This window comes from Bradyrhizobium daqingense, assembly GCF_021044685.1.
GTDB lineage: Bacteria > Pseudomonadota > Alphaproteobacteria > Rhizobiales > Xanthobacteraceae > Bradyrhizobium > Bradyrhizobium daqingense.
This window is the reverse complement of record NZ_CP088014.1, coordinates 5,289,284-6,185,415: the sequence shown is the minus strand read 5'-3', so window position 1 is coordinate 6,185,415 and position 896,132 is coordinate 5,289,284. Positions and strand designations below refer to the sequence as shown.

The window sequence follows — 896,132 nt, the reverse complement described above, 5'->3', positions numbered from 1 at the left end:
GTCAACGAGGTCGGCTGGCGTGATCTGAACCTCGGCTTTGTCCTGTCCGGTCCTGATCGCGATCCGACGCTTGACAGCTCGGACGAACTGATTGTAGCGGCGCCCGTAACCGATCTTCGAGGTCTCGGACAGGGTGATGGGCGTCGAGGTGTTCGGCATGGCGATCAGCGTCTAGCGGCGCAGCCGAGCCCAGGCGCGGGCGGCGCGGCGATGCAGATCGGCGAGGCGAAGCAGAAGGGAAGCAAGGCGAAGCCGGTGCTCGAGCTCGCCGAAGAAAATCATATCGTAGTAGGCGCGACGCGTATTCAGATAGGCCCCCGCTCCGGGGGGGAGGGCGCGATACGCACGATAATAGGCGCGGATCCGGCGCTCGGCGTCTCGCCGCCGCACCGGACTTTGAGCCTCGATGATACCGAGGCGCTGCAGGAATCTAGCGCGCCGGCGCATTCGCCTCTCCCAGGACGCGGAGCATTTCGCGCTCCGAGGCCCGCCACCAGACGGCAAGGTGGCTCTGGAAGGCGGCGGCAAGCCAGGCGTTCTCGCCGCCCAGCCGATTGGCGAGCTCGCGCAGCGGCAGCTCGATGACGTCGATCATTGACAGCCCGGCGGCCTCGCAAACTTTCCAGGTTTCGCCGGTGATCGGCGCGATCGGGACGACCGGACAGCCCCGCGCAGCCTTCAGGAGGTCGTCGTAGATGCGCCGTTCGTCGGAGCCCTCGATGAAGCGGAAGTTTCCGGCGCGGCGATTGAGCACCAGCGCCACATCCAGGCCCGGCGTGATCGTTCGGGTTTGCTCGATGAGCTCTCCTGCCTGGCGCATCCTGTCCGACAGGCTGGTGCTCAACACCATCGTACGGCCGCGCATCCCGACGTCGGCGAGGCGGTCGTCGAACCGTGTCGCGGCGTAGATCTTGGCGCGATGCGCGCTGAGTCCGCCGCCCCAGTCGACGATCACAGTGGGCCGCTCTTCGTCCTGCGCTGCCCTTTCCACCGCCTCGTACAAGGGCCGCAGCACGGCGGCCTCACCACCCGGCAAGCGGGCGGCATCGGCGAAGTCCTCTGACGGGATATGGATATCGGTGAGGGGGGAGCGGACCGCCTTCGACTCGATGCGAACCACCACGACCTTGTGACCGAGCTGACGAAGCAAGAGTGCCTGGAAGTTCGCGAGCATCGTCTTGCCCACGTGGCTCGCGGTCGAAATGAACTCGTTGTAGCGGTAGAACAGGGCGAAGCGAGCGAGCGGGGCCTCAATGGGGACCGCTTCGTTGGGGACGTCGTGGACGGGCATTTCGTCGTAGGGCATTTAGTCCTCCTGGGTGGGGTCGATCAACATCAGCCGCGCATGGTCGGCGCGGCGGATCTCGGAAGCATCGCGGCGACGAGCCGGCACCTCGCTTATGGGCGTCAGCGCGAGAGGCTCCAGAGTGATGGGCACACGCGGCGGCGCGGACGCGAAGCTGTTCGCCTCGACGTTCAAGACGGGCCGGTGCTGCGCGGGGCGCGGGACAGAGGCTGGCGTCGCCGCGGAGCGCTTCGGGCCCGCTCGTTTCTGGGCCTTGACCGGGTTCCCGGTGCCGGCCTGGAACTTGCTAAGTTCGGCAGCCTTGACCGCCCGGCTGAACGCCGACGACACCGTGCCGACGGTCAGCGGCTCGCCGTCGGGACCGGAGATGCCATGCAAGTGCAGCAGCATGGACAGTACGGTATGGTCAGCATGAAGCTTTTTACGGAACCAGACGAGCAGGGGCAGATGCCGGTCGACGATCATTTGGGTCGTGACCTTGCCGAGCAGGCCGCGGCCGGACGAACGCATGCGCTTCAGCTCGTCCTGAATCTCGGCGGGCATCGCTTCGATTGCGATCTTGAGTTCCTCCACGTTCATGCCAGGCTCCCCACAAGACGCGCCCCGAGCGCACGGCGCCGGGCGGAGCTGGTCGAGAGAAGCCGGGGAGAGGGATGCTGATTTGCCCAAAATCTGCGCGTAGCAACGTCTGGCACAAATTTCGGAAAAACAAAGTAGTGTGCAGTCTCGCTCAGTGGCGGAGAGCGCCTTTGGTGGTGAAAGGGCCGGTACGTTCGGGGGGCAGGGGGCGCCAGCTTCATCAGCAGATGAGCGGCCATCAAACGAGCAAGGGGCGTGGGGCCGAACTGCCCGACGGCATCATCGATGAGGCGAGCAATTGGCTCGCCTAGATCCGGGTCGAGCGCTCGCTCTGTAGGGCGGAGAGACATTCAGTTTCCACAAATTCGATTAAAACGTCGCGACGCGGTACAAGCGAAACGCTACCGAATTTGCGGAAGCCATCGCCACAGCTCCGCAGGAACTTTTTCCGATACCTCGGGATAAATTGCAATCGCTAAAAATGAGCCGAGATTACTTTTCTGTCTCGATGGGAAGCTAAAGAGTTTTCGCGTCAACAATTTTTGCAGCAAGGAGGCCGACTTCGCCGCTTCCGACGAACTCAGCTTACTTGACGGCTCCCCCGGTGATACCTGCGATGAAGCGATCGAGAAAGAGATTGTAAGCGATAGCCACCGGCACCGCGGCGATCAGGGCGCCCGCCATGATCTCACCCCAGAAGAACACGTCTCCGCGGATCAAGTCGGTCGAGACGCCCAACGTGATCGGCTTTTGGTCGGATGACGAGACGAAGGTCAGCGCGTAGACAAACTCCTGAAGGGTCAGGGTGAACGTAAAGATCACCACCGTCAAAATTGCTGGCACCGACAGCGGGATCGCCATCTTGATGAAGGCGCCGAAAAGGCTGCAGCCGTCGACGATTTGCGGCTTCCTCGATCTCGACCGGCAGCGCCTTGAAGAATCCCATCAACAGCCAGGAGCAGAATGGGATCGTGAACGTCGGGTAGACGAACGCAAAGATCAGCAGCGTGACGAGCGCCGTGCTTTCTGCCAGCGGTTCAATAGGGAGCGTGAGTGCGAGGGCCCCGACGGCGAGCGTCACCAATCCGGTGGCAACCAGTGGCGTTCCCGTGCGCGAATGGACGTCTCCTACTGTTCGAGGCAGGTCGCCCTGCTGCGCCATGCCGTAGGCGACACGCGCCGTCATAGTTATCTGAGCGAGAATCGTGTTCAGCGTCGATAAGATCGCGATGACGTTGAATGTGATCGGACTTATCCTCGTCACGGAAATGAACACCAAGCTTAACGGTGCGGACGAGTTTGCAAGGACCTGCGGCTGCACGACGCTGACCGAGATTGCTGCAATGAGGATGTACAATACCGAGGTGATCAGGAGCGTCAGCGCCATGGCCCGCGGGACATTCCGCTGCGGATCTTTCGCTTCTTCCACCACGTTGGCGAGGTCCTCGAAGCCGACAAAAGCGAAAAATGCGAGCAGGCTTGCGAAGGTAATTCCGGAAAGGACTTTCACGTCGATGGGCGGGGCGTGAGCAATGCAGGGCCGAACGAAACGTCCGACTGGACCGCCGAAACGATGATCCACACCAGCCCTCCCGTCTCGGTCAATGTCAGCAATCCGGCGAGCAATACGGATTCAAGAATGCCCCACGCCGCCACGGTGCCCAATGCAATCACGATCGCGACTGCGACCAATGGTGTGGGCATCTCGATCAGCTGTCTCACATAGCCCGCACTACCGACAGTCACTGCGGCGGCCGAGATGATGCCGGTGGCGATCCTAAGGGAGCCTACGGCAGTTGATAGGATTCGGGAGTCGAAGGCGGCGCGGACGTAGGCAGCCTCTCCGGCACTGACGGGATAGCGGGTGGCGAGTTCGGCATATGAGGCCGCCGTGAGAGCCATAACCGCGGCCGCCAATGCGAACGCCCAAGACGAGTACATCTGCGCGTGACCAGCGACCGCGCCGATCAGAACGTAGATCCCGGCTCCTACGGTCACTCCCGTGCCGTAAAGAACGAGCAGGGGCAGGCCGATACGCCGCCGCAAGCGTGCCGGAGGTGCGATTGGATATTCCGGCACGGCTTCCACTTTTAGCCATTTTACGAGGAGGGAAATGACGCCGGACCCTATATCAGCCAATCCGAGGTACGGCCGGTTGATTTGGGTCAACTCGGCGGAGCCTAGGTCGTGGTGTGGGCCGGCGATCGGAATTTAGACGGCCGAGCCCGGACCGGAGACGTTCTGACCTAGATCAATCGAGCCGGATGCGGCGCTGGTACCGTGCCAAAATTGCAATTTCGGAGACACGCGATGGCCATCAAGGACGTTCTGCTCACCTTGACCAGCTATCCCGAACCGACGCCGGTTTCAGTCATCGACCGCGCCGTATCGCTGATCTCACCATTTGCCGCGCACATCGCGGCAATCTCTTGTGAAGTCCATGTGCAGATACCCGGGACTTTCCTGTCCGGGGTCGGCAATGTCGGATCAATCGTGGCCAGCGAGGCTCACAAGAGCAGGAAAAATGCGCAGGACCTGCTGGCGACTTTTGAAGCGGCCTCCACGAAATCGGGGCTGCTGCACGAGATCATTCTCGAGCGTTGCCAGACGTCCGAGGTCCCGGACCTCCTGGTAGACTATGCTCGGTTGCGTGATCTCACCATCGTGCCGGTGCCGGAATCCTACGACCAATGGTACGCTGAAGCGATCATCTTCGGTTCGGGGAGACCGACGCTGGTGCTGCCGGAGGCCACCGCCTCAAAGGAGGCCGAACTTAATAGAGTGATCGTTGCGTGGGATTTCAGCCGCGCGGCGGCACGTGCCGTCTCCGATGCGATCCCGATCATGGAGAAGGCGCGAGAGGTGTTTATTCTCACGGTGACCAATGAGAAGGCGATTTCGAACCGGCGCTCGTCGTCCGAACTTGCGAAGAATCTCTCGCGTCATGGCATCGATGTGGTCGTCGAGGAGGTCGACGCCGCAGGACGGGCCATCGGCGACGTCCTCGCGTCTCAGATAGCTTCCCGCAGGGCGGATCTGCTCGTCATGGGGGCGTATGGTCATAGCCGTTTACGAGAGTTCATATTGGGAGGCGCGACCCGCAGCATTCTCACGAGGCCGCCAATCCCCGTGCTGTTGTCGCACTGAACCGATCAGTGATTGGCCAAGCTACTGAAGGGTGCCTGTAAGTTTCCTGAACATCCCAGCGGCCTGGACAGCCCGACGTCCGGCGAAGCTCCTCTCCGTCTTGGCGAACGGAGATCGGAGGGGCGCGTCGAGAGCAGTGGCGGCGTGACCGTCGACAGCCACATCGCGGAGATGGACAAGGCCGCTCAGTCAACGGATGCGCGGCACCGACGAAACTGCGAAATTGACGTGCGTCAACCGACCGCCCCCGGAACCAGTCAAACTCGCCTGGCCACAACCGTCAGGAGCTTGCCATGCGCGCATTGACCCTCGCCGCCGCGCTACTCGTCTCGGCCATCGGGTATTCTGCCTGGGCCCAATCGGACGCCGAGCACCAAGGTCACCATCCCGATCAGAAGGAGCAACAGAAGCAGCCTGAGCCCAAGGCGGCTCAGCCCGACAAGGCCGGCTCTCAGCGCATGCCGGGTGCGGGAATGATGGGCGGCGGAATGATGGACATGATGGGCGCCAACATGATGGACATGATGGGCGCCAACATGCCGATGTCGGACATGATGCGGATGATGGGCATGATGCGGCAGTTCGGCGGCGACGGAATGGGCGGCATGGAGACCATCGATCGCGTCGAGGGCCGGATCGCTTTTCTCCGGACCGAGCTCAAGATCACCGAAGCGCAGACCTCCGCCTGGAACGCGTTCGCCGACGCTTTGCGGACCAATGCCAAGACGCTCGGAGGGATGCGCGGTTCGATGATGATGCCGCAACAGGGCACCGGATCACCGGACCTCGTCGAGAAGCTGTCGCTCCAGGAAAAATGGCTCGCGGCGCGCCTCGATGGCACCCGTGCGATAAAGTCGGCGCTCTCCAACCTGGCCGGAACGTTTTCCGAGGAGCAGAAAAAGACCGCGGAAGAACTGCTCGCGCCGCACATGGGCATGATGCCGATGATGTCGGCGATGCGGGGCGGCGCTACGACGGGCATGGGGATGCCGACCGGCAAGTCGCCGAAGTAGCCAAGGTCGGGAAGGCCGAAGGGTGGCTTCGCCGCTCCTCATTTCGCCGGCCGAGCAGGTAGGTCCTTGGCGCCATCTGGCGTCGGCTTGGATTCGAGTTCGGCGATCAGTCGCTTCATCTCGCCGATCTCCCGGACCTGGGCTTCGATGATTCCGTCCGCGAGCTTGCGCACCCTCGGATCCTTTGTGGGCCCGTTTGCTCGTCATGACGGCATCGAGTGGTGCGGAATCATGGCCTCCATGTAGGAGACGTCACCCACCGTCTCCTGGCTCCGCACCAGGCACAGCGACCCGGCGAACGCGACGGCGGCCGCCAGCACGATGGCCGCGTTCGTCCTCGACTTCTTGTACATGCTCCACATGAAGCCCGAGCATGATAACGGCCATCACGGCTCTCATCATGGTTGATCTGCCTCAACAATGATGGCAGCGGCAGCGCTAAGCTTCTAGCAGCCATAGGAGCGTGCCGATGTCGGTGCAGGACCATTCCGGATATCGAGAGCGCCCTCAGGAGGGCGTGTCTACCAAAGCCAAAGGCGGCTTGGTCCTGATAGGTTTCCTGGTCATCGCCGGCGCGCTTCTGTTCACCGAGCATAGGGCTCATGTGCTCGGACTCCTGGTCTGGCTGCCGCTCATCGCCTGTCCGCTGATGCACTTCTTCATGCACGGGGGACACGGGCACCATCACGGCGGGGGCCGGCCGAACGATTCAAGGAGCGCGTGATGCACGACACGGCGCCTGCCTACGGCCTGTGGAGCCTCGTCATCGTCAATTCGGCGGTGTTCATCCTCTTCGCCTACAGCTTCTTCAAGCCGCAGACATCCCGCGACTGGCGCTCGTTCGGGGCTTTTAGCGCCTTTCTGGTTGCGCTGTTCGTCGAAATGTACGGCTTCCCGCTCACCATCTACTTCCTTTCCGGCTGGCTGCAATCGCACTATCCCAACGTCGACTGGTTCTCGCATGACGCGGGCCACCTGCTTGAGATGATGTTCGGCTGGAAGACCAATCCCCACGCCGGACCGTTCCACATCCTGAGCTTCATCTTCATCGGCGCAGGCTTCGTCCTGATCTCCGCCGCGTGGAGGGTGCTGTACGATGCGCAGCAGACCCGCAGCCTTGCGACCACAGGCCCCTACAGCTACGTCCGGCACCCGCAGTACGTCGGCTTCATCCTGGTGATGTTCGGGTTCCTGCTGCAGTGGCCGACGATCCTCACGCTGGCGATGTTTCCGGTGCTGACGATCATGTACGTCAAGCTGGCGCGTGACGAGGAGCGCGAGGCCCTGACCGAGTTCGGCGAGGCCTACGCGAGGTATGCGGCCGAAGTCCCTGCGTTCATTCCCCATCCAAGCCGGCTGTTCGGACAGGGCTCTTCGGGCGGCTATCGTCACGGCTGACTTTCGCTGGAGATGCCGTCGAACGGCCGTGGCTCGAAAGGACGTCGATGAGCGAGCTCGTCTTCACGGCAAAGCAGCTAACGAAGACCTATGTCTCCGGCGAGGTGACGGTCCATGCTCTCAATGAAGTCGATCTCGAAATCGCCGAGAAGGAAGTGGTCGTGCTACTCGGACCGTCCGGCAGCGGCAAGACAACGCTGCTCAACATCATGGGCGGTCTCGACCGACCGACGAGCGGCAGGCTGTTCTTCCGCGACCTGGACCTGACGGACCTCGGGGACCGCGAGCTCACGAAGTACCGCCGCGACCACGTCGGCTTCGTCTTCCAATTCTACAATCTGGTGCCGAGCCTTACCGCCTACGAAAACGTCGCGCTGGTCACCGAAGTCGCCAAGAACCCGATGCGGCCCCCCGAAGCGCTCGCGCTGGTCGGACTCGAAGAGCGAATGCACCACTTTCCCGCACAGCTATCCGGCGGCGAGCAGCAGCGCGTCGCCATCGCCCGCGCGATCGCGAAGCGCCCGGCGGTGCTGCTCTGCGACGAGCCGACCGGCGCGCTCGACTCGAAAACCGGCATTCGCGTCATCGAGGCGCTGCTTGGCGTCAACCGGCAGCTCGGCACGACCACCGTCATCATCACGCACAATGCCAGCATCCAGGATGTCGCCGACAGGGTGCTGTTCTTCGCCGACGGCCGGATCGCCCGCGTCCGGACGAACGAGGTCCGCCGGGAAGCGGCCGAACTCGTCTGGTGATGTCATGAGCGCGCTCGACATCAAGCTGTTTCGGGACGTCAGGCGGCTCTGGGCGCAGGTCCTCGCCGTCGCGCTGGTCGTCGGCGGCGGGGTTGCGACGCTGGTGCTCGCCGTCGGATCGCATCGCTCCTTGGAAGAGACACGGATAGCGTACTACGAACGCTACGGCTTCGGCGATGTGTTCGCCCAAGCGAAGCGGGCACCCAAGGCGCTCGCCGACAGGATAGGCGAGATTCCGGGCGTCGCCGCCGTCGACACGCGCATTGCCAAGCAGGCGTTGCTCGACATCCCCAGCTTCTCCGAGCCGGCCAGCGGCCAGTTCGTTTCGCTGCCCGACAGCGGCGAGCCGCATCTCAACCGTCTCTACGTGCGTTCCGGACGGCTTCCGGAGCCGGGGCGGACCGAGGAGGTCGTCGTCAACGAGCCGTTCGCCCGTGCTCACGGCTTCTCGGAAGGGGCGCCGTTCTCGGCCATCCTGAACGGCAAAAAGCGCGAGCTCGTCATCGTCGGCACCGCGCTGTCACCCGAGTTCGTCTACACGGTCGGACCGGGCGACCTGATGCCGGATGATCGCCGCTACGCGATCGTCTGGATGTCGGAGAAGGCGCTCGCCGGCGTCTACGATCTCGACGGTGCCTTCTCGGCGGTGTCGGTCAAGCTGCAGCCGGGCGCCTCCGAGCGCGAGGTGATCTCGCGCCTCGACGCCCTGCTCGACCCCTATGGCGGGCAGGCGGCCCATGGCCGGAAGGACCAGACCTCGCACGCCTGGCTCGATCATGAGCTAGACATGCTCAACAACATGAGCCGCACGCTGCCGCCGATATTCCTTCTGGTCGCCGCCTTCCTGGTCAATCTCACCCTGACCCGGCTGGTCGCGCTCGAGCGCGAGCAGATCGGGCTCCTGAAGGCGCTGGGCTACGCTGACAGGACCATCGTGCTGCACTACTTCAAGTTCGTCGCCTTCATCGTCGTGATCGGCATCGTGCTGGGCGGCGTCGCCGGCACGTGGCTGGGTTTGCGCGTCACCGCCCTGTTCGGCGACTTCTTCCACTTCCCGTTCCTGGTGTTCGCGAAGGCGCCGGACCTTTACGTCACCGCCGGCGCACTCAGCGCGGCGGCTGCGGCCATCGGTGCGTTCCGGGCGCTGCGCGAGGTGGTGAGGCTGCCGCCTGCCGTCGCCATGCAGCCGCCGGCTCCTCCTGTGTACCGGCGGCTGCTCCCGGCGAGCGTCCAACTAGATCAGATCGTCTCGCAGCCCACATTGATGATGATCCGCAACATCGCCCGGCATCCGGTCAGGGCAGCATTTACAACGTTAGGAATGGCGCTTGCGACCGCGATCCTGGTTGTCTCGCTGTTCACGCGGGACACCATGGAGCAACTGATCGACGTGACGTACTTCCTCGCCGACCGGCAGGATGCGACCATCGGCTTTTCCGAGAAGCGGATCGCGAATGTCGTGGAGCAGGTGAACCGGCTGCCGGGCGTTCTCGCCGCCGAGCCGTTCCGCGAGGTGCCCGTCCGGATCCGCCATGGCAACGTCGAACGCAGGATCACGATCAGCGGCCGCCCCACTGATGCCGATCTGAGGCGCATCATCGATGCCGACCTTCGGCCGGTCGCGCTCCCCGGGACAGGCCTCGCCATCTCCGCCATGCTCGGGCACATCCTCGGGGTGGGGGCCGGGGACACGGTCGAGGTCGACCTGCTGGAGGGCGCCCGTCGCACGGTCAGCATGCCGATCGTGGCGACCGTCGAGGACTATTTCGGCATCAGGGGGATGATGGATATCGAGGCGCTCGGCAAGCTGATGCGCGAGGCCCCCGTCGTGACCAGCGTGAACCTTAGTCTCGACGAAAACCGCAAGGAAGACTTCTACGCGGCGGTGAAGTCCATGCCGACGGTCGGAGGCGTGGCGCTGCAGCGCGTTTCTCTGGCGAATTTCCGCAAGACCGTCGCGCTCCTCGTCACGACGATGGCGAGCATCTACACCGGGCTTGCCGCCGTGATCGCGTTCGGCGTCGTCTACAACAACGCGCGCATCTCGCTGTCCGAACGGGCGCGGGAATTGGCCAGCCTTCGCGTGCTCGGCTTCACGCGCGGCGAGGTGCTGCGCATCCTGCTGCTCGAGCTCGCGATCCTGACCCTGATCGCGCAGCCGCCCGGGTGGCTGATGGGCTATGGGCTCGCTTGGGTCATGAAGACGAACCTCGCCGGCGAACTGATGCGCGTCCGCCTCGTCGTCGAGCATTCGACCTACGTGGTCGCCACCTCCGTCGTGGTACTGGCGGCCATCGCTTCCGCTGCGGTCATCCGCCAGCGCATCGACAACCTGGACCTCGTCGCGGTCCTCAAGACGCGAGACTAGCCATGAAGGCCAATTGGACCAAACGGATCATCGGCGCTGCGGCCTTGGCCGCGCTCGCGGGAGGGCTGGCCTGGTTCGCCTGGCCCCGGCCTGTTCTAGTGGACCTCGCGACCGTCGCGAAAGGGCCCATCGAAGTCACGGCGGACGACGACGGCAAGACCCACGTACGCCACGTCTACACCGTCTCGGCGCCCATCGCGGGAAAGGTCCTGAGAATCTCGCATCCGCTCGGCGAGCAGGGACCTTCGCTCCACGTCGGCGATGAAGTCGTCGCCAACCAGACCGTCATCGCGCTGATGCAGCCGACGCTGCCGGGCTTCATCGACGTGCGTTCGCGCGATCAGCTTCAGGCGGAGGTCCTTGCGGCGGATGCCGCCATCCAGCAGCAGGAGGCCGAGGTGAAACGGATCGAAGCCGCGCTGGACTTCTCGCGGACCGAATTCCAACGGGCGCAGACGCTCCTGCGGACGCAGTCGACCTCGGCTCAGGCCTTCGACAAGGCGAAGTTCGAGGTGGCGACGAGCGAGGCCAATTTGGCGAGCGCCAAAGCTCAGGTCGAGATGCGTCGCGCGGTGCGAACCAGCTTGGCGGCCCGGCTCATCGATCCCGCCAGCACGAACCCATCGGCGGAGCCGACCTGCTGCGTCCGGGTGCTCGCGCCGGCGAGCGGGCGTGTGCTGAAGATCGCCCAGGACAGCGAGGCGACCGTCCCGCCTGGGGCGCCCCTCGTCGACATCGGCAATCCTCTCGATCTGGAGATCGTGGCCGATCTACTCTCGACCGACGCGGTGCAGATCAAGGTCGGTGCACTCGTCCGGATCGACGGCTGGGGCGGACAGCCCATCAAAGGGAAGGTAGTCCGCGTGGACCCAGCGGGCTTCCTGAAGGTCTCGGCACTCGGCATCGAGGAACAGCGGGTCAGGGTGACCATCGACTTCGCGGACCCGCCCGAGGCGTGGGGCGCGCTCGGCCACGACTACCGGGTCGTCGTCCACGCGACCACCTGGAGCGCTCCGGACGCCCTGACCGTGCCGGTGAGCGCCTTGTTCCGGAAAGGCGATCAGTGGGCCGTTTTTGCCGACGAGAACGGGCGTGCGCGGGCCAAGCCAGTTCAGATTGGTCACCGCAACAATCGGTTCGCCGAGGTGATGTCTGGATTGACTGAGGGGGATCAGGTCGTCGTACATCCGAGCGACCGAATTGCCGACGGAAGCAGGATTGCGCAGCGAGGCTACCATAAGTAGACGTGCCGCAGATCTTCAAATTGCAGTAGCATGCAGCGATATAGCGTTCCTCGGCGCCATAGTGCACGCGCATCCGGTCCAGTGGCCGTCGCTGTTCGCACCACTATGCCGAGCGCGTTCAATCCTGCAGCCATCCGCCGAGAGAGCGATCTTGAGACTGGTCTGGCTGCGCTCGCTTTTGGCGACCTGAACGAGCGGTGGCTCCGCGGCGGCACCTGCTCCGCGCACGGCTAGTCGAGCGGATCGTGCCGATCGCACTCCGGGCACCGACCGTCCTTGGCGGTGCCGAGCTGACGGCCGAACTCTTCCCTGAGAGCGTCCGATGGCCAGGCCTCACCATCGCTCCTAACGATTCGCTTGGCGCGTTCGAAGGCATGGCTCTCGGCGGCATCGTCACCCACGCGGATGACCACCTCTTCATGGAAAGGGCAGACCATCGTCGCCCGGGTGGTCTCGAGTGCATAGTGCACGACTGCAGCGAGGTCGTCTGTGTGAAGGTTGGCGGACATCATACGATTCTCCTGCTCGAGTGCCCCCGATTGCGCCCTTTTGTTAGTCGGCAGATGGGCCTCGCCCGCGACAGCCGGTTGCCCCGGCTTGCACCGCCCGGATGCCAGTCAGCCCCTCCTTCCAGAAGAAGCGCCGAGGCCGATTTCCACTTTCCGTTCAGTTCAGGCTTCGGCGGTCCAACCGGCAGGGCCGCCCGTAGTGCTACCGAACGGGCCGACGGAGCTGCTCTAGGAGCCGACCCATGGTCGCGGTCGAAGATCCAAGGAGTCCGAGGCTCCGCAACCGTAACGGCACCGGCGCGCGCGAATGCCATTCGGTGCAATTTAAGTATAGGCTCGAGCCGGCGGTTAGCCTTGACCTGCCTCAAGCCACGATGAGGACGGCAGGGCCGCGCAAACAAGATCGTCCTTGCGTAGCCGGCGGACAGAAACACGAACTGTGCTGCCAAGTCGAAAGAGGGAACGCCTTGCAAATAGCTCCCTCTTTTGGAGCTCGGTCGCGAGGTCCCTGATCAACTCAACGCGCAGCATACCTGGAGCACGCCGATGCGTTTCGGCTTTTCTTACTTGAGTGAGCGGATGTATTCGGCCAAATCCGATATTTCTGATCGCTGGAGGGACAGGCTTGGCATATTGGGGTGCGGCTTGAGCAGCAGGAACGCGAGTTGGTTCTGATCGAACTCGGGCGTTCGCGCGATTTGGCTGAATGGTGGCGCATGGTCGATGGCATTCGTCTGGCCGGACTCGACGACATGACAGTTTGAGCACCAGCGTTTTGCGATGTCCTTGCCGTGTTGGGGATCGGCCACCGCGGATTGCGCCAGAATCGCGAACAAAAGAAATGCGAAGTAGGAGCATTTGAGTGCTTTTGACATGGTAGGTCTCTAAGCGCTTTGGCTCGAGGATAGTAGACGGCACGACGAGTACGATGGAAAGTCGGGACCCACCTTGTCGCGATCTGCATGCAGAGAACAGTGTGGGACCCGTTGATAACCGGGAATCTCGCCTTTCGCTCCGCCTCCCGTTACTTCCGCTCGGCTTCAGCCTCCCGCTCCAGTCGCAAAATATGTGCGCGTAGCGCATCGAACCGCTCTTCGGCAACATCGCTGAACAACGGATCCTTAAGACCGGTTACCGCCGAGGCGATCTCGGTCCAATCCTGTGGTTTGAGCGCCTTAAGCGCAGCGGGAAAGAAATCGCGATCTTCCATCATCATATGACGGCGCTCCTGCTCGATGAAATCGCGAACGATGGTATCCACATTTTGGCGGAGCACCTCACGATCCGCGAGCACGCTGTCAATCGCGTGAGCGACGCGGCGCAAGCGTTCGGCCCCTTTCTGGTGCTCGCGAGCTAGATCGCCGATCTTCGCAGCCGCGGCTGGATCACGAGCTTTTAGCTTGGCGAAGACGCGATCTTCCTGGGGATGGTGATATACTTCCGGGTAGACTTCGAAATAGCTGAGCACGGCGCGAATGACTTCGTAGTCGGGACGGTCTCCGCGGTCGAACACCTCAAGTTCCCGCTCGAGGATGGCGAGGAGTGTCTCAATATTACGATGCTCTTGGGACAGGCGTTCAATGATCATGGCAACACCCCCATTGAGTGAACCATTTGAAAGAATGATCCTCTGGTCTGTAGCTGCTTTGCGACAGATCAAATCTGGTCATTGGGTGCTTCCTGAATCGACCCATGTGGTCGAGGACTGCGCCTCTACATCAGCTCCCGGAGAACGAGCAAATCGTTGATCTAGATCATTTCACCATATTGCCAACATCGCATGTTGCGCACCGGACACGAGGGGGGCCATATGGCACCGGTCTCAGCGCTGCATAACGAAAAATGCCCTCGCTGTGGTTCCGGGTTAGTGCACCTCGAGTGGCACGAACGCATCAATGCTCAGGAAGCCCAAGAACTCTGGCGCTGCTGGAATTGTAAAAGCGACTTTGTCACCGCCGTCGAGTCGGACGGCACGGAGTCGTCAGCTGCCGACATTACCGAACCATTCTTTACGAACCTGCTTGTCTGATCAAATAGGCCCGGGCCGATCCACAAGGATGTTATCGTCCCTCATCCATTTCAAGCGCTGCCATGAAGTTGCGGACTCTGATGATCGCCGCGATTGCTGCGATGCTCCTGCCATTCAATGCGGGAGCACAGGTGAACTTGCCTGCTGGCAGCACGTCAACCCAACTATCCGAGCTTATGATCGCGCTACAATTCCAACACATCAAATTATGGTTTGCCGGAAAGTTCAGCAACTGGGTTTTGGCGAATTATGAGCTTCGACTGATCCAGACAAACTTGCGAAAGGTAATGCCGTCTCCCTCCGAAAGCTTGCGATCGTCTCAAGGTACCGAAGAGCTGCAAGCTCTGGATCGCGCGATCCAACAGAAAGATGGTGCAGCTTTTGACCTGCCACTGCTTTTTCATCCAGCGGCAGTTAGAGTCTTGAGGTTTTGTACGCCAAGTGGCGCGGATGGAGCAACGGACGATCGGCGGAGCTGGTCGGGGTTGCGCAGCCGATCGTCCGTTGCGGTGAGGTGGGCGGCGTAGGCCGCGGGGGGCAGGTATTTCAGCGACGAGTGGGGACGCTGGAGATTGTAGTCGGCGACCCAGTTGGCGATCTTGGTGCGGGCGTCATCGAGATCGAAGAACAGGGTCTCGTTGAGTAGCTCATCGCGCATCCGGCCATTGAAGCTCTCGACGAAGCCGTTCTGCATCGGCTTTCCCGGCGCAATGAAGTGCCAATCGATGGCTGCGTCCTTGCACCAAGCGAGCATGGCGTTGCAGGTGAATTCGGTGCCATGGTCGGACACGATCATTCCTGGCTTGCCGCGTCGCTGGACGATTGCCGTCAGTTCGCGGGCCACGCGCCGCCCCGAGATCGACGTCTCCGGAATGGCGCCCAGGCATTCCTTGGTGACGTCGTCGACGATGTTGAGGATGCGGAAGCGTCGGCCATTGGCGAACTGGTCGTGGACGAAATCCAGCGACCAGCGCGCGTTCGGCCTCGCCTCGACCAGGATCGGGGCCCGGGTCCCCACCGCCTTGCGGCGAGCCCGCCGCTTGCGGACGGTGAGCCCTTCCTCGCGGTAAAGCCGGTAGATCCGGTTGATCCCCGATGGCTCGCCCTCCCGCCGCAGCAAGACGAACAACCGGCGATAGCCGAAACGCCGCCGCTCGTTGGCGAGATCGCGCAATCGGCCACGCAGAACTGCCTCCGGCGGGCGGCTGGAGCGATAGCGGATCATCTTCCGATCCGCCCCCACAATCGAGCAGGCCCGCCGTTCCGACAGGCTCATGACGGCCTGCAGATGCGCGATCGCAGCGCGCTTGGCGGCGGGCCCTACCATTTTTTTGAAAGGAGCTCGCGAAGTGCGGCCGCATCGAGCATCTGCTCGGCCAGAAGCTTCTTCAGCTTCCCGTTCTCCTCCTCCAGGGCCCTCAGCCGCTTCGCCTCGGAAACGTCCATGCCGCCGAATTTGGCCTTCCAATTGTAGATCGTCGCCTCGGAAACACCGTGCTTGCGAGCCAGGTCGGCTGTCTTCGCCCCAGCCTCATGCTCCTTCAATACCGCGATAATCTGCTCTTCCGTGAACCTTGCTCGCTTCATCTGTCCGTCCTTCTTCGGGCCGGACTCTAACTCCTTCTGGAGGAAATACGCAGTGGCAGGTCACTTTCGCCAAGGCTTACTCGGATCTCACGAACGGATGCAACGCCTGCCACCGCGCCAGCGGATTCGGTTCGATCGCCATCCAAGTGCCGGCCAACTCGCCGTTCAGCGATCAGCTGTTCATGGATCAAGTCGCGCAGGGGCGCGCGCTCGCTCACAGGACCTGCGGCCTCTGTCACGTCATCTCGGATTCTTCAAGGGAGACGCCGGCCTTTCGTTCCCCCGCGCCAAGCTTCAGCGAAATTGCCAGCCGACCATCTTTTTCAGCCAGCGATCTCCGACAACTATTGACGTCAAACCACCGTTGGGTGGGCCCGAACCAGGCAATGCTCAAGCCAAAGCTCGTCGAATACCAGATTGACGCGATCGTGGCGTTCTTCGAGACCTTGCAAGCCGACCGGGCTCGCTAAGACCTCAGCTTACGGTCATGGTTTGGGCCGATATGCGTTCTAGTCCTGACGCTTTAGACTAAGGATAAAGTTCGAGAGAGCATCGGTCGCAGCTCTTTAGCACGCGATAAGGTCGGTATGTCCAAATCCCCTTGAGTAGTCGAGCAGCGAGACGATCGTGGGTGTCAGGCGGAAGACGCAGACCTCCGATGTTTTCGGCATGGGGAGATCGAGGCCTTTCTGGTTCGGATATCGCGAGATCAAGAGCCGCAAGGCTTTTTCGAATTCGGCGGGATCCGTTACAAGCTTCGCACGTGCCGCCATCGATAGACCCGCGATGTCCATCACCTGGGCGGGATCGTCGTCCACCGTTAGCGAGACCCGATCGTCCCTCGCAAGGTTGGCGGCCTTCTGGCTGTCCGCTCCGCAAAGAAAATAGATGACGAGTCCATCGTTGGCGTAGCCGACGGTGGTCACCTGGGGCCAGCCGTCAGGTCGTACCGTAGCGATCCTCGTGGTCCGGTGCTGATTCAAAAGCCGAAGGATGTTCCGCCTGAACTTTTCGTCCATTGGTCGCCTCTGATTTAGACCAGTTTAGCTCCCGAGCCGCGGGCACGTTTTGAGGCAGGTCAAGTATCAATGAAGCCGGCCGCCAAGTCTGGGCGCAGTCGGCCTATTCATACGCCTGAGGGCAATTGTGCCAATGCTCCCGGAGGAGGCGCTGCTATTTGGCGGGTACGTTTGTCGCTATAGCGGACCCATCCACCGAGCTGACTCGTTGAGCTGCATCAAGCTGGCTTTTAACAGCGGTGACATCGTGCGAGTAGGGAGGACTGCTCTGATGCGCGGAGTTGCCCTGAAGGCTCTATTTACGGCCTTGGCTTTTAGAAGAGTCGAGAAGGAGCGAGTCGATTGGGATCGAAATATTTTGATCTTCTCGACGGCGGTGACCGTCGGGTTGGTTGCGCTCTATGTTTACGGCAAGACAACCTCGCGCTGGTGAACTGTTTCGCGGGAACGACTGCGACGATGCGATGCTTACTGATACTTTCGACAATAGTTCTCTGGTCGAGCACCGGCGCCCGCGCGCTCGACGAGGAACAGCAACGTGGTAAAGAGTTGCTACAAAGAATGTGCGCACGCTGTCACTCTGTTGGCAGGACCGGGGCAAGTCCTAACAGGCAAGCGCCGCCCTTTCGTAGCTTTAGCGAAACCAAGCTCTACGATAGCGACTTCTTGGAGCGACTGCAGGAGGGCTACAGCAGCATTCATCCCTCGATGCCGACCTTCCGCTTCAACAGGGAAGATGCGATAGCAGCTCTGAACTTCATGAAATCAATTCAGGAACCACCTAAACCGGGACGCAAGTAGCTGCGGAATGAGACCATGTCGTTTGAGCGGGTTCTGCGATGGGCCCTTGTTGCGATCGCAATCGCCGGATTGACCGCGGGTATTCTTGCGCGAGCCGCGGGTCGGCCTGATCTGGCCGGCCTCGCATGGGCAATCGGCACGGCGCCCGTGATCGGAGGACTGGCGTTCTCGATCGTCAGGGATCTTCTGAACGGCCGGCTCGGCGTGGACGCGATTGCGCTGCTATCCATGAGCGCAGCGTTGGCGCTTGGCCAACCGCTTGCCGGAGCCGTGGTCGCCTTGATGTATTCCGGCGGCAACGTGCTGGAAGATATCGCGGTCGCACGCGCCGAGCGCGACCTGCGGTCGCTGGTCGATCGTGCGCCGCGCCATGCTCACCGCAAGAGCGGCGAACGGATCGAAGAGGTTCCGGTCGATGCCGTCTCGGTCGGCGAGGAACTCCTGGTGCGAGCCGGCGAGATCGTGCCGGTCGACGGTATCGTTGGCTCGGCCTCGGCCACCATCGACGAGTCCGCCGTTACTGGCGAACCAATCCCGGTCGAAAAAGCGCGTGGGAGTGCCATTCTGTCAGGTTCGCTGAACGCGGGAGAGACTTTCGAATTGACCGTGACTGCGCCGGCCGGCGAGAGCACCTACGCTGGCATCGTGCGTATGGTGACGGCGGCGCAGACGGCAAAGGCTCCCTTTGTACGGATGGCCGATCGCTATGCTCTGATCCTTCTGCCGGTGACGCTCGTCATCGCCTTCGTGGCGTGGCGCATCTCGGGAGATCTGACCCGCAGTCTCGCCGTGCTGGTGGCGGCGACGCCTTGCCCGCTGATCTTGGCTGCGCCGGTCGCTTTCATTGCCGGCGTCGCGCAAGCGGCGCGCCGCGGCATCCTGGCCAAGGGCAGTGGGGCGCTGGAGGCGCTGGCGCGCGCGCATACCGTACTCTTCGATAAAACGGGCACCCTGACCGTCGGAGGGGCGCGGCTGCTTTCGATCGAGGTTGCACCGGGAGGGGACCCGGACGAGGTTCTCAGGCTCGGGGCATCGCTTGAGCAGGCTTCGCATCACGTGCTTGCCAAGACCGTGGTGGCGGCGGCCGTAGAGCGCGGCCTCGAGCTGAAAGCCCCCGAACAGGTCAAGGAGGCGATGGGCTCGGGACTGAGCGGCCTGATCGATGGACAGCAGGTCATGGCCGGCACGCGACAGATGCTACCCTCGAATTCAGAGCCGTCGCCGTGGGAGCGGCGAGCCATCCGGCGCGCGTCGTGGCGCTCGGCACTGATCGTCTTTGTCGCCGTGGATGGGCGTACAATCGGTGCGTTGCTTCTGGCGGACGAGCTGCGGGCAGATACGCCGCGGGCGATTCGGCTGCTGCGCGATGCGGGCATCGCGCGCATGGTGATGGTCACCGGCGATCGCGCCGCGGCGGCGCAGGCCATCGGTGCGGCACTCGACCTCGATGCCGTGCTGGCCGACCGAGTCCCTTCCGACAAAGTCGAGGCGGTGAGGGGCGAGCAACGGCTGCATCCGACCATCATGGTCGGCGATGGCATCAACGACGCCCCGGCGCTGGCCGTAGCCGACGTCGGGGTCGCGCTCGGGGCGCGGGGCGCCAGCGCTTCGTCTGAAGCGGCCGATGTGGTGATCCTGGCCGACCGCCTCGACCGTGTGGGCGAAGCGATCATCATTGCGCAGCGGGCGCGGCGGATTGCCCTGCAAAGTATTGTCGTCGGCATGGGGCTCTCGCTCGTCGCTATGGTCGCTGCCACTCTGGGTTGGCTCGCCCCGGTGCCGGCGGCGATTACGCAGGAGGTGATCGATGTCGCCGTTATCGTGAACGCGCTGCGCGCGCTCACTCCGGCCCTCGGCGCTGGTGGCCGTCGCATCACCCCGGAGCAGGGGCTGAGATTGCATCACGATCATCAGACCTTGTTCAGGGATTTGGATCGCCTGCGCAAAATCGTCGATGCCCTGGACGACGTGACGCCCGAATCGGCCGAGACGTTGATCGGGGAGGCCCAGCGGCTGGTTCAGAGCAGCGTCGTGAAACACGAGCGCGACGACGAAGACAGCGTCTATCCGAAGCTTGCGGAGGTGCTGCGCGAGCGCCATGGCCTCTCAGCCATGAGCCGCGCCCATCGGGAGATCCTGCACCTTGCCCGACTGCTCAGCCGAATCGTCGAGGACATGCCCTCGGAGAAAATCGACCGCTATATCGTGCGAGATGCGCAACGGGTGATCGAGGCCATCGAGACGCTGGTGCGCATGCACACGGCTCAGGAAGAGGACATCTACGAAGCCGTGGCGGCTTAGGCCCGGCCTTAGCGACACAACATGTCCATTCGGGCGCAAAGGAGGTTAGCCATCGCGAAGAAGGAAGTCGTTGGCCCGCTGATACTGCCGAAATTTCCGCATGCTCTGTCCGTGGCGGAACTGCTCGGGCAGTTCCGGGTGTCCGGCGCCGAGGGGCTGTCCGAAGCCGAGGTCAACGCACGGAGAAAGCATTTCGGTGCGAACACCATCGCCTCGCGGCGTTCAGCCGGCGTGCTGCGCCTGCTGGTGCACCAGTTCAGGAGTCCAGTCGTCTATCTCCTGAGCGGCGCAGCCGGCCTGGCGTTTTATTTCGGCGAACTCGAGGAGGGCAGCGCCATCTCTGCGGTGCTTGCCATCAACACGCTGATCGGCTTCGTGACCGAGTTGAAGGCGGTCCGATCGATCGAGGCTTTGCGCGCGCTCGGCACGCGGACCGCCCGTGTCCGACGCGAGGGGCGGGTTCATGTGATCCCGGCCGAGGAACTGGTTCCGGGCGATGTCGTGGTCTTGGAGGCTGGTGATGCCGTTTCGGCCGACCTGCGCCTTATCGAGACATCTCGTCTTTCAGCGGACGAGTCGTCGCTGACCGGAGAATCCGTCGCCGTCGACAAGCAGTTCGAGCCGGTCAGCGCAGACACCCGTCTCGGCGATCGCGCGTCGATGGCGTTCAAGGGCACCGCGATTACGCGCGGCACCGGCGCCGGTGTCGTGGTCGCGACCGGAATCGTCACAGAACTCGGCCGGGTGACGCGGCTAGTTCTCGAGGCCGATCCGGGTCATTCACCCCTTGAGCGCAAGCTCGAGCGTCTGTCGGTGCAACTCGTCTGGGCGACTATCGCTGTCGCCGCCATCATCGGTGGCATTGGTCTATTGAGTGGCAAAGACCCTCTCCTGATGATCGAGGCGGCCATCGCGCTCGCCGTCGCCGGGATTCCGGAAGGTCTCCCCATCGTCGCGACGCTTGCGCTTGCCCGTGGCATGTGGCGCATGGCACAGCAAAATGCACTGATCGAACGTCTCTCGGCAGTCGAGACGCTTGGGGCGACAACAGTCGTTCTCACCGACAAGACCGGTACCCTGACCGAGAATCGGATGACGGTGCGACGGCTCTGCACACCCTCAGGCGAGATCGAGTTCGGGACCGGCGCTCCAGAGGGGGGCGAGGGTCAGCAGGTCGCAGGCGATCCGCAGGCGGCCGAATTGCTCCGGATCGCGGTTCTATGCAACGACGCGCATCTCGATGGTTCCGAGGAGCGCGGCAGTGGCGATCCCATGGAGATCGCGCTTCTGCGTGCTGGGCTACGCGCCGGCTTCAGGCGGACAACCTTGCTGGAGGGGCGCGGCGTCGTGCGCAAGCATGCTTTTGATCCCGTCGCCAAGATGATGGCGACCGTTCATGAGCATGGGAGGGGTGTACTGATCGCCGTGAAGGGGGCGCCCGAGGCGGTCCTAGCGGCGACGACGCGCGTAGCCGTCGGCAATGGCGAGGTCGCGCTTGATGACACCATGCGAGCGGAGTGGCTCAGCCGAGCCGATCGGCTCGGCCATGACGGCCTGCGGGTGCTCGCCTGCGCGACGAGAATCGACCAGGTGGCCGATGCCGCGCCCTATGACAGGCTGGTGCTTGCTGGTCTTGTCGGCTTGGAAGACCCCGCCCGGGCCGACGTGCCACCGGCCATCCAGGACTGCCGGCAATCGGGAATTCGCGTTGTCATGGTCACGGGCGATCACGTGGTGACGGCGAAAAGTATCGGTCGAGCCGTCGGTCTTGGGGAGAACGTTTCGAATGTCATGGAGGGCAAGAATATCAGGCAGATGATTGAAACCGGGCAGCCTGCCCTCCAAGACATAGGAATTTTCGCGAGAGTCACTCCAGATGAAAAACTCGCCCTCGTTCGGACGTATCAGGCTGCAGGCGAGATTGTCGCCATGACGGGCGACGGGGTGAATGACGCACCCGCCTTGCGGCAGGCCGATATCGGTGTGGCGATGGGCTTGCGTGGTACCGATGTCGCCCGCGAAGCGGCCGCCATGATCCTGCTCGACGACGCGTTTCCAACCATCATCAGGGCGATCCACGAAGGGCGCGTGATCTTCGCCAATATCCGCCGCTTCGTCGCCTACCTCTTGTCCTGCAATCTCAGCGAGGTGTTGGCGGTCGGCCTCGCCGTATCGCTGGCGCTTCCTTTGCCCCTCCTGCCGCTGCAAATTCTGTATCTCAATCTAGTGACAGACGTATTCCCCGCTTTCGCGCTTGCCATGGGCGAGGGCGAGGAGGGCATCCTCAAGCGGCCGCCGCGGGATCCAAAGGAGCCGATTCTGGGCCGCCGGCAATGGATCACCATCGTCCTGCACGGGGCGGCGTTGACCGCAGGCACGTTCGGGGCGCTGGCTGCGTCGGCCTGGCTCGCTCTCGATGCCCGATCAACAGTCACTATCACGTTCCTCACGCTCGCCTTTGCCCAGCTCTGGCACACGTTCAACATGCGTGATCCGCGCTCGCCGCTCTTCGTCAACGAGGTGACGCGGAACGGCTGGTTGTGGGGCGCGCTTTTGCTCTGTGCAACGCTGCTCGCTGTGCCAACCTACCTACCGTCGGCAGCACATCTATTGCAGCTTGCGCCCCCAAGCTCTGAAATGTGGTTGATCGTGATTATCTTCAGCGTGGCGCCGCTAATCGCCACGCAAGCTGTCAGCGCAGTCTTCAGATGGATTGCGCGAGTGCGATAGCGACAAAGGAAGCTATTTTCCTTCTTGTTTTCAAAACTTCTTCGGCCGCCTGGAGCATGCAATTACTTGCCCAACGCGCGCCGACAATGGCGGGGCTGCGCGGCTAAGGTGTCGCCCTGATGAGGTCGCACAAGCGGTATTGGTTGGAGGCTCATCCAGCTTAGTATCAAGCCATTCCGCAAAACTCGTTTGACCTGATCGCAATGGCCTCGATGGCTTTTTTGCTGCAATTCCTCCGGATCGGGTGCGCATCGAGGTAACGCTCCCCAGGCCTGCTAGAGAGTGATGCTCGCGACCGCCGCGACGATTTGATCTTCCGCGCGTTACCGGCTTCGGACATCACGGTTGGCAGACGGCGCAGCAAGCGTTCCAAGACCGCTAATCAGCGGCGCTGTCGCTTGCTACTCTTGCTGATTGCGGCTCAGATAATCGATAACAGCGAGGATGCGTTTTCGCACGACGACTTCCGGGCTTTGCTCCGGTCCAGCCATCTTCCAATAATACGGATCAACATAGTGAGGCAAGTTGAGGACGGGGTTGAATCGCTCTCCCCAAACTGGCATTTCGCGAGTGCCGTGAGCTGGAATTGTCTTCAATCCCTCTACGATCTCATAAACAGCGTTCGTGGGAAATACACCGTTGTTGTTCTTGGCTAACATCGTCAGATCGGCAGGCGGTATCTTAAGCTGGTTGCTAACCGGTCCTTTGCCCCTCGCATCCGTACCATGACAGCTGGCGCACGAAGATTGAAACTCTGACCTTCCCATGTCGAGGTCTTCAGCCTGGGCTACGGCGGCGAAACCAGCGGTCAGACCGGCCATTACCAAACATTTTCTACTAAAGCTTACCATGTCGCACTCCGACGCTGGTTGGGAAGATGTAAACTATTAGCGGTTTCGCATCCCGACAGTTTGACGCACATCAAGGCTGGCTTTCGGCTTAAGCTCATAAGTGGTTTGAAATGCTGTACGCTGGCGGCAGCAGGCGCTCTCGCATAGCGGAACGGGCAGGACCCTTGGAATCCTGCGCCCCTTCAAATGGTGCCCCATGCGTTCTAATTTTACGTTGCCCGATTTGGAGAAGAGGCTGCAAGAGTCTGCAGGATGGAGCGCTTGTCCAGATTAGCCTCCGTGACTACGAGCGCCTGTTTGGATTGAACGATGCGGCGCTCGGTCGGCTGCGAAATTTCTGCCGCGGTCACCAATGCGTTGCGAGTTTTGCGGACACTGCCATACTGTTTCGCAAGCGTGTCGCGTCGGTTGATGAGAAGAAGCAAGAGCCGCGAATATAGGATTCGTGGCGAGCAGAGAGCAGATGGTCGCGGCGCTGCGTCGTTCGGCCGGCACGTTGTAACGGGGGAAGCCATCACGTCTCGTGCCTGCATGACAACCTCCGTATCAAGCGCTCGATCTCAACTATCGACATTTTGCCGGATTGAGAGCGGCCGAGATTGATCGGGATCAAGCAACAGGAGCGACGAGCGGTCAGAATAGAGGCTGTGTAAGGAGGAGATCCCAATGATCAAGATACCGCATCACGCCGTGGTGTTCGTCGGCGATGGGCGAAAGGCTCTGTTCTTCCGGAACGAAGGTGACGAAAAATTCCCGAACTTGAGGGTGGAAGCCGCCTTCGAGGATCAGAATCCGGCAACCCACGACCAGGGAAGCGACCGGCCGGGCCGGGTGAGCAAAGCCGCGCATAGCGGGCAAAGAAGCGCGGTGGAGACGAGCGGTTGGCATGAGCTCGAGGAGCGCCGCTTTGTGAAGCAGGTGGCGGTAGCCGTGGAGCGCATTGTACGCGGCGAGCCATCGACGGCGCTGATCGTCGTCGCACCGCCGCGCACTCTGGCGGCGCTTCGGTCGGACTTCCATCCCGATGTGAAGCGCCGGATCGTGGCGGAGCTTGCCAACGACCTCACCAGGCACCCGGTCGGCGACATCGAAAAGCACTTGTTGCGCGAGTAGGGCAGATCGTGTGGGGCAACTTGGCCGAGGTCGCCTCCGAGCACAAGCGATTCGAGGGCGGACGAGAATATCCCACTTGATGTGCGTCAAGTCTCATTCGCTTGGCTGCGGAAGTGGGCGCCGACCTCATCGTTACAGGAGGTTATGGACATAGCCGGTTGGGCGAATGGATGTTCAGCGGCATGACGAATAGCCTTCTGCAGCAGGCGCGAGTCTGCCTGATGATGGTCCACTAGGCCGCGATGCTCGGTCTCGACAACGGCGGTTCGACGCTGCAATCGAGAAAGCCCGGCTCGCGATTTTGATGGGAGACAGGCAATGCGGGCATCAGATATCATGCGGAGGTCGTTTGCAACCGTGAAGCCGGAAGCGCCGCTGCTGGAGGCGCTCCATCTCCTGCTCGAGACCAATCAGCGCGGCCTGCCGGTCCTCGATGATGAAGGGGCCTTGGTCGGCATCATTGCCGAAGGCGACTTCCTCCATCGTCGCGAGTTGGGCGTCACCTATCCCGAAGGGTGTTGGCTCGAATGGTTACTGGGGAAGCAGGAGGGCGAGCTCGCTCGTGAGCGAACCAGGGGACTGCGGGTCGAAGCAGTCATGAGCCGTCATCCTGTTTGCGTCGACGAGAATGCCACGATCGATGCTGTCGTCAAGGAAATGGATGTCTACCAGATCTCGCAGGTGCCGGTGCTCCGCAAGAGAAAGGTCGTGGGTATCGTGGGCCGAATGCAGATGCTCACAGCGCTGGCAAGCTGTCTTGGGGAGCCTGGCAGGGCTTAAGGGATAGGGTCAGCCGAGCGGGGGTATTTCGAGCACTTGCGATGGGTCCACTCCACAAGATGCCAGACCGCGACATTCGGCTCGATGCCTGCAGAGGCATTGCACTCTGGTTCGTCTTCATCAACCACATACCAGGGAATATCTGTAGCTGGCTAACGTTGAGCCATTATGGATTCAGCGACACCACTGAAGTCTTCATGTTTGTCTCGGGGCTGACGTGCACGATGGCATATGGACACGTGTTCAGAAGCGCCGGGACTTGGGCGACGATCTGTCATACGGTTCGGCGGATCTGGGAGATTTATTCGGCATTTCTGCTGTTGACGCTGTTTCTGGTCGTGGCAGTTCATTGGATGGATGCCGACCTCGCAGACGAGGCAAATGTGGCGATCGTCCTGCAGAAGCCGGGAGAAGCGCTGTCGCGTGCGGCGATCCTGCAATACCGTCCCGTCAATACGGACGTGCTGCCGACCTTCGTGCTCTTCCATTTACTGTTTGCGCCGTGGCTCCTGCTTTTGCTCAGATGGCCAAATGCGGCCTTGGCCGCTTCGGCTCTGCTGTACGGCTTGGTCCAGACTTACGGCTGGAACTTTCGGGGGTGGCCGACGAACGACTGGTATTTCAACCCGTTCGCCTGGCAATTCCTCGTCACGATCGGTGGATGGTGGGCGGTGGTGGGGCATGGGCGGTTGGCGCCATTCGTGATGTCGCGTCCGGCGATCATGCTTTCGGCCGCATACCTGATTTGGTCACTGGCTGTTACAATGAGTTGGATCAATCCGGCTCTTGAGCTCGTAGTTCCTCAATTCCTGAAAGCCTTGGTCTATCCGATAGACAAGTCGGATCTTGATCCGCTGCGGCTTCTGCATTTCCTTGCGCTTGCGGTCTGCGTCGCCAACCTCGCGCCGGCGCATTGGAGCGTCATGCGGTCACGCATGCTCTTGGGAGCTGTTCGTTGCGGAGAGAATTCGCTAGAGATCTATTGTGTGGGGGTCTTGTTGTCCCTTGCGGCATATCTCGTTCTGAGAACCATATCTGACGGCATGCTCGCTCAAGTCATCGTCAGCGGCACAGGCATCGCTCTTCTTACCGTCTTTGCCACATTGCTGACCGGGTTCGCGGGCCTTGCCGCGCCTCGAATAAGGCTACTTTGATCAGGTACATCTTCGACACTTCGGACCGGCTCACATGCCTTCAAGCGCTCTGCGCAATTTTCGGATGATCACGCCCCGTGATCGATCGTCTGCGGCCGCTTCGATCTGGTCATTGATATCGAGAAGCAGTTTGGACATATCGTTGTGCCAATCGAGGCTGACGACTGCATCGGGAGCGAGCCTGCGGCGGCGAGCAACGTCGATCGGTGTCGGCGCGGCTGTCGATAATTCGTAGACGTCGTCCAGCATAGGCGTGAAAATCTGCGCGGTCGGAACGGTTCGCTCGGCGACCCGGTGCAGAAGGCCTCCGAGCGCGTGCTCCTCCCCATGCACGATGAACAGACCGCGATGAATGGGTCGCCGCGCGGCAATCCAGCGCGCGAGTTCCGGACCGTCGGCGTGCCCTGAGTATTCGTCGATATATCGAATCCTCGCAGCGACTTTGATCTCTTCGCCCTGTATCCTCACCGCTTTCGCGCCATCTCGCAGAAAGCGGCCTAGGGTACCTTGTGCCTGGAATCCCGCGAGCAAGACCGTGCACTCCCTGCGCCACAACCATCGCTTCAGATGATGGCGGATGCGGCCGGCGTCGCACATTCCACTTGCGGCAATGATGATATGGAAGCCGGAGAGCCTGGCGATCGACTTGCTCTCATCAACGGTTTCCGTGAAGTGCAACTGACTGGAAGTCAGAAGCCGGTCCAAATCGGCGCTCGGATCGAGACTGGCCGTGTTATTCCGAAAGACTTCCGTCGCACGGATCGCCAAAGGCGAATCGAGGAAAATTGGTGCGGTCGGAATCTCACCGCGGACCATCAAGTCGGCCAGATCGACGATCAGCTCCTGGGTCCGTTCTACCGCAAAAGCGGGGATTAACAGTGCGCCGCGCCCGCTGGCGGCATCGCGCACCTCCTGGGCGAGATGCGCGCGACGCAGTGCGTGAGTTGTGGACGGGCGGTCGCTATCGCCGTAGGTCGACTCGCAAAATACGTAGTCGAGGCTGGTCGGTGCCTCCGGATCCGGCTCCAGCAGTTTGGCGTCTGGGCCGATGTCACCCGACATCAGGACACGCAACGGCCCTCCGTTTCTGCCTTGCTCGGCGAATTCCAGCTCGATCGAAGCCGAGCCGAGCAAATGTCCCGCATTCCAATAGCGGGCGCGGACGCCAGGTATCACCGCGTACCACGCCTGGTATTCGACGGGCCGAAAGGCATCCAGGGTCGCAATCGCATCGGCTTGTGTATAGATGGCCGTTACAGCGCCCCGCCCTCGGGCGGCGTTTCGGCGGTTCAGGGCGGCAACCTCCGTTTCCTGGATGTTGCCTGCGTCGGGAAGCATGTAGGAGCAGAGGTCGATGGTGCCGCGCGTCGCCAGGATCGGGCCTGAAAAGCCTTCACGCTTGAGCTTCGGCAGGAGCCCGCTGTGGTCGATGTGGGCGTGCGTCAGCAAAACGGCGTCGACATCCGCCGGGCGGAACGGGAACGCACCGTAGTTCAGCGCTTTCAACGTTTTCGGTCCCTGAAACAACCCGCAATCGACCAGGAATTGTCCTTTCGGCGTAACAAAGAGATAGCAGGAGCCGGTAACGGTGCGGGCGGCGCCGCAAAACTGGATGGTGACGCTCACGGGGGACTCCCAGTCTCCGGCATGCCAACAACTTCCCGCCGCAACGCGCGGGCGAGAAGATCGTCGAGGCGGATGGCGTTGGTTGGATGTGGCACACTGTTGGTGGATCGGACGGAACGAATGCCGGCGCGACCGAACTCTGTCATAAACGCCGGCGGAAATAGTGCATGAACGATAATGGCCTCGATAGAAGAGGCTCCTGACGCGGCAAGAGCTTCCGCGCAGGCGGTAAGGGTCCCACCGGACGACACGATGTCGTCGATGAAGAGCACGGGACGCCCGGCGAACAGCGTCGTGTCCGGGAATGCGATCTGCACCGATTGATCAGTCCGGCGTACTTTTCGCGCCACGCTGTACGAAAGTCCGAGACGGCCGGCAATGTCGGCCACCCAAGATCGCGACTCCTCATCGGGGCCGACCACGACCGTCGTGGGCGCGACTGTGTCGGCACGAAGCACAGCTTCGATCGCAGGAGCCGCCGACAGGTTGTGCGCTTCAATGCCAGGAAAGACCCCGGCGAGATTGGGCGTCCGATGGAGATGGGCATCAAACGTGATGACGCAATCGAAGGTGCTCGCCAGAAGGGTACCGATTGCGCGCTGACTGATCGCCTCGCCGGGATGGAACGCTGCGTCCTGGCGCATGTAGCCGAGATAAGGCGAAACGAGCACGAGCCGCTTGGCTCCACCGCGCCGCAAGGCTTCTGCAGCAAACAACAGCGCAATCAGCTTTTCATTGGGCTGATTGAGCGAGCAACAGACTATCGTGGTGGTTGCCGCTGGGCCGACGGTCGCCCGCAGCTCGCCATCGGGAAATCGATGCAAGATGATTTCATGGCCGACAATACCCAGAGTTTCAGCAAGCCGAAGCCCGAAATGGGTGGAAGTGGGCAGCCATTGAACTGCGCTCCGGGTCATGGTGCTGCCCCGGCTTGCGGTTCGATCCGGTAAGCAGAGTCCAGCTGGGCCATGCCGACAGCAAGGTCAAACGCCGAGGGCTCGAACGCGTGAATGCGATAGAGCGGCTCTCCTTGCTCGACCCGATCGCCAATCTTCTTGTACAACTTGATGCCGGCGCCCTTGTCGAGCGGGGCGCCGGCCGTCCGCGCCAGCCGGTTGAGACGCAAGCAATCGATCGCTGCGACGACACCATCTCGTTCGGCGCAAACGTCGATGGTAAGGGTGCCGATTTTGCTCGCGGAAGGCGCAGGGCCCTGGGCCTCGATGATCTTCACCATCTGTCGAAGCGCCGCCCCGCTTTCCAGGAGCTCGCTTGCCCGCGCATAGCCGGTGCCACCGCGCAAATCAGGGTCGTGTTCCAGAAGGTGGGCGGCAAGGCGTAGCGACTTCTCACGAAGATCGCGCGGGGCTTGGGGCTCATTAGCAAGGACTGCCATTACGTCCTGTGCCTCAAGCGCCGGGCCGATACCCCTGCCGATGGGCTGCCGTCCATCAGTGGTCACGACCTCCACTACGAGGCCAAATCGATCGCCGACGAACTGAAACAGCTTGCGAAGTCGCATAGCCTGGGATGCAGTCGTAAGCTTGGCGTTGGGCCCAACCGGAAGGTCGATGAGAAGATGCGTCGAGCCGGCAGCCAGCTTCTTCGACATGATGGATGCAACCATCTGTTCGTGCGTATCCAGCGCCAGTGGTCGCTCGACGCCGATCAGGATGTCGTCTGCCGGAGACAGGTTGACGTGTCCGCCCCATGCAAGACAGCCATTGCACGACGCGACGACCTCTTTCATAGCTTCGACGCTGAGGTCGACCCGGGCCAGCACCTCCATGGTGTCGGCCGTTCCGGCTGGCGACGTGATTGCGCGTGACGACGTCTTCGGGATTGTCAGCCCGTGTGCGGCTACAATCGGCACCACGATCATCGACGTGCGATTGCCGGGAATGCCGCCAATGCAATGCTTGTCGACGACAGTCTTCGTATTCCATCTGAGCTGCGTCCCGGCTCTGGCCATGGCCTCTGTGAGCGCGATCAACTCCCCGGATGTCATGAAATTTGCGGAACTGACGAGGAATGCAGCGATTTCCATGTCCGAATAGCGGTAATGCACGAGATCGTCGACAATTGCGCCGATCTCGGGAGCTTCAAGTGTCTTGCCCTGAATCTTGGCGCGAACCGCGTCCAGGCTTGGCGGGGAGGGAGCAGGGGTAACCGCAATGTAGGTGCCTGCCGGCTGTCCAAAGCGCCGAAACGCCGGCTCCGCCATGCCAAGCTGGTCGGGCCCGACCAGGCCGTCATCATCGGTGAGAAGCACCGTCGCCAGCTGCGTCTTCGAGCCGCTGCGCAGCTCGACTCTCGAAAATCCTCGAAACAGGTCCGGCCGCAGCGCCGTTGAGCGACGGGAGATTACAACGACGTTTTCCCGGCCGGTGTCGAGATTGACACGGCGGGATCTGAGCTGCGCGCGGCCGGGTGGAATGGCGTTCATCGATGAAAACTTCTTTGTCGCGGTGAAGCGAGGATAGGGCTCGCCCAGGAGCCCCGATTTGCGACAGATCAACCCTTCGCCGGTCCTCAAGCACAGAGAGGTCGTGGGGCGCCGGCGATGCGGTTGCCTCAGTGAGACCGATGAGCTCGTACTGTCTCCAGATACGCGGCAGGAGAGTGGGGGCTGGCGGGCTCTTCAACAGGTCTTCCGACTTGATCCGCGTCAAATGAGAGGCATCGGAAGCAGCTAACGTTAGATCGCCAGGGGAGCAGTGATATGTTGCCGTTCTCTGTCGAGCAATTTTTCGGGGCCTTCGCGAGCTACAACAGAGCGATCTGGCCGGCGCAGATCGTTGCCTTGATGATAGGGGGCCTGGCGTTCGCACTGGTATTCCGCAGGTGCAAGCGATCCGATGAGATCATCGCCGGTGTCCTTGCTGCGATGTGGGCGTGGACGGGGCTCATCTATCATTTGATATTTTTCGCGCCGATCAACAAAATGGCCTATGCATTCGGTGCGCTGTTCGCAGTTCAGGCCATGGCGTTTGGATACGTTGGCGTCATACAGGGTCGAATGACTTTCGGCCGGAGCAGCGGTCCGGCGGCATGGATTGGCATTGCATTCGTTCTCTATGCGGCTGCCATCTACTGGCTTTTTGGAGTGGCGACCGGTCATGACCTTGCGGAACTGCCTGCGTTCGGTGTAAGGCCATGCCCCGTCACGATCTTCACGTTCGGGATGTTGCTGCTCACAATCCGGCCGATCCCCCGCCTGCTGCTGATTATTCCTATCCTCTGGTCGCTCATCGGCGGCAGCGCGGCAATCCTGCTGCATGTGCCGCAGGACTGGGTGCTGCTCGTGAGTGGAATCGTATCAGCCGTTTTGCTCGCTGGCCGCGACCAGAGGCTGGCGTCAGCCTCCTCGCGGTGAGGGGTAGCGTTCTGCAATCTTGCTTCAGTGCCCGTCTGCTCTGGCCTCAGAGGACGACATCGTTCTTTCCTGCGCGTCCGCCGATAACAAGAACGAGCGAAAGCGGCATCGCAATGATGAGAATCACAGACGATAGCGGCTGGCCTGCCTCAAACGCAGGTCTCCGCTCCTCCTTTCAGCGTCACGGGAATGGTGAGATAGCGTACTCCGTTGGCTTCGGCAGGCGGAAATTTGCCGGCGCGAATGTTGACCTGGATGGAAGGTAGTAGCAGCCTGGGCGCTGAGAGCGTGGCATCGCGCGCTTGGCGCATGGCCACGAATTCAGCCTCCGTGACACCCTCCTTGGCCTGGACGTTCTTCTCGCGCTGTTCGCGCACCGTGGTCTCCCAGGCGTATGTGTCGCGGCCCGGCGCCTTATAGTCGTGACACATAAATAGCCGTGTCTCGGGTGGCAGCGCCAGGAGGCGCTTGATCGACCGGTAGAGCTTGTGCGCGTCGCCGCCTGGGAAGTCGGCCCGCGCCGTGCCGTAGTCCGGCATGAACAGGGTGTCGCCGACGAACAGGGCATCCTCGATCTTGTAAGAGACGTCGGCGGGCGTGTGCCCGGGCGTGAAGATCACCTCCACGTCGAGTTCGCCGATCTTGAAGCGCTCGTCGTCCCGGAAGAGGCGGTCGAAGTCGCTGCCGTCCGTCTTCAGGTCGGTGGCATTGAATATCGGCCGGAAGATGCGCTGCACGTCCTTGATGTGTTCGCCGATGCCGATTTGGGCACCGGTCTTCGCCTTGATGAAGGGGGCGCCCGAGAGATGATCGGCATGGGCATGCGTCTCCAGCACCCATTCGATCGTGTAGGCCGCCTCTTCGGCGGTCCTCAGCATGGACGCTACCGATCGCGTGTCCACCTCGCCCGAGTTGTGGTCGTAATCAAATACGGGGTCGATGATAGCGGCCTTCTTGGTCGCCGGATCGGCGACCAGGTAGCTCACCGTGTTGGTCGGCTCGTCGAAGAACGCTCGGATGATGGGTTGTCCTGGCATGGCTTAACCTCCTGATGTCACCGGCTTGTCTGAAGTTGACGTATATATTAGCAAGTGCTAAATAAGCAACATCTAATATATGGAGTTGGCCAATGGCTGCCCGGGCCTTCGATCTGGAGACATTCGAAAAGCAGGCCGTTGAGGTCGCCGGCATCCTGCGCGCGCTCGCCAACGAGCGTCGGCTGATGATCCTGTGCAACCTCGTCGAATGCGGCGAGAGCAACGTGAATGCCCTCGCGGAAGCCGTGGGGCTGTCGCAATCGGCCCTGTCGCAGCACCTCGCAAAGATGCGCGAGGAGGGGCTCGTCGCCTTTCGGCGCGAAAGCCAAACGCTCTGGTACCGGATCGCCGATCCGCGCATCGAGCAACTTTTTGCGACGCTGCACGAGCTCTATTGCAAGCCCGTCAAGGCGAAGAGCTGATTTAGGAGAGTAAAGGAGTTAATCATGTCACTACCCACAATCAAGCCAGCCGAGGCACGCCGCCTTCTCGACAGTGGCGCGCTCCTGATCGACATCCGCGAAGCTGATGAGCACGCCCGCGAGAAAATTCCGGGCGCGCGGCACCTTCCCCTGTCGAAGCTCGACGAGGCCGACTTCGCCTTGCATCGGGGCCAGCCGGTCATCTTTCATTGCAAAAGCGGCGCCCGCACTCAGGCCAACGCGCCACGGCTCGCGGCGAAGCTGAGCGAACCCTGCGAAGCCTTTATCGTCGAAGGCGGGCTCGACGCCTGGCGCAAGGCCGGCCTACCGGTCGTGAACGACCAGCGCCAACCGCTGGAGCTTCAGCGCCAAGTGCAGATCGGGGCTGGCAGTCTTGCGGTCGTGGGCACGTTGCTCGGGCTCTTCGTATCGCCGTGGTTCTTCGCTGTACCGGCCTTCGTCGGTGCGGGGCTGTTCACGGCTGGTGTCACAGGCTTCTGTGGCATGGCCCGCATTCTCATGCGCGCGCCTTGGAACCGCAGCGTCTACGGCGCGCCCAGACGGGCCGCCTGACAGTGCTTTGAGGAGTTGCCCACAATGTTGTCGCTGACCCAAGGTGCGTTCGGCCTTGCCTCTGGCTCGTTGGTCGGCTTTTCGCTGGGGCTGGTCGGAGGAGGCGGATCCATCTTGGCCGTGCCGCTCCTCGTCTATCTCGTCGGGGTGTCGGATCCGCATGTGGCGATCGGCACCAGTGCGGTCGCAGTTGCGGCGAACGCTGCAGTGAACCTCGTCAACCACGCTCGGGCCGGTAACGTGAAGTGGCGTTGCGCCTCTGTGTTCGCGCTCGCAGGCATGGCCGGCGCCTTTCTGGGCTCTACCCTTGGCAAGATCATCGAAGGACAGAAGTTGCTGGCGTTGTTCGCTATCCTCATGATGGCGGTGGGCGCGCTGATGCTGAAGGGCCGGGCCGGCGCGGGCGAGCCATCGGTCCGGCTTAACAGAGAGAACCTGCCGAAACTCGTCGCCCTGGGAGGTCTCACGGGAGCCTTGTCCGGCTTCTTCGGGATCGGCGGTGGGTTTCTGATCGTACCGGCGCTGATTGCGGCCACTGGCATGCCTATCCTCTATGCGGTCGGTTCCTCCCTTGTGGCGGTGACCGCTTTCGGCCTGACGACGGCGGCCAACTACGCCCTGTCCGGTTTGGTGGATTGGTATCTCGCTGCGTTGTTTATCTCCGGCGGAGTTGTTGGCGGGATGCTCGGCGCCGGCTCGGCAAGCTCGCTCGCCGCGCGCAAAGGTGCGTTGAACACCATATTCGCGGCCCTGATATTCGCGGTGGCGATCTATATGCTGGTCCGCAATCTCGGCCTCACGTGATTGGAGACTTCGAAACAAGCGGTCGATAGACCAAAGTGCCCGCACGAATGAGGGCAACTAGTATAAACCCAAACAAAGTTGCGCTCGGGCTTCAGGAGGCATCGATCACAGCGGTCACCGGCCGACGCAGCGAGGGTGGCAGTGATGAGCCGCGGCCAAATCGCACGATCAGATCCGGGCGCCGGACGCCAAGCCCCAGATATTCTGCAATCTGCGGACGCAGGGAAGAGACCTCGACCGGTTGATTGAGAAGAGCATTCCGAATCCCGAGCATCGTCGCTTGCAGCGCGAAACGCTGGTAGGCGCGTCCAGCAGCGACCCAGCCAGCCTTGTCGTTACGCGGACTGACGAAGACGGCAATGCCCGCTGACGAGCGGACATGCTCGCCATACTTGTCATTCTCTCCCTTCTCGGTCAGCGCGAACTTCAGGAGGCGACGCGCAAGCCAAGCCGGCAGCGCCGGATTGCCGGAGCTCCGCACGGCAAGCCCGTCCAATTGCTCGATCGCCATGGAATCATTGAAGCGGATCCAGGAGATGAGCTCTGCCATGAACGCGGGATCGCGCATCTGCATCGTGTTGCCCTGAATGACGTAGTCGAGAATTGCCTCCATGCGCGGTCGCTCGGTCACAATGAAGCACTCGACGCCACCTAGCGCGCCGGCAGTCTCGATCCAGTGCAGTGCTCATGCGTCACTGGATACTTCGCGACCGCACCCTCGTTCGGATGCTGCCTCATTCCAAGGAATAGTGCCGAGCTTCCGGTTCGCACCAGTCAACGGCCGACTCGTCGCACGTCGGACATTGATAGATCTTGTCCAGCGCGAGAAGTAGCGACGCAACACGGTTGGCCGACGCCGCCCATTCCGCAAGACGTGGATAGTTGTCCGTAAACCAACTGCAGGCACCCTGGACCACGACGAACGCCGCCGCGGCCTGTACGACCTCGCCGAGGAGCATCGTGCCGGCAACATATTTTGGCGTGCAGAGCAGCACGCCGATCACGGGCGTCAGAAGCGAGTTCGTGTGGGTTATGATTGTGAGACGCATGAGTTGCCAGCAATATTTCAGCCAGGCGGAAACTACTGCCGCGAGCGCCGCTTCCATGGCGCGAAGCCCGTCCCTGCCGTCCGGCCGCAAGGCCTTGTCTTCTCCGCTTTCACGCCAATGAGTTCCGATCGCTCGCAACTCCGCTTCAGCCCGCTTGTTGTCCTCCAGGACCTGCGTCAGCTGGCGGCCGATCAGCATCGTCGTCGCCGCGACCGCAACCGAGTAGGCGATCACGGCGAGCACGAGATAGCCGGGAATGGTCAAGGTCTGCCCGGAGACGTCGATGTCCAGGTTGCCCCCGACGATCCAGAGAATGCCGATGAATGTAGTCGCCGTAAGCAGTGAACTGATGAGCCCGAGGGTGAGGTCCACCGGCAGGTCCGTTGCCAGCCTGCCATCCTCGGCAATCCGATATTCGGGCGCCTGATAGTCTCCCGCCACGAAGTTCAGCCGCACAAAACGATCCCGCTCCAGCCAGTAACGGTAAAGCTCATCGCTGAGCCAGGCTCTCCACTTTCGCTGCAGCGTCATCCGCCCCCAGACCGAGAAGACGGCGAGCGACAGGCTGGCCGCGGCGAGCGGAATGAAGCGCAGCGCTTGGCTGAGGAGCTCGTTGCCGTTCTTGCGCTCGACCGCGTTGAGGAAGTCGCGGTTCCAGAAGTTCAGCGAATACTGCGTCAGCAATTGCAGAAGCACCGTCGCAACGAGCAACACGGTGAGAAGCCAGGCCCACCTCGCCGACTTGCCCGTCCAGAAGCCGCGGGCAGTCCTCCAGAAGCGCAGCAGCAGCTGCCGCTCGCCGGGTGAGTGGTATGCCCCTTTGCTAAGCATGATAGCCGGAAATGGTTGTAACGTTCACGCTGGATGCGAGACGATGAACATCCGCACCGAGGCAAAGCCCCGTGCCGGGACTGAGCAGTGCCGCGGACCCGCCGGCAACGCCGTAACGCAGCGCGCTATCGAGCTTATCACCATCGGCCAAGCGCGACACCATCGCCCCCAGGAAGCTGTCGCCCGCGCCGGAAACGCTGACAGGCTCCATAGCAAGGCCATTCGCACGCAAAGCGATGCCGCGCGTCAGGAGCAGGGCGCCGCCGGGGCCCATGGAGAGCGCGATGATCTCGATGCGATAGCGCTCGAACAGGCGGCGCCCCGCCTCCAGCAGCGCAGGCTCGTCGGCGCAGCTGATCCCGGCCAGCTCCTGAAACTCCCGAAGGTTGGGCTTGATGAGATAGACGCCCGCCTCCAGCGCTGGTTTCAGCGAGGCGCCGGACGTGTCAACAATGACCCTGGCGGCCCCTTTCGAGGCCCGGACCACCCTGCCGTAGAAATCGGCCGGAACTCCCGGCGGCAGGCTGCCGCTTGCGATGACAAAGCCAGCCTGCGGACTGAGGTGCGCAATGGTGTCGAGACACTGCTGCCATTCGAATTCGCTGAGGGAGGCGCCCGGGAACACCAGCCGGAACTGCTCCTTGCTGGTCTCGTCGAAAACGGTGATGTCTTCGCGGGTATCGTTCGATATCGGGATCACGATACTGCGCACGGCCTCGCGTTCAACCAGCGCCGCCAGGGTTTGTCCGGTTGCGCCGCCTGCCGGATAGACTGCGGTCGCTTCAAGGCCGAGCCGTTTCAGGACACGGGCCACATTGATCCCGCCACCGCCGGGATCGCGCTGTGGCTCGGCGCAGCGCATCTTCGTGTAGGGCACCATCTTGCTGACCGAGGTCGAGATATCGACGGCCGGATTGATGGTCAGGGTGACGATGTCGAGTTGCGGTATCTCAGCCAAGGCCTTCGACCTCCATCAGGTTACGAAGGCCGACAAACGCGACGTCGTCGTCCAGGATCAAATAAGCCGGTATCGGCTCCAGGAATTTTCGGAGCCGCCCCTTCTCCTCGAAGCGCCGGCGAAACTGGGAGGCGGCAAGATAGTCTGGCATGTGGCGCAAAATGCCGCCGCCAATGAATATCCCACCTCTCGCATTCAGCGCGAGCGCGAGGTTGCCCGCGACGGACCCCAGCATCGCGCAAAACATATCAACGGCGCCGCGGCTAACCGTAGAAGTCCCGTCGATTGCCGCCCGCGTGATGTCGGCGGCGCGACGTTTTGGTGAGCTCACGCCGTCGATCTCGGCCAGAGCGTCATGGAGGTTTTCCAGTCCTGCGCCTGACAGAACACGTTCGGCGGACACATGTCCGAAGCGTCGGCGCAAATGCTCGATGACGGCATCCTCGCGCAAGGAGCCGCTCGCCATCGTGGAATGCCCCCCTTCGCTCGAAAGGACGATCCGCCCGCCGAGGTGCGGTATGCTGACGGCCATTCCCAAGCCGGTGCCGGGGCCGATTGCAGCAAGGGGCGCTCCTGCGATCCGCTGCCGCCCACCCAGCTGCAGCAGACTGCTCGCGCCAAGCCGCGGCAGGGCCCATGCAACCGCCTCGAAATCGTTGATCAGGCGTACGGTCGAGAATCCATGAGTCCGACGCAGTTCCTCGGCATCGATCACCCAGGAATTGTTCGTGAGCGCGCAGCGGCCATCCTGAACCACGCCGGAAGCGGCAAGGATTGCGTGAGCCATCTTGTCGACCTGGGTGGAAGCGGAGAGATAGGCAGCGAGCGCCTCCTGAAAGGTGGCGGAATCACTGACAGCCATACGGGTTATCGTGCTGACCATGCCGTCGGCCAACAGCGCGAAACGGACGTTGGTGCCTCCAACGTCTGCAAGCAGGGTGGTTCGGCTTGGCGGGATTGCCTTCATCATGGCTGCATCGCCTTGATCAGACCGGCATACCAGCCGAAGGACGATTTCGGCGTTCGCTGCAGCGAAGCATAATCAACGTATGTCAGGCCGAACCTGATGCTGTACCCGGAGTCCCACTCGAAATTGTCGAGAAGCGACCAAACGAAATAGCCACGAACATCGACGCCGCTGGAAGCGGCTTCGTTCATCGCGTTGATATAGGCCTTCAAGAACTCTATCCGACCCGGGTCGATCACCGCACCGGTCTGGTTGGGCTGGCCGGAATCACCATAGCCATTCTCGAGCACGTAAATGGGGAGGCCATACTGTGCGTGCACATCCTGCAGTGTTCGACTGAAAGCGTCGGGATCGATCGGCCATCCGATCGGGGTCAAGGGCAGGCTGGCCGGCTTGTCACCGAAGTCGTAGCCCAGCATCGAATCCGCCCGCGCCTTCACGTAGACCGGGCTATAGTGGTTCAGTCCGAACCAATCGAGCGGACGGCAAATCCGCGCCAGGTCGCCCGGCTGCATATGCGGTTCGATCGCCACGCGCATCGATAGAGGATACTCGCCGCGGCATTGCGGATCCGGAAAGCCCGCATTCCAATACACATTCAGGCGTGCCGCAGCCGCTGCATCGGCCTCGCTTGCGCTGGAAGGCCGGCATGGCTGTCGATTGTGGATACAGCCGATCGAGGCGTTGATCACGTTAGCGCGGAGCACATCCACCGCCGCCCCGTGGGCGAGATTGACGTTGTGGATCATGCGGTGGAGCTTGTCCTCGCTGCTGCCGTCGCGTTTGCCGAGCGAACGGCTGAACAGGCTGAACATCGACGGTTCGTTGAATGTCGCAAAGCGCTTGACCCGGTCGCCAAAGCGCGCGGCGATCAAACTCGCATAGTCGGCGAACCACACGGCCGATTCCCGATTGAGCCAGCCACCGCGCTCCTCCAAGGCCTGCGGAAGGTCCCAATGATACAGGCACAGCCACGGTTCGATACCGGCGGCCAAGAGCTCGTCGATCAGCCGGTCGTAGAATGAAAGGCCGGCCTCGTTGGCAGATCCGCGCCCGAGTGGCCGGACGCGCGGCCAGGCGACCGAGAACCGGTACGCCTGCACGCCCAGCGCCTTCATGAGACCGACATCTTCGCGGTAGCGATGATAATGGTCACAGGCGCTGTCGCCGGTATCGTGATTCTTGATTTCACCGGTCCGACAATAGATGTCCCAGATGCTCAATCCGCGCCCGTCCTCTTGAGTTGCCCCTTCGATCTGGAAGCTGGAGGTGGAAACACCCCAGATGAAATCGGGGGGCAGGCTGGCGGTATTTGGCAGTTGCGTTGTCGGCATGGACGACCTGCTTGGTCCTGCTCGATCGATGGCCGGACGCTGTTGCGCGGCCCGCCAGTCGGATCTTAGGCACGTTGTCTCCCTTCGACATTGGTAGTCATGCTGGTTCCGGGTGGTATTGAGATAGGTCAAGGAGCCTGGGTCGGGCCGTGCGATGGACTTGTATCCTTAGATTGTTGCTGGGGTCCGCGCTTGCGAAGAACGAAATGGGGAGGGCTCGTCGACGACGATCTCAGAGGAAGCGGCTTCTTCCGCGTTGCCGAGCGCGATGGCGTATTCTGGCTCGTCGATCCCGATGGTGGTAGATTTCTCTCGAAGGGGGTCGATACGGTCCGTTTCGATCAGGATCGGATCGGCGGGACCGAACGGGTGCCCTACGCCGAGGCTTGCCGGACTAAGTACGGCAGCCTGCAGATCTGGCGCACCGTTGTGTCTGACCGGCTGGCAAGCTGGAAGTTCAACACGGTTGGCTGCTGGTCGGACGAACTCGTCGCCAGTGCGGGATCGCAATTGCTGGCGACGGCGCCGACCGCTGAGCTCGGCGCGTCCTTCCGCTTGCACCGTCGTGAGCAAGTCTTTCCGGACGTCTTCGATCCCGGATTCTCGGCGCATATCCGCGCAAGTGCCGATCAACGTTGCAGGCATCGGCGCAACGATCCCGGCTTGCTCGGTACCTTCATCGACAACGAACTGTACTGGTCACCCGACTGGCGCGGTGCCGACGAGCTTCTGACGGTGTTTCTGAACCTGCCGTCTCATCGTCCCGGCAGGGTTGCCGCTATCTCGGGTCTGCAGGCCCATTATCGAGATTTTGCCCAATTCAATGCGGTATGGCGCACACAGGCGCGATCCTGGAAGAGCTCGGCAGGATCGAACATGTCGTGGCACCATACGTCAGACTGCGGCCCGGCGTCTTGAACGACGCACTTGAGACCAAGGCCAACCTGGCAGATCCCGCCCGCGAGGCATTCTCAGCAGATTGCGATGCCTTCGTGGCCGTCGTGGCCGACAAGTATTTCGAACTGTGCGTCTCGGCAATCAAGACGGCCGATCCCAATCATCTCGTGCTCGGATCCCGGTTCGGCTATCAGCCGCTCGCAGGCGTCATTGCAGCGGCCGGCCGCCATCTCGATGTGATCTCCTTCAATTGCTACGAGTTCGACCCTGGTCCGGTCATTGACGCTTATGCTGCCACCGGTAAGCCATGCCTGATCTCCGAATTCTCATTCCGAGGCGACGACGCAGGCTTGCCGAATACCAAAGGGGCGGGGCCACGGCTGGCTACTCAGCTCGACCGCGCCCGGGCTTTCGAGGGCTACGTTGCGGCAGCCCTCAGCAAGCCGAATGTAGTCGGTTATCACTGGTTCGAGCATGCCGATCAGCCAGCGCAGGGGCGTTTTGACGGTGAAGACTCGAATTTCGGCACGGTGACTATCGACGATCGGGTCTATGACGAGCTGACGAAGACGATGACCAGGGTCAACGTCGCGGCAGAACGCATTCATGCCGCTCCCGTCCCGGCTGTGATCTGATCGTTGCAGCGAGGGGAGTCTCACGTCTCGGATTTTGGCTGATTGGCTTCGGCGTCGGACACCACGGCCATGGTGCGAAACACGCTCGAGGGATTGACGCTGATCGAATCGATGCCAAGTCCCGTCAAATATCGCGCGATCTCCGGATAGTTCGCGGGCGCTTCGCCGCAGATGCCGATATGGCGACCGTTGCGCTTTGCGCCGACCACCGCCTGCCGAAACATCTCCAGCATTCCCGGGTCCCGTTCGTCGAAGTCGAAGGCTACGATATCGGAATCCCGGTCGACCCCCAGCGTGAGCTGGGTAAGATCGTTGGAACCAATCGAAAACCCATCGAATAACTGAGAAAACGCGTCGATCTGGATGACGTTATTCGGAATCTCGCACATGACGTAAATTTCGAGACCGTCTTCGCCGCGTCTCAGTCCGTTGGCCGCCATCGTGGCGATCACGCGACGGCCTTCCTCCACGGTTCGGCAGAACGGCACCATGACGCGCAGATTGGAGAGACCCATCTCCTTTCGCACCAGGCGAAGCGCCGCGCACTCCAGCGCAAATCCTTCGGTGTAGGCGGGATGACTGTAGCGCGAGGCACCCCGGAATCCCAGCATCGGATTCTCTTCCCTGGGCTCAAAGCCTTCCCCGCCAATCAGGCTGGCATATTCGTTGGTCTTGAAATCGGAAAGCCGTACGATCACTGGCTTCGGATAGAATGCCGCGGCGATGGTGCCGACGCCTTCCGCCAGTCGTTGAACAAAGAAGTCGGCCGGGCTCTGGAAGCCTCTGACCAAGCGTGCGATCTCGGCCCGTGCCCTGGTTGACTTTATCTTGTCCGGCTTGAGCAATGCCATGGGGTGAACGCGGATGTGCTCACTGATGATGAACTCCATCCGGGCGAGGCCGACTCCGGCCTGCGGCTGCATCGCCGTGCGGAAAGCCATCTCCGGAGTTCCGACATTCACCATGATAGCCGTGCGCGGCTGTCGTAGCTCGCTCACGGGTGTCTTGGTCACGTCAAACGCAACCTTTCCCGGATAAACGCTTCCAACGTCACCTTCGGCGCAGCAGATCGAGACTTCAGTCCCGGTCTTGATCTTCTCGGTCGCGTGCGTGGCGCCGACCACGGCGGGGATGCCCAGCTCTCGGGCCACGATCGCCGCATGGCAGGTGCGACCGCCCTTGTCGGTGATGATGCCGGCCGCGATCTTCATGATCGGCTCCCAATCCGGGCTGGTGGCCGGTGCCACCAGAATTTCTCCAGGACGGAAGGCTGCAAGATCGCGCGCGGACGAAATGCGGCGCGTACGCCCGGATGCGATCTTCTCTCCGACAGCGCGGCCGTTGACGATGACCGAGCCGTGTCCCTTGAGATTGTAGGTCTCATAGACGTCCGCTGCACGCTGGGAGGCAACGGTCTCTGGCCGGGCCTGAATGATGTAAAGCTTCCCGTCGACCCCGTCCTTGGCCCATTCGATGTCCATCGGCATCGAAACGCCGGCATGTCTGGAGTAGTGGGCTTCGATCCGGACCGCGATCTCGGCCAGGCTCAGGACCTCCGGATCGGAAATGCAAAACTTCTGTCGTTCGGCGTCAGGCACGTTGCGCGTGAGCGTCGCATGGCTGCCTCCGCGCTTGCCATAGATCATGCGGATCTGCTTGGCTCCGAGCCGGCGACGCAGCACCCGGCGATATCCCTGGCTGAGCGTGGGCTTGTGGACGTAGAATTCGTCCGGATCCACCTGGCCTTGCACGATGGTCTCGCCGAGACCGTAGCAGCCCGTGACGAAGACCACGTCACGAAAGCCGGATTCGGTATCGAGCGTAAAGACGACACCGCTGGCCGCCAGATCGGAGTGGACCATTTTCATCACGGCGACAGAAAGCGCGACCTTGAAATGATCGAAGCCGTTGTCGATGCGATAGGAAATCGCGCGATCGGTGAAAATGGAGGCAAAGCAGCGCCGGCAAGCTTCGAACAAGTCTTTGGGCCCGCGCACATTGAGAAAACTTTCGTGCTGGCCTGCAAAACTCGCTGTCGGCAAATCCTCCGCGGTCGCAGAGCTCCGTACGGCGACAGCGACCCCGGTCCCGGCCTCGCGTTCAAGCTGCCGATAGGCTTCCACGATCTGTTCGCGCAGCAGCGGCGTGTCCATTGCCTTGTATATGATCTCGCGGGCCTTAGCGGCTTTGCTCGCGAGGTGCTTGATCTTGCTCTTGTCGATCCCATCGAGAAGCCGGTGAAGTTCGTCCGCGACACCGCCCCGCAATAGCGCTTCGCGATAGGCGTCTGCCGTGATGGCGAAGCCATTGGGGACGGCAACCCCGTGGGATGCGAGAGCTGAATACAATTCGCCGAGCGAAGCGGTCTTGCCGCCGACCAGCCCGACATCGCCCAATCCGATTTCGAGGAAAGATCTGATATATCCGGACATGCATGCAGCAGATCACGCCGAGCGTGCCCGGCCTTGAGGCAGGTCAACCTTTCGATGGATTTACGTGTCTCCCTACAAGCCGTCGATCACGTTCCGGAGCAAGGTCTGGACACGCTCAGCCGATGCCTTGAGGTCAGGATCTTCATTTGCCTGCATCGACGCGACGGGATCAATGGCAGCGATTTCGGTGCGATCGTGAGCGATCTCCTGAACGACGACGTTGCAGGGCAGCATGGTGCCGACCTTGTCCTCAAGCTGGAGTGCTTCGTAGGCAAGCTGTGGATTGCATGCCCCAAGGATACGATAGTTTCGGAAATCGACACCGAGCTTGTCCTTGAACGTTCGCGTGACGTCGATTTCCGTGATGATGCCGAAGCCGCCTTGCTTGAGAGCTTCGGTAGTGCGTCGCACGGCTTCGTCGAACCCGACCTGCAAGGTCTTGCTGAAGTAATAGCCCATTTTGAAATCCCTCCTGGTGAGCTGGCATCAGGCTCGACCGTGAACAGGAAACAATCCGAACTCTCGTTTTTCAAGAGCGCTGACGTCCTACCAAAGGTGCCGCCAAAAGCGCCCCCGGTCCGAAGGCGAATCCAGCCGGCTCTTCTGCTCGTCGCTGAGCGTGGCGTAGAAGGCCTCAAAAGCGGGACGCATGGTCTTCACGGCCTGCAGCATCGCCTCCATGCGCTTCTCCATGAACTCCATTCGACCGACCGCGGTGGGCGGCACTTCAGTCGGGCAAGCGAGGCGCAGAGCCTCGGAGGCTTTGTCGGATGCCGCCTTCAATTCATCGAACTTGGCACGTTGAGCGTCTGTTGGTTTGATGACCTGTTCGAGCCGGTCGATGCGCCATCCGGAAAAGCCGACGGCAGCAGGGCTGCATGTGCCTCGGAATCCACCTCGGTCCATGAATCCCGGCCCCATCATCATGCCGGACCCCATCATGTCTCGTCCCCATCCATGCGCTCCAGGTCCGTAAGGCTGCGCGTTGGCGCCTATGGAAGACATTGCGATGGTGAGCGATACCGAAGCGGCTGCAACGAGTTGATTGAATTTGAGCATGGTATGGTCCTCCATTGCTATCAATCTCTCGGTCGAGATCCGAAACGTCCCACCTTATGAGGCAATCCTCGACAAGCCGTTGAGATGGATCAAATTGTAGCGCGTTGGGAGATCGCAGCTGCAGCGACGTCTCGTAGAATCGGTACGAGCCAACGGCCCTTGCCATGAAGACAATCATTGATCCGAACGACACTGACTGGCCGGCTAATGATCGCCCTCCTGGACTTTACTCTCCGGCGAGGTCGCGGCTGCGATAGCGAGTTGAACGGTTTCGTCCTGCGTCTTGATGGCCCGGGTCAGGGAAAACAATCGTTGGCGGGTGTCATAAAGCTGATCAAGCAGCGACAGCACTACCGGTAGCGCGCTGTCATCAACATCGAGTTCATAGGTCAGGGTACAGATGAGACGGATCCGCGCGCATTCCAAGTCTGAGAACGTCAGAGGCCCTCCGTCCTGTTCCGGAACGACGAGCTCTTCGCTGATCCAACGCTCGAGATCGCTGCGCTGGAGCGCGGAGATGGTCGCCAAGAGATCATCGACAGCTATCACGGCTCCATCTCCTTGCGTGGATCCTGAGGGTTGTTCGGACGCCATGCTTCCAGAAACTGTATCAGTTCGGGTTCTTCGACCGTGGGAAGGATCACCTTCAGCGTGATCAATTGATGTCCGCGCTGCCCGGACTTTCGGTTGCGGATACCTCGTTCGCGCAGCCGCAGCGTGGTTCCGGAATTCGAACCCTTTGGGATTGTCACCGTCACCGCTTGAGTGATTGTCGGCACCTCGATCCTGCCTCCCAGCACCGCCTCGCGCAGGGTTACGGGTATTTCGACGTGGATGTTGTCATCCTTGCGATGGAAGAACGGATGCGGCTGGATGTGCAACTCGACATAGGCATCGCCAGGCGGTCCGTCGCCATAGCCAGGCATTCCCTGGCCTTTTAGCCGCAGCATCTGTCGGTCCTCGGCGCCCTCGGGGACAATCACCTCCAGGGTCTTGCCGTCCGGCAGCGTGATGGTGTGCGCGGCGCCGGTGGCGGCGTCCACGAAGGCCACTGGTAGAACGTAGCTCACATCCTGACCGCGCGCCCGGAATGCCCGCTCTGATCGTTGCCCTCTGCCGGCAAACGCTTTTGCCAGGAATTCTTCCAGATCTTCGTTGCTGTCAAATCCATCCTGCGCGGCGTGGGTGGTGTAGGCAGGCCCGTCCGCGAAGTCGCGATAGAAACGCTCCTGCGGTCGCTCTGCGCCGCTGGCGTCGATCTCACCCGCGTCAAACCGCCGCCGCTTCTCCTTGTCTTTGAGCAGATCGTTGGCAGCCGAGATGGCCTTGAACTTGGCCTCTGCCTCCTTGTCGCCCGGATGGAGGTCAGGATGAAATTTGCGCGCGAGTTTTTTGAAGGCGCTTTTGATTTCCTTGTCGGTCGCGGATCGGGTTACGCCGAGCGTCTCGTAAGGGTCTTTCATTCACCTGATCCCCGAAGGTCTACGAAATCCAGTCAATCTTCGCGGCCTTTCTGGGAACCGGCGCCACTGCCATTTTGGGATGCCCTACGATGATGGGCGCGGCTGGCACGGTCGTGCCGGCAAGCTTGAGCGACGACTTCCCCTCCGACGTTCCAAGCCAGCCCTGTGCAAACCCGATCCAGCATGTTCCCAACCCGACGGCGCAGGCCGCCAGCATCAAATTCTCCGCCGCGAGAGCACAATCCTCAACGACCCATGGGCCCTCGGGTGCCGAGATCACGACCAATGCTGGAGCGTGATAGAATATGTCGAAGTCGGGATTTTCGAGAATGCTTTGGAAGTGATGCGATGCCAACGCCGCAGCCGAGGTCTTGAGCATATGGGCCTTTGCCTCGCGCGAAATGCGCGAGAGCAGCGCTTTGTCCCGCACGATCGTAAACAGCCATGGCTGTTGATTGACGGCGCTAGGCGCCTGGATGGCAGCATCGATGAGTTGCCGCAACACCTCCTCGTCCACCGGCTGCGAGGTGAATTCGCGTACCGCGCGCCGACTATAGATTGCTTCCTTGAGATCCATGGCCGTCTCCATTTGCAACCAATGAGCTAATCCTGACGCGCCCGTCATTTCTCGGCTTGATGTCGATCAAATCGATGGAGCCGCAACGGTCCTAGGCTGAATGATTGGAGGTTGATGCTGGATGCAGGAGCCGCCATCATGGGATCGTTAGCGCAAAATCCAGATAGCTCTGATGAGGTGAAGTCGTTTCCCGCGCTCCGGGCAGAGATGGTCAAGCACAATATCGCCGCGCGCGGCGTGCGTGACGAACTCGTTCTCGAGGCAATGGGCAAAGTGCCGCGCGAGCTGTTCCTGCCGGAGAGGCTTCGCGAGTTCGCCTACGAAGACTCGCCGCTCCCGATCGCCGGGGAGCAGACCATTTCTCAGCCCTACATCGTCGCTTTCATGGCGGAAGCGCTCATGCTCAGGGGCGGCGAGAAGGTGCTCGAGATCGGCGCCGGTTCTGGTTACGCCGCCGCGGTGCTGTCGGAGATCGCGGCCAATGTCTACACGGTCGAACGCCTCGGCACCCTCGCGAAAAAGGCGGCGGTCACACTTGCCGAACTCGGCTACGATAACGTCCACGTCCTGCATGGAGACGGCACCAGAGGCTGGCCCGAACATGCGCCCTACGACGCCATCGTGGTGGCCGCCGGCGGTCCGCAGGTTCCAAAGGCGCTCAAGGAACAGTTGAAGATCGGTGGCAGGCTGGTGATTCCGGTCGGCGTCGATCAGCACACCCAGGAATTGGTACGCGTCATCCGTGTTTCGAAGGACGAGTATCGCAACGAAGACATTGCCGATGTCCGCTTCGTTCCATTGATCGGAGAGGAGGGGTGGGCGGCTGCAAGAGGCGAGACCCGCGCGCCCGTGCGACGAGCGTTTCGGCCGGTCGCTCCGGATGAGGAAACGCTGGTCCGTAATCTCGCCGACGCCGCTGAATCGTTTCCATCCATCGAGGCGGCCGATCTTGGCCCGCTGATGGAGCGTATCGGGTCGGCGCGCATCGTGCTGCTCGGCGAGGCGACCCATGGTACCTCCGAGTTCTACCGGATGCGCGAACGCATCACCCGGGATCTGATCGTCAAGAAGGGCTTTCGCTTCGTGGCGATCGAGGGAGACTGGCCGGACGCCGCCCGTGTCGACCACTATGTGCGGCATTTCGAGTATCCTCCGTCGGAGTGGACTGCGTTCGCGCGGTTTCCGACCTGGATGTGGCGAAACACCGAGGTACGCGATTTCGTCAGCTGGTTACGAAAGCACAATGGCACGGTGGACAAGAGTGAGCGCGTCGCGTTTCACGGTCTCGATCTCTACAGCCTCTACGATTCAATTCGGTCGGTCCTGAACTACCTCGACGAAGTCGATCCTGCCTCGGCGCATGTAGCCCGCGAGCGCTATGGTTGCCTGACGCCGTGGCAGCGCGACCCCGCTACGTACGGCCATGCGGCGCTGACCGGATCCTATCCGACTTGCGAATCCGACGTGGCGCGCGCGCTCACTGATCTCCTGGCCAAGCGCCGGGCCTATGCCGAGCACGATGGCGAACGGTTCCTCGACGCCGAGCAAAATGCCCGTCTGGTGGCCAACGCCGAGCGCTACTATCGGATCATGTATTACGGCTCGCGCGCGTCATGGAACCTGCGCGACAGTCATATGTTCGACACCCTCAAGAACCTGCTGGCATTTCATGGGCCGGACAGCAAGGCGGTGGTATGGGCGCACAACTCGCATGTCGGCAACGCGTCGGCGACTGAGATGGCCGCCCGCGGCGAACACAATATCGGCCAGCTCTGCCGTAAGGAGTTTGGCGCCCAGGCGTATCTGGTTGGCTTCGGCACCCACGGCGGCACCGTCGCCGCGGCATCCGATTGGGGCGGCCCGATGGAGGTCAAGACCGTCCGCCCGTCGCTTCCCAACAGTTATGAACAGCTGTGTCACGCAGTGGGCCTTCCGCGCTTCATGCTTGGTCTGCGCGGTCGTGGCGATCTCTGCGGTTCAAAGGGTCTTGGCAAGGAACGGCTTGAGCGGGCCATCGGCGTGATCTACAGGCCCGAAACCGAACTTGCGAGCCACTATTTCCAGGCCAATTTGCCGCAGCAATTCGACGAATACATCTGGTTCGACGACACCCGGGCGGTGACTCCGCTGGACACGGCCGAGATCGTCGGGCTTCCGGACACTTATCCATTCGGGGTGTGATCTCGTGATGAGCAGTTCAAGAGAGAAAGTGAATTGTGCAAGGATGATCAGAGGGCGCCGGCGCCCATAGCGAAGCATGAGCCGGAGCTGCCCGCACCGGACCGAGTCCTTAGCGCCCTGAAGACGAAGCCGGTCGACCGGGCGATCGCGGATGCCATTGAGGACGACGAGGTGAGAGAGGCACTGCTCCACCGGAACAAGCGCCCCTAGCCCGCGTGTCGCATGTGAATTCGCGTTTCAGCGTGGCGTGAGCGTCACTGACGAAGAAGTTAAGCTGATCAACTTGGAGGGCGCTGAGGGTGAAGATTCGGGTCGGCTACGAGATGATTTACGACTTTCCTCAGCCTACACCCATGATCATGGTGTTGGGCGCTCATTTCACGCGGGCTTCAGATGTGATTGTGCCCGACTATCTGACGACGGATCCCTCCGTTACGATCGTCCCATACCGTGATGGCTTCGGCAATTGGTGCAGCCGCATCGTTGCCCCACGCGGCCGGATGCGCCTGGCGGCTGACGGTATCATTCGCGACGCAGGCTTGCCGGATGTCGTTGTGCCCACGGCACAACAACATGCGATCGAAGACCTGCCGGCAGAGACGATCGTCTATCTTCTTGGTAGTCGCTATTGCGAAACAGACCTGCTGTCCGATGTCGCGTGGAAGCTTTTTGAGAAGGAGCCACCTGGATGGGCGCGCGTTCAGGCGATCTGCGATTTCGTTCACAATCACATTCAATTTGGCTATGAGCATGCGCGCTCAACAAAGACGTCATGGCAAGTCTTCAAAGAGGGCAAGGGCGTTTGTCGCGACTACGCGCATCTGGCCATCACCTTCTGCCGCTGCATGAACATTCCGGCAAGATACTGCACCGGCTATCTGGGCGACATCGGTATGCCCCCGCCATATGCTCCAGGCGATTTCGCCGGATGGTTCGAAGCTTACATTGGCGGGCGTTGGTACACGTTCGATCCGCCCAACAACATCCCGCGTATCGGACGCATCTTGATTGCTCAGGGGCGTGACGCTGCTGACGTCCCGATTACCCATACGTTTGGGCCCAATACCTTGGTCAGTTTCAAGGTGTGGACCGACGAGATCAAGTCATAGCAATCGGCGAGCCGATGCCGCCTGCCGATGCGGGGGGCGGGCGTTGATCAGTGTTGTGGCGGCACAGGCCCCAGCAGCCGTGTATGAGCTTTTGATCTGCATCAATCGCTCCTGTCGCGTCTCAAGCAGAATGCACAAATGTAGTCGCCTAGTGTGGGGCATCAGATGCGGCGTCGCGTCAAGCAGACGAAAGCTCTGGAAGAGCGCCTTGGCGAAGAGGCGAGGCGATTGCGTCAGCAAGCAAAATTGCTGGCTGCTGGCCCTGAGCGCGAAAGACTGATACGCAAGGCCCGGCAGGCTGAAAGTGGCTTGCAGATCAGCAATTGGCTGCGCTCACCGGGTCTTAAGCCGCCGGAGTAGTTCTCCGCAACTAGGAACGGTGGCTGCTGGAATACCAAACTTGTTATCGTTGGTATTGGAGTAAGCCATGAGCAATGCGTGCACGCCTCCAGGACAAGAGCCCGTTCGACCGGAGCCATTTCGACAGCCGGAGGATTGCCCCCGCGCATTTTGCGTTGCGATCGAGGCGGGGCAGAAGGAAGTCGAAAGGCTAAAGCACATTGAGGCCCAATTGCGAGACGCTCTTGCGCGTGAACGAGTGCTGCTGGATCAGAAAGACGAATTAATTAGGCACAAGGATCTGATGAGCCGCGAGTCTGATCATAGACTGATGAACGGCCTTCAGATGGTTGCAAGCTTGCTTTCACTGCAAAGCCGGGAAGCGCCGAACGCTAAGGCTGCCGATCAATTGAAGATCGCTGCAAATCGCGTCGCCACAATAGCCAGCGTACACAAGCGCCTTCATGCTCTTGATCACGTCGGAAGTGTCGAGCTCAAGAATTATCTTGAGAACCTCTGCCACGACCTGAAGGGGATTCTTCCGGGCGGGCATCGGAATCTTGCAGTCGAAGGGATTGCGGTGGAAGTGCCGACCACGATCGGAGTACCGTTGGGATACATCGTTAGTGAGCTTGTTACGAACTCCGCCAAACATGCCGACGGAAAGATCACAATAAGATTGGGCATGAGTGCGGGAGGCTACGAACTCTCGGTCTCTGACGACGGCCCCGGCTTTCCAAAGGGATTTGATCCAACGAAGTCGAAAGGTCTCGGGATGAAGATCGTTTCATCCTTGGTCAATCAAATCGGTGGGCAGGCAATCTTCGGCGCAAGTCCTTCCGGGCGAGGCGCGCGTTTCACGGTGCGGTTCACGCTCAACAAGCTATCAGCATCCGTTGCAGAGAGCGCTGCTCCGAAGAGCGTATTATCTGACCTGGATGATCAGCGAATGCCTGTATCTGTAAGCACGCGGCCGATGTGTCCGGTGTGTAAGCACCGGATGGCATTGGCACGCGTCTCGCCTGGCAAGCGTGGTTTCGAGGAGCGTACATTTGAATGCTCGACCTGCGAACGCACGGAAGTGGCGTCTTTCGCCGTGGATCCAATGAAAACAGATGCTGTCGGCTGGCTGGCAGGCGAGTTGAGGCCGACGCGCTAATTCGACGACGGCTTTGTGTGACAGAAGGCAGCTATTTCTTCGGCGCCTTCGTGGGTGCGACGTGGGGTGTTGTCGAGCAACAAGAGCTGCGAAAGCCGAGAGCGGGCACGGTTTACGCGACTCTTTATCGTCCCGACTGCGCAGTGACAGACTTTTGCTGCGTCTTGATACGAAAATCCGGATACACCAACCAGAGTGAGCGCTTCACGCTGATCAATCGGGAGCTTTGCGAGCGCATCACGGAGTTCTTGGAATTCCAGATGGCTGATCTGATCGGGTTGCGAATCCAGCTTTTCGGCAGCGCGCCCGTCCACGTCTTCCACCTCGCGCCGTCCTTTGCGGTACTCCGACCTGAAATGGTTTCTTAGAATCGTGAACAGCCACGCCGACATGTTGGTGCCCGGCTGAAACGAGTGAATGTTAGATAGCGCGCGCAGCAGTGTCTCCTGCACCAAATCGTCGGCGCGGTCTCCATTTCGGCACAATGAAATCGCGAAAGCGCGAAGACTTGGGACGGCAGCCAGCATTAAATCGCGGGATGCAGACATTGGCCTCGGCAGGAGTGTGTCTCGCTGGTCAACCTGACGGACCAAGGAAGGTCGCGGGATAGACAAGGAGGGTGCTGGTTGAATTGCGACGAGGCCGATTGCGGGCAACTCCGCTGAGCCGGTCGAACGAACGGCAATCATCAAATATACTCCAGGTGTCCTGATCCGGCGGGCACCGCGCCTTTTGGCAGGTATTGGATTGAGTTCTCATGTGGGTACTCCAACCCCAAATAGCCATGCATGAGTTCAGGCGCGTCTGTCGATATTCGGTGTAACCGCTCGGTAGCCTAACCGGCGATTAGGCCGAGCTAACGCCACATCGGCACGGTAAATTCGGTCGAAGTCGATTGCAGGGGTGCAGCCGCTTTGACTGCCCAGTTCAAACGGCACCCGCGAGTTTCATACCCAGAACTGGTTGACCCAAATCAATATTGAACTTTCAAATGTCCGATCTGATCTCGATGCTTCCAAGCGGATAAAGTCCGCGGCTGATAGAGATGGAGCCCGGTGATGAATTTCATGAAAATTCTGCTCGGTGCGGGTTTGGTTGCCGCAGCAACGTCAGCGCTCGCGGCCAATGTCACCGGTGCAGGCGCGACCTTTCCGTTTCCGTTGTATTCCAAGTGGGCCGACGCCTACCACAAGGAGACCGGAAACAATCTGAACTACCAGTCGATCGGGTCCGGCGGTGGTATCAAGCAGGTCCAGGCCAAGACCGTTACATTTGGCGCCACCGACATGCCACTAAAGGCCGAACAGCTCGAGAAGGATGGGCTGACGCAGTGGCCGATGGTGATGGGGGCGATCGTTCCCGTGGTCAATCTCGAGTCTGTAAAGCCTGGCGAGCTGGTGTTCGACGGCGAAACGCTGGCCGACATCTATCTCGGCAAAATCACGAAGTGGAACGATTTGGCGATCAAAAAGCTCAATCCTAATGTGACGTTGCCGAACGAAGCGATTGCGGTGGTGCATCGTTCTGATGGTTCAGGCACGACCTTCAATTTCACCAACTACCTGTCCAAGGTCAGCGCGGACTGGAAGTCCAAGGTCGGCGAGGGCGCCGCCGTTGAGTGGCCAGTCGGCGTCGGCGCTAAGGGTAACGAAGGCGTTTCCGGGAACGTCGGCCAGAGCAGAAATTCGATCGGCTATGTGGAGTACGCCTATGCCAAGCAAAATAAGATGACCTACGCCGCGATGGTCAACAGGGTTGGCGCTATCGTGCAGCCAAACGTGGAGACCTTCCAAGCCGCCGCCTCGAATGCCGACTGGGCCAAGGCCCCAGGCTATTACTTGGTCCTCACTGATCAGCCTGGTGAGAGGTCGTGGCCCGTCACCGCAGCGACCTTCATCCTGATGCGCAAGGAGCCGTCTAACAAGATAGCTTCCGCGGAGGCTATCAAGTTCTTCAGATGGGCATTCGCGAAGGGCTCCAAGACGGCCGAGGAACTCGACTATATTCCCATGCCTGACAACGTGATTAAGTTGATCGAGAAGACATGGTCGAACGATATCAAGAGCTGAGTGCAATTGTCGTGGACCCCAAGGTATCAAATGGTCCATTGATCTAGTCCAATTGACACGATGCAAACCTACCGCTCAATGCGTTGTGGCGACTAAGGCCCCGGACGCCTCTTGTTGAGGGCAATTTGGCAGATGCACGGGCGGCATTACCCGCGCGTCGATAGTCAATTGAGTCGCGGAGCTGTCGCTCGCCACAGCCACTTGCGGAACGAACGAGCAATCACCATATAGAACTTATCGAGTTTCGGCCGAACGACTTGGCCTCGCCGCTTAAAGCGCGCCTGACTGACGACCCTCCCTCCAGATCTCGAATTCGCATGCTGCGCCGAGCGCGGCTTCAAACACTTATCCTAAAGGACGATCACCCATGAATACGGGAACTGTGAAGTGGTTTAACGGCCAAAAAGGCTTCGGCTTCATTCAACCAGACCAGGGAAGCCAAGATGTCTTCGTTCATATCAGCGCGGTTGAACGCGCCGGCATGGGCAAACTCGATGAGGGACAGAAGGTCTCTTTCGACATCGTTGCTGACCGCCGGACCGGCAAGTCTGCAGCAGAAAACCTGCGAGCCGCCTAAGCTCGCAATCGGTGCCATGCTGCTTTGACCTCGGATGTACTGGCAGAGCCTCTGGTTTCGCAACCCCGCGACCGGTTTACCGGCCGCGGGGTTGTTTTGCGACCGGTCTATAAAGACTGCCCAACTGGCGCTTGAGCCGCTTCCTTACTGCGATAGCCGTGGACCAAAGCGATGCGGTCGCAAGAGTATTGTCTGCCGACGTTGATCCAACGTCGTCTCGAGCGGGAGCGATAAAGTGGCATCTGCCGCAAACGTCCCCATATAAGATGAATGACAAAATGGCAATCGAGCGCGCGGCAGCCGCACAGGACGAAGGCTGAACTCCGTCAGATGCTGACCGAAGCGGTCCGCAATACGCCCAGTGCGGGCCTGCGACCAAAGCCCTTGGCGAAACGCGACGGCATTGAGGATCGGACGTCGGCTTGCGTCGATTAAGCGGCCGCAGTCGTCACGGTTCCTAAACTCATACCGAGCAAAGACTTTCGAAAATCCGTGAAGGAGTAGGATGCGCAAGTTTCCCAAGCCCACTGAACAAGAGGCCGACGAGGGGCCCCAGAAGGTATCCTTCCAGATCGCGAATGGGAATACGCGTCAAACCTGCATTTTGCAAACCGCTCTCCCGACCAAAGCGCAGGCCCAGAAGTACCTAATGGCGAATTGGCCGATGATTGAAAAGATGGCTCGCGACGCGCTCGCGGCGGGGGCCGCTGAAGACGGCAAGATCAGGCTGACAGTGGGCTGTGCGGCGTGACACGGAAGCGCGATGGCATTTCTCGCGAGAAGATCCGGCGCTGTCGCTCGCCTTTGAGGAGGCTCTTAGCAAGGGCCACAATTCGCGGTGGCCAGCGGTTAGATAGTCGAACTGTATCGGCGGGTAAAGGGCCCTGAGATCTCAGACTCCCCAAGGACGGCGCGAGAGTTGAGTTTCTTAGCCCAATAAGGTTCGGGCCCTCGTAACGGCATCATAAAGTTCGATCTTGAGCATCGGGTAAGTGGATTTGAGCTGACGACCCGATGCTTCGGCAGCTTCGGCCGTATCGAACTCAGACTTGAAGTGCCCGTCGACTATGATCACAAATCCCTCCGTCGGCGGCCGGTCGGCACGGGGCGTCCTCTGTTCGGGCTCGTCAATCGAGTGAGCTGGCTTATTCATCGGAACTCTCATCGTATCGCAGAAGCGCAGCCGGCGGCTCTTTAGACCGACAGCCCACTCAGCAGCGGAATCTCGTCAGGGCATCGAAAGAACGGGATGACAACACCCGGAGACCGCACCAAGCTTGTCCGGTCCGGGTCTCCGGTTTGTTGCGACGACTGTGCAGGATCAGGCAGCCTTGCCCGGCGCCGCCGCTGTATCCGATACCGGGCTCGCGCTCGGTGGAGCGCCTGTTTTGATTTCGATCGTCTTGGTAGTCTTCACGGCCTTGGCAGGCTTCTTGATGGCGAGATGCAGCACGCCCTTGTCGAAATGAGCTTCGACGGCTCCATCTTCCGGCTTGAAAGGCAGAGACATCGATCGATAGAAGGAGCCGTAGCTGCGCTCCTCGACATGCCAGTCCTTTTCATCTTTCGTGCTCTCCGCCTTTTTCTCGCCGGAGATGACCACCTGATTGCCGTCAAGGCTGACCTTGATATCTTTCTCGTCCACGCCGGGAAGCTCGGCGGTCACCTCGAAGGCATCCTTGGTTTCAGCCACATTGATTGCCGGCACGCCCGCCCCGATAGTGCGAGATGGCAACCCCTGATTGAAAGCGCGAAGCGCGTCTTCCATGTCACGTCGCATCGTCCTGAATGGGTCGAATACGGATTCCTGGCTGGTAGTCCACAATCTCGGAAGGCTCATTTGTTCTCTCCCATGGGCTGAAGGAATGTCGAGATAGTGCTGCGCCTGTGCGCGACGGCGTTGATGTAGCGCAAATTGGCTGGGTTGCTTGAAAGCGGAAAGGCCACATGATGAAGCATGCGGGCGAGAGTGCACGTGAGTAAGAGAGTGCACGTCAGTAAGGTTTACCCAACGAGCAGAGCATGTCCGGCCGGCTCAACCAGCGCTCAGAAGTTCTTGTTCTCGTCTTCCGTGCCAAGTGTTAGGCTGATGCCACAGCGCGGTGTATTTGGGAGTGGTGCAATGGAGCGCTATATTCACAACGAGAACATACGCCGTTATCGCAAGCTCCTCGAGGAGGAGACTAACGAGGATAAACGAGCCGTCATCCGAAAGCTCCTGGCCGAGGAAGAAGCGAAAGACGTTTCGTCAAATCCAGCAAAGAATGATCACTCAAGGCATCCGTGAGCAGAAGGAAGGCCGTGGTCGCCTGTTGGCCCTGAGGGATAAGGGCCCTCAGTTGCCCTTACTGTAGTTCGTTGCGTGCTTCCCATCCGTTCCGCGCAACTAAGCGGCCATCGTGTGTTCATAAATTGCGGGGGGCGTCTTCCGACAACAGTGCCTCGTAAGGTGATCGACTACCTCGTCGACATAGTATGGCTTAGCGAAGCAAGGGACGCTCTGAAAGCGTTTCGGGATCGTGTCTGCGCTGTAGCCGGTCGCGAAGACGAATGGTACGTGCCTCCGAACCAGATCGTCAGCTATGGAATATGTAGCTTCACCCCGCAATCTGACTTCCATCACCACTGCGTCGAGGTCGTGGTTTGCGGCGCACGCTTTTGCTTCGTCTAAAGCTGGAATTGGGCCTATCACAGTCGCCCCGCGATCTTTCAACGCCCTCTCCAGATCGTCAGCGAGGAAGTATTCGTCTTCCAGGACGAGAATGCGACAGTCCTTCAAACTCGCGCTATGATGCCATTGCATGGTGGCAATTTCCTCCCGCTTATCTTTGTTTTGATAAGGAGGCATTTTCTCAATGAGGGTGTTGACGCGCATCAATCGGGTAGAGCCCCTTGCTCTTTTCGCTTTCGTCGGGATCGTTCTCCACCCACGGCGCCGCCGCATGCGAAAGCAAAGTCATGTTTGAATATCGCGGCCGACATGACCTAAGTCTTATCCGGCACCGCCTTGGCCTCGATTGCCGCGACAAGCTCGGGCGCAAGGTGCGCGGATAGGCGCTGAATGATGTTGAGGAGCTGCAGGATTTCCTGCTCACGTAAGGCGTCGATCTTGTTGTGCAGCAGTTCGATCTCGAGTTCAGCTTTCACATTTATCCGGTAGTCGTGTTCTGCATGCCTGCGGTCAATTTCAGATTGGCGGTTCTGGCTCATCATAATGATTGGCGCTGCGTAGGCCGCCTGGAAGGAGAGAACCAAGTTCGGCAAAATGAAGGGATAAGGGTCCCAATGTTTGATAAATGCCATCATGTTCAGCATGATCCAAATGCCGAGAAGGACGCTTTGGATGATGATGAAGTGCCAAGAACCAACTGTTTCAGCGACCCGGTCGGCAAACATCGCGCCCGGCGTCAGTGCGAGCTTTGGTAAGTTGCGGGCTGGTTTCTGCGTCCGGAGTTCTCGCAGCCGCTCCTGGTCTTCTGGACTGAGGTGGACCTTGTGAGTTTGCTCATTGGTCATTTGTTGCATCCACAGTTTGAGAGGGGTCTGCCGGCCACGTGACGAAGCCAGTATTACCATCAACGGCTGTTGCCTGATCTCTATTGCCGAAAATCCGTAAACGTGAAATGGGCGGGCTCTTGTGGCAAGGTTAGTAGCTACCAAAGCCGGCGAGGCGCCTGTGTGGGCCGCGACGCCGGGTTCGCAACGCCGCGTCGCCAGGAGAGGAAGGAACGGTCCGAATGACTATACCAGCGAAAGCCGAGGGGCCACCGCCGCCCGTCTTCGTTTTGGAGATCGACGGTCAGCCGATTCTGGCGTTCAGAGCTGCGACGATCCGTCAGGCCAGAGAACTCGGCAAAGAGGACTGGCTGCAAGAGGACTTGAAGCGAATGATGATCGGCCACAGGGCGCTTTGGAATGGGAAGTCACCAATCAGGGTGCGTCGCGCCAAGCCAGCAGAAGAAGTGTACTACGTTGACGCGAAAACGGAGAATGCTGCCGGTGACTTGCCCTTGGTCTATCTGGTTCGGCGGGACGATCAAGCGGATACAAATAGTCCCGTCACCCGTGGATCATTTCCGCCCCGGAGATAGTTTCGAACACTTTATCGGGGACTGGCTCACCTGATTTACGAAAGAGATGATCGCGCTGCTGCACGGAAGCGACTTTCCAACGACGTCCCATTCAGCGGCCAAGTGTTTCGAGGAAATTCTCGCGCCATGTCGTAATGCTATTGCGACGCAGCACCACCATCATGGCCTGCCAACGCTCGCGGCGCTCCTCAAGCGGCATCGCCAGCGCATTCCGCAATGCTTCGGCGACGGCGTCTGGGTCATACGGATTGGCGAAGACGGCAGCGTCGAGTTCATAGGCCGCGCCCGCGAAGGGCGAGAGAATGAGCACGCCGGGATCGTCGGGGTTTTGTGCAGCGACGTACTCCTTTGCAACCAGATTCATACCGTCGCGTAAAGGAGTGACAAGAGCGGCGTGGCTGAGCTGGAAGAAGCCAGCGAGCGAGCGTTGTGAAAAGCTCCGGTTCAAGTACTGGATCGGCGCCCAATCGAGTTCGGCGTAGCGACCGGCCACGTCGCCTGCCAACGCACCGAGCCTCTGCCGCAGCGCACGATATTCAGGAACGTCGCTGCGCGTTGCGGTGGCGATCTGCAGGAAGCGGACACGGTTGCGATATGCGGGATAGTGTTCGAGAAAGCCGGCGAACGCTTTGAACCGGTGCTCGAGGCCCTTACTGTAGTCCAACCGGTCCACCCCAATGATGAGCTGGCGCCCCCGCAGGCTCTCCTGCAGCCGTCGCGCCGTTCGTGACGTCACAGCGCGACTGGCCATTTCGGCAATGGCTTCAGTATCGATCCCGATCGGGAAGGCGCCGGCGCGAAGAACGCGATCGAAAGCCTGAATCTGGCCATCGGACGAAACCTTGCCTCCTGCACGGCGAACGATAGCGTCATGGAAGGCGGTCAGATCCTCCTCTGTTTGGAAGCCGACGAGATCGTAAGCGCACAGTGATTTCAGCAGGTCGCCGTAGCGGGGAAGGGTCTCCAGCACACCCAAAGACGGAAACGGCGTATGCAAGAAGAATCCGATCCGTTGTGTGGCTCCGGCGCGACGAAGTTCCTCGGCCATCGGGATCAGATGATAGTCATGGACCCAGACGAGGTCACTCGGCATAAGCAGGGGCGCGAGGGCGTCGGCGAGCAGGGCATTCACCCGTCGATAGGCGGCCAAGTCCCGGCGGGTAAAGTTAATGAGGTCAAGACGGTAGTGGAATAAGGGCCACAGTGCCGCGTTCGAGAAGCCGCTGTAGTAACCATCATGGTCCGCGCGGGTAAGATCGACGGTAGCGTACGTCACTCCCTCGGTCTCAAAAACGTTCGGCTCTGGTGCTGTTTCTCCAAGCTTGCCACTCCACCCGAACCATAACCCTCCAGCCTGATGCAGAGCGTCGACGAGGCCCGTCACAAGGCCGCCGCTGCGCTGCGCAGCTTTTCCCGGCAAGGCGACACGGTTGGAGACGATGACCAAGCGGCTCAAGCGGGGTCCTTTCCGAACCGGCAACGCAGATGACCGACCCGGTCACATCCGCCGGAGCCCTGGCGGCGACGCATGGATATCGAGCGGCAAGATCAAGGCGTTACTTGCAAAACATACAGATCTTCTCACGGGAAATATAGAATACTCTGCAGACGAGCCGAGCTGTGGCCGCCGTCTAAAACCGATCTTCGCAGCTGCAGCATTCTCGGTGCTGGACGGATTGGTGTTGGGGATCGGCCCGCTCTCGACCGAATGGCGCTTGCCTGCGATATGTGCGATTATCCGGCATGGTCAAAAAGAAGGGTCGAAGGACAGCGTCGGAAGAAGAAATGGCAACCGCTCTCGACCGTTGGGACGAGGAAGGCGGAGCGCAGGAGCTGGCGTGGCCTTTACCTTATAATGCGAGCGATTTGCGGGACGTGGAGCGCAGGGTCCTGGAATGCCTGGGTGCCGCCCTTGTCAGCGAATGGAATGATCTGCCTACTGACGTCCAACGCAGGCTCTTCGAGCACGCGGCCTCGGGAAAATCGCACGACGCCATCGTGTTGAAGACGCGGATTGCCCGTTTCCTGCACGATCATAAGGACGCCTCACGTGAGCGCTGACAGCCAAGCTCGGCACAAGGAGCACGGTAAGCGGATTGCTTCACCATATAACGCCAATGCGAAGCTGTTTGTGAAGGACAGCCGATCATGACTACGCGCTCGCGACGCGAAACGGTTACCTTCAGGCATCCTTTCCGGATCAAGGGGATCGACCGTCTCCTGCCTCCGGGTGCGTACGAGGTCATCACCGATGAGGAGATGATCGAAGGATTGTCGTTCGCGTCGTTTCGCCGGGTTGCCACTATGATCATGGTGCCAGCGGCGTCGCCGCGCGGTTCAACGATGGAGATGATTTCCATCAGCCCGGTCGATTTGGCTGACGCGCAGCGGATTGATGCCGACGCGCCTCACGAGTGACGAGCCGCTCGATCTCGACAAGCACCGCCGAACCGTGGTGCTCTGAGCGAATATCGTTTGCGGACGGTCTTGTTCGTCCTCCCGCGGCCGCTTATGTGCTGACTAGGGTCTGTACCTAAATAGCGCCACGTGATTCTCTTGCCTACGTGTTGATTCGGGGGCGAGAGAATGCGCGCTGGTTTGTTTTGGCTGAACGACAGGCAATGGGCGCGTATCGAACCGCATCTGCCGAGGGGACTGACGGGGCCGGATCGGGACGACGACCGACGCATCGTCAGCGGCATCATTCACATGCTGCAATCGGGTGCACGATGGCGTGATTGTCCACGTGAATACGGCCCTTACACGACGATCTACAATCGCTTCAATCGCTGGGCCAAGCGAGGACGATGGTGCGCAATCTTCGAAGCGCTGGCCAAGCCTGGCGAAGACGGCGTCGTACTGTCGCTCGACTCGACCTCGATTAAAGCTCACCGGTGTGCCTCCGGCGGAAAAGGGGGGAGCACAATCAAGCAATCGGCCGCTCGCGCGGAGGCCGCACGACAAAAATCCATGCGCTGAGCGATCCGCTCTGCCGGCCGGTCGTCCTGCATCTGACTCCAGGCCAGGATGCCGATGTCGCTGCGGCTCCCGATGTCCTGGCGCTCGCGCCACCCATGAGCGTGCTCCTCGCCGACAAAGGGTATGATGGCGACAAGCTTCGCGGCGAAATCATTCGTCGTGGCGCCAAGCCCGTAATCCCCAATAAATCTAACCGTGTCGTCATCCATCGCTTCAACAAACGCGCCTACAAAGGACGAAATGTCATCGAACGCTGCTTTTGCAGGCTCAAGGACTTCCGGCGCATCGCCACGCGATATGACAAGCTCGCCCGTAATTTTTTGGCCGCTGTTCATCTCGCCGCTCTCGTCGCATATTGGCTCAATTGAGTCTGGACCCTAGCACTCGTTAGCCGCGATTGCCATTTCGTCCAAAGCACAACAACAGAAAATGGGAGGAAAGCACGAAATTCCGTCCGCTTCACGATCGCGTCGTGGTCAAGCGATCGAAGCCGAAGAGAAGACCACCGGTGGAATCATCATTCCGGACAGCGCCAAGGAAAAACCCCCGCAGGGCGAAGTCCTGATGGCTGCGACAAAGCCGGCAAGCTGCTTCCCATCGATCTCAGGGTTGGCGACCGCGTTCTGTTCGGCAAATGGTCAGGCACCGGTCAAGCTTGATGGTCATGGCCTCTGATCATGAAGGAAAGCGACATTATGGGCGATCTCACTGAGCTGCCTGCCGCAACGAAGAAGGTCGTCTAAACGCCAGTCTGTTTTCCTTATCCTAAGCAGCCAGCGTCTCGAAGGAGAAGGATAAGTCCTGCAAGTTGAAATCACGTCCCTAAAGAGCTCGCGCGAGTCGCGCGGTCTTTCGGATATGACAGTTGAAAACGGAGATCATCATGTCTGCCAAAGAAGTTAAGTTCGGCGTCGATGCCCGTGACCGCATGCTGCGCGGTGTCGATATTCTCAACAGTGCGGTCAAGGTCACGCTCGGTCCGAAGGGCCGCAACGTCGTGCTCGACAAGTCGTTCGGCGCTCCCCGCATCACCAAGGACGGCGTCACCGTCGCCAAGGAGATCGAACTTGAGGACAAGTTCGAGAACATGGGCGCCCAGATGGTGCGAGAGGTCGCCTCCAAGTCGGCAGATGCGGCCGGCGACGGCACCACCACCGCGACCGTGCTCGCGGCTGCGATCGTCCGCGAAGGTGCGAAGGCGGTTGCCGCCGGCATGAACCCGATGGACCTCAAGCGCGGTATCGACCTTGCGGTGGAAGCCGTGGTCGCCGATCTCGTGAAGAACTCCAAGAAGGTCACCTCGAACGAGGAGATCGCCCAGGTCGGGACCATTTCGGCCAACGGCGACGCGGAAATCGGCAAGTTCCTCTCCGACGCCATGAAGAAGGTCGGCAACGAGGGCGTCATCACGGTTGAAGAAGCCAAGTCGCTCGAGACCGAACTCGAAGTCGTCGAAGGGATGCAGTTCGACCGCGGCTACATCTCGCCCTACTTCGTCACCAACGCCGACAAGATGCGCGTTGAGATGGACGACGCCTACATCCTCATCAACGGAAAGAAGCTGTCTCAGTTGAATGAACTACTTCCGCTGCTGGAAGCCGTCGTCCAGAGCGGCAAGCCGCTGGTGATTATCGCGGAAGATGTCGAAGGCGAAGCGCTCGCGACCCTGGTCGTGAACCGCCTCCGCGGCGGTCTGAAGGTCGCGGCCGTCAAGGCGCCGGGCTTCGGCGATCGCCGCAAAGCCATGCTGCAGGACATCGCGATCCTGACCGGCGGCCAGGCGATCTCGGAAGATCTCGGCATCAAGCTCGAGAACGTCACGCTCAACATGCTCGGTCGCGCCAAGAAGGTGATGATCGACAAGGAGAACACCACGATTGTCAGCGGCGCCGGCAAGAAGGCCGACATCGAGGCGCGCGTCAACCAGATCAAGGCGCAGATCGAGGAGACCACCTCGGACTACGACCGCGAGAAGCTCCAGGAGCGTCTCGCCAAGCTCGCGGGCGGCGTCGCGGTGATCCGCGTCGGCGGCGCGACCGAGATCGAGGTGAAGGAGCGCAAGGATCGCGTTGATGACGCGATGCATGCGACCCGCGCGGCGGTCGAGGAAGGCATCCTGCCGGGCGGTGGTGTCGCCCTGCTGCGTGCCTCCGAGCGTCTCAAGGGGCTGCGCACCAAGAACGACGACCAGAAGACCGGCGTCGAGATCGTGCGCAAGGCGCTGTCGGCTCCCGCCCGCCAGATCGCGATCAACGCCGGCGAGGACGGCTCGGTGATCGTCGGCAAGATCCTGGAGAAGGATGAGTATGGGTATGGCTTCGACTCCCAGTCCGGCGAATACGGCAACCTGGTCAGCAAGGGCATCATCGACCCGACCAAGGTCGTTCGTGTGGCGATTCAGAACGCGGCTTCCGTTGCGGCGCTGCTGATCACGACCGAAGCCATGGTGGCCGAATTGCCAAAGAAGAACGCCGGCAGTGGCGGCATGCCGCAAGGTGGCGGTATGGGTGGGATGGATTTTTAGTCCAACTCGGTCAGAGCTCAACAATAGCGAAGGCCCGGCAAAAATGCCGGGCTTTTCTGCAGGAATCAGCTCAAGCGGCGCTCCAACTTTCAAGTTTTCCGTCGACGCCGAGCCGCCTGGTCAACGTCTCGCTTACTCGAAGCGCAGCGCCTCGACGGGATCGAGCCGGTCGACCACTAAGGAATGGTGATATTCTGGAATTGCGCCGGCCGGCGCAGCCGATACCGGGGGGATCAGAGTCGACCCAGCAGCAGCAATACGACCAGGATGACCAGGATGATGCCGATGACCCCCATGCCGCCGTGGCCGAAGCCATAGCCGTAGCCGCCAAAGCGGCCGCTGAAGCCACCGAGCAGGAAGATGATGAGGATGATCACGAGGATAAGTCCGATTGACATCGTCCGACTCCTTTGGTGCGATCTTGGGGATATGGGCTTCTTGGCAGTGCGAGTTAGCGCGCGTCCTCAAGCTCCGAGGGCGGCTGTCGAGGGCATTGTTGGGAAGAACGTAGTGCTATTTTTTTTCGATCGAAATGCCACGCTCGCCGATGCTGATCTCGACGCCAGTGGTTTTCTGCCGTTCCCGGTAGACTTGATAGCCTAGTATCCCCGCGACGACGGCGAGCCCGCCGATGACGAGGTAAAGAATATTGCGAGACATGGTCCGGGATTCCTAATTTGTGCGTTCGCTTACGATGGGGCCTATCGAAGCTTACGAGGCAGTCACCAAATCATGTTGATGCAAATCAACGGACTCGAACGAGACATCGGCTGTAGTTTTAGACGAATGAGCCCTCAATCGGCGTTGATCGAGATCCCAGTCGTCTGATCGAAAGCGCAAACAGGAGTTGAGAATGTTCGGGCTGAAACGACCAACTCGCATTGATCTCCGTGCCAACGACGCGGCTATCGTCGTTCGGGAAAATGGTGAGATGGAAATGTTTATCCGGCAGGCAAAGAGTGACGAGGAACTTCCGCCCAACCAGGTTGTTTTGGCCCTGTTTGGAATGACGTTTCACGACGAGCGGGTGCGCAAGCTGCTAACGCAGATTGTAAAGGAGAAGGAAAGCCTGACATGACGTCGCTGAAGGTCGCCGTGCGCGCGTCGCCAGGTTAATCATAGCTGTTAAAGGACGACGAAGTTACATCAGAACGTGCCGCATTGTTTCGCTGTCGATTACGCGCGGGCTAGGACCAGGGGTCAAAGAGCCATTTCCCGCCGAGGACGGTCTCCCAGACCACCACCAACTCGATAGCCAGCACAACGATGCTGGCCAACATTGCGATCGAAAGCAAGATCCCGTCCTCTTCAAGATACGCCAACGAGATGAGCGCGATCACGAGGGCGGGGACGATGTTGCTGAGAGGGACCGGCGTGAACAGCAGGGTGATGTTCAGCAGCACGACGACGGCGCCTACAACACGCTTGGTTGCATCGAGCGGAGTCGGCCAACGCGGATGAATCAACTTCTCAAGAGACCTCAACACAGGCACAGCCCGCAGTACTAGTGCGGCGAGGTGCATGGTCGGTATTGGACGGGCGGCGATACGGCGCGGAAACACCGGCATGTTCTGGCCCAGAATCATCTGGAACGCAGGGACCATGAGTAGCAGGCCAGCGACGATCGAGACGCCCGGCGCAACGGCGACTATAGCGAGTAGCAGCATGATGAGTCCGAAGGAACGCCGGTGCATGCGGCTCATCAGCCAGTCGAGGGTAAAGTGATCCGCCGGCGCCTCGTCGTGAAGCCGCTGCAGCAAGACAGAGGCAGGGACGAACGCAGTGGCTTCGGCGGGCAGCGTCAGTTCCGCCTCCTCTCTTCTCTCTTCGTTGGCGTCTCGGTCGAACGCAATGGTAAATTCAACGAACTCAAATGCGCCGACAGACGCGACCGGAGCATCGCAAAACGTATGAAATAAGCGGCATTTCAAGCGGGCTCATCACCGGCGCGCCCGGCGACCGCCTGATCAAAGTTTGCCGAGCAAAAGCAAGATCAGCAGAATGACAATCACAAGACCAAGACCTCCACCGCCGTAGTAGCCAGTACCGTAGAACGGACCGCCACCGATCCCACTGAAGCCGCCCAGCAGCGCGATGATTAGAATGATCAGAATAATGGTCCAGATTGACATTTGAGTCTCCCTTTACGGATGGTCGTGACGTCACTGTCTCGAACTTGCCCAGCTTGTGGACGACCCACTCAGTTCCTAGTAAGGAACTCATCTTGTCGCAAAGTAGCAAGGCCTGTTTGACGCAAGTCAAAAATGCAGGCGCTTAAGCGGATGCCATTATGGTCCGATCTTCAGCAGCCAGTCGTCGAGCCGCTGCAGCCATCGTCGAGGCGGAGGTGGCGCAGGCGGCGGTTTGAGCTTGAGGCGGTCACCGTCACGTCCATGAACGAGCTGAAGCGTCCGGGTATGATAGACGGCCAGATCCGGCCGATGACCGATGCTCAACACGGTGGTCTGCTTCAGCTCATCGTCGAACAGAGCCATGACGCGGCGCTGGCTGTCCTCGTCGAGCGCGGCCGTCGCTTCGTCCAGAAAGACCCATGCCGGCTTGTGCAGGAGAAGGCGCGCAAAAGCGAGGCGCTCCTGTTCGCCGAGCGAGAGCTCCTTGTCCCAGCGCTCGGTCGTGTCGAGCTTGGGAATGAGATTGCCGAGATCGCACCGCTCCAGGGCCTGTCGCACATCCGCATCGAGGAAGGCATCGGGCGGGCTCGGATAGCTCAGGGCGTTCCTTAGAGCCTGACCGAAAAAGGTGAGCGGCTTTAGCGGGCTTGTGCTTCCTTCGGATTTGCAAAGATTCGAGGGAGGACACCATGCCGTGGACCAAAGCCGCTCGTATCAAGTATCAGCGCAGTGGGCTGCGTTACGCAAGCGATCTGACCGATGCCGAGTGGGCGCTGATCGCCCGGAAGATGCCGCCGCGACAGCGATTGGGCCGGCCGCGGAAGGTCCATCTGCGCGATATTGTGCAGGCGATCTTCTATGTTCTGTCGAGCGGCTGCCAATGGCGCGCCTTGCCGAAGGGGTTCCCGCCTTACTCGACGGTGCAGGGCTATTTTTACGCCTGGCGCGACACGGGTAGATGGCAGGAGATCGTCGAAGGTTTGGTTCGGAAGGAGCGCCGGAGATCAGGGCGAAAGTCCACACCGACAGCTGCCGTCATCGATAGCCAGACCGCCTCGACGACGGAGGCCGGCGGGCCACGCGGGTTCGACGCCGGCAAGCGCCTCCAGGGGCGCAAGCGCCATATCGTGACCGACACCAACGGCCTCTTGCTGGCGGCATATGTTCATCCCGCCAACATCCAGGACGTCCATGGCGCCGTTCCCCTGTTGGAGGACTTGCGAGGCCGCTTCCCAAGGCTCAAGCATGTCTTTGCCGACCGGATCTATCGCGGCAAACAGCTCGTCAACGCACTCTCAGACTGCGGACCGTGGACGATCGAGATCGTCGAGCGACCGCACGGGGTCAAAGGCTTCCAGCTCCTGCCCAGGCGCTGGGTCGTCGAACGTACCTTTGCATGGTTCGGCAGATGCCGGCGTCTCTCCAAAGACTTTGAAGGGTCTGCCGCCACCGAGCTTGCCTGGCTGCTCGTCGCCCATCTGAGGCTTCTAACTCGCCGCTTGGCCCAGCCTTGAAGCCGTCTACGCTTTTTGAGTCAGGCTCTTAGGGGCCCCAGTGGCAGGTAAGGGCGTTGCGGCAGGAACGACATGGTCTTGGGTGGAGGCGTGAGGATCGTTCCGGAACCCCATGGCCATAGACCGGCCACGGCGCGGAAGAGTGTCGACTTTCCTCGTCCGGTGTCGCCAACAATCAAGACGCGCTCGCCAGGGGTGATGCTGGCCGTCGCATCATCGATGACGATATGTCCGTCCGGCAAGAGGATGCGCACGGCCTCGAAGGCGAGATGTCCCTCCGGGTGCTCCGCGCGTTTGATTTCCTCTGCGCCTTGTTCGATCGCAGGAAGATTGTCGAGCGCTTCGCGAAACGCCGCGACCCGATGAACCGCGGCGCGCCAGTCGGCGAGGCGGGAAAAATTGTCGACAAACCATCGCAACGCCAATTGCACCTGGGTGAACGCGCCCGCCACCATGATCAGGCCGCCAAGCGTCAGGTTGCCGCCGAAATAGGCCGGTGCGGCCACCAGGATTGGAACGACCAGCGACAGCCAGCCAATGCCCGACGTGATCCAGGTCAGGCGAGCGAGCGAAGTGGATATCCGTCGCATCGTGTCCACGACGGCCGCGAGCTCGGTCTCGAGATGCCGTCGTTCGTCCGTCTCTCCGCCATGGAGTGCGATGCTCTCGCCGGATTCATTGACCCGAACGAGCGCGAAGCGGAATTCCGCCTCCCGCGCATACCGCTCACCGTTCAAGGCAATCAGCGGCCGTCCCACGATCCAGGTCAGAGCGGACCCCGTCAAGGCATAAGCGAGCGCACACCAGACCATGTAGCCGGGAATGGCGATGTCGTAGCCGGCGACCTGGAACGTGACTTGCGCCGAGAGCGTCCAGAGCATGCCGACGAAAGCCATGAGCTGAAGCAAGGAATATACGATGCCGCAGCCGAGGTCGGCGGTGTAGTCGCCCAGAAGACGCGTATCCTCCTGTATGCGCTGATCCGGGTTACGACCATACTCGCCAGCAAAGCCGAGCTGATAGACGCGCAACGGCTTGAGCCACTCGGCCAGGAGATGAAGGGTGATCCACTCCCGAAGTCGAAACTTCAGGCGCTCCTGGAGATAGGTGTTTGCAACCGTGAGCGCCAACAAAATGGCGATGATGACAACGAACGTCTGGAGATCATGAACAAAACCGGACAGGTCCTTGCGGCCGACGGCGTCGAAGAACCGGCCGTTCCAGTCGTTGAGTTGGACTTGTCCAAACATGTTGGCGACGGTGACGAACGTCGAGGCGACGAAGATGGCTATCACGCGCCGCCCCCCTTCGGCGCGTATGCGCGTGAACACGCCAAGGTCCCGGGCAAGATTGAAATCGCGTGTCGCCGCGGCCTTGATCCGTGCATCGGCGAGAGCGGGCCTGTCCGCCACTTCCGGCATGATAGGTATCAGAGGATGAGCGGCCTGCGGCGGCTTCGAAATTGCCTCCGCCGGAGGGGGGGCGGCCTGGGGAGGCGCAGGTGGTGCAACGTCAGCCTTCATCTGCCCGCGTCGCCTTCTGTTTCGTCGGACGGATCGCCAGATTACCCAAGCAGGTTCGAGCGATCAGGATCTTGACGCATCGCAATGTCTTTCCGCGGCGTCAGACTGATTATGCTACCATTGAAAGACTTGTTGTAGGAAGAAGCCTGCAGAACCGTGGTCACGGCATGCAAAGCGCGTTGATCGAAGGGGGACATGTCCGACATAGCGGAAAAATCTGACCGGCAGAAGGGCGCCGAAGCCGCAGTCGAGAGCTTCCGGAAGGAGCTCGGTCCGTTTGTCGCCGCCGCTGAGACAATCCGACTGCCCCATGCTGTTCACGGATGCGAAATACCCGAAACAGTATCGGTGTCCAGTTTCCTGTTGATCTAGATCATTACGGGAGGCCCCCAAGGCGGTGATCGTGATCGAAGATCACAGGATGTGAAAGAAGAATCACATCAGCTGTTTACCCGTCACACGCTCTTCAACCTGCCTTCTCAAGGCGGGAAAGGGCGGTTGAGAGAGTGATTGACAGATGAGCCGCCTCCACAAAGAGACCCACCTCGTTGCGCGCATCGGCTGGCTGAGAGCGGCGGTACTCGGCGCCAATGATGGGATCATATCAACCGCCAGTCTTATCCTGGGAGTAGCGTCTGCTGCCGTGTCTCGAAGCGATGTTCTCTTGACCGGGGTTGCCGGGCTGGTTGCCGGCGCGATGTCAATGGCAGCCGGCGAATATGTTTCCGTCAGTTCGCAGTCGGATACGGAGCATGCCGACCTCGCGCGCGAGAAGCGCGAGCTGGCGGGCGATCCGGTGTCCGAGAGGGAAGAGCTTGCTCAGATTTATGTCGCGCGAGGCGTCGAGCCCGATCTCGCCCGTGAGGTTTCGAAGCAATTTATGGCAAAGGACGCCCTGGGTGCGCACGCCCGGGATGAGCTAGGCATTTCGGAAATCAGCACCGCTCGTCCGGTGCAGGCAGCGATAGCATCGGCCGCGACCTTCTCCGTCGGAGCGGTAGCACCGCTTGCGCTTGTCCTGGTTTCGCCGTCCAACGTCTTAATTCCGGCCGTCGCTGCAGGTTCGTTGCTCTTTCTGTCACTGCTTGGCGCGATCGGTGCTAAGGCGGGAGGTGCCGGCCTGTTGAAGCCAACCATACGAGTGGCATTCTGGGGCGCCTGTGCGATGGCACTGACGGCCGGGATTGGTGCAGTGGTTGGGAAGGTTGTGTAAGCCCCCCTTTGCGGAGTCTTTGCCACAGCGGAGCAGCGCCCTGCAAAGCCCTCTTGGCGAAGCAGGAATGCCCTGGGCGCCCGGTCTCAGCCTCCGAAGCCGCTGCCCGGCCTTTCGGGCTTTGGGCCAACTGTTTATCGGGCGCGGGGGCTTCGGGGTCATAGAGTCATAGAGGTTGGTCCCAATGCGCTGTTTCCGGTGCCTGCGCGCCGCGGTCACGAGGGGAAATCGGCCGGCTGGATGTCAATGCGATCAGCGTGCAGCGACCAGTCTCTAATCGCGTGGCGTTCGCAAAATTGCTGTTGAGCCAGTAAGGTCGCCTCGGCTGCATCACGTGCATCGACATCGACGATGCACTGGCAGCCTTCGCAGGATTTTCCCTGGTCGCCGATAACGTTCTTGAGGAAGCGGATCGTGAAGTGGGCCATGGATACCTCGTGCGTTATGGTGGCATGCGGTATGCGGGTTAATAGACGAAGGCTGGAGTTTCCAGAAGGTGATCATTCACGGCCACGACGCCGGGAATCGCCTCTGCGACGACGCGAATGGCCGTACGCTCAGCGAGCGATGGCGCGAAGCCCCAGAGATCGATCGCACCGTTCTGCACGGTTGCATTCAGATTGAAAGTATGAGCCCAGGGCTGCTTCCGGATTTCCTCCAAGAACCTCTTTCGGATCGCTGAATCGGACAGTGATATTTCGAGTTTCGGCATGGCACTCGCGATCGCCTGGAGCAGGTTGGCTCGGCTGACGATTCCGACGAGCTGGCCTTCCTTGTTGACGATAGGAACGCGTTTGACCTGACGCTCCTCGAGAAGCATAGCGATCTCGTGCAGGGGCGTTTCGGGTGCCGCGGTCGCAACGTCCTGCGTCATGATGTCCTGAACCCTGATCGAGTGAGACTTGACGTAGTCGGTTGCAAGTTGGGCATCGCCGGTCAACAGGCGTAACCACCACGAGGAAGAGCGTTCCGTCCCGCTCTCGGCCCTGTGCAGCAAATCGCCCTCGCTCACGATTCCGATAACCTTGTTGTCGGTGTCGACGACCGGTACAGCGCTGATCCGACGATCCAGCAGCATCTGCGCGACTTGGCGAACCGTTGCGGTGGGCCCAACCGTAAACACCGGTGACACCATCACGTCTCGTGCTTGCATGGCAAACCTCCATATCGCCGTTGGCTCTCGGACATCCTGCCCGATCGTGAGTTGTCCCGTTTGATCGGGATCAAGCAGCGCGAACTTCTCGGCGATAGGAAAATTAGGACGTAAGCAGCGAGGAGGCCATAATGGACAAGATACCACATCGTGCAGTCGTGTTCGTCGGTGACGGCGCGGAAGGCGCTGTTCCTTCGCAACGAGGGCGACGAGAAGTTTCCGAATCTGAAGACGGAGGCGGTGTTCGAAGAAGAGAACCCGCCCGCCCATTCCCAAGGGAGCGATTGTCCAGGTCGGGTCAGCGAAAGCTCGCATTCGGGGCAGCGCAGTGCGGTGGAAACGACCGATTGGCATGAGCTCGAGGAGAAGCGTTTTGCGAGGCAGGTCGCGGCTGCGGCAGAGCGTCTCCTCCGCGGCGAACGCGCGACCTCCCTCATTGTCGTCGCGCCACCCCGCACGCTGGCGGAGCTTAGTTCCACTTTTCATGACGACGTCAGGGGGCGGATCGTCGCCGAACTCGCCAAGGACCTCACCAAGCACCCCGTCAGCGACATCGAAGAACATCTGCGCGACGCGGGATGAGAGAGGATCGCTTGCGGGGCATCAGTCCCCGTCACCGGTCCCATTGGGAGGCAAGGCCGGCGCGTTTGATCTCGGTCAAGCGTCTCGCTGATCTTAAGTCGATAAAGGGCCATCGCAAACTATTTCGGAGCGTCATCATGTCTGTCGCAAGCGTCATGGTCTACGTCGATTCCGAGCAGCAGGAAGCAGGGCAAGTTGCCGTTGCGGAAGGCGTCGCGATAACGTTCGGGGCGGCCATCTTGGGTGTTTCCGCGGTGGCTGTGGCGCCTCCCTTTGTGGCCGAAGGTGTCATCATCGAGCAGACCACCGAGGAAGACATCAAGTGCATCAAGGCAACACTTTCGGCGAAAGAGGCTTGGTTCAAGAGGGTGGTCGGCCTGCCAAGCGACACGGTCGAATGGCGCTGGGCCCTCGATGATCCGACCGACTTTCTGGTCGAGCAGGCCCGTGCGGCAGACCTTGTGGTGGTCAAGCGCAGGTCGCAGACAGCCCGCCACACCCACTTCCTCGATCCGGCCGGAGCCATGCTGCGGATGGGACGACCCACGTTATCCGTGCCAGAGCGCGTGACGGAGTTGTCCGGCGACCGCATCGTGGTCGGCTGGAAGGACACACGAGAAGCACGCCTCGCCGTTCGCGATGCTATGCCGTTTCTGACCAGGGCTTCGCAGGTCACAATCGCGGAAATCTGCGCGTCGAGCGAACAGGATGCGGCTCGCAAGCGGGTTCGCGACGTGGCCGGCTATCTTCAGCGCCATGGGGTGCAGTGCCAGCACGAGATACGTGTCCATACGTCGGAGCCGGACGGAGGCTATCTCGTGAGGTTGGCCTCCGAGGTTGGCGCCGACCTCATGGTTACAGGCGGTTATGGACATAGCCGGCTGGGAGAGTGGATCTTCGGAGGAATGACGCAGACCTTGCTGCAACAGGCTCCGGTCTGCCTGCTGATGTCGCACTGAGGTCAACGCGACAGGAGAATGTGTGATGGACGACGATCGTCAAGTGGCGCAGGAGAGCGTGGCAACGCAGAAAGTAGAGGTGCCCGCACCTAATCGCGGCGAGTCGACCCTGGAAACCGGATGGCTGAATCGCGCGATCAAGGACGCCCTGGAGGACGATACGCCCCTAAGCCGCAGCCCCGTCGACCTCCGCGCTGTCGCGGAAATGACCATGACAGCTGAGCAAGAAAGTCCGATCAAGCAACCTGCGCTGTACTCTCGAAAGCGGACGACGCATTTGCGAGTGCATCCTAGTCCTCCGCTGCCCGACGGGCAAAATCTCGGGCCTCTCCTCGACGGATCTGAAAACGAGCGGGACGCTTGGCAAGCCTTACGATGGATGAATAATAGAGCGTGATCTCGAGCGCGCCATACAGTGCGAATATCATCAGCGCCTTGATTGCTTCGTTGGTCATCTGGGATACCCTCCAACATCCGGTCTCGACTAACGTTGTGCCATCTTGGTCAGAACGCGGGCTGGGTGAGGCTGGTAAACGGCCAAAGTCTTTGCCTTCTGCCCGTTGAGATCAGGATGGCCCTGGTGGACTGTCAGCGCGGTCATTGCGATAGCGATGCCCGCAGCCAATCCGGCAACGACCACCTTCAGGTGTGTTGCCTTGTCCGCAGAATAGATCGAGTGGTTCATCGCAGGCCCCTTGTCTGTGCGTGCCGGCAAATCCTTTCTGACGCATGAACTTTAAGGCATAAATTCTTCGGCCGAAATTTGGGGGCATAACCTAAGGAGATCTCCGTAGCCCCCGCGCAAGAGGCCGCTGCACTTGCGCCCTGGAATACTGGTTCGCGACCAGATGGAGGCAGGATACACGCTTGAGAATTCTCAATTCCAGGAGGAGCGCCTGCAATTAAGCTGTTGCGAAACGCTCCCTGACAATTGGACCGCTATCCCAGGTCACGTGCTCAACCCCGGCGATGTTTGGGCCAGATAAGCATCTGCATCTTCGGTCTGCTGCGCGTCGCCTTGGCCACTGACTGCCCGGGCGGCGATCTCCGCGAGCGCAAGCGGAACTCTATCCGGCACCGAACCTTGGGCCGCTCATGTCTTCGGCGGTCGTCACGATAAGAAGCTGGGATATTGCGGCTGAGCAGCGCGAGGTGGATCCGTCGGGCGGATTTCCGGATCCGCCAAGGCTACGCGAGCTTCGGGGAGCGGGCTCTATCGTGGATGCTGCGGCGGGCCTTGTTGTTACCGCAAATCATCTGGTTGCCAACGCTATGGCCGTGGAGGTGTCGCTTCAGGATGGGCGAACGTTGAATGCCGGCTTGGTCGCCCGATCGGATCGGGACGACGTCGCTCTGCTTTAAGTCACTGCCAATGCGCTTCACGCCCCGGCGCTGGAGATGACGGCGGCTATCGATGTCGGAGAGTTCGTCCTGGCCATCGGTGACTCCCTCAATCTCGGGCCGAGCGTGTCTTTGGGGATCGTTTCGGCGCTCCACCGCTCTTGCCCCGGAATCGCCAACGACGATCTGATCCAATCGGATGCTCTGGTCGAGGCGGGGAGCTCCGGCGGCGCAATGATCAATCTGCGCGGCAAGCTGATCGGGGTCGTCGTCGCGCGCAGAGGCGAGGGGCGCAGCGGCTTTGCCTTTGCGGTGCCGGCCGACGCCATCCTGCGGCTGCTGGCGACGGTTAGGCAGGAGCCGCCTAGCCAATAGGCTGGGCTTTCAGGAGCCCGACACCTTGTCCCCTCAGAGGTTACCGAGGCGCCTGTCGGTTCCGCCCGGTGTATGCGGCAACCAGCCAGACCACGGCGGTCACCAGCAACATGGCCACGACGGTCTGGATCAGACCGAAGTTCAACGCGTCACGCGCCACGAACAGCGCCGTGATCGGCGCTGCCAGGGCGAAGAGAATCCGAACGAGCCATCCAAGCATGGTCGCCTCGATCCGGCGGCTTTCATCCAGCGGCCTTCATGTCTTCAGGCGATTCCATATAGAATCCAGAATAAGTATCGACGAAGCAGAGATGGTCGTGAACTTCCTTGACGCCGGCGGTGTTCTCGGTGGCGACGATCGCGGCCTGACGAGCTTCGTCGGTGGTCACGAGGCCGTGCAGATGTACGACGCCCTTGCGGACATTCACTTCGAATCCGATGGGCCGCCAGTCGGTGGCGTATACCGCGCGTGTGATGCGCTCGCGAATGTGCTCATCATCGGCCGTCGGATCGGGAATTTCGTGCACGAGGCTCGCCACGGCTTGCAGCACGTTGGTCCTCGTGACGATCCCGACCGGCGCCTTTCCCCGCATGACAGGGACTCGCTTGATGCCGTTCTTCTCCATCAGGTCGACCAGCTCGGCCAGATCGGCATCTTCCTGCACCGAGACGACCTGCTTCGTCATGACGTCGGCGACCTTGCGTCCGCGCTCGTGAACGAAATCGGCAGCCGCGCGCTCGGGTCCCATGAGGAATTTTAGCCAAGCGGCATGTCTGCGGCCGGTGCCGATCTCGCTGCGACGGAGGAAGTCGCTTTCCGAAACCATGCCAACGAGATTGCCCGCATCGTCGATGACGGGCAGGCCGCTGATATGCATCTGGAGCATGATTCTGGCGGCCTGCTCGATCGTGGTGTGCGGCGTTACAGCTACGACGTCCTTTGTCATGATATGATGCGCGCGCATATTATCCTCTCCGTTCGCTGACCAGAGTATCGAGTAAGGCGAGGCCGCAACTGTCGCAGCCTCACCTCGGCGGGGGGCTCAGGCGGCCTTCACACTGATGGTCTTGGCCGGCTTCTGTGCTTCCTCGGTCTTTGGCAGGACGACCTTGAGCACGCCGTTCTTGAACGTTGCCTCGATCTTGTCGGCATTGACGCCGTCCGGCAGCGCGAAGTAGCGCTCGAAGGAGCCATAGCGGCGCTCAGAAACGTAATAGTCCTTCTTCTTTTCTTCGGTCTCTTCCTTCTTCTCGCCGCGGATGGTGAGACCGCCGTTGACGAGCTTGACGTCGATGTTCTTCTCGTCGAGACCGGGAAGCTCCGCGGTGATCTCGTAAGCCTTGTCGCTCTCGGCGACATCAACGGCCAGTGCATTGAAGTTCTTGGACAGATCACGCTCCAGCCGTGCGAGCGAGCGGAACGGCCGCTTCCAGAAGCCGTTGCCAAAATCGTCGAAGATCTGATCGATTTCGCTTTTCAGCGCCTGGAACGGCTGCCATGCTTCGCCGGCAGCGGCAGGCGCAGTGGACGTCTTGGTGACAGGTAGTTTGGTTTCGGTTGCCATGATCATCTTCTCCCTTGAGGTTGACCATATCGGTCGCCGAAAAGAATAGTCACGGTCTTTTAGCGCTGATTGATCTCGCTCAAGTTCGAGAGCGGCGCAGTGGGAATGCGCTGGCATCGTCTTGCGAGGATCGTGCGTATCCGGCAGAGGCTTGTCGATCAGTCGCCCCGCGACCAAGGAAGATGCGGCATTCTCATAGACATTTCTCGATTGCGAAAATCCGAGCATCGCGCATCTATGCATCCGGCCACTTTGGCACCCATTGGTCGCCAAGTTTCACATAGGAGCCGCCTCACGGCGGCCCATGCTGTTCGGTGCGCGATTTCTTCCTGTCGAAGTTCCCCAGCATGCGCGGCAAAGGAATGGTTGAACGCCGTCTCGATAGATGTCGAGGGCACGAGGCGGAAGGTGGTGCCGCACGCCTGGTGGAAGATCGCCGTTCGATCGATAAGACATTTCCAACTCCTTGGCCTGTCACCCCGGTCCTGGGCGGTGACGGGCCAAGCAGGAAGCTCTTACGGCTACATTGCCAAGTCGTGCTCGGGCAGTCGCTCCCGCTTCGGTTCCGGAATCTCTGTCATCGTCGCTTCCGTCAGGAGCAGAACGCTCGCCACCGAGACGGCGTTTTCAAGTGCGGTTCGCACCACTTTCACGGGATCCACAATGCCGGATTCCACGAGATCGACATACACCTTGCGGGCGGCATCAAAGCCGAGATTGCCCTCGCTGCCGAGCATCCGCGCAACCACGACGCCGCCATCGGTCGCGGAATTCTCGGCGATCTGACGGGCCGGTGCTTCGAGTGCGCGCCTCAGGATCTGCACACCGGTTCGTTCGTCACCCTCGCAAGCCGCTTCTTCCTTGGTCACGGCTGTCACCGTTCGAAGCAGCGCAAGTCCGCCGCCCGGTACGATGCCTTCTGCAACGGCCGCTTTGGTCGAGCTGATGGCATCGTCGAGGGCTTCCTTCTTCGCTTTCATCTCGGCTTCGGTTGGTGCGCCGACCCGGATTACGGCGACGCCGCCGGACAGCTTGGCCAGGCGTTCCTCGAGCTTCTCCCGATCATAGTCGCTGGTGGTCTTCTCGATTTCCATCCGGATCTGCGCCAGCCGGGCGTCGATGCGCGAGCGGTCGCCACCGCTGCCGATCAGGGTGGTGTTCTCCTTGTCGGCAACCACACGCGTGGCACGGCCGAGTTGCTGCAGGGTCGCACTTTCCAGTTTCAGGCCGATCTCTTCCGAGATCACCTGGGCGCCGGTCAAGATTGCAATGTCTTCCAGCATGGCTTTGCGCCGATCGCCAAATCCGGGCGCCTTGACCGCGCAGGCCTTGAGTACGCCGCGAAGTTGGTTGACGATAAGCGTCGCCAGAGCTTCGCCCTCGATGTCTTTCGCGATGATCAGGAGCGGACGGCCGCTCTTGGCAACTTGCTCGAGGAGGGGCACTAGATCGCGCAATGCACCGATCTTGTGGTCGCAGAGCAGAACGTATGGATCCTCCAGCACCGATTCCATCCGGTCTGCATCCGTGACGAAATAGGGGGACAGGAAGCCGCGGTCGAACTTCATTCCTTCGACGACGTCCAGGAACGTCTCAGTCGTCTTGGACTCTTCGACCGAGATCACACCGTCACCGCCGACCTTCTCGATCGCATCGGCGACCAGTTCTCCAATGGAGGTATCGTTGTGGGCCGAAATCGTCGCGACCTGGGCTTTCTCGGCCCTGCTCTTGACCGGCTTCGCCATCGCGCGCAGCGCTGCGATAGCGGCCTGTGTCCCTCGATCCAGACCGCGCTTCAGGTCGATTGCACTCGCGCCCGCAACAACGTTGCGAACTCCGTCCGACAGGATGGCATGCGCAAGGATCGTCGAGGTGCTGGTGCCGTCTCCGACGACGTCGCCCGTCTTCTCGGCTGCCTGACGAAGCACCTGAGCGCCAAGGTTCTCCTCGGCATCCTTGAGATCGAATTCTTTCGCGATGGTGACGCCATCGTTGCAGACGATGGGTGCTCCCCATCCCTTCTGGATCAGAACGGATTTCGATTTCGGGCCGAGCGTAACGCGGACCGCGTCTGCGAGCAGGGAAGCGCCGCGTAGAACTTTCTCGCGAGCTGCTGAATGGAACAAGACCTGTTTGTGTGCCATTGAAATGCCTCGGGTGTGCCGCCATTGCCGATATTCTGTCGGCCAGTCTGTACGACCAGGCTCGGCGCTAATTGATCCTGGTCAAATGGAGCCGGCGTCGGATGTCGCGATCTCGGCAGCGGCGGTGACGTTGTTGACCTGAATCAAGCTGACGCAGCTGTCTCCGCCTACCTTTGGGCTGCAGCTGATGTCGATGGAGGAGCAGGTGGAGCCAGATCAAGTCTCGCGAAAGCAGACCATCGCGATGGCCATCATTTTCGCGGGCGGCATGCTGCTCGCGGTTCTGCAATTCCTATTCACGACCTATAATTCGATCGAGACCGTTCCTTACAGTCAGTTTGAACAGCTGCTGACCCAGGAAAAGATCGCCGAGGTCTCCGTGGGGCCGGATACCATCCAGGGAAAGCTGAAGGAACCCCTCCCGAGCGGGAAGTCGGCGTTCGTCACCGCGCGGGTCGACATGGCCTTGGCGGATAAGCTTGCCCAGAAGGGCGCGAGTGTCACCGGCGTTCCGGGAAGCGGCCTGCTGCAAAGCTTGCTGTCCTGGATATTCCCGATCGTCGTCTTCTTCGGGGTCTGGTACTGGATCGGACGCAGCATGACCGGCCGCCAGGGTTTTGGTGGGCTCATGGCGATCGGCAAGTCCCGTGCGAAGGTGTATGTCGAGAAGGACATCAAGGTGACGTTCGCCGAAGTCGCGGGCGTCGATGACGCGAAGTTCGAACTTCAGGAGGTGGTTTCGTTTCTGAAGGATCCCAAGAGTTACGGTCGACTGGGTGCGCATGTGCCCAAGGGAATTCTGCTGGTGGGACCGCCAGGGACAGGCAAAACGTTGCTGGCCCGCGCCGTGGCCGGAGAGGCCGGTGTTCCGTTCTTCTCGATTTCGGGCTCCGAATTCGTCGAGATGTTCGTCGGAGTAGGCGCTGCGCGCGTGCGGGACTTGTTCGAGCAGGCCCGCAAGGCAGCCCCGTGCATTATCTTCGTCGACGAGCTCGATGCGCTCGGACGGAGCCGCGGGCCGCTGTCCATCTCCAGCCACGATGAGAAGGAGCAGACACTCAATCAGCTCCTGTCGGAGCTTGACGGCTTCGACCCGAGCGTCGGCGTCATCCTGCTGGCGGCTACCAATCGGCCCGAAATCCTGGACCCCGCGTTGTTGCGGGCTGGGAGGTTCGACCGGCAGGTTCTCGTCGATCGGCCGGACAAGACCGGACGTGTTGCCATTCTCAAGGTGCACGTCCGCAAGATTCGGCTGGGTGAAGAGGTCGATCTTGACAAGGTGGCTGGCCTCACGACCGGCTTCACCGGAGCTGATCTCGCCAATCTCGTCAACGAGGCCGCGATTGCCGCGACCCGGGGCGGCGCTGACGAGGTCTCTTTCGCCGATTTCGTCATCGCGATCGAGCGGATCGTCGCCGGCGTCGAGAAGAAGAGCAGGGTTCTCGGCAACGATGAGCGGCGCAGGGTCGCATATCACGAGATGGGTCATGCTCTTGTTGCAGCGAGCTTGCCGGGGGTGGATCCTGTGCAGAAAGTATCGATCATCCCGCGTGGGATCGGCGCGCTGGGCTACACCATTCAACGTCCGACCGAAGACAGGTTCCTGCTTACGATTGACGAGCTGAAGAACCGTATCGCGGTGCTGATGGGAGGACGCGCGTCGGAGCGCATGATCTTCGACGGTTCCATTTCGACCGGCGCGGCCGATGACCTTCAACGTGCCACCGAAGTCGCGATCGAGATGGTGACCAAGTATGGCATGGATGAGACAGTGGGGCAGCGCACCTACGCCCCCAAGCCGCAAGCGTTCCTCGCAGCTGCCCAGGATGCGGTTGTTGCGGCTGCGGAAGAGACCGGCCGCGAGATCGATCTCGCCGTGCGTAACCTGATCGAGGAGGGCGATCGTTGCGCCCGGGACATCCTACTACGACGACGCACCGAGCTCGAAGCCGGTGTCGAACTGCTCATCGCAAATGAAACGGTAACGTCGGACCAGTTTGCTCCGCTGCGCGGCATGTCCAGCAAGGAAAGGGAGCCGGTCGCCGCATGATTGCGTGAATCGGCCCTTGGGCCGAATTCGGAGCAGCTCAAGTTCAGCCCGCGGTCCGCAGCAGCGGTTCCCGACGGTTCGTTGGCGCCGCCTCCTGCCGAACAACGATGTCGTGCCACAGCTTTGCGACGTTCGCTTGCGTTTCTATCGCCAGGAAACAGTGACCTTCGTTGTCGAAGTCACAAAAGCGAGCGCCTGGATCACCACGCAGCTCAGCAAGGGCGGCGTTGATGGCATCGAGGCCGGTCATCACCTGCTCAATGCTCTCAAGCTTCGCGTTGTGCAGGATATCCATCAGCCGGGAGCTCTTGAGGGGTGGGTTTCCGAAGGCGATGCCAGGCTGCCTGAACTCGAATAGGACGCTGAGCGCGACAGGCATTCCCCGCAATTGGCCGAATATCGCTGCGATTTCGTCCTCACTGCAGACAGCTGGATGGGTGGAACGTGGAGGCGACGAAGCGGCATCTCGCGGCGCCATGCGGAGGCCGGCAATGACCTCATGTTCGATCCACCGTCGCACCTCAATCGGTGCATTGCAAATCTGATCTGCGGTCAATGTAATTCCGATCATGGCGGTGCCTCCTATTTTTTCAGCATAGGCCGTCGCCTGGAAACAAATTTGATACCGATCAATCAGTGTCAAAGAGTGGCTCGGCAGGGCAGTGCTTGATCAGGATCAAGTCCGTACTGAACGAGGCTGCTAGTTTTCGTCTTGCGTAACTCGACCCAAGGTTACGTCCCCAAGTTGCCGCCGAGATCCGCCCCCAGGACTCGGCGGCTCGCTTTCTTCCGGACCAATGAAACCGCCCCAAATGGGCGGACCGCGCGGGAATGAGCCGATGCGCACCTACTATTTCGACATGAAGGACGGAGTGCCCGTCCGGGACAAATCAGGCCTGGAGTTTGTGAGCGATGGCGCTGCCATCGCGCACAGCAAGCGCCTTGCGGACAAGGTGCGCAGAGAGAATCCGAAAGGGCATGCGGAGCTTCGCATCGTCGTTCTCGACGAGAGCGGCCGTGAAGTTCACCGTGAGCAAAGAAGCATGATCAATGTCGTGTTGACGCCGGTGCTGTCAGCGCGACTGCCTTTTTCGGATGCCGCTGCAGTGAACAATATCTAAGGCGAAATCCGGCCCCGAAGCCGATCTTTGTGGTGCCCGGTTTGCGTTAGCTCGTCATTTCTTGGGAGCCTTTCCGGTCGGCGCGAATATCTGATTGGCGGGCGGCGGCTGATCGGTCGGCAGGCCTATCGCGATAAAGCTGCGTTCCAGCGAGATGTGGCAGGCATTGCAGCCGTGGGTCAGTGCGCGCATGGAGGCGGTGAACCTGCGACCATCCCCAGCGTCGATAGCATCTGCGATTGAGAGCAGCGGATCCTTCAACGTGGTTACGTTGCTTACGGGAATGCCGGGGTAGAACACGGCAGCTTGGGCCAGACTATCCGTCAACTGGCGCAATTCGAACGCAGCAAGTTCCCAATTCTTCGACTTGCCCGCGAACCACAGTTTCAGATGCTGAAGCTGGGCCGCGTTCATGACTTCGACTAGGCGGGGCGCATATTGTCTGACAGTTGGGGAAGGTTCGAAGTCCGATTGGGCCGTCGCGGATGTGCCCACGCTTGCCAAGATCGCAAGAGCCAAGCACGAATTCCGTAGAGTCATTTGACTGGTCTCCAGAAATCTCGTTTCCTTGAGATGGCTCGTGAAGCACGCGCCGAAGGCTCCACCAAGTAGGGCCGGAGATGCTGAGCCAATTCCGATCAGGGTCTGTGGCGTGCGCGAGCCCTCATTGCTCCAACGTCTTCAGGAAGGCCATGAAGTCGCCGACCTGGTCCGCGTCAAAACGAAATTCCGGCATCGCTGGATGTCCGGTGACGATGCCCTCGGCCAGGGCCTCTTGCAGCATCTCGACTGGATATCGTTCGTGTAACGTCCTGAACGGGGGAGCGATCTTGAGCGGGCTGGGACTGACCTTGTCGGTCGAGTGGCACTTGGCACAATACAGCAGCGCAAGACGCCTGGCTTGCTCGACGCTTGAAGCCGCAGTTGGGCTTGAGAAGAAAATCAGAACTGCAGCGAAGAAGACGCCAGCAATGGCTTGCTCAGCTCGGAGAAACACCCTCACATCGTGGTCCATCAGTGCGACATCATGACAGGAACAGTCATACTGCGGAACATCTCCTGCGTGACGCCGCCGAATACCGCTTCCTGGAATCGAGAGTGGCCGTAACCGCCCATGACCAATAGATCGAGGCTTTCATCCGCGGCGATCGACAGGATGCTCGCTTGCAGATCGCCACGGTCGGATTGAAGCGAAATGGCCTTTGCCGGCAAGCACTTCCGGGCGAGGTGTGTCAGTAGGCGTTCGGGCGATGCGTCAGACGGTACCTCGGATGCATTGAGGGTGATGATGGTCAGAGCGTCTGCCTCAGTGATGAATGGCATCGCGTCGCGTAAGGCGCGGGCGGCAAGGCGGCTGCCGTCCCAGCAGATGCCGACGCGTGCCGCCTTGAACGTGCCCCGAAAAGTAAAGGGAATGAACAGCAAGGGGCCGCCCGATTGCAAAAGCAGCTCCTTGGGAAGCTGGTTGTCGAACGTATCGCAATCGGGGTCGCCTTGTGACACGATCGTCAGATCATAGAGGCGAGCCGCTGCCCCAGCTTTCGAAGCGGTCTCTGCAGTAGTCTCGCTGAGTGCGTATTTCCCGTAGTTGATCCGGGCGTTCTTCGCCTCGATCTCGAAAATGCGCAGTGCTGCTTGGGCGCGTTCCAGCGCGCGTTCATACTCGAGTTGTAGAGACGCAACGATAGCTGCGCCGCCTTCGGCAACAAACGGCACGTCCGTCGAGGCATATCCTGTTGCAAGTGCGTCCAGATGTGCTCCAACACTCATCGCCAGGGAGACGGATGCTTCAATCGCCGGTCGCGGTGACCGCTCGGTTGGAATATGCACCAGTAGATCTCTTAACATGCGTGCCTCCCGTTCCGATCTTGCGGCCAAAGAGCAGCACATGTCGCGATTGGGAGTCTTGACGCACGTCAAAGCGGCAGACAGCTCGCGTTACGGACTCGAAACCGCTAGGCGCTTGGCAATCTCCGCGGAGAAGAGATAAGCAGCCGCGATAGCGATGATCGTCGCCAGCAGTGCCGCGGAAGGTGGTGTAAAGCCGAACAGTCTTCCCCATGGTCCGAGCGCAAGGGCCACGCCGGCGGCGAGAGCGCCCAGAGACGTTGCGATCAGGATAACATGGGGACGGTTTCCGCCCCACGGCATCCGGCGAGACCTGATTACGAAAATCACCAGGATCTGTGTCGATATTGATTCCACGAACCACCCGGTCTGGAACTGCGCCGCATTCGCTTCAAACAGCTTCAGAAGAACGGCGAAGGTAATCACGTCAAACAAGGAAGAAACAATTCCCATGATGATCGTGAAACGAAGGATCCTTGCCATGTTCCAGGCTTCCGGTTGCGCAAGGTCTTCCGGGTCGACTTCATCGAAAGGGATGCCGATTTCGGAGAGGTCGTAGATCAGGTTGTTCAGCAGGATCTGCAGCGGGAGCAACGGCAGGAACGGAAGGACGATCGAGGCCAGGGCCATCGAAAGCATGTTGCCGAAGTTCGAGCTGGTTCCCATTCGGACATACTTCAGGATGTTGGCAAAAGTTCTGCGGCCTTCGCGCACGCCGGCCGCAAGGACTGAGAGATCGGGAGCCAGCAGGATAATATCGGCGGCCGCGCGGGCGACCTCGGTAGCGCCCGTGACGGATATGCCGACATGGGCTGCATGGATGGCCGGGGCATCGTTGACGCCGTCCCCCATGAAGCCGACCACGTGATTGCGATGCCGGAGCGCAGCAATGATCCGTCGTTTCTGATCAGGATCGATGCGGGCAAAAAGATCGATGTTATCGACACGGGCCGTGAGCGCAGCGTCGCTGAGCTCTGAGATCTCGGCGCCGGTCATGATACGATCCGACTGAAGACCCACCGATCGCGCGACATGTGAGACCACTGCGCCGTGGTCACCCGAGAGAATCTTTATTGTTATGCCCAGCGAGGTAAGGGCTTCAATGGCCGAGGCTGCATCCTGCTTCGGTGGATCAGCGAAGACACAGAACCCCGTCATGGTCAGATCCGCCTCGTCGCCGACCGCTATCGTCTGCTGCTCATGCGGAACGGACCTGACGGCGACGGCAAGAAGCCGAAGACCGTCGCGGGCATATTGATCCTGAATGTCCCTCATTTTTTGCTGCCAGGCGGCGTCGAGCGGATGGGCCAGACCATCGATGTCCACGGCGACGCTGCGTGCCAGGATGGATTCCGGAGCGCCTTTTGCGATCAAGATATGTTCGTCGTTCTGTGCCACCAGTACCGACAGGCACCTTCGCTCGAAGTCGAACGGCACTTCCGAGAGTCTAACAACGCAGCCATCTATGGCGCCGTTCCGCGCGGAGAGTATCGCATCGTCGAGGGGACTTCTGACGCCGGCCTGGAAGGTGCTGTTGAGATACGCGAGGCTCAGAACGCGATCGCTGGGTCGCCCCTTCGGATCGACATGCGCTTCGAGCGTGATTTTGGCTTCCGTCAGCGTACCGGTCTTGTCCACGCAAAGTGTGTCCATGGCACCCAGATCATGGATTGCGGACAGTCGCTTGACGATAACCTTTCGGTCCGCCATGCGCAGCGCGCCGCGGGCGAGCGTCACCGTCATCACCATGGGCAGCAGCTCAGGCGTCAGTCCGACGGCGAGTGCGACCGCGAACAGGAAGGACTCCAGTGCGGGGCGTTGCGCGACGAGATGAGCCAACAACACAAAGAGGGTCAGAAAGAGCGTAAGCCGAAGGATCAGGAGTCCAAGCTTGTGCACTCCCTGTTCGAGAGCCGTTGGCGGAGCATTGGCCGCCAGTGCCGCAGCGATCGCGCCAAACCTGGTCCGGCCTCCGGTTTTCACCACCAACATCCTGCCGCTTCCGCCGACTGTACTGGTTCCGGCGAACAGGGCATTCGTCGCCTCCGCCGGCGATGCCGCAGAGCAGGGAGCGTCCGTCTTGAAAGCAGGAAACGGCTCACCCGTCATCAAGGCCTCGTTGATCTCCAATTCCTGGGCATCAAGGACGATGCCATCGGCAGGTATGAGGTCGCCGACACGGAGCTTCACGATGTCTCCGGGGACGAGCGCCGTCACCAGTACCGTCACGTCCTTGCCATCCCGGACGGCGTCGGCCCGAATGGCTACCGATTCGCGCAACGCTTCGGCCGTCAGCTCGGCGCGATGTTCCTGAACGATGTCCAGCGTGATGGACAGAGACAGCACGGTTGCAATAATGACGAAACTGCCAACGTCGCCGCTTAATCCGGATACGAGGGCGGCCGCCAGGAGCATCGCAATCAAGGGATTCCAAACGCGTTGCCCAAGCTTGCGCAGGACTGATCGGCTTTGAGAGGCATCAGCGTGGTTTGCTCCGAAGATCGCCAGGCGCCGGTCCGCTTCGACCTGCGATAGCCCGTTCGGACGGAGCCGAGCGCACGGCAGAGGGCGTCTTTTGGAGTTTGCCAGAACTCAGCAGCAGCCAAGGTCTTGGCCGCGCTAGGCTGCTCGATCATCGAAGGGCTCGCTGTTCTGTTGGTCTCCTGGATCAGGCAAAGGTAAGAGGCGGCCCAATTTCCCGGTTGATGCAGCTCAATTCGCCCTCGGACAACATGGTTAGGTTGCGCGGGCCAAAGGAGTTCACCATGTCGCCTCCAGCATCCGTCAGCCGCCTTCCTATAGCTTTGAATTCTGACCAGGTCCCCGGCGAGCCGCCGGATAATGAGGCACAGGCGACAGCGCAGCCATCCAGCTCCGATGCAGCCGTCGATGACATCGATCGATCCTTCCACGCGGCGCTGGCGCGGTTGACCGGCGGCGTCTCGCCGGCAGCGCTCGCCCTAGCTTTTGCCGACTGGCAACTGCACCTTCTGGCCTCACCTGGTAAGCAGGCCAGCCTCGCCGGCCGGGCGATCCAGAATGCGTTTGATCTTGTCGATGCCATGGTACCGAGGCATGCGGTATTCCAGCCTTGGTCCGTGATCCGGCCGCTGGAGAACGATCGCCGCTTCACGGGCTCCGATTGGGAGCTGCCATTCTTTAATCTCCTGGCCCAGGCTTTCCTGCTGAACCAAAAATGGTGGCATTCGACGACGATCGGTATTCACGGACTAGCCCATTCGAACGCGGCGATCGCCGACTTTGCGCTGCGCCAATGCCTGGACACGGTGGCTCCGACGAATTTTGCGGTCAGCAATCCTGAAGTTCTGCGCAAGATCATGGAGACTGGCGGCGGCAACTTCGTCTATGGCCTGCACAACTTTGTCGAGGATTGGCAGGCCTTGCTCGCTGGTGCAAGGCTCAGGAGCGATCAGACTTATGTGGTGGGTAAGGACGTTGCCATCACACCCGGCAAGGTCGTCTATCGCAACGAGCTGATCGAGCTCATCCAGTATTCCCCGACGACGTCCACCGTGCGTGCCGAACCCGTTCTGATCGTGCCTGCATGGATCATGAAGTATTACATTCTCGACCTGACGCCGCGTAATTCTCTCGTCCGTTACCTGGTCGAAAGCGGCTTCACTGTCTTCATGATTTCATGGAAGAACCCAACACCCGAGTATCGCAATTTCAGTCTCGAAGACTACCGTGAGCTCGGAGTGGACGCCGCGATCGCTACCATCAACTCGCTTCGGCCTGGACAGGCGATCCACGCCGCCGGTTATTGCCTTGGCGGTACCCTGTTGTCGATCGCGGCGGCCAGGCTGGCTCGCGAGCGGCCCGACTGCCTGCGAACGGTGACGCTGCTCGCGGCGCAAACCGATTTCACGGAAGCCGGCGAGCTCACCTTGTTCATCAACGAAAGCCAGGTCGCGTTCCTGGAGGATATGATGTGGCGGCAGGGGCTGCTCGCAACGGCACAGATGGCCGGGGCCTTCCAGATGTTGCGAACCAATGACCTGCTTTGGTCGCGCGTCGTGCGGGACTATCTAATCGGAGAGCGGGCCGCGCCAAGCGAACTGATGTCGTGGAACGCCGATGCCACGCGTATGCCCTACCAAATGCATTCGGACTATTTGCGGCGCCTGTTCCTCAACAATGATCTCGCCGAGGGGCGCTATCAGGTCAATGGCAGGCCGGTCTCGCTCGCCGATCTGCACATACCGATGTTTGTCGTCGGCACGTTGCGCGACCACGTCGCGCCGTGGAAGTCGACGTACAAGATCAACTTCCTTGCCGATGCAGACATCACCTACGTTCTGACGAGTGGCGGACACAATGCCGGCATTGTCGCGCCTCCCGGCCAAGAGGGGCGCAGCTATCAGGTGCGTACAAAGAAGGCTCATGATCCCTATATTGGCCCGGACGAATGGATCAAGCGCGCACCGTCCCACGAGGGATCATGGTGGACGGAGTGGACGCGATTTCTCGCCGCGCATTCCGGTCAGCCTGTTCCGACCTGCTTGGCGGCAGATTCGGGACAAAAGAGCGCGCCCTCGGATGAGGCGCCGGGCTCTTACGTGCTCGAGCAGTAGACGCGACAGTCAAGGCCGCAAAACGGCTGCGCCAGTCAGCTTGCCCTCCCTCAGACGGGCGAACGCTTCATTGGCCTCGACGAGCGGGAATACCGTCGTGTGTGTCTGGATATTGATCTTTGCGGCGGCGGCGAGAAAATCGATGCCGTCCTTTCGCGTGAGGTTTGCAACCGATACGATCTGCCGTTCGCCCCAAAGAATTCGATAGGGGAACGATGGGATGTCGGACATGTGAATGCCGGCGCACACAACGCGTCCGCCCTTGCGCACCGAGCGCAGGGCAAGTGGCACCAATGCTCCGACTGGCGCGTATATGATGGCGGCATCGAGCTCGGTCGGCGGGATGTCCTCCGAAGAGCCGGCCCAGTCAACGCCGAGCGAGAGCGCAAGTTGCTGTGCTTCCTGGTCGCCGCCGCGGGTGAAGGCGTAAACTTGCCGTCCCTCTGCGCGGGCCACCTGTGCCACGATATGGCCGGCCGCGCCAAAGCCATAGATGCCGAGCGTTTTGCCCTCGCCGGCCATCACCAGGGATCGCCAGCCGATCAGCCCGGCGCAGAGCAGGGGTGAAAGAGCTGCGTCCTCGCCGTTCTCGCCGAGTGGAAAGCAATATCGGGCGTCGGCGACGAGGTGGCTGGCAAAGCCGCCGTCGCGCGTGTAGCCGGTGAATTCGGGACGATCGCACAGATTTTCCTTGTCGGTGCGGCAATAAAAGCACTCGCCACAAGTGAAACCGAGCCATGGAACACCTACGCGCATGCCCAACTCCAACTCATTGACGCCCGGGCCAAGAGCATCGATGCGTCCCACGACTTCATGGCCCGGGATAATCGGATAGGAAATGTCGGGTAGCTCGCCATCCACCACGTGCAGGTCAGTCCGGCACACGCCGCATGCGCTGACCTTGACGCGGACCTCGCCGGGGCCGGGGATCGGGTCGGCTCGTTGCTGGAATGTCAACGGCGCGCCGCGTGCGGAGAGAACCATCGCGTACATGTCGCATTCCCGCGGCTCGAAGTGCATCGTCCGGTCTTGTCCCGTCGGATCTAAAGTCAGTGCTCGCCGTTCGCTACGCCGGCGCAACATGCGACTTCCCGGAGTTCTCGAAGGTGGCCCAGATACTAGGAGGACAAATCAGGCGTCGAGATTGTGCAGGCGCTGGCGGTTGCGCAGCACAATCTGGCGAGCGCCAGAGAAACCGAGAATGCCCTGGGCCTGAAGCTGAGACAGCGCGCGCGACACGGTCTCGAGCGTGAGGCCGAGATAGTCGCCGATGTCGCGACGGCACATCGGCAGCGCCATCATGCCCGCGACGGCGAGGCGGCGGTCCATTTCGAGCAGGAAGGTAGCAACGCGCTCCATCGCAGTCTTACGTCCGAGAAGCAGCATGTGATTTTCGGCGTGGCGCAGCTCCGAGGCGGTCATGGTCCAGAGCTTGCGGGCGACCTGGACGTCGGTGCCGGAGGCCTTCTCAAGGCTCGCACGCTTCACCAGGCGCACCGTGGTGTCGATGATGGCCTCGGCGGCGAGCCGGTGACTGGCACCGGATTCCAGACCGAACACGTCGCCGGGAAGGTGAAAGGCGCCGATCTGGCGGCGGCCGTCGGAAAGAAGCTTGTAGCTGCGCACCGCGCCGGTGACGACTTGGTAGACATATTCGGCCGGCTCATCCTCGCCGTAAATCTCCTCGTCCTTGCGGTACGAGAATTCCGTGACGACGAGGCCGGCATGGCCGGTGATCGCGCCGAGCCGATCGGCGACCGGATCGATGGAAACGGCAACCTTGCTGCCGCTGATCGGAGTGTTGATCGCCTTGGTGTTAAGTGACTGGGTGAGCATCTGAGCCATCTCCGTTGTGATGACCAATGCTTACGCGGGATTGAGCGTCGCGAAAGTTCGAGCGATATCTTAAGGGGGCCTACCTACGTAGAATCCCGCAGGTCAGCGTCCGCGCCGGTCCTGAACGGCCCGGCGGATACATTTGACCAGGTTTTCATCGAGAAGAAGGGGCTTTAAAACCACGTCTTTCACCCCGGCTGCCGCGGCCCGGGTCGAGATGTTCTTGTCCGGATAGCCGGTGATTAGGATCACGGGCACATCGCGATCAAACTTGCGCAACCGGCCGGCGAGTTGGATGCCGTTGATGTCGAGCATCTTGTAGTCGATCACGTAACAATCTGCACTGGGCATATCGCCAGCATTCAGGAGCGCCGTTGCACTCCGAAAGGTCCGCACGGCAAAGCCTTCGGTTTCCAGCAAGAACCGCAAGGATCCTAGAACTGCGGCATCGTCATCGACCACAAAGACGGTAGATTTTGCAGGAGGCGACAGCCGCTCATTGTGCGAGCTGATCTCAATCATGTCGTCTTGACTAGCAGAGGATGTGAAGAAGGGCCTTGACATGGCTCAATCGTTGAGCAGACCGGCGCGCATCGCCAGCCGCACCAATTCCGACAGGCTGTTCGCCTGCATCTTGGTCATCACGTTGGCCCGATATACTTCGATCGTGCGTGGGCTGATGTCGTAGTCGCGGGCGATCAGCTTATTTGAGAGGCCGGCGACCAGACCTTGCATAACCTGGCGTTCGCGGGGACTCAGGGAGGCAACACGCGCGGCGATGTCTTGCGCGATCGCTTCGTTTTTGGCTGCCGGCGCTGCCTGGCGAAGCGCCGATTCGATCATGGCGGTGAGGGGATCGTCTTCGAACGGCTTCTCGACGAAGTCGACCGCCCCGAGCTTCATCGCCTCGACGGCAAGCGGCACGTCGCCGTGACCGGTCATGATTAGGATCGGAAACGGGCTGTGCTGCGCCTTCATCCGCTTCAACAGCTCGATCCCGTCGAGCCCGGGCATGCGCACGTCGGAAACGACGCAGCCGAAGGCGAGGCCGGGTAGCACATCGAGGAAGGCTTGCGCGGTGTCGAACAAGGTCACCTTGTAGCCTGAGGAATCCAGCAGGAAGTGCAGCGAGTCCCGCATCGCCTCGTCATCATCGATAACGTAGACAATTCCCTTGGCGGTCATGGGTCAGGCCTCGGCTGCCGGAAGGGTGAAGCGGAATGTTGCGCCGCCCGATGGATTGCTCTCGGCCCACATGCGGCCGCCGTGAGCCTCGATGATCGAGCGGCTGATCGACAATCCCACGCCCATGCCGGTCTCTTTGGTGGTGAAGAAGGTCTGGAACAGGTTTGGAATCACGTCATCCTGGAAGCCGGAGCCGGTGTCGGAGACCTGCACCTCGATCATGTCGTCAGCCACGACAGTGTTGGTGACAGCCAGCTCGCGATGCGACGACTGCGCCATCGCCTCCAGCGCGTTGCGGAACAGATTGACCAGCACCTGCTGGACCTGCACCCGGTCGGCCAGCACAAGATCTGCGTCCGGATCGAGCGTGAATCGGAGCTGCACGTTCTGCTCGCGCGCGCCGGCAAGCCCGAGCGCGCCGGCCTCCTCGATCAGCTTGGACAGGCTCTCAACCCGCTTCTCGGATTCGCCGCGCGAGACGAAGTCCCGCAGGCGCCGGATGATCTGGCCGGCGCGCAGCGCCTGTTCGGCGGCGCGGTCCAACGCACTCTCGATCTTCGGCATGTTCGGATCGCTGCTGCCGGCGAGCAGCCGCCGCGACCCCTTCATGTAGTTGCTGATCGCCGCCAGAGGTTGGTTCAGCTCGTGCGCGAGCGCGGAGGCCATCTCGCCCATCGCGGTTAGCCGCGACACGTGAACCAGCTCGGATTGCAGCTCCTGGAGCCGCGCCTGGGTCTGCTGTTGCTCGGTGAGGTCCCGGACGAAGCCGGTGAAGAAGGGCTCGCCGCCAGACTGCATCTCGCCGATCGACAGGTGCATCGGAAAGGTGGTCCCGTCACGCCGCCTGCCAGTCACGATGCGGCCGATACCGATGATGTGCGGATCGTGCGTAGTGCGGTAGCGCGCAATGTAACCGTCATGGCGTGAGCGGTCGGGCTCCGGCATCAGGATGCGGACGTTCTGGCCGATCGCCTCAAGCTCGGACCAGCCGAACAGGCGTTCGGCGGCGGTGCTGAAGAGCTGGATAATGCCGCGACCGTCGATGACGATCATGGCATCGGGAACGGTGTGGAGGATCGAGCGGAGGTGAGTCTCGCGGGTGCGCAGCGCCTCCTCGACCTGCTTCTCCTCGTCGATGTCGAGCAAGATGCCGCTGAGATGACGGGCGGCGCCGGCCTCGTCCCGGATCAGTCCCGCTCGTGCTCGGATCCATTGTCCCCGGCCCGAGGCATCGGCGACCTTGAACGATACGTCGAGACCGCCCCCGTGCTCGGAGACGCGTTTGATCGCGCCCTCGACGCGCTCGCGGTCGTCGGGCGCGAGACGTGACAGGAAGAGCTCATAGCTTGCCGCCTGGTCCCGTGCGATGCCGAGCAGCGTCCTGGCGGTGTCTGACCACTCCAGATCGCGCGTCTTAAGGTCCAGATCCCAGGTGCCGACGCCGAACCCCTCTATCCGGACCCGGAAATGCTCGCCGCGACCGTCGTCTTGTGGATGCGTTACGCGGGTCGGCGACAAGCTACTGCTCCCACTCTCCTGCGGCCGGTCGGATGCCGCGAATTGTGCAGGCAATTTCGCCCAAGGTCGCGCTGGACGCAAGCTCGGAGGTCTGATTCCATTGGTGGATTTCCCGCTGCGCCGCAGGGCGGCTCGAGCTAGACATACGCGGCCGTGATCGTCAGCCTGACGCTCGATCAACCGAACGACACGCGCCTTCAGGGCGCAGGCGAATTCGCTGAATGGTTCGAGGCGGCGGCCGTCGCGGTCGCGCGCGCAGTTTCTCCCGCCCCTCTACTTTGCGGATGGCGCCGAGGCCCATGCCGCGCCTCGATCGAGCGCCGCTTTGCCAAGCTTGAGGCGCAATGCCGCGCCGCAACCAGAAACCGCGGCGGACACGCGGAGTGGCGCAGCGTCATGGATTTTCCGGCACGATTTGTGCCGGCACAGGCGCGCTGCACCGCCATCAACGCCAGCGGCGCATCTCAGCCAGTTGATTGCCGATCTCGTGTTCCTGGGCAAGCCGCTGTGCGCTGCTGGCTACGGGGGCGCAACAGGCGGCTTTCGCAGGCTCTTGACTGCGATCGCAACGAGTGGCGCGAGAAGCGGAAGCAGGCCGCTCAGCGGGTGGTGGATCGTCCCCGTCACTTGAGCGTGGAGCGTACGCGCCTCGAGCTGAACGGCTTCGATAGCTGCACCATGGATTTCATTGGCGAGCTCGATCTCGCGTCCTGACGGCGGCCGCGCCGCGACGACGAACAGCATTGCCGCGATGACGAAATTGATCGCGCCGAGAATGGCAGCCGCGACGATTGCACCCCAGATCTGGACCAGGGCGAAATAGGCCGACAATTCGAGCATCAGCAGACCGAAGGTGGCGATCAGCGCTGCGAAGACGCGCAGGCCTAGCCCGATCAGGAGGTGGCGCAGTCTGATGTCGGCGATGATCCTGTCGGTACGCCAGAGCACGCGCAGGTGTTTGATGATGTTTTCCGTACTCACCTAGTGTCTCCTCAGCATGAAGCCGACGACTACGCCGAGTGCGAAGGCCGAAGCGAGCGACGCCACCGGACGCTCTGCGAGGAGGCTATGGAGCTGCTCTTGCTCCTCACTCACGGTCTCGCCGAGTTCGGTCAGCGCGGCCTTGATCTGGTCGGCCAAGGCCTCGGCCCGGTCTTCTGGCGCATTGAGCGTCTGCTCGCCGGCCTCGTCCAGCAGGCGCGCAACATCGATCTTCATCGCGTTCAGTTCGTCGTTCGTGCTGCCGGTGTCGAACATTGGCGGCCTCCATCGAATGGAAGAAGCCTATGCGAGCCGGCTCGTTAGTGATTGATTTGCGTCAACGGCGTGTTCCCAGTTTGACGCAGGTCAATCCAGGTGCGTGGCGGTGACCTAGAAACCTGGGCGGATCAGGAGCGATCCCATGAGGATACAAGCGTGATCTCGGAACCAATGCTTCTGGCGACGCCGTCTGGCGACGGGCTCGAACTGCGGCCCGAGGGGCCATGGATCGCCGCCAACGTGTCGAGGCTTGAAGCGCTCTCTCTGGCGGCAAGAGCGGCTGTCGATCGATCGAAGGCAGTGACGCTTGATATGGCCGGAATCAGCGAGCTCGACACGCTCGGCGCGTGGCTTCTGGAGAAATTGGCGCGTAGGGCAGCATCCTCCGGTCGATCGGCCGAGGTGGTCGGAATAGCCGACAATTTCGCCGGCCTGATGGACGAAGTGCGTCAGGTCAACCGGCATAATCCACTGCCGACACCTATGCCCAACCCGGTTTTGCACCGGCTGCACGATCTCGGCAAGTCGACGGTCGATGCGCGGGAAGACATCAGGATCTTCCTTCAGATGCTCGGCGCACTGTTCATGTCTCTGGCGGGAGTCTTGCGCCGGCCGCGGTCGTTGAGGCTGACGTCACTGGTCTACCAGCTCTACCGCATCGGCTGGCAGGCGATCCCGATCGTCATGCTCATCACCTTCCTGATCGGCGCGATCATCGCGCAGCAGGGCTTTTTTCATTTCCGCAGGTTCGGTGCCGAGTCCTACACGGTCGACATGGTCGGCATCCTGGTGCTGCGCGAACTCGGCGTCCTGATTGTCGCCATTATGGTCGCCGGGCGCTCGGGCAGCGCCTATACCGCTGAGCTCGGCTCGATGAAGATGCGTGAGGAGATCGATGCGCTCTCGACCATGGGGCTCAATCCGGTCGACGTCCTGATCCTGCCCCGGGTGGCTGCCCTGGTCATCGCGCTGCCAATCCTCGCCTTCATCGGCTCGATCGCGGCGCTCTATGGCGGCGGTCTGGTCGCGCAGTTTTACGGTGACATGGGCCCGGCAATCTACATTGCGCGCCTGCATGAAGCCATTTCCGTCACCCATTTCGAGGTCGGCATCCTGAAAGCGCCGTTCATGGCACTGGTGATCGGGATCGTCGCCTGCAGTGAGGGATTGCGCGTGAAAGGCAGCGCCGAATCGCTTGGCAGGCAGACGACAACCTCGGTGGTGAAGTCGATCTTTCTGGTGATCGTGCTCGACGGCCTGTTCGCGATCTTTTTCGCGTCGATCGGAATGTGACGATGTTGGAGTCAGTGCAGGCGTCTGCGATCCGTGTCCGTGACCTCGTTGTCGGCTTCGGTCGGCAGACCGTGCTGGATGATCTGTCGCTTGACGTCCGCCGCGGGGAAATACTGGGTCTGGTCGGTGCTTCCGGCGGCGGCAAGTCGGTCCTGATGCGCACCATCATCGGGCTCGTCCCGCGGCGAGCGGGCACTATCGAAGTCATGGGACAGCCAATCGGAAGTGCACACGACCGCAGCGCACATGGCGCGGCCGGCACATGGGGCATCCTGTTCCAGCAGGGCGCGCTGTTCTCCTCGCTGACGGTCCGGCAGAATGTCCAGTTTCCGTTGCGCGAAAACCTAGTCCTGTCTCAGGATCTGATGGACGAAATCGCGATCGCCAAGCTTGAGATGGTTGGACTACGGGCGGAGGACGCCGACAAATATCCGTCCGAGCTGTCGGGCGGCATGACCAAACGCGTTGCGCTGGCACGCGCCTTGGCGCTCGATCCGCCAATCCTGTTCCTGGACGAGCCGACCTCCGGTCTCGATCCGATTGCGGCCGGTGACTTCGATGCCCTGATCAAGACCTTGCAGAAGACCCTGGGGCTCACTGTGCTCATGGTGACCCATGATCTCGCAAGCTTGACCACAGTCTGCGACCGCGTCGCGGCGCTGGCCGACGGCAAGATCGTGGCAATTGGTCCGATGCGCGAACTTCTTCAATCCGAGCATCCCTGGGTGCGAGCCTATTTCCACGGCAAGCGTTCCCAGATGCTGCAACCCCACATGAGATGAGACATGGAAACCCGCGCTCCCTATGTGCTGATCGGCGCCTTCGTGCTGGCTGCGATCCTCGCGGTCTTCGGCTTCGTCTATTGGCTGAACAACACGGGCGGCATTGGACCGCGCACGACCTATCGCGTACAATTCCAGGGACCGGTGCCGGGGCTTCTGGTCGGTGCCGGCGTGCTGTTCAATGGCATCCGCGTCGGCGAGGTAGCAGAACTGGGTCTCGCGCAGGATAATCCGCGTTTCGTCAATGCGACGATTTCGGTCGCGTCTGCGACCCCCGTGCGGCCCGACACGAGGGTTGGCCTCGATTTCCAGGGGCTGACCGGCGTGCCGGTGGTGGCGCTGGAAGGCGGCACGAGCGTCGCCAAGTCGGGCGAGGTTGTGACCTTGATCGCCGACGCTGGGGCGGGGCAGAGCATGACTCAGGCGGCGCGCGATGCGCTGCGGCGGGTCGATTCCGTGCTGGAGGACAACGCCGGTCCGCTGAAGGATACGATCGCGAATTTCAAGACGTTCTCGGACGGGCTTGCGCGTAACACCGACAAGCTCGACGGCATCGTTGCAGGGATTGAGAAGTTGACGGGTGGCGGAGCATCGGCGCCAAAGAGAACCTATGACCTGCGCGCACCGCAGGATATCGGGCCGGTCGGCAAGGCGCTTTCCGCCTCCTTGGCAATTCCCGAGCCGACCGCGATCGCGATGCTCCAGACGCAACGCATGCTGTTCTCGCCGGTTCGGGACACCCCGAACTTTGCCGAGTTCCTGTGGTCCGATAGCATTCCAAAGCTGGTGCAGGCGCGTCTGATCGACAGTTTCGAGAACTACGACATTGCCCACGCTCCGTTGCGCACTGATCTGGGGCAGGCCGACTACCAACTCCTAATCGATATTAGACGCTTCCGCATCGCGACGGATGACGAGCCGCGAGCGGAGATCGTCCTGTCGGCTCGGATCGTGAACAAGAACGGCGGGGTGATCGCATCACGCATCATCGAGACGAGCGAGAAATTCGACAAGGTCGAACCTGCCGCCTCAGTTGAGGCATTCGAAGCTGCGTTTTCGCATATCGCGAAGGAGCTAGTTCATTGGACGGTGGCGTCAGCCGGGGCGGAGTAACAAGGCTGGGAAAGCGGCCCCGTCTTGATGAGGACAATTGGTTACCTTCGTAGATTTCTAATGTAGCCCCATGTATCCCCAAGGCCTGTTAGTTCCGAATGCGCGGAAAAAGTCGGGCTACATTTTGACGCTAAGTCATTGCAAACACTGGTGCCGGCTGAGGGGATTGAACCCCCGACCTTCGGTTTACAAAACCGCTGCTCTACCGCTGAGCTAAGCCGGCGACGCCTGGGATGCAGACAGGACTTGGCTTGCGCCGAAGCCATCTGCCCGTGCGCGCCGCAATACCAGACTTGATTGGAAAGTGCCAGAACCGCGAGGTGGCCCTCGCAAGGCATGAATCAGGCGGCCTTGCGGGCCGCCTGATGTGTCGCGCTCGATAATGGGCTGCTTACTGGCAGATGTGCCGGCGGCCGTCTGCGCCCTTGAACCAGGTGCCGGGAGTGCACACGAAGCCGTTGCGCTCGGCGTAGCTGCGGGTGTCCCAACCACGGTTGTCCCAGCCGCGATTGTCCCATGAACGGTCGTAGGCGTAACTGTTGTCCCAGGCGCGGAACGGCCCGGTTGCAATCGCGCCGGCGGTGCCGATCGCGGCGCCGGCTACACCGGCAGCGACATCGGTCGGCCAGAAGCCGGTGCGGCTCCTGTTCCAGTCGTTATTCCAATCGCCGCTATTGGTCTGACGATAGGCCGCACGGCGGTTGCGATAATTGCCGTCGGTGTAGGGATTTCCCGGTCCGAGGTTCTGGCAGTTGGCGTTGGGGAATTGGGCCGAGCAGCGGCCGGGGTTGGTGACCACCGCCTGCGCCATGGCAGAGCCTGCCAACATGGTTGCAGCAATCGCAGTAGCCCCGAGAAGTTTGATGTTCATGGTTGTTGGCTCCCGTCTTGAATTGACCGGGGCTTAAATGCTGACGACGCCGGACGTTCCGGTGAACCCGGCCACTTTTTCGCCGTTCCAAGGTCAAACGGATGTGAGCACGCGGGGGTTCCGACGACAAGTCGGCTGCCGTTAACGCTTCGCTAGTTCGCTTTGCAGCATTTGAGCAGCGCGCAATCCTTGCACATTAGGCTTACCGGAAATTGGCGAGCGGGCCTTAACCCTCTCTGCGCCGCGATCGGATAGGTTGCCGCCGGATAACCGGGGTTTCCTCATGCGCGTTGTGGCGCTCGCCGCCTTCCTGATCGGACTGCCCGCGACGGCGTTTGCCGGCGGCTTCGAGATCGTCGTTCCCGGCCGTCCCGGCGTGCCGATCATCATCAACAACATCGACGCTTCCTACGCCGTTGTCGAAGGCACCTGGGGCCTGGGCAAGAACCAGCAGGTGCAGCCCACGATCTATGGCGGGCGCTACATCGCCGAACGGCAGCCCGACGACGTCGGCCATTATTATCCGACGCTGGGCCTGCGGCCCGGCTACGGCCGGCTCGAGGTCGAGCCGCCCGCGAACCGCAAATTGCCCAAGCCCGCCGAGAGCTACCACCAGAGCTGGGGCGCGTCGTCCGCGCCGTTGCCGGCACAGATGGACCCGCCGGTCGATCCGCCGCCGGTGATCTACGCCCCCGAGTTCAACGAGCGTCCGCGGCCTCCGCGACCGCGGCCGCGCACAGAGATTCCCGGCAAGCCGCCGGGTTGAGAAACGTGAAAATCTAAAAAACGGAAATCAACAGGAGAGAGTAATGCGTCAGATGATTTCGGGACTGGTTGCGGCGGCTGCCGTGATGTTCGTCGCCACCGCGCCCGCCGCGGCCTGCGGCTTCACCACGTGCGCGCCGGTCGCACCGGTCTATTCCGGCTGCAACACCGGCTGCGGCGGCTATGGATATGGATACGGTTATGGCGCCTTTGAGCGTCTCGCCGAGCCGACCACGCAGTACTATTACGTCAACCAGGGGCCGACCTATACCGGCCCGGGCTCTTTCGCCCCGTATCCGACCTACCGTGAAGACGCGGTCGTCGCGCCCGCCAATTACGGCTACGGTTATCGCGCTCGTGGCTACGGCTACGGCTATCGTGCCGCCGTCGCTCCGTATCATCGCCCGTATTTCCGTCCCTATCGCTACGGCTACGGCCCGCGCTACGGCTATCTGCCGCGCGTCCATTACGGCCATGCTGCACGATACGGCTACGCCCATCGCCACGCGCCGCACTATCACGGCGGCCATCGCGTGCTGCGCCGCTATTACTGATCTCTGATCGGTTCAGCCGACGAGACGCCCGTTCGCGCGACGCGGACGGGCGTTTTGTTTTCTGGATTCGATCATAATGGCGACAGCCCGCCTACGCCTACCGGCTACGGGGAGGCAGCCTTCGCTCGCTTCGCGCAATGATGTTGTGCCCTGGCTTGCCGAGCCGAAGCTCGCGAAGCGAGCGAAGGCTGGTGGGGGAGGCAGGACTCGAACCTGCGAAGCCATGAGGCGGCTGATTTACAGTCAGCTCCCTTTGCCACTCGGGACACTCCCCCGCTCGACGGCAGCACAATCGGGCCGGACCTTGCCGGCGGACCGAAGACGGCCATGGAACGTGAAGGCCGCGACAACCCGGATCGGGGCGCGACCGGGCGCGTTTATGGGCGAAGCAGTGGGGCAAAGTCAACCGAGGCGAACAGCTAAAATCGCCCCCGAAGGCACCCAAATTGCCATATTCCGGCGCCCATGACACAAGCGAGCGCATGAAGGATCGAAAATTCGGCCCCAAGGGGCCTCGCGGCGGGGCTAAGCCCTTCAACAGGCCCGGGAAATCGACCGGCCGCCCAGCTTGGCGCGAGCGCGATTCGCACGCCGATGGGCCCGTCATTCTCTATGGCTGGCACACCGTCACGATGGCGCTCGCCAACCCGCAGCGGCGGATCCGCAAGCTGACGCTGACCGAGAACGCGGCGAGGCGACTCGCGGAAGAAAACATCGCAACCCGCCTCGCGCCCGAGATCGTCCGGCCCCAGGAGATCGACCGTCTGCTGTCGCCCGACGCCGTGCACCAGGGCCTGCTGGCGGAGGCCGATGCCCTGCCGTCGCCCGACATCGAGACCTTGAAGCAGGAAGGCATGGTGCTGGTGCTTGACCAGATCACCGATCCGCACAATGTGGGGGCGATCCTGCGCTCGGCCGCAGCCTTCGCGGTCAAGGCGATCGTCACCACCGCGCGCCACAGCCCGGAAGCCACCGGCGTGCTCGCGAAGGCGGCCTCCGGTGCGCTCGAACTCGTGCCGCTCATCACTGTCCAGAACCTCGCCCGCGCGCTCACCGCGCTGAACGAGCGCGGCTTTCAGACGGTCGGGCTCGACAGCGAGGGCAGCGAGGACCTCAGCGATGTCGCGCTGCGTGAGCCCCTCGCGCTGGTACTCGGCGCCGAAGGCAAGGGCCTCCGGCAATTGACCCGCGAGACCTGCAGCGTCGTGGCGCGTCTCGACATGCCAGGCGAGATCAAGAGCCTCAACGTCTCCAACGCCGCCGTGCTCTCGCTCTATGTCGGCGCGAGCCGGCTCGGGCTGATGAAGCCCGGCGCGACGTCGTAGGGCGAAGGCAGGCTTTACCCCAGCATCTCCCGCACCATCGGCACAACCTTCCGCCCATAAAGCTCGATGCTCCGCATCAGCTTCTCATGCGGCAAGGGGCCAGCTGAATATTTCAGCTGGAAGCGCGAGACACCAAGCGCCTTTGCCGTCTTGGCGATCTTGCGCGCGACGGTCTCGGGCGAGCCGACATAGAGCGAGCCATGCTCGGCCTCATTGACGAACTCGTCACGGCCCATCGGCGGCCAGCCGCGTTCCTTGCCGATGCGGTCGCGCATAGCCTTGTAGTCGGGCCACAGCTCTTCACGTGCTTGTTCATCGGTCTCGGCGACATAGCCGGGCGAATGCACGCCGATCGGCTGGGCCGGGCGGCCGAACTCCTTGAAGGCGCGGTGATAGAGCTCGACAAAGGGTGCGAAGCGCGCGGGATCGCCGCCGATGATGGCGAGCATCAAGGGCAGATCGTAATGCGCGGCGCGGACCACCGATTGCGGGCTGCCGCCGACGCCGATCCAGGTCTTCAGCCTGCCGTTCTCGACCGGTGGATAGACCAGTTGATCGCGCAGCGGCGGACGCAGCTTGCCTTCCCAGCTCACCGGCTGCTGCGGCAGCAGGGCCGCGAACAGGTCGAGCTTCTCCTCGAACAGCTCTTCGTATTTGCGCAGGTCGAAGCCGAACAGCGGAAAGGATTCGGTGAACGAGCCGCGGCCGAGGATGACCTCGGCGCGCCCGTTCGAGAGCGCATCGAGCGTGGCGAAGCGCTGGAAGACGCGGATCGGATCGTCCGAGCTCAGCACCGTCACGGCCGAGCCCAGCTGGATGCGCTTGGTGCGCGCCGCGATGGCTGCGAGCACGGTTTCCGGCGAGGAGATCGCGAAATCGCCGCGGTGATGCTCGCCGAGGCCGATGAAATCGAGGCCGAGCTCGTCGGCCAGCACGGCTTCGTCGACGACGTTGCGGATCACCTGCGCATGGGGAAGCAGGGCGCCGGAAGCGTCCTTGGTGACGTCGCCAAAGGTATCCAGTCCGAATTCGAGCGGTGCGGTCATCGATCAGGTCTCTGTGGGATGATCGGGCAGACTTAAGCGATTGCGGCCACCCAACAAGGCGGCTTTCGGAAATGCTCGGTTTCCGTTTGTGAATGCTACCGCGCGATCCGCACCACCATCTTGCCGAGCGCAGCGCGCGTCTGCATCGCCTTGAACGCTCCGCGAAAATCCTCCAGCGCGAAGATTTGGCCGACCACGGGCTTCAGCTGGCCGTCGGCGAGCCAGCCCGTCAGCTCCCCCATCAGGCGCTTCTGCAATTCGGGCTCGCGCACGCCAATCTGCGCAAGGTCGACGCCGAGCAGGGCGCCGCCCTTCAGCAGCGGCAGATTGAACGGCAGTGCGGGAATGGAGCCTCCGGCAAAGCCGACCACGAGATGGCGTCCGCGCCAGGCGATGGAGCGAAACGCCTGCACCGAGATGTCACCGCCGACAGGATCGAAGATCACGTCGGCGCCGTGCCCGTCCGTCATTTCCTTGAACGTGTCGCGCCAGCCGGCCTGCGTATAGTCGATGACTGCGTCGGCGCCATGCGCCTGCGCGAACTCGCGCTTCTCCGGCGTCGATGCCGCCGCGATTACGCGGGCGCCGAGCAGCTTGCCGATCTGGACGGCTGCGATGCCGGTGCCGCCGGCCGCGCCCAGCACCAGAAGCTGCTCGCCTGCGACCAGCGAGGCGCGGCCGCTCAGCGCGTAGAGCGCGGTCAGATAGTTGGCGCGAAACGATGCTGCGACTTCGGGCGCGACGCCGTCCGGCAGGGGATGGAGTGCTTCAGGCTTGACGACGATCTCTTCGGCAAGCGCGCCGGATCGCGTCATACCCATCACGCGCATGCCGGGCTGGTAGCCGCCCGGTGCGCCGGGCGCGTCCGTCACCACCCCCGCGAACTCCGTTCCGGGAATGAAGGGCAGGGGATCCTTGGTCTGGTAGCGTCCCTCGGTCTTCAAACCGTCGACGAAGCCGATGCCGGCAGCCTCGATCTTGATGCGCAACTGCCCGGGCTCCGCGCGCGGAGACGGAACGTCCTTCAATTCGATCTGATCGATGGGCGCATATTGCTCGACGACGACGGCTTTCATGTCGGACCTCTGTTGCTCCGGTCATCCTGACAGGTCGCGACGCCAGCCTCTTGTGTCTACCGCCACATCCCGCGCATCCTCGCGCCGATGTCGATCTTCGGGCCCTGCGCCGCAGCACGTGCCCCGGCCGCCGCGGCCTTCGGCCAGGCGGCGCGCTCGAACAGGTAGACCAGCTGCTCCGGAATGAAGCGGGTGCGCGAGGCGTAGACGTGGCGGTCGCCCTTGGCGGCCTGGCCGTGGACGAAGAAGCGCTGCGGGACGACGAGGTGGAGATCGTCCTTGGCGCGTGTCATCGCGACATAGAGCAGGCGGCGCTCCTCCTCGAGCTCGGCGCTGGTGCCGGCGCCGAGATCGGAGGGCATGCAGCCGTCGACGACGTTGAGCACGAACACCGACTTCCACTCCTGGCCCTTGGCCGAGTGGATGGTGGACAAGATCAGGTAGTCCTCGTCGCGCAGGGGCCGGCCGGATTTGTCGCTGGTCGCATCCGGCGGATCGAGCGTGAGCTCGGTCAGGAATTTCTCGCGCGAGGCATAGCCCCTGGCGATCTGCTCGAGCTGCATCAGATCGGAGCGGCGCGTCTCGGAATCCTCGTGGATGCGATCGAGATGCGGCTCGTACCACAGACGTACGCGCTCGAGATCAACAGGCCATTCCGAATAGCGCAGATTTTGGGTCGTGCGGACGAAGTCGGTCCAGTCCGAACCGCTACGCGCCGGCACCGGAAGCTGGCCCAGCGCGTTGAGCGGATCGCTGCTCTCGGCCATCTGGTCGAGCACGCGCTGCGCGGTCGCGGGGCCGACGCCGGGCAAGAGATGCAGGATGCGGAATCCGGCGACGCGGTCGCGCGGATTTTCGGCGAAACGCAGCAGCGCCAGCACGTCCTTGACGTGCGCGGCGTCGAGGAATTTCAGCCCGCCGAACTTGACGAAGGGGATGTTGCGGCGGGTCAGCTCGATCTCCAGCGGACCTGAATGTGAGGAGGTCCGGAACAGCACCGCCTGGTGCTTCAAGAGCGCGCCTTGCTCGCGGTTGGCCAGCACCTCCTCGACGATGTAGCGGGCCTGGTCGGCCTCGCCGTGTACGGTGACGAGCTGCGGTTTCCGGCCGGAGGTGCGGTCGGTCCAGAGGTTCTTCGTGAAGCGCTCGCGGGCGAGGCCGATGACCCCGTTGGCGGCAGCAAGCACCGCGTGGGTCGAGCGGTAATTGCGGTCGAGCGTGATCATCTCGGCGCGCGGCGAGAAGCGCTGCGGAAAGTCGAGGATGTTGCGCACTGTGGCCGCGCGGAACGAATAGATCGATTGGGCGTCGTCGCCGACCACGGTGAGGCCGCGGCCGTCGGGCTTGAGCGCGAGGAGGATCGAGGATTGCAGGCGGTTGGTGTCCTGGTATTCGTCGACCAGCACGTGATCGAAGCGGCCGCCGATCTCCTCAGTGATCAGCGCGTCGCTCATCATCTGCGACCAGTAGAGCAAGAGGTCGTCGTAATCGAGCACGTGCTGGGCCTGCTTGGCCTCGACATAGGCCGCGAACAGGCCCTTCAGCTCGGCCGCCCACCCCGCACACCAGGGATAGTGCACCCCTAACACCTTCTCGATCTCCATCTCGGCGTTGACGCAGCGCGAGTAGATCGACAGGCAGGTGCCCTTGGCCGGAAAGCGGCTCTCGGTCTTGGACAGGCCGCGCTCGTGCCGGACCAGATTCATCAGGTCGGCGGAATCCTCGCGGTCGTGGATGCTGAAGGCAGGGTCGACGCCGATCCGCTCGGCATATTCCCGCAGGAGGCGCGCGCCGATGCCGTGGAAGGTGCCGGCCCAGGTCAGCGCATCGCGCATGATCGCGGCGTTGTTCTCACCCAGCACCTTGCGGGCGATGCGTTCCACCCGGCCGGCCATCTCGGCCGCGGCGCGGCGGGAGAACGTCATCAGCAGGATGCGGCGCGGATCGGCGCCGGCGACGATCAGATGCGCGACGCGGTGGGCGAGGGTGTTGGTCTTGCCGGAGCCGGCACCGGCAATGACGAGCAAGGGGGCGCCCACGGTTGCCCCTTCGGCCACGCCATGCTCGACGGCGCGGCGCTGCTCCGCATTGAGCGTGTCCAGATATGTCGCCACGAATCGCCCCGGTGAAAGGCTGAGAGTCGGCGATCCCGTCGCGAATCGCAATGCAGCTGGACGAAACCGAGGTTAGGATTTAGGGGGAAGGACGGCCCCAGAAGTTCCAGCCCGAAGAGTGCGCGCCCCGACATGACCGAACTCAAGCCCGACCTCTTCGAGATGCGGCGGCTGGAGTCGCTCAGCAACACCATTTTTGGTGTCGCCATGACGCTTCTGGCCTACGACCTGCCCAAGGCCGCGGTCTTCACCACCGCGCCCGACTGGCACGATCTCGCCCGGGTCTATTCCGGCAAGCTTGCCGGCTTTGCGCTCAGCTTCATCATCGCCGGGGTGTTCTGGATCAGCCATCACCGCCGGCTGGCGCGCCAGCCGGTCGGCAGCCGCGGCATGGTGGTGCTCAACCTGTTCTTCCTGCTCTCGATCGTGCTGCTGCCGGTGACCAACGGCCTCTACACCAATTTCGCCATGAGCAGCGCGGTCTCCGTGCTCTATGGCCTGCACCTGACCGCGATTGCCGGCCTCAACGCCTGGCTGTGGTGGACGATCCTGCGCGGCTGGGGCCGCGAGATCATGGCCTCGATGTTTCCGCTTGCCGTTTTCATCCCGGGCACGATCGTTGCGGCATTTGCCCCGCAGATCGCGCCCTTCGTGTGGTTCATCGCCTTCGGTGGGCTCCTGATCCAGCGCTTCTATGTCGCGCCGAACCCGTCGGCCGGCACGTAAAGCTTGACCGGCCGGATCTCGTAGACCGCGGTCGGATTGACCGCACGCAACTTGCGCGCCGCCGCGATCGCCTCTTCCTCGGTGGCGCATTCCATCAGGTGGAAGCCCAGAAGCTGCTCCTTGGTCTCGGCAAACGGACCGTCCAGCACCATGCCTGCGCCGGGGCCGCGCAGGGTACGGGCCTTTCGGGTCTCATCCAGGCGGGCGGCCGGTCCGAACTGTCCACTCGCCCTGAGAGGCGCCTGAACCTCGATGACCTTGGCGACGACCGCGGCATCTTGCTCCGGCGTCCAGGACAAGACCTCGTCTTCCACGTGATAGGCCAGGATGGCGTAGAGCATCGTCACCTCGTTTCTCTTCTGCGCAGATTCCAAGGACGCAGCACGGCAGTCCATGCCGACAATCCCGAAGCAGAATATTGCTTGGCCGGCAAGCCACGAAACCGTCCTGAAACCCGATTGCGGCGCTGCCGTGTGAACGCGGCCGGAACGGGGCGCGACTGATGACCACAACAACAAGATTTGTGCTGGAGGCGGCAATGTCGGGTCACACCATCAAGACCGTTTGCAAGATCATCTGCGACGCGCGGCGGGCGGGGCTATCGGGGCCGACCGATCTGCACGACCAGACCGGCCATCACCGCTATTACGGCAGCTCGGCCGAGAACGGCGGCGAGCGGATCGTGGAGAGCCGGCGCGGCAAGCGGCCGCGCGTGTTCCGTATATTCGGCTTCTGAAGCTCTCGCCACGACACCGGTCCAAGTGGACGGCCTGCAAACATCGATCGCCGCGATGCCATTCCTGCTTTGATTGGCAAGCCGGACTGCCAAGGCGATCGCACCGTGCCTGCTTGCGAGCATCTTCACGGTGGTTCTCGGTGCGGAACCTCATCCTTGCCGTCATGGCCTGGTGGATCGGCATCCTGCTGCCGCCGTCGCGCTGCGAGCGGCCGCGCACGAACTGAGCGGGCGAGCGGTCTCATTGCCGAAACAGAAAAGGCGCGGCGGGGAGAACCCCGTCGCGCCCAATTCTTGCTCGCTGGTCCAGGGCTGAGAGCGCCCCGATGCCAAGCCGTTGGTCTAGAGCTTAGCGGGCGATCCCAGCGAGGTGACAGCGCTTGAGATAAGACACTGGATCACCTCCTTTCGTTGGTTTCGGGAGATTCCGATATAGGTTGCAATGCCCCTGCTGTTAAGGGGAGGCCGGCCGGCCGGAACCGAAGCCTTCGTCGAGCTCGGCGAGGCGCCGGAAACTCGCCGTCGGCGGCAGTTGAGACCGCCGTCCGTCCGTGTTAGGGAGCCTCTGAATGCGGGTGTAGCTCAATGGTAGAGCAGCAGCCTTCCAAGCTGAATACGAGGGTTCGATTCCCTTCACCCGCTCCAATGATTTCAACGGCTTAGCCTGTGATCGCTTGTCGCTCCGACAAGTCCGCACATTCCCGTTCTGACAAGCCCTACTTCGCCGTCGCTTGTTTGCGCGGGCGCTGATGCGCTTCATTTGCGCATCCTGCTTGGCCTCGTCATGGGCGCGCAGATCGTGCGCCGTCGCTGTAGTCGAGGACCATTGATGCTTCACCAATTGCATCTCCGTCAGCCTTAAGGCGCTCGCCTCAGTCGTGCCGTCATGGCGACTGAACGCAACGCAGGCTTTAAACCTGCAGTCCAGTAATCTTTGTCGCGATGCGCTAGACCTGAGCACGCATTCACCACTGCCGAGTTTGGGCAGGCTGCTGCAACACGCGCAACATCACACCGTCGTCGGGCGCGGCTGTTTGATCGTGTCGAGCTGTGCCATCAGCTGCAGGTTAATCGACTTGCCTTTGGCGTCGAGGTGTAAGGCTCGGTGCGGCTGTGTACGGGTCGCTCGACGAACCAGCGCTCATTGTGACGCAGCGCGACCTGCTTCAATCGGAGGAGGCCAGCCCGTTCGCGACGAGCTCATCAATCGCGACATCGAAGCGGTTGGCGCGAGAGCGATGTGAGCGAGGCCTGATCTGATGAGGCGCAGCGACGCTGCATAGATTTGCTGCATGGCGATATGAATTGGAGCAGTCTGCGCCGCAATAACGCGCTTGACTTCGCTTTCGATCTCAACGACCGTATCGTTCAAGCGTTGGGCAGCTCAGCCCGTCAACGCGACGAGTTCAAATCATTTCCAACACCACGCGCATCGCGTGTTCGGTTGGCGGCGAGGGCGCCCTCGGCTTAACGGCCGGCGGGCGCTTTTTTGTTTTGGATCGAGTGATGGCACGGACGCGATATCGTATCGGTGTGATGTTCTCGACGACGGGCTCGTACAGCGTCGTCGCGCGTTCGATGCTCAACGGAGCGCTGCTCGCCTTCAACGAGATGAACGCCGGCTTCGACACGATCGAGCTGGAGCCGGTCGTGGTCAATCCCAACGGCGATCTCGCCCGCTACCGCTCGCTCAGCCTGGACCTGCTCAACTCCGGGATCCGTCACGTGGTCGGCTGCTACACGTCATCGAGCCGCAAAGAGGTCATTCCCTGCTTCGAGAAGTTCGACGGCATGCTCTGGTATCCGTCGCACTACGAAGGGTTCGAGAGCTCCGACAATGTCGTCTATACCGGCGCTGCGCCAAATCAGCACGTTCTCCCGCTGGTGGACTATCTCGCCACGCACATCGGCAAGCGCGCCTTCTGCGTCGGATCGAATTACATCTGGGCGTGGGAGAACAACCGCATCTTCCGCGAGGCGCTCGCCGCGCGCGGCGGCGCCGTGCTCGCCGAGCGTTACCTCTCGGTCGGCGATACCGAGGTCGACCAGGTCGTCGCGGCGATCATCGACCAGCGGCCCGACTTCGTCTTCAACAATCTGATCGGCACCAGCGCCTACGCCTTCTTCCGCGCGTTCCGCGCCGCCTGCCGCGCGCGGGGCATCGACCAGGCCGCGGAGATCCCGGTGGCGAGCTGCACGCTGTCGGAGCCGGAATTGCCCGAGATCGGCCTCGATGCAGTCGATGGGCATCTGTCGTCGAGCGTCTATTTCTCCTCGCTGAACTCCCCTGAAAATGCCGCCTTCATCGCCGCCTATACGCGATCCTTTCCCGATGGACCGGTGACATCCGCCGATGCCGAAGCCTCCTACATCGCCGTCAAGCTGCTCGCGGCGGCCTTGTCGCAGGCCGGCACCGACGACGCCCGCACCGTGCGGGCCGCGGTCGCCGACCAGCGGCTGCGTGCGCCGCAAGGCGAGGTCCGTATCGACCGGCAGACCTTTCACGCCTGGCTCACGCCGCGGATCGGCCGCTCTTCTGCCGACGGGCAATTCGATGTGCTGCTGGAATCGCGCGAGCCGATCGCGCCCGATCCTTATCTCGTCCAGTCGTCGCCGCGCTTTGCCAGCGCGATGCGCTCTCCGCTGTTGAAGGTGGTGCAATCATGAGCTCCCGACTGCTACAGAACTTCAAGGGCGGCCGAGCGATCGTCGTCACGAGGCGAGGCGGATGGGAGAGTGCGCTCGAAACCACGCTGGCCAAGCTCGGCGTTTCCACCGAATATCCTGAAATCGTCGACGGCCGCGCCCGGATCGACGTCGCCGGCCTGCAAGCCGATCGCGACATCCTGTTCGTCGACGGTGATCTCGAAGGCGCGGTCGCGCTCGAGGTCAACCCGGCCTCGCGGCTGCCGCCCGTGCCGGTGATCGGTCTCGTCGGCGTCGAGGCGCCGAGCCGGCTGAAGGCGCTGGTCAATCTCGGCGCCACCTCGTTCCTGCGCAAGCCGGTGCATGGCGGCGCAGTCTACACCTCCCTGTTCATGGGCATCAACCAGTTCCTGCTGCGCGCCGAAATGTACGAGCGCCTGCAGGGCCTCGAAGAGCGTCGCCGCGGCCGCCGCGCGGTGATCCGGGCGGTCGTCCTGCTGATGCAGCAGGACGGTCTCGACGAGGAAGGTGCCTATTCACAGCTCCGTCGCGACAGCATGCGCGCGCGGCAGAACATGGAACTCCATTGCGAGGAGTTTCTGAGCAAGCGGGCGAAGCCGCCCGATACGTCCGGCCGCACGACCGGCATCACGCTGCAAGGCGGCAAGAAGCAGGCCATCTAGGAGAAGCATCATGAGCAAGTCTGTATTGCGAGGGCTGCGCGCCGCAGCCCTCACGGGGACGCTTGTCCTCGGATCATCCCTTGGATCACAACCGGCGGGCGCGGCGGAAAATCCGATCAAGCTCGGCGTTCTGGAGGATCAGTCCGGCGACTTCGCCGCGGCCACGATCGGCAAGGTTCACGCCATCCAGCTCGCTGCGGAAGAGATCAACAAGGCCGGCGGCATCATGGGCCGGCCACTGGAGCTCGTCCCCTACGACACCCAGTCCGACAACACCCGCTATCAGGAATTCATGCGGCGCGTGCTCCAGCGCGACAAGGTCGACGTCGTGTTCGCGGGCTTCTCCTCGGCCTCGCGCGAGGCCTACCGCCCGATCGTCGACCAGTTCAACGGCTTCGCCTTCTACAACAACCAGTACGAAGGCGGCGTCTGCGACGGCCACATGATCGTGACCGGCGCCGTGCCGGAGCAGCAGTTCTCGACGCTGATCCCCTACATGATGGAGAAGTACGGCAAGAACGTCTACACGCTCGCCGCCGACTACAATTTCGGCCAGATCTCGGCGGAGTGGGTGCGCAAGATCGTCAAGGAGAACGGCGGCAAGATGGCCGGCGAGGAGTTCATCCCGCTCGGCGTGTCGCAATTCTCCCAGAGCATCCAGAACATCCAGAAGGCGAAGCCCGACTTCGTGGTCACCCTGCTGGTCGGTACAGCGCAGGCCTCGTATTACGAGCAGGCGGCGTCCGCCAACGTCAACCTGCCGATGGCATCCTCGGTGAATGTCGGGCAGGGCTACGAGCACAAGCGCTTCAAGCCGCCGAGCCTGAAGGACATGTACGTCACCACCAATTACATCGAGGAGATCGACTCGCCCAAGAGCAAGGAGTTCTACGCCAAGTTCAAGGCGAAATTCCCGAGCGAGCCCTATGTGAACCAGGAGGCGGAGAACTCCTACCTCGCGGTCTATCTCTACAAGCAGATGGTGGAGCGCGCGAAATCCACCAAACGCGAGGAGATCCGCAAGGTGATCGCGCTGGGCGACGTCTGCATGGATGCTCCCGAGGGCAAGGTCTGCATCGACCCGAAGAGCCAGCACATGTCGCACACGATCTATCTCGCCAAAGTCGGCGCAGATCATTCGATCTCGTTCCCGAAGATCTGGGAAGATATCAAGCCATACTGGCTCGGTGAGGCCGGCTGCGATCTCACCAAGAAGGATCCGATGGCTCAGTACACGCCGTCGAATCCACCGCCGAAACCCTGACCGGCGGCTGGTCGCTCCGGCGCCCCGGCACGCCACGGCGTTGCCGGCGGGCCGGGCGATCACGGACATCTTCACGGCGTCTTCCCTCAAATTGGTCAGTTCATGGACATCGCGACCCATCTCTTCTCAGCACTCTATCAATTCGGCGACGCCTTCGCGTTTCTGGTGCTGTCGGCCTGCGGGCTCGCGGTGATCTTCGGCATGATGGGTGTGATCAATCTCGCCCATGGCGAGTTCATCATGTGCGGCGCCTATGTCACCGCTACGACCGTCCATGCGGGTCTGCCGCTGCCGTTGGGAATACTGGCCGGCACCGTGGTGTCGGCGCTGGTCGGCGTCGTCGTGGAGCTTGCGGTGATCCGCCATCTCTACGACCGGCCGCTCGACACCATCGTCGCCACCTGGGGGCTCAGCCTGATCGCGACCCAGGGCACGCTGATCATGGTCGGCTCAACCATGGCCGGCGTCGGCACGCCGTTCGGCAGCTTCCAGGTCGGCGACTACTCCTATTCGATCTATCGCATCGTGCTGTTCTGTGCCGCGCTCGGCGTGCTCGCCGCGCTCTACGCGCTGTTCAACTGGACGCGCTTCGGCGTGCTGGCGCGCGCCACCATCCAGGTGCCGCACATGGCGGCCGCGCTCGGCGTCGACACGCGCCTGATCTACAGCCTCACCTTCGCCTGCGGAGCAGGGCTCGCCGGTCTTGCCGGCGGTCTCTACGCGCCGACCATGACGCTGGTGCCGACCATGGGCGCGACCTTCATCATGGAGGCCTTCGTCACCGTGGTGATCGGCGGCGCCGACGTCTTCCTCGGCACGGCGCCGGCCGGCGCCGTGCTCGCGGTGGTGAAGTCCGTGATGACCTCGTGGCAGGGCCAGCTGTTCGGCCAGATCGGCCTGCTGGTCGCCGTCATCATCGTCGTCCGGGTGCTGCCGAAAGGCATTTCCGGCTTCGTGCTGCGTGAGCGCACCTGACGGAGTGATGGCGTCGTGACCGGTCTCCGCGCAATGTTCCGCCGTCTCGAAGGCCCGCAGACCGTCGGTCGCGGTCCGGCCTTCTGGGGCCTGTTCGCACTCGTGCTGGCGGTCGCGTTCGCTTATCCGCTGTTCAGTGACGGCTACACCGTCGGCAACACCGTCTATTTCTTCGTCTGGGTCTTCATCGCGCTCAGCCTGTGCCTGATCTGGGGCTATGGCGGCTCGCTCTCCTTCGGCCAGACCGCCTTCTTCGGGATCGCGGGCTATGGCTACGGCATCCTCACCATCAATTTCGGCTCGGCCTACGGCTTCACGCTGCTGGCGCTGCTGATCGCGGTGGCGATCGCCGCGCTGTTCGCGGTGCTGCTCGGCTATTTCATGTTCTTCGGCCGCATCGCCGGCGTCTTTCTCGGCATCGTCACGCTCGCCGTCACCTTGATGCTCGAGCGCTTCATGGCGCAGACCGCGGGACCGGAATGGCGCATCGGAGCAGCGCGCCTCAACGGCTTCAACGGCATGAGCGCGATGCCGCCTCTGACCATCCCCTGGCCCGGCGAGCCGATCGTTCTGTTCGCTGATGTCGGGCTCTACTACTTCGTGCTCGGCCTGCTGGTCTTGGTCTATCTGGCCTTGCGCATCCTGATGAACTCGTCGTTCGGCAACGTCATCGTCGCGATCCGCGAGAACCCGGAAAGGGCAGAGATGCTGGGCTACGACGTGCGCAAGTACCAGCTCATCACCTTCGTCATCGGCGCCGCGCTCGCAGGGCTCTCCGGCGTGCTCTACACGGTGTGGGGACAGTACATCACGCCGTCCAGCATGGGCATGACGGCTGCGGCGTTGCCGCTGATCTGGGTCGCCGTCGGCGGCCGCAGCGACCTGACGTCGACGGTGATCGGCACGCTGGTGGTGCTCGCCGCGTTTCAGGCGCTCACGATCTACGGCAGCCAATACGCGCTGGTCTTCATGGGCGTGCTGCTGGTGCTCACGGTCCTGATTGCTCCGAACGGCCTCGTGCTCGGGCTGATGCATTGGCTCGGTCGCCTTGCGGCCCGTTTCATGCAGAGGACGGGCTGATGTCGCTGCTCGAGCTGCGCAAGCTGAACAAGCATTTCGGTGGCCTGCACGTCACCAACTCCGTCGATCTCACGCTGCAGGCCGGCGAGATCCATTGCCTGATCGGCCCGAACGGGGCCGGCAAGAGCACGCTGTTCCGCCTGATCCTCGGCGAGCATCATCCCGGCAGCGGCGACATTGTCTTCGCCGGAGAGAACATCACGGCGCTGAAATCCTTTGCGCGGATCCACCGCGGTCTCTCGGTCAAGTTCCAGGTGCCCGGCGTTTTCAAGGGCCTGTCGGTCCGTCAGAATCTGGAGATCGCCTTGCAGAGCCGGCACCGTGGGGCGGAGCTGGAAGCGGAGATCGGCCGGCTGCTGGGCTTCCTCGGCCTGGAATCGGAGCAGGCGCAGACCGCCGGCAATCTCAGCCACGGCCAGAAGCAATGGCTCGAAATCGGCATGGCGGTCAGCCTGAAGCCACGCCTTCTGCTGCTGGACGAGCCCACTGCCGGCATGTCGCCGGAGGAAACCCATTTGACCGGCGAGATGGTGCAGCGGCTCAATGCCGAGGGCATGACGGTGCTGGCGATCGAGCATGACATGGCCTTCGTCCGGCAGGTCGCACACCGCGTCACCGTGCTGCATCTCGGCCAGGTCTTCGCGCAAGGCTCGATCGACGAGATCGTGGCCGACGAACGCGTAGCGGCGATCTATCTGGGGCAGGCCCATGCTTGATGTGCCGCGCAAGGAAGTGATCCTCGCAACGCTGGGCCTTCGTGCCGGCTATGGCGGCAAGCCGGTGCTGCAGGGGCTCGAGATCGAGGTGCGGGAAGGCGAGATCGTCGCCGTCATCGGCCGTAACGGCGTCGGCAAGTCCACGCTGATGAAGAGCCTGATCGGCCTCGTGCCGGCGATGAGCGGTTCGATCGTCTATCGCGGCGAGGCGGTGGAGTTGCTTCCCGCACACAAGCGGGCGCGCCTGGGCATGGGCTATGTGCCGCAAGGGCGCGACGTGTTTCCACGGCTGACCGTGGGCGAGAATGTCGCGGTCGGCGCGGCGATCAAGGGCGGCGGCATTCCCGAGGCCGGCCGGCGCAAGATCGTCGAGGCCTTTCCGATCCTGGAAGAGCGCTGGCATCAGCGCGCCGGCACCATGTCCGGCGGCCAGCAGCAGCAACTCGCGATCGGACGCGTGTTGATCGCCGACCCCAACCTCATCCTGCTCGACGAGCCTTCAGAGGGCATCCAGCCCAACATCGTCCAGGACATCGCACGCAACATGGTCGAGCTCAATCGCAGGACCGGCGTGACCATCATCCTGGTCGAGCAGAATCTCGACATGATCCGCGCCATGGCGCAGCGCTGCTACGTCATGGACAAGGGGCGCATCGTCGCCAATCTCGATCGCGGAGCGCTCGACGACGCGGCCGAGATGCGCCGTCATCTTGCGGTTTGAAGACTGAAAGCCAACGACAGAAGGAGAAAAGCAAATGTCCTGGCAGAAAGACTCCATCATGGCCCGCAAGGGCGTCGCCAAAGGCGAGCGCGGCAAGGTGCACACCATCACGGAAGGCGAGCAGGGCAAGTACCATTACGTCTACGGTCCCTATGTGAAGCCGGTGCTGACCGTCGATCCCGGCGCCGTCGTCTCTGCGGAGACGCATGATGCGTTCGAGGGCGCCATCCAGAAGGAGACCGACAGTCCGTCGAAAATCCTCAACTTCCCGTTCCTCAATCCGCAGAACGGACCGATCCACGTCAACGGCGCCGAGAAGGGCGATACGCTCGCCGTCTATATCGAGAGCATCGTGCCGCGCGGGCCGCAGCCGCGCGGCACTACGGTGATCATGCCGGAGTTCGGTGGCCTCGTCAGTACGGGCAACACCGCGCTGCTCAATCCGGCGCTTCCCGAACGCGTCAAAAAGCTCGAGATCGACGCCAAGACCGGCACCAAATGGAACGACAAGATCACGCTGCCCTATGAGCCCTTCATCGGCACCATCGGCACCTCGCCGGAGATCGAGGCGATCTCCTCGCTCGTCCCCGATTACTATGGCGGCAACATGGACCTGCCGGATGTCGGCGTCGGCGCCGTCATCTACCTGCCGGTCAACACCAAGGGCGCGCTGCTCTATCTCGGCGATTGCCATGCCGCGCAAGGCGATGGCGAGCTATGCGGCGTCGCCATCGAGCATCCGACCGTGACAACGGTCCAGGTCGACCTCATCAAGAACTGGACCATTGCCTGGCCGCGGCTGGAGACCAAGGACTTTATCATGACGATCGGCTCGGCCCGACCGATGGAAGACGCCGCCCGCATCGCCTATCGCGAGCTGTGCCGCTGGATGGCGGCCGATTACGGCTTCGAAGAAATCGACGCCTATATGCTGCTGACCCAGGCCGGGCGTGTCAGGCTGGGCAACATGGTCGATCCCAAATACACGTTGGGCGCTTCCATCAAGAAGTCTTATCTCGGTTGAGCAGGCCGGATCATGTCCATCGTTCACAAGGTCGCCGCTGTCCAGTTCGAGCCGATCATGTTCGAGAAGGAGCGCAACGTTGCGCGCCTGCTCGAACTCTGCGAGCAGGCGGCGGCGGCCGGTGCAAGGCTCATCGTCACGCCGGAGATGGGAACGACCGGCTATTGCTGGTTCGACCGGGCCGAGGTTGCGCCGTTCGTCGAGACGATCCCGGGGCCGACCACGAGTCGGTTCGCGGCGCTGGCACGGAAGCATGATTGCTACATCGTCGTCGGCATGCCCGAGGTCGACGACGACAACATCTACTTCAACACCGCCGTGCTGATCGGGCCCGATGGTATCGTCGGGCGCCACCGCAAGACGCACCCTTACATCTCCGAGCCGAAATGGGCCGCGGCGGGCGATCTGCACAATCAGGTGTTCGAGACGCCGATCGGGCGGATCGCGCTGCTGATCTGCATGGACATTCATTTCGTCGAAACCGCGCGGCTGATGGCGCTGGGCGGCGCGGACGTCATCTGCCACATCTCGAACTGGCTGGCGGAGCGCACGCCGGCCCCTTACTGGATCAGCCGCGCGTTCGAGAACGGCTGCTACGTCATCGAGAGCAACCGGTGGGGGCTCGAACGCACGGTGCAGTTCAGCGGCGGGAGCTGCGTGATCGCGCCGGACGGGCAGGTCACGGCCGTGCTGGACAAGGGCGACGGCGTTCTGATGTCCGAGATCGATCTCGACGCCGCGCGCGCGCGTCGGGTGCTCGGCGAGAGGGTGTTCGCACAGCGGCGGCCGGAGCTCTATCCGGAGCTGCTCACCGACACGTTCAGCTGGAACCCGCGCGATTTCTTCGGTCTTTATGGCCACGAGCCGTGGCCGGCCGGCAAGACCTCGCGGGTCAGCGTCGCACAGTTTTCACCCTCCAATGATTTCGGCCAAAATCTTCAGACGATCTCCGCGCTCGCGCGCAAGGCCAGCGCCGAAGGCGCGGAGCTCGTCGTCTTCCCGGAGCTCGCTCTGACGGGCCTGGCCGATCCTCCAGGAACGGCGCAACCGATCTCGGGGCCGGTGACCGACAGTCTTGGCCAGCTTGCGGAGGAGCTCGACCTCTATCTCGTCTGTGGCCTTGCCGAGCGCGACGGCGATCTCGTCTACAACAGCGCCTGCCTCGTCACCCCGGATGGCGACATCTCGGTCTATCGCAAGACGCATCTTACCACCGACGAGCAAAGCTGGGCGACAGCCGGCGAGGGTTGGACCGTCGTCGACACGCCGATCGGCCGTATCGGGCTGTTGATCGGTCACGATGCTTCGTTCCCGGAGGCGGGCCGGGTGCTGGCGCTGCGCGGCTGTGATCTCGTCGCCTGTCCCGCCGCGATCAAGGGACGCTTCAGTTCGTCGCATCCCGGCACACAGGTCGAACAGCCGAAGCCGATTCCGACCGGCCCGGATCCGCTCCACTGGCATCATTTCCGTGTTCGGGCCGGCGAGAACAATCTGTTCTTCGCCTTCGCCAATGTCGTCGATCCCGATCGTGGCTATCCCGGGCTGAGCGGTGTATTCGGCCCCGACACGTTCGCGTTCCCGCGACGGGAGGCGATCGCGGCCGGCGGCGCGGGTCTTGCAACCGCGCTGGTCGACACCACCAATCTCGACAGTGTCTATCCGACCAATGTCGTGCGGCGAAAGGATCTGGTGTCGATGCGCATGCCGCACAGCTATCGCGGATTGGTCAAAGTGGTGGCAAACAACTACTGAACCAGGAAGAGGAAGCCGATCATGGATCTGGGACTCAAGGGCGCAAAAGTTATCGTTACGGGAAGCACCAAAGGGATCGGCCGCGCGATCGCCGAGACCTTTGCCGCCGAGGGCGCCGACGTCGGTGTGTGCTCGCGCAATCTGGCCGAGGTCGAAAGCACGGTCGCTGCGCTCAAGGCCAAGGGCGTCGCCGCCTATGGCGGTGCAGTCGACGTTGCCGATGCAGCGGTTCTAAAGAGCTGGGTCGGCGATATGGCGTCAAAGCTCGGCGGCGTCGATGTCGTCGTCGCCAATGTCAGCGCGCTCGCGATCGGACAGGACGACGAAAGCTGGCAGAAGGAATTCTCGACCGACATGATGGGCACGGTCCGGCTCGTGAACGCGGCCATGCCCTATCTGGAGAAGAGCAAGGCCGGCGCGATCGTCACCATCTCCAGCGTCTCCGGGCGCGAGGTCGATTTCGCGGCCGGCCCTTACGGCACGTTCAAGGCGGCGATCATCCATTACACGCAGGGGCTCGCCAATCAGCTCGCGGGGAAGGGCATCCGCGCCAATTCGGTCTCGCCGGGCAACACCTATTTCGAGGGTGGGGTCTGGAACATGATCAAGGACAACAATCCAGAGCTCTACAAGACGGCCCTGGCGCTCAATCCGACGGGACGCATGGGCACGCCCCAGGAAATGGCCAACGCCGTGGTGTTTCTCGCCAGCGGTGCGGCGAGCTTCATCACCGGGACGAACCTCGTCGTCGACGGCGCATTGACGCGCGGCGTCCAGTTCTAGCGACGGCGCGATCGCAGGGACACACGGTTTACCGATCCGCGTCCTGGTCCTGGCGCGTCTCGGCAACCCCGACTGTGCCACCGAGTTGCGATGCCGCTTACGGGGCCGGTTGTCAGATGATACTGACCGAACTAACAATACCCGACATGGGGTGGTGGACACGTCACGTCGATGAGCCATCCACGATCAGGGGGGATCTTCGAGCTTGCAAGTCGCTGCCTTCCCGTCGGACCGCGCTGAAGAAATCCTCGCGTCGGCTTCCAGGCTATTTGCCCGCCATAGCTATGCCAATGTGACGATGGAGCAGGTCGCAGCGTCCGTTCGATCGGTGCCGGGCGCGCTGTACCATTATTTCCGCGACAAGGACGACCTGATCTATCACTGCTATCTCCGCGGCCTTGCAATCTACAGGCGCGAGATCGAGACGGCGGCTGAACCCGGTGTCGATGGGCTCGAGATCGTCAGGCGCTTTATCCGTGCCCGGTTGCGGTCGGAAGGCCAGCGCATGATCCTGTTCACAGACATCGATGCGCTGGCTCCCTCCTACAGCAGTGATGTACACGCCAGGCGCTGGCAGAATGCCGCGCTGCTGGCCGACATTCTCAGCCGAGGCGTTGCCGACGGCTCGATCGCCTGCGAGGAGCCGCTGCTGACGGCGGTCGCCCTCATCTCCATCCTGGATTGGGTTCCGTTCTGGCTCTCAGAGCGCGACTACTACACCCGCCAGCAGGCGATTGATGCGATCGATGACGTCATCACGCATGGCGTTTATCGGCGTGAGATCGCCTTGCCGGACATGCCGGAACCACCGAGCCTGGAGCCGTTTCTCCAGGCTCGCTCGAAATTGAATAAACGCGCCGCGAAGCTGGACAGGATGCTCTCAATTGCCTCGGACAGTTTCAATCGCAGGGGGGCTTCCGGTACGTCTCTTGAGAGCATCGCGGCGGATGCAGGCATGACCCGCGCCGGCATCTACTATCACTTCAGCGAAAAAGAGAGCCTGTTGCTGGCTTGCCTGCAAAGAGGCCTGGCTGGTGAGATCGCCATTCGAGATCATCTGCAGGATCTGGGGTTGGGGGCGTTCGATCATATCGTCCAAAGAGTCCGCCTCTTGTTGATGCTGCACGCCACGCCCTGCGGCCCCAAGGCGACCTATCACAACATCAACTATCTCAACGCTATTGATCGAAAGCACTATGTCGCACGGGCACTCGCAACGATCCGGCAGGACGAGAATAACCATCAGCGCTGGATCGACGAGGGAAGCCTCCGCAGCATCGACACGTATTTCGCAGAACGTGTTTTGACCGGCATGAGCCATTGGTACCCGATCTGGTTCGGAGATGGACGAGGCTGGTCAGCGATGCGGATTGCCGATCATTTCTCGCGGTTATTCCTCGCAGGGCTCAAGCCGCGTCGACGCGCGGTCTAAAGACGTAGGTCGCCGGCAGCTCAGCCGCCAAAAGTTGACTTGGATTTCAATATTCGGAGGGTGCGACAATCTTAATGTTCACGACCTAATTACAGCTTGCGTCAAAACTTTACACAGTATTCAATATTTGGGATAGCAGGTGGCGCGACCGAAGTTGTGAGTCAGCTTCGATCGCCAAGGAACAAGAACATCCAAAAGGGAGAAAGCCAGGATGCACAGGCTCGTAATTGCTGCGGCGGCAGCGCTGACGGTGCTCGGAGGCACGGCATTCGCGCAGGAAACTATCAAGATCGGCTACATCGATCCGCTCTCCGGCGGCGGCGCCAGCGTTGGTGAAGGCGGCTTGAAGACGTTCCAGTATCTCGCCGACGAGATCAACGCCAAAGGCGGCATCCTCGGCCGCAAGATCGAGATTCTGCCCCTCGACAACAAGACCAATCCGCAGGAAAGCCTGGTGCAGGCGCAGAAGGCGATCGACGCCGGCGCCCGCTACATCACGCAGGGCAACGGCTCGTCGGTGGCCGCCGCGCTGTCCGATTTCGTCACCAAGAACAACACGCGCAATCCTGGCAAGGAAGTCCTGTACTTCAACTATGCCGCTGTCGATCCGAGCCTGACCAACGAAAAGTGCAGTTTCTGGCATTTCCGCTGGGATGCCAGCTCGGACATCAAGATGGAAGCGCTCACCAGCTATATGAAGGATGTCCCCGCGATCAAGAAGGTGTACCTGATCAATCAGGACTATTCCTTCGGCCAGTCGGTGCGCGCCGATGCGCGCAAGATGCTGGGCGCCAAGCGGCCGGACATCCAGATCGTCGGCGACGAACTGCACCCGCTGCTGAAGATCACAGACTTCTCGCCCTACATCGCGAAGATCAAGGCTTCGGGCGCCGACAGCGTCGTGACCGGCAATTGGGGCCAGGACATCGCATTGCTGCTCAAGGCAGCTGCGGACGCCGGCCTCAAGGTCAATTGGTATACCTACTACGCCGGCGGTGCCGGTGGTCCGACCGCGATCAAGCAGACGGGCCTCGACCATCAGGTGTTCCAGATCACGGAAGGCTTTGCCAATTCCGGCCACCAGCCGGCAATGGACTTCGAGAAGACCTTCCGCGCCAAGGTCAACATGTCGCTGTGGTATCCGCGCGCGGTCAACGAGATGCGCATGTTCAAGGCTGCGGCCGAGAAGGCCAACTCACTCGATCCCGTGAAGGTCGCGGCTGCGCTCGAGGATCTCAAATTCGAGGTGCTCGATGGCGGCGAGGGCCTCATGCGCAAGGATGATCACCAGTTCTTCCAGCCGATCTACATCTCCTCGTTCGGCAAGCTCGCTGCAAACGAGCCGTTCGACGAGGAAGGCACCGGCTGGGGATGGCACCTGGTCTCGAAGGTCGATACTTCCAAGACGACCGTTCCCACCACCTGCAAGATGACCCGGCCGTAAGCTGGAATAGCTTCGCCTTCCCGCGGCCGATGGAGGCCGCGGGAATGGTTGAGGTTCGCGTACGGGACCGACAAATTTGTCGAGGCCTCTTCGGTCTCGGCTAGAGGTTTGAATGCTGTGCTTGAACTGATCGTTATATCGACACTGAACGGTCTGCTGTTCGGCATGCTGCTGTTCCTGCTGTCGAGCGGCCTGACCGTCATCTTCAGTATGATGGGCGTGCTCAACTTCGCCCACGCCAGCTTCTATATGCTCGGCGCCTTCTTCGGCTTCCAGCTCACCAAATGGATCGGCTTCTGGCCGGCGCTGCTGCTGGCACCGCTGCTGGTTGGCGCGATCGGCATGGCGGTCGAGCGCTACGGCCTGCGCAACACGCACAAGCACGGCCACGTCGCGGAGCTGCTCCTGACTTTCGGTCTCGCCTTCGCGATCGAGGAAATCGTCGCGATGATGTGGGGCAGGAGTCCGGTCGATTACCGCGTGCCGGCGTTGCTCGACTTCCCGGCCTTCACGATCTTCTCGACCAATTATCCCGCCTACAAGATCTTCATGCTGGCCGTGTCGATCCTGATCTTCATCGTGCTGCTGATGGTGCTCAAGCGCACGCGGGTTGGCCTGATCGTTCAGGCCGCGCTGACGCATCCCCACATGGTCGGGCATCTCGGTCACAATGTCGGACGCATCTTCATGCTGGTGTTCGGCGTCGGCAGCGCGCTGGCGGGAATTGCCGGCGTGATCGCCGGTCCGGCGCTGGTCACCCAGTCCGATATGGCCGCGGCATTGGGGCCGATCCTGTTCGTGGTCATCGTGTTCGGCGGCCTCGGCTCCTTGCCGGGAGCCTTCATCGCTTCGCTCGTCATCGGCTTGGTGCAAACCTTCGCGGTCGCGCTGAACGGTTCGCTCGCGAGTGCCTTCGGTCCGCTCGATCCGTCGATGGGCCCCTCCGTTCTCACCGACATCTGGAACGTCACGATCGCCCAGGTGGCGCCGATCGTGCCGTACCTCCTGCTGGTGATCATTCTGATTGTGCGCCCCATGGGCCTGATGGGGACGCGCGAAACATGAGCGCCACGACGACTTCCGCATCGAAGGTTGCAGACAAGCCCGCCGGCGATGCCTTGCGCTTCTACGGCGTCTGGCTGGTCGGTATCGCTGCGTTGATCGTGCTGCCGATGATCTTCTCCTCCGGCGGCTCGCTCACGTCCTTCAGCCTGATCGGCATCGCGATCGTCTTCGCGCTGTCCTACAACATCCTGCTCGGCCAAACCGGCCTCTTGTCGTTCGGCCATGCGGTGCATTACGGGCTCGGCGGCTTCGCGGCCTGCCATGTGATGAATGCGGTGGTTTCGCACGGCTGGCCGATCCCGTTGCCGTTCATCCCGCTGTTCGGCGGGCTCGGCGGTCTCGCTTTCGCGATGATCATCGGCTGGGTGATGACGAAGCGCGCCGGCACCGTGTTCTCGATGATCTCGCTCGGCATTGCCGAATTGGTGGCGTCCTCCTCGCTGATCCTGCGTTCCGTGTTCGGCGGCGAGTCCGGAGTCTCGACCGACCGCACGGCTCTGCCGAAAATGTTCGGCTGGACGTTCGGCCCGCAGCTTCAGGTCTACTACCTGATCGCGTTCTGGCTGGTGATCTCCGCGATCGCGATGTACGCGCTGACGCGGACGCCGCTGGGGCGCATCAGCAACGCGGTGCGCGACAATCCCGAGCGCGTCCAGTTCATCGGCTATGATCCCCATGTGGTCCGCTACATCGCTTTCTGCTTTGCCGGCTTCTTCGCCGGCGTCGCCGGGGGACTGGCTGCGATCAACTTCGAGATCGCCAATTCGGCCTATCTCGGCGCGATCCAGTCCGGCCTCGTCCTGTTCTCAACCTTCATTGGCGGCGTCGCCTTCTTCTTTGGTCCGATCCTCGGCGCGATCCTCGTGACTTATCTGCAGCTTGGGCTGACCAGCGTCACGGGCGTGTGGCAGCTCTATTTCGGCATTATCTTCATCGGCATCGTGATGCTGTCCCCGGGCGGGATTGCTGGGCTGGTCATGATGCACCGGCCGCTGGCTCGTGCCGGAACTCTGCCGACGCTGATTCCGTCCTACCTCGTCGCAGCGGTGCCGACCCTCGCGCTGGCCTGCGGCGTGATCCTGACGATCGAGTCGATCGCGCGCACGCATAGCGGGCAGGGCAGTCCGATCAACCTGTTCGGCGTTGCCTTCAACCCGGCGTCGCCAGTGACATGGGCGAGTGCGGCGGTTCTCATCTTCGGCGGCTTCTTCGTGGCACGCCTGAGCTGGCGGCGGGTCGCCGATGCTTGGGATCGCGCGGCGACGGTCGCGCGCGACCGGGGGTATCTGGCATGACGGCAGCCATCGAAGTCAGCGCTGTCGAAAAGCGCTTCGGCAATGTCAGCATCATCCGCGATCTCAATCTCAGTGTCGCGCAAGGCGAGCGTCATGCCATCATCGGTCCGAACGGCGCCGGCAAATCGACGACGTTCAACCTGATCAGCGGCCATATCAAGCCGACCTCGGGTGAGGTGAGGCTCAATGGCGACGTGATCTCAGGTCTGAGGCCGTTCGAGATCAACAGGCGCGGGCTGTCGCGGTCGTTCCAGGTCACCAATGTGTTCGCGCGCATGTCGGTCTGGGAGAACGTGCGTTGTGCCGTGCTGTGGGCGACGGGGCACCGTTACGCCTTCTGGAAGAACGTCGACAGCCTGCCTGAGGTGCGCGAGCGGACCGCGCAGATCCTCGACGACATCCATCTCACGCATCGGCGCGATGTGCCGGCCGGATTATTGACCTACGCCGAGCAGCGCGAGCTAGAGATCGGTATCACCATCGCCAGCGGTGCCACCGTGGTGATTCTGGACGAGCCGACCGCCGGCATGAGCCACGCCGAGACCGAACGTGCAGTCGCGCTGATCCGGCGGCTCACCGAAGGCAAGACCCTCGTCATCGTCGAGCACGACATGAGCGTCGTGTTCGGCCTTGCCGATCGCATTTCCGTGCTAGTCTACGGCCACATCATCGCCTCGGGCACGCCGGAGGAGATCCGGCGCGATCCGAAGGTCAAGGAAGCCTATCTCGGCGAGGAAGCGCACTGATGCTCGAGGTCAGGGACCTGCACGCCTATTACGGCAAGAGCCACATTCTCCAGGGCGTCGATCTCGATGTCGCCGCTGGCGAGGTCGTGAGCCTGCTCGGACGCAATGGTGTCGGGCGTTCGACCACGGTCAAGGCGATCATGGGCGAGGTCGTGCCGCAAGGCACGATCCGCTTCAAGGGCAAGGACATCGCCGGGCTGCCGAGCTACAGGATTGCGCGTCTCGGTCTCGGCTATGTGCCGGAGCATCGTGACATCTTTCCGGGTCTGACCGTTCGCCAGAACCTGCTTCTCGGCATCAAGGACACGCGACGTCCCGGCAAATGGCAGCTCCAGGACATGCTCGACATGTTTCCCAATCTCGCCGCGCGGGCCGACACGGAGGCGGGGGTGCTGTCCGGCGGCGAAAAGCAGATGCTCACGACCTGCCGCACGCTGATGGGCGATCCGGACCTGATCATGATCGACGAGCCGACCGAAGGCCTCGCGCCGCTCATCGTCCAGCAGGTTGGTGATCTCATCGCCCGCATTGCGCAAGCCGGCGTCGCCATTCTCCTCGTCGAGCAGAAACTGTCGATTGCGATGAAGATCTCGAACCGCGTCTACGTCATGGGACACGGCCGTGTGGTTTTCGAAGGTACGCCCGAGCAACTGAAGTCAAACGCCGAAGTTCGCGCGCAATGGTTGGAAGTGTGAGAACGGGCGCATCTGCCGGTCGATGCAGAGTTCGACTTGTTTGGCGGCTCTGGTTTGGTCTCTCTATCGTCTCGCACATGGCCCGTCAAAGCGTTCGTTCAGCTCAACCCCTCCGCTGGTTGAGATAGCGAAGCGCAAGCTTGATGAAATTGTGCACGACCATCGACGTCTCGTCCTTTCTGAACACCAGAAACACGTCCGCCGTGGGCGGCGAGGGCCTGATCGGGCGGAAGACGATGTCGGTGGTCGTGAACCGCGCGATCGATTGCGGCACCAGTGCCACGCCGAAGCCTGCGGCAATCAGGCTCGGGATCGACTGGGCGTCGACGACTTGCTGGGACACTTTTGGGAGAAAGCCGGCGTCGACACAGCATGTCTGCACGTAGCGGGCGAAATCGGAGCTGTTCGGATCCAGCACGACGTGCTCCTCGGCGGCGAGATCGCCGAGGGCGATGCGCTTGCGTTGCGCCAGCCGATGGCTGCGGGCCACGGCGAGAACGACCTCTTCGCGCCATGCCAGCTTGCTGGAGAGGTCGCGCTCGGCGGGCGTGCCGCGAATGAGGCAGATGTTGGTGGTACGGTTGAGGAGCGCTGCGATCTGCAGCGCCGGCGCCTGCTCGTGCACCGTCATTCTCACCTGCGGAGCAACCTTCCGGTAGGCCGCGAGCAACTCGGCGAGACGACCGCGCAGGATGGAGCCGGTCGCTCCGACGTCCAGCGTCCCGACCAGGCCCGCGCCGATCGACCGGACCTCGTCTTCGGTGACCTTGAGCTGCTGCAGGATCGCGCGCCCCCGCACCAGCATGGCGTCACCGGCCTGCGTCAGCTCGACCCTGCGGCTGGTCCGGTAGAGGAGCTGGGTCCCGAGCTCGGCTTCGAGCGCCTGGATGTGCTGGCTGAGCGGCGGCTGCGAAAGATTCAGTCGCCGGGCAGCGAGAGTGAAGCTGCGCTCCTCGGCGACCGCGACGAAGTACCGGAGCTGGCGCAGATCCATAGCGAAAGCCTATCAATCGTGTCGTTCTATATATTGGACTTGGCAACACGGCTGGTCAACGAATGACCGATGGAGGCTGCTTGCGTGCTGCCGCAACGAACGGCTCCGCCGCGGCGACCTCGCCGCCAACGACAAGAATGGCGAAGGCCCAAGGCCGACCAAGCCAAGCAGATGCAAGCCCAGCGCGCGAGGAAAGCCATGCCCAGGATTTTCAAGTCACTCTTCTTCCAGGTGGTCGTCGCCCTCGCGGCCGGCATCGCGCTCGGCATGGCCTATCCCGACACCGCATTGCAGATGAAGCCGCTCGGCGACGGCTTCATCAAGCTCATCAAAATGCTGGTGCCCGTCATCGTGTTCTGCGTCGTGGTGCAGGGCATATCGGCCGCCGGCGACCTGTCGAAGGTCGGAAGGGTCGGCATTCGCGCGCTGCTCTATTTCGAGATCGTCACCACGCTCGCCCTGGTGTTCGGCATCGCGCTCGCCTACTATTTCCAGCCCGGCGCCGGCATGAACATCGACCCGCGGACGCTGGACGCCAAGGCGCTCAGCGGCTTCAGCCAGACCGCGGCGCAGGTCGCCGGCGGCGGCGTCTCCGAATTTCTGATGAAGCTCATCCCCTCGACCATGGTCGGCGCCTTCAGCTCCGGCGACGTGCTCCAGGTGCTGATCATCTCGATCATGTTTGGCTGCGCCATGTCGTTGTGCGGCGAGCGCGCGAGACCGGTCGTCGAATTCGTCGAGCGGGTCAACGAGATCATCTTCAAGATGATGAACTTCGTCGTCCGCCTCGCGCCGATCGGCGTCTTCGGTGCGATCGCCTTCACGGTTGGCAAATACGGCATCGGCTCGCTCAAGCAGCTCGGCGGGCTGGTCGCCCTGTTCTATCTGGCGGTGTTTTTCTTCGTGGCCGTCGTGCTCGGCGCGATCATGCGGCTTTCGGGCTTCAGCCTGTTCAAGCTGCTGGTCTATCTGCGCGAAGAGCTGATGATCGTGCTCGGCACCGCCGCAGGCGACAGCGTGCTGCCGCAGACCATGCGCAAGCTCGAACAGCTCGGAATCAAGCGCTCGACGGTCGGTCTGGTCATCCCGACGGGGTACTCGTTCAATCTCGATGCCTTCTCGATCTACCTGACCCTGGCGGCGGTCTTCATTGCGCAGGCGACCAACACGCCGCTCGCGACCGGCGATCTCCTTGCGATCCTCGGCGTCGCGTTGCTCACCTCAAAGGGGGCGCATGGCGTGCCGGGCTCGGCCATCGTCGTCCTCGCGGCGACGCTCGCCGCCATTCCGGCCATCCCGGCGATCGGACTGGTGCTGATCCTGTCGGTGGACTGGTTCATCGGCATCGCCCGCGCGCTCGGCAATTATGTCGGAAATTGCGTTGCTACCGTCGTGGTTGCCTCGTGGGAAGGCGACCTTGATCGCGCCAAGGCGCGGCGCATCCTCGATGGCGAGATCGTTCCTTCAAGCGAGACCCTGCAGATCGACCCGGCCGGTGCGAACGCGCCCGTCGCGGGTCTGCAAACGTCCTGAACGCCGAGGCATCGATGACGACACTCTCGATCGAGCCCTTGACAAAGCAGGCCTTCGCGCCGTTCGGCGAGGTCGTTGAAACGGCAGGGTCGACGCCGCTGTCGATCAACCAGGGCCATGCCGCGCGCTACAACGAACTCGCCACTATCGATGTCGGCGCGGAAAGCGGACAGGTCAACATCAGCTGGTTCATCGCCTCTCAGCGGCCCGCGCCGATCGCCATCCGCCTGATGGAACGCCATCCGCTTGGAAGCCAGCTGTTCATGCCGCTGAACGGAGAGGACTGGCTGGTCGTCGTTTGCGCGGACCCGCGCGACCTCTCGAGCTACCGGGCGTTCGCGGCCAATGGCAAGCAGGGCGTGAATTATGCCCGAAACTGTTGGCACCATCCGCTGCTGGTCCTGAAGGACGCAAGCTCGTTCCTCGTCGTCGATCGAAAGGGTGGTGGCGACAATCTCGAAGAACATTGGCTGGACGAGATCATCCAGCTCGATCCCGGCACAGCCGCAGGCTGATCCCGGTAACCACGAGGCTTGATGATGTCATCGCAAACCTATCACATCCCGCAAGGTGGCCTTCCGCCCCAAACCGATCTCCTGAGCGGCCGGGCCGTCTTTACGAACGCCTACGCCGTCATCCCGAGCGGCGTGCAGCGCGATATCGTCGTCAGCCATCTGCCGCACTGGGACGACACGCGCCTCTGGGTGCTGGCGCGACCGCTCTCCGGATTCGCCGAGACGTTTTCGCATTACCTCATGGACATCGCGCCGGGTGGCGGAAGTGAAGTCCCCGAGCCGGAGAAGGGCGCCCAAGGGGCGTTGTTCGTCGTGGGCGGAAACCTCGTTCTCAAATTGGCGGGCAAAGAGCGTGAGCTCAAGCCCGGCGGCTTCGCCTATCTGCCGCCCGGTTGCACCTGGAGCCTGCGAAACCGCGGCGAGAAGCCGGCGCAGCTGCACTGGATCCGCAAGCTGTATCAACGCGTGCCCGGATTGGCCGAGCCCGATGTGATCGTGACCAACGCAGATTCGGTCGAACCTGTCGCGATGCCGGGCACCGAGGGAAGGTGGGCAACCATGCGCTTCATCGATCCCGCCGATCTGCGATACGACATGCACATCAACATCGTCACGTTCGAGCCGGGTGCGACAATCCCTTTCGCAGAGACGCACGTCATGGAGCACGGATTATACGTCCTCGAAGGCAAGGCCGTGTACCGGCTCAACCGGGACTGGGTCGAGGTCGAGGCCGGCGACTATATGTGGCTGCGCGCCTTCTGCCCGCAGGCCTGCTATGCCGGCGGCCCCGGCCGGTTTCGCTATCTGCTCTACAAGGATGTCAATCGGCACATGAATCTGCGGCAGGGACCTCCGCTGATCTGATCCCCAGCAATCCGCCCCTGCCATCGAGCGGTTGCAGGAACCTTCATCCCATGCGTGAGTTGGCCGGGCGGGCAGGGCGAAAGTCACGAGGCCAACCGTGCAAGACGACGTGCGCGTGCGTTCCACGGCGCAAATCGCGGGGCATCCGATTCATCCGATGCTGGTGCCGATCCCGATCGCGTGCTTCATCGGCGCGCTCTTGACCGACATCGCCTATGTCGCGAGCGCCGAGATCATGTGGGCGGATTTTTCCGCCTGGCTATTGGTTGTTGGCGTCGTCTTCGGCGTGCTCGCGGCGATCGCGGGCCTGACTGATTTCCTCGGCAACCGCCTGGTGCGGGCGCAGCCGCCGGCCTGGCCGCATCTGATCGGCAATGCCGTCGCGCTGATCCTGGCGATCTTCAACACGATGATCCACATGCGCGATGGCTGGACGTCGGTGTGGCCCACCGGTCTCGTGCTTTCGGCAGTCACCGTGCTGATCCTGCCCGTCACCGGCTGGCTCGGCTGGGCAATGGTCTATCGTCACGGCGTGGGAGTTGCGCGATGATGCCTTCAATTGTCCGCGCGCTGTCGTGCACTGCGTTGCTCTGTCTGGCCGGCTGCAACGACGGCAGCGGCGATCCCAACGCGCAAATCGGCCCCAATCCGGTGCTGCCGGAATTCCAGCAATATCTGATGCCGCCGATCCACATCGCCCGCATCGTCGGCTGGAAGAAGGACGAAACGCCCACCGTCGCACCGGGCCTGCAGGCCAAGGCGTTCGCGACCGGCTTGCAGCATCCGCGTTTTCTCTACGTGCTGCCCAATGGCGACGTGCTGGTGGTGGAGTCCAAGGCGCCGAAGGGCGCTCCGATCAAGCGTCCCAAGGAATTCGTGATGGGGTACATCGAGTCCTGGGCGACGTCGGGCGGCGGCGACACCGGGCCGGGCAACCGCATCACGCTGCTGCGCGACAGCAATGGCGACGGCGTGCCCGACACGCAGAGCGTCTTCCTCGACCATCTCAACTCGCCGTTCGGCGTCGCGCTGGTCGGCAACGATCTCTACGTCGCCAACACCGATGCGATCGTCAGATACCCCTACACCGAAGGTGATACCCGGATCACCGCGCCCGGAACGGTGCTGACGCCGCTGCCGGGCGGGCCGATCAATCATCACTGGACCAAGAGCCTGGTCGCGAGCCCCGACGGGACGAAGCTCTATGCCGGGGTCGGCTCCAACAGCAACATCGCCGAGAACGGCATGGAGGCCGAGCACAACCGCGCCGCCATCCTCGAAATCGACCGCGCCAGCGGCCGCTGGCGGGTGTTCGCGAGCGGCCTGCGCAATCCGAACGGCCTCAGCTTCGAGCCGCAGACCGGCGCGCTGTGGACGGTGGTCAACGAGCGCGACGAGATCGGGCCGGATCTCGTGCCGGACTACATGACCTCGGTGAAGGACGGCGGCTTCTATGGCTGGCCTTACAGCTATTGGGGCCAGCACGTCGATCCCCGCGTCAAGCCGGAACGGCCCGACCTCGTCGCCAAGGCGATCGTGCCGGACTATGCGCTGAGCTCGCATGTGGCTCCGCTCGGCATGGCATTTTACACCGGTACCAGCCTGCCGCGCGACTATCGGAGCGGCGCCTTCGTCGGCGAGCACGGCAGCTGGAACCGGCAGGTGCTGAACGGCTACAAGGTCGTGTTCGTGCCGTTTACGGACGGCAAGCCGAGCGGACCGGCGCGGGATGTCGTGACCGGCTTCCTCAACAGCGACAATCAGGCGCGTGGACGCCCCGTCGGCGTCGCCATCGACAAGAGCGGCGCGCTGCTGGTCGCCGATGACAGCGGCAATACGGTGTGGCGGGTCAGCGCGACGCACCCGCAGCTGACGCAACGTTAAGCCGGCCGGCGCGTTATCGGGCAGACGGTTTTCTGAACGCCAAGGAGTTGGACAATGGGCCTCGCTCAATACGCCATCGTGCCGGTGCAGGACGAATGGGGCGTGCTGCATGACGGCGACGTCAAGAGCCGATACGCCACCAAGGAAGCCGCCTTCGAGTCGGCGGTCGCGGCGGCGTCGCTTGCCTTACGTGAGGGACACGAGGTCCATGTCAGCGTGCCCGGCCGCGAAGCTGGAGAGAACGCCCTCGGCATCAAGAGCCGGACCGCGGAACAGTTGTGACGAAGGAGGCCGCGATGACCAAGCCCCGTGAGCCGAACGGTGTCGAGCCACCCCATTCCGAAGAGGACATGCAGCGGGAGCAGCTCGGGCCGCGCGGCGTCCCCGGCGCGCCTGACCCGGCCAGGATGACCCCGCAGCGGGAGAAGAAGACCCCGAAGCATATCGAGCTGGGTCACACATCCTAAAGCGCGTGCTCTGCGGCTGACGCCGCGGTGCCATTCGGAACCGTCATTTCCGTGACCTGAATCTGCGGGTAAGACCCATCTGTCGGCGCATTGGCGCCCCCGGCAGGCGACGGTTGGAATGCGCTTCTTGAAATCTGACGGCAGACTCGTCGGGGTCCTGCTGGTGCTCGCGATCACGCAGCTGATCGGATGGGGCACGATCGGGCTTCCCGCGATCGTCGGCCGTGACATGGCGGCGGATCTCGGCATGAGCCTGCCGGCCGTGTTCGCCGGGACTTCGGTGCTTTATGTCACCATGGGTCTGTGCGCGCCCTGGCTTGCCAAGGCGTTCGCACGGCATGGCGCGCGCAGGGTCATGATGATCGGGACGGTCGTCACCGTGCCCGGATTCGTGCTTCTGTTCTTCGCGCGCGAGCCGATGCTGTACTTCGCCGCCTGGATCGTCTTCGGCCTGGCGGGCAGCGCCACGCTCTCGACCGGCGCCTATATCATGCTGAACGAGGTTGCCGGGCAGAACGCCAGGAGCGCCATCGGCGCGCTCATGCTGGTGACCGGATTGTCCAGCAGCATCTTCTGGCCGACGACGTCGTTTCTCAGCGGTCATTTCGGCTGGCGCGGAACGTGCCTCGCCTATGCCGCCATGCTGCTTCTCGTCTCGCTTCCGCTCTATGCGTTCGGAGCACCGCGCCGGACGGAGCCGAAGCAGGACGGCGCCGCGCCGGCAAAGCACGCGGACGTGCCCCGGACCCCGCGAAGCACGTTCGGCCTCGTCGTTTGTGCGATTACCCTCAATGCGTTCGTTTCATTCGGTCTTAGCGCCGTGTTCGTCGAATTGTTGCGTGCCGAGGGGCTGGCGCCCGCGCAAGCCATTGCCTTCGGCTCGATGCTCGGTGTGATTCAGGTCAGCGCGCGCGGGCTCGACTTCCTCGGCGGCGGGCGTTGGGACGGCATCACGACCGGCCTCGTCGCCGGGACGGCATTGCCGATCGCCATGCTGCTGCTGATGCTGAGCGAGGGCACGACCTGGGCGGTCGCGGTCTTCATCCTGCTCTACGGCGCCGGCAGTGGCGCCATGGCAGTGGCGCGGGCGACCATCCCGCTGGTGTTCTACGACCAGGCCGAGTTCGCCAAGGCAATGTCGATGATCGCGCTGCCGCTCAACCTCGCCTCCGCCATCTCGCCGCCGCTTCTTGCCGGGTTGCTGACGGAGTTCGGCAGCCGCGCTGCGCTCGGTCTCACCTTCGTCTGCTCCTGCGCGGCCGTGGTGATGCTGGTGCTGCTGGGACGGCGACGGCCGCGGATGGCCCCGGTCCTGACCTAGCGTTATTCGCGGCGCGGAATTCGACACCCGGGCGATCCTGCTGCCGGGCAAGGGATAGCCGTATGCCGGGAGTGCAGTGCTCGGAGCCCGAAAATGGTGTATCGGCAGGGTGCGCGACCAGAGCTACGAGCCGCCGCGCAAGATTCCAGTTCCCCGGAGGAAATCGACATGTCGGCCCTGCCGCTCTCAGGCATCAAGATCCTTGACCTCACCCGCGTGCTGGCCGGGCCCCTGTCGGCCCAGATGCTGGGGGATCTGGGTGCGGAGGTCATCAAGATCGAGCGGCCGGGCACTGGCGACGACGCACGTGCCTTCGGCCCGCCTTACCTCGCCGATCCCGAAGGCAAGGCCAACAACAACAACTCGTTCTATCTCTGCGCCAACCGCAACAAGAAGTCCGTCACCGTCAACATCGCCAAGCCCGAGGGGCAGGCCATCATCCGCGAGCTCGCCAAGGACGTCGACGTCTTCATGGAGAACTACAAGGTCGGCGATCTCAAGCGCTACGGCCTCGACTATGAATCGATCAAGGCGGTCAACCCCGGCATCATCTATTGCTCGGTGACCGGCTTCGGCCAGACCGGGCCTTACGCGCCGCGCGCCGGCTATGACGCGATCCTGCAGGCCATGGGCGGGCTGATGAGCGTTACCGGACATATCGACGGCGAGCCCGGCGAGGGCCCGATGAAGGTCGGTCCGTCCATCGTGGACTACATGACCGGGATGAACTCGTCGATCGGCATCCTCTCGGCGCTCTACCATCGCGACGCCAATGGCGGGCAGGGACAGCACATCGATGTCTGCCTGTTCGACACCGTCATCGCCTCGCTGTCGCATTGGCTGCAGATCTACCTCGTCAATGGCAAGACCCCACCGCGCCGCGGCACGTGGGGCAATGGCGGCATGCCCGCCGGCGTCTTCCGTTGCACCGATGGCGAGCTGATGCTGGTGGTCGGCAATGACGGCCAGTTCCAGCGCACCTGCGCCGTGCTCGGCGAGCCCGGGCTCGCGAGCGATCCGCGCTTCGTCAAGAACAACGACCGCGTCGTGCACGGCAAGGAGATCATGGCGATCTTCGCCGGCCTATTCCTGAAGAAGCCGGTGGCCTACTGGCTGGAGAAGCTGGAGGAGGCCGGCGTGCCCTCGGGCCCGATCAACAATTTCGAGCAGGTGTTCTCCGATCCGCACGTGCAGTCGCGCGGCATGCGGGTGAAGGTCAATCATCCCTTCGAGCCCGATTTGTCGCTGGTCCGCAACGCACTGACCCTCTCGGAGACCCCGATCAAGGACTACCGTGCCCCGCCGCTACTCGGCGAGCACACCCACGAGGTGCTCGGCGGCAAGCTCGGCTATGATGCCGGCAAGATCGAGCAGCTGAAGCAGCAGGGCATCATCTGACTGGCTCTTCCCGCAGGGCGCGATGCTCGGGCTTACCTGAGGCTTGCGCGCAATCCCCAGATAACCCCGGTCCGTAGTCGCACAGGCTTCCGTTCCGCGCCAGACTCTGATCCGATCTCTCCACTTGAGTTCGGGAGGGAAGTGAATGTCCTACACGATCGGGTTCCAGGCAAAGAACCAGAAGGGAATTCTGGCGACCGAGGCAGCGACCGCCAATCAGGCCGTCGCCATCGTTGCCGCGCTGCGGCAAAGCTCCGACGAGATCAAGTTCATCCGTTCGCCTCAGGAAGGCGAGATGGGGATCGAGATGCTGCTGCTGCTGGCCAAGGAAGAGGCCGAGGAGATGCCGCAGCGGGTGTAACCCGCCGACCACACACTTCGATCAGAAGCGAACCATGCCGGCTGCGGAATGATGTAGCCAGACATCGGACCCGCTCGGACTGAAGGTGGTTGCCATGAAACGCGAAGCGCTCCGCGTAGAGCCGATCTCGACCTTCCTCGATCGCGCGCAGGCGCCGGTTTCGCCGGTGACACGCGCTGGCAGCATGATCTTCGTCGCCGGCCTCCCGCCGTTTGACCCCAGGACGGGCGAGATCGCCTCCGTCCCGATTGAGCGGCAGAGCGAACTCGTCATGGAGCAGATGAAGCTGTGCCTCCAGACCGCCGGAGCCTCGCTCGACAACGTTATGAAGTGCAACGTCTACTGCACGTCCACGAAACACTTCGCTGCCTTCAACGCGGTCTATGCGCGCTATTTCCCCAGCGATCCACCAGCGCGGATTTTCGTCTGCACGCCGGAATGGTTCGGCCCCTTCGACGTCGAGATCGACTGCATCGCGATGGTGTAAACGCTAGCGCGCCGCGACCTTCGCCGGCGCCTTTGCCTCGGCCTTTCCCGCCGTCAGTGCCATCGTCGCGACGGTGACGACGCGCGCGACCACGTCCTCAACGTCGTCGAGATCGCATTTGCCTTCCGACAGCTTGGTCAGCCGCTCGCTCTCGCGGATGGTGTGGTGCGCCATGGCCAGCGCGAAGTTGAGGCCCCAGTAGATATCGACGTCGCTGCGGTCGGGCAGGGACCTGCGCATCGCGCCGGCGAATTTCCGCAAATGGTCGATCTCGCGGTTCTTGATGCGGCGGATCGGCGGCACGGATTCGATCGAGGCGCGGATCATGAAGCGAGCCGCGGTGGAACGCTGGTTCTCGGGCCCGAGGCAGCCGCGCAGCGGCGGGCCGACCAGCGCGCGCAGGATCGCCTCGATCGGTGCGCGGCCGCCGCCTTGCTCCTCGGCATCCTTCAGCTGCCGCAGGCGCTCGCGATTGGTCGCGATCGAGCGGGTGACGAACAGTTCCGCAATCAGCTCGTCCTTCGAGCCGAAATGATAGTTCACCGCGGCGAGGTTGACATTGGCCTCCGCGACGATGTCGCGCAGCGTCACGTCGCTGAAGCCACGATCGGCATAGAGCCGCTCGGCGGCGGCGAGAATGGCAGACCTCGTATGATCGCTGGCCATGGGCGCCCTGAATGAGGGGAGTTGCAATTCAAACACTTGTATGAAACTATCGTTTGAAGGCCGGAGAAAGTCAATCCGCAATCGGGATCGTTGGCACCTCTCGCTCACGTTCCGAAGCGGCCGCAGAGGCACGCGCATTCGCGCTTGCGGGCGGCGTGTGGCGGCAGGACACTTCGGCGCAAAACGAGATCGCAAAGCAAGACGAGGAGCGTCCCATGGATTTCGACCTGTCCCCCAAGCAGAAGGAATGGCTCGACCGCGTGCAGTCCTTCATGGCCAAGCATGTGCGCCCAGCGGTGCCGGTCTACGACCAGCAGGACAAGGCCGGCGACCGCTGGAAGGTCATTCCGGTCCTTGAAGACCTCAAGAAGAAGGCCAAGGCCGAGGGCCTCTGGAACATGTTCATGCCGCCGTCCGAGCACGAGGACGACGAATTCCGCGGCGCGGGACTGACCAATCTCGAATACGCGCTGCTGTCGGAGGAGATGGGCCGCATCACCTGGGCCTCCGAAGTGTTCAACTGCTCGGCGCCCGACACCGGCAACATGGAAGTGTTCATCCGCTACGGCACCAAGGAGCAGAAGCGCAAATGGCTGCGCCCGCTGATGGACGGCGAGATCCGCTCCGCCTTCCTGATGACGGAACCCGCCGTGGCCTCGTCGGACGCGACCAACATCGAGACCCGCATCGAGAAGGACGGCGATCACTACGTCATCAACGGCCGCAAATGGTGGTCATCCGGCGTCGGCGATCCCCGCTGCAAGATCGCGATCCTGATGGGCAAGACCGATTTCAAGGCGGCCAAGCACCAACAACAGTCGCAGATCCTGGTTCCGCTCGATACGCCCGGCATCAAGGTCGAGAAGATGCTGCCGGTGTTCGGCTTCGACGATGCGCCGCACGGCCATGCCCAGGTGCTGCTCGAAAACGTGCGCGTGCCGAAGGAGAACATCCTGCTCGGCGAGGGCCGCGGCTTCGAGATCGCGCAGGGCCGTCTTGGTCCCGGCCGTATCCATCACTGCATGCGCACCATCGGCAAGGCCGAGGAAGCCCTGGAGAAGATGGTGAAGCGGCTGGCCTCGCGTACCGCTTTCGGTAAGAAAATCGTCGAGCACAGCGTGTGGGAGCAGCGCATCGGCGAGGCCCGCACCAACATCGAGATGACCCGGCTTCTGTGCCTCAAGGCGGCCGACATGATGGACAAGGTCGGCAACAAGACTGCGCAGGCCGAGATCGCCATGATCAAGGTCGCAGCGCCCAACATGGCATTGAAGATCATCGACGAGGCGATCCAGGCCTTCGGTGGCGGCGGCGTCTCGGATGAAGCGGGCCTTGCCAAGGACTACGCCCATATCCGTACGCTGCGGCTCGCCGACGGCCCGGACGAGGTGCACAATCGCGCCATTGCCAGGCTCGAACTTCGGAAGTATGCAAACTCTCCAAGTCACTGAGAGGGAGGGCCCGCGGCGCTCCCGACCTGAAGAAACGACAGGGCTTGATCCGGTGACCGCTTGACGCAAGTGCGTCAGCGGTTACCGATTAGGATCATGCGCGACCTGAAATGGTCAGGACTGAAGAGGGAGCGTCATCGTGGCTGACGGCGTCAGGAAAGACGAAGAGTTCTCGGGCACCAAGCCAGTCGAGGAGCGGCATCGCTTCGACGAGCTGCGGCTCGAGGCCTGGATGCGCGAGAACGTCGAAGGCTATGAAGGCCCGCTGGTTGTCCTCCAGTTCAAAGGCGGTCAATCCAACCCGACCTATCGGCTGAACACGCCGAACCGCTCCTATGTGATGCGCCGCAAGCCGTTCGGCAAATTGCTGCCGTCCGCGCACGCGGTCGATCGCGAATATCGCGTCATTGCAGCCCTTGGAAAACAGGGCTTTCCGGTCGCGCGCGCTTACGCGCTGTGCCAGGACGACGGCGTCATTGGCGCCGCCTTCTACATCATGTCGATGGAGGAGGGCCGCGTATTCTGGGATCCGACGCTGCCGAGTCAGGACAACGATGCGCGCCGTAACATCTTCACCAGCAAGATCGAGACGCTGGCGAAGCTCCATATGTTCGATCCCGTCGCGATCGGCCTCGGCGACTTCGGCAAGCCAGGCAACTATTTCGCGCGCCAGATCGACCGCTGGACCAAGCAGTACCGGGCGTCCGAAACCCAGCACATTCCCGAGTTCGAGAAGGTCGCCGAATGGCTGCCCAAGACCGTGCCGGAGCAGGCGCGCGTCTCGATTGTCCACGGCGATTATCGTCTCGACAACATGATTTTCCACGCGACGGAACCGCGCGTGCAGGCCGTGCTGGACTGGGAGCTGTCGACGCTCGGCGATCCCATGGCCGACTTCACCTATCTGTTGATGCAGTGGATCATGCCGGGCCTCGACGGTGCCGACCTCAAGGCACTCAACATCCCGAGCGTGGAGGAGGCGGCGCAGATCTATTGCAACGTCACCAGGATGACGGTGCCGGATCTCAACTGGTACTTCGCCTACAACCTGTTCCGCCTCGCCGGCATCACCCAAGGCATCGCCGGCCGCGTCCGCGACGGCACCGCCGCCAACGCCAAGGCGCTGGAGTCAGCCAAGCGCACCGTGCCGCTGTCCAAGGCCTCCTGGGAATACGCGCAGAAGGCGGGCGCGGTGTAGGAGATGCGAAGCGCGGCCGATGGCCGCGCTTTTGGCTCGTATGCGCTGCTCTCGTGTCCCGGACGCGGTGCAGCACGCAGTGCTGCTCCGCAGAGCCGGGACCCAGTCACGTCGCCAAAGTATTCAGCTCGTCCGTGAGATCGCGCCACCCCGGATTGAGGTCTTCAATCAGCTTGAGCTTCCAGGCGCGCCGCCAACGCTTCAGCGTATGCTCGCGCGAGCGTGCTTCGAGCGCCGACTCGAAGGTTTCGAAATAGACCAGCAGTGTCACATCGTACTGCCGCGTGAAGCCCGGTATGAGCTTGGCCTTGTGCTCGGTCATCCGGCGAGTGAGGTCGTTGGTGACGCCGACATAGAGGGTCCCGTTTCGCTTGCTCGCAAGAATATAAACGAAGAAGGGCATGGTTGTGCAACCAGCGCTGATGCGATGCGATCTAGGGTGGCATATCTCGATGGTGTCGCCAAGCGCTCTGGGTCCCGGCTCTGCAGTGCGGTACTCCGCACCGCACTGCGTCCGGGACACGAGACCAGAGTTCGGAGCTTATGCCTACGATCGCTCTCTCTTGTCCCGGACGCGCTGCAGCGTGCAACGCTGCTGCGCAGAGCCGGGATCCAAGCAACGGCGAGTGCTGGATTACCCCTTCGCACAATGCGCGATCAGCCTCTCCACAAACTCCGCGCATTTCTCCAGCTCCGCCATCTCCACGAATTCGTCCGGCGTATGCGCCTGTGCGATCGATCCGGGCCCGATCACCACGGAGGGGATGTCGGCCATGCTGGTGAACAGGCTCGCCTCGGTGCCGAAGGCGACCTTGGCGTGGTCGTTGCGTCCGGCAAGGCTCTTGGCGAGCGTGACGATCGCAGCGTCGGCCGCCGTGTCGAGCGCGGGATAGTCAAGGATCTCCTCGAACTCGATGCCGCAATCGGCACTCCTCGCCTTCATCGCCGGCTCGAGCTCGGCCCTGGCCCAGGCAACGATCGCATCGGTGACCTCACGCGATTCCGTGATGCCGATGCCGCGGCATTCGAATTCGACGGTGCAGGTGTCGGGCACGATGTTGAGCGCTGCGCCGCCGTGCACGATGCTGGTGAGCAGCGTCGAGTGCGGGACGTCGTACAGGCTGTCGCTCGATTGTACGGCGGCGAGCTTCTCCGCACGGTGGCGAATCTCGGTGATCAGCTCGGCGGCATATTCGATCGCGTTGACGCCGTCGGGCGCGATCGAGGAGTGGCGGGCGAGGCCGTGGAACGTGGCGCGGACGCCGTGCTTACCCTTATGGCCGATGATGACCTGCATCTGGGTCGGCTCGCCGATGAAAGCGCCGAGCGGCCTGACCTTCTTCTTCGCGATTTCGCGCAGCATCGGCCGCACGCCGACGCAGCCGATCTCCTCGTCATAGGAGATCGCCAGATGGATCGGAGTCGTCAGCTTGGCCTCCAGCATCTCCGGCACCATCGCGAGGCAGACCGCGACAAAGCCCTTCATGTCGGTGGTGCCGCGGCCGTAGAGCTTGCCGTCGCGCTCGATCAGCTTGAACGGATCGTGGCTCCAGTCCTGGCCGACCACGGGCACGACGTCGGTGTGGCCCGACAGGACCAGGCCTGGCGGGTCGTCGGGTCCGATCGTGACCCACAGCGAGGCTTTCTGCCCGGTTTCATCGACGAGGCGCTCACCCTTGATGCCGAACGCGGCGAGGTAACTTTCGATATGGGCAATCAGGGGCAGGTTACTGCGGTCGCTGACGGTATTGAAGCCGACGAGGTCGGCGAGAAGTTGGCGGATGCGATCGGGTCTTGAACTCTGCATTTTCAGGATCTGGTCAGGGGAATGGAAGCTGAGGTGCTTGCATGAACCATACCAATGTGGTGGCGGGATGGGCAAATCAACACGACACTAGCGGTAGCCCGGGTGAGCGAAGCGACACCCGGGACGGTGCCGACGGAAATCCCGGATGTCGCTGCGCTCATCCGGGCTACTAGGCCTTGCGTTGCCCGCCGGGCAAAACACGCCAGAGCTGGGTCAACGCTCGCCCTCGAAAATATTCCACTTTACCGAAATTCGGAAACGGCGTATGTATCGCCGCATCCCGGCCCAACGAAGAGGGGCGTATCGCGATCGTCACGAACGCGGGCCGGGCGGCGGTGGACGTGGGTCACACCGGCGCGAAGGGCTTCGCGGGGCGGGCAACCGTGAGCGAAAGCGTCGCGCCAACGACGGGTGCGGTTCGCGTACGGCAAAATCGTGTCGTCCTGGCGTCCGGGGTCTGTACGCCAAGTCTTGCGGTGATGTGGCGGCCTAACCGGGCACGCGCATCAGCCATCCGCAAGGCGACGGGGGCAATAGTGCATCGCTCCCCGGGGAGAGCACGACATACGCCGTAAAACCACTGCGCAGGGAAGGCCGGTTGCTTGGCTTCACCTGTATGCCGCTGTGCAATCTTTGTAAGCACACGCTTTCGCACAGTGGACCGTGGGTGCCCGGCCGGCACCCGGTCTTCCCTGCGCCCTCTTTCAATTGAAGGTGAGGCATCGACGCAAAGCTCGGGCGAGATCGGCCGCGAGGCTGCAAAGCTGTGTCTGCGATTGAGATGCGAACGATGAAGCGGCCATGTCGCCCCATACTCAGTCATTGCGAGGAGCCCTTGCGACGAAGCAATCCAGACTGTTTCCGCGGAAGCAGTCCGGATTGCTTCGCTCCGCTCGCAATGACGGCGGAGGTTTCCGTGCGCCAAACTCCACTCTCGTGCCCCGGACGCAGCGCAGCGTCTCTTCGACGGTGCGCTGCAGAGCCGGGGCCCATGTCTCAGCGAGTGCCGTGGGCTTCTGGGCCCCGGCTCTGCGCAGCAACGCCAAGAGCGTTGCAGCGCGTCCGGGACACGAGACCTGGCTACACCGGTTTGCCCGTATACGGCATCGACGCCGTCAAACCACCGTCGACCGGGAACGCCTGCCCATTGACATACGACGCCTCGTCGCTCGCCAGAAACAGTCCCATCGCCGCCAGCTCGTGCGGCTGGCCGGGGCGCTTGAGCGGGTTGAGCTGGCCGATCTTGTCCTGGGTGCCACGCTCCTTGGCGCGGTCGAAGATCGGCTTGGTCATGCCGGTCTCGATCAGGCCCGGGCACACCGCGTTGATGCGCACGCCGGTTCCGGTGAGCGAATAGGCCGTGGTCTGCACCAGGCTGATCACGCCGGCCTTGCTTGCGGCGTAGGGATGTCCGCTGGCGCCGGCCTTGAGGCCCGCGACGGAGGCGGTCAGCACGATCGCGCCGGACTGTTGCTTGACCATGTGCGGCATGGCGTATTTTACCGCGAGGAACGGTCCGATCAGATTGACGCGCAGAATCTCCTGCCAGTGCTCGACGGTCTGCTCGGCAAGCGGAACGAGCCCGCCGGAGACGCCGGCATTGGCCCAGATCACGTCGAGCCGGCCATGCGCCTTCACGGCTTTGTCGATCACGGCGATGACGTCCTGCTCGGAGCCCGCATCCGCCACCATGGCTTCCGCGACGCCGCCGGCGGACTTGATTTCCGCGACGGTCTCCTTCACCGCCTCGGTGCGATCGACCGCGATCAGTTTTGCGCCTTCCCGAGTGAACAACAGTGCGGCGGCGCGACCGATGCCGCTGCCGGCGCCGGTGATGATGACGGATTTGCCTTGCAGGCGGCCCATGCGCTTCTCCCTTTGCTTCGTGCGCGGCCCTTGCCGCGCGACGGAATTTCAAACAAGATTTCAAACGGTAAAGTGTCTTGAGACACGTTCACACCTGACGTACAGCGACATTACACGGGATGGAAGGGTTTCGATGGCAGGCGCAGACAAGCCGAACGTGGTCACGACGCGGTGGTGGTGGGTGCGGCACGCGCCGGTGCGCAATGACGGCGGCAACATTTACGGACAGTCCGACATCGCTTGCGACACCAGTGATACGTATGTGTTCAATGCCGTTGCCAAGGTGCTGCCACGCAAGGCAGTCTGGTATTCGAGCAACCTGATGCGCACGCACCAGACCGCCGAGGCGATCTGGGCAACCGGCTTCCCGCGGCCCGCGTCAATGAAATGGGAGGCGGATCTCGCCGAACAGAATCTCGGACGCTGGCAGGGTATGAACCGCGCCGCGTTCATCGCGAGCCGCCCCGTCGGCACGAGTTGGTTCGCCGACATCAACGAGCCCGCGCCCGGCGGCGAGAGCTTCATGGATCTCTACAACCGCACGCGCCGTACCATCGAGCGGATCAACAAGGAGGCGGCTGGCCAGGATATCATCGCGGTCGCCCATGGCGGCACCATCAAGGCCGCGGTCGGGCTTGCGCTCGGTGATCTGCCGGAGCAGGGGCTCGCATTCGACATCGACAATGTGTCGGTGACGCGGCTCGATCATTTCGCAAGTCCCGAGCGGACCGTCTGGCGGCTGCCGATGGTGAACCAGCAGCCGTGGATCGCCGACGACGCGCATGCGGCAATGCATCAGCCGGCGGGTCCTGAAGTCAAGAAGCTGGCGTAGCTGAGCGGTCATTCCGGGCGATGCAAAGCATCGACCCGGAATTCGAGATTCCGGGTTAGGTCCTGCGGACCGCTCCGGAATGACATCAAATACGAAGTTCATACTCTGGGAGAGAAACATGACCTTGTTCGATATGAAGGGGAAAGTCGCCGTCATCACTGGCTCGACGCGCGGCATCGGGCTCGCAATCGCCGAGCGCATGGCCGAGCACGGCGCCAAGGTGGTGATCTCCTCGCGCAAGGCCGACGTCTGCGAGCAGGTGGCCAAGGGCATCAACGACAAATACGGCAAGGGCACCGCGGTCGCGATCGCCGCCAACATCTCCTCGAAGGAGAACCTGCAGAACCTGGTCGACGAGAGCAACCGCGCCTTCGGCAGGATCGACGTGCTGGTCTGCAACGCCGCATCGAACCCGTATTACGGCCCGCTCGCCGGCATCTCCGACGACCAGTTCAGGAAGATCCTTGATAACAACATCGTCGCCAACAATTGGCTGATCTCGATGGTGGTGCCGCAGATGATCGAGCGCAAGGACGGCTCGATCATCATCGTCTCGTCGATCGGCGGCCTCAAGGGCTCGACCATCCTCGGCGCCTACGCGATCTCGAAGGCCGCCGATATGCAGCTCGCGCGCAACCTCGCTTGCGAATATGGCAAGGACAACATCCGCGTGAACTGCATCGCGCCCGGCCTGATCAAGACCGATTTCGCGAAAGCGCTGTGGGACAATCCGGAGAACCTGAAGGCCTCGACCTCGCGCTCGCCGCTCCTGCGCATCGGCATCCCCGACGAGATCGCGGGCGCCGCCGTGTTCCTGGGATCGAAGGCCGGCGACTTCATGACCGGCCAGACCATGGTGATCGACGGCGGCGCGACGATTAGCTGACGCCTGCTCTCGTGTCCCGGACGCGGTGCAGCGTGCAACGCTGCTCCGCAGAGCCGGGACCCAGAAGGCCAAGTCCGAGCTTGTGGAGACGTAGGCCCCGGCTCTGCGACGCACCGCTACGCGCTGCGTCGCGTCCGGGGCACGAGGGCGCCCCCCTCAATCCACCGCCGCGTACACCAGATCCCGCACCAAGGTCCGCGTGTAGTCGCGCTGGCCCGGCCCCTGGCTCATGAACACCGCGAACAAATCCTCCTTCGGATCGATCCAGAAGAACGTGCCCGCAATGCCGCTCCAGAAATACTGGCCGACGCTGCCGGGGAAGGGCGCGATGCCGGCCTCGCGGCGTACGGCAAAGCCGAGCCCGAAGCCGTGGCCGGGCGACAGCAGCGTGCCATTGGTCACAACGTGGGGTTCGAGATGGTCGGCTGCCATCAGCTCCAGCGTCTTGCGGCCGATGATCCTGTTGCCGTCGAGCGTGCCGCCATTGCGCAGCATCACGCAGAAGCGGGCATAGTCCATCGTGGTCGAGACCAGTCCGCCGCCGCCGGATTCCATCACCGGCTGCTCGAGCATGTTGAACAGCACGACCTTGTCGCCGGTCCAGGGATCGGCCGCGAACGGCTCGGCGAGGCGGCCGGCATTGGCCTCGGATGTCGCAAAGCCGGTCTCGGCCATCTGCAGGGGCGCCAGGATGCGATCGGAGAGGAACGCGCCGAGCGATTTGCCGCTGACGACCTCGATGATGCGGCCGAGGATGTCGGTGGAGCGGCTGTAGTTGAACTCGTCGCCGGGATGGCAGACCAGCGGGAAGCTCGCCACCAGCGCGGCGTGCTCGGCATTGGTGATCTTGCGGCTGCGGACGCGGGACTCCTGGTAGAGCTTGTGCACGGGGCCGTCGCCCTGATGCTCATAGGTGAGGCCGGAGGTGTGGCGGAGCAGGTCCTGCACCGTCATCGGCCGCTTGGGCGGAACCAGCTCCAGCTTGCCGCTGCCGACCACGCCGACCTTTTGATTGGCGAACTCCGGAATGAACTTGGCGACCGCGTCGCTGAGGAGCAGATGGCCATCCTCGACCAAGGCCATGATGCCGACCGACACGATCGGCTTGGTCATCGAGAACACCCGGAAGATCGAGTTACGTGCCATGGGCGCGGTCGGGCTCTGCCGTCCCAGCGCCTCGAACCAGCCGATCTGGCCGTGACGGGCGACCAGCACGGTGACGCCGGGAACGGTTCCTTTGTCGATCTCGCGCTTGAAGGCGTCCGACATGGCCTGGAGGCGGGGCCGCGACAGCCCGAGCGTCTCGGGGCGCGCTTCCGGCAGAGGCGGGGTCTGCGGCGCGGTCGTGGCCTGTGGGGCGGCTGGAGCGGTCGCTGTGGCGGTCGCTGTCGTGGTCATGGGCACTCCCGGTTGCTCTTGATTATCGGGAACGGACTGTGGCCCAAAAACCCCGGTACAAACAAGCGAAGCCGGCGCGGTTCACCCTTGCAAACCGGCCGTCCCCTGTGCTTGAAAGCGGCCCTGATCCCAAGGCGACGCGGGGTCTGTAGGAGTGTAGCTCAATTGGTAGAGCACCGGTCTCCAAAACCGGGGGTCGCAGGTTCGAGCCCTGCCACTCCTGCCAGCGAAATCAACCACTTAGTCTATACGCTGACGGGATAGGGACACGCGTCCCCGTTTTGCGAATCGCAATGTGCCGGCCGAGCAGGTGTAGACGGTTCAGCGCGCCGGGGTCCGCTGGGTGTCGGCGGGGACTCGACTAAGATCGACGTCACGGATGGGAACGCGGCGGAGCAGCGAGAGGATCGTGCCTCCGAGCTCGAAATAGGTCCGCAGCCGCAATGCGCGGGACGATCCCTTGAGCTCAGCGTTCAGGCTGACCGGCACCTGCACGTGGGTGAGGCCGAGCTGGAGCAGCGAGATCAACGCACAAATCTGATAGCCGTAGCCGTCGGCCTTGACCGCGATCTGGCGCAGCCATTTGACGGGGTAGACGATCATGCTGTGGTAGTCGGACAGCCAGAAGCCGAACAGGCAATTCAGAATGAGCCGCAGCGAATGTGACTGGAGCGAGCGGTTGACCGAGCGGTCCGACTGGTTGTCGCGATAGGTGATGACGAGGTCGGCCGCGCCCGCCGCCTTGAACATCCGGGCGATGCCTTCGTTCCGAAAAGCGTGGTCGCCCGGAATGAGCGTGATGGCGTCGAACTTGGCGCGCGACAGCGCATATTCGAAGCCGGCACCGACGCCTCGCCGTTCGGGGTTGTGATGCACGATGATGCGCGGCTCGTGGGCCGCGAACTCGTCCATGATCGCGCCGGTGGCGTCCGTGCTGCCGTCGTCGATCAGGAAGATCTCGAAATCGTCGAGCAGCTCGCGCGCGAGCGGAAGCACGCCGCCGATGGTGTCGGCGATCTTGTCCTGCTCGTTCAGCGCAGGGATGACGATCGTAAGCCTTTTTGCCGCCCTGGAAGGTGTCATCGCGTGCTGCCGTCGGACGGCTACTCTTACTGTTGGAACCCTGGTCACAACTCTAAGTGATCTGGGCAGGGAGAACAATGCGCCACGCGCAGGTAGTCCCCTGCAAACGATACGGAATCGGCGAGTGTGTATTCCGCGCAACTAATCGGAAAAATCGTAGAGACTGGTGTCGCCGATACCAAAGGCACGCCGCAACCGCCCGACGCTGCCTGCCAAGTTCCGGCCTGCCGCGGTCGCCACAAAGTTCGTGTCGACCCGTTCGACGAGGCCGCCGTCGACCAAGGCGTTGGTTCGTTCCCGGAACAAATCTGGAACTTGTCGTTCGACGATCTCGGCAAGCGGGGCACTCCGTCCCGGCCGGCCAACGAGGCTGAGCAGGATGCTCAGCGAAACCGATCTGTATACGGCGCCGAAGGCAAAAACATAGGCCATGACGCAAAATCCGAAAATCGACGCGGCGTCCCAGTATTGGAACTGCGGCACGACGAGAATGCCGAGCGCCACGCCGAAACCATGCGCAACGACCGCGGCGACCGCGAGCAGGACGACGGATGACAGTGGCCACGCGAAAGCGCGGGCCATCAGCTGCAGGGCAGGGGACAGCACGGCGAAGGCGACGACGGCGGTCAATCCGACAACGTAGGACATCGTGCCACTCACCCAAGGCCCGTCGATAGACGAACCAGCTTGACCAGATGCGCGACCGCCACCCCCTTGGGGGTCGGCGCCAGCTTGGCATCTTCCGTCACCACCAACCCCGAACCGAACAGGAGTTTCAGACGATTGTGCGCGAACGCGCCGAGATCGCCGCCCTGCATGTAGGCTGCAGCCCATTGCTCCAAGGTGAGGGGACGCCCGGTCTTGACCAGCGCCGTGAGCAACGTCAGCGTAAAGCCCCAAGCCAGCAGGCTGAAGAGGATGTAGCAAAACATCATCGCTGTCGCTAACAGCAAGAGACCGCCGATCACGTCGTCGATATGGCGTTCACCGGGAAGTGCGATGCAGGCAACCGCAAAGAGAACGACGAGGCTGACGCAGCCGAGCCGAAAACGGCGGCCGGATCCGCCGGTGGCCGCGATGCGCGCATAGCCCAGCAATAAAAGCGGGAAGGCGATGCTGAGGCCGATTGCAGCGGCCTGCGCCGGGCCGGGTAGCATGTTCATTGCGGAAAATCGTCCCTGACGCCTCTCGGGCTCAGCTAGTGAAGGTCTATAGGAGGTCGGATATTTCCGGTCAAGGGAAGCCTGCCATCCCGCTCTTGCAGCAGCCGCGCGGCCGTGCGAGTCCTTGCTGGCGATGCCCTTCCTCACCCGTCCGAGCATGCCCCCCTTGTCGCGCGCGATAGCCGTTCTGCTCATAGCGTTGTTGGTCGCGCATGCACCAATGCTGCTGAACCACGGCCTCTTCATGGACGACTGGCTGGTGCTTAAGCCACGTCCGGATTATTTCATCGACATTGATTTCCTGCTGAACGGCGCCGGCCATCCGATCTTCTACAGCTACGACACGTTCGCGAACTGGACGGGCGCGCCGGTCGCCGTGATGGTGTCGTTGGCGTTTGCCGGAATCCTCTTCGGCGCGACATGCCTGGTGCTGACGGCAACGCGGCTCGGCTTGCTCGATCGTGCTGAAGCGGCCGGCTTTGCCGTGATCGTCTGGACCTATCCCGGCTATCAGCTTTGGGCGGGCAAGGCCAACGCGGTCTATGTCTTCAGCTTTGGACTTTCGTTCGTCGGTGCATGGCTGCTGACGCTCGCCTTTGGCGCCCGCGGCCTGCGTCGCGCGCTCCTTCGGGTGGCTTGTGCGTTGGTGTTCTTGCTGAGCTTCGCGCTCAACTCGACGATCATGCTCTATGCCTTCGTGATGCTTGGCCTCTTCATCGCGATGTGGCGAGGCGCAGACGTTGCGCATGGGTTCGTTCGCCGCACGTGGCTCGCGGCCTGGCGCTCCGCTTTGAGCTACCCGGAATTGGTCGTGCTTCCTCTGGTCTACTGGGGCGCGCTCAACATCTGGTTCAAACGGATCGGCGTGTACGCGCAGCACTACAACGCCCATTTCCCGACGCTCGCCGAATTGGCGAAGGGATGGGGGGCGTTCGTCGCCGCGGGCTACAGGGACGTCCTGGCCCATGCTGTCCGAGCGGCGATCCAGCTCCCAGCGCTCTTCGTCATGGCTACGGTCCTCGTCAGCATTGTCGTACTGCTGCTGCGTCCCGGTACAGAACCGACCGCGTCCAGAAGCGGGAGGGCCTTGCCGTTGATCCTCGCCGCGGCCTTGTTCTTCGCATTGTCGTCGCCCTATGTGATCGCCGGCCTGCGGCCCTCTTCCTCGCATTTTTACGAGAGCCGTCACCTGCTGATGTTCGGTGTGCCGTCGGCGCTGGCTCTGCTTGCATTGAAGCGGCACGCTCAACGTTGGGTCGGCTCCGGCAAGGCCTTCGCAGTCGTTTTCGGATTGGGCATGATCGTGTCGGTTGGCCTGCTGTGGAACGACTACATCTTCCTGCAAGCGAGAATGCTGAAGCAGGAGGCTCTCACGCGTGACCTTGCCGGCCGGGTCCAGCCCCCGGCGACGGTCTATGCGGTCGATGACGGCTTTCAGAATTACCCAGCACGGTTCGTGCCGTTCGGCTTGGCCGAGGTCACCGGAATGCTTCGCCTCGCTTGGGGCAATCAGCCCTTTTTCGGTTTTACTCTGGTTGCCGAGCGGCCCACCATCCTGCAGGAAATGGAGGAATCGCGGACGTCTCCGGGAAGCGCATTCCATCACTTCGATCCGTCAGGGCCGCAAGCCACGATCTCGTTGCAGCCTGGCCCTGGAGCGGCACCGAACCAGATCTTGGTGTGGAAGTACTATGCATGCCGGTTTCTTGCGCGCTGTGATGTCGCTGAGTTGCTCGACCAACTTGCAAAGGTCACGATCAAGGTGGGACCGATCGCCGGTGTCATTCCGCTCGACGCTTCAGGAAAGGGCGCCGAGCCTAGCCGCTAGTCCGTCCGCTTCCAGACTGCCTCCGCAAGCGCGATGTCTGTCACCGAATCCGCCCCGGAGGCCAGAGGTATCCGGCGTTCGACGACATCGGAGACAAAAGCGTCGGCTTGGCGCCGAAAAGCCCAGCTGGTTTCACGGATCAGCCGCCTGGAGTGACCATCGTGATCGACAATGACCTCCGCCTCCTGCTCGGCGAACGGCGGGGGCAATTCGATGGTCACCGCCCCCCGCTCGAACTCGATCGTCAGTCCCTCGCGCCAAGTGCCCTCGGACCCGTTCACGAGATCCAGCGTGCACGCGATGCCGTCGAAGTCGAGAATGACGCGCGCAGCTCCCGAGATCTCGACGGAGCTTTCGGCGACTGTCGGCGACGGACCGAGCACGTAGCGCGCCAAATTGATGATATGGCTGAACACGTTCAGAAAATTATCGTAGCCTGGCCGCATCGCGTCCGACATCCAGTCGGGACCGTCCTGCCAGAGCTCGAGACCATCCGGCCGCGCTTCGCCGGTCATGACGAAATTGTCCTGCGCTCGGCCGGTATCACCTCCAAAGCACCACCCGCGCGCGCCGACGATCCGGCCGAGCGACTGGTCTGCACGAATGCGCGATAGCTCCACCAGCGCGCGCGCCACGCCGGCGTCGTGACGTTTCATGTAGCCGATGCCGTAAATGAGGCCTTGTCGCTGTGCAGCCTCGACCAGCGTCTTGGCCTGAGCCGTCGTATAGGCCATCGGCTTTTCCGACAAAACGTGCCGGCCGCTGTTCAACGCATCGAGGACGATCGGCCCGGTGGCGCGGCGCTTCGTCACGACGATGACGGCGGATACCGCGCTGTCCGCGAGCAGCTCCCGGTGCGTGCCGTAGATCCGGGGAATGCCGAACTTCCGAGCCGCGGCGGCGGCCAGATCGGGCCGCAGATCGGCGATTGCGACGACGCTGCAGGCGGGATTGGCAGCGAAATTGGCGAGGTGGCACATCTGGCCGACCATGCCCGTTCCGATAATGCCAATGCCTGGCCTCACTGGCTAGGCTCCCTCGAAGCGCTTCCGGATGACGAGGAAATGCGCCGGCTGACCCCAGGTGTTGATGAATGCGGGGTCGGACTGGGTGCGGGCGGTGACTGCGGATGCATCCCGCCGCCCGATTGCACCAAAGATACGATGGAAACTGTCGAGCGTCGCAAGGATGGCGTCGATATCGGCAGCATCGTCGGCCAGAATGTCCGTCGTCCGGATCGTTTCGCGCAATAACGCGAGGCTCGAGATCGCCCGCGGCAGGCAGTCGCCGAAGGGATGGTCGATCATCCCGTCGACATCGAGCACCAGCGCTTCGATCGACGCCGAGATCGCATCGACAGCCTCGATGTTGCCGACCAGATAGAGCTTCCGGCCGCCGAGGAAGCTCAGACGGCTGCGGCCGAGATGGCGCGCCGCGCGCCGCAGCTTTTCGTCGTCGGGCAGAACCTTCTTGTGCCAGTAGACATCCAGGCTGTCGCGATAGGCCGGCCATGCCGAATGGATGTCGAAGCCCTGCTCATGCGCAGCCGTGCACAAGGCGCTGGCGTCGAGGAAGTAGCGGTGCCGGACAAAGGGATTTTCGAGCACGTCCATCAGCCAGGAATCGAAGCTGCGGGTGTGCGGAATACTGTTCCATTTCGCCTCGAACAGCATCTTCGCCGTTTCCAGCGCAGGGCGGCCCGTCAATGCCTTGCCGGCGGCATGGATCGCCTTGAGCGCGAGTTCGAAGAAGCCGCCATAACGCTCATAGTAGGAAACGACGGCATAACCGTCCGGATTGAGCAACCGGTGAAAGATGCCGAGCCATTTTTCGCTTGGCTGCACCGTGTAGATGAATCCCTCGGCATCGATGACGTCGAAGCGGCGGTCGCTGCGAAATCCTTCGACATCGGACAACGCGAGTTCGCGTAGACGCTCGGTCTGGCCAAAATGCGCGAAGTAGGCCTGAATTTTTTCGTGCGCGTGCCGGTTTGGCTCGGCAAGTGTCATGTTCGCGCCCCAGCTGGCGAACACCAGGGCATTCTCGCCGGAATCAGGACCGAACTCGAGCACCTCGGCATCGCGGAACAGCGGCAGCGGGAGCACCAACTTGTCCGAAAACAGCTCGCGCCGCTGGCCGGCATAGGCTCCGAGTTCGGCAGACGACTTGAAATTCCCGAACGTCGGCAGGACGTTTTGACGTTCGTAATAGTTGAAGAGCTTGTCCTCAGACATGCCGCGACCCTGCTGCGGCCTCGAGGCGATCAAGCTCGCTCCAGATGTCGGACGGCGCGAAGATCGAAACGATGTGCAGCGGGCGCTTTACGTTCTCGCGCAGCCGGCTGCTGACCTTGGCTTCATTCTCCTGGTTCACGGCCAGAAGACAGATCAGCGGATCCGACTTGCTTGCGAGGTCCTCGGGCGCGCGGATCGGAATGCCGGTACCGGGCAGGAACAATCCCTGTCGTTCCTTCTGGTCGTCGACCGAGAGGTCGACCAGCTCCGTCAGCTCGTGGGCATTGGTGAAGGTGCAGGCGCGGCAGCCGGCGCCATAGATGGCGATCTCGGCGCCGTTGCTACGGGCCTTGGCGAGGATCGGACGGAGACGCGCGCCATATTCCCTGGCGCGCTGGCCGAATTTCTCGCCGACCCCAGACGGAGCGGGCGGTGGCGTCACGTCGCGCGTGGCACGGCGGACTGCGATGGCGAGGCTGCCGCCGCTGAAATTGTACTTCTTCACGGACACCGCCTCGAAGCCATGGCGCGCCAGCAGCGCGAGCAGGGTCGGTTCGGTGAAATAGCTGACGTGCTCCTCCCAGAGGACGGAGAGGTCTCCCGACGTCGAGCCGGGAGCGAAATCAGGGACATCGATGAACAGCAGACCGTCGTCACGCAGCGCAATTTTCACGCAGTCGAAGAAGTTCTCAAAGTCGACGATGTGCTCCAGCACCTGGCGCGAGACGACGAGGTCGAACTTGCCGGCCGCGGCGACCGCGTCGTGACACAGCGCCGGGCTGATCATGTCGGAATAGACCTTGATGCCGCGCTCGCGGGCGAGCTTGCCCGACACGGGGTTGGGCTCCACGCCCACCAAGACCTTCGCACCGCGTTCGCGCAGCTTGTCCATGAACAGGCCGTCGTTGCATCCGATCTCGAACACCGACTGATGCTTCGAGAACTTCGCGATGGTGTCGAGCTCGTCGACCTGGTGCGGCTCCGGCTTCCAGCTGCTGAAATTGTAATTGAACTGCCGATACAGGATATCCGGATCGATCGGCTTGACGATCTGCGGCAAGCCGCACTCGCCGCATGCCAGTACCTCGAACGGATACCGCTCCTCCTGCTCGTTTCGGCTATGCCGAAGCCGATGCGCAATCGGCATCAGTCCGAGGTCGATGACCGGTCGCAGGTCGGTCGAATGGCAGAGGCGGCAATGGTCGGTCACGGCGCTAGCTCTTGCGGTAAAAGCGGAACATCGGCGTCCCGGGCAGCACCCGGTGCAGTTTGATGCCTATATAGTGCAACGGTCCCTGCCACAATTCTTATCTTGAGCTGCCTGTTCCGGCGTAGATTCGTCATTGTCGAACTGTTGCCACTGAAGTCGAGACAGTTACCGCGAGAGCCCTAATAGCACCGGAACAGCTTTTCGAGGATGTTGAGATCTCCGCGCCTGCCATCCGGCGGCAGGCGGTGCTTGACCACCTCAAATGGATCCACACCGTAGGCCTCCTGATAAATCTCTTTCGATCTCGTCCTGAGCGCAGAGATTCCGTTTGCAGCCGCCGGACTTAACGACTGATCGTTGTGCTTCCACGTCAATATCCAGTATTCCGGGGTCTCTCGATGAATGGCAAAGCGTCGCGCTAATTCTTCTTTTTGAAAAAGGTCGGAGAAACCGTTGAGCCAAAAGTCACAATTATCCTTCTGGACGTAGAACAGCTTCACGCCCAGCGATCGAAGTGTAGCTTCCGCCGTGCCGGCGTCGCCGAGCGCGATCTTCGTGAAGTTGCGGGCGACGTCGCTCTGGTACGTATGAATGATCTTGCCTCGCGTGAGCAGGGACGAGAAATAGCATGGCACCATCGCCCGGTAGCCGTTGAGAGCAAGAACCCGATCGGAGTCTGTCGATTGCTGCAGGTCGTCGCACCGCTTCCAGTTGACGGTGACGCGCGGCATTTGGTCGAGCGGACGCCCATTCACAAAGAGCAAGGTGCCATCCGCCTGGAAGCTCCTCCATGGAACCGCATGAACGACGGAAGCGGACATCATCAAGAGGCTTAGGACGGCAATGTGCGGAGCGACGCGGCCGCTGAACCAGGTCGGTGCCAATCGCCACGCGATCGTTAGTGCCCAGAAGGCCATGGCAATGATCGTAACGGGGATCAGCGCGTTCACATGGATAGACAATCTCTGCAGACTCGGAATCTGGAGAGTTGAATCCAGGAACCTGACACTGGCGAGGTAAGCAAGAAGGATGAACCCCCCAGCCACCAAACCTGTCGGCATGGACCTGGAGGGCGGCGATCGGGCGGGAAACAGCTTCGAGTCCGCGAAAGCGACAACCAAAGACGTCACTGTGAGAAGCGCGGCGGCCTTGACGATCGCCTTGACTTGTCCCGTTGCCGATATCCATCCATTTCGGATGGAGAAGTCGCTTACTCCCAGCGATTGGGAGAACACAAAGTAATCGAGGATGTCGAAGCTACCGAATTGTGAAAAGCGATCCGTCGAAGCGACATGCCGGAAGATCGAATACGGATTGGTCGCGGGAATACCGAGATAGAAGTAGTTGATGGCGAAAGCCAGCACGCACCCGACCACCGCTCCGCCTCCAAGCGCAACGCTGGTGATGAGCCCTGATCGATCTCCTTGCAGCAGTTTTGTGAACGCTCCCAAGCCCGAAATCAGGACCAAATACGCCGTATAGAGTGGATAGGAGACTGTCAGGGCCAAGCCACAGATCCCGGCGCCGAAGTTGTCGCGGCCCTTGGGAGAGCGGGCGACAGCGAGCAGCGAATAGAAGAAGAATGCCGCGGTCTGAAGGTGATACTTCCCGAACTCCATGATGTGTATGCCCGGCGCCCACGTGAGCCCAAGTACCGCGATACCGAGCGCGATCGGTACTGCCATGCGGCCCCATTGGGGACCGAATATCTCCAACGGTACTAGCATCCGGACGAGCTCAAAAATGACCCCGCCGATTGCGACGAAGTACAGAAATGAAATGATCTGGGTCACCTGGGGAGGCAGAAACGTCGCCATTAACAGATGAAGTCCGTTTCCGTGGCCGATCTCGAAATCAGAAAAGATTGGATTGTCGGCGGCAAGCCAAATGCTGTGGTTACGTGCTACTTCTGCCAGATAGGGCGCATATAGCTGTTGAACGTCGGTCGACACGACGTCGGGCATTGCCGCGCGATCGAGAAATACCATTCCCAAAGCCGCGAAGCTGACCAACGATACCGACAACAGTGCGTAGTTCGCCGTAGTTCGTTTCGGCTTTCTGAAACTGCGCGTATCCCACAACAGGATTGCCAGCAGGGACCCAAGAACAAGTTGCGGATACAGGATGGAAAATGCGCCGAGCGTCAGGCCGACAAGTATGAGTGTCGATGCACCAACGAAGAACTCATCGATGCGTCGCGCGGCATCGTGCTTGATGAGGGAGAATGTAAGGCGCCCGGTAGCCAACACGATCCAGCCGAGATATGGCGTCAGGATTATCCAGGCGAGAACATAGAATCGCGTCGTCCATCCGCCCTCGAATATCAGCGCTCGGTACGTGCCGCTTCGGTTCAAGCACCAAATGGACACAACGGCCGGGACTAGGATGAGAGCGCGCCAGACCAGTGCTTCGACGGTGCGGTGCAGCTTTGTTCGAGAGAAATCTATATATGCCATGACTAGACCGGTGCCGCGTCCGCCCGTTTGGCGACGGCCCTGGCCTGGTCTACGCTGAAGTTGGCCCGCTCCGGAGCGACCAGCCACATCAGGCCGCCAAACAGTCCCACGATCAGGCCGCCGAGGCCGAGCAGGACCGATATCGCAAGTGCCTTGTCGGACGCGATTCCGGCTAGGTTAAGTGCAGCAACCATCGCGCCTTCCCGCACTCCCCATCCGCCGATCGAGATCGGAACCGCGGACGACAGAACGACAAGCGGGACAAGAACGAATGCATCAAGCGCAGAAAGCGGAGCGTCGAGGCCGATCGCAAGGACATAACATGCTGCGATCGTGATCAGATGGATGAGGATGGCGGACGCGATCAATTGTGCTCGCCCTTCGGCCGCCAGCGGAGCCCTGACCAGCATCGCGAATTGCACGATCCGGGCAGGCAGAGCGGCGATCATGCGAGGCGGCCAGCGATTGAGCGTAACCAGGGCGACGAGGCCGAAACACGCAGATACAAGAACGACGATGATAGCGAAAAGGAGCGACCTGTCGCCGATCCGCGGCAGCAGGAACGGCATTCCCGCCAGGATGACCGCACCGAGCGCCAGCAGCGCCAGGAAGCGATCGGCCACGACGCTGCCGATCGTTTGCGACCATTGCACGCCATGCCGCCGCAACATCCAGATTCGGACCGCGTCGCCCCCCGCCGGCAGCACTTGATTGAAAAACGTGCTGATGATGAGGATGCGCCAGCCTGCCAGCCAGGCTAAGGGCACGTCCATCGCACGCAGGATCAGGATCCAGCGATGACAGAGCGCAAAGGTCTGGGCGAACAGCAGCAGCACCGCCAGCGCCAGCATGTCCAGTTTGACGGCGAGAAGGTCGGCTTTCAGGGAGGACAAGTCCTGAGTATGCACGAGCAAGGCCAGTATCCCGACCGAGACGGCGAACTTGGCCAGAGTAACCAATGCTTTTGCCGGCGGCTTCATCGACTGGTCCGGTCCTCGATCATTCGCGGCGGAATCGTCAAGTGGAGCGATAACGCTCGAAGTCTATTTTCTCGCCAGATACTCCGCAGCGAGCGTGCCAGTTCTTGCGACGTAGTCCTGGACCGCGGCAGCGTCGCCGCCATCGGGGGCCCAGTCCGGAAATGCGGTGCGGGAGGGGTCGAACGGGCCGGCGGTGGTCTCGTGAAACACCAGCCACTCCGAGGTGATCAGGATCGAGTGGAAGACCTTTTCGGGCATGCGGTAATAGCAAAGGCCGCCTTGGCCGTAGGGCGCCATCTCGAGCACGTCGCGAATGCGGCCGTCGTCCTCGAAGATCACGACCTGGGCGGTGCCCTCGATCAGGTGAAACGATTCAGGTTTGCCAAAATGCTTGTGGGGCCGGACATAGGCCTCGCGATGATGCACGATCAGCATCTCGTGCAGGTCGGATGAGGGGTCTGGATGCGTGCACAACCGGCTGCGCAGCCGCGGATTGCCGGCAGCGATGCGCTTCAGCTCGGCGATCGTGGCGTCGTCCGCCGTGACGATGGCATCATCCGAATAGTACACTTCCGGATTCTGCGCACGCAGCGAGGTCGGCCGGCGCAGGCCGGCTTCATTCGAAGAAGATGAACCCATGGTCGCCCCGATAGCCGCATTTGTCGTAGATCCAGGCCCACGTCTCCGGACCATGGAAGCTCAGGCAGGTGAGCTGCCAGTAGAGGAGGTTGGCCTTCTCGCTTTCGTTGCGGAACGATTCCACCATCAGATATTTTGAGGCACCGCGCCCGACGCGCTCGATCTCCGTCACGGCGCGGAAGACATCCTCGAGCGGAAGGTTGTGCAGCACGCCAAGCGAGACCACGAGGTCGAAACTGTGGTCGGCGTAGGGCAGCTCGACGGCGCTGCCGACCTTGAGCTGCGGCCGCACCTCCTCCTTGGCATTCGCGATGCCGTAGTCGGAGATGTCGATGCCGGCGATGGTCAGGTCGGGGACGAGCTGGGTGAATTCGTAGAGCAGGTAACCCTTGCCGCAGCCGACATCGAGCACGCTCATGCCGGGCTTGATGCCGTAGCGATCGATCAGGGTCTGGGCGAGCGGACGCCAGCGTCCGTCGTAGCGATAGCCGCCATAACCATAGCGGCGGTCGCCGTCCCAGTAATCGCGGCCCCATTGCCGTGCCACGCTGGCGGATTCCGCCTTGTCGTGCTCGACGACCCGCTGGACGTAGTTCCGCTTGGTCGAGGCATGCATCGGCTGAAGCAGGTTGATCTCGGCCATGATCGTCAACCGTTCCGTGTCATCGTCACAGGATGGTCGCGAATTTATTGACGAGCAGGATATCCTCGACCGCCTGGATGTCGTTCCGCGAGGACAGCGCAATCTCCTCGACCGCCGCATGCAGATCGCAACCCTCGCGCAGCACGCGGTCGTAGATCTCCCGCCGTCGTGCCTCGTCAGGCGGCAGCATGAAGATGCTGTAGAGGATCAGGCCGTTCAGGCGGGGCAGCTCGTCCACGATGTCCTCGAGCACCATGTAGCTGCCGGGCATGATGTGCTCGACGGCGCTAAGCAGGTATTGCAAATTCTTCCGCCGCGCATAGTCGCGGATCACGATGTTCTGGACGTGCTGCGGGGTACGGCTGCCGTTCAGCGGCCGGGCGCCGATATAGCCGCGATGGCCGGCTCGCTCAGCCATGGAAGCCTCCCGGCAGCTTGTATTGCATGCCGACCCGTGTCGCCGGGCGCAGCAGGATCGGCTCGAAGAACTCGCCGAAGCGCTTGTCCGCGTAGGGCGACATGATGCTCTTGAAGCGGCAATTCATGCTCCAGCGCGTGCCGGTCTCCTCGTTGACGCGATTGCCGTGCATCAGGGTCTGATTGAACAGCATCACGTGGCCATAGGGGATCTCGATGAAGGTCGCGTGCGGCTGGATCGTCTTGTACAGCTGCTCGGCGCTGCGCAGGCTCGCCATGCGGTCCTGCATGTCGCCGTTCAGGGACGGCGGCAGCAGATACATCGCCTTGGTGCGGTGGACGTCGACCAGCGGCACCCACACCACGACCTCGAACGGCGAGTCGCCCGACCAGACATCGGAGTGCGTCGCGAGCAGTGAGGAATCGTCGCCGGGCATCTGGATGCTGAGATTGACGCGGCGCTGCATGCAGAGCTCGTTGCCGACGATGGTCTCGATCGTCGAGCGCGCCAGGCGAAAATAGGTCGGCCGAAACCAGGGTTCGGCATTGAGACCGTTGAAGACGTGGAGCCGCAGGCCGTTGAGATCGTCCACGCTCACCCGCGTGTGGATGGTGTCCAGCATCGCGTAGGGGTCGTTGCTGTGCGGCAGCTTCAGATAGTCCGCCGCGAGCTCGGCGGCGCGGCGCTGGATCCGGTCCAGTCCGGCGCGGTCGTCGGCCGGCGTGGTGACGAAGCCGTCGTCGATGAAACGCTGCGCCAGCGCCTGCTCGTCGGCCTGGAGGAAGTCCGTATCGATCATGCAAAATACTCCCGCGCGGTCGCGCAAATATAGCTGATATCGGCGGCCGAGAGGAACTGGTTGATCGGGAGAGTCAGGATCTGATCCGCCTGCCGTTCCGTCACTGGGAACGCGCCGCGACCGTGGCCGAGATGCGCCGCCGCCGGCTGGAGATGGATCGGTACCGGATAATGGATCGCGGTCTCGATGCCCTTGTCGGCAAGATATTTCTGCAAATCGTTGCGCCGGTCGGTCTGCACGACGAAGGTGTGGAAGGTGTTGAACTCGATGTTGCGGCAGGGCGGAATGAACAGGGGGAGGCCCGCGAGCTCGGCCCGGTATTGCGCAGCGTTTCGACGCCGCCTTTCGATCACGGAGGGCAGGTGGCGCAGACGGATGCGCAGTACCTCGGCCTGAAGCGTGTCGAGCCGTGACACAATGCCCCATTCCTGGACGTCGCTGCGGTTGATCAGGCCGTGACTGCGCAGGCGGCGAATTCTCGCGGCAAGCTCGGCGTCGGCCGTGACGATGAAGCCGGCATCGCCCGCGGCATTGAGATTCTTGAGCGGATGGGCGGAGAAGCAGCCGAACGTTCCGATGGTGCCGCTCATCCGTCCGTCATAGGTCGAGCCGACGGCCTGGGCGCTGTCCTCGATCACGGCAAGACCATGCTTGGCGGCGATCGCCATCAGCGGCGTCATGTCCGCCATGCGCCCGGTCAGGTGCACCGGCATGATCGCCTTGGTCCGCGCCGTGACGGCGGCCTCGACTGCGGCGGGATCGATGTTCTGGTCCGGCAGCACGTCCGCGAAGATGGGCGTGGCGCCGGCCGCGATGATCGCGGCGGTCGATGCCACGAACGAGTTCGGGGGGGTGATGACCTCGTCGCCGGGGCCGATGTTGAGCGCGCGCATCGCCAGGATCAGCGCGTCGGTGCCGGAATTCAGCGTGACGACGTACGGCGAGCCGAGATAGACGGACAGTTCTTCTTCGAGCTTTGCGACCGCGGCGCCGCCGATGAAGTCGCCGCGTTGGAATACGCCCTCGACCGCCTGCATGATCTCGGCGCGCTCTTCCTCGAATTGCGCGGGAAGATTGACGTAGCCGATGCGCCTCAGGCCGGTGTCAGCGTCCATGGCAGAACTTCCGGACGGTCTCGATGACGCGATCCTGCTGCGCCCGCGTCAGATGCTGGTCCACGGGGAAGCTGATGACTTCCTTGGCATGGCGGTCGGTGACCGGGAAAGTTCCCGGAGCGTAGCCGAGATGCTTGAGGCCTTCCTGCTGATAGAGCGGGATCGGATAGTGGATCTTGGCCTCGATGCCGTTGTCCAGACAGTATTTGTAGAGCTCGTCGCGGCGCTCGGCGAACACCATGTAGAGGTGGTAGACGTGCTTCACGTTGGGCCGGCGCGGCGGGATGCGCAGGCCGGGCAGGCCAGCAAGGCCCGCGTCGTAATAGGCCGCGTTCTCGATCCGGCGCCGCGTGATCTCGCTGGTCTGGCCGATCAGCCAGTTGCCGACCACCGCCTGGAGCGAATCCAGCCGCGAATTGCAGCCGAGGATCGCGATCTCGTCGCGGTTCTTCATGCCATGATTGCGGATGAGGCGCAGTCGCTCGTTCATGCCGTCGTCATTGGTGACGACGACGCCGGCATCGCCCCAGACGTTGAGGTTCTTGAGCGGATGCAGCGAGAAGCCGGCTGCGATGCCGTGGGTGCCGGAGCGCTTACCGGCGAACTCGGACAGGATGCCCTGGCAGGCGTCCTCGACGACGGGGAGATTGTGGCGCTGGGCGATCGCCATCAGCTTGCCCATGTCGGTGACCTCGCCGGTGAGCTGAACCGGCATGATCGCCTTGGTGTTCTTGGTGATGGCGGCTTCGACTTGGTCGACGTTCATGCAGAAGGAATCGTCGCAGTCGACCAGCACGGGCGTCGCGCCGGTCTCCGCGATGGCGCCGACGGTCGCAATGAACGTGTTGGCGGCCGTGATGACTTCGTCGCCATGGCCGATGCCGAGCGCCTTGAGCGGGAGCTTGAGCGCGTCGGTGCCCGATCCGACGCCGATGGCGTGACGCACGCCGATCAGTTCGGCAAACCGGCGCTCGAATTCGGCGACGGGCTTGCCAAGCGTGAAATCACCGGTCGCGACAAGGCGGCCGATCTCGGCCAGGATCGGAGCGGGGTCGGCGAACTGCTCGAGCAGATAGGAATAACGAACGTCGTACATGTGACCCGTCAGGTGGAGTGAAGTTGAGGGGAAGTGTGCGAGGCGAGCGCGCGTTCGATCGAAGTCGCGATCGCGTTGGGAGCAAGGCCGTGCTTCTTCAGCAGCGAGTCCTGCGAGCCGTAATTGTGCATGAAGCGATCCGGCAGCGACAGCCGCAGCATCGCGGGCAAACCCGAGCCGAGCTTGTCGATCAGCGCCTCCGCGACCGCGCTGCCGAGGCCGCCGGAGGGCACGTGCTCCTCCAGCGTCGCCACGAGCCTGACGCCGCGGATCGCTTGCAGCAGCGCCGCGGTGTCGAGCGGCTTCACGGTGTGCATGTGCAGGATGCCGGCGCGAATGCCTTGTGCGGCCAGCAGGTCGGCTGCGGCCAGCGCCCGCTGCAGCATGATGCCGGTGGTCACCATCAGGACCTCGCCCGGCGGCCGCATCAGGATGGCTTTGCCGATCTCGAAGCCGTGCTCGGCCTTCGAGACGACGGCATCTCCGCCCTTGCCGAGCCGGATGTAGATCGGCCCGGCCCAGTCGAGCGTCTGCTCCATCATGCGTGCCGCCTCGTCGGCGTCGCACGGGCAGATCACCGTCATGTTCGGCAGCGCCCGCATGATGGCGATGTCCTCGATCGCCTGATGGGTGGGGCCGAGCGGCGCGTAGACGAGCCCACCGCCATTGGCGATCAGGCGCACCGGCAGATTGTGCAGGCAGAGGTCGACGGCGACCTGCTCGTAGCAGCGGCGGGTGAGGAAGGTCGCGATGGTGTTGACGTAGGGCACGAAGCCCTCCATCGCGAGGCCGGCCGACATGCCGATGATGTGCGCTTCCGAAATGCCCTCGATCAGATGGCGCTTGGGAAACTCCTTGCTCATGGCGCGCAAGGTGCCGGCGCCGGGATCGGAGCCGATGTAGAGCACACGCTCGTCGCGTCCGGCGAGCTTGTGGACCATGTTCATCGCTGTGTTGCGCATGGGGAGCCGATCAGAAATCGCCGACGGCGACGCGGATGGCGTCGAGCTCGCTGTCGGTCAGCTTGTTCTTGTGATGCCAGTCGGCATTGGATTCCGCTTGCGGCAGACCCTTGCCCTTGACGGTATGGCAGATGATGGCGGTCGGTTTGCCGGGAACGGCCGGAACCTGCTTCAGGACTGTCCGCAGAGTGCCGACGTCGTGGCCATTGAGCTCCTGCACGGCGAAGCCGAAGCTGCGCCATTTGTCGGCGAGGGGCTCCAGCGGCAGGACATAGTCGGTGGGGCCGTAGCTCTGCAGCTTGTTGTAGTCGACCAGCGCGACCAGATTGTCGAGCCCGTGCTTGGCCGCGCCCATGGCGGCTTCCCAGACCGATCCCTCATTGATCTCGCCGTCGCCGAGCAGCACGAAGGTCCGGTAGTTGCGCTCGCGCATGCGCGCGGCGAGCGCGAGGCCGACACCGATCGACAGGCCATGGCCGAGCGCACCGGTCGAGGCCTCGACCCCCGGCACCATGCCGTATTCGGGATGTCCGCCGAGGATGCTGTCGGGACCGCAGAAGCCGTCCAACTCCGACAGGGGAAAGAAGCCGCGATCGGCCAAGAGCGCATAGAGCGCCAGGCAACCGTGTCCCTTGCTGAGGATCGCACGGTCGCGATCGGGATCGCGCGGATCCTTCGGATCGATCCGCAGCACGTCGTCGTAGAGCACGCGGACCATCTCGATCAGCGACAGGGCAGGACCGACATGTCCGCGTCCTGCCGAGCGGACAGAACCGAGCACCAGGCGGCGCAAGTAAAGGCTGCGCTCGTCCAGCGTGCAGGTGAGGGCGGCTTCAGCGTGGGGTGAGATCTGGATCACGTTGGCAAATCGTTTGATGGAGCCGGCGGGCTTTGTCGAGCTGGCCGGCAAGGCGGACCGTCAGATCGCCACCTTGCGCAGCCAGGGCGCGCCGGGAGCGGCTTTCCGGCAAATAGGCATTCAGGACAATCAGGCACCAAATCGCCCCGAACACAGGATACAGTACGTCACGGCGGATCGCAAACGCGTCATCCCCAGCTGCGAAGGCGCGCGAGAGCCGTTCGATCAATCGATTTGCGCTGGCCTCGGGCAGATCGCTGCCCGGATGGATCGCGGTGTCGGACAAGAGTTTGACCGGATCGTCCCAGCCGAAATATTCGAAGTCGATGAATCGCAACCTGCCGTCGTTGGCGCGCAGCGCGTTATGCAGTCCGAAATCCGACGGACTCAATGCGCGGTGGGCGGGCGCCAGGTCCGCTGCGGGATCCCGCCCCAGTTCCGCATAGCGTCGTCGGAGTTGTCCGATTGCGATCGCCGTGCTGGGAACCAGGCTGCCCTCCACGAACGCGCGCAGCTCCGGCTGATCCTGCGATGCGTGCCGCAACCCGTCCAGGCGCTGCTCGTACTGGGCAATGGCGGCCTCGGGCGAGAAGATGCTGGCCGAGGCGTTTCGCAAAATCTGCGCGCCTTCGGCGTTGCGCAATTTCTGAAGTTCGATCAGGAAATCGGCCAGCTGGTCGGCATCGTCGTCCTGCGGGCACAGCACGGCCGCTTCGCCGTCGAACCATTGATACAGCGCGCAGAACGCATCCGCGTCCTTCGCGATCGGCCGCGGTGTCGACGTGATGTCGTGGCGCGCCAGAAACGAGAGCGCGTCGTATTCCTGTCCGAGGCGATCACGACCATCCGACGGATAATGCTTGAGGGCGAGGGGTGGTCCCTGCGCCATCTCCAGCCGAAACACCCGGTTGTTGCCGCCGGACCGCGCCGGTTGCGCGGCCGCGACCCGCGCCCCGGCCAGGCGGCTGCCGATCGAGATCGCATCCTGCGCGCTGATGTCCGGCTCGCTCATGACGCGAACACTCCGCGATGGATGTCGGCCCAGCTCGCGATCGGCTCGCAATGGTCGGGATGGGGAGGCCGCGACTGCGTGAACAGGATCGATCGCGTCGTCTTCGGGAAATGCGGCTGTTCGAACACATCGACGAGATCGTCGATGAAGATGTCGAGCTCCAGGCTCGCGAGTCGCTCGACCTTGGCCGCCAGCGTGTCCTCGAAATAGATGTCGCCCGCAGCCAGCGCCGCATCAGTGGCGTCGATCAGGCCTGCGCTGCGCAACCAGCCGCGCGCGGCCTCGCGCAAATCGACCCGGTCGGGGTCCTGATGGCCGAACTGCGTCTTGTGGCTGACGATATAGACGCTCGCGCCGGCATGGCGGCACGCTGCGAGGAACTCGCGGACGCCAGGAAAGATCTCGGCACCGCCAATTCCCTTGCCGTACACGAAGCCTTGCAGGCCTTGCCAGGCAAGCTCGCCGCCTGCACGGGATCGCAGATGGTCCCGCACGTCGGTCTTCAGCCCCTGCCATCCCTCGGGCACCAGGCCACGCTGGCGCGCAACGGCGGCAAAGACCTTGTCGTAGCAGATGATCGTGTTGTCGAAATCGATCCCGATCCGCACGCCGCTCACTTCAGGCTGATGTTCTGCATCATCTTGATGTTGAAGTACCTGGGATCGTTCAGCGAGTTCGGCAGACGGCCGCCCCTGAAGGCGTCCACGAGCCCGGACACGGCCTGCTCGATCGTGTGCGTCGGCGCAAATCCGAGCTCGCGGCGGATCTTCTCCGAGGAGACGTGGTAGGACCGCAGATCATCGGTCGGCTCGACGGCGACGTCGACATTGTTTCCGACCACCGATTTGACGATGTCGGCGATCTTCATCAGCGAATGATTTTCGTAGCCGATGTTGTAAGTCTTGCCGTCGATCTTCGCGTCGTCCTGCTGAAGCAGGAACAGATAGGCCGCGGACATGTCCTCGATGTGCAGATTGGGCCGCTTCTGCGTTCCGCCGAACACACGGATGCGGCCGGTGTTGACCGCGAGATTGGTCAGGATGTTGACGACCACGTCAAGACGCTGCCGCGGCGCGTAGCCGCAGACCGTGGCGGGACGAACCGTGCAGGTGACGAAGCCGGAGGCCGCCTCGTCGGCCAGATCGGTCTCGCACATCGCCTTGAACTTGGAGTAGTCCGTGAGCGGCTCGCAGGACAGTTCCTCGGTCACCTCGGCCTCGTCCTTGATGCCATAGACGCTCGAGGAGGACGCATAGATGAAGCGCTTGATGCCGGCCTTCTTCGCGGCACGCACCATCGGCCGGAAGCAGTCGTAGTTGATGGATTTTCCGAGGCCCGGGTCCAGTTCGAACGAGGGGTCGTTGGAGATGCAGGCGAGGTGGATCACCGCATTGTTGCCGCGCAGGGCTTCGTTGATGGCGGCCTCGTCGCGGATGTCGCCCTTGATCAGGCGCAGGTTCGGATTGTCGCGAACGGCGTCGAAGACGTCGTCGCCGTACATGAAGAGGTCGAGCACCGTGACCTTGTGCCCCGCCGCCAGCAATTGGGGAACCAGCACGCTGCCGACATAGCCGGCGCCACCGGTGACCATCACGTTCCATTTCTGACCAATCACTCTCGTTCTCCAAATTTTCCTGTTCGCGTCACTTCAACAACGCAGTAACGAATTTGACCAGCGGCGCCTTTTCGACCGAGTTGCGGTGGCCGACGATGCCGACCTTGATCGCGCCTGCCGCATTGCCGACGAAGGCGACGTCCTCGATATTGCCGCCGGCTGCCACCAGCGGCGCCGTGATCGTCAGGAAGGCGTCGCCGGCGCCGACCGTGTCGACCACGGTCTTGGTGAAGGCTGGTACGCGCGCGACGCCGGTCTTCGACGAGAAGGGGTAGCAGCCGAACGAGCCGTGCGTGATGATCATGTTGTCGCAATCGATCTTGCGGTGCAGGCCGTCCTGGATCACCGACGCGATGTCGTTGAACTTGTCGGTGGCCGCCAGGCGCGCTTCCGGCGCGTCGATGCAGATGTAGTCGGCGCGCGGGTACTTCGTGATCAGATTGTAGCCGTGATTGCCGCTGTTGCTCTGGGCGTTGACCGCCAGGAACTTGGAGTTCGCGATCAGCGTGTCGATCGTGCTCGACGCGATCATGCCGTGACCGAAATCGGTGACGATGACCACGTCCGCCCCGCGCACGCGCTCCGCTGTGACGCGGTCGATCTCCTTGCGCGCGGTCTCGTCGAGCGGCGTGTCGTCCATGGTGTAGACTTCGAACAGCTTGTGCAGATAACCCAGCTCGACGTACCGCAATTTGCGTGTCGTCGGGCGGCCCTGAACGCGGATCGGCGTGAGCGTGACATTCGGGCGGACATGCGCGCGAATGAATTCTTCAGGGTAGTCGTTGCCGCCGAGCGTCGTGACGATCTCGACCGATTTGCAGAAGCTCGCCACGTGATTGGCGGCGGCGATGACGCCGCCGGCAAATTGCTCGCCGTTCTTGAGCAGGGTCGCGACGATGTTCTCCTTGGATGCCTTTCCGAGCGCCGTGACGTATTGGTACTCGTCGATGATGGTATCGCCGACCAGCACGACGTGCATGTCCTGGATCTTGTCGATCAGCTTCAGCAGGCGTTCGGCGCCGCCGCCTTCGCGCACCTTCTGCAGGTAGTCGCGCAAGGGCGGATCGTAGATGTCGAAGTAGCGGTTCAGCAGCGAGGACGAACTGAAAGTCACGTCGCGCGTGAAGACGATTCGGCCGCCATGACGTTCGACGGCCTCGCGCTCGACGGCGATCTTGCCGGTGACGTCGTCCTCGGGGTTTTCGTAGTCCGAGCCCTTCACGTAGATGTCGGGGCGCACGGTATCGAGGATCGGCTCAGCGCTGGAGGTCTGGTTGATGCCGACCCAGTCGACCGTGCCGAGCGCGGCGAGCATCTCGGCGCGCATGGTCTCCGGAAAGATCGGACGTCCCGGGCCCTTGTTGACGAAACGGTCGGCGGTGATGGTCACGATGACCACGTCGGCTTCGTTGCGCGCCGCCAGGATGTGGCGGACGTGGCCGAGATGCACCAGATCGAACACGCCGTGGCAGAGCGCGACGGTGAGGCCGTTGGCCTGGGCAGCGCGCGCCACCTCGCCGAGCTGTTCGATCGTCTTGATCTTGTCGTGTGGCGCCGGATGGAGGGCCGGCTTGTCGGTCGAAGCATTACCCATGTGAATTACCCAAAGCGCCGGCAGGTCTCAGATGGCCGTCCGGAATTGATCGACTCGCGGCAACGATATCCGGCGAACTGTTCAAGAGCTTGCCTTCTGCGGCGGGCCCTTGTCGTCCCCGAGATATTTGAACCAGTCCTTGGTGGCGTCCGCGATCTTGTCCACGGTCCACAGCGGCGCGTCCCTGTACTGGTCCATCGACTTCAGCATCGTCGCGACGCCGTCCTCGAATTTCACCTTCGGCGTCCAATTCAGGACCCGCTTGATCTTGGTGATGTCGGCGTAGGTGCAATCGGGCTCGCCGGGGCGCTTGGGGATGTGGACCTTGTCGCCGCCGAGAAGCTCGACCAGCCGATTGACGCTGTAGGTGTTGTCCGAGCCGACGTTGAAGATCTCATGCGAGACGTCGGAGCGCGCGGCGGTCACGAAAGCGTCGGCGACGTCGCTGACGAAGGTGAAGTCGCGCGTCTGCTCGCCGTCGCCGACCACCGTGAAGGGCTTGCCCGCGAGCTTCTGCGCCATGAAGACACCGAATACGGCACCATAAGTGCCGGTGGTGCGATGGCGCGGTCCGTACACGTTGAACAGGCGTAGCGCGACGGCCGGAAGCTTGTAGACCTGGCACCAGTGCATGACGCACTGCTCGCCGAGGTTCTTCGTGAGCGCGTAGGGATACATCGGCCGGATCTCGGCGCTCTCCGGCGTCGGATAGACGTCGGGAATTCCGTAGCAGGACGACGACGCCGCGTAGACGAAGCGCTTTGCTCCCGCGTGTCGCGCGGCTTCGAGGACGTTGACCGTGCCGTCGACATTGGCGCGATGATACGGGATCGGAGACTCGATCGAGGGGACGATGTCGGCCAGCGCCGCGAGATGGAAGACCCAGTCGATACCGTGAAAATACGGGCCGATCGAGTCGGGCTCGGTGACGTCGGCCCGAACGACCTTGAGCCGGTCCGATTTGGCGCGAGATGCGAGATTTTCGGGACGCCCGATGACGAAATTGTCGAGCGCGATCACCTCGTGCCCATCGTCGAGGAGGCGATCGACGAGGTGACTGCCGATGAAACCGGCGCCGCCAGTTACGATGCACTTCATAGGGAACATCCGTAGCGCGAATGCCCTGCGGGCGCCGCCAATGTTGAGTGAAACCCGAAAAGCCGACTACCAGCCGCTCGCTGCTTTTGCAAGCATTATACCTTTGCAATCCCTGGTAATTGCCGGTATCAGGGCGCCATGTTGCAGTCGAGCCGCCAGCCCATGCCTGCCGAGTCCGTCGATCCCGATCACAAGGCTTTCCTCGCTGATTACATGGGGCGCCTGCATCGCGCGACGGCGGTCGACGACGCCGTCTTTGCCAGGATCTCCGCCACCCGCGCGACCTGGTTGCACACGCGCGAGCAGGGCGGTCGCGTCATCTTCATCGGCAATGGCGGTTCCGCCGGCATCGCCTCGCATCTGGCGATCGATCTGGCGAAGAACGCGTCGGTGCCCGCACTCTGCTTCAGCGATGCGAGCATGATGTCGTGCCTCGCCAACGACTACGGATTCGAGGACTGGATCGCGCATGCGGTGCGGCTGAGCGCCCGCGCCGGCGACTGTCTCGTCGCGATCAGCTCGTCGGGGCGCTCGAAGAACATCCTCAATGCAGTCGCACAGGCGCGGACGATGAAGCTCGACGTGATCACGTTGTCGGGCATGAATGCCGACAATCCCCTGCGCAATCTCGGCGACGTCAATTTCTGGGTCGACAGCCGCAGCTACAACATCGTCGAGACCACGCACCAGTTCTGGATGATGGCCGCGATCGACCTCGTCATCGGTCGCGCCGAATATCCGGCATCCTGAGGCGTCGCCCGATGCAGTCGCGGTTCAAGCAGGCGGCCTTATTTTCGGTGAAGCTGCTGCTGTCGGTTGGGGTGCTTGTCTACATTGCGCGAGGCCTCGACCTGCGCCAGTTGCGCGACCATCTCGTCTCCGTCGATCCGTTCCTGTTCGTCCTCGCCTTGGCGTTGATCTTCCTGCAGACCTTCGTGCTCAATGGCCGCTGGGAATTGATCATGCGTGCGCTCGGCGTGTCGCTGGACTGGCTCGCCGGTTGGCGGATCCTCATGATCAGCCTTTGGTTCAATCAGGTGCTGCCCTCGTCGGTCGGTGGCGATGCGGTGCGCATATGGCTGCTGCGGCAGCGCAGCGTGCAATTGTCCAAGGCGATCAAGGGCGTTGCGGCCGACCGGTTCACGGCATTGATCGGCCTGATCGCGCTGATGGTGGCCGGATTGCCGTTTTTGCTGTCGCGCGTGACCAATCAGGCCGCGCTCCTGGCCATCGGCGGACTGACGCTGGCTGGCGTCGCCGGCACCTTGGTGCTGTTGACGCTCGATCGCCTGCCCAAACGCCTGATCGCGCTTCCCGCGATCGCGAGCTTCGTTCGATTCGGAACGCTGGTCAGGTTTCTTCTTCTGCAATCGGAGCGCCGTGGCTTGCTGTTCGGATCGGCGATCCTCATCCATCTCGTGACCGCGGTGGCCTGCTACGCCTTGGCCCGTGGTGTCGGCGCGCAGCTCTCCGTGGTGGATGCGGGCATCCTGATTCCGCCGGTGGTGCTGTTGACGGCCGTTCCGATCTCGATCAGCGGTTGGGGCGTTCGCGAAGGGGCCATGGTCGCCTGCCTCGGTCTGGCGGGGGTGCCTTCCGAGCAAGCGCTGTCGGTTTCGCTCCTGCTTGGTGCCATCAGCGTGATCATCGGCCTCGTCGGCGGCGTAATCTGGCTGGCGAGTCCGGAGCGCGGTTCGTACTCGGCGGACAAGGCCGCCAAGGCGGCGGAGGAGGCGCCCGGCTTCGCGCTGGGGCAGGGCAAGGAAGCCTCGAGCCACCCATGACCAGCCTCAGCCCATTGCCGATCCGGTCTTCACGGGGTGAGATTGCCTCACTCGCTCGCGTATCTCATTGTTCGGTTCCATGATGAAAAACCTGTTCTACGTCCGCAATACCTGCCGCCTCTGTCACTCGGACAAGCAGGAGCTCGTCGTTCCGATGGCAGGCATGCCCATCGGTACGCCGAACTTCCAGGTGCCGAACGCCAGCGTCGACGATCCCGTCTTCCGGGCTGCGGTGCCGATGGCGCTGCATCTGTGTAGGGACTGCGGCCACCTCCAGATTCTCGAGGTCGGCAATCCGGAGATCCAGTATCGCAATTACGTCTACACCACCTCGCTCTCACTCGGCCTGCGAGAGCATTTCGCAGGCTATGCCAACGACGTCGTGAGCCGATTCGGCATCGCGCCGGGTTCGCTGGTGGTCGAGCTCGGCAGCAACGACGGGTCGCTGCTCGGCTTCTTCAGGGAGCGTGGCATGCGGGTGCTGGGCGTCGATCCCGCCGTCGACATTGCGCGGCGTGCGACGGAAGCCGGAATCGAGACCATCGGTGACTTCTTCACGGATACGATCGGACGCCGCATCCTGCAAAGCCACGGGGCGGCGAGCGTCGTGATCGCCAACAACATGATCGCCAATGTCGACAATCTCGACCCGCTGGTGATCGGGGTTCGCGACGTGCTTGCGCCGGACGGATTGTTCGTCTTCGAAACGCAATACGGCGTCGACGTCACCGAGAAGAACCTGCTCGACACCGTCTATCACGAGCATCTGTCGTATTTTAACATCAAGCCGCTGACGCGCTTCTTCGCCCGGCTCGGCATGGAAGTGATCGACGTCCAGCACATCTGGACCAAGGGCGGCTCGATCCGGGTGACGGTGCAGCGCGCGGGCGGGGCCAAGAAGCCGTCGGCCGAGGTCGCGAAGTTCATCGCCGAGGAAGACCGGCTCGGCGTCGATCAGCCGGCCTATTATGCGCCTTATGTGAAGCGGATCGCCGCCATCCGCGACGAGCTGGTTGCGATGGCCGATGCCGCCCATGCGCGCGGTCAGCTGGTCGCTGGCTACGGCGTCTCGGTCGGCACCACGACGTTGCTGCCGCAGTTCGGCCTGGAGAACAAGATCGACTTCCTGGTGGACGATGACCCCAAGAAGGGGAACGTGATGGCCGGACCGGGTTACGACATCCCGATCCTGCCGCCCGCGACCCTTTATGAGCGCAAGCCGGCCTTCGTCGTGGTTTTCGCCTGGCGCTACGTCGACCCGATCCGGGCCAAGCACGCCCGTTATTTCGCCGACGGCGGAAAGTTCGTGGTGCCGCTCCCTGGTATCTCGGTCGTCGACCGGGCCGATTGACCTGGACAGACCGGTCGGCGGGGTCCCGGGCGGGGCTGGATCTCGTCCCCAAGCGGGACGAGTTGGATAAACCCTTGATCCGCCTTGGGCTGTGCGCGGTCGCCGATGGCGGCGGGCCTGCCTGTGCGAGCCCCGGATATCTTGACCTTTGGCCCCATCCGCAGTATCTACCCGGCACTCGCAGCCGGCCCGTTAGACGCGGATTTCCGGCGCGGCTTTGAAATCCCCGAACAATCGAGCCCGGTTTCCGGCTCATCCTTCAGACGAGGGCTGGGCCAACGGCGGCTGTTCGGATCCTTCTGAAATCAGTAGCCGTCGTGCGACGGACGTTGGACATCAAACGATGGCAGTCAGCCCGTTCAAATTCTTGCAGGAAGTGCGTTCGGAGACCGCCAAGGTCACCTGGCCGACCCGTCGTGAGACCACGATCACCACCATCATGGTGTTCGTCATGGTCGCCGTGGCCTCGATCTTCTTCTTCGCCGCCGACCAGATCATCCGCTACCTCATCACCTTCCTTCTGGGCATTCACTGATGGCAACAGCAACCGCTCAAGTGTCCGACAAGCGCTGGTACATCGTCCACGCCTATTCGAACTTCGAGAAGAAGGTGGCCGAATCGATCCGCGAGCAGGCCAAGCAGCGCGGGCTCGAGGAGTTGTTCGAACTGGTGCTCGTTCCGACCGAGAAGGTCACGGAAGTGCGCCGCGGCCGCAAGATCGACGCCGAGCGCAAGTTCTTCCCGGGCTATGTGCTGGTGAAGATGAAGCTGACCGACGAGGCGTTCCATCTGATCAAGAACACGCCGAAGGTGACAGGCTTCCTCGGCGCCGAAAACAAGCCGATGCCGATCTCGGAGAACGAGGCCATGCGCATCCTGCACCAGGTGCAGGAGGGCGTGGAACGGCCGAAGGCGTCGGTGTCGTTCGAGATCGGCGAGAACGTGCGCGTGGCCGACGGCCCGTTCGCCTCGTTCTCGGGTGTGGTCGAGGAAATCGACGAGGCGCGCTCGCGCGTGAAGGTCGCGGTGTCGATCTTCGGGCGCGCCACGCCGGTCGAGCTGGAATTCGGTCAGGTCGAGAAGGTCTGACCGTTCGAGGCGTGAGGCTTCAGGCCTTGCGCGACAAGAGGCCGTGGGAGGACGAGGGCGGTTGCCAGCCGCTCGGGTTCCCGACCACGAACCTGAAACCGCCGGCGGCATGCCGGCACAACAGGAGTGATACATGGCAAAGAAAGTGACCGGATACCTGAAGCTTCAGGTCCCGGCCGGTGCGGCGAATCCTTCGCCCCCGATCGGTCCCGCGCTCGGTCAGCGCGGTCTCAACATCATGGAGTTCTGCAAGGCGTTCAACGCCCAGACCCAGAAGGAAGAGAAGAACACCCCGATTCCCGTCGTGATCACGATCTACGCCGATCGTTCGTTCACGTTCGAGATGAAGACCCCCCCGATGTCCTTCTTCCTCAAGCAGGCTGCCAAGATCCAGTCCGGCTCGAAGGCGCCGGGCCGTGACAAGGCCGGCAAGGTGACCAAGGCGCAAGTGCGCGAGATCGCCGAGAAGAAGATGAAGGATCTGAATTGCGACACCATCGAATCGGCCATGAAGATGGTCGAGGGCTCCGCCCGTTCGATGGGTCTGGAAGTTGCGGGGTAAGCGGTCATGGCAATCGGAAAGCGTTTAAACAAGGCCCGTGAAGGCATTGACCGCGAAAAGCTTTACCCGCTCGCTGACGCCATCAAGATGGTCAAGGAGCGTGCCAAGGCGAAGTTCGACGAGACCATCGAGGTTGCGATCAACCTCGGCGTCGATCCGCGCCACGCCGACCAGATGGTCCGCGGCGTCGTGACCCTGCCGAACGGCACCGGCCGTACGCTCCGCGTCGGCGTGTTCGCCCGCGGCGCCAAGGCCGACGAGGCCAAGGCTGCCGGTGCCGACGTCGTCGGCGCCGAAGACCTGGTCGAGAAGGTGCAGAACGGCTCGATCGATTTCGACCGCTGCATCGCTACCCCCGACATGATGCCGCTGGTCGGCCGGTTGGGTAAGGTGCTCGGCCCGCGCGGCCTGATGCCGAACCCGAAGATCGGCACCGTGACGATGGACGTCACCGGTGCGGTAAAGGGGGCCAAGGGCGGCTCGGTCGAGTTCCGTGTCGAGAAGGCCGGCATCCTGCAGGCCGGCGTCGGCAAGGCCTCGTTCACCGAGGAGAAGCTGGTCGAGAACATCAAGGCCCTGGCTGACGCCGTCACCAAGGCGAAGCCGGCCGGTTCCAAGGGCACCTACATCCAGCGCGTTGCGGTGTCCTCGTCGATGGGCCCCGGTGTGAAGGTCGAGCCGGGCACCATCCTGGGCTAAGGTTTGGAAATTGCATGAGGCGAGGGGCGGAATTGGGCAACCGATTCCGCCCCTCGTCGTTTGTGGCGGCGCTTTAGCGGAAACAACAACAATGGCTGACAAGGTCCTGATCTATTCGCGCTTTCCCAAGACGATGATGGCGCGTTTCGCGGAGCGGTTCGAACTGCTCGACACCGGCGGTAAGCCCGCGCGCGAGGTGTTTTCGGCCGACGACCTCGGCGGCATCCGCGCGGTGCTGACGGCGGGCGGCACGCCGCTTGAGGGGGAGGCGATGGACCTGTTTCCCAAGCTCGGCGCCATCGTCTGCTACGGCACCGGCTATGACGGCGTCGACCTGAAGGCGGCAGCCAGCCGCAACATCGCAGTCGGCCACAGTCCGGGTGCCAATGCGGCTTCGGTCGCCGATATCGCGATGACCTTGATGCTGGCGACGACGCGGCGGATCCTGGTCGCCGACCAATATGTCCGCAGCGGCGATTGGGCGGCGTCAAAGCAGTCGCCGATGATGCGCCCGCAAGCGGGCATGCCCGGCCGCCGCATCGGCGTCTATGGCATGGGCGAGATCGGCCGCAAGATCGCGGCGCGCTGCGCCGCATTCGAGAGTGAGGTCGGCTATTTCAGCCGCACCAGATACGATTTGCCCTATCAATATTTCCCGTCGCTGGAGGCGTTGGCCGAGTGGTGCAGCGTGCTGATGATCGCGGTCCGGGCAGGAGCCGACACCCAGCATGTCGTCAACGCCGACATCCTGAGGCGCCTCGGCGCGGACGGCTATGTCGTCAACATTTCCCGCGGCTCGGTCATCGACGAGAAGGCCCTGGTCGCGGCGCTCACCGATAAGACCATTGCGGGGGCCGGCCTCGACGTGTTCGAGAGGGAACCGCACGCGCCGGATGCACTGACCGCGCTCCCGAACGTGGTGTTCGCCCCGCATATCGGTGGCCACACCCTCGAATCGCACGTCGCCATGCAGAATTGCGTGCTGGCGAACCTGACCGCGTTCTTCGAGGGCAAGCCGCTGCCATTTGAGGTCAAGAAGGCCTGAATCTGTCCTTATCGGTCCGGGTCAACCCTCACCGGCAACGGATTGGAACTGGTGTGAATTTTGCTCTTGGCAAGCAGGCAGAGAGCGGTTAAAGAACCGCTTCCGGACGTGCCGGCCTCGGCTGGCGCGTTCGTGCACGCATTCCGAAAACCCGACGACAGGAGATCATTCCTTTTCAGGACGTCCGCAAGGATTTGCCCGGAAAAGGAAGGAAAACCCATCAGTTGGTGGAGTGCGGGCAGAGGTCGGACGGTTCGCCGGCTGACCTTGTCCTGTCCAAGACTGCAGGCGCCCGCAGGAAATTTCGATTTCTCAACGGCTTAATCGCATGGCCTGCATAGACGGGTGAAGACCGGATTTCACTTCGCACCCAGCTGCAATGGCTGGCTTCGCGGAATGGGTCTGGTTCGGACCTCGACACGCCGTGGGCCTTCATGGGCTCCCGGAGGGCAGGCTTGAATTGTCGTCCTTGCCCGGCGTGTCCGATGGGTGTTTGGCCCGGAGGTTCAGGTTTGGCGGGGCGATGGGTGCAACCCGGCGGTCCCGCTTTTCGCGATGACCGCCAACCGGAGAGAGCTTGCTGTGGAACGAGCGGCAAAAAAAGAGGCGGTCGAACAGCTCAATGAGGTCTTCAAGACCACGGGCGTCGCGATCGTTGCTCAATATTCCGGCCTGACCGTTGCCCAGATGCAGAAGCTGCGTACGCAGATGAAGCAGGCTGGCGCCTCGGTGAAGGTCTCGAAGAACCGTCTCGCCAAAATTGCTCTTGAAGGCACTGACGTCGTTGCCATCGGCCCCATGCTGAAGGGACCGACCGTGATCGCGACTTCCAACGATCCGGTAGCGGCGCCAAAGGTCGCCGTCGAATTCGCCAAGGCGAACGAAAAGTTCGTCATCATCGGCGGCTCGATGGGAAAGACCGTCCTGAATGTCGATAGCGTGAAGGCGCTTGCCTCACTGCCGTCGCTTGACGAACTGCGCGGCAAGATCGTCGGCCTCATCGTGGCCCCGGCGACCAAGCTGGCCCAGCTCGCCAATGCGCCCGCGGGCAAGCTCGCGCGCGTCATCCAGGCTCATGCCTCAAAGGGCGAAGCGGCCTGACGCCCTTCGCAAAACTCAAACCCGAACCAGACTTAAATCTAAGGAACTGAACAATGGCTGACTTGCAGAAGATCGTTGACGACCTCTCGAGCCTCACCGTGCTCGAAGCCGCTGAACTCGCGAAGCTCCTCGAAGAGAAGTGGGGCGTTTCGGCTGCCGCGGCCGTCGCCGTGGCCGGCCCGGCCGGTGGTGGCGCTGCCGCCGCTCCGGCCGAAGAGAAGACCGAGTTCACGGTCGTTCTCGCCGCTGCCGGCGACAAGAAGATCGAGGTCATCAAGGAAGTCCGCGCCATCACCGGTCTCGGCCTGAAGGAAGCAAAGGACCTCGTCGAGGGTGCTCCGAAGCCGCTGAAGGAAGGCGTGAACAAGGAAGAAGCCGAGAAGATCAAGGCCCAGATCGAGAAGGCTGGCGCCAAGGTCGAGCTCAAGTAACGCAAGTTACTCAGCGAAATCCCGGGCTCGCGGAGCGAGACCCGGGATCTCGTCCCAAGATCGTGGATGGCCGGGTCAAGCCCGGCCATGACGATCGGAAGGCTCGAGGGTCAGATGCAAAAGGCGTGCGACGGAACGTCCCGACGCAGGTCGAACACGAAAAAGTGTGGGGATTTGAGGGTTTACCCCTCGAATCTCCATTATTGTCGCCCCATATCGGGTCGGCAGCACGAAAGCGCGGTGGGCAGGGATGCCGGATTTCCCTGTAAGCCGTTGGGAGAGCAGGCTATTTCGGGCTTTTGCAGTCCGTGAAGACGATCGTTGTGACGGGCGGGCGCGCTTCTGCGCCCCGCGCGTCGTTTTGCGTTTTGAAGGTCTGAAGAACAGATTCAGGACATTCCCGCCCTGAAACTGAGCTTCCGGCCCCCAAGACGGGTTCGAAAAATTCAACCCGGGGAGCGGTGGCAGCCGCGTTCCGGACGGTTCGCCCAGAGCGGGCGACGAAATGAGAGGCCACGATGGCGCAGCAGACATTCACCGGTCGCAAACGCGTTCGCAAGTTCTTCGGACACATCAAGGAAGTCGCCGAGATGCCGAACCTCATCGAGGTTCAGAAGGCGTCCTATGACCAGTTCCTGATGGTCGACGAACCCCAGGGCGGCCGGCTCGACGAGGGTCTGCAGGCGGTGTTCCGCTCGGTGTTTCCGATCTCCGACTTCTCGGGCACCTCGATGCTGGAATTCGTCCGCTACGAGTTCGAGCAGCCCAAATACGACGTCGACGAGTGCCGCCAGCGCGGCATGACCTTCGCTGCGCCCCTCAAGGTGACGCTGCGCCTCATCGTGTTCGATATCGACGAGGAAACCGGTGCCAAGTCGGTGAAGGACATCAAGGAGCAGGACGTCTACATGGGCGACATCCCGCTCATGACGATGAACGGCACCTTCATCGTCAACGGTACCGAGCGCGTCATCGTCTCGCAGATGCACCGTTCGCCGGGCGTGTTCTTCGACCACGACAAGGGCAAGACCCATTCGTCGGGCAAGCTGCTGTTCGCCGCCCGCGTGATCCCGTATCGCGGCTCCTGGCTCGACATCGAGTTCGACGCCAAGGACATCGTCTATGCGCGTATCGACCGTCGCCGCAAGATTCCGGTGACGTCGCTGATGTTCGCCCTCGGCCTCGACGGCGAGGCGATTCTGTCCACGTTCTACAAGAAGATCCTCTACAAGCGGACCAAGGAAGGCTGGCGCGTTCCGTTCGACGCCAACCTGTTCCGCGGCTATTCGACCGTCAACGATCTGATCGACGCCGACACCGGCAAGGTCGTGCTCGAGGCCGGCAAGAAGCTCACCGTCCGTGCCGCCCGCCAGCTCCAGGAGAAGGGGCTGAAGGCGCTGCGCATGGCGGACGAGGAGCTGGTCGGCAATTACGTCGCCGAGGACCTCGTCAACCCGAAGACCGGCGAGATCCACGCCGAGGCCGGTGAGGAGATCACCGACAAGCTGATGAAGGCGCTCAACGAGCAGGGCTACAAGGAGTTGCCGCTGCTCGACATCGACCACGTCAATGTCGGCCCCTATATCCGCAACACGCTCTCGGCCGACAAGAACATGACGCGTGAGGACGCGCTGTTCGACATCTACCGCGTGATGCGTCCGGGCGAGCCGCCGACGCTGGAATCGGCGCAGGCCATGTTCCAGTCGCTGTTCTTCGACGCCGAGCGCTACGACCTCTCCGCGGTCGGCCGCGTCAAGATGAACATGCGCCTCGACCTCGATGCGCCCGACACCCAGCGCACGCTGCGCAAGGAAGACATCCTCTCCGTCATCAAGACGCTGGTGGACCTGCGCGACGGCAAGGGCGAGATCGACGACATCGACCATCTCGGCAACCGCCGTGTGCGCTCGGTCGGCGAGCTCATGGAGAACCAGTATCGCATCGGCCTCCTGCGCATGGAGCGCGCGATCAAGGAGCGCATGTCCTCGGTCGACATCGATACGGTCATGCCGCAGGACCTGATCAACGCCAAGCCGGCGGCCGCCGCCGTGCGCGAGTTCTTCGGCTCCTCGCAGCTCTCGCAGTTCATGGACCAGACCAACCCGCTCAGCGAGATCACCCACAAGCGCCGCCTGTCGGCGCTTGGACCGGGCGGTCTGACCCGCGAGCGCGCCGGCTTCGAAGTGCGCGACGTGCATCCGACGCATTACGGCCGCATCTGCCCGATCGAGACGCCGGAAGGTCCGAACATCGGCCTGATCAACTCGCTCGCGACCTTCGCGCGCGTGAACAAATACGGCTTCGTCGAGACGCCGTACCGCAAGGTCAAGGACGGCCGCGTCACCGACGAGGTCGTGTACCTCTCGGCGATGGAGGAGGGCCGTTACACGGTCGCGCAGGCCAACGTGCCGCTCGATCCGAAGGGGCGCTTCACCGAAGATCTCGTGGTCTGCCGTCACGCCGGCGAAGTCTTGCCGGTGACGCCCGACAAGGTCGACTACATGGACGTGTCGCCGAAGCAGCTCGTTTCGGTGGCCGCGGCGCTGATCCCGTTCCTCGAAAACGACGACGCCAACCGCGCGCTGATGGGCTCGAACATGCAGCGCCAGGCGGTGCCGCTGGTGCGCGCCGAGGCGCCGTTCGTCGGCACCGGCATGGAAGGCGTGGTTGCGCGCGACTCGGGTGCCGCGATCGCGGCGCGCCGTTCGGGCGTGATCGACCAGATCGACGCGACCCGCGTCGTCATCCGCGCCACGGAAGATCTCGATCCGACCAAGTCGGGCGTCGATATCTACCGCCTGATGAAGTACCAGCGCTCCAACCAGTCGACCTGCATCAACCAGCGTCCGCTGGTGAAGGTCGGCGACGTCGTCAAGAAGGGCGACATCATCGCCGACGGTCCCTCGACCGATCTCGGCGAGCTCGCTCTGGGCCGCAACGTGCTGGTCGCGTTCATGCCGTGGAACGGCTACAACTTCGAAGATTCGATCCTGCTCTCCGAGCGGATCGTGAAGGAAGACGTGTTTACCTCAATTCATATCGAAGAATTCGAGGTGATGGCCCGCGACACCAAGCTCGGACCTGAGGAAATCACCCGCGACATTCCGAACGTCTCGGAAGAAGCGCTGAAGAACCTCGACGAAGCCGGTATCGTCTACATCGGCGCGGAAGTGCGCGCCGGCGACATCCTGGTCGGCAAGATCACGCCGAAGGGCGAAAGCCCGATGACGCCGGAAGAAAAGCTGCTGCGCGCCATCTTCGGCGAGAAGGCTTCCGACGTCCGCGACACCTCGCTGCGCGTTCCTCCGGGCGTGCAGGGCACGATCGTGGAAGTGCGCGTGTTCAACCGTCACGGCGTCGACAAGGACGAGCGTGCGCTGGCGATCGAGCGGGAAGAGATCGAGCGTCTGGCCAAGGACCGCGACGACGAGCAGGCGATCCTGGACCGCAACGTCTACAACCGTCTTGCCGAGCTGCTCGAAGGGCGGCAGGGCATCGCAGGTCCCAAGGGCTTCAAGAAGGACACCAAGATCACCCGTGCGGTGCTCGAGGAGTACCCGAAGTCGCAGTGGTGGCTGTTCGCTTCGCCGAATGACAAGCTGATGGCCGAGATCGAGGCCATGCGGAAGCAGTACGACGAGTCGAAGAAGGGGCTGGAACAGCGCTTCCTCGACAAGGTCGAGAAGCTCCAGCGCGGTGACGAATTGCCGCCCGGCGTGATGAAGATGGTCAAGGTCTTCGTCGCGGTGAAGCGCAAGATCCAGCCCGGCGACAAGATGGCCGGCCGTCACGGCAACAAGGGCGTGGTGTCGAAGATCGTGCCGATCGAGGACATGCCGTTCCTCGAAGACGGCACGCATGCCGACATCGTGCTCAATCCGCTGGGCGTGCCCTCGCGCATGAACGTCGGACAGATCCTCGAGACCCATCTCGGCTGGGCCTGCGCCGGCCTCGGCAAGCGTATCGGCCAGACGGTCGATGCTTACCTGTCGAAGCAGGACATCAAGCCGCTGAAGGAAACCTTGAAGAAGGTCTACGGCGAGGACGAGACGATCAAGTCGCTCAACGACAACGAACTGATCGAGCTCGGCCATAACCTCAGCCGCGGCGTGCCGATCGCAACCCCGGTGTTCGACGGCGCCAAGGAAGCCGACATCGAGGAGATGCTGAAGCTCGCCGGTCTGGACGCTTCGGGTCAGTCGACCGTCTATGACGGCCGCACCGGCGATCCGTTCGATCGCAAGGTGACGGTGGGCTACATCTACATGCTCAAGCTGCACCATCTCGTCGACGACAAGATCCATGCGCGTTCGATCGGTCCGTACTCGCTCGTCACCCAGCAGCCGCTGGGCGGCAAGGCGCAGTTCGGCGGCCAGCGCTTCGGCGAAATGGAGGTGTGGGCGCTCGAGGCTTACGGCGCGGCGTACACGCTCCAGGAGATGCTGACGGTGAAGTCGGACGACGTCGCCGGCCGCACCAAGGTGTACGAGGCGATCGTGCGCGGCGACGACACGTTCGAGGCCGGTATTCCGGAATCGTTCAACGTGCTGGTCAAGGAAATGCGCTCGCTCGGCCTCAACGTCGACCTGCACAATTCCAAGATGGGACCGGCGCCGACGTCGGAAGCGGCCGAGTAATTCGACCTGTCATGCCCGGCCGTCGCGGCCGGGCATTGGCGCCCCTCCCGAGGCCTTGAGGGCAGGGCGCCCCGCTAAGTGATTTTCGAATTTGCGGCCGGAGGCGACCGGCACGCGAGGAGAAGACGATGAACCAAGAAATTATGAATCTCTTCAATCCGACGACGCCGGCTCAGGTCTTCGACCAGATCCGGATCTCGATCGCGTCTCCGGAAAAGATTCTGTCCTGGTCCTACGGCGAGATCAAGAAGCCGGAGACCATCAATTACCGTACTTTCAAGCCCGAGCGCGACGGCCTGTTCTGCGCCCGCATCTTCGGGCCGATCAAGGACTACGAGTGCTTGTGCGGCAAGTACAAGCGCATGAAGTACAAGGGCATCATCTGCGAGAAGTGCTCGGTCGAGGTCACGCTGTCGCGCGTCCGGCGCGAGCGCATGGGCCACATCGAGCTCGCAGCCCCCGTCGCCCATATCTGGTTCCTGAAGTCGCTGCCCTCGCGCATCGGCCTTCTGCTGGACATGACGCTGAAGGATCTCGAGCGGATCCTCTATTTCGAATATTACGTCGTGCTGGAGCCGGGCCTCACCGCGCTGAAGGACCGTCAGCTGCTGTCGGAAGACGAGTATCTGAAGGCGCAGGACGAGTACGGCCAGGATAGCTTCACCGCCATGATCGGCGCCGAAGCGATCCGCGAGCTGCTCAAGGGCATGGACCTCGAGAAGCTCGAGCTGTCGCTGCGTGCGGAGATGCAGGAGACCGACTCCGACATCAAGCACAAGAAGCTCGCCAAGCGCCTGAAGATCGTGGAAGCGTTCCGCCACTCCGGCAACAAGCCGGAATGGATGATCATGACGGTCGTCCCGGTGATTCCGCCGGACCTGCGTCCGCTGGTGCCGCTGGACGGCGGCCGCTTCGCGACCTCCGACCTCAACGACCTCTATCGCCGCGTCATCAACCGCAACAACCGCTTGAAGCGGCTGATGGAGCTGCGCGCGCCGGACATCATCATCCGCAACGAGAAGCGCATGCTTCAGGAAGCGGTCGATGCGCTGTTCGACAACGGTCGCCGCGGCCGCGTCATCACCGGCGCCAACAAGCGCCCGCTGAAGTCGCTCGCCGACATGCTCAAGGGCAAGCAGGGCCGCTTCCGTCAGAACCTGCTCGGCAAGCGCGTGGACTATTCCGGCCGATCGGTGATCGTGGTCGGTCCCGAGCTGCGCCTGCATCAGTGCGGCCTGCCGAAGAAGATGGCGCTCGAGCTGTTCAAGCCCTTCATCTACTCGCGGCTCGACGCCAAGGGTCTGTCCACCACGGTGAAGCAGGCCAAGAAGCTGGTCGAGAAGGAGCGGCCCGAGGTCTGGGACATCCTGGACGAGGTGATCCGCGAGCATCCGGTGCTGCTCAACCGCGCGCCGACGCTGCACCGTCTCGGCATCCAGGCGTTCGAGCCCGTGCTGATCGAGGGCAAGGCGATCCAGCTGCACCCGCTGGTCTGCTCCGCGTTCAACGCCGACTTCGACGGCGACCAGATGGCCGTGCACGTTCCGCTGTCGCTCGAAGCGCAGCTGGAAGCGCGCGTCCTGATGATGTCGACCAACAACATCCTGCATCCGGCCAACGGTCAGCCGATCATCGTGCCGTCGCAGGACATCGTGCTGGGCCTGTACTACGTCTCGATCATGCGCGAAGGCCTGCCCGGTGAGGGCAAGATCTTCGGCGACATGGCCGAGCTCGAGCACGCCCTGCACGCGAAGGTCATCCACCTCCACACCAAGATCAAGTACCGGTGGCAGGGCATGGACGAGACCGGCAAGGTCTCGACGCGCTGGATCGAGACCACCGCCGGCCGCGTCATGCTCGGCAATCTGCTGCCGAAGAATCCGCGGATTTCGTACGAGATCATCAACAAGCTGATGACCAAGCGCGAAATCTCGGGCGTGATCGACCAGGTCTACCGCCACTGCGGCCAGAAGGAGACGGTGATCTTCTGCGATCGCATCATGGCGCTCGGCTTCTACAACGCGTTCAAGGCCGGCATCTCGTTCGGCAAGGACGACATGGTCGTGCCGCACGGCAAGTGGAAGATCGTCGACACCACCCGTACGCTGGCGAAGGACTTCGAGCAGCAGTACAATGACGGCCTGATCACCCATGGCGAGAAGTACAACAAGGTGGTCGACGCCTGGTCGAAGGCCACGGAAGAAATCGCCAAGGCGATGATGAAGGAGATCTCCGCCACCAAGAAGACGGCGAGCGGAGCCGATGCCGACATCAACTCGATTTACATGATGGCTCACTCCGGTGCCCGCGGTTCGCCGGCCCAGATGCGCCAGCTCGCCGGCATGCGCGGCCTGATGGCCAAGCCTTCGGGCGAGATCATCGAGACGCCGATCATCTCGAACTTCAAGGAAGGCCTCTCAGTGCTCGAGTACTTCAACTCGACCCACGGCGCCCGCAAGGGCCTCGCGGATACCGCGTTGAAGACCGCGAACTCCGGCTACCTGACCCGCCGTCTGGTCGACGTCGCGCAGGACTGCATCATCACGCAGAGCGATTGCGGCACCAAGCTCGGCATCAAGATGCGCGCCATCGTCGATGCCGGCACCGTGGTCGCTTCGCTCGGCTCGCGCATCCTCGGACGCACGGCCTGCGAAGACATCCGTGACAGCTCGGGCAAGGTGATCATCAAGCGCGACACGCTGATGGAAGAGAGCCATCTGGACGCCATCCAGCAGGGTGGCGTGCAGGAGGTGAAGATCCGCTCGGCGCTGACCTGCGAACTCGTCAACGGCATTTGCGGCAAGTGCTACGGCCGCGACCTCGCCCGCGGCACGCCGGTCAACCACGGCGAAGCGGTCGGCGTCATCGCGGCGCAGTCGATCGGCGAGCCGGGTACCCAGCTCACCATGCGCACCTTCCACATCGGCGGTGCAGCGCAGCTCAACGAGCAGTCCTTCGTCGAAGCCAATTTCGACGGCAAGATCGTGATCCGGAACAAGGCCATCGCCCGCAACAGCGAAGGTCACCTGATCGCGATGGTGCGCAACATGGTGGTGGCGATCGTCGATGCCGACGGCACCGAGCGTGCGACGCACCGCGTCCAGTACGGCTCGCGCCTGCACGTCGACGAAGGCGACATGGTCAAGCGCGGCCAGCGCATCGTCGAGTGGGATCCCTACACCCGTCCGCTCCTCACCGAAGTCGAAGGTACCATCGGCTTCGAGGATCTGGTCGAGGGGCAGTCGATCTCGGAAACGCTCGACGAGGCCACCGGTATCGCCAAGCGCGTGGTCATCGACTGGCGCTCGACCCGCGGCGGCTCGGACCTGCGTCCGGCCATCGTGGTCAAGGGCAAGGACGGCAAGGTGCTCAAGTTGCCCCGTGGCGGCGATGCCCGCTACATGCTGTCGGTCGACGCCATTCTCTCGGTCGACGTCGGAGCCAAGGTCAACCCGGGTGACATCCTCGCCCGTGTCTCGACCGAAAGCGCCAAGACGCGCGACATCACCGGCGGTCTGCCGCGGGTGGCGGAGCTGTTCGAGGCCCGGCGTCCGAAGGATGCGGCGATCATCGCCGAAATCGCGGGCACCATCCGGTTCGGGCGCGACTACAAGAACAAGCGTCGCATCTCGATCGAGCCGATGGACAAGACCGAGGAGGCGCGCGAGTACCTGATCCCGAAGGGCAAGCACATCCACCTTCAGGACGGCGACGTCGTCGAAAAGGGCGACTTTATCGTCGAAGGCAACCCGGCGCCGCACGACATCCTTGCGGTCAAGGGCATCGAGGAGCTCGCGGCCTATCTGGTCAACGAGATTCAGGAGGTCTACCGGCTCCAGGGCGTGCTCATCAACGACAAGCACATCGAGGTGATCGTCCGTCAGATGCTCCAGAAGGTGGAAGTCACCGACCAGGGCGACACGGACATGATCTCCGGCGAGCAGGTCGACAAGATCGAGTTCGACGCGCTGAACGAGAAGGCCAAGGAAGAGGGCAAGAAGCCCGCCACGGGAACGCCGGTTCTGCTCGGCATCACCAAGGCGAGCCTCCAGACCCGCTCGTTCTTCTCGGCGGCCTCGTTCCAGGAGACCACCCGCGTCCTCACGGAAGCGGCGGTCAACGGCAAGGTCGATCCGCTCGAAGGCCTCAAGGAGAACGTCATCGTCGGCCGGCTGATCCCGGCGGGCACCGGTGCCTCCATGGCCAAGATCCGCGAAGTCGCCATGAAGCGCGACAAGCTGATCCTGGACGAGCGCGAGAAGCAGGCGGCCGTCGTGTCGCCCGCGCCGGAAGCAGAGCTTCCTGCGTTGCCGCCCGCGGAATGATGGTTCATCCGTAGGACTACCGAGGACAATGAAAAGGCCGGCTTTTGCCGGCCTTTTTGCTGCTTTCTTTGCTTGCTGCGATGCAGGATCAGCCTTTATTCATCTTTCCTTCAGTCGCAAAAGCGCTTCTGCTAGGAGAGCTTAGACCGGTGGTCCCGTGACGGGGGCAGCGCCGAAAAGACCACGGAACTCACATGCTTGATCTCGCAATCGTAGGCGGCGGCCCCGGCGGGCTGATGAGCGCTTGGTATCTGAAGCGCAAGCTCGGCGAGCTCTGCCGCGTCACCATCTTCGAGGCGTCCGATCGGCTCGGCGGCAAGATCGTCACCCGCAAATTCGATTCGGCGCCTGCCATGTATGAAGCCGGCGTTGCCGAGATCTACGATTACTCGATGACCGGCCCCGATCCGCTGCGCGAGCTGATCCAGCATTTCGGGCTCCAGACCATTCCGATGGACGCCGAGCAGGTGCAGTTCGGTGGCGAGTTTCTCAACGACGTCGCCGGCATGCGCCGCAGATACGGCGCCAAGACCGCAGCCGCGATCGAGGCATTCCGCAAGCGCTGTGCCGAAATGATGTCGCCGATCGAGTATTACGAGGGCGTCGGCGCGCACGACAACGAGAACCCCTGGGCTTACAAGACCGCCGAGCAGGTGCTCGACGAGGAGGTCGAGGACGAGACGGCCAAGCGCTTCTTCAAGGTGATGGCGCGCTCGGACATCGCGACGGAGAGCCACAACACCAACGGCCTCAACGCGCTCAAGAACTATCTGATGGATGTCGACGGCTATATCGGCCTCTATTCCATCCAGAACGGCAACGAGCAGCTGATCGAGTGCCTGCAGTCGGAGGTCAATGCCGACATCCAGCTCAATCATCGCGTGCTCACCGTCGGCAAGGCGCCGACCGGCCGCTACCAGCTCAAGATGATGAACGGCAAGGGGCCGGAGACGCGCGATTTCGATCTCGTGCTGGTCTGCCTGCCGCATTCCTGGCTCGCCACCGTGGGCTGGGAAGGCGAGCAGCTGCGCAAGTCGATGGTCAAGCACGTCTCCTATTTCGACCGTCCGGCGCACTATTTGCGTGTGTCCATCCTGTTCGACAGCCCGTTCTGGGGCGAGAAGATTGCCGGCGCCTGGTTCATGTCGGAGGCCTTCGGCGGCTGCTGCGTCTACAATGAGGGCGCGCGCCACGACGTCGGCAAGCATGGCGTCCTGAACTGGCTCATTCCCGGCTCGACGCGCTGGCGTTCGCCAATCTGTCGGACCAGGACCTGATCGATGCGGCGCTGAAGTCGCTGCCGGCTTCGCTCGGCGATGCGCGCTCGCATTTCATGGAAGGCAAGATTCACCGCTGGCTGTCGTCGGTGAACGCGATTCCCGGCGGTCTACCTGTGCGCGACGTGATGACCAATCACCGGCCCGAGCCGAAGGAGCATCCCGGCATCGTTGTGGTCGGCGACTATCTGTTCGACTCGACGCTGAACGGACTGCTCGATTCGTCGGATGCGGCGACCGACATCATCCTGACCGAGATGATGCGCCTGCGCCGCGAGCGTGCACAGGACGACAAGCCGCTCTCTGACAAGATCGATCGCCGCTATTTCGAGAACTATCGTGGCCTCGGCCCCTATCACGAGGCGTGGCGCAATTTCACCGATCCCGATTATCTGACCAAACTGATCGGCATTGTCTGGGGCAGCGCGAAGGGCGCCAAGCTGCTGGTCGCGGGCTCCGCCAGCGGCGAGCTGGTCGGTGCGCTGCGCGATCGCGGCATTGACGCCTGGGGAATCGAGAACAACCGCGCCATCCACGCCAGGACGCCGAAGGCGCTGAAGAAGTACAACAAGCTCGGCTCGGTCACCGACATGCCGTTCAAGGACGGTGCGTTCGACTTCGTGTTCGAGACCAGCCTCTGTCACGTGTCCCCGAAGCAGGTGGTCCGCGCGATCCGCGAGCTGAACCGCGTGGTCAAGACCGGTCTCGTGTTCGGCTCGATCACCTCGGACATGGCGCCGGCACTGATCGACCGATACGACCTGCTTCGTGGCGTCAAGAAGCTCGGCACCTGGTGGGAATGGTCCGAACTGTTCTTCGGTAACGGTTTCGACCTGTCGATGCACCGCAAGGAATGCACCGATGCGCTCTGGGAGGCGACGCTCGCCGCCAACAAGGGCCCGGGTCAGTGGTACGCCGACGCCGACAGCTTGCGCTACTCCTTCTTCGACAAGGTCGAGGACGAGGACGACGACTAGCTGGCTGCGGTGCCTGCCGAATTTGCCAATTGTTTTGCCGAATTCATCTTGATCGCATAGAATCGCTGCAATAGCGGTTGCCGCTATTCCTGCATTCTCTGCGGTCATGCCGGCCGTCAGCATCGGTTGGTTTCATGGCGTCCAAGCCCCTCCCGCCCGACAAACAGAAGCTCGCCGCGGAAGAAGCGGCCGAGCTCGACGACAAGCTCGCCGCCGGCGCCAAGCCGGACCTCGAAGACGACGAGGACGAAGAGGAGGGGGAGGACGAGCTGGAGCTCGATGACGACGATGAGGACGAGGACCTCGTCGTCTTCACCGCGCGCGAGGCCGCCGGCGCGCTCGCCACCATCGTCGGCTTCGTCAGGCCCTATCTGACCAATTACAAGCGGATGCTGTCCTACGTGGCGTTCGGCGTCTTCGTCGAGACGCTGTTCAACGTCATCATGCCGCTCAGCCTGAAATACCTGATCGACGACGCGCTTGGCGAGGAGGACTTCCAGGCGCTCTACAAGATCCTCGGCGTGCTCGCGGTCACCGGCATCTTCACCTCGATCGTCGCGGTCTGGTACGAGCGCTGGGATGCGCGGCTGGCCGCCTGCGTCATCTCGGACATCCGCACGCGCCTGTTCGAGCACGTCCAGGATCTGCCGGCGGCCTATTTCGGCCGCACCAGGCGCGGCGAGATCCTGTCGCGCTTCTCGGTCGACCTCTCGGCCGTCGAAGGCTCGGTGAAGACATTTGCCAACAGTGCCGCGCTGCCGTTCATGGAACTGATCGCCGGCATCATCCTGATGCTGTTCCTGAACTGGCAGCTCGCCGTGGTCGCGCTGCTGGTGTTCCCGATCACGCTGATCGGGCCGCGCATCCTGACGCCAAAGGCCGTGCAGGCCAATTACGAGCAGAAGCAGAACGAGAGCGCACTGCTTGGCATGGTGCAGGAGAACGTGGCGGCGCAGGCCGTGATCAAGGCGTTCAGCCTGCAGCGCAAGATGTTCGGCTTCTTCCGCTTCCGCAACGACGAGACCCGCAACAGGATCGCCTCAGCGACCTTCCTGTCGACCATGGTGGAGCGAACGGTCACCATATCGGTCCTTCTCCTGCATCTCGTGGTGCTCGCGATCGGCGCCTATCTGGCCACAACGGGCCGGATCACCATCGGTACCTTCGTCACCTTCGAGAGCGCGTTCTGGGAGGTCTCCTACAACATCGCCCATGTGATGCATTTCATTCCGGTGTCGATCTCCTCGGCCGCCGCGATCCGGCACATCCAGGAGCTGCTCGACGAGCCGACGCGCGCTGCCGACCGCCCCGGCGCGCCCGACCTGCCGCGCATCACCAACGACATCACCTTCGACCACGTGACGTTCCAGTACGAAGGCAGCCAGACGCCGGTGCTGGACAATCTCAGCCTCAAGCTCAACGCCGGCAAGCGCATCGCCATCGTCGGGCCCTCGGGCTCGGGCAAGAGCACGCTGCTCAATCTGATCCTGCGGCTCTACGTGCCCGACGAAGGCCGCGTCACCATCGATGGTGTCGACGTGCGCAAGGTGACGCTGGATTCGCTGCGACGGAGCATGGCCGTGGTGTTCCAGGAGAACATGCTGTTCAACATGTCGATCCGCGAGAACATCCGGCTCGGCAAGGAGGGCGCGACCGACCAAGAGGTGGAGGAGGCGGCCAAGAAGGCCGAGATCCACCGCTACATCATGAGCCTGCCGCAGCGATACGATACCCCGGTCGGCGAGCGCGGCGATACGCTCTCGGGCGGCCAGCGGCAGCGCATCGCGATCGCGCGCGCGATCATCCGCAATCCGTCCGTGCTGCTGCTGGACGAAGCCACCTCGGCACTCGACCAGACCACGGAAGCGGCGATCAACCGCACGCTGCTGAAGGTCGCCAAGGGCCGCACCATGATCTGGTCGACCCACCGCCTGACCTCGGTGGTGGAGATGGACGAGATCATCGTGATCTCGGGAGGCAAGGCGATCGAGCGCGGCACTCATGCCGAGCTGCTTGCGAAGAACGGCACCTATCGCAAGCTGTGGAACGACCAGATCCACCAGCCGCATGGCGCTATGGCTCACGCCGACGAGCGTGACGATGACGACGAGGATGAAGACGACCTCGATGAGGACGAGGACGGCGAGGAGGAATGATCGCGGACGTTCGGGGCCGGCGGGACGTGCGCCGGGCCGATTCGACGCCCAACACCGACTCGGTGATTCCCAAGTGTGAGACCCTCGGCCCGCACGGCGGCGGATTTTTTCGGCCCTTGGAAAGACCTGATCGGCCGTTCGTCGATCGTCCGCCTTGCCGGGATGATGCCCGCGAGACGGCGCATCGCCGAGCCGGAAGCGCCCACAACGGCAGCGGATTGGCGCAACGGCGGGACAACGGCCCGATTCTCGAAATAAAAGTATATTTAATCCGGGTAAAAATGCGCTTGAAGCTGGCGGAACTGCCGCTTCGCACCCATATCGGGAAGGCGTGGCGGGGGCGGCAAACATCGATTTCGACAGGCGCCAGAAGCGTTTTCTGACTGTCGTTTCACCTTGACTTGACCGATTCTCACTTATAGAAAGCGCCTCACTTAACGACAGGCGGTGAGCATCGCCAGCGTCGGAACGGGCCACCCGTCTGATCCCCACGGACTACGTCTACCAGGGGTCGTAAAGACGGGCACCAACCTCGACGAATGCCGCTCAAACGCTGTCGATCATAGCTAGGCAATGCCAGTGCGATTTTAGTTCTCTTGAGCACGTTCTCTTGAGATCGAACTCGGATGCATGACCTCAGTGCGCGGGCCGCGGCATTGTGCTGATCGGCCTCAATACTGCGGTCCTCTGTGGCGTCGAAGCGCTTTCCGCTCAGCAATGGAGCGGTTGGCGCAATTTCGCTTTGTGTGGATCGATCCGCGCAGGGCGGCCCCGTCGGGCGGGTGGCCCGAGAGAATTTGCGGTCCCGGCAACGGGCTGCGGCAAGACAGCGGGCCCGGAAGGGGTCGCGACAGAACAAAGGGTAAGGCCAGGATGCCGACGATCAACCAGCTGATCGCTCAACCGCGGGAAGTGCAGAAGTCGCGCAAGAAGGTGCCGGCGCTGCAGCAGTCGCCTCAGAAGCGTGGTGTTTGCACCCGCGTCTACACCACGACCCCGAAGAAGCCGAACTCGGCGCTTCGTAAGGTCGCCAAGGTGCGCCTGACCAACGGCTTCGAGGTGATCGGCTACATCCCCGGCGAGGGCCATAACCTCCAGGAGCACTCGGTGGTCATGATCCGCGGCGGCCGCGTCAAGGACTTGCCCGGCGTGCGCTACCACATCCTCCGCGGCGTTCTGGATACCCAGGGCGTCAAGAACCGTAAGCAGCGTCGTTCGAAGTACGGCGCGAAGCGTCCGAAGTAAGCGGGAACCAGGCCTATGTCTCGTCGCCATTCAGCGGAAAAGCGCGAAGTTCTCCCGGATCCGAAGTTCGGGAACATCATCGTCACGAAGTTCATGAACTCGGTGATGTACGCCGGCAAGAAGTCGGTTGCCGAAGGCATCGTCTACGGTGCGTTCGGGATCATCGAATCCAAGACCAAGCAGAACCCGCTCGGCGTGTTCGAGCAGGCGCTCGAGAACGTCATGCCGACGATCGAGGTTCGCTCCCGCCGCGTCGGCGGCGCGACCTACCAGGTTCCGGTCGAAGTTCGTTCGACCCGCCGTCAAGCACTTGGCATCCGCTGGCTGATCTCGGCCGCGCGCGAGCGCAACGAGAAGACCATGACCGAGCGGCTTTCGGCCGAGTTGCTGGATGCGTCAAACAATCGTGGGAACGCCGTCAAGAAGCGCGAAGACGTGCACCGCATGGCGGAAGCCAACCGCGCCTTCTCGCACTATCGCTGGTAACGGCGAAACAAACGGACTCGCAAGGAACACCCTATGCCCCGCCAACATGCCATCGAGGACTACCGTAACTTCGGTATCATGGCGCATATCGACGCCGGCAAGACGACGACGACCGAGCGCATCCTCTATTACACCGGCAAGAGCCACAAGATCGGCGAAGTGCACGAAGGTGCCGCGACGATGGACTGGATGGAGCAGGAGCAGGAGCGTGGCATCACGATCACCTCGGCTGCGACCACCGCCTTCTGGGCCGGCAAGCGCCTGAACATCATCGACACCCCCGGCCACGTGGACTTCACCATCGAGGTCGAGCGTTCGCTGCGCGTGCTCGACGGCGCCGTCTGCGTGCTCGACTCCAACCAGGGCGTCGAGCCCCAGACCGAGACCGTCTGGCGCCAGGGCGACAAGTACAAGGTTCCGCGCATCGTCTTCGCCAACAAGATGGACAAGATCGGTGCGGACTTCTTCAAGTGCCTGTCCGACATCGTCGATCGCCTCGGCGCCAAGCCCGTCGCGATCCAGCTGCCGATCGGTGCCGAGAACAACTTCAAGGGTCTCGTCGACCTCGTGAAGATGAAGGGCGTCGTCTGGAACGATGAAGCGCTCGGCGCGAAGTTCGATTATGTCGACATTCCGGAAGATCTCGTCGACCAGGCCAAGGAATACCGCGAGAAGATGGTGGAAGCCGCCGTCGAGCTCGACGACGATGCCATGGCCGCCTATCTCGACGGCAAGGAGCCGGACGAGGCGACGCTGAAGCGCCTGATCCGCAAGGCGGTTCTGACCGGCGCGTTCTATCCGGTGCTGTGCGGCTCGGCCTTCAAGAACAAGGGCGTGCAGCCGCTGCTCGACGCCGTCGTCGACTATCTGCCGTCGCCGCTCGACGTGCCCGCGATCAAGGGCACCGACGACAAGGGCAACGAAGTCGTGCGCAAGGCGGACGACAAGGAGCCGCTGGCGCTGCTCGCGTTCAAGATCATGGACGACCCGTTCGTCGGCACCATCACCTTCTGCCGCATCTACTCCGGCATCCTGCAGAGCGGCACCGGCGTCGTGAACTCGACCCGCGAGAAGAAGGAGCGGATCGGGCGCATGCTGTTGATGCATGCGAACAACCGCGAGGACATCAAGGAAGCCTATGCCGGCGACATCGTCGCGCTGGCCGGCCTGAAGGAAGCGCGCACCGGTGACACGCTGTGCGATCCCGACAAGCAGGTGATCCTGGAGAAGATGGAATTCCCCGAGCCGGTCATCGAGATCGCGATCGAGCCGAAGTCCAAGGCCGACCAGGAGAAGTTGGGCGTGGCGCTGGCCAAGCTCGCCGCGGAGGATCCGTCCTTCCGCGTGTCGACTGACCACGAGTCCGGCCAGACCATCCTCAAGGGCATGGGCGAACTCCATCTCGACATCAAGGTCGACATTCTCAAGCGCACCTACAAGGTTGACGCCAACATCGGCGCGCCGCAGGTGGCGTTCCGTGAGCGCGTCACCAAGCGGGTGGAGCACAGCTACACCCACAAGAAGCAGACCGGCGGTACCGGCCAGTTCGCGGCCGTGTCGTTCATCGTCGAGCCGAACGAGCCCGGCAAGGGCTACGAGTTCGAATCGAAGATCGTCGGCGGCGCGGTGCCGAAGGAATACATCCCCGGCGTCGAGAAGGGCCTGGAGAGCGTGCTGTCGTCCGGCGTGGTCGCGGGCTTCCCCGTGGTCGACGTCAAGGTGCAACTCGTCGACGGCAAGTATCACGACGTCGACTCGTCGGCGCTCGCCTTCGAAATCGCCTCGCGCGCCTGCTTCCGCGAAGCGCTCCAGATGGGCAAGTCCGTCCTGCTCGAGCCGATCATGAAGGTCGAAGTGGTGACCCCGGAAGACTACACCGGCTCGGTCATCGGCGACTTGAATTCCCGACGCGGTCAGATCCAGGGTCAGGACATGCGCGGCAACGCCAACGTCATCAACGCGATGGTGCCGCTCATGAACATGTTCGGTTACGTGAACAATCTGCGCTCGATGAGCCAGGGTCGCGCGACCTTCACCATGCAGTTCGACCACTATGCAGAAGCGCCGGCCAACGTGTCGGCAGAAGTCCAGAAGAAGTTTGCCTGATTGTCGTCGGTCTCAAGCTGACGATTGAACGGAGAGTCAAATGGCCAAAGCAAAGTTTGAACGTAACAAGCCGCACTGCAACATCGGCACCATCGGTCACGTCGACCATGGCAAGACGTCGCTGACCGCGGCGATCACCAAGATCCTCGCCGAGACCGGCGGCGCGACGTTCACCGCGTACGACCAGATCGACAAGGCGCCGGAAGAGAAGGCCCGCGGCATCACCATCTCGACCGCGCACGTCGAGTACGAGACGCAGAACCGCCACTACGCCCACGTCGACTGCCCCGGCCACGCCGACTACGTCAAGAACATGATCACCGGCGCCGCCCAGATGGACGGTGCGATCCTGGTCGTGTCGGCCGCTGACGGCCCGATGCCGCAGACCCGCGAGCACATCCTGCTCGCCCGCCAGGTCGGCGTGCCCGCGCTGGTCGTGTTCCTCAACAAGTGCGACATGGTCGACGATCCGGAACTGCTCGAGCTCGTCGAGCTCGAAGTCCGCGAGCTGCTCTCGAAGTACGAATTCCCCGGCGACAAGATCCCGATCATCAAGGGTTCGGCGCTCGCCGCTCTCGAAGACTCCGACAAGAAGCTCGGCCACGACGCCATCCTCGAGCTGATGCGCAACGTCGACGAGTACATCCCGCAGCCGGAGCGTCCGATCGACCAGCCGTTCCTGATGCCGGTTGAAGACGTGTTCTCGATCTCGGGCCGCGGCACCGTGGTGACCGGCCGTGTCGAGCGCGGCGTCGTCAAGGTCGGCGAGGAAATCGAGATCGTCGGTCTCCGTGCCACCCAGAAGACCACCGTCACCGGCGTCGAGATGTTCCGCAAGCTGCTCGATCAGGGTCAGGCCGGCGACAACATCGGCGCTCTGCTCCGCGGCACCAAGCGCGAGGACGTCGAGCGCGGCCAGGTTCTGGCCAAGCCGGGTTCGGTCAAGCCGCACACCAAGTTCAAGGCCGAGGCCTACATCCTCACCAAGGAAGAGGGCGGTCGCCACACCCCGTTCTTCACCAACTACCGTCCGCAGTTCTACTTCCGCACCACCGACGTGACCGGTGTCGTGCACCTGCCGGAAGGCACCGAGATGGTGATGCCGGGCGATAACATCGCGATGGAAGTGCACCTGATCGTGCCGATCGCGATGGAAGAGAAGCTCCGCTTCGCGATCCGCGAAGGCGGCCGCACCGTCGGCGCCGGCGTCGTCGCCTCGATCATCGAGTAACAATGCGAATAGGGAATGGCGAGTGGCGAATAGTTTCTATTCGCTATTCGCTACTCGCCACTCACTAAGAAAGATTCGGCAATGAACGGCCAAAACATTCGTATCCGTCTCAAGGCGTTCGACCATCGAATCCTCGATACGTCGACCCGCGAGATCGTGAACACGGCGAAGCGCACCGGCGCGCAGGTCCGCGGACCCATTCCGCTGCCCACCCGCATCGAGAAGTTCACCGTCAACCGTTCGCCCCACGTCGACAAGAAGAGCCGCGAACAGTTCGAGATGCGCACGCACAAGCGCCTGCTCGACATCGTCGATCCGACCCCGCAGACCGTCGATGCTTTGATGAAGCTCGATCTGGCCGCCGGTGTCGACGTCGAGATCAAGCTCTGAGCAAGACCCCGAGAAGTGGGCACCGGTTCTCGGACCGGGTCTTGCCCGCACCGAAGATTAGCTAGTCCGCAAGGACAGAAAGAACAGGAAGCAAGCCGATGCGCTCCGGAGTGATCGCACAAAAGGTCGGGATGACGCGGGTCTTCACGGAGGCCGGCGAACATATCCCCGTGACCGTGCTGAAGCTCGGCAATTGCCAGGTCGTAGGCCACCGCACCGAAGAGAAGAACGGTTACGTCGCGCTCCAGCTCGGTTCTGGCAGCCGCAAGACCGTTTACATGCCCAAGGCCGAGCGCGGTCAGTTCGCCGTCGCCAAGGTCGAGCCCAAGCGCCGGGTCGAGGAGTTCCGGGTCACCGCGGACGCCATGATCCCTGTCGGCGCCGAGATCCAGGCCGACCACTTCGTCGTCGGCCAGTTCGTCGACGTCACCGGCACCTCGGTCGGTAAGGGTTTCGCCGGCGGCATGAAGCGCTGGAACTTCGGCGGCCTTCGCGCCACGCACGGTGTGTCGATCTCGCACCGTTCGATCGGTTCGACCGGCGGCCGTCAGGACCCCGGCAAGACCTGGAAGAACAAGAAGATGCCTGGCCACATGGGCGTCGACCGCATCACCACGCTCAACCTCCGCGTCGTTCAGCTCGATGTCGAGCGCGGCCTGATCCTCGTCGAAGGCGCCGTTCCCGGCTCCAAGGGCGGCTGGATCCGCGTGCGCGACGCCGTCAAGAAGCCGCTGCCGAAGGAAGCTCCGAAGCCCGGCAAGTTCAAGGTTGCTGGCGAAGCGGACGCAGCTCCCGCTGCGCAGGAGGCGTGAGATGGAACTGAAGGTCACCACCCTCGAAGGTAAGGAAGCCGGCTCCGTCCAGCTCTCCGACGCCATTTTCGGTCTCGAGCCGCGCGAGGACATCATCGCGCGCTGCGTGCAGTGGCAGCTCAACAAGCGCCAGGCCGGCACGCACAAGGCCAAGGGCCGCGCCGAGATCTGGCGTACCGGCAAGAAGATGTACAAGCAGAAGGGCACCGGCGGTGCTCGTCACGGCTCGGCGCGCGTGCCGCAGTTCCGTGGCGGTGGTCGTGCCTTCGGTCCGGTGGTGCGTTCGCACGCCACCGACCTGCCGAAGAAGGTTCGTGCGCTGGCGCTGAAGCATGCGCTGTCGGCCAAGGCCAAGGACGGCGATCTCGTCGTGATCGAGAAGGCTGCGCTGGAAGCCGCGAAGACCAAGGCGCTGCTCGGTCATTTCTCGGGCCTCGGGCTCACCAACGCGCTGATCATCGACGGCGCCGAGCTCAACAACGGCTTTGCCGCTGCGGCCCGCAACATTCCGAACATGGACGTGCTGCCGATCCAGGGCATCAATGTCTATGACATCCTGCGCCGTCAGAAGCTCGTTCTGACCAAGGCCGCCATCGATGCGCTGGAGGCGCGCTTCAAATGACGAAGAACATCGAGCCTCGCCACTACGACGTGATCCTGTCGCCGGTCGTGACCGAAAAGGCGACGATCGCCTCGGAGCACAACAAGGTGCTGTTCAAGGTGGCTGCGAAGGCGACCAAGCCGCAGATCAAGGAAGCGATCGAGAAGCTGTTTGACGTCAAGGTCAAGAGCGTCAACACGCTGGTCCGTAAGGGCAAGGTCAAGGCCTTCCGCGGCAACATCGGTTCGCAGTCGAACACCAAGCGCGCGATCGTGACCCTCGAAGAGGGCCACCGGATCGACGTCACCACCGGTCTGTAAGGTCGCACGACGATGGCACTGAAGACATTCAATCCTACGACGCCGGGCCAGCGCCAGCTGGTCATGGTCGATCGTTCGGCCCTCTACAAGGGCAAGCCGCTGAAGGCGCTCACCGAGGGCAAGAAGTCCTCGGGCGGCCGCAACAACACCGGCCGCATCACCGTGCGCTTCCGCGGCGGTGGTCACAAGCAGACGCTGCGCACCGTCGACTTCAAGCGTGAGAAGGTCGACGTCCCCGCAACCGTCGAGCGGCTCGAATACGATCCGAACCGCACGGGCTTCATCGCCCTGATCAAGTATCAGGACGGCGAGCAGGCCTACATCCTGGCGCCGCAGCGCCTGGCCGTGGGTGACACCATCATCGCCGGCAACTACGTCGACGTGAAGCCGGGCAACGTCATGCCGCTCGGCAACATGCCGGTCGGAACGATCATCCACAACATCGAGGTCAAGATCGGGAAGGGCGGCCAGCTCGCCCGTTCCGCGGGCACCTACGCCCAGCTCGTCGGCCGCGACCAGGACTACGTGATCATCCGCCTGAACTCGGGCGAGCAGCGCCTCGTGCACGGCCGTTGCCGCGGCACGATCGGCGCGGTGTCGAACCCGGATCACATGAACACCTCGATCGGCAAGGCCGGCCGCAAGCGTTGGATGGGCCGTCGCCCGCACAACCGCGGTGTCGCGATGAACCCGATCGACCATCCGCACGGCGGTGGTGAAGGTCGTACCTCGGGCGGTCGCCACCCGGTCACTCCGTGGGGCAAGCCGACCAAGGGCAAGAAGACCCGCACCAACAAGTCGACCAACAAATTCATTCTCCTAAGCCGCCATAAGCGGAAGAAGTAAGGAACGCCGGACATGGTTCGTTCAGTCTGGAAAGGCCCGTTCGTCGAGGGTTCTCTGCTCAAGAAGGCAGATGCCGCCCGCTCGTCCGGCCGTCACGACGTCATCAAGATCTGGAGCCGTCGCTCGACGATCCTGCCGCAGTTCGTCGGCCTGACCTTCGGCGTCTACAACGGTCAGAAGCACGTGCCGGTGGCCGTCAACGAGGAAATGGTCGGTCACAAGTTCGGCGAGTTCTCGCCGACCCGGACCTTCCATGGCCACTCCGGCGACAAGAAAGCCAAGAAGGCTTGAGGATTAAACGATGAGCAAACCTAAGCGCGAACGGAGCCTTGCCGACAACGAGGCCAAGGCGGTCGCCCGGATGCTGCGGGTGAGCCCGCAGAAGCTCAACCTGGTCGCCCAGCTCATTCGCGGCCGGAAGGCGTCTGCTGCGCTCGCCGACCTGCAGTTTTCGCGCAAGCGGATCGCGGTCGACGTGAAGAAGTGCCTGGAATCGGCTATCGCCAATGCCGAGAACAACCACGACCTCGACGTCGATGATCTCGTCGTGGCGCAGGCGTTCGTCGGCAACGGCCTCGTGATGAAGCGCTTTGCCGCCCGCGGCCGTGGCCGCTCGGGCCGTGTCTACAAACCATTTTCGCAGCTGACGATCATCGTTCGTCAGGTCGAAGCCGAAGCAGCGGCTTAAGGGCGCAGGAGAACACGATGGGTCAAAAGATCAATCCGATCGGTCTGCGTCTCGGCATCAACCGGACCTGGGATTCCCGCTGGTTCGCCGGCAAGCAGGAATACGGCAAGCTGTTGCACGAGGACGTCAAGATCCGCGAGATCCTGCACAAGGAACTCAAGCAGGCGGCCGTCGCCCGCATCGTGATCGAGCGTCCGCACAAGAAGTGCCGCGTCACCATCCACTCGGCCCGTCCGGGCGTGGTGATCGGCAAGAAGGGCGCCGACATCGACAAGCTGCGCAAGAAGGTCGCGGACATCACCTCGTCCGACGTCGTCATCAACATCGTCGAGATCCGCAAGCCGGAGCTCGATGCGACGCTGGTGGCCGAATCGATCGCGCAGCAGCTGGAGCGCCGCGTGGCGTTCCGCCGTGCCATGAAGCGCGCCGTGCAGTCGGCGATGCGTCTCGGTGCGGAAGGCATCCGCATCAACTGCTCGGGGCGTCTGGGCGGTGCGGAAATCGCGCGCATGGAGTGGTATCGCGAAGGCCGCGTGCCGCTGCACACGCTGCGCGCCGATATCGACTACGGCGTTGCGACCGCGTTCACGACCTTCGGCACCTGCGGCGTCAAGGTCTGGATCTTCAAGGGCGAGATCCTCGAGCACGATCCGATGGCCCAGGACAAGCGAATGGCCGAGGGCGACACCGGCGGCAGCAGCGATCGTGGCGGCCGTCAGCGCCGCGAGACGGCCGCAGCCTAAAGCCAGACAGGAATTTGAGGGCTTAAAGCCATGATGCAACCTAAGAAAACGAAGTTCCGGAAGGCGCATAAGGGCCGCATCCACGGCGTTGCGTCTTCGGGCGCGACGTTGGCGTTCGGCCAGTACGGCCTGAAGGCGACCGAGCCTGAGCGCGTCACCGCGCGCCAGATCGAAGCCGCCCGCCGCGCGCTGACCCGCCACATGAAGCGCGCCGGCCGCGTCTGGATCCGCGTGTTTCCCGACCTTCCGGTGTCGAAGAAGCCGGCCGAAGTCCGCATGGGCTCCGGCAAGGGTTCGCCGGAACTGTGGGTCGCACGCGTCAAGCCGGGCCGGGTGCTGTTCGAGATCGACGGCGTCAACACCCAGACCGCGCGTGAGGCGCTGACCCTGGCGGCGGCCAAGCTGCCGATCAAGACGCGCTTCGTCGAGCGCATTGCGGAGTAATGGCCATGGCCCAGATGAAGATCGAAGACATCCGCGCGATGAGCCCCGACCAGCAGGATGACGCCATCCTGAACCTGAAGAAGGAGCGCTTCAACCTGCGCTTCCAGCGCGCCACCGGGCAGCTCGAGAACACCTCGCGCCTGCGCGAGGCCCGCCGTGACATCGCCCGGATCAAGACCGTCGCCGCGCAGACGCGCGCGAAGAAGAAGTAAGAGGCTTACGAAGATGCCGAAACGTACTTTGCAGGGCGTGGTCGTCAGCGACAAGCAAGCCAAGACCATCGTGGTGCGCGTCGATCGCCGCTTCACGCACCCGATCTACAAGAAGACGATCCGCCGTTCGAAGAACTATCACGCACACGACGAGAGCAACCAGTTCAAGCCGGGCGACGTGGTGTGGATCGAGGAATCGAAGCCGATTTCGAAGTTGAAGCGCTGGGTCGTGATCCGGGGCGAGCACAAGAAAAGCGCCTGATCTGTTGGCCTTAGCCGACTGACTTCAGGGAAATGTTGAGCGCCGGCTGGGCTGGCGCAAATAGAAAGAGGACGAGGTGCATCAATGATTCAGATGCAGACCAACCTCGACGTGGCCGACAATTCTGGCGCACGCCGTGTCATGTGTATCAAGGTGCTCGGAGGCTCCAAGCGCCGCTACGCCACGATCGGCGACATCATCGTCGTCTCGATCAAGGAAGCCATTCCGCGTGGCAAGGTGAAGAAGGGCGACGTGATGAAGGCCGTCGTGGTGCGCGTCCGCAAGGACATCCGCCGCGCCGACGGTTCGGTCATCCGCTTCGACCGCAACGCCGCCGTCCTGATCAACAATCAGGCCGAGCCGGTCGGTACCCGTATCTTCGGGCCCGTGCCGCGCGAACTGCGCGCCAAGAACCACATGAAGATCATCTCGCTCGCGCCGGAGGTGCTGTGATGGCTGCGAAGATCCGCAAGGGCGACAAGGTCGTCGTGCTGACCGGTCGCGACAAGGGTCGCACCGGCGAAGTGTTCGAGGTGCGCCCCGACGCCGGCACGGCGCTGGTGCGCGGCATCAACGTGGTCAAGCGTCACCAGAAGCAGACGCAGGCCCAGGAAGGCGGCATCATCTCGAAAGAGGCGCCGATCCAACTGTCCAACATCGCGTATGTCGGCAAGGACGGAAAGCCGACCCGCGTCGGATTCAAGATTCTGGCGGACGGCAAGAAGGTCCGCATCGCCAAGAGCTCGGGAGCTGAGATCGATGGCTGAGGCCGCTTACACGCCGCGCCTGCGCGCGGAATACGATGCGAAGATCCGCACGGCGCTGACCGAGAAGTTCGGTTACGAGAACGTCATGCAGGTTCCGCGTCTGGACAAGGTCGTGCTGAACATGGGCGTTGGCGATTCCGTCAACGACCGCAAGAAGGCCGAGACCGCCGCCGCCGAATTGACCCAGATCGCCGGCCAGAAGGCGATCGTGACCTATTCGCGCATCGCGATCGCGACCTTCAAGCTGCGTGAGAACCAGCCGATCGGCTGCAAGGTCACGCTGCGCAAGGCCCGCATGTACGAGTTCATCGATCGCCTGGTGACGGTCGCGCTGCCGCGCGTCCGCGACTTCCGCGGCCTGAACCCGAAGAGCTTCGACGGCCGTGGCAACTACTCGCTCGGCATCAAGGAGCACATCATTTTCCCCGAGATCGACTTCGACAAGGTCACGGAAGCCCGCGGCATGGACATCACCGTCTGCACCACGGCCAAGACCGACGAAGAGGCGAGGGCCTTGTTGACCGCTTTCAATTTCCCGTTCCGGCAGTGAGACGCTGACCTAAAGCCTCTCAAACGCGGATACCCAGGAGCCAAGCATGGCAAAGAAGAGTTCAGTCGAGAAGAACAACCGGCGCAAGCGGATGGTGAAGAACGCCGCCGCCAAGCGCGAGCGGTTGAAGGCGATCATCGCCGACAAGAAGCTGCCGATGGAAGAGCGTTTTGCTGCGACGTTGAAGCTGGCGGAAATGCCGCGCAACTCGTCGGCGACCCGCATCCGCCTGCGCTGCGAGCTGTCGGGCCGCCCGCGCTCGAACTACCGCAAGAACAAGCTGTCCCGTATCGCGCTCCGCGACCTTGGCTCCAAGGGCATGGTCCCGGGCCTCGTGAAGTCGAGCTGGTAAGGAGGGTCGTTTAGATGTCTACGCACGATCCAATCAGCGATCTGATCACCCGCATCCGCAACGCGCAGATGCGCTCCAAGACCAAGGTGTCCACGCCTGGCTCCAAGATGCGCGAGAACGTGCTCGAGGTCCTCAAGTCCGAAGGCTACATCCGCGGTTACGCCACGCTCGAGCACTCCTCGGGCCGCAGCGAGATCGAGATCGAGCTGAAATATTTCGACGGCGAGCCCGTCATCCGCGAGATCGAACGTGTTTCCAAGCCCGGGCGCCGTGTCTACGCCTCGGTGAAGAACCTGCCGCGGGTCAACAACGGGCTCGGCATTTCGGTGTTGTCGACCCCGAAGGGGATCATGGCCGACCACAGCGCGCGCGACGCGAATGTGGGCGGTGAAGTCCTCTTCACGGTGTTCTGAGAAGGATTTTTCATCCATGTCACGTGTTGGCAAAAGGCCTGTGGCGGTTCCGTCGGGTGTGACCGCGACCGTCGATGGGCAGACCGTCAAGATGAAGGGGCCGAAGGGCCAGCTTCAGTTCGTCGTCCATGACGAAGTCGAGGTGAAGCTCGAGAGCGGCCAGATCAAGGTCAATCCGCGGGCCGAGACCAACCGCGCGCGGGCGCTGTACGGCACCGCTCGCGCCCAGGTCGCGAATCTGGTCGAAGGTGTCACCAAGGGCTTCGAGAAGAAGCTCGAGATCACCGGCGTCGGTTACCGCGCCGCGATGCAGGGCAAGAACCTGCAGCTCGCGCTCGGTTACAGCCACGACGTGATCTACCCGATCCCGGAAGGTATCACGATCACCGTTCCGAAGCCGACCGAGATCACGGTGACCGGCAGCGACGTCCAGCGCGTCGGCCAGGTGGCGGCCGAGATCCGGGCCTATCGCCCGCCGGAGCCCTACAAGGGCAAGGGCGTGAAGTATGTTGGCGAATTCATCTTCCGCAAGGAAGGCAAGAAGAAGTAACGGAGCCGGTCATGTCCAAAGCCAAGGTTACGAATGCCCGGCGCAAGCGGAGTGTGCGGCTGAAGCTGCGCCGCTCCGGTGGTGGCCGTCCGCGTCTGTCGGTGTTCCGCTCGTCCAAGCACATCTACGCCCAGGTCATCGACGACCTGAAGGGCGAGACGCTCGCCTCTGCCTCCTCGCTGGAGAAGGCGATGCGCGACGGCGGCAAGACCGGCGCCGACATTGATGCGGCGAAGGCGGTCGGCAAGCTGCTGGCCGAGCGCGCGGCGGAGAAGGGCGTCAAGGAAGTCGTGTTCGATCGCGGCAGCTACCTCTATCACGGGCGCGTCAAGGCTCTCGCCGACGCGGCGCGTGAGAGCGGGCTGAGCTTCTAACAGAATTTGAGGATTGGGGCGCAAGCCTCTGAAGGATTAGAAAAATGGCAGAACGCGAACAACGTGGTGGACGCGATCAACGCGGCGGCGGACGCGAACGCAGGGAGCGCGAGGAGCGCGACAGCGAGTTCGTGGACAAGCTCGTTCACATCAACCGCGTGGCCAAGGTCGTCAAGGGCGGCAAGCGCTTCGGTTTCGCAGCGCTGGTCGTGATCGGCGATCAGAAGGGCCGCGCCGGCTTCGGTCACGGCAAGGCCCGCGAAGTCCCTGAGGCGATCCGCAAGGCCACGGAGTCGGCCAAGCGCAACCTGACCCGCGTGTCGCTGCGCGAGGGTCGCACGCTCCATCACGACATCGCCGGCCGTCATGGCGCGGGCCGTGTCTATCTGCGTGCCGCCCCGGCCGGTACCGGCATCATCGCCGGCGGCCCGATGCGCGCCGTGTTCGAGACGCTCGGCGTCCAGGACGTGGTGGCGAAGTCGATCGGTTCGTCGAACCCGTACAACATGGTTCGCGCGACCTTCGACGCGCTGAAGCATCAGGATTCGCCGCGTTCGGTCGCTGCCCGCCGCAACATCAAGGTGTCCACCCTCCAGTCCCGCCGTATCGGCGGTGATGCCGAGGCGGCTGCCGACTAACGGAAGCTTTTCGGAGTAGACTCCCATGGCCAAGGCCGCAAAGACGATCAAGCTCGAGCAGACCGGCAGCGCGATCCGCCGCCATCACTCGCAGCGTTCGACGCTGATCGGGCTCAAGCTCAACAAGATCGGCCGCACCAGCGAATTGCCGGACACCCCGGCCGTTCGCGGCATGATCGAGAAGGTTCACCATCTCGTCCGCATCGTCGACGAGAAGTAAGAAACGGCGCGCGATCCCGGTTCCCGGTGACGATCGTGCGCATGACACAAGGAGAAGGGCGATGAAGCTCAGCGATATCGCCGACAACGCCGGCTCGCGCAAGAAGCGCATGCGCGTCGGCCGCGGCATCGGTTCGGGCAAGGGCAAGCAGTCCGGCCGCGGCGGCAAGGGCCAGACCGCGCGTTCGGGCGTGCGCATCAAGGGTTTCGAAGGCGGCCAGATGCCGATGCATCGCCGTCTGCCCAAGCGCGGCTTCAACAACATCTTCCGCGTCGAGTTCGCCGAGATCAATCTCGACCGGCTCCAGGAAGCGGTCGATGCCAAGAAGATCGACGCGGGCAGCGTCGTGAACGTCGAGGCCCTGGTGAAGGGCGGCGTGCTGCGCCGCGCCAAGGCCGGCCTGCGGCTGCTCGGCCGCGGCGAGCTCAAGTCCAAGCTCAACATCGAAGTGCATGGCGCCTCCAAGACCGCGATCGCGGCGGTCGAGAAGGCCGGCGGTTCGGTCAAGATCCTCGCCCCTGCTAAGGAAGAAGGCGAGGCGGCGTAACAACTGCGTCATTGGCCCGCGCCTCGCGGGCCTTTACGCAGGCGGGACGTGGACTTATCGAAGCCGAGCCCCAGATAATGTCCGGCGTCCGCTAAAGTAGCCCGGCCGCGGGCATGACGGCGCAACAGGCGGCGGGAGAAAGTCCAAGATGGTCTCTGCAGCGGAACAACTGGCAGCCAATCTCAATTTCGGTGCGTTTGCCAAGGCCGACGAACTGAAGAAGCGCATCTGGTTCACCCTGGGTGCGCTGCTCGTTTATCGGCTCGGGACCTATATCCCGCTGCCCGGCATCGATCCCAACATCTGGGAGCAGGTGTTCCGCTCCCAGGCGGGCGGCATCCTCGGCATGTTCAACATGTTCGCCGGCGGCGGCATCCACCGCATGGCGATCTTCGCGCTGAACATCATGCCGTACATCTCGGCCTCGATCATCATCCAGCTCCTGACCACCGTCTCGCCGCAGCTCGAGGCGCTGAAGAAGGAAGGCGAGGCCGGCCGCAAGACGCTGAACCAGTACACCCGCTATCTCACGGTGATCCTGGCTGCGTTCCAGTCCTACGGCATCGCGGTGGGCCTCGAAGGCGCCGGCAACGTCGTCAGCGAGCCCGGCATGTTCTTCCGCCTGTCGACGGCGATCACGCTGACCGGCGGCACCATGTTCCTGATGTGGCTGGGCGAGCAGATCACCTCGCGCGGCATCGGCAACGGCATCTCGTTGATCATTCTCGCGGGCATCGTCGCGGAACTGCCCGCAGCGCTCGCCAACATGCTCGAGCTCGGCCGTCAGGGCGCGATGTCGACCGGTCTGATCCTGATCGTCATCATCATGGCCGTCGTCGTGATCGCCTTCATCGTGTTCATGGAGCGCGCGCAGCGCCGCCTGCTGATCCAGTATCCGAAGCGCCAGGTCGGCAACAAGATGTTCGAGGGCCAGTCCTCGCATCTGCCGCTCAAGCTCAACACCTCGGGCGTGATCCCGCCGATTTTCGCGTCCTCGCTGCTGCTGCTGCCGACGACGGTTGCGAACTTCAATTCGGGCAGCGGCCCGGAATGGTTCCAGTGGATCAACACCCAGCTCGGCCACGGTCGTCCGCTGTTCCTGATCATGTATCTGGCGCTGATCGTGTTCTTCGCGTTCTTCTACACCGCGATCGTGTTCAACCCGACCGAGACCGCCGACAATCTGAAGAAGCACGGCGGCTTCATTCCGGGCATCCGCCCCGGCGAGCGCACGGCCGAATACATCGATTACGTGCTGTCGCGCATCACCGTGCTCGGCGCCATCTATCTCGCGATCGTCTGCTTGATTCCGGAAATCCTGATCTCCTACGCCTCGGTACCTTTCTACTTCGGCGGCACCTCGCTGCTGATCGTGGTCAGCGTCACCATGGATACGGTGGCGCAGGTGCAGGGTTATCTGCTGGCCCACCAGTATGAAGGCCTGATCCGGAAGTCGAAGCTGCGCGGCCGCCGCCGCTGAACGCGGCGTCCTCGAGGGGACGTCGCGGCTGCATCACCGATTCGCCGCGCGAGCAAACCGCGGCGTTCGAAGATGTGACCAGTCGGCCGTTCGGCGCACCGACAGAGCTGCGCCGGGGCCACGCAATCACTGATTTCAAAGGCCTTCTTGGCGTCCGCGCATTCGCTCCCCTATGATAGGGTAGCGGTGCGGCGCTGATTGTGGTTTGCACTGTTCTTGATCTTCAAACGCAGGTGCGCGACGTATCGCTCACCAATCCGGGGGGCGTACACCGATGAGAATTATACTTCTGGGACCGCCGGGGTCGGGCAAGGGGACCCAGGCGCAGCTCTTGGTGCAGCGCTATGGCATCCTCCAGCTCTCGACCGGCGAGATGCTGCGCGCGGCCGTTGCGGCGGGAACGCCGGTCGGCCTGAAGGCCAAGGAGATCATGGCCAGCGGCGGCCTCGTGCCGGACGACGTCGTGGTCGGAATCATCTCCGACCGCATCGACCAGCCGGACGCCAAGAACGGTTTCATCCTCGACGGTTTCCCGCGCACCGTGCCGCAGGCCGAGGCGCTGGATGAGTTGCTGAAGCGCAAGCACCTCAAGCTCGACGCCGTCATCGAGCTCCGTGTCAACGAGAGTGCGCTCCTGAACCGCGTCGAGACCCGCGTCGCCCAGATGCGCGAGCGCGGGGAGGAGGTCCGGGTCGACGACACCCCGGAGGTCCTGACCAAGCGTCTCGCCAGCTACCGGAGCCAGACGGAACCGCTGATTCACTACTATTCCGAGCGGCGGAAGCTTTCCACCATCGACGGCATGATGGCCATCGACGAGGTCACCCGCGCCATCCACCGCCAGCTGCTGGCGCTGGGCGCGGTGGAACCCAAGACGCATGCTCGCAGCGCGGCCAAGGCGGCGCCGGCCAAGAAGGGCAAGGCGGGCAAGAAGGCCAAAAAATCAGCGAAAACGGCCAAGAAAGCCGCCAAACCGGCGAAAAAGGCCGCCAAGAAGGCCGTGAAGGGTGCAAAGAAGGCGTCCAAGAAGACAGCCAAGAAAGCGGCCAGAAAGACTGCTGGGAAGGCCGTCAAGAAGGGTGCCAGGAAGGCTGCAAAAAAGGTCACGAAAAAGCGAGCCAAACGCTAGCAGCGGTTGACGAAAGCCCCCGGAATCCCCTAATAAGCCCCGCATCCAAGTCGGATAGTTTCAGACGATGCCGGGCCCCAGGAAGACCGGGGGTGGGCGTCGTGTTCGCGTTTGTGAACACCTGCCCGAGAACACAAGCACTTAAAGCCCGGTCCTGACGAGGATCGGCGACAGGAGAGAAGGCCGTGGCCCGTATTGCCGGCGTGAACATTCCCACCAACAAGCGCGTGCTGATCGCGCTCCAGTACATCCATGGCATCGGTCAGAAGATCGCCGGTGAGATCTTGGAGAAGGTGAAGATCCCCGTGGATCGTCGCGTCAATCAGCTCAGCGACGCCGAAGTGCTCCAGATCCGCGAAGTGATCGACCGCGACTATCTCGTCGAGGGCGACCTGCGTCGCGAGGTCGGCATCAACATCAAGCGTCTGATGGACCTCGGCTGCTATCGCGGCCTGCGTCATCGTCGCGGTCTGCCGGTGCGCGGCCAGCGCACCCACACCAATGCGCGTACGCGCAAGGGGCCGGCCAAGGCCATCGCCGGCAAGAAGAAGTAAACTGGCGAATCGGGAATGGCGAATGGCGGGTAGGGGCATTTCCCTATTCGCCATTCGCTACTCGCTATTCACCATCCACAGGTGTAGCCGCTGGCATTACGGCGGCGTTTGAGATCTTCAGGAAAGGTACTCTATGGGCAAGGAAGCCACCCGCGTTCGTCGTCGTGAGCGCAAGAACATCGCCTCCGGCGTCGCGCACGTGAACTCGTCGTTCAACAACACCACCATCACCATCACCGACGCGCAGGGCAACACGATTGCCTGGTCCTCCGCCGGCACGATGGGTTTCAAGGGCTCGCGCAAGTCGACCCCGTATGCCGCGCAGGTCGCCGCGGAAGACGTCTCGAAGAAGGCGCAGGAGCACGGCATGCGCACGCTGGAGGTCGAAGTCGCCGGTCCCGGTTCGGGCCGCGAGTCCGCACTCCGCGCACTGCAGGCCGCGGGCTTCACCGTCACCTCGATCCGTGACGTGACCACGATCCCGCACAACGGTTGCCGTCCCCGCAAGCGTCGGCGCGTTTGATACGACATCGCGGGCGCATCGGCGTCCGCGATGACTTTTTGCAAGAAGCCGCGGGAATGCTCTGCGGCCTTTCTCCAACGCCAGTATTTGAACTGTCAAATTGACTGGCCTGTATGGGTGAAACAGTGACGATCCAGAAAAATTGGCAAGAACTGATTCGGCCGAACAAGCTCCAGGTGACCCCCGGCAGCGATCCCTCGCGTTTCGCGACCATCGTCGCCGAGCCGCTCGAGCGCGGCTTCGGCCAGACCCTCGGCAACGCGCTGCGCCGCATCCTGCTCTCCTCGCTCCAGGGCGCGGCGGTGCAGTCGGTGCACATCGACGGCGTGCTGCACGAGTTCTCCTCGATCGCGGGCGTCCGTGAGGACGTCACCGACATCGTGCTGAACATCAAGGACATCTCGATCAAGATGCAGGGCGAAGGCCCCAAGCGCATGGTCGTGAAGAAGCAGGGCCCGGGCGTCGTCACCGCCGGCGACATCCAGACCGTCGGCGACGTCACCGTGCTCAATCCGGACCTGCAGATCTGCACCCTCGACGAGGGCGCCGAGATCCGCATGGAGTTCACGGTCTCGACCGGCAAGGGTTACGTGCCCGCCGAGCGTAACCGTCCCGAGGACGCGCCGATCGGCCTGATCCCGGTCGACAGCCTGTACTCGCCGGTCCGCAAGGTCTCCTACAAGGTCGAGAACACCCGCGAGGGCCAGATCCTCGACTACGACAAGCTGACCATGACGATCGAGACCAACGGCGCGATCTCGCCGGATGATTCGGTGGCCTATGCCGCCCGCATCCTGCAGGATCAGCTCAACGTGTTCGTCAACTTCGAAGAGCCGCGCAAGGAAGTCGCCCAGGAGATCATCCCGGACCTCGCCTTCAACCCGGCCTTCCTCAAGAAGGTGGACGAGCTCGAACTGTCGGTGCGTTCGGCCAACTGCCTGAAGAACGACAACATCGTCTATATCGGCGATCTCGTGCAGAAGAGCGAAGCCGAAATGCTCCGCACTCCGAACTTCGGCCGCAAGTCGCTGAACGAGATCAAGGAAGTGCTGGCCCAGATGGGTCTGCATCTCGGCATGGAAGTGCCGGGCTGGCCGCCGGAGAACATCGACGAGCTCGCCAAGCGCTTCGAGGATCACTACTGAGTTTGGCGAATGGGGAGTGGCGAATAGCGAATACAACTCGCTACTCGCCATTCACTACCCGCTGCTAGGGCGAACGCAGGCAGCCCACCTGAGCAACATGTCCGACGAACCGTCGCGGCAGTTTTTACGTAAGGACTAAACACATGCGTCACGGCAAGGTTCATCGGAAGCTCAACCGCACGGCCGAGCACCGCCGCGCGATGTTCGCCAACATGGCGGCCGCGCTGATCAAGCACGAGCAGATCGTCACCACGCTGCCCAAGGCCAAGGAGCTTCGCCCGATCGTCGAGAAGCTCGTCACCCTCGGCAAGAAGGGTGGCCTGTCGATGCGCCGCCAGGCGATCTCCGAGATGCGCGACAAGGATCAGGTCAAGAAGCTGTTTGACGTCCTGGCCACCCGCTACAAGGACCGCCAGGGCGGCTACACCCGCATCATCAAGGCGGGATTCCGCTACGGCGACAACGCCGCGATGGCCGTGATCGAGTTCGTCGATCGCGACGTCGATGCCAAGGGCCAGGACTCCGGCCCGGTGCAGGAAAAGGAAGCCGAGGCGGCGTAAGCCACCCGTCAAGGTGTGAATTGAAAACGGCGCCCTTTGGGCGCCGTTTTTGTTTCCGGGAACAGGGCGTGTCGGGAGGACTACTCCTCCTTGATCCCTGCCTTTTGCGCGATCTCCTTCATTTCGGCGGTCTCCTTGCCGATCGCGCTCGGCCAGTCGCTGTATCGCTTGAAGCCGGGCTCGAAGCCAACCGCGGCGAAGCGTTCGGCCACGGACGGGTTGTTGATCGTCTCCTCCAGGGCCGCCGTCAGCTTGTCACGAACGGCTGGCGGCAGGCCCTTGGGGGCGACCACAGCGCCCCATGAGGCGAAGTCGATGTTGCCGTAGCCGAGCTCGGCGAGCGTCGGCACGTCGGGCAGGAATGGCGTGCGTTTGGCCGAGAACACGGCGAGCACCTTGACGGTGCCGGCCTCGATCTGCGGCTTGACGGCAATGACCGTGTCGACGTGATATTGGATGTGCTTGCCGATGAGGTCGTTCATCGCCGGCGCGCTGCCCTTGTAGGGCAGGTGGACCATCTTGATTCCGGCGCCCGATTTGAACAGCTCGCCCGCAAAATGCGAGACGGTCGCAACGCCGAAGGACGCCAGCGACAGCTTGTCGGGATTGGCCTTCGCCTCAGTGACGAGCGCAGCCACGTCCTTGATCGGGTTGTCCTTGTAGGTGACCAGCGCCAGCGTGATCTTGCCGACCTGGCCGAGCGGCTCGAAATCCTTGGCCGCATCGTAGGGCACGCTTTCCTTCACGGCTGCCGGCAGCGTGAAGCTCGAATTCGAGCTGAAGAACAGGGTGTATCCGTCGGGTGCCGCGCGTGCGACCTCCTTTGCCGCGATCGTGGTGCCGCCCCCCGGACGGTTCATGATGATCACGGGCTTGCCGAGCCGTGTCTCCAGTTCGCCGCCGATGATGCGTGCGACCACGTCGGAGGCGCCGCCGGGTGGGAAGGGGACGATCAGCTGCAGCGGTTTTTCGGGATAGGCTGCTTGCGCCTGCGCGAGCGAATGGCTGCTGATCAGACCGAGCAACCCGAGCGCAACAGTGAGGGCGGTCGTTTTCATCACATGGATATTCCTGTTCACATGAGCAAGAGCGGTTCGGCCTGACTTAGCAATAATCGTTCCAACAGCGATCGAGACGAGGCTGCGAAAGGCCACGCAGTTTCTCCGCGTCACTGATTGGTGAGCTCCGATTGCGACCCGATCTGCCGCGTCCGATATGCCCAGCATCGATCTGATGGAGACAGTACATGAACATCGACCTTTCCGGAAAAACCGCCCTGGTGACCGGTTCCACTGCCGGCATCGGCTACGCCATCGCCAACGGCCTCGCTGGCTCCGGCGCCGGCGTCGTGATCAATGGCCGCAGTCGGGACAAGGTCGATGCCGCCGTGCGCAAGCTGGAAGGCACGGGCGCCAAGGTCCGCGGCATTGCCGCCGACGTCTCGACGGCGGAAGGCTGCAAGGCGCTGGTCGCGGCGCTTCCCGACGTCGACATCATCATCAATAATGCCGGCATCTTCGAGCCCAAGGACTTTTTCGAGATTCCCGACCAGGACTGGAGCCGCTTCTTCGAGGTCAACGTGATGAGCGGCGTCCGGCTGTCGCGTGCGTATATGAAGGGCATGCTTAAGCGCAATTGGGGCCGCATCGTCTTCATCTCATCGGAGTCCGGGCTCAACATTCCCGTCGAGATGATTCACTATGGCATGACCAAGACGGCCCAGCTCTCGGTCGCGCGCGGCCTTGCGCAGCTCACCACCGGCACCGGCGTGACCGTCAATTCCGTGCTGCCGGGCCCGACCATGTCCGAGGGCGTCGAGACCTTCGTGAAGGATCTCGCCAAACAGAACGGCCAGTCGGTGGACGAGGCCGCCGCCAATTTCGTCAAGCAGCATCGCCCGAGCTCGCTGCTCCAGCGCTTTGCGAGCGTCGACGAGATCGCGAACATGGTGGTCTATGTCGCGTCGAAACAGGCGTCCGCGACCAACGGCGCGGCGCTGCGCGCGGAAGGCGGCATCGTCAATACGATCGCTTGAGGTCGGCCTATGACAGCCTATGTGATTTCCGAAATCGAGATGCGCGATCCCGATGGATTCCAAGCCTATCGCGCATTGGCCGCCAAGACGATCGCGCAGTATGGCGGGCGTTATCTCGTCCGCGGCGGCAAGGCCGAGCTTGTCGAAGGCAACTTGCCGGCGAAGGCCATCGTCATCGTCGAATTCCCGTCGATGACGCGGCTGAAGGAATGGTACGGCTCGCCGGAATACGCCGAGGCGCTCAAGCTGCGGCGGACGGCGCTGGAGCGGCGGTTGCTGTTCGTCGAGGGTGTGGCACCGTAACGGCGTTCGTCATGGCCGGGCTGGTCCCCGGCCATCCACGACCTTGCACGTCGCACAAAGAACGTCGATGCCCGGGCCTTCGCCTCGCCGAAGCGGCTTCGGCCGCGCAGGCGGGACAACCCCGGGCATGACGGAGTGTGCGGTCGCTACCACCCCTCCAGCACGATTTTGCCGCGCGACTTGCCGCTCTCCAGCAGCGCATGCGCACGCTTGAGATTGGTTGCGTTGATCGTGCCAAATGTTTGGTCGAGCGTGGTGCGCAGCGCGCCCTTGTCGATGAGATCGGCGACGTCGTTGAGTAGATGGTGCTGCGCGATCATGTCGGGCGTCTGGAACGAGGAGCGCGTGAACATCGATTCCCAATGCACCGAGATCGCCTTGCCTTTGAACGTGCTCATGGTGAACTCCGGGGGATCGTCGATCAGACCGAACTTGCCCTGCGGTGCCATGAACTCCGCGATCGCCTTGTAGTGCTGGTCGGTGAATGTGAGGCTTGCCACCAGCGCGACCGGCGGCAGCTTCAGTTTCTCGATCTGCTCCTTCATGGGCTTGCCGTGGTCGATCACCGCATGCGCACCGAGATCGAGGCACCATTTTTGCGATTCTGGCCGCGTCGCCGTGGCGAGCACCGTCAGCCCGGTGAGACGGCGCGCGAGTTGGATCAGGATCGAGCCGACGCCGCCGGCACCGCCGGTGATCAGCAGCGTGCGGGGATCGGCGCTCTTGCCCGGGACGGCGCCGAGACGGTCGAACAGCAATTCCCAGGCGGTGATCGAGGTGAGGGGAAGCGCGGCGGCTTGCGCGAAGGACAGGCTCTTCGGCTTGTTGCCGACGATGCGCTCGTCGACCAGATGGTATTCCGAGTTGGTGCCCTGGCGCAGGATGGAGCCGGCGTAGAACACCTCGTCACCCGGTTTGAACAGCGTCACGTCGGGGCCGACGGTGTCGACCACGCCCGCCGCGTCATAGCCGAGGATCTTCGTCTCGCCTTCGGGCGGGGCGGCGCGCTTGCGCACCTTGTAATCGACGGGATTGGCCGAGATCGCCTTCACCGCGACGCGGATGTCGCGTCCCTTCGGCTCTGGTTTTGCGGTCTCGAAATCGATCAGTGAGTCCGCGTTCTCGATCGGAAGCGATTTCTTGTAGCCGACGGCCTTCATGGCTTGTCTCCATCAGATGGCTTGGTTCGCCCGCCGTCCTAACTGTCGCTCTGGCCCCGATTTGGCAAGTACTGTAAATTCGGGGATATAGTCCCTGTTTGGATACTATTGGGGAAAACACGCATGAAACGGCGAGAGTTTACCCGGCGCCCGGGCTGCTCGGTCGAGGCGACGCTGGACCTGATCGACGGCAAGTGGAAGGGCGTGATCCTCTACCACCTCCAGAGCGGCACCCAGCGCTTCGGCGAACTGCGCCGCCGGATGCCCGGCATCACCCAGCGCATGCTGACGAAGCAGCTGCGCGCGCTGGAGGAGGACAAGCTCGTCATCCGCAAGGTCTATGCCGAAGTGCCGCCGCGGGTGGAATACTGCCTCTCCGAGCTGGGTGAGAGCCTCAAGCCCGTCATCGACATCCTGAAGGCCTGGGGCGAGAGCCATCAGCAGCGGCTGTCCGGTGCGGCGCCGGTGGTCGTGAAGAAGAAGCGCGCGGCGTAGGCGCTGCGGCGTTCTCGGTGTCGCCCCGGCCTAGTGCGCAATTGCGCGCGAAGGCCGGGACCATAACCAAAAAGCAGTTGCGGCGCGAGCTGATAGCTTCGAGTCTTCGCCAAACGCAATCCTGTGGCTACGGGTCCCGGGTTCACGCTGTCGCGTGCCCCGGGACGACGAACCAGCGTCAGAACGCGAACTGCGTGCGCATCGCGACGGCGTCGAACTTCGAGCCGACGTCGGCGGTCGAGACCGGCGAGGCCTGCCGCGACACCGTTCCATGCAGATAGTCGAGCATGAAGCGGACATTGCCGTTGACGTACCAATTGAGCGCCAACGTATAGACCGTCTGCCGCCCGCCGGTGACGCCGTTGGCAGTTGCGAGCTGGTCGTTGAGATCGATGGTCGAGAAGCGGCCCGCGATCTCCCACGCGCCCCAGCCGCTGCCGTCGAGCGAGAACGGATGCGCCGGCTTGACGCCGTGATAGGCTGCGTTCGCCGCGTTATACGATCGGCCTTCGCCCGTCAGCACGTAGCCGGCCTGGGCGTAGCCGCCCTGGAATTTCAGGCTGGGTGCACCGACCAGCGGCACGGCGGTATTGGCGGTGCGATCGACATTGTACCAGAAGTACTCACCCTGGACGATGAACGGGCCGTAGGTCGCCGCCGCCTCCACGCTGTAGACCTGTGCGCCCGAGGCATTGGCGATGGCGCCAGTCGAGATCAGCGTGGTCGGGTCGAGACGCAATTCCGGACGATCGCTGAGCGTGACCGTCTGGGTGTTGGCGATCAGGTTGCGCGGCGGCTGGATCAGCCATTGCGCATTGGCGCCGATATGCACCGAGTAGTCCTTGGTGCTGATCGGATTGCCGGCCACGCGCGCCACGGCGCCATATTGCTCGCTGGTGCCGGGCGGCGCCGCGCTCGAGGCGGAATGGATCGCGCCGGTCGACGGTCCCGTGACATAGCCGCCGATCCAGAGCTGGTCGTTGAACCAGCGCGCGCCGGCCGCGGAACGGAAGTCGCCCGCGGCGATGTTGGTTGCGATCACGCCGGGCGAGGCGCGCTCCATGAACATGATGTCGTTCGAGCTCGTGGCTTCATCCAGGGTGTAGGGCAGGTCCATGATGCCGGCCTCGATCGCCATCCGTCCGCCGAACGGCTTCAGGCCGGTATAGCTGATATAGGCGTTCTCGACGCCGGAGACGCCGCCGCCCGGCAGCGACCCCGGCGCGGTGCCGCCAAATCCGTCGGACGAGCCGCCGAAATCGTAGACCAGTGCGAAGTTCCAGTCGTGGAAGAACTTGCCGGTGACGCCAATGCGCGCGCGGCGGACGTTCTGGCCGCTGTCGAGCTTCTGCGGCACCGTCGCCGCGGTGTTGGGACGATAGTCATATCCGCCGACATCCCAATGCAGGCGGCTGGTGATGGCGACGCAGTTGGCCTGGTCTGCGGTGCAGATGGTCGGCCGGTTGTTCGGCATCGTCACGACGACGCCGGAGGCCGGCGCCGGCCCCTTGACGGGAATCGCCGCGTTGGCATTGGCGACTGCGGCCTTTGCCTCCGAGCGCGCCTCGGCCTTGGCCTCAGCCTTTGCCTCGGCTCTGGCTTTCGCCGTTGCCGCCGTGTTCGCCGCGGTCTGGCTCTGGAGCTTGTCGAGCTTCTGCTCCAGCAGCTTCAACTGCTGCTTCAACAGCGCGATTTCCTGCTCGCTGCTGCTTGCCGATTGGGCCTGGGCCTGCGAGGCCGCCAGCGCACCGGCGAGACCAATCGCCGTGGCTGCAAGTCTTGTTCTGCTCACGTTACGCCTCCATCCTTTGACGAACTTCCCCAAGTCGCCGGCGGAGCCTAGGTGCGATCGATGACTGCTCCGCGACGCTGCGGCCCGGTTGCGCGGTTCCCACTGATGCCAATTCGCCGCAACCGAATCCGCTTCAGCCACAATGCTGGATGACGCGCATCATGCCAATCGATCGTCATGGCAATTTGCCATTTCGCACGCTGGGCTTGCGGGCCGGACACACCTGAAAGGGGCCGAATAAGGCCGCCTGGCGGCCTTCTATTGGCGGGCGAACGCGCCTATATTCCGGCGTCTTTTCCAAGAGGGTAGGAATGTTTCGATCGATCCGTGCTGCCGTCATCATGGCATTGTGCATAGTGTCTTCAGGGCACTTCAGCCCGTCCGCCGCGCAGGACCGCCGCGTCCCGGCGTCGCCGGCCGAGCTGCGGCTGTCCTATGCGCCGATCGTGCAGCGGGTGCAGCCGGCGGTCGTCAACGTCTATGCCGCCAAGGTCGTGCAGAACCGCAATCCGCTGCTCGACGACCCTATCTTCCGCCGCTTCTTCGGCGTGCCGGGCCAGCAGCCCGAGCAGATGCAGCGCTCGCTCGGCTCCGGCGTCATCGTCGATGCGTCCGGCCTCGTCGTCACCAACGTGCACGTCATCGAGGGTGCGGACCAGGTGAAGGTGTCGCTGTCGGACAAGCGCGAGTTCGAAGCCGAGATCCTGCTGAAGGACTCCCGCACTGATCTCGCCGTGCTCCGCCTGAAGGACACCAAGGAGAAATTCCCGACTCTCGACTTCACCAATTCCGACGAGCTCCTGGTCGGCGACGTCGTGCTCGCGATCGGCAATCCCTTCGGCGTCGGCCAGACCGTGACCCACGGCATCATCTCGGCGCTCGCGCGCACGCAGGTCGGTATCACGGACTACCAGTTCTTCATCCAGACCGATGCGGCGATCAACCCCGGCAATTCCGGCGGCGCGCTGGTCGACATGGCCGGCAGGCTCGCTGGCATCAACACCGCGATCTATTCGCGCTCTGGCGGCTCGCAAGGCATCGGCTTTGCGATCCCGGCCAACATGGTGCGCGTCGTCGTCGCCTCCGCCAAGAGCGGCGGCAAGGCGGTGAAGCGGCCGTGGCTCGGTGCCAAATTGCAGGCGGTGACGCCCGAGATCGCCGAGAGCCTCGGACTGCGCTCGCCGACCGGCGCGCTGGTTGCGAGCGTGGTGTCGAACGGCCCGGCAGCGAAAGCCGGCCTGAAATCCTCCGATCTCATCACCGGCATCGACGGCCAGACCGTCGATGATCCCAACGCCTTCGACTACCGCTTCGCGACCCGCCCGCTCGGCGGCTCCGCGCAGATCGACGTGCAGCGCGGCGGCAAGCCGGTCAAGCTGGCGGTGGCGCTGGAGACCGCGCCAGACACCGGGCGCAACGAACTCGTCGTCACCGCGCGCTCGCCGTTCCAGGGTGCGAAGGTCTCGACCATCACGCCGGCCGTCGCCGATGAGCTGCGTCTGGATGCCGACACCGAAGGCGTCGTGATCACCGACATCGGCGGCGATACCGCGGCCGCGAGTGTCGGCTTCCAGAAGGGCGACATCATCCTGGCCGTCAACAACCAGAAGATCAGCAAGACCGGCGACCTCGAGAAGGCCGCAGGGGAACGGGCACGGATCTGGCGCATCACGCTGGTGCGCGGCGGCCAGCAGATCAACGTCACGCTGGGCGGATGAGTCCGAAGCGACCACAGGAGACGCCAACGCTCTTCGCCGCGGCGGGGCTCGACCACGATGCTCCGCATCCGCTGCCGGACCGGCTGCGTCCGCGCGCGCTGTCGGAGGTCGTCGGGCAGGATCACATCCTCGGCCCGGACGGCGCGCTGACGCGCATGCTGGAAACGCGTACGCTCGGTTCGCTGGTGTTTTGGGGACCGCCCGGCACGGGCAAGACCACGGTCGCGCGGCTGCTGGCGGATGCGACCGATCTGCATTTCGAGCAGATCTCCGCGGTGTTCTCCGGCGTCGCCGACCTGAAGAAGGCCTTCGATGCCGCGCGCGCCCGCCGCGAGATGGGCAAGGGCACGCTCTTGTTCGTCGACGAGGTGCATCGTTTCAACCGCGCCCAGCAGGATTCGTTTCTGCCAGTGATGGAAGACGGCACGGTGGTCATGGTCGGCGCCACCACCGAGAACCCGTCCTTCGAGCTCAACGCGGCGTTGCTCTCGCGCGCGCGCGTGCTGGTGTTTCGCTCGCTCGATGCCGCCGCGATCGAAAAGCTGTTCGCGCACGCCGAGGCGGTCGAAGGCAAGAAGCTGCCGCTCGACGCCGAGGCCCGCGCGGTGCTGGTGCGCATGGCCGACGGCGACGGCCGCGCCTCGCTGACGCTCGCCGAAGAAGTCTGGCGTTCGGCGCGGGCGGACGAGATTTTCAATGCCGTGCAGTTGCAGGAGATCCTGCAGCGCCGCGCGCCGATCTACGACAAATCGGCCGACGGCCATTACAATCTGATCTCCGCCCTGCATAAGTCGGTGCGCGGCTCCGATCCGGATGCCGCGCTGTATTATCTCGCGCGCATGTTAGATGCCGGCGAGGATCCGCTGTTCCTGGCCCGCCGCGTGGTGCGCATGGCGGTGGAGGACATCGGCCTTGCCGATCCGCAGGCGCTCGTCATCGCCAACGCCGCCAAGGACGCCTTCGATTTCCTCGGCCATCCCGAAGGCGAGCTCGCCATCGCGCAGGCGGTGGTCTATCTCGCCACCGCCCCGAAATCGAACGCGGTCTACACCGCCTTCGGCAGCGCGATGCAGGTGGCAAAACAGGCCGGCTCCCTGCTGCCGCCAAAGCACATCCTCAATTCGCCGACCAAGCTAATGAAGTCGGAAGGCTACGGCTCCGGCTACGCATACGACCACGATGCGCCGGACGCCTTCTCCGGCCAGGACTACTTCCCGGACGCCCTGGGCCGCCAGACCTTCTACGATCCGCCCGAGCGTGGCTTCGAGCGCGAGATTCGCAAGCGGCTGGAATACTGGGCCAAGCTGCGCAAGGAGCGGGGTGGGAATTAGGCCCTCACAGCGGATTTACTATTTACGTAACTCGTAAATATTGATAGTGCTTAGGCATGATTCTCGGCTACCGCGACAAGCGCACCGAGCGATTTGCCGCTGGTCAGCACGTCAAGGAATTCTCGGGATTTGCCCGCCAGGCAGAGACGCGCCTTGATCGATTGGACGCGGCAACGAGCTTAGCCGACTTGGCGGCATTGCCCGGCAACCGGCTGGAAGCCTTGAAGGGCGATCGCGCAGGACAATTCTCGATCCGGATCAACGATCAATGGCGGATTTGCTTCAGTTGGCCAGAGGGATCTCTTGGACCAACTGACGTAGAGATCGTCGACTATCACTGAAGGAAGCTATGCCCCGCACACCAATTCACCCCGGCGAACAGCTTGCCGAAGAACTGCGCGAGCTCGGCATCACGGCCGCGGAACTGGCGCGCCAGATCGATGTGCCGGTCAATCGCGTCACCGGCATCATCAACGGGCAGCGCGGCATCACCGCTGACACGGCGCTGCGTCTAGGTCATTGGTTCGGTACCAGCCCGCAATTCTGGATGAACCTGCAACAGCAATATGAGCTGCGGTTGGCGGAGAAGGAGATTGGCGCGCAGGTTGCGTCGCTGCCCCGCCGCGCCAATACGCAGTCGACACGAAAGCTTGGAAAAACCGCATGAGCCGTCGCATCAAGAGAATGAATCCAAAACCTCGCGATCACGACGATCGCAAGGAGGCGCGCCCGTTCAAGGCCCATAGCGCCAAGAAATCCGGACCGCGGACGGGTGGAAAGCCCGGTGCCAAGCCGCCGCGCTTTGCGGGCGAGCGCGCCGAGCGTCGCGCGCCCAAGGCTGAGCCGGAAAGGGCCGCACCCGAAAAGCCCGTCGAAGCACTGCTGCCGACCAAGGTGCAGACCGTCATCGTGGCGGCCGACGAGAACAACATGCGTGTCGATCGCTTCCTCGAAGCGCGCTTTCCCGGCCTGTCGTTCTCTCACATCCAGCGCGTCGTGCGCAAAGGCGAGCTGCGCGTCGACGGCAAGCGCGTCGACAGCAAGGACCGGCTGGAGGAGGGGCAGAGCGTCCGCATTCCGCCGCTCAAGCTCGACGCACCGAAGGTTGTCGGCGAGCTCTCGGAGGCCGCACAGAAGACGCTCAAGGCGCTGAAGGAGATGACGATCTGGGAGGACGACGATGTCCTCGTCCTGAACAAGCCGGCCGGCCTTGCGGTGCAGGGCGGCTCGGGCATGACGCGGCACATCGACCAGATGCTGGAGGTGATGCGCGATGCCAAGGGCCAGAAGCCGCGCCTCGTGCACCGCATCGATCGCGAGACCTCGGGTTGCCTCCTGATCGCCAAGACGCGCTTTGCCGCCTCGCATCTGACCGGCGCGTTCCGCTCGCGGTCGGCACGCAAGGTCTATTGGGCGTTGGTGCCGGGCCTGCCGAAGCCGAAGCAGGGTCGCATCTCGACCTTCCTTGCGAAGGAGGAGAGCGAGGACGACACCATCATGCGCATCGCCCAGCATGGCGACGAGGGTGCCAGCCACGCGGTGACGTACTACGCGGTGGTTGAGACCGCCGGCAACAAGCTGACCTGGGTGTCGCTGAAGCCGGTGACGGGCCGCACCCACCAGCTTCGCGCCCACATGGAGCATATCGGCCATCCCATCGTCGGCGATCCCAAATATTTCAACATCGAGAACTGGCAGCTGCCGGGCGGCCTGCAGAACCGGCTGCACCTGCTCGCGCGCCGGATCGTCATTCCGCATCCGCGTGGCGGTGTGATCGACGCCACCGCGCCGCTGCCGCCGCACATGCAGCAATCGTGGAACCTGCTCGGTCTCGATGCGGCAAGGTTTGATCCGATCGAGAACGCGCCGGAAGAATAGCGAGGTTGAATAGGGGCGGCAGGCGCACGACATGTCCCCCATGAGACGATTGTCGATCTGCTTTGCGCTATTGGTCACTCTGTTCGCAGGGCAAGCCGCCCATGCGCAGTATGTGTCGCCGGGCGCATCGCGGCTCGCTCCACCGCTGCCTGCGCCGCCAGCGCCGCCGAGGATCGAGGTGCCCCAGATTCCGCAATTCGACGCGCCGCCGCGCTACAATTACCAGCCGCTTCCGCGCAATTCCTTCAGCGATCGCGTCACGAAGTGCCTCGACGACGCTGCCGCCGCAGGACTGGGCCCGGCCGATCGCGGCACCTATGCGCGCAGCTGCGCGAACTAGCGGCCAGGACGACGCAGGTAATTTTGACTGACGACAGGGATCGAAGAACCGACATGCGCGAATTGTTCGAAGAAGCTGCGGGGCAGCCCCCGCCGGATCCCCGGCAATCGGCGCGCGCCTCCGCGCGCACGCCGCTGCGCAAGCGCTTCTACAAGCAGGCTAGCGTCGCCGATGCCGAGGGCGGCTTCGCCATCACCCTCGACGGCAAGCCGATCCGCACGCCGTCCGGCCGTCAGGTGGTGATCCCCTCGCGCGAACTTGCCGATGCGGTGGCATCCGAATGGGGAGCGCAAGGCGAGACGATCGATCCCGTGACCATGCCGCTGACGCGGATCGCCAACAGCGTGATCGAGGGTGTGGTCGACCGTGTCGAACTCGTCAGCGACGACCTCGCAAAATATTTCGAGACGGACCTCCTGTTCTACCGCGCTGGCCACCCGGAAGGGCTGGTCGCCCGCGAGGCCGCACACTGGGATCCCGTGCTGTTCTGGGCGGCGCAGACGTTGGGGGCGCATTTCATCCTGTCCGAGGGCGTCATGCACGTGAAGCAGCCGGACGACGCGGTGAGGGCGGCGCGCGCCGCGCTGCCCGGGGATGCCTGGTCCATTGCGGCGCTCCATATGGTCACCACCCTGACCGGCTCGGCGCTGCTGGCGCTGGCGCTGGCCCATGGCGCGCGCGACGCCGACCAGGTCTGGGCCGCGGCCCATGTCGACGAGGACTGGAACATCGCCCAATGGGGCGTGGACGAGGAGGCAGCTCAGCGTCGGGCCACCCGGGCGCGAGATTTCCAGGCCGCCGTGACGGTTTTGGCGGCAGTAAGGCCGCCCGCAGCCAAAGGTCCTTAACGAAAGGGTTCGGACGTCACGTCCTAAACAGCTGATATCGTCGCAATGGATGCGCCGGCGATGCGTCGCTGCTTAGTCCGTATCGCGAATGCCGCTGCGAGCGGCCGCAATGCGCCGCTGCGCGCCACGCAACGAACAGGAGGCATTCGAGTCGTTCAGGGCGGATTCGCCCCGGTGGATGGGTGAACGCAGACAACCTCAGATTCGTAGCCTTGGCCCGAGTCCACATGCCAGATCTGCCCCATACTGGATTTGCGGGAAATCCGGGACGTTTGCTTGTCCGCGCGTGCGGCAAGATCGATTGCTCGGCCTAGGGTTGTGGGGTAGCGTTCTAACCCTAGGGGTGGGGACTGGAATGGGAATTTTGCGGTTTTTTTTGGCTGCTTGGGTCGCTGGTGGTCACGCCGCGCTCTTCTCGATCGGCCAAACTATGCCTAATCCAGCCGCGGCAGTTATCGTCTTCTTCGCCATTTCCGGGTTTTTGATGACGACGGTCCTCACCCGACCTCAATCCGAGCGCTGGATTTCAAGCTTCTATCTCTCCCGGGCGCTGAGGATATTTCCGCTCTATTGGATTACGCTGCTCGTCACGATCGTGTTCGGGACCACAGCGATCGTGAACACCAGTTTCGGGCCGGTTGACCCATTCGGCAACATTCTAGAATACTGGGACGGTTCGGGGCTGGTGGCGCGATCGATCATCGTCTTTGCAAACCTGACAACCGTGCTTCAGGACGTTCTTCGTCGGATCGTATACATCCCTTCAATGGGAGATTTCGACTTTTATCCGCCTTACCCTGCAGATCCCATTCAAGGACTCTCGTTCAATATCATCGGGCAGGCGTGGAGCTTGGGGCCCGAAATCTTGTTCTATTTGGCTGCGCCATTTTTCGTGCGACAGGCCGAACGCGTGATTGGTGTCTTACTGCTCTGCGCAGCAGCCCGCGTCACCAATGGCGACGTGATGTACATCCACTATGCGCCAGCGTTTTTGACCGGCGTTCTTCTGGCACATATGAAGGCGCCACCGAGGATATTGATCTTGTCCGCGGCGGCGCTCAGCTTAGCAATGACGATCGGAATTACCCCGGATGGAAAAGCTCTCGTGGCGTTGCTGATCCTCAGCATTCCGTTCGCCGCAATGGTCAGATTTCGGATCGATACTTTTCTCGGCGACATGTCATACCCGCTCTACATCACCCATTTTTTGGTATTCCAGGCATGTGCGTCAGCGGACCACAGAGAGGTTGTAACCGCTGGCGCGATGCTAGCTGTGGCGCTCGTCGCGACGCTCGCAGTAGAGCATCCGCTGAAGCGATACAGGCACGGAATGTCGCCCAGTCAGGCTACTTTTGCGGATCTGGAGCGGCGCGCTCCTGCATGACCTTAATCAACGTGGCGCCGCTGCGATCTCGCGGGCTGTGCGTCAACGTGCTTCGTGCGCCGATACCCCCGGTGGACAGCCTGGATGTGCCGCTCAAGGCACGCTGAAAAGCATATGCCGCCGTTATGACAGGGGAACGCAGAGAGAAAACTCGACACAACCGCACAACCTAGAAATCGCTCTAAGATTGCGCGACGGTCCAAAGGCGGAACAACGAGCCGCCTGCCTCGCCTTGGGCGCATCGCCTCCAACGATTCCAATGCCGTAGACTTAACGAGAGGTTTACGACGGTGCCCTTAGGGTGGGGCAGCATTCCCTGGGCCCCTCCAAGATGCCGACGCCGATCAATTCGATCCTTCCGGTCAATGCCGCCAGCGCCGCGGCTGATGCGACGACGCCCGATCTTGCGTTGCAGGCTGGCAGCGTCGTGAATGCCAAAGTCGTCAGCGTGCTCGCCGACAATCTGGTGCGGATCGCGATCGCCAACCTCGCAATGGATGTGATGTCGGAAGTAGCGCTCACGCCGGGGCAAAATCTCCAGCTCGCGGTGTCGAAGAACGACGGCACCATCCGCCTCGCGGTCATGGGCGGGGCGGGCGAGGCAACTCCCGATCAGGTTACGTTGACCGCCCGCGCGGCCTCGCTGGTGGAGAGCCCGCCGCTGGCGCCATCGGCAAGCCCGACACGCAACACACTGACACCGGCAGAACACGTCGCTGTCAGCGCAGCCTCCGCCGACGCCGTGACCAGGCAGGGCAGCCAGGCACCGCTGTACGCCAATTTGGCCGCGGTCGTCACCGGCAGCAACCTGCCGGCGGGGCTGAAGCAGGCGGTGCTGGACGTGCTGGCGCAGCAGACACCGCTCAACACCGCTCTCGATGGCGGCGACATCGAGACGGCCTTCCAGAAATCCGGCCTGTTCCTCGAGGCTTCGCTGGCCGCGGCTGCGACGCCGTCGGCCGGCGCGCCGGCCGATTTGAAAGCGGCGCTGCTGGTGCTGCGCCAGACCCTGGCCACGCTTCAGACCGCCGCGCCCCAGCCGCAAGGCGCCGCGCTTCCGAGCAGTGCCACGGCGACAGCCGCACCGGCTCAGCCAACAGGCGCCGCCGTGCCGGCCGCTGGTCCGTTAGCCGAGGCCGAGATCAACCAACCGCCGCAAATACCGCGCAGCGCCACGCCCACAGCCGCCGTGCTGGCCGATACTGTCGCGGGCGTTGCGCAGGCCGCGATGCCCAGGACCATGTCGGCAGACCTTGCTGCCAGCCTCTTGCAGGAGATGACGCAAAACCTGCCGCGCATGCTCGGCAACGTGCCCGGCTCCAACAAGGCCGTGCCTGATGGCCACGTCTTCGAGGCGGAGGCGCACGCGACCACGCCACCGCCGTTTCGGGGGGCACTGCCGGCCTCGCAGGCGGTCGCCTCGCCATCGCTCGCGCCCGATACGCCGCTGGCCGCGACCGTGCAGCGCCTGCTCGACGACACCGATGCCGCAATCGCGCGGCAGACCTTGCTCCAGGTCGCCTCGCTCCCCGATCGCACGGACGCGAGCGGCCACCGCATCGATCCGGCCGTACCGCAATGGAATTTCGAGATTCCCTTCGCGACCTCGCAGGGCACCGCGATGGCGCAGTTCGAGATTTCGCGCGACGGCGGCAACGAATCCGCCGATGCCGCCACGCGTGCCTGGCGCGCGCGCTTCTCGCTCAATGTCGAGCCGGCCGGCCCCGTTCACGCCTTGATCACGCTGAACGGCGACAAGACCTTCGTGCGGATGTGGGCCGAGCGGCCGGCGACTGCGCAGCAGCTCCGCGCCGGTATCGGCGAGCTCAATCAGGCCCTGACGCGCGCCGAGCTCAAGCCGGGCGACATCATCGTGCGCGACGGCACGCCGCCGCAGCCGGCACCGGCCCGCGCCGGCCATTTCCTGGACCGCGCCACATGAGCGACCCCTCCAAGCTCGCGATCGCGCTGCATTACGAAAAGGGCTCTGGCGCGCCCGTCGTCGTCGCCAAGGGCAAGGGCACGATCGGCGAAAAGATCGTGGAGATCGCCAAGGCGAACGACATCCCGATCGAGGAGAACGAGATCCTGGCCGGCGCGCTCTCCAAGGTGGAGCTCGGCGACGAGATCCCGCCCGACCTCTACAAGGCCGTCGCCGAAGTGCTGGTGTTCGTGCTGCGGCTGTCGGGGCGGGGAAGGTAAAACACGACCCGTCATCGTTTCACCACGTAGCGGCTGCATGGTTCGCGGCGCTTTCACTGCTCAACGGACATCGCGCTTGCTCACCCGTCGTTCCACTCTCGGCCTGCTCGCCGCAGCCACCATCCTGCCGTCACGTGCGTTCGCCCACGTTGCGCCGCCGCGCAACGAGATCCGCGACAGCCTCGCCAAGCGCTTCACCGATCTCGGCACGTCGGGCACCTTCGTCGGCTACAAGGTCGAGGATTATCTGATCGTCGCCTCTGACAAGGATCGCTCGGGTGAAGGCAAGCTGCCGGCCTCGACCTTCAAAATTCCGAACTCGTTGATCGCGCTGGAGACCGGCGTTGTCACCGATCCCGACAAGGACGTGTTTGCCTGGGACGGGGTGAAGCGCCCGATCGAAGCCTGGAACAAGGATCACACGCTGCGCAGCGCGATCGCGGTCAGCGCGGTGCCCGTCTATCAGGAGATCGCGCGCCGCATCGGCCAGGAGCGCATGCAAAAATACGTCGAGGAGTTCGACTACGGCAATCGCGACATCGGCGGCGGCATCGACCAGTTCTGGCTCACCGGAAATTTGCGCATCGATCCGGTCGAACAGATCGACTTCGTCGACCGGCTGCGCCGTCGCGCGCTGCCGATCGGCAAGCGCAGCCAGGACCTCGTCTGCGACATCCTGCCGGTGACCAAGGTCGGCGACAGCATCATCCGCGCCAAGTCCGGCCTGCTGGGCGCCGAGCGCGGTGAGCCGTCGCTCGGCTGGATGGTCGGCTGGGCCGAGAAGGGCGAGGCGCACACCGTGTTCGCGCTCAACATGGATTGCAAGGAGCCGCGCCTCATCGGTGAGCGCATGCCGCTGACGCAAGCTTGCCTGACCGAGATCGGCGCGATCTAGCGTTGGTGCGCTGCCGCGACTCTCTCACCAACGTTATTGCGAGGAGCTCTTGCGATGAAGCAATCCAGAGTCTTTCCCGAGAGCCAGCCTGGATTGCTTCCGCCTTCGCTAAGGCTTCGGCGGACAAGTCGCTGCGCTCGCAATGACGGAGCGGGCCAGCCTTACGCGCTATCAGTCTTCTTCGCCGTCAATGCCTGGTCGATCGCAAAGGCGCCGATCTCGCTCATCGCCTGCGAGATCACGTCGCCTTTCCGGGCAAAGCCACTGGACAGATAATCGAACTGCGTTCGCGCCAGCCGCAGCACCTCGATCGGCACAGCGACCGATGTCTCGTTGAAGCGGTCGACGGAGGCGCGCAAGCCGTCGAGCTCGCTCGTGAGCTTGCCGATATGGCTCTCCGCATGCTGCATCAGGCCGAGCAGCTTGCCGCGCTCGGCGTCGAAGGCGAGCTCCGCGGCCTCGCGCAGCTCGGTGTTACGCGTGCTCTCGATCTGCTGCTCGTGATAGAGCCGCTCGGCCGACATCGCTCGCTGCGCCAGGGACTCGATCAGGCTCGCCGCGCGCAGCAGCATCTCGCCGTTCCGCTCCGACACCATGCTGGCCATGCGCCGCAGGAAGTCGACGGTCTCGGACGATGAGTTCGGCGGCAGGGGAACGATCGTCGCGGACATGAGGATGCTTGCAGCCAGACGTGATGGACCGCCGCCGTACCGACTTGGCTCACGCAACATTCGGCGCCTGATCGCGAGCCTCGAAGCAAGCCTGAATCGGCTGATCCGGTCAACCGGCCACGCCGTTAAATCCGAGGTCAGACCTCCTTCCGGCCGATCCGCCCTAAATGGGTGAAGCCGAACCCGGCCGAATATTTCAGCCCATAGCCCAGCGCCCGGTCGATGCCGATATGGGCGAGCCAGATCAAGGCGATGGACAGGGTCAGCGGTGAGGCGAGGCCGAAGCCCAGTGTCAGCAGCGTCACCGGCGCCATGTAGCTGTGGGCGGCGTTGTAGACCATCGCGCCGAAGCGGGCGTCGGACAGGTATGCCAGGAAGCTCAAATCCGGGACGAAGAAGAGCAGGGCGAACACCAGCCAGGAGCCATCCCATGCCGCGTAGAGCATCACCATGCCGGCGAACAGGGTCAGGCCTTCCAGCCGAAGCAGGATATTGACGCCGCCTGTCGCAGCTCCTGTTTCGGTCACTCGGTCGTCCATCTTCGTCTCCCAGGCAAAACTTTGTAATTCCTTGCGCTTTCACGCTGCGGCAGGGCAGCCCTGCGGTCCGGAAAGCCGCTTCCCGGGCCGCAAAATGCCGTGTTAGAACCCCCGCCAAGCGTGGCTTAGTTAAGAACTGGCGGGAGCAAATGAAACACATCCTGGACGCCCTTGAAGATCGTCGTGCCGGCGCAAAGCTCGGCGGCGGGGAGAAGCGCATCGAGGCGCAGCACGCCCGCGGCAAGCTGACCGCGCGCGAGCGCATCGAGCTCTTGCTCGACAAGGGATCGTTCGAGGAGTTCGACATGTTCGTCGAGCACCGTTCCACCGAGTTCGGCATGGAGAAGAACAAGATCCCCGGCGACGGCGTCGTCACGGGGTGGGGCACCGTCAACGGCCGCAAGACCTTCGTCTTCGCCAAGGACTTTACGGTGTTCGGCGGCTCGCTCTCCGAGACGCACGCGCTGAAGATCACCAAGCTGCAGGACATGGCGATGAAGGCGCGGGCGCCCATCATCGGCCTCTATGATGCCGGCGGCGCCCGCATCCAGGAAGGCGTCGCCGCGCTCGCCGGCTATTCCTACGTGTTCCGCCGCAACGTGCTCGCCTCCGGCGTGATTCCGCAGATCTCCGTCATCATGGGCCCCTGCGCCGGCGGCGACGTCTATTCGCCCGCGATGACCGACTTCATCTTCATGGTGAAGAACACCAGCTACATGTTCGTCACCGGCCCCGACGTGGTGAAGACCGTCACCAACGAGGTCGTCACCGCCGAGGAGCTCGGCGGCGCCTCGGTGCACGCGACGCGCTCCTCGATCGCGGACGGCGCCTTCGAGAACGACGTCGAGACGCTCTTGCAGATGCGGCGCCTGATCGACTTCCTGCCGTCCAACAACACCGATGGCGTGCCGGAATGGCCGAGCTTCGACGACATCGGCCGGGTCGACATGTCGCTGGACACGCTGATCCCCGACAATCCGAACAAGCCCTACGACATGAAGGAGCTGATCCTGAAGGTCGTGGACGAGGGCGATTTCTTCGAGATCGCGGAGAGTTTTGCCAAGAACATCGTCACCGGCTTTGGCCGCATCGCCGGCCGCACTGTCGGCTTCGTCGCCAACCAGCCCATGGTGCTGGCCGGCGTGCTCGACAGCGACGCGTCTCGGAAGGCGGCGCGCTTCGTCCGCTTCTGCGACGCCTTCAACGTCCCGATCGTCACCTTCGTCGACGTGCCGGGCTTCCTGCCGGGCACCGCGCAGGAATATGGCGGCCTAATCAAGCACGGCGCCAAGCTCCTGTTCGCCTATTCGCAGTGCACCGTGCCGCTGGTTACCATCATCACCCGCAAGGCCTATGGCGGCGCCTTCGACGTCATGGCCTCGAAGGAAATCGGCGCCGACATGAACTACGCCTGGCCGACCGCCCAGATCGCGGTGATGGGCGCCAAGGGCGCGGTCGAGATCATCTTCCGCTCCGACATCGGCGACCCCGACAAGATCGCCGCGCGAACCAAGGAGTACGAGGACCGCTTCCTGTCACCGTTCATCGCGGCCGAGCGCGGCTATATCGACGACGTCATCATGCCGCACTCGACGCGGAAGCGCATCGCGCGGGCGCTGGCGATGTTGAAGGACAAGAAGACGGAAATGCCGGCGAAGAAACACGACAATTTGCCATTGTGACACGGAGTAGCCCGTATGAGCGAAGCGACATCCGAGTTTTGCTACGTTCCACATGTCGCTCATGTGGGCTACTCGCTGAGGAAATAGTGGGCGACCTTCATCGAAGTGTCTTTCTGAAGGAGCTAAAGGACTCCTTTCCGGACTTGAGATCCGAAATTAACGGGCAGCACGGCCTGTTGCATCTAGAGGTGCACGTGTTTACCGACTTCGTGCAACGAGGTATCGTCGCGAGAAATGCAGAGGAGGTCGCCTCGTGCTTCAAGCTTGCCGAGAAGTACTTCAGGGATGGAAATGATCATCTGCAGAATGCCATCGGCGTTTCCTTCCTCGAGCACCTAAACTTGCAAAACGCTCAGTGGGCATGGGAGTTGCTGGGGACGATTCTGCAGCGAGAGTATTTGCAGTTGGTCGACGCTGGCACGGCGAAGCCTTTGCCTTATCGTCGCTAGCGTCCCCGTGAGACACGATGACCGAATCCGATCCGACCGACGAAATCTCCGACATCGAGGATCGGATCGAAGCGCTCGCCGAGATCGCAGAGCGCTGCCGCAAGTACATCCTCGCGTCCAAGATTGCGATCGGTGGCGGGGCTGCGCTGCTGTTGATCACAATCCTTGGCCTGTTTGGCTTCGGCCAGACCGCCGCGCTCGGATCGATCGCCCTGGTGCTTGGCGGGATCGTCTCGCTCGGCTCGAACATCAGCACGTTGCAGCAGACGGAGGACGCCATCGGTGCCGCGGAGGCGCGGCGCTCGGCATTGATCGGGAGCATCGACCTTCGCGTCGTCGCCGACGCGCCGCTGAAATTGGTGTGACGTGGCGTCTTACGCAGCTTTGCGCGTCAGCCCCTGTAACTCCGTGCGGCATTCGGCGGCGAAGGCTTGAAGGCGCTCGGCTGTCTGCTGGTCGAGGATCGCCTTCGCCAGCCGCTCGGCGCGGGCGACCTGCTCCTTGAGATATGCGATGCGGGACATGTGTCATCTCTGGCGGAAATAAACCCCGGCGAATTGCTTCATTCCGGTGGTGAAGACTCTTACGCCGAAGGCTGGACCGATTGCGTGAGTTACATCACACCCCACGCTTCTTATCCGCCGCGGCGAAATGCGCCATCTGGTCGGCGTGGGCCTTCGCAAACGCTGGGCGGGCGGTGGCGCGCATGACGTAAGCGCGGCAGGCCGGACTGTCCGCGAGACCATCGAAGCCATCGACAACACGCAGCACGTCCGCCATCAGGATGTCGGCGACGGAGAAGGAACCGGCCAGCCATTGGCGCGCCGCGAGCACGGCGTCGAGATGCTTGAGCCGAAGCTTCAGGAAGCCGTCCACGAATTTCCAGGCCGGCGTATCGGTCGGATGTCCCATGAACTTCGACATTCCCCAGGGTAGGCTGGCCACCTCCACCGAATTGAGCGCGGCAAACACCCATTCGGTCGCTTCGCTGCGGCCGCGCACATCGGCTGGCAACAGCTTGTCGCTGCGTCCGCCGAGATGCAGCAGGATCGCACCCGTCTCGAAGATCGAGAGGTCGCCATCGGTCAGCCACGGCACCTGGCCGAACGGCTGGTGCGCAAAATGCGTGGGCCCCCGGTCCTCGAACGGCACGCTCGCCACGCGATAGGGCAGGGCGGCCTCTTCGAGCGCCCAGCGGACGCGAAAGTCGCGCACGAAGCCCCTGGGCGCCTCGGGAACCCAGTCGAAGGTGGTGAGCGTAAGGTCGGCCATGTGATGTCTCCGTGTCCCGGTTCGAGCAAAGGACGATCCAAGCGCGCACGTTCCGACACCGGCACCGAACTTTTTTGTAGCCGGCGGCCGAAGCGGGTAGTCTCGGCTCAAACAACAGGAGGAAATCCGATGCCCGCTGCCTTCTTCGTCGTTCGCGCCATCGTCACCGATCCCGGCAAGCGCGCCGCTTTCGACCGATGGTACGAGAGGGAACATCTGCCCGACGCGGTGAAGGCGTTTGGCGTCAGCAAGGCCCTGCGGTTCTGGAGCCTGGACGATCCCTCGCTGCACCAAGCCATGTATCAGTTCGATGACGAGGCGAAGCTTGCGGCGATGCTGAAGGGCGATGCGCTCAAGCAACTCGTCGCCGATTTCAATCGCGACTGGCCCGATGTGACGCGCACGCGCGAAACGCTGGTGCTGGCGCAGGCGTTCGCGACGTAACAAGACCCGGGCTCCGAATTCTTCATCTGGCCGCAGCGAAGCTGAACGCACGATTCAGCTTCGGTTCATGTCGTGACCGCGACACTTGCTCTGCATCACAGGCACGATGATCCAAGAAGGAAGAAAATCATGGAGCGCCGGAACTTTTTGAAACTTGCATTGGGCATCACGGCGGGAGCCGCTGCCTTTGCCGCGACTGCGCAGGCGGCGCCGCTGTCCCCGCAGCCGGTCGGTGATCCCACTCGCATGCCGCAAGGCAATGCCGACGCTCAGCCCGCAGTCAGCACCAGCGAGGAAGCCGCGAGGCTGTCGCCCGAGCAGGTTCACTGGCATGGCCATCACCGTCACCGTCACTGGGGCTGGCACCGTCGCCATTGGCGCCGGCACCGCCGGCGTTGGCACCGCCGCCATCACTGGTAAGCTTGCGAAGTCCGCGGATTGGATGGGGATCGCCGCTGGCGGTCCCCGTTGTTTTTCGAAGGCTTAAGTCCCAAAGGAAATGGCCGCGCAGGGTAATCCTGCGCGGCCATTTGCAATGCGATAAAGATCAGTACGGACGGCAGCGGCCAGCGTACCAGCGGAAACCGTAGGGGCACACGCGCGCGCGGGGCGCCACGACGACCGGCGGGGCGACCACGATGGGGGCGGGGCGCACGACGACCGCGCCGCGCATCGGACGGCAGCCGCCATAGGCGCCGCGATACCAGCCGGGGCCGCAGCCGCCGGCGGCGCTGGCCATCTCGCTGAACCCGACGACCGTGCTGGCGAGCACGACGGCTGCGAACAGATATTTCATTTGATCTTCCTTCTCGTCCCTGGGGGCAGGCTTAGGGGATGGCGCTTGTGGCGCACAATGAATCAAGGCATACGATTCGACACGTTAAAATTGGAGAAACGCGCCGACACGTCGCGATCCAAACCTGCCAATCATGACCTGAATGCGGCATGAATGGTCCCCGGATCCTGCCTCCGACGACACGCAAGTGTCTCTAGCGGCCGAGAAAGTTCAGCACCAGCTCCCTGTACTTCGCGGGCGCCTCGAGGAAGACGAGGTGCCCAGTGTCCGGAATCACCTCGGCCTTCGCATTGGGCATCTTCGCGGCGAGCGACTTCGCGAGTTCGGCGTTCTGCCCCATTTTGGCGCGCAGCGCCTCCGGCGCGAGGGGCCGGCCCGGCGCGTTGTGATCGTCGGCGCCCATCACGAACAGGGTGGGGACTGTGATGAGCGGGATTTCGTGCGCCACCGGCTCGCGATAGATCATCTGACCAGAGCTGACGAAGGCGCGCAGCCAACGCGGATAGTCGGGACTGCCCTTGATGTTGAAGCGGGCATCGATGAACGGCGTGATCTGATCCGGCGACAGCTTGATCGCATAATTGGTCTGGAGCTGCTTGCGATAGCCCTCGGCCGTGAGCCTGTCCTCGGTCTCGATCATCTTGTCCGTCGGCGTCGGCGGCACGTAGAGACGGTAGTCCTCCAGTCCGATCGGGGCGGTCAGCACCAGATGGGCGACGCGGTCGGGATAGGCGCGGGCGATGCGCACGCCGAGCATGCCGCCGAGCGAATGGGCGACGATCTCGGTCTTCTCGATCTTGAGGTGATCGAGCAGCGCCATGGTGTTGCGCGCCAGATTGTCGAAATGCAGCTCGCCGGTCGGCTTGGACGATTTGCCGAAGCCGACCTGGTCCGGCACCACGACGCGATAACCCGCATCGCTCAGCATCCTGATCACGGGTGCCCAATAGCTCGACGGAAAATTGCGCCCGTGCAGCAGCACAACGGTGCGGCCGTTCGGCTGCGCGGGCGCCACGTCCATATAGGCCATGCTGAGCTGCTCGCCGTCGTTGACGAGCGGCAGCAGGTGCACGGGATAGGGATAGGCAAAACCTTCAAGCGCGATGCCATAGGGTTCGCGCGGCGCGGTGTCGGCGGCGTGAGATGCGAACGATGTCATGAGGAGGATGGCAGCGAGCGCGGCCGAGAGGATGCGGGTCATGGAGGTCTCCGTCATGCCCGGGCTTGTCCCGGGCATCCACGTGCCAACCGCAATAGAGACGTGGATGGCCGGGTCAAGCCCGGCCATGACGAGATCATCCGATCACACGCAAACGTGCGATCTCACGCAGCTTGCGTGATCAATCCTTGCCTTCACCAAACAGCGCGGCGAACTGCTTCTCGCCGGTGCGGGTGAAATTCACCACGCGGCTGCCGGGCGTGGCATCGCGCGCGGCCCATTTGAGCTCGGCGAAGCGCTGCATCATGGCAGCGCCCAGCGTGCCGGCGAGATGATGCCGCCGCTCGCTCCAGTCGAGACAGGCCTTGCACACCGGCCGGCGCGGATGGGTGAGCATGTCGGGCGAGATCTGCAGGTGCTTGGCGAGGAAGCGTTCGCCCTCGGCCGTGAGCTCGATCTCCTGCTTCTTCTGCCTGATCAGTTGCCGTGCGCGCATGGTGTCGAGCATCTGCACGCCGAGATCGCCGGCGAGATGGTCGTAGCAGATCCACGCGCGCCGCAGCGCCGGATCCTTCGGCCCGGTGCGCACGCGCATGTGCCCGGTGCGCGCGGCAAGTCCGGCCAGGCCCTCGAGCACGCCGGCGACGTCGTCGTCGGTGAGGCGGTAATAGCGATGGCGGCCTTGCTTCTCCGGCTCGACGAGGCCGCCGGCTTCGAGCTTTGACAGATGCGAGCTCGCGGTCTGCGGCGTGATGCCGGCCTCCTGCGCCAGCTCGCTCGCAGTCAGCGCGCGGCCGTTCATCAGCGCGGTGAGCATGTTGGCGCGGGCGGGATCGCCGACCAGCGAGGCGACCATGGCGATGTCAGGGCCTGATTTCATGCTTCGATGGTAGCCGAAGCATTGTAGTGGTGCAAGCGCGTAGCTTGTTTCTGCAAACACGTCATTGCGAGCGCAGCGAAGCAATCCGGTGCTTCCGCGGCGACGGCGTCGCTTTGCTCGCTGCAACGGCCAATCAGGAGTCCATCATGTCCGTCACTGTATTCATCCGCTACCAGCTCGATCCGTTCAAGCGCGCGCAGTTCGAGGAATATTCGAAGCGCTGGCTCACCATCATTCCGAGATGTGGCGGCGAGTTGATCGGCTATTTCATGCCGCATGAGGGCACCAACAACATCGCGTTCGGCTTGATTTCGTTCGAGAGCCTGGCGGCGTACGAGTCCTATCGCAAACGCCTGCGCGCCGATCTCGACGGCACCGCGAACTTCAACTTCGCGGAGGCCGAGAAATTCATCCTCACGGAAGAGCGCACCTTCCTGCGCAAGGTGGTAGTATAGGCCGCGATATCGTTAGCAGGAGACGTCAATGATCGCCGTGATCTTCGAAGTCTGGCCGAAGCCGGAACACCGCCAGGACTATTTCGACCTCGCGGCCGACCTGAAACCGCTGCTGCAGACCATCGACGGCTTCATCTCGGTCGAGCGCTTCGAAAGCCTGACCGAGAAGGGCAAGATCCTGTCGGTGTCGTTCTGGCGGGACGAGGCGGCGGTCCAGGCCTGGCGCAACACGATGGAGCATCGGCGCACCCAGGCCAAGGGCAGGGCGAAGATCTTCGCCGACTATCATCTGCGCATCGCCAGCGTCATCCGGGACTATGGTATGACCGATCGGGAGCAGGCGCCGAGGGACAGCCGAGCGGTGCACGACGCGCACTAAACCTGCCGGGCACTAGCGCAGACCTGAATGCGCGCCTATGTCTTCGCGGCTCACAAGGGAGAGAAACATGCACGTCACGACCGCGGACAAGCGCGCGACATTCAGGAAGCTGCACGAGAGCGGCTGCTTCATCCTGCCCAATCCTGTCGATGTCGGCAGCGCGAAGGCGTTGCAGCATCTCGGCTTCAAGGCCATTGCGTCATCGAGCGCGGGCTTTGCCTGGACCATCGGCAAGGCCGACAACCGCGTCGCGGTCGAGGAGGTCTGTCAGCATCTGGCAGCATTGAGCTCGGCGGTCGACATCCCCGTGAACGCGGATTTCGAGGGCGGCTTTGCGGTCGAGCCGGACAAGGTCGCCGACAATGTCGAGCGCTGCGTGCGTACCGGTGTTGCCGGCCTGTCGATCGAGGACTCCGCCGGCGACAAGGCCAATCCGCTCTACGATCACGCGCTCGCGGTCGAGCGGATCAAGGCTTCGCGCAAGGCGATCGGCGACAGCGGCACGCTGCTGGTCGGGCGCTGCGAGGCTTATCTGTGGGGCGTCACCGATCTCAAGCTCGTCATCGACCGGCTCACCGCCTACGCGGACGCCGGCGCCGACTGTCTCTACGCGCCGGGCCTGAAGACCCGCGAGGACATCACGGCCGTGGTGAAGGCGGTGCACCCAAAGCCGTTCAATCTCCTGATCGGCGGCTCCGGCCTGTCGCTGCAGGAAGCCGAAGATCTCGGCGTGCGCCGGATCAGCGTCGGCGGCTCGCTCGCCCGCGCCGCCTGGGGCGGCTTCATGCGCGCGGCAAAGGAGATGGCGGAGCAGGGGACCTTCACCGAACTCGGCAACGGCTATTCCGGCGGCGAGCTCAACAAGATGTTCAGCTAGAGCGTTTTCGAGCGAAGTGGATACCGGTTCGCGTGAAGAAAACGCGTCAAACGAGAATCTAGAGCTTCGGTTCTGATTCAATCAGAACCGTACTGCTCCAGCCAACGAAAAGCGGCGGGATCTGCATCCCGCCACTCTCTCGCTTTTCCGTACTGTATTACTTCGCGCCCTCAGACGGCGTCGGCGTATCCGGCGCCGGCTTTGCAGCAGGCGTATCCGGAGCCGGCGCAGCCGGCCTGCTCGGCGCAGCACCCGTGGTCACGCCCGGCTCGGTATTGCTGCGCGGCGTCACGTCACGCATGCCGGAAGGGGCCGCCGGATTGGTCGTCTGTGCGGTCTGCGAGGCCGGCGTGTTGCTGGCCTGGTTGGTCGTGCTGGTGTTGTTCAAGCCGTAGAACACGGCACCCAGCACCAGCGCGATCGCAACGGCGAATAGCGCAACTCTGCCGCTCGAGGCGGGGCCTTCGCCGAGCTCGGGATCAGCCTGAAGGTTGGCATCATCCCGGCGCGCCGTGCGAAGATACTCATCGTCGGCGAGGTTCGGGCGGTACGGATCGTTGGGAAAACGGTCGTCGGCCATCGATTGGTCTCCTCGGGTTATGACGGCGGGACAACCCGTGGATGCGAGATTCTGTTCCGGGCTCCCCTATGCTTTCGTCTCATGTTGCCCTCGCGGCGGGAATCGGGAACCTGTCTGAAAAGGGAACTGAATGCGAGTTCCAATGGCAGCGACGAAGGGAACAAGCGATGTGGAGCCTGCCGCCGACGGATAGCGTGCTGCATCTTCTCGGGTTCGTCGCCATCACAGCGGAAGGCATGACCGCGGCGCTGGCCGCCGGCCGGCGCAGCATGGACTATGTCGGCGTCTGCCTGCTCGCCTGCGTGACGTCGCTTGGCGGCGGCACGCTGCGCGACCTGTTTCTCGGTCATTATCCGCTGGTGTGGGTCGCCAATCCGATCTATCTCGCGCTGCCGGGCGGGGCGGCGCTGCTGACGATCCTGATCGCGCGGCTGGTGCATCGGCTGCACCTCGCCTTCATCGTGCTTGATGCCATCGGCCTCGTCGTCTTCACCATGATCGGCTGTGACGTTGCCTGGCAGATGGACGCGACGCTGCCGATCGTGATCGTCTCCGGCATGGTGACAGGCTGCGCCGGTGGCGTGTTGCGCGACGTGCTCTGCAACGACGTGCCGCTGCTGTTTCGCTCCGAACTCTATGCCAGCGTCTCCGTGGTGACGGGCCTGTTCTACGCGACCGCCTTCGGCCTCAATCTCAACGCCGAGCTCTGGACGGCCCTGACCTTCGTGCTCGGCCTCAGCTTCCGCCTGCTCGCGGTGCGCTACAAATGGGAGATGCCCAAATTCGTCTTCGTGGGGGACGAGAGGTAGGCGGTATCGCGCGAATGGCGAGTAGCGATTGGCGAATGGATGTGCCACTCGCTACTCGCCATTCCCCATTCGCCCCTCACTTCCTCGCCCTCGCCACCTGCGCCGGCGTCACCAGCGGGGCCGCATTGCCCCAGGAATTACGGATGTAGTTCGTCACCGCCGCGATCTCGTCGTCGGACAATTGCTTGGCATAGGCCGGCATCTCGCCGGTGTTGGGCGCGCGCGGTGTCGTCACGGTGTGGGCGCCGTCGAGGATGATGCGCAGGGTGGAGGACGGATTGATCGATTGCAGCAGCGCGTTGCCGGGCAGCGGCGGATAGATCCGGGGTGCGCCCGTGCCGTCGGCTTCATGGCAGGCGATGCAGAGCTTGGCGTAGACCGCCTGGCCCGCCTTCATCTCGGCATCATCGGGGGGAGTTACGATCGTCTCGCGCCGCGCCGGCGGCAGGCTCTTCAGGTAGACCGCGATCGCGCGCACATCCGCATCGCTCATTTTCGAGGTCGAGTTGACGACCACCTCCGCCATCGGCCCGCCGGCGTGGCTCCTGGCGTTGCGCCCGCTTTGCAGATATTCGACGATGTCTGCAGGGCTCCACGATTTCAGCCCGGTGCGGGCGGCACCATCGAGCCTTGGTGCGTACCAGCCTGCGACCTCGTTGCCCGACAGCGCCTGCGCCAGCTTGTCCGCGCCAAAGTAGTTCTTCGGCGTATGGCAGGCGCCGCAATGACCGAGCCCGGTCACGAGATAGCCGCCTCTGTTCCACGCGGCGCTCTGGCTCTGGTCCGGCTCGAACAGGCCGGGCTTGAAATACAGATAGTTCCAGACCCGCATCAGGCCGCGATAGCCGAACGGCCAACGCAGCTCCGGCGGCTTGTTGCGGCTGGTGACAGGCGCCAGCGTCGCCAGATAGGCCCGGATCGCCAGCGTGTCGTCCTTCGTCATCCGCGTGAAATAGGGATAGGGAAATGCCGGGTAGTAGTTCGAGCCGTCGGGCGCGAGGCCATAGCGCAAGGCGCGCGTGAAATCGGCATCCATCCAGGCGCCGATCCCGGTGTCGCGGTCCGGTGTCAGGTTCGGCGCATAGATCGCGCCGAACGGCGTATCGATGCGCTTGCCGCCCGCGAACGGCTTTGCCGGATCGGCGGTGTGGCAGCCCGCGCAGTCGCCCGCTTCGACCAGCGCCTTGCCATAGGCGATCAGCTCCGGCGATGGCGCGCCGGCGCCGGCCGCGCTTCCGACCGCACTGCACAACGCCAAACTCACGAGAGCCAGCCCAGCCAGAATCGTCCGCATCGAAAGCCTCTCCTGCGACCAATCGACCTGACCCGCGTGATCGGAGCGTCGATTCATTTCGCGACGGCCGGGGTATCGTGACACAAATTGAAAATGCGTAGGCTGTTTCTGGCCACGAAATTGCGATTTTTACCCGGCGCTCCCTTTGGTCCAGAATTGTGATGCGGAGCGTTAAATATCCGACATAGAGTGGCGCAGGTGGTCGGCGCGCCCTAGCTAAAAACAACGGGCAGGCAACGGCTTAAGGCAAGACCTGAACAGGGCGTTGGAAAGAGGACAGCATGGGCATCAACCAGGGTCCGATCAGTCTCGATCAGAAATACACCCAGGAAACCGGACACGTCTTCACCACGGGCATCCAGGCTCTGGTCCGTCTACCCATGGCCCAGATCCGGCGTGACCGCGCCAACGGCCTCAACACCGCGGGCTTCATCTCCGGCTATCGCGGTTCGCCGCTCGGCGGCTACGACCAGCAGCTCTTCGCCGCCCGTAAGCACCTCGAGCAGTACAACATCAAGTTCCAGCCCGGCGTGAACGAGGATCTGGCCGCGACCGCGGTCTGGGGCTCGCAGCAGCTCAACCTCTCGCCCGGTGCCAAATATGATGGCGTCGTCGGCATCTGGTACGGCAAGGGCCCCGGCGTCGACCGCTGCGGCGACGTGTTCCGTCACGGCAATGCCGCGGGCTCGGCCAAGAACGGCGGCGTGCTCTGCCTTGCCGGCGACGACCACGGCGCGAAATCCTCCACCGTTCCGCATCAGTCCGACCACGCCTTCATGTCGGCGCTGATGCCTTATCTCTATCCATCCAGCATCCACGAGATGATCGAGATGGGCCTGCTCGGCATCGCGATGTCGCGCTATTCCGGCTGCTGGGTCGGCATGAAGGTGATCACGGAGACGGTGGAGACCACCGCCGAGATCGATCTCACCGACGAGATGAAGCCCTTCATCATTCCCGCCGATTTCGAGCTGCCGCCCGGCGGCCTCAATTTGCGCTGGCCCGACGACCGCTTCGAGCAGGATCGTCGCCTGCAGGACTACAAGGGCTTTGCCGCCATTGCCTTTGCGCGCGCCAACAAGGTCAATCGCGTCACCATGGATTCGCCGAACGCCCGCTTCGGCATCATGGCGTCCGGCAAGAGCTATGAGGACGTGCGGCAAGCACTGCGCGAACTCGGCATCACCGAGGAGGTCGCCGCCAAGATCGGCCTTCGCCTCTACAAGATCGGCATGCCCTGGCCGCTGGAGCCGGAAGGCGTGCATGAATTCGCCGTCGGCCTGGAGGAGATCTTCATCGTCGAGGAGCGCCGCGAGATCGTCGAGAACCAGGTCAAGCAGGTGCTGTTCAACTGGCGCGACGACGTCCGCCCGCGCATCGTCGGCAAGATGGACGAGCACGACAAGCGCTTCCTGACCTTCGCCGCCGAGCTCAGCGTCGCCTCGCTCGCGACCTCACTCACCGAACGGCTGCTTCGACTCAATCTCAACCCCGAGATCGCGGAGATGCTCCGCGTCAAGGCCGACTGGTTCAACGGCCGCCAGGCGACCCAGATGCAGGCGGTCGCACCTGTCTCCCGCACCCCTTATTTCTGCTCCGGCTGTCCCCACAACACCTCCACGAAGGTCCCCGAGGGCAGCCGCGCGCTCGCCGGCATCGGCTGCCATTTCATGGCGCTGTGGATGGATCGCTCGACCGAGACGTTCACGCATATGGGCGGCGAGGGCGTGCCCTGGGTCGGCATCGCGCCCTTCACCAACGAGAACCATATCTTCGCCAATCTCGGCGACGGCACCTATTTCCATTCCGGCATTCTCGCCATCCGCCAGGCGGTGGCGTCCAAGGCCAACATCACCTACAAGATCCTCTACAACGACGCCGTTGCCATGACCGGCGGCCAGCGTCATGACGGCGATCTCTCGCCGCAGCAGATCACCCATCAGCTCCACGCCGAAGGCATCCGCGAGATCTATCTGGTCTCCGAAGCGCCCGACGCCTATCCGGCCGAGACCATCGCGCCCGGCGTGAAGCTCTATCACCGCGACGAACTGCAGAACGTCATGAAGATGTGCCGCGAGTTCAAGGGCACCTCGGCGATCGTGTTCGTGCAGACCTGCGCCGCCGAGAAGCGCCGCCGCCGCAAGCGCGGCCTGATGGAGGATCCGGCGCGCCGCGTCATGATCAACCCGGCGGTCTGCGAAGGCTGCGGCGACTGCTCGGTGCAGTCGAACTGCATCTCGGTCGAGCCGCTGGAGACCGAGTTCGGCCGCAAGCGCGCCATCAACCAGTCGTCCTGCAACAAGGATTATTCCTGCCTGAAGGGCTTCTGCCCATCCTTCGTCACCGTGGACGGCGGCAAGCCGCGCCACCGTGCGCCGGCCAATCTCTCCGACATCGGCGAGCTGCCGGAGCCTGCGTCGCGCCCGACCCTCGACAAGCCCTATAACATCGCCGTCGGCGGCGTCGGCGGTACTGGCGTTCTCACCATCGGCGCGCTGCTCGGCATGGCCGCACACATCGAGGGCAAGGCCTCGATGATCCTCGACATGTCGGGCCTGGCGCAAAAGGGGGGAGCGGTGCTCAGCCATGTCCGCCTGTCCGATCATCCGGCGGAAGTGACCTGCTCGCGCATCGTCACCGGCACGGCCGATCTCGTGCTCGCCGCCGATGAGGTCGTCGCAGTCGCCAAGGATACGATCACGCTTTGCGATAGCAGCCGCACCCGCGGCATCATCAACAGCCACGTCATTCCGACCGCCGACTTCGTGCTCAACCGGGACTTCAACTTCCAGACCCGCAAGCTGAACGGGCTCCTGGAGACGGCGCTGCACAAGGACTCCGTGTTCTTCGACTTCACCAAGCCGGCCGAGCAACTGCTGGGCGACAGCATCGCCACCAACATGATGATGATGGGCTATGCCTATCAGAAGGGCTTGTTCCCGCTGTCGGCGGAAGCAATCGAGCAGGCGATCGAGGTCAACGGCGTCTCGATCAAGATGAACAAGGAAGCCTTCCGCCTCGGCCGCCTTGCCGTCGCCGATCCCAAGCGTCTCGCCGACATGCTGAAGGGGACGGATGAGGTGGTCGCGCCGAAGGCGCTGGATGCCATGACGCTGGATGAGGTCATCGAGCATCGCGCCAAGCATTTGACCCTCTACCAGAACAACCGCCTCGCCAAGCGTTATCGCAAGCTGGTCGACCAAGTTCGTGACGCCGCGGTGAAGGGCGGCTATGGCGAGGCGCTGCCGCGCGCGGTCGCCGTGAACTATGCCAAGCTGCTTGCTTACAAGGACGAGTACGAAGTCGCGCGCCTCTATACCGACGGCGCCTTCGAGCAGCAGCTCCGCGATCAGTTCGAGGGCGACTTCAAGTTCAACTTCAACCTGGCACCGCCGATCCTCAGCCGAGGCGTTGATGCGCTGGGCCGGCCGAAGAAGCGCGCCTTCGGCCCATGGATGCTGAACGTCTTCCGCGTGCTGGCCAAGTTCAAATTCCTGCGCGGTACCCCGCTCGACATCTTCGGCCGCAGCGCCGACCGCAAGCTCGAGCGCGACCTGATCGCCGGCTACGAGAAGGACGTCGCGACCGTGCTCAGCCTCTTGTCGCCGGTGACGATCGACACCGCGGTGGAATTGCTGTCGCTCCCTGACCGCATCCGCGGCTACGGCCCGGTGAAGGAGAAGGCGGTGTACGACGCCAAGGCCCGCTACGCCCAGCTCGCCGCGGACCTCGCGAACCCGCCGCCCGCGCCACGGCAGATCGCCGCGGAGTAGGCGGTCCCGTAGGGCGGGCAAAGGCGCAAAGCGCCGTGCCCACCATCTCACCAGGATGGCACCAGAAGACGTGGGCACGCTTCCGCTTTGCCCACCCTACGACATCAACCCTGCGCACCACCCCTTGTGTTATCCGTCGGGCAAAACACCGACGTGGTGGGTCAATCCGCGCGCGCAAAAATATTCCACTTTACCGAAATTCGGAATTGTCGCATCCCTCCGCCACCTCATCCCACTCAGAGGGGCGTATCGCGATCGTCACGGAACGCGGGGTGAGCGGCGGTGGACGCGGGCTGCGTCGCGCGGGCGATTGTCTCGTGCACGACGGGCGCGGTCTCGCGTACGGCAAAATCGTGTGGTCCTGACGCCCGGGGTCTGTGCGTCAAGTCTTGCGATTTATCGCAAGGCGACGGGGGCAATAGTGCATCGCTCCCCGAGGAGAGCGCGGCATAAGCCGTAAAGCCACTGCGCAGGGAAGGCCGGATGTTTGGCCGCACCTGTATGCCGCTGTGCAACTGTTCTTCGCGCAATTCGCGCACAGCGGACCGTGGGTGCCCAGCCGGCACCCGGTCTTCCCTGCGCCCCCTGTTCCTGAGGGAGGCAAGACGGACGCAAAGCTCGGGCAGGAATTGCCGCGAGGATGCGAAGCTGTGTCTGCGCGTTGGAGGCCGTAGGATGGGTAGAGCACTTGCGAAACCCATCACATTTCAGCATGCGAACGCGAGTTGATGGGTTTCACTTCGCTCTACCCATCCTACGAGAGCATCCCCACTTGCGCCAATCCGCTGCCCTCTCGCGCGGCGGAATATTTCCGCGCTTGCCAATCAGGCCCTCGCGGTTCAGAAAAACGGAGCCATAAGAAACGCGAGCGGAGACCTCTGTTTTGACCATCAAGGGCAAGGCCTACATTGCCGGGATCTACGAACACCCGACCCGGCATGCGCCGGACAAATCCACCGCCCAGCTCCACGCCGAGGTCGCCAAGGGTGCGATCGAGGACGCCGGGATCAGCAAGGACGATGTCGACGGCTATTTCTGCGCGGGCGATGCGCCCGGCGGTGCCTGGCCGATGGTCGATTATCTCGGACTGAACACCAAGAAGCTCCGCCACGTCGATTCCACCGAGACCGGCGGCTGTTCCTACATCATCCATCTCGGCCACGCCGCTGAAGCGATCGCCGCGGGCAAGTGCTCGATCGCCCTGATTACGCTCGCGGGCAAGCCGCGCACCGGCGTGATGCCGCCGCGCGCGGCCGGTGCCGAGGCGGATTTCGAATCCGCCTACGGGGCGACCACGCACAATGCCTATGGCATGTGTGCCATGCGCCATATGCACGACTACGGCACCACCTCCGAGCAACTCGCCTGGATCAAGGTCGCAGCGTCGCATCACGCGCAGTACAATCCGCATGCGATGCTCAAGGACGTCGTCACCGTCGAGGACGTGCTGAATTCGCCGATGATCTCCGATCCCCTGCATCGCATGGATTGCTGCGTCGTCTCCGACGGCGGCGGCGCGCTGATCGTGACGACGCCGGAGATCGCCAAGAACCTGAAGAAGCCGCTTGTGCGCCTGATCGGCCATGGCGAGGCGATGAAGGGCCCGCGCGGTGGCAAGGATCTCGATCTCACTTACTCCGCCGGAATCTGGTCCGGCCCGCGTGCGTTCGAGGAAGCCGGCATCACGCCGAAGGACATCAAATACGCCTCGATCTATGACAGCTTCACCATCACCGTGTTGATGCAGCTGGAAGACCTCGGCTTCTGCAAGAAGGGTGAGGGCGGCAAGTTCGTTGCCGACGGCAATCTGATCTCGGGCGTCGGCAAGCTGCCGTTCAACACCGATGGCGGCGGCCTCTGCAGCAACCATCCCGTCAACCGCGGCGGCATGACCAAGATCATCGAGGCGGTCAGGCAATTGCGCGGCGAGGCGCATCCGAAGGTGCAGGTCAAGAATTGCGATCTCGCCATCGCCCACGGCACCGGCGGCCTCCTTGGCGTCCGCCACGCTGCCTCGACGGCCATTCTGGAGCGCGTGTGATGAGCGAAGCAAAGAAATATCCGGCACCGGTCACGAACCCCGAGACCGCCGCGTTCTGGGATGCGGCGAAAGAGGGCAAGTTCATGATCAAGCGCTGCACGGCCTGCGGCGAAGCGCATTACTTCCCGCGCTCGATCTGTCCGTTCTGCTACTCCGACAAGACGGTCTGGGAGGAGGCCTCGGGCGAGGGAACGATCTACACGTACAGCCTGATGCGGAAGTCGCCGACCGGCCCCTACGCCATCGGCTACGTCACGCTGAAGGAAGGGCCGTCGGTGCAGACCAATTTCGTCGACTGCGATCTGGAGAAACTGAAGATCGGCCAGAAGGTGAAGGTGGTGTTCAAGCCGACCGACGGCGCCCCGCTGCCGTTCTTCACGCCGGCCTAGGCAAGGTCCTCATCCTGAGGAGCTTGCGAAGCAAGCGTCTCGAAGGATGGCCACGACAAAGAAACGTTTCGGGCATCCTCATGGTTCGAGACGGCGCAAAAGCGCCTCCTCACCATGAGGATGAGAACCAGAGGAAACAAACAAAAATGTCCGCCAGATACGAAGAGCTCAAAGGCCTGAAGAACATCGGCCAGAAATATGCCTACACCGATCGCGAGGTCATGCTCTACGCCTACGGCATCGGCCTCGGCGCCGATCCCATGGACGAGAAGGAGCTCGCCTTCGTCAACGAGGGCACGTTCACGCCGCGGCCGCTGAAGGTGGTGCCGACCTTCGCCTCCGTCGCCGCCTGGGGCTCGGGACCGGGCGAGATGAACCTCAACCGCGTCATGGTGGTCGATGGCGAGCGCGACATCACCTTTCACCAGCCGCTGCCGGTGGCCGCGCACATCACGGCCGATTCCTCCGTGCTCGAGGTCTACGACAAGGGCAAGGACAAGGGCGCCGTCATCGTTCATCAGACCGTGCTGAAGAACGAGAAGGGCGAGAAGCTGGCAACGCTGGTCGCCTCGCGCTTCGCGCGCGGCGACGGCGGCTTCGGCGGACCGAGCCTGACCCAGCCCGACGCGCACAAGATCCCCGCGCGCGCGCCCGATAAGACCATCGACATCACGACGCGCCCCGACCAGGCGCTGGTCTATCGCCTCTGCGGCGACCGCAACCCGCTGCATTCCGATCCGGAGTTTGCGAAGAAGGCCGGCTTCCCGAGGCCGATCCTGCACGGCATGTGCACCTACGGCATCACCTGCCGCGGCGTGCTCCAGACCTATGCCGACTACGATGCCTCCGCCTTCCGCCAGCACGTCGCAAGGTTCTCGTCACCGGTCTATCCCGGCGAGACCGTGACCATGGACCTGTGGAAGGACGGCAACGTGATCTCGTTCGAGGCCAAGGTGAAATCGCGCGGCGTCACCGTGATCAAGAACGGCAAGACGGTGTTGGGTTAGCACCCTCTCGTGCCCCGGACGCAGCGCAGCGCTCCTTCAGCGATGCGCTGCAGAGCCGGGGCCCAGAGTGCCCGACCAGAGCTGGGTCCCGGCTCTGCGAGGCAGCGTTTCACGCTGCATCGCGTCCGGGACACGAAAGCAAAAACAGGGAGACGCCACCATGGGACTACTCGACGGCAAGGTTGCGCTGATCACCGGTGCGGGCGGGGGGCTCGGTGAGGCCTACGCAAAGCTGTTCGCGCGGGAAGGGGCCTCCGTCGTCGTCAACGACCTCGGCGGGCCCCGTGACGGCTCCGGCGCCGACAAGTCCATGGCGCAGCAGGTGGTGGACGCGATCACGGCGGAGGGGGGCAAGGCGGTCGCCAATGGCGCCGACATCTCCACCATGGAAGGCGGCCAGTCGGTGTTCGACGACGCCATCAAGCATTTCGGCCGCGCCGACATCCTCGTCAACAATGCCGGCATCCTCCGCGACCAGACCTTCGCCAAAGCCTCCGAGGCCGACTGGGACAAGGTGATCAAGGTGCATCTGAAAGGCACCTTTTGTTGCACCCTGCCGGTGTTTCGCTGGATGCGGGAAAATGGCGGCGGCGTCATCGTCAACACCTCCTCGACATCAGGCCTGATCGGCAATTTCGGCCAGACCAACTATGGAGCTGCCAAGGGGGGCATCTGGGGCCTGTCCAACGTGCTGGCGATCGAGGGCCGCAAGTACAACATCCGGATCTGGACCCTGGCGCCGGGCGCCCTGACCCGCATGACCGCAGACCTGCCGCGCTATAAGGAGAACCCCGGTGCGGCGCTCGGGCCGGACGGCATCGCGCCGGCCGTGCTATACATGGTCAGCGATTTGTCGGGCGACCAGACCGGCAAGGTGCTGGGCGTGTCCGGGCCCCGCGGTGTGCGCGAGATGCGGATGATGGAGATGGAAGGCTGGAAACCGCCGCATTCGGGCTGGACGGCCCAGGACATTGTCGATCACGCCAAGGAGATCTTCTTCTCCGAGGAGCAGATCAAGATGAGGGCGCGGCGGTTTTAGCTCGATTTGTCGTTCCGGGGCACGCGAAGCGTGAACCCGGAACCTAGAGATTCCGGGTTCGATGCTGCGCATCGCCCCGGAATGACGAACAAGGGATGTTGCACTTATGAAACTCACCGCCGACGCCAAGGGCACCTTCGCAATCGCGCCGACGCCGTTCCACGACGACGGCCGGATCGACGAGCGCTCGATCGACCGCCTGACCGATTTTTATGAGGAGGTCGGCTGCGACGGCGTCACGGTGCTGGGCATCCTCGGCGAGGCGCCGAAGCTCGATGCCACCGAAGCCGAGCAGGTCGCGGTGCGCTACGTCAAGCGCGCCAAGAAGATGCAGGTGATCGTCGGCGTCTCCGCACCGGGCTTCGCCACCATGCGCTCGCTGGCCAAGGCCTCGATGGACGCAGGCGCCGCCGGCGTCATGATCGCGCCGCCGCCCTCGCTTCGCACCGACGACCAGATCATTGGTTATTTCAAGCAGGCGGCCGAGGCCATCGGGCCCGACATTCCCTGGGTGCTGCAGGACTATCCGCTGACGCTCTCGGTGATCTTCACGCCCGCCGTGATCCGCAAGATCGTCATGGACAATCCGAACTGCGTGATGCTCAAGCACGAGGATTGGCCGGGCCTGGAAAAGATCTCGACGCTGCGCGGCTTCCAGAAGGACGGCTCGCTCCGTCCGCTCTCGATCCTGTGCGGCAATGGCGGCACGTTCCTGGACTTCGAGATGGAGCGTGGTGCCGACGGCGCCATGACCGGCTATGCCTTCCCGGAGCTTCTGATCGACGTCGTGAACCTCTCCAAGGCCGGCAAGCGCGACGCTGCGCATGACATCTTCGACGCGCATTTGCCGCTGATCCGCTACGAGCAGCAGCCCGGCGTCGGCCTGACCGTGCGCAAATACGTGCTGCAGAAACGCGGCATCATCGCCTCCAGCGCGCAGCGCAAGCCCGGCGCGACGATGACCGCGGCGGCGAGAGCCGAGGTCGACTATCTCTTGTCGCGCGTCGCCCGTTTCGATAAGCGCGCCAATCTCGGCCCGCAATCCAGCGCCGCAGGTTAGTTGAATGGCCGAGACATCAGCATCACGCCCGGCCTCGACCATCCTCCTGCTCCGCGACGGTGCACAGGAAATGGAAGTCTTCATGATGGTCCGCCATCATCAGATCGAGTTCAACTCGGGCGCGCTGGTGTTTCCCGGCGGCAGTGTCGATGCCGGCGACAAGGAGCTCGTCGCCCGCACCGACCTCTATTCGGGCGGCGAGGCCTTGAGCGAATTGGATCGCGGCTTTCGGATCGCCGCGATCCGCGAGACTTTCGAGGAGAGCGGCATCCTGCTGGCGCGGTCGAAGGAGACCGGCCTGCCGGTCGACGCCAACCGTGCCGGCGAGATCGCGGACCGGCATCGCGTCGCCCTCAACGAGCACAAGATCAGTTTCCTGAAAATTCTCGATGACAACGGCCTCCAGCTCGCGCTCGACACGCTGCTCCCTTACGCGCACTGGATCACGCCGGAGGGCATGCCGAAGCGCTTCGACACCTGGTTCTTCCTCGCCGCCGCGCCACCCGATCAGCTCGGCGCGCATGATGGCCGCGAGTCCACCGATTCGATCTGGATCTCGCCGCGCGAGGCGGTGGAGGGCGGCGAGAGTGGCCGCTTCAAGCTGCCGTTCCCGACTACGCGCAATCTAATCCGGCTCGCCAAGCAGAACAGCCTGAACGCGGCGCTGGAGCATGCCCGCAGCCTTTCCATCGTCACGGTAATGCCGGTGATGACCAAGACCGAAACCGGCCGCCAGCTCCGCATTCCCCGCGAGGCCGGCTATGACGGCGAAGTGTTCGAGGTCGGGGCGCTCGGCTAGGATACTTCGATATTTGACGAAGTATGGCGGCCGCGGACGCGCTGGTTTCCGTCCATCGAATGGGCGGATGCATGGGGTAGACAACCGGATGGCGGCAGGCCACCGACAATTAACGATGTCGGGCGGTTCGAGGCATGTTCCCCCGGGGGTGCAATACGTCGTATATTGGGCCTCCCGTAGCCCGGTCCCCCAAAACACCAATGTCCGCCGAATCGACGCCGACCCCTGAGAAAAAGCGAACATTCTCGCTCTCCATCGGCCAGCTCACCTTCGGCAGCTTCCTGCTCGTGCTGGCGGTGATCATCGTCACCTCGACCGCGAGCGTGATCGCGATCCGCCATATCGACACGACCTTCGCCGAGCTGCAGCGGTTGCAGAGCGTCGGTGACCTCGCCGAAGACATCGACCGCCGCATGAACGAGCTGCGCCTTGCCGCGCGCGACTTCGTCACCGATCCCGGTGCCGGCATCCAGTTCCAGCAGGTCGGGGAGGCGGCCTCGACGCTGAGCGACATCCTCAAGAAGACCCGCATCGAACTCGCGCCCGAGCAGCAGGACATGCTCGACGGGGTCACCGAGCGGCTTTCGACCTACCGCACCGGCCTGGAGCGGATATCGACCCTGATCGATCGCCGCGCCCAGCTGCTCGCCGGCCTGCCGCCGCTGCGGGAGCGGTTCGACGCGGCTGTCGCCGGCACGGCGGACCGCGAGCTGGCTTCCCGCCTGTCCGAGGCGCAGAGCCGAATCGCGCTCGGCCTGCTTGCGCGCAACCCGTCCGCGGCCGAACAGGCGGCGGAGGGATTGCGTGCGATGGACATCGCCGATGCCAAGCTGAGGGCGGACGTCAACGATTACGCCGAGGCCATCATGGCGGTCGCCGTTCGCGAGCGGCAGATCGCCGACATCGACCGCGAGGTGCTGGGCACCGAGGGCCGGCTGATCGGCCGTGTCACCGAATTGCTGCGCGAGGTCAGTTCGCGCCGCGGCCACGTGCTGTCGCGCGATTTCGCCCGCACACTGACCGAGGCACGGTGGCAGAGCATCGTGCTCGGCACGGTCGGCGTGCTGATCGGCATCGGCGCGGCCCTGTTCGTGGTGCGCAGGACGGTCCGTCCGCTCGCCCAGATCGCGCGCTCCATTCGCGCGCTGGCCGCGGGTCAGAAGGACGCCTCGATCCCGTCCGCCGACCTCGGCAACGAGATCGGCGACATCGCGCGGGCGGCCGAAGTGTTCCGCCGCGCGCTCGAGGAGGCCGACACGGCGCGCGAGGCGGCGGTGCGGGCGCTCACCGAGCAGCGCCTGGCCGAAGAGAGCTACCGGAAACTGTTCGAAGGATCGGTCGACGGCATCTACGTGACGACGCCGGCCGGCGACCTCCTCAACGCCAATCCGGCTCTGGCGCGGATGATGGGTTATGACAGCCCGCAGCACCTCATCGACAGCATCAACGACATCGCGCACACGATCTACGTCCATCCCGAGGCCCGCGCCGAATATCAGCGGCTGATGGCGCGCGACGGCATGGTGCGCGAGTTCGAGTATCAGGTGCGCCAGCGCAGCGGCGACATCCTGTGGCTCTCCGACAGTGCCACGGGCGTGCGGGACGAGCAGGGCAACATCGTCCGCTACGAGGGCACGCTGCGCGACATCACCGATCAGAAGCGGGCCGAAGAGGCCATCGCCGAAGGCCGGCGCCTGCTCCAGCAGGTCATCGACACCGTGCCCGCGGTCATCAACGTCAAGGACCGTCATCTGCGCTACGTGCTGATGAACCGCTACATGGCCGGCATCTTCGGCATCGAACCTGGCGAGGCGCTTGGCCGCACCACGGCCGACCTGATGTCGCGCTACGGCGCAGCCAAGTCCGACGAGAGCGACAAGCGGGTGCTCAAGCTTCGAAAAGGTCTCGGCTTCTACGAGGAGGAGTACAAGGACGCCGCCGGCAACATGCGGCAATGGCTGGTCAACAAGCTGCCGCTGCTCGACGCCGAAGGCGAGATCGAGCGGATCGTCACGGTTGCGCTCGACATCGGCGAGCGCAAGCGCGGCGAGCAGGAGATGCGCAAGGCCAAGGAATCCGCCGAGACGGCGCTACGCAATCTGCGCGAGACCCAGGCCTCGCTGATCGAGGCGGAGAAGCTCGCTGCGCTCGGGCGCCTGGTCGCCGGCGTTGCGCACGAGGTCAACAATCCCGTTGGCATCAGCCTCACGGTCGCCTCCGCGCTGGAGCGCAAGACCGCGATGTTCACTTCCGAGGTCGAGCGCGGCGAGCTGCGTCGCTCCACCCTGAACGACTTCCTCAATACCAGCCGCGATGCGTCGTCGCAGCTGGTCTCCAATCTCAATCGCGCCGCCGAGCTGATTCAGTCGTTCAAGCAGGTTGCGGCCGACCGCAACTATTCGGACCAGCGCAGCTTCGACCTCGGCGACCTCACCGAGCAGGTGGTGATGAGTCTGCGGCCGGGCTTGCGCAAGCACAATCTGACGCTCAACGTCGAGTGCCAGCCGGATCTGACCATGAACAGCTATCCCGGCCCGTACGGTCAGGTGCTGACCAACCTGTTTCTCAATTCGGTGGCCCACGCCTTTCCGGACGGACGGCCGGGGACCATCGACATCCACGTCCGCGAGTCCGGCAAGGACAATGTCGAGATCATCTTCTCCGACAACGGCTGCGGCATGTCGCTCGACGTCCGTCGCCGCGCCTTCGATCCGTTTTTCACGACGCGGCGCGACCAGGGCGGCACTGGCCTTGGCCTGCACATTGTCTACAGCATCGTCACCAACCGGCTCGGCGGCCGGCTCGATCTCGATTCCGAGCCGGGCGGCGGCACGCGCATCCAGATGATCCTGCCGCGTGTGGCGCCGCTCGAACAGGCGGCGGAATAATCAATCTACCTCAGCGATCTTGCGCAGCGTCGCGCCGAAGATCTGGCTGGCCTTGCCGACCAGCGCCGTGCCGGTCATCTCCCCGCGCGTGTCCGTGAAGGTTCCACTGACGCCAATGCCGACCGGGGCGGGACCACCGAACAGCGGATTGTCGTCGCCCCGTGGCGAGGTGTGGCGCTGCACCAGCACTTCGCCCTTGAAGCTGCTGTCCTTCACCGTGTAGCTGCCGGTGTAATAGAGGTAGGCATCGCCGCCAAGAATCTTGCCGTCGCGGAACAGGATCACGCCGCTGCCCTTGCCGACTCGCCCATCGAGCAGGCTCACGTGAATTGAATAGAGGCCGTTTTTCATAACGTCCCACAGGCCGGCCGCCATCGCCCAATGGCGTAGCCGATCTTGCTTTTATGCCAAAGCACGTCCCCTGGCGCAACGCGGGAGTTTGGCGGGACGGCAGTCCTGCGACCGTGATCGTCCCGGGTTGTCTGTGACGCGGTCATGACGGCCGTTACGAGGCGAGGCCGATGCCATGAATCTCGCCCAAGACGAAGGCACTCCGGATGGCACTCCGGCCGAAGGGCCGATCCCTGGTGCCGCTCGCGCCGCTTTAGGTATATTTTTTGTCGCGCTCGAGCAGCTCGATGGAGATACCTTCGGGGCCGCGGATGAAGCAGATGCGCACGCCCGGCCTGATCGTGGTCGGCTCGCGCGTGAAGGTGACGCCCTTGGCCTTGATCTCGGCGGCGACGGCGTCGATGTCCTTCACCGTCAGCCCGAAATGGTCGAGGCCCTGATGCGGATGCGGAGGCGGCGGGCTAACCGCGCTGTCGCCCTCGAGCGGCGCGATGAAGATTTTCGCGCCGCCAAGGTTCACGTCGAGTCGTCCCGGCGCATGCACGATCTCGCCACCGAGGATGTCCCGCAGCCAGGCCGCCGTCGCCTCCGGATCCGGGCTGCGCAGATGGACGTGATCCCAAGTGACGACGATTGGCATTTCATTCTCCCAACGCGATCTTCGATGTTGCGGCGGATGTTAACGATCCCGGCCGGTGATCGCCACAGCCCTTGCCGATTCGCAACTGAAGGGAACCTTAGGTCGAGATCGGGATTAAGGTAAACGGTGGCCTGAGTCCGGACGTGCTCCGGCCGCCGTCGGTGATGAAACCATGAACGCGAGGCTTGGCCGGATCGGGTTGGGACGTTTCGCCGGGATCGGCGAGCGGCTGGCGCGGACCGTGACGATTGCGAGCGTGTCCTTTGGTCGGGGCCTGCTCTGGCTGCTGGCGGCGATCATTGTCGGTTGCGGCATCTGGTTGCTGCTACCGCTCTCCAAGGGCAATAGTGCCGAGCCGGGGAAGTCGGACCAGGCAGCCATCGAGACGGCTCCCTCGGACGATCCGGCAGCAGCGATCTCGCAAGTGTCCGAGGCTCAAACGCCTGCAATGGCCGAACTTGGCCGCCTCAGGATTTCATCGCAGACCTGGCGCCGCGGCGGCCTCGGCTCGAAGGCGCTGGTGACGTTCACGCTGCGAAACGACAATGACTATGCCGTAAAGGATGTCGAGATCGTCTGCGCGTTTACGCGACGCGACGGCAGCCATCTCACCGATCGAAGCCGTGTGCTGGCGGATTCCGTCAGCATGAAGAGCCGCAAGACCTATGCGCATGTCCCCATCGGTTTCGTCAACGTGAATGCCGACCAGGCCAAGTGTTCGCTGGTTGCAGCACGCCGCGCATGAAGCGCTGCATCCTCCGGTAGCGGAAAAGTTACCATGTACAGGTCTTGGCCAAAAACTTGGCGTTGCCATTTGAACCGAATGGCTGGAGCAGGAACCAACTAGAGTATCGCCTGTTAAGGCGAAAGGCCCACGCGGGGATGCGGGGGGCGGAGCGCGGCCAATGCCTATCTTTCGGTATTTCATCTTCGTCGGTGGAGCTTTGCTCGCACTGCTGTTCGCGGCGGATTTCATGCTGCCCACGGCACCCGTGGCGCAAGCCGTTGCGACCGCCGCCAACGACCAGCCGCTGATCCGGATCAGGTCCGATCGTCATTTGCCTGAGCGCGTGGTGCTCGATACCAGCCAGCCGACGATTGCCGCGCCCGCACTGAAGACTGCTTCTGTTGTGGCACCCCAGCCGCCCGCGGCGGATGACGCCTCGGCAGCTCTCGCCGAGGTGTCGGCAAAGGCGCGGGTGCGCGAGACGTTCGCCCAGTTCACGCCGGCCCCGAAGGCCGATGCCGCTGCGACGAAGAAGGCGGACGCCACCAAGCCGCAGGTTCAAGCGCAGGCCCAGCCTGCTCCGGCGCCGCAGGCGCAGCCGCCGAAGCGCAGGGTTGCCAGGGCACATCCGGTACCGCAACAGCAGGACCGGCCGATGATGATGGCGCAGCGCCCGCAGTTCGGCTTCTTCGGCAACACCTGGTAAGATCGGCCACGCCCAGCTTCGAAACGAGGCGGGGAGGGCTTTTTATTGGTCGGCCTCTCTGCTAATTCGAACCCATCCGAACGCCACCCAGAGTGCTGCTTGCCAGCAACGTCCGGTGCGTCTCGGTTGTGGCCCAATGCTGGGGTCAGGGCGCTCGTAGCTCAGCTGGATAGAGCATCGGATTTCGATTCCGAGGGTCGGAGGTTCGAATCCTTCCGAGCGCGCCACGCGTTGGGAATGTTCGATATTTGTTCCGTGCCGCGATGCGGTCCTCGTCGTGGGGCGTGAGCGGTCAGCTCGTCGGCAGGCGGATCTGTCGGCCCCGCGCCAGCGTTTCCGAAGGAGTCTCCTGGAAGGTCGCGCGGTAGGCGGCGGCGAACTCGCCGAGATGATGGAAGCCCTGGGCGCGGGCGCATGTGGCAACGGTGGCGCCGCCGCCCTTGAGCAGACGGGCGCGGGTCGCCCACAGCCTCTTGAGGCGGATGTACTGGTGCAGGCTCATGCCGCGCACCTTGCTCACGGCACCGCCGAGCGTGCGGATCGAGACGCCAAACTCGCTGGCGAGATCGGCCGTATAGATAGGAGCGGTCGGATGGGCTGCGACGTAATCGTCGATCCGCTGAATGAGTTTGATCGATCGCTCGCCGCGGACGGAGGTGCTCCGATCCGATTGGGGATCGATCCGAAACAAATCATCGAGCGCGAGCAGCAGGCCTTCCTGGAGATGGGCGGCGACCTCGGTGGTCTCGAACAGGAGCGGCTGCGCCGATGCGGTGCGCAGGATGTCGAGCAGCAATTGACGCGCGTGAAGCAGGGCCGGCCGGTTCGCGACCCTGGCTCGCAAATCGTCGCCGCGATCGAACCAGCCCCGGTCTCTCAGGGCGGGCGAGAGGATGATCATCGCGTGATGATTGGTCTGGGGTTCGACGTAATGACATTCGTCGTTGCCGCGGAGGGCAACGAAGAAGCGGGCATCGACATCCGCGCCCTTGAAATTGGCCCGTAGGTCGTCGGCCATCGGCAGGATCACCATTCCGCCCGGCATCCGATAGGCCGCGTCGAGGATGCGCGCGAACGACCTCATCACGACGATGCGGCATGCAGGCAGGGAGACGACGGCGCGCACAGCCGCGAAATTCGCAACGTCGAGCGGAATGCTTCTCGCATCTTCCATCGTCTCGATCGGCCGAAATGCGTCCACGTCGGCAAAGCCGATCAGTTGAAGCGCGGAGGACGGGGCGAGGGCGTCGAACAACATTGCGTCTGGCCGCCTGTGCAACAATCAAATGAACTCGTATATCGCCATCAATGGCGAAACATCATGCTTCAGTAAATCGGAATTCGTGCCGTAGTATTGCGGACATCATGCCATGGGCGCGGCAAATCAATGCCACCGTCAACGTTCTCGGCTCATCGGCTGGCGGGAGGCGAGATCGATCGATGCAGGCGCGTGCATGCAGGACAGGGCGCAAGGCTGCGGCCCTCAGGCGTTCGCTCCTTCTCCAGATGTGTTTGCACGTTCATGCCCGTCCGAGGGCATCGGAAAAACGATGAAATCCGCCATCTCCGTACAATGGCGGGAGTGGCGGCTTTCATCTTTGATCTAGATCAGTTTTCGAATTGCTCGAGGCCTGGCCAGCAATCGCACGGCCCATGATCTTGCAAAAGCGAAGGGGCCCCAAGGGCCCCTTCAGACGTCACCAGCGGCGATAGCCGTGATAGCCATAATAGCGCGGGCCGTAATAGCGCGGCGGCCCATAATACCGGGGACCGTAATATGGCCGCGGCCTGTAGTACCCATAATAGTTCGGGCGCCACGAGCACTGTCCCCAGGCGTTGCAGACCATGCGGACCTGCTCGACGCCGGAGACTTGCGGCGTCGCAGGCGCTGGCGCGATGGGCATGGCGGACGCGGCCGGCGACGCCACGACGGCACCGAACAGGGATGCGGCGACGAGGCCAATTCTAAGGTTCATGATGTCTTCCTCCGCTGACGCGATACAGAATATCGAAGTTGTTCTGATCAAATTGTGGCGGAGCTCAAATGTAATGCTGATGAACGAATCTTCAGCGAGCCCGGCTGCAGGCGTGATCCCAACGAGATCCGACGCGCGTCCGACCAATGTCGCGTTTGCGCCGGCTGCTGACGGCACGACATCGCCGCATCCTTGATCCCGCGCAATTCGTCGATGTCGGCAAGTCACTACTCTTGCCGCAGCCTGTCGAGCAATGCGGAGGGCAGGCTTACAGGACGCTTGGAGCTGCGCAATGGACAAGGTGAGAATTGAAAAGGGTGATTGGCTGGTCGTGTGCGACGGGCGCAAGGCGCTGATTCTAGAAAACGTCGGCGACGAGATGTTTCCAAACCTGCACATCGGGGAGGTGCACGAGCAGCCCAATCCCTCGACCGGCGCGCAAGGCAGCGATGCGCCGGGCCGGTTACATGGGGCGTCGGGTGGGGTGCGCAGTTTGGTCGAGCAGACCGATTGGCATGACGAAGCCGAGCGGTCCTTCCTGCGGGGCTTGGCCGGCCGGCTCGATGCCGCCGTCAGCGCCGGCGAGACCTCGGCCCTGACCATGGTGGCCTCACCGCGCGCGCTCGGCATGATCCGCGCCGACTATTCCGATGTCGTGCGCAAGGCGCTGCAGGGCGAGGTCGGCAAGGACCTGGTCAAGCTGCCGGTTACGAGATCGAGAAACAATTGCTGTTGTCGAGCGCTGCGAAATAGCAACGCCCGCGGAAGGACGCGCAGCGCTCAGTAGCAGGGGTGCCGGCGGCGGTCCTGGCCGATATAGGCGGCCGCACTGCGGTAACAGTGGTTCGTCGACGGGCCGTCGTAATAGGCGAAAGTGCCGGGGGTGATGCCGGGTCCGTAATTGTGCAGATAGCTGATCGGGTAGGGCAGCGGGTTGGTGTAGGAGCGGTGGTACCGGTGACGCGCCTCTGCGAGGCCTGGGGCCAGGATTGCAACCGTCAGGGCCGCAGCGGCGGCTACAAGCGTCAACTTGCTCATTCTCGATTCTCCGGAACCCGCTCGAATAGGTCAGCGATTATAGCAATTTCGGGCGGCCGGGCATCGGTCACAAGGCCCGAAATCAGGGCCGATCCCGCAGATTTCCGGGTGGGTGTGACAGAATTGCCGGGCGTACGGTTGAAACCTGCCCATTTTTGGCCTTTTCCGGATGCTTAACGAATTCCCCACACAAGTATGACCAAACAGTATTCGCTTAAGAATCTTCCCCCCGGCTCCAAGGGACCGTTTTCGGGTCCTCGAGGTCGGTCCATTCCTAAAGGCTTTCGCCGCCACGTCGCCATGCGCATCACGCTTCTGAGCCTGCTGTTGCTCTGCTTAGCCGCCGCCACGCCAGCGCGTGCCGAGCTGCACATCACCCGCGACCACGGCGGTTATGTCGAGGAGTACAAGGCCAAATACAAGCGCGTCCGCGAGAAGGGCGAGCGCGTCATCATCGACGGCATCTGCAATTCGGCCTGCACCCTCGTGCTCGGCATCGTGCCGATGAACAAGATCTGCGTGACGCCGCGGGCCAGCCTCGGCTTCCACCAGGCCTATTACGACAAGGCCTTCACCTTCGGCATCAAGGTCACCAGCGCCGAGGGCACCTCCGACCTCATGTCCTATTATCCTGACAAGGTGAAGGATTGGATCCGCCGCAATGGCGGGCTCACCACCGACATGAAAAAGATCAAGAACGGGGTCGAGCTCTGGAAGATCGTCGATCCCTGCCCGGAAGAGTGGTGAGCGGCTGAGCTGAGCCGCCGTCGCAGCGCAGCATTATCCCAGGCGAAATTCGCATTGCCGCAACCGTGCCCGTCGGGCAAGGAGGGCGGCAATGAACCATAATCAAGAAGCCCTGACCGCTCGCCTCGCGCCGATCCTGTTCGTCCTGCTTTGGAGCACCGGATTCATCGGCACCAAATACGTCGTCGACAATGCCGATCCTTTGACCTATCTCGCCATCCGCATGGCGATCGTGGTCGGCCTGATGGCGATCATCGCTGGCATTGCGCGGCCGAAATGGCCTGACGGCATCGGCATTGCGCACAGCGCGGCCGCAGGCATCCTGGTCCACGGCTTCTATCTCGGCGGCACCGCGATCGCGATCGCGCATTCGATTCCCGCGGGCCTTTCCGCGCTGATTCCGGGCCTGCAACCGATCCTGACCTCGACCATTGCGAATCGTTGGCTCGGCGAGAGGGTGACGCCGCTGCAATGGGCCGGCCTCGTGCTCGGGCTCGGCGGCGTCGTGCTGATCCTGCACAACCGTCCGATGACGGGCGAGGCCGGGCTCGGCTGGCTGGCCTCGGTGGTCTCGCTGATCAGCATCACGCTCGGCACGCTCTACCAGCGCCGCTACTGCAACCAGATCGACTGGCGCGCCGGCAATCTCGTGCAATATGTCGCTGTCACCATCTTCTTCACGATCGGAGCCTTCCTGTTCGAAGACCGCGTGGTGCACTGGACGCGGGAATTCGTGCTCGCGCTCGCCTGGCTCGCCGTGGCGCTTTCGATCGGATCGATCGGGCTATTGTACTGGCTGATCCGCCACGCCGCGGCAACTTCGGTCGCGAGCCTGTTCTACCTGGTGCCGGCCGTGACGGCCCTGATGGCGTATCTCCTGTTCGGCGAAAAGCTGGACGCAGTTGCCATTGCCGGCATGGCGCTGTGTGCAGCGGCGGTCTTCGTGGTCAATCGGCGCTCTTAACAGCGCGCACAGCCCTGACGTGTGTTCACCGTTCCGTGCTAGGGTGGAGCATTCGAGCCCATTTCTTTTCAGCGCGGGATGTCCATGAAATCGGCGAGACGTGCATTGCTCCACCGGTCGATGAAGCCCGTCCGGATTGCCTGCATCAATTATGCAGAGGAGATGATGAGCGAGCGGATGATGGGAAGGCTCACCGCAGCGCTGCAGAAATGCTACGACAAGCACTTCCTCCCGGTCTGGGGCTATCCCGTCGATCTCGACGTCATCCGCAAGCCGAAGCCCACCGATTGGCACCTGGTCTATTTCGACGACGCCACGCACGAGAATTTCCTCGGACGGCACGAGCTGACGCATCGGGGACAGCCGATCTCGAAGAGGAGGCGTTCATCGTCGACGGCTTCCGATGTCGAACTTCGTCTACCCGTCCTGGTTCGAGCCGTTCGAACATCCCGAAGGCACCAAGTTCGATCACATGGGGTCGCTGACGGCGCCGTTCACGATGACCGAGGGCGGCTATGTGATCAAGAAGGTCAACGGCAGGCGGGTGATCAAGCAGTTCGGCTCAGCGGAAAAGCGGAAGCGATTCCACGCAGAGGACCGGCGCGGCCATCGCAGCGAATTCCGCGATCCCAAGGGCCAGCATCATCCGGGCCGGCGCGCCGCCAAACGGTGAGATAGGGCGCCGTCTCCGGGCGCGTCCGCGCGCGGAGACGGCCGTAAGCGTTACGTTCAGCGCTTGGCCTTCTTGGCCTTCTTCGACTTGGTGGCTTTCCTGGCGGCCTTCTTCGCAGTCTTTTTCGCGGCTTTCTTTGGCGACTTCTTTGCGGCCTTCTTCGTCGTCTTCTTGGCTGCCTTCTTGGCTTTCTTCTTGGCCGCCTTCTTCGGCGCTACTTTCTTGGCGACCTTCTTGGCTGCCTTCTTCACCTGCTTGACGGCGGTGACTGCGGCGTCCTTGGTCGCTTCCACGGCGTTGGTGATCGTGTCCATCGCCTGCTCGGTGATCGGCTTCTCGTCGTCCATGTCGTCCCCCATTGTTTGAACGGAGTGACGACGATAGCCGGTTTCGAAATTGTGTCAAAGCGACGCTCAACCTTTGCGGATATTCGCGTAGGCGGCGAGCGCGCGCTCGCGTCCCCTGGCATGATCGACAATGGGCTGCGGATAAGTCTTGCCAAGCGTGAGGCCTGCACCCGCAAGCTCGATCGGCGTCGCCCGCCACGGCTGGTGGATCAGCTTCGCCGGAAGGTCCTTCAGCTCCGGCACCCAGCGCCGGACGTAGGTTCCATCCGGATCGAACTTCTCGCCCTGGAGCTGCGGATTGAACACGCGGAAATAGGGGGCGGCGTCGGCGCCGCAGCCGGCGACCCATTGCCAATTGACGGGATTGCTGCCGGCGTCCGCATCGACCAGCGTGTCCCAGAACCAGGCTTCGCCCTCGCGCCAGTCGATCAGGAGCTGCTTGACGAGGAACGAGGCCACCACCATCCGCACCCGGTTGTGCATCACACCGGTGTGCCAGAGCTCGCGCAGGCCGGCATCGACGATGGGATAGCCGGTGCGGCCGCGCCGCCAGGCAGCGAGCGCCTTCTTGTCGGGCTTCCAGGGGAAGCCATCGAAGTTCCGTTGCAGATTCTGGGTGGCGAGGTCGGGGTGGTCGTAGAGGAGGTGGCGGCAGAATTCGCGCCAGCCGAGCTCGGTCAGGAATTTCTCGACCCCATGGCCGAGTGCCGGATCTTCCGCCGCGGCGAAGCGCGCGGCGTGCCAGACCTGGCGCGGGCTGAGCTCGCCGAAGCGCAGATGCGGCGATAGCCGTGAGGTGCCGTCCCGGTCCGGGCGATCGCGGTCGCCGACATAGAGGCGCGCGGTGCGCTCGAGGAAGTCGCGCAGGCGCGCGCGGGCGGCGGCTTCGCCGGGCGTCCAGTTCTCCCGTAGGCCGCCCGCCCAATCCGGCTTGAGCGGCTCGAGCTTCCAGCTCTCCAGTCGATCGCTGGCGATCTTTGCTGGCGGGCGCAGCTCCTTCGGTACGGGCAGGGGCTTTGGCGGATCACCCAGCGCCAGCACACGCCGCCAGAACGGTGTGAACACGCGCAGGCCCCGGCCTTCCTTGTTGCGGATCGCCAGGGGCGGGACGAGCAGATCGCCGGGAAAACTTTGCGAGTCCGTTCCAAGCTTTGCCAGCGCCGCTTCGAGCTGTCGTTCAACCGCTTGATGCGGCGCCTGCGCAATCGCGTTCCAGTGGACGGCGCGGGCGCCACACTCTCGCACGACTTCGGGAATCACCCTGGCTGCCGATCCCCTGCGCAGGATTAGCGAACCGCCGCGCGCGGCGATCTCGGCCCCGAGCGCCCGCAGGGACTGCGCCAGCCACCAGCGCGCCGCCCCACCCGGCGCTCGCCCTGTCGTCTCGTCCAGCACATAGAGGCAAAGCACCGGCGATCCGGACCTGGCGGCGGCATGGAGGGCGGGATGGTCGGACAGGCGGAGATCATCGCGGAACCAGACGATGATGGGCGGCGCGCTCGGCGTAGTCAGGCCCTCGTTTACCAATTGGAAACCATGTCGCGTCCGGCGATGCGAACCGTCGTTAATGCGACCGTAAGCGGATTGCACGATTATGCAGGAATTACGGGGGTCATTCCATTCATGTCAAAGCTTCTCACCGGGAAGTTCCTGCCGCAGTTCAAGCTCGGCACCAAGGCGGTCCTATGTGCCGTGCTGCTGATCGCCGTGAATACGGCGCTCGTGGTCGGCGTCGGCTATTGGTCGCTGACATCAGCCTTCAATGATCGCGCGCTCCGCGACATCGAGGTCAACCTGCGCACATTGGCGCTGGCGTTCGCCGAGACCGTTCCGGACGTCAAGGTCACGATGAAGGATGGCGCGGTCCAGCGCGCCGAAATTCCCAAGATGCCCGATCTCAAGGATCACGCCATCGTTGATCGGGCGGTGTCCTATGTCGGCGGCAACGCCACCCTGTTCGTGTTCGACGAGGCGAGCGGGCAGTTCGTGCGCCGCTCGACCAACGTGAAAAAGGAAAATGGCGATCGCGCCGTCGGCACCCAACTGGCCGCCGATCACCCGGGACAGGCGCCGCTGCGGCGCGGCGAGGCCTATAAGGGCCCGGCCACGCTGTTCGGCAAGACGTTCATGACCGCCTATTTCCCGATCGTGGACGCGGCCGGCAAGGTCACCGGCATCCTCTATGTCGGCATCCCCATGGCCCAGTTCGAGAGCATGCTGGCCCACGCCATCGAGAGCATGGCGATTGCGGCGGGACTGGCCGGGCTTCTGGTTCTGGTGCTGACGCTCTTGGTCGTCCGTCGCGTCACCCGGCCGCTCACCTCGGTCACGCGCTCGCTGACGGCGCTTGCCAACGGCCAGAGCGACGTCGAGATCGAGTGCGAGGACCGCGCCGACGAGATCGGCGAGATCGCCCGCACCGTCGCGGTGTTCCGGAGCAATTCGCAGGAGCGGGCGCGCCTGCGCAGCGAACAGGCGGCGGCAACGAGTGCCGCGGCCGAGCAGCGCAAGGCGGAGCTGCGCAGCTTCGTTGACGAGTTCCGCGGCAGTGTCGGCGGCATTCTCGACAAGGTCCTCGCATCGTCAAGCGAGTTCGAGCGCACCGCGCGGCAACTCACCGACACCGCGCGCTCCACGGCCGATCTGTCGGCGCAGTCGGCCGGAGCTTCCGAAAGCGCCTCCGAGCACGTGCGATCGGCAGCATCGGCTTCCGACGAGCTGTCCCAGTCGATCGCCGAGATCACCCGCCGGGTGCAGGAATCGAACGAGATCTCCGCCGAAGCGGTGCGGCAGGCCGAGGCCACCGATCAGCGCATCGCGCAGCTCTCGGAAGCCGGCGCGCGTATCGGCGACGTCGTCAAGCTGATCACCTCGATCGCGGAGCAGACCAACCTGCTGGCGCTCAACGCCACCATCGAGGCCGCGCGTGCGGGCGATGCCGGCCGCGGCTTCGCGGTGGTCGCCCAGGAGGTCAAGACGCTCGCTGGCCAGACTGCGAAGGCGACCGACGAGATCTCGAACCAGATCGAGAGCATGCAGCTCGCGACCGAGGAATCGGTCGCCGCCATCAAGGCGATCGGCCAGACCATCGAGCGCATCAGCGGCATCGCGGGCTCGATCTCGGCCGCGGTCGAGCAGCAGAAGAGCGCGACCCACAACATCGTGGCCAGCGTTCGTGCGGCTGTGTCGGGCACGGCCGACGTCGCCGTCAATGTTCGCCACGCCGCCAAGGGGGCCAGCGAGACCGGCGAGACCTCGAGCCGGATGTTCGCTTCCGCCCAGGCGCTCTCGGGCGAGAGCCTACATCTCAAGGCCGAGGTCGACGGCTTCCTCGACCGCGTGCACGCGGCTTGATCACTAGGGTCATTCCGGGGCGGTCCGAAGGACCGAACTCCGGTGCGCAATCGCGCACCGGAGAATCTCGAGATCCCGGGTTCGCGCTTCGCGCGCCCCGGGATGACTTTTGGCCGCCGCTAGGCGCGGCCGCCCAAAGTCATTTCGGCTGCGGCACGATGCGGATGTAGGGCTTCGGCTCTTTCCAGCCCTGCGGGTAGATCGTCTTGGCCTCGTCGTTGGAGACCGAGCCCGCGATGATGACGTCCTCGCCTTGCGACCAGTCCGCCGGGGTGGCGACGCGATGCTTGGCGGTGAGCTGGAGCGAGTCGATGACGCGCAGGATCTCCTGGAAGTTCCGCCCCGTCGTCATCGGATAGACCAGCACCAGCTTGATCTTCTTGTCCGGCCCGATGATGAAGACATTGCGGACGGTCTGGTTGTCGGCCGGCGTGCGGGTGAGGGGATCGCCCGAGGTCGAAGCCGGCAGCATCTCGTAGAGTTTCGAGACGTTGAAATCGGTGTCACCGATCATCGGATAGTTCGGCGCCGTGCCTTGCGTCTCCTTGATGTCCTCCGACCATTTCGAATGGCGGTCGACCGGATCGACCGAGAGGCCCATCAGCTTGACGCCGCGCTTGTCGAATTCCGGTTTCAACTTGGCGAGAGCGCCGAGTTCGGTGGTGCAAACCGGCGTGAAGTCCTTGGGGTGCGAGAACAGAAGCGCCCAGCTATTGCCGATCCAATCGTGGAACTTGATCTTCCCTTCGGTGGTCTCGGCTTCGAAGTCGGGTGCGGTGGCGCCGATCGGAAGTGTCATGGTTCTACCTCATCGCATTGAATTTACTGGGGAATTAATCTCTGGCCGTCGCCTTCAGTATAGGCACTTGGCGAGGCCAAGTGAACGGCAACTGAACCGGCTGAAGTAAAATGTGAATTCCTTCCTTGAAGGGCCGATTTCCTAGCAACTTTTTGTTACAGCGGCACCTGCGGCGAAACATCTCCACCCGGGGTCACACGGTCTCGCTCGCCCCGATAATGCCTTTTATGACTTCCATCACGCTCGCCCGGCGCGTCCAGAACCAAACTGGTTCTGACAGCGACCAATTGGCAACCATCTCGAAAAGTCGCGATCGCCGTACCGAATCATTAACCACCCCTTTACGCCGGCATGGAAATGCTGGCCGATCAGAAGAAATCTGGAAGTGAACTATGTCTGCCGCTGCGCCTAAGCCTACCGAGTCGCCGTCCCTCGAACCGTCCTGCCGCGATACCGCGGCTCATGCCCTGAGCATCGTGCGCGACGGCGTGATCACGGGCGAAGGCCCGACCACCAAGGGAAGGGTGCATTTCTCCCGTTCGCTCGATGCCGATGACACCGCCTGGTGCTCGCGCATCCTCACCGCCACGGCCGTCAACGACCAGCCGGTCAGCCGCGCCGAAGCCGAAGTGCTGTTCGAGATCAACGAGGCCGCCACCGAGCGCACCGACAATGGCCGGTTCGACGACCTCCTGGCCAAGGCGGTCGCCCATTATGCCGCGAGCGCCTCGGGTCTGAAGGTGCCGCCGCGCAGCGTTGCGCTGGCGGCCGACACTGAGATCGAGAGCTGGGCGCCGTCCTATGCCTCCAAGGTCAACAGCGAGATGCTGGAGTGGATCGCCGGCCAGATGCGCGGCAAGCGCCAGAACAACCGTCGCCTGATGGCGATGGTGGCAACCTTCCTCGGCGCCACCGCGCTGCCTTTGGCGGGCCAATTGCCGAACGTGTTCGACATCGGGATGTAATAGCCCGGCCATGTGAATTTGCGCGCCTCAATCGAGGACGCGAGGGAACGGCGGGGTCATTTCCCCGCCGTTTTTTGTTTGCCGGCATCAGGCTCGAGCCCGAGCGTGCGGCCCGGAAATCCGGCGGCATCGAAATAGCGCTGACTGCCGACGCGCTGGAAGTTCAGCACGGTCATCAGGCCGCCTTCGGCGGGCTTGGACTTGAGCGTGCCGACATGGGCCTTCGGCGCGGTGCCGTTCGGCATGGCCTCTGACATCACGCGGCCGACCAGCTCGCCCTTCTGCGAAGCGCGCAGGCCCATGAGCTGGGCCGCCGTCATGCCGACGTCGGCATTGCTGACCGGCAGCTCGTCGACATAGCCGGCTTTGAAGTCCGGGCCGATCGCGGCCATGAAGTTCATGGTGTCGCCGCGGCTGAAGCTGCCATGCATGCCCTGGCCCTGGCGCAGCACGGTGTCGGCGACCTGCACCGAGCAGTTGGTCGGCGCCTCGCCGCAATCGCTGGCATAGGAGCGGAAGTTGACGACGATCGAGGGCGTCGGCGTCGCCGACTTGCCGCGCAGATTGATGCTCGACAGCGGCAGCGTGCCGGGGAAGCGGCCGAGCGAATCCTCGACGAACAGGCCGGAGACGTAGTCCTGCTCGAGCAGCGCCTTGATGGTTTTCGCCGCCAGCTTCTTGTCCTTGGTCGGCAGATAGATCAGGTCCGAGCCGCCATTGGTGGCGACGACGAGGTCGGGCTTCTCCGGATCCTTGCCGAGCACGCCGTTGCCGAACCTGGGATGCCTGTTGCCTTCGACCTTCGCGTTCTTGTCGTTGGGGTCGAACAAGGGCAGCTCGAGCGCCTTGGCGAGATCGAGCGCCAAAAATCCCATCGGCAGGAAGTCTTTCGGCGTGTCGTCATAGCTGACCTTGGCCGAAGGGCTGGTCTTGCTCTCCTTGGAGATGGTCGAGAAGCCATGGTCCGCGGAGACGATGATGTTGGTCGAGGCGGCGAGCCCGAGCTCGTCGAGCGCCTTGCGGAGCTGGGCAAGGTTGGTGTCGGCGTTCTTGATGCCGGCCATCGAGGTCGGGCCGTTGATGCCCGGCATGATCTGGTTGAGGCTGTCGCCGGTGTTGTGCTGGCTGCCGTCGGGATCGCGCGACCAGAACACCAGCACGAACGGCTTGTTGCGGGCCTTGAACATCGGCAGCACCACCTTGGTGGCGACGTCGGCGAAATAGGCCTGCTGGGCGACATTGGCAGACGTAGTGCCGGGCGTCTTGGCATCGCCCGCCTTGGAATTGTCGCCGCGCGGCGGCGTAGCGGTTGGCAGGCCGGCATTGGTCAGCGCGTCCTTCACCTCGTCCGAGAGCGCGACGCCGTTCTTGCCGCCGGTGGAATCGTCGAACACGACCGAGTGCAGGCCGGGCTTTTCGGGCTTGTCGGTATGGTCGAACTGGTAGGTCGGGCCGACCTTGCCGATCGCCGCGGTGCTCAGCCCCTTGTCGCGCGCCATCTTCAGGATGGTGTCTTCGTTGAGATAGTTGCCCTTGAAATGCTCGTCGATGTCGCCGAGCACGGCGTCGTTCTCGATGAAGGGGACCACGGTATCGCCGGCGGGCGCCGAGGTATAGTTGGTCCAGATCGTGTTTGAGAACACGCCGGTATCGCCGAGATAATGGCCGGTCGACATCGCCGAGCCGTTGGCCATGGTGAAGGTCGGGAAGAGCGAATGCGGGTTCTTGAAGTTGACGCCCTTGTCGCGGATTTCGGCCATCGCCGGCGCCGTCTCCGGCGTGACCTTCAGCGCGCGAAGACCGTCCGGAATGAACAGGATCAAATTGCGGGGCGTGTTGTTCTCCGCCGAGGCAAGTCCGGTGGACAGGACCGTCAGTCCGGCGGATAGCAACACCAGTGAGCGGCGCATCGAATCTCTCCTGCAGTGAGGCAAATGGCCGCGATCACGGCTTCCAGCTTCGTTTAGTTTCGCTGCGTGACGGTCTTGTTACAAGAGCGCCGAGCCATGCAAGCCAGGCAGAGGAGGGGAACGCGGCAACACCTTCTGTGTCGTCTTGGACAAGGCCAGGACCCATTGCCACCGAACGTCTTTGCGAACGGCTGGTGCCCACATCGCGCCGCTGCCGTATGCGGGCAGGCCGGTGTAACTCATGTCTCGTGTCCCGGACGCGCTGCAACGCTCTTGGCGTTGCTGCGCAGAGCCGGGACCCAGAAGGCCACGGCACTCGCTGATACATGGGCCCCGGCTCTGCAGCGCACCGTCGAAGAGACGCTGCGCTGCGTCCGGGGCACGAGAGTGGAGTTTGGCGCACGCTGTTTCACACCGTCATTGCGAGCGGAGCGGACTTGTCCGGCGAAGCTTTGGCGAAGGCGGAAGCAATCCAGGATCTCTCCACTGTGGCAGTCTGGATTGCTTCGTCGCAAGGGCTCCTCGCAATGACGGAGTGTGGGACAACAGCGTCGCTGCATCGATTTGCATCTTCATTGCAGGCACGCCTTCGCAGCCTCGCGGCTGATCTCGCCCGAGCTTTGCGTCGGTGCCTCACCCTCAATTGAAAAGGGCGCAGGGAAGACCGGGTGCCGGCCGGGCACCCACGGTCCACTGTGCGAAAGCGTGTGCTTACAAGGATTGCACAGCGGCATACAGGTGAAGCCAAGCAACCGGCCTTCCCTGCGCAGTGGTTTTACGGCTTATGTCGTGCTCTCCCCGGGGAGCGATGCACTATTGCCCCCGTCGCCTTGTAGATGACTGATGCGCGTGCCCGGTTAGGCCGCACGTCACCGCAAGACTTGGCGTACAGACCCCGGACGCCAGGACGACACGATTTTGCCGTACGCGAACCGCACCCGTCGTTGGCGCGACGCTTTCGCTCACGGTTGCCCGCCCTGCGAAGCTCTTCGCGCCGGTGTGGTCCACGTCCACCGCCGCCCGGCCCGCGTTCGTGACGATCGCGATACGCCCCTCTTCGTTGGGCCGGAGTGCGCAAAATCTAACAAAAATCCGAATTCGAATAAAGAGAAATATTTCCCCGGTGCGCGGTTGACCCCGGGTTTGGGTGTGTCGCCCGTCCCAACGCAAGGGCTTGTGGGCGGGACGCCGTGACAGGCTCGATGGGCTGCGCAAGCAAGCGAGCCGCTGACGCGCGAAGGCCCACCGTCCCGTGTGGGACGGCGGGCCTCACGTTGCGCGGCTTTACCAGCGATAACGGCCGGTCAGCGTGCCGTTGTTGTTGCCGCCAGGGCCGACATCGCCCTGTGTCGAGCTCGGGGTCGGATGGTTGGTGCCGTTGTACGCGCCATAGGGTCCCGCGACATCCGGATAATATGCGCGCGGCTGAACCGGCTCATAGGCGGGCGCGCTGCTGTCCCAACCCACGCGCGGGCCGTTCCAGTCGTAGCCCTGGGCCGAAGCGGCTGCGGTACCCGCGATGAGTGATGCCGTGATCAGGCACAGGAGTTTTGACTTGTTCTGCATTGGAGATGCTCCTTGCTTGTGTCGGGAGCCAACGGTTGCGCTGCGGGAGCGTTCCGGTCGTATTCGGCAGGCGTGATCAACTCCGATCAACTGGTTATGAAGCGCACGCCACGGAACGAAGGGGCTTGAATCAGACGGGAAACGGGCCTTCTGCCGCACCGGGTTCCCCGTTAATCGCGTGCCTTAACCAATAATTAATTATACGTTTGCGGGCGGGCGACAGCCCGGCCTAGCGTGCAGTGGGGAGCCGCTATTCGAAGCCAAAACGAGTTGGTGCGTATCATGATGTCCAGATCATATGGGGCGCTGTTCGCCTCGCTCAGCGCCGCCGCGCTGCTCCTTACTCCCACTGATAGTTCTGCCAGGCCTGCCGGCGCCGCGCCGCACGGCGCAGCCGCGGGCCCTGGAGGTGCGATGGCGCGCGCGCCGATCGGGCCGGGTGCCCGGTTTCACCGTCGCAGCAATCCCTGGGTCTATTGGCCCGGCGGCGGCGGGTTCTTCAATGACGGTGCGAGCTACGGCCAGCCTAACGGCGATACAACTCATTCGTTCTCGGGCGACGTGCGCTACACCTATTCGTACGACATTCCATGGGATTGGACGCATCGCTTCCCGCCGAACGTCGTGCCGTCCGACCGGCCCTATGTGCCGAGCTGTCCGACGGAGCAGGTGACGGTGCCCGGCCGCGGCGGCACTGAACACACCGTCAACATCACGCGCTGTTACTGAATTAGCCCAGTTCGAAGCTAGTCACGCCGAAGACGCGGTCGACGCGCAGCGGCGGGACGGGGCCGGTGTACATCCGCGCCGTCTCGAATACCGGCTCGAGCCCGAGTGACTCTGCGAGCGCAATCGCCTCGCGGTTGACGGCGGGGACATCGAGGAAGATCTCGCCACCTTGTGCGCTTCCGAGCAACGCTTGCACGACCGCGTCCGCCGCTGCGCGGTCGTCGGCAACGAGCGGGCCGATCTTGTGGCCGGTCCGGCACGGCCGGATCACGCCCCAAGCGGCCAGCCTGCCGTCGCGCAGCAGTGCCCGACCAATATGTCCTGGTGTGTCGATCCACGCGCGCAGGAAAGTGCTGCGTGCGGCGGGAAACACGGTGGCATCATCGGCTTCGATGATCGCGAATGGGATCTCGCCGAGGGCGACGATGTCGGCCAGCGATTTCGCTGGCGCGGCCACGACGGCGCCATAGCGGATATTGGCATAGGCAAGCTGGAATCCGGATTTCCTGTAATTGTCCTGCTGGGCGACCACGCCGTCAAGCCCGATCACGCGACCGCCTGCATGCGCGATCGCCGCCTTCCAGATGCGCAGGCCGTGGCCCTTGCTGCGAAAACTATCGCGTACGATGTAGAAGCCGAGGAAAGCAAAGCGGTCGTCGTAGTTGACGCAGGAGACGGTTGCGACCGGCTCGCCGTCGATCTCGCCGACGAAGAAGCCGTGCGGATCGGGGATCGCAAAGCACGCCGCGTCGGCAAGGCCCGGATTCCAACCTTCCGCCGCGGCCCAGTCGATGGCGAGGGCGATTTCTTCGGGACGTAAATTGCGAATCTGCAAATCGCTCATGACGGATGCTCTCGGCGGTGGACCTGACGGCAGGTCCGGCGGTAGAAGGCCTCATGACGGGGCGGGCCTCGTGGTTCGGTTCGACGATATCAAAGGATGATCGATTATGGCGGAGAAGGTTGCACTCGTCACCGCGGGCGGCAGCGGCATGGGGGCAGGGGCCGCGCGGCGGCTCGCAGCGGACGGATTTCGCGTCGCGATCCTGTCCTCCTCCGGCAAGGGCGAGGCGCTGGCGGCCGAGCTCGGCGGCTTCGGCGCCACCGGCTCGAACAAGTCCAACGACGATCTGAAGCGCTTCGTCGACGGCGCGCTGGCCAAATGGGGACGCATCGACGTGCTCGTCAACAGCGCCGGCCACGGCCCGCGCGCGCCGATCACCGAGATCACCGACGAGCAATGGCATGCCGGCCTCGACACTTATCTACTCAACGTGATCCGTCCGACCCGGCTGGTGACGCCGGTGATGCAGGCGCAGAAGAGCGGGGCCATCATCAACATCTCGACCGCCTGGGCGTTCGAGCCGAGCGCGATGTTCCCGACCTCCGCGGTGTTCAGGGCCGGCCTTGCCGCCTTCACGAAGATCTTCACCGACACCCATGCGGCCGACAACGTCCGCATGAACAACGTGCTGCCGGGCTGGATCGACAGCCTGCCGCAGACCGATGCGCGCCGCGACAGCGTGCCGATGCAGCGCTACGGCAAGGTCGAAGAGATTGCCGCGACGGTCTCGTTCCTGGCTTCCGACGGCGCGGCCTACATCACCGGCCAGAACATCCGCGTCGATGGCGGGCTGACGCGCTCGGTTTGAGCGCGGCGCCGCCTCAATGTGAAGCGACGAGCCGGGCCAGTTCCGGCAGGATCCTGTAGCGCGCGATCTCGTGCGGATATTCGCCGCGATTGGCGAGCAGGACGAGGCCGAGCCGCCGCGCCGGTACGAGCCCGATATAACCGGAGGCGTTGTTGAGGCCGCCGGGCTTGTCGACGACGGTGACGCCGGGAAGGTGCACGCTTTCCCAGGCCATACCCTGTCCGAATTTCTCGTCGACATGGAAGGCCTCGCGCTGCGTCATCCGCAGCGCCTCGCGCAGATGCGGGTCGATCGCGCGGCCGTCGATGGCGGCTGCGACGAAGGTCGCAAGGTCGCGCGCCGAGGAAAACATCTGGCCGGTGCCGGGAAAATCGAAATAGCTCTGCTGGTTGCCGATCGGGCCGACCGCCATGCGCTGGTCCGAATAGCCCTGGACGGCGCGCCGCATCCAGGCTTCGTCCATAACGGCGCGGTTGTCTTCGCCGCGCGCGGGCAGGCAGGTCGCGCTCATGCCCAGCGGCTTGAGGATGCGCTGCTCGAACAGCGGCGCGATCGGCATGCCGTAGCGGCGCTCCAGCACGAGCTGAAGCAGCACGTAGCCGGCATGGGTGTAGATGCGCTGCCGGCCGGGTGCGACGCCGGAGCCGGGCGCAAAGGCGTTCAGCATGGCGATGAACTGGTCGCGCGTGAACTGCTCGTCCGGCCAGGGCGGATGATCTGTCGGCAGCAACAGGCCCGATGTGTGCGTGGCCAACTGGCCGACGGTCACCTGGCGGATGTAGTCGCCGCTCAGCTCGGGCAGGTATTTTGGCAGGCGATCGTCGAGCCGCAGCTCGCCGCGCAGCGTGCCGAGCGCCACGAGCGTGGCCTCGAACGGCTTTCGCAAGGAGGCGAGATTGAACAGCGTGTCCGGCGTCACCTTCCGTTTGGCCGCATCATCGGCAAAACCATAGGTGAAGAATTCGACATGGCTGCCGGCATAGAGCGCGGCGGCGAGGCCGCCTGCATGGTCCGGCATCACCGTCGGCGCCAGATGGTTCGCGACGATGTCGCGCATCTGCGCGATCATGTCGGAATCCGCCAAGCTGCGGCGGGGCCAGGCAAGGGCGAGTGGAACGAGCGCGGCCCGGGCGAGCGCTCGCCTTGTGAGATGCGATGAGGTGACAAAGGACACGGCACGGCTCTGACGCAAGATGTGATGCGCCCCCGGGACCCTTCTTAACGTGAACCGCCGGGCGTCCCAATTCACGATTGCGTTGCAGGAAACCGCCGCACGGCCTGCGGCGAAATAACTTAGCCATGTAGCTAACGATTATTGACAACGGTTGGCCGGGGGTCTATAGTTAGCTTCATGGCTAACCAATCATCCCGGCTCGACCAGGTCTTCTCCGCGCTCGCCGATCCCACCCGGCGGGCGATCGTGATGCGGCTCTGCGCAGGCGAGGCATCGGTCGGCGAGCTCGCTGACCCCTTCGACATGGCGTTGCCGAGCTTCATGAAACACATCCATGTGCTGGAGACGAGCGGGCTCGTGCTGTCGGAGAAGTCCGGCCGTGTGCGCACCTGCCGCCTCAGCCCGAATGCGCTGCTCGGCGCGGAAGATTGGTTCCAGCAGCAGCGCGCGATCTGGGAGGCGCGGCTCGACCGGTTCGAAGCCTATGTGATGAAGCTCAAGAAGGAGAGGGCGGCTGCCAAGCGGCCGTCCCGTACAAGCAAACGGAAAGGTTCCGAGTGATGACGAATTCCGCCAATCCAGCCCTGTCGCAATGGTCGCTCGACCGCGAGATCGTGATGTCGCGCGTGATCGACGCGCCGCGTGATCTGGTGTTCGAGGCCTGGTCCGACCCGAAGCACCTGCCGCAATGGTTCGGGCCGAAGGGCTTCAAGGTCGAGACCTTCGAGATCGACGTGCGGGTCGGCGGCGTCTGGCGCTTCAACATGATCGGCCCCGACGGCACGGTCTATCCCAACCGCATGCGCTTCCGCCGCATCGAGCGGCCGTCGTTGATGGAGATGGATCACGGGCTCGACCAGGACGACGATCCCGGCATGTTCCGCTTTACCGTCACCTTTGCTGAGCAGAGCAACGGCAAGACCGTGCTGATGATGCGCCAGCTGGCTTCCAGCACCGAGCAGCGCGACGGCATGATCGGCTTCGGCGCCGTCGAATACGGCTACCAGACGCTGGACAAGCTGGCGGCGTATGTGGCGGCCATGAAGCGGTGAGAGGATCTTCGTCATTCCGGGTCGCTGAATCCTGCGCCCGGAATGACGGTCCCATAGGTTAGCGCAGTTCTTCGGAGGACCAGCAGGCAGCGCCGCGGGGGCTCCTGCGGCAATCGGCTTGGTCAGTTAGTTTAGGAACAACCGTCCGTTCTCCCCGGTTGCTGGAACGAAGCCAGTCAAACGGAGGACAGGAAAATGGCTAACGAAGCCCGCGATACGTTCGTGGTCGGACTACGCAATGCGCATGCGATGGAAGTGCAGGCGCGCGAGCTGATGGAGCGCCAGTCGGAACGGCTGGACGACTATCCCGAGGTCAAGGCGAAGGTCACGATGCACCTTCAGGAGACCAACGAGCAGCTCAAGCGACTGGAACAGTGTCTCCAGGCTTGCGGGGAGAGCACGTCCAGCCTGAAGGATACGGCGCAGTCCGTCATGGCCAACATGATGGCGATGGCGCATTCGGTCGCGGACGACGAGATTCTCAAGAACACCTTCGCCAACAATGCGTTCGAGAATTTCGAGATCGCCGCGTACAAATCGCTCCTGACGCTCTGCGACCCCGCCGGTGCGCCGGAAGCCAAGCCGCTGCTCGAAGCCTCACTGAAGGAAGAGCAGCGCATGGCTTCCTGGATCGACTCCAACGTCGAGAAGGTGACCATGGAGTACCTGACGCACCAGCGCCAGGCGGCCTAAGTCTCCGCGTTCCTCGTCGCGATCTAGCCACCGGCGCGTCGACGCGTCCGGTCGCTTTGCGCGCGCTCAGCCGGGTCATGCATCCAAGGGATAGGAACGATTGCCTCCCTCCGGCTTTGGCTGGTCTTGACGCACATCATCTTCAGCGACTATCGCAATCCCGCTGCCGAGCAGGCCTACGAGATCGCCTGGGACTTTCTGGCGCGGACCGGTGCCATTAGGGATGAATTCGAGGCCTGCGTGTTCCTGGCGCAGCGGATCACCACGATGGTCGAGGAGGGACAGGCCAACCGCATCCGCATGGCCAATCGCGCGATCTCCGAATATCAGCACCATGTCGAGGAAGCGGATGAGTACATTCGCAGCGGCGGCCGCCGCGCGGAAGGCATTGAGCACCGCTCCGATGAGGCCGCGCGTGTTCATTCTTTCGCTTCGTCCGTGATGATGTCCCCGAGCTTCTGCCAGCGCTGGCCGTCGAATTGCACCATCTGGAACTGCTTGTTGACGCGGTAGTCTGTCGGACTGGTCGTGACCGAGATCCCCGGCAGGGTCAGGTCGAGTTCGACGTTCTTCAGGCTGGCCGCTTGCCGCATCACGTTCTCGCGGGTGAGCTCGTCGCCGCACTGCTTCAGCACCTGCACCAGGAGCTGAGCGGTGATGTAACCGTAAATGTTCAGGTTCGAATCCCTGTCGCCCTCCGGGTAGTACTTCGTCATGAAGGCGAGATAGCGCTTCATGCCTGCATCGTCCTTCCATTCGGGATCGGCGGCGTCCTTGACGTAGCCGACGCTCACGATGCCTTTGGAGTTTTCGAGGCCTGCCGGCTTCAGCACCGCGCTGACCGAGGAGGCGTTGATGTCGATGATGTGCAGCGGTTTCCAGCCGATCTCGGCGACCTTCTTGATCGCCTGCGCTGCTTGTTTCGGCGTGGTGGCGCTGAACAGCACATCGGCGCCGGCATCCTGACAAGGACGTGTTTCATACCCGATTTCCCCCTTACTCGCCTTTGAGGCCTGCGTCGCGGATCAGCTTGGTCCACTTCTGCGTCTCGCTGTCGATGAACTGGCCGAACTCGGCTGCGGAGCCGGGTCGCACCTCGAGTCCCTGTGCGGTCAGCTTGTCCTTGATCGCGGGCACGGCGAGCGCGCGCAGCACCTCGGCCTGGAGCTTGTCGACGATGGCGCGGGGCGTCGTCGCAGGCGCCATGAAGCCGTACCAGCCGGCCGCAGCGACATTGGGAAAGCCTTGTTCGCGCAAGGTCGGCGCCTGCGGGTACAGTGCGCTGCGCTCCGGTGAGACGACGCCAAGCACGGTGAACTTGCCGCTCTGGATATAGGGCAGCGCGGTCGGCAGCGCCGTCAGCGTGGCGTCGACGCGGCCGGCGAGCAGCTCGGTATAGGAGGCGGCATCGCCGCGGAACGGGATGTTGAGGCCTTTGACCCCGGCGTCGCGGAATAGGAGCTCGCCGGCAAGATGCGGCTGCGAGCCGGCGCCGGGTGAGGCGAAGGTGAGACCATCCGGCTTCGCTTTGCCGTAGGCGATCAACTCGGGCAAGGTCTTGAACGGCGCGTCTGCGCTGATGATCAGGAACAGCGGCGCGACGACGACCATTGCGACAGGCTGCAGATCCTTGCGCTCGTAGGTCAGCTTGCCGAACAGCGCTTCGGCGGTGGCGTAGGGGGCCGCGACATAGAGGAAGGTGTAACCATCGCTAGGTGCATGCGCGACCATGTCGTTGGCGATGCGCGTGCCGGCGCCCGGCTTGTTTTCGACGATGAACTGCTGACGCAGGCTGCGGCCGAACTCTTCGGCGAGCAGGCGCAGCGAAATGTCGTTGGAGCCGCCCGGTCCGTAGGGCGAGATCAGCCGCACCATGCGCGAGGGCCAGGCGTCTTCGGCACGTGCCGTGAAGCTCGAGCCGGCGGCAACGCTTGCTGCGATGGTGCCGAGCACGGTTCGGCGTGTGACCTCGAATCTTGCCACTGTGTGGTCCTCCCTTGATTTTTTTTGGTTTGTTTTGAGCTTGCGACGTCAGATCACCTTGCGTTGGGTAAGCCTTTCGATCTCGGCCTCTGAAAGACCGAGTCGCCGGGCCGGTCGCGGCACGGCCCGTCCTGTCCGAAGGCGGTGGTGCGCAGGATGACGAGGCGCGGTTGGATCGACCACAGCATCTCCTTGGAAAGCCCCCAGCGATCGAGCGTTCCCGGGCGGAAATTCTCGATCAGCACGTCGAACCGCGGAAGAAGCTCCTTGAACAGCGCAAGCCCATCCGGCGTCCGCAAATCGAGCGTGGCGAGCTTCTTGTTGCGGTTGGCAGCCTTCCACCACAGCGGCTTGCCGTCCTTGAACGGCGGAAACGACCGCACGCCGTCGCCTTGGCCGGGCATCTCGAGCTTGAGCACGTCGGCGCCGTAGTCGGCCAGCAGGGTCGCAGCGAACGGCGCGGCGATGATCGTCGCGATGTCGAGAACCTTCAAACCCTCGAGCGGGCCAGCCATGTCATTCCCTTGCGCTTATGATTTTCTTGTTTTGCGAGGCGGCGCGGCTGGTGCCGTCTGTCCGACAATGGTGCGGATGCTGTCGGCAAGCGCTGCGATGCGCGGCCCGATCTCGCGCTCCAGCTGCCCCGGCTCGAGCCGGAAGGCGGGAATGCCGCAATTGATCGAGAAGGTCTGCCCGGGTCTCGCTTGCGTGAAACAGCGGGGCGGCGACGGCGTGGATCGAGGCCATGTACTCGCCCCAGCAGGTGCAGAAGCCGCGGCTGGCGCATTGCGCGAGGCCGGCGCGGTACTTGTCTTCGAAGGCCGCCCACAACTCGGAATCTTCCGCGGCAATGCGCCGCTCGAGTCCTGCCGCGTCCGCCGCCGGCAAGGTCGCCGCTGCGGCGCGGCCCATCGCCGTCATCACGACCGGAATGGGCATGCCGATGTCGGGAACGTGAGGACCGACGTCGCCAGAGCGTGCGGTCTCGACGTAGATCATCGAGGTCGCGTCGAGCAGTCCGATCGAGACCGTGCCGCGCACGCTCTGCGCCAGCTCCTGCATCATGGGACGCGCGAGCTGACGGAACTGCATGTCGGCGAGGAGCGGATGCGCCATTCGCAAGGCCCGCGCCCCGACGCGGTATTTGGCGCGCTCTGCGTCGTAGCGAAGGTAGCCGAGCTCGGCGAGCGTGTGCGTCAGCCGCGCCACCGTCGGTCGCGGAATGCCGGTGAGCGTCGACAGCTCCATGTTGCCGAGCTGCGTTGCGCCGGCCCTGAAGGCTTCGAGCACGACGAGGCCCTTGGCCAGCGTCGTCGCGAACGCGGCGTCATCTGCGCTCTCGGCGAGCACTGCCGCGGCGGAGGAGGAGGCGAGGGATGGTTTCGATGCGGTCCGGGCCATGCGGGTTTAATGAACTCGGCCGCGCTATTTGTCCAATAGATTCATGAAGCAGGCATTTTAGTCCACTATGCGGACACATGCGGTTTCCGCGGGCGGGCTCACACGCGCTAGGAAATGCGCCGTCGCGCACAGATTTTTGTCGCGATTCCGTGGTGTCTCGTGACAGGATTATTACGAACAGATGTCACGTCGATTACAGCGGAGCGAATTCATGTTGCAGTGGCAGGCACGGTCAAATCCCCTCGCGTGGTGGTGGGGGTCTCTGACGCTGGTCAGCGCTGCCAACATCCTCGTCTGGTTCATGCTGTACCGCGAGTTCTATCCGACCGTTGCCGGCAGCGTCAGCGGCGGCTCGGATATCGGGCTGATGTTCCTGCTTTGCGCCGGCTATGTGTTCGGCTGCGCCTTCCGCTCGGTGCTGCCGCGCGCCGACGTGCAGCGCATCTGTCTGTTCGATACCTGGCTGTCGAGCGTGTTCGTCGGCCGCACGGTCGCGACCGTCGCCGAACTCTGCTTCGCCGCGCAATGGGCGATCATCCTGCATCAGCTCGGTCAGATGACGGGCGCGGAGACCGCGGTGAACATCGCGCTTCTGATCGTGCCGATCATCATCATCGCGGAGTGCTTCTCCTGGTACGCGGTGGTGACGACCAACTTCCTCTACAATGCGATCGAGAATTCGCTGTGGGCCGTGACCTTCTTCCTCGCCGGCATCGCGCTGTGCCGTTTGATGCCTGAATTCCAGGGCGTGGTGCGCTGGGCGCTGATGTCAGGTATCGTCGGCATCGCCTGCTTCCTCGCCTTTCTCATCACCGTCGACGTGCCGATGTATCTGAGCCGCTGGCGGGCAGGGCACGCCGAGGGCAACGAGTTCCTCGGATTTTTCGAGGGCCTGCGTGACGTTGCCACGCGCTGGGTCGTGACCCACGACGTCGCGCATTGGAGGGGCGAGCTGACCTGGATGTTCCTGTATTTCAGCGCCGCGGTGTGGTCGAGCCTCGCGCTCTGCGCGCTCTACGCGATGGAAGGCTATCTGGCGCGCTATCTCGCCTGAGCTTACTTGCCGACCAGGCTGCACTTGCTGCGGTCGAGCGGACGGAAGGCCTGGTCGGGCGGAATGGTCGCGACCAGCTTGACGAAATCCCACGGCCCCTTGGATTCCTCGGGCGTCTTGACCTGCACCAGGTAGAGATCGTGCACCATGCGCTGGTCCTCGCGAATGCGACCGTTCGGCGTATAGGCGTCCGACACCGGCGTCGCCTTCATCTTCGCCATCACGGCCGCGCTGTCGTCCGAGTCGGTATCCTTCACGGCTTGCAGATAGTGGCGCACGGCAGAATAGACGCCGGCCTGGATCTGCGACGGCATCGCCTTGCGACGGGCATAGAACGCATCGGAGAATTTCCGTGCCGCCGGCGAGACGTCCTCGAAGAACGAGGTCACGATGAGGTCGCCACGCGTCGCCTTAAGACCAACGGATTCGATGTCGACGTTCTGAAACGACATCGGCACGATCTTCATCCCCTGGGCGGCGAGCCCGAATTCCTCGGCCTGCTTGATCGCGGTGGCGTTGTCGCCGGCAACGTTGATGGCCAGGATTTTGGCGCCTGATGACTGCGCCTGAAGCAGGAACGAGCTGTAATCGGGTGTGCCGAGCTGGGCTTTCACGCCGCCGGCAACCCTGCCGCCGAGCGCGGCGATGCGCTCCCGCGCAGTCGCCTCGATCGAATGACCGAAGGCGTAATCACCTGTGATGAAGAACCAGGGATCCTTGCTGGTCTGCATGATGCCGGAGACGACGGCCGTCGCAGTGGAGTAGGCGTCCTGGGTCCATTGCACGCTGGTCGGCGCGCATGCTTCGTCCGTGAGCTGGTTGGCGCCGGCGCCGGAGATCAGGAATATCTTGCCGTTGCCGCGCACCAGCTCCTGCACCGCCAGCGCCGCGCCGGAGCTGCCGCCATCGGCGACCGCCTGGACACCGTCGCTGAACCATTTGCGGGCGAGCGATGCCGCAAGATCCGGCTTGTTCTGATGGTCGGCTTGCAGGATCTCGATCGGCTTCCCGTTGATCTTGCCGTCGAATTCCTCGGCCGCCATCCGCGCCGCTTCGACCGAGCCAGGCCCCATCGCGGTCGCGAACACGCCGTTCATATCGGTGAGAACGCCTATGCGAAGCGCATCGCCCTTGATCTCTGCGCGCGCAGTGGAGCCTGCGACTGCCATCATGATCAGCAGCAGGGCAGTGGATGTCGTTCGGACGGGGGCCATGGCGTTTCCTGTTTCTATCGTTGCTTGATCGGTGCTTGTGTTCAGGCCGGTTCGGCGATGACCTTGTTGCGCAAGGTTCCGATGCCGGAGATTTCGACCTCGACGGTGTCGCCTGGACGCATCCACAAAGGCGGCGTGCGCTTCGCGCCGACGCCGCCGGGCGTGCCCGTCACGATGACGTCGCCGGGGACGAGCGGGCAGATCGTCGAAACGTAGGCGATCAGCTCGGGGACGGCGGTGATCAGAAGATCTGTCGTGGTGTTCTGGACCACCGTGCCGTTCAGCCGTGTCTGCAGGGTGAGTTTCGACGGGTCGGGGATTTCGTCTGCCGTCACGAGCCACGGACCAAAACTGCCGCTCTCGGCAAAGGTCTTGCCCGAGAGGAACTGGCTGGTGTGGCGCTGCCAGTCGCGGATGCTGCCTTCATTGTAGCAGGAATAGCCGGCAATGTAGTCGAGGGCGCGGCTCGCGGCGATGTGGCGGCCCGCCTTGCCGATCACAAGCGCAAGCTCGCCTTCGTAATCGAAATCATCGCTGACTTCAGGCTTAACGAGGGGCTGGAGATGTCCGACCTGACTGCAGGGGAAGCGGACGAACAGGGCCGGCTTCTCAGTGACGGTGCGCCCGGTCTCGGCGACGTGGTCGCGGTAGTTCAGACCGACGCAGATGATCTTGCCGGGATCGGGTATCACGGGGGCGAAGGTGATCTTGTCGAGCGGATGGTCGGATGCCGTGGACGCGACCAGCTCTGCCGCCTCGGCAACGCGACCCGTTTCGAACAACCGCCGCAGCGTGGTGCAGGGCACCATGCGCGTGCCGAGATCGACGACGCCGTTGTCCTTGACGGCTCCGAAGGAGGCGCGGCCGTCGACGATGAAAGAGAGCAGCTTCATTGGAGATCCTTGAGGCGTGTTGGGGTCAGGCCGCGGACGGCACGTAGGCTGGAGGCGTGATGACGGTGATGAGCCGGTCGAGTTCGGCATCGTTGCGGGCGGTCCCGCGGACGTAGCGGTCGGGGCGCACGAGCGCGGCGGTGATACCGTGCTCGCGAAGCCAGGGGCCGATGCCTTCAGCATCGCCGGCCGTCAGGACTTTGACCCCAGCCTGTGAAAGTGAGGCGCTCGAGGGGAGTGTGGCCGCGCTCTCTACGAGCAGGACATGGCTGTAGCCGGTCTCATCGTCGCTAGGGCGGCTGTCGGCCAAGGTGAATTGCGGTGCGAGATGTCCGGCGAGAGGCAGATCGCCCAGCGCGAGTCCCGGGCCGAGCAAGGGCTTCTTCACTTCGAGCTTGACTGGTGCATTCTGGCGCTCTTGACCTGCAGCCAGGCCTGCTTCGATCGCCTTGGTGTTGATGACGCCGCCCAGACGGATCGCCAGTTCGATGAATTCGCGCACATGCGGCTGGCGCTCACTTTGATAGGTATCGAGCAATTCCGCGTTGGCACCGCCTCGAATGACCGCGCCGACCTTCCAGGCAAGATTGGCGGCGTCGCGGATGCCGGCGCACATGCCCTGGCCGAGGAAAGGCGGGGTCTGGTGCGCGGAGTCTCCGGCGATTAGCAGTCGATCATTGCGCCATCGCTGTGCGATGACGGAATGAAACGTATAGACCGCGGCGCGCTCGAGCTTGGCGTCGTCGGGCGTGATCCAGCGAGACAGCAGCTCCCAGACCTTTGTCGGCTGCGCGATTTCGTTCGAATCCTCGTCCCTGAGGACCGTGATCTCCCAGCGCCGTCTCGTGCCGGTGCCGCGGACATAGGTGGCCGGCCGGCGTGGATCGCAATGCTGAAGGCTGTAGTCGCCGAGGTCGTCGCGGTTCCGCTTGAGCAGCACGTCAATCACCAGCCAGCGCTCGTGAAAACCGAGATCGTCCATGCCGGAGCCGATGAGGCGGCGAACGAGAGAACGCGCGCCGTCGCAGCCGACGACGTAGCTGGCGCCGACCTCGGTGAGCTTTCCGTTGGAAAGGTCCTCGTAGCGGACGCGCGCGCCGGCCTCGTCCTGATCCAGCGCGAACACGTCGCAACGGCTGCGCAATGTGACATGCGGCCAGCGGGCGAGGCCGCTGATCAGCACGTCCTCCAGATCAGGCTGGTGGAAGCGGTAGCTGAGATTCCAGCCCATCGGTGTCAGCGTCTGCGGCCGCGACCAATCCAGCAGCATCTTGCCGTCAGCATCCAGAAAGTGCATTCCGGGGCTGAGAATGACATGCGGCAGGATCGCATCGGCAAGGCCGATGGACTGGAACACGCGCATGCATTCGTCGTCGAAATGCACCGCGCGCGGCAGATGATAGGTCTGTGCCTCGCGCTCCAGCACCAGCGTCCGCACGCCGCAGACGCCGAGCAGATTGGCCAGAGTGGCGCCAACCGGGCCGCGGCCGACGATCACGACGTCAAACTCTTCGAGCGCTAATTTATCTTGCATCGGCCATCTTTGTGCTTAGGCGCGCCGCCACTTCAACGCTTCCGCGCCGAGTGTCCGTTCAGCGGACAGATGGGCTTCGGGCGCCGATGTGTCGGCTGGGCAAGGCCCCCATGGTTAGCTCTTGCAATGAGCGCATAATCGCGTATATGTACATATGAACATATATGCAGGTGATCATGGCGAAAGCCAAAAGGAAGAGCACTGTGCCGTCGCGCCCGCGAGGGCGCCGTAGCAAGGATATGCCGGCTGGCCGCGAGGCGCTCTTGGTGGCAGCCACTCATGCGTTTGCCTGCCATGGTTTCGATGGCGCCGATCTGCGCAGCGTTGCCGCGGCTGCCAATGTCAGCGCCAATCTTGTTCGCGTGCATTTCGGCAACAAAGCTGCGCTCTGGGAGGCTTGCCTGGATCGAGTCGTTGCGATTGGGCTTCCGGCCATGGCCGGCGTCCAGGAGATCGCTTGCGATTCCGAGCGCCCGCTGAGTGAGCGGCTTTGCGGCGTGATCTCCGAGATCGCCGCCTTCTATGCTGCGCATCCGGACGTCAGGGATTTCGTCGTTCGGCACGCCGCGGAAGTGCCGGAGCGGGCCGTGCTGGTGTCGGATCGACTTCTGCGTCCGGCCTACGCGACGGTTCGTGAGCTTTTCTCCGCCGGTATTGAAGCAGGCATCGTTCGCAGCCGCCATCCCGCGCTGTTTTTTGCGCTTCTCAACGCTGCGCTGAATCAGCCGCCGGCCTTTCCGATGCTGCTGAATCGGATTGCTCCCGAGATCGACCCGGAAACTTCGCGCGATCTGCTCGTAGAGACGACGATTGCGACGTTCCTTCACCTTCCACGATGATGCTGGATGACATCGCCAGCCTTGCCAAACGCCGACGCGAGAAAGTGAGTATTCCTATGCAATTTCGTCTTGTTCTTGCCTTGCTGGGCGCAACGATCGCGCCGGCCCTGGCCCAGTCCGGCCCGAGCGAAGCCGACCAGCGGCAAGCCTGCATGGGAGACGCTCTTCGGCTTTGCGCCGCTTATGTTCCCGACCGGGACCAGATCAGGAGCTGCATGGCCGCTCAGCGAGATCAGCTCAGCCCACAATGCCGCGCCGTCTTTGATGCGTCCTCCCAGGCCTTGAATTCACAACGGCGTGCCGGGCCGAGAGCGCCCTAGGAGTCGATCGAGATGGCGGCCGCCGTTGCGCGCAGCGGTGCGACGAACGCCGCGACAGCTTCGTCGCGTGAAAGCGCTGACCGTATCCAGATGATCGAGATGCAGCCGAACACAACTTCATCGCGGATGATCGGAACGGCGATCGAGGCCGTCTTGGGATTGTACTCACCTTCGCTGCGGATGGCGTAGCCGCGCGACTGCGTCTCGGCAATCATCTGATCGAGGTAGCTTTGGTCGAGAAAGGGGCGGTCGTCGGCCTCGTCGATGCGGCGGAGATGGCCGACGATGAGGTCACGTTCGCGCGCGGGACAGGCGGCGAGATAGGCGCGGCCCGCCGACGTTCGCAGCATCGGCAGGCGCTTGCCGATCATGCCGCGGTCGATCGACAGTGGGCTGCGGGAATGCGTGGTTTCCTGCACTACCATCGCCGCGTTCTCGTAGGTCGAGAGATCGACCGGCCAGACCAGGGTCTTGTTGAGTTCGGCGAGATAAGGTGCGGCCGCCTGGCAGATCACCACGCCGGGATCGTAGCCATCGCCGAGGCTCAGCGCGAGCCGGGTCACGCGAAAACGATCGTCGCTCGCGCTACGGGCGACATAGCCGAGTTCCTCCAGCGTCTCGAGCAGGCGGTAGACGGTCGGGCGGGGCAGGTCGAGCGCGCGGGCGACATCGCCAGCGCGGATGCCGCCGGAGCGGTTGACCTCCTGCAGCACATCCAGCCCGCGCTTGAAGGCGCGGACGCCCTCCGATTGCCGCGGCTGTCCGTTCCGCGTCCGCTCCTTGGACACTTCGTATTTCCTCCCTTGTGGTGCACGGCTGCGCGATTATCGTCTTTGCGAACGCGAAGCGATTGCGGAACGTTACCGTAGGATCGTGCGCGGCCGGTATCAAGTTCGCCGCAGTGCAGCGGGTGCGATGGCTTTGGGAGAACGTCGATGGAAATCACCGCGCTCGGCTATATCGGGATCAACTCATCTCAGATCGACCAGTGGAGCCGGATGGCCACCGGGCTGCTCGGCATGCAGCAGGTCGATCGCGGCGGCAAGATGCGGGCCTTCCGTATGGACGATCGCAAGCAGCGGTTGATCGTCGACGGCAGCAGCGATGCCGGTCTCGCGGTGATGGGGTGGGAAGTTTCCTCAACCGCCGGGCTCGATCGATTGGCCGGGCGCCTGGAAAGTCATGGCGTGAAGGTCGCGCGAGCCTCGCGCGCGCTCGCGGATGAGCGGCATGTGACCGAACTGATCACGTTTGCCGATCCCGCCGGCAACCGGCTTGAAGCTTTTTGCAAGCCGGAGCTCGCAAGCGAGCCCTTCAGGCCCGGCAGGCCGATCTCGGGTTTTCGCACCGGTGCGCTGGGCATGGGGCATGTCGTGCTCAATGTCGAGGACGTCGAGGCGCTGCTGCCATTCTATCGCGATGTGCTTGGCTTCCACGTCTCCGATTTCGGCCTCAAGCCCTACGGGCTGTATTTCTTCCACGTCAATGGCCGTCACCATTCCTTCGCAATGGTTGGTTCCGGCCGGAAGGCGTTGCATCATTTCATGGTTGAACTCGGCAGCCTCGATGATGTCGGACAGGGCTACGACCTCGCGCAGTTGGACGAGGGGCGCATCGCTTATACGTTGGGCCGGCATACCAACGATCACATGACCTCGTTCTATGTGAATACCCCTTCCGGCTTCTTCATCGAATATGGCTGGGGCGGGCGCGTGATCGATCCGGAGAGCTGGCAGCCGCACGAGACCTTCGATGGGCCTTCGCTGTGGGGCCACGAACGACTCCATATGCCGGAAGAGCAGCGCAAACGCCTGCGCGACATGCGGCTCGATGCGGCCGCGCGCGGCGTCCGCGTCGCCGATCCGCACGTGCCGCCGCTGAACTGCGCCTGGCTGGACTCGGTCGTTGCGCGCGAGTGATCGCGGCGGCGCAGCTCAGGTCTCGCCGAGGTCTACCTCCGTCAGGATGCCCTGGCGCAGCGCCAGCCGGACCAGTTCGATGTCGGAGCCGACGCCGAGCTTGTCCTTGATCAGCGAGTGCAGGTTCGCCACCGTCTTCGGGCTGACGTGGAGCGTCTCGGCGATCTCCTCCGTCGTGTTCTCGGCGAGCAGCAGCCGCAGCACCTCGAATTCGCGCGGCGTCAGGACGTCGGCGGCCGAGCTCTCGCCGCTGATGCGGCTGAGCGCAAGCTCATGGTCGATGTCGGGGCTGATGGCGATCTTGCCGGCGAGCACGTCCTTCACCGCGCGCACCAGCGTCTCGGGCGGGCTGGTCTTGGTGACGTAACCCCGCGCACCGGCGCGGATCGCCTGCACCGCAAAGCCGGCATTCTCGTGCATGGTGAAGACCAGGATCCGCGCGGCCTTGTCCCATTGCCTGATGCGCCTGACGGCCTCGATGCCGCCGATGCCGGGCATGCTGAGGTCCATGATGACGAGATCGGGCGCCTCGGATTTGTACAGGCGATAGGCCTCCGCGCCGTCGGCGGCCTCGGCGACGACGCGCAGTCCCGGCTGCTTCTGGAGCACGGAGCGATAGCCCTCGCGAACGACGGAATGGTCGTCGACCAGCAGGATGGTCGCCTCGGTCCCGCTCATGCCGCGTGGTCCAGCGCAGGCCGATCGGCGGCTGCGAGCGGAATGAATGCGCGCAGCGCCGAACCATGGGGGCCGGACTCGAAGCTCAGCCGGCCCCGAAGCGCGGCGACGCGCTCGCGCATGCCGAGCAGGCCCATGCCGGATTTAGCCGCGGCATCGTTCGGCCGGCCGTCGTCCTCGATCGCGAGCGCGATCTCGCTGTCGGCCAGGGTCAGATGCAGGCTGACCTTCGTGGCGCCGGCGTGCTTGGCGGCGTTGGTGAGCGCCTCCTGCACGATGCGATAGAGATTGGCGCTGACGGAGGCAGGCACGCTGTCGAAGGCGCCTTCGAACCGGATCTCGAAGCGGGGCTGGCCGCGGCTGCGGCCGTTCCACCCCGATACCAGGCCTTCGAGGCTCGCGACGAGGCCGAGCTCATCGACATCGGGCGGCCGCAGCCGGAACAGCGCGCCGCGTAGCGTCTCCATCATGCCGGTCGCGGTGCGGGCGATGCCGTCGCACTCTCCCAGCAGGTCGGGGCAGTCCTGAGCCGCGGTCTGGCGGGTGGAGGCGGCGAGCGCGCGGATGGCGGCAAGCGACTGGCCGAACTCGTCATGCAGCTCGCGCGCCAGATGGCGGCGCTCCTCGTCCTGGAGCGCGATCAATTTCCGCGTCAGCTCGTTGCGTTCGGCAAGCGCGAGGTCGAGACTTTCGGCGAGGTGGTTGAAGACGTCGCGGATGGCCGAGAGCTCGGCGAGATCGAACGGCGGCAGCCGCGTCGTGAGGTCGCCGGCGGCGATGCGCTCGAGGCCGTCGCCGATCATGCGGGTGGGGCGCAGCGCGCGGGCGAGCGCGGCATAGACCAGCGCGCAGAGCAGCGGCAGCGCGATCGCAAGCGCGATCATCAGGCGGCCAGCCTCGTGCCAGGCCTCCGCCGTCTGCACGGCCGGATCGACAGTGACCACGGTCTCGCCGAGCTTGGCGCTGCGCACGATCACGGGCCGCGTCGCCTCGCGGCCGGGGTCGAACAGGCTGCGATAGAAGGCGGTAAAAAGCTGCGGCGGCGGGCTCGCCGGAGCCGGCGCGCCGCTACAGAAACGCTGGAGCATGTCGCCGCTCGCGCCACGGAAGCCAAGACACAGGCCGGGCGTCATGACGTAGGCCGACACGGGATCGAGGTTGGGGAAATCCGAGCGCGGGTTGGTCCCCCATTGCACCTTGCCCTGTTGAAGCTCCAGCGACTTCGCCACGATGGCTGCGATACCGTCGATGCGCGCATGCGCGGCGCGGTCAGCTGCAATCAGGAAATAGGCGGAGATCGCCGCAAAGCAGGCGGCCGATATCCCCGCCACCAGCAACGTCAGACGGACCTTGAGATCGAACCTCGGGCGGTTCCACATCGGCTTGCACCTGGTGCGAACGGGTTTGTTGCCCCGCATTAAAGGGCAGAACGCTGGCGGCGGGAAGCGTTCCTGCTTTACGGCAATGCAACGTCGTGAAATTTTCCCGGTATTGATCGGGACAGCCACGGCTGCATGGCAATATGGGGCCCGTCCAGATTTGCGGCGCCGCTCATCCCATGAGGCCCGTTCATGCATCGCTCCCGGCTGATTCTTTCTGCCCTTCTCCTCTTTGTCCTGTCTCATTTGCCGGTCCACGCCCAGGCCCTCATTGGCGTTGCCTTGGACGATTTCAGCTATACCGACACGTCGGGTGAGCCGACCAATCAGACCGCTGCCCATGAGCGGCGGCTGGCGGCGTTCATGGCCGCGCTCCGACGGGATATCGGCGAGGCTGGGCGCTATCGGCTGGTGCCGTCGGCCCAGGACGGTGCGGCGTTCAAGATCATCGGTGGCATCCAGAAGACGAGCACGCTGGTGCAATGGGCCAAGGTCGCCGTGATCGACGTCAGCGCCAAGCAGCTCGTGATGGACAAGCTCTACTCCTTCCGCGGCGACAGTGACGAAGCATGGGAGCGCGCCGAGATATTCCTGTCCCGCGAGATCATGGCCGCGCTCGGCACGCAGGCGCCGGTTGCGCTCGCCGTGTTCGACTTCGAGCTCGAGGACGTGACGGCCGCCTCGGCGGGCGCGTCAGCCGCGTCCGACGCGTCACATCTCGCCGAGGTCACCGGCGGGGTGCGCGAGGCGCTCGGCCAATCCGGCCATTACCGGATCGTCGACGTCGGCGAAGCGGCGGCGAAGGCGGGGGCCTTGCGGGATTGCGGCGGCTGCGAGGCCGTCATTGCGCAGAAACTCGGCGCCGACCAGTCGTTGATCGGGGTGGTGCGCCGGGTCAGCCGCACCGAATACACCATCGGCTTCCAGCTTCGCGATGCCAGGACCGGCATGGTGCTGGCGCGCGGCGACAGCGGCTTGCGCCTCGGCGCCGACTATTCCTGGAAACGCGGTGCCGTGCGGCTGGTCCAGGAGCGGCTGATTGAGAGCCTGCAGGCCACCGACGCTAGAAAGTGAGCTGCACCTTCATCGACTGCGAGCGGTCGCTGGCGAGCTCGAACGCGGCGACCGCGTTCTCGAACGGCATGGTCGCCGTGATCAGCGGCTTGACGTCGATCAGGCCTTCGCCCATCAGCCGCACCGCCAGCTCGAACTCGGGATCGAAGCGGAAGGTGCCGCGGAGCTGCAATTCCTTGGCGACAATGGTGTTGATCGGCAACGTCATGTCGCCGCCGAGGCCGAGCTGCACCAGCGTGGCGCCGGGCCTGAGCACATCGAGCGCGGTGCGCAGGGCGACCTGATTGCCCGAGGCTTCGAACAACGTGTCGAACACGCCCTTGCCGGTGCGCCAGGGATCGAGCGCGGCGGCGTTGGCCGCGACGTTGATGGCGTGCGTCGCCCCGAGCTTTCTGGCGACCGCGAGGGGCGCCTCGGCGACATCGGTCACCACGATCTCCGATGCGCCGCCGAAGCGCGAGACCAGGATCATCAGCGCGCCGATCGGGCCGCAGCCGGTGATCAACACGCGCTTGCCGAGCAGGGGCCCGGCCTGCTTGCCCGCATGCAGGCACACCGCCAGCGGTTCGGCGACCGCGGCTTCGGCCAGCGACAGCTTGTCCGCGATCGGCACGGCCTGCGTCGCATCGACCGTGATGAATTCGCGAAAGCCGCCCTGAACATGGGGGAAGCGCATTGCGCTGCCGAGGAAGCGCATGTCGAGGCACTGATTGCGCATGCCCTCCTGGCAATGCAGGCACTGGCCGCACGGCCTGCTCGGATTGACCGCAACGCGCGTGCCCGGCCTCACGCTGGTGACGCCATCACCGACGTCGGCGACCACGCCGGCGATCTCATGGCCCAGCGCCATCGGCTGCTGGATGCGGACGACGCCGAAGCCGCCATGGTGGTAATAGTGCAGGTCGGAGCCGCAGATGCCGCCATTGGCGATTTTGACGCGGACCTCGCCCGGCGCGGGAGCCGCATCCGGATAGCTATCGATCCGCAAATCTTTCGGTGCATGGATGACGACGGCGCGCATGGGCTTGCCCTCTCGTTGGAGCTGCGATCACATCGCGGCGATCATGCCGCCATCGACATAGATGATCTGACCGTTGACGTAAGTGGAGGCGTCGGACGCCAGGAAGATCGCGGCGCCGACCAATTCGTCCGGCTTGCCCCAGCGCTTGGAGGGGATGCGGCCCATCAGCCAATTGTTGAAATCGGCGTTGTTGACCAGCGCCTCGTTCAGGTCGGTGAGCATGTAGCCGGGGCCGATCGCATTGGCCTGGATGCCGTGCTGGGCCCATTCCACCGCCATCGAGCGTGTCAGGTTCTTGATGCCGCCCTTGGCCGCCGTGTAGGGCGCAATGGTCGGGCGGGCAAGCTCGCTGCCGAGCGAGCCGATATTGATGATCTTGCCGTGCTTGCGCGGGATCATGCGCTTGGCCGCCTCGCGGCCGATCACGAAGGCGCTGGTGAGATTGGTCTCGATCACCTTGCGCCATTCGTCGGTGGTGAATTCCACCAGCGGCTTGCGGTGCTGGATGCCGGCATTGTTGACGACGATGTCGACGGCAATGCCCTTCTTGTCGAAGTCGTTGAACGCCGCGACGATCGCGGGTTCGTCGGTGACGTTGAACGCGGCGCCCTCGGCCTGATGCCCGGCGGCGCGAAACTCGGCGACGGCCTGCTCGACTCGCTCAGGGTCGACGCCGTTGATGATCAGCTTCGCGCCGGCCTTGGCCATGCCTTCGGCGATGGCGCGGCCGAGGCCGCGGGAGGAGCCGGTCACGAGCGCAGTGCGGCCGGAAAGATCGAAGAGGGCGGTGCTCATCTCAGAAAATCCTCAAGCGTTGGAGCGGCGCACGGTGAGATCGGTGCGCTCGAAGACGGCGGGCAGAAGGTCGACGCCGAGGCCGGGACCTTCCATCGGGAAGACATAACCGTCCTTGATCACGGGCATCGTGGTGACGAGCTCATTGTACCAGCCTTTGTAGAAGGCGCGCACGGATTCCTGGATCAAGGTGTTGGGCTGGCTGAACGACATGTGGATGGCGGCGATGAAGCCGATCGGGCCGATGCAATCGTGCGGGGCGAAGGGGCGGTGATAGGTCTCGGCCATCGCCGCGATCTTGCGGCCCTCGGTGAGGCCGCCGGTCCAGCACAGATCCGCCATCACCACATGCATGGCGTCGCGGTCGAGCATGTCCTTGTAGGGGAAGCGTGAGCCCAGCGTCTCGCTGGCGCAGACCCAGACGTCGGTCGACCGGGCATATTCGGCCAGTGCCTGCGGCGAGTTCATCCGGATCGGGTCCTCGTACCAGGTCGGCTTGTAGGGCTCGAGGGCGCGCGCGATCTGCTTGGCGGTCGGCAGATTCCACAGCGAGTGGAGCTCGACCATGATCTCCATCTTGTCGCCGACGGCTTTGCGGATCTTCTCGAACGGCTCGATCGCCTGCTTCATCTGGGCAGTGGTGATGTAGAGGCCCTTGTTCTCCTGCGCCGCCGGATCGAACGGCCAGATCTTCATCGCGGCGATGCCGCTCTCCAGCAGGCTTTCGGCAAGCGCATCGGCGTGGTTCATGAAGCCGTCGAGGTCTTCATAGGGACCCTTGGAGGCACCGAGATTCCAGTTCGCGACCGGGCTGATATTGGTCGAGCGGACATACTGGGTGCCGGCGCAAGTGTTGTAGATGCGCTGCTTGTCGCGGCAGAGGCCGCCGAGCATCTGGTGCACCGGCTGGCCGCAGACCTTGCCGAACAGGTCCCACAGCGCGATGTCGATAGCGGAGGCCGCGCGATATTCGACGCCGGTGGAGGACTGCGCCATCGGCAGGTTCAGCATGTCGCGATGGATGGCCTCGATGTGCAGGGGATTGCGGCCGAGCAGGCGGCCGGCAAAGGTGTCGTGGATCTGCGCTTCGACCGCGCCCGCGCCATAGAAGGTCTCGCCGAGACCGATCACGCCGGCATCGGTGTGGACGCGCACCCAGATGACGTTGGAGAACTCTTCGGTGCGCAGGGTTTCGATCGACGTGATCTTCACGGCAACAATCCTCCCATCGGGCTCATAGCGCCCGCATTGTTTGTCATTTCTGCGCCGCGGCTGGCGGGACCGGCGGCACTCATACGCCCGCTTGTAATATATCACAACATGTTTTAATCATATCACAAGCAAGGCGCCGCCGAGCGATGCGAGTGTGGTTGGATGGGAGGACGACATGGCACGGCGCAAGCGCGCGCTCGAAGTGGTGAGAGACGATGGCGAAGGCAGGCCTTCCCGGAGCAACCGTCTCAACTTTTTCGAGTTGGCCTATCAGAGGATCGAGGAGCTCCTCGTCCATTGCGAGCTCAAGCCCGGCCAATTCATGACCATGCAGGAATTGCAAGAGATCACCGGCTTCGGCCGCACGCCGGTGCATCACGCCGTCAATCGTCTCTCCGCCGACACGCTCATCATCATCCGTCCGCGTCACGGCCTGCACATCGCACCGATCGATCTGGCGCGCGAGCGCATGCTGCTGGACCTGCGCCGCGACATGGAGCGTTTCGTCATTCGCCTCGCGGCGGATCGCGCCAGCCTGTCGCATCGCAATCAGGCGCTCCATATCGAGCGTTTGCTGCGCGAACGCCGCGCCAGCCTGACGCTCGACGAATTCAATCACATCGACCGCCGCATCGACGCGCTGGTGCTGGAGGCGGCGGGCGAGCCGTTTCTGGTGCACACGCTGCGGCCGCTGCACACGCTGTACCGGCGCATCGGCTACATCCATCACCGCTTCATGCCGGGGCAGGCCGATCTGTCCGGCACGATCGATCGCCACCTCGCGATCCTCGCAGCGGTCGCGAGCCGCCGCGTCGATGACGCCGTGAAGGCGAGCGATGCCCTGATCGACTACATGGGCGAGATGTTCACGGGGATGGAGGCGGGGATCGACCCGCGGCTGCTCGATTGCAGTATCGAGCCGCTGCTCGGCGCGTAGCGCGTTTTGCAGAAAGGACCATAGATGTCGACGATGGCGATGCCACAACCGACCGCGAGCGAAGCCGCGGTCCGCTACCTCATCACCAACTACAGTCCCAAGGGCAACAAGGTCGGCTGGCTGATGATGGCCTCGATCCTGGTCGAAGCCTGGGACCTCTATTCGATCGCCTTCGTGCTGATCTTCATCAAGGAGCAGTACAATCCCGATCCGCTGATGCTGGGACTGGCCGCGGCCGGAACGCAGGGCGGCGCCCTGATCGGCGCGCTGCTCGGCGGCTGGTTGTCCGACAAGATCGGCCGCCGCGTCATGTTCCTGGTGACGATGGTGATGTTCATCGTGCTGGCACTGGCACAGGCCTTCGTCCCCAACGTTGCCTGGCTCGTGGTGATCCGCTTCCTGCTCGGCATTCCGCTCGGCTCCGACATCTCGACCGGCTACACCTACATCATGGAGTCCATGGCCAAGGGTGAGCGCGAGGTCATGGGCAATCGCTGGCAGTTCATGTTCGCCGTTGGTGAGGTCCTCACCATCGGCGTCATCGTGATCTTCCTGCTGATCGACATGAACCACGAGATGCTGTGGCGCGTGACGCTCGGGCTCGGCGCGGTACCGGCGCTGATCATCCTGATCATGCGCCACGACGTGCCGGAGACGGCGGTGTGGCTGGTGCAGAAGGGACGCTACCGCGAGGCCAAGCAGGTCGCGCGCGAGATGTTCAACGACAATCTCGACATGCTGCCCGACCGCGATGTGGTGGTGCCGAAGACCAGCACGCGCGCGTTCCTCGCCGACCTCAAGAAGGACCCGATCCGCTGGCGCGCCACGCTGTATGGCTGGGTCGCCTGTTTCGCGCAGGCGAGCGAGTTCTCGACCTTCGCATTCTACCTGCCGGTGCTGTTCGCAATGGTCGGCGTGTCGACGATCCTCGGCAACAATCTGGTGACGATGGCACTGTTCTCCTTCGCGGCCGTGTCGGGCTGGGTCGGGCCGCTGCTGACGCCGAAGATCGGCCATCGCGGCATTGCGATCGCGGGCTTCTCCATCGTTCTGGTGTCGCTGCTGGTCGCCGCGTTCGCGCTCTACACCGGCAACACCATTCTGCTGCCGTTCGCTGCCGCCGGCATGCTGTGGGGCCATTATTGGGACGCCTCGAACTGCATGACGATCCCGACCATGGTCGCCCGGCCGCAATATCGCGGCACCGCCAGCGGCTTCGCCTACATGTTCGTGAAGCTTCCGTCGTTCTTGGCGATCTTCCTGTTCCCGACGCTGTTCGCCGCGATTGGGCAGGCCAATGCCACGCTGTTCGTCGCGATCTTCCCGGTGATCGGGTTGCTCGCCGCGATCTTCATCCTGCCGGAAGTCTACGGCTACGAGAACGACTGAAACCGCACACTATCTGATCGCGGCGGCGAGCGCCGCGATCAGGGCGGGCGGCGTCACCAGCAGGCCGAGCTTGAGGAACGGCCAAGCGCCGACCTCGATCTTCTCGCGGCGGAGCGCGACCAGCCAGAGGATGGTGGCGAGCGAGCCGGTCACCGACAGATTGGGCCCGAGGTCGACGCCGATCAGGATGGCGCTGACGACGGGCGCAGGCAGATCATTATTGGCGGCGACCGAGCCGGCAACGAGGCCGACCGGAAGGTTGTTGGCGATATTGTCGGCAAGCGCCGTGGCAATGCCGACGCTCCAGGCGGCTGTCGGCACGGACTGCGCCACCGCCTGGTGCAGCAGCGCGCTGAGCTGCGCGATCACGCCGGTTTTCACCAGCGCTTCCACCATGACGAAGAGCCCGCCGACCAGCGGCAGCACGCTCCAGGAGACGCCCCTCAGCACCGGCAAGGGCGATTGCCGGTTGATCAGCAGTACGATCGCTGAAGTCAGCGCGCCGCAGATGAAGGTCGGCAGGCCGAGTTGCTTGTCCAGCGCCGATGCCGTGACCAGCACGACGCCGATGGCGACGATGCCGATGGCCGTGAGCTTCCCGCCGCGTCCGAGCTTTTGATGCGGCACGCTGCGGGCAATCGTGTCTTCCTTCAGCGCGCGGTGTTGGGTCAGACGCAGCACGACATAGGTCAGCACGATCGAGGCCGCCGAGGGCAGGGCGAACAGGCGCAGCCATTCGCTGAGCGCGGGCATGCGCGCACCGAACACGACGAGATTGGCGGGATTGGAGATCGGCAGCACGAAGCTCGCGGCATTGGCAATGAAGGCGCAGACGAACAGGTAAGGCAGCGGCCTCGCGCCGGCCGCGCGCGTTGCGGCATAGACGGCCGGCGTCAGCACGATCGCGGTCGCATCGTTGGAGAGCAGCACGGTCACGAGTGTGCCGACGAGATAGACCAGCAGGAACAGCCGCTGCGGCGAGCCGCGCGCATATTCCACCGCAAGCGCGGCGAGATAATCGAACAGGCCTTCGAGCCGCGCCAGCTCGGCGATCAGCATCATGCCGATCAGGAAGAGATAGACGTCGACGCCCTTCTCGATCCCTGTCAGCGCATCCTGCCACGACAGAAAGCCGAGCAGCACGAGAGAACCAGCGCCGAGAACGGCCCAGATCGCTTCAGGCAGGGACCACGGGCGGATGATGACGCCTGAGGTCGCGGCTGCGACAATGCTCCAGGCCCAGATGGCTTCAGACGGCACGGTTCAGGTCTCGGAACGGGATGGGTTCACTCGGCAGCGATAGCCGATGCGGACGCCGCTGTCTTCCCCTGGGGGCGCGGATCGCCATCTTCGTTTTGACGCGTCTCGGGAAGGGCGAGAAGGCAGATGACCGCACCGATCGCCGCGACGGCGCCGAGCGTGATGAACGCTGCGCTGTAACCGGCGCCGACCACGACGAGGCCCGCCAGCGTTGTCGACAGTGCCGCGCCGATGCTCTGGGCCGTGATGACCGCGCCCTGCGCGACGTTGAAGCGGCCGGTGTTGCGCATCAGGTCGGCGACAATGACCGGGAAGATCGCGCCAAAGATGCCGGCGCCCACGCCGTCGAGAAGCTGGACGCCGACCAGCCAGAATGGATTGTCGGAGAGCGTATAGAGTGCACCGCGAATCGGCAGGATCAACAATGCCGCAAGGAAGAAGCGCTTGTGGCCCCAGTGGTCGGCCCGCGTGCCGACCAGCATGGCAAACGGCACCATCACCATTTGCGCGGCGACGATGCAGGCCGACATCAGGCTGGTGCCCAAATTCTTGTCCTGCAGCGCAAGCTTCTGCCCGACCAGCGGCAGCATCGCAGCGTTTGAGAGGTGAAACAGCACCACGCAGATCGCGAAGACGAGGAGAGGGCGGCAGGTCAGGAGCACGCCAAGCCCCGAGGGATGCTCGGCCGCGCTATCGGATCGAGACCCCTGCAGTCCGCGCGCGAGATTGTGGTCGATGGCGCGTTCAGGGATCGCCAGAATGCTCACCAGGCTCGCGATTGCCATGGCGCCGAGAAGGTAGAACACGACTTTGGGCCCGAACCAATAGGCGCAGACACCGGCGATGCCCGCGGCCACCGCGTTGCCGGCGTGGTTGAAAGTCTCGTTGCGGCCGATGCGGGGGGTGAAGGCGGCATGGCCGAAGATGCCGAGCGAGACGGCGGCGATCGCAGGCGGAAAGACGACGGCGGCGGCTTGAGCGATGCCCTGCGAGATCGCGACCGGCAGGAAATCCGGAAACAACGGCAGCGAGAGCGATGCCAACGTCACCATGACCGCAGCGATGGCCATCACCCGCCGCTTGACCCGCGTCGCATCGACCAAGGCGCCGGCCGGCGTCTGCGCCATGATGCCTGCGATGGTCGCGATCGACATCACGAGGCCGATGCGCGCCTCGTCCCAATGCTGCTCGGTGAGGAGATAGACCGCGAGATAAGGGCCGAGGCCGTCGCGGACATCGGCGAGGAAGAAATTGGCCGCATCCAGCGCGCGGCCGGCCTGTCCTGCCTGATCGGAGGTTTCGCTAGACATCGGTTTCTCGATCGAGACGGGATTCCCGCAGCAAACACTCCGCTGTCGTCCCGGACAAGCGTAAGCGCAGATTCGGGACCCATAGCCACAGGATGAAGTTGAACGAATATTGTCGTCTACCAGCTTACGCTACAACGTCGGTCTCGGAGTATGGGTCCCGGATCGGCGCGCGCTTTTTGCGCGCTTGTCCGGGACGACAGGCGTTTGCTTGGTTCACTTTACCTGGCCAACGACAGCTTCTCCGAGATCGCCTTGCGGAGGATGCGCGACAACGCCTCCACCGAATAAGGCTTCTGGATCAGCTCGAAGCCGCGATGGGCGTTCTCGGCGAGCACGTTGCTGTAGCCGGAGGTGAGCACGACCGGCAGGCCCGGATAGCGCTCGCGGATGATGCCGGCGAGCTCGACGCCGTTCATGCCGGGCATGATGACGTCGGAGAATACGAGGTCGACGGCGAATTCGTTCTCGCCGAGAATGGCGAGCGCCGCATTTGCGTTGGCGACGCGGCGGACGACATAGCCGAGATCCTCCAGGAGCTCGGTGGAGAAGCGGCCGACCTCGTCGTCGTCCTCGACCACGAGCACGCGATAGCCGCGCCCGGTGGCCGCGGCTTCGTGAGTCAGCGCGGCCGCTTCCTTGGCGGTCGCGGGACTTTGGGCCTGCGGCAGGTAGATGGTGAATGTGGCACCTTGGCCTCGCGCGCTCGTCACCGCGATGTCGCCCTCGGATTGCTTTGCGAAGCCGAACGCCTGACTGAGGCCGAGCCCCGTGCCCTTGCCGACCTCCTTGGTGGTGAAGAAGGGCTCGAAGATCGACTCCAGATGCTCCGGCGCGATGCCGCCGCCGGAGTCGGAGACCGAGATGGCGACGTAGTCGCCACTGCGCGCCAACTGGGCCCGCAGGCTCGGAATGCCCTGGACCTTGCGAACCGCGATGGCGAGACGGCCTTCGCCATTCATGGCGTCGCGGGCGTTGACGGCGAGGTTGATCAGCGCAGTCTCGAACTGGGCGATATCGGCGACGGTGAAGCAGTCGGCATCGTCGATCTCGACGACGATCTCTATGCGGCCGCCGACCAGCGGCCGGACCAATTGCGCGACGCCCTCGACCTGGCTGCCGACATTGAAGATCTGCGGCTTGAGCGGCTGCCGCCGCGCGAAAGCCAGAAGCTGCGCGGTCAGCTTGGAGGCGCGCTCGACGGTCTCGGAGATGGCATCGACATAGCGGCGGCGGCGCTCCTCCGGCAGCTCGCGGCGGCGCAGGAAGTCGGTTGCCGAGCGGATGATGGTGAGCAGATTGTTGAAATCGTGCGCGACACCGCCGGTGAGCTGGCCGATCGCCTCCATCTTCTGCGACTGCCGCAGCGCTTCCTCGCCGCGCCGGCGCTCGGTGATGTCGACGGCCTCGGGCACGGCGCCGGTGATGTTGCCGTGGCGGTCGAGCACGGGGCGCATGCCGAAGTCGAAATCGCGCTCGCCGATGGGAAGGCGCAGCCGCATCTCCAGCCGCACCGCTTCACCCTTGAGCACGGTGTCGAAGGCCTCGCGCACCAGCGCGCCCATGCCCTCCGTCGCGCTGAACCAGGGGGCCTCCCACAACGGCTTGCCGATCACGTCCGAAGAACGCGCGTTGATGCCGGCCAGTGCCGTCTTGTTGGCGTAGACCAATTCCCCCCTGAGATTGACGAGGCCCTGATATTGGTTGCTGGTCTCCAGGATCGCGCGCAGCCGCGCCTCGTTGGCTTCGAGCTCGGCGGTGCGCTCGGCGATGCGCTCTTCCAGCGTCTCGTTGAGCCGCCTGAGCTCGATCTCGGCCTGTTTGGCGACGGTGATGTCGTGGGCGACGCCGATGAAGCCGATATGCTTGCCGGTCGGATCCCAGCGCGGCTGCGATTCCGAGCGCAGCCAGCGCCATTCGCCGCTGGCGTTCTTGTAGCGAGCCTCCAGCACGAACGGCTTCAGCGAGGCTTCGCCCTGAACGGATTGCTGCAGCACATGGGGCAGGTCGTCCGGATGCAGGACCTTGCGCCAGTCGAAGTCGATGGCCTGATCATAGGGCAGGCCGACGAAATCGACATAGGCCTGGTTGGCGAAGGAGCGCTTGCGGTCGAGCTTGGTCACCCAGATCGGCACCGGCGCGCTGTCCGCGATCAGCCGGAAGCGCTCCTCGCTCTCGCGCAGCGTCTCGCGCGCGAGGGCCTGGTCGGTCATGTCGATATGGGCGCCGACGAGCCGGACGGCGCGGCCGTCCTTGTCGCGCTCGATCTTGGCGACGACGCGGATCCAGCGGGTCTCGCCGTCATTGGGACGGATGATGCGGTATTCGGCGGTGTAGTCTTCGCTCGTTCCGGCGAGAGCCTCGAAGAAATGCCTGACCGTCGCGTCGCGATCCTCGGGATGGATGCGATTGACCCAGTCCTCGTGCGACTCGTCGGCAGCCTCGCGCGGCAGGCCGTGGATCATCAGATATTCGGGCGAGCGGCGGTTCTTGAAGCCTTCGCGGAAGTCGACCTCGACGCCGCCGACCTTGCCGATGCGCTGGATGCGCGCGAGCTCGGCCTCGCGCTCCTGAAGCGCGCGATAAGCGTTATCACGCTCGCGCGCGACGTCTTCGAGGTGTTGGCGCAGCCTTTCGGCGGCAATGGTTTCGGGCAAGGGATCGTTCAAGGCATCGGCCGTTGTCATGCGGTTGCGCACGCGCCGGACCGATATTCACACAGACGGAGCGTGATGGCCATCGCTTAGAGGGGGATACGAAGGGAAAGGCGCCGCCGAAAGGGTGATGCGGGTATGAACGAAACGCCGGGTCTGGCAATTTGTTCCTGACATTGGAACGATGCGCCGCCGGAGGCGTCTTTGCGAGGCACCGGACTCTCGTTCATGAGGCTCCTTGCCAAAGAGGATAAATCTTGAAGCTGTTTGTCTGCCAGGCCTGCGGCAACGTTCTGTATTTCGAGAACCGCGCCTGCGAACGCTGCGGCCACCGGGTCGCCTTCCTTCCCGAGAAGGAGACGATGTCGGCGATCGAGCCCGACGGGGGGGGCTGGACGACGCTGGCCGACAGGGGCAGGCGCCGCATGCTCTGCCGCAATGCCGAATACGACGCGTGCAACTGGCTGACGGATGCGGCCGACAGCACGGGCTATTGCCGCGCCTGCCGCCACAACGGCATCGTGCCCGACCTGTCCGATCCGGCCCAGCTCGCCGGCTGGCGCGAGCTGGAGGTGGCGAAGCACCGGCTGTTCTATTCGCTGATCCGCTGGAAGCTGCCGCTCCAGACCCGGCAGGAGAACGCGGAGCATGGGTTGATCTTCAATTTTCTCGCGGACGACCCGCACAGCGGAGAGAAGGTCATGACCGGCCACGACAACGGCTTGATCACGATCGCGCTCACCGAGACCGACGACATCGAGCGCGAGCGGCGCAGGCTTGAGATGGGCGAGCCCTACCGAACGCTGCTCGGTCATTTCCGCCACGAGGTCGGGCATTATTTCTGGGACGTGCTGGTGCGCGACGGCGGCAAGCTGGAGGAATGCCGCGCCGTGTTCGGCGACGATTCTGCCGATTACGGCCAGGCCCTGCAGCGTCATTATGCCGAGGGGGCGCCGCCGGATTGGCAGCAGACTTACGTCTCGGCCTACGCCACCACGCACCCCTGGGAAGACTTCGCCGAGACCTGGGCGCACTATCTCCACATCGTCGACACGCTGGAGATGGCTGCCGAGTTCGGCATGGAGGTCCGCCCCAAGGTCGACCGCGACGGGGAATTGACGGCGCGCATCCGTTTCAATCCCTATGAGGCCAGGGACGTCCAGGCGCTTATCGACGCATGGCTGCCCTTCACCTTCGCCATGAACAGCGTCAACCGCGCCATGGGCCTGCGTGACCTCTATCCCTTCATCCTGTCGCCGGCCGTGATCGCCAAATTGGGCTTTGTTCATAGCCTCGTTCGGGACGTCGCCAAGCCCGGCAAGCCATAGGCGGCCCAAGGCCCGCTGCCCCGTTCCTAAGCCGGTTTCGGTCTTGCGCTGGTACGCCAGAACGGGGCGGATTTAGACCGTTGCCTCCGGCCCATTTTGATGTACCACGGGAGCCACACGGCCCGTCCCAAAGGCCCCCAACGGCCAGGGAAGGGTCCCGCCCAAGGTCGAGACTCAAGAAAAGCATGTTCAAACGCATTCTGATCGCCAATCGCGGCGAAATCGCCTGCCGGGTCATCAAGACCGCCCGCCGCATGGGAATTCAGACCGTCGCAGTCTATTCCGAGGCCGACCGCGATGCCCTCCATGTGGAGATGGCCGACGAGGCCGTGCTGATCGGCCCTCCCGCCGCGGCCGAGAGCTATTTGGTGATCGAGAAGATCGTCGAGGCATGTAAAAAGACGGGCGCCGAGGCCGTGCATCCCGGCTACGGCTTCCTGTCAGAGCGCGAGGCATTTCCGCGCGCGCTGGAGGCGGCCGGCATCGTCTTCATCGGCCCCAATCCGGGCGCGATCGCGGCGATGGGCGACAAGATCGAATCCAAGAAGGCGGCGGCCAAGGCCAAGGTCTCGACCGTGCCGGGCCACCTCGGCGTCATCGAGGACGACAAGCACGCGGTCCGCATCGCCGACGAGATCGGCTATCCCGTCATGATCAAGGCCTCGGCCGGCGGCGGCGGCAAGGGCATGCGCATCGCCCATTCCAAGGCCGAGGTCGCCGAAGGCTTCAACCTCGCCAAGGCCGAGGCCAAGGCCTCGTTCGGCGACGACCGCGTCTTCGTCGAGAAGTTCATCGTCGATCCCCGCCATATCGAGATCCAGGTGCTCGGCGACAAGCACGGCAACGTGATCTATCTCGGCGAGCGCGAATGCTCGATCCAGCGCCGCAACCAGAAGGTCATCGAAGAGGCGCCGTCGCCGCTGCTCGATGAGGAAACCCGCCGCAAGATGGGCGAGCAGGCCGTCGCGCTGGCCAAGGCCGTGAACTACGATTCCGCCGGCACCGTCGAGTTCGTCGCAGGCCAGGACAAGAGCTTCTACTTCCTGGAGATGAACACGCGTCTCCAGGTCGAGCATCCCGTGACCGAGCTCGTGACCGGCATCGACCTCGTCGAGCAGATGATCCGGGTGGCCGCCGGCGAGAAGCTTGCCATCAGCCAGAAGGACGTCACGCTGACGGGCTGGGCGGTGGAGTCGCGCCTCTACGCCGAAGATCCGTTCCGCAACTTCCTGCCCTCGATCGGGCGCCTGGTGAAGTACCGTCCGCCGGCGGAAGCCAGCCAGGACGGCATCACGGTGCGTAACGACACCGGCGTGCAGGAGGGCGGCGAGATCTCGATCCATTACGATCCGATGATCGCCAAGCTCGTCACCCACGCGCCGTCGCGCGCGGCCGCGATCGAGGCGCAGGCGACTGCGCTCGACTCGTTCTACGTCGACGGTATCAGGCACAACATCCCGTTCCTGTCCGCGCTGATGCATCATCCGCGCTGGCGTGAGGGCCGGCTCTCGACCGGCTTCATCGCCGAGGAGTTCCCCAAGGGTTTTGCGGTGCGCGTGCCCGAAGGCGAGGTCGCCCGGCGGATCGCCGTGGTCGGCGCCGCCATCGATCACGTGCTCGGCGAGCGCAAGCGGCAGATTTCGGGCCAGATGGGCGGCCGCGTCGTGCAGCGCGAGCGCCGCCGCGCGGTCTGGCTCGACCGCCAGGAGATCCTGCTCGAGGTGGGGCGCGAGGGCGAGGCGATCGCGATCCGCTTCATCGATGCCGACGGCAAGACCGGCAATGCGCATCTGTTGCAGTCGCCATGGAAGCCGGGCGACCCGGTCTGGCAGGGCACCATCGACGGCCATTTCGTCGCCGTGCAAACCCGCCCCATCGCGAACGGCATCCGCCTCGCGCATCAGGGCGTCGAGGTGCCGGTCTATGTCTGGACCGAGGCGGAAGCGGCCTCGGCGCGCTTGATGCCGGTGACGACGGCCTCCGACACCGGCAAGAAGCTGCTGTGCCCGATGCCCGGCCTCGTGGTTTCGATCGCGGTCAGCGAAGGGCAGGAGGTCAAGGCCGGCGAGACGCTCGCGGTGGTCGAAGCCATGAAGATGCAGAACGTGCTGCGCGCCGAGCAGGACGGCACGGTGAAGAAGATCCACGCCAGCGCCGGCGCGACGCTCGCGGTGGACGCGCTGATCCTGGAGTTTGCGTAAAGGTGCGAGTGGGGCGGGCTTTCTGCCTGCACCACCGTCATTGCGAGGAGTCTTTGCGACGAAAGCAATCCGGTCTGTCTCTGCGGATGCATTTCTGGATTGCGTCGCTTCGCTCGCAATGAGGGAGTATGCTGAGGCCTCCGTGACCTAACTGAGACAGCACCATGGCCTTTCGTTCCCGCCGCGAGAAACTTCGCTCCATCCTGTCGGGCGAAACTTGCGTCCATCCCGGCTCGGTCTACGACGCCATCTCGATCCGCATTGCCGAGGATCTCGGCTTTCCGCTCGGCATGTTCGGGGGATCGGTGGCTTCGCTCGCGGTGCTCGGCGACCCCGATGTCACGCTGATTACGCTCACCGAGCTTGCCGAGCAGATGCGGCGCATGTCGCGCGCCTCCGCGCTTCCGGTCCTGGTCGATGCCGATCACGGCTATGGCAATGCGCTGAACGTGCGGCGCACGGTGCAGGAGCTGGAGACGGCGGGGGCCGCCGGCCTCACCATCGAGGACACGCTGCTGCCGGCGGCGTTCGGCGAGACCAAGGTGCAGCTGATCACGCTCGAGGAAGGCGTCGGCAAGATCAAGGCGGCGCTCGATGCCCGCAACGATCCGTCGCTGGTCGTCATGGGGCGTACGGGCGCTGCCGCGATCACCTCGGTCGAGGATGCGATCCGCCGTGCGCAGGCCTATGAGGCGACCGGTGTCGATGCGCTGTTCTTCACCGGCATCAAGTCGCGCGCCGAGCTCGAGGCCATCACATCCGCTACCCGCCTTCCAATCGTGCTCGGCGGCGCGCCGGACGAGCTGAATGCGCTCGACTATCTCACCGGTCAACGCGTGCGCATCGCGCTTCAGGGCCATGCGCCGATCGCTGCTGCAACGCAGGCCGTCTATGAGACTCAAAAAGCGCTGCGTGAGGGCACGGCGCCGAAAGCGCTGAGGGGATTGGCATCGGCGGAGCTGACGAACCGCGTCATGCGCGAGACGGACGTGAAGGCGCGCGGCGCCGACTTTCTTGGGCTGAAAAGATGAGCCGGGCGATCCTCCAGGTCATGATCCGCGGCCGCGTGCAGGGTGTCGGCTACCGCGCCTGGGTCGAATACCAGGCGACCGCGAGCGGCCTCGAAGGCTGGGTCCGCAACCGCCGTGACGGCAGTGTCGAAGCGCTGTTCGCAGGCCCGCCGAACCATGTTGCCGACATGGTCGCACTGTGCCGCCACGGCCCGCCGTCCTCGCGTGTCGACAGCGTCACCAGCGAGACCGCCGGCGCCGATGAATTGAACCTGCGCCGGACAGGGGAAGCGTTTTCGGTGTTGCCGACGGTGTGAGCACTCCGCGCGCTCGGATACAGCATCTTGCGCGGAGCACGCCTCGTCCTTCGAGACGACCGCTTCGCGGTCTCCTCAGGTTGAGGCTCTGCAGCATCGGTGCGCGTTGAAACGACAGCCGCGCACTCGATCCTCATCCTGAGGGCCCGCCGACGGCGGGCGTCTCGAAGGATGGCCAGAGGCGAAATCGCTCCAATATGCGATTGCTCCGGCGCGGCGGCGAGAGATGAAGAAGGAAGTCATCTCGGCAGCTTGGCGATGGCTTCGCTGAGCTCGTGGATTTCGTACGGCTTGCGCAGGATCGGGAAATCGCCGCGCACGCCGGCGGCGACCTCGCTGTAGCCGGTGGCGAGCAGGATGGGCAGGCCGGGGCGGATCTGGCGCAGGTGCTGGGCGAGGCTGAGCCCGTCCATCTTGCCGGGCATGACGATGTCCGAGAACACGAAGTCGACGCCGTCCGCTTCGATCTCGCGCAAGGCCGCCTCGGCATCGGCGACGCGGCGCACGCTGTAGCCGAGCTGTTCCAACAGGCCGACGCTCACGGATGCGACGTCGGGATTGTCTTCGACCAGCAGCACCGTGCCGCTGCCGCGGAACGACGCCTCTCCGGTCGTCTCGCGCGCCGGCGCCTTGTCCGCGCGCGGCAGGAGGATGGTGAAGGTGGTCCCCTTGCCGAGCTCGCTTGCGACCTTGATCGTGCCGCCGGCCTGATGGGCAAAGCCATGCACCTGGGAGAGGCCGAGGCCGGTGCCTTTTCCGATCGGCTTGGTGGTGAAGAACGGCTCGAAGATCTTGTCGAGGACGTCACCGGGAATACCGAGGCCGGTATCGGCGACGTCGATCGCGACGAAGTCGCCGGTGAGGGGAGCCTCATCGAGCACGATGTTGTGCGCGCCGATCGTCACAGTGCCGCCGTCGGGCATGGCGTCGCGCGCATTGATGACGAGGTTGAGCAGCGCGGTCTCGAGTTCGGAGACGTCGGTCCTGACCGGCCAGAGGTCGCCGCTGATGTCGAAGGCGAGGCGCACGGAGCTGCCGACGCCGGCGTCGAGCACCTCGCGGATCGCCGCGATGCGCTCGGCGAAGTCGATCGCCTGCGGGTTAACGCTCTGCCGCCGCGCGAAGGTGAGGAGTTGGTTGGTCAGCGCCGCGCCGCGCTTGGTGGCGGTGTCGATGGCCGAGATTGCGCGCTGAAGCTTGGCCTCGTCGTTGCCTCCTCGCTTCAGCATGTGGAGGCTGCCGCTGATGATCATCAGTAGATTGTTGAAGTCATGGGCAACTCCGCCGGTGAGCTGGCCGAGCGCATCGAACTTCTGGGATTCGGCGAGTTGCTTCTGCATCGCCTCGAGCTTGAGCTGCGTGTTGCGGCGTTCAGTGATGTCGCGCGTGATCTTGGCGAAGCCGACAAGCTGGCCGTCCTCGTAGATCGGATCGATCACCACGCTCGCCCAGAAGAACGTGCCGTCCTTGCGGACGCGCCAGCCGTCCTCCTCATAGCGGCCCTTTTCGCGGGCAATGCCGAGGGCCCGTGCGGGCTTTCCGTTGGCGCGGTCGGTCTCAGTGTAGAAGCGGGAGAAATGCTGGCCGAGGATCTCCCCGGGCGAATAGCCCTTGATGCGCTCGCCGCCGATGTTCCAGCTCGTGATGATGCCGGTGGGATCGAGCATGTAGAGGGCGTAGTCCGCAACCCCTTCAACCAACAGCCGGAAACTGCGTTCGCTCTCGAACAAGTCTCTCTGCTGACTGGACTTTTTAACCATTCCCGGACCCCGCCTCGACGGGAGCAAACGCCGGAGACGCCGGATGGTTCCCCGTCTGGGACATTTTTAGGCAATCATATGGCGCACGCAAACTGGCCGTCGCACTTGACAGGAAGTCAGTATCGTCAGATATTTCTGTTATGACAGAAATAACCGGCAAGAAGAAACTTCCCGCCGCGGTCGAACGCTTCATTCTGCATTGGGGCGACATGGGCGACGAGTGGGGCGTCAACCGATCGGTCAGTCAAATCCATGGGCTGCTCTATCTGGCCGAGGCGCCGATGACGGCCGAGGATATTGCCGACACGCTCGGCATGGCGCGCTCCAATGTCTCGAACTCGCTAAAGGAGTTGCTGGCCTGGAATCTGATCCGGCGGGTGCCGATTCTCGGCGACCGCCGCGACCACTACGAAGCCGAGACCGACGTCTGGGAGGTCGCCGCCAGGATCGCGGCGCGGCGCAAGGAGCGGGAGATCGATCCGGCGATCGCGGCGCTGCAGGCCTGCGTGTCCGATGCCGCTGATGATCCGACCATCAGTCCGGTTGCGAGCAAGCGGCTGAAAGAAATGCTCGCCTTCACCGAGCTCGCCGACCACTGGTTCATGCAGATGCTGAAGGTGCCGCGGCCGCGGCTGGTCGCCTTGATGCGGCTTGGCGAGAAGGTCGCCAACCTGCTGCCGCTGGGCAAGGCCAAATAGCGTCAAGGAGGGTGCGATGACGTCGGCTCGAATATCAGGCTCCAGCGCATCGACCTCCACGCACACAAAACTGTTCGACGATCGCCGCTTTCGCGCGCTGCTGTCGGACGAGGATTGGGGTCGCCTGCCGCTCGCGACCTGGCGGCGCTTTTCCAAGCGTGTCGCCGACGGCGACAGCGTCGTCTATGTCGGAATCGTCGACGAGGTCGCGTTCAGCAACCCCGGCTGGTGGTTGGCGCAAGCAGCAAAGCTGATCGGCGGGCCGCTGCCGACCGGTCGCGACATCGGCGTCCCCATGATCGTGACTGTTACCGAGGACGGCGCAACCGGCGGCCAGACCTGGACGCGCATCTGCGCGCGCAAGCGCGGCTTTCCGCAAGTGATCCATTCGGCAAAGCGCTTCGCAGGTCCGACCGGGCTCGAAGAATATGTCGGTTTCGGCGTCTCGATGGCCCTCCGCATCGCCGTCGAAGGCGAGACGCTGACCTTCCGCAGCGCCGGTTATGGCTTGCAGCTCGGACATCTTTGGATCCCGCTGCCGGCATGGCTCACGCCGGGCGATCTCACCGTTACGCATCGCGACCTCGGTGAGGGCGCCTTCCGCTTCACCCTCGATGTCATTCATCCGCGTTACGGCGCGCTGATCCATCAGTCCGCCTCGTTCAGGGAGGCCGTATCATGACGCCGCTGCTGTGGACGCTCATCGCCATCCAGATCGCGATGGGCGTGTTCGACACCTTCTATCACCATGAATTCACCGAGCGCCTGGCCTGGCGTCCGTCGCAGCGCTTCGAGCTGAAGCTGCACGGCATCCGCAACATGCTCTATGCGCTGCTGTTCCTGGTGCTCGGCTGGCTGGAGGTTTACGGTGTGCTGGCGCTTCTGATCGTCGCGGTGCTGGTGGCCGAGATCGTCATCACCTTGATGGATTTCGTCGAGGAGGATCTGAGCCGGAAGCTGCCGCCGAGCGAGCGCATCAATCACACGCTGCTGGCGATCAACTACGGCGCCATCCTGGTGCTGCTGCTGCCGGTGCTGATCGGATGGGCGATGCGGCCCCTCGGCGCGACCATCGTCTATCAGGGCCTGCTCAGCATCGCCGCGACCGCCTGTGCGATCGGCGCGGCGCTGTGCGGCCTCAGGGACTTTGCGGCGATGCGCCGGCTTGGCCGCATGCGCAGCGTTGCCGCGCACGGGCTCGTCGAGAAGCTCGCCAGCCGAAAGACCGTGCTGATCACTGGGGCCACCGGCTTCATCGGCAGCCGCCTGGCGGCGAGCCTCAGCGGGGCAGGGCACGACGTCATCGCGTTGATCCGCAATCCGGCGAAAGCCGAGATGCTGCCGCCGCCGGTCACGCTGATCACAAGTCTCGATCAGCTCGCCGCGGCCACGCAGATCGATGCCATCGTCAACCTCGCCGGCGAGCCGATCGGCAACGGGCTGTGGACCGAGGCGAAGCGCGCGAAGATCATCGGCTCGCGCGTCGATATGACGGGCGAGGTCGTGAAACTGATCGCGCGGCTGGATCGCAAACCCGAGGTGCTCGTCAGCGGCTCGGCGATCGGCTGGTATGGTCTGTGGGCCGACCAGGTGCTGACGGAATCGGCGAAGTCCCACGCCAGCTTCAGCCACGAGCTGTGCGCGGCCTGGGAGGCGGCGGCGCGGCCGGCGGAGGAGCTCGGCGTCCGCGTGGTCTATTTACGCATCGGCCTCGTGCTCGGCACCGAAGGCGGCTTCATCACGCGCATGCTGACGCCGTTCGAGTTCGGGCTCGGTGGTCCGCTCGGCACCGGGCGGCAGTGGATGTCCTGGATCGAGCGCGACGATCTGATCCGGCTGATCGCCTATGTGATGGCAACGCCCGATCTCAGCGGACCCGTCAATGCCACCGCGCCGATCCCGGTGACCAATGCAAAATTCACCGAAGAGCTCGGCCGCCGACTGCACCGGCCCGCGATATTTCGTATTCCCGGCAGCCTGTTGCGCCGGGTCGGCGGCGGCTTTGCCGACGAACTGCTGCTCGGCGGTCAGCGCGTGCTGCCGAACAAGGCACTGAGCCGCGGCTTCGTATTCCGCCACGAGACATTGCGTAGCGCGTTCGAGGCGATCCTGTGATCGTCCGCGGCGTCACGCTGCCACGCTCCGGAACGTCGCCGCCACTGCGCGTAGCGCGACGAGTTTGGCGGGATCGCTGACCTTCGAATGTAGCATCACCTTCGAGCTGCCGAGTTTGGGAAGCTTGTGCGCAGGGCCGATATCGACCAGCCCGGCAGGCGCGATCCGCCGCGCCAGTGGTGCGATGGCAAGTCCGGCGAGAGCAGCAGCGACCACTGCCGTCACGCCGCCGCCGACAAAGCGCTCGCGCCAGGCGAGGCCGGCCTTTTCGAGCGCGCGCACGGCGACGGCGCGGACGCCGCAGGGCGGGGCGAGCGTCGCGAGCGGCAACGCGTCGCCCTTTGGCAGCGTGAAGCGTCGCGCGGCGAACCAGCCAAATTCGTCTTCAGTCAGCTTCTCGCCGCCACGGCGGCTGCCTTCCTGGCGCACGATCACCGCATCGAGCTCGCCCGCGTCATACGCATCCTGCATTTCGCGGGAGAAGCCGATGGTGACGGCGAGGGTGAGGTTCGACGACATCGCATGCAGACGTTCGAGCAGGGGCACCAGCTCCGGCCCAGCAGCGTGATCGGAAATGCCGAGCGAGAGCGACTGCGCGGCCGGCGCGTCGCCCGACAGTGCGAGATCGTGCGCCGTCATCAGCGCGCGGGCGCGATCGACGAACGCGGCGCCGTCGGCGGTCAGCCGGACGGCGCGTGGGGAGCGCTCGACGAGGCGCTTCTCCAGCAGCGTTTCCAGCCGCTGCAGCTTGAGGCTGACGGCGGCCTGCGTCGTGCCGAGCGCTTCGGCGGCGCGGGTGAAGCTCTGGAGGTCGGCGACCAGCAGGAAGGCCTGGACGGTGGTGATGTCGAGTGTGGCTGTCATTATGAAAGGTTATCACTGGTATCAGTAGAGATAAGGTACCAAAATGATGGCGGCAGGTCTAGCTTCTTCCCAACGCCGCACGCATCGCGCGGCATATCGAGGAGAACGACAATGCCCCTGATCACCGTGTCCTACACCACGTCCCGCCAGTCCCGGTCGCTGAAGGCCGACATCGCGAACGCCGTGTCCGAGCTCACCGCAAATATCCTGCACAAGGATCCCAAGGTCACCGCCATCATCGTGAAGTCAGTCGAGGCAGGCGACTGGTTCGCCGGCGGCCAATCGCTCGCCGACCAGAAGCTCGCGAGCTATTGGATCGACATCCACGTCACCGAAGGCACCAACACCAAGGACGAGAAGGCAGCCTATCTCGCCGCCATGTTCAAGCGCATGGCCGAGATCCTGGGACCGCTCCATCCCGAGACCTATCTGCACGTCGACGAGGTCAAGGGCGACGCTTACGGCTTCGGCGGCCTGACCCAGGAGCGGCGCTACATCGCCGGCAAGCTCGAGGTTGCGCTGAAAGCGGCGTGATGCTGCAGGCCGCGGGGGGACAATCTCACCCGCGGCCTGACGCATCAACTCGTCACGCGGAACTCAACCTCGGCGTTGTTGATGAAGCAAGTCTTGTCGAACAGCTTCAGGTCGAGCGGGTTCGGCAGCCGAACGTCGCTGATATCAGGGCATGATTTTGCCTGGGGATCATAGGACCGGTCGATCTGCGAGATGAAGACGACGATCAGCCCCTTGTCGCGCGCAAAGGATTTCAGCGCGCGCACCTGGACGGTGAGATCAGGGTTTTCCCGTCTCTGGTCGAGCAGCTGCAGATAATCGATCACGACGAATGTGCTGCGCGGCGCTGCGGCCATTTGCTTCACGACGTAATCGGCGCTGATCGCGTCGGAGCAATCGATCTCGAAGAGCTTGTCGAACTGCGCCGGCCGCACGCCGATCGCCCGTAGGCGATCCAGCACGTCTCTCTCGGTATATTCGAGCGAGAAGAACGCGGCGCGATGGCCCGACTTCATCGCTTCCACCGCGAGTTCGAGGCTCATCAGCGTCTTGCCCTGGCCGGGGCGCGCCCCGACCAGCACGAGATCGCCCGGCCGGAGTTGCGGAAAGAGCCGATTGGCCGGCGTCAGCGCGGCCGCTTTCGCCGCAAGCATGCTCCAGGCGGAAAATCCTTCCGTCGCGGCGACGCGGTCAAGCGCAGCGTTGAGTGGAATGCCTGCCTCACGCGACAGGCGTTTCGCCTTGCGTTTCAAATGATAGATCGGCGCAGACAGCTTCATGGTCAAAACCTCCCATTGCGAGCATGGATCGCAACCCCTCCTTATGCCTGGTGCTCGAACAGTCGGTCGATGATCAATCGCCCAGCATGAGGTCTGCTTTCCCAGCGGAGGGGGGAGGCGTGGGCGGCACCGGAATCGAGCATAACCGATTCCGCGAAGAATGCAGAAGCTCAGGCGATGCCTTCCGGCAACAGCGCGCGGGTCGGCCCGAACAGGTCCTCGAACGCCTGCCGGAGCGCGATATCGACGTCGGCCATGGTCACGAGCTGGCCGAGATCGACCAGCGAGGTGACGCCGTAGCGGGGATCGACGACGCCGCAGGGCACGATGCCGGCGAAATGCGACAGCTCCGGCTCGACATTGATGGCGATGCCGTGGAACGAGACCCAGCGCTTGAGCCGGACGCCGATCGCCGCGATCTTGTCCTCGTGATCGGTGCCCTTGTCGGGCCGCTTCACCCAGACGCCGACCCGGTCTTCGCGCCGCTCGCCGCGGACGTTGAAGGCGGCCAGCGTCCGCAGAATCAACTCTTCCAGGCTCGCGACATAGGCCCGCACGTCCGGCCGGCGGCGCTTCAGATCGAGCATCATGTAGGCCACCCGCTGGCCGGGGCCGTGATAGGTCAGCTGGCCGCCGCGGCCGGTCGCGAAGGTCGGGAATCGGGCATCGAGCAGGTCCGATTCCTTGCCCGAGGTGCCGGAGGTGTAGAGCGGGGGATGTTCCAGCAGCCAGACCAGCTCCGGTGCTTCGCCCGCGGCGATCGCCGCGACGCGCGCCTCCATTGCGGCCACGGCCTCCGGATAGGGCACCGGAGCGTCCGAGATTCGCCATTCGACAGGCGCGCCGCCGGCGGCGGAAAACGACGTCAAATCGAGGTCTTGGCGGGCGTTTTGAGGCGAATTAACCATTGGCTAACCATAACGTGGTGATCATCAGGGGAGCAAATGCCAAGTCCCTTCTTAAGTCCCTTGGCTCAAGTCCCTTCGTTGCGGCGGTCCTGACAGTGCCCACTCTCGATAAAGTCACCGTGGATCTCATGGTCGTCCTCGGAACGACCACGATGCCGATCCATCAGGTATTACGTCTTTCCCGCGGCGCCATCATCGAGCTGGACGCAACGGAGGCCGATGAGGTCAAGGTTTTGGCCAACAATCTGCCGGTCGCCTCAGGCGTCGTGCTGGTCGATCGCAACCGCATCGCGGTCGAGGTCAAGCAGATGCTGCCGCGCTCGCCGGGGACGCGCTAGACTAGCCGCCCCGGGCAAAGTCTGGGCTTTCGATAGGGCCGATCCGGGCGGGTGGAGATTTCCTGCCAAGCTTGTGGAATTCGGGGTCTTTGCAGGCTTGTATCCCCCTGATGGATTTGTTAGATCGGCGGCCGCTGATCCGGCCAGCCTTCAAGCCTCAGGCCGGCATCTCCTAGCGCTCGTGGCGGAACTGGTAGACGCGCTGCCTTGAGGTGGCAGTGGGTAACACCGTGGGGGTTCGAGTCCCTCCGAGCGCACCAAGCCTTATAGACATTGAAATCCCTCAGTTTTTTACGTCGACTGGAATGGACCAGCCTTGTCAGGTCCTGACCGCGCGCGACGTTCTTCCGGCGCGAGATGGCCATCGATTCGTGGGGCGCGCCGCCCCGTCCGACGATGGCTTGATGAGGAACGGCCATCGCCGGGACGCATTGCAGTCGGGGGCCCGTGCTGACCGCGGGCGGTCCAAGCGGTGGACGGGTGGAGGACGATGAGAGACAGCGCGTCGGATGTTGCCGAGATCAGGAATGCGGTTCACCTCTGCATCGACATGCAGAACATTTTTGCTCCCGGCGGACTCTGGGCGACGCCATGGATGGAGCGGGTGCTGCCGACCATCGCCACGATCGTGTCCCGCCATCCCATCAGAACGGTCTTCACGCGCTTCATCACGCCGCAGGATCCGGAAGACCGGCCGGGCCAGTGGCAGCGTTATTTCCAGCGCTGGCACCAGGCAACCCGCAGGCATCTTCCACCATCCGCACTCGAATTGGTGCCGGCCCTCAACAGGTTCGTTCCTCCGGCGGCCGTCATCGACAAGCCGGCCTATTCTGCGTTCAGCAATCCCGCACTTGCGAGCCTGCTGATCGAGAAGAAGGTCGGCACCGTCGTGATCTCAGGCGCAGAGACCGATGTCTGCGTACTCTCGACGGTGCTGAGCGCAGTCGACCTCGGCTTCAGGATCGTGATCGTCGAGGACGCGCTGTGCAGCTCGTCCGATGTCGGGCACGATGCGCTGATGACGATGTACCGCACCCGCTTTCACGGTCAGGTCGACCTCGTGACCGCCGAGGAGCTGGAGGAGTTCTGGCGCGAATAGGCGCCAGTCCGTCAGTTGACGTTGTCGCTGAGCATGTTGCGGAACGCCGCGCGCACCGCGGCAACGCCGCTGACACCTTGCATCAAGGCGATCTCGCCCTGCTGCTCATGACGAATGGCGTGTGCCATGACGCGCAGACGCAGATCGCCGCGGCTGCGCCACATGCCGTCGGCCATCTTGACCGCACCCTTGTGATGCCGCGTCATCGCCTCGATGAAGGCGGCGTCGAACCGCTCCGGTGCGATGGTCCTGAGCTGCCGCATTTCGGCCTGGGTCAACATGCCCGGCATGGCCGCGCGTTCTTCAGTGCTGCAATCCGGCATCTCGGTGTCGAACCAGCTCAGCCACCAGTTCTCAAAAATCCGGTTCTCGCCGGTCTGGCTCGCGATCATCAGCATCGCGAGCTTTCCCAGATGCGGATCCTGCGCGCGCTCCGCACCCATGCGCGCAAGCTCGATGCCCTGAACGTGATGCGCGGTCATATGGCGGATATAGGTCTGGTCGGCATCCCTGTCATGGCCCAGCCATCGCGGTTCATAACCACGGTTGCCGAACAGTGCGACCGTTCCGGCCAGCGCGATTGCGGCGAGAGCGCCGGTGACCCACGCATTGGTGAAACGGATGTCCCGCGCCGGTGCGGCGCCGCGCCTCCAGCGCAGCCTAGTGAACAGCGGATACATCACGGCGGATGAGGCGTGCACGAGCAGTCCCATCCAGTAGGGCTGCTGCAATGTGAACAGCGGTTGCCAGAAGGGAAACAGCGGCACCAGCACGAACCATTCCACGCTCGAGGTGAACACCGCCCAGGGCAGCGCGAGCAGCAGGATCGTCAGCGGCCGCAGATCGGCGGTCCAGCGCCCGAGCACGCCGAAAAAGACCAGCGCCCAGGAAAAATCGGCCCATTGGTGGAAGGTGATGCCGGCCAGCATCGCGCTCCACGACGGCTCGGCGCTGATGGCCCAATCGCGCGCGGGAATGGCGGCAACCGTCATCCAGTCGACCGCCGCATCGCGGCCGATGCGCGCGGCGACGAGCTGGCTGACGATGGTGGAGAAGGTGCTGCTGATCAGGCCGAGCGCGGCTGCGGCCATCCAGCGCGAGCGCCGCCGGGACCTTGCCGGCGGCAGGGCGCCGCTGTCGGTGCGCGGGCCTGCATCGGGAAGCGCGGAGTGCGCGCCATCGCTCACGTGAGCTGATTGAGCTTCTTCAGCGGGTTGAGCTCGCTGGGTTTGTCCTGCTCCTCACGGCTGCGTTCCGCCTCGGCCTTGCCGTCCTCGTGGAGCTCCTGGTCGCCGATGATCTCGCCGACGGCCTGCTTCGCCTTGCCGACGATCCGCTGGCGTAATCCCTTCGTCTTGCTCATGGTCAGTCTCCATGCCGACGCTGTGGCCCCGACGCCTGGAAGGGGCGAGCGCCGGGGCGCAGTTTGGTGGATGAGACTCCGTCACGCGCCGATGGTTCCTTCCGGAATTACCGAGGCTCTAGCACAATGATCACGCCTTCGTTGCCGCGCAGCAGGAGGGTCGCGTCAGGCAGCGGCTCTGGCGTTCGGTCGAGATGTGTGGACATCAGCAGGCGGCCGCGACCTTGCCAGTGCCATTTCCGCGGTTCAGACGCGATGTTCAGCGCAATCAGCATCTCGCCGCCGCGGCCTATCCGCTTGTAGGCGAGAACGTCATGCTGAGATCGTAGCGCCTGGTAACCGCCCTCACACAAACACGCATGCTCACGGCGCAGTGCCATCAGCGCGCGAAACAGGGCCAGGACCGAGCGTTCGTCGCGCTGCTGGCCGGCGACGTTGGCCGCGCCATCGGGCGGCTCCAGCGGCAGCCATGGGTCAGCCCCAGTGAAGCCGCCGTTCGGACTGTCGTCCCAGCGCATCGGTGCGCGTTCGGGATCGCGGCAGAGGCCATAGCCCGGCACGAGCTTCTCGAAGGGATCGCGGACGCGGTCAGAGGGGATCGGAACGCGCTTGCGGCCGATCTCGTCGCCCATGAAGAAGAACGGCGTTCCGCGCAGCGTCATCAGCAGCATCGCCAGCACGCGCATCTGCGCCGCGCCGATCTTGCTCGCAATCCGCTGCTTGTCGTGGCCGCCGATGACCCAGACCGGCCAGGCACGTTCGGGGATGGCGTTGAAATACGCATCGATCGTCGCTTGCAGCGACAGCGCATCCCATTTCGAGTCGAGCAGGGCGAAATTGAGCGGCAGGTGCAGGCGCGGCCGGTCATTGCTGTAGAAGTGCCCAATGCGATCGGTCTTGCCCTGGACCTCACCGCAGAGCATCCGGTCCGGATAGCTGTCGATGACCTCCCGGATGAATTCGATGCAGTGCATCGTCTCCGGCCGGTCGTCGGTGAAGACGGGCGTGTGACGCTGCGGCGGCGGCTTGCCCTGGGCTTGCGGATTCGGCGGATTGTCGCGCAAGAGTTCGTCCTTGATCAGGACCGCGCTGGCATCGACGCGGAATCCATCGACGCCGCGGTCGAGCCAGAAGCGCATGACATCGGCGATCGCGGCACGCACGTCCGGATTGCGCCAGTTGAGATCGGGCTGCTCGACCAGAAAGGAATGATAATAATATTGCCGCCGCGCCTCGCACCATTCCCAGGCGCTGCCGCCAAAGCGGCTCAGCCAATTGTTGGGTGGGCCGCCGTTCTCGGCCGCATCGGCCCAAATGTACCAATCGGCCTTCGCGCTGTTGGGCGAGCTCGCGCTCTCGACGAACCATGCGTGATCGTTCGCGGTGTGATTGGGAACGAGGTCGAGGATGAGGCGGATGCCTGCTTGATGCAGGGCCTTGAGCAGGCGATCGAACTCATCGAGGTTGCCGAAGGCAGGATCGATGGAGCAATAGTCGGAGATGTCGTAGCCGAGATCGCGGAACGCGCTCTTGTAGACCGGCGTCAGCCACACCGCGTCGATGCCGAGCCATCTCAGGTAATCGATGCGCGACATCAGCCCGGCGAGGTCTCCCTTGCCGTCGCCGTTGGAGTCCTGGAAGGAGATCAGCGCGATTTCGTAGATGACGGCGGATTGCCACCACGCAGCTTCGTCACGGGACTCGACGCTCATCGCTTTGCTTGACCTCGCTGTTCCCCGCAGGCGCTGCGATCTGCCTTGCCGCGGTCCTGGCGTTCTCGATCCCCTTGGGGAAGCCGCTGCGGGTCGGATAGAGCTTGCGCCGGGCTTCGCGCGGCGGACGCCGCGGCTTGGTGTCCTGCGCGGCGCGATAGTCGAGCATGGCGATGCCGCCGACCATCAGCAGCGCCAGCGCGATATTGCCCTTCTTGGGGTTGTCGGCCGTCAGCCCCGAGAGCAGCGCGGCGGCATCGAGGCCGTCGCCGCCGACGCGTGCCCACAGGCCGGCATTCTTCTCGACCGAGAGTGACATGATCCCGGCCATGATCTCGCGCACGCCGAAGGTGCGGACCAGCGTCTCGCGGCCTTCCATGCCCAGCGTCTCCGTGACACGTCGCGGCGCGAACAGCTCGACCATGCCGAGACCGATGCTGAACCAGCCCAGCGCACGCGCGAGCTGGTCTTCCGGCCGCTTCAGGCTCGGCCCGCCCTCGACGATCTTCGGATCGCCCTTGGTGCGCACGATGTTGGAGAAATGAAACATGGCTTGCTCCTTTAGGGCCTCAACACGACTTTGACGCAGGAATCGCGCTTGTCGCGAAACACCTGGTACATCTCAGGTCCCTGCTCGAGCGGGACGGTGTGGGTGATGACGAACGACGGATCGATCTCGCCTTCCTCGATGCGTCGGAGCAAATCGTCGGTCCAGCGGTTGACGTGGGTCTGGCCGGTGCGCATCGTCAGGCCCTTGTTCATGAAGGCGCCCATCGGCAGCATGTCGGAGAGGCCGCTATAGACACCGGGCACGGAGATGATGCCGCCGGGCCGGCAGACATAGATCATCTCACGCAGCACATGCGGCCGGTCGCTTTCCAGCATCACCATCTGCTTGGCGCGGTCGAGCAGGGTGTCGGGCAGCGACGCCATCACGTGGGCTTCCATGCCGACGCAATCGATGCACTTCTCCGGTCCCTTGCCGTCGGTCAGCTCCTTCAGCCGTTCGAGCACGCTCTCGGTCTCAAAATTGATCGTGGTGGCGCCGCCGGCTTCCGCCATGCTGAGCCGCTCGGGCAGGCAGTCGATCGCGATCACCTGGTTGGCACCGAGCAGGATGGCGCTGCGGATCGCCATCTGCCCGACGGGCCCACAGCCCCAGATCGCGACTGTATCGGTCGGCTCGATGTCGCATTGCACCGCGGCCTGCCAGCCGGTCGGGAAGATGTCGCTGAGGAACAGCAGCTGCTCGTCGGGAATGCCAGGGGGGACCTTGATGTGCGTGGCATCGGCATAGGGCACGCGCAGATATTCGGCCTGGCCGCCGGGATAGCCGCCGGTGAGATGCGTATAACCGAACAGGCCGGCGGTGGTGTGCCCAAACACCTTGTCGGCGAGATGCCGCTTGCGGTTGGTGGTCTCACAAACGGAAAAATTGCCACGCTTGCACTGGTCGCATTCGCCGCAGATGATCGTGAAGGGCACCACGATGCGGTCGCCCTTCTTCAGCTTGCCATTGACCCCGGAGCCGACCTCGACCACTTCGCCCATCGTCTCGTGGCCCATGATGTCACCGGGCAGCATGCCCGGGATGAAATTGTGGAAGAGGTGGAGGTCGGATCCGCAAATGGCGCAGCTCGTGACCTTGATGATGGCGTCGCGCGAGTCCTGGATCTCCGGATCGGTGACCGTGTCGCACCTGATGTCCTCTTTGCCATGCCAGACCAGCGCCTTCATCGTTCGTCCTCCGGGCTCGACCACGTGGCATCTAAGTCGAGGAATGAACGATGGTTGCTATCGGCGCGCGCAAATTCTTCGCACTGCACCGGATGGCGCCGATAGGAACGAGAGAGCAGGGCAGGGATTGGGGCGTCATCAACTCAATCGCGAGGATACAGCCATGGCCACCAATCAACTCGCCGTCGTCACCGGGGCCTCCACCGGTATCGGCCTGGAACTCGCCAGGTGCTGCGCCCAGGCAGGTTTCAATCTCGTCATCGCGGCCGACGAGCCTCAGATCGAGAGAGTGGCCGTCGATCTGCGCCGGATCGGCGTCAGTGTGGAGCCGGTCGAGGCGGATCTGGCCACCACCGAGGGCGTTGACAAGCTCTGTGCTGCGGTCGGTGACCGGCCGGTCGCCGCGCTGCTCGCCAATGCCGGCATCGGCCTCGGCAAGGCCTTCCTCGATCAGGATTTCCAGCGCATCAAGCACCTCGTCGACACCAACATCACCGGCACGCTTTATCTGATCCACCGCGCCGGCAACGAGATGCTCCGCCGCAATGCGGGTCGCATCCTGATCACGGGCTCGATCGCCGGCTTCACCCCGGGCAGTTTTCAGGCGGTCTACAACGCTTCCAAAGCGTTCCTGGATTCATTCTCCTTCGCGCTGCGCGAGGAGCTGCGCGACAGCGGCGTCACCGTCACCTGCCTGATGCCGGGCGCCACCGAGACCGAATTCTTCCGCCGCGCCGACATGATGGACACCAAGGTCGGCACCGAGCCGAAGGACGGCGCGTATGACGTCGCCAAGGCCGGCTTCGATGCCATGATGCGGGGGGAGGCCGACATCGTCACCGGGTTGAAGAACAAGATCCAGACCACGGTCGCGAACGTCACGCCGAACGAGATGCTGGCCAAGCAGCATCGCAAGAAGGCCGAACCGGGCACGGCGAGAACCTAAAGGCGATCTCCTTGTGCTCGGGCGAGCAGTCCAGCGGCAGCAAACAGACGAAGGCTGACGCCGATTCACATAGCCTAATGCGCCGCGGCCCCTAAACCGTCAAATTGTACGGGCTGAGATGGAAGGGGCTGCGGTGGCGATGGATCGCTTCCAACAGGCCTTTATCGCGACCGCCATTACGGGTTTTCTCGTGATGATGGTGGCGATCGTCTGGATGATGATGACATGATGCGGGGAGGCTGCCGTCTTGCGCATCGCGCTACCTTACGCCGCGGTTATCCTTTGCCTGGCGGTAACCGCCTGGCTCGCATTCGCGCATCTGTTTTGATCGGGGTTGAGCTGCAAGCCGCGCAGATTACCCGTCCCAATCGCTGCGGGGCATCATGCCGGTCGGCCGCCGACAAGGCTCGCCAGGCTTTGCGCCATTGCCACGATGTCGATCGGCTTCTCCCACAGCGGCACGTCTCGGAACTCCGCCTCGATGCTGATCCTGTCGTAGCCAGTGGTGAACACAAAGGGCACGTGGCGCGCCCTAAGCTCGCGAGCGATCGGGAAAATTGGCTCAGCCCGAATATTTACGTCGAGCACCGCACCGTCGAGAATACCGCCATTGTGCAGCACTTCTACCGCATCCTCGATATGACCGACCGGACCCGCGATTTCCGCGCCGAGCGTTCGCAGCGCCTTGCCGATATCCTCGGCGAGAAAATACTCGTCCTCGACTACGAGGACGCGGCAACCCGCCAGCGGCGCGGGGTGACGAGACGGCGGGAACGAACTGGACATGGACTCTCCGGCGGTATTCCGGACCGCAAGGACGATAGGGGGCCGCTCGCGATGAAACCAAGGAGTCGAAGCTTGGTTCCACGAGAGCGCGGCTGGTCGTGACTGCTGATCTGTTGGAATGGTGTCGATTTCTGCTATGGCAGGAGGCAGATGCCCTCGGCCGGCCAGCGTTTTCAGGCTCCCATTGAAGCGCTCAAGAGCATTTGAAAGCCTCAAAATGGGCATCCCCAGTCTCTATGAAGTGAGGAGTTGCTGTTGGCCAACGAGGAGTTCAAGACTTCGCCCGACGAGTTGGAGCGGGTCAATGACGAACTGACGATGGTCTCCAGCCAGCTGTCGCAACGCGTCCAAGAGTTGACGCGCGCCACCAGCGTTCTCAAAAATTTGCTCGAGAGCACGCAGATCGGCATTGTCTTCCTCGACAACGATCTGCGTGTGATGAATTTCACGCCCGCGATCGCGCAAATCCTCCCTCTTGGAGAAACAGACACGGGTCGGCCAATCGAGCAGATCAAGGCGAAGATCCCGATCGAGGAGCTTTACGCCGACATCCGCCGCGTGCAGGGTACGCTCTCCAGTGCCGAGCGCGAGTTGAGCGCGTCGGACAGTGGTGCACGCTACATTGTGCGCATCCTCCCCTATCGCGATATTGACGATGTCATCGCTGGCGTCGTCCTCACGTTCCTCGATGTCACCGTGATCACTCGCGCGGAGGAGCGGCAGCGCTTGCTGCTGGCCGAGCTCCAGCATCGCGTCCGCAACACGCTTGGCGTTGTGCGGTCGATCGCCCGTCGTTCCGCAGAAACTGCCGTCACTGTTGAGGAATACGCCTCTCATCTTGACGGCCGTTTGAACGCATTCGCCCGCACTCAGGGACTGGTGACGCGCGACCCTGAAGGCGGCGTTGACCTCGAATATCTTGTGGTCGAGGAACTGCTCGCCTACAACGCTCGTGAAGGCGAGCAGATGCGGGTTTCCGGGCCGACGGTGCGCTTCCAACCTAAAGCGGCCGAGACGTTTGCGCTTGCGATCCACGAACTGGCGACCAATGCGCTCAAATATGGCGCTTTTAGCCAGCCGAGCGGACAGATTGAAGTCGCCTGGCGCCTGGTCGAAAGCACAGGCATTGCGGAGCTGGTGTTCGAATGGCGAGAGCGCGGTGGGCCAAAGGTCGAGCCGCCCTCGCGAAAGGGCTTTGGCACGGAACTCCTGGAGCGTACATTAGCGTTCGAGTTCAAGGGGCAGACGAGGCTGGCATTCCAACCGGCTGGGCTTCAATGCACGATCACGCTTCCCTTGAGTAAGCGCACGTTCCATACACCGATAGTGGCCGACTGATGCCGTTGTCGACGTCCGATCGCAGTCTGGTAGAGCCGGTCTTCCGCCGGTTGAATGTGCTGAGGCCGTTGTCGGCGGAAGCGCGTGGGTTGCTCGAATATGCGATGGTCGAGGGTCTCCAGCGCGCTGGGCCGGGTGAAGACCTGATCTCGGAGGGCGATCCCGTCAACAGCGTCCGCGTGGTGCTGTCGGGCTGGCTCTGCCGCTACAAGACGCTGGAAGACGGCCGGCGCCAGATCGTCAATTTCATCTTTCCTGGCGAAACCTGTGACGCTCACGCCTTCCTGCTTTCGGTGATGGACCATTCCATCGCCACGCTGACGCCCGCGGTTTACGCCGAGATCACGCGTGCGCGGTTCGAGCGTCTGACGTGGGAGGATCGTGCGCTTGCGGAGGCATTTTGGTGCGAGACGCTCGTCAACAACGCGATCCAGCGAGAGTGGGCGATCAATCTTGGCCGCCGCGTGGCGTTGGAGCGCGTTGCGCATCTGTTTTGTGAAATTTTCGAGCGACTTCGCCCCGTCGGGATGACCGATGGTCGTTCTTGTAACATGCCCATCACGCAGATGGACATGGCTGATGCCACCGGCTTGTCGGTGGTCCATCTCAACCGCACCGTGCAGGAGCTGAGAGCGTCCGGCTTGATCGTGTTGCGCGATCGTACGCTGATCATTAACGATCTCGACGGCCTTAGGGACGCGGCCCTGTTCTCTCCGAGCTATCTGCAGCTCTACCGACTTGGTTGACAAAAACCGGACTGGAAAAAGCCAATCAGCTCATAGCGACCCGTGCGAGCAGTCGCTCAGCGATCGTATACTGTTGTGTCGCCTTCGCCATCGGCGGGATCAAGCATCGCCCTGGCAAAAGGCTCATAGCTTTGTCGGCCGAGAAACGTGTCCACCTGGGACGCCGCGAGCAACTCCCGCGCTTCACGGATCACCCTGCGCGCGTAGTCAACTTGCTGGGCGTACGACGACAATGAACATTGGGCCAGTTTCGGCATGACCGCGCTCCCTGGTCTGCAGGCGGGAGCGCAAGCGGTCTCTCAGCCACCAGCGCCTACGGCAAAGCCTCAGCCGGTGATGACCGGACGATAGGCCGCTCGCAGCTGCTTGGCCATTGGAAATCGTCACTGCTGGGAGTTTTGGTCGCGCCCAGGCTTAGTGGATCCTGGCGCTTGAAGCTCCTCATAGTCGGCTCGTTTGCGATACTCCTCCGCCATCTCGATCAGCGCCGTTCGCGTCGCAACCGAGGAGCTGAGAGCGGCTTGCTGTTGGCAGCTTTTCTGGAGTCGGCGATAATCGTCCATTTGCGCCAACCCGGATGGGGAGCTCGGCGTTCCCACATTAGCAGAATGTGCCAATGACTAACTTAACTCATGTTATGCCGCGAGCCCGCCAGCAATCACCGCAACTCCTCTCTTGCTGCGCAACCGTTCCGCTTTCGGAACGTTATAGGAGCATCGCTGGCGCGGTGACTTCGATTGGTAAAGAGCTTAACGGAGCGCTCTGGCGAGGGAGAACGCCCATGTTGACTCGGCGTCGAGTGAAGCAAACGGATCCGCTGGAAGCTCGGCTGGCTGCTGAAGCCGAGCGGCTGCGCGAACAGGCCAAATTGCTCCCGCCCGGCGTCGCGCGTGACGAATTGTTGCGCAAGGCGCGTCAGGCCGAAACGGGATCTCAGATGAGTGAGTGGCTACGGTCGCCAGGCTTGCAGCCGCCGGACTAGGACCGGCGACGAGTTGGCGTGCGGCACGTCAGGCTGCACGCGCCGGGAACGGGTTAGATGTCGGCGCGTACCGATGCGCTGATGTCGTGGGCAGAAACCGGAAAAATGAGCGCCACGTCCATCGTCCCCGTTGTGTCCGGTTGTCACCCGGCGGTGCAGGGTATCAACGCCGCTTCGCCGTTTTGGTTCGGCGGTTGTAGGGCGAACGGTTGGCCGGCCGCAGCGAAATTCCCTCACGTTGCGCCTTGCTACGAATGGCCGCGACCGGGCGTTGAAGCTTGATGCTCATCACGCCGGTCGGCGTGTTGCCTTTCGCGAGCTGCTTGAGCTTGCTGACATCCGCAGGGGTCCAGGGTTGCCGCGCGTGGCGCTTGTATGCGGGGTTGGCCTTGCGTGGTCCCTTGCGGCCGATCGGTGAGCCCGGCCGCTTCCATGCTGCTTTCGCCATGATGATCCTCCTTCAAATCGCAAGTCGTTCTTGAACATACGAATCAGCATTTCGGTTCCGGCGCAGTTCGCGCGGCAGGTGCGGCCTGTGCGGATGCAAAATCACGCGGCGTTAACTTATTGAAATGATGGAACCCGAAGTTGCGGCGGAAGCTACGAACGCTGCCGAACCGGGCCGTCCCGTCAGGCAGCAGCTTGTCTGACATGCACCTCGACTAAGCGACACTAAAGCGACTTGGGCCCCGGTGCCCAACCTCCCGCCGGGGGCCAGCCTCATCAATCCCGAATGCACCGTGAAAGTCCAGATGACCGCCAAACGTAACCGCAGGAAACAGACCCAATCTCTCCAGGAGCGGCTCGCGACATTTGCCGAGAAGGCCCGCGAGCGCGCGCTCGCTCTGCCGCCTGGCAAGGAACGCGAGATGCTCTTGCAACGTGCCAAGCAGAATGAGGTGACGTCGAACCTGACGGACTGGCTGAGTGCGCCCGTCTACCCGAGGCGAGGAGACTGACAGTGGGGAGCATCAAGCACTACCGCGCGTTCCAGATCGATCCGGACGGGCATGTGTTCGGATGCATCAATCTCGTCTGCGACAATGACGAGCAGGCCAAGCGGGAGGCTGCCGCGCTCGTCCTCGTTCACCGCATCGAGCTGTGGCGGCTCGACCAGCGCATCGCGCGCTTCGATGCGCCGCAGGAGGTCGTTCGGCAATAGGCGTCGGGAACCGCGCGCAGCGCCCCGGGTTGGTCGGATACCGACTTCGCCAGGAGCCTGCATGACGGAAGCCGACGTTCGCAAGGGGATGCCGCCCGTCAAGCTGTCGCGCGAGGAATTCGAGCGGCGTTACAGGGGCCAGTTCGTCGATCCCGCCTTTGCGCTCTTGCAAGGCGAACTCGATGCCATCGTCAGCGCCGCCTGGGATGCTTACAGCCATTCCCGAAAGGCGCCGAAGACACGGAAAGCAGGCACGGGCTTCTCCGATCCCGATTATGACATCGCCATCGATTGGCTCGATGCGCGCGCAAAAATCCTGGAAGCGCAGCGGCGGCACGACGATGCGGACGAGACCCCGCGCATTCTCATCATCAACGGCTCCGCCCGCAGCGAGCACACCTGTCCCGGCGAGATGTCCAAGACCTGGCGGCTGGTCAAGCTGGCCGAGCCTGTGTTCGTCGAGATGGGATTTGCCGTCGACCTCCTCGATCTGTCGCGGCTCGCCTCGGAGTTCGGCAAGAACATCCACCCTTGCAAATCCTGCGTCGGCACCGCGATGCCGCTGTGCCACTGGCCGTGCAGCTGCTACCCGAACTATTCGCTGGGACAGACCGGCGACTGGATGAACGAGATCTACCCGCTCTGGGTCGCAGCGCACGGCATCCTGATCGTGACCCCCGTGAACTGGTATCACGTGCCCTCGGGCCTCAAGGCGATGATGGACCGCATGGTCTGCGCCGACGGCGGCAATCCCGATCCGACCTCGACCCACGGCAAGAAGGCTGCCGAGGCCAAGGCGATGGAGCTGAAGGGCTGGTCCTATCCGCGCCATCTCGCCGGCCGGCATTTCGGCATCGTCGTCCACGGCGATGCGGTCGGCGCCGAGGGCGTGCGCCGCGCCTTGTCCGACTGGCTCACCGATATGCAGTTGATCTCGGCGGGGCGCTACGCCGAGCACGACGGCTACCTCGGTTATATGGAGCCCTATGCGACCTCGCATCGCGCGCTCGATGACGACCGCGAATTCCAGCAGGAGGTGCAGAATGCAGCGCGCGCGCTCGGCAACGCGGTTCGGCTGGCGCGGAGCGGGCGGCTCGAAGACCCCGGCGCCCGCCTTTTGGATCCAAACCCGAAATGACCAGCGCGCCCCCGCTCGATTGCCTGATCGTCGGGGGCGGCCCGGCCGGGCTGATGGCGGCAATTTATCTCGCGCGATTCCGCCGCAGCGTCTGTGTCGTGGACGCCGGTGCGAGCAGGGCGGCGCTGATCCCGCGCAGTCACAATGTCCCGGGCTTTGTCCATGGCCTGTCCGGCGTCGAGTTGATCGACCGCATGTCGGCGCAACTGGAGGAGCTCGCCGTCACGCGCGTGACGTCGGAGGTCACCGCTCTGCAGCGGCACGAGCGCGGCTTTCGAGCGACATGGGACGGCGGCTTGCACGACGCCGCCACCGTCGTTCTCGCCTGCGGCATCGTCGACACCCATCCGCCCTTCGCCGAATGGCGCGCGGCGGTCGCGGACGGGCTGCTGCGCTACTGTCCGATCTGCGACGCCTTCGAGGCGCGCGGCCGCCGTATCGGCGTCGTCGGCCCGCTCGATCGTGCTGCCGGCAAGGCGCTGTTCCTGCGCGGCTACTCGCAAGACGTGACGCTGCTCGCAATCGGGCCGGACGACGCGAAGGGCGTAACGTCGGAGCTGACTGACGCGGGTGTGGGCATCGTGTTCGCGCCCGACCTGCACCTGATGCGACGAGACGGCGGCGTCGAAACCGTCTTCGCCGACGGACGCACGGCGCAGTTCGACATCGTCTATCCAGCGATGGGTGCGGAGGTCCGCTCGCAGCTCGCGATGGCGCTGGGGGCGGACCACACTGCAGATGGCCATTTGAAGGTCGACGACCATCAGCGCACCTCGATCGACGGTCTCTACGGTATCGGCGACGTCGTCACCGATCTGCACCAGATCTCGGTCGCCTTCGGCCACGCCGCGATTTCCGCCTGCACCATCCACAACAGCCTGCCGCAGCGCTTTGCCTGACGGGAACGAAGGGCGCGCCTTGGTCTTGACTGGGCAGGGTGCGCGAAGGAACAGCCCATGCTGGAAGAAAAGCTCAAGCAAGCCGTCATCGACGAACTGAAACGGCAGGCCGCCGACCGGCCGCAAGCGCTGAAGATTCAAGGCGCCGAGGATGCGCAGGGCTCGGAGGAGCTGACCGTCAACGGCAAGGTCGATCTCGGCGCGCTGGTCATGGTGATCGCGGGATCGGTCGCGGGCGGCCCCTGAGCCGATCAGCCATATTCCTCGCCGATGCCGTACTCCCGGTAGATCTCCAATGGATCGAGGTCGGGAAACAGGCGGCACTTGGCCTGGGCGAGGTGCAGGCTGACGGCGGCCGGCTCCTTGCCGTTCGAGAGCAGCTTGCGGATGTCGTCCATATGCGCATTCGGCTGGTGCTTCGGCGCGAGCTGCTCCAGCGCGACCAGCGCGGTCGCGCGGGCCTCGGTCAGCACCCATTCGTCGTGGCCCGTGATTCCCTTCTTCGGCATCGGCAGACCCCACATGTGGCGACGGTCGATAGTCTATCGCGACTTCAGCCAAATCGCCATTGACCCGTTGCGGGCTACCGGCGCGGAGAGGGCGGGGCCGCGTGCCGTCGGCTTGCATTATGGCCGCGTGTGGCTAAAAGGCGGCGAGTTGCGGCGCGATCGTATCTTTGTTGAAACAAACTAGGCGTAGACGGGCCCGCACGGCATCCCGGCCGGCTGTTCCGGTCTGGGCCCCTGATCCCGTACGCGCAACGCTTCCGTTGCGTCACTTCTCAAGACTCGAGCCAACATGGTTTTTCTCAGCTTCGTCTACCGCTTCCTCACCAATTTCGCGTTCATGGCGGTGGTCTATTTCAGCCTGAACTTCATGGAGAAGTATCCGAACCGCGCGATCCTCGCGATCCTGGTGCTGGTCTATGCCGCCATGCGGGCGGCCTCGACGCTGCGCGCGTTCTACTTCTTCCAGAAGATCGAGAAGCTGGAGGCCGAGACGCGCCGCCTTCAGGCCCCGATCAACGACGGTTCGGGCGGAACCACGGCGCGCAAGCAGGTCGTCGCCGACGTTGCGCGGCTGCGGCGCGACGGCGAGCTCAAGTCCTATATGGACCTGTTCTTCCTGGCCCTGATCGTGCTGCTCTGCGTTGCCGCCATCATGCGGCAGTAGGACTCACGCGCGCTTCTTCAGGCTGGCAACGCGGGTCGGACGCGGCGCTGCGGTCTTGGGCGGAGTGCTCGTCGGCGCTGGGCTGTCGGCCTGGGCGGAGTGCTTCGGTGTCCCGTGCGCGGCATGCGCCGTCCGGTGGCCCTGCAGCTTGACCTGCAACCTGGCTGTCTTGCCCTTTGCCACTTTGTCCTTGGCGGGACGAGGCTTTTCCGCCGCCATCGCAAGCCGCGTCGCGGCGCGCCGCGACAATGTCGTCGACAGCAGCACCTCGACCGAGCCTTCCGGGATCGCGAACAGATCGCGGCCGGGCACGGGCAGGACGGATGCGACGTCTACCTGACCCTTGGTCCGGCGCGGCAGCAGCGGCTGATGCTCAGCCTGCGCATTGAGATCGGCGAGCAGGGGCGCCGGCAGGGTCTTGATCTGTGCGAACACGAAGTTCGGCACGCGCGGCCAGCGCGCGATCGGTGTCGTCTCGGTCGGTGGATGCAGCAGCCATTCCACCGGCGTGGTCGGCGTCGCCGGCCGGTCGGCGGTCGCCGGCACCACGTGCACGATGCGATAGCCCTTCGCCTTGAGGTCGCGGATGATCTTCGGCAGCGCCGCCACCGTGCGGGCCTGGATGTCGTGCAGCAGCAGGATGCCCTTGCCCTTGGCCTCCAGCCGCTGGATCGCGAGCTGATAGACGCGGTCGGACGAGACGGGGCGCCAATCGTCGGCCGGGAAATCGGCGCTCCAGACCTGGATGCCGCGGGAGATCAGCAGGTTCTCGACGCCTTCGGCACGCATCAGGCCGGGAATGCGGAAAAAGGGCGCCAGCTTGGACGGATCGGTCATCGCGGCCTTGGTCCATTCGATGCCGCCATTGATCTCGGCTTCAGCCTTCTCGACCGGCATCCGGTCGAATGTCAGCGGATGGTCCATGCTGTGCGTGCCGACGGTGTGGCCTGCCGCGACCAGTTTGCGCACGCCTTCCGGATTGGCCTTGGCCTGGTTGCCGACGATGAAGAAGGTCGCCTTGATGCACTCGTCCGCGAGGATCTGGAGCACCTGGTTGGAATATTTCGGTATCGGACCGTCATCGAAGGTCAGGACCACTTCATGGTCCTTCAGCGGCAGCGTCTCGCGGTACTGCATGGTGCCGATCAGCGGATGCTCGCGCGGATCGACCACGAGGGTCCGGGACGTGCCGAGCGCATCCGGGCGACCCGGACAGTCGGCCGCGAGCGCCGCCGGCGAAGCGGTGGTCAGCAATGCCAACAAGAGGCCAAGGGATAGGCCAAGGGATTGGCCAAGGGCGGTCCACGATCGCGTCCGCAAAACAACGCCACTTCCGATCATGAACCTTCGTCTGCCCCCATATGCGATTGCCGCCTAAGTAGGTCGGAGACATCAGGAAACGGTTCAGGCGCCAAGCATCCTTTCCGTCACAAAGTCCCCCTCCATTTGGCCGGGGTAGCATGAACAGAGTGTTAATTGGTCCCAAATCACCCCAATTTGCGACGGCGTGACATTCCGGCATCAGCGCGCGTCGGTAGTCTTCTGTGCTGTGCCCGCCGGCACGATGTGAACCACCCGATAGCCGTTTTCCCTCAGATATTGCAGGAACGCTGGCATGATCGCGGCCGTGCGCGCCTTGGGGTCGTGGAAGAGGATGATGCCTTTGCCCGCGGCGGCCAGGCGCTCGGTAACGAGCTTCAATTCCTGCTCCGGCGTGATCTCGGTCCAGTCGCTGGCCCACAGGTCCGCCCCGAACACGACGATGCCGCGGCTCTGGAGCAGGTCGAGCAGCGCCGGCGTCGATTCGAAATAGGGGAAGCGGAAGAACGGCGTCGAGGGCGTCGTCGTCGAAGCGCCCTTCAGTGCCATCTCGTCGGCCGCCATGCCGCGGTCGATCTCGCTCTTCGCCTTGTCGAGCGGGATCCGCGCCATGAACGGATGCGAGAAGGTGTGATGGCCGATGGTGTGGCCCTCGCGGGCGATGCGCTTGACCATGTCTGGATGCTGGGAGGCGTGCAGGCCGATCAGGAAGAAGGTCGCGCGCACGCATTCCTGCGCCAGCGCCGCCAGCACCCTCGATGTCGTCGGCGGGTTCGGCCCGTCGTCGAAGGTCAGCACGACCTCGCGATCGGCGAGCGGCAGCGTCTGCGGAAAGCTCTTCAGGCCCACGCGCGGCGTGGTCTTCGCATCGACGCTCAGCACCCGCGAGGTGCCGAGCGCGTCCTTGCGCGGGCACTCGGCAGCTTGAAGCGGGCTCGCACCGATGAGGCCGGCCAGCAACGCGCCCAGCGCCATCGAGGTCCATTCCGGCCAAACCATCTTTGTCATTGCGCTCGCAGTTCGCTTGTGGGTATTGGCTGACCGTCAGCCAGACCATCTGATCCAACCTGCCAAACGGCGAGGCGCGCCATGAATGAACATATGGACGTTGCCCCATCCGCCGCGGATTCGGTACTCGACCACGTGCCGATGCGCAACGAGGACGGCGACATCAGGCACGAATTCGTTGAGGAAATCGCGCGTGCGATCGAGGCCGCTGACTCGGCGCAGCTGCGCGCGATCGTCGCGGAGCTGCACGAGGCCGACCTCGGCGACCTCATCGGCGCATTGGAGCCCGACGACCGCGTCCGTCTGGTCGAACTGACCGGGCGAGACTTCGACTTCTCCGCGCTGAACGAGGTCGACGAGGCCGTGCGCGAGGAGATCCTCGAGGAGCTGCCGCCGGAGACGGTCGCGGAAGGTGTCCGCGAGCTCGAATCCGACGACGCGGTCGAGCTCCTGGAAACCCTCGACGCCGAGGACCAGGAGGAAATCCTCGAGAAGCTGCCGCTGAAGGAGCGCGTCGCGCTCGAGCGCAGTCTGCTCTATCCGGAGAACTCCGCCGGCCGCCGGATGCAGACCGAGTTCATCGCCGTGCCCCAGGAGTTCACCGTAGGCCAGGCGATCGACTATATGCGCGAGACGCCGGATCTGCCCGACCGCTTCTACGAGATCTACGTCGTCGACAAGGACCAGCACTGGCAGGGGGCGGTGCCGCTCGACGTGCTCTTGCGCGCCCGCCGCCCGGTGCCGCTCACCGAGCTCACCGACGAGGATCGCCGCCGCGTCTCCGTCCTGGAGGACCAGGAGGAGGTGGCGCGCATGTTCGGCAAGTACAATCTCGTCGCCGCGCCCGTGCTCGACACCCAGGACCGCCTGGTCGGCGTCATCACCGTCGACGACGTCGTCGACGTCATCGAGGAGGAGGCCGACGAGGACCTCAAGGCGCTCGGCGGCGTCACCAGCGACGAAGAGCTCTCGGACACGTTTCTCACCATCGCGCGCGGCCGCTTCAACTGGCTGCTGGTCAATCTCGCCACCGCCTTCCTCGCATCCTCCGTGCTCGGCCTGTTCGAGGGGCAGCTCGAGAAGATGGTGGCGCTCGCCGTGCTGGCGCCGATCGTGGCGAGCCAGGGCGGCAATGCCGCCACCCAGACCATGACCGTCGCGGTGCGGGCGCTGGCGACCCGCGAGCTCGGCTCCTTCAACGCCTGGCGCGTGGTGATGCGCGAGGCGCTGGTCGGCCTCGTCAACGGACTCGCCTTTGCCGTGATCACCGGCATCGCCGCGGTGGCCTGGTTCAAGATCCCGGGCCTCGGCATCGTCATCGGGCTTGCCATCATCTGCAACCTCGTCGCCGGCGCGCTCGGCGGCATCCTGATCCCGATGGCGCTCGACCGCGTCAGGGCGGATCCTGCGGTAGCGTCCGGCACCTTCGTCACCACCGTGACCGACGTCGTCGGCTTCTTCTCCTTCCTCGGCATCGCGACGCTCTGGTTCGGATTGAAGTAGGGGGAGGCGCACGCACCCTCTCTCCTCGTCATTGCGAGCGCAGCGAAGCAATCCAGGCTGTCACTGCGGTGGCATTCTGGATTGCTTCGTCGCAAGGGCTCCTCGCAATGACGGGGGCGGCAGCGGGGACAGCTTCACTCTCTCCCTGCCACGCCGCGTCCGGGGCACGAGACCACATGTGCGGCCAGCTATCTTTAATCCGAACTTAAGCGACCTGCCGCATCATCCCCGTGCTTGGGGGAATGGGCATGCGGTTGCGGCTGAAGGCGGACGGACGGATCGTTGAATTGCGGGACGGGCAGGAGTTTCCGGTCCAGCCCGCGGCCGATGCCGCGCCGGCGGTTGCGAGCTCGCTCGCGGTGCGCGATTTGCGCCGGCGCGCCTGCCTCACCCAGATGGAGTTCGCCGCAAAGCTCGGCGTCCCCGTCGAGACCATCCGCAACTGGGAGCAGGGCAAGCGCGCCCCGCGGGGACCGGCCCGCGCGCTGCTCGCCGTGATCGCGCATGCGCCCGATACGGTGTTCCAGGCGCTCGCCAAGGTCTGACGCGAACCTCTCGTTAGGCTTGCCGTCAGTCTTGTACCGAAATCCGGCTCCGGCTGCGGCGCATCCGTTGGCAGCGTCGTGGGCCGGGTCCATAATGTCGCCTGGATGATCTCGGGGCTGCCGCAACAGTGAGGATTCCTCATGCTGTTCGTCGAGGCCAATGGTGCAAGGATTCCGGCGATCGGGCTGGGGAGCTGGGAGCTGAGTGGAAGGCTTGCCGCCCGCGTGGTCGAGCAGGCGCTGCGGCTCGGCTATCGCCACATCGACACCGCGCAGGCCTATGAGAACGAGCGCGAGGTCGGCGATGGCTTGCGGGCCTCGGGCGTGCGCCGCGACGACATCTTCCTGACCACGAAAGTCTGGACCAACCATTTCGCGCCTCATGACCTCGAGCGTTCGGTCAAGGAGAGCCTCGCCCGCATGCGGCTTCCCAACGTCGACCTGTTGCTGCTGCACTGGCCTAATTCGCACGTGCCGCTGGCGGAGACGCTCGGCGCGCTGTCGCATGCGAAGACGATGGGCCTGACCCGGCACATCGGCGTCTCCAATTTCACGGTGGCGCTGATCGAGCAGGCGGTGGCGTCGTCACCCGAGCCACTCGTCTGCAACCAAGTCGAATATCATCCTTACCTGGACCAGGCGAAGGTGAGGGCGGCCTGCGATCGGCACGGCCTTGCCCTCGTCGCCTACAGTCCCATCGCCAAGGGGCGCATCAAGAGCGACCGGACGCTCATGGAGATCGGCCGCACCCATCGTAAATCGCCGGCACAGGTGTGCCTGCGCTGGCTGGTGCAGCAGAATGTCGCTGCGATCCCGCGCACCTCCCGCGTCGAACGCCTGTCGGAAAACATCGAAATCTTCGATTTCGAGCTGTCCGACGACGAGATGGGCCGGATCGCCGCGCTCGCCAATCCGCAAGGCCGCCTGACCGATTTCGGCTTCGCGCCGAAATGGGATTGAGGGGAGCCTGGGGTATGCTAGGACCGCGGCGGCAACCCAAGATCAGTCGATGGAACTGCGGAAGATCATACGGGCGGACATTGCGGCGTCCGCAATCGCGCATCTGACGCTGGTGGCGCTGATCATCGTGATCAGCGAGGTCCATCCGTTTCATGCCGCGCCGACCGAGACCGTGGCCGTCGACATCGTCACGCCCGAACAGGTCAAGGAGGAGATCAAGGAGCAGGAAGCGGCAAAGGAGAAGCAGCCGGAGCCGCCGCCCGACCTGAAGCTGCCGAAGCTCGATTCCACCGACAAGTCCGAAGCAGCGTCCAAGCAGCAGGCCGCGCCATCGCCGCAGGCTTCGCCCGAGCCGCAACCTTCTGAGCCGCAACCTTCTGAGCAGCAACGTTCTGCGGAGCAACGGACACCGCCGCAGCCTGCGCCGCCGCAGCCGAGCGAGGCCAAGGCGCAGCCGCAACAGCTTCCGCAGGCCCAGCCTCAACCGATGCCGCAACCGGTGCAGCCGCCACCGATGCAGCCGCTGCCTTCACAGGCGATGCAGCAGCCCACGACCGTGCCGCCGCCGGCCTACCAGACGCCGCAGCCGGATGTCACCGTCAAATACGGTGTCATGCTCGGCCTACCGCCCGAATTGCCGACGGAGCTGCCGAAAGACGCCTCCAAGGACGACGGCGGCGACGCCAAGGATTCGATCGCCGCCAAGCTTCCCCCGGAGGTCATCGCCGCGCTGCGCCGTCATCTGAGAAGCTGCGCCAAGCTACCGGCCGGGGTCGATCCGACCGACAACGTCAACATCAAGCTGCGCGCGGTCTTCGCCACCGACGGCACGCTGTTGCGCGAGCCGATCCTGATGGCGGCTCCGCCTTCCGCGAAGGGCGTGGCCATCGTCAAGTCCGCCATGAGCGCGCTTCAGAACTGCCAGCCCTACAAGATGCTGCCGGCCGACAAATACGGAGAATGGAAGGTGTTGGATCTGCCGTTCAGCCCACGGGATTTCGGTGGGTAGCGTGTGTCGATCTCTGCCACCCCAGATTCGGAAGGATATTCCACTTTACCGAAATTCGGAATTGACGTATGTGTGTGCCTTTGCGCAGCGGACCGCGGGTGCCGCCGGCACCCCGCCTTCCCTGCACCCTCTTGGATATGAGGGATCAAGCAAAGCTCGGGCGAAAAGCGCCGCGAGGCTGCGACGGCGTGTCCCGCACTGGGTGTCATCGTCCGGCTTGACCGGACGATCCAGTACTCCGAGACAGCAGTGATTGAGCCGAGACGCCGCGGCGTACTGGATTCCCCGCCTACGCGGGGAATGACAGCGGCGGTTGGGAAGCCAGCTATCGCTCCATACTCCTTCATTGCAAGGCGTGAAGCGACTGAGCAATCCAAAGTCTTTCCGCAGAGAGATTCTGGATTGCTTCGTCGCAAGGGTTCCTCGCAATGACAATGCGGAGAGAGTCGCGCCACACCCCGCTCCCGTGCCCCGGACGCAGCGCAGCGTCCCTTCGACGATGCGCTGCAGAGCCGGGACCCATCTCTCCGCGTCTTCCCGTGTGGCCCTGGGTTCCGGCGCTGCGCCGCAACGCTTCACGCGCTGCAGCTTGTCCGGAACAGGAATGCCTCAATGACCGCGCCTCGTCTCCCCGCCATTCGCCACCTCCGGCGCCATCGCGGCCCACGCGCTCGACGCGAACTGCCTGCGCCAGGTCACGACCACCACGGCGGCCGTCGTCACGAACAGCACCCAGGGGCTGACGAACCAGCCGAGATATCCGAGCGCGAAGAAGAAAGCGCGTTGGCCGCGGTTGAAGTGGCGGCCGGCGGATTCGAACAGGCGCGAGGTGCGGACGACATGGGCTTCAGCCTCGGGCGTGTCGCGCTGGTCGGCAGGCGGCATGCCGCCGAACAAGATCGCGACGTAGTTGAACAGGCGGTAGGCCCAGGCGAATTTGAAGAAGGCATAGACGCAGATCAGCACGAGGCCGACGCATTTCAGCTCCCACATCGCCGGCGAGGTGCTGAGATCGACCGGCAGCTTGCTCAGGATCGTGATCGCATCGTTGGTTGCGTGCAGCAGCGCCAGTGCGCCGCCGAGTGCGAACAGGCTGGTGGAGGCGAAGAAGGCCGTGCCGTTCTGGAGCGAGGCCATGATCTGCATGTCGACCATGCGGGTATCGCGGTCGAGCAGGCGGCGCACCCAGACCTCCCGATAGCGGTTCATGCGCGCGGACAGGCTGTCGCGTCCATAGGCCGAATGCTCCAGCGTCAGCGCATAGACCAGCCATTCGACGATGAAGAAGCCGACGGCGGTGATGTCGACCCAGTGCCTGCTCATGTCCGTCTCCTTGCGGGGCCGCAACGATTGCCACGCAGGGCAAGACGCAGCAACGATTGATTGAGGGCAGGCGATGGCGCTAAAAGCGGCTCCCTCCAGGACGCCTCGGGAAGGACTGCTGACATGGCTGCACTGAAACTCGCGATCGGCAACAAGAATTACTCGTCATGGTCGATGCGGCCCTGGCTCGCGCTGCGTGCCAACGACATCCCGTTCGTGGAGACCGTCATCCCGCTCTACACGGACAATCCCGCCGACAAGGAGCAGATCCTGTCCTTCAGCCGCGCCGGCAAGGTGCCGGTGCTGGTCGACGGCGACATCACGGTGTGGGATTCGCTCGCCATCATCGAATACATCGCCGAGCGCTATCCGGAGAAGAAGCTCTGGCCCGACGACGTTGCCGCGCGCGCCCACGCCCGGTCGGTGTGCGCGGAAATGCATTCCGGCTTCATGGCCTTGCGCAACGAATGCGGCATGAACCTGCACCGCTCGGTGCGGCCCGTGACGCTGTCGGCGGATGCCAAGGCCAATATCGCGCGCGTGCAGGAGATCTGGCGCGAATGCCGCACGCGCTACGGGACGAACGGGCCGTTCCTGTTCGGCCGCTTCGGTGCGGCGGATGCGATGTACGCACCCGTCGTGCACCGCTTCCGCACCTACGCGATCGAGGTCACGCCCGAGACCAAAGCCTATATGGAGACGATGCTGGCGCTGCCGGCGTTCCAGGAATGGACCCGGGACGGGCTCGCCGAAACGCTTCGCATCGCCAAGTTCGAGGACGCCTGATTGCCAGTTCCTTGGGGAGGCCGATCCGCGTGCCGCCTGACAAGCTGCGGACCGGCTCAGCCATCGATTCCCTAGGCTGCGACATCCAGGTGCGACATGCCCGCCGGACCGGGCGCTCCGGCGGTATCATCGGCCCGCCCGCTCCGTTGCTATCAGTCTGAAAAGACTGCAAAAATTACGCATTTGCCATGCGGGTATGGCGCTGGCCAAAACGGCGGGCCGCATGCTATATACCGGCTGGGTTTCCGGCCGGCCTTCGCAGAGGGACACTGGGCGAGGCAGGCGTTGTTTGAGTAATGGAGAGGGTGTTGAAGCACAAATTCCCCGTGGGAACGCGCGTATTGTTCACGGCCAGCAACGTCGCGCGTCCCGCCGCCAGCGGCGCGTATGAGGTCATCCGTCTGCTGCCGACCGAAGGCGACGATTGCCAATACCGGATCAAGAGCTCGACCGAAGCCTTCGAGCGTGTCGCCAAGGAAAGCCAGCTCGCGCTCTCCTGAGGATTGACGCCATCAGCGCACTGGCGCTCCTGGGAAATTGTATCCTCTCGCCGCTAAAAAGGCCCGGTTCATCTTCACAAGGTGGGCAGGGGGCAGTTGCCAACTCGCGGTGCTCGCTTTGACCATCCGCTCTTTGCTCGCGAGGGGACGTCGCGCATGAACTGGGCATGGGCCACTTCGCTCGACCAAATCTGGCGCTCGCCGGCCTTCCTGATCTGGATGACGCTGGCAGCCGCCGGATTCTTCGGGGTGATACTGCTGGTCACGATGCTGCGCGCAGACAGATCGCTCGCCAACGGAGCACTTGCCGTCGTCACGCTGCTGGCCCTCGCCATGACGGTGCCCACCACCATGCACCTCTATGGATCGGAGGGGCAGGGTGGGCCGGCCGAGTTGCGGACGCATGCTGCGGTGACGGCGAGCCTGCCTGCGCTGTCCTGTCTCGACGATCTCGCCGGCGATACCGTCGCCGCTGGCTGCGAGCGGGCGCTGTTCGGCGCGCCTGATATGGCGGCTGCGGCTGTCTCCCACACCGCTGCGAGGATCGACCGGCTGACCGCGCTCGGCGACGTCGCCGCGGCCGAGAAGAGCCTGACGACCGACATGAAGGCGCTGCGCAGATCGCTGGAGCGCGACCGCTACGGCCTCGTCGCGCATGTGCTGGTCGCGCGCGACGGCTGCACGCAGTTCGACTGCGCCGCCTTCCGCTCGCTGACCGACCAGCAGCAGGTCGCTGCCAACATGGAATCCCATCTCTACGACACGCTGGTGGCGCGCTATGCGCCGACCTGGAATGCGCCTGCAAACGCGCTGGCAATGCCGGCCACGGCCGCGCTGGCCGGATTGCCGCCGTCGATGCCGACGGGCAAGCCGACCAATGCCGAGTTCCCGAGCGCCTCGTCGACGCCGCCCGTCAGCATCATGAATCCGGAGCCCACGGCGACGACGCGCGCTGCGGCACCCGTGGCAAATGCGGCCGCAGCGCCCGCGCCGCGCGCACCGGCAGCGACCTCGGCGCAGGCCGCAGCTCCCGCGGCACCGGCTGCCGCGAAGAGACCGCCGCCGGCACCGAAGGCCGCGCGTGCACCGGCCGCCGCACCGGTTCCGCTGGCGCCCCCGCCGGCCTCGACGGCGGCTCCCGCAGCTGCGGATAACGAATAGATCGGCATTCCAAATGCGCTTCTGCCCGGCTAATGCTGAGGCATGCCGCTACATCTGATCAAGCTCGCCGTCGGCTGCGACTCCGTCAAGGAATTGAAGGAGTGGATCGCCGAACGGATGCAGACCGCCAAGAAGAAAGGTCTGCCGCAACGTCACATCCACATCACCCGCATGGTGCCCAAGCGCGACGCCGAGATCCTGGCGGGCGGCTCGCTCTATTGGGTGATCAAGGGCGAGATCGCCGCGCGGGAGAAGATCATCGGCATCGAGCCGTTCCGCGACAAGGACGGCATCGGGCGCTGCCGGATCGTGATGCAGCCGAAGGTGATCTCGGTATCGCCGCGGCCGATGCGCCCATTCCAGGGCTGGCGCTATCTCACCGAGGATTCCGTGCCGGCCGATCTCGGCAAGTCCGCCGCCGGCTCGATCGCTGCGATGCCGGAGCCGATGCGGCGCGAGCTGCGTGATCTCGGCCTGCTCTAAACGGCGATATTGTCGATCAGCCGGGTGCTGCCGAGCTTGGCCGCGACCAGGAGCCGCAACGGGCCGTCCTTGCGCGAGGTGACCGGTGCCAGCGTTGCGGCATGGCGCACCTCGAAATAATCGAGCGCGAAGCCGGCCGCCTTGATCATCTCCGCGCCGCCGGCCATCGCCGGCGCGATGGCATCGCCGGCCTTGATCCGCCGCGCGCTCTCCTTCATGGCGCGATAGAGGGTGGGGGCGGTCTGCCGCTCCTCGGGCGAGAGATAGACGTTGCGCGAGGACATCGCGAGTCCGTCGCGCTCGCGCACGGTGCGGGAGCCGATCACCTTGACGCCGAGGTCGAGATCGCCTGCCATCTGCGTCACCACCCGCAGCTGCTGAAAATCCTTTTCGCCGAAGATCGCGACATCTGGCCGGCATTGCGTGAACAGCTTGCCGACGACGGTGGCGACGCCGCCGAAGAAATGCGGCCGGAAGCGGTCCTCGAGCCCAGCCAGTGCCGGCCCTTCCGGCACGATGCGGGTAGCAAAGCCCTCCGGATACATGGCGGCGACGCCGGGATGCCAGACCACATCGACGTCCTCGGCCGCGAGCTTGGCGATGTCGGACTTCCAGGTGCGCGGATACGCGCCGAAGTCCTCCGTCGGGGCGAACTGCGTCGGGTTGACGAAGATCGACACCACGACGCGGCTCGCGCGCCGCTTGGCGAGGCGGACCAGCGACACATGCCCGTCATGGAGCGCCCCCATGGTCGGGACCAGTGCGATCGTGGCCTTTCGCTTGCGGAGATTGTCGACGGCGCGGCGCAAGGCGGGGACCGTGCGGGCGATCAAGGGACTTGATGACATCAGGACTCGACGGGGGTTGGGGATCAGTGCGGGTGCGGCGCGGGGCAGACCGGTAAACCTTAACAAGCGGCGATCGTAGACGCCATGCATCCGGATGCGGCACAGCATCCCGCGCAAGGCCGCGCTGATCGTCGCGACATTGTGGGCTGGACCACAGACGAATATTGGCGCCGCGATTCATCATGAGGAACGGCGCTCTGCAATTTGCATGACCTGTCACGCATTTCACTTGACCGCAGACGCGGTCAACTCGAAGATATTCGTTAGGGGTGTCGAGGATCACTATGGTTGTGCAGGCTAGCCAAGGCCAATCGGGCTCGGCGCATGTGGTCGTGCTCGGTAACGAGAAGGGCGGCTCCGGCAAATCGACCACCGCCCTGCACATCGCGGTTGCGCTCCTGAAGGCCGGTCAGCGCGTCGCCACCATCGACCTCGATTGCCGCCAGCAGAGCTTCACCCGCTACATCGGCAACCGGTCCGCCTGGGCGCGCCGTACCGACCTCGACCTCGAACTCCCGGTGCATCGCTGCATCAAGCTCGGCGAGACCATGCAGATCGCCGAGAACGAGAATTCCGAGTTCCAGCAGTTCATGGAGGCCGTCTCGGCGGTGGAGAGCAGCTTCGACTTCATCGTCATCGATACGCCCGGCACCGACAGCTACCTGATGCGGCTCGCCCACTCGATGGCCGACACGCTGGTGACGCCGATCAACGACAGCTTCCTCGACTTCGACGTGCTCGGCACCGTCGATCCCACCAATTACGCGGTCACCGGAGAGAGCCATTACGCCGAGATGGTGCGCGACGTTAGGCGCAAGCGCCGTCAGCTCGACGGCGCGACCACGGACTGGATCGTCGTGCGCAATCGCCTGTCCATGCTCGGCTCTCGCAACAAGCAACTGGTCGCGGAGGGGCTGAAGGATTTGTCGCTGCGGCTCGGTTTCCGCTACGTCGACGGCTTCGCCGAGCGCGTCGTCTATCGCGAATTCTTCCCGCGCGGCCTGACCGCCCTCGACGAGATCGACGAGGCCACGCTCGGCATGCGGCCCAATCTCGGCCATCTCACCGCGCGGGAGGAGGTGACGACCCTGCTCCGCCAACTCAAGCTGCCGCTCGACGAGCGCGGCCGCCGCCGCGCCGCCAACCGCGCCGAGTGGTTCAATCAGGTCGACAAGCCGCTCGAAGTCCACGACATCCTCGGCGCCTGAGGCCGGCGGTATATTGCTACTTCTGCGCAGTCTGAGCGGCCGTTTTGCCGCGGGAACCCGGCCGGCGCCCGGCGCGTTTTCATCCGACGGTTACTGCAAATCGAACCCGATCGACGCCGGTTGCGTCAGATCGGGACCTGCACCCAGACGTAGCTTTTGAGAACGGGGTGCTCACGAAACGCGTGCAGCGCACAATGAAAGGGCTGCCAGGTCACAATATTTAGCCTTCCTGTCACGCTGCTGTGACATATATTAGGGAATAGGCGAAAGGGGACACAGAGCCCCGGAGAACACGATTTTCAACAGGGATCAGGCCGCAAGAGCCTGCGGCTGAGGACGAAAATGAAGCGTGGAATTGCCGTTCTGGTTTCCGTCAGTGCCCTCTGCGGCATCGCCTATTTCACGGCGAGCAAGTGGGCGATCAAGCACGAGACCATCACCTTCTACGACGCTTCGCGCGACAATCGTCCCGTGCCCGTTCAGGTCGCCGTGCGTCGCGACAAGGAAATGCAGGCCAATGCCGGCATGATCACGCTGCCTGTGGCCGTGATCAACCATGGCAACACCGTCAAGAACACCGAGTACGGCTTCCTTGCCAACATCTTCGCTGCGCGGGGCTACATGGTCCTGAGCCCGCAGCATGACCTGCCGACCGATCCTCCGATGGTGACCAAGCCGGGCGAGCTCTATGTCGGCCGCCTGCCGCAGATCCTGCGCGGCGTTGCCAACATTCATCTCGCGATGCAGGAGATGAAGAAGGTTCAGCCCAACGCCGACTACGACCAGGTGACCATGGTCGGTCATTCCATGGGCGGCGACATCACGATGTACTTCGCCAAGCAGTATCCGGATGAGGTCAAGAAGGTCGTCACGCTCGACAATCTGCGCGTCCCCTTCGTCACCGCGGGCAAGTTCAAGATCCTGTCGTTCCGCTCGACCGACCCGCAGTTCAAGGCCGATGCGGGCGTGATCCCCACGGACGAGGAATGCGAGAAGGCGGGCATTCAGGTCGTAAAGACCGAATTCCAGCATAACGACATGCGCGACACCGGTCCGGACGCGGCCAAGAATTCGATCCAGAGCATGCTCGACAAATTCTTGAGCATGACCGACAGCGAGGTGAGACCGGTCGACACGCAATCGTCGCCGCCCAAGATCCTCGAGCCCGGGCCGGTCGCACTGATGGCGCCTGCCAAGGGCTGACGCCTTCCTCGACATCGGCACTGATTCCAAAAGCCTCCGCCGGCAATCGCCCGCGGAGGCTTTGCACATTGACCGGGCCCCACGTGCTCACCACATGAATCGCCTACGCAGGATTGAGCAGCGATGTCGGGCGAACCTACCAAGCCGCGCGGTGATGCCGTCTCGACGAAGACCGGCGCGGTGCCGCAGGCTGGTACCTCGACCTCGGAGGACATTGCCGCCTTCGTCGCCAAGGCTCGCGCGCTGTCACCGCATGCGCCCGGGGCGAAAGGACGGCTGATCTTCGCGCTGGATGCGACGATGAGCCGGCAGCCGACCTGGGACATGGCCTGTGCGCTCCAGGCCGACATGTTTCGCGAGACCGCGGCGCTCGGCAGTCTCGACATCCGGCTGGTCTATTATCGCGGTCTCGACGAGTGCCGCGCCACCGCGTGGATCTCCGATAGCGCGAAGCTCGCGGCACTGATGAGCAAGATCGATTGCCGCGGCGGCGACACCCAGATCGGCAAGGTGCTGAGCGAGGCGAGGCGCGAGGCGGTCGCATCCGGCGTGCGTGCCGTGGTCTTCGTCGGCGATGCCATGGAGGAGAACATCGACGAACTCAGCGTCAAGGCCGGCGAGCTCGGCATGCTCAAGGTGCCGGTGTTCGTGTTTCAGGAGGGCCATGACGCCGTGGCCGAGCAGGCCTTTCGAGAGATCGCGCGCTTGACTGGTGGTGCCTGGTGCCGGTTCGATCCCGGTGCTGCGGCGCAGCTGCGCGAGCTGTTGCGGGCCGCCGCGGCTTACGCGGCCGGCGGCCGCGACGCGCTGTTGGCATTGGCGAAGACGGCGAGCGGCGCAGCAAAGCTGATCGGCCAGATGAAGTAGCGATGGTGCGGCCGCTGCGGCAGCGGACGCGATGCATTTTGACGGCAGGGCGACTATATTCCGGGCATGACCCTGATTGCCGGCGCTGTCGCTGTTATCACGCTTTACCTGCTGCTCCAGATGTTCCGCTCCGCCAATCCGGCGGCGTTGGCCCGCGTTCTCAAATTCGGCGGCGGCGTGTTGGCGCTGGCGGTCGCCGCGTTCACGGGCCTGCGGGGCGAGCTGGCGGTCGCGATTCCGCTCGGACTCTTCGGTGCCGGCCTGCTCGGCTGGACACCCCTGGCCAATGCCGGCTTCGGTAACGTCGGAGGCCTGTTCGGCGGCGGCGCAACGCGTCCGTCCGGACAGGCTTCGCGGGTGCGCTCGCAATACCTCGACATGCGGCTCGACCACGACACCGGCCAATTGACGGGCCGGATCGTTGCCGGACCTCACGCCGGGCGCGATCTCGCCGACTTCGATCTCGCCGGACTGCTGGCGCTGGTGCCGGCGTTCGATGCCGAGAGCGTGGCCTTACTTGAAAGCTATCTGGACCGCCGGTTTCCCGCTTGGCGTCAGAACGCGCAAGCCGATGCGACAGGGCGGCAGCGCCGCACGGCGGCGAGCGGCAAAATGACGACGGAGGAAGCCTATCAGATCCTTGGCTTGCAGCCGGGCGCGGGGCGCGACGACATCAGCCGGGCTCACAAGTCCCTGATGAAGAAACTCCATCCCGACCAAGGGGGCTCGACGTATCTCGCTGCCCGTGTAAACGAGGCCAAGGATACTCTGCTTCGTACGCATAACGGCTGACTCCGGCACCACGCCACAAACGCTCGTACCGTGTGAGCTCCGCTTGCTCCGTTTGCCGTCGCCCCGATGCCCGCCATTGTCGGCGTGGTCGATCCCTTGAGCAAAATTTTAACTGTAAATTCTTGACGAGAGGTTGTCGCGGAAAAGACTTCCGCTCACCGTGCGCCGAAAACAAAAATGCCCGCGCGAGGCGCGGGCATTTTGCTCGGAAGGGGTGGAGAGCTCAGTTGCGGACGGTGATGCAGGAGATCTCGGCGCGCTTGAGGGTGCGGCAGACGGCTTCGGCCTGATCGCGCTCGAGCCCGGCGAAGCGCGCACGGTAGAGCTTGCGGTTGTCCTTGGCGACGACCGGCTCGGTGAACGGGTCGGCCTTGCTGAGCAGGCCCCGGGCCGAGCTGCGGGCGGCGTCGATGCGCTGCTGGGCTTCCGTCTCGCTCTCGAGCGCGCCGACCTGCACGATCCAGCCGCTGTGGGTGATGGCCGGCTTGGTCATGGCGCTCATCTGGATCGGCTGCGGCGCAGGATCCGCGGAAGCAAGCTTCGGAGCGGCCGGGGCGGGCGCGGCGGCGGTTGCGGCCGGCAGCACCCCGAGAATGCCGTTGCCGGTGCCGAAGCCAGCCGGCTGGCGCGGCAGCTCGGTGCGGGCGATCTCGGCCTTCGGCGCTTCCGGCTGGCTTACGATCTCCGGCTTGTTGATGAGATCTGCACGGGCCACGACGGCGCCGGAGGTCTCGGCGACCTCGGACCGCGACGGAACGGTGTTGGTGACCGGCGGCGACACCGGAGCGGGAGCGGCGGAGGCGACTTTCACGGGCCCGGCCTTGACCTGAACCGTCTTGACCCGGACCGGCTTCATGGGCTCGGACGAGCCAGGAATGATGGACAGCGGCTGGCTGGAGATCACACCGTTGGTGAGCGGTGCCGGCTCGATCCTGGATTCCGTCGGGCGGACTTCAGGCTTGCTTGCTTCAGCTCTGGGTTGGGCCGGCGGCATCGCGGCAGTCGCAGCGGCAAGCGTCGACAGGCGGGCGGCGAGGCGCGACGGAGCGGCTTCCGGGGCGGGGGGCGCCGCGGCTTGAACCTGAGCCGGGGGGCGTGCCGGGATATTGGACGCGTCGGCGACGTCGGTGCTGGCGTCAGCGCCGTTGCGCTCGGTGACTGCGACGACGGTGCGAGTGGTCGCGCCCTTCTCGACATTCTCCGCGAGCAGGTTGCGCATGATGGCGTCGCGCGAGCCGCCGCTGCGGCCGCCGAGCACGACGCCGATCAGGTGGCGATTGCCGCGGCGCATCGAGCTGACGAGATTGAAGCCGGAGGCGCGGGTGTAGCCGGTCTTGATCCCGTCCACGCCCTCGACACTGCCGAGCAGGCGATTGTGGTTGCGGATAGACTGACCGCGCCAGTTGAAGGTCGAGGTCGCGAAATAGCGATAGTAGCGCGGGAAGCGCTCCTGGATGGCGCGGCCGAGCGTGGCCTGGTCGCGCGCGGTCGTGACCTGCTCGTCGTTGGGAAGGCCGTTGGCGTTGCGGTACACCGTCTTGGACATGCCGAGCGAGCGCGCCTTGCGCGTCATCATCTGGGCGAAGTCGTGTTCGTCTCCGGCGATCGCTTCTGCGATGACTACGGCGGCGTCATTGGCGGAGCGCGTCACGAGGCCCTTGATCGCGTCTTCGACACGGATGGTCTGCCCGGCGCGCAGATTGAGCTTGGTCGGATCCTGGTCGGCCGCGTGCTTGGACACCGGCATCTCGGTGTCGAGCTTCAGCTTGCCGGACTCGAGGCGCTCGAACAGCAAATAGAGCGTCATGATCTTGGTGAGCGAGGCGGGGTGGCGCAGCGCGTCGGGGCTGGTCGACTGGAGCACGGCACCGGAATTGCCATCGACAATGATGGACGCGAATTTCGGGCTGGAGCTCTCCGACACATCGCGCTGCACCTTGTGGTGCGCATAATGCCGGCGGTGGCGCCGCGCTTCCGCAGCGTCGGCGGTGAAGATGACTGCGGTGGTGACCGTAATAAGCCCGAAAACGCCAACCCGCGCCCAGCGCGAGGAAGACAAGTTGTTACGAAGCATGGAACCCCGTCCCCGTTTCTGACTTGATCACCGGCTCGTGAGGCGAAATTGTGCCCACTCGACCCGGGATCATTACCTGCTCAGGCTGTCCATCCGCTGGTGTTCGCCGCGGGAGACGTTGGGCCTGAGCCGCTGTTCTGGCTAAGGTGATGTTCTCAAACGGCTTTGACCGCTTGCGGAAGTGAACACGTCCAGGGAATCAAGGTAGGGGGCGGCGGTTTCCAAAAGCTTAAGGAACCCTTGCGGGAAACCCCGGGAATCTCTGCGATTTCGATCTATTTTTGTGCGTCGCACAAGATTCTTGACTTTATTGTGCGTTGCACTAATTATGGGCAGGGTCAGGGAGCCGGGGCTTCCCGACGAGAGCCAGGGAAAAGGGATTCCGACATGTTCAAGGTTGAAGACTTTCAGAACTACGGGAAAGAGCAGTTCGAGCAGTGCGTCGCGTCCGCGACCTCGGTGCAGCACGGCCTTCAGGCGATCGCCAGCGCCTATGGCGACTACACCAAGAAGTCGTTCGAAGACACCAAGTCCTTCGTCGAGAAGCTTTCCGGCGTGAAGTCGCTGGACAAGGCCGTGGAAGCGCAGACCGATTTCGCTCGTTCCGCCTACGAGACCTTCGTCGCGGAATCGCAGAAGATCGCCGGCCTCTACAGCGACCTCGCCAAGCAGGCGTTCAAGCCGGTCGAGACCATCGTGTCGAAGTTCACCCCGGCCGCTCACTAAGTTTCCAGAACGTCCTGGAATTGAAAGCCCGGCTGAATCAGCCGGGCTTTTTGTTTGCGCGCGATGAATGCGTCAGCTCGCCGCGCTTGGAGCACATCGATCGTCATGCTTGCCGGCGTGGCCGTTGTCCACGGCTGGTCGGCGACGCCAGTTCGAGCGTTGGTAAATCGGACCGTAGAAAACCGGAGATGCCTCTGCGCGAAACCTCGCGGGCCGCATCCGGTGCCGGGTTCCTGATCAATCCGTTCTAAACTGGGGCGGCGGAAATTTTTGTCAAACCGGCCGAGATTGATTAACCTCGCCGGAGATCGCCGGGCCGGAATCGGCGCCGCTGCGGCCGCATCGGCCGGACTTTTGCGTGCTTGCGGCAAGCCGGAGGCGGGCCCATATTGCTAGCGAACGATCCGGCTTCGACCGGATCCGTCGGGAGCGGCGATCCAACAAGGCGGCGCGCCTGCGCAAGGCTCCGAAGAGCGGGGCGCGCGGCAACCGTCATCGCTTCCGTGGGGAATTTTGAACGCCTGTGCCATGCCGCAACTGATTTCCAGCCTCGATCTGTCCGCGTCTGTCGCGGCCCGTGCTCCCCGGATGAGCAATGACGACAATCGTTCCAATGGTCCGACGGGGCCGAACACCTCCGTCATCACCAAGGTCAAGCCCAAGACCAAGCGGCCGAACCTGTATCGTGTGCTGATCCTCAATGACGACTACACGCCGATGGAATTCGTCGTCCATGTGCTGGAGAAGTTCTTCCAGAAGGACGTCGAGGCCGCGACCAAGATCATGCTCCACGTCCATCATCACGGGATCGGCGAGTGTGGTGTGTTCACCTACGAGATTGCCGAGACCAAGGTGACGCAGGTGATGGATTTCGCCCGCAAGCACCAGCATCCGCTGCAATGCGTGATGGAAAAGAAGTAGGACCTCTCGCGGCGCGTTCGAAGCCGGCTTTCGTTGCGTATGTCGCGGCGTGATCGTCGCGTCCGATGTGCGCGCAATGCCCATTGCAGCCGGGAAGCTCGCGGAATTCTGCGCCGGCGCTGGTCCCGCCCAAATCGGAACGGGTTTTGCATCGAGAATAGCGCAGGTGGCTAGCTGCGGAGTCGCGGAACCGGTCTTTCGCCGCGATCTTGTATAACTATATGTGACAAAGGTTGTTGTTGCCTGACCGGGCGATCACGACCATGATGGTGGGGGCCATAGAGGACGCGAATGCCGACTTTTTCCCAAAGCCTTGAACAATCCCTGCATCGTGCGCTGGCGATCGCAAACGAGCGTCATCACCAATACGCGACGCTCGAGCATCTCTTGCTTTCTTTGATCGACGACTCCGATGCAGCCGCGGTCATGCGCGCCTGTAGCGTCGATCTCGACAAGCTCCGTACGAGCCTCGTCAACTATCTTGAGACCGAATTCGAGAATCTGGTGACGGATGGCGCCGACGACGCCAAGCCGACCGCCGGCTTCCAGCGTGTGATCCAGCGCGCCGTGATCCACGTGCAGTCGTCCGGCCGCGAAGAGGTGACCGGCGCCAACGTGCTGATCGCGATCTTCGCCGAGCGGGAAAGCCATGCCGCGTATTTCCTGCAGGAGCAGGACATGACGCGCTACGACGCGGTCAACTACATCAGCCACGGCATCGCCAAGCGGCCGGGCGTCTCCGAAGCGCGGCCCGTGCGCGGCGTCGACGAGGAGACCGAGACCAAGGGCAACGAGGACGCCAAGAAGAAGGGCGAGGCGCTCGAGACCTATTGCGTCAACCTCAACAAGAAGGCGCGCGACGGCAAGATCGATCCGGTGATCGGACGCAACTCCGAGATCAACCGCGCGATCCAGGTGCTGTGCCGCCGACAGAAGAACAATCCGCTGTTCGTCGGCGAAGCCGGTGTCGGCAAGACCGCGATCGCGGAAGGTCTCGCCAAGCGCATCGTCGACAGCGAGGTGCCGGAGGTGCTCGCGGCCGCCACCGTGTTCTCGCTCGACATGGGCACGCTGCTCGCAGGCACGCGCTATCGCGGCGACTTCGAGGAGCGCCTGAAGCAGGTGCTGAAGGAGCTCGAGGCGCATCCCAACGCCATCCTGTTCATCGACGAGATCCACACCGTGATCGGTGCGGGCGCGACGTCGGGCGGGGCGATGGACGCCTCGAACCTGCTCAAGCCGGCTCTGGCCTCGGGCACGATCCGCTGCATGGGCTCCACCACCTACAAGGAGTACCGCCAGCACTTCGAGAAGGACCGCGCGCTGGTGCGGCGCTTCCAGAAGATCGACATCAACGAGCCGACGGTCGAGGACGCGATCGCGATCCTCAAGGGCCTCAAGCCGTACTTCGAGGACTATCACCGTCTGAAGTACACCAATGAGGCGATCGAGGCCGCGGTGCAGCTCTCCTCGCGCTACATCCACGACCGCAAGCTGCCGGACAAGGCGATTGACGTGATCGACGAGTCCGGTGCGGCGCAGATGCTGGTGGCCGAGAACAAGCGCAAGAAGACCATCGGCATCAAGGAGATCGAGACCACGATCGCCTCGATGGCGCGGATCCCGCCGAAGAGCGTGTCGAAGGACGACGCCGAGGTGCTCAAACATCTCGAGCAGACCCTGAAGCGCACCGTGTTCGGCCAGGACAAGGCGATCGAGTCGCTCGCCGCTTCGATCAAGCTGGCGCGTGCCGGCCTGCGCGAACCGGAGAAGCCGATCGGGTGCTACCTGTTCTCAGGGCCCACCGGCGTCGGCAAGACCGAAGTCGCCAAGCAGCTCGCGGCGACGCTCGGCGTCGAGCTCTTGCGCTTCGACATGTCGGAATACATGGAGCGACACACCGTGTCGCGCCTGATCGGCGCGCCTCCCGGCTATGTCGGGTTCGACCAGGGCGGCCTGCTCACCGATGGCGTCGATCAGCATCCGCATTGCGTGGTGCTGCTGGACGAGATCGAGAAGGCGCATCCGGATCTCTACAACGTGTTGCTCCAGATCATGGATCACGGCCGGCTCACCGATCACAACGGCAAGCAGGTCAACTTCCGCAACGTGATCCTGATCATGACGACGAATGCCGGCGCGGCGGATCTCGCCAAGCAGGCGTTTGGCTTCACCCGCTCGAAGCGGGAAGGCGACGACCACGAGGCGATCAACCGGCAGTTCGCGCCCGAATTCCGCAACCGCCTCGATGCCATCGTCTCGTTCGGCCATCTCAGCGTCGAGGTGATCGGCACCGTGGTCGAGAAGTTCGTGCTTCAGCTCGAGGCGCAGCTCGGCGATCGCGACGTCACCATCGAGCTGTCCGAGCCCGCCAAGGCCTGGCTGGTCCAGCATGGCTACGACGAGCAGATGGGGGCACGCCCCATGGCCCGCGTGATCCAGGAGCACATCAAGAAGCCGCTGGCCGACGAGGTGCTGTTCGGCAAGCTCAAGGGCGGCGGCCATGTTCGCGTCGTTCTCGTCAAGGACGAGGCCGACGAGACCAAGGAGAAGATCGGCTTCGAATTCCTCGACGGTCCGGTCACGCCGAAGCAGGAGAAGCTGCCCGGCACCCGCAAGCGTCCGCCGGGCAAGTCCAAGCCGGGCGGCCCCGGCGGCTCGAAGGGGCCGACCTCGAAGGGGCCGCTGGTCAAGGTCTGATCGGCGTGTGACGAAATCGAAAAGGCCGGCTGAAAAGCCGGCCTTCTTGTTGGTGTTGGTATCGGACCGCGGAAAGCCCCTTACGTGCCGGCCTCCGGCGCATGGGCCGGCCGCGGCTTCTTCGGCGCGCGCGGTGCGGCACGCGGGACGGTCGGTTGCATCGTTACGATGACCGGATTCGGCTTGTGATCGGTTGCCGCGCCCGTCGCTGCATCAACTCCCATGCCGATGACGCCGCCCGCCAGGAGATTGCCGGCGAAGCCGGCGGCGCCCGTGCCAGACACTTCCTTCGTAAGTTGCACCGTCTGCGATTGATAGCCTTCCTTCTCGAAGGTGATCGTGATGTCGGCACTGCGTTTGGCGACGATGGCGCATGGCGTGGTGCAGGTGGTGGGCACTTCAAGCCCGCTCACGACTGCTTCCACGCCCGACGGTGTCGATGAGATGCTGATATTCTCGGTAGTGCCGCGCGTGACAGACGCGCAGCCGCCCAGCATGACGCTGAGCGCCACAATTCCAAATAAACGCATGAAATGCCCCTTGTCCCGCCGTCACTGAAGCGCAACCGGAGCGGGAGGGCAATAGGCAATAGGTCTGAATAGTTAAGCCACGCAGGGGTTGTGCACGAAAACAGCCATAGCCTGGGCGTGGGCCCGCGCTATTCGCCGCGCAAGCGCTGATCGTCCTGCACGCGGACGTGCTCGGCGCCGCGTGCGCCCGCAGGCGACAGGCGCAGCATGCTCAGCACAGCGCCGCAGAGCGCAAATCCGACGCCGGCGAGAAGCGCCAGCCTGGTGCCCTCCACCGGATACCGCCCGAGGAGCAGCGCGACCAGCGCAGCGCCCGTGGTCTGCCCGAGCAGCCGCGCCGTGCCCAGCATGCCGCTGGCGCCGCCGGCGCGCTCGCGCGGGGCGGCCGCGATCATGGTGCGGTTGTTGGGGGTCTGGAACAGGCCGAAGCCGGCGCCGGCCAGCGCCATGCGCCAGATCACGTCGAGCGGCGTCGGGCTTGCGGGCAGGAAAGCCAGCGCGGCAAGGCCACAGGCAAACAGCGTGAGCCCGATGCCGCCGAGCAGGCCGGCCGGATAATGCTCGACCAGACGGCCGGCAAGCGGTGCTGCGAACGCCACCGCGATCGGCCAGGGCGTGATCAACAGGCCCATGTGCACCGCCGAATAGCCGAAGCGGCTCTGGAGGTAGAAGGGGATCGCGACGAAGGCCAGCATCTGCCCGCAGAACGATGCGATCGAGGTCGCAATCGACAGCGCGAACACCGGGATGCGCAACAGATCGACCGGCAACAGCGGCGAGGTCATGTGCGTTTCGCGATAGATCAGCAGCGCCCCGGCGACGAGCGCGATGGCGAACTGCACGAGGCAGGTGATCGCGGCCTGGCCATGACCGACGCTGTCGACCGCCGCGATGCCGACGCCGAACGTGATCGCGGACAGGCCTGCGCTCTGCCAGTCGAAGGAACGAGTCGCGGGCTTGGTGTGCGGCAGGCTGCGCAGGCCGATCAGCAACGTCACCGCGCCGAGCGGCACGTTGATGGCGAACAGCCACGGCCAGCTTCCGACCGCGAGAATGCCGGCCGCGAGCGTCGGACCGACCGCGGCCGAGAAGGCGACCACGAGCGCGTTGAGCCCGATGCCGCGGCCGAGCTGACTGCGCGGATAGGTGAAGCGCACCAGCGCCGCGTTGACGCTCATGATCCCGGCCGCACCAAAGCCCTGGAGGATGCGCGCGAGCGTCAGCAGCGGCAGCGTGTGCGCCAGCGCGCAAAAGGCGGACGCAATCGTGAACAGCACCAGTCCGACGAGATAGACGCGGCGATAGCCGACGATCTCGCCGAGCGACGCCAGCGGCAGCAGCGAGATCGTGATCGCGAGCTGGTAGCCGTTGACGATCCAGATCGAGAAGGCCGGGCTCGCATCGAGGTCGGCCGCGATCGTTGGCAGCGCCACATTGGCGATGGCGCTGTCGACCACCGCCATGATGATGCCGAGCGCAATGGTCAGGACCGCCTGGTTGCGCTGCGGCTGCGGCAGGCCGTCGGCATGCTCGACGGGTGCGGACGACATGATGAGAGCGCGCTTGATCCGAGCCGTGGCTCACCTCCGGATAGGAAATCGCAGGATGGATCGCAACCCGGCAGGACACGGACAGTTCCCATGTCGAAGTCTGGTTCCCCGGGCGCGGCAGGGCATCGGCGGCCTTCGCGAGCCTGTCCGTGATTTCGTGCTTGGAGAGGTGCCTACACCGCCGGCGGATTGCGGTCGGTAAAGGTCGTGCGCTGGTGCCAATAGGGATAGGGCAGCGTCACCTTGCTCGCGGCATCGAGCTTTGCGACCTGGTCCTTGGTCAAGGACCAGCCGACCGCGCCGAGATTTTCGCGCAGCTGCGTCTCGTTGCGGGCGCCGATGATCAGTGTCGAGACCGTGGGGCGCTGCAGCAGCCAGTTCAGCGCGATCTGCGAGACGCTCTTGCCGGTCTCCTTCGCGATCTCGTCGATGGCATCGACGACACGATAGACATGCTCGTCCGGCACCGGCGGGCCGAACTCGGCGGTCTTGGGCAGGCGGCTCACCTCGGGCTTCGGCTGGCCGCGGCGGATCTTGCCGGTGAGACGGCCCCATCCAAGCGGCGACCAGACCACGGCGCCCAATCCCTGGTCGAGCCCCAGCGGCATCAGCTCCCATTCGTAGTCGCGCCCGATCAGTGAATAGTAGGTCTGGTTCGCGACGTAGCGTGGGAAGCCGTGCTTGTCGGCGACCGCCAGCGACTTCATCAGGTGCCAGCCCGAAAAATTCGAGACGCCGACGTAACGGATCTTGCCGGCGCGCACGAGCACGTCGAGGGTTGAGAGCACCTCTTCGGGCGGGGTGAAGGCATCGAAGCCATGGAGCTGGAACAGGTCGATGTAATCGGTGCCGAGCCGGCTCAGCGAACCGTCGATGGCTTTGAGCAGATTCTGCCGCGACGAGCCGATGTCGTTGGGACCATCGCCGAAGCGGAAGGTCGCCTTGGTCGAGATCAGGACCTTGTCGCGGCGGCCCTTGATGGCTTCGCCGAGCACCCGCTCGGACTCGCCGAGCGAATAGACGTTGGCGGTGTCGAACATCGACACGCCGGCCTCGAGGCAGATGTCCAGAAGGCGCCGGGCCTCGGTCGCATCGGTCGTGCCCCACGCAGCAAGGCGGCCGACGCCGCCAAAGGTGCCCGTTCCCAGGCTCAAAGCAGGCACCATGAGGCCTGACCGGCCCAAGCGTCGGTATTCCATCGATCTGCTCCTTGCTGGCCGACGATTGATCCGTACGGCTCGATGTCGAAGGATAGTGCAAGCAGGCGCCGCGTCCTATCACGCGCTCACATACCGGCTTTGCTTGCGACTGGCCTAGTCGTGCAGGCGATGGCTAGCCGGAACGAGATCAATGCCGCAGCTGGCTCTGCCTGAAGTCGCGTGGAGACATCCCAAAATGCTCGCGGAAGACGCGGCCGAAATGCGAGAGGTCGTTGAAGCCCCAGGCGAACGCGATCTCACTGATGTGGCGATGGGCGAGCATCGGCGAGGCGAGGTCGCGCCGGCATCGGGCGAGGCGCTCGGCAAGGACGTGGCGCTGGAACGAGATGTCCTCGTCGGCGAGAAGGTCGTTGACGTAGCGCGGCGAGATGCCGAGCACGGCCGCGGTGTCCGCGAGCGAGAGGTCGGGATCGGCGAGATGCGCGCGGATGTGCGCCTTCAGCCGAAAGAGCAGGGCGGAACGGTGGGTCGAGGATGGCAGCGACGTCGTGCCGAGCCGTTCACTCAATGCCATCGCAAGCAGATCGACGGCTTGCTCCGACAGTGCGGCCGCGTTGTTCGGAGCCAGCCTGTCGGCACTCTGGCAGAGTCTGACGATGAAATCATAAGCGAGCCGTTCGAGCGGTACATCAGCGCCGAACGCGATCGCAGTCAGTGTCTCGGTGCCACCGAGCCGGCGTTGCAGCATCTCCCGCGGCACCTTGAAGATGGTCTGGGTGAAGCTGTCGTTGAACTTCAACTCGTATGGTCGCGTGGTGTCGTACAGCGCGAACTCGCCGGGATGGATCACGGTCTCGCGGCCGTCCTGCACCACGCCGCCATCGCCACGATTGCCGAGCGCGACCAGGACGAAATCGTGATCCGAGCGCGCGATGCGCGAGGGCGTGCGGAAGACGTGCTGGCGGTCGGAGCGAACCTCGGAGCACACGGCCTTGCCGAGCGAGGCCTGCGTCACCGAGCCGTGAAAGGCGCTGCCGAGGTCCGACTTGCAGTCGAGCCCGACGAAGACGTCACAGACGATATCCTGCCAGAGCGCGAGCCGCCGGTAGCCCGGGCTGCCGTCTGTCGTGAACTGGATTGGCATCAGGACAGCCTCCCTTTCACATCCCGCAAAATAGCATGGTGGCGCAGATCGAGCCTGACCGGAGGCAAATTCCGTACCGGGCGATCGCTCGCAGTCGAGTTTTTGTTCCGCCGTGGTCGAGCGCCTGGCCGCCCGGCTTGGCCAAATAGACTGCATCGGACGTGGCTTCCGATCAACCGGCAATGGAGGCGGCAATGGGCATCGAACATCCGAAATACAACGTGGCGGTGGTGCAGGCGGCACCGGCCTGGCTCGACCTCGACGCCTCGATCGACAAATCGATCGGGCTGATCAGGGAGGCCGCGGAAAAGGGCGCCAAGCTGATCGCCTTTCCCGAAGCCTTCATCCCCGGTTACCCCTGGCATATCTGGATGGACTCGCCGGCCTGGGCGATCGGCCGTGGCTTCGTGCAGCGCTACTTCGACAATTCGCTGTCCTATGACAGCCCGCAAGCTGAGCGCCTGCGCGATGCCGTACGCAAGGCCAAGCTCACCGCCGTGCTCGGCCTGTCGGAGCGCGAGGGCGGCAGCCTTTATCTGGCGCAATGGCTGATCGGGCCCGACGGCGAGACCATCGCCAAGCGCCGCAAGCTGCGGCCGACCCATGCCGAGCGCACCGTCTATGGCGAGGGCGACGGCAGCGATCTCGCCGTGCATGCGCGGCCCGACATCGGCCGCTTGGGCGCGCTGTGCTGCTGGGAGCATCTCCAGCCGCTGTCGAAATACGCGATGTACGCCCAGAACGAGCAGGTGCATGTCGCGGCGTGGCCGAGCTTCTCGCTCTACGATCCCTTTGCGCCGGCGCTCGGGGCCGAGGTCAACAATGCGGCTTCACGCGTCTACGCGGTGGAAGGCTCCTGCTTCGTGCTGGCGCCTTGCGCGACGGTGTCGCAAGCCATGATCGACGAGCTCTGCGACCGGCCCGATAAGCATGCGCTGTTGCATGCCGGCGGCGGCTTCGCGGCGATCTACGGGCCGGACGGCAGCCAGATCGGCGAGAAGCTGGCGCCGGATCAGGAGGGTCTGCTGATCGCCGAGATCGATCTCGGCGCCATCGGCATCGCCAAGAATGCCGCCGATCCCGCCGGGCACTATTCGCGGCCCGACGTGACGCGGCTCCTGCTCAACAAGAAGCGATACCAGCGCGTCGAGCAGTTCGCGTTGCCGGTCGACATGGTCGAGCCAACGGACATTGGTGCGGCAGCGAGCTGATCGCGGGGAGGACACGATGATGGAATCCGCAATTCCTCTGCATCTCGAAACGGCGCGCACGCGCCACAAGCGCGTGCCCGACGACTACCAGCCGCCATATCCATCCTTCGTGGCGCGCTACAAGCCTACGGTCAGCCGCGTTGCGATGGCCTATTTCGGCGTTCAATATCGTGGCACGGCGCCACTGGCTGCGACGGACGCGTTGAAAGACATTGCAAGGCTGTTCGCTTCGGAGAACGGTCCATCGCACTGGGACCAGGCGCGCTATGTCGATCAGTCCGGCTTCGAGAACGTCGTCACGGTCGCCTATTGGAACGACGTCGCGCGCTTCGACGCCTGGTTCGCGCCGGCGCGGGAGGTGTGGACCGGGCGGCAGCGCGAGGGCGTCGGCACCTTCATCGAGGTGCTGCGCCCCACTGTTGAGCGGCACGAGACGCTGTTCTCCTCGCCCGATCGGGCGGAGGGCGTTGCGGTGATTGCCAACGGCATGAGCGGCGAGGTGCAGGAGCACGCCTATTGGGGCGGCATGCGCGACCGTATCCCGCTGTCGCAGACCGATGCCATGGCGCCGGCCGGTGCTCCGGAGCTGATCCGCGACGGCGCGCGGCTGCGCGTCGTGGCGTACGACAATCTTTGCCTGATCCGCTCCGGACAGGACTGGAGCGATACTGGAGCATCCGAGCGCAAGCTCTATCTCGACGATGTCGAGCCGGTGCTGCGTCAAGGCATGAACTTTCTGCGCGATGACGGCCTTGCCATCGGCTGCTACGCCAACCGCTACATGCAGGTGCTGGCGGCCGACGGCAGCGCGACCGAAAAATCCTACGGCCAGAGCTGGTGGAGGAGTCTCGCTGCGCTCGAACGCTGGGCGGAGTCGCATCCGACCCATGTCAGGATCTTCGGTGCTGCGATGAAATATCTGTCGACGCTCGGGCCGTCAGCCAAGTTGCGGCTCTACCACGAGGTGACGGTGGCAGCCGCCGACGAGCAGTTGTTCGAATATCTCAACTGTCATCCGAAGACGGGCATGCTGGCAGCGGTGGAGACGGTCGGGGCCTGATCGACTAGGCTGCGCAGTGCCCTAGCAATTCGGGATGCGCGGCGCAGATGTGATGCGCGCCGGCCTCCCGCAGCTCGGCTTCGTTGCCATAGCCGTAGAGCACGCCGATGGCGGTCATGCCGTTGGTGCGAGCGCCGACCACGTCATGACTGCGATCGCCGATCATGATTGCATGCTGCGGATCGACGTTGGTCTCGTCGAGCGCATAGCGGAGCAGGTCGCGCTTGTCGACGCGCGTGCCGTCGAGCTCGGAGCCGAACACGCGCTCGAAATACGGTTTCAGGCCGAAATGATCGACGATGCGCGTGGCATAGACGGCGGGCTTGCTGGTTGCTACGAACATGCGCTGACGTGTCGCTGCAAGCGTCGACAATGTGTCCGTAATTCCGCTGTAAGCCTCGTTCTCGAACAGGCCGACGTCGCTGAAGCGCTCGCGATAGAGCAGGAGCGCACGGTCGGCGAGCTCATCGGTTCCGGTGAGCTTTCGAAGGCTTGCAAGCAGGGGAGGGCCGATGCACCAGGCCAGTTCGTCCTCGCTCGGCACGGAGACGCCGAGATGTTCCAAAGCATATTGGATCGAGCGGGTGATCCCGGGCTTGGGGTCGGTCAGCGTGCCGTCGAGATCAAAAAAGATTGTCACCATCAGGCCCGACCTGCGTTGATACTGCCGTCTGTTGCTAGTTGGCTGGGGTTCCAAGTCAAGGTCCGATTTGTCCTGTTACGTCGATGCCATGCGAATAGCTCGGTTTATCGCTGTCCTGTGCCAGGCCCTCGTGCTGTCATCGGCGCTAGCCGAGGAGACGCCGCCCGCCGATGCGCCGGCGAAGGCCGCTGAAGAACCCGCAAAGCCGGCGGAGAAACCGAAAGACGCCCGCGAGAGTGACACGCGGGAATCGATCTGCTTGATCGTGGAGGCGGCCGCGCGCGACAATGATTTGCCGCTGGAGTTCTTCGCGCGCGTGATCTGGCAGGAGAGCCGTTTCCAGGCCGATGCGGTCGGGCCGATGACGCGCAGCGGCGAACATGCGCAGGGGATCGCGCAGTTCATGCCGGGCACGGCCAGCGAGCGCGGGCTGCTAGATCCCTTCAATCCGGTGCAGGCGTTGCCGAAGTCCGCTGAATTTCTCAACGAGCTGCGCAACCAGTTCGGCAATCTCGGCCTTGCTGCAGCCGCCTACAATGCTGGGCCGCGCCGGGTGCAGGAATGGCTCGCGGGCACCGGCGGGATGCCGGAGCAAACTCGCAACTATGTCTACGCCATCACCGGGACGAGCGTCGATGCGTGGGCCAAGGCCGGTGCGACCGGCAAGGGCCCGCCGAGCTCGCCGCCGACGAGCTGCCGCGATCTGATGGCGCTGCTCAAGCGCGCGCCGAATGCCTTCGTTGCCGAGCTCGAGCAGCATGTGGAGCTTGCGGCCGCGAAGGCCTGGGGCGTCCAGCTCGCCGCCGGCTTCGACCGCAACAGGGCGCTGGCGATGTATTCCCGCGCGGTCACGCGGCTCAGCGCCGTGATCGGTGAGCGCGATCCGAGCCTGCTGAGCTCGGTGATGCGCAGCCGCGGCACGCGTGCGTTCTACCAGGTGCGCATCGGTGCCGACACGCGTAACGAGGCGGATGATCTGTGCGGCCGCATCCGCAAGGCTGGCGGGGCATGCTTCGTGCTGAAGAACAAGGGTGTGGCGGGGTAGGCACTGCCGTCATTTCCGGGGCGCGACGAAGTCGCGAGCCCGGAATCCATCGTGCAGCGATCTCTGTGGTCCCATGGATTCCGGGCTCGCGCCAAGTGGCGCGCCCCGGAATGACGAGCTGCGGTGCTGCGCTGAATGCATGCATGCCAGCCCCGCCGCGGCCTTCCTTGACGCAAGGCGCTGCATTGCCCGTTATGCATGCACGATTCCGCAACCTCAGCCAAATCTCCTGTGGCGCTTCCACCGCTCGATTCACCGCAATGGAATAGCTCCTGGCGCGCCTTTGCCTGGGGGCTGCGCTCGGTCACGCAGACGATCCTCACGCTCGTCCTGTTCGCGACGTATCTCGGCATCGGCGCACTGGCCCATGACACCCATTTCAGCCTGCTCTGGGCATTGTGTTCGACGCTGTTCGTCTGGGCGGGGCCCGCGCAGATCATCCTGATCACCACGCTCGGCTCGGGCGCCACCATCATCCAGTCGGCGATCGCGGTGACGGTGAGCGCGATCCGGCTGTTTCCAATGGTCGTATCAGTGCTGCCGCTAATGCGCACGCCGACGACCAGGCGGCGCGAGCTGTTCTTCGCGGCGCATCTCACGGCCGTGACGCTGTGGGTCGAATGCCATCGCTTCCTGCCTCAGGTGCCGCGCGAGCGGCGGATCGCCTTCGTCAACGGCCTTGGCTTCGGTCTGGTCTCGGTGTGCCTATGTGCCAACACGGTGGGCTTTTTCCTCGCCGCCAATCTGACGCAGACGCTGGGAGCGGCGATCCTGATGCTGACGCCGCTGTCGTTCCTGTTCTCGACCGCGCGCAACAGCCGCGAGGCCGCCGACGTCGTCGCGCTGGCGCTTGGCGTTCTGCTCTATCCACTGGCAGCGAAGATGAACTCCGGCCTCGACATCCTCGTCAGCGGCCTCGTGGCCGGCACGATCGCCTATGGCGTGCATTGGTGGCGGGAGGTGCGCACATGAGCTACGCGCAGCTCATCGGCGACTGGCAGGCGCTCGTCGTGCTGTTCGTCGCCGGCGTTGTTCCCAACCAGATCTGGCGCATGCTGGGCCTGTGGTTCGGCGGCGGCATCGACGAGGGCTCCGAGCTGCTGGTCTGGGTGAGGGCGGTCGCAACCGCGATCCTGGCTGGCGTCATCGCCCAGATCGTGGTCCAGCCGCCGGGCGCGCTGGCGAGCGTGCCTGACGTCCTGCGCTACAGCGCGGTCGGCGCCGGGCTCGTCGTCTTCCTGCTGACCCGCCGCTCGATCTTCGCGGGCGTGGTGACGGGCGAAGTCTTCATGCTGGCCGGCAAGTGGTGGTTGGGCTAAAACCGCCGGCGAACAGCTAGGGAAATAGGACATATGGTTCGCGAACAGGAGCTCCGCGAGGGCGAGCTCGCCATCGAGCTGCCGCCGACGCAGGATGCCGGTCTCGTCTTCATCGGTCGTATCCGCACGCCCTGGACGTCGCGGCTTGAGACGCCGCGGCAGGGACGTCAGGATGGCCCGGTGTGCCGGCTCGAGATCTTCGAGCCATTCGTCCCGGCGATCAAGGGCGTGGATTTCTACAGCAACCTCGAAGTGCTCTACTGGCTCGACCAGTCGCGCCGCGACATCATCCTGCAAAGCCCGAAGAACAACGAGAAGACCCGCGGGACGTTTTCGCTGCGCTCGCCGGTGCGGCCCAATCCGATCGGCACGTCGATCGTGAAGCTGGTCGGGATCGAGGGCAATGCGATCCTGGTGCGCGGGCTCGATTGCCTCGACAATACGCCGCTGATCGACATCAAGCCCGACCGCTGCGAGTTCACGCCGCTGGCCGCGCCGCAGAAGGGCGATTTCGAGACGGAGTGAGGGGCGCTCCGCTCCAACCCCGTCATTGCGAGGAGCTCTTGCGACGAAGCAATCCAGACCGTCTCCGCGGAAAGATTCTGGATTGCTTCGCTACGCTCGCAATGACGGAATGTGTGGCGTCAGCCCTTCAACGCCGCCATCAGCTTCGCCGCGTGCTCTTGCAGCATCTTGTCGTCTTCCTTGCGGCTCGCCGGCGGCAGCATGGCGACGCCGTCGTGGCGCGGCATCACATGCATGTGCAGATGAAACACCACCTGTCCGCCTGCGGGTTCGTTGAACTGCTGCACGGTGATGCCGTCGGCGTCGAACGCCTTCATCGCGGCCGCCGCGATCCTGTGCGCGCCGCGGGCGACATGGGCATAGTCCTCCGGCTTGATGTCGAGGATGTTGCGGGCAGGGGCCTTCGGGATCACCAGCGTGTGGCCGGGGACGCGCGGCATGATGTCGAGGAAGGCGAAGACGTGCTCGTCCTCGTACACCTTGTGGCAGGGCAGCTCGCCGCGCAGGATCTTTGCGAAGATGTTGTTGGTGTCGTAGGCGGTCATGACGGCTCCCAAGAACTTTGCACTCGATTTTGCGCTTACTGTCACCAGCCGTGGCGAAGCGTCAAGGCACCTCGTCGATGCCTTTGCGGAAGGGCCCAAGCTCGGCGAGCTCCCGTCCGGTTTCCGCGACATAGGCGCGCTCGCGCTTGAGGTAATCGTCGATCGCCCGGCGCAGGCCGGGATCGGCGATGAAATGGGCCGAATGGGTGGTCTGCGGCAGGTAGCCCCGCGCGATCTTGTGCTCGCCTTGCGCGCCCGCTTCGACATGCTTCAGGCCGCGTTTGATCGCGAAATCGATCGCCTGGTAGTAGCAGACCTCGAAATGCAGGAACGGATGATGCTCGACCGCGCCCCAGTTGCGCCCGAACAACGTGTCCGATCCGATGAAATTGATCGCGCCCGCGATCCAGCGGCCGTTGCGGCGGGCCATCACCAGCAGCACGTCCTCGCTCATGGTCTCGCCGATCAGCGAGAAGAACTCGCGCGTCAGATACGGCCGGCCCCATTTGCGCGAGCCGGTCTCCATGTAGAACATGAAGAACGCATCCCAGGCGTCCTCGGTGATGTCCTTGCCTGTCAGCCAGTGGATGGTGATCCCGGCGGCGAGCGCATCGCGCCGTTCGCGCTTGATCGATTTGCGGTGGCGCGAATTGAGCGTCGCCAGGAAGTCGTCGAAGCTCGCAAAGCCGTCATTGTGCCAGTGGAACTGCTGGTCGGTGCGCTGCAGGAAACCGTGCTTGGCGAGCAGCTTCCATTCCGCCTCGCGCGCGAAGGTGACGTGGACCGCGGAGGCCTTGCTGACCCCGCACAGCGCCACCAGCCCGCTCGCCAGCGCCTCGCTGATCCGCTCGCGGTCGACGCCGTCGCGGACCAGCAGCCGGGGTCCCGTCGCCGGCGTGAAGGGAACCGAGACCTGGAGCTTCGGGTAGTAGCGTCCGCCGGCGCGCTCATAGGCATCTGCCCAGCCGCGGTCGAAGACGTACTCGCCTTGGCTGTGCGATTTCAGATAGCAGGGCACCACACCGGCGACGCGGCCATCGAGCTTGGCCACCAAGTGCCGCGGCCCCCAGCCGGTACGGATCGTTGCCGAACCCGATTTCTCCACGGCAGAGAGAAAGGCATGTGAGACGAACGGGTTATAGGCGGGTTTTAAGAGGCCGAGGGAATCGCCTGGAAGAGCGGATGAGGTTCCTGCGTCATGCCCGTTGCAAGCTTTGCCCGGATTGGCGCAGGCGTCCCAATCCTCCGGCGATACTTCGCCAATGGACGGTACAGCCTCGAGCGTAATGTCGGATGATGCCATTGCGTGCAAGATCGTGCATTGCAGCAGCGACTTCAAGGGGGCGGGAACAGGCATGCTCGCGTGCCCCGGACGCAGCGCAGCGCTCCTTCAGCGGTGCGCTGCAGAGCCGGGGCCCATGTGGCAGCGCGCTCGCGGAAAGATGGGTCCCGGCTCTGCGCAGCAGCGTTGCACGCTGCAGTGCGTCCGGGACACAGCGCGGGGTGTTCGCATGCCGCGCCCCTACGGCACGAAGCCCTCGAAGATCATCTGATCGGCATACTGCCCGACCCGCGTCCGCTGCTCGCCCGTGCGTACGGTCCAGCCGAGCAGGGCGCAGCCGAACACGTTGCGGGCGATCCAGGGGGCCGGGGCCGGCAGGTGGTCGACCTTGAAGGCGACGAAGTGGGGCAGGGTCTGGAAGCCGTGGCGCAGGTACAGCATGCTGTCGCGCTGCTCCGGCGTTAGGTAAGCCCAATATTCGTCCTCATAGGTCCGCTGCGCGACGATGCCGCGCGGACGGTTGGGCAACAGCTCGCGCAGCGCCAGCACCTGGTCGGGATCGAAGGACATGCCGACCGCGGGGCCGTCATAGGATGCCAGCACCTCGGCCATCCGCTTCACCAGCTTGCGGTCGCCGCCAAAATGGCTCTTCACCTCGATCACCAGCGGGACCCGGCCGGCGACCAGGGCGCAGAGGTCGGACAGCGACATCATCCGCTCGGGCGTGTCCTTGAACTTGACGGCTTTCAGCTCGGCCGCAGTCTTGTCGATCACCTCGCCGGTGGCCTCGGTGAGGCGGCCGAGGGCATGGTCGTGGTGCACCATGGCCTCGCCGTCGGACGAAAGCTGGATATCGACCTCGATCGAGAAATTGCCTGATATCGCAGCCTGCACCGCGCCCGGCATGTTCTCGACGATGCCGCGCGAAATGTCATGCAGGCCGCGATGGGCGACCGGCCGGGCTGTCAGCCAATCCGGAGCGCGCATGCGCGTCAGGCGACCTCGAACACGCCGTCAACCTCGACCGCGGCATCGGCCGGCAGCGAGGCGACCCCGACGGTGGTGCGGGCATGGCGGCCCTTGTCGCCGAAAGCGGCGACCATCAGGTCGGAGGCTCCGTTCAGCACCTTGGGCCCGTCCAGGAAGTCCGGCGCCGAGTTGATGAAGCCGCCGAGACGGACCACGCGCACGACCTTGTCGAGGTCGCCCAGCGCCGCCTTGACCTGGGCCAGCAGGTTCACCGCGCAGCCGCGGGCGGCTGCAGCGCCGTCCTCGATCGAGACGCCGGCACCCAGCTTGCCCTTGGCGATCAGCTTGCCAGCAGGGTCGAAGCAGACCTGGCCGGAGACGAACAGCAAATTGCCGGTGCGCACGAACGGGACGTAATTGGCCACGGGCGTGGGGGCCTCGTGCAGCTTGATGCCTTGTTCCGCCAGTTTCTGCTCGACCGTGCCCGCCATGTTCGACCTCATTGTCCCGGGAATTCATTCGCCCGGGGGCAATCTCGGGTTTGACCGCCGGGCGCGCCTGTTTCGCCCATTGTGCTCCCACATGCAAGGAAGCGGGAGGCCCGGCCTGGACAGGCTGGACGGTTCAAGGCGCAGGGGGCAAATTTACGTGAAGCGGCCTCAGTTGCGACGCAATGGAACGGTCATTAAAATGTCGAATCTACGCTCCCCTAGGGATGAGACATGGTGCACCTTTTCCGGACCTCGCTCGGTGTGATGGCGCTCGCCGCGGCCACTGTCGGCACAGGCGGGGTAGCCACGGCCGCCAACGGTCCGTTTCTGGCCCACCAGGCGCTCTATGACCTCAGCCTCGTGAAATCGCGCTCCAACTCGGTCAATAGCGCCCGCGGCCGCATCCTCTATAACTTCGCGGGGAACGCCTGCGAGGGCTATACCTCGGAATTCCGCCAGGTCTCCGAGCTCGACAGCGGCGAGGGCAAGGTCACGCTCAGCGATCTCCGCTCCAACTCCTGGGAGGATGCCGCCGGCAAGAGCTACCGCTTCAAGATCGAGACGCGCATGAACGAGGCCGATGCCGGCCGCGTCGATGGCTCGGCCGAGCGCGATGGCAACCACATCAACGTCAAGCTTAAGCTGCCGACCCCGAAGACGTTCACGCTCGACGGCAGCATCGTGTTCCCGACCGAGCAGATCCAGCGCATCATCGCCGCCGCCAAGGACGGCAAGTCGCTGCTCGAGCTGTCCGTCTATGACGGCTCCGACGACGGCCAGAAGGTCTACAACACGCTGACCGTGATCGGCCAGCCGATCCCCGCCGACCGCGCCACCTCGTCCGATCCGTCGACGGCGGACGAGCACATGAAGTCGCTCAAGCGCTGGCCGGTCACCGTCAGCTATTTCGATCGCGATGCCCAGCAGAAGGAAGGCGAGCAGACGCCGGTCTATGCGATGGCGTTCGAGCTCTACGAGAACGGCGTCTCGCGCCAGCTCGTGCTCGATTACAACGATTTCGTGATCTCGGGCGCGATGGGCAAGTTCGACGTCAAGGACAGCAAGCCCTGTAATTGAGCTTCACCGTCATTCCGGGGCTCGCGAAGCGAGAACCCGGAATGTCGAGACGCCGCGTTCGGTCCTGCGGACCGGCCCGGAATGACATTGCAGTTACTCTGTCGTCTCTTCGGTCGCTTTGCTCCTCGCAATGACGGGGCTGGCTCTCCGTTCACTCTCCGGCTACGCTCGCTCCCAACCACAAACTCCGGGAGGCAAGCCCCATGCCCAAGCTCGATCATCTCCGTCCCAGCGGCCTGCACCACAATCCCGCCTATTCCCATGTCGTCACCGCTTCCGGCGCGCGGACCATCTACATCTCCGGCCAGGTCTCGACCGACGAGGAGGGACGTATCGTGGGTGAGGGCGATATAGCGGCGCAGACGACGCAAGTGATGCACAATCTCGGGCTCGCGCTGAAGGCGGCGGGGGCGAGCTATTCCAACATCGTGAAGATCACGACCTTCGTGGTGAACTACAAGCCGGAGCTGCGCCCCATCATCGGCAAGGCCCGCTCGGCCTTCTTCGATGGCATGGAGCCGCCGGCTTCCACGCTCGTCGGCGTGTCGGCGCTCGCCGCACCGGAATGGCTGATCGAGATCGAGGCGGTGGCCGTCGCGGATTGAACCCCGCCTACGCCGACCTAGTTTTGGCCATCTCTTGCAGAATGGCCATCGCCTCGTCGGCCCGGTCCGCCGGCACGAACAGATGATCGTGATAGAACGCCGAAACCGCATTCACGCTGATGCCGGCTTCGGCCAGACGTGACGTCACTGCCGCCAGAAAGCCCACCGCATCGAGTGCGGAGTGAACCGTCAAAGTGATCAAACGCGAGGGAAATTCGTGGCGCAGTTCGGCACGTTCAGCCTCCTCGTGCCGCACCACCAGCGTCGTTCCTTCGCGTTCGCGGAACGTCAGCATCGCGTTGACGGTGGCTGGAATGCTCGCGCTCGGCGCAAGCGTGCAAAACACGAAGATGCCGTCCAGGATCTCCGGCTTCATGTCACTCAGCAGTGCGTCGAGATCGCGTCCGCCCGTCACGGCGCTAGCCCCCGAATCGGTAAGATCGTTTGCGTCCCTGCGAAGCTATCGGGCCAGCGGCTGTTGAAGCCACAACCAACATACCTTTGTATATCTCCTCCAATCCTTCTCATACCCCGATCTTACGCTGGTACAATTGAGCGACGGCGAGAGATTCTTACAATTTGAGTCCACTCGGGTCACTGCGAGGCAGCTCAAATGAACGTCGTCATTCGAAGGCTCAACGGCTTGTGGCACCTCATCGTCGGATCTTGTCAGATCCGAACGCCGTTCCTGGAAACGCAGGATCGGCAGTTGGTCGTTCAGTATGCCAGACGCGCCTATCCCGGTGCACGGATATTCGAACGCGACTGAGTTGAGCAGGCCTCGATCACTCCTGCGCCTTCGGCCCCTCATACGAAATGCCGCGGATCACTGCGGCGCTGCCGAATTTCTTGCGCAGGCTGTCCACCGCGCGCTCGGCATGGGCGGCGCGGCGGTCGAGCATGTCGGTGTCGTCGATCGCAGAGCCCTCGCGCAGCGCGCTGACGCCGGCGCCCATCAGGCGGAAGGCGGTGCCGTCGATCTCCTTCGCCAGCATCTCGCGGCAGATCGAGAATATCTTTGCGGCGAGCTGCGTGGGCGCGGCGATCGACTGCGAGCGCGTGCGCTGGCGGAAATCGGCGGTCTTCAGCTTCAAGGTGACGGTCGAGCCGGCGAGTTCGGCGCTCTTGAGGCGGGACGACGTCTTCTCGCAGAGCCGCCACAGAATCTTCTCCAGCGTCGCGAAATCGCGGATGTCGGTCTCGAAGGTGGTTTCGCTGGAAATCGTCTTGGCGCCGCGGTCGGGCTCGACGCCACGATCGTCGATGCCGCGCGCGAGCCGCCACAGCCGGCGGCCATCGCTCGGAAACTGCCGCATCATCTCGATCTCGTCGGCCTTCTGCAGGTCGGCGATGATGCGAAAGCCGCGCTGCACCAGGCGCTCCTGCGTGGCGGGGCCGACGCCGAAGATGAAGCCGACCGGCTTTTCCGCGAGCATCAAACGGGCCTCTTCCTGGTCGAGCGCGGCAAAGCCCCGCGGCTTGTCAAGGTCGGAGGCGATCTTGGCCAGGAACTTGTTGCAGGACAGGCCGACCGAGACGGTGATGCCGACGTCGCGCTCGACATTGCGGGCAAAGCGCGCCAGCACCTTTGCGGGGATCATGCCGTGAACCCTCTCGGTGCCGGAGAGGTCGAGGAAGGCCTCGTCGATCGAGAGCGGCTCGACCAGGGGCGTCAGCGCCTGCATGGCCTGGCGCACCTCGCGGCCGACCCGGACGTACTTTGCCATGTCGGGCGGTATCACGATCGCATGCGGGCAGGCGTCCAACGCCTTGAACATCGGCATGGCCGAGCGCACGCCATAGGTGCGGGCGATATAGCAGGCGGCCGATACCACGCCGCGCTTGCCGCCGCCGATGATGACCGGCTTGTCGGCGATGTCAGGATTGTCGCGCTTCTCGACCGTCGCATAGAAGGCGTCGCAGTCGATATGGGCGATGGTCAGGCCCGCGAGCGCGCGGTGGCGGACGAGCCGCGGGGATCCGCAGGCGGAACAACGCCGTACGCCCATATCCAGATCGGCCAGACAATCCCGGCAGAAGCAGCGGGGCCCGGCCGCCTCCAGACTGGTCACGGCACGTCGCGCTCCCAGGTAGGGGCGCCGAGCGCATCGCCGAGGACCTGCCGCGCCGCAGCGACGTTGGTCGGATGCAGTTCCGCGGCTTTCGCGAAGGCCTTCACGGTGTCGTCATCGCGCAACACGAAATCGAGCACGCTGAGGAGGAAGTTGGGGTCGGAGGCGGCATTGCGGAGGGTCTCCGGACCGACCCCTGTCTCGGCCAGGAACAGGCCCAGCCGCTCGGGCTCGCTCGCGACGAAGGACAGAGCCTGAATCGCAACGATTTCAGCGACTTCGCGAGGGTTGTGAACAGGCTTTTTCACGGGGCCGGTTTGCCTTTCCGTTAACTTTCAGTGTCTACTTTGGAATCATCATGCCCGAGTCTTCGCCTTGAGTCTTGTGACCCCCGACAAGCAACTGGCAACCACATCGCCGAAAGTCGGCCCTCGGGTTTAACGAAACTAGAGCGAATCTGAGGCTAGTTTGAATCCAGTTTTCGAAGCGCCGGAAAGCGGCGCCTGAGGCGTTACATGGACCGGTCCTTCGGACCAATCAGGAGGGCGGGATGGCTAAGACCGTCCTGATCGTGGAAGACAACGAGCTCAACATGAAGCTCTTCCGCGACCTGTTGGAGGCGCACGGCTACCAGACCTCGGGCACCAGCAACGGCTACGAGGCGCTCGACCTCGTGCGCAAGATGCGGCCCGACCTCGTGCTGATGGACATCCAGCTGCCGCAGGTCTCGGGGCTCGAGGTGACGCGCTGGATCAAGGACGATCCGGAGCTGCGTGCCATTCCCGTCGTCGCGGTCACGGCGTTCGCGATGAAGGGCGACGAAGAACGCATCCGCGAGGGCGGCTGCGAGGCTTATTTGTCCAAGCCGATCTCGGTCGGCAAATTCATAGAGACGGTCCGGCGTTTCATCGGATAGGAAGTGAGTTCACAGTGTCCGCGCGTATCCTGGTTGTCGATGACGTTCCTGCCAACGTCAAACTCCTCGAAGCCCGCCTGTCCGCCGAATATTTCGACGTGATGACCGCCGCGAACGGCACCGAGGCGCTGGCGATCAGCCGGCGCGCCGAATGCGACATCATCCTGCTCGACGTGATGATGCCCGACATGGACGGTTTCGAAGTTTGCCGCCGCCTCAAGACCGATCCGGCGACGCATCACATCCCCGTCGTCATGGTCACCGCGCTCGACAGCCCGTCCGACCGCAACCGCGGGCTGGAAGCCGGCGCCGACGATTTCCTGACCAAGCCCGTCTCCGACGTCGTGCTGATCGCGCGCGTGCGCTCGCTGACGCGGCTGAAGATGATGACCGACGAATTGCGCATGCGCGCCATCACCTCACTCGAGATCGGCATGCAGGCGCCCGAGCGCAGCGCCGTGGCGGATACCGGCAAGGGCGGCCGCATCCTGCTGGTCGACGACCGCGAGTCCTCCTATGAGCGGCTGGCGACGATCCTCGCCGCCGAGCACACCATCGACGTCGAGCCGAACCCGACGGAGGCGCTGTTCCACGCAGCCGAGGGCAATTACGACCTGCTGATCGTCTCGCTCGACCTCAACAATTTCGACGGCCTCAGGCTCTGCAGCCAGGCGCGCTCGCTGGAGCGCACGCGCCACGTGCCGATCCTGGCGATCGCCGACCCCGAGAACTCGACGCGGCTGCTGCGCGGCCTCGAGATCGGCGTCAACGACTATCTGCTGCGCCCCATCGACAAGACCGAGCTCCTGGCGCGGGCCCGCACCCAGATCCGCCGCCGCCGCTACACCGATCATCTGCGCGACAACGTGCAGAACTCGATCGAGATGGCGATCACCGACGCGCTCACGGGCCTGCACAATCGCCGCTACATGGAGAGCCATCTGGCAACGCTCGCCGAGCAGGCCGCAACGCGTGGCAAGCCGCTGGCGCTGATGATCCTCGACATCGACTACTTCAAGTCGATCAACGACAATTACGGCCACGACGCCGGCGACGACGTACTGCGCGAGTTCGCGGTGCGCGTGCGCAAGTCGATCCGCGGCATTGATCTGGCCTGCCGCTACGGCGGCGAGGAGTTCGTCATCGTGATGCCGGAGACCGATCTGCATGTCGCCGGCATGGTCGCCGAGCGCCTGCGCCGCTCGATCGCGGGCGAGCCGTTCTCGATCCACAAAGGCGCAAAGCGCATCGAGGTCACGATCTCGATCGGCCTGACCACGCTGGAGCAGAAGGGCGAGGCGGTCGCCGACGTCCTCAAGCGAGCCGACACCGCGCTGTATCGTGCCAAGCACGACGGCCGCAACCGCGTGGTGTCGCAGGCGGCGTGAGCCGCCGCGGCACAAGGCGGCGAAAACAACCCCATGCACAGTAGCCGGTGATAGAGAAATCAACGGCTTACGCGGTCGCAGGAAGGGCTTGCGCCCGCAGCGGCGTCATTTGACCCGTCGGGCAAAACAGGAGCATATTGGCAGGGTCGCGCAGTGGACCTCGCGCGCCTGCTCGTCACCGGCGGTCCACATCCACCCCCGCATTCCGCAACAGCACCTTCGCCGCTTCCTTTGCCGCGCGCGCCATCGCGGGATCGTCGCGGACGAGGTCCTGTGCGATCGAACCGTCGACCAGCAGCACGAGCTGTGTTGCCAGCGCGTCCGCATCGGCAACGCCGAGCTCGCTCAAGCGCTCGCGAAACCAGAGGCGGCGGCTTTCCTTGAAGGCGATGGCGATCTTCTTCACGGCGCGGTCGGCAGGGCCGAGTTCGGCGACTGCATTCACGAATGGGCAGCCGCGGAAGTCTTTTGCGGCGAAACGGCGCTCCAGCGAATCGAATGTCGCAAGGATCTGCTCGGCGGCGGGCTTGTCCGAAGCCGGCGCGTGAACGAAGCGGCGCTCGAGATAGGCCGCGATCAGCGCGTCCTTGGACGGGAAATGGTTGTAGAGCGTGCGCTTGGAGATGCCGATCTCGGCCGCGATGGTGTCGACGCCGATGGCGCGAATGCCCTGCAGATAGAACAGCTTGTCGGCGGTCTGAAGGATCCGCTCTTTCATCGACTGTGGTTTGGGCGGGGGAGCCATGCGGCGGCACGCGTCCTGTTCGCTTGACAGCACTCGGCAATCATAGCCTAAGTACACAGGTCTGTGTAACCAAAATCGACGGCAAGAGCAGACGGCGGCACGCGTGCCGCGCCCAAAAGGGAGAAGAAAAATGCCCCTGTTGCAGGTCCTGCGTCCGACCTTGCCCATCCTGATCGGCGCCTCGATCATGCTGACGCTGAGCATGGGGCTGCGACAGTCGCTCGGCATCTTCATGCAGCCGCTGACGCAGGACATCCACATCTCGATCTCGGATTTCACGCTGGCGCTGGCCGTGCAAAACCTCGCCTGGGGCTTCCTGCAGCCGCCCGCGGGCGCGCTGACCGCGCGCTATGGCTTCCGTCCGATCATGATCGTGGGCGCGCTGATGTACATCGCGGGGCTGGCGCTGATGGCGACCGCGAACGGGCTCGTCAGCATCATGATCGGCGGCGGCGTCTTGATCGGCACCTCGCTCGCCTGCACCGCGGCGGCGATCGCGATGTCGGTTGCGGCGCGCGCGGTGCCCGCAACGGTGCGCTCGACCGTGCTCGGCATCGTCTCCGGCGCGGGCTCGCTCGGTGCGCTGCTGTCGGCGCCGATCGGGCAGATGCTCAACGAGGGGTTCGGCTGGCGCATCGGCCTTGCCGGCTTCGTCATCATGGCGGTGCTGATGATTCCGGCCGCGTGGTATGCGGGCCGCGTCGACAAGATCCCGTTGCCGAAGCCGGCCGCCGACGAGATCGATGATGCCACGGCCGCAGCCGCGGCGAGAACCGCGTTCGGCAATGCCTCTTTCGTGGTGATGACCTGCGCCTATCTCGTCTGCGGTATGCAGCTGGTTTTCCTCACCACGCATCTGCCGTCGTATCTCGCGATCTGCGGCCTCGATCCGATGCTGAGCGCGCAGACCCTCGGCATGATCGGCGGCTTCAACGTGCTGGGCTCGCTGTTCTTCGGCTGGGCCGGCCAGCGCTGGAACAAGCTGGCGCTGCTCGGCGGCATCTACATCCTGCGCTCGCTCGCGCTCGCCTGGTACTTCATGCTGCCGGCGACGCCGTTCTCGACGCTGCTGTTCGGCGCCATCATGGGATTCCTCTGGATGGGCGTCGGGCCGCTGGTCGCGGGCGCCGTCGCCGAGATGTTCGGCCTGCGCTGGCAGGCGATGATCCAGGGCCTCGCCTTCATGAGCCACCAGATCGGCAGCTTCCTTGGCGCGTATGGAGGAGGGGTGCTCTACGACGCACTGGGCTCGTACACCATGGCATGGCGCATCGGCGTCGCGCTCGGCCTCGCCGGCGGCATCGTGCAGGTCGCCTTCGCGCTGATCCGGCCGTCGCAGCCGCCGGCGCCGGTGTTGCGGACCGCCTAGCGGGCGCGGGCTCGGAAGCATCCGCTTCGGGGTCCTCGCGTTGGCGCGCACGTGCTAGCCGGGCGCATACATCGTCCGATGGAAGACCGCTTGAGCCCAAGGTTAACGTGGGGCCGTCTGTCGTCAACCGCGCTAGGGTGCCGCAACCTTCAGCTTGACCGGAACAGGCAGCCGCAGCGATCGACTTCGTTGGCGAGGCATTCGACGCTCCCAAGCAGCGCGCTTTACAACGAACTCATCAAGTTCTGCCGCAAGGAACGATTGCATCAGGCCCAAGGGCTGCGTCTCCGCTTCTTCCTCGGTACGCTGCTGAGCGGGGCCATTGCGGCGACAAGTTGGGTCGCAGCGAGCCCAAAAGAACGCAGCAAGAAATCGCTCGGCAGCTAAACTTGGGCCCTTCAGCCAAGCTTATTCTTACCCGCGCGCGGCATCTCAAGGACCCTCCGAAGCAGAGTGGGATGGCCAAGAACGGCGCGTAATTCCGGCTTGTCGAGCCATGCGGCTGCATCCTCCACGCTCTCGCATTCCCCGAGCTTGATGGTTGCGGTCGCCGAAGGCACGTCGACGGCGCCAAATTTGCGCGGTTCGGCAAGCGATAGCGATCCCAAATGCTGGCCTAGAAGTTCCGGATCCCGGCTGAGCTGGTGCAGCGCCCCCGCCGTGACGATGGGCTCAGATGCAGCGAGTTCGTTTGCACGAAGCACCACGGCAGGCGGGTCGTTGGTTTCCGGTGTGGCAAAAAGCCCGGGCGTCTTCAGTCGTGCAGAGGTCATGAGCCCCAATGGAATTGAAAGCAGAAGACCCAGCACGACCGGCGACATCCAAAGCAGCAGCGGCAGGGAGACCGCCCAGGCGCTGAGCGATAGGCCCAAGCCGCAGAGGGTGGGGCCGGCGAGCTTGCGATGGATTTCGCCGCGAGCAAGTTGGCCGTCGCTTCGGCGCTGCACCTGCCAGCCCGCGTCCCGGCCAGCTAGAATTTCAAACACGGCCTTGGTCTGGAAGATCATCATGCAGGGGGCGATCAATGCCGCAAGAAACGTCTCGCAAATGACTCCGGCCAGGACGCGAGGACTCCCACCGAATCCGTTCCGCTCTCTTCGAGTGCCGATCAGCACCAGATAGGCCAGCAGCTTCGGCAGGATCAGAAGCCCCATTGTCGCTGCAAAGACCCGCGCGGCAAGCACTGGGTCCTGTTGCGGCCAGGTCGGAAACAAACTGAAGCCTTTGGGAAAGTATTCCGGTCGGATGAAGTGCGCCTGCAGTGATATGAGCAGACCGAGTACCAGGAAGAGAAACCACAGCGGCGCTGTGACATAGGAGGCGATCCCCGTAAGCAAATGCAGCCGCGAGACCCAGTGTAGCCCGCGCGCGGGCAAGACCGCGAGATGCTGAAGGTTACCCTGGCACCAGCGACGATCTCTCGCCGCAAAGTCCAAAATCGACGGTGGGACTTCTTCGAAGCTGCCGCCAAGGGCGGGCGCCAGATAGATTGCCCAGCCCGCGCGGCGCATCAATGCGGCCTCGACAAAATCATGGCTCAGGATGTGGCCCCCGAAAGGCTTACGCCCGGTCAGCTCCGGCAGCCCGGCCTCCGCAGCGAACGCCCGGACCCTGATGATGGCGTTGTGGCCCCAGTAATTGCTGTCGCCACCGTGCCACCAGGCATTGCCGGCTGCAATGATGGGACCGTAAACGCGCCCCGCGAATTGCTGCAGCCTACTGAAGATCGTGCAGGCATTGACGATGACCGGCTGGGTCTGGATCAGCGCAGCATCGGGGTGGGACTCCATCGCGTGGACAAGGCGAACTATTGTCTCGCCCTCCATGAGGCTGTCCGCGTCGAGAACGATCATGTGGTCGTAGGCAGATCCAAACCTCGTGACCCAGTCGGCGATGTTGCCGGACTTCCGCGCGGTGTTGTCGGAGCGATGCCGGTAATAGAGCCGAGCAGAGCCGCAGGCGCGGCGCAGCCGAATGAACGTCGTCTCTTCATAAATCCAGATGTCGGGGTCGCTCGTATCGCTCAATAAAAACCAGTCGAACTGGTCTCCATGTCCGGTAGCCTGAACCGACTCGTACATTGCGCGCAGCCGCGCCATGAGATGGTGCGGATTCTCGTTATATGTCGGTAGCAGCATGGCTGTGCGCGAGGGTACACCAGGCAGTGAGCTCGTCGTATCGATCGACAGGAAAGACCGGCTGCGCGTGAGCAGCACGAAAAATCCGGCCAGCGCAGACATGAAGGAGAACGCGACCCATGCGAGCAGCACGAGGAACAGGCCGAGCAGCACCGCCTCGAGGAAGGTTACACCGCCAACTTTCACCACGTCGTACATGCCGTAGCCCCCTGCGAGCGTCAGCACTCCCGTCCCGACAAGCATGAAAAGACGACGACCCATCAAGGTGGCACCCGAATGCACCGGCGACCGGTTAGCTTCAGTCGCACGATCGAGCCGGCACGGCAGCATCGGAAGGGGACTTTCCGGCGGCAGAAATGGGCTGCCAGGGGCGTTTGGTGACGGCGTAAGTGACGGCCTCAGGGCGTCCATCGATAGGTCCACACTTCGGAGACCGGCGCTTCGTTCTGCGCCAGGAAAGCTCGCAGTTCGATTGCGGCTTGCCCCTTGACCGAGCATTGGAAGCTCAACCGCCATCCGCCGGTCATGGGATTAGGTTGCGTGACGATATTTTTGATTTCGGCCTTTTCAGCAGTCACCACGCCTTTGACGGTCTTAGCGTCGATTGCCTTGAGCTCGTCCCCCATCAGTTCCAGCACAAACAATTTGCTGTCGTCTCCGCGGCTACCGATCCCCGTTCGCGTGAACCGAGCAAGCGCCCCAGGCTTGGGAGCGTCCGGCCCCCAGTGCAGCCGATAAGTGAAGATGTGTTCGCTCTTCGCAATCAGCGGCTGCTTCGGCTGCCAGAACGCTACGATGTTGTCGTGGACCTCCTCCTTGGTGGGTATCTCGAATAATTTCACCGCTCCTTCGCCCCAATTGCCGATCGGCTCGCACCATAGGCTGGGACGCTTTTCGAAGTTGGATTCGAGATCCTGATAGGCGAGGAAGTTTCTCTCCCGCTGCATCAGGCCGAAGCCGCCTGGATTGACATCGGCGAAGCTGCTGACCTGCAGATCGTGCGGATTGTTCAGCGGGCGCCAGAGTTGCTCACTTCTGCCGTTGAAGATCGCAAGTCCATCCGAGTCATGAACCGCAGGGCGGAAATCGTCAAAATCCTTGCGGTCGTTCGGCCCGAAGAAGAACATGCTGGTCATGGGCGCGAGGCCGGCATGCTCGATATCGACCCGCGGATAGAGGGCCATCTCGACGTCGAAAACCGTGCTCTGGCCCGGCCGGATCGTGAAGCGGTAGCTGGCGGCCGCGCTCTTGCTGTCCAACAGCGCGTGCACAACGATGGACGAGGCATTTGGCACCGGCTTCTCCAACCAGAAGGCCTTGAACACCGGGAATTCTTCGCCTTTGCCCTCGCCGGTATCGATCGCCAGTCCGCGCGCGGACAGCCCATACGTCTGTCCTTTCGCGATGGCTCGGAAGTAACTGGCGCCGAGGAACACACACACTTCATCGTGGTAATCCGGCCTGTTCATCGGCGCGTGAATGCGGAATCCGGCGAACCCGATATCGGCCTTGGGCCATTGTCCAAGGCCCTCGCCGAATGAGAAGTCATCGCGCCGATACGGGATGGGTATGACGCTTCTGTTCGCCACCTGAAAGATATCGACCCGGTTCTTGTAAAAGAAGCCGCGGTGGAAAAATTGCACTTCGAACGGTAGCTTTTCATCACGCCACAACGCCTTCTCAGGCGCGAAACGAATTGATCGGTATTGGTCGTAGTTGAGATCCTTCAGTGCATCCGGTAGCTTCTCGTCGGGAGGGGCGAATGATTTCGCGGCGAGCGCCCGAGCAAGCTCGCGCACGTATGACGGGCTGAATGTCTGGGCGGGGCCGGTCTGAGCCTGCGCTGCGCGCAACAGCATAGCGGTAGCTGAAAATGCAGCCGATGCGCGAAGAACTTGCCGGCGGTTCACGCTTGCGTCTCCCGGTCCGAAACAAGTGGGAAAACGACCTATGTTCCCCGGAGTTCCGAGCGGGTAAACGTGATCCGACGATGGACTTAGGCGAGGGTCTCAAGCGCTGCCGAGCCAAGCTGCGATGCTGCCCTTCGCGGCTCTGCCAGCAAGGCGAACGTGCTTATGGGCGCTGCAGCGCGCCCGAAGCCCGTAGAGGAGCGAAACGAAAACGGGGCCCGAAAGGGCCCCGCAAAACTCTTCGACGCTGAGTCGATCTTACTTGATCTTGGCTTCGCGGAATTCGACGTGCTTGCGCGCGACCGGGTCATACTTCTTCTTGACCAGCTTGTCGGTCATGGTGCGCGAATTCTTCTTGGCGACGTAGTAGAAGCCGGTGTCGGCCGAGGACACGAGCTTGACCTTGATGGTGACCGCTTTGGCCATGTTCTGAACCTCAGGAATGAAGGGAATCTGGAGCCGGCCAAACGGCCCGCGTTGGCCGGCAACCTAGTCAGAAACCGCCTGATGTCAAGGTTTTAGGGACGGAAAACCACCCAGATCGGGCCCATCAGGCCTCGAAGAACCGGTTTTTCGGCCGCGGCAGAGCCAGATTCTCCCTCAAAGTGGCCCCTTCATACTCTTTCCGGAAGATCCCCCGGCGCTGCAGTTCCGGGACGACCTTGTCGACGAAATCGTCGAGGCCGGCGGGCAGGAACGGGAACATGATGTTGAAGCCGTCGGAGCCGCGCCCGACCAGCCATTCCTCCATCTGGTCGGCGATGGTTTTGGCGGTGCCGACGAAGGACAGGCCGCCATAGCCGCCGACGCGCTGGGCGAGCTGGCGCACGGTAAGCTTCTCGCGCGCGGCGAGATCGACCAAGCGCTGGCGGCCGCTCTTGCTGGCATTGGTCTCGGGGATGTCGGGGAGAGGGCCGTCGGGATCGAAGCCGGAGGCATCGGTGCCGAGGATGACGGAGAGCGAGGCGATGGCGCTGTCGTAGTGCACGCGGCTGTCGAGCAGCGCGCGCTTCTCCTTGGCTTCATCGACGCTGTCGCCGACCACGACGAAAGCGCCGGGCAGAATCTTGAGGTGCTCGGGATCGCGGCCGACCTTTTCCATGCGTCCCTTGATGTCGGCATAGAGCTTTTGTCCGTCCGCGAGGCTGCCGCCGCCGGTGAACACGGCCTCCGCCGTCTCTGCCGCGAGCTGCTTGCCGTCTTCCGACGCGCCGGCCTGCACGATCACCGGCCAGCCCTGCACCGGGCGGGCGATGTTGAGAGGGCCGCGCACCTTCAGATATTTGCCGTTGTGGTCGAGCGTGTGCATCTTGGCGGGATCGAAGAACAGCCCGCTCTCGACATCGCGCACGAAGGCGTCGTCGGCGAAGGAGTCCCACAAGCCCGTGACGACGTCGTAGAACTCACGCGCGCGCTTGTAGCGCTCGGCATGCTCCATGTGATCGTCGAGACCGAAGTTAAGTGCGGCGTCCGGATTCGACGTGGTGACGATGTTCCAGCCCGCGCGGCCGCCGCTGAGATGGTCTAGCGAGGCGAAGCGGCGCGCGACGTGATAGGGCTCGTCGAACGTGGTCGATCCCGTTGCGATCAGGCCGATGCGCTCGGTGACGGCCGAGAGCGCCGACAACAGCGTGAACGGCTCGAACGAGGTCACGGTGTGGCTGCGCTTGAGCGCGTTGATCGGCATGTTCAGGACGGCGAGGTGATCGGCCATGAAGAAGGCGTCGAATTTGCCGGCCTCGAGCTTTCGGATCAGCGTCTTGATGTGCGAGAAGTTGAAATTGGCGTCGGGCCAGGCCCCGGGATAGCGCCAGGCGCCGGTGTGGATGCTGATCGGGCGCATGAACGCGCCAAGCTTGAGTTGCCGTTGTGCCATCGCCCGGTGTCCATTCTTGGTGACGCTCGGAAAGACATAGGCATGAAGGGGAACTCCGCCATCAGGGGCGGCGGGAAGATTATTTTGTTTTTGAGCGTGATCTAAGCATGTTCGCGCCACACGCTCCGCTGTCGTCCCGGACAAGCGTAAGCGCCGATCCGGGACCCCATAACCACCGGCCTTGGTTTTGCGAAGACTCGTGGTTACCGGCCCGCGCCACACGTCTACCTGTGGCTATGGGTCCCGGATCGGCGCGCGCTTGAGGCGCGCTTGTCCGGGACGACACTGAGTTCGCCGTGGGCTCAGCTCAAAATATCCTTCTGCATCTTGCCGCCGTAGAAATGGAAGAACGGCACCGGGGCATCGTGACGAAGCGGGCCCGTGGCAAGGCGGCTATCGAGCTCGTTGAGCACGTTGCGCGTCATCGGATGCAGATCGGCGAGCGGCTTCGAGCCGAGCTCGACCCAGACCAGCTCGACCAGTTCGGCATCGGCGTGGATCACGCCGTCGACGCGGTGGGTGATCGCGGAGGCATCCGCGGTGAAGAAGCGCGTGTCGAAGCGCTTGACGCGGCCGGGCGGGGTGATCGCGCGCGCGATCAGGAACAGGCCGGAGGGATCGGGCAGCAGGCCGGCATCGGCGAACGGCTTCCAGGGACCATCCAGCTTCGGCACCTTGCCTTCCGCCTGGCGGCCCAGGCACAGGCCCGTCTCCTCGCAGGCCTCGCGGATCGCGGCAATCGCGAGCGACTTCGCGCGCGAGGCCGGCGTCTTCGGGCTGCCTTTGGCGAGATTGGCTTCCAACTCCGCGGTGATAGGGGCTGCGCAGGGCACGCGATAATCGGCCTTGTCGACGCGACCGCCGGGAAAGACGAATTTCCCGGGCATGAACACCACCTTGTCGTGGCGCTTGCCGACCAGCACTTTCGGAACGGCGCCGCTGCGATCGACAAGGATCAGCGTCGCCGCATCCCTCGGGCGAAAATAGGGATGGTGGTCCGCTTCCTTCTCCTCGTGAACTTTTGTCTTCTCCTCGGCCTGCGAAATATCCGTCATGTCCTCACCCGAACTGTTCTTGCTTATTTTGCCTACACCGGCGGAATACCATCGGGAGGGTTCTCGTCAAACCCATGCATGCGCAGAGCCCATTGCAAGCCGACCACAGCTCCCTTCACCGGCTGCAACAACGCGAGCGAGGCGACGAAGGTGAAGGGCAGATAGGCCACGAAGCTGAGCCAGACCGGCGTCGTGTAGTTGGTCTCGATCCAGAGGATCGCCGGCACCACGACGTGGCCGACGATGACGATGACGAGATAGGCCGGCAGGTCATCGGCGCGATGCGGGGTGAAGTCGAGGCCGCATTCGGCGCAATTGTCCGCCGTCTTCAGGAAGGCGCGGAACAGTTTTCCCTCGCCGCAGCGCGGGCAGCGGCCGCGGAAGCCGCGCTTCATCGCGGTCCAGACGTCGCGCTTCTCGACGAGGCCGGTCTCGCGCGTCCAGATCTTCGAGGCGGTGCTCGTCATCACCATGCCTTGCCCTTCTTGCTTTTTCCCTTTTTTTTCCCTTTGCCCTTGTCTCGGCTTTTCTTTGCCTTGCCGGATTTTTGCTTCTCCGGCTTGCGTTTTCTCTCTGGGCTGCGACCGGGATGCGGCTTCGATGATTTGCGCTGCGGGCGGAACTGGCGGCGTTCGCGCGGTGAGCTGTCGCTCTCCGACGACAGCAGCTCGAAGCGCAATGCGCCTGCGATGGGGGCGGCTTCGATCAGACGGACATCGACGACGTCACCGAGCTGATACATGGTGCCGCTGCGTGTGCCGACCAGTGCATGTCGGCTCTCGTCATAGTTGAAATATTCCGTGCCGAGGGATCGGATCGGGATCAATCCGTCGGCGCCGGTCTCGCTCAGCTTGACGAACAGGCCGGCCCGGGTAACGCCGGAGACGCGGCCCTGGAAGCTGGCGCCGATGCGGTCGGCGAGATGATGCGCGATCAGGCGATCGACGGTCTCGCGCTCGGCCTTCATCGCGCGCCGCTCGGTCAGCGAGATATGCGCGGCGACCTCGCCGAGCGATTCCGGCGTCTCGCTGTCGGGCAGGGCACCTTCGCCGAGCCCGAGCGCGCGGATCAGCGCGCGGTGCACGACGAGGTCGGCATAGCGGCGGATCGGCGAAGTGAAATGCGCATAGCGGCGCAAGTTCAGGCCGAAATGTCCGTAGTTTTCTGCCGAATACTCCGCCTGCGCCTGGGCGCGCAGCACCACCTCGCTCACCAGCGGGTAATAGTCGTGGCCTTCGAGCTGCGCCAGCACGCGGTTGAACAGCGTCGGACGCAGCGCGCCCGATTTCGTGAAGGGGATGTCGAGCGTTTCCAGGAACTCGGAGAGCGCGTGGACCTTCTCCAGCGTCGGCTCGTCATGCACGCGGTAGATCAGCGGCAGCGACTTCTTCTCCAGCGTCTCGGCAGCCGCGACGTTGGCGAGGATCATGAACTCCTCGATCAGCTTGTGCGCGTCGAGCCTTTCAGGCACCACGACGCGGTCGACTGTGCCGTCGCTCTTCAGGAGGATCTTGCGCTCCGGCAGATCGAGATTGAGCGGATCGCGCTCGTCGCGGGCGCGCTTGGCGCAGGCATAGGCGGCGTAGAGCGGCCTCAAGATCGGGTCGAGCAGGGGGCCGGTGGTGTCGTCAGGCCGTCCGTCGATCGCGGCCTGGGCCTGCGCGTAAGCGAGCTTCGCCGCCGAACGCATCAGGATGCGGTGGAACGTATGCGAGCGCTTGCGGCCGTCGGAGCCGAGCACCATGCGCACCGCCAGCGCGCCGCGCGGCTCGCCTGGCACCAGCGAGCAGAGATTGTTGGAGATGCGCTCGGGCAGCATCGGCACGACGCGGTCGGGGAAATAGACCGAGTTGCCGCGATCGAGCGCGTCGCGGTCGAGCGCGCTGCCTGGGCGCACATAGAAGCTGACATCCGCGATGGCGACGTTAACGATGAAGCCGCCCTTGTTGTTGGGATCAGGATCGGGCTCGGCGTGCACCGCGTCGTCGTGATCCTTCGCATCCGGCGGATCAATGGTGACGAGCGGCACGTCGCGCCAGTCCTCGCGGCCTTTCAAGTTTGCAGGCTCTGCCGCCTCCGCCTCGCGCTCGGCGGCGGTGGAGAATTGCAAGGGAATCTCGTGCGCGTAGATCGCGATCAGGCTGATCGCCTTCTCCGACTTGACCGAACCGAGCTTCTCTTTCACGCGTCCGGAGGCAAGGCCAAAGCCGCGCGAGCGGACGATGTCGACGCTGACGAGATCGCCGTCCTGCGCGCCGCCCGTGTCGGTCTTCGCGATGTTCAGTTCGCGGTCGGCGAACTTCTTGTCGACGGGGACGAGCCGCCCACCGCCTTCGGGCAGGCTGCGGAATACGCCGAGGATGCGGCTCTTGGCCTTGTCGATGACCTTGATGATGCGGCCGCGCCAGGCCGGACCCTCGTCCTCGTCCGAGCGCTCGACGCGCAGCAGCGCGCGGTCGCCGACACCGGCGGCGGTGCCCGGCTTCGGCTTGCGCGGCATCTCGATCAGGATTCTTGGCGGCTCGCCGCTCTCGACCTCGTCCCATTCGGCGGGGGAGGCGATCAATTCGCCGTCGCTGTCGCGCCCGGTGATATCGGCGAGCAGCGTCGGCGGGAGCGTGTCCGGCTCCGAGACCTTGTGGCGCTTTTTCTTGATGACGCCATCGTCGGCGAGCTCGCGCAGCATGCGCCTGAGCTCGGCGCGATCGGCGTTCTTCAGGCCGAACTCGCGCGCAATTTCGCGCGTTCCCGCCTTTCCTTGATTTGCCTTGATGAAGGCGACGATGGCTTGCCTGTCGGGAAAGCCACGGTCTTTCTTTGGTTTCACTTAACCTCTAATTCTGAGCTCAAGTCTTGCCGGCACTCTTCTTGGCCGGAGCCTTGGTGGCAGCGCTCTTGGTCGGCGACGTCTTCGCGGTCGACGGCACGGCGGCGCGCGCCTTGCTGGTGGATTCGGTTTTGGATTTGGCCGCGGCTTTCTTCGCGGCCGGTTTCTTCGGCTTCGGCGCTGCGTCCTCGCCGTCGGCGGCTTTCTTGGCCTTGGCGGGCTTGGCGGCCTTCTTGGCCTTGCTCTTGCCGCCGCCTTTCGCCGCGCGCTCGTCGATCAGCGCGATCGCCTGCGGCAGCGTGATGGCGTCCTTCTCGAACTCGGCCGGAATCGTCGCGTTGACACCGCCGGCCGTGACATAAGCGCCGTAGCGGCCGCTCTTCACGGTGACGGTGCCGAGGCTCGGGTGATCGCCGATCGCCTTGCCGGGATCGGCGCCGAAGCGGCGGCTCGGGCCCTTCGCAACCTTCTCTGCGATCAGCGTCACGGCACGGTTGAGGCCGATGTCGAAGACTTCGTCGCCGGCCTCCAGGCTGGCATAGGTCTTCTCGTGCTTCACGAACGGTCCGAAGCGGCCAAGACCTGCGGTGATCGGCTGACCGGTTTCCGGATGTTTGCCGATCTCACGCGGCAGCGACAAGAGCTTCAGCGCGAGTTCGAGATCGACATCGCTGGGCGAGGTGCCCTTCGGGATGCCGGCGCGCTTGGGCTTCTCGCCTTCCTCGTAATCCTTGGGCTCGCCGAGCTGGATATAGGGACCGAAGCGGCCGGCCTTGACCCAGACATCGCGCCCCGTCTCAGGATCCTGGCCGAGCGAACGGTCCGCGGTCGTCTCGCCGTCGGCCGCGAGCTGGCGGGTGTAGCGGCATTCCGGATAGTTCGAGCAGCCGACGAAGGCGCCGAACTTGCCGGCCTTGAGATTGAGCCGGCCGGTGCCGCAATTCGGGCACTGCCTGACGTCGCCGCCATCGGCACGCGGCGGATAGATGTGCGGCCCGAGCATATCGTCGAGGACGTCGAGCACCTGCGCAACGCGCAAATCCTTGATGTCGTCGACCGCGCCGATGAAGTCGCGCCAGAAATCCTTCAGCACCTGCTGCCAGGAGATCTCGTTGTTGGAGATGCGGTCGAGCTGCTCTTCGAGCCCCGCCGTGAAGTCGTATTCGACGTAGCGGCTGAAGAAGCTCTCCAGGAACGCGATCACGACGCGGCCCTTGTCCTCGCCATGCAGGCGTTTCTTCTCCAGCTTGACGTAGCCGCGGTCCTTCAACACCTGGAGGATCGAGGCGTAAGTCGAGGGCCGGCCGATGCCGAGCTCTTCCATGCGCTTGACCAGCGAGGCCTCGGAGAATCGCGGCGGCGGCTCGGTGAAATGCTGGGTGACGGCGAGCGACTGCCGCTTCAAGGCCTCGCCGGCGCTCATGCCGGGCAGGCGGCGGGAATCCTCGTCCTCCTCGTCGTCGCGGCCTTCCTGATACAGCGCGAGGAAGCCGTCGAACTTGATGACCTGGCCGGTCGCGCGCAGCTCCAGCGTGCGGCCGCCGGCTTTAGCGGTGATGTCGACAGTGGTGCGCTCGAGCTCGGCCGCTTCCATTTGGCTCGCGATGGTGCGCTTCCAGATCAGCTCATAGAGCTTCGCCTGATCGGCATCGAGCTTGCGGCTCATGCTGTCGGGACGGCGCGACATGTCGGTCGGGCGGATCGCCTCGTGCGCTTCCTGCGCGTTCTTGGCCTTGGCCTGGTACTGGCGCGGTGCGTCCGGCACATAGGCGTTGCCGTAATCCTCGCCGATCACCTTGCGCGCCTGGGTGATCGCTTCGGGGGCGATCTGCACGCCGTCGGTCCGCATATAAGTAATGAGTCCGGTGGTCTCGCCGCCGATGTCGATGCCTTCATATAGGCGCTGGGCGATGCGCATCGTGTGCGCGGGCGCAAAGCCGTATTTGCGGCTGGCTTCCTGCTGGAGGGTCGAGGTGGTGAACGGCGCCTGCGGATTGCGCCGCGCCGGCTTGGCGTCCACCGCAGTCACGGCATAGGCGGCGGCTTCGAGCGCCTTCTTGAAGTCTTCGGCTTCCGCGCCGGTGCCGATATCGAGGCGCTGGATCTTCTTGCCGTCGGCGCCGACGAGGCGGGCCTCGAAGGCATCGCCTCGCGGCGTCAGCAGGGTCGCGACCAGCGACCAATATTCGCGCGGCACGAACTTCTCGATCTCCAGCTCGCGGTCGCAGACGAGGCGCAGCGCGACCGACTGCACGCGGCCGGCCGAGCGCGCACCGGGCAGCTTGCGCCACAGCACGGGGGAGAGGGTGAAGCCGACCAGATAGTCCAGCGCCCGGCGCGCCATGTAGGCGTCGACCAGCGCGCCGTCGATCTGGCGCGGATGCTTCATCGCGTCCGTGACGGCCTGCTTGGTGATCGCGTTGAACACCACGCGCTCGATCTTCTGATCCTTCAGCGCGCGCTTTTCCTTCATCACCTCCAGCACGTGCCAGGAGATCGCCTCGCCCTCGCGATCGGGGTCGGTGGCGAGAATCAGGCGGTCGGCACCTTTCAGCGACTTCGCGATATCGTTGAGCCGGCCGGCGGCCTTGGGATCGACCTCCCAGATCATCTTGAAATTGGCGTCGGGATCGACGGAGCCGTTCTTGGCGGGGAGGTCGCGGACATGGCCAAACGACGCCAGGACCTCGTAGGACGAGCCCAGATATTTGTTGATCGTCTTGGCTTTCGCCGGCGACTCCACAATGACGATATTCATGTAGTTCCAGTAACTTACGGGAAAATCTTGGGCCGGAATCGAAAGGACTCGGGTCGGCCGTTTCGACCCGAACATGGGTGGTGAGGCCGTTCCTGTCAAATCGAGGGGTGTTGAAAGCCGGCGCGATGGGAAAAGTTTCATATCGAAAAAGTTGCAGAACACCACCTTGGAGTTGCGGCCGATGTCGGCGTAATGTCGCTCCGGGGCATGGATTCGGGGTGGGGCCTGGTGAGGAAGCCGGCAAAAAGGCGAGCGCGCACCGCGGCAAGAGCGCCGGGGCGCTCGCGCAACGAGGAACCGGGAGACGGCGGGGCAGATGAGGCGGTGGCCTTCATCGCCGAGCAGTCGGCTGCCCTGCGTCAGCTCGCCGAGCGCCACAAGCTGCCCGTGTTGCATTATTTATTGGGCATGACCCAGCTCGAGGCCGACGAGCATCTGCGGCTGCGGACGAAACGCAAGCTGTCGTAGGCGAAGGCGTGCTGCACGGACCGTCATTGCAATCGCATTGACGGCGCGGCTAGCCGTTGCGGCTTGCCATTTTCGCCAAGCGCTCGCCGAGATATTCGGCCGTGCTCAAATCGCTCTGTGGCAAGGTGCGGTCGACCAGATGCGTCGCCAAGCCAAGCTGGCTGCCCAAGCGATTCCGGCCGCTCGAATCCTCTCCTCCCGGAATATCCAGTCCGCACCAGAGCATGCCGTGCTGGGCAGCCAGAATCGAAAAATAGCTCAACGTGTGCAGTTGATCGCCGCCTGCGCAGGCGCCGGTCGTGAATCCGGCTGCGATCTTGCCCGCCCATCGCTGCCTGGTCCATCGGTCGCTTGAAGAGTCTGCAAATGCTTTGAATTGCGCCGCTGGTCCGCCCATGTAGGTCGGGCTGCCAAATGCGACTGCACTGGCGCGGTCGATCGTCTCCAGCAAGGCCTCGTTGTGGAAACGACCTGATACGATGGCGTCGCCAGCGATCCGGCAGAGTGCGATCTCTGTTGCCCCTGCCGCGCCGCGCGCCACCGCATGCGCGAGCGTTTCGGTGGTGCCGGTAATCGAAAAATAGACGATAGCGAGCAGGGGCATGGTGGTGACGCTTTGGAGGATCTCGCCATTTTGACGCCGCCTATTTATTGCACAAGCCCCCACGCCGTCATTGCGAGCCAACGGGTCCGCGCTACGCGCGGCCCGATGACAGGCTCTGCGAAGCAATCCAGAATCTGTCCGCGGAGGGATTCTGGACTGCTTCGTCGCAAGGGCTCCTCGCAATGACGGTGCGGTGGCAGTCGCGTCTCGTTACGCCGTCCGTCGCCGAGGCGCGGGCCGCGGCTTCAATGTCGTATCCGCCGGCGAGAGCAGCCGCCCATCCTCCGCGCGCATCTCCAGCTTTTTCACCGGGCGACCCTTCTCGCGATCGACCAGAATGGTTGCGATTTCCTCGGGGTGGTCGTCGAACTCCTCGCTCCATTGCCGCAGCGCCACCAGGATCGGGAAGGTGCCGCGGCCCTTTGGCGTCAGCACATATTCGGAATAGGCGCTGCCGTCGGAAGCGGGGGCGGTTGCCAGGATGCCGTGGTCGACCAGCGCGCGCAGGCGCGCTGACAGGATGTTCTTGGCCATGCCGAGTTTGCTCTGAAACTCGCCGAAGCGGCGGAGGCCGAACAGCGCCTCCCGAATGATCAGCAGCGACCACCAGTCGCCGAGCGCGTCCAGTGAGCGCGCGATCGGGCAGGCGTCGTCCTCAAAGCTCGTTCTTTTCACCATCAATGTCGTCCTGTCGCACTCGCACGGCGCGACCGCCGATCACGCGCTTGTGTGGTTGCATCATAAAACCGTATGCCCTAGATGGCAATCTAGTTTTATCATGCAACTACTGGAGGCGAACGTGAGATTGAAGAACAAGACGGCCCTGATCACCGGCGGCAACAGCGGCATTGGGCTTGCGACGGCCAAACTGTTCGTCGCCGAGGGCGCCAAGGTGGTGATTACCGGCCGTAACAAGGAGACGCTGGAAGCGGCCGCAAAAGAGCTCGGGCCGAACGCGCTCGCGCTGGCTGCCGACGCGACCGACATCGCCGCGACGGAAGCTGCGATCAAGCAGGGCGCGGAAAAGTTCGGCAAGTTCGACATCGTGTTCGCCAATGCCGGCATCGCCGGCGGCACGCCGCTGGGATCAGCGACGCTGGAAGTCTTCGAGAAGGTCATCAGCACCAACCTCACCGGCGTGTTCTTCACTGTTCAGGCCGCGCTGCCTCATCTCAACGACAATGCATCGATCATCCTCAACGGTTCGGTGATCTCGGTGCTCGGCATTCCCGGCTATTCCGCTTACGGCGCTGCCAAGGCGGGCGTGCGGGCGATGGCGCGGATCATGGCCTCGGAGCTGTCGCCGCGCGGCATCCGCGTCAACGTGGTCGCGCCGGGCGCGATCCGCACGCCGATCTGGGGTCCCGCGACCGCGACGCCGGAGGCCGAGAAGGCGTTCGAGAAACGGATTGCGCTGTCGACGCCGCTCGGCCGCATCGGTGAAACCGATCACGTCGCCAAGACGGTGCTGTTCCTTGCCTCCGATGATTCCGCCCATGTGCAGGGCCAGGAGATCTTCGTGGACGGCGGCGCGGTCGCCTCTCCGAGCGGCGCGCCGATCTATCGGGGCTGAGTTAACCCGTCTAACTTGAATCCGGCCGGCGCAACACACGAGTTGCGCCGGTCGGCTTGGCTGTTGCGCGTCCTAGGCCGCGCGCAGACTCGTTGCCGACTGCAGCGCGCCGGCGATCGCCTTTTCGCGGTGCTCCGGCCCGACCTGGATGCCGTCGGCCGGGATGAATTCGACGTTGGTGATCCCCATGAAGCCGAACACCCAGCGCAGATAGGTTTCGAGATGTTCGCCGGCCACGTATGGCGTCTCCGCGCCGTAATAGCCGCCGCGCGAGATCGCCACGATCACGCGCTTGCCGCCGGCAAGGCCCTGCGGCCCATTCGCCCCATAGCTGAACGTCTTGCCCGCAACGAGAATGCGATCGATCCAGGCCTTGAGCTGGCTGGGAATGGTGAAATTGTACATGGGCGCGCCGATCACGACGATGTCGGCGGCGAGGAACTCATCCAGCGCAGCCGCGCTCGCGGCGAGGTCGGGCGCAAGTTCCGCGGGCGCGGGTGCGCCTTGCGCGGCCGCGAGATGCGAACCGGAGAGATGGGCGAGCGGGGTCTCAGTCAGATCCCGATAGGTGATGTCGAGGCTGGGCGTCGCCTGCCGGAGCCTGTCGACGATGGCGGCGGAGACCTGCCGGCTGACGGAGTGGGGGCCGAGGACGCTGGAGTCGAGATGGAGGAGTTTCATGTGGGGTCACCCTGGTATAAGATTGTAACCAGCGCTACATGAGTGACTGCTAGAATCCCCGCAAGAACGCACTTTTTTGAGCCATGGGCACATCTTTGAAACCTGCGAACACCGATTTTCCCGCCACGCCGAGGCCGGATCCCATACCGGACCCCAACCACGCGGACTGCCGCGGGGTCGCCTCAGTGCTGTCCCGCGTCGGCGACAAATGGAGCGTGTTCGTCATCATGATGCTGAGCGACGGGCCCAAGCGCTTCAATGAGCTCAAGCGCATGATCAACGGCATCTCGCAGCGCATGCTGACATTGACGCTGCGCGGCCTCGAGCGCGACGGCCTCGTCACGCGCACGATCTTTCCAACTATTCCGCCGCGCGTCGACTATGAGCTGACCGATCTCGGCCGTGGTCTCCAGGAGCCGGTAAAAGCGCTCGGCGAGTGGGCGATCAAACACCAGCAGCAGATCGCAGCAGCTCGCACGCGGTTCGACGCGCGGAACGAAACTTAGAGCAGGGACACCAGCCCGCCGCCGTGGCGTTCGAGCTTACCGGCGAGCTCCAGCTCCAGCAGCACGGTGCGCACGATCGCAGGCGAGGCGCCGGACATCCGCACGAGGTCGTCGATTGAAATGGGGGCGGGGCCGAGCAGGCCGGTGATCTGATCACGATCGTGGCCTTGCGGATCGCTTTCGAATGGCTCGCTGTCGGGCTCTTCAGCCGGATGCATCAGCGGGCGCTCCATGATCGGCTGCACCGCATTGACGATGTCGGCGGCTTCCGTGACGAGAGTCGCGCCCTGCTTGATCAGATCGTTGGCGCCGGCCGCGCGCGGGTCGAGCGGCGAGCCGGGGACGGCGAACACCTCGCGGCCCTGTTCGGCCGCCATGCGTGCAGTGATCAGCGAGCCCGAGCGGTGAGCGGCTTCCACCACGACCACGCCGAGCGAGGCGCCGGAGATCAATCGGTTGCGGCGAGGGAAGTCGCGGGCGCGCGGCTCATGGCCGAGCGGCATCTCGGAGATCGCAGCGCCCTCGTGATCGAGGATCGATGTGAGGAGATCACCATGCTCAGGCGGATAGATGCAGTCATGTCCGCCGGCGAGCACCGCGATGGTGCCGCTCTCGACGCTCGCGCGATGCGCGGCCTGATCGACGCCTCGGGCGAGGCCGGAGATGACGATAAAGCCGGCTTCGCCGAGCTCGCGCGCGAGCTGGCCGGCAAACTTCAACCCGGCGCCGGACGCATTGCGCGAGCCGACGATCGCGATCATCGGCCGCATCAGGGTTTTGGTGTCGCCGCGCACGGCGAGCAGCGGCGGCGCGTCGTCGATCATTGCGAGCCGCGCCGGATAGCCGTCCTCGCCGGGCGCGCGCCAAGCGATGCCGAACTTGCGGCTTGCGGCAAGCTCGGCCTTCGCTTCATCCGCGCTACAGATGCGACCCGATCGCTGCGCACCGCCGCGGCGCGCCAGATCAGGCAGCCGCTCCAGCGCAGCCCGCGCGGTGCCGAAATGATCGACCAGCGAGCGGAAGGTGCGCGGCCCGACATTGTCGGAGCGGATCAGACGCAGGTGGTCGATCCGCTCAAGCTCGGTCAGCTCCACGCTCGGATTGATGGCGTCCACGGTGTCTCCTTGTGGGGACAGCATGGAACAACCTTGGGGCGTTGCGCAACAGTGGCGTGCGCTTGCGTGGCCTTGCCCCGATGCTAAAAGCGATCCCAATAAGAAGGATGTTGCCATGATCTCACTTGCCGACCTCCAGCGCCGTATCGAAGCGGGCGAACTTTCGCCCGATGCCGCCATCGCGCAGTCGCACGCGGCGATCGAGGCCAAGGAGAAGGACGTCCGCGCCTTCGTCCGTCATGACAAAACCGCCAAGGCGCAAGGCTCCGGCCCGCTGCGCGGTATCGCGGTCGGCATCAAGGACATCATCGACACCGCCAACATGCCGACCGAGATGGGCTCGGAAATCTATCGGGACTGGCAGCCGCGCTCGGATGCGCCTGTGGTGATGATGCTGAAGCGGGCGGGCGCCACCATCATCGGCAAGACCACGACCACGGCGTTCGCTTCGCGCGATCCGACGCCGACGCTCAATCCGCACAATCTGGGCCACACGCCCGGTGGCTCGTCCTCGGGCTCGGCCGCGGCCGTCGGCGCCGGCATGATTCCGCTGGCGCTGGGCACGCAGACCGGCGGCTCGGTGATCCGCCCCGCCGCCTATTGCGGCACGGCTGCGATCAAGCCGTCGTTCCGGATGCTGCCGACGGTCGGGGTCAAATGCTATTCGTGGGCGCTCGATACGGTCGGTCTGTTCGGGGCGCACGCCGAGGATCTCGCGCGCGGGCTGCTGGCAATCACGGGGCGCACCGAGTTCTCCGGCATCACCCCGGCCAAGGCGCCGCGCATCGGCGTAGTCAGGCAGGAATTTGCAGGCAGCGTGGAGCCGGCGGCGGAGCAGGGGTTGGAGGCTGCGATTCAGGCGGCGACGCGAGCGGGCGCCAATGTGCGCACGATCGAACTGCCCGCCTCACTGCAGGACGCCTGGCGCATCCATCCGATCATCCAGGATTTCGAGGCGCATCGCGCGCTGGCCTGGGAGTTTTCGGAGCGCCACGACGATATCGCGCCGATGCTGCGCGCAAGCCTCGATGCGACGGCCGGACTGACGCCGAAAGAGTATGACGAGGCCCGCCGAATCAGCCGGCGCGGACGCCGTGAGCTCGGCGAGCTTTTCGAGGGCATCGACGTGCTCCTGACCTATTCGGCGCCGGGCACCGCGCCGGCCAAGGAGCTCGCGACCACGGGTGATCCCCGCTACAACCGGCTGTGGACGCTGATGGGCAATCCTTGCGTCAACGTGCCGGTGCTGAAGGTGAATGGCCTGCCGATCGGCGTGCAGGTGATCGCGCGCTTCGGCAATGATCCGCTCGCGCTTGCGGCGGCCTGGTTCCTGGAAGATGCGCTGGCGAAATCAGGCTAGGGCGGGTTCGCGGCGAACGGCATCGCGTGCGGGCGCCTTGCCATTCGCACCTTGCCGGAGCCAGCGCTCGGCCGCCTCGCGACCGCTCCGGTGCAGCGCGCGAATGAAGCCGCGGCCGAGATCCGTGGAGGAGCGCTGCGCGAGGCCCTCGACAGAGTCTTCGGCCGCGATCCTCGATAGCCGCAGTGAAGGCGCGGCATGGGCCTGCGCCCATTCGATCGCAGCGATCTCGGCATTGAGCGCGGCATTGGCCGCGATCTGGTCGAGCCGGCGGTCGATCGCGGCGAGCGTGATCGGCACGTAGCTGTCGCGCGCCGGCGTGACCTGGATCAGCAGGACATCGGGCGTCGTCGTTTCCTGCGCCAGCCGCAGCAGCGGCGGGTTGCCACCGAAGCCGCCGTCCCAATAGGCCTCGCCGTCGATCTCCACGGCGCAGTGAACGAGCGGCGGGCAGGTCGAGGCCAGCGCGACGTCGGCGGTGATGGCGTCATTGCGGAAGATTTGCTGCTGCCCGTCGCGGATCCGCGTCGCCGCGATCATGAGTTTTGGGCAGCTTGCGTCGCGCAGGGCAGCAAAATCGATGTCGCGCGACAGCGCCTGCCGCAGCGGATCGAGATCGAACGGATCGAACTGGCCGGAGCGCAGCGTCGGGCCGAATGCGACAGAACTTCCCGCCGGCGAAAAGCCGCCGATCAGCATCAGCGAGCGGAATGAGGCCTCGTGCATCAGCCGGACCCAGAACCGGTTCAGCCGGGAGCGCGCGCCTTCGCGGCCGCCTTCGGCCAGGCCGCAGGCGAGCAGCAGCGCATTGATGGCGCCGGCGCTGGCGCCGCTGATCGTGTCGATCGCGATATCTGGCTCTTCCAGCAGCCGCTCCAGCACGCCCCAGCTGAAGGCTGCAAAGGTGCCGCCGCCCTGGAGCGCCAGCGAGAGTTTTCGCGGCGGCCATTGGCGGGAATGCGGCTGCACGGGAGCGACAGGCGCGACCGTGGTCACGACCTCGACCGTCACGGGCGCTTTCGCGATTGGCTCGGGCGGCGACACTGGCGGCAGAACGGGAAGAACTTTTGGGGCGGGCGGCGAGGGCGCATCGGACCAGATATTGGTCGCCGAGAGCAGCCGGCTTGCTGCAGTGCCGGAAACACCCACCGAACCACCCCCGTCATGCGTGCCGACAATCTTCTCGCTCATTCTGAGCAGCCGCCGCCATATCCGCTGTCACGATGACAGACCCGAAACCCGCTCGCCAATACAACCGTGATTCGGTCGCAAGTTGCGAACAGGATTCGGCATATAATGCGGAAGGAGAGCTTCGGTATCCGTAGATGCCCGGCTTCGCGCGAAACGCTATGCCTTCTCGCCAATCCGGCTTTCCCTGCCACCTTGCAGGCGCTTGATGTTCTCGCGATGCGCGTAGAACAACAGCAGCGTCAACACTGCCGTCAGGGCCGACAGGGCGAGGTGCCCGAACCACCACAGGAAAATCGGCGTGATAAACGCCGCCACGAGCGCGGAGAGCGAGGAATAGCGGGTGGTAAAGGCGGTGGCGAGCCAGAGCAGGCAGAACACGATGGCGCCGGGCCAGAACAGGCCGAGCAGGACGCCGATATAGGTGGCCACGCCCTTGCCGCCTTTGAACTTCAGCCAGACCGGAAAGAGATGGCCGAGGAACGCGCCGAGCCCGGCCACCATGGCGGCATTGGGTCCTGCGAGGTAGCCGGCGATCACCACGGCCACGGTGCCCTTGAGCGCGTCGAACAACAGGGTGCCGGCGGCAAGGCTCTTGCGTCCGGTGCGCAGCACGTTGGTGGCGCCGATGCTGCCGGAGCCGATCGAGCGGATATCCTGCGTACCCGCAAGCCTGGTCAGGATCAGCCCGAACGGGATCGAGCCGAGGAGGTAGCCGATGATGAAGGCCACCGGCAGAAATGCTTCAAGCGCCATGGCGGCAGCTCCAAAGGCAGGATTCCCATGTCGAACGAGCGGGCACCTCAGACATGCTCATAGACCGTCCGGCCGCCGACAATGGTGCGCACCACGCGGCCTGTAAAGCGGGCCTCGTCGAACGGGGTATTCTTGCAGGGCGATTTGAGGTCGGCGGGATCGACGACCCAGGGCGTGTCGGGATCGATCACGATGACATCAGCCGGGCTGCCGGTGCGCAGGGTTCCGCCTGGCAATCCCAGCAGCTCGGCCGGACGGGTCGACATCGCACGGATCAGTGTCTTCAGTTCCATTTCGCCATTGTGGACGAGGCGCAGGCCGGCGGGCAGCATGGTCTCGAGACCGACGGCGCCGGGTGCGGCTTCCGCGAACGGCAGGCGCTTGACTTCGACGTCCTGCGGATTGTGGTCGGACATGATGATGTCGAGCAGCCCGGAGCCGATCGCTGCCACCAGCGCGCGGCGGTCGTCCTCGGTGCGCAGGGGCGGCGACAGTTTCAGGAACGATCGGTAAGGACCGATGTCGTTCTCGTTCAGCGCCAGATGATTGATCGAGACCGAGGCGCTGACGGCGAGGCCGGCGTCGCGGGCGCGCTGGAGGATGTCGAGGGACTCGATGCAGGTCAGCGAGGCCGCGTGATAGCGGCCGCCGGTCAATGCGACGAGGCGCATGTCGCGCTCGAGAATGACGGCCTCGGCGGCGCGCGGGATGCCCATCAAGCCCAGGCGCGAAGCGAATTCGCCCTCGTTCATGACGCCTTCGCCGACGAGATCGGGATCCTCGGTGAAGTGCACGATCAGCGCATCGAAATCGCGCGCATAGGTCAGCGCACGGCGCATCACCTGCGCGTTGGTCACGCTTCTGGCGCCGTCACTGAAGGCGACCGCCCCCGCAGCCTTGAGCAGCCCGAACTCGGTCATCTCCTGGCCGTGCATGCCCTTGGTGAGGGCGGCCATCGGCTGGATGTTGACGATGGCGGTGTCGCGGGCGCGGCGCATCACGAAGTCGACGGTCGCCGAATTATCGATCACCGGCAGGGTGTCGGGCTGGCAGATGATGGTGGTGATGCCACCGGTCGCCGCCGCCTGGCTCGCGGTGGCGAAGGTCTCGCGATGGCTGAAGCCGGGCTCGCCGACGAAGGCGCGCATGTCGATCAGCCCGGGCGCGACGATCTTGCCGGAGCAGTTGACGATGTCGGTGCCCTCGGGGACGCCGGCCGCGCCGATGCCACGGCGGGTCTCGCGGATCATGCCGTCGGCGATGAGGACGTCGCCGACACCGTCGAAATCCCTGGAGGGATCGACGACGCGGGCGTTGGCGAGCAGGACGGGGCGGCGATCGGTCAACATCGGCATCACGCGTTCGGCAGGTTACGTGCGAGGGCTTCCAGCACCGCCATGCGCACGGCGACTCCCATCTCCACCTGCTCGCGGATCAGGGACTGCGCGCCGTCCGCGACCGCCGTGTCGATCTCCACGCCACGGTTCATCGGACCGGGATGCATCACGAGCGCGTCCGGCTTGGCATAGGCGAGCTTCTTCTGGTCCAGTCCGAAATAGTGGAAATACTCGCTGGATGACGGCACGAAAGAGCCGTTCATGCGCTCGCGCTGCAGCCGCAGCATCATGACGATATCGGCACCGTTCAGCCCCTCGCGCATGTCGCGCGCCACCTCGACCCCCATCCGTTCGATGCCGGGGGGCAACAGCGTGGAGGGGCCGACCACGCGCACGCGGGCCCCCATGGTGTTGAGCAGGATGATGTTGGAGCGGGCGACGCGCGAATGCAGCACGTCGCCGCAGATCGCGACCACGAGCCCTTCGATCCGGCCCTTGTTGCGGCGGATGGTGAGTGCATCCAGCAGCGCCTGGGTCGGATGCTCATGCGCGCCGTCGCCGGCATTGATCACGGAACCGTCAACCTTGCGGGCCAGCAGTTCCACCGCGCCGGAGGCGTGATGGCGCATCACGAGGATGTCGGGATGCATCGCGTTCAGCGTCATGGCGGTGTCGATCAGCGTCTCGCCCTTCTTGATGGACGAGGAGGCGACCGACATGTTCATGACGTCGGCGCCGAGCCGTTTTCCCGCGAGCTCGAACGAGGATTGGGTCCGGGTGGAGGCCTCGAAAAAGAGGTTCACTTGCGTCCGTCCACGCAGGACGGTGCGCTTCTTGTCAACCTGGCGGTTGACCTCGACATATTCTTCGGACAGGTCGAGGAGGCCGCTGATGTCGGCCGCGGAAAGGCCCTCGATGCCCAGCAAATGCCGGTGGCCGAGGACGAAGGTCGATTTCGATGTCATTAAAAGCAGAGCTATAGGGGCGGATGGCGGGGGGAGCAAGGGGCAAAGGGGAGGAAGTGAGTTATCCCCCGATCTGTCGGTTTGGTCGCTGCGGCGTGGCCTGTCCCTACCTTTTCCGTCATGCCCGGGCTTGTCCCGGGCATCCACGATCTTCTATCGCATTTGACGCAAAAGAACGTGGACGGCCGGGACTAGCCCGGCCATGACGATGTGGGGCATTCCGTGAAAAGAATTCTGACAGCGTTCCTCGCCGCAGTGACGATCAGTGCAGCCCACGCCCAATCGCTCCCTGGCGGCTTCGCCTACCTGCGCGACATCGATCCCAGCATCATCCAGGACATTCGCTACGCCACGTCGAACAACTTCGTCGGCCGTCCGCTCGCCGGCTACAACGCCGGCGAATGCGTGGTGAAGCGGGAGGTGGGGCTGCGGCTGAAGGCGATCCAGCAGGAGCTGGCGGCGCAAAATCTCTCGCTCAAGATGTTCGACTGCTACCGGCCGGCGCGGGCCTCGCTCGACATGGTGAAGTGGTCGCAGAACGGCCACGAGACGGCGGCCGAGCGGCGCTACAATCCGCGAATTCCAAAGACCGAGTTGTTCCGCCTCGGCTACATCGCGAGCCGTTCGCAGCATTCGGCCGGGGCGGCGCTCGATCTCACGCTGGTCGATCTCAAGGCCGACAATTCCGCCAAATACGATCCCTCGAAGACCTATGCCGATTGCACGGCGCCAGTCGATGCGCGCGCGCCGGAGGGCAGTGTCGACATGGGCACCGGCTACGACTGTACCGATACCAAGGGGCACACGGCGGCGCCATCGATCAGTCCGGAACAGCGCGCCTGGCGCAAGCGGCTGGTGGCGGCGATGGCCAGGCAAGGCTTTGTGAACTATTCGAAGGAGTGGTGGCATTTTTCCCTGCCGGGGGCAGGCGGGGCGGCCTATGATTTCCCGATCCAGCCGCGGCGGAACTAAAAGTCCGCTCCGAGGAAGTACCCCATGACCCAGCCGAGCTTTGCGACCCACGAGGTCTTCAACCAGTCGCCGCCGTTCGAGGACGTCGACCTCTTCGCCGTCGATCGGCCGCTGATCGAGGCGGTCAAGGCCAATGGCGGCGCGTCGGCGGAACGCGAGCTGTCGGAATTCGGCAAGCAATGGGGCTCGGCGGCGATGGCCGATCGCGGGCGCGTTGCGAACGAGAACACGCCGAAGCTGCGCAGCTTCGATGCCAAGGGCAATCGCCGCGATCAGGTCGAGTTTCATCCCGCCTATCACGAGCTGATGGCGCACAGCGCGCATGCCGGCTTGCACAACTCGACCTGGACGGCCGATGGAAAACCTGCGGGCGATGCCGCCGAGGTCATTCGCGCGGCAAAGTTCTACATGGCGGCGCAGGTCGAGACCGGCCATCTCTGCCCGATCACGATGACGCGCGCCTCCGTCGCGGCGCTGGCGATGCAACCGGACCTACTGGGCAAAGTGATGCCGGTGCTGTCGACCAGGAGCTACGACCCGAGCTTCGCGCCGTGGTGGGACAAGCGCGGCATGACGCTCGGCATGGGCATGACCGAGAAGCAGGGCGGCACGGACGTGCGCGCCAACATGACCCGGGCCGTGCGCGACGGACATGCCTATCGCATCACCGGCCACAAATGGTTCATGTCGGCGCCGATGTGCGATGCATTCCTGGTGCTGGCGCAGGCGGAGAACGGCCTGACCTGTTTCTTCATGCCGCGCTTCGCGCCTGACGGCTCGGTGAACGCGATGCAGTTCCAGCGGCTGAAGGACAAGCTCGGCAACCGCTCCAATGCGTCGTCCGAGGTCGAGTTCGTCGGCGCCTATGCCGAAGCGGTCGGCGAGGAGGGCAAGGGCATCCGCACCATCATCCAGATGGTGCAGCTGACGCGGCAGGATTGCGCGATCGCCTCGGTCGGCCTGATGCGTTCGGGGCTCGCCCATGCGCTGCATCACGCCCGTCACCGCAGCGTGTTCCAGAAGCATCTCGCCGATCAGCCCCTGATGCAGGCGGTGCTGTCCGACATGGCGCTGCATGTCGAGGCGAGCACGGCGCTGGTGATGCGGCTCTGCCGTGCCTTCGACCGCACGGCGCATGATGCGGCGGAAGCTGCCTATATGCGGCTGCTGACGCCGGCGATCAAATACTGGACCTGCAAGAGTGCGCCGCCGTTTCTCTACGAGGCGATGGAGTGCCTCGGCGGCAACGGCTATGTCGAGGACGGCATTCTCGCGCGGCACTATCGGGAGGCGCCGGTCAACGCGATCTGGGAAGGCTCCGGCAACGTCATGTGCCTCGACGTGCTCCGCGCGCTCGCGCGCGAGCCGGACGCAGCCACGGCGGTGCTGCAAGCGCTGGCTGGCGAGACCAGGGGCTTGCCGGGGGCAGGCGAGGCGGCCGCGTTCATCGGCAAGGCCTTCCGACGCGCCGACGGCGAGCGCGTTGCACGGCTTGCGGTCGAGAAGCTGGCGCTGCTCGCGGCGACCGCGGCGCTGAACGGCGTGTCTGCGCACAGCGCCGAACTGTTCGCGAGCACGCGCCTCGCCGCCAATCACGCCAGCATGTACGGTGCGGTTGAGCTGGACAGCGGCGACGTCCGCGCGCTGCTGGAGCGGGCGCTGCCGTGAGCATGGCACTTTCTACCCCCATCGTCATGGCCGGGCTTGACCCGGCCATCCACGTCTTGAGTCGCAGCGCGAAGAACGTGGATGCCCGGGACAAGCCCGGGCATGACGGTTCTTTCGACCGCGCGCCGGCCTAGCGAAAGCCTTGTGATGGACTCCCTCAATCCCGATTATCCGCCGCCGGCCGTGACGCCTGCGACGCCGCGCGTCTGGATGTTCTGGGGCACGGCGCTGTGGGGCCTCCTGATCTTCTCCGCGATGTTCGTCGGGCAGATCGGCGCCATCGTCCTGCTGGTGGCGCAGCGCGGCCTGCCCATGGACCTCGCTTCGCTGCAACTCGTCGGCCGCGAGCCCCAGGCGCTGGCGCTGTCGGTGGCCATGGGTCTGCCGACGACGTTGGCCGTGGTCTGGCTCGCCATTCGCATCAAGAAGGCGTCCTTCGTCGATTATCTCGCGCTGCATTGGCCGTCCTGGAAGCAGCTGCTGCTTGGTGTCGTCGGCCTGATCCTGATCGTGCTTGTCTGGGAGACGATGTCGCGCGCACTGGGCCGCGAGGCGACGCCGGGCTTCATGACCGATCTGTTGAAATCGGGCCGCGACAAGGGGGCGGCCCTGCTGTTGCTGTTCGCCTTCAGCGTGGCGGCGCCGATGTCGGAAGAAGTGCTGGCGCGCGGCTTCCTCTATCGCGGCTGGTCGGAGAGCTTCCTGCGGGTATCAGGCGCGATCCTGCTGTCGTCGCTGGTGTGGACGATCGTGCACCTGCAATACGACCTGTACTTCCTGGCCGAGGTCTTCTGCATCGGACTCTGGTTCGGCTACATGCGCTATCGCGCCAACTCGCTCTGGCTCACGACGCTGCTGCACGCGCTCAACAATCTGACCGCGGTGGTGCTGACGATGTGGCTGGGAAGTTGATCACGCCGCCAGCGCGATCGCGACCGGCATGGTGACGGCCGCAAAGATCGTCTGCAGCGTGATGATCTGCGCCAGCAGCGGCGCATCGCCGCCCATCTGGCGGGCCAGCACATAGGCGCTGGACGAGGTCGGCACCGCCGAGCAGATCGCCACGATCGCAAGGCTGTTGCCGGAGAGCCCGAACCAGACGCCGAGTCCCATCGCGAGCGCGGGCATCAGCACGAGCTTGAACACTACGCCGATGGCCGCGCCCGGGCTCGGGCGCAACAGGCCTTGGAGATGAAGGCCGGCGCCGGTGACGAGCAGGCCGATCGCGAGCGAGGAGCGGCTCAGCGCGTCCGCGACGTCGTGCCAGATCTTCGGCAGCGGCAGGTGCATTAGGTTGACGGCGAGCCCAATCGCGCAGGCCCAGATCAGGGGATTGCGGATCACCGTCATGACGATCGTGCCTGCCGACTGCTTCTCGGGCGCCGCGTAACGGGCGAGCACCACGACGCTCAGCACGTTGACCAGGGGAATGATCGCGACCATCGCCACGGAGGCGAGCGCCAGCCCGACGTCGCCGAACAGGTTGGCGGCGACCGACAGCCCGACGAAGGTCTGCCAGCGCGTCGCCCCCTGGAAGATCGAGGTGAAGGCGGGGCCGTCGATGCCGAGCCGCGACAGGGCCGGGCGCAGCGCGAGGCACAGCAGCGACATCGCCAGCGCCGACAGCAGCAGCGCGCCGCCGACGCCGGCGACCGGCACCTTGGAAAGATCGGCCCTCACCAGCGTCTGGATCAGCAGCATCGGAAACAGCACGAAATAGGTCAGCCGCTCCAGCCCGTGCCATTGCGTGTCGAGCTGCATCAGGCTGCGCTTCAGTACGATGCCGAGCACGATGAGGATGAAGACCGGCAGCAGAGCCGCGATGACGACGGCCATGGATCAGTCCGTCCCAGGGCCGGCGCGCAGATTGGCGAGCCGGTCGAGCGCGCCTTGCAGGATGAAGATCGCGGCGTGCTCGTCGATCACCTCGGCACGCTTGGCACGGCTGACATCCATGCCGATCAACTCGCGCTCGACCGCCGCGGTCGAGAGGCGCTCGTCCCACAGGCCGATCGGCAGCGTAGTCAGGCCGGCCAGATTGCGTGCGAAGGCGCGCGTGGATTGCGCGCGCGGGCCCTCGCTGCCGTCCATGTTGATGGGCAGGCCGAGCACGAAGCCGGCCGCCTTGCGCTCGGCCGCGATTGCGAGCAGGCGCGCGGCATCCTGCTTGAAAGCCTTGCGCTGAATCGTCTCGACGCCGGTCGCCAGCCTGCGGTCGGGATCGGATACGGCGACGCCGATGGTCTTTGTGCCGAGGTCGAGCCCGACCAGCGCGCCGCGCGCGGGCCAGTGGGTTGCAGCTTCGACGAGAGGCAGGATAAGAGCCGGCATGGCTTTAGCGCATATCACGCGTCGTGCTGCGGAGTGAACCCTGGACATGGATGCACTGACATTATTCGGCCTGTTTGCCGTGACGGCGATGCTGGTCTGCTATGCGCTGGAAGACCGCAGCCACTGGTTCGTGCTGCTGTTCGCGGCGTCCTGCGCACTCGGCTCCGCCTATGGATTCCTGCAAGGCGCTTGGCCGTTCGGCCTGGTCGAAGCGATCTGGGCTCTGGTGGCGCTGCAGCGGTGGCATCGAAAGGCCTAGCGACGGAAGCGCGTCTTCCAACCCCTCGCCAAGCTTTGCAGATCCTGATTCCTCCATGCCGGATCATCGATCATTTGTTGCGTAGTTCACACAAGCAAAGCCTTCTCCTATGACATGATGTCGCCGCGAGCGGTCATCGGCATCGATTGACGCTTTAGTTGTGGCGAGATAGGTTTATCTGGCTAAAGTAGTGGGGGTAAGCGACCCCGATTTTTGAACATTGGCAGTGAACGGCCGATCCGACCGCACTGCAGCCTTGGCGCGATTTTCTTCGGCGCACTTTTCAGCCTCCGCACGTCGATATTCATCCGAATTTTCGAGAGGTCATCATGTTTATCAAGCCAAGCCTGATCGCGGGCTCAGAACGGCGATTCAAGCAAGCGGAGTTTTCACCGGAAGCCCTGAACAAAAAGCTGGGCGACGGCCCGATCGAGATGTCGGTCGAGAAGAAGCGCTTGCGTCAGCGCCAGCTCTTCGCCGAGACAGGGAACGTGCAGAAGGCCGAGGCCGGCCTCGAGCGGATCATCCAGGGCAATGATCTCGACAGCATCAACTATCTCGCCAAGGGCACGGCTGCCGCGCGCTCGGTCTGCCGCATCCAGCTCAGGGATGTCAGGTCGAATTTGCTCGGCTACGGCTCGGGCTTTCTGATCGGGCCGGGCCTGCTTCTCACGAACCATCATGTCTTCGGCAAGCCGTCCGATGCAGCGAACTCGGTCGCCGATTTCAACTACGAGCTGGACATCTCGGGGCAGGAGCGTGCGCCGGCCAGATTCAGATTCGAGCCGGGCAGGTTCTTCTACACCAACGACAGGCTGGATTTCTCCATCGTCGCGGTGGCACCGGCCTCGTTATCCGGCGACGAACATCTGGAGGACTGGGGCTGGTTGCCGCTCAGTGGCGCTCCCGGCAAGGCGGACCCGGGCGAGTACCTCACCATCGTCCAGCATCCCAGCGGGCAGATGAAGCAGGTCTGCGTCCGCGAGAACAAGCTGCTCAAATATGTCGGCGACTTCGTCTGGTACAACACCGATACCACGGCAGGTTCGTCAGGCTCGCCGGCCTTCAACCGCTTCTGGCAGGTGGTCGCGCTGCACCACAGCGGCGTGCCGAGGAAGGACGCAAGGGGCCGCACCCTGACCAAGGACGGCAGGGTGTGGGATGCCTCGATGGACGAGACCTCGATCGACTGGATCGCCAACGAGGGCATCCGGATCAGCGCGATCGTCGCCGATCTCAAGATTTCGGTCGGCTCGCATCCCCTGATCAAGCCGGTGCTCGACGAGGAAGAACCGGCCCGGCACGAGATCCAGAAGATGCCGCAGCCAGTCGCCCCGATGTCCTTCGGAGCCAATCTCTGGTTCGAGCAATCCGTCGATGGGACCTCGCTGGTGGTCCCGGTCCGCGTGCCATTGCCGATGCTCCGGAAGGAAATCCCGATGCCGCCCAGTCCGGGACTTAGGGGAAATGGCGGAGCGGCGAACGGCGGCATGCCAAATGGCGGCAAGCCCTTGATCGTTCCGCCGGTCGGCCTGCTGCCTCACATCAGTGCCAAGAACGGCCTGCCCATGGAGGCCGTGCATATCGATCAGAGCACGCTGAAATCGCGGCCGGGCTACAAGGCGAATTTCTTAGGCACCGGCAAATTCTCCGTCCCGCTGCCGAAGATACCGGCCGCCCTCAAATCTCGAGTCGCGATGCTGAAGGGAAGCTCCAGGCAGTCCGAGCTGAAATATTTCAACTATAGCGTCGTCATGAACAAGGAGCGCGGGCTCGCCTTCTTCAGCTGCGTCAATATCGACGGCGGCCAGCAGCAGGACGTCGGCAAGCGCGAAGGCGATTCCTGGCTGCGCGATCCACGCATCGACGACGATGCCCAGATCGGCGACGAGTTCTACCGCAAGCAGGCCACCTTCGAAGCGGACCGCAGCAAGAATCCGTTCGATCGCGGTCATCTCGTCCGCCGCCTCGATGCGACCTGGGGCGACACCGTCGCCGCGGCCAAGCAGCACGGCGACGATTCCTTCCATTTCACCAACTGCTCGCCGCAATTCTTCTCGTTCAACCAGGGCAAGCAGCTCTGGGCGGGACTGGAGGATTACACGCGCGATATCCTGCTCAAGGGCGAGGAGAAGGGCATCGTGATGAACGGCCCGGTCTTCGATGGGCCGGACGCCGACGGATCCGATTTGCCCAATCCGGCCGGCAGGCCGCGGAAGGATCCGAGCTTCGGCGGCGTTCAAATTCCGAAATATTTCTGGAAGATCCTGGTTCGGCGCGACGACGACGTTCTCAAGGCGATGGCGTTCCTGATGAGCCAGCGCAAACAGGTCATGGAGATCGACCGTGTCCAGGAGACGGATCTACTGGAGCGGATGTCCGAAGAGGACGTCAGCGTCTTCCAGGTCTCGGTCGCGGACTTGGCGAAATTGACCAGGCTCGACTTCGGCAATCTCGCAGACGCGGACTCGCTCGAGGCGACCTCGATCGGCCCGCGTCGGATCGAGTCCTATGAGGACATTCGTACCTGAAGTTCGGGCCGGGTGAGGTAACGGTGTGCTCCAAGGAGACACTGCAAGACCTCACCCGGCCGTATTTCATGCCGTCTCGGGCGTCAGCGGATCGCGATCGGGTTGATCATCGCCTGCACGCCGCCGGTCCAGCGGGGCTGTCCCAGCACGAACAGGAATTCGTAGCCCTTGTCCCGGGCGAGCGCGGCCGTGTCCATGTTCTCAAGGATATAGGTCCCGTTCATCGCCAGCAGGATCTGGTGCACCTCGAAGACGTTCTTGGATTCGAAGGGCAGCACTTCGAGCCCCCAGGTGTCGGCGCCGACCGCGACGACGCCCTTGCCGGTGAGATATTTCGCACCCTCCACGCCGAGGCCGGGCTCGCCGGCCGAATAGCGCTTGTCGTCCTTGCCGACCAGGCTGAGCCAGCCGGTGTGGAAGATGACGACGTCGCCCTGACGGATCTCGACGTTCTGCTGCTTGGCGGCTTCCTCGATCTCCTTGACGTTGAAGGCGGTGCCTTCCTTGACTACGTCGGTCTTGAAATAGGCGGCCATGTCGAGCAGCACGCCGCGGGTGACCATCGGCGGCACCTTCTCGATGCCGAGCTTCTTCAGCCCGGTCGGATCGGCGAAATCGGCCAGCTTGTTGCCGTTGTAATAGACGTGCTCGATGCCGAGATGACCAAGCCCGTCGAGCTGGCTGCCGACGCCCACCCAGGTGTTGAGGATGTCATCGTTATAAGTTGCCTTGTTCGGACCAAGGCCGCTGCTGCCCGCCTGTCCCGGCTGCACCACGGTGATCTTGTAGTCGCGCGGCGGATAGGCCGGAGTCTTGGAATCGACGGCCATGCCGAGCGCGTAGGTCTTGCCGGTCTTCACCAGCGATGCCGCCTTCACGACGAGCTCAGGCGTCATGTAATTGGCAGCGCCGATCTCGTCGGTCGGCCCCCATTTCGATTTAGTCCAGTCCTGGGCATTCGCTGTGGCTGTCATCGCCGACAATGCAGCGACGCAGCACAACACGAGCGTATTGCGCATCGATAGTCCTCCCGATGTTTTGGCTTCGTTATGGTTCGCGCCGGCCAGTGGCTCATCCTAACGTAGAAGGAGCGCGAGCTTCAAAGCTTTTCGATGTGCTGCGCTGCGGCGGCTGGAAGCACGTTCGCTGCGCACAGCGTCGAGCGATTCTAAATCGACAGTTTTGTGTCGGTGAATTTCGTCGCGCGGAACGGCTGCCTCAGGCCGCGATGACGTCCGCGTCCTGCTTCAGGCATGCGGCAAAGCCGCCGAGCGCGCTGGTTCGATGTCCGGCGCGGCGCTGGATGAAGAGCGTCTCGACGCGCGCATGCGAGGCGCTCAACGTGTGGATCGACACGTTGCCGCTCATCGCGCTGCCTTCGACGACCGCGCGCGGCAGCAGCGTCACGCCCATGTCGGCGGCGACGCAGCCGATCATGCCGTCCAGCGTGCCGAGCTCGAAGCGGGCCGCCGACGGCCAGCCGAATTCGACGAACACCTGCTCGAGGCGCTGGCGATACGTGCAGCCGGTGCGAAACACCAGCGCGGTCGGACCGGACTCCGGCGTGCCGGCGCGCAGCTCGGCCAGCGAAGCCCAGCGCCGCGCGCTGACGAGCACCAGCTCCTCGCGGAAGGCGCTGGTCGCGGTGAGGTCGTCATGCGTGATCGGTCCCGCGACGAACGCACCATCGAGCGTGCCATCGAGCACGGCGGCGACGAGGTCGGCCGTCGGCGCTGTGCGCAGGGACAGTCGCACGGCCGGACAATGGCGATGGAAATCCGCCAGTAGCGGCGGCAGCCGCACGGCCGCCGTCGTCTCCATCGAGCCGATCGCGAGCGGCCCTTTCGGCTCGCCATCGTCGCGTGCGGCCAGCAGGGCTTCGCGCGACAGCGCCGCTATCTTTTGCGCGTAGGGGAGGAGCCGCTTGCCGGCACCGGTCAGCGTCATGCCGCGCGCGTGCCGCTCGAACAGCGCCGTGCCGATCTCCGCCTCCAGCGCCTTGACGCGTTGGGTGACGTTCGACTGCACCGTGTTGAGCTCCTCCGCGGCGCGGGTGATGCCGCCGGCGCGGGCAACAGTCGCGAAGGTCTGGAGATCGCTGAGTTCCATGAGGCGTTTCTCTTTTGAGATGGCAGCATTCGCAAGAATTCATTTTTCGCGAATGTTAGTCGCGCTTACGCTCGCTGTCCAGATCGGGAGAGAGGGACCATGTCCATTGTGACGTCGCTGACGGAGCTGCTGGGGATCAGGCATCCGATTTTGCTCGCGCCCATGGATGTCATCGCCGGCAGCGGTCTGGTGACGGCCGTCAGCCGCGCCGGCGGCTTCGGCATTCTGGGCGGTGGCTATGGCGAGAGGGTGTGGCTGGAGCAGGAGACTGCGAAGCTCGCCGGGTTGTCGGCACCGTTCGGGATCGGTTTCATCACCTGGAGCCTCGCCAAGCGGCCCGAGCTGCTCGACATCGCGCTCGCCGCAAAACCATCCGCGATCATGCTGTCGTTCGGCGATCCCGCGCCGTTCGCAGCGAAGATCAAGGCGGCCGGCGCACACCTCATCTGCCAGGTGCAGGACGAAGCGATGGCCAGGCAGGCGCTCGACGCCGGCGCCGACATCCTGATCGCGCAGGGAACGGAGGCGGGTGGGCACGGTGCCTCGCGCAGCACCGTCGATCTCGTGCCTGCGATCGTTGATCTCGCCGCTGGACGCGTGCCCGTCGTTGCGACCGGAGGCATCGCCGACGGGCGTGGGCTTGCCGCCATGATGATGCTGGGCGCGAGCGGCGTGCTGCTGGGCACGCGCTTCTATGCGAGCCAGGAGGCCGATGGCGCGGAGGAAGCCAAGCGGCGCATCTGCGCGGCAAGCAGCGGCTCGACCGTGCGCGGCATCATCTTCGATCTCTCTCGCAACAATGTCTGGCCGGCACCGTTCACCGGGCGGTGCCTGGTCAACGAACATGCGCGGCGCTGGATCGGACGCGAGGTCGAATTGATGCAGAATGTCGCCGCAGTCGCCGCGGACTATGCCGCCGCGAAGGCGGCCGGCAATTTCGATGTTGCCGCCGTGATCGCGGGCGAGGCGGTCGGACTGATCCATGATATTCCGCCCGCGGCCGAAATCGTGGAGCGGATCGCGATCGAGGCCGAGCAGCTCCTTGCCGGACGGCGCAATTCGATCGCGTCCGTCGCCTGAACTGAGAGAGACAAACCATGTGGCCTGACCGTCGACTGATCGACCTCTTCAAGACCGAATTCCCGATCGTGCTGGCGCCGATGGCCGGCGTGATGGATGCGGAGCTGGTGATCGCCGTGGCAGAGGGCGGCGGGCTCGGCTCGTTACCAAGCGCGATGCTGTCGCCGGAGAAGGCGCGCGAGCAGGTGAACATCATCCGCCAGCGGGTGCAGGCGCCGGTCAACATGAACTTCTTCTGCCACACGCCGGTCGACCTGACGGCCGAGGCTGAGGCGCGCTGGAAGCAGCGGCTGATGGACTATTACACCGAGCATGGCCTCGATCCGGCGGCGCCGATCGCCGCGGCCAACCGCGCCCCGTTCGACGCCGCCTTCTGCGAGGTCGTGGAGGAGCTGAAGCCGGAAATCGTCAGCTTCCATTTCGGCCTGCCGGAGCAGGCGCTGCTCGAGCGGGTGAAGGCGGCCGGCTGCCGCGTCATCTCCTCAGCGACGACGGTGAAGGAAGCAGTCTGGCTCGAGCAGCACGGCGTCGACGCCGTCATTGCGCAGGGCGCAGAGGCTGGCGGCCATCGCGGTATGTTCCTGACGGACAAGATCGCCGAGCAGCCCGGCACCTTCGCCCTGGTGCCGCAGGTCGTCGATGCCGTGAAGGTGCCGGTGATCGCGGCCGGCGGCATCGCCGACGGGCGCGGCATTGCTGCCGCTTTTGCGCTCGGTGCCTCCGGCGTGCAGATCGGCAGCGCTTACTTGCGCTGTCCGGAATCCAAGCTCAGCGCGGGCGGCCGCAAGGCCCTCGCCGAGGCTCGGGACGATTCCACCGTCATCACCAACGTCATGACCGGCCGTCCGGCGCGTGGCGTGCAGAACCGCCTGATGCGCGAGGCCGGCCCGGTGTCGCCGGATGCGCCGCCGTTTCCCCATGCCGCGACCGCGCTGGGGCCGCTGAAGGCGGCGGCCGAAAAGCAGGGCAGGGTGGATTTCACCAATCTCTGGGCAGGACAGGCCGTGGCGCTGGGCGGCGAGATCCCGGCGGCTGAACTGACCCGAGATCTCGCCAAATCGGCGCTTGCCCGCCTGAAAGCGCTGGCGGGATAGGTAGGAAGCGCCGGTTGCGGCGCAAAACCGGCCTCTGCTATACGGCACATAGGTTTTGCCGTGAGAGGCCTTATATAATGTCCGTCGACGCCGCTACCGTCCGCCGCATCGCACATCTGGCGCGCATTGCGGTTTCCGAGGACGAGGTTCCGCATCTGCAGGGCGAGCTCAACGCCATGCTCGCCTTCGTCGAGCAGCTCTCGGAGGTCAATGTCGAGGGCGTGGAGCCAATGACCTCGGTCACCCCAATGCAGATGAAGAAGCGGCAGGATGTGGTCAATGACGGCGAGATCGCCGACGATATCGTTGCCAACGCGCCCGCGACCGAAGGTCACTTCTTCCTGGTGCCCAAGGTTGTCGAGTAATTCAATTCAGGACGCTGTCCGATGTGTCTGCTTTGCGACGATGAGAAGGCCTATCAGGCCTACATGAACTATCTCGACAAGATGGAGCGGCAGGGCAAGACTGCCGATCCCAATGTCGCCGTCAATGCCGTGCTCGACGAGCTCGAGGCCGCCGCGAATGCGGCCGCCAAAAAAGACGACCCGGCCAACGACAAGACCCTGTCTCCGTTCTTCTGCAGCCCGATCAATAAATGACCGATTTGACATCGCTGACGCTCGCCGAGGCCCGCAAGGGTCTCGCCGACAAGACTTTCACGTCGCTCGAACTGACCGACGCGCATCTTTCCGCGATCGAGGCGGCCCGCGTGCTCAACGCCTTCGTGATGGAGACGCCGGAGCAGGCGCGGGCGATGGCGAAGGCGGTGGACGAGAAGATCGCCAGGGGGGAGGGCGGGCCGCTCGCCGGCATTCCGCTCGGCATCAAGGATCTGTTCGCGACCAAGGGCGTGCGCACCACGGCGTGCTCGAAGATCCTCGGCAATTTTGTGCCGACCTACGAGTCCACCGTCACCTCGCAGCTCTGGCGCGACGGCGCTGTGATGCTGGGCAAGCTCAACAATGACGAGTTCGCGATGGGCTCGGCGAACGAGACCTCGTGCTTCGGCCCGGTCGGCAATCCCTGGCGGCGCGAGGGCAGCAACACGACGCTGGTGCCGGGCGGCTCGTCCGGCGGCTCGGCCTCGGCCGTGGCGGCGCTGCTCTGCATGGGCGCGACCGCGACCGACACCGGCGGCTCGATCCGCCAGCCGGCGGCGTTCACCGCAACCGTCGGCATCAAGCCGACCTATGGCCGCTGCTCGCGCTGGGGCATCGTCGCGTTTGCCTCATCGCTCGATCAGGCCGGTCCGATCGCACGCGGCGTGCGCGATGCCGCGATGCTGCTGCGTTCGATGGCCGGCCACGATCCGAAGGACACGACCTCCGTCGACGTCCCCGTGCCTGACTACGAGGCCGCGATCGGCAAGTCCGTAAAGGGTATGAAGATCGGCATCCCCAGGGAGTATCGTCTCGACGGCATGCCGGCCGAGATCGAGAAGCTGTGGAGCGAGGGACGTGCATGGCTGGAGGCCGCCGGTGCCGAGACCGTCGAGGTGTCGCTGCCGCATACCAAATACGCGCTGCCGGCCTATTACATCGTGGCGCCGGCCGAGGCCTCGTCCAACCTCGCGCGCTATGACGGCGTGCGCTACGGCCTGCGCGAGTCCGGAAAGAACATCATCGAGCAGTACGAGAACACCCGCGCGGAAGGTTTTGGCGCCGAGGTGCGCCGCCGTGTCATGATCGGCACCTATGTGCTCTCGGCGGGCTATTATGATGCGTATTATCTGCGGGCCCAGAAGGTGCGCACGCTGATCAAGAAGGATTTCGAGGACTGCTTCGCCAAGGGCGTCGATGCCATCCTCACGCCGGCAACCCCGTCGGCGGCCTTCGGCATCGGAGAGAAGGGCGGTGCGGATCCGGTCGAGATGTATCTCAACGACATCTTCACGGTGACCGTGAACATGGCGGGCCTGCCGGGCATTGCCGTGCCCGCCGGCAAGGACGCGCAGGGCCTGCCGCTCGGCTTGCAACTGATCGGACGGCCCTTCGACGAGGAGACGCTGTTCTCGCTCGGCGAAGTCATCGAGCAGGCGGCCGGCCGCTTCACGCCCGCGAGGTGGTGGTGAATGTCGATGATTTCATCGCAAGCCTCGACGGCGCGGCGCCTGCGCCGGAACTGAACGCGCCGCTCGCCGGCCTCTGGTGGGCGGCGAAGGGCGACTGGGACCGCGCGCACGGGATTGTCCAGGACGAGAGCAGCCGCGAGGCGGCCTGGGTGCATGCCTACCTGCACCGCGTCGAAGGCGATCTCGGCAATGCCGGCTACTGGTATCGCCAGGCCGGCCAGCCCGCGGCAAAGGATTCATTGGAAGCAGAGTGGGAGCGGATTGCTGCCACGCTGCTCGGGAGCAAGACATGAGCACGGCCACGCACAAGCTTCTCAAGGGCGCCACCGGTGACTGGGAGATGGTAATCGGCATGGAGATCCATGCCCAGGTGACGTCTAACTCGAAGCTTTTCTCGGGCGCCTCGACCGCGTTCGGAGGCGAGCCGAACAGCCATGTGTCGCTGGTGGACGCCGCGATGCCCGGCATGCTGCCCGTCATTAACGAGGAATGCGTCAGACAGGCTGTCCGGACCGGGCTCGGGCTCAATGCGAAGATCAATCTGCGTTCGGTATTCGACCGCAAGAATTATTTCTATCCGGACCTGCCGCAGGGTTACCAGATCAGCCAGTACAAGTCTCCGATCGTCGGCGAGGGCGAGGTGCTGGTCGAGCTCGATGGCGGCCGCAGCGTCAGCATCGGCATCGAGCGGCTGCATCTGGAGCAGGACGCCGGCAAGTTGCTGCACGACCGATCGCCGACCATGTCCAATGTCGATCTCAATCGCTCCGGCGTGGCGCTGATGGAGATCGTCTCCAAGCCCGACATCCGCGACGCCGAGCAGGCCAAGGCCTATGTGACCAAGCTGCGCTCCATCCTGCGCTATCTCGGCACCTGCGACGGCGACATGGAGAAGGGAAGCCTGCGCGCCGACGTCAACGTCTCGGTGCGGAAGCCCGGCGGGCCGCTCGGCACGCGCTGCGAGATCAAGAACATGAACTCGATCAACTTCATTGGCCAGGCGATCGAGTACGAAGCGCGGCGCCAGATCGAGATCATCGAGGAGGGTGGGGCGATCGACCAGGAGACGCGGCTCTACGATCCCAACAAGGGCGAGACGCGCTCGATGCGCTCGAAGGAAGAGGCGCACGACTACCGTTACTTCCCCGATCCCGACCTGCTGCCGCTGGAGTTCAGCCAGGACTTCGTCGACGAGCTGAAGGCGAAGCTGCCGGAGCTGCCGGACCAGAAGAAGACGCGCTTCGTCGCCGATTTCGGCCTGTCGGCGTATGATGCGAGCGTGCTGGTCGCCGAGCGCGAGAGTGCGGTATTCTACGAGACGGTGCTCGACAGGCTCGGCAACCGCGCGCGTGACGGCAAGATGGCGGCGAATTGGGTGATCAACGAGCTGTTCGGCCGTCTCAACAAGGAAGGCAGGGATATTACGGCCTCTCCGGTCAACGCCGAGCAGCTCGCAGCGATCATCGACCTGATCGGCGAAGGCACGATCTCCGGCAAGATCGCCAAGGATCTGTTCGAGATCGTCTGGCAGGAGGGCGGCGATCCCCGCGCGCTGGTGGAAAGCCGCGGCATGAAGCAGGTCACGGATCTTTCGGCGATCGAAAAGGTTGTCGACGACATCATCGCGGCCAATCCCGACAAGGCCGCGCAGGTGAAGGACAAGCCGCAGTCGCTCGGCTGGTTCGTCGGCCAGGTGATGAAGGCGTCCGGCGGCAAGGCCAACCCGCAGAGCGTTAACGAGCTGCTCAAGTCCAAGCTCGGCGTCTAGTAGCCTCACACGTTCGAGCGAGGTGACAGACGCGCATCGTCACCTCGCTTTTGTCGCCCCGGTGCGACGCTCGCGCGCATCCTCGATCGGCGAACTTCATCCCCATCGACGGTGATGCGGCGACCGAATCGCCGTCACGCGATTCGCGCAAAACGGCGGCTTGCGCACGCTCCGACGAGCGTTCGCGCCGTTAAGCATGAAAATATTTTCGTTGCCAAAAATCGCGACTCAGAGTCCGCGAAACGCCTTTGCGAGGCGATCGCACGATCTACGATGCACGTGTGCACGTCGATCATGCGCGATGCGCGCGTGCAGAAAAATACTTGCTGCGTAGTGTTTTTCTGCAATCGCATCGCTCGCAAACGGCGACAGTGTAGGCGTTCACTGCGATCGCACGAACACCTCATGCGGTGCGCTTGCGTCGCGCTGGCCAAGCGCACGCGCGTTGCGTCGTCAACACTTCTTTAAGCGAGACGCTGTTTTTTTCTTCGTGTTGGTGTATTCGGGATGAAGTGCATTCGATCCCCGAGTGCACGCAGCGATTAAAGCCATCTCACACATCGGAGGGCAACATGGCCAAGAAAGCGAAGAAGGCGAAGAAGGCGAAGAGCGCAGTGAAGAAGACTGCGAAGAAGACCCGCAAGGTCGCGAAGAAGAAGAAGTAACTTCGCTTCTGAAGTTGCCGGCTCCATGAGCCGGCACGTCATCAGCGCCTTCTAAAGGTCCTGGTCGACGATAGAGGGTGTCGGCGAGACATCAGGTCAACGGTCGGATCGCTCTTGCGCGGTCCGGCAGAAGAAACGAGTTTTCTTCGTTCGGTGTGGTTCTCCGCAAGGGGCTCCGCAATTTCACGAGCGGCCTTCGGGCCAATGTGGAATCTGGTCCTGACGTGTTCGCCGACGCCCTCGTTCTCCTGAGGCCGGGGTATTGCCGGCATTCCTTTTCCCCACATTGCTGATCTGACGGTGGCGTTGCCGCGCTGACGTCTTTGCTTTGCCAGGAGGGCGAAGCAGCCTCGGTGCGCGTTGAAACGACAGCCGCGCACTTGATCCTCATCCTGAGGGCCCGCCAACGGCGGGCGTCTCGAAGGATGGCCACAGGCGAAATCGCGCCCATATGCGATTGCCCCGCCTGCGTGGGTGACGACGATGAGTGGCGCGCGATACGCCATGATGCATCCGACCGCGCGCGATGGTTATCGATGTCCTGAAATCCTGCGGTAAACGGAATCTGACGAATCGCAGAAGTGCCTGCAAATCAGGGACTTCGTGGATTCAGCGCGTCGGCGCCGCGCGTCCGCGTTTACGTCTGCTTCATCGCGATACTTAAACTGCCATTCAAATTTGCCCGCCATCATCGCCTCCAACGAGCCGGCAAACGGCATGGGCAAGAAGGCCCGGGGATGAGTTGAACAACGATTTGGACGGGAGCCGCGCTCGGGGGAACGAGGCGGCATAAGAATAAAGGGGATGCGACATGTTTCAGGGTACTTTCGATCTGGAGACGGCGACGCCGATCGACGCAAGCGCGCTCTCGGACGTGCTGTTCGAGCGCGGGATCTACTGGGCGAGCGGCCGCGCCGGCCTCGTCGATCTGATCGCCGCACACAAATGGTTCAACCTCGCCGCGCTCAAGGGCCGCAAGGACGCCGTCGCGCTCCGCCAGGAAGTCGCCGGGCAGATGTCGGAGGCCGAGATCTCGGCCGCGCAGCGCGAGGCGAGGGCGTGGGTCTCAGCCCACTGAGCTTGAGAATCGCATCCGGCCCCGTGTTCTCACGGGGCGATCGGGTTGCGGAGAATCAAGTTCCTGCGTTCTGCCGGTGTCTACACCGGTGTCGCATGAGCGACTCTCACAAGAACGGCCCAGACATGGGTCGATGGCTGCCGATTCAGATCGCGCCCGACGATTGCGATCTGGAACTCGGACGTCTGCACAAGACGGGTGTCGTGCCCTGGATGTTCCCATGCCGGCGTCAATCCGGCGTCTGGTTCAACGTCTGGGCCGGCGAAGCGGTGCTGATCTCACCCTCGCATTGGCGGATCTGGCGGTCGGGCCGTTAGAGCTGCGACCTATATCATAAGGTGAGCGCGAATCGGGCCGGGCTCGTGGCGCCGATCCTTGGCGGGGCTTTCCCCGGCACACGACCGCATTCGGGCGAGCGGACAAATCTGGATTGATTCTGGAGTTGGGTGGCGGAGAGGGAGGGATTCGAACCCTCGATACAGCTTGAGACCGTATGACGCTTTAGCAAAGCGTTGCCTTCAGCCACTCGGCCACCTCTCCGGTGCGAGCCTTATGCATCTAATTGCTTGGGCCGGTCAATTTGGAAGAGCGTGTTTTTGCTCGAATATTCCCAGTGATTTTCGAGATGAAGCGGTTTGCCTCGAAGGCGGGAACGTTCGACAGGCCTGGCAATGACGGTTTCCCTTATGAAAGGGGTCACCCTCTCATAACAAGCTGGATCTATTGACGAATTTCATGGCGATCGAGGGTGGCCTGATCCGCGGGTCCGAATCCGTCTGTGCCGGCTGAGCTCCCGGTGCCGATCTGGCTATTCCACCATCCATATAAAGACTGTTCGCGCCGTGCGCCCAAGCTGATCACGCCTGGGTCAAATATAGAGTCGCTGAAGGTGCTTCTCCTTCCCCTTGAGTCTCCTTTGATTCCGCGATTCGAGCTGCGTCAGAGCTCGTCAGGGGCGGTTGACGCCGCAGGTGCCACATATGCGGAACTTTGGTGGCGAGCGGAACCGTTTTTAAAAGTTAAACAAAAACAATATGTTGTGAGGACGGCGAGATCACATCTGCGTGTTGTTTGTGCAACACCCGTCGGAAAACACGCTCTATCGGCCCGTTTCGAAGCGTTCTGTTGTTGTGTGTGCAAGGGCGTTCGGTAATTGTGACTGAGCGACGGAGGGGGGCATCCCAAGGTCGTCCCGTTTAGGTCATTCGCTTAAGTCCCTCGCGTTCATGCGGGTGTGTCCGAAGACGCGAAGGAGCCGAAGGCGGTGATTTAGAGGGGGTTGGGGAATTGGCCGTCCGGGTCAGTGACCTTCCCTGGAGAGCAACTTGGAGGTTTAACATGAAGTTGGTTAAGAGCCTTTTGCTCGGCTCAGCGGCGGGTCTGATCGCCGTGGGCGGAGCACAGGCAGCCGATCTGCCCGTGAAGGCCAAGGCGGTCGAATACGTGAAGATCTGCTCCCTGTACGGCGCGGGTTTCTACTACATCCCTGGCACCGATACCTGCATCAAGCTGGGTGGTTATCTGCGCGCTGAAGTCGCGCTGAACACCAACTCGGTCTTCAGCGGCCAGCTCACCGGCAACAACGGTGCGCGCAACCGCCTGACGAACTACTACACGATGCGTGCTCGTGAAGACCTCAACATCGACACCCGCACTGCGACCGAGTACGGCGTCGTCCGTACCTTCTTCGACGGCGTGTTCTCCTGGACGACCGGCAACTACTCCGGCACGGGCAGCGCGACCGGCGCGACGGTCTACAGCGGTGCGATCGGCCTCAACACCTCGGGTGCGACGCCTGCTCTCGTTGGCACGTCGGTCAACGGCACCGATGGCAACACCTCGGCCGGTTCGCTCGGCGTGTACTACGCGTTCATCCAGTTCGCCGGCTTCACGATGGGTAAGGCCGTGTCGCAGTTCGACGCGCCCTGGACCAACTATCCCGGCAACAACTTCGACAGCCTCGTCGGCGGCAGCGGCACGGTCACTGGTGTCAACCAGTTCACCTACACCGCTGACTTCGGTCAGGGCATCACGGCGTCGTTCTCGGCGGAAGACGCGACGGCCTACTACCAGGCCGGCAACCTGAACATGACCGGCGCGACTGCGGCTGGCATGATCGGCGGTTCGTATGGCTCGAACGCCATCGGCGGTTCGCGCTCGCCGAACCTCGTCGGTATGGTTCGTGTCGATCAGGCTTGGGGTCTCTTCCAGGCGTCGGTCGCTGCGCATGACAACCACGTCGCTTACTACGGCGCGACCGAGCCGACTGGCCACCCCGACGACAAGTGGGGCTGGGCGGTTCAGCTCGCTCTGTCGATCAAGAACATCCCGACCGGTGCGGGTGACGTGATCAACATTTCGGGCGTCTACACCGACGGTGCGACCCGCTACAACTTCCAGAACCTGTCGGGCGGCAGCTACTCGATGTTCGGCAACTCGGGCATCGCGTACCAGAGCGTCGGCTTTGCCACCGCTCCGGATACGGTGTTCATCACCGGCAGCCAGCAGGAGACGGTCAAGACCTGGGGCTTCCGTGGCGCCTACACCCACAACTGGGATCCCTACTGGAACACCGCGCTCTACGGTGCCTACGCTCAGGCGCAGTTCGGCACGCTCGCCAAGACCGCTCTCTGCGGCGCTGGCGGTGCAGGCGGCGTGTTCGGCGGTCTCGCCGGTGTCACGGGTTGTAACCCTGACTTCGCCATCGGCCAGATCGGCATCATCACCCGCTGGACTCCGGTCAAGAACCTGACGTTCTCGGCTGACCTGAACTGGACCCATCTGGATCAGAAGTACTCGGGCACTGTTGCTTACGCTGGTGCCGGCGCGACGGCCAAGCCGCCTGCCGTGTACGAGCTGAAGGATCAGGACACCATCACCCTGCTCCTCCGCGCTCAGCGCAACTGGTAAGTTCGGTCTAACGACTGACAGAGAGCCCCGGCGGGAAACCGCCGGGGCTCTTCTTTTATGGGACGCTCTTATCGCCGCGAATGCTGAGCTCTCGCTTCCTGCCGCCGCGCGCAACTCGGCCTGCCCCTACGTCGATCGGATATCGTGACGATCCGGTGGCCCCGATATTGGAGGGGATCTTGGCGCCTGCGGCCATCCGCGACACAGGACCTCTGCGACTTGCGGACGGCCGTCGCCCAGCAGAACACCTGGCTGATCCGATTCTGCAGCAGCAGGCGGCTCGTACCAGCGAACGTCCGCACCCTCGTGAGCTTGTCGACGTGCCCCGCGAGCTCGATGGCTCTCGCTCGAGATACGCGTCGCAAAGAAGCGCCTGAGCTTCGTGCGCGACAGCTTCGTACGTCGTTCGAAAGACTCAAGGGCCCGGCGGCATCGCTCGCGGCCGATGCTCCGACAGCAGATCAGAGGAGAATGTCGCTATTCCACGCTGCCGGCGCCGCGGCGCAGATCGGCCTCGATCTGGAGGCGCGTGCCGCCGCCGAAGCGGGCGCGGTAGACCTGAAGGTTCTCCATGATCCGCTGCACGTAGTTGCGCGTCTCGGAGAACGGGATCAGCTCGACCCAGTCGACCGCATCGACCTTGGGATCGCGCGGATCGCCGTAGCGATCGACCCACTTCTTCACGCTGCCGCGGCCGGCGTTGTACGCGGCAAAGGTCATGATGTAGGAGCCGCGATAGTCCTCGAGCAGTCCGCCGAGCTCGGCCGATCCGAGCGTGGCGTTGTAGACCGAATCGTTCTTCAGCCGGCTTAGATCGTAGGTCGCCCCATGCCGCTTGCAGACATAGCGCGCGGCATCCGGCGTCACCTGCATCAGCCCGTAGGCTTGGGCGGGCGAGACCACCGACGGATTGAACGCGCTCTCCTGTCGCGCAATGGCGTAGATGATGCTGCGCTCGACCTCGGGGCCGATCGGCGTGAACTGCGGAATGCCGTTGACGGGGTAGGCATAGAAGTCGAACGGCAGGCCACGGTTGAGCGCAGCCTTGCCGAGCAGCAGCATGCCGCGCGCATCGCTGTAGCGTTGGGTCAGCTCGCCGAGACCGGCAAGCGCCTCGGGATCACCGTTCTCGCCCATGTCGGCGAGCAGCGGTATCGCCATCTCGCGCTCGTCGAGCTCGTAGAGCAGCTGCGCAGCGCGCACGATCTCGAGCCGCTCGGCGCCGCGGCCGCGCGGCTGGTGGTTGAGCTCGATCTGGGGCAGGCCGAGCTTTGCGCGCGCAAGCTGACCATAATAGCTGGTCGACTGCTCGGCAGCTCGCGCATAGGCGTTGCGGGCCTCCTGTTGGCGGCCCATCGCTTCCGCGGCGCGGCCCTGCCAGTAGCCGGCACGCGCCAGCGCGGTCGGATTGACGCTGCCGACCCCAATACGCGCGAAATGCTGGGCGGCGGTCGCGGGATCGTTGAGGAAGCGGAGCGCGATCCAGCCCGCGGTGAACTCCTGCTCGGTCTTGTAGATGTCGCGCGAGGGCAGCGCGGCGTCGCGTGCGATCAGATAGGCGCTGCGGAATTCCTCGGTGTCGATCATCTTGCGCGCCAGCAGGCGGCGCTCGATCCACCATTCGTCGAGATTGTGCAGCCGGCCCGGATCCTTCGGCGCCGACAGCATGAGCTGGGCGGCCTCAGTGAACTTCTCCTCGCGGCGCAGCAGCTGGATCCTGCTGAAAATGAAGCCGGGATCGTTGTGCAGCTCGCGCGGCACCGCGTCGAGCAGCGCGCGTGCGTTCGGCGCCTTCTTGACGGCGGCGATGCGGGCCTTGGCCAGCGCGACATAGCCGGCGCCGAGGCGCTTTGCGGCGCGCAGCGCGGCTTCGTTCTCGCTGCCGTAGAGCAGGGTATCCATCCGCGCCTTCTGATCGCCCGGCGTCAGCAGGGCGCCGAACTGATCGAGCGCGTTGTTCTCGGTGTCCTCCGACATCGGATCGCTGCGCCAGGCATCGCGCACCAGTCGCTCCGCGTTGGCGCGGTCGCCGCGTGCCAGCATCGCCCTGGCGAGCGTAAAGCGCCCCTTGGCGGAGATCGGAGATTCGTTCTCGAACCACGACCAGGCAACGGACTCATCGCGCCGATCGTCCCACATCGCAGCCTCGAGGCGCCGGCGCAGGAAGGTCTGCGAGGGCCAGCTTGGATTGGCGGAGATGAAGGCGCGATAGCGCTCCACCGTCGCGCCATTGTCCTCGCTGCGCAGGATGATCCATTCCGCGAGCTTCCGCGCCACGGGATCGGAGATCGAAGCCGCGTAATTGGTGGCGTCGGCCGCCTTGCGCTTGCGCACGAGCTCGATGACGTTCTCCAGCGTGTCCTTGTCGGCCTGCGACGTCGACGATGTCGCTGCGACCGCGGCCGGGATGACCGGCTTGCGCGGTGCTGCATGCTGGCGGGTCGCAGGAGCTAGCACCGGAGCTGCGACGGGTCTGGCGGGGGCCGGAGCGGCCGGTCTGATCGTGGCCGTCGAAGCCGGGGCAGGCGCGGCTTTGGGGGCCGAACCGCTGGCGGGCGGGTGCGGCTTCGGCGCGGGGGCAGCTGCTGCGGGCTTGGACGCTGCCGCGGGCTTGGACGCGGCCGCCGGTTTCGCCGCCGGCTTGTCCTTGGCGGAGTCATTGGCAGGTTTCTTGGCGGCATCCTTGGCCGGGGCGCTGGTCGCACCCTTGCTGGCGCCCTTGGCGGAATCCTTGGGCGTGCCGGTTCCCTTGTCCGTTCCTTTGGATTGGTCCTTGGCCGCCGCCGGCTTTGCGGACTTCTTGGCCTCGTCCGCGCTCGTCTCGTTGGGCTTGGCCAAGGCCGCACAGCCGATCGACAGCCCTGCCATCAGGGATACGACCAGACCTAGGGATCGCCATACGGCGCGCGGGAAGGAGGTCACGGCGTTTCGTCGCCCCGAATCAGTCGAGTGGGTCCAAGATCTAGCTGTATTTGATTGAATATACGGACAAAATACCAACAGCCGCTTACCTCGGGCGGATTTGCACCATCACCGCGGCAAAATCGCGGCCTAAACGGTGCGTCACACGGCAGCGGCCCTTTTACCGGCGGGATAGACCCGATATGAAGGAGCTTGCTTGAGAGATCGCCGCGTACGGAGGAAGTCCATGGCAGCCAAGACGAAATTCCGGGGGTCATTCACCGCCTTGGTCACGCCGTTCAAAAACGGCGCGCTGGACGAGGCCGCGTTCCGCTCGCTGGTGAACTGGCAGATCTCGGAAGGCACCAACGGCCTTGTCCCGGTCGGCACCACCGGCGAAAGCCCGACGCTCAGCCATGACGAGCACAAGAAGGTCGTCGAATGGTGCATCGCTGAAGCCAAGGGCCGCGTCCCCGTCGTCGCCGGCGCCGGCTCCAACTCCACCAAGGAGGCGATCGAGCTCTCCCAGCACGCCGAGAAGGCGGGTGCGGACGCCGTGCTGGTCGTGACGCCCTACTACAACAAGCCGACGCAAGAAGGCATGTACCAGCACTTCAAGGCGATCAACGATGCGATCGGGATTCCGATCATCATCTACAACATTCCGCCGCGCTCGGTGATCGACATGTCGGTCGACACCATGAAGCGGCTGTGGGAGCTGAAGAACATCGCCGGCGTCAAGGACGCCACCGCCAGCATGGTGCGCGTGTCGCAGCAGCGCGCGGCAATGGGCGAAGACTTCAACCAGCTCTCGGGCGAGGACGCGACCATCCTCGGCTACATGGCCCATGGCGGGCACGGCTGCATCTCGGTGAGCTCGAACGTCGCGCCGCGCCTGTGCTCCGAGTTCCACGCCGCCTGGCAGAAGGGCGACACCAAGGCGGCGCTTGCGATCCACGACAAGCTGATGCCGCTGCACAACAACCTCTTCATCGAAAGCAATCCGGCGCCGATCAAGTACGCGATGTCGCTGCTCGGCAAGCTTGACGAGACGCTGCGGCTGCCGATGGTCCCGGTCTCCGAGCCGACGCGGGTTGCCGTGCGCAGCGCGATGGTTCACGCTGGCCTGATCAACTGACGCATTGGCCTTTCGGGGGAGCCTTTCATGAGCGTCGAGGACAAGGGCGCGCGTATGCTCAAGGAGTTCCGCGAGTTCGCCATGAAGGGAAACGTCGTCGATCTCGCGGTCGGCGTCATCATCGGTGCGGCCTTCGGTGCCATCGTCACGTCGCTGGTCGGCGACGTCATCATGCCGATCATCGGCGCCGTGTCCGGTGGCCTCGACTTCTCGAACTACTTCATCCCCTTGTCGAAGGCGGTCACCGCCACCAACTTAGCGGATGCTAAAAAACAAGGCGCCGTACTTGCTTATGGCAGCTTCCTGACGCTGACGATCAACTTCATCATCATTGCCTTCGTGCTGTTCCTGGTGATCCGCGCCATGAACACCCTGAAACGCAAGGAGGAGGCGGCTCCAGCCGCTCCGGCCAAGCCGTCGGCCGAGGTCGAGCTGCTGACCGAGATCCGCGACCTCCTCAAGAAGTGACGCGCGCGCTTCATCCGAACTGTTAGCTTTGCTGCGCATCTCGATCAGGTTTGCCTCGTCATGGCCGATAAAAACGAACGTCCCATCAAGGTCATGGCGGAGAATCGCAAGGCCCGCTTCAACTACGCCATCGAGGACACGATCGAGGCGGGCATCGCGCTGACCGGCACCGAGGTCAAGTCGATCCGCAATGGCAAGAGCACGATCGCGGAGTCCTACGCCGACTCCAAGAACGGCGAGATCTGGCTGATCAACGCCACCATCCCCGAATATCTCCAGGGCAACCGCTTCAACCACGAGCCCAAACGGCCGAGGAAGCTGCTGCTGCACCGCCGACAGATCAACAAGCTGATGGGCGCGGTCGACCGCGAGGGCATGACGCTGATCCCGCTCAAGCTGTACTTCAACGAGCGTGGTCGGGCCAAATTGCAGCTCGCGATTGCAAAGGGCAAGAAGCTGCACGACAAGCGCGAGTCCGAGAAGAAGCGCGACTGGAGCCGGGAGAAGGGCCGCTTGATGCGGGCGAGGGGATAGCGGGATGACCCAGAGGAACCTGCTCGAGGTCGATTGGAGCAAGATTCCCGCGCCGACCGATGACGGCGGTGCCGCGCATCTGAAGGGCATGACGTTGCCGCCGATCGGCCTGCGCGCGACCGACGACACGTCCGTGACGCTGTCGACGCTGCGCGGCCGCACTGTCGTGTTCGCCTATCCCCGCACCGGCGAGCCCGGCAAGATTGCCCTGGTCGATGATTGGGACATGATCCCGGGCGCACGCGGCTGCACGCCGCAGACCTGCGCGTTCCGCGACCTGTTTGCAGAGTTGAAGACGGCAGGCGCTGCACACGTGTTCGGTCTCTCGACCCAGAGCAACGACTATCAGATCGAGATGGCCTCGCGGCTGCACCTGCCGTTTCCGGTGCTGTCGGACGAGAAGCTGGCGCTGACGAACGCGCTGAAGCTGCCGACGATGGAGGTCGCAGGTCTGACGCTGATCAAGCGCCTCGCGCTGGTCATCGACGATGCCGAGATCACCCATGTGTTCTATCCGGTGTTTCCGCCCGACCGGAACGCCGGCGATGTGCTGGAATGGCTGAAGACCAATCCAGTCAGGTAGGACCTAATCGAGGTCGGCCTTCACCTTCGCGAACACGGACCGGAACATGTCCGGCGTCAGCACGCCGGTGTTCGTGTTGTAGCGGGAGCAGTGATAGCTGTCGTAGAGCCTGAAGGCGCCGGCCTGGTGCACCGCGCCGTGGCCGAAGGGAGCCTGGGAGGCCTTCAGCTTCAGCGGCTTGAGCACGCTGTCGTGCGCAATCCGCCCGAGCGCGACGATCGCGCGCAACTTCGGCATCGTCTCCAGATTCGCGATGAGAAACTGGCGGCACGTGGTGATCTCGACCGGCAGCGGCTTGTTCTGCGGCGGAACGCAATGCACGGCATTGGCGATGCGGCAATCGACCAGCGTCAGGCCGTCGTCGGGGCGCGCCTGATAGGTGCCCTTGGCAAACCCGTATTCGAGCAGCGTGGCGTAGAGCAGGTCGCCGGCATAGTCGCCGGTAAAGGGGCGGCCTGTGCGGTTGGCTCCCTGCATGCCCGGCGCGAGGCCGACGATCAGCAGGCGCGCACGGATGTCGCCGAACGGCGCAACCGGCGCATTGTGCCACAACGGCTCGCGCGCGCGGTTCGCCTCGCGAAAGGCGACCAGGCGCGGACAGAGCGGACAGTCACGGTCGGGGATGAGGGTGGGGGTCTGGCGACTTGGCCGGGCCGCCTCACTCCTCGAAGTCGTCATCGCCCCTCGGCGCCACGGTCGTTGCGCGCTGGAGGAATTGCGGGGCGTGGTGGCGTTCACCACGCTCGCCGCGGTCGCGCGGGGCGGGGCGTTCGGACGGGTCGCGGCCGAGCTTGGATTGCAGCTCGACGAGGTCGGTGAAGACGTCGGCCTGGCGGCGCAGCTCGTCGGCGATCATCGGCGGCTGGCTGGCGATGGTGGAGACCACGGTGACCCGCACGCCGCGACGCTGGACGGCCTCGACCAGAGACCGGAAGTCGCCGTCACCCGAGAACAGCACCATCTGATCGATATGCTCGGCGAGCTCCATGGCATCCACGGCGAGCTCGATGTCCATGTTGCCCTTGACCTTGCGGCGTCCGGAGGCGTCGATGAATTCCTTGGTCGCCTTGGTGACGACGGTGTAGCCGTTGTAGTCCAGCCAATCGATCAACGGACGAATCGAGGAATACTCCTGATCCTCGATGATCGCGGTGTAGTAGAACGCCCGCAACAACGTCCCGCGGCTCTGAAATTCCTTCAGCAGGCGCTTGTAATCGATATCGAAGCCAAGAGTTTTCGCCGTCGCGTAGAGATTGGCCCCATCGATGAAGAGCGCGATCTTGTTGGTAGGGGAAAGTGACATTCAGTTTGCTCGCGTAGTGTGTCGTGATTGATCGTTTATTGTTGGCGCGCGGCGGCAAGCCACGCACTTCAGAGTGCTGCCGAAACCCGTCGAAACCGCAAATCCGGAGAAGTCGGGGCAATCAAGGTATAGTTATGGCGAACTTGCATAGACCCGGTGCTACCTTCGATGGCAGCCCAGGAAACCGCCCATCCCAGCCCCAATGTGGGGGTAGCAGAGGCGTTTGGCGAGGCCAAATCACAAATTGGCCTTGCGAAATCGGCGCGGTCCCTATAACTAGCCCCGATCATCCACATATTTCGTCCCACCCACAACGGAGCGACAGTCCATGGCTCGCGTCACCGTAGAAGATTGTATCGACAAGGTCGACAACCGGTTTGACCTGGTCCTGCTGGCTGCCCACCGTGCCCGCATGATTTCGTCCGGTTCACAACTAACGGTTGACCGAGATAACGACAAGAACCCTGTTGTGTCTCTGCGCGAAATTGCGGAAACGACCATTTCGCCGGAGGACCTCCGCGAGGAGCTGGTGCACTCGCTCCAGAAGTTCGTCGAGGTCGACGAGCCCGAGCCCGATACGGTGCCGCTGATCGGTTCCGCCGGCGCGAGCGTCGATGCAGATGACACCGAGGTCGCCGTTGAGCGCATGACCGAAGAGGAGCTCCTGAAGGGTCTCGAAGGGCTCGCGCCGCCCGAGGAGCAGCCGGAGGAGGACGAGTAATCGTCCCGTCGCAATCATCGACCGCTTGTGATCTTATCAAGGCCCGAACCGTTGTTCGGGCCTTTGCTTTTGTCGGCGTTTTCGTGGTTACCATAGTGTCGTCGGTTCGCGCTGGCCTGTCACCGAATTGATCGGACACGCGCAGGATCGACGCTAAGATGTGTGCAACGGGCCGTCTCCTGGCCCGTTTAGAGGCAGGACGGCATGGTTTATCGGCGCCGCAGATCCACGCAGATGCAGGCCGCAACCGAATCGGTTGCCGTGGCCCCGACTGCGCCGGTGGCGCGCCCGGCCAAGCCCCGCGCGCGGATGATGCGTCAATATGACCTCGTCGAGCGCGTCAGGTCCTACAACCCCAATACCAACGAGGACCTGCTGAACCGCGCCTATGTGTACGCCATGAAGGCGCATGGCTCGCAAACCCGCGCCTCGGGTGATCCGTATTTCTCGCACCCGCTCGAAGTGGCGGCGATTCTCACCGACCTCAAGCTCGACGACGCCACCATCGTGGCCGCGCTGCTCCACGACACGATCGAGGACACCGAGGCGACGCGGGCCGAGATCGACCAGATCTTCGGGCCCGAGATCGGCGCGCTGGTCGAGGGGCTGACCAAGCTGAAGCGTCTGGAGCTGGTATCTCGGGAGGCCAAGCAGGCCGAGAACCTGCGCAAATTGTTGCTGGCCATTGCCGACGATGTCCGTGTGCTTCTGGTCAAGCTCGCCGATCGCCTGCACAACATGCGCACGCTGGACTTCGTGCCGACGGAATCGCGCAGGCGCATCGCCGAGGAGACGCTCGATATCTACGCGCCGCTCGCGGGGCGCATGGGCATGCAGGAGATGCGGGAGGAGCTGGAGGATCTGTCCTTCCGCACCCTCGATCCCGAAGCCTATTCGGTGGTGATGCAGCGGCTCGACGCGCTGGCCGAGCGCAACCGTAATCTGATCGGCGAGATCGAGGACCAGCTCTCCAACAATCTGCGGCACCGCGGTCTGGGCGCGCGGGTCTATGGCCGCCGCAAGAAGCCATTCTCGATCTGGACCAAGATGGAGCGCAAATCGGTCGGCTTCGAGCAATTGTCCGACATCTTCGGCTTTCGCCTCGTCGTCAACGACATTGAGGCCTGCTATCGCGCGCTCGGCATCGTCCACACCACCTGGCCGGTCGTGCCCGGGCGCTTCAAGGACTACATCTCGACGCCGAAGCAGAACGACTATCGCTCGATCCACACCACGGTGATCGGTCCCGGCAACCAGCGCGTCGAGCTCCAGATCCGCACCGAGGCGATGGACCAGATCGCCGAGCGCGGCATCGCCGCGCACGTGTTTTACAAAGAAGGGGTCGGCTCGCCGACCGAATTCCTCAAGCGCGAATCCAACGCGTTCGCCTGGCTGCGCCACACCATCGGCATTCTCTCCGAGAGCGCCAATCCCGAGGAATTTCTCGAGCACACCAAGCTCGAGCTGTTCCACGACCAGGTGTTCTGCTTCACCCCGAAGGGCAAGCTGATCGCGTTGCCGCGCCATGCCAACGTGATCGACTTCGCCTATGCCGTGCATACCGACGTCGGCAACAGCGCGGTCGGCTGCAAGATCAACGGCAAGTTCGCGCCGCTGTCCTCGGAGCTCCAGAACGGCGACGAGGTCGAGGTGCTGACCTCTGAAGCGCAATCGGCGCCGCCGTCGGCTTGGGAGACGCTGGCAGTCACCGGCAAGGCGCGCGCCGCGATCCGCCGCGCCACTCGCACCGCAGTGCGCGATCAATATGCCGGGCTCGGCCGGCGCATCGTCGAGCGTCTGTTCGAGCGCGCGAAGATCGAATATGCCGACGACAAGCTCAAGGGCGCGCTGCCGCGGCTTGCACGCACTTCGATCGACGACGTGATGGCGGCGGTCGGCCGAGGCGAGATCAAGGCCTCCAACGTCGCGCGCGCGATGTATCCCGACTACAAGGAGGAGCGCATCGCGCGCTATGGCGTCAAGAAGGGTCTCGCCGCCAAGCTCAAGGAGAAATCGTCGGAGCCGCCGCGCAGCCCGGTCGCGATCCCGATCCGCGGCATCAATTCCGATCTGCCGGTGAAGTTCGCGCCGAATGGCGGCGCCGTGCCCGGCGACCGCATCGTCGGCATCGTCACGCCGGGCGAGGGCATCACGATCTACCCGATCCAGGCGCCGGCCCTGAAGGATTTCGAGGAGGAGCCGGAGCGCTGGCTGGATGTGCGTTGGGATATCGAGGACTCCGCGCCGCAGCGCTTCCCGGCCCGCATCAAGGTCGAGAACGTCAACGAGCCCGGCGCACTGGCGCAGATCGCCACCGTGATCGCCGAGCACGACGGCAACATCGACAATATCAGCATGCAGCGCCGCTCGCCTGATTTCACGGAAACGACGATCGATCTCGAAGTCTACGATCTGAAGCATCTGAGTGCGATCCTGGCCCAGTTGCGTGCGAAAGCGGTCGTCGCCAAAGTCGAACGTGTTAATGGATAGACGCCGCTCGCAGGTGACTGTCCCCTTGATCTCGTGAGTCTTGAAATGCCCGCACCTCCGCTCCGCCTCGGCGTCAATGTCGACCATGTCGCGACCCTGCGCAACGCGCGCGGCGGCCGCAATCCGGATCCGGTGCGGGCCGCGCTGCTCGCGATCGACGCCGGTGCCGACGGCATCACCGCGCATCTGCGCGAGGATCGCCGCCACATCCGCGACGAGGACATGGCGCGGCTGAAGGCCGAGATCTCCAAGCCGCTGAATTTCGAGATGGCGGCGACCGACGACATGATGCGCATCTCGCTCGCGACCAAGCCGCACGCGGTGTGCCTGGTGCCGGAGCGCCGGCAGGAGGTGACCACCGAGGGCGGGCTCGACGTGGTCGGCCAGCACAACGCGCTGGCGCCCTATATCGCGCGGCTGAACGACGCCGGCATTCGCGTCTCGCTGTTCATCGCCGCCGATCCTGCTCAGATCGAGATGGCGGCGCGGCTGCGCGCGCCTGTGATCGAGATCCACACCGGCGCCTGGTGCGATGCCGTCGTCGACGGCCACGCCGACAAGGCGGAGGCCGAATGGCAGCGGATCGCGGCGGGGGCGAAGCTCGCCAAGGCTGCCGGGCTGGAGGTCCACGCCGGGCACGGGCTCGACTATGCGACGGCGGAGACCATCGCGGCCCTGCCAGAGATCATGGAGCTCAACATCGGCTACTACATGATCGGCGAGGCGCTGTTCGTGGGGCTGGCCGAGACCGTGCGCAGCATGCGGGCGGCGATGGACCGCGGGCGGAGCCGGGCATGATCATCGGCATCGGCTCCGACCTGATCGACATCACGCGCGTCGCCAAGGTGATGGAGCGCCACGGTGAGCGCTTCCTCGACCGCATCTTCACCCCGGCCGAGCGAGCCAAGGCGGAGCGGCGCGCCAAGAACGAGAAGATGGTGGTGGCGACCTACGCCAAGCGCTTCGCGGCCAAGGAGGCCTGCTCCAAGGCGCTCGGCACCGGGATCCGGCGCGGCGTCTGGTGGCGCGACATGGGGGTGGTCAACCTGCCGGGCGGGCGGCCGACCATGCAGCTTACCGGCGGCGCCTTGGCCCGGCTTCAGGCCCTGACGCCGGAGGGGTTCGAGGCCCGGATCGACGTTTCGATCACCGACGACTGGCCGCTCGCGCAGGCCCTCGTCATCATTTCGGCCGTCCCGCTCGCCAAGCCCTGACGGCGTCAGGAAGATCATAATTCGTTTGAAATACCAGTATCTTAAGCGGTTTTCATGCGATCATTGATTGCGTGGTGTCCGACAACCGTCTAAAAGTCCGCGGACGCAAATCAGGCTGGGTGAATTCGGCTTTACGCCGGAATTGGCCCTCACTATCAGAATCAGGACAATCTCCTTGGGCCGCGAACCGATGGCTGTTCGCGGGAGGAGGGCGCTCTGTGACCGCCGGCCGGAATTGAGAGAGCAATGAGCGTGACTTCGGGAACGAAAACTGAGAGCGGCGTCGGCGAAACGATCCGGGTCGTGATCCATGCTCTGTTGATCGCGCTAGTGATCCGCACGTTCCTGTTCCAGCCCTTCAACATCCCCTCGGGGTCGATGAAGGCGACGCTGCTGGTCGGCGACTATCTGTTCGTCTCGAAATACTCCTACGGCTATAGCCACTACTCGATCCCGCTTTCGCCGAACCTGTTCTCCGGGCGGATCTGGGGCTCGGACCCCAACCGCGGCGACATCGTGGTGTTTCGCCTGCCCAAGGACGATTCCACCGACTACATCAAGCGCGTGATCGGCCTTCCCGGCGACCGCATCCAGATGCGCGACGGTCTGCTCTACATCAACGATGCCCCGGTCGAGCGGCAGCGCATGAGCGAGTTCGTCGGCGAGGATCCGTGCGGCTCCGAGGGCGGCGGCATCTCCCGGGTGAAGCGCTGGAAGGAGACGCTGCCGAACGGCGTATCCTACGAGACGCTCGACTGCGCCGACAACGGCTACATGGACAACACCAACGTCTACAACGTGCCGCCCGGTCACTTCTTCATGATGGGCGACAACCGGGACAATTCGACGGATAGCCGCTTTCTCGGCCAGGTCGGCTATGTGCCGCAGGAGAATCTGATCGGCCGCGCCCAGATGATCTTCTTCTCCATCGCCGAAGGCGAGCACGCCTGGATGTTTTGGCGCTGGCCGTGGTCGGTGCGCTGGAATCGTTTCTTCAATATCGTCCGATGAAAGACGAAGCCAAGGACATCGCGATTCAACCGACCGAGGCGCAAGCCGCTCCCGAGAGCGAAGCTGCACCGAAGGCGCCTGCGAAGAAGAAGCGGGCGCGGAGCAGCAAGGCCAAGGGTACCGATGCGAATGCCGCGCTCGAGGCGCGCATCGGCCACAAGTTCGCCGATCCGAACCTCCTGATGCAGGCGATCACCCATGTCTCGGCGCTGAAGTCGGGACGCAAGCGCGGCGACAGCTATCAGCGGCTGGAATTCCTCGGCGACCACGTGCTGGGCCTCGTCGTCTCCGACATGCTCTATCACGCCTATCCAAGCGCCGATGAGGGCGAGCTGTCCAAGCGCCTTGCCGAGCTCGTGCGCAAGGAGAGCTGCGCCGACGTCGCCAAATCGCTCGGACTGCTCGACGACATCAAGCTCGGTTCGGTCGGGTCCAGCGCCGATGCCCGCCTGCGCAAATCCATCCTCGGCGACATCTGCGAGGCCGTGATCGGCGCGATCTTCCTGGACGGCGGCCACGCGGCGGCAGCCGAATTCGTCAAGCGCAACTGGACCGAGCGCATGCACAAGCCGCGCCGTCCCTTGCGCGATCCCAAGACCGTGCTGCAGGAATGGGCACAAGGCAAAGGACTGCCGACGCCGGTTTATCGCGAGGTCGAGCGCACCGGCCCGCACCACGATCCGCAGTTCCGCGTCGCCGTGGACCTGCCGGGACTGGCCCCGGCCGAAGGTATCGGCGGCAGCAAGCGCGCGGCAGAGAAGGTGGCGGCATCAGTGATGATCGAACGCGAAGGCGTTGGCGGCAGCAATGACAGCTGAAGCAAGCGGCGAGGCGCCCACCGCAACGCGCTGCGGTTTCGTTGCGCTGATCGGCGCGCCCAATGTCGGCAAGTCCACACTGGTCAATGCGCTGGTCGGCGCCAAGGTCACGATCGTCTCGCGCAAGGTGCAGACCACGCGCGCGCTGATCCGCGGCATCGTGATCGAGAACAACGCGCAGATCATCCTGGTCGACACGCCCGGCATCTTCCTGCCCAACCGCCGGCTCGATCGCGCCATGGTCTCGACCGCCTGGAGCGGGGCGCATGACGCCGACCTCGTCTGCGTGCTGCTCGATGCCAAGACCGGCATCGACGAGGAGGCCGAGGCGATCCTGGCCAAGGCGGCCAGCGTCAACCACGACAAGATCCTCGTCATCAACAAGGTCGACCTGGTCCAGCGCGAGAAACTGCTGGCGCTGGCCCAGGCCGCCAACGAGCGCATGAAGTTCGTTCGGACCTTCATGATCGCGGCGATCTCGGGCGACGGCGTCGACGACATCCGTACGACGCTTTCGGAGATGGTGCCGCCGGGCCCCTTCCTCTATCCCGAGGACCAGATGTCGGACGCGCCGATGCGGCAGCTGGCGGCCGAGATCACGCGCGAGAAGATCTATCAGAAACTGCACCAGGAATTGCCCTACCAGTCCACGGTCGAAACCGACAAGTGGGAGGAGCGCAAGGACAAGTCGGTGCGCATCGAGCAGACGATCTTTGTCGAGCGCGAAAGCCAGCGCAAGATCGTGCTCGGCAAGGGCGGCGCCACCATCAAGTCCATCGGCGCGGATTCGCGCAAGGAGCTGACCCAGATCCTCGATGTGCCGGTGCATCTGTTCCTGTTCGTCAAGGTGCGCGAGAACTGGGGCGACGATCCCGACCGCTATCGCGAGATGGGCCTGGACTTCCCCAAGGAATAACCAAGAAAAGACAGGTCACCGATGAACGTGCCCAGCAACGTCCGGCGCTTCGAAGCGCTGCTCTATGCATCGTTGATGCTGGACGCCCTCTCGGTCGCGGTGCAGGACCGCACGCCCAACGCCGAGGTGACCGATCAGATGATCATGACCGCGACCCTGCTCGCCGCCGGCATGATCCTGCTGCTGGTCTATTTCGTCTGGCTGGCTGCGCATCAGCGCAAGAACTGGCCGCGCTGGGTGCTGGCGGCCGCGCTCGTGCTGTCGGTGATCTCGCTCGGCCAGATCATCGGTGCCAAGGGCTTGGAGCTCGACAGTGCGATCGAAATTGTCTCCTGCGCGCTGACCACGATGGGGCTGTATTTCTCCTTCACCGGCGATGCGCAGGGTTGGTTCGACGCGTGAGATCTTGCGCGGTGCCGTAGGGCGGGCAAAGGCGCGCCTTGCGCGCCGTGCCCACCATCTCGCGCCGCCGATTAAATTGGTGGGCACGCTTCGCTTTGCCCACCCTACGGCAGCTCGAAATGCGCTAAGCTTCACCCATGGAATGGACCGACGAAGGCATCGTGCTGGGCGTGCGGCGACATGGCGAATCCAGCGCCATCGTCGAGCTCCTGACGCGCGCGCACGGCCGGCATCTCGGCCTCGTCCGCGGTGGCGCCGGCTCGCGAATGCGGCCGCTGCTCCAGCCCGGCAACAGCGTCAGTGCGGTGTGGCGGGCGCGGCTCGACGAACATCTCGGCACCTACGCGATCGAAGGGTTGAAGCTGCGCGCGGCGACGCTGCTGGCGTCCTCGCACGGCGTCTACGGCGTCACCCATCTCGCCTCGATTGCGCGGCTGTTGCCCGAACGCGATCCGCATGAGGAGATCTTCGCGCAGCTTGAACATGCGCTCGACGATTTCGACGATATTGGCGGCGCCGCCGTGCACGTCATCCATTTCGAGCTGGCGATGCTCGCCGAGCTCGGCTTCGGCCTGGCGCTGGAGAATTGCGCCGTCACCGGCGAGACCACCGACCTGATCTATGTCTCGCCGAAATCCGGCGGCGCGGTGTCGCGCGGTGCGGGCGAGCCGTGGCACGACCGGCTGTTGCGTCTGCCGCCGTTCCTGCGCCAAGGCGAGGTACACACCGACCTCACGGAGCAGGATCTCCAGGACGGCTTTCGGCTCACCGGCCTGTTCCTGCTGCGCCATGTGCTGGAGCCGCGCGGGCAGGGCCATTCCGACGCAAGGGCAGGCTTCATCAACGCCTTGATGCGGCAGCAGGCGAAAGCCGCGATAACGGCGCCATGACGTGAGCGCGTCTCTGCCTTGCCGACGGACATGTAGTTCCCCGGAACGAAATCCGTCCAAGCGGACTTGGCCATCAGGTTCCACAACGGGGACAGCCTAAATGTTGATCAGGGGATTCGCCTTGTCCGCGGCGCTGCTCTCTTTCGCGCCTGATGCAATGGCCGGCGAGCCGCAACCCGGCGTGTTTCGCCGGGCATCCTGCACGGTGGTCCGGTACTATGTGGCCAAATATTCCGCTGCAGCCGCAGAGGCATGGGCGCGTTCCCATGGCGCGACCGAGGCCGAGATCGAGACCGCGCGCCGCTGCGTGACCAACGCGCCGGCGCCGGCTCAGGCGCCTGGGCAGGCCAAGACCCCGCCTGTGACGGCTGGCTGGGCGGGCCACTAGGCCGCCCACAGGGAACATTCGATCCTTGCCCGATTCGCTTCCACGGTTTAACCGGGCGGCATGGGAAAACGAATCGTTCCGCCGGAAGAACCGGCCGAAATTCACGAGGTGCCGCTGCGTGAAGCGCTGGAAGAGCGCTATCTCGCCTATGCGCTCTCCACCATCATGCACCGCGCGCTGCCGGACGCGCGCGACGGCCTGAAGCCGGTCCACCGCCGCATCCTTTACGGCATGCGCCTGCTCAGGCTTGACCCCGGCGTCATTCCCAAGAAGTCCGCGAAGATCGTCGGCGAGGTGATGGGCTCCTACCATCCCCATGGCGACCAGGCGATCTATGACGCCATGGTGCGCCTCGCGCAGGATTTCAGCTCACGTTATCCACTCGTCGACGGCCAGGGCAATTTCGGCAACATCGATGGCGATAACCCGGCAGCCATGCGCTACACGGAAGCGCGCCTGACCGATGTGGCTCGGCTGCTTCTGGACGGGATCGATGAGGACGGCGTCGAGTTGAAGCCGACCTACGACGCCAGCGGCAAGGAGCCGGTTGTCCTGCCCGGCGGCTTCCCGAACCTGCTCGCCAATGGTGCGCAAGGCATCGCGGTCGGCATGGCCACCTCGATCCCGCCGCACAACGCCGCCGAGCTGTGCGATGCCGCGCTGCACCTGATCGAGAAGCCCGACGCGAAGTCGAAGGCGCTGATGAAGTGGGTCAAGGGCCCGGACTTCCCGACCGGCGGCATCTGCGTCGATTCCAAGCAGGCCATCGCTGAAGCCTACACCACCGGCCGCGGCTCGTTCCGCGTTCGTGCGCGGTGGGAGCAGGAGGAGGGCGCACGCGGCACCTGGGTCGTCGTCGTCACTGAGATCCCGTTCCTTGTGCAGAAGTCGCGCCTGATCGAGCGGGTTGCCGAACTGCTTGACCAGAAAAAGCTGCCGCTGGTCGGCGACATCAGGGACGAATCGGCCGAAGACGTCCGCATCGTCATCGAGCCGAAGTCGAAGAACGTCGATCCCGCACTGATGATGGAATCGCTGTTTCGGCTGACCGAACTCGAAAACAAGATTCCGCTGAATCTCAACGTGCTGATCAAGGGCCGCATCCCCAAGGTCGTGGGGCTCGCGGAGTGCTTGCGCGAATGGCTCGACCATCTGCGCGACGTGCTGATCCGACGCACCAATCACCGCAAGGGCGAGATCGAACACCGGCTCGAAATTCTCGGCGGCCTGCTGATCGCCTACCTCAACATCGACGAGGTGATCCGGATCATTCGTACCGAGGATGAGCCAAAGCCAGCCTTGATCAAGGCGTTCAAGCTCACGGAGTTGCAAGCCGACTCCATCCTCAATATGCGGCTGCGCAATCTGCGCAAGCTCGAGGAAATGGAGATCCGCACCGAGGACAAGGATCTGCGAAAGGAGCTGAAGGGCATCGGGGCCCTGCTGGCCTCCGAGCCCGAGCAGTGGAAAAAGGTCAGCGAGCAGGTCGGCAAGGTCCGCGACATGTTCGGGCCGAAGACGCCGCTTGGCAAGCGCCGCACCACCTTTGCCGACGCGCCCGAGCACGATCTCGCCGCGATGGAGGAAGCCCTCGTCGAGCGCGAACCGGTGACGGTCGTCGTCTCCGACAAGGGCTGGATCCGCACCTTGAAGGGCCATGTCGAGGATCTCTCGGGGCTCGCCTTCAAGCAGGACGACAAGCTTGGCTTCGCCTTCTTCGCCGAGACCACCTCGAAGCTGCTGCTGTTCGCCACCAACGGCAAGTTCTACTCGCTCGATGTCGCCAAGCTTCCGGGCGGCCGCGGCCATGGCGAGCCGATCCGCCTGTTCATCGACCTCGAGCAGGAGGCCGCGCCCGTCGCGCTGTTCGTGCACAAGGGCGGACGCAAATTCCTGGTCGCGAGCCATGAGGGTCAGGGCTTCATCGTCAACGAGGACGATTGCGTCGGCACCACCAAGAAGGGCAAGCAGGTCCTCAACGTCGACATGCCGAACGAGGCGCGCGCGATCACCGAAGTGCTCGGTGACACCGTCGCGGTCATCGGCGACAACCGCAAGATGCTGGTCTTCCCGCTCGACCAGATGCCGGAGATGGCCCGCGGCCGCGGCGTGCGCCTGCAGAAGTACAAGGACGGCGGCCTCTCTGATGTCGCCGTGTTCGACGCCAAGGCGGGCCTGACCTGGAAGGACTCCGCAGGTCGTGAATTCTCGGCGACCATGAAGGAGCTCGCGGAGTGGCAAGGCACCCGCGCCGACGCCGGCCGCCTGCCGCCGAAGGGATTCCCGAAGTCGAACAAGTTCGGTCGGGGGATCGGGTAGGGCGCGGTCACCCGCTACAACAATGGTGTCGTGCCCCGCGAAGGCGGGGCATCCAGTACGCCGCGGCTTCTCGGTTCAATTGTTGGCGTCACGGAGTACCGGATCGCCCGCCTACCCGCGCGATGATACTGATGGATGAGGCGCTACCCTTACCGCGTCATTGCGAATGCACAATCCGGACTTCCGCGGAAAGACTCTGGATTGCTTCGCCACGCTCGCAATGACGAGAGGTAGCAGTCACGTTCCTCCAACTGATATCCTTAGCCCGCAAACGCGTGGCAGATAGTCGGGAACGCATACGTGCGGGCACGAACATTGCTTTTTGCTGGTGACTGCGATCGTTTCAGTCAAAAAGGCAAAAATTCACCAATGTTCAAACTGAAGGCTTTCATTCCGGCGCTCGTCGGCCTCGCCATGGTCGGAGCGCCGGCGCATGCGGCGGGCAGTCTCGTCGCGGTGCTCGAGGCGGAGATCGTCACGCTCGATCCGCATTTCTCCACGGCCTATATCTCGCGCACGTTCGGCTTCATGGTGTTCGACACGCTGTTTGCGAAGGACTCCAAGGGCGATATCAAGCCGCAGATGGTGCAGGACTGGAAGGTCTCCGCGGACGGATTGACCTATAGCTTCACGCTGCGCGACGGCCTGAAGTGGCATGACGGCCAGCCGGTCACCGCGGCCGATTGCGTGGCCTCGCTGCGCCGCTGGGGCACCCGCAGCGCGCTCGGCCGCCGCATTTTTGCGATCACGGCTTCGCTTGAGCCGACGAATGCGAAAACCTTCGTGCTGACGCTGAAGGAGCCCTCCGGCCTCGTCATCGATGCGCTCGGCAATCCCGTCAGCCCCGTCGCCTTCATGATGCCGGAGCGCATCGCGAAGACGCCCGGGGACCAGCGCATCACCGAGATCATCGGCTCCGGCCCGTTTGTCTACAGCAAGGCCGATCACCGCACCGGCGATCGCATGGTCCTAAAGAGATTCGCCGACTATGTTCCGCGTCCCGAGCCCGCCGATTTCCTCGCCGGCGGCAAGCTCGTCAACATCGATACGCTCGAGATCCGCGTCATCCCTGATGGTTCGACCGCCGCATCCGCGCTGCAGGCCGGCGAGATCGACTTCATGCAATACGCACCCTTCGATCTGTTGCCGCAGCTGGAGAAGAACGCCCGCGTCAAGCTGGTCAATTTCACCGGCGGCAACATGTTCGCCGGTGCCTATCGCCTCAACGCCGCATCAAAACCGTTCGATGATCCCGCGATCCGGCGCGTGCTGTGGAAGCTGGTCGATCAGCGCGAGGTGCTGGACGCCCTCGGGCTCGATGCGAAATACGCAACGCCCTGCGCGACATACTTCACTTGCGGCACGACCTACGAAAGCAAGGCTGGCACGGAAGCCGCTGCAAAGCCGTCGATCGAGGCGGCGAAGGCTGCGCTGAAGGCAACTAAATATGCCGGCGAGCCCGTTGTGGTCATGGAGGCCAACGACCTCGAAGCGCCGCGTGTATCGGCGCAGGTGCTGGCCGAGCGGCTTAAGGCGGCTGGCTTCAACGTCGATCTCCAGGTGATGGATTGGGCGAGCGTGTTGGCCCGCCGCGCCAAGAAGGAGGGCTGGAGCGTCTATGGCGTCCATGCCGGTGGTTTCGACCTCGGCTCGCCGCTGACCAATGTGATGGTCGCCTTCAACTGCGCCGATTTCACCGGCTGGCAGTGCGATGCGCGCATCACACCTCTGATGGAAGCCTTCGCCAAGGCCCCGGCAGAGGAGGATCGCAAGAAGATCGCGGGCGAGATCCAGGCCGTGATGTACGATCAGGCGCCGGCCATTCCATGGGGGCAGTTCGCCCAGCCGGCCGCCTATCGCGCCACCTTGCGCGGTCTGATACCGTCTGCCATCCCCGTGTTCTGGAACGTTGAGAAATAGCGCGATGTACGATGTCATTGTTGTGGGCGGCGGCTCTGCCGGCGCTGCCGTGGCGGCAAGGCTCTCGGAGGATCCCGCACGGCGCGTCCTGCTGCTCGAAGCGGGGCGCGACTGGCGTGCCGACGAGGCGCCCTGGGAAGTGCGGACGCCGAACCCGATCCCGATCATCCACAAGCGCGAATACCAGGAGAAATGGCAGTGGCCCGATCTCTTGTCGCGCCGCGTCGGCGGGCAGGTGCCGCGCTTCTACTGGCGCGGCAAGGGGCTCGGCGGCTCCTCGATGATGAACGGCCAGATCGCCATCCGCGGCGTTGCAGATGCGTTCGACGAATGGGCCGCCAATGGCTGCAGCGGCTGGTCAGCCAGGGAGGTGATGCCGCTGTTCTCCGTGATCGAGGATGATTTGGAGTTCGGCGATGCCGAGGGCCACGGCCGCGGCGGACCGCTGCCGGTCTATCGCGCGCCACCGGACAAGTGGGGCCCGATCGATCGCGGCTTGCGCGATGCTGCACTGGCGAGCGGCTATCCCTGGTGTGCCGACCTCAATGGCCACGACGGCGAGGGCGTCGCCTGCTATCCCATCAACAGCCGCGACAGTCGCCGCATCAGCACCAATGAAGCCTATCTCGAGCCCGCGCGCGGCCGCGCCAATCTCGAGATCCGCGGCCACGCGCTGGTGGATCGCGGATTGATCAGCGACGGAAGGGTGACCGGTCTCCGCGTCCATTTCGAGGGGCAGGGCACCCACGAGATCAGCGCGCGTCAGATCGTGCTTTGCGCCGGCGCCATTCACAGCCCGGCTATCCTGTTGCGCTCGGGCATTGGTCCTGCCGAGGAGCTGAAGGCGATGGGGATCGCGGTTGCGCGCGATTTGCCGGTGGGCAAGCACTTCTTCGACCACCCGCTGTTTCGGGCAACCATTCAGCTTCACGAAGGGCTCAGGCCGACCGATCCCGACACGCGCCACACCAATTGCTGCGTGACCTATTCCTCCGGCCTCGCCGACGGCGGCAAGCGCGACATGATCCTGATCGCCTTCAATCACCGCGGCATCGGCAATCCCGGCGCGATCGGCGCGGGCCTGTTCAACGCCTATTCGCGCGGCACCCTCAAGCTGGCCTCGACCGACCCGTCGATCGATCCCGTCGTCGAGGAGAACATGCTCGTCGATCCCCGCGACATGCTGCGCATGATGGATGCGGTGAAGCGCCTTGCCGTGATCACCGCACAGCCGGCGTTGTCGGGCATTGCCGATTGGATCCGGCTCGCCGACACCGATCTGACACTGCAGCAGGCAGGCAGCCTGCCGGACCATGAGCTCGACGCGGTGCTGCGCCGTGAGACCGGTGACATCCAGCACGCCGCCGGCAGCTGCCGCATGAGCGGTGTTGGCAATGCTGATGGCGTGGTCAACCCCGATGGCACGGTCAAGGGCATTTCCGGCCTGCGCGTTGCCGACGCCTCGATCATGCCGTCGGACTGCCGCGCCAACACGCATTTCACGACGGTGGTGATCGGGGAAGCGATCGCGCGGATGATGATGCGGTAGCGCCACAAAGATCATGTCATGCCCCGGCTTGACCGGGGGCATCCAGTACACGGCGGCCTGTCTTCTCAATCGCGACCGTCTCGGAGTACTGGATCGCCTGGTCAAGCCGGGCGATGACAGCGAGTGTGGGGCTTGCGGCTCCCACGCTCGCAATGACGGAGCAAGGGGCAAGGGCGTCGCTCTTCCATTTCACACTTCAAACAGCAGACGCGCCATCGCGTTCCCGCGGCGCGTTTCGCCCGAGTTTTGGTTCTCGCACGCCCTCGAAAGAGACAAGGGCGCAGGGAAGGCCGGGCGCCGGCGGCACCCGCAAGTCCGTGTACAGTAAGAATGCACACGGGGTGGACCACAGGTGTCGCCGGTCGCCCGGCCTTCCCTGCGCGAATGGTTTTAACGGTGTCCTTCGTGCTCTCCCCGGGGAGCGATGCACTATTGCCCCCGTCGCCTCGCGGATGATCGATGCGCGTGCCGGTCGGCCGCTACATCACCGCAAGCCTTGACGCACAGACCCCGGGCGTCAGGACCACACGACTTCTCCGTCCGCGCACGTCTTCGCTGGGACTCCGAGGGGTGGCGTGTGCTCGCCCCCGAAGCCATGCGAAGACGCTGTCAGCGTCGTGTCGTCAGCACAAAGGCCATTGCTCACGGCCGAAACCGCCCTGCAATGCCATTTGCGCCCGACGCCGTCGCGTCCATCGCTGCCCAGCCCGCGGTTCGTGACGATCGCGATCCGCCCCTTGTCTCGGGCCAGGGTGCTTTGCGTGTACGACAAATCCGAATTTCGGTAAAGTGGAATATTTTGCGAGGCGGAGCTTGACAGCGGCAGAGCCTGACGCGCGGCTGTTTTGCCCGACGGGTGGCCGGGCCGACGGGGGAGCTTTTGCTTTGAGAACGGGCACAAGAACGGCAGCTCTTGAAAAGGCGGAAGTCGCACCGGTCACAGTCGCCGGCCTGCGGCTCAAAGCGGACTTTGGAGCAAGCAAAGACACAACGGCTTTTGCTAAATTGCCGGTGTGACCGCCCTCGCTTTTCTGGCATGCTGTACTTGTTCCGATCTCCTTAGAAGGTGCTGCTCGTGACGAGTGACTGCGGAGAACGAACTGCACGATCTTTCGGCTTTGGGCCGTTTCTCCTTATTCCCGAACGCCAATTGCTACTCAACGGAGAGGTACCAGTCCGCATCGGGGGGCGCGCGCTGGACATCTTGACGGCACTGGTCGAGCGGCCAGGCGAAATCGTGAGCAAGCAGGAGCTGTTCGCGCGTGTCTGGCCGAACACAATTGTCGAAGAGGCAAATCTTAAGGTCAACATAAATGCCCTGCGACGGGCACTCGGCGATGGGCCCGAGCCGGCCAAGTATATCGCGACCGTAACCGGGCGTGGCTACCGATTTATCGCGCAGGTCCAGGCAGCCGAAGAAGGGATCTCAGCCGGAACGGCGACAGGGGGGCAAGGTCTCCCGATGGCAGTGGCGCGCATCTTTGGCAGAGCAGGTGTCATTGATGCAATCCTTCACGACCTAAACGTATCGAAGATTGTATCGGTTGTGGGGACCGGCGGGGTCGGCAAGACGACCGTCGCCGTAGCGGCAGCTCACGAAGCGTCTCGCCGGCACGCCTACGGCGCCACGTTCGTGGACCTTGCGAAAATCAGCGACCCGCAGTTCGTGCCTACGGCGATCGCCTACGCGCTCGGGCTCGGCGTAACGGGCGGGGATCCGCTGTCGAGCGTCCTGCGTGCTTTGAAGCTGCAGGAAAAGATCCTCCTGTTCGACAATTGCGAGCACCTGCTTCCTTCCGTCGCGACTGCAGTTGATCGGCTTGCTCGCCAGCTCGATGGCGTGCACATTCTCACAACCAGTCGCGAGCCCCTCGGGCTAGGCGGTGCGGAGCGGATACATCGCATCCGCGGACTGGAATGCGATCCCAGCGAACGTCCCGCGGCAGACGAGGCTTGCAAGTTTCCCGCGGTCGAGTTGTTTGCCACGCGCGCAACCGAGCGATCGGGATATCGGCTAACAGACGCGGACGCCGCCGCGGTGGCGGAAATCTGCCGTCGGCTTGATGGCAACGCACTCGCCATCGAGCTCGCCGCAACACAAACGGCCGCCTTCTCGCCGGCCCGCATCCTGCAGATGCTGGACGAGAGTTTCCGCCTCCTCAATCTTGGCCCCCTTGGCGCGCCTCAGAGACAGCAGTCGCTCCTCGCGACACTCGACTGGAGCTACAGCCTCCTTTCCGAGCGTGAGGCCGCATTGCTGTGTGAAGTCTCCGTGTTCGCCGGTGTTTTCAGTGTTGATGGGGCAGCGGCGGTGTCGAACGGAGGGCCCGCTGAGGCAACGAATACGCTCGCCAAGCTTGCCGCGAAGTCGCTGCTGGTGATGGATACTAATGCAGACTTGGTCACCTACCGCCTCTTGGAAACAACACGCGCCTATTGCGCGGAGCGCCTGCGGATCAGCGGTGAGGACCAGGCGGTCCGCTGTCGTCATGCGGAACATGTATGTGCGGTGCTGGAGCAGGCCGCAAGTGAGTGGTCGCAGCGTCCAGCCCACGAATGGGGCGCCGCCTACCGCCACGTTGTCGACGATCTGCGTGTTGCGCTGGCTTGGGCCCGTCGGGACGAGGCAAATCGGTCGCTGCGAATTCGACTGACCGTTGCAGGCCTGCTGCTCTGGAATCATTTTTCGCTGATCCAGGAATGCCACGTCCACGTTTCGCGCGCGGTCGAGGAGCTCGATGCCGCGGGACTCGCCGGCACGGCATTCGAGATGAAGTTCAAGCTGTGGCTCGGAGCCTCAACCATGATCACGCGTGGTCTGAAGACGGCGGCCATGGCTGCATTGCAGCGCGCATCGGAGATCGCAAATCAGATTGGTGACACCGATTATCGTCATCGTTGCCTGATGTTGATTGCGGCATTTGAACTCTTCACGGGTGAGTACGACTCCGGAATACGCACGATCAAGACATTCGCCTCGGCAGCCGCAGCGGATGATCCTTCGATTCTTCCCGAGGGCGAAGTTCACTTGGGAATAGCCGACCTCTTTCTCGGTCGTCTTCAAGACGCCCAGCACCGACTCGAGAGCCTCCAGCTGCGCGATCTACGATATTTCAACCGTTCGTATAGCGTTCGGTATTTGGCCGACATTGTCATTCTGTTGGAATGCGCGCTATCTCAGGTCCTGTGGTTGAGGGGCTTGCCAGACTCTGCCAGCCGGACCGCTGCTGCCGCCTTTGAGCGAGCCCGTCCGGGCCACCATCACCTTTCGCTGAATAACGCGCTTACATATTCGTGCCCGGTTTTCTATTGGTGCGGGCGTTACGAGGAATGTGATCAATACGTCGAATTGCTCGCCGAACACGTCGAGAGGCAGGGACTATTCACCAGACGGCCGATTGCCAGTTTTTATCGCGCTGCCTTGGCACACGAGAAAGGCGGCGCTTCGTCGGACACGGTCGATTCCCTCAAGGAGGCGATCGAGGAGTTCCGCAATGTCAATTACCTGGTGCGGATGCCCTATTACCTCAGTGTTCTGGCAGATGCTCTAGCCCGTGCCGGACGGTTCGGCGAAGCCGAAGCAACGATCCTGACCGCAGTGAAAACCGCCCGAGCGCGGAGCGAAGGTTGGTGCCTTCCAGAAGTCATTCGCGTCCATGCGTCCATTCTCGCCGCCCAGGATCAGACAAGAGAAGCTGAGGCAAGCCTCATGGAATCGATCGAGCTTGCCCGGGATATCGGTGCGTTGTCGTGGCGTTTGCGCGCAGCGAATGATCTCGCAAAGCTCTGGTGCGCCCGGTCGCGAAGGGATGATGCCCGCAAGATCCTGCTGCCGATCTACGACGAATTTACCGAGGGTTTCCAGACGAGGGATCTACTCGTCGCAAGCGACCTGCTCGCTAAGCTTGCAAGCTCCGGAGATGGCAGAGCGGCCTAAAAGGCTGAATTCGTTAGTCCGCTGCTTACGCCGTCTACGTGGGATTCCGGTGCATCTGCGACATTGGTCCATCCCGCTGATCGAACGACGTTCAATATGCCGCCTAAGCGGTCAGGGAGATGCGGAAGGCCTTCATCGACAATGCTTTGCGACATCGACGCTCGCGAGTGGGCTTCCGGTCCCCAAAGGCCGCCGCAAGGTGTCGCGGCGGCCTTCGCATGCTCGGTGAGGCGGCACTCGGCGGTCAGATCATCTGACCGCCCGAGACTTCGATCCGTTGCCCGGTAACCCAGCGATTGTCCTCGCTCAGCAGGCTCGCGACCATCGGACCGATATCATCCGGGACGCCGACGCGGCCGAGCGCAGTCATGGCGGCAAATTGCTTGTTCACGTCCGAATTGTCGCGCACCAGGCCACCGCCGAAGTCGGTTTCGATCGCTCCCGGCGCAACGCTGTTGACGCGGATGCCGCGCGGCCCGAGCTCCCTGGCCATGCAGACCGCCATCATGTCCGCGGCGGCTTTCGCCATGGTGTAGACGGCGAAGCCCGGATAGGTGACACGTGTCAGGCCACTGCCGATGGTGACGATCGAGCCACCGTTTGCCATCAGGGGCAGCAAGGCTTGTGTCAGGAAAAGTACGCCTTTGACATGCAGGTTCATCTGCTGATCGAACTGAGCCTCCGTGGTCTCGCCGAGCGTGGCGAAGAGGCCGTCGCCGGCATTGTGCACGAGGTCATCGAAGGTCTCGCGACCAAATGTCTCCTTCAGTGTCTGGCCCAGTGTTTGCGCGAAGGCGGGGAATCCGGCCACGTCGGCGCTGTCCAATTGGAAGGCCACGGCCCGGCGTCCCAGCGCCTTGATCTCGGCGACCGCGCTCTCCGCAAGGTCGGCACGGCTCCGGTATGTAATGATGACATCGCTGCCCTTGCGCGCGATGTTGACGGCCATGTTGCGGCCGAGCCCGCGGCTCGCGCCTGTGACGATTGCAATTTTAGCCATGTGATGTCTCCTTCGTTCGACACGGCGAAGGTGGCACACGCCGCCGCAGCCCAGTTGCCAGATACTTGAGCCTTCTTGCCTATTCCTCCAAATGCAGGGTCACTCGGACCCGGCCCGGCGCTGCGTTGAACGAGCAATTCACTATGCGCAAAGTTGAAGCAGTCGGGCCATGTCCGGTTGCCGGAGCCTGCGCTTGGTATAAATTCGAGGAATGACGACGACCTTGCTCGAAGCGGTTCGCCGCTATGCGAATTTGCGTTGCGACCAACACGGCGCTGCCAAGACGCCGATCCCGGGCCTTACGGCCGTACGGGCCATGACGCAGAGCCAGCTCCAGTACGCGATCAACCGGCCGCTCGTTGCGCTCGTCCTGCAGGGCCGTAAGCGCGTGACGATGGGATCGCACAGCTTCGATTTCGGCGCGGGAGAGTCGCTCCTGATCTCGGCGGACGTGCCGACTGTCAGCCAGATCACCCGCGCCAGCGCAAAGGTCCCATATTTTTCCCTGGTCGTTGAACTCGATGCGGCGGTGATCGCGAGCCTGATCGTGGAGATGAACCTGGCTCCTGGGCAGCAAGCCATTTCCGTCCGCGTGGATCCGACTGAAGCGGAGGTTGCCGATGCCGCGCTCCGATTGATGCGGCTGCTCGAGCGTCCGTCGTCTTTGCCGGTTCTGCGATCTCAGCTCGTTCGCGAAATCCATTATTGGCTGCTGGCGGGGCGACACGGCACGGCGATAAGGGCTCTCGGAGTGGCCGACAGCCATGCGCAACGCATCGCGCGCGCGGTCGCGATCATCCGCTCCGAATACGCAAAGCCGCTGCGCATCGAACGCTTGGCGGAAGCGGCTGCGATGAGCCCGTCCTCGTTTCACCAGCACTTCCGCGCGATTACATCACTCAGTCCCCTGCAGTTTCAGAAGCAGTTGCGGCTCATCGAGGCGCGTAGGATGATGCTGTCGGAGGGCTCGGAGGTGAGCAGCGCGGCCTTCGCAGTAGGTTACGAGAGCGTCTCGCAATTCACGCGAGAATATGGGCGCATGTTCGGCCGGCCGCCTGCCAAAGATATCAAGGTTGCGCTCAGTCAACTGGACACTGCGGCTTGAGGCCAAGCCGGGCCCTGGACCGCCGGGGACGTGCAAGGGCGGACATCGTAGCGGCGCGCTAAATAATTCCCGCCAGCCTTAATGCCACGCCCGCGGCGCAGCTTGCAGCCAGCACCGTCAGCATCCCCAGCTTGAACCGGAAGATCGCGGTCGCTGCCGCGATCGCCAGCACGAGGGCCGGCACATCGACGCTGCTCAGCACCGGCCTATCGAAATTCAGCGGGAAGGCGTGCACCGGCACGGTCTCGCGGAACAGCGTGTGCAGGGCAAACCAGATCGAGAGGTTGAGGATGACGCCGACGACGGCGGCGGTGATCGCGCCGAGCGCGCCCGCGAGGCCTCTGTTGCCGCGCAGGCGCTCGATATAGGGGGCGCCGACGAAGATCCAGAGGAAGCAGGGCGTGAAGGTGACCCAGGTCGCGAGCAGGCCGCCGAGCGTCGCCGCGAGCATCGGTGAGAGTCCGCTCGGATCGCGATAGGCGGCCATGAAGCCGACGAACTGGAGCACCATGATCAGCGGGCCCGGCGTGGTCTCGGCCATGCCGAGGCCGTCGAGCATCTCGTGCGGCTTCAGCCAGTGATAATGCTCGACCGCCTGCTGTGCGACATAGGCCAGCACGGCGTAAGCGCCGCCGAAGGTGACCAGCGCCATCTTCGAGAAGAACAGCGCGATCTGACTGAACACGCTGGCCTGTCCGAGCATCAAGAGCAGCACAGCGACCGGCACCAGCCAGAGCGCCAGCCACAGCGCACCGACGCGGATCGCGCGCCCTGCATCAGGCTTGACGTGATCGGGCATGCCGTCGCCGAGCATGCTGTCGATGACGGCACTGCCGCCGCCAGGGCCGTGACCGGGCGGGGCGAATTCCGGGCGCCCCTGCCTTGCGCCGATATATCCGATCATGCCGGCGGCGATGATGATGATCGGGAAGGGCACGGCAAAGAAGAAGATCGCAACGAAGGCGATGGCAGCGAGCGCGATCATGATGCGGTTCTTCAGCGCACGCTTGCCCACGCGCACCACGGCCTCGACGACGATGGCGAGCACGGCAGCCTTCAGCCCGAAGAACAGCGCCTCGACGAAGCTGACATTGCCGAAAGCCGCGTAGACGTAGCTGAGGCCCATGATGGCGATGATGCCGGGCAGGATGAACAGCCCGCCCGCCATCAGTCCGCCGGCGGTGCGGTGCATCAGCCAGCCGACATAGGTTGCGAGCTGCTGCGCCTCCGGCCCCGGCAGCAGCATGCAATAGTTCAACGCATGCAGGAAACGGCCTTCGGAGATCCACTTCTTCTCCTCGACCAGGATACGGTGCATCACCGCGATCTGGCCCGCGGGCCCGCCGAAGCTGAGGCAGGCAACACGCAGCCAGACGCGGAAGGCTTCGCCGAAGCTGACGCCGTGACCGGCGGCAGCTTCAGCTTGAACGGTACGGGTATCCATTACGCCTTCACCTTGTTGGTCGGCCAGTTGTGGGTCTCGGCCGTCGCGTCGCGGCACCAGCGGTAGAAGGCATCGTAGAGCAGCATGCCGGCCTCGAGCTGTTCGAGATCGTCGTCATACATCCGCGACAGCCCGAGCGAGGCCGCGAGCAGGCCCGGCGCCTCCGGCGCGAGATCCGGCCGCGCGGTGTCGGCACCGCGCACCAGTGTCGCGAGGCGGAGCAGCGCCGGTGAAGCGATCCCGAACTCCTCGATCATGACGTCGAAAGTGCAGAGCTCGCCGCGGTGGCTCCAGAACACGTTCTCGATGTCGAAGGGGGCGGCATTGAACCGCTCACCGACGCCGATCACCTCGGAGGGTGCGACGAACAGGAACGCCGCATTGGGATCGACGAAGCGGCGGATCAGCCAGGGGCAGGCGATGCGGTCGACCTTGGGCCGCGCCCGCGTCACCCAGACAGTGCGTCCCCTGGCATCGCGCGGCGGCAGCTTGCGGGCCTCGACCAGCGGCAGCCTGGCCGCCTTCCAGCCCTCGAAGCCGCCCTCCAGTGCCTCGGCCTCGACGCCGAGCTGGCGCAGCCAGGCCGCCGTGCCCTGGGCGAGCTTTTCGCCGCGAAGGCAGGAGACGATGGCCCGGCGGCCGGCGAAATCACCGCCCCAGTCCGTCACCTTGTCGTGGCTGAGCTTGATGGAGCCCGGGATTAGCCGCCGGTCGGCGGCAAAATCCTCCTCGGTCCTCACGTCGATGAGGGCAGGGCTGTTCGCCGTGCCGATCAGCCGTGCCAATTTGTCAGATGATATGGTCGTGAAAGCAGACATGATGCGTCCTCGCAAAAACCGAACGGGACGCGATGCTTGGGCGTGTCGCCTCGTGGGGAGATCGCTCAAATCCCCATGGCGCAGATTACAGCGAAACCAGGAAGCACTGTCAATCCGAGGGGACGATTGGACCTTAGAAAATCGACCTCCGGCGACTATACTCTCCGCCAACAGACCTGAATCTTCTGGAGAATTCCATGCATTCCCACTCCATCGAGCAATGGACCCATGACCACGCCTTCCTCGGTGAGAAGCACGAGGAGAACGAGCGGCGCACCTGGTTCGTGGTCGTCCTGACCCTGGTCATGATGGTGGGGGAGATCGTCGCGGGGTCGCTGTTCGGCTCGATGGCACTGCTCGCCGACGGCTGGCACATGGGCACGCATGCCGCCGCGCTCGGCACCGCCGCCTTCGCCTACCGCTTCGCGCGCCGGCATCTGGGGAATGCGCATTTCACTTTCGGCACCGGCAAGTTCGGCGATCTCGCCGCCTTCGCCAGCGCGATCATCCTCGGCCTGATCGCGGTCGAGATCGCCTATGAGAGCGTGCTGCGGCTGATCACGCCGGTGCCGATCGTCTATGGCGAGGCGATCGGGGTCGCAACGCTCGGGCTGTGCGTCAACCTCGCCAGCGCGTGGCTGCTGCGCGGCAACCATGATCATCACAATCACGGGCATGATCGCGGCCACAGCCACGCACATCATGATCACGATGACCACGACCATGATCACCACCACCATCATCACGACAACAACCTGCGCGCGGCCTATGTGCACGTGATGGCGGATGCCGCGACCTCGGTGCTGGCGATCGGTGCCCTTGTGGTCGCGATGTATTCGGGCTGGGTCTGGGCCGATCCGGCCGTCGGCCTGATCGGCAGCGCCGTGATCGCGGCCTGGGCGTTCGGCCTGATCAAGTCATCGGGCGCGGTGCTGCTCGACGTACGCGCCGACGAGACGCTGGAGCGGGTGATCCGGGCGCGGATCGAGGTCGATGACGACCGCGTCACCGACCTGCATCTCTGGCAGGTCGGGCCCGGCCATTGCGCCGTGCTCCTCTCGGTGGTCTCGGACCAGCCGCAGCAGCCGGCCGTCTACAAGCGGCGGCTTGCCGGGCTGAAGGGGCTGAGCCACGTCACGGTCGAGGTCGAGACCTGCCCGCATTGACGGGTACCCTCGTCCTCCCGCCCATGATGTAGCTGCTGCCATGACGCTGGCAGCAGCTATGTGTTAGGGCCCCGCGAAGACTCCGCAACGGGAGCTGATCGTGGGAGAGTGGGCGGGGGTCGCGATCGCATTGCTGTCGAGCAGCATCGGCGGGACGGCTGCGGCCATCACCCGTTATCTCGTCGGCGGTGCCGATCCCATCCTGCTCGCGATCCTGCGCTGGGGAATCGGCTTTCTCTGCCTTCTGCCATGTGCGATGATGCTAGGCGTGCGCTGGCCACTGCGCGCGGACTGGCCGGGCGTGGCGCTGCTCGGCGTCTGCTTCTTCGGCCTGTTCTTCATTCTCTATAACATCGCAATGTCCTACACGACCGCCGCGCGGGCCAGTCTTGCGCTCGCGACGCTGCCGCTTCACACCATGGTGGTCGGGGCGCTGCTCGGCATCGAGCAGATGACGGCGCGCAAGATCACCGGTGTCGGCATCGCCGTGCTCGGCGTGGCGGCAGCGCTGGCGACAGGCCTAGCGCAGAGTCCAGCAGGAGCCTGGCGCGGCGAGTTGATCATGACGGCGGCCGTGTTCTGCATGGCCTTCTATAACGTGTTGTCGCGCCCGCTGATGCAGCGCTCCAGCGCGCTCGGCTTTCTCACCGCTGGCATGGGGGCGGGCGCTGCAGTGCTGGTGCTGGCGGGGCTGGTGAAGGGAAGCTTTGCCGCGCTCGACCATTTCACGACTGCGCAATGGATTGCCGGCATTTATCTCGGCGTCGGCGGCGGTGCGCTCGCCTTCATCCTCTGGGTCATGGCGCTCGGCCGGGCAACGCCGACCCGCGTCGCCAACACCATGACGGTCAATCCGATCGCCGCCGCGCTGCTGGCAGCGCTCCTGATCGGCGAGCCGATCACGCCCAATCTGCTCATCGGACTGGTTGCGGTCTTTGCTGGGATCTGGATCGCGACCAGCGAGACGAAGCCGGCCTAGCTCCGCGGTACGGTCGCCGTCGGCGGGCTCGCGTCGGGCGTCTTCTTCGGCTTCAGCGTGCCGGCATAGAACGAGACGAGCCAGACCAGGAGAAGCGCGAGCAGATAAACGCCCCAGGCCTGCGGCGGCGTGGTCGCCCAGCGCAGGAGGCCTTTGAACGTGCGGGGCGGGCTGGCGTTTTCGCTCATGGCCCGCTTGTGCGCGAAAGCGGCCGGGCGGTCAATCCGGCCGCGGCCTGGTGCGGATCAGGAACAGCGCGGCCAGCGCCGACAGGCTGAGCGCGGAGGAGACGATCAGGACCTTGGCGCCCATGACGTCGATCAGCAGGCCGAAGGCGAGCGGTGCCACCGCCTGCGCCATCCGCGCCGGTGCGCCGATGATGCCGAGACGGTAGCCAAAATCCTTCGGTCCGAAGATCGCGAGCGGCAGCGTGCCGCGCGCGATGGTCAGGATGCCGTTGCCGGAGCCGTGGAACAGCGCGAACGCGCTTGCGGCAGCGCCGCCGAAGATCGCCACGACCACCGCGCCGATCGGATGGGTGAGGCAGGCGAGCCGCGTCGACCACAGCGGATGGAAGCGGCTGAGGAAGCCTGCTTCCAGCATGCGTGCGCCGACCTGCGCCGGGCCGATCAGCGCGCCGGCCGCGATCGCCTCGACCGGCGTTGCCCCGGTCGTCTCCAGGATGCGCGGGAAATGCGCGGCCATCGCGCCGGTCACGGTCCAGACCGCGGCGAAGATGAAGGCGAGCAGGACCATGGTGCGATCGAGCGGCAAATGCGGCTTCTCGGCGGTCGCAGCAGTCTGCTTCGCGCCCGTGATCGCCGGCAGCATGAAGAAATTGAGCGGCAGGCCGACCAGGAGATTGGCGGCGGCCCAGGCAAAGCAGGTCTCGCGCCAGCCGATATGGGCGAGGCCCCAGGCGGTGAGCGGCCAGCCGACGGTCGAGGCGAAGCCCGCCATCAGCGTGATGCCGGTGATGGGCCTGCGCGCCTCAGTGCCGTAGATTCGCCCAAGCGCGGCGAAGGCGGCGTCATAGAGGCCCATCGCCATGCCGATGCCGAGCACGAGCCAGGCGATCGCCATCACAGGCACCGATCGGGACAGGCCGAGCAGCACGAGGCCGGCGGCGATGGTGAGATTCGAGGCCGACAACACCTGCCGTCCGCCGAAGAGATCGATCTGCCGTCCGATGCGCGGGCCGAGCATGGCGGAGAGCACGAGCGAAGCTGAGAACGCGCCGAAGATCCAGTTGGAGGAGACGCCGAGGTCGCGCGCCATGGGATCGGCGATCAGTGCCGGCAGATAATAGCTGGACGCCCAGGCCAGCGTCTGCGTGGTGCCGAGTGCCAGGATGATCGGAAGCTGGCGCTGGCTCATGTCCTCGTGCTTCTGATCTTCTGTGTCATCGGGCGCATTTGCCGCTCGCGGGGCGAGCCCGTCAACCGCGTCTGCGGCATATTCGACCTGCCGCGGACGCGAGCCTGCCTGTGACCGCGCGCGGCCTTTCGTTCGTCACGAATGCACGCCATAATGGCGTATGCAATTGACCTCGCGCCTTGCGCTGATGAAGTGGATCACCGGCCAGGGCCTGACAGGCCTGCCTGAGAACGAGCTGCTCCGCGGCTTCTGCGAGCGCTGCTGCGCCGAAGGGCTGGATCTGTCGCGCGGGCTGGTCGTCATCGATACGCTGCATCCGATCTATGAGGGCCGCGGCTTTCGCTGGAGCGACCGTGCCAGCAACGAGAGCGATGCGTTCGAATATGGCTCGACCGCCGACGGCGACGCCGCCAAGAGCTGGCGCCGCTCGGTTTTCTTCCACATGCTCGAGAATGGCGACGACGAGATGGTGATCGATCTCGCCGACGCGCCGTCGCTGGATTTCTCGCAGATCGGCGAGCTCGCCGAGAAGGGCCACAAGCACTATCTCGCCTTCGTGCACCGCTTCGGCGAGAACGGCGCGCTCGGCCTGATGGACTGCCTGTATTCCTGCTGGACCACACGGCGCGACAGCGGCTTCTCCGGATCCGAGCTGGAAGCGCTGCGCGATCTCGTGCCGGTGCTGGGGCTTGCGATCAAATCGGCGCAGCAGGTCGACATCGCGCGCACGCTCGGCCGCGTCTATCTCGGCCGCGATGCCTCCGAGCAGGTCCTGCGCGGGCGCATCTCGCGCGGCGTCACCGAGCGCATCAATGCGGTGCTGTGGTATTCGGATTTGCGCGGCTCGACCGGGATCAGCGAGAGCATCGGTCCCGACGAGATCATCCCGTTCCTCAACGACTATGCGCAGGCCGTGATCGACCCGATCCACGAAGCCGGCGGCGACGTGCTGAAGCTGATCGGCGATGGCGTGCTCGCGATGTTCTGGGGCGAGGACATGGCGGCGGCGCGGCGCGCTGCGCTCCGCGCCGAGCATCTGTTCCGTAAGAACGTCGCGGCGCTGAACGCGCGCCGGGCGGCCGCCGGCCGTCCCACTACGTCGGCCTATATCGGCCTGCATGTCGGCGAGGTCTTCTACGGCAATATCGGCAGCGAGGACCGGCTCGACTTCACCGTGGTCGGCCCCACCGTCAACGAGGTCAGCCGCATCGCCTCGATGAGCCGCTCCGTCGATCGCGAACTCCTCACCTCGTCGGAATTCTACAAGGGTCTCGATGCCGCCGGGCGTCGCTATCTCGTCTCCACCGGCCGCTACGCGCTGCGCGGCATCGGTCGCGCGCAGGATCTCTACACGCTCGATCCCGATGTCGATGCGAGCGAGCCCGTGACGGGCAGCTACGAGCGGTATCTGGCGGGATAGCCCGACCACCTCCCAGCGTCGTCCTGGCGAAAGCCAGGACCCATAACCACGATCTCAGTTTTGCGAAGACTCGCGGTTTCCGGTTCGCCTCAAATTCGTCCCTGGGGTAATGGGTCCTGGCTTTCGCCAGGACGACGCCGGGGAAATGTTTCAGCACCGCACCGCCGCCTCGTCCCCTACCATGTCGGGCTGCCGATCCAGCGACACGGCCGGTGACAGCAGGATCACTAGCGCCTGCAGGCCGAACACGGCGGCGGCCAGATAGAGGCACGCTTCGGCGCTCCAGAGGCCGCCGACGATCGCGCCCAGCGCCGAGCCGAGCGGGCGGGCGCCGTAGCTCATGATGTTGATAGCGGAAACGCGGCCGAGCAGGCGCGGCGGGGTCACCGACTGGCGCAGCGTCGTGGTCGAGATCACCCACAGGATTGGCCCGACGCCGAGCAGGAAGAAGCTCAGGGACGCAAGCCAGGGCGATGGCACCAGCACCGTCAGCGCCATCACCAGGGCGGCGACGAAGCCGGTGACCGGGCCGAGGCCGACGACGGTGCCGAACGCGACGCGCCGCATCACGCGCGTGGCGAGTAGTGCACCGATCACCATGCCGACGCCGTACATCGTCAGCACGGTGCCGACGCCTACGGCGGTCAGGCCGAGATGGCGCACCGCATAGGGCACGAACACCGCGATCTGCAGAAACCAGCCGGTGTTGAAGATGAACTGGGTGATGAACACCGGCCGCAGCAGCGGATGGTGAAACACGAAGGCCGCGCCCTCGCGAATGTCCTGGAACGGGTGGCGCCGCGGTGCCGGCGCGCGGGATGGCTCGTAGATGCCGGAAAGCAGCACCACCGCGATCGCCGACAGCGCGGCGGCAAAGCCGAAGGCCGGGCTTGCGCCCCACCATCCCACCAATGCGCCGCCAAGCGCGGGCCCGCTAGCAAAGGCAACCGTGCGCGCGAGCTCGATGCGGGCGTTTGCGGCCGGCAACAGGTCCGGGCTCACCAGCGAGGGCACCAGCGCCGGCGCGGCGACGCTGTAGACGACGGTGCCGCACACGGCCGCAAAGCCGAGCAGCGCCAACAGCGGCAGGTTGAGGGCACCGAGCGCCAGCAGCAGGACGATGGCGGCGAGCGCTGCGGCCCGCAACGCCTCGGCGCCTGCCATCAGCCGGCGGCGGGAGATGCGGTCGGCGAGCACGCCGGCGGGAATAGCGAACAGGATGAAGGGCAGGGTGAGGGCGGTCTGCAGCAGGCCGGTGCGCCCTTCGGCGACCCCAAGCGTCAGCACCGCGACGATGGGTGCTGCGGCGAGCGCGATCTGCTCGGCCGATTGCGCCGCGAGGTTCGACCAGGCGAGGCGGTTGAAGGTGTCGGGGAGGCGCGGCGTTGACATGGCTCATATCCTGCGAAAGCGAATTTGCGCAGATGTTCGCGTTGTGAGGCCACCGAACCCACCCGCTTCCCGACAAGGGACGGGACTGCGCGATCCGCCTTCGGAACGAAAGCCGCCAGATGCAGTTGCAAATGAGTTGCAATAAGGGTGAAGTTGGATATTCTGCCAGCATGGATGCCCGATCACCCCACATGAGCCCCGACGCCGGCTGGCGCGCTGACGCGCCCACCACCAAGAGCCTCGCCGAGGTCAATTCCACAGTCGCAATCCCGGCCGCCGGCCATTGGTCGCGACGGCTGCTGGCCTTCGTCGGTCCCGGCTATCTCGTCTCGGTCGGCTACATGGACCCCGGCAATTGGGCGACCGATCTCGCCGGTGGGTCGAAGTTCGGCTACACGCTGCTTGCGGTCATCCTGCTCTCGAACCTGATGGCGATCCTGCTGCAGTCGTTGGCGGCGCGGCTCGGTATCGTCACCGACCGCGACCTCGCGCAGGCCTGCCGCGCGACCTATTCGCCGCCGGTGAACTTCCTGCTCTGGCTCGCCTGCGAGGCGGCGATCATCGCTTGCGATCTCGCCGAGGTGATCGGCACCGCGATCGCGCTGAAGCTGCTGTTCGGCATTCCCCTGATCGGCGGCGCATTGCTCGCCGCGCTCGATGCGTTCCTGCTTCTGATCCTGATGAACCGTGGCTTCCGCTTCCTGGAGGCCTTCGTCATCGCACTGCTCGTGGTGATCGCGGTCTGCTTCGCGGTGCAGATCGTGGCTGCGGCCCCGCCGGTGGCGGAAGTGTTGCACGGCTTCGTGCCGAAGAGCGAGATCTTCACCAACCCTGAGATGCTGTACATCGCGATCGGCATCATCGGCGCGACCGTGATGCCGCACAATCTCTATCTCCACTCCTCGATCGTGCAGACGCGCGCCTATGAGCGTAACGATGCCGGCCGGCGCGAGGCGATCAAGTGGGCGACGACGGACTCGACCATCGCGCTGATGCTGGCGCTGTTCATCAACGCCGCGATCCTCGTCGTGGCGGCAGCCACCTTCCACAAGAGCGGCCATTCCGACGTGGCCGGGATCGAGCAGGCGTTCGAGCTACTGTCGCCGCTACTCGGCCTCGGTATCGCCTCGACCTTGTTCGCAGTGGCGCTGCTCGCTTCCGGCCTCAACTCGACGGTAACAGCGACGCTCGCCGGCCAGATCGTGATGGAAGGTTTTCTCGACCTGCGCCTGCCGAGCTGGGCGCGCCGCCTGCTCACGCGCGGCATCGCCATCATTCCCGTGATCATCGTCACCGCGATCTATGGCGAGCGTGGCACCGCGGACCTCCTGGTCTTCAGTCAGGTCGTGCTGTCGATGCAGCTGCCCTTTGCCGTCATCCCGCTGGTTCGCTTCGTCTCCGACCGCCGAAAGATGGGCAAGTTCGCAATCCCGGTGTCGGTCGCCGCGGTCGCGTGGATCGTCGCAGGCGTCATCGTGATTTTGAACGTGAAGCTGCTGGCTGATACGCTGTTCGGGTGAGTGTCGCCGCGATGTTGCTGTCATCGCCCGGTTCAACCGGGCGATCCAGTATTCCAGAGCCCGCTGTGATAGAGTCGAGACGCCGCGGCGTACTGGATGCCCCGCCTTCGCGGAGCAGGACAGGGAGCTAATCCTGCGGCTCGGAGGCCATATCACCTTCTGCATCGATGCGCAGCCAGCCTGAGGGTGCGAGGCGCTGCTGCGGCAGGAAGCGGGCCTTGTAGTCCATCTTCTTGGAGCCCTCGATCCAGTAGCCGAGATAGACGTAAGGCAGGCCCTGCCGCCGCGCGCGGGCGATGTGATCGAGGATCATGAAGGTGCCCATCGAGCGGCTGACCTGGCTCGGCTCGAAGAACGAATAGACCATCGACAGGCCGTCGCTGAGCACGTCGGTGAGCGCGACTGCGATCAGCTCCTCGCCGCGGCCGGTGATGCCGCTATCGGGGCCGCGCTTGCGGTACTCGATGATGCGGGTCTCGACGTGGCTGTCCTCGACCATCATGGCGTAGTCGAGCACGGTCATGTCGGCCATGCCGCCATGGCGATGGCGGGCGTCGAGATAGGCGCGGAACACCGAGTATTGCTCGGACGTCGGCACCGCGCTGCGCTGCTCGCCAATAATGTCGGCGTTGCGCGCCATCACCTTGCGGAAGTTGCGGGACGGCCGGAACTCGTTGGCGACCACCCGGACTGAGACGCAGGCGCGGCATTGGTCGCAGGCGGGCCGATAGGCGATCGATTGGCTGCGGCGGAACCCGCCATGGGTGAGGAGATCGTTGAGATCACCGGCGCGCTCCCCCACGAGGTGAGTGAACACCTTGCGCTCATGCCGGCCCGGTAGATAGGGGCAGGGGGACGGCGCCGTAAGGTAAAACTGTGGGGTGTCGCGCGAGTGTTGGGTCAAGGGACGTCGTGGGCCTCCGAAATGTGGTTCAGCATCGCGCTCCAGAAGCCCACGGTCAATTGTCCTCCTCGGCAGATCAGATCAGTCAGCTTAGTAGGTCCGGGTTGATAGGTTGTTGCGGGCGCTCTCAATACGTCCTTGCGGCCTGGGACGCGGGCAGGCGAACCGAATTGTTGATGATGAGCGTTCCCAGCACGAAGTCGTGCAGCAGGCGACGGCGGCCGTTGAACAGCCCAACCAGCACCACGAAGGGCGTCAGGAACGAAATCGTCACCCAGAACAGCACCGCATGGGTGGCGCCGAGCACGAAATAGCCGGGCGCGCCGTACCAAGTGCGCAGCTCCAAGTCCATCAGACGCATGCCCACCGTCGCGGAAGAAGGGCCACCGATGCAGGCGCCGTAATAGACGATGGCCCAGACCACGGAGGCCGGCCAGGCGATCCCGAACAGGAGAAAGCCGAAGCCGAGCGTGACCACGCCGAACACGAAAATGAAGACATAGCCGAGGATCACCGGCACCGAGATGATGACGAGATCGATCAGGAAGGCGAATGCCCGCCGCGTCGCAACGCCGCGGAACAGTTCCGGATGCAGGTCGGGGTCATAGGCGTGTGGCTGCACCGCGCCGTCATTGCGCCAGGTGCCTGAACTGCCCGAGTCATACGACATGGTCCACCTCCAGAGGAAAACCCTCGAGGCAGGACATGGGAACAGGCTCTTCCCCTGCCAAGGGCGCAGCGGAATTAACAAGCCGAAATATTCCGGCGATTCGGGGGCGGGAAGCGGCGACGCAGCGCAGTAGCGTGGGCGAAGCGTGCCCACCATCCGGTCGTGATAGCGATCAATCGCGGGCACGGCGCAAAAGCACCTTTGCCCACCCTACGGCACCTTACCCCTGGCTGCGCAGCTTCTCCGCGGCCTTCGGCGCGAAATAGCTGAGCACGCCGTCCGCGCCGGCGCGCTTGAAGGCGAGCAGGCTTTCCATCATGGCGCGCTCGCCGTCGAGCCAGCCGTTATTGGCGGCGGCGGCGATCATCGCGTATTCGCCGGAGACCTGGTAGGCGAAGGTCGGCATGGCAAAGGTGTCCTTCACGCGGCGGACCACGTCGAGATACGGCATGCCCGGCTTCACCATCACCATGTCGGCACCCTCGGCGATGTCGAGCTCGACCTCGCGCAGGGCTTCGTCGGTGTTGGCGCTATCCATCTGATAGGTGCGCTTGTCGCCCGTGAGCGTCTTGGCCGAGCCGATGGCGTCGCGGAACGGGCCGTAGAAGGCGGAGGCGTATTTGGCGGCATAGGCCATGATCTGGACGTCGAGCAGGCCGGCGCGGTCCAGGCCTTCGCGGATCGCGGCGACGCGGCCGTCCATCATGTCGGAGGGCGCGATGATGTCGCATCCGGCCTCGGCCTGCACCAGCGCCTGACGCACCAGCACGGCGACCGTCTCGTCATTGAGGATCTTGCCGTCCGAGATCAGGCCATCATGGCCGTGGCTGGTGAAGGGATCGAGCGCGACATCGCAGAGAATACCGATCTCCGGAAATTCCTTCTTGATCGCACGCACCGCCTGGCAGACCAGATTGTTCGGGTTGGTGGCTTCCGAGCCTTCCTCGTCGCGCAAGGACGGGTCGGTGTAGGGAAACAGCGCGAGGCAGGGGATGGTGAGCTTCATGGCGCGCTCGGCTTCGCGCACGGCCTGGTCGACGCTGAGACGGTCGATGCCCGGCATCGAGGCGACCTGCTCGCGCTTGTTGGTGCCGTCGATCAGGAACAGCGGCCAGATCAGATCATCGGTGGTGAGCACGTTCTCGCGCACCATCCGCCGGGCCCATTCGGCCTTGCGATTGCGGCGCGGACGGACGGTCAGATCGAGGGCGTGGGGCACCGCCGTGCCTTCCCGGCGCGCGACCTCGCGCAGTTCGATCGGACGTCCGTATTTGATCGCCATCACTCTTCCTCCGGCTGGAATTACTCTTATACCAGCTCGCATGGTTCCCGTCACCGCGGCTTGACCTGCCGCAAGGCAGAATTGAGCTGATCGGGCAGTCGATTGATTTTGCGGGGCGAAACAGCCAGAAGAGGCCATGTCCGAAATTTCCACCCGCGATGCGGCCCGCGACGGCGCCAGGGACAATGCCAGAGACAGCGCCAGGGACGGCGCGATGTCGGTGGCGGCGATCTCGTCGGAGCGCTCCGAGTCCGACGACAACGTCTGGACGCGGCGGCTCGTGCTGTTCCTGCGGGTGATGGCGCTGCTGTCGATCCTGAAGGGTCTCTATCACTGGGCGCAGGTGACGGGCTTCGTCGGTGGCGAAGATGAGGCGTTCGAAAACCAGTCGATGGCCTGGCAGGCCGCGACAGTCTACTTCGCCGTGATCGAGCTCGTTGCGGCCGTGGGCCTGTGGCTCGCAACGCCCTGGGGCGCGGTCGTGTGGCTGACCACCGTGGTGTCGATGGCGGTGATCGAGCTGATGTTCCCCGGCATCTATGGCGGCAGCCTGATCGTGGTCGGTGTCGAAGCCTTCATGCTCGCCGCCTATCTCGCGCTCGCCTGGATGGCTGCGCGAGAGCGGCCGCCGTAGCAGCATTTTTCGACGCGCGATGTTCTCGTGCCCCGGACGCAATGCAGCGCGCCGCGCTTGCGGCGTGATGCGTTGCAGAGCCGGGGCCCATCTCTCCACCATCTCGTTTGTGGCTTCTGGGTCCTGATCTTCGCTTCGCTCGTCCGGCACACGAGAGCGGAGTTGTGAGCGCTTGGTTGACCGTTGGTTGCCTAAAATTTGCGGTAAGTTTTCGTTGACCAGCCGGTTCCGCCACAGCCGTTACGCGCTCGTTTCGAAACGGGGCGGGGCTGTTCTGGAATGCGACACGGGGGCGGACGGAGGGTGAACAGGACCTTGCGAAGGTCAACAGAGGGTTGCGAAAAGCCCTTGTGAGACAGGCTTAATCCGCAATTCACTGTCTTAAATTCATGATCTCTTTATTCTCTTATTTAAGCCGATCTTCAAACGAGCCCCTTAAGTTGCACCTATCAGACGGGACACAAGTTTCGTCGAATAAGTGTCGATAAAAACGACAACAGGGGAAGTGTCATGATGAAAGCCGTCGCAACTGCGGCAGATACCGCAGAGCGCGTCTCCGGCCAGCAGGGTTCGGTGCAGTCGCTCTATCTGGAAGCTTTGACTCTGGTGGAGCGGCTGCATCGCCGGCTCCTCGACGTGATCAAGGACGAATTCGATCGCCGCGGCCGTGCGGACATCAACTCGGTCCAGGCGCTCTTGCTCTACAACATCGGCGACAAGGAGCTGACCGCGGGCGAGCTGCGCACGCGCGGTTACTATCTCGGCTCCAACGTCTCCTACAATCTGAAGAAGCTCGTCGAGCTCGGCTTCCTCGATCATCAGCGCTCGCGTGTTGATCGCCGCTCGGTGCGCATCCGCCTGACCCCGCAGGGCCAGGAAGTCCGTCGCATCGTCGATGCGCTCTACCAGAAGCACGTGAAGACGGTGGAGCAGGTCGGCGGCATCTCCGGCGAGGAGTTCGCGACCCTCAACAAGTCGCTGCACCGCCTCGAGCGGTTCTGGACCGACCAGATCCTGTATCGGCTCTGAGTTCTTTCGAAGGGATCAAGCCAAGCCGGCCCGAAACAAGACCGGCAGGCGACCCTGACGTGCCCGACTTCCCCAAGCGCACTGGCCCGGATCCGTCCGGACCGGTGCGTTTTATTTTGTGCAACTGCGAAAAAATCCTCTCCTGGCAAGGAACCAGTTCCGGCCTGGGCGCTTATCTCCTTCGGATCGGAGGAATGTCGATGCTGGTCGAGCGCGGACTTCGGGCAATGAACGTGGAACTCGTGAGTGAGGCCTACGCCATTGCCGCGAACTACCTTCGCCGCTCAGGCGCGATCCCCGATACGCTCGTCACCGACGAGCGCCTGCTCGGAATCATCATCAAGCTGCTCCAGCAGGGCGAATTCAACAAGATCAGGCTTGCCAACATGGCGATTGCCCGGTTCGAGACGCAGTCCGAGGCCCGCGCGGTTGCCTGATCGAGAGTCCCAGATTTCACGAGAACCAGAGGGTGCCATGGAAGCCGCCATCGACCGCATTATGCAGACCTATGACCTGCTCGCCAACCGCACTGCGGCGGCCAGCGAGGAGGCACGGGCCAAGGTCACGACCTATCTCAATACGTTGATGGAGGCCGGCGAGAAGGACACCCACAGGTTGACTGTCTGCGGCCTGACCTATCTGCGCCAGCTCGACGGCAGCGTGGACCCGGTGAAGGCGGGGTATACGGGGCTCTAGCCTGGGCCGGCGGGAGCCGGCGACCCCGGGGTGCAACGAGGGCCTGAAACGACCTTGGTTCAGGTGTTCGCAGCGGAGCGGTTCCATAAAACCGCTCCAGGGCGGAAACCTCCAATCCCCACCATATCTTGCATAAATCTCAAGCCCGACCCGCAAACCCTTGGCCTGTTGCGGGCGATGTGGTAGATCGCGCTCGCCGCTTCCGATCGCCACACCAGACCGTCCGTAGCCCGCCAAAAGGCTGCGGCGGTGGAGATATTCGCAAGATGACCTCAGCCAAGACCGCCTCCGCGCCCGATACGTTTTTCACCGCCTCGCTCGAGCAGGCCGATCCGGAAATCGCCGCCGCCATCAAGGGCGAGCTGGGCCGGCAGCGCCATGAGGTCGAGCTGATCGCCTCCGAGAACATCGTCAGCCGGGCCGTGCTGGAAGCGCAGGGTTCGGTCATGACCAACAAGTATGCGGAAGGCTATCCGGGCGCGCGCTACTATGGCGGTTGTGAGTGGGTCGACGTCGCCGAGAACCTCGCGATCGATCGCGCCAAGAAGCTGTTCGGCGCCAAATTCGCCAATGTGCAGCCGAACTCCGGCAGCCAGATGAACCAGGCGGTGTTCCTGGCGCTCCTCCAGCCCGGCGACACCTTCATGGGCCTCGACCTCGCAGCCGGCGGTCATCTCACCCATGGCTCGCCCGTCAACATGAGCGGCAAGTGGTTCAAGGCCGTGCACTACACCGTGCGCCGCGAGGACCAGATCATCGACATGGACGCGGTCGCCAAGCAGGCCGAAGAGGTCAAGCCGAAGCTGATCGTCGCGGGCGGTTCGGCCTATTCGCGGGCCTGGGACTTCAAGCGCTTCCGCGAGATCGCCGACAGCGTCGGCGCCTACCTCTTGGTCGACATGGCGCATTTCGCCGGCCTCGTCGCCGGCGGCGTGCATGCCTCGCCCGTGCCCTATGCCCACGTCACCACGACGACGACGCACAAATCGCTGCGCGGTCCGCGCGGCGGCCTGATCCTCACCAACGACGAGGTGCTCGCCAAGAAGCTCAACTCGGCGATCTTCCCGGGCCTGCAGGGCGGCCCGCTGATGCATGTGATCGCGGCGAAGGCGGTGGCCTTCGGCGAGGCGCTGCGTCCGGACTTCAAGGTCTATGCCAAGAACGTCGTCGAGAACGCCAAGGCGCTGGCCGAGGCGATGAAGGGCCACGGCTTCGACATTGTCTCCGGCGGCACCGATAACCATCTGATGCTGGTCGACCTCAGGCCGAAGGGCCTGAAGGGCAACGTCTCGGAGAAGGCGCTGGTCCGCGCCGCCATCACCTGCAACAAGAACGGGATTCCGTTCGACCCCGAAAAGCCTTTCGTCACCTCGGGCCTGCGTCTCGGCACCCCGGCTGCGACAACGCGCGGCTTCGGTGTCGCGGAATTCCAGCAGGTCGCCGGCATGATCGCCGAAGTCCTCAACGCGATCGCGCAGTCCGACGACGGCAAGGCGCCGCTGGTCGAAGCCGCGATCAAGGAAAGGGTCAAGGCGCTCACCGACCGGTTCCCGATCTATCAGTAAGGCCGAAGCAAACTGGTCAAGGCAAGCGGATGCGGTGCCCGAACTGCAATAGTCTCGATACGCAGGTGAAGGACTCGCGTCCGACCGAGGACTCGTCCGTCATACGCAGGCGGCGCGTGTGCGTCGCCTGCAATTTCCGCTTCACCACCTTCGAGCGCGTGCAGCTGCGCGAGCTCACGGTGATCAAGCGCAACGGCCGCCGCGTGCCGTTCGACCGCGACAAGCTGATGCGCTCGGTGCAGATTTCCTTGCGCAAGCGGCAGGTCGAGCCGGAGCGGGTGGAGAAGATGGTCTCCACCATCGTGCGCGAGCTCGAGACCGGGGGCGAGGCCGAGATCTCGTCCGAGGTGATCGGCGAGACTGTGATGGAGCATCTGCGCACGCTCGACGACGTCGCCTATGTGCGCTTCGCCTCGGTCTATCGCAATTTCCGCGAGGCCAAGGATTTCGCCGATGTGCTCGGCGAGCTCTCCGGCGAGGAGGAAGCGCGGCTCGCCGCGATCCGCAAATGATCTTCCGCATCCTGGAAGATCAATTCGCGCAGAAGGCCCGCGAGGCCAAGGACGCCGATCTCCGTTTCATGCAGCTGGCGCTGGCGCTCGGCCGGCGCGGGCAGGGGCGTACCTGGCCGAATCCGGCCGTCGGCGCGGTCATCGTCAAGGACGGGGTCATCGTCGGCCGCGGCTGGACCCAGCCGGGCGGGCGGCCGCATGGCGAGCCCGAGGCCTTGCGGCGGGCCGGCGAGGCGGCGCGGGGCGCGACACTCTATGTCACGCTGGAGCCGTGCTCGCATTTCGGCAAGTCGCCGCCTTGCACCGATGCCGTGATCGCGGCCGGCATCAAGCGCGTGGTTGCCGCGATCGAAGATCCCAATCCTGAAGTCGCAGGCCAGGGCCATGCGCGGCTGCGCGCCGCCGGCATCACGGTGGATGTGGGCCTGTGCGCGGCAGAGGCCGCGTTCGACCATGCCGGCCATTTCCGCCGCATCAGGGATCGCCGCCCGCATGTGATCCTCAAGCTTGCCGTCTCGCCCGACGGCAAGATCGGCGCGGCCGGCGGCAAGCCGGTCGCCATCACGGGCGAAGCCGTGCGCGATCGTGTGCATCTCCTGCGCGCGCAGAGCGACGCCATCCTGGTCGGCATCGGCACCGTGCTGGCGGACGATCCACTTCTCACCTGCCGCCTGCCGGGCATGGCGGCGCGCTCGCCGGTGCGGGTGGTGCTCGACCAGAGCCTGCGCATTCCCGGGGCGAGCAAGCTCGTCCGCACCGCGCGCGAGACACCTCTCTGGGTGGTGAGCTCCGACCTCGCGGAAGCTGCGGCCGCAACGCGGCTCGGGGCGGCCGGTGCGCAAATGTTGCGCGTGCCTCCGGGCGGAGCAGCAGGGCTCGATCTTCCGGCGGTGCTGCATGCGCTGGCCGAGAAAGGCATCACGCGGCTGATGGTCGAGGGCGGCAGCCGTGTTGCCGCATCCTTCGTCGCGGCCGATCTCGTCGACGAGATCTGGCTGTTCCGCGGGGCGGAAGAGGTAGGCGCTGATGGCGTCGATGCGCTCGATGCATTGCCCCTGTCGAAAATCACGCAGTCGCAGGCCTACAAGGTTCATGCTAGCGAGACATTCGGCAACGATACTCTCACCGTCTACGAGCGCGCGTAATGTTCACCGGCATTGTCACGGATATCGGCGAGATCGTCGGCTTCACACCGACGGCGCAGGGGCAGCTGCACCGACTGCGCATCGCCTGCAGCTACGACCAGACCACCATCGCCGACGGCGCCTCGATCGCCAGCAACGGCGTGTGCCTGACCGTGGTTGCCTCCGGCGTCGCCGGCGGCAAAACCTGGTACGACGTCGATGCGGCGGCAGAGACGCTGGCGCTGACGACAGCCAAGCACTGGAAGCTGGGCACCAAGCTCAATCTCGAGCGGGCGCTGAAGATCGGCGACGAGCTCGGCGGCCATATCGTCGCCGGCCATGCCGACGGCGTCGCGACGCTTGTCAGCCGCGAGGACCTGCCCGATATGGCGCGGTTCGAGTTGTCGACGACGCGCGAACTGGCGCGCTTCATCGCCACCAAGGGCTCAATCACGCTCGATGGCGTCTCGCTGACGGTCAATACCGTGAAGGACACGACCTTTTCGGTTTTGATCATCCCGCACACGCTGTCGGTCACGACGATCGGCGGCTGGAAGGCAGAGGACGAGGTCAATATCGAGGTCGACCTGATGGCCCGCTATGCGGCGCGGCTGACGGAAATGAAGTGACGGTGATTAAAGATCGTCATGCGCGGGCTTGACCCGCGTATCCATCCTCTTAAGAGGGGCTTGCCCGATGGATTGCCGGGTCAAGCCCGGCAATGACAGAATAGGTTGACCATGGCAGACGCGCGGCGCGCACCCCTGAAGGACCAGACCGACATTTCCGGCGCCCGCGCGCTGATCGTCGAAGCACGGTTCTATGACGACCTCCAGGACGCGCTTCTGGACGGCGCGGTGGCCGAGTTGAAGGCCGCCGGCCTGACCCATGACGTCATCACGGTTCCCGGCGCGCTGGAGATTCCGGCGGCGGTCGCCATCGCGATCGATGCGGCCGCGGCGAACGGCAGGCCCTATGACGCCGTCATCGCGCTCGGCTGCGTCATCCGCGGCGACACCATCCATTTCGAGATCGTCTCGCAGGAATCCTCGCGCGCGCTGATGGACCTTGCGGTCGCGCGCAAGCTGCCGCTCGGCAACGGCATCCTCACCGTCAACAATGAGGATCAGGCCTGGGCGCGGGCGCGCGCCAGCGAGCTCAACAAGGGCGGCGATGCCGCGCGCGCCGCGCTTGCGATGCTGCGCATCAAACGCCGTCTGGCGCAGGCCTGAACCATGGCCGACAACACCAAGAAGCCGGCAGGCCCTGCCGAGAAGAAGGCGAACCGGCGCGGTGCGGCACGGCTCGCCGCCGTGCAGGCGCTCTACCAGATGGACATCGCGGGTGCCGGCATCAACGACATCTTCGCGGAGTTCGAGAGCCATTGGCTCGGCAACGAGGTCGAGGGCGACACCTATCTGCCGGCGGAAGCGGCATTCTTTCGCGACGTCGTCTCGGGCGTCGTGCGTGACCAGAAGAAGCTCGATCCCTTGATCGACGAGGCGCTGTCGAAGGGCTGGCCGTTGAAGCGGATCGAGGCGATCCTGCGCGCGGTGCTGCGGGCAGGGGCCTACGAGCTTCAGCATCGCAAGGACGTGCCCGGCCGCGTCGTGGTCTCCGAATATGTCGACGTCGCCAACGCCTTCGTCGACCGCGAGGAGACCGGCATGGTCAACGCCGTGCTCGACCAGATCGGCCGCCAGTTTCGCGGCGACGAGTTCGGACGGGGGTAGTCACACATTCCGCTGTCATCACCCGCGAAGGCGGGTGATCCAGTACGCCGTGGCAGCGGTAATCGATATCAGGCGTGTCGGCGTACTGGATCGCCCGGTCAAGCCGGGCGATGACGCGGAGTGTAGGGCTGACATCGATGACCACACCGCAAGACCCCTCCGCCGAAGACTCCCTCATCGCCCGCTATTTCAAGCCGCTGGCGACCGATCCCGGCGCGTTCGGGTTGGTCGACGATGCGGCCATCCTGCGGTCCTCCGGCGAGGATATCGTCATCACCACCGATGCCGTCGTCGAGGGCGTGCATTATCTTGCGAGCGATCCCCCTGACACGATCGCGCGCAAGGCGCTGCGGGTGAACCTGTCCGATCTCGCCGCCAAGGGCGCGGTGCCGGCCGGCTTCGTGCTGACGCTGGCGCTGCGCAGCCAGGACGACGGCTGGCTCCGGCCGTTTGCGGATGCGCTGGGCGAAGACTCGAAAACCTTCGGATGCGCGCTGCTGGGCGGCGACACGGTGTCGACCCCGGGACCGCAGATGATCTCCATCACCGCCTTTGGCCGCGTGCCGCGGGGGCGGATGGTCGGCCGCACCGGCGCACGGCCGGGCGACCGCATCCTGGTGACGGGCACGATCGGGGATGCCGCGCTCGGCCTCGACGTGCTCACCGGCGGTGGAGCGGCCGCGGCGCTTGCGTCCGATCCCGCTGCACGGGATTTTCTGATCTCACGCTACCACGTGCCGCAGCCGCGCAGCGTTCTGGCGCAGGCTGTGGGCGATCATGCGACCGCCGGGATGGACGTCTCCGACGGGCTCGCGGGCGATCTCACCAAGCTTTGCGCAGCCTCCGGCGTCTCGGCCACGGTCGCGGTGGCGAGCGTGCCGCTGTCGGCTGCGGCGGCAGGCCTGATCGCCCGCAAGGTCGTCGGCGTCGAGACGCTGCTCGCCGGCGGCGACGACTACGAGGTGCTCTGCACCGTTGCGCCGGCGCAAAGCGATGCACTGATCGCCGCCGGGCGGGCGGCGGGCCTTGCTGTGACGGCCATCGGCACGATCATCGAAGGTGGGGCGCCGCCGCGCTTCCTGGACGGGCAGGGCCAGGAACTGATCTTGAAGCGGCTCTCCTATAGCCACTTCTAGGAATTGCTCCAAACCGGCAGCCTGGTTCTCGGGACTAGCCTAAATACCTGCCGGGATCGGCTGTTTCGGCCTCATCCGGCGTTGCACCCTCAATTTGATTTTGGCAAGCTTGCGACCGACTAGGGCCGCTCCCTTCGGGCTAGGGGGCGGCCTTGTTCAAAATCAAGGCGCCGCACCGCACGACGGACCACAAAAGGCGCCGGGGGTACATCAAGGATCTGAGGCAATAATCAAATGACAGCATTATGGTTGATAGTGCTCTGCGGAGTGCTTTCCGTCGTCTACGCGATCTGGGCGACGTCTTCGGTGTTGGGCGCGGACGCGGGGTCGCCGCGCATGCAGGAGATCGCAGGGGCGGTGCGCGAAGGCGCACAGGCCTATCTGCGGCGCCAGTACACTACGATCGGTCTCGTCGGCATCGTCATCTTCGTGCTGCTTGCCTATTTCCTCGGACTTTATGTCGCGATCGGTTTCGCCATCGGCGCCATCCTGTCGGGGGCGGCCGGCTTCATCGGCATGAACGTCTCGGTCCGTGCCAACGTGCGCACCGCCCAGGCCGCGACGACCTCGCTCGCCGGTGGCCTCGAACTCGCCTTCAAGGCGGGCGCCATCACCGGTCTTCTGGTGGCGGGACTCGCGCTGCTCGGTGTGACGCTCTATTTCGCCTTCCTCGTCCACTCGCTGAAGCTCGCGCCCGACAGCCGTGTCGTGATTGACGCCCTGGTGGCGCTCGGCTTCGGCGCCTCGCTGATCTCGATCTTCGCCCGTCTCGGCGGCGGCATCTTCACCAAGGGTGCGGACGTCGGCGGCGACCTCGTCGGCAAGGTCGAGGCCGGCATCCCCGAGGACGATCCGCGCAATCCCGCGACCATCGCCGACAACGTCGGTGACAACGTCGGCGACTGCGCCGGCATGGCCGCCGACCTGTTCGAGACCTATGCGGTGACCGCGGTCGCCACCATGGTGCTCGCGGCGATCTTCTTCGCCAAGACGCCGATCCTCGCCAGCATGATGACGTTGCCGCTCGCCATCGGCGGCATCTGCATCATCACCTCGATCATCGGCACCTTCTTCGTCAAGCTCGGGCCGAGCCAGTCGATCATGGGCGCGCTCTACAAGGGCCTGATCGCCACCGGCGTACTGTCGCTGGTCGGCATCGCGCTGGTGATCCACTACCTGATCGGCTTCGGCAAGCTGGACGGCGTCAACTACACCGGCCTGGCGCTGTTCGAGTGCGGCGTGGTTGGTCTCGTCGTCACCGCGCTGATCATCTGGATCACCGAATACTACACCGGCACCGACTACCGCCCGGTGAAGTCGATCGCCCAGTCCTCGGTCACCGGCCATGGCACCAACGTGATCCAGGGCCTCGCCATCTCGATGGAAGCGACCGCGCTGCCTGCGATCGTCATCATCGCCGGCATCCTGGTCACCTACAGCCTTGCCGGACTGTTCGGCATCGCGATCGCGACCGCCACCATGCTGGCGCTGGCCGGCATGATCGTCGCGCTCGACGCCTTCGGCCCCGTCACCGACAATGCTGGCGGCATTGCCGAGATGGCGGGGCTGCCGAAGGAGGTGCGCAAGTCGACCGACGCGCTCGACGCGGTCGGAAACACCACCAAGGCGGTCACCAAAGGCTATGCGATCGGCTCAGCGGGTTTAGGTGCTCTCGTGCTGTTCGCGGCCTACAACGAGGACCTCAAGTTCTTCGTGGCCCGCTCCGCGCAGCATCCCTACTTCGCCGGCGTCAATCCAGACTTCTCGCTCAACAACCCCTATGTGGTGGTGGGCCTGTTGTTCGGCGGTCTGCTGCCGTATCTGTTCGGCGCGATGGGCATGACCGCAGTCGGCCGTGCGGCCGGCGCGATCGTCGAGGAGGTTCGGCGCCAGTTCCGCGAGAAGCCGGGCATCATGCAGGGCACCGACAAGCCCGATTACGGCAAGGCGGTCGACCTGCTGACGAGGGCGGCGATCAAGGAGATGATCATCCCCTCGCTGCTTCCGGTGCTGTCGCCGATCGTGGTCTATTTCGTGATCTACGCGATCGCGGGCGGTGGCGCGGTCGGCAAGTCGGCGGCGTTCTCGGCCGTCGGCGCGATGCTGCTCGGCGTGATCGTGACGGGCCTGTTCGTCGCGATCTCCATGACCTCGGGCGGCGGCGCCTGGGACAATGCCAAGAAGTATATCGAGGACGGCCATTTCGGCGGCAAGGGCAGTGATGCCCACAAGGCGGCGGTGACCGGCGACACCGTCGGCGATCCCTACAAGGACACGGCCGGCCCCGCCGTGAACCCGATGATCAAGATCACCAACATCGTGGCCCTGCTGCTGCTGGCGATCCTGGCGCACTGAGCGGGTGAAAGGTCTGAAGATTAAAACCCCGCGGCGTGAGCCGCGGGGTTTTTGTTCGAGGCTTGGCTCCATCCACTTTCCCCGGACGCTGCGCAGCACGAAGTGATGCGCTGCAGATCCGGGGTCCACGTTCGGGCGGCTGGGTCCCGGCTCAGCGGAGCAGCGTTACAAGCTGCACCGCGTCCGGGACAACGAGACCTACTGCACGTCCATCTGCAGCCCTTCCTTCTGGATGATGCCGGCGAACTTCTTCGTCTCGGCGTCCACGAAGGCGGCGAATTGCTGCGGCGTGCCGTAATCGGCGCGGGCACCCATGGCGGCGATCTGCTTCTTGACGTCCTCGCGCTCCAGCATCGCCTTCACCTGAAGATTGAGCGCGTTCAGCACCTCGGGCGAGACCCCCTTCGGCAGGAACACGGAGAACCAGGACGACACGTCGAAGTTCGCCAGCTCCGGTGCGCTCTCGCGCATGGTCGGCAGGTCTTTCGCGAGATCGCTCCGCTCGGGCGTGGTGACGCAAAGCCCGGTGAGTGTGCCGCTCTGGACCTGCGGCAGGCTCGGATAGAGATTGTCGAACAGGATCTGGATGTCGCCGGCAAGCGCAGCCTGGAGCGCGGGGCCGGCGCCGCGGAACGGGATGTGGGTCATCTTCAGCCCGGTGAGCTGGAGAAACCAGGCGCCGGTGAGGTGAGGGCTCTGGCCGACGCCGGAGGAGGCATAGCTGAGCTTGTCCGGATTGGACTTCAGGTAGGCGATCAATTCGGGAATCGACTTGATGCCGGTCTTCGGATGCGCCGACACGATGTTCGGAATCCGGATCATGTTGGAGACCGGCTGCAGCTGGTCCGGCTTGTAGGAGAGGTTCTTGAAGATGCTGTAGGCGATCGCGTTCGGCCCGGGATTGCCGACCAGGATGGTCTGGCCGTCAGGCTTGGCGCGGACGGCCTCGGCCGTTCCGATCGTGCCGCCGCCGCCCGAGCGGTTTTCCACGACGGCCGACTGACCCCAGGCGGTCTGTAGATGCGCGGCCAAGAGGCGGCCCATGACGTCGGTCGAGCCGCCGGCTGCGGCCGGTACGATAAGACGAACGGTCTCGGTCGGCTTCCAGTCGGCGAGGCTCGAACGTGGCAGGATCGCTGCGGCCGAGAGGCCGGCAATTCCAGTGAGCATGCGACGGCGAGACAACGAAATGTTCTGAAGTTTCTTGGGCACGAATCCACTCCCTGCTTCTTGCTTGCAGGGACCGTAAGGGAACGCAGCACGCGACGGCAAGTCGCGCATGGCGGCAAGTGCTGCGCGGGCAGCGGCAGGACGCCGCAGGCTCGCGCCATTTACCTTCCGGTGGAATTACAACGACTCTAGAGCTGATCTTGACATGTTTTGTTCGGGCGAAGCGGCATCCGCTTCGCGCGAAAGCGCTAGCGACTCAGTTGAAGCTCAGCAGCTTGAACAGCGGCGCGAGGTAGCTCATCTCCTGGCCCGACGTCGCCGTGGTGCGGCTGATGAAGTCGAAGATCTTGCCGTCCTGCAGGCCGTAATTCGCCAGCCGGCGCACGCGCCGGTTCTTGTCGAAATAGATCGCGATGACGCGCTGATCGACCACCTTCTGGTTCATGAAGGCGACCGGGCGCTCCGAGCGCTGCGAGATGTAGTAGAATACCTCGCCGTCAAGAGTTGCGACGGTGGAGGGCGTGCCCATCACGATCAGCACCTGATCCTGGCTCGCGCCGATCGGAATCTGCTCCAGCGCGCCGGGCGGCAGGATGTAGCCCTTCTGGAATTGCTCGCCGGTGCAGCCCGCGAGCGCAGCGCCCACCAGGGTCGCGGCCGCGAGCATGCGCAAGCCGCGCCAGCGTGCATGAAGGCCGCGCCGCTTCTCAGCGCGCAGGCTGGTCTGGTTCGTTATGGTCATTGCGGAACTGATTCCGTCCCCTTGCGTCGCGCGAGGCGCTGAAGTACCGGGCGGAGGCTCTGAATGCAACTCGCGCGCGCCCGCTTGCGGAAACCACAATGCTTTGGCCGTTCAATCACTTCAGGAAACCCCGGCTAGCCCCGGGCACCATCGAGGCCATCTATGGCATGATCGTGACGCAGGCGCGAGAACCCATATTTTACCGGGACTTGGGGGTGCCGGATACGGTTAACGGGCGTTTCGACCTGTTGCTGCTGCACCTCTGGCTGCTGCTACGCCGCCTGCGCACGGTTCAGGGCGCCCCCGAGCTGTCCCAGGCGCTGTTCGACCGCTTCTGCGAGGACATGGACGACAATCTGCGCGAGATGGGGGTGGGCGACCAGACCGTGCCGAAGCGGATGCGGGCCTTTGGCGAAGCCTTCTATGGCCGCGCCCAGGCGTACGACCAGGCCATCGACGGGGGCGGCGAGGCCCTGGCGGCAGCGATCTGCAAGAATATCTTGAACGGGACCGGCATGGATCAGGCGCAGAGGCTTGCGGCCTACGCCCGAGCCACGGAAGCCGATCTCGGCCGGGCCGACGAGGCCGCGCTAATTCGCGCGTCCTTCAAGTTTCCCCCGGCACTTGCACAGGATGTCACGCCATGAGCCGACCGACGACCGGATCAGAGCCCGATCCCTGGCGGGCGCCAATCATCGTGGCGCAGGTCCCCGAGACCGGCCTGCATCGCGAGCTCGAGGCCTCAGCGGCCGAGCGGCAGGCCATGGCCGAGCTCGCGGGGCTGCGCGAGATCCTGTCCGTCCATGCCAGCTTCGATGTCGTGCCAAAGAGCGGCGGTCGGGTCCAGGTCACGGGATTGGTTCGCGGACGTGTCGGCCAGACCTGCGTCGTCACGCTCGATCCGATCGAGAGCGAGATCGAGGAGGAGGTGGACCTGATGTTCGCCCCCGAAGCCGAGGCGCGCCGGCTCGCCGACCTGATCGAGGAAGGGCAGGACGACGAAGAGCCGCCGGAGGTCGCCGATCCTCCGGAGGCGATCGTCAATGGCATCGTCGACCTCGGCCGCCTCGCCACCGATGCGCTGTTCCTGGCGATTGATCCCTATCCTCGCAAGGAGGGGGCCGTGTTCGAGGCGGAGGTCGCCGCCCCTGATCCGGAGGACCATCCGTTCGCAGCGCTGAAGGCGCTTCAAGAACGGAAAAAGGGCAAATAGCCGGGCATATCCGGCCGGGTCGCTTGGGGCGGGACATGAGCCGTCTGCCGTGATGGTTTGAAGGACGGCTATAGCCGCTTGATTGAAATGTGTTTTCCGCCAATTAATCGGTCCGTTCCCGGATCGCTCGGAATGCAAAAGGCTGGGGGCAAGAGGTTGTTTCGGGGGTACAAAACGCTATTGTCGCGCCCCGGCCCGGGTGCGGCGTGGCGCTTGGCCGCTCGCCATATCCGTGGCGAGCCCATTGTGCGGCCCCGCTGATCAAGACCGCATCAGACCAGGTTTCCAGGACTTTCATGCCAAGCAAGGTTCGCATCGCGCTGGACGCCATGGGGGGCGACGTCGGTCCCGCCGTGGTCATCCCCGGCGCGGCCATCTCGCTTGGCCGGCATCGCGACAGCGAGTTCCTGCTGGTCGGCGACCGCGCCAGGATCGAGCCCGAGCTCGACAAGCACCCGAAGCTGAAAGCGGTTTCCCGGATCATCCATACCGACGTCGCCGTCAGCATGGAGGACAAGCCGAGCCAGGCTCTGCGGCGCGGCCGCAAAACCTCCTCGATGTGGCTTGCGATCGATGCGGTGAAGAAAGGCGAGGCGGATGTCGCGATCTCGGCCGGCAATACCGGCGCCCTGATGGCGATGGCCCGCTTCCATTTGCGCACGCTGCCGGGCATCGACCGCCCGGCCATCTCCGCGATCTGGCCGACCCGGCGCGGCGAATCCGTGGTGCTCGACCTCGGCGCCACGCTCGGGGGCGATGCCCACCACCTGGTCTCGATGGCAGTCATGGGCGCGGCCAAGGCGAGCGTGCTGTTCAACAAGACGCGGCCCACGGTCGGGCTCCTCAATATCGGGGCCGAGGAGATCAAGGGCCATGAGGAGATCCGCGAGGCCAGCGAGATCCTGCGTGCGCGGAACCTGCCGGAGCTCGACTATATCGGCTTCGTCGAGGGCGACGGAATCGGCAAGGGGCTGGCCGACGTCATCGTCACCGAGGGCTTCAGCGGCAACATCGCGCTGAAGGCTGCCGAAGGAACCGCACGGCAGATGGCGGAATTACTTCGGAACGAGATGCAGCGGAGCTGGCTGTCCAAGCTCGGCTATCTCTTCGCCCGCAGCGCCTTCCAGGCCCTGCGCGACAAGATGGACCCCAACAAGTCCAACGGCGGCGTGCTGCTGGGACTGAATGGGGTTGTGGTCAAGAGCCACGGCGGAACCAACGCCGAAGGCTTTGCCTATGCGATCGATGTTGGCTATGAGATGGCTCACTACGATCTCCTGAACAAGATCAATCAGATGCTCAACCGCGAGGGTGGTGCACTCAGTTCGGTGCAAGCCGCGCAGGAGGCTGTTTCGTGACGAAAATTCGTTCGGTCGTACTCGGCTGCGGCTCTTATCTGCCGGAGCAGGTGGTGACCAACGCCCAATTGGCGGCGCGGATCGACACCTCCGACGAGTGGATCGTGCAGCGTACCGGCATCCGCGAGCGGCATGTCGCGGCCGAAGGCGAGTTCACCTCGCACCTCGCGATCAAGGCGGCGCAGGCCGCGCTGACCGACGCCGGCGTGGATGCGCAATCGATCGAGCTGATCGTGCTGGCGACCTCGACGCCGGACAACACGTTCCCTGCAACGGCGGTCGCCGTGCAGCACGGGCTCGGCATCAACCATGGCGCGGCCTTCGACCTCCAGGCCGTGTGCTCGGGCTTCGTGTTCGCGCTCGCCACCGCCGACAATTTCCTGCGCACCGGCGCCTACAAGCGCGCGCTGGTGATCGGCGCGGAGACCTTCTCGCGCATCCTCGACTGGAACGACCGCGGCACGTGCGTGCTGTTCGGCGACGGCGCCGGCGCGGTGGTGCTCGAGGCGCAGGAGCAGCTGGGCAATGCGGCGACCGACCGCGGCATCGTCACCACTCACTTGCGCTCCGACGGCCGCCACAAGGCCAAGCTGTTCGTCGACGGCGGGCCGTCTTCGACCCAGACCGTCGGTCATCTGCGCATGGAAGGCCGCGAGGTCTTCAAGCATGCGGTCGGCATGATCACCGACGTGATCGTCGATGCCTTCCAGGCGACGGGGCTGAATGCCGACAGCATCGACTGGTTCGTGCCGCATCAAGCCAACAAGCGAATCATCGACGCCTCCGCCCACAAGCTCCACATCGCGCCCGAGAAGGTGGTGCTGACGGTGGACCGTCACGGCAACACGTCGGCCGCGTCCATTCCGTTGGCGCTCTCGGTCGCGCGCAAGGACGGGCGCATCAAGAAAGGCGACCTGGTGCTGCTGGAAGCCATGGGCGGCGGCTTCACCTGGGGCTCCGCGCTCGTGCGCTGGTAGCAACAGTCCATAAAATTTTGCCGGAATCGACACCGATTATCGATACGTCTGTATTGATGAGCGGTGTTGACCGCCGTATCGTAACCTCCTAATTTCAGACAACAATTGTTCGCCGTGATGTGGGGCAGGGCGATGACCGATCAAAGCAAAACCGTAACGCGTGTTGATCTCTGTGAAGCCGTCTACCAGAAGGTGGGCTTGTCGCGCACGGAATCGTCCGCCTTCGTGGAACTCGTGCTGAAGGAGATCACCGACTGCCTGGAGAAGGGCGAGACGGTGAAATTGTCCTCGTTCGGTTCCTTCATGGTGCGCAAGAAGGGCCAGCGCATCGGCCGCAACCCGAAGACCGGCACCGAGGTGCCGATCTCCCCGCGCCGCGTCATGGTATTCAAGCCGTCGGCGATCCTGAAGCAGCGCATCAATTCCCAGCACCGCACCAATGGCGATGCCAGCAAGGCTCAACCCGAGGCGTAACCGCCTTTCGGAAAGGACTGGCATTTGGACAAGGCGCCGGATGCGTTCCGAACCATCAGCGAAGTAGCGCAGGAGCTCGACATTCCGCAGCACGTGCTGCGGTTCTGGGAGACCCGCTTCGCCCAGATCAAGCCGATGAAGCGTAGCGGCGGCCGCCGCTACTATCGCCCCGACGACGTCGACCTGCTCAAGGGTATCCGCCGCCTCCTGTACGGCGAGGGCTACACCATCCGCGGCGTGCAGCGGATCCTGAAAGAGCACGGCGTCAAATCGGTGCAGGGCCTCGCCGACAGCGCGGCCGCGGTCTCCTTCGGCGCCATCGAGGACGCCATCGGCGCGAGCCTGATGGAGCCCGAGGACGAGGCGCCCATCAAGGGCGTCACCGACACCGACGATGACGACTATCAGGGTGACGAGGAGGAAGGCATCGACTTCCGCTTCGCCGAGATCGACGACGAGGAGATCCTCACCACCTTCCGCAAGGGCGGCGCCCCCGCCGCACCCGCCGGCCCCAGCGCACTTGACCGGGAGCGGCTGGGACGGGCACTCGCCGACCTCGTGGCCTGCCGGGAGATGCTGGAGCAGGCGCTGAAGGAAGGGTAGGGGCGGCTTTCCGCCGGCTGGGCGGACAGTTCCGGCCCGCTTTGGGCGGATACACCAAAATGCTGCGGCCTCGCCTTGCGCATCGCGGCGATCCTAGCTAATGGAACGGCGTTCGGAGCGTGGCGCAGCCCGGTTAGCGCACTAGTCTGGGAGACTAGGGGTCGGAGGTTCAAATCCTCTCGCTCCGACCAACACTTAGCCGGATTTCAGGGCATCCGGATTTTCCCAAAGGTAACGGCCGGGGTAACCACTCGTCATGAGAATTCATGTGGGGTAGTCGCGCGTAAATATTGCCGAATGCACGTGAACTGTCAGATACCGGTCAGGATCAACGTGCAGGTGTAGTATGGCTCGGAAAAGCTCGTCCAGTTCTGTCAGTCAGCCCAAAATTCTGAGTGTGGCCGAGCAGCGCTCCGCAATGCTTCGCCTTGAATCGCGAATCAGAGAACTCCAAGAGCTGCAGGTCGAGTCGTTGGAAAGAGGCGACGAGCAGGCTGTCACTGTTCTGGAGCAGAGGATCCGCTCGACACTGGCTAGCCTTTACGGCGAAAACAGCGAGCAGTACGCGCGACTAGGGGCAGCAACAAACCTGGATCTTACTTCGTACGCAATTAATTTCGGCGAAGGCGATACGACTACCATTTTTGAAATTCGCGAGGGGATCCAAAGAGGTCGTCAGCGCGCGATCGCGATCCTTCAAGGCGAAGTCGACGCCCTCAGAGAACACCTGGAATTTTCTTCCCATGACGTTTCCGAACCAGTGCCTACGCCTTCGGCTCAGACGATCGTCATTAGCGACGATGTCTTCATCGTCCATGGCCGAGACGAAGCAGCAAAGGAGACGGTAGCTCGGGTGATTCAGAGGGCGGGCTTGAAACCTGTCATCCTTCACGAGCAGCCAAATAACGGTAAAACGATCATCGAGAAGTTTGAAAAACACGGTACTGCGGCCGGGTTCGCCGTGGTCATAGCGACGCCAGACGATGTCGGGGGTCTTGCTGTATTACCGCCGGCGGAGCCGCAGCTCAGTCCAAGAGCACGACAGAACGTTATCGGGGAGATGTTTTGGTTCGCCGGCAAACTAGGACGCGACAGGGTCTGCGCGTTGGTAAAAGGCGACATTGAGATGCCCTCGGACTTTGCAGGTGTCGTGTACACCCCTATGGACCCGCACGGTGGGTGGAAGGGGAGGCTACTCCAAGAACTTAATGCGGCTGGTTACACCGATCTGGATTGGCAAGCCGCATTGTCCTGAAGCGCGACTCCCCTTCAAACTTCTTAGGCCCTGTCCGCCGCCTACAATATCTTCCAGGGTTTGGAAGATTGACGCGGGCTATTTCTTCTATATATTGGAAGATAGCCCGCGGGGATCGGGTAAGAGGAAACCAGCCACATCAGAAAGCATGAAGGCTCAATCATGGACACCACCCTCAAGCAGACGGAGCAAGTCGTAATGCTCGCAATCTTGCGTAAGCAGCCCGACGCGTATGGCGTCTCCATCTACGAGGAACTCGAAAAGCGTCTGAACAAAGCAGTTCCGATGGCGACGATCTACGCAACTCTCGAAACCCTCGAAAAGAAAGGGTTCGTCCAAAGCAAACAAGGTCAGGCAACTGCAGAACGCGGCGGCCGAGCGAAGATGTTCTTCGAAATCACCGGTAAGGGGCAAATGGCCCTCAATGCTTCACTCTCCGCGCTGGACCGGCTGCGCGCAGGGACCAAACTGGCAGGAGCCATGGCGTGACTGACAAGGACGGGGACGACGACAAAACTATCCATCTCCCAGATTTTCGCGGCAAATTCGACAATCTGGGATTGGTGACAGCCTACGAAATGAAAATCACTAAGGTGGCCCTCGACACGCTCTTTATTCAAAGAGAAATAGAGTCGGCTCGGGAGGAGTACGTAAAGCTCGGCGCCACTATACAAGCAGCCGAAGAAAAGCTGGAAAAAGCTTCAGAGCAAATTGCGGCTGAGCGTTCGTCGTCTCCGCCGAGGTTGGCAAGATTCGCGGTCGCACTCCTCGCACCTGAAAGCTCTGCTCAAGCACAGCTCGGTGACTACGAGGAGATGTTTGCGAAGAATGTAGCCCGTATCGGTGTCAGGAAAGCCAGACAAATTTATTGGCTACAGGTCTCGGCGTCACTTCGTCCTTTGGCTTGGGCTTGGATCAAGAGAATGGGTTTTGTGACACTCGTCGTCGACTACGTCCGTTCGAAATTTGGACTCTAGACTCGCAATTCGCTGCGCAGGATCTCGTGCGCCTGCGTCGCCATCCATAGCGTAATGGCGACCGACAGCACCAAGTTGTCATGAGCGCCGACGCGTGCCGCATATGTTGTGCGGCCGGCCTCAGAAATCTTTCGTTTGAAGTCCTTCAATTCTTCCTTGAGGGCCGCGGCATCGTTGGCGGCGGCAGCGATGCGCAGTTCACCGCTGTGTGAGTGCGCTTCGAGGTTCGAGATCAGTAAGCCCTTGGGCACGTGCCATGTCTTGGCGCCGTGCTGGGTCGCCTCAAGACCGGCGGTGATGGTGATCCTGTTCGGGTACAGGCCGGCGGCGTCGAACATGTCACCAACGGGTCGACCGACTCCGTTTTCGTCGATCACCAGCTTGGGCTTGAGCCCGTCGAGCGGCGGGCGGGCGAGCAGGTCAGTCACGCGCTGGATCTGCTGCGGGTAAGACATGCCCAGCGGTAGGCGCTCCAGGTGTCGCACGTCGAAGCGCGTGGTTCGCTTCTGACGGCGGGTTCGCGTCTTTTCGATTATCTCCCATCCCTCCATCGGCGTCACCCGATGGTTCATGACGCTGATTGCGGTCGGGTCGGTGCTCTGCCCGAGGTCGACGCCGACGAACCATGATCAACCGGGCGCGCATGGATGCTGCCAATCGGAGACTTGCGGGCTAAATCCATAGTGGTCGACCCTCATTGGTGAACATGGCGTCGATGATCGCGGTCGAGAACGCGGCGTCCTTGGTGTCGAGGAATTCCCATAGGTACTCCTCGCGGCCGAGATCGAAAGAGGAGCCGACCCGCAAACGAAATATGCGCAGTGCTTGAAGCAGATTGTCTCCCTGTCATCTTTGCTTGCTATCTACAATTGTGAGGCGCTTCATATAAATTAGCCCGGGCACGATCCTAGACTTCGGAGCAAGTCATTCCGTTGGAGTATTCATGACCCCGCGCTTCCCCTTTAGCATTCTTGCTTGCGTCGCCTTGACTCTGGGGAGCCTCATGGGTCCTGCCTCTGCCTGGTGGGACGCTGGCCACATGCAGATTGCCTACGTGGCTTATAAAAAGCTCGATGCGCCAATCAAAGACAAGGTCGACGTCCTGCTACGGCTGAATCCAGACTATCAAAAATGGACAGCCGGCATCGCAGACTCCAAGACCGCCAAGCTCCACGCCTTCATCCATGCGGCGACGTGGGCGGACGACATCAAGACCAAGGAATATAACTATACGCGTGACAAGGTCGATAGTCCGACAGCCGGCCAAAACATCGGTTATTCAGACAAGAACCAGCACGCTTTTTGGCACTACAAGGATTTGAATTGGACACCGGACGGAACGCCGCTCCCGCCTCCGGATGCCGTCGATCTCGTCACCCAACTTAACCTGATGATTGCAGCCCTTCCGGCAAGTTCAGGCGCGTCGGATGACGTCCGCTCGTATGATCTTGTCTGGATCCTGCATCTCGTTGGCGATGCGCATCAGCCGCTCCATGGCAGCGGCCGGTACACGCGACAGATTCCGGACGGCGACGCTGGGGGCAATGCCGAACAGGTAATTCGGGCAACCGGAGAGCTCGTTGCGCTCCATGCCTATTGGGACAGTGTCTTCGGAGGTTACGTGTCGCCGGCCGGAGCCGTGTTTGACGCAGACGCAAGAGATGGACTTGCAAGCCTAGCCGTGAACGAGGTTGCGGCTAAGGTCGCGGATCCGCAAAAATGGATCGATGAGAGCGCTGAACTGGCCAAGCAATACGCGTATGCGGCACCGGTTAGCCTTGGAAGGAACCCGGTTCTCCTGACGCGCGACTATGAGACCAACGCCCGAAATATCGCTCATAGCCAAGCTGCTTTGGCGGCAGCAAGGCTAGCTAACCTGATCAACAACGCATTGAGGTAGGCGGCCGAGATTACCGAGCACTAGCGCCCAGCATGCAAGGCTGCATGTGGGACACCCATCAGCACAAACATTCCGGCAAATTGATGAAAACTTGTGACTGCTCACCCAGAAATCAGCAGGAAAGAAGGCAATCCGTATCCTCGCCCATCGCTACAGGTAGGTCTTGGTGCGCAAGAGCGGTGCGCGAGCGGCAGGAACGACTGCGCAACGGTTTCGTTGTGCTCGTCGTCCGGACAAGAATGGATGACGATCATGGACCGTGAACATGTGAAGGGCGCTGCCGACAAGGCAAAAGGCGCAATCAAAGAGGGTGCGGGTAAGCTTACCGGAGACAAGGACCTGGAAGCCGAAGGCAAGATGGATAAGGCCAAGGGATCCGCACACAACGCTGCGGGAGACGTGAAGGACGCCGCGCGGGACGCCGCTGACGCTCTCAAGCAATAAATACGACAAGGAAGGTTGAAAACTAGCCGCCGCAAGGGCGGCTTTTTCTTTCGGGCGCTCTAAGCTCGGGGTCTTTGCCTCGCGAAGTCCGCAAAACCTGACGCCGGCCGTTGCACACACCTTTGCCAGCGATGACAGGCCCGTGGAACTCGCGGGCGCGACGGTCGTTGCTAGGCCGCGGCAGCAGTAGTGAGGAGAGCACGTGAACCGACGCCAGCTTGTTCGAGGGTCGGCGGTGCTGCCGGCGTTGCTGCTCGCTTCGCGCAGCAGTTTCGCCGCTGCCTCGAATGACGGGTTCGGTCCGTCTACCGTGAGAGACCTGGCCCGTATGTTGGCGGGGAAGCCGTTCGAGGCGCCCGACGAGAAGCTGCCGGGCGGGTTTAAGGACCTCGACTACGATCAGTACCGTTCGATCCGCTTTTTGCCGGAGCGTGCGCTCTGGCGTGGCAAGAACCTTCCTTTCGAGGCACAGTTCTTCCATCGCGGCTTCTTCTACAAGAATAGGGTGAACATCTTCGAGGTGGCGGACGGAAAGGCCACCGAGATCAAGTACGGCAAGGCGGACTTTTCATTCGGCGAGAAGGTGCCGGCTTTTGAGGACGCCGATCTCGGATTCGCTGGTTTCCGCATCCATGCGGCCATGAACCGTCCCGACTATTACGACGAGGTCTGCGCCTTCCTGGGCGCAAGCTACTTTCGCGCCGTGGCCAAGGGGCAGACGTACGGACTCTCGGCGCGGGGACTTTCGATCGATACCGGCGAGGCCAAGGGGGAGGAATTTCCGTTGTTCAAGGCCTTCTGGCTTGAACGGCCTGCGCCGGGTGCGACTTCGATGGTGATCCATGCCTTGCTCGACGGCAAAAGCTGCGCAGCGAGTTACCGCTTCACCGTGCGCCCGGGGGACACGACGGTCTTCGATGTCGAAATGTCGGTCTACCCGCGGGTCGAAATGACGCGTGCAGGTCTCGCGCCCATGACCAGCATGTTCTTCTACGGTCCGAACGACCGCAACGACATCGACGATTTCCGTCCGGCAGTCCACGATTCCGATGGCCTTGCGATCTTCAATGGGAAGGGTGAAAGCCTCTGGCGGCCACTCAGCAACCCCCGCGATCTCCAGGTCAGCACCTTTCAGGATCTCAATCCGCGCGGCTTCGGCTTGATGCAGCGGGAGCGAAACTTCTTCGCCTACCAGGACATCGAGTCCAGCTTCGAAAAACGCCCAAGTCTCTGGATGGAGCCGATCGGGGATTGGGGCGAGGGCGGCGTCACGCTATTCGAGATCCCGACCAAGGAAGAGGTCCACGACAACATCGCTGCGTTCTGGCGGCCGAAGAACCCGCTGCAGGCCAAGGGCGAACACAACTACACCTATCGGCTGCACTGGGGACCGGATAGCCCGAAACCGCATTCACTGGCCCGCTTCACGCGAAGCGGAATAGGGGCGAGGGGCGAGGACGCCCGCCTCTTCGTCCTCGATCTGGTCGGTGAGAGCCTGAAGGGCATCGATCCTGCCGGCGTCAAAGGCGTCGTGACGGCGGAGAAGTCCGAAGTGAAGAACATCGTCACGCAGCCCAATCCCTACACCGGCGGCTGGCGGCTGAGCTTCCAGTGCCAGGTGAAGGGGGAGCCGATCGAGCTGCGGGCGCTTCTGACCGCGGGTGACAAGCCCTTGTCGGAAGTCTGGGTCTACCGATGGGCCCCCTGACTACGGCGTCCCGGCCGGTCGCCGGCGATATCGCGACGCAGCGCCTCTTGCCTCGCGAGACGCCGCTTCCGATGGCTCCCGGCGACCTCGCAAAGAGTCGGGTCCCGGACCGCGTTCCTACAGCGGTGGCCCCCGCGATGGCTTGGCGACGTGGCCTCATTCTGCTCGCGACGGCGGCTCTCACGGGGGCCGGCGGCTATGAGATGTATCGCGTCTTGGAAGTCGGCGGCGTCACCGTCCTCGAAGCCATGGTGCTGGTGCTGTTTCTCGTTCTGCTCGCCTGGGTGGCTTTCTCGTTCGCCTCTGCACTCGCCGGGTTCTTCGTATTGCTGACACATCCGGTCGCGGTAGATGCGGAGCTGCCTGCGATCGCGAGCCGCACCGCCATGCTGCTTCCAACCTACAACGAGGACCCACACCGATTGACGGCCCGGCTACGGGCGATCATCGAGTCCTTGGAAGCGACGAACCATGGAGAGCTGTTCGACTGGTTTGTTCTGAGCGACAGCACCGATCCAGACATCTGGGTCGCCGAGGAGAAAGCGCTTCTCGCATTGCGACAGGCTGTCGGGACGCCACGGCTGTACTATCGTCACCGCGCCGACAACACGGCGCGCAAAGCCGGCAACATTTCCGAGTGGATCACGCGGTTCGGCGCCGTCTACGACTTCATGATCGTGCTCGACGCCGACAGCCTCATGAGCGGACACACCATCGTCCAATTGGTCCATTCGATCGAGACCAATTCCACCGCCGGCCTCGTCCAGACGCTACCCATGGTGGTCAACGCGCGAAGCTTGTTCAGCCGAGTACAACAATTCGCGGGCCGGCTGTACGGGCCGATGATCGCCGCCGGCGTGGCCTGGTGGCACGGCTCCGAAGGCAACTACTGGGGTCACAATGCGATCATCCGGGTGAGGGCATTCGCCGAAGCGGCGGCGCTGCCGGAGCTTCGGGGACGCAAACCGTTCGGCGGACACATCCTCAGCCATGATTTCGTCGAGGCCGCGCTGATGCGACGGGCCGGGTGGGGCATCTACATGCTTCCGATGCTCGGCGGAAGCTATGAGGAGGTGCCACCATCGCTGCTCGATTTCGCGGCGCGCGACCGACGCTGGTGCCAAGGCAATCTTCAACATCTCGCGGTGGTACCCGCTCGGGGTCTTCATTGGGTGTCCCGTCTGCATTTCATGGTGGGCATTGGGGCTTATCTGACCGCGCCGCTGTGGCTGCTGTTCCTGCTGCTGGGAATGCTGATCTCGCTGCAGGCCCGCTTCGTGCGTCCGGAGTATTTTCCCAAGGGTTTCTCGCTCTTTCCCTCCTGGCCGGCCCAGGATCCAGTGCTCGCCATTTGGGTGTTCGTCGCCACGATGGGACTGCTGCTGTTGCCGAAGCTGCTCAGTCTGGTCCTCGTTTGGATGCTAGGCTCGGTGAGACGCCAATTTGGCGGCGCGTTGCGGACCTCGGCGGGAGTTCTCGCAGAGATCGTAATCTCCGCATTGATGGCGCCCGTGATGATGATCTTCCAGTCGATCGCAGTCGCCGAGATTCTGGCCGGCCGCGATGCAGGATGGCAGACGCAAAGACGCGATGACGGCACGGTGGAGCGCCGCGAGCTGTATCGGAAATACGGCGTCCCGACCTTGTGCGGCGTTGCGATGGCGGCAAGCGCCTACGCCGTCTCGCTGCCGCTTCTGCTCTGGATGTCGCCGGTCATCGTTGGGTTGCTGTTCGCCGTGCCAATCGGTGCGCTGACGGCCAAGCCCGCTTCCGGCGAACTATTTTCCACCCCTGAAGACCGAGAGCCGCCTCCGGTGCTCGAACGGGCGAACGAATTGAGCGCAGCGGCGGAGGTCGGCATCAAACCCGCTCTGGTGGCGCTACGCGAAGACTCGGAGCTGCTGGCCTTTCACATCGCTCAGTTGCCGCCCCCTCGCGTCGCCCGGCCCGATACGGTTGACGTCAACCTGGCGGTCGGCCGTGCCAAGGCTGATGTGAGCGAGACGTTCGAGGAGGCCGCCGCGCATCTGTCCTCGCGGGAAGTCTTCTCGATCCTGAACGACCGCTCGTCGCTTTCGACGGTGTTGCAGAAGCGATGAAATGTGACCTGCCGGGTGAGACTATCGCCGAGAGGCTATCGTTGGTCCCGAGCCCCTTGCCTCGACGGGGCCGCCCTGCAGCGTCGCCCGCCTTTCCGCGACCGCATGATCAAACAGCTCAAGGACGAGCCCGAAGGCGGTCATGTCCTCCTGTTCGATGGATCCCTCGTCGTAGCACTTGAGGGTTTCCGCGATGATCGCGTCAACCTCCCGTTGCGATCTCAGTAGGTCCTGTTCGGATCCGGCATCGCGGACCTCGGTGACCACGGCGAGGATGCGGTTGCGATAGCCGGTGTTGTCGTCTCGTTCGTCCCTGTTTAAATAACGGCGCAGCCAAGCGGCCGCCGATCCGATCCCGGAAAGCAGAAGCAGAGCGAACCAGAAGTAATCGCTATACTTGTCCAAAAACGTCCGCTCGGTCCCGTTAATGACCGCCGCAGCTCCCCTGTGCACCGAGGGCTCCGCCTCCTTTTCTGTATCCGGCTTTGCGATGCGCCCGGCTCCGGCGACGCGTTGGGTGATCGTATCGCGTACAGCGAAAAGCTGCCGGTAGAATGCCGCCGCTTTGGCTTCCGATAGTTCCTTTCTGGCCAGAATGAGATGGTTGACGCTAATAGTGTCGATCTTGTCCTCCGGCCAGGCCGGGTTGGCGTTGAAGACGCTGCCTGGGATTTCCTCGGCTTCATAGCGGGGATGACGCAGGGCTATCGCCTCTGATGCTTCGACCGGAAGAAACTTCGGTGCACCGCGCGATCGGGACGTTGCGGCAATGGCAGCACTCGTGATTTTACTGTCGAGGGGACCGACGGCGAGGTACGCATCCAGCGTGGTGTCCTGCGCCAGCTTTTCGATCTCGTCAGTCCCGAATTGAGCCGTGGCAACCTTATCGGGCGGCACTCCTGAGCCCTCAAGAATTGTTCGCAGGAGCGCGACGTTGGCGCCGGTCTTTCCAATTATACCAAGCTTGTGTCCCGCAAGATCGGCGATCTCACCGATCTTCGCGGCGGCCTTCTTCTTGGCATCCTTGCCAGCTCTTCCGAAAGGCGACCATAACACGACGTAATTCTTGCGCAGGACGGCGAGCGTCTGCGCGTCGGCCGGCATCGCAAGGTCGCTGCGGCCGACAGCCAAGTCGGTCTTGCCGGTGCCCATGAGCGCGAGGGATTCTGCTGCTCCTGCGGTGGTGATCGGCAAGATCCTGACCGTCCTGCTTTCCTGCTCGAAGGCCTCGGCCATCGCCTGAACAACCTGATCGTCTTCACTGCCTGAAGGGCCGACGGTGATCCGAAGGGTCTCGGGCTGCAGGATGTAGAAAAGGCCGGCCGCTGCAGCACCAAAGGCAACGAATCCCGTAGCCAACAAGATCAGGAGCCGTCGTTGGCGTCGCTCAGCAGGACTATTGATCGGAGCAGAAGCCGACATCGACAGACCTTTTTGACGGGGTAGGCTTTGCGGTCGTCTCCTTGCGCGATTATGACCACATCATCGAACAAGCCATGCCGATGATGCACATGAACATCGCTGCGGTCGCGACCCAGCCCAGGCAATAGACTGGCCCCGAAATCACCAGATCGCCCATGACCGACTGCCGCCGTACCAGCAGCATCATGACGGTCATGATCGGAGCGGCCAGTATACCGTTGATGACCGCGCTCCAATAGAGCGCTTTGATCGGGTCGAGCGCTGTGAAGTTGAGCCCCACGCCGAGCGCGACCGAAAGCGCGAGTACACCATAGAACGCGACGGCTTCCTTCGGCTTTCGCGACAGGCCGACCGGCCATTTGCGTCCTTCTCCAATAGCATAGGCGGTCGAGCCGGCCAGCACCGGAATCGCAAGAAGGCCTGTCCCGATGATGCCGAGCGCGAAGATCAGCTCTGCCAGAGCTCCCGCGACGGGGCGTAAGGCTTCAGCGGCCTGGGCTGACGATTCGATGTCGGTCTTGCCGGAGGCGTGCAACGTTGCCGCCGTCGTCATGATGATCGCGATCGCGATGACGTTCGACACTGCCATGCCGACGAGCGTGTCGATCCGGATCCGCTTGACTTCCTGGTCCTCGTTCTCGGGCTCTCGCTTGAGCGGCTTCTTGTCGGGATCGATCCGTTGCTCCTCCGCTTCTTGCGAGGACTGCCAGATGAACAGATAGGGGGAGATCGTCGTCCCGAGGATCGCGACTAAAGTCGTCAGGAATGGACCATTCCAATCAACCGTCGGGACGAGAAGCCCCTTCAGGGCCTCGCCCCAAGGCACCTTTGCGAGAAAAAGGGCGACGACATAAGCGAGCAGAACGAGCGTCAGCCATTTCAGGATCGCCACATAACGCTCGTACTTGAAGAAGATCTGCGCGATGACTGACACCGCGCCGAAGAGAACGACATAAAGGGTGCCCGGTCCCCCGATCAAGAGCTTCAGGGCATCGCCCATTGCCCCAAGGTCGGCAGCCACGTTGATCGTGTTGGCTACGAAGAGCAGCACGATCATGGACCAGATGACGGGCGCGGGGAAATTCCGGCAGACGTTTCCGGCGATGCCGTGCCCAGTGACGCGTCCGATGCGACCAGAGATCTCCTGGATCGCGGCCATCAGCGGATAGGTGATTAGCATGGTCCAGCCGATGCCGAATCCGAGCTGGGCACCCGCCTGGCTGTAGGTGCCGATTCCGGATGGATCGTCGTCGGAAGCGCCCGTGATTAGGCCGGGACCAAGGCGCTGCAAGAAGCTATCCTGATCTTTATTCTCGACCGGCTTCTTGCGCGCTTTCCTCCTCGCCACTCGTCGTCCTCGCTACCGTGTATCCGATTCCGGAACTGATAACGTCGATGCATGGGAGTTTGTTCGGCTCATTCTTGGCGAGGCAAGCTTCGCACGGCGCTCGGGCCGGCCCACGATCTCGGGAAAAATCGGCAATGACGCTGCTGTTTTTCCGGAACCTTGCCATCATTCGCGGGTTCTCGCATGCCGCCATCTGACTGCGAGGAGAATAAGATGAACAAGCTTCTACTGACCACGGCCATGGCCGCGCTCATCTCCACGGGTGCGGTGGCGCAGTCGACGGTCGTCACCACCACCGGCACAGGTCACGCGGCCGCCGTGCAGATCGAGCCGGAATACCGAACCAAGATCCGCACCTATGTGACCGAGCACAAGGTTCGTCCGGTGCAGCAGAAGATCGTCGTCGGCCAGCCCGTGCCGCGCGAAGTCGAGCTCGAGGCGGTGCCCGCCGATGGGGGTCCTTCGCTCACCAAGTACCGCTATGTCTACTCGGGCGAGCGCGTGATGCTGGTCGATCCGTCGACCCGCACGGTCGTCCAGGAGATCGACTGAGCTTCCGGCGGGTCGCTGATCGCAGCGGCCCGCCACCCATCCGGCCCCCGCCGTACCTTGATTTCCCATTTGCGAGCGGCCGTCCATGCCGATCATTCGTTATTTCGTCTTCGTCGGCGGGTTCTTGCTGGCGCTGCTCTTCGTTGCGGATCGGTACATGCCCGCTCCCGTCGAAGCCGTCGCCGTGGCCGGCCCCGACAGGACCATCATCCGCATAAAATCGGCGAGGAGTCTCCCGGAGAAGATCGTCTTCGACACCAGCCAGCGGGCCGAAGCGCCGATGATCGCGCAGGCCGATCCGATCCCCGGAGAGTCGCTGCGAGAAGTGCGAGAAGCCAAGGCCGCCGTGCCTGCAGCACCTTCCGGCGAGGCCCGGAAGGAAGCGCCGGCTCGCGCGGCGGCGGTGGTGACGCATCCGAAGCGGTCGGCAAAGCTGCAGAAGCGGACACCGGACCGGCGTCTCGCCTTCGAGCGGACTGATCCATTTGCCGGCAGATGGTGGTGAGCCGAAGCGCGACCGGGGTTCAAAGGAAAAGGCCGCTCCCTCGGGGTGCGGCCTTCGTCGCTTTCACGTGCGGCCACTCTCACCAGTGGCGGTGGTGCCGATGCCAGTGATGGCGGACGACCGGATAAGACCCGCGATAGTAGGCATAGGCCGGGCGGACGACGCGGCGATAGCGGTAACCGTAGGAGACCGGCGCCGTGTAGTAGGTCGTGGTGTAGCCGCCGCCCCAGCGATAGGGCTCGTCGTATCCGTAGTCGTAGGCGTAGGGACCGCCATAGTAGCCGGCCCCATAGTAGCGGGGGCCGCCGTAGTGGCCATAGCCCGGTCCCCAGCCATATGCCGAGGAGGCGAGGCCGCCGATCACGGCACCCGCAAGCAGGCCGCCGGCGATCCCTGGTCCCCATCCGCCCCGCCAGTGAGCTTCCGCAGGGGACGTGGTGGCCACCGAGGCGAGACCTAGGGCGCCAACCATCAGCGCCGACATTGCAATCTTCTTCATCGAGGATCCTTTCACTGTGTTCGAGCGCCCCGACCACAACGGGAAAAAATGGCAATGGTTTCGCTCGCCCCGGCGGCGGGCGGCATTGGATGCTCGGGGCCGGAGCAGCTTCGCTCGAGAGGATCGAGCTTTGACCACAACAGCAAGGTGTGTGGGTTGGGGTCAGTTCATGTTGCGCCGCGGAAGCTCGACGGCCTTCGCTTGATGTGACCGCGTTAACTTTCTTGAATTCGTCGCACAGCGTTTCCGCAGTAATCTAAATCTTCTTGCGTTGGGGGTTCCCATGTTCGATCCGGCCACGACGGCGCTCCTGCGCGCCGTATTCGATGAGGTCTGCGAAGACGTCTCGCGCCATGAGACCGCGGCGCGCACCATGTCGCCTCGAGGATTCTGGAGGCGGCTACCGACGGCCACACCTCTCCCGAGAGCCTGAAGCAGGTCGGACGCGCGGCCCTCCACGACGCTCCGACAATGTGGCGATAGGTCGAGGAAGGCTGAGGTGAACTTCCAGGTCACCGTGCTCAAGATCCTGGTGAGCTATCTCGACGGGTTCGCCGTCATGGCCGATCTCAATGCGATATGGCGATTCTCGCGACGAGCGGGCGGGCGTGACTGGGCGGACCGGACCAAGCGCCTCGCCGCTCGCGTGCCGGAGCTCGACATCTTCTCCCAAGGACTAGTCGAGCGTCTGAATGGCGGATGGCGGATCACGGAGAAGGGCCGTGTCGTGCTGGAGTTCATGGAAGCAAGGCCTGTCGAGATGCGGAGGGAGAGTGACGAGGCTCCGGCAGAGCCTCCGGCCACCAAACAGGCATCCTCGCATCTTGCCGCCAGGCGCTCCGGTCGAAGCCAGCGTCTCCAGCGCCGCCGCGTGGCACGCGAGCGGGCTCGCGCCAAGGCGTGCTGAACGCGATTCTGTGGCCCGGCATCGCGAATCGGTCGCTGAACGGGCTATCAGACGAAGCCCTCGATGTAAGCGCGTACTCCGGCCGCATCGTTGGCGGCAGCGGCGCAGATTCCTATGGCGTGGATTTCGCGGGGAATTCGAAAGCTTGGGCTCACCCTCATATTTGTCATCATCCAGGCCACCGCCTCATGGGCCCGACCAGCCTTCAGTAGCGAGAGCGCGTGTTCCTTGCTGTGCCTAACGTATTCGTTTCGAGTCATTGCCGCTTCTTCAGTCCGAAAGTTCTTCCGTTGGCGGTTAGCATTGCCTGCGTTTGCGCGTCTACCGCGCGGAGGTTGCGCGAGTTGCGGGGATTGCTTTCGAAACCTTAGGGCCGGGCAGGGACTCCTTTCCGGATTGTGCAGAGCACATGAAAGGCGTTGTCCGCTGCTCTGCGCCCCCTTCTTCGTAGTCGACTATTGGTCAAAATGCGAAGAACTCAGGTTAAGCAAATCTGGTCCGGTTCGCTGCGACGAGCGGGCTCCCATCAGACGCGGCACAACTTGTGATAGGCCAAAAGCGGACGTTTCAATCGCTAGGTCAGGGCTTGTTCGGAGCCAATCCCTGTCTGATCGGAGCCTTTTTGAAAATAGCGATCGAGACCACGAACGTTGGGAAAAGTGGCGCGTTGAGCAGGATAGGGCAGCGCATTGGAGAAGAAGCGTGCGAACCGTAACTCTCGCGATGATGGTAGTTGCCGCAAGCGCAATCGCTTTCCAAGCAAGGGCACAACAGCAAGCCGCGCCTAGTGAGCAAACCAAGGACGAGATGCGCACTGACGTAGACAAAGGGCTCAAGACGAGCGAGCCCAACGAGCAGATGCAGCGCGACGCAGATAAAGGGGCCAAGACACGCAATTCAGGCGCGTCCGGATACGTTGCCGACCAAGACAAGCCGGGCGCCTCTGTGCATCCCCCGGGCCAGCCGGGGAGTGAGCAGACGACTGGTTCTGGCGGCCAAACTGGCCCTTCGAAACAAGGCCGGCAGTAATCGCTTGGCCGACCTCGCGCTCACCTTGCGCGGTCGTTCTAAGGGAGTGCCAAGCGCAGCTTCGGGTCAATCGCGGCGATCTGGCCCGGCGAACGCCGGGTCCGGTTTGCGTTCATTGCCGACATCGACGCACGGGCTGAGCTTGTCGCGATGGGCCAAGAGGCGACATGGCGGCTTGCCAGACCTATTGCGCAGGCAGGATAACAATCGAGAGCGCTTTTTCCCTGGCACCGCTAACCTGGAGCACTAACGGCTCGGCAGACAACTCGAACTTCATGGTCTTCCGGATGCCGTCGCAATCCGTTGCGCCGCTGAAAGCAACAGGCTTGATGAAATGCCCGCCTTGCACGACATCGACCCACGCGCCGCCGGATAGGCTGATCGTATACGCACCGGCGGTCGCCGCTTTGATCGAGGTAAACCCCGCAAAGGTCCCGTCCTTTGGCACACGTTCCGGGGGCGACGGCAGTTTGGCTTCCGACGGAGCGACCAGGGTCAGCGTGAATGCCGTGGATAGCATAACGGCTTGTTCGCTTCCTGATGACAAACTGGCGCGATCGGGTGAGGTAAGGGCGGCGCGGTCGCGCTCGATCGGCCACTTGAACTTGTCGCAGCCGCTCGGTTCTTCAGCGGCCATTGCGGGCTTTGCACCAAGCAGCAGCAACGCAATGAAAACCCACGTCTTCATCGTCAATCAACCGCAATCATGACGTCTGAGGCTTTGACCACGACCGTGACCTTAGCGCCCTTTTTGATGCGGAGGTCGTCCACCGCCTCATTGGTGATCGAGGAAGTCATGATCGTACCGTTGCCGATATCGACACGGACATGTGACGTGGTCGCGCCCTTGGTGAGCTCGACCACGGTCCCATTGATTTGATTGCGGGCACTGATGCGCATTGAGTGCCCTTGAGATCTGCTGGCGTTAAACCAGTCAAAATTGATGCAAGGACCATCGTCCCACGGGGTGCCGAAGCGCTTACGGCTGCCTCGGCAGTCCGAAAATAGCACCAATCCAGTCAGTAGAGAAGCCGGGCCGCTTCTCCTTCGGGCCAACCTGAGACCTTGAACCAGCGGCTGGCTACGTCTGATTCACCGCCCCGTGCGCAAGGCTCTGGGGTTGCCGCCTTTGCCGCCGTGGCCTTCAGCAACCGAGCGCGAAGCCAGCTGACCGTGCGGACGTCTTTTCGCGTTGCCGCTATTTTCGCGATCAACTCTTTTCGCGAACGACTCCCTAGCTACGCAGAGAATTCCTGGCAGCAACTTGCTTGAAGCGATGCCGTGGGATCACGTTTAAGCGTGGGAGGGCGCGTGACCAACGCGCCCCCTTTTTCTCATTTCATTGAGGAGACTTCGCCTTCGCCCGGGCAGCTGACGCCGCGTCTATGCCGGCTTGCTTGACCCGGTCCACGACTTCGGCGCCGGCGTCGCTGACTTCTGCAACGACCGTGTCCGACGCTTCACGCAGGGCCTGCGAGACCGCACCGGCGCGCCGGCCCAAATCGGCCTTCACGTCGTCACTGACTTCGCCGATATACTGGTTCTCGATCTCGGAGGGTCGAAATGCGCCTGCGACGGCTGCGCCGATGGCCATGCCCACGACACCCAGCACAAGCGGTTGCCTTTCCAGCATGTCTGCGAGCGACGATTTCGCGCTGTTCATCGCATCCTTGTTACCAAGCTTGCTAAACTGCTCCTGCGCAAAAGCGACGCCCTCGTCGAACCGATCCTTGACGCTGTCAGCTGCCTGAGAGACCGCGTCGGAAGCGGCGGCACTCGCGCCACGCAGGGTCTCTCCGACGCCCAGCGAGCCGTCCTCGTCCATGGCGGGTGCGGTTGGAGGCGCGACGGTCTGTTTGACGGCAGATGCTGCGGACCTGAAACCACTCGTCCCGATGTCGGCAACGGGTGCGACGGCCTCGGCCGCCGAACGCGCCACGGTTTTTAGCCGCTGATCACCGGTCAACAGCCACAGCGCTCCGCCTCCGATCAGTGCGGCGGCAAGCGGATTGTCCCGGGCCGCCGTCACAAGGTTGTCGATAAAGCTGGTTCTTTTGCTGCTCATCGCACCATTCCCTTCACGGTGTCCTTGTCCTTCTCAAGCTGGCCGATCGTTTCACGGGGGGCCAGCTGACGCATATCAAACCGGTTGATGCCTACAGCGACTAGCGCCGCGGCAATGACCGCCGCGATGACTGCCGAGGTCAGATATGACAGCGGCTGCGACCATCCTGCTGAGATCAATGCGGCGGAGAGGGCGAACAGAACCATGACGATTGCCGGAATCACCATCACGGCGCCACCGATGATCAGGCCGAGCGCGCCACCGATCTTCTGAAGCTTCTCCCCAAGCTCCGCCTTCGCCAGGTCGACCTCGTTCTGGAAGAGCTTGGCGAACTGCGACATGGCATCGCCGACCAGGGTCGAGATCTCCCTGAACTCGCTTTTGCTGGTTTTGATATCGCGCTCGATGCTCATGGTACGGTGCTGCTCTGAGTGGTTGAGCCCTGTTGTGTCTGCGGGTTGCGGCTTCCGGCAGTCTGAGACCAGGGTTGTTCTCCCGTCGAAAACGAGGTCCCACCAGCCTTTTGACCGCTTCCCGATGATGAACTTGGGTCGCGCTGCCCTTGGGACGAGGACTCTCCGCCGGACGCTTTCAGGAAACGCACGGCGGCAAACCCAGCCAGCACCGACAGGCCGAGAAAGGCCGCGGGCTGACGCTTGGCGAAATCGGTTGCGCCTTCGAGAATATTCCGGAAGCTTCCGTCCCGAATTTTTTGCGCGGCATCCTCGACATAGTCCGCGGCGGAATCGATGCTGCGTGCGGCGAACGGCACGTCGTTCTCGAAGGCCCGGCCGGCCTCCCGGATGTTGTTTGCGAGACGCTCAACGAAATCGGCGCCCGATCGCTGGTGATCGCGCGCTTGGCTCTGGATCTGGTCGACGGTGCCGTCCGCGAGGCCCTTTGCTGCATCTGCGGCTTCACCGAACTTGTCTCGTGCAAGATCGGCCGAGGCGCGGAAGGCGTCTCCAGCGCGCTGCTTCATCTCGGCGCCGACATTTCCAACCTGTTCCTTCATGTCCTTTGCGGTTCCTTTGTCCTGGTTCTTTGCAAACTGCGTGACATTGTCCGGGTCCAAATCGCTCATGATGTTTCCTTCAGGTGTTGGTTTGGGAGGGGCTAAAGGCAGCTTTGACCACATCGTCGGCAGCCTCCTTCAATGTGTCGGCCATGTTCTGCGTGATGCGGCTGGCGTGGCTGCCGAGATCGGCCTCGGTAACCTTTTGCGATGCAGCATCGGCCGCCGAATTGGTCACGTCCTTGACGGCTTCTAAGCCGAATTCAGCCGCAGTGGCCGCAGCCTGCTTCACCCCGTCGCTCGCCGACCCCATCACCTTGGCTTCGGCCTTCGTCGCCGGAAGAGCGGCGGCAATGATGGCGCCGATTGCGATGCCCAACCCTGCGATGAGCGCGGCATTGTCACCGATGGTCTGACGCGCCTGATCAGGCGCACTCGAAGCGGCATCCTTGGTCGCATCCATACCGCTTCTCAGCTTTTCACTTGCGAAACTTGCGGCCCTCTCCGCGCTTTCCCGCAGATCTGCGGCGAGGCCGGCCGCCGTCTCCTGCACATCACCAGCTATCCCTGCGGCTCGGCCTTGAGCGGAGGATAGGGTCTCTGCTGCATCGCCCTGCATACCGCGGGCGCTCTCGGTGACCCCCTCGAGCATTCGGCCCGCCTGGTCCATAGCCGGACCGGTGGCGTCTGCAGCGCGATCGCGCACCGTCTTGGACGTCAAGGCAAGCCCCGCGCCGATCATCAGCAGTGGCAACGGCACACCTCGCGCCCTCCGCAGCAACGGAACGCCTACGGCGGCGCCCGCAGCCAGCGCGCCCATCGGGTTGTCCATGATCTGTTGCTTCACTCCTTCGACCCAGCTCTGGGTCTTGTGGCTGACATAGCCGCTGACTTCAGATTTGATGTGCTGCGGCGACACCTTGTGACGAATGTCGTCGGCGGTCTCCGATATCTGATCCTTCAATCGGCTTACTGTTGACGCTAGTTCGGCGCGGCTGCGCTCGGACTCGCGTCTCAACTCCTCCACTGATCGTGTCATCGCTTCATCCTTTTGCTTTCCTTCTTGGATTTGAGGACGAACTCACGCTTTATTGAATCGTTCCTGCACAGCATGGCCGGCGCGTGTGTCGATCAGCAGGATTCCGAGCCCGGTAGAGAGAGGCGGTTGACGACCGCTAAATGTCGGCAGGACGAGCTGCTGCTTTTCGGACTCCGGCGTGGAAGCAGCCATGCGTTCCATCAGCGCGCCAAGCCGCTTCGCGATGACGAAGAGCCGCGAACGCGCCAGAGCGAAGGCCCGAAAGAGACCGAGGTCAAGAAAGAGCCGCCGGGGGGGGTCGCCAGCCTTGCGGGGGCTTCTACAGAGCCGGCAGGGCGCGCAATGGCGAGGACGGGAGCCGGACGCGCGCGGCATCGCCAGCGGCGACCGTCCCGTCGGCCCGCACCACGCCCAGCACCCCGGATTTGAACGGAGGGCCCATTTCCGCTGACGAGAGCACCTGTTGCTTAAGGCCGCGCTGGAAGCGGTCGATCAGAACGCAAGGCGTCCGGAGGCCGGTTAGCTCGACCACCGCCGCCGGCCCGAGCTCGATTCGCGTCCCGAGCGGCATCCGTTCGAGATCCAAGCCGGCGGTGGTGATGTTCTCGCCTAGGTCGCCCGCTCCGATCTCGAAGCCGTTTTCGTGAAGGGAAACGAAGAGCTCGGATGGGATCAGGTGAACCTGCCGCAAATTGGGAAGGTGCGGCTGACGACGGGCAAGATAGCGGTGCCGGACGAACGGGCCGGCGTGGGCGTCGCCTTCGACGCCGTGGCCTTCCACCAGGATTATGCGGTCCTGAGTTGGCTTGCTGAAGTGGTGCCCGCGATCGGCGGCGACCGCCATGACACTCCCCTCGAGCGAGAGATCGTGCGCCTGCGGCATCAGGCTGCGTGGGCGAGCGAGCGCCGCTTCTGGCGGAAGTAGCGCGAGATCTCGGGAAGCTTCATCGCGTTCAGGACCCGATCGGCAGGGACGCCGCCCTTTCGGGCCATTTGGACGCCCCAGTGCATGTGGTCGAGTTCGGGGATCGAGTGTGCGTCCGGATTGATGCTCAGCATGCAGCCGAACTCCAGCGCCGCCTGGTGCCAGCGCCAGTCCAGGTCAAGCCGCCATGGATGAGCGTTGATCTCGACGACGACATCGTGCTTGGCGCAGGCCCGCAGCACCTTCTCGACGTCGATTTCGTACCCCGGCCGTCGCTGGAGCTGTCGTCCCGTCATGTGGCCAATGATGGTGGTGTGAGGGTCGGAAATAGCCCGAAGCAGGCGCTGCGTCTGCGCCTTGCGATCCAGCTTGAAGCGCCCATGAATGCTGGCGACCACGAAATCGAAGCGCTCCAGAACGTCATCGTCATAGTCGAGCGACCCGTCGGCCAGGATGTCGGACTCAATACCCTTGAGGATTCGGAAGTCCTTCCCGTAGCGCTTGTTCAGTCGATCGGCCTCCCGGTGCTGCTGCGCGATCTCCTCAACGGAGAGACCTCCGGCATAGTGGGCAGACTTGGAATGGTCCGCCACCCCGAAATACTCGAAGCCTCGCTGGCGCGTGGCCTTAGCCATAGTCTCCAGGGTCTCGATGCCGTCGGAGGCATCGGTGTGGCAGTGAAGGATGCCGCGCAGGTCCTGGTCGGTGACAAGCTTTCGGAGCTTGCCTTTCAGAGCCAGCTCGATCTCGCCGCGCCCCTCCCGGAGCTCAGGGTCGATGAAGGACAGACCGAGGGCGCGGTAGATCTCAGCTTCCTCGCCGGCGACCAGTGTGCGGCCCTTGTGCAGGCCGTCAGCGTCCAACCGCATGCCCTTCTCGGCGGCTAAGGCTTGGAGCTGCTCGATGTGGGCGGTGGAGCCGGTTGCGAAGAGAAGGGCCGCGCCGAAATGCTTGCGGTCGGACACGCGAATTTGCAGCCCGTAGGCCGACGGCATCGACACCTTGTCTGATTTGGCGGCCTCGGCAACGATCGCAAGGTCGCCGACGAGTTCGCAGCCTCGCCGGAAATCGCCCGCGATCGTCACGCGTTTGAGCTCGGGACGGGTCTTGCGGATCGAGTCCTTCGCGTGTGCCAGCAGGGCGGCGGCACGGTGCAGATGGAGGCGGCCTTCTCCGCTTTTGGCGATCGCGAGGTTCTGCAGGATCTTGGTCTGCAGCGAGGTGCCTAGTCCTTTGGCCTTCTTGATACGGTCGTCCTTGGCGGCGGCCTCCAATTCCGTCAGGGACGTGATGCCGAGATCCCTGTAGAGGCGCAGCACTTTCTCCGGGCGGAGGCCGGGCACAGCGAGCATCTCGAGCACGCCCTCGGGGATCTCCTTCCGCAGCTTTTCGAGGCTCGGGTGAGTGCCCGTCTTGTGAAGCTTGATGATGATCTCGGCTATTGCATCGCCGACGCCCGGGATTTCCGTAAGGCGATCTTCGGCGATGAGGACGTCCAGCGGGAGGGCAAGAGTCGCCAAGCGGTCGGCGGCCCGAGAGTAGGCCTTTGCCCGGTATGGATTGCCACCCCGCAAGGCGGTACGCCGCGCATATTCTCGCAGCAGACTTGCCACACCGCGAGTGTCAAGCGAGGGCATTCAGCGAGCCTCCTGATCCGCGCTAAGCGGCGCAGCCGGAGTGGGGCTACCGCCTGAGTGGTCACTTGGCCGGCGATCGAGAGAGCGCTCGAGCTTCTGGGCTGCGCGAAAGTCCTCAAGGTGCTGGATATTGGGGCCGTAGGCAGCTTCCTTCTTGAGGAGATTGTAGATCCGGCCGGCCACCAGCTGGAGATGCTTCATCCTGCCCCGCGGCATGGATCTCGCTTTGCAGAGAGCTCGGACAGCGTAGGCCCGAAAGTAATGGAATGCGTCTGACATGATGTCAGTAAACGCCGGCTCTCGCCGGGAGTTCGATTAGCTTCGAGGAGGACCGGATTGACCATCGGCACCCGTTGCGGCCAAGCGCAAGCTGGAACGTTGAGGCCAGCGGGTCTTTGGAACTCCTTGCGGTCTTCAACGTTGCTGGACTCGTGAAGAAGGTAGGTTTCCTGCCCGCCGTCGGCTCCCAACACCGGCGGCGGGCTTTTTGTGAGTTGCGTTAGTGGCGAAGCGTACCAAGGCACCGGTGAAAGAACCGGCAGCCCTTTCGATGCCGGGGTTTATTGCTCCCCAGCTTGCGACCCTGAAGATGAAGGCACCTTCCGGGTCTCAGTGGATTCATGAAGTCAAATACGACGGTTACCGCATCCAGCTCCACATCGACGTCGATGACCGGAAGGTCTTCACCCGCAACGGTCTCAATTGGACACACAAGTTTTCTGTCATTGCCGGCGCCTTCGACATAGAAGGGCAGGCCATCGTTGATGGCGAGGTGGTGGTCATCCATGAGGGCCGCACCAATTTCTCCGAACTCCAAGCCGATCTCGCCAGAGGCGACCAAGACCGCCTGCAGTTCTTCGCTTTCGATCTCCTGTGGTTTGACGGGAAGGACCTTCGCAAAGAGCCGCAGATTGAGCGCAAGCGGTTGCTGAAGGATCTGATTGAGAGCAACGAGCTGGAGGAGCCCATCTTCTACAGCGAACACCACGAAGGGGACGGGCAAGCGCTGTTCGAAGCCGCCAGCAAGCTCAACTATGAGGGCATCGTTTCGAAACGTGTTGACGCGCCGTATCGATCAGAGCGAGTGGAAGCCTGGCAGAAAATCAAAGTCGTACAGAAGGGCAAATTCCCCGTCGTCGGGTTTATCAAAGACCCCGGTGGCGTCGCTGCTCTCTACCTCGGGAAGAAGGAGGGGAAGGAGTTGCGCTATATGGGGAAGGTCGGGACCGGCTGGAGCCGGACGAAGTCGGCGGAGATCCGCAAGGCTCTCGATACTGTCGTCAGCCCAAAGCAGAAGCTTACCAAGCCGATTAGGAAGCCCAAAGCGACCTGGGTGGAGCCGAAGTTTTACGCCGACGTCGAATACCGGGACATCACGTCTGAAGGGCTGCTACGCGCGAGTTCGTTCAAGGGCCTCAGCAAAGGAACACGTCGTTCCTGACGGCGTTTTCTCCACAAGTGAGTGGAGTACCGGCATGCCGGATCGCGTAACCCAAGCGGTTAGAGAAGCCCAGGCCATCCTGGCTCGCCATGTCGAGCCCGGCCAGCGGGACTGCGAGAAGACGATCAATGACCTGCTGACCGTTCTTGACGATGAACGGCTTGTACAGGCGATGGAGGAGAAGGATGAGCGACAATCTCACCAAGCGGGACCAGCGTGACCGCAGCAAGATCAACATGCATGAAGCCTTCGAGGTCAAATATTGGACCAAGGAGCTTGGTGTGTCGAAGGATGAGTTGCAGAAGGCGGTGGATAAGGTAGGAAATTCGGCGGCCGCCGTTCGTAAAGAGCTGGCGGCATAAACCGAGGCGCGCGGTATGCTTACGATCTCTGGAGCAAAGCCCGCGCGCTTTTTCATGCCATGATCAATCCCAGTTGCCCCATATGTCGAGGTGTCGGCTTTGTCTGCGAGAACCATCCTGACCGAGCGTGGAGTGAGGAGTTCGGCTGTCAGTGTGGTGCGGGTGAGCCATGCGCCTGTAATCGGTCACCCGACATCGACGCCGGGATAGAAGAGCCGGATTTCAGCCACTTCGTCCCAGACCCGGACGTTGAGAAGCATTAGAAAAGGCTTACCCGGGCCTCCAAAAGAAGCTACGCAGCCTCCGCGGTCGGAGGTGCTTCTACCGTGCGCTTTTCGTTTATCAGGTTCAGCAGATGCGCTGAGGCTCGCGCATCGCATAGAGCCCTGTGGTGGTTTTTAAGGTCTATGCCGTAAATCTCACAAAGCTTCCCAAGTCCGTAGGACTTGTGTCCCGGATAGCGCCGCCGCATTCCGGCGCACGTGCAGAGTTTTGGAAATCTGAAGCGCCGCCCGAGGCGCTCGAACTCGTACGCGATAAATCCGTAGTCGAAGCTGACATTGTGAGCGACGAAAATGCCGTCCCCCATGAACTCCATGAATGAATCCGCGACTCCTGCGAACAAAGGCGCGTCGCGAACCATTTCGTTCATGATGCCGGTCAGCTGAACGATCTTTGCGGGTATGGAGCGTTGCGGGTTGATGAGAGAATGCCATTCGTCGACAATGCGGTGATTGCGAACCTTCACCGCACCGATCTCGGTGATGCGATCGCCGTTCGACCAGGAGCCGGTCGTCTCGATATCCACCACTACGTAATCCTGCTCGGGGTCAAAACGGTAATCCACCCGACCGATCTCGGCCATGATACCGGCAGCGCCGAGCTGGCGAAGGCGGGTCAGCTGGTTGCGGCGGATCACATCCCCTTCGGCCTTGACTTCCATGAAGGACGCTTTGCCGTCCCGCACCAGCATAAGGTCGGGGAAACCGTCTCTCATTCCGCGGAAGTCGTCGCACATGCTGCGGACAATGCAGGCTACACCGCCCGGATTGGATCCTTCGAGCAGCGCCTGCAGCGCCTCCACTTGCACATGATCCCAGCTAAAGATCCCGTTTGGGCGGCCCCATTTCGCTGCGAGCGTGCGGAGGATCAATGGCAGGGCAGACCCGGACGCGATGGCCGCCAGCTTCTCGTCGATTGTCGCGGCGAACAGCCGACGAAAGCTGCGGTCCTTCAGGCAGTGCGGTAGCCAATCGAACACGCTTGGCATCCGGGTGCTCTCGAAGAGTTCGTCCCAGAAAAGCAGGCCGAACAGCGTGTGCCACAGGACATTCTCGGTGAAGTAGACCTTCGTACCCTCGCGCCGCAGCACGCCTGCGACGCCCGCCTCGGGATTGCCGCGATGGGTGTCGTCTACGGTGATCGTGCGGCCGGACCGCAAAAGTTCGGTGTGGAGACCGGTGCGCTGTCCGCCGAACTTGCGGGCGTAGAAGTCGGTAGCGAAAAGGTGTTCTTGGTCGCTGGCGGGATCATCGATCATCCGCTGGAGCAGCGCTTCGGCCTCTGTCTTGTCGCCGGCATTGTAGAGCAGCCGGACCAGGCGCTCGTTGCAATCCGGCGAAGACCCCGCACGGTAGAGCTGACGAGCAAAATCGCTCTCGTCCGCTTTCTCAAAGAAAAGTCCCGTCTGATGCGCGGCTCGGCTACGCAGATCGACCGCATACTGGGTCGTGCAGGCGGGCCCAGAGAGTACGTCGATGGCGGCCCGCCTATGGATGGCTTCTGATCCCATTTCCAGGCTGTCGAGAACCTGGCTGTAGTGGAAGGAGGCAAGTGCCTCCTCGGCATCGATAAAGCGCGCGATGAACGAGGTCTCGCGGTTGGTGCGGAGGATCCCCAGGTCGCGCAGCGCGAAGTTCTTCAAGCTCACCTCGGTCTTACCGAAATACAGGTAGAGCAGGAACTCGATCGGCCGCGTTCCCTCCAGAGCGATGAAATTGCGGGCGCCGCAGTGCTGCGCCGCGACCGAGAAGGGGATGAGCTGCAGGTAGTAATCGATGAACTTCGGCTTCGACCAGGATTTGCGGACGTCGCCTCGCCCGGCCGCTTGTGCTCCGGTGACCAGGACCTCCTTTGGCTGGCATGAGACGAAGGCGGCATAGTCGGCCTCGTCGAGCTCGCGAGCGTGACCGGCCGCGGTCAAATCGCAAACTGCCCGCTCGACATCATCAATTTCGGGATAGCTGAACAGGGATCGGTTGAATATGGCACCACGTCGGTTGATCATCCGGACCAACAAACAACGGGCATCTCTCGAGAGGTGTTCGAAGCGCGTGATGAACGCGTGATGATCCGGACCGAGAACGGGTTGATACGTTCGCTGCACGAACCCGAGCATTTCGGAGAAGTGGTCGAGATAATAATAGACGGGCAGTTGCGGCAGTTTAGCCAAGCGGACCTTTGTGGCGTTGAATCGTTTGTTCTAGCTTTGTTCGATTGGCCTGCTGATGTCAAGGGTCGACGAACGAGCGGTGCAAGAGTCGCGCGGGGCGACATGTTTTGGCCCGGATCAAGGTTCACGCGGCCGTCGGCGCAGGATCTTCCTTCACGCCGCGGGCGACGATCCGAAGCACGCCGTCCGGAAGCGGGCGTTGCAACTTCAGCGCCACTTCGGTCGGCGCCGTCATCCAGGTCTCGACCTCTTCTGGTGTGGTGAGGATCACGGGCATCGCCTTTGGATGGATGGCGAACACCTCTGTGTTCGGCTCGGTCGTGAGGAAAGCGTAGAGATCGTTGGTAGTCTCTCCTTCCTTGACCTTGCGGACCGACGTCCGGTTGGTCCAGATGCCGGCGAAGCACATTCTTAGGAGGCTTTCTTCGGGCGACGTGATGGTGCTGCGGGTTGCGGATCGCCGACGGGGCGGAGACCGATCAGGTCGGGCCGGCGCTTCTTGCCGAGGGTCCGCTGACAAGGGCTGCAATAGAGATAGTTGCGCATCAGTGAGACTTGCCTCTCGCGGGGCTGCACCACAAGCGACAGGTCGACGAACTCAGTGTGTTTGCAATGGTCGCAGCGTACTTCAAGGAGCGGAAACCCGCCGGCGATAGCGGCCTTGATCGTTGGCGATTGCTGGTCGACTTCTCCGATGAACAGACCGGTGTTCCAAGCCAGGCAATCGAGTGCGTAGGCCTTGGCGCGCGCCGCGTCTGCAGCAGCATGAGCCGTCGCAGCATCCTCAAGAAGATGCGCGAAACTTACCTCGGCCTTGTGAAGCTCTCGGGCATAATGCTTACGGTCGCCTCCCGACATCGGAGGGGGCTTTATGATGCGAGCTGCAGACATCGGCCTTCAGTCGAGCCTGGCGTGGAATCTGTTATCCGCCCGCGACTCACTCCTTGATCAGCGCACTAGATTAACGGCAACTCGGTCCCCAGAACCAGCCGCTGGGGATAGGGGAGACCTGCCAACTGATCGCAACAGATAGGTCAATACCAACTAACGGCGACGCGGAGATATTTTGTTTTACCGAAATTTGAATTGCTCCGTCGGGCAAAACAGGAGTTTATAGAGCGCTGGCTTCCAACGATGGAGATCAGCGCCAAATGACCGACGGAACCGATGGCTCGTCTGAGCTGTCAAAGATCGCTAAGCTCAATGGGGACTTTAGGAGAAATTACGGCACGCTGGGCGCGTTCTTGTACCTGCGTTCGATCAGCGCCGTCCGCCCTCGGCCCTGGTTTTGGTCCGCCTTGGCGACGGTGGCGGGTTCGCTCGCACTTGGCTGGATCGGCAAGCACGGCGCATCTTGGCTTTCAGGCTGGCTGATAGGCTGAACGTGGCCAAACGGGAGGGCGTTCGATGGGAACTGCACTCACTGTCCAAAGTGCCAAGTTGCCGCGACGGCGCGAGCATGAACCGCGCGCAGCCCAATACATCCGAATGTCGACAGACCGACAACAATACTCGATCGCAAATCAGATGGCTTTGATCGCGAGCTACGCGGCCGAGCATCAACTCCAGATCGTGCGCACGTACATAGATGAGGGAATAAGCGGGCTTAGGATCAACAATCGCCCAGGCCTTATCGATCTGCTCAACGACGTGCAATCGGGGGCAGCTGATTTCGCCACGGTGTTGGTGAGGGACGTCAGCCGCTGGGGACGGTTCCAGGACCCGGATGAGAGTGCCTACTATGAGTTCATTTGCAAGCTCGCCGGTGTGAAGGTGATCTACTGCGCTGAAATCTTCGAGAACGATGGAAGCCCGATGTCGGGCCTCTGGAAAAGCATGAAGCGCCTGATGGCGGCCGAGGACAGCCGCGACAAGTCGGCAAAGGTTTTTGCGGGACACAGCCGCATCGTCGGCCTCGGCTATCGGGTGGGTGGGCGGCCGGGCTTTGCCCTGCGCAGAGAACTGGTCGACGCAGCGGGCAAATCGAGAGGCTTTCTCCAGCCCGGCGAGCAGAAGGCCTTGCACACAGACAGAGTCTTGCTACGGGCAGGGTCCCCCGACGAAATCGCGGTCGTGCGGTGGATATTCGAAAGTTTCGTGGGCGGGAGAGGAGAAACCGACATCGCCCGGGACCTGAATGCACGGGGCATAAGCAACCATCGCGGCGTTCCGTGGAGTCTCCAATTGATCGGCCGCATCCTTCGCAATGAAAACTACATCGGCAACACCATCTATTATCGGACATCGAGCTACTTGCGGCAACCTCGCGTTATTAATGACAAGGCCAAGTGGATCCGCAAGGAGGGCGCCCTTGAACCCATCGTAGCTCGTAATGTGTTCGATGACGCTCAGCAGATTATCGAACGTCGGGTGCGGCAACCCCTGTCCTCTGACATGTTGCTCAAGAAGTTGCGCGTTCTTCAACTCCGCCTGGGCACCTTGTCTGCCGATGCGATCAATCGTGCGAAGGGGATACCTTGCGCGTCAATCTATGAACGCCGCTTCGGCAGCCTTCGCAAAGCATATGCGCTGATCGGCTTCGCTCCTGCAGCAGACTACAGTTACATCGATACGCGGGGCGACCGCGTGAGCATGGTCCAGCAACTGGCTGCGGAAATTGTTGCTAGCGTGCCTTCCGTGAGCCCGGCCCTCATTGCTGAGCGGACGGGAGGCTGCTTGGCGGTGAAAGATGGGTCCTTCATATCATTGCGCGTCGCCCGATCCTGGCGGCATCCCCAGCGGCATTGTCAGGCCTGGACGCTACGACGTAGCTCCAAGCAGCGTCCGGGCATCGTCGTCGTGATCAGGCTGGACGATTGTAATAAGGAAGCCCTTGACTACATCCTGACGTCGAGAGACCGCATTCCCGAGCGGCCGCTGATTGTGACCGAAGGCCTCGCTAGGAAACGTTATCGGAACAGGTTTAGGCGCTCGACTGACTTGATCCGCGCGTTGAAGCGCCGCTTGAGCCGTTAAGCACGAAGGCCGACCGAAGGTCGCGCCATACGTGGGGCGTTCTGCAAGTCCTCTACCTTCCAGAGCGCGAGCTGCCGCCGATCGAATGATGGCGCCTAATCTCACGAACGCCTGGAGGTGCCAAGCTCCGCTACCGTTCAGACTTCATAAGTTGCCGCGGAAGCACGAGCACTACATTGATCTGCCGATCGAGGATCTTAGAGGCGATGATCGAAATGTGCAGTGCGAACTCGTCCTCCATCTCAGCCGCCGCGTCCTCATCTAGGGCATAAACGTAGAGGATATCGCCGTCGACCTCGTCAAATCGAACGGCTTTGAAGAGCCTGTCGAACCGGCTCGCGCCAACGATCAGCGCCATTCGCGCAGCTATGGCCTGATCCTGTACCTCAGTCACGATCATCGGTCAGGGCACTTCTGCCTTGGTCAACTGCAAAAGTTGGGTAGTCTGGCGGGCACCTAGTATGCCCTGCGCCAGCGACTGCTACCGGTTGGAGCGAGCTCTATCTGCATGAGCGCGATCCATGAGGGCGCGTATAGTGGAGCCCTTTGCTGCAGCATCAGACGATTCCGCAGCGACGTTCTCGGGTGTGCAGTGCGTGGAGGGTGGATTGCCGCATTGGCGCGCGAGCGCTTCCCATCCGACACACTTCCCAGACTGGTTTCGATATCCCGGGCCGCCGTTATCGCCACAGGCTGCGTAAGCAGACGTGCACGCGGCAGCGAGGAGAGCGATTGCCGTGGTCAGCCGCCAACAGATGCAGCCTCTGAATGTCATCTGCTAAACTCCAGGCGGTCCCTGCGCGACGTCAATGACATGACGATCGGAGCCCACAGTGATTACGATCGTGTAACTCTTTTGAGCTCCGCCCTGGTCGGTTGGTGGCGCAAGGTGCAGTTGACCTCCGAACCACTCACCAGGGGGTAGGGTATTGTCTTTTATCACGGCCTGCTCCAGCACGGCCATGTTGCGCTGGCCTGTCTCGATGGTGGCAGAGATCATCGCTTCGTTCTGAGCGGCTGCGTTGCCCTGAGCGATCGCTGCTGCGGTAGGGCTGTAGAAAGTGCCAGTTCGACCGCTCGGCGTCGTGTAGTGGCCATAGCCGGCTCGAGAGGCGCTGTATGCGTTGGCGCCGGCCGCCACTCCCGTGAGCAGCGCAGCGGCGACCTGCCGGTTCTTTTCCTCTTGCACCAGCATCTCGTAGGTCACGATCTTCATTTCGAAGTCCGAGCCGGCGGCGTGCTGCACTGCCTCGACTGGTCCAACCCGGAATTCGACAGGCTGGCGGCTCAGGTTATTGATGCCCACCACGAATACGGGCCGTCCGTTCGCCTGCAGCTGACGGGCTGCCGGTCGAACGAGGAGCACGGAGCTTTTCTGCCGGGAGACGAGGGCGGGCTGCCCGTCCCTCATGAGAGCTTTTTGCTGCGGATTGGACGCCTTGAATGAAACAGTCTCGCCGGCCGTCATGCAGCCGGCCAGCGTGACGCAGCCCGCCGCGACCATGAAAATGCGCATGCTCAAATCCCCCAGTCGAAAAGACTTCAAGCGCAACCGCTGCGGGAGAGCAATAGATACTCCTCCGAGTCGGTAAAAATACGGATGAATTGGCAGGAGCGGCAGAGCAATGGCAGTCTCGCGATAGGTGGCTTCGGGCCAGCGAGCTTGTTCTCAGCCGGCCGATCCTTCTCCCGCAGCTCCTAGGTCCGCTGTGGCTTTAAACCGGAGATTCTATCCATCGTGAAACGGCTCCCTGCCTGGACCGGCGGAGAGGGCCTCGTTCCGCTAGGACGATCCAGATTTCACGCGCGGCGCTATGGGAGGGCTATCGGTTGGCTGGCGCCTTCCAGCCATAGGACTGGCTTGGAATTTGGCCCGTGATGTCGACGTCCTTTTCTCCGGAGAGGCGCCAGGCTGCCACCCCGAAGCATACGGTTAGGACTACAGCTGTTGTTAGCAGCAGCATCGACAGAAACTGGCCCACGCCTAGAAACCTCGCAAATGCGACGCATAAGCGAGCGACCATGGAGCCTCGATTCGGAAAATACAGTTGCATTGACCTAATGGAGAATATCCACAAGCCATTGCACGATTGCGCAAGTACCCCCTTGTTCAAGGTTCTCACGTTGTGCCGTTGCCGCCGCTCGAGGGGATCACGAAGTCCCGGGCGGCAAGATCTAGCTTGAGCTCCGTAATCCGCTCGAAGATCCGAGCAGCAATGGTCTCGGACTCCTGTTCGGTTAAGGTTCGAATGCCTAGTAAAGCAAGCTCGTCTCTAAGAACCTTTGCCACAAGCAATTGGATCGCCATCGGTTAAACCCTAAAATGGTGAGCCAACCGCAACCGAAGAGCGAGCGCAACTGGCTATTTGGGGACGCATTCAATAGATCGCCCCGCTTCGCGCGAGCACGAACTGAGCAATACTTCAAGTTTAGATTGCTCTTCGCTCAATCGTCTTTCGACAAACTGGCGCTCGCACTCCGTTAGATTGCTTTGCAATAAGAGACGATAGCGCCCAATATTGTTGCGATGTGCACGCGTTAAACGGTCGTTGATCATCGTTGTGTCCCGCGACGGATACGCAAATCCATTCGGATAAACGGGGCAGGCGACCCCGAGCAAATTGCAAGACATTGCGTATGTTCGTCTGCGCAAGTGTCTATGCTAGTGAGCTTTTCTTTCCCGACGTGTGAACTAGTTCACATTCAGCGGCGGACGCCTGAATTCGCCTGCTTCGACGATTGGTGCCTCGCGCACTTCCCGATTTTGGGGTCGTCCAGATTTGCTTGTCAGCCCTAAGCGGAACGACTTAGGCTACGGTCATTGTTCAACCGGGAGGCGGACGTGGCAACAGGCACTTTGAAATGGTTCAATCCGAAGGGGTTTGGTTTCATCCAACCCGATGACGGTGGCCAGGATGTTTTTGTTCACGTCAGCGCGGTGGAGCGCGCCGGGCTATCGGGCTTGGCTGAGGGGCAGAAGGTCTCGTATGAAGTCCAGCTTGATCGTAAGGGGGGCAAGAGCAGCGCAGAAAATCTGCGGGTCTGACCGGTGCAGCGACGATAGACAATGGATTTAATCACTGCACTTTTCTTCCGAGGTCTCTCAGCAGTGTGTGCAGGAAGTCGCTGGCATGGTCGTACCGCGCGTTGCCCTCTGTGATTTGACGGGCTCGCGGCTCCAATATGCATCCAACGGTCTCGGAGCCGAGCAGTTCGGCTCTGTCCGACCATAGCAATAGCAAGCTATCGGGGATGTCTTCCGCAGATCCGAACAGCCGCAGCAGGCAGTGTTCGCCTTCGGTCTTATGTTCGTGGTGAGCCTTCGCTGCATAGAATGCGAACAACCCGCGGAATGCATCACGGGAAACGGCAGGTTTTCCCATCGCAATGTCCCTGAAAATCAATTTCTCAATAGAAACTAGTCTGACATTCTCATTCGGGAAAAACCAGCAAAAAGATGCTCGCTTCTGGCGGCTTTGAAGAACTGCCGCTCGCAGTTTCTAGGATAGTCTTGGTCAGTGTTCACGACCTATCACCGAAATGTTGCGATCGGGGCGTTGGATGGCTCTCGGCTGAATTTGGATTGCGGATGGGCTTTGCTGACATGACAAGGCTAGGTCTTCACCGGAAGAGCTGGACCGGCATATTTGAGTCAGATGGATGTCAGGCGCACAATAATTCATTGCCCTGCCAGATTTAAGCCGCATGGGGGCCCATGTTGTTGCGAAGGCTTGTGCCGGGATGGGGGGCGTAACACCGGGAGTTCTCGATGTCCGGTTACTCGCGATTGTGCTTCGTCAGTTTGGTTCTAACTGCAAGTCTTTTGGCGGTCCCTGCTTCCTCTAATCCTTTTGCCGATATTTTCATTGCCGCTGCACCCCAGCCTACGATGACCTCTCCACCGCAACTGGAATGCTTGGGACGGCCGGGCAGCTCAACCCCTGACGGCCAGCATTGGGTGTATCGAATGGACGGGCACCGCAAATGCTGGTTCCTGACCGAGGGTGTCGCGAAGGTGAAGAAGACCATTCGTCAGCGCGTGGCTAAAATTGGGGCCACCAGTTTGGACAAGAGCGGCGGGACCTCGGCGCCTAGACAAAGCGAGATCATCGATGCACGCGCAGAGTTGCTGCGCTCGGCAACGGCCGAGTCGTACCGGCCGCCTCACGTCGAAGTTAAGGCGGCTGATGCTACCTTCGATCTCGATACCGGCGCCGCTCCGATGTCGGCTACCCTCATCTCTGCGGTTGGCCGCCGGTCCCGGTCCTCAGTGCTTAGCCAAGTCGATGTTGAGCAACTTCTAGCGGCCGCGCCGGCCGATCATGTGGTGGCTTCGCCCGAACCCCCGGCCATGCCGATCGGAGTGCGGCTCGTGGAGGCTGCTAATCAGACGGCGAGCCGGACGGCAACTTGGCTAGGCGTATTGCTGATGATGCTGGGGATGCTCTCCATCCTAAGTACGAGCCGCTCGCTTCGACATGCGGTGAGACTGCGCTACTGAAGCGCGGGGGGCTGCATACGCCGGAGCTCCGATGCCTAACCACGAGGAGGTTCGCGAAAAAGAGGGTGTGAGCGTCTCAGTGTCGTTCCGACCCGGCTGGACGCGAGCGCGCTGATGGTTCCAAGTGTGCCTGTAGACCATCGCTTGGGCGCAGTTAAGGGCCGCGCAAGCACTGCAGATCAGAAACCGCGTGCTGTCCGATTGAACCCGCGAAGGAGGGGTATGCGAGCCGGCCTCACGAACGGATTGCGTCAATCGCATGGGCGATAAGGACCGCTACACTGACGCCGATGAGCATAACGAGCAATAAATTGAATAACACGTTCGCCTCCAATCTTTGGAATTGAACGCGCGCATTTGTGCACAGTCAAAATCAACCAGCTTGTATTGTTAATTTCGGCTTTGGGTTGAGGATTCACGGTAACGCTTGCGTCCGCTGTCGGCCCTATCGATGGAATGCCATGAACAGAAGAACCCCGACAATGCACGCCGCGAGTGAGAGTAAGTAAATACCCACGGCAATCCCCGACTCATTTTAAACTCGGGATTTAATGTGAAACTCGTGCCATTTACCGTCAAGCGTGAGCGTCGCAAGACTCAGCGTTCACCTTCACTTAGATCAACGGCTAGAGATCTCTGGCAGGACCATTTCGGGCGCGTAGCCAAGTCCGGTTGAAGGCACCGGGTTTTGATCCCGGCATTCGCTGGTTCGAATCCAGGCGCGCTCTCCCAATTCATCGCAGGCCCTCGGCAGAGTAGGGGTTGCTCCCCATAAGGGCGACTAGGCCGGTTTGACCCCGGCGCCTGCGACCACTCGACGATCCCGCTACCGCGACCTGATCTCGCGGACGCGATCTGCAAATGCATCACCGTTGGTGATGATCTCAAAGGTGCCGCTCGGCATCGCAGGATCCTCAATGATCTCGAGGCCCATGAAGGTTTGCGGCCGAGGATCTGATGAAAGAGTATGCGCGCCGAGTTGCTGGCCGCGGTGTCGCTCGAGACCGATCTTCAAATCCCGCGCAACGGTGATGCCGACAAGCGGAACGGATGGGTGGCGGAGGCGCTGAACCGTGTCCCTCATGATCTCGACGTCTATTGCAATGGTGCGGTTCACGTTGGCGGTCGACCGACGGGATAGTTCCATAGCATCGGCCATGCTGAGCGGGCCGCGGCCGGCAGCAAGGAAGAGGGTGCGGGCACTGCGCTCGCCCTCAGCGCGCAGCTCGCGCCCGACTGTGCGGGCGACTGGCGGCGGGCAAGCTTCTCGCCATTCCCGAGGTGCCGGTCATCGTCGCGCGCGGTTGGAGCGATCAGCAGAAGCGCGCCTATGTCATCGCCGACAATCGGCTGACAGATGCGTCCGAGTGGGATGACGAGATGCTCCGGCTCGAATTGAACGACCTCCTCGAAGGCGGCTTTGAACTATCGCTAACCGGCATTACCGAGGGCGAGTTCTCGCGGCTGTCCGTCGGCGTCGGCGAGTTGGAAGCGATGCCAGAATTGCCGGATGGCGACCGGTCCCCATACCGCGACTTACGACTGTACGGCGATCAATGAGAGACGGTCGATCGGGCGATCAAGCTTGCGATCCAGCCGCGTAAGCCGGGCGATGCAAATCCGAACCGGTCGCCGCAAGGCAATGCACTCGCGCGCATCTGCGAGACATACTTGGCGCGCCACATCAGCGATCGCTAAGCATATCCGCGTCGCGCCAATCGCGAAGCGTGCAAACCTTAACATCGCGGACAGACCCTTTTAACAGTTCTCCGAACCGCCGGACCAGGATTTGCGATGGTCTTGGTGACTGTTGCTGCTGCTTGGCCAGCTTGCTGGCCCGCCTTCTTTCCTGCAATGCCCCCAACAACGCCGCCCGTTACAGCAGCGGCCCCTTGCGCGGCGGCACCGCCCACCGCTTCCCGCGGGATTTCTTGCAGCGTTGTGGCGGCGTCTAAAGCATTTCCCACGGTTGGCTTCTTGATTAACGCATTAATCGCCGCGATACCTTCCTCGGCGCGAGTTTTGGCGCCGTCGAATGCAGCTTGCTCCACCTTATAGAGTTCGATCATGCCGGGAAGCTCTGGCAGTGACACTTTCTGAACAGCGCCCCCCTTGTACAATTTAGCGGCAAACAGACAGTCCCAATACATAGTGTCGCGAGGTGGATCGCTCGCGTCATTGTCAGCGCGTTCCCAAATCCACTGGAAACGCGGCCTTACGTCCTTCGGGTCCTCTGTGCGACACTTGTCGAGAATCAAGCCGACCATCTCAGGGCTTGGTCCGTACGCCACGAAATTGATGAAGGCGTTTTTTGGTTCGACCGCAGCGACTTTCCTTACCGCGTCCTGAGTCATCGGGCTCGCGATTGCCGTGTACTTCTGCAAGAGATAAGCATCCACCGCAATATTGTGACGAGAGAAACCAGGATCGTTCACGATCGCATTTAGTCGTCCAATGACTCCAGCCGTGTCGGCAGAAACGCGCGCCAGCACCATAATTCGCGAACGAAGATCCTCAAGTTTTGTGCTGAGATTTTCCATTTCGGCGAGCTGCTTCTCTACTAAGATCTTGCTTGGCTCGTATTTGATGAGCTGACCGCCGGGTAGGTTCTTAATGGCATTCTCCACGCCATTGAGTGCATTGCGGGTTTCGTGAATGATCTTCGTGGGTGAAGGCAGAACAATGGGTAATGGAGGGAGGGGAGCTTCGTCACAGACCGGATTCGCAACATTGAGGACAACAGCGAGCCGGTCAAGCATGGGACAATCCATGAATTTGAAACCGCAACGGTTGTCTTCGCAATATCTCGGAATAAACCCGAGAATCTTTTCATTCCTTTTGATCCAGTTTGTCCATTTGCGAAAAGCTCCGGTGTCGCGCTCCTCTGCGATGTAGGCCCATACACCGGCTGCATGGTCGTTGCTAAAAGTTGTCTCCGATCCTCCATCAGCGGCACCTTCGCGTAGCTTCCGCGGAGAGCGCCACCATCGACCATCAGGTCCCTGCGATCTCTTGACGGTATCGCACCCTCGCTTGTCTCCCACACTGCAGGTCAGCCCGCTGAAAAGAATTGTGTCGCCATCGTTGCAAGGCAGGAAATAAGTCGTGCCATCTTCACGTGTTTTTGGTTCGTTATATTCCTTTGACAAGAAACCTTCGCAGAATGGCAGGCGCGCCTCCCAGAAAGTCATCGCACCTTCGAGCCGATCTGCCGCACCTGCCCCTGGGATGCTGCACAATGAAGCACCGATGGCGATTGATAGAGGAAAAAGTGACCGCTTGAGGAACATAAAAGCCTCCTCTCAGCACGCGGGACGCTGGGCAGTGAAGGCACCCAGCAGTTCAAATTGTCCTAAACAATTGCAGGTTGTCGAGATTAGCCTAAGAGGGAGCTACGAGCTTGATACACATCGTCGCACCCGCTTCAAATGCTGCGTCGCAAACGGGATGGAAGTCAGAGGCACCTTTGAGCCATTCTCGCCAGAGGCGGAAGTAAATTCAGGGCATTGCCGACTGGCCGAACGGTGGAAGCCATGGGACATACGTCTTGTCGCCGATCTCAATGATGCAGGGCACCTTCCGAAATTCGCCGCCGAATCTCTTCACCAGCTTTTTGTAGGTCCGGCGCGATCGCTTGCGAGATTCCGGGAATAGCCGCTCGTCGGTGATCCTGGCCGCGTTCGATGTCACGATGATCTGCAGCATCACCGGTACGGTCTTGATCAGCTTTGCATGTCGAGCAGCTTCTTGGCGGTCAGTCCTTCGGGCACGTTCGTGTCTCCTTGGTCTTTGAGGCGCGGCAGATCATGATTCGATCGGCGATATTGCTTCGCGATATGGATTGCGTTTCCACGGAACTTTAGATCAGGGTAGTCAGGATTCGTCCATGTGATGGGCCTCAAGTCGCTTGATACCCCGATTTACCCAGATGGACGGTCGGCGCTCGCCGACACAGCAAACCGCGTCATTTGGGATGAGGTACCCCATGTAGGGCAGAGAGGGCGGGCCGTTCGGGGGGGCTGTCCCATCTGTCTCAAACGAGAACGCTGCCGGGCTCGAAATCCAGGTCCCGGCAGCGTTTCATTCTCAAACTGAGCGCTGAAATCCCAGTTGGTCTGGACTGTGCAACGGCCATGCCACAGGCATGTGACCAAAGCAAAACGGCCCCAAGCAAGTCCGGGGCTGGCTCGGACGCTGAGGCCGTTCGCGCTGCCTACAAAATAGGCGCGCTTGCATGTTTTCCCCGATCGCGGTCAGCTTCGCAAGGAATACTTGGACTAAGAGTACATCAATGGCTCGAGCCGAGCCGTCCCGTGTAAGCTACATGTCAGCGGGCGTTCTCCGCTCAGAACAATTTGTGATATTAATCGGTCGTGATTTGTTCTCGGTGCGTGTGTTTATAAGCGGAACACCAGAAGTGGCGCTCTTCTGGAGCTGGCTGTCCTGGTTCTTCTCTCCCAACAAAAAAGTAAGCCCCAGCTCGCAGGGGGGCGGTGAGCTGGGGCCACTTCACTTGGGGTCTGCCCTCGGGCAAAGGGCATCGGGAAAACTCGGCAGTCCGACGAATGTTCCTGCAGTCCGACGAATGTTCCTGCGCAAAATGAAGGGCCGCTGCTATGGACGCAGCGACCCTCCGGACAAGCGGCGAAGGTAAAATACCTTCAGCACGACCTCATCAATGCATATGGCCAATCAGATAAACGCCGCCACCGATAACGATAACGGCCGGAACAGCCCAAAGCAGAAGTACAGGCATTTCTCTCTCCTCAGTTACGCCCCTATGGGCAAAACAGGCAAAAGCTACAATCGTTACGCTGGCGGAACACTGCCTTGAGCTGAGAGTTCTTTGCTGGACGCATCTAGCGGCAGAGGAGAACCCTATGAAGAAGTTCATGCTGATTTCGGCCGCCGCTCTGTTCGTATCGACGGGTGCAATGGCGCAAACCACTGTCACGACCACGACCGGCATTGCGCGAGGCGCAACCGTGCAGATTGAGCCGGAGTACCGTACCAAGATCCGCTCCTACGTGACCGAACACAAGATCCGTCCGGTTGAGACGCGTGAAAAGATCGTGGTCGGCTCGCCGGTGCCGCGTGATGTAGAACTCGCGACCAAGTGATTGGGGTCTCTCGCTGACCAAGTACCGATACGTCTACTCGGGCAGCCATGTGATGCTGGTTGACCCCGAGACCCGCATGGTTGTTCAGGAGGTCGATTAACCCCCTTTCGGCGGCAAGCATTCCCACAGGCTTGCCGCCGTCACCTTGGCGGCGCGCAGCACCGGCCCTAAGCTATTCGTTTGCGGCTGGGCACTGGCGCAGCTCTGGCTTCTCTGGGTCGCGCCGTTGATCGGCGGCGCGCTGGGAGGGCTGGTCTAGCCATGGCTGAGCGAAGAGCCGGCCTACTTGAAGGCGCGAAAGAGTGGGCTCGCTGGCGAGTGACGATCCTGGAGTTCGCTAAGGGCATCGGACGTCAGTTCGAGCCGGGCAGGGAGCTCGGCAAAGGGGCAAACGGAAACGCCGCGGAAGCCAGAACTCCAGCTATTCAATCACCTTGTCTTTCATCACCAGCACGCTTTCTGGAATCGAGAGGCCGAGCGCTTTTGCGGTTCGCAGATTGATCGTGAACACGAAATGGGTGGGTTGCTGGACGGGCATTTCGGCGGGCTTGCCGCCCTTCAATAGGCGGTCGACATAATGGGCCGCTAAGACGAACAGCGAAAGGACAAGCGCGTTGCCCTGCTTTTGCCCAGCTGAAACCATCTGCAACGGAATCGTGGGGGTGCTATCGAGCGCGTTTGCGGTAACGTCTGCGGAACGCATCGCAGACGCAGTCGACGCAAATCCCTCAGATGTATCGACCCGAGAACAATGTATCCGCTCATTCAACCCGCTGACTGACCTGAATGATTTCGCCGTACAAGCAAATGGGAAGCTGACGGTTATTCTTTAAACCTGCGATCTGGCCCGCCGTTACGATTGAGATATTGCCATGTCTCGCCCACGACCTGAGCGTCACTTGGCGCTGCGCCATCTTCAATGAAGCGTGTTGGCCTACATTCGACTTGAACATCGCTATAGCGGAAGGCGGCAACATCGCCTCCAGCCATCACGAGAATTGCGTCAGGTGTCATATACAGGGTCTTTTCCGAGCGGCAACCGTAAGAACTCCACGTTACTGTTGACGTGGGGCGGATTACCTCGGATCAGCGCAATCGGCTTTCGTTCGACCGTTTTGGCCGCACCCGCGTTGCGCTTCCAATCCGCCTCCTGCTTCTCTAACGGAATTCTCCAAATCTTGCTGCAACCGGCCAGTGCATCGAACGCACGTGTCAGAGCTTTGAACCGCTCATGCTCATCGGTAGATAGATCGTAGTCGAGTGAAATCGTGCTCGCTTGGCGACCGTGCAGCCAAATCGCTCCCAGGATAATCACCGCGCCGGCAGTGGCGACGAAAGCTGCCGCCGGAGGGACGGTCAATGCCGAACCGGCAAGCGCCACAGCGGCAACCACAAAGAGTACCGACAGTACAGCGAGGCCGCCTTTATATGCCCGCCACCTCGCTCTGCTGGCGTTCAATGCGCCAGCAATATCGATGGTGGAATTTGCAACCAACTGCTCGATTGATGCGCTGTCGATTACGGTTGCGCCCTGATCGGTCGTGGCCGGTTCTGTGTTTGCATCGCTAACGTTACGGATGGAGCCATCAGGTGGCCGCGAACTGTCGTTGGACGCGTGGGGTTGGTATGCTGTCCACGATAATCCTGTTCCAGGTAATCCAAGCGTCGTCCTCGTGCCACGAGAACTGATGGTATAGCGGAGGCCGCGCGGACCGAGCGAGACGCTGGCCCCACTACCACTCAAATTTAAACGAAGTCCAGGCACAAGTTTAAAACTGCGACGAAAGCGAAAGCCCATGACGAGCCTCCTGCAGCGCTCAAGCTTAAGTAGCGTCAGGCGCCTTTATCCGCGCATTCACCGGCTGGGCGCAATCGGCCGCTTCGGCTCTGGATGACCCGAGGAGGCTCATCGCGCCCTGTGCGGTCAGGGGGCGTCTTCCTTATCCCTTGATCGCTTTCAGCGCGGTCGCGACGGGCAGATACATTCGGTCCGACCGATCGGCAGCAAGGTTGACGAAGCCATAGCCGCGGTAGAAGTCGGCGGCCTTATCATCGATGGCATCGACGATGATTGCGTGCGCGGCAACCGGTCCATCGGCAACAGTCCTGATCGCATCGAGCAGAAGTTTTTCGCCGATCTCCTGTCCCTTGAAATCGAGATTCCGGCCAAGCCACCCAATCAATGCGACGCCAATCGGCAGAGAGTGCGGCAGCTTCTTTCTCAGATCGACCGGAATCTCGCTGAGAGGGATGCTGTGCGAGGTGAGTGTGTAGAACCCGGCCAGCTTGTCGGTCTCAGTTTCGACCGCGACGAAACAGGTCGCCAGACGGCGCTTGACGTCCTGCGTGACGGTCTGCCGGAAGTATCTATCAATCTGGTCATTGCCGCAGCAAAAGCCGCTGCGGTCATGCGCAGCCAGCCTTTCGATGTGAAAGCGATCATCAGCCCCCGCTGGCATGCCGCCATCATTTCCTGGTCATCGGAGCATGGCGCTTGGCGGCAGCAACCAGTTTCGCACTCGGAACGGGCGGATTGATTAGCGCCTCGGCAAAGGCGATCTGATCGGCTCGCGACAGGCGCACGACAGCATCTTGCTCGATGGTGCGTCGCGCGTCCTCGCCCATGGTCGCGGTGACGTAGGCCGTTATGCTCAGACCACGCAACGTCGCGGCACGCTCCATCATCTTATAAATCGAGGTGGGGATTCGGGCCTCCAGCCGGGAGGTTGTCGCAGCGGGGTCTTCAAGACTCGCGAGCCGGTTCGTGAGGCTTTCGAGCAAACCGCTCTCAGGTGCCGCCTTGCGCCGTCGAACCTTCAGGGATTCCGTAAAAAACATGGACTGGGTTTCTGCGAGTCCAAGTTTAGTGCGACGGATCTTGGGCCGGGGCTTGGCCTTCGTCTTGGCTTCTTTCTCGGTCTTGATCATGACGTATCTCCGGCCGTTTATATACGGCAAAATGCCGTACAAAACAAGAGCTCCCCCTAGGAGTGGTTCCAGCTTCCGACGTGGCCTTTTTCACATCCACGAGAGCCGGTAGTCGGTCCCGGCGCCGGACCACCAGTAATTGACAATTTGCAAGCCGGTCCGGGATGCCCGTTGATGGCGGCATGCCCGCTCACCCGCCGCCGAGATCAATCAGCCGCCCCGCGAGGGCTGGCATGCGCCCGCGCGTTTAGAAGCTTCGTCAGTTCACCGGGCGCGCAAATTTCGAACGCATGCTTGGTTTCGACATCGAACAAACTTCTGTCAACCGCCGCAAATGCGATCACCGCGAACGACTGACGAAAGATCGCAAGGAACATCGCCATGCGGTCTTCCTCGGCGAACCGCCACTGATATTCGAACTGGTCAGACACCTCGAACTTCCCCTGACGCAACGTATTCGATGGCAACAGGTGCTCAAAAACATCTTGGGGAAAGGCGCCACTGAGGCGGTCAAAATTTGAAAACCACCGCGCCACGACTCCGCCTGCCTTAGGAAGAACTCTCTTTGTCATTTCGTAATAGAGCGAGAACCCGATCTTGAATGCGAAGGTTTGCATATGAGACGAAACCAGCGGCCCGTCCACGCGAAGCAGGCCACCATCTTGCTTTCGCCATCCTGCTGCTGATTGCATTTCGCGCGGCAGGTACATTTCCTCCAGGAGTCCTGGAATGTTGTTGTCGATGCCGGAGAAAATGTTTTTCATTTCTTTGCGGCCGGCATCCGTCTTTGAATCTGGCATGGAACGGCCGATCATCGCGGCGACGAGATCAGCACGCCTTGTTCCGCCGTTGCAGGCATCACAACTGCCGAATTCAAGTCCTTTTGGACGGCGGCGCTGCTCGAACATGATGATAGGCGGGACATGATCGACACTCGTTGCATGGACGTCGCCGCCGCAGTAGATGCAGCACGGACAACCATCCAGCACGGCCGCATGTGCGCGACGCTTCAATTTGTTTTCGCCCATTAACCGACGGTCCGCCGCTTCCAATCATCTATCAGGGCAACCGTGCGAATGGCTTGCTCGCCGGGCAATGTCTGGCACTCCAAGTAGAGAGATACTAACGCCCCACCAAATGCACTCACCCGGCTCGTATGCGCCATCAGGTTGTCACCGCGAGTAGAGAAGGCGGCCCTTGCTGCTTTCATTATTCCTTTTGCCATCTCCGCCTTCTCGCTGTTGCTCAACGAGTCGGGAATCTCGGAGGTCATCGCTTCGAATGCTCGTGTAACTAGCTGCTGGTCGAGCGCGTCCATTCGATTAAACCGTTGCAATACATCGACGACTTCCTTGTTTGCTTCGATTGCTCTCGCTTCAGCCCATCGCTTTTTGATTCCTTCGAACATGACTATTTCCTAGACGGTTTCCTTCCAGGCCGAAAAGGCTCCGAAAGCCATGAAGGCCGGAATGCTCCAAAGCGGCAGATCGAACAGCCAGTTGACAATCTTCTGGACGCCGACCCAATCCGTCACCGGGACGTGCCAGCCCAAGAACTGGATGCCGTGAGAGATCGGGAGCGGCGTCCACTGTCCAGACTGAAGCCAAAGCACGGCTTGGTAGAGGGGAACGCACAGCGCGAACACTGTGAAAGCCACGCCCATCCAGAACGCGCTGCGATCCTCTACGCGCGGCTTCACGTTGCTGAGGTATCGCAGAACCTCATCGTCCTCCAGCTTGGCCATGAATGCCCCCAAAATTATTTTGACCTAGAAAAACCGACCATCATAGATCGTACTTGCGCCGAAGCTCGGCGTAGTGCTCTCGGTTTTCTTTAGCTTCCTTGACGGCCTGGTTCCAATGTTCTGGAACGTAGTTCGCACATAGCACCAAGGCGCGTTCCGTCATGGCTAGCAATTGCGGATCCCCCTCGGCTTTTTCATAGACATGTTTCCAGAGAAACGCGTGGCCATTGAGAAATTCGGCCATTGCCCGACCCGACAGTCCGACCTCGATGGCGTTAGCAAGTCCGGCCTTGAAACGGTCTCGCTGTTTGACGAGGCGCTGTTGCCCTTCGAAAGCTTTGTTTCCGAGTATCTCGCGCATTCGGCTCGACAGTTCGTCATCGCTCCGAGATTCAAGTGGTCCGCTGACGTCAACATTGACGGCGGAAAACACGCGAACCTCGGGCTGGCGCCGACGATCTCGCCACCACTTCATCACGTAGTGCATCAGTTACGACCCTCGTGCAGCTTTCGACTCGCGCCACGCTTCCGAGTTGCCTGCCTCCGTGCGAATTGAGAGGTGGAGCTTTTCAAATCTGCCCTGCGCGAACATAGCCAACCCACCGGCTATGGCCTGAATTGCTGCCTTTCGGGCGCTGTCGAATCGACCGAGCACATCTGGATCGCAGGCGATGGCGGCCATTCCCTGTTTGACGGCTTTTCCACCGTTACCGAAGCGGCGAGCGTAGTCGTCAAGAATCTCCAGCAGCTCTCCATAGGTCTCAAGGATGATCCCGCTTTTGAGCGGGCGCAGATCATCGGCGCTGCCGGTCACAAGATGATCGTCCGTCATCCCAAAGATAAATTTGTCCAAAGAATTTCGCGCGGTCAAAGCGGCTTGTCCTTCCTGCTTTGACCCGCCGCCATAGAGGTTTTGCTTGATCAGCGCCGTCAGCTCGTGACGCGTGTCCACAAGGCGGGAGAGAGGCACGCCCTCAAACTCGGATGGCGCCGTCCTGAAATCGGCGCCGCGGGGGAGAGGCGGCGATGAAGGCTCGCGCCGTGGTGGCTGCCAGAACTGTGCAAGCTCGCTCACCGGCTTCCAGTCGCTGAAGCCCGGACGCCAGATCAGGTCGGTGCCGACCAGTTGTCCATCCTGGAGATGTTGCAGAACCTGATCGCGAGACAATGGACCGTGCTGCTCCCCGCGCATGATCACATGCCAGTCCACGATTTCCCCCTAACGTTGCCTGGCCGCAACCTTAAACGCTTTTGCGGGAAGTGTCATGGGCTGCTACCGCGTCGGCCTCTCGCCCGATTAGACGAAGGCGAAACGCATGCGGCGTTAAGCCGGGTGATGGAGACCTTCGGGCGAGCCGTTCAGATTGATTGAGTTGAAGCAGGAGATATACTCCGCCCCAGGGGTGGGGCATGTCTCAAGCGGTCGAAGCGTTTCGCCAGATTTCCTGGCTAATCTTCAAATGGATTCTCATCGCGGGCGGTTCGCTCATCGGGCTTTGGCTTGCTGCCTGGGCCGGCGTTTACGGCTACTTTGGTATATGGGGGCCACGACCGCGGCCGAGCGGGGCTCTAGATAGACCGGTTTACCGCGCCCGCAGTCGGAAAATTTGGCTCGGGCGGCCAGCTAAGAGGGGTGGACAGAGAACAAGCGCGCCATTAAAGAGGCGGTCACGAAGCACAGTTTTGCAAGACTGTCCTTGGACCTTGCAAGACTTCCGAAGAAGGTCCTGAATTTTCAGGTACTTCGGTGGGGAATGGTGTAACGGTAGCTTATCGGACGCCCGCGCCTGAATATAGAATGTGCTCGCGTTAGTCAGATCACCTCATGGCCTTCAACCGCTGCATCTGAAAGCGAGAGGCCCCACCTCAAATTAGCCGCGCCACCGAGACTGTCAGGAAGATCAGCCAGGGGGTCCCACAGGGCAGGGCGGCGGCGCGGACTTCTCTTCACCGGGCGCCTTCGGATCGACAATAGTCCGTTTGATCGTGACCACAGTGGCTTGCATGTCCAGGGGCCGTGCTCGACGCTCGAGGCCCAGGGCGGTCAGCAGCCGAAGCTGGAGCTTGGTCAACGCAGTGTAGGCAAGCACGTCGTAATCGCCGCCGGACAGCCAAGACGCTTCCAAATGTTCGACCATGGCACCTGTGACTGCGGCGCGCATCACCAGGGTACGCTGTCCTGCGGAAAGGTGATCGGAGCCACCCAGGTCGGACTCGAGGTCTGCAATGAGGGCGCGCGCGTTTCTAGCCGCGAGCGTGCGGCCGTCCAGATCTCCGAGGGTTAGGAGACGGACCTTGCCTTTATCGGGTGCCGACTGCGTTTCCATCATTGGTGCAAGTTCAACCATTTTATATGCGCTGCTTTCGATACCCTATTGTTTACCCCTGCGTGCCGAACGAGCGGTAAATCGCAGATAGTGTAGCAAAGTCCGTCACGAGCCATAACAGAGCGCTAGTCCGTAGAACTAGAGCGCGCTCTCGGTCTGCTTTCGGCGGGGCGTCCGAATTTTTTCCGCGGCTGCGAATGAATGTATTGCGCTCACCATCGTCGCCGCCTTGGGCGGGCTGGGCACTATGGGCACGGTTTCTCTTGTGCTCATTATTCTTATCTGTTCTCGCTCTTACCCTCTGTCTACACATTAGTGAACTCAACATCTGACAACATGAAAAACCGTGCCCACCTCGCCCGACGTGCCCGGGCTAGCTTCTCGAAGGTATCGGCGGCACCGATGGTGATGCGGTCGCGCTGAGGGAGCGTGCCGCGGCCAAGCGACCCTCCTCTGTGAGTTCCTGCCGTGCGTAGATTGTCGTTTTGCCTCCGTGAACGCGCCATCGACCTCCGCTCTCCCGTGCATCAGGATTGGCAATGGCGACGTAGCCGCATTCGGCAAGGCGCTTGGGAACTGCTCGGCGAAGCTTCGCGTCCTCGAAGAGCATCCTAAGCTGGCTGTCGCCCGGCGTTTTCGCTTTGACCATTTGCAGCGTGAGTGCATCCGGTTTACCGAGGCTTTCTATGACGTCCGCGAGATCGCCGCTTTCCGGAGCCACGCCGGCGGCAACCACCATATGCCATGCCGCTGTTTTCGGAGGCGGAGCCTTGGCGTTGAAAGCAGCGAGGTCAAGGTTAGCCAAGTAGTAAGCAACGGCCTCGTTTCCACCGTCATCGAACCAAGCGTTGATGTCGTCCCAATATGCCGGCGCGAAATCATCCTGCGTTTTGGTCGAGACACAAACAAAATGCCGGCGATCGTCCGGAGCGAGGTAAAGCGCGTCGTGATGGTTCGACGTCATGATCACGCCGCAAACGTTCACTGCTGCGTACTGCGGCACGTGCTTTGTGTTGATCCGGTGCGCCTCTGGTGGATTGGTAATCACGTCCTTGGTGGCGTCGTAAAAGCCGTACCGGGACTCTCCGCCTAGGTCATGAACTTCGTTAATTCGAAGGATGACCGATTGGAGATAGTCGTTCCATTCCGAATTGAAGAATGTTTTCGCAGTGATCTGCTTGAAATTGTGCGTGCCGATAGCCGAGATCGCAGGTTTGAGGATCGTGTCCTTGCCGATGCCCTGTGAACCTATGAATACGAGAGCATGGTTCACTTTGTCCCCGGGACGCTGTACTCGGTGCCCCAGCCACATGACGATGTGCTCGGATTCACTAGGATAAATGAATCTGATGTGATTCAGCCATTTCGAAACGTCGCCTTCGATGTGTTCGATATGGGGCGGAACATACCGATTGAATGTTTTGTCGCCAGAACTGCGGATCCAGCCATCGTTGGTCAATACCCGTCCGTCGATGATCTTGGGTTCCCCGGGAGCCCACCCCATCGACTTCACAAAACGATGTTGCGACAACCAGGTCGTCGCCAAAGTGCCCGGTCCCTCCGTTTTCATGGCATCTTTAACGCGCCCGATGTGTTTGTCGACGCTTCCCGCGTTGAATAATTCTCCGGTGCGTTCGTAGATCATCTTCCCCGAGGGCAGATGCGCCCAATAGTCGTTGAGCGCGTTCGCCTGATCAATAGGAAGCTCGGGGTGATCCGGCAGCGGTCCTAGTATCGCCGCTTGGTACTGCTCGCGCTCTCGCCGGTGCTGTTCAAGGATTTCCGCGGGTATGGGAAGTGGAACGGGGCACACGGGAGGCTGCGGGCAGCCGATCACACTTCCGAAGATCCATGTTATGTCACGTTTCAGCAGAGCCTGCAGCGTTTCAAGGTTCTCGCCCTCCGTCTTGAAGTCCGCGGGGTTCCACCAGCGACGCGTGATCACGTCGTGTTGGTCCTCCCAGCTCATTGCGAGGAATGCTTTCAGGCCGTCTTCCCCCGGGAAACTCAATTTGATCCGCTTGCCGATCGAAATCCAATCGTCGTTGCTCAGGGTTTCGAGACCGCTGGCCCAGCGCTCCAACTTCTTACCGATCCACCAACAGAGTTGGTCATAGCGAATGCCATCGTGAGAGACGCCCCCAACTGCATCGGGCACTGGACCGGTGACGGTGGCCGCCTCAGGCCGTTTTAGAAGAGCGAACAGCGGCGCTGTCTTTGCGCTATAAGGGATCGGCGGCGGCGGATTGGTGGCAAGAATATACGGACGTCCGCTGAACGCCGAGCCGGGAGCAACGTTGTAAGCACGATTGCGGACAGAGATGCGCTCTCGATCTGCCTCACCAGGCGCCAACGGGCGGAAGTGAGAAACCTTAACGGACTCGTGTCCACGATGACTGTGAGGATCGAATTCGACGGGACAGCGGAAAGCAAAATGCCACCCGCCGTTCGGCGAATGACCGTAAGGTGTGGGAACGTCTATGCCGATCTCCGCGCACCACGCGGCGAACTGCGCCCAGGCCTCCTCGCGATCGCCATGGGCGTCGACATCGATGAGAACAAGACCCGACAGGCAAGCTGAAATGGCCAGCTGGTGCCCCTGCATGTGCCAAGCGTGCCAGTCGCTCGTTGCCGTGGTGGCACCATAGAAGCCGTTTTCGCAAGCTGGCGTCTTGGTGTCGGCCCGGAGTGGAAAGAGCGCAAGGCTATTCCGCTCTGCGTAGTGGAGAAATGAGCCGACAGACGAGGGGACTTCGAAGCCGACAATGCTCACGCGAACACCGCACGTTTGCGACGCTCAATCTCTTCGTGGAGTTCGGGAATCTGGTCGATAAGAGCTTGGAGGCGTGCGCGTGTCTGTCGGTTGCGGCGCGGAGGGTTGGCGTCACTATAAAACCAGCGCTGACCTGAGAAGATAACTCGCTTCTTCCTGTCGACTGGAGTTACGGTGGGAGCGCCGACGTGGAGCGACCCCGCGCCGTTCTGCGATCCGTCGAAAACCGGATGCTCTGGATATTCCACCCGAACGATTGGCTCATAACGACGATTGAAAAAGACGACGGAGTTTCGGCTCTCATACAGACCGTACGGCCATTCGTCGAACTCTCTAGACATTGTATGGGTACTCCTTCACTTAAGGAGCCAAACCCGCAGACGCGCTTGAAAATAGCCGGAAATGTGCTAGAGGCAACGCCGCCAAGCAGTTGTCTACGACGTTCCCGGCCTGCGCTCGTCCTACGAGCCGGGCCGATTTCGTTTCTATGCAGAAGCCAGACGCTCGAATACTTTCAACTGAATTTGCGTGTGGCGGGTAACCCACCCGCGATCTTCGTTGAATGCCTCGTCTTCGCCGAATGAGAGATAGATTCCTTCTTTCTTGTCAGCGCGCTCGAGGACGAACATCGCCGATCGATTGTGGTTGCTGAATTGGAGGGTCAACCAGATGCGATCGCCGCCAGCCCATGCCTTGAAGCGACCGCTCTCCAGGTCATGCAAAACTGCGTCCAGCACTTGTCCTAAATCGTGAAGTGGCCTTATCGAAAGTCCACACATGAACTCGAAGACACCGCGGACGCCATCCTCCGTGTTCTCGCTCAAGCGGTGCGTGCGTCGAGCGGCGCCTACGGGGAGGGATCGGATCTCGCGTACGCTATCGGCGAGAGACGTGCCTCGTGGGTGCGATAAGGCAGTAGAGAGAAGGCCATTGATCTTGCAAGTTGCGGACAGCTCAACGCCGCCGCCGCGACCGCGCGTACCCTTTAGGCACATACCGGCGGCCTGCATTTCCGCGATACAATCAGCGGCCGTCCCGAGGGGGATGGTGCTGATGTAGGACAGTTCTTGGGTTAGCTGGCCGGATCTCATACCAGCTATAATACTGGATTGCGAATTTAAAATTAGTTAACGGCGGAGCAATCAAAGTTCATCTGAGCGTTCCCCGAATTCCCACGCCCTGAGCGTTCGCCGCTAGGAAGGTGATGCCGGCAGAAGTCAAGGCGCGTTTGATTTTCGTTATCGCTTCATCGCGCGCGACCGATCGCCATTGCAGGCTCGATTCGATCCGAGGTGCACCGTCTATTTTCTCGATCGCTTGAACTGTTGAAACTCCAACTCCAGCCGCCTTGGCTAGGTCGGCGGCCGTCCATTTGAGAAAAGCCCTTGCCGCTCGGATTTGAGCCCCGGTGATTGGCATTTTCCATTGCTCCAAAACCAATGTTGACAATCAACATAAGCGGTCCGCCCGACGATAGTCAACGATTATAGTTGACTACAATCGATGGAATCTTTAAGCTCTCAAACCATCACCAAGCCCATCGAGGAGCCGCAATCATGATCAACATTGCCCCCCGCGTTACGGACCAAAATCTCCCCCGCGCGTCCTTTTCCGGCCCTGACGCCTTCATGGAGTTTGCGTTCGAACGGCGCCAGTATGAGGCAGCGGTGCAAATGTTCGCCAAAGAGACGAGTCCCGCTGGCATCAATGCCTCGATCGCGGCAGCCCGCCGATACCGCTTCAAGTTGACAAGGACCGAAGCGCGCGAGGCCGCCGTCGAGGGATTGCGCGAGAGCCTTTCGGCGCTTGGCTATGATGAAACGGAAATCCGATGGCATGCGGCCCGTCGCGGGCGGCGGGACCGGCAGTTCTATTTCATGGACGAGCGAACCACGGCCGCGCGGTGGGACGAATTGCGGAAGCGCCGGACGCATTAGCGCTTCGTGCGGGGCGGCCGGGCTTTAGCTCGTGCCGCCTTTCGCGCCTCGTACTTGGCTTCCCATTCATCCTCGATGCGCTGTTCCTCCCGACGTCGCAGCGCCTCGCGGGCATGCTCTAAGGCTGCGTGAGACAATTGGGTCGCCGACAGCCCGGGTGAGCTTGTAACGGACCGAGGTGGTCCGGTGCCGGATTTTTCGATCATTTCCCAAACATCCACCAAGGTCGACAGGAACGCCTTGCCTGGTCGGTAGACCCGCAACTGACCTTTGCGCGCGCGCCGCTTCAGCGTGTCCGCCGTCACACCGCTGCCCTCTGGAAATGCGATCCGGGCGAGTTCGTCGAGCGGTCGCAACGTGTCGTCACTCCAGTCGGTCATGACGATCGGTAGCACGAGCACGGCGCGTCTTATGTTGACAATTTACAATGGCGCGTTTTCCAAGGAATAATTTATAGTTGCATGCCTGCTCGCAATGCGTTTGAATGCTGCGATTTAGGGGGCTTTCATGTTTCGCAATTGCACAGTGGTGGCCGTCTTGGCCATCGCGCTCGCCGGCTGTCAAACCGCAGCAGAAGCACCGAACACCGCGAGCGGGAAGCCCGAGGTGACCATCCGCGCAACGACTGCCGCGATCAAGGCGAGGCTGTTGTCGCTCGCGATGGACAAGCGATTCAACGTGACCAAAGACACCGAGTACCTCCTACAAATCGAGAAGCCGTCCGAGAACTTCGGCGCCGCCCTCTTACTTGGTTCGAAGTACGACGGCATTCCTGCGGAGCGGATCGTTTTCACATTCGCTCCGATCGGCGACTCGACGCGGGTGGTCGCGGCCGGCATGTTCGTCACCAATCCTGGCTCAGCTTTCGAGCGCATTACGCCGGTAAACGGTGGGGAGGGCGCGACGCGGACGCAACAGACGCTCGACGAATTGAAGGTGAGCATGGAAACGCCTCCGCCAGCACCGACTGCGCCTATTGCGAGTGCCAGGAAGCAAGGGAAGCCCGCGACTTGAGGCGTCCACATCCAAAGCCTGTCAGAGAGAGTTTCCGATGAGAAAAGATTACTCCTATCGTGTTGCAAAACCCGATGATGTGGACGGTATCCTCAGAGTCTTCGCGGAAGTGGCTCCCGAGGTCCCAACAAGAGTCTACGAATTCGCCAAAGGGGATCATACCGACACAAGACAGAGTATCGCGCGGTGGGTCGAAACTGGGCAGTCGTGGGTCGCGACTGATGCGACCGGAACTGTCGTCGGGTACGCGCTAGCTGAGGGGAACGACAAAGCCCTCTCCCTCGTGTACCTTGGAGTTGGAAAAGCCGCGCGAAATCAGCATGTCTGCTCTTCGCTCGTCTCGAAGCTGAAGGAAGCCAGCGCAGCCATAACCACCGATGTCCGCTCGGATAACAAGAGTTCTATGGTTGATATTTTTGAGCACCTCGAATTTGCTAAGGGTGACATCAACCAAGATCGCACGAAGCTCCACTGGAAGAGACCGGCGACCTGAAACGGCGTGGCACTAGCGCCGATCAGTAATACTCGTCGACGATGATGACGCCGGCCGCGCCTGTACCTCCCGCGCCACCACCCGTTCCCGCCGCACCGGCTGTACCAGCCGCTCCGACAGCATACGAATAAGAGGCGCTCGGGCTTGTAATTAGCTTCTCGCAATAACCGCCCCCACCCCCGCCGGCCGCACCATAGATTGTCCCGTTACCGCCGGCACCTCCGCCGCCGCCGCCATAGGCAAGCCCAGCGCCGCCGTTGCCGCCAGCGCCGTTGGATCCACCACGGCCGCCGCCGCCAAGCATCGATCCGCCGCCCGACATTCCGTAGCTCTGTTGGCCGGCAGAGTTGTTCGTATTGCCGATCGCGGTCTGCCCAGATGAGCCGGAAGCGTTGATGTCGCCACCGCTCGACGTTCCTCCCGATCCGCCTTGATAGCCCCCATTGAGACCATTCGGACCAAGGCCACCGCCGTTGGCCGTCAAAGAGCCGAACGTCGTGTTGCCGCCAGCGCCACCATTCCCGGCCGACGCGCTGCCCGTGCCACCACCACCACCGCCGCCGCCCACCATGCGAACGTTGATGGCAACGCAGCCAGATGGGCGGTTCCACGTCCCCGAACCGCTGGTCAGGACCGTACGGGTCCGCGAGGACGCAGATTTCGCAGCGCCAATGTTCGTTCGGGCTGTCGCGGCCGTCGCCGTCAATTCGGAAAGGTTGTTTGCAGCCAGCATGTCGCCAGGGCCCGCAGGTCCAGTCGCACCGGTAGCGCCCGTGGCACCCGTGTCACCCTTGGATGCGAGCAGTTGCCAGTACGTTGTATTTGGCGGCGTGTGGTTCGTGTGGTCGAACACGCAAACATAGCTCGAACCGCCGAGCGTCACGACATCGCCGACGACGTAATCGGTGCCGCTGTCCCATGCACCAGTCAGGACGAACCCTTTATAGATACCAAGGAAGGTCCAGACGCCGCCGCTCTTGACCCATACCTTACCGGTGGTGGGCTGAATTGCGGTCTGATCTTCCTCGCCGAGCGACGGGTCTGGCACGGTCTCGTCGTCACCAACAACGACCGGGATTCTGTTAGAGCTAAGGTCCGCAACCAGTTCATTGACGCTCTGCATCGCCTGCGCACCAGCAAAGCGTTGCGGCGAGACTTGCCAAATTGTATAGGCGACACCCGTCTTCGCGCCGCCGGCCCACGGTGGGATGACCAGATGGGTGATGTCGGTCACATCCGAAATGACGGACTGAAAATTGCCGATCTGGAAAATGTCGCCTGGCTTGACGTTGGCTCCGGACCAGATCGTGCCCGTGCCCGTGACGGTCGTTCCGCCTGCGCCAACGGTGGCCAGGCCAGTGGAATAGCTTGTGAGTGCGGTCATTTCTTCTTCCTTGCTTTGACAATTGCATTTGCTTCCGCGATCGGCAGCCACACGCCATCAACGCGCCGCCAGGCGTTTCCCGTCGACGGCTGCCACGCGAGCCATCCGCGTGCATCGGCCGGCGGCTCGGTGAGTTCGGGCGGGAGGTTGTGGAGGTCTACTTTCACGGTCTCGTCCTCATTGATTTGCGATCGGGCCGTTTCCAGCGGCGGCGTCAGAGCATCCGCTTTTTCCTCGCGTCGGTGACTGCGGAAACAACGCGGCCCGGCAATTCGGACTTCAGCTGCGCCAGTTGGCTTTCGACGCGGGCTAATCCATCCTTGTCAGCGCCTGTGGCATCGATGGTGATCGAAATCGGTGCCGAGACGTTGCCAGCGCCGGCCGTCGCTGCGAGACGCGAGACCATGCCGTTCGGGGACATCGTGCCGCCGTCGGCGAAACCCGGAATGAACGGTTTGCTGATGTGGTTCGGAACGATGGTCGCGCCGCCCTTGTGGACGTTGATCAGTTCAGGGCCACGCTCACCCACGACGCCCCAGCCGCCGCGCAGAGTCCCGCCGTCGGCGAACATGGGAAACGAAAGCCCGCCCGTGCCGGCGCCGAGATCACCGGGGGTGGACATAGTAGGCGTGCCGCCGAGCCCGAAAAAGGGAGCAATGCCACCGGTTGAGCCGCCGAACGCTTTCGCGAACAGGGAATCCGCCGCTATGGACATGAGTCGGTCACTGATCTTGCCAAGGGCATCGAGCCCGGACGACTTGAATGCGTCCCAAGCGTTCGCGCCCTGGCGAACTTGTTGGCCGAAACCGACAAAGAAGTTGCGATTCGTCAACATAGCGTCGACCATGAGCCCGTCGAGCTGCTTGCGAGCATTACCAGCGTCGTTCAAAGCTTGCTGCAGTTGGGGCAGCGCCGCGCCGGCTACCTTGGCTTGGTCGGCGAGGTCTTCCATTTGCTTGGTGGTGTAATTCAGCGCAGCGCTGAACTCGTCGAGATTTCTCGGGTCAATGATTCCTTGATCCTGCCAAGCGCGCAGTTGGTCGCCTGCCGCCTTCGTAGCGTCTCGCATACGGAAGATGCCGATTTGCGCCATGTCAGTGCTCCCGGTTTCCGATCGACAGGCGGTGACCAACCCGATCCTCTGGCCAGTGATGAAAAGTCCGCTGCTCGATGCCATCCGGCGAAATGGTGGTCAGGTCAGCCCAACCACCCACTCGTGGAAAGCTGTCCTCCGCGAGAGTGCGTCGCTGCAATTCGAGCAGCTTGCGCAAGCCACGCTCTATCGCTTCCGGCTCGTCATCGGGCTTCGGTTCGATGTAGCCTGACGCGGCGATCAATTCGTCGCTTGGACGTGGGCAACACGCTGTTGAGTTCACGGCCACAGGGCAGATGAGATAAGGCGGCCAATCGCCCATGCTGTTGTGGTCGCCCGGCGTCCGGATGAAAAAGACCATGGGGCGACCACGAAAGAAGCCCGCCAAACTCAGTTCGAATGGCCGATCTAGCCGAAATTGCTCGACGATCAACGGCAGCTCGCGCGATGCGATGCCGACCAATTCGTCGAAGTTGGCTGCCCGCTTCTGAAGCTCGCGAGCGGCGATGCCCAGGCCGAACGCATTGCCCCGCCCAGTAATCACCGCTGGCCACTCGGGAATGGCGCGGATCTTGGACTTGAACTCGGTGATCGTCCCGTCATCCAGATACGATGCCGCGTCCGTCGCGATGAAAACGCGATTGTGCTTTCTGGAAGCGACGAAATTGTTCGCAGTCATCGCTTCACGGTCTCAATCGCCATGTTGAGCTTGGTGTTGACCTCAATCGCCACCAAGAGGATGGACTCGAATAGTTCGGGGCTGCTCTTTTTCAGCTCGCGAAGCCGATCGAACGCGCGATCGCCAGCGGCGCGCAAAGGCGCTTCATCAGCCGTTCGAGCAATCGAGCGCACGAGTTCAGCTTCGAGGTCGACAACGATCCGTTTGAGTTCGTCGGTCATGTCAGACCACGTTCAGCCGGCCGGCGGCCGCATCGGTCTTGTCGACCTGCGGCAGTTCGATTTTGGCGCGTTTCTGGTCAACACGAGCGGCAAGCCGCTGCACGATCGCCTGCGCACGGATCAGATCGGCCGCTCGCTTCCCTAGAAAGGAACGCGCTTCCTTGGTTTTGCCCTGCGCGCTGAGATCTGCGTTGCCGCGAACGTTCGCGGTGGTCGCAAGAACCTCGCGATGAACCTTCGCAACGCGGGTGATGATGGCGCCTCGCACCGCGACGTCGGAGATGCTGGCGGCTTGGGATTCGAGGAAGTCAAAGTAGCGGGGGTGCATTGTTGGCCTGTGTGTTGTCAGTTTGCTTGAATGTTATTTGTCAACGTCACGCCGCGATCGGCTGTCGGCGCGCGGCAACGGAGCGTTCCCAAGCCGCGAGTTCACCAAGACGCCAAAAGCGGCGCTTTGCGATGTAGAGGGGGCGAGGGAAGGCGGGATCGTCTTTGAGACGGCGCTCGACCCACATATGACTCACGCCGCCATAGCGGGCGCGGAGTTGCGAAGTGGGTATCAGGGCGTTTGGATCGTCAGCGGACATGCGGACCTCATGTGTTACGCACAAGGTCTCACGACTCGTAATATCCCGCTATCAAGCGAGACAAAGTGCAATTTTACGTTGACGCTTAATGTCCGAGAATGGCGCGACGGATCGATTTGGCGCTGATCTTAAGTTTCTCTGCCGCACGTTTAACGGCCTTGGCATCGGAAAAGCCGCGGTCGATCTCCGTCCAGTATGCTTTGCGGCGTTCGGCGTCTCGCTCGTGCGCCTTGTCAGTCGGCGACTTGTAGAGCGCAGCGCGGCGAGCCATTTCGCCAAGCTCGCGGAGCGCTCCCAAGCGTTCCCCAAGACGATATCCAATGTAGGCGGCGGCCGCTGCATCGCCTTGCGCGAGGGTTTGGCGCAGTTCGTGGCAGGTTTCTGAAGCCCAGGCAGCTACGCCATCGATGTCGGCATCAACGCATTCGGGGCGAGCCAGGATGTCCGCGGTGATGGCCTCAACCTCATCTAAAAGGGTCTCGACCTGTTGCGGGCGCTGAACGTTCATGCCTGCTCCCTCTGAAACGGGAACACGTTACTCGCCGCACGACCATTCACCAAATCATCCACATACCGGGCCCACGCAGTGAAGGCCTGCGTCTTCTCGCGCATGTATCGGTGCCTGGCGTACACCCGGGCGACGCCGCGGATAGTGCCGGATGAATGGTTCACACATGCTTCGGCGATCTCGATGGAGAACCCAAGCGCTTGCAGGCCGGAATAGAAAGTCCGGCGCAGATCGTGAAGTGTCCACGGCTCCCACTTGTACTCGGGATCCGATTTACGCAGTTCCGCCAGCATGGCGTCATCGAAGCGCTTTTTCGCCTTGCTAAGCCCGCTAATCGGCGTCTCGCCCGTCGTGGTGAATAGCAAGCCTTTTCCCTTGATCGTGGGCAAGCTTTTCAGCAGCGCGACGGCTTGCGGAGGTAGCGGCACAAGGTGCTCGCGCCCGTTCTTCGCTCGCTCTTTCGGGATCGTCCACAAGGGTTCGTTCCAGCGGCTGCCGTCGTCGAGGACGATCGAGGTGCCGTGCAGGTCCAGTTCAGTCCGCGGTAGCTCGCGCAATTCGTCGCGCCGCTGCCCTAGCAGGATCAGCGATTGGACCAGACGACCAAAAGGGTAGCCCTCCCGATCGGCCACCTTCCAGGCTGCAACCAGTTCGGCGGCTGTCAGCTTGCGCTCGCGTTCCGTTTCATGCGCAACGGCATCGAGGGACGCGACCGGGGAGGCTTCCCGCATGTCGCGGTCAACGCACCAATCGAAGAAGGTCTTGAGGGTGGTCAGGGTGCGATTGGCCGTTACTCCGCGACCGGAATCGACCAGGGAGTCAAGCAGCACGATAGCGTCATGCTTGGTGATGGAGGCGAGGGGGCGACCCGACCATTTGCCAAGCACGCCATTCCCGGTCACCTCCCACTCGCCCGGCTTTTCCGGATCCGGCTTCAGGCCAAAATAATGGGCCGTGAGCAGGCGAGTGGATTCCCGGAGCCCCTGACGCTTGCGGCCTTTGTACCGTTTTAGGAACTCGATCATCGCCCCGTCGATCGTATTGTCGCGGAGCGCCTCTCGCTTGGCTTCAGCCTTTTCCTGGCGGCGCACATGCGTGGGGTCTATCCCGCGCCGCACATCTTCTGCCGCGGCAGTGGCCAGCATGCGGGCTTGGCCGGGTGTCAGGGGCTGGCCGATCTGCGGCTGAGCCGGGGAGGGTGCGAGCGCCAGCGGCCCGAGCGTGAGCTTCTTCGGGGCCCGCTGGCCGACCTCGTCGCGCTCGACGGGCGACCGGAATCGGAAGACCCACGATTTGATGCCCGAGGGGTGGACGACCAAGAACAGGCCGGCAGCGCCGCCGTCCGACTTCTCATAGCGGACCGCGCGCGGCTTAAGCTGCTCGATCGCCAGGTTGGATAGCGCCCTAGTCTTCGCCATGCCGTTACCCCAAGGTGCTGTGGGGTAACGTGTTGGTGCCGTTAGCGAGCGTTACCCTGCGTGACGAACATGGTGCAAAAATCGTCAAAAATCAATGAAAAGCAAGCAAATCGTGCGAGCGAGACGTTCAGTCTCGTTACGCTTCGTTACGGTATCACCTTCGTCTGGGAGACTAGGGGTCGGAGGTTCAAATCCTCTCGCTCCGACCATTTTTCCAATTCATTTTCAGGCGAATTGACCGAGGCATACTGGCCGGGGACGCGTGGGCGACGGTTGGCAACGGCTGGCTGCTTCGGTGGTCGGCAATCAACTGCGCGAAGACAACCGCATGCACGGTAGCAATGTCATGATGGAATGACGGTTTTTCCGAAGAATTTCGAATCTGACATTTGCGGCTGCAATCGGTCGCACCTGACTTAGGAACGAGGTGCCAAGACCTCCGTTGGCAAGCATCCTTAACGGAGGAAACACTATGAGAGTTGCGAAAATTACGCTGGCAGCAGCATTCATTCTCGGTTCGATCGCCGCGGCGACGGCACAAGGCGCTGGCGGAGCTGGCGGCGGAGGCGCCGGAGGAGCGGGCGGAGCAGGAGCAGGCGCAGGAGCAGGCGCTGGAGCCGGTGGAGGCTCTGGCAGCGGCTCCGCAGGCGGCGCTGGGGGAACCGGAGGTGGCGGTGACTCACCCGCGGCCACGACTGGTCAGGGAGCCTCGAGCAGCCCGAGCTCAGCCAATCCTGGCGCGACGATGAACGATCCGAAATCGAAGGGACGCTAAGTCTCGAAGGCTCGCCACTCACCCAGAGTGGCGAGCCTTTTCTCGTTTCAGTTCCAGCTCCGCACTTCGCCTGAGCTTCGATGTGAAGACGTCTTCGTGATAGCAGGGCTCTTTCATCTTGTGCGAGGGCAACATGTCTCAGATACCGTGGAACGAGATCTTCGTCCCGACGCATTCCGTCATGGAAATGATCGTCCGGGGCACCATCATGTATCTCGGCATCTTCACGCTGATGCGCTTCATTCTGAAGCGGCAGACCGGCGGACTCAGCATTCCGGATGTGCTTCTCGTCGTCCTTCTGGCGGACGCGGCCCAGAATGGCATGGCGGGCGAATACCGCTCGATCACGGAAGGTATCGTGCTCGTTGCCACGATCATCTTCTGGAATCTTGCCATCGACTGGGTCGGGTATCACGTGCCTTTCGTGGAGCGGCTCGCTCGGCCCGCGCCGCTCCTTCTCATCAAGAACGGGCAGGTCCTTCGACGCCACATGCGGCAGGAGCTGGTGACGATGGACGAGTTGATGAGCAAGCTGCGCGAAGAGGGCATAGCGAGTCCCTCGGACGTCGTGGAGGCGTATATCGAGGGCGACGGCAATATCAGTGTGAAGAAGAAGGAGGCCTGACGGTCTGCATCTGACCGGCCGAAACGACCGGCACAGCGGAGCCTATGCTGCGAGCTTTCGCCGGTTTCCACAAAGGCACGCTAAGGATTGTTGTAAGCGACCGCCTTCATCGCATTGACGCAGATGAAGGCGGGGTGAGCCTTGCGGGGACATATCCACGATAGAAGCCGGGCTTATCAACGTCACCGCGCTTCAAAGTCATCCCTACAACACCTCGGCACGGACGTGAGCTACGCCGCGATCCGTGATCCCCAAGCTGCGCGCGGCGGCGAGCGAGAGATCGAGGACGCGACCGCGAATGAACGGGCCTCGGTCATTGATCGTGACGATGACGCTGTTTCCGCCATGGGTCACGCGGACCTTGGTGCCGACGGCAGGCTGCGATGCGCAGCTGTCAGGTGATTGCGATTGAATGACGCACCGCTCGCCGTCTTGCCTTTGGAGTACGAGTAAAAGGAGGCCTTTCCCGAAAAGACTCGATTGAAGGATCGCATGCCCGAGCCATCAGCCGATGGTTCTTGTTCGCTTGGAGGTCGAGCCTCCGGTTGATCCTTCTTGGTCTGTTCGAGCCTCTCAGGCGCCGGCGCTGCGTCAGCTTTCGGAATGATGGACCATCGGTCAAGAAAATCTTGTGCTGCAGCAGAGTCCGCGTTCAATCCGATCCAAGCAGGGACTGTCGCAATCGCTACCATTCTGACGAGAAGATGCATTGTCGACCTCATGAACAAATTGAAGATCACGCCGACAATGCAGGCTGATGAGGCGGTGTTCCCCAGCATGCTGAAAACGGTGATGGCATACCGACCTCACGGGGAAAAACCGTCCCGCTTTCCCTTATCTCAAATGATACGTCATTTATTTCAGCCCAGAAATAAATAAATTAAATATTTAAATATGGGCGCCTTGGCTTAGCCCTGCCTACCTCAAATATCCCACCACCATCCGCGTGGTCTCATCCACCAGCGTCCGCACCGTCTTCTCCGACAGCATCTCCGCCCCGTTGAGCACCGTGTTGTGCGCGACCGCTTCGATCGCGCTGACGCAAATGAAGGCAGCGAGGTCGGGATCGATTCTGCGCATCTCCTTGCGGTGGCTTTCGAGGTAGGCGCGCACGAGGGCGTGGACCTCACGGTTTGAAGCTTCGACGTCTTTGAGCTGACCGATGCGCGGGATCTGCTCGGCGAGGACGCGGTGCAGATCGGGGTCGATGTGGTGAGCTTCGATCGCGACCGTGACGAGGCGACGCACGGCCTTCTCGATCGGCATGTCCGCAACCTCTGCGAAGGCGGCGCGGACGACCGTCATGATCTCGTCGTTGTGACGGTCGATCACGGCGGCGACGAGAGCCTCCTTGCTTGGAAAATATTGATAGAGCGAGCCGACGCTGACGCCGGCGATCTCAGCGATGCGGTTGGTGCTGGCCTTCTCGAAACCCTCGCGGACCAAAATGCGAGCGGTCGCCTCGATCAGCGCGTCGACGGTGGCGCGCGAGCGCGCCTGCGAGGCATTTTTCCGCGGATTTGTCGGCGGTTTGCGCGCCATGGACTTGCGCTCCGAATGCGAGTAGAAAAAGCGAGCGAATGCTCGCATTATATCAGGGCTCGGCGGGCTGTCGGCAAGCCCTTTTTGTCTCCATGTGACTGCCGGGCCAGGCGGAGAACGGACCCATGAGCGTTGCGAGACTCGTATCGGCTTTGCAGTTTTGCCCGAGCTGTTGTGTGCAGCGAAGCCGCGATCCCGCGCCGAGCCTGCAAAGCCGCGCCTTCAATCTCTTGCTGCGGCAGCTGCCGTACAAGGCGCAGCTGGCATCCGCCGAGGCGGTGCAGGCGCGGGTGCAGAAGCTCACTCTGGCGCCGGCCTCGTTCGAGCCGACGGGGCTCGGGCGTGACGTCGAGGTGATCCTGACCAAGATGGGCGGATGGCCGGTCTACTACACCGCGCCGTCGTCCGGCCATGAGGGCTGCAATTACGTTATGTTCCTGCATGGCGGCGGCTACATCAACCAGATCGCGCCGGCGCATTGGCGCTTCGTCGGGCAGATGACGCGCAAGGCGCGCGTCTGTTGCGTCGTGCCGATCTATCCGCTGGCGCCGCGCGCGACCGCGAAGGACGTGGTGCCGGCGACGGCCGAGCTGCTCAGGATGCTGCTTGAAGATGCAGGTGAGGCCAAGGTTACAGTCGTCGGAAATTCCGCCGGCGCGGGGCTAGCGCTCGCCGCGTGCCAGTGGCTGCGCGATCACGGCCATCGGCAGCCGAGCCGGATGGTGCTGATCTCGCCGGCGGCCGATGCCTCGGTCAGCCGCCCGGAGCAGGTGGCTATCGCCGCGCGCGATCCGATCCAGGACATTCCGGGGATCGTCGAGGCGGGACGACTCTATGCCGGCGGGCTCGAGATCGGCCATCCCTTCGTGAGCCCGCTCAACGGCGCCTTCCGCGCGCTCGCGCCGATGACGATCTTCGCAGGGACGCGTGATCTTCTGTATCCGGACAGCATCGATCTTGCCGAAAAGGCGCGGGCGGTGGGCGTGCCGGTGGAGCTGCATCTGCTGCGCGACCAGCCGCACAATTACGCGTTGATGCCGACGCCAGAAGGGCGGCGCGCGCGTGCGATCATCTTGCGTGCGGTGGCTTGAAGGGAAGGTGTGACCGTTGTCACAGTGCGTGGCGCCTCGAGCGAGGCCGGCGCTATCGGGCCCATACGGAGGGAGACGGGCGCCTCCGGGCGTTTCCTCGACGTCGTAGTTCTACGGGCCTTAGGCGTGGCCCTTGATCTCGTAATGGCCCGGCACGCATTTGTAGCGCTCGAGGCGCCAATTGGCGTGATAGATCGGATGCTCGCCCATCCATTTTGCAAGCGGGGCCTGTGCGCCGATCGCACACTGCATCATCGACATTTCGGGCGTCATGTTGCTGTCGGTCACGATTTCTTCGACGCAACTGCCTGAACTGGCTGCACTAAGCCGGCATAGCACGGCAACGACGGTCACGAACATTCCAGTCACCTCATCGGTTGTTTCTGACCACGACAAGGATGCAAGTGGAGTGCCAAAGCGCGTGACACGCAATCAGCCCGCTGGCCTGGCCGATTCGCCCCACCGCCCGAAGTTCATTTGATGATTCGGATCGTACTCCCCTTAAACCGAAGCCGGGCAAGACGGGAACTTGCGCGAAGATAGTCCGTCGCCCGAAATAACGAGGGCGAAGAGCACGGCCGATCCGCTTTTGCCTCCCGACGCGCCGCTGCTACATTTTGCGCGCGCCCCGGTCAGCGGCGCTGTGACGAAGAAACATACCGACAAGGGGAGGGACCGAAGTCCCATGAAGGATTTTGCTGGAAAGATCGCGGTCATCACCGGCGGCGGCACGGGAATGGGGCGCGAGCTCGCGCGGCAGCTGGTCGCCGAAGGCTGCAATGTCGCGATGTGTGACGTCTCGGAAGCCGCGATGGCGGAGACCAAGCGGCAGTGCGAGGCCGAGAAGCTGCCGCAGGGCCTGCGCGTCACGACGCATGTTGCCGACGTCGCGATCGAGGATCACCTGAAGCGTTTTCGCGACGAGCTCGCCGAGCAGCAGAAGACGGACCGGATCCATCTGTTGTTCAACAATGCCGGCATCGGCGGCGGCGGCAGCCTGTTCACCAACACGCGCGAGCAATGGGAGCGCACCTTCAACATCTGCTGGGGCGGCGTCTATCTCGGCGTGCGCACCTTCCTGCCGATGCTGATCGCAGCCGACGAGGCTCACATCGTCAACACCGCGAGCGTCAACGGCTTCTGGGCCTCGATCGGGATGAACCAGGCGCACACCGCCTACAGCTCGGCGAAGTTCGCGGTGAAGGGATTTACGGAAGCGCTGATCAACGACCTCCGCCTGCACGCGCCTCACGTCAAATGCTCGGTGGTGATGCCTGGCCATATCGGCACGTCCATCGTCTCCAATTCGCGCAAGGTGCAGAGCGGCGATGGTTCGGAGAAGCTCAATGCCGACGAGGTCGCGCTGACGCGCAGGCGCATGGTCGCGGCCGGCGTGCCGGATGCCGACAAGATGTCGGACGAAGACATCCAGGCGGCATTTGCCGCGCGCGCCCGCAGCTTCCTCGAGGACGCGCCCACGACGGCGGCACAGGCCGCCAAGATCATCCTCGACGGTGTCAAGGCGGAGCGTTGGCGGATTCTCGTCGGCGATGACGCCAGGCTACTCGACGAGCGCGTGCGCGCCACGCCGGAGCAGGCCTACGACCGCGCCTTCTACGAAAGTTTTACGCAGGAGGTCGGCTGGAGGCTCGGCTGAGTAGTGCGCGGATGTAAGTATGATCACCGTCATGGCAAGAGGTGTGCCGACAATAATCGCGTGCCACCTCTTGCCAATGTTCGGCACCTCATGCCGAATTGGAATGTCACGCATGCGAGCCGTCGCAACGTTCAAGCGATGGTGATCTCGAACGCGTCTCATTTGACGCACGCCAGCTTGGTTGATGAACCCAAATGGTCTAGTCAAGCAGGGGTAACGCGACGATAGAGCGTAGCTCCGATGATACCCGCATGCCTCTCCGACGACTGGACCCTTTGCCCGGAGCGAGAGGACATCTCCGCTGAATTCACGCGGCTCCTCACCGCGGCGCAGGAGGGCGGCGCCACCATCGCCGAATGCCTGATGATCGCGCGGCAGCTGAAGCGGGGCGACGACCAATCCTGGCATCGCGAGTGGAAGAAGCTGGCGCAGGCCAATCGCCATCGCGCCGAGGCCGCCTTTGCCGAGGGCCACATGGCAACGGCCCAGCGCAACTGGCTGCGCGCGATGAACTATTATGGTGCCGCGGCGATGCCGCTCGATCCGGCCGACGAGCGCCGCTGGGTCGCGGTACTCGCGATGCAGGAATGCGCCCGCCGCTATCTCTCGGCACGCAGCCCGGAAGGCGAAGTCGTGACCATTCCCTGGCTCGACGGACATGCGCTGCAGGGCTACTTCCTGCCGGCGGCGCGGCGCGGGAAGGCCCCGACCGTGATCTGCATCGGCGAGCCCGGCCACCGCAAGGAGGAATTCCTGTTCAAGCTCGCGCCGCATGCGCGCGAGCGCGGCTTCTCCTTGCTGGCGCTCGACCTGTTCGGCGACCAGCGCGACGACCATCTCGACGCGCTGTTGCGGCGGCGCGATCTCGAGAGTGCGATCCCGTGCGTCATGGACCATCTGGAGATGCGCAGCGACGTCGATTTCGAGCGTGTCGCGATCGTCGCCGACGGCTGGGGCTCGTCCTTCGTGGCGCGTGCGGTGCTGCAGGAGCCGCGGCTCGCCGCCGCCGTCTGCGACGGCGGCCTGTGGGACCTGCACGAGCGGGCCTTCTTCGCCAGTCGGTTCGCCATGAGCGACGTCAGTATCGTGCCGGTGCCGCAGGCCCCGCTGATGGCGTCCAGTGCCGACTGCCCGGTGCTGATCACGCTCGGCGAGGATGGATGGCTCAAGGCCGACCGGGCGCGTCAGCTCGTCAAGAACTCCAGGCTCGGAAGCTCCGACGTGATGCTGAAGGTGTTCACCGCGGCGGAGACCGGCGCGGCGCAGGCGCATGCGGACAATCCGAGCCTTGCCAACGAATACATCTTCGACTGGCTGGAGTCGCGGCTCGGCGCCGCCGGGAGGATCTAGCCGCTCGCCGTCCGCTCGCGTCAGAAGTCGAGCGTAAGCCTGACGCAGGCCTTTTCCAGGCGGGTCTTCAACGTGGCGAGCTTGGTGGTGAATTCTGTCAGCTCGTGCTCGTCGAACTCCTGGAAGACGAATTCCTTGATGGTCTTGTACTGGTCGTTGAGGCTGGCGAGGTGCTTCTGGGTCTTCTCGGTCAGGGACAGCCGGACCACCCTGGCGTCGGTCGGGGAGGGGCGGCGGCGCAACAGGCCCTTCTTCTCGAGCAGCTTGGACTGCGTGGTCACGAATGACGGATCGACGTGCAACAGCTTGGAGACGACGTTGACCGGAATGCCGTCGTCCTTGTCCAGGTCGGAGATGGCCATCAGGATCAGCCATTGCGGGCCGCTGATGCCGAGCGTCCTCGCCCAGAACTGACGCAGCTCCTCCAGATACATGTTGATCGACGAGATCTCCCAGGTGAAACGCCTGATGACATCCAGATTGCCGATCGAGCGCAGGCGCGCACCCTCTTTCCTCGTTGCGGACACAGCCTCACTCCCGTGAACCGATGCTTCGGGGCCGAACTTCGTGGAAGGCCATAGTCCACGCAAGCCTGCTCTGACGCAAGTGCAGAGCTGCGTTATTTCGTCACTAAAATTACAAAGATGATCAGCTCAGCAGTCTGCTCGCCCTTCGGTGTTGCGCGAGAGGCACAGGTTTATCGAAACCACAAAGCTGAGTTGATAAACTATTTTGATTAATGGAACAGCGCAGGCATATTGGTCCGTGACGGTGGGGAGTACTCGATCGTCCCGTTGCAGGTGGCTCGCTCTCGTCCCTCGCGTTCAAGCGGGTGTGTCCGAAAGCGCACAGCGGCCGAGCGGATTTGAAGAGACGGGGATCTGGGGGGCCTCACGGTCCGGTCTCCGAAAAATGAGCAACTTGGAGGTTTTAAAATGAGAGTGGTGAAGAGCCTTTTGCTCGGCACTGCGGCGGGTCTGATCGCCGTGGGTGGAGCCCAGGCGGCCGATCTTCCGGTCAAGGCCAAGGCGGTCGAATACGTCAAGATCTGCACGCTGTACGGGGCGGGCTTCTACTACCTGCCGGGCAGCGACACCTGCATCAAGCTCGGCGGCTATCTGCGCGCCGAAGTCGCGCTCAATGCCGGCGGCAATTACAGCGCCCAGTACAACGGCGTGTTCGCGGCCAACAACCGCCTGACCAACTACTATTCGATGCGCGCTCGTGAGGATCTCAACATCGACACGCGCACCGCGACCGAGTACGGCGTGGTCCGCACCTATTTCGATGCGGTCTTCACCTGGACGACCGGCAACTATGTCGGCACTGGCTCGGGCACGGGCGCGACCCAGTATAGCGGCACGCTCGGCCTCAACGCCGCCGGCACCGGCCTCGTCGGCTCCAGCGGTGGCGCGGTCAATGGCACCGACGGCTCCATCTCCGGCGGCTCGCTCGGCGTCTATTACGCCTTCATCCAGTTCGCCGGCTTCACCATGGGTAAGGCGGTCTCGCAGTTCGACGCGCCCTGGATCAACTATCCCGGCAACAACTTCGATCAGCTGGTCGGCGGCAGCGGCTCCACCAACGGCGTCGCGCAGTTCACCTACACCGCCGATTTCGGGCAGGGTATCACGGCCGCGTTCTCGGCGCAGGATCAGACCCAGGTCTTCCAGACCAACATCTGGAACACCGCAGGCATGACCACCACCGGCGTCCTCGGCGGTGCCTATGGTTCGAACGATCTCGCCGGCAGCCGCTCGCCCGATCTCGTCGCCATGGTCCGCGTCGACCAGGCCTGGGGCCTGTTCCAGGCGTCGGTCGCCGCGCACGAGAACCATGTCGGCTATTACGGCGCCACCGAAACCACCGGTCATCCGGAAGACAAGTGGGGCTGGGCCGTTCAGCTCGCCTTGGGCATCAAGAACATCCCGACGGGCGCCGGCGACGTGATCAACATCTCGGGCGTCTACACCGAGGGCGCGAGCCGCTACAACTTCCAGGAGCTGGCTGCGACCAGCTACTCGATGTTCGGCAGCTCGAACGCCGCCTATCAGAGCATCGGCTTCGCCGGTGTGTCCGACGCGGTGTTCGGTCCGGGCGGCCAGCTCGAGTTGACCAAGACCTACGGCTTCCGCGGCGCCTACACGCACAACTGGAGCCCATACTGGAACACGGCGCTGTATGGCGCGTGGGCTGCGGTCAACTACAGCGGCACGGCGAAGGGCCTGATCTGCGGCAGCGCCGCGTTCGCGACCCTGACCGGCACCTGCAACCCGGACTTCAACATCGGGCAGGTCGGCGTCATCACCCGCTGGACGCCGGTGAAGAACCTGACCTTCTCGGCCGACTTCACCTACAGCCATCTCGACCAGAAGTATTCGGGCACGATCACGCCCGGCGCTCAGACCGTCGTCGCTAAGCCGGCGGCGACCTATGAGCTGAAGGACCAGGACACCTACAGCCTGCTGCTGCGCGCTCAGCGCAACTGGTAAGCTCGGGTCTTCGAAGACGACGCCGGGCCCCGGCGGGAAACCGCCGGGGCTTTTTTCGTGACGGGAGCCTTCGGAAATCCAGCATCGTTCACGCAGGCGACGAAGACGAGCTATGCGATTCGATGGCACCAAACTTATTTACTTACCTGAGCTACTAAGCTATAGAGCTCTCAGCCAAATACGAAAGTTGCGGCTCTTAGCTTCACGCTAAGCCTCCAGAAACCTCCGGTGATGCCCCGCCGGAGGTTTTTCGTTTTGGCGGTGGTGCTTCAGCCGCGCGCAGCGCGGATGCGCGAGCTGGGTCGGTAGGCGAGGCGGCTGTGGCCGGCGCAATAGGACTGGCCGTCGGGCGCCGCATTGCCGCAGAAGCAGAAATCGTCCTCGCCCGGCGATGAAATCGGCCAGCGGCAGCGGTTCTCGGACAGCTCCAGCAGCGAGCAGCGATTGGCCTCGTCGATCGGCCCCGTCACCACCGGCGCGTCGGTCTCGCCGTAGATGGTGGCGAGCATCTCGTATTGCAGGCGCGGGACGGCCCTCCGCGCGCGCCCTGGCGCCAGTCCGCGGTCGTGAGTCTTGCGGTCGTCGACCGTCCGGCCACGCGTCAGGTTCAACCGGGACAGCTTGCCGATCACGGCATTGCGGCTGACGCCGATATCGGCGGCGATCTCGCGGCAGGAGAGGCCGGCCTCGAAATGTTGCCTCAGAAGCGCAATGCGTTCGTCAGTCCAAGTCGGTGAAGAAGTCTGTGCAGAAGTCTGTGAATAAGTCGGGGAAAGAGCAGGCATGTGGAGCGGTCCCAGGGTTGCAGATGTCGGCCATCCGCCTTTTGCGAGATCCGTCCGCCTTACCTCCGGCGTGCGCTCACGTTCTGCCGTTGTCGCGGATCGACAAGAGCCCGTCCTTGATGGCGAGACGGATGCCTTCCTCGATCAAGGTACGTGCGACGCCGGGAACGCTGGTGCCGTGGGTGCCCTGTCTCACCAGTTTCTCCAGATAGGTGATGGTCGACAGCGCCAAGGTTACGGGAATGCGGTCAGTCTCGGCTTTTTCGGTGGCCATGGCCGAACGCTAGCCTCTTACTCGGGTACATAAAAGTAACGATTAAGACTCTATTTAGGTTCAGGGGTGGAAGTCAAATGTGGATTGGTCTGCTCGCTCAGACCATTGGAATCGCACGGGAAATCGGGCACGGCGAAGCGCCCCGCCGCGGGATGGCCGGCGGCGGTCTGGCGTCGACAGGTCAGGGAAGGGCTGGGCCGGCTCAGCCGTGCACGATCGCTTTTTCGATCATGCAATGGATGCCCTTGGCGCCGTTGACGGTCTGGGTCACCCTGAGATCGGCAGCCAGGCTGCACAGCGTGTAGGCGTCCTCGCGCGACAGGTTTCGCCGCTCGCCGATGAGCGTGATCATGTCGCGGAGCGCGCGCACCACACACTGGTCGAGATCGGGATCCATCGCCATCGTCATGTAGTGCGTCGCCGTCTCGGCGCGGGGATAGTCGAACTTGAGGTCCTTGCGCAGCGTCAGGCGGAAGCGACCTCGAAGCGCGGTCTCGATCGCGGTCACGCAGACCTCGCCGTCGCCCTGCACGCCGTGGCCGTCGCCGCAGGAGAACAGCGCGCCTGGAACGAACACCGGCAGATACAGCGTCGCACCGGCACCTAGCTCCTTGTTGTCGAGATTGCCGCCCATCGCGCGCGGGATCAGCGAGGAGATGCGGCCCCAGCTCGGGGGCGGCGACACACCCATCACGCCGAAGAACGGTTTGAGCGGCAGGTCGAGGCCCCACGGCATGCGGCCGACCATGCGCTTCTGATCAAGCGGGATGTTCAGGATACGTGTCGCGTGGAAATCGTCGGGCAGGGTGCCCGACAGCGGCTTGATCATGTTCCAGCCCCAATCCTGCCGGAGCTGAACGTCGAGGATCTCGACCGCGAGTACGTCGCCCGGCTCGGCCCCGTCGACCGCAATCGGGCCGGTGAGGATGTGGCCGGGCAGCATGCGCTCGTTCCTGGCGTGGACCTCGTACATCTCGGGCGGAATGTGAAACTTGTCGCGATCGGGCAGCATGTCCGGACCGCCGCTGATGGTGTCGATGGTCACCTCGTCGCCGCTCGCGACGGTCAGGGCGGGCTTGAGCGCGGCTTCGAAGAAGCCCCAATGACAGGTTTCGGGGCTGGAATGCAGGTGATGATGGGTCATTTGCCGCGTCCGGTTGGTTTCACAGGTCCGGGCTTGACCCGGCGATCGATCCTCTTTCAAGAAGATTTCCGAACAAGGTCGGGCCGGTCAAGCCCGCGCATGGCCGGCACGATCATTTCAGCGAGGCTCCCCTGTTTTTCGCTCTCTCCAAGACCATCGGCGTCGCGCTGCTGCCGATCAATCTGCTGGTCGAGCTCGGTCTGCTGTCCGTCGTGCTGATGGCGACGCGCTTTGCCGCCTTCGGCCGCAAGCTTGCGGTGACCACGCTGGTCGTGCTGGCGCTCGCCGCATTCTCGCCGCTCGGCAATCTCCTACTTTATCCACTGGAATCGCGCTTTGCGCCCTGGGATCCGTCGCGCGGAGCACCCGACGGCATCATCGTGCTCGGCGGCTCCGTCGATACCGACCTGTCGGCGGCGCATCGCACGCCGGTGGTTGCGCACGCGGCGGATCGTCTGGTTGCGCCGGCCGAGCTTGCCCGCCGCTATCCCAATGCGCGCATTGTCTTCACCGGGGGCAATTCCAACCTGGTCTCCACGGAGGCGAGGGAAGCCGATTATTCGGCGCCGGTGCTGGAGAATATCGGAATCCCCAAAGAGCGCCTGATCCTCGAGCGCAACTCCCGCAACACCTGGGAGAATGCGATCTTCACCAAGCAACTCGTGTCGCCGAGGCCGGGCGAGCGCTGGCTCCTCGTCACCTCCGCCTTTCACATGCCGCGCTCGATGGGAATCTTCCGCAAAGCCGGATTTGACGTCGAGGCCTATCCCGTGGACTGGCGGATGGGCGGACGCGACGACCTTTTCGCCTTCACCAATACGGGCGCGGACGGCCTTCGTCGAACCGACGTGGCGGTGCGTGAGTGGATCGGTCTCGTGACTTACCGCCTGATGGGCAGGACCGGCGAGTTGCTTCCGGGACCGGGCAAGGACTAAAACGAGGGCTGGAAAAGCAAGAAACGCGGCGCGCGATCGCCGGCCGGGAGGAACGCCATGCAGGAGCAAAGCGCAGACAGGATCGATCTTGCCGGCCTCGTCGCCGATCTCAACAATCTGTTGCGGCTGAAGACCACGGTGATCGGCATGAAGCTGTTCGCGAGCGCCGCGGAGATGGAGGCGATCCCGAAAATCCGGCGGCCGAATGCGATCCACACCACCGACCAGATCGTCAGCATGGCCGCGCGTCTGGGATGGACCGTCGGCATCACGGCCGATGACCTTGTCGGCGCGCAATGCCGCGCGGTGATCGGGCTTGCGCCGCAGGACGACAAATGGCTCGCCGGCGAAAACTATGTCGGCGTGTGGCACGGCACCGCGGAAGACGCGCGCAAGCGCCAGGAGGCGCTCGACGTGGTGCCGTTCGGGCAGTATCAGGCGCTCGCCGTCAGCCCGCTCGCAAGCGGCCGGCTCGATCCGCCAGACATCTGCCTCGTCTACGCGACGCCCGGGCAGATGATCATCCTGATCAACGGGCTGCAATATACCGGCTACAAGAAGTTCGAATGGAGCGTCGTCGGCGAGACTGCGTGCGCGGATTCCTGGGGCCGCGCGCTCAGGAGCGGCGAGCCCAGCCTGTCCTTGCCATGCTATGCCGAACGGCGCTATGGCGGCGTGCCGGACGAGGAGATGCTGATGGCCCTGAAGCCGTCGCATCTCGCCAAGGCGATCGAGGGCATGAAGGCGTTGGCCAAAAACGGCCTGCGCTATCCGATCCCGCCCTATGGTATTCAAAGCGACGTCCGTGCCGGCATGGGCGTGAGCTACGCGAAGAAGTAAAGGCCGATCATGAGCTCTGCGAAATTCGACATCGTCGTCTACGGCGCGACCGGTTTCACCGGTCAGCTCGTCGCCGAATATCTGGCGGCGCATTACAAGGGCGACACGACGCTGAAATGGGCGATGGCGGGCCGCAGCCTCGACAAGCTGAAATCGGTGCGTGACGCCATCGGCGCGCCCGCTGATACTCCGCTGATCGTGGCCGATGCGTCGGATGCGGCCTCGCTGAAGGCGATGGTGGCGCAGACCAGATCGGTGATCACGACGGTCGGCCCGTATCAATTCTATGGCGAGGATCTGCTCGCGGCCTGCGTGGCCGGCGGCACCGACTATTTCGATCTCTGCGGCGAGCCGGTCTGGATGCGCCAGATGATCGATAAATACGAGGCGGCGGCCAAGGCGAGCGGCGCGCGTATCGTGTTCTCCTGCGGCTATGATTCCGTGCCGTTCGAGCTCGGCACCTTCTTCGTGCAGGAAGAGGCCAAGCGCGTGTTCGGCGCGCCGGCGCCGCGCGTGAAGGGCCGCGTGCGCGACATGCGCGGTACGCTCTCGGGCGGCACCGCGGCGAGCGCAAAAGCGACCTTCGATGCGGTCGCCAAGGACCTCAGCCTCGTCGCCATTCTCAACGATCATTTTGCGCTGACGCCGGGCTTCACCGGCCCGAAGCAACCGAAGGGCAACAGGGCGGCTTACGAGGAAGACCTGCAATCCTGGGCCGCGCCGTTCATGATGGCGCTGATCAACACCCGCAACGTCCATCGCTCCAACATGCTGATGGGCTTTCCCTACGGCCGCGAATTCATCTACGACGAGATGGTCCTGACCGGTCCCGGCGAAAAGGGCGAGGCCAACGCCAAGCGCGTGATGGCCGCCAATGCCGAGAAGACCGGCCCGAACGCGCCGAAGCCGGGCGAGGGGCCCTCGAAGGAAGAGCGCGAGAAGGGCCTGTTCAATCTGCTTTATGTCGCGATCGCGCCCGACGGCCGCATGGTCCGCGCCGGCGTCACCGGCGACCGCGATCCCGGCTACGGCTCGACCTCGAAGATGATCTCGGAATGCGCGATCTGCTTGCTGCGCGACGCAGCGGACGTTCCAGCCGGCTTCTGGACCCCGGGCGCGGCGATGCAGCACAAGCTGATCAAGCGGCTGCAGGACAATGCGGGACTGACGTTTGCGGTGGAGAACTAGGCGCGTTCTATGCGCTCGATCTCAAGCTGAAGATGCGTCCGAAACCTTGATCTTGTGGACCTGCGCGGCCGCGATCATGCCCCACATCGCGCCGAGCATCATCCAGAAGTGGCGCCAGTGGTCGGTGTCGATCACGAAGCTCTCGCCGACGGTGCCGAGGAAGGCGGAGAAGACCGCGAGGTAAGCACGCTGCCAGGGCACAGGCACGAAGATGTGCCTGAAGCCCATGATGACGGTGGTGAAGACCAGCGCGGGATAGCACACGCCGGAGAGCCAGCCGCCGGACATGAAGGCGTTGAGGTAGGAGTTGTGGGTGTCCTCGGGGAAGAAGCGGTGGAATTGCAGCGGGCCGATGCCGAACGGCAGGTCGAGCGCCATCTCCGCACCGAGGATGTGCCGGCCGAACCGGCCGAAGCGGCCCTCGTCGTAGCTCTGGTCGAAGCTCGCACGCTGCTTGAACATCTCGGCGGTGGCATCGAATGACAGCAGCACCGCGATCAGCGCGAGGCCCAGTACCGCCGCGACGATCGCCATGATGATGATGCGCGACCGCTGCGTGTTGGTGCGGCTGGTCAGCACCATCAGCCCCAGCATGAAGGCGGAGGTCAGCACCAGCCCGCCCCAGGCGGCGCGGGAGAAGGCGAGCAGGATGGCCAGCGACATGATGCCGAAGGCGACGACGTTGCGGAACGCCTTGCCGAACTTGTCCGAGACTACGCTCTGGAGCGCGAACAGCGCGGGGAGGATCAGGAAGGCGCCGAGCACGTTCGGGTCCTTGAACGTGCCACGCGCGCGGCCGTAGAGCGTTAGCAGGTCGTTTCCGCCGGGAATGAGATGGAAGTAGCCGGCGACGGCCAGGAAAGAAGCGATCATCGCGCCGACCACGAGGCCTCGGCGCAGCATGTCGAGCCGGGCTGTCGTGTCCTCCGAGATGACCATCGCGAAGAACACCACGGTGACCGCCATGTACCAGGAGGTCGCGATCCAGCTCACCACCTCGGACTTGTCGAGCAGCGGGATCGCGCTGATCGTGTAGCCGACATTGAGCAGGACCAGCAGCAGCACCATCGGCATCAGCACGAGCTTCAGCCGCAGGCCGGTGGCGAAGAAGACGACGGTGGCGAGCAGCGTGGCGATCTCGTAGGGGCTCGGCTCGATGAACACGATCGCGCCGGAAGTGCCGACCAGCCACACCATCGCGCGCTGCAACGCAAGCACGCCGGGCGCAGCCGGTGCGGCTAAGTTCACTCCACCGGCTGTCGCCGCATACGTCATCACACGCTCACGCTACTCTTACGCCAAAAACGCGCTGTCATCGCCCGGTCAAGCCGGGGCATGACAGAGTACTCAACTCAATACGCGTTCTCGTTCTTGGTCAGCAGCGAGATCGGCGTCTTCAGGAGAATGAAGAGGTCGAACAGCACCGACCAGTTTTCGATATAATAGAGGTCGAACTCGACGCGCTTCTGGATCTTCTCTTCATTGTCGATTTCGCCGCGCCAGCCGTTGATCTGAGCCCAGCCGGTGATGCCGGGCTTGACGCGGTGGCGGGCGAAATAGCCGTCGACGGCCTCGTCGAACAGGCGGCTCTGGAGCTTGCCCTGCACCGCATGCGGACGCGGGCCCACCAGCGAGAGATTGCCGGAGAAGACCACGTTGAAGAGCTGCGGCAGCTCGTCCAGGCTGGTCTTGCGGATGAAGCGGCCGATGCGGGTGACGCGCGGATCGTTCTTGGTCACGACCTTGGAGGCGGTCGGATCGGCCTGATGGTGGTACATCGAGCGGAATTTGTAGACGTCGATGCGCTCGTTGTTGAAGCCGAAGCGCTTCTGGCGGAACAGCACGGGGCCTGGGCTGTCGAGTTTCACGGCCAGCGCCACCAGCCCCATCACCGGCAGCGCGGCGAGCAGCGCGAGGCTGCCGACGACGCGGTCGAACAGCCATTTCATCACCAGGTCCCAATCGGTGATAGGTGCCTCGAACACGTCAAGTGTCGGCACCTCGCCGAGATAGGAATAGGAACGGGGCCGGAAGCGCAGCTTGTTGGTGTGCGCGGAGAGGCGAATGTCGACCGGCAGCACCCAGAGCTTCTTCAGCATCTCCAGGATCCGCGTCTCCGCCGAGATCGGCAGCGCGAACAGCACGAGGTCGACGCGGGTGCGGCGGGCGAACTCGACGATATCGTCGACCTTGCCGAGCTTGCGCGCGCCGGCGCAGGTGTCGAGCGCGCGGCTGTCGTTGCGGTCGTCGAACACGCCGAGCACGTGGATGTCGGAATCCTCCTGCGCCTTCAGCGCCTCAACCAGCTGCTCGCCATTGCTGTCGGAGCCGACGATGATGGTGCGGCGGTCGAGCCGCCCCTCGCGCGCCCAGCCGCGTACCAGCGAGCGCAGGACGAGACGCTCGGCCATCAGCGCGGCGAGCCCGAGGAAATAGAAAGCGGCAAGCCACAGGCGCGACACTTCGCTGCCGAACTTGGCGAAGAACGAGATGCCGATGAACAGCAGGAAGACGAACGACCAGGACGAGATCATCCTCGTCACCTGCCGGAGCTGGCCACGGAACAGCTGCACCTGGTAGATGTCGGCGGCCTGGAAACAGACCACGGCGGCGATCGCGACGGCGACGACTTCGGCGGGATAAACCCAGCTGAAGGCGCCGGAGAGCGGCATGACATAACCGAAATAGAGCGCAATGCCGACGAGGCTGAGCAGGAAGAAATCGGCGAGGCGCACGAAGCCGGCGATCACGATCGGCGAATAGGCGCGCGCGACCTTCTGGTTGACGACATCGAGCGCTGCAGGCGACAGCCGGCGGCGGCGCTCTACGAAGGGTTGGTCAGCGGGCTTTGCCGCGGCGCTGGTCGCGGCATCGAGCATCGAGCGTGCGTTGAGCGGTTCCACGGGCGACCACGTCCATTCCAAAGCCCACGGCACGGCGTCGCGCGCCCGGGCAAGCATCCCCTGGCACCTCGATTATCGAACAAATCGGAAGATTTTCTAAAGCGGTCTTAAGGATGGTTAATGATTGGCAAATGCGTCGCGATAGCCGGCGAGGACGCCGTCGACCATGGCGGATTGCGAGAAGTGCGCGGAGATGCGTTTGCGCAAGGACACGGCGCGCTGCGCCGTGGTCGCGGGATCGTCGAGCGCTGCGGCGATCGCCTCCGCCATGGCTTCGGGATCGCTCGGCGCGAACAGAGCGGGGCTGTCGGAGCCGAAGATCTCGGGAATGCCGCCGATGCGGGACGCGATCATGGGAATGCCGGCCGCGCCCGCCTCGATCACGACATAGGGCATGGAATCGCCGCGCGAAGGGACGACGAGCAGGCGGCCCTTGGAGAAGCCGTAGCGCGCCTTGACGTGGCCGATGAAGCGGATCGCGCCGGAAAGGCCGAGCCGCTCGACTTGCGCCTTCAGCGCCGCCGTTTCCTCGCCGTCACCGCCGAGCGTGAGCGTGACCTTCTTGCCGCTCTCGTGCAGGCGCGCCACGGCGTCGACCAGGAGGTCCGCACCCTTGATGTGCCTGAACTCGCCGACATAAGCGAGATCGGTGGCATCGTCGGCGAGCACGACCGGCTCGAACTCCTCCGGCGTGACCCCGTTGAAGACGCAATGCACCACGCCCTTGGGCGTGCCGACGATGCGCTGATAGGTGTCGCGGGCAAACGCGCTCTCGAACAGGAACAGGTCGGTCGCGTCCATCAGCGTGCGCTCGAGCCGCGCGTAGAATTCGCCCTTAAAGGTGTTGAGGGGATAATGGAGCGAGCCGCCATGCGGGGTGTAGATGCGGATGGTGTCGTCGGAGCGCCGCCGCATGCGGATGAACGCGCCGGCCTTGGCGCCGTGGCCGTGCATGACGTCGGGCTTGAGTGCGGCGATCAGCCGCCGCATGCGGAGCCACACCATGACGTCGTCGGGTGAGGGTTCGCGGCGGATCGCCAGCCGGTGCACGCCGAGCTTCAGCCGCGGTGCGAGCTCCGCCAGCGCCTTGTCGGCGCGCTCGCCGCCGGTGAGGCTGTCGGCGAGGATGCCGACGTGATGGCCGCGGTCGACCTGGCCATTGGCGACGTCGAGGATGTGGCGGAAGATGCCGCCGACGGGTGCGCGCACGGCGTGCAGGATTCGGAGCGGCCGGTCGGGAGAGGGGGGCATGATCAAAACCAGCGCTCGACGGCGAACACGAACAATCTTGCGAATAATCGAGACGGATTAAGGGGCCTCGTGGTTAACAAACGGTGACGAGCGCGTGCGCGCGGATGGCGGAACGGCGCGATTAACCCAGCGGCAACCTTAATGGAGTGTAATCGCTGCGGTTGAGGTAGAGTCGCAGCGTTGCCCTGCGGGAGTGTTCGATGCGTTTAGCGTTCTGGCGTGCCGGCAAGGACAAGGCGGTGATCGAGCGGGCCGTCTCGAAATCCAGAGCCGAAGCTGCGCCCAAGATCGAAGCCAAGATCGAAACCAAGATCGAAGCGAAGCCCGTCGTCACGAAGCAGGCGCAAATCGAATCCGGCGACATCGACCTGCATGCGCTCGGTGCGGCATTGGCGCGCAAGCGCGGCTGGATCATCGTGCCGACGGTGCTGATGCTCGTCGGATCGATTGCCATCGTGAACCTCGTCACGCCGCGCTACAAGTCCGAAGTCCGGATCCTGATCGACGGCCGCGAGAACGTGTTCCTGCGCCCGAACAGCGACCGCGCCGAGGAGCGGCAGGCGCTCGACGCCGAGGCCGTCACCAGCCAGGTGCAGCTCGTGCTGTCGCGCGATCTCGCGCGCGAGATCATCAAGAAGAACAAGCTTGCCGAGCGGCCCGAATTCGATCCCGTGCTGCAGGGCATCTCGCCGCTGAAATCGCTGGCGGCGATGGTCGGCATCGGCCGCGATCCGTTCTCGATGACGCCGGAAGAGCGTGTGCTGGACGCCTATTACGAGCGCCTCCAGGCTTACGCCGTCGACAAGTCGCGCGTGATCGTGGTCGACTTCCAGTCCGCCGATCCCGAGCTTGCCGCGCGCGTCGCCAACTCGATCGCCGAGGGTTACCTCGTGCTCCAGCAGAGCGCACGCCAGGAGCAGGCCAAGAATGCGAGCCAGTGGCTGGCCGGCGAGATCGGGGACTTACGCAAGAAGGTGTCCGAGGCCGAGGCGCGGGTCGAGGACTTCCGCTCCAAGTCGAGCCTGTTCGTCGGCACCAACAACACGACGCTGTCGAACCAGCAGATGGGTGAGATCAACACCCAGCTGAACAATGCGCGTTCGATCAAGGCCGACGCGGAATCCAAAGCGAAGCTGATCCGCGAAATGCTCCAGAGCGGCAAGCCGATCGAGGCATCGGAGGTAGTGAACTCCGAGTTGATGCGGCGGCTGTCGGAGCAGCGGGTCACGCTGCGCGCCCAGCTTGCCGAGCAATCGTCCACACTGCTCGGCAATCATCCGCGCATCAAGGAATTGAAGGCGCAGCTCGGCGATCTCGATAATCAGATCCGTGACGAAGCGGCCAAGATTTCGCGCACGCTCGAAAGCGACGCGCGCATTGCCTCGAGCCGCGTCGACGGTCTGACGACGAGCCTCGATCAGCTCAAGAAGCAGGCGGCCTCGACCAACGGCCAGGACGTGCAGCTCCGCGCGCTCGAGCGCGAGGCCAAGGCGCAGCGCGATCTGCTGGAGACCTATCTCGCCAAGTACCGCGAGGCCAACACCCGCGAGACCATCGACACCGCGCCGACCGACGGCCGCATCATCTCGCGCGCCATCGTCTCGAACACGCCGGCCTATCCGAAGAAGCTGCCGATCGTGCTGATCGCGACCATCGCGACGCTGCTGCTGTCGTCCGGTGTCGTCGTTACCGGCGAGCTGTTGCGCCAGACCGCGCCGCGCGCGGTGGAGGCAGTCCTGCCGTCCCGGGCGCCGGTGCGCCGCGAAGCGATGGTTGAACCGGTGATCGAGCCGGTGGTCGCGCCGCCCCTCGGTCCGGTGGTTGACAATCCCGGGCCGCTTCAGCCGGAGATGGCGCCCGAAGCCGACATCTCCGAATTCGCCGAGATCGAGCAGTTGGCCGGCAGCCTGCGCCGGGCAGGCGCGGCGGCGAAGAAGGTCACGGTGCTCGGCACGGCGGCCGGTGAATCCATCACGCTGTCGACGCTGACGCTCGCCCGGCACCTGGCGCGCGACGCGCGCGTGGTGGTGGTCGATCTCGCCGTGTCCTCGCCGACCATCGCCGCGGTGTCCGTCGATGCGTCCGCGCCGGGTCTTGCCGAGCTGATGCAGGGCGAGGCGACGTTCGCGCAGGTCATTACACGGGACAAGCTGTCGCGGTTGCATCTCGTCGTGGCCGGCCGTCCGGGCTTCGACCGCAGCCTGTTGCAATCGCCGCGCGTGACGCTCGCGATCGATGCGCTGCTCCGCGCCTACGACCACGTGCTGCTCGATGCCGGCAGCGCCTCCGATCTGCCGGCCGACCTGCTGACGGCGCATGCCCGCGCCGTCGTGGTGCCGGATGCATCGATGGCCCCGGATGCACGCACGCAGATGAGCGAGCAGCTGAGGGCGGCCGGCTTCAGCGAGGTGACGATGCTGAGCAAGCCGGTGCAGCCGACGGTGGAAGCCGCGCGCGTCGTGGCAGCGTAAACTCTCTCCGCAATCGTAGGGTGGGGCAAAGGCGTGTTTGCGCCGTGCCCACGACCTCTCCAATGCAGGAACGGAAGACGTGGGCACGCTTCGCTTTGCCCACCCTACGATCCGGTCATTGCGAAGAGGTCTTATCCGAACGCCTGCCGCAGCCGGCGGGCGAGGTCAAACAGCACCTGGTTCTGCTTCACCATCCGCTTGCCGCGACTGAGCGATGACATTGCCATCGCCGCGAGCTTTCCGCGCGAGGTCAGGGGCACGAAGCTGTCGAAGATGTCCTCGTCGTCCTTGCAGAACATCCGCTTGTAATCGTCCGAGCCGATGCCGAGGTCGAGGGAGCGGTAGCCGCGCTCGGCGCAGCGGTCGATGATGTAGCGCATCAGGATCAGGCCCGGACTGTAACGGGAATGCTCGGACATCGTGTAGGTGTTGAACATCATCGAGAAGCGCTGGCCGTCGGCGACGCCGGCGAAGATCGCGATCACGTCCTCGTCGCATTCGAGCGCGTGGATGTCGATCGCGCGGCCGTCGCCGCGCCGCGACAGGCAGGCGCTGCGGATGAACTGCTCGACGCCCGGCTCGGCGAACACGTTCGGCAGGTTCTGCTCCGCCATCCGCGCCGGCTTGACGCGGAAGAACCAGTCGAGCAGCCGCTCGATGTCCGCATCTGAGGTCGCGAGATGGTAGCGGTAGCCGGGCAGGGCCTGGAGCTTCTTCTCCTTGCTCTTGAGGCGGCGGCGGAAGGAATTGCTGATGCGCGATTCCGGCAGGCCGCCCGGCTCGATCGTCAGCAGCGGGCAGCCGTTGATCGAGCCCTGCCGCGGCAGCAGCGCAAACGGGTTCTGCTGGTCGCTCCAGCGCTTGGGCTGCTGCGTCAGCGAGAGCACGTCGACATGTGCGCGCAACGGCGCCAGCAGCGCGTCGAGATCGGCCGGAGCGGCCTGCTCTGCGAATTCGGCGTTCCAAAGGCCCATGTTGAAGGTCGTGTGCTTGCCTCCCATGAAACAGGCGGTGCGCACGCCATGGCTCTGGCGCAGAGACAGCGGCAGCAGCAGGAGGGGCCGGTGCTCTAGGTCGCGGGCGATCACGATGAAAGGGCGCGCCCCTTCGTGGGGACCGACCAGTTGTTGCCACGGGGCAAGCAGGTCGAAGCACTGGTAGGGCGTAAAGAGGTGGCCAGTCTGCTCGAAGGCGCGCCAGGCCGCCTCGGCCTCGCCGAGATCCGAGACGATATCGACCTGGGCGATGCGGCTCGCCGTCGACCGCGCTGGCGCTTCTGCCGATCGGCTTTGCATCGCCGCAGCCATGGTCATTCGCGAAACCTGTCGAGAAATCAAAATAGACGTCGTTCGGCCTTGGGCCGACCTTTGCAAAGAAAGGTCAACAAAGGGTAATGACGACAGGAGAGAGAACAGGCGCCGGCGCACGAAGGGCGGGGACCTTGGTATCCGACGACAGATGGCTGGAGCGGCTGCGGCTCGAGCTGACCTGGTTCAGCGGCCAGGCGGCGCTGCGCAGCCGCGGTGCCGGTGCCATCCTGCGCCTTCAGCGCGTGCGGCCGCGGCGTCGTGGCGGGTTTCAGCCGCTGCGCGAGCACGAGATCACGCCGCAATTCCTCGACCGCACCATTCGTGCGCTGCAGCGCTGGAAGTATGACTTCCTCGGCATGGACGAGGTCTGCCGACGCGCCGTGACGCTGCCGGAGAAGCGGCGCTTCGTGGCGCTGACCTTCGATGGCGCCAGCAAGGATCTGATCGACTTCGCCTATCCGGTGCTGGCGCGCCACGGCGTGCCCTTCACGGTCTATGTGCCCACCGCCTTTCCCGATGGCGTCGGCGAGGCCTGGTGGCTCGGACTCGAGCAGGTGATCGCGCGCGAGAGCCGCATCAGCCTGATGATGGGCGAGAAGGAGCAGCGCTTCACCGTTACTGACATTGCCGGGAAGCGGGCGCTGTTCTCCCATCTTGAGAGCTGGCTGCGCTCGCTGCCGCCGGTGGAACTGTCGGCCGCGATCGCCGATCTCTGCACGCGCTACCGGGTCGACCTCGCTGCCGTCTCGCGCGAGGCGTCGATGAATTGGGAGGACCTTGCGAGACTCGCTGCCGATCCGCTGGTGACGATCGGCAGCGCGACCGTGAATTATCCCGTTCTCGCCAACATGAAGGACGTGGCTGCGCTGCGCGAGATGACGATGGGCAAGGTGGTTGCGGAATCCGCGTTCGATCGCGAGATCGCGCATATCGCCTTTCCGTTCGGCGACCGTGCCTCGTTCCGGCGCAGCCATGTCGTGATGGCCGAGGAGGCGGGCTTTGCCAGCGCGGTCTCGACGATCCCGGGCATCGTGGAGGCGGAGGGCCGTACCAATCTGCGCGCGCTGCCGCGGATCTCCTGGGACGGAAGGGTCCGCTCGCTACGCATGCTGCGCGTGCTGGTGTCGGGTGTGGCCTTCGCTCCGGTGAAGCCGACCGGCAGCGCTACGAGCCAGACTTGACCCGGTCCGCCCGCTGCATCCAGCTCACGATCGGCATTGCCGGCAGCACCCAGCCCAGGCCCACCACCACGTAATAGATCGCCTGTCGCCAGCCGGACTCGGAGATCCACGGCATCTGCGCCGCCGCCATGCCGAGCAGGGCCCAGACCGTGGCCAGCACCAGGAGCAGGATGGCGCCGAGGAACTTGCGGGTACGGATCGTCATGGCGGAATATCGTGGCTTTCGCGTAACTTGCGCTGCGGGAGCGGGGGACTATAAGGGGCGCGCAGTCCGGTTCAAGCCTCCCTGGTTCAAGTCTTTCTGCTTCAAGGCCTGGTTTTTGCTCCCGATGACGACGATCTCCGCTCCGTCCGAACCGCATCGCGCCGTGCGCGCGTGGCTGATCGCCGTCGCGGCGCTGATCGCGCTGATGGTGCTGGTCGGCGGCGCGACGCGGCTCACGGAATCCGGCCTCTCGATCGTCGAATGGAAGCCGGTCACGGGCAGCGTGCCGCCGCTCACCGAGGCGCAGTGGACCGAGGCGTTCGAGGCCTACAAGAAGATCCCGCAATATCGCGAGCTCAATGCAGGCATGAGCCTGTCCGAATTCAAGGAGATCTTCTGGTGGGAATGGAGCCACCGGCTGCTCGGCCGTTTCATCGGCGTCGCCTATCTGCTGCCGTTCCTGTTCTTCCTGTGGCGCGGCGGTCTCTCCGGTGAATTGAAGCGGCGGCTGTGGCTGCTGTTCGCGCTCGGCGGGCTGCAAGGCGCGGTCGGCTGGTGGATGGTCGCCTCGGGCCTGTCGGGACGCACCGAGGTGTCGCAATATCGACTGGCGACGCATCTGATGCTCGCGCTTCTGATCTTCGCCGGCATCGTCTGGACGGTGCGGCGGCTCAAGGAGCGGCCGCAGATCGCAGCACCGGCGCGGCTGCGGTTCACGAGTGTGCTGCTCCTCGTTGTGACGTTCGTGCAGATCTATTTCGGCGCGCTGGTCGCCGGCCTGCGCGCCGGGCGCGCCTACAACACCTGGCCGCAGATCGACGGCGCGTTCATCCCGTCGGCGGAGCGGCTGTGGTTCGAGACGCCGTGGTGGCGCAATATGTTCGACAACGTGCTGACGGTGCAGTTCGAGCACCGCATGACGGCCTATCTGCTGTTCGCGCTGGCGGCGCTGCACGCGATCGACGCGGTGCGCGCGCGGGCAGGTTCAGCGGCGAGCGGCGCGCTCTGGCTGTTTGCGGCGGTGAGCCTGCAGGCGGTGCTCGGCATCCTGACGCTGCTCAACCAGGTTCCGATCGGCCTCGCGCTCGCGCATCAGGCGGTCGCGATCGTGGTGCTCATGCTCGCGGTGATGCAGGTGGAGCGTCTGGCCTCACGGCAATCCGCGCAAGCGCAGCCGCGCGTGGTCCCGCTCGGTCAGGCCGGCTGATCACCCTCAGTCCGGCTGATCAGCAATAGCCGTAGATGCCGCAGGCATAGGGCAGGCGCCAGAAATAATCGACCTGCTTCCCGCCGTAATACGCGCCCTGGTAATCGTAGCTCCACGGGCGGCCGTAATAGCCCGGCAGCGTGTGCGAGCCGGGCAATAGCGGCGTGCCCGGCAGGTTGCGGATGTAGCTGCCGATGCCGTAGGCCGGCGAGATCAGGGCATCAGGATCGGTCTCGACGTAGACCTTTGGCGGCTCTTGCGGCGGAACAGCGGCGCGCCGCTTTGGCGTGGCCGGCAGATCGGCGGCCAGCGCGGTCGAAACCGTCAGCATCACTGCCAGGGCAGGTATCATCCAGCGCAACATCGTTGGCTCCGAATCAAGAGGCGATCCAGCGACGATTTATGCGGCCGATATGGTTAACGACTGTTAACTGCCAAGAAGCCGCCGTCATTCCGGGGCGGTGCGAAGCACCGAACTCAGGTGCGCAATTGCGCACCCGAGAATCTCGAGGTTCCGGGTGCGCTGTCGCGCCCCGGAACGACATTAAGCCCCCAGCGCCTGCTCCAGATCTGCGATCAGGTCTTCCTTGTCCTCGATGCCGACCGAGAGCCGCACCACGTCGGGGCCGGCGCCGGACTTGACCTTGGCGGCGTCGTCGAGCTGGCTGTGCGTGGTCGAGGCCGGATGGATCACGAGCGAGCGAGTGTCGCCGACATTGGCCAGATGCGAGAACAGCTGCAGTTTCGACACCAGGCTGACGCCAGCGTCGTAGCCGCCCTTGAGGCTGAAGGTGAACACGGCGCCCGCGCCCTTCGGCGCGTATTTGCGCGCGAGCTGGTTGTACTTGTCGCTCGCAAGGCCCGCATAGCTCACCGAGGCCACCGCCGGATGTTGCGCGAGGAATTCGGCGACGGCTTTGGCGTTGTCGCAGTGCTTCTGCATGCGCAGCGGCAGCGTCTCGATGCCGGTGAGGATCATGAAGGCGTTGAACGGCGACAGCGCCGGCCCGAGGTCACGCAAGCCGAGCACGCGGCAGGCGATCGCGAAGGCGAAATTGCCGAAGGTCTCCTGCAGGCGGATGCCGTGATATTCGGGCCGCGGCTCCGACAGCATCGGATATTTGCCGCCGGTGGACCAATCGAAGGTGCCGGCATCGACGATGATGCCACCGAGCGAATTGCCATGACCGCCGAGGAACTTCGTCAGCGAGTGCACGACGATGTCGGCGCCGTGATCGATCGGGCGGATCAGATAGGGCGAGGCCAGCGTGTTGTCGACGATCAGCGGCACGCCCGCCTTGCGCGCCACCGTCGAGATCGCCTCGATGTCGGTGATGCTGCCCGCGGGATTGGCGATGGACTCGATGAAGATCGCCTTGGTGCGCGGCGTCACCGCGCGCTCGAAGCTGGCGATGTCGTCGGGATCGGCCCACACCACGTTCCAGCCAAAGCTCTTGAACGCATGCGTGAACTGGTTGATCGAGCCGCCATAGAGTTTTCGCGCGGCAATGAACTCGTCGCCGGGTTGGAGCAGCTGTTGCAGAATCACAACCTGAGCGGCGTGGCCCGAAGCCACCGCAAGTGCCGCCGTGCCGCCTTCGAGCGCGGCGACGCGCTCCTCCAGCACCGCGTTGGTGGGATTGCCGATGCGGGTGTAGATGTTGCCGAACGCCTGCAGGCCGAACAACGAGGCGGCGTGGTCGGCGTCGTTGAAGACGAAAGACGTCGTTTGATAGATCGGAGTTGCGCGCGCGCCGGTGGTGGGGTCGGGCTGTGCACCGGCATGCACGGCGAGCGTGGAAAATCCCGGAAGGCGATCGCTCATTGAGGCGTCCTGTTCTTGTGGTCTGAAATCGCGCGGCATGCTGATCGGCGCGGTGCCCGCCGTCAAGCCGCCGCTTACATCGAAACGATCGTGCTACGCATTGTCGCGTTCGCGATATGAATCCTTCGCGGGCCGCGTCAGCTTTGCTCGGTCTTGTTTTTGGCGGCACGATCGGAGGCTGCGGTGTTGCCGCCGCCGACGCTCATCCGATTGAGGGACAACCGCATGCCTTGTGTCGGCGCCGGTGCCCGCTTGGAGCTGAGCGTGCGCGAATTCACGCCCATCCAGGATATTTCGGACGACAAGCGGCCGTATTCGATCTTGGGGCATCGGTTCATCACCACCTTGATACCCACTGATTCCGCTTTCGCCGCTGCCGCGTCGTCGCGTGCGCCAAGCTGCATCCAGATCACCTTCGGCAGCGGGTCGAGCGTCAACGCTTCCTCAACCACCGGCATGATGTGGTTGGAGTTGCGGAAGATGTCGATCATGTCGATGGGGCGGCCGATGTCGGACAGCGAGGCGACGAAGGGCTTTCCGAGCAGCTCCTTGCCGACATGGCCCGGATTGACCGGGATCATGTCGTAACCGCGCTGCGCCAGATATTTGAACGCAAAATAGCTCGGCCGCACGTTGACGGGCGAGGCGCCGACCATCGCGATCGACTTCACGCTGTTGAGGATGCCGCGGATGTAATTGTCGGGATAGGAGTCGTGGTTCATCTTTTTCTTTCTCTGACCCTCATGGTGAGGAGCGCGGCACGCGCGTCTCGAACCATGAGGCCACAGTCGGCCTCCATCCTTCGAGACGCCGCGTCCCGCGGCTCCTCAGGATGAGGAGTTGACTATTCATCGCGCCAAGTCGGCGTGCGCTTTTCGATGAACGCGCCGATGCCTTCCTCGGCGTCGCGCGCCATCATGTTCTCGGTCATCACCTCTGCCGCATAGCGGTAGGCCTCCGCAAGGCTCATCTCGGCCTGGCGGTAGAACGCTTCCTTGCCGAGCTTCACCGTGTAGGAGGATTTCAATGCGACCTTTTCCGCCAGCGCGATCGCCTCGTCGCGCTCGGTCCCGGCGGAGACGACGCGATTGATGAGCCCGATCTCACGGGCGCGCACGGCCGGGATCGGCTCGCCCGTCAGAAGCATCTCCATCGCCTGTTTGCGCGGCACGTTGCGCGACAGCGCCACCATGGGTGTCGAGCAGAACAGGCCGATGTCGACGCCGGGCGTGGCGAAGCTCGCCGCCTCGGAGGCGATGGCGAGGTCGCAGCTGGCCACGAGCTGGCAGCCGGCTGCGGTCGCAATGCCCTGAACGGAGGCGATCACGGGCTTGGGCAGGTGCACGATCGCCTGCATCATCGCGCTACAGGCGTTCATCATCTCGGCGAAGAACGCGCGGCCGCGATCTGGATCGGCGCGACGCGCGGTCAGCTCCTTCATGTCGTGACCGGCCGAGAAGGCGGGACCGTTGGCGGCGATCACGACGCCACGGACCGCCTTGTCGTTCCCGATCGCGTCGAGCTCGGTATGCAGGCTTGCGATCATGGCTTGCGAGAGGCTGTTGCGTGCGGCCGGGCGGTTGAGGGTCAGCACCGCGATGGGGCCTGCGGTCTCGCGCAGAAGGATCGGCGGTTGCGGGGAATGGGCACGGGTGGCCTGGGCGGACATCGAAGCGTTTCCGTTTGGATTATTGCATTTGGATGACGCAGATAACTTAATGTAACAGGGACCGTGAAGCGAGGGTGAGGAGTAGCATGGCGTTAGCGAAAATGAGCGTGGCGGAGCTCGAGCAGTTTCTGCGCCACGAGTTTCCCCAGGCTTTCAGTGGCGATGACATCACGATCGAAAGCGCCGACGGCCAGACCTGCCTCTTGCGCCAGCGCTACAGCGAAAGAATGCTCCGACCGGGCGGAACCGTGTCCGGCCCGACGCTGATGGCACTGGCCGATTTCGCAATGTACGTAGTGCTCTTGTCCGCGATCGGGCCGATCGGGCTCGCGGTCACCACCAATCTCAACATCAACTTCCTGCGCAAGGGCCAGCCGGGGCAGGACGTCCTTGCTGAGGCCCGGCTGCTCAAGCTCGGCAAGCGCCTGGCGGTCGGGGAGGTGAAGCTGTTGTCAGGCTCCTCCCCGGATCCAATCGCGCATGTCACCTCGACCTATTCCATTCCAAATGTTTGATGTTTTCGCGGGTATCTTGATACCATATTTTCAAACCGTTGATATTGCTGCAGTAATTTCCGCCTTTGGGCATTGACCGTTGCGCCCCTCTTCTCTAGAAACCCGCGCAGTCCGGTGCGGTGTTCGCGCCGATGTCTCCCTCACGGAAATTCTGACATGAAAACCTTTTCGGCAAAGCCGGCCGAGGTGACGAAGAAGTGGGTGCTGATCGACGCCAAGGGTCTGGTCGTCGGCCGTCTCGCCACCATCGTCGCCATGCGGCTCCGCGGCAAGCACCTCCCGACCTACACCCCGCACGTCGATTGCGGTGACAACGTCATCATCATCAATGCGCAGCATGCGGTTCTCACCGGCCGCAAGCGCGAGCAGAAGACCTACTACAAGCACACCGGCTATGTCGGCCACGTCAAGGAGCGCACCGCGCGCCAGATCCTCGAGGGCAAGCATCCCGAGCGCGTGCTCGAGAAGGCCGTCGAGCGCATGATCCCGCGTGGTCCGCTCGGTCGCGTGCAGATGGGCAACCTCCGTGTCTATGGCGGCGCCGATCACCCGCACGAGGCGCAGCAGCCCGAGAAGATCGATATCGCCAAGTTGAACCGCAAGAACACGAGGGCCGCATAACATGGCCGAATCCATCCAGTCGCTCGACCAGCTCTCGCAGCTCAAGACGGCGGCCGCGCCCGACGCGCCCAAGCACGAGAAGAAGGTCGACAAGTTCAACCGCGCCTATGCCACCGGCAAGCGCAAGGACGCTGTCGCCCGCGTGTGGATCAAGCCGGGCGCCGGCAAGGTCACCGTCAACTCGCGCGAGGTCGAGGTCTATTTTGCTCGTCCCGTGCTGCGCATGATGATCGAGCAGCCGTTCTCCGTGGCCCAGCGTTCGGGCCAGTACGACGTGATCTGCACCGTCGCCGGCGGCGGTCTGTCCGGCCAGGCCGGCGCCGTCCGTCACGGCATCTCCAAGGCTCTCACCTATTTCGAGCCGGAGCTGCGCAGCGTGCTCAAGAAGGGCGGCTTCCTCACCCGCGACTCGCGCGTGGTCGAGCGCAAGAAGTACGGTAAGGCCAAGGCTCGCCGGTCCTTCCAGTTCTCGAAGCGTTAATCGCTTTCGTCGCATTCGCCGCGAAAGCGGCTTCAATGAGATGCAAAAGGGCGCTGTTTTCAGCGCCCTTTTTGTTGTTCGTTTGTATGCAAATTGATGGCGTGTTTCAGGAAAACTTGGGGCCGCGCGAAAACCTGAATGGAACCCGCGGGACATAGCGTCGCATTCGGAAGGGCGCGCAAATCGGCTGGGCCGATCGCGTAACTGCTATGTTTTAGAGGGGGCCGACATGATGTCGCTCGATAGCATCACGCTCTATTTGGTCGCCACCATGGTTGCCGCACTGCTCGGCGCCATGATGGTGTTCTTCGGCAGGCAGGAGAACAGTCCTGCGCTGAAATGGTGGGGCACCGCCTATCTCCTCGGTGCCGCCTCCGTCGCGTTATGGACCGCGGCCGGCGACAAGCTCGGACCGCATCTCTATCTGGCGTTAAATGCGGTCGGCTTCGTCGCCTGCGGCATGGTGTGGAATGCGGCGCGCGTCTTCCACGGCCGCAGGCCGAACTGGCCCGGCCTCGTGCTTGGCGCGATCGCCTGGGTCGCCGCAGTCATGCTGCTGGACCCCGAGGCATCCATGCTGCGGATGATCGTCGGTGCCGGCATCGTTTCGGTCTATGCGGCGCTTACCGCCAGCGAGCTCTGGACCGAGCGGCGCAAGAGCGTGCAGCGACGCTGGCCGGCGTTGGTGATGCCGGTGATGCACGGCTGCGTGCTGATGCTGCCGATCGTGATCGGCAGCTTCCTCCGCCCGCACGATGGCGGCTTCTCGTCGAGCATCTGGGTCACGATGTTCGCAGTCGAGCTCATCCTCTATGCCGTCGGCACCGTGTTCGTGATCTTCATGCTGGTGTCCGAGCGCACGGTGACCGCACACCGCACCGCCGCGTCGACGGATCCGCTGACCGGCATGCTCAACCGGCGCGGCTTCTCCGAAGCTTGCGTGCGCGTGATCGAGCGCGAGGCAAAGGCCGGGCGTCCCGTCACCGTCATGATCTTCGACATCGACCACTTCAAGTCGATCAACGACCGGTTCGGTCATCCCGCCGGCGACGAGATGCTGAAGCTGTTCTCCACCGTCGTGGTCAGCAACCTCCGCATCACCGACCTGTCGGGCCGCATCGGCGGTGAGGAATTCGCCGCGCTCCTGCCGTGTTCGCTGGAGGAAGGCGTGCTGGTCGCCGAGCGCGTGCGCGAGGCATTCGAGACATCTGGCGTCGTGGTCGACGAGGGTCCGGTCGACACCACCGTCAGCATCGGCGTCGCCGGCGGTCCGGCCGGCACCGAGCTCGAGGTGCTGTTGGCTTCCGCCGACACCGCGCTCTACCAGGCCAAGCGCGGCGGCCGTAACCGAGTCGAGGCGGCGGAAGAGCTGCCGCTGTCGCTAGAGAACTGGCGACGCCAAACTGCCGCGCGGCCCGGTGCGCCGCAGGTGCGTCCCGCGACGGCGTGAGGCAAGCGGCATTGCGGTAATCTTCTGTTTACCATTCGATCCCTACCTTCACGGTCATGGAATCGATCCCTCGACACGACCCGCAAGCCGCCCTGATGTCACTCGAAGCCGCAGCTGCCTCGGCGCGCGGCGGTTTCGCCTGCTTGTTCTCGACCGCGGACGAATACGAGACGGCGCTGATCACGGAGCGGCGCGCCCAAGGACATTACACGCAGGGCCGCAGCTATTGGCCGCTCGTGATGTTCGTCGGCTGCGCGTTGATCGTAGCGGGCACCGTTCTGCTGCTCGCCTGAGTGATCTGCGTTTTTGGACCGGGCAGGGCGCCGTTTCGGCGCCTTCTTCTTTTGCGCCGGCTGCGGTAAAGACGCCCATCGAAAAAGAATGGGTGGAAACCGATGATCACCGAGATCGCGCAAATCGACGTCAAACCGGGCAGCGAGAAGGATTTCGAGGCCGCCGTCGCCAAGGCCAAGGCCGCCTTCGGCCGCGCCAAGGGTTTTCACGGCTTCGAGCTGCACAAATCGATCGAGAAGCCGCAGCGCTACCGTCTGATGGTGAAGTGGGCGACGCTGGAGAATCACACCGTCGATTTCCGAAGCTCCGAGAACTTCACCGAATGGCGCGGCCTCGTCGGCCAATACTTCGCCGCCCCGCCGGAAGTCGAGCACACCGAGACCGTGCTGACGACTTAAGCTTGGTCACGCGGCTTCCGCGAGGGGCGACGCCTCATACGTCTTGAAGTGATCGATGATGACCTTGGCGATGGCGACCAGCGGCAGCGCCAGCGCGAGGCCCCAGATTCCGAACACGACGCCGAGCAGGATCTGGAACGCGAACAGCGTGGCCGGCGGGATGTCCAGCGCCTGGCGCTGAAGGATCGGCGTCAGCACGTAGCTCTCCATGGCGTGGACGCCCATGAAGAGGAGAAACGCCGACAGCGCCGCTATCCAACCCGAAGCAAGGCTCGCAAGCACCACGATGACGCCGGCAATGATGGCGCCGACGGTCGGGATGAAGGCGAGCAGGCCCGCCTGGATCCCCAGGATGAACGCGCCGGGGATGCCGATGACGGCGAGGCCGATCCAGGTCACGGCGCCGACCGCCAGCATGACCGTGATCTGCGCGATCAACCAACGCTCCAGCGTCTCGCTGATACGATCGATGATGAGCCTGACGCGGGTGCGATGTCTGGCCGGCGCCAGGAACAACAGGCCGTCATGATAGACGCCGGGCTGGGCGGCGAAGGCGAGACCCAGGAACAGCACGATGAAGATGTTTCCGACACCATGGATGGTGCCGAGCAGCAGCTTGAAGGTCTGGCTCACGATCGCGCCGCCGCTGGAGGCGAGGGCGCCTGCGCTAGGCAGCGCGCCGCGCGAGGACGCCGCTGGTGCGGGCGTCGGGGCTGCCGGCGTATCGATTGATGATTCAGGCGCAGCATTGCCGAGATCGAAGAAGCTGGTGTCGATGCCGTGGTTCTCGAGGAAGCCGCGGACGTTGGTGATCTGCGATTTGATGGTCTTGCTCAGCAGCGAAGCCTGCTCGGCGATGGTGGCGCCGCCGAGATAGCCGACGCCGGCGAGCATCAAGGCGAGGGCGGTGCAGACGATCGCGAGGCGGACCGGGTGCGGCAGGGGCACGCGGCGGCCAAGCGCGCCTGTCAGCGCGTTGAGGCCGACACCGAGCAGCATGCCGGTGAAGATCAGCAGCAGGGTGGGAGCAAAATACCAGCTGAACAGCAGCATGGCCGTGAACAGCACGATACCGATGCCTCCAACCGAGATCGCCCAGGCTTGATCGCGAGCGAGGTCGGCACGGGAACGGGGCCGTTCATCTGCGGGAAAGGTCACATCGTATCCTGTCTTCGGTAGCTGCAATCAAGGCACTCTTTCGACAAACGCGCTCCCGATCAAGAGCGGCAACGCGCCGGTTTGACGCTGCCGCGCGAACGGTGCAGAGCGGTGAGAAAGAAGAAAGGTGGGGGCGCTTGGGTTTCATCAGCAAATGGGCCGGTCTTCTCGGGCTTCTGGCCCTGCTCGTCGGCGGCGACCAGATCCGGATCAACCGGCCGGATCACAAATACCGCCTGACGGTCGAGGTGACGACGCCCGATGGGACCAAGAGCGGGTCGGGCATCCTCGCCGTCGTGCCCGATCGCAACTACAACCGCAGCGGCCGCACCACCATGCGTGGAGAGGCCGTGTTCGTCGACCTCGGTCGCGGCAAGAACCTGGTTGCGTTGCTGGCGCACCAGCAGGGCGCCAAGCTCGACCTCGACGACATCAACTATGTCGCGCTGCGCGCCTACGGCGCCGCCCGCGGGAGCCGCGTGTCGTTCAAAGACATGAGCCGGCAGGCGGGCATTGTCCCGGTGCAAGGCGAGCTCATCCCGGTGCTCGTCAGCTTCGGCGATCTCAAGGACCCCAACAGCGCGCGCCTTGTCGCGACCGACCATGCAGGGGCGATCCTGGGCGACGGCTACGCGATCCGCGGCCTCACCGCCGAGGCGGTGCCCAACGGGTTCTGGCCGATCGATTTCGGCGGCGCGCTCGGTGAGCCGGTCACGCGTGGGATCGAAGCGAGATTGCCCTGGCTGGCCGTGCCGGGCGAGGCAGCGGCAACCGCGCTGAAGGCCGCCGGCCTGCCCCTCGAAGGCGGGGTGGAGGCGCGGGAGGCATTTGCGCGAAAATAGCATTGCCGTCCCGCGCTCCCTTCTGTTGAATTTGTTCCATCCCAGGGGCATGTTTGGAGAATCTTCTCACCGCAGGAGGCGCGGAACGACAGATGAGAAAGCCGGTCGTCGGCGTGATCGGGAACGCCCATCGCGTCGAAAATCGATTTCAGGTCCAGATGGTCGGTGAGCGAAATCTGCGCGCCGTGGCCGAGGTCTCCGGCGGCTTGCCGGTGATGTTCGCCGGCTCGCCTGACATCACCGATATCGGGGCGCTGCTCGACACCGTCGACGGTGTCATCCTCACCGGCGCCCGGGCCAACGTGCATCCGACCCGTTTCAACGTCGACCCTTGCGAGAAGCACGAGCCCTACGACATCCACCGCGACGAGGTCGCGCTGGCGCTCTCGATGGCCTGCGTCGCCCGCGGCATCCCGCTGTTCGGCATCTGCCGGGGCCTGCAGGAGATGAACGTCGCCTTCGGCGGCTCGCTGCATCCCGAGATCCGCGAAATCCCCGGCCGCATGAACCACCGCATGCCCCGACTTGAGAATGGCGAGATCCATCCCGATCCGACCGTGGTGTTCGCCGATCGCCACGACGTCGCACTGACGCCGGGTGGCGCGTTCGCGCAGCTGCTCGGCTGCGAGAGGATCCGGGTCAACTCACTGCATGGCCAGGGTATCCTGGAGCCCGGCAGACGCGTGCTGATCGAGGGCATTGCCGAGGACGGCACGATCGAGGCGATCCGCATCGCGGAAGCCCCGACCTTCGCGCTCGGCGTGCAATGGCACGCCGAGTACGACCCGCAGCACAATCCCATCAACCGCAAGCTGTTCGAGGCCTTCGGCGAGGCGCTGGTCGCGCGGCAGAAGGCGGCGGCGTAGGGCGCGTTCCTGCCCGGCACGGAGCAGGGACCCCGGTGAGGGCAATCTGAGTTATCGATGAAAAGAGCTTGGACAAAGAACGACATCGATCGTCTAGTTGAGATGCTCAAAGCGGAGCCGGGCTTCTGGAGTGCTTACGTCGATGGTGAGGTTCAATTCAAGCGAATCGAGCCGCAAATATCCCAATGGATCAGAATGGTGATGCATCGGCTCTTCCCGGCTGCGTCCTATGACGAACTCACGGACCTTCTGCTGCTACTTCGTAGGGAAGTTCGTACGCAACTCGAGTTGGAGTGGTAGGGCGGATTAGCCGAAGGCGTAATCCGCCATCTTGACTTGATGGGGCGGCTTCGACGCCGAACTAGCGCCGTGCATTTGCTCCGGGCGTCTACATCAATCCGGTCAAGAACGGGTATGTGACCTGGGTGTCGGATTGGCCGCATTCGTCGTTTCACCGAGATGTCGAGGCCGGACTGTTTCCCGCGGACTGGGCGGGGGATAGCAACGCGGATGGTGACTTCGGCGAACGCGCGTAAGCGTCGCCTGCAGTCGGCGGATTACGCCTTCAGCTAATCCGCCCTACGAGGACCTGATATCCAATCATCCCAAATCTCGGTCGTCGTAAACCAATCAGTAGGAATTGCTCCATCGCGATTTTTGCGGCTCTGATTTGTTCTTTGAGAACGAAGTGGAGTCAGATGTGGAACGAACGCGGATGACTCGAAGGCGCCTCACATCGTCCGCTCCGTCCGCCGTGTGCGATAGGCCTGCGGTGACATCAAGGTCATAGCGACGCCCGGCGGGTAGAGCGGAGCAGGGCGCATCTCGGTCCGGCCGGCGAGATGACGTCCTGCAAGGACACTACCCGTCCTGCGTGCGGCCGCCCATCTTCGGCCCCATTGCGCGGTCTCGAATGGCCTGCCCGGGACAGCAGGAGGACATTCGATGATCAGCGACGCCGTCACCTCAGCATCTCACCAGCCTGGCCGGCTATCGAGGCTTGCCATTCCCCTGATGGCCGTCGTGCTCTGCTTCGGCTGCATCGGCGCAGCCGTTCAGGCCGCAGAGCCCACCACCAATCTGCCCCGCGTCCTCGTGCTGGCGACGGGAGGCACCATTGCCGGCCAGGCCGATCCGCGCGCGACGGGCGCGTACAAATCGGGCCAGATCACGGGCGAGCAGCTGATGCAGTCGGTGCCGGGTCTCGACAAGCTCGCGAAGCTGGACGCCGAGCAGATATCGTCGATCGGCTCGCAAGACATGAACGACAAGGTCTGGTTCGCGCTGGCCCGCCGCATCCAGGAGGCCTTCGACAAGAACGAAGCCGACGGCGTCGTCATCACCCATGGCACCGATACGCTCGAGGAGACCGCGTTCTTCCTCGACAATGTGGTGCGCGGCGACAGACCGGTGGTGATCGTCGGCTCGATGCGGCCGGCCACGGCGGTCAGCGCGGACGGCCCCGGCAATCTCTATGAGGCGGTGCAGGTGGCGGCCGATCCCCGCTCGCGCGGGCGCGGCGTGATGGCCGTGCTGAACGACAAGATCCAGGGTGCGCGCTCGGTCACCAAGACCAACACCACCAGCATCGAGACCTTCAGCTCGCCCAATGACGGGCCGATCGGCTATGTCGACACCGCCGGCGGCATTCGCTTCATGACCCAGGCCGCCGGCTTCAAGCGGGCGACCTACAAACTGCCGGCCGGTGAGCAATTGCCGCGCGTCGCGATCGTCTACTCCCACGCTAACATGGATGCGATCCCGATCGAGGACGCCATCTCCCACGGCGCCAAGGGCATCGTGCTGGCCGGCGTCGGCGACGGCAACACCTCGAAGCCGGCCCTCGACGCGCTCGAAGCGGCGGCCAAGAAGGGCATCATCGTCGTTCGCTCCACGCGGGTGCGATCCGGCTTCGTCACCAGGAATGTCGAGGTCGACGACGACAAGAACGGCTTCGTCGTGTCCGAGGATCTCAATCCGCAGAAAGCGCGCGTACTCACCCAATTGCTGATTTCGAACGGCGTGACGGCGCCGGCCGAGCTCCAGAAGGCGTTCACGGCGACGTGGTGATGATTCCAAAACGAAAAGGCGCTCCTCCCGGAGCGCCTTTTGCTTGTCGCAGAAAGTTCGAACCGCTCAGTTCGAATAATACATCTCGAACTCGACCGGGTGCGGGGTCATCTCGAAGCGGGCGACTTCGGTCATCTTCAGCTCGATATAGGCGTCGATGAAGTCGTCGTCGAACACGCCGCCGGCCTTGAGGAAGCCGCGGTCCTTGTCGAGGTTCTCGAGCGCCTCGCGCAGTGAACCGCACACCGTCGGGATCTGCTTCAGCTCTTCCTTCGGCAGATCGTAGAGGTCCTTGTCCATCGCCGGACCCGGATCGATCTTGTTCTTGATGCCGTCGAGGCCGGCCATCAGCATCGCGGCAAAGCCGAGATAGGGGTTGGCCATCGGGTCGGGGAAGCGCACCTCGACGCGCTTGGCCTTCGGCGAAGCGGTGTAGGGGATGCGGCAGGAGGCCGAGCGGTTGCGCGCGGAATAGGCGAGCAGCACGGGGGCCTCATAGCCCGGGACCAGACGCTTGTACGAGTTGGTCGACGGGTTGGTGAAGGCGTTGATCGCCTTGGCGTGCTTGATGATGCCGCCGATGTAGTGGAGGCAGGTCTCCGACAGGTCGGCATATTTGTTGCCGGCGAACACCGGCTTGCCGTCCTTCCAGATGGACTGGTGCACGTGCATGCCCGAGCCGTTGTCGCCGTAGATCGGCTTCGGCATGAAGGTGGCGGTCTTGCCGTAGATGTGCGCGACCTGGTGGATGCAGTATTTGTAGATCTGCATGTGGTCGGCCATCAGCGTCAGCGTGTCGAACTTCATGCCGAGCTCGTGCTGGGCGGAAGCGACCTCGTGGTGGTGCTTCTCGACCTTGACGCCCATCTTGGCCATGGCGCCCAGCATTTCCGAGCGCATGTCCTGCACCGAGTCCTGCGGCGGGACGGGGAAGTAGCCGCCCTTGGTGCGGATGCGGTGGCCGAGATTGCCACCTTCATATTCGGTGTCGGAGTTGGTCGGCAGCTCCGAGGAGTCGAGGCGGAAACCGGTCTTGTAGGGGTCGGCTGAATAGCGCACGTCGTCGAACACGAAGAACTCGGCTTCGGGGCCGACGAACACGCTGTCGCCCACACCCATCGACTTCACCATGGCTTCCGCCTTCTTGGCGATGCCGCGGGGGTCGCGGTTGTAGGGCTCGCCGGTGGTGGGCTCGAGCACGTCGCAGGTGATGACCATCGTGGTCTCGGCGAAGAACGGATCGATCGTCGCGGTCACCGGATCGGGCATCAGGCACATGTCGGATTCGTTGATCGCCTTCCAGCCGGCGATCGAGGAGCCGTCGAACATCGTCCCTTCGGCGAAAATGTCCTCATCGATCATGCTGACGTCGAACGTGACGTGCTGCCACTTGCCGCGCGGATCGGTGAAGCGCAGGTCGACGTATTTGACGTCGTTGTCCTTGATCGATTTCAGGACGTCTTTGGCGGTCTTCATGCATACCCCTTTTGGCTCTGCGGGTCGGTTTCCAGATGAGCAGATTCGTTCTCGCTTTCGGCGAGTTGGCGCAACCGCACAAACGAAATCAGGCCGCCGAAGCAGCCTTTTTTCTTTCAGAGTGTCGCAAAATGCGGGATAGCACCCGGCTCAGATAGCGTCCAGCCCGGATTCGCCGGTCCGGATGCGGATCGCCTCTTCGACGTTGGAGACGAAGATCTTGCCATCGCCGATGCGTCCGGTTTGCGCGGCGCGACGGATCGCGTCGATGGCGCGCTCGACCAGATCGTCGCCGATCACGATCTCGATCTTCACCTTGGGCAGGAAGTCGACGATGTATTCTGCACCGCGGTAGAGCTCGGCGTGACCCTTCTGCCGGCCGAAGCCCTTGGCCTCGGTGACGGTGATGCCCTGAAGGCCGACCTCCTGAAGCGCTTCCTTCACCTCGTCGAGCTTGAATGGCTTGATGATGGCTTCGATTTTTTTCACTGCGCGCCTCCCGGCCTTTCGATCAAATAGCAACGTCTTCGTCAGGATGCGCCTTCTTGAACGCACGATCTTGTCTTCGCTATACCGGGATGCCTGACCAGCCCGGCGGCGGCCGGCCACACCCTGATACATGCCAGTGAGCACGACGAACCGAAGCGGCTTCCTCGAAAGCAGGGTCTATGCCAAGTTGCAAATGCCCTGATTATTGGAGCGTTATCAGCCTTTTAACGAGCATCTCTGATAGGTGGCGCCGACCGACATAAAATACCGAAGACTACGAAATAGGCAAACGGTTCAATATGTGTGCAGAACGATGTTCCCGGGGATGGGACGGCACGGATCGTGCCTGTTGTAAAGGCGTTTGGACCAGGGAAGTGGCATGGAAGTTCTGACCACCGCTGAAATGCAGCGCGCCGATCAGCTCAGTATCGCGGCAGGCACGCCCGGCTTCAAGCTGATGCTCAGCGCCGGACAGGCCGTTGCCGAGGCCGCCCATGCGCTGGTGGAGGAGGGGCCGATCCTGATCGTGGCCGGCCCCGGCAACAATGGCGGCGATGGTTTCGTCGCAGCCGCGGAGCTCGCCGCCCAGGGTCGCGAAGTCTCGGTGATCCTGATGTGCGAGCGCGAGCAGCTTCAAGGCGATGCGGCCTCCGCCGCGCGCGGCTGGAAGCACCCGGTGCTGCCGTTCAATCCGCAGGCGATCGGACGGCCTGCACTGATCATCGACGCGCTGTTCGGCGCGGGGCTCAGCCGTCCCGTCGACGGCGAGGCGCGCGCGATGATCGAGGCGATCAACGCCAACGGCGCCCAGGTCTTGGCCGTCGACCTGCCGAGCGGCATCAACGGCACCAGCGCCGCCGTGATGGGCGTGGCGGTGAACGCCGCCGAGACCGTCACCTTCTTCCGCAAGAAGCCGGCGCATCTCCTGCTTCCCGGCCGCATGCATTGCGGCAGCGTGCGCGTTGCCGACATCGGCATCGATGCCAGCGTGCTGGACGAGATCGCGCCTGAGATCTTCGAGAACGATCCGGACTTCTGGGGCGCCGCCTTTCCGGTGCCGCGCATCGACGGCCACAAATTTTCGCGCGGCCATGTGCTGGCCGTCTCCGGCGACGCAGCCGCGACCGGCGCTGCGCGGCTCGCCGCGCGCGGGGCGCTGCGCGCCGGCGCGGGCCTCGTGACGCTGGCGAGCCCGCGCGATGCACTTGCGATTAATGCGGGCGCGCTGACCGCGGTGATGGTTCGCCCGGTCGACACCGCGGTCGAGTTCGGCGAGCTGCTCGGCGACAAGCGCTACAACACCTGCATCATTGGCCCCGGCGCGGGCGTCGGCGAGCGGACTTGCGACTTCGTCCATACCGCGCTGACCGCGCAGCGGCACTTGGTGTTGGATGCGGACGCGCTGACGAGCTTTGCCGCCAAGCCCGAGCGGCTGTTCGAATCGATCAAGTCCTCGCACGACAATGCGGTGGTGCTGACCCCGCACGAGGGCGAGTTTCCACGCCTGTTCTCGGACCTCAGCAACAAGCATCCCGGCCGTTCCAAGCTGGAGCGCGTGCGCGCCGCCGCCGAGCGCTGCGGCGCCGTCGTGCTGCTGAAGGGGCCGGATACCACCATCGCCGCCCCTGATGGCCGCGCCACCATCGCCGCCAACGCGCCGCCGTGGCTCGCCACCGCCGGCGCCGGCGACGTGCTCTCCGGCATCATCGCCGGGCTGCTGGCGCAGGGCGTGCCGGCCTTCGAGGCCGCCAGCATCGGCGTGTGGATGCACGGCGAAGCGGCGAGCGAAGCAGGCCCGGGCCTGATTGCAGAGGATCTCACCGAGACGCTGCCGGCCGTGCACCGGCGGATCTATGACGCGCTTGGGGTGGAGTACTGAGTTGTCAGGTAGGATGGGTTGAGCGAAGCGAAACCCATCATCTCAAACCTTGGTGCAGTGGCGATGGGTTTCGCTACGCTCTACCCATCCTACGAAAGCTCACTCCACCGCGTACCAGCGCACCAGCCGCGGCGCGGCCCAATCGGTCACGACGGATTCGAGCAGCCATCGTCCGGGCGAGGTCGCGGCGAACGCGATGCGCTGGGTCTGGCTGGGCTCGATCGCGAGCGTGTCGAGCCAGTAGGGCTTCCAGCCGTCGTCGAGCCTGTCGAGCAGGCGGAAATGGTGGCCGTGCAGGTGGAACACGGTCGTGACGGGGGCGGGGTTCTTCAGGGCCAGCACGACGGTGCGGCCCGCCTTGGCGCGGAAGGCGGGGGCGGAGGCGGTGGAGAAATGCGCAGGGCCTATCCAGCCGGCGTCAGCCGCGCCGAGCGCGACATCGAACCGCAGGGCGCCTTTCAGATCGAGCGTCTCAGGGAGACCGTTCGATGGGAGCGCCTGTGGCGCGGCCAACGGCGCGCGCCGTTCCAAGGGGCCGGTGATCGCGAGGCTTCCGACCTGGCGCGCCTCCTTGCCGTCATGCAGCAGGATTGCCGCCGCTGTGGCCGCATCCACAAACGCGTCGGCGCGTGCGCCGGGCGCTAGCACCACGGCGCCGTTGCGCGCCGGGAACGGCTCGGCCGGCTGCCCGTCCAGAGCCATGACGCGGACCTCGTGGCCTTCCAATTTGATCGCGAGAACAGAACGTTGCGAGCCGTTGATAATGCGCAGTCGCAGCCGCTGACCGCCCAATGCTGAAAGTTCGAATGAAGTCTGTCCGTTGATCGTATAGAGCGGGGTCGTGGCCTTCGGGTCCCGGCCCGGCGGCACGGCGGTGCCATCCGGCCGCAGCCGCCACTCCTCGATCAGGAGGATCTCGTCACGGTCGATTGCGGGGCGGCTCGTCTCTTCGACAATGACCGGCAGCGGGCGGGCAGGCTGCTTCAGGCCGTCTTCGAAGAGGCGGAAGTCGGCCAGCAGAGTTCCTGCGTTAGCCATTGAAATAATTGATGTTTCTGTCGTATTTGGGGTGGTCGGCGCGCGCCCCCGCAGCGGATCGGACGCTGCCGGGCCGTTCAGGCCGTACCACACTAGGGCAATCGGCACAGGCAGCTCGTTGCGGAACACCAGCTCGCAGCGGTCGCCCCGCTTGAGACGCACGTTCCCCAAACGGCTTGCGGCGGTCAGCTCCCAAACCGGTGTCGGCGGCTGACCCGGCCTCAGCGCCAGCGTGGCGGGCCTGGCCTGCAGGGCGAGCTGGGCGGTCACGGACGGGCTGGCGCCACCGGCAATCAAGCCGGCCGCCGAGGCGCCAAGTCCACTGGCAAGGCCCGCCAAAAGCTCACGCCGGTTCGGGTCGAAAATCCGCAATGTCATGGCGCGATCCGGACCACGCCGCGCTGGATAAGTCCAGCCATCGTGCCTATTTGAAGCCTGCCTCCATCGGGCCATTTTTTTGCTGCGAACAGTTAGGCGCATGCTATAAGCCCGGCCGCCCGCGGCATCGCGGCCGGTCTTGATGCAAATTCACGCGGGCGTGGCGGAACTGGTAGACGCGCTGGATTTAGGTTCCAGTGACGAAAGTTGTGGGGGTTCGAGTCCCTCCGCCCGCACCAAGCGCTTATCGCGTTTGCACGGATTACGAGACCTTCCTCGCGGATGTTTGGCCGCTTGGAGCGGTCCGATGAACCACCGGCGTTGAGGCGTCCGCCTCGCGCTGGATCGATTAATGACAGCGTCCCGATGCATGCGCGCCGGGGCCGAACGAGAAGAAGATTGGACGCCATGCAGGTCACAGAAACCCTCGCGGAAGGTTTGAAGCACGAGTTCAAGATCAGCGTTCCCGCGTCTGATCTTGACGCCAAGGCCGGTGCCAAGCTCGTCGACCTCAAGGACAAGGTTCGCATCAACGGCTTTCGGCCGGGCAAGGTACCGGTCGCTCACCTGAAGAAGGTCTATGGCCGTTCGGTGATGGCCGAGACCATCGACCAGACCATCCGCGACACCAACACGCAGCTGTTCTCCGAGCGCGGCTTCCGCCTCGCGACCGAGCCGAAGATCACCATGCCGAGCGAGCAGGCCGAGGTCGAGGAACTGCTCTCGGGCAAGACCGATCTGACCTATACGGTCGCGATCGAAGTGGTTCCGTCGATTGCGCTCGCCGACTTCAAGACCTTCCAGGTCGAGAAGCCCGTCGCCGAGGTCACCGACGCCGATGTCGACGAAGCGATCAAGCGCATCGCCGATTCCAACCGCAGCTTTGCCGACAAGGGCGAGGGCGCCAAGGCCGCCTCGGGTGATCGCGTCACCATCAACTTCAAGGGCAGCATCAACGGCGAACTGTTCGAGGGCGGCACCGGCGAAGGCATCCAGGTCGTCATCGGCTCCAACACCTTCATCCCCGGCTTCGAGGAGCAACTCATCGGCATCGGCGCGGGCGAGACGCGCACGTTGAAAGTGTCGTTCCCGCAGAACTACATGAACGACAAGCTCGCCGGCCAGCCCGCCGAGTTCGAGACCACCGCGACGCTGATCGAGGCGCCGCAGGACCTCGCGATCAACGACGAGTTCGCCAAGACGCTCGGCCTCGAATCGCTCGACAAGCTGAAGGAAGCCGCACGCGAGCGGCTGACTGCCGAGTTCGCGACCGCGACGCGCCAGCGCGTCAAGCGCGCGCTGCTCGACCGTCTCGACGAGGCGCATCGCTTCGAGGCGCCGCCCTCGCTGGTCGACGAGGAGTTCAATCTGATGTGGAACTCGGTTAAGGCCGAGATGGCCTCCGCCGGCAAGGCCTTCGCCGACGAGAACACCACTGAAGACGCCGCCAAGGAAGAGTATCGCAAGATCGCCGACCGCCGCGTGCGGCTCGGCCTCGTCCTGTCGGAGATCGGCGAGAAGAACAAGATCAGCGTGACCGACGACGAGGTCGGCCGTGCCGTGATCGAGCGGGCGCGCCAGATGCCCGGCCGCGAGAAGGAGGTCTGGGACTATTACCGCAACAACGCCCAGGCGCTCGCCCAGCTTCGTGCACCGATCTATGAGGACAAGGTGGTCGACTTCATCCTCGAGCTCGCCAACGTGACCGAGACGAAGGTTTCGCGCGAGGACCTCTACAAGGACGACGAGGCGGAAAAGACCGCTGCCTGAGCGTTTTGGATAGCCTCCCATTAAGGATGATCGGCGAAGGGGCCCAGCTAGCCAGATGGCCGGCTGGGCCTCTTTGTACGAATCAGCTTCAACTGCCGGTCGGATTAAGCCTTAATGCGCTCCGCACTTGTCAGGCGCGAATTGGGCTATATCTGTCGGTACGCCTTCTAGCTCTACCAAGTTCCTGCATCACAGGACGTCCATCCGCCCCTCCGGCAAATCCAGCCAAACTGGCAAGCCTGCCCGGCGATGTCCGTCTCCGAAACCCTAGGTGACTCATGCGCGATCCGGTTGAAACCTACATGAACCTCGTGCCCATGGTGGTCGAGCAGACCAACCGTGGCGAGCGCGCCTACGACATTTTCTCGCGCCTGCTGAAAGAGCGCATCATCTTCCTGACCGGCCCGGTCGAGGACGGCATGTCGACGCTGGTCGTCGCGCAGCTGTTGTTCCTTGAGGCGGAAAATCCGAAGAAGGAAATCTCGATGTACATCAACTCGCCGGGCGGCGTGGTGACGTCGGGCCTTGCCATCTACGACACCATGCAGTTCATCCGCCCGCCGGTGTCGACGCTGTGCACGGGTCAGGCTGCCTCGATGGGCTCGCTGCTGCTCGCGGCCGGCGAGAAGGACATGCGCTTCTCGCTGCCCAACGCACGCATCATGGTTCACCAGCCCTCCGGCGGCTTCCAGGGCCAGGCCACCGACATCATGCTGCACGCCCAGGAAATCTTGAACCTGAAGAAGCGGCTCAACGAGATCTACGTGAAGCACACCGGCCAGACCTACAAGACGATCGAGGACGCGCTGGAGCGCGACAAGTTCCTGACGGCGAACGACGCCAAGGAGTTCGGTCTGGTCGACAAGGTGATCGACAAGCGCGCCGAGGAACCGGCGTCGCCGAAGGTCTCGTAGCACTACTGGTCGCGACGGCGATCCTCCGACAACTTTCTGGGGATCGCCGGGACCGTCAGGGCGACGTTCACGTTAGGTGCACGTGCGCGCATCGCAAAACGTGGTTTTGCGCCCTGCGACAGGCAGAAAGTTCCGCTTTCGTGCTTGTTTTTCGTGGCAATCCAGCAACGCCGGGGTGATTTCGATCACTTCGCCCGTGCCAAGGCCGGAAATCACGGTATTGTCACGGGTAGTCAGCGAGCCCCGATTAGCGAATTCTTGATAGTCGGGTGACAGCATGGTTGGCTACGACTGATCGGCTATGATCGCGGGAGAATCGAGTGACCGTGATTCGCACGGTGTGTAAAGCGTAGGGTCTTTTTTGGTACGGAATTTGCTCTACTTAAGCTTCATGCCGGCCCTCGTGTCGGAATGGAGCGATCGAGCGGAACGGGATCGAACCGCGGACGGAGACATGAATGAGTAAGGTCGGCACGAGCGACTCCAAGAACACGCTATATTGCTCGTTCTGCGGCAAGAGCCAGCACGAAGTCCGCAAACTGATCGCGGGTCCCACGGTCTTCATTTGCGACGAGTGCGTCGAGCTCTGCATGGACATCATCCGCGAGGAGAACAAATCCTCGCTGGTCAAGTCGCGCGACGGCATTCCGACGCCGAAGGAAATCTGCAAGGTGCTGGACGATTACGTGATCGGTCAGAGCCATGCGAAGAAGGTCCTCTCGGTCGCGGTGCACAACCACTACAAGCGCCTCAACCACCAGACCAAGCACAACGACGTCGAGCTCGCGAAGTCGAACATCCTGCTGATCGGTCCGACCGGCTCGGGCAAGACGCTGCTCGCGCAGACGCTGGCCCGCATCCTCGACGTGCCGTTCACCATGGCGGACGCGACCACGCTGACGGAAGCCGGCTATGTCGGCGAGGACGTCGAGAACATCATCCTGAAGCTGCTCCAGGCCGCCGACTACAATGTCGAGCGCGCCCAGCGCGGCATCGTCTACATCGACGAAATCGACAAGATCAGCCGCAAGTCCGACAATCCCTCGATCACGCGCGACGTGTCGGGTGAGGGCGTGCAGCAAGCGTTGCTCAAGATCATGGAAGGCACGGTGGCTTCGGTCCCGCCGCAGGGCGGCCGCAAGCATCCGCAGCAGGAGTTCCTGCAGGTGGATACCACCAACATCCTGTTCATCTGCGGCGGCGCCTTCGCCGGTCTCGAAAAGATCATTTCGGCACGCGGACGGTCGACCTCGATCGGCTTCGGTGCCCAGGTGCTCGCGCCGGAGGATCGCCGTACCGGCGAGATCTTCCGTCACGTCGAGCCGGAGGACCTCCTGAAGTACGGCCTCATTCCCGAATTCGTCGGCCGTCTGCCCGTCGTGGCGACGCTCGAGGACCTGGACGAGACCTCGCTGAAGAAGATCCTCACCGAGCCGAAGAACGCGCTGGTGAAACAGTACCAGCGGCTGTTCGAGATGGAGAACATCGAGCTGACCTTCGCCGACGAGGCGCTTGGCGCGGTCGCCCGCAAGGCGATCGAGCGCAAGACCGGTGCGCGCGGCCTGCGGTCGATCCTCGAAGCGATCCTGCTCGAGACCATGTTCGACCTGCCGGGCCTGGAAGGTGTGGAAGAGGTCGTGATCTCGCGGGAAGTCGTGGAAGGCACCGCGCGTCCGCTCTACATCTACGCCGATCGGTCGGATCGCGCGGTCGAGAACGCCAGCGCCTGATCGGCGCTGGAACGCTCCAATCGTCTCATCAAATCGGGCTGCGGACATGTATCTCCGCAGCCGGTGTTGCGTCGCTTACCGCGTTGCGTAAGCGCCTGATGGCGCGCGTTTTTCAATGACTTGACACCCCCCTTGTCGATAGCCACCTAATGTCGGCGGCGAGCGAAAATTCTCTTCAAGATTCGCCTCAGTTCCGATCCGGCAAGCCGGTCCAAGGCACAAGCGGACCGACCGTCTTGCGGATCACCTCGGCACCTTGTGGCGGTTGCGCATGATCAGCGGGCTGCGTGCGAGGGGGCAAAGCAAAAGGAAAAGGCCATGACTAATCCCAAACCCCGGCCAACCATCGTCCATGGCGAAACGCACGCTTACCCCGTGCTGCCGCTGCGCGACATCGTCGTCTTCCCGCACATGATCGTTCCGCTCTTCGTCGGCCGCGAGAAGTCGATCCGCGCGCTCGAAGAGGTGATGAAGAACGACGCGCTGATCATGCTCGCGACGCAGAAGAACGCGTCCGATGATGATCCGGCGCCCGATGCCATTTACGAGACCGGTACGCTCGCCAGCGTGCTGCAGCTCCTGAAGCTCCCTGATGGCACCGTGAAGGTGCTGGTCGAAGGGCTCGAGCGTGCGCGCGTGGCGAAGTACACCGATCGCGCCGACTATTATGAAGCCACCGCGGTCGCGCTCGCCGACACCGATGCGAAATCGGTCGAAGCCGAAGCGCTGGCGCGCTCGGTCGTGTCCGATTTCGAGAGCTACGTGAAGCTCAACAAGAAGATCTCGGCCGAGGTCGTGGGCGTCGTGCAGGCGATCACCGATTTCGCCAAGCTCGCCGACACGGTTGCCTCGCATCTCGCGGTCAAGATCGCCGATCGCCAGGGCATCCTGGAGACGCTGTCGGTCACCACGCGCCTGGAGAAGGTGCTGGGCCTGATGGAGAGCGAGATCTCGGTGCTGCAGGTCGAGAAGCGGATTCGTTCTCGCGTCAAACGACAAATGGAGAAGACCCAGCGCGAGTATTATCTCAACGAGCAGATGAAGGCGATCCAGAAGGAACTCGGCGACGACGACGGTCGCGACGAGCTCGCCGATCTCGAAGAGAAGATCTCCAAGACCAAGCTCTCCAAGGAAGCGCGCGAGAAGGCGCAGCACGAATTGAAGAAGCTGCGTCAGATGTCGCCGATGTCCGCGGAAGCGACCGTCGTGCGCAACTATCTGGACTGGCTGCTGTCGATCCCGTGGAACAAGAAGTCCAAGGTGAAGAAGGACCTGGAGGCCGCGCAGTCCATCCTGGACTCCGATCACTACGGGCTGGAGAAGGTGAAGGAACGCATCGTCGAGTATCTCGCGGTGCAGTCGCGCGCCAACAAGCTGACCGGCCCGATCCTGTGCCTCGTCGGGCCTCCCGGCGTCGGCAAGACCTCGCTCGGCAAGTCGATCGCGAAGGCGACGGGGCGCGAGTTCGTGCGCGTCTCGCTCGGCGGCGTGCGCGACGAGGCCGAGATCCGCGGTCACCGCCGCACCTATATCGGCTCGATGCCCGGCAAGATCATCCAGTCGATGCGCAAGGCGAAGTCGTCCAATCCGCTCTTCCTCCTGGACGAGATCGACAAGATGGGCGCCGATTTCCGCGGCGACCCGTCCTCGGCGCTGCTCGAGGTTCTCGACCCCGAGCAGAACGGGACGTTCAACGACCATTATCTCGAGGTCGACTACGATCTTTCCAACGTGATGTTCATCACCACCGCGAATACGCTCAATATTCCGGGCCCGCTGATGGACCGCATGGAGATCATCCGGATCGCGGGCTACACCGAGAACGAGAAGGTCGAGATCTCGCGCAAGCATCTGATCCCGAACGCGGTGTCCAAGCACGGCCTGGACTCCAAGGAGTTCTCGATCGACGACGACGCGCTGCTGCTTCTGATCCGCCGCTACACCCGCGAAGCGGGCGTGCGTAATCTGGAGCGTGAGCTCTCCACACTGGCCCGCAAGGCGGTGAAGGAGCTGATGATCTCCAAGAAGAAGTCGGTCAAGGTCACCGAGAAGACTCTGGAAGAGCTGCTCGGCGTGCCGAAGTACCGCTTCGGTGAGATCGAGAGCGAACCGCAGGTCGGCATCGTGACCGGCCTTGCCTGGACCGATGTCGGCGGCGAGCTGCTGACGATCGAAGGCGTCATGATGCCCGGCAAGGGCAAGATGACGGTCACGGGCAATCTGCGCGACGTCATGAAGGAGTCGATCTCGGCGGCGGCGTCCTACGTCCGCTCGCGGGCGATCAATTACGGCGTCGAGCCGCCGCTGTTCGACCGGCGCGACATCCACGTGCACGTGCCGGAAGGTGCGACGCCGAAGGATGGTCCGTCCGCGGGCGTGGCCATGGCCACCGCGATCATCTCGGTCATGACCGGCATCCCGGTCCGCCACGATGTCGCGATGACCGGCGAGATCACGCTGCGCGGCCGCGTGCTGCCGATCGGCGGCCTCAAGGAGAAGCTGTTGGCTGCGGCCCGCGGCGGCATCAAGACGGTGCTGATCCCCGAAGACAACGCCAAGGATCTCACGGAGATTTCCGATGCGATCAAGGGCGGCATGGAGATCATCCCGGTCTCCCGTCTCGACGATGTCGTCGCCAAGGCGCTGGTGAAGAAGCCCACGCCGATCGTCTGGGAAGAGGACACCAAGGTGACGGTGAAGCCGGACGGCGATGAAGCGGCCGGCGGTCTGACCGCTCACTGATCTCAAGCGAAAGATGATAAAACGGCGCCTTCGGGCGCCGTTTTTGTTTGGGGGAAGGGGACGAGGCAATGCAGATCGACGGGCAATGCCATTGCGGGACAATCACCTTTGAGGCCGAGATCGATCCGGAGGCAGTCTCGGTGTGCCACTGCCGCGACTGCCAGACGCTGACCGGCTCGCCGTTTCGGGTGACTGCGATCTGCACCAAGGCCGACGTCCAAGTGACCGGCGGCACGCCGAAAATCTACGGCAAGCGCGGCGACAATGGCCGGATGCGCTTCCAGCACTTCTGCGCCGACTGCGGTTCGCCTCTGTTCACCAGCGGCGAGGGCGACCAGGCTGATGATTGGGGCATCCGCTGGGGTTCTATCCGCCAGCGCGACCAGTTGCGGCCCGTCAAGCAGATCTGGTGTCAATCCGCGGCGGTGTGGATCGATGCCGTGCCGCTGCTGCCGGGGAGGCCGAAGGATTGAGGTCGGCTCGCCGAGCCCACCTTCGCCCGGTGGGCTTCGGCGGCAGCCTTCGCTCGCTTCGCGCGCATGACCTGCCGTGCTGGCCCGCCGAGCCGTAGCTCGCGAAGCGAGCGAAGGCTGGTGGGCGGTCACGGATTCGAACCGCGGACCCTCTCGGTGTAAACGGCAATATCTGAATTACTGCCGTTGAATTAACTGCGTTTTTTGCCGCTGTTTGTTCGGTGCTTCGCGGTTCGTTCGCGGCGTATCGTTGCCATCCATTGCCGTGTTCACGCGGCGTTCGGTGCCGCTCCTATCGAGCACCCCAGATTAAATTTGCGGCGCCCTCTCATTTGAGACTCTGCACGCGATCCTCGGGGCGGACGATATCAGCCGGCGCGCCGCGTTGAGTATGGTGCGTCGGGCGGTCTCGGTGCGTCTCAGTCCAGCCCCGGAGATGCCCGGGGCCGTTCGCTCTGAGCGGCGGGACCAACACACAACCGTACAACCCGCTAACTCTATTTTAAGCTGTGTGCGTCCCCCGTTTGTTCCCCGGAAAGGAACACTCGGAAATAGGTCAGCATTTGTTCCCTAGGCGTGTATTTATATGCGGAACACGTAGAAGTAACGCTGCCCTACGTGGGACCGCAGCCAGTATGGCCCCCGGGTACACCCGAACCCAATTAGAGCCCTTTACCGCCGCCTCTCTTACGGGGACCGATGGAACGGTAAGCGCGCACGGGAATCGTGAATGCAGCCTTCCTGACCAGAGGGATTGCAATGCGATACGTTGCATACGCGGTAGATTTAACCGGCGTTGCTCGTGCGGTCTATGAGATCGATTGCCAGACCGACACAGACGCTGAGGCTAAGGCCAGAAAGTTCTTGGAGGCCCATCCGTCCGTTGAGGTTTGGGAAGGTCCTCGCCGAGTAGCGCGGCTGGTGCGCGAGAGCGGGTCATCAGACCACCAGACATGAGACTCGGTCATATGCTACTATCCGGTGCCGCGCCGATCGTGCGGACCGTCGCGGCACCGGCCGCAGGATCTGTCTCAGGGCAGCGCCTGCGGTCGTTTGTTTTGCTTGAGTGCCGCTCGGCCGGGCTGCCTCCGGCTAACCGTGGGTAGGCCGGCGCGACCAGCCCTTTACCGTGCGCGCGCTAGCTTCCTAGCTCTCCGCAAAAATGGGAGAGGGGCATTTAGCAAATGCCCTTTCCGATCCCACTAGTTGGCATGGGGCTCTAAGGCAGGAGGCACAGATGGTTTTTCGAGATGGCAGCTACATCGACGACGTCTACTACACCGGTGGTGCTGACATCACCATCAAGACCTATCATGGCCGTGACGATGAGCCGGATTGGCGCAGGGTGCCGGTTGCCGAAATGCCGAAAGAATGGCTGCTGGAAGTGAAGGCTGCGGTGGACGGAGCGCTGCGCGTTGGCTGAGGGCAGCGAACCAGAGCGAAAGACTGAGCCTGGCAGCCTTCTCTCGCAGTGGTGGACCATGCTTAGCGCTCAATATGACTGGCGAATCAAGCCGCGCCACGTGAGCGCGCTGCTGGTCATAATCCAGGCATTCAGGCGTGATTTCGGAAATGGCCGGGCCAGCATCAGTTACATCAAGCGAGCGACCCGCATGGATGAAAGGACCATCATCAAGACGTGCCGCGAGTTAGACGATTGGGGCTTTGTGATGAGGCACGTCGTCAGCGGGAGAGTGACGGAGTACGTGCCGGCTGGGCAACGACCAAACCCTACCCTACAAACACCTCTGGCGATTTTGCCACTAGTGAAAACACCTCTGGGATTTTTGCAGGAGGTGCCTCTGGGATTCTTGCAGGAGGTTCGGGCCAAACCTCCCCCATTTTTCCCACTGAATCCTACTTACCGTCACCGGCTTACAGCCCGGCTGACGGTATAAGTAAATCAGTATCCGCCAGCGGGCCGGGCGCTGAGGCGCCGGCCGTGGCGGGAAGAGAGTTCGAGCGCATCTGGATAGCCTACGGCCGCTACGGAAATAAGCAGGCAAGCAGACGCGCGTTCGAAGCAATACTCAATCCCGACGTTGACCACATCGTAAGCCGCGCTGCTGCATGGGCGGCAAGTGCGAAGCCAGGCCAGCGCAGGATGCCGCTGGAGAAGTGGTTGGCTGCTGAGAAATACGATGAGGCGGATCGGAGTGTGAAGGCGAGGGCGGCTCGTGCCCGCAACGCAGCCGATGATGAGGACGATGAAGAGGAAGTCGACGTGCGCAAGAAACACGTACCGGATCACTTTGCAATCGCTGAGGCCGCGCGACGGGTTCGGCAGTCCGCAATTGAATACGATGTTCCCCACGGCGTGCCGGTGACGATCATTGATAGCGCGGTGGTTGCGCGAGACGGTGATCGTTGGCTGGAATTGCAGACGGACCGTGGAGGCGTTGCCGTCCTCTTAGAGGGACACAGCGCCTCGCTTCAAGAAGCCGGCCAGGAGCATTTCGGTCGCCTATGCGACGCTTGCCGCGTCAATGAGGTCAATGACTCATCAGATCTGCATGGGCGTTCCTTCATGATAGTCCGGGGCACGTTTGCCGAGTTGCCAGAAGAGCAGGCAGCCTAATCGGGGTGATTTCCTCCAGCCCCGTTTCCGCGGCCAAGTGCCTGATCGCGCTATAGCCTCGGGGGTGATTTCCAACGGGGCTGGGTTAGATCTCTATGGGCTTGCCCAATAACTACCGGGCGGCCCCTCGCAAACGCTACGGCGTGGGTTTCGAGATTATTTTCCCGGGTGCAGCCGAGCTAGCGGCCACCCCATGAGCCAGTAAATGGCCAGAACGAAACCCTGCAAGGGTGCACTCACGTGAAGAAACCAGCAAACGACAACCAGCTACGCAGCCCGGAAGAACATCGTCGCATCGTAGCCCAGCTGCGCGCCGCACAGGACGACAACCGAGAGGTTCGCGTTCGCAACCAGCACTGGCCAACCTTCGCTAGGCTGAAGCGCGCCGCAGCCTGGCGCGAGATCCAGGCACTGGAGCGCTACGCGGACGACGAGAGCATGTCGCTGCCCGAGGGGGCGCTGCACGCCGCCAACGATAACGCGCCCGTCGATGACACCGGCCGCACCGAGATCAGTCGCATAGATTCCCGCGTCGGCGAGGAGTGCCCAGACGGCGACGCCATCATGGCGGCGTGGGAAGCCGACGAAGAGGACCGTAAGCAGGGCCGGCCCGAGAGAGCCAACCGGATCCTCTTTGGTGCCCATGGCAGGATCGTTGCCGTAAAGACGCGAGGCCGGTATCGCTCACTGAACGAGACGTTCAGCGAGCCGCGCGGTCCGACCGAGGATAAGGCGAAGCTCGATGCTGGCCACATGCCCGACGAGCTGCCGAACGTCCAGGATGACGCTGCCCGGCGCATGGATCACACGGCCATGAAGCGCCGGTTAGGGCGGGAAGTTTGTCGCGTGCTGGAGCTGGCCCTGGGGGCGGATACAGCCGAGGAGATCGGCGAGGAGTTAGGGCTGAGTGCCAAGAGCGGCGAGCGCATGGCTGTAAAGCTGGTTGACGGCGCAATCGTAAAGCTGATGGCGGAGTACGCCAAGCGGGATGCCGCCGATCGGGAGGCGGCGTGAGGGCTCATGGAATGGAAGAGGCCGCCTCAGCTGGCGGCCTTATTCTTCTGTAGCGCGAGGAGCTGCTCCCGAAGGTCGGCTTCTAGCTCCCGGATCAAATCCGCCGTCGCGCCTGTCGGGAACTGCAGCGCCAGCTCACGACAACGCTCCAACCTCTCCTCAAGTACCTGCTTTTCGTGCTCACGGTTCATACTCCGTAATACGTGAATACCGGTAAAAAGTTCTGCTAATTGGTTTAGACTCTATCTAGCTAGCGCAGATCATTCGGGCGGCTGTAGTCCGGGAGAGTTCAGCCATTCGCTGATATGCGAGCCGGTCTCCGCTTGCCGGGCTTTGCGGATCGCTCGCTCCCGCTCGATACCCGGTGGAAGCGATCTGGCTTCCTGACGAAGGCGCAAGGCCTCTGCGGCAAGTCGTTCTTCAAGTGATGCGATTTGCTTGATACGGCGTCGCTGCATGGCGCTAGCTCCTATCCAGAGGAAGGAGGCGGGAGCGCGTGATGGCGTTCTCATCACCGATATATGCCAAGGGCCTCGCGATGATAGATGTTGTTAACACCTGTGGCGGACCAAAACTGAGCAATATTGACCACCGCCTCTGGAACTCTCTCTAACTAAGCAGCGCCGTCCGTGGCGGTTAAGGTGAGCGTGAGGTAGGTTTGCCCTTCGTCAGGTGATGGGGCGTCCGTGACCTTCATGTGCCAGGCTATCCCTTTCCACATGTCTGTCGGCTGCTCCGACGACAGGACGGTGCCGGCGTACTTCACTGCCTCTACTTTGACAATCTCAATGTCGGTCACTTCGAGGCCGACGTCATCGATCAACATTTTGCCGTTCAGGACGTGGAAATAGTAGCGGGGCATAGCGGCTCCTCCGTGGGGCGGGGAGCGCAGCATTGTCTCTCGGTCAGGGGTCGCCTTGATGGATCCCGGTGATAACAGGGCAACAGGCCAACCCGGCCGGTGTTCCAATTAGGCCACTGGCAATTTCAAACTAGTTACTCGCGAGTGCCCGCGGTTGGACCGAAGTCCCTAATCTGCCACTCATTCCGCCAAATACCCCGTGGGGGCGCTTACCCTCTACGTGTTGTGCAACTCGCGCCGGTTCGATCCCGGCGCACCTCTTTTCAAGCCGCGCCGCGGCTTATTATTTGCCCCAACAGTCGCAACTAACAATTTATGGAGGATGGCCAATTGGCCACGTTGAACGCTGTGCTCGACGCGATCGAGCGACACATCGGCTTTCCCAGATCGCGCGGCTATAGCGTCGCTCGGAGATTGCAAGAAAACGATCTGCTGCCACTCGGCGGCCCCGGCCGCGCTCCCGAACTGGAGCATCGCGACGTTTGCTTGCTGCTCGCCACGCTGATGTCAGCCCCCGTGCTGGCTGAGGCCGCGGAACATGCCCGCGCGTACAGCGTGATGACTCCTGGCGGTGCTGTCCTGTCAGCGGATGCGCCGGCCAGCATCCCGCGGTCTGCCCTGGAATATTTGGAAACCCAATCCGAGGTAGCGGTTGGTGGCTCCGCCGCCGCTGTCGATGACCTTCGCGGCCATCGTTTTGAATTCGCCCACGGATGGAGAGAGATGTCCGCGCATACACCGGAAGGCACTGTGAATCGCTTCGTGTTGCCGGGCCAGCTTGCAACTCATCAGCAGGCGCCGCGCCGCGTCGCTGGGTTGGTTAGGGGTGAGTCGTTCGCAAATTTGATGAGGGATTTGTTCTAAATGGCTACTTTAAAGAAGGCCACGGCGGCAGAGCCGTATCGCATTCCGACATTGGCGGAATCAAGCCCGGAATATGCGGCCCTGGTTGCCAAGCAGAACGAGTTGCATAATCGCTATGTCAACCTGCGCGACGAGCGCTCGAAACTCGATCGCGATATCGAAGCTGAAAAAGCTGCTGGTGGCCAGCGTGTTGCGCCCGACGTTGCGCGATTGCTTGGCGATCCCGAGGACTCCGTCACCGGATTATCGCAGCGGCTCCGCGTAGTGGCGACGGAAATGGCCAACATCGAGGCCGCGCAAGAAATTCTCCGCCGACGTGTGGAAGAGGCCCGCGGCCGAGCCAGCGCAATGGTTTGTGCAACCGTGCGGCCTGAATACGGTCGTCGCCTTCGGGTCCTGTGCACATTGTTGAGTGAGGTGGAAGCCGCTCGTCGGTCGCTTGATGAGCTTTTTGATGACTTGGATCGTGAGGATGTTGCTAGAGCCTATTTAAACCCGGTGGTTCCGTTCTTTCTTGGCGATAGGACAGACGGCAAAATCTCCTATTTCTTGAAGGAATGCGCGGAGGCTGGTTACAATGTTTGAGCGTGCCGAAAAGCAGCGAGTTAAGCCGAAGGCGAAAGTCACCTTGCGCGGTAAGGTTCTGAACGTCGATGATCCTACCCCGCTCGCGATTGCGCGAGCTTTGCGGAAGAACAGGCAAGAGAAGCTCGACGCAAAACGGAGGGAAGCCAAGCGTGCCGGCCGCTGATATAGAGGTCCGTGACGCTTCCGCGGAGCAAGCCGGCACCATCATTCGAGGTTATTGCGCGCTCTATGACTCGCCGACAATCATTGGCGGCGAGTATACCGAAAAGATCGCGCGGGGCGCATTTTCCAAGACCATCGCCACTGGCGATGTGGTGGCCTTGCTAGCCCATGATTGGGGCCGAGTATTGGGACGGCAGGCGGCAGGTTCGCTCCGCCTCAAGGATACGCCAATCGGATTGTCCTTTGAACTGGACGTGGATGCCAGCACGCCATCCGGTCAAGAGGCGCTGGGTACGGTGCGCAGCCGCGCGGTGAAAGGCTGCTCGTTCGGATTCCGGGTGCTGTGGCATGATTGGTCGGACGATGATGAGATGCCACTCCGCATCATTCGCGAAATCGAGCTTTACGAAATTTCGCTTTTAGCGAATCCAGCGTATGAGGCGACCAGCGCTTGGATTAGCTCGCGCTCTGTTGCCGAAACCAACAGTCAGGCTGCACTCCGACGAATTCGAGAAGCGCAGCTGCGGCGTGGGATTGCGTGACCGACCATCGCAGTCCCGAAGCCAAGCAGTGGCGCAAGCTCTACAGCACCGCCCAATGGCGCGCGACAAGGGCAGCACAGTTGGCGATGCAGCCGCTGTGCGAATGGTGTCTAGAGCAAGGCGTAGTCGAGCCAGCTACCGAAGTGCACCACGATGGCCCTCACAAGGGCGACATCGGTCGTTTTTTCTCGGGCCCATTCGTCTCCACCTGCAAGGCCTGTCATGCATCACGCGGTCAGCGCGAAGACCTTGGGCAGGCCGTGGTGACGTTCGGGGCGGACGGCTGGCCGGTTGACGGGTGAGGGGTGTCCGATGGGCTTCAGGCCCTCGGCACTTGCTACCCGGGTCCCCCCTTTTTGCGCGCTTCTCCCATTCAAAAGTTGAGGGCAGGATTTGCCGAAACCACGTCTACCGAGGGCGAAGGCCCTCATTGAGGGCCGTGAGATTGTTCACCCGGAACGCCATAAGCGGCGCAACGAACCTACCGCTGCACCGCTAGGTAAGCCGCCCAAATGGATGAAGCCGGCTCAGGCGGAGGTCTGGCATACCTTCGAAGGTGAGGCCCCCTGGTTGAACTTTAGCCACCGGGGCCTTGTGGAAATCGCCAGCGTCGTACGAGCGCGCCTCGCCTCAGGTCAGGATGTTGGCGTGCAGGCAATGGGGCTGCTGCGGTTGTGTCTCGGTTCGATGGGGATGACGCCCACTGATGCAAGCAAGCTTAGTTGGGCGCCTGAAGAGCCCGAAGACGACCTTCTAGATTAACTTCCAACGGAGACTTTGATGGCAATTTTTACAGCATTGGCCGGCGCCGCTCTCGCGACCGTCGGCATCACTGGCACCCTGTGCGGCGAAGCAGAAATCCTCGAAACCGCCGAAGAGGCTGAGACCGAAGGGGACGACGAATGACTGCGATCTCTGCCTTCAGATCCGAGCACGCAGTTCATGTCTTCTCGGATGGCTTGTGGTGCGACTCGGCGTCCGGTAAACCTGGTGGCATAGGGACAAAAGTATACACGATACCTCAGAACAACTGCATTTTTGCGACCACAGGCCACGTCGCGGTGCCGACTCTGCTGTCTGCACAGCTCTTGGAGAATCAGTTCGCAGAGTTGCCCTCACTCGCTGAGGCAATGCCGGATCTGATCAAGATGTGCTCCACTCGGACAAAGGCACTTGGCCAAAACCTGACGGGCCGGTGCGATGTCGTGCTTGCAGGTTGGTCAGAGAATACCGGCCCGTTGATCCATCTCGTCGAATGCCATTTTGAGCACGGCATTTTCAAGGGACGAGCGGTCGACCGATACATCCGCCCCACCGTGGACGCATCAGACATGCAGTCCCCCGAGGATGGATTGCGGCTGCTTGAGAAGCAGCGCGCCGCGCAGTTTTACCAACCCGATGCAGGAACGTTCGGGGGCGCCACCGTCACTGGGCTTGTCGGTGGCTTTGCGCAACACACGCAGGTCGACGCTGAAGGGATCCGGATCCAGGTGCTGAAGCGGTGGCCGGATGAGATCGAATGACTGAACTTCACAACCTTCCACCCGACCTAACGGAGCCACCGCCCGACGCGCGCGGTCTGGTCGCTTTTCAGCCTTCAACCGGCAGATATTGGCAGAAGGTCGACGGCCGATGGCTTCCGAGCGAGGAAGCGAACGCAATCCTTAGCGCACGGAAACACAAATGACAGCGCTTGCAAGCTATTCCACCGGCCTGGCCACCGTTGGCGCAGGCGGAACGACCGTCACGGGCACGAGCACGATCTGGTCCGGAACGAACGTCAAGCCCGGCGACATTTTCCAGATTGGCAATTTTCAGTCCGTCATTTCGGATGTGACCGACACCACGCATCTGATCATTCCGCCGTGGGGCGGCGGCGCGCAGACGGGTGTTGCCTATACGATCTGGAAGGTATCGCCGCAGCGCTTTGCGGGCTCTGAGGCCATGGCGACGGTCAATGAACTCGTTGCGGCGTTCAATACCTCGGGCTATTTCGTCTTTGTCGACATCGATGAAACAGAGCCGGATCCTTCGCTTGGGGATGACGGGCAGTATGCGTTCCAGCCGACGACCGGCAAGACTTGGGTCAAGATCGCGGGCGTCTGGACCTTTCTCGGTATTTACAAGGGATTCAACCTTACCGGAGCATGGGACAGCGGCACAGATTACGTCGTCGGTGATGTCGTGTCGCTGGACGGAGCGAGCTATGTTTGCGTGCTCGACCACACGAACCACACGCCGCCGAATACGACCTATTGGCAATTGCTGGCGAGCAAGGGTGACGCGGGCGCGACGGGCGCCAAGGGCGATGTAGCCGGAATCAAACTGACCTATTCCACCACGACCGCTGATGCCGATCCCGGCGCGGGCGTTTTCCGGCTCAACAATGCAACGCCGGCCAGCGCCACGGCCGCCTATATCGACAACACGCAGGTCGGCGGCGCGTCAATCACGGCTATCCTTGACACCTGGGACGACAGCACGGGAACGACCAAGGGTTACGTTCGGTTCGAGAAGACAACCGACCCAACCGTTTGGGCACAGTTTCGCATGACCGGTTCGGTGGTCGACGGTACGGGCTACCGCAAGCTCACCCTGGCGAACGGCGCCGGCAGCGGCGCGTTTACCAATGCCGACACGTTCGCGGTAACGTTCTCTCGCGCTGGCGATACCGGCCCGGGAGATGTCACTGCGGCCAACAACGGCTCGGAATTCAACGCGGCATCTTTTGCCACGACGCTTTCGCTGATCCGTTATGCTGCGCAGACTCTGACCGCCGCGCAAAAAGCGCAGGCGCGCGCCAATCTCGACGTCCTGAAGAAGAACTATCTTCTGAACAGCGCCATGATGGTGTCGCAGGAGAACGGAACGACGGCCGGCAGCGCGCCGGGTTACTTCCCGGTGGATCAGTTCGCCGTCAATTACGGAACGACAAGTGCGGTTTATTCTGCCGCGCAGGTTGCCAGTGTCACCCCCGGCGGCTCCCCTAACAGACTGCGGGTCACCGTGACCACGGCCGATGCGGTTCTGGGTGGATCGGATATTGTCTGGATTGACCAGAAGATCGAAGGCCTTCGCGCGGGCGATCTGCTGTACGGGTCCGCCTCAGCAAAAACTGTCACCGTGCAGTTCGGCGTCAAGGCACCGGCAGGGACGTACAGTGTGACGTTCCTCAATGCTGCGCAAAATCGTAGCTACGTTGCCGAGTACACGATCTCAGGTCCGGAAGCCAACACGGACGTGACCAAGAGCGTTACGATTCCCGGGGACCAGACTGGCGTTTGGGCAAAGGACAACACTGTAGGGCTCTGGATACGGTGGGGCTTAATGGCCGGCAGCGGCTTCCAGCAAGCTGCAGGTAGCTGGCAGGCGACGAATGTGTTCGGATCCCCCAACCAGTTCAACCTCATGGGAACGAACGGAAACGTGTTCGAGCTGTTCGACGTCGGTCTTTACGAGGGCAGCGCCGCGCCGTCTTTCCAACTTCCCGATCTCGATGACGAATTGCGCAAGTGCAAGCGCTACTGGCGCAAAAGCTACGAGCCGGAAACAGTACCTGGCACCGCCACCACGGCAGGTCTAGTTGCTGGCGGAATGAATGATGCGTCTGCGACCGGGCATGGGGCGGTTAACTTTGACGTGCCCATGCGTGTCGCTCCGAGCGTCAATTATTGGGACGGCGCAGGTAACGCGAGCAAGATGTCCTACCCCACGTCCAACACGTCAACATGGAACCATAACGCCACCATAAATCCGGGGATTTTCAACGTTTCCAAAAACGGATTCTCGACGGGTGGCCCCAATGCTGTTCCCCACGTGCAGTCCTTCATCCACTACACCGCAAGCGCGCGGCTGTAATCGCATTTGCGGCGACCGTAGCCAAGCGCAAGCGGGCCCACCAATACTCAGAACTATTTCGGGGAGCCAAAGTTGGCTGATAACGAACAACTAATTCTATCGATTTCGGCCGACACGCGAGCCATGCAGCGCCAGCTTGATAAGCTGGTAGGGCAGATCGGCGCGGTTGACAATAGCCTTGGGACCGCCTTCACGAAGGCGCCCAAGAAGATTGACGACGTCACGAAGTCTCTCAGTGGCGCGAAATTCCAGACCGCCAACTTGGCGGCCCAGTTCCAGGACATTGCGGTCCAGCTTCAGGGCGGCCAGTCGCCGTTCACCGTAGCTCTGCAGCAGGGCACCCAGATAAGCCAGGTGCTGGGGCAGAGTGGTGCAGCGGGCGCTGTAGGGCTGCTTGGTACTGCGTTCGCATCGCTATTAACGCCTACAAGTCTGGCCACGATTGCGACGATCGCGCTTGGCGGTGCCGCCGTGCAGTACATCGGCACAGCTCTTGGCGGAGTCGGTGATCTTGACGACCGTTTGAAAGTACACAGTGACCTTATAGCTTCGCTTAAAGATTCTTACGGTGAGGCTGGCAAAGGTGTTGAAACTCTCAGCAAGGGCAGCATCTCCGTCTTCAAGACGTTGCTCAGCTTGTCCACTGATGGCCTTCAAAAGGAGCTGGAGCGACTTTCTCAGTCTGCGCTTTCGGCAGCTGTGCCGATGGCGCAGTTCGTGGACGATTTTGGGCGACCCCTTGCCGAGGCGGCCGACAAGTTCGCGCCATTCCGAAAGGCAATTGATGATTTCAATGCCTCTGTGAAGGCCGGCAAGCCTGACGTCAGGGCGTTCCGGGAGGCCGTCTCCAACGTTGTCGACAACTCGGCAGACGAGAACCTCAGAAAATACGGCAAGTCGCTCCTTGATGCCACGGAGCAGACGAACAAGATCGAGTTGGCGCTCCAGAGCGCTCAGAAGTCAATTCGCGGCTTTGGCGCCGAAGCATTGGCTGCCGCCCAGCAAGGCGAGGCTTTCGCCGACGCTATGAAGAAACTTGCCGGCACGGTCACGCCAAACCTCGACGATCGTGAGAAGATCCTCAAAAACTATCTCGCCGCGCTCGAAAAAGCCGGCGGCACTGAAGAACGGCTAGCTGCAGCGCGCGAGCGAGATAATCAGCTCGCGATCCTATCGTACAACGACCGAAGGAAGGCGGCGCAAGATGCTGCTAGTGAGCAAGAGCAGGCGCTCAAGAGCTTCCAGAGTCAAATCAATTCGCAATCCAAGCAGACCGCTAAGACGATAGGTGCAACACCGGCCATCGGCTTAGGTGTCCGCTCATTGGCTAACATGGAGACCATTTGAATGAGTGCAATTAGCGCACTGGTGCAGAGCAACGCTGTGCACATGATGACTGACACGCTGCTCTACGTGCACGGCAAGGTGGTTCAGACTGACTTCCCAAAATGCCTGCCTATCAGGGGAATGCGGGCAGCGATTGCGTCGACTGGGCCGGCGAGCTTCTCCTACCTGCTTGCTGAGATGCTCGCGAACAGCTGCGCCACGTTTGACCAGGTTGTCGCCAAGGATCGGGAGTGGTTCCACGGTGCGTTCGATTGGTACATTGAACATGAGCGTGTTGGCGCTAGCGAATATGCCACTGTCGTGCTTGTAGGCTGGCTCGAAGCTGAAGATCGGCCGGCGGCTTTTGCGATCGAACTGTCGAATGGTGGGGAGAAGCTAAAGTGGGTTCGTGAGAATAGCGCGCACACTGATCCTGACAGCGTCGCGCACGACCTGGTCGAGCTACCAATCCTGGCAAACCCAACGCCGCCCATCGAAGATCTTCTGGCCGCGGGATGGCCGATTGGCGTCAATCGTGACTCGCGCGATGCAGAGCTTGACCTGCTCCATATGATGGAGATTCAGCGGCGCCGCCGCGCCACCGATGGCATCTACTATGTCGGAGGTCATGCGGTCCTCACGACCGTCACGCGCGAGGGTGTGTCGCAACGCGCGGTCCACCGCTGGCGGGAGGATCGGGCTGGTAAGAAGATTAGGCCAAAGCCGATGGACTGGACGGGTTGGAGGGCGAGGCGGGTAGCGGCGTGAAGGGCGCGACCCTGTCATTTCTGACAGGTTCGTCGCGTCCCGGCATGACGCATGATGGCCCGAAAAGATGAGGGCCGCCGCTATGCAACGATACTACTTTCCGATCTTCCACAGGGGCGAGACGCAGCCGGACGATGAGGGCGAGATGTTTGGCTCACCTGAGCTGGCAGCTCAATACGGCGCCCGCGTTGCTCGGGATATTGCCAGCGATCCCGAATGCGACCTTGATGCGGGCACGGTCGTAATCGTGGTTGACGCCAGTGGGGCTGAGATCGCGCGGCATGGGGTTACGCTTTAGAACCAGACGGTTTGTTGTCGTCACGTGCGTCAATCAGAACGATATCTTTGTTGTCCGCCATGCCTAGTTTCTTCAAAATCTTAGTCACCTTGCGAAGCTCGGTGATGCTGAAATAGATGATCACTTTGATTGCGTTTTTGGCATCGCTTGCCGCTTGGTAAATCGGGACTTGCTTCTCAAGGTTTCGTTCTAGCTGCGTGTTCTTTGCTAGCTTCATCTCGATCAGTGTTTTGTCATGGGCGCCTCGTGAGATTTTGAAGTCGACAGGACCTCTGCCATCGTTTGCTTCGGTGCCGACCTCTGAGGGGGTGCCAAACCAGACGAGGCGATAGAGGATCTGAAGATCCTTTTCTCGCTGAATTGGCTTCCCCTCGTGATAGAATAAACGATGCCCGCCCTTGTTCTCGATGACATCCCTCAAATAGGAGACGCGCGCGTGTGCCTCTTCGTAGGTGCCTCCATTCGTGCCGTAAAACGCAGTCTCGCGGAATAACGTGTGCTGGATTTCGGCTATCTGCCGGATGAACATATACTCGGTTGCAAGCACCTTTTCGGCACTAATGTCGGTGGCTTCTTCGCCGTGCTGTTCCTTCAGCTTGATGTAGTAATCTATGAGCTGAGGGAATTCCAACAGAGTCCTTCTGGCCGCCTCTGATCGCTCTTTCGAGCTGGGTTTGCGTCGACGACCGGGCTTTCTGAGAATCTTGTAGAAGTAATTTTCAACTTGCGCCCTTAGCTCTCCATCTGAAATTGCCGTTGGAATTTGCTGGAAGTCGCCAAGCAGATCACTTTTGTTGATCCAATTTTCGTCTCTGGTCAGGATATCCTTTGGGGTCAGGATGACGAAATCATCTTTAACCCAAGGCAGAGCATATGTGGCCCGCTGCCATGTCTCCGTTTCGTAATTAAAACGAACCTTCTCGACAGCCACCCGCCTCACATCGCTGGGCTTCAGGTGCTGGGCGGCGAACTGCTCAGTATATCGACACAGATAATCCTTAATCAGATTCGTCGTGAAATCGCTGATGTTGTCGCGTCCGACGCCATCGGAGATCAAGCACACTTTTTCCAAGTGACTTCCCTCGGTGATTTTTTCCTCACCGAAGTCTGAGAACAAGCTATGCAGGTTGCTATGTAGGGCCCGAGCGAAATCCATTCCGAGCCCGGTACCCCCGTTGCCGCTAATGGAAAATCCGAGCCAGTTTTGCCTCACCTCGCCGAAGCAATACCAACTCGACAGCAGGGCATCGCTGACCGGTCCCTTCGCGGACCGATCGCGAAGGAACACTAGGTAGTCGATCATTGCATCGTGGAGGACGCGGTACTCCCCGTTCTCGCTGTTAAACAGCAAGAATGGATCAATAAACAACGGAAGGTCATTGACGATCGAAATGTTCAGGGCGCCATAACTGTCCAGCGTTTCCGCATCAATTCCAAAATACTCACTAAAAAAAGTGGCCATGGAAACTCGCGTTCAAAAGCCATTACCTACCGTCAGAGGCGAGGATTGATCCAATCCCAAACCGACTTGTCGAGCCAGCCTTGATGCTGCCCGCTTACAAGCTTGGTCACGATTAGCCGATCGTTCTTATCCATCTTCGTTAGGATGTCTGCCGAAACCGCGTCCGCGGTCGTGGACGATTCGATGAACCACACTGAGTCCAACCCTGGATCCTTGATGTGGTTGTAGCGCGCAAGATGCGTGACCAGCGCCTGCCGCGCTTCGTTGTAGTTCGCGCGCTGCTTGTTCAGATCCCAAGTCACTAAAAAGACGCCCATGATGAACCTCCTGATTCGCGAAATGCGATCAGGATGGTCACCCCCGGTTGTAATGTAAGCGGAATACCTGAGTTATCCGTGTTATTCACATCAACAGAGACGCACTTGGTCAACTGTCTTGGGGGCGTCCTACTTCGTTTTGGCCTTTAGCCCGATCTCGACCAGCCGCCGGATGGCTTCGGAGCGGGAGGACCCATTCTTAAAAGCCCACACCTCGATTGCGTCTATCAAGTTCTGCGGCAGGCGCGCAGTAACGTGTGGATCGCGCCCGGTGGCCGGGCGGCCTCGCTTCTTTTTCGGTGTCACCGTTATTGACTTTGCCATGATTTCCGGTGTAACAGAAAATCGGGGCCGGTCAAACGCACCGGACACGATTGGGGAAGTAAATGTCTAATCTGAATCTCAATGCTAGCGCTGGTATCGATCTTTCAACGCCTTTCTGCGCGAGGACGTATTTTCACGGGCTTCGCGAAGCCGGCGTCAGGCCGTACGCCAGTGCACATACCGGCAAAACGGGACACGGGCGCTACTGCGACGATCCGGAGGCCAATGTGCGTGCCTTGCCTTGGCATCGATGGGCATGCAAGCAGGACCCCGATCAGAAGGTGCGGGATAATTACGTCGTCGCGCTGCTCGACAAGCACCTTCGCGCGGACGACGATTTGGTGGTGATCCAGCTCGGCATCTGCGACGACGAAATCGAGCCCGAGGTTCACCGGATGCCGGTGAGGGCGCGTCGGGAGGGCCAGCCCGAACCGGCCATGGTATAATTAGCATAGGGTGGTGAATCGCCGGCCACGAGGCCCAGCAGCGAAACGCCAGCGGTTCACCATCCACCCTTGTGCGTCGGCATGGCCGGCGAGGTTCGCAGAGCAATTCATTCTCAAGGGGCACGCTCTTGCCCGATCCCGCCAACGACAACATCGACCCAGACCGCCCGTTGAGGCTCAAGGACGCACTCGATTATGCCTTTCCGTACGGTGGGATGACCGTGAGCGGCCTCCGCAGGGAGGCGGCCAAAGGCAATCTGGTCATCGAGCGGTTCGCCAACAAAGACTTCACCACGCTTCGGTCTATCGAGGAAATGAGGGAACGATGCCGCGTCCAGCCAAACCAGCCCGCCTCTGGCTCCGTCCTGCGGACAAGGACCGCGATAGCATCTGGCTCGTCCTGCACCGAGGAAAGCAGATTAGCACTGGCTGCAGCAAGGATGACCACCAAGGCGCTGAAAAGTTCTTCCAGGACTATCTAGCCAAGCAGTTCAGCGTCACCGCGAAGCCGAAGCAGCGCCCGGCCGAAGAGATCTACATCGCGGAAGTCGTGGCCACGTATCTCAAAGTGAAGGGCGCAACTGTCGCTCGGCCCAAGGCGCTGGCTCAGCGTATGGACGCTGTACTCGATTTTTGGGGCGAGAAGACGCTTGCCGACATTTCGCGCGCGACCTGCAAGGAATACGAAGACCAGCGCGGCTCTAGCGCGGCAGCGCGGCGCGAGCTTGAAGACCTCAGGTCAGCGATCAACATGGCCATCGCAGATGGCGTGTGTCGCCATATGATCAAGGTGACGGTGCCAGAGCCGCCACCGAAAAGAACGACCTTCCTTCAACCGGACCAGGTCGCGCAATTGCTGTGGCGTGCGTACCGCTTTCGTCAGACCTTCAAGGGTGAGCCCACCAAGTATCATCCAACTCGGCACGTGGCCCGCTTCATTATCTGCGCGGTCTATACTGGCAGCCGGTCGGCGCGGATATGGCGGGCCTCGTTCGAGAAAGAGGAGGGGAGACCGTATGTCGACGTCGAAAACGGGCTGTTCCATCGGACTTGGCTCGGCGAGAACGTTCCAACGAACAAACGGGCGCCCGTGCAGCGCATTCCCGCGCGCCTATTGGCTCATCTGAGGCGATGGCGGCGCCTAGGAGCGCGTTACGTGTGCGAGTACCAGGGACGCGCTGCCGACCCTAAAAAGGCGTTTGCGAGGCTTGCGAAGGCCGTCTTCCCTGGCACTGACACAAAGGTGGTTCGCCACACCTTCCGCCACACGGCCGCTACGTGGCTGATGCAGCGCCGCGCAGACAAATTCGAAGCGGCCGGCTACCTAGGGATGACGATGAAGACCCTAGAGTCTATCTACGGGCATCACCACCCAGACCACCAGTCGAGCGTTGGCGACGCGTTTTCAAAGAAGAGGGGCAAGGCGGCATGACGTTTCATTGCCGTTATCGTTGCCGTAGCGGAACCCGCGTCTTGCTAACTAGTCGTCCGTTAAGAAGCCGGATTGATCGAGGCTGGCCGGGCGAGCGTGCGCCATAGCTGGGCCAGGAACAGGCACAAGAGATATCTCAGCCAGGCGAGGATGCGGCGGAAGTTGTGTCCGACGGCTGAGAGGACGACGTTGGCGGCATCGCCGGCGCGGCCTTTGAGGTAGCAGCGCCCGAGGTGGCCTTCCGCCTTCAGGTGTCCGATGATGGGCTCGATGGCGGAGCGGCGGCGCAGCTCGCGCTTGATGACACCGAAAACGCCGCGCTTCTGGCCGGAGATGAAGACGCGACGGGGATTTTGTGCGTCGTGGCCGCGGTATCCCTTGTCGACATAGGCCCGCTCGATCGGACAGCCGGTGAGTGTCTCGGTGCGGTCAATGACGTCCCGCAAGGTGTGACCGTCGTAGGGGTTGTCGGGCAGTGCGCTGGCGTGCAGCACGAACAGGCCACCGGGAGCCCGGCGGTTGTTGGTGACGATGGAGGCCTTCACGCCGAACTCGTAAGGCGCGCTGGCCTTGCCCTTGCCGATGCACTCCACTTCCGGGGCATGGAAGGAATAGAGCTTCCAGCCGCGCTGGCGCTGCTGCTGCGAGCGGATCTGCGTGGCCCGGCCGAGCGGGAGGGCGAACGCCTGCTCCAGTGCTGGCTGGCCTTCGATCTTGCGGCGGATGTCGCGGATGATCCGGCCCAGCCGGCTACGCAGGATACGCAACTGCCGCTGATGCCGCCTGAACTGTTTGGCATGGGCGTAGCGGCCGGCCATCATCGCGGCGGCCTTGGCGATGCGAGCATAGGATTGCCGCAGCCTGACGCCGTGCCTGATCGCCAGGCGGTTGAGCCCCTTGATGGCCGCATGCAGCAGCTTGGCATCGGTCGGAAAGGTGATGGCCTTCGGCTGCACCGTGGTGTCGACCGTAACCCGCTTGAGGTCCTGGCTGCGTAATGCACCGGCCTCGTGCGCTACCCGCAAGCTCTCGGCCAGCAGCAACTCCAGCTTGTCGCCAAGCCGCTTGCGCCAATGGCTCAGGTCCGAGCGCTCGTGCGGGAACGTGTGCTGAAAGAACTCTTCCCCGGTGAAGAACTGGAAGTATGGGTCATGGACCCAGCGCTCGCACACCTCCTCATCGGACAGCCCGTAAATGTGCTTGAGCAACAGCAGACCGATCATGAAGCGCGTCTCGATCCCGGGCCTGCCGTTCTCGCTGTAGAGCGGCGCGATCTCGCCGTCGATCCAGTCCCAATCGACCTTGCCGGCGAGCAGAACCAGCTCGTGCTTCATATTGATGATCTGGTCGAGCCGAGCCCGGAACAGATCGTTCGATCCCGTCGTCTTGTGCTTCTTCGGCCGCATCGTTCCCTCCGATGCAGACAAGGAATCATGCTTCCCGCTTCGAGGGAATCCACGAAAACCAAATCGCAAGGTTCTGACGCCCAAAGCATCAAAACCTTGCAATCTGGAAATGCCCCTTAGCCCAAATCGAGATTCCCGATCAGTGGCTTAGTCCTTCTTCACGGACGACTAACTAACTGATTTAATTGGTGGGCGGTCACGGATTCGAACCGCGGACCCTCTCGGTGTAAACGAGATGCTCTAACCAGCTGAGCTAACCGCCCAATCGCGCCTCTTTAGCGCCCCGGCGGGTGCCGAAGCAAGGGCTGAGCGCGCCGGACCCGGGTCCAATTGTCGGCCGGGTTAGAGCCTTCATGCCGGACAAGGCCAACCCTGCAGCACCGCTGCAGGGCAATCTTTTCTCGCAGCGCGGACATCCCGTCCGGCCGAGGAGGCGGCGGTCACGCTCCGGTCAGGCCGTCTTGGTGAACATCGTGAGCACGCCGTCGGCGATGTTGATCGCGACCACTTGTGCCGAGCTCAAGCCCTTGGCCTTGAGCACGGAGGCGGCCTGCGGTGTGGCGTCGATCGACTGCCGGAGCGACTGGATGTCCTTTTCGCTTGTGTTCGCAACGAGTTCATCGACCTTCTCGCGCACGGCCGGCTGCAGTTCCTTGACGTCCACAACCTGTATGCTCCGGATCACCGTGCTTGACTGCGTGGACGGCTGTTCTGCACCGGGTTGCGACGATGCGCCCTGTGCCTGCACAAGAGCGGGTGTTCCCAGCGAGAGAGCTGCAACGATGATGGATGCCGTGAAGCTGCGCATGGTCATGCCTTTTCCAGTTTGAGGAACGGCAAACCTAGCGAGGAAATCTGGTTGGCATCTGATTCCGATGTGGCGGTTCGGTGAAACCAATGCGGCTGCAATGCGCGCGGTGAGACCGGTTGCGTCGGGTCTGGGGCCCAACGCGCAACTCAGTTGCAGACTTCAACGTTTGTGTATCCCCCCATGTTTCCCTTCGCAAAGACCGCCGGCGAGTTCAATTCGAGACGGCAGCCGGGCCGGACCGGGCGGCAGCCGGCATGTCCGCACACGATTTGCCCACTCGATTGCGGTTTGGACGGAGCAGCTTCAGTTTTCTTACGTTCCGTATCTCGCGCAGGCGCGTCCTCGCGCTTGGCGATGGGTTTCTTGTCCTGCACCTTCTCGCATTCATTGTCGTCATTGACGCGGTAGCCGGCGCGGCAGGTGATCTTCACGCAGGTGTCGCCATCGGCCTTGAATCCGCGGTCGCAGACCAGCGGACAGACGCGGCCCGGCTTGACCTTGATCGCGTCCAGCGCTTCGAAGCTGGCGAGCTTGGCGTCGAATTTGGTGCCAGCGTATTTGTTGAACAGCGTCAGCGAACGTTGTGATGCAGCGTTCCAGTCGCCGTCTGCTGAGGCAGTCAGGCAGCCGACGCGGCGCAGCTCAGACTGAACCAGCTTCGTCGTTTCCTGCAGCGGCATCGCCGGCGCGGTTGAAGAGGGGCCTATCGCCGCGACCTTCTGCTCAGCGTCGGCAGAGGTCTGTTTCTCGGCGGCCTGCTTGGCGGTCGTTTCGGCAGCTGCCTTGTCGTTCGCCAGCTTGTCGGCGAGCGCCTTCTCGGCGGCCTGCTTTTCGGCCAGCGCCTTTGCTGCGGCTGCCTCGGCGTCTTTGCGCCGCTGCTCGGCTGCGGCCGCCTTGGCTTCCTCGATCTGCTTGGCCTTCTCGGCCGCCAGACGCTTCTCCTCGGCAGCTTTGGACGCGGCTGCCGCCTTCTCCTGCTCGGCCTTGTTGGCGCGCTCGGCAGCGAGCCGGGCCTTCTCCTCTTCCGCCTGCCGGGCCTTGTCTGCAGTGGCCGCGCGGATCTCTTCGGCGGCGATCTTGTTCATCTGGCCTTTCGCGAGATCGGCATAGAAGCCGCTCGGAAAGCGGTTGAGGAACGCCGTCCATCCGTCACGCGTGCCGAGCTGGAGCGCCAGTTCATAGTCGCGTCGGATCTCGCTGTCAGGGTTTGCCTGGGGACCGGCGACAACCGGCTTGGCGGCGACCAGCGGCACGTCGTCGCCGCCGAGCGAGCCGTAGACATAGGGCTCCTGCTTGTAACCGGTGTTCTTGAGAACGTCGTCACGGACGAAGCCGAACGCCTTGCGCAGGTCGAGGCCTGGCGTGGGCAGGCGTTCGACCAGAGCGGCGGCGAACGGGCTGTTCCTGGAGTCGCCGTCCGAGGCGGTGGAGCCGGCCTTGGCCGCAAAGGCGATCATGGTGTTCGGGCTGGTCGGCTCGACCTTGGCAAGGCCGCGGCCGATGGCACGCGCGGCCACCGTCCGCTTCATCGTCTTGGCGAACGGGTTGTCGCGGCAGGCATCGAGAATGACGAGGCGAAGCTGCCTGGCCGGCTCGATGGCGAACAAGACCCGGTCGAGCGGGAAAGCCTCGTCGAACACGTCGGTGTCGGTTTCCAGCGCTGCGTCGGTTGGGATGAGGTAGTTGTTGCCGTCCAGCTCGATGCCGTGGCCGGCATAATAAATAACGGCGACGTCGGCTTCGCGCGCCTTGCTGCCGAACTCGCGCAGCGCCTTGCGCATGTCGACGACGCTCAGGTCCAGCTTGACGTCCACGGTGTCGAAGCCGGCTTTCCTGAACATGCCGCCGACCAGCGAAGCGTCGTTCACCGGATTGGTCAGCCGGGGCACGCCCTTGTAGGCCGAATTGCCGATGACGAGAGCAACGCGCCGCTCCGCATAGGCCGATCCGCAGCCGAAGTAGAATGCGCCCAAAAGAACTACAAAAATCCGAACAGCGCCCATTGCCGCCTCAAATCGCAATGTGATCAGGATAGCCGGAGCATGCCATCGAGGCAAAGGACAGCTATGTGATCAACATCACAGGCACTCGCGCCGCTTTGGGGCCTTCTTTCAATTGGCTTCCGTGCGGCTTGAAAGGCCGAATGCAGAAAGCAAAAAGCCCGGACGTACCGGGCCTTTATCTTAGCTATAGATCAGCAGTGCGGTGATCAATACTTCGCCACGACGGGGCCTCCGCCCCAATTGAAGCGATAGACCAGCTGGCTGCGAACGGCATGAACCCATTTCTCGGAATCCATCGAGGCTCCGACCGACAGACCCGTTGCCGTGTCGCGGATGGCGTTCGTCCCGGTGTCGAATTCAGAAAACCGATATTCAGTCTTCCAGAACAAGCCCGGCACGATCTTCAGCGCGTGTTCTTCGCCAGCGCCGATGAACCAGCCCCTGTAGGTACGCTTGTCCATGAACACGCCGCTTGGTCTTCCGAGCGGCGCTGCGTTGAGGGTGAAATCGGTACGGTCAAAGTTGGCTTCGGTATAGCCGACTGAGAAATAGGTCAGGAGGCTCGGGGTGGCCAGCCAGCCGAGCCGGCCGCCGCCCGCCCAGGCCGAGCTCATCTTCTCTTCGCCGATGATCCCGAAGCGAGGCGGGCTGAGCTGGCCCTTCAGGCTGCCGATATCGTAGTCGGCGAATGCGCCGACGACGAACGCCGCACCGGCTGCCGCAAACTGGTAGTCGCAGCCGCCCTGCACGGTGCCGAAGAAGCCGCGGCCTCCGGTCGTTGCCGTTTCGCTGAAGCGGGTCCTGGTGGGGACATCGATGTAGGTCGTGTTGTCCTGATTCCAGAGCCCATAGCCTCCACCGCCGCCGACGTGGCAGCTGGTCCAATTCGTGAGCGGCGTGGGGGCCGGAGGCGCCTTCAGATAGGCAGGGGACGTCACATCGGCGGCGGATCCGCTCGAATTGAAGCGGTAGACCAACTCGCTGCGGACAGTGTGGACGTACTTCTTCGAATCCTCGGAAATGCCGATCGGCAATCCGCTGGCCGTGTCCTTGATGGCATTGGTGCCGACATTGAAATCGGAGAAGCGGTATTCCGTTTTCCAGAAGAGCCCCGGCAGGAAGCCCAGCGCATATTCGGCGCCGGAGCCGATGAACCACCCATTGTAGGTTCGCTTGTCCTGGTAGAGGTCGGCCGAAAACGCCGAACGGCGGAAAGTTCAGGTTGAAGTTCGTGCGGTCGAAGGTTGCTTCGGTGTAACCCGCGGAGACATAGGTCAGCAGGCTGGGAGTCGCCAGCCAGCCGAGACGGCCACCGACAGCCCAGGCCGAGCTCATCTTCTCGTCGCCAACCATGGAGAAGCCGGAGGGAGTGAGCCGTCCAGTCAGGCTGCCGAAATCGTAATCACCGAAAGCGCCGATCACGAAGCGCTCGCCGGCCGCCGCAAACTGATAGTCGCATCCCGCCTGCACCGTGCCGAAATATCCGCGGCCACCGGTGGTGATCGTATCGGCATTCTGAAAGCGGGGCGGACCATCGATGAAAGTCGAATTTTCCTGATTCCACATGCCGTAACCGCCGCCGCCCGCGACGTAGCAGCCGGTCCAGTTGACGACTGCTGCGGCGACAGCCGGTGGTTTGGAGTATTTGCGCGGAAGGTCGGCCGCGAATGCTGATCCGGAAAACGTCACCAATGCCACGAGGGCGGGCGCAACCTGTTTCATTCCAATATCCCATTCCACCAAACCGCAGCCAAGCGATTGCTCGCCGGCCGAAGTCGACTCCTCGGGAGAAGCATACGAAGTTTGTTTCAGAATGCTGTTGCAGGAAGGCTACAATCGCGGAAAGTGTGCTGCTCGCCTGTGCATATCCAACCGCGAGCCGGGTTTTTCGCGACATTGCATTTCTGGTGTCGGACTCGCGGAAGCAGAGGCTGCGAGCCTTGGTCCTTCGAAGGGACCGGGTGTGCTTCAGAGAACGTCTTTGCTACCAAAGGGTTGTCACGGTCCGACATGTGCAGCCAAGTGCTGCGGCCCATCAACGGTTTCTGAAAGCGAGCCTGCGATTGGACGCGGGTCGGCAGCCGCGACGCGGCAATCCGTCGCGCGGCCTCCAACGCGCTCTCACATCTGCCTGACGTTCAGGGCATCCGCTTTTCGACCGAACAGGCTTCTATGATAGAGCAGGAGTAGATGATGGAGCCTTGAATGGAACGACCCGCCGGGCACGCTGAGAACGCCGATCAGATAGCCTATTGGAATGGACCGAGCGGGCAGCGCTGGGCCGATCGACACGCGGCGCAGGAGAACCTGCTCGGACCCATTGCTGACGTGCTGATCGACCGCGCCGGGCCAAAGCCGGGCGAGCGCGTTCTCGATGTCGGCTGCGGCTCCGGCGCGACGACGTTCGCGTTCGCGAGGGCGGTGGCGCCCGATGGCTTTGCGCTCGGGCTCGACGTCTCCGAGCCCATGCTATCGCAGGCGCGCGCGCTGGCGCCGAAGGGCCTGCCGCTCGATTTCGTGCTGGCGGATGCGACGGTGCATCGGTTCGAGCCGGCAAGCTTTGATCTGCTCGCCTCGCGCTTCGGCGTGATGTTCTTCGCCGACCCGATCGCATCCTTCACCAATCTTCGCCGCGCGCTGAAGCCCGCCGGGCGGCTTGCCTTTGTTTGCTGGCGCGAGCCGAAGGAAAATCCGTGGGCGATGACGCCGCTGATGGCGGTCTACAAGCACGTCCCCAAGATGCCGCCGGTGGGGCCCGAGGAGCCGGGCCCGTTCGCCTTTGCCTCGGAAGAGCGCGTGACGCGCATCTTGAAAGGCGCAGGATTCGCGGACGTCGCGATGGAGCCGCACAATCTGGCGATGGACATTGCTATCGGCGGCGGGCTCGAGGCCGCCGTCGACGGCTCGCTCCAGATCGGTCCCGCCAGCCGCGCACTCCAGGGCCATCCGCCCGAGACATATGAAGCTGCCAAGGCTTCGATCCGCGAGGCGCTCGCGCCGTTCCTGAAAGGACAGAGCGTGGCGCTGCAGGGCGCGATCTGGATCGTGACGGCGAAAGTGGGATAGGCCGCAGCTCTCTCCACCGTCATTGCGAGCGAAGCGAAGCAATCCAGAATCCCTCCACGAGACATTCTGGATTGCTTCGTCGCAAGGGCTCCTCGCAATGACGACGTCGAGGCAGAGTCGCTTCACACCACATCATCGGGCGCCAGCGCGCAGCCATTGTCGGGATGCGTCTCGACCTGAAGCGTGGTGTGGCCGATGCGGAATGACGTCTTGAGCAGTTGCGCCGTCTCCATCAGGAACGCATCGCCGGTGCCCGCGGGCATCACGAGATGACAGGTCAGCGCCGTCTCTGTGGTCGAGATCGGCCAGACGTGGAGATCGTGGATCGCCGACACGCCGGGGCGTTCCAGCAGGAACGCCCTGATCGCGGCGAGGTCGGTGCCCTTGGGCGCGGCGGCCAGCGACATGTCGATGGAGCCGCGCAGGAGGCTGGTCGTGCTCCAGAGGATAGTGGCCCAGATGACGAGGCTGGTTAAGGGATCGAGCCAGAGCCAGCCGGTCCAGATGATCAGCGCCGCCGAGACCACGACGCCGAGCGAGACCGCGGCGTCGGCGGCCATGTGCAGATAGGCGCCCTCGATGTTGATGTCGTCCTTGCGTCCGCTAGCGAACAGCATGGCGGTGAAGCCGTTGATGAGGATGCCGATGCCCGCGACCACCATGACCGTGATGCCTGCGACCGGCTCGGGCTGTTGCAGGCGCAGGATCGCCTCCCAGCCGATCGCGCCGGTCGCCACCAGCAGGAAGACCGCATTGGCCAGCGCTGCCAGGATGGTGGAGGCGCGCAGGCCGTAGGTGAAGCGGCCGCTCGGCGCGCGCTTCGCCGCGATCGAGGCGCCCCAGGCCACCACGAGGCCGAGCACGTCGGACAGATTATGACCGGCGTCGGCGAGCAGGGCGGTGGAGTTGCCGATATAGCCGTAAATGGCCTCGGCCACGACCAGCGCGATGTTGAGCGAAATGCCGATCGCGAACGCCTTGCCGAAGCCCGCGGGCGCATGTATGTGCCCGTGCCCGTGAGCATGGCTATGCGCATGACCATGATCATGCGAATGGCCATGATCGTGGTGATGGTGTCCGTGATGGTCGTGACCGGCCACCTCTAGCGCTCCCCGGAAGCTGCCAAATCGGGCGCCATTGTAGGCGTCTCGCTTGCGACGTCACGGCGGAACAGCACGTAGAGCGCCGGCAGCACCAGAAGCGTCAGCATGGTCGAGGAGATGATGCCGCCGATCACCACGGTCGCAAGCGGCCGCTGCACCTCGGCGCCGGCGCCGGTGGCGAGCGCCATCGGCACGAAGCCGAGCGAGGCGACGAGAGCCGTCATCAGCACCGGCCGCAGTCGCGTCAGCGCGCCCTCGCGCACGGCATCCACGACGGAGTACCCTTCGCTGCGCAGCCGCTCGATGAAGGCGATGATGACGAGGCCGTTGAGCACGGCGACGCCCGACAGCGCGATGAAGCCGACGCCGGCGCTGATCGACAAGGGAATGTCGCGCAGCAGCAGCGCCGCAACGCCGCCGGTGAGCGCCAGCGGCACGCCTGAGAACACCAGCGCCGCGTCCGCTGCCGATCCCATCCCCATGAACAGCAGCAGGAAAACGAGCAGCAGCGCCACCGGCACCACGATCGTCAGCCGCTTGGTCGCGGAGACCAGCTGCTCGAACTGTCCGCCCCAGCCGATCCAGTAACCCGGCGGCAGCTTGACCTTCTCCGCCACCGCCGTCTCGGCCTCGGCAACGAAGGAGCCCAGGTCGCGGGCGCGGACATTGGCGGTGACGACGATGCGCCGCTTGCCGTTCTCCCGGCTGATCTGATTGGGCCCGGGCGTCGCGTCGACGGTTGCAACCGACGACAGCGGCACATAGCGCATCTGCGTGAGCGGAGAGGCGGTCAGCGCGGTTCGAACGGCGGTGCCGGAGCCGGCATCCTCACCGGGCGGCAGCGGAATCGGGATGGCCCGGATCGCCTCGAGATTGCCGCGCAGATGCTCCGGCAGGCGGACCACGATCTCGAAGCGGCGGTCGCCCTCGAACAGCTTGCCGGCGGACTTGCCGCCGACCGCGATCTCGACGATGCCCTGCACCTCGGCGACGCTGAGCCCGTAGCGCGCGAGCGCCTGCCGGTCGAGGCGCACCGTGAGGATCGGGAGGCCCGCGACCTGCTCGATCTTGACGTCGCTGGCGCCGCGGATGCCGCGGATTGCGGCCTCCACCTGTTTGGCGGCGCCTTGCAGGATGTCGAGATCGTCGCCGAAGATCTTGACGCCGACGTCGGTGCGCACGCCCGAGATCAGCTCGTTGACCCGGAACTGGATCGGCTGGGAGATTTCATAGGCGCTGCCGGGAATCTCGTCGGCGGCAAGCTCGATGGTCTCGATCACCTCGGATTTGGCCTTGTCCGGATCGGGCCATTCGCTGCGCGGCTTCAGCATGATGTAGCCGTCGGTCTGTGCCGGCGACATCGGGTCAGTCGCGATCTCCGCAGTGCCGATGCGGGTGAAGAACTCCTTCACTTCGGGAATCTGCATGATGCGCTTTTCCAACGCCTTTTGCAGGTCCAGCGATTGAGTGAGGCTGGTGCCGGGAATACGGATCGAGGCCAGCGCGACATCGCCTTCGTCCAGGCTCGGAATGAACTCGCCGCCCATGCGCGCCGCAGTGATGCCGCTCGCGACCACGATGACGACGGCCATGACGGCGACCGCGGCCCGGTTGTCGATGGCAAAGCGGAGCAGGGGAAGATAAGCGCGCTTCGCCGCCCGCATAAACAGGTTCTCGTGCTCGGACACCTTGCCGGTGACGAAAATGGCGACGGCCGCCGGCACGAAGGTGATGGAGAACAGCACGGCCGCGCCGAGCGCCATCAGCACGGTCAACGCCATCGGCGTGAACATCTTGCCTTCGACACCGGTCAACGTCAGCACGGGCAGGTAGACGACCGCGATGATGAGCGTTCCGAACAGGCTCGGCTTGATGACGTCGCTCGACCCGCGCAGGATCGCGCCCAGCCGTTCGGAGGTCGTCAGCAGCCGGCCTTTCTCGCGCTGGGCAGCGGCCAGCATGCGCAGGCAGTTCTCGACGATGATCACGGCGCCGTCGACGATGATGCCGAAGTCGATCGCGCCGAGACTCATCAGGTTGGCACTGACCTTGGTCTCGACCATGCCGGTGATGGTCATGGCCATGGACAGGGGGATGACGCAGGCCGTCACCAGCGCAGCGCGGATGTTTCCGAGGATCAGGAACAGCACGGCCACGACCAGCGCGGCGCCTTCCAGCAAATTGTTCCGGACCGTGCGGATAGTGGCTTCGACCAGATCGGTGCGGTCGTAGACGGTCCGAGTCACCACGCCCTCGGGTAGCGATTTGGCGATGTCCTCGAGACGGGCCGCGACGCGGCGGGCGACGCTCCGGCTGTTCTCGCCGATCAGCAGCATGGCGGTGCCGAGCACGGTCTCCTCGCCGTTCCACGTCGCCGCGCCCGTGCGCAGATCGCGGCCTTCCGTCACGGTGGCGACGTCCCTGATCCTGACGGGATTGCCGCCGCGCGAGCCGATCACGACGTCCTGGATCTCGCTGATATTGCCGACCTGGCCGGGGGAGCGAACGAGATATTGCTCGCCGTTGCGCTCGATATAGCCGGCCCCGACATTCGCGTTGTTGGCGGCGAGCGCCGTCATGACATCGCGGAAGCCGAGCCGGTAGGCCATCAGCTTGCCGGGGTCGGGCAGCACGTGGAATTGCCGCTCGAAGCCGCCGATGGTGTTGACCTCGATCACCCCCGGCACGTTGCGCAGCTGCGGCCGGATGATCCAGTCCTGCACGGTGCGCAGATCGGTCAGCGAATAGTCGTGGCCGCCTTGCGTCTTGGCGCCCGCCTTGGCCTCGACGGTGTACATGAAGATTTCGCCGAGCCCGGTCGAGACCGGGCCCATCGCGACCTCGACACCGGCCGGCAGCTGATCCTTCACCTGCTGGATGCGTTCGCCGACGAGCTGTCGGGCGAAGTAGATGTCGGTGCCATCCTTGAACACGACCGTCACCTGGCTGAGGCCGTAGCGCGACAGCGAGCGGGTGTAGTCGAGCTTCGGCAGGCCGCCCATCGCGGTCTCGACCGGGAAGGTGATGCGCTGCTCGGTCTCCAGCGGCGAATAGCCGGGCGCGCGGGTATTGATCTGAACCTGGACGTTGGTGATGTCGGGGACGGCGTCGATCGGAAGGCGCTGGAAATTCCAGGCGCCGAAGGCGAGGGCGCCGAGCGCGAGCACAAGAACCAGCCAGCGCTGATGCAGCGAGACGGCGATGAGACGCTCAATCATGCTCGGCCTCGCCCTTGCCCATCTCCGCCTTCACGACGAAGCTGTTCTCCGCGACATAGTGCTCGCCGGCCGCAAGGCCGGCCTTGATCTCGACGAACCTCGGATCGGAATCCCCAAGCTCCACGGGGCGCGCCTCGATCTTGTCGCCCTCCTCGCGGACGAACACGATGGTCCTGTTCTCCAGCGTCTGGATCGCGCTTCGGCGCACGGCGACCGCGACGTCGCGCGCGGCAAGGATCAGCCGCGCGGTGACGAACAGGCCGGGGCGCAGGCGTCCGTCCGGATTCGGCAGCACGACGCGCGCCAACGCGGTCTGGGTCTCGCTCGAGCCGATCGGCGCCATGTAGGAGATCTTGCCCTTGATCTCGCCGCGGCCGTCGTCGGGATCGATCAGCACCTCGTCGTTGAGGCGGACGCGCCTCAAGTCCTGCCGGTAGATCGACAGATCGACCCAGATGGTGGAGAGATCGGCGATGACGAAAGCCGGCTTCTGTTCGGAGGCGTATTCGCCGAGCGAGATCTGGCGCTCGATGATGGTGCCGGCGAACGGCGCCTTGAGCTCGTAGACGGTGAGGCTCTGATTGCTTTCGATCGCGGCGAGCAGATCGTCCTTGCCGACCCTGTCGCCGATGCGCTTCAGGATCGATTTCGCGATACCCGGAAAGCGCGGCGTCACCTGCACCACCGCTTCCTGGTTGGCGCGCAGGATGCCGTTGAAGGCGAGCGTGTCGGTCAGTGTCGCGCTTGCGGCCTCGGCCAGGACCACGCCTGCCGCGGCCAGCTTGACGTCGGAGATGCGGATGCGGTCGGCGCCGTGCTCGTCCTGCTCGACGCGATCGTTCGGCTTCTTGTGTTCGGAATGCTCGGCATGCTCGGTGTGCGCGACCTTGTCAGGAGCGAGCAGGGAATAGCCGTAAGCGCCGAGCGCGGCGGCAACGATGGCCACGACGATGGTGGTGGACGTCTTCATCGCGCGCTCTCCCGGGCCAGAGCAAAGGGATTGCCGACGAGGCCTTCGATGATGGCCACGCCCGCATGGAAATTCTGCAACGCCTCCTGCTCGCGCAGCCGCGCCTGGCTGACGCTTGCCTGAGCGTCCAGCACTTCGAGCAGGGTGAAGCGGCCCTGGCCGTAGCCCTGCGAGATCGCATCGGACGCTTCCACGGCCTTGGGTATCGCGGTTTCGCGCAGCACGGCGAGCTCGCGCAGCGAGCCCTGGAGCGAGTCATAGGCCCGGCCGGCGATCACGATCAGCGCGTTGCGGTTGGCCTCGCGCTCGGCCTTGGTCTTGGAGAGGCTCTCCTGGGCCGAGAGGATGTTGCCCTGGTTCTGGTCGAACACGGGAATCGGCACAGAGACGGTCAGGCGCGCCGCATCGTCGTTGGTTTCGTTGTAATGGCGCCAGCCGGCCGCGATCCGCACGTCGGGATAAGGCCTGAGCCGCGCCAGCAGCAGCTCGGCATTGCGCTGCGCATACACCGCGGTCCAGCGCACCAATTGCGGATTGGCATCGATGGCGGCGACGACCGACTGGAACGTCGGCGGCCGCCCGGTGGTGTCGAGCCGGCCCGAGACCTCGCCGAACTTGGTCGCGGGATCGCCCATCAGCACCGCAAGCTCGCGCCGGGCGCTCGCCAATGTCGCCTTGAGCCGCTCGCGGTCGGCCTTGACCAGGGCGGAGGCGACCTCGGCGCGGCCGGTCTCCGCCGGCGAGGAGGCCCCGGCCTCGACACGGCGTCGCAATAGAGGGGTCAGGCGGTCGATCGCGGCGATCTGTTCGTCGAGGATCTGGATGCGCCGCTGCGCGCCGAGCACGCTGAGGAAGGCGATCGCGGTCTCCGACAGCACCTCCAGCCTGACGGCCTTGCGCTGGATCGCGGCGACCTCGATGCCGGCCTGTCCGGCCGCGATCCGTGCCTCGCGCTTGCCGAACAGCTCGAAGGCCTGGCTGATCTGCAGCGTGGTCTCGGCCGATCGCGTCCCGCGATATCTGCCGGAGCCGAACGAGTCATCTTGCTCATAGGTGAGTTCCGGATTGAGCAGAGCGCCGGCCTGGATGCGCTGGCCCGTGGCGATGCCGACGTCGCGCTCCGCCGCCGTCAGCCGCGGGCTCGCGGCCAGGGCACGCGACAAGGCGCTGCGCATCGTCAAAGTCTGAGCGTGAGACGGTGCAAGCGCCGATCCGACAATCAAGCACGCCGCCGCGCACGCGAGGCGCGCAGCCATTCCCCTGCGAAACATGAAACCGACCTGTGAAGGATGAACCTAAGGGGCGCGGGCGCCCGACCAATCCGTTCAGGCAATATGTTTGGGAGGCGGGGAGTCGGTGTCGGGGATGATTCCGGCGAGCCGGGGTGCACGCTGCGGGCGCGATGCCGACACAAGGAACATCGATGCGGCCGGAGGCGCGGACTGAGCCACGGCGACCGAGAAGCAGCCGTGGCAGTGATGGCCGGCGAGCGCTGCGTTGTCGCCATGGCCTGCCGCGCCGTCGTCGAGAATCGAAGCGATCTCCGAGCCGCCGGAGGGGCTGGTAACGTCGAGGTCGCACAGCCCGTGAGCCGTACCCGCGAACAGATAGGTCACCGCAACAATCACAGCCAGCAGCCCGCGCCAGTTGCGCAGGCGGCGAACTATGGCGGATTGGCGGATCAGGAACACGAATTCGCTCTCGGTGTCGGTCAGTTTGGCCTAGCACGGCGATGGGAACAGTGTCGACCCGCAACAATGTTACGTGTGGGGAACTTGATGTCGCGGGCGGGGACGGCAATTGTAACTTGTGCAGCTTGCACTGGTCGGAGCTGACAAACTGCGCCGAAAGGGCGTCATGACGAGTTCAAGCCGGGCGGCCCATTGGCAGGCCGTTTACGAGAGCAAGGGCGAGCGCGAGGTTAGCTGGTTCCAAGAGAGCCCATCGCCCTCGCTCGAACTGATCGCGCTGACCGGCGCGGGGCCGACCTCTTCGATCGTCGATATCGGCGGCGGGGCGTCCCGGCTGGTCGATGCGCTGTTGTCCGCCGGATATGCGAACCTGACCGTGCTCGATCTGTCCGACGCCGCGCTGGCAGCGTCGCGGGCGCGGCTCGGTGCCGCCAGCGACGGGGTGGCGTGGATCGCGGCCGACGTGACGGCTTGGCAGCCAACGCGGACATACGACCTCTGGTACGACCGCGCGGCATTTCATTTCCTCAACGCGCTGGAAGAACAAGCCGCATACGTGGCCATTGTCAGACGGGCCGTGAAGATCGGCGGTCACGTCATCATCGGAACATTTGCCGTCGATGGTCCGGAGAAGTGCAGCGGCCTGCCGGTGACTCGCCACAGTGCCGACAGCATTGCAGCGCTGCTCGGCCCGGGCTTCACGTTGACCGATCATCGCCGGCATCAGCATGCGACGCCGTGGCAATCGGTGCAGAATTTTCAATTCAGCAGCTTCGTCAGGACGTCATAAGCTTCTCACGATTGTGCGTCGGTCGCTCATTGGGCGCTCTCCAGTGCATCGCGGCATTGCGCGGGGCTTTCGACGTGGAGCGGGCACCCGGCGTTCGCGCCGGACGACGACGGTAGCCCAATCCCTTTCACGATCCCGAAGATCGCGGGGATCACGATCAGCGTCAGCACGGTCGAGGAGATCATGCCGCCGATCATGGGCACCGCGATGCGCTGCATGATTTCCGAGCCGGCGCCGCTGCTCCACATGATCGGCAACAGGCCGGCCATGATCGCAACCACCGTCATCATCTTCGGGCGAACGCGCTCGACGGCGCCCTCCATGATGGCGGCGTAGAGATCCGCGCGCGTCATCGGGCGGCCTGCCCTCGCGCATCGCGCCTGGGTCTCGGCGAACGCGTGGTTGAGATAGATCAGCATCACGACGCCGGTCTCGGCCGCCACGCCCGCCAGTGCGATGAAGCCGACGGTGACCGCGACCGACAGGTTGAACCCGAGCCACCACATCAGCCAGAGACCGCCGACGAGAGCGAAGGGCAGCGAGAGCATGACGATCAGCGTCTCGGTGACCGAACGGAAGTTGAGATAGAGCAGCAGGAAGATGATCAGCAGCGTCACCGGCACCACGATCTTGAGCCGCGCGGTGGCGCGTTCGAGATACTCGTACTGTCCGCTCCAGACCAGATAATAGCCGGGCGGAAACTGGATGCTGGCCTGCACCGCGCGCTGGGCCTCGGTGACGTAGCCGCCGAGATCGCGGTCGCGGATGTCGACATAGATGTACGTGGCGAGCTGGCCGTTCTCGGTTCGGATCGAGGTCGGCCCGCGCGCCGGTGTCACGCTTGCGACCTCGCCGAGAGGAACGGCGCCGCCTGATGGCATCGGCACCAGGATGTCGCTGCTGATCGCCGTCGGATTGTCGCGCAGGTCGCGCGGGTAGCGCATGTTGATCGTGAAGCGCTGGCGTCCCTCCACCGTCGTGGTCACGGGCTGGCCGCCGAGCGCGGTCGCGATCGTGTCCTGCACGTCCTGGACCATGATGCCGTAGCGCGACAGCGCCTCGCGGTTCGGCGTGATCTCGAGATAGTAGCCGCCGAGCCCGCGCTCGGCATAGGCGGAGGAGGTGCCGGGAACCGCCTTGAGCACCTGCTCGACCTGCTTTGCCAGCCTGTCGATGCCGGTAAGATCAGTGCCGATCACCTTGACGCCGACAGGAGTCCGGATGCCGGTCGAGAGCATGTCGATGCGCGCCTTGATCGGCATGGTCCAGGCGTTGGAGACGCCGGGAAACTGCAGCGCCTTGTCCATCTCTGCGATGAGGCTGTCGACGGTCACGCCCGGGCGCCACTCTGGCTTCGGCTTGAGATTGATGATGGTCTCGAACATCTCCGACGGCGCAGGGTCGGTCGCTGTGGCAGCGCGGCCGGCCTTGCCATAGACCGAGGAGACCTCGGGAAATGAACGGATGATGCGGTCCTGCGTTTGCATCAGCTCGGCGGCCTTGGTCACGGAGATACCGGGCAGCGTCGTCGGCATGTAGAGCAGGGTGCCTTCGTCGAGGTCAGGCATGAACTCGGTGCCAAGCTGCCGCGCCGGCCAGACCGAGGCGGCGAGCACGCCGAACGCGAGCAGGATCACGGGGATTTTGGCGCGCAGCACGCCTGAGATCACCGGGCGATAGATCCAGATCAGGAAGCGGTTGATGGGATTCTTGTGCTCGGGAATGATCCGGCCGCGCACGAAGATCACCATCAGGGCCGGCACCAGGGTCACCGACAGCAGCGCCGCTGCCGCCATCGCAAAGGTCTTGGTGAAGGCGAGTGGGCTGAACAGGCGGCCTTCCTGCGATTCCAACGTGAAGATCGGCATGAACGAGACGGTGATGATCAGGAGGCTGAAGAACAGGGCAGGGCCGACTTCGCTAGCGGCTTCGATCAGAATCGCGACACGCGACCGGCCCGGCTCGGCGCGTTCGAGATGCTTGTGGGCGTTCTCAATCATGACGATCGCAGCGTCGATCATGGCGCCGATCGCGATCGCGATGCCGCCGAGGCTCATGATGTTGGAGCCGATCCCGAGCAGCTTCATGGCGCCGAAGGCCATCAGCACGCCGACGGGCAGCATCAGGATCGCGACCAGCGCGCTGCGGACATGCAGCAGGAACACGATACAGACGAGGGCGACGACGATGCTCTCCTCGACCAGCGTATGCCTCAGCGTGGCGATCGCGGCGTAGATCAGGCTCGAGCGGTCGTAGACCGGAACGATCTCGACCGATTTCGGCAGGCTGGTCGCGATCTCCGCAAAGCGTTTCTTGACGTTCTCGATCACGTCGAGCGCGTTCATGCCGAAGCGCTGGAGCACGATGCCGCTTGCGACCTCGCCCTCGCCGTTGAGTTCGGCGATGCCGCGCCGCTCGTCGGGGCCGAGCTCGACGCGGGCGACGTCGCGCAGCTTCACGGACGTGCCGTTGTCGGTCTTCAGCACGATGTTGCCGAGATCGTCGACGTTTCTCAGATAACCCCTGCCGCGGATGACATATTCGAATTCGGACAGCTCGACGGTACGGCCGCCGACATCGGCATTGCTGGCCCGGATCGCCTCGCGCATTTTCTGCATGGTGATGCCGAGGTCGCGCATGCGCTGCGGATCGAGGATCACGTTGTACTGCTTGACGAAGCCGCCGACGCTGGCAATCTCTGCAACGCCTTCGGCCTTGGCCAGGGCGAATTTCAGGTTCCAGTCCTGGATCGTCCGGGTCTCCGCAAGGTTCAGCTCCTTCGACATCACGGCGTATTGGTAGACCCAGCCGACGCCGGTGGCGTCGGGTCCGATCGTCGGCGTCACGCCGGCCGGCAGTCGCGACGTCGCGCCGTTGAGGAATTCGAGCACGCGCGAGCGCGCCCAGTAGATGTCGGTGCCGTCCTCGAAGATGACGTAGACGAAGGAGACGCCGAAGAAAGAGAAGCCGCGCACCACCTTCGATTTCGGCACCGTCAGCATGGCGGTCGTCAGGGGATAGGTGATCTGGTCCTCGATCACCTGCGGCGCCTGTCCCTGATATTCGGTGTAGACGATGACCTGGGTGTCGGAGAGATCGGGGATGGCGTCCAGCGGCAGATGCAGGAGGGCATAGAGGCCGGCGGCGGCGGCAAAGCCGGTGCCGAACAGCACCAGCAGCAGGTTGCGTGCCGACCATGCGATGACGCGCGCGATCATGGCCTGGCTCCCATTGCCTTGCCGCCGTCCTGCATCGTCCCGGGCTCGGCGAAACCCTTCAGCGCGGCCTTCAGATTGCTCTCGGCGTCGATCAGGAAGTTGGCGGACGTCACGACGGCATCGCCTTCCGCAAGACCGTCGCGGATCTCGACATAGCCGTCGCCGCGCCGCCCGGGCTTGACCTCGCGCGGCTCGAAACGGCCCTGGCCTTTGTCGACCAGCACGGCCTGCCGGCTGCCGGTGTCAAGCAGCGCGCTCTCAGCGACGCTGAGCACCGGCGCTGCCGTGCCCGTGTCGATCTCGACGTCGACATACATGTCGGGAAGCAATGCGAGGTCGGCATTGGCCAGCTCAATGCGTACGCGCGCCGTGCGTGTCTCCTTGTTGAGCTGCGGATAGATCACCCCGATCACACCCGTGAAGTCCCGGCCGGGATAGCTGCGGGCCCGAAACCTCACGGACTGGCCGACGGCGATATTGCCGAGGTCGCGCTCGGCCACGTCCACCGTCGCCCAGACCTGCGAGATGTCGGCGATGCGGAACAGCACGTCGCCGGGCTGGGCGCGCATGCCCTCGACGGCGTTGCGCTGGAGCACGATGCCGTCGCGCGGTGACGACCACGGGATGGTGATAGGCACCGAACGGTTCTGTTCCATCTCCGTGATGACCGGTTCGGGAACGTCGAGATTGACGAGGCGCTGCCGGGAGCCGCGGCCATAGGGCTCGATGCCTGCCGTCGTCCTCGAGGTGATCGTCGCGACATATTCGGCCGCCGCGGACGAGACCGCGGCGCTGTAGATCTCCATCAGCGGCTGGCCCTTGGCGACGCGGCTGCCGGTGGTGACGTCGGCGACTTTCTGCACGAAGCTCTCGGCGCGCATCGCGACCACCGATATGCGGCGTTCATCGAGCTGGATCGTGCCGGGCGCGCGCACCAGCGTTCTGATCCGGCGCAGTTCGACCGGCTCGGATTTGACGCCGCTGCGCTGGATCTTGCCAGGCGAGAGCTTGATCGAACCGTCGTCAGCGTCCTCGTCGTCGTAGACGGGAATGTAATCCATTCCCATCGAGTCCTTCTTCGGCACCGGTGAGGTGTCCGGCAGGCCCATCGGGTTGCGGTAGAACTTGATCTTGCGATCGCTCTTGGCGTCGGTCGTCATGATCTCGGGCGCTTCGTCGGGATTGTCGAAGCTGATCTCCTCGCTCGCCCGCACGGGGCGATAGTCGCGGCCATCGACGGTCTTTTTGGGCGTGAGCGAGTAGAACGGCTTGCCGTCCGGATCCCGGAAATAGATCGGTGCGCCTGCGTCCGCAGCGTACGCGGCAGAGGTCAGCAAGCCCCGATCTGGCTGCGGCTGCATGATGCGGCCAGCAACCAGGGCGACACCTGCCACCGCGAAGACCGCGGCGGCCGTGCCAATGGTGACGAGGCGGATCATTTCTCTGCCGTGACGACGAGCTTGTTTTCGACCGTGCCGGTTTCGCCTTGCACCTTGGCGCCGAGCGAGAGCTGCCAGCGCCCCGCCATGCTGAAATTGGCCTTGAAGCGGTAGGTCCCGGGTTCGGTACCCGGCATGGCCGTCACCTTGGTGGCCATTTCCTGCATGCCGTCAGGGGCCATGTCGAGCCTGATCGCGAAGATCACGGCGTCGGGTATCGCCCTGCCGCTGCTCTTGTCGACCAGCCGAACGGTCACGACGCGATCGGCGCCGGTCTTGACCGTCGGCTGGGCCAGCTGGAATTCGTAGGTCTTGATGTCGGCATGGGCGGCACCGGTGAGCGCAGCACCGATCAGCGCAGCCAGGGCGGCGCGCGCAAGCTTGGTGGTCGTCATGATTTATCGTTCCTCGATGGATCTGATGGAGCCAGCGGAGCTGCATGCGGCAAGCCGGGTGCAATTCAGCGGCAGGCAACGGGGCGCGCACGCCGATCTCGGCGCGCACGATCATCCGGCGCGTCAGCGCCGATCAGGCCCGGGTTCGAGGAGGATGGTCGGGAGGCTTGGCCCCGAGGCCGTCGCGCAGGCGGTCATCACCCGGCGCAAGCGCGCGAGTCTGGTGCTGCCGCTCGATGATCGAGCTCGCTGCGGAGGGAGCGGAGAACGACAGGCTCAGCATGCACAGCGCGACGAACGGACAGGTGTCGCAGGATTTGCTCTTGGTCTCGTCCGGGCAGCAGGGCATGTCGTCCGACATGGCCTGGCCGTCGTCGGACATAGCGGCCATGCTGCTTCCGGCGCCCGGTACTGCCATAGCCGATGTCGGCGTCGCCAGCGGTGCGAGCACGAGCCCGACCGCAACGAGCAGCATCACCAAAGTCTTGGCGAACCGAGTCTGGAGCATACGCCATTGTCGCATGGTGCGGCGGAACCTGCAAATCGCAGCACATCACGACTTGGCCATTGGTTTGCTCGTTCATATCCTGGAACGGCGCCCAGGCCACCCGGCATTAACCAACGTCGAGAAGCGCTCCGTTACCGCAACGCCTGCCGATCGGTTGCCGGCCGGGCGATGGTGCCAGTGTCTTCGGACTCGATCGTGACGACGGCACGGCAGCTCGCCTCCATCGCGCGCTCGAGCCATTTGATGGCTTCGTCGATCCATTCGTCGTGGTGTTCGGGATCGGCGAGGGCCTTTTCCCGGAATGCATCTGCCTGATGCAGGCAGGCTGTTCTGCGATCCACGCGGCGCTCCCGATCCGGAAGGTTCCGCCCCGGTTGCATCTTTGATGATCTCGCCTGCGACGTCGTTAACATAGGACAAGCAGGAGACGCGCAAACGGAAGGGCCCCAGCCGGGAACTGACCGGCTGAGGCCCTTTGTGCTCACAATCTTCATCCTTGGGACTTGAGCAGACAATGCGCATCCCGCCGGTTCGTTCCCGGAGATATGTCCAATTTGGAACGTTCCTCATACCTCGCGATTAGCGAGCAGAAGAACTGAGGAGGACGGACTATGGACGGACTGATTTATCTGATCGGCTTGATCGTCGTCATCATGGCGATCCTGTCGTTCTTCGGCCTGCGGTGAGAGAGCGGCGATGACGGTCGAAACTCTGATGCGGGAAGAAGTCATGGAGGGAGGCCTGGAGGGCGAAGTCCCTCGCAGCATCCAGTGGAGCTCGGTGTTCGCAGGCGCACTTGCGGCAAGCGCCATGTCGTTCATCCTGATCGGCTTTGGCGTCGCGGTCGGTCTCGGCGTCAGTTCGGCCTCGCCGACCTGGCGCGATGCATCGGCAGCGCTGGCGCTGCTCTCCGGGCTCTATCTGATCATCCAGGCGATCATCAGTTTCGGCTTCGGCGGCTACGTCGCGGGCCGGACAACCCGGCCGGCACCGGCGCTTGCAACGATCGAGGACGATGGCGAGCGGCGCGACGGGCTGCATGGCCTGATCGCCTGGGCGCTGGCCGTGCTCGCCGGCGCAGCGCTGCTGGCGCTGCTTGGAGCTGCTGCGCTCGACCGCTCACCGATGCGCAGCTCGGCGAGCAGTACCTCCACGGCCGAGCCGCTCCTGAGCTATGAGCTCGACAAGCTGTTCCGCGCGCCGCGACGCGCGCCCAACGTTGACCTGAGGGAAGCGCGCGCCGAAGCGGGGCGTATCCTGATGACGTCATCCAGCCACAGCGGCGTTGCCGCCGATGACCGGACCTACCTCGTGCAGCAGGTCGCCGCGGTCACGGGCCTGGCGGCCCCCGACGCCGAAAAGCGCGTCGATGCGCTGATCGCGGACGCGAAGACGGCCATCAATCGCGCACGGCGCAACTCGATCATCGTGGCCTTCTCGGTCGCAGCCGCGACCCTGATCGGCGCCGCAGTGGCCTGGGCCACCGCCGTCGCCGGCGGACGCCACCGCGATGGCGAGCCGTTGCCGAACTGGATGGCAAGCTCGAACCGCTTCCACCGCAATCCGCGCGCAATGCCGGTGCCGTAGATCATCAGCGATTGGCCGGGCACAGGCCCGGCCAATGGAGTTCGGGCGCGCGCTTTACGCCTTCTCTTCCCAGATCATGGCGAGGTGCACGATGGTCTGGACCGCCTTCTCCATGTCCTGCCGGCTGACCCATTCGAGCCGGGAATGAAACGCGTGCTCACCGGCGAAGATGTTGGGGCAGGGCAGGCCCATGAAGGACAGGCGCGATCCATCGGTGCCGCCCCGGATCGCGGTGCGCATCGGGCGCAGGCCGGCGCGTCGGATCGCCTCGATGGCGTATTCGAGGACGTGCGGGTGACGGTCGATCACCTGCTTCATGTTGCGATACTGCTCGCGCACCTCGAACGTGTAGGTCGAGCGCGGATAGTCCTTCATCACGTCCTTGACGATGCTCTCGAGCAGGACCTCCTTCTCCTTCAAGCCTTCCTCGGTGAAGTCGCGCACGATGAAGGACAGCGTCGCCTGCTCCAGCGCGCCCTCGATGCCGACAGGATGCAGAAAACCCTGCTTGCCCGAGGTCGTCTCGGGCGAGCAGCCTTCCTTCGGCAGGCGCTCGACGATGGCGGCGGCGATCTTGATTGCGTGCTCCATCTTGCCCTTGGCGTAGCCCGGATGGGCGCTGACGCCGGTGATGGTGATGGTGGCCCCGTCGGCCGAGAAGGTCTCGTCCTCGACGCAGCCGGCGCTTTCGCCGTCCATGGTGTAGCCGAAGTCGGCGCCCAGCTTGTTCAGGTCGACATTGTCGACGCCGCGGCCGATCTCCTCATCCGGCGTGAACAGGATCTTGATGGTGCCGTGCTTCACATCGGGGTTGTTGATGAAGAAATGCGCGGCATCCATGATCTCGGCGACGCCGGCCTTGTTGTCGGCGCCCAGCAGCGTGGTGCCGTCGCTGGTGATGATGTCGTTGCCGATCTGGTTCTTCAGCGCAGGGTGCTCATTGAAGCGGATCACCTGGCTGGTGTCGCCGGGCAGGGTGATGTCGCCGCCACGATAGTTCTTCAGAACTTGCGGCTTGACGTCCTTGCCGGTGACGTCGGGCGAGGTGTCCATATGCGAGCAGAAGCAGATCACCGGCACCTTCTTGTCGGTGTTGGCCGGGATGGTGCCATAGACATAGCCGTAATCGTCGAGATGGGCGTCCGCAACGCCCATGGTCTTCAGCTCGGCAGCGAGCACGCGTCCGAGATCCTTCTGCTTCTCGGTGGAAGGCGAATTGGGGGAATCCGGATCGGACTGGGTGTCGATGGTGACGTAGCGCAGGAAGCGCTCGGTCACGGTGTGCGAGAAGGTGAGGGAGGACATTTCTGGTCAAACCGCCGGTCTTTGGGGAAGAGGCGGTATAGCAGAAAAGCGGGCCGTGATGCGGCCGCAACGGTGTGGCTCTAGATCGCCTCTTTCAGTTCCTTGACCGGGCGGAACGCGACCTTCTTGCTGGCCTTGATGTGGATGGCCTCGCCGGTGGAGGGATTGCGGCCGGTCCGGGCCGCGCGCTTGCGGACCTGGAGGATGCCGAGGCCGACGATGCGGACGCGGTCACCCCTCTTGAGGTGCTTGGTGATCAGCTCGACCATGTCGGTCAGGACGGCCTCGGCGCGCTTCTTCGACAGGTCCTGGCTCTCCGCGATGTCGGCGGCGAGGTGCTTGAGCGTGACGGTGGCGGGCGCGGCTGCCTTTTTCGCCGAATCCTTCTTAGCCAAATCCTTCTTAGCCATCTCTGGCCTCCTCGATTCCAATGACAGGGAAGCCCGGGAAGGTCGGAAACGCGTGGGAATCCCTCTAAGCCCTGGAAGGCGTAGACGATTCGGACGCGGGCTGACTATGCCGCGAGTTCCCGCCGGACGCCGGCAGTCCTTGGCCTGGATTGCGACAGGCGTCGGGAAGTTCGGGCTAAGGCTATGAAGGGATTGCCAAAATGGCGCGAGAGACGGGGCTCGAACCCGCGACCTCCGGCGTGACAGGCCGGCGCTCTAACCAACTGAGCTACTCCCGCGTGGTTCGCTGAACGCGCGCGGAACGAGGGGGGACTTAAAGGTGGGGCTGGGTGAAGTCAAGGACGTTGCGCTTTGCCGCTGCATCTCGGCTAAGCATTGCTCTGGAAAACGAAAAAGGCCGACCGGGGGCGGCCTCTGGTTAGCCCTGGAAAGGGCGTGTCAGCGAATCTGGGACGTGCCCGCGCTCGTCACCGCCACCGGCTTGCCGGCCTTGATGACCTGGGTGGACTGGGCGGTCTGGCTGTAGTCGGCGTTGGTCCGAGCTGCGATCCCGAAGCCGGCCACGGCAATGCCGGCAATCAGCGCCACCACCACGATCTTCAGGTGGGTCGCACGATCAGCAGAGTGAATTGAGTGGTTCATCTGAGCCTCCCGACGGGCTTTGCCGTCGTCTATGGGCTCTTCTTGTAGGGACTCTCTGTTTCCGGATGGTTTCGCGGGTTCCGCAAAATGGTTTCATCTCCCCGCTTGGCGGGTTTCGTGCGCGGAGGAGGCGGGGCCGGTCGCGGCAAATCTTGGAGTATTTCTAAGACCCGTTCTAAGAAGCATTCAATTAGGGAATTCGCGCGCCCTCACATAAGCGTCATCGGAAGCGCATGCCGCCGTGGGACCGAAGGCATGACGCATCAAAACATGCAGCTTTGGGGTGGCGCGTTGAACAGTCTTGGAATGCTGCGGTCGGCCGTATTGGCGACCGCGTCCGCTTGGGTTTTGATGCCGCAGGCATCGCTCGCACAATCATCGCCGCAGAGTGGCGCGCAGAACATTCCGTCGGTGACGGTCACGGCGCCGGATGCGCGCCGCCGCGCGGCCGCGACCCCTCAGCGCCGTGCGCCGCGGCCGTCTTCGGTGCAGACCGCCAACAGGAACAGGCCGCAGCCGCAGCGCGAGGTCGGCTTCGTGGAGACGCCGCTCGGTCCGGTGAACGGCTACGTCGCCGGCCGCAGCTCGTCGGGCACCAAGACCAACACGCCGATCATGCAGACGCCGCAGTCGGTCTCGGTGATCGGCGGCGAGCAGATCCGCGACCAGAAGGCGAACAAGCTCGACGAGGTCCTGCGATCTACCGCCGGCGTGCGGGCCGGAACGTTCGGCACGGACACCCGCAACGATTGGTGGCTGATCCGCGGCTTCAAGTCCGAGGACATCGGGCTGTTCCTCGATGGCATGCAGCTGTTCTACACGTCCTATGCGAGCTGGAAGCTGCAGACGCCCAATATGGAGCGCGTCGAGGTGCTGCGCGGTCCCTCGGCTGTGCTCTACGGCGGATCGAGCCCGAGCGGCATCGTCAACGTCATCAGCAAGATGCCGCCGGCCGAGCCGATCCGTTACGTCGAGACCGGCGTCAATAATTTCGGCAACGCCTATGTCAGCTTCGACATGGGTGGACCGATCGCGACGAGCCCCGAGAACGGCAAGCTGTTCGCCCGCGTCGTCGGCCAGGTTCAGAACGGCGGCACGCAGGTCAACTTCACGCCCGACAACAACTACTTCATCGCGCCGTCATTCACCTGGCAGCCGGACGCCGACACGAGCTTCACGGTGCTGGCCTCGGCCTCGAAGCAGGACACGCGCGGCATCAACTTCCTGCCTTACCAGGGCACGGTGACCAACGCGCCGTTCGGGAAGATTCCGACCAGCTTCTTCGTCGGAGATCCCGCGGTGGACAAGTTTACCCGCGAGCAGGAGATGCTCGGCTATCAGTTTTCGCGCAATCTTACTGACGACCTGACGTTCCGTCAGAACGCCCGCTTTGCGCATGTCGACATCAGCTATCGCGGCTATGTCGGCAACGGCTGGGACAACATCAATACCGCCACGATGGCCCGCTACAATTGGTATGCGAAGAATACCGCAAACCAGGCCAATCTCGACAACCAGCTCGAGTATCGCTTCAATACCGGTCCGGTCCGGCACACGATGCTGTTCGGGGTCGATCTGAGGGGCTACCAGATCGACGACTATCAGGCCTTCAACTTCGGCACCGTTCCCTCGATCAACGTCTTCAATCCCGCTTACGGTATCAACATTCCGCTTGCGGGGGCGCCATTCCGTAACTTCCTGATCACGCAGAAGCAGGCCGGCACCTACCTCCAGGATCAGATGAAGCTCGGCAACTTCACCCTGGTGCTGAGCGGCCGCAACGACTGGGTGGAGACGACGCAGGAAGCGCGCGACACCGGCGCGTTGGTCGGCAGCCGCGACGACAGCCGGTTCAGCGGCCGCGCCGGGCTGATCTACAATTTCGACAATGGCATCGCGCCCTACGTCTCCTATTCGACGAGCTACAATCCGATCATCGGTCTCAACGCCCAGAACCAGCTGTTCCTGCCGGAGACCGGCAAGCAGGCCGAGATCGGCGTGAAGGTCGCGCCAGGAGGTTTCGACGGTTATTTCACGGTCTCGGCGTTCGATCTGGTCCGTCAGAACGTTCCGACGACGGTGCCGGGCAGCACGCCGCTCCTGCAGAATCAGACCGGCGAGGTGACCTCGCGCGGCATCGAGCTCGAAGCCGTGGCCAATGCCACGAAGGAGCTGAAGTTCATCGGTGCCTTCACGGCCTACCATCTCTTTACCAGCAAGGATCTCGATCCGACATTGGTCGGCAAGACGCCGACCAACACGCCGGAGCTCCTGGTCTCGGGCTGGGCCGACTACACCTTCAGGGATGGGCCGCTCGAAGGATTTGGTTTCGGTGGCGGCGTACGCTACGTCGGCTCCTCCTGGGCTGACGCCGCGAACACACTCGAAGTTCCTGCGGTCGTACTCGGCGATTTGGCGGTCCACTACGAATGGCAGAATTGGCGCACGGCGCTCAACGTCATCAACGTGACCGACAAGATGTATGTCGCGAGCTGCGCGTCGGCCTCATCCTGCTTCTACGGCGATCGCCGGCGCGTGACCGCCAGCGTCTCCTACAAATGGTGAGCGCAGGCGAGGGCAGGCGGTCGTGAAGGCGCGCACGGTCAGGCTCTGGTCCGTGGTCCACACCTGGACCAGCCTGATCTCGACCGTGTTCCTGTTGCTGCTCTGCCTGACGGGCCTGCCGCTTGTCTTCCACCACGAGATCGATGAGCTCCTGGGCTATGCCCCCCAGCCCGAAGCTCATGCGAGCGCGGCGCGCGCGACGCCGCAGGCCGTCGCTGACGCCGCGCTCGCCGCCGATCCCGGCCGGGTCATGCAATATATCTCCTGGGACAAGGACGAGCCCGGGATCGTGATGGCCTTCACCAACAACGCGCCCGACGGGCTTCCCGACAATGCGACGGTGCGGGCCTTCGACGCCGTCTCGGCCAAGCTGCTCGGGCCGGTCGGCGTCGGGCCGATGCTGATCGTGCTCAAGTTGCACACCGACATGTTCGCCGGCCAAGCCGGAAAATTGTTTCTGGGCGCGATGGGTCTGCTCTTCGCCGTCGCCATCGTCTCGGGCGTGGTGCTGTACTGGCCGTTCACCCGCCGCCTGCGCTTTGCCACCATCCGCGATCATGCCTCCCGCCGCGTGCGCTGGCTCGACTGGCACAATCTGATCGGGGTGGTGACGGTGGCCTGGGCGCTGGTGGTCGGGCTGACGGGCGTCGTCAACACCTGGGCCGAACTGATGCTGAACCAGTGGAAGGCGACGGAGCTCGCCAGTATGGTCGCACCCTATGCCGGCAAGCCGCCGCCCGTGCATCTGGCCTCACTCGACGATGTCGTCGCGCGGGCGAAGGGGGCCGCCCCCGGCATGGACGTCGCCTTCATCGCGTTTCCCGGCACGCCGTTCACGTCCTCGCATCATTTTGCCGCCTTCATGCGCGGCGACACGGCACTGACGGCGCGGCTGCTCAAGCCCGTCCTGCTCGACGGCGAGACCGGAGAAGTTGCAGACAGCAGGGCGCTGCCGCTCTATCTTCAAGCCCTGTTGATCTCGCAGCCGCTGCATTTCGGTGACTACGGCGGCATACCGCTCAAGGTGATCTGGGCCGTGCTCGACCTGCTGACGATCATCGTGATCGGCAGCGGCCTCTATCTCTGGCTGGCGCGGCGGCGGAAACGCACGTCGGCGCGGCTCGACGCATTCGCCAGACGAGCCCCGGTCCCGTCGTGATGCATGGCTCGTCGGATCGTTCGCAGCTGTGGATACGTGTCTTTGGCGCACCTATCCTGCTCGCGGCCGCGACCATCGTCGGGCTTCTGGCTGCGCTGCTCTGGGGCGTGGTCGGCCAGTATGTCGCCTGGGTGACGGTCGGGGCGCCGGTGCTGGTTGTGGCCTGGGCTTGGGTGCGCTGCCGCACCGAAAAAATCGGGCCATTTTCGAGGCCAACGCGGGGCCCATAGCCCGCGCGGTGCGCGGGCAGCAATCTCAGATCGCTGCCCTGCAAAACCGCGGCCGCCCTTGTTGGGGGAGGTGATCTGCTCCATACCATCGCGCGGGGTGATTCCGGGGTTTCCACCATTCTGGAGGCCGCAAAGGGCCTAAAACGAGCGTGTCTTGCGCCCATTGGTGCACTGCGCTAAGGCTCAGAATAATTCCAAACCGGACGAATCCGTGGCTGTCCCGAGGCTGCGGGAAAAAGGGCTCGTCAATGAGCGGTATTCTGCAGAACTATCTCCCACTCGTCGTCTTTATAGGGGTAGCTGCCCTCATCGGCCTCGTGCTGCTGATCGCGCCCTTCATCGTGGCGTTCCAGCAGCCGGACCCGGAAAAGCTGTCGGCGTACGAGTGCGGTTTCAACGCCTTCGACGACGCCCGCATGAAGTTCGACGTCCGCTTCTACCTCGTCGCCATCCTCTTCATCATCTTCGACCTCGAGGTGGCGTTCCTGTTTCCCTGGGCGGTGGCGTTCGGCAAGCTTGGCGCGACCGGCTTCTGGTCCATGGTGGTGTTCCTCGCCGTGCTGACGGTCGGGTTCGCCTATGAATGGAAGAAGGGAGCACTCGAATGGGATTGAACCCTGCATCGTCCACCGGTCCGGTCGTCGCGCCGGCCCCCAAGGGCATTCTGGATCCGTCGACCGGCAGGCCGGTTGGCGCCAATGATCCGTTCTTCCTCGAGGTCAATTCCGAGCTGTCCGACAAGGGCTTCTTCGTGGCCGCCACCGACGATCTCATCACCTGGGCGCGCACCGGCTCCCTGATGTGGATGACCTTCGGTCTTGCCTGTTGCGCGGTCGAGATGATGCAGGTGTCGATGCCGCGCTACGACGTCGAGCGTTTCGGCTTCGCGCCGCGCGCCTCGCCGCGCCAGTCCGACGTGATGATCGTCGCGGGCACGCTGACCAACAAGATGGCCCCGGCTCTGCGCAAGGTCTACGACCAGATGCCCGAGCCGCGCTACGTCATCTCGATGGGCTCCTGCGCCAACGGCGGCGGCTACTATCACTATTCCTACTCGGTCGTGCGTGGCTGCGACCGCATCGTGCCGATCGACATCTATGTGCCGGGCTGCCCGCCAACGGCGGAAGCGCTGCTCTACGGCGTTTTGCTGCTGCAGAAGAAGATCCGCCGCACCGGCACCATCGAACGCTAAGGTTTTACGTCATGGACGACGCCAAGCTCGACGCCCTGGGGCAGACGATCGTTAGCGCGCTGCCGGGCGCGGCCACCGGTCATTCGGTGGCCTTCAATCAGCTCACGGTGGACGTCGAGGCCGCCAGGATCGTCGAGGTGGTGAAGTACCTGCGCGACGATCCGAAATGCCGCTTCGTCAATTTCACCGACATCACGGCGGTGGACTATCCCGATCGCGAGAAGCGTTTCGACGTGATCTATCATTTCCTGTCCCCGACGCTGAACACGCGGATTCGGCTGAGGGCGCAGGCTGACGAGACCACGCAGGTGCCGTCGCTCATCGACGTCTTCCCGGGCGCGGACTGGTTCGAGCGCGAGGCCTACGATCTCTATGGCGTGTTCTTCGTCGGTCATCCCGACATGCGCCGCATCCTCACCGATTACGGTTTCGAGGGCCATCCGCTGCGCAAGGATTTCCCGCTGACCGGTTTCGTCGAGGTCCGCTACGACGACCAGGAGAAGCGGGTGGTGTACGAGCCCGTCCGGCTCAACCAGGAATTCCGCAAGTTCGATTTTCTCTCGCCATGGGAGGGGGCGGACTATCCGGTCCTTCCGGGAGATGAGAAAGCGGGACCGAAGGCCTGATCATGAACGAGCAACCTGAACAGCTTCGCAATTTCACCATCAATTTCGGTCCGCAGCATCCCGCCGCGCACGGCGTGTTGCGCCTCGTGCTGGAGCTTGACGGCGAAGTCGTCGCGCGCGTCGATCCGCATATCGGCCTGCTTCACCGCGGCACCGAAAAGCTGATCGAGCAGAAGACCTATCTCCAGGCGATCCCTTATTTCGACCGGCTCGACTACGTCGCGCCGATGAACCAGGAGCATGCGTTCTGCCTCGCCGCCGAGAAGCTGCTCGGCATCGAGGTGCCGCGCCGCGGCCAGCTGATCCGCGTGCTCTATTGCGAGATCGGCCGCATCCTGTCGCATCTGCTCAACGTCACCACGCAGGCGATGGACGTCGGCGCGCTGACCCCGCCGCTGTGGGGCTTCGAAGAGCGCGAGAAGCTAATGGTGTTCTACGAGCGCGCCTCGGGCAGCCGTATGCATGCGGCCTACTTCCGCGTCGGCGGCGTGCATCAGGACCTGCCGCAGAAGCTGGTCGACGACATCGAAGCCTGGTGCGATCCGTTCCTTAAAGTGGTCGACGACCTCGACCGGCTGCTCACCGCCAACCGCATCTTCAAGCAGCGCAACGTCGACATCGGCGTGGTGCCGCTCAAGGAAGCGTGGGAGTGGGGCTTCTCGGGCGTGATGGTGCGCGGCTCGGGCGCGGCCTGGGACCTGCGCAAGTCGCAACCCTATGAATGCTACGCCGAGATGGATTTCGACATTCCGATCGGCAAGAACGGCGACTGCTACGACCGCTATCTGATCCGCATGGAAGAGATGCGCCAGTCCGTGCGCATCATGAAGCAGTGCATCCAGAAGCTGAACGCGCCGGACGGGAAGGGCCCCGTCGTCGTCGAGGACAACAAGGTCGCGCCGCCGCGCCGCGGCGAGATGAAGCGCTCGATGGAGGCGCTGATCCATCACTTCAAGCTCTACACTGAAGGCGTTCACGTGCCGGCCGGTGAGGTCTATGCCGCGGTCGAGGCGCCCAAGGGTGAGTTCGGCGTCTATCTCGTTTCTGACGGCACCAACAAGCCCTACAAGTGCAAGATCCGCGCGCCGGGCTTCGCACATCTCCAGGCCATGGATCACATCTGCCGCGGCCATTTGCTCGCCGACGTCTCGGCGATCCTTGGCTCGCTCGACATCGTGTTCGGAGAGGTCGATCGGTGATGGCGCAGGCGCCAATCCAGTTTGACCGCGCCTCGGGGGCCCTTGAAGGGGCCAACCTGTGGGAGCGGACGGCTGCCTTGGCGCTGGTGACGGGATCGAAGATCTCCTCGCGCTTCTCGCATATGGGCTACATCGCCTGCGCCAACCTGCTGCGCAAGACGCTGCCCGAGCGCAACATCGCGATCAGGCTCAATCCGGACGCCGTGTTCGAATTCCCCTATGGCGACGGCTATTGGAGCAAGCTGCTCAACCGCTCGTACAATTATGAAGACGAGCTGGAAGTGCTGTTCGCGGACTCCGTCGACGTCGACTACACGCTGCTCGATTGCGGCGCGAATTACGGCTACTGGTCGGTGCTGGTCTCCAGCAGGCCGTTCGGCGCGCACAAGGCGATCGCGATCGAGCCGTCGGGTCAGAACTATCCGAAGCTCGCCAACAATGCCCGCGTCAACGCTGGTCGCTTCGAGACCATGAAGTGTGCGATCGGCGCCGCCCGCGGCACCGCGCGGCTCTCGGGCACCAAGCACGAGGCCTTCAGCATCGCCGGCGATCCATCGAGGGGCGGCGAGGAAGTGCCTGTCATCGCGCTCGACAATCTGATCGACGACGGCACGATCGCCGCCAGCGGCAAGTACCTGATCAAGCTCGACGTCGAAGGCGTCGAGATCGAGGCGATCAAGGGCGGGGCCCGGCTGCTCCAGGCCGACAGCGTCATCATGTGCGAGGAGCACGGCAGCGACCGTTCGCATGCGGTGTCGCGCTACATCCTCGAACAGACCCCGCTGAAGCTGATCGTGTTCGATCCGCGCAGCAACCGGATGGAGACCGTGACCGAGCTGTCGATCCTCGACCGCATCAAGGTCTCGACCCATGTCGGCTACAACGTCTTCGGTACCGCAAGCGCATTCTGGCAGGACAGGATCGAAGCCCTGAATGCGAAAACCGCGCGCCGCATGCAGTGAGAGATTGAAGAGATGTCCGTTCGCCGACTAGCACCGAAGGAAGTCCAGCCCGCGAGCTTTGCGTTCACGGAGGAGAACCTCGCTTTTGCACGGCAGCAGATCGCGAAATATCCGGCCGGACGGCAGGCCTCGGCCGTCATCGCCATCCTCTGGCGCGCGCAGGAACAGCACGATGGCTGGGTCTCGGAAGCTGCGATCCGCGTTATCGCCGACTTGCTCGACATGCCCTATATCCGCGTGCTCGAAGTTGCGACTTTCTACACGATGTTCCAACTCGCTCCCGTCGGCAAGAAGGCGCACGTCCAGGTCTGCGGCACCACGCCGTGCCGGCTGCGCGGCGCCGAGGACCTGATCCACGTCTGCGAGCACCGCATCCATCACGAGCCTTTCCACCTCTCCAAGGACGGCAATTTCAGCTGGGAGGAGGTCGAATGCCTGGGCGCCTGCGTGAACGCGCCGATGGTGCTGATCGGCAAGGACACCTACGAGGACCTGACCAAGGAAAGCTTCGGCAAGGTGCTCGACGGTTTCGCTTCGGGCAATCCGCCCAAGCCGGGCCCGCAGAACGGCCGCCAGTTCTCGGCGCCGATCACCGGACCGACCACGCTCAAGGAGATCACCTGATGCGTGATCTCATCGCAATCGGAGGGAGCACGGCCGTGAAGAGATGGGGCTTCGTCGCCATGCATGCCGCGATCGCGGCTGCCTTCATGTTCCTGCTGCAGCGCTTCTTCATGAACGCGTCGCAGGAGACCAGCCTGCTCTGGGCGCTGTTCTTCGCCGTCTGCGCCGCCGGACTTGCCTACAAGCAGTCCATTCGTTGATCGGAAAGCACTGATATGCTCGAGGACAAGGACCGCATCTTCAAGAACCTCTACGGCCTCCACGATTGGGGGCTCGAGGGCGCGCGGCGCCGCGGCGCCTGGGACGGCACCAAGAACATCATCGACAAGGGCCGCGACTGGATCATCAACGAGATGAAGGCGTCGGGCCTGCGCGGCCGCGGCGGCGCCGGCTTCCCGACCGGCCTGAAATGGTCGTTCATGCCGAAGGAATCGACCGACGGCCGGCCGAGCTACCTCGTCGTCAACGCCGACGAGTCCGAGCCCGGCACCTGCAAGGATCGCGAGATCATGCGGCACGATCCGCATCTCCTGATCGAGGGCTGCCTGATCGCGAGTTGCGCGATGAACGCGCACACCTGCTACATCTACGTCCGCGGCGAGTTCATCCGCGAGCGCGAGCATCTCCAGGCCGCGATCGACCAGGCCTATGACGCCAAGCTGGTCGGCAAGGATAATGTCAACGGCTGGCCGTTCGACATCTACGTCGCCCACGGCGCCGGTGCCTATATCTGCGGCGAGGAGACCGCGCTGCTCGAAAGCCTCGAAGGCAAGAAGGGCCAGCCGCGGCTGAAGCCGCCGTTCCCGGCCAATGTCGGCCTGTTCGGCTGCCCGACCACGGTCAACAACGTCGAGTCCATCGCGGTCGCGCCGGACATCCTGCGCCGTGGCGCGGCCTGGTTCGCGGGAATCGGCCGTCCCAACAATGTCGGCACCAAGCTCTTCTGCATCTCCGGCCATGTCGAGCGGCCCTGCAACGTCGAAGAGGCCATGGGCATCCCGTTCCGCGAGTTGATCGAAAAGCATTGCGGCGGCATCCGCGGCGGCTGGGACAACCTCAAGGCCGTGATCCCCGGCGGCTCGTCGGTGCGCATGGTGCCGGCCGAGCAGATCATCGACACGCCCATGGATTTCGACAGCTTGAGCAAGCTGCGCTCGGGTCTCGGCACCGCCGCCGTGATCGTGATGGACAAGTCGACCGACCTGATCCGTGCGATTGCCCGCATCTCCTATTTTTACAAGCATGAGAGCTGCGGCCAGTGCACGCCGTGCCGCGAGGGCACGGGCTGGATGTGGCGCGTGCTGACCCGCATGGCCGAAGGCCGCGCCCACAAGCGCGAGATCGACATGCTGCTCGAGGTGACGAAGCAGGTCGAAGGCCACACCATCTGCGCGCTCGGCGACGCGGCGGCCTGGCCAATCCAGGGCCTGATCACGCATTTCCGTCACGAGATCGAAGCGCGCATCGACCAGTATTCGCATAAGGCCGACATCGACGATATCGGCGTCCGCGATCCCGTGAACATGGTCGCGGCGGAGTAGGAAGAATGACCAAGCTCATCATCGACGGCAAAGAGATCGATGTCCCCGCCGAATACACGCTGCTGCAGGCGTGCGAGGCGGCCGGCGCCGAGATTCCGCGCTTCTGCTATCACGAGCGGCTGTCGATCGCCGGCAATTGCCGGATGTGCCTCGTCGAGGTGAAGGGCGGGCCGAAGCCGGTCGCGAGCTGCGCCTGGGGCGTGCGGGACTGCCGTCCGGGCCCCAAGGGCGAGCCGCCGGAGATCTCCACGCGTTCGCCGATGGTGAAGAAGGCACGCGAAGGCGTGATGGAGTTCCTGCTCATCAACCATCCGCTGGACTGCCCGATCTGCGACCAGGGCGGCGAGTGCGACCTGCAGGACCAGGCGATGGGCTATGGTGTCGACACCAGCCGCTTCGCCGAGAACAAGCGCGCCGTCGAGGACAAATATCTCGGCGCCCTGGTCAAGACCTCGATGAACCGCTGCATCCAGTGCACGCGCTGCGTCCGCTTCTCGGCGGAAGTCGCCGGCGCGCCCGAGATGGGCGCCACCGGCCGCGGCGAGGACATGGAGATCACGACCTATCTCGAGCACGCGCTGACGTCGGAATTGCAGGGCAACCTCGTCGACATCTGCCCGGTCGGCGCGCTGACCTCGAAGCCCTATGCGTTCGCGGCGCGCCCGTGGGAGCTCGGCAAGACCCAGTCGATCGACGTCATGGACGGTGTCGGATCTGCGATCCGCGTCGACACCCGCGGCCGCGAGGTGATGCGTATTCTGCCGCGCATCAACGAGGCCGTGAACGAGGAGTGGATCTCCGACAAGACCCGCCACGTCGTCGACGGCCTGCGCACCCAGCGTCTCGACCGGCCCTACATCCGCGAAGCCGGCAAGCTGCGCGCGGCGAGCTGGCCCGAGGCCTTTGCCGCGATCGCCGCGAAGGCGGCGCGCACCGACGGCAAGCGCATCGGCGCGATCGCGGGCGATCTCGCCGGCGTCGAGGAGATGTTCGCGCTGAAGGACCTGCTTGCCAAGTACGGCTCTGCCAATCTGGCAGTGCAGGGCGGCGACGCCTTCGATCCCGCGCTCGGCCGCGGCTCCTACATCTTCAATCCGACGCTCGCAGGCGTGGAGCAGGCGGATGCGCTGCTCATCATCGGTGCCAATCCGCGGAAGGAGGCGGCCGTGTTCAACGCCCGCATCCGCAAGCGCTGGCGTGCCGGCGGCTTCAAGGTCGGCGTCATCGGTCCCAAGCCGGATCTGACCTACGATTACGATCATCTCGGCGCAGGCACCGACACGCTCGGCGAACTCGCGGCCGGCAAGCACTCCTTCATGGACGCGCTGAAGAACGCCAAGAACCCGATCATCCTGGTCGGCGCGGGCGCGGCCGCCCGCCACGACGGGGCCGCCATCCTCGCCGCCAGCGCCAAGCTCGCGCTCGATGTCGGCGCGGTCAAGGACGGCTGGAACGGCTTTGGCGTGCTGCATGAGAGCGCCTCGCGCGTCGGCGCGCTCGACATCGGCTTTGCCGCCACCGCGGGCGGCTTGAACGCGGCGCAGATGACGACGTTCGGCACGCTGGACTTGCTGTTCCTGCTCGGCGCCGACGAGATCAAGGCGCCGGATGGCACCTTCGTCGTCTATATCGGCACCCATGGCGACCGCGGCGCGCACCGCGCCGACGTGATCCTGCCGGCGGCGGCCTATACCGAGAAGTCCGCGATCTACGTCAACACCGAGGGCCGCGTGCAGATGACCGGGCGCGCCGCATTCCCGCCCGGCGAAGCCCGCGAGGACTGGGCAATCATCCGCGCGCTGTCGGAAGCGCTTGGCAAGAAGCTCGGCTACGACTCGCTGGCCGCCTTGCGGCAGGTGATCTTCAAGGCCGTGCCGCATCTGATCCGTCTTGACCAGATCGAGGCCGGTTCCGCCGACCAGATCAAGAAGCTGGCGGGGAAGGGCGGTTCGCCCGAGAAGGCGCCGTTCAAGCCGCTGGTCGAGGATTTCTACCTGACCAACCCAATCGCGCGTGCCTCTGCCGTGATGGCGGAATGCTCGCGCCTCGCCTCCGGGCATATGCTGACCGCAGCGGAGTGAGCGTGATCTGATGGCATTCTTCGAAAGCGCATTCTGGACCGGGTTCCTCTGGCCGCTGATCATCATGGTCGCGCAGAGCGTCCTGGTGCTCGTCGTCCTCCTGGTCGCGATCGCCTACATCCTGCTCGCCGACCGCAAGATCTGGGCGGCGGTGCAGATCCGCCGCGGCCCGAACGTGGTCGGTCCCTGGGGCCTGCTGCAATCCTTCGCGGACCTGCTCAAATTCGTGCTGAAGGAGCCGATCATCCCGGCCGGCGCCAACAAGGGCGTGTTCCTGCTGGCGCCGCTGGTGTCGTGCGTGCTGGCGCTCGCGGCCTGGGCGGTGATCCCGACCAATCTCGGCTGGGTGATCGCCGACATCAATGTCGGCATCCTCTTCATCTTCGCGATCTCGTCGCTATCGATCTACGGCATCATCATGGCCGGCTGGTCGTCGAACTCGAAGTATCCCTTCCTCGCCGCGCTGCGCTCGGCGGCGCAGATGGTGTCCTACGAAGTCTCGATCGGCTTCGTCATCATCACCGTACTGCTCTGTGCCGGCACGCTGAACCTGTCGGGTGTGGTCGAGGCCCAGCATGCGCGCGGCCTTGCCAGCCTGATCGGGCTGCCGCAGCTCACGATCCTGAACTGGTACGTCTGGCCGCTGTTCCCGATGTTCGTGGTGTTCTACGTCTCGGCGCTGGCGGAAACCAACCGTCCGCCCTTCGACCTCGTCGAAGCGGAATCCGAGCTCGTGGCCGGCTTCATGGTCGAATACGGCTCGACGCCGTATCTGCTGTTCATGCTCGGCGAATACGTCGCGATCGTCACGATGTGCGCGATGGCGACGATCCTGTTCCTCGGAGGCTGGCTGCCGCCGGTCGACCTGCCGCCCTTCAACTGGGTGCCGGGGATCATCTGGTTCTCGCTGAAGCTGTTCTTCATGTTCTTCCTGTTCGCGATGGCAAAGGCGATCGTGCCGCGCTACCGCTACGACCAATTGATGCGCCTCGGCTGGAAGGTGTTCCTGCCGCTGTCGCTGGCGATGGTGATCGTGGTGGCCGGCGTGCTGCAATTCGCCGGCATCGCGCCGAAGTGAGGTCCGCCATGGGTATCAACGTCAATGCCACTGCACGCTCGCTTCTGCTGTCGGAATTCGTCTCGGCGTTCTTCCTCGCCATGCGCTATTTCTTCCAGCCGAAGCCGACGCTGAACTATCCGTTCGAGAAGGGCCCGATCTCGCCGCGCTTCCGCGGCGAGCACGCGCTGCGCCGCTATCCGAACGGCGAGGAACGCTGCATCGCCTGCAAGCTCTGCGAAGCGGTCTGCCCGGCGCAGGCCATCACCATCGAAGCCGGCCCGCGCCGCAACGACGGCACCCGCCGCACCGTGCGCTACGACATCGACATGGTGAAGTGCATCTATTGCGGCCTCTGCCAGGAGGCCTGCCCGGTCGACGCCATCGTCGAAGGTCCGAACTTCGAGTTCGCGACCGAGACCCGCGAGGAACTGTTCTATGACAAGGCCAAGCTGCTCGCCAACGGCGATCGCTGGGAACGCGAGATCGCGAAAGCGATCGAGCTCGACGCGCCGTACCGGTGAGGTGAGGGCATGATCCTTCCCGCGCTCTTCTTTTATCTCTTCGCCGGCGTCTGCGTCGCCTCGGCGGTGATGGTGATTGTCTCGCGCAATCCCGTGCACTCAGTGCTGTACCTGATCCTGGCCTTCGTCAACGCCTCCGGCCTGTTCGTGCTGATGGGGGCCGAATTCCTCGGCATGATGCTGATCGTCGTCTATGTCGGCGCCGTCGCGGTGCTGTTCCTGTTCGTGATCATGATGCTCGATGTCGACTTCCTCGAGCTGCGCGAGGGCTTCATCGAGTATCTCCCGGTCGGCCTCGTGATCGGCGGCATCTTCCTGTTCGAGCTGCTGCTCACCGTCGGCTTCTGGGTCATCAATCCCGGCGTCTCCAAGACGATCACGGCGCCGATCCCGGCCAATGTTTCCAACACCGAGGCGCTCGGCCTCGTGCTCTATACGAAGTACATCCACTACTTCCAGCTCTCGGGCATGGTGCTGCTGGTCGCCATGATCGGCGCCATCGTGCTGACGCTGCGCCACAAGGCGAGCGTGAAGCGGCAGGACATCAACGTTCAGAACGCGCGCACGCCGGAAATGGCGATGGCGATGCGCAAGGTGGCGCCGGGACAGGGGCTCTCGGACGCGGATGCTGCGGAGTGGGTGAAATGACGGTCGGGCTCGGACACTATCTGGCGGTCGGCGCGATCCTGTTCACGCTCGGCATCCTCGGCATCTTCCTGAACCGCAAGAACATCATCGTCATCCTGATGTCGATCGAGCTGATCCTGCTCTCGGTCAACATCAACCTCGTCGCGTTCTCGACCTTCCTCGGCGACATCGTCGGCCAGGTGTTCGCGCTGCTGGTGCTCACCGTCGCGGCCGCCGAAGCCGCGATCGGTCTCGCCATCCTGGTGGTCTATTTCCGCAACCGCGGCTCGATCGCGGTTGAGGACGTCAATCTGATGAAGGGCTGAGCTCTCAAATGGTCCAGGCAATCGTTTTCCTGCCTCTGCTGGGCGCCATTCTGGCCGGCCTGATCGCGCTGTTCGGCGCGCATGCCCGCAACCCCTCGGGCGACGAGCTCGATCATCACGGCGACCATGGCGATGGCGATGCGCACGCTTCGGCCGCTCATGACGCCCATGGCCACGATGATCATGCCCACGACGATCACGGCCATGGCCCGACCGAGCCGCCTGCGGCGGGCTCGCGCGGCGCCGAGCTGATCACCACGGCGCTGCTGTTCGTCTCGGCGGCGCTGTCCTGGATGACGCTGGTCGACGTCGGCTTCATGCACCACGACTACAGGATCCAGCTGCTGCCCTGGATCTTCTCCGGCGACCTCCAGGTCTGGTGGACGCTGCGCGTCGACACGCTCACCGCTGTGATGCTGGTGGTCGTCACGACCGTGTCCTCGCTCGTGCACCTCTATTCCATCGGCTACATGGACGAGGATCCGAACCGGCCGCGCTTCTTCGGCTATCTCTCGCTGTTCACCTTCGCCATGCTGATGCTGGTGACGGCGGACAACCTCGTGCAGCTGTTCTTCGGCTGGGAGGGCGTGGGCCTCGCCAGCTACCTGCTGATCGGCTTCTGGTATCAGAAGCCGTCGGCGAACGCGGCCGCCATCAAGGCCTTCGTGGTCAACCGCGTCGGCGACTTTGGTTTTGCGCTCGGCATCTTCGCGATCTTCATGCTGGTCGGCTCGACCGATTTCGAGACGATCTTCCATGCCGCCCCGGGTCTCACCGGCAAGACCATCAACCTGCTCGGCTGGCACGCCGACGCGCTGACCCTGACCTGTCTGCTCCTGTTCATGGGCGCGATGGGCAAGTCGGCGCAGTTCCTGCTGCACACCTGGTTGCCGGACGCGATGGAAGGCCCGACCCCGGTCTCGGCGCTGATCCACGCCGCGACCATGGTTACCGCCGGCGTGTTCATGGTGGCGCGCCTGTCGCCGCTGTTCGAGCTCGCCCCGAACGCGCAGGCCGTCGTGATGTTCTTCGGCGCCACCACCGCGTTCTTCGCGGCGACCATCGGCCTCGTCCAGAACGACATCAAGCGCATCGTCGCCTATTCGACCTGTTCGCAGCTCGGCTACATGTTCGTGGCGATGGGGGCAGGGGCCTATTCGGTCGGCATGTTCCACCTGTTCACGCACGCCTTCTTCAAGGCGCTGCTGTTCTTAGGGAGCGGCTCGGTGATCTACGCGATGCACCACGAGCAGGACATCCGCAACATGGGTGGCCTCTGGAAGAAGATCCCCTACACCTATGCGGTGATGGTGGTCGGCACGCTGGCGCTGACCGGCTTCCCGCTCACGGCGGGCTACTTCTCCAAGGACGCGATCATCGAATCCGCCTACGCCGCGCACAATCCGTTCGCCATGTACGGCTTCCTGATGACCGTCGTCGCGGCCGGCCTGACCTCGTTCTACTCCTGGCGCCTGATCTTCAAGACCTTCCACGGCGAGCCGCATGACGAGCATCACTACGAGGCCGCGCATGAAGCTCCGATCTGGATGCTGATCCCGATCGGCGTGCTCGCGGTCGGTTCGTTCGTCGCCGGTCTGCCGTTCAAAGAGCTGTTCGCCGGTCACGGCATCGAGGAGTTCTTCCGCGAATCCGTGAAGATGAACCCGCACATCATCGAGGAGATGCACCACATCCCGCAGGCCATCGCCTTGCTGCCGACGGTGATGATGGTGCTGGGCTTCCTCGTGTCGTACCTGTTTTATATCCGCCGGCCCTATCTGCCGGTCGAGCTCGCGACCACGCAGCCGATGCTGTACCAGTTCCTGCTCAACAAATGGTACTTCGACGAGCTCTACGACTTCATCTTCGTCCGTCCGGCGAAGTGGCTCGGCTACCAGCTCTGGAAGAAGGGCGACGGCTTCATCATCGACGGCTTGGGCCCCGACGGCATCTCTGCCCGCGTGCTCGACGTCACCCGCAACGTCGTGAAGATCCAGACCGGCTATCTCTATCACTACGCCTTCGCCATGCTGATCGGCGCCGCCGGCCTGATCACCTGGTTCATGTTCGGCTTTGGAGGCCAGTAAATGACGACCTGGCCCATCCTTTCGGTCACGACGTTCCTGCCTTTGGTCGGTGCGCTGATCGTCTATCTCAGCCGCGGCGACGACGAGGCAGCCAAGCGCAATTCGCGCTGGATCGCGCTTTGGACCACGCTGATCACCTTCGCGGTGTCGGTGATCCTCGTGATGCGCTTCGATCCCGCCAATCCGGACTTCCAGTTCGTCGAGAAGGCGAACTGGCTCGCCACCGGCATCACCTACCACATGGGCGTTGACGGCATCTCGCTGCCGCTGGTGATCCTGACCACGGCGATCATGCCGTTCTGCATCATCGCGAGCTGGAAGGCGGTCACCAACCGCGTCCGCGAATACATGATGGCGTTCCTGATCCTGGAAACGCTGATGATCGGCACCTTCTCGGCGCTCGATCTCGTGCTGTTCTACCTGTTCTTCGAGGGCGGCCTGATCCCGATGTTCCTGATCATCGGCGTCTGGGGCGGTCCGCGCCGGGTCTATGCGTCGTTCAAGTTCTTCCTCTACACGCTGCTCGGCTCGGTCCTGATGCTGCTCGCCATCATGGCGCTGTACTGGAACGGCGGCACCACCGACATCCCGACCCTGATGCACACCGCCGTGCCGCGGTCTTTGCAGACCTGGGCGTGGCTCGCCTTCTTCGCCTCGTTCGCGGTGAAAATGCCGATGTGGCCGGTGCACACCTGGCTCCCTGACGCGCACGTCGAGGCGCCGACCGCGGGCTCCGTGGTCCTGGCCGCGATCCTCCTGAAGATGGGCGGCTACGGCTTCCTGCGCTTCTCGCTGCCGATGTTCCCGCTAGCCTCGCACGACTTCGCGCCGCTGGTCTTCACGCTCTCGGCCATCGCCATCATCTACACCTCGCTGGTGGCCCTGATGCAGGAGGACATGAAGAAGCTGATCGCCTACTCGTCGGTCGCGCATATGGGCTTCGTCACCATGGGGATCTTCGCCGGCACCATGCAGGGCGTCGCCGGCGGCATGTTCCAGATGATCTCGCACGGCATCGTCTCCGGCGCGCTGTTCCTCTGCGTCGGCGTCGTCTACGACCGACTGCACACTCGCGAGATCGCGGCCTATGGCGGCCTCGTCAACCGGATGCCGCTCTACGCGCTGACCTTCATGGTCTTCACCATGGCCAATGTCGGTCTGCCCGGCACGAGCGGCTTCGTCGGCGAGTTCATGACGCTGCTCGGCACCTTCAAGGTCTCGATCCCGACCGCGTTCTTCGCCTCCTTCGGCGTGATCCTGTCGGCTGCTTACGCGCTGTGGCTCTACCGCAAGGTCGTGTTCGGGGCGCTGGTCAAGCCATCGCTGGCGAGCATGAAGGATCTCACCTTGCGCGAATGCGTGACGCTGTTCCCGCTGATCGCGCTGACGATCCTGTTCGGCGTCTATCCGAAGCCGGTGCTCGACATGTCAGCCGCCTCGGTCCAGCAACTCGTGAACAATTACAACACCGCTGTGTCGGCCGTGAAGGCCGCCGCACTGCTCCAGTAAGCGGGCAGGTCAGGATATCGCCATGAGCTTTGAGACTGCAGGATATCAATTGGCGCCGGTGCTGCCCGAGCTCGTGCTCGCGGTCGGCGCCATGGCGCTCCTGATGCTAGGCGCCTATCGCGGGCAGGAGACGACCAAGACCGTCACCTCGCTGGCGGTGGTGCTGCTGATCGTGGTCGGCGCACTCGTCTACATGCAGCCCGCGGGCAAGCAGGTGACCTTCGGCGGCAGCTTCATCGTCGACGACTTCGCCCGCTTCATGAAGATCCTGGCCCTGATCGGCTCGGCGGTGACGCTGGTGCTGTCGACCGAATTCCTGTCGGATCCCTCGCGCCGCATCTTCGAATACGCCATCCTGGTGCTGCTCTCGACCCTCGGCATGATGGTGCTGATCTCGGCCGGCGACCTGATCTCGCTCTATCTCGGCCTCGAACTGATGTCGCTCGCGCTCTACGTCGTGGCCGCCTCGAACCGCGACAACGCCAAGTCGACCGAAGCCGGCCTGAAGTATTTCGTGCTCGGCGCGCTGTCCTCGGGCATGCTGCTGTACGGCTCCTCGCTGGTTTATGGCTTCACCGGCACGGTCAGCTTCACCGGCATCGCCTCAGCGGCGACCATCTCCAATGTCGGCCTGGTCTTCGGCCTGGTCTTCCTGCTCGCGGGCCTCTGCTTCAAGGTCTCGGCCGTGCCGTTCCACATGTGGACGCCGGACGTCTATGAGGGCGCGCCGACGCCGGTCACCGCCTTCTTCGCCTCGGCGCCGAAGGTGGCCGCGCTCGCCGTCTTCACCCGCGTCACGCTGACCGCATTCCCCGGCATCGTCTCGCAGTGGCAGCAGATCCTGGTGTTCGTCGCGATCGCCTCGATGGCGCTCGGCTCCTTCGCCGCGATCGGCCAGACCAACATCAAGCGCCTGATGGCCTATTCCTCGATCGGCCACATGGGCTTCGCGCTGGTCGGCCTCGCCTCCGGCACGGTCGAGGGCGCGCAGGGCGTCCTGATGTACATCGTGATCTATGTCGCGATGACGCTCGGCTCGTTCTCGATCATCCTCGCCATGAAGCGCAACGGCCAGGCCGTGGAGCAGATCAGCGATTTCGCCGGCCTGTCGCGGACCAATCCGCTGCTCGCCTTCATGTTCGCGATGCTGCTGTTCTCGCTTGCCGGCATCCCGCCGCTCGCCGGCTTCTTCGCCAAATGGTACGTCTTCGTCGCCGCCATCAAGGCCAACCTGTTCACGCTCGCCGTGATCGGCGTGCTGACCAGCGTGGTTGGCGCCTACTATTATCTCGCCATCGTCAAGACGATGTATTTCGACGAGCCGGCCGGCCAGGTCGACCCTGTCCGCATCGAGGTGCGCACGGTGCTGGCGGTTGCTGGCCTGTTCAACCTGCTGTTCGCGCTGTTTGCGGGTCCCGTGGTGAGCATCGCCTCCGCCGCGGCAAAGTCGTTGTTCTAGGATGGGGTTCGCGCTCGGTCCTCGTGCACAAGCCGCGGGCTACAAGCTCGCGGCTTTCGAACGGACCGGCTCGACCAATACCGACGCGATCGAGCACGCCCGGGCCGGCGAACGCGGTCCGATGTGGTTCGTCACGTCCGAGCAGACCGCGGGCCGCGGCCGCCGCCAGCGCGCCTGGATCGCGCCCAAGGGCAATCTCGCCGCCAGCATCCTCGAAGTCATGGACGTTGCGCCCGCCGTCGCCGCGACGCTCGGCTTTGCCGCCGGGCTGGCGCAGGAGGCGGCGCTGGAGAAGGTGAGCCTCGAGGCCGTGCTGCGCCTCGGCGAGGGCCGCCCCCGCTACGCCCTGAAATGGCCGAACGACGTGCTCGCCGGGGGCAAGAAGCTGGTCGGCATCGCGCTCGAAGCCGAGGCGATCGGCGACAGGCTCGCCGTCGTCGCCGGCATGGGCACCAATGTCGTGGCCGCGCCGGAGGGCACGCCGACGCCCGCGGTGTCGCTCGCCGCCCTCGGCGTCCAGATCAGCGCGGAGGAGCTGTTCTCGGCGCTCTCCGATGCCTGGGTCGAGTTCCGCGGCATCTGGGACAATGGCCGCGGCTTTGCCGAGATCCGCAAGCTCTGGCTCGAACGCGCCGCCGGGGTCGGGGAGCGGGTCGCTATCCAGACGGGAACGATGACACTGGAAGGCATTTTCGACACCATCGACGACACCGGCTGCCTGATCGTACGCACTGCGGAAGGCCGGCTTGTGCCGGTGGCGGCGGGCGAGGTGTTCTTTGGCCCGGTCCGCTCCGTGGGAGCTGCGTGATGGCGAAGCCCGACGAATTGGTGTTTGCGCCGCTCGGCGGCGTCGGCGAGATCGGCATGAATCTGTCGATCTACGGTCTCGGCAACCGCCAGCAGCGCGCCTGGCTCGCGGTCGATCTCGGCGTCTCCTTCGGCGACGAGGAGCATCTGCCCGGCATCGATCTGATCATGCCGGACATCTCCTTCCTGGAGAAGGAACGCAAGAGCCTGATGGGCCTGGTGCTCACCCACGCCCACGAGGACCATTTCGGCGCGATCATCGATCTCTGGCCGAAGCTGAAATGTCCGATCTATGCGACGAAGTTCAGCGCAGCGCTGTTCGAGGCCAAATGCGCCGCCGAGCGCAATGCGCCCGACATTCCCGTGACCGTGGTCCCGTCCGGTGGCCGCGTCGATGTCGGCCCGTTCAACGTCGAGTTCATCCCGGTTGCGCACTCCATTCCCGAAGCGCACGCGCTTGCGATCCGCACCGAGGCCGGCACCGTGCTGCACACCGGCGACTGGAAGATCGATCCGACCCCGACGCTGGGCGCGCCGACCGATGAGAAGCGGCTGCGCGAGCTCGGCGAGGAGGGCGTGCTCGCCTTGATCGGCGATTCCACCAACGCGGTGCGCGACGGCCGCTCGCCGTCGGAGGCCGAGGTTGCCCGGACCATCATCGATCTCGTCAAGGCCGCCAAGGGCCGCGTCGCGGTGACGACGTTCGCCTCCAATGTCGCCCGCGTCAAAGCTGTGGCCGAGGCTGCGAAGGCCGCCGATCGCGAGGTCGTCGTGGTCGGCCGCGCCATGGAGCGCGTGGTGCAGGTCGCGCGCGAGACCGGTTATCTCGACGGCGTGCAGAACTTCCGCTCGCCCGAGGTCTACGGCCATCTGCCCCAGGACAAGGTCCTGGCGCTTTGCACCGGCAGCCAGGGCGAGCCGCGCGCCGCGCTGGCGCGGATCGCCAATGACGATCATCCCGAGATCACGCTCAATCGCGGCGACAGCGTCATCTTCTCCTCGCGTACCATTCCCGGCAACGAGAAGGCCGTCGGCTCGATCATCAACAATCTGGTGCTCCAGGGCGTCGAGGTGATCACCGACCGCGACGCGCTGGTCCACGTCTCCGGCCATCCCCGCCGCGACGAGCTGCGCGATATGATCTCCTGGGTGAAGCCCCAGCTCCTGATCCCGGTCCACGGCGAGGCGCTGCACTTGAATGAGCACGCCAAGCTCGCGCGCGCCGCCGGCGTGCCGCGCGTGCTGGTCTGCCGCAACGGCGACCTCGTCAGGCTCGGACCCGGCGATCCCGGCATCGTCGGCGAGGTGCCGTCGGGCCGTCTCTACAAGGACGGCACGATCCTGGAGGACTCCAAATCCCGCGCAGTGGTCGAGCGCCGCCGCATGGCCTTTTCCGGCTGCGCCTTCGTGGCCGTCGCCATGACGGAGCAGGGCGAGCTTGCCGATGATCCCGAGGTCGATCTCGTCGGCATCCCCGAGAAGAACAGGGCGGGCGAGGCCTTCGACGACATCGTCTTCGACGCCGTGGTCTCGACCATCGAAGGCCTGCCGCGCCCGCGCCGCCGCGATCCGGACGCACTGGCGGAGTCGGTGCGACGCGCTGTCCGTGCCGTCATCAACGAACATTGGGGTAAAAAGCCCCCCTGTCTGGTACATGTGCTGACAGTGTAAGGGGAGAGGAACATGCTGGGCCGGCTCAACCACGTTGCGATTGCGACCAAGGACGCCGTCAAGGCGGCCAGGATCTACGGCGCGGCGTTCGGCGCGCAGATCTCGGAAGCCGTACCGCTGCCCGAGCACGGCGTCACCACCGTGTTCGCGACCCTGCCCAACACCAAGATCGAGTTCATCGAGCCGCTCGGCGAGGCGTCCCCGATTGCGAAATTCCTGGAGCGCAATGCCGACGGCGGCATCCACCATGTCTGTTACGAGGTCGTCGACATCATCGTCTCGCGCGACACCCTGGTGAAGGAGGGCGCGCGGGTGCTCGGCGACGGCGTGCCGAAGATCGGCGCCCATGGCAAGCCGGTGCTTTTCCTGCACCCCAAGGATTTTTCCGGCGCCCTCGTCGAGATCGAGCAGGCATAAGGCCGCGGCATGGCCATCCAGATTTCAACCTGGCTCGCGATCTATTTCGTGCTGTGGTGGGTCATGCTGTTCGTGACGCTGCCGTTCGGCGTGCGCAGCCAGCACGAGGACGGCGTCGGCGCGCCCGGCACCGACCCCGGTGCACCGATCCTGACCCGCATGGGACGCAAGCTGATCTGGACGACGATCCTCTCGGCCATCGTCTTCGGAATCGGCCTAGCCGCCTACCACGCCGGCTATCTCTCGATCGAGCGCCTGTCGAAGATGATGGGAATGCCGTTCTAAACGTTTTTGCAGACCATTGTTTTGGGGGACCGAATGACTTTTCAGCGGATCGTCATTGCGCTTCTGGTGCTGATCGTCGCCGGCCTAGGCGTCATCGGCTATGTCGAATGGAAGATGGCGGTGCAGGTGCGCACTCTGAAGGCCTTCGTCGAGGGCTATGTCTTCAACGAGGCCGTGATGGCCTGCGAGCAGGCCAAGAGCTCGACGCCGTTCAAATGGAACGGCGGCAAGAGCACCTCGGTGATCGGGCTGAACTCGGTCAAGACGGACAAATACAGCGTCTACGCCAGCTACACGCTGGTGGCGGACAGCGTCTATTGCGATTACGACCCGATCAAGAGAAAGGCCGAAATCGGCTCGAGCTTCCTCGAGCGGGAGTGACGATCCGCCCCGGATCTAGATCGCCCGGCGTTGCCGGCCGGCGATAAGACCGTAGACGAACAGCACGATGATCGCGCCGACCACGGCACCGATCAGGCCCGCCCCTTCGCCAGGGCGATACCAGCCCAGCGCCTGGCCGAGATAGGAGGCCACGAAGGCTCCGACGATGCCGAGGATGGTCGTCAGAATGAAGCCGGACGGTTCATTGTCGCCGGGCATGATGAACTTGGCGATCACGCCGGCGATGAAGCCAATGATGATGGTCCAAAGAAGGCTCATGTGTACTCCTCTTCTGAGTGGAGCCGTTGCAGCTACGCGTCGGGCAAACGTCCATCCGGCGTGTATTTGTCGATGGCGGTCGGAAGCTCGCGGGATAGTCGTGTGATGATCTCGTCTTGAGAAAGCCCGGTCTGCTGCGCGAGCTTCTCCAGGACGTCGCTGCCGATGGCTTGCTTGAGCTCCGGCGAGGAGATCTCCTTGTTCGGGCCGGGCTTCACCCATGAATCGGCGATCTCGCCCTGCCCATTCTGGTTAAACCGTTCCAGGAGCTCGCCAATTCCGCCATTGAGCAGGCCCCCGATTCCGCCCGCGCCGAGCATGCCGCCGAGATTGCCCAGCATGCCACCGAGCGGCTGCTGGCCCCCCGCGGAAGAGCCGCCGCCGGCGCCTTTCAGCAGCTCCGCCAGTTTGTCGCGGTTCTGATATCCGGCGATGGCCAGCATCGCCAGAAGTGCAGTCATGGATGGCATTCCGCGGCTCATCGGCAGCTCCTTCAAAACGGTCAGGAAGGCAAAACCGTCTCGGCCCGCTTGTGTTCCTAGCCGGCAGATCGAGCGCTCGCGACCAAGCGTCCCAGTTTGGTCGCCACCAAGCACCGGGTAGCGGACAGCGCGCAGTGTGATTACGATCCCATCGAAAGAATGGCCGGGATCGGCTCCAGCTTCCCAGCAGTGGGAGTAACGATCCGGCCCAGACATGGGATGGGATCGTCATGAGCGGGGACCGGGCAGGGGACTACCGGATTTTGCATGAGGCGGACTTGCGGGACTATCTCGCAGGCGTGCCCGATATCGCCGCGCTCCTTGGCGGCGGGCCGGCATCCTGGGCGATCACCGAGGTCGGCGACGGCAATCTCAACCTCGTCTTCATCGTCAAGGGCACGAAGGGCGGCATCGCCGTGAAGCAGGCGCTGCCCTATGTCCGCCTGGTCGGCGAGAGCTGGCCGCTGCCGCTGTCGCGAGCCCATTACGAATATCTGGCGCTGTCGAAGCAGGCCGAACTCGCACCCGGCCTCGTGCCGGCGCTGCTGCATCACAATAAGCCGTTGGCGCTGACGGTGATGGAGCTGCTCGAACCCCACATCATCATGCGCAAGGGACTGGTTGCGGCAACGCAATATCCTGGCTTTGTGGACGACATCACCACCTTCATGGCGCAGACGCTGTTCTTCACCTCCGACCTCGCGCTGTCCGCGGCCGAGAAGAAGGAGGGCATCGCGGCGTTTGCCGGCAACCATGCGCTCTGCAAGGTCACCGAAGATCTGATCTTCACCGATCCCTACCGCATCGCCGAACAGAACCGTTGGACCGCGCCCTATCTCGACGGCTTGGCCGCGGAGCTGCGCGACGACATGGACCTGCACGTCGCGATCTCCCGCCTGAAGCTCAAGTTCATGGCAAGCCCGGAGGCGCTGCTCCATGGCGACCTCCACACCGGCTCGATCATGGTGACGGAGAGCCAGACGCGGGTGATCGACCCCGAATTCGCATTCTACGGCCCGATGGGCTTCGACGTCGGCGCCGTGCTGGCCAATCTCCTGATGGCCTATTTCGCCTCCCCCGGCCACGAGCGCAAAGCGGGCGAGCGGGCGGCCTTCGAGGGTTGGATTCTGGAGACCGTCGAAAGGGTCTGGAATGAGTTCGCCCGCAAATTCCTCGATCTCTGGGGCGCCGGTGCGGAAGGCGATGCCTATCCGGTCTCGCTCTTCGCCGGCGAGAAAGGGGCTGCGCGCCTGGAAGCCGAGCGGCAGGCCTACATGCAGCGCCTGTTCACTGATGCGATCGGCTTCACCGCCGCAAAAACCATCCGCCGCATCTTCGGCCTCGCTCACAACATCGACTTCGAGCTGATCGAGGATCCGCGCAGGCGAGCGATCAGCGAAGCCCGCGCCGTGCGGCTCGCACGCGCAATGATGGTCGAGGCGGCCGCATTTCCGGCCATCGCAGACGTCACCGGCGCTGCGCGAAAGCTGAGGGACTGGATGCCGGAACTACCGGGCTGACAGAGCGATCTCAATAAAGCCGGATCGGCAGCAAGGCGCCATCCGGCCCGACCAGAAAGCCCCAGGTCTCATTGAACGCGACCTCGAACTGCCGGACTTGCGCGTGACCATCCACCTTGACGCTGAGCTTGTACTTGCCCGGCGGCAGGTCGATCTTCAGGTCGTCCGGCAATTCGTCCGCAACGTTGCCGGAGTAGGCCAGCGTTTCTCCGGCGTGGGCCGCCAGCGGGATGGTGCGCTCGTTGACGGTGATGACCGCCGCTTCATCCGTCTTGTTGCCGAGCAGCAACCTCGCTTGCCCAGGTTTCGGCAGGATGCCAGCCGACGCGACCGCCGGCTTGCGCAGAGAAAGATCCGCGATGGTCTTGCCGTCCTGGCGGCTGAGCCGAAGCGACGCCGGTCCCTCGCTGGTCGTGAAGCGGATCGCGGCGCTTTCAGGTGTGACCTCCGCGCCCTCGATCTCCGTCCAGCCTCGCGCTCGGAGTGCGGCGCGATAGAAGGCGAGCACCGCCGCGAGATCGCGCGGCGTCTCCACATGCGCCGACCGGATGAAGGGCGAGTTCTTCGCGGTCATCAATCCCCAGCCCGCGGGCAGCACGAGGCCGGCCTCGTCGGACATCTTCGCTTCGAACGTCCGGGTGGCTGCCCGTGCCAGGAATGCGACCGCGTCGCAGAGCAGGCGCTCACCGAGATGGCCTGGGGTGCAACGGTCCCTGACCGCCCACCAGGTTTGATCGATATACTCGTTTGCCCCCGAGGTGCGATGCCAGCCGAATTGAATGGTATCCGCCGAGCTGTCGCGGGCAGGGTCCGGCGTGACCGGGATCGCCATCGCGGCCGTCGCGGCGAGCAGGCTGCTGGCAAGCAAGGCACCTAGCGTTCGACGCTTCATATGGTTCGCAATCCCTGCTGCTCAGGTAATGATCCTGATCTTGGTCGCGTCAGTCGCGAAAGACGTTCACCGTTCCCGATCGTAGATTGCGGGCTGGCAGCGGCCAGCGGCCGAGGATGGCCTCAACGTCCGCCGATGCCCACCAGACGCGGGCGCCGGTTCGCGGGCGGCGTCTCGGCCTGCAAGGCGCGCAGCCACGCGCGAAAGCTCGCAACCTCCGGACAATCCGCCGTGCCTTCGGGCGCGATCAGCCAGTCGCCCAAGCCCGATGCCTCGTCGATCCGGTCGCAGCGATAGCCGGGATGACGGCTGGGACCGCGGGCGATCAGCAGGTCGACCTTGCCCTCGACCAGCTCGTGCAGGCCGGCGGGCTGCAGCACCCGCAGGCCGATGTCCGGATGCGCGCTACGAAACTCCGCGAGATCGAGGCGCCGCAGGTCGATGCTGCCATGGACGCCCAATTGCAATAGCACTGCACCCGCCGGCTTCAATTGCGAGGTCGCCTCGGCAATGTGACGAAAGCCTTCGGATATGCCGGGCAGATAGGCCTGACCTGCCGGGGTGAGGATGAGCTGCTTATGCAGCCGATCGAACAGCCGGACGCCGAGACGCGCCTCCAGCGCCTTCACCTGCTGCCCCACGGCAGCGGGCGTCACATGCAGCTCGTGCGCAGCCAGCTTGAAGCTGAGATGGCGCGCGGCGGCTTCGAAGGCGCGGAGCGCGTTGAGCGGAGGAAGGGGGTAGGTCATTGCCCAGTTTGTCATGCAACGGCTGTGGGCTTGCAATAGATTTTCTTGCGCTGAACCGCAGGAATGATGGTTTGCGCCGTGGCGCTGCCGCCGGTTACGGTCGATTCGCAATCCGGAGAAACGCGATGGCTCAAGCTAGTATCGTCAGCCACAATCCCACATCGGTTCATGCTCCCGCCGGTGGCTACAGCATGGGACTCGAAATCAGTCAGCATCGCCGACTGCTGTTCATCAGCGGTCAGGTGCCCGAGAGGTCCGACGGCAGCGTGCCCGACGGTTTCGAGGCGCAATGCGAGCAGGCCTGGCGCAACATCATCGAGGTGCTCGCCGCTGCCGGCCTCGGCGTCAGGAATCTGGTCAAGGTCACGACATTCCTGACCGATCTCAGCCAGGTCGTGCCCAATCGCGGCGTGCGTCGGAAGATGCTCGAAGGGCACGAGCCCGCGCTGACCGTCATGATCGCGCAAACCGTTGACAGCAAATGGTTGCTGGAGATCGAGGCGATCGCCGCGGAATGACACAGGTAAGCGATTTGTTTGAGAGACATCCGATGGCCGAGATCATCCATCCCTTCTACGAGGCTCATCGTGCCGCGATGGAAGCCGCCATGCGTCATCGCCTCGATCTTGCCGAAACGATGCTGCGCGGTCGTGCGCAGCTGTCCGATATCGCTGCCATCCGGCAGGAGGTCATGGACGAATTCGCGGTCGTGCTCGCCGAGATCCCTTATGTCGGAGGTGCAGCAAACCGCATGAGCGATTTCTTCATGCGTCTGATGGGCTTCATGGCCATCAGCCGTGTGCTCCGGCGACACGGCGTGCCGCTGTCCGTGATCGGCGACATCGAGCGGGAAACCTACAAGGCGCAATTGCTCACGGCGCCCGAGGCGGAGCGCCTGACCGCGGGACGCCACTTCATGTCGCCGGAGAACCAGAAGCTGCTGCGCGAACAGGCGGCGCAAAGTGTCACGAGGAGCCATAGGGACGCGTTTCCGGGCGATTTCGTCTACGATTTCGTCGAGCCGGGCCCGAATGACGACTTCGAATTTGGCATCAACTACAAGGCCTGCGGCTTCTGCAAATTTGCCGCGCGACACGGCGACAAGGATATCCTGCCGAACATCTGCGGGCTCGATTTCGACGCCTACGCAACGCGGGGCATCCGCCTGGAACGGACGCAAACGCTGGCCGGTGGCGCCAGCCATTGCGATTTCAGATTTTCGCGGCTGCCGCCGGACGGGAAGGCCGGAAGCTGAGCAGTGTTCGCCATGTTGATCAGCTGCTCCCACCGTGTCGTCATTGCGAGCGCAGCGAAGCAATCCAGAAATGCATCCGCGGAGTGATACCTGGATTGCTTCGCTGCGCTCGCAATGACGGGTTTGGCAGCAGCACTCCACCGGCCGCTTGAAATGCCCCTGTTTTGCCCGACAAGTCAAACTGGCTTCGCCAAATCCGCAATTCGGGGACGTCGCGCGCAAGCCATTGATTTCATTCGCCTCGGCTACTGTGCATGGGGTTGTTTTCGTACCTTTGTTCTGAAGGCCGTCTATTCCACCGCCTTTTCCCGCAAGCGCTGCGCATAGACGTTGATGACCAGCGCCGCCAGGAGGATCAGGCCGCGGATCAGGATCTTCAGGAAGCTGTCGATGTTGACGTGATCGAGGCCGTTGTTGAGGACGCCGAGCACGAACAGGCCGACGATGGTGTTGCCGATGCCGCCGCGGCCGCCGAACAGGCTGGTGCCGCCGACCACGACGGCGGCGATGGAGTCGAGCAGGTAGGTGTCGAACTCGTTCTGCTGCGCGCTGCCGAAATGGGCGACGCCGAGCATGCCGCCGATGCCGGAGCACACCGCCGAGATCACCATGACGGCACCGAGGATGAGCTTGACGTTGAGGCCGGAATATTCGGCCGCCTCGCGATTGCCGCCGACCATGTAAACGTAGCGGCCGAAGCGGGTGTAGGTCAGCACCAGATGGCCGCCGAGCAGCATCAGTGCGGCAATGATGACGAGCCAGGGGATGCCCCCGATCGAGCCCGAGCCGAGCGTCGTGATCAGGCTCGGCACCTTGTAGGCGATCTGGCCGCGCACCAGGAGCGCGGAGATGCCGGCCGCGATCTGCATCATGGCCAACGTCATGATGAAGGAGGGGATGCCGATCACGGTCAGCCCCAGCGCATTGACAAGGCCGAGCAGGGCGCAGAGCAGGATCGACAGCAGGATGGCGACGGCGCCGGGCAGCGGGACGTTGGCGATGTTGACGTAGGATTCCTGCAGCGTGAAATAGGCGACCGCGATGCCGGTGACGTTGGCGATGGCGGCGATCGACAGGTCGATCTCGGCGCAGAGGATCACGAAGGTGAGGCCGACCGCGATGATGCCGGTGATCGAGACTTGCGTGAGGATGTTGCCGAGATTGTCCAGCGTCGCGAAGGAGGGGCTGGCGAAGGAGAAGAAGCCGGCCAGGAAGATCAGCGTCAGGAACGGCGCGATGTTGCGCATCTGCGAGCGAAGGAAGGGCGCGAGCCCGCGCGTCCGCTGCCCCGTCGCCAAAGCCGTGTCGCTGCTCATGTGCTTCTCCGTCACGCCGCTTCCAGCAGGCGGTCCTTGCTGACCGGCTCGTTCCTGAATTCCCGCACCAATGCGCCGCGCTTGAGCACGAGGATGCGGTCGGCCAGCGACAGCACCGTTTCCGGCTCGGTCGACAGCACGATGATGGCAAGTCCCTTGGCGCGGAGGTCGCGGACGATGTTGATGACGTCGTTCTTGGCCCCGACATCCATGCCGCGGGTCGGCTCGCACAGCACCAGCAGCTTGGGCGGATAGGTCAGCCATTTTGCCAGCGCGACCTTCTGCTGGTTGCCGCCGGAGAGCATGCCGAGGTCGAGGCCGACCACCGGCGGCCTGATCTGGAGCTGCTCGACCTGGCGCTTGGCGATATCGCGCTCTTGCGCCGGCTTGAGCAGCAGCGGCGAGATGCGGTCGAGAATACTGATCGAGATGTTCTTGTAGACAGGCTCCTGGTGAAACAGCATGTCGCGCCGGCTCTCGGGCACCAGCGCCACGCCGGCACGCCGCGCCGCCGCCGTGCTGGCAAAGGACTTCGGCGTGCCCTCGACGGCGAGCGTGCCGCTATCCGGCTTCAGCTTGCCGAACAGGATGCGGGAGAGCTCCTGCTGGCCGCAGCCCATGAAACCGTAGATGCCGAGCACCTCGCCGGCGCGCGCCTCGAACGAGACATCCTTGAGGCTGCGGGCGAGGGAGAGCTGATCGACCTTCAGGATCACCGCTCTGCCGCTCGGCTGCGGCAGCATCAGATCGTCGGTGTAGCTGTGCTCGAGCGCTTCGCCGCCGCGGCCGATCATGGCTTCGATCAGCGCGCCCTTGCTGGTCGCAGCGCTCGCCGTTTCCGCGACCTTCCGCCCGTTGCGGAACACGGTCACGGTGTCGGAGACGCGCAGGATGTCCTCGATGAAATGAGAGATGAAGACGATGGCGGTGCCTTGCTCGCGCAGCCGCCTGAGTGTCGCGAAAAGGCGCTCGACCTCGGGCGGGGAGAGGGCGGAGGTCGGCTCGTCCAGGATGACGATGCGCGCGCCCGAGAACAGCACGCGCGCGATCTCGATCAGCTGCTGCAGCCCGATCGGGAGGTCGCCGAGCCTGCCCATCGGATCGACGTCGATGCCGAAGCGGGCGAGTTGCTCGCCGGCCTCGCGCGCCATCCGCCGCCATTGCACGAGGCCGAGAGCGTTGGTCGGCTGGTTGCCCAGGAAGACGTTCTCCGCGACCGTGAGGTCGGGCGCGACCGAGAGCTCCTGATGGACCATGGCGATGCCGGCCGCGTGCGCATCGCGCGCCGAGCGGAAATGCGTCTCCGCCCCGTCGATCAGGAAGCGGCCGGAGAAGTCGGTGTGCACGCCGGCGATGATCTTCATCAGCGTGCTCTTTCCGGCGCCGTTCTCGCCGACGAGACCGTGGATCTCGCCGGCGTGAAGCGCGAAATCGACACCGCGAAGTGCTTCGACACCGCCGAAGCTCTTCGTGATGCCCTGGAGCTCCAGGATGGGCGAACGAGCCTCGGGCATGGAGAACTAGATCAGGTAGTGATCCTGCATCCATTGCATGCCGGGCGCATTCGCCTTGGTCACGACCGGACCGTCGGTGATGACGTTCTTGGGGATGCCCTGTCCGCTCTTCTCGCCGCCGACCACGGCCGAGACGCCCGCGATGATCGCGCCGCCATGGATGCGGCAGGATGGATTGCGCACGGTCGCGAACATGCGGCCTTCGCTCACCGCCTGGATCGCCGGCGGCATGGCATCGACGCCGCCGATCAGGATGTTGGTGCGGTTGCGGGCCTTCATGATGTTGTAGGCGGCGAGCGCCATGTCGTCATTGTGGAAGAACGCCGCGTCGATCTGCGGATATTTCGTCAGGTAGGTCTCCCAGAGGCGGGCGGTCTTCGAGACATCCCAGTCCGCCGGCTGGGTGTCGAGCACCTCGATGTTCGGGAACTGCTTGACGACCGAGTTGAAGCCCTTGGCGCGTCCTTGCGCGCCGGTGTGGCCGAGCGCGCCCTGGGTCATGATGATCTTGCCCTTGCCGCCCATGGCATTGCACAGCGCCTGGGTCACCGAGGCACCCATGAACTCGTTGTCGGGCGCGAGGAAGGAGTGGACGTTGATCTGGTCGAGCGGCGCAATCAGCGTGTCCATGTCGATCACGGGCGTGCCGGCGTCGATCATCTTCTGCACGGGCTGGGTGAGGGTGCCGATGCCGAAGGCCTGGATCGCGACGAAGTCCCATTTCTGCGAAGCCATGTTGTCGATCGCCGCGCGCTGCTTCACCGCGTCGAGCTGACCGTCGAACCAGGTCACTTCGACGTTGAACAGCTTGCCCCAGAACTCCGCAGCCTTCTTGCCCTGCGCGCACCACGTCGCCTGCAGGCCTGCGTTGGAGAAGGCCGCTTTCAGCGGCTTCTCCGATCGTCCGACCTCGGCTGCAAGTGCTGGGTTTATGCCCATGCTGCCGAAGAGGGCAGCTCCGGCGCCGGCGGCCGCTGCCGCGTGAAGAAGATCGCGCCTCGTCGTCGAGAAATCTTTCGTCCCGGACATCGCTCGCTCCCGTAAAATTTTATCGTCGGCGCGTCATTGATTGCGCGACCGATGTCCGAAAGTCTCTCACAAGAGTTGACGCCACTCAATCTGCAATCAATCGCGTGATCGCCGCAGGCCTCGTTGGTGCAGCGCAAAGCGTCAGGGCGGGACGGCGACGCCTCGATCTCGATGAGCAATGCATGCCAAGCCCGCGCGATGTCGGGCGACCATTCATCGTCGAGCGGATCGCGGAGCGTATCCCGGATGATCGCAAAGAAGGCGATGAAGAGGTCGCGCGAGGTACCGTAGGCCTCGTGCGAGGCGGCTTCGCAGGCGATCAGCCGGAAATGTCCACGCCGCGCGTCGGCGGAGGCGAGCTGCCTTGCGAGCGGAACATCGCCCGCGTTTCCGGATGCCGGTCGAACAGGCTTTGATGGACCAGCGTCGCCAGATCGGCGCAGCGCGAAGCCGCCAGCTCGGGCCTGACGTCGGTCGGATTGGGAGAAGCTTCCATGGGCGCTTCAGCCCCGCAGGCAAAAAAAGAGCGGGGCCCTGGCCCCGCTCAAAAATTGTGTCGACCCTATTATCCCCGATTCTAAGATTTGCTCTTGATTGACGGGGCGACGCTGCGTTTTGCGCGCCAGGGGCTCCTCCCGAGACTTGGACCACCAGGCTTTGACCTCGCGGTCAGCCTGAGCAAGAGGGATGCTAGATCAACTTTTCTCACTTGTCATCATTTTCGGCAACGATTGTTCAAAATTCGAGCAGCTGACGAAATGTTCGGGCTTCTTTCCCTGTAAGTATATGACAGATATAAGAAATCTGTGGAGGGTGGGGCATTTGACTTGCCTCGAATGAGCTGCCTCCAGCCTCGATCGGGTGCTTCCCAACCATAGTTTCCAAGAAATTTGCGGCGGGACAAGAAGACCGCCGACTGACCTCGACTTAGGGCAGGCCGGGTGTTTAGTTAGCAGGCGAACGAACGGTTCGGCGAATGCACGCGCGGCTGAAAAAATTCCTACCCATCGTCCTGCTCGCTCTGGTGATGCAGGTGCTGGCGCCGATTGCCGCGTGCCTCGCGGCCGGCCAGGCCATCGCCGATCCGCTGTTCGCCGGCGCCATCTGCCACAGTGGGGGTGAGAAGGGCGGCCAGAACGATCAGACCGGCAGCCCGACTGCGCATGCCGGTGCCTGCGCGATGTGTTGCCTGGCGCAAGCGGGCGCAGCGCTCGATTCGCCGACGCAGGTCGCACTCGCAACTCCGGTTCGGCACGCCGAGCGCGTGGTGTGGCGCGCTGCGGATGCATCCAGGGTGTCCGCCTACAGAGGCTCAGGCGCCCAAGCGCGCGCACCTCCACGGTTTTCCTGACGTAGCGATCAACCGAACCATCGGCGCGCGGACTTGGCTGCGCAGGTGGGCGTGCTCAATGGACCGGCCATCGCCGGATGTCAGGAATTCAAGTGATGTTACGAAGACGTGCGATCGGCAGCGCGAGCTTGCCCGTGCTTTGTGGGCTGTTGTCCGCGACCAGTACAGGCGCGCTTGCCCAGGCTGCCCAGGAGGCGCTGCCCCCTGTCACCGTCGAGGCGCCGCAGACGGCCCGTCCCAGAGCGGCAACCCGGCCATCGCGGCCCCGCTCTGCTTCGGTGGGCCGGGCAACGAGGCCTGTTGCGCTGAATGCGACCGACAGCGCCACAGTCCCAAACAGGACGACGAGCGCCGGCGCGGCACGAGATGGCCTCAATCAGGCCCCGGCTGGGCAGACCGCGACGACGATCGATCGCAGTCGGTTTGACAACCGACCGGCATTTTCAGTCAGCGACGTCTTGCGAGACAGTCCGGGCATTTCGGTCAAGCAGGGGAATGGTCCCCGCGATTTCGGCATCTCGATTCGCGGATCCAATGCCCGCAACGGCTTCGCCATCCGCAATCTCGTGATCTTCGAGGACGGCTTTCCGGTGACGCAGCCGGACGGCCTGTCACGAAGCGACCTGATCGATCCTCATGCCTATGGTGCGATCGACGTGATCCGCGGCCCCTCATCGGCGCTCTACGGCAACTACGCGACCGGCGGTGCGCTCAATTTCCGGACACGGCCGGGCGGCACGATCGACGGCGTCGAATATGGCGTCGACGGCGGCAGCTACGGTTATCTCAACAATTATCTCGCGGCCGGCAAGAAGGTCGGCAATTTCGAGGGCTCGCTGTTTGCGAGCGATGTGCGGGGCGACGGCTACATCGGCAACAGCTGGTTCAACACCCAGACCGTCAACTTTCTCGGAACGCTCCAGGCGACGCCGAACGATCGCTTCACGGTCAAGATCATCAACAACGATCTCAGCACGCGGCTTCCGATCCGACAGTCGCTCAATCAGTACTACCTCAACCCTTTCCAGCAGGGCTGTGCGACCGGTGCCACGGCCGCGCCCGGATGCGGCACGGTCAGGCTGTTCAACAACGGCTTCAACGCCACCGCTGGAACTGATGTGGAGACGGCCGTGCAGGCCGGGCTTGGCCGCAACGATCGCCGAACCATCGTCGGCGGCCGGTGGGAGCACGATTTCGACAACACCATGACCTGGCGCAACCAGTTCGTGTTCGATGACCGGAACATCAGCCAGCCGACCGGCACGACCAGCTCGATCGGAGATTTTCCGTCGTACAACTACATGAGCGACCTGACCAAGCGCGGCGAGATTCTCGGCTTGGAATCGACCACCTTCTTCGGCGCGTTCTACAACACGCTGTCGGCCTCGAGCGACACGCGGAACGTGATGCCGGGAGGCAATGCTGCACTCGGCAGGCTATCGAGCAATCTCTTCAGCGAAACGACAAACTACGGCGTGCGCGCGCGGGAGGAGTTGAGGCTGACGACCTCGCTGACGGCGGTGGCCGGTGTTGGTTGGGAGACCACCGTTCTGAAGGGGATGAACACGGCGTATGCGTACGCAGGTCCGACGGGCATCACCACAACAACCCTGACCACCGCAGACCGGCAGTTCCAAAATGCTGCTCCGGAGTTGGCGCTCCTCTACAATCTCAACAACGAGTGGCTATTCCGGGGGCGCGTTGCCACCGGGTACGGCACGCCGCAGGTCTCGAATCTCTTTGTGCTTCCGACCGGCTTGTCGGGCAACAACACTCAGCTCCGGGCGCAGAAAAACCTGGGGTACGATCTCGGTTTTGACTGGACTCCGAACAACACGCTCAAGCTCAGCGCGACCGGCTTCTACGAGTTCTTTCGGAACGAGATTGTCAGTCAGGCGACACCCGTTGCCGGCACTTCCTACACGTTCAACGCTCCGCGATCCGAGCATCGCGGCATCGAGCTCGCCGCCGACTGGAAATTCTATCCGGGCTGGCGGTTCATGGCGGCCTACACCTATCTCGACGAGGTCTATACCGAGTATGTCGAGAACATCACCAATGGCACCGTGTTCAGCTTCAACCGTGCCGGCAACAAGATTCCCGGTATCTCGCCCAATGAGCTGACCGCTCGAATTGGCTACGACGAGTTTGCGGGACCCCTGGCGGGCCTCGGAGGCTTCGTCGAGCTCCAGTGGAAAGACTCCTTCTACATGGACAATGCGAATTTGCTGAAGGCGCCCGGCTATGAGCTGGTCAATGTGAATGTTCACTACAAGACCGATCTGGTGTCCGACACCTTCCGATCCCTGAACTTGTTCCTCGAAGTCAGAAACGTGTTCGACCGCACCTATGTCGCATCCGCCAACAACATCGCCAACACGGTGACGGGGGCGGGGCTTCAAAATCCTGCGAGCGTGCTCGCAAACACGACGGGATCGATCTATGCGGGCTCGCCGCGCACATTCGTTGCGGGTATGAAGGTGGCGTTCAGATGATCCGGACTCTCGAAGGAAATAGGGCCGTGATCCGAATTGGCTTGCTCGCGATCATCGCTCTCACATGCGTGCAAGCTAAGTCCCACGCACAGATGCATGCGCCGCATGCGTCCGAGGCGGCGTGTGAGGAGCCGAGGCTGCGCTGTGCAACCAAGGCGACGCCCGCGTTCGCTCCGGATGGAACGCTATGGCTGGTATGGATGGCGGGCGGGCAGGTCTCTGTCGCACACTCGCAGGATTCCGGCCGTACCTTCTCCACACCAACCCAAATCACGACGAAGCGGTTGAACCTCGATTGGGGGCCGGATGCCCGGCCGAAGATCGTGGTCGATCGCAACGGCGGCATCGCGGTGGCGTTCTCGGTTTTCAGGGACGAGGCCTTCAACGGCCAGGTGCTCTATACGCGCTCGGCCGATGGCGGAAAGAGCTTTGCAGAGCTAAAGCCGATCACGGCAAGCAATGAGAGCCAGCGCTTCGAGGCGCTGGCGCTCGATCAGGACGGAACGATCTTCGCGGCTTGGCTCGACAAGCGCAATCGCGTTTTTGCGAAGGAAGCGGGACAGAAGTACGAGGGAGCGGGGTTGTTCTTCACATCATCGAGCAACGGCGGCACCACTTACGCAGATGCAAAGCTGGCTCGCGAGGGCACTTGCGAATGCTGCCGGTTGGGGCTGGCGTTCGCGGCGCCCGGCCGACCGGCTGTGATCTTCAGAAACATCTTCGACGGCGGCGTGCGCGATCATGCGGTGATGACCTTCACCGACACTTCGACGCCGGGTGAGATCCACCGGGTCAGCCTTGACGACTGGCAGATCAATGCCTGCCCCCATCACGGTCCCAGTCTTTCGGTGGCGCCGAACGGGACCTATCATGTGGTCTGGTACACGAACGGCAAGGCGCGGAAGGGATTGTTCTACGCGCATTCGCGCGACCAAGGCCGCACGTTCTCCGCGCCGATGGCGCTGGGGCAGCCTGGTCGCAATCCGACGCGTCCCTTCGTGCTCGCAGGTCCGGCGGGAACGGTGATGGTGTGGAAGGAGTTCGATGGTGAGAAGACCTCGGTCCAGATGACGATTTCCAGGGACGATGACGAGACCTGGTCGCCGCCGAAGACGATAGCGAGCACGACCGACACGTCCGACCATCCCTTGCTCGTCGACAATGGCCGGCAAGTGTATCTGTCATGGATGACGAAGGCGGACGGCTATCGTCTCACAGCGATCGAGGATCAACCATGAGACGTCGATTTGCAGGCATTCTGGGGCTGGGCATCCTGATCGCATCGGCGTCCGCATTCGGGTCGCCTTCGGCTCTCAAGCCATTCGAACGCGGCACCTGGCAGAGCGTGCTCAAGGGCCATGCGGGCCGCCCGATGCTCGTGCATTTCTGGGGCGTGACCTGCGGCCCCTGCAAGGTCGAGCTGCCGCTGCTCGGCAAGTTCGCGAAGGACCATCCCGAGATCGATGTCGTCACGGTCAGTGCCGATCTCGTGCCGAACCTGCCGGCGGCGACGCAATCGATGCTGGACAAGGCCGGGCTATCGTCGACCGAGAATTTCATCTTCAGTGACGGGTTCGTCGAGCGTCTGCGGTTCGAAATCGATCCGGCCTGGCAGGGCGACATTCCCAGAACGATGCTCTTTTCGCGCGACGGCACCGTCACGACGATCGAAGGTTCTGCCGAAATTCCCGATCTCGAGACATGGTCGGCCCAACAACGCTCCACTCGCTGAATTCAATCTGCAAACAGGAATACGGACATGAAGACAATGTTGAAGAATGTGCTGCTCGCGACGTTCGCTGTCACGCTCGGTGTAGCGCCCGCGGCGGCCGACGACGTCAAGGCCGGCGGTCTCATCATTTCCCAAGCCTGGAGCCGGGCGACGCCTGGTGGAGCCAAGGTCGCGGGCGGTTACCTCACGATCGAGAACAAAGGCACGGCGGCGGACAGGTTGGTCAGTGTGTCCGCCGACATCGCCGGGAAGGCCGAGATTCATGAGATGGCGATGGACAATGGCTTGATGAAGATGCGCGCGCTCGACAAGGGAGTGACGATCGATCCCGGCAAGACGGTGAAGCTCGCGCCGGGTGGCAATCATCTGATGCTTCAGGAGCTGAAGGGGCCGTTCAAGCAGGGCGACAAGGTGCCGGTAACGCTTCAGTTCGAGAAGGCCGGCAAGGTCGCGGTCTCTCTCGACGTTCAGGGCGTTGGCGCGCAGGCGCCGGGTGGTGATGGGCATTCAGGTCATATGGACATGAAGAAAACGCCGGATCATTCCGGAATGAAGATGAAGTGAGACTGACCTGGGGGAGATTGACCATGTCGAAGCGATCCTGCGTGATCCTGATCGTTGCGTTCGCCGCCTCACCGGCAGCGGCGCATGTGTCGCTCGAGACCAAACAAGCCACGGTCGGCGCGTCATACAAGGCTGTGTTCACCGTGCCGCATGGTTGTGCAGGTTCGCCGACGGTGAAGATCCGCGTGCAGATCCCGGAAGGAGTAATCGCGGTGAAGCCGATGCCGAAGGCGGGCTGGACCATCGATGTCGTCGAAGGCAAATATGCCGGGGAATACACCTACCACGGCAATAAGCTCTCTTCCGGCGTCAAGGAGGTGGCGTGGTCCGGCGGCAAGTTGCCGGACCAGCACTATGACGAGTTCGTCGTGCAGACGTTCCTGACCGGCTCGCTCAAACCGAACACGACCCTGTACTTCCCGGTCGTCCAGGAATGCGAGACCGGCGTCAGCCGATGGATCGACATCCCGGCAGAGGGAGCAGGGCACTCGCATGATGGCAAATCCCCGGCACCGGGCGTGAAGCTCATGCCAAAGCCCTGATGCGCCTGTTCGCCGCGCTCGCGACGCTGCTCCTCGCTGTCGGCTTCGCGACCGGCGCCTCGGCGCATGCTGCGCTCGTCGCGGTCGAGCCGGCAAATGGCACCGTGCTTGCGAGCGCGCCGCCAGCCGTGGTCCTGCGCTTCAACGAGGCCGTGACGCCGGGTGCGATCCGGCTGATCGACGGCTCGGGCAGGGCGCGGGACGATGTGCGCGTTGACACCGCCGGAGACGCCGTCTCGGTCAACATGCCGCCGGACCTGCCGCAGGGCACGGCGGTGGTCAGCTATCGCGTGATTTCGCAGGACGGCCATCCCGTCGCAGGATCGGTGATTTTCTCGATCGGTGCGCCGACGGGGACGAAGCCCCCGGCGAGTGCAGACGAAGGATTGAGCGTGCTGATCTGGCTGGCGCGGGTCGGGCTCTACTTCGGACTGTTCGTCGGCGTAGGCGGCGTCTTCTTCGCGCGCTGGGTCGCCTGGTCGATGATCGGCATGACCGTGCCGCGCGCGGCGCTCGCGATCGGCATCCCCAGCGCGGTGGTGTCCATTGGTGCCTTGGGGCTTGATCTGCTCGGCCTGCCGCCAGCGGGCCTCGTGACGGCCGCGCCTTGGAAAGTTGCGTTCGCGACCAGCGCTGGCCCGGCGATGTTGGTTGCCATTGCTGCGATGTTATTCGCTCTGCTGGCGCTGCGCAGCGGTTGGCCTTCGCGAGCCCTTGCGGGCATCGCCTTCGTCTGCGTCGGGCTGGCGCTGGCCATGACCGGACACGCCGCCACCGCTCCTCCCGAAATCTTGACGCGGCCGGCGATCTTCCTCCACGGCCTCGGTGTTGCATTCTGGATCGGGGCACTGGCGCCGCTCGCTGCGCTGGTCTCGAAGCCAGCGGCCATGGCCTTGCCGGTCGTCAACCGCTTCTCCCGCATGGCCGTGCCGGTCGTCGCCGCGCTGGCATTGACCGGCCTTGTGCTCGCAATCGTCCAACTCGGAAAGCCGTCGGCGCTGGTCGAGACCCGCTATGGCCTCATCCTCTCGCTCAAGCTTGCGCTGGTCTTGTTGCTGCTCGCACTGGCGGCGCTCAATCGCTTGCGTCTGACCCAGGCGTTTGCTCGTGATCACAAGGGCGGGACCGCGCTCAAGCGCTCGATCCTGCTCGAATGCGGGATCGCGCTCGCCATCTTCGCTGTCGTCGCCGGCTGGCGCTTCACGCCGCCGCCGCGGACCATCGTTGCGGAGACGCCGTTGGGAATCCACATCCACACCGACAAGGCGATGTTCCAGGTGCTGGTGTCTCCAGGGAAGGCCGGCGTGGACGATTTCGTGCTCCAGCTCATGACCGGAGAGGGGACGCTGCTCAGGGCCAAGGAGGTGACGTTGATACTGAGCCTGCCCGAGCGCGGCATCGAGCCGATGGAACGGAGCGCTTCGCTCGGGCCGGACGGCTATTGGCATGTGCGCAAGGTCGAGCTGCCCTTCGCCGGCCGCTGGCAGGTGCGGATCGACGCGCTGGTGAGCGATTTCGAGCGGATCACGCTTGAGGACGAACTCGTCGTGCCGCCGCCCTAGGCTCGCCGGCTTTGCACGGCACGTTGATGCTCGAGTCAAACCTGAAGTCGACGGAAAAATGACTGGAATTCCGCCGCGTTAGCGGCTTTTCCTCATTCCCGGACTTGTGTTTTCGCTCCCAATCCGCTTTCACTGCAATCCAGCACTGATTCCCAGAGTATTGTCATGCGGTTGTCGCGGTTCTTTCTGCCCATCCTGAAGGAAAACCCGAAAGAGGCGGAGATCGTCTCGCATCGGCTGATGCTGCGCGCCGGCATGATCCGGCAGGAGGCCGCCGGCATCTATGCCTGGCTGCCGCTCGGCTTCCGCGTGCTCAAGAAGATCGAGCAGATCGTGCGCGAGGAGCAGGACCGCTCCGGCGCGATCGAGGTCTTGATGCCGACGCTCCAGCTTGCCGATCTCTGGCGCGAGAGCGGCCGCTACGACGCCTATGGCCCGGAGATGCTGCGCCTCGCCGACCGCCACAAGCGCGAGCTCCTGTATGGGCCGACCAACGAGGAAATGATCACCGAGATCTTCCGCGCCTATGTGAAGTCCTACAAGAACCTGCCGCTAAACCTCTATCACATCCAATGGAAATTCCGCGACGAGCAGCGTCCGCGCTTCGGCGTGATGCGCGGCCGCGAGTTCCTGATGAAGGACGCCTATTCGTTCGACCTCAACGAAGCCGCCGCGCGCGTTGCCTACAACAAGATGTTCGTCGCCTATTTGCGCACCTTCGCGCGGATGGGGCTGAAGGCGATCCCGATGCACGCCGAGACCGGCCCGATCGGCGGCGATCTCAGTCACGAGTTCATCGTGCTGGCAGAAACCGGCGAATCCGGCGTGTTCATCAATCGCGACGTGCTCGACCTGCCGGTGCCGGGCGAGGACGTCGATTACGAGAGCGACCTGACGCCGATCATCAAGCAATGGACGTCGGTCTATGCGGCGACGGAAGACGTTCATGACGCCGCGCGCTTCGAGCAGGAAGTGCCGGCGGACAAGCGGGTCAACACTCGCGGCATCGAGGTCGGCCAGATCTTCTATTTCGGCACGAAATATTCCGAGCCGATGAAGGCGCTGGTGGCCGGCCCCGACGGCGTCGACGTGCCGATCCACGGCGGCTCCTATGGCGTCGGCGTTTCGCGCCTGCTCGGCGCGATCATCGAAGCCTGCCACGACGATGCTGGCATCAAATGGCCGGAAGCGGTGGCGCCGTTCCGCGCCGTGGTGCTCAATCTCAAGCAGGGCGATGCCGCGGTCGATGCCGCCTGCGAGAAGCTCTACGCGGAGTTGACCGCCAAGGGCGTCGACGTGCTCTACGACGACACCGACCAGCGCGCAGGTGCCAAATTCGCCGCAGCCGACCTGATCGGCATTCCCTGGCAAATCATGATAGGGCCGAAGGGACTCGCCGACGGCAAGGTCGAGATCAAGCGCCGCAGCGACGGCGCCCGCGAGACCATGTCGCCTGCCGACGCGGTCGCAAGACTTGTGGGCTGATCGGGCCGTCGGCTGAATATTGTTCATCGCGCGAGATCGCGGCCGCCAATCCGGCCACATTTGACCCCGAATCATGGGATTATCGAGCGATGGATGAGACCATGACCGAAACCGCCAAGTCTGCGCCTTTTGCGCCATTCGAGTGGATGCTTTCGGCGCGCTATTTGCGGGCGCGCCGCAAGGAAGGATTCATCTCGGTCATCGCCGGGTTCTCCTTTCTCGGCATCATGCTGGGCGTGGCGACGCTGATCATCGTGATGGCCGTCATGAACGGCTTCCGCAAGGAGCTGCTCGACAAGATCCTGGGGCTGAACGGCCATATCCTGGTCCAGCCGCTGGAATCGCCGCTGACCGACTGGAAGGACGTCGCCGACCGCCTCAGCCAGGTCCAGGGCATCCGGCTCGCCGCGCCCGTGGTCGATGGCCAGGCGCTGGCGTCCTCGCCGTGGAACGCTTCGGGCGTGCTGGTCCGCGGCATCCGCTCCGACGACCTCAACAACCTCACCTCGATCGCCAAGAACATCAAGCAGGGCTCGCTCGAGGGGTTTGACGAGGGGCAGGGCGTTGCGATCGGTCGACGGCTCGCCGACCAGCTGTCGCTGCATGCCGGCGACAGCATCACGCTGGTGGCGCCGAAGGGCGCGGTCACCCCGATGGGCACGACGCCGCGCATCAAGCCGTACAAGATCGTCGCCGTGTTCGAGATCGGCATGTCCGAATACGATCTCGGATTCGTGTTCATGCCGCTGGCGGAGGCGCAGGCCTATTTCAATCGCAGCAACGACGTCACCTCGATCGAGGTGTTCACCACCAACCCCGACAAGATCGACGCCTTCCGCAAGGCGGTGACGGAGGCCGCGGGCCGACCGGTGTTCCTGGTCGATTGGCGGCAGCGCAACTCGACCTTCTTCAACGCGCTCCAGGTCGAGCGCAACGTGATGTTCCTGATCCTGACCATGATCGTATTGGTCGCAGCGCTCAACATTGTCTCCGGTCTGATCATGCTGGTGAAGGACAAGGGCAGCGACATCGCGATCCTGCGCACAATGGGCGCCTCGCAAGGCTCGATCATGCGCATCTTCCTGATCACGGGCGCCTCGATCGGCGTGGTCGGCACGCTGGTCGGCTTCTTCGTCGGGCTGGTGATCTGCCTCAACATCGAATCGATCCGGCAATTCCTGTCCTGGCTGACCAGCACCGAGCTGTTCTCGCCGGAGCTCTACTTCCTGTCGAAACTGCCCGCCGAGATCGACGTCGGCGAGACCACGGCCGTCGTCATCATGGCGCTGACGTTGTCGTTCCTGGCGACGCTCTATCCGTCCTGGCGTGCCGCGCGCCTCGACCCTGTCGAAGCGTTGCGGTACGAGTGAGGGGCTGATGGAGCAGCAGGGGGAAGATGTACCTGTCATTTATCTCCACGAGATAAAGCGGCAGTACTTGCAGGGCGAGGTGCCGCTGACCATCCTCGATGGCGCCAAGCTGGCGTTGTGGCCGGGGCAGTCGGTCGCGCTGGTGGCGCCGTCGGGCTCGGGCAAGTCGACGCTGCTGCACATTGCGGGTCTGCTCGAGGCGCCCGATTCCGGCGAGGTCTATGTCTCGGGCACGCCGACTTCGCAGCTCCCCGACATCGAGCGCACGCATTTGCGCCGCACCGACATCGGCTTCGTCTACCAGTCGCACCGGCTGTTGCCGGAGTTCTCGGCGCTCGAGAACGTCATGCTGCCGCAGATGATCCGCGGCCTGAAGAAGTCCGAGACCGTCAAGCGTGCCAAGGAGATCCTGGGTTATCTCGGCCTCGGCGACCGCATCACCCATCGGCCCGCCGAGCTCTCCGGCGGCGAGCAACAGCGCGTCGCGATCGCGCGTGCGGTGGCGAATGCGCCGCGCGTGCTGTTTGCGGACGAGCCGACCGGCAATCTCGATCCGCATACCGCGGACCACGTCTTCCAGGCCCTGATGCAGCTCGTCAAGGCGACGCAGGTCTCGATGCTGATCGCGACCCACAACATGGAGCTCGCCGGCCGCATGGACCGCCGCGTCTCGCTGTCGAACGGCCAGGTGGTCGAGCTCGAATAGCAAGGGGCGAAAACAACCCCATGCACAGTAGCCAAGTGCTTGGCCAGACTGACGAAAAATTCGGCGATGGAACTCCACCGCCGCCTCCGGGCTCAGGGCCTGATCACGGTCAATTTGAACGGCCCGCCATGGGCCGCGGCGTGTTCGACCGCGGCGTTAGCGTGATCGAGATCGAACGTTGTCGCCTGGTATTCGTCCAGCCTGAGCAGCCCGGCGCGCACCAGCGCGATCAGGCGGCTCGCGGCATCGGGCGGGTACATCCAGACGCCATGGATGCTGATGCAATTGCGCATGATCCAGGGGTAGGGCAGGTCGAGCCCTGCGCCGCCCGCCATGCCGACGCCGCCCATCAGCACGACACGGCCATAGGGACGCACCGTCATGACCGCCGCGCGCACCACATTGGTGCTCACCGAGGGCGGCATGATGTCGAACACGCAGTCGATCGGGCCGGATGCGGCGCGCTTCATGCTGTCGCGGTCGTCGTCCTCGACGCCCGTGAGCCTGATCGGCTTCACACGGCTGCCGAAGCGGCGGACGAGATCGGCCAAAATCGCTTCGTTGCGGCCGGGTGCGACGACGCAGGCTGCGCCCATCGCGAGCGCGACAGAGACGGCGGCGCTGCCGAAATTGCCGGTCGCCCCGCTCACCAGCACGGTCTCGCCTGCTTGCAGATTGGCAGCGAGGAAGCCGCCATAGGGCACCAGCAGCGTGCCGAGCGCGCACCATTGCGTCGCTTCCTCCGACGTGATGGTGCCGATCCGCTTGACGTTCTCGGTCGGCACCCGCATCTGCTCGGCAAACGAGCCGTGGCGAAAATGTTGCTGCAGGCGCATGCCGCCGGGGCCGGCGGCGGTCAGTCCCTGTAACGCGATGTCGGGCGCGACGGCGTCGTCGCGCGAGCGCACCGTCGGATCGCAGAACACCCAGTTGCCGACGACAAGCTTGGTCGCATCAGGGCCGATCGCGCGCACGCGGCCAATGCCGCCGGGGCCCGGGATGATCGGCAGGTCGAGTGCGTAGTTGCGCGTCCCGTCGAAGACCTCGTTCATGTAGGACAGCACGCGGGTGGCGACGACATCGACGATGACCTCGCCGGTGCCGAGCACTGGTTCGGGGACGTTCTCGATCGCCAGGGGCGAACCAAAGGATTTGAGCACGGCAGCTTTCATGATGTTTCACCTCAAAGTCGGGTGAAGCCGATATGCGCTGCCTTGGCGCGAGCAAGAAGGCCTGGTATTATCCTAGTATTCCGAGGACCCTCCATCGCGGGAGCGATATCATCGCCGATCCACGCCGCGTCGAATTCGGCGACTTCCTCCGGTCGCGTCGCGAGAAGCTGTCGCCGAAGAGCGTCGGACTTCCGGCGGGCCGCCGGCGTCGCACCGCAGGCCTGCGTCGTGAGGAGGTGGCGCAGCTCGCCGGCATCGGTGTCGACTGGTACATCCGTCTCGAGCAGGGCCGTACCGTCAGCCCTTCCGTCACCACTGTGGACGCGCTGGCGCGGGCGCTGCGCCTCTCGAAGACCGAGCACGCGCATCTGAAGGCGCTGGCACGCGACGGGGTGAGAGCCGCGTTCGTGCCGGAGATCGTGCCGCCGCCCATCCGGCGGATGATCGAAAGCCTGGCGCAGCCGGCCTACATCACCGGCCGGCGCTGGGACGTGCTGGCCTGGAACGCCGCGGCCGAGGAGATCTTCGGCTTCGGGCAACTGCCCGAGCAGGATCGCAACACGCTGCTGCTGGTGCTCACGAACAAGCAGACGCGAAAATTCTACGGCACAGGCTGGACCGACGTTGCCAAGAGCATGGTCGCGATGTTTCGCGCCACCCACGACGTCTGGGCGGGCGATCCCGCCTTCGCCGAGCTGCTCACGCGGCTGCGCCAGGGCAGCCCGGAATTCGTCAAATGGTGGGAAGCGCATGAGATCCGCAGCACCGCTTCCGGCCTCAAGACCATGAACCATCCCACCAAGGGCATGCTCCGGTTCGAGCACACCAGCTTTCAGGCCAACGACGATCCCGCGCTGAAGCTCGTGATCTATACGCCGGTGTAGGGCGTGGGTCGGCCGAACCGATAGCATTGGCAGGCCCGGCGAAGTTTGCCGCGCGAGCTCACAGTCAGAGCTCTGCGCGGGAACCGAGACGCCATCATGCGGTTAACGACGGGCAGCTTGTGCGAGCTGCCTGCATCTGAGAGGTCGGGCAGGCGCGCTGGTTGATGCGAATTGCAGCGCGACGATCAATTCATTGGCTCCTCAAGGAGATTAGGAAGTGGCAGGGGAAGACCAATGACGATAGCGACCGGGGTCTACTCGGCCGATCGCAACTCCGTCTTGGCCACGCTCGGCGACTACATCCGAGAAATCAGCAATCCCGACGATCTCGCTTATGCTGCTGCAGAGCTGCTCGGTCGTAGCCTCAACGTCAGCAGGGCAGGCTACGGCACGGTCGACACGACTGAGGAAACCATCACCATCGTCCGCGACTGGAACGCGCCGGGCATCTCGAGCCTCGCTGGGGTGCTGCGCTTCCGCGACTACGGCAGCTACATCGAAGATTTGAAGCGTGGTGAGACCGTCATCTGTGCCGATGCGGAAAAAGACCCGCGTGTCGGCGACCGTGCCCGGGCTCTCGAGGCCATCTCCGCGCGCGCGCTCGTCAACATGCCGATCTCCGAGCCGGACGGGGTCGTGGCGCTGCTGTACCTCAACAACGCGATGCCGCGCGAATGGAGCCCCGAAGAGCTGGAGCTGATCCGCGATGTTGCCGAGCGCACGCGCACCGCGGTCGAACGCCGCCGCGCGGAAACAACCGTGCGGGAGAACGAAGCCCGGCTGCTCTTTCTGGACGCGCTCAACAAGGAGACGGCCAAGACCCGCGATGCCGACGGCGTGATGGCAGTAACAACCAGGATGCTGGGCAAACATCTCGGCGTTTCCAATTGCGCCTATGCCGACATGGATCCCGATCAGGACGGCTTCACCATTCGCGGGGATTGGGCCGCACCCGGTGCGGTCCATATCCTCGGCCATTACAGCCTGGCTGATTTCGGCGTGAAGGCGGTGCGAGAGCTCGGTGCCGGCCGGCCGCTCATCATCAACGACAATCTGAAGGAGATCGCGCCGGAGGAAGCTGCCACGTTCCAGAGCATCGGGATCGGTTCGACGATCTGCATGCCCCTGGTCAGGGAAGGGCAGCTCACCGCATTGATGGCGATCCATCACCGTGGCCCGCATCGGTGGACGTCGCGCGAACTCGCCCTGCTCAAGGAGGTGACCGAGCGATCATGGGCGCATATCGAGCGCGTTCGATCGGAACAGGCAGCCCGGGACGCCGCCGAACGGCTGGTCCTCGCCAACAAGGCTGCCGGCATCGGCACCTGGGACTACGATCCGGTCAACGACGTTCTGCGATGGGATAATCGTTGCAAGGAGGTGTTCGGTCTCTCGCCGGACGCCGAGGTCAGCTATGAAGGCTCGTTCCTCAAGGGTATTCATCCCGACGACAGGCAGCGTGCCCACGAGGCCGTCTCCGCGGCGCTCAGTCCCCATGCTCCGACAAGTTACGGAATCGAATTCCGGGTCGTCGGTATCGAGGATGGTGTCGAGCGTTGGGTTGCCGCGACCGGTCAGGCGATTTTCTCCAACGGCCAGGCCGTTCGATTCATCGGGACGGTGCTTGACATCTCCGCGCAAAAGAAGACTGAACGTCATCTCAGAATTCTGAACGATACGGGGGCATCGGTTGCCCGCGAACGCGACCTCGAGACAATCGTGCAGATCGTGACTGACGCCGGTGTTGAGCTGACGGGCGCCCAGTTCGGGGCCTTCTTCTACAACGTCCTGACTGCGGATGGCGGCAGCTACATGCTGTATTCGTTGTCAGGCGTGCCGCGATCCGCATTCGAGAACTTCCCGATGCCCCGCGCCAGGGCCGTGTTCGAGCCGACGTTCAAGGGCACGAGCGTGGTGAGGTCTGACGACATCCTGCAAGACCCACGCTACGGCAAGAACGCGCCGCGGAAGGGCATGCCCGAGGGCCATCTCCCGGTTCGGTCCTATCTGGCGGTCCCTGTGATCTCGCGGACGGGCGAGGTGCTCGGGGGACTGTTCTTCGGCCATGCCGAGACGAGAAAATTCCAGGCCGAGCATGAGGCCGCACTGCTCGGAATTGCGGGCCACGCCGCCACCGCGATCGACAATGCCCGGCTTCTGACCCGGCTCGAGGCGCTCAATGCCGAGCTGGAGCAACGTGTCGCCGATGAGATCGCCGAGCGCATGAAGGCCGAGGAGCAGCTGCGGCAATCCCAGAAGATGGAAGCCGTCGGGCAGCTGACCGGCGGGATCGCCCACGACTTCAACAACATGCTGGCCGTCATCCTGGGCAGCTTGAATCTCGCCAAGCGGCGGCTCGGCAAGGGAGAGGTCAACATCGATCGCTTCATCGAGGGCGCCATCGACGGCGCAAGCCGCGCGGCCACCCTGACGCAAAGGCTGCTCGCATTCTCGCGCCAGCAGCCTCTGGCGCCGGAAGTCGTCGACATCAACAAGATGGTCGGCGGCATGAGCGAGCTGCTCGAGCGCTCACTCGGCGAGCTTGTCCGCCTCGAAACGGTCCTTGCGGCCGGCCTCTGGCGCGTCAAGGCGGACCCGGCCCAGCTCGAAAGCGCGCTCATCAATCTTGCCGTCAACGCACGCGATGCCATGCCGAAGGGCGGCAGGCTGACGATCGAAACCAGCAACGCTTCGATCGACCGGAAATATGCCCGCGAATACGCATTGTCGCCCGGACAATATGTTCTGATCGCCGTGACGGACAACGGCACGGGCATTGCGGCCGACGTGCTGGGAAAGGTGTTCGATCCGTTCTTCACGACCAAGGTCGTGGGCAAAGGCACTGGCCTCGGCCTCAGCCAAGTCTACGGCTTCGTGCGGCAGTCCGGCGGCCATGTCAAAATCTATTCTGAGGTCGACGTCGGTACGACCGTGAAGATCTATATGCCGCGTTTCGCGGGCGAGGAGCCCGTTTCAACTCCATCGCAAGGCGTGACGCATCCCGGAGCAAGTCTGCAGAGCGAGACCATTCTGGTTGTCGAGGACGATGAGCGCGTCCGCAGCATCTCGTCCGAAAGTTTGCGCGAGCTGGGCTATACCGTCATCGAAGCCGCGAGCGCCAAGGAGGCGATCAGGACGATCGAAAATGGTTTCGTACCGGATCTGCTGTTCACCGACGTCGTCATGCCCGACATGACCGGCGCCGAGCTTGCGGCAGAGCTGTCGAAGCGCCATCCGGATCTGAAGGTGCTGTTCACCACCGGCTATACGCGCAACGCGATCGTTCACAACGGCATGCTCGATGCCGGCAAGCATCTGCTGTCCAAGCCCTTTGCGATCGAAGACCTCGCCGCCAAGGTTCGCCATCTGCTCGACGAGGGTTGAACGCGCTATGCCAGGTTCGCTTCGGTTCGGGTGCGCCTGTTTTCCAGGTCAACGAAGTCTGATCGCGGTTTCGGTCACTGTGCCCCGGAGGCCTGCGACGGCGCGACGGCCGAAGATGCCGGGCTGGGGTTCAGCGAGGGATTGGGTGTCCAGGGGCTCGCGGGCCAATGGGTTGCCTGCCAGGGAACTGCCGGCAAGGGCATTGCCGGCAAAGAGGGCTTCGCGCTGGTCGCCGCCGCCGCGCACGAGGCGACAAGCTGCGTCCACACGGAGGCCAACCCCGTCAGGTCGATGTCGAATTTCGCGATCTCCACCTGATCGCCCGGCATCGGCGTGGTTTCGCGGACGCGCAGTGCGCGGGACGCCAGGACCGCCTTGACCATGTCGGCATCGATGTTGCCGCGCCAGACCTCGTATTTGCCAAGGCGTGGCGCAGGCCCTCCGGCGGTCATGTCCGCGTCGGCGTCCGCCGTCATCAGGATCGTGCTCTTGCCGGTGGTCGTCTCGTCGATCTCGCCCGCGAATGTCAGCGGCACGCGCTTGCCACTTTCGCAGGACAGGCGCCACTCCATCGTGCGGAACGAAGAGCCGTTCTCCTTCTTGACCGTCGCGATCTTGCGAACGAACGGCCGAGCCTCCTTCTCCAGCTTCCATGTCGTCTCGGCGAGTGGCCGCGTGTCGATGCCGAACCGATAGAGCTCGGATCGTGTCAGCACGTGCAGGTTTTCGAACTTCACGGTCCGAATGAGAGCATCGAGCTCGCCGCTGATCCCCATCGCAGCGATGAACGCGGCGCGGTCGCGATCGGCCGTCAATATCCGGCGCCGCCTGTATTCCGCGACCGCCTCCGGGGCCGGATGCCCGTGAAAGAGCAGGACCAGCCTGGAATTGTGGACCGCCAGCGCGGCATCGGGGGCGACTTCGCGCGACGTCGCTCCGAAAAACAGGTAGCCGCAGGCCGAGTTGCACATCGCGCGAGAGGTAGTGAGTTCGGCCTCGACCTCGCCGCTCGCGTTCTTGATCTTCAGGCACGCGGCGTCCGCTTGCGGACCCACGCCACAGGCCGTGGCGATGGTGCGGCCGACGCGTGCAATCGCCTTTCGGCTGCGCAGCAACCGGGCGATGAGGTAGGACTGCTCCACGTTTCCGCCGGGCGAATGCAGATAGATCGGGCGCTGGGTGTCCTTGACGCCAGCAAGGAAGCGGCGAATGCGCGGCGCAGCGTCTCGATCGATCTCGCCCTCGATGGCGATCCAGCGGTCGCAGCCCGGCCCGCAAGCGTCGGGTGCTCCCTTGGCGAGATAGATCGTCAGCTTGGAGGCAAACCCGGCTTTCTCGGCCGGCGCTCCCTGGGCATGCAGTGCGCCGGGGAGCAGCAGCGAGACCAGGGGGAGCAAAATGCGGGCAAGCATGAACTGATCGGACCACTAGCGGGAAACAGCGAAGAGATTATACGATGATCTGTGCTTGAACAACTTTCGGTAGCGCGTTGGGATGGTGATCCATATCCTCGAAGGCAACTTCATCCGGCTTCGCCAAGACGCACTTGCGGGCCCTCACGGGCCCTCGCGCGCCCACACCGTGGTCGCTACGCGAATGGACCTTAGATCGTCACGATGGCCGGTTGAGGCGACAATCTGATCACGTCAACCGGTCAATGATCTGAAGCAGCCGCTCGCATGCTGGCGCGATCCGCTTGAGCGGAGATGTCGCAACCCCAAGCAAGAGTCCCGGCCGCGCCGAAGCCTTCGAAGCATACCAGAGCGATAACGGCGTAGGCGCCATTCCACGCGTGGCTGTTTCCCTGGCGATGGCGAGGTCAGGGGCTCCGTTCGGCAACCGCACGACGGCCGCTAGTCCGGCGAGCGTCACGTTTGCGGTGCGCTGGCGAAGATATTTCAGCAACGCATCGCCTTGCGCCGCGTAGGCGCGCTTCGTGCGTCGAAGATGCCGGAGATAATGGCCCTCGCGCATGAAGTCGGCGGTTGCGAGCTGTACCGCGGGGCCGGGCGCCGGCGCGAGGCATGCCGCAGCTTCCGCAAATCGCGATGCCAGAGCGGCCGGCGCGACGACGAAGCCCAGCCGCAGGGCAGGGGTCACGGTCTTGCTGAAGGAGCCGATGTGAATGACCCGGCCCGTACGGTCGAGCGAGGCGAGCGCAGGAGTCGCCCGGCCCTTGAGCTGGAGTTCGCTCAGATAGTCGTCCTCAATCACCCACGCCTTGCTTTGCGCAGCCCAATCAAGCAGGCGCGAGCGCCGTGCGAGAGATAAAGTCGATCCAAGCGGCGCCTGCTGTCCTGGCGTCACGACCACCAGCGCCGCGTCCGGCGCGTGTTTCAATCCGTAGTCAACGTCGATGCCCTCCGCGTCGACAGGGATCGGGGCGATCGATAATCGCGCCAGCTTAAGACCGTGCCGGGTGAAGGGAAAGCCCGGGTTCTCCATCCAGGCCTTCTTCTGCTCGAGCCCGAGGACGCGGAGCGCCAATCCGAGGCCGCCGCTGAAACCAGCGGTGATCATGATCTGCGACGGGGCGCATTCGATCCCACGGGCCAACGCAAGGTAGGCCGCGATCTCGCGCCGTAACGCCAACTCGCCGCGTGGATCAGGGTAGATCGCAGGCGTGCTCGCTTCGATGCGAACGGCTTGCGCGCGCATCCGTGCCAGCAGCGTGGCAGGAAAGGTCTCCTGTGCCGGCACACCCATCTGAAAGATCGCCGGCCCCGCAGTGAGCTCCCGGTACATCTCCATGAAGGAGCCTGGCGCCGGGGCATTGTCCTGGCGGACAGGGAAGGACGGCCGATCCACCACATGTGTTCCGCTGGCGCGGCTGGCGACGATCAGTTGGGCGGACGAGAGCTTCTCATACGCGATGCGCACGGTGCCACGCGCGACGCCAAGCTGAGCCGCCAGATCCTGCCAGGAGGGCAGGCGTGCGCCCGGCGCGAGGACGCCGCTCTCGATGGCGGCCCTGATCCCCCTGTGGATCTGCTCTGCCAAGGGCGTTTTTGCAGAGCGATCGAGCTCCAGATGCAGCGGCTTGGTCATGTCCAGGTAGTACACGCTTTTTATGCATTCTTGGTTCTTTTTTATGGACCACGGCGAGGACATCTAAAGGGCAAGGGAAGGCTTCATCCCCTCGTATTATGAAGGAGAAAGCAGATGAGTGGACGTCTCGACTACAACCACATCGCTCCGGCGGGCGCTAAGGCGCTGGGCGGCGTTTACGGCTACGTGATGCAGAGCGGGCTCCCCGCGACGCTGGTGAATCTCGCTTATCTGCGGGTCTCGCAGCTCAACAACTGCGCCTATTGCCTCGACATGCACACGCGCGATCTGCTCAAGGGCGGGGTCAAGATCGAAAAGCTTGCGTTGGTCCAGGCGTGGGCCGAGGCTGGCAATCTCTTCGACGAGCGGGAGCGCGCCGCGCTTGCATGGGCCGAGACCGTCACCCGCGTGGCCGAGACCAACGTTCCGGATGAAGCCTATCAAGCCGCGCGCAAGGTCTTCAGCGAGCGCGAGCTGGTTGATCTGACGATCGCCATCAGTCTGATGAATGCGTACAATCGCATGTCGATCAGCTTCCGAAATACGCCGCAAGCCGTTCTTGAGAAGGCCGCCTGATTGCGAACGGCATCGGCAGAATGAGAGTAGGAGCTTGAAAATGACGAGCGTGATTTCCGGCGTCAAGATTCCCGACAGCCAACTCGCGCGTGAGGCCACCGAGCTCGTGCGCCAATACGAAGACGAGATGCTGTTCAACCATTCAGTTCGCGTCTATGTGTTCGGCGCGATCAAGGGGCTGCGCCAGAAGCTGAAGTTCGATCCGGAGCTGTTGTACGTCGCGGCGTTGTTTCACGACCTCGGCCTCGTCGATCACTACCACACCGAGACCAAGCGATTTGAGGTCGACGGCGCCGACGCCGCGCGCGACTTTCTGCGGGCGCGCGGCATTGCCCAGCCGCAAGCCGACCTGGTGTGGGAGGCGATCGCGCTGCACACCACGCCCGGTATTCCGCAATATATGAGACCGGAGATCGCGCTCACCAACGCAGGCGTTCTGGTGGATGTCGTAGGCGTCGGGTTCGACGATTATACGCCCGAACAGCGCGAGCAGGTGACCTCCGCTTTTCCGCGCGGTGACTTCAAGAACGAATTCCTGAAGGTGCAGACCTGCTCGGCCTTGAAGAAACCACAGACGACATTCGGGACCGTCAATTTCGATTACATCGAGGATCACGATCCCACGTTCCGCAAGCCAAATGCGTGTGCGCGCATCCGCAACACGCCCTGGCAGAGCTGAGCGGGCTTCCTCAGGGGCGCTACGCCACCGGATCGCTCGCTGCATCTGAACGGCTATGATCCGGCGCCAGCGGCGGCGCCGGTCCAGCCGGAGCGTTCGTCGGCGACGCAGCATCGCGGCGCGACGTGAACCCGATCGACCTTGGGCTGGCGTCACGCCAGGCGACGATCCAGATCAGGAAGCCGAGCAGCGCGAGCCCGGCGCCGACGGGACCGGTGGAGGTCCAGCCCAGCCCCTCGCGAATGGCGAGGCCGCCGAGGAACGGGCCGAGCGCATTGGCGGTGTTGAAGGCCGAATGGTTCAGCGCGGCGGCGAGCGCCTGCGCATCTCCCGCGACGTCCATCAGCCGCGTCTGCAGGATGGCGCCGAGCGAGACGCTAGCGCCGATCGCGAACACGTCCGCCGCGAGCAGCCAGGGATTGCCGGCGGCGAGCGGAAACAGCAGGAGTGCGACGGCGGCGAATAGCAGGATGACGCCCGCCGTCGGCATCAGCGCGCGGTCGGCGAAGCGCGGCACGACCAGATTGCCGAGCGTGGCGCCGATGCCGAACACGGCGAGGAAGAACGGGATGACCGTGGGGCTGACCTTGGTGACCTCGATCAGCGTGGTCGCGAGATAGGTGTAGATGGCGAACATGCCGCCGAAGCCGATGGCGCCGATCGCCAGCGTGATCCAGACGCGGCCGCTTCTGAGCGCGCCGAGCTCGCGGAGCGGATCGGAGCTGCCGGCCCGGTCGCGCGGCGCGAACAGGGCGCACAGCAAAATCGTGAGCAGCGCCAGCACCGACACGAGGCCAAAACTCGCGCGCCAGCCGACCGCCTGTCCGATCAGATTGGCCAGGGGCACGCCGATGATGGTGGCAGAGGTCAGGCCGAGCACGACTTGTCCGACCGCCTGCGAGCGGCGATGTTGCGGAACGAGCGAGGCGGCGACCAGCGCGGCGATGCCGAAATAGGCGCCGTGGGGCAATCCGGAGAGAAAGCGGGCCGCGATCATCGAGCCGTAGCCCGGCGCCAACGCCGTGAGCGCATTGCCGAGTGCGAACACGGCCATCAGCGCCAGCAGCTGCGTGCGCCGCGCGAACCGCGCGCCGAGCACGGCGATCAGCGGTGCGCCCAGCACGACGCCAAGCGCATAGGCGCTGATCGCGTGGCCCGCCGTCGGCTCGTCGATGCCGAGGTCGGCGGCAAAGAACGGCAGCAGGCTCATCGATGCGAATTCGGTGGTTCCGATCGCAAAGCCTCCCATCGCGAGCGAGACGAGGACGATGGCGAGGTGAGGGGGCGCCGAGGCTGCGGTTGAACCCGCGCGGGTCGAGGTCGCTTGATGCGAGATCGTCATGTGTCCTGCATTGATGGCGTCAAAGGGAACCAGCCCAGCGAACGTCGCCATCCCTGCAAGATTTGTTCGACGGTACTTAAACCCGGATCAGCCAGCGTCAACAGGAAGCCGCGATGTCAGGCGGGCTGCATATCAGCATCCCGCATGTGCCAGCCCTCATCGATGCTTCGATCGTCGAGGGGGCTTCGCCTGTGCAAAATACGGGTTCACGACGCAACTCGCCGAACGGCCGACGGCGAGGTATTTGCATTGTGCCAGCGAACCGTAACGGCAATCGAAATAGCCGACGGGGCCGTAGATCTGCATGCAGACGGGGTAGCTTGGATCATAGGTCTGCGCGTGCACGGCCCCGCCTGCGAGCAGCAGGCCAATGACGATGAGCGCGCACTGTGTGAGGCGCATCTCAGCGCGGCAGGAAATAGCCGGGCGTCTGCGCGCGCGGACGATTCGGATAGGCATAGGGATCGTCGCTCTCGCCGGCGAAGAAGGGATTGGCGATGCAGGTCAGCGCGCGACCCGACGCGCTGGCCTGACACTGTGCGTAGGTATCGAACCTGCAATTGCTCAGCCCAGGCCATTCATCGCCGGTGAGGCAGAACGGATGACGCGTGCCGAATGCCTGCGCCGGCGAGCTTGCGCTGAGTGCGAACGCAATTGTGGCGAGCGCGAGCGAAAATGTGGCGACAATGGGGAGGGTATTCCGTTCACGCATCTCATTTCTCCAATCACGCGAATGTGCGCGCGGCGTCGTTACGCGCCCCTGCAGTTTATCTCGTGTCGGCAACATTGGAATTGCTGAAAACACTTGTTTCAAAGGGTTTCGGGCGCGCTCTGCTAAACGTTCGTTAATGAAGCGCGGCCCTTTGGCTTCAACTGTTGCGTCGAGGTTACAGCAATTCCGTCGAGCGCTGTTATGACGGCACCACGGCCCGGGGGCCTACTGAAGAAACTGGAACGGGAATCAGATGAAGAAGAATTTGTTGCTTGCCGCTGTCAGCCTCGTCGCGCTGAGCGCGGCTGCGCCAGCGCTGGCTGCTGACCTCGCGGCGCGGCCGTACACGAAGGCGCCGCCTGCGGCGATCGCGGCGGTCTACGACTGGAGCGGCTTCTACATCGGCGCCAACGCCGGTGGTGGTTCGTCGCACGCGACTTGGGATTTCGTTGGCCTTGGTCGCGAAGGTTCGCACGATGCGACCGGAGCCACGGTCGGTGGTCAGATCGGTTACCGCTGGCAGTCGGGTCAGTTCGTGTTCGGCGTGGAAGGTCAAGGCAACTGGGCCGACTTCTCTGGCGACAACGTCAGCGCGCTGTTCGCCACCCGCAACCGCACCAAAGTCGACGCGTTCGGTCTGATCACCGGTCAAGTGGGCTACGCCTGGAACAACGTCCTGCTCTACGTCAAGGGCGGTGCGGCTGTGGTCAGCAACAAGTACGAGATCTATGGTCTCGGCGGTCCGCTGCTCGCCTCGACCAGCGACACCCGTTGGGGTGGCACGGTCGGCGCTGGCCTCGAGTTCGGTTTCGCCCCGAACTGGTCGGTGGGCGTCGAGTACAACCACATCTTCCTCGCCGACAAGGACGTGACCTTCGCCGGCTTCGCAGGTACCGAGCGCATCCGCCAGGACGTCGACATGGGCCTCGTCCGGTTGAACTACAAGTTCGGCGGCCCGATGATCGGCCGCTACTAAGACGTACCGCTTCTCTGGAAGCTGCCATCGAAAGCCCCGGCCTTGCGCCGGGGCTTTTTTTATTGTCCGGTTCAGAGGCTTAACCATCTTTCTCCGGAAAGGTCGAGATCGCTTGACTCCCGAGAACGAAATGAGAACAATGTTCTTCATACGTTCTAGCAAAGGGAGCGCGAGACCATGTTCAAGATTTTCGTGGAAGAGGCAGCTGCTCTGGCGTCGATCACGCTGTTCGTCGGAATGATCGCGATCTGGGCCCAGGTGATTCCGCAGCTCTGAGCAGCGGTTCCGTAAACCGATGGCCAAGTCCCAATCGGAGCCCTCGTCGAGGTGCCGGGTTGGGGAAAAGCGGGACGACGCGGCTGATCGGCCGTTCCGGGTGGACTCTGGGGCAGTGACGCCTCACCATCGTGAGGCGAGTCGGCCGGGCAGGTGCGGGGATGCTCACCATGTCCCCTGGAGCCGGCGACCGCTCCATCTCATCTGCAAGAGGCCGTCACGCGACCATGCCGAGCGCCGGATTTGTCCACCTTCACGTTCACTCGGCCTATTCGCTGCTCAAGGGCTCGATCAAGATCGCCAAGCTCGCCGAGCTTGCGAAGAAGGACCACCAGCCGGCCCTGGCGCTGACCGATACCGACAACATGTTCGGTGCGCTGGAGTTCTCCGACAAGATGGCGGGGTCCGGTATCCAGCCGATCGTCGGCTGCGAGCTCGCGATCGATTTCGGCGACCAGGATCCGAATGCGCGCAACGCGCTCGGGCCCTCGCGCGTGGTGCTGCTGGCAGCGCAGGAGCGCGGCTACCGCAGCCTGATGCGGCTGAACTCGCGGGCGTTCCTGGAGACGCCCGATACCCACGCCCCCCACATCAAGTTCGACTGGCTCGACGGCGAGACCGAGGGCCTGATCGCGCTCACCGGCGGTCCGGACGGTCCGGTCTCGCTGGCGCTCGCCACCGGGCAGGCCGAAATTGCCGCGTTGCGCTGCGAGCGCCTCGCTGGCCTGTTCGGCGACCGCCTCTACGTCGAATTGCAGCGCCACAACACCGACAAGGAGCGGCGCATCGAGAGCGGCCTGATCGACATCGCCTATGCCAAGGGCCTGCCGCTGGTCGCGACCAACGAGCCTTATTTCGCCGCGACCGACGATTACGAGGCGCATGACGCGCTGCTCTGCATCGCCGGTGGCCGGCTGATCGCCGAGACCGACCGCGAGCAGCTCACCCCCGATCACCGCTTCAAGACCCGCGCCGAGATGGCGGTGTTGTTCGCCGACATTCCGGAGGCGCTGGCCTCGACGGTGGAGATTGCCGAGCGCTGCTCGTTCCGCCCGATGACGCGCAAGCCGATCCTGCCGTTCTTCACGGTCGGTGCTGCCGCAAGCTCGGATGCCGCCGCGGTCGAGGCTGCGGAGCTGAAGCGGCAGGCGGAGGAGGGACTCGCCAACCGCCTGCGCGTGCACGGCCTGTCGCAGGGCACCACGGAAGAGGATTACAACAAGCGCCTGGCGTTCGAGCTCGACGTCATCATGCGCATGAAGTACGCGGGCTACTTCCTGATCGTGTCCGACTTCATCAAATGGGCGAAGGCGCACGGCATCCCGGTCGGGCCGGGCCGCGGCTCGGGCGCAGGCTCGCTGGTCGCCTGGGCGCTGACCATCACCGATCTCGACCCGATCAAGTTCGGCCTGCTGTTCGAGCGCTTCCTCAATCCCGAGCGCGTCTCGATGCCGGACTTCGACATCGACTTCTGCCAGGACCGCCGCGGCGAGGTGATCAAATACGTCCAGGAGCGCTATGGCCGCGACCAGGTCGCGCAGATCATCACCTTCGGAACGCTGCAGGCGCGCGGCGTGCTGCGCGACGTCGGCCGCGTGCTGCAGATGCCCTATGGCCAGGTCGACAAGCTGACCAAGCTGGTGCCGCAGAACCCGGCCGCGCCGGTGACGCTGGCCGCCGCGATCGAGAGCGAGCCGAAGCTGCAGGCGTTCCGCGACGAAGATCCGGTGGTGGCGCGCGCCTTCGACATCGCCCAGCGCCTCGAAGGCCTGACCCGCCACGCCTCGACGCACGCGGCCGGCATCGTCATCGGCGATCGCCCCTTGAGCGAACTCGTGCCAATGTACCGCGATCCGAAGTCGGACATGCCGGTGACCCAGTTCAACATGAAATGGGTCGAGCCGGCTGGCCTCGTCAAATTCGACTTCCTCGGCCTGAAGACGCTGACGGTGCTCGACGTTGCCTGCAAGTTGCTCAAGCCGCGCGACATCCATGTCGATCTCGCCACGCTGCCGATCGACGATGCCGAGAGCTACCAGATGCTGGCGCGGGGCGAGGTGGTCGGCGTGTTCCAGGTGGAAAGCCAGGGCATGCGGCGCGCGCTGGTCGACATGCGCCCTGACCGTTTCGAGGATATCATCGCGCTGGTCGCGCTCTATCGCCCGGGCCCGATGGCGAACATCCCGACCTATTGCGCGCGCAAGCACGGCGACGAGGAGCCGGAATATCTGCATCCGGTGCTGGAGCCGATCCTCAAGGAGACCTTCGGCGTCATCATCTACCAGGAACAGGTGATGCAGATCGCGCAGGTGATGTCGGGCTATTCGCTTGGCGACGCCGACCTCTTGCGCCGCGCCATGGGCAAGAAGATCCGTGCCGAGATGGACAAGCAGCGCGACATCTTCGTCGCGGGCGCGGTGAAGAACGGCGTGCCGAAGGGCCAGGCCGAGACTATCTTCGAGCTGTTGGCCAAGTTCGCCGATTACGGCTTCAACAAGAGCCACGCGGCGGCCTATGCGCTGGTGTCCTACCACACCGCCTACATGAAGGCGCATTATCCGGTGGAGTTCATCGCGGCGTCGATGACACTCGATCTCAACAATACCGACAAGCTGTCCGAATTCCGCTCCGAGGCGCAGCGCCTCGGCATCAAGGTCGAGCCGCCGAACATCAATCGCTCGGGCGCGACCTTCGAGGTCGGCGACAAGACGATCTATTACGCGCTCGCCGCGCTCAAGGGCGTCGGCATCCAGGCGATCGACCAGATCATCGAGGAGCGCAACAACAGGGGATTGTTCACCTCGCTCGCCGACTTCGCCGCGCGGGTCAATCCGCGCGCGATCAACAAACGCATCATCGAGAGCTTTGCCGCCGCCGGCGCCTTCGACACGCTGGAGCCGAACCGGGCGCGTGTCTTCGCCGGCGCGGATTCTATCCTGGCCGCCTGCCAGCGCGCGCATCAGGCCGAGACCATCGGTCAGAACGACATGTTCGGCTCATCGGCCGACGCGCCGAGCATCATGCTGCCGCAGATCGAGCCATGGCTGCCGGCCGAGCGGCTGCGCCGCGAATACGATGCGATCGGCTTCTTCCTGTCGGGACATCCGCTCGACGATTACGCCACCGTGCTCAAGCGCCTGCGGGTGCAGTCATGGGCCGAGTTCTCGCGCGCGGTGAAGACCGGCGCCACCGCCGGCAAGGTCGCGGCCACCGTCGTCTCGCGCATGGAGCGGCGCACCAAGACCGGCAACAAGATGGGCATCATGGGGCTGTCCGATCCGACGGGCCACTTCGAGGCCGTGCTGTTCTCCGAGGGCCTTGCGCAATATCGCGACGTGCTGGAGCCGGGGGCTGCCGTGCTGCTCCAGCTCGGCGCCGAGCTCCAGGGCGAGGACGTGCGCGCCCGCGTGCTGCATGCCGAGCCGCTCGATGACGCCGCCGCCAAGACGCAGAAGGGCCTCCGCATCTTCCTTCGCGACACCAAGCCGCTGGAATCGATCGCCAAGCGTCTCGCCGGTCCCGAGATCGCCGCCGCGAACGGTGCCGCGCCGAAAATCGGCAGCCCGGCCATCGCGCCGCGCTCCAATGGCGACGGCGAGGTCTCACTGGTGATGATGCTCGACCTCGAGACCGAGGTGGAGATGAAGCTGCCCGGCCGCTTCAAGGTCTCGCCGCAGATCGCCGGCGCAATCAAGGCGGTCGCCGGCGTGGTGGACGTGCAGCAGGTCTGACGGTACGCCCACACCGCTGCAAACCAAGGCTTAACTATTTGATCCGCGCCTGGTTTCGAAGTCCGTAGAGCGCAGCTATCAGTTGTCGTGTCAAGTAACTCGTTGGACGTGAAGCCAGGGAGAACCACACCCATGTGCGACAGATGCTCTGACATTCTGCGTCAACCACTCACTTCTTCGCGGCGCTCCATGATGCTTCTTGCCGCTTCGGCGTTCGGAGTGGCGGCGCTTGGCGGATCCGCGCCGGCCAAGGAGGCGAAGGCGCCGCCGAAGCCGCAGAACGTGCTGTCGCCCGATGCCGCTCTCAAGCGCCTGATAGAGGGCAATGCGCGCTACGTGGCCGGCGTGTCGCGTCGCCACGACTTCAAGAATGAGCGCGAGGCTCTGGTCGGCGGTCAGAATCCTTTCGCGGCCGTTCTGAGCTGCGCGGATTCGCGTATCGCGCCCGAATACGCCTTCGACAGCGGGCGCGGCGACTTGTTCGTGTGCCGCGTCGCCGGAAACTTTGCCGGCGATGAGACGATCGCGAGCATGGAGTACACCGTCGCCGTGCTCGGCACGCCCTTGATCCTGGTGCTCGGGCACGACAGCTGCGGCGCCGTCGACGCGACCATCAAGTCGCTGAAGGACGACAAGCCGCTGCCGGGGCATATCCCCACGCTGGTGTCCGCGCTCGCGCCGGCGGTGAAGACCGCGGCTCAGCAGAGTGGGAACGCGCTTGACAACGCCATCCGTCAGAACGTCATCGACAACGTTGCCAAGCTGAAATCGGCTGCTCCGATCCTCAACGCTGCGGTCGAGCAGGGCAAGCTCAAGGTGGTCGGCGGCATCTATCGGCTGAGCACAGGGACCGTCGAGTTGCTTGCCCAGGGCTGAGCCCGCCTTCGGAACATGGAGCCGGTGGTCGCGCCTCTTTCCAGCAGGGGCCGGCCGCCGGGCCATCTTCAGAAGCGCAGCCGCCCTCGGGCCAGCCGCGCCATTTCGCCGCCTCAATCCGAGCCTTTCGTTCAAGCGCCGTTCAGCCGGCCGCGCGTCAGATGTGCGGTGGCGTTTGAACCTTATTGGCGGGCGAGCAGGCGATGCGCGGGACCTTCGGAGCTTTCTTCGGCCTTCTTCTGGCGATCCCGCTGGTTGCGGGCATGATGCCGGGGCCCGCAAGCGCGCAGCAGCAGGAGAAGCGCATCGCGCTCGTGGTCGGCAACGGCGCCTATGCCAAGTCGCCGCTGGCGACCACCGCCAACGATGCCGGCCTGATCGCGCAGACGCTGCAGGCGGCGGGCTTCGACGTCGTCGGCGCGCGCGATCTCGACGGCGACACGCTGCGCAAGAGCTTGCGCGACTTCATCCAGAAGGCCCAGGCATCCGGCCCGGGCACCGTCGCGATGATTTATCTCGCCGGCTATGGCGTGCAGCTCGCCGGCGAGAACTATTTCGTCCCGGTTGATTCCAATATCAGCCGGGACACCGACATTCCGACCGAGGCCCTGCGCGTCAGCGACTATGTGCGCCAGCTGGCAGCGATTCCGCTCAAGGCCAACATCGTCGTGCTCGATGCGGCTCGTGCGCAGCCCTTCATCGAGGGCGGTCAGCCGATCGCCAGCGGCCTTGCGCTGGTCGAGCCCGAGGCGAACATGCTGATCGCCTTCAACGCGGCGCCCGGCACGGTGGCGCCGGAGGAGCCGGGCCCCTACGGCATCTATGCGCAGTCGCTCGCCGAGATGATCCGCACCGGCGGCCTGCCGCTGGCCGAGGTGTTCGACCGCGTCCGCCTGCGCGTCAACGAAGCCTCCAAGGGCGCACAAGTGCCCTGGAACGAGCAGAAGATCGCCGCGCAATTCTCGTTCTTCGAGCGTGGGCCCGACGCGCCTCCGCCGGAGGCCGGCTCCGACCAGGTTGCCGCGATGCGCAACAAGCCGATCCGCGATCTCGGTGTGCAGGATGCCTATGCCGCCGCGCTCGAGCGCGACACGCTGGCGGGCTATGAGGAATTCCTCGTGACCTACCCGAGTGATCCGCTCGCCAAGCGCGTGAGGGCGATCGTGGCGGCGCGGCGCGAGGCGATCACCTGGCGGCGGACCTATCGCACCGACACGCCGGAGGCCTATTGGTCGTATCTGCGCCGCTATCCGCGCGGGCCACATGCGGCCGACGCGCGCCGGCGTCTTGCGATCCTCACCGCGCCGCCCGAGCCGCCGCCGACCTTCGCGATGATCGATTACGACGTGCCGCCACCGCCGCCCGAGGAGGTGGTCTATGTCGATCGTCCCGTGCTGTATTTCAGCGACCCCGATTTCGGCTTCGCGCCGCCGCCACCGCCGCCGGTCTACTATCTGCCGCCGCCGCCGCCGGATTTCGTCGTGCTGCCGCCGCCGCTGCCCGTGGTCGGCCTATTCGTGCTGCCGCAGCCGGTGTTCGTGCCGATTCCAGTGTTCGTCAGGCCGCCGGTCTATGTCGCGCCGCCGCCGAACAACATCATTTACCAGAACATCCACAACACCACGGTCATCAACACCGTGATCAACCGGCCGCCGCCGCCACCGCCTGCGGGGGCGGGCGCGGGGACCGGACCGGCCAATCTGGCGCCTGCCGTCGCCGGGCGCGCCAACCCGGCAGGTCCGGCGGTGCCGCAGGCCGTGGTTCAGCGCGCCGCGCTGATCCAGCAAGGCAAGGCGCCGATGCCGCCAAGCGCGACGATCCAGCCGATGGCAAGGCCAGGTATCGCGGCACCGGCTCCGGCCAATGTCGCCCCCGCGACAACAGCGCAGCCGCCCGCTGGGGCCAAGCTGCCGCAGGCCAATACGCCGCCGCAGGCGAATACGGTGCCGCAGGCCAACACGCCGCCGGCGCCGGGGGCTCCCGGTGCGCCACCGGCCGCAGCAGGGGTGGCGCCCGGGGCTATCACGCCGAACACAGGTCCGACCGCGACGGCTCCCGCTGGCAACGCGGCTGCGAGCCCGCAAGCACCGGGGGCGGCCAAGCCGCCACAGGCCAGCACACCGCCGCAGGCTACGGCGCCGCCGCAGGCTAACGCGCCGGCGCAGGCTAATACGCTGCCGGTGCCCGGGACCCCTGGCGGACCGCCGGCTCCGGCTGGAGCAGGGCGCGCGCCAGGCATGGCCCCATCGCAGGGCAAGCCCGTCGCGACCACCACGCCACCCGCCGGCAACATCCAACCCGCGCAGCCGAACGCGGCAACCGCGACGGCGCCCAACCAGCCGCCCGCTCGCGGAGGTCCGACGCCGCCGTCCGCGGGGCTGCCCAGGCCGGGGGCATTGCCTCCGTCCGCGACGGACCCGCGCGGCAGGCCGACCGGCCCTCAGCCGGGCGTTTTGCCGCCCCCGAGTGCCGCTGGCAGACCGGGTGTTCCGAGCGCGGTCAGGCCCGCGACGCCTCCACCGCCGCCGGTGGCAGCGCGCGAGCCGTCAACGGTTCAGGATCGTCGGGCGGTTCCGCCGCCGCAAGCCGCCAAGCCCGCGCCGCCGGTGAATCCTCAGGCTCTGGCCAGGCCGACAGCTCCGCCACCGCCACGGGTCGCACCACCTCCGCCGCCGCGTGCGGCGCCTCCACCGGTGGCCGTCGCACGACCGACACCGCCGCCGCCCATGGCCCGGCCCGCTCCGCCGCCTCCGATGGCGCGGCCGGCGCCGCCTCCGCCACCGGTGGCAAGGCCGGCACCGCCGCCGCCACCTCCGGTAGCGCGTGCAGCACCGCCTCCCATGGTCGCGGCGCCGCCGCGGCCAGCGCCAGCACCACATCATCCGCCGCCACGGCCGGCCGGACCGCCGCCGAAGGTTTGCCCGCCCGGCCAGAAATGCTAGGGCGCCGGCAAGCGACGAAAGCTTCCGGGTGCCCGGGAAGGGCCCCTTATTTCCTTGCTTCTGGCCGAAATGGCGCTATATAGCGCGCCATCTCACACGGAAACATGGCTCACAAGGCCGTCCGGTGGCAACCGGGGCGAGAACGCTCCGTTTTGCTCACACGTTTCCGGAGGAACCAACCGGAGAATTAGAACGATGGCGCTACCCGATTTCACCATGCGTCAGCTGCTCGAAGCTGGCGTTCACTTTGGTCACCAGTCCCACCGCTGGAATCCGAAAATGGCTCCGTTCATTTTCGGTACCCGCAACAACATCCACATCGTCGACCTCGCCCAGACCGTGCCGATGCTGCACCAGGCCCTTCAGGCCGTCAGCGACACGGTTGCCAAGGGCGGCCGCATCCTGTTCGTCGGCACCAAGCGCCAGGCGCAGGACGGCGTTGCCGATGCGGCCAAGCGCTGCGCGCAGTACTTCGTCAATTCGCGCTGGCTCGGCGGCACGCTGACCAACTGGAAGACCATCTCGGCCTCGATCAAGCGCCTGCGTCATCTCGACGACGTGCTCTCGGGCGGCGAAGCCAATTCCTACACGAAGAAGGAGCGTCTGACGCTTCAGCGCGAGCGCGACAAGCTCGATCGCTCGCTCGGCGGCATCAAGGACATGGGCGGTCTGCCCGACCTGATCTTCGTGATCGACACCAACAAGGAAGACATCGCGATCCAGGAGGCCCAGCGCCTCAACATCCCGGTCGCCGCGATCGTCGATACGAATTCGGATCCCAAGGGCATCACCTATGTGGTGCCGGGCAATGACGACGCCGGCCGCGCCATCTCGCTTTATTGCGACTTGATCGCGCGTGCGGCGATCGACGGCATCTCGCGCGCCCAGGGCGATTCGGGCATCGATATCGGCGCGTCGGCCAAGCCGCTCGCCGAAGAGCTGCCGGCTGCATCCTCGAGCGGTTTCCAGGGCCTTGCGGGTCCTCGCGGCACCGCCGACGACCTCAAGAAGTTGCCGGGCGTGTCGGGTGCGATCGAGAAGAAGTTCAACGACCTCGGCATCTTCCACTATTGGCAGCTCGCCGAGCTCGACCACGACACCGCGCACACGATCGGCGAAGAAGTCGGTCTGCCGAGCCGTGCGGACGCCTGGGTGGCCAAGGCCAAGGCGCTGACCGCGGAAGCGGAATAGTCAAAAAGAGCGATGGGTTGGCCGGATAGGATCCGGCCACCACTTCAGTTGACGCGAATTCCTGAGATGGACCGCGGCGGGGCGCTTCGATGCCGCGTCGCGGCAAACCGGCAGGCACAAAGGATATTCAACGATGGCAACGATCACTGCTGCGATGGTCAAGGACCTGCGCGAGTCGACCGGCGCGGGCATGATGGACTGCAAGGCCGCGCTCACCGAAAACGACGGCAACATGGAAGCGGCGCAGGACTGGCTGCGCAAGAAGGGCCTGTCGAAGGCCGCCAAGAAGTCTGGCCGAGTCGCTGCCGAGGGCCTGATCGGCGCGCTGACCAAGGGCACCAAGGGCGTCGTGGTCGAGGTCAACTCCGAGACCGACTTCGTGGCGCGCAACGGCCAGTTCCAGGGCCTCGTCAAGATGATCGCCCAGGTCGCGTTCGACGTCGGCGCCGATGTCGAGAAGATCAAGGCTGCCAAGGTCGGCGACGTCACGATCGAAACCGCGATTAATGATGCGATTGCCACCATTGGCGAGAACATGACGCTGCGCCGGGCCGCCCAGCTCGAGGTAAGCCAGGGCGTGGTCTCGCACTACGTCCACGGAGCCGTCATCGACGGCGCCGGCAAGATGGGCGTGATCGTGGCGCTGGAATCGCCGGGCAAGGCCGACGAGCTCGCAGCGCTCGGTCGCCAGATCGCAATGCATGTCGCCGCCGCCAACCCGCTGGCGCTCGACCCGTCGGGCCTCGACCCGGCCGTGGTCAAGCGCGAGAAGGACGTGCTCGCCGACAAATACCGCCAGCAGGGCAAGCCCGAGAACGTGATCGAGAAGATCGTCGAGTCCGGCCTCAAGACCTACTACAAGGAAGTCTGCCTGCTCGAGCAGGCCTTCATCCACGACACCGGCAAGTCGGTGGCGCAGGCGGTGAAGGAAGCCGAAGGCAAGGTCGGCGGCCCCGTGAAGATCGCCGGCTTTGTGCGCTATGCTCTCGGCGAGGGAATCGAGAAGCAGGAAAGCGACTTCGCAGCCGAGGTCGCGGCGGCCAGCGGCAAGAAGTAAGCGCCGGAACGTTCCTTCCGGCGCCGCCGGAAGCGGCGCCCGGACAAGGAAGGTGCTCATGACTGATCCGGTCTATCGTCGCGTCGTGATCAAGCTGTCCGGCGAATATCTCGCGGGACAGCAGGGCTTTGGTATCGACCAGCCGACCGTCGACCGGGTTGCGGACGATCTGATCGCCGCCCGCAAGCTCGGCACCGAGGTTGCGGTCGTGATCGGTGGCGGCAACATCGTGCGCGGCGTCGAGGTTTCCGCCCGCGGCGTGTCGCGGCCGACCGGTGACACCATGGGCATGCTCGCCACCATGATGAACTGCCTCGCGCTGGAGGCGGCGATCGAGCGCAAGGGCACGCCGGCGCGCACGCTGTCGGCCTTCGTCATGCCGGAGATCTCCGAGCTGTTCACCCGCACCGCGGCGCACAAATACCTCGCCGAGGGCCGGATCGTGCTGCTGGGGGGCGGAACCGGCAATCCGTTCTTCACCACCGACACGACCGCGGTGCTGCGCGCCGCCGAAATCGGCGCCCAGGCGGTGCTGAAGGCGACCAATGTCGACGGCGTCTACTCGGCCGACCCCAAGAAGGACCCGACCGCCACTCGTTTCGACCGCCTGACGCATTCGCAGGCGATCGAGGGCGGCTACAAGGTGATGGATGCGACCGCCTTCGCGCTTGCCCGCGAGACGTCGCTGCCTATCATCGTATTCTCGATCGCGCAGCCGGGGTCGATCGGTGCGATTCTGCGTGGCACCGGCCACGGAACCATTGTCGCCGGCTGATGTCTCGTCGTCGCGCTCCAAAAAAGGGAGGGCGCAGAGAGATCGCCGGGATTTTGAAGGAGAAACGTGATGGCCACGGGTAGTTTCGACCTCAACGAAGTGAAGCGCCGCATGCAAGGCGCCGTCCAGTCGCTCAAGCACGAGCTTGGCGGCCTGCGCACGGGCCGCGCCTCGGCCTCGATGCTCGATCCGGTCCAGGTCGACGCCTATGGCAGCCACATGCCGCTCAACCAGCTTGCCACCGTCAGCGTGCCGGAGCCGCGCCTGATCTCGGTGCAGGTCTGGGACAAGTCGATGGTCAAGGCCGTCGAGAAGGCGATCGTCGATTCCAATCTCGGCCTGTCTCCCGCGACCGAGGGCCAGGTGCTGCGCCTGCGCATTCCCGAGCTCAACGAAGAGCGGCGCAAGGAGCTGGTGAAGGTCGCGCACAAATACGCCGAAGCCGCCAAGGTCGCCGCGCGCCATGTGCGCCGCGACGGTCTCGACGTGCTCAAGAAACTCGAGAAGAATCACGAGATGTCGGAGGACGACCAGAAGCGTCACGCCGACGAGGTGCAGAAGGCGACCGACGGCACCATCGCCGAGATCGACCAGCTGCTGGCTGCCAAGGAAAAAGAAATCCTCACGGTTTAAGGCATCGCCTTCATGTCCAACGCCGCGCCCGCAACGGAAGGACCCGATCGGTCCGAGGCGCCTGCGCATGTCGCCATCATCATGGATGGCAACGGGCGTTGGGCGGCCGCGCGCGGTCTGCCGCGTGCGGAAGGGCATCGCCGCGGCGTGGACGCGCTGCGCCGCGTGGTGCGCGCCTCGCACGAGCTCGGCATCCGCTATCTCACCATCTTCTCGTTCTCTTCCGAGAATTGGTCGCGGCCGGCGAGCGAGATCGGCGATCTGTTCGGCCTGCTCCGGCGCTTCATCCGCAACGATCTGGCGAGCCTGCATCGCGACGGCGTCAAGGTCCGCATCATCGGCGAGCGCGAAGGGCTGGAGAGCGACATCTGCGCGCTGCTCAACGAGGCCGAGGAGCTGACGCGCGACAACACGCGCCTCACGCTCGTCGTCGCCTTCAACTACGGCTCGCGGCAGGAGATCGCGAAAGCGGCCCAGAAGCTGGCGCGCGAGGTCGCGGAGGGCAGGCGCGATCCTGAAACGATCGACGCGGAAACGCTCGGAACCTATCTCGATGCGCCCGACATTCCCGACCCCGATCTCATCATCCGCACCAGCGGCGAGCAGCGCCTGTCCAACTTCCTGATGTGGCAGGCCGCCTATAGCGAGCTGGTCTTCGTGCCGATCCACTGGCCCGATTTCGACAAGGCCGCGCTGGAAAGCGCGATCGCCGAATTTGCCAGGCGCGAGCGCCGTTTCGGCGGCCTGGTCGCGAAAACCGCCTCGTGAGCGAACCCGACGCCGCATCGGCGGGCGGAAAGCCTGCCCCGAGCAATCTGGTGATGCGGGTCCTCGCAGCCCTGGTGCTGGCGCCGCTGACCATTGCGATCGCTTACGCCGGTGGCTGGCTGTGGGCGCTTCTCGTCACCTTGGTATCGATTGGGCTGTTCGCGGAATGGCTGATGGTGGTAGGCGCGGCATCGACCGCGTTGACGGGGGCAGGGACGATCGTCATCGCCATGATGGGAGCCGCCGTCGCCTTCGGCGGGCTGAAAACCTCCGTCATCGTCGGCCTCGTCGGCGGCGCGGTGGTGACGCTGATGGCGCGGGGCAAGTTCGTCTGGGCGGCGACCGGCTTCGCCTATGCCGCGGCGGCGCTGCTGGCTTCGATCCTGGTGCGGAAGGATCTCGTCAACGGCTTCTCCGCGCTGATGTTCGTGCTACTGGTGGTATGGGCGACCGATATCGGCGGCTATTTCGCCGGTCGCAGCATTGGCGGGCCGAAGCTATGGCCGCGCGTGAGCCCGAAGAAGACCTGGGCGGGGGCATTCGGAGGCTTTGCCGCGAGTCTTGCGGTTGCCGCCGGCTTTGCCGCTTGCGGGATCGGAAAGCTCATTCCGCTGCTGCTGATCAGCGCCATCTTGTCGGTCGTGTCGGCATTGGGCGATCTGTTCGAATCCGCGGTGAAGCGGCGCTTCGGTGTCAAGGATTCCAGTCACTTAATTCCCGGCCATGGCGGGCTCATGGATCGCCTGGACGGTTTTGTCGCCGCCATCCTGGTGGCATGGATTATCGGCTTTCTCCGCCATGGTGTGCATAGCGCCGGAAGCGGTCTTATGGTTTGGTGAGGATATGAGCGCGGTCCCATTGCGTAACAACAAACTTGCTGCGACCAGCGTTCGCAGCGTCACGGTCCTCGGCGCCACCGGCTCGATCGGCGACAGCACGATGGATCTGCTGCGCGCCTCGCCCGAGCGCTACCGCGTCGAGGCGCTGACGGCGAACGGCAATGTCGCAGCGCTCGCCAAGCTCGCCAAGGAATTCTCCGCGCGTTTCGTCGCGATTGCCGATAGCTCCAAGCTCGGCGAGCTCAAGGCCGCGCTGGCGGGCACCGGCACCGAATGCGGCGCCGGCGAAAGCGCGGTGATCGAGGCGGGTGCGCGTCCGGCCGACTGGGTGATGGCGGCCGTGAGCGGCGCAGCCGGACTGAAGCCGGCGCTGGCGGCGGTCGATCGCGGTGCGCATGTCGCGCTCGCCAACAAGGAATGCCTGGTCTGCGCCGGCGATTTCTTCATGCAGCGCGCGGCCAAGGCAGGCGCCTGTATCCTGCCGGCCGATTCCGAGCACAATGCGCTGTTCCAGGCGTTGGCCTCCGGCAATCGCGACGAGCTCGTCCGCGTCATCATCACGGCGTCCGGCGGCCCGTTCCGCACCTGGAAACCGGCTGACATCGAGCAGGCGACGCTCGAGCAGGCCCTGAAGCATCCGAACTGGAGCATGGGCCAGAAGATCACGATCGATTCCGCCTCGATGATGAACAAGGGGCTCGAGGTGATCGAGGCGTCCTATCTGTTCGCGCTCTCGCCCGACGAGATCGACGTCCTGGTGCATCCGCAGTCGATCATTCACGGCATGGTCGAGTTTTCCGACCGTTCGGTGATGGCGCAGCTCGGTGCGCCCGACATGCGGACGCCGATCGCGCATTGCCTCGGCTGGCCCGACCGCATCAAGGGGCCGGCGGCCAAGCTCGATCTGGCCAAGATCGGCCAGCTGACCTTCGAGGCGCCCGATTTCGAGCGCTTCCCGGGCCTGCGCCTGGCCTTTGATTCGCTTCGGACCGGGAAGGGGGCGACCACCGTCTATAACGCAGCCAACGAGGTGGCGGTCGCCGCCTTCATCGCCGGCAAGATCCGCTTTGGCGCGATCGCGCGGCTGGTCGAGGCGACGCTGGACGACTGGGTCCGCAGCGGGAACCAGGCCCCGATGACATCGGCCGATGATGCAATATCCGTTGACCATGTTGCGCGAAATAGAGCTGCCGCCCTATTGCCTCAAATTGCCTTAAAGGCATCCTAGATGGCTTGGGGCCAGGGCCTTGCGGCGCTGGATGAGGGACTTCGATGATCGACTTTTTTGTCCATAGTTTCAATACGTTGAGCCATGGGCTCCTGGGTTACGCGGTTCCCTTCCTGTTCGTCCTGACCATCGTCGTGTTCTTCCACGAGCTCGGCCATTTTCTGGTCGCGCGCTGGGCAGGCGTTCGCGTGTTAACCTTTTCGCTCGGTTTCGGCCCGGAGCTGGTCGGCTTCAACGACCGCCATGGCACCCGGTGGAAGATCTCCGCGATTCCACTCGGCGGCTACGTCAAGTTCTTCGGCGACGAGAGCGAGGCCTCGACCCCGTCGGCGCAGACCCTTTCGTCCATGACGGCCGAGGAGCGCGCCGGCAGCTTCCACCACAAGAAGGTCGGTCCCCGTGCCGCCATCGTCGCAGCCGGACCAATCGCCAATTTTATCCTGGGCGCGCTGATCTTCGCCGCCATGGCGCTGTACTACGGCAAGCCGAGCACGATCGCGCGGGTCGACGGCGTCGTTGCGGACGGCGCGGCGGCGGCGGCCGGTTTCAAGGTCGGGGACGTCGTCGTCCAGATCGACGGCAAGCCGATCGAGAGCTTCGCCGACATGCAGCGAATCGTTGCAATGAGCGCAGGTTCAGCGCTTGCGTTCCAGGTGAAGCGCGACAGCGCCATCGTGTCGCTGACGGCGACGCCCGCGCTACTCGAACGCAAGGATCCCTTCGGCAACCGCCACCGTGTCGGCGTGCTCGGGATCGAGCACAAGTCGCAGGCCGGCGAGGCCTCGACCGCGCCGGTTGGGGTTGGCGAAGCGCTGAAGATTGGTGTCGAGCAGGTCTGGTTTATCATCACCAGCACTTTCAAGTTCCTGGGCTCGTTGTTCGTTGGACACGGCAATCCCAACGAGGTCAGCGGCGTCCTGGGAATCGCGAAGATGTCCGGGCAGGCAGCCAGCGCCGGGTTCCAGTTCGTGATCAACCTGTGCGCGGTGCTGTCGGTATCGATCGGCCTGTTGAACCTGTTCCCGATTCCGCTGCTCGATGGCGGCCACCTGATGTTCTACGCGGCCGAAGTGGTTCGCGGCCGGCCTCTGTCCGAGCGGACTCAGGAGATGGGGTTCCGAATCGGGCTCGGTTTGGTGCTGATGTTGATGGTGTTTGCGACCTACAACGACATCTTGCGGATGGCGGCTTCGTGATAGGGGCTTTTTTGTGGCGTTGCTGTTGAGCAACGTCTTGGAATGAAATTGAAATTACGGCGCGCTCGGCCGTTTGCGGCGTCGGGGAAATTGGCTACAAGCGGCCTGAACTTGGGGAATCTTCCAGACCGGCGTTGGGGTTGGGTCTGGTATGGAATGATAAGGGCGCGTTGCGCGATGAAGTTTGGACTGCGACTCCGGGGGGGCTTGCTCGCAACCCTGATCATGTTCGGCGCGCCGGTGGTTGCCCCGGTTGGGGCTGTTTTTGTCTCTTCGTCTGCGCTCGCTCAGACCGTCCAGTCGATTTCCGTCGAAGGAAATCGCCGTGTCGAGGTGGAGACCATCCGCTCCTATTTCAAGCCGGGTCCGGGCGGCCGCCTGGACCAAGCCGCCATCGATGACGGCCTCAAGGCGCTGATCGAGACCGGCCTGTTCCAGGACGTCAGGATCAATCGCGGCGCCGGCGGCCAGATCATCGTCTCCGTGGTGGAAAACCCGGTGATCGGTCGCATTGCCTTCGAGGGCAACAAGAAGATCAAGGACGAGCAGCTCACGTCTGAAGTCCAGTCCAAGGCGCGCGGCACCTTCTCCCGCGCCATGGTGCAGTCCGACACGCTGCGAATCGCCGAAATCTATCGCCGGTCCGGCCGCTATGACGTGCGCGTCACGCCTGAGGTCATCGAGCAGCCGAACAACCGCGTCGACCTGATCTTCACGATCGAGGAAGGCGCCAAGACGGGCGTCAAGTCGATCGAATTCGTCGGCAACAACGCGTTCTCGTCCTATCGCCTGCGCGACGTCATCAAGACCCGCGAATCCAACCTCTTGAGCTTCCTCGCCAGCGGCGACATCTACGACCCCGATCGGGTCGAGGCTGACCGCGACCTGATCCGCCGCTTCTATCTCAAGAACGGCTTTGCCGACGTCCAGGTGGTGGCCGCGCTCACCGAATACGATCCCGAGAAGAAGGGCTTCAACGTCACCTTCAAGATCGAGGAAGGCGCGCAATACCGGGTCGGTTCGGTCGACTTCCGCTCCAGCATTCCGAATTTCGATCCCTCGTCGCTGCGGGCCTATTCGCGCGTCTATGCCGGTTCGCTCTACAACGTCGAATCGGTCGAGAAGTCGGTCGAAGAAATGCAGATCGAGGCGTCGCGCCGCGGTTATGCCTTCGCCGTGGTCCGCCCGGGCGGCGACCGCAATTTCGAGGCGCACACCGTCTCCGTCGTGTTCAACATCGACGAGGGCCCGCGCACCTATATCGAGCGTATCAACCTGCGCGGCAACACCCGCACACGCGACTACGTGATCCGCCGCGAGTTCGACATCTCCGAGGGCGACGCCTACAACCGCGCGCTGGTCGACCGTGCCGAACGGCGCCTGAAGAACCTCGATTACTTCAAGAGTGTGAAGATCACGACCGAGCCCGGCTCGTCGAGCGACCGCGTGATCCTGATCGTCGACATGGAAGAGAAATCGACCGGCGACTTCTCGATCTCGGGCGGCTATTCCACGACCGACGGCGCGCTGGCGGAAGTTTCGGTCTCCGAACGCAATTTGCTCGGCCGCGGCCTGTTCGCCAAGGCGTCGGTGACCTATGGCCAGTACGCGCGCGGCTACTCGCTGTCGTTCGTCGAGCCGTATCTGCTCGACTACCGCGTCGCGCTCGGTCTCGACCTCTATCAGCGCGAGCAGCTGTCCAACAGCTACATCTCGTACGGCACCAAGACGCTCGGCTTCTCGCCGCGCCTCGGCTTCTCCTTGCGGGAAGACCTCGCGCTCCAGCTGCGCTACTCGGTCTACCAGCAGGAAATCTCGCTGCCGAGTTACCTGGCGAACTGTAACAACGTCCTCGGTTCGGCGGCATTCAACCCCAGCCCGGCCTTCTCGGCTGCCACCGGTATTCCTCTGGATCCGTCCACCAACGGCCTTGGCTGTTACAGCGACGGCGAAGCCTCGCTGCCGGTGCGCAGAGAGCTTGCTGGCGGCAAGACCCTGACTTCGGCGCTCGGCTATACGCTGACCTACAACACGCTGGACAACAACAAGAACCCGACCGACGGTCTGCTCGTCGACTTCCGGCAGGATTTCGCCGGCGTCGGCGGCGACGTCTCCTATCTGAAGACCGTGGCGGACGGAAAGTACTACGCGCCGCTGGTGTCTGATATCGTCGGTATCGTTCGTCTCCAGGGCGGCATCTTGACCAAGATCAACGATGATTTGCGGATGCTCGACCACTTCCAGATGGGCCCGAACCTCGTCCGCGGCTTCGCTCCGAACGGCATCGGTCCGCGCGACCTGAATCCCTTCGGCACGCAGGATGCGCTCGGCGGCACCAAGTACTGGGGCGCTTCGCTCGAATTGCAGATGCCGTTCTGGTTCCTGCCGAAGGAAGTGGGTCTGAAGGGCGCGGTCTATGCCGATGCCGGCGGCCTCTACGACTATAAGGGACCCACGAGCTGGATCGCGACCAATGAGGTCAATGTGCCAGGCTGTATCCCGTCGACGATCAACCCGCCGAGCGCTGGAACGTGCACGGGCCTGGTGTATGACGACAGCAAGGTGATCCGCTCGTCGGTCGGTGTCGGTCTGATCTGGCAGTCGCCGTTCGGTCCGCTGCGCTTCGACTACGCGGTGCCGCTCAGCAAGGGCAAGTACGACCGCACGCAGGAGTTCCGGTTCGGCGGCGGCACGACGTTCTAATTCGATCAGCACGGCACGATCCGGATCACTGGAGCCGGTTTCCGAAAGGGATCGTGCCAATCCTGCAGATGAGGCATGATGCGGCCTGAGCGCTTCATGCCGAAGCCGGACCGCGACGGGGTGGAATGGCGCAGCCGACCTTCTTCACACAACCGCCGGCGTCAGCGCTGGCCGACATTGCCGCGCTGACCAAGGCGCAGCTGGTCGATCCTGCGCGGGGGCAGCACGTCATCAAGGGCCTTGCTTCGCTCGACGAAGCCGGCCCGATGCATCTGACGTTCTTCGACAATCTGAAATATGCCGACCAGCTCAGGGCGACCAGGGCCGGGGCCTGCCTCGTGAGCCCGCGCTTCGAGGCTGAGGTGCCCGCGCACGTGGCCGTGCTGCGCGTGGCACAGCCTTTCCGTGCCTTCGTCAGGATCGCACGGGAATGGCACGCAGACGCGCTCAGGCCGCAATCTTGGGTCGGCAATGCCGGCATCGCGCCGTCCGCCATCATCGATCCCTCGGCTCGGCTCGAGGACGACGTGATCGTCGATCCCCTGGCGGTGATCGGCCCGGACGCCGAGATCGGCAGCGGCACCGTGATCGGCGTCGGCGCGGTGATCGGCCCCGGGGTCAAGATCGGCCGGGACTGCAATGTCGGCGCCCGCACCGCCATCCAATGCGCCCTGATCGGCAACAATGTGCTGATCCATCCGGGCTGCTCGATCGGCCAAGACGGCTACGGCTTCATCTTCTTCGGCCCCGAGGGGCATCTGAAGGTGCCGCAGACCGGGCGGGTGCTGATCCAGAACGACGTCGAGGTCGGCGCCAACACAACGATCGACCGCGGGTCCTTGCGCGACACGGTGATCGGCGAGGGGACCAAAATCGACAATCAGGTCCAGATCGGCCACAATGTGACGATCGGACGGCACTGCCTGCTGGCGGCCCAGATCGGCCTCGCGGGCAGCTTGACCATCGGCGACAACGTGGCGCTGGGAGCGAAGGTTGGCATCAACAACCACCTCAAGATCGGCGACGGAGCTCAGGTGACCGCCATGAGCGCCGTCAAGGATGACATCCCGCCGGGTGGACGCTGGGGCGGGCATTTCGCCAAGCCGACCAAACAATGGTTCAAGGAGATCATCGCGGTGGAGCGTCTGGTACGCGACAGCAAGGCCGATGCGAAGGACGAGGGACGGGAATGACGGCGGAATCACCTGTTAAGTTCGAGCTAGTGGATATCAACGCCATCCTCCAGACCCTGCCGCATCGCTTTCCGATGCTCTTGATCGACCGCGTGATCAACATCCGCGCCGACTACAGCGGCATCGGCATCAAGAACGTGACGTTCAACGAGCCGGCATTCCAGGGGCACTTCCCCGAGCGTCCGGTCTATCCCGGCGTGATGATGATCGAGGCGATGGCGCAGACCGCGGGCGTGATCGGCATCAAGTCGGTCGAGGGCACCGAGAAGCCACGCGCGGTCTATTTCCTCACCATCGACAAGTGCAAGTTCCGCAAGCCGGTGCTGCCCGGCGATACCATCGAATATCACATGCGCTCACTCGGCCGCCGCAAGGCCATGTGGTGGTTTCACGGCGATGCCAAGGTCAACGGCCAGGTCGTCGCGGAAGCCGACGTCGGCGCCATGCTGACGGACTGAGCGGCCTTAACTTCTCTGCACCGGTTCGCCCATCCGGCACGCGTAGCGGCCCGTGGCGGCCTCGCGCTTGATGTTCTGGTTGAAGAACCGCCCCATGGAGCGCGCGCCCAGGAGATGTTCGACCGTCTCGGCCGTCACGCCGCAATAGCGAACATAGATGCCGTTGCTGGCGACAATCAGGTCCTGTTGCGCGCCATCGTAACAGACGCGCTGAAGCACCGTGCTGCGGGTGATGTCCCGGCATTCGAAAGTCCCGAGATCGACCAGACGGTGTTCGCCGGTCTCCACCGTCTCGGGCACGATCGGCGTAGCCGCCAGCTGTGCAAGCAGAAGAACCAGGGCCCTGACCACGATGGCTGAAGCTCCGCATGAACGCGTTGAGGGGCCGGGACGGCCGCCTCATCCGGCACTTGAAACACGGCGAGATGATACGTCACTGGACAGATCGGGCATAGTCGCGCTAACCAGCCGAAAACCGAGCGACTTCAATACATAACCAGACCTTCTTGACGAGTAAGATTGGCTTGATGAGCAAGATTGATCCCATCGCACGGGTCGCGGACGGCGCCGTGATCGGCGAGGGTACCGAGATCGGACCCTATTGCATCATCGGCCCCAACGTGGTGATCGGCGAGAATTGCAGGCTGATCGGACATGTCACCGTCATCGGCCATACCTCGCTCGGCGATGGCTGCGTGATCTCGCCGTTCGTCGTGCTCGGCGGCGCCCCGCAGGATCTCAGCTACAAAGGTGAGCCGACCCGGCTCGAGATCGGCTCCGGCTGCACCATCCGGGAAGGTGCGACGATGAACGTCGGCACGATCAAGGGCGGCGGGCTGACGCGCGTCGGCAATGGCGGCTATTTCATGAACAACAGCCATGTCGGTCATGACTGTATGGTTGGCGACAACGTGATCTTCGCGACCTCGGCAACGCTCGGCGGTCACTGCGAGATCGGCGACGCCGTCTACATCGGTGGCCTGTCCGCGGTGCACCAGTTCACACGCATCGGTCCCTATGTCATGGTCGGCGGCGTATGCGGCGTGCGCGACGACGTCATCCCCTACGGGTTGGTCAACGGCCAATATGCCGTGCTGGAGAGCCTCAATCTGATCGGCATGAAGCGGCGCAAATTCACCAAGCAGCGCCTCGCGACCGTGCGCGCGTTCTACCAAAAGCTCTTCCTTGGCCCCGGCACCTTCGCCGAGCGGCTGGAGGCGGCGCGACCGCTCGCGAGCGAGGACCCTGCGATCGCCGAAATCCTCGACTTCATCGGCAAGGGCAAGCGCCCGCTCTGTCTTCCAGCCATCGCGAGGTGATCCCGGATGGCCGCGGGCATGACATCGGCGGCTTCGGAGGTTTCGTCACCGGTCGGCATCGTCGCCGGCGGCGGCGCCATGCCGTTTGCGGTCGCCGAGTCGCTGGTCGCGCGCGGCATTACGCCCGTGCTGTTTCCGCTGCGCGGCGCCTGCGATCCTGCGCGAGTGGAGCCATTCCGTCACCGCTGGATCTCGGTCGGCCAGCTCGGCCGCGCGATGCGGCTGTTCCGCGAGGAGGGCTGCCGCGACCTCATCTTCATCGGCACGCTGGTGCGACCCTCGCTGTCCGAGATCCGCTTCGACATCAAGACGCTGCGCCTGCTCGGCAATGTCATCCGCGCCTTTCGCGGCGGCGACGATCATCTGCTCTCCGGCGTCGGCCGGCTTCTCGAGCAGGACGGCTTTCGCATGGTCGGCATCAAGGATGTCGCGCCTGATCTGTTGATGCCTGAGGGATGTATCAGCCGTGCCTGGCCGAACGACAATGCCAAGGCCGACATCGAGCGCGGGCGTGCGGTTCTAACCGCGCTGGGCCCGTTCGACATCGGCCAGGCCGCCGTGGTGATCGACGGCCATGTGGTGGCGGTCGAGGATATTGAGGGCACCGACGCGTTGCTCACGCGCGTGGCGCGGCTGCGCGAGGAGGGCCGCATTCGCGCCGCGACGGGACGCGGCGTGCTGGTGAAGGCGCCGAAGAGCGGTCAGGACCTGCGCTTCGACCTGCCGACGATCGGCCCGCGCACCATCGAGCGCGTCGCGGCCGCGGGGCTTGCCGGCATCGCCGTCATCGCCGGCAACACCATTGCGGCCGAGCCGCAGGCGATGATCGCGCTTGCCGACGCCAAATATCTCTTCGTCATCGGCCTGCCGGCGTGATGCAGTCGCGCGATCCCAAGCGGAAGATCTTCCTGATCGCCACCGAGGAATCCGGTGACAGGCTAGGCAGCGCCTTGATGAAGGTGCTGCGCCAGCGCCTCGGCGACGGCGTGCAGTTCGTCGGCGTCGGCGGCCGCACCATGGCACGCGAAGGGCTGGAGACGCTGTTTCCGATCGAGGAGCTTTCCATCGTCGGCTTCGCCGCGGTGGTGCAGCAATTGCCGAAGATCCTGCGGCTGATCCGCGAGACGGCCGACGCTGTGACCGAGGCCGCGCCCGATGCACTCGTCATCATCGACAGCCCCGATTTCACCCATCGCGTCGCCCGCCGCGTGCGTGCGCGCAGTCCGGCAATTCCGATCGTCGATTACGTCTCGCCGCAGCTCTGGGCATGGCGGCCGGGACGCGCGCGGACCATGCTGGGCTATGTCGATCACGTGCTCGGCCTCCTGCCGTTCGAGCCGGAGGAATACCGCAAGCTCGGCGGCCCGCCCTGCAGCTATGTCGGCCACCCCCTGATCGAGCAATTGGGCTCGCTGCGGCCGAACACGGAGGAGCAGGCGCGGCGCAACAGTGAGCCGCCGGTTCTTCTGGTGCTACCCGGCAGCCGTCGCAGCGAGATCCGGCATCACCTCGCCGTGTTCGGCGCGGCGCTCGGCCGCTTGCAAGCGGAGGGACGCGCGTTCGACCTGATGCTGCCGACCATGCCGCATCTCGAAGCCACCATTCGCGAGGGCATCGCGAATTGGCCGGTCAAGCCGCAGATCGTGATCGGCGAGAGCGAGAGGCGCGCCGCCTTCCGCACGGCCCACGCGGCGCTGGCAAAATCCGGCACGGTGACGCTCGAGCTCGCACTGTCGGGCATTCCGATGGTGACGGCCTATCGCGTCGGCGCGATCGAGGCCTTCATCCTGCGCCGCGCGATCCGCGTCTCCTCGGTGATCCTCGCCAATCTCGTCATCGGCAAGGACGTCATTCCGGAATATCTGCAGGAGGACTGCACGCCCGAGAAGCTGGCGCCCGCGCTCGCCGAGCTGCTGACGGATTCGCCGCTGCGCCGGCAGCAGGTCGAGGCCTTCGCCCGGCTCGATCAGATCATGTCGACCGGCAACAAATCGCCGAGCGTTCTCGCTGCGGACATCGTGCTGGCGACGATGCGCAAGGGCAGGCGAACGAGCTAAAGAAGTTCAGCCCACGAAACTGGTTTGTACGGTTTGCTGGTCCAGTTTATCCGTTTTTGACAGTGGCGCGGTCCGATGCGGATTGTCGCGGATCTCGATCATCTTGATCAGTCTGGCATTCTCCAGATATTGAGGCTGAAAGCCGATCCCGCCCGTGCCCGCGAGCGCGAAGCAGTCCTCGAACTTCGTCACGCCATAGTCGGGCAAGCGATAAAGGTCGGTCGCATGCAAAACGGTGGGCCGCTCCGTGACCCACTCCGCCGTACGGCCTCGCGCCGGAAATTCGATGGGAAATCCGATCGGGTAGGGATTCGGAATCGTCGGCGCAAGGAGATCGACCGAAAGCGACTTTCCGCCTTGCATTTCATTCTTGATGAAAAAACGGACGTGGTCTTGAGATAAAACGGTGAGAACACATCTGACGCGGTCTTCCGGTCGGACCGGAAAGTTGCGGAGTATCCACGGGCCAGTGTCGCGGTCACCGCGAAACCACCATTGAACCCATGCTTCCGCGGACGGCGGGCCAACGCTGCCGTCAGCGGCAACCACGATCTTTTGCGTCGTCCCGATCTGCGGTAGCGAAATATCGAAGCGCCGATGACCATCGATCCCGATCCAGGTCGAACAGCGATAATCGCCCGGCGCGGCTGAGGGGGCCATTGCCTTGGGGACTTGCCAGGCCCCCCACACCTGTGTGAACTGGGCGCCCTCCGTCGCCGCAATACATGCGCCCGACCAGTTGAAGCTGGTTTCGTGTCGGCCGGGATAGCCCGCGCCCAAACGGCCGCGGTTGACACGAAAGTCGGGAGCGGAGCCCGGATAGATCATAGGCAGAACTTCGAGAGGCTTGGAAAGAAGCTTCGCCCATAGCGCCTCTGCCGTGCGTCCCGCGCCCGGGGGCGGCTTGGGCGGAAGCCGATAGAATTCGAGCTCCCGCGCATCGGCATTCAGCGCGTCGAAGTCCTTGGGCGGCGGTGGCGGTGGCAACAATATCTGCCGACCCAGACTCGCGATCAATTCGTCCCGCGTAGGAAGCTTGCTCAGTTCGAGACCACTCGCGTGCGCGCTCATGGCCACTCCCCCTTGGCAGCTGTGACCAAGTCATCGAAACTTGGCACGGACGTTTTGTTGTCCAAAATATTGAAGAGATCACTGGCCAATCGAACGCCGGCGTCAGTGTCATTCTGGTAGTGGAGACCGGCGATCTGGCGGTTTCGCGCGATCCGACCTGCGAGAACGGTGAGATCGTTCGCCATCGGCTGCACCGATGCAGGTAGCACCGACTTCAGGCAGAGCGCGACCAAATGCGCCTGAGTCGCGTGTCCGCTGGGATAGGACGCGTGGCCTGGAACCTGAATCGGCGGCAACAGCGCGGGGCAGATTTGCGGCGGTCGTGGTCGCTTGTAGTAGGCTTTCCAATGCATCGCGACCTGGAGTGCGATCAGGCTTGCCGTCGTCATCACGCGACAGGTGTTTGGATGTGAGTTTGGCGTGACGTTGAGAAGCGCCATGAAGTAGCTCAGAAACTCGTCGTTCTGCGCAAAAATCTCGCCGAGCGCGTCCGCCCGCTCGTCTTTGGCCATTGTCACGAGCGCGTCGATCTCAGCTCCGGTGTTCGCATAGTTTGGTGGGGCAACCGTGATCGTGCTCCATCCGTCGTAAATGGCGAATTCGGCCAGCAGCCGCCAGGCGTACCAGTCCGGAGTCCAGCTCCGGTCCGGGAACTCGGTGACGGTGGTGCGGTTGGTGCTGACGCCGGTTTCCGTAATGAACGGCAGGTCCACGCGATCCGGAAAGATCCATCCGCCGCCGCCCGAGCCTGCATTGGCGACGTTTCCTGCATTCCCAGCATTACCTGCGTTTCCCGCATTCCCGGCGTTGCCTGCCATCGCAGCCTCCTAATGATTTGCCGCCTATCTCTTGCTAAAAACTCACTCTGGAAATCCTGCCGCCTTGAGTCGCTGTCGAAGATTGTCGCGGGTGGTCGCGTTGAGCGGCGTGCGGTCCGCCCAGGCCTGCAAATGGAAATTCGGATCAACCAGCATATGGCGTTGCGCGATCTGGCGCGCGTCTACAAACTTTCCGATGGCCACCAGGCTGGCTGCGAGGATGCGGAAGTTTGAGGTGAAGCGCTCATTATGCTTCGCCGCTCGCCAACCCCAGGCGGCCGCTTCATCGAAATTGCCGTTGATGTAGTGGGCCTGGGAAAGCAGGTGTTCGTGCCAGAACACGTGTGAATCCAGCGGCGACAAGCGCAAGCCATGTTCGGCGCGCAAGACCGCGGTTGGGCCCTCGCCGAGATAGCCGCAGGTCGCGCTGCTCATGGTCCAGGCCATGGCCGAATTGGGGCCGACCGTGATCGCCCGGTCCAGCAGGCGGGTCGCTGTCTCGAAATCCTTGAACATGAACGAATGCACGTGACCGTCGATTGCCAGAGCGAGCGCATCGTTGCCATCGCGCTCGATCGCCTTGGAGGCGTTGCGCGACGCCTCGATGCTATCGGCAGCGGCATCGGTGGACCAACCCTGGCCAACCCTGAACATGTACCAGTATGCGAGGTATGAATAGGCAGGCGCATAGTTGGGATCATGCGTGACAGCCTGCTGCAGCAATCCGCGCGCCCGTGAGAACGAGTCGTAGTCCATATGGTACAGGTAACTCAGCGCCTGGAGAACCAGATCGTAGGCCGTCAAGTTTTGCGGATGCTTGCGCAGAGCCCGTGCACGCTCCCACTCGCGAACATGTGGCGCGATCGTCGTGACCACTCGCGTCGAGATTTGCTCCTGCAGTGCAAACAGCTCGCTGAGCTCGCCTTCGTAGCGATCGGAATAGATGATGTTGCCCGACTCGGTGTCGTTGAGCTCGGTATTGATACGCAGCCGCCCGCCCGAACGGCGAACGCTGCCATAGAGCACATAGCGCACGCCCAGTTCGCGACCGATGGCGCGGACATCGATGATCTCGCTGCCGTAACCCAGAGTCGACCCCCGCGATATCACGAACAGCTCCTTCAGCGCGGAGAGCGCGTGAATGATTTCGTCGACAATCCCCTCGGCAAAATAGGCATCATCCTGACTGGCAAGATTGCGGAATGGCAGAACGACGATGGATGGTCGCCCCTGCGCTCTGACTGGACTATCTGCCACTGGCTTCGGTGACCGCTCGATGCGCAGCCCAAACGCTTTGACGGGGCGCGACAGATTCCGCAGATGCAGCTCGCCGAAGTCGACGACGGAGACGCCGGCCGGTTCACTGATCTGATCCGCGACGGCACCTGAGACGACGATGCCGCCGGGCTCGGAGTAGGTCTGCAGCCGAGCGGCGATGTTCACGCCATCGCCATAAATATCCTCTCGTTCAAAGATCGCATCGGCAACGTTGATCCCCATCCGAAGACTGATGAAGCGATGTTCCGGTTCTTCCGCCGACATCGCATTGGCGCCGTACTGAATTGCAAGCGCGCATTGAGAGGCGTCATTTGCACTGTCAAACACTGCAAGAAAACCATCTCCGGTGTTCTTGATCACCTGTCCCCTGTACTTCGCAATCGTCGGGTCGATAATCGTTGCCCGCAGCAAGAGGACCCGCTTGTGGGTATCTTCCTCGTTCGCTTCCATCAATCGGCTGTAACCCACGATGTCGGCGGCGAGCACGGCAACCAGCTTGCGCTGACCAGGGGCAACCTCTCGCAAGGCGTGTGGCCCTACAATCGGGTCGGGTCTTGGGCTGGCATCGGGTTCACGGGGGGAGGCCATAGTTGCGTATCCGTGGTCACTCTGATGCGTGGGTCCGTGCTGCTGTTGGGCAATATCGCCTTAGCTAAGCCTGTTTTTCCGGGTTTCACAAGCCGCGGTTGTCTCGCGCAACCAGATCAAACCTCGTTTTCGCAACTAGTCCGTGAGCGGCGGTCAGGGGCAGGTTCCTCATTCATCGGCGAAAAACGGCGCCGCCTATGGCGCGTGCGGCCAAGACAAATACGGTCCGGATCGCTGCCAACGGGATATTCAGTCCGTATTCCTGCTTGCGAGATCGTAGCTGACGGTCATCGCCTCAATCAAATGTGACACGTATTCTTCGGTTTTGCGGACGCCTTCTCAGCGCCGTTGTCAAAGATGATCCGATGGCAAAGCGAGCCCTAATCGATCTGATGGGCAGTCGCCCTACGCAAGTCCGCCATCGACGCGGAAGCACTGACTGGTGATGCGCTGGCTTTCGTCGGAGGCTAGGAACAGTGCCATGCTGGCGATGTCCTCGGGCGTCACCGCACCGGGAACGGCCTGCCGCGCGCGAATTTCGGCGATGACCTGTTCGTCCGGATACCACAGCCGGCGCTGGCGCTCGGTGATCACCATGCCCGGTGCGATCGCGTTGACGCGAATGCGGTCGCCTCCGACCAGCCGGGCCAGTGAATTGGTGAAGCCGACGATCGCTGCTTTCGCCGCGGCATAGGTCGGCAGCGCCGGTGCGCCGCGCATCCAGGCGACCGACGACATGTTGATGATCGAGCCGCCGCCACGCGCCTGCATCTGCGGCACCACCGCTTGCGCCGCGAAGAAGACGTGCTTGAGATTGACGCCGATCGTCCAATCGAACTCGGCCGGCGTCACCTCGGAGAGAACCTGGCGCTGATCGTTGGCGGCGTTGTTGACGAGAACGGCGGCATCGCCGAGCGAGCGCTGGATCTGTGTCATTGCTGTGCGCAAGGCGTCGATATCCAGGAGATCGCAGGGCACGAACAGCGGTGCGACCCCGCCCGCGGCCGCGATATCCCGCACCAGCGTTTCGCCCGCCTTGGTGTCGATGTCGAGGAAGGCGACGCGGGCCCCCTGGGCCGCGAAGGCCCGCACGAACGCGGCGCCGATGCCGCTGGCGCCGCCGGTGATCAACACTACGCGGCCCGCGAGGCCTGAATAGGTCGTCTTGGTCATGCGATCAGTCGCTCCGTCTCGGGGTCGAACAAGCAGATGCGGCGCGTGTCGAGCGCGAAGGCGGCGGACGCGCCGGGCGAGGGGCGGATATCGGGTGACACGCGCGCCATCGCCGGCGCGCCTCCGAGCCGCAGCGATACCATCGTCTCGGCGCCGGTCGGCTCGATCATGTCCACCGGCGCGTCGACGAGAACAGGCGCATCGCCGGAAAACACGCGGCTGCCTTCGGCGATGCATTCCGGCCTGATGCCGAACACCACGTCGCGCCCGACAAAGGGCGCTGCCGCGTCATATCCGCTCAGGCGCAGACGAAGCTCGTCCGGCCGGCCCGCGCCGATCACGACCACCAGCCCGTCGTTCTCGGTCTCGAGCCGCGCCGGCATCGTGTTCATCGGGGGCGAGCCCATGAAGCGTGCGACGAACAGATTGGCGGGATAGCGGTACACGGTATCGGGATCGGCGAATTGCTGCACGCTGCCCTGATGCATCACCGCGATCCGCGTCGCCATCGTCATCGCCTCGATCTGGTCATGGGTGACATAGACGATGGTGGCGCCGATGCGCTGGTGCAGCCGCTTGATCTCCATCCGCATCTCGACGCGCAGCTTGGCGTCGAGATTGGACAGCGGCTCGTCGAACAGGAAGAGCAGGGGATCGCGCACCAGCGCGCGCCCCATCGCCACGCGCTGGCGCTGGCCGCCGGACAATTGCGATGGCTTTCGGCCGAGCAGCGGTTCGATCTGGAGCAGCTTGGCCACGTTGGCGACCGCCTTCTCCTGCTCGGCCTTCGGCACATGACGGCATTCCATGCCGAAGGTGATGTTCTGGCGCACCGTCATCGAGGGATAGAGCGCGTAGGACTGGAACACCATGGCGATGTCGCGATCTTTCGGCGCGACATCGTTGACGACGCGCCCGCCGATCTCGATCGTTCCGGCGCTCGGGCGGTCGAGCCCGGCGACGATGTTGAGCAGGGTGGACTTGCCGCAGCCGGACGGGCCGACCAGCACGGTGAACTCGCCGCTCTCGATGTCGAGCGCGATGTCCTTCAGCACCTCGAGATTGGCGTAGCGCTTGGACAGGGCGCGAATGCTCAGTGCTGCCATGACAACTCCATCATTTCACGGCCCCGGCAGTCAGGCCGCGGACGAAATATTTTCCGCCAAGGAGATAGATCAGCAGGGTGGGCAGCGCGGCGATGATCACCGCCGCGCTCTGCACGCCGTGCTGCGGGATATCTGCGACTGCGGCGGATAGCGCGATGAGCGCAGCCGTGACGGGTTGCTGCTGTCCCGTCGTGAACGTCACGCCATAGAGGAACTCGTTCCAGATATGGGTGAACTGCCAGATCACCGTGACGATCAGGATCGGACCCGAGAGCGGCACGATGATGCGCCAGAAGATGCGGAAGAAACCGGCGCCGTCGATGCGGGCGGCTCTGATCAGTTCGTGGGGAATGGCGACGTAGTAGTTCCGGCAGAACAACGTGGTGAAGGAGAGCCCCTGGATGGTGTGGATCAGAACGAGTCCCGTCAGCGTGTTGATCAGACCGACGTCGCGCAGCACGATGGTCCAGGGCAGCAGGCGCATCTGCTGGGGCAGGAAAAGGCCGAGGGTCACGATGCCGTAGATCCAGTTGTCGCCGCGGAAGCGCCAGAGCGACACGGCATAGCCGGCGATTGCACCGAGCAGGGTCGAGAAGATCGTTGCGGGAATGGTGACGAGCGCGGAGTTCAGCATGTATGGCCGGATGCCGGCGCAGGTCTCGGCGACGCAGAAGCCGCTCCAGGCGACAGCGTAATTGCTCCAGGCCCATTGCTGCGGCCAGCCGATCATCGAGGCCTGCGCGATCTCCTCGTTGCTGCGGAGCGAGTTAAGCACCACGACGACGAGCGGCGCGAGCCATGCCGCCGCGATCAGCGAGACGATCAGATAGATCAAGATTCGGCTTGGTGCGAAGCTGCGGTCACGCATGGGCGGCTCGCCGTCGCTGGATGTATCGCCACGCCGCATAGGGCAGCAGCACCGCGAGAAGGATGAGCAACATAAGCACGGCGGCCGCCGCGCCGCGGCCAAGCAGGCTGCGCTGGAACATCAGGTCATAGACGACGAGCGCCGGTAGCTGAGTGGCGATTCCCGGCCCCCCGTTGGTGAGCGCGCGGACGAGATCGAACGTCGAAATCGCGAATTGCAGCTGGATCACGGCGACGGTGATGGTGATGGGCCACAGCGACGGCAGGATGATGCGCCGGTAAATCCGGACCGGTCCGGCGCCGTCGATCTGCGCGGCCTTGATGATGTCGGCGTCGACGGAGCGAAGGCCGGCAAGGAAGAGCGCCATGGCGAAGCCGGAGGATTGCCAGATTGCGGCGATGACGATGGTCCAGATCGCCATGTCGCGGTCGATCAGCCAGTCGAACCTAAACGAGGTCCAGCCGAGGTCGTGGACCAGCTTCTGGATGCCAAGGCCCGGATTGAGCAACCAGCTCCAGACCGTGCCGGTGACCACGAAGGACACCGCCAGGGGATAGAGGAAGATCGATCGCAGCACATTCTCGCCGCGAATGCGCTGATCGAGCAGAATCGCCAGGATCAGGCCGGTCGCCGCGCTCAGCACGACGAAAGCGCCGCCGAACAGCAGCAGATTGTCGAAAGCAATCTGCCAGTTCCGCGATGCCAAGACCGCCGAATAGTTGCGCAAGCCTACCCAGCCCGTCACGGGGATCAGGGTGGACGGCGTGAACGATATCCAGATCGTCCACAGCGAGAACGAGATGAGGTGCGCGGCGGACAGCAGCAGCGGCACCCAGATCATCAGATATTCCGGCAGCCGGCGAATCCATTCAGGAAGCGCCGGCCGGCCCGGTCTCATGGCGGCAACATCGCTCAACGCGCGCCCTCGACGGCCTCGGCAAGACGCGTTGCGGCCTGCTCGGGTTTGATCGACTTGTTCTTCACGTACTCCGTGATCACGTCGATCATCGCTGCTGTCATGCCATTTTCCTGCGCCATGTTGTGGGCCATGCTGAGGACAGCCTGGTTGCTGGCGATGGCGTCCTTCAGGGCCTTCGCAGTCGTTCGTTGCCCCTCGGACCAGCCTTCGCCGGACAGATCGACGTCGGTGCGCACGGGGATTGATCCCGTGATCTGCGAATACATGGTCTGAATCGCCGGATCCATGACGAGCTGGGCCATCAGCGTCTGGCCGGCTTGCAGGTCCGCCTCCTTGCGCTGCCAGAAGATGAAGGCGTCGGCATTCAGCAGGAAGACCGGCTTGCTGTTGTCGCTCGGGCCCGGCGCGATGACGAAGTCCTCGAACTTGAAGCCGGCATTGCGCAGCACGCCCTGGGCCCAGCCGCCCATGATCATCATGCCCATGTCGCCGTCGATGAAGCGCTTCAGGTTGGTCGAAAAGTGTTGCGCGCCGACGTTGGGGTCCATCCAATCGGCGATCTTGCGCACCTGCGCGAACGCGGCCTTGATCTCGGGGCCCTTCAACGCTTTCTCGTCGAGATTCATGATGGCGGCGCGGTAGGCGGCGGGACTGATGCCGCCGAGAGCGGCCTCGAATTTCTGCCCGTCGTCCGGACGAGTGCCGCCGTTGGCGACGGGGTGGTTGACGCCACCCGATTTCATCTTCTCGGCGAGGTCATTGAATTCCGCCCAGGTGACGGGGACCTTGTCGGCCTTGGCCTTGTCCAATGCGCGCTTGGATAGGAACAGCATGTTGGTGCTGTAGATCTGCAGCGGCAATGCGATCCATTTGCCTGCCGGCTTGTGCAGTTTTGCAAGATCGGGAGCGACGACCTTTTCGTAGCCGGCGGCAGCGACGACGGCGTCGAGATCGACGGTCGGGGCGATCTTCGACCATGCTGCAATCTCGGGGCCCTTGAGCTGCGAGCAGGCCGGCGGATCGCCGGCCATGATCTGCGCGCGCAGCTTGTTCATCATCTCGGTGGTGAATCCGGGGACGGGCGAGTGCTGCCAGACACCGCCCTTCTCCTCGAACTTCTTGCCGAGCGCCGTGATGGCCGCCCCGTCGCTGCCTGCGGACCATTGCGAGATCGCGGTCAGGCGCGGCTTGGCCGCGCCTTGCGCACGGGCAAAGGCCGGCAGCGCGAGCGTGGCAACGGATCCAGCGAGCAGACGGCGCCTTGTTGTCGTAATCGGCATGGCAGTTCCTCCCGGTGTGAAGTTCTTGCGTGTTCTTGACGCGGCGCGTCGATGCCGCACGGCTCAGGACATGTCAGGCGGCCTCCGTCGAGCTTGTGGCCATGCCGCCGCGGCTGGCGAGGCAAAACGCGGCGAAGGCAAGGGCAGCCTGCGGATCGTTCCCGGTCGAGGGCGGCACGAAGGCGACGGAGACTTGCGCCAATGTCCGGCCCCCCAGGAGACAGGCGTCGATCCCCTCGATCACGGCGTTGCGATCGTCGTCGGCGAGAAGCGATGGCCAGCCGCTGATGGCGACGCCACCGCATGGCTTCACGTTCAGCGTGTTGCCGATCGCAAGGCCGAGCCGGAACAGCCGCCGCCGCAGCTCCTGGCGCACCCGCGCAGACAGTGGGACCGCGTGCACCCATTCGCTGCCAAGCTGGAGCAATTCGGCTTCGGAGATGTCGAGAAGCTCGGCCAAGGCGGGGAGCGAGGTGTAGGCTTCGACGCAGCCATGATGACCGCAGCGGCAGCGCGGTCCCCCCGGTCCAAAGACCATGTGGCCTAGTTCGACCGGCTGGAGGGCATCGGCCTCGGTCGGATCATCCATCCAGGCGCCGGCGACGCCATGGCTGACGAACACGAACAGATGCGTGCCAGTGAACGGATAGTCCTGCGTGCGGCAGCGGTGAAAGGTGGCGTGGGCCACGACCGAGTTGGTGAATTCCAGCGGCACGCCGGCAAACATTTCGCCGATCATGCCGCTGATGCGGGCGACGTCGCAGGGAATGATCGGATTGCCTGCCGCCGTCAACCGGCCAAGGCCCGGAATGGAGACGCCGATCTGTGCGAGCGTGATGCGGCGCCGGCGTGTCCAGTCGCGCAGCAACGTCATGGACTCGCGGAACACGCGGCCGACGGTCTCGACGGACGGCGTCTTCGGCAACGGCAAACGTTCGGTGTAGTTCAGCTCGCCCGCGAGACCGCCGACGCCGATGCTGAGCCATTGCGCAGTGAGCTCGACGGCCGCGAGCGCCACCGTGCTATCGAGCGACACGAGGCCCGTCGGGCCACCGACGTAAGGGGCAGGGCGCCGCACTTCCTCGATCAAGCCTTCAGCCTTCAGGTCGAACAGGATGCGCGACAGGCTCGCCTCGGACAGGCGCACCGCCTTTGCCAGTGGTGGCCGGAACGAGCCGCCGGACTGGAGCAAATGAGTCAAAATGGCAGCGCGCGTCTGCCGCCGACTTCTCGGCTGCTCCGGCATTTCCATCCCTGTCGTCATTCTTACTTAGAGTAAGAATTTGCGCGCGGAGCGTTTCGACTGTCAAGCGATTACCGGTCGGCCACGCCGACTTGTTGTTGTGCGCGGCAGCAAGGCGGGCGCCCGCTCACAAACAAAAACGGCGCCATCTTGCGATGGCGCCGTTTTGTCGGACCTATCGTCCGTACTTACTTGCGATCGCTGATCGGCACATAGTCGCGCTTGGCGACGCCCGTGTAGAGCTGGCGCGGACGGCCGATCTTCTGCTGCGGATCCTCGATCATCTCGCTCCACTGGCTGATCCAGCCGACGGTGCGGGCGACCGCGAACAGCACGGTGAACATCGAGACCGGGAAGCCCATCGCCTTCAGCGTGATGCCCGAATAGAAGTCGACGTTCGGGTAGAGCTTGCGGTCGATGAAGTACTGGTCGCTGAGCGCGATCTTCTCGAGCTCCAGCGCCACCTTCAGCATCGGATCGTCGCCATGGCCGGTCTCCTTGAGCACGGCGTGACACATCTTCTGCATGATCTTGGCGCGCGGATCGTAGTTTTTGTAGACGCGGTGCCCGAAGCCCATCAGGCGGACTTCGGAATTCTTGTCCTTCACCTTGGCGATGAATTCGGGGATCTTGTCGACCGTGCCGATGCCGTAGAGCATGTTGAGCGCGGCTTCGTTGGCGCCGCCATGCGCCGGGCCCCAGAGGCAGGCGATGCCCGCCGCGATGCAGGCGAACGGGTTGGCGCCGGAGGAGCCGGCGATGCGCACCGTCGAGGTCGAGGCGTTCTGCTCGTGATCGGCATGCAGGATGAAGATCTTCTCCAGCGCGTCGGCGAGCACCGGGCTGACCTTGTAATCCTCGCAGGGCACCGCGAAGCACATGTTCAGGAAGTTCTCGGCAAAGCCCAGCGAGTTCTTCGGATAGATGAAGGGCTGGCCGACCGTGTACTTGTAGGCCATCGCCGCCAAGGTCGGGATCTTCGCGATCATGCGCATGGATGCGATCATGCGCTGCTTCGGATCGTTGATGTCGGTGCTATCGTGATAGAAGGCGGCGAGCGCGCCGACGGCCGCAACCATGATCGCCATCGGATGGGCGTCGCGGCGGAAGCCCTGGAAGAAGCGGGCCATCTGCTCGTGCACCATCGTGTGATGGGTCACGCGATGGTCGAAATCCTTCTTCTGCGCGGCGGTCGGCAGATTCCCGTAGAGCAGGAGATAGCAGGTCTCCAGGAAGTCGCCATGCTCGGCGAGCTGCTCGATCGGGTAGCCGCGGTATTCCAGGACGCCCGCGTCACCATCGATGTAGGTGATCTTGGACTGGCAGCTCGCAGTCGAGGTGAAGCCCGGATCGTAGGTGAACAGGCCGGACTGGCCGTAGAGCTTGCCGATATCGATGACATCAGGCCCGACGCTGCCGCTGAGGATCGGAAGATCGTAGTTCTTGTTTCCGACCGTCAGTGTGGCGGTCTTGTTGCTTGGTTTTGCGTCCATCGTAGGTCCCCGATGTGTGGTGAAACGGGCCGGAGCCGGAGGCCCCTGGGAAGATCATGGGGGCAGGCCGGATGTTCCAGAATGTACGGGGGAGATGGGTATATTATTGCTGTGTGCGCTGCAAGATCATGGCAGCCATGGCCTACTTACGTCGTAGACTGATCCTTAAGCCGCGCGAGGCTCTCCTGGCGTCCCAGGACGTCCAAAACCTCAAATATACCAGGCGACGTCGTCCGTCCGGTCAGCGCAGCCCGCAAGGGCTGGGCGACCGCGCCGAGCTTGAGACTATTTTCCTCGGCGAAGGCGCGCAGCGCGGCCTCCGTGGTGGCGCCGCTCCACGTCTCGACTTTCTCCAGCGCGGAATGAAGCTGGCCGATCAGCTTGCGGTTCTCTGCCGTCAGCAGCGTCTGCGCCTTGGCATCGAGCTGCAGCGGCCGGTCGGCGAAGATGAAATAGGCGCCGTCGATCAGCTCGATCAGCGTCTTGGCGCGCTCTTTCAGGGCGGGCATGGCCTTGAGCAGCTGCGCTCGCGTGGTGTCGTTCAGCTTGGCCTTGATCTCGTCGCGGGCAGGCACGACGTGGTCGAGCACATCCTCGAACATCTTCACGAGTGATTGATCGTCGGCGTTGCGGATGTAGTGACCGTTGAGGTTTTCCAGCTTGGCGAAATCGAACCGCGCTGCGGCCCGGCCGACGCTGGCGAGGTCGAACGCCGCGATCATCTCCTCGGTCGAGAAGATCTCCTGATCGCCATGGCTCCAGCCGAGCCGGACGAGATAGTTGCGCAGCGCCGCCGGCAGGTATCCCATGGCGCGATAGGCATCGACGCCGAGGGCGCCGTGACGCTTCGACAGCTTCGAGCCATCCGGACCGTGGATGAGGGGGATGTGAGACATGCTCGGCAGCGCCCAGCCCATCGCATCATAGATCTGCTTCTGGCGGGCGGCGTTGATCAGATGGTCATCGCCGCGGATGACGTGGGTGACGCCCATGTCGTGGTCGTCCACGACCACCGCGAGCATGTAGGTCGGGTTGCCATCGCCGCGCAACAGCACGAGGTCGTCCAGGTTCTCGTTCTGCCAGACCACGCGGCCCTGGACCTGGTCCTCGATCACGGTCTCGCCGGTCTGCGGCGCGCGCAGCCGGATCGTCGGCTTGATGTCGCCCGGCGCCGTGGCCGGGTCGCGGTCGCGCCACATGCCGTCATAGAGGCGGGTGCGGCCTTCGGCGCGCGCCTTCTCGCGCATCGCGGCGAGCTCCTCGGCAGTGGCGTAGCAGCGATAGGCCTTGCCCTCGGCGAGCAGTTGCTCGGCGACCTCGCGGTGGCGGGCGGCACGGGCGAACTGGTAGATGACTTCGCCGTCCCAGCCGAGCTCCAGCCATTTGAGGCCGTCGAGGATGGCGCCGATCGCCGCCTCGGTGGAGCGCTCCCGGTCGGTGTCCTCGATCCGCAGCAGCATCTTGCCGCCATGCTTCTTCGCATAGAGCCAGTTGAACAGCGCCGTGCGGGCGCCCCCGATGTGGAGGAAGCCGGTCGGCGAGGGGGCAAAGCGGGTGACGACGGAATCGGTCATTCTTGGCAGGGCCTATGCATTGGAGGCGGTGGTGTATAGCAGGACCGGCGCATAACTAAAGCCCGGCGGCGGATCTGGCAGGCTTTGCTTAGCCCTTGGCTCAGCCACGCGAATTTGGCAGAAGGTCCGCTGATTTCCCTACAGGATTTTCGTAATGACAGAACCGGTGGCACCTGAGGTTGGGCGCGATTTCATTCGTGACATCATCCAGGCCGACCTTGAGCAGGGCAAGTACAAGGAAATCGTGACCCGGTTCCCGCCGGAGCCGAACGGCTATCTGCATATCGGCCACGCCAAGTCGATCGCACTCAATTTCGGCATCGCGCAGGAGTTTCCGGGCCGCTGTCACTTGCGCTTCGACGACACCAACCCGGTCAAGGAGGAGCAGGAATATATCGATTCCATCCAGGCCGACGTGCGCTGGCTCGGCTTCGACTGGGGCAAAAACCTGTTCTTCGCCTCGGACTATTTCGATCGCCTGTACGAATGGGCGGAGCAGCTGATCCGCGACGGGCTCGCTTATGTCGACGACCAGACCCAGGAGGAGATCCGCCTCTCGCGCGGCACGCTGACCGAGCCCGGCAGGAACTCGCCGTTCCGTGACCGCACCGCGGAGGAGAACCTCGACCTGTTCCGGCGTATGAAGGCGGGCGAATTCCCGAACGGCGCGCGCGTGCTGCGGGCCAAGATCGACATGGCCGCGGGCAACATCAATCTGCGCGATCCCGTGCTGTATCGCATCCTGCATGCGCATCATCCGCGCACCGGCACGAAGTGGAGCATCTATCCGAGCTACGATTACGCGCATGGCCAGTCGGACGCGATCGAGGGCATCACGCATTCGATCTGTACGCTGGAGTTCGAGGATCACCGGCCGCTCTATGACTGGTTCATCGAGAAGCTGCCGGTGCCGTCCGAGCCGCATCAGTACGAATTCGCGCGGCTGAATCTGACCTACACGCTGCTGTCGAAGCGCGTGCTGACCCAGCTCGTCCGCGACGGCCATGTCGCGGGCTGGGACGATCCGCGCATGCCGACCATGGCGGGCATGCGCCGCCGTGGCGTGCCGCCGGCGGCGCTGCGCGAATTCGTCAAGCGTATCGGTGTGGCCAAGGCCAACAGTGTGGTCGATGTCGGCATGCTCGAATTCTGCATCCGCGAGGAGCTGAACCGCACGGCGCAGCGGCGCATGGCAGTGCTGAAGCCGCTGAAAGTGGTGATCGAGAACTATCCGGAAGGGCAGACCGAGGAGCTCGAGGCGATCAATCATCCTGATGATCCTTCGGCCGGCACGCGCAAGATCACGTTCGGCCGCGAGCTCTATATCGAGCAGGACGACTTCATGGAGAACCCGCCGAAGAAGTTCTTCCGCCTGTCGCCAGGCAACGAGGTGCGGCTGCGCTATGCCTATTTCGTCAAATGCACCGGCGTGATCAAGAACGACGCTGGCGAGGTGGTGGAGCTGCGCTGCACCTACGATCCCGCGACCAAGGGCGGCAACGCGCCCGATGGCCGCAAGGTCAAGGCCACCATGCACTGGCTGCCGGCGGCGGCATCGAAGCCGGCGGAGATCCGCATCTACAACCAGCTGTTCTCCAATCCGAGCCCGGACGCTTCGAACTTTGCGGCCGATCTCAATCCGAACTCGCTTGAGATCCTGTCCGATGCGCGGGTCGAGGCCTCCGTTGCGGAAAGCAATGCGATGGAGCCGATGCAGTTCGAGCGCCAGGGCTATTTCGTGCGCGACAAGGATTCGACCCCTGGCAAGCCGGTGTTCTCGCGGACCATCGGCTTGCGCGACACGTTCGCCAAGGAAGTCGCCAAGGGGTGAGGGGACCACAATGATCAGCGAAGCCGACGCCATCGTTTCAGGCATCATCGCGAAATGGTGCGCCGGCTTCGCAAAGCTCGACGCTGCGGCGCTGTCGTCGCTATATTCGAGGAACGCGTTCTTCTTCGGCTCCAATCCCAAGCTCTATCGGGGCCGGGACGGTGTTGCCGATTACTTCAATGGCCTGCCGCGCTGGCGCAAGCCGAGTGCGGCGTTCTCCGAGGTGAACGCAGCGCAAGCAGGGCCCGATCTGATCAACGTGGGCGCCACCATCACGTTCGATCTTGCTGGCGAACGTCCCGATCTCGTCGTCAAGATGAGCTGGGTCATCATCCGCGAGGACGGCGAGTGGATGATCGTCAATCACCACGCCTCGTCGAAGGCGCCGCTGATCTGACGCGAGCAAGGCATCGTCAGGGCCGCTCGAAGGCCTCGGTGACTGGGAGTCAAAGTAAAGTAGGGCGCTCCACCGACTGTTCCTGATCCGTACCCTATTCGCATATCCGCACGGTCCGGTAGCCTCTGCACCCGTCGCGTATCGTAAGGTGCAGGGGAATGGCGGAGCCGGGCCGGCCAATACGCTCCCAGGGAGTTGCCGGGACGTGGCCGCTCGGCCGCGCTGCCTCGGCTGGCGGCCTAGCACCTGCTGGCTTTGGCCTGTGGCCCGCGATCATCGAGACATTGCGCGGCTGGGCGCGCGCGGAAGCCGGTCCGGGGCGCCTGCTGCCTTGGGTGCCCGTCGCGTTCGGCGGCGGCATCGCGCTCTATTTCGCCGCCGATCATGAGCCGGTGCTCTGGGTCGTCGCGTCGACGGCGGCCACGCTCATGCTCGGCGCAATGCTGCTCCGACGCAGCCGGCTGTTCGCCCCGGCGATCATGATCGCAGCGATCGCCGCCGGCTTTTGCATCGCGACCTGGAAGACGGCGCGCATCGCCCATCCCGTGCTGGCCAAGCCGCTCTATTCGGTGTCGCTCTCGGGTTTCGTCGAAGCGCGCGATATCCGCGAGCGCACCGACCGTTTCGTGCTGCGCGTCACCGCGATGGAGGCGCAGCGCAGCGACGTCAAGCTGGAGCGCGTGCGTCTGTCGGTGCGCAAGGGGACGGCGCCGGAGGTCGGCAGCTTCGTGCAGCTGAAGGCGCGGCTGATGCCGCCGATCTCGCCGGTGCGGCCCGGCAGCTATGACTTCTCCCGGGACATGTATTTTCAAGGCATCGGCGCTTCCGGTTTCGTGATGGGAACGATCGCGGCGTCGGTACCGCCGGAGGCCGGTGGCTTGCGGCTGCGCTATGCTGCGTTCATGCAGGGCCTGCGCGATGCGATCGACGCACGCATCCGCGCGACGCTCGAGGGCGACAATCGCGCGATCGCAACGGCATTGCTCACCGGACGGCGCGATGCGATCAGCGCGCCCGTCAACGACGCCATGTTCGTTTCGGGGCTCGGCCATGTACTGTCGATTTCCGGCTATCACATGGCGGTCGTCGCCGGCGTCGTGTTCTTCGCGGTGCGCGCGCTGCTGGCGCTGATCCCGGGGCTGACGGCCGACTTCGCCATCAAGAAATGGTCGGCGGCCGCCGCGCTGGTCGCGGCTGCGTTCTATTTGCTGCTGTCGGGTGCGGAAGTCGCGACGCAACGCTCGTTCTTCATGACGGCAGTTGTGCTGATCGCGGTCATGGTGGATCGCCGGGCCATCACCTTTCGTACGCTGGCGGTGGCGGCGCTGATCGTGCTTGCGGTTGCGCCCGAAGCGCTGGTGCATCCGAGCTTTCAAATGTCGTTTGCGGCAACGCTCGGTCTCGTCGCGCTGGTGCAGATCGGCATGCCGAACCTGTTCGCCTCGCCCGATCATTCGGCGACCGCGCGCATCGCATTGTGGGGCGGCCGCGAGATCGCGATCCTATTCCTGGCCTCGCTGATCGCGGGGCTCGCGACCACGCCCTATGCGGCCTTCCACTTCCATCGCGTCACGCCCTACGGCGTCATCGCCAATCTTGGCGCGATGCCGGTGGTCTCGGCATTGGTGATGCCGGCGGGGCTGCTGGGACTGATTGCAGCGCCCTTCGGGCTCGACGGCGTGTTCTGGTGGCTGATGGGGATCGGCATCGACTGGATGGTCGCGGTGTCGAGCTGGGTGGCGGCACTGCCGGGTGCGATCGGCCGCATTCCGGCTTTCGGCATTGCGCCGTTGATGGCGGCAAGCCTCGGCATCATCATGATGGGGCTGTTGCGGACGCCCTTGCGCTGGGCCGGTGCCCTGTTGCTGCTGGTGTCCCTCGCCTGGGGCTTGTCGGCGCGCCAGCCCGATATCCTGATTGCCGGGGACGGCGCGAGCGTCGCGGTGCGGGGGAAGGACGGGCAGCTGCACGTGATCCGGGCGAGCAAGGACAGCTTTCTGCTGAGGGAATGGCTGGCGGCCGACGCCGATCCGCGCGACGCCGCAACCAATTCGCTGGCCGATGGCGTGTCATGCGACGAAGCCGGCTGCGTGACGCCGCTCGCCGACGGGCGGCTGGTCGCGCTGTCCCTGCGCGTCGACGGGCTTGCCGATGATTGCAGCCGCGCCGCGCTGGTGGTGACGACCCGGCCAGCGCCGTCCGGCTGCGCAGCCATGGTGGTCGACCGGCCGCGGCTTGCAAGCCAGGGCGCGCTGGCGCTGACGCAGCGTGGTGACGGCTTTGCCGTTCAGGCCGTGAGGGCGAGAGGCGCAAGCCGGCCCTGGTTGCCGGCCGGCGCTGGCGAAGGGGATTTCGACGGCAGCCTCGTGCCCAAGAACTTTACGGCCAAGACGGCAGCGCCCCGGAGTCGGGACGCAACGCCGGCAGAGACCGACCTGCAGGCTGACGATTGAGCAGATGGGCTACAGATACCAGGCCAGCACGGCGTCGAGACCGGCGCTGCCGATGACCGGCAGTGCCACCATCTGGCTCAGCCCGGCCGCGCGGGCCTCCGCAGCCGCGATCGAGTCGTCATGCGCGAGATCATCGTTGAGCGCGGGCATGCCGGTGGCCCAGGCGCCCCCGATGCTGCCGTCGCTCCTGGCGATCGATGTCGTCGCATAGAGGCCCGCAAGGTCGGTCTGCCCGCTGCAATCGCCGGCGCGGAAGACCAGCGCAGAGCGAGCCTCGTTCGGGACCCAGATCTCGAAGCGTCGCGCGATCGGGGTGGCCTGTGCGGAGAGGAAGGTCAGCACCCAGCTCTGGTCGGCGCCGGTGCGGTAGGGCACGCCGACGCCGAGATTGATCCCGACCTCGGCGGCTTCTTCCCACCGCAGAAAACTCCTGGCGTTATGCAGGTCCTTGATGATCAGCGGCAGGCCGGCCTTCCAGGTGCGTCCGGGCAGGCCGAAGCCGCGCGGGAATCTGGTGTGGCGGGAGTTGAATTCGAACATGTCGGCGGTGCCATAGTAACCGTCGACGAGCCGCATCTCGTGGGAGACATCGGGATCGTTGTGCCAGAGCTCGATCGCCCCGACATGCGCTTCGTCATCGCCGCAGAACAGCACCATCACGGCCTGCAGGAATTCGCCGGCGAACACCGGCACCGCGACGCCGCAGGTGAGGCCAGCTGCGAGCGCCTGATCGGTCCGCTTGAAGTACGAGTTGGCAAACTTGGTGAGGATCACCGGATGGCCGCTGGCCCACGCTTTGCCGGGCAGCCCCTCGTCATGACCGAAGCGCAGGTCCTCACTCACGGCCTTGAACGCGGACAGCCCTTCACCGTAGAGGCCGCCGCCGAATTCCAGCCGCATGCGCGTGCGGTCGGGCACCCAGAGTTCGACGACGCGAATGAAGGCTTTCATCGACCATGTCCGCTGTGTCAGGTCCCGACAGCATCGGTCATTTGACCGCGGAGCGGACGTTCAAAATTCAGGCATGGCGGCCCAAAGTTCGTGCGCGGGTCGAGGCGGTGCTCAGTCGGCTGCCCGGATATCACGAGCGCCAAACCGTCCATGTCGCCGGCCGCGGCCGGCGAACGGCAATTTCAATTCTGGTCTCCGACCTGGACGGCCGGGACGGCGCATCAGCCGATCGGCAGGCGGGGCGTTGGGCTCGGGCGGCTGTCGGCGATGATCTGCGGCTTGTGCTCGCGCTCGCTGACCGGCTGGGTCACCGGCAGTTGCAGCACCGTTGCGCGCTGGCCTTCGACGAGCTGCGTCACCAGCACGTATTTGCCGTCAGGGAATTCGATCGCGTCGTGATGGCGATCGGGAATGTGCGGATCGATCTTGCCGAACTTGCCGACGCGGGAGTTGATGGTGCGCGTCCAGATCCAGCGATTGTCGTAACGGACGTTGTCGGCGAAGGCGAGCTCCGTTCCCGGCAACAGGCAGACGGCTACGTTCGGATCTGCCGCGGAAGCAAAGCCGCGCGTCGAGGTGCCGCGGAACGTCGTGGAGACGATCGTCTCGCCGACTTCGGCGGGACGCGATGCAACGGCATGCAGGCTGTAGTCACACATCGGGTGCTCCTCATGCGAAGATAGCAACCCGCGCCTCTTTCGGAGGCGCAAGCCTCTATCAGAGTGGAAGCACGTGACGCTCTGCTCGGTTGTAGGCGAATCTGCGGCTGGCGTTCGCGAGACGCGATCACATTATCTTTTTCAGATTCACTAGGAACAAAGCTCATTTCAGCGCATTTGGGGACCACAGAACGCCTGTGGCCGCGGGCGCTGAGGCACCATTGCGTGCTCGATCTTTCGAGCTCGGACACGATGAGCGCCTGGCTCCGCCCCCGAGTGTGTCGTACTGAATGAGGGCCGGACAACCTGCGCAAGACCGGAAAGACTGTCCAGCCGGAGCGGACGCATCCGCTCCAATCGGGATCATCGGTATCGAATGACCGCCGGGCGGTCAGTATTTGCGGTACAGCCCGATCAGCTTGCCCTGAATCTTCACCCGGTTGGGCGGCAGGATGCGCACCTCGTAGGCGGCGTTGGCCGGCTCGAGCGCGATCGAGGCACCGCGGCGGCGGAAGCGCTTGAGCGTCGCTTCCTCGTCGTCGATCAGCGCCACGACGATGTCTCCGGTATCGGCGCTCTCGTTACGCTGGATCAGTGCCATGTCGCCATCGAGGATACCCGCTTCGACCATCGAATCCCCGCGCACCTCGAGCGCGTAATGTTCGCCGGAGCCGAGCATGTCCGGCGGGACGCTGATGGTGTGGCTGCGGGTCTGCAATGCCTCGATCGGCGTGCCGGCCGCGATGCGGCCCATCACGGGCACGGCAACCGGACGCTCGCCCTCGTCCGCGGGCGGGCTGGAGCTCGCACGGATCTTGCCGAGATTGCCCTCGATGACGCTCGGCGTGAAGCCGCGGCGGTTGCCGGCAGCGGCCTGGAGCTCGGGCAGTTTGATCACCTCGATGGCGCGGGCGCGGTTGGGCAGGCGGCGGATGAAGCCGCGCTCCTCGAGTGCGGTGATCAGGCGATGGATGCCTGACTTCGAGCGCAGGTCGAGCGCATCCTTCATCTCGTCGAAGGAGGGCGGCACGCCGCTTTCCTTCAGACGTTCGCTGATGAACCGCAGAAGCTCGTATTGTTTGCGCGTTAACATCTCGACCAAAGTCCCCCGGTTGATGTCGTTCGATTCCGAGACGCTGTATTGGAGCGGCGAACCGCTACATCCTCGAAACAAATCATGAACAGACACTATATGTTCGATATGTGTTCCGCAACTGCTTAATTTACCGTGAATGCGGCCAAGTTCGCGGAACGCGTGTGGTGGATGCGTTCAGACGGGCAGGCGCAGCACCTCGCAAGGCGTGCCGGCTTCGGCCCTGGGTGCGAACGGCGCGCGCACGAGAAGTGCCTGTGCCGCAGCAAGATTCGCAAGCAGCGAGGAATCCTGGTGGTTGACGGGAACAGCGACGAGCGCGCCGTCGTCGCGCTCCTCCAGCCTCGCGCGAAGATAATCCGCCCGCATGTCGTTTGCGCCGACGTCCTTGCCGAGCACGGCGCGCTCGTGACGATGATGAATCACGGATCGGCCCGACAAGGCGCGAATCAGCGGCACCATGAACAGGAAGGCGCAGACATAGGACGAGACCGGATTGCCAGGCAGGCCGATCACGCGCATCGCCCCCAGTCGTCCGTGCATCATCGGCTTGCCCGGGCGCATCGCGATCTTCCAGAACGCCATCGCGATGCCTTCGTCGCGGAGCGCCTGCTGGACCAGATCGTGATCGCCGACCGAAGCCCCGCCGGACGTGACCAGGATGTCCGCGCCGCTTTCGCGCGCGCGGCGGATGCCGGCGGCGGTGGACTCGAGCGTGTCGGCGGCAATGCCGAGGTCGATCGTCTCGGCCCCCTCGCTGCGGGCGAGCGCGTGCAGCGCGTAGCCGTTGGAATAGACGATCTGGCCGTGGCCGGGCTTCGAACCTGGCAACACGAGCTCGTCGCCGGTGGCGAGAATCGCGACCTTCGGACGGCGGCAAACCACAAGCTGCGGGTGATTCATGGCGGCGGCGAGCGCCAGATCGCGTTCGGTGAGTCGGGCTCCCCTGCGCAGCAGCACGTCGCCTTCGGAGAAATCAACGCCTGCGGGGCGAATGTGCCGCCCGGCGATGGCGGCTTCCTTGATCGTCACCTGCTTGCCGTCGGCAACGGTGTCCTCCTGGATCACGACCGCGTTGGCGCCGGTGGGAATGATGCCGCCGGTGAAGATCCGCACCGCTTCGCCGGGACCGACCGACCCGGCAAATGGCCGGCCTGCCGCAACCTCGCCGATGACCGTGAGCGTGGAATCGACCGTTACCGCATCGGCCGCGCGCACGGCGTAGCCATCCATCGCCGACATGGCTTCCGGGGGCTGCGTGCGCAGCGCTGCCACGTCGCGGGCGAGCACACGGTGGAAGGCCGCATCGAGCGCGGCCATCTCGTGAGGCAACGGCTCGGCACCCGCCAGCACCGCGGCAAGCGCGTCGGAAACCGGCATCAGGGCCACGGGTGAACTCCGCAACAAATCAAAGGACACGATCGGTAAGGTTCTAGCCCAGTGAGAGGATCGACGCAAAAGAGGTCTCAATGGAGTGAGAAAGACGCGCTTCCTTTCCGCGCAACTTGGGCTTATCTTTTGCCGGTGACAAAATTGCTCGAAAAGGCTCTCCACGCCGTGCGGCAGCTCCCTGCCGATGATCAGGACGAGATCGCGCGCGCAATGCTGGCTTTGACGGGCAATGCGGGAGAGCCCGAGGAAATCGATGCCGCGCATCTGTCGGCGATCCTCGAGGGGCTCGCACAGGCGCAGCTCCGGCAGTTTGCGTCTGACGTCGAGGTTGAAGCTGCGTTCCGCCGCTTCGAGCGATGAAGCTCAGATACACGCCACGCGCGGCGCAAGATCTGATTGGCATTGCCGAATATGTCAGGGAGCAAAGTCCGCAAGGCGCATTGCGTGTGCGCGCTGCAATTCTTGAATCGCTTCAGAATCTCGACGCTTTCCGCGACTTGGAAGACCGCAGAAGGTAGAGGGCGTGCGCAAGCTGGTAACCCGGCGATACCCCTATTTGGTTTATTACACCCTCGACGAAGAGGCTGGTGAAGTCGTCATTCTCACCATTCAGCATCCCGCACAGGCGCGCGAACACTCGGACGCCTAAGGCGGCTCAAATCCGCCGCGGCATGATCCGGAAGGCGAGGCAGACCGGCACCAGGATGGCCATGGCAAGCACGAGAAGAACGAGCGCCACGGCCAGCATGGGTCAACTCCGCGTCGGCCCGTTCGGACTGACGTCCGGGGCATGGGGGCCCTGATCCGTATCGGGCAGCGGGTCGGCCTGCGATTTCAGGTCGGCCGCCTTGCTGATCAGCTTGGCGGAAAGATCAGCATCCGAGGTGGTTCTGGCGAATTTCATCAGCAGAGAGGCCTGCTTGGTGAGGTAAGTTTTGCCCAACACGACGACAAGTCCGATGTAGAAGTCCCAACGGACTCATGAGTCCTGAAGCCGGCATTCGTTCCCGGAACTTTGTATAAAAATATACAGAGGAATTTGGTTCCATGCCCTCGGCAAAATAGTTCCCGCGCGCTCCGGTCAATCTTAGCCAGTCCTCAGGACGGACTAGATTCCCAGCGCCCTGAGCGCGTTCCCGACATCCATGGGCGACGTCACGTGCACAGCTTTCAGCCCGCATGCCCGCGCCCCCTCGATGTTCTCGGCAAGGTCGTCGAAGAACACGATTCGGCTAGCCGGCGCGCCGATCGCCGCCACGACATGGTCGAACGCCTCCGCATCCGGTTTGCGCAGGCCGATGCTGGACGACAAATAGAGCTCGCGGAAATGCCCGAGCACGCCGGCATATTCCTTCGAGAAATAGTCGATATGCGGCCGGTTGGTGTTGGAGAAGGCATAGATCGGCATCTGCTTGGCCGCGCGCGGCAACAGCTCGGCGATGTCGGGCATCTCGCCGGCGAAGATCGCGTTCCATCCCTCCAGGAACTGCGCATCCGAAATGCCGATCCCGAGCGATGACCGCAACGATTGGAAATAGTCCTCGTCGCTGATCTTGCCGACCTCGTGCAGCCGATAGGCCTCGTCACGCACGTAGCGCGCGACGATGGCCTCGGGCTGGCAGCCGGCATGTCCCGCCCAGCAGGCGATTGCCTTGGAGAAATCGATGTCGATCACCACGCGTCCGAGATCGAACAGGAGCGCATCGGCGCTGCCGGGAGAGAGCGAGGTCATTGTGTCCTTTCACGTCAGTATCGATAGGGGTCGTGGTCGAACAGCGGGAACGCGCTGAACACGCTCGGCGCATTGGTTGCGGCCGCCGGATGCAGGCAGGACTTGTCGACCTCGGCGAAGGAGGTGGCACCCAAGAGACCCAGGCAGCGCAGCACTTCGTCCTCCAGCAGTTCCAGCATGCGTAGCACGCCGGCTTCGCCGGCGGCCGCCAGGGCCCAGCATTGCAGCCGGCCGACGCCGACGAGGTCGGCTCCCGCCGCGATGGCCTTGACGATGTCGGTGCCGCGGCAAAAGCCGCCATCGACCATGATCTTGGCGCGGCCTTTCACGGCCTCGACGATTTCAGGCAGCACGTGCATGGCGCCGCGGCCATGATCGAGCTGGCGGCCGCCATGGTTGGAGACATAGATCCACTCGACACCGTGATCGACCGCGATTTGGGCGTCCTCGGCGGTGGCGATGCCCTTCAGGATCAGCGGAATTCTGAACTTGTCCTTGATCATCTTCACCGTCCGCCATTCCAGGCCCTTCTGGTAGTCGCCGCCGGTCGCGCGCAGGCGGCTCTCGCGAACATAGCGCTTGGCGATGTCACGTTCGCGACGACTGTAATGGGCGGTGTCGACGGTCAGGCAGAACGCGGCGTAGCCGTTCTTCTCGGAGCGGCTGACGACATCGGCGACGAAGGCATCGTCGCCGCGGACATAAAGCTGGTAGAGCCGCAGCGCATCGGGCGCGGCCTCCGCGGTCTTCTCAAGGCCGGGCTCCGACACCGAGCTCAGCATGTGTGCCGCACCGAAACTGCCCGCGGCGCGCGCGACGCTCGCCGCGCCATCGGGATCGAAGATCTCCAGCGCACCGACAGGGGCGAGCACTACGGGCAAACGCATCTTGCGGCCGAGTTGCTCGACGGAGCCGTCGACCTTGCGAACGTCCCGCAGCACGCGCGGGCGAAAGGCGATCTCGTCCAGCGCCATCCGGTTGCGGCGCATCGTGGTCTCGGTCTCGGCGGCGCCGACGATGTAGTCCCAGGCGTTCTGGTTGAGGTTGGCACGCGCCTTCCTGACGAATTCGTGCAGGTTCTGGAACGGCTCGTTGCTGGCGCCGAGTTCGACGTTCCGTTCCGGCCGGATGCGGGGCGCGTCGTTCATTGTTGTCCTCCCGGATATTTGAAGTCTTATTGTCATCGCCTATCGCGTCCGGCCCTCCAAAACCATCCTAAAATCGCATAGCTGCAAGGCGTCGGCCCGTCGGCGAACTGGTCGACCCGTGCGATGGTCCTTGAACGTTGCCAAAAGTTTAGGCCCCAACGAAGGGATTTTTGCGGTGTACCGTCGGAGTGGCGTTCCGGGCCTTGAAGAAACCAGAATGATATTGTGAGAAGCGGCTGGATCGCCATTTGCGTGGCGCCACCAGCCCCGAGAAAAAGGCTATCTCTCCATGCGGAAAACCCTGCTGTTCCCCCTGGGCGCGCTCACCGGAGCGTGTCTGACCCTTCTGGTAGCCAGTCCCCACGGCGGCGTATGGGCGGCACGGGCGGCAGCGAGCGCAGACGACGCCTATTCGCAGCTCAATCTGTTCGGCGCGGTGTTCGAGCGCGTGAAGGCGAGCTACGTCGAGAAGCCCGACAATGCCAAGCTGATCGAAGGCGCGATCACGGGCATGGTGACCTCGCTCGACCCGCATTCGCGCTACATGAACGACAAGGCCTGGACCGAGATGCAGGAGACCACCTCCGGCGAGTTCGGCGGGCTCGGCATCGAGGTCACGATGGAGGACGGCCTCGTCAAGGTCGTCTCCCCGATCGACGACACGCCGGCCTCGAAGGCCGGCATCATGTCCGGCGACCTCATCAGCAAGATCGACGGCGAGGCCGTGCAAGGCATGACGCTCGAGCAGGCCGTCAACAAGATGAAGGGCCCGGTCGACACCAAGACCAAGCTCACCATCGTGCGCAAGGGCGCCGACGCACCGCTCGACGTTGCGATCACGCGCGAGATCATCCATGTGCGGCCGGTGCGCTTCCAGGTCAAGAACGGCGATATCGGCTATATCCGCGTCACCTCGTTCAACGAGCAGACCACCGACGGGCTGAAAAAGGCGATCGCGTCGATCTCCAAGGAGATCCCGCCGGAGAAGCTCGCGGGCTATGTGATGGACCTGCGTAACAATCCGGGCGGCCTGCTCGATCAGGCCGTGTCGGTATCAAGCGCATTCCTCCAGCGCGGCGAGGTCGTCTCGACCCGCGGCCGCAGTCCGGAAGAGACCCAGCGCTTCACGGCGCATGGGGGTGACCTCACCAAGGGCAAGCCGCTGGTGGTGCTGGTCAACGGCGGCTCGGCCTCCGCCTCGGAGATCGTCGCCGGCGCGCTGCATGACCACAAGCGCGCGACGCTGATCGGCACGCGCTCGTTCGGCAAGGGTTCGGTGCAGACCATCATCCCGCTCGGCGCCGGCAATGGCGCGCTGGCGCTGACTACGGCGCGCTACTACACCCCGTCGGGCCGCTCGATCCAGGCCCAGGGCATTGCGCCCGACATCGAAATTCTTCAGGACGTGCCGCCGGAGCTGAAGGGCCGGATGGATACCATGGCGGAATCTCAGATGCGCGGGCATTTGTCGGCCGCTGACGGCGCCGAACAGACCGGATCGCAGTCCTACGTTCCACCAAAGGAGGAGGACGACAAGGCCCTGCATGCGGCTTTCGACTTCCTGCACGGCGTTACCGCGAATGCGGTTGCCGCCAAGCCCGCGCCGAAGGCGGCGGTGCCGAACTAGACCTTACGATCTCCAGATGATGGATCGCCCGGGAGTGGATCACCGCTCCCGGGCGAATTCGTTAAGGGCCTATCCCGGCGTGCGATCGGCCCTGGATTGCGTCACGCTCCATCCGAGCTAACCGGCCTCGCGCCGGCGGCTCTCGCTGCCGCCGCGCTGGGCGAGACGGCTGCGATGCAGCGCGAACAGCTCCAACATCTTGCCGGCGGGCTTTGCGGCGCTGAACAGATAGCCCTGCATCTCGGAACAGCCGAGCGCGCGGAGCAGGCGCTGCTGCTCTTCGGTCTCGACGCCCTCGGCCGTGGTGGTCATGCGACGCGCGGCCGCGAGGTTGACGACCGCCTGGACGATGCTGGCGGAGCCGTCGGGGCGGGCGATGTCGTCGACGAAGCAGCGGTCGATCTTGATTTTGTCGAAGGGGAAGCGGTGCAGATAGCTCAGCGAGGAATAGCCGGTGCCGAAATCGTCGAGCGCGATGCGCACGCCGATGGCGCGAAGCTGATGCAGGATCGCGAGCGCAGTGTCGTCGTCGCGGATCAGCACGGCCTCGGTGATCTCGAGCTCGAGCCGGCTCGCCGGCAAATTGGAGGCGGCGAGCGCGGCCATGATCTTCAGCGCCAGCGTGCTGCTCTTGAACTGCACCGGCGAGACGTTGACGGCAAGGCGGATGTCGTCGGGCCAGCTTGCTGCGTCCCGGCAGGCGGTCGCGAGCACCCATTCGCCGATCTCGTTGATCAGGCCGGTGTCTTCGGCGATCGGGATGAATTCGGCCGGCGAGACCATGCCGCGCTCCGGGTGGCGCCAGCGCACCAACGCCTCGCAGCCGGTGATGCGATCGTCCTTCAGTCCGAGGCAGGGCTGGTAGTAGACCTCGAGGCCGCCTTCGAGCCCGCCTTGGGCGATGGCATGACGCAGGTCGATCTCGAGCTGCCGCCGCTCGCGGACCTTGGCGTCCATGTCCGGCTCGAAGAAGCGATAGGTGCGACGTCCGGCGGCCTTGGCCGCGTACATCGCCATGTCGGCGTTCTTGAGGATCTGGTCGAGCGCACTGCCGTGTTCCGGCGCGAGCGCAATGCCGATGCTGGCATCCGCCGTGAGATGGTGGCCCATGCAGTCGAAGGGGGTGCGGATGGCCTGGAAGACCCGTGCGACCAGATCGTTGACCCGGTCCGGCGAGGTCACGGCGCTCTGCACGATGGCGAATTCGTCGCCACCGAGCCGGGCCACGAAGTCCTCCGGGCCGGCGCAGCGACGGAGGCTCTGCGCGACCGACTTCAACAGCTCGTCGCCGACGAGATGGCCGAGCGCGTCGTTGACGCCCTTGAACTCGTCGATGTCGATGTAGTGCACCGCGATCTCTTCGCCGTCGGCGATGGCGGCGAGCTCTTCGCGTAGATGCTCGTGGAACATGGTGCGGTTGGGCAGGTCGGTCAGCGCGTCGTAATGGGCGAGATGGGTGATGCGCTCCTCGATCCGACGCCGCTCGGTGATGTCTTCATGCGTGACCACCCAGCCCCCGTCCGCGAGCGGCTCGTTGAGGATATGGATCGAACGGCCATCCGAGGTGTCGACGACCATGGAGTTGCGCACGTGAATGTCGCGCAGCACGCGCACGACATATTGATCGACATTGCCGATGAAGGAGCCTGTCGCCTTGCGGTGGGCGATGATGTCGTGGAAGCTGCAACCGGGCTTCACGGTATCGGCCGAGAGCCCGTACATCTCGATGTAGCGCTGGTTGCAGATCACGAGCCGTCGCTCGGCATCGAACAGCAAAAGGCCTTGCGTCATGTTGTTGACGGCGCGGTCGAGACGCTGCTTTTCCAGCGTCAGCCGTTCCCGCGAGAGGCGGTGCTGCTCCAGCAGCTTGCGCACGATCGCGATCAGCACCCCCGCGATGGCGAGCGCGGACGACGCGGCGACCGAGATCAGGATGCCGATCTGCTCGCGCCAGTCCGTCAGGGCCGCTGAGCGCGTCGTGGTGGCCATCATCAGGATCGGGAAGTGAGGCAGGGCGCGTGAGGAGATCAGCCGGTCGTCGCCGTCGATGGGACTGACGAAGCGGCCGGCGAAGTGATCGAGTCCGAAGACCCTCTGCTGCTCGAACGAGCCGGACTTGAAATTCCGCCCCATCAACTCGCTGGAATGCGGATAGCGGGCGAGCAGCGTGCCGTCTCGATGCAGCATCGAGATCGTCGCACCTTCGCCGAGCACGACGGAGGCGAAGAATTTCTCGAAATTGGCGGGCTCGATGCCGCGCCCGACGACGCCCAGGAACTCGCCGCTCGGTCCCAGGATCTTGCGAACGATCAGGATGGTCCAGGCGCCGGAAATGCGGCTGTGCAGCGGCTCGATCAGCACGTCGGGCGAGTAGGGATCGTATTTGAAGGTGCGGAAATAGGCGCGGTCGGCAACGTTCACCTTCGGGGCCGGCCAGGCCGTCGACGAGTTGATCAGATTGCCTTCGGCGTCGATGACGTTGACCCCGCCCATGTAAGGCAGCGCCTCGATCTTCGAGCGCAGCATCCGGTGGACGTCCTGCCCGGAGAGGCGCTTGCGATAGTCCTCCGCATTGTTGATGCCGGTCGTGCGGACGTGGTCGACGAAATCCTTCTGGATGACGGCGAAGTCCTGCAATTGCTGATCGAAATGATGGGCGAGCATCAGCACGGTGTTTTCCAGCTCGCGGCTGGCGTTGCGCAGCGCACGTTCGCGGAAATTCTGTGCCATGAGCGTCGCACCGACGGCGATCGCCACGATCAGCAGCGCGCCGCCCACCACCAGCCAGCGGATCGGTCCGCTGCGCACGAAGGCCTGGTCAAAGAGGCGACTGCCGAATCTCGTCATCATACTGGATCATTGCCGTGCACACGCCAGGATCAATTCTTGATCCCCAAAACATCCGTTGGTTTACGGGAACGGTGTGGAGGCAAAGTTAGGAAGGGCGGTTAACGCGACATGAATGCTCGCGCACAAAAGCGATCGATACGCGAGAGGCAAGACCTGCAGGAATTGCCGCAAGCTCCCGCGATGCCGGTCAATTCCTGCCGGCCGTGTCGCGACTAACCAGGGCTTAACCATCTAACCTGTTGGCCAACCTCGAACGTTCGATGGCACGTGATTTGCGAAGACGTCTGCCCACAACGCAGAGAGGGACACGATCATGACGAACATTCTGAAGGACTTCATCGCCGACGAGCGTGGTGCGACCGCGATCGAATACGGCCTGATCGCCGCCGGGATCGCGCTCGCGATCATCACCGTCGTGAACGGCATGGGCAGCAAGCTCAACGCGAAATTCGGATCGATCAGCACGTCGCTGAAGTGATCGGGCCTACGCGCGGTAGTGGCCGGACTTGCCGCCGAGCTTCTCGACGAGATGGATGCCCTCGATACGCACGCCGCGCTCCACCGCCTTGATCATGTCGTAGACGGTGAGGCAGGCGACCGTGACGGCGGTGAGCGCCTCCATCTCGACGCCGGTGGGGCCGGTGACCTTCACGCTCGCACGGACGAGACAGCCAGGCAGTTTCGCGTCGGGCTCGATGTCGACCGTCACCTTCGACAGCGCGAGCGGATGGCAGAGCGGGATCAGCTCGGAGGTGCGCTTGGCGGCCATGATGCCGGCGATGCGTGCGGTGCCGAGCACGTCGCCCTTCTTGGCGTTGCCGGACACGATCAGGTCGAGCGTCGCCTTGGTCATGATGACGCGGCCTTCGGCGACCGCAAGCCGTTCGGTCGCGGGCTTGTCGGAGACGTCTACCATGCGCGCCTCGCCGGAGGCGCCGATATGGGTGAGGGCAGAGGCGGTCTTGGGCTTCGCTCGGGACGGCTTGCGTGCCATGTCAGCGCGTGCCTGTCGCGCGTGCGCTGGTTTCGCGCGCGAGCAGCGTGCGTGTCGCGGCGGTGACGTCGGCCTGCCGCATCAGGCTCTCGCCGACCAGGAAGGTCGACATGCCCACGCGCTCGAGCCTGGCGAGATCGGCGGGCGTGAAGATGCCGCTCTCGCCGACCATCAGCCGCTCCCGCGGGATCAGCGGCGCCAGCGCCTCGCTGGTCGCGAGCGTGGTCTCGAAGGTGCGCAAATTGCGGTTGTTGACGCCGATCATCGGCGATCGCAGCTTCAATGCCCGGTCGAGCTCGGCCCGGTCGTGGATCTCGATCAGCACGTCCATGCCATAGGCAGTCGCGGCGTCTTCGAGGTCCTTGGCGGTGGCATCGTCGAGCGCGGCCATGATGATCAGGATGCAGTCGGCGCCATGCGCGCGGGCCTCCGCCACCTGATAGGTGTCGAACATGAAGTCCTTGCGCAGCACCGGGAGCGAGGTTGCCGCGCGCGCGGCCACCATGAAGTCGAGATGACCCTGGAACGACGGCGTGTCGGTCAGCACCGAGAGGCAGGCGGCGCCGCCGGCCTCATAGGCCTCGGCGAGCTCCGGCGGATCGAAATCGGCGCGGATCAGCCCCCTCGACGGCGAGGCCTTCTTGATCTCGGCAATCAGCGCGTAGTCGCCATGGGCATGCTTCGCCTTGATCGCGCGCAGGAAGCCGCGCGGTGCGGCTTGCGCCTTGGCCTTTGCCTCGACGACGGAGAGCGGCTGCACGCGCTTGGCGGCGGCGATCTCCTCGCGCTTGTAGGTTTCGATCTTGGTCAGGATGTCCGACATGTCAGGCTCAGCCGTTCGAGACCGCAATCAGGTGTTTCAGCTTCGCGTTCGCAGCGCCGCCGTCGATCGACTTGGTGCCGATCGCAACGCCCTCCTTGAGGTCGTTGGCGCGTCCGGCCACGACCAGAGCGGCGGCAGCGTTCATCAGAGCGACGTCGCGATAGGGGCTCGGCTTGCCGTCGAGCACGCTTTGCAGCGCGATCGCGTTGGCATCGGCATCGCCCCCCTTGAGTGCGCCGGCGTCGCAGCGCGACAGGCCGGCTTCCTCCGGCGTCACCTCGAAGTTCCTGATCTCGCCATTGTGGAGTGCCGAGACGAAGGTCGGGCCGGTGAGGGTGATCTCGTCGAGGCCATCGGAGCCGTGCACGACCCAGGCGGATTCGGAGCCGAGGTTCTTGAGCACCTGCGCCAGCGGCTGCACCCATTGCCTGGAGAACACGCCGACCATCTGCCGCTTGACGCCGGCGGGGTTCGACAGCGGGCCGAGCAGGTTGAAGATCGTGCGCGTCGCGAGCTCGACCCGGGTCGGGCCGACGTTCTTCATCGCGGGATGATGAGCGGGGGCGAACATGAAGCCGATGCCGCATTCGCGCACGCAGCGGCCGACCTGATCGGGCCGCAGGTCGATCTTGACCCCGAGCGAAGCCAGCACGTCGGCAGCGCCGGACCGCGACGACAGCGCGCGGTTGCCATGCTTGGCCACCGGCACGCCGGCGCCCGAGACGATGAAGGCGGCGCAGGTCGAAACGTTGACCGAGCCGGAGCCGTCGCCGCCAGTGCCGACGATGTCGACGGCGTCGGGCGGCGCCGTCACGGTCAGCATCTTCGAGCGCATCGCCGCAACAGCGCCGGTGATCTCGTCCACGGTCTCGCCGCGTACCCTGAGCGCCATCAGCAGGCCGCCCATCTGCGAGGGCGTGGCCTCGCCGCTCATCATGGCGTCGAAGGCGGAAGCGGCTTCGTCACGCGACAGGCTGGCGCCGGTCGCCACTTTTCCAATGATCGATTTCAGGTCGTCCATCGCGTGCTTTCAACTCACTGGTTCGCGCCGGTCACCTGCGCGAAGGCGGCCTGATTAATGGTGGTCCCGATGTCGGTTTCGAGCTTGTTGACGTAGGAGGCGACCTGCTCTTCGGTCTGCGCGCGCTCGAGGCTGTCCTTGAGCTTCTTGACGTCCTCGGAAGCGGCATCGATCGCGGGCTCGACGATGTCGGTGACGCGGAAGACGATCACTTCGCTGCCGCCGCTCACGGCCGTCTGACCGACGCCATCCTTGGCGGTGCGGAAGGCGGCCGCGACGACGGTGCCCGGCACGCCGGCGGGCGAGTCATCGCGCTTGAAGCCGCTCGCGGTCTCGACCTTGGCGCCGATCGCGGCGGCCTCATCGGCGAGCTTGCCGCCGGATTCGAGCTTCTGCACCATCTCGGTCGCCTTGGCCTTCAGCTTGGCGGCGATCTGGTCCTGGCGCCAGCGCGCCTCGACCTGGTCGCGGACCTCGTCGAGATTGCGATCGCGCGAGGGCGTGATGCCGAGCACGTCGTACCAGACATAGCCGCCCTTGAAAGAGATGGCGTCGTTGTCGACGCCGACATCGGTGTTGAAGGCCTGCGACACCACGTCGAGGCCTTGCGGGACGTTGGCGACCGGCTGGCCGTTCGGAGCGCGGCCCGAGCGGTCGACGGCCTCGATGGTGACGGCGGTCAGGCCGAGCTTCTGCGCCGCGTCGATCACGCTGGAGCCGCCACCGCGCTCGTCTTCCATCTTGTCGCGGAGGTCAGCGACCTTGACGCGCGCGCGCTCGGTGGCGACCTCGCGCTTGATGTCGCCGGCCAGGCTGGCGTAGTCCGCCTGCTTGCCCGGCTCGATCTTGTCGACCTTGACGATCGCGACGCCGAGCCCGCCCTGGATCGGCTGGCTGATCTCGCCGGCAGGAAGCGCGAATGCGGCATCGCCGACCGCGGGCGCGAGCGAGGATTTGGTCACGAGCCCGAGATCGACGTCGGAGGCGCTGAGCCCGCGCTCCTTGCCGAGATCCTCGAACGACATTCCGCCGACGAGGCGCTCGCGTGCGGCCTGCGCGTCGGCGACGTTCGGAAACACGATCTGCTGGATCTGGCGCTTCTCGGGGGTGCCGAGCCGGTCCTTGCGCTGCTCGAACATCTTCCTGGCGTCCTCGTCCGACACCTCGGTCCACTTGCCGATCTCTTCCGGCGAGACCACGACGAAGGAAATCTTGCGATATTCGGGCGCGCGGAACTGGACCTTGTGATCCTCGAAATAGGCAGCGAGCGTCTCGGGCGAGGGCGCATCGATCTGGCCCGCCTGCGCGGCGTCGAGCTTGACGAACTCGATGGCGCGCTGCTCGTTCTGGAAGCGCGTCAGCACGTCCAGAATGGTTTTCGGCGGCTCGACGCCGGCGCCGATCGTGCCGGTGATCTGCCGGCGCAGTGACACCTTGCGCTGCTCGGCGACGTAGCGCTGCTCGGTGTAGCCGAAATTGCGGATCACGGCCTGGAAGCGGTTCGCATCGAAGCTGCCGCCGACGCCCTTGAAGTTGGGATCGTTCATGATGACCTGGCGGATCTGCTCGTCGGACTGGCCGAGCCCGAGCCGGCGCGCCTCCTCGTCGAGGGCGGCTTCGGCGATGGTCTGCTGGAGCACTTGGCGATCGAGGCCGAAGGCGCGCGCCTGATCGGGCGTCAGCGGCCGGCCGAACTGGCGGCTGATCTGTTGCAGCCGGTCCGTATAGATCTGGCGGAACTCGTTGAGCGAAATCTCGGTGCTGCCGATCTTGGCCACCGTCGACTGTCCGAAGCCCTTGAAGATGTCCGCGATGCCCCAAATGCCGAAACTGACGATCAACACCCCCATCACCACGGCCATGATGGTCTTGCCGAGCCAGTTTGATGAGGCCTTGCGTATTCCTCGAAGCATTTGGTCCAACTTGTTTGGTCAGGAGGGGGATGGGAGCGCGTCTTAATGCAGATTCCGCAAAAGCGCGTCACCAAATTGATCCATCATCATAAAGTGGCGGCTTTCCCCCCGCAACCTCGCCTCAGGCGGCGCTGCGAAGCTGCGGTTAAAAGCCTCTGGTCTCTGGAACTGCCGCGACAGCTCTGCTAGCGCATGCGCAAACCTCATTCTGCTGGAAAACGACATGACCGATGCCATCCGACCGCTGATCGCCGGCAACTGGAAGATGAATGGCCTGAAGACCCAGGCTGCCGAATTCGACGCCATGCTCAGCGGTGCGGCAGACGTGACCGCCAAGGCCGACCTTCTGGTGTGTCCGCCGGCGACGCTGATCGCTGCCTTTGCCGGGAAGGCGGCAGGCAAGATGGTCGCGGTAGGGGCCCAGGACTGCCATCCCAAGGCCTCCGGCGCCCATACCGGCGATGTCTCAGCCGAAATGCTGGTGGATGCGGGCGCAACCGCCATCATCGTCGGCCATTCCGAGCGTCGTGCCGACCACGGCGAGGGAGATGCCCTGATCCGGCAGAAGGCCGAGGCGGCCTGGCGCGCCGGGGCGGTGGCTATCGTGTGTATCGGCGAGACGCAGGCCCAGCGCGATGCCGGTCAGACCCTCGATATCCTGCGCGGCCAGCTCGACGGTTCGCTGCCGGACGGATCGACTGCCGCCAACCTGGTCGTGGCGTACGAGCCGGTCTGGGCGATCGGCACCGGCCTCACCCCGACGGCGAAGGATGTCGAGCAAATTCATGGGTTTATCCGGGAATTTCTGGCTTCCCGGTTCAAGGCGGACGGCGCCAGGATGCGCATTCTCTACGGCGGCTCGGTCAAGCCCTCGAATGCGGCCGAGCTGATGGCCGTGAAAAACGTCAATGGCGCGCTGGTCGGCGGCGCCAGCCTGAAAGCAAGCGACTTCCTTGCGATTGCCAAGGGCTGTCCCTAGCTCATTGAAACCGTTGGTCTCGACCCGATCGGGGGTGGCAATACCCCCGACGATCGTGTAACACCGCGCAACTTCAGGAAAACCCGCGAAGCGCGCTCGGCCGCCGTCAGGCGCCGCCCGCTTGTGACGGAAGGATACTATGCATACCGTTGTCATCGTCATCCACCTCATGATCGTCGCCGTCATGATCGGCGCCGTCCTGCTCCAGAAGTCGGAAGGCGGCGGCCTCGGCATGGGCGGCGGCGCGGGCTTCATGTCGAGCCGCGGCACCGCGAATCTTTTGACGCGGACCACGGCGATCCTGGCCGTCGGCTTCTTTCTCACCAGCCTGTTTCTGTCCTGGTACGCCGGCTATGACCGCAAGCCATCGTCGATCATCGGCCAGCCCGGGCAGACCCAGCCGGCCGGCGGGTCGCCGATCGCTCCGCCGACCTCGGGCGGCATCCTGGATTCGCTGAAGAAGGCCGACGAGCAGCAGCAGAACCAGGCGCCGGCAGGCCCGCAGGTGCCGCGCTCGCAATAAAGCAGGGGGGCCATGCAGGACGGCTGCTACCGTCCTGCATCAAAAGTCCCCATCAAGGCACTGTCACCACTCTCAGTTCTGCATCACCCACAGGCCCGCAAAATCTTTGGGGCGGAATGCGAATCGCTTTGGCGAATCGAATTTAGGGGATTAGAGGTTAAGTCCCATGGCGCGGTACATATTCATCACCGGCGGCGTGGTTTCTTCGCTCGGCAAGGGTCTGGCTTCGGCGGCACTGGGTGCCCTGTTGCAGGCCCGGGGCTACAAGGTCCGCCTCCGCAAGCTCGATCCCTATCTCAACCTCGATCCCGGAACGATGTCGCCGTATCAGCACGGCGAAGTGTTCGTGACCGATGACGGCGCGGAGACCGATCTCGATCTCGGTCACTACGAGCGCTTCACCGGCCGTCCCGCGACCAAGGCCGACAACATCACCACGGGGCGCATCTATCAGGACATCATCTCCAAGGAGCGCCGCGGCGATTATCTCGGCGCGACCATCCAGGTGGTTCCGCACGTCACCAACGCGATCAAGGAATTCGTCCTCGACGGCAATGACGATTACGACTTCGTGCTGGTCGAGATCGGCGGCACCGTCGGCGACATCGAAGGCCTGCCGTTCTTCGAGGCGATCCGCCAGCTCAAGAACGAGCTGCCGCGCGATCACGCCGTCTACATCCATTTGACGCTGCTGCCCTACATCCCGAGTGCCGGCGAGCTCAAGACCAAGCCGACGCAGCACTCCGTGAAGGAGCTGCGCTCCATCGGCATCCAGCCGGACATTCTGCTCTGCCGCACCGATCGCGAGATTCCAAAGGAGGAGCGGCGCAAGCTCGGGCTGTTCTGCAACGTGCGCGAAAGCGCCGTGATCGAGGCGCGCGACGTCGACAACATCTACGCCGTGCCTGAGGCCTATCACAATGCGGGCCTCGACGACGAGGTGCTCGCCGCCTTCGGCATCGGCTCGCGGATTCCGCCGGTGCTCCAGAGCTGGCAGCAGATCAACGAACGCATCCGCAATCCCGAAGGCAACGTCACCATCGCCATCGTCGGCAAATATACCGGCATGAAGGATGCGTATAAGTCGCTGATCGAGGCGCTATCGCACGGCGGCATCGCCAACAAGGTCAAGGTCAATCTCGACTGGATCGAGAGCGAGATCTTCGAGAAGGAGGATCCTGCGCCGTTCCTCGAGCACGTCAACGGCATCCTGGTGCCCGGCGGCTTCGGCCAGCGCGGCGCCGAAGGCAAGATCAGGGCGGCGCAATTCGCGCGAGAGCGCGACGTGCCGTATTTCGGCATCTGCTTCGGCATGCAGATGGCGGTGATCGAGGCCGCACGAAATCTCGTCGGCATCGAGGACGCCAACTCCACCGAGTTCGGCCCGACCAAGGAGCCGCTGGTCGGCCTGATGACGGAATGGCTGCGCGGCAACGAGCTGGAGAAGCGATCGCAGGCCGGAGATCTCGGCGGCACGATGCGGTTAGGGGCGTATCCTGCGGCATTGAACCGCGGCAGCCGCGTCTCGCAGGTCTATGGTGGCGCGACCGAAATCTCAGAGCGCCATCGCCATCGCTACGAGGTCAACACCGCCTACAAGGACCGGCTCGAGCAGCACGGGCTGAAGTTCTCAGGCCTGTCGCCGGACGGGGTGCTGCCTGAAATCGTCGAATACGAGGATCATCCTTGGTTCATCGGCGTCCAGTTCCACCCCGAGCTGAAGTCGCGGCCATTCGAGCCGCATCCGCTGTTTGCCTCGTTCATCGCAGCGGCGGCGAAGCAGAGCCGGTTGGTCTAGGCTCCTCAACCTGCCTTCTTGATGATCCTGCGCAGCGCCGCGTCGATCCTCGATTGCCAGCCTGGTCCCTTGGCCTTGAAGTGCTTCACCACTTCCGGGCTGAGCCGGATCGATACCGGAATTTTGGTTGGAGTCTTCTGTGGTCCGCGCTTGCCGACCATGGAGGCAAGCTGACTGGGCTTGATATCTTTCAACCTGACACCGGCAGCGAACTTCGTCGCCTTCGCAAAGTCGGCTCGAGTCCATTCGGGATTATCATCGACGTTGGATTGCCTAGTCTTCCGGGACATAGCGCTTCATTTCCTTGGCATGGGCACGTCGCAGGCTGATCGGTCGATATCGCTCGTCGCGAGTGGTGAACACCAAGCAGTGTGCGATGCCGTCAATAAACCCGTATGCGCGATAGCGTGGATCGCCGTAGTCGACCGGTTCAACCGGAACGATTGCCCGGATTTCCATATCGGACCAGCGCGCAAGCGAAATACCGTGCTTCGCGATATTGGCCAGGTCTTTGGTACGGTCGAAATCGGCCATTTTTTCGTATATACGATTTGATTGCTGCCCGGTCAATCGGTGCAGCGAACGGAGCAGAGGGGGCATGTGCGTCCGACCTCAAGACAGCCCGGGCGATCACCGCTATAACTCGCCGCAATATCAGGAGGGACGATCCAATGATCTACGAAATGCGCGTCTATCGCTGCGTGCCCGGCAGGTTGCCGGCGCTGCTGAAGCGCTTTGAGACGGTTACGCTGAAGCTCTGGGAGAAGCACGGCATCAAGCAGGCCGGCTTCTTCACCACGCTGATCGGCGAATCCAACCAGGAGCTGACCTATTTCCTGGCCTGGGACTCGCTCGCCGAGCGCGAGAAGAAGTGGGGCGCGTTCATGACCGACCCGGACTGGATGAAAGCGCGCGCCGAGAGCGAAGCTGACGGCCAGATCGTGGGCAACATCGTCAGCCAGATCCTGGCGCCGACCGCCTTCTCCTCGGTGAGATAGCGACCCCGCCGCCGCGGGGAACCCTGGCGCAACCCTGATATTCGAGCGGCCCCGACGGAAGAGGGTTGATCCGACCCTCATCACGGCTATGGTCGCGCCGAAACGAGGGATTTGCCTTGAGCTCTTCGCATTCGGCGGCGCCGGTCGTCACCATCGGGACGGTCAAGTTCGGCAATGATCTGCCGATCTCGATCATTGCCGGACCTTGCCAGCTGGAAAGCCGCCAGCATGCCCTGGAGGTTGCCTCCGCGCTGAAGGAGATCGCCGCGCGGCTGAAGATCGGCCTCGTCTACAAGACCTCCTTCGACAAGGCCAATCGCACCAGTGCATCCGCTGCGCGCGGGCTCGGCCTTTCGCAGTCGCTGCCGATCTTCGCGGAGATCCGCTCCTCGCTTGGCTTGCCGGTGCTGACCGACGTGCACGAGGCCACGCAATGCGCCGAGGTCGCGCAAGCCGTGGACGTCTTGCAAATCCCTGCCTTCCTGTGCCGGCAGACCGATCTACTGCTCGCCGCCGCCGCGACCGGCAGGGTCGTCAACGTCAAGAAAGGGCAATTCCTGGCGCCTTGGGACATGGCGAATGTGGTGACGAAGATCACCAGCGCCAACAACCCGAACGTGCTCGTCACCGAGCGTGGCGCCTCGTTCGGCTACAACACGCTTGTCTCCGACATGCGCGCGCTGCCGATCCTGGCACGCACCACCGGCGCTCCTGTCATCTTCGACGCCACCCACTCGGTGCAGCAGCCGGGCGGGAAGGGGACCTCGTCGGGCGGCGAGCGCGAATTCGTGCCGGTGCTGGCCCGCGCGGCTGTCGCCGTCGGCGTTGCCGGCGTCTTCATCGAGACCCATCCCGATCCCGACCGTGCGCCCTCCGACGGACCCAACATGGTGCCGCTGCGCGAGTTCGAAGGGCTGATCGCTAGGTTGATGGCGTTCGACGCGCTGGCGAAAGAATCTGTAAAAGCCGGCCCGCGCTGATGCAGCAGGGCGAGGCGCGGCCGCACGATCACGGCTTGCCGGCAGCGCTCTACGTCATAGCAGGCGCAAGCTTCGCCGCGGCACTCTCCGCACGCGCGCTCGATCCGGTGCTGCCGCACGTCGCCGAGGATTTCGGCGTCAGCATCGCGACTGCGGCGGGCTTTGCCGCGGTGTTCGCCTTCACCTTCTCGATCATCCAGCCGATCATCGGCGCTGCCGCCGACCTGTTCGGCAAGACGCGGCTGATGATCGGCTGCCTGGCGCTGCTCGGCCTCGCCAATATCCTGGGCGCGTTCTCGACCTCGTTCTCGGTGTTGTTTGCCACCCGCATTCTCGCCGGCATCGGCTCGGGCGGTGTGTTTCCGGTGGCGCTGAGCCTGACTAGCGATCTCGTCGGGCCCGACAAGCGTCAAGTCGCGATCAGCCGCACGCTCGCCGGCGCGATGACCGGCAATCTGCTCGGCGCCTCGGCCTCCGGCCTGATCGGCGATTTCCTCGGCTGGCGCGGCGTGCTGGCGGTGCTGGGCGTGCTCGTGATCGTCGCCTCGATCGCGGTTGCGGCCGGCTTCCACGGCGCCAAGGTCAAGCATCCGCCGAAGACGAGCCTGTCGGCGCTGAAGGCCGGCTATCGCACCATCTTCACCAATCCCAACGCCTATGTCTGCTACTCTGCGGTGTTCATCGAAGGCTGCTGCGTGCTCGGCCTGTTTCCCTACATCGCCTCGTTCCTGTTCGAACTTGGCCAGACCTCGCTCTCGATCGCCGGCCTCGTCATCGCGGGCTTTGCGGTCGGCGGCCTGTTCTACACGCTGACGGTGTCGCGCCTGCTGCCGCGCCTTGGCATGAAGGGCATGATGATCGCCGGCATGACGCTGGTTGCCTCACAGCTCATTGCCGTCGCCTTCGGCCCGCGCTGGGAGGTGCAGGCGCTGAATCTCGTCGTGATGGGATGGGGCTTCTACATCGCCCATGGCTGTCTTCAGGTCTTCGCCAGCGAGCTCTCGGTCGAGGCGCGCGCCACTGCGCTGTCCCTGCATTCGTTCTTCTTCTTCATGGGGCAGACCGTCGGCCCGCTCGCCTATGGCTTCGGGCTCCACCATGCCGGCAAGATGCCGACGCTATTCGCGAGCGCAGTGATCATGGTGGTGCTGGGCTTCGTCTGTGCCCGCCTGCTGAAGCAGCGGGCGCCGGCGGACGCGCGCTGACAATCCATCCTCATCTCATTGCGCTTTAGCAGCAGCCTGGATCGGCTCCATGCCGCTCGCGATGATCGCCTCGCGCGCAGCCGGGGACGCCAGGAACTTGATCAAGGCACGTCCAGCCTCGGGCTCCTTCGAACCCGTCGCCATGCCGGCGGAGAAGATCGTGATCTTCTGCAACTCGTTCGGCAGCGGACCTACGATATCGATGCCCTTGACGGGCTTCAGCTCGCTGATCTGCTGGAAGCCGAGCTCGGCCTCGCCATGCGCGACGATCTCGCCGACCGGCGTTGCCGGAATCTTGCGCGCCTTGTCCTTCATGGCGTCGGCGATGCCGAGCTTGTCGAACATCTCGGTCGAGACGTAGACGCCGCTGGCACTGTCGGAATAGGCGATCGTCTTCGCCGCCAGCAGCGCGCGCTTGACGGCCTCCACGGAGCTGATGTCCGGCTTCGGCGCGCCCGACTTCACGGCGATCCCGATAGGGGACCTGGTCAGATCGACCTGGCTGCCGGCAACGACCTTGCCCTTGCTGGCGAGATCGTTGAGGGCATAGCCCACCATGATCAGGACATCGGCCGGCTCGCCGCGTTCGAGCCGCACCGGGATGGCGTTCGAGGTCGTGCCCATCGACGGTCCATATTCCGTCAGCACCTTGTTGCCGGTGGCCTTCTCGAATTCCGGCACAAGCGCCTTGTAGGCAGCCGTCAATCCGCCCGAGATCATCACCCGAACCTCGGCAGCATCCGACGCGCCGGTGAGCCAGAGGACGCCCAGAAGACTTAGGGCAAGATTGCGGAATGTTGCTGGCATCCATTTCATTGTTGTTTTTCTCCTGCTAGCCCCGCCCGCGATAGGGCGCGACGCCTTGCTCCGGCACCCACATGCCCTTCGGCACGCGGCCGGTCTGCCAGAACACGTCGATCGGGATGCCGCCGCGCGGATACCAATAGCCGCCGATGCGCAGCCATTTCGGCTTGATCTCGCTTGCGATGCGCTTGCCGATCATCACGGTGCAGTCCTCGTGGAAGGCGCCGTGATTGCGGAAGCTCGCGATGTAGAGCTTGAGCGATTTCGATTCCAGCAGCCACGCACCCGGCGCGTAGTCGATCATCAGATGCGCGAAATCGGGCTGGCCCGTGACCGGGCAGAGTGAGGTGAATTCCGGCACGGTGAAACGCACCAGATAATCCGTGCCTGCTTGCGGGTTGGGCACGCGGTCGAGCTTGGCCTTTTCGGGCGCATCCGGCCATTCCACGGCGCGGCCAAGCTGCAATGAAGCTGGCTTGGCAGGGGACTCGTTCGATTTGCTGGGTTTTTTCGACATTCGGCCGCCTCCGTGCGGCCCTCTTAGCCAATCATCGGGCGGCCGTCACCCGGCCTTTTCCGCGTCGATGCATTGCGGTAGAAGCACCGCCAACTGCCCCCTTTGTTTCTCGAAATGAGGCTCTCATGACCGCCATCATCGACATCATCGGCCGCGAAATCCTGGATAGCCGGGGTAACCCCACCGTCGAGGTCGATGTCGTGCTGGAAGACGGTGCGCTCGGCCGTGCCGCGGTGCCGTCGGGCGCCTCGACCGGGGCCCATGAGGCGGTGGAACTGCGTGACGGCGACAAGGCCCGTTATCTCGGCAAGGGCGTCACCAAGGCGGTCGGCGCCGTCAATGGCGAGATTTTCGAGGCCCTGAGCGGTCTCGATGTCGAGCAGCAGGCCCAGATCGATCAGATCATGATCGACCTCGACGGCACGGCGAACAAGAGCCGGCTCGGGGCCAACGCCATCCTCGGCGTCTCGCTCGCCTGCGCCAAGGCGGCCGCGAACTCGCTCGACATGCCGCTCTACCGCTACGTCGGCGGCACCTCGGCGCGTCTCCTGCCGGTGCCGATGATGAACATCATCAATGGCGGCGTGCATGCCGACAACCCGATCGACTTCCAGGAATTCATGATCCTGCCTGTCGGTGCGTCGTCCTTTGCCGAGGGCCTGCGCTACGGCGCCGAGGTTTTCCACACGCTGAAATCCGAGCTCAAGAAGGCCGGCCACAACACCAATGTCGGTGACGAGGGCGGCTTCGCCCCGAACCTGCCGTCGGCGGATGCCGCGCTCGACTTCGTCATGAACGCGATCGGCAAGGCCGGCTTCAAGGCGGGGTCCGACATCGTGCTCGGCCTCGACTGCGCCTCGACCGAGTTCTTCAAGGCCGGCAAGTATGTCTATGAAGGCGAGGGCAAGAACCGCTCGATCTCCGAGCAGGCCAAGTACCTCGCGGACCTCGTCGCGCGCTATCCGATCGTCACCATCGAGGACGGCATGTCGGAGGACGACATGGACGGCTGGAAGGAGCTCACCGACCTCATCGGCAAGAAGTGCCAGCTGGTCGGCGACGATCTCTTCGTCACCAACGTCAAGCGTCTCGCCGAGGGCATCAAGGCCGGCCGGGCCAACTCGATCCTGATCAAGGTCAACCAGATCGGCACGCTCACCGAGACGCTCGCCGCCGTCGAGATGGCGCACAAGGCCGGCTACACCTCGGTGATGTCGCACCGCTCGGGCGAGACCGAGGATTCCACCATCGCCGATCTCGCGGTCGCCACGAATTGCGGTCAGATCAAGACCGGCTCCCTTGCGCGGTCCGATCGCACCGCCAAATACAACCAGCTCCTGCGCATCGAGCAGCAACTCGGCAAGCAGGCGCTCTACGGCGGCAAGGCGGCACTGAAGGCGCTGGCATAAGCCGGCGCCTCGACCGCGAAAGACGGACAGGGAGGACCGACATGAGCGACGGCAAGACCGGCCTGCAACTGCGTTCGCTGCTGAAGAAGAGTGGCGAGCTGGAATTGTCTCTCGTCGAAGTCCCGACGCCGGAGCCGGCCGACGACGAGGTCGTGGTTCGCGTCGAGGCGAGCCCGATCAACCCTTCCGACCTCGGGCTTCTGATCGGGCCTGCCGACATGTCGGCGGCGAAGGCTTCCGGCACCAAGGAGATGCCGGTCATCACTGCCCAGATGCCGGAGGCGGCGATGCGGATGATGGGGGCGAGGTTCGACCAGTCTCTGCCGGTCGGCAATGAGGGCGCCGGCACGGTGATCGGGGCGGGCTCGTCGGATGCGGCAAAGGCGCTGATGGGCAAGACCGTGTCGATGATCGGCGGTGCGATGTACACGCAGTATCGCGTGCTGAAAGTCCGCGACGTCATGGAGCTGCCTGAGGGCACCACGGCGGCTGACGGCGCCTCCTGGTTCGTCAATCCGCTGACCGCGCTCGGCATGACCGAGACGATGCGACGGGAGAACCACAAGGCGCTCGTGCACACCGCGGCTGCCTCCAATCTCGGCCAGATGCTCAATAAGATCTGCATCAAGGACGGGATCGGTCTCGTCAACATCGTCAGGAGCAAGGAGCAGGCCGACATCCTGCACAAGATCGGCGCCAAATACGTGGTGGATTCCAGCGCCGCGAGCTTCATGGACGATCTCACCAATGCGCTGGTCGAGACCGGCGCCACGATTGCCTTCGACGCCATCGGCGGCGGCAAGCTGGCCAGCCAGATCCTGACGGCCATGGAGATTGCGGCCAACAGGACCGCGAAGGAGTACAGCCGCTACGGCTCCAACGTGTACAAGCATGTCTACATCTATGGCAGCCTCGACAATCGGCCGACCGAGCTGAACCGCTCTTTCGGCCTCAGCTGGGGTGTCGGCGGCTGGCTGCTCACGCCATTCCTCCAGAACATCGGGCCGGCCGAGATCGGCCGCCTGCGTCAGCGCGTCGCCTCCGAGCTCAAGACCACCTTTGCCAGTCACTACACCAAGGTGGTCTCGCTGACCGAGGCGCTCGATCTCGCCAACATCGCGGTCTACGCCAAACGCGCCACCGGCGAAAAATTCCTCATCAACCCAAATAAATAATGGCGACGTGCGAGGGCACGTCACCGAAAGAAGGTCTTGCCTTCTGAGCGAAGCCGGAGATTATTCCGCCGCCATTTGAAGCGGAAAATCCGCAGGGCGCTCAGAAGGGGACCTCTCCATGACTGATTTGAATCGCCGCCATTTGCTTGCAGGCGCTGCCGCCGTCGGTGCGGCTGCCGTTACTGGCCTTCGGCCGACCGCCGCCATTGCCTCAGTGCCACCGACCGGAACGCAGGCGCCGGGCTTCTACCGCTATAAGGTCGGCAGCTACGAGTGCACGTCGATCAACGACGGCGCGCGCACCTTTCCGATGCCGGAGAAATTCGTCGTCAACATACCCAAGGAAGAAGCCCTGGCCGCGGGCGAGGCGGCTTACATGCCGAAGGGCATGGTCACGGTGCCATTCAATCCGCAGCTCATCAACACCGGCTCCAAGCTCGTGCTGATCGATACTGGCAACGGAGTCGCCAACCTCGAGCCGAGCAAGGGCGCGGTCGGCCGCACCCTGCAAAATCTTGCCGCAGCCGGCGTCGATCCCAAGACCATCGACGTCGTGCTGCTGTCGCATTTGCACCCTGATCACATCAATGGCATCCGTCTCGCCGACGGCGCGCTCGCCTTCCCGAACGCGGAGATCATGGTGCCGGGCAAGGATTGGGAGTTCTGGACCAGCGAGGACAACGCCGCCAAGGCCGAGTCCAATCCGATGATGAAGAACTATTTCGCCAGCGTGAAGAAGACCTTTGCCGGTCTCGAGTCCAAGGTCACCAAGTTCGAGTCGGGCAAGGAAGTCGCACCCGGCATCACCTCGATCGCGACGCCGGGCCACACGCCCGGCCACACCTCGTTCGCGGTCGCATCGGGCGATGCCAAGGTCCTGATCCAGTCGGACGTCACCAACATCCCGGAATTCTTCCTGCGCAATCCGGACTGGCATGTGATGTTCGACTACGACGCCGCGCTGGCGCAGGCCACGCGCCACAAATTCTACGACATGGCGGCGGCCGAGAAGGCGACCGTGATCGGCTTCCACTTCACCTTCCCCTCGGTCGGTCATGTCGTGAAGGACGGCGCCAAATATCGCCTGATCCCGTCGGCGTGGAATCCGACGATCTGATCTGGTTGGACGTATGCGAAGGAGTTCGGGCCGCCGTTTGGCGGCCCGATTGTTTTAGGCAAACATCCGCTTTCGCGAAACACAGCGTTTCCAAATCGATCCGGTTCATGCACTTGCATCCAACGCTCCGGATCGCTTAAGTGCCGCCCCGGCACTCCCGCTCCAGCCCCCGAGGACACCCCATGGCCTACAACATCGTCGTGATCGCCGGCAGCCTGCGCAAGGACAGCTTCTCGCTCAAGATCGCGAATGCGCTCGCCAAGCTCGCGCCGGCCTCACTCAAGCTCGAGGTGATCACGCCGGCCGGCATCTCGTTCTTCAACCAGGATCTCGAGGGCGCGCCGCCTGCGGACTGGCTGGCCTTCCGCGAGAAGCTTCAGAAGTCGGACGGCGTCATCTTCGTCTCGCCGGAATACAATCGCTCGATTCCGGGTGTGCTCAAGAATGCTATCGACGTCGCCTCACGGCCCTATGGCAAAAGCTCGTTGCTCGGCAAGCCGGTTGGGATCATCTCGAACTCGCCCGGACCGCTCGGCGGGGTCAGCGCGGCCAAGCATCTGCAGACGATCCTGCCGGGCATCTCCGGTCCGATCCTCCAGCAGCCCGAGACCTATCTGAACGCCGTTGGCGACGCCTTCGATGCGGAGGGCAACCTGACCAAGGAGTCGCTCAAGCCCGTGCTCCAGGCCTATATCGACGCCTTCGCCGCGCACGTCGCGAAGCATCACGGCTGAGGCTTTTCCGCCGATACTTGCTCAACTATTCGTCATGGCCGGGCTTGTCCCGGCCATCCACGACTTGGCGTCAGCGACGAAGAACGTGGATGCCCGGGACGAGCCCGGGCATGACGAGGAGAGATCCGGTCAGGGGTAATTAGTAATCCCTTAACCAACCTGCCGCATCTTCCCAGGATGGTCTCCCGCGCGCGCCTGAAATCGATCCTGACCGGCCTTGCCCTCTATGCCATGGCCGCGGCCATCGTCGGCTATTTCGGCGTCAACGCCTACACCGGCAAATACGGGCTCAATGCCCGCCAGGAGCTGGATCAGGAGATCATCGCGCTGACCAGCGAGCTGGCACAGCTCAAGCGCGAGCGCGCCAGGAGCGAACAGCGCGTCTCGTTGCTGCGCACGTCGCGGATCGATCCGGACATGCTGGACGAGCGGGCGCGCTATCAGCTGGACTATGTCAATCCGCATGATCTCGTTCGGATGATCCCGGCGAAATAACGTTTTCGCTGCATTCGAAACCGCGATCGAAAGTGGCTGCGGATTGCTGCCGGCCGCGCCCCGCACCGTACCGAAAGTCGTAAGCCAAGAGGCTGCCGGTTGCCTTGACGGCGCCACCGCAGGGGCTCATGGCTTCAGACGCTGTCGCCCGGATTGACGCAGATCAACCGGGCCATGGCGGCATGGCTTAGACTGCCTTCCGGAGGAAACAGTGATGAATGGGTCAATGCCCCCGCATCACGCGGCCCGCGTCGAGGCCGCCATCGCGTCCGGCCAGGCCGCCCGGTCCGCGCTCGTGGCTTCGTGGCGTCGCTCGTCCCGATTGCATCATCTCGATCCCGGAGGCCGCACCTCGCCGATACGGCTGACCGAAGCCGAGCTGCGCCAGGCGCGGGAGCGCATCGCGCCGCTGCTGGCGGCCGCGCAAGGTGCGATGGACCGGCTCTATCAGGCCGTCGGCGCGAGCGGCTGCTGCGTTCTGCTCGCGGACGGCGAGGGAGTGCCGGTCGATCGTCGCGGCACGCCGGCGGACGATGCGACGTTTCAATCCTGGGGCCTGTGGACCGGCGCGCTCTGGAGCGAGGAGCACGAAGGCACCAACGGCATCGGCACCTGTCTGGTCGAGCAGCGCCCGCTGACGATCGATCGTGACCAGCACTTCTTCACCCGCAACACGCTTTTGAGCTGCACCGCCGTTCCGATCTACGACCATGAGGCGACGCTCGCAGGCGTACTCGATGTATCCTCCTGCCGCGCCGACCGCACCGACGCGTTCTCCAGCCTGATCGCGCTGGCGGCGGGCGAGGCGGCCAAGCGTATCGAGGCCGACCTGTTTCGCAGGGCCTTCGCCCATGCCCGCATCGTCCTGACGCAGGCCCCGGACGGAGGTTGCGGCGGCCTGCTCGCCGTTGACGCGGACGATCTCGTGGTCGGCGCGACCCGCTCGGCCCGGATCGGACTCGGGATCGCACCCGGCAAGGCGTTGCAGCCGGTGCCCGCGGCTGATCTGCTCGGCGGCGAACCCGCGCATGACCATCTCGCCGGCGGCCAACGCGCGGTGCTGCAGCGGGCGCTGCTCCGCGCCGGCGGCAACGTGTCGGCGGCCGCCAAGGCCCTCGGCGTCAGCCGCGCCACACTGCACCGGAAGCTGAAGCGGTTCGGGATCAAGCACTGAGCTGGCGCTGTTTCCTCAACCGTCATTGCGAGGAGCGAAGCGACGAAGCAATCCAGAATCTTTCCGCGGAGGGACTCTGGATTGCTTCGCTGCGCTCGCAATGACGATGTGGAAGACGCCTGGCACCCCAATTGCCCGTCGCCCGTTGCGGGCAAGTACGACTGTCGCAGAACTGCGACAGGTCCGCTCCATCATCGCATCCACCCGGGCTGACAGAAAACACCTCCCGCATCATCGTCTGCGCAAGTCGCGACCACGCGACGAATTGCGCAAACAGCAAACATCGGGAGTGATCAATGAACAAGGTGGAATTCCTCAGCGTCACCAAAGTTCCCTTCGCAGAGCGCTATGACAATTTCATCGGCGGCAAATTCGTCGCGCCGATCTCGGGCAAGTATTTCGACAATGCCTCGCCGGTAACGGGCCAAATCGTCTGCAAGATCGCGCGGTCCGACGCGCAGGATGTCGAGGCGGCCCTCGACGCGGCGCATGCCGCCAAGGCGGCCTGGGGCCGTACCAGCGTCGCCGAGCGCGCCGCGGTCCTGAACCGGATCGCCGACCGCATGGAAGAGAATCTCGAGCGTCTCGCCATCGCCGAGACCTGGGACAACGGCAAGCCGATCCGCGAGACCCGCGCCGCCGACCTGCCGCTGGCCATCGACCATTTCCGTTATTTCGCCGGCGTCGTCCGTGCCCAGGAAGGCTCGATCGGCGAGATCGACCACGACACCATCGCCTATCATTTCCACGAGCCGCTCGGCGTGGTCGGGCAGATCATCCCCTGGAACTTCCCGCTGCTGATGGCCTGCTGGAAGCTCGCGCCTGCGCTCGCCGCCGGCAATTGCGTGGTGCTCAAGCCCGCCGAGCAGACGCCGGCCTCGATCATGGTGTGGGCCGAGATCATCGCGGACATCCTGCCGCCGGGCGTCCTCAACATCGTCAACGGCTTTGGCCTCGAGGCCGGCAAGCCGCTCGCCTCGAGCCCGCGCATCGCCAAGATCGCCTTCACCGGCGAGACCTCGACCGGCCGGCTGATCATGCAATATGCCAGCCAGAACCTCATTCCCGTCACGCTGGAGCTCGGCGGCAAGTCGCCCAACATCTTCTTCAATGACGTCACCGCCGAAGACGACGATTTCTTCGACAAGGCGATCGAAGGCTTCGTGATGTTCGCGCTGAACCAGGGCGAGGTCTGCACCTGTCCGAGCCGGGCACTAGTGCACGCCGATATCTATGACCGCTTCATGGAGCGGGCGCTGAAGCGCGTCGCGGCGATCAAGCAGGGCGATCCGCGCGATGCCACCACCATGATCGGAGCCCAGGCCTCCGGCGAGCAACTCTCCAAGATTCTATCCTATATCGACATCGGCAAGCAGGAGGGCGCCAAGGTCCTTGCCGGCGGCGGCCGTGCCGAGCTCGCAGGCGATCTCGCCGGCGGCTTCTACGTGCAGCCGACCGTGTTCGAGGGCCACAACAAGATGCGGATCTTCCAGGAGGAGATCTTCGGTCCCGTCGTCTCGGTCACCACCTTCAAGACCGACGAGGAGGCGCTCGCGATCGCCAACGACACACTCTACGGCCTGGGCGCCGGCGTTTGGAGCCGCGACGCCAATCGCTGCTACCGTTTCGGCCGGGCGATCCAGGCCGGCCGGGTCTGGACCAACTGCTATCATGCCTATCCCGCGCATGCCGCCTTCGGCGGCTACAAGCAGTCGGGCGTCGGTCGCGAGACCCACAAGATGATGCTCGACCACTACCAGCAGACCAAGAACCTCCTGGTCAGCTACAGTCCGAAGAAGCTCGGCTTCTTCTAGTGAGGACGTTGCGCTCACGAGCTCGTCATGCCCGGGCTTGTTCCGCCTGCGCGGCCGAAGCCGCTTCGGCGAGACGAAGGCCCGGGCATCCACGTTCTTTGTGTCGCGGAGGAAGGCGTGGATGGCCGGGACAGGACCCGGCCATGTCGTTGCGGAAGCTGCAGTGCCCCGTGGACGACTAATTGATCGGCAGGATGATGCTGGCTGCTTGACGCGTTCACGAATCTGCGCGTCCGCCCGCCGGCCATCGATTTGTTGCCCGATCGGCGCCAAACATTTTGCAATATTTCGACCACGTTGCAGTGCGGCATAATGAAAGTCGTGCCATGTCGCCGCGGTGCTTTCCAAGGGTGTTTGAGTTGGGTTAGAGAGGGCGAAAGTTTTCTCTGACCCGGAATTCCTATGGCCGCACCCAAGAAAGCCGCCGCGAGCACGCCACACGACAAGACGGACGGCGGGTCGCCCCCGGAATTCACGAAGGAGCAGGAGCTCAAGGCGCTGCGCGACATGCTCCTGATCCGGCGCTTCGAGGAGAAGGCCGGTCAGCTCTACGGCATGGGCGCGATCGGAGGCTTCTGCCATCTCTATATCGGCCAGGAGGCCGTGGTGGTCGGCATGCAGATGGCCCTGAAGGAGGGCGATCAGGTCATCACCGGCTATCGCGATCACGGCCACATGCTCGCCACCGGCATGGACGCCAACGGCGTCATGGCCGAGCTCACGGGCCGCCGCGGCGGCTATTCCAAGGGCAAGGGCGGCTCCATGCACATGTTCAGCAAGGAGAAGCACTTCTACGGCGGCCACGGCATCGTCGGCGCGCAGGTCTCACTCGGCACGGGTCTCGCTTTCGCCAACCACTATCGCGGCAACGACAATGTCAGCGTCACCTATTTCGGCGACGGCGCGGCCAACCAGGGCCAGGTCTATGAGAGCTTCAACATGGCGGAGCTCTGGAAGCTGCCGGTGATCTACGTCATCGAGAACAACCGCTACGCCATGGGCACCTCGGTCTCGCGCGCTTCGGCGCAGCAGGATTTCTCCAAGCGCGGCGCGTCGTTCAACATTCCGGGCAAGCAGGTCGACGGCATGGATGTCCGCGCCGTGAAGGCTGCGGGCGAGGAGGCGGCAGCCTGGTGCCGCGCCGGCAAAGGCCCCTACATCTTGGAGATGCAGACCTATCGCTACCGCGGACACTCGATGTCCGATCCTGCAAAATATCGCACACGCGAGGAGGTCGAGAAGGTCCGCCACGACCAGGATCCGATCGAGCAGGTGCGCAACCGTCTCTTGGCCGCGAAGGTCAGCGAGCAGGATTTGAAGGCGATCGACGCCGAGGTGCGCGACATCGTCAACGCGTCCGCCGATTTCGCCCAGCATGATCCCGAGCCGGATGCCGCCGAGCTCTGGACCGACGTCTACCGCTGAACGCGCGCAAGCTTTCCTTGGAGAAGATATGCCAATTCAAGTGCTGATGCCCGCGTTGTCGCCCACGATGGAGAAGGGCAACCTCGCCAAATGGCTGAAGAAAGAGGGCGAGCCGATCAAGTCGGGCGACGTCATCGCCGAGATCGAGACCGACAAGGCGACCATGGAGGTCGAGGCGACCGATGAGGGCACGCTCGGCAAGATCCTGATCCCCGAGGGCACCGCCGACGTTGCGGTGAACACGCCGATCGCGACCATTCTCGCCGATGGTGAGAGCGCCGCCGATCTCGCCAAGGCCACCGCGCCGGCCAAGCAGGAGAAGGCTGCCGAATCGGCGCCGCCCGCCGCAGCAAAGGCCGAAGCCCCCGCGCCGAAGGCTGCGCCCGCTCCGCAGGTCGTTGCCGAGCCGGATCCGGAAGTGCCTGAAGGCACCGAGATGGTGACGCAGACCATCCGCGAAGCCTTGCGCGATGCCATGGCCGAAGAGATGCGTCGCGACGCCGACGTCTTCGTCATGGGTGAAGAGGTCGCCGAATATCAGGGCGCCTACAAGGTCACGCAAGGGTTGCTCCAGGAGTTCGGCGCCAAGCGCGTGATCGACACCCCGATCACCGAGCACGGATTTGCCGGCGTCGGCGTCGGCGCTGCGATGACGGGCCTCAAGCCGATCGTCGAGTTCATGACCTTCAACTTCGCCATGCAGGCGATCGACCAGATCATCAACTCGGCGGCCAAGACGCTCTATATGTCCGGCGGCCAGATGGGCTGCTCGATCGTATTCCGCGGGCCGAACGGAGCGGCTGCGCGCGTCGCCGCCCAGCATAGCCAGGACTATTCGGCCTGGTACTCGCACATCCCCGGCCTCAAGGTGGTTGCGCCGTATTCGGCCGCCGACGCCAAGGGCCTGCTCAAGGCCGCGATCCGCGATCCCAACCCGGTGATCTTCCTCGAGAACGAGGTGCTCTATGGTCACACCGGCGAAGTGCCGAAGCTCGACGACTTCATCATCCCGATCGGCAAGGCGCGCATCGTGCGCTCCGGCAGCCACGTCACGATCATCTCCTGGTCGAACGGCATGACCTACGCGCTGAAGGCCGCCGACGAGCTCGCCAAGGACGGTATCGAGGCCGAGGTGATCGACCTGCGCACGCTGCGTCCGCTCGACACCGAGACCATCATCAACTCGGTCAAGAAGACCGGTCGCGCCGTCACGGTGGAAGAGGGCTGGGCCCAGAGCGGCGTCGGTGCCGAAATCGCCGCGCGCATCATGGAGAACGCCTTCGATTATCTCGACGCGCCGGTTGCGCGCGTCTCCGGCAAGGACGTGCCGATGCCCTATGCCGCCAACCTGGAGAAGCTCGCGCTGCCTTCGGCGGCGGAAGTCGTCGAGGCCGCCAAAGCCGTCTGCTACAGGTAGACCCATGGCGGGCCCCAAGGAACAGCCACTGCCGCCCGACGTCATGACTCGCGACGACGCGGTCGAGATCCTGCGCGTGTTCGTGCTGGACGGTGGGCTGTCGATGGCGTTCCAGCGCGCCTTCGAGGAGCCCGACATGTGGGGCCTGCTGCTTGTCGATCTCGCCCGCCATGCCGCACGCGCCTATGCCCGCGAGAGCGAATATACCGAGGAGGACGCCTTGAACCGCATCCTCGACATGTTCCAGGCCGAGATCGAGCGTCCGACCGACACCGGCACCACGACGCCGCGCGGCAAGGGACACTGACTGTGGCGATCGAATCCCTTCATTTCGATTTCATGCTGGAGGCGATCCGCGAGGCGGAAGCTTCGATCGCGCAAGGCGGCCTGCCGATCGGCGCCGTGCTGACGCGCGACAACAAGATCATCGCCCGCGGCCACAACAACCGCGTGCAGGAGAACAATCCGATCCTTCATGGTGAGATGAGCTGCCTGCGCGAGGCCGGCGCGATCTCGTTCCACGACACGGTCATGTACACGACGTTGTCGCCATGCTCGATGTGCGCGGGCGCGCTCGGGCTGTTCAAGGTGAAGCTGGTGGTGATCGGCGAGTCCGTCACCTTCGAAGGATCCAAGGACATCCTCGACAAGTTCGGCATTCCCTGGATCGACCTTGCCGACGACCGCTCCATCACCATGATGAAGAATTGGCGTTCCAACCCCGCCAATGAGCGCCTGTGGCAGGGCGACATCGGCAACTAAACCTGGTCTGTTCGTCTTCACTCTCGGAGGCGACGTTTTGCAAAGTTCTTCTTGAGGTCAGCATGCCCATCAACATCCTGATGCCCGCTCTCTCGCCGACGATGGAGAAGGGCAACCTCGCCAAGTGGCTGAAGAAGGAAGGCGACAAGGTCAAATCCGGCGACGTCATCGCCGAGATCGAGACCGACAAGGCGACCATGGAGGTCGAGGCGATCGACGAGGGCACGCTCGCCAAGATCCTGGTGCCCGAGGGTACGCAGGACGTCCCGGTCAACGACGTCATCGCCGTGCTCGCCGGCGAGGGCGAGGACGTGAAGGCGGCAGGTAGCGCGAAGCCCACTGCCTCGGCTGCCCCGCCGAAAGCCGAGAAGCCTGCTGAGGCTCCCGCCGCTGCGTCGGCGCCCGCAGCGACCGCGCCCAAGGAAGCAACCAAGGCAGCACCGCCGCCGGCCGCGTCACCCGCGCCGCAGGCCGCCGCACCGGCCGCGCAGGGCAACGGCCATGGCGGCCGCGTGTTCTCATCGCCGTTGGCCCGCCGTCTTGCCAAGGAAGCCGGCATCGATGTCGGCATGGTCACCGGCACCGGCCCGCACGGCCGCGTGGTCGCGCGCGACGTCGAGCAGGCCAAGTCCGGCAAGGGCCTCAAGGCACCGGCCGCTGCGCCCTCAGGCGCGCCTGCGATCGCGCCGACCATGTCGGACAAGCAGATCCTGTCGCTGTTCGAGCCTGGCTCCTACGACATCGTCCCGCACGACGGCATGCGCCGCACCATTGCGCAGCGCCTGACCGCGTCGATCCAGAACGTCCCACACTTCTACCTCACCATCGACTGCGACATCGGCAAGCTGCTCGCCGCGCGCGAGGAGATCAACGCTGCCGCGCCGAAGGACAAGGAGAAGAAGCCGCTCTACAAGATCTCGGTCAACGACTTCGTCATCAAGGCGATGGCGGTGGCGCTGCAGAAGATCCCGAACTGTAACGTCAGCTGGACCGAAAGCGGCATGGTCAAGCATCACCATTCCGACGTCGGCGTCGCCGTCGCGATGCCCGGCGGCCTGATCACGCCGATCATCCGCAAGGCTGAGACCAAGACGCTGTCGACCATCTCGAATGAGATGAAGGATTTCGCCGCGCGTGCTCGTTCCCGCAAGTTGAAGCCCGAGGAATACCAGGGCGGCACCACCGCGGTCTCCAACCTCGGCATGTACGGCATCAGCCACTTCACCGCCGTGATCAACCCGCCTCATGCGACCATTCTGGCAGTCGGCACCAGCGAGGAACGTCCCGTCGTGCGTGGCGGCAAGATCGAGGTCGCCAACATGATGAGCGTGACGCTGTCCTGCGATCACCGTGCCATCGACGGCGCGCTCGGCGCCGAGCTGATCGGCGCGTTCAAGCAGCTGATCGAAAATCCGGTCATGATGATGGTGTGACGACAAATTCGCGTCGTCATTGCGAGCGAAGCGAAGCAATCCCGGACGTGACCGGCAGACTGGATTGCTTCGTCGCAAGAGCTCCTCGCAATGACGGTCTCGAACGTTAAGGCCGGTTGGAGCGAGAACGAGCGTACAGCATGGCCGATACATCCTTCGACGTCATCATCATCGGTTCCGGTCCCGGCGGCTACGTCACCGCGATCCGCGCCGCGCAGCTCGGCTTCAAGGTCGCGATCGTCGAAAAGTCCTATCTCGGCGGCATCTGCCTGAACTGGGGCTGCATCCCGACCAAGGCGCTGCTGCGCTCGGCTGAGATCTATCACTACATGCAGCACGCCAAGGACTACGGCCTGTCGGCGGAAAAGGTCTCCTTCGATCCGAAGGCCGTGGTGCAGCGCTCGCGCGGCGTCTCCAAGCGCCTCAACGACGGCGTCGGCTTCCTGATGAAGAAGAACAAGGTCAGCGTGATCTGGGGCGCCGCCTCGATCGACGCACCCGGCAAGGTCACCGTGAAGAAGTCCGACGTCGAGGGCCCAAAGGGCGCCCTTGGCGAGGGGAGCTATCAGGCTAAGCACATCATCGTCGCGACCGGCGCGCGGCCGCGCGTGCTGCCGGGCCTCGAGCCCGACAAGAAGCTGGTCTGGACCTACTTCGAGGCGATGGTACCGGAGCGGATGCCGAAGTCGCTGCTGGTGGTCGGCTCCGGCGCGATCGGCATCGAGTTCGCCTCCTTCTTCCACACCATGGGATCCGACGTCACGGTCGTCGAGGTGCTGCCGCAGATCCTGCCCGTCGAGGACGCCGAGATCGCCGGCCTTGCGCGCAAGCGGCTGGAGAAGCAGGGCATCAAGATCATGTCCTCGACCAAGGTGACGAAGCTCGAGAAGAAGGCCGACAGCGTCGTCGCCACCATCGACGACGGCAAGGGCAAGCCCGTCACGACCGAATTCGAGCGCGTCATCTCGGCGGTCGGCGTGGTCGGCAACATCGAGAATCTCGGTCTGGAAAAGCTCGGCGTGAAGACCGACCGCGGCATCATCGTGGTCGACGGCTACGGCAAGACCAACATTCCCGGCATCTACGCCATCGGCGACGTCGCCGGTCCTCCCATGCTCGCGCACAAGGCCGAGCATGAGGGCGTGATCTGCGTCGAGGCGATCAAGGGCCTCCATCCTCATCCCATGGACAAGAACATGATCCCGGGCTGCACCTATTGCCATCCGCAGGTGGCCTCGGTCGGTCTGACCGAAGCCAAGGCGAAAGAGAGCGGCCGCGAGATCCGCGTCGGCCGCTTCCCCTTCGTCGGCAACGGCAAGGCGATCGCGCTCGGCGAGGACCAGGGCCTGGTCAAGGTGATCTTCGACAAGAAGACCGGCCAGCTGCTCGGCGCCCACATGGTCGGTGCTGAAGTGACCGAGCTGATCCAGGGCTACGTCGTCGCGATGAATCTGGAGACCACGGAAGAAGAACTGATGCACACGGTGTTCCCGCATCCGACCCTGTCGGAGATGATGAAGGAAGCGGTGCTGGATGCTTATGGAAGGGTGCTGAATATCTAGCGTATTCCCGCTCGTCATGCGCGGGCTTGACCCGCGCATCCATCAAGCGAAGCGCTCTTCATGGATGGATTGCCGGGTCAAGCCCGGCAATGACGGATGCAGAAACTGGCGACATAAGGAAGAAGAAAGAATCGAGCCATGCACGACAACGACAACCTCACCATCGAACGCCCGACTTTCGTCACCCATCTCGAATGCGCGATGGAGGGCGATCACTACGCCGCCGACCAAGTCCACAACCTGTCCAAGGCCGGCAAGCCGCTTCTCGTCCGCTACGACCTCGCCGGCGTGAAGAAGGCGCTGACCAAGGATGCGCTCGCGCAGCGGCCCGGCGACATGTGGCGCTACCGCGAGCTGCTGCCGGTGCGCAAATGCAGGGACATCGTCTCGCTCGGCGAAGTGACCACCCCGCTGATCCGGCTGCCCAAGCTCGGCAACAAGCTCGGCGGCGGTGAGATCATCGTGAAGGACGAGGGACGCCTGCCGACCGGCTCGTTCAAGGCGCGCGGTCTCGTCATGGCGGTGTCGATGGGCAAGGCGCTCGGCATCAAGCACATGGCGATGCCGACCAACGGCAATGCCGGCGCGGCACTCGCGGCCTATGCGACGTCCTGCGGCATCAAGACCACGATCTTCTGCCCGGCCGATACGCCGGAGGTGAACGTCAGCGAGATCGAGCTGCAGGGCGCCACCGTCTACCGCGTCAATGGTTATATCGACGATTGCGGCAAGATCGTCGGCGAGGGCAAGGCCAAGGTCGGCTGGTTCGACACGTCGACGTTGAAGGAGCCGTACCGCATCGAGGGCAAGAAGACGATGGGACTGGAGCTCGCCGAGCAGCTCGGCTGGGACGTGCCCGACGTGATCTTCTATCCGACCGGCGGTGGCACCGGCCTGATCGGAATGTGGAAGGCGTTCGACGAGCTCGAGAAGATCGGCTTCATCGGTTCGAAGCGCCCGCGCATGGTCGCGGTGCAGGCCTCGGGCTGCGCGCCGATGGTGCGCGCCTATGACGCCGGCACCGAGCATGCGACACGCTGGGAGGACGCCCACACCATCGCATCGGGAATCCGGGTGCCGCAGGCGATCGGCGATTTCCTCATCCTGCGCGCGGTGCGCGAGAGCAAGGGCTTTGCCATTGCGGTCGACGACGACAAGATCTCGGCGGCGCTGAACGAGGTCGCGCGCGAGGAGGGGCTCTTGCTCTGCCCCGAGGGCGCCGCGACCTACGCCGCCTACAAGGACAGCCTCGCCGACGGCCGCGTCTCGAAGAGTGACCGCGTGATGCTGTTCAACTGCGCGACCGGCCTGAAATACCCGCTGCCGCCGGTCACCCGCACGCTCGATCGCCACAAGCCTATCGATTACGCCCAATTCTAGCGCGGCTATGCGCCAGGAATGATCCCTCTTCCCGTACGCGGGAAGAGCAAGAGCAATATCGACATCGCTGGGGAGAGGACAATGAAGAAGGCCGTCTGGGCTGCGCTGATTGGTATTCTCGCTGTAACCGGCGCTGCGCGCGCCCAGGATTTTCCGACGCGTCCCATCACGATCATCGTGCCGTTCTCGGCCGGCGGGCCGTCCGATGCTATGGCGCGGGTGCTTGCCGAGCGGATGCGGGTGACGCTGGGGCAGGCTGTGGTGATCGAGAACGTCACCGGCGCGGGCGGCTCGATCGGCGTCGGCCGCGCGGTGCAATCGCCGCCGGACGGCTATACCATCTCCTTCGGCCATCTCGGCACGCACGTCGCCAATGGCGCGGTCTACAAGCTCAGCTACGATCTCGTCGCCGACCTCGAGCCGGTGGTGCTGCTGCCGAGCAACCCGATGATCGTAGTGAGCAAGAATGCGGTGCCCGCAAATTCGCTGAAGGAGCTGCTCGAGTGGCTGAAGTCGCGGCCGTCGCCCCCGACCGCCGGCACGGCCGGCGCGGGCTCCGGCAGCCACATCGCCGGCGTTTATTTCGAGAATGTCTCCGGCATCAAGCTGCAATATGTGCCGTATCGCGGCACCGCGCCCGCCCTGAACGACCTCATCGCCGGCCAGATCGACCTCATCGTCGACCAGACCTCCAACTCCATCAACCAGGTCCGCGCCGGCACCATTCGCGCCTACGCCATCACCGACGACAAGCGCCTGCCGTCGGCACCGGAGATTCCGACCGCGGAGGAGGCGGGCCTGAAGGGCTTCAACATGACGCTGTGGTCGGGCATGTGGGTGCCGAAGGGCACGCCGAAGGAGATCGTGGCCAAGCTGAATGCGGCGGCCGTTGAAGCGCTAAACGATCCCGCGGTCAGGAAGCAGCTCGAAAGCCAGGGCCTGGAGATGACGCCCAAGGACCAGCTCACGCCCGAAGCGCTCGGCGCGCGCCAGAAGGCCGAGATCGCAAAATGGTGGCCGATGATCAAGGCGGCCAATATCAAGGTGGATTGAGCGGTGGGGCGTGCTTCGTGTAGGGCGCCAAACCATTCTCCCTCGTCCCAGGGCGGCCGCGACCGCGGCCATCCCGGGCCTTCGCACGAAGCGGGATCGTCCCGGTCGCCGTCACCGCAGGTTCGCGGGTCGCCGCACAATCACTCCGAGGTTTCGTTACTTGCTGCCAGCGCTCGCTCCAGGCACGGCATCAGATCGGAAGCGGCGAACGGCTTGCCGAGGAAACAGATTGCACCGGCCTTGAGCGCGCGCACACGCACGCTCTCATCCGGGAAAGCCGTGATGAAGATGAACGGCGTAGCCGAACCCTGCGCGCGCATCTGCGTCAGCAGGTCGATGCCGGTGACCAATGGCATCTGCACGTCCGCGATGACGCATGAGGTGTCGCTCGAAACGGTCGATCGCAGAAACTCGTCGGCGGAGGCGAACGTGTGGACGATGTACCCGCGCGATTCCAACAGGTTGTGGAGCGCCGCCCGCACGTAAGGGTCATCGTCGAGCACCGAAATGACCGAAGCCACTGACAAGACGTCCGCTCCTCGCTCGGGATTACGCTTGCCGTCGCTGCGGCCACACATAGGCTACGCAGGGTGGACCTCTCGGTCACCATTGGAAACTCATACTTAGGTTTGTATGTCGGGCTTGCCGGGCCGAATCCCGAGCGCCTCGCTCATTCTCACCAGGTCGGCCAGCGACTTCGCACCCATTTTTCGCATGATCTGGCCGCGATAGATTTTGACGGTGATTTCCGCCAATCCGAGCTGGACGGCCACTTGCTTGTTCATTAGACCGGCCGTCACCAGTGACAATACGTCTCTCTCCCGCGAGGACAGTGACTCGAACCGTGATCGGACGGTCGAGATTGTCCTGTTGAGGTGGCGGCGCTTGCGGTCCCTCTCGATCGCGGCCTGGACCGCGTCCAGGATGTCCTGGTCACGAACCGGCTTGGTCAGGAAGTCGATCGCGCCGCTCTTCATGGCCCGAACGGTCATGGGAATGTCACCATGACCGGTAATGAAGATGATGGGCGTGTGGATATTGGCCTTGGCAAGATCGCTCTGAAGGTCGAGGCCACTCGCTCCGGGCAGCCGGATGTCGAGCACAAGGCAACTGGGGACTTCCGGCGGCTTGGCCTGGAGGAGTTGCGGTGCCGAGCCGAATGCTTCGACTTTGAGGCCGACCGACTCGAACAGATTGGTGAGCGCACGTCGCATAGAGGCGTCGTCATCGACGATGAAGACGATTGGTTCATCGCCGTCATCTTGCGCCCGCGAAGGTCCTGCGCGTTCGGTCACGATGCCTCCTCTCGATGGACGGGCAGGGTGATCTGGAAAGTTGCGCCGTGCCCTCGGTTCGGAGCGGCAGAAAGTCGTCCGCCATGGGCCTCGACGATGGAGCGACAGATCGACAGCCCCATGCCCATGCCGGAGGACTTCGTGGTGAAGAACGGCGTGAACAGGCGGTCAATCGCCTGTTCGCAGATGCCGACGCCGGAGTCGGCGACGCTCACCAGCACCACGCCATCGCCGTCCGCCACTGAGCGGATTGCCAGCTCACGTGGGCGATCGTCGACGCCTTCCATGGCCTCGATCCCGTTCATGATCAGGTTGATCAGGACCTGTTGCAATTGGATTCGATCGCCAAAGATCTCGGGCAATGCAGATGATAGCTCCATTCGCACCGACACGGCATGACTGGCCATTTCGCGCTGAACGAGCGCCACGGCCTCCCGCACGACTGCGCTTGCGTCGAGCGGCACCATCTCGATGTCGGTCCGCTTGGCGAGCGCCCGGACGTGGCGGATCACGTCGCTGGCACGCTTGCCGTCTTCGATGATCCAGTCCACGGAGCGGCGGGCCGCGTTGAGATCTGGCGGGTTGCGCTGCAGCCAGGAGAGACAGGCGTCGGCATTTGCTATCACGGCGGCGAGCGGCTGGTTGATCTCGTGCGCGATTGAAGCTGTCAGCTCGCCCAGTGTCGTGACGCGCGTCACATGGGCAAGCTCGGCCTGGGCCTTGCGCAGCGCCTCTTCGGCCTGATCTGCCCGGATGGCCGCAGTCACGTCGGTGCAGACGCCACGATAACCCAGAAAAGCGCCTTCCGCGTCGAAGAACGGCTTGCCGCTGGTCCGGACATAGATCGCCTGACCGTTGCGGTCTTTGCTGCGATACACCAGGTCGCGGAACGGGACGTGGGCATCGAGCGCCTCCCGATGTTGTCGCCATTTTTCCGGTTCGAGATTCGCATCGGGCGCAATGTCCCAACGCGTGAGCCCGAGCAGGCCGGCGGGGGCCGTGATGGTATCGGAGTGTTCCGAGATATGGGTCACGCGATGGTCTGGCCCTGTCTCCCAAAACCAGTCAGACGCCGTTTCGGCGTAGTCGCGAAAGCGCTGCTCGCTTTCACGAAGCCTTCGCTCCGCCTCTTTGGTCGCCGTGACGTCGGTTACCGATCCGACGAACTCCACACGACCGCTGAAGTCCCGCGTCGCCCGGGCCACGGCCCGGACGTATTTGATGGAGCCGTCGGGCATCACGAGCCGGTATTCGTGATCGTAATCCTTGCCCTCTCGCGCAGCCCGAGCCGTGGTCTGTTGCACCGCGAGCCGATCGTCCGGATGAATACGCTGGAGCATGAAGGGGATTCTAGGCTTGGTCCCCTCGTCGCATTGGAATATGCGATATGTCTCCTTGGACCAGGTGATCTCTCCGGTTGCCGACCTCCAGCCGAAACTGCCGGTGTGGCTCAATTCCTGCGCCTGCGCGAGATAAGCCTCGCTCTGTCGCAGCGCATTCTCGGCTTCCTTACGCTCGGTGATGTTCTCGCAGGCGACCAGCACGATCGGCCCGCCATCGGCCCGCAGCATGGTCTTGGCGTTCTCGCGCACCCATAGTACCGAGCCGTCCTTGCGAACCTTCCGGATTTCCCAGGTGTGGGACTGATCGACGGTCTCGAGGCACAGCGTGACACATGCGCGGACGAAGTCGCGGTCTTCCTCGAAGAAGACATCCAGCACTGATCGGCCGATCAACTCAGTGGCCGTATAGCCGAGTTGCGCGGCCCCGAACGTATTCACGTTGATCACGGTTCCGACCGGATCAACCATGAAGTACATGACGGGGTTGTGCTCGAAGACTTGCTGCCACTGCTTGACCGACTCGAGCAAACTGGCGTCACCAGGCTCGACGCGCTGTTTCGTATTAACAGTCTGCCTGACGCAGTCGGCGAGGAACTGCACGGCTGACTTCCCGAACGTCGCTGCACGGCCAGGCTTCATCGCAGACGCTCCCGGCGCTCTCTGCGGAATGCAAGTAGAGCACGTTGCAGCCAGAGGAGCAATTCCGGCCAAAGTCGGATGGCCGATAAGACATTTGCCTCGGAACTGGCTGCTTTCCCGCTGTTCATCGCAGGGCATCAAGCGCGCCGTGCCAGCTTCTCTTCGCGGTGACCGTGCAGCTGACGCATGGTGCGCTGTCTCGTTGAACAAGAGTCAGCGCGAGACCCGGGCGACGACCGGACAAACCTAGGTATAGCCCCTCCATTCCTAGTCATGTCGGCCATTTACCTCCGTACAATTGAGCACCTCGTGGCCGGCGGACTAGGCTCATGACCATCGGGAGTGTCGGCCAATCAATCGCACAGGAACTGGTCTGAAACATACCGCCAAGGCGCCTCACCGACAGGCACACGACCAGGGACGGAGCCACCGCATTTCTCGATACGTAGCCGCGTCGCGGCAATTCACGACCCGCGAGAGGTCGAAGGGAACGAACCGGCACAAGCGCAAGCAACAGGGTGAGACAACAATGTGCGATACATCGGAACGTCCTGAAGGTCGCCTACCCGGATCCGAACGTTGCTCTTCAGTCAACGGCTGCGCGATGTGCGGCGGCAAGTTTGGCCTGATCCGGTACTATTCCTGGCGCACGGCGCTCTGCTCCAAGAAGTGCGTTGACGGTTTCCGCACGCGCCGCGAACGCGACCGCCGGTGGTTGTTTCGGGCTCAGGTCGCGTGAGGCTGAGTTGGAGGGCTGACATCGTTCAGCTCTGACAGGGAGCCCGTACGTTGAAACGCTCTCACAACCCGTTGTGCTGGATCATTCTCCTCGGCTCCATTGCGACGGTCCAGGCGCAGGAGACGGGACGGGGTGCCGTTCATCGGCAGCACCCGCCCCAGGATCAGGGGCTGCACGAAAAGTTCTATTCGACCTGGCACATGCCGGATAATCCCGGCATCAGTTGCTGTAACAGCTCTGACTGCTATCCGACCGACATCAAGTACATCGACGGCCAGATCTACGCACGGCGCAGGGAGGACGGGAGATACATTCTGATCCCGCCGCAGAAAGTGGAGCGAAACAGGGATAACCCGGACGGTCGAAATCACCTTTGCGCTCCGCCACCCGCACTGTCTCCAATGGACAGCGTTTACTGCTTCGCTTTGGGAGGTGCCACATGAGATTCGCGTTCGTGCTGGTGAATGACCGGACGCCGTTCCGGCAGACCTGGTGCTTGCAGTGCTGCGAGTCGATCGAAGGCGGATATCTCCGCGAGATCACGACGCGCCTGCCTTACTGCGACTATCAGTGCTACCGGCTGTTCTGCGAGGCGCTCGCGAATGATCGCATGAGGGCGGTGTCGTGAAATTCGTGGTGGTCAATCACGAGCCACCCCTGCACGCTGCGACATGCAGCACATGCTCGCGGTCGATCCAGTCCGGCTACGTCCGCCATGCGCGGACCCAGCACCGTTACTGTGACTACGATTGCTATCGGCGGCGCGAAGTCGTCACGCTGTTGACGCAATGGCCGATAGCTGGACGCGCAGGGCCGGCCGCCGGAAACGTCGAGATCGCCGCCGGCAACATGATCGAGATGTTGGCGGTCCTGGGTGCGGTCTCGTGCTGGAGCTACACGATCCAGACCTGGAGCTTCGCAAGAGCCTTGACCGCCGCATATTTGGACGGTCGCGATCTGATCGAGCTGGAAGGAGGTGACACCTAGCTACGCGACTGCACTCGCGTGGAAGCCGCAGCAACGCAACCTTGCAGTCGCCGCGTCCAGCCCCGGCGGCGTCGACTAGGGAGCGGGTGCTGCGGCCGCCACGGGTGCGGTGGCGCCGGCCTCCTTCGTCACCACGCGCTGGTCGCTCTTGCCGGCGATCATGCCGCTGTCTTCGAACCGGGCGCGGTAGACCAGCACGTTCTCCATCACGCGCTGGACGTAGTTGCGGGTCTCCGACAGTGGAATGCGCTCGACCCAGTCGACCGGGTCCACCTTCGGGTCTCTGGGGTCGCCGCGCGCCTGCACCCATTCGCGCACGCGGCCGCGGCCGGCATTGTAGCCGGCGAAGGTCATGATCTGGTTGCCGCGATATTCCGAGAACAGCGCGCTGAGCTCGGCGGCTCCCATCTGCGTGTTGTAGACGGGATCGGAGACCATCCTGCCCCAGTCATAGGTCAGGCCGAAGCGCTTGGCGGTATCGCGGCCCGCTTCCGGCGTCACCTGCATCAGGCCGACCGCGTTGGCGTGCGACTTGTCGCGCTGATCGAACGAGCTTTCGGTGCGCGCCACCGAATAGATCACGCTGGTCTCGATGGCAGGCGCGACCTGCTTGTGCTCGGGAATGCCGATGGTGGGGAAGGCGTAGTGGTCGAGCGCGAGCCCGCGCGCCAGGGCCGACTTGCCGATCTCCAGCATCACGCGCGCATCGTTGCGCTGCCTGGCGAGCTCGCCGAGCGCTTCCAGCGCTGCGGCGTCGGTGCTCTCCTTGGCGAAATCCTCGGCATAATAGAACACGACATCGCGCTCACCGAGATCGTAGAGCATGTTGGCCGCGCGCACGCGGTCGTCCGCTGACGGCGTGTCGGCGCCGGCCAGCACGGGCGAGGGCGGACGCAGCTCGATGCCGTCGAGGCCGAGCTTGGCGCGGGCGAGCTGGCCATAATAGGCGGTGTGGTAGCGCGCCGCCGCCCGATAGCTCATGCGCGCGTCGGCCGCCGCGCCCATCGCCTCGGCGGCGCGGCCGCGCCAATAATGGGCGCGCGACAGCGCAATCGGATTGGGCGAGCCTGCGTCGATCGATGCGAAATGCACCATCGCCGTCTTGGGGTCGTCGAGATAGCGCAGCGCGATCCAGCCGCACATGAAATGGTAGTCGACGCGGTAGACTTCCTTTTCCGGCACCGCGGCCGTGCGCACCACGTCATAGGCCGTCTTGGACTTGCCCTGGTCGAGCAGCTTGCGCGCCAACATGCGGCGCTCGCGCCACCAAGCATCGGTGTCCTGCGCGGCCATCGTGTCGGGCAGGGCGGCGAGGATCAATTCGGCCGCGTCGTCGATACGGTCGTTCTGAAGATGCCACTGGGCGCGGCACAGCACGTAGCCGAGATCGCGCCGCTCCTGGGCCGGGACGTCCTCGAGATAGTCCTTGGCCTTGCTCGACTTGCCGGTGACGGCCGCGCAGGCTTTCACGATCGCAAGCGCATCCTCGCCGAGCCGTTTGGCCGCGCGCCTTGCACCGTCATAGTCCTTGGCGCCCAGGCGCTTGTCCATGCGCGCGCGGTGATCGTCGGCGGACAGAAGATCGCGGAACGCGGCGTAGGAATCTTCTTCGCTCCGCTCCGACAGCTCGTCCGCGCGCCAGGCCTCGCGCACGAGACGGGCGGCCCTGTCGGTCTCGCCTTCCGTGAGCAGCACGCGGGCCAGTGCGAACTTGCCCTTGGCGCTGGTCGGCCGGTCCATGGTGAATTTGTGCACGGTGGCCCCGTCGCTCTTCTCCTGCCACAGCCGCGCCTCCGCGCGGCGGCGCAAGAGAGCGCTGCTCGGCCAGTCCGGATTGGCGGCAAGGAAGGCGGCATAGCGTTTGAAATTCGCCGTGCTCTCGGAGTGCCGCAGCATGTACCAGTCCGCGAGCTTCTGCCCGGCGGGATCCGCGATGCGGTCGCGAGCGGCGGTCGCATCCTCCGTCTTGCCCCTGCGCGCGAGGTCGATCGCATCCCGCAGCGCGGCAAGATCGCCGGTCAGCGGCGGCGGTGCCGGCTTGGCCGAGGGCTCGTCGACCGTCTTCTTCGATTTGCGCTTGGCCTCGGCATGCTTGCCGTGCCGCGCTTTGCCGGCGGCAGCGTGACGCGGCTTGCCGGCTTTCGCCTCATGCGTCTTCTTCGGTGCAGATGATTTGTGACTGCTCTTCGCCACGAGCTCGGTGGGAAGAAAGGCCATCGCGGCCACGGTCACGACACACGCGAGCGAGCGTAGGCACTGGTTCATTCCATGGTCCCCCTGCGAAACCACTACAAACCAAGGTCCGCGACGACATGCGGCTTGAGAATCGAAAGACGACAACCAAACGATGTCATGACATCGTTTCGCATTCCTCACGCTCCCGCAACAATGCGGCAAAATACGGATAGGAACTCGGGAACTTCCGAAATCGCGCAAAAGGCAGCGCCTTTAACCTTTGTTAACGATTAGGGCTCCCGCGACGGTTGCGCCTCGTCCAGGACGTCGGCCAGATTGCGCGTGCTCCCGCCGTCGATTCCGGTGTATTGAGTTCCATCTTTCCATTCTCCAGCCTTTGCCCTGCACCTATGCCGATTTTCAACCAGTCGATCCGGCGCAAGATCGTCGGCATCGCCCTCGGATTGATCGTCCTGATGCTGGTCACCTCGATTCTGTCGATGGTGATGTCGAGCAAGGTCGGCATTCTCCTGGACGAGCTGACCAACCGCTACATCCCCGCCTATGGCCATCTGGCGCGCGCCAATATCCGCTCGCTGGAGCGGGCGCTGGCGCTGCGGCGCATGGTCATGACCAAGATGCAGTCGCCTTCCGACGAGGAGGCCTATGCGGCCCGCCTGCGTGAGTTCGAGCAATCGGATCGGAAGATCGAGGAGGAGGCCGAGGCTGCGCGCAAGCTCATCAACGCGATTATCGACGATCCCAGGACGTACTCCGACAATGCCGCGCTGGCGCGCATCGAGCTCCGTATCGAGACCGCCGTCACCGAGCTGCGCCGCGATCTGAACGAGGAACACGGCAAGCTGGTCAAGCAGGTCGACGCCAAACAGATGGAGCAGGCCCGCACCACGCTGGAGCACCTCGACGTGCTGCGAGACCATTTCAATCAGAAGATCGACGCGATCCGCGGCGACATGCTGACGCAGGTCTTCTTCAGCACGTCGCAGGTGATCAGCCAGCAGCATCAGGCGATCATCGTGTCGGGCATTGTGACCTTGCTCGCAGCGATCGTCGGATTTGCCTTTGCGCTCCTGGTGAGCAGTGGCATCACGCGCCCGGTCCGGTTGTTGCTCGCCGGGACCCGAGAGGTCGAGGCGGGCCGGTTCGACAAGCCGATCAGCGTCTCGACGCAGGACGAGATCGGCGAGCTTGCCGCGGCCTTCAACCGCATGATCGAGCAGCTGCGTCACAACGAACGCATCCGTGAGACCTTCGGTCGCTACATCGATCCCAAGGTCGTGCAGGGCCTGATCGACCGGCCGGAGGTCGCCATCGAAGGCCAGCGCCGGGTCATGACCATCATGTTCTGCGACATGAGCGGCTTCACCTCGATGAGCGAGGGCATGACCCCGCGCGGACTCGTCAAGGTGATGAACCACTACTTCACGGTGATGTCCGGTCCGATCCGCAGCAATCGCGGCGTCATCGACAAATATATCGGCGACGCCATCATGTCCTATTGGGGCCCGCCCTTCATTGAGGAGGACGAGCAGGCGGCGCTCGCCGGCCTTGCCGCCATCGAGATGGCCGATCAAGTGCCTGCGCTCCAGAAGCAGCTGCCGGATCTGCTCGGCATCCGCGCCATGCCGGCGCCGTGCGACCTGCGCATCGGCATCGCCACCGGCGAGGTCCTGACCGGCAGCATCGGCTCCGAGCTGATGATGAGCTTCACCGTGATGGGCGACGCCGTGAATCTCGCCTCGCGGCTGGAGGCCGCCAACAAGGCCTACGGCACGCGCATCCTGGTTGCGCAGGCGACCGCGGACGCAATCGGCGCGCAGCTCGAGCTGCGTGAGATCGATCGCATCGCGGTCGCCGGCCAGAGTGCACCGCAGGCGATCTTCGAGGTGATGGGCAGGGCCGGCGCGCTCACCGGTCCGCAAGCGAGCCTGCGCACGCACTATGCCGAAGGTCTTGCCGCCTATCGTGCGCAGCGCTTCGGCGACGCCCGCGCCGCCTTCAACGCGGCGCTCGAAGCGGTACCTGGTGACGGCCCTTCGCGTACGCTGCTCGGCCGCATCGCGCAGTTCGAGGCTAATTCGCCGGGCAATGGGTGGGACGGCGCCTGGCGGCTGGACCAGAAATAGCCGTCCTTATCGAGCTGGCGTCGCTGCGTCGGGAAAAAACGGTTCTAGTCGATAACGATGTTCGCCGTGACCTATTTCCCGGGCTTACGTTAAGTGTCCCTTGTGGCGTTTGATGGGGACACGCCGATGACAGATCTTCATGACAGGCTGGAACGGTTCGAGACGCTCACCGCCGAATGCGAGCTGATTGCCAAGCTCGCCACCGACAGCAACAAGCGCGAATTCTACCTGAAGCTCGGCGAACAGTACCGCCAGCTGGCGGTGGATATGCGACAGGTGATTGCAGCCAGAGCTGCGGCCTGACCGGTGGCAATCCCTTCTTAACGTTTGGCGCGCATCCTCGGGTGCATGCGGGCGTCGCTGACCGGCGATACCCGTAGTGGGAAGGCCGGGGTTCGTTGCGATGCAGCGTTCCTCGCGAGTGTCGTTGTCGTGCTGACAGGGCAATCCCATGCGCCTCGTTGCAGTGATCATGTTTGCGCTCATGACGGCGGCCTGCGATCAAGGGCAGGACATCACTGGCTCGACCTCGGTCTCATCCTGCCCGTTGCGAAACTACAGCTACAATCCGCGCGACATGAAGCAGTGCGTCAACGCCTGCAAAGCGTGCGATCGTGGCACCACGGTCACCTGCTCAACGTCCTGTACCCTCAAGGGGGCTCGCTGAGCGGACCGGCGGATCACGGGTTCGCAGCAGACATGGCGCTGCCGGTGCTCGGGCACCGGAACGATTCACATGGATTAATCATTGAAGGAGCGGGCAGGACGCGGAGTCCGATGGAATGGGTATGCTCGATCCCGGCCGGTTCCTGGTATCGTGCTCGCAATGCGATGCCTGGCCGATGGCCGCCAACGTGAAACGTTCAAGCTGGTCGGCATCCCCGCACGAGGTCCGTTTCGTGTGCCCGCGCTGCCGCCGCGAGGAGACAGCGATCGTCTCGGCCTCCGGCGAGTTGACACCGATCAAGCGCATCGACGTCCCACCTCGTGACGTCGCCATCGCCTGGGCCCAGGCCCAGCGCCCAAGGGGACGGACATAGGAACCCGGCCGATCGCATTGCACGCGGGCATTGCAACCGTCGATTGACCCCGGCGTGGGCGCCCCCTAGATTGGCCGCTGACGGTTCTCCTTTCGGAGATCAAAAGGGAATGTGGTGCGAGATGTCCCCTACGTCGGGATTTTTTCAACGCCACGGCTGCCCCCGCAACTGTAAGCGGTGAATCTCTCGTCCTGTGCCACTGGGAAACTCGGTCCTGGGAAGGCGACGCAGAGGTAACGACCCGCGAGCCAGGAGACCTGCCGTCAGCCGTGGTCACACGCGAAGATGTCGGTCGGGGAGTACAGACATTGGCTTCACCGGAGCAATAGATCGCTCCGCCATAGAGCCTCGTTCGCTGTGACGTGCCACTGACGTCATGCCGAGGTTTAAACTGTGCCTTTTGTTTTCTCTGCGGCCCGGCGCCCCTGCGCCGGCATCGTTGCAGCCGTTTCCCTTGCTTTGCTCGATCCCTCAATCGCCCGCGCGCAGCAGGCCGCCGTCGAGCGACTGCCGCCGGTCGAGGTGACGAGCCCCACCGATCAGAACCGAACGCGCGCCAGAGCGACCGGCAATGGCGATACCGGCAGGCGCCGGACGACGCCGAACGTCGCGTCGACGGGAACCGGCTCGTCCGGCTCGGGCGGCGAGGCGGCCGCCAACGATGGAGGTATCGTCGGCGCCGCCACGACCGTCATCACGGCCGCGGACATCGCTCATTCGCCGTCGCTGACGCTTGCCGAGATCATCGGGGGCCAAGTCGCGGGCGCCCAGCTCACAACGTTTTATGGCAGCCAGATTGGCGCCAAGACCAGCGTCGACCTGCGCGGCTTCGGCGCCTTCGCCAACGCCAACACGCTGGTGCTGATCAATGGGCGGCGGCTGAACGACATCGACATGACGCAGGTGGACCTATCCACCATCCCGCTCAACGCGATCGAGCGCATCGAGATCACCCGGGGCAATTCCGGCGCGGTGCTCTATGGCGACAATGCGGTCGGCGGCGTCATCAACATCGTCACCGGGAACGGTGCCGGCGGACCGCCGGTCGCCGCGCGCATCGAGGCCGGCTTCGGCTCGTTCAACGCCAGGCTCGGTAATGTCTCGACGTCCCTCAATTCGGGTCCGTGGTCGACCTCGTTTTACGGCAATACCGTCAAGACCGATGGCTATCGCGACAATAATCGTTATTCCCAGCAGAACGGCGTCGGCAATCTCAATTACACGACGCCAGGCCTGACCGCTTTCCTGACGGTTACCGGCGATAATCAGGAGCTGCGACTGCCGGGCGGCCGCACCGTCGATCCCTCCATCGGCCTCGACGAGGTCGCGACCAACCGAAGGGGGACCAGCACCCCCTTCAACTATGCCAACCAGCAGGGATTTGGCGCAACAACGGGCCTCACCAAGACCCTGGTGAATGGCGTCGATCTCATCGTCGATGGCGGCATGCGCAACAAGAAGCAACAGAGTGCGTTCTTCTCCAGTCCGACGCCGGTGCCTGCCTTCTTCACCTCGACCTATGTCGACGCCGAGCTGACGACCTGGTCGATCACGCCGCGGCTCAGCGTGAAGAGCTTGGCGTTCGGCATGCCGTCGCAGCTCCTGACCGGCGTCGACTATTACGATGCGAGCTTCCGGCAGAACCGCGGTGCCGGCCAGGGTCTTGCTCCCTGGCACAATTACGACCTCAGGCAGCAGACGGTCGCGGGCTATTTCCAGCACGCGCTGGGTGTGATGCCGACGACCGACATCTCCTACGGCGCGCGGGTGCAGAGCATCCATCTCGCGGCACGCGACAATTTTGATCCGATGGCTCCGTTCAACGCCGACATCGGCGCGCTACCGCTGCGGAGCGACGAGACCCAATATGCGTTGCATTTCGGTGCCGAGCATCGCCTCAACGACATGGTCTCGCTGTTCGGCCGCGCCGCGCGGGCGTTCCGCACGCCTGATGTCGACGAGCGCGTGTCGTCGGGACCCTCATTCGATCCCTTCTTCAATCCGCTCCCGCAGACGTTCCAGCTCAAGACCCAGACCTCGCAGGATGTCGAGGGCGGGCTGCGCATCAGGGGAGGCGGTCTTCAGATGCAGAGCAGCCTCTATCTGATGGATCTCACCAACGAGGTCCATTTCAATCCGATCCTGTTCTACAACACCAATCTCGATCCGACCCGCCGTTACGGCTCGGAGACCAGTGTCTCCTATCGCGTCAACGACGCCCTGCTGCTGCGCTCCGGAGTGGCCTATACGAGGGCGGTTTTCCGCGAGGGCGTCTGGGCTGGCAACGACGTGCCTCTGGTCTCGCGCTACACCGCGAGCGCGGGTCTCACCTGGCACATCTGGCAGAACTACGTGGTGCTCGATGCGACCGCGCGCTTCTGGAGCGAGCGCCGCATGGACAACGACCAGGCAGGAACCCAGAAGCCGATCCCAGCCAACGGCACGATCGACCTCAAGCTCAGCGGTCAATATGAGCGCTATTTCTGGTCGCTCAGCGTCAACAACGTGCTGAACGCGCTCTACTACGATTATGCGATCGCAAGCACGTTCACCGACGGCCGCTTCAGCGCCTATCCGCTGCCCGGCCGCACCTATCTGCTCAAGGCCGGCGCTACGTTCTGATCAAGGCTCTGCACCCGGGGCTGTCACAAGCTCTCAAACCGACTAGAATACGAAAAGAAGGAGATCAACCATGGCTCGCAGCATCCTGCCGTCTCACGCCGACCGTTTGCGGCTTCATCCTGTGCCGCCACGCCTTGCGCCGCTGTTCTGCCTGGCGCTGCTGACGGCGTCGTGCGCGCTCGCGAGCTTCGCGCTGGCTTGCGCGACGCCCTTTGCGGCCTTCGCGGTTCTCGCGGCCGCGATGCTGCCGCTGCGTCCCGCGCTGCTCGTCGTCACCGGCGCCTGGCTCGTGAACCAGACCATCGGCTTCGGCGCGCTGCATTATCCAGTGGACGGCAGCACCACGGCCTGGGGTCTTGCCATCGGTATGGCTGCGCTGCTGGCCACAGCAGTGTCGTCCGCCGTGCTGCGGACGCTGCCGCAGGGACGCACGCCGCTGGTGCTGACCGTGACGTTCGTCGCCGCCTATGCGGCCTATGAGCTCGTGCTGCTTGCCGCGACGCCGTTGCTGGGCGGCGAGGGCGCCTTCACGGCAGCCATTTTGACGCGCATCGGGCTGACCAGCGCCGCATGGCTCGCCGGCCTCGTCGCCGCGTGCGAGATCCTACGTCTTGTCGATCCGCTCCGGCGCAAGGAAGCGATGTCGGCCTGAGCGGTCCGCCGCGCCTGTGTCGACCTCTGTCAATCCGGATTCGGAAAAATATTCCGATTTACCGAAATTCGGAATTGGCGTATGTGATGCGCATCCCGGCTCACCCTTGAGGGGCGGTCATGTTGTCGTGTGATCGCAGAGCCGGGCTTGCGGTGGACGCAGCAGCGTCGTGTGCGAAAGCCAAGGGCAGGGCGGATTGCTCTCCGTGAACCCTTCGCATCGCGTGGACGAGCGGCGCTGTCAGGTTCGTCGCGTCATATTCCGGTGGCAAGGTGCACAACGCCGCCGGACCCTGTGGCGTCAACGAACCGTGCGTACGGCAAAACCGTGTGGTCCTGGCCGTCGTTGCTACGGTCAAGCTCTTGCGGAGGCGGCATCTGCGTCAACCGGCGCAGGGCTGGTGAATTTCGCAAGGGTGAGGGAGGCCAGAAGGAACTCGGCTCCCGGGAGAGCACGGCATAAGCCGTCCGACCATCGCGCAGGGAAGGCCGTGTGTTGGGCTTCACCTGTATGCTGCTGTGCGGTTCTTCCTGCGTGTGCTTTTGCGCAGCGGACCGCGGGTGCCGCCGGCACCCGGCCTTCCCTGCACCCTCTTGGCTTTAGAGGGTGGAGCGATCAAGCAAAGCTCGGGCGAAATGCGCCGCGAGGCTGCGAGGGCATGTCTGCAGCCACACACTCACTGTCATCGTCCGGCTTGACCGGACGATCCAGTACTCCGAGATAGCAGTGATTGATCGAGACGCCGCGGCGTACTGGATTCCCCGCTGGAGCCTGTCATCGGGCTCGCCGAAGGCGAGACCCGGTGGCGGGGAATGACAGCGGAGGTTAGAGAGAGAGCCAGCTATCGCCACATACTCCGTCATTGCGAGGAGCGAAGCGACGAAGCAATCCAGAATCCCTCCACGGAAAGACTCTGGATTGCTTCGTCGCAAGGGCTCCTCGCAATGACGATGTGGAGAGAGTCGCGCCACATTTCGCTCCCGTGCCCCGGACGCAGCGCAGCGTCCCTTCGACGATGCGCTGCAGAGCCGGGGCCCATCTCTCCGCATGCCCCTGCCACCCTGGGTCCCGGCTCAGCGCCGCAACGCGAAAGCGCGTTCACGCGCGCGTCGTCGACACGCTATGGCGTCGCGGCTTGTCCGGGACATGGTCGTGAACCGCGACCACTTGCCTTGCTCCATCCAGCAGCGGCCATCGACCTGCAGGAGTGTGTACGCGACTCGGCTTAGGCCTCTGCATCCGCACGCTGAATCAAAGGGTGGTGAATCGGCTCTAGACGGAGGTATCAAAGTAGCGACATCCGTGTCTTCCCGGTAACGATTGTGCTGTCTACGCAACACCCATCCCGGATTTAACCTTCATCACCGGCCGTTCGTATCAACGCCGCTTTTTGGCCACACCCGAACGTGAATAAAATCGCTCTAATGTTTTAGGAGCAGCGGCAGTCCTCGACAGCACGGAAATCCCAAGGTCGATTCAAATCTTGGCTCTGATTTTTCGGGTCTGAAAGGGTTGGCCGAGGAAACTGGTTGCGATGGGCGCCAAGATTGACAAGCAGAGGCTACCGAGCCGTCACGTGACGGAAGGCCCTCCGCGCGCGCCGCATCGGTCCTACTTCTACGCGATGGGTCTGACCACCGAGCAGATCCACCAGCCGTTCGTCGGCGTCGCCTCCTGCTGGAATGAGGCGGCTCCCTGCAACATCGCCCTGATGCGCCAGGCGCAGGCCGTCAAGAAGGGCGTGGCGTCGGCCGGCGGCACGCCGCGCGAATTCTGCACCATCACCGTGACCGACGGCATCGCCATGGGCCATGACGGCATGCGCTCCTCGCTGCCGTCGCGCGAATGCATCGCCGACTCCGTCGAGCTGACCGTGCGCGGCCATGCCTATGACGCGCTGGTCGGCCTCGCTGGCTGCGACAAGTCGCTGCCGGGCATGATGATGGCGATGGTCCGCCTCAACGTGCCCTCGATCTTCATCTATGGCGGCTCGATCCTGCCGGGCAATTTCCGCGGGCAGCAGGTCACCGTCCAGGACATGTTCGAGGCCGTCGGCAAGCATTCGGTCGGCGCCATGTCGGACGAGGATCTCGACGAGATCGAGCGCGTGGCCTGCCCGTCGGCGGGCGCCTGCGGCGCGCAGTTCACCGCCAACACGATGGCGACCGTCTCCGAGGCCATCGGCCTTGCGCTGCCGTACTCGGCGGGTGCGCCCGCACCGTACGAAATCCGCGACGCGTTCTGCATGACCGCGGGCGAGAAGGTCATGGACCTGATCGCTCAGAACCTCCGGCCGCGCGACATCGTCACGCGCAAGGCGCTGGAGAATGCGGCTGCCGTGGTGGCGGCGTCCGGCGGCTCGACCAATGCTGCGCTGCACCTACCGGCGATCGCGCATGAGGCGGGTATCAAGTTCGACCTGTTCGACGTCGCCGAAATCTTCAAAAAGACACCATATGTCGCGGATTTGAAGCCGGGCGGCCGTTATGTCGCCAAAGACATGTTTGAAGTAGGTGGCATACCGCTTCTGATGAAGACGCTGCTCGACAACGGATTTCTCCACGGCGACTGCATTACGGTCACCGGTCGAACGATCGCCGAAAACCTCAAAAGCGTGAAGTGGAATCCGCACCAAGACGTGGTGCACCCGGCGGACAAGCCGATCACCGTCACCGGCGGTGTGGTGGGTCTGAAGGGCAATTTGGCGCCAGAAGGTGCGATCGTGAAAGTCGCGGGAATGTCCAACCTCAGGTTTACCGGTCCGGCCAGGTGCTTCGACCGTGAGGAGGATGCTTTCGAGGCCGTCCAGAACCGCACCTACCGCGAAGGCGAAGTCATCGTGATCCGCTACGAGGGGCCCAAGGGCGGCCCCGGCATGCGGGAAATGCTCCAGACCACCGCAGCGCTGACCGGCCAAGGCATGGGCGGCAAGATCGCGCTCATCACCGACGGCCGCTTCTCCGGTGCCACCCGGGGCTTCTGCATCGGCCATGTCGGCCCCGAGGCCGCGATCGGCGGCCCGATCGGGCTGCTCGAGGATGGCGACATCATCGAGATCGATGCCGTCGCCGGTACCCTTGACGTAAAATTGAGCGACCAGGAGCTTGCCCAACGCAAGACCAAATGGAGCGCTCGCGCGACTAACCATACGTCGGGTGCGCTTTGGAAATATGCTCAGCAGGTTGGACCAGCGGTCGGTGGGGCAGTAACCCATCCGGGCGGCGCGCACGAGAAACAGTGCTATGCGGACATCTAGGCGTGCCAAAGTTGCGTTTGTGTTGGGGGCTATAGCGCTGGCCGCGCCGGCGCTCGCCTTTGACGGTGCGCCGGTCAACAAGGACGCTGCCATCCCCGTCGTGACCACCCTGCCTGGCGCCGCAGCCGCGGTTCGCACCAAGGTTCCGCCGGTGGTCGCCACCCAGGAAACTTCGCTCACCGCGCTGCAATATGCCGCCGAGGGCGGTCACCCCATCGCGCAATGGAAGCTCGGCCGCATGTACGCCAATGGCGACGGCGTCGCCCAGGACGATCTGCGCGCCTTCGAATATTTCAGCCGCATCGCCAACGCGCATGCCGAGGACAGCCCGTCGGCGCCGCAGGCACAGATCGTGGCCAACGCCTTCGTCGCGCTCGGCCGGTACTATCTGAGCGGTATCCCGAACTCGAAGGTCAAGTCGGATCCGGATCGGGCGCGGGAGATGTTCTCCTATGCCGCGTCCTATTTCGGCAACGCCGACGCGCAGTACGATCTGGCGCGGCTGTACCTGAAGACGCCGGACGCCTCGCGCGAGGATTTCCGCTACGGCGCACGCTGGCTCGGCCTTGCCGCCCAGAAGGGCCAGCATCAGGCCCAGGCGCTGCTCGGCCAGATGCTGTTCAACGGCGACCGGCTGCCGCGGCAGGCTGCGCGCGGCCTGATGTGGCTGACCCTGGCGCGTGACAGCGCCGGCGCTGAAGAAGTTTGGATCAAGGAAAGCTACAACCGCGCCTTCGCCAAGGCCTCCGACGACGACCGCGCCATGGCCCTGCAAATGCTGGAGCAATGGGTGCAGGGCCGCCGGGAGTAATCACTATTCCGGGGCGATGCGAAGCATCGAACCCGGAATCTCGAGATTCCCCGGTGCGCAGTTGCGCACCTGAGGTTCGGCTCTTCGAGCCGCCCCGGAATGACTACGCGAATTGGTTCAAGCCGCCTCGAGATCGAGATCCGCCCATACCGGCACGTGGTCCGACGGCTTCTCCCAAGCCCGCACATAGCTGTCGATCCCGACATTGGCGAGCTTGTCGCTGGCCTGCGGCGACAGCAGCAGATGGTCGATCCGCAGGCCCTGGTTTTTCTGCCAGGCGCCGGCCTGGTAGTCCCAGAACGTATAGAGCCCGGGCTCGTCGGTGACGGCGCGCAAGGCATCGGTCAGGCCGAGGCCGAGCAAGGATTGAAAGCTCTCGCGGGTCTCGGCCTTGAACAGGGCGTCCTCGGTCCAGGCGGCGGGGTTGTGGACGTCACGGGCGTGCGGGATGACGTTGAAGTCGCCGGCAAGGATCAGCGGCTCCTCGGTCTTGAGGCGTTCCTTCGAGTACTCAAGAAGCCGCGACATCCATTTGAGCTTGTAGGGATATTTCTCGGTCCCGACCGGATTGCCGTTGGGCAGATAGAGGCAGGCGATGCGCAGTACGCCGCTCTTGAGCGTCACCACCCCTTCGAGGAAGCGGGCGTGGGCATCCTCATCGTCGCCGGCCAGCCCCGACTTGGTCTCGTCGAACCGGAGCTTAGAGAGCAGGGCGACGCCGTTGAAGGTCTTCTGCCCGTGCGTCACCACATTGTAACCCAGCGCCTCGATCTCCAGCCGCGGGAAGGCCTCGTCGACGCATTTGATCTCCTGGAGGCAGACGATGTCCGGCTGGCACTCCTTCAGCCAGCTCAGGAGCAGGTCGATCCGCTGCCGGACCGAGTTCACGTTCCAGGTGGCTACTCTGATGGGCATGTCGGCGGGCTCCGGGCAGGGGCCATGGTTAGAACAAACTGCCAACGCGCCCGTCAAGGACGCCGCAAAATCTCCCACAAAATTAACCCGCCTTAAGCGCGCGCCGGGGCATGGATTTGCGCAAGGGTTCCACCGATGGGATGGCCGGACAAATCCATGAAGCGAACTGAGCCGCGAGACGGCCTGGTCGGCGCGTTCCTGTACTGGCTCGGCGGCTTCGAGATCGAGGACGGCCTGACCGCCGATCTCAGCGAGCGCGAGCTGCGGCGCATCCGCGCCAAGCAGATAGACGCGGTGACGCGGCTGATCCCGGTGACGATGGCCGTGACCATGCTCAATGTCGGCATCGTGCTGATCCTGTTCTGGGGCCGGGGCTGGAACGACTTCCTCGCGATCTGGGGCCTGACACTCGCCGCCACCGCCTCGCTCGCGGTGCGCGCGTGGCGGAGGTCGCATCGAAACCCGCCGCAAGAGGCCTCGCCACGCGCCGCGCGGCAGATGCTGCGACAGGCGTTCTTCCTCGCCGCGATCTGGGGCACGCTGCCGCTAGCCCTGTTCAGCCGCGTCGAGCCGACCAGCCAGCTCATCCTGGCTTGCCTCATGGTCGGGATGATGTCCGGTGGCGCATTCATGCTGTCGACCTTTCCGCGGGCCGGCCTCGTCTATCTCGCCACCGTGACGATCGCCTGCGTCGGCGCGCTGCTGCTGTGCGGCACCGGTCCCTATCTCGTCACCGCGGTGTTCCTGCTGCTGTTCGCGTTCTTCATGGCGCGCAACATCGTCTCCCAAGGCAACCTCTTCCTCGGCAATCTCAAGGCCCAGCTCGAGCTCGAGCGGCAGACCGAGATCATCTCGCTGCTGCTCAAGGACTTTCAGGAGAATGCCAGCGACTGGCTGTGGCAGACCGATGCCGAGGGACGCTTGGTCGAGGTGCCCGAACGCTTCGCCGCCGTCGCACAGCTGCCGCTTCCGCTGCTCAAGGGATCGCATTTCGCCGACGTGCTCGACATGCTCTGCCCCGAGGACAAGACGGCTGCCTACAACATCGTGGGCCTGATGGAGCAGGCCGAGCCGCTGCACGAGATGAACCTGAAGGTCGTTGCCGGCGGCGAGGCGCGGCTGTGGTCGCTGACGGCGAAGCCGGCCCACGATCGCGACGGTCATTTCCTCGGCTATCGCGGCTTCGGCCGCGACGTCACCGAACGCTGGCGCGCGGAAAAGGCCGAGGCCGAGAGTCGCGCCAAGTCCGACTTCCTCGCGGTGATGAGCCACGAAATCCGCACGCCGATGAACGGCGTGCTCGGGCTCGCCAGCATGCTGCTGGAGACCAAGCTCGATCCGGAGCAGCGCGAGGCCGTCACCACGATCCGCGAGTCCGGCGACAATCTCCAGCGCATCCTCAACGACATCCTCGACCTGTCCAAGCTCGAGGCCGGCCGCTTCCAATTCGAGGCGATCGATTTCGCGCCGCAGGCGCTGGTCGAAGCCGTCGCGACGGTGGGGCGCGCGAGCGCCAAGAACAAGGGGTTCACAGTCAGGGTCGCGCTCGATCCGAACCTGCCGCCGACGCTGCGCGGCGACGTCGCGCGCATCCGCCAGGTGCTGCTCAACCTCGTGTCCAACGCGGTGAAGTTCACCGACGAAGGCGAGGTGACGATTTCGGCCACCTGCCAGGCGCGGCGCGATCTGCTGGCGACCGTCGAATGGACGGTGACCGACACCGGCATCGGCATCGCCCCCGAAAAGCTCGGTGAGCTCTTCAGCGATTTCGCCCAGGCCGACGCCTCGATCAGCCGCCGCTTCGGCGGCACCGGCCTTGGCCTTGCGATCTCCAGGCGCATCATCGAGCAGATGGGCGGCACCATCGGCGTCACCTCGACGCCGGGCGAGGGCTCGGCTTTCCGCTTCACGCTGGTGCTACCCTGGAGCCAGGCGCAGGCATCCGATCAGGATGCCGGCCGCGATGCCGCCGAGGAGCTGAGGGCCCGCATCGCCGACCTCGACCGGCCGCTGAGGGTGTTGGTTGCGGAGGACGACGCCGTCAACCGCATGGTCGTGAGCAAGATGTTGGGGGCCTTCGAGGTCGAGCTGCGCGTCGTCACCGACGGCGTGCAGGCGGTCGCGGCAGCTTCCGATGGCGACCACGATATCGTGCTGATGGACGTGCGCATGCCCGACATGGACGGACTGGCCGCGACCCGCGCGATCCGTGCGCAAGGCGACCGGTTCGAAACCTTGCCGATCGTGGCGCTCACCGCCAATGCGTTCCCCGAGGACGTCAGGATTTGCCGCGAAGCCGGCATGTCGGACTTCCTCGCCAAGCCGCTGCGCAAGCCGGCGCTGATCGCTGCACTCCTGCGCGCGCTGGACGGCTACGTCATGTCGGAGGACGCACCGCTGCAGCCGGACCTGATGCCCGTCGCGGTCGAATGGACGGACGAGGAAAGGCAGGCGACGGGTGTGTAATTATTTCCGCGCTTAGACCGAGAAGCTGGTCCCGCAGCCGCAGGATGCGGTCGCATTGGGATTGTTGACGCGGAACGAGGCGCCGATCAGGTCGTCGACGAAATCGACCTGCGATCCCGCCAGGAACGGCTGCGAGGCCGAATCGACCAGCACCACCGCGTTGTCCTGTTCGATCACGAGATCGTCGTCGGTGCGGGCGCGGTCGATGTCGAACTTGTACTGAAAGCCGGAGCAGCCGCCGCCCTCGACCGAAATGCGCAGCATCGCACCCGAACCTTCGCCCTTGAGTATCTCCCCAATCCGGCGCGCGGCCCGGTCGCTGATGGTCACGGCAGTCGTCATCGTTCGTCTCCGATAGTCCCGCAGTCATACCCAATTCATTTGGTATCCCGCGCCCGACATAGTTAAGTGCCACCATACGCAGAATCAAATGGATAGGGACTAAATTCGCCGTGTCCGTCGGAATGGCAGCCCCCCGCGCGCCCTATGCTTGCGACCCCGATCGCAGCCGCGGCCGGCTGGTGGCCGAGCCCCCGAGTCGGACCCGCAGCCCGTTCCGGCGGGATTGCGACCGGGTCATCCATTCCACGGCGTTCCGCCGCCTGAAGTACAAGACCCAGGTGTTCGTGTTCCATGAGGGCGACCATTATCGCACCCGGCTGACCCATTCGCTGGAGGTGGCGCAGATCGCCCGCGCACTGGCCCGGCAACTCGGCCTCGACGAGGACCTCACTGAGACCCTGGCGCTGGCGCACGACCTCGGCCATCCGCCGTTCGGCCATGCCGGCGAGCGGGCGCTGGACGCTTGCCTGAAGGCGTTCGGCGGCTTCGACCACAACGCCCAAACGCTCCGCGTCGTCGCCGCGCTGGAGCACCGTTACCCCGAGTTCGACGGTCTGAACCTGACCTGGGAGTCGCTGGAGGGCATCGTCAAGCATAACGGCCCGCTGACCGATCGCAGCGGCGCGCCCACCGGGCGCTACCGCGAGCACGGAATTCCCGTCGGGATCGCCGACTACATCAGGACCTATGATCTCGAATTGTGGAGCTTCGCCTCGCTGGAGGCCCAAGTCGCCGCGATCGCCGACGACATCGCCTATGACGCCCACGACATCGATGACGGCCTGCGCGCCGGTCTGTTCCACCTCGACGATCTCAAGGTGATGCCGCTGACGGCGGAGATCATCGCCGAGACCTCGGCGCATTATCCCGATCTCGAAGACGTCAGGCGTGGCGCCGAGCTGGTGCGCGAGCTGATCTCGCACCTGATCGGTGCGGTGTTCGCTGAGGCCCGGAAGAACCTTGCGGCGCTCAAGCCGCAATCGGCCCAGGATGTCCGCCAGCTGAGCCGGGCTCTGGTCACGTTTCCTGCGGAGGTCGCTGAGGAGGAGGCCGCCATCAAGCGCTTCCTGTACCAGCACATGTACCGTCACAAGCGAGTGATGCGGGTGATGGCGGAGGCGGAGCAGATCCTGTTCGACCTGTTCGCGAGATATTTGAAGGAGCCATCCGAACTGCCACCGGAATGGCTGCTCGGGGCGGAGGCGGACAATGAGGGCGACCGGGCCCGCCGGATCGGCAATTTCATTGCCGGAATGACCGACCGTTTCGCCCTGACCGAGCACCAGCGGCTTTTTGACTCGACCCCGGATTTGCGTTAGGCGGCGGCCATGCCCGAGACCACCTCATCCCTGCATTTGTTCGCTGACGTGCTCGCGCGCGTGCACGCCGCCTGCCGTACGCTGGCCGTGGAAGCCAACTGGCCCGAGGGCATCGATTTCTCCCGCGTGGTGGTCGAGCCGCCGCGCGATGCCTCCCATGGCGACATGGCGACGAATGCCGCCATGGTGCTTGCGAAAGAGGCCAAGGCAAAGCCCCGTGATCTCGCCGAAAAGATCGCCGAGCGGCTGCGCACCGACGCGCTGATCGCCAAGGTCGATGTCGCCGGCCCCGGCTTCATCAACCTGACCTTGAAGCCGGCCGCCTGGGCCGAGGCGCTGCGCACGGTGCTGCGCGAGGGCGCCGATTACGGCCGCGTCCGCGGTGGCTCCAAGGTCAATGTCGAATACGTTTCGGCCAACCCGACCGGGCCGATGCATGTCGGCCATTGCCGCGGCGCCGTGTTCGGCGACGCGCTGGCGAGCCTGCTCCAGTTCGGCGGCCACGACGTCACGCGCGAATATTACATCAACGATGCCGGCGCCCAAGTCGACGTGCTCGCGCGCTCCGCGTTCCTCAGGTACCGCGAGGCGCTGGGACAGGACATCGGTGCGATCCCGGAAGGGCTCTATCCCGGCGATTACCTCAAGCCTGTCGGCGCGGCGCTGGCGAAAGAGCACGGCGACAAGCTGCTCGGGATGAGCGAGGCCGAGTGGCTGCCGACGGTGCGCGCCAAGGCGATCGCGATGATGATGGACGAGATCAAGGACGATCTCGCCGCCCTCAACATCCGCCACGACGTGTTCTTCTCCGAGCGCTCACTGATCGAGACCGGCAACAACAAGGTCGCCGAGACCATCGACTTCCTGCGCGCCAAGGGCGACATCTATGAGGGCCGCCTGCCGCCGCCAAAGGGTGCGCCCGTCGAGGACTGGGAGGACCGCGAGCAGCTGCTGTTCAGGGCGACCGCCTATGGCGACGACGTCGATCGTCCGCTGATCAAGTCGGACAATTCCTACACCTACTTCGCGTCCGACATCGCCTACCACAGGGACAAGTTCGACCGCGGCTTTGCCGAGATGATCGACGTTTGGGGCGCCGACCATGGCGGCTACATCAAGCGCATGCAGGCGGCGGTGAAGGCGACCACGTCGGGCAAGGGCGCGCTCGACGTCAAGATCGTGCAGCTGGTGAAGCTGCTGCGCAACGGCGAGCCCGTGAAAATGTCCAAGCGGAGCGGGGACTTCGTCACCTTGCGTGAGGTGGTGGATGAGGTCGGCCAGGATGCCGTCCGCTTCATGATGCTTTACCGGAAGAACGATGCGGTACTCGATTTCGACCTCGCCAAGGTCATGGAACAATCGCGCGACAACCCGGTGTTCTACGTCCAGTACGGTCACGCCCGCGGCCACTCGATCTTCCGCAACGCGCGGGCCGAGGTGTTCCCAGAACTGCCGGAGGATACAGCCGGACGGATCGCTTGGCTGAGTGAGTCGGCGGTCGAACGGCTGTCAGACCCGGTCGAGCTTGAACTTCTCAAGTGCCTCGCAATTTATCCGCGGATGCTGGAAGCCGCAGCCAGCGCCCACGAGCCACACCGAATTGCCTTTTATCTCTATGATTTAGCCAGCGAATTTCATGCGCTTTGGACGAAGGGGCGCGATTTGCCCTATTTACGCTTCATTATCAATAATGATGCAGATCTAACAAAGGCGCGGCTGGCAATGGTCCAGGGCGTCGTCTCAGTCCTGGCATCGGGCCTCGCCATCCTCGGCGTCCATGCCCCGGACGAGATGCGGTAGTTTGGGGCGAACTACTTAAGGGAAATTCGGGGGTAACCGGCAGAAGCCGGATCGCTTAGACTTGGTTGAAAGCCTTGTGGGTCGAAAGCCGTGCCTTGGTCGAGGGGCGCGCGGCTTTCCCGAAGGGACGCATCATCACGATGGCCGAACGATATCAGGACAGACCGTTTCCTTCCGATGATTATGGTCGCGGTGGCGATCAGCATGGGAAGGCGGACAACGATCCCTTGGCCGAGCTCGCCCGTCTGATCGGGCAGACCGATCCATTTGCAGCGCAGTCGCGGCCGACGGCCCGCCCGCCGGCAGCGCCCGCCCAGAGCTATCAGGACCACGATTATCGCGAGGACGATGATCAGCAAGATCATGCCGAGCAGGCTCCGCCGCCCGGACCGCCCTCATGGATGCGTCGTGCTAATGTGCAGCCGCAGCCTGCATCTGCGCCAGAGCCTGACTATCCCGTCTCCGTGAGCCCGGTTCATCCGTTGCATCGCTATTCGGCCCAGCCGGCGGCGCCCGCGTCCGAGCCGGAGTTTCATCAGTCCCAAGCCCATCAGTCCCAAGCCCATCAGTCCCAAGCCTATCAGCCTCACGCCTATCAGGATCAGGCCTATCAAGCTCAGGGCTACCAGCAGCCTGGCCAGGCCTATCAGGAGCAGATCCATCAGGAGCCGTATCCGCAGCCCGATCCGTCGCGCTACGACGATGCGCTCTATGGTCGGCTCGAGACAGGCGAGCAGGACTACCAGCGTGATCCGGCCTACCCGGATGATCCCTACGCCTACCAGAGCGACTATCCGGAAGCCGAGGTCGAGGAGCCGAAGAAGCAGCGCGGCGGCATGATGACGGTCGCGGCCATCCTAGCCCTTGCCGTGGTCGGGACGGGCGCCGCCTTTGCCTACAAGACCTATGTGGGTTTGCCCCGCAGCGGTGAGCCGCCGATCATCAAAGCCGACAACACGCCGACCAAGATCGTGCCGGCGCCGACGGACTCCGCGGCCAAGGTGCCGGATCGCATGGTGATCGGTGACGGCACCGAGAAGATCGTGCCGCGCGAGGAGGCGCCTGTCGACGTCAATGCCAGGGCAGGCGGCCCTCGGGTGGTATTCCCGCCGTTGAACCAGAACGCGAACCCGCCGTCGGTGGCGAGCGTGTCGCCGTCCGCGGTGCCGCCGCCGAGCCCGGGGGCGAGCAATGGCACGCTGCCGAACAATTCGCCTCGCCCGATCAGGACTGTCGCCGTGAAGGGTGACCAGACCGATGGCACGGCAGCGCAATCGGCCGCCGCCAAACCGGCAACGGCATCGGGGCCCAGGCCTGTTGCCGCGCCACCTGCGTCGGCGGCGCCGCGCAATCCGCCGACTTCGGCCAATGCCAGCGCCAATCAGCCGATGTCGCTGGCGCCGCAATCGATGCCGGCGGCCGAGCCGCCGCAGCGGATGGCTGCGACCACTCCGACTCAGATCGCACCGGCCAGCAATGGTGGTGGCGGCTACATCGTGCAGGTCTCCTCGCAGCAGAGCGAGGATAGTGCCGCCGCATCCTACCGGGTGCTCCAGAGCAAGTATGGCAGCGTGCTCGGCTCCCGTTCGCCCGTCATCAAGCGTGTCGATCTCTCCGACAAGGGCAAGGGCGTCGTTTACCGCGCCTTCGCCGGACCCTATGGTTCGGCCGAGGAAGCGACGCAGGCTTGCAACAGCCTGAAGTCCGCGGGCCTGTCTGCCTGCTTCGTCCAGAGGAATTAACGGCCGTTTCCTTGACCCCCTTGCGGGGCAGGGTTAATCGGCCCTTATGAGCACGCGGGCCTTCATTACCGGTGTATCCGGAACCGAACTGACCGCCCCCGAGCGGGAGTTCATCCGTGCGGAACGCCCATGGGGCTTCATCCTCTTCAAGCGCAACGTCGCCACACCGGCTCAAGTAGCTGCACTGGTTGCGGAATTGCGTGCGGTTGCGGGTGCTGCCGACGCCCCTGTCCTGATCGATCAGGAGGGCGGACGGGTGCAACGGCTCGGACCGCCGCACTGGCCGGTCTATCCGCCGGGCGCCGTATTCGCGAGTTTGTACGACACTGATTCGGCGCTCGGGCTCACTGCGGCGCGCCTCAGTGCCCGCCTGATCGCGGCCGATCTCGCCGATCTCGGCATCACCGTGGATTGCCTGCCGCTGGCTGATGTGCCGGTGCCGGCCGCCGATGCCGTCATCGGGAACCGGGCCTACGGCACCGAGCCGGGCAAGGTCGCGGCGATCGCGCGCGCGGTCACCGAGGGGCTGGAGCAGGGCGGCGTGCTGCCGGTTCTCAAGCACATTCCCGGCCATGGCCGGGCCGCCGCCGACACCCATTTCAAGCTGCCGACGGTCGATACGCCCAGGGACGAGCTGGAGCGCACCGATTTTGCCGCCTTCAAGCCGCTCGCCGACTTGCCGATGGCCATGACTGCACATGTTGTGTTTAGCGCGGTCGACCCCGCCCATCCGGCGACGACATCTGCGACAATGATTGCTGACGTGATTCGCGGCGCAATCGGGTTCCAGGGTTTGTTAATGAGTGATGACGTGTCGATGAACGCGCTGTCTGGAAATATCGCCGATCGGACCCGCGCGATTTTCGCGGCCGGCTGCGATGTGGCCCTGCATTGCAATGGCAACATCGAGGAGATGCGCGACGTCGCCGGACAGACACCCGAGCTGTCCGGCAGGGCGCTGGAGCGGGCGAAGGCCGCGCTCGCCGCTCGCAAGCCGCCGCAGCCGTTCGACCGCGCGGCCGCACGCGCGGAACTGGACGCATTGATCGCACGGGCAAACACGGCATCCGCATGACCGCAGAAATCCTATCGTTTGAAACCGGGCGGCCCGCAGAGCTCGCCGAGGGTGAGCCGGCGTTGGTCGTGGACGTCGAGGGCTATGAGGGCCCGCTCGACCTGCTGCTCGCACTGGCGCGGCAGCAGAAGGTCGACCTCGCCAAGATTTCGATCCTGGCGCTGGCCGACCAGTACCTCCACTTCATCGAAGCCGCGCGAAAAATCCGGCTGGAGCTGGCCGCCGACTACCTCGTCATGGCGGCCTGGCTCGCCTTCCTGAAGTCGCGCCTGCTGCTGCCGGAACCGCCGAGCGCGGAAGGCCCGAGCGCGGAGCAGATGGCGACGGCGCTGGCTAATCGTCTGCGCCGGCTGGAAGCCATTCGCGAAGCGGCCAACCGGCTGATGAACAGGCCGCAATTGCAGCGCGACATCTTCCCGCGCGGCGAGCCCGAGCAGATCGCCGAGATCAAGCATCCGAAATACACCGCGACGCTGTACGACCTGCTCACGGCCTATGCCGCGCAACGCCAGTCGCGCGTGCTGGCGAGCGTGCATCTGGCCAAGCGCACGGTGTGGTCGCTTGCTGAGGCGCGCGCCACGCTGGAGCGGCTGGTCGGCAGCATCACCGAGCAGGACGATTGGGGCGTTCTCGACGACTTCCTGATCCGCCACGTCGCCGATCCGACGCAGCGCGCGACGGTGTTCGCATCGAGCTTCGCAGCCGCGCTCGAACTCGTGCGCGAGGGGCAGCTCGAGCTGAACCAGAAAGAGGCGTTTGCGCCCATCTATTTCCGGAAGGGGCGCCCAAAACCGGTCACGGACGCAGCTCCTGCGCCCGATGCGCCGGTCGCTTAAGTGCAAGAAGGAGAATCTGCCATGGCAAGCCTGGCTGAAGTGCGGGTAGATGAGGCCGAGCCGATGGAGAACGAATCCCAGGCACGTCCCGAGGAATTGCGGCTGCTGGAAGCGCTGCTGTTCGCTTCGAGTGAACCGCTGGACACTGCGACGCTGGCCAAACGCATGCCCGATGGCGTCGATGTCAAGGCCGCGCTCGAGCAGTTGCAGGCGGACTATGCCTCGCGCGGGGTGAACCTCGTGCGCGTCGCCAACAAATGGACGTTCCGCACCGCCGGTGATCTCGCCTGGCTGATGACGCGGGAGACCCACGAGACGCGCCGCCTGTCGCGCGCCGCGATCGAGGTGCTGGCGATCATCGCCTATCACCAGCCTGTGACGCGCGCCGAGATCGAGGAGATCCGCGGTGTCGTCACCTCGAAGGGCACGCTGGACGTGCTGCTGGAGACCGGCTGGATCAAGCCGCGCGGCCGCCGCAAGACGCCCGGTCGGCCCCTGACCTTTGGAACCACCGAGGATTTCCTGTCGCAGTTCACCCTGGAGCAGCTCGGCGATCTGCCGGGTCTCGAAGAGTTGAAAGGCACCGGCCTGCTGGATTCGCGTCTGCCGACAGGATTCAGCGTGCCGACGCCGTCCGACGACCCGGCGCTGCGTGAAGACGAGGATCCGCTGGAACCGGGCGAAGACCTCGATCTGGCGCTGGCGCCTGCGGTGGAGCCCGAAGCGCCCGAAGGCGGCAATGAAGGTGGCGGCGAGGGCGGTGCCGAGAACTGATGCCCCGGCTCATGCGGGGCTTCCCTGCGACAGTTAACACTAGCAAGATTACGTAGTGCCGACAGCGAATTGGCACTGCCTTGGTCCTTGTTTTTGAGACCTGCCAAGCCTAGGTTTCGGGGAAGATCGGCCGGGTCCCCGGCCATGCGCGTTTGGAGGGTTGCAGGATGGGTTCACTCAGCATTTGGCACTGGATCTTGGTGATCGCAGTGGTCCTGCTGCTGTTCGGCCGCGGCAAGATTTCGGATCTGATGGGCGACGTGGCGCAGGGCATCAAGGCCTTCAAGAAGGGCATGCAGGACGACGACAAGCCCGCTGAAAAGCAGGAGCCGGCCAAGTCCATCGAGCACAACAATGCCGCGCCGACCGCGGCACGGTCCGACGTCGGCAGCAAGGCCGTCTGAGTCAGAGAGCACGCGAGACGCGGGTAGCGGCCCGATCCTGCGCGCAAGGGATTGGGCCGGCTGCGGCTTCGCGTGAACGGAAGACCTCATGTTCGACATCGGGTGGAGTGAACTGGTCCTGATCGGGGTCGTGGCCCTGATCGCCATCGGCCCGAAGGAGCTGCCGGGCGTGCTGCGCATGGTCGGGCAGTGGATGGGCAAGGCCCGCAAGATGGCCGCCGAATTTCAGGGCCAATTCCAGGAAGCCATGCGCGAGGCCGAGATGGCCGACCTCAAGAAGAGCTTCGACGAGGTCAAGGAAGCCGCGACCGGCTTCAATCCGCTGACGTCGCTCCAGAAGGACGTCAGCGACGCGCTACGCGTCGATGCGCTCGACAAGCCCGCCGAGACGACGACCACGACCGTTGCAGAACCACCTGTGAGCCCAACCACTCCGGAAGCGCCGACGCCCGCCACCTTCGTGGAAGCCGAGGCGCATGCGGCTGTCAACGAGCCGCTCGCCATCACCCGTGAGGTCGAGCAGGCACCGGTGGCGCAAGACACCGCGCCCTCCGAAACGATCAAGGACGCCAAAGCGTCATGACCGACGCCGATATCGAGGCCAGCAAAGCCCCCTTGATGGACCATCTGATCGAGCTGCGGTCGCGGCTGATCAAGGCGCTGCTCGGCTTTGGCCTTGCCTTCATCTTCTGCTTCTTCTTTGCCAAGCAGATCTACAACGTGCTGGTCTGGCCGTTCGTGTGGATTGCGGGTCCCGAGAATTCCAAGTTCATCTACACGGCGCTGCTGGAATATTTCATCACCCAGCTCAAGCTCGCGCTGTTCGGCGCCGGCTTCATCTCGTTCCCGATTGTCGCGACGCAAATCTACAAGTTCGTCGCGCCCGGGCTCTACAAGCACGAGAAGCAGGCGTTCCTGCCGTATCTGGTCGCGACCCCGTTCTTCTTCGTGCTGGGCGCAGCGCTCGTCTATTTCGTGGTGCTGCCGATGCTGGTGCGTTTTTCGCTCGGCATGCAGCAGGCCGGCGGCGACGAGACCGCGCAGATCCAGCTCCTGCCCAAGGTCGGCGAATATCTGTCGCTGATGATGTCGCTGATCTTCGCCTTCGGCATCGCCTTCCAGCTTCCGGTGATCCTGACGCTGCTCGGGCGGATCGGCATCGTCACGTCGAAGATGCTGCGCGAGAAGCGCCGCTATTTCATCGTGCTTGCCTTCGTCATCGCGGCCGTGCTGACGCCGCCCGACGTGCTCAGCCAGTGCTCCCTGGCGTTTCCCCTGATGGCGCTTTACGAAGGGTCGATCATCGCGGTGGGCATGGTGGAGCGGAAGGCCGCGGCCTCGCAGGCGGCCACCGGCACCGACGTGTCGACGCCGGCCAATCCGGCAGAGTAGGGCGCTTTCGTCCTATCATAGCGCTATTCAGCCCATGATTCGTCATGCCCGGGCTTGACCCGGGCATCCACGACTTGATCTAAGGCGGCAGACACGTGGATGGCCGGGATGAACCCGGCCATGACGGGAAACAGCCATGCACGACATCAAATCGATCCGCGACAATCCGCAAGCTTTCGACGCCGGCCTCGCGCGGCGTGGCCTGAAGCCGATGTCGGCATCGCTGCTCGCGATCGACGAGAAACGGCGTGCGGCGATCCTCGCTTCCGAGCAGGCGCAGGCGCGACGCAATGCGGCCTCGAAGGAAATCGGCGACGCCAAGAAGGCCAAGGACGAGGCGCGCGCGGCGAAGCTGATGGCCGAAGTGGCCGAGCTCAAGACCACGATGCCGGAGCTCGAGGCGGCCGCGAAGGCTGCCGACGACGAGTTGATGAAGGAGCTGTCGGCGATCCCGAACATTCCGTTCGACGAAGTGCCCGACGGTGTCGACGAGCACGGCAACGTGCAGCACCACGTATACGGCAACAAGCGCAATTACGCGTTTGCGCCAAAGCTGCATGACGATCTCGGCACCGCGCTCGGCTATATGGATTTCGAGGCGGCGGCAAAGCTCTCCGGCGCGCGCTTCGTCGTACTGAAGAAGGGCTTGGCGCGGCTCGAGCGCGCAATCGGCCAGTTCATGCTCGACCTGCACACGACCGACCACGGCTACATCGAGATCAATCCGCCGCTGTTGGTGCGCAATGAGGTGATGTTCGGCACCGGCCAATTGCCCAAGTTCGAGGACGACCAGTTCTGGGCGATAAAGGGCGAGCTGCTCGCGGCGCCCGACCATGAGCGGCTGAAGACCGAGCGCCTTGGTCTGATCCCGACCGCAGAGGTCTCGCTCACCAACCTTGCGCGCGAATCCATCCTCGACGAGAAGCAATTGCCGATGCGGCTGACCGCGCTGACGCCGTGCTTCCGTGCCGAGGCGGGCGCCGCGGGGCGCGACACCCGCGGCATGATCCGCCAGCATCAATTCACCAAGGTCGAGCTGGTCTCGATCACGACGCCTGAGACCAGCAAGGACGAGCTGGAGCGGATGCTGTCCTGCGCCGAGCAGGTGCTGCAGAAGCTCGACCTGCATTATCGCGTGATGACGCTTTGCGCAGGGGATATGGGCTTCTCGTCGCGAAAAACCTACGACATCGAGGTCTGGATGCCCGGGCAGGGCGAGGGCGGCATGTTCCGCGAGATCTCGAGCTGCTCGGTCTGCGGCGACTTCCAGGCGCGGCGCATGGATGCGCGCTCGCGCGGGCCGGACGGCAAGCCGCGTTTCGTGCACACGCTGAACGGCTCCGGTACCGCAGTCGGCCGCGCGCTGATCGCCGTGATGGAGACCTATCAGCAGGAGGACGGCTCGATCGCAGTCCCCGACGTGCTCAAGCCCTATATGGGCGGCGTGAAGGTGATCAGCCGCGAGTAGAGCGTTTTCGAGCGAAGTAGCTGCCGGTTCGCGTCAAGAAAACGCGCCGGACAGAATCGCGTTGCGAAGATCGGGCGGCCGGCTATCCTGCCGGCCCGTCCACGCGAACCCCAACGTCCATGGCCTTGCACCGCGACATCTTCTGGGTCGGCCGACAATGGGCGGTGACGGGCGCCGGCATCCAGGCCGTCGACCAGCGCCTGCGCGGCGTGTTCGACATCGACATCACGCGGCTCTGGGACGACGATCTCGTGCAGGGTCGGCGGGCCAAGCCCGGCGTCAATGCTGCCGATTTCGACAAGGCGCTGGTGGTGGCGCGCGAGCGCTTTCCGCAGGCCTCCGGGCCAGATCCGCTCATCGCGCAATTGGCGGCGCTCGGCGTGGTCGAAACGCCCGTCGTGAGCCCGGTCGTGCCGGCGATGCAGCTACGCGCGGAGGGCCGGCTCGCGCGATTCGTGCCGCAATGGCGCGTCCGCCGGTAGGACTTAGCCGGGAACTGGCCGCTCCCGGTTTGCCTGATCCGGCATAGCCGGATAAGACGGCTCAGGCCCGCTTTCTGGAACAGACCTCCCGCATGCGCATCCTCTGCACCAATGACGACGGTATCCACGCCCCCGGCCTCAAGGTCGTGGAGGAGATTGCGCGCGCGCTGTCCGACGACGTCTGGGTGGTGGCGCCGGAGCTCGACCAATCCGGCGTGTCGCATTCACTGTCGCTGAACGATCCTCTGCGCCTGCGCGAGGTTGGACCGCGGCACTTCGCCGTTCGCGGCACCCCGACGGACTGCGTCATCATGGGCGCGCGCCACATCCTCGGCACCAAGCCGCCGGATGTTGTGCTGTCCGGCGTCAACAAGGGGCGCAACGTCGCCGAGGACGTGGTCTATTCCGGCACCATCGCCGGCGCGCTGGAAGGCACCATCCTGGGGCTGCCGTCATTCGCGCTATCGCAGGAGTTCAGCGTCGAGACCCGCGATCGCCTGCCGTGGGACACCGCGCGCAAATTCGGCCCCGACATCGTGCGGAAGGTGATTGCCGCCGGTGTCCCCAAGGACACGGTGATCAACGTCAATTTCCCGTCCTGCGCCCCCGAAGAGGTGCTGGGCATCCGCGTCACGCGCCAGGGCAAGCGCAATCTCGGCTTCCTCAGGGTCGACGAGCGCAAGGACGGCCGCGGCAATCCCTATTTCTGGATCGGCTTCGAGCGCGCGGCGATGATGGACACGCCCGCCGACGGAACGGATCTCGCGGCGCTGCGCGAGCGCTACGTCTCGGTCACGCCGCTCAGGCTCGACCGCACCAATGAAGCGTTTTCGGCAGAATTGAGCGCCACGCTGAAGTAGCAGCTATCCGCCGCGAAGCGCGGCTTCGATGGTCCTGCCGAGAGCATCGAGCTGGAACGGCTTCTGGAGCGCCGGCCGGTCGCGGTACTGTTCGGGCAGGCCGGAGGAGCCGTAGCCTGTGGCGAAGATGAACGGGCAGCCCTTCGCCTTGATGACGTCGGCCACCGGAGAGATGACCTTGCCGTTGACGTTGACGTCGAGAATGGCGATGTCGAACTCGGTCGCCTGGGCGAGCCGCATGGCCTCGGTGATGTCGCCTGCCTCGGCTGCGACCGTGTAGCCGAGCTCTTCGAGCATGTCCGCCACCATCATCCTGATCATGACCTCGTCCTCGACGAGGAATACAGAGCGGCCGGAAAGCCCCGTCGCGGTCATCTTTGAGTCCTTGCCCATTCCCAAAAACGTTCGCAGATAACATGAATCGACGCAATGCGCGTTTCGACGAACGGATGCCCGAAAATGGCCTTCGCAGCTTGCCCGTTGCAAGCCAATTTATGGTCAAATGCCTAGCCCGAAGGATAGCATGGGTTCCTGACCAGGAACAAGATTCTCAGTGGCCGGAGCTTGCTATCCTCCGGCCCTGACGACACAGCATTGGCGGCAATGACCTCCCATCAGCACCCACCGGAAAAGATGATGTTTCAGCTCACACTGAGGCGTCGCGGAATCAGCGATCAGGCGGTACTGCGGACCATGGAGGAGGTGCCGCGCGAGCAGTTCGTCGACGAGGCCGATCGTGACGGCGCCTATCGCGATAGTGCGCTGCCGATCGCCTGCGGGCAGACCATCAGCCAGCCCTTCGTCGTCGCCTATATGACCGAGCAGCTCCAGCTCCAGAAGCACCACCGCGTGCTCGAGATCGGCGCCGGCTCGGGCTATCAGGCCGCGGTGCTGTCCCGGCTCGCCGGACAGGTGCTCACCGTCGAGCGCTACCGCAAGCTGGCGGACGCCGCACGCGCGAGGCTCGAAAAGCTCGACTGTCACAATGTCGAGGTGATGCTGGGCGACGGTCTCAACCTGCCTGCCAATATCGGGCCGTTCGACCGCATCATCGTCACCGCGGCGATGGAGCAGCTTCCCGAGAACCTGGTCGAACGGCTCGATATCGGGGGCATCCTGATCGCGCCGGTCGGCCCGCATCAGGGGGTGCAGACGCTGATCCGCCTCAGCCGGACCGAAAGAGGGATCGAGCGCAAGGAACTCGTCGAGGTCCGCTTCGTGCCGGCGCTGCCCGGCGTGGCGCGCGAGCTGTAGAATTCCGGATCAGCTGTGCTGCCAACATCTTATTGGGAGGGTTAAGCCGTTATTTACTCGGCGCGTGTTTACTTAAAAGACCAGTTCTGTTGCGTACGAGTGAGTAACCATGTCCGTCGTCGCCGAGTTGCTTTACTCGCGCCGTGTGCCGCAGGTCGCGGTCCTGGCGCTGATCTCCTTCAGTTTTGCGGGGTGCAGCGCCGACATGTCGTCGCGGCTGTCCCAGTCAAACTTCTCCAATCCCTTCGCCTCTGATCAGACCGGATCGGTGCAGCAGGCCCCGCCGCCGCAGCAGCGCGAGCTGCCGCAATATGCGCGGCCGCAGACCCAGCCCGGCTATTATCAGTCGCAACCGCTGCCGCCGCCCGCGGTGACCGCCCCGCAATCCTATCCCGTCACTTCGGGTGGCGGCGTATCCGGAGGCGGTCGCGGCGTCAGCTCCTATGCACCCCCGGCGCAGCCACATCTGGAAACCACGGCCACCGTGCCGCCGCGCTCAGTCGCGGCTGCCCAGCCGGCCGGCGGCACCAAGATCATCGTCGGCACCAGCGACACACTCGACGTGCTCGCCAAGCGCTATCGCGTCACGCCGCAGGCGATCTTGGCCGCTAACGGTTACAAGGGGCCGCGCGCGCTCTCGCCCGGCCAGCAGCTGATCATTCCGCATCCGACCACGGCTCCTGCGCCCGCACCAGTGATGGCTCCCGTTGCGGCAGCGCCTGCGGCCAAGCCGGTTGCCGTCGTCGCTGCGCCGCCGAGCACGCATTTCGTCAACCGCGGCGACACGCTTGCCAGCATCGCGCGTAACAACCGTATCTCGGCGGCCGAGCTCGCACGTGCCAATGGCCTCGACCCATCGGCCAAGCTCAAGCTCGGCACCAAGCTGACGGTGCCGGGCGCCAAGACTGCTGCCGTCGCAGCGCCCGTTGCTGCGGCTCCGGTCGCGGCTGCACCGGTGGCCGGAACGCTCCAGCCCGTCGCGGCTGCTCCGGCGCCCGCCACCAAGGTGGCCATTGCCGCCGCGCCCGTGCAGAGCGCGCGTCTGGCCCAGGCCACGGCCAATGTCGAGGAGAAGCCCGCCGAGACCCCGGCGAAGGCTGCGGAGGCCACGGGCGCGCTACCGACCTTCCGCTGGCCGGTGCGTGGCAAGGTCGTCACGAGCTACGGCGCCAAGACCAACGGCAAGTCCAACGACGGCATCAATCTCGCGGTGCCCGAGGGCACGCCGGTCAAGGCCGCCGAAGACGGTGTCGTCGCTTATTCCGGCAACGAGCTGAAGGGTTACGGCAACCTGGTCCTGGTTCGGCACTCCAACGGCTACGTCACCGCATATGCCCATGCGAGTGAGCTGTTGGTGAAGCGCGGCGATACCATCAAGCGCGGTCAGGTCATTGCCAAGTCGGGTCAATCCGGGGAAGTGGCGTCGCCGCAGCTTCACTTCGAGATCCGCAAGGGATCGAGCCCGGTTGACCCGCTTCAATTCCTGAACGGAGCGTGAGACGCGGGCCCTGAGTAGGGCACGTGATCACCACATCCAAGATGTCATCGCCCGCCTTGTGCGCACTTGCGCACTGGAGCGGGCGATCCAGTATTCCAGAGACGATTGTTGTTACGTCGATAGGCCGCGGCGTACTGGATTCCCCGCTTTCGCGGGGAATGACAGCAGTGGGTCACGTGAGTCCGTCTACGTCCCCGTCAGCTTCACGCCGAGCCGGCCCGCCAGCTCCTGCACGAACTGCCATGCGACGCGGCCCGAGCGCGAGCCGCGCGTGGTCGACCATTCCAGCGCCTCGCGCTCCAGCGCCTCGTCGTCGACCTCAATGCCGAAATGGCCGCAATAGCCGCGCACCATGGCGAGATATTCGTCCTGGCTGCAACGGTGGAAGCCGAGCCAGAGGCCGAAGCGATCCGACAGCGAGACCTTCTCTTCGACCGCTTCGCCGGGATTGATCGCGGTCGAACGCTCGTTCTCGATCATGTCGCGCGCCAGCAGATGGCGGCGGTTGGAGGTGGCATAGAGGATGACGTTCTCGGGCCGGCCCTCGATGCCGCCTTCGAGCACGGCCTTGAGCGATTTGTACGACGCGTCATTGCCGTCGAAGGAGAGGTCGTCGATGAACACGATGAAATGGAAGCTGGCGTCGCGGAGCTTCTCCATCAGCATCGGCAGCGTTTCGATGTCCTCGCGGTGAATCTCGATCAGCTTCAGCCTGTCGGCCGGCTTGCGCTCCGCGTTGATGCTGGCATGCGCGGCCTTCACCAGCGACGACTTGCCCATGCCGCGCGCGCCCCAGAGCAGGGCGTTGTTGGCGGGTAGGCCATTGGCGAAGCGCTCGGTGTTCTCCATCAGGATGTCGCGCATCCGGTCGACGCCCTTGAGCAGGAACAGCTCGACGCGGCTGACCCGCGGCACGGCGGCAAGGCGGCCGTCAGGGTGCCAGACATAGGCATCCGCCCGTTCGAAAGACTCGGCCTCGACCGCCGGCTTGCCCTGGGCCGCAAGCTGCGCTGCAATGGTCTCCAGCGCGCGCACGATGCGCTCCTGCGAGAGGTCCGGGGCCGACTTGAGATTCGCCTTGGGGTGCGCCTTGGGATGCGCCTTGGCGGCCGTCGTGGGGCGTTTTGCCGCGACGCGGGCGAGCTTGCGGGCAGGGGTGCTGGGGCCTTTGCCGGCCGGGCTTTTGCTTGCTTTTTTGGGCATGTCCGAAGTTCCTGAGAATGCAGCCTTATCGGGCCTGAGGGCGCGCCGCAAGGTGGCCAAAAGGGCGGTCTGGCAGCGTTGCAATTGGGGCAATGGCCGCTATAGTCCGCGCGAATTTGACCGAACCGGTCGCCTTTGAGGGCCTGACCGGCTTCCCCCCGTTCTCACGAGGATCGTCCGAATGCTGATTACCCCTGCGTATGCCCAGGCTGCGGCCGCCGGCGACACCAACAGCATGTTGATGTCGCTGCTGCCGTTCGCCCTGATCTTCGTGATCATGTACTTCCTGATTCTGCGTCCGCAGCAGAAGAAGGTCCGCGACCACGCCGACCTCGTGAAGAACATCCGCCGCGGCGACACCGTCGTGACCTCGGGCGGCCTGGTCGGCAAGGTCACCAAGGTCGTCGACGACGACCAGATCGAGTTCGAGATTTCCGACGGCGTGCGCGTGCGGCAGATGCGCCAGATGATCTCCGGCGTGCGCGCCAAGGGCGAGCCGGCCAAGGAATCCAAGGATAGCAAGGAAGCCGCCAAGGAAAACACCAAGGACGACGCCGCGTCGAAGTGAGCGCTTCCGCGAGCATCTCCAATCTCCTGATCTGACAGGTCCAGTCGATGTTGTATTTCACGCGGTGGAAGGCGCTGGGGATCATCCTGACGGCGCTGATCGTGTGCCTCTGCGCGGTCCCCAATTTCTTCCCCGAGGCGCAGGTCAAGACCTGGCCCGCCTGGGCGCAGCGCCGGCTGGTGCTCGGCCTCGACCTCCAGGGCGGCTCCTATCTGCTGCTCGAGGTCGATTCCAACTATGTGAAGAAGGAGAAACTCGACCAGGTCCGCGACGACGTCCGCCGGACGCTGCGCGATGCCAAGATCGGTTTCACCGGCGGCGTCACCGTGCGCAACGACGCCGTCGAAGTCCGCATCACCAAGGAATCCGACGTTCAGGCTGCGCTCGCCAAACTGCGCGAATTGTCCCAACCGCTGGGCGGCCTCATGGGATCCAGCGGTCAGCGGGACCTCGAGGTTGCCGACGCCAGCGGCGGGGTGATCCGCCTGAGCGTTCCGCAGGTCGCGATACTCGATCGCCTGCGCAAGACCATCGAGCAGTCGATCCAGATCGTCGAGCGCCGCGTCAACGAGCTCGGCACCGTCGAGCCGGTGATCCAGCGTCAGGGCAACGACCGCATCCTGGTGCAGGTGCCCGGTCTCCAGGATCCGACTCGTCTGAAGGAGCTGCTGGGCAAGACCGCGAAGATGGAATTCCGCATGGTCGACGCCTCCGTGCCGCCGGATCAGGCGCAGCAGGGCAGGGTTCCGCCGGAATCCGAGCTCTTGATGAGTGCCTCGCCACCGCCGACACCTTACGTGGTCAAGAAGCAGGTGCTGGTGGCCGGCGGTGATCTGACCGACGCCCAGGCAAGCTTCGACCAGCGCACGGGCGAGCCGGTCGTCAGCTTCAAGTTCAATACCTCGGGCGCCCGCAAGTTCGCGCAGGCCACGCAAGAGAACGTGGGGCTGCCCTTCGCCATCGTGCTCGACAACAAGGTGATCTCGGCGCCCGTCATCCGGGAGCCCATCACAGGCGGCCAGGGTCAGATCTCCGGCAATTTCACTGTGCAATCGGCCAACGATCTCGCGATTCTTTTGCGCGCCGGCGCGCTGCCCGCGCCGCTGACCGTGGTCGAGGAGCGCACCGTCGGCCCGGGTCTCGGCCAGGACTCGATCGAGAAGGGCGAGCTTGCGGCTTACGTCGGCTCGATCCTGGTCATCATCTTCATGCTGGTGACCTATCGGCTGTTCGGCGTGTTCGCCAACATTGCCGTGGCCATCAACGTCGCCATGATCTTCGGCCTGTTGTCGCTGCTCAACGCCACGCTGACGCTGCCCGGCATCGCCGGCATCGTGCTCACCGTCGGCATCGCGGTCGATTCCAACGTGCTGATCTACGAACGCATCCGCGAGGAATTGCGGGGCGGTCGCAACGCGATCTCGGCGATCGACGCCGGCTTCAAGCGGGCGCTCGCGACCATCCTCGATTCCAACATCACCACCTTCATTGCTGCCGCGGTGCTGTTCTACATCGGCACGGGTCCGGTACGCGGCTTTGCCGTGACGCTCGGCATCGGCATCATCACCACGGTGTTCACCGCCTTCACCCTGACCCGGCTGATCGTCGCCTGGTGGGTGCGGTGGAAGCGGCCGCAGAGCGTGCCGATCTAGGAGCCTGATCGTGACTCAGACCGTTCTCATCGGGCTCGGCGTCCTCATTGCCATTCTCACCGTGGTCGCGGCGTTTGGCTGGCTGCCGTCGCTGCGCATCGTCCCCGACGATACGCATTTCGACTTCACGCGTTTCCGCCGCATCAGCTTTCCGATCTCGGCCGCGTTGTCGATCGTCGCAATCGTGCTGTTCTTCACCCATGGGCTGAATTTCGGCATCGATTTCCGCGGCGGCACGCTGCTGGAGGTCAGGTCGAAGTCGGGCCCTGCCGACATTGCGGCGATGCGCACGACGCTGGATGGCCTGCGCCTGGGCGAAGTCCAGATTCAGCAAATCGGCGATGCCGAGAACGTCCTGATCCGCGTCGCGGAGCAGCCGGGCGGCGACGCCGCGCAGCAGGAGGCCGTGCAGAAGGTTCGCACCGCGCTTGGCGATTCCGTCGAATATCGCCGCGTCGAGGTGGTCGGGCCGCGCGTCTCCGGCGAATTGCTGGCCTTCGGCATGCTCGGCCTGATGTTCGCGATCATCGGAATCCTGATCTATCTCTGGTTCCGGTTCGAATGGCAGTTCGCCCTGGGCGCCATGATCGCCAACGTGCACGACATCGTGCTGACCATCGGCTTCATGTCGATCAGCCAGGTCGATTTCGACCTGACCAGCATCGCCGCGCTTCTGACCATTCTCGGCTATTCGCTCAACGACACCGTCGTCATCTACGACCGCATCCGCGAAATGCTGCGGCGCTACAAGAAGATGCCGATGCCGCAGCTGCTCAACGAGTCCATCAACTCGACGCTGTCACGCTCGATCATCACCCACGTCACGGTGACGCTGGCTCTGCTCGCGCTGCTGCTGTTCGGCGGTCACGCCATCCACAGCTTCACCGCGGTAATGATGTTCGGCGTGGTGCTGGTCGGCACCTACACCTCGATCTTCATCGCGGCGCCGATCCTGATCTATCTCGGCGTCGGCGAGCATCGCGAAGACGCACCCGATACGGATACGCCGGCGAAGAAAAGCAAGGCATGATCCGAACCGCATGCCCTCGCAGACGTTTGCGAGGGCAGTAAGCCCATTCGGACGAAGCTCATGGCCGGCGATCCCAACGCACCGCATTTCCCGCGCTCGGCGCCGATCGATGCCTACGGCAAGGGCGGCTTTGCCTTTGCCGGCATGTCGCATCGGGGATCGCTGTTGTGCCTGCCGGAGGCGATCTGGGCCTGGGACGTGACCGATCCCGCGAAGATCGACCGCTATTCGCTGGACCGGGTCTTCGCAGCCGCCAACGGCATCGACACCCTTCTGATCGGCACTGGAACCGGGCTCTGGCTGCCGCCGCCGGAGCTGCGCCAGGCGCTCAAGGCGGTGAGGGTGGTGCTGGACACGATGCAGACCGGCCCCGCCGTGCGCACCTATAACATCATGATCGGCGAGCGGCGGCGCGTCGCGGCCGCGCTGATCGCGGTGCCATGAGCAGCACCGCGCAGGCGCCCGACTCGACTGCCTTCTGCGCCGATCTCGTGCGCAACCACGACTTCCCGCGTTATGTCGCGACGCTGTTCGTGCCTTCCGCCGAGCGCCGCGCGCTGCTGGCGCTCTATGCCTTCAATGTCGAGATCGTGCGCGTCCGCGACCAGGTGAGCCAGCCCTTGCCCGGCGAGATTCGCCTGCAATGGTGGACCGACATGCTGTCGGGGCAGGTTCACGGCAGCGCCGAGGGCAATCCGGTCGCGGCCGAGCTGCTTCGCGCCATCCGCGATTATGAGCTGCCGGTCGAACCGCTGTCGCTGCTTGCCGACGAGCACCAATTCGATCTCTACAACGATCCGATGCCGACCATGGCGGCGCTGGAGGGTTATTTGGCTGCGACTTCGTCGGCGCTGTTCAGTCTCGCGGCGCAGGTCCTCGCGCCGCCATCGGAAGCGGTCGAGCATGTCGCTCGGCATGCCGGACTGGCGCAGGGCATCCTTCAGGTCATCGCCAATCTGCCGCGCGATGCCGCACACCGGCAATTGTTCGTGCCGCAGCAGGTGCTGGCGAACCACAATTGCAACATGGAAGACGTGTTCGCCGGCAAGGAGACGCCAGCCTTGCGCGCCGCGCTGGATCAGCTTGCGGGCGAGGCACAGCAGCATCTGACCACGGCGCTGTCGCTGCTGCCGCAGGTGCCCGCATCCGTACGTCCTGCGTTTCTGTTGCTGAGCCACGTGCGGGCCGAACTCAAGCGCCTCTCGCAGGCCGGGCGCAATCCGTTTGCGCTGCTGCCGGCCTCGCGGCTGCGCACGCTGTGGACCCTTTGGCGGGCTTCACGTTCCCGAGAATTTACCAAATAGCGGTTGGCTTGTCGCCCGGGCCGGGCAAATGCTCTATGCTGTCCCATGGCCGACTTGTCCCAAATCACGTCCTGCGATCTCAGCGGCCTTGCGGTCGCTCCCGGTGACATTCACGCCGCCGCAGAGGTCATCCACGGTGCCGTTGTCGAGACGCCCTGCAGCTACAGCCGGACGCTGAGCAACATTTGCGGCTGCGACATCTGGCTCAAATTCGAGAACCTGCAGTTCACCTCCTCGTTCAAGGAGCGCGGCGCCCTCAACCGGCTCACGGCGCTGACGTCCGAGGAGCGTGCGCGTGGCGTCATCGCGATGTCGGCGGGCAACCACGCCCAGGGTGTCGCCTATCACGCCAAGCGGCTCGGCATTCCCGCCACCATCGTCATGCCCGTGGGCACGCCCATGGTGAAGGTCGAGAACACCCGGCATCACGGCGCGGAGGTGGTGGTCACCGGTGCGACGCTGGAGGAGGCGGCCGCGTTCGCGCGCAGTCACGGCGAAGCCCGCGGCATGATCTTCGTCCATCCCTACGACGATCCGCTCGTCATCGCGGGGCAGGGCACCGTCGGGCTGGAGATGCTGAAGGCCGTGCCGGAGCTCGACACGCTGGTCGTTCCGATCGGCGGCGGCGGACTGATCAGCGGTACCGCCATTGCGGCGAAATCGATCAAGCCGTCGGTGCGGATATTGGGCGTCGAGGCCTGGCTTTATCCCTCGATGTACAACGCCATCCACGACGGCAACCTGCCGGCGCGCGGCGACACGCTCGCCGAAGGCATCGCGGTCAAATCTCCGGGCAAGATCACCACCGAAATCATCCGTCGTCTCGTCGACGACATCGCGCTCGTCAATGAAGCCGAGCTCGAGCGCGCGGTCGCGACCCTGATCTCGATCGAGAAGACGGTGGTCGAGGGCGCCGGCGCCGCGGGCCTTGCCGCGCTGATGTCGGATTCATCCCGCTTCGCCGGCCAGAAAGTGGGCCTGGTGCTCAGCGGCGGCAACATCGACACCAGGCTGATCGCCTCCGTCCTCACGCGCGAGCTCGCGCGTGAAGGACGACTGACCCAATTGTCGCTCGATATCCCCGACCGCCCCGGGCAGCTCGCCGCAGTGGCAGCGCTATTGGCCGAAGCCGGCGCCAACATCATTGAGGTCTCGCATCAGCGGACGTTCTCAGACCTGCCGGCGAAGGCGACGCTGCTGCAACTCGTCATCGAGACCCGCGATGCCGCGCATCTCGATGAGGTCATGGCAAAGCTCAGTGCGTCCGGATTGAGCGCGCGCTGCACCTGAGCGGCACGTGCCGTCATCGCCGCGCGACGCTCGCGAGGTGGTCGATGAGGCGATCGATCTCGGCTTCGGTGTTGTAGTAATGCGGGGAGGCGCGCACGAGCGGCGGTAGCGAGCGCGCTTCGGCATCAATGCGGGTGCTCGCCGGATCTGACGCCCCGATCGTGATGCCGGCTGCAGCGGCACTGCTGACGATGGTGTCGGCCTCATGTCCGTCCATCGTGAAGCTGACGATGGCGCCCGGACGACGCCCGAGGTCGCGAATGGTGACGCCGGGGATCGCAGCAAGGCCAGTGCGAAGACGCTCCGCGAGCCCACGGCAGCGCTGCGCGATCGAGGCCATTCCGATATCGAGGGCATAGTCGACCGCCGCGCCCAGCCCCAGCCGGGCGGTGTAGTTGTTCTCCCAGGTCTCGAAGCGGCGTGCGTCGTCGCGCAATTGATAAGAATCGCGCGAAACCCAGGGTGCCGCGAAATGATCGATCATGGGCGGCTCGAGCTGCTGCAATAGCGCGCGACGGACATAGAGAAAGCCCGTGCCGCGCGGCCCACGCAGGAATTTGCGTCCCGTGGCCGACAGCATGTCGCAACCGATGGCTTCGACATCGACCGCCATCTGGCCCACCGCCTGGCAGGCGTCGAGCAGGTAGGGAATGCCGTGCGCTCGCGCGATCCTGCCGATCGCCGCCGCGGGATTGACCAGCCCGCCATTGGTCGGAACCCAGGTGATGGCGATCAGCTTCACGCGCTCATCGATCATGCGTTCGAGTGCGCCGACATCGAGCTCGCCGGTCGCGTCGCTCGGCACCACATCGATGACCGCGCCTGTGCGTTTGGCAACCTGAAGAAACGCAACATAGTTGGCGGCGTACTCGGCTTCGGCCGTCAGGATCCGGTCGCCTTCTCGAAATGGCAGCGAATAGAACGCCATCTGCCAGGCAACCGTCGCGTTCTCCACCAGGGCGATTTCATCCGGCGCTGCGTTCAAGAGCCGGGCCACTGAGCCGTAAACGGCTTCGAGACGATCGGACTCGCGATCGGCCGCGGCATAGCCGCCGATCTCGCTCTCGAGATCGATATGTTCCTTCATCGCAGCGACGACGGGCGCGGGCATGAGAGCCGCCCCGGCATTGTGGAGATACGCGAGCCGGGAGGCAGCAGGCGTGTCGGCACGCATTTTGTCGATGTCGATCACGTCAGAGCCTCCATCGTCAGGTTCCTCGTAGACACAATGACGCACGCGGGCAAGTTCGGGCAGACGACTGTTCCGGCTGGAGCATGCGGGTCGGGATGCCTATGCTGATCGGAAGCGCAATTTGGCACGGAACGACAGGGAATACCCAATGGCAAAGAACACGATCTGCCTCTGGTATGACAAGGATGCTGAAGCCGCGGCCCGCTTCTATGCCGAGACGTTTCCGGACAGCGTGGTGAGTGCGGTTCATCGCGCGCCCAGCGATTACCCGTCGGGCAAGGCTGGCGATGTCCTGACCGTCGAATTCACGGTCGCCGGCGTTGCCTGTCTCGGCCTCAACGGCGGGCCCATCTTCAAGCACAACGAGGCCTTCTCGTTCCAGATCGCCACCGACGACCAGGCGGAGACCGACCGTTACTGGAACGCCATCGTCGCCAATGGCGGGCAGGAGAGCGCCTGCGGCTGGTGCAAGGACAGGTGGGGCGTTTCCTGGCAGATCACGCCGCGGGTGCTGACCGAGGCGTTGGCCGCCGGTGGTGCGGAGGCCAAGCGCGCCTTCGATGCCATGATGGGGATGACGAAGATCGACGTCGCCGCGATCGAGGCCGCGCGCCGCGGCTGAGACGGTCTCGCCTCAGATGCAGAGGCCGAGCAGCTTGACGTGACAATTGCTCGGTTTCGGCTTGCTTGTGGGCGCGACCTCGCGCTTCACGGCAACCAGCGGCTCCTTGTCTTTCTTCTTCTTGCCCTTCGGCTCGTAGTCGCCGGCGATCACCATCGCCCAATAGGTGCGCTTGCCGCTGGTCGTTTTTGCGCTCGCGATGCCGACGCGGGAGGCATTGTGCAGCAACAGGTTCTTCCGGTGGCCGGACGAGTCGATCCACTGTCCCAGCGTCTTCTCGAAATTGTCGTAGCCATAGGCGATGTTCTCGGCGGCGCGGCCCGCGCCGGCTGGCGCGACCCGGCGATTGAACGGGCCGAGCGCATCGTGGCTGAGATCGTCCTTGGCCGCCATCGCACGGGCCTGGTCCATGGCGATGCGATCGAGCGTGGCATCGCGCACGACACGAACTTCACCGTGCTTGAGGCGGAAGTTCGAGATCAGCTCGGCCGGAGAGTCAGCCTTTGCGGGCGCGGCGGTCAGCAGCAAAAGGCCGGCGGTCAGAGCGCCAGCCAAGCAATGCATCACCGTCCCCCGAGTGTCCATAATCCCCGCCAAGCCCGAATTATTTGACCGCTTCTCTATCGGCAATGTGGACGCTTCAAGGCGCGGATCATGCTCTAACCGGCCGGCAGGTCCGCCTCGAAATTGAAGCGGTCGCGCAGGTTCTTGCGCTGCTCGAGGATGTCCTTGAGGAAGGCGCGGTCCTGGTCGTTCTTCATCATCGGCTCGATCAGGTCGAGCTGGTTCATGGCGACCAGTTGCAGGATTTCCGTGCGCGGCTTGCCGCCTGAGTCGCGCGGCAGCGCGTGGACGACCTGGATGTGTTCCGGCGGCTTTGGGCCCTTGGCGGCCGCAAGCTCGTTGCGAAGCTCGCCTTCGAGCGCGGCCTGATCGGCTTCGACGAAGGCATAGAGCCCGACACCCGAGCGGCGGTCGGCGAAGGCGACGATGGCGGTGTCGCGCACCGCCGGGTTCTTGCGGATCAGTTCCGCCAGCACCGGCGCATCATTGACGAGGCGGCGGCCGCCGCCCTCGCGGTCGGTGAAGTTGAACAGGCCGCGGGTGATGGCGCGGTAGACCTTCTTGCCCGTGGCGAGCCACAGGCTCGCGGCGAACGACTTCTTCGCCAGGATCTTTCGTTCGCGCGGCGTCAACGCCTCGGGCGCATAGGAGCGCTTGTGCTTGAGCAGATGCCGGAGGTCTTCATAGGCCAGGATGCGGTAGAGCCGGCCGCGCCTCACGAAGCAGGCGGCGAGCTGGAAGTCGGTGACGTAAGCGTGGCCGTCGCGGCCGACCAGCCAGTTCTGCTCCTTGGCGAGATCATTGTGACAGATGCCGGCACGGCGCAGCCGCCGCAGCGCGGCCTTGGCCGAGCGGAAATAGGCGAGGTCGCCATGCGGCTTGGCCAGATGCAGCGCGACGCCGTCGACGAAGCCGCGCACCAGCGCGCGCCGTCCGGCCCATAGCAGCTCCGGGCCGACATTGAGGCCCTTCGCGAGTGCGAGCGCATGCTTCTCGCGGGCGAACAGATGCCGGGCCAGCAGGAATGACCACCACGGCACCTCGTCGAGCCGGCGCAGCACCGCATCGACTTCGCCGTTGTCGTCGCGAAAGCGGCCGCGCTCGACGGTCGAGAACACGTCGCGCTTGAGCAACACACCCTCGGTCCAGCGCGCCGAGAGTTCCGCGGCGTCGTCATTGGGGAGGCTCATCGACAACTCACGCAGCGGCGGCAATGCGCAGGTGATCGGCGATCCAGCGATCGAGATCGGCGAGCGCGCGTGCGCTCATCGCCTGCTTCTTGGCCACCGTCTTCTCGTTGCCGCGCAGCCGCGTGCCGTCGGGCTTCTTGGTCGGCACGGTCGCGAGCGGCGGGAACAGGCCGAAATTGATGTTCATCGGCTGGAATGAGCGCGTGCCCGGCTCGACGGTCTCGATATGGCCGCCGGTGATGTGGCCGAGCAGCGATCCCAGCGCCGTCGTGCCCGGCGGACTCGCCAGCGTTTCGCCGCGCGCGTCGGCGGCTGCATAGAGCCCGGCAATCAGGCCCACGCTGGCGGATTCGACATAGCCCTCACAGCCCGTCATCTGGCCGGCAAAACGCAGCCGAGGCTGCGCGCGGAGGCGTAACTGGCCGTCGAGCACCTTTGGCGAGTTGAGGAAGGTGTTGCGGTGCAGACCGCCGAGGCGCGCGAACTCGGCTTTCTCGAGCCCGGGGATGGTGCGGAAGATGCGCTGCTGCTCGCCATATTTCAGCTTCGTCTGAAAGCCGACGATGTTGTAGAGCGTGCCGAGCTTGTTGTCCTGGCGCAGCTGCACGATCGCATAGGCTTTCGTCGTGGGATCATGCGGATTGGTCAGCCCGACCGGCTTCATCGGGCCATGGCGCAGCGTCTCGGGGCCGCGCTCCGCCATCACCTCGATCGGCAGGCAGCCGTCGAAATAGGGCGTGTTGGTCTCCCACTCCTTGAATTCGGTCTTCTCGCCCGCGATCAGCGCGGCGACGAAGCCGTCATACTGCTCCTTGGTCATGGGGCAGTTGATGTAGTCGGCGCCGTTGCCGCCAGGGCCGACCTTGTCGTAGCGTGACTGGAACCAGGCGACCGACATGTCGATGGAGTCGCGATGCACGATAGGTGCGATCGCGTCGAAGAAGGCGAGCGCGTTCTCGTCGGTCAGCTCGCGGATGGCATCGGCCAGCGGCGCAGAGGTAAGGGGGCCGGTCGCGACGATGACGTTGCTCCAGTCGGCCGGAGGCAGGCCGGCGATCTCGCCGCGAGCGATCTCGATCAGGGGATGCTCATCGAGCGCCCTGGTGACGGCCGCCGAGAAGCCCTCGCGGTCGACGGCGAGGGCACCGCCGGCGGGCACCTGGTTGGCGTCGGCGGCGCGCATGATGAGCGAGTCGAGCCGGCGCATCTCGGCATGGAGCAGGCCGACGGCATTGTTGGCGGCATCGTCCGAGCGGAACGAATTGGAGCAGACGAGCTCGGCAAGGCCGTCGGTGCGATGCGCCTCGGTCATGCGGGTCGGCCGCATCTCGTGCAGCACCACGGGCACGCCGGCCTTGGCCACCTGCCAGGCGGCTTCGGAACCGGCAAGGCCGGCGCCGATCACGTGCACGATGTTGGATTGGGATCCTGTCATGGGGCGGACAGGTAGCGCTTTTCGGCGATGAGTGGAATCGCCGAGTTCGACTTTTCTGCCGCTAGATACGACAACGCCCGCACGAGGCGGGCGCTATCGGTTCGTCCGGTAAAGGGCTGAACGAAATCAGCCCTGATACTGGCCGGCGGCAACGCGCGGGATGTCCGAGCGATCGAGGCCGATGTCGGCCAGTTCGCGATCGCTGAGCTGGGAGAGCTCGGCAACATTGCGCTGATAATCCCGGAAAGCCTGGATCATGCGGATGAGCGAGAGCAGCATTGGTAGTCTCCTGTAGTTCGATTCAGCCCTTGCTCGGGCCTCATCGTTGAAATGAATATAGGTGAGAGTGGTGCAGTGCGAAAGTTCCGATGTTGCGATGCAGCTAAGCGTTACGTGCATAGCGTCGGTAACGGACGCTTAACCCGAGGGCGCTCCTGCCCATGCAAGGGGCAATAAGCAGTGCGCGGAGCAATAAAGGCCCGTAGTTACACGGACTTAGGTCAGAAATCGGATTCGGTAGGTGCAGGAAATATGTTGTGTTCCCCTGCCTGCAAGGCAGCCGGGCCAGCGTCTTAACCCAAGTCACGCATGCGCGATTCGCATGTGTTTAAGTCTAAGAATGAATATATATTCACTTGCGTGGACGCACGCATTACAGGGGATGTAATGAAAAACCTGCGCATACCGCCCTGCGCCCCGCGCAAGATCACGCAAATCTCGCGAGGAGTTTACTGCGACAAGTTGCCACATCCGAGCAAAAGTCTTGTCGCAGAATCCGGCAATGCCGCTGGTCTGCAGAAGGACAAGAAGGAAGGTAACGTCATGACGAAGTTACTCGGGGCTGTCGCAATTGCCGCCGTCGTGTTTGCTCTCCCGCCGGCCGAGGCTGCCAAGCGGAGTGCGGGCGGCTGCAGCTCGGCCAATCTGGAGAAGACCGAAACCGCGATCGAGAACATGGCCGACGGTGACAGCAAGCTCGTCGCTCAGAAGGAGATCGCAGCTGCGCAGGACTCCCTGCTCAACGGCAAGATGGGTGCGTGCGGTGCGCACCTGAACAAGGCAATGCAGGCCTCCGCGGCCAAATAGAAGGGTTGAGACGTCAATTCAGAGAGGGCCGGTCGCTGGGCGATCGGCCCTCAATTGATCGATCGGTTTAGGGAGCTCGGGCCAGCTGGGCGGCGAAATAGGCGACGGTCTTGGAATAGACCTCGCTCTTGTTCCACTGCTTCAGCACCTCGAAGTTGGGACTGCCCGGCTGCCAATCCTTGCCCCGCTGCCAGCCGTAGCCGACGAGATAGTTGGCGGTGGAGGCGAGCACGTCGGGCGCGTTGTGCAGGAGATCGCGCTTGCCGTTGCCGTCAAAATCTACGGCGTATTTCATCCAGGACGACGGCATGAACTGGGTCTGGCCGAGTTCGCCGGCCCAGGCGCCTTTCATGTCGGCGGGTGCAAGATCGCCGCGCTGGACGATGCGCAGGGCATCCAACAGCTCGGCCCGAAACTGCTCGGAGCGCCGGCAGTCATAGGCCAGGGTCGCCAGCGAGCGGATCGTCGCGAATGAGCCGGTGTTGACGCCGAAATCGGTCTCCAGACCCCAGATCGCGACCAAGATCTCGCCTGGGACGCCGTAGGTCTGCTCGATGCGCGACAAAACGGAGCCGTACTGCTTCATCCTGTTGGAGCCGCGCTGCAGGCGCGGCGGCACCATGCGGCCCGAAAACTCTTCGAAGCTCTGGCTGAACACCTTCTGCGAGCGGTCGCGGTTGAGCACGTTCTGATCGAGCGTCACGCCGGCAAACCCGGCGGTGATCGCCTGCTGCGAGATGCCTTTGGCAGCGGCGTCGGTTTTGAAGTCCGCAAGCCAGGCATCGAAATTTCCCGAGCCGCAGGCAACAGCGGCGAGCGCTGGCTGGGCTGACAGGATTGAAGCGGAAAGGGCGAAAGCTGCGAGAGCGAGACGAGAAATCGTCGGGGTCATCAGTTGAAATGGATTCCGTGAAGTGATCTGACCGGCCTGCGCAATCTCGGTTGCAACCGCGGCCAAAGCAAGGCGTGCGGCCCTGTCCGAACCGGGCAGGGCCGCACGTCACGACATTGTCAGGCGTCCGTGTTGTCTCGCCACGGGAAGAGGTTGGCGGGGAAGTCGGCCGCCGGCTTGCGCGGCCGATGCGGCGGAGGCGGCACCGGACGAGCACCCGGTTCGGAGACGATCACCTTGCGGTAGAGATGCCAGGTGGCGTGGCCGAGCAGGGGGATCACCACGGCAAGACCGATGAAGGCCGGGATCGTGCCGAGCGCCAGCAGCACCGCCACGATCAGGCCCCAGGCCGCCATCGGCACCGGGTTCTTCGCGACGACGCGCAGCGACGTCGTCATCGCTTCGAATGCGCCGGCATGACGGTCCAGCATCAGCGGGAACGACACGGCGCTGATGCAGAGCGCGGCGAGCGCGAACAAGAAACCAACGCCGCAGCCGACCACGATCAGCCACCAGCCCTGCTCGGTGGTCAGAACGCGCGTCATGAAATCCGAGATCCCGGTCGCGCCCTCATAACCGAATGCCGCGATGTAGATCGCCTGCGCGGTCGCAATCCAGGTCACGAACAGCGCGAGCAGCAGCGTGCCGAGGCCGAGCATCGCGCCAAACGACGGCGAGCGCAGCACCTCGATGGCATCCCAGGCGGTCGCCTCTTCATGGCGTTCGCGCCGGCTGGAGAGTTCATACAGCCCAAGCGCCGCGAAGGGGCCGATCAGCGCGAAGCCCGCGGCCAGCGGAAACAGCAGCGGCAGCACCGAATAGCCCATCACCGCGCGGGCGAGCACGAGGCCGAGCACCGGATAGATCACGCAGAGGATGATGGCGTGGCTCGGAACGGCCTTGAAATCCTCCCAGCCGCGCTTCAGCGCATCGTGCAGGTCGGACAATTGGATGGTCCGGATCACCGGTCCAGCCGCTTCCGCGGGCTGGGCCACCGTGGGGACATCGCCCGGGTAGAGTGTGGCCATGGTCGCTAGCTCCCTTGCCGCGCGGTCGATCTCGCGCCGGCAACGGCGCAAGCGGCCGCTTTCTTTGAACTCTCGCGATTCCCGACCAGACGCGAATTCCGGAAGGCAATCGCGAACTGAAGGTTGAGCCTACTCCCAATTCCGAGTCCTGTCCCTCAGGCTTGGGTGAAATTCGATGGCGCAGTGCAACCACGGTGATGTCATTCGGTCGTCATTTCGCCGCAGATAAGCTGATGCTGCGTGCTGGTTCGCGGAACTTCGGGCGCCAGGCCGTAACTTCGTCTATAAGTGCCACTCAAGGCCCTTCCAACGGATCCTTTTTTGAGGAGCAGACATGAGCATTTTCGGGAAAATCATGGGCGCGATCTTCGGCAGCCAGCCGGCTAGCGCTACGCCCGCCGGCAGCGCGTCCGCAAGCAGCGCGCCCGGCACATCGGCGCCGGCCACCGCGCCCATGGCAGCGGTTGATGTTGCCGCGATCGTCGACAAGGCGGCGGCTGCGCACAAGGGCGAGAAGCTGGAGTGGCGCACCTCCATCGTCGATCTCATGAAGTCGCTCGACATCGATTCCAGCCTCGCCGCGCGCAAGGATCTCGCCAAGGAGCTGGGTTACACCGGCGACATGAACGACTCGGCGAGCATGAACGTCTGGTTGCACAAGCAGGTGATGTCCAAGCTCGCTGCCAATGGCGGCAAGCTGCCGCCGGAGATCAAGCACTGACCGATCGCCAGGTCGTACCGCAAGGGCCCGCCATCGCGCGGGCCCCTTTGCGATCAGGCCACAAGATCCGCATCCTCCGGATGCCTGTCGAGATAATCGACGACGAAACCGCAGCCGGCGATCACCTTCCGGCCGTCGCGGCGGATCAGGTCCAGCGCGCCTTTGACCAACTCGGAGCCGATGCCACGGCCGCGTAGCGCACGCGGCGTCTCGGTGTGGGTGATGATCACGGCCGACGGCGTCAGCCGGTAATTGGCGAAGGCGACCTCGCTGCCGACGTCGAGCTCGAAGCGGCTCCTGTCCTTGTTGTCGCGTACTATGGCCGCCATGCGGGATCCTTCCGAAGTGCAGAATGCCTGCTGATCTAAGAGACGGAGCCGGCCCTTGCCAAGGAGGGACCAAGGGAGATCGCCGCAACGGAGGCATCTGCAAACGCACCGCTGTGGCCGCAGTGCAATATGGGCATCTCGCCCTGCACACCCGATGCAATGACGGCAAATAATCCTCGCGATCGCTCTTGCAAGGCGAACTTCGGTTCCCACGTCCTTGAGAGGACATACGCCCGAATGCGGCCGGCAGGGTCGCTAGACGTTCGGAGTGTCATGATTGCCAGCCGCAGACGTATGCCTCTTCGAAGGAGGGTACGATGTCGGACTTTGGTTTCTTGAATACTCATCGAACATGGGAAGACTGGTGCGGGATGCTGCTCGGCGCGGTGATCGTGGCGTCGCCATGGTTTCCGATCCAGGATCCGGTGATCACCGGACATCAGACGGTGATCCTGAACACGGTCGCAATCGGTCTGATCGTGTTTGGCATCAGCCAGCTCGAATATGTCGCCTTGCAGCGCTGGCAGGAGGTGACGACGATCCTGGCCGGACTGTGGCTCATCGCTTCGCCCTACGTGATCGGCTATTCCGGTGACGGCTTCCTCCGCGTCTATCACACCAGCCTCGGCGCGGCAGTGGTGCTGCTTGGCATACTCCAGCTGTGGCAGGACTGGGATATGAACGATCAGGACATGCTCAAGCATGGGCAATAGGTCATAGACGCAATAGGTCATAGACATCGGCAGGCCCGCCGTCACGGCGGTGGGCCTGTATTATCGCGTCACGAGATCGGCATAGTCCGGGTGCTTTTCGATCCACGCCTTCACGAACGGGCACTGCAGGATCAGTTTCAATCCGTCGGCGCGGATCTGGTCGAGCGCGCCTTGCACCAGCTTCGAGCCGATGCCCTTGCCGCCAAGCTCCTTCGGCACGTCCGTGTGCTCGAAGGTGATCACCTTGCCATCGAGCTTGTAATGCTCTGTCGCAAGATGGCCGTCCACCGCGAGCTCGTAGCGGTGATGGTCTCTGTTGTTGACGACGTCGCTCATGTCCTCGCCCTCCAGCTGCCAGCGCCGCACACCAAGCCGTAACGCGCGGTCGGGTCGGCAGGTTTCCGATGTTGAGGTTGTTCGGTTCAATCGCCCGCTTTGGCCAGCCTGGAATCTTCGGGCTGCGGCTGCGGGCGGAGACAGCCCTGGCAGATGACCAGGGAGCGGTTGACCCTGGCGTCCTGCTCGGCCTCGATGCCGTCCTGTGCCTGCCACCATTCCTTCGAATAAGGGGCAAGCCCGGCCTGCGATCGGTTGCGCTCGGATGCCGCAGCAGTGCGGGGCGCACGCGAGGCCGAACGGGGCTGATTGGGATTCTCGCCGGCGCCATCCCAGGCATAGCGCGCAGGCTTGAAGGCTGGATCGGACGTAAGATGCGCTTGCGGGCCCACGGCACATCCGGCGAGCGCCAGCGACAAGAGGAGAAGAGCGGGCGCTTTGACCATGATGGGGTACTCTGTACGCGACAACTGATGAACGTTGCGCCGATCATGTTTAAAATTCCCTGAACGATTGTGACCGCGCTGACGACAAACGCGCATGCGTTGTCTCATCATCATGCTGGCTCTGTTCGCCTCGGCCGCGCGCGCCGAAGACGCAAAGCCGTTCAATCCGGCCGACTATCCGCCCGGGGTGCAGAAGGCCGTGCGCTTCGCCAATGAGGAATGCGCGAGCCAGGACGGCGGCCCGGTGATGTTTGCCCCTGATACTGTGCGAAAGGTCGACCTGACCGGTGACGGTCGCGAGGACTACGTCGTCGATTTCCAGGACACCAAATGCGGTGATCGCGAGACGACGTATTGCGGAACCGGCGGATGCGTCATGAAGATCCTGGTGACGCTGCCGGACGGCAGCGTGCGCGAGGTGTTCGACGGCTATGTCCTCCGCTACAAGATCATGGCCCCATCGGTGAAGCGCGGCGCCGCGCGCACGGTCCGCTTCGATCTGCATGGCAGCTTCTGCGGCGGCTTTGGTCCGCAAGCCTGCTCGAAGACCAAGGCCATCACGGCGACGCCGTTTGCATTCAAGCAGCCGTAGGGGAGCCGTGCACCCGGCGGCCTTGCAGGGGCGCTGGCGATGGCGATAAATGGGCTGCAATGAGCGGACGGCCGGCGTGCCGCCCGTCGTCGAAGAGGAAGCCCGATGCAGCCCCTGCGCATGTCCCGCCGCGTGATGAATCTCGCCTATATGCTGACCCAGAATGCGCGGCGGCATGGATCGCGCCCCGGTTTCGTCTGGGGAGACAAATCCTGGACCTGGCGCGAGATCGATGCGCAGGTCTCGGCGCTAGCGGCTGCGCTCGCCGCGCGCGGCATTGCCAAGGGCGACCGCATCCTGGTCCATTCCAAGAATGGCGACGAGATGTTCTTCTCGATGTTCTCCGCGTTCCGGCTCGGCGCGGTCTGGGTGCCCACCAATTTCCGCCTGATGCCGGATGAGGTCGGCTATCTCGCGCAGGCCTCCGGCGCGAAGGCGTTCTTGTGCCACGTCGATTTCCCCGAACATGCCGCGGCGGTGAAGGGCGGCGCACTCGAGTTCATCTGGAGCGTCGACGGCAAGGCTGCGTTCGGCGAGCGCTCGGTGGCCGACGCCATCGCCTCGCAGGCCGGCGCTGCCGTGGAGAACGTCGCCGTCGAGCACGACGATCCCTGCTGGTTCTTCTTCACCTCCGGCACCACCGGCCGCTCCAAGGCGGCGGTGCTGAGCCACGGCCAGATGGGCTTTGTGGTGACCAATCATCTTGCCGACCTGACGCCCGGCACGACCGAGCAGGATGCCTCGCTGGTGGTGGCACCATTGTCGCATGGCGCCGGCGTACATCAGCTGATGCAGACCGCGCGCGGCGCGCGCACCGTGCTGCTGCCGACCGAGAAATTCGACATCAACGAGGCGTTCCGCCTGATCGAGACCTATCGCGTCAGCAACCTCTTCACGGTGCCGACGATCCTGAAGATGATGGTCGAGCATCCCGCTGCCGACAAATACGATCATTCCTCGCTGCGACAGGTGATCTATGCGGGTGCGCCGATGTATCGCGAGGACCAGAAGGCGGCGCTGAAGAAGCTCGGCAAGGTGATCGTGCAGTATTTCGGCCTGGGCGAGGTCACCGGCAACATCACCGTGCTGCCGGCGGCGCTGCACGATCCCGAGGACGGCCCGCACGCGAAGATCGGCACTTGCGGCTTCGAGCGCACCGGCATGCAGGTCTCGATCCAGGACGACGAGGGCCGCGAGCTCAAAGCCAGCCAGAGCGGCGAGATCTGCGTGATCGGGCCCGCGGTGTTCGCCGGCTATTACGACAACCCCGAAGCCAATGCGAAGGCATTCCGCAACGGCTGGTTCCGCACCGGCGATCTGGGCCACATGGACGAGGAAGGGTTCGTCTACATCACTGGCCGCGCTTCCGACATGTACATCTCCGGCGGCTCCAACATCTATCCGCGCGAGATCGAGGAGAAGATCCTAACGCATCCCGCGGTCGGCGAGGTCGCCGTGCTCGGCGTGCCCGATGCAACCTGGGGCGAGGTCGGCATTGCCGTCTGCGTCGCGCGCGAAGGCGCGCAGGCCGTGAGCGAGGCCGAGATGGCGGCATTCCTCCTCCCGAAGGTGCCGCGCTACAAGATGCCGAAGCGGTTCTTCTTCTGGGAGGCGCTGCCGAAATCCGGCTACGGCAAGGTGCCGAAGCGCATGGTGCGCGACGAACTCGAGGCGCGCGGGCTGCTCGACCTCAATAACACCAAGGCAGGCTGAGCCGGGCCGATGCGGAGCATCAAGCAGCCGGGCCCGCCCATTGTGGAACGCATTCAATGGGTGGAGGCGAGGGGACGCGCCTTCGCCTTCACGCTTCAGGCCGGCCTGCCGTTGCTGGACGCCGCGCGCCGCGGTTTTGCCGCGGAGGGGTTTGCCGGCGGCGTGCTCAACTTCCGGCAAGGTGCGCTCGGGCCGTTCGGCTATGTGATGCCGGCCCTGTCGAAGACCGGCGAGAACGCCGCGTTCTACAGCGATACGTTCCGGCCCGAGGGCGTGACGCGCGTGAGGCTCGGCAGCATGACGCTCGGCACGCGCGACGGCGCGCCGTTCTTTCATTGCCATGGGCTGTGGACCGAGGCTGACGGCAAGGCGAGCGGCGGCCACATGCTGCCGGACGAGACTATGGTGGCCGAGCCGTTCGAGGTCGAGGCCTTCGGTCTTGACGGCGCGATGTTCACCGCCGAGCCTGATCCCGAAACCAATTTCAAGCTGTTTGGGCCGGTGGCTGCCGCGAGCACCGGGGCGCGAACGACGCGCCGGGCTTTCGCGCTGAGGCTGCGGCCGAACCAGGACTTTGCGGGTTGCCTCGAAGGGTTCTGTCGCGCGCACGGAATTTCCCGCGCGAAGCTCCATGGCGGCGTCGGCTCGACTATCGGGGCGCGCTTCACTCATGGCGCCGTCACCGAGCCGTTCGCCACCGAGCTGGCTATAACGTCCGGCGCAATCGAGATCGGTCGGTCAAAGGCGCTCGAAGCCGCGCTCGACGTTGCCCTGGTCGACTACACTGGCGGCATCGCCGAGGGCCGAATGGTCCGCGGCGACAATCCCGTGCTGATGACGATGGAGCTGGTGCTGGAGGTGCTGGACTAGATCACAGCTGAACTTGTCGTTCGGCCTGAATCCACTTCCTCAGGGCGATTGTTCCTGCTATGTTCCTCAGGTTTCGGGTTTGAATAGGCAGGGAGGGGGTGGACATGAGAGGGCGACAGCGCGACATCAGGCTGCCTGCTCCCTATCTGCGGCGTGTCTGGCTTGACCGCGCGCTGGTCGCCGACTGGACAGCATATCCATACTGTCTTCCGATCTTCAGCGAAGAATTCGACCTGAGCTTCGACACCGCGATCACCATCATCGTCGGCGAAAACGGCACTGGAAAATCGACCATCCTGGAGGGTATTGCGGCACTTGCCGGTTATGACGACGCCGGCGGCGGCAAGGGTTATCGCGCGGTCGATCATTCCAATGCGCGCGAGATCATGGGTGGGGAGTTGTCGACCGCACTTCGCGCCGGCTGGGTGCCAAAGATCACCAACGGCTGGTTCTTTCGAGCCGAGACCTTCTTCTCCGTTGCGAGATATCTCGACGAAGTATCGGACATGCCACCCGATTTTCTGTCGTATTCCCACGGCGAGGGCTTTCTGCGCTTCTTCGAGGAGCGATGCCAGAGGCAGGGCATCTTCATTTTCGACGAACCGGAATCGGCGCTGTCTCCGGCCCGCCAGATGGAATTCCTGAAGCTGCTGCATCGCATGGATTCTTCACGCAATTGCCAGGTCATCATGGCAACGCATTCGCCGATGCTGATGGCCTATCCCAACGCGCGGTTGCTGCGATTGACGAAGTATGGTCTGGAGCCGGTAACGGTGGAGGAGACGGATCACTACCGTGTCATGCGTGAGTTTTGCGCTGATCCGCGCGGATTCGTGGAGGCGACGCTGGGGGAGTGATAGGCGCGGTTGGCGGTCGTCCTCTCCGCCGTCATTGCGAGGATCTCTTGCGACGAAGCAATCCAGCGCTCAACCCTCGTGTCCCGGACAAGCAAACGCGTAAGCGTTGCGGCGCAGAGCCGGGAGCCGGATGGTGCACCGTAAGCTGCCGTGAGATGGGCCCCGGCTCTGCAGCGCACCACTTCGTGCTGCGCAGCGTCCGGGGCACGAGGCTGTCGTCGAATGGCTGGGGCAGTTTCCCGTTTCTCGCGGCACGTCGTGCCAGAGCTTTGCGTTCGCACTGGATGGTGTGGATGCCCGGCAACCACACCGCCACAGCCGTGCCACGAACAGGTCTCCCCACGGTCCAAAAATGCGCTACCATGACCTCAGCGCGCCCGAAGTCGCGCAAATCGAGGAACGAGGAAACGACATGAGGATGATAGGCGGAACGGCGCTCGCCGAGGTGGCGGCGCTGGCGGTGGCGGGGATGGCTCTGGTGGCCGCATTCGAACCGGTGTGGGCTCACGGGCCGACCCGGCAGAAGGTGCGGGAATCCATCGAGATCAGTGCGCCGCCGGCCAAGGTCTGGGCCGCGATCTCCAATTTCCAGGACATGAGCTGGCTTCCGATCGTCACGAAGACTGAGGGCCAGAAGGGCAACGAAGTCGGCGCGACGCGGACGCTGACCCTGACGGGCGGTCCCACGGTCGAGGAGGAGCTCTACAAATACGAGCCCGACATGCAGAGCTATTCGTACCGGATCACCAAGGTCGACGTGAAGGTGCTGCCGGTGACCAATTATTCCTCGACCTTGACGGTGTCGCCGGCGCCTGATGGCAAGGCGAAGCTGGAATGGGCCGGTGCGTTCTACCGCGGCTACCCCAACAACGATCCGCCGCCGGAGCTGAGCGACGAAGCTGCAACAAAGGCCGTGAGCGGGCTGTACAAGGCCGGGCTCGAGGCGCTCAAGAAGAAGATCGAGAGCGGCAGCTGATCGTGCGTATCCTGGTTCTGGCGGCGCTCGCCGCCAGCATCGCGCAAGCGTCCGCGGAAGAGGCCTTCGTCACCAACCAGCTCAGCGACGACCTGATGATCGTCGACCTCGCCAGTGCGCGCGGGGTTGCGACCATCCCGATCGGCGGCAAGCCGGCGGGCGTCGCCGTCAGTGCGGACGGGCGCTTTGCCTATGTGACGAGCCCCGATTCCAAGGCGGTGACGGTGGTGGATGCCGCAGCCCGGCAGGTCGCCGGCCGTATCGAGGTCGGCGGCGGGCCACTCGGCATTGCCGTGGCGACCGATGGCAGGACGGTCTATGTCGCCGACTGGTATGCCGCCGCGGTCCGGGTGATCGACGCGGCGAGCCGCAGCGTCACTGCCAGCATCGCGGTTGGCGCCTCGCCATCAGGCCTTGCCGTGACACCTGACGGCAAGCTGCTGCTCTCGGCCGATCGCGACGATAACAGCGTCTCGATGGTGGACACCGCCACGCGGCAGCGCAAGGCGGTCATCAAGGTCGGCACGCGCCCGTTCGGCGTCACCATCGATGCCGAGGGCAAGCGCGCCTACACCGCAAATGTCGGCTCCGACGACGTCTCCGTCATCGACATCGCCGGAGGCCGCGAGATCGGCCGCGTGCCGGTCGGGATGCGGCCCTATGCGGTGGCGCTGACATTGGGCCGCGGCTTCGTCACCGACCAGTATGGCGGCACGGTCAGCGTGTTCGACCTGGCGAGCCTGAAGCCGATCAAGCGCATCAACGTCGGCGATTATCCCGAAGGGATCGCGGCGACCGCCGACGGCAAGCGCGTCATCGTCGCCTGCTGGGAGAGCAACATTTTGAGCATCATCGACGCGACTGATCTGAAGGTGATCGGCGAGATCAAGACCGGCGACGGCCCGCGCGCGTTCGGGGCGTTCTTGCGGAAGACCGAGTAGCTACGCCAAGAGGCAGCTAAGGCAACCCAGCTCATGGCGCGGGAACGAGGCCGGCCGCCGCCCTCTTGGCCATGCGTGGGGACGGAGGAGCCGAAATCTGCGGAGGCGCAGCATCGGGAGCCAATGCCAGGATCGGCTGCCAGGCCGCATTCCAGCGCGTCAGCGCGTCCCGATTGCCGTCGTAGGCCAGGTCGAGGAAAGCCAGGGTGAGCTCAGCCGTCGCAGCCTTCACCTTCGGGTTCAGGGCCGGACCGCCCGTGAACGCGCGATCCGTGAAGATGCTGTGCGAGCCGCCTTCGAACACGGTAAGCAGCTTGCGCGGCGTGGCGATGGCGTTGAAGACGGCCAATCGGTCGGTGGTGGGCGAGTGATATCCGGGGATTTGGATGACGTCGTTCGTCGCCGTCACGTGCAGGTTCGGAACGGTGATCTTGCCGAGGACCGAGGCGAGATCGGTTTCGCCATAAAACGGCGGCGCGGAGATGACGATCGCGGCCGTAAAGCGCGGGTCGCGGGCCTCGACCCACCTTCCGTCGCGCATGACGCGGGCGCCCACGGCAACGAGAGCCGTGTTCGCGCCGTAGGAATGCCCGGCCGCGACGATGCGCCGACGATCGATCCGGGCGCCATAGGGACTGGACAGCATGCGATCCAGGGCGAAGTGCATGTCGAGCGCGCGCGCCAGCGCCTCGCTCTCATGAGCGGCTCGTTGCAAGCGATCGACGACGCCGAGGGGATTGCCTGCCCAGAGCGAGGAATCGCTGCCGGCATGCTGAACGTGCAAGCTCGCAACGCCATGGGCCGACCAATACCGGCCCAGATAGCTGTAGCCTCTGCGCGAGCCGCCGAGGCCGTGGGAGAACACGATCAGCGGTACGCGCGATCCTGGCGCAACATCCGCAGGCCAGTGCAGACGGGTCGGTACGGGCCGCGCACGCGCGGGATCGACCCAGTCGAAGTCGGTGTAAGCGGGTGGGGCGGACTGCGCTTGCACCGGGTGCGCGGTGACTGCGGTTGTGACCGCGACCGCGAGCAGCATCGCACCGAGGCGGCGTCGCGTCATTTTCGCGGGGGCGGACGCGTCGCTGCCCAACTTGCATGCACGCTGCATAAATCGCACCAGATGTAATATTGAATTGCACTTAGTGTAATTTTGTAAGTTGGTCGATTTCGTGGCGGGTCGTCATCACGAGTTCGTTTGAAGGGAAGGGCGGCCACCGCGAACGAAGCGGCGAACTGCCGCATCATAGGGCCGCAGCCTGATCGACGAGCTGCGCCGGACCGCCATGACGTCGGCTGAAGCACCGCATCGAACCGGATCTCCGACTGAGCCGACAGATGGTCTCCAACATGAACTGGCGCCGGGGATCGTGCGCAGCGCAGGAAGCGGAGACGTTTGCAATGGATAAATGGGTCGAGCTCGGCGTGGCCTGGCTACCGTTCCTGCTGTTGATCGGAGCCTGGCTCTGGTTCTCGCGGCGGAACGGCATGCAGGCGCGCGGATCGTCCGGCGCGACCTTGATCGAGCTCTATGAGCAGCAGGTCGCGGAGACGAGGCGGATGAACGGCCTTCTGGAGCGGATAGCGCTCTCGATGGAGAAGCGCGAACCGCCGCGCGGCAGCGCGTAGCGAGCGCAGGTCGTAGTCGTAGCCCGCATGAGCGGAGCGACATGCGGGCAGAGCTGTCCTCAGCCGCCGGCGCTCCCGGATGTCGTTTCGCTCATCCGGGCTACCGCACTGGAGCACAGCGTCGAAACAATCTCATCCATCCGCTCAAACACGTGATCAGGCCCCAGCGCTCGCAGCGCTGCGGGCGCAGCATAACCCCAGCACACGGCGCCGCAGGCAATGCCAACGGCGCGTGCCGCGTCGATGTCACGGACCTCGTCGCCGATCGAAATCACCTGCGCAGGCGCGACGCCGGCCCGGCGCATGACCCGGCGAAATTTCGCCGGCTTGCCGAACAGCGACGCCGCGCAGTCGAAATGTGAAAACAGCGTCGCGGCGTCGCCGAGCTTCTCGCGCGCATTGGCCTCAGTGTCGGAGGTCACCAGCGCGAGCTGCACGCCGTTCTCGGCCAGGGTCCGCAGCATCGGCTCGACGCCCGGAAACAGCGGGATCTCGCTTGCAGCCTCCGCCTTCAGCCGCCGCGCATGCCGCGCAATCGCCGGCAGCTTCCACAAGGGCACCTCGAGCCGCGAAAGAATCTCGCGGCTCGACGCATGCCGGAGCTCCTCGATCTCCTCACGCGCGACGCGGCGAAAATTGAAGCGATCGGCGACATCGTTGATGGTGCGCAGGAACCACGGGAAGCTGTCGGCGAGCGTGCCGTCGAGATCGAAGATGGCGAGGGCGTAGGACATGAAGGCGGGCTTCGAGTTCGCTGACAAGTGGGATGCGGCGTGCCAAAGTTGGTCGAGTTCGAGGACAGCCATGCGACACGAGCGGATCGAAATCAACCCGCGATCATGGACGGCAAGCCCGTGATCCGTGGGACACGTGTCCCGGTTGAGCTGGTGTTGCGCGAACTGGGCGCTGGGATGACCCCCGAGTAGGGTTCGCTGCTGCTGGCTCGGCTGCTGGGTACCATCGACCAGTTTGGTCAGGGGCTTTTCAGCCGTACGCCGTCATCGATGAGGTTCGTTTCCGATCTCGCTTCCTGTAGCTCCGCAAATAGCCATTCCTCACCGCACCTTGCGGACATCGACATTGATATCGAGATCGATATTGGTCACGCAGGTCTGACTCGTTTTGTGCGAGCGCCCCTCATGCCAATCGCCGTCGCGCACCCGGGCTCCGCTAACATTGGCCAGCTTTAGGCATCGCCATTGCGGCAGTTGCCCACTGCTTTCGCCGGCAAATTGCCAGGCCAACACGGCCTCCTCGCCGCGCTTGTTGGTGCCGATGATGTGCGGGCAAAGCTCGCGATACCTGCCCTCGTAAACGCAGGTCACCTGCCGCTCGCCGAGGATCGCGTTGCGAAAGAGTGCATAGGTTGGGCTCGGCATGGAGGCCACTCCATGTTCACTTGATGCCGGACGTCTCTCGACAGCATCGTCGCCGGCTATTGAGCTAGGATTTCCAGACGGTGTCCTCCGTCCAGCCCAGATCGGCGAATTCGGCGGCTCTGAGCGGTGCCTCTCCCTCCGCGAAGAACTCGTCAAGCTGGGGCGGTGCGACGCTCGTTTCGGACAGCATGGCGTGCGCCTGGCCGCGATGATGAATCTGATGTTGGAAGAGATGCATGAGCAGCCGGTCGCGCCGTTCGGTCTGGACGGCCGTGCCGCGATTGATCCGCACAACGCCGTCGAGACTCTCGGGCGTCAATGCATCGCAGACGGCGATCAAGCGCTTGTCGACCGCGGCTTGCGCTGGCTTGAGTTCGGCAAGAGAAGGGCACGGCACCTGGTTCTGCCAGGCCGCCGGGCCCAACCAGCCGCCCTCGAGCGCATCGACGTAGAAAAGGTCAACGATATAGATGTGGTTCAGGGTGCGCTGCAGGCTTGGAAAGAACCCGTTCCGATTGGCCTCGAAATCGGGCTGAGACAGAGCGACGCAAGCCGTAAGCAGCCGATGGTTCGCCCAGGCGTTGTTATGCGCGAACGCGCGATAGGTCTGCACAAACCCCGCAGGCAAAGCTCATTCTCCCTCAGACAAGTGCGTCGGCGCATTCCAGCCGTGTAAAATTACTCCGCCGCCTCGCTCGTGCTTCGCCGCTTCGGCTTCCGCGCCTTCTTCAGCACCGGCTCCAAAAATTTGCCGGTATAGCTCCGCGGCGCCTTCGCGATGTCCTCGGGCGGACCCCAGGCGACGATCTCGCCGCCGCCATCGCCGCCTTCGGGGCCGAGGTCGATGACCCAGTCGGCGGTCTTGATGACTTCGAGATTGTGCTCGATCACGACGACCGTGTTGCCCTGGGCGACCAGCTGGTGCAGCACCTCCAAGAGCTTCTTGACGTCGTGGAAGTGCAGGCCGGTGGTCGGCTCGTCCAGGATGTAGAGCGTGCGGCCGGTAGCGCGCTTGGACAGCTCCTTGGCGAGCTTGACGCGCTGGGCTTCGCCGCCCGACAGCGTCGTCGCCTGCTGGCCGACATGGATGTAGTCGAGGCCGACGCGGTGCAGTGTGTTGAAGGTCTCGCGCACGCGCGGCACCGCCTTGAAGAACTCGGCGGCCTCCTCGACGGTCATGTCGAGCACGTCGGCGATGCTCTTGCCCTTGAACAGGACTTCCAGCGTCTCGCGGTTGTAGCGTTTTCCTTTGCAAACACCGCAAGTGACGTAGACGTCGGGCAGGAAGTGCATCTCGATCTTGATGACGCCGTCGCCCTGGCACGCCTCGCAGCGGCCGCCCTTGACGTTGAAGGAAAAGCGGCCGGGCTCGTAGCCGCGCGCTTTCGCTTCGGGCAGACCGGCGAACCATTCGCGGATCGGCGTGAAGGCGCCGGTGTAGGTCGCGGGGTTGGAGCGCGGGGTGCGGCCGATCGGCGACTGGTCGATGTCGATGATCTTGTCGATGTGTTCGAGGCCCTCGAGGCGGTCGTGCGGGGCGGCGCCCTCGCTGGCATTGTTCAGCTTGCGGGCGATGGCGCGGTAGAGCGTGTCGATGAGAAGCGTCGACTTGCCGCCGCCGGAGACGCCGGTGACGCAGGTGAACAGCCCCAGCGGAATCTCCGCCGTGACGTTCTTGAGATTATTGCCGCGCGCGTTGACCACCTTGATGGTGCGGCGATGGTTCGGCGGGCGCCGCTCCGGCACCTCGACCTCGAGCTCGCCGGTGAGGTACTTGCCGGTCAGCGATTTCGGGTTGCGCATGATCTCGGCGGGCGTGCCTTCGGCGACGATGTTGCCGCCATGCATGCCGGCGCCGGGGCCGATGTCGAGCACGTAGTCCGCGAGGCGGATCGCGTCCTCGTCATGCTCGACCACGACCACAGTGTTGCCGAGGTCGCGAAGCCGCTTCAGCGTGTCGAGCAGGCGGGCATTGTCGCGTTGGTGCAGCCCGATCGAGGGCTCGTCGAGCACGTAGAGCACGCCTGTCAGCCCCGAGCCGATCTGTGAGGCCAGGCGAATGCGCTGGCTTTCGCCGCCGGACAGCGTGCCGGAGGAGCGGGACAGGGTGAGATAATTGAGACCGACGTCGAGCAGGAAGGTGAGGCGCTCGCGGATCTCCTTCAGGATGCGGCCGGCGATCTCGTTCTGCTGTGCGTTGAGCGCATCGGGCACGGTCTCGAACCATTCGCCGGCCTTCTTGACCGACAGCTCCGAGATTTCGCCGATGTGCTTGCCGCCGATCTTGACGCAGAGCGCCTCGGGCTTGAGCCGAAACCCGTGGCAGCCCTCGCAAGGCACGTCGTGGAAATACTTCGCCAACTCCTCGCGCGCCCATTCGCTTTCGGTCTCGCGATAGCGGCGGTTGATGTTGGTGATGACGCCCTCGAACGGCTTCTTGGTGTCGTAGGAGCGCACGCCGTCCTGGTAGGAGAATTTGATCTCGTCCTCGCCGGAGCCGTAGAGGAGCGCATCCTTCGTCTTCTTGGCGAGATCCTTCCACTTGGTGTCGAGCGTGAACTTGTAGTGCTTGCCGAGCGCGGTCAGCGTCTGCTCGTAATAGGGCGACGAGGACTTGGCCCAGGGCGCGATCGCGCCCTTGCGCAGCGACAGCTCCTTGTCGGGAATGACGAGGTCCTCGTCGACATGCTGCTCGACGCCGAGGCCGCCGCAGGCGGGGCAGGCGCCATAGGGATTATTGAACGAGAACAGGCGCGGCTCGATCTCGGGGATGGTGAAGCCGGAGACCGGGCAGGCGAACTTCTCCGAAAACAGGATGCGCGCGGGGCCGCTCTTGTCGTGGATCTTCGCGGTTTTCTTTTTCTCTTCCGTTGGCGCGGCCGCAGGCGCATCGGCGAACTCGACGACGGCAAGGCCCTCTGCGAGCTTCAGCGCGGTCTCGAAACTCTCCGCGAGACGCTGGCCGATGTCGGCGCGCACCACGATGCGGTCGACCACGACGTCGATGTCGTGCGGGAATTTCTTGTCGAGAACAGGCGCTTCCGCGAGCTCATGGAAGGTGCCGTCGATCTTGACGCGCTGAAAGCCCTTCTTGAGCCATTCGGCAAGCTCCTTGCGGTACTCGCCCTTGCGGCCGCGCACGACCGGGGCGAGCAGATAGAGGCGCGTCCCTTCCGGCAGCGCCAGCACGCGATCGACCATCTGCGAGACGGTCTGGCTTTCGATCGGCAGGCCCGTGGCCGGCGAATAGGGCACGCCGACTCGCGCCCAGAGCAGGCGCATGTAGTCGTAGATCTCGGTAACGGTGCCGACGGTGGAGCGCGGATTCTTCGACGTCGTCTTCTGCTCGATCGAGATCGCCGGCGACAGGCCATCGATCTGGTCAACGTCGGGCTTCTGCATCATCTCCAGGAACTGGCGGGCATAGGCCGACAGCGATTCGACGTAGCGGCGCTGGCCTTCGGCGTAGATGGTGTCGAAGGCGAGCGAGGATTTGCCGGAGCCGGAGAGGCCGGTGAACACCACCAGCTTGTCGCGGGGAATCTCGACGTCGATGTTCTTGAGGTTGTGCTCGCGCGCACCGCGGATCGTAATTGCGCGCAGGCTCGAGCCCGCGTTCTGTTGTTGGCGCTTCGCCTTGATCACTTCGTCCATCCCGCTGATCCTCAAGGAATCCCAAAGGCGCGCGATCGCGCCAATGGTGAAGGCGCGCTTCGCCCGGAACCGGGATCGGCGCCGATGGGTATGTCAGCGAACGTAGGAAGAACGGGAGCAGATTTCCAGTGGCGTTTGCGAATCGTCAACGGAATGTTGGCGCGCTGGCGGCATCTGGCAGCAGGAGCGGTGGAACTGGGCCGCGAAAACAAAAAGGCCGGCGCGAGGCCGGCCTTTCGTGAAGATGTGACGTCGGCGGCGAGGATCAGTACCTCGCAACCACCGGACCGCCGAAGGTGTAGTTGAGGCGCACCGTGGCCATGTCCACGTCCTGCTTGATGCTGTCGGTGCGGGTGGTCACGCCGAGGAAGGTAAAGGTCTCGTTGTGCCTGCCCATGAACAGGTGGTTGTATTCGATGCCGACCGACCAGTTCGGGGCGAAGCCGAATTCGATGCCGGTTCCGACGGAGCCGCCCCAACGCGTTTCGTTCGCGTTGTCGAGGGTGACGCCTGCAAAAGTGCCGCTGTACTTGCTGTGAGTGACGGCAGCGCCGCCCTTCACGTACCAGAGCACGTTGTTCCAGGCATAGCCGACCTGGCCGGTAAAGAGGCCAATGGCATCGATCTTGGTGTTGTTCACCAGCGGGGAGAGCGCGGCCGGGGAGCTCGTGTTCGAACCCTTCAGATCAGCCCAGTCGCCCTGAGCTTCAAGGCCGAACACCCAGTTGGTGGACTGCCAGCGATAACCGATCTGACCACCGACGATTGCGCCGGTCGCATTGTGACAACCCTCGGCCACGGCCGGGACGACGGCGATGGGGCCGACACCGGTAAGATCCCAGCAATTGCGGCTCGAGGCACCGCCGGCGTTGGCGCCGATGTAAAACCCGCTCCAGTTGTAAATGGCCACCGGAGCAACCGGAGCCTTGGTGTAGGGGCGCGCCGCGAGATCGGCGGCCATGGCCGGAGCGAATGAGCTCAGTACAAGTAGGCTGGTCGAAGCGAAAAGAAGCTGTCTCATATCAATTCAATCCCCATTTTCTGCGTTGCCTTCCGTGCGGAGGGAAGGATTCGGACGCTAAGATCCGACAGATCGTACCTCAATTAAGCCGGAGGTTGTGTGCCCGAGAAGCCACAACATAAAGGGAAATCACGTCCTGATTTGGCAGTCTTATGCGTTAGGCCGGCACGCCAACAAACAAAAAGGCCGGCGCGAGGCCGGCCTTTCGTGACGATGTGACGTCGGTCGTCTGAACAGTACTTCAGCTCAGTACTTGGCGACGACCGGGCCGCCGAAGTGATAGTTCACGCCGACCTGCACGGTGTGGAGGTTGAGGGTGCCGGTGTTGACCGGGAAGACGCCCGAGAAGTAGGTCTCGCCGCCCAGGCTGCGATAGAGATACTCGCCCTTGATCGACCACTGCGGTGCGAAGAAGGCCTCGACGCCGGCACCAACAGTCCAGCCCGAATGAAACTGGCTTTCCGAGAGGCTCAGAACAGGGGGCGCGCTGACGCTGATCTTGTTGTCGATCCAGGCGTAACCACCAGTGGCGTACAACAGGACGCTCGGGGAAGCGAGCCAGCCGATGCGACCACGGACGGTGCCGAGCGCGTCGATGCGCGAACTGACGGTCAGGGGAATGATGGCGCCGCCAAACGCAACAGGACCTGTCGCCGAGGCGTTTACGTCAGCCCACGCACCATCAGCCTCGATGCCGAACACGACGCTGCCGGTCTGCCAGTTGTAGCCGGCGGTGCCACCGACGAAGCCACCCTGCATGCGCGGATCGCCAGAGCCGCTTTCCCAAGCGCCGCCACCGACGACACCGAGATAGAAGCCGGTCCAGTTGTAGACGGCGGCCGGAGCGATCGGAGCCTTGGTGTAGGGGCGGGCTGCCAGGTCAGCGGCTGACGCGGGAGCGGCGAGAGCGAACAAACAGGCCGAAGCCAACAAAACCTTCTTCATTTTCAACTATATCCCAGTCCCAGTTTCTGTTGTTGCCTTCCGCAATCGGAAGGGCAGCGGACTCGATGGCCCAACTGAAGCCGTACTTACACCAGTGAAGCCGCAAGTTGTGTCACTCAAAAGCCACAACAGTCACAAAACGTCACAATGCTGGCTCATTGTTCCCGGACGTGCGAGCCCAGCAAAAAGGCCGGCGCGAGGCCGGCCTTTTTTTCGAATGATATCAACGGGTACTAGTATCTCGCGACGAGCGGGCCGCCCCAGCGATAGTTCACGCGAATGAGGGCGATATCGACGTCCTGGCTGATGCGCTCGGAGCGAGTGACGACACCAAGCGGAGCGATCAGGAAATTGCCGGACCCAGTGAAGTTGAGGGTGCGGTCGCCGAGGAAGATGTGATTGTACTCAACGCCGAGCGACCAGTTCGGCGCAAATCCGAACTCGACGCCTGCGCCCACGGTGGCGCCCCAACGGGTCTCGCTGGCCCGGTCGAATTCGAGGCCGGTGACGACATCGTAGCTCCGGTAGCGATCACCGACGACGGCGCCGCCGCCCTTCACATACAATAGGACGTTGTTCCAGGCGTAGCCGACCTGGCCGGTGATCAGTCCGAAGGCGTTGATCTTGGAGCGATCACGCAGGCCGGTTAGCCCGCTGATATTGTCGCCGGAGAAGTCGGCCCAGTTGCCCTGGCCTTCAAGGCCGAACACCCAGTTCGTCGATTGCCAGCGATAGCCGACCTGGCCACCGACCGTGCCACCGACCGCGTTGTGGCAGCCTTCGCCAACCAGAACCCCCGTCACCGGTGTCACGAAGTCCCAGCATTTGTGGCTGGTGCCGCCGCCGCCGTTGATGCCGATATAGAAACCGCTCCAATCGTAGATGGCGGCGACCATCGGCGCCGGAGCCTTCGTGTAAGGACGCGCGGCCATGTCCGCCGCGCTTGCGGGGGCCGACAGGCCCAACGCCACTGCACCGATTGCACTAAACAGGATCTTATTCATTGCAGTCTCCCCAGTTTCGTCCGCTTCTTGAAACGTCCCCGAAGCGGTTGATCAGGCGCGACGCCCATATGAATCCAAGTCCAAGGCAATCGTAGCCGAGGAACTAGGCAGTGTCCGTCTCCGAAATGCCACACTCAGGCGCCGATTGATCAGATGTAACTCAATGAAAGTTAACTGGTTTTTGCTGTTCACGGGAACCGGAAAAAGTTCCATCCGGCGCGGCTCTCTTGCTCGGCACACCGATCCGTCTCGGTCCTCTCCTTTGAGAGAACAAATCTGGAACGAACGGAAGGTCGATGCTATATGTGGGGATAACCTGAGGCGTGACGGGCTGATCGGCGCCCGCAAGCGGGCGGCGAGCGTATAGGGTCGCCTCAACACAGGTTGCAGGCCGCCGCGGGGCGGGCTGGCCTTTGAGAATTCAGTGGCTTCGGAGTGGAGAACGGCGATGGCGGGAAGCGTCAACAAGGTCATTCTGGTGGGAAATCTCGGCAAGGATCCGGAAATCCGCCGCACCCCGGACGGGCGGCCGATCGCGAATTTGAGCATCGCGACCTCGGAGACCTGGCGCGACAAGAACAGCGGCGAGCGCAAGGAAAAGACCGAGTGGCATCGCGTCGTGATCTTCTCTGAGCCGCTTTGCAAAATCGTCGAACAGTATTTGAAGAAGGGCGCAAAGGTTTACATCGAGGGTTCGCTCCAGACCCGCAAGTACACCGATCAGAGCGGTGTCGAGAAGTATTCGACCGAGGTCGTGCTCCAGGGCTTCAACTCGACGCTGACGATGCTCGACGGCCGCGGTGGCGGCGGCGGAGGCGGCAGCTTCGGCGACGAGCCGGGCGGCGATTTCGGCTCCTCCGGTCCGGTCAGCAGCGCACCGCGCCGTCCCGTTGCCGCCGGCGGTGGTGGCCGCAACAGCGACATGGACGACGACATCCCGTTCTAAAATGTAGGAAGGCAAGTGGCGTAAACTAGAAAGCCGCTTTGCAAACGAAAACAAAGATATAGACGCCAAGTTGGCGGCCTCGCGTGTCAACTTGCGCGACGCGAAAAAGCGTAGGACACGAAGGCCGTCAACTGACCTGAACATAGTCGCGGTAAATCAGCGCCTTATGCCGCTTCACGCTTCGCAGGCGTCAACTGCGGTGATTAGTTTGAAGATTTTTTCGGGCCCATTGACGTAACGGCTGTCAACTAGCAGGTCGTTTCGAGAACGATCTCAGTTGGTTAGTGGCTTTCGGCCGCAAATTTTCGCGCAACTTCTGCCATCCCTTGTCAACTGACATCTGGTCCCACCACGAATGAGGTGCGGACATGGAATGGGGCGACATCACGCCTCTGCGGACGAAGGTCACTCGGCTCGAAGAAGGCGACCTTTTCGTCATGGTCGTCAACCGGTACGGCCTGCAGAGCGACAACGCGACGCAATACTGCATGGAGGTGCTGCGGCCGACCGGCATCGCGCTCGCGACGATGCGGCGGAAGATGGAGGTCGTCTGCCAGTTTCATAACTGGTGCGGCGACCGGGGAATCGACTTTCTCCAGCGGCTGGAGAGTGGTGCGTTCTTCACGCAGAGCGAGGAGAATGACCTCCGCGAGGGGCTTCGGGATGATCTGCGCGAGCCGGCCGTCAAGAAGAGGGCGGGTAGTAAGGCCAGACCAGTCGTCGGCGCGGCGCACTGGCGCAACCGATGTGCCGAAGTGCGCGACTACGTTGCCTGGCATGCCGAGCCGATCATTCTAAGGATTTCGGCTCTGGACGCCCGACAGGAAGCGCGGGCACGACTCGCCTCCTTCAAGGAAAACATCGTCGACGGCATCCGAGTCCGCGGCAAGCCGATGGCCCCCGGGCTCACCGAGGAGCAGTCACCGGTCTTCATCGCGGCGATCACGCCGGGCGATCCGACGAACCCCTTCGAGTCCCGCAACCATCCGCGCAATCACGCGCTGTGGCTGACCTTTCACGACGGCGGCCTGCGTCTCGGCGAGTGCATCGGTCTCAAGACGACCGATTGCTTTCTGAACGGGTCGCGCAAGCACCTGATGGTCGAGCGTCGCCCGGACGACCTCCACGAACCGAGAAGAAACGCACCACTCGCCAAGACTCTTCCGCATCGCGTCGACATCGGCGACCGGCTCGCGCGGGTGCTGCACAACTTCATCGTAGACCACCGGCCGTCCTATCCAGGCGCCAAGCGAAGCCCGTACGTCTTCCCGTCAGAGGACGGCGGTCCTCTGACGAAGGAGACGGTCGCCTACATGTACCGCCGATTGCGCGAGAAGGTCCCCGGCTTGCCGAAGCGGTTCTCCACCAACGATCTTCGAAGGTCATGGAACAACCGCTTCGCTAAGGCCGCTAAGAAGGCCGGCCTGAGCGATGAGCGCAGCGCCGTCGTCGCAAACCACGCGCAGGGACGCGTGCCGCACTCCGTCCAGGCCGAGAAATACCGCGGCCTCTACAACCAGGAGCAGACCGCGGAGATCAACAAGCGCATGCAGGACGAAGCCGTCGCACGCAGCAAAGAGACCGATCGATGAGCAGGAACGTCGCCACGAAGCTACCCGACTTTCCGAGTCAGGGAATCATCCAGGACCGTGCGGGGCTGGACGTCGACGCCTCCGGGTGGGAGTGGCGGCTCAACAATCTTTCGCGGAACAAGATCTTGAATTTCGATCGGCTGCGGTCGCTGCCGGACCTCGTCTTCGACGCGGTCGTGCTGCACCTGGCCGACCGGATCAAGCTGACGTCTCCAGACAACGTCAGGAACGCGTTCGGCGCACTGCGCTTCTTGACCCAATCGGAGGCGCTCGCCGGCGAGGTCGCGGCCGGCGCTGACATCTCGAGCTCATTCTTCGCCGAACTTCGGATGATCAACAATTTTTCGGTCTGGCGCCTCCACCACATCCGCTTCTGGTACCGCTGGTGCGCCAACCGGCATCTGCCGCATTTCTCCCGCGAGACCGCCGATCTGCTGGACGATCTGGTGATCGGCGGCAACGAGAAGGGCCGTGCGGTCCGGACCCGCGATCCGGAAAAGGGTGCCTTCGACGATATCGAGTTCGGGGCGATCCTGACGCGACTGAGGGCCCTCGGTCCGGAGGTCCTCTCGTTGACCGAGCGAGTGCTCGTCTGGCTCCAAGTTGCGTTTGGCCGCAACGCCTTCGCGTACGCCAAGATGCGCGAGGAGGACTATCGCCCGCTTAAGGAGGTCGCCACCGGCCGCATCTACCATCGCTTCGACGTTCCGCAGGTCAAGAAGGGGCACGATTATCTGCGGTCCGGGTCGGACCCCAAGGAGCTGAATCAGGAGCTCGGGACGCTGGTCGCGGAGCTCGTCGCCGAGAATGCCAGCGTGCGCCGCGACAGCGGCTGGCCTGAAGGCTGCGGATATCCGCTCTTTCGGCGGAGAGAACCGCAGCCGGATCTGCTGGGCGGTCAGTTGCATGAGTTCGCCATGCACATGACGAGCGCGGAGATCACCGCAACGGTGGAACGTGCGTTGCGCAAGCTGGAGGTCATCTCTCATCGCACCGGCGAACTTGTCAGGGGTAACAGCCGCCGCTTCCGCTACACCTACGGGACGCGGCTTGCGGAGGAGGGCGCCTCGCCGTCCCAATTGGCGACAGGGCTGGGTCACAGCGACCTCCAGCACGTCGGCGTCTATTACGAAACGCGCCCCAACCAGGTAGATCGGCTGGACGCCGCGCTCGCCGTCGAGCTGGGCCCGATCGCCGACGCCTTCATGGGACGCATCGTCAGCGAGGAGGGCGAAGCCGTGAACGGCACCGACCCGGCCAAGCGCATCCCGTTCTTCAGGCGCAAGTTCGGCGAGAAGCCCCAGCTTGCGGGTGAACTCGGCGTCTGCGGGGCGGGCCCCTGCGGCCGCCTCGCACCCGTCTCCTGCTACACCTGCGAGCGGTTCCAGCCTTGGCGCGACGGTCCACACCGCGAGATGCTGGACTGGCTCGTCGAGGAGCGCGAGCGGCAGATGCAGGCCGGCCTCGATCCGCAGATCTACAAGATCCACGACGTCACGATCATGGCCATCGGCAAGGTGGTCGCCGCCTGCGAGGAGAAAGACGCTTGAACGTCATCGTCCTGCCCGACCGCTTCCGCCTCGACGCCCGCACCAATCTGGACCGCCTGATTGAGCGGGCTCGACGCTCGCGAGTGTTCGCCGGAGCCGTCGACTTCGACGATCCGGTCTGGGATCTGTCTACCGTCAAGTTCGCGAGGCCTTCCGCCAGATCCGCACATCAGCGCAAACTCATCTTCGCTACCGATGAGACAGGTTATGTGCGAGACATTGAGGAGCGGACGCCCATTGCCGAACGCTTCGCCTCATTCACCAAGGCTCTGATTGTCTTGCGTGAAGAGGCGAGCCCGAAATCGACGAAAGATCATGGGCGCGTTTTGCGCGCCGCTAGATCGCTCTACTGTTCAATGCAGGGCGACGAACGGGACCCGGTCGATCTGGTGTCTGCAGACTTCATGGCCGCCTGCAATTACATCAGATATCGCAAAACACAGCGCGGCGAGGTCGCAGCCGACGGCTCGGCGTACATCTTGGGGAGAGCGCTGCGCGAAATCGCCGAATTTATCAATCGGCATTCGATCGCCAAGGCGAACATTTCCTTCTCCAATCCGTTTCCGCGCGAATCCCGCAGCCATAGCAAGGTAGGCAAGGATGGAGATCGGGCGCGGGAAGAGAAGATGGCGACGAAAGAGGAGATGGGGGCCATCGTTGATGCCAGTCTCACGATCAGAGCAGGCGACGATCAACGAGATCTGCTGCGGATTGCCGCCGTCGAGCTCATGTGCTGCGCGCCCGTCCGCATCAACGAGGTTCTCGACACGCGCTACGATTGCCGACGTACCGAACGCACCAGGCGCGAGGCCACCGGCGAGGAGGTGCAGTATCTGGGCTACGCGTACCACGGGTCGAAGAAGGCTCCGGATTCGATCAAGTGGATCCCGAGCGCGATGGTGGACATCGCCGACCGGGCCCTCGCCGACGCCCGGCGAATCACCGAGCCTTACCGCGAGATCGCGCGCTGGATGGAGCGCCATCCTGGCCGAGCCTACCTAGCCGAGGAATGGCGACTCGCGGATCCTGACACCTTGCTGTCCGCCGGAGAGGCGAACGGTGCTCTCCATTTGGGCGAGGATTCGATCTTCCTCTGGCTGAAGGCCAACCGCGTCAAAAAGCACGTGGAAGGGAAATTACGGTGCTATCGCCTCGGAGATCTCGAGGCAGCGATCCTGCGCCGGTTTCCTAAACTGCCACCCGGAGTAAAGCTTTCCGACTACATGTTCATTGTTCCGAGGCACTATTTCCGCAACGACATGGTGGTGCAGAATTACGTGCTGTCGGTCCTCGGCGACAACACTATCAGCGACTTCTTGGGCAACCACAAGGGCGCGAAGGGAGTGTTCGAACGGCTCGGGATACTTGACGCGAACGAGAAGCCATACCGCATCAACACTCATTCGATCCGCCACTACCTCAACACCCTGGCGCAGAAGGGCAGGCTCTCGCAGCTCGACATCGCGCGTTGGAGCGGCCGCAAGGACGTCCGGCAGAACGCCGTCTACGATCACTCCGGCGGCATCGCTCTCGCGCAGGATATGCGTACGGCGATCGAGACCGGCGAGATCGAGGGACCGATCGTCGAAACGGTCGCCTCCCTCCCGCCGGTCGAACGGGACGCTTTCCTGAAGGGACGCTTCGCGACGGCTCATTTCACGTCGATCGGCGCCTGCACCCAGGACTTCAGCATGGCGCCGTGCCCGAGCCATGGCGCCTGCGGCGGCTGCGCCGAGCACCTGGTGGTGAAGGGGAAGGCTGAGCACAAGGCCGAGGCCGAACGCTTGCTGGTGGAGCACCAGGCGATGCTCGACGGGGCCCGCGCCGCGATGGCGGAGGGCACCTACAACGCCTCGGCCTGGGTCGCGCACAACGAGCGTGTCGTCGATGGCCTGAAGAAGACCGTCGCCGTCCATGCTGACCCGACGATTCCCGACGGCACCATGGTGCAGGTTTAGATGCCGTTCTCCCTCCTCAGCGAAGGCGCTGATTTCCTTGCAATTTCTGAAGAAATGTGCTATAGTGCCATCATATCGGAGGGATTTTCATGTCCGATCTCGAGGACGCTCAATAGCGACATCGCCCGCGACACCGTCGAGTGTCGCGCCGGTAATCCGGGTCGATTAGACCCCGGACAGTCCGGCTTCCATCGGCCAATCCGAGTTTTTCAAAACGACATCCGACCGGCACCGGTCGGCCTCACCGAGAGATGCGATCCGGTCACGCCCTCGTCGGCGTGGACGCGCTCTGGAGCGTCGGCGACCTTTCGCCGAGCTCTCGCGCAGGCCGGAGGCCTGTTCGGCGCCCACGTCGTGGAGCGACCGACGGTGTCGAACGGCATTCTGGTGGCGTTTTCGGAGGATCGGGCCGGCCGGCAGGCTACCATCGTTGCGTGGCGTAGGTGTTCGCGTGTCGAGAGTCCTTATGGCCGATTTCTCCTTGCAGGCAGAATCAGCTTACCCATCGAGTCCTTGGGCAAAGGACGAGATGGCGAAGCGTTCGAAGAAATCGGCGAAGAAGTCGACAGCTCCGGACGATCACCCGGAAGGCTGGAAGTATGCCGACGAACCCAGGCCGGTTCGGCCGTCCCGGGGCGGCAAGCGCTCCTCGCCGCCAGGCAAGAGGCGACTAGCCCTCATGACGACGCCGGAGCGTTACCGGGAGATACTGGCGATCATCGAGCACTGGCCTCTGAACCGGCCCCTCGACTGGAAGGTCCTGATGGACCTCATCGGTGCCCGATACCATGGCAAGTGGACCCGACAAGCCTTGGCCAAATACGACGACCTGCAGGACGCGTTCACGAAGCGCCTGGGCCAGGTCGAAGAGGCCATGGCGAAGGCGAAGCCGAAAGACGGCAAGAAGCCTCGCAAGGCGAGGACGCGCGACGAGCAGGTGGAGTACCTCAAGCGGCAGCTCGACGCCGCCAACAAGGAAATTGTCGATCTCAAAGTGCAGTACGCCATCCTCGACAACCGGATGGCTCGTTGGCGGAAGAACGCGCTGGGGCGCGGGATGACGGTCGCTCAGCTCGACAAGAAGCTGCAGGAGAACGACCGCGGTCGCTCCGACAAGAGCTAGGCACCCACATCGCAGGAGGTCGCCGTGGCTGACGCCAAGTCCGGCAGCGTGCTCGGGGCCGAAAACGCCGAGACCCTGAAGAACTATCTCGAGGCCCTCCAACGGGAAGGCCGGCCGCTGCCGATGCGCGCCGGCGAGCCCAACCGCTCGGCCATCGCGCTCGCCTGCGGGTTCGACCGCCAGGTGCTCTACAAGAATCCGGCCGCGAAGGCGCTGCTCGACGCCGCGGCCGCGAAGCTGCCGGCCGGCGCCGCCGGCGAGGAGGAGGCCAAGCCGGAGACGAAGTCCGACCGGCGCGATCGCCGCATCCTGTCGCTCGAGCAGCAGCTCGCCGCGTCGCGGGCGGAGAACGCCGGCCTGCGCGAGAAGCTGCGCCGCCTGGAGCAGGTCGAGGACATCATGGTGTCCACAGGACGGCGGGTATCATGACGTCCCGTCCCTTGGAGAGACCGGAAGCCTTTGATCGTCCCTCGGAGCCGACCTGCGATCAGCAGGACCGCCGCGTCGCAGCGGAAGGCAAGGGGCGACACGGGCCCGCGCAGCGGGCTCTTGGCGCGGGCTGCCCCTTGCCGGAGCGAGCACGGTGGTACGCTGTTTCGCAGGCGGAAGCTAGGCGTCATGCTTGAGCAGCTCGGCCGTCACGCCAGATCGGGCGACACCATCGTGCGCCACCTCGCCGAGGACCCGGCGTTCGAGGGCATCGGTTACGCCACCGCAGCGAAGCTGTGGGAGGCCTTCGGCGAGCGCCTCTACGCGCTGCTCGGCGACGTCGCGAGCCTGACCGCGGTCCTGAACGAGGACCGCGCCGAGCGGCTGGTGCTGGCGTGGAAGGAGAAGCTCGCCGAGGGCGACGTCGTGGTCTGGCTCGACGAACACGGCTTCGAGAAACGCCTGGCCAAGAAGATCATCCGCCTGTGGGGCGCCGAAGCCGCCGCGAAGCTGCGGGAGCAGCCGTACGCGATGATGGCGCTCGCCGACTGGCCGATCGTCGACGCCGCCGGCCGGAAGATGGGCATCGCCGCCGACGATCCCAGACGCCTCGTCGCCGCGGTGGAGGCCGCGCTCTACGCGCGGCTGGACCAGCACCACACCTGGATCGGCGAGCGCGACCTCGTCGCCGCGGCCGGCCGGCTGTTGAAGTGCGCGCCGGCGCGGGCCGGGGAGGCGGTGGCGGCCGCGGTCGCGCAGCGGGCGGCGATCCCGATCGCGGGCGGCTTCCAGGCCGCCGGCGCCCACATGATGGAGCGCTACGTCGCCGACCGGATCAGGGAGATGCTGACCGAGCCGGCCATGGGCGACCTGATCGCCCGCGAGGTCTCCGACGCCGAGCTCGCCGCCTGGCTCGACCGGCAGGACATGGGCGTGGCGCTCGACGACGAACAGCGCGAGGCGGTGCGCATCGCGGTTCAGGAACGGTTCGGCATCGTCAGGGGCGGAGCCGGCGTCGGCAAAACCACGGTCCTGAGGGCCGTCGCCCGGGCCTGCGCCGCCTTCGGCCGCTCCACCCACATGATGGCCCTGGCGGGCCGTGCCGCCGTCCGGATCGGCGAGGCCACCGGCTTTCCCGCATCGACCATCGCCGCGTTCCTGAAGGGCGTCGAAGCCCGGAAGATCCCGCTCGGCCCGGAATCGCTGGTGGTGGTCGACGAGGCCTCGATGCTGGATCTGCCCACCATGTACCGGATCCTGCGGGCCTTGCCGGACGGCTGCAGGCTGCTGCTCGTCGGCGACCCCGGCCAGCTCCCGCCGATCCAGTTCGGGCTGGTGCTGCATGCGCTGGGCGAGCGGCCCGAAATCCCGTCCGTCGTTCTGACCCGCGTCTACCGCCAGACCGAGGCCACCGGCATTCCCGCGGTCGCCGGCGCGGTCCGGTCCGGCCGGCTGCCGAGCTTGCCGGACAAGGCCTGCGCCAGCAGCGGCGGGGTGGCCCTGATTCCCGCCGGCGAGGTCACCACCGACCAGATCGTCGACGTGGTGGCCGGCCTCGGCGGCTTCTCCGAGGACCTGCGGATCGTCTGCGCCGTGAAGGCGGGCCCCGCCGGTACCGAGGCGCTGAACGCGCGCTTCCACGACATCTTCGCGGTCGGCAGGCGCAGGCACCCGACCCGGCGCCTGGCGGAGGGCGAGCCGGTCATGTTCCTCAAGAACGACTATCAGGCCGGCCTGCGCAACGGCAGTCTCGGTCGGATCACCAGCATCGAGGAGGGGAGGGTCGCCGTCGACTTCGACGGCACCGAGGTCGAACTGAGCGGGTACGGGCTCGACGACCTGACGCTGGCCTACGCCATCACCGTCCACAAGGCGCAGGGATCGAGCTTCCGGAAGGTCGTCATCCCGGTTCAGAAGACCCGGCTGCTCGACCGGTCCCTGATCTACACCGCGATTTCGCGCGCCAAGGATTCGGCAGTTCTTGTCGGAGCCAGCGAGGTGCTGCAACAGTCACTGGAACGGGACGCACACGCAGGCCGGAGGGAGACGGCGTTGGCGCTACTGATGGAGATTGGAAGTCCTGAGAGTTGACAACGCTCGCTGTCGAACGAAATTTCTCGAGTGAACTCAATGACTAACACATACAGTTGTCAGTCTTCCTACACCTTAGCCTTCTGAGGCTGGGGAGAGCTGGTTAGTCCCGGCGCAGATAGCGGCCAACTCTGTTTTCAAGGATCTGCACCAAAACAGGATCCATGAATTCATAGTCGTCTGGAATGTCGAGGCAGATGACCCGCTTTTTGTTCAAGCTCGTGCGGAATTTCCGGTTCAACTTGTTTCGGTGGGTCTTCTCCATGACGAAGATGAGATCGGCCCACTCGATCTGTTCGGCGGACAGCAAGACGTCCGCGCCGTTCGAAATGCCGGCCGAGTCGGTCTCGATGCCCGGCCACGTCGAGAACAACTGTTCGGCTGTAGGGCTGCGGAGGCGATTGGCGCTGCAGACGAAAAGGATGTTGGTCACTTTACCGCTCTCGTCGATGATCGATCAGGCGTTGGTGGGAACGATCGGTTGATGCTTCTCAAGAAGGCTTCCCAAGGTTCTTGCTACATAAATACCGTTCGCTGGTCGATGGAATCGACCACGTTCCCGTCTGACGCTGGATGGCGGGAAGCTGCAGCATGAACCTTACGCCGCTGCTTGATGCTGCTCCGGCGATCCCGCTGCATGCCTTCGCCGCGATGGGTGCGTTCGTCCTCGGGATCATCCAGCTCACCGCCCCCAAGGGCACGCTGCCGCACCGGGCTCTGGGCTGGGTCTGGGTGGTGCTGATGCTTGTCGTGGCGCTCAGCTCGTTCTGGATCCACGAGATCCGTTTGGTTGGGCCGTGGAGCCCGATCCATCTGCTTTCGATCTTCGCATTGGTGATGCTGGTATTGGGTGTGACGGCTGCAAGAGCTCACAATGTTCGCCGCCACAAGATCACGATGACCTCGATCTTCTTCGGCGCACTGGTCATTGCGGGGCTGTTCACCTTCATGCCCGGCCGGATCATGCACGCGGTGGTTTTCGGGCCGTAGCGACGGCCGAAACTCACTCTTCCGCGCAGGGGGAGGCGACGTCCGAGGGCTATCCGGAAGTGACCGCCCGCCATCCCGTTAAGTGCATGAAAAAACGAACGGAAAAAGCGCTCCCTGAGACCTGCCAAGGGTGGTGATCCGGGGGGCGATGCGCTATATGATTCCCAGATAAAACCTCACCGGATTTCCCTTTGGCTGACGACGACAACAAGCCCGGCGACCAGCCGGCGCAACCCTCGGACATTCGCCCCGTCTCCATCCTCGACGAGATGAAGAAGTCCTATCTCGATTACGCCATGAGCGTGATCGTGTCGCGTGCGCTGCCCGATGCCCGCGACGGCCTCAAGCCGGTGCATCGGCGCATCCTGTTCTCGATGAACGAGCAGGGCTTCACGCCCGATAAGAAGCACAAGAAGTCCGCCGGTATCGTCGGTGACGTCATGGGTAAATACCACCCGCATGGCGACCAGGCGATCTACGACGCTCTGGTGCGCATGGCGCAGGACTTCTCGATGCGCGCGCTGCTGGTGGACGGGCAGGGTAATTTCGGCTCGGTCGACGGCGACCCGGCGGCGGCCATGCGCTACACCGAATCCCGCCTGACCAAGATCGCGCTGAAGCTGCTCGAAGACATCGACAGCGACACCGTCGACTTCCAGGACAATTACGACGGCTCCGAGAAGGAGCCGGTGGTCCTGCCGGCGCGGTTCCCGAACCTGCTGGTCAACGGCGCCGGCGGCATCGCCGTCGGCATGGCGACCAACATCCCGCCGCACAATCTCGGCGAGGTGATCGACGCCTGCGTCGCGCTGATCGACAATCCGTCGCTAACCATCGACGAACTCAACAACATCATCCCGGGTCCGGACTTTCCGACCGGCGGCATCATCCTCGGACGTCAGGGCATCCGCAGTGCCTATCATCTCGGCCGCGGCTCCATCGTGATGCGCGGCAAGGTCACGTTCGAGACGATCCGCAAGGAGCGCGAGGCGATCGTCATCACCGAGATCCCGTATCAGGTGAACAAGGCCACGATGGTCGAGCGCATCGCCGAGCTCTACAAGGAAAAGAAGATCGAGGGCATCTCCGACCTGCGCGACGAGTCCGACCGCGACGGCTATCGCGTCGTCGTCGAGCTCAAGCGTGACGCCGTGCCCGACGTGGTGCTGAACCAGCTCTACAAGTTTACGCCGCTGCAGACGAGCTTCGGCGTCAACGCGGTCGCGCTCGACAGCGGGCGGCCGCAGACGATGAACCTGAAGGACATGCTGACGATCTTCGTCGGCTTCCGCGAGCAGGTCGTCACGCGCCGGACCAAGTACAAGCTGCGCAAAGCGCGCGAGCGCGCGCATGAGCAGGTCGGTCTCGCCATCGCGGTCGCCAACATCGACGAGATCATCAAGGTGATCCGCACCTCGCCGACACCGGCCGCGGCGCGCGACACCCTGATGACGCGCGACTGGCCGGCGCGCGACGTCGAGGATATCATCACGCTGATCGACGATCCGCGCCACCGCATCAACGAGGACGGCACGATCCGCCTGTCGCTGGACCAGGCCAGGGCGATCCTCGAGCTGCGTCTTGCACGCCTCACCGCGCTCGGCCGTGACGAGATCGGCGGCGAGCTTTCGAAGCTCGCCGGCGAGATCGGCGAGTATCTCGATATCCTGCGCTCGCGTGCCCGCATTCTCGACATCATCAAGACCGAGCTTGCCGAGGTGAAGGCCGAGTTCGCCACCCCGCGTCGCACCGTGATCATGGAGCAGGAAGGCGAGGTCGAGGACGAGGACCTGATCCAGCGCGAGGACATGGTCGTCACCGTCTCCCACGCCGGCTACGTCAAGCGCGTGCCGTTGTCGGCCTACCGGGCGCAGCGCCGCGGCGGCAAGGGCCGCGCCGGCATGCAGACCCGCGACGAGGATTTCGTCAGCCGCCTGTTCGTGGCCTCCACGCACACGCCGGTGCTGTTCTTCTCCTCGCGCGGCCAGGTCTACAAGGAAAAGGTCTGGCGCCTGCCGATGGCTGCGCCGAATGCGCGCGGCAAGGCGCTGATCAACATCCTGCCGCTGGAGCAGGGCGAGCGCATCACCACGATCATGCCGCTGCCGGAGGATGAATCGACCTGGGGCAACCTCGACGTGATGTTCGCCACCACGGGCGGCAACGTCCGGCGCAACAAGCTGTCCGACTTCGTCGACGTCCGCCGCTCCGGCATCATCGCCATGAAGCTCGACGACGGCGAGTCGATCGTCGACGTGCAGATCTGCACCGAGCGCGACGACGTGCTGCTGACCGCTGCCGGCGGCCAGTGCATTCGCTTCCCGGTCCCCGACGTGCGCGTGTTCACCGGGCGTACCTCGATGGGCGTGCGCGGCATTGCGCTCGGCGAGGGCGACAAGGTGATTTCGCTGGCGATCCTGCGCCATGTCGAGACCACCTCGGACGAACGCTCTGCCTATCTGAAGATGCGCCGCGCGGTGGCGGGCGAAGCTGCGAGCGAGGAAAGCGCCGCCGACGGCGAGACCGAGGAGACCTCCGGCAGCTTCCAGCTCCCGCAGGAGCGCTACGTCGAGATGTCGGCGCAGGAGCAGGTCGTTCTGACCGTCTCCGTCAACGGCTACGGCAAGCGGACCTCGTCCTACGAGTACCGCACCACCGGCCGCGGCGGCAAAGGCATCGTCGCCATGAGCGTCAACAACCGCAACGGCAATCTGGTTGCGTCTTTCCCCGTGGAGGATGCCGATCAGATCATGCTGGTCACCGACAAGGGCCAGCTGATCCGCTGCCCGGTCGAAGGCATCCGTATCGCCGGCCGCTCGACGCAAGGCGTGATCGTGTTCGACACCGCTGAGGATGAGCACGTGGTGTCGGTCGAGCACATCACGGACGAGGCGGAGAGCGGAAACGGTGCGAATGGGGAGTAGTGCGAATGGTGAGTAGCGAATAGCGAATCGAACAGTTTCTATTCGCTACTGCCTATTCGCCATTCGCTATCAAATTTCCATGGGATTGTATGAGGTCCGGATCAGGCTCGCTGACAGGTTCGACTACGGGGTGCGGTCGGCGGTCACGAGGCGAGCCTCACGGACATTGGCCTTGGTGCCTGCGCGACGCAGGCAGGAGGCTTCGAAGTTCGGCCAGGCCTGCTGCGAGCAATCCTTGCCGATGCTGCGGATGTCGAGGCGGTCGCTCTTGGCCAGCGGCTGCGGCACGCTGGCTTCGACCTTCGGGGCAAAGCCGGGCAGGAGGGTGAGGGCCGCGGCAACACACGCAGACAGAGCGATCGCTGAAAGAGCCTTGATCATTGACAGTCCCCTGTGATGCGGCCGCCTACGCCCAGTGTGCGGCCCGTCCTTCGTTGGCTGGATTAGTAACCATGGCCAGTTTCCGGATGTCTTCGCCGATGCGGGAAATGGTTTCGTTCGCGGTCCGTTTTGTTTCGTGGCTACTCGGAGGACGAAACAATTCGGGCGATTCCGACATGCTCTTGCGGAAAAGCCGGCCGGGAACCTGGCGGCTTGCCGGGCCGGGCCGGGCGCGGTAGGAGGGGGTCATGCCGCGCATTGCCTTCTATCCCGGTTCCTTCGATCCCATCACCAACGGCCATCTGGACGTGGTCCGGCACAGCGTATCGCTGTGCGACAGGCTGGTCGTCGCGATCGGGGTCCACCCCGGCAAGAAGCCGCTGTTCTCGACCGAGGAGCGGCTGAAGATGCTCCACGACGTCTGCGGGCCGGTGGCGGCGCAGGCCGGCTGCACGCTCGAAGCCGTGACGTTCGACGATCTGTCGGTCACCGCGGCGCGCAAGCACGGCGCGACCATCATGATCCGGGGCCTGCGCGACGGCACCGACCTTGATTACGAGATGCAGCTCGCCGGCATGAACGAGGCCATGGCGCCGGAGGTGCATACGGTCTTCCTGCCGGCCTCTCCCATGGTCCGCCCGATCACCGCCACTTTGGTGCGCCAGATCGCCGGCATGGGCGGAGACGTCTCGGCCTTCGTCCCGCCGCTGGTCGCGGCACAGCTCAAGGCCAAATTCGCCTAATAAGGGCGCGCTTCTTCCTCATCTGATCCGGAGTTGTCATGATCCGAATTCTCGCAGTTCTTGCCGCGCTCGTGTTCGCGGCGCCCGCGGTCGCGCAGCAATTGCCGGCGAATCTCGACAAGGCCAACGCCATCGTCATCGACAGCACCAAGGGCCGCATCGTCATCAAGCTCAGGACCGACATTGCGCCCCAGCACGCCGAGCGCATCAAGCAGCTCGCGCGCGAGGGCTTCTACAACAACGTGCCGTTTCACCGTGTCATGGACGGCTTCATGGCGCAGACCGGCGACGGCCAGAACGGCAACGGCACCGGCGGCTCGAAATATCCGAACCTGAAGCAGGAATTCTCCAAGGTGCATTTTGCACGCGGCATCGTCGGCATGGCCCGGCGCGGCGACAGCGTCGACAGCGCCAATTCGCAGTTCTTCATCATGTTCGCCGACGGCGGCAGCCTCGATGGCCAGTACACGGTCATCGGCGAGGTTGTTCAGGGCATGGACGTCGTCGACAAGCTGAAGAAGGCGCCGCCCGGCTCGGCCGGCGGCTCGGTCACCGATCCCGACAAGATGGTGAAGGTTCAGGTCGCATCCGACATCAAATAGGAGCGGGCGAATGGTGCGTCGCGGCGGCAGGCTTCTCCTGGTTGCCGCGATGTTGCTGCTCGGCGTCCCCAGCGCGGTCGCCGAGGATGCGCAGGTCAACACCATCCAGGACATTTTCCGGCATTTGCGCACCTGCTGGAGACCGCCGTCCCCGGCCAGGGCGCGCCCACTCGACATCACCGTCGTCGTGAGCTTTAACCGGGCCGGAAACATTCTGGGTCATCCGAGGATTACCTATGAATCCGCGGAGGCCTCCGACAATGACCGGCTGCAATACCGGATCGCGGTGATGGAGGCGTTGCAACGCTGCACGCCGGTGCCATTTACCGATGCAATGGCCGGCGCCGCCGCGGGACGTCCATTCGCAATCCAGTTCCGCAACCGCAAAACGTCACCTGACAAGACTTCACCCCCAACGCAAGAGAGACGAGCATGAGCGTCACCGAAAACACCCTGATCCTCGAGACCACGCAAGGCCCCGTCACGATCGAGATGCGGCCTGACCTCGCGCCCGGCCATGTCGCGCGCATCAAGGAACTGGTCCGCGAGGGCTTTTACGACGGCATCGTCTTCCATCGCGTGATCGACGGCTTCATGGCGCAGACCGGCTGCCCGCAGGGCACCGGCACCGGCGGCTCCGGCAAGAAGCTGAAGGCCGAGTTCAACAAGGAGCCGCATGTGCGCGGCACTGCCTCGATGGCCCGCGCCGCCAATCCCGATTCCGGCGACAGCCAGTTCTTCATCTGCTTCGACGACGCCCGCTTCCTCGACAACCAGTACACGGTGTGGGGCAAGGTCACCGAGGGCATGGAGAACGTCGACAAGATCAAGCGCGGCGAGCCGGTGCAGAACCCCGACAAGATCGTCAAGGCGCGGATGGCGGCCGACAAGGAGTAAGCGCTTCTCCTCATGGTGAGGAGGCGCGCAGCGCCGTCTCGAACCATGAAGGCCGGGCTGCAGCAGCGGGGCCTTCATCCTTCGAGACGCGCGTTCCGCGCTCCTCAGGATGAGGAGTGCTATGCGGCGCTAAGCCCGACATGCGCACCGACCTCTTCGACTTCGATCTGCCGCCCGAGCGCATCGCGCTGCGCCCGGCGAGCCCGCGCGACTCCGCGAAAATGCTGGTCGTGGAGAACGGCGTGTTGCGTGACCAGGTCATTTCCGCCCTGCCGCAATGGCTGAGGCCGGGCGACCAGCTCGTCGTCAACGACACCAAGGTGATCGCGGCGCAATTGAAAGGCCGCCGCATCGGCCGCGAGACAGAGCCGAGGATCGAGGCGACGTTGATCAAGCGCCTCGACGGCTCGCGCTGGAAGGCGCTGGTGAAGCCGGCGAAGAAGCTCACCGCCGGCGACCGCATCCGCTTCGGCAATGAGGGCAAGGTCTGCCTGCTCGGCCATCTCGACGCCGAGGTCGAAGCCAAGGGCAGCGAAGGCGAGGTGACGCTGTCGTTCTCGTTCCACGGCCCCACGCTGGATCAAGCCATCGCCGATCTTGGCAGCCCGCCGCTGCCGCCCTACATCGCCTCCAAGCGCACGCCCGACGACCAGGATCTCGCCGATTACCAGACCATGTTCGCGGCCAACGAAGGCGCGGTCGCCGCGCCCACGGCGGGACTGCATTTCACGCCCGCACTGGAGCGTGCGCTCCAGGAGCGCGGCGTCGGCGTCAACCGCGTCACGCTGCATGTCGGGGCAGGGACCTTTCTGCCGGTGAAGGTCGACGACACCGAAGGCCACAGGATGCACGCGGAGTGGGGCACCATCTCGGCCGAGACGACGGAGCGGCTCAACACCGCGCGGAAGAATGGCGGCCGTATCGTCGCGATCGGCACTACGTCACTGCGGCTGCTCGAAAGCGCTGCCAGCGAGGACGGCACGATCCAGCCGTTCGCGGCCGAGACCTCGATCTTCATCACCCCCGGCTATCGCTTCCGCGCGGTGGATATCCTGATGACGAATTTCCATCTGCCGAAGTCGACGCTGTTCATGCTGGTCTCGGCGTTCTCGGGGCTCGAGACGATGAAGCAGGCCTACGCGCACGCGATCGCGAATGGCTACCGGTTTTATTCGTATGGGGATGCGTGCTTGTTGTTTCGCTCGGAGCCGTAGGTGGGTTAACCCGCGGCTACGCGAAGCGTAGTCGCTGGCGTAACCCACCACTTCTCCATCGGCGTGGATAGCAAAGAGGTGGATTACGCCTTCGGCTAATCCACCCTACGTACCTTCCGTTACGCCATCACTCGCTGCGGCAAGAGCTCGGCGATCTGCACTGCATTGAGCGCTGCGCCCTTCAAGAGCTGATCGGCCGCCACGAACATCGAGATCGAATGCCCTGAGGGGTCGCTGAGATCCTTGCGGATGCGGCCGACCAGAACGTCGTCCTGGCCCGAGGCGTCGATCGGCATCGGGAAGTAGTTCCTGGCGCGGTCGTCGACCACCTTCACGCCCGGCGCCTGCGCCATGATGGCGCGGACCTGGTCCTCGCTGATCGGCTTCTCGCATTCGAAGGTGATGGCTTCGCAATGGGCGCGCAGCACCGGCACGCGCACGCAGGTGACGCCGACGGCGATCGTCTCGTCCTCGAAGATCTTGCGGGTCTCCTTGATGACCTTGGTCTCTTCGTCGTTGTAGCCGGTCTCGGGATCGACGGCCGTGTTGTGGTTGAAGAGATTGAAGGCGTAGGGATGCGGCATCACCTTCGGCGTATAGACCTGCCCATTGAGATTGGCGCGGGTGGATTCGACGAGCTCCTCCATCGCTGCGGCGCCGGCGCCGCTTGCCGCCTGATAGGTCGAGATGATCACGCGCTTGATGCGGTTCTTCTGGTGGATCGGCCACAGCGGCACCAGCGCGGTGATCGCGGCGCAGTTCGGGTTGGCGATGATGCCCTTGTGATCCCGGATGCGGTGCGCGTTGATCTCGGGGATCACCAGCGGCACGTTCGGATCCATGCGGAAGGCGGAGGAATTGTCGACTACGACGGCGCCGGCCTTAACCGCGATGGGTGCGAACTTCTTCGAGATGCTGCCGCCGGCCGAGAACAAGGCGATGTCGACGCCCTCGAAGGCGCGCTCAGTCAGCTCTTCGATGACGACGTCCTGGCCGCGGAACGACACCGTCTTGCCGGCCGAGCGGGCGCTGGCCAACGCCTTGAGCTTGCCGACGTGGAAGCCGCGCTTGTCCATGGTGGCGATGAATTCGGCGCCCACTGCACCGGTGACGCCGACAATCGCGACGACGGGATCGTTACTCACTTTGTCCTCCATTGAATTGAGAATTCAGACAACAAAAAAGCCCCGGACCATCGAGGGCGGGGCTTGCCGTAGAGCTGATGCGTTTAAGTCGACGACCTACGCGCGCACGCCTCCCCGGGCCCCTGGGGCCGTGGTGGTTTTGGTCGTGCGTTTGGTGGTCGTGAACATGGCGGCGACTTATGCGGGAGAGTCCTGCCCCCGTCAATGGCTTTTCGCCCCGGTCGTTGCCGGGGGCTCGCACCTCGCTATTTGGCGCGTGCGCCCGGCGGCTCCAGGATGACCTCCTTGAGGTCGTCGCCGCTGATCACGACGATCGCGAAATTGAGCCGGCCGCGTTCGCGCACCAGCCCGCCGCTGATGGCCTTGCCGGAGGCGGCGCGTTCGGCAACGCGCACGGCATCCGCGAGGCGGTGCCTGATCGCGCCCAATGCTGCGAGGTTGTCGCGATCCTCATGGTCGAGCTCGGCGAGGGGGAGGGCAGCTTCGCCGCCGACGAGCTCTCCGGTCGAGGCATTGATGGTGTGGCGCCAGATCCGGTCGTTGTGCAACGTCTTCACGCGGTAGACCGGAACGCCTGAGCCGCCGTCAAAGCTCACATCCGCCGTCGTTGCGCCGGCATGCCGGCCTTCCGCGATCGCCATGGCCTGGCTGATCGAGATCGTCGAGCTGCGGAAGCGCTCGATCTCGCGGCTGACCGCCAGGCGGTCCGCTTCGGCATCACCATCTGTTTCGCTATGAAGGGCGGTGGGTGTGCCGCCGGCCGAGACGATCGCCCGCGCCGGCGCTGCGATGAGCAGGGCCGACAGGATGGCGGCAAGAAACGTCCAGGGATGTCGTCGTGCTGCCTTCATGCTCGAACCTTCCGCCAGCGAATGTGCCGGATGATCGTAAAGAAATCGCGGCCGACCTGGGCAAAGGCCGGCCGCGGAGCGTCGTAGCAGGTTGTCCCCGCCGCGGCGTTCGAAACAGCACGAACCCCTTTGGGGCTGGTGAATAAAGCGGCCCGTCTGTTCAGTAACTAAACCATACCGTATCGTTTTATTTGGGTCAACGGCGAAGCCGCCAGACCGCGATGCCCTCACGGAATTGTCAGCGGGCGGCGCGCCGTTGCGTGCTCTTGGCGGAGCTCTGAACGCGGTCGGCAGGTCCGAGCGCACCGGCCAGGAACAGCTTGATGGCCGCGCGCGTGCGTTTTTCGGCGGTCTTGATATCGAGCGCCGTTCCGAACGTCGCCATGCGGTGGGTGTGACCGACGACGACGTCGAGAAACACCTCGGCTGCAATCGTGGTGTCTTCAACGTCGAGCGCGCCTTGCGCCACCAAATGGTCGAAGAAGCGCGCGGTGGTGGCGACGGCCTTGAGCCAGCCTTCCTCCTTGCCGAGCTTGGCGACGTCCGGAAAGTTGATGGCCTGTGCCGTCATCATGCGGCTGAATGCGACGGCGTCGGGACCGCAGGTGAATGTGAGCATCTCGCGCCCGATCTCGACCAGCCGTTGCTCGACCGGGATGTTCGAGCCGCTCGAGAGCTGTGTCTCCGCCGCCGCGGAGAGCGGCGCGAGCCAGCGATCGATCTCGCGCCTCAGCACGGCTGCAAACAGCCCGCGCTTGTCGCCGTAGCGGGAATAGACGGTGGGCTTGCTGACCCGGGCCGCTTCCGCGACTGCATCGAGCGAGGTTGCGTCGAAGCCGCGATCCAGGAACAGGCGGGTGGCGACCTCGATCAGCCGCTGGTCGCGCTCGATGGCGGCTGACTTCGTCGGCCGGCCGCCGCGCGATTTCGTCACCTCGCGCCGTGGCGCTGCCGGTCTCGTCTTGGTCGCAGTCAATCCCATGCCCAATGATTCCTGCGCGGTCGTGATATCGGTCATTCGCTCTATATCGCGCAGGAGCGGAGGCGTCATCGCGAATCTGGCCGAATTGTCCGTATCGTCAACGGTTTCCGTATGGTCTCGTTCCCTCACCTGGGATCACGGAAGCGTCGAGGTCCAGGCTTGGCCGGACGCCGCCTTGTCGTATCCGTACTGATACAGCGCCCGCATATAGGCGGTGTCGAACCCTTCCGATGGCGCCGCCGGATAGTCGCGCGCGATATAGGAGAGATGGAAGCCGAGGCGGTTGCGTCTGGCGAAATCATAAGTCGAGAAGATGATCGAGCGCGTCTGCGACTGGGTGATCGCGGACAGGCTGCGCGAGGCGACGTCGATGGTGCTGTTGGAGACCAGCTCGAAATTGCGTTCGATCTTCTTGTTGACGAGGATGTAGATGTCCAGCTTCGCGCTGCCGGGCAGGCGGCTGCCCTGGAACAGCAGGGCATCCGGCAGCGTCAGCACCGGTGCCGTCACGCCGCCGTCGACATGCATCTCCTGGAAGCGCCGGCCCTGGCCTTCGGCGTCGATCATGATCGGCGGAAACACCAGCGGAATGCTGGCGGAGGCCGCCATCACGTCGCGAAACAGTTTCAGCGCCTCGGGCGTCCCAACCGCGGCGATCTTGCCCATATCCCAGATCGCTGTGCGCTGGGTGTCGAGATCGGTCGTCACGATCAGCAGCCGGCGTCCCCTGGCATTCTCGCGCGCAACTTGCGCCATGATCTCGGGCCCGACATAGCGGGCGACGAGCTCGCGCAGCCTGGTGTTGCCGAACAGTCCGGATCCGAACAGCACACGCATGATGCTGGGATCGTTCAGCAGGCTCTCCGCGATGCCGCTGGTGTAGACCTCCTTCAGCGTGTCGTCGTAGTGCGAGCCGAGGAAGGCAAAGGGGGCGATCAGGCCGCCGGTGCTCACGCCCGAGACGACGGAGAAGGTGGGGCGGGTTCTGGCCGCGGTCCAGCCGTTGAGCACGCCGACGCCGTAAGCGCCATCGGCGCCGCCGCCCGAGAGCGCCAGATAGGACTTCGTTGCGGTGCTGTTGTCCTTCTCGAAGCTGAATTTCGTGACCGGCTCGTCGGCGTAGCGCCTGAGGCCGTCGATATCGAGAACGCGCGATGTGCTGGCTTCCGCGGCCGTATAGGGCGTGCGGGGCAGGGACGTGCAGGCGCCGAGCGCCAGGCTGCATACCAGGGCCAGGACGCCGCTCAGGCGGGCGCCTGTCCGCCTGATCCGGCCGTGCGGGTGGCTGGACATTTCCGTCGATCGTGAAGGGAGGGGCATCGTCGATGGCTGGCGATCACGCTTTTACCGCCGCTGGCAACTCTGCCGCGGCATTCTCGTCCAGCCCCCAGGATAAAACTACACTGTATCGTTTTGTTTAACAAGGCGGCAGGCGCCGAGATGGGGCCGATTGTGTCCCAGCCTGAGCCATTGACGGGCCGTGGCATGGCCTGGGGCGGGTTGATCGGCCTCGTCCGACACGCAATAAGCACCGCCATGAATCCCGACAATGACCTTCCCAATCACTTTGAGTTGCTCGCCACCGATGGCGCCGCGCGCACCGGACGCCTGACCACGCCGCACGGCGTGGTGCGGACGCCGGCTTTCATGCCCGTCGGCACCGCGGGTGCCATGAAGGGCATGCATTGGCGCGAGGTGCGTGACGCCGGCGCCGACATCGTGCTCGGCAACACCTATCATCTGATGCTGCGTCCCGGCGCCGAGCGGATTGCGGCGCTCGGCGGCTTGCAGACCTTCACGGGGTGGAACGGGCCGATGCTGACGGATTCCGGCGGCTTCCAGGTGATGTCGCTGGCGGACTTGCGCAAGGTCAGCGAGCACGCCGTCACCTTCCGTTCGCATATCGACGGCGCCAAGGTCGAGCTGTCGCCGGAGCGCTCGATCGAGGTGCAGCGCCTCCTCGGCTCCGACATCGCAATGCAGATGGACGAATGCGTGCGGCTGCCCGCCGAGCGCGCCGACATCGAGCGCGCAATGCAATTGTCGCTGCGCTGGGCCGAGCGCAGCAAGCGTGCCTTCGCGAGTGCGCCCGACGGCTACATGCTGTTCGGAATCGTGCAGGGCGGCGACGTGCCGCAGCTTCGCCATGCGAGTGCGCAAGGCCTGGTCGAGATCGGCTTCCACGGCTACGCCATCGGCGGCCTCGCCGTCGGCGAGCCGCAGGCGGTGATGCTGGCGATGATCGACGAGACCGGACCGCTGCTGCCGAAACAGCGGCCGCGTTACCTGATGGGCGTCGGCACGCCCGACGACATCCTCGAGGCGGTGAAGCGCGGCGTCGACATGTTCGATTGCGTGATGCCGACCCGCAATGGCCGGCATGGCGTTGCCTTCACGCGCTTCGGTCAGGTCAATCTGCGCAATGCGCGCCACGCCGACGATCCGCGGCCGCTCGACGAGGAAAGCTCATGGCCGTCGACGCGCAGCTGCGCGCGCGCCTATTTGCATCATCTCGTCAAGGCGGGCGAGACGCTGGGGGCGATGCTGCTGTCCGAGATCAACGTCGCTTACTATCAGTCCCTGATGCAGGGCATCCGGGACGCGATCGCACAGGGCAAGTTCGAGGAGTTCTACCGGCGTACGCGCGAGGACTGGGCGAGGGGCGATATCGCCCCGCGCTAGCTTGCAGAGATCAGTTGCATAGTCGTCCGTGAAGAAGGACTAAGCCACTGATCGGGAATCTCGATTTGGGCTAAGGGGCATTTCCAGATTGCAAGGTTTTGATGCTTTGGGCGTCAGAACCTTGCGATTTGGTTTTCGTGGATTCCCTCGAAGCGGGAAGCATGATTCCTTGTCTGCATCGGAGGGAACGATGCGGCCGAAGAAGCACAAGACGACGGGATCGAACGATCTGTTCCGGGCTCGGCTCGACCAGATCATCAATATGAAGCACGAGCTGGTTCTGCTCGCCGGCAAGGTCGATTGGGACTGGATCGACGGCGAGATCGCGCCGCTCTACAGCGAGAACGGCAGGCCCGGGATCGAGACGCGCTTCATGATCGGTCTGCTGTTGCTCAAGCACATTTACGGGCTGTCCGATGAGGAGGTGTGCGAGCGCTGGGTCCATGACCCATACTTCCAGTTCTTCACCGGGGAAGAGTTCTTTCAGCACACGTTCCCGCACGAGCGCTCGGACCTGAGCCATTGGCGCAAGCGGCTTGGCGACAAGCTGGAGTTGCTGCTGGCCGAGAGCTTGCGGGTAGCGCACGAGGCCGGTGCATTACGCAGCCAGGACCTCAAGCGGGTTACGGTCGACACCACGGTGCAGCCGAAGGCCATCACCTTTCCGACCGATGCCAAGCTGCTGCATGCGGCCATCAAGGGGCTCAACCGCCTGGCGATCAGGCACGGCGTCAGGCTGCGGCAATCCTATGCTCGCATCGCCAAGGCCGCCGCGATGATGGCCGGCCGCTACGCCCATGCCAAACAGTTCAGGCGGCATCAGCGGCAGTTGCGTATCCTGCGTAGCCGGCTGGGCCGGATCATCCGCGACATCCGCCGCAAGATCGAAGGCCAGCCAGCACTGGAGCAGGCGTTCGCCCTCCCGCTCGGCCGGGCCACGCAGATCCGCTCGCAGCAGCAGCGCCAGCGCGGCTGGAAGCTCTATTCCTTCCATGCCCCGGAAGTGGAGTGCATCGGCAAGGGCAAGGCCAGCGCGCCTTACGAGTTCGGCGTGAAGGCCTCCATCGTCACCAACAACCGCCGGGCTCCCGGTGGCCTGTTCGTGCTGCACGCCAGCGCACTGCCCGACAACCCCTACGACGGTCACACCTTGCGGGACGTCATTGACCGCACCGAGACACTCACCGGCTGTCCGATCGAGCGGGCCTATGTCGACAAGGGATACCGCGGCCACGACGCACAAAATCCCCGTCGCGTCTTCATCTCCGGCCAGAAGCGCGGCGTTTTCGGTGTCATCAAGCGCGAGCTGCGCCGCCGCTCCGCCATCGAGCCCATCATCGGACACCTGAAGGCGGAAGGCCACCTCGGGCGCTGCTACCTCAAAGGCCGCGCCGGCGATGCCGCCAACGTCGTCCTCTCAGCCGTCGGACACAACTTCCGCCGCATCCTCGCCTGGCTGAGATATCTCTTGTGCCTGTTCCTGGCCCAGCTATGGCGCACGCTCGCCCGGCCAGCCTCGATCAATCCGGCTTCTTAACGGACGACTTGCATACGAAACGCGTCTTGACGGCGTGCTTGGTCACGAAGCCGTACCCACAAGTGTCGCAGGTCCAGAGGTAGCTGATCATTTGGTCCGAGACGTAGGCGGATGCTTCGGCGGCGACCATGGAGTCGGCGCAGACGGGACAGGTGGGCAACTCGCTGCAACGCGGATCGCGGTTCAGCGCGACGGTCGACAACACTTCAGCAACTGCTGACATCGTGGTGACCTCCCTGCTTTAAGACGTAAGTCTAACATAAGCAGAACCGGTTGACGAGGTCGCAACACAAATGCGTTGGTTTTCTGATATTTGCAGCTCACGTGATTTTGCGATGCAGCGTATTTAACATGTGCCGCATTGTCGCTTGCGTGTCGCCGCAAGCTGTCTGTAACTGCGCAAGAGCCACGACAGAAGCGCAGATTGTTGCCACAGGGAGTTCATCATGGACGCGTCGTCCGAGAAGGCTGCGAAGACGGGTGCAGCGCACCAACCCGGCCGCGGCCGGATCTATGACTCGATCGTCGACACCTTCGGCAACACGCCGACCGTGCGCTTGCGCCGGTTGCCTGCCATGCACGGCGTGAACGCGACGATTTTGGCAAAACTTGAATATTTCAATCCGGCCGCCAGCGTGAAGGACCGCATCGGTGCGGCGATGATCATCGCCATGGAGAAGGCGGGCATCATCAAGCCCGACACCGTGCTGATCGAGCCGACCTCCGGCAATACCGGCATCGCGCTTGCCTTCGTCGCGGCCTCGCGCGGCTACCGCCTCAAGCTGGTGATGCCGGAATCGATGTCGATCGAGCGTCGCAAGATGCTGGCCTATCTCGGCGCCGAGCTCGTGTTGACGCCGGCAGCCCAGGGCATGAAAGGCGCTATCGCCGCCGCCGAAGAACTGTTGAAAACGACGCCGAACTCGGTGATGCCGCAGCAGTTCAAGAACCTCGCCAATCCCGAGGTGCATCGCCGCACCACGGCGGAGGAGATCTGGAACGATACGGCCGGCAACATCGATTTCTTCGTGGCCGGTGTCGGCACCGGAGGCACCATCACGGGCGTCGGCCAGGTGTTGAAGCCGCGCAAGCCGTCGCTGCGGGTGGTGGCAGTCGAACCGGAGGAGAGCCCGGTGCTCTCGGGCGGCCAGCACACCCCGCACAAGATCCAGGGCATCGGCGCCGGCTTCGTGCCTGACATTCTCGACCGTTCGGTGATCGACGAGATCGTAAAGGTCAACTCGATGACCGCGATCGAGACCTCGCGCGCGCTGGCGCGGCATGAAGGCATCGCAGGGGGCATCTCATCGGGCGCTGCGATCGCAGCCGCGCTCGAGATCGGCAAGCGTCCGGAAGCTTCCGGGAAAACCGTCCTCGCGATCGTGCCGTCCTTCTCCGAGCGGTATCTTTCGACGGCTCTGTTTGAGGGAATCTAGCACATGGCGGATCAACCGAGACGGCCGCGGACGCTTGGCGATGCCAGGACGGAAGCGGAGGCGGCATTCAAGAAGGTGACCGCCAAGGTCGCCGTGGCGCCGCCCAAGCAAACCGCTGTTCCTGGCATCAAGGAGCAGGTCACGCTGCGCATCGACCAGGACGTGCTTGAGTTCTTCCAGGAGGGCGGGCCGGGCTGGCAGGATCGCATCAACGAGGCACTGCGGAAGGCGGCGGGGAAGTAGGCTCCCCGCGATCAGCGCCCGCAAAAGAAAAAGCCCGGCGCGAGCCGGGCTTTGTTTTGAGAGTGCTTGGTGCCTCAGCGGCGGAACATGCCGCCCATCATGCCGCCGACGACGCCGCCGACGAAGGCCGCACCGGCCGCGTCGCCGGGATTGCTGCGATGCTGCGCTGGTGCCGGCGCGCTGCTCTGGGCCGGGGCGCTGGCCGCGCGCTTGGCTGGCTTCTGGCTGGTGTCGCTTGCCGTCGCCGGGGCAGCCACGATCTCCGAGAGCAGGGCCTTGTGCTGGAGCTTGTTCAGGTAGCCCGATGAAGGATAGCCGCGCGCTGTCTGCCAGCGCTTGAGCACGGATCGCGTCTCGTCGTCGAACACGCCGGTCAGCTTGGTGTCGAAGCCGAGCGCTGTCAGCCGACGCTGCACATCGCGGCGCTTGTTCTTGTCGAGGCCGATCTGATCCTCGGTGACCTGGGTGGACTCGTCGGTAAAGGTCGCGGGATCGACGCCGGCGGTCAGCGTGCGGGTCGCGGTCGAGGGGCCGCTCTTGATCGCCGCGAGGCGTGCCAGCGCCAGCGCCTTGAACTGTCCGTTCGGATAGGCCGTGAGATAGGCGTTGAGCTCCTCCGGCTTGTTGGATTCCTTCACCGAACGCCAATATTCGAGCTCGACACCGTCCGAGCTGCCGGCTGCGGCTGGCAGCATGCCGGTCGCGGTCGGCGCCGCGGCGGCGACCTGGGTGGTCGGAGCCTGATTGAGATAGACGCTGCCGGTCAGGTTGGTGTGGCCCCAGGGCAGCTGGCCCTTGCGGGTCTCTTCATTGACCTGGGCGCGCACCGACGTCATCGCCTGCTGGATTTCGACGCCAGGCCTGGTGATGTTGTCGATCAGCGCGCGGGTGAACGGGCTGTTGTTGCCCTCCTGGCCGTCGAGCGCGGTCTGGCCGGGGCCGGTCGCGAAGGCGATCAGCGTGCCTTCGCCGGACTTCATCTCGGCAAGGCCGCTCTGCACGTTGACGCTGCGGGTGGCGGCATTCGACTTGATCTTGGCGGCAAACGGATTGTCGCGGCAGGCGTCGAGGAAGACGAGCTTGACCTTGGCGTCGCCCATGGTCTGCTCGAGTGTCAGGTCGATGTTGATGGCAGCGCCCAGCTTGACGTCCATCTCCGACTTGATGTCGGCGTCGACCGGCAGCAGGTAATTGGTGCCGCTGACGGCGATGCCGTGGCCGGCATAATAAAACAGCGCGATGTCGGAGCCCTGCGCCTTGCGCCCGAAGTCGAGCAGCTTCTCAGTCATCTGGTCGCGGCTGAGATTGGATCCTTCGATCACCTCGAAGCCGACATTGCGCAGCGTCGCCGCCATCGACTTGGCGTCGATCGGCGGGTTCGGCAATTGCGCGACGTTCTTGTAATTGCCGTTGCCGACGACGAAGGCGACGCGGCGGTCGGCCTTCGCGGCACTGACCGACAAAGCCATGCACATCAGCGAAGCGAGGAGGGTGAGATAGCGCATCTGAGATCCCCAACAGAATCGAATTGCAGGCAGCAACGAATTGGCAACGAACCTACACGAAGTGCCCGACTTCGCACCACCAAAACGGCAGTAGGTCGCGTCCAAACCGCTGCTGTGTGGCCGAATGTGCACGATGGGCAGCTTCCCCAACGTGATCCAAATCACACGGCCACTTTGTTTTGTCGCGCGAGGCCGCGACAGGTTCACTGTGCGCGAGCGGGAACCACGGACGCCGGTTTTAGATTCAGAAGATTGCCGCAGAGGATCAGCGCCGCGCCGAGCACCGTCCAGGCGTCGAGGCGCTCGGAATACAGCAGCCAGCCGGCCGTCGCCGTGAGTGGAACCCGCAGGAAGTCCATGGGAACCACGATGGTCGCATCGGCGTACCGGAGCGCGCTGGCAAGGCAATAGTGCGAGAACGTGCCGCAGACCCCGATGACGAAGAGCCAACCCCACATGTGGGCCGATGGCCAAGTCCAGACATAGAGTGTCGGCAGCAGGCCGACGACCATCTGGACGACGATCATCCAGAACAGGATCGACAAGGCGCTCTCGGTTCGGGTCAGCGACTTCGCCAATATCATGGAGATGCTGAAGCCAATCGCAGCTCCAAGCGCGATCAGCTGACCCGGATTGATCTCGCCGGTGGCGGGCCGAACGATCATGACAACACCGATGACGCCGAGAACGACCGCGGCGATCTTCCAGACGGTCATGCGCTCGGACAGGAAGGTTGCCGCCAGCAGCGCCGTCCAGATCGGCATGGTGAATTCGATTGCGACGACTTGGCCGATCCCGATCAGCGTCAGTGCGTAGAACCAGCCGAGCTGCGCGAAATAGTGCACTCCGTTGCGCGCGAGGTGCTGCGGCAGGCGATGGGCTGTGACCGCCTTGAAGCCGCCGGCGCGGAGAATGAATGGCAGAAGCAGGAAGAACCCGATCACCGATCGCACTTCCATGATCTGGAAAACGCTCAGCTCGCGCGTGGTCTCGCGCCCGGCGACCGCCATGACCAGCATCAGCGCCAGCCAGCCTGCCATCCACAGTGCAGCCATCGTTTTGGACGGTGTCGCAGTCATGAGTGTGGGTGCGGAAAATCGTGCCTGAGGGGAGGCCGGTATCGGCGACATCGCTGCCGTTTGCAACGGCCAAATCTGCGGATGCAGCGATGCAGGGGGACGTGCTAAGGCAGCATTGAACAACAAGAAAAGGGAGAGCTTCGCTCATGCAAATCTTGCAACCGGCCGAATGGAAGAAACCGCGCGGCTTTTCCCACGGTGTCGTGGTCGCGGGGCCCGGCCGCTGGGTGGTTCTCGCCGGGCAGACCGGCGGCGATGAGACCGGCAACTACGCGCCCGACATGGCGGCACAGGTTGCGACCGCGCTGAAGCGGATCATCAAGCTCTTGGCGGAGGCCGGAGCGGGCCCCGAGCACGTCGTTCGTTTGACCTGGTACCTGACCAGCCGCAGCGAATATGAGGCCGCGGGCCCGGGCATCGGCGCGGCCTGGAAGGAGACGCTGGGGCGCAATTTCCCGCCGTCAACACTGCTCTACATCGGCGGCCTCGTGGACGAGCGGGCCAAGGTCGAGATCGAGGTCACAGCGTTCGTGCCGAACGCATAAAAAATCGACCCGGCGCGGCCGCCGGATCGATCGTTGTGTCACGGCGCTGTCGTCTTACTTCGACAGCGCGATGTTGGCGCCGCGGAACTGGCTGTCCGCGCGCATCGAGACGTTCTGCTTGTTGCCGGTCGTCTTCAGCGAGATGTTGGCGTTGAAGCCGGCGGTGGAGGCAACCAGCTCGTAATTGCCACCGGCGCCGCGGCCCTGGAGCGAGCCGGAGATGTTGCGGCTGGCTTCGGACCAGCTGCCGGCAATGGCGCCGCCCTCGGCCCTGACATTGGCGCCGAGGTTGAACTTGTAGGCGTCGCTGGCGCAGGTCAGCGACATCTCCATGGTCGGTCCGATCGGGGCGTATTTGGCCCGGCAGCGGATGCGCTCAGTCGAGCCGTCGTCCAGGGTGACGGTGCCGCCGCCGCTCCAGCTGCCCGCGAGCGAGGCGAACGGGCTGGACTGGGCGTTGCTTTCAGTGTTGGCGAGACCCGCCGCAAACAAAACGGCGGCCGCGATCAGCAGCCGCCGGCCTTTGGCGCGAGCCTCAATTGGTTTATTGGCGCGATGCTTCCCACCGCCCGCTGCACGGTATGCCTGCAGATGCTCCATTCCACTTCCCCGATCCGGCGTTGCCGTTGAGTTGACCGTTGGCATATGCACCATTGATCGAAACTTTCACAAGTCCCCCGCTGCCGATGGTGCCGGAAACGTTAGCGCCCGGCGCGGTGATCTTGCCGTCGGCAACCGTCAGCATGGAGCTTGCGGTCGGCTCGCAGGAGCCGCTCTTGGTCACGATGGTCACGTGCCAATTGCCGTCATAGGGGCTCTGGGCAAAAGCGGGAGAGGCCAGGATGGCGGCGAAAACTGAGGCGGCACAGAACACCGCATTGCGACCAAAACGCATGAATTCCGTCCTTGAATCTGTCTGATATGCTGTCGCTTATTCGGACGAAATGTGACGGAAATTTGTTGCAACGCCAAATCGAAAATTGTTCCTGTGGGAACAATGGTTTATTTGAGTTTTTGCCTCCGATTTTCGAAGCAGAATCAATGCCACTTCACGTTAAGGGTAAACGTCAGGACAGACTCGGGGCCGAGGTCGCGAACTGCTCGTCCTGAACCTTGGCCGGAAGCGCCTTGTGGACTTTGGCGTAGTCGATCACGTCGGCCAGCAGCTTGAGGCCGAGGGGCGCCAGCGCGCGCTCCCAGAGCTCCCGCGCCGTTTCGCCCCTCTTGACGAAGCACCAGTCCTGCGCGGCGATGGCGCCTGCGTCCATGCGGTCGGCGAGGTGGTAGATCGTGCCGCCGGCGATCGGGTCGCCTTCCTTGATGGTCCATTCCACGGCCGCCTTGCCGCGATGGCGGGGCAGCAGCGAGGGGTGATAGCCAATTCCCCCCAGCCTGGCCGCGGCCAGCGCGTCCTTGCCGATCCGGGCGTGGCTGTGCGCCGTGATGATCAGGTCAGTATCGGGTGCGATCTCGGAGGCCACCACCAGCTTCGGATCGGCCTGGACCACCACCTCGATGCCGGCCGCCTTGGCGGCCGCGGCAAGACGATCGTCGGCATCCGCCACCACGACCCGAACGATCGTGACGCTGTGCTCCCGGAGCATGTTCAGGGTGGTCACGCCGAAATGTCGGGAGCCGACCAGGGTAATGCGCATGGGTGTCCGATCTGTCTCGCAGTTGCGTCATCTCCCGATAACACGTCCGGACGCCCTGTCACCACTCGCGCCGCATTTGGGTGGGTTATCAACAATGCACCAGCCGCCGGAGGCGACGAATTCCGCCGCTGACAACGGCTCGGCCCGGCGCTGCCTGTGCGCATGACAGTGTTGCGGATGGGCAGGGTCGAGCCCGCAAGTGATGCGTGCCTCGGTTCCTGTGTTTCGTTCTAGACAGAAGAGATGCTCACTCTGCCGTAGGAATGACGGACCGGGGCTGGCGACATTTCAACCCGCATCCGTTTTCGAACCCGGCTTGGCCGCTGGCATGGTTGCCAGCGGCTTTTTCATGCCGCCCTGACGAAATCACCTCACGGTAACATGTTCTCAACCAGCTTGGCGTATCGACGAATCCGTCGCGGATTTGTATTGCGTACCGCGACACCGAAAATGTCCCGCCGGCGTGGGTGCGTCGCGCGGGCCTTTTCGCCGGGACCGATTTCATGCCGAGCGCGATTGAGCAGATCGTCGACATTTATGTCCGACTGAAGAACCGGCGCGGTCTCGACGAGCTGATGATGCACAGACAGCGGCTCGCGGTCGATCTGAAGAGCAGGTCGGGCTATGATTTCAGTCTGCCGATCGGCAAGATCGATGAGGAGATCGCGATCATCGAGGCAGGCCTCGGCCGGCTGAAGGCGGAGCAATCCACGACCTTGTAGGGCGATCCGGCACTTGCGACCTCCTGCGGTACGACGCATCACCGCGCTTCGATCCCGGTTCATGTACGGTTCAGCGCGGCCGTGGCTCAATCGACAGGTCGTTTCGTGGGACACGAATCCTGCTAGGCTTGTCCCGGTCATTTGGAGGAGAGGTCATGATCGTGCTTGCGCTGGCTGGCTTGATTGCATTTGCAAACGTGCCTGCGGCACCGCCGGAGCCGATGATGGAGCAGGTTCAGTTCAGAGGTGGTCCAACCGGGCAATGTCCACACGGCTATGATTTCAACCACTCGAACGGCCGCTGCTATCCCAATAACGCTCATGCGCCAGGCGTCTACAACAGGGGCTACGGACCGGGCTATGGAGGTGGCGGCTATGGAGGTGGCGGCCTCTGTCCGCACGGTTATGACTACAATTATTCGGATGGCAGCTGCTATCCGCACGGCGCGCGTGCCCCCGGCACGTACGGGCGTTCCGAAGCCTATGGACGTCGTGGCGGGCTCTGCCCCGACGGTTTCGCGTACAATTATTCGGACGGCCAATGCTACCGCAACGGCATGCAGCCGCGTGGGTACTACGGGCGCTAGTTGATCGGATCGCTCAGTCGCGCCGGCCGCCGTCGATGACCGTGAACAACGGCCGCGCCTGAGTCGGCTCGACCAGCAGCTCTTCCACCAGCGCGGTTGCCGCATCCACATATTTGCGCGTCGGCTTGTCGAGCGGCCGCCTGGCCTCGTCGTCGAGCGCGACTTTAGCGGCCTCAACCAGCTTGCGCATGCGCGCGGCATGCTCATCACCCGCGGTCAGCGTCGCGCGTGCCAGCGAGCGCAGCACGAACAGCTCGCCTTCGAGACGCAGCAGACGGTCGTTGAGCCTGGTGAGGACGGCGTTGAGGTCGGCCATGGCCTGATGTTGGGCGGGGGAAGATTGTCCTGATCTAGCGACGATCGGTGAACGGAGTCCAAACGCCATAGGCACAATTGGGTCGATCGTCCGGTCCACGTCGTGCGCCCGCGATCCCATCGATGTGAGCGATTGTGACGCGAAGATGAATGGTGCGGGCGGGTTCCGTGAACCACATGATGGGCGGGGACGTCTGGAGACCGTGCGATGCGCCCTGTCCTGGTTTTACTTCTCCTGATGTCAACGTGCGCGTCGGCCGCGGCAGCGCCGAGGCATCACGTGCGTCCGCGGGACCACGTCATGGTCCATCCCGACGCGCGCGTGGCGGTGCCGCCCGGCTGGTACAAGTTTCCCGGATATCCGCCGATCCCGCCGTCCGAAAACAGGAATCTCGATCCCTCCAATTTCGGCGGCGGGTGATCCGGCTTCACGCTGCCGTTCTGGCCAGGTAGTCGCGCGCGAAGGCGAGATACCAGCCGAGACAGCCGGGATTGGCCATCGCCTCCTTGTTGATGACCTTTTCGACCGCCTGGCCAAGCAAAAGCTTCTTGATCGGCAGCTCCTGCTTCTTGCCGGAGAGCGTGCGCGGGATCTCGGCGACGGCGAAAATTTCGTTCGGCAGGAAACGCCGGGAGAGACCGATCTCGATCGCCTTGTTGATCTTGGCCTCCATCGCATCGTCGAGCGCGACGCCGTCGCGCAACACCACGAACAGCGGCATGTAGCTGTCGCGGCCGAGATACTCGAGATCCACAACGAGCGAGTCCAGCACTTCCGGCAGAGCCTCGATCGCGGAATAGAGCTCGCTCGTGCCCATGCGCAGGCCGTGCCGGTTGATCGTTGCATCGCTGCGGCCATAGATGACGCAGGAGCCGTCCGCATTGACCTTGAGCCAGTCGCCGTGCCGCCACACGGGCCCTCGACCGCTGCCGTCGAAATTGTCCGGATAGGTCTCGAAATAGCTGGCCCGGTAGCGCGCGCCGTCTTTGTCGTTCCAGAAATACAGCGGCATCGACGGCATCGGCTCGGTGCAGACGAGCTCGCCGACCTCGCCCGTGACGGCGCGACCCTGGTCATTGAACGCCTCGACTGCGGCGCCGAGCAGGCGGCACTGCATCGCACCGGGTGTCTGCGGCAGCTCGCGATTACCGCCAATGAAGGCGCCTGCGAAATCGGTGCCGCCGGAGATGTTGGCCCACCAGATGTCCGCCTGCGCCTTGCTGCCGTTGGTCGCCGACAACGTCGCAAAGCGCGCATTGAACCAGCCCTGCGTGTCGGCGCTGAGCGGCGAGCCGGTCGAGCCGAGACACCGCAGTCGCGATAGATCGCCGGCGGCCGCCAGATCGACCTCGGCCTTGGCGCAATTCGCGAAGAATGCCGCCCCCGCGCCGAAGAAGGTCGCCTTCGATTGCGCGACGAAACGCCACAATGTGGTCCAGTCCGGATTGTCCTTGGTGCCGCCGGGGCTGCCGTCGAAAATGCAGCAGGTGGTGCCGCCGAGCAGGCCACCAACCTGCGAATTCCACATGATCCAGCCGGTCGAAGAGTACCAGTGATAGCGCTCGCCGGACGAGTTCGGGTGATAGGAGCAGCCGATATCGTTGTGCAGGCCGAGCAGCGCCAGCACCACGATGACGATGCCGCCATGACCGTGCACGATCGGCTTCGGCAGGCCGGTGGTGCCGCTGGAATAAACGATCCAGAGCGGGTGATCGAATGGCAGCCAGCTTGGCTCGAAAGCGTCGATGGCGGCGCCCGTCATGGCGACGATGTCGGAGAGCAGGGCGTCCGGAGCAGCGGGCGGGACGACCTCGCTGTGCAGGATAACGTGCTCGACCGTGGGCAGCGAGCGCCGCAGCTCGGCAACGACGTCCTTGCGGTCGTGGCGTCGGCCGGCATAGCGAACGGCGTCGCAGGCGATCAGCACCTTCGGCTCGATCTGCTTGAAGCGGTCGATCACAGCCGGTGCCGCCATATCGGGCGCGCAGACGCTCCAGACGGCGCCGATGCTGGCCGCCGCCAGGAATGCGATGATGGTCTCGGGGATGTTGGGCAGATAGGCCGCGATGCGGTCGCCGGGCTTGATGCCTTTGTCCTTCAGATGCAGCGCGAGTGCAGCGGCCTTGCGCCGCAGCTCGGGCCAGCTCGTCTCCGTCAGCCTGCCGTCCTCGCCGGCGCTGACGATCGCAGGCAGGCCTGCGGCATTGGCGGCCTCGACATGGCGGAATACCTGCCGCGCATAATTGACCTGTGCACCGGGAAACCACACCGCACCGGGCATCTTGCGCTCGGCGATTACGGTCGCGAACGGCGTCGGTGATTGCAGGTCGTAATAGTCCCAGATGCTGCGCCAGAAGCCGTCAAGATCGCGAACGGACCACTGCCGCATGTCCTCGTAGCTCGAGAATGTGAGGCCACGCTTCTCGGCGAGCCAGGTGCGGTAGAGAGCGATCTGCGGAACGAAGGGGGCGGTCATCACGTGTCGACTTCACTAGCGGCTAGGAAAGGTAGAGGAGTGTGAACTTAGCGTGTCCCTGACCCGCTGCAACGGCCTCAGGCGCGCGGGAATGCGCGAAAATCGTCCCCGACGCTGCGGAGCAGGGTCGGCCTGAGCATTTGCTACCATGTGGGGCGGCTCGTCAGCGCGACCGCTCTCGCACAGGGACGATCTCGCTGGCGCGGTCAGGTTGCCGCAAAGGGTGGCGATCTAATAGCCCACGTCCGCCCAGCGCCGTCCGAACACGGGCGGCCTCGTCTTCACGGCTTCCCAGCGGAAGAAATGATGCCTTCCGGACCAGCTATGCACCACGCTGCTGCAGATGCTGCATTTGAAACAGCCGGAATGCGCTTCGGCATGTTCCTCCCTGGTCGCGGTGTAGCTCATGCTGCAACCCGCACAGGTGAATTGTTCGATCGTCCAGATGCTGTTGGCCATTGCATGGATTGTTTCTTGGGACCTCGCCGACGGTAGCCGGGCGGCTTTGCAGCGGCGTAAACCGGCCCAGGAAATTCCGGTTAATCGGCGTTAGCCAAGCTGTGCTGCTTGTTGCGGCCGGCGGGCAACTTTTGCCAGCTGCGCATCAATCGATCGCCGGGCCAGTGCGCATGTCACGATCGATGCGCATCTTCACGCGCCTGATGGCGAGCTGCGGCAATCTGCCTTGCACTCGCCCGGAGCGCACCTTCTCGCCGATGGAATAGGCGTAGTGCCAATAGCCGGGCGCACTGTTGCGCGTCAGCGAGAAATGGATGCTGCGGTGAATTCCCGCGTGGGAATCTGGCTCCATGGGGCGACCCGCCATCGTCCTGGAATGCGCTTTGGGCCGAGGCGTTCCTAATTCCGGAAGGGGGCCTTCGGGCGGCTGGGCAGGCGCGCTCGTCTTGACGGCGGTTCCGCAGCTGGCAATAACGGATTGGCTTCGCAAGTTGCCGGACGTTGCGTTCATGTCGCAGGGAAAGCAATCGCCGTGAAAAGTCTCCGTCAGCTCCTGACGGGAGAGGATATCATCCAGCTCGTGATCCGGCTCGGCCTGCTGGCCCTGCTGATCATCTGGACCTTCCTGATCATCCGCCCTTTCGTGCCGATCCTGGCCTGGAGCGGCGTGCTCGCGGTTGCGTTCTACCCGGCCTTCAGCTGGCTGGCCAGGATCCTCGGCGGCCGGCCGAAGACCGCAGCGGCGCTCCTCACCCTGATCACGCTGGGCATCGTCATCGGCCCTGCGACCTGGCTTGGCCTCAGTGCGGTCGATGGCGTGCGGGAGCTGGCGCACCAGCTCGGCACCGGCGATCTCGCGCTGCAGTCGGCGCCGGAGCAGCTCAAATCGTGGCCGCTGGTCGGCCCGTGGCTCTATGAACTCTGGGACCAGACCTACACCAACATCCGAGCGGTGTTGCGCGAGGTGGCGCCATATCTCCAGCCGCTGGCGGGACCGCTGTTGTCGCTCGCGGGCGATGCCGGACTCGGCACTGTCCAGTTCCTGCTCTCGGTGTTCGTTGCCGGCTTCCTGTTTCCGCACGGACCGCGGCTGGTTGCGGCCGGCCGCAACTTCCTGTTCCGCATCGTGCCCGAGCAGAGCGAGCATTTCCTCGGGCTCGCGGGTGCGACCATCCGCGCCGTGGCGCAAGGGGTGATCGGCGTCGCGGTGGTGCAGGCGTTGCTCGCCGGTTTCGGCTTCAAGCTCGCTGCCGTGCCGAGCGCTGGCCTTCTCGCCTTCATCGTGCTGCTGCTCTCGATCGTGCAGATCGGCGCCTTTCTCGTGCTGCTGCCGGTGATCATCTGGATCTGGACCGCCAAGGACGTCACCACCGCGCTCCTGCTCACCGTGTTTCTCGTCCTGGTCGGCTTCATCGACACCATGCTGAAGCCGCTCGTCATGGGGCGCGGCCTGACCACGCCGACCATCGTGATCTTCGTCGGCGTGATCGGCGGCACGCTCGCCCACGGTATCGTCGGCCTGTTCATCGGGCCGATCATCCTGTCGGTGGCCTGGGAGCTGATGATGGCCTGGATCCGGACGGAGGATCGGGTGGAGGGGACAAAGGCTGACCCGGCGCCGTGACGGCCTGTGGTCAAACTGACCCCTCAACTTGTCTATACGACTAGACAAGTTACGATCGGGACGATTCTGGTTTCGATTTGCGGCAGTGATGGCGAAGTCTTCCAAGCTGGTTGCCGCCAGGCGCGGCAAGGTGTTGTTGGTCAGACGCCGATCCGACGGTCTCTGGATGTTCCCAGGCGGCCGCAAGCGCGCGCGCGAGTCCGAGAAGGACTGCCTGCGACGCGAGATCAAGGAGGAGCTGCCCAAGCTGAAGCTCGGCCGGATCAGTCTCTGGAAGGAAGTGACGGCCAGGAACAAGCGCTCCGGCCGCAAGATGAGCGATGCCATCTTCATCGCCAAGGGCGCCAAGGGCAGGCTGACGATCGGCGACAAGAAGGAGATCGATCGCGCTGCCTGGCAGCGGCCCCGCGGCATCCGCCTGACGCCGACCTCGCGCTACATCCGCGACCGCCTGTTTCCGAGGAAGCCGCGGCGAGGGTGATCTAACCTCGCGTCCCGCCGATCGCGTCCGCCCTGCGAACGACCGCGAGCGGGCGCCGTTCGTCTCGATGGGACCTTGCTGCAGCCGATGCGAGCAGGCGAGCCGCTCTTCGCAGAACACGCGCAAAGTCATCGCTCCACAGTGACAGGCGGCGGTCTCGATCCATCAAGCGGCCTGCTCAGCCACTATTGCTTGGCCGCCATCGTCTCCAGGCAATGATTGAGATAGGTGGTGCGATCCCTGGGCAGCACTTTCGCGAGATCCGCCTTCATCGCGCATTCGCGCTGGCGCAGCTGTTCGGCCCGGCGCCTCTCCGCTGCCTCACGATATTCGGGGGCAACCTTGCTGGGATCGACCAGCGCCTGCGAACGGGCGGGAGCGGCTGCGAGCAATGCGACGGCCGCGATGAAAATGAATGGTTTCAAATGAGCCTCCGTAAAAGGAACATGCTAGCGCACGGCGTATGCACGCTCAAACCGGAAGGACGTGGTACCCTGTTCCGGCGCGATCGGATCGCCGGTGCGGCAGATGTGCTTTGGAACGAGTCCGCTCCGCGAGCGTAGACTCCTGGCTCCCGGCCCATCCCCAAGCCCCAAAACCCCCGGGCCGCGAGAAAACCTTCCCCACAAGGTTGGCGACCTCAGGGCCTCTTGCGCTGAGGTCGTTTGGCGCTGGGCGTGTGAACCAGTTCACAAACGCGCGGCGGAAACGCTGCTATGAAGACGTCATTGCTTAACCGATTTATTTTGAACCCCAGCGTGGCTCCAAGCGCTGGGGTTTTTCGTGCTTGCATGTGCACCAAGCGCATCGGCCAGTTCCGATCCGTGGGGCAATCGCCGGTCAAACGATCGGGATCGCGATGGCACCCCGGACGTTGCCCACGCGCGTGCGTTCGCAAGCTAAATCCCATATGCATGGCGCCGAGCAGCCGAATCGGGACGAGAGCGGCTCGCGTTCGGCTGCCGACGGTTTACGACCAGAGACGGGTTCAAGTGAGGCTTTCCAAAAAAACACGGGCGACCAAAAAATCGCCCAAGAAGAGCAAGGGGTCGCAGCGCGCAACGATCGCGTCTTCGTCGCCACTCGGAATGATGGCCCTGCATCTGCTTGCACAATGGAGGCAGTCCGGGCGTAGCGGTCTCGTCTTTCTTGCCGAGAGCGAGAACAGGGCAGAGCGGCTGGGCAGCGTCATTCACGCGCTCGATCCGTCCTGCGAGGTCCTGGTGTTTCCGCGATTGAACACCTTGCCGTTCGATCAGCTGGAGCCGTCCCACGAGCTCGCGGGGCGCAGAGCGTCGGTGCTGCGACGCCTCGCCAAATCCAAAAAACCGTTGTTTCTGGTTTCGACGGCGGAGGCCGTGATGGAGCGCCTGCCGCCGCCGGCGAGCCTGTCGCGCCTGAGCGTGAGCCTGAAGGTGGGCGGTGCGTTCTCCGAGCAGGAGCTCGAGACGCGCCTGCAATCCCTGGGTTACGATCTCGACGACGAACCGGACTATCCGGGCGGGGCGCTATTTCACGGCCAGACCTTCGAGATATTTCCCGCGGGCGCGCTGGGTCCATTCCGGATCGAGCATTCGGAGCGCGCGATCAGGCGGATCGTGGCGTTCGATCCGCAAGAGCACGACATCATCTTCGAGACGAACGAGCTTGTGGTCGATCCCATGTCGGAGCGGCTCGGCTTCGCCGGCAAGCGCGGCCAGCGCGCCAGCCTGTTCGATTATTGCGGACGCGCAAAATGGGTCGCCGACGCCGGCGTTCCCTCGCACGTCGAGGCCTGGCTCGGCACGATCGAGGAGGCCGCGCCGCGTGCGGAGCGGGAGCGTGAATATCTCGGACGCGCCGACTGGAAGCGGCTGTCCAAGGGCATGAAGGTGCTGCCGCGAACGGCATCGTTGCGGACCACGCCGGAGTTTTCCAAGCTGACCTCCGCACGGAAGGCGCTGCGGGCGTTCGTCGATGAGACGCGCCGGGCCGGTGCACGTTTGGTCCTCGTCGCAGCGATCGAGGACGATCTGCGCGTGATGGAGCGGATGGGCGGCGTCAAGGCGCAGCGCTGCGGCGACTGGGACGAGGCGACGAGCGGTCGGAACGGCGAGATGGCGCTGCTGGCCGATCTCGATGCCGGCTTCGTCCTGCCCGGCAAGAAGCCTCTGGTCGTCGTCACGGCGTCCGACGTGCTCGGCAGCCGCGCGCATCACCCCCAGCCGATGGCGCGGGCCTGGAGTGCGGCCTTCGACCATGCCGACGTGCCCGAGCAGGGCACGGTGGTCATCCATCTCCAGCGCGGGCTTGGCGTGCTCGACGGCTTGCAGACCGTGAACACGGGCGGTGGCGCGATGCGCGAGATGATCCGCTTGAAGTTCGCCGGCGACAATGCGGTGCTGGTGCCGCCCCCCGATCTTGCCTTGATGTGGCCTTACGCAACCGAGCTCGGCAAGCTCGCGCTCGACAAGGCGGATGGTAGCACATGGTGGGCGCGCCGCAGCGAAGCCGAGCGCGAAATCCAGGCTGCCGGCAAGGTGCTGGCCAAGCACATCAGCCAGCGCCGGCGGCGGCGCGGCGAAAAGCTGGTGCCGCCGGGATCTGCCTACGAGAAGTTCGTGGCGCGCTTTCCCTATTTCACCACGAGCGATCAGGCAAAGGCCATTGCCGACGTGCTTGATGACCTCGCCTCCGGTCACCCGATGGACCGCGTGATCTGCGGCGACGTCGGTTTCGGCAAGACCGAGGTGGCGCTGCGCGCGGCGGCCGCCGTCGTGCTGTCGGGCAAGCAGGTCGCTGTCGCGGTGCCGACGACGGTGCTGGCGCGCCAGCACGTCGCAACGTTCCAGAAGCGCTTCGCGCCGTTCGGCATCGAGGTGGGTAACCTGTCGCGGGCCACCTCGGGCGCGGAGCTGCGTGAGACCCGGGAGGGACTGCGCAGCGGCCGGATCAAGGTCGTGATCGGCACCCAGGCGCTCACGGGCAAGGACGTCAAGTTCAGCGATCTCGGCCTCGTCATCATCGACGAGGAACAGCATTTCGGCGCGGCCGAGAAGGCGAAGCTCTCGGGCCTCGCCAGGAACGTCCACGTGCTCATGATGAGCGCGACGCCCATCCCGCGGACGCTGGCTGCGGGCCTTGCCGGCTTCCGTGACCTCAGCGTGATCGCCTCGCCTCCGGTGCACCGGCTGCCGGTCGCAACGCGGATCGCGCCGCTGTCGGATGCAGCCATCGCCTCCGCGCTGCTGCGCGAGCAGCGCCGCCACGGGCAGAGCTTCCTGATCTGTCCGCGCATCCAGGATCTCGATCCCATGCTGGCGCGGGTGCAGGCGGTGGCGCCCGAGCTGCGCATCGTCTGCCTGCACGGACGATTGGCCGCCGACGAGATCGACGACCGCATGATGAGCTTCGTCGAGGGCAGGGCCGACGTGCTGCTCGCCACCAACATCGTGGAGAGCGGCCTCGACATTCCCCGCGCCAACACCATCGTGGTGTGCTGGCCCGAGAAGTTCGGCCTCGCCCAGCTGCACCAGCTCCGCGGCCGGGTCGGCCGCAGCGGCATCCGCGCCTTCGCTCATCTGTTGACCGAGGGCGCTTCCGGACAATCGGAGAAGCGGCTCGCGGTGCTCGAGGAGTTCAGCCGGCCAGGCGCCGGCTTTGCCATCAGCGAGCGCGACCTGGATCTGCGAGGCGCCGGCGACCTGTTCTCGGAGCAGCAATCCGGCCATGTCCAAGTGTTCGGGCCCGTGCTCTACAGCCACCTCTTGAAGATGGCCTCGGAGAAGGCCGGCGAGGAGCGCGCCGCGGTGTGGGTGCCCGATCTGAACCTGCCGGTCCCGGACATGCTGCCCGAGACCTATGTGCAGTCCGAGCCCGTGCGGCTCGAGCTCTATGCGCGCGCCGCAAGATGCAATGACGAGGATGACCTCGACGACCTCGAGGAGGAGACCTCGCGCCGCTTCGGGCCCTTGCCGCAGGGCGCGCGTGACTTCTTCGCCGCGGCAAAGCTGCGGATCGCGTGCAAGCGGCGCGGCATCATCCGCCTCGACGTCGGCCCCGAAGCCGCGGCCGCGACGTTCCTGCCGGGCCGCTTGCGAAAGTCGCGGGGCAAGTCGCTTCAACGCGACGGCGACCGCGTCGTCTATCACAGCCCGATGCGGGGCGCGCCGTTCGAGCGGGTGGAGGAGCTGCTCGAGCTGCTGGACGAGGGGTGAGCGGCAACGTGCGAAAACAACCCCATGCACAGTAGCCAAGTGCTTGTGCCACAACGTCTTTCCTATCCAGCGCAAAGGAGAGCTTGCGGCGTCGGGCAAAACAGTGGCATTCTGCCAACTTCGGAAAATCCGTCACGGCTCGGACTGGCGGGCCCAGTCTGGCACGTCAACGTCCTTCCGCATGATCCCGATGAAATAGAAAATGCTTCTGGGCGTCAGCGTCTCGTGGTCACCCTGGGTGAACACGATCTTCAGCCCGGCCGCGTCGATCATCTCCCGAAACGTCTCGACCGTCGAGCCGCGATTGTTCTCCTGCAGCACGACCACGCCGTCGTCCGCCAAGAAGGGGCCGATCGTGTTGAAGAACTCGCGGTGGATCGCCCAATCGGGGTCGTGCGCGCGGATATCGCCTTCGTACTGGTCGATGAAGTGCGGCGGGTTGCTGACCACCAGGTTCCAGCGCTCGGTCTTCGGGATGCTCCGCAGATTGTTGGATTGGTAGACGGAGACCCGTTCCTCCAGATGGTTCAGGCGGACGGTGGTCTTGCAACAGGCAACGGCCGCCGGGTTGATGTCGGCGAGACACATCGTCTCGCACAGGCCGTGCCCCAGCGCCGAAAAGCCGATGAACGCCGGTCCGGCGCACCACTCGAACAAGCGAGGCTGCTTCGGCATCTTCCGGGAGCGCAGAAAGGGGATGAAGTCCTGGCCGAACTCGATCCCGCCGCCGTCGAGCTCGCTTCTGTATTCGATGGTGAGTCCGCCCAGCACCACGCGCTTGGCAGGCCTGACCCGCCGCAACAGTGGTCGCACTATGCCATGCTCGAGCCGGTGCAGGACCCCCACGCGCCCTCCGTTTCGTCTTGTTGCGACGGTTGGCGCGATGTTGCTCTGCTCAACCTCGGCCTGTCAAACGGCCGCATCGACCCCGTACTCGACCGGGGCCTCTTGGCCGTCAACCGGCCGCGCCGCTAACGTGGAATTAATCCAAAAAGCTCACAATTTGAGACAGTTGTGTATGGGTGCTGCGTAAAGGCGTCGTTGCGACGACGTTCCGTGGGCGGCTGCCTTTTGCTCGCTCATGGGGCCAACAGACGTGACCACGACTTACGAAACGCAAGGCTTCGCCGAAGAGTTCGACCCGGCTGCGCTCGCGGCCGCCGCAGCAGCCCACGAACCCGCTGCCCCGGAAATTCCAGCGCCGGTCACGCAGTCCAGCCGGAAATCGCTCTTGGCGCTGTCGCTGTGTGCCATCGCCATCAATGGCGCGGCAGCCATCTACACGTTCCCGTCCGATCTCCCTGCGCTCAATGTCGCGAGTCTCGCTCAACTGCTTCCGCGCCAGGAAGCGGCCGCGCCGAAACCGGATCCGGTCGTCACTGCCTTGAAAGAGATTCAGGCGGCCCAGCAGCAACACACCGCTTTGCTGCAGCAGAACAACCACGCGTCGCAGCAAAATACCGATTTGCTGCAGCAGGATTCGATGGTGCTGCTGTCATTGCGGCAGAGCATCACGGACGAACGGGCCGATGTGAAGAAGATCTCATCGCAGCTGTCGACACTGATTGCCAAGGTCGACTCGCTGCAAAACAGGATGATGTCGGACGTCACGTCGTCCGTCCGCAAAGCGAATGCCCGCTACGGACTGGCGATGCGCAAACGGATCGTGCCAGAAAATCAGCCCTTGGGGCCGGTTTCGGTTGGTGGAGCACCGCTGGGCGTACCGGCACCCGTTTCAGCGCCGGAGAGCTGAGGGTAGATCATACCGACGCCTGCAGATCGCGATCAACGAATGGAGCTGCGCGTCGTTCCGTCATGACCGTCCGGTCGTGCGTTTCAGGAATTTGTGACTTGTTGCGGCGATGTCCGCATCCCAATTCCGGAATGTGCGATCAGATAGGCGGAGCAGGAACAATGCGTATATTGTTGGTGACGTTGCTCACAGCGGCTTCGATTGCCCAGGCCCACGCAGAGGCGAGGACGAACGTCCCGGATGCCTCGTGCAGCTATACGTTGTCGAGCGGGGAGACGTACAAGATACCAGCGGGACAGAATCTCTGCTGGCGCGTCCCACCGCCGTCTTACAAGGTGTACACGCTGCTGCGTTGTGATCCTCCATTCCAGGAGCTCAACCGGGTGCGCCTGGGCGATGGCCAATGCAACAGGTATGAGGACCGCCAGTAGCCGCGGCCGGGGAACAGCCGCGAAGGTGGCTCTCTCTCTCGGAGAGCCTCTTCCGTGATGGAATAGAAGCTGGCCGCTGGACTGAGCAGAAGGAGCGTGAGCCAGAGCTTCGCGGCGCAAGAATGGCCTTTGTCGCCCTTGCAGGCCGAGCACTCCCGGCGCTCTTATCCGCAATTTGATCGGCAGCCGGGAGCATTGGGGGCTGGAAAGCAAGCCGTCCCATGTTCGTCCGTCAACGACAATAGGGAGGACACTGGAATCCCGTAGTTTGACGGAGTCCATTTTCGGAACGCGGTGTTCTACTGTGAGAACACCGGCGAGATTTGAGTATCAAGCAAATTTCAAGTTGCCCGGGATATGGCCGCAGTGGGGGCTGGAACCACGCTGCGGCTTTTCCCTGTCTGTCTCGAGCATGCCGCTGTCGAGCTGCAAAGCCGAAGCCGCTTCAAGCGATTCCACCACATGACAGCAAACAGCATGGCGGTTGACCATCGCACGCGACAGCGGGACAGCTCGCGATTCCTTGTCCTGCTTGTGAAATCCCTGTCGTTGTGGCGAACCGATCTGCGCATCAGGTAACAGCCAGCGATTGCTCAATTGGAGCTGGTGCGATGCGTTCCCTGCTTGCGATGGGTCTGTTGATCGTCTTCTGCGCCGCGGCAAACGCCGCACCGGTGCATCACACGCGCGCACGCCACCCACCCGGCGGTGGACCGGACCCGCGCGAACTCCAGTCCGCCAGCGCGTTTCGCGGTCCCGGGCTGGAGCGACGAGGCCACGGAGCGCTGGCTCGACAACGCCTCGTCAAACGTTGGCCGAGGCGGATAGCGGCGGAAACCGGCGACGGCAACCGGGGAGATGGCCCGGAAAGGACTCGGCGGCTAGGCCGCCTGCTCCTCGAACGAGGTGTAGACCCGGCCATTGGGATCGACGACCTGGACGTCCCAGCATCCATCCTCGACCAGCTCCCTGGCCTTCTTGAGGGCGGCAGCGAGCGAAGGCCGCTTGAGACTGACGACGCCCGCCGTGTCGAAACCGCTGATTTCAAACATGCTGTCCCCTCCGGTTTTGGTGAAGCGTACACGTTTCTGGCGGGTTGTCAGCGGGTTTTGTGGGCGGGCTGGGAAGGGCACGCTCAGAGCGCCGTCTCATTGCGAGGAGGAGGGTATTTAATGCGAGGACGAAGGCTGAGCGCGATGGCCGCGCGCCTGACATCGACGAGCCAATCCTACGCGGGGTGACCGTCACGCCCGGCGACGGGCGCGACCTCGGCTTGGTTCGCTCGATCGCCAAGACGATCAGCGGCGTTCGCTCGCACGGCCTCGCGATTGGTGAGCAGTGACGCACCGGGCCTGCCAGTGCACGCTGGCGGGCGTTCTTCACGAAGCTCTGATGGCCAAACAAATCATTAACGAAGACCCCATAGTATATTTGGCCGTTGACCTGCATCCCGTCACTGCAGACGAGGTGGGTCTAGATGTAGGCCGACAACATGGCGGACCTCAGGGAGAAGTTGGACAAGCTCCGTGCCGATGCCGCGGATTTGGTTCTAATGAGCAGGCGAACGAGCGACCCGCAAAAGCGCGCACTCTTCGAACGGTTGGCAGATGAGCTCGCGATAGAAGCGCTGGAACTCGAGCAGGTGGTGAAGGCTCAAAGCCGGCGTTCGGGTCCCCGCGACTTGGATAAAGTCGTGCCCCTCAAGGCGCGTCCGGCTGGTCGCTGACGCAGTCTCCATTTCCTTTGTGGGCCACCACTTAGATTGGCGGTCCTCGCTCAGGCTTGCGGTCCGTTCTGATCTGCCACCGCGCCGTTTCACCCGCTCTCTTCAACAGATGACGAATAGGACGGCGCCGATGGCGACGCGGCCCATAAGAAAAATCGCGACCAAGCGCTTGATTTGTTGTGGTGAGCGCGCTGGGGCTCGAACCCAGGACCCCGTGATTAAAAGTCACGTGCTCTACCGGCTGAGCTACGCGCTCCCATGGCCGCTGATGGCTTGAAGACGATCGCCATCCTGGTCGGACATTCGAGGAGCATGTCTTGCCGCGACGTTCGATTTGCGTTGCGGGGAAAACCGGCTGTTTCCGGATCATACTCTCGGCCCGCGCTGTGTAGGGGGAGTGGCCGCGGAGGTCAATAGTGTGGGGTGCTGCCGAAAGCGGAGGCAGGAGCGGGGATTCGCTCGCTGCGTCCGCTGGTTAGGCCGACAATTTCAACTTGATTGGCCAGCCGTCATCCACGCGAACTCGATCGGGGCGCCGATGGAGCTGGGCTGCATGGTTCGAGACGCCCGCTTTGGCGGCTCCTCACCATGAGGGCATTCCATCTCGCCGCAAACCGCGACCTCAACCTGGGCCCGCCGAAGGCGGGCGTCTCGAAGGATGCGCTGCGGACGACGACGGCGTCAGTTCGTCTCCCGCCGTACCTCGGTCGGCACGGCTTGCGGTGCGCCCACGGGAGGCAGCGCCACCGGACGCAGGCCGATCAGCTCGGCGGAGCGGATGGCGCTGTCGCGCCAGAACTGGAACGAGTTGATGCGGCTGAGCTCGAGGATCGCGATCGCGACCGCGGCGAGGAACGGCAGGCTCTGCAGCACCAGCACGCCGGCGAAGATGTAGATCTCGGTGATCTGGCGGTAGCTGTTGGAGGCAATCAGGACGCCGGCGCCGATGATGAGGAGGGCGCCGATCACCGCCTCCCAGAACGCCTGGAACTCGATCGACATCCGCGACAGCCCGCCCTTGGAGGTGCGGGCGAAGGCGATGTGCTCGGTGATGAGACCCTGCGCCACCGCGCGCGACACCGTCCATTGCACGCTCATCGCCGCGATCATCGCGCCCAGCATCTGGCCGGGCTTGATCGCGACGCGGGCGCGGTACATCGACAGGAAATGCACCAGCGAGACGACGAAGGCGCCGATGATCGGCAGCGTCAGGATCTTGTCGGGAATGGCGATGTCGGCGAAGGCGACGATCGGCACCCAGACGAGGTTGAGCAGGGCCACGACCACGCCGAGGCTTTCGGCGCCGAGCCAGTTCAGCCAGCCGAGGCCGTATTCGCGTTTCTGGTCGGGCGTCAGCCGGCTCTTGCCGGGCAGGAACTGGCGCCAGTGCTTCTTGACGATCTGCAGGCCGCCATAGGCCCAGCGGTGACGCTGCTTCTTGAAGGCCTCGTAAGTGTCAGGGAGCAGGCCCTGGCCGTAGCGCGTGTTGGTGTAATGGGTGACCCAGCCCAGCTCCTGGATCGCAAGGCCGAGATCGGAATCCTCGCAAATCGTGTCCGACGACCAGCCGCCGGCCATGTCCATCGCGGCGCGGCGGATCAGGCACATCGTGCCGTGTACGATGACGGCGTTGAGCTCGTTGCGCTGGACCATGCCGATGTCGAAGAAGCCGGCATATTCGCCGTTCATGATGTAGTGCATGATCGACAGGTCGCCGTCGCGATGCTCCTGCGGCGCCTGCACGAGACCGACGCGCGGATCGGCGAACGCCGGCACGAGGTCCTTCAGCCAGTCGGGCTCGACGACATAGTCGGCATCGAGGATGCCGATGATCTCGGCGTCCGCCGCTGTGCGATCCATCGCGATCCGCAAGGCGCCGGCCTTGAAGCCCTGCACCTTCTCGGCATTGATGAACTTGAAGCGCTCACCGAGCGCGCGGCAATGGTCCTGGATCGGCTGCCAGAAGGCAGGATCCGGCGTGTTGTTGATGATGACGACGCATTCGTAGTTCGGGTAGTTCAGCCGCGACAGCGCATCGAGCGTCTGCTTGAGCATGTCGACCGGCTCGAAATAAGCGGGGATATGGATCGAGACCTTGGGATAGTAGTTCTCGGGCACGTTCTCGACCGGCTTGTCCTTGGTGATCAGCCGCTGCGGCGGCCGGCCGAAGGCGACCGCGGCGATCTCGTCGATGCGCGCCATCGCAATGAGAACGAGAGGAACAAGGAGGATCATGCCGAGCGTCAGCGCGAAAGCCGAGCCGAAGATGAAGTAGTGCGTGTTCCAGAACGCGAACACGGTCGCAGCCCAGGCGCCGACGCCGTTGGCGGTCGCTGACAGCAGGAACGCCTGCTTCGCAGTCGGCTTTTCGATGCGCAGGATCGGCAGCGACAGGAGGATGCCGACCAGCAGGGCGATGCCCATCAGCTTCCAATAATCGGGGTTCTCGACCGGGCCGGTCCAGGCGAATTTCGGCTCGCGGCTGGCGTCGAGGATGCCCCAGTACGGACCGACGCCGCCTTCGAAGAATTTCCAGGGCTGATCGATGGCCTCGACGATGTTGTATTCCATGCCGATGGCTTCGGCGCGGGTGACGAAATTTCGCAGGATCACCGCCTGCTGGAACGCGCCGGGATCAGCGTTGCGTAAGTTGTAGCCCTGGCTCGGCCAGCCGAACTCGGCGATCACGATGCGCTTGCCGGGGAACAAATTGCGCAAGAGATTGTAGCGATCGACAGCCTGATCGACCGCCTGGTCCGAGCGGAAGTTTTCCCAATAGGGCAGCACGTGGGCGGCGATGAAATCGACGTTGGAGCCGAGATCGGGATTGTCGCGCCAGATGTTCCAGATCTCACCGGTCGTGACGGGCACGCGGACGGAGCCCTTGACCTTCTTGATCATGCCGATGAGGTCTTCGACCTTCTGCTCGCCGCGGTAGATCACTTCGTTGCCGACCACGACGCCGACGACGTTGCTGTTCTTGCGGGCGAGCTCGATCGCAGCCTTGATCTCGCGCTCGTTGCGGTCCTTGTCCTTGTCGATCCAGGCGCCGACCGTGACCTTGAGGCCGAACTCGGCGGCGATCGGCGGCACCAGTTCCACGCCGCCCGTCGACGAATAGAGGCGGATGGCGCGCGTCATGGTCGACAGCGTCTTCAGGTCGGCGCGGATTTTCTCGACGGTCGGGATGTTGTCGATGTCGGGGTGGGCCGAGCCTTCGAACGGCGCGTACGAGACGCTGGGCAACAGGCCCTTGAAGTCGGGCGCGGTTTCCTTCTCGCGCATGACTCCCCAGATGCCGGCGTGGAGCGCGGACACGAGCAACAGAACGGCGGCGACAACGCGCATCGCGGCTAAACCAATAGGGGCTGAGGTGGCAGGGCAGCGGATCCGACCCCGAGATCCGACCAAGTCCGCGGCAAAGGGAGCATACCTCTGCCGCGCGGTTTCTCAACTGTCATGGCCTCATGTCCTTCTGAGGGCATGGCCTTTGTCGAACGACGCGCGGCAGTGCCAACCGTGTCTATGGCCGATCGTTCCTGAACGACAGCTGAAACGATCGCGCTATTTCTGGGGCGCCGGCGTCGGGCTTGCCGCAGGCGAGGGGCTAGCGGCCGGCTGCGGCTGCGCATTGTTGGCCGCGGGCGCGGCCGGGGGCGAGGCGCTCGCCGCCGCCTGCTGGGGCTGGGCGGCCGGATTGATCCAGCAGGCGTGCACGCGGCTGTCCAAGGTCTCGGCGACCTTGGGGTCGATCTGTCCGCCGAAGCGGGTCAGGCAGCGGAACGCAGCCTGGATGTGGCCGCCCGGGCAGCCGAAACGGTCGTAGAGGTCGAGATGACGGAACGCGGTATCGAGGTCATCCCGCCACATCAGCCGCACCACGCGCCGGCCGAGCCAGACGCATTCGGGATTGCCGGCGGGGCCATTGATGACCTGAGCGGCCTCGGCGAATTCGTCAGTGCGGCGCTGGTTCTGTGCGGCGTCCTTGGCGGCGTCGGCGGGCTGGGCGGCGGCCTTGCCCTGATCGGGGGTGGGAGTGCCGCTCTGGGCGGAGGCGCCACCGAGACCGGCGAGAACGAGGAGGGAGGAGACGGCCAAGGTGGCGGCGAACTGCCGCAGGACCGCATTTCGTGACTCGAACACCCGTTGCCGCATGAATTCCCCAATGTATCCGCTGGCCGCCCGCGTCAGGATCCCGCGGACACGTCGGTGATGGCGTCCAAATGGGTCTCCAATGCGGCGGAAAAGTCTTCCCGAGTCCATGACCTGTATTTCGAATTTTGTCCAGCAAAGTCACGATGCTAGGTCCCGGTCGAACGGCCGCAGCCGGATTCCCTTGGGGGAGGCTTAAATCGGCACCCGGACACCCCCTTGGCAGACGGCGTGCAAGCAGGTAATCGACGGACCCTTCGCGGAGGACGGAACCGATTTCTCTTCGTACGCCACTGGCGCTTCTGCTCGTTTCATTGGGTGCGATTGCTGCCGTGTGGTGGTGGTTGGCGACGCCGATCACGCTCGCGCGCGCCCCGATCGATCCCGCCGACAAGGTCCAGTGCGTCTCCTACGCACCGTTCCGCGGCGAGCAGACGCCGCTGGAGCCGTGGACCCATATCGAGGCCGAGCAGATCGAGCAGGATCTCCGCCAGCTCAAGGAGATCACCGACTGCGTCCGCACCTATTCGATGGAGAACGGGCTCGACCAGGTGCCGGCGATCGCCGCGAAGGTCGGGGGGTTGAAGGTGCTCCAGGGCATCTGGCTCTCCAGCAACAGCACCAAGAATCGCGAGCAGGCCGCGCTCGCGGTCTGGCTTTCAAAGCAATACCCTGACGTCATCACCAGCATCATCGTCGGCAACGAGGTGTTGCTGCGCGGTGAGATGACGACCGCAGACCTCGTGTCCATCATCCGTTCGGTCAAGGCGCGGGTCAGCGTTCCCGTCACTTACGCCGACGTCTGGGAGTTCTGGCTGAAGAACCGCGAGGTCTACGACGCCGTCGATTTCGTCACGATTCACATCCTGCCCTATTGGGAAGATATGCCGGTGAGGGCGAAATTCGCCAGCGCGCATGTCGAGACCATCCGCGAGCGCATGGCGGTGGCGTTTCCGGGCAAGGAGATCCTGATCGGCGAGACCGGCTGGCCGAGCGCTGGACGCATGCGCGAGGGCGCGCTGCCGTCGCGCACCAACCAGGCGCGGGTGGTGTCCGAGATCCTGGCCCTTGCGAAGGCGCAGAAGTTCCGCGTCAATCTGATCGAATCCTACGACCAGCCTTGGAAGCGCAAGCTCGAGGGCACCGTCGGCGGCTATTGGGGCCTTTACGATTCGGTGCGGCGTAATCTGAAATATCCGCCGGGCGAGCCGATCAGCAATTTCCCGTACTGGAAAGGGTACATGGGCGCCGGCATGGGGCTCAGCGTGCTGGTGTTCGCGGTTGCGCTGATCACGCTGCGCCGGCGGCCCTGGACGCCGCGTTTCTCGGCCTGGCTCGGCGTCGGCATCTCGGCGACGACGGCAGGCATCCTGCTCGGGGTCGGCGCCGACAAGATGTATTACGAGAGCTACGGCATCGGCGGCTGGCTGCTCTGGGGCGCGCTGCTGCTCGCCGGCATCCTGTCGCCGATCTTCTGCGCGCAGGCGATGGTGATCGGCCGCAGTCTTCCGACCTTCCTCGACCTGCTCGGCCCGCGCGAGGGCCGCAAATGGTCGAAGCTCACGGCGGTTCTCGGCCTGACGCTGGCGGTGACGGCGGTGATCGCGGCCGCCACAGCGCTCGGCTTCGTGTTCGACCCGCGCTACAAGGATTTCCCCTACGCTTCGCTGACGATGGCGGTGGTGCCGTTCGCGCTTTTGATGCTGAACCGGCCGCAGATCGGCCAGCGTCCGATTGCGGAGGCGGTGTTCGCAGGGCTGCTGGCGCTGTCGGCCGTCTTCGTGCTCTTCAACGAAGGCCGCGACAACTGGCAGTCGCTCTGGACCTGCGCGATCTATCTGTTGTTCGCGCTCACGCTGTGGCGGGCGCGGGCCGAGCAAATCCAAGAATGAACAGGCCGATCGCAAGGCCCGACAGCACGACATTGTAGAGCACGATGCCGAGGCCCGCGGCGATGACGCCGACGGTGAGCAGCACGATCGACGGCCGCATCAGGTTCAATGTCGCCACCACCAGCGCCACAATTCCGAACACCGAATTCTTGAACAGCGCGGTCGAGACCGCGCGCGCCTTGCAAGTCAGGGTCTGAAGCCCGGCGTCGCAGGCGAGCGCAACTTGGGACAATTCGATCGCGAGGTAGCGCAGATAGAACGCATAGCCGACGGTGGCAAAGCCGACGACGATCAGGAACTGCACCTGGTAGGGCGTGAGACGGAAAGGCTTCTTGGTCATGCCGGCAATATGGTCGGGATGGCGCGGTCAGGCAACAGGGCAGCGGGATGTTTCTGTTCCATACGGCCGGCCATGCATCCTCCGGGAACACGCGCCGGGCGATCTGAAGGAGAAGGCGCGCATCGAATAGTGATTGCGCGTCCAGATGTTCGTCGAGGTCGATTTTCCGTCGAAGCTATTTCAATCCGAGGCGGCGTTCGAGCCAGCTGAGCGCGAACAGCACGAATAATGTGACTGCGATGGCGGCGCCGACCAGCAGCCAGGCACCCAACGCGCAGGCTATGCCAAGACCGGCAGCGATCCAGACGGTCGCCGCCGTGGTGAGGCCATGAACCGTCTTGGCCTTGACGTCGTGCAGGATGACGCCCGCACCAATGAAGCCGACGCCGCTCAGCACGCCGGTAACAACGCCCTGGATCACCCTCGAGATCGCATCCGGGTGGTCGCGCAGATTCTGAAACTCGATCACGGAAATCGAGATCAGGGCAGAGCCCAAGGCCACCAGCGCGAGGGTGCGCATGCCCACCGGCTTGTCGTTCATGTCGCGATCGATGCCGATCACCAGCCCTGTCGCCGCGGCAACGAGAAGTCTCAGCACATCATCCAGTTCGTTCATCGGGCACGCATGTCTTGGGGGAGGGCGACGATCGGGAAAAGTCGGGAAGAGGACGAACTTGCGGTGAAAAGGCGGCTCAGGTCCAAGCGTCCGATGGTCGCATGCTCGCGGCTCTCGCCTGCCGCGGGCGCGGCATCATCGCCTGAAGAAAGAGGACAGCGCGGATCCAGTCGATGCTGACGCTTCCGGCTTCGCTGGCGCGGGCGGTGGTGCGACAGGGGCCGGCGCGGGCTCCTCACGCTTCGAGGAGCGCTTCGAGGAGTAGCTGCGGCGGCGCTTGTCCGGCTTGGCGCTGGGCGCTGGCGCGGTTTCGGCTTGCGGTATCGCGTCCTGATTCTTCTCGGCGTTCTTATCCTGAACCCGGTCCTGACTTTTCTCCGGCTTCTCAGGTCCGCCGCGCATCGACAGGCGCTGGCCGTCGAACACGGTGGTCTCGCAATGGCGCTCGTTCACGGTGAGGCCCGCGCAGAGTTTTGCCGCGGCGGCAGCGTTGATCAGGGGGCCGGCCCCGAGGCGGAGCTGCATGCCGAGGCCGGTGGCGCCTTCCTTGATCATGATGATCGGACGCAATGCGCCAACTTCCGGATTGGATTTGGTCACGCCGCGCCACAGCGCCCGCAGGCCGTCGATCGAGTTGGCGCCGCCGAGGTCGAGCGCAAAGCGCGTCTGCTGGACCGCGATCGCCGGAGATTCGGTTTCGGCTGCTTCAGGCGGCTTGGTTGCGGCCGCAGCAACCTCGGTCGGGGCAGCAACGGGCTCGGACTTCTTCTCCGCGGCCTTGTCCGCTGGCCTCTCCGCGATCTTCTCAGCAGGCTCGGGCTGAACCAGTTTCGACGCGGCCGGATCCGGCGGCGCCATGATCGACTTGGACGGCACCAGCGGAATGGTCGGCAGCGCCGAATTCATCGCCGACTGCTGCTGCACGAGCGAGGCCGCGGCCGCAGTCTGCGACGGCGGGCTCGACGGCTCCTTCAAGGCTTCCTTCGGAGCATCCTTTTGAACATCCTTCGGGGCGTTGGCCTCGATGCGCGGCTTCTCGCTCGCCGGAATTGGCGTCGAAGCCACCGGCGCGACGCTGGGAGCCGGGAGAAGCGCTGCGTCCTGCGGCTTCGCAGCCGTAGCGGCCTGCGGCGGGGCGGCCGCCTGCTTGGCGATGGCACCGGTGACGGAATCGAGGCCCTGCTCCAGCACCGTGACGCGCGAATAGAGCCGATCGCGGTCGCTGTTCAGCGTCTCGATGGCAGCGGCGAGGCGGCGCGCTTCGTTCTGGCTCTCCTTGGTCAGCACCTGGAGCCGGTCGGCCTGGCGCGCGAGATCGGCGGAGGCAACCTGGTCGCGCCGCCAGCCGAGATGAGCCTGATTGGCCATCACGGCGGCGACGACGGCTGCCACGGCTGCCACGCCCCATGAGCCCAGCCGCCACGCCATGCGCCGATCGAACGCGCTTTCCTCGGCCAAAAGTCCGGAGAACAGCCCGCCGGTCTCCTTGGTGTCGAAGGCATCCGCCAGTGTGTCGGAATCCTTTGCCATGAACGTAAAGTGCCCAGCCCCGAATCAATCAGGGAACATTAACAGGAAAACCCCGACGCACTTGAATTCCGGGCGTTTGCGGGGGTAGCTAAGACGTTAGCATCAGGGCGGCCTGCCGTCCGCCGCACCATCGATTCGGTTTTACTGTCAGGATTGCGATGACCGCCCGCTCAAGCCTCACGATCGTGCTCGCCGCCGGCGAAGGCACGCGCATGCGATCGAGCCTGCCGAAAGTGCTGCATCCCGTCGCGCATCAAAGCCTGCTCGCCCATGTGCTCGCCGCCGCACCGACGGGAACCGGCACCGCGCTCGCGGTCGTGATCGGCCCCGACCATCAGGCCGTGGCGGACGAGGCGCGGCGCATCCGTCCCGACGCGCTCACCTTCGTGCAGAAAGAGCGGCTCGGCACCGCCCATGCGGTGCTGGCAGCGCGCGAGGCAATCGCGCGGGGCGTGGACGATCTCCTGATCGCGTTCGGTGACACGCCGCTGATTTCGGCCGAAACCTTCGCGCGGCTGCGTGCACCACTGGCCAGCGGCGCCGCCATCGCGGCGCTCGGTTTTCGCGCCGCCGATCCCACCGGCTATGGCCGCTTCATCGTCGAGGGCGACCGCCTGGTCGCGATCCGCGAGCAGGCCGATGCCAGTGAAGCCGAGCGCAAGATCGATCTGTGCAATGCCGGCGTGATGGCGATCGATGGCCGCCGCGCGCTCGAGATCCTTGGACAAATCGGCAATGCCAATTCCAAGGGCGAATATTATCTGACGGACGCAGTCGGTATCGTCCGCGACAAGGGATGGGAGGCCGTGGTGATCGAAACCAGCGAAGACGAGGTGCGCGGCATCAACACCAAGGCGCAGCTCGCGGAAGCAGAAGGCGTGATGCAGGCGCGCTTGCGCAAAGCGGCGATGGAGGCCGGCGTCACGCTGATCGCGCCGGAGACGGTGTATCTGTCCGCCGACACCGTGTTCGGCAAGGACGTCACCATCGAGCCGTTCGTGGTGATCGGCCCCGGCGTGTCGATCGCCGACGGCACGGTCATCCACTCCTTCTCGCACATCGTCGAGACCACGCTCGGCAAGAAGGTCTCGATCGGCCCTTATGCGCGACTGCGTCCGGGCACGTCGCTCGGCGATGGCGCGCGCATCGGCAATTTCGTGGAAACCAAGGCGGCAACGCTGGAGGCTGGCGTCAAGGTCAACCATCTCTCCTATATCGGTGACGCCACCGTCGGCGCCAATTCCAACATCGGCGCCGGAACCATCACCTGCAACTACGACGGCTTCAAGAAGCACAAGACGATCATCGGGCAGGGCGCCTTCGTCGGCACCAATTCCTCGCTGGTCGCGCCGGTGAAGATCGGCAACGGCGCCTATATCGGCTCGGGCTCGGTGATCACGAAGGACGTGCCCGACGACGCCATGGCGCTCGAGCGCAACCAGCAGACCATCCGGGAAGGCGGCGCGGTGCGCTATCGCGAGCTGAAGACGGGAGGCAAGAAGCCGGAGAAGTGAGCGGCGAGTGCCGGTCCCTTCCAAGGTGTGATTCGCAGTACGCGCTCATGGTCGATCCGATCGGCAGTGTAATCGATTATCTCGTCGAACCACTCATCATGACGGTGGGACGGGGCGTACTGAAGCTGTTTGGCGTGCGTCGCCCGCATGAAATCGCAGCGCTGTTCGCAGGAATCGGCTTCTGGGCCCTCGTCGCCATCCTCGTTTGGGCCGCTGTGCTGGGATGGTAACGCTTCCGCTAGTCGTCCTCGTCGACTTTCGAAAACATCGCCCGCTGCAGACGCCATCCGCGCGGCCCGGCGCGCTTTGCCGGTTCGCTGGCAGTCTGACTGACGAGGACAGGCTTGGATTCCTTGCCCCGCTCCTTGGCACGCAGGGGCGGCGGCCAGTGCGAAAGATGCGTACCTGTGGTCTCGCTGGCGTGCAGGTAGATCGATGACAGCCGTTTGCGGCCGGACGAGTCCTTCATGATCCTTCCACTCCCGGGTGGAAGCGTTGGTCAAATTCATTGACAATGAGTTAACGCGGTTCAAGGCCGGCCAATCTAACGCAGGCGAGGCACAAGTCGCGGGGCCCTTGCTGTCTCAATCAGCAATAATTATTGAGTATCTGGTTCCCTCGGAATTTCGCTAAAAACCGAGCGTGTCGTTTAGGCGATTTTTCGACGATTTGGGGGATATTGATCCGCATGTGCGGAATTGTCGGCATTCTCGGGCGCGAGCCGGTTGCAGAGCAATTGGTGGATTCGCTCAAACGTCTTGAATATCGCGGCTATGATTCCGCGGGCGTCGCCACGCTCGAAGGCGAGCACCTGGAGCGCCGCCGCGCCGAGGGCAAGCTGAAGAATTTGGAGAAGCGCCTGGAAGCCGAGCCTCTGAAGGGCATCACCGGCATCGGTCACACCCGCTGGGCCACCCACGGCAAGCCGACCGTCAACAATGCCCATCCGCACGCGACCGAACGGGTCGCCGTGGTCCACAACGGCATCATCGAGAATTTCCGCGAGTTGCGCGAGGAGCTCGAGAAGAAGGGCACGGTATTCCACACCCAGACCGACACTGAGATCGTGCTGCACCTCGTGGACGATCTGCTCGCGCGCGGCAACAAGCCGGTCGAGGCGGTGAAGCTGGCGCTTGCGCGCTTGCGCGGCGCCTTCGCGCTCGGCTTCATCTTCGCCGGCGACGACGACCTCATGATCGGCGCGCGCAACGGCCCGCCGCTCGCGATCGGCTATGGCGACGGCGAGATGTATCTCGGTTCGGATGCGATCGCGCTTGGACCGTTCACGGATACGATCAGTTACCTCGAGGACGGCGACTGGGTCGTGCTGACCCGCAAGGGTGCAACGATCTTCGACAAGGACGGCAACGCCGTCCAGCGCGACAAGATCAGGCACGCGGCTTCGACCTCGCTGGTCGACAAGGCCAACTACCGCCACTTCATGGCCAAGGAGATCCACGAGCAGCCGGAGGTGGTCGGCCACACCCTGGCGCGCTATGTCGACATGGCGACCGAGCGCGTCGCGCTGCCGGTGAAGCTGCCGTTCGACTTCAACACCATTCAGCGCGTCAACATCACGGCTTGCGGCACCGCGAGCTATGCCGGCTTCGTCGCAAAGTACTGGTTCGAGCGCTTTGCGCGCCTGCCGGTCGAGGTCGATGTCGCCTCCGAATTCCGCTACCGCGAGGCGCCCTTGCGCAAGGGCGATCTCGCCATCTTCATCTCGCAATCCGGCGAGACGGCCGACACGCTGGCGGCACTGCGCTACGCCAAGGCCGAGGGCGCGCATACGGTCGCCGTCGTCAACGTGCCGACCTCGACGATCGCGCGCGAGAGCGAGACCGTGCTGCAGACTCTCGCGGGCCCCGAGATCGGCGTCGCCTCGACCAAGGCTTTCACCTGCCAGCTCATGGTGCTGGCAAACCTTGCGATCGCGGCCGGCAAGGCGCGCGGTGAGCTGTCCGATGAAGACGAGGCCAAGCTCGTCCACGGCCTCGTCGAGGTTCCCCGCCTGATGGCGGATGCGCTCACCACCGAGCTCCAGATCGAAAAGCTCGCGCACCGGATCGCCAAGTCGAGCGACGTGCTCTATCTCGGCCGCGGCACCAGCTTCCCGCTCGCGCTCGAAGGTGCGCTGAAGCTGAAGGAGATCTCCTATATCCACGCCGAAGGTTATGCCGCCGGCGAGCTCAAGCATGGTCCGATCGCGCTGATCGACGAGACCATGCCGGTCGTCGTCATCGCGCCCCACGATCGCGTGTTCGAGAAGACCGTCTCCAACATGCAAGAGGTCGCCGCGCGCGGCGGCAACATCATCCTGATGACCGATGCCAAGGGCGCGGAAGAGGCGACGGTCGAGTCCCTCGTTACCATCGTCATGCCCGACATGTCGGCGGCCTTCACGCCGATGGTCTATGCCGTCCCCGTGCAATTGCTCGCCTATCACACGGCCGTCGTCATGGGCACCGACGTCGACCAGCCGCGCAACCTCGCGAAATCGGTGACCGTGGAATAGGCAGAAGGGATAAGGTCGGTCGCAGTCTTCCAAAACCTGCTAGAAAACCCTAGCTTGTTGCTAGCGACCGATCTGGAACCCGAATGACCCCCCGCGACGACGCACCTGCGCCTCTTGATCCCGTCCCGGAACCGCATACCGGCCTGATGGGCCGTTTCCGCAATTATTTCCTGACCGGCCTCGTGGTGACGGGGCCGATCGCGATCACGCTTTATCTCGTCTGGTGGTTCGTCACCTGGGTCGACGGCGTGGTGCGGCCGTTCGTGCCGCTGGCCTACCGGCCCGAAACCTATCTGCCCTACGTCGTTCCCGGCTGGGGACTGGTTGTCGCATTCTTCACGCTGACGCTCGTCGGCTTCCTCGCGGCCAATCTGATCGGCCGGACGCTGGTCGATGTCGGCGAGACCTTTCTCGGCCGGATCCCCGCCGTGCGCGCGATCTATCGCGGCCTCAAGCAGGTGTTCGAGACGCTGTTCTCGGGCAAGGGCTCGAGCTTCCGCAAAGTCGGCCTGGTCGAATTTCCCTCGCCCGGCATGTGGTCGATCGTGCTGATCTCGCAATCGCCGAACGAGGACATCGCGCGCAGTCTTCCGGGGCAGGAGGAGCACGTCTCGGTGTTCCTGCCGTGCTCGCCGAACCCGACCACCGGCTTCTTCTTCTATGTCCCGAAGAGCAGGATCATCGAGGTCGATCTGACCGCCGAGGATGCCGCGACGCTGATCATGTCGGCCGGCGTGGTGCAGCCGGGCTCGGCGCCCGATCCTAAGAAGGCCGCCGCGCTCGCGGGCGTGGCCAACGCCGCGCGCATCGCCAACGCATCGGCGCTCAAAGCTCAGCCTGCGAAAGTGGAGTAGGGCCATTCCCGCGCGGGATGGCCGCATTCACGCAGGCGTTGGTAGCCTCTGCTAATCTCCGATCGAACTGAGCGACTCTCTCGGAATTCGATTTGGAGTGCAAGATGTCGAAGACCATCGCGATCCTCGCGCCCGGCGCCATGGGCAGTGCAGTGGCCCGCCGCCTCAGCGAAAACGGCGCACGCGTGCTGACGTCCCTGAAGGGACGTAGCGAGGCGACGTTGAAACGCGCAGCGGATGCCGGGATGATCGGCGCCGAGGACGAAGCGATCGCGGACGCGGACATCATTCTTTCGATCGTGCCGCCGGGCGAAGCCGTGGCGTTGGCCGAACGGCTCGCGGCGCTGATCGTCCGCCGCGAAAAGAAGCCGGTCGTGGTGGACTGCAACGCCGTCAACGTCGACACAGTGCAACGGATCGAGGAAATCATCGGCTCGGCGCAGGCACCATTCGTCGACGGCGGCATCACCGGCTTTCCGCCGCAGCCCGGCGGCAAGAGCCCGGCCTTCTACATGTCCGGCGGGCACGCCAAGGACGTCGCCGTGCTGAAGGATCTCGGCCTCGACGTGCGGATCGTCGAAGGCCCGGTCGGCGCGGCCTCCGCGCTCAAAATGTCCTACGCCGGCATCGTCAAGGGCCTTGCCGGCATCGGCTCGGCCATGGTGGTCGCGGCAACGAAGGCGGGCGCGGCCGATGCGCTACGCGATGAGCTCGCGTTGAGCCAGCCCGCGGTCCTGGCCCGGCTCGAGGTCGCGCTGCCCGACATGATTCCGAAAGCCTATCGCTGGGTCGCGGAGATGCGGGAGATCTCCGGATTCCTCGGGCCCGATCATCCGGCCAGCCAGATCTACGAGGGCTTTGCGCGATGGTTCGAGCATCTGGCGGCAGATGCGAAGGGCGAGGCGGTGGATGCGGAGATGCTGAAGGCGTTTGCGGAAAGTGTCGCGAAGAAGAACGTCTGATGGTCGGCAACCGCGCTCGACAGGGCTTGAAATGTGCGGCTCTGTATCCCCTCGTCATTGCGAGCGCAGCGACTTGTCCGCCGAAGCCTTGGCGAAGGCGGAAGCAATCCAGAGTCTCTCCGCGGAAAGATCCTGGATTGCTTCGTCGCAAGAGCTCCTCGCAATGACGGGGAGGGAGACACTGCGCATGATCGCTAACCCGCACCGATCAGCGGAATCGCTTCGTCCCGCTCGTACAGATACAACAAGCACCGCAACGCCTCGCCGCGCTCGCCCTTCAGCTTCGGATCGTCTTTGAGGATGCGTAGCGCCTCGTCTCTCGCCTGGGCGATGAGCTGACCGTGCACCTCCGGGCGCGCAATGCGGTAGCCGGGCAGGCCGCTCTGGCGCACCCCTAGCACATCGCCTTCGCCGCGCAGCTTCAGGTCCTCCTCGGCGATGCGGAAGCCGTCGGTGGTCTCGCGGATCACTTTCAGCCGGGCCTTCGACATCTCGCCGAGCGGTTCTGAATAGAGCAGGATGCAGGTCGAGGCCTCCGAGCCGCGCCCGATGCGGCCGCGCAACTGGTGCAGCTGGGCCAGCCCGAAGCGCTCGGCATTCTCGATCACCATGATGGTGGCGGCGGGCACGTCGACGCCGACCTCGACCACGGTGGTCGCGACCAGCAGGCCGATCTCGTGGGCGGCGAACTGACCCATCACGCGGTCCTTCTCCGTGCCCTTCATCTGGCCGTGCACGAGCCCGACGCGTTCGCCGAAGCGCTTCTGCAGGCTCTCGAAACGCTTGGTCGCGTTGGTGAGGTGCTCGGTCCCCTCCGCCTCGGATTCTTCCACGAGCGGGCAAATCCAATAGACCAGTTTTCCCGATTGCAACGCACGGCCGACGCTGTCCATGACCTCGCTGAGCCGGCTCATGGCAACGGCGCGGGTGTCGATGGGCTGGCGGCCGGCCGGTTTCTCGCGCAGCTCGGAAATGTCCATGTCGCCGAAATAGGTCAGCACCAGCGTGCGCGGAATCGGCGTTGCGCTCAGCACCAGCACGTCGACGGCTTCGCCCTTCGAGGTCAGCGCGAGGCGCTCGCGGACACCGAAACGGTGCTGCTCGTCGACGATCGCCAGCGCGAGATCATGGAAGGCCACGTCGTCCTGGATCAGCGCATGGGTGCCGACGAGGAGATCGATCTCGCCCGCGGCGAGCTGCACGATGAGCTCGCGCCGCTCCTTGCCCTTTTCGCGGCCGGTGAGGATCGCAACGCGCAATCCCGCACGCTCGGCGAGCGGGGCGATGGTCTTGATGTGCTGGCGCGCCAAAATCTCAGTGGGGGCCATCAGCGCAGCCTGCTTGCCGACCTCTGCGACGGCAGCGGCTGCCAGCAGCGCGACCACGGTCTTGCCGGAGCCGACGTCGCCCTGGAGCAGGCGCAGCATGCGCACCGGCTGCTTGAGGTCTTCGGCAATCGCCGCCGCGGCGCTGCGCTGGGACGGTGTGAGCGCATAGGGCAGGGCGTCGATGATCTTGTTGCGCAGATGTCCGTCGCCGGCGTTGCGCACGCCTGCGGGGCGGCGCAATTGCGCGCGGATCAGGGCAAGCGCAAGCTGGCCAGCCAGAAGCTCGTCGAAGGCCAGGCGCGACCAGAACGGCTGGTCCGGCAGGATATCCGTGAGCTCGACCGGCTGGTGCACGCGGGTGAGCGCTTCCGCGACCGGCGGAAAATTGCAGCGGCGCATCACCTCCGGGCTGATCCATTCCGGCAGGGCCGGCAGCTTCTGCAGCGCCTGCGCGATCGCGCGACGCAGCGATCCGAGCGCGAGGCCCTCGGTCAGCGGATAGACCGGATCGATGCCGGACAGCTTTGCAATCGCCTCCTCGTCGAGCACGCGATCGGGATGCACGATCTGGGGAATGCCGTCATACATCTGCAACGTGCCGGAGACGTAGCGCTTCTCCCCCATTGGCAGCAGCTTCTCGACATAGCCGGGCTTGGCGCGGAAGAAGGTCAGCACGACGTCGCCGGTGTCGTCGCTGGCATAGACCAGATAAGGTGCGCGCGCGCTGCGCGGCGGGGGCGGGCGGTGGCGGTCGACGGTGATCTCCAGCGTCACCATGGTTCCGACGGCAGCATCGCGGATCTTCGGCCGGGCTCTGCGGTCGATGACCTGGCTTGGCAGATGCAGCAGCAGGTCGACCAGCCGCGGCGTCTCGCTGCGGCTGAGCAGATACTGCAGCAGCTTGTCCTGCTTCGGACCGACGCCGGACAGGCTGGTCACGGGAGCAAACAGCGGATTGAGCAGGCTGGGGCGCATCGGTGCAGCAATCGTCATGCGCGGGCTCGACCCGCGCATCCATCTATTCAAGAGGATGGATTGCCGGGTCAAGCCCGGCAACAACGACCATAAATAATTGCCACAACAAAGGGCTGACATGTCCAGTTCGAGTGGCTATATCAGCCCCGCCCGGCACGTCCGGGCTTTCTGCGTTTGACTGGATTTGAGACATGACGGGGACGACACGATCGAGCAGCGGGCTGGACGACCGCCGCAAGCGGCTTCTGTTCCGCTGCTGGCACCGCGGCACGCGCGAGATGGACCTGATCCTCGGACGTTTCGCCGATGCCGAGATCGGCAATCTGTCGGATGTCGAACTCGGCGAGCTCGAGCGCCTGCTCGAGGTCAACGATCCCGATCTGTATGCTGCCATCACCGGCGACAAGCTGCTGCCGGCCGACGTCACCGGCGCGCTGTTCGCCCGCATCAAGGCGTTCCCGATCGCGGAACGCGACGCATGAAGCAGGGCATGAAATCTCCGGCCGAGCTGCTGACGCCCGGCCGCGCGCTGACGCTCGCCAATGTCGCCGAGGGCGCCGAAGGCCTGGTCGTCTCCGATCTCGCCCGCGCCATCGCGGCGCGGCCGAAGAAGCCCGCGGTCAGCCTTGCCGTGGTCTGCCGCGACGGTTCGCGGATGCAGTCGCTCGAACGCGCCTTGCGCTTCTTTGCGCCCGATCTGCCGGTGCTGACCTTCCCCGCCTGGGATTGCCAGCCCTATGACCGTGTCTCGCCGCATGGCGGCATCCTGGCCCAGCGCCTGACGACACTGGCGCGACTGGCCTCGCTCACCGGCAGCGACAAGCCGCTGATCGTGCTGACCACGGTGAATGCGGTGGTCCAGCGCGTGCCGGCGCGCGAGCTCGTGGCGGCGCAGGCGTTGTCGGTCGCGCCCGGCAATGTGGTGCCAATGGACACCGTCGTCGCCTGGCTCGAGCACAACGGCTACAACCGCTCCTCGACAGTGCGCGAGCCCGGCGAATACGCCGTGCGCGGCGGCATCCTCGATCTGTTTCCGGCCGGCCTCGACCAGCCCGTGCGGTTCGACTTCTTCGGCGACAGCCTGGAATCGATCCGCTCCTTCGACGCCGAGACCCAGCGCACGCTGCTCGACATGCGCTCGCTCGACCTCGTGCCGGTGTCCGAGTTCCAGCTCGTCACCGACACCATCCGCCGCTTCCGCATGGGCTATGTCGCCGAGTTCGGCGCGCCCGAGCGCGACGATGCGCTCTACGAGGCCGTTAGCGAAGGCCGCCGCCATCCCGGCATGGAGCACTGGCTGCCGCTGTTCCAGGACCGGATGGACACGCTGTTCGACTATCTGCAAGGCGCAGCCGTCGCGATCGAACCGCAGGCCGAGGATGCCGTACGCGAGCGCTTCAAGCAGATCCTCGACTATTACGAGGCGAGGCGGGAGGCGATGGAGCATCCCGGCGGCGGCGCCATCTACAAGCCGCTGCCGCCTGACCGGCTTTATCTGACCGAGGAGGAGTGGGGCAAGCGCCTCGGTGATATCCCGCTGGCGCGGCTGACGCCGTTCTCGGTGCCGACCGACGGCACCACCATCGTCGACGCCGGCGCGCGCAAGGGCCGCGACTTCGCGCCGGAGCGCAACGACACCACGGTCAACGTGTTCGAATCCGTCGTCGCGCATGTGATGGCCTTGCAGGCCCAGCGCAAGAAGGTCGTGATCGCGCTGTGGACCGAAGGCTCGCGCGACCGCATGACTTCGATGCTGCGCGACCACAAGCTCGCCCATACCACCAGCGTCAACAGCTGGCGGACGGTGCAGGCGACGCCGCGCAACGAGACCATGCTCGCCGTGCTCGGCCTCGAAAGCGGCTTCGAGACCGACGAGATCGCGCTCATCAGCGAGCAGGACATTCTCGGCGACCGACTGGTGCGGCCGCGCAAGGCCAGCCGCAAGCTCGACAATTTCATCTCGGAGGTGACGAGCCTCACGGCCGGCGACATCGTCGTTCACGTCGATCACGGCATCGGCCGCTTCATCGGCTTGCAGACGCTCGACGTCGCCGGCGCGCCGCATGACTGCCTCGAGCTGCATTATGCGGCCGAGACGAAGCTGTTCCTCCCCGTCGAGAACATCGAGCTGCTGTCGCGCTACGGCTCCGACCAGACCACAGTCGAGCTCGATCGTCTGGGTGGCTCGGGCTGGCAGACCCGAAAAGCGAAGCTGAAGAACCGCATCCGCGAGATCGCGGGCGAGCTGATCAAGATCGCTGCCGCGCGCCATTTGCACGAGGCACCCAAGCTGCCGGTGCAGCAAGGCCTCTATGACGAGTTCTGCGCACGCTTCCCCTATGACGAGACCGAGGATCAGCTCGGCGCCATAGAATGCACCCTGAAAGACCTCGAGCTCGGCCGTCCGATGGACCGGTTGATCTGCGGCGACGTTGGCTTCGGCAAGACCGAGGTTGCGCTCCGCGCGGCTTTTGCCGTTGCGCTCGAAGGCAAGCAGGTTGCGGTCGTGGTGCCGACCACGCTGCTCGCGCGCCAGCACGCAAAAACTTTCACCGAGCGCTTCAAGGGCTTTCCGGTGAACGTGGCGCAGGCCTCGCGGCTGATCGCAACCAAGGAGCTGAACCAGGTCAAGAAGGGCATCGCCGACGGCTCGGTCGATATCGTCGTCGGCACCCACGCGCTGCTTGGCAAGGCCATCAAATTCCGTGATCTCGGTCTCGTCATCGTCGACGAGGAGCAGCATTTCGGCGTCACCCACAAGGAGCGGCTGAAGGCGCTACGCTCCGAGGTGCACGTGCTGACGCTGTCGGCAACGCCGATCCCGCGCACGCTGCAATTGGCGCTCACCGGCGTGCGTGAGCTCTCGATCATCGCCTCGCCCCCGGTCGACCGCCTCGCGGTCCGCACCTTCGTCGCCCCGCACGATCCGCTGATGATCCGCGAGGCGCTGCTGCGCGAGCGCTATCGCGGCGGCCAGGCCTTCTACGTGGTGCCGCGCATCGACGACCTCGCGGAGGTCAAGGATTTCCTCGACAAGAACGTGCCGGAGATGAAGGTCGCGGTCGCGCACGGCCAGATGCCGCCGGCCGTGATCGAGGACATCATGACGGCGTTCTATGACGGCAAGTTCGACATCCTGCTGTCGACCACGATCGTCGAGTCCGGCCTCGACATTCCCAACGCCAACACGCTGATCGTGCATCGCGCCGACATGTTCGGTCTCGCCCAGCTCTACCAGCTGCGCGGCCGCGTCGGCCGCTCCAAGCTGCGCGCCTACGCGCTGTTCACGCTGCCGGCGCAGCAGAAGATCACCGCACAGGCCGAGCGCCGGCTCACCGTGCTGCAATCGCTGGAGACGCTGGGAGCGGGCTTCCAGCTCGCCTCGCACGACCTCGACATCCGCGGCGCCGGCAATCTCCTCGGCGAGGAACAGTCCGGTCATATCAAGGAGGTCGGCTTCGAGCTCTATCAATCGATGCTGGAGGAGGCGATCGTCAACCTCAAGGCCGGCGTCTCCGAGCCCGCCGCCGACCGCTGGTCGCCGTCGATCACCATCGGCATGCCGGTGCTCATTCCGGAGGACTATGTCAGCGATCTCTCGGTCCGGCTGTCGCTGTATCGGCGCCTCGCCGATCTCGACACCGAGGAGGAGATCGAGAACTTTGGCGCCGAGATGCGCGACCGCTTCGGCGTGCTGCCCGACGAGGTGCGCTATTTGTTCAAGGTCGCCGCGATCAAGGCGTTCTGCCGCAGGGCCAATGTCGAGAAGATCGATGCCGGCCCGAAGGGCGCCGTCATCGTCTTCCGCGACAATTCCTTCGCCTATCCCGATCGCCTGGTGACGTATATCCGCAGCTACGGCCAGGCCGCCAAGGTGCGACCCGACATGAAGGTGGTGTTCCTGCAGGACTGGGAGACGCCGGAAGAGCGGCTCGCGGGCACCACGGAGATCATGCGGCAGCTGGCGCAGCTCGCAGAGAGCAAGAAGGCGGCGTAGGCCCCGTTCTCACCGCGTCATTGCGAGGAGCTCTCGCGACGAAGCAAACCAGAATCTTTCCGTTGAGGCAGTCTGGATTGCTTCGCTTCGCTCGCAATGACGGTGTTTGTTGCAGCCGCGTGCAAGAAAACTACGACGCTGCCCTCGAGGCATCCGCCGACAGGCGCGCCAGCAGCGACCTTGCCGTATCCGACGGTGACAGCGAGTCCACGCTGACGACGGGGTCGCTGCGCATCTCGTGCTTGCCGTTGGAGGTGTGCCGCATCACTGCGGAGAGGCGGCGGGCGATCATATGCGCGGTGCGGAAGTCGGTCTCCGCGAACACCACGATCACCGAGCCGTCCTTCTGCGCCGTGCCGAAATCCATCTGCCGCATCAAGCGGCTGAGGATGCGTGCGGCGTCGAGCTGGGCGCGGGGATTGCCGGGATCGAAAGCGAAGCGTGCGACGGAGAGGCCGCCGCCGCGGGCGAGCGTCTGCTCGACGGCCTTGGCGAAATCGCGGGCGAAGGCTTCCACCGTGAGCAGGCCGCTGCGCGGATCGAGCCAGCCGCCGGCGTCGATCGAGCGTAGCGTGCGGCTCAGCTGCGCTTCCATCGCGTGCTGGCGGATCAGCGGAAGGGCATTGGCGGCGATCTTTGCCGGCTCGCCCGCGATCAGTTCGAGATTGGGCAGATCGTAGCTCTGCGCGAGCTGGTGCGCGGTGACGACGACGGGCAGGTTGCGGAAGCGGGTGTCCTCGGCGAGCACCGTCAGGAAAGCATCGGTGACGCGCGCCGTGAAACCTTCGGCGAGCACGACGCCGTCGAGGTCGCGGGTGTTGAGATGTTTTGCGGCGGCCTCGATCGAGAGTGCGCCGATGACCCCGACGCGTTCGCCGAGCGCCACCGAGAGCGCAGGATAGGCCGCGCCGCGGCCGATCAGCAGAACGGTGGCATCGCGCGTGGGATCGGCTTGCGGCAGCGCGACCGTCACTTCAGGCAGCCGGCGCAGCACGGTGGCATGAAGGGTGCGGACGCGCAGCGCGGCGCGCAGCCGCGCGATCAGGCGGTCGGGCGTGCCGCCGCGTGTGGCGAAGGGCAGGGCGTTGGGAGGCAGCGGCACCGCAGCATCCATCGCGACGAAAGGAAGATATGGCGACTGGCCGGCGATCTTCTTGGCGAAGACGGCGATGTGCGGCTCGTGCCCGCCGGACATCGCGGCGAGAACAGCTGCCGGCTGCACTTGCTCGACGGCGCGCGCGGCGCTGGCCCAGTCGGTGTCGACCACGGGAAAGAGCCGGGCCTCGTCCAGCGCCGCAATGAAGGCGGGGCGCTCGGTGTTGGACACAAACAGGATCGGGCCCGCCTGGGACATTAAGAAGCTCTGATCACGCAACAGGTGCCGCGCAATCTAGATGGACCGCCTTAATGCGGCGTCAACGTATCCCTTGAAACTGCGGTCAAGCCGGCCCGGAGCGGTCGCGAA

Annotated in this window: 892 protein-coding genes, 13 tRNA genes, 13 pseudogenes and 1 riboswitch (2 of these 919 running past the window's edge); of the genes and pseudogenes, 526 read left to right on the top strand and 392 right to left on the bottom strand. The window is 63.7% G+C overall.

Annotation, left to right across the window (positions count from 1 at the left end):
* The 6 genes from LPJ38_RS29585 to LPJ38_RS29560 all read right to left on the bottom strand — a co-directional run.
* A protein-coding gene (locus tag LPJ38_RS29585) for a hypothetical protein (RefSeq protein WP_145642684.1) crosses the window boundary here: on the bottom strand, positions 1-159 show its 5' portion. 888 nt of this gene lie to the left of the window's left edge; the window shows 159 of its 1,047 coding nt (coding positions 1-159); it begins with the start codon at positions 157-159; the stop codon falls past the left edge of the window.
* Positions 160-171: 12 nt separating this feature from the next.
* Positions 172-447 (bottom strand): hypothetical protein, encoded by a 276-nt coding sequence (locus LPJ38_RS29580; RefSeq protein WP_145642682.1) that lies wholly within the window; start codon positions 445-447, stop codon positions 172-174.
* On the bottom strand, positions 431-1,306 hold the full coding sequence (locus LPJ38_RS29575; protein WP_145642680.1) for a hypothetical protein: 876 nt from the start codon (positions 1,304-1,306) through the stop codon (positions 431-433). The genes LPJ38_RS29580 and LPJ38_RS29575 overlap by 17 nt, the downstream gene beginning before the upstream one ends.
* Entirely contained in the window at positions 1,307-1,885 is a 579-nt protein-coding gene (locus tag LPJ38_RS29570; RefSeq protein ID WP_145642678.1) for a hypothetical protein, read from the bottom strand.
* A gap of 688 nt (positions 1,886-2,573) precedes the next feature.
* The gene (locus tag LPJ38_RS29565; RefSeq protein ID WP_231088445.1) at positions 2,574-3,467 is read right to left on the bottom strand and encodes an APC family permease; all 894 of its coding nucleotides are present in this window, start codon (positions 3,465-3,467) and stop codon (positions 2,574-2,576) included.
* On the bottom strand, positions 3,392-4,054 hold the full coding sequence (locus LPJ38_RS29560) for an APC family permease (protein WP_167520797.1): 663 nt from the start codon (positions 4,052-4,054) through the stop codon (positions 3,392-3,394). The genes LPJ38_RS29565 and LPJ38_RS29560 overlap by 76 nt, the downstream gene beginning before the upstream one ends.
* A gap of 141 nt (positions 4,055-4,195) precedes the next feature.
* Between LPJ38_RS29560 and LPJ38_RS29555 the strand changes: the two genes are divergently transcribed.
* A complete protein-coding gene (locus tag LPJ38_RS29555) occupies positions 4,196-5,032 on the top strand; it encodes a universal stress protein (protein ID WP_145642676.1) in 837 nt (278 codons plus the stop codon).
* Positions 5,033-5,325: 293 nt separating this feature from the next.
* Positions 5,326-6,045 (top strand): Spy/CpxP family protein refolding chaperone, encoded by a 720-nt coding sequence (locus LPJ38_RS29550; protein WP_145642674.1) that lies wholly within the window; start codon positions 5,326-5,328, stop codon positions 6,043-6,045.
* A gap of 38 nt (positions 6,046-6,083) precedes the next feature.
* Here LPJ38_RS29550 and LPJ38_RS38355 read toward each other — a convergent pair whose 3' ends face one another.
* Positions 6,084-6,218, bottom strand: coding sequence for a hypothetical protein (locus LPJ38_RS38355; RefSeq protein WP_430640281.1), 135 nt, complete (start codon positions 6,216-6,218; stop codon positions 6,084-6,086).
* A gap of 30 nt (positions 6,219-6,248) precedes the next feature.
* On the bottom strand, positions 6,249-6,398 hold the full coding sequence (locus LPJ38_RS38350; RefSeq protein ID WP_430640280.1) for a hypothetical protein: 150 nt from the start codon (positions 6,396-6,398) through the stop codon (positions 6,249-6,251).
* Between the two features lie 116 nt (positions 6,399-6,514).
* On the opposite strand from LPJ38_RS38350, the gene LPJ38_RS29540 reads away from it, so the two are divergent.
* Genes LPJ38_RS29540 through LPJ38_RS29520 form a run of 5 tightly spaced genes read left to right on the top strand, consistent with a single transcriptional unit; the run spans position 6,515 to position 11,810 of the window.
* Positions 6,515-6,769 carry a DUF2933 domain-containing protein gene (locus tag LPJ38_RS29540; protein WP_167520796.1) on the top strand — a complete coding sequence of 85 codons (255 nt, stop codon included), beginning with the start codon at positions 6,515-6,517 and terminating at the stop codon, positions 6,767-6,769.
* On the top strand, positions 6,769-7,443 hold the full coding sequence (locus tag LPJ38_RS29535) for a methyltransferase family protein (protein WP_167520795.1): 675 nt from the start codon (positions 6,769-6,771) through the stop codon (positions 7,441-7,443). Before LPJ38_RS29540 ends, LPJ38_RS29535 begins: the two co-directional genes overlap by 1 nt.
* Before the next feature lie 47 nt (positions 7,444-7,490).
* Complete coding sequence (locus LPJ38_RS29530) at positions 7,491-8,198, top strand: ABC transporter ATP-binding protein (protein WP_145642668.1); 708 nt, start codon at positions 7,491-7,493, stop codon at positions 8,196-8,198.
* 4 nt (positions 8,199-8,202) lie between these two features.
* Positions 8,203-10,566, top strand: coding sequence for an ABC transporter permease (locus LPJ38_RS29525; protein ID WP_145642666.1), 2,364 nt, complete (start codon positions 8,203-8,205; stop codon positions 10,564-10,566).
* Positions 10,567-10,568: 2 nt separating this feature from the next.
* The gene (locus LPJ38_RS29520; protein WP_145642664.1) at positions 10,569-11,810 is read left to right on the top strand and encodes an efflux RND transporter periplasmic adaptor subunit; all 1,242 of its coding nucleotides are present in this window, start codon (positions 10,569-10,571) and stop codon (positions 11,808-11,810) included.
* Between the two features lie 230 nt (positions 11,811-12,040).
* On the opposite strand, the gene LPJ38_RS29515 is transcribed toward LPJ38_RS29520, so the two are convergent.
* From LPJ38_RS29515 to LPJ38_RS29500, 4 genes are all read right to left on the bottom strand, one after another.
* Positions 12,041-12,322 carry a hypothetical protein gene (locus tag LPJ38_RS29515; RefSeq protein WP_231088444.1) on the bottom strand — a complete coding sequence of 94 codons (282 nt, stop codon included), beginning with the start codon at positions 12,320-12,322 and terminating at the stop codon, positions 12,041-12,043.
* Between the two features lie 560 nt (positions 12,323-12,882).
* Complete coding sequence (locus LPJ38_RS29510) at positions 12,883-13,194, bottom strand: c-type cytochrome (protein WP_145642662.1); 312 nt, start codon at positions 13,192-13,194, stop codon at positions 12,883-12,885.
* Between the two features lie 149 nt (positions 13,195-13,343).
* On the bottom strand, positions 13,344-13,907 hold the full coding sequence (locus tag LPJ38_RS29505) for a hemerythrin domain-containing protein (protein WP_145642660.1): 564 nt from the start codon (positions 13,905-13,907) through the stop codon (positions 13,344-13,346).
* An 841-nt stretch (positions 13,908-14,748) separates the two neighbouring features.
* A protein-coding gene (locus tag LPJ38_RS29500; RefSeq protein WP_095424349.1) for an IS3 family transposase occupies positions 14,749-15,935 on the bottom strand; the annotation gives its coding sequence in 2 pieces (ribosomal slippage) (positions 14,749-15,683 and positions 15,683-15,935; 1,188 coding nt in all).
* A gap of 182 nt (positions 15,936-16,117) precedes the next feature.
* Between LPJ38_RS29500 and LPJ38_RS29495 the strand changes: the two genes are divergently transcribed.
* Positions 16,118-16,405 carry a c-type cytochrome gene (locus LPJ38_RS29495; RefSeq protein WP_145642484.1) on the top strand — a complete coding sequence of 96 codons (288 nt, stop codon included), beginning with the start codon at positions 16,118-16,120 and terminating at the stop codon, positions 16,403-16,405.
* A gap of 96 nt (positions 16,406-16,501) precedes the next feature.
* Here the strand turns inward: LPJ38_RS29495 and LPJ38_RS29490 are convergent, their stop codons facing one another.
* On the bottom strand, positions 16,502-16,954 hold the full coding sequence (locus LPJ38_RS29490; RefSeq protein ID WP_028151327.1) for a pyridoxamine 5'-phosphate oxidase family protein: 453 nt from the start codon (positions 16,952-16,954) through the stop codon (positions 16,502-16,504).
* 208 nt (positions 16,955-17,162) lie between these two features.
* On the opposite strand from LPJ38_RS29490, the gene LPJ38_RS29485 reads away from it, so the two are divergent.
* The 4 genes from LPJ38_RS29485 to LPJ38_RS29470 are packed head-to-tail and all read left to right on the top strand — an operon-like array spanning position 17,163 to position 22,786.
* A complete protein-coding gene (locus LPJ38_RS29485) occupies positions 17,163-17,387 on the top strand; it encodes a hypothetical protein (protein ID WP_158644818.1) in 225 nt (74 codons plus the stop codon).
* Between the two features lie 26 nt (positions 17,388-17,413).
* Complete coding sequence (locus LPJ38_RS29480) at positions 17,414-17,755, top strand: c-type cytochrome (RefSeq protein ID WP_208750654.1); 342 nt, start codon at positions 17,414-17,416, stop codon at positions 17,753-17,755.
* A gap of 15 nt (positions 17,756-17,770) precedes the next feature.
* Entirely contained in the window at positions 17,771-20,056 is a 2,286-nt protein-coding gene (locus LPJ38_RS29475) for a heavy metal translocating P-type ATPase (RefSeq protein WP_145642488.1), read from the top strand.
* Positions 20,057-20,077: 21 nt separating this feature from the next.
* Complete coding sequence (locus LPJ38_RS29470; RefSeq protein WP_145642490.1) at positions 20,078-22,786, top strand: cation-translocating P-type ATPase; 2,709 nt, start codon at positions 20,078-20,080, stop codon at positions 22,784-22,786.
* 401 nt (positions 22,787-23,187) lie between these two features.
* Here the strand turns inward: LPJ38_RS29470 and LPJ38_RS29465 are convergent, their stop codons facing one another.
* A complete protein-coding gene (locus LPJ38_RS29465; RefSeq protein WP_145642492.1) occupies positions 23,188-23,637 on the bottom strand; it encodes a c-type cytochrome in 450 nt (149 codons plus the stop codon).
* Positions 23,638-24,303: 666 nt separating this feature from the next.
* Between LPJ38_RS29465 and LPJ38_RS29460 the strand changes: the two genes are divergently transcribed.
* The 4 genes from LPJ38_RS29460 (at position 24,304) to LPJ38_RS29445 (ending at position 26,684) form a co-directional block, all read left to right on the top strand.
* Positions 24,304-24,750, top strand: coding sequence for a baeRF12 domain-containing protein (locus LPJ38_RS29460; protein ID WP_145642494.1), 447 nt, complete (start codon positions 24,304-24,306; stop codon positions 24,748-24,750).
* 113 nt (positions 24,751-24,863) lie between these two features.
* On the top strand, positions 24,864-24,986 hold the full coding sequence (locus LPJ38_RS29455) for a universal stress protein (protein ID WP_231088443.1): 123 nt from the start codon (positions 24,864-24,866) through the stop codon (positions 24,984-24,986).
* Between the two features lie 82 nt (positions 24,987-25,068).
* Positions 25,069-25,530, top strand: coding sequence for a CBS domain-containing protein (locus LPJ38_RS29450; protein ID WP_038944195.1), 462 nt, complete (start codon positions 25,069-25,071; stop codon positions 25,528-25,530).
* 41 nt (positions 25,531-25,571) lie between these two features.
* Positions 25,572-26,684 (top strand): OpgC domain-containing protein, encoded by a 1,113-nt coding sequence (locus LPJ38_RS29445; RefSeq protein WP_145642496.1) that lies wholly within the window; start codon positions 25,572-25,574, stop codon positions 26,682-26,684.
* 30 nt (positions 26,685-26,714) lie between these two features.
* Here the strand turns inward: LPJ38_RS29445 and LPJ38_RS29440 are convergent, their stop codons facing one another.
* The 3 genes from LPJ38_RS29440 to LPJ38_RS29430 are packed head-to-tail and all read right to left on the bottom strand — an operon-like array spanning position 26,715 to position 30,756.
* Entirely contained in the window at positions 26,715-28,310 is a 1,596-nt protein-coding gene (locus LPJ38_RS29440) for an MBL fold metallo-hydrolase (protein ID WP_145642498.1), read from the bottom strand.
* Complete coding sequence (locus LPJ38_RS29435) at positions 28,307-29,227, bottom strand: ribose-phosphate pyrophosphokinase (RefSeq protein ID WP_145642500.1); 921 nt, start codon at positions 29,225-29,227, stop codon at positions 28,307-28,309. The genes LPJ38_RS29440 and LPJ38_RS29435 overlap by 4 nt, the downstream gene beginning before the upstream one ends.
* Complete coding sequence (locus LPJ38_RS29430; RefSeq protein ID WP_145642502.1) at positions 29,224-30,756, bottom strand: thymidine phosphorylase family protein; 1,533 nt, start codon at positions 30,754-30,756, stop codon at positions 29,224-29,226. The genes LPJ38_RS29435 and LPJ38_RS29430 overlap by 4 nt, the downstream gene beginning before the upstream one ends.
* Positions 30,757-31,032: 276 nt before the next feature.
* Between LPJ38_RS29430 and LPJ38_RS29425 the strand changes: the two genes are divergently transcribed.
* Positions 31,033-31,686 carry a DUF6064 family protein gene (locus LPJ38_RS29425; RefSeq protein ID WP_145642504.1) on the top strand — a complete coding sequence of 218 codons (654 nt, stop codon included), beginning with the start codon at positions 31,033-31,035 and terminating at the stop codon, positions 31,684-31,686.
* A gap of 149 nt (positions 31,687-31,835) precedes the next feature.
* Here the strand turns inward: LPJ38_RS29425 and LPJ38_RS29420 are convergent, their stop codons facing one another.
* Positions 31,836-32,723, bottom strand: coding sequence for an MBL fold metallo-hydrolase (locus LPJ38_RS29420; RefSeq protein WP_145642506.1), 888 nt, complete (start codon positions 32,721-32,723; stop codon positions 31,836-31,838).
* Positions 32,724-32,815: 92 nt separating this feature from the next.
* Here LPJ38_RS29420 and LPJ38_RS29415 point away from each other — a divergent pair, with 92 nt between their 5' ends.
* Genes LPJ38_RS29415 through LPJ38_RS29405 form a run of 3 tightly spaced genes read left to right on the top strand, consistent with a single transcriptional unit; the run spans position 32,816 to position 34,522 of the window.
* Positions 32,816-33,145, top strand: a complete 330-nt coding sequence (locus LPJ38_RS29415; RefSeq protein ID WP_145642508.1) for an ArsR/SmtB family transcription factor — start codon at positions 32,816-32,818, stop codon at positions 33,143-33,145.
* Positions 33,146-33,169: 24 nt separating this feature from the next.
* Positions 33,170-33,718, top strand: coding sequence for a rhodanese family protein (locus tag LPJ38_RS29410; RefSeq protein WP_145642510.1), 549 nt, complete (start codon positions 33,170-33,172; stop codon positions 33,716-33,718).
* Positions 33,719-33,742: 24 nt separating this feature from the next.
* Entirely contained in the window at positions 33,743-34,522 is a 780-nt protein-coding gene (locus LPJ38_RS29405; protein WP_145642512.1) for a sulfite exporter TauE/SafE family protein, read from the top strand.
* Between the two features lie 91 nt (positions 34,523-34,613).
* Here LPJ38_RS29405 and LPJ38_RS29400 read toward each other — a convergent pair whose 3' ends face one another.
* The 5 genes from LPJ38_RS29400 to LPJ38_RS29380 all read right to left on the bottom strand — a co-directional run bounded on the left by LPJ38_RS29400 (position 34,614) and on the right by LPJ38_RS29380 (position 39,661).
* Positions 34,614-35,135 carry a hypothetical protein gene (locus tag LPJ38_RS29400; RefSeq protein ID WP_158644819.1) on the bottom strand — a complete coding sequence of 174 codons (522 nt, stop codon included), beginning with the start codon at positions 35,133-35,135 and terminating at the stop codon, positions 34,614-34,616.
* A gap of 121 nt (positions 35,136-35,256) precedes the next feature.
* Complete coding sequence (locus LPJ38_RS29395; protein WP_145642516.1) at positions 35,257-36,402, bottom strand: SbmA/BacA-like family transporter; 1,146 nt, start codon at positions 36,400-36,402, stop codon at positions 35,257-35,259.
* Positions 36,395-37,360 (bottom strand): 1-phosphofructokinase family hexose kinase, encoded by a 966-nt coding sequence (locus LPJ38_RS29390; RefSeq protein WP_167520787.1) that lies wholly within the window; start codon positions 37,358-37,360, stop codon positions 36,395-36,397. The genes LPJ38_RS29395 and LPJ38_RS29390 overlap by 8 nt, the downstream gene beginning before the upstream one ends.
* A complete protein-coding gene (glk, locus tag LPJ38_RS29385; RefSeq protein WP_145642518.1) occupies positions 37,353-38,330 on the bottom strand; it encodes a glucokinase in 978 nt (325 codons plus the stop codon). Before glk ends, LPJ38_RS29390 begins: the two co-directional genes overlap by 8 nt.
* The gene (locus LPJ38_RS29380) at positions 38,327-39,661 is read right to left on the bottom strand and encodes a GH1 family beta-glucosidase (RefSeq protein ID WP_145642520.1); all 1,335 of its coding nucleotides are present in this window, start codon (positions 39,659-39,661) and stop codon (positions 38,327-38,329) included. The genes glk and LPJ38_RS29380 overlap by 4 nt, the downstream gene beginning before the upstream one ends.
* Positions 39,662-39,853: 192 nt before the next feature.
* Between LPJ38_RS29380 and LPJ38_RS29375 the strand changes: the two genes are divergently transcribed.
* Positions 39,854-40,579 (top strand): hypothetical protein, encoded by a 726-nt coding sequence (locus tag LPJ38_RS29375; protein ID WP_231088442.1) that lies wholly within the window; start codon positions 39,854-39,856, stop codon positions 40,577-40,579.
* A 74-nt stretch (positions 40,580-40,653) separates the two neighbouring features.
* The gene (locus LPJ38_RS29370) at positions 40,654-41,193 is read left to right on the top strand and encodes a glycoside hydrolase 5 family protein (protein ID WP_231088441.1); all 540 of its coding nucleotides are present in this window, start codon (positions 40,654-40,656) and stop codon (positions 41,191-41,193) included.
* Positions 41,194-41,213: 20 nt separating this feature from the next.
* Here LPJ38_RS29370 and ppsA read toward each other — a convergent pair whose 3' ends face one another.
* From ppsA to LPJ38_RS29340, 6 genes are all read right to left on the bottom strand, one after another.
* Positions 41,214-43,625 carry a phosphoenolpyruvate synthase gene (gene ppsA, locus LPJ38_RS29365; protein ID WP_145642522.1) on the bottom strand — a complete coding sequence of 804 codons (2,412 nt, stop codon included), beginning with the start codon at positions 43,623-43,625 and terminating at the stop codon, positions 41,214-41,216.
* 72 nt (positions 43,626-43,697) lie between these two features.
* Positions 43,698-44,084 (bottom strand): DUF302 domain-containing protein, encoded by a 387-nt coding sequence (locus tag LPJ38_RS29360; RefSeq protein ID WP_145642524.1) that lies wholly within the window; start codon positions 44,082-44,084, stop codon positions 43,698-43,700.
* Between the two features lie 87 nt (positions 44,085-44,171).
* The gene (locus tag LPJ38_RS29355; RefSeq protein WP_158644820.1) at positions 44,172-44,684 is read right to left on the bottom strand and encodes a Spy/CpxP family protein refolding chaperone; all 513 of its coding nucleotides are present in this window, start codon (positions 44,682-44,684) and stop codon (positions 44,172-44,174) included.
* Between the two features lie 204 nt (positions 44,685-44,888).
* Positions 44,889-45,233 (bottom strand): chaperone modulator CbpM, encoded by a 345-nt coding sequence (locus tag LPJ38_RS29350; RefSeq protein WP_145642528.1) that lies wholly within the window; start codon positions 45,231-45,233, stop codon positions 44,889-44,891.
* The gene (locus tag LPJ38_RS29345; RefSeq protein ID WP_145642530.1) at positions 45,230-46,147 is read right to left on the bottom strand and encodes a DnaJ C-terminal domain-containing protein; all 918 of its coding nucleotides are present in this window, start codon (positions 46,145-46,147) and stop codon (positions 45,230-45,232) included. The genes LPJ38_RS29350 and LPJ38_RS29345 overlap by 4 nt, the downstream gene beginning before the upstream one ends.
* A 19-nt stretch (positions 46,148-46,166) precedes the next feature.
* Positions 46,167-46,724, bottom strand: a complete 558-nt coding sequence (locus LPJ38_RS29340; protein ID WP_167520788.1) for a nitroreductase — start codon at positions 46,722-46,724, stop codon at positions 46,167-46,169.
* Between the two features lie 138 nt (positions 46,725-46,862).
* On the opposite strand from LPJ38_RS29340, the gene LPJ38_RS29335 reads away from it, so the two are divergent.
* The 4 genes from LPJ38_RS29335 to LPJ38_RS29320 all read left to right on the top strand — a co-directional run bounded on the left by LPJ38_RS29335 (position 46,863) and on the right by LPJ38_RS29320 (position 51,512).
* Entirely contained in the window at positions 46,863-48,905 is a 2,043-nt protein-coding gene (locus LPJ38_RS29335) for a protein-L-isoaspartate(D-aspartate) O-methyltransferase (protein ID WP_145642568.1), read from the top strand.
* Between the two features lie 299 nt (positions 48,906-49,204).
* Complete coding sequence (locus tag LPJ38_RS29330) at positions 49,205-50,014, top strand: transglutaminase-like domain-containing protein (RefSeq protein WP_145642532.1); 810 nt, start codon at positions 49,205-49,207, stop codon at positions 50,012-50,014.
* Positions 50,015-50,179: 165 nt separating this feature from the next.
* Entirely contained in the window at positions 50,180-50,374 is a 195-nt protein-coding gene (locus LPJ38_RS29325; RefSeq protein WP_145642534.1) for a hypothetical protein, read from the top strand.
* A gap of 67 nt (positions 50,375-50,441) precedes the next feature.
* Positions 50,442-51,512, top strand: coding sequence for a sensor histidine kinase (locus tag LPJ38_RS29320; protein ID WP_145642536.1), 1,071 nt, complete (start codon positions 50,442-50,444; stop codon positions 51,510-51,512).
* On the opposite strand, the gene LPJ38_RS29315 is transcribed toward LPJ38_RS29320, so the two are convergent.
* Positions 51,509-52,060, bottom strand: a complete 552-nt coding sequence (locus tag LPJ38_RS29315) for a sigma-70 family RNA polymerase sigma factor (RefSeq protein ID WP_145642538.1) — start codon at positions 52,058-52,060, stop codon at positions 51,509-51,511. The genes LPJ38_RS29320 and LPJ38_RS29315 overlap by 4 nt on opposite strands.
* A 510-nt stretch (positions 52,061-52,570) precedes the next feature.
* On the opposite strand from LPJ38_RS29315, the gene pstS reads away from it, so the two are divergent.
* The 3 genes from pstS (at position 52,571) to LPJ38_RS29300 (ending at position 54,909) form a co-directional block, all read left to right on the top strand.
* The gene (gene pstS, locus LPJ38_RS29310; RefSeq protein ID WP_145642540.1) at positions 52,571-53,581 is read left to right on the top strand and encodes a phosphate ABC transporter substrate-binding protein PstS; all 1,011 of its coding nucleotides are present in this window, start codon (positions 52,571-52,573) and stop codon (positions 53,579-53,581) included.
* Between the two features lie 367 nt (positions 53,582-53,948).
* On the top strand, positions 53,949-54,158 hold the full coding sequence (locus LPJ38_RS29305) for a cold-shock protein (RefSeq protein WP_145642542.1): 210 nt from the start codon (positions 53,949-53,951) through the stop codon (positions 54,156-54,158).
* A 505-nt stretch (positions 54,159-54,663) separates the two neighbouring features.
* Positions 54,664-54,909 carry a hypothetical protein gene (locus LPJ38_RS29300; RefSeq protein WP_145642544.1) on the top strand — a complete coding sequence of 82 codons (246 nt, stop codon included), beginning with the start codon at positions 54,664-54,666 and terminating at the stop codon, positions 54,907-54,909.
* Between the two features lie 177 nt (positions 54,910-55,086).
* On the opposite strand, the gene LPJ38_RS29295 is transcribed toward LPJ38_RS29300, so the two are convergent.
* On the bottom strand, positions 55,087-55,311 hold the full coding sequence (locus LPJ38_RS29295; RefSeq protein ID WP_145642546.1) for a hypothetical protein: 225 nt from the start codon (positions 55,309-55,311) through the stop codon (positions 55,087-55,089).
* Positions 55,312-55,479: 168 nt separating this feature from the next.
* Complete coding sequence (locus tag LPJ38_RS29290; protein ID WP_145642548.1) at positions 55,480-55,998, bottom strand: Hsp20/alpha crystallin family protein; 519 nt, start codon at positions 55,996-55,998, stop codon at positions 55,480-55,482.
* Positions 55,999-56,280: 282 nt separating this feature from the next.
* On the opposite strand from LPJ38_RS29290, the gene LPJ38_RS29285 reads away from it, so the two are divergent.
* Positions 56,281-56,445, top strand: a complete 165-nt coding sequence (locus tag LPJ38_RS29285; RefSeq protein ID WP_167520789.1) for a hypothetical protein — start codon at positions 56,281-56,283, stop codon at positions 56,443-56,445.
* A gap of 698 nt (positions 56,446-57,143) precedes the next feature.
* On the opposite strand, the gene LPJ38_RS29280 is transcribed toward LPJ38_RS29285, so the two are convergent.
* Complete coding sequence (locus tag LPJ38_RS29280) at positions 57,144-57,674, bottom strand: DUF1003 domain-containing protein (RefSeq protein WP_145642550.1); 531 nt, start codon at positions 57,672-57,674, stop codon at positions 57,144-57,146.
* Between the two features lie 666 nt (positions 57,675-58,340).
* Entirely contained in the window at positions 58,341-59,705 is a 1,365-nt protein-coding gene (locus LPJ38_RS29275; protein WP_145642554.1) for an alpha,alpha-trehalose-phosphate synthase (UDP-forming), read from the bottom strand.
* Positions 59,706-59,992: 287 nt separating this feature from the next.
* Between LPJ38_RS29275 and LPJ38_RS29270 the strand changes: the two genes are divergently transcribed.
* From LPJ38_RS29270 to groL (LPJ38_RS29250), 5 genes and pseudogenes are all read left to right on the top strand, one after another.
* Positions 59,993-60,310: a hypothetical protein gene (locus tag LPJ38_RS29270; protein WP_145642556.1), complete on the top strand. Its 318-nt coding sequence runs from the start codon at positions 59,993-59,995 to the stop codon at positions 60,308-60,310.
* A gap of 87 nt (positions 60,311-60,397) precedes the next feature.
* Entirely contained in the window at positions 60,398-60,667 is a 270-nt protein-coding gene (locus LPJ38_RS29265; RefSeq protein WP_145642558.1) for a hypothetical protein, read from the top strand.
* A 168-nt stretch (positions 60,668-60,835) separates the two neighbouring features.
* Positions 60,836-61,596, top strand: a protein-coding gene (locus LPJ38_RS29260) for an IS5 family transposase (protein ID WP_231088440.1) whose coding sequence is annotated in 2 segments (ribosomal slippage) — positions 60,836-61,175 and positions 61,175-61,596 — 762 coding nt in all. Because the reading frame shifts where the segments join, the coding sequence is not laid out codon by codon here.
* Positions 61,597-61,625: 29 nt separating this feature from the next.
* Positions 61,626-61,971, top strand: a pseudogene (locus LPJ38_RS29255) (co-chaperone GroES).
* 140 nt (positions 61,972-62,111) lie between these two features.
* Positions 62,112-63,752 (top strand): chaperonin GroEL, encoded by a 1,641-nt coding sequence (gene groL, locus LPJ38_RS29250; RefSeq protein ID WP_231088439.1) that lies wholly within the window; start codon positions 62,112-62,114, stop codon positions 63,750-63,752.
* A 233-nt stretch (positions 63,753-63,985) separates the two neighbouring features.
* On the opposite strand, the gene LPJ38_RS29245 is transcribed toward groL (LPJ38_RS29250), so the two are convergent.
* Both LPJ38_RS29245 and LPJ38_RS29240 read right to left on the bottom strand, forming a co-directional pair.
* Positions 63,986-64,150: a DUF3309 family protein gene (locus tag LPJ38_RS29245; RefSeq protein WP_080660040.1), complete on the bottom strand. Its 165-nt coding sequence runs from the start codon at positions 64,148-64,150 to the stop codon at positions 63,986-63,988.
* Between the two features lie 115 nt (positions 64,151-64,265).
* Complete coding sequence (locus tag LPJ38_RS29240) at positions 64,266-64,412, bottom strand: hypothetical protein (RefSeq protein WP_167520826.1); 147 nt, start codon at positions 64,410-64,412, stop codon at positions 64,266-64,268.
* Between the two features lie 193 nt (positions 64,413-64,605).
* On the opposite strand from LPJ38_RS29240, the gene LPJ38_RS29235 reads away from it, so the two are divergent.
* A complete protein-coding gene (locus LPJ38_RS29235; protein ID WP_145643215.1) occupies positions 64,606-64,830 on the top strand; it encodes a hypothetical protein in 225 nt (74 codons plus the stop codon).
* A 109-nt stretch (positions 64,831-64,939) separates the two neighbouring features.
* Here LPJ38_RS29235 and LPJ38_RS29230 read toward each other — a convergent pair whose 3' ends face one another.
* The 3 genes from LPJ38_RS29230 to LPJ38_RS38025 all read right to left on the bottom strand — a co-directional run bounded on the left by LPJ38_RS29230 (position 64,940) and on the right by LPJ38_RS38025 (position 66,442).
* Entirely contained in the window at positions 64,940-65,683 is a 744-nt protein-coding gene (locus tag LPJ38_RS29230; RefSeq protein WP_208750708.1) for an exopolysaccharide biosynthesis protein, read from the bottom strand.
* A 36-nt stretch (positions 65,684-65,719) separates the two neighbouring features.
* Positions 65,720-65,884 (bottom strand): DUF3309 family protein, encoded by a 165-nt coding sequence (locus LPJ38_RS29225; RefSeq protein ID WP_082755843.1) that lies wholly within the window; start codon positions 65,882-65,884, stop codon positions 65,720-65,722.
* A gap of 156 nt (positions 65,885-66,040) precedes the next feature.
* Positions 66,041-66,442: an ATP-binding cassette domain-containing protein gene (locus tag LPJ38_RS38025; protein ID WP_158644845.1), complete on the bottom strand. Its 402-nt coding sequence runs from the start codon at positions 66,440-66,442 to the stop codon at positions 66,041-66,043.
* A gap of 131 nt (positions 66,443-66,573) precedes the next feature.
* Here LPJ38_RS38025 and LPJ38_RS29215 point away from each other — a divergent pair, with 131 nt between their 5' ends.
* Positions 66,574-67,398: an IS5 family transposase gene (locus LPJ38_RS29215; RefSeq protein ID WP_231088438.1), complete on the top strand. Its 825-nt coding sequence runs from the start codon at positions 66,574-66,576 to the stop codon at positions 67,396-67,398.
* Between the two features lie 20 nt (positions 67,399-67,418).
* Here the strand turns inward: LPJ38_RS29215 and LPJ38_RS29210 are convergent, their stop codons facing one another.
* A complete protein-coding gene (locus LPJ38_RS29210; protein ID WP_158644732.1) occupies positions 67,419-68,819 on the bottom strand; it encodes an ABC transporter ATP-binding protein/permease in 1,401 nt (466 codons plus the stop codon).
* A gap of 619 nt (positions 68,820-69,438) precedes the next feature.
* Between LPJ38_RS29210 and LPJ38_RS29205 the strand changes: the two genes are divergently transcribed.
* On the top strand, positions 69,439-70,134 hold the full coding sequence (locus LPJ38_RS29205; RefSeq protein WP_145629425.1) for a VIT1/CCC1 transporter family protein: 696 nt from the start codon (positions 69,439-69,441) through the stop codon (positions 70,132-70,134).
* Positions 70,135-70,349: 215 nt separating this feature from the next.
* Here the strand turns inward: LPJ38_RS29205 and LPJ38_RS29200 are convergent, their stop codons facing one another.
* Both LPJ38_RS29200 and LPJ38_RS29195 read right to left on the bottom strand, forming a co-directional pair.
* Entirely contained in the window at positions 70,350-70,562 is a 213-nt protein-coding gene (locus LPJ38_RS29200; RefSeq protein ID WP_145629427.1) for a hypothetical protein, read from the bottom strand.
* 38 nt (positions 70,563-70,600) lie between these two features.
* Positions 70,601-71,287: a CBS domain-containing protein gene (locus LPJ38_RS29195; protein ID WP_145629429.1), complete on the bottom strand. Its 687-nt coding sequence runs from the start codon at positions 71,285-71,287 to the stop codon at positions 70,601-70,603.
* Between the two features lie 150 nt (positions 71,288-71,437).
* On the opposite strand from LPJ38_RS29195, the gene LPJ38_RS29190 reads away from it, so the two are divergent.
* Together LPJ38_RS29190 and LPJ38_RS29185 are read left to right on the top strand one after the other, a co-directional pair.
* The gene (locus tag LPJ38_RS29190; protein ID WP_347339013.1) at positions 71,438-71,869 is read left to right on the top strand and encodes a host attachment protein; all 432 of its coding nucleotides are present in this window, start codon (positions 71,438-71,440) and stop codon (positions 71,867-71,869) included.
* Between the two features lie 137 nt (positions 71,870-72,006).
* Entirely contained in the window at positions 72,007-72,828 is an 822-nt protein-coding gene (locus LPJ38_RS29185; RefSeq protein ID WP_145629431.1) for a universal stress protein, read from the top strand.
* Positions 72,829-73,118: 290 nt separating this feature from the next.
* Here LPJ38_RS29185 and LPJ38_RS29180 read toward each other — a convergent pair whose 3' ends face one another.
* Complete coding sequence (locus LPJ38_RS29180) at positions 73,119-73,283, bottom strand: hypothetical protein (RefSeq protein WP_158644733.1); 165 nt, start codon at positions 73,281-73,283, stop codon at positions 73,119-73,121.
* 29 nt (positions 73,284-73,312) lie between these two features.
* On the bottom strand, positions 73,313-73,513 hold the full coding sequence (locus LPJ38_RS29175; protein ID WP_145629433.1) for a hypothetical protein: 201 nt from the start codon (positions 73,511-73,513) through the stop codon (positions 73,313-73,315).
* 713 nt (positions 73,514-74,226) lie between these two features.
* Here LPJ38_RS29175 and LPJ38_RS29170 point away from each other — a divergent pair.
* Positions 74,227-74,544 carry a S1C family serine protease gene (locus tag LPJ38_RS29170; RefSeq protein ID WP_231088437.1) on the top strand — a complete coding sequence of 106 codons (318 nt, stop codon included), beginning with the start codon at positions 74,227-74,229 and terminating at the stop codon, positions 74,542-74,544.
* A 40-nt stretch (positions 74,545-74,584) separates the two neighbouring features.
* On the opposite strand, the gene LPJ38_RS29165 is transcribed toward LPJ38_RS29170, so the two are convergent.
* The 4 genes from LPJ38_RS29165 to groL (LPJ38_RS29145) form a co-directional block, all read right to left on the bottom strand.
* Positions 74,585-74,764 carry a hypothetical protein gene (locus LPJ38_RS29165; RefSeq protein WP_145629435.1) on the bottom strand — a complete coding sequence of 60 codons (180 nt, stop codon included), beginning with the start codon at positions 74,762-74,764 and terminating at the stop codon, positions 74,585-74,587.
* Between the two features lie 22 nt (positions 74,765-74,786).
* Positions 74,787-75,509, bottom strand: coding sequence for a CBS domain-containing protein (locus LPJ38_RS29160; protein WP_145629437.1), 723 nt, complete (start codon positions 75,507-75,509; stop codon positions 74,787-74,789).
* Between the two features lie 78 nt (positions 75,510-75,587).
* Positions 75,588-76,109: an Hsp20/alpha crystallin family protein gene (locus LPJ38_RS29155; protein WP_145629439.1), complete on the bottom strand. Its 522-nt coding sequence runs from the start codon at positions 76,107-76,109 to the stop codon at positions 75,588-75,590.
* A gap of 521 nt (positions 76,110-76,630) precedes the next feature.
* Positions 76,631-78,253, bottom strand: a complete 1,623-nt coding sequence (gene groL, locus LPJ38_RS29145; RefSeq protein ID WP_145629441.1) for a chaperonin GroEL — start codon at positions 78,251-78,253, stop codon at positions 76,631-76,633.
* A gap of 187 nt (positions 78,254-78,440) precedes the next feature.
* Here groL (LPJ38_RS29145) and ftsH point away from each other — a divergent pair, with 187 nt between their 5' ends.
* A complete protein-coding gene (ftsH, locus tag LPJ38_RS29140) occupies positions 78,441-80,303 on the top strand; it encodes an ATP-dependent zinc metalloprotease FtsH (protein WP_404437368.1) in 1,863 nt (620 codons plus the stop codon).
* Between the two features lie 43 nt (positions 80,304-80,346).
* On the opposite strand, the gene LPJ38_RS29135 is transcribed toward ftsH, so the two are convergent.
* Complete coding sequence (locus tag LPJ38_RS29135) at positions 80,347-80,946, bottom strand: hypothetical protein (protein ID WP_231088436.1); 600 nt, start codon at positions 80,944-80,946, stop codon at positions 80,347-80,349.
* A 196-nt stretch (positions 80,947-81,142) separates the two neighbouring features.
* On the opposite strand from LPJ38_RS29135, the gene LPJ38_RS29130 reads away from it, so the two are divergent.
* On the top strand, positions 81,143-81,424 hold the full coding sequence (locus LPJ38_RS29130) for a DUF6894 family protein (protein WP_231088435.1): 282 nt from the start codon (positions 81,143-81,145) through the stop codon (positions 81,422-81,424).
* A gap of 54 nt (positions 81,425-81,478) precedes the next feature.
* Here LPJ38_RS29130 and LPJ38_RS29125 read toward each other — a convergent pair whose 3' ends face one another.
* The 4 genes from LPJ38_RS29125 to mgtA all read right to left on the bottom strand — a co-directional run bounded on the left by LPJ38_RS29125 (position 81,479) and on the right by mgtA (position 85,774).
* Positions 81,479-81,838 carry a hypothetical protein gene (locus LPJ38_RS29125; RefSeq protein WP_231088434.1) on the bottom strand — a complete coding sequence of 120 codons (360 nt, stop codon included), beginning with the start codon at positions 81,836-81,838 and terminating at the stop codon, positions 81,479-81,481.
* Between the two features lie 250 nt (positions 81,839-82,088).
* A complete protein-coding gene (locus LPJ38_RS29120; protein ID WP_231088433.1) occupies positions 82,089-82,439 on the bottom strand; it encodes a c-type cytochrome in 351 nt (116 codons plus the stop codon).
* Entirely contained in the window at positions 82,439-83,254 is an 816-nt protein-coding gene (locus LPJ38_RS29115; protein ID WP_231088432.1) for a universal stress protein, read from the bottom strand. The genes LPJ38_RS29120 and LPJ38_RS29115 overlap by 1 nt, the downstream gene beginning before the upstream one ends.
* A 108-nt stretch (positions 83,255-83,362) precedes the next feature.
* The gene (mgtA, locus tag LPJ38_RS29110) at positions 83,363-85,774 is read right to left on the bottom strand and encodes a magnesium-translocating P-type ATPase (protein ID WP_231088681.1); all 2,412 of its coding nucleotides are present in this window, start codon (positions 85,772-85,774) and stop codon (positions 83,363-83,365) included.
* Between the two features lie 263 nt (positions 85,775-86,037).
* Here mgtA and LPJ38_RS29105 point away from each other — a divergent pair, with 263 nt between their 5' ends.
* A complete protein-coding gene (locus LPJ38_RS29105) occupies positions 86,038-87,867 on the top strand; it encodes a PHA/PHB synthase family protein (RefSeq protein WP_145629449.1) in 1,830 nt (609 codons plus the stop codon).
* Between the two features lie 9 nt (positions 87,868-87,876).
* Here the strand turns inward: LPJ38_RS29105 and LPJ38_RS29100 are convergent, their stop codons facing one another.
* The 7 genes from LPJ38_RS29100 to LPJ38_RS29070 all read right to left on the bottom strand — a co-directional run bounded on the left by LPJ38_RS29100 (position 87,877) and on the right by LPJ38_RS29070 (position 93,663).
* Positions 87,877-88,860 carry a zinc-dependent alcohol dehydrogenase family protein gene (locus tag LPJ38_RS29100; RefSeq protein ID WP_145629451.1) on the bottom strand — a complete coding sequence of 328 codons (984 nt, stop codon included), beginning with the start codon at positions 88,858-88,860 and terminating at the stop codon, positions 87,877-87,879.
* Positions 88,861-88,998: 138 nt separating this feature from the next.
* Complete coding sequence (locus LPJ38_RS29095; protein ID WP_167520284.1) at positions 88,999-89,703, bottom strand: helix-turn-helix domain-containing protein; 705 nt, start codon at positions 89,701-89,703, stop codon at positions 88,999-89,001.
* A 102-nt stretch (positions 89,704-89,805) separates the two neighbouring features.
* The gene (locus LPJ38_RS29090) at positions 89,806-90,225 is read right to left on the bottom strand and encodes a response regulator transcription factor (protein WP_145629455.1); all 420 of its coding nucleotides are present in this window, start codon (positions 90,223-90,225) and stop codon (positions 89,806-89,808) included.
* A 45-nt stretch (positions 90,226-90,270) separates the two neighbouring features.
* Entirely contained in the window at positions 90,271-90,888 is a 618-nt protein-coding gene (gene fixJ, locus LPJ38_RS29085) for a response regulator FixJ (protein ID WP_145629457.1), read from the bottom strand.
* A gap of 3 nt (positions 90,889-90,891) precedes the next feature.
* Positions 90,892-92,406 carry a sensor protein FixL gene (gene fixL, locus LPJ38_RS29080; protein ID WP_145629459.1) on the bottom strand — a complete coding sequence of 505 codons (1,515 nt, stop codon included), beginning with the start codon at positions 92,404-92,406 and terminating at the stop codon, positions 90,892-90,894.
* Positions 92,407-92,925: 519 nt separating this feature from the next.
* Complete coding sequence (locus tag LPJ38_RS29075) at positions 92,926-93,387, bottom strand: phage holin family protein (protein ID WP_145629461.1); 462 nt, start codon at positions 93,385-93,387, stop codon at positions 92,926-92,928.
* A complete protein-coding gene (locus tag LPJ38_RS29070; protein ID WP_145629463.1) occupies positions 93,388-93,663 on the bottom strand; it encodes a hypothetical protein in 276 nt (91 codons plus the stop codon).
* 159 nt (positions 93,664-93,822) lie between these two features.
* Here LPJ38_RS29070 and LPJ38_RS29065 point away from each other — a divergent pair, with 159 nt between their 5' ends.
* The 3 genes from LPJ38_RS29065 to LPJ38_RS29055 are packed head-to-tail and all read left to right on the top strand — an operon-like array spanning position 93,823 to position 96,854.
* The gene (locus LPJ38_RS29065; protein ID WP_145629471.1) at positions 93,823-94,959 is read left to right on the top strand and encodes an ABC transporter permease; all 1,137 of its coding nucleotides are present in this window, start codon (positions 93,823-93,825) and stop codon (positions 94,957-94,959) included.
* Positions 94,960-94,961: 2 nt separating this feature from the next.
* Complete coding sequence (locus LPJ38_RS29060; RefSeq protein WP_167520285.1) at positions 94,962-95,741, top strand: ABC transporter ATP-binding protein; 780 nt, start codon at positions 94,962-94,964, stop codon at positions 95,739-95,741.
* 3 nt (positions 95,742-95,744) lie between these two features.
* On the top strand, positions 95,745-96,854 hold the full coding sequence (locus tag LPJ38_RS29055; protein ID WP_145629486.1) for an ABC-type transport auxiliary lipoprotein family protein: 1,110 nt from the start codon (positions 95,745-95,747) through the stop codon (positions 96,852-96,854).
* 148 nt (positions 96,855-97,002) lie between these two features.
* On the opposite strand, the gene LPJ38_RS29050 is transcribed toward LPJ38_RS29055, so the two are convergent.
* Positions 97,003-97,077: transfer RNA gene (locus LPJ38_RS29050), tRNA-Thr, on the bottom strand.
* A 168-nt stretch (positions 97,078-97,245) separates the two neighbouring features.
* On the bottom strand, positions 97,246-97,725 hold the full coding sequence (locus tag LPJ38_RS29045; RefSeq protein WP_145629493.1) for a hypothetical protein: 480 nt from the start codon (positions 97,723-97,725) through the stop codon (positions 97,246-97,248).
* A gap of 283 nt (positions 97,726-98,008) precedes the next feature.
* Between LPJ38_RS29045 and LPJ38_RS29040 the strand changes: the two genes are divergently transcribed.
* Both LPJ38_RS29040 and LPJ38_RS29035 read left to right on the top strand, forming a co-directional pair.
* On the top strand, positions 98,009-98,491 hold the full coding sequence (locus LPJ38_RS29040; RefSeq protein ID WP_145629501.1) for a hypothetical protein: 483 nt from the start codon (positions 98,009-98,011) through the stop codon (positions 98,489-98,491).
* A 43-nt stretch (positions 98,492-98,534) separates the two neighbouring features.
* Positions 98,535-99,044, top strand: coding sequence for a hypothetical protein (locus tag LPJ38_RS29035; RefSeq protein ID WP_145629508.1), 510 nt, complete (start codon positions 98,535-98,537; stop codon positions 99,042-99,044).
* A gap of 189 nt (positions 99,045-99,233) precedes the next feature.
* On the opposite strand, the gene LPJ38_RS29030 is transcribed toward LPJ38_RS29035, so the two are convergent.
* A tRNA-Tyr gene (locus LPJ38_RS29030) sits at positions 99,234-99,319 on the bottom strand.
* Positions 99,320-99,526: 207 nt separating this feature from the next.
* On the opposite strand from LPJ38_RS29030, the gene rlmB reads away from it, so the two are divergent.
* Complete coding sequence (gene rlmB, locus LPJ38_RS29025; protein WP_167520286.1) at positions 99,527-100,369, top strand: 23S rRNA (guanosine(2251)-2'-O)-methyltransferase RlmB; 843 nt, start codon at positions 99,527-99,529, stop codon at positions 100,367-100,369.
* Positions 100,370-100,383: 14 nt separating this feature from the next.
* On the opposite strand, the gene LPJ38_RS29020 is transcribed toward rlmB, so the two are convergent.
* The 3 genes from LPJ38_RS29020 to LPJ38_RS29010 all read right to left on the bottom strand — a co-directional run bounded on the left by LPJ38_RS29020 (position 100,384) and on the right by LPJ38_RS29010 (position 104,605).
* Positions 100,384-101,415 (bottom strand): LLM class flavin-dependent oxidoreductase, encoded by a 1,032-nt coding sequence (locus LPJ38_RS29020; RefSeq protein ID WP_145629523.1) that lies wholly within the window; start codon positions 101,413-101,415, stop codon positions 100,384-100,386.
* A gap of 95 nt (positions 101,416-101,510) precedes the next feature.
* A complete protein-coding gene (locus LPJ38_RS29015; RefSeq protein ID WP_145629531.1) occupies positions 101,511-102,491 on the bottom strand; it encodes an NADPH:quinone oxidoreductase family protein in 981 nt (326 codons plus the stop codon).
* A 56-nt stretch (positions 102,492-102,547) separates the two neighbouring features.
* Positions 102,548-104,605, bottom strand: a complete 2,058-nt coding sequence (locus tag LPJ38_RS29010) for an ATP-dependent helicase (RefSeq protein ID WP_145629538.1) — start codon at positions 104,603-104,605, stop codon at positions 102,548-102,550.
* Between the two features lie 132 nt (positions 104,606-104,737).
* Between LPJ38_RS29010 and LPJ38_RS29005 the strand changes: the two genes are divergently transcribed.
* Positions 104,738-105,331: a TMEM175 family protein gene (locus LPJ38_RS29005; protein ID WP_145629545.1), complete on the top strand. Its 594-nt coding sequence runs from the start codon at positions 104,738-104,740 to the stop codon at positions 105,329-105,331.
* Here LPJ38_RS29005 and LPJ38_RS29000 read toward each other — a convergent pair.
* Positions 105,298-105,672, bottom strand: a complete 375-nt coding sequence (locus LPJ38_RS29000; RefSeq protein WP_060736399.1) for a YciI family protein — start codon at positions 105,670-105,672, stop codon at positions 105,298-105,300. The genes LPJ38_RS29005 and LPJ38_RS29000 overlap by 34 nt on opposite strands.
* 161 nt (positions 105,673-105,833) lie before the next feature.
* Between LPJ38_RS29000 and LPJ38_RS28995 the strand changes: the two genes are divergently transcribed.
* The 18 genes from LPJ38_RS28995 to LPJ38_RS28910 all read left to right on the top strand — a co-directional run bounded on the left by LPJ38_RS28995 (position 105,834) and on the right by LPJ38_RS28910 (position 124,388).
* A complete protein-coding gene (locus LPJ38_RS28995; protein WP_231088431.1) occupies positions 105,834-106,067 on the top strand; it encodes a hypothetical protein in 234 nt (77 codons plus the stop codon).
* A gap of 571 nt (positions 106,068-106,638) precedes the next feature.
* A tRNA-Gly gene (locus LPJ38_RS28990) sits at positions 106,639-106,712 on the top strand.
* 861 nt (positions 106,713-107,573) lie between these two features.
* A complete protein-coding gene (locus LPJ38_RS28985; RefSeq protein WP_145629552.1) occupies positions 107,574-108,734 on the top strand; it encodes a transporter substrate-binding domain-containing protein in 1,161 nt (386 codons plus the stop codon).
* Positions 108,731-109,396: an ANTAR domain-containing response regulator gene (locus LPJ38_RS28980; protein WP_145629560.1), complete on the top strand. Its 666-nt coding sequence runs from the start codon at positions 108,731-108,733 to the stop codon at positions 109,394-109,396. The genes LPJ38_RS28985 and LPJ38_RS28980 overlap by 4 nt, the downstream gene beginning before the upstream one ends.
* A gap of 10 nt (positions 109,397-109,406) precedes the next feature.
* Positions 109,407-110,660, top strand: coding sequence for an urea ABC transporter substrate-binding protein (locus LPJ38_RS28975; RefSeq protein ID WP_145629568.1), 1,254 nt, complete (start codon positions 109,407-109,409; stop codon positions 110,658-110,660).
* 102 nt (positions 110,661-110,762) lie between these two features.
* Positions 110,763-111,635, top strand: a complete 873-nt coding sequence (locus LPJ38_RS28970) for an ABC transporter permease subunit (RefSeq protein WP_145629576.1) — start codon at positions 110,763-110,765, stop codon at positions 111,633-111,635.
* 33 nt (positions 111,636-111,668) lie between these two features.
* The gene (locus LPJ38_RS28965) at positions 111,669-112,715 is read left to right on the top strand and encodes a branched-chain amino acid ABC transporter permease (RefSeq protein WP_404438509.1); all 1,047 of its coding nucleotides are present in this window, start codon (positions 111,669-111,671) and stop codon (positions 112,713-112,715) included.
* On the top strand, positions 112,715-113,431 hold the full coding sequence (locus LPJ38_RS28960; protein WP_145629591.1) for an ABC transporter ATP-binding protein: 717 nt from the start codon (positions 112,715-112,717) through the stop codon (positions 113,429-113,431). Before LPJ38_RS28965 ends, LPJ38_RS28960 begins: the two co-directional genes overlap by 1 nt.
* Entirely contained in the window at positions 113,424-114,152 is a 729-nt protein-coding gene (locus LPJ38_RS28955; protein WP_145629598.1) for an ABC transporter ATP-binding protein, read from the top strand. Before LPJ38_RS28960 ends, LPJ38_RS28955 begins: the two co-directional genes overlap by 8 nt.
* A 34-nt stretch (positions 114,153-114,186) precedes the next feature.
* Positions 114,187-115,176, top strand: coding sequence for an acetamidase/formamidase family protein (locus tag LPJ38_RS28950; protein ID WP_145629605.1), 990 nt, complete (start codon positions 114,187-114,189; stop codon positions 115,174-115,176).
* 12 nt (positions 115,177-115,188) lie between these two features.
* Positions 115,189-116,928: a nitrilase-related carbon-nitrogen hydrolase gene (locus tag LPJ38_RS28945; protein WP_145629612.1), complete on the top strand. Its 1,740-nt coding sequence runs from the start codon at positions 115,189-115,191 to the stop codon at positions 116,926-116,928.
* A 21-nt stretch (positions 116,929-116,949) separates the two neighbouring features.
* Entirely contained in the window at positions 116,950-117,711 is a 762-nt protein-coding gene (locus LPJ38_RS28940; protein ID WP_145629619.1) for an SDR family NAD(P)-dependent oxidoreductase, read from the top strand.
* Between the two features lie 205 nt (positions 117,712-117,916).
* A complete protein-coding gene (locus LPJ38_RS28935) occupies positions 117,917-119,143 on the top strand; it encodes a TetR/AcrR family transcriptional regulator (RefSeq protein WP_145629626.1) in 1,227 nt (408 codons plus the stop codon).
* A gap of 211 nt (positions 119,144-119,354) precedes the next feature.
* Positions 119,355-120,587 (top strand): branched-chain amino acid ABC transporter substrate-binding protein, encoded by a 1,233-nt coding sequence (locus LPJ38_RS28930; protein ID WP_145629633.1) that lies wholly within the window; start codon positions 119,355-119,357, stop codon positions 120,585-120,587.
* Positions 120,588-120,704: 117 nt separating this feature from the next.
* Positions 120,705-121,652: a branched-chain amino acid ABC transporter permease gene (locus tag LPJ38_RS28925; RefSeq protein ID WP_145629640.1), complete on the top strand. Its 948-nt coding sequence runs from the start codon at positions 120,705-120,707 to the stop codon at positions 121,650-121,652.
* Positions 121,649-122,947 carry a branched-chain amino acid ABC transporter permease gene (locus tag LPJ38_RS28920; RefSeq protein WP_145629647.1) on the top strand — a complete coding sequence of 433 codons (1,299 nt, stop codon included), beginning with the start codon at positions 121,649-121,651 and terminating at the stop codon, positions 122,945-122,947. Before LPJ38_RS28925 ends, LPJ38_RS28920 begins: the two co-directional genes overlap by 4 nt.
* Complete coding sequence (locus LPJ38_RS28915; protein ID WP_145629656.1) at positions 122,944-123,693, top strand: ABC transporter ATP-binding protein; 750 nt, start codon at positions 122,944-122,946, stop codon at positions 123,691-123,693. Before LPJ38_RS28920 ends, LPJ38_RS28915 begins: the two co-directional genes overlap by 4 nt.
* Entirely contained in the window at positions 123,693-124,388 is a 696-nt protein-coding gene (locus LPJ38_RS28910) for an ABC transporter ATP-binding protein (protein ID WP_008549546.1), read from the top strand. Before LPJ38_RS28915 ends, LPJ38_RS28910 begins: the two co-directional genes overlap by 1 nt.
* Positions 124,389-124,491: 103 nt before the next feature.
* Here LPJ38_RS28910 and LPJ38_RS28905 read toward each other — a convergent pair whose 3' ends face one another.
* Positions 124,492-125,382 carry a LysR substrate-binding domain-containing protein gene (locus LPJ38_RS28905; RefSeq protein ID WP_145629663.1) on the bottom strand — a complete coding sequence of 297 codons (891 nt, stop codon included), beginning with the start codon at positions 125,380-125,382 and terminating at the stop codon, positions 124,492-124,494.
* 198 nt (positions 125,383-125,580) lie between these two features.
* Here LPJ38_RS28905 and LPJ38_RS28900 point away from each other — a divergent pair, with 198 nt between their 5' ends.
* The 11 genes from LPJ38_RS28900 to LPJ38_RS28850 all read left to right on the top strand — a co-directional run bounded on the left by LPJ38_RS28900 (position 125,581) and on the right by LPJ38_RS28850 (position 134,212).
* Positions 125,581-126,915 carry a C4-dicarboxylate transporter DctA gene (locus tag LPJ38_RS28900; protein ID WP_145629670.1) on the top strand — a complete coding sequence of 445 codons (1,335 nt, stop codon included), beginning with the start codon at positions 125,581-125,583 and terminating at the stop codon, positions 126,913-126,915.
* A 14-nt stretch (positions 126,916-126,929) separates the two neighbouring features.
* The gene (locus LPJ38_RS28895) at positions 126,930-127,430 is read left to right on the top strand and encodes an ureidoglycolate lyase (protein WP_145629677.1); all 501 of its coding nucleotides are present in this window, start codon (positions 126,930-126,932) and stop codon (positions 127,428-127,430) included.
* Between the two features lie 24 nt (positions 127,431-127,454).
* A complete protein-coding gene (locus LPJ38_RS28890; RefSeq protein WP_145630150.1) occupies positions 127,455-128,294 on the top strand; it encodes a bifunctional allantoicase/(S)-ureidoglycine aminohydrolase in 840 nt (279 codons plus the stop codon).
* A gap of 97 nt (positions 128,295-128,391) precedes the next feature.
* On the top strand, positions 128,392-128,844 hold the full coding sequence (locus tag LPJ38_RS28885) for a DUF2231 domain-containing protein (protein WP_145629684.1): 453 nt from the start codon (positions 128,392-128,394) through the stop codon (positions 128,842-128,844).
* The gene (locus LPJ38_RS28880; protein WP_145629691.1) at positions 128,841-130,178 is read left to right on the top strand and encodes a PQQ-dependent sugar dehydrogenase; all 1,338 of its coding nucleotides are present in this window, start codon (positions 128,841-128,843) and stop codon (positions 130,176-130,178) included. The genes LPJ38_RS28885 and LPJ38_RS28880 overlap by 4 nt, the downstream gene beginning before the upstream one ends.
* Before the next feature lie 54 nt (positions 130,179-130,232).
* Complete coding sequence (locus tag LPJ38_RS28875; RefSeq protein WP_008549523.1) at positions 130,233-130,460, top strand: hypothetical protein; 228 nt, start codon at positions 130,233-130,235, stop codon at positions 130,458-130,460.
* A 14-nt stretch (positions 130,461-130,474) separates the two neighbouring features.
* The gene (locus LPJ38_RS28870) at positions 130,475-130,645 is read left to right on the top strand and encodes a hypothetical protein (protein WP_167520287.1); all 171 of its coding nucleotides are present in this window, start codon (positions 130,475-130,477) and stop codon (positions 130,643-130,645) included.
* Positions 130,646-130,763: 118 nt separating this feature from the next.
* The gene (locus tag LPJ38_RS28865; RefSeq protein ID WP_145629699.1) at positions 130,764-131,966 is read left to right on the top strand and encodes an MFS transporter; all 1,203 of its coding nucleotides are present in this window, start codon (positions 130,764-130,766) and stop codon (positions 131,964-131,966) included.
* A 168-nt stretch (positions 131,967-132,134) separates the two neighbouring features.
* Complete coding sequence (locus tag LPJ38_RS28860) at positions 132,135-133,364, top strand: CaiB/BaiF CoA transferase family protein (protein WP_145629707.1); 1,230 nt, start codon at positions 132,135-132,137, stop codon at positions 133,362-133,364.
* A gap of 145 nt (positions 133,365-133,509) precedes the next feature.
* On the top strand, positions 133,510-133,725 hold the full coding sequence (locus LPJ38_RS28855; RefSeq protein ID WP_060736389.1) for a hypothetical protein: 216 nt from the start codon (positions 133,510-133,512) through the stop codon (positions 133,723-133,725).
* Positions 133,726-133,819: 94 nt separating this feature from the next.
* Complete coding sequence (locus LPJ38_RS28850; protein WP_167520288.1) at positions 133,820-134,212, top strand: RidA family protein; 393 nt, start codon at positions 133,820-133,822, stop codon at positions 134,210-134,212.
* Positions 134,213-134,215: 3 nt separating this feature from the next.
* Here LPJ38_RS28850 and LPJ38_RS28845 read toward each other — a convergent pair whose 3' ends face one another.
* The gene (locus LPJ38_RS28845; RefSeq protein ID WP_145629721.1) at positions 134,216-134,878 is read right to left on the bottom strand and encodes a TetR/AcrR family transcriptional regulator; all 663 of its coding nucleotides are present in this window, start codon (positions 134,876-134,878) and stop codon (positions 134,216-134,218) included.
* 215 nt (positions 134,879-135,093) lie between these two features.
* On the opposite strand from LPJ38_RS28845, the gene LPJ38_RS28840 reads away from it, so the two are divergent.
* Together LPJ38_RS28840 and LPJ38_RS28835 are read left to right on the top strand one after the other, a co-directional pair.
* Positions 135,094-136,329 carry an acyl-CoA dehydrogenase family protein gene (locus LPJ38_RS28840; protein ID WP_145629729.1) on the top strand — a complete coding sequence of 412 codons (1,236 nt, stop codon included), beginning with the start codon at positions 135,094-135,096 and terminating at the stop codon, positions 136,327-136,329.
* Positions 136,330-136,468: 139 nt separating this feature from the next.
* Complete coding sequence (locus tag LPJ38_RS28835; RefSeq protein ID WP_145629737.1) at positions 136,469-137,527, top strand: phosphotransferase family protein; 1,059 nt, start codon at positions 136,469-136,471, stop codon at positions 137,525-137,527.
* 106 nt (positions 137,528-137,633) lie between these two features.
* On the opposite strand, the gene LPJ38_RS28830 is transcribed toward LPJ38_RS28835, so the two are convergent.
* The 3 genes from LPJ38_RS28830 to LPJ38_RS28820 form a co-directional block, all read right to left on the bottom strand.
* Positions 137,634-137,930, bottom strand: coding sequence for a GIY-YIG nuclease family protein (locus LPJ38_RS28830; RefSeq protein WP_145629745.1), 297 nt, complete (start codon positions 137,928-137,930; stop codon positions 137,634-137,636).
* Positions 137,931-138,161: 231 nt separating this feature from the next.
* On the bottom strand, positions 138,162-139,334 hold the full coding sequence (gene argE, locus LPJ38_RS28825) for an acetylornithine deacetylase (protein WP_145629752.1): 1,173 nt from the start codon (positions 139,332-139,334) through the stop codon (positions 138,162-138,164).
* A gap of 1,080 nt (positions 139,335-140,414) precedes the next feature.
* Entirely contained in the window at positions 140,415-141,200 is a 786-nt protein-coding gene (locus LPJ38_RS28820) for an SDR family NAD(P)-dependent oxidoreductase (RefSeq protein WP_008549480.1), read from the bottom strand.
* Positions 141,201-141,333: 133 nt separating this feature from the next.
* Between LPJ38_RS28820 and LPJ38_RS28815 the strand changes: the two genes are divergently transcribed.
* Together LPJ38_RS28815 and LPJ38_RS28810 are read left to right on the top strand one after the other, a co-directional pair.
* Positions 141,334-142,032 (top strand): histidine phosphatase family protein, encoded by a 699-nt coding sequence (locus LPJ38_RS28815; RefSeq protein WP_167520289.1) that lies wholly within the window; start codon positions 141,334-141,336, stop codon positions 142,030-142,032.
* Positions 142,033-142,150: 118 nt separating this feature from the next.
* Positions 142,151-142,918: an SDR family NAD(P)-dependent oxidoreductase gene (locus LPJ38_RS28810; RefSeq protein WP_145629766.1), complete on the top strand. Its 768-nt coding sequence runs from the start codon at positions 142,151-142,153 to the stop codon at positions 142,916-142,918.
* Positions 142,919-143,074: 156 nt separating this feature from the next.
* On the opposite strand, the gene LPJ38_RS28805 is transcribed toward LPJ38_RS28810, so the two are convergent.
* The gene (locus LPJ38_RS28805) at positions 143,075-144,316 is read right to left on the bottom strand and encodes a serine hydrolase domain-containing protein (RefSeq protein ID WP_145629773.1); all 1,242 of its coding nucleotides are present in this window, start codon (positions 144,314-144,316) and stop codon (positions 143,075-143,077) included.
* Positions 144,317-144,466: 150 nt separating this feature from the next.
* On the opposite strand from LPJ38_RS28805, the gene LPJ38_RS28800 reads away from it, so the two are divergent.
* A tRNA-Trp gene (locus LPJ38_RS28800) sits at positions 144,467-144,542 on the top strand.
* A 95-nt stretch (positions 144,543-144,637) separates the two neighbouring features.
* On the opposite strand, the gene LPJ38_RS28795 is transcribed toward LPJ38_RS28800, so the two are convergent.
* The 3 genes from LPJ38_RS28795 to LPJ38_RS28785 all read right to left on the bottom strand — a co-directional run bounded on the left by LPJ38_RS28795 (position 144,638) and on the right by LPJ38_RS28785 (position 146,562).
* Positions 144,638-145,399, bottom strand: a complete 762-nt coding sequence (locus tag LPJ38_RS28795) for a glycosyltransferase family 2 protein (protein ID WP_145629776.1) — start codon at positions 145,397-145,399, stop codon at positions 144,638-144,640.
* A gap of 141 nt (positions 145,400-145,540) precedes the next feature.
* Positions 145,541-146,047, bottom strand: coding sequence for a hypothetical protein (locus tag LPJ38_RS28790; RefSeq protein ID WP_145629777.1), 507 nt, complete (start codon positions 146,045-146,047; stop codon positions 145,541-145,543).
* 8 nt (positions 146,048-146,055) lie between these two features.
* On the bottom strand, positions 146,056-146,562 hold the full coding sequence (locus tag LPJ38_RS28785; RefSeq protein WP_145629778.1) for a hypothetical protein: 507 nt from the start codon (positions 146,560-146,562) through the stop codon (positions 146,056-146,058).
* Positions 146,563-146,782: 220 nt separating this feature from the next.
* Here LPJ38_RS28785 and LPJ38_RS28780 point away from each other — a divergent pair, with 220 nt between their 5' ends.
* Positions 146,783-148,390, top strand: coding sequence for a hypothetical protein (locus LPJ38_RS28780; RefSeq protein WP_231088430.1), 1,608 nt, complete (start codon positions 146,783-146,785; stop codon positions 148,388-148,390).
* On the opposite strand, the gene LPJ38_RS28775 is transcribed toward LPJ38_RS28780, so the two are convergent.
* From LPJ38_RS28775 to LPJ38_RS28690, 18 genes are all read right to left on the bottom strand, one after another.
* Positions 148,387-149,415, bottom strand: a complete 1,029-nt coding sequence (locus LPJ38_RS28775) for a Gfo/Idh/MocA family protein (RefSeq protein ID WP_145629780.1) — start codon at positions 149,413-149,415, stop codon at positions 148,387-148,389. The genes LPJ38_RS28780 and LPJ38_RS28775 overlap by 4 nt on opposite strands.
* 3 nt (positions 149,416-149,418) lie before the next feature.
* Positions 149,419-150,624 (bottom strand): class I SAM-dependent methyltransferase, encoded by a 1,206-nt coding sequence (locus LPJ38_RS28770; protein WP_145629781.1) that lies wholly within the window; start codon positions 150,622-150,624, stop codon positions 149,419-149,421.
* Positions 150,617-151,834, bottom strand: a complete 1,218-nt coding sequence (locus LPJ38_RS28765) for a class I SAM-dependent methyltransferase (RefSeq protein ID WP_145629782.1) — start codon at positions 151,832-151,834, stop codon at positions 150,617-150,619. Before LPJ38_RS28765 ends, LPJ38_RS28770 begins: the two co-directional genes overlap by 8 nt.
* 179 nt (positions 151,835-152,013) lie before the next feature.
* Entirely contained in the window at positions 152,014-154,290 is a 2,277-nt protein-coding gene (locus tag LPJ38_RS28760; protein ID WP_145629783.1) for a hypothetical protein, read from the bottom strand.
* A 2-nt stretch (positions 154,291-154,292) separates the two neighbouring features.
* Entirely contained in the window at positions 154,293-155,270 is a 978-nt protein-coding gene (locus LPJ38_RS28755) for a lysylphosphatidylglycerol synthase transmembrane domain-containing protein (protein WP_145629784.1), read from the bottom strand.
* A 63-nt stretch (positions 155,271-155,333) separates the two neighbouring features.
* On the bottom strand, positions 155,334-155,909 hold the full coding sequence (locus tag LPJ38_RS28750; RefSeq protein WP_145629785.1) for a WbuC family cupin fold metalloprotein: 576 nt from the start codon (positions 155,907-155,909) through the stop codon (positions 155,334-155,336).
* Entirely contained in the window at positions 155,887-156,552 is a 666-nt protein-coding gene (locus tag LPJ38_RS28745) for a class I SAM-dependent methyltransferase (RefSeq protein WP_145629786.1), read from the bottom strand. The genes LPJ38_RS28750 and LPJ38_RS28745 overlap by 23 nt, the downstream gene beginning before the upstream one ends.
* 25 nt (positions 156,553-156,577) lie before the next feature.
* A complete protein-coding gene (locus LPJ38_RS28740; RefSeq protein WP_145629787.1) occupies positions 156,578-156,970 on the bottom strand; it encodes an LIC12192 family sporadic carbohydrate cluster protein in 393 nt (130 codons plus the stop codon).
* Complete coding sequence (locus LPJ38_RS28735) at positions 156,963-157,769, bottom strand: sporadic carbohydrate cluster 2OG-Fe(II) oxygenase (RefSeq protein WP_145629788.1); 807 nt, start codon at positions 157,767-157,769, stop codon at positions 156,963-156,965. The genes LPJ38_RS28740 and LPJ38_RS28735 overlap by 8 nt, the downstream gene beginning before the upstream one ends.
* Positions 157,766-158,884, bottom strand: a complete 1,119-nt coding sequence (locus LPJ38_RS28730; protein ID WP_145629789.1) for a DegT/DnrJ/EryC1/StrS family aminotransferase — start codon at positions 158,882-158,884, stop codon at positions 157,766-157,768. The genes LPJ38_RS28735 and LPJ38_RS28730 overlap by 4 nt, the downstream gene beginning before the upstream one ends.
* Complete coding sequence (locus LPJ38_RS28725; RefSeq protein WP_008549420.1) at positions 158,874-159,980, bottom strand: DegT/DnrJ/EryC1/StrS family aminotransferase; 1,107 nt, start codon at positions 159,978-159,980, stop codon at positions 158,874-158,876. Before LPJ38_RS28725 ends, LPJ38_RS28730 begins: the two co-directional genes overlap by 11 nt.
* An 8-nt stretch (positions 159,981-159,988) precedes the next feature.
* A complete protein-coding gene (locus LPJ38_RS28720; RefSeq protein WP_145629790.1) occupies positions 159,989-160,942 on the bottom strand; it encodes a transketolase family protein in 954 nt (317 codons plus the stop codon).
* A gap of 10 nt (positions 160,943-160,952) precedes the next feature.
* Positions 160,953-161,801, bottom strand: a complete 849-nt coding sequence (locus tag LPJ38_RS28715) for a transketolase (RefSeq protein ID WP_145629791.1) — start codon at positions 161,799-161,801, stop codon at positions 160,953-160,955.
* Positions 161,776-162,813, bottom strand: coding sequence for a phosphotransferase (locus tag LPJ38_RS28710; protein WP_167520290.1), 1,038 nt, complete (start codon positions 162,811-162,813; stop codon positions 161,776-161,778). The genes LPJ38_RS28715 and LPJ38_RS28710 overlap by 26 nt, the downstream gene beginning before the upstream one ends.
* Complete coding sequence (locus tag LPJ38_RS28705; RefSeq protein ID WP_231088429.1) at positions 162,810-163,421, bottom strand: HAD family hydrolase; 612 nt, start codon at positions 163,419-163,421, stop codon at positions 162,810-162,812. The genes LPJ38_RS28710 and LPJ38_RS28705 overlap by 4 nt, the downstream gene beginning before the upstream one ends.
* A gap of 5 nt (positions 163,422-163,426) precedes the next feature.
* Complete coding sequence (locus LPJ38_RS28700) at positions 163,427-164,428, bottom strand: NAD-dependent epimerase/dehydratase family protein (RefSeq protein ID WP_145629793.1); 1,002 nt, start codon at positions 164,426-164,428, stop codon at positions 163,427-163,429.
* A gap of 28 nt (positions 164,429-164,456) precedes the next feature.
* The gene (locus LPJ38_RS28695; protein WP_145629794.1) at positions 164,457-166,022 is read right to left on the bottom strand and encodes a PfkB family carbohydrate kinase; all 1,566 of its coding nucleotides are present in this window, start codon (positions 166,020-166,022) and stop codon (positions 164,457-164,459) included.
* 81 nt (positions 166,023-166,103) lie between these two features.
* Positions 166,104-167,120: an SDR family oxidoreductase gene (locus tag LPJ38_RS28690; protein WP_145629795.1), complete on the bottom strand. Its 1,017-nt coding sequence runs from the start codon at positions 167,118-167,120 to the stop codon at positions 166,104-166,106.
* A gap of 162 nt (positions 167,121-167,282) precedes the next feature.
* Here LPJ38_RS28690 and LPJ38_RS28685 point away from each other — a divergent pair, with 162 nt between their 5' ends.
* From LPJ38_RS28685 to rplQ, 46 genes and pseudogenes are all read left to right on the top strand, one after another.
* The gene (locus LPJ38_RS28685; protein ID WP_231088428.1) at positions 167,283-167,870 is read left to right on the top strand and encodes an SIS domain-containing protein; all 588 of its coding nucleotides are present in this window, start codon (positions 167,283-167,285) and stop codon (positions 167,868-167,870) included.
* An 11-nt stretch (positions 167,871-167,881) separates the two neighbouring features.
* Entirely contained in the window at positions 167,882-168,904 is a 1,023-nt protein-coding gene (locus tag LPJ38_RS28680) for a lysylphosphatidylglycerol synthase transmembrane domain-containing protein (RefSeq protein ID WP_145629797.1), read from the top strand.
* 79 nt (positions 168,905-168,983) lie between these two features.
* Positions 168,984-170,255, top strand: a complete 1,272-nt coding sequence (locus LPJ38_RS28675; protein WP_231088427.1) for a class I SAM-dependent methyltransferase — start codon at positions 168,984-168,986, stop codon at positions 170,253-170,255.
* Positions 170,256-170,598: 343 nt separating this feature from the next.
* The gene (gene secE / locus LPJ38_RS28670) at positions 170,599-170,790 is read left to right on the top strand and encodes a preprotein translocase subunit SecE (protein WP_007611620.1); all 192 of its coding nucleotides are present in this window, start codon (positions 170,599-170,601) and stop codon (positions 170,788-170,790) included.
* Positions 170,790-171,344: a transcription termination/antitermination protein NusG gene (gene nusG, locus LPJ38_RS28665; RefSeq protein ID WP_060736376.1), complete on the top strand. Its 555-nt coding sequence runs from the start codon at positions 170,790-170,792 to the stop codon at positions 171,342-171,344. Before secE ends, nusG begins: the two co-directional genes overlap by 1 nt.
* 133 nt (positions 171,345-171,477) lie before the next feature.
* Complete coding sequence (gene rplK, locus LPJ38_RS28660) at positions 171,478-171,906, top strand: 50S ribosomal protein L11 (RefSeq protein WP_008136439.1); 429 nt, start codon at positions 171,478-171,480, stop codon at positions 171,904-171,906.
* A 6-nt stretch (positions 171,907-171,912) separates the two neighbouring features.
* Positions 171,913-172,605, top strand: a complete 693-nt coding sequence (gene rplA, locus LPJ38_RS28655) for a 50S ribosomal protein L1 (RefSeq protein WP_145629798.1) — start codon at positions 171,913-171,915, stop codon at positions 172,603-172,605.
* Between the two features lie 91 nt (positions 172,606-172,696).
* Positions 172,697-173,650 (top strand): 2-hydroxyacid dehydrogenase, encoded by a 954-nt coding sequence (locus LPJ38_RS28650; RefSeq protein WP_145629799.1) that lies wholly within the window; start codon positions 172,697-172,699, stop codon positions 173,648-173,650.
* 582 nt (positions 173,651-174,232) lie between these two features.
* On the top strand, positions 174,233-174,751 hold the full coding sequence (gene rplJ, locus LPJ38_RS28645) for a 50S ribosomal protein L10 (RefSeq protein ID WP_145629800.1): 519 nt from the start codon (positions 174,233-174,235) through the stop codon (positions 174,749-174,751).
* A 53-nt stretch (positions 174,752-174,804) separates the two neighbouring features.
* Positions 174,805-175,182, top strand: coding sequence for a 50S ribosomal protein L7/L12 (gene rplL, locus LPJ38_RS28640; protein ID WP_060736373.1), 378 nt, complete (start codon positions 174,805-174,807; stop codon positions 175,180-175,182).
* 518 nt (positions 175,183-175,700) lie between these two features.
* A complete protein-coding gene (gene rpoB / locus LPJ38_RS28635) occupies positions 175,701-179,819 on the top strand; it encodes a DNA-directed RNA polymerase subunit beta (protein ID WP_145629801.1) in 4,119 nt (1,372 codons plus the stop codon).
* Positions 179,820-179,947: 128 nt separating this feature from the next.
* The gene (gene rpoC / locus LPJ38_RS28630; RefSeq protein ID WP_145629802.1) at positions 179,948-184,144 is read left to right on the top strand and encodes a DNA-directed RNA polymerase subunit beta'; all 4,197 of its coding nucleotides are present in this window, start codon (positions 179,948-179,950) and stop codon (positions 184,142-184,144) included.
* A 194-nt stretch (positions 184,145-184,338) separates the two neighbouring features.
* Positions 184,339-186,398, top strand: a pseudogene (locus LPJ38_RS28625) (FAD-dependent oxidoreductase).
* Between the two features lie 134 nt (positions 186,399-186,532).
* Positions 186,533-188,554 carry an ABC transporter ATP-binding protein gene (locus tag LPJ38_RS28620; protein ID WP_145629804.1) on the top strand — a complete coding sequence of 674 codons (2,022 nt, stop codon included), beginning with the start codon at positions 186,533-186,535 and terminating at the stop codon, positions 188,552-188,554.
* A complete protein-coding gene (locus LPJ38_RS28615; RefSeq protein ID WP_145629805.1) occupies positions 188,551-188,937 on the top strand; it encodes a hypothetical protein in 387 nt (128 codons plus the stop codon). Before LPJ38_RS28620 ends, LPJ38_RS28615 begins: the two co-directional genes overlap by 4 nt.
* A gap of 490 nt (positions 188,938-189,427) precedes the next feature.
* Positions 189,428-189,799: a 30S ribosomal protein S12 gene (rpsL, locus tag LPJ38_RS28610; RefSeq protein ID WP_007603006.1), complete on the top strand. Its 372-nt coding sequence runs from the start codon at positions 189,428-189,430 to the stop codon at positions 189,797-189,799.
* Between the two features lie 15 nt (positions 189,800-189,814).
* Positions 189,815-190,285 carry a 30S ribosomal protein S7 gene (rpsG, locus tag LPJ38_RS28605; RefSeq protein WP_008136420.1) on the top strand — a complete coding sequence of 157 codons (471 nt, stop codon included), beginning with the start codon at positions 189,815-189,817 and terminating at the stop codon, positions 190,283-190,285.
* A gap of 33 nt (positions 190,286-190,318) precedes the next feature.
* On the top strand, positions 190,319-192,391 hold the full coding sequence (gene fusA / locus LPJ38_RS28600) for an elongation factor G (protein ID WP_130212054.1): 2,073 nt from the start codon (positions 190,319-190,321) through the stop codon (positions 192,389-192,391).
* 40 nt (positions 192,392-192,431) lie between these two features.
* The gene (gene tuf / locus LPJ38_RS28595) at positions 192,432-193,622 is read left to right on the top strand and encodes an elongation factor Tu (protein WP_028177965.1); all 1,191 of its coding nucleotides are present in this window, start codon (positions 192,432-192,434) and stop codon (positions 193,620-193,622) included.
* 81 nt (positions 193,623-193,703) lie between these two features.
* The gene (rpsJ, locus tag LPJ38_RS28590; RefSeq protein ID WP_002712302.1) at positions 193,704-194,012 is read left to right on the top strand and encodes a 30S ribosomal protein S10; all 309 of its coding nucleotides are present in this window, start codon (positions 193,704-193,706) and stop codon (positions 194,010-194,012) included.
* A 98-nt stretch (positions 194,013-194,110) separates the two neighbouring features.
* Positions 194,111-194,824 carry a 50S ribosomal protein L3 gene (gene rplC, locus LPJ38_RS28585; RefSeq protein ID WP_145629806.1) on the top strand — a complete coding sequence of 238 codons (714 nt, stop codon included), beginning with the start codon at positions 194,111-194,113 and terminating at the stop codon, positions 194,822-194,824.
* A gap of 1 nt (position 194,825) precedes the next feature.
* On the top strand, positions 194,826-195,446 hold the full coding sequence (gene rplD, locus LPJ38_RS28580; protein ID WP_018647243.1) for a 50S ribosomal protein L4: 621 nt from the start codon (positions 194,826-194,828) through the stop codon (positions 195,444-195,446).
* Positions 195,443-195,745 carry a 50S ribosomal protein L23 gene (locus LPJ38_RS28575; protein ID WP_008566601.1) on the top strand — a complete coding sequence of 101 codons (303 nt, stop codon included), beginning with the start codon at positions 195,443-195,445 and terminating at the stop codon, positions 195,743-195,745. The genes rplD and LPJ38_RS28575 overlap by 4 nt, the downstream gene beginning before the upstream one ends.
* 12 nt (positions 195,746-195,757) lie before the next feature.
* Entirely contained in the window at positions 195,758-196,591 is an 834-nt protein-coding gene (rplB, locus tag LPJ38_RS28570; RefSeq protein WP_060736369.1) for a 50S ribosomal protein L2, read from the top strand.
* Between the two features lie 12 nt (positions 196,592-196,603).
* On the top strand, positions 196,604-196,882 hold the full coding sequence (rpsS, locus tag LPJ38_RS28565; protein ID WP_007603021.1) for a 30S ribosomal protein S19: 279 nt from the start codon (positions 196,604-196,606) through the stop codon (positions 196,880-196,882).
* Positions 196,883-196,892: 10 nt separating this feature from the next.
* Positions 196,893-197,279: a 50S ribosomal protein L22 gene (gene rplV / locus LPJ38_RS28560; protein ID WP_008549264.1), complete on the top strand. Its 387-nt coding sequence runs from the start codon at positions 196,893-196,895 to the stop codon at positions 197,277-197,279.
* A 17-nt stretch (positions 197,280-197,296) separates the two neighbouring features.
* Positions 197,297-198,022 (top strand): 30S ribosomal protein S3, encoded by a 726-nt coding sequence (gene rpsC, locus LPJ38_RS28555; RefSeq protein WP_060736368.1) that lies wholly within the window; start codon positions 197,297-197,299, stop codon positions 198,020-198,022.
* 30 nt (positions 198,023-198,052) lie between these two features.
* Positions 198,053-198,466, top strand: a complete 414-nt coding sequence (gene rplP, locus LPJ38_RS28550) for a 50S ribosomal protein L16 (protein WP_008549252.1) — start codon at positions 198,053-198,055, stop codon at positions 198,464-198,466.
* Positions 198,467-198,471: 5 nt separating this feature from the next.
* Complete coding sequence (gene rpmC, locus LPJ38_RS28545; RefSeq protein ID WP_011088144.1) at positions 198,472-198,678, top strand: 50S ribosomal protein L29; 207 nt, start codon at positions 198,472-198,474, stop codon at positions 198,676-198,678.
* A 13-nt stretch (positions 198,679-198,691) separates the two neighbouring features.
* Entirely contained in the window at positions 198,692-198,940 is a 249-nt protein-coding gene (rpsQ, locus tag LPJ38_RS28540) for a 30S ribosomal protein S17 (RefSeq protein WP_008549247.1), read from the top strand.
* Positions 198,941-199,024: 84 nt separating this feature from the next.
* Positions 199,025-199,393 (top strand): 50S ribosomal protein L14, encoded by a 369-nt coding sequence (gene rplN, locus LPJ38_RS28535; RefSeq protein WP_008549246.1) that lies wholly within the window; start codon positions 199,025-199,027, stop codon positions 199,391-199,393.
* The gene (gene rplX / locus LPJ38_RS28530) at positions 199,393-199,707 is read left to right on the top strand and encodes a 50S ribosomal protein L24 (protein WP_008549245.1); all 315 of its coding nucleotides are present in this window, start codon (positions 199,393-199,395) and stop codon (positions 199,705-199,707) included. Before rplN ends, rplX begins: the two co-directional genes overlap by 1 nt.
* Positions 199,700-200,257: a 50S ribosomal protein L5 gene (gene rplE, locus LPJ38_RS28525; protein ID WP_018647250.1), complete on the top strand. Its 558-nt coding sequence runs from the start codon at positions 199,700-199,702 to the stop codon at positions 200,255-200,257. The genes rplX and rplE overlap by 8 nt, the downstream gene beginning before the upstream one ends.
* Positions 200,258-200,303: 46 nt before the next feature.
* Entirely contained in the window at positions 200,304-200,609 is a 306-nt protein-coding gene (gene rpsN, locus LPJ38_RS28520; protein WP_018647251.1) for a 30S ribosomal protein S14, read from the top strand.
* 14 nt (positions 200,610-200,623) lie between these two features.
* Positions 200,624-201,022: a 30S ribosomal protein S8 gene (gene rpsH, locus LPJ38_RS28515; RefSeq protein ID WP_018322269.1), complete on the top strand. Its 399-nt coding sequence runs from the start codon at positions 200,624-200,626 to the stop codon at positions 201,020-201,022.
* Between the two features lie 16 nt (positions 201,023-201,038).
* Positions 201,039-201,572 carry a 50S ribosomal protein L6 gene (gene rplF / locus LPJ38_RS28510; protein ID WP_145629807.1) on the top strand — a complete coding sequence of 178 codons (534 nt, stop codon included), beginning with the start codon at positions 201,039-201,041 and terminating at the stop codon, positions 201,570-201,572.
* A gap of 11 nt (positions 201,573-201,583) precedes the next feature.
* Positions 201,584-201,946: a 50S ribosomal protein L18 gene (rplR, locus tag LPJ38_RS28505; RefSeq protein ID WP_008549238.1), complete on the top strand. Its 363-nt coding sequence runs from the start codon at positions 201,584-201,586 to the stop codon at positions 201,944-201,946.
* Positions 201,947-201,990: 44 nt separating this feature from the next.
* On the top strand, positions 201,991-202,584 hold the full coding sequence (gene rpsE, locus LPJ38_RS28500) for a 30S ribosomal protein S5 (protein WP_025036985.1): 594 nt from the start codon (positions 201,991-201,993) through the stop codon (positions 202,582-202,584).
* Positions 202,585-202,609: 25 nt separating this feature from the next.
* Positions 202,610-202,804: a 50S ribosomal protein L30 gene (rpmD, locus tag LPJ38_RS28495; RefSeq protein WP_011088137.1), complete on the top strand. Its 195-nt coding sequence runs from the start codon at positions 202,610-202,612 to the stop codon at positions 202,802-202,804.
* A 61-nt stretch (positions 202,805-202,865) separates the two neighbouring features.
* Complete coding sequence (gene rplO, locus LPJ38_RS28490) at positions 202,866-203,351, top strand: 50S ribosomal protein L15 (RefSeq protein ID WP_008549236.1); 486 nt, start codon at positions 202,866-202,868, stop codon at positions 203,349-203,351.
* A 148-nt stretch (positions 203,352-203,499) separates the two neighbouring features.
* Positions 203,500-204,831 carry a preprotein translocase subunit SecY gene (gene secY, locus LPJ38_RS28485; protein ID WP_008549235.1) on the top strand — a complete coding sequence of 444 codons (1,332 nt, stop codon included), beginning with the start codon at positions 203,500-203,502 and terminating at the stop codon, positions 204,829-204,831.
* 274 nt (positions 204,832-205,105) lie between these two features.
* The gene (locus tag LPJ38_RS28480; protein WP_145629808.1) at positions 205,106-205,960 is read left to right on the top strand and encodes an adenylate kinase; all 855 of its coding nucleotides are present in this window, start codon (positions 205,106-205,108) and stop codon (positions 205,958-205,960) included.
* Positions 205,961-206,145: 185 nt separating this feature from the next.
* A complete protein-coding gene (gene rpsM / locus LPJ38_RS28475) occupies positions 206,146-206,514 on the top strand; it encodes a 30S ribosomal protein S13 (protein ID WP_008549231.1) in 369 nt (122 codons plus the stop codon).
* A gap of 133 nt (positions 206,515-206,647) precedes the next feature.
* The gene (gene rpsK, locus LPJ38_RS28470; RefSeq protein ID WP_007603045.1) at positions 206,648-207,037 is read left to right on the top strand and encodes a 30S ribosomal protein S11; all 390 of its coding nucleotides are present in this window, start codon (positions 206,648-206,650) and stop codon (positions 207,035-207,037) included.
* 113 nt (positions 207,038-207,150) lie between these two features.
* Positions 207,151-208,182, top strand: coding sequence for a DNA-directed RNA polymerase subunit alpha (locus LPJ38_RS28465; protein ID WP_060736365.1), 1,032 nt, complete (start codon positions 207,151-207,153; stop codon positions 208,180-208,182).
* Between the two features lie 143 nt (positions 208,183-208,325).
* On the top strand, positions 208,326-208,742 hold the full coding sequence (gene rplQ, locus LPJ38_RS28460) for a 50S ribosomal protein L17 (RefSeq protein WP_145629809.1): 417 nt from the start codon (positions 208,326-208,328) through the stop codon (positions 208,740-208,742).
* Between the two features lie 80 nt (positions 208,743-208,822).
* On the opposite strand, the gene LPJ38_RS28455 is transcribed toward rplQ, so the two are convergent.
* Positions 208,823-209,800, bottom strand: coding sequence for a Bug family tripartite tricarboxylate transporter substrate binding protein (locus LPJ38_RS28455; RefSeq protein ID WP_145629810.1), 978 nt, complete (start codon positions 209,798-209,800; stop codon positions 208,823-208,825).
* 188 nt (positions 209,801-209,988) lie between these two features.
* Between LPJ38_RS28455 and LPJ38_RS28450 the strand changes: the two genes are divergently transcribed.
* The gene (locus LPJ38_RS28450) at positions 209,989-210,777 is read left to right on the top strand and encodes an SDR family NAD(P)-dependent oxidoreductase (protein ID WP_145629811.1); all 789 of its coding nucleotides are present in this window, start codon (positions 209,989-209,991) and stop codon (positions 210,775-210,777) included.
* A gap of 9 nt (positions 210,778-210,786) precedes the next feature.
* On the top strand, positions 210,787-211,080 hold the full coding sequence (locus tag LPJ38_RS28445) for a DUF1330 domain-containing protein (protein ID WP_145629812.1): 294 nt from the start codon (positions 210,787-210,789) through the stop codon (positions 211,078-211,080).
* 146 nt (positions 211,081-211,226) lie between these two features.
* On the opposite strand, the gene LPJ38_RS28440 is transcribed toward LPJ38_RS28445, so the two are convergent.
* On the bottom strand, positions 211,227-212,240 hold the full coding sequence (locus tag LPJ38_RS28440) for a zinc-binding alcohol dehydrogenase family protein (protein WP_145629813.1): 1,014 nt from the start codon (positions 212,238-212,240) through the stop codon (positions 211,227-211,229).
* A gap of 123 nt (positions 212,241-212,363) precedes the next feature.
* Here LPJ38_RS28440 and LPJ38_RS28435 point away from each other — a divergent pair, with 123 nt between their 5' ends.
* Complete coding sequence (locus LPJ38_RS28435; protein WP_145629814.1) at positions 212,364-212,735, top strand: winged helix-turn-helix transcriptional regulator; 372 nt, start codon at positions 212,364-212,366, stop codon at positions 212,733-212,735.
* Positions 212,736-212,913: 178 nt separating this feature from the next.
* Here LPJ38_RS28435 and LPJ38_RS28430 read toward each other — a convergent pair whose 3' ends face one another.
* A complete protein-coding gene (locus LPJ38_RS28430; RefSeq protein ID WP_145629815.1) occupies positions 212,914-214,527 on the bottom strand; it encodes an OprO/OprP family phosphate-selective porin in 1,614 nt (537 codons plus the stop codon).
* Between the two features lie 311 nt (positions 214,528-214,838).
* On the opposite strand from LPJ38_RS28430, the gene LPJ38_RS28425 reads away from it, so the two are divergent.
* The 11 genes from LPJ38_RS28425 (at position 214,839) to blaOXA (ending at position 225,123) form a co-directional block, all read left to right on the top strand.
* Positions 214,839-216,245: a DegQ family serine endoprotease gene (locus LPJ38_RS28425; protein ID WP_167520291.1), complete on the top strand. Its 1,407-nt coding sequence runs from the start codon at positions 214,839-214,841 to the stop codon at positions 216,243-216,245.
* Positions 216,242-217,576, top strand: a complete 1,335-nt coding sequence (locus LPJ38_RS28420; RefSeq protein WP_145629816.1) for a replication-associated recombination protein A — start codon at positions 216,242-216,244, stop codon at positions 217,574-217,576. Before LPJ38_RS28425 ends, LPJ38_RS28420 begins: the two co-directional genes overlap by 4 nt.
* A gap of 56 nt (positions 217,577-217,632) precedes the next feature.
* Positions 217,633-217,917, top strand: coding sequence for a type II toxin-antitoxin system RelE/ParE family toxin (locus LPJ38_RS28415; RefSeq protein ID WP_145629817.1), 285 nt, complete (start codon positions 217,633-217,635; stop codon positions 217,915-217,917).
* Positions 217,918-217,925: 8 nt separating this feature from the next.
* Complete coding sequence (locus tag LPJ38_RS28410) at positions 217,926-218,243, top strand: HigA family addiction module antitoxin (protein WP_145629818.1); 318 nt, start codon at positions 217,926-217,928, stop codon at positions 218,241-218,243.
* Entirely contained in the window at positions 218,240-219,454 is a 1,215-nt protein-coding gene (locus tag LPJ38_RS28405) for an RluA family pseudouridine synthase (protein WP_145629819.1), read from the top strand. The genes LPJ38_RS28410 and LPJ38_RS28405 overlap by 4 nt, the downstream gene beginning before the upstream one ends.
* 31 nt (positions 219,455-219,485) lie before the next feature.
* Positions 219,486-219,794, top strand: a complete 309-nt coding sequence (locus LPJ38_RS28400) for a hypothetical protein (protein WP_231088426.1) — start codon at positions 219,486-219,488, stop codon at positions 219,792-219,794.
* 53 nt (positions 219,795-219,847) lie between these two features.
* The gene (locus tag LPJ38_RS28395; RefSeq protein ID WP_145629820.1) at positions 219,848-220,642 is read left to right on the top strand and encodes an ATP12 family chaperone protein; all 795 of its coding nucleotides are present in this window, start codon (positions 219,848-219,850) and stop codon (positions 220,640-220,642) included.
* 355 nt (positions 220,643-220,997) lie between these two features.
* Complete coding sequence (locus LPJ38_RS28390; protein WP_158644734.1) at positions 220,998-222,026, top strand: acyltransferase family protein; 1,029 nt, start codon at positions 220,998-221,000, stop codon at positions 222,024-222,026.
* Between the two features lie 331 nt (positions 222,027-222,357).
* Positions 222,358-223,968: a flagellar hook-length control protein FliK gene (gene fliK / locus LPJ38_RS28385; protein ID WP_167520292.1), complete on the top strand. Its 1,611-nt coding sequence runs from the start codon at positions 222,358-222,360 to the stop codon at positions 223,966-223,968.
* Positions 223,965-224,228 (top strand): EscU/YscU/HrcU family type III secretion system export apparatus switch protein, encoded by a 264-nt coding sequence (locus LPJ38_RS28380; protein WP_080137218.1) that lies wholly within the window; start codon positions 223,965-223,967, stop codon positions 224,226-224,228. Before fliK ends, LPJ38_RS28380 begins: the two co-directional genes overlap by 4 nt.
* A 76-nt stretch (positions 224,229-224,304) precedes the next feature.
* Positions 224,305-225,123 (top strand): class D beta-lactamase, encoded by an 819-nt coding sequence (gene blaOXA, locus LPJ38_RS28375; RefSeq protein ID WP_145629822.1) that lies wholly within the window; start codon positions 224,305-224,307, stop codon positions 225,121-225,123.
* A 161-nt stretch (positions 225,124-225,284) separates the two neighbouring features.
* Here the strand turns inward: blaOXA and LPJ38_RS28370 are convergent, their stop codons facing one another.
* Positions 225,285-225,794, bottom strand: a complete 510-nt coding sequence (locus LPJ38_RS28370; protein WP_145629823.1) for a hypothetical protein — start codon at positions 225,792-225,794, stop codon at positions 225,285-225,287.
* Between the two features lie 137 nt (positions 225,795-225,931).
* Positions 225,932-226,333 carry a DUF4260 domain-containing protein gene (locus LPJ38_RS28365; protein ID WP_145629824.1) on the bottom strand — a complete coding sequence of 134 codons (402 nt, stop codon included), beginning with the start codon at positions 226,331-226,333 and terminating at the stop codon, positions 225,932-225,934.
* A gap of 149 nt (positions 226,334-226,482) precedes the next feature.
* Here LPJ38_RS28365 and LPJ38_RS28360 point away from each other — a divergent pair, with 149 nt between their 5' ends.
* The 3 genes from LPJ38_RS28360 to LPJ38_RS28350 are packed head-to-tail and all read left to right on the top strand — an operon-like array spanning position 226,483 to position 228,829.
* Positions 226,483-228,015 (top strand): acyl-CoA carboxylase subunit beta, encoded by a 1,533-nt coding sequence (locus tag LPJ38_RS28360; RefSeq protein ID WP_145629825.1) that lies wholly within the window; start codon positions 226,483-226,485, stop codon positions 228,013-228,015.
* Entirely contained in the window at positions 228,012-228,464 is a 453-nt protein-coding gene (locus tag LPJ38_RS38345) for a DUF7674 family protein (protein WP_430640279.1), read from the top strand. Before LPJ38_RS28360 ends, LPJ38_RS38345 begins: the two co-directional genes overlap by 4 nt.
* Positions 228,465-228,481: 17 nt before the next feature.
* Entirely contained in the window at positions 228,482-228,829 is a 348-nt protein-coding gene (locus LPJ38_RS28350; protein ID WP_145629827.1) for a hypothetical protein, read from the top strand.
* 9 nt (positions 228,830-228,838) lie between these two features.
* Here the strand turns inward: LPJ38_RS28350 and LPJ38_RS28345 are convergent, their stop codons facing one another.
* Both LPJ38_RS28345 and LPJ38_RS28340 read right to left on the bottom strand, forming a co-directional pair.
* Complete coding sequence (locus LPJ38_RS28345; protein WP_167520293.1) at positions 228,839-228,988, bottom strand: hypothetical protein; 150 nt, start codon at positions 228,986-228,988, stop codon at positions 228,839-228,841.
* A gap of 94 nt (positions 228,989-229,082) precedes the next feature.
* The gene (locus LPJ38_RS28340) at positions 229,083-229,736 is read right to left on the bottom strand and encodes a glutathione S-transferase family protein (protein ID WP_145629828.1); all 654 of its coding nucleotides are present in this window, start codon (positions 229,734-229,736) and stop codon (positions 229,083-229,085) included.
* A 129-nt stretch (positions 229,737-229,865) separates the two neighbouring features.
* Between LPJ38_RS28340 and LPJ38_RS28335 the strand changes: the two genes are divergently transcribed.
* The gene (locus LPJ38_RS28335; RefSeq protein ID WP_167520294.1) at positions 229,866-230,180 is read left to right on the top strand and encodes a hypothetical protein; all 315 of its coding nucleotides are present in this window, start codon (positions 229,866-229,868) and stop codon (positions 230,178-230,180) included.
* Positions 230,181-230,309: 129 nt separating this feature from the next.
* Positions 230,310-230,600, top strand: a complete 291-nt coding sequence (locus LPJ38_RS28330; RefSeq protein WP_145629829.1) for a twin-arginine translocation signal domain-containing protein — start codon at positions 230,310-230,312, stop codon at positions 230,598-230,600.
* A gap of 127 nt (positions 230,601-230,727) precedes the next feature.
* Here the strand turns inward: LPJ38_RS28330 and LPJ38_RS28325 are convergent, their stop codons facing one another.
* The 3 genes from LPJ38_RS28325 to LPJ38_RS28315 all read right to left on the bottom strand — a co-directional run bounded on the left by LPJ38_RS28325 (position 230,728) and on the right by LPJ38_RS28315 (position 233,015).
* Positions 230,728-230,976, bottom strand: coding sequence for a GCG_CRPN prefix-to-repeats domain-containing protein (locus tag LPJ38_RS28325; protein ID WP_145629830.1), 249 nt, complete (start codon positions 230,974-230,976; stop codon positions 230,728-230,730).
* A 193-nt stretch (positions 230,977-231,169) separates the two neighbouring features.
* Positions 231,170-232,177 (bottom strand): alpha/beta fold hydrolase, encoded by a 1,008-nt coding sequence (locus tag LPJ38_RS28320; RefSeq protein ID WP_145629831.1) that lies wholly within the window; start codon positions 232,175-232,177, stop codon positions 231,170-231,172.
* A 139-nt stretch (positions 232,178-232,316) separates the two neighbouring features.
* A complete protein-coding gene (locus LPJ38_RS28315; RefSeq protein WP_167520295.1) occupies positions 232,317-233,015 on the bottom strand; it encodes an ArsR family transcriptional regulator in 699 nt (232 codons plus the stop codon).
* A 146-nt stretch (positions 233,016-233,161) separates the two neighbouring features.
* On the opposite strand from LPJ38_RS28315, the gene LPJ38_RS28310 reads away from it, so the two are divergent.
* The 3 genes from LPJ38_RS28310 to LPJ38_RS28300 all read left to right on the top strand — a co-directional run bounded on the left by LPJ38_RS28310 (position 233,162) and on the right by LPJ38_RS28300 (position 234,726).
* Complete coding sequence (locus tag LPJ38_RS28310; protein WP_145629833.1) at positions 233,162-233,470, top strand: NIPSNAP family protein; 309 nt, start codon at positions 233,162-233,164, stop codon at positions 233,468-233,470.
* Between the two features lie 28 nt (positions 233,471-233,498).
* Positions 233,499-233,849 carry an antibiotic biosynthesis monooxygenase family protein gene (locus LPJ38_RS28305; RefSeq protein WP_145629834.1) on the top strand — a complete coding sequence of 117 codons (351 nt, stop codon included), beginning with the start codon at positions 233,499-233,501 and terminating at the stop codon, positions 233,847-233,849.
* Positions 233,850-233,916: 67 nt separating this feature from the next.
* Complete coding sequence (locus tag LPJ38_RS28300) at positions 233,917-234,726, top strand: isocitrate lyase/PEP mutase family protein (RefSeq protein ID WP_145629835.1); 810 nt, start codon at positions 233,917-233,919, stop codon at positions 234,724-234,726.
* A gap of 157 nt (positions 234,727-234,883) precedes the next feature.
* Here the strand turns inward: LPJ38_RS28300 and LPJ38_RS28295 are convergent, their stop codons facing one another.
* The gene (locus LPJ38_RS28295) at positions 234,884-235,306 is read right to left on the bottom strand and encodes a hypothetical protein (RefSeq protein ID WP_145629836.1); all 423 of its coding nucleotides are present in this window, start codon (positions 235,304-235,306) and stop codon (positions 234,884-234,886) included.
* A 167-nt stretch (positions 235,307-235,473) separates the two neighbouring features.
* Between LPJ38_RS28295 and LPJ38_RS28290 the strand changes: the two genes are divergently transcribed.
* Positions 235,474-236,115 (top strand): trimeric intracellular cation channel family protein, encoded by a 642-nt coding sequence (locus tag LPJ38_RS28290; protein WP_145629837.1) that lies wholly within the window; start codon positions 235,474-235,476, stop codon positions 236,113-236,115.
* Between the two features lie 76 nt (positions 236,116-236,191).
* Here the strand turns inward: LPJ38_RS28290 and LPJ38_RS28285 are convergent, their stop codons facing one another.
* A complete protein-coding gene (locus tag LPJ38_RS28285; protein ID WP_145629838.1) occupies positions 236,192-237,409 on the bottom strand; it encodes a c-type cytochrome in 1,218 nt (405 codons plus the stop codon).
* Positions 237,410-237,690: 281 nt separating this feature from the next.
* Between LPJ38_RS28285 and LPJ38_RS28280 the strand changes: the two genes are divergently transcribed.
* The 8 genes from LPJ38_RS28280 to LPJ38_RS28245 all read left to right on the top strand — a co-directional run bounded on the left by LPJ38_RS28280 (position 237,691) and on the right by LPJ38_RS28245 (position 250,405).
* On the top strand, positions 237,691-241,182 hold the full coding sequence (locus LPJ38_RS28280) for an indolepyruvate ferredoxin oxidoreductase family protein (protein ID WP_145629839.1): 3,492 nt from the start codon (positions 237,691-237,693) through the stop codon (positions 241,180-241,182).
* A gap of 883 nt (positions 241,183-242,065) precedes the next feature.
* The gene (locus LPJ38_RS28275) at positions 242,066-243,223 is read left to right on the top strand and encodes a thiolase domain-containing protein (RefSeq protein WP_145629840.1); all 1,158 of its coding nucleotides are present in this window, start codon (positions 242,066-242,068) and stop codon (positions 243,221-243,223) included.
* Positions 243,223-243,612, top strand: coding sequence for a Zn-ribbon domain-containing OB-fold protein (locus LPJ38_RS28270; protein WP_145629841.1), 390 nt, complete (start codon positions 243,223-243,225; stop codon positions 243,610-243,612). Before LPJ38_RS28275 ends, LPJ38_RS28270 begins: the two co-directional genes overlap by 1 nt.
* A 146-nt stretch (positions 243,613-243,758) precedes the next feature.
* Positions 243,759-244,619 carry a MaoC/PaaZ C-terminal domain-containing protein gene (locus LPJ38_RS28265; protein ID WP_145629842.1) on the top strand — a complete coding sequence of 287 codons (861 nt, stop codon included), beginning with the start codon at positions 243,759-243,761 and terminating at the stop codon, positions 244,617-244,619.
* Between the two features lie 160 nt (positions 244,620-244,779).
* Positions 244,780-245,658 (top strand): SDR family oxidoreductase, encoded by an 879-nt coding sequence (locus LPJ38_RS28260; protein WP_145629843.1) that lies wholly within the window; start codon positions 244,780-244,782, stop codon positions 245,656-245,658.
* A gap of 106 nt (positions 245,659-245,764) precedes the next feature.
* Positions 245,765-246,718, top strand: a complete 954-nt coding sequence (locus LPJ38_RS28255) for a dihydrodipicolinate synthase family protein (RefSeq protein WP_145629844.1) — start codon at positions 245,765-245,767, stop codon at positions 246,716-246,718.
* Between the two features lie 4 nt (positions 246,719-246,722).
* A complete protein-coding gene (locus LPJ38_RS28250; RefSeq protein ID WP_145629845.1) occupies positions 246,723-247,517 on the top strand; it encodes an NUDIX hydrolase in 795 nt (264 codons plus the stop codon).
* Between the two features lie 200 nt (positions 247,518-247,717).
* Positions 247,718-250,405 carry a PAS domain S-box protein gene (locus LPJ38_RS28245; RefSeq protein WP_145629846.1) on the top strand — a complete coding sequence of 896 codons (2,688 nt, stop codon included), beginning with the start codon at positions 247,718-247,720 and terminating at the stop codon, positions 250,403-250,405.
* Here the strand turns inward: LPJ38_RS28245 and LPJ38_RS28240 are convergent, their stop codons facing one another.
* Both LPJ38_RS28240 and LPJ38_RS28235 read right to left on the bottom strand, forming a co-directional pair.
* Positions 250,406-250,756 carry a GrlR family regulatory protein gene (locus LPJ38_RS28240; protein ID WP_167520316.1) on the bottom strand — a complete coding sequence of 117 codons (351 nt, stop codon included), beginning with the start codon at positions 250,754-250,756 and terminating at the stop codon, positions 250,406-250,408.
* 253 nt (positions 250,757-251,009) lie between these two features.
* Positions 251,010-251,396 (bottom strand): VOC family protein, encoded by a 387-nt coding sequence (locus LPJ38_RS28235; RefSeq protein ID WP_145629848.1) that lies wholly within the window; start codon positions 251,394-251,396, stop codon positions 251,010-251,012.
* Between the two features lie 172 nt (positions 251,397-251,568).
* Between LPJ38_RS28235 and LPJ38_RS28230 the strand changes: the two genes are divergently transcribed.
* From LPJ38_RS28230 to LPJ38_RS28220, 3 genes are all read left to right on the top strand, one after another.
* Positions 251,569-252,141, top strand: a complete 573-nt coding sequence (locus LPJ38_RS28230; protein WP_145629849.1) for a hypothetical protein — start codon at positions 251,569-251,571, stop codon at positions 252,139-252,141.
* Between the two features lie 160 nt (positions 252,142-252,301).
* Positions 252,302-252,829 carry a hypothetical protein gene (locus LPJ38_RS28225; protein WP_145629850.1) on the top strand — a complete coding sequence of 176 codons (528 nt, stop codon included), beginning with the start codon at positions 252,302-252,304 and terminating at the stop codon, positions 252,827-252,829.
* Positions 252,830-252,979: 150 nt separating this feature from the next.
* Positions 252,980-253,056, top strand: a tRNA-Arg gene (locus LPJ38_RS28220).
* Positions 253,057-253,121: 65 nt separating this feature from the next.
* Here the strand turns inward: LPJ38_RS28220 and LPJ38_RS28215 are convergent.
* Entirely contained in the window at positions 253,122-254,087 is a 966-nt protein-coding gene (locus tag LPJ38_RS28215) for an AraC family transcriptional regulator (protein ID WP_167520296.1), read from the bottom strand.
* Between the two features lie 439 nt (positions 254,088-254,526).
* Positions 254,527-254,805: a hypothetical protein gene (locus tag LPJ38_RS28210; RefSeq protein WP_145629851.1), complete on the bottom strand. Its 279-nt coding sequence runs from the start codon at positions 254,803-254,805 to the stop codon at positions 254,527-254,529.
* Positions 254,806-255,097: 292 nt separating this feature from the next.
* On the opposite strand from LPJ38_RS28210, the pseudogene LPJ38_RS28205 reads away from it, so the two are divergent.
* Positions 255,098-255,558: pseudogene (locus LPJ38_RS28205) on the top strand (host attachment protein).
* Between the two features lie 27 nt (positions 255,559-255,585).
* Here the strand turns inward: LPJ38_RS28205 and LPJ38_RS28200 are convergent.
* Positions 255,586-255,843 (bottom strand): hypothetical protein, encoded by a 258-nt coding sequence (locus LPJ38_RS28200; protein WP_145629852.1) that lies wholly within the window; start codon positions 255,841-255,843, stop codon positions 255,586-255,588.
* Between the two features lie 300 nt (positions 255,844-256,143).
* Here LPJ38_RS28200 and LPJ38_RS28195 point away from each other — a divergent pair, with 300 nt between their 5' ends.
* The 3 genes and pseudogenes from LPJ38_RS28195 to LPJ38_RS38340 all read left to right on the top strand — a co-directional run bounded on the left by LPJ38_RS28195 (position 256,144) and on the right by LPJ38_RS38340 (position 258,227).
* Positions 256,144-256,590: a hypothetical protein gene (locus tag LPJ38_RS28195; RefSeq protein WP_145629853.1), complete on the top strand. Its 447-nt coding sequence runs from the start codon at positions 256,144-256,146 to the stop codon at positions 256,588-256,590.
* Between the two features lie 91 nt (positions 256,591-256,681).
* Positions 256,682-257,554: a DMT family transporter gene (locus LPJ38_RS28190; protein WP_145629854.1), complete on the top strand. Its 873-nt coding sequence runs from the start codon at positions 256,682-256,684 to the stop codon at positions 257,552-257,554.
* An 84-nt stretch (positions 257,555-257,638) separates the two neighbouring features.
* Positions 257,639-258,227: pseudogene (locus tag LPJ38_RS38340) on the top strand (hypothetical protein).
* Between the two features lie 56 nt (positions 258,228-258,283).
* Here LPJ38_RS38340 and LPJ38_RS28180 read toward each other — a convergent pair.
* Both LPJ38_RS28180 and LPJ38_RS28175 read right to left on the bottom strand, forming a co-directional pair.
* Entirely contained in the window at positions 258,284-258,574 is a 291-nt protein-coding gene (locus LPJ38_RS28180) for a histone (protein ID WP_167520297.1), read from the bottom strand.
* A 66-nt stretch (positions 258,575-258,640) separates the two neighbouring features.
* Entirely contained in the window at positions 258,641-260,032 is a 1,392-nt protein-coding gene (locus LPJ38_RS28175) for a cryptochrome/photolyase family protein (protein WP_231088680.1), read from the bottom strand.
* Between the two features lie 165 nt (positions 260,033-260,197).
* Here LPJ38_RS28175 and LPJ38_RS28170 point away from each other — a divergent pair, with 165 nt between their 5' ends.
* A complete protein-coding gene (locus LPJ38_RS28170; protein ID WP_145629856.1) occupies positions 260,198-261,928 on the top strand; it encodes a methyl-accepting chemotaxis protein in 1,731 nt (576 codons plus the stop codon).
* A 139-nt stretch (positions 261,929-262,067) separates the two neighbouring features.
* Here the strand turns inward: LPJ38_RS28170 and LPJ38_RS28165 are convergent, their stop codons facing one another.
* Positions 262,068-262,727, bottom strand: coding sequence for a peroxiredoxin (locus tag LPJ38_RS28165; RefSeq protein ID WP_145629857.1), 660 nt, complete (start codon positions 262,725-262,727; stop codon positions 262,068-262,070).
* 392 nt (positions 262,728-263,119) lie between these two features.
* Here LPJ38_RS28165 and LPJ38_RS28160 point away from each other — a divergent pair, with 392 nt between their 5' ends.
* The gene (locus tag LPJ38_RS28160; protein ID WP_167520298.1) at positions 263,120-263,692 is read left to right on the top strand and encodes a hypothetical protein; all 573 of its coding nucleotides are present in this window, start codon (positions 263,120-263,122) and stop codon (positions 263,690-263,692) included.
* A gap of 56 nt (positions 263,693-263,748) precedes the next feature.
* Here LPJ38_RS28160 and LPJ38_RS28155 read toward each other — a convergent pair whose 3' ends face one another.
* Both LPJ38_RS28155 and LPJ38_RS28150 read right to left on the bottom strand, forming a co-directional pair.
* Positions 263,749-265,602 (bottom strand): alkaline phosphatase family protein, encoded by a 1,854-nt coding sequence (locus LPJ38_RS28155; RefSeq protein ID WP_145629858.1) that lies wholly within the window; start codon positions 265,600-265,602, stop codon positions 263,749-263,751.
* Positions 265,603-266,886: 1,284 nt separating this feature from the next.
* Complete coding sequence (locus LPJ38_RS28150; RefSeq protein WP_145629860.1) at positions 266,887-267,168, bottom strand: hypothetical protein; 282 nt, start codon at positions 267,166-267,168, stop codon at positions 266,887-266,889.
* 282 nt (positions 267,169-267,450) lie between these two features.
* Between LPJ38_RS28150 and LPJ38_RS28145 the strand changes: the two genes are divergently transcribed.
* Complete coding sequence (locus LPJ38_RS28145) at positions 267,451-267,897, top strand: hypothetical protein (protein WP_167520299.1); 447 nt, start codon at positions 267,451-267,453, stop codon at positions 267,895-267,897.
* A gap of 1 nt (position 267,898) precedes the next feature.
* On the opposite strand, the gene LPJ38_RS28140 is transcribed toward LPJ38_RS28145, so the two are convergent.
* Positions 267,899-268,741, bottom strand: coding sequence for a GNAT family N-acetyltransferase (locus LPJ38_RS28140; protein WP_145629862.1), 843 nt, complete (start codon positions 268,739-268,741; stop codon positions 267,899-267,901).
* A gap of 103 nt (positions 268,742-268,844) precedes the next feature.
* Here LPJ38_RS28140 and LPJ38_RS28135 point away from each other — a divergent pair, with 103 nt between their 5' ends.
* The gene (locus tag LPJ38_RS28135; RefSeq protein WP_145629863.1) at positions 268,845-269,549 is read left to right on the top strand and encodes an SDR family oxidoreductase; all 705 of its coding nucleotides are present in this window, start codon (positions 268,845-268,847) and stop codon (positions 269,547-269,549) included.
* 13 nt (positions 269,550-269,562) lie between these two features.
* Here LPJ38_RS28135 and LPJ38_RS28130 read toward each other — a convergent pair whose 3' ends face one another.
* Positions 269,563-270,618 carry a serine hydrolase gene (locus LPJ38_RS28130; protein ID WP_167520300.1) on the bottom strand — a complete coding sequence of 352 codons (1,056 nt, stop codon included), beginning with the start codon at positions 270,616-270,618 and terminating at the stop codon, positions 269,563-269,565.
* Between the two features lie 282 nt (positions 270,619-270,900).
* Between LPJ38_RS28130 and LPJ38_RS28125 the strand changes: the two genes are divergently transcribed.
* The 4 genes and pseudogenes from LPJ38_RS28125 to LPJ38_RS28110 all read left to right on the top strand — a co-directional run.
* A complete protein-coding gene (locus LPJ38_RS28125; RefSeq protein WP_145629865.1) occupies positions 270,901-271,284 on the top strand; it encodes an ArsR/SmtB family transcription factor in 384 nt (127 codons plus the stop codon).
* Positions 271,284-271,775, top strand: a complete 492-nt coding sequence (locus LPJ38_RS28120; protein ID WP_167520318.1) for an SRPBCC family protein — start codon at positions 271,284-271,286, stop codon at positions 271,773-271,775. Before LPJ38_RS28125 ends, LPJ38_RS28120 begins: the two co-directional genes overlap by 1 nt.
* A 195-nt stretch (positions 271,776-271,970) precedes the next feature.
* Positions 271,971-272,468, top strand: coding sequence for a ferritin-like domain-containing protein (locus LPJ38_RS28115; protein WP_145629867.1), 498 nt, complete (start codon positions 271,971-271,973; stop codon positions 272,466-272,468).
* A gap of 126 nt (positions 272,469-272,594) precedes the next feature.
* A pseudogene (locus LPJ38_RS28110) lies at positions 272,595-272,810 on the top strand (hypothetical protein); the annotation flags it as partial.
* 77 nt (positions 272,811-272,887) lie between these two features.
* Here LPJ38_RS28110 and LPJ38_RS28105 read toward each other — a convergent pair.
* From LPJ38_RS28105 to LPJ38_RS28090, 4 genes and pseudogenes are all read right to left on the bottom strand, one after another.
* Positions 272,888-273,433 (bottom strand): annotated as a pseudogene (locus tag LPJ38_RS28105) (ABC transporter substrate-binding protein); the annotation flags it as partial.
* 31 nt (positions 273,434-273,464) lie between these two features.
* The gene (locus tag LPJ38_RS28100; RefSeq protein WP_145629868.1) at positions 273,465-274,451 is read right to left on the bottom strand and encodes a Bug family tripartite tricarboxylate transporter substrate binding protein; all 987 of its coding nucleotides are present in this window, start codon (positions 274,449-274,451) and stop codon (positions 273,465-273,467) included.
* A gap of 104 nt (positions 274,452-274,555) precedes the next feature.
* Positions 274,556-274,966, bottom strand: a pseudogene (locus LPJ38_RS28095) (CoA transferase); the annotation flags it as partial.
* Positions 274,967-274,981: 15 nt separating this feature from the next.
* Positions 274,982-275,852: pseudogene (locus LPJ38_RS28090) on the bottom strand (IclR family transcriptional regulator).
* Between the two features lie 211 nt (positions 275,853-276,063).
* On the opposite strand from LPJ38_RS28090, the gene LPJ38_RS28085 reads away from it, so the two are divergent.
* Positions 276,064-276,906: a hypothetical protein gene (locus LPJ38_RS28085; RefSeq protein WP_145629869.1), complete on the top strand. Its 843-nt coding sequence runs from the start codon at positions 276,064-276,066 to the stop codon at positions 276,904-276,906.
* Between the two features lie 2 nt (positions 276,907-276,908).
* On the opposite strand, the gene LPJ38_RS28080 is transcribed toward LPJ38_RS28085, so the two are convergent.
* Genes LPJ38_RS28080 through mhpA form a run of 3 tightly spaced genes read right to left on the bottom strand, consistent with a single transcriptional unit; the run spans position 276,909 to position 280,547 of the window.
* Positions 276,909-278,120: an ABC transporter substrate-binding protein gene (locus LPJ38_RS28080; RefSeq protein ID WP_145629870.1), complete on the bottom strand. Its 1,212-nt coding sequence runs from the start codon at positions 278,118-278,120 to the stop codon at positions 276,909-276,911.
* 41 nt (positions 278,121-278,161) lie between these two features.
* Complete coding sequence (locus LPJ38_RS28075; RefSeq protein ID WP_145629871.1) at positions 278,162-279,013, bottom strand: fumarylacetoacetate hydrolase family protein; 852 nt, start codon at positions 279,011-279,013, stop codon at positions 278,162-278,164.
* A gap of 25 nt (positions 279,014-279,038) precedes the next feature.
* On the bottom strand, positions 279,039-280,547 hold the full coding sequence (gene mhpA / locus LPJ38_RS28070) for a bifunctional 3-(3-hydroxy-phenyl)propionate/3-hydroxycinnamic acid hydroxylase MhpA (RefSeq protein WP_145629872.1): 1,509 nt from the start codon (positions 280,545-280,547) through the stop codon (positions 279,039-279,041).
* A gap of 176 nt (positions 280,548-280,723) precedes the next feature.
* Between mhpA and LPJ38_RS28065 the strand changes: the two genes are divergently transcribed.
* Entirely contained in the window at positions 280,724-281,386 is a 663-nt protein-coding gene (locus LPJ38_RS28065) for a TetR/AcrR family transcriptional regulator (protein WP_231088423.1), read from the top strand.
* 316 nt (positions 281,387-281,702) lie between these two features.
* Here LPJ38_RS28065 and LPJ38_RS28060 read toward each other — a convergent pair whose 3' ends face one another.
* Positions 281,703-282,494, bottom strand: coding sequence for a DNA-binding transcriptional regulator (locus LPJ38_RS28060; protein WP_145629873.1), 792 nt, complete (start codon positions 282,492-282,494; stop codon positions 281,703-281,705).
* A 147-nt stretch (positions 282,495-282,641) separates the two neighbouring features.
* Between LPJ38_RS28060 and LPJ38_RS28055 the strand changes: the two genes are divergently transcribed.
* Positions 282,642-283,625: a VOC family protein gene (locus LPJ38_RS28055; protein ID WP_167520301.1), complete on the top strand. Its 984-nt coding sequence runs from the start codon at positions 282,642-282,644 to the stop codon at positions 283,623-283,625.
* 15 nt (positions 283,626-283,640) lie between these two features.
* Here the strand turns inward: LPJ38_RS28055 and LPJ38_RS28050 are convergent, their stop codons facing one another.
* Both LPJ38_RS28050 and LPJ38_RS28045 read right to left on the bottom strand, forming a co-directional pair.
* Positions 283,641-284,303: a response regulator gene (locus tag LPJ38_RS28050; protein WP_008548921.1), complete on the bottom strand. Its 663-nt coding sequence runs from the start codon at positions 284,301-284,303 to the stop codon at positions 283,641-283,643.
* Positions 284,300-285,682 (bottom strand): sensor histidine kinase, encoded by a 1,383-nt coding sequence (locus LPJ38_RS28045; protein ID WP_145629874.1) that lies wholly within the window; start codon positions 285,680-285,682, stop codon positions 284,300-284,302. The genes LPJ38_RS28050 and LPJ38_RS28045 overlap by 4 nt, the downstream gene beginning before the upstream one ends.
* A gap of 192 nt (positions 285,683-285,874) precedes the next feature.
* Here LPJ38_RS28045 and LPJ38_RS28040 point away from each other — a divergent pair, with 192 nt between their 5' ends.
* A complete protein-coding gene (locus tag LPJ38_RS28040; RefSeq protein WP_145629875.1) occupies positions 285,875-286,756 on the top strand; it encodes a DUF3280 domain-containing protein in 882 nt (293 codons plus the stop codon).
* Here the strand turns inward: LPJ38_RS28040 and LPJ38_RS28035 are convergent.
* Genes LPJ38_RS28035 through LPJ38_RS28025 form a run of 3 tightly spaced genes read right to left on the bottom strand, consistent with a single transcriptional unit; the run spans position 286,746 to position 289,784 of the window.
* On the bottom strand, positions 286,746-287,777 hold the full coding sequence (locus LPJ38_RS28035) for an L-idonate 5-dehydrogenase (protein WP_145629876.1): 1,032 nt from the start codon (positions 287,775-287,777) through the stop codon (positions 286,746-286,748). The two genes, LPJ38_RS28040 and LPJ38_RS28035, sit on opposite strands and share 11 nt — an antisense overlap.
* A gap of 27 nt (positions 287,778-287,804) precedes the next feature.
* A complete protein-coding gene (locus LPJ38_RS28030; RefSeq protein WP_145629877.1) occupies positions 287,805-288,572 on the bottom strand; it encodes an SDR family oxidoreductase in 768 nt (255 codons plus the stop codon).
* A 12-nt stretch (positions 288,573-288,584) separates the two neighbouring features.
* Positions 288,585-289,784 carry a mandelate racemase/muconate lactonizing enzyme family protein gene (locus LPJ38_RS28025; RefSeq protein ID WP_145629878.1) on the bottom strand — a complete coding sequence of 400 codons (1,200 nt, stop codon included), beginning with the start codon at positions 289,782-289,784 and terminating at the stop codon, positions 288,585-288,587.
* A 175-nt stretch (positions 289,785-289,959) separates the two neighbouring features.
* Between LPJ38_RS28025 and LPJ38_RS28020 the strand changes: the two genes are divergently transcribed.
* Both LPJ38_RS28020 and LPJ38_RS28015 read left to right on the top strand, forming a co-directional pair.
* Entirely contained in the window at positions 289,960-290,721 is a 762-nt protein-coding gene (locus tag LPJ38_RS28020; RefSeq protein ID WP_145629879.1) for a GntR family transcriptional regulator, read from the top strand.
* Between the two features lie 24 nt (positions 290,722-290,745).
* On the top strand, positions 290,746-292,110 hold the full coding sequence (locus LPJ38_RS28015) for an MFS transporter (protein ID WP_145629880.1): 1,365 nt from the start codon (positions 290,746-290,748) through the stop codon (positions 292,108-292,110).
* A gap of 9 nt (positions 292,111-292,119) precedes the next feature.
* Here LPJ38_RS28015 and LPJ38_RS28010 read toward each other — a convergent pair whose 3' ends face one another.
* The 3 genes from LPJ38_RS28010 to LPJ38_RS28000 all read right to left on the bottom strand — a co-directional run bounded on the left by LPJ38_RS28010 (position 292,120) and on the right by LPJ38_RS28000 (position 297,376).
* The gene (locus LPJ38_RS28010; protein ID WP_145629881.1) at positions 292,120-293,370 is read right to left on the bottom strand and encodes an arsenic transporter; all 1,251 of its coding nucleotides are present in this window, start codon (positions 293,368-293,370) and stop codon (positions 292,120-292,122) included.
* A gap of 26 nt (positions 293,371-293,396) precedes the next feature.
* Positions 293,397-294,680, bottom strand: coding sequence for an MFS transporter (locus tag LPJ38_RS28005; protein WP_145629882.1), 1,284 nt, complete (start codon positions 294,678-294,680; stop codon positions 293,397-293,399).
* 218 nt (positions 294,681-294,898) lie between these two features.
* On the bottom strand, positions 294,899-297,376 hold the full coding sequence (locus tag LPJ38_RS28000) for a PAS domain-containing hybrid sensor histidine kinase/response regulator (protein ID WP_145629883.1): 2,478 nt from the start codon (positions 297,374-297,376) through the stop codon (positions 294,899-294,901).
* A gap of 212 nt (positions 297,377-297,588) precedes the next feature.
* Here LPJ38_RS28000 and LPJ38_RS27995 point away from each other — a divergent pair, with 212 nt between their 5' ends.
* From LPJ38_RS27995 to LPJ38_RS27980, 4 genes are all read left to right on the top strand, one after another.
* The gene (locus LPJ38_RS27995) at positions 297,589-298,659 is read left to right on the top strand and encodes a zinc-binding metallopeptidase family protein (protein ID WP_145629884.1); all 1,071 of its coding nucleotides are present in this window, start codon (positions 297,589-297,591) and stop codon (positions 298,657-298,659) included.
* A 185-nt stretch (positions 298,660-298,844) separates the two neighbouring features.
* Positions 298,845-300,860 (top strand): acetyl-CoA carboxylase biotin carboxylase subunit, encoded by a 2,016-nt coding sequence (locus tag LPJ38_RS27990; RefSeq protein ID WP_145629885.1) that lies wholly within the window; start codon positions 298,845-298,847, stop codon positions 300,858-300,860.
* A gap of 164 nt (positions 300,861-301,024) precedes the next feature.
* Complete coding sequence (locus LPJ38_RS27985; protein WP_145629886.1) at positions 301,025-301,891, top strand: isocitrate lyase/PEP mutase family protein; 867 nt, start codon at positions 301,025-301,027, stop codon at positions 301,889-301,891.
* Positions 301,888-302,187, top strand: a complete 300-nt coding sequence (locus LPJ38_RS27980) for an acylphosphatase (RefSeq protein WP_145629887.1) — start codon at positions 301,888-301,890, stop codon at positions 302,185-302,187. The genes LPJ38_RS27985 and LPJ38_RS27980 overlap by 4 nt, the downstream gene beginning before the upstream one ends.
* Before the next feature lie 239 nt (positions 302,188-302,426).
* Here the strand turns inward: LPJ38_RS27980 and LPJ38_RS27975 are convergent, their stop codons facing one another.
* Entirely contained in the window at positions 302,427-303,947 is a 1,521-nt protein-coding gene (locus LPJ38_RS27975; RefSeq protein WP_145629888.1) for a PAS domain-containing sensor histidine kinase, read from the bottom strand.
* A gap of 140 nt (positions 303,948-304,087) precedes the next feature.
* Here LPJ38_RS27975 and LPJ38_RS27970 point away from each other — a divergent pair, with 140 nt between their 5' ends.
* The 3 genes from LPJ38_RS27970 to LPJ38_RS27960 are packed head-to-tail and all read left to right on the top strand — an operon-like array spanning position 304,088 to position 306,760.
* Complete coding sequence (locus LPJ38_RS27970) at positions 304,088-304,645, top strand: GbsR/MarR family transcriptional regulator (RefSeq protein ID WP_145629889.1); 558 nt, start codon at positions 304,088-304,090, stop codon at positions 304,643-304,645.
* A 16-nt stretch (positions 304,646-304,661) separates the two neighbouring features.
* The gene (locus LPJ38_RS27965; protein ID WP_145629890.1) at positions 304,662-305,327 is read left to right on the top strand and encodes a DUF4166 domain-containing protein; all 666 of its coding nucleotides are present in this window, start codon (positions 304,662-304,664) and stop codon (positions 305,325-305,327) included.
* On the top strand, positions 305,324-306,760 hold the full coding sequence (locus tag LPJ38_RS27960; protein WP_145629891.1) for a TIGR01777 family oxidoreductase: 1,437 nt from the start codon (positions 305,324-305,326) through the stop codon (positions 306,758-306,760). The genes LPJ38_RS27965 and LPJ38_RS27960 overlap by 4 nt, the downstream gene beginning before the upstream one ends.
* Positions 306,761-306,772: 12 nt before the next feature.
* Here LPJ38_RS27960 and LPJ38_RS27955 read toward each other — a convergent pair whose 3' ends face one another.
* Complete coding sequence (locus LPJ38_RS27955) at positions 306,773-307,624, bottom strand: LysR family transcriptional regulator (RefSeq protein WP_145629892.1); 852 nt, start codon at positions 307,622-307,624, stop codon at positions 306,773-306,775.
* Positions 307,625-307,735: 111 nt separating this feature from the next.
* Between LPJ38_RS27955 and LPJ38_RS27950 the strand changes: the two genes are divergently transcribed.
* Positions 307,736-308,158, top strand: a complete 423-nt coding sequence (locus tag LPJ38_RS27950) for a tautomerase family protein (protein WP_145629893.1) — start codon at positions 307,736-307,738, stop codon at positions 308,156-308,158.
* Positions 308,159-308,202: 44 nt separating this feature from the next.
* Here the strand turns inward: LPJ38_RS27950 and LPJ38_RS27945 are convergent, their stop codons facing one another.
* Both LPJ38_RS27945 and lipB read right to left on the bottom strand, forming a co-directional pair.
* Complete coding sequence (locus tag LPJ38_RS27945) at positions 308,203-308,916, bottom strand: DNA helicase (protein ID WP_167520302.1); 714 nt, start codon at positions 308,914-308,916, stop codon at positions 308,203-308,205.
* 170 nt (positions 308,917-309,086) lie between these two features.
* Positions 309,087-309,824: a lipoyl(octanoyl) transferase LipB gene (gene lipB / locus LPJ38_RS27940; protein ID WP_145629894.1), complete on the bottom strand. Its 738-nt coding sequence runs from the start codon at positions 309,822-309,824 to the stop codon at positions 309,087-309,089.
* A gap of 95 nt (positions 309,825-309,919) precedes the next feature.
* Between lipB and LPJ38_RS27935 the strand changes: the two genes are divergently transcribed.
* The 3 genes from LPJ38_RS27935 (at position 309,920) to LPJ38_RS27925 (ending at position 311,261) form a co-directional block, all read left to right on the top strand.
* Positions 309,920-310,162 carry a FliM/FliN family flagellar motor switch protein gene (locus LPJ38_RS27935; RefSeq protein WP_018647371.1) on the top strand — a complete coding sequence of 81 codons (243 nt, stop codon included), beginning with the start codon at positions 309,920-309,922 and terminating at the stop codon, positions 310,160-310,162.
* A gap of 175 nt (positions 310,163-310,337) precedes the next feature.
* A tRNA-Leu gene (locus LPJ38_RS27930) sits at positions 310,338-310,422 on the top strand.
* A gap of 230 nt (positions 310,423-310,652) precedes the next feature.
* Positions 310,653-311,261, top strand: coding sequence for a cysteine hydrolase family protein (locus LPJ38_RS27925; protein WP_145629895.1), 609 nt, complete (start codon positions 310,653-310,655; stop codon positions 311,259-311,261).
* An 11-nt stretch (positions 311,262-311,272) separates the two neighbouring features.
* On the opposite strand, the gene LPJ38_RS27920 is transcribed toward LPJ38_RS27925, so the two are convergent.
* The 5 genes from LPJ38_RS27920 to LPJ38_RS27900 form a co-directional block, all read right to left on the bottom strand.
* Positions 311,273-312,352 (bottom strand): DUF305 domain-containing protein, encoded by a 1,080-nt coding sequence (locus LPJ38_RS27920; protein ID WP_145630163.1) that lies wholly within the window; start codon positions 312,350-312,352, stop codon positions 311,273-311,275.
* A gap of 92 nt (positions 312,353-312,444) precedes the next feature.
* A complete protein-coding gene (locus tag LPJ38_RS27915; RefSeq protein ID WP_145629896.1) occupies positions 312,445-312,624 on the bottom strand; it encodes a CsbD family protein in 180 nt (59 codons plus the stop codon).
* 107 nt (positions 312,625-312,731) lie between these two features.
* Positions 312,732-314,336, bottom strand: coding sequence for an alpha-amylase family glycosyl hydrolase (locus LPJ38_RS27910; protein ID WP_145629897.1), 1,605 nt, complete (start codon positions 314,334-314,336; stop codon positions 312,732-312,734).
* Entirely contained in the window at positions 314,317-314,886 is a 570-nt protein-coding gene (locus LPJ38_RS27905; RefSeq protein WP_145629898.1) for a hypothetical protein, read from the bottom strand. The genes LPJ38_RS27910 and LPJ38_RS27905 overlap by 20 nt, the downstream gene beginning before the upstream one ends.
* An 11-nt stretch (positions 314,887-314,897) precedes the next feature.
* Positions 314,898-316,073 carry a zinc-dependent alcohol dehydrogenase gene (locus LPJ38_RS27900; protein ID WP_145629899.1) on the bottom strand — a complete coding sequence of 392 codons (1,176 nt, stop codon included), beginning with the start codon at positions 316,071-316,073 and terminating at the stop codon, positions 314,898-314,900.
* Between the two features lie 163 nt (positions 316,074-316,236).
* Here LPJ38_RS27900 and LPJ38_RS27895 point away from each other — a divergent pair, with 163 nt between their 5' ends.
* Entirely contained in the window at positions 316,237-317,019 is a 783-nt protein-coding gene (locus LPJ38_RS27895) for an SDR family NAD(P)-dependent oxidoreductase (RefSeq protein WP_145629900.1), read from the top strand.
* Positions 317,020-317,400: 381 nt separating this feature from the next.
* Here the strand turns inward: LPJ38_RS27895 and LPJ38_RS27890 are convergent, their stop codons facing one another.
* Complete coding sequence (locus LPJ38_RS27890) at positions 317,401-317,805, bottom strand: response regulator (RefSeq protein WP_145629901.1); 405 nt, start codon at positions 317,803-317,805, stop codon at positions 317,401-317,403.
* Positions 317,806-318,045: 240 nt separating this feature from the next.
* On the opposite strand from LPJ38_RS27890, the pseudogene LPJ38_RS27885 reads away from it, so the two are divergent.
* Positions 318,046-319,143 (top strand): annotated as a pseudogene (locus LPJ38_RS27885) (sensor histidine kinase); the annotation flags it as partial.
* A complete protein-coding gene (locus LPJ38_RS27880; protein ID WP_145629902.1) occupies positions 319,143-319,889 on the top strand; it encodes a Crp/Fnr family transcriptional regulator in 747 nt (248 codons plus the stop codon). The pseudogene LPJ38_RS27885 and the gene LPJ38_RS27880, both read left to right, overlap by 1 nt.
* 56 nt (positions 319,890-319,945) lie before the next feature.
* On the opposite strand, the gene LPJ38_RS27875 is transcribed toward LPJ38_RS27880, so the two are convergent.
* Positions 319,946-320,146 carry a hypothetical protein gene (locus LPJ38_RS27875; protein ID WP_145629903.1) on the bottom strand — a complete coding sequence of 67 codons (201 nt, stop codon included), beginning with the start codon at positions 320,144-320,146 and terminating at the stop codon, positions 319,946-319,948.
* Between the two features lie 524 nt (positions 320,147-320,670).
* Between LPJ38_RS27875 and LPJ38_RS27870 the strand changes: the two genes are divergently transcribed.
* Complete coding sequence (locus LPJ38_RS27870; RefSeq protein ID WP_145629904.1) at positions 320,671-320,871, top strand: hypothetical protein; 201 nt, start codon at positions 320,671-320,673, stop codon at positions 320,869-320,871.
* Between the two features lie 163 nt (positions 320,872-321,034).
* Here LPJ38_RS27870 and LPJ38_RS27865 read toward each other — a convergent pair whose 3' ends face one another.
* Complete coding sequence (locus LPJ38_RS27865) at positions 321,035-321,319, bottom strand: hypothetical protein (protein WP_145629905.1); 285 nt, start codon at positions 321,317-321,319, stop codon at positions 321,035-321,037.
* Positions 321,320-321,623: 304 nt separating this feature from the next.
* Between LPJ38_RS27865 and LPJ38_RS27860 the strand changes: the two genes are divergently transcribed.
* From LPJ38_RS27860 to LPJ38_RS27840, 5 genes are all read left to right on the top strand, one after another.
* Positions 321,624-321,830, top strand: coding sequence for a hypothetical protein (locus LPJ38_RS27860; RefSeq protein ID WP_145629906.1), 207 nt, complete (start codon positions 321,624-321,626; stop codon positions 321,828-321,830).
* 2 nt (positions 321,831-321,832) lie between these two features.
* Positions 321,833-322,033, top strand: a complete 201-nt coding sequence (locus LPJ38_RS27855; RefSeq protein ID WP_145629907.1) for a hypothetical protein — start codon at positions 321,833-321,835, stop codon at positions 322,031-322,033.
* A gap of 61 nt (positions 322,034-322,094) precedes the next feature.
* Positions 322,095-323,171, top strand: a complete 1,077-nt coding sequence (locus tag LPJ38_RS27850; protein WP_145629908.1) for a flavodoxin family protein — start codon at positions 322,095-322,097, stop codon at positions 323,169-323,171.
* The gene (locus tag LPJ38_RS27845; protein WP_145629909.1) at positions 323,168-324,070 is read left to right on the top strand and encodes an NAD(P)/FAD-dependent oxidoreductase; all 903 of its coding nucleotides are present in this window, start codon (positions 323,168-323,170) and stop codon (positions 324,068-324,070) included. The genes LPJ38_RS27850 and LPJ38_RS27845 overlap by 4 nt, the downstream gene beginning before the upstream one ends.
* Positions 324,071-324,127: 57 nt before the next feature.
* On the top strand, positions 324,128-324,316 hold the full coding sequence (locus tag LPJ38_RS27840) for a hypothetical protein (RefSeq protein ID WP_145629910.1): 189 nt from the start codon (positions 324,128-324,130) through the stop codon (positions 324,314-324,316).
* Positions 324,317-324,321: 5 nt separating this feature from the next.
* Here LPJ38_RS27840 and LPJ38_RS27835 read toward each other — a convergent pair whose 3' ends face one another.
* Positions 324,322-324,579: a hypothetical protein gene (locus LPJ38_RS27835; protein WP_208750493.1), complete on the bottom strand. Its 258-nt coding sequence runs from the start codon at positions 324,577-324,579 to the stop codon at positions 324,322-324,324.
* A gap of 289 nt (positions 324,580-324,868) precedes the next feature.
* Here LPJ38_RS27835 and LPJ38_RS27830 point away from each other — a divergent pair, with 289 nt between their 5' ends.
* Entirely contained in the window at positions 324,869-325,243 is a 375-nt protein-coding gene (locus LPJ38_RS27830; RefSeq protein WP_145629911.1) for a hypothetical protein, read from the top strand.
* A gap of 3 nt (positions 325,244-325,246) precedes the next feature.
* Here the strand turns inward: LPJ38_RS27830 and LPJ38_RS27825 are convergent, their stop codons facing one another.
* The gene (locus LPJ38_RS27825) at positions 325,247-326,584 is read right to left on the bottom strand and encodes a polysaccharide deacetylase family protein (protein ID WP_145629912.1); all 1,338 of its coding nucleotides are present in this window, start codon (positions 326,582-326,584) and stop codon (positions 325,247-325,249) included.
* A 180-nt stretch (positions 326,585-326,764) separates the two neighbouring features.
* Complete coding sequence (locus LPJ38_RS27820; RefSeq protein ID WP_167520319.1) at positions 326,765-327,538, bottom strand: polysaccharide deacetylase family protein; 774 nt, start codon at positions 327,536-327,538, stop codon at positions 326,765-326,767.
* Positions 327,539-327,652: 114 nt separating this feature from the next.
* Between LPJ38_RS27820 and mgtE the strand changes: the two genes are divergently transcribed.
* From mgtE to LPJ38_RS27800, 4 genes are all read left to right on the top strand, one after another.
* Positions 327,653-329,074: a magnesium transporter gene (mgtE, locus tag LPJ38_RS27815; protein WP_145629914.1), complete on the top strand. Its 1,422-nt coding sequence runs from the start codon at positions 327,653-327,655 to the stop codon at positions 329,072-329,074.
* A gap of 242 nt (positions 329,075-329,316) precedes the next feature.
* The gene (locus LPJ38_RS27810) at positions 329,317-329,619 is read left to right on the top strand and encodes a helix-turn-helix domain-containing protein (RefSeq protein WP_008548733.1); all 303 of its coding nucleotides are present in this window, start codon (positions 329,317-329,319) and stop codon (positions 329,617-329,619) included.
* A gap of 141 nt (positions 329,620-329,760) precedes the next feature.
* Entirely contained in the window at positions 329,761-330,579 is an 819-nt protein-coding gene (locus LPJ38_RS27805) for an aldo/keto reductase (RefSeq protein WP_145629915.1), read from the top strand.
* 49 nt (positions 330,580-330,628) lie between these two features.
* Complete coding sequence (locus LPJ38_RS27800) at positions 330,629-331,588, top strand: hypothetical protein (protein ID WP_145629916.1); 960 nt, start codon at positions 330,629-330,631, stop codon at positions 331,586-331,588.
* 609 nt (positions 331,589-332,197) lie between these two features.
* Here the strand turns inward: LPJ38_RS27800 and LPJ38_RS27795 are convergent.
* Positions 332,198-332,911 carry a DUF599 domain-containing protein gene (locus LPJ38_RS27795; RefSeq protein WP_145629918.1) on the bottom strand — a complete coding sequence of 238 codons (714 nt, stop codon included), beginning with the start codon at positions 332,909-332,911 and terminating at the stop codon, positions 332,198-332,200.
* 123 nt (positions 332,912-333,034) lie between these two features.
* Between LPJ38_RS27795 and LPJ38_RS27790 the strand changes: the two genes are divergently transcribed.
* The 4 genes from LPJ38_RS27790 to LPJ38_RS27775 all read left to right on the top strand — a co-directional run bounded on the left by LPJ38_RS27790 (position 333,035) and on the right by LPJ38_RS27775 (position 335,841).
* The gene (locus LPJ38_RS27790) at positions 333,035-333,697 is read left to right on the top strand and encodes a glutathione S-transferase family protein (protein ID WP_145629919.1); all 663 of its coding nucleotides are present in this window, start codon (positions 333,035-333,037) and stop codon (positions 333,695-333,697) included.
* A gap of 296 nt (positions 333,698-333,993) precedes the next feature.
* The gene (locus tag LPJ38_RS27785) at positions 333,994-334,197 is read left to right on the top strand and encodes a hypothetical protein (protein WP_085969273.1); all 204 of its coding nucleotides are present in this window, start codon (positions 333,994-333,996) and stop codon (positions 334,195-334,197) included.
* Between the two features lie 156 nt (positions 334,198-334,353).
* Positions 334,354-335,358 (top strand): hypothetical protein, encoded by a 1,005-nt coding sequence (locus LPJ38_RS27780; protein ID WP_145629920.1) that lies wholly within the window; start codon positions 334,354-334,356, stop codon positions 335,356-335,358.
* 42 nt (positions 335,359-335,400) lie between these two features.
* Positions 335,401-335,841: a DUF1489 family protein gene (locus tag LPJ38_RS27775; RefSeq protein WP_145629921.1), complete on the top strand. Its 441-nt coding sequence runs from the start codon at positions 335,401-335,403 to the stop codon at positions 335,839-335,841.
* Here LPJ38_RS27775 and panC read toward each other — a convergent pair.
* A complete protein-coding gene (panC, locus tag LPJ38_RS27770; RefSeq protein WP_145629922.1) occupies positions 335,838-336,689 on the bottom strand; it encodes a pantoate--beta-alanine ligase in 852 nt (283 codons plus the stop codon). The genes LPJ38_RS27775 and panC overlap by 4 nt on opposite strands.
* A gap of 284 nt (positions 336,690-336,973) precedes the next feature.
* Between panC and LPJ38_RS27765 the strand changes: the two genes are divergently transcribed.
* From LPJ38_RS27765 to LPJ38_RS27750, 4 genes are all read left to right on the top strand, one after another.
* On the top strand, positions 336,974-337,897 hold the full coding sequence (locus LPJ38_RS27765; protein WP_145629923.1) for a division plane positioning ATPase MipZ: 924 nt from the start codon (positions 336,974-336,976) through the stop codon (positions 337,895-337,897).
* Between the two features lie 342 nt (positions 337,898-338,239).
* Positions 338,240-339,100, top strand: coding sequence for an alpha/beta fold hydrolase (locus tag LPJ38_RS27760; protein WP_145629924.1), 861 nt, complete (start codon positions 338,240-338,242; stop codon positions 339,098-339,100).
* A gap of 123 nt (positions 339,101-339,223) precedes the next feature.
* The gene (locus tag LPJ38_RS27755; protein WP_145629925.1) at positions 339,224-339,967 is read left to right on the top strand and encodes a VWA domain-containing protein; all 744 of its coding nucleotides are present in this window, start codon (positions 339,224-339,226) and stop codon (positions 339,965-339,967) included.
* 66 nt (positions 339,968-340,033) lie between these two features.
* The gene (locus tag LPJ38_RS27750) at positions 340,034-340,759 is read left to right on the top strand and encodes a DnaJ domain-containing protein (RefSeq protein ID WP_145629926.1); all 726 of its coding nucleotides are present in this window, start codon (positions 340,034-340,036) and stop codon (positions 340,757-340,759) included.
* 223 nt (positions 340,760-340,982) lie between these two features.
* On the opposite strand, the gene LPJ38_RS27745 is transcribed toward LPJ38_RS27750, so the two are convergent.
* Positions 340,983-342,833, bottom strand: a complete 1,851-nt coding sequence (locus LPJ38_RS27745) for a D-alanyl-D-alanine carboxypeptidase (RefSeq protein WP_145629927.1) — start codon at positions 342,831-342,833, stop codon at positions 340,983-340,985.
* Positions 342,834-343,220: 387 nt separating this feature from the next.
* On the opposite strand from LPJ38_RS27745, the gene LPJ38_RS27740 reads away from it, so the two are divergent.
* The 3 genes from LPJ38_RS27740 to clpA all read left to right on the top strand — a co-directional run bounded on the left by LPJ38_RS27740 (position 343,221) and on the right by clpA (position 347,180).
* Positions 343,221-343,559 (top strand): phasin family protein, encoded by a 339-nt coding sequence (locus LPJ38_RS27740; RefSeq protein ID WP_145629928.1) that lies wholly within the window; start codon positions 343,221-343,223, stop codon positions 343,557-343,559.
* A 588-nt stretch (positions 343,560-344,147) separates the two neighbouring features.
* Positions 344,148-344,480 carry an ATP-dependent Clp protease adapter ClpS gene (gene clpS, locus LPJ38_RS27735; RefSeq protein ID WP_008548646.1) on the top strand — a complete coding sequence of 111 codons (333 nt, stop codon included), beginning with the start codon at positions 344,148-344,150 and terminating at the stop codon, positions 344,478-344,480.
* Positions 344,481-344,771: 291 nt separating this feature from the next.
* Positions 344,772-347,180, top strand: coding sequence for an ATP-dependent Clp protease ATP-binding subunit ClpA (clpA, locus tag LPJ38_RS27730; RefSeq protein WP_060736298.1), 2,409 nt, complete (start codon positions 344,772-344,774; stop codon positions 347,178-347,180).
* A gap of 80 nt (positions 347,181-347,260) precedes the next feature.
* On the opposite strand, the gene LPJ38_RS27725 is transcribed toward clpA, so the two are convergent.
* The 4 genes from LPJ38_RS27725 to LPJ38_RS27710 all read right to left on the bottom strand — a co-directional run bounded on the left by LPJ38_RS27725 (position 347,261) and on the right by LPJ38_RS27710 (position 351,564).
* Entirely contained in the window at positions 347,261-347,710 is a 450-nt protein-coding gene (locus LPJ38_RS27725; RefSeq protein ID WP_145629930.1) for a PEGA domain-containing protein, read from the bottom strand.
* 128 nt (positions 347,711-347,838) lie between these two features.
* Complete coding sequence (locus LPJ38_RS27720; protein ID WP_145629931.1) at positions 347,839-349,260, bottom strand: MFS transporter; 1,422 nt, start codon at positions 349,258-349,260, stop codon at positions 347,839-347,841.
* A gap of 173 nt (positions 349,261-349,433) precedes the next feature.
* Complete coding sequence (locus LPJ38_RS27715; protein WP_145629932.1) at positions 349,434-350,459, bottom strand: aldo/keto reductase; 1,026 nt, start codon at positions 350,457-350,459, stop codon at positions 349,434-349,436.
* A 148-nt stretch (positions 350,460-350,607) separates the two neighbouring features.
* Positions 350,608-351,564, bottom strand: a complete 957-nt coding sequence (locus LPJ38_RS27710) for an AraC-like ligand-binding domain-containing protein (RefSeq protein WP_145629933.1) — start codon at positions 351,562-351,564, stop codon at positions 350,608-350,610.
* A gap of 194 nt (positions 351,565-351,758) precedes the next feature.
* On the opposite strand from LPJ38_RS27710, the gene LPJ38_RS27705 reads away from it, so the two are divergent.
* A complete protein-coding gene (locus LPJ38_RS27705; protein WP_145629934.1) occupies positions 351,759-352,775 on the top strand; it encodes a carbon-nitrogen hydrolase family protein in 1,017 nt (338 codons plus the stop codon).
* A gap of 19 nt (positions 352,776-352,794) precedes the next feature.
* The gene (locus LPJ38_RS27700) at positions 352,795-353,835 is read left to right on the top strand and encodes a phenylacetaldoxime dehydratase family protein (RefSeq protein ID WP_145630164.1); all 1,041 of its coding nucleotides are present in this window, start codon (positions 352,795-352,797) and stop codon (positions 353,833-353,835) included.
* Between the two features lie 4 nt (positions 353,836-353,839).
* Here the strand turns inward: LPJ38_RS27700 and LPJ38_RS27695 are convergent, their stop codons facing one another.
* Positions 353,840-354,478, bottom strand: a complete 639-nt coding sequence (locus LPJ38_RS27695) for an HAD family hydrolase (protein WP_145629935.1) — start codon at positions 354,476-354,478, stop codon at positions 353,840-353,842.
* Between the two features lie 88 nt (positions 354,479-354,566).
* Between LPJ38_RS27695 and LPJ38_RS27690 the strand changes: the two genes are divergently transcribed.
* From LPJ38_RS27690 to tsaA, 4 genes are all read left to right on the top strand, one after another.
* Positions 354,567-355,523 (top strand): lytic transglycosylase domain-containing protein, encoded by a 957-nt coding sequence (locus LPJ38_RS27690; protein WP_145629936.1) that lies wholly within the window; start codon positions 354,567-354,569, stop codon positions 355,521-355,523.
* A 231-nt stretch (positions 355,524-355,754) separates the two neighbouring features.
* Complete coding sequence (locus LPJ38_RS27685; protein ID WP_145629937.1) at positions 355,755-356,495, top strand: AzlC family ABC transporter permease; 741 nt, start codon at positions 355,755-355,757, stop codon at positions 356,493-356,495.
* Positions 356,492-356,842, top strand: coding sequence for an AzlD domain-containing protein (locus tag LPJ38_RS27680; RefSeq protein ID WP_145629938.1), 351 nt, complete (start codon positions 356,492-356,494; stop codon positions 356,840-356,842). The genes LPJ38_RS27685 and LPJ38_RS27680 overlap by 4 nt, the downstream gene beginning before the upstream one ends.
* Before the next feature lie 33 nt (positions 356,843-356,875).
* Positions 356,876-357,367, top strand: coding sequence for a tRNA (N6-threonylcarbamoyladenosine(37)-N6)-methyltransferase TrmO (tsaA, locus tag LPJ38_RS27675; protein ID WP_145629939.1), 492 nt, complete (start codon positions 356,876-356,878; stop codon positions 357,365-357,367).
* A 119-nt stretch (positions 357,368-357,486) separates the two neighbouring features.
* Here tsaA and LPJ38_RS27670 read toward each other — a convergent pair whose 3' ends face one another.
* The 4 genes from LPJ38_RS27670 to LPJ38_RS27655 form a co-directional block, all read right to left on the bottom strand.
* A complete protein-coding gene (locus LPJ38_RS27670) occupies positions 357,487-357,912 on the bottom strand; it encodes an HIT family protein (RefSeq protein ID WP_145629940.1) in 426 nt (141 codons plus the stop codon).
* Positions 357,913-357,973: 61 nt separating this feature from the next.
* Positions 357,974-359,215, bottom strand: coding sequence for a GNAT family N-acetyltransferase (locus LPJ38_RS27665; protein WP_145629941.1), 1,242 nt, complete (start codon positions 359,213-359,215; stop codon positions 357,974-357,976).
* Between the two features lie 219 nt (positions 359,216-359,434).
* Positions 359,435-360,181: a glycerophosphodiester phosphodiesterase gene (locus tag LPJ38_RS27660; protein WP_145629942.1), complete on the bottom strand. Its 747-nt coding sequence runs from the start codon at positions 360,179-360,181 to the stop codon at positions 359,435-359,437.
* A gap of 5 nt (positions 360,182-360,186) precedes the next feature.
* Positions 360,187-360,654 (bottom strand): RidA family protein, encoded by a 468-nt coding sequence (locus LPJ38_RS27655; protein ID WP_018321130.1) that lies wholly within the window; start codon positions 360,652-360,654, stop codon positions 360,187-360,189.
* A 231-nt stretch (positions 360,655-360,885) separates the two neighbouring features.
* Between LPJ38_RS27655 and LPJ38_RS27650 the strand changes: the two genes are divergently transcribed.
* On the top strand, positions 360,886-361,731 hold the full coding sequence (locus LPJ38_RS27650) for a cell envelope integrity EipB family protein (RefSeq protein ID WP_145629943.1): 846 nt from the start codon (positions 360,886-360,888) through the stop codon (positions 361,729-361,731).
* A 203-nt stretch (positions 361,732-361,934) separates the two neighbouring features.
* Positions 361,935-362,336, top strand: coding sequence for a RidA family protein (locus LPJ38_RS27645; RefSeq protein WP_145629944.1), 402 nt, complete (start codon positions 361,935-361,937; stop codon positions 362,334-362,336).
* A gap of 7 nt (positions 362,337-362,343) precedes the next feature.
* On the opposite strand, the gene LPJ38_RS27640 is transcribed toward LPJ38_RS27645, so the two are convergent.
* From LPJ38_RS27640 to LPJ38_RS27630, 3 genes are all read right to left on the bottom strand, one after another.
* Positions 362,344-362,751: an ACT domain-containing protein gene (locus LPJ38_RS27640; protein ID WP_145629945.1), complete on the bottom strand. Its 408-nt coding sequence runs from the start codon at positions 362,749-362,751 to the stop codon at positions 362,344-362,346.
* Between the two features lie 370 nt (positions 362,752-363,121).
* A complete protein-coding gene (locus LPJ38_RS27635) occupies positions 363,122-364,408 on the bottom strand; it encodes a DNA polymerase IV (protein WP_145629947.1) in 1,287 nt (428 codons plus the stop codon).
* Positions 364,405-364,716: a DUF3572 domain-containing protein gene (locus tag LPJ38_RS27630; protein WP_145629948.1), complete on the bottom strand. Its 312-nt coding sequence runs from the start codon at positions 364,714-364,716 to the stop codon at positions 364,405-364,407. The genes LPJ38_RS27635 and LPJ38_RS27630 overlap by 4 nt, the downstream gene beginning before the upstream one ends.
* 242 nt (positions 364,717-364,958) lie before the next feature.
* Between LPJ38_RS27630 and LPJ38_RS27625 the strand changes: the two genes are divergently transcribed.
* A complete protein-coding gene (locus tag LPJ38_RS27625) occupies positions 364,959-365,324 on the top strand; it encodes a response regulator (protein ID WP_008566616.1) in 366 nt (121 codons plus the stop codon).
* A 14-nt stretch (positions 365,325-365,338) separates the two neighbouring features.
* The gene (locus LPJ38_RS27620; RefSeq protein ID WP_145629949.1) at positions 365,339-366,712 is read left to right on the top strand and encodes a PleD family two-component system response regulator; all 1,374 of its coding nucleotides are present in this window, start codon (positions 365,339-365,341) and stop codon (positions 366,710-366,712) included.
* A 175-nt stretch (positions 366,713-366,887) separates the two neighbouring features.
* Here the strand turns inward: LPJ38_RS27620 and LPJ38_RS27615 are convergent, their stop codons facing one another.
* Positions 366,888-367,457 carry a TetR/AcrR family transcriptional regulator gene (locus LPJ38_RS27615; RefSeq protein ID WP_145629950.1) on the bottom strand — a complete coding sequence of 190 codons (570 nt, stop codon included), beginning with the start codon at positions 367,455-367,457 and terminating at the stop codon, positions 366,888-366,890.
* A gap of 130 nt (positions 367,458-367,587) precedes the next feature.
* Here LPJ38_RS27615 and LPJ38_RS27610 point away from each other — a divergent pair, with 130 nt between their 5' ends.
* Positions 367,588-368,826, top strand: a complete 1,239-nt coding sequence (locus LPJ38_RS27610) for an MFS transporter (RefSeq protein WP_145629951.1) — start codon at positions 367,588-367,590, stop codon at positions 368,824-368,826.
* A gap of 398 nt (positions 368,827-369,224) precedes the next feature.
* Here LPJ38_RS27610 and mdoH (LPJ38_RS27605) read toward each other — a convergent pair whose 3' ends face one another.
* From mdoH (LPJ38_RS27605) to topA, 8 genes are all read right to left on the bottom strand, one after another.
* Entirely contained in the window at positions 369,225-371,375 is a 2,151-nt protein-coding gene (mdoH, locus tag LPJ38_RS27605) for a glucans biosynthesis glucosyltransferase MdoH (protein ID WP_231088420.1), read from the bottom strand.
* The gene (locus LPJ38_RS27600) at positions 371,363-372,874 is read right to left on the bottom strand and encodes a glucan biosynthesis protein G (protein WP_404437417.1); all 1,512 of its coding nucleotides are present in this window, start codon (positions 372,872-372,874) and stop codon (positions 371,363-371,365) included. The genes mdoH (LPJ38_RS27605) and LPJ38_RS27600 overlap by 13 nt, the downstream gene beginning before the upstream one ends.
* A gap of 258 nt (positions 372,875-373,132) precedes the next feature.
* Entirely contained in the window at positions 373,133-373,300 is a 168-nt protein-coding gene (gene rpmG, locus LPJ38_RS27595) for a 50S ribosomal protein L33 (RefSeq protein WP_007603295.1), read from the bottom strand.
* 124 nt (positions 373,301-373,424) lie between these two features.
* Complete coding sequence (locus LPJ38_RS27590) at positions 373,425-374,750, bottom strand: LLM class flavin-dependent oxidoreductase (RefSeq protein WP_145629953.1); 1,326 nt, start codon at positions 374,748-374,750, stop codon at positions 373,425-373,427.
* 302 nt (positions 374,751-375,052) lie between these two features.
* Entirely contained in the window at positions 375,053-375,805 is a 753-nt protein-coding gene (locus LPJ38_RS27585; RefSeq protein WP_145629954.1) for an NUDIX hydrolase, read from the bottom strand.
* 32 nt (positions 375,806-375,837) lie between these two features.
* Positions 375,838-376,278: a DUF983 domain-containing protein gene (locus LPJ38_RS27580; protein ID WP_145629955.1), complete on the bottom strand. Its 441-nt coding sequence runs from the start codon at positions 376,276-376,278 to the stop codon at positions 375,838-375,840.
* Positions 376,272-378,632, bottom strand: a complete 2,361-nt coding sequence (gene rnr, locus LPJ38_RS27575; protein WP_145629956.1) for a ribonuclease R — start codon at positions 378,630-378,632, stop codon at positions 376,272-376,274. Before rnr ends, LPJ38_RS27580 begins: the two co-directional genes overlap by 7 nt.
* A gap of 19 nt (positions 378,633-378,651) precedes the next feature.
* Positions 378,652-381,390: a type I DNA topoisomerase gene (topA, locus tag LPJ38_RS27570; RefSeq protein ID WP_145629957.1), complete on the bottom strand. Its 2,739-nt coding sequence runs from the start codon at positions 381,388-381,390 to the stop codon at positions 378,652-378,654.
* A 324-nt stretch (positions 381,391-381,714) separates the two neighbouring features.
* Between topA and LPJ38_RS27565 the strand changes: the two genes are divergently transcribed.
* A complete protein-coding gene (locus tag LPJ38_RS27565; RefSeq protein ID WP_231088419.1) occupies positions 381,715-381,858 on the top strand; it encodes a hypothetical protein in 144 nt (47 codons plus the stop codon).
* 49 nt (positions 381,859-381,907) lie between these two features.
* On the opposite strand, the gene LPJ38_RS27560 is transcribed toward LPJ38_RS27565, so the two are convergent.
* The gene (locus LPJ38_RS27560; protein WP_145629959.1) at positions 381,908-382,462 is read right to left on the bottom strand and encodes a flavodoxin family protein; all 555 of its coding nucleotides are present in this window, start codon (positions 382,460-382,462) and stop codon (positions 381,908-381,910) included.
* Between the two features lie 210 nt (positions 382,463-382,672).
* Complete coding sequence (locus tag LPJ38_RS27555; protein ID WP_145629960.1) at positions 382,673-383,140, bottom strand: winged helix-turn-helix transcriptional regulator; 468 nt, start codon at positions 383,138-383,140, stop codon at positions 382,673-382,675.
* 121 nt (positions 383,141-383,261) lie between these two features.
* Between LPJ38_RS27555 and LPJ38_RS27550 the strand changes: the two genes are divergently transcribed.
* Positions 383,262-384,035 carry an SDR family oxidoreductase gene (locus tag LPJ38_RS27550; protein ID WP_167520305.1) on the top strand — a complete coding sequence of 258 codons (774 nt, stop codon included), beginning with the start codon at positions 383,262-383,264 and terminating at the stop codon, positions 384,033-384,035.
* 72 nt (positions 384,036-384,107) lie between these two features.
* Here LPJ38_RS27550 and LPJ38_RS27545 read toward each other — a convergent pair whose 3' ends face one another.
* Entirely contained in the window at positions 384,108-384,716 is a 609-nt protein-coding gene (locus LPJ38_RS27545) for an FMN-dependent NADH-azoreductase (protein ID WP_145629962.1), read from the bottom strand.
* 83 nt (positions 384,717-384,799) lie between these two features.
* On the opposite strand from LPJ38_RS27545, the gene LPJ38_RS27540 reads away from it, so the two are divergent.
* On the top strand, positions 384,800-385,222 hold the full coding sequence (locus tag LPJ38_RS27540) for a winged helix-turn-helix transcriptional regulator (RefSeq protein WP_145629963.1): 423 nt from the start codon (positions 384,800-384,802) through the stop codon (positions 385,220-385,222).
* On the opposite strand, the gene dprA is transcribed toward LPJ38_RS27540, so the two are convergent.
* Positions 385,219-386,361, bottom strand: a complete 1,143-nt coding sequence (gene dprA / locus LPJ38_RS27535) for a DNA-processing protein DprA (RefSeq protein WP_145629964.1) — start codon at positions 386,359-386,361, stop codon at positions 385,219-385,221. The two genes, LPJ38_RS27540 and dprA, sit on opposite strands and share 4 nt — an antisense overlap.
* 91 nt (positions 386,362-386,452) lie before the next feature.
* Here dprA and LPJ38_RS27530 point away from each other — a divergent pair, with 91 nt between their 5' ends.
* Positions 386,453-387,697, top strand: a complete 1,245-nt coding sequence (locus LPJ38_RS27530; protein ID WP_145629965.1) for an amidase — start codon at positions 386,453-386,455, stop codon at positions 387,695-387,697.
* On the opposite strand, the gene LPJ38_RS27525 is transcribed toward LPJ38_RS27530, so the two are convergent.
* The 4 genes from LPJ38_RS27525 to LPJ38_RS27510 form a co-directional block, all read right to left on the bottom strand.
* Positions 387,689-388,888: a patatin-like phospholipase family protein gene (locus LPJ38_RS27525; protein WP_167520306.1), complete on the bottom strand. Its 1,200-nt coding sequence runs from the start codon at positions 388,886-388,888 to the stop codon at positions 387,689-387,691. The two genes, LPJ38_RS27530 and LPJ38_RS27525, sit on opposite strands and share 9 nt — an antisense overlap.
* A gap of 156 nt (positions 388,889-389,044) precedes the next feature.
* Complete coding sequence (plsY, locus tag LPJ38_RS27520) at positions 389,045-389,641, bottom strand: glycerol-3-phosphate 1-O-acyltransferase PlsY (protein ID WP_145629967.1); 597 nt, start codon at positions 389,639-389,641, stop codon at positions 389,045-389,047.
* 47 nt (positions 389,642-389,688) lie between these two features.
* A complete protein-coding gene (locus LPJ38_RS27515; RefSeq protein WP_145629968.1) occupies positions 389,689-390,996 on the bottom strand; it encodes a dihydroorotase in 1,308 nt (435 codons plus the stop codon).
* A complete protein-coding gene (locus tag LPJ38_RS27510; RefSeq protein ID WP_145629969.1) occupies positions 390,996-391,943 on the bottom strand; it encodes an aspartate carbamoyltransferase catalytic subunit in 948 nt (315 codons plus the stop codon). Before LPJ38_RS27510 ends, LPJ38_RS27515 begins: the two co-directional genes overlap by 1 nt.
* Before the next feature lie 222 nt (positions 391,944-392,165).
* Here LPJ38_RS27510 and LPJ38_RS27505 point away from each other — a divergent pair, with 222 nt between their 5' ends.
* The 3 genes from LPJ38_RS27505 (at position 392,166) to LPJ38_RS27495 (ending at position 395,495) form a co-directional block, all read left to right on the top strand.
* On the top strand, positions 392,166-392,915 hold the full coding sequence (locus tag LPJ38_RS27505) for a M15 family metallopeptidase (RefSeq protein ID WP_145629970.1): 750 nt from the start codon (positions 392,166-392,168) through the stop codon (positions 392,913-392,915).
* Positions 392,916-392,939: 24 nt separating this feature from the next.
* Positions 392,940-394,583 carry an acyl-CoA dehydrogenase family protein gene (locus LPJ38_RS27500; protein ID WP_145629971.1) on the top strand — a complete coding sequence of 548 codons (1,644 nt, stop codon included), beginning with the start codon at positions 392,940-392,942 and terminating at the stop codon, positions 394,581-394,583.
* A 147-nt stretch (positions 394,584-394,730) separates the two neighbouring features.
* The gene (locus LPJ38_RS27495) at positions 394,731-395,495 is read left to right on the top strand and encodes a CPBP family intramembrane glutamic endopeptidase (protein ID WP_145630166.1); all 765 of its coding nucleotides are present in this window, start codon (positions 394,731-394,733) and stop codon (positions 395,493-395,495) included.
* On the opposite strand, the gene LPJ38_RS27490 is transcribed toward LPJ38_RS27495, so the two are convergent.
* Together LPJ38_RS27490 and ruvX are read right to left on the bottom strand one after the other, a co-directional pair.
* Positions 395,496-396,419 (bottom strand): AEC family transporter, encoded by a 924-nt coding sequence (locus LPJ38_RS27490; protein WP_145629973.1) that lies wholly within the window; start codon positions 396,417-396,419, stop codon positions 395,496-395,498.
* A 3-nt stretch (positions 396,420-396,422) separates the two neighbouring features.
* Positions 396,423-396,914, bottom strand: a complete 492-nt coding sequence (gene ruvX / locus LPJ38_RS27485) for a Holliday junction resolvase RuvX (RefSeq protein ID WP_167520307.1) — start codon at positions 396,912-396,914, stop codon at positions 396,423-396,425.
* A 46-nt stretch (positions 396,915-396,960) separates the two neighbouring features.
* Between ruvX and LPJ38_RS27480 the strand changes: the two genes are divergently transcribed.
* Together LPJ38_RS27480 and LPJ38_RS27475 are read left to right on the top strand one after the other, a co-directional pair.
* Positions 396,961-397,173, top strand: coding sequence for a hypothetical protein (locus LPJ38_RS27480; RefSeq protein WP_145629975.1), 213 nt, complete (start codon positions 396,961-396,963; stop codon positions 397,171-397,173).
* 329 nt (positions 397,174-397,502) lie between these two features.
* A complete protein-coding gene (locus LPJ38_RS27475; RefSeq protein WP_145629976.1) occupies positions 397,503-399,704 on the top strand; it encodes a DNA/RNA non-specific endonuclease in 2,202 nt (733 codons plus the stop codon).
* An 83-nt stretch (positions 399,705-399,787) separates the two neighbouring features.
* Here LPJ38_RS27475 and LPJ38_RS27470 read toward each other — a convergent pair whose 3' ends face one another.
* Both LPJ38_RS27470 and LPJ38_RS27465 read right to left on the bottom strand, forming a co-directional pair.
* On the bottom strand, positions 399,788-400,723 hold the full coding sequence (locus LPJ38_RS27470; RefSeq protein WP_145629977.1) for a cyclase family protein: 936 nt from the start codon (positions 400,721-400,723) through the stop codon (positions 399,788-399,790).
* A 199-nt stretch (positions 400,724-400,922) separates the two neighbouring features.
* Positions 400,923-401,813, bottom strand: a complete 891-nt coding sequence (locus tag LPJ38_RS27465) for a LysR family transcriptional regulator (RefSeq protein ID WP_145629978.1) — start codon at positions 401,811-401,813, stop codon at positions 400,923-400,925.
* 99 nt (positions 401,814-401,912) lie between these two features.
* Here LPJ38_RS27465 and LPJ38_RS27460 point away from each other — a divergent pair, with 99 nt between their 5' ends.
* The 9 genes from LPJ38_RS27460 (at position 401,913) to LPJ38_RS27420 (ending at position 409,886) form a co-directional block, all read left to right on the top strand.
* Positions 401,913-402,893 (top strand): NAD(P)H-dependent flavin oxidoreductase, encoded by a 981-nt coding sequence (locus LPJ38_RS27460; RefSeq protein ID WP_145629979.1) that lies wholly within the window; start codon positions 401,913-401,915, stop codon positions 402,891-402,893.
* Positions 402,894-402,910: 17 nt separating this feature from the next.
* Positions 402,911-403,987, top strand: coding sequence for an NAD(P)H-dependent flavin oxidoreductase (locus tag LPJ38_RS27455; protein WP_145629980.1), 1,077 nt, complete (start codon positions 402,911-402,913; stop codon positions 403,985-403,987).
* A 77-nt stretch (positions 403,988-404,064) separates the two neighbouring features.
* Positions 404,065-404,352, top strand: a complete 288-nt coding sequence (gatC, locus tag LPJ38_RS27450; protein ID WP_008548395.1) for an Asp-tRNA(Asn)/Glu-tRNA(Gln) amidotransferase subunit GatC — start codon at positions 404,065-404,067, stop codon at positions 404,350-404,352.
* Positions 404,353-404,373: 21 nt separating this feature from the next.
* Complete coding sequence (locus LPJ38_RS27445; protein WP_145629981.1) at positions 404,374-404,586, top strand: hypothetical protein; 213 nt, start codon at positions 404,374-404,376, stop codon at positions 404,584-404,586.
* Positions 404,583-406,058 carry an Asp-tRNA(Asn)/Glu-tRNA(Gln) amidotransferase subunit GatA gene (gatA, locus tag LPJ38_RS27440; protein ID WP_145629982.1) on the top strand — a complete coding sequence of 492 codons (1,476 nt, stop codon included), beginning with the start codon at positions 404,583-404,585 and terminating at the stop codon, positions 406,056-406,058. The genes LPJ38_RS27445 and gatA overlap by 4 nt, the downstream gene beginning before the upstream one ends.
* A complete protein-coding gene (locus LPJ38_RS27435; protein WP_167520308.1) occupies positions 406,055-406,351 on the top strand; it encodes a hypothetical protein in 297 nt (98 codons plus the stop codon). Before gatA ends, LPJ38_RS27435 begins: the two co-directional genes overlap by 4 nt.
* Positions 406,348-407,826, top strand: a complete 1,479-nt coding sequence (gatB, locus tag LPJ38_RS27430) for an Asp-tRNA(Asn)/Glu-tRNA(Gln) amidotransferase subunit GatB (RefSeq protein WP_145629984.1) — start codon at positions 406,348-406,350, stop codon at positions 407,824-407,826. The genes LPJ38_RS27435 and gatB overlap by 4 nt, the downstream gene beginning before the upstream one ends.
* Positions 407,827-409,302: 1,476 nt before the next feature.
* Positions 409,303-409,569, top strand: coding sequence for a hypothetical protein (locus LPJ38_RS27425; protein WP_061847802.1), 267 nt, complete (start codon positions 409,303-409,305; stop codon positions 409,567-409,569).
* Positions 409,570-409,694: 125 nt separating this feature from the next.
* On the top strand, positions 409,695-409,886 hold the full coding sequence (locus LPJ38_RS27420) for a hypothetical protein (protein WP_145629986.1): 192 nt from the start codon (positions 409,695-409,697) through the stop codon (positions 409,884-409,886).
* A gap of 130 nt (positions 409,887-410,016) precedes the next feature.
* Here LPJ38_RS27420 and LPJ38_RS27415 read toward each other — a convergent pair.
* Positions 410,017-410,109, bottom strand: a tRNA-Ser gene (locus tag LPJ38_RS27415).
* A gap of 798 nt (positions 410,110-410,907) precedes the next feature.
* On the opposite strand from LPJ38_RS27415, the gene LPJ38_RS27410 reads away from it, so the two are divergent.
* On the top strand, positions 410,908-412,479 hold the full coding sequence (locus LPJ38_RS27410; RefSeq protein WP_231088418.1) for a porin: 1,572 nt from the start codon (positions 410,908-410,910) through the stop codon (positions 412,477-412,479).
* Positions 412,480-412,956: 477 nt separating this feature from the next.
* Here the strand turns inward: LPJ38_RS27410 and LPJ38_RS27405 are convergent, their stop codons facing one another.
* Entirely contained in the window at positions 412,957-415,347 is a 2,391-nt protein-coding gene (locus LPJ38_RS27405) for a lytic transglycosylase domain-containing protein (RefSeq protein WP_167520309.1), read from the bottom strand.
* A gap of 280 nt (positions 415,348-415,627) precedes the next feature.
* Between LPJ38_RS27405 and dapA the strand changes: the two genes are divergently transcribed.
* The 4 genes from dapA to LPJ38_RS27385 are packed head-to-tail and all read left to right on the top strand — an operon-like array spanning position 415,628 to position 418,103.
* Positions 415,628-416,518: a 4-hydroxy-tetrahydrodipicolinate synthase gene (gene dapA, locus LPJ38_RS27400; protein WP_145629989.1), complete on the top strand. Its 891-nt coding sequence runs from the start codon at positions 415,628-415,630 to the stop codon at positions 416,516-416,518.
* A gap of 54 nt (positions 416,519-416,572) precedes the next feature.
* Positions 416,573-416,986 (top strand): large conductance mechanosensitive channel protein MscL, encoded by a 414-nt coding sequence (mscL, locus tag LPJ38_RS27395; protein WP_145630167.1) that lies wholly within the window; start codon positions 416,573-416,575, stop codon positions 416,984-416,986.
* Between the two features lie 60 nt (positions 416,987-417,046).
* Positions 417,047-417,520, top strand: coding sequence for an SsrA-binding protein SmpB (gene smpB, locus LPJ38_RS27390; protein ID WP_145629990.1), 474 nt, complete (start codon positions 417,047-417,049; stop codon positions 417,518-417,520).
* Between the two features lie 4 nt (positions 417,521-417,524).
* Complete coding sequence (locus LPJ38_RS27385; RefSeq protein WP_145629991.1) at positions 417,525-418,103, top strand: peroxiredoxin; 579 nt, start codon at positions 417,525-417,527, stop codon at positions 418,101-418,103.
* 3 nt (positions 418,104-418,106) lie between these two features.
* Here LPJ38_RS27385 and LPJ38_RS27380 read toward each other — a convergent pair whose 3' ends face one another.
* Together LPJ38_RS27380 and LPJ38_RS27375 are read right to left on the bottom strand one after the other, a co-directional pair.
* Entirely contained in the window at positions 418,107-418,781 is a 675-nt protein-coding gene (locus LPJ38_RS27380; protein ID WP_145629992.1) for a uracil-DNA glycosylase, read from the bottom strand.
* Positions 418,762-419,406: a LabA-like NYN domain-containing protein gene (locus LPJ38_RS27375; RefSeq protein WP_060736267.1), complete on the bottom strand. Its 645-nt coding sequence runs from the start codon at positions 419,404-419,406 to the stop codon at positions 418,762-418,764. The genes LPJ38_RS27380 and LPJ38_RS27375 overlap by 20 nt, the downstream gene beginning before the upstream one ends.
* Before the next feature lie 328 nt (positions 419,407-419,734).
* Here LPJ38_RS27375 and rpoZ point away from each other — a divergent pair, with 328 nt between their 5' ends.
* The 14 genes from rpoZ to LPJ38_RS27305 all read left to right on the top strand — a co-directional run bounded on the left by rpoZ (position 419,735) and on the right by LPJ38_RS27305 (position 437,981).
* Positions 419,735-420,127: a DNA-directed RNA polymerase subunit omega gene (gene rpoZ, locus LPJ38_RS27370; protein WP_007603391.1), complete on the top strand. Its 393-nt coding sequence runs from the start codon at positions 419,735-419,737 to the stop codon at positions 420,125-420,127.
* A gap of 204 nt (positions 420,128-420,331) precedes the next feature.
* Positions 420,332-422,617 carry a RelA/SpoT family protein gene (locus LPJ38_RS27365; protein WP_145629993.1) on the top strand — a complete coding sequence of 762 codons (2,286 nt, stop codon included), beginning with the start codon at positions 420,332-420,334 and terminating at the stop codon, positions 422,615-422,617.
* A gap of 45 nt (positions 422,618-422,662) precedes the next feature.
* Positions 422,663-423,415, top strand: coding sequence for a pyridoxine 5'-phosphate synthase (locus tag LPJ38_RS27360; protein ID WP_145629994.1), 753 nt, complete (start codon positions 422,663-422,665; stop codon positions 423,413-423,415).
* Positions 423,412-423,831, top strand: a complete 420-nt coding sequence (gene acpS / locus LPJ38_RS27355; RefSeq protein ID WP_145629995.1) for a holo-ACP synthase — start codon at positions 423,412-423,414, stop codon at positions 423,829-423,831. Before LPJ38_RS27360 ends, acpS begins: the two co-directional genes overlap by 4 nt.
* A 246-nt stretch (positions 423,832-424,077) precedes the next feature.
* Positions 424,078-424,842: a signal peptidase I gene (lepB, locus tag LPJ38_RS27350; RefSeq protein ID WP_008548283.1), complete on the top strand. Its 765-nt coding sequence runs from the start codon at positions 424,078-424,080 to the stop codon at positions 424,840-424,842.
* Positions 424,839-425,660: a ribonuclease III gene (gene rnc / locus LPJ38_RS27345; protein ID WP_145629996.1), complete on the top strand. Its 822-nt coding sequence runs from the start codon at positions 424,839-424,841 to the stop codon at positions 425,658-425,660. Before lepB ends, rnc begins: the two co-directional genes overlap by 4 nt.
* Positions 425,650-426,576: a GTPase Era gene (gene era, locus LPJ38_RS27340; protein ID WP_145629997.1), complete on the top strand. Its 927-nt coding sequence runs from the start codon at positions 425,650-425,652 to the stop codon at positions 426,574-426,576. The genes rnc and era overlap by 11 nt, the downstream gene beginning before the upstream one ends.
* Positions 426,577-426,597: 21 nt before the next feature.
* Positions 426,598-426,978: a YfhO family protein gene (locus LPJ38_RS27335; protein WP_145629998.1), complete on the top strand. Its 381-nt coding sequence runs from the start codon at positions 426,598-426,600 to the stop codon at positions 426,976-426,978.
* A 137-nt stretch (positions 426,979-427,115) separates the two neighbouring features.
* A complete protein-coding gene (gene recO, locus LPJ38_RS27330) occupies positions 427,116-427,868 on the top strand; it encodes a DNA repair protein RecO (RefSeq protein ID WP_145629999.1) in 753 nt (250 codons plus the stop codon).
* Between the two features lie 100 nt (positions 427,869-427,968).
* Entirely contained in the window at positions 427,969-428,256 is a 288-nt protein-coding gene (locus LPJ38_RS27325; protein WP_145630000.1) for a hypothetical protein, read from the top strand.
* Between the two features lie 60 nt (positions 428,257-428,316).
* Positions 428,317-430,575 carry a DNA topoisomerase IV subunit A gene (gene parC, locus LPJ38_RS27320; RefSeq protein WP_145630001.1) on the top strand — a complete coding sequence of 753 codons (2,259 nt, stop codon included), beginning with the start codon at positions 428,317-428,319 and terminating at the stop codon, positions 430,573-430,575.
* 369 nt (positions 430,576-430,944) lie between these two features.
* Positions 430,945-432,495 (top strand): ABC transporter substrate-binding protein, encoded by a 1,551-nt coding sequence (locus LPJ38_RS27315; RefSeq protein ID WP_145630002.1) that lies wholly within the window; start codon positions 430,945-430,947, stop codon positions 432,493-432,495.
* Between the two features lie 4 nt (positions 432,496-432,499).
* A complete protein-coding gene (locus LPJ38_RS27310) occupies positions 432,500-434,044 on the top strand; it encodes a GMC family oxidoreductase (RefSeq protein ID WP_145630003.1) in 1,545 nt (514 codons plus the stop codon).
* A gap of 1,204 nt (positions 434,045-435,248) precedes the next feature.
* Positions 435,249-437,981, top strand: a complete 2,733-nt coding sequence (locus tag LPJ38_RS27305) for an ATP-binding protein (protein ID WP_231088417.1) — start codon at positions 435,249-435,251, stop codon at positions 437,979-437,981.
* Between the two features lie 244 nt (positions 437,982-438,225).
* Here LPJ38_RS27305 and LPJ38_RS27300 read toward each other — a convergent pair whose 3' ends face one another.
* Positions 438,226-438,981, bottom strand: coding sequence for an SDR family NAD(P)-dependent oxidoreductase (locus LPJ38_RS27300; RefSeq protein ID WP_145630005.1), 756 nt, complete (start codon positions 438,979-438,981; stop codon positions 438,226-438,228).
* A 211-nt stretch (positions 438,982-439,192) separates the two neighbouring features.
* Between LPJ38_RS27300 and LPJ38_RS27295 the strand changes: the two genes are divergently transcribed.
* Positions 439,193-440,086 (top strand): AraC family transcriptional regulator, encoded by an 894-nt coding sequence (locus LPJ38_RS27295; protein ID WP_145630006.1) that lies wholly within the window; start codon positions 439,193-439,195, stop codon positions 440,084-440,086.
* 58 nt (positions 440,087-440,144) lie between these two features.
* Here the strand turns inward: LPJ38_RS27295 and chrA are convergent, their stop codons facing one another.
* Positions 440,145-441,530 carry a chromate efflux transporter gene (gene chrA, locus LPJ38_RS27290; protein WP_145630007.1) on the bottom strand — a complete coding sequence of 462 codons (1,386 nt, stop codon included), beginning with the start codon at positions 441,528-441,530 and terminating at the stop codon, positions 440,145-440,147.
* The gene (locus tag LPJ38_RS27285; RefSeq protein ID WP_145630008.1) at positions 441,530-442,348 is read right to left on the bottom strand and encodes a chromate resistance protein ChrB domain-containing protein; all 819 of its coding nucleotides are present in this window, start codon (positions 442,346-442,348) and stop codon (positions 441,530-441,532) included. The genes chrA and LPJ38_RS27285 overlap by 1 nt, the downstream gene beginning before the upstream one ends.
* 197 nt (positions 442,349-442,545) lie before the next feature.
* Here LPJ38_RS27285 and dmeF point away from each other — a divergent pair, with 197 nt between their 5' ends.
* Both dmeF and LPJ38_RS27275 read left to right on the top strand, forming a co-directional pair.
* Positions 442,546-443,514, top strand: coding sequence for a CDF family Co(II)/Ni(II) efflux transporter DmeF (gene dmeF / locus LPJ38_RS27280; protein ID WP_145630009.1), 969 nt, complete (start codon positions 442,546-442,548; stop codon positions 443,512-443,514).
* Between the two features lie 100 nt (positions 443,515-443,614).
* A complete protein-coding gene (locus LPJ38_RS27275; protein ID WP_145630010.1) occupies positions 443,615-444,493 on the top strand; it encodes a DMT family transporter in 879 nt (292 codons plus the stop codon).
* Here LPJ38_RS27275 and LPJ38_RS27270 read toward each other — a convergent pair.
* Positions 444,490-444,681: a hypothetical protein gene (locus LPJ38_RS27270; RefSeq protein WP_145630011.1), complete on the bottom strand. Its 192-nt coding sequence runs from the start codon at positions 444,679-444,681 to the stop codon at positions 444,490-444,492. The two genes, LPJ38_RS27275 and LPJ38_RS27270, sit on opposite strands and share 4 nt — an antisense overlap.
* Before the next feature lie 31 nt (positions 444,682-444,712).
* Entirely contained in the window at positions 444,713-445,870 is a 1,158-nt protein-coding gene (locus tag LPJ38_RS27265; protein WP_145630012.1) for an MFS transporter, read from the bottom strand.
* Positions 445,871-446,030: 160 nt separating this feature from the next.
* Here LPJ38_RS27265 and LPJ38_RS27260 point away from each other — a divergent pair, with 160 nt between their 5' ends.
* On the top strand, positions 446,031-447,290 hold the full coding sequence (locus LPJ38_RS27260) for an adenylate/guanylate cyclase domain-containing protein (protein WP_145630013.1): 1,260 nt from the start codon (positions 446,031-446,033) through the stop codon (positions 447,288-447,290).
* Between the two features lie 150 nt (positions 447,291-447,440).
* On the opposite strand, the gene LPJ38_RS27255 is transcribed toward LPJ38_RS27260, so the two are convergent.
* Complete coding sequence (locus LPJ38_RS27255; RefSeq protein ID WP_145630014.1) at positions 447,441-448,682, bottom strand: MFS transporter; 1,242 nt, start codon at positions 448,680-448,682, stop codon at positions 447,441-447,443.
* Between the two features lie 170 nt (positions 448,683-448,852).
* Between LPJ38_RS27255 and LPJ38_RS27250 the strand changes: the two genes are divergently transcribed.
* Complete coding sequence (locus LPJ38_RS27250) at positions 448,853-450,202, top strand: Nramp family divalent metal transporter (protein ID WP_145630015.1); 1,350 nt, start codon at positions 448,853-448,855, stop codon at positions 450,200-450,202.
* Positions 450,203-450,329: 127 nt separating this feature from the next.
* Here the strand turns inward: LPJ38_RS27250 and LPJ38_RS27245 are convergent, their stop codons facing one another.
* From LPJ38_RS27245 to hemB, 3 genes are all read right to left on the bottom strand, one after another.
* Positions 450,330-451,106, bottom strand: coding sequence for an arginyltransferase (locus LPJ38_RS27245; RefSeq protein WP_145630016.1), 777 nt, complete (start codon positions 451,104-451,106; stop codon positions 450,330-450,332).
* A 127-nt stretch (positions 451,107-451,233) separates the two neighbouring features.
* Positions 451,234-451,776, bottom strand: coding sequence for an RDD family protein (locus LPJ38_RS27240; RefSeq protein WP_145630017.1), 543 nt, complete (start codon positions 451,774-451,776; stop codon positions 451,234-451,236).
* A 220-nt stretch (positions 451,777-451,996) separates the two neighbouring features.
* Positions 451,997-453,058, bottom strand: a complete 1,062-nt coding sequence (gene hemB, locus LPJ38_RS27235) for a porphobilinogen synthase (RefSeq protein ID WP_145630018.1) — start codon at positions 453,056-453,058, stop codon at positions 451,997-451,999.
* A gap of 136 nt (positions 453,059-453,194) precedes the next feature.
* On the opposite strand from hemB, the gene LPJ38_RS27230 reads away from it, so the two are divergent.
* From LPJ38_RS27230 to LPJ38_RS27175, 12 genes are all read left to right on the top strand, one after another.
* Positions 453,195-453,692, top strand: coding sequence for a DUF6163 family protein (locus LPJ38_RS27230; protein WP_145630019.1), 498 nt, complete (start codon positions 453,195-453,197; stop codon positions 453,690-453,692).
* Between the two features lie 510 nt (positions 453,693-454,202).
* A complete protein-coding gene (gene ldtR, locus LPJ38_RS27225) occupies positions 454,203-454,721 on the top strand; it encodes a transcriptional regulator LdtR (protein ID WP_008548187.1) in 519 nt (172 codons plus the stop codon).
* Positions 454,722-454,921: 200 nt separating this feature from the next.
* Positions 454,922-455,158, top strand: coding sequence for a hypothetical protein (locus tag LPJ38_RS27220; RefSeq protein ID WP_145630169.1), 237 nt, complete (start codon positions 454,922-454,924; stop codon positions 455,156-455,158).
* Positions 455,159-455,195: 37 nt separating this feature from the next.
* Entirely contained in the window at positions 455,196-455,417 is a 222-nt protein-coding gene (locus LPJ38_RS27215) for a hypothetical protein (RefSeq protein ID WP_008548182.1), read from the top strand.
* Between the two features lie 266 nt (positions 455,418-455,683).
* Positions 455,684-456,982, top strand: coding sequence for a serine hydroxymethyltransferase (gene glyA / locus LPJ38_RS27210; protein ID WP_145630020.1), 1,299 nt, complete (start codon positions 455,684-455,686; stop codon positions 456,980-456,982).
* A 29-nt stretch (positions 456,983-457,011) separates the two neighbouring features.
* Complete coding sequence (gene nrdR, locus LPJ38_RS27205; RefSeq protein ID WP_011087793.1) at positions 457,012-457,494, top strand: transcriptional regulator NrdR; 483 nt, start codon at positions 457,012-457,014, stop codon at positions 457,492-457,494.
* Complete coding sequence (gene ribD / locus LPJ38_RS27200) at positions 457,491-458,639, top strand: bifunctional diaminohydroxyphosphoribosylaminopyrimidine deaminase/5-amino-6-(5-phosphoribosylamino)uracil reductase RibD (protein WP_145630021.1); 1,149 nt, start codon at positions 457,491-457,493, stop codon at positions 458,637-458,639. Before nrdR ends, ribD begins: the two co-directional genes overlap by 4 nt.
* On the top strand, positions 458,639-459,247 hold the full coding sequence (locus LPJ38_RS27195) for a riboflavin synthase (RefSeq protein ID WP_145630022.1): 609 nt from the start codon (positions 458,639-458,641) through the stop codon (positions 459,245-459,247). Before ribD ends, LPJ38_RS27195 begins: the two co-directional genes overlap by 1 nt.
* Before the next feature lie 111 nt (positions 459,248-459,358).
* Positions 459,359-459,850, top strand: coding sequence for a 6,7-dimethyl-8-ribityllumazine synthase (gene ribH / locus LPJ38_RS27190; protein ID WP_145630023.1), 492 nt, complete (start codon positions 459,359-459,361; stop codon positions 459,848-459,850).
* Positions 459,851-459,853: 3 nt separating this feature from the next.
* Positions 459,854-460,351 carry a transcription antitermination factor NusB gene (nusB, locus tag LPJ38_RS27185; RefSeq protein ID WP_008548172.1) on the top strand — a complete coding sequence of 166 codons (498 nt, stop codon included), beginning with the start codon at positions 459,854-459,856 and terminating at the stop codon, positions 460,349-460,351.
* Between the two features lie 137 nt (positions 460,352-460,488).
* Complete coding sequence (gene thiL, locus LPJ38_RS27180; RefSeq protein ID WP_145630024.1) at positions 460,489-461,487, top strand: thiamine-phosphate kinase; 999 nt, start codon at positions 460,489-460,491, stop codon at positions 461,485-461,487.
* 234 nt (positions 461,488-461,721) lie between these two features.
* A complete protein-coding gene (locus tag LPJ38_RS27175; RefSeq protein WP_145630025.1) occupies positions 461,722-463,842 on the top strand; it encodes a sodium-translocating pyrophosphatase in 2,121 nt (706 codons plus the stop codon).
* A 198-nt stretch (positions 463,843-464,040) separates the two neighbouring features.
* On the opposite strand, the gene LPJ38_RS27170 is transcribed toward LPJ38_RS27175, so the two are convergent.
* Positions 464,041-465,012 carry a Bug family tripartite tricarboxylate transporter substrate binding protein gene (locus LPJ38_RS27170; RefSeq protein ID WP_145630170.1) on the bottom strand — a complete coding sequence of 324 codons (972 nt, stop codon included), beginning with the start codon at positions 465,010-465,012 and terminating at the stop codon, positions 464,041-464,043.
* A gap of 256 nt (positions 465,013-465,268) precedes the next feature.
* On the bottom strand, positions 465,269-465,754 hold the full coding sequence (locus tag LPJ38_RS27165) for an outer membrane protein assembly factor BamE (protein ID WP_167520310.1): 486 nt from the start codon (positions 465,752-465,754) through the stop codon (positions 465,269-465,271).
* A gap of 98 nt (positions 465,755-465,852) precedes the next feature.
* Between LPJ38_RS27165 and LPJ38_RS27160 the strand changes: the two genes are divergently transcribed.
* The 10 genes from LPJ38_RS27160 to LPJ38_RS27115 all read left to right on the top strand — a co-directional run bounded on the left by LPJ38_RS27160 (position 465,853) and on the right by LPJ38_RS27115 (position 472,611).
* Positions 465,853-466,401 (top strand): ubiquinol-cytochrome C chaperone family protein, encoded by a 549-nt coding sequence (locus LPJ38_RS27160; RefSeq protein ID WP_145630027.1) that lies wholly within the window; start codon positions 465,853-465,855, stop codon positions 466,399-466,401.
* Positions 466,398-466,967 carry a YceD family protein gene (locus tag LPJ38_RS27155; protein ID WP_145630028.1) on the top strand — a complete coding sequence of 190 codons (570 nt, stop codon included), beginning with the start codon at positions 466,398-466,400 and terminating at the stop codon, positions 466,965-466,967. Before LPJ38_RS27160 ends, LPJ38_RS27155 begins: the two co-directional genes overlap by 4 nt.
* Before the next feature lie 296 nt (positions 466,968-467,263).
* Positions 467,264-468,325 carry a phosphate acyltransferase PlsX gene (gene plsX / locus LPJ38_RS27150; protein WP_060736248.1) on the top strand — a complete coding sequence of 354 codons (1,062 nt, stop codon included), beginning with the start codon at positions 467,264-467,266 and terminating at the stop codon, positions 468,323-468,325.
* Entirely contained in the window at positions 468,322-469,302 is a 981-nt protein-coding gene (locus LPJ38_RS27145; RefSeq protein ID WP_145630029.1) for a beta-ketoacyl-ACP synthase III, read from the top strand. The genes plsX and LPJ38_RS27145 overlap by 4 nt, the downstream gene beginning before the upstream one ends.
* Before the next feature lie 132 nt (positions 469,303-469,434).
* Complete coding sequence (locus LPJ38_RS27140; RefSeq protein WP_027548240.1) at positions 469,435-469,776, top strand: integration host factor subunit alpha; 342 nt, start codon at positions 469,435-469,437, stop codon at positions 469,774-469,776.
* Positions 469,777-469,800: 24 nt separating this feature from the next.
* Complete coding sequence (locus tag LPJ38_RS27135) at positions 469,801-470,379, top strand: MerR family transcriptional regulator (protein WP_145630030.1); 579 nt, start codon at positions 469,801-469,803, stop codon at positions 470,377-470,379.
* 113 nt (positions 470,380-470,492) lie between these two features.
* Positions 470,493-470,570 (top strand) — tRNA-Pro (locus LPJ38_RS27130).
* A 206-nt stretch (positions 470,571-470,776) separates the two neighbouring features.
* A complete protein-coding gene (locus tag LPJ38_RS27125) occupies positions 470,777-471,634 on the top strand; it encodes a TIR domain-containing protein (protein WP_158644737.1) in 858 nt (285 codons plus the stop codon).
* A 162-nt stretch (positions 471,635-471,796) separates the two neighbouring features.
* Positions 471,797-472,123, top strand: coding sequence for a PadR family transcriptional regulator (locus LPJ38_RS27120; protein ID WP_145630032.1), 327 nt, complete (start codon positions 471,797-471,799; stop codon positions 472,121-472,123).
* Positions 472,120-472,611 (top strand): permease prefix domain 2-containing transporter, encoded by a 492-nt coding sequence (locus tag LPJ38_RS27115; RefSeq protein ID WP_145630033.1) that lies wholly within the window; start codon positions 472,120-472,122, stop codon positions 472,609-472,611. Before LPJ38_RS27120 ends, LPJ38_RS27115 begins: the two co-directional genes overlap by 4 nt.
* On the opposite strand, the gene LPJ38_RS27110 is transcribed toward LPJ38_RS27115, so the two are convergent.
* Entirely contained in the window at positions 472,608-473,183 is a 576-nt protein-coding gene (locus tag LPJ38_RS27110; RefSeq protein ID WP_208750494.1) for a hypothetical protein, read from the bottom strand. The genes LPJ38_RS27115 and LPJ38_RS27110 overlap by 4 nt on opposite strands.
* A 100-nt stretch (positions 473,184-473,283) precedes the next feature.
* Positions 473,284-473,418: a hypothetical protein gene (locus tag LPJ38_RS38020; RefSeq protein ID WP_283811457.1), complete on the bottom strand. Its 135-nt coding sequence runs from the start codon at positions 473,416-473,418 to the stop codon at positions 473,284-473,286.
* 136 nt (positions 473,419-473,554) lie between these two features.
* On the opposite strand from LPJ38_RS38020, the gene LPJ38_RS27105 reads away from it, so the two are divergent.
* The 4 genes from LPJ38_RS27105 to mdoH (LPJ38_RS27090) all read left to right on the top strand — a co-directional run bounded on the left by LPJ38_RS27105 (position 473,555) and on the right by mdoH (LPJ38_RS27090) (position 478,762).
* Positions 473,555-474,511, top strand: coding sequence for a S1/P1 nuclease (locus LPJ38_RS27105; protein ID WP_231088416.1), 957 nt, complete (start codon positions 473,555-473,557; stop codon positions 474,509-474,511).
* Between the two features lie 252 nt (positions 474,512-474,763).
* Positions 474,764-474,955 (top strand): CsbD family protein, encoded by a 192-nt coding sequence (locus tag LPJ38_RS27100; protein ID WP_145630172.1) that lies wholly within the window; start codon positions 474,764-474,766, stop codon positions 474,953-474,955.
* A gap of 202 nt (positions 474,956-475,157) precedes the next feature.
* Complete coding sequence (locus LPJ38_RS27095) at positions 475,158-476,663, top strand: glucan biosynthesis protein G (RefSeq protein ID WP_145630034.1); 1,506 nt, start codon at positions 475,158-475,160, stop codon at positions 476,661-476,663.
* Complete coding sequence (mdoH, locus tag LPJ38_RS27090) at positions 476,651-478,762, top strand: glucans biosynthesis glucosyltransferase MdoH (RefSeq protein ID WP_145630035.1); 2,112 nt, start codon at positions 476,651-476,653, stop codon at positions 478,760-478,762. The genes LPJ38_RS27095 and mdoH (LPJ38_RS27090) overlap by 13 nt, the downstream gene beginning before the upstream one ends.
* Positions 478,763-478,783: 21 nt before the next feature.
* Here the strand turns inward: mdoH (LPJ38_RS27090) and LPJ38_RS27085 are convergent, their stop codons facing one another.
* Positions 478,784-480,184, bottom strand: a complete 1,401-nt coding sequence (locus LPJ38_RS27085; protein WP_145630036.1) for a TAXI family TRAP transporter solute-binding subunit — start codon at positions 480,182-480,184, stop codon at positions 478,784-478,786.
* 49 nt (positions 480,185-480,233) lie between these two features.
* On the bottom strand, positions 480,234-481,532 hold the full coding sequence (locus LPJ38_RS27080; RefSeq protein WP_145630037.1) for an Nramp family divalent metal transporter: 1,299 nt from the start codon (positions 481,530-481,532) through the stop codon (positions 480,234-480,236).
* Between the two features lie 213 nt (positions 481,533-481,745).
* On the opposite strand from LPJ38_RS27080, the gene LPJ38_RS27075 reads away from it, so the two are divergent.
* Together LPJ38_RS27075 and LPJ38_RS27070 are read left to right on the top strand one after the other, a co-directional pair.
* Complete coding sequence (locus tag LPJ38_RS27075; protein ID WP_145630038.1) at positions 481,746-482,084, top strand: DUF1236 domain-containing protein; 339 nt, start codon at positions 481,746-481,748, stop codon at positions 482,082-482,084.
* 85 nt (positions 482,085-482,169) lie between these two features.
* Complete coding sequence (locus LPJ38_RS27070) at positions 482,170-482,589, top strand: hypothetical protein (RefSeq protein ID WP_208750495.1); 420 nt, start codon at positions 482,170-482,172, stop codon at positions 482,587-482,589.
* Positions 482,590-482,668: 79 nt separating this feature from the next.
* On the opposite strand, the gene LPJ38_RS27065 is transcribed toward LPJ38_RS27070, so the two are convergent.
* Entirely contained in the window at positions 482,669-483,088 is a 420-nt protein-coding gene (locus LPJ38_RS27065) for a hypothetical protein (protein WP_231088415.1), read from the bottom strand.
* 283 nt (positions 483,089-483,371) lie between these two features.
* On the opposite strand from LPJ38_RS27065, the pseudogene LPJ38_RS27060 reads away from it, so the two are divergent.
* Positions 483,372-483,571, top strand: a pseudogene (locus LPJ38_RS27060) (hypothetical protein).
* A gap of 16 nt (positions 483,572-483,587) precedes the next feature.
* Positions 483,588-483,995, top strand: a complete 408-nt coding sequence (locus LPJ38_RS27055; protein ID WP_145630039.1) for a hypothetical protein — start codon at positions 483,588-483,590, stop codon at positions 483,993-483,995.
* Positions 483,996-485,208: 1,213 nt separating this feature from the next.
* On the opposite strand, the gene LPJ38_RS27050 is transcribed toward LPJ38_RS27055, so the two are convergent.
* The 9 genes from LPJ38_RS27050 to LPJ38_RS27010 all read right to left on the bottom strand — a co-directional run bounded on the left by LPJ38_RS27050 (position 485,209) and on the right by LPJ38_RS27010 (position 491,705).
* Positions 485,209-485,712 carry a hypothetical protein gene (locus tag LPJ38_RS27050; RefSeq protein WP_145630174.1) on the bottom strand — a complete coding sequence of 168 codons (504 nt, stop codon included), beginning with the start codon at positions 485,710-485,712 and terminating at the stop codon, positions 485,209-485,211.
* A 2-nt stretch (positions 485,713-485,714) separates the two neighbouring features.
* Positions 485,715-485,924: a TOBE domain-containing protein gene (locus LPJ38_RS27045; RefSeq protein WP_145630040.1), complete on the bottom strand. Its 210-nt coding sequence runs from the start codon at positions 485,922-485,924 to the stop codon at positions 485,715-485,717.
* A 439-nt stretch (positions 485,925-486,363) separates the two neighbouring features.
* Positions 486,364-487,089: a hypothetical protein gene (locus tag LPJ38_RS27040; RefSeq protein WP_145630041.1), complete on the bottom strand. Its 726-nt coding sequence runs from the start codon at positions 487,087-487,089 to the stop codon at positions 486,364-486,366.
* Positions 487,086-487,502, bottom strand: a complete 417-nt coding sequence (locus LPJ38_RS27035; RefSeq protein WP_145630042.1) for a phage holin family protein — start codon at positions 487,500-487,502, stop codon at positions 487,086-487,088. Before LPJ38_RS27035 ends, LPJ38_RS27040 begins: the two co-directional genes overlap by 4 nt.
* A complete protein-coding gene (locus LPJ38_RS27030) occupies positions 487,499-488,173 on the bottom strand; it encodes a hypothetical protein (protein ID WP_145630043.1) in 675 nt (224 codons plus the stop codon). The genes LPJ38_RS27035 and LPJ38_RS27030 overlap by 4 nt, the downstream gene beginning before the upstream one ends.
* A gap of 10 nt (positions 488,174-488,183) precedes the next feature.
* A complete protein-coding gene (locus tag LPJ38_RS27025) occupies positions 488,184-489,143 on the bottom strand; it encodes a DUF3618 domain-containing protein (protein WP_145630044.1) in 960 nt (319 codons plus the stop codon).
* Between the two features lie 42 nt (positions 489,144-489,185).
* Positions 489,186-489,335 carry a hypothetical protein gene (locus tag LPJ38_RS27020; protein ID WP_158644738.1) on the bottom strand — a complete coding sequence of 50 codons (150 nt, stop codon included), beginning with the start codon at positions 489,333-489,335 and terminating at the stop codon, positions 489,186-489,188.
* A gap of 127 nt (positions 489,336-489,462) precedes the next feature.
* Complete coding sequence (locus LPJ38_RS27015; protein ID WP_145630045.1) at positions 489,463-490,026, bottom strand: MOSC domain-containing protein; 564 nt, start codon at positions 490,024-490,026, stop codon at positions 489,463-489,465.
* Positions 490,026-491,705 carry a DNA polymerase/3'-5' exonuclease PolX gene (locus tag LPJ38_RS27010; RefSeq protein WP_145630046.1) on the bottom strand — a complete coding sequence of 560 codons (1,680 nt, stop codon included), beginning with the start codon at positions 491,703-491,705 and terminating at the stop codon, positions 490,026-490,028. The genes LPJ38_RS27015 and LPJ38_RS27010 overlap by 1 nt, the downstream gene beginning before the upstream one ends.
* A gap of 502 nt (positions 491,706-492,207) precedes the next feature.
* Here LPJ38_RS27010 and ligD point away from each other — a divergent pair.
* Entirely contained in the window at positions 492,208-493,146 is a 939-nt protein-coding gene (gene ligD, locus LPJ38_RS27005) for a non-homologous end-joining DNA ligase (RefSeq protein WP_231088414.1), read from the top strand.
* A gap of 185 nt (positions 493,147-493,331) precedes the next feature.
* Positions 493,332-493,508, top strand: a complete 177-nt coding sequence (locus tag LPJ38_RS27000; protein WP_145630048.1) for a DUF3606 domain-containing protein — start codon at positions 493,332-493,334, stop codon at positions 493,506-493,508.
* A gap of 292 nt (positions 493,509-493,800) precedes the next feature.
* Here LPJ38_RS27000 and LPJ38_RS26995 read toward each other — a convergent pair whose 3' ends face one another.
* The 3 genes and pseudogenes from LPJ38_RS26995 to LPJ38_RS26985 form a co-directional block, all read right to left on the bottom strand.
* Entirely contained in the window at positions 493,801-495,960 is a 2,160-nt protein-coding gene (locus tag LPJ38_RS26995) for a 3'-5' exonuclease (RefSeq protein WP_145630050.1), read from the bottom strand.
* A gap of 124 nt (positions 495,961-496,084) precedes the next feature.
* Positions 496,085-496,366, bottom strand: a pseudogene (locus LPJ38_RS26990) (SOS response-associated peptidase family protein); the annotation flags it as partial.
* Positions 496,367-496,371: 5 nt separating this feature from the next.
* Positions 496,372-496,818: a hypothetical protein gene (locus LPJ38_RS26985; RefSeq protein WP_145630051.1), complete on the bottom strand. Its 447-nt coding sequence runs from the start codon at positions 496,816-496,818 to the stop codon at positions 496,372-496,374.
* A 293-nt stretch (positions 496,819-497,111) separates the two neighbouring features.
* On the opposite strand from LPJ38_RS26985, the gene LPJ38_RS26980 reads away from it, so the two are divergent.
* Together LPJ38_RS26980 and LPJ38_RS26975 are read left to right on the top strand one after the other, a co-directional pair.
* Positions 497,112-497,342, top strand: a complete 231-nt coding sequence (locus LPJ38_RS26980; RefSeq protein ID WP_145630052.1) for a hypothetical protein — start codon at positions 497,112-497,114, stop codon at positions 497,340-497,342.
* Between the two features lie 25 nt (positions 497,343-497,367).
* Positions 497,368-498,936 carry a recombinase family protein gene (locus LPJ38_RS26975; RefSeq protein ID WP_145630053.1) on the top strand — a complete coding sequence of 523 codons (1,569 nt, stop codon included), beginning with the start codon at positions 497,368-497,370 and terminating at the stop codon, positions 498,934-498,936.
* Between the two features lie 130 nt (positions 498,937-499,066).
* On the opposite strand, the gene LPJ38_RS26970 is transcribed toward LPJ38_RS26975, so the two are convergent.
* The 3 genes from LPJ38_RS26970 to LPJ38_RS26960 all read right to left on the bottom strand — a co-directional run bounded on the left by LPJ38_RS26970 (position 499,067) and on the right by LPJ38_RS26960 (position 501,244).
* Positions 499,067-499,336, bottom strand: a complete 270-nt coding sequence (locus LPJ38_RS26970; protein ID WP_145630054.1) for a hypothetical protein — start codon at positions 499,334-499,336, stop codon at positions 499,067-499,069.
* A gap of 378 nt (positions 499,337-499,714) precedes the next feature.
* Positions 499,715-500,452: a hypothetical protein gene (locus tag LPJ38_RS26965; protein ID WP_145630055.1), complete on the bottom strand. Its 738-nt coding sequence runs from the start codon at positions 500,450-500,452 to the stop codon at positions 499,715-499,717.
* 603 nt (positions 500,453-501,055) lie between these two features.
* Positions 501,056-501,244, bottom strand: coding sequence for a hypothetical protein (locus tag LPJ38_RS26960; protein WP_145630056.1), 189 nt, complete (start codon positions 501,242-501,244; stop codon positions 501,056-501,058).
* A gap of 534 nt (positions 501,245-501,778) precedes the next feature.
* Here LPJ38_RS26960 and LPJ38_RS26955 point away from each other — a divergent pair.
* Positions 501,779-501,982: a cold-shock protein gene (locus tag LPJ38_RS26955; RefSeq protein ID WP_145630058.1), complete on the top strand. Its 204-nt coding sequence runs from the start codon at positions 501,779-501,781 to the stop codon at positions 501,980-501,982.
* A 31-nt stretch (positions 501,983-502,013) separates the two neighbouring features.
* Here LPJ38_RS26955 and LPJ38_RS26950 read toward each other — a convergent pair whose 3' ends face one another.
* Positions 502,014-502,319 carry a hypothetical protein gene (locus tag LPJ38_RS26950; protein WP_145630059.1) on the bottom strand — a complete coding sequence of 102 codons (306 nt, stop codon included), beginning with the start codon at positions 502,317-502,319 and terminating at the stop codon, positions 502,014-502,016.
* 386 nt (positions 502,320-502,705) lie between these two features.
* Between LPJ38_RS26950 and LPJ38_RS26945 the strand changes: the two genes are divergently transcribed.
* On the top strand, positions 502,706-503,437 hold the full coding sequence (locus tag LPJ38_RS26945; RefSeq protein WP_145630060.1) for a hypothetical protein: 732 nt from the start codon (positions 502,706-502,708) through the stop codon (positions 503,435-503,437).
* A 652-nt stretch (positions 503,438-504,089) separates the two neighbouring features.
* Positions 504,090-504,165 (top strand) — tRNA-Gln (locus tag LPJ38_RS26940).
* A 98-nt stretch (positions 504,166-504,263) separates the two neighbouring features.
* Here the strand turns inward: LPJ38_RS26940 and LPJ38_RS26935 are convergent.
* The gene (locus LPJ38_RS26935; RefSeq protein ID WP_145630061.1) at positions 504,264-504,554 is read right to left on the bottom strand and encodes a hypothetical protein; all 291 of its coding nucleotides are present in this window, start codon (positions 504,552-504,554) and stop codon (positions 504,264-504,266) included.
* A 164-nt stretch (positions 504,555-504,718) separates the two neighbouring features.
* Here LPJ38_RS26935 and LPJ38_RS26930 point away from each other — a divergent pair, with 164 nt between their 5' ends.
* Entirely contained in the window at positions 504,719-504,997 is a 279-nt protein-coding gene (locus LPJ38_RS26930; RefSeq protein ID WP_145630062.1) for a ParB N-terminal domain-containing protein, read from the top strand.
* 176 nt (positions 504,998-505,173) lie between these two features.
* Here the strand turns inward: LPJ38_RS26930 and LPJ38_RS26925 are convergent, their stop codons facing one another.
* Both LPJ38_RS26925 and LPJ38_RS26920 read right to left on the bottom strand, forming a co-directional pair.
* Positions 505,174-506,727, bottom strand: a complete 1,554-nt coding sequence (locus tag LPJ38_RS26925; protein ID WP_145630063.1) for a hypothetical protein — start codon at positions 506,725-506,727, stop codon at positions 505,174-505,176.
* Between the two features lie 208 nt (positions 506,728-506,935).
* Positions 506,936-507,142 (bottom strand): hypothetical protein, encoded by a 207-nt coding sequence (locus LPJ38_RS26920; protein ID WP_145630064.1) that lies wholly within the window; start codon positions 507,140-507,142, stop codon positions 506,936-506,938.
* A gap of 1,175 nt (positions 507,143-508,317) precedes the next feature.
* Here LPJ38_RS26920 and LPJ38_RS26915 point away from each other — a divergent pair.
* The 3 genes and pseudogenes from LPJ38_RS26915 to LPJ38_RS26910 all read left to right on the top strand — a co-directional run.
* Entirely contained in the window at positions 508,318-508,557 is a 240-nt protein-coding gene (locus tag LPJ38_RS26915; RefSeq protein WP_231088413.1) for a DUF1236 domain-containing protein, read from the top strand.
* 13 nt (positions 508,558-508,570) lie between these two features.
* Positions 508,571-508,657 carry a hypothetical protein gene (locus LPJ38_RS38165; RefSeq protein ID WP_347339017.1) on the top strand — a complete coding sequence of 29 codons (87 nt, stop codon included), beginning with the start codon at positions 508,571-508,573 and terminating at the stop codon, positions 508,655-508,657.
* A gap of 51 nt (positions 508,658-508,708) precedes the next feature.
* Positions 508,709-508,816 (top strand): annotated as a pseudogene (locus LPJ38_RS26910) (aquaporin); the annotation flags it as partial.
* 162 nt (positions 508,817-508,978) lie between these two features.
* On the opposite strand, the gene LPJ38_RS26905 reads toward LPJ38_RS26910, so the two are convergent.
* From LPJ38_RS26905 to LPJ38_RS26840, 14 genes are all read right to left on the bottom strand, one after another.
* On the bottom strand, positions 508,979-509,260 hold the full coding sequence (locus tag LPJ38_RS26905) for an ABC transporter substrate binding protein (protein WP_145630065.1): 282 nt from the start codon (positions 509,258-509,260) through the stop codon (positions 508,979-508,981).
* Between the two features lie 300 nt (positions 509,261-509,560).
* Positions 509,561-510,355: a DUF4236 domain-containing protein gene (locus LPJ38_RS26900; protein ID WP_145630066.1), complete on the bottom strand. Its 795-nt coding sequence runs from the start codon at positions 510,353-510,355 to the stop codon at positions 509,561-509,563.
* A gap of 142 nt (positions 510,356-510,497) precedes the next feature.
* Positions 510,498-511,016, bottom strand: coding sequence for a GNAT family N-acetyltransferase (locus LPJ38_RS26895; protein WP_145630067.1), 519 nt, complete (start codon positions 511,014-511,016; stop codon positions 510,498-510,500).
* A 7-nt stretch (positions 511,017-511,023) separates the two neighbouring features.
* Entirely contained in the window at positions 511,024-511,485 is a 462-nt protein-coding gene (locus LPJ38_RS26890; protein ID WP_231088412.1) for a type II toxin-antitoxin system TacA family antitoxin, read from the bottom strand.
* Positions 511,486-511,691: 206 nt separating this feature from the next.
* Entirely contained in the window at positions 511,692-512,513 is an 822-nt protein-coding gene (locus LPJ38_RS26885; protein WP_145630068.1) for a hypothetical protein, read from the bottom strand.
* Positions 512,513-512,893 (bottom strand): hypothetical protein, encoded by a 381-nt coding sequence (locus LPJ38_RS26880; protein WP_145630069.1) that lies wholly within the window; start codon positions 512,891-512,893, stop codon positions 512,513-512,515. Before LPJ38_RS26880 ends, LPJ38_RS26885 begins: the two co-directional genes overlap by 1 nt.
* A gap of 9 nt (positions 512,894-512,902) precedes the next feature.
* Positions 512,903-513,229 (bottom strand): hypothetical protein, encoded by a 327-nt coding sequence (locus tag LPJ38_RS26875; protein ID WP_145630070.1) that lies wholly within the window; start codon positions 513,227-513,229, stop codon positions 512,903-512,905.
* Between the two features lie 40 nt (positions 513,230-513,269).
* Positions 513,270-513,716, bottom strand: a complete 447-nt coding sequence (locus tag LPJ38_RS26870) for a hypothetical protein (RefSeq protein ID WP_145630071.1) — start codon at positions 513,714-513,716, stop codon at positions 513,270-513,272.
* A gap of 3 nt (positions 513,717-513,719) precedes the next feature.
* Positions 513,720-514,439: a DUF4339 domain-containing protein gene (locus LPJ38_RS26865; RefSeq protein ID WP_145630072.1), complete on the bottom strand. Its 720-nt coding sequence runs from the start codon at positions 514,437-514,439 to the stop codon at positions 513,720-513,722.
* A gap of 691 nt (positions 514,440-515,130) precedes the next feature.
* Positions 515,131-515,577: a hypothetical protein gene (locus LPJ38_RS26860; protein ID WP_145630073.1), complete on the bottom strand. Its 447-nt coding sequence runs from the start codon at positions 515,575-515,577 to the stop codon at positions 515,131-515,133.
* A 352-nt stretch (positions 515,578-515,929) separates the two neighbouring features.
* Entirely contained in the window at positions 515,930-518,329 is a 2,400-nt protein-coding gene (locus LPJ38_RS26855) for a bifunctional DNA primase/polymerase (RefSeq protein ID WP_145630074.1), read from the bottom strand.
* Positions 518,326-518,670, bottom strand: coding sequence for a hypothetical protein (locus LPJ38_RS26850; protein WP_145630075.1), 345 nt, complete (start codon positions 518,668-518,670; stop codon positions 518,326-518,328). Before LPJ38_RS26850 ends, LPJ38_RS26855 begins: the two co-directional genes overlap by 4 nt.
* 144 nt (positions 518,671-518,814) lie before the next feature.
* Positions 518,815-519,153 (bottom strand): hypothetical protein, encoded by a 339-nt coding sequence (locus tag LPJ38_RS26845; RefSeq protein WP_145630076.1) that lies wholly within the window; start codon positions 519,151-519,153, stop codon positions 518,815-518,817.
* Between the two features lie 325 nt (positions 519,154-519,478).
* Complete coding sequence (locus LPJ38_RS26840) at positions 519,479-519,748, bottom strand: helix-turn-helix domain-containing protein (RefSeq protein ID WP_145630077.1); 270 nt, start codon at positions 519,746-519,748, stop codon at positions 519,479-519,481.
* 137 nt (positions 519,749-519,885) lie between these two features.
* On the opposite strand from LPJ38_RS26840, the gene LPJ38_RS26835 reads away from it, so the two are divergent.
* Positions 519,886-520,266: a hypothetical protein gene (locus tag LPJ38_RS26835; RefSeq protein WP_145630078.1), complete on the top strand. Its 381-nt coding sequence runs from the start codon at positions 519,886-519,888 to the stop codon at positions 520,264-520,266.
* Here LPJ38_RS26835 and LPJ38_RS26830 read toward each other — a convergent pair.
* Positions 520,263-520,667, bottom strand: a complete 405-nt coding sequence (locus tag LPJ38_RS26830) for a hypothetical protein (RefSeq protein ID WP_145630079.1) — start codon at positions 520,665-520,667, stop codon at positions 520,263-520,265. The two genes, LPJ38_RS26835 and LPJ38_RS26830, sit on opposite strands and share 4 nt — an antisense overlap.
* 127 nt (positions 520,668-520,794) lie before the next feature.
* Between LPJ38_RS26830 and LPJ38_RS26825 the strand changes: the two genes are divergently transcribed.
* Positions 520,795-521,280, top strand: coding sequence for a hypothetical protein (locus LPJ38_RS26825; RefSeq protein ID WP_231088679.1), 486 nt, complete (start codon positions 520,795-520,797; stop codon positions 521,278-521,280).
* A 37-nt stretch (positions 521,281-521,317) separates the two neighbouring features.
* Positions 521,318-521,773 (top strand): GNAT family N-acetyltransferase, encoded by a 456-nt coding sequence (locus LPJ38_RS26820; RefSeq protein ID WP_145630081.1) that lies wholly within the window; start codon positions 521,318-521,320, stop codon positions 521,771-521,773.
* A gap of 22 nt (positions 521,774-521,795) precedes the next feature.
* On the opposite strand, the gene LPJ38_RS26815 is transcribed toward LPJ38_RS26820, so the two are convergent.
* The 9 genes from LPJ38_RS26815 to LPJ38_RS26775 form a co-directional block, all read right to left on the bottom strand.
* Entirely contained in the window at positions 521,796-523,157 is a 1,362-nt protein-coding gene (locus LPJ38_RS26815) for a carbohydrate-binding protein (protein WP_158644739.1), read from the bottom strand.
* Entirely contained in the window at positions 523,154-523,324 is a 171-nt protein-coding gene (locus LPJ38_RS26810; protein ID WP_158644740.1) for a hypothetical protein, read from the bottom strand. Before LPJ38_RS26810 ends, LPJ38_RS26815 begins: the two co-directional genes overlap by 4 nt.
* A gap of 47 nt (positions 523,325-523,371) precedes the next feature.
* Complete coding sequence (locus LPJ38_RS26805; RefSeq protein ID WP_145630082.1) at positions 523,372-524,250, bottom strand: phage tail tape measure protein; 879 nt, start codon at positions 524,248-524,250, stop codon at positions 523,372-523,374.
* Between the two features lies 1 nt (position 524,251).
* On the bottom strand, positions 524,252-524,929 hold the full coding sequence (locus tag LPJ38_RS26800; protein ID WP_145630083.1) for a hypothetical protein: 678 nt from the start codon (positions 524,927-524,929) through the stop codon (positions 524,252-524,254).
* Positions 524,926-525,150, bottom strand: a complete 225-nt coding sequence (locus LPJ38_RS26795) for a hypothetical protein (protein ID WP_145630084.1) — start codon at positions 525,148-525,150, stop codon at positions 524,926-524,928. Before LPJ38_RS26795 ends, LPJ38_RS26800 begins: the two co-directional genes overlap by 4 nt.
* Position 525,151: 1 nt before the next feature.
* The gene (locus tag LPJ38_RS26790; RefSeq protein ID WP_145630085.1) at positions 525,152-525,478 is read right to left on the bottom strand and encodes a hypothetical protein; all 327 of its coding nucleotides are present in this window, start codon (positions 525,476-525,478) and stop codon (positions 525,152-525,154) included.
* A gap of 46 nt (positions 525,479-525,524) precedes the next feature.
* Positions 525,525-525,737, bottom strand: a complete 213-nt coding sequence (locus LPJ38_RS26785; RefSeq protein WP_145630086.1) for a hypothetical protein — start codon at positions 525,735-525,737, stop codon at positions 525,525-525,527.
* 85 nt (positions 525,738-525,822) lie between these two features.
* Positions 525,823-526,245, bottom strand: a complete 423-nt coding sequence (locus LPJ38_RS26780; RefSeq protein ID WP_145630087.1) for a hypothetical protein — start codon at positions 526,243-526,245, stop codon at positions 525,823-525,825.
* A complete protein-coding gene (locus LPJ38_RS26775; RefSeq protein ID WP_145630088.1) occupies positions 526,242-527,663 on the bottom strand; it encodes a tyrosine-type recombinase/integrase in 1,422 nt (473 codons plus the stop codon). Before LPJ38_RS26775 ends, LPJ38_RS26780 begins: the two co-directional genes overlap by 4 nt.
* Positions 527,664-528,571: 908 nt before the next feature.
* On the opposite strand from LPJ38_RS26775, the gene LPJ38_RS26770 reads away from it, so the two are divergent.
* Complete coding sequence (locus LPJ38_RS26770) at positions 528,572-529,063, top strand: DUF421 domain-containing protein (protein ID WP_145630089.1); 492 nt, start codon at positions 528,572-528,574, stop codon at positions 529,061-529,063.
* A gap of 204 nt (positions 529,064-529,267) precedes the next feature.
* Here the strand turns inward: LPJ38_RS26770 and LPJ38_RS26765 are convergent.
* Positions 529,268-529,542 (bottom strand): annotated as a pseudogene (locus tag LPJ38_RS26765) (septal ring lytic transglycosylase RlpA family protein); the annotation flags it as partial.
* A 439-nt stretch (positions 529,543-529,981) separates the two neighbouring features.
* A complete protein-coding gene (locus tag LPJ38_RS26760; protein WP_167520311.1) occupies positions 529,982-530,605 on the bottom strand; it encodes a TetR/AcrR family transcriptional regulator in 624 nt (207 codons plus the stop codon).
* A 176-nt stretch (positions 530,606-530,781) separates the two neighbouring features.
* Here LPJ38_RS26760 and LPJ38_RS26755 point away from each other — a divergent pair, with 176 nt between their 5' ends.
* On the top strand, positions 530,782-531,696 hold the full coding sequence (locus LPJ38_RS26755) for an alpha/beta fold hydrolase (RefSeq protein WP_231088411.1): 915 nt from the start codon (positions 530,782-530,784) through the stop codon (positions 531,694-531,696).
* Between the two features lie 120 nt (positions 531,697-531,816).
* On the opposite strand, the gene LPJ38_RS26750 is transcribed toward LPJ38_RS26755, so the two are convergent.
* Positions 531,817-531,984, bottom strand: coding sequence for a hypothetical protein (locus tag LPJ38_RS26750; RefSeq protein WP_231088410.1), 168 nt, complete (start codon positions 531,982-531,984; stop codon positions 531,817-531,819).
* A gap of 397 nt (positions 531,985-532,381) precedes the next feature.
* Between LPJ38_RS26750 and LPJ38_RS26745 the strand changes: the two genes are divergently transcribed.
* Together LPJ38_RS26745 and LPJ38_RS26740 are read left to right on the top strand one after the other, a co-directional pair.
* Positions 532,382-533,353 (top strand): SDR family NAD(P)-dependent oxidoreductase, encoded by a 972-nt coding sequence (locus LPJ38_RS26745; RefSeq protein WP_145630092.1) that lies wholly within the window; start codon positions 532,382-532,384, stop codon positions 533,351-533,353.
* Positions 533,354-533,593: 240 nt separating this feature from the next.
* Entirely contained in the window at positions 533,594-534,703 is a 1,110-nt protein-coding gene (locus LPJ38_RS26740; RefSeq protein WP_145630093.1) for an alpha/beta hydrolase family protein, read from the top strand.
* A 20-nt stretch (positions 534,704-534,723) separates the two neighbouring features.
* Here the strand turns inward: LPJ38_RS26740 and LPJ38_RS26735 are convergent, their stop codons facing one another.
* A complete protein-coding gene (locus LPJ38_RS26735; RefSeq protein WP_008548086.1) occupies positions 534,724-535,230 on the bottom strand; it encodes a MarR family winged helix-turn-helix transcriptional regulator in 507 nt (168 codons plus the stop codon).
* 408 nt (positions 535,231-535,638) lie between these two features.
* On the opposite strand from LPJ38_RS26735, the gene LPJ38_RS26730 reads away from it, so the two are divergent.
* On the top strand, positions 535,639-537,195 hold the full coding sequence (locus LPJ38_RS26730) for a porin (protein ID WP_145630094.1): 1,557 nt from the start codon (positions 535,639-535,641) through the stop codon (positions 537,193-537,195).
* A 269-nt stretch (positions 537,196-537,464) separates the two neighbouring features.
* On the opposite strand, the gene LPJ38_RS26725 is transcribed toward LPJ38_RS26730, so the two are convergent.
* From LPJ38_RS26725 to LPJ38_RS26715, 3 genes are all read right to left on the bottom strand, one after another.
* On the bottom strand, positions 537,465-537,980 hold the full coding sequence (locus LPJ38_RS26725) for a GcrA family cell cycle regulator (protein WP_145630095.1): 516 nt from the start codon (positions 537,978-537,980) through the stop codon (positions 537,465-537,467).
* 76 nt (positions 537,981-538,056) lie between these two features.
* The gene (locus LPJ38_RS26720) at positions 538,057-538,254 is read right to left on the bottom strand and encodes a hypothetical protein (RefSeq protein ID WP_007603456.1); all 198 of its coding nucleotides are present in this window, start codon (positions 538,252-538,254) and stop codon (positions 538,057-538,059) included.
* Between the two features lie 202 nt (positions 538,255-538,456).
* A complete protein-coding gene (locus LPJ38_RS26715) occupies positions 538,457-539,398 on the bottom strand; it encodes an acetamidase/formamidase family protein (protein ID WP_145630096.1) in 942 nt (313 codons plus the stop codon).
* A 167-nt stretch (positions 539,399-539,565) separates the two neighbouring features.
* On the opposite strand from LPJ38_RS26715, the gene LPJ38_RS26710 reads away from it, so the two are divergent.
* The 3 genes from LPJ38_RS26710 to LPJ38_RS26700 are packed head-to-tail and all read left to right on the top strand — an operon-like array spanning position 539,566 to position 542,361.
* A complete protein-coding gene (locus tag LPJ38_RS26710; protein WP_167520321.1) occupies positions 539,566-540,333 on the top strand; it encodes a YdcF family protein in 768 nt (255 codons plus the stop codon).
* A 57-nt stretch (positions 540,334-540,390) separates the two neighbouring features.
* Positions 540,391-541,173, top strand: a complete 783-nt coding sequence (locus tag LPJ38_RS26705) for a DUF169 domain-containing protein (protein WP_145630098.1) — start codon at positions 540,391-540,393, stop codon at positions 541,171-541,173.
* Positions 541,174-541,182: 9 nt separating this feature from the next.
* Positions 541,183-542,361: a saccharopine dehydrogenase family protein gene (locus tag LPJ38_RS26700; RefSeq protein WP_145630099.1), complete on the top strand. Its 1,179-nt coding sequence runs from the start codon at positions 541,183-541,185 to the stop codon at positions 542,359-542,361.
* A 21-nt stretch (positions 542,362-542,382) separates the two neighbouring features.
* On the opposite strand, the gene LPJ38_RS26695 is transcribed toward LPJ38_RS26700, so the two are convergent.
* The 3 genes from LPJ38_RS26695 to LPJ38_RS26685 form a co-directional block, all read right to left on the bottom strand.
* Positions 542,383-543,636 (bottom strand): O-antigen ligase family protein, encoded by a 1,254-nt coding sequence (locus LPJ38_RS26695; RefSeq protein WP_167520312.1) that lies wholly within the window; start codon positions 543,634-543,636, stop codon positions 542,383-542,385.
* 77 nt (positions 543,637-543,713) lie between these two features.
* The gene (locus tag LPJ38_RS26690) at positions 543,714-545,264 is read right to left on the bottom strand and encodes an undecaprenyl-phosphate glucose phosphotransferase (protein WP_167520313.1); all 1,551 of its coding nucleotides are present in this window, start codon (positions 545,262-545,264) and stop codon (positions 543,714-543,716) included.
* Positions 545,265-545,381: 117 nt separating this feature from the next.
* Positions 545,382-546,515: a glycosyltransferase family 4 protein gene (locus tag LPJ38_RS26685; protein WP_145630102.1), complete on the bottom strand. Its 1,134-nt coding sequence runs from the start codon at positions 546,513-546,515 to the stop codon at positions 545,382-545,384.
* Between the two features lie 200 nt (positions 546,516-546,715).
* On the opposite strand from LPJ38_RS26685, the gene LPJ38_RS26680 reads away from it, so the two are divergent.
* Positions 546,716-548,986 carry a GumC family protein gene (locus LPJ38_RS26680; RefSeq protein WP_145630103.1) on the top strand — a complete coding sequence of 757 codons (2,271 nt, stop codon included), beginning with the start codon at positions 546,716-546,718 and terminating at the stop codon, positions 548,984-548,986.
* 131 nt (positions 548,987-549,117) lie between these two features.
* Here the strand turns inward: LPJ38_RS26680 and LPJ38_RS26675 are convergent, their stop codons facing one another.
* Entirely contained in the window at positions 549,118-550,299 is a 1,182-nt protein-coding gene (locus LPJ38_RS26675; protein ID WP_145630104.1) for a GNAT family N-acetyltransferase, read from the bottom strand.
* 128 nt (positions 550,300-550,427) lie between these two features.
* Between LPJ38_RS26675 and LPJ38_RS26670 the strand changes: the two genes are divergently transcribed.
* Positions 550,428-551,477: a polysaccharide deacetylase family protein gene (locus LPJ38_RS26670; RefSeq protein WP_145630105.1), complete on the top strand. Its 1,050-nt coding sequence runs from the start codon at positions 550,428-550,430 to the stop codon at positions 551,475-551,477.
* Here the strand turns inward: LPJ38_RS26670 and LPJ38_RS26665 are convergent.
* Complete coding sequence (locus LPJ38_RS26665) at positions 551,461-551,682, bottom strand: DUF2842 domain-containing protein (protein ID WP_145630106.1); 222 nt, start codon at positions 551,680-551,682, stop codon at positions 551,461-551,463. The two genes, LPJ38_RS26670 and LPJ38_RS26665, sit on opposite strands and share 17 nt — an antisense overlap.
* A 124-nt stretch (positions 551,683-551,806) precedes the next feature.
* On the opposite strand from LPJ38_RS26665, the gene LPJ38_RS26660 reads away from it, so the two are divergent.
* A complete protein-coding gene (locus LPJ38_RS26660; RefSeq protein ID WP_145630107.1) occupies positions 551,807-552,889 on the top strand; it encodes a COX15/CtaA family protein in 1,083 nt (360 codons plus the stop codon).
* A gap of 19 nt (positions 552,890-552,908) precedes the next feature.
* On the opposite strand, the gene LPJ38_RS26655 is transcribed toward LPJ38_RS26660, so the two are convergent.
* From LPJ38_RS26655 to LPJ38_RS26640, 4 genes are all read right to left on the bottom strand, one after another.
* Entirely contained in the window at positions 552,909-553,253 is a 345-nt protein-coding gene (locus LPJ38_RS26655; RefSeq protein ID WP_145630108.1) for a hypothetical protein, read from the bottom strand.
* A gap of 180 nt (positions 553,254-553,433) precedes the next feature.
* Complete coding sequence (locus tag LPJ38_RS26650) at positions 553,434-554,714, bottom strand: O-acetylhomoserine aminocarboxypropyltransferase (RefSeq protein ID WP_145630109.1); 1,281 nt, start codon at positions 554,712-554,714, stop codon at positions 553,434-553,436.
* A 137-nt stretch (positions 554,715-554,851) separates the two neighbouring features.
* Complete coding sequence (locus LPJ38_RS26645; RefSeq protein ID WP_145630110.1) at positions 554,852-555,436, bottom strand: CoA-binding protein; 585 nt, start codon at positions 555,434-555,436, stop codon at positions 554,852-554,854.
* A gap of 122 nt (positions 555,437-555,558) precedes the next feature.
* The gene (locus LPJ38_RS26640; RefSeq protein WP_145630111.1) at positions 555,559-556,383 is read right to left on the bottom strand and encodes an enoyl-CoA hydratase; all 825 of its coding nucleotides are present in this window, start codon (positions 556,381-556,383) and stop codon (positions 555,559-555,561) included.
* Positions 556,384-556,469: 86 nt separating this feature from the next.
* On the opposite strand from LPJ38_RS26640, the gene LPJ38_RS26635 reads away from it, so the two are divergent.
* From LPJ38_RS26635 to LPJ38_RS26610, 6 genes are all read left to right on the top strand, one after another.
* Positions 556,470-556,898: a PaaI family thioesterase gene (locus tag LPJ38_RS26635; RefSeq protein WP_145630112.1), complete on the top strand. Its 429-nt coding sequence runs from the start codon at positions 556,470-556,472 to the stop codon at positions 556,896-556,898.
* 156 nt (positions 556,899-557,054) lie between these two features.
* Positions 557,055-557,519 (top strand): 50S ribosomal protein L13, encoded by a 465-nt coding sequence (rplM, locus tag LPJ38_RS26630; RefSeq protein WP_011087726.1) that lies wholly within the window; start codon positions 557,055-557,057, stop codon positions 557,517-557,519.
* Position 557,520: 1 nt separating this feature from the next.
* Positions 557,521-558,000 (top strand): 30S ribosomal protein S9, encoded by a 480-nt coding sequence (rpsI, locus tag LPJ38_RS26625; RefSeq protein WP_018320095.1) that lies wholly within the window; start codon positions 557,521-557,523, stop codon positions 557,998-558,000.
* A gap of 229 nt (positions 558,001-558,229) precedes the next feature.
* Positions 558,230-559,450, top strand: a complete 1,221-nt coding sequence (locus LPJ38_RS26620) for a GGDEF domain-containing protein (RefSeq protein ID WP_145630113.1) — start codon at positions 558,230-558,232, stop codon at positions 559,448-559,450.
* A 56-nt stretch (positions 559,451-559,506) separates the two neighbouring features.
* Entirely contained in the window at positions 559,507-559,743 is a 237-nt protein-coding gene (locus LPJ38_RS26615; RefSeq protein ID WP_145630114.1) for a hypothetical protein, read from the top strand.
* Between the two features lie 102 nt (positions 559,744-559,845).
* Positions 559,846-560,142: an antibiotic biosynthesis monooxygenase family protein gene (locus tag LPJ38_RS26610; protein WP_145630115.1), complete on the top strand. Its 297-nt coding sequence runs from the start codon at positions 559,846-559,848 to the stop codon at positions 560,140-560,142.
* Between the two features lie 6 nt (positions 560,143-560,148).
* Here the strand turns inward: LPJ38_RS26610 and LPJ38_RS26605 are convergent, their stop codons facing one another.
* Complete coding sequence (locus tag LPJ38_RS26605) at positions 560,149-561,300, bottom strand: AI-2E family transporter (RefSeq protein WP_145630116.1); 1,152 nt, start codon at positions 561,298-561,300, stop codon at positions 560,149-560,151.
* A 137-nt stretch (positions 561,301-561,437) separates the two neighbouring features.
* On the opposite strand from LPJ38_RS26605, the gene LPJ38_RS26600 reads away from it, so the two are divergent.
* The 3 genes from LPJ38_RS26600 (at position 561,438) to LPJ38_RS26585 (ending at position 565,078) form a co-directional block, all read left to right on the top strand.
* Positions 561,438-562,142, top strand: coding sequence for a hypothetical protein (locus LPJ38_RS26600; RefSeq protein WP_145630117.1), 705 nt, complete (start codon positions 561,438-561,440; stop codon positions 562,140-562,142).
* A 92-nt stretch (positions 562,143-562,234) separates the two neighbouring features.
* Positions 562,235-563,008 carry a gamma-glutamyl-gamma-aminobutyrate hydrolase family protein gene (locus LPJ38_RS26595; RefSeq protein WP_145630118.1) on the top strand — a complete coding sequence of 258 codons (774 nt, stop codon included), beginning with the start codon at positions 562,235-562,237 and terminating at the stop codon, positions 563,006-563,008.
* Between the two features lie 945 nt (positions 563,009-563,953).
* Complete coding sequence (locus LPJ38_RS26585) at positions 563,954-565,078, top strand: asparaginase (protein ID WP_145630119.1); 1,125 nt, start codon at positions 563,954-563,956, stop codon at positions 565,076-565,078.
* Between the two features lie 66 nt (positions 565,079-565,144).
* Here the strand turns inward: LPJ38_RS26585 and glnA are convergent, their stop codons facing one another.
* Positions 565,145-566,554 (bottom strand): type I glutamate--ammonia ligase, encoded by a 1,410-nt coding sequence (gene glnA / locus LPJ38_RS26580; RefSeq protein WP_060736229.1) that lies wholly within the window; start codon positions 566,552-566,554, stop codon positions 565,145-565,147.
* 150 nt (positions 566,555-566,704) lie between these two features.
* On the bottom strand, positions 566,705-567,043 hold the full coding sequence (locus LPJ38_RS26575) for a P-II family nitrogen regulator (protein WP_008547883.1): 339 nt from the start codon (positions 567,041-567,043) through the stop codon (positions 566,705-566,707).
* 379 nt (positions 567,044-567,422) lie between these two features.
* On the opposite strand from LPJ38_RS26575, the gene LPJ38_RS26570 reads away from it, so the two are divergent.
* On the top strand, positions 567,423-568,922 hold the full coding sequence (locus LPJ38_RS26570) for an NAD(P)H-hydrate dehydratase (RefSeq protein WP_145630120.1): 1,500 nt from the start codon (positions 567,423-567,425) through the stop codon (positions 568,920-568,922).
* A gap of 99 nt (positions 568,923-569,021) precedes the next feature.
* Here LPJ38_RS26570 and LPJ38_RS26565 read toward each other — a convergent pair whose 3' ends face one another.
* Positions 569,022-570,338, bottom strand: a complete 1,317-nt coding sequence (locus tag LPJ38_RS26565; RefSeq protein ID WP_145630121.1) for a multicopper oxidase family protein — start codon at positions 570,336-570,338, stop codon at positions 569,022-569,024.
* 154 nt (positions 570,339-570,492) lie between these two features.
* Here LPJ38_RS26565 and LPJ38_RS26560 point away from each other — a divergent pair.
* From LPJ38_RS26560 to LPJ38_RS26550, 3 genes are all read left to right on the top strand, one after another.
* Positions 570,493-570,577, top strand: a tRNA-Leu gene (locus tag LPJ38_RS26560).
* Positions 570,578-570,746: 169 nt separating this feature from the next.
* Positions 570,747-572,108 carry a trigger factor gene (gene tig, locus LPJ38_RS26555; protein WP_145630122.1) on the top strand — a complete coding sequence of 454 codons (1,362 nt, stop codon included), beginning with the start codon at positions 570,747-570,749 and terminating at the stop codon, positions 572,106-572,108.
* A gap of 278 nt (positions 572,109-572,386) precedes the next feature.
* The gene (locus LPJ38_RS26550) at positions 572,387-573,022 is read left to right on the top strand and encodes an ATP-dependent Clp protease proteolytic subunit (protein ID WP_145630123.1); all 636 of its coding nucleotides are present in this window, start codon (positions 572,387-572,389) and stop codon (positions 573,020-573,022) included.
* Between the two features lie 72 nt (positions 573,023-573,094).
* Here the strand turns inward: LPJ38_RS26550 and LPJ38_RS26545 are convergent, their stop codons facing one another.
* Positions 573,095-573,301 (bottom strand): hypothetical protein, encoded by a 207-nt coding sequence (locus tag LPJ38_RS26545; protein WP_145630124.1) that lies wholly within the window; start codon positions 573,299-573,301, stop codon positions 573,095-573,097.
* Between the two features lie 179 nt (positions 573,302-573,480).
* Here LPJ38_RS26545 and clpX point away from each other — a divergent pair, with 179 nt between their 5' ends.
* From clpX to LPJ38_RS26515, 6 genes are all read left to right on the top strand, one after another.
* Complete coding sequence (clpX, locus tag LPJ38_RS26540) at positions 573,481-574,752, top strand: ATP-dependent Clp protease ATP-binding subunit ClpX (protein ID WP_008547851.1); 1,272 nt, start codon at positions 573,481-573,483, stop codon at positions 574,750-574,752.
* 318 nt (positions 574,753-575,070) lie between these two features.
* Entirely contained in the window at positions 575,071-577,494 is a 2,424-nt protein-coding gene (lon, locus tag LPJ38_RS26535) for an endopeptidase La (RefSeq protein WP_145630125.1), read from the top strand.
* Between the two features lie 68 nt (positions 577,495-577,562).
* Positions 577,563-577,967 (top strand): GFA family protein, encoded by a 405-nt coding sequence (locus tag LPJ38_RS26530; RefSeq protein WP_145630126.1) that lies wholly within the window; start codon positions 577,563-577,565, stop codon positions 577,965-577,967.
* Positions 577,968-579,204: 1,237 nt separating this feature from the next.
* Positions 579,205-579,390: a hypothetical protein gene (locus LPJ38_RS26525; RefSeq protein WP_145630127.1), complete on the top strand. Its 186-nt coding sequence runs from the start codon at positions 579,205-579,207 to the stop codon at positions 579,388-579,390.
* 519 nt (positions 579,391-579,909) lie between these two features.
* Positions 579,910-580,545: a hypothetical protein gene (locus tag LPJ38_RS26520; RefSeq protein WP_145630128.1), complete on the top strand. Its 636-nt coding sequence runs from the start codon at positions 579,910-579,912 to the stop codon at positions 580,543-580,545.
* Between the two features lie 240 nt (positions 580,546-580,785).
* On the top strand, positions 580,786-581,559 hold the full coding sequence (locus LPJ38_RS26515) for a hypothetical protein (protein ID WP_145630129.1): 774 nt from the start codon (positions 580,786-580,788) through the stop codon (positions 581,557-581,559).
* A gap of 260 nt (positions 581,560-581,819) precedes the next feature.
* Here LPJ38_RS26515 and LPJ38_RS26510 read toward each other — a convergent pair whose 3' ends face one another.
* Positions 581,820-582,017: a hypothetical protein gene (locus LPJ38_RS26510; RefSeq protein WP_145630130.1), complete on the bottom strand. Its 198-nt coding sequence runs from the start codon at positions 582,015-582,017 to the stop codon at positions 581,820-581,822.
* A gap of 155 nt (positions 582,018-582,172) precedes the next feature.
* Complete coding sequence (locus tag LPJ38_RS26505; protein WP_145630131.1) at positions 582,173-582,421, bottom strand: DUF6894 family protein; 249 nt, start codon at positions 582,419-582,421, stop codon at positions 582,173-582,175.
* Positions 582,422-582,751: 330 nt separating this feature from the next.
* Here LPJ38_RS26505 and LPJ38_RS26500 point away from each other — a divergent pair, with 330 nt between their 5' ends.
* The 11 genes from LPJ38_RS26500 (at position 582,752) to LPJ38_RS38335 (ending at position 590,827) form a co-directional block, all read left to right on the top strand.
* Entirely contained in the window at positions 582,752-583,285 is a 534-nt protein-coding gene (locus tag LPJ38_RS26500) for a hypothetical protein (RefSeq protein ID WP_145630132.1), read from the top strand.
* Positions 583,286-583,870 (top strand): hypothetical protein, encoded by a 585-nt coding sequence (locus LPJ38_RS26495; protein ID WP_145630133.1) that lies wholly within the window; start codon positions 583,286-583,288, stop codon positions 583,868-583,870. It begins immediately after the preceding gene.
* The gene (locus LPJ38_RS26490; RefSeq protein WP_231088409.1) at positions 583,863-584,036 is read left to right on the top strand and encodes a hypothetical protein; all 174 of its coding nucleotides are present in this window, start codon (positions 583,863-583,865) and stop codon (positions 584,034-584,036) included. The genes LPJ38_RS26495 and LPJ38_RS26490 overlap by 8 nt, the downstream gene beginning before the upstream one ends.
* Positions 584,023-584,577 (top strand): HK97 family phage prohead protease, encoded by a 555-nt coding sequence (locus LPJ38_RS26485; RefSeq protein ID WP_231088408.1) that lies wholly within the window; start codon positions 584,023-584,025, stop codon positions 584,575-584,577. The genes LPJ38_RS26490 and LPJ38_RS26485 overlap by 14 nt, the downstream gene beginning before the upstream one ends.
* Positions 584,574-584,879 carry an HNH endonuclease gene (locus LPJ38_RS26480; protein ID WP_145630135.1) on the top strand — a complete coding sequence of 102 codons (306 nt, stop codon included), beginning with the start codon at positions 584,574-584,576 and terminating at the stop codon, positions 584,877-584,879. The genes LPJ38_RS26485 and LPJ38_RS26480 overlap by 4 nt, the downstream gene beginning before the upstream one ends.
* Positions 584,880-585,357: 478 nt before the next feature.
* On the top strand, positions 585,358-585,483 hold the full coding sequence (locus tag LPJ38_RS38015; RefSeq protein WP_283811458.1) for a hypothetical protein: 126 nt from the start codon (positions 585,358-585,360) through the stop codon (positions 585,481-585,483).
* A complete protein-coding gene (locus LPJ38_RS26475; RefSeq protein ID WP_145630137.1) occupies positions 585,480-586,100 on the top strand; it encodes a hypothetical protein in 621 nt (206 codons plus the stop codon). Before LPJ38_RS38015 ends, LPJ38_RS26475 begins: the two co-directional genes overlap by 4 nt.
* 160 nt (positions 586,101-586,260) lie before the next feature.
* Positions 586,261-588,435, top strand: a complete 2,175-nt coding sequence (locus LPJ38_RS26470) for a carbohydrate-binding protein (RefSeq protein WP_158644741.1) — start codon at positions 586,261-586,263, stop codon at positions 588,433-588,435.
* 72 nt (positions 588,436-588,507) lie between these two features.
* On the top strand, positions 588,508-589,782 hold the full coding sequence (locus LPJ38_RS26465; protein ID WP_145630138.1) for a phage tail length tape measure family protein: 1,275 nt from the start codon (positions 588,508-588,510) through the stop codon (positions 589,780-589,782).
* A complete protein-coding gene (locus LPJ38_RS26460; protein ID WP_145630139.1) occupies positions 589,783-590,529 on the top strand; it encodes a hypothetical protein in 747 nt (248 codons plus the stop codon).
* 67 nt (positions 590,530-590,596) lie between these two features.
* Positions 590,597-590,827, top strand: coding sequence for a DUF6894 family protein (locus LPJ38_RS38335; protein ID WP_430640278.1), 231 nt, complete (start codon positions 590,597-590,599; stop codon positions 590,825-590,827).
* On the opposite strand, the gene LPJ38_RS26455 is transcribed toward LPJ38_RS38335, so the two are convergent.
* The 3 genes from LPJ38_RS26455 to LPJ38_RS38330 form a co-directional block, all read right to left on the bottom strand.
* A complete protein-coding gene (locus LPJ38_RS26455; protein WP_145630141.1) occupies positions 590,817-592,289 on the bottom strand; it encodes a hypothetical protein in 1,473 nt (490 codons plus the stop codon). The two genes, LPJ38_RS38335 and LPJ38_RS26455, sit on opposite strands and share 11 nt — an antisense overlap.
* 32 nt (positions 592,290-592,321) lie before the next feature.
* Positions 592,322-592,606, bottom strand: coding sequence for a hypothetical protein (locus LPJ38_RS26450; RefSeq protein WP_145630142.1), 285 nt, complete (start codon positions 592,604-592,606; stop codon positions 592,322-592,324).
* A 129-nt stretch (positions 592,607-592,735) separates the two neighbouring features.
* The gene (locus tag LPJ38_RS38330) at positions 592,736-592,930 is read right to left on the bottom strand and encodes a ribbon-helix-helix domain-containing protein (protein WP_074447978.1); all 195 of its coding nucleotides are present in this window, start codon (positions 592,928-592,930) and stop codon (positions 592,736-592,738) included.
* Between the two features lie 62 nt (positions 592,931-592,992).
* On the opposite strand from LPJ38_RS38330, the gene LPJ38_RS26445 reads away from it, so the two are divergent.
* Together LPJ38_RS26445 and LPJ38_RS26440 are read left to right on the top strand one after the other, a co-directional pair.
* On the top strand, positions 592,993-593,376 hold the full coding sequence (locus tag LPJ38_RS26445; RefSeq protein WP_145630143.1) for a hypothetical protein: 384 nt from the start codon (positions 592,993-592,995) through the stop codon (positions 593,374-593,376).
* A gap of 325 nt (positions 593,377-593,701) precedes the next feature.
* On the top strand, positions 593,702-594,808 hold the full coding sequence (locus LPJ38_RS26440) for a site-specific integrase (protein ID WP_231088407.1): 1,107 nt from the start codon (positions 593,702-593,704) through the stop codon (positions 594,806-594,808).
* Between the two features lie 59 nt (positions 594,809-594,867).
* Here the strand turns inward: LPJ38_RS26440 and LPJ38_RS26435 are convergent, their stop codons facing one another.
* The 5 genes from LPJ38_RS26435 to LPJ38_RS26415 form a co-directional block, all read right to left on the bottom strand.
* Positions 594,868-596,214 (bottom strand): IS5-like element ISBj5_B family transposase, encoded by a 1,347-nt coding sequence (locus LPJ38_RS26435; protein WP_011084757.1) that lies wholly within the window; start codon positions 596,212-596,214, stop codon positions 594,868-594,870.
* A 186-nt stretch (positions 596,215-596,400) separates the two neighbouring features.
* Positions 596,401-596,477, bottom strand: a tRNA-Val gene (locus tag LPJ38_RS26430).
* 188 nt (positions 596,478-596,665) lie between these two features.
* The gene (locus LPJ38_RS26425; protein ID WP_145641320.1) at positions 596,666-597,028 is read right to left on the bottom strand and encodes a hypothetical protein; all 363 of its coding nucleotides are present in this window, start codon (positions 597,026-597,028) and stop codon (positions 596,666-596,668) included.
* Between the two features lie 143 nt (positions 597,029-597,171).
* Positions 597,172-599,028 (bottom strand): caspase family protein, encoded by a 1,857-nt coding sequence (locus LPJ38_RS26420; RefSeq protein ID WP_145641317.1) that lies wholly within the window; start codon positions 599,026-599,028, stop codon positions 597,172-597,174.
* A gap of 206 nt (positions 599,029-599,234) precedes the next feature.
* On the bottom strand, positions 599,235-600,062 hold the full coding sequence (locus LPJ38_RS26415; RefSeq protein ID WP_145641315.1) for an outer membrane protein: 828 nt from the start codon (positions 600,060-600,062) through the stop codon (positions 599,235-599,237).
* 1,171 nt (positions 600,063-601,233) lie between these two features.
* On the opposite strand from LPJ38_RS26415, the gene LPJ38_RS26410 reads away from it, so the two are divergent.
* Entirely contained in the window at positions 601,234-602,094 is an 861-nt protein-coding gene (locus LPJ38_RS26410) for a class I SAM-dependent methyltransferase (protein ID WP_145641313.1), read from the top strand.
* A 122-nt stretch (positions 602,095-602,216) separates the two neighbouring features.
* Here the strand turns inward: LPJ38_RS26410 and LPJ38_RS26405 are convergent, their stop codons facing one another.
* Genes LPJ38_RS26405 through LPJ38_RS26385 form a run of 5 tightly spaced genes read right to left on the bottom strand, consistent with a single transcriptional unit; the run spans position 602,217 to position 609,076 of the window.
* Positions 602,217-603,194: a cation diffusion facilitator family transporter gene (locus LPJ38_RS26405; protein ID WP_167520728.1), complete on the bottom strand. Its 978-nt coding sequence runs from the start codon at positions 603,192-603,194 to the stop codon at positions 602,217-602,219.
* Between the two features lie 2 nt (positions 603,195-603,196).
* Positions 603,197-606,415: an efflux RND transporter permease subunit gene (locus tag LPJ38_RS26400; protein WP_145641311.1), complete on the bottom strand. Its 3,219-nt coding sequence runs from the start codon at positions 606,413-606,415 to the stop codon at positions 603,197-603,199.
* On the bottom strand, positions 606,408-607,385 hold the full coding sequence (ihpB, locus tag LPJ38_RS26395; protein ID WP_145641308.1) for a divalent metal ion exporter adaptor subunit IhpB: 978 nt from the start codon (positions 607,383-607,385) through the stop codon (positions 606,408-606,410). The genes LPJ38_RS26400 and ihpB overlap by 8 nt, the downstream gene beginning before the upstream one ends.
* Positions 607,382-608,656 carry a divalent metal ion exporter subunit IhpA gene (gene ihpA, locus LPJ38_RS26390; RefSeq protein WP_145641306.1) on the bottom strand — a complete coding sequence of 425 codons (1,275 nt, stop codon included), beginning with the start codon at positions 608,654-608,656 and terminating at the stop codon, positions 607,382-607,384. Before ihpA ends, ihpB begins: the two co-directional genes overlap by 4 nt.
* 54 nt (positions 608,657-608,710) lie before the next feature.
* A complete protein-coding gene (locus LPJ38_RS26385) occupies positions 608,711-609,076 on the bottom strand; it encodes a hypothetical protein (RefSeq protein WP_145641303.1) in 366 nt (121 codons plus the stop codon).
* A 166-nt stretch (positions 609,077-609,242) separates the two neighbouring features.
* Between LPJ38_RS26385 and LPJ38_RS26380 the strand changes: the two genes are divergently transcribed.
* A complete protein-coding gene (locus tag LPJ38_RS26380; protein WP_145641336.1) occupies positions 609,243-609,866 on the top strand; it encodes a class I SAM-dependent methyltransferase in 624 nt (207 codons plus the stop codon).
* A gap of 26 nt (positions 609,867-609,892) precedes the next feature.
* On the opposite strand, the gene LPJ38_RS26375 is transcribed toward LPJ38_RS26380, so the two are convergent.
* The 5 genes from LPJ38_RS26375 to LPJ38_RS26355 all read right to left on the bottom strand — a co-directional run bounded on the left by LPJ38_RS26375 (position 609,893) and on the right by LPJ38_RS26355 (position 615,767).
* Entirely contained in the window at positions 609,893-613,084 is a 3,192-nt protein-coding gene (locus LPJ38_RS26375; RefSeq protein ID WP_231088406.1) for an efflux RND transporter permease subunit, read from the bottom strand.
* Positions 613,081-614,523 (bottom strand): efflux RND transporter periplasmic adaptor subunit, encoded by a 1,443-nt coding sequence (locus LPJ38_RS26370; protein WP_145641301.1) that lies wholly within the window; start codon positions 614,521-614,523, stop codon positions 613,081-613,083. Before LPJ38_RS26370 ends, LPJ38_RS26375 begins: the two co-directional genes overlap by 4 nt.
* Positions 614,520-614,918 (bottom strand): FixH family protein, encoded by a 399-nt coding sequence (locus LPJ38_RS26365; protein ID WP_145641299.1) that lies wholly within the window; start codon positions 614,916-614,918, stop codon positions 614,520-614,522. The genes LPJ38_RS26370 and LPJ38_RS26365 overlap by 4 nt, the downstream gene beginning before the upstream one ends.
* 133 nt (positions 614,919-615,051) lie before the next feature.
* Positions 615,052-615,426, bottom strand: a complete 375-nt coding sequence (locus tag LPJ38_RS26360; protein ID WP_145641297.1) for a hypothetical protein — start codon at positions 615,424-615,426, stop codon at positions 615,052-615,054.
* A 131-nt stretch (positions 615,427-615,557) separates the two neighbouring features.
* Positions 615,558-615,767, bottom strand: coding sequence for a hypothetical protein (locus LPJ38_RS26355; RefSeq protein WP_145641295.1), 210 nt, complete (start codon positions 615,765-615,767; stop codon positions 615,558-615,560).
* A 355-nt stretch (positions 615,768-616,122) separates the two neighbouring features.
* Here LPJ38_RS26355 and LPJ38_RS26350 point away from each other — a divergent pair, with 355 nt between their 5' ends.
* Positions 616,123-617,013, top strand: coding sequence for a hypothetical protein (locus LPJ38_RS26350; RefSeq protein ID WP_145641293.1), 891 nt, complete (start codon positions 616,123-616,125; stop codon positions 617,011-617,013).
* Positions 617,014-617,067: 54 nt separating this feature from the next.
* Here the strand turns inward: LPJ38_RS26350 and pepT are convergent, their stop codons facing one another.
* From pepT to LPJ38_RS26330, 4 genes are all read right to left on the bottom strand, one after another.
* Positions 617,068-618,318, bottom strand: a complete 1,251-nt coding sequence (pepT, locus tag LPJ38_RS26345) for a peptidase T (RefSeq protein WP_145641291.1) — start codon at positions 618,316-618,318, stop codon at positions 617,068-617,070.
* Positions 618,319-618,398: 80 nt separating this feature from the next.
* Complete coding sequence (locus LPJ38_RS26340; protein WP_145641289.1) at positions 618,399-618,728, bottom strand: HU family DNA-binding protein; 330 nt, start codon at positions 618,726-618,728, stop codon at positions 618,399-618,401.
* 201 nt (positions 618,729-618,929) lie between these two features.
* A tRNA-Asp gene (locus tag LPJ38_RS26335) sits at positions 618,930-619,006 on the bottom strand.
* Positions 619,007-619,166: 160 nt separating this feature from the next.
* Positions 619,167-619,370 carry a hypothetical protein gene (locus LPJ38_RS26330; RefSeq protein WP_008547811.1) on the bottom strand — a complete coding sequence of 68 codons (204 nt, stop codon included), beginning with the start codon at positions 619,368-619,370 and terminating at the stop codon, positions 619,167-619,169.
* Positions 619,371-619,676: 306 nt separating this feature from the next.
* Between LPJ38_RS26330 and LPJ38_RS26325 the strand changes: the two genes are divergently transcribed.
* The 23 genes from LPJ38_RS26325 (at position 619,677) to LPJ38_RS26215 (ending at position 642,699) form a co-directional block, all read left to right on the top strand.
* Positions 619,677-621,935, top strand: a complete 2,259-nt coding sequence (locus LPJ38_RS26325; RefSeq protein WP_167520731.1) for a TonB-dependent siderophore receptor — start codon at positions 619,677-619,679, stop codon at positions 621,933-621,935.
* A gap of 22 nt (positions 621,936-621,957) precedes the next feature.
* Entirely contained in the window at positions 621,958-623,094 is a 1,137-nt protein-coding gene (locus tag LPJ38_RS26320) for a PepSY-associated TM helix domain-containing protein (protein ID WP_145641287.1), read from the top strand.
* 478 nt (positions 623,095-623,572) lie between these two features.
* Positions 623,573-623,938 carry an NADH-quinone oxidoreductase subunit A gene (locus LPJ38_RS26315; protein ID WP_008547797.1) on the top strand — a complete coding sequence of 122 codons (366 nt, stop codon included), beginning with the start codon at positions 623,573-623,575 and terminating at the stop codon, positions 623,936-623,938.
* Positions 623,929-624,516, top strand: coding sequence for a NuoB/complex I 20 kDa subunit family protein (locus LPJ38_RS26310; protein WP_061847881.1), 588 nt, complete (start codon positions 623,929-623,931; stop codon positions 624,514-624,516). Before LPJ38_RS26315 ends, LPJ38_RS26310 begins: the two co-directional genes overlap by 10 nt.
* Before the next feature lie 11 nt (positions 624,517-624,527).
* Positions 624,528-625,142 carry an NADH-quinone oxidoreductase subunit C gene (locus LPJ38_RS26305; RefSeq protein ID WP_145641283.1) on the top strand — a complete coding sequence of 205 codons (615 nt, stop codon included), beginning with the start codon at positions 624,528-624,530 and terminating at the stop codon, positions 625,140-625,142.
* Positions 625,143-625,144: 2 nt separating this feature from the next.
* A complete protein-coding gene (locus LPJ38_RS26300; RefSeq protein ID WP_008547791.1) occupies positions 625,145-626,341 on the top strand; it encodes an NADH-quinone oxidoreductase subunit D in 1,197 nt (398 codons plus the stop codon).
* Positions 626,341-627,303, top strand: coding sequence for an FkbM family methyltransferase (locus LPJ38_RS26295; protein ID WP_167520727.1), 963 nt, complete (start codon positions 626,341-626,343; stop codon positions 627,301-627,303). The genes LPJ38_RS26300 and LPJ38_RS26295 overlap by 1 nt, the downstream gene beginning before the upstream one ends.
* A gap of 12 nt (positions 627,304-627,315) precedes the next feature.
* Positions 627,316-627,927: an NADH-quinone oxidoreductase subunit NuoE gene (gene nuoE, locus LPJ38_RS26290; RefSeq protein WP_145641279.1), complete on the top strand. Its 612-nt coding sequence runs from the start codon at positions 627,316-627,318 to the stop codon at positions 627,925-627,927.
* A complete protein-coding gene (locus tag LPJ38_RS26285) occupies positions 627,927-628,127 on the top strand; it encodes a hypothetical protein (protein WP_008547768.1) in 201 nt (66 codons plus the stop codon). Before nuoE ends, LPJ38_RS26285 begins: the two co-directional genes overlap by 1 nt.
* A gap of 15 nt (positions 628,128-628,142) precedes the next feature.
* A complete protein-coding gene (gene nuoF / locus LPJ38_RS26280) occupies positions 628,143-629,468 on the top strand; it encodes an NADH-quinone oxidoreductase subunit NuoF (protein WP_131868153.1) in 1,326 nt (441 codons plus the stop codon).
* 5 nt (positions 629,469-629,473) lie between these two features.
* Positions 629,474-631,549, top strand: a complete 2,076-nt coding sequence (gene nuoG / locus LPJ38_RS26275; protein ID WP_145641277.1) for an NADH-quinone oxidoreductase subunit NuoG — start codon at positions 629,474-629,476, stop codon at positions 631,547-631,549.
* Between the two features lie 10 nt (positions 631,550-631,559).
* The gene (gene nuoH / locus LPJ38_RS26270; protein ID WP_145641275.1) at positions 631,560-632,627 is read left to right on the top strand and encodes an NADH-quinone oxidoreductase subunit NuoH; all 1,068 of its coding nucleotides are present in this window, start codon (positions 631,560-631,562) and stop codon (positions 632,625-632,627) included.
* 8 nt (positions 632,628-632,635) lie between these two features.
* A complete protein-coding gene (gene nuoI, locus LPJ38_RS26265) occupies positions 632,636-633,130 on the top strand; it encodes an NADH-quinone oxidoreductase subunit NuoI (RefSeq protein WP_191093171.1) in 495 nt (164 codons plus the stop codon).
* Between the two features lie 9 nt (positions 633,131-633,139).
* On the top strand, positions 633,140-633,778 hold the full coding sequence (locus tag LPJ38_RS26260) for an NADH-quinone oxidoreductase subunit J (RefSeq protein ID WP_145641272.1): 639 nt from the start codon (positions 633,140-633,142) through the stop codon (positions 633,776-633,778).
* The gene (gene nuoK / locus LPJ38_RS26255) at positions 633,775-634,083 is read left to right on the top strand and encodes an NADH-quinone oxidoreductase subunit NuoK (protein WP_092028826.1); all 309 of its coding nucleotides are present in this window, start codon (positions 633,775-633,777) and stop codon (positions 634,081-634,083) included. The genes LPJ38_RS26260 and nuoK overlap by 4 nt, the downstream gene beginning before the upstream one ends.
* 8 nt (positions 634,084-634,091) lie before the next feature.
* A complete protein-coding gene (gene nuoL, locus LPJ38_RS26250) occupies positions 634,092-636,170 on the top strand; it encodes an NADH-quinone oxidoreductase subunit L (protein ID WP_145641270.1) in 2,079 nt (692 codons plus the stop codon).
* A complete protein-coding gene (locus LPJ38_RS26245) occupies positions 636,171-637,679 on the top strand; it encodes an NADH-quinone oxidoreductase subunit M (RefSeq protein ID WP_145641267.1) in 1,509 nt (502 codons plus the stop codon).
* A gap of 22 nt (positions 637,680-637,701) precedes the next feature.
* Positions 637,702-639,138 carry an NADH-quinone oxidoreductase subunit NuoN gene (gene nuoN / locus LPJ38_RS26240; protein WP_008547722.1) on the top strand — a complete coding sequence of 479 codons (1,437 nt, stop codon included), beginning with the start codon at positions 637,702-637,704 and terminating at the stop codon, positions 639,136-639,138.
* 1 nt (position 639,139) lies between these two features.
* Positions 639,140-639,946 (top strand): biotin--[acetyl-CoA-carboxylase] ligase, encoded by an 807-nt coding sequence (locus LPJ38_RS26235; protein WP_145641265.1) that lies wholly within the window; start codon positions 639,140-639,142, stop codon positions 639,944-639,946.
* Positions 639,946-641,616: a ribonuclease J gene (locus LPJ38_RS26230; protein WP_145641262.1), complete on the top strand. Its 1,671-nt coding sequence runs from the start codon at positions 639,946-639,948 to the stop codon at positions 641,614-641,616. Before LPJ38_RS26235 ends, LPJ38_RS26230 begins: the two co-directional genes overlap by 1 nt.
* Before the next feature lie 12 nt (positions 641,617-641,628).
* Complete coding sequence (gene mce, locus LPJ38_RS26225; protein ID WP_145641260.1) at positions 641,629-642,033, top strand: methylmalonyl-CoA epimerase; 405 nt, start codon at positions 641,629-641,631, stop codon at positions 642,031-642,033.
* A gap of 9 nt (positions 642,034-642,042) precedes the next feature.
* On the top strand, positions 642,043-642,318 hold the full coding sequence (locus tag LPJ38_RS26220) for a DUF1467 family protein (RefSeq protein WP_145641258.1): 276 nt from the start codon (positions 642,043-642,045) through the stop codon (positions 642,316-642,318).
* Between the two features lie 33 nt (positions 642,319-642,351).
* A complete protein-coding gene (locus LPJ38_RS26215; RefSeq protein ID WP_145641256.1) occupies positions 642,352-642,699 on the top strand; it encodes a hypothetical protein in 348 nt (115 codons plus the stop codon).
* 15 nt (positions 642,700-642,714) lie between these two features.
* Here LPJ38_RS26215 and LPJ38_RS26210 read toward each other — a convergent pair whose 3' ends face one another.
* Both LPJ38_RS26210 and LPJ38_RS26205 read right to left on the bottom strand, forming a co-directional pair.
* Positions 642,715-642,978: a GlsB/YeaQ/YmgE family stress response membrane protein gene (locus LPJ38_RS26210; protein ID WP_008547711.1), complete on the bottom strand. Its 264-nt coding sequence runs from the start codon at positions 642,976-642,978 to the stop codon at positions 642,715-642,717.
* Between the two features lie 32 nt (positions 642,979-643,010).
* The gene (locus tag LPJ38_RS26205) at positions 643,011-643,460 is read right to left on the bottom strand and encodes a YidB family protein (protein ID WP_145641331.1); all 450 of its coding nucleotides are present in this window, start codon (positions 643,458-643,460) and stop codon (positions 643,011-643,013) included.
* 230 nt (positions 643,461-643,690) lie between these two features.
* Between LPJ38_RS26205 and mtnK the strand changes: the two genes are divergently transcribed.
* Entirely contained in the window at positions 643,691-644,980 is a 1,290-nt protein-coding gene (mtnK, locus tag LPJ38_RS26200; protein WP_145641254.1) for an S-methyl-5-thioribose kinase, read from the top strand.
* 10 nt (positions 644,981-644,990) lie between these two features.
* Here the strand turns inward: mtnK and LPJ38_RS26195 are convergent, their stop codons facing one another.
* Both LPJ38_RS26195 and LPJ38_RS26190 read right to left on the bottom strand, forming a co-directional pair.
* Positions 644,991-645,872, bottom strand: coding sequence for a hypothetical protein (locus tag LPJ38_RS26195; protein ID WP_145641251.1), 882 nt, complete (start codon positions 645,870-645,872; stop codon positions 644,991-644,993).
* Between the two features lie 122 nt (positions 645,873-645,994).
* Entirely contained in the window at positions 645,995-646,621 is a 627-nt protein-coding gene (locus LPJ38_RS26190; protein ID WP_145641248.1) for a LysR family transcriptional regulator, read from the bottom strand.
* A gap of 125 nt (positions 646,622-646,746) precedes the next feature.
* On the opposite strand from LPJ38_RS26190, the gene LPJ38_RS26185 reads away from it, so the two are divergent.
* Both LPJ38_RS26185 and LPJ38_RS26180 read left to right on the top strand, forming a co-directional pair.
* Positions 646,747-647,139: a RidA family protein gene (locus tag LPJ38_RS26185; protein WP_167520726.1), complete on the top strand. Its 393-nt coding sequence runs from the start codon at positions 646,747-646,749 to the stop codon at positions 647,137-647,139.
* A gap of 32 nt (positions 647,140-647,171) precedes the next feature.
* Positions 647,172-647,876, top strand: a complete 705-nt coding sequence (locus LPJ38_RS26180; protein ID WP_167520725.1) for an L-2-amino-thiazoline-4-carboxylic acid hydrolase — start codon at positions 647,172-647,174, stop codon at positions 647,874-647,876.
* A 290-nt stretch (positions 647,877-648,166) separates the two neighbouring features.
* On the opposite strand, the gene LPJ38_RS26175 is transcribed toward LPJ38_RS26180, so the two are convergent.
* The 4 genes from LPJ38_RS26175 to LPJ38_RS38160 all read right to left on the bottom strand — a co-directional run bounded on the left by LPJ38_RS26175 (position 648,167) and on the right by LPJ38_RS38160 (position 652,231).
* Positions 648,167-649,192: an ABC transporter permease gene (locus tag LPJ38_RS26175; protein WP_145641242.1), complete on the bottom strand. Its 1,026-nt coding sequence runs from the start codon at positions 649,190-649,192 to the stop codon at positions 648,167-648,169.
* Between the two features lie 11 nt (positions 649,193-649,203).
* Positions 649,204-650,706, bottom strand: coding sequence for a sugar ABC transporter ATP-binding protein (locus LPJ38_RS26170; RefSeq protein ID WP_145641240.1), 1,503 nt, complete (start codon positions 650,704-650,706; stop codon positions 649,204-649,206).
* Between the two features lie 6 nt (positions 650,707-650,712).
* Positions 650,713-651,735: a sugar ABC transporter substrate-binding protein gene (locus tag LPJ38_RS26165; protein WP_145641238.1), complete on the bottom strand. Its 1,023-nt coding sequence runs from the start codon at positions 651,733-651,735 to the stop codon at positions 650,713-650,715.
* 319 nt (positions 651,736-652,054) lie between these two features.
* A complete protein-coding gene (locus LPJ38_RS38160; protein ID WP_347339043.1) occupies positions 652,055-652,231 on the bottom strand; it encodes a hypothetical protein in 177 nt (58 codons plus the stop codon).
* 480 nt (positions 652,232-652,711) lie between these two features.
* Between LPJ38_RS38160 and LPJ38_RS26155 the strand changes: the two genes are divergently transcribed.
* The 10 genes from LPJ38_RS26155 (at position 652,712) to LPJ38_RS26110 (ending at position 663,542) form a co-directional block, all read left to right on the top strand.
* Positions 652,712-653,086 carry a DUF2946 domain-containing protein gene (locus tag LPJ38_RS26155; protein ID WP_145641236.1) on the top strand — a complete coding sequence of 125 codons (375 nt, stop codon included), beginning with the start codon at positions 652,712-652,714 and terminating at the stop codon, positions 653,084-653,086.
* Positions 653,087-653,181: 95 nt separating this feature from the next.
* Positions 653,182-655,581 carry a TonB-dependent receptor family protein gene (locus tag LPJ38_RS26150; protein ID WP_145641234.1) on the top strand — a complete coding sequence of 800 codons (2,400 nt, stop codon included), beginning with the start codon at positions 653,182-653,184 and terminating at the stop codon, positions 655,579-655,581.
* A gap of 26 nt (positions 655,582-655,607) precedes the next feature.
* On the top strand, positions 655,608-656,819 hold the full coding sequence (locus LPJ38_RS26145) for a sialidase family protein (protein WP_145641231.1): 1,212 nt from the start codon (positions 655,608-655,610) through the stop codon (positions 656,817-656,819).
* Positions 656,816-657,313: a TlpA family protein disulfide reductase gene (locus tag LPJ38_RS26140; RefSeq protein ID WP_145641229.1), complete on the top strand. Its 498-nt coding sequence runs from the start codon at positions 656,816-656,818 to the stop codon at positions 657,311-657,313. Before LPJ38_RS26145 ends, LPJ38_RS26140 begins: the two co-directional genes overlap by 4 nt.
* Positions 657,314-657,340: 27 nt before the next feature.
* Positions 657,341-657,877, top strand: a complete 537-nt coding sequence (locus LPJ38_RS26135; protein ID WP_145641227.1) for a copper chaperone PCu(A)C — start codon at positions 657,341-657,343, stop codon at positions 657,875-657,877.
* Positions 657,878-657,900: 23 nt separating this feature from the next.
* A complete protein-coding gene (locus LPJ38_RS26130) occupies positions 657,901-658,419 on the top strand; it encodes a YcnI family copper-binding membrane protein (protein ID WP_145641226.1) in 519 nt (172 codons plus the stop codon).
* Positions 658,419-659,981 carry a copper resistance CopC/CopD family protein gene (locus LPJ38_RS26125; protein ID WP_145641224.1) on the top strand — a complete coding sequence of 521 codons (1,563 nt, stop codon included), beginning with the start codon at positions 658,419-658,421 and terminating at the stop codon, positions 659,979-659,981. The genes LPJ38_RS26130 and LPJ38_RS26125 overlap by 1 nt, the downstream gene beginning before the upstream one ends.
* Positions 659,982-660,146: 165 nt before the next feature.
* Positions 660,147-661,466, top strand: a complete 1,320-nt coding sequence (gene proS / locus LPJ38_RS26120; protein ID WP_145641222.1) for a proline--tRNA ligase — start codon at positions 660,147-660,149, stop codon at positions 661,464-661,466.
* Positions 661,467-661,555: 89 nt separating this feature from the next.
* Positions 661,556-662,836: a lipoprotein-releasing ABC transporter permease subunit gene (locus LPJ38_RS26115; RefSeq protein WP_145641219.1), complete on the top strand. Its 1,281-nt coding sequence runs from the start codon at positions 661,556-661,558 to the stop codon at positions 662,834-662,836.
* Positions 662,837-662,843: 7 nt separating this feature from the next.
* Positions 662,844-663,542 (top strand): ABC transporter ATP-binding protein, encoded by a 699-nt coding sequence (locus LPJ38_RS26110; RefSeq protein ID WP_145641217.1) that lies wholly within the window; start codon positions 662,844-662,846, stop codon positions 663,540-663,542.
* Between the two features lie 92 nt (positions 663,543-663,634).
* Here the strand turns inward: LPJ38_RS26110 and LPJ38_RS26105 are convergent, their stop codons facing one another.
* On the bottom strand, positions 663,635-664,714 hold the full coding sequence (locus tag LPJ38_RS26105; RefSeq protein WP_145641215.1) for a zinc-binding dehydrogenase: 1,080 nt from the start codon (positions 664,712-664,714) through the stop codon (positions 663,635-663,637).
* A gap of 110 nt (positions 664,715-664,824) precedes the next feature.
* Here LPJ38_RS26105 and LPJ38_RS26100 point away from each other — a divergent pair, with 110 nt between their 5' ends.
* Positions 664,825-665,598: a helix-turn-helix transcriptional regulator gene (locus LPJ38_RS26100; RefSeq protein ID WP_145641326.1), complete on the top strand. Its 774-nt coding sequence runs from the start codon at positions 664,825-664,827 to the stop codon at positions 665,596-665,598.
* 234 nt (positions 665,599-665,832) lie between these two features.
* Positions 665,833-668,982, top strand: a complete 3,150-nt coding sequence (locus LPJ38_RS26095; RefSeq protein WP_145641213.1) for a GAF domain-containing protein — start codon at positions 665,833-665,835, stop codon at positions 668,980-668,982.
* A 74-nt stretch (positions 668,983-669,056) separates the two neighbouring features.
* On the opposite strand, the gene LPJ38_RS26090 is transcribed toward LPJ38_RS26095, so the two are convergent.
* Positions 669,057-670,394 (bottom strand): hypothetical protein, encoded by a 1,338-nt coding sequence (locus LPJ38_RS26090; protein ID WP_145641211.1) that lies wholly within the window; start codon positions 670,392-670,394, stop codon positions 669,057-669,059.
* 229 nt (positions 670,395-670,623) lie between these two features.
* Positions 670,624-672,030, bottom strand: a complete 1,407-nt coding sequence (pdxR, locus tag LPJ38_RS26085) for a MocR-like pyridoxine biosynthesis transcription factor PdxR (protein WP_167520730.1) — start codon at positions 672,028-672,030, stop codon at positions 670,624-670,626.
* Between the two features lie 114 nt (positions 672,031-672,144).
* On the opposite strand from pdxR, the gene LPJ38_RS26080 reads away from it, so the two are divergent.
* Together LPJ38_RS26080 and LPJ38_RS26075 are read left to right on the top strand one after the other, a co-directional pair.
* On the top strand, positions 672,145-672,606 hold the full coding sequence (locus LPJ38_RS26080; protein ID WP_145641206.1) for a carboxymuconolactone decarboxylase family protein: 462 nt from the start codon (positions 672,145-672,147) through the stop codon (positions 672,604-672,606).
* Between the two features lie 40 nt (positions 672,607-672,646).
* Entirely contained in the window at positions 672,647-673,285 is a 639-nt protein-coding gene (locus tag LPJ38_RS26075) for an HD domain-containing protein (RefSeq protein WP_145641204.1), read from the top strand.
* 19 nt (positions 673,286-673,304) lie between these two features.
* Here LPJ38_RS26075 and LPJ38_RS26070 read toward each other — a convergent pair whose 3' ends face one another.
* The 3 genes from LPJ38_RS26070 to LPJ38_RS26060 form a co-directional block, all read right to left on the bottom strand.
* Positions 673,305-674,627: an MFS transporter gene (locus LPJ38_RS26070; protein WP_167520724.1), complete on the bottom strand. Its 1,323-nt coding sequence runs from the start codon at positions 674,625-674,627 to the stop codon at positions 673,305-673,307.
* 156 nt (positions 674,628-674,783) lie between these two features.
* Entirely contained in the window at positions 674,784-675,029 is a 246-nt protein-coding gene (locus tag LPJ38_RS26065) for a DUF3551 domain-containing protein (RefSeq protein ID WP_145641199.1), read from the bottom strand.
* A 1-nt stretch (position 675,030) separates the two neighbouring features.
* Positions 675,031-675,339 carry a DUF3551 domain-containing protein gene (locus LPJ38_RS26060; protein ID WP_145641197.1) on the bottom strand — a complete coding sequence of 103 codons (309 nt, stop codon included), beginning with the start codon at positions 675,337-675,339 and terminating at the stop codon, positions 675,031-675,033.
* A gap of 253 nt (positions 675,340-675,592) precedes the next feature.
* On the opposite strand from LPJ38_RS26060, the gene LPJ38_RS26055 reads away from it, so the two are divergent.
* The 15 genes from LPJ38_RS26055 to fabZ all read left to right on the top strand — a co-directional run bounded on the left by LPJ38_RS26055 (position 675,593) and on the right by fabZ (position 696,181).
* Positions 675,593-676,315, top strand: coding sequence for an outer membrane protein (locus LPJ38_RS26055; RefSeq protein ID WP_145641195.1), 723 nt, complete (start codon positions 675,593-675,595; stop codon positions 676,313-676,315).
* Between the two features lie 503 nt (positions 676,316-676,818).
* Positions 676,819-680,322, top strand: coding sequence for a DNA polymerase III subunit alpha (gene dnaE / locus LPJ38_RS26050; protein WP_145641323.1), 3,504 nt, complete (start codon positions 676,819-676,821; stop codon positions 680,320-680,322).
* A 132-nt stretch (positions 680,323-680,454) separates the two neighbouring features.
* Entirely contained in the window at positions 680,455-681,198 is a 744-nt protein-coding gene (locus LPJ38_RS26045) for a carbonic anhydrase (protein ID WP_145641193.1), read from the top strand.
* Positions 681,199-681,401: 203 nt separating this feature from the next.
* Positions 681,402-684,140, top strand: a complete 2,739-nt coding sequence (locus LPJ38_RS26040) for a caspase family protein (RefSeq protein ID WP_145641191.1) — start codon at positions 681,402-681,404, stop codon at positions 684,138-684,140.
* Between the two features lie 195 nt (positions 684,141-684,335).
* Positions 684,336-685,331, top strand: a complete 996-nt coding sequence (locus tag LPJ38_RS26035; protein ID WP_042336442.1) for a 30S ribosomal protein S2 — start codon at positions 684,336-684,338, stop codon at positions 685,329-685,331.
* Between the two features lie 133 nt (positions 685,332-685,464).
* Positions 685,465-686,388 (top strand): translation elongation factor Ts, encoded by a 924-nt coding sequence (tsf, locus tag LPJ38_RS26030; RefSeq protein WP_145641189.1) that lies wholly within the window; start codon positions 685,465-685,467, stop codon positions 686,386-686,388.
* A gap of 58 nt (positions 686,389-686,446) precedes the next feature.
* Complete coding sequence (pyrH, locus tag LPJ38_RS26025) at positions 686,447-687,163, top strand: UMP kinase (protein ID WP_145641187.1); 717 nt, start codon at positions 686,447-686,449, stop codon at positions 687,161-687,163.
* A 69-nt stretch (positions 687,164-687,232) separates the two neighbouring features.
* Entirely contained in the window at positions 687,233-687,796 is a 564-nt protein-coding gene (frr, locus tag LPJ38_RS26020; protein ID WP_008547512.1) for a ribosome recycling factor, read from the top strand.
* Positions 687,797-687,808: 12 nt separating this feature from the next.
* The gene (locus LPJ38_RS26015) at positions 687,809-688,564 is read left to right on the top strand and encodes an isoprenyl transferase (protein WP_060736188.1); all 756 of its coding nucleotides are present in this window, start codon (positions 687,809-687,811) and stop codon (positions 688,562-688,564) included.
* On the top strand, positions 688,561-689,403 hold the full coding sequence (locus LPJ38_RS26010) for a phosphatidate cytidylyltransferase (protein WP_145641185.1): 843 nt from the start codon (positions 688,561-688,563) through the stop codon (positions 689,401-689,403). Before LPJ38_RS26015 ends, LPJ38_RS26010 begins: the two co-directional genes overlap by 4 nt.
* 4 nt (positions 689,404-689,407) lie before the next feature.
* Entirely contained in the window at positions 689,408-690,631 is a 1,224-nt protein-coding gene (gene dxr / locus LPJ38_RS26005; protein WP_145641183.1) for a 1-deoxy-D-xylulose-5-phosphate reductoisomerase, read from the top strand.
* A 44-nt stretch (positions 690,632-690,675) separates the two neighbouring features.
* Complete coding sequence (gene rseP, locus LPJ38_RS26000; RefSeq protein ID WP_145641181.1) at positions 690,676-691,827, top strand: RIP metalloprotease RseP; 1,152 nt, start codon at positions 690,676-690,678, stop codon at positions 691,825-691,827.
* 177 nt (positions 691,828-692,004) lie between these two features.
* The gene (gene bamA / locus LPJ38_RS25995; RefSeq protein ID WP_231088405.1) at positions 692,005-694,530 is read left to right on the top strand and encodes an outer membrane protein assembly factor BamA; all 2,526 of its coding nucleotides are present in this window, start codon (positions 692,005-692,007) and stop codon (positions 694,528-694,530) included.
* 125 nt (positions 694,531-694,655) lie between these two features.
* Positions 694,656-695,723 carry a UDP-3-O-(3-hydroxymyristoyl)glucosamine N-acyltransferase gene (lpxD, locus tag LPJ38_RS25990; protein WP_145639641.1) on the top strand — a complete coding sequence of 356 codons (1,068 nt, stop codon included), beginning with the start codon at positions 694,656-694,658 and terminating at the stop codon, positions 695,721-695,723.
* The gene (gene fabZ, locus LPJ38_RS25985) at positions 695,720-696,181 is read left to right on the top strand and encodes a 3-hydroxyacyl-ACP dehydratase FabZ (RefSeq protein WP_024341283.1); all 462 of its coding nucleotides are present in this window, start codon (positions 695,720-695,722) and stop codon (positions 696,179-696,181) included. Before lpxD ends, fabZ begins: the two co-directional genes overlap by 4 nt.
* 6 nt (positions 696,182-696,187) lie before the next feature.
* Here fabZ and LPJ38_RS25980 read toward each other — a convergent pair whose 3' ends face one another.
* Positions 696,188-696,532, bottom strand: coding sequence for a KTSC domain-containing protein (locus LPJ38_RS25980; protein WP_145639639.1), 345 nt, complete (start codon positions 696,530-696,532; stop codon positions 696,188-696,190).
* Between the two features lie 176 nt (positions 696,533-696,708).
* Between LPJ38_RS25980 and lpxA the strand changes: the two genes are divergently transcribed.
* Genes lpxA through lpxB form a run of 3 tightly spaced genes read left to right on the top strand, consistent with a single transcriptional unit; the run spans position 696,709 to position 699,557 of the window.
* Positions 696,709-697,500, top strand: a complete 792-nt coding sequence (gene lpxA / locus LPJ38_RS25975) for an acyl-ACP--UDP-N-acetylglucosamine O-acyltransferase (RefSeq protein ID WP_145639635.1) — start codon at positions 696,709-696,711, stop codon at positions 697,498-697,500.
* An 18-nt stretch (positions 697,501-697,518) separates the two neighbouring features.
* Positions 697,519-698,376, top strand: a complete 858-nt coding sequence (locus tag LPJ38_RS25970; RefSeq protein WP_158644788.1) for an LpxI family protein — start codon at positions 697,519-697,521, stop codon at positions 698,374-698,376.
* Entirely contained in the window at positions 698,373-699,557 is a 1,185-nt protein-coding gene (lpxB, locus tag LPJ38_RS25965) for a lipid-A-disaccharide synthase (protein WP_145639629.1), read from the top strand. Before LPJ38_RS25970 ends, lpxB begins: the two co-directional genes overlap by 4 nt.
* A 6-nt stretch (positions 699,558-699,563) precedes the next feature.
* On the opposite strand, the gene LPJ38_RS25960 is transcribed toward lpxB, so the two are convergent.
* The 11 genes from LPJ38_RS25960 to gltX all read right to left on the bottom strand — a co-directional run bounded on the left by LPJ38_RS25960 (position 699,564) and on the right by gltX (position 712,968).
* Positions 699,564-700,628, bottom strand: a complete 1,065-nt coding sequence (locus LPJ38_RS25960; RefSeq protein ID WP_145639626.1) for a G1 family glutamic endopeptidase — start codon at positions 700,626-700,628, stop codon at positions 699,564-699,566.
* Entirely contained in the window at positions 700,625-701,446 is an 822-nt protein-coding gene (locus LPJ38_RS25955; protein WP_145639623.1) for a phosphatase PAP2 family protein, read from the bottom strand. The genes LPJ38_RS25960 and LPJ38_RS25955 overlap by 4 nt, the downstream gene beginning before the upstream one ends.
* Positions 701,447-701,488: 42 nt before the next feature.
* Positions 701,489-703,249: an adenylate/guanylate cyclase domain-containing protein gene (locus LPJ38_RS25950; RefSeq protein WP_158644787.1), complete on the bottom strand. Its 1,761-nt coding sequence runs from the start codon at positions 703,247-703,249 to the stop codon at positions 701,489-701,491.
* Between the two features lie 468 nt (positions 703,250-703,717).
* On the bottom strand, positions 703,718-704,485 hold the full coding sequence (locus LPJ38_RS25945) for an SDR family NAD(P)-dependent oxidoreductase (protein WP_145639617.1): 768 nt from the start codon (positions 704,483-704,485) through the stop codon (positions 703,718-703,720).
* Entirely contained in the window at positions 704,482-705,591 is a 1,110-nt protein-coding gene (locus tag LPJ38_RS25940; protein WP_145639615.1) for an ABC transporter ATP-binding protein, read from the bottom strand. The genes LPJ38_RS25945 and LPJ38_RS25940 overlap by 4 nt, the downstream gene beginning before the upstream one ends.
* Before the next feature lie 10 nt (positions 705,592-705,601).
* Positions 705,602-706,459 carry a carbohydrate ABC transporter permease gene (locus LPJ38_RS25935; protein ID WP_167520662.1) on the bottom strand — a complete coding sequence of 286 codons (858 nt, stop codon included), beginning with the start codon at positions 706,457-706,459 and terminating at the stop codon, positions 705,602-705,604.
* A complete protein-coding gene (locus LPJ38_RS25930; RefSeq protein WP_145639655.1) occupies positions 706,452-707,357 on the bottom strand; it encodes a carbohydrate ABC transporter permease in 906 nt (301 codons plus the stop codon). Before LPJ38_RS25930 ends, LPJ38_RS25935 begins: the two co-directional genes overlap by 8 nt.
* Positions 707,358-707,371: 14 nt before the next feature.
* The gene (locus LPJ38_RS25925; protein WP_145639609.1) at positions 707,372-708,658 is read right to left on the bottom strand and encodes an ABC transporter substrate-binding protein; all 1,287 of its coding nucleotides are present in this window, start codon (positions 708,656-708,658) and stop codon (positions 707,372-707,374) included.
* A gap of 73 nt (positions 708,659-708,731) precedes the next feature.
* Entirely contained in the window at positions 708,732-709,910 is a 1,179-nt protein-coding gene (locus LPJ38_RS25920) for an ROK family transcriptional regulator (protein ID WP_208750599.1), read from the bottom strand.
* Positions 709,911-710,089: 179 nt separating this feature from the next.
* Positions 710,090-711,394: a citrate synthase gene (gltA, locus tag LPJ38_RS25915; protein ID WP_145639605.1), complete on the bottom strand. Its 1,305-nt coding sequence runs from the start codon at positions 711,392-711,394 to the stop codon at positions 710,090-710,092.
* Between the two features lie 146 nt (positions 711,395-711,540).
* Positions 711,541-712,968, bottom strand: a complete 1,428-nt coding sequence (gene gltX, locus LPJ38_RS25910) for a glutamate--tRNA ligase (protein WP_145639603.1) — start codon at positions 712,966-712,968, stop codon at positions 711,541-711,543.
* A gap of 154 nt (positions 712,969-713,122) precedes the next feature.
* Between gltX and LPJ38_RS25905 the strand changes: the two genes are divergently transcribed.
* From LPJ38_RS25905 to LPJ38_RS25895, 3 genes are all read left to right on the top strand, one after another.
* Positions 713,123-714,799 (top strand): glutamine--tRNA ligase/YqeY domain fusion protein, encoded by a 1,677-nt coding sequence (locus tag LPJ38_RS25905; RefSeq protein WP_145639601.1) that lies wholly within the window; start codon positions 713,123-713,125, stop codon positions 714,797-714,799.
* 10 nt (positions 714,800-714,809) lie between these two features.
* A complete protein-coding gene (locus LPJ38_RS25900) occupies positions 714,810-715,196 on the top strand; it encodes a YybH family protein (protein ID WP_145639599.1) in 387 nt (128 codons plus the stop codon).
* Positions 715,197-715,354: 158 nt separating this feature from the next.
* The gene (locus LPJ38_RS25895; protein ID WP_145639596.1) at positions 715,355-717,649 is read left to right on the top strand and encodes a ComEC/Rec2 family competence protein; all 2,295 of its coding nucleotides are present in this window, start codon (positions 715,355-715,357) and stop codon (positions 717,647-717,649) included.
* Positions 717,650-717,658: 9 nt separating this feature from the next.
* On the opposite strand, the gene LPJ38_RS25890 is transcribed toward LPJ38_RS25895, so the two are convergent.
* The 4 genes from LPJ38_RS25890 to LPJ38_RS25875 form a co-directional block, all read right to left on the bottom strand.
* The gene (locus LPJ38_RS25890) at positions 717,659-718,600 is read right to left on the bottom strand and encodes a GAF domain-containing protein (RefSeq protein WP_145639593.1); all 942 of its coding nucleotides are present in this window, start codon (positions 718,598-718,600) and stop codon (positions 717,659-717,661) included.
* Positions 718,601-718,821: 221 nt separating this feature from the next.
* Positions 718,822-719,259 carry a hypothetical protein gene (locus LPJ38_RS25885; RefSeq protein ID WP_145639590.1) on the bottom strand — a complete coding sequence of 146 codons (438 nt, stop codon included), beginning with the start codon at positions 719,257-719,259 and terminating at the stop codon, positions 718,822-718,824.
* A 391-nt stretch (positions 719,260-719,650) separates the two neighbouring features.
* A complete protein-coding gene (gene lexA, locus LPJ38_RS25880; protein WP_060737749.1) occupies positions 719,651-720,352 on the bottom strand; it encodes a transcriptional repressor LexA in 702 nt (233 codons plus the stop codon).
* Positions 720,353-720,529: 177 nt separating this feature from the next.
* Positions 720,530-721,741, bottom strand: coding sequence for a molybdopterin molybdotransferase MoeA (locus LPJ38_RS25875; RefSeq protein ID WP_145639588.1), 1,212 nt, complete (start codon positions 721,739-721,741; stop codon positions 720,530-720,532).
* 359 nt (positions 721,742-722,100) lie between these two features.
* Between LPJ38_RS25875 and LPJ38_RS25870 the strand changes: the two genes are divergently transcribed.
* The gene (locus LPJ38_RS25870) at positions 722,101-722,262 is read left to right on the top strand and encodes a type II toxin-antitoxin system RelE/ParE family toxin (protein ID WP_231088404.1); all 162 of its coding nucleotides are present in this window, start codon (positions 722,101-722,103) and stop codon (positions 722,260-722,262) included.
* Positions 722,263-722,267: 5 nt separating this feature from the next.
* Entirely contained in the window at positions 722,268-722,393 is a 126-nt protein-coding gene (locus LPJ38_RS25865) for a hypothetical protein (protein WP_231088403.1), read from the top strand.
* 102 nt (positions 722,394-722,495) lie between these two features.
* Here LPJ38_RS25865 and LPJ38_RS25860 read toward each other — a convergent pair whose 3' ends face one another.
* The 3 genes from LPJ38_RS25860 to LPJ38_RS25850 form a co-directional block, all read right to left on the bottom strand.
* A complete protein-coding gene (locus tag LPJ38_RS25860; protein WP_145639586.1) occupies positions 722,496-722,690 on the bottom strand; it encodes a hypothetical protein in 195 nt (64 codons plus the stop codon).
* Positions 722,691-722,852: 162 nt separating this feature from the next.
* On the bottom strand, positions 722,853-723,476 hold the full coding sequence (locus tag LPJ38_RS25855) for an HAD family hydrolase (RefSeq protein WP_145639582.1): 624 nt from the start codon (positions 723,474-723,476) through the stop codon (positions 722,853-722,855).
* 14 nt (positions 723,477-723,490) lie between these two features.
* Complete coding sequence (locus tag LPJ38_RS25850; protein ID WP_145639580.1) at positions 723,491-724,624, bottom strand: alpha-hydroxy acid oxidase; 1,134 nt, start codon at positions 724,622-724,624, stop codon at positions 723,491-723,493.
* 289 nt (positions 724,625-724,913) lie between these two features.
* Between LPJ38_RS25850 and LPJ38_RS25845 the strand changes: the two genes are divergently transcribed.
* Positions 724,914-726,251, top strand: coding sequence for a S41 family peptidase (locus tag LPJ38_RS25845; protein WP_145639575.1), 1,338 nt, complete (start codon positions 724,914-724,916; stop codon positions 726,249-726,251).
* Between the two features lie 117 nt (positions 726,252-726,368).
* Here LPJ38_RS25845 and LPJ38_RS25840 read toward each other — a convergent pair whose 3' ends face one another.
* Positions 726,369-729,101 carry a bifunctional diguanylate cyclase/phosphodiesterase gene (locus tag LPJ38_RS25840; RefSeq protein WP_145639571.1) on the bottom strand — a complete coding sequence of 911 codons (2,733 nt, stop codon included), beginning with the start codon at positions 729,099-729,101 and terminating at the stop codon, positions 726,369-726,371.
* Positions 729,102-729,414: 313 nt separating this feature from the next.
* Between LPJ38_RS25840 and LPJ38_RS25835 the strand changes: the two genes are divergently transcribed.
* Positions 729,415-729,579 carry a Flp family type IVb pilin gene (locus LPJ38_RS25835; RefSeq protein WP_145639569.1) on the top strand — a complete coding sequence of 55 codons (165 nt, stop codon included), beginning with the start codon at positions 729,415-729,417 and terminating at the stop codon, positions 729,577-729,579.
* A gap of 6 nt (positions 729,580-729,585) precedes the next feature.
* Here the strand turns inward: LPJ38_RS25835 and moaC are convergent, their stop codons facing one another.
* Genes moaC through LPJ38_RS25815 form a run of 4 tightly spaced genes read right to left on the bottom strand, consistent with a single transcriptional unit; the run spans position 729,586 to position 733,852 of the window.
* Entirely contained in the window at positions 729,586-730,095 is a 510-nt protein-coding gene (moaC, locus tag LPJ38_RS25830; RefSeq protein WP_145639567.1) for a cyclic pyranopterin monophosphate synthase MoaC, read from the bottom strand.
* Between the two features lies 1 nt (position 730,096).
* Complete coding sequence (gene trpC, locus LPJ38_RS25825; RefSeq protein WP_145639565.1) at positions 730,097-730,918, bottom strand: indole-3-glycerol phosphate synthase TrpC; 822 nt, start codon at positions 730,916-730,918, stop codon at positions 730,097-730,099.
* 7 nt (positions 730,919-730,925) lie between these two features.
* Positions 730,926-731,939 carry an anthranilate phosphoribosyltransferase gene (gene trpD, locus LPJ38_RS25820; RefSeq protein ID WP_145639563.1) on the bottom strand — a complete coding sequence of 338 codons (1,014 nt, stop codon included), beginning with the start codon at positions 731,937-731,939 and terminating at the stop codon, positions 730,926-730,928.
* 14 nt (positions 731,940-731,953) lie between these two features.
* A complete protein-coding gene (locus tag LPJ38_RS25815; protein WP_145639561.1) occupies positions 731,954-733,852 on the bottom strand; it encodes a SurA N-terminal domain-containing protein in 1,899 nt (632 codons plus the stop codon).
* A 223-nt stretch (positions 733,853-734,075) separates the two neighbouring features.
* Here LPJ38_RS25815 and tpiA point away from each other — a divergent pair, with 223 nt between their 5' ends.
* The 3 genes from tpiA (at position 734,076) to pyrG (ending at position 737,152) form a co-directional block, all read left to right on the top strand.
* A complete protein-coding gene (tpiA, locus tag LPJ38_RS25810) occupies positions 734,076-734,831 on the top strand; it encodes a triose-phosphate isomerase (RefSeq protein ID WP_145639559.1) in 756 nt (251 codons plus the stop codon).
* Positions 734,832-734,970: 139 nt separating this feature from the next.
* Entirely contained in the window at positions 734,971-735,354 is a 384-nt protein-coding gene (gene secG / locus LPJ38_RS25805) for a preprotein translocase subunit SecG (protein ID WP_008547351.1), read from the top strand.
* A gap of 166 nt (positions 735,355-735,520) precedes the next feature.
* Positions 735,521-737,152, top strand: a complete 1,632-nt coding sequence (gene pyrG, locus LPJ38_RS25800) for a CTP synthase (RefSeq protein WP_060736166.1) — start codon at positions 735,521-735,523, stop codon at positions 737,150-737,152.
* A 5-nt stretch (positions 737,153-737,157) separates the two neighbouring features.
* Here pyrG and LPJ38_RS25795 read toward each other — a convergent pair whose 3' ends face one another.
* Both LPJ38_RS25795 and LPJ38_RS25790 read right to left on the bottom strand, forming a co-directional pair.
* The gene (locus LPJ38_RS25795; RefSeq protein ID WP_145639557.1) at positions 737,158-737,442 is read right to left on the bottom strand and encodes a BrnA antitoxin family protein; all 285 of its coding nucleotides are present in this window, start codon (positions 737,440-737,442) and stop codon (positions 737,158-737,160) included.
* A complete protein-coding gene (locus LPJ38_RS25790) occupies positions 737,426-737,686 on the bottom strand; it encodes a BrnT family toxin (protein ID WP_145639555.1) in 261 nt (86 codons plus the stop codon). The genes LPJ38_RS25795 and LPJ38_RS25790 overlap by 17 nt, the downstream gene beginning before the upstream one ends.
* A gap of 137 nt (positions 737,687-737,823) precedes the next feature.
* On the opposite strand from LPJ38_RS25790, the gene LPJ38_RS25785 reads away from it, so the two are divergent.
* From LPJ38_RS25785 to LPJ38_RS25775, 3 genes are all read left to right on the top strand, one after another.
* Positions 737,824-738,150 carry an NIPSNAP family protein gene (locus LPJ38_RS25785; RefSeq protein WP_145639553.1) on the top strand — a complete coding sequence of 109 codons (327 nt, stop codon included), beginning with the start codon at positions 737,824-737,826 and terminating at the stop codon, positions 738,148-738,150.
* A gap of 116 nt (positions 738,151-738,266) precedes the next feature.
* Complete coding sequence (gene kdsA / locus LPJ38_RS25780) at positions 738,267-739,130, top strand: 3-deoxy-8-phosphooctulonate synthase (protein ID WP_145639551.1); 864 nt, start codon at positions 738,267-738,269, stop codon at positions 739,128-739,130.
* Positions 739,130-740,335: an MFS transporter gene (locus LPJ38_RS25775; RefSeq protein ID WP_145639549.1), complete on the top strand. Its 1,206-nt coding sequence runs from the start codon at positions 739,130-739,132 to the stop codon at positions 740,333-740,335. The genes kdsA and LPJ38_RS25775 overlap by 1 nt, the downstream gene beginning before the upstream one ends.
* Positions 740,336-740,350: 15 nt before the next feature.
* On the opposite strand, the gene LPJ38_RS25770 is transcribed toward LPJ38_RS25775, so the two are convergent.
* Positions 740,351-741,151 (bottom strand): substrate-binding domain-containing protein, encoded by an 801-nt coding sequence (locus tag LPJ38_RS25770; RefSeq protein WP_145639547.1) that lies wholly within the window; start codon positions 741,149-741,151, stop codon positions 740,351-740,353.
* A 16-nt stretch (positions 741,152-741,167) separates the two neighbouring features.
* The gene (gene queF / locus LPJ38_RS25765; RefSeq protein WP_145639545.1) at positions 741,168-741,656 is read right to left on the bottom strand and encodes a preQ(1) synthase; all 489 of its coding nucleotides are present in this window, start codon (positions 741,654-741,656) and stop codon (positions 741,168-741,170) included.
* Between the two features lie 125 nt (positions 741,657-741,781).
* On the opposite strand from queF, the gene eno reads away from it, so the two are divergent.
* The 15 genes from eno (at position 741,782) to LPJ38_RS25690 (ending at position 758,606) form a co-directional block, all read left to right on the top strand.
* A complete protein-coding gene (eno, locus tag LPJ38_RS25760) occupies positions 741,782-743,065 on the top strand; it encodes a phosphopyruvate hydratase (RefSeq protein ID WP_145639543.1) in 1,284 nt (427 codons plus the stop codon).
* 41 nt (positions 743,066-743,106) lie between these two features.
* Entirely contained in the window at positions 743,107-744,240 is a 1,134-nt protein-coding gene (locus LPJ38_RS25755; RefSeq protein ID WP_145639540.1) for a zinc-binding dehydrogenase, read from the top strand.
* Positions 744,241-744,358: 118 nt separating this feature from the next.
* The gene (locus LPJ38_RS25750) at positions 744,359-745,357 is read left to right on the top strand and encodes an MBL fold metallo-hydrolase (protein ID WP_145639536.1); all 999 of its coding nucleotides are present in this window, start codon (positions 744,359-744,361) and stop codon (positions 745,355-745,357) included.
* Positions 745,358-745,539: 182 nt separating this feature from the next.
* Positions 745,540-746,091: an NADPH-dependent FMN reductase gene (locus LPJ38_RS25745; protein WP_145639533.1), complete on the top strand. Its 552-nt coding sequence runs from the start codon at positions 745,540-745,542 to the stop codon at positions 746,089-746,091.
* A 177-nt stretch (positions 746,092-746,268) separates the two neighbouring features.
* Positions 746,269-746,586, top strand: coding sequence for an FtsB family cell division protein (locus LPJ38_RS25740; protein WP_008567889.1), 318 nt, complete (start codon positions 746,269-746,271; stop codon positions 746,584-746,586).
* Positions 746,587-746,800: 214 nt separating this feature from the next.
* Positions 746,801-747,760 (top strand): helix-turn-helix domain-containing protein, encoded by a 960-nt coding sequence (locus LPJ38_RS25735; protein WP_167520661.1) that lies wholly within the window; start codon positions 746,801-746,803, stop codon positions 747,758-747,760.
* Positions 747,761-748,056: 296 nt separating this feature from the next.
* Positions 748,057-749,574 carry an aldehyde dehydrogenase gene (gene adh / locus LPJ38_RS25730; protein WP_145639526.1) on the top strand — a complete coding sequence of 506 codons (1,518 nt, stop codon included), beginning with the start codon at positions 748,057-748,059 and terminating at the stop codon, positions 749,572-749,574.
* Between the two features lie 402 nt (positions 749,575-749,976).
* A complete protein-coding gene (pdhA, locus tag LPJ38_RS25725) occupies positions 749,977-750,999 on the top strand; it encodes a pyruvate dehydrogenase (acetyl-transferring) E1 component subunit alpha (protein ID WP_061847959.1) in 1,023 nt (340 codons plus the stop codon).
* 28 nt (positions 751,000-751,027) lie between these two features.
* Positions 751,028-752,416, top strand: coding sequence for a pyruvate dehydrogenase complex E1 component subunit beta (locus LPJ38_RS25720; protein ID WP_145639523.1), 1,389 nt, complete (start codon positions 751,028-751,030; stop codon positions 752,414-752,416).
* A 4-nt stretch (positions 752,417-752,420) separates the two neighbouring features.
* The gene (locus LPJ38_RS25715) at positions 752,421-752,723 is read left to right on the top strand and encodes a DUF5076 domain-containing protein (RefSeq protein WP_008547332.1); all 303 of its coding nucleotides are present in this window, start codon (positions 752,421-752,423) and stop codon (positions 752,721-752,723) included.
* A 2-nt stretch (positions 752,724-752,725) separates the two neighbouring features.
* On the top strand, positions 752,726-753,178 hold the full coding sequence (locus tag LPJ38_RS25710; RefSeq protein WP_145639521.1) for a nucleoside deaminase: 453 nt from the start codon (positions 752,726-752,728) through the stop codon (positions 753,176-753,178).
* A 62-nt stretch (positions 753,179-753,240) separates the two neighbouring features.
* Positions 753,241-754,611, top strand: a complete 1,371-nt coding sequence (locus LPJ38_RS25705) for a pyruvate dehydrogenase complex dihydrolipoamide acetyltransferase (RefSeq protein WP_145639518.1) — start codon at positions 753,241-753,243, stop codon at positions 754,609-754,611.
* Positions 754,612-754,751: 140 nt separating this feature from the next.
* A complete protein-coding gene (gene lpdA / locus LPJ38_RS25700; protein WP_145639516.1) occupies positions 754,752-756,173 on the top strand; it encodes a dihydrolipoyl dehydrogenase in 1,422 nt (473 codons plus the stop codon).
* Between the two features lie 138 nt (positions 756,174-756,311).
* Entirely contained in the window at positions 756,312-757,553 is a 1,242-nt protein-coding gene (locus LPJ38_RS25695) for a threonine synthase (protein WP_145639514.1), read from the top strand.
* An 81-nt stretch (positions 757,554-757,634) separates the two neighbouring features.
* Positions 757,635-758,606, top strand: coding sequence for a tripartite tricarboxylate transporter substrate binding protein BugD (locus LPJ38_RS25690; RefSeq protein WP_167520660.1), 972 nt, complete (start codon positions 757,635-757,637; stop codon positions 758,604-758,606).
* 140 nt (positions 758,607-758,746) lie between these two features.
* On the opposite strand, the gene LPJ38_RS25685 is transcribed toward LPJ38_RS25690, so the two are convergent.
* The 3 genes from LPJ38_RS25685 to LPJ38_RS25675 all read right to left on the bottom strand — a co-directional run bounded on the left by LPJ38_RS25685 (position 758,747) and on the right by LPJ38_RS25675 (position 761,883).
* Complete coding sequence (locus LPJ38_RS25685) at positions 758,747-759,133, bottom strand: response regulator transcription factor (RefSeq protein ID WP_167520659.1); 387 nt, start codon at positions 759,131-759,133, stop codon at positions 758,747-758,749.
* Positions 759,134-759,229: 96 nt separating this feature from the next.
* Positions 759,230-759,901 (bottom strand): response regulator transcription factor, encoded by a 672-nt coding sequence (locus LPJ38_RS25680; protein WP_145639508.1) that lies wholly within the window; start codon positions 759,899-759,901, stop codon positions 759,230-759,232.
* On the bottom strand, positions 759,898-761,883 hold the full coding sequence (locus LPJ38_RS25675) for a PAS domain S-box protein (protein ID WP_145639505.1): 1,986 nt from the start codon (positions 761,881-761,883) through the stop codon (positions 759,898-759,900). Before LPJ38_RS25675 ends, LPJ38_RS25680 begins: the two co-directional genes overlap by 4 nt.
* 1,178 nt (positions 761,884-763,061) lie before the next feature.
* Here LPJ38_RS25675 and LPJ38_RS25670 point away from each other — a divergent pair.
* Complete coding sequence (locus tag LPJ38_RS25670; RefSeq protein WP_145639503.1) at positions 763,062-763,250, top strand: hypothetical protein; 189 nt, start codon at positions 763,062-763,064, stop codon at positions 763,248-763,250.
* Positions 763,247-763,609, top strand: coding sequence for a hypothetical protein (locus tag LPJ38_RS25665; protein ID WP_145639502.1), 363 nt, complete (start codon positions 763,247-763,249; stop codon positions 763,607-763,609). The genes LPJ38_RS25670 and LPJ38_RS25665 overlap by 4 nt, the downstream gene beginning before the upstream one ends.
* Before the next feature lie 75 nt (positions 763,610-763,684).
* On the opposite strand, the gene LPJ38_RS25660 is transcribed toward LPJ38_RS25665, so the two are convergent.
* The gene (locus tag LPJ38_RS25660) at positions 763,685-765,874 is read right to left on the bottom strand and encodes a lytic transglycosylase domain-containing protein (protein ID WP_145639499.1); all 2,190 of its coding nucleotides are present in this window, start codon (positions 765,872-765,874) and stop codon (positions 763,685-763,687) included.
* A 320-nt stretch (positions 765,875-766,194) separates the two neighbouring features.
* On the opposite strand from LPJ38_RS25660, the gene LPJ38_RS25655 reads away from it, so the two are divergent.
* The 8 genes from LPJ38_RS25655 to LPJ38_RS25620 all read left to right on the top strand — a co-directional run bounded on the left by LPJ38_RS25655 (position 766,195) and on the right by LPJ38_RS25620 (position 776,312).
* Positions 766,195-767,931 (top strand): adenylate/guanylate cyclase domain-containing protein, encoded by a 1,737-nt coding sequence (locus LPJ38_RS25655; RefSeq protein WP_167520658.1) that lies wholly within the window; start codon positions 766,195-766,197, stop codon positions 767,929-767,931.
* A gap of 126 nt (positions 767,932-768,057) precedes the next feature.
* Positions 768,058-768,234: a hypothetical protein gene (locus tag LPJ38_RS25650; RefSeq protein WP_167520657.1), complete on the top strand. Its 177-nt coding sequence runs from the start codon at positions 768,058-768,060 to the stop codon at positions 768,232-768,234.
* Positions 768,235-768,382: 148 nt separating this feature from the next.
* The gene (locus LPJ38_RS25645) at positions 768,383-768,598 is read left to right on the top strand and encodes a hypothetical protein (RefSeq protein ID WP_145639494.1); all 216 of its coding nucleotides are present in this window, start codon (positions 768,383-768,385) and stop codon (positions 768,596-768,598) included.
* A gap of 115 nt (positions 768,599-768,713) precedes the next feature.
* Positions 768,714-768,971 carry a hypothetical protein gene (locus LPJ38_RS25640; RefSeq protein WP_145639490.1) on the top strand — a complete coding sequence of 86 codons (258 nt, stop codon included), beginning with the start codon at positions 768,714-768,716 and terminating at the stop codon, positions 768,969-768,971.
* A gap of 64 nt (positions 768,972-769,035) precedes the next feature.
* Positions 769,036-769,250: riboswitch (cobalamin riboswitch) on the top strand.
* A gap of 114 nt (positions 769,251-769,364) precedes the next feature.
* On the top strand, positions 769,365-771,593 hold the full coding sequence (locus LPJ38_RS25635; RefSeq protein WP_145639486.1) for a TonB-dependent receptor: 2,229 nt from the start codon (positions 769,365-769,367) through the stop codon (positions 771,591-771,593).
* Positions 771,594-771,663: 70 nt separating this feature from the next.
* Positions 771,664-772,245, top strand: coding sequence for a hypothetical protein (locus LPJ38_RS25630; protein ID WP_145639484.1), 582 nt, complete (start codon positions 771,664-771,666; stop codon positions 772,243-772,245).
* Positions 772,246-773,779: 1,534 nt separating this feature from the next.
* Positions 773,780-775,501, top strand: coding sequence for a dihydroxy-acid dehydratase (gene ilvD, locus LPJ38_RS25625; protein WP_145639480.1), 1,722 nt, complete (start codon positions 773,780-773,782; stop codon positions 775,499-775,501).
* The gene (locus LPJ38_RS25620) at positions 775,488-776,312 is read left to right on the top strand and encodes a tetratricopeptide repeat protein (protein WP_145639477.1); all 825 of its coding nucleotides are present in this window, start codon (positions 775,488-775,490) and stop codon (positions 776,310-776,312) included. The genes ilvD and LPJ38_RS25620 overlap by 14 nt, the downstream gene beginning before the upstream one ends.
* Positions 776,313-776,429: 117 nt before the next feature.
* On the opposite strand, the gene xth is transcribed toward LPJ38_RS25620, so the two are convergent.
* Positions 776,430-777,227, bottom strand: a complete 798-nt coding sequence (xth, locus tag LPJ38_RS25615) for an exodeoxyribonuclease III (RefSeq protein ID WP_061847975.1) — start codon at positions 777,225-777,227, stop codon at positions 776,430-776,432.
* Between the two features lie 135 nt (positions 777,228-777,362).
* Between xth and LPJ38_RS25610 the strand changes: the two genes are divergently transcribed.
* Complete coding sequence (locus LPJ38_RS25610; protein ID WP_145639475.1) at positions 777,363-779,693, top strand: hybrid sensor histidine kinase/response regulator; 2,331 nt, start codon at positions 777,363-777,365, stop codon at positions 779,691-779,693.
* Positions 779,694-779,705: 12 nt separating this feature from the next.
* On the opposite strand, the gene erpA is transcribed toward LPJ38_RS25610, so the two are convergent.
* Positions 779,706-780,035, bottom strand: coding sequence for an iron-sulfur cluster insertion protein ErpA (erpA, locus tag LPJ38_RS25605; RefSeq protein WP_024342679.1), 330 nt, complete (start codon positions 780,033-780,035; stop codon positions 779,706-779,708).
* Between the two features lie 110 nt (positions 780,036-780,145).
* Between erpA and LPJ38_RS25600 the strand changes: the two genes are divergently transcribed.
* From LPJ38_RS25600 to surE, 12 genes are all read left to right on the top strand, one after another.
* A complete protein-coding gene (locus LPJ38_RS25600; RefSeq protein WP_145639474.1) occupies positions 780,146-781,354 on the top strand; it encodes a deoxyguanosinetriphosphate triphosphohydrolase in 1,209 nt (402 codons plus the stop codon).
* Positions 781,355-781,363: 9 nt separating this feature from the next.
* Positions 781,364-783,154, top strand: a complete 1,791-nt coding sequence (gene argS, locus LPJ38_RS25595; RefSeq protein ID WP_158644786.1) for an arginine--tRNA ligase — start codon at positions 781,364-781,366, stop codon at positions 783,152-783,154.
* Between the two features lie 140 nt (positions 783,155-783,294).
* Positions 783,295-784,896, top strand: coding sequence for an SPOR domain-containing protein (locus LPJ38_RS25590; protein WP_145639651.1), 1,602 nt, complete (start codon positions 783,295-783,297; stop codon positions 784,894-784,896).
* Positions 784,897-784,942: 46 nt separating this feature from the next.
* On the top strand, positions 784,943-785,971 hold the full coding sequence (gene nagZ / locus LPJ38_RS25585) for a beta-N-acetylhexosaminidase (protein WP_145639471.1): 1,029 nt from the start codon (positions 784,943-784,945) through the stop codon (positions 785,969-785,971).
* Entirely contained in the window at positions 785,968-786,807 is an 840-nt protein-coding gene (locus LPJ38_RS25580; protein ID WP_061847981.1) for a segregation and condensation protein A, read from the top strand. Before nagZ ends, LPJ38_RS25580 begins: the two co-directional genes overlap by 4 nt.
* A gap of 21 nt (positions 786,808-786,828) precedes the next feature.
* On the top strand, positions 786,829-787,581 hold the full coding sequence (gene scpB, locus LPJ38_RS25575) for an SMC-Scp complex subunit ScpB (protein WP_167520655.1): 753 nt from the start codon (positions 786,829-786,831) through the stop codon (positions 787,579-787,581).
* A 167-nt stretch (positions 787,582-787,748) separates the two neighbouring features.
* The gene (locus tag LPJ38_RS25570) at positions 787,749-787,985 is read left to right on the top strand and encodes a twin-arginine translocase TatA/TatE family subunit (protein ID WP_008547211.1); all 237 of its coding nucleotides are present in this window, start codon (positions 787,749-787,751) and stop codon (positions 787,983-787,985) included.
* An 88-nt stretch (positions 787,986-788,073) separates the two neighbouring features.
* On the top strand, positions 788,074-788,568 hold the full coding sequence (tatB, locus tag LPJ38_RS25565; RefSeq protein ID WP_145639469.1) for a Sec-independent protein translocase protein TatB: 495 nt from the start codon (positions 788,074-788,076) through the stop codon (positions 788,566-788,568).
* Positions 788,565-789,377, top strand: a complete 813-nt coding sequence (gene tatC, locus LPJ38_RS25560) for a twin-arginine translocase subunit TatC (protein WP_061847982.1) — start codon at positions 788,565-788,567, stop codon at positions 789,375-789,377. Before tatB ends, tatC begins: the two co-directional genes overlap by 4 nt.
* Before the next feature lie 136 nt (positions 789,378-789,513).
* Entirely contained in the window at positions 789,514-790,845 is a 1,332-nt protein-coding gene (gene serS, locus LPJ38_RS25555) for a serine--tRNA ligase (protein WP_145639468.1), read from the top strand.
* Positions 790,846-790,964: 119 nt separating this feature from the next.
* A complete protein-coding gene (locus LPJ38_RS25550; protein WP_145639467.1) occupies positions 790,965-791,327 on the top strand; it encodes a hypothetical protein in 363 nt (120 codons plus the stop codon).
* 92 nt (positions 791,328-791,419) lie between these two features.
* The gene (gene surE / locus LPJ38_RS25545; protein ID WP_145639466.1) at positions 791,420-792,187 is read left to right on the top strand and encodes a 5'/3'-nucleotidase SurE; all 768 of its coding nucleotides are present in this window, start codon (positions 791,420-791,422) and stop codon (positions 792,185-792,187) included.
* 3 nt (positions 792,188-792,190) lie between these two features.
* Here surE and LPJ38_RS25540 read toward each other — a convergent pair whose 3' ends face one another.
* Positions 792,191-792,562, bottom strand: a complete 372-nt coding sequence (locus tag LPJ38_RS25540) for a response regulator (protein WP_145639465.1) — start codon at positions 792,560-792,562, stop codon at positions 792,191-792,193.
* A gap of 228 nt (positions 792,563-792,790) precedes the next feature.
* Between LPJ38_RS25540 and LPJ38_RS25535 the strand changes: the two genes are divergently transcribed.
* Positions 792,791-793,441 carry a protein-L-isoaspartate(D-aspartate) O-methyltransferase gene (locus LPJ38_RS25535; RefSeq protein WP_145639463.1) on the top strand — a complete coding sequence of 217 codons (651 nt, stop codon included), beginning with the start codon at positions 792,791-792,793 and terminating at the stop codon, positions 793,439-793,441.
* Between the two features lie 109 nt (positions 793,442-793,550).
* Complete coding sequence (locus tag LPJ38_RS25530; protein WP_145639462.1) at positions 793,551-794,939, top strand: LysM peptidoglycan-binding domain-containing M23 family metallopeptidase; 1,389 nt, start codon at positions 793,551-793,553, stop codon at positions 794,937-794,939.
* A 186-nt stretch (positions 794,940-795,125) separates the two neighbouring features.
* Here LPJ38_RS25530 and LPJ38_RS25525 read toward each other — a convergent pair whose 3' ends face one another.
* The gene (locus LPJ38_RS25525; RefSeq protein WP_145639460.1) at positions 795,126-796,142 is read right to left on the bottom strand and encodes an ATP-binding protein; all 1,017 of its coding nucleotides are present in this window, start codon (positions 796,140-796,142) and stop codon (positions 795,126-795,128) included.
* Positions 796,143-796,323: 181 nt separating this feature from the next.
* Here LPJ38_RS25525 and yajC point away from each other — a divergent pair, with 181 nt between their 5' ends.
* Genes yajC through LPJ38_RS25495 form a run of 6 tightly spaced genes read left to right on the top strand, consistent with a single transcriptional unit; the run spans position 796,324 to position 801,986 of the window.
* Positions 796,324-796,710, top strand: coding sequence for a preprotein translocase subunit YajC (gene yajC / locus LPJ38_RS25520; RefSeq protein ID WP_145639458.1), 387 nt, complete (start codon positions 796,324-796,326; stop codon positions 796,708-796,710).
* A 47-nt stretch (positions 796,711-796,757) separates the two neighbouring features.
* Complete coding sequence (secD, locus tag LPJ38_RS25515; protein WP_145639456.1) at positions 796,758-798,362, top strand: protein translocase subunit SecD; 1,605 nt, start codon at positions 796,758-796,760, stop codon at positions 798,360-798,362.
* A 10-nt stretch (positions 798,363-798,372) separates the two neighbouring features.
* Complete coding sequence (gene secF, locus LPJ38_RS25510) at positions 798,373-799,392, top strand: protein translocase subunit SecF (protein ID WP_145639454.1); 1,020 nt, start codon at positions 798,373-798,375, stop codon at positions 799,390-799,392.
* 60 nt (positions 799,393-799,452) lie between these two features.
* Positions 799,453-799,836, top strand: coding sequence for an Mth938-like domain-containing protein (locus LPJ38_RS25505; RefSeq protein ID WP_145639452.1), 384 nt, complete (start codon positions 799,453-799,455; stop codon positions 799,834-799,836).
* The gene (locus LPJ38_RS25500; protein WP_145639450.1) at positions 799,833-800,696 is read left to right on the top strand and encodes a phytoene/squalene synthase family protein; all 864 of its coding nucleotides are present in this window, start codon (positions 799,833-799,835) and stop codon (positions 800,694-800,696) included. Before LPJ38_RS25505 ends, LPJ38_RS25500 begins: the two co-directional genes overlap by 4 nt.
* Positions 800,697-800,741: 45 nt before the next feature.
* The gene (locus tag LPJ38_RS25495; RefSeq protein ID WP_145639446.1) at positions 800,742-801,986 is read left to right on the top strand and encodes a threonine ammonia-lyase; all 1,245 of its coding nucleotides are present in this window, start codon (positions 800,742-800,744) and stop codon (positions 801,984-801,986) included.
* 13 nt (positions 801,987-801,999) lie between these two features.
* On the opposite strand, the gene LPJ38_RS25490 is transcribed toward LPJ38_RS25495, so the two are convergent.
* A complete protein-coding gene (locus LPJ38_RS25490) occupies positions 802,000-803,178 on the bottom strand; it encodes an aminotransferase class V-fold PLP-dependent enzyme (RefSeq protein WP_145639444.1) in 1,179 nt (392 codons plus the stop codon).
* 148 nt (positions 803,179-803,326) lie between these two features.
* Here LPJ38_RS25490 and LPJ38_RS25485 point away from each other — a divergent pair, with 148 nt between their 5' ends.
* Complete coding sequence (locus LPJ38_RS25485) at positions 803,327-803,800, top strand: VOC family protein (RefSeq protein WP_145639442.1); 474 nt, start codon at positions 803,327-803,329, stop codon at positions 803,798-803,800.
* Positions 803,801-803,812: 12 nt separating this feature from the next.
* Here the strand turns inward: LPJ38_RS25485 and LPJ38_RS25480 are convergent, their stop codons facing one another.
* The 4 genes from LPJ38_RS25480 to LPJ38_RS25465 all read right to left on the bottom strand — a co-directional run bounded on the left by LPJ38_RS25480 (position 803,813) and on the right by LPJ38_RS25465 (position 807,268).
* Positions 803,813-804,385: a CAP domain-containing protein gene (locus LPJ38_RS25480; RefSeq protein ID WP_145639440.1), complete on the bottom strand. Its 573-nt coding sequence runs from the start codon at positions 804,383-804,385 to the stop codon at positions 803,813-803,815.
* 74 nt (positions 804,386-804,459) lie between these two features.
* Entirely contained in the window at positions 804,460-805,554 is a 1,095-nt protein-coding gene (locus tag LPJ38_RS25475) for a serine/threonine protein kinase (protein ID WP_145639438.1), read from the bottom strand.
* Between the two features lie 7 nt (positions 805,555-805,561).
* Positions 805,562-806,989 carry a methylenetetrahydrofolate--tRNA-(uracil(54)-C(5))-methyltransferase (FADH(2)-oxidizing) TrmFO gene (gene trmFO / locus LPJ38_RS25470; RefSeq protein ID WP_145639436.1) on the bottom strand — a complete coding sequence of 476 codons (1,428 nt, stop codon included), beginning with the start codon at positions 806,987-806,989 and terminating at the stop codon, positions 805,562-805,564.
* A 126-nt stretch (positions 806,990-807,115) separates the two neighbouring features.
* Positions 807,116-807,268, bottom strand: coding sequence for a DUF1127 domain-containing protein (locus LPJ38_RS25465; RefSeq protein ID WP_007590701.1), 153 nt, complete (start codon positions 807,266-807,268; stop codon positions 807,116-807,118).
* A 387-nt stretch (positions 807,269-807,655) separates the two neighbouring features.
* Here LPJ38_RS25465 and LPJ38_RS38155 point away from each other — a divergent pair, with 387 nt between their 5' ends.
* A complete protein-coding gene (locus LPJ38_RS38155; protein WP_347339038.1) occupies positions 807,656-808,075 on the top strand; it encodes a hypothetical protein in 420 nt (139 codons plus the stop codon).
* Between the two features lie 67 nt (positions 808,076-808,142).
* On the opposite strand, the gene LPJ38_RS25455 is transcribed toward LPJ38_RS38155, so the two are convergent.
* Together LPJ38_RS25455 and LPJ38_RS25450 are read right to left on the bottom strand one after the other, a co-directional pair.
* A complete protein-coding gene (locus LPJ38_RS25455; protein WP_145639433.1) occupies positions 808,143-808,967 on the bottom strand; it encodes a lytic murein transglycosylase in 825 nt (274 codons plus the stop codon).
* A 119-nt stretch (positions 808,968-809,086) separates the two neighbouring features.
* The gene (locus LPJ38_RS25450) at positions 809,087-809,995 is read right to left on the bottom strand and encodes a DUF2189 domain-containing protein (RefSeq protein ID WP_145639431.1); all 909 of its coding nucleotides are present in this window, start codon (positions 809,993-809,995) and stop codon (positions 809,087-809,089) included.
* 334 nt (positions 809,996-810,329) lie between these two features.
* Here LPJ38_RS25450 and LPJ38_RS25445 point away from each other — a divergent pair, with 334 nt between their 5' ends.
* Entirely contained in the window at positions 810,330-810,716 is a 387-nt protein-coding gene (locus LPJ38_RS25445; RefSeq protein ID WP_145639429.1) for a DUF3597 domain-containing protein, read from the top strand.
* Between the two features lie 53 nt (positions 810,717-810,769).
* On the opposite strand, the gene LPJ38_RS25440 is transcribed toward LPJ38_RS25445, so the two are convergent.
* Entirely contained in the window at positions 810,770-811,045 is a 276-nt protein-coding gene (locus LPJ38_RS25440; protein ID WP_145639427.1) for a GNAT family N-acetyltransferase, read from the bottom strand.
* Positions 811,046-811,362: 317 nt separating this feature from the next.
* On the opposite strand from LPJ38_RS25440, the gene LPJ38_RS25435 reads away from it, so the two are divergent.
* Positions 811,363-811,758 carry an SPW repeat protein gene (locus LPJ38_RS25435; protein ID WP_061847996.1) on the top strand — a complete coding sequence of 132 codons (396 nt, stop codon included), beginning with the start codon at positions 811,363-811,365 and terminating at the stop codon, positions 811,756-811,758.
* A 60-nt stretch (positions 811,759-811,818) separates the two neighbouring features.
* On the opposite strand, the gene LPJ38_RS25430 is transcribed toward LPJ38_RS25435, so the two are convergent.
* Complete coding sequence (locus LPJ38_RS25430) at positions 811,819-812,094, bottom strand: GNAT family N-acetyltransferase (protein ID WP_145639425.1); 276 nt, start codon at positions 812,092-812,094, stop codon at positions 811,819-811,821.
* An 86-nt stretch (positions 812,095-812,180) separates the two neighbouring features.
* Positions 812,181-812,540, bottom strand: a complete 360-nt coding sequence (locus LPJ38_RS25425; RefSeq protein ID WP_145639423.1) for a hypothetical protein — start codon at positions 812,538-812,540, stop codon at positions 812,181-812,183.
* A 94-nt stretch (positions 812,541-812,634) separates the two neighbouring features.
* Between LPJ38_RS25425 and LPJ38_RS25420 the strand changes: the two genes are divergently transcribed.
* The 6 genes from LPJ38_RS25420 (at position 812,635) to LPJ38_RS25395 (ending at position 818,489) form a co-directional block, all read left to right on the top strand.
* Positions 812,635-813,132 (top strand): hypothetical protein, encoded by a 498-nt coding sequence (locus LPJ38_RS25420; protein WP_145639421.1) that lies wholly within the window; start codon positions 812,635-812,637, stop codon positions 813,130-813,132.
* A gap of 105 nt (positions 813,133-813,237) precedes the next feature.
* Positions 813,238-814,845 carry an acyl-CoA synthetase gene (locus LPJ38_RS25415; RefSeq protein WP_145639419.1) on the top strand — a complete coding sequence of 536 codons (1,608 nt, stop codon included), beginning with the start codon at positions 813,238-813,240 and terminating at the stop codon, positions 814,843-814,845.
* Between the two features lie 9 nt (positions 814,846-814,854).
* The gene (locus tag LPJ38_RS25410) at positions 814,855-815,715 is read left to right on the top strand and encodes a PCC domain-containing protein (protein ID WP_145639417.1); all 861 of its coding nucleotides are present in this window, start codon (positions 814,855-814,857) and stop codon (positions 815,713-815,715) included.
* A 104-nt stretch (positions 815,716-815,819) separates the two neighbouring features.
* Complete coding sequence (locus tag LPJ38_RS25405) at positions 815,820-816,572, top strand: AAA family ATPase (protein WP_145639414.1); 753 nt, start codon at positions 815,820-815,822, stop codon at positions 816,570-816,572.
* 412 nt (positions 816,573-816,984) lie between these two features.
* The gene (locus tag LPJ38_RS25400) at positions 816,985-817,548 is read left to right on the top strand and encodes an SRPBCC family protein (RefSeq protein WP_145639412.1); all 564 of its coding nucleotides are present in this window, start codon (positions 816,985-816,987) and stop codon (positions 817,546-817,548) included.
* A gap of 2 nt (positions 817,549-817,550) precedes the next feature.
* Positions 817,551-818,489 (top strand): YVTN family beta-propeller repeat protein, encoded by a 939-nt coding sequence (locus LPJ38_RS25395; RefSeq protein WP_145639410.1) that lies wholly within the window; start codon positions 817,551-817,553, stop codon positions 818,487-818,489.
* 31 nt (positions 818,490-818,520) lie between these two features.
* Here LPJ38_RS25395 and LPJ38_RS25390 read toward each other — a convergent pair whose 3' ends face one another.
* Entirely contained in the window at positions 818,521-819,528 is a 1,008-nt protein-coding gene (locus tag LPJ38_RS25390; RefSeq protein WP_231088402.1) for an alpha/beta hydrolase family protein, read from the bottom strand.
* Between the two features lie 362 nt (positions 819,529-819,890).
* Between LPJ38_RS25390 and LPJ38_RS25385 the strand changes: the two genes are divergently transcribed.
* Positions 819,891-820,118, top strand: a complete 228-nt coding sequence (locus LPJ38_RS25385; protein WP_145639408.1) for a hypothetical protein — start codon at positions 819,891-819,893, stop codon at positions 820,116-820,118.
* Positions 820,119-820,177: 59 nt separating this feature from the next.
* Here the strand turns inward: LPJ38_RS25385 and LPJ38_RS25380 are convergent, their stop codons facing one another.
* On the bottom strand, positions 820,178-820,852 hold the full coding sequence (locus LPJ38_RS25380; RefSeq protein WP_145639406.1) for an HAD family hydrolase: 675 nt from the start codon (positions 820,850-820,852) through the stop codon (positions 820,178-820,180).
* A gap of 105 nt (positions 820,853-820,957) precedes the next feature.
* Here LPJ38_RS25380 and LPJ38_RS25375 point away from each other — a divergent pair, with 105 nt between their 5' ends.
* Positions 820,958-821,044 carry a DUF433 domain-containing protein gene (locus tag LPJ38_RS25375; RefSeq protein WP_145639648.1) on the top strand — a complete coding sequence of 29 codons (87 nt, stop codon included), beginning with the start codon at positions 820,958-820,960 and terminating at the stop codon, positions 821,042-821,044.
* 129 nt (positions 821,045-821,173) lie between these two features.
* On the opposite strand, the gene LPJ38_RS25370 is transcribed toward LPJ38_RS25375, so the two are convergent.
* From LPJ38_RS25370 to LPJ38_RS25345, 6 genes are all read right to left on the bottom strand, one after another.
* Positions 821,174-821,497, bottom strand: a complete 324-nt coding sequence (locus LPJ38_RS25370) for a hypothetical protein (protein ID WP_145639404.1) — start codon at positions 821,495-821,497, stop codon at positions 821,174-821,176.
* Between the two features lie 64 nt (positions 821,498-821,561).
* Positions 821,562-822,125, bottom strand: coding sequence for a DinB family protein (locus tag LPJ38_RS25365; RefSeq protein ID WP_145639402.1), 564 nt, complete (start codon positions 822,123-822,125; stop codon positions 821,562-821,564).
* A 50-nt stretch (positions 822,126-822,175) separates the two neighbouring features.
* Positions 822,176-825,151: an excinuclease ABC subunit UvrA gene (gene uvrA, locus LPJ38_RS25360; protein ID WP_145639400.1), complete on the bottom strand. Its 2,976-nt coding sequence runs from the start codon at positions 825,149-825,151 to the stop codon at positions 822,176-822,178.
* A 265-nt stretch (positions 825,152-825,416) separates the two neighbouring features.
* On the bottom strand, positions 825,417-826,172 hold the full coding sequence (locus LPJ38_RS25355) for an outer membrane protein (protein ID WP_145639398.1): 756 nt from the start codon (positions 826,170-826,172) through the stop codon (positions 825,417-825,419).
* 246 nt (positions 826,173-826,418) lie between these two features.
* Complete coding sequence (locus LPJ38_RS25350; RefSeq protein ID WP_145639396.1) at positions 826,419-827,117, bottom strand: outer membrane protein; 699 nt, start codon at positions 827,115-827,117, stop codon at positions 826,419-826,421.
* A gap of 233 nt (positions 827,118-827,350) precedes the next feature.
* Complete coding sequence (locus tag LPJ38_RS25345; RefSeq protein WP_145639394.1) at positions 827,351-828,121, bottom strand: outer membrane protein; 771 nt, start codon at positions 828,119-828,121, stop codon at positions 827,351-827,353.
* Positions 828,122-828,569: 448 nt separating this feature from the next.
* Between LPJ38_RS25345 and LPJ38_RS25340 the strand changes: the two genes are divergently transcribed.
* The 7 genes from LPJ38_RS25340 (at position 828,570) to LPJ38_RS25310 (ending at position 837,810) form a co-directional block, all read left to right on the top strand.
* Positions 828,570-829,067: a single-stranded DNA-binding protein gene (locus LPJ38_RS25340; protein ID WP_145639391.1), complete on the top strand. Its 498-nt coding sequence runs from the start codon at positions 828,570-828,572 to the stop codon at positions 829,065-829,067.
* Positions 829,068-829,435: 368 nt separating this feature from the next.
* A complete protein-coding gene (locus LPJ38_RS25335) occupies positions 829,436-830,659 on the top strand; it encodes a site-specific integrase (protein WP_145639389.1) in 1,224 nt (407 codons plus the stop codon).
* Positions 830,656-832,209 carry a site-specific integrase gene (locus LPJ38_RS25330; RefSeq protein WP_145639387.1) on the top strand — a complete coding sequence of 518 codons (1,554 nt, stop codon included), beginning with the start codon at positions 830,656-830,658 and terminating at the stop codon, positions 832,207-832,209. Before LPJ38_RS25335 ends, LPJ38_RS25330 begins: the two co-directional genes overlap by 4 nt.
* Complete coding sequence (locus tag LPJ38_RS25325) at positions 832,206-834,167, top strand: hypothetical protein (RefSeq protein ID WP_145639385.1); 1,962 nt, start codon at positions 832,206-832,208, stop codon at positions 834,165-834,167. Before LPJ38_RS25330 ends, LPJ38_RS25325 begins: the two co-directional genes overlap by 4 nt.
* A 466-nt stretch (positions 834,168-834,633) precedes the next feature.
* The gene (locus LPJ38_RS25320; protein ID WP_145639383.1) at positions 834,634-835,290 is read left to right on the top strand and encodes a hypothetical protein; all 657 of its coding nucleotides are present in this window, start codon (positions 834,634-834,636) and stop codon (positions 835,288-835,290) included.
* A gap of 24 nt (positions 835,291-835,314) precedes the next feature.
* Positions 835,315-835,719: a hypothetical protein gene (locus tag LPJ38_RS25315; RefSeq protein WP_145639381.1), complete on the top strand. Its 405-nt coding sequence runs from the start codon at positions 835,315-835,317 to the stop codon at positions 835,717-835,719.
* Positions 835,720-835,908: 189 nt separating this feature from the next.
* Positions 835,909-837,810, top strand: a complete 1,902-nt coding sequence (locus tag LPJ38_RS25310; RefSeq protein WP_145639379.1) for an AAA family ATPase — start codon at positions 835,909-835,911, stop codon at positions 837,808-837,810.
* Positions 837,811-837,913: 103 nt separating this feature from the next.
* Here the strand turns inward: LPJ38_RS25310 and LPJ38_RS25305 are convergent, their stop codons facing one another.
* Positions 837,914-838,243 (bottom strand): low molecular weight protein tyrosine phosphatase family protein, encoded by a 330-nt coding sequence (locus LPJ38_RS25305; RefSeq protein ID WP_145639377.1) that lies wholly within the window; start codon positions 838,241-838,243, stop codon positions 837,914-837,916.
* Positions 838,244-838,401: 158 nt separating this feature from the next.
* Between LPJ38_RS25305 and LPJ38_RS25300 the strand changes: the two genes are divergently transcribed.
* Positions 838,402-838,800: a DUF2306 domain-containing protein gene (locus LPJ38_RS25300; protein WP_145639375.1), complete on the top strand. Its 399-nt coding sequence runs from the start codon at positions 838,402-838,404 to the stop codon at positions 838,798-838,800.
* Between the two features lie 191 nt (positions 838,801-838,991).
* Positions 838,992-841,724 carry a DNA gyrase subunit A gene (gene gyrA, locus LPJ38_RS25295; RefSeq protein WP_145639373.1) on the top strand — a complete coding sequence of 911 codons (2,733 nt, stop codon included), beginning with the start codon at positions 838,992-838,994 and terminating at the stop codon, positions 841,722-841,724.
* A gap of 123 nt (positions 841,725-841,847) precedes the next feature.
* On the opposite strand, the gene LPJ38_RS25290 is transcribed toward gyrA, so the two are convergent.
* Both LPJ38_RS25290 and LPJ38_RS25285 read right to left on the bottom strand, forming a co-directional pair.
* Positions 841,848-842,105 carry a hypothetical protein gene (locus LPJ38_RS25290; RefSeq protein WP_060736127.1) on the bottom strand — a complete coding sequence of 86 codons (258 nt, stop codon included), beginning with the start codon at positions 842,103-842,105 and terminating at the stop codon, positions 841,848-841,850.
* Between the two features lie 25 nt (positions 842,106-842,130).
* Positions 842,131-842,364 (bottom strand): hypothetical protein, encoded by a 234-nt coding sequence (locus LPJ38_RS25285; RefSeq protein WP_231088401.1) that lies wholly within the window; start codon positions 842,362-842,364, stop codon positions 842,131-842,133.
* On the opposite strand from LPJ38_RS25285, the gene coaD reads away from it, so the two are divergent.
* The 5 genes from coaD to queA all read left to right on the top strand — a co-directional run bounded on the left by coaD (position 842,354) and on the right by queA (position 845,561).
* A complete protein-coding gene (gene coaD, locus LPJ38_RS25280) occupies positions 842,354-842,848 on the top strand; it encodes a pantetheine-phosphate adenylyltransferase (RefSeq protein WP_145639368.1) in 495 nt (164 codons plus the stop codon). The genes LPJ38_RS25285 and coaD overlap by 11 nt on opposite strands.
* Positions 842,849-842,886: 38 nt before the next feature.
* Entirely contained in the window at positions 842,887-843,450 is a 564-nt protein-coding gene (locus LPJ38_RS25275) for a peptidylprolyl isomerase (protein ID WP_145639366.1), read from the top strand.
* A 10-nt stretch (positions 843,451-843,460) separates the two neighbouring features.
* A complete protein-coding gene (locus LPJ38_RS25270; RefSeq protein ID WP_145639364.1) occupies positions 843,461-843,886 on the top strand; it encodes a hypothetical protein in 426 nt (141 codons plus the stop codon).
* Entirely contained in the window at positions 843,883-844,347 is a 465-nt protein-coding gene (locus LPJ38_RS25265; protein ID WP_008563933.1) for a peptidylprolyl isomerase, read from the top strand. The genes LPJ38_RS25270 and LPJ38_RS25265 overlap by 4 nt, the downstream gene beginning before the upstream one ends.
* A gap of 140 nt (positions 844,348-844,487) precedes the next feature.
* Positions 844,488-845,561 (top strand): tRNA preQ1(34) S-adenosylmethionine ribosyltransferase-isomerase QueA, encoded by a 1,074-nt coding sequence (queA, locus tag LPJ38_RS25260; protein WP_145639362.1) that lies wholly within the window; start codon positions 844,488-844,490, stop codon positions 845,559-845,561.
* 119 nt (positions 845,562-845,680) lie between these two features.
* Here the strand turns inward: queA and LPJ38_RS25255 are convergent, their stop codons facing one another.
* The 4 genes from LPJ38_RS25255 to LPJ38_RS25240 all read right to left on the bottom strand — a co-directional run bounded on the left by LPJ38_RS25255 (position 845,681) and on the right by LPJ38_RS25240 (position 849,832).
* Positions 845,681-846,718, bottom strand: coding sequence for an aspartate-semialdehyde dehydrogenase (locus LPJ38_RS25255; protein ID WP_145639360.1), 1,038 nt, complete (start codon positions 846,716-846,718; stop codon positions 845,681-845,683).
* 233 nt (positions 846,719-846,951) lie between these two features.
* The gene (locus LPJ38_RS25250) at positions 846,952-847,557 is read right to left on the bottom strand and encodes a PepSY domain-containing protein (RefSeq protein WP_145639358.1); all 606 of its coding nucleotides are present in this window, start codon (positions 847,555-847,557) and stop codon (positions 846,952-846,954) included.
* Between the two features lie 238 nt (positions 847,558-847,795).
* Complete coding sequence (locus tag LPJ38_RS25245; RefSeq protein WP_145639646.1) at positions 847,796-848,539, bottom strand: TetR/AcrR family transcriptional regulator; 744 nt, start codon at positions 848,537-848,539, stop codon at positions 847,796-847,798.
* Positions 848,540-848,674: 135 nt separating this feature from the next.
* Entirely contained in the window at positions 848,675-849,832 is a 1,158-nt protein-coding gene (locus LPJ38_RS25240; RefSeq protein ID WP_167520653.1) for a patatin-like phospholipase family protein, read from the bottom strand.
* A 243-nt stretch (positions 849,833-850,075) separates the two neighbouring features.
* On the opposite strand from LPJ38_RS25240, the gene tgt reads away from it, so the two are divergent.
* Both tgt and LPJ38_RS25230 read left to right on the top strand, forming a co-directional pair.
* Complete coding sequence (gene tgt, locus LPJ38_RS25235) at positions 850,076-851,221, top strand: tRNA guanosine(34) transglycosylase Tgt (RefSeq protein ID WP_145639354.1); 1,146 nt, start codon at positions 850,076-850,078, stop codon at positions 851,219-851,221.
* A gap of 190 nt (positions 851,222-851,411) precedes the next feature.
* On the top strand, positions 851,412-852,758 hold the full coding sequence (locus LPJ38_RS25230) for an IS5-like element ISBj5_B family transposase (RefSeq protein WP_011084757.1): 1,347 nt from the start codon (positions 851,412-851,414) through the stop codon (positions 852,756-852,758).
* Here the strand turns inward: LPJ38_RS25230 and LPJ38_RS25225 are convergent.
* Positions 852,742-852,981, bottom strand: coding sequence for a hypothetical protein (locus tag LPJ38_RS25225; RefSeq protein ID WP_145634405.1), 240 nt, complete (start codon positions 852,979-852,981; stop codon positions 852,742-852,744). The two genes, LPJ38_RS25230 and LPJ38_RS25225, sit on opposite strands and share 17 nt — an antisense overlap.
* A 223-nt stretch (positions 852,982-853,204) precedes the next feature.
* Between LPJ38_RS25225 and cysK the strand changes: the two genes are divergently transcribed.
* The gene (gene cysK, locus LPJ38_RS25220) at positions 853,205-854,194 is read left to right on the top strand and encodes a cysteine synthase A (protein ID WP_145634393.1); all 990 of its coding nucleotides are present in this window, start codon (positions 853,205-853,207) and stop codon (positions 854,192-854,194) included.
* A gap of 3 nt (positions 854,195-854,197) precedes the next feature.
* Positions 854,198-854,437: a BrnA antitoxin family protein gene (locus LPJ38_RS25215; RefSeq protein WP_145634380.1), complete on the top strand. Its 240-nt coding sequence runs from the start codon at positions 854,198-854,200 to the stop codon at positions 854,435-854,437.
* Positions 854,438-854,511: 74 nt separating this feature from the next.
* Here LPJ38_RS25215 and LPJ38_RS25210 read toward each other — a convergent pair whose 3' ends face one another.
* Positions 854,512-855,942: a caspase family protein gene (locus LPJ38_RS25210; RefSeq protein ID WP_145634369.1), complete on the bottom strand. Its 1,431-nt coding sequence runs from the start codon at positions 855,940-855,942 to the stop codon at positions 854,512-854,514.
* Between the two features lie 203 nt (positions 855,943-856,145).
* On the bottom strand, positions 856,146-857,021 hold the full coding sequence (locus LPJ38_RS25205; protein WP_145634356.1) for a DMT family transporter: 876 nt from the start codon (positions 857,019-857,021) through the stop codon (positions 856,146-856,148).
* Between the two features lie 146 nt (positions 857,022-857,167).
* Here LPJ38_RS25205 and LPJ38_RS25200 point away from each other — a divergent pair, with 146 nt between their 5' ends.
* Positions 857,168-857,566 (top strand): RidA family protein, encoded by a 399-nt coding sequence (locus tag LPJ38_RS25200; protein ID WP_145634343.1) that lies wholly within the window; start codon positions 857,168-857,170, stop codon positions 857,564-857,566.
* 54 nt (positions 857,567-857,620) lie between these two features.
* Here LPJ38_RS25200 and LPJ38_RS25195 read toward each other — a convergent pair whose 3' ends face one another.
* The 3 genes from LPJ38_RS25195 to LPJ38_RS25185 all read right to left on the bottom strand — a co-directional run bounded on the left by LPJ38_RS25195 (position 857,621) and on the right by LPJ38_RS25185 (position 859,221).
* Entirely contained in the window at positions 857,621-858,166 is a 546-nt protein-coding gene (locus LPJ38_RS25195) for a hypothetical protein (RefSeq protein ID WP_167520493.1), read from the bottom strand.
* Positions 858,111-858,461, bottom strand: coding sequence for a hypothetical protein (locus LPJ38_RS25190; protein ID WP_145634317.1), 351 nt, complete (start codon positions 858,459-858,461; stop codon positions 858,111-858,113). The genes LPJ38_RS25195 and LPJ38_RS25190 overlap by 56 nt, the downstream gene beginning before the upstream one ends.
* 172 nt (positions 858,462-858,633) lie before the next feature.
* Positions 858,634-859,221 (bottom strand): formyltransferase family protein, encoded by a 588-nt coding sequence (locus tag LPJ38_RS25185; protein WP_145634303.1) that lies wholly within the window; start codon positions 859,219-859,221, stop codon positions 858,634-858,636.
* Positions 859,222-859,724: 503 nt separating this feature from the next.
* Between LPJ38_RS25185 and LPJ38_RS25180 the strand changes: the two genes are divergently transcribed.
* A complete protein-coding gene (locus tag LPJ38_RS25180; protein ID WP_060737739.1) occupies positions 859,725-859,943 on the top strand; it encodes a hypothetical protein in 219 nt (72 codons plus the stop codon).
* 155 nt (positions 859,944-860,098) lie between these two features.
* Positions 860,099-860,530: a hypothetical protein gene (locus LPJ38_RS25175; RefSeq protein ID WP_145634290.1), complete on the top strand. Its 432-nt coding sequence runs from the start codon at positions 860,099-860,101 to the stop codon at positions 860,528-860,530.
* A 13-nt stretch (positions 860,531-860,543) separates the two neighbouring features.
* On the opposite strand, the gene LPJ38_RS25170 is transcribed toward LPJ38_RS25175, so the two are convergent.
* From LPJ38_RS25170 to LPJ38_RS25155, 4 genes are all read right to left on the bottom strand, one after another.
* Positions 860,544-860,846 (bottom strand): hypothetical protein, encoded by a 303-nt coding sequence (locus LPJ38_RS25170; RefSeq protein WP_145634280.1) that lies wholly within the window; start codon positions 860,844-860,846, stop codon positions 860,544-860,546.
* Positions 860,847-861,273: 427 nt separating this feature from the next.
* The gene (locus tag LPJ38_RS25165; protein WP_145634258.1) at positions 861,274-863,322 is read right to left on the bottom strand and encodes an acetoacetate--CoA ligase; all 2,049 of its coding nucleotides are present in this window, start codon (positions 863,320-863,322) and stop codon (positions 861,274-861,276) included.
* 231 nt (positions 863,323-863,553) lie between these two features.
* Entirely contained in the window at positions 863,554-863,781 is a 228-nt protein-coding gene (locus LPJ38_RS25160) for a hypothetical protein (protein ID WP_145634246.1), read from the bottom strand.
* Between the two features lie 145 nt (positions 863,782-863,926).
* Entirely contained in the window at positions 863,927-864,133 is a 207-nt protein-coding gene (locus LPJ38_RS25155) for a hypothetical protein (protein ID WP_231088400.1), read from the bottom strand.
* Between the two features lie 174 nt (positions 864,134-864,307).
* On the opposite strand from LPJ38_RS25155, the gene LPJ38_RS25150 reads away from it, so the two are divergent.
* Positions 864,308-865,405, top strand: coding sequence for an AI-2E family transporter (locus LPJ38_RS25150; protein WP_145634650.1), 1,098 nt, complete (start codon positions 864,308-864,310; stop codon positions 865,403-865,405).
* Between the two features lie 88 nt (positions 865,406-865,493).
* Positions 865,494-865,886: an NUDIX hydrolase gene (locus tag LPJ38_RS25145; RefSeq protein WP_008563855.1), complete on the top strand. Its 393-nt coding sequence runs from the start codon at positions 865,494-865,496 to the stop codon at positions 865,884-865,886.
* A gap of 185 nt (positions 865,887-866,071) precedes the next feature.
* Here LPJ38_RS25145 and LPJ38_RS25140 read toward each other — a convergent pair whose 3' ends face one another.
* The gene (locus LPJ38_RS25140) at positions 866,072-866,311 is read right to left on the bottom strand and encodes a hypothetical protein (RefSeq protein WP_145634221.1); all 240 of its coding nucleotides are present in this window, start codon (positions 866,309-866,311) and stop codon (positions 866,072-866,074) included.
* A gap of 663 nt (positions 866,312-866,974) precedes the next feature.
* On the opposite strand from LPJ38_RS25140, the gene LPJ38_RS25135 reads away from it, so the two are divergent.
* A complete protein-coding gene (locus tag LPJ38_RS25135) occupies positions 866,975-870,082 on the top strand; it encodes a DEAD/DEAH box helicase (RefSeq protein WP_167520492.1) in 3,108 nt (1,035 codons plus the stop codon).
* 132 nt (positions 870,083-870,214) lie between these two features.
* On the opposite strand, the gene LPJ38_RS25130 is transcribed toward LPJ38_RS25135, so the two are convergent.
* Positions 870,215-870,928 (bottom strand): methyltransferase, encoded by a 714-nt coding sequence (locus LPJ38_RS25130; RefSeq protein WP_145634195.1) that lies wholly within the window; start codon positions 870,926-870,928, stop codon positions 870,215-870,217.
* A gap of 235 nt (positions 870,929-871,163) precedes the next feature.
* Here LPJ38_RS25130 and LPJ38_RS25125 point away from each other — a divergent pair, with 235 nt between their 5' ends.
* Positions 871,164-871,835, top strand: a complete 672-nt coding sequence (locus tag LPJ38_RS25125) for a hypothetical protein (protein ID WP_145634183.1) — start codon at positions 871,164-871,166, stop codon at positions 871,833-871,835.
* A 761-nt stretch (positions 871,836-872,596) separates the two neighbouring features.
* On the opposite strand, the gene LPJ38_RS25120 is transcribed toward LPJ38_RS25125, so the two are convergent.
* Together LPJ38_RS25120 and LPJ38_RS25115 are read right to left on the bottom strand one after the other, a co-directional pair.
* Positions 872,597-872,863 (bottom strand): hypothetical protein, encoded by a 267-nt coding sequence (locus tag LPJ38_RS25120; RefSeq protein ID WP_145634172.1) that lies wholly within the window; start codon positions 872,861-872,863, stop codon positions 872,597-872,599.
* A 284-nt stretch (positions 872,864-873,147) separates the two neighbouring features.
* The gene (locus LPJ38_RS25115; protein WP_167520491.1) at positions 873,148-873,318 is read right to left on the bottom strand and encodes a hypothetical protein; all 171 of its coding nucleotides are present in this window, start codon (positions 873,316-873,318) and stop codon (positions 873,148-873,150) included.
* A gap of 440 nt (positions 873,319-873,758) precedes the next feature.
* On the opposite strand from LPJ38_RS25115, the gene LPJ38_RS25110 reads away from it, so the two are divergent.
* Positions 873,759-873,992: a hypothetical protein gene (locus LPJ38_RS25110; protein WP_145634158.1), complete on the top strand. Its 234-nt coding sequence runs from the start codon at positions 873,759-873,761 to the stop codon at positions 873,990-873,992.
* A gap of 180 nt (positions 873,993-874,172) precedes the next feature.
* On the opposite strand, the gene LPJ38_RS25105 is transcribed toward LPJ38_RS25110, so the two are convergent.
* The 3 genes from LPJ38_RS25105 to LPJ38_RS25095 all read right to left on the bottom strand — a co-directional run bounded on the left by LPJ38_RS25105 (position 874,173) and on the right by LPJ38_RS25095 (position 878,147).
* A tRNA-Lys gene (locus LPJ38_RS25105) sits at positions 874,173-874,248 on the bottom strand.
* A 425-nt stretch (positions 874,249-874,673) separates the two neighbouring features.
* Entirely contained in the window at positions 874,674-877,340 is a 2,667-nt protein-coding gene (locus LPJ38_RS25100; RefSeq protein WP_145634145.1) for a glycosyltransferase, read from the bottom strand.
* A gap of 216 nt (positions 877,341-877,556) precedes the next feature.
* Positions 877,557-878,147, bottom strand: coding sequence for a beta-1-3, beta-1-6-glucan biosynthesis protein (locus tag LPJ38_RS25095; RefSeq protein ID WP_145634132.1), 591 nt, complete (start codon positions 878,145-878,147; stop codon positions 877,557-877,559).
* 329 nt (positions 878,148-878,476) lie between these two features.
* Between LPJ38_RS25095 and LPJ38_RS25090 the strand changes: the two genes are divergently transcribed.
* Positions 878,477-880,036 (top strand): glycoside hydrolase family 17 protein, encoded by a 1,560-nt coding sequence (locus LPJ38_RS25090; protein WP_167520490.1) that lies wholly within the window; start codon positions 878,477-878,479, stop codon positions 880,034-880,036.
* On the opposite strand, the gene LPJ38_RS25085 is transcribed toward LPJ38_RS25090, so the two are convergent.
* The 3 genes from LPJ38_RS25085 to LPJ38_RS25075 form a co-directional block, all read right to left on the bottom strand.
* Positions 879,996-880,376 (bottom strand): hypothetical protein, encoded by a 381-nt coding sequence (locus LPJ38_RS25085; protein WP_145634126.1) that lies wholly within the window; start codon positions 880,374-880,376, stop codon positions 879,996-879,998. The two genes, LPJ38_RS25090 and LPJ38_RS25085, sit on opposite strands and share 41 nt — an antisense overlap.
* 175 nt (positions 880,377-880,551) lie before the next feature.
* Positions 880,552-880,992, bottom strand: coding sequence for an MgtC/SapB family protein (locus LPJ38_RS25080; protein ID WP_008563786.1), 441 nt, complete (start codon positions 880,990-880,992; stop codon positions 880,552-880,554).
* Between the two features lie 135 nt (positions 880,993-881,127).
* Entirely contained in the window at positions 881,128-882,522 is a 1,395-nt protein-coding gene (locus LPJ38_RS25075) for a hypothetical protein (protein ID WP_145634116.1), read from the bottom strand.
* A gap of 158 nt (positions 882,523-882,680) precedes the next feature.
* Between LPJ38_RS25075 and glmU the strand changes: the two genes are divergently transcribed.
* Entirely contained in the window at positions 882,681-884,036 is a 1,356-nt protein-coding gene (gene glmU / locus LPJ38_RS25070; RefSeq protein ID WP_231088399.1) for a bifunctional UDP-N-acetylglucosamine diphosphorylase/glucosamine-1-phosphate N-acetyltransferase GlmU, read from the top strand.
* Positions 884,037-884,083: 47 nt separating this feature from the next.
* Positions 884,084-884,266, top strand: a complete 183-nt coding sequence (locus LPJ38_RS25065; protein WP_145634091.1) for a hypothetical protein — start codon at positions 884,084-884,086, stop codon at positions 884,264-884,266.
* Between the two features lie 8 nt (positions 884,267-884,274).
* On the opposite strand, the gene LPJ38_RS25060 is transcribed toward LPJ38_RS25065, so the two are convergent.
* On the bottom strand, positions 884,275-884,505 hold the full coding sequence (locus tag LPJ38_RS25060; RefSeq protein WP_145634077.1) for a hypothetical protein: 231 nt from the start codon (positions 884,503-884,505) through the stop codon (positions 884,275-884,277).
* Between the two features lie 219 nt (positions 884,506-884,724).
* On the opposite strand from LPJ38_RS25060, the gene glmS reads away from it, so the two are divergent.
* From glmS to LPJ38_RS25045, 3 genes are all read left to right on the top strand, one after another.
* Positions 884,725-886,551 (top strand): glutamine--fructose-6-phosphate transaminase (isomerizing), encoded by a 1,827-nt coding sequence (glmS, locus tag LPJ38_RS25055; RefSeq protein ID WP_145634063.1) that lies wholly within the window; start codon positions 884,725-884,727, stop codon positions 886,549-886,551.
* A gap of 83 nt (positions 886,552-886,634) precedes the next feature.
* A complete protein-coding gene (locus LPJ38_RS25050) occupies positions 886,635-887,405 on the top strand; it encodes a DUF502 domain-containing protein (protein WP_145634050.1) in 771 nt (256 codons plus the stop codon).
* A gap of 104 nt (positions 887,406-887,509) precedes the next feature.
* Positions 887,510-888,367, top strand: a complete 858-nt coding sequence (locus LPJ38_RS25045; RefSeq protein ID WP_145634038.1) for an NAD(P)-dependent oxidoreductase — start codon at positions 887,510-887,512, stop codon at positions 888,365-888,367.
* Between the two features lie 194 nt (positions 888,368-888,561).
* Here the strand turns inward: LPJ38_RS25045 and recG are convergent, their stop codons facing one another.
* On the bottom strand, positions 888,562-890,670 hold the full coding sequence (gene recG / locus LPJ38_RS25040; protein WP_145634644.1) for an ATP-dependent DNA helicase RecG: 2,109 nt from the start codon (positions 890,668-890,670) through the stop codon (positions 888,562-888,564).
* A gap of 191 nt (positions 890,671-890,861) precedes the next feature.
* Here recG and LPJ38_RS25035 point away from each other — a divergent pair, with 191 nt between their 5' ends.
* Together LPJ38_RS25035 and mfd are read left to right on the top strand one after the other, a co-directional pair.
* Positions 890,862-891,152: an FAD assembly factor SdhE gene (locus tag LPJ38_RS25035; RefSeq protein ID WP_145634024.1), complete on the top strand. Its 291-nt coding sequence runs from the start codon at positions 890,862-890,864 to the stop codon at positions 891,150-891,152.
* Positions 891,149-894,667 carry a transcription-repair coupling factor gene (gene mfd, locus LPJ38_RS25030; RefSeq protein ID WP_145634011.1) on the top strand — a complete coding sequence of 1,173 codons (3,519 nt, stop codon included), beginning with the start codon at positions 891,149-891,151 and terminating at the stop codon, positions 894,665-894,667. The genes LPJ38_RS25035 and mfd overlap by 4 nt, the downstream gene beginning before the upstream one ends.
* A 130-nt stretch (positions 894,668-894,797) precedes the next feature.
* On the opposite strand, the gene LPJ38_RS25025 is transcribed toward mfd, so the two are convergent.
* Positions 894,798-896,021, bottom strand: coding sequence for a GGDEF domain-containing protein (locus LPJ38_RS25025; protein ID WP_145634001.1), 1,224 nt, complete (start codon positions 896,019-896,021; stop codon positions 894,798-894,800).
* Positions 896,022-896,106: 85 nt separating this feature from the next.
* Positions 896,107-896,132: the 3' end of a class I adenylate-forming enzyme family protein gene (locus LPJ38_RS25020; RefSeq protein ID WP_145633988.1), read on the bottom strand. Its footprint extends 1,477 nt past the window's final position; only the last 26 of its 1,503 coding nucleotides appear in the window; its start codon lies off the right edge, out of view — the gene reads right to left on this strand; it ends in the stop codon at positions 896,107-896,109.

Bases quoted from the DNA above. Each gene is read 5' to 3' on its own strand.
- LPJ38_RS29580 (WP_145642682.1), bottom strand. From the start codon at position 447: ATGCGCCGGCGCGCTAGATTCCTGCAGCGCCTCGGTATCATCGAGGCT.
- LPJ38_RS29575 (WP_145642680.1), bottom strand. From the start codon at position 1,306: ATGCCCTACGACGAAATGCCCGTCCACGACGTCCCCAACGAAGCGGTC.
- LPJ38_RS29570 (WP_145642678.1), bottom strand. From the start codon at position 1,885: ATGAACGTGGAGGAACTCAAGATCGCAATCGAAGCGATGCCCGCCGAG.
- LPJ38_RS29555 (WP_145642676.1), top strand. From the start codon at position 4,196: ATGGCCATCAAGGACGTTCTGCTCACCTTGACCAGCTATCCCGAACCG.
- LPJ38_RS29550 (WP_145642674.1), top strand. From the start codon at position 5,326: ATGCGCGCATTGACCCTCGCCGCCGCGCTACTCGTCTCGGCCATCGGG.
- LPJ38_RS38350 (WP_430640280.1), bottom strand. From the start codon at position 6,398: ATGTACAAGAAGTCGAGGACGAACGCGGCCATCGTGCTGGCGGCCGCC.
- LPJ38_RS29540 (WP_167520796.1), top strand. From the start codon at position 6,515: ATGTCGGTGCAGGACCATTCCGGATATCGAGAGCGCCCTCAGGAGGGC.
- LPJ38_RS29535 (WP_167520795.1), top strand. From the start codon at position 6,769: ATGCACGACACGGCGCCTGCCTACGGCCTGTGGAGCCTCGTCATCGTC.
- LPJ38_RS29530 (WP_145642668.1), top strand. From the start codon at position 7,491: ATGAGCGAGCTCGTCTTCACGGCAAAGCAGCTAACGAAGACCTATGTC.
- LPJ38_RS29525 (WP_145642666.1), top strand. From the start codon at position 8,203: ATGAGCGCGCTCGACATCAAGCTGTTTCGGGACGTCAGGCGGCTCTGG.
- LPJ38_RS29520 (WP_145642664.1), top strand. From the start codon at position 10,569: ATGAAGGCCAATTGGACCAAACGGATCATCGGCGCTGCGGCCTTGGCC.
- LPJ38_RS29515 (WP_231088444.1), bottom strand. From the start codon at position 12,322: ATGATGTCCGCCAACCTTCACACAGACGACCTCGCTGCAGTCGTGCAC.
- LPJ38_RS29510 (WP_145642662.1), bottom strand. From the start codon at position 13,194: ATGTCAAAAGCACTCAAATGCTCCTACTTCGCATTTCTTTTGTTCGCG.
- LPJ38_RS29505 (WP_145642660.1), bottom strand. From the start codon at position 13,907: ATGATCATTGAACGCCTGTCCCAAGAGCATCGTAATATTGAGACACTC.
- LPJ38_RS29495 (WP_145642484.1), top strand. From the start codon at position 16,118: ATGGATCAAGTCGCGCAGGGGCGCGCGCTCGCTCACAGGACCTGCGGC.
- LPJ38_RS29490 (WP_028151327.1), bottom strand. From the start codon at position 16,954: ATGGACGAAAAGTTCAGGCGGAACATCCTTCGGCTTTTGAATCAGCAC.
- LPJ38_RS29480 (WP_208750654.1), top strand. From the start codon at position 17,414: ATGCGATGCTTACTGATACTTTCGACAATAGTTCTCTGGTCGAGCACC.
- LPJ38_RS29475 (WP_145642488.1), top strand. From the start codon at position 17,771: ATGTCGTTTGAGCGGGTTCTGCGATGGGCCCTTGTTGCGATCGCAATC.
- LPJ38_RS29470 (WP_145642490.1), top strand. From the start codon at position 20,078: ATGTCCATTCGGGCGCAAAGGAGGTTAGCCATCGCGAAGAAGGAAGTC.
- LPJ38_RS29465 (WP_145642492.1), bottom strand. From the start codon at position 23,637: ATGGTAAGCTTTAGTAGAAAATGTTTGGTAATGGCCGGTCTGACCGCT.
- LPJ38_RS29460 (WP_145642494.1), top strand. From the start codon at position 24,304: ATGATCAAGATACCGCATCACGCCGTGGTGTTCGTCGGCGATGGGCGA.
- LPJ38_RS29450 (WP_038944195.1), top strand. From the start codon at position 25,069: ATGCGGGCATCAGATATCATGCGGAGGTCGTTTGCAACCGTGAAGCCG.
- LPJ38_RS29445 (WP_145642496.1), top strand. From the start codon at position 25,572: ATGGGTCCACTCCACAAGATGCCAGACCGCGACATTCGGCTCGATGCC.
- LPJ38_RS29435 (WP_145642500.1), bottom strand. From the start codon at position 29,227: ATGACCCGGAGCGCAGTTCAATGGCTGCCCACTTCCACCCATTTCGGG.
- LPJ38_RS29430 (WP_145642502.1), bottom strand. From the start codon at position 30,756: ATGAACGCCATTCCACCCGGCCGCGCGCAGCTCAGATCCCGCCGTGTC.
- LPJ38_RS29425 (WP_145642504.1), top strand. From the start codon at position 31,033: ATGTTGCCGTTCTCTGTCGAGCAATTTTTCGGGGCCTTCGCGAGCTAC.
- LPJ38_RS29420 (WP_145642506.1), bottom strand. From the start codon at position 32,723: ATGCCAGGACAACCCATCATCCGAGCGTTCTTCGACGAGCCGACCAAC.
- LPJ38_RS29415 (WP_145642508.1), top strand. From the start codon at position 32,816: ATGGCTGCCCGGGCCTTCGATCTGGAGACATTCGAAAAGCAGGCCGTT.
- LPJ38_RS29410 (WP_145642510.1), top strand. From the start codon at position 33,170: ATGTCACTACCCACAATCAAGCCAGCCGAGGCACGCCGCCTTCTCGAC.
- LPJ38_RS29405 (WP_145642512.1), top strand. From the start codon at position 33,743: ATGTTGTCGCTGACCCAAGGTGCGTTCGGCCTTGCCTCTGGCTCGTTG.
- LPJ38_RS29400 (WP_158644819.1), bottom strand. From the start codon at position 35,135: ATGGAGGCAATTCTCGACTACGTCATTCAGGGCAACACGATGCAGATG.
- LPJ38_RS29395 (WP_145642516.1), bottom strand. From the start codon at position 36,402: ATGCTTAGCAAAGGGGCATACCACTCACCCGGCGAGCGGCAGCTGCTG.
- glk (WP_145642518.1), bottom strand. From the start codon at position 38,330: ATGATGAAGGCAATCCCGCCAAGCCGAACCACCCTGCTTGCAGACGTT.
- LPJ38_RS29380 (WP_145642520.1), bottom strand. From the start codon at position 39,661: ATGCCGACAACGCAACTGCCAAATACCGCCAGCCTGCCCCCCGATTTC.
- ppsA (WP_145642522.1), bottom strand. From the start codon at position 43,625: ATGTCCGGATATATCAGATCTTTCCTCGAAATCGGATTGGGCGATGTC.
- LPJ38_RS29360 (WP_145642524.1), bottom strand. From the start codon at position 44,084: ATGGGCTATTACTTCAGCAAGACCTTGCAGGTCGGGTTCGACGAAGCC.
- LPJ38_RS29355 (WP_158644820.1), bottom strand. From the start codon at position 44,684: ATGCTCAAATTCAATCAACTCGTTGCAGCCGCTTCGGTATCGCTCACC.
- LPJ38_RS29345 (WP_145642530.1), bottom strand. From the start codon at position 46,147: ATGAAAGACCCTTACGAGACGCTCGGCGTAACCCGATCCGCGACCGAC.
- LPJ38_RS29340 (WP_167520788.1), bottom strand. From the start codon at position 46,724: ATGGATCTCAAGGAAGCAATCTATAGTCGGCGCGCGGTACGCGAATTC.
- LPJ38_RS29335 (WP_145642568.1), top strand. From the start codon at position 46,863: ATGGGATCGTTAGCGCAAAATCCAGATAGCTCTGATGAGGTGAAGTCG.
- LPJ38_RS29325 (WP_145642534.1), top strand. From the start codon at position 50,180: ATGCGGCGTCGCGTCAAGCAGACGAAAGCTCTGGAAGAGCGCCTTGGC.
- LPJ38_RS29320 (WP_145642536.1), top strand. From the start codon at position 50,442: ATGAGCAATGCGTGCACGCCTCCAGGACAAGAGCCCGTTCGACCGGAG.
- LPJ38_RS29315 (WP_145642538.1), bottom strand. From the start codon at position 52,060: ATGTCTGCATCCCGCGATTTAATGCTGGCTGCCGTCCCAAGTCTTCGC.
- pstS (WP_145642540.1), top strand. From the start codon at position 52,571: ATGAATTTCATGAAAATTCTGCTCGGTGCGGGTTTGGTTGCCGCAGCA.
- LPJ38_RS29305 (WP_145642542.1), top strand. From the start codon at position 53,949: ATGAATACGGGAACTGTGAAGTGGTTTAACGGCCAAAAAGGCTTCGGC.
- LPJ38_RS29300 (WP_145642544.1), top strand. From the start codon at position 54,664: ATGCGCAAGTTTCCCAAGCCCACTGAACAAGAGGCCGACGAGGGGCCC.
- LPJ38_RS29295 (WP_145642546.1), bottom strand. From the start codon at position 55,311: ATGAATAAGCCAGCTCACTCGATTGACGAGCCCGAACAGAGGACGCCC.
- LPJ38_RS29290 (WP_145642548.1), bottom strand. From the start codon at position 55,998: ATGAGCCTTCCGAGATTGTGGACTACCAGCCAGGAATCCGTATTCGAC.
- LPJ38_RS29285 (WP_167520789.1), top strand. From the start codon at position 56,281: ATGGAGCGCTATATTCACAACGAGAACATACGCCGTTATCGCAAGCTC.
- LPJ38_RS29280 (WP_145642550.1), bottom strand. From the start codon at position 57,674: ATGACCAATGAGCAAACTCACAAGGTCCACCTCAGTCCAGAAGACCAG.
- LPJ38_RS29270 (WP_145642556.1), top strand. From the start codon at position 59,993: ATGGTCAAAAAGAAGGGTCGAAGGACAGCGTCGGAAGAAGAAATGGCA.
- LPJ38_RS29265 (WP_145642558.1), top strand. From the start codon at position 60,398: ATGACTACGCGCTCGCGACGCGAAACGGTTACCTTCAGGCATCCTTTC.
- groL (WP_231088439.1), top strand. From the start codon at position 62,112: ATGTCTGCCAAAGAAGTTAAGTTCGGCGTCGATGCCCGTGACCGCATG.
- LPJ38_RS29245 (WP_080660040.1), bottom strand. From the start codon at position 64,150: ATGTCAATCGGACTTATCCTCGTGATCATCCTCATCATCTTCCTGCTC.
- LPJ38_RS29240 (WP_167520826.1), bottom strand. From the start codon at position 64,412: ATGTCTCGCAATATTCTTTACCTCGTCATCGGCGGGCTCGCCGTCGTC.
- LPJ38_RS29235 (WP_145643215.1), top strand. From the start codon at position 64,606: ATGTTCGGGCTGAAACGACCAACTCGCATTGATCTCCGTGCCAACGAC.
- LPJ38_RS29225 (WP_082755843.1), bottom strand. From the start codon at position 65,884: ATGTCAATCTGGACCATTATTCTGATCATTCTAATCATCGCGCTGCTG.
- LPJ38_RS29215 (WP_231088438.1), top strand. From the start codon at position 66,574: ATGCCGTGGACCAAAGCCGCTCGTATCAAGTATCAGCGCAGTGGGCTG.
- LPJ38_RS29210 (WP_158644732.1), bottom strand. From the start codon at position 68,819: ATGCCGGAAGTGGCGGACAGGCCCGCTCTCGCCGATGCACGGATCAAG.
- LPJ38_RS29205 (WP_145629425.1), top strand. From the start codon at position 69,439: ATGAGCCGCCTCCACAAAGAGACCCACCTCGTTGCGCGCATCGGCTGG.
- LPJ38_RS29200 (WP_145629427.1), bottom strand. From the start codon at position 70,562: ATGGCCCACTTCACGATCCGCTTCCTCAAGAACGTTATCGGCGACCAG.
- LPJ38_RS29195 (WP_145629429.1), bottom strand. From the start codon at position 71,287: ATGCAAGCACGAGACGTGATGGTGTCACCGGTGTTTACGGTTGGGCCC.
- LPJ38_RS29185 (WP_145629431.1), top strand. From the start codon at position 72,007: ATGTCTGTCGCAAGCGTCATGGTCTACGTCGATTCCGAGCAGCAGGAA.
- LPJ38_RS29180 (WP_158644733.1), bottom strand. From the start codon at position 73,283: ATGACCAACGAAGCAATCAAGGCGCTGATGATATTCGCACTGTATGGC.
- LPJ38_RS29175 (WP_145629433.1), bottom strand. From the start codon at position 73,513: ATGAACCACTCGATCTATTCTGCGGACAAGGCAACACACCTGAAGGTG.
- LPJ38_RS29170 (WP_231088437.1), top strand. From the start codon at position 74,227: ATGACGGCGGCTATCGATGTCGGAGAGTTCGTCCTGGCCATCGGTGAC.
- LPJ38_RS29165 (WP_145629435.1), bottom strand. From the start codon at position 74,764: ATGCTTGGATGGCTCGTTCGGATTCTCTTCGCCCTGGCAGCGCCGATC.
- LPJ38_RS29160 (WP_145629437.1), bottom strand. From the start codon at position 75,509: ATGCGCGCGCATCATATCATGACAAAGGACGTCGTAGCTGTAACGCCG.
- LPJ38_RS29155 (WP_145629439.1), bottom strand. From the start codon at position 76,109: ATGGCAACCGAAACCAAACTACCTGTCACCAAGACGTCCACTGCGCCT.
- groL (WP_145629441.1), bottom strand. From the start codon at position 78,253: ATGGCACACAAACAGGTCTTGTTCCATTCAGCAGCTCGCGAGAAAGTT.
- ftsH (WP_404437368.1), top strand. From the start codon at position 78,441: ATGTCGATGGAGGAGCAGGTGGAGCCAGATCAAGTCTCGCGAAAGCAG.
- LPJ38_RS29130 (WP_231088435.1), top strand. From the start codon at position 81,143: ATGCGCACCTACTATTTCGACATGAAGGACGGAGTGCCCGTCCGGGAC.
- LPJ38_RS29125 (WP_231088434.1), bottom strand. From the start codon at position 81,838: ATGAACGCGGCCCAGCTTCAGCATCTGAAACTGTGGTTCGCGGGCAAG.
- LPJ38_RS29120 (WP_231088433.1), bottom strand. From the start codon at position 82,439: ATGGACCACGATGTGAGGGTGTTTCTCCGAGCTGAGCAAGCCATTGCT.
- LPJ38_RS29105 (WP_145629449.1), top strand. From the start codon at position 86,038: ATGTCGCCTCCAGCATCCGTCAGCCGCCTTCCTATAGCTTTGAATTCT.
- LPJ38_RS29100 (WP_145629451.1), bottom strand. From the start codon at position 88,860: ATGTACGCGATGGTTCTCTCCGCACGCGGCGCGCCGTTGACATTCCAG.
- LPJ38_RS29095 (WP_167520284.1), bottom strand. From the start codon at position 89,703: ATGCTCACCCAGTCACTTAACACCAAGGCGATCAACACTCCGATCAGC.
- LPJ38_RS29090 (WP_145629455.1), bottom strand. From the start codon at position 90,225: ATGATTGAGATCAGCTCGCACAATGAGCGGCTGTCGCCTCCTGCAAAA.
- fixJ (WP_145629457.1), bottom strand. From the start codon at position 90,888: ATGACCGCCAAGGGAATTGTCTACGTTATCGATGATGACGAGGCGATG.
- LPJ38_RS29070 (WP_145629463.1), bottom strand. From the start codon at position 93,663: ATGTTCGACACCGGCAGCACGAACGACGAACTGAACGCGATGAAGATC.
- LPJ38_RS29060 (WP_167520285.1), top strand. From the start codon at position 94,962: ATGTTGGAGTCAGTGCAGGCGTCTGCGATCCGTGTCCGTGACCTCGTT.
- LPJ38_RS29055 (WP_145629486.1), top strand. From the start codon at position 95,745: ATGGAAACCCGCGCTCCCTATGTGCTGATCGGCGCCTTCGTGCTGGCT.
- LPJ38_RS29045 (WP_145629493.1), bottom strand. From the start codon at position 97,725: ATGAACATCAAACTTCTCGGGGCTACTGCGATTGCTGCAACCATGTTG.
- LPJ38_RS29040 (WP_145629501.1), top strand. From the start codon at position 98,009: ATGCGCGTTGTGGCGCTCGCCGCCTTCCTGATCGGACTGCCCGCGACG.
- LPJ38_RS29035 (WP_145629508.1), top strand. From the start codon at position 98,535: ATGCGTCAGATGATTTCGGGACTGGTTGCGGCGGCTGCCGTGATGTTC.
- rlmB (WP_167520286.1), top strand. From the start codon at position 99,527: ATGAAGGATCGAAAATTCGGCCCCAAGGGGCCTCGCGGCGGGGCTAAG.
- LPJ38_RS29020 (WP_145629523.1), bottom strand. From the start codon at position 101,415: ATGACCGCACCGCTCGAATTCGGACTGGATACCTTTGGCGACGTCACC.
- LPJ38_RS29015 (WP_145629531.1), bottom strand. From the start codon at position 102,491: ATGAAAGCCGTCGTCGTCGAGCAATATGCGCCCATCGATCAGATCGAA.
- LPJ38_RS29005 (WP_145629545.1), top strand. From the start codon at position 104,738: ATGACCGAACTCAAGCCCGACCTCTTCGAGATGCGGCGGCTGGAGTCG.
- LPJ38_RS29000 (WP_060736399.1), bottom strand. From the start codon at position 105,672: ATGCTCTACGCCATCCTGGCCTATCACGTGGAAGACGAGGTCTTGTCC.
- LPJ38_RS28995 (WP_231088431.1), top strand. From the start codon at position 105,834: ATGACCACAACAACAAGATTTGTGCTGGAGGCGGCAATGTCGGGTCAC.
- LPJ38_RS28985 (WP_145629552.1), top strand. From the start codon at position 107,574: ATGGCACGGACGCGATATCGTATCGGTGTGATGTTCTCGACGACGGGC.
- LPJ38_RS28980 (WP_145629560.1), top strand. From the start codon at position 108,731: ATGAGCTCCCGACTGCTACAGAACTTCAAGGGCGGCCGAGCGATCGTC.
- LPJ38_RS28975 (WP_145629568.1), top strand. From the start codon at position 109,407: ATGAGCAAGTCTGTATTGCGAGGGCTGCGCGCCGCAGCCCTCACGGGG.
- LPJ38_RS28970 (WP_145629576.1), top strand. From the start codon at position 110,763: ATGGACATCGCGACCCATCTCTTCTCAGCACTCTATCAATTCGGCGAC.
- LPJ38_RS28965 (WP_404438509.1), top strand. From the start codon at position 111,669: ATGTTCCGCCGTCTCGAAGGCCCGCAGACCGTCGGTCGCGGTCCGGCC.
- LPJ38_RS28960 (WP_145629591.1), top strand. From the start codon at position 112,715: ATGTCGCTGCTCGAGCTGCGCAAGCTGAACAAGCATTTCGGTGGCCTG.
- LPJ38_RS28955 (WP_145629598.1), top strand. From the start codon at position 113,424: ATGCTTGATGTGCCGCGCAAGGAAGTGATCCTCGCAACGCTGGGCCTT.
- LPJ38_RS28950 (WP_145629605.1), top strand. From the start codon at position 114,187: ATGTCCTGGCAGAAAGACTCCATCATGGCCCGCAAGGGCGTCGCCAAA.
- LPJ38_RS28945 (WP_145629612.1), top strand. From the start codon at position 115,189: ATGTCCATCGTTCACAAGGTCGCCGCTGTCCAGTTCGAGCCGATCATG.
- LPJ38_RS28940 (WP_145629619.1), top strand. From the start codon at position 116,950: ATGGATCTGGGACTCAAGGGCGCAAAAGTTATCGTTACGGGAAGCACC.
- LPJ38_RS28930 (WP_145629633.1), top strand. From the start codon at position 119,355: ATGCACAGGCTCGTAATTGCTGCGGCGGCAGCGCTGACGGTGCTCGGA.
- LPJ38_RS28920 (WP_145629647.1), top strand. From the start codon at position 121,649: ATGAGCGCCACGACGACTTCCGCATCGAAGGTTGCAGACAAGCCCGCC.
- LPJ38_RS28915 (WP_145629656.1), top strand. From the start codon at position 122,944: ATGACGGCAGCCATCGAAGTCAGCGCTGTCGAAAAGCGCTTCGGCAAT.
- LPJ38_RS28910 (WP_008549546.1), top strand. From the start codon at position 123,693: ATGCTCGAGGTCAGGGACCTGCACGCCTATTACGGCAAGAGCCACATT.
- LPJ38_RS28905 (WP_145629663.1), bottom strand. From the start codon at position 125,382: ATGGATCTGCGCCAGCTCCGGTACTTCGTCGCGGTCGCCGAGGAGCGC.
- LPJ38_RS28900 (WP_145629670.1), top strand. From the start codon at position 125,581: ATGCCCAGGATTTTCAAGTCACTCTTCTTCCAGGTGGTCGTCGCCCTC.
- LPJ38_RS28895 (WP_145629677.1), top strand. From the start codon at position 126,930: ATGACGACACTCTCGATCGAGCCCTTGACAAAGCAGGCCTTCGCGCCG.
- LPJ38_RS28890 (WP_145630150.1), top strand. From the start codon at position 127,455: ATGTCATCGCAAACCTATCACATCCCGCAAGGTGGCCTTCCGCCCCAA.
- LPJ38_RS28880 (WP_145629691.1), top strand. From the start codon at position 128,841: ATGATGCCTTCAATTGTCCGCGCGCTGTCGTGCACTGCGTTGCTCTGT.
- LPJ38_RS28875 (WP_008549523.1), top strand. From the start codon at position 130,233: ATGGGCCTCGCTCAATACGCCATCGTGCCGGTGCAGGACGAATGGGGC.
- LPJ38_RS28870 (WP_167520287.1), top strand. From the start codon at position 130,475: ATGACCAAGCCCCGTGAGCCGAACGGTGTCGAGCCACCCCATTCCGAA.
- LPJ38_RS28865 (WP_145629699.1), top strand. From the start codon at position 130,764: ATGCGCTTCTTGAAATCTGACGGCAGACTCGTCGGGGTCCTGCTGGTG.
- LPJ38_RS28860 (WP_145629707.1), top strand. From the start codon at position 132,135: ATGTCGGCCCTGCCGCTCTCAGGCATCAAGATCCTTGACCTCACCCGC.
- LPJ38_RS28855 (WP_060736389.1), top strand. From the start codon at position 133,510: ATGTCCTACACGATCGGGTTCCAGGCAAAGAACCAGAAGGGAATTCTG.
- LPJ38_RS28850 (WP_167520288.1), top strand. From the start codon at position 133,820: ATGAAACGCGAAGCGCTCCGCGTAGAGCCGATCTCGACCTTCCTCGAT.
- LPJ38_RS28845 (WP_145629721.1), bottom strand. From the start codon at position 134,878: ATGGCCAGCGATCATACGAGGTCTGCCATTCTCGCCGCCGCCGAGCGG.
- LPJ38_RS28840 (WP_145629729.1), top strand. From the start codon at position 135,094: ATGGATTTCGACCTGTCCCCCAAGCAGAAGGAATGGCTCGACCGCGTG.
- LPJ38_RS28830 (WP_145629745.1), bottom strand. From the start codon at position 137,930: ATGCCCTTCTTCGTTTATATTCTTGCGAGCAAGCGAAACGGGACCCTC.
- argE (WP_145629752.1), bottom strand. From the start codon at position 139,334: ATGCAGAGTTCAAGACCCGATCGCATCCGCCAACTTCTCGCCGACCTC.
- LPJ38_RS28820 (WP_008549480.1), bottom strand. From the start codon at position 141,200: ATGGGCCGCCTGCAAGGCAAATCCGTCATCATCACCGGCGCCGGCAGC.
- LPJ38_RS28815 (WP_167520289.1), top strand. From the start codon at position 141,334: ATGGCAGGCGCAGACAAGCCGAACGTGGTCACGACGCGGTGGTGGTGG.
- LPJ38_RS28810 (WP_145629766.1), top strand. From the start codon at position 142,151: ATGACCTTGTTCGATATGAAGGGGAAAGTCGCCGTCATCACTGGCTCG.
- LPJ38_RS28805 (WP_145629773.1), bottom strand. From the start codon at position 144,316: ATGACCACGACAGCGACCGCCACAGCGACCGCTCCAGCCGCCCCACAG.
- LPJ38_RS28795 (WP_145629776.1), bottom strand. From the start codon at position 145,399: ATGACACCTTCCAGGGCGGCAAAAAGGCTTACGATCGTCATCCCTGCG.
- LPJ38_RS28790 (WP_145629777.1), bottom strand. From the start codon at position 146,047: ATGTCCTACGTTGTCGGATTGACCGCCGTCGTCGCCTTCGCCGTGCTG.
- LPJ38_RS28785 (WP_145629778.1), bottom strand. From the start codon at position 146,562: ATGAACATGCTACCCGGCCCGGCGCAGGCCGCTGCAATCGGCCTCAGC.
- LPJ38_RS28780 (WP_231088430.1), top strand. From the start codon at position 146,783: ATGCTGCTGAACCACGGCCTCTTCATGGACGACTGGCTGGTGCTTAAG.
- LPJ38_RS28770 (WP_145629781.1), bottom strand. From the start codon at position 150,624: ATGTCTGAGGACAAGCTCTTCAACTATTACGAACGTCAAAACGTCCTG.
- LPJ38_RS28760 (WP_145629783.1), bottom strand. From the start codon at position 154,290: ATGGCATATATAGATTTCTCTCGAACAAAGCTGCACCGCACCGTCGAA.
- LPJ38_RS28755 (WP_145629784.1), bottom strand. From the start codon at position 155,270: ATGAAGCCGCCGGCAAAAGCATTGGTTACTCTGGCCAAGTTCGCCGTC.
- LPJ38_RS28750 (WP_145629785.1), bottom strand. From the start codon at position 155,909: ATGGGTTCATCTTCTTCGAATGAAGCCGGCCTGCGCCGGCCGACCTCG.
- LPJ38_RS28745 (WP_145629786.1), bottom strand. From the start codon at position 156,552: ATGGCCGAGATCAACCTGCTTCAGCCGATGCATGCCTCGACCAAGCGG.
- LPJ38_RS28740 (WP_145629787.1), bottom strand. From the start codon at position 156,970: ATGGCTGAGCGAGCCGGCCATCGCGGCTATATCGGCGCCCGGCCGCTG.
- LPJ38_RS28735 (WP_145629788.1), bottom strand. From the start codon at position 157,769: ATGATCGATACGGACTTCCTCCAGGCCGACGAGCAGGCGCTGGCGCAG.
- LPJ38_RS28730 (WP_145629789.1), bottom strand. From the start codon at position 158,884: ATGGACGCTGACACCGGCCTGAGGCGCATCGGCTACGTCAATCTTCCC.
- LPJ38_RS28725 (WP_008549420.1), bottom strand. From the start codon at position 159,980: ATGTACGACGTTCGTTATTCCTATCTGCTCGAGCAGTTCGCCGACCCC.
- LPJ38_RS28720 (WP_145629790.1), bottom strand. From the start codon at position 160,942: ATGCGCAACACAGCGATGAACATGGTCCACAAGCTCGCCGGACGCGAC.
- LPJ38_RS28710 (WP_167520290.1), bottom strand. From the start codon at position 162,813: ATGAGCGAGCCGGACATCAGCGCGCAGGATGCGATCTCGATCGGCAGC.
- LPJ38_RS28695 (WP_145629794.1), bottom strand. From the start codon at position 166,022: ATGGGTAATGCTTCGACCGACAAGCCGGCCCTCCATCCGGCGCCACAC.
- LPJ38_RS28690 (WP_145629795.1), bottom strand. From the start codon at position 167,120: ATGAAGTGCATCGTAACTGGCGGCGCCGGTTTCATCGGCAGTCACCTC.
- LPJ38_RS28685 (WP_231088428.1), top strand. From the start codon at position 167,283: ATGCCTGCCGAGTCCGTCGATCCCGATCACAAGGCTTTCCTCGCTGAT.
- LPJ38_RS28680 (WP_145629797.1), top strand. From the start codon at position 167,882: ATGCAGTCGCGGTTCAAGCAGGCGGCCTTATTTTCGGTGAAGCTGCTG.
- LPJ38_RS28675 (WP_231088427.1), top strand. From the start codon at position 168,984: ATGATGAAAAACCTGTTCTACGTCCGCAATACCTGCCGCCTCTGTCAC.
- secE (WP_007611620.1), top strand. From the start codon at position 170,599: ATGGCAGTCAGCCCGTTCAAATTCTTGCAGGAAGTGCGTTCGGAGACC.
- nusG (WP_060736376.1), top strand. From the start codon at position 170,790: ATGGCAACAGCAACCGCTCAAGTGTCCGACAAGCGCTGGTACATCGTC.
- rplK (WP_008136439.1), top strand. From the start codon at position 171,478: ATGGCAAAGAAAGTGACCGGATACCTGAAGCTTCAGGTCCCGGCCGGT.
- rplA (WP_145629798.1), top strand. From the start codon at position 171,913: ATGGCAATCGGAAAGCGTTTAAACAAGGCCCGTGAAGGCATTGACCGC.
- LPJ38_RS28650 (WP_145629799.1), top strand. From the start codon at position 172,697: ATGGCTGACAAGGTCCTGATCTATTCGCGCTTTCCCAAGACGATGATG.
- rplL (WP_060736373.1), top strand. From the start codon at position 174,805: ATGGCTGACTTGCAGAAGATCGTTGACGACCTCTCGAGCCTCACCGTG.
- rpoB (WP_145629801.1), top strand. From the start codon at position 175,701: ATGGCGCAGCAGACATTCACCGGTCGCAAACGCGTTCGCAAGTTCTTC.
- rpoC (WP_145629802.1), top strand. From the start codon at position 179,948: ATGAACCAAGAAATTATGAATCTCTTCAATCCGACGACGCCGGCTCAG.
- LPJ38_RS28620 (WP_145629804.1), top strand. From the start codon at position 186,533: ATGGCGTCCAAGCCCCTCCCGCCCGACAAACAGAAGCTCGCCGCGGAA.
- LPJ38_RS28615 (WP_145629805.1), top strand. From the start codon at position 188,551: ATGATCGCGGACGTTCGGGGCCGGCGGGACGTGCGCCGGGCCGATTCG.
- rpsL (WP_007603006.1), top strand. From the start codon at position 189,428: ATGCCGACGATCAACCAGCTGATCGCTCAACCGCGGGAAGTGCAGAAG.
- rpsG (WP_008136420.1), top strand. From the start codon at position 189,815: ATGTCTCGTCGCCATTCAGCGGAAAAGCGCGAAGTTCTCCCGGATCCG.
- fusA (WP_130212054.1), top strand. From the start codon at position 190,319: ATGCCCCGCCAACATGCCATCGAGGACTACCGTAACTTCGGTATCATG.
- tuf (WP_028177965.1), top strand. From the start codon at position 192,432: ATGGCCAAAGCAAAGTTTGAACGTAACAAGCCGCACTGCAACATCGGC.
- rpsJ (WP_002712302.1), top strand. From the start codon at position 193,704: ATGAACGGCCAAAACATTCGTATCCGTCTCAAGGCGTTCGACCATCGA.
- rplC (WP_145629806.1), top strand. From the start codon at position 194,111: ATGCGCTCCGGAGTGATCGCACAAAAGGTCGGGATGACGCGGGTCTTC.
- rplD (WP_018647243.1), top strand. From the start codon at position 194,826: ATGGAACTGAAGGTCACCACCCTCGAAGGTAAGGAAGCCGGCTCCGTC.
- LPJ38_RS28575 (WP_008566601.1), top strand. From the start codon at position 195,443: ATGACGAAGAACATCGAGCCTCGCCACTACGACGTGATCCTGTCGCCG.
- rplB (WP_060736369.1), top strand. From the start codon at position 195,758: ATGGCACTGAAGACATTCAATCCTACGACGCCGGGCCAGCGCCAGCTG.
- rpsS (WP_007603021.1), top strand. From the start codon at position 196,604: ATGGTTCGTTCAGTCTGGAAAGGCCCGTTCGTCGAGGGTTCTCTGCTC.
- rplV (WP_008549264.1), top strand. From the start codon at position 196,893: ATGAGCAAACCTAAGCGCGAACGGAGCCTTGCCGACAACGAGGCCAAG.
- rpsC (WP_060736368.1), top strand. From the start codon at position 197,297: ATGGGTCAAAAGATCAATCCGATCGGTCTGCGTCTCGGCATCAACCGG.
- rplP (WP_008549252.1), top strand. From the start codon at position 198,053: ATGATGCAACCTAAGAAAACGAAGTTCCGGAAGGCGCATAAGGGCCGC.
- rpmC (WP_011088144.1), top strand. From the start codon at position 198,472: ATGGCCCAGATGAAGATCGAAGACATCCGCGCGATGAGCCCCGACCAG.
- rpsQ (WP_008549247.1), top strand. From the start codon at position 198,692: ATGCCGAAACGTACTTTGCAGGGCGTGGTCGTCAGCGACAAGCAAGCC.
- rplN (WP_008549246.1), top strand. From the start codon at position 199,025: ATGATTCAGATGCAGACCAACCTCGACGTGGCCGACAATTCTGGCGCA.
- rplX (WP_008549245.1), top strand. From the start codon at position 199,393: ATGGCTGCGAAGATCCGCAAGGGCGACAAGGTCGTCGTGCTGACCGGT.
- rplE (WP_018647250.1), top strand. From the start codon at position 199,700: ATGGCTGAGGCCGCTTACACGCCGCGCCTGCGCGCGGAATACGATGCG.
- rpsN (WP_018647251.1), top strand. From the start codon at position 200,304: ATGGCAAAGAAGAGTTCAGTCGAGAAGAACAACCGGCGCAAGCGGATG.
- rpsH (WP_018322269.1), top strand. From the start codon at position 200,624: ATGTCTACGCACGATCCAATCAGCGATCTGATCACCCGCATCCGCAAC.
- rplF (WP_145629807.1), top strand. From the start codon at position 201,039: ATGTCACGTGTTGGCAAAAGGCCTGTGGCGGTTCCGTCGGGTGTGACC.
- rplR (WP_008549238.1), top strand. From the start codon at position 201,584: ATGTCCAAAGCCAAGGTTACGAATGCCCGGCGCAAGCGGAGTGTGCGG.
- rpsE (WP_025036985.1), top strand. From the start codon at position 201,991: ATGGCAGAACGCGAACAACGTGGTGGACGCGATCAACGCGGCGGCGGA.
- rpmD (WP_011088137.1), top strand. From the start codon at position 202,610: ATGGCCAAGGCCGCAAAGACGATCAAGCTCGAGCAGACCGGCAGCGCG.
- rplO (WP_008549236.1), top strand. From the start codon at position 202,866: ATGAAGCTCAGCGATATCGCCGACAACGCCGGCTCGCGCAAGAAGCGC.
- secY (WP_008549235.1), top strand. From the start codon at position 203,500: ATGGTCTCTGCAGCGGAACAACTGGCAGCCAATCTCAATTTCGGTGCG.
- LPJ38_RS28480 (WP_145629808.1), top strand. From the start codon at position 205,106: ATGAGAATTATACTTCTGGGACCGCCGGGGTCGGGCAAGGGGACCCAG.
- rpsK (WP_007603045.1), top strand. From the start codon at position 206,648: ATGGGCAAGGAAGCCACCCGCGTTCGTCGTCGTGAGCGCAAGAACATC.
- LPJ38_RS28465 (WP_060736365.1), top strand. From the start codon at position 207,151: ATGGGTGAAACAGTGACGATCCAGAAAAATTGGCAAGAACTGATTCGG.
- rplQ (WP_145629809.1), top strand. From the start codon at position 208,326: ATGCGTCACGGCAAGGTTCATCGGAAGCTCAACCGCACGGCCGAGCAC.
- LPJ38_RS28455 (WP_145629810.1), bottom strand. From the start codon at position 209,800: ATGAAAACGACCGCCCTCACTGTTGCGCTCGGGTTGCTCGGTCTGATC.
- LPJ38_RS28450 (WP_145629811.1), top strand. From the start codon at position 209,989: ATGAACATCGACCTTTCCGGAAAAACCGCCCTGGTGACCGGTTCCACT.
- LPJ38_RS28445 (WP_145629812.1), top strand. From the start codon at position 210,787: ATGACAGCCTATGTGATTTCCGAAATCGAGATGCGCGATCCCGATGGA.
- LPJ38_RS28440 (WP_145629813.1), bottom strand. From the start codon at position 212,240: ATGAAGGCCGTCGGCTACAAGAAATCGCTTCCGATCGAGAACGCGGAC.
- LPJ38_RS28435 (WP_145629814.1), top strand. From the start codon at position 212,364: ATGAAACGGCGAGAGTTTACCCGGCGCCCGGGCTGCTCGGTCGAGGCG.
- LPJ38_RS28425 (WP_167520291.1), top strand. From the start codon at position 214,839: ATGTTTCGATCGATCCGTGCTGCCGTCATCATGGCATTGTGCATAGTG.
- LPJ38_RS28420 (WP_145629816.1), top strand. From the start codon at position 216,242: ATGAGTCCGAAGCGACCACAGGAGACGCCAACGCTCTTCGCCGCGGCG.
- LPJ38_RS28415 (WP_145629817.1), top strand. From the start codon at position 217,633: ATGATTCTCGGCTACCGCGACAAGCGCACCGAGCGATTTGCCGCTGGT.
- LPJ38_RS28410 (WP_145629818.1), top strand. From the start codon at position 217,926: ATGCCCCGCACACCAATTCACCCCGGCGAACAGCTTGCCGAAGAACTG.
- LPJ38_RS28405 (WP_145629819.1), top strand. From the start codon at position 218,240: ATGAGCCGTCGCATCAAGAGAATGAATCCAAAACCTCGCGATCACGAC.
- LPJ38_RS28400 (WP_231088426.1), top strand. From the start codon at position 219,486: ATGTCCCCCATGAGACGATTGTCGATCTGCTTTGCGCTATTGGTCACT.
- LPJ38_RS28395 (WP_145629820.1), top strand. From the start codon at position 219,848: ATGCGCGAATTGTTCGAAGAAGCTGCGGGGCAGCCCCCGCCGGATCCC.
- LPJ38_RS28390 (WP_158644734.1), top strand. From the start codon at position 220,998: ATGGGAATTTTGCGGTTTTTTTTGGCTGCTTGGGTCGCTGGTGGTCAC.
- fliK (WP_167520292.1), top strand. From the start codon at position 222,358: ATGCCGACGCCGATCAATTCGATCCTTCCGGTCAATGCCGCCAGCGCC.
- LPJ38_RS28380 (WP_080137218.1), top strand. From the start codon at position 223,965: ATGAGCGACCCCTCCAAGCTCGCGATCGCGCTGCATTACGAAAAGGGC.
- LPJ38_RS28370 (WP_145629823.1), bottom strand. From the start codon at position 225,794: ATGTCCGCGACGATCGTTCCCCTGCCGCCGAACTCATCGTCCGAGACC.
- LPJ38_RS28365 (WP_145629824.1), bottom strand. From the start codon at position 226,333: ATGGACGACCGAGTGACCGAAACAGGAGCTGCGACAGGCGGCGTCAAT.
- LPJ38_RS28360 (WP_145629825.1), top strand. From the start codon at position 226,483: ATGAAACACATCCTGGACGCCCTTGAAGATCGTCGTGCCGGCGCAAAG.
- LPJ38_RS28350 (WP_145629827.1), top strand. From the start codon at position 228,482: ATGACCGAATCCGATCCGACCGACGAAATCTCCGACATCGAGGATCGG.
- LPJ38_RS28345 (WP_167520293.1), bottom strand. From the start codon at position 228,988: ATGTCCCGCATCGCATATCTCAAGGAGCAGGTCGCCCGCGCCGAGCGG.
- LPJ38_RS28340 (WP_145629828.1), bottom strand. From the start codon at position 229,736: ATGGCCGACCTTACGCTCACCACCTTCGACTGGGTTCCCGAGGCGCCC.
- LPJ38_RS28335 (WP_167520294.1), top strand. From the start codon at position 229,866: ATGCCCGCTGCCTTCTTCGTCGTTCGCGCCATCGTCACCGATCCCGGC.
- LPJ38_RS28330 (WP_145629829.1), top strand. From the start codon at position 230,310: ATGGAGCGCCGGAACTTTTTGAAACTTGCATTGGGCATCACGGCGGGA.
- LPJ38_RS28325 (WP_145629830.1), bottom strand. From the start codon at position 230,976: ATGAAATATCTGTTCGCAGCCGTCGTGCTCGCCAGCACGGTCGTCGGG.
- LPJ38_RS28320 (WP_145629831.1), bottom strand. From the start codon at position 232,177: ATGACCCGCATCCTCTCGGCCGCGCTCGCTGCCATCCTCCTCATGACA.
- LPJ38_RS28315 (WP_167520295.1), bottom strand. From the start codon at position 233,015: ATGAAATCAGGCCCTGACATCGCCATGGTCGCCTCGCTGGTCGGCGAT.
- LPJ38_RS28310 (WP_145629833.1), top strand. From the start codon at position 233,162: ATGTCCGTCACTGTATTCATCCGCTACCAGCTCGATCCGTTCAAGCGC.
- LPJ38_RS28305 (WP_145629834.1), top strand. From the start codon at position 233,499: ATGATCGCCGTGATCTTCGAAGTCTGGCCGAAGCCGGAACACCGCCAG.
- LPJ38_RS28300 (WP_145629835.1), top strand. From the start codon at position 233,917: ATGCACGTCACGACCGCGGACAAGCGCGCGACATTCAGGAAGCTGCAC.
- LPJ38_RS28295 (WP_145629836.1), bottom strand. From the start codon at position 235,306: ATGGCCGACGACCGTTTTCCCAACGATCCGTACCGCCCGAACCTCGCC.
- LPJ38_RS28290 (WP_145629837.1), top strand. From the start codon at position 235,474: ATGTGGAGCCTGCCGCCGACGGATAGCGTGCTGCATCTTCTCGGGTTC.
- LPJ38_RS28285 (WP_145629838.1), bottom strand. From the start codon at position 237,409: ATGCGGACGATTCTGGCTGGGCTGGCTCTCGTGAGTTTGGCGTTGTGC.
- LPJ38_RS28280 (WP_145629839.1), top strand. From the start codon at position 237,691: ATGGGCATCAACCAGGGTCCGATCAGTCTCGATCAGAAATACACCCAG.
- LPJ38_RS28270 (WP_145629841.1), top strand. From the start codon at position 243,223: ATGAGCGAAGCAAAGAAATATCCGGCACCGGTCACGAACCCCGAGACC.
- LPJ38_RS28265 (WP_145629842.1), top strand. From the start codon at position 243,759: ATGTCCGCCAGATACGAAGAGCTCAAAGGCCTGAAGAACATCGGCCAG.
- LPJ38_RS28260 (WP_145629843.1), top strand. From the start codon at position 244,780: ATGGGACTACTCGACGGCAAGGTTGCGCTGATCACCGGTGCGGGCGGG.
- LPJ38_RS28255 (WP_145629844.1), top strand. From the start codon at position 245,765: ATGAAACTCACCGCCGACGCCAAGGGCACCTTCGCAATCGCGCCGACG.
- LPJ38_RS28250 (WP_145629845.1), top strand. From the start codon at position 246,723: ATGGCCGAGACATCAGCATCACGCCCGGCCTCGACCATCCTCCTGCTC.
- LPJ38_RS28245 (WP_145629846.1), top strand. From the start codon at position 247,718: ATGTCCGCCGAATCGACGCCGACCCCTGAGAAAAAGCGAACATTCTCG.
- LPJ38_RS28240 (WP_167520316.1), bottom strand. From the start codon at position 250,756: ATGAAAAACGGCCTCTATTCAATTCACGTGAGCCTGCTCGATGGGCGA.
- LPJ38_RS28235 (WP_145629848.1), bottom strand. From the start codon at position 251,396: ATGCCAATCGTCGTCACTTGGGATCACGTCCATCTGCGCAGCCCGGAT.
- LPJ38_RS28230 (WP_145629849.1), top strand. From the start codon at position 251,569: ATGAACGCGAGGCTTGGCCGGATCGGGTTGGGACGTTTCGCCGGGATC.
- LPJ38_RS28225 (WP_145629850.1), top strand. From the start codon at position 252,302: ATGCCTATCTTTCGGTATTTCATCTTCGTCGGTGGAGCTTTGCTCGCA.
- LPJ38_RS28215 (WP_167520296.1), bottom strand. From the start codon at position 254,087: ATGTTGTTCGACGCCCTCGCCCCGTCCTCCGCGCTTCAACTGATCGGC.
- LPJ38_RS28210 (WP_145629851.1), bottom strand. From the start codon at position 254,805: ATGAACCTTAGAATTGGCCTCGTCGCCGCATCCCTGTTCGGTGCCGTC.
- LPJ38_RS28200 (WP_145629852.1), bottom strand. From the start codon at position 255,843: ATGAGCAAGTTGACGCTTGTAGCCGCCGCTGCGGCCCTGACGGTTGCA.
- LPJ38_RS28195 (WP_145629853.1), top strand. From the start codon at position 256,144: ATGCGCATCACGCTTCTGAGCCTGCTGTTGCTCTGCTTAGCCGCCGCC.
- LPJ38_RS28190 (WP_145629854.1), top strand. From the start codon at position 256,682: ATGAACCATAATCAAGAAGCCCTGACCGCTCGCCTCGCGCCGATCCTG.
- LPJ38_RS28180 (WP_167520297.1), bottom strand. From the start codon at position 258,574: ATGGACGACGAGAAGCCGATCACCGAGCAGGCGATGGACACGATCACC.
- LPJ38_RS28170 (WP_145629856.1), top strand. From the start codon at position 260,198: ATGTCAAAGCTTCTCACCGGGAAGTTCCTGCCGCAGTTCAAGCTCGGC.
- LPJ38_RS28165 (WP_145629857.1), bottom strand. From the start codon at position 262,727: ATGACACTTCCGATCGGCGCCACCGCACCCGACTTCGAAGCCGAGACC.
- LPJ38_RS28160 (WP_167520298.1), top strand. From the start codon at position 263,120: ATGTCTGCCGCTGCGCCTAAGCCTACCGAGTCGCCGTCCCTCGAACCG.
- LPJ38_RS28155 (WP_145629858.1), bottom strand. From the start codon at position 265,602: ATGCGCCGCTCACTGGTGTTGCTATCCGCCGGACTGACGGTCCTGTCC.
- LPJ38_RS28150 (WP_145629860.1), bottom strand. From the start codon at position 267,168: ATGCAGAACAAGTCAAAACTCCTGTGCCTGATCACGGCATCACTCATC.
- LPJ38_RS28145 (WP_167520299.1), top strand. From the start codon at position 267,451: ATGATGTCCAGATCATATGGGGCGCTGTTCGCCTCGCTCAGCGCCGCC.
- LPJ38_RS28140 (WP_145629862.1), bottom strand. From the start codon at position 268,741: ATGAGCGATTTGCAGATTCGCAATTTACGTCCCGAAGAAATCGCCCTC.
- LPJ38_RS28130 (WP_167520300.1), bottom strand. From the start codon at position 270,618: ATGATCGCGCAGATGCGCGACATCGTCGCGAACCATCTGGCGCCGACG.
- LPJ38_RS28125 (WP_145629865.1), top strand. From the start codon at position 270,901: ATGGCTAACCAATCATCCCGGCTCGACCAGGTCTTCTCCGCGCTCGCC.
- LPJ38_RS28120 (WP_167520318.1), top strand. From the start codon at position 271,284: ATGACGAATTCCGCCAATCCAGCCCTGTCGCAATGGTCGCTCGACCGC.
- LPJ38_RS28115 (WP_145629867.1), top strand. From the start codon at position 271,971: ATGGCTAACGAAGCCCGCGATACGTTCGTGGTCGGACTACGCAATGCG.
- LPJ38_RS28085 (WP_145629869.1), top strand. From the start codon at position 276,064: ATGTTGCAGTGGCAGGCACGGTCAAATCCCCTCGCGTGGTGGTGGGGG.
- LPJ38_RS28080 (WP_145629870.1), bottom strand. From the start codon at position 278,120: ATGGCCCCCGTCCGAACGACATCCACTGCCCTGCTGCTGATCATGATG.
- LPJ38_RS28075 (WP_145629871.1), bottom strand. From the start codon at position 279,013: ATGAAGCTGCTCTCTTTCATCGTCGACGGCCGCGCCTCCTTCGGAGCC.
- mhpA (WP_145629872.1), bottom strand. From the start codon at position 280,547: ATGCAAGATAAATTAGCGCTCGAAGAGTTTGACGTCGTGATCGTCGGC.
- LPJ38_RS28065 (WP_231088423.1), top strand. From the start codon at position 280,724: ATGGCGAAAGCCAAAAGGAAGAGCACTGTGCCGTCGCGCCCGCGAGGG.
- LPJ38_RS28055 (WP_167520301.1), top strand. From the start codon at position 282,642: ATGGAAATCACCGCGCTCGGCTATATCGGGATCAACTCATCTCAGATC.
- LPJ38_RS28050 (WP_008548921.1), bottom strand. From the start codon at position 284,303: ATGAGCGGGACCGAGGCGACCATCCTGCTGGTCGACGACCATTCCGTC.
- LPJ38_RS28045 (WP_145629874.1), bottom strand. From the start codon at position 285,682: ATGTGGAACCGCCCGAGGTTCGATCTCAAGGTCCGTCTGACGTTGCTG.
- LPJ38_RS28040 (WP_145629875.1), top strand. From the start codon at position 285,875: ATGCATCGCTCCCGGCTGATTCTTTCTGCCCTTCTCCTCTTTGTCCTG.
- LPJ38_RS28035 (WP_145629876.1), bottom strand. From the start codon at position 287,777: ATGCGCGCCGTCGTCATCCATGCACCGAAAGATTTGCGGATCGATAGC.
- LPJ38_RS28030 (WP_145629877.1), bottom strand. From the start codon at position 288,572: ATGAGCACCGCCCTCTTCGATCTTTCCGGCCGCACTGCGCTCGTGACC.
- LPJ38_RS28020 (WP_145629879.1), top strand. From the start codon at position 289,960: ATGGCACGGCGCAAGCGCGCGCTCGAAGTGGTGAGAGACGATGGCGAA.
- LPJ38_RS28015 (WP_145629880.1), top strand. From the start codon at position 290,746: ATGTCGACGATGGCGATGCCACAACCGACCGCGAGCGAAGCCGCGGTC.
- LPJ38_RS28005 (WP_145629882.1), bottom strand. From the start codon at position 294,680: ATGTCTAGCGAAACCTCCGATCAGGCAGGACAGGCCGGCCGCGCGCTG.
- LPJ38_RS27990 (WP_145629885.1), top strand. From the start codon at position 298,845: ATGTTCAAACGCATTCTGATCGCCAATCGCGGCGAAATCGCCTGCCGG.
- LPJ38_RS27985 (WP_145629886.1), top strand. From the start codon at position 301,025: ATGGCCTTTCGTTCCCGCCGCGAGAAACTTCGCTCCATCCTGTCGGGC.
- LPJ38_RS27980 (WP_145629887.1), top strand. From the start codon at position 301,888: ATGAGCCGGGCGATCCTCCAGGTCATGATCCGCGGCCGCGTGCAGGGT.
- LPJ38_RS27975 (WP_145629888.1), bottom strand. From the start codon at position 303,947: ATGGTTAAAAAGTCCAGTCAGCAGAGAGACTTGTTCGAGAGCGAACGC.
- LPJ38_RS27970 (WP_145629889.1), top strand. From the start codon at position 304,088: ATGACAGAAATAACCGGCAAGAAGAAACTTCCCGCCGCGGTCGAACGC.
- LPJ38_RS27965 (WP_145629890.1), top strand. From the start codon at position 304,662: ATGACGTCGGCTCGAATATCAGGCTCCAGCGCATCGACCTCCACGCAC.
- LPJ38_RS27960 (WP_145629891.1), top strand. From the start codon at position 305,324: ATGACGCCGCTGCTGTGGACGCTCATCGCCATCCAGATCGCGATGGGC.
- LPJ38_RS27955 (WP_145629892.1), bottom strand. From the start codon at position 307,624: ATGACAGCCACACTCGACATCACCACCGTCCAGGCCTTCCTGCTGGTC.
- LPJ38_RS27950 (WP_145629893.1), top strand. From the start codon at position 307,736: ATGCCCCTGATCACCGTGTCCTACACCACGTCCCGCCAGTCCCGGTCG.
- LPJ38_RS27945 (WP_167520302.1), bottom strand. From the start codon at position 308,916: ATGAAGCTGTCTGCGCCGATCTATCATTTGAAACGCAAGGCGAAACGC.
- lipB (WP_145629894.1), bottom strand. From the start codon at position 309,824: ATGGTTAATTCGCCTCAAAACGCCCGCCAAGACCTCGATTTGACGTCG.
- LPJ38_RS27925 (WP_145629895.1), top strand. From the start codon at position 310,653: ATGAGAGACAGCGCGTCGGATGTTGCCGAGATCAGGAATGCGGTTCAC.
- LPJ38_RS27920 (WP_145630163.1), bottom strand. From the start codon at position 312,352: ATGGCCGCAGCCGCGCTCGGCCTGATCAGCAGCACCTTCTCCACCATC.
- LPJ38_RS27915 (WP_145629896.1), bottom strand. From the start codon at position 312,624: ATGAGCAAGACGAAGGGATTACGCCAGCGGATCGTCGGCAAGGCGAAG.
- LPJ38_RS27910 (WP_145629897.1), bottom strand. From the start codon at position 314,336: ATGAGCGTCGAGTCCCGTGACGAAGCTGCGTGGTGGCAATCCGCCGTC.
- LPJ38_RS27905 (WP_145629898.1), bottom strand. From the start codon at position 314,886: ATGTTTCATTTCTCCAACATCGTGCGCACCAAGGGCGATCCGAAGATC.
- LPJ38_RS27900 (WP_145629899.1), bottom strand. From the start codon at position 316,073: ATGAAGGCGCTGGTCTGGCATGGCAAAGAGGACATCAGGTGCGACACG.
- LPJ38_RS27895 (WP_145629900.1), top strand. From the start codon at position 316,237: ATGGCCACCAATCAACTCGCCGTCGTCACCGGGGCCTCCACCGGTATC.
- LPJ38_RS27890 (WP_145629901.1), bottom strand. From the start codon at position 317,805: ATGTCCAGTTCGTTCCCGCCGTCTCGTCACCCCGCGCCGCTGGCGGGT.
- LPJ38_RS27880 (WP_145629902.1), top strand. From the start codon at position 319,143: ATGCCGTTGTCGACGTCCGATCGCAGTCTGGTAGAGCCGGTCTTCCGC.
- LPJ38_RS27875 (WP_145629903.1), bottom strand. From the start codon at position 320,146: ATGCCGAAACTGGCCCAATGTTCATTGTCGTCGTACGCCCAGCAAGTT.
- LPJ38_RS27870 (WP_145629904.1), top strand. From the start codon at position 320,671: ATGTTGACTCGGCGTCGAGTGAAGCAAACGGATCCGCTGGAAGCTCGG.
- LPJ38_RS27865 (WP_145629905.1), bottom strand. From the start codon at position 321,319: ATGGCGAAAGCAGCATGGAAGCGGCCGGGCTCACCGATCGGCCGCAAG.
- LPJ38_RS27860 (WP_145629906.1), top strand. From the start codon at position 321,624: ATGACCGCCAAACGTAACCGCAGGAAACAGACCCAATCTCTCCAGGAG.
- LPJ38_RS27850 (WP_145629908.1), top strand. From the start codon at position 322,095: ATGACGGAAGCCGACGTTCGCAAGGGGATGCCGCCCGTCAAGCTGTCG.
- LPJ38_RS27845 (WP_145629909.1), top strand. From the start codon at position 323,168: ATGACCAGCGCGCCCCCGCTCGATTGCCTGATCGTCGGGGGCGGCCCG.
- LPJ38_RS27840 (WP_145629910.1), top strand. From the start codon at position 324,128: ATGCTGGAAGAAAAGCTCAAGCAAGCCGTCATCGACGAACTGAAACGG.
- LPJ38_RS27835 (WP_208750493.1), bottom strand. From the start codon at position 324,579: ATGCCGAAGAAGGGAATCACGGGCCACGACGAATGGGTGCTGACCGAG.
- LPJ38_RS27830 (WP_145629911.1), top strand. From the start codon at position 324,869: ATGGTTTTTCTCAGCTTCGTCTACCGCTTCCTCACCAATTTCGCGTTC.
- LPJ38_RS27825 (WP_145629912.1), bottom strand. From the start codon at position 326,584: ATGATCGGAAGTGGCGTTGTTTTGCGGACGCGATCGTGGACCGCCCTT.
- LPJ38_RS27820 (WP_167520319.1), bottom strand. From the start codon at position 327,538: ATGGCGCTGGGCGCGTTGCTGGCCGGCCTCATCGGTGCGAGCCCGCTT.
- mgtE (WP_145629914.1), top strand. From the start codon at position 327,653: ATGAATGAACATATGGACGTTGCCCCATCCGCCGCGGATTCGGTACTC.
- LPJ38_RS27810 (WP_008548733.1), top strand. From the start codon at position 329,317: ATGGGCATGCGGTTGCGGCTGAAGGCGGACGGACGGATCGTTGAATTG.
- LPJ38_RS27805 (WP_145629915.1), top strand. From the start codon at position 329,761: ATGCTGTTCGTCGAGGCCAATGGTGCAAGGATTCCGGCGATCGGGCTG.
- LPJ38_RS27800 (WP_145629916.1), top strand. From the start codon at position 330,629: ATGGAACTGCGGAAGATCATACGGGCGGACATTGCGGCGTCCGCAATC.
- LPJ38_RS27795 (WP_145629918.1), bottom strand. From the start codon at position 332,911: ATGAGCAGGCACTGGGTCGACATCACCGCCGTCGGCTTCTTCATCGTC.
- LPJ38_RS27790 (WP_145629919.1), top strand. From the start codon at position 333,035: ATGGCTGCACTGAAACTCGCGATCGGCAACAAGAATTACTCGTCATGG.
- LPJ38_RS27785 (WP_085969273.1), top strand. From the start codon at position 333,994: ATGGAGAGGGTGTTGAAGCACAAATTCCCCGTGGGAACGCGCGTATTG.
- LPJ38_RS27780 (WP_145629920.1), top strand. From the start codon at position 334,354: ATGAACTGGGCATGGGCCACTTCGCTCGACCAAATCTGGCGCTCGCCG.
- LPJ38_RS27775 (WP_145629921.1), top strand. From the start codon at position 335,401: ATGCCGCTACATCTGATCAAGCTCGCCGTCGGCTGCGACTCCGTCAAG.
- panC (WP_145629922.1), bottom strand. From the start codon at position 336,689: ATGTCATCAAGTCCCTTGATCGCCCGCACGGTCCCCGCCTTGCGCCGC.
- LPJ38_RS27765 (WP_145629923.1), top strand. From the start codon at position 336,974: ATGGTTGTGCAGGCTAGCCAAGGCCAATCGGGCTCGGCGCATGTGGTC.
- LPJ38_RS27760 (WP_145629924.1), top strand. From the start codon at position 338,240: ATGAAGCGTGGAATTGCCGTTCTGGTTTCCGTCAGTGCCCTCTGCGGC.
- LPJ38_RS27755 (WP_145629925.1), top strand. From the start codon at position 339,224: ATGTCGGGCGAACCTACCAAGCCGCGCGGTGATGCCGTCTCGACGAAG.
- LPJ38_RS27750 (WP_145629926.1), top strand. From the start codon at position 340,034: ATGACCCTGATTGCCGGCGCTGTCGCTGTTATCACGCTTTACCTGCTG.
- LPJ38_RS27745 (WP_145629927.1), bottom strand. From the start codon at position 342,833: ATGCTTCGTAACAACTTGTCTTCCTCGCGCTGGGCGCGGGTTGGCGTT.
- LPJ38_RS27740 (WP_145629928.1), top strand. From the start codon at position 343,221: ATGTTCAAGGTTGAAGACTTTCAGAACTACGGGAAAGAGCAGTTCGAG.
- clpS (WP_008548646.1), top strand. From the start codon at position 344,148: ATGAGCAATGACGACAATCGTTCCAATGGTCCGACGGGGCCGAACACC.
- clpA (WP_060736298.1), top strand. From the start codon at position 344,772: ATGCCGACTTTTTCCCAAAGCCTTGAACAATCCCTGCATCGTGCGCTG.
- LPJ38_RS27725 (WP_145629930.1), bottom strand. From the start codon at position 347,710: ATGCGTTTATTTGGAATTGTGGCGCTCAGCGTCATGCTGGGCGGCTGC.
- LPJ38_RS27720 (WP_145629931.1), bottom strand. From the start codon at position 349,260: ATGTCGTCCGCACCCGTCGAGCATGCCGACGGCCTGCCGCAGCCGCAG.
- LPJ38_RS27715 (WP_145629932.1), bottom strand. From the start codon at position 350,459: ATGGAATACCGACGCTTGGGCCGGTCAGGCCTCATGGTGCCTGCTTTG.
- LPJ38_RS27710 (WP_145629933.1), bottom strand. From the start codon at position 351,564: ATGCCAATCCAGTTCACGACAGACGGCAGCCCGGGCTACCGGCGGCTC.
- LPJ38_RS27705 (WP_145629934.1), top strand. From the start codon at position 351,759: ATGGGCATCGAACATCCGAAATACAACGTGGCGGTGGTGCAGGCGGCA.
- LPJ38_RS27700 (WP_145630164.1), top strand. From the start codon at position 352,795: ATGGAATCCGCAATTCCTCTGCATCTCGAAACGGCGCGCACGCGCCAC.
- LPJ38_RS27695 (WP_145629935.1), bottom strand. From the start codon at position 354,478: ATGGTGACAATCTTTTTTGATCTCGACGGCACGCTGACCGACCCCAAG.
- LPJ38_RS27690 (WP_145629936.1), top strand. From the start codon at position 354,567: ATGCGAATAGCTCGGTTTATCGCTGTCCTGTGCCAGGCCCTCGTGCTG.
- LPJ38_RS27680 (WP_145629938.1), top strand. From the start codon at position 356,492: ATGAGCTACGCGCAGCTCATCGGCGACTGGCAGGCGCTCGTCGTGCTG.
- tsaA (WP_145629939.1), top strand. From the start codon at position 356,876: ATGGTTCGCGAACAGGAGCTCCGCGAGGGCGAGCTCGCCATCGAGCTG.
- LPJ38_RS27670 (WP_145629940.1), bottom strand. From the start codon at position 357,912: ATGACCGCCTACGACACCAACAACATCTTCGCAAAGATCCTGCGCGGC.
- LPJ38_RS27665 (WP_145629941.1), bottom strand. From the start codon at position 359,215: ATGGCATCATCCGACATTACGCTCGAGGCTGTACCGTCCATTGGCGAA.
- LPJ38_RS27660 (WP_145629942.1), bottom strand. From the start codon at position 360,181: ATGCGCGCTCCGGATTGGCTGACAGCCCGGCCGGTCGCCCATCGCGGC.
- LPJ38_RS27655 (WP_018321130.1), bottom strand. From the start codon at position 360,654: ATGGCGGGCACGGTCGAGCAGAAACTGGCGGAACAAGGCATCAAGCTG.
- LPJ38_RS27650 (WP_145629943.1), top strand. From the start codon at position 360,886: ATGGTGCACCTTTTCCGGACCTCGCTCGGTGTGATGGCGCTCGCCGCG.
- LPJ38_RS27645 (WP_145629944.1), top strand. From the start codon at position 361,935: ATGCCCAAGCTCGATCATCTCCGTCCCAGCGGCCTGCACCACAATCCC.
- LPJ38_RS27625 (WP_008566616.1), top strand. From the start codon at position 364,959: ATGGCTAAGACCGTCCTGATCGTGGAAGACAACGAGCTCAACATGAAG.
- LPJ38_RS27615 (WP_145629950.1), bottom strand. From the start codon at position 367,457: ATGGCTCCCCCGCCCAAACCACAGTCGATGAAAGAGCGGATCCTTCAG.
- LPJ38_RS27610 (WP_145629951.1), top strand. From the start codon at position 367,588: ATGCCCCTGTTGCAGGTCCTGCGTCCGACCTTGCCCATCCTGATCGGC.
- mdoH (WP_231088420.1), bottom strand. From the start codon at position 371,375: ATGGACGCCCTGAGGCCGTCACTTACGCCGTCACCAAACGCCCCTGGC.
- rpmG (WP_007603295.1), bottom strand. From the start codon at position 373,300: ATGGCCAAAGCGGTCACCATCAAGGTCAAGCTCGTGTCCTCGGCCGAC.
- LPJ38_RS27590 (WP_145629953.1), bottom strand. From the start codon at position 374,750: ATGGCACAACGGCAACTCAAGCTTGGCGCGTTCATGCGCCCGATCAGC.
- LPJ38_RS27585 (WP_145629954.1), bottom strand. From the start codon at position 375,805: ATGACGGATATTTCGCAGGCCGAGGAGAAGACAAAAGTTCACGAGGAG.
- LPJ38_RS27580 (WP_145629955.1), bottom strand. From the start codon at position 376,278: ATGGTGATGACGAGCACCGCCTCGAAGATCTGGACGCGCGAGACCGGC.
- topA (WP_145629957.1), bottom strand. From the start codon at position 381,390: ATGAATATCGTCATTGTGGAGTCGCCGGCGAAAGCCAAGACGATCAAC.
- LPJ38_RS27560 (WP_145629959.1), bottom strand. From the start codon at position 382,462: ATGCCCCTGCTCGCTATCGTCTATTTTTCGATTACCGGCACCACCGAA.
- LPJ38_RS27555 (WP_145629960.1), bottom strand. From the start codon at position 383,140: ATGGTGAAAAGAACGAGCTTTGAGGACGACGCCTGCCCGATCGCGCGC.
- LPJ38_RS27545 (WP_145629962.1), bottom strand. From the start codon at position 384,716: ATGAAACTCCTCCATCTCGACTCCAGCGTCCTCGGCCCCCACTCCGTC.
- LPJ38_RS27540 (WP_145629963.1), top strand. From the start codon at position 384,800: ATGGGCACATCTTTGAAACCTGCGAACACCGATTTTCCCGCCACGCCG.
- dprA (WP_145629964.1), bottom strand. From the start codon at position 386,361: ATGCTGTCCCCACAAGGAGACACCGTGGACGCCATCAATCCGAGCGTG.
- LPJ38_RS27530 (WP_145629965.1), top strand. From the start codon at position 386,453: ATGATCTCACTTGCCGACCTCCAGCGCCGTATCGAAGCGGGCGAACTT.
- LPJ38_RS27525 (WP_167520306.1), bottom strand. From the start codon at position 388,888: ATGAGCGAGAAGATTGTCGGCACGCATGACGGGGGTGGTTCGGTGGGT.
- plsY (WP_145629967.1), bottom strand. From the start codon at position 389,641: ATGGCGCTTGAAGCATTTCTGCCGGTGGCCTTCATCATCGGCTACCTC.
- LPJ38_RS27515 (WP_145629968.1), bottom strand. From the start codon at position 390,996: ATGCCGATGTTGACCGATCGCCGCCCCGTCCTGCTCGCCAACGCCCGC.
- LPJ38_RS27510 (WP_145629969.1), bottom strand. From the start codon at position 391,943: ATGACATCGAAATCGACCTTCGTCCTCGGCCACCGGCATTTGCTGGGC.
- LPJ38_RS27500 (WP_145629971.1), top strand. From the start codon at position 392,940: ATGACCCAGCCGAGCTTTGCGACCCACGAGGTCTTCAACCAGTCGCCG.
- LPJ38_RS27495 (WP_145630166.1), top strand. From the start codon at position 394,731: ATGGACTCCCTCAATCCCGATTATCCGCCGCCGGCCGTGACGCCTGCG.
- LPJ38_RS27490 (WP_145629973.1), bottom strand. From the start codon at position 396,419: ATGGCCGTCGTCATCGCGGCTCTGCTGCCGGTCTTCATCCTCATCGTG.
- ruvX (WP_167520307.1), bottom strand. From the start codon at position 396,914: ATGCCGGCTCTTATCCTGCCTCTCGTCGAAGCTGCAACCCACTGGCCC.
- LPJ38_RS27480 (WP_145629975.1), top strand. From the start codon at position 396,961: ATGGATGCACTGACATTATTCGGCCTGTTTGCCGTGACGGCGATGCTG.
- LPJ38_RS27475 (WP_145629976.1), top strand. From the start codon at position 397,503: ATGTTTATCAAGCCAAGCCTGATCGCGGGCTCAGAACGGCGATTCAAG.
- LPJ38_RS27470 (WP_145629977.1), bottom strand. From the start codon at position 400,723: ATGCGCAATACGCTCGTGTTGTGCTGCGTCGCTGCATTGTCGGCGATG.
- LPJ38_RS27465 (WP_145629978.1), bottom strand. From the start codon at position 401,813: ATGGAACTCAGCGATCTCCAGACCTTCGCGACTGTTGCCCGCGCCGGC.
- LPJ38_RS27460 (WP_145629979.1), top strand. From the start codon at position 401,913: ATGTCCATTGTGACGTCGCTGACGGAGCTGCTGGGGATCAGGCATCCG.
- LPJ38_RS27455 (WP_145629980.1), top strand. From the start codon at position 402,911: ATGTGGCCTGACCGTCGACTGATCGACCTCTTCAAGACCGAATTCCCG.
- gatC (WP_008548395.1), top strand. From the start codon at position 404,065: ATGTCCGTCGACGCCGCTACCGTCCGCCGCATCGCACATCTGGCGCGC.
- LPJ38_RS27445 (WP_145629981.1), top strand. From the start codon at position 404,374: ATGTGTCTGCTTTGCGACGATGAGAAGGCCTATCAGGCCTACATGAAC.
- gatA (WP_145629982.1), top strand. From the start codon at position 404,583: ATGACCGATTTGACATCGCTGACGCTCGCCGAGGCCCGCAAGGGTCTC.
- gatB (WP_145629984.1), top strand. From the start codon at position 406,348: ATGAGCACGGCCACGCACAAGCTTCTCAAGGGCGCCACCGGTGACTGG.
- LPJ38_RS27425 (WP_061847802.1), top strand. From the start codon at position 409,303: ATGTTTCAGGGTACTTTCGATCTGGAGACGGCGACGCCGATCGACGCA.
- LPJ38_RS27420 (WP_145629986.1), top strand. From the start codon at position 409,695: ATGGGTCGATGGCTGCCGATTCAGATCGCGCCCGACGATTGCGATCTG.
- LPJ38_RS27410 (WP_231088418.1), top strand. From the start codon at position 410,908: ATGAAGTTGGTTAAGAGCCTTTTGCTCGGCTCAGCGGCGGGTCTGATC.
- LPJ38_RS27405 (WP_167520309.1), bottom strand. From the start codon at position 415,347: ATGGCAGGGCTGTCGATCGGCTGTGCGGCCTTGGCCAAGCCCAACGAG.
- dapA (WP_145629989.1), top strand. From the start codon at position 415,628: ATGGCAGCCAAGACGAAATTCCGGGGGTCATTCACCGCCTTGGTCACG.
- mscL (WP_145630167.1), top strand. From the start codon at position 416,573: ATGCTCAAGGAGTTCCGCGAGTTCGCCATGAAGGGAAACGTCGTCGAT.
- smpB (WP_145629990.1), top strand. From the start codon at position 417,047: ATGGCCGATAAAAACGAACGTCCCATCAAGGTCATGGCGGAGAATCGC.
- LPJ38_RS27385 (WP_145629991.1), top strand. From the start codon at position 417,525: ATGACCCAGAGGAACCTGCTCGAGGTCGATTGGAGCAAGATTCCCGCG.
- LPJ38_RS27380 (WP_145629992.1), bottom strand. From the start codon at position 418,781: ATGACGACTTCGAGGAGTGAGGCGGCCCGGCCAAGTCGCCAGACCCCC.
- LPJ38_RS27375 (WP_060736267.1), bottom strand. From the start codon at position 419,406: ATGTCACTTTCCCCTACCAACAAGATCGCGCTCTTCATCGATGGGGCC.
- rpoZ (WP_007603391.1), top strand. From the start codon at position 419,735: ATGGCTCGCGTCACCGTAGAAGATTGTATCGACAAGGTCGACAACCGG.
- LPJ38_RS27365 (WP_145629993.1), top strand. From the start codon at position 420,332: ATGGTTTATCGGCGCCGCAGATCCACGCAGATGCAGGCCGCAACCGAA.
- LPJ38_RS27360 (WP_145629994.1), top strand. From the start codon at position 422,663: ATGCCCGCACCTCCGCTCCGCCTCGGCGTCAATGTCGACCATGTCGCG.
- acpS (WP_145629995.1), top strand. From the start codon at position 423,412: ATGATCATCGGCATCGGCTCCGACCTGATCGACATCACGCGCGTCGCC.
- lepB (WP_008548283.1), top strand. From the start codon at position 424,078: ATGAGCGTGACTTCGGGAACGAAAACTGAGAGCGGCGTCGGCGAAACG.
- rnc (WP_145629996.1), top strand. From the start codon at position 424,839: ATGAAAGACGAAGCCAAGGACATCGCGATTCAACCGACCGAGGCGCAA.
- era (WP_145629997.1), top strand. From the start codon at position 425,650: ATGACAGCTGAAGCAAGCGGCGAGGCGCCCACCGCAACGCGCTGCGGT.
- LPJ38_RS27335 (WP_145629998.1), top strand. From the start codon at position 426,598: ATGAACGTGCCCAGCAACGTCCGGCGCTTCGAAGCGCTGCTCTATGCA.
- recO (WP_145629999.1), top strand. From the start codon at position 427,116: ATGGAATGGACCGACGAAGGCATCGTGCTGGGCGTGCGGCGACATGGC.
- LPJ38_RS27325 (WP_145630000.1), top strand. From the start codon at position 427,969: ATGTTGATCAGGGGATTCGCCTTGTCCGCGGCGCTGCTCTCTTTCGCG.
- parC (WP_145630001.1), top strand. From the start codon at position 428,317: ATGGGAAAACGAATCGTTCCGCCGGAAGAACCGGCCGAAATTCACGAG.
- LPJ38_RS27315 (WP_145630002.1), top strand. From the start codon at position 430,945: ATGTTCAAACTGAAGGCTTTCATTCCGGCGCTCGTCGGCCTCGCCATG.
- LPJ38_RS27310 (WP_145630003.1), top strand. From the start codon at position 432,500: ATGTACGATGTCATTGTTGTGGGCGGCGGCTCTGCCGGCGCTGCCGTG.
- LPJ38_RS27300 (WP_145630005.1), bottom strand. From the start codon at position 438,981: ATGGCTAAAATTGCAATCGTCACAGGCGCGAGCCGCGGGCTCGGCCGC.
- LPJ38_RS27295 (WP_145630006.1), top strand. From the start codon at position 439,193: ATGACGACGACCTTGCTCGAAGCGGTTCGCCGCTATGCGAATTTGCGT.
- chrA (WP_145630007.1), bottom strand. From the start codon at position 441,530: ATGGATACCCGTACCGTTCAAGCTGAAGCTGCCGCCGGTCACGGCGTC.
- LPJ38_RS27285 (WP_145630008.1), bottom strand. From the start codon at position 442,348: ATGTCTGCTTTCACGACCATATCATCTGACAAATTGGCACGGCTGATC.
- dmeF (WP_145630009.1), top strand. From the start codon at position 442,546: ATGCATTCCCACTCCATCGAGCAATGGACCCATGACCACGCCTTCCTC.
- LPJ38_RS27270 (WP_145630011.1), bottom strand. From the start codon at position 444,681: ATGAGCGAAAACGCCAGCCCGCCCCGCACGTTCAAAGGCCTCCTGCGC.
- LPJ38_RS27265 (WP_145630012.1), bottom strand. From the start codon at position 445,870: ATGAGCCAGCGCCAGCTTCCGATCATCCTGGCACTCGGCACCACGCAG.
- LPJ38_RS27260 (WP_145630013.1), top strand. From the start codon at position 446,031: ATGCAATTGACCTCGCGCCTTGCGCTGATGAAGTGGATCACCGGCCAG.
- LPJ38_RS27255 (WP_145630014.1), bottom strand. From the start codon at position 448,682: ATGTCAACGCCGCGCCTCCCCGACACCTTCAACCGCCTCGCCTGGTCG.
- LPJ38_RS27250 (WP_145630015.1), top strand. From the start codon at position 448,853: ATGGATGCCCGATCACCCCACATGAGCCCCGACGCCGGCTGGCGCGCT.
- LPJ38_RS27240 (WP_145630017.1), bottom strand. From the start codon at position 451,776: ATGTCGTATGACTCGGGCAGTTCAGGCACCTGGCGCAATGACGGCGCG.
- hemB (WP_145630018.1), bottom strand. From the start codon at position 453,058: ATGGCGATCAAATACGGACGTCCGATCGAACTGCGCGAGGTCGCGCGC.
- LPJ38_RS27230 (WP_145630019.1), top strand. From the start codon at position 453,195: ATGTCCGAAATTTCCACCCGCGATGCGGCCCGCGACGGCGCCAGGGAC.
- ldtR (WP_008548187.1), top strand. From the start codon at position 454,203: ATGATGAAAGCCGTCGCAACTGCGGCAGATACCGCAGAGCGCGTCTCC.
- LPJ38_RS27220 (WP_145630169.1), top strand. From the start codon at position 454,922: ATGCTGGTCGAGCGCGGACTTCGGGCAATGAACGTGGAACTCGTGAGT.
- LPJ38_RS27215 (WP_008548182.1), top strand. From the start codon at position 455,196: ATGGAAGCCGCCATCGACCGCATTATGCAGACCTATGACCTGCTCGCC.
- glyA (WP_145630020.1), top strand. From the start codon at position 455,684: ATGACCTCAGCCAAGACCGCCTCCGCGCCCGATACGTTTTTCACCGCC.
- nrdR (WP_011087793.1), top strand. From the start codon at position 457,012: ATGCGGTGCCCGAACTGCAATAGTCTCGATACGCAGGTGAAGGACTCG.
- ribD (WP_145630021.1), top strand. From the start codon at position 457,491: ATGATCTTCCGCATCCTGGAAGATCAATTCGCGCAGAAGGCCCGCGAG.
- LPJ38_RS27195 (WP_145630022.1), top strand. From the start codon at position 458,639: ATGTTCACCGGCATTGTCACGGATATCGGCGAGATCGTCGGCTTCACA.
- ribH (WP_145630023.1), top strand. From the start codon at position 459,359: ATGGCAGACGCGCGGCGCGCACCCCTGAAGGACCAGACCGACATTTCC.
- nusB (WP_008548172.1), top strand. From the start codon at position 459,854: ATGGCCGACAACACCAAGAAGCCGGCAGGCCCTGCCGAGAAGAAGGCG.
- thiL (WP_145630024.1), top strand. From the start codon at position 460,489: ATGACCACACCGCAAGACCCCTCCGCCGAAGACTCCCTCATCGCCCGC.
- LPJ38_RS27175 (WP_145630025.1), top strand. From the start codon at position 461,722: ATGACAGCATTATGGTTGATAGTGCTCTGCGGAGTGCTTTCCGTCGTC.
- LPJ38_RS27170 (WP_145630170.1), bottom strand. From the start codon at position 465,012: ATGCTCACTGGAATTGCCGGCCTCTCGGCCGCAGCGATCCTGCCACGT.
- LPJ38_RS27165 (WP_167520310.1), bottom strand. From the start codon at position 465,754: ATGACCATAACGAACCAGACCAGCCTGCGCGCTGAGAAGCGGCGCGGC.
- LPJ38_RS27160 (WP_145630027.1), top strand. From the start codon at position 465,853: ATGCTTTGGCCGTTCAATCACTTCAGGAAACCCCGGCTAGCCCCGGGC.
- LPJ38_RS27155 (WP_145630028.1), top strand. From the start codon at position 466,398: ATGAGCCGACCGACGACCGGATCAGAGCCCGATCCCTGGCGGGCGCCA.
- plsX (WP_060736248.1), top strand. From the start codon at position 467,264: ATGCCAAGCAAGGTTCGCATCGCGCTGGACGCCATGGGGGGCGACGTC.
- LPJ38_RS27140 (WP_027548240.1), top strand. From the start codon at position 469,435: ATGACCGATCAAAGCAAAACCGTAACGCGTGTTGATCTCTGTGAAGCC.
- LPJ38_RS27120 (WP_145630032.1), top strand. From the start codon at position 471,797: ATGGACACCACCCTCAAGCAGACGGAGCAAGTCGTAATGCTCGCAATC.
- LPJ38_RS27110 (WP_208750494.1), bottom strand. From the start codon at position 473,183: ATGAACCATCGGGTGACGCCGATGGAGGGATGGGAGATAATCGAAAAG.
- LPJ38_RS27105 (WP_231088416.1), top strand. From the start codon at position 473,555: ATGACCCCGCGCTTCCCCTTTAGCATTCTTGCTTGCGTCGCCTTGACT.
- LPJ38_RS27100 (WP_145630172.1), top strand. From the start codon at position 474,764: ATGGACCGTGAACATGTGAAGGGCGCTGCCGACAAGGCAAAAGGCGCA.
- mdoH (WP_145630035.1), top strand. From the start codon at position 476,651: ATGGGCCCCCTGACTACGGCGTCCCGGCCGGTCGCCGGCGATATCGCG.
- LPJ38_RS27085 (WP_145630036.1), bottom strand. From the start codon at position 480,184: ATGTCGGCTTCTGCTCCGATCAATAGTCCTGCTGAGCGACGCCAACGA.
- LPJ38_RS27075 (WP_145630038.1), top strand. From the start codon at position 481,746: ATGAACAAGCTTCTACTGACCACGGCCATGGCCGCGCTCATCTCCACG.
- LPJ38_RS27070 (WP_208750495.1), top strand. From the start codon at position 482,170: ATGCCGATCATTCGTTATTTCGTCTTCGTCGGCGGGTTCTTGCTGGCG.
- LPJ38_RS27065 (WP_231088415.1), bottom strand. From the start codon at position 483,088: ATGAAGAAGATTGCAATGTCGGCGCTGATGGTTGGCGCCCTAGGTCTC.
- LPJ38_RS27050 (WP_145630174.1), bottom strand. From the start codon at position 485,712: ATGAAGACGTGGGTTTTCATTGCGTTGCTGCTGCTTGGTGCAAAGCCC.
- LPJ38_RS27045 (WP_145630040.1), bottom strand. From the start codon at position 485,924: ATGCGCATCAGTGCCCGCAATCAAATCAATGGGACCGTGGTCGAGCTC.
- LPJ38_RS27040 (WP_145630041.1), bottom strand. From the start codon at position 487,089: ATGAGCAGCAAAAGAACCAGCTTTATCGACAACCTTGTGACGGCGGCC.
- LPJ38_RS27035 (WP_145630042.1), bottom strand. From the start codon at position 487,502: ATGAGCATCGAGCGCGATATCAAAACCAGCAAAAGCGAGTTCAGGGAG.
- LPJ38_RS27030 (WP_145630043.1), bottom strand. From the start codon at position 488,173: ATGAGCGATTTGGACCCGGACAATGTCACGCAGTTTGCAAAGAACCAG.
- LPJ38_RS27025 (WP_145630044.1), bottom strand. From the start codon at position 489,143: ATGACACGATCAGTGGAGGAGTTGAGACGCGAGTCCGAGCGCAGCCGC.
- LPJ38_RS27020 (WP_158644738.1), bottom strand. From the start codon at position 489,335: ATGGCTGCTTCCACGCCGGAGTCCGAAAAGCAGCAGCTCGTCCTGCCG.
- LPJ38_RS27015 (WP_145630045.1), bottom strand. From the start codon at position 490,026: ATGCCGCAGGCGCACGATCTCTCGCTCGAGGGGAGTGTCATGGCGGTC.
- LPJ38_RS27010 (WP_145630046.1), bottom strand. From the start codon at position 491,705: ATGCCCTCGCTTGACACTCGCGGTGTGGCAAGTCTGCTGCGAGAATAT.
- LPJ38_RS27000 (WP_145630048.1), top strand. From the start codon at position 493,332: ATGAGCGACAATCTCACCAAGCGGGACCAGCGTGACCGCAGCAAGATC.
- LPJ38_RS26985 (WP_145630051.1), bottom strand. From the start codon at position 496,818: ATGTCGGGAGGCGACCGTAAGCATTATGCCCGAGAGCTTCACAAGGCC.
- LPJ38_RS26980 (WP_145630052.1), top strand. From the start codon at position 497,112: ATGACCGACGGAACCGATGGCTCGTCTGAGCTGTCAAAGATCGCTAAG.
- LPJ38_RS26975 (WP_145630053.1), top strand. From the start codon at position 497,368: ATGGGAACTGCACTCACTGTCCAAAGTGCCAAGTTGCCGCGACGGCGC.
- LPJ38_RS26970 (WP_145630054.1), bottom strand. From the start codon at position 499,336: ATGATCGTGACTGAGGTACAGGATCAGGCCATAGCTGCGCGAATGGCG.
- LPJ38_RS26965 (WP_145630055.1), bottom strand. From the start codon at position 500,452: ATGCGCATTTTCATGGTCGCGGCGGGCTGCGTCACGCTGGCCGGCTGC.
- LPJ38_RS26960 (WP_145630056.1), bottom strand. From the start codon at position 501,244: ATGGCGATCCAATTGCTTGTGGCAAAGGTTCTTAGAGACGAGCTTGCT.
- LPJ38_RS26950 (WP_145630059.1), bottom strand. From the start codon at position 502,319: ATGGGAAAACCTGCCGTTTCCCGTGATGCATTCCGCGGGTTGTTCGCA.
- LPJ38_RS26945 (WP_145630060.1), top strand. From the start codon at position 502,706: ATGTCCGGTTACTCGCGATTGTGCTTCGTCAGTTTGGTTCTAACTGCA.
- LPJ38_RS26925 (WP_145630063.1), bottom strand. From the start codon at position 506,727: ATGTTCCTCAAGCGGTCACTTTTTCCTCTATCAATCGCCATCGGTGCT.
- LPJ38_RS26920 (WP_145630064.1), bottom strand. From the start codon at position 507,142: ATGCTGCAGATCATCGTGACATCGAACGCGGCCAGGATCACCGACGAG.
- LPJ38_RS26915 (WP_231088413.1), top strand. From the start codon at position 508,318: ATGAAGAAGTTCATGCTGATTTCGGCCGCCGCTCTGTTCGTATCGACG.
- LPJ38_RS26905 (WP_145630065.1), bottom strand. From the start codon at position 509,260: ATGCGTTCCGCAGACGTTACCGCAAACGCGCTCGATAGCACCCCCACG.
- LPJ38_RS26900 (WP_145630066.1), bottom strand. From the start codon at position 510,355: ATGGGCTTTCGCTTTCGTCGCAGTTTTAAACTTGTGCCTGGACTTCGT.
- LPJ38_RS26895 (WP_145630067.1), bottom strand. From the start codon at position 511,016: ATGCCAGCGGGGGCTGATGATCGCTTTCACATCGAAAGGCTGGCTGCG.
- LPJ38_RS26890 (WP_231088412.1), bottom strand. From the start codon at position 511,485: ATGATCAAGACCGAGAAAGAAGCCAAGACGAAGGCCAAGCCCCGGCCC.
- LPJ38_RS26885 (WP_145630068.1), bottom strand. From the start codon at position 512,513: ATGGGCGAAAACAAATTGAAGCGTCGCGCACATGCGGCCGTGCTGGAT.
- LPJ38_RS26880 (WP_145630069.1), bottom strand. From the start codon at position 512,893: ATGTTCGAAGGAATCAAAAAGCGATGGGCTGAAGCGAGAGCAATCGAA.
- LPJ38_RS26875 (WP_145630070.1), bottom strand. From the start codon at position 513,229: ATGGCCAAGCTGGAGGACGATGAGGTTCTGCGATACCTCAGCAACGTG.
- LPJ38_RS26870 (WP_145630071.1), bottom strand. From the start codon at position 513,716: ATGCACTACGTGATGAAGTGGTGGCGAGATCGTCGGCGCCAGCCCGAG.
- LPJ38_RS26860 (WP_145630073.1), bottom strand. From the start codon at position 515,577: ATGGTTGAACTTGCACCAATGATGGAAACGCAGTCGGCACCCGATAAA.
- LPJ38_RS26850 (WP_145630075.1), bottom strand. From the start codon at position 518,670: ATGTCTAGAGAGTTCGACGAATGGCCGTACGGTCTGTATGAGAGCCGA.
- LPJ38_RS26840 (WP_145630077.1), bottom strand. From the start codon at position 519,748: ATGCCAATCACCGGGGCTCAAATCCGAGCGGCAAGGGCTTTTCTCAAA.
- LPJ38_RS26835 (WP_145630078.1), top strand. From the start codon at position 519,886: ATGATCAACATTGCCCCCCGCGTTACGGACCAAAATCTCCCCCGCGCG.
- LPJ38_RS26820 (WP_145630081.1), top strand. From the start codon at position 521,318: ATGAGAAAAGATTACTCCTATCGTGTTGCAAAACCCGATGATGTGGAC.
- LPJ38_RS26815 (WP_158644739.1), bottom strand. From the start codon at position 523,157: ATGACCGCACTCACAAGCTATTCCACTGGCCTGGCCACCGTTGGCGCA.
- LPJ38_RS26805 (WP_145630082.1), bottom strand. From the start codon at position 524,250: ATGGCGCAAATCGGCATCTTCCGTATGCGAGACGCTACGAAGGCGGCA.
- LPJ38_RS26800 (WP_145630083.1), bottom strand. From the start codon at position 524,929: ATGACTGCGAACAATTTCGTCGCTTCCAGAAAGCACAATCGCGTTTTC.
- LPJ38_RS26795 (WP_145630084.1), bottom strand. From the start codon at position 525,150: ATGACCGACGAACTCAAACGGATCGTTGTCGACCTCGAAGCTGAACTC.
- LPJ38_RS26790 (WP_145630085.1), bottom strand. From the start codon at position 525,478: ATGCACCCCCGCTACTTTGACTTCCTCGAATCCCAAGCCGCCAGCATC.
- LPJ38_RS26785 (WP_145630086.1), bottom strand. From the start codon at position 525,737: ATGTCCGCTGACGATCCAAACGCCCTGATACCCACTTCGCAACTCCGC.
- LPJ38_RS26780 (WP_145630087.1), bottom strand. From the start codon at position 526,245: ATGAACGTTCAGCGCCCGCAACAGGTCGAGACCCTTTTAGATGAGGTT.
- LPJ38_RS26775 (WP_145630088.1), bottom strand. From the start codon at position 527,663: ATGGCGAAGACTAGGGCGCTATCCAACCTGGCGATCGAGCAGCTTAAG.
- LPJ38_RS26770 (WP_145630089.1), top strand. From the start codon at position 528,572: ATGTCTCAGATACCGTGGAACGAGATCTTCGTCCCGACGCATTCCGTC.
- LPJ38_RS26760 (WP_167520311.1), bottom strand. From the start codon at position 530,605: ATGGCGCGCAAACCGCCGACAAATCCGCGGAAAAATGCCTCGCAGGCG.
- LPJ38_RS26745 (WP_145630092.1), top strand. From the start codon at position 532,382: ATGAAGGATTTTGCTGGAAAGATCGCGGTCATCACCGGCGGCGGCACG.
- LPJ38_RS26740 (WP_145630093.1), top strand. From the start codon at position 533,594: ATGATACCCGCATGCCTCTCCGACGACTGGACCCTTTGCCCGGAGCGA.
- LPJ38_RS26730 (WP_145630094.1), top strand. From the start codon at position 535,639: ATGAGAGTGGTGAAGAGCCTTTTGCTCGGCACTGCGGCGGGTCTGATC.
- LPJ38_RS26725 (WP_145630095.1), bottom strand. From the start codon at position 537,980: ATGCCTGCTCTTTCCCCGACTTATTCACAGACTTCTGCACAGACTTCT.
- LPJ38_RS26720 (WP_007603456.1), bottom strand. From the start codon at position 538,254: ATGGCCACCGAAAAAGCCGAGACTGACCGCATTCCCGTAACCTTGGCG.
- LPJ38_RS26715 (WP_145630096.1), bottom strand. From the start codon at position 539,398: ATGACCCATCATCACCTGCATTCCAGCCCCGAAACCTGTCATTGGGGC.
- LPJ38_RS26705 (WP_145630098.1), top strand. From the start codon at position 540,391: ATGCAGGAGCAAAGCGCAGACAGGATCGATCTTGCCGGCCTCGTCGCC.
- LPJ38_RS26700 (WP_145630099.1), top strand. From the start codon at position 541,183: ATGAGCTCTGCGAAATTCGACATCGTCGTCTACGGCGCGACCGGTTTC.
- LPJ38_RS26695 (WP_167520312.1), bottom strand. From the start codon at position 543,636: ATGACGTATGCGGCGACAGCCGGTGGAGTGAACTTAGCCGCACCGGCT.
- LPJ38_RS26685 (WP_145630102.1), bottom strand. From the start codon at position 546,515: ATGCCCCCCTCTCCCGACCGGCCGCTCCGAATCCTGCACGCCGTGCGC.
- LPJ38_RS26680 (WP_145630103.1), top strand. From the start codon at position 546,716: ATGCGTTTAGCGTTCTGGCGTGCCGGCAAGGACAAGGCGGTGATCGAG.
- LPJ38_RS26675 (WP_145630104.1), bottom strand. From the start codon at position 550,299: ATGACCATGGCTGCGGCGATGCAAAGCCGATCGGCAGAAGCGCCAGCG.
- LPJ38_RS26665 (WP_145630106.1), bottom strand. From the start codon at position 551,682: ATGACGATCCGTACCCGCAAGTTCCTCGGCGCCATCCTGCTCCTGGTG.
- LPJ38_RS26660 (WP_145630107.1), top strand. From the start codon at position 551,807: ATGACGACGATCTCCGCTCCGTCCGAACCGCATCGCGCCGTGCGCGCG.
- LPJ38_RS26655 (WP_145630108.1), bottom strand. From the start codon at position 553,253: ATGTTGCGCTGGATGATACCTGCCCTGGCAGTGATGCTGACGGTTTCG.
- LPJ38_RS26650 (WP_145630109.1), bottom strand. From the start codon at position 554,714: ATGAGCGATCGCCTTCCGGGATTTTCCACGCTCGCCGTGCATGCCGGT.
- LPJ38_RS26645 (WP_145630110.1), bottom strand. From the start codon at position 555,436: ATGAACCACGACTCCTATCCCGACAATTACATCCGCGGCATCCTCAAC.
- LPJ38_RS26640 (WP_145630111.1), bottom strand. From the start codon at position 556,383: ATGTCCGCCCAGGCCACCCGTGCCCATTCCCCGCAACCGCCGATCCTT.
- LPJ38_RS26635 (WP_145630112.1), top strand. From the start codon at position 556,470: ATGGCGTTAGCGAAAATGAGCGTGGCGGAGCTCGAGCAGTTTCTGCGC.
- rplM (WP_011087726.1), top strand. From the start codon at position 557,055: ATGAAAACCTTTTCGGCAAAGCCGGCCGAGGTGACGAAGAAGTGGGTG.
- rpsI (WP_018320095.1), top strand. From the start codon at position 557,521: ATGGCCGAATCCATCCAGTCGCTCGACCAGCTCTCGCAGCTCAAGACG.
- LPJ38_RS26620 (WP_145630113.1), top strand. From the start codon at position 558,230: ATGATGTCGCTCGATAGCATCACGCTCTATTTGGTCGCCACCATGGTT.
- LPJ38_RS26615 (WP_145630114.1), top strand. From the start codon at position 559,507: ATGGAATCGATCCCTCGACACGACCCGCAAGCCGCCCTGATGTCACTC.
- LPJ38_RS26610 (WP_145630115.1), top strand. From the start codon at position 559,846: ATGATCACCGAGATCGCGCAAATCGACGTCAAACCGGGCAGCGAGAAG.
- LPJ38_RS26595 (WP_145630118.1), top strand. From the start codon at position 562,235: ATGAGAAAGCCGGTCGTCGGCGTGATCGGGAACGCCCATCGCGTCGAA.
- LPJ38_RS26585 (WP_145630119.1), top strand. From the start codon at position 563,954: ATGATCAGCGACGCCGTCACCTCAGCATCTCACCAGCCTGGCCGGCTA.
- glnA (WP_060736229.1), bottom strand. From the start codon at position 566,554: ATGAAGACCGCCAAAGACGTCCTGAAATCGATCAAGGACAACGACGTC.
- LPJ38_RS26570 (WP_145630120.1), top strand. From the start codon at position 567,423: ATGGAAGTTCTGACCACCGCTGAAATGCAGCGCGCCGATCAGCTCAGT.
- LPJ38_RS26565 (WP_145630121.1), bottom strand. From the start codon at position 570,338: ATGACATTGCGGATTTTCGACCCGAACCGGCGTGAGCTTTTGGCGGGC.
- tig (WP_145630122.1), top strand. From the start codon at position 570,747: ATGCAGGTCACAGAAACCCTCGCGGAAGGTTTGAAGCACGAGTTCAAG.
- LPJ38_RS26550 (WP_145630123.1), top strand. From the start codon at position 572,387: ATGCGCGATCCGGTTGAAACCTACATGAACCTCGTGCCCATGGTGGTC.
- LPJ38_RS26545 (WP_145630124.1), bottom strand. From the start codon at position 573,301: ATGCTGTCACCCGACTATCAAGAATTCGCTAATCGGGGCTCGCTGACT.
- clpX (WP_008547851.1), top strand. From the start codon at position 573,481: ATGAGTAAGGTCGGCACGAGCGACTCCAAGAACACGCTATATTGCTCG.
- lon (WP_145630125.1), top strand. From the start codon at position 575,071: ATGACTAATCCCAAACCCCGGCCAACCATCGTCCATGGCGAAACGCAC.
- LPJ38_RS26530 (WP_145630126.1), top strand. From the start codon at position 577,563: ATGCAGATCGACGGGCAATGCCATTGCGGGACAATCACCTTTGAGGCC.
- LPJ38_RS26525 (WP_145630127.1), top strand. From the start codon at position 579,205: ATGGTTTTTCGAGATGGCAGCTACATCGACGACGTCTACTACACCGGT.
- LPJ38_RS26510 (WP_145630130.1), bottom strand. From the start codon at position 582,017: ATGCAGCGACGCCGTATCAAGCAAATCGCATCACTTGAAGAACGACTT.
- LPJ38_RS26505 (WP_145630131.1), bottom strand. From the start codon at position 582,421: ATGCCCCGCTACTATTTCCACGTCCTGAACGGCAAAATGTTGATCGAT.
- LPJ38_RS26495 (WP_145630133.1), top strand. From the start codon at position 583,286: ATGGCTACTTTAAAGAAGGCCACGGCGGCAGAGCCGTATCGCATTCCG.
- LPJ38_RS26490 (WP_231088409.1), top strand. From the start codon at position 583,863: ATGTTTGAGCGTGCCGAAAAGCAGCGAGTTAAGCCGAAGGCGAAAGTC.
- LPJ38_RS38015 (WP_283811458.1), top strand. From the start codon at position 585,358: ATGGCAATTTTTACAGCATTGGCCGGCGCCGCTCTCGCGACCGTCGGC.
- LPJ38_RS26475 (WP_145630137.1), top strand. From the start codon at position 585,480: ATGACTGCGATCTCTGCCTTCAGATCCGAGCACGCAGTTCATGTCTTC.
- LPJ38_RS26470 (WP_158644741.1), top strand. From the start codon at position 586,261: ATGACAGCGCTTGCAAGCTATTCCACCGGCCTGGCCACCGTTGGCGCA.
- LPJ38_RS26460 (WP_145630139.1), top strand. From the start codon at position 589,783: ATGAGTGCAATTAGCGCACTGGTGCAGAGCAACGCTGTGCACATGATG.
- LPJ38_RS38335 (WP_430640278.1), top strand. From the start codon at position 590,597: ATGAGGGCCGCCGCTATGCAACGATACTACTTTCCGATCTTCCACAGG.
- LPJ38_RS26455 (WP_145630141.1), bottom strand. From the start codon at position 592,289: ATGGCCACTTTTTTTAGTGAGTATTTTGGAATTGATGCGGAAACGCTG.
- LPJ38_RS26450 (WP_145630142.1), bottom strand. From the start codon at position 592,606: ATGGGCGTCTTTTTAGTGACTTGGGATCTGAACAAGCAGCGCGCGAAC.
- LPJ38_RS38330 (WP_074447978.1), bottom strand. From the start codon at position 592,930: ATGGCAAAGTCAATAACGGTGACACCGAAAAAGAAGCGAGGCCGCCCG.
- LPJ38_RS26445 (WP_145630143.1), top strand. From the start codon at position 592,993: ATGTCTAATCTGAATCTCAATGCTAGCGCTGGTATCGATCTTTCAACG.
- LPJ38_RS26440 (WP_231088407.1), top strand. From the start codon at position 593,702: ATGCCGCGTCCAGCCAAACCAGCCCGCCTCTGGCTCCGTCCTGCGGAC.
- LPJ38_RS26435 (WP_011084757.1), bottom strand. From the start codon at position 596,214: ATGCGGCCGAAGAAGCACAAGACGACGGGATCGAACGATCTGTTCCGG.
- LPJ38_RS26425 (WP_145641320.1), bottom strand. From the start codon at position 597,028: ATGACCATGCGCAGCTTCACGGCATCCATCATCGTTGCAGCTCTCTCG.
- LPJ38_RS26420 (WP_145641317.1), bottom strand. From the start codon at position 599,028: ATGGGCGCTGTTCGGATTTTTGTAGTTCTTTTGGGCGCATTCTACTTC.
- LPJ38_RS26410 (WP_145641313.1), top strand. From the start codon at position 601,234: ATGGAACGACCCGCCGGGCACGCTGAGAACGCCGATCAGATAGCCTAT.
- LPJ38_RS26400 (WP_145641311.1), bottom strand. From the start codon at position 606,415: ATGATTGAGCGTCTCATCGCCGTCTCGCTGCATCAGCGCTGGCTGGTT.
- ihpB (WP_145641308.1), bottom strand. From the start codon at position 607,385: ATGAAGACGTCCACCACCATCGTCGTGGCCATCGTTGCCGCCGCGCTC.
- ihpA (WP_145641306.1), bottom strand. From the start codon at position 608,656: ATGTTTCGCAGGGGAATGGCTGCGCGCCTCGCGTGCGCGGCGGCGTGC.
- LPJ38_RS26380 (WP_145641336.1), top strand. From the start codon at position 609,243: ATGACGAGTTCAAGCCGGGCGGCCCATTGGCAGGCCGTTTACGAGAGC.
- LPJ38_RS26375 (WP_231088406.1), bottom strand. From the start codon at position 613,084: ATGATCGCGCGCGTCATCGCATGGTCGGCACGCAACCTGCTGCTGGTG.
- LPJ38_RS26370 (WP_145641301.1), bottom strand. From the start codon at position 614,523: ATGATCCGCCTCGTCACCATTGGCACGGCCGCCGCGGTCTTCGCGGTG.
- LPJ38_RS26365 (WP_145641299.1), bottom strand. From the start codon at position 614,918: ATGACGACCACCAAGCTTGCGCGCGCCGCCCTGGCTGCGCTGATCGGT.
- LPJ38_RS26360 (WP_145641297.1), bottom strand. From the start codon at position 615,426: ATGCTCCAGACTCGGTTCGCCAAGACTTTGGTGATGCTGCTCGTTGCG.
- LPJ38_RS26350 (WP_145641293.1), top strand. From the start codon at position 616,123: ATGACGGTCGAAACTCTGATGCGGGAAGAAGTCATGGAGGGAGGCCTG.
- pepT (WP_145641291.1), bottom strand. From the start codon at position 618,318: ATGTCCTCCCTCACCTTCTCGCACACCGTGACCGAGCGCTTCCTGCGC.
- LPJ38_RS26340 (WP_145641289.1), bottom strand. From the start codon at position 618,728: ATGGCTAAGAAGGATTTGGCTAAGAAGGATTCGGCGAAAAAGGCAGCC.
- LPJ38_RS26330 (WP_008547811.1), bottom strand. From the start codon at position 619,370: ATGAACCACTCAATTCACTCTGCTGATCGTGCGACCCACCTGAAGATC.
- LPJ38_RS26325 (WP_167520731.1), top strand. From the start codon at position 619,677: ATGCTGCGGTCGGCCGTATTGGCGACCGCGTCCGCTTGGGTTTTGATG.
- LPJ38_RS26315 (WP_008547797.1), top strand. From the start codon at position 623,573: ATGAGCGGTATTCTGCAGAACTATCTCCCACTCGTCGTCTTTATAGGG.
- LPJ38_RS26310 (WP_061847881.1), top strand. From the start codon at position 623,929: ATGGGATTGAACCCTGCATCGTCCACCGGTCCGGTCGTCGCGCCGGCC.
- LPJ38_RS26305 (WP_145641283.1), top strand. From the start codon at position 624,528: ATGGACGACGCCAAGCTCGACGCCCTGGGGCAGACGATCGTTAGCGCG.
- LPJ38_RS26300 (WP_008547791.1), top strand. From the start codon at position 625,145: ATGAACGAGCAACCTGAACAGCTTCGCAATTTCACCATCAATTTCGGT.
- LPJ38_RS26295 (WP_167520727.1), top strand. From the start codon at position 626,341: ATGGCGCAGGCGCCAATCCAGTTTGACCGCGCCTCGGGGGCCCTTGAA.
- nuoE (WP_145641279.1), top strand. From the start codon at position 627,316: ATGTCCGTTCGCCGACTAGCACCGAAGGAAGTCCAGCCCGCGAGCTTT.
- LPJ38_RS26285 (WP_008547768.1), top strand. From the start codon at position 627,927: ATGCGTGATCTCATCGCAATCGGAGGGAGCACGGCCGTGAAGAGATGG.
- nuoF (WP_131868153.1), top strand. From the start codon at position 628,143: ATGCTCGAGGACAAGGACCGCATCTTCAAGAACCTCTACGGCCTCCAC.
- nuoG (WP_145641277.1), top strand. From the start codon at position 629,474: ATGACCAAGCTCATCATCGACGGCAAAGAGATCGATGTCCCCGCCGAA.
- nuoH (WP_145641275.1), top strand. From the start codon at position 631,560: ATGGCATTCTTCGAAAGCGCATTCTGGACCGGGTTCCTCTGGCCGCTG.
- nuoI (WP_191093171.1), top strand. From the start codon at position 632,636: ATGGGTATCAACGTCAATGCCACTGCACGCTCGCTTCTGCTGTCGGAA.
- LPJ38_RS26260 (WP_145641272.1), top strand. From the start codon at position 633,140: ATGATCCTTCCCGCGCTCTTCTTTTATCTCTTCGCCGGCGTCTGCGTC.
- nuoK (WP_092028826.1), top strand. From the start codon at position 633,775: ATGACGGTCGGGCTCGGACACTATCTGGCGGTCGGCGCGATCCTGTTC.
- nuoL (WP_145641270.1), top strand. From the start codon at position 634,092: ATGGTCCAGGCAATCGTTTTCCTGCCTCTGCTGGGCGCCATTCTGGCC.
- LPJ38_RS26245 (WP_145641267.1), top strand. From the start codon at position 636,171: ATGACGACCTGGCCCATCCTTTCGGTCACGACGTTCCTGCCTTTGGTC.
- nuoN (WP_008547722.1), top strand. From the start codon at position 637,702: ATGAGCTTTGAGACTGCAGGATATCAATTGGCGCCGGTGCTGCCCGAG.
- LPJ38_RS26235 (WP_145641265.1), top strand. From the start codon at position 639,140: ATGGGGTTCGCGCTCGGTCCTCGTGCACAAGCCGCGGGCTACAAGCTC.
- LPJ38_RS26230 (WP_145641262.1), top strand. From the start codon at position 639,946: ATGGCGAAGCCCGACGAATTGGTGTTTGCGCCGCTCGGCGGCGTCGGC.
- mce (WP_145641260.1), top strand. From the start codon at position 641,629: ATGCTGGGCCGGCTCAACCACGTTGCGATTGCGACCAAGGACGCCGTC.
- LPJ38_RS26220 (WP_145641258.1), top strand. From the start codon at position 642,043: ATGGCCATCCAGATTTCAACCTGGCTCGCGATCTATTTCGTGCTGTGG.
- LPJ38_RS26215 (WP_145641256.1), top strand. From the start codon at position 642,352: ATGACTTTTCAGCGGATCGTCATTGCGCTTCTGGTGCTGATCGTCGCC.
- LPJ38_RS26210 (WP_008547711.1), bottom strand. From the start codon at position 642,978: ATGAGCCTTCTTTGGACCATCATCATTGGCTTCATCGCCGGCGTGATC.
- LPJ38_RS26205 (WP_145641331.1), bottom strand. From the start codon at position 643,460: ATGAGCCGCGGAATGCCATCCATGACTGCACTTCTGGCGATGCTGGCC.
- mtnK (WP_145641254.1), top strand. From the start codon at position 643,691: ATGAGCGGGGACCGGGCAGGGGACTACCGGATTTTGCATGAGGCGGAC.
- LPJ38_RS26195 (WP_145641251.1), bottom strand. From the start codon at position 645,872: ATGAAGCGTCGAACGCTAGGTGCCTTGCTTGCCAGCAGCCTGCTCGCC.
- LPJ38_RS26190 (WP_145641248.1), bottom strand. From the start codon at position 646,621: ATGACCTACCCCCTTCCTCCGCTCAACGCGCTCCGCGCCTTCGAAGCC.
- LPJ38_RS26185 (WP_167520726.1), top strand. From the start codon at position 646,747: ATGGCTCAAGCTAGTATCGTCAGCCACAATCCCACATCGGTTCATGCT.
- LPJ38_RS26180 (WP_167520725.1), top strand. From the start codon at position 647,172: ATGGCCGAGATCATCCATCCCTTCTACGAGGCTCATCGTGCCGCGATG.
- LPJ38_RS26175 (WP_145641242.1), bottom strand. From the start codon at position 649,192: ATGAGCAGCGACACGGCTTTGGCGACGGGGCAGCGGACGCGCGGGCTC.
- LPJ38_RS26170 (WP_145641240.1), bottom strand. From the start codon at position 650,706: ATGCCCGAGGCTCGTTCGCCCATCCTGGAGCTCCAGGGCATCACGAAG.
- LPJ38_RS26165 (WP_145641238.1), bottom strand. From the start codon at position 651,735: ATGTCCGGGACGAAAGATTTCTCGACGACGAGGCGCGATCTTCTTCAC.
- LPJ38_RS38160 (WP_347339043.1), bottom strand. From the start codon at position 652,231: ATGGAAGCTTCTCCCAATCCGACCGACGTCAGGCCCGAGCTGGCGGCT.
- LPJ38_RS26155 (WP_145641236.1), top strand. From the start codon at position 652,712: ATGCACGCGCGGCTGAAAAAATTCCTACCCATCGTCCTGCTCGCTCTG.
- LPJ38_RS26150 (WP_145641234.1), top strand. From the start codon at position 653,182: ATGTTACGAAGACGTGCGATCGGCAGCGCGAGCTTGCCCGTGCTTTGT.
- LPJ38_RS26140 (WP_145641229.1), top strand. From the start codon at position 656,816: ATGAGACGTCGATTTGCAGGCATTCTGGGGCTGGGCATCCTGATCGCA.
- LPJ38_RS26135 (WP_145641227.1), top strand. From the start codon at position 657,341: ATGAAGACAATGTTGAAGAATGTGCTGCTCGCGACGTTCGCTGTCACG.
- LPJ38_RS26130 (WP_145641226.1), top strand. From the start codon at position 657,901: ATGTCGAAGCGATCCTGCGTGATCCTGATCGTTGCGTTCGCCGCCTCA.
- LPJ38_RS26125 (WP_145641224.1), top strand. From the start codon at position 658,419: ATGCGCCTGTTCGCCGCGCTCGCGACGCTGCTCCTCGCTGTCGGCTTC.
- proS (WP_145641222.1), top strand. From the start codon at position 660,147: ATGCGGTTGTCGCGGTTCTTTCTGCCCATCCTGAAGGAAAACCCGAAA.
- LPJ38_RS26115 (WP_145641219.1), top strand. From the start codon at position 661,556: ATGGATGAGACCATGACCGAAACCGCCAAGTCTGCGCCTTTTGCGCCA.
- LPJ38_RS26110 (WP_145641217.1), top strand. From the start codon at position 662,844: ATGGAGCAGCAGGGGGAAGATGTACCTGTCATTTATCTCCACGAGATA.
- LPJ38_RS26105 (WP_145641215.1), bottom strand. From the start codon at position 664,714: ATGAAAGCTGCCGTGCTCAAATCCTTTGGTTCGCCCCTGGCGATCGAG.
- LPJ38_RS26095 (WP_145641213.1), top strand. From the start codon at position 665,833: ATGACGATAGCGACCGGGGTCTACTCGGCCGATCGCAACTCCGTCTTG.
- LPJ38_RS26090 (WP_145641211.1), bottom strand. From the start codon at position 670,394: ATGCTTGCCCGCATTTTGCTCCCCCTGGTCTCGCTGCTGCTCCCCGGC.
- pdxR (WP_167520730.1), bottom strand. From the start codon at position 672,030: ATGACCAAGCCGCTGCATCTGGAGCTCGATCGCTCTGCAAAAACGCCC.
- LPJ38_RS26080 (WP_145641206.1), top strand. From the start codon at position 672,145: ATGAGTGGACGTCTCGACTACAACCACATCGCTCCGGCGGGCGCTAAG.
- LPJ38_RS26075 (WP_145641204.1), top strand. From the start codon at position 672,647: ATGACGAGCGTGATTTCCGGCGTCAAGATTCCCGACAGCCAACTCGCG.
- LPJ38_RS26070 (WP_167520724.1), bottom strand. From the start codon at position 674,627: ATGACGATCTCGCATCAAGCGACCTCGACCCGCGCGGGTTCAACCGCA.
- LPJ38_RS26065 (WP_145641199.1), bottom strand. From the start codon at position 675,029: ATGCGCCTCACACAGTGCGCGCTCATCGTCATTGGCCTGCTGCTCGCA.
- LPJ38_RS26060 (WP_145641197.1), bottom strand. From the start codon at position 675,339: ATGCGTGAACGGAATACCCTCCCCATTGTCGCCACATTTTCGCTCGCG.
- LPJ38_RS26055 (WP_145641195.1), top strand. From the start codon at position 675,593: ATGAAGAAGAATTTGTTGCTTGCCGCTGTCAGCCTCGTCGCGCTGAGC.
- dnaE (WP_145641323.1), top strand. From the start codon at position 676,819: ATGCCGAGCGCCGGATTTGTCCACCTTCACGTTCACTCGGCCTATTCG.
- LPJ38_RS26045 (WP_145641193.1), top strand. From the start codon at position 680,455: ATGTGCGACAGATGCTCTGACATTCTGCGTCAACCACTCACTTCTTCG.
- LPJ38_RS26040 (WP_145641191.1), top strand. From the start codon at position 681,402: ATGCGCGGGACCTTCGGAGCTTTCTTCGGCCTTCTTCTGGCGATCCCG.
- LPJ38_RS26035 (WP_042336442.1), top strand. From the start codon at position 684,336: ATGGCGCTACCCGATTTCACCATGCGTCAGCTGCTCGAAGCTGGCGTT.
- tsf (WP_145641189.1), top strand. From the start codon at position 685,465: ATGGCAACGATCACTGCTGCGATGGTCAAGGACCTGCGCGAGTCGACC.
- pyrH (WP_145641187.1), top strand. From the start codon at position 686,447: ATGACTGATCCGGTCTATCGTCGCGTCGTGATCAAGCTGTCCGGCGAA.
- frr (WP_008547512.1), top strand. From the start codon at position 687,233: ATGGCCACGGGTAGTTTCGACCTCAACGAAGTGAAGCGCCGCATGCAA.
- LPJ38_RS26015 (WP_060736188.1), top strand. From the start codon at position 687,809: ATGTCCAACGCCGCGCCCGCAACGGAAGGACCCGATCGGTCCGAGGCG.
- dxr (WP_145641183.1), top strand. From the start codon at position 689,408: ATGAGCGCGGTCCCATTGCGTAACAACAAACTTGCTGCGACCAGCGTT.
- rseP (WP_145641181.1), top strand. From the start codon at position 690,676: ATGATCGACTTTTTTGTCCATAGTTTCAATACGTTGAGCCATGGGCTC.
- bamA (WP_231088405.1), top strand. From the start codon at position 692,005: ATGAAGTTTGGACTGCGACTCCGGGGGGGCTTGCTCGCAACCCTGATC.
- lpxD (WP_145639641.1), top strand. From the start codon at position 694,656: ATGGCGCAGCCGACCTTCTTCACACAACCGCCGGCGTCAGCGCTGGCC.
- fabZ (WP_024341283.1), top strand. From the start codon at position 695,720: ATGACGGCGGAATCACCTGTTAAGTTCGAGCTAGTGGATATCAACGCC.
- lpxA (WP_145639635.1), top strand. From the start codon at position 696,709: ATGAGCAAGATTGATCCCATCGCACGGGTCGCGGACGGCGCCGTGATC.
- LPJ38_RS25970 (WP_158644788.1), top strand. From the start codon at position 697,519: ATGACATCGGCGGCTTCGGAGGTTTCGTCACCGGTCGGCATCGTCGCC.
- LPJ38_RS25960 (WP_145639626.1), bottom strand. From the start codon at position 700,628: ATGAGCGCGCACGCGAGTGGTCTCGAACTGAGCAAGCTTCCTACGCGG.
- LPJ38_RS25955 (WP_145639623.1), bottom strand. From the start codon at position 701,446: ATGGCAGGCAACGCCGGGAATGCGGGAAACGCAGGTAATGCTGGGAAT.
- LPJ38_RS25945 (WP_145639617.1), bottom strand. From the start codon at position 704,485: ATGACCAAGACGACCTATTCAGGCCTCGCGGGCCGCGTAGTGTTGATC.
- LPJ38_RS25940 (WP_145639615.1), bottom strand. From the start codon at position 705,591: ATGGCAGCACTGAGCATTCGCGCCCTGTCCAAGCGCTACGCCAATCTC.
- LPJ38_RS25935 (WP_167520662.1), bottom strand. From the start codon at position 706,459: ATGCGTGACCGCAGCTTCGCACCAAGCCGAATCTTGATCTATCTGATC.
- LPJ38_RS25930 (WP_145639655.1), bottom strand. From the start codon at position 707,357: ATGAGACCGGGCCGGCCGGCGCTTCCTGAATGGATTCGCCGGCTGCCG.
- LPJ38_RS25925 (WP_145639609.1), bottom strand. From the start codon at position 708,658: ATGCCGATTACGACAACAAGGCGCCGTCTGCTCGCTGGATCCGTTGCC.
- LPJ38_RS25920 (WP_208750599.1), bottom strand. From the start codon at position 709,910: ATGGAAATGCCGGAGCAGCCGAGAAGTCGGCGGCAGACGCGCGCTGCC.
- gltA (WP_145639605.1), bottom strand. From the start codon at position 711,394: ATGGACGCAAAACCAAGCAACAAGACCGCCACACTGACGGTCGGAAAC.
- gltX (WP_145639603.1), bottom strand. From the start codon at position 712,968: ATGACCGATTCCGTCGTCACCCGCTTTGCCCCCTCGCCGACCGGCTTC.
- LPJ38_RS25905 (WP_145639601.1), top strand. From the start codon at position 713,123: ATGACAGAACCGGTGGCACCTGAGGTTGGGCGCGATTTCATTCGTGAC.
- LPJ38_RS25900 (WP_145639599.1), top strand. From the start codon at position 714,810: ATGATCAGCGAAGCCGACGCCATCGTTTCAGGCATCATCGCGAAATGG.
- LPJ38_RS25895 (WP_145639596.1), top strand. From the start codon at position 715,355: ATGGCGGAGCCGGGCCGGCCAATACGCTCCCAGGGAGTTGCCGGGACG.
- LPJ38_RS25890 (WP_145639593.1), bottom strand. From the start codon at position 718,600: ATGAAAGCCTTCATTCGCGTCGTCGAACTCTGGGTGCCCGACCGCACG.
- LPJ38_RS25885 (WP_145639590.1), bottom strand. From the start codon at position 719,259: ATGTGTGACTACAGCCTGCATGCCGTTGCATCGCGTCCCGCCGAAGTC.
- lexA (WP_060737749.1), bottom strand. From the start codon at position 720,352: ATGTTAACGCGCAAACAATACGAGCTTCTGCGGTTCATCAGCGAACGT.
- LPJ38_RS25870 (WP_231088404.1), top strand. From the start codon at position 722,101: ATGAAGCTCAGATACACGCCACGCGCGGCGCAAGATCTGATTGGCATT.
- LPJ38_RS25855 (WP_145639582.1), bottom strand. From the start codon at position 723,476: ATGACCTCGCTCTCTCCCGGCAGCGCCGATGCGCTCCTGTTCGATCTC.
- LPJ38_RS25850 (WP_145639580.1), bottom strand. From the start codon at position 724,624: ATGAACGACGCGCCCCGCATCCGGCCGGAACGGAACGTCGAACTCGGC.
- LPJ38_RS25845 (WP_145639575.1), top strand. From the start codon at position 724,914: ATGCGGAAAACCCTGCTGTTCCCCCTGGGCGCGCTCACCGGAGCGTGT.
- LPJ38_RS25840 (WP_145639571.1), bottom strand. From the start codon at position 729,101: ATGATGACGAGATTCGGCAGTCGCCTCTTTGACCAGGCCTTCGTGCGC.
- LPJ38_RS25835 (WP_145639569.1), top strand. From the start codon at position 729,415: ATGACGAACATTCTGAAGGACTTCATCGCCGACGAGCGTGGTGCGACC.
- moaC (WP_145639567.1), bottom strand. From the start codon at position 730,095: ATGGCACGCAAGCCGTCCCGAGCGAAGCCCAAGACCGCCTCTGCCCTC.
- trpC (WP_145639565.1), bottom strand. From the start codon at position 730,918: ATGTCGGACATCCTGACCAAGATCGAAACCTACAAGCGCGAGGAGATC.
- trpD (WP_145639563.1), bottom strand. From the start codon at position 731,939: ATGGACGACCTGAAATCGATCATTGGAAAAGTGGCGACCGGCGCCAGC.
- LPJ38_RS25815 (WP_145639561.1), bottom strand. From the start codon at position 733,852: ATGCTTCGAGGAATACGCAAGGCCTCATCAAACTGGCTCGGCAAGACC.
- tpiA (WP_145639559.1), top strand. From the start codon at position 734,076: ATGACCGATGCCATCCGACCGCTGATCGCCGGCAACTGGAAGATGAAT.
- secG (WP_008547351.1), top strand. From the start codon at position 734,971: ATGCATACCGTTGTCATCGTCATCCACCTCATGATCGTCGCCGTCATG.
- pyrG (WP_060736166.1), top strand. From the start codon at position 735,521: ATGGCGCGGTACATATTCATCACCGGCGGCGTGGTTTCTTCGCTCGGC.
- LPJ38_RS25795 (WP_145639557.1), bottom strand. From the start codon at position 737,442: ATGTCCCGGAAGACTAGGCAATCCAACGTCGATGATAATCCCGAATGG.
- LPJ38_RS25790 (WP_145639555.1), bottom strand. From the start codon at position 737,686: ATGGCCGATTTCGACCGTACCAAAGACCTGGCCAATATCGCGAAGCAC.
- LPJ38_RS25785 (WP_145639553.1), top strand. From the start codon at position 737,824: ATGATCTACGAAATGCGCGTCTATCGCTGCGTGCCCGGCAGGTTGCCG.
- LPJ38_RS25775 (WP_145639549.1), top strand. From the start codon at position 739,130: ATGCAGCAGGGCGAGGCGCGGCCGCACGATCACGGCTTGCCGGCAGCG.
- LPJ38_RS25770 (WP_145639547.1), bottom strand. From the start codon at position 741,151: ATGAAATGGATGCCAGCAACATTCCGCAATCTTGCCCTAAGTCTTCTG.
- queF (WP_145639545.1), bottom strand. From the start codon at position 741,656: ATGTCGAAAAAACCCAGCAAATCGAACGAGTCCCCTGCCAAGCCAGCT.
- eno (WP_145639543.1), top strand. From the start codon at position 741,782: ATGACCGCCATCATCGACATCATCGGCCGCGAAATCCTGGATAGCCGG.
- LPJ38_RS25755 (WP_145639540.1), top strand. From the start codon at position 743,107: ATGAGCGACGGCAAGACCGGCCTGCAACTGCGTTCGCTGCTGAAGAAG.
- LPJ38_RS25750 (WP_145639536.1), top strand. From the start codon at position 744,359: ATGACTGATTTGAATCGCCGCCATTTGCTTGCAGGCGCTGCCGCCGTC.
- LPJ38_RS25745 (WP_145639533.1), top strand. From the start codon at position 745,540: ATGGCCTACAACATCGTCGTGATCGCCGGCAGCCTGCGCAAGGACAGC.
- LPJ38_RS25740 (WP_008567889.1), top strand. From the start codon at position 746,269: ATGGTCTCCCGCGCGCGCCTGAAATCGATCCTGACCGGCCTTGCCCTC.
- LPJ38_RS25735 (WP_167520661.1), top strand. From the start codon at position 746,801: ATGAATGGGTCAATGCCCCCGCATCACGCGGCCCGCGTCGAGGCCGCC.
- adh (WP_145639526.1), top strand. From the start codon at position 748,057: ATGAACAAGGTGGAATTCCTCAGCGTCACCAAAGTTCCCTTCGCAGAG.
- pdhA (WP_061847959.1), top strand. From the start codon at position 749,977: ATGGCCGCACCCAAGAAAGCCGCCGCGAGCACGCCACACGACAAGACG.
- LPJ38_RS25720 (WP_145639523.1), top strand. From the start codon at position 751,028: ATGCCAATTCAAGTGCTGATGCCCGCGTTGTCGCCCACGATGGAGAAG.
- LPJ38_RS25715 (WP_008547332.1), top strand. From the start codon at position 752,421: ATGGCGGGCCCCAAGGAACAGCCACTGCCGCCCGACGTCATGACTCGC.
- LPJ38_RS25705 (WP_145639518.1), top strand. From the start codon at position 753,241: ATGCCCATCAACATCCTGATGCCCGCTCTCTCGCCGACGATGGAGAAG.
- lpdA (WP_145639516.1), top strand. From the start codon at position 754,752: ATGGCCGATACATCCTTCGACGTCATCATCATCGGTTCCGGTCCCGGC.
- LPJ38_RS25695 (WP_145639514.1), top strand. From the start codon at position 756,312: ATGCACGACAACGACAACCTCACCATCGAACGCCCGACTTTCGTCACC.
- LPJ38_RS25690 (WP_167520660.1), top strand. From the start codon at position 757,635: ATGAAGAAGGCCGTCTGGGCTGCGCTGATTGGTATTCTCGCTGTAACC.
- LPJ38_RS25675 (WP_145639505.1), bottom strand. From the start codon at position 761,883: ATGAAGCCTGGCCGTGCAGCGACGTTCGGGAAGTCAGCCGTGCAGTTC.
- LPJ38_RS25670 (WP_145639503.1), top strand. From the start codon at position 763,062: ATGAGATTCGCGTTCGTGCTGGTGAATGACCGGACGCCGTTCCGGCAG.
- LPJ38_RS25660 (WP_145639499.1), bottom strand. From the start codon at position 765,874: ATGAACCAGTGCCTACGCTCGCTCGCGTGTGTCGTGACCGTGGCCGCG.
- LPJ38_RS25655 (WP_167520658.1), top strand. From the start codon at position 766,195: ATGCCGATTTTCAACCAGTCGATCCGGCGCAAGATCGTCGGCATCGCC.
- LPJ38_RS25650 (WP_167520657.1), top strand. From the start codon at position 768,058: ATGACAGATCTTCATGACAGGCTGGAACGGTTCGAGACGCTCACCGCC.
- LPJ38_RS25645 (WP_145639494.1), top strand. From the start codon at position 768,383: ATGCGCCTCGTTGCAGTGATCATGTTTGCGCTCATGACGGCGGCCTGC.
- LPJ38_RS25640 (WP_145639490.1), top strand. From the start codon at position 768,714: ATGGGTATGCTCGATCCCGGCCGGTTCCTGGTATCGTGCTCGCAATGC.
- LPJ38_RS25630 (WP_145639484.1), top strand. From the start codon at position 771,664: ATGGCTCGCAGCATCCTGCCGTCTCACGCCGACCGTTTGCGGCTTCAT.
- ilvD (WP_145639480.1), top strand. From the start codon at position 773,780: ATGGGCGCCAAGATTGACAAGCAGAGGCTACCGAGCCGTCACGTGACG.
- LPJ38_RS25620 (WP_145639477.1), top strand. From the start codon at position 775,488: ATGCGGACATCTAGGCGTGCCAAAGTTGCGTTTGTGTTGGGGGCTATA.
- xth (WP_061847975.1), bottom strand. From the start codon at position 777,227: ATGCCCATCAGAGTAGCCACCTGGAACGTGAACTCGGTCCGGCAGCGG.
- LPJ38_RS25610 (WP_145639475.1), top strand. From the start codon at position 777,363: ATGGGATGGCCGGACAAATCCATGAAGCGAACTGAGCCGCGAGACGGC.
- erpA (WP_024342679.1), bottom strand. From the start codon at position 780,035: ATGACGACTGCCGTGACCATCAGCGACCGGGCCGCGCGCCGGATTGGG.
- argS (WP_158644786.1), top strand. From the start codon at position 781,364: ATGCCCGAGACCACCTCATCCCTGCATTTGTTCGCTGACGTGCTCGCG.
- LPJ38_RS25590 (WP_145639651.1), top strand. From the start codon at position 783,295: ATGGCCGAACGATATCAGGACAGACCGTTTCCTTCCGATGATTATGGT.
- nagZ (WP_145639471.1), top strand. From the start codon at position 784,943: ATGAGCACGCGGGCCTTCATTACCGGTGTATCCGGAACCGAACTGACC.
- LPJ38_RS25580 (WP_061847981.1), top strand. From the start codon at position 785,968: ATGACCGCAGAAATCCTATCGTTTGAAACCGGGCGGCCCGCAGAGCTC.
- scpB (WP_167520655.1), top strand. From the start codon at position 786,829: ATGGCAAGCCTGGCTGAAGTGCGGGTAGATGAGGCCGAGCCGATGGAG.
- LPJ38_RS25570 (WP_008547211.1), top strand. From the start codon at position 787,749: ATGGGTTCACTCAGCATTTGGCACTGGATCTTGGTGATCGCAGTGGTC.
- tatB (WP_145639469.1), top strand. From the start codon at position 788,074: ATGTTCGACATCGGGTGGAGTGAACTGGTCCTGATCGGGGTCGTGGCC.
- tatC (WP_061847982.1), top strand. From the start codon at position 788,565: ATGACCGACGCCGATATCGAGGCCAGCAAAGCCCCCTTGATGGACCAT.
- serS (WP_145639468.1), top strand. From the start codon at position 789,514: ATGCACGACATCAAATCGATCCGCGACAATCCGCAAGCTTTCGACGCC.
- LPJ38_RS25550 (WP_145639467.1), top strand. From the start codon at position 790,965: ATGGCCTTGCACCGCGACATCTTCTGGGTCGGCCGACAATGGGCGGTG.
- surE (WP_145639466.1), top strand. From the start codon at position 791,420: ATGCGCATCCTCTGCACCAATGACGACGGTATCCACGCCCCCGGCCTC.
- LPJ38_RS25540 (WP_145639465.1), bottom strand. From the start codon at position 792,562: ATGACCGCGACGGGGCTTTCCGGCCGCTCTGTATTCCTCGTCGAGGAC.
- LPJ38_RS25535 (WP_145639463.1), top strand. From the start codon at position 792,791: ATGACCTCCCATCAGCACCCACCGGAAAAGATGATGTTTCAGCTCACA.
- LPJ38_RS25530 (WP_145639462.1), top strand. From the start codon at position 793,551: ATGTCCGTCGTCGCCGAGTTGCTTTACTCGCGCCGTGTGCCGCAGGTC.
- LPJ38_RS25525 (WP_145639460.1), bottom strand. From the start codon at position 796,142: ATGCCCAAAAAAGCAAGCAAAAGCCCGGCCGGCAAAGGCCCCAGCACC.
- yajC (WP_145639458.1), top strand. From the start codon at position 796,324: ATGCTGATTACCCCTGCGTATGCCCAGGCTGCGGCCGCCGGCGACACC.
- secD (WP_145639456.1), top strand. From the start codon at position 796,758: ATGTTGTATTTCACGCGGTGGAAGGCGCTGGGGATCATCCTGACGGCG.
- LPJ38_RS25505 (WP_145639452.1), top strand. From the start codon at position 799,453: ATGGCCGGCGATCCCAACGCACCGCATTTCCCGCGCTCGGCGCCGATC.
- LPJ38_RS25500 (WP_145639450.1), top strand. From the start codon at position 799,833: ATGAGCAGCACCGCGCAGGCGCCCGACTCGACTGCCTTCTGCGCCGAT.
- LPJ38_RS25495 (WP_145639446.1), top strand. From the start codon at position 800,742: ATGGCCGACTTGTCCCAAATCACGTCCTGCGATCTCAGCGGCCTTGCG.
- LPJ38_RS25485 (WP_145639442.1), top strand. From the start codon at position 803,327: ATGGCAAAGAACACGATCTGCCTCTGGTATGACAAGGATGCTGAAGCC.
- LPJ38_RS25480 (WP_145639440.1), bottom strand. From the start codon at position 804,385: ATGGACACTCGGGGGACGGTGATGCATTGCTTGGCTGGCGCTCTGACC.
- LPJ38_RS25475 (WP_145639438.1), bottom strand. From the start codon at position 805,554: ATGAGCCTCCCCAATGACGACGCCGCGGAACTCTCGGCGCGCTGGACC.
- trmFO (WP_145639436.1), bottom strand. From the start codon at position 806,989: ATGACAGGATCCCAATCCAACATCGTGCACGTGATCGGCGCCGGCCTT.
- LPJ38_RS25465 (WP_007590701.1), bottom strand. From the start codon at position 807,268: ATGCTGCTCTCGCTCATCCGCATGATCCAGGCTTTCCGGGATTATCAG.
- LPJ38_RS38155 (WP_347339038.1), top strand. From the start codon at position 807,656: ATGAAAAACCTGCGCATACCGCCCTGCGCCCCGCGCAAGATCACGCAA.
- LPJ38_RS25455 (WP_145639433.1), bottom strand. From the start codon at position 808,967: ATGACCCCGACGATTTCTCGTCTCGCTCTCGCAGCTTTCGCCCTTTCC.
- LPJ38_RS25450 (WP_145639431.1), bottom strand. From the start codon at position 809,995: ATGGCCACACTCTACCCGGGCGATGTCCCCACGGTGGCCCAGCCCGCG.
- LPJ38_RS25445 (WP_145639429.1), top strand. From the start codon at position 810,330: ATGAGCATTTTCGGGAAAATCATGGGCGCGATCTTCGGCAGCCAGCCG.
- LPJ38_RS25440 (WP_145639427.1), bottom strand. From the start codon at position 811,045: ATGGCGGCCATAGTACGCGACAACAAGGACAGGAGCCGCTTCGAGCTC.
- LPJ38_RS25435 (WP_061847996.1), top strand. From the start codon at position 811,363: ATGTCGGACTTTGGTTTCTTGAATACTCATCGAACATGGGAAGACTGG.
- LPJ38_RS25430 (WP_145639425.1), bottom strand. From the start codon at position 812,094: ATGAGCGACGTCGTCAACAACAGAGACCATCACCGCTACGAGCTCGCG.
- LPJ38_RS25425 (WP_145639423.1), bottom strand. From the start codon at position 812,540: ATGGTCAAAGCGCCCGCTCTTCTCCTCTTGTCGCTGGCGCTCGCCGGA.
- LPJ38_RS25420 (WP_145639421.1), top strand. From the start codon at position 812,635: ATGCGTTGTCTCATCATCATGCTGGCTCTGTTCGCCTCGGCCGCGCGC.
- LPJ38_RS25415 (WP_145639419.1), top strand. From the start codon at position 813,238: ATGCAGCCCCTGCGCATGTCCCGCCGCGTGATGAATCTCGCCTATATG.
- LPJ38_RS25410 (WP_145639417.1), top strand. From the start codon at position 814,855: ATGCGGAGCATCAAGCAGCCGGGCCCGCCCATTGTGGAACGCATTCAA.
- LPJ38_RS25405 (WP_145639414.1), top strand. From the start codon at position 815,820: ATGAGAGGGCGACAGCGCGACATCAGGCTGCCTGCTCCCTATCTGCGG.
- LPJ38_RS25400 (WP_145639412.1), top strand. From the start codon at position 816,985: ATGAGGATGATAGGCGGAACGGCGCTCGCCGAGGTGGCGGCGCTGGCG.
- LPJ38_RS25390 (WP_231088402.1), bottom strand. From the start codon at position 819,528: ATGCTGCTCGCGGTCGCGGTCACAACCGCAGTCACCGCGCACCCGGTG.
- LPJ38_RS25385 (WP_145639408.1), top strand. From the start codon at position 819,891: ATGGATAAATGGGTCGAGCTCGGCGTGGCCTGGCTACCGTTCCTGCTG.
- LPJ38_RS25380 (WP_145639406.1), bottom strand. From the start codon at position 820,852: ATGTCCTACGCCCTCGCCATCTTCGATCTCGACGGCACGCTCGCCGAC.
- LPJ38_RS25375 (WP_145639648.1), top strand. From the start codon at position 820,958: ATGGACGGCAAGCCCGTGATCCGTGGGACACGTGTCCCGGTTGAGCTG.
- LPJ38_RS25370 (WP_145639404.1), bottom strand. From the start codon at position 821,497: ATGCCGAGCCCAACCTATGCACTCTTTCGCAACGCGATCCTCGGCGAG.
- uvrA (WP_145639400.1), bottom strand. From the start codon at position 825,151: ATGGACGAAGTGATCAAGGCGAAGCGCCAACAACAGAACGCGGGCTCG.
- LPJ38_RS25355 (WP_145639398.1), bottom strand. From the start codon at position 826,172: ATGAGACAGCTTCTTTTCGCTTCGACCAGCCTACTTGTACTGAGCTCA.
- LPJ38_RS25350 (WP_145639396.1), bottom strand. From the start codon at position 827,117: ATGAAGAAGGTTTTGTTGGCTTCGGCCTGTTTGTTCGCTCTCGCCGCT.
- LPJ38_RS25345 (WP_145639394.1), bottom strand. From the start codon at position 828,121: ATGAATAAGATCCTGTTTAGTGCAATCGGTGCAGTGGCGTTGGGCCTG.
- LPJ38_RS25340 (WP_145639391.1), top strand. From the start codon at position 828,570: ATGGCGGGAAGCGTCAACAAGGTCATTCTGGTGGGAAATCTCGGCAAG.
- LPJ38_RS25335 (WP_145639389.1), top strand. From the start codon at position 829,436: ATGGAATGGGGCGACATCACGCCTCTGCGGACGAAGGTCACTCGGCTC.
- LPJ38_RS25330 (WP_145639387.1), top strand. From the start codon at position 830,656: ATGAGCAGGAACGTCGCCACGAAGCTACCCGACTTTCCGAGTCAGGGA.
- LPJ38_RS25320 (WP_145639383.1), top strand. From the start codon at position 834,634: ATGGCCGATTTCTCCTTGCAGGCAGAATCAGCTTACCCATCGAGTCCT.
- LPJ38_RS25310 (WP_145639379.1), top strand. From the start codon at position 835,909: ATGCTTGAGCAGCTCGGCCGTCACGCCAGATCGGGCGACACCATCGTG.
- LPJ38_RS25300 (WP_145639375.1), top strand. From the start codon at position 838,402: ATGAACCTTACGCCGCTGCTTGATGCTGCTCCGGCGATCCCGCTGCAT.
- LPJ38_RS25290 (WP_060736127.1), bottom strand. From the start codon at position 842,105: ATGATCAAGGCTCTTTCAGCGATCGCTCTGTCTGCGTGTGTTGCCGCG.
- coaD (WP_145639368.1), top strand. From the start codon at position 842,354: ATGCCGCGCATTGCCTTCTATCCCGGTTCCTTCGATCCCATCACCAAC.
- LPJ38_RS25285 (WP_231088401.1), bottom strand. From the start codon at position 842,364: ATGCGCGGCATGACCCCCTCCTACCGCGCCCGGCCCGGCCCGGCAAGC.
- LPJ38_RS25275 (WP_145639366.1), top strand. From the start codon at position 842,887: ATGATCCGAATTCTCGCAGTTCTTGCCGCGCTCGTGTTCGCGGCGCCC.
- LPJ38_RS25270 (WP_145639364.1), top strand. From the start codon at position 843,461: ATGGTGCGTCGCGGCGGCAGGCTTCTCCTGGTTGCCGCGATGTTGCTG.
- LPJ38_RS25265 (WP_008563933.1), top strand. From the start codon at position 843,883: ATGAGCGTCACCGAAAACACCCTGATCCTCGAGACCACGCAAGGCCCC.
- queA (WP_145639362.1), top strand. From the start codon at position 844,488: ATGCGCACCGACCTCTTCGACTTCGATCTGCCGCCCGAGCGCATCGCG.
- LPJ38_RS25255 (WP_145639360.1), bottom strand. From the start codon at position 846,718: ATGGAGGACAAAGTGAGTAACGATCCCGTCGTCGCGATTGTCGGCGTC.
- LPJ38_RS25250 (WP_145639358.1), bottom strand. From the start codon at position 847,557: ATGAAGGCAGCACGACGACATCCCTGGACGTTTCTTGCCGCCATCCTG.
- LPJ38_RS25245 (WP_145639646.1), bottom strand. From the start codon at position 848,539: ATGGGATTGACTGCGACCAAGACGAGACCGGCAGCGCCACGGCGCGAG.
- LPJ38_RS25240 (WP_167520653.1), bottom strand. From the start codon at position 849,832: ATGTCCAGCCACCCGCACGGCCGGATCAGGCGGACAGGCGCCCGCCTG.
- tgt (WP_145639354.1), top strand. From the start codon at position 850,076: ATGAATCCCGACAATGACCTTCCCAATCACTTTGAGTTGCTCGCCACC.
- LPJ38_RS25230 (WP_011084757.1), top strand. From the start codon at position 851,412: ATGCGGCCGAAGAAGCACAAGACGACGGGATCGAACGATCTGTTCCGG.
- LPJ38_RS25225 (WP_145634405.1), bottom strand. From the start codon at position 852,981: ATGTCAGCAGTTGCTGAAGTGTTGTCGACCGTCGCGCTGAACCGCGAT.
- cysK (WP_145634393.1), top strand. From the start codon at position 853,205: ATGGACGCGTCGTCCGAGAAGGCTGCGAAGACGGGTGCAGCGCACCAA.
- LPJ38_RS25215 (WP_145634380.1), top strand. From the start codon at position 854,198: ATGGCGGATCAACCGAGACGGCCGCGGACGCTTGGCGATGCCAGGACG.
- LPJ38_RS25210 (WP_145634369.1), bottom strand. From the start codon at position 855,942: ATGCGCTATCTCACCCTCCTCGCTTCGCTGATGTGCATGGCTTTGTCG.
- LPJ38_RS25205 (WP_145634356.1), bottom strand. From the start codon at position 857,021: ATGACTGCGACACCGTCCAAAACGATGGCTGCACTGTGGATGGCAGGC.
- LPJ38_RS25200 (WP_145634343.1), top strand. From the start codon at position 857,168: ATGCAAATCTTGCAACCGGCCGAATGGAAGAAACCGCGCGGCTTTTCC.
- LPJ38_RS25195 (WP_167520493.1), bottom strand. From the start codon at position 858,166: ATGGAGCATCTGCAGGCATACCGTGCAGCGGGCGGTGGGAAGCATCGC.
- LPJ38_RS25190 (WP_145634317.1), bottom strand. From the start codon at position 858,461: ATGCGTTTTGGTCGCAATGCGGTGTTCTGTGCCGCCTCAGTTTTCGCC.
- LPJ38_RS25185 (WP_145634303.1), bottom strand. From the start codon at position 859,221: ATGCGCATTACCCTGGTCGGCTCCCGACATTTCGGCGTGACCACCCTG.
- LPJ38_RS25180 (WP_060737739.1), top strand. From the start codon at position 859,725: ATGCCGAGCGCGATTGAGCAGATCGTCGACATTTATGTCCGACTGAAG.
- LPJ38_RS25175 (WP_145634290.1), top strand. From the start codon at position 860,099: ATGATCGTGCTTGCGCTGGCTGGCTTGATTGCATTTGCAAACGTGCCT.
- LPJ38_RS25170 (WP_145634280.1), bottom strand. From the start codon at position 860,846: ATGGCCGACCTCAACGCCGTCCTCACCAGGCTCAACGACCGTCTGCTG.
- LPJ38_RS25165 (WP_145634258.1), bottom strand. From the start codon at position 863,322: ATGACCGCCCCCTTCGTTCCGCAGATCGCTCTCTACCGCACCTGGCTC.
- LPJ38_RS25160 (WP_145634246.1), bottom strand. From the start codon at position 863,781: ATGGCCAACAGCATCTGGACGATCGAACAATTCACCTGTGCGGGTTGC.
- LPJ38_RS25155 (WP_231088400.1), bottom strand. From the start codon at position 864,133: ATGGAGCCAGATTCCCACGCGGGAATTCACCGCAGCATCCATTTCTCG.
- LPJ38_RS25145 (WP_008563855.1), top strand. From the start codon at position 865,494: ATGGCGAAGTCTTCCAAGCTGGTTGCCGCCAGGCGCGGCAAGGTGTTG.
- LPJ38_RS25135 (WP_167520492.1), top strand. From the start codon at position 866,975: ATGATGGCCCTGCATCTGCTTGCACAATGGAGGCAGTCCGGGCGTAGC.
- LPJ38_RS25125 (WP_145634183.1), top strand. From the start codon at position 871,164: ATGGGGCCAACAGACGTGACCACGACTTACGAAACGCAAGGCTTCGCC.
- LPJ38_RS25115 (WP_167520491.1), bottom strand. From the start codon at position 873,318: ATGTTTGAAATCAGCGGTTTCGACACGGCGGGCGTCGTCAGTCTCAAG.
- LPJ38_RS25110 (WP_145634158.1), top strand. From the start codon at position 873,759: ATGGCGGACCTCAGGGAGAAGTTGGACAAGCTCCGTGCCGATGCCGCG.
- LPJ38_RS25100 (WP_145634145.1), bottom strand. From the start codon at position 877,340: ATGCGCGTTGTCGCCGCCGTTCTGTTGCTCGTGTCCGCGCTCCACGCC.
- LPJ38_RS25095 (WP_145634132.1), bottom strand. From the start codon at position 878,147: ATGCGGCAACGGGTGTTCGAGTCACGAAATGCGGTCCTGCGGCAGTTC.
- LPJ38_RS25085 (WP_145634126.1), bottom strand. From the start codon at position 880,376: ATGACCAAGAAGCCTTTCCGTCTCACGCCCTACCAGGTGCAGTTCCTG.
- LPJ38_RS25080 (WP_008563786.1), bottom strand. From the start codon at position 880,992: ATGAACGAACTGGATGATGTGCTGAGACTTCTCGTTGCCGCGGCGACA.
- LPJ38_RS25075 (WP_145634116.1), bottom strand. From the start codon at position 882,522: ATGGCAAAGGATTCCGACACACTGGCGGATGCCTTCGACACCAAGGAG.
- glmU (WP_231088399.1), top strand. From the start codon at position 882,681: ATGACCGCCCGCTCAAGCCTCACGATCGTGCTCGCCGCCGGCGAAGGC.
- LPJ38_RS25065 (WP_145634091.1), top strand. From the start codon at position 884,084: ATGGTCGATCCGATCGGCAGTGTAATCGATTATCTCGTCGAACCACTC.
- LPJ38_RS25060 (WP_145634077.1), bottom strand. From the start codon at position 884,505: ATGAAGGACTCGTCCGGCCGCAAACGGCTGTCATCGATCTACCTGCAC.
- glmS (WP_145634063.1), top strand. From the start codon at position 884,725: ATGTGCGGAATTGTCGGCATTCTCGGGCGCGAGCCGGTTGCAGAGCAA.
- LPJ38_RS25050 (WP_145634050.1), top strand. From the start codon at position 886,635: ATGACCCCCCGCGACGACGCACCTGCGCCTCTTGATCCCGTCCCGGAA.
- LPJ38_RS25045 (WP_145634038.1), top strand. From the start codon at position 887,510: ATGTCGAAGACCATCGCGATCCTCGCGCCCGGCGCCATGGGCAGTGCA.
- recG (WP_145634644.1), bottom strand. From the start codon at position 890,670: ATGCGCCCCAGCCTGCTCAATCCGCTGTTTGCTCCCGTGACCAGCCTG.
- LPJ38_RS25035 (WP_145634024.1), top strand. From the start codon at position 890,862: ATGACGGGGACGACACGATCGAGCAGCGGGCTGGACGACCGCCGCAAG.
- mfd (WP_145634011.1), top strand. From the start codon at position 891,149: ATGAAGCAGGGCATGAAATCTCCGGCCGAGCTGCTGACGCCCGGCCGC.
- LPJ38_RS25025 (WP_145634001.1), bottom strand. From the start codon at position 896,021: ATGTCCCAGGCGGGCCCGATCCTGTTTGTGTCCAACACCGAGCGCCCC.